This is a genomic window from Rhizobium sp. CRRU65 (genome assembly GCF_048551595.1).
Taxonomy (GTDB): domain Bacteria; phylum Pseudomonadota; class Alphaproteobacteria; order Rhizobiales; family Rhizobiaceae; genus Rhizobium; species Rhizobium leguminosarum_J.
Map to the genome: position 1 here is coordinate 1 of NZ_JBLYZH010000002.1, position 651,745 is coordinate 651,745.

General features: G+C 60.8%; 611 protein-coding genes, 24 pseudogenes and 1 riboswitch. Of the genes and pseudogenes, 297 read left to right on the top strand and 338 right to left on the bottom strand.

Annotated features, from left to right (window positions below):
* Positions 1 to 47: 47 nt before the first annotated feature.
* Complete coding sequence (locus ACM5SV_RS03170; protein ID WP_003554378.1) at positions 48 to 338, bottom strand: hypothetical protein; 291 nt, start codon at positions 336 to 338, stop codon at positions 48 to 50.
* 299 nt (positions 339 to 637) lie between these two features.
* On the opposite strand from ACM5SV_RS03170, the gene ACM5SV_RS03175 reads away from it, so the two are divergent.
* Positions 638 to 922: a helix-turn-helix transcriptional regulator gene (locus tag ACM5SV_RS03175; protein ID WP_003554377.1), complete on the top strand. Its 285-nt coding sequence runs from the start codon at positions 638 to 640 to the stop codon at positions 920 to 922.
* Positions 912 to 2,234 carry a type II toxin-antitoxin system HipA family toxin gene (locus ACM5SV_RS03180; RefSeq protein ID WP_003554374.1) on the top strand — a complete coding sequence of 441 codons (1,323 nt, stop codon included), beginning with the start codon at positions 912 to 914 and terminating at the stop codon, positions 2,232 to 2,234. The genes ACM5SV_RS03175 and ACM5SV_RS03180 overlap by 11 nt, the downstream gene beginning before the upstream one ends.
* A 423-nt stretch (positions 2,235 to 2,657) precedes the next feature.
* On the opposite strand, the gene ACM5SV_RS03185 is transcribed toward ACM5SV_RS03180, so the two are convergent.
* Entirely contained in the window at positions 2,658 to 3,035 is a 378-nt protein-coding gene (locus ACM5SV_RS03185; RefSeq protein WP_003554372.1) for a response regulator, read from the bottom strand.
* Positions 3,036 to 3,508: 473 nt separating this feature from the next.
* On the opposite strand from ACM5SV_RS03185, the pseudogene ACM5SV_RS03190 reads away from it, so the two are divergent.
* From ACM5SV_RS03190 to ACM5SV_RS03210, 5 genes and pseudogenes are all read left to right on the top strand, one after another.
* Positions 3,509 to 3,898: pseudogene (locus tag ACM5SV_RS03190) on the top strand (glycosyltransferase family 2 protein); the annotation flags it as partial.
* Between the two features lie 215 nt (positions 3,899 to 4,113).
* Positions 4,114 to 4,383 carry a hypothetical protein gene (locus tag ACM5SV_RS03195; RefSeq protein ID WP_012763454.1) on the top strand — a complete coding sequence of 90 codons (270 nt, stop codon included), beginning with the start codon at positions 4,114 to 4,116 and terminating at the stop codon, positions 4,381 to 4,383.
* A 448-nt stretch (positions 4,384 to 4,831) separates the two neighbouring features.
* A pseudogene (locus ACM5SV_RS03200) lies at positions 4,832 to 5,582 on the top strand (IS5 family transposase).
* A gap of 239 nt (positions 5,583 to 5,821) precedes the next feature.
* Entirely contained in the window at positions 5,822 to 6,067 is a 246-nt protein-coding gene (locus tag ACM5SV_RS03205) for a hypothetical protein (protein WP_003554365.1), read from the top strand.
* Entirely contained in the window at positions 6,064 to 6,303 is a 240-nt protein-coding gene (locus ACM5SV_RS03210; RefSeq protein WP_003554363.1) for a DUF2934 domain-containing protein, read from the top strand. Before ACM5SV_RS03205 ends, ACM5SV_RS03210 begins: the two co-directional genes overlap by 4 nt.
* A 16-nt stretch (positions 6,304 to 6,319) precedes the next feature.
* Here the strand turns inward: ACM5SV_RS03210 and ACM5SV_RS03215 are convergent, their stop codons facing one another.
* Together ACM5SV_RS03215 and ACM5SV_RS03220 are read right to left on the bottom strand one after the other, a co-directional pair.
* On the bottom strand, positions 6,320 to 6,931 hold the full coding sequence (locus ACM5SV_RS03215) for a PAS domain-containing protein (protein ID WP_003554362.1): 612 nt from the start codon (positions 6,929 to 6,931) through the stop codon (positions 6,320 to 6,322).
* 184 nt (positions 6,932 to 7,115) lie between these two features.
* Complete coding sequence (locus tag ACM5SV_RS03220; protein ID WP_003554361.1) at positions 7,116 to 7,298, bottom strand: hypothetical protein; 183 nt, start codon at positions 7,296 to 7,298, stop codon at positions 7,116 to 7,118.
* A 412-nt stretch (positions 7,299 to 7,710) separates the two neighbouring features.
* On the opposite strand from ACM5SV_RS03220, the gene ACM5SV_RS03225 reads away from it, so the two are divergent.
* The 4 genes from ACM5SV_RS03225 to ACM5SV_RS03240 all read left to right on the top strand — a co-directional run bounded on the left by ACM5SV_RS03225 (position 7,711) and on the right by ACM5SV_RS03240 (position 9,114).
* Positions 7,711 to 8,031 (top strand): hypothetical protein, encoded by a 321-nt coding sequence (locus ACM5SV_RS03225; RefSeq protein WP_003554359.1) that lies wholly within the window; start codon positions 7,711 to 7,713, stop codon positions 8,029 to 8,031.
* The gene (locus ACM5SV_RS03230; RefSeq protein ID WP_003554357.1) at positions 8,024 to 8,347 is read left to right on the top strand and encodes a hypothetical protein; all 324 of its coding nucleotides are present in this window, start codon (positions 8,024 to 8,026) and stop codon (positions 8,345 to 8,347) included. The genes ACM5SV_RS03225 and ACM5SV_RS03230 overlap by 8 nt, the downstream gene beginning before the upstream one ends.
* A 358-nt stretch (positions 8,348 to 8,705) precedes the next feature.
* Positions 8,706 to 8,906, top strand: a complete 201-nt coding sequence (locus tag ACM5SV_RS03235) for a hypothetical protein (RefSeq protein ID WP_003554355.1) — start codon at positions 8,706 to 8,708, stop codon at positions 8,904 to 8,906.
* Position 8,907: 1 nt separating this feature from the next.
* Positions 8,908 to 9,114: a hypothetical protein gene (locus ACM5SV_RS03240; protein ID WP_003554353.1), complete on the top strand. Its 207-nt coding sequence runs from the start codon at positions 8,908 to 8,910 to the stop codon at positions 9,112 to 9,114.
* Positions 9,115 to 9,164: 50 nt separating this feature from the next.
* Here the strand turns inward: ACM5SV_RS03240 and ACM5SV_RS03245 are convergent, their stop codons facing one another.
* A complete protein-coding gene (locus ACM5SV_RS03245) occupies positions 9,165 to 9,455 on the bottom strand; it encodes an MOSC domain-containing protein (RefSeq protein WP_017996639.1) in 291 nt (96 codons plus the stop codon).
* Between the two features lie 147 nt (positions 9,456 to 9,602).
* Here ACM5SV_RS03245 and ACM5SV_RS03250 point away from each other — a divergent pair, with 147 nt between their 5' ends.
* Positions 9,603 to 9,851, top strand: coding sequence for a hypothetical protein (locus ACM5SV_RS03250; RefSeq protein ID WP_003554351.1), 249 nt, complete (start codon positions 9,603 to 9,605; stop codon positions 9,849 to 9,851).
* A gap of 236 nt (positions 9,852 to 10,087) precedes the next feature.
* On the opposite strand, the gene ACM5SV_RS03255 is transcribed toward ACM5SV_RS03250, so the two are convergent.
* Positions 10,088 to 10,375, bottom strand: a complete 288-nt coding sequence (locus ACM5SV_RS03255) for a hypothetical protein (protein ID WP_419425055.1) — start codon at positions 10,373 to 10,375, stop codon at positions 10,088 to 10,090.
* A 109-nt stretch (positions 10,376 to 10,484) separates the two neighbouring features.
* Between ACM5SV_RS03255 and ligD (ACM5SV_RS03260) the strand changes: the two genes are divergently transcribed.
* The gene (gene ligD / locus ACM5SV_RS03260) at positions 10,485 to 11,549 is read left to right on the top strand and encodes a non-homologous end-joining DNA ligase (protein WP_419425056.1); all 1,065 of its coding nucleotides are present in this window, start codon (positions 10,485 to 10,487) and stop codon (positions 11,547 to 11,549) included.
* Positions 11,550 to 11,924: 375 nt separating this feature from the next.
* On the opposite strand, the gene ACM5SV_RS03265 is transcribed toward ligD (ACM5SV_RS03260), so the two are convergent.
* From ACM5SV_RS03265 to ACM5SV_RS03305, 9 genes are read right to left on the bottom strand one after another with little or no spacing between them, the layout of a single operon-like run.
* The gene (locus tag ACM5SV_RS03265) at positions 11,925 to 12,995 is read right to left on the bottom strand and encodes a GlxA family transcriptional regulator (RefSeq protein WP_003554342.1); all 1,071 of its coding nucleotides are present in this window, start codon (positions 12,993 to 12,995) and stop codon (positions 11,925 to 11,927) included.
* A gap of 2 nt (positions 12,996 to 12,997) precedes the next feature.
* Positions 12,998 to 13,318, bottom strand: a complete 321-nt coding sequence (locus ACM5SV_RS03270; protein ID WP_419425057.1) for a hypothetical protein — start codon at positions 13,316 to 13,318, stop codon at positions 12,998 to 13,000.
* Positions 13,315 to 14,040, bottom strand: a complete 726-nt coding sequence (locus tag ACM5SV_RS03275; RefSeq protein ID WP_419425058.1) for a CbtA family protein — start codon at positions 14,038 to 14,040, stop codon at positions 13,315 to 13,317. Before ACM5SV_RS03275 ends, ACM5SV_RS03270 begins: the two co-directional genes overlap by 4 nt.
* An 11-nt stretch (positions 14,041 to 14,051) precedes the next feature.
* On the bottom strand, positions 14,052 to 14,240 hold the full coding sequence (locus ACM5SV_RS03280; protein WP_003554337.1) for a CbtB domain-containing protein: 189 nt from the start codon (positions 14,238 to 14,240) through the stop codon (positions 14,052 to 14,054).
* A gap of 56 nt (positions 14,241 to 14,296) precedes the next feature.
* Positions 14,297 to 14,623, bottom strand: coding sequence for a nitrile hydratase accessory protein (locus tag ACM5SV_RS03285; RefSeq protein WP_012763449.1), 327 nt, complete (start codon positions 14,621 to 14,623; stop codon positions 14,297 to 14,299).
* Positions 14,624 to 14,633: 10 nt separating this feature from the next.
* On the bottom strand, positions 14,634 to 15,251 hold the full coding sequence (gene nthA, locus ACM5SV_RS03290; RefSeq protein WP_017996632.1) for a nitrile hydratase subunit alpha: 618 nt from the start codon (positions 15,249 to 15,251) through the stop codon (positions 14,634 to 14,636).
* A gap of 27 nt (positions 15,252 to 15,278) precedes the next feature.
* Positions 15,279 to 16,019, bottom strand: a complete 741-nt coding sequence (gene nthB, locus ACM5SV_RS03295) for a nitrile hydratase subunit beta (RefSeq protein WP_003554331.1) — start codon at positions 16,017 to 16,019, stop codon at positions 15,279 to 15,281.
* Between the two features lie 29 nt (positions 16,020 to 16,048).
* Positions 16,049 to 16,546, bottom strand: coding sequence for a DUF1097 domain-containing protein (locus tag ACM5SV_RS03300; protein ID WP_003554329.1), 498 nt, complete (start codon positions 16,544 to 16,546; stop codon positions 16,049 to 16,051).
* Between the two features lie 33 nt (positions 16,547 to 16,579).
* Positions 16,580 to 17,554, bottom strand: coding sequence for a CobW family GTP-binding protein (locus ACM5SV_RS03305; RefSeq protein WP_003554327.1), 975 nt, complete (start codon positions 17,552 to 17,554; stop codon positions 16,580 to 16,582).
* Positions 17,555 to 17,664: 110 nt separating this feature from the next.
* Between ACM5SV_RS03305 and ACM5SV_RS03310 the strand changes: the two genes are divergently transcribed.
* Both ACM5SV_RS03310 and ACM5SV_RS03315 read left to right on the top strand, forming a co-directional pair.
* Positions 17,665 to 17,847 carry a hypothetical protein gene (locus tag ACM5SV_RS03310; protein ID WP_128405702.1) on the top strand — a complete coding sequence of 61 codons (183 nt, stop codon included), beginning with the start codon at positions 17,665 to 17,667 and terminating at the stop codon, positions 17,845 to 17,847.
* Positions 17,848 to 18,075: 228 nt separating this feature from the next.
* The gene (locus tag ACM5SV_RS03315; RefSeq protein ID WP_003554325.1) at positions 18,076 to 18,462 is read left to right on the top strand and encodes a DUF983 domain-containing protein; all 387 of its coding nucleotides are present in this window, start codon (positions 18,076 to 18,078) and stop codon (positions 18,460 to 18,462) included.
* 797 nt (positions 18,463 to 19,259) lie between these two features.
* Here ACM5SV_RS03315 and ACM5SV_RS03320 read toward each other — a convergent pair.
* The 4 genes and pseudogenes from ACM5SV_RS03320 to ACM5SV_RS03335 all read right to left on the bottom strand — a co-directional run bounded on the left by ACM5SV_RS03320 (position 19,260) and on the right by ACM5SV_RS03335 (position 21,197).
* Positions 19,260 to 19,574 (bottom strand): BrnA antitoxin family protein, encoded by a 315-nt coding sequence (locus ACM5SV_RS03320; RefSeq protein ID WP_003554323.1) that lies wholly within the window; start codon positions 19,572 to 19,574, stop codon positions 19,260 to 19,262.
* On the bottom strand, positions 19,571 to 19,816 hold the full coding sequence (locus ACM5SV_RS03325; protein ID WP_003554321.1) for a BrnT family toxin: 246 nt from the start codon (positions 19,814 to 19,816) through the stop codon (positions 19,571 to 19,573). The genes ACM5SV_RS03320 and ACM5SV_RS03325 overlap by 4 nt, the downstream gene beginning before the upstream one ends.
* A 455-nt stretch (positions 19,817 to 20,271) precedes the next feature.
* Positions 20,272 to 20,481 (bottom strand): hypothetical protein, encoded by a 210-nt coding sequence (locus ACM5SV_RS03330; protein ID WP_003554319.1) that lies wholly within the window; start codon positions 20,479 to 20,481, stop codon positions 20,272 to 20,274.
* A gap of 19 nt (positions 20,482 to 20,500) precedes the next feature.
* Positions 20,501 to 21,197 (bottom strand): annotated as a pseudogene (locus ACM5SV_RS03335) (SOS response-associated peptidase).
* Positions 21,198 to 21,647: 450 nt separating this feature from the next.
* Here ACM5SV_RS03335 and ACM5SV_RS03340 point away from each other — a divergent pair.
* A pseudogene (locus tag ACM5SV_RS03340) lies at positions 21,648 to 22,028 on the top strand (hypothetical protein); the annotation flags it as partial.
* Between the two features lie 84 nt (positions 22,029 to 22,112).
* On the opposite strand, the gene ACM5SV_RS03345 reads toward ACM5SV_RS03340, so the two are convergent.
* Positions 22,113 to 22,439 carry a hypothetical protein gene (locus ACM5SV_RS03345; protein ID WP_003554317.1) on the bottom strand — a complete coding sequence of 109 codons (327 nt, stop codon included), beginning with the start codon at positions 22,437 to 22,439 and terminating at the stop codon, positions 22,113 to 22,115.
* A gap of 104 nt (positions 22,440 to 22,543) precedes the next feature.
* Here ACM5SV_RS03345 and ACM5SV_RS03350 point away from each other — a divergent pair.
* Positions 22,544 to 22,669: pseudogene (locus ACM5SV_RS03350) on the top strand (hypothetical protein); the annotation flags it as partial.
* Between the two features lie 157 nt (positions 22,670 to 22,826).
* Here the strand turns inward: ACM5SV_RS03350 and ACM5SV_RS03355 are convergent.
* Together ACM5SV_RS03355 and ACM5SV_RS03360 are read right to left on the bottom strand one after the other, a co-directional pair.
* On the bottom strand, positions 22,827 to 23,066 hold the full coding sequence (locus ACM5SV_RS03355; RefSeq protein WP_003554314.1) for a hypothetical protein: 240 nt from the start codon (positions 23,064 to 23,066) through the stop codon (positions 22,827 to 22,829).
* A 198-nt stretch (positions 23,067 to 23,264) separates the two neighbouring features.
* A complete protein-coding gene (locus tag ACM5SV_RS03360; protein WP_003554311.1) occupies positions 23,265 to 23,513 on the bottom strand; it encodes a hypothetical protein in 249 nt (82 codons plus the stop codon).
* A gap of 135 nt (positions 23,514 to 23,648) precedes the next feature.
* On the opposite strand from ACM5SV_RS03360, the pseudogene ACM5SV_RS03365 reads away from it, so the two are divergent.
* Together ACM5SV_RS03365 and ACM5SV_RS03370 are read left to right on the top strand one after the other, a co-directional pair.
* A pseudogene (locus ACM5SV_RS03365) lies at positions 23,649 to 23,872 on the top strand (spike base protein, RCAP_Rcc01079 family).
* The gene (locus ACM5SV_RS03370; RefSeq protein WP_020487110.1) at positions 23,872 to 24,135 is read left to right on the top strand and encodes a hypothetical protein; all 264 of its coding nucleotides are present in this window, start codon (positions 23,872 to 23,874) and stop codon (positions 24,133 to 24,135) included. Before ACM5SV_RS03365 ends, ACM5SV_RS03370 begins: the two are co-directional and overlap by 1 nt.
* A 540-nt stretch (positions 24,136 to 24,675) precedes the next feature.
* On the opposite strand, the gene ACM5SV_RS03375 is transcribed toward ACM5SV_RS03370, so the two are convergent.
* Genes ACM5SV_RS03375 through ACM5SV_RS03385 form a run of 3 tightly spaced genes read right to left on the bottom strand, consistent with a single transcriptional unit; the run spans position 24,676 to position 27,031 of the window.
* Complete coding sequence (locus ACM5SV_RS03375; RefSeq protein ID WP_026157636.1) at positions 24,676 to 25,272, bottom strand: SOS response-associated peptidase; 597 nt, start codon at positions 25,270 to 25,272, stop codon at positions 24,676 to 24,678.
* A gap of 28 nt (positions 25,273 to 25,300) precedes the next feature.
* A complete protein-coding gene (locus ACM5SV_RS03380) occupies positions 25,301 to 26,128 on the bottom strand; it encodes a Ku protein (protein ID WP_419425059.1) in 828 nt (275 codons plus the stop codon).
* Between the two features lie 9 nt (positions 26,129 to 26,137).
* On the bottom strand, positions 26,138 to 27,031 hold the full coding sequence (locus ACM5SV_RS03385; protein ID WP_017996623.1) for a Ku protein: 894 nt from the start codon (positions 27,029 to 27,031) through the stop codon (positions 26,138 to 26,140).
* Between the two features lie 76 nt (positions 27,032 to 27,107).
* Here ACM5SV_RS03385 and ACM5SV_RS03390 point away from each other — a divergent pair, with 76 nt between their 5' ends.
* The 3 genes from ACM5SV_RS03390 to ACM5SV_RS03400 all read left to right on the top strand — a co-directional run bounded on the left by ACM5SV_RS03390 (position 27,108) and on the right by ACM5SV_RS03400 (position 28,930).
* Positions 27,108 to 27,362 (top strand): hypothetical protein, encoded by a 255-nt coding sequence (locus tag ACM5SV_RS03390; protein ID WP_017996622.1) that lies wholly within the window; start codon positions 27,108 to 27,110, stop codon positions 27,360 to 27,362.
* A gap of 354 nt (positions 27,363 to 27,716) precedes the next feature.
* Positions 27,717 to 28,031: an EamA family transporter gene (locus ACM5SV_RS03395; protein ID WP_012763447.1), complete on the top strand. Its 315-nt coding sequence runs from the start codon at positions 27,717 to 27,719 to the stop codon at positions 28,029 to 28,031.
* A gap of 149 nt (positions 28,032 to 28,180) precedes the next feature.
* Positions 28,181 to 28,930, top strand: a complete 750-nt coding sequence (locus ACM5SV_RS03400; RefSeq protein WP_017996620.1) for a sulfite exporter TauE/SafE family protein — start codon at positions 28,181 to 28,183, stop codon at positions 28,928 to 28,930.
* A gap of 500 nt (positions 28,931 to 29,430) precedes the next feature.
* Here ACM5SV_RS03400 and ACM5SV_RS03405 read toward each other — a convergent pair whose 3' ends face one another.
* From ACM5SV_RS03405 to ACM5SV_RS03430, 6 genes are all read right to left on the bottom strand, one after another.
* Complete coding sequence (locus ACM5SV_RS03405) at positions 29,431 to 30,873, bottom strand: DUF1254 domain-containing protein (protein WP_017996618.1); 1,443 nt, start codon at positions 30,871 to 30,873, stop codon at positions 29,431 to 29,433.
* 30 nt (positions 30,874 to 30,903) lie between these two features.
* Positions 30,904 to 31,281 carry a hypothetical protein gene (locus ACM5SV_RS03410; protein WP_026157635.1) on the bottom strand — a complete coding sequence of 126 codons (378 nt, stop codon included), beginning with the start codon at positions 31,279 to 31,281 and terminating at the stop codon, positions 30,904 to 30,906.
* 113 nt (positions 31,282 to 31,394) lie between these two features.
* Positions 31,395 to 33,197, bottom strand: a complete 1,803-nt coding sequence (locus tag ACM5SV_RS03415) for an adenylate cyclase (RefSeq protein ID WP_012763443.1) — start codon at positions 33,195 to 33,197, stop codon at positions 31,395 to 31,397.
* 229 nt (positions 33,198 to 33,426) lie between these two features.
* On the bottom strand, positions 33,427 to 34,737 hold the full coding sequence (locus ACM5SV_RS03420; protein WP_419425060.1) for an alpha/beta hydrolase: 1,311 nt from the start codon (positions 34,735 to 34,737) through the stop codon (positions 33,427 to 33,429).
* 68 nt (positions 34,738 to 34,805) lie between these two features.
* Entirely contained in the window at positions 34,806 to 35,822 is a 1,017-nt protein-coding gene (locus ACM5SV_RS03425; protein ID WP_128439032.1) for a DUF4105 domain-containing protein, read from the bottom strand.
* Between the two features lie 51 nt (positions 35,823 to 35,873).
* Positions 35,874 to 36,140: a hypothetical protein gene (locus ACM5SV_RS03430; protein WP_012763440.1), complete on the bottom strand. Its 267-nt coding sequence runs from the start codon at positions 36,138 to 36,140 to the stop codon at positions 35,874 to 35,876.
* Positions 36,141 to 36,329: 189 nt separating this feature from the next.
* On the opposite strand from ACM5SV_RS03430, the gene ACM5SV_RS03435 reads away from it, so the two are divergent.
* The 9 genes and pseudogenes from ACM5SV_RS03435 (at position 36,330) to xth (ending at position 42,922) form a co-directional block, all read left to right on the top strand.
* Positions 36,330 to 36,668 (top strand): DUF2147 domain-containing protein, encoded by a 339-nt coding sequence (locus ACM5SV_RS03435; RefSeq protein WP_221991560.1) that lies wholly within the window; start codon positions 36,330 to 36,332, stop codon positions 36,666 to 36,668.
* A 207-nt stretch (positions 36,669 to 36,875) separates the two neighbouring features.
* The gene (locus ACM5SV_RS03440) at positions 36,876 to 38,393 is read left to right on the top strand and encodes a DUF1254 domain-containing protein (RefSeq protein WP_128405709.1); all 1,518 of its coding nucleotides are present in this window, start codon (positions 36,876 to 36,878) and stop codon (positions 38,391 to 38,393) included.
* Positions 38,394 to 38,417: 24 nt separating this feature from the next.
* Positions 38,418 to 39,035, top strand: a complete 618-nt coding sequence (locus tag ACM5SV_RS03445; RefSeq protein WP_419425061.1) for a hypothetical protein — start codon at positions 38,418 to 38,420, stop codon at positions 39,033 to 39,035.
* 148 nt (positions 39,036 to 39,183) lie between these two features.
* The gene (locus tag ACM5SV_RS03450; RefSeq protein ID WP_003554280.1) at positions 39,184 to 39,606 is read left to right on the top strand and encodes a cysteine rich repeat-containing protein; all 423 of its coding nucleotides are present in this window, start codon (positions 39,184 to 39,186) and stop codon (positions 39,604 to 39,606) included.
* A gap of 24 nt (positions 39,607 to 39,630) precedes the next feature.
* Entirely contained in the window at positions 39,631 to 40,200 is a 570-nt protein-coding gene (locus ACM5SV_RS03455) for an OmpA family protein (RefSeq protein WP_128439028.1), read from the top strand.
* A gap of 18 nt (positions 40,201 to 40,218) precedes the next feature.
* The gene (locus tag ACM5SV_RS03460) at positions 40,219 to 40,905 is read left to right on the top strand and encodes a hypothetical protein (protein ID WP_017996612.1); all 687 of its coding nucleotides are present in this window, start codon (positions 40,219 to 40,221) and stop codon (positions 40,903 to 40,905) included.
* 20 nt (positions 40,906 to 40,925) lie between these two features.
* Positions 40,926 to 41,648, top strand: a complete 723-nt coding sequence (locus ACM5SV_RS03465; RefSeq protein ID WP_017996611.1) for an LssY C-terminal domain-containing protein — start codon at positions 40,926 to 40,928, stop codon at positions 41,646 to 41,648.
* A 293-nt stretch (positions 41,649 to 41,941) separates the two neighbouring features.
* Positions 41,942 to 42,118 carry a DUF3606 domain-containing protein gene (locus ACM5SV_RS03470; protein ID WP_003554271.1) on the top strand — a complete coding sequence of 59 codons (177 nt, stop codon included), beginning with the start codon at positions 41,942 to 41,944 and terminating at the stop codon, positions 42,116 to 42,118.
* A gap of 3 nt (positions 42,119 to 42,121) precedes the next feature.
* Positions 42,122 to 42,922, top strand: a pseudogene (gene xth, locus ACM5SV_RS03475) (exodeoxyribonuclease III).
* A 471-nt stretch (positions 42,923 to 43,393) separates the two neighbouring features.
* Here xth and ACM5SV_RS03480 read toward each other — a convergent pair.
* On the bottom strand, positions 43,394 to 43,606 hold the full coding sequence (locus ACM5SV_RS03480; protein ID WP_003554263.1) for a hypothetical protein: 213 nt from the start codon (positions 43,604 to 43,606) through the stop codon (positions 43,394 to 43,396).
* Between the two features lie 202 nt (positions 43,607 to 43,808).
* On the opposite strand from ACM5SV_RS03480, the gene ACM5SV_RS03485 reads away from it, so the two are divergent.
* Positions 43,809 to 44,111, top strand: a complete 303-nt coding sequence (locus tag ACM5SV_RS03485; protein WP_128405710.1) for a hypothetical protein — start codon at positions 43,809 to 43,811, stop codon at positions 44,109 to 44,111.
* 21 nt (positions 44,112 to 44,132) lie between these two features.
* Positions 44,133 to 44,405 (top strand): GNAT family N-acetyltransferase, encoded by a 273-nt coding sequence (locus tag ACM5SV_RS03490; RefSeq protein WP_348625837.1) that lies wholly within the window; start codon positions 44,133 to 44,135, stop codon positions 44,403 to 44,405.
* Between the two features lie 146 nt (positions 44,406 to 44,551).
* Here the strand turns inward: ACM5SV_RS03490 and ACM5SV_RS03495 are convergent, their stop codons facing one another.
* A complete protein-coding gene (locus tag ACM5SV_RS03495) occupies positions 44,552 to 44,764 on the bottom strand; it encodes a hypothetical protein (protein WP_012763433.1) in 213 nt (70 codons plus the stop codon).
* A gap of 620 nt (positions 44,765 to 45,384) precedes the next feature.
* Between ACM5SV_RS03495 and ACM5SV_RS03500 the strand changes: the two genes are divergently transcribed.
* A complete protein-coding gene (locus ACM5SV_RS03500; RefSeq protein WP_003554259.1) occupies positions 45,385 to 45,648 on the top strand; it encodes a DUF982 domain-containing protein in 264 nt (87 codons plus the stop codon).
* Positions 45,649 to 45,921: 273 nt separating this feature from the next.
* Here the strand turns inward: ACM5SV_RS03500 and ACM5SV_RS03505 are convergent, their stop codons facing one another.
* The 5 genes and pseudogenes from ACM5SV_RS03505 to ACM5SV_RS03525 all read right to left on the bottom strand — a co-directional run.
* A complete protein-coding gene (locus tag ACM5SV_RS03505; protein WP_003554257.1) occupies positions 45,922 to 46,176 on the bottom strand; it encodes a hypothetical protein in 255 nt (84 codons plus the stop codon).
* Positions 46,173 to 46,487 (bottom strand): hypothetical protein, encoded by a 315-nt coding sequence (locus ACM5SV_RS03510; protein WP_003554255.1) that lies wholly within the window; start codon positions 46,485 to 46,487, stop codon positions 46,173 to 46,175. Before ACM5SV_RS03510 ends, ACM5SV_RS03505 begins: the two co-directional genes overlap by 4 nt.
* An 80-nt stretch (positions 46,488 to 46,567) precedes the next feature.
* A complete protein-coding gene (locus tag ACM5SV_RS03515; protein WP_017996609.1) occupies positions 46,568 to 46,768 on the bottom strand; it encodes a hypothetical protein in 201 nt (66 codons plus the stop codon).
* A gap of 118 nt (positions 46,769 to 46,886) precedes the next feature.
* Entirely contained in the window at positions 46,887 to 47,288 is a 402-nt protein-coding gene (locus tag ACM5SV_RS03520) for a response regulator (protein WP_003554251.1), read from the bottom strand.
* Between the two features lie 97 nt (positions 47,289 to 47,385).
* Positions 47,386 to 47,529: pseudogene (locus tag ACM5SV_RS03525) on the bottom strand (sensor histidine kinase); the annotation flags it as partial.
* A gap of 79 nt (positions 47,530 to 47,608) precedes the next feature.
* On the opposite strand from ACM5SV_RS03525, the pseudogene ACM5SV_RS03530 reads away from it, so the two are divergent.
* Positions 47,609 to 48,029 (top strand): annotated as a pseudogene (locus ACM5SV_RS03530) (ATPase domain-containing protein); the annotation flags it as partial.
* Positions 48,030 to 48,093: 64 nt separating this feature from the next.
* Positions 48,094 to 48,387 carry a DUF982 domain-containing protein gene (locus tag ACM5SV_RS03535; RefSeq protein ID WP_026157629.1) on the top strand — a complete coding sequence of 98 codons (294 nt, stop codon included), beginning with the start codon at positions 48,094 to 48,096 and terminating at the stop codon, positions 48,385 to 48,387.
* A 51-nt stretch (positions 48,388 to 48,438) separates the two neighbouring features.
* Here ACM5SV_RS03535 and ACM5SV_RS03540 read toward each other — a convergent pair whose 3' ends face one another.
* Together ACM5SV_RS03540 and ACM5SV_RS03545 are read right to left on the bottom strand one after the other, a co-directional pair.
* On the bottom strand, positions 48,439 to 48,864 hold the full coding sequence (locus ACM5SV_RS03540) for a response regulator (RefSeq protein WP_003554248.1): 426 nt from the start codon (positions 48,862 to 48,864) through the stop codon (positions 48,439 to 48,441).
* Complete coding sequence (locus tag ACM5SV_RS03545; RefSeq protein ID WP_017996607.1) at positions 48,861 to 49,988, bottom strand: PAS domain-containing protein; 1,128 nt, start codon at positions 49,986 to 49,988, stop codon at positions 48,861 to 48,863. Before ACM5SV_RS03545 ends, ACM5SV_RS03540 begins: the two co-directional genes overlap by 4 nt.
* Positions 49,989 to 50,189: 201 nt before the next feature.
* Here ACM5SV_RS03545 and ACM5SV_RS03550 point away from each other — a divergent pair, with 201 nt between their 5' ends.
* From ACM5SV_RS03550 to ACM5SV_RS03570, 5 genes are all read left to right on the top strand, one after another.
* Positions 50,190 to 51,656 (top strand): PAS domain S-box protein, encoded by a 1,467-nt coding sequence (locus ACM5SV_RS03550; protein WP_017996606.1) that lies wholly within the window; start codon positions 50,190 to 50,192, stop codon positions 51,654 to 51,656.
* 438 nt (positions 51,657 to 52,094) lie between these two features.
* Entirely contained in the window at positions 52,095 to 52,490 is a 396-nt protein-coding gene (locus ACM5SV_RS03555; RefSeq protein WP_003554242.1) for a DUF1236 domain-containing protein, read from the top strand.
* Between the two features lie 99 nt (positions 52,491 to 52,589).
* A complete protein-coding gene (locus ACM5SV_RS03560) occupies positions 52,590 to 53,468 on the top strand; it encodes a DUF1236 domain-containing protein (protein WP_003554240.1) in 879 nt (292 codons plus the stop codon).
* Positions 53,469 to 54,231: 763 nt separating this feature from the next.
* Positions 54,232 to 54,783: a hypothetical protein gene (locus ACM5SV_RS03565; protein ID WP_026157628.1), complete on the top strand. Its 552-nt coding sequence runs from the start codon at positions 54,232 to 54,234 to the stop codon at positions 54,781 to 54,783.
* 477 nt (positions 54,784 to 55,260) lie between these two features.
* Complete coding sequence (locus tag ACM5SV_RS03570) at positions 55,261 to 55,962, top strand: DUF899 family protein (protein WP_003554235.1); 702 nt, start codon at positions 55,261 to 55,263, stop codon at positions 55,960 to 55,962.
* A gap of 25 nt (positions 55,963 to 55,987) precedes the next feature.
* On the opposite strand, the gene ACM5SV_RS03575 is transcribed toward ACM5SV_RS03570, so the two are convergent.
* The 6 genes from ACM5SV_RS03575 to hutI all read right to left on the bottom strand — a co-directional run bounded on the left by ACM5SV_RS03575 (position 55,988) and on the right by hutI (position 62,689).
* Entirely contained in the window at positions 55,988 to 56,617 is a 630-nt protein-coding gene (locus ACM5SV_RS03575) for a J domain-containing protein (protein WP_003554233.1), read from the bottom strand.
* Between the two features lie 175 nt (positions 56,618 to 56,792).
* Positions 56,793 to 57,368, bottom strand: a complete 576-nt coding sequence (locus tag ACM5SV_RS03580; protein ID WP_003554231.1) for a HutD family protein — start codon at positions 57,366 to 57,368, stop codon at positions 56,793 to 56,795.
* Positions 57,369 to 57,373: 5 nt separating this feature from the next.
* A complete protein-coding gene (gene hutU, locus ACM5SV_RS03585; RefSeq protein ID WP_017996604.1) occupies positions 57,374 to 59,047 on the bottom strand; it encodes a urocanate hydratase in 1,674 nt (557 codons plus the stop codon).
* Between the two features lie 24 nt (positions 59,048 to 59,071).
* Positions 59,072 to 59,893 (bottom strand): N-formylglutamate deformylase, encoded by an 822-nt coding sequence (gene hutG, locus ACM5SV_RS03590; RefSeq protein WP_017996603.1) that lies wholly within the window; start codon positions 59,891 to 59,893, stop codon positions 59,072 to 59,074.
* Position 59,894: 1 nt separating this feature from the next.
* A complete protein-coding gene (gene hutH, locus ACM5SV_RS03595; RefSeq protein ID WP_017996602.1) occupies positions 59,895 to 61,430 on the bottom strand; it encodes a histidine ammonia-lyase in 1,536 nt (511 codons plus the stop codon).
* Entirely contained in the window at positions 61,427 to 62,689 is a 1,263-nt protein-coding gene (gene hutI, locus ACM5SV_RS03600) for an imidazolonepropionase (protein ID WP_222016768.1), read from the bottom strand. The genes hutH and hutI overlap by 4 nt, the downstream gene beginning before the upstream one ends.
* A 122-nt stretch (positions 62,690 to 62,811) precedes the next feature.
* Here hutI and ACM5SV_RS03605 point away from each other — a divergent pair, with 122 nt between their 5' ends.
* Positions 62,812 to 64,158: a formimidoylglutamate deiminase gene (locus tag ACM5SV_RS03605; RefSeq protein WP_222005330.1), complete on the top strand. Its 1,347-nt coding sequence runs from the start codon at positions 62,812 to 62,814 to the stop codon at positions 64,156 to 64,158.
* Between the two features lie 118 nt (positions 64,159 to 64,276).
* A complete protein-coding gene (hutC, locus tag ACM5SV_RS03610) occupies positions 64,277 to 64,996 on the top strand; it encodes a histidine utilization repressor (RefSeq protein ID WP_017996599.1) in 720 nt (239 codons plus the stop codon).
* Between the two features lie 321 nt (positions 64,997 to 65,317).
* On the opposite strand, the gene ACM5SV_RS03615 is transcribed toward hutC (ACM5SV_RS03610), so the two are convergent.
* The 3 genes from ACM5SV_RS03615 to hutC (ACM5SV_RS03625) form a co-directional block, all read right to left on the bottom strand.
* On the bottom strand, positions 65,318 to 66,085 hold the full coding sequence (locus tag ACM5SV_RS03615; protein WP_020487107.1) for a Crp/Fnr family transcriptional regulator: 768 nt from the start codon (positions 66,083 to 66,085) through the stop codon (positions 65,318 to 65,320).
* 109 nt (positions 66,086 to 66,194) lie between these two features.
* A complete protein-coding gene (locus tag ACM5SV_RS03620) occupies positions 66,195 to 66,431 on the bottom strand; it encodes a DUF6894 family protein (RefSeq protein ID WP_026157627.1) in 237 nt (78 codons plus the stop codon).
* Between the two features lie 124 nt (positions 66,432 to 66,555).
* Positions 66,556 to 67,311, bottom strand: coding sequence for a histidine utilization repressor (hutC, locus tag ACM5SV_RS03625; RefSeq protein ID WP_017996595.1), 756 nt, complete (start codon positions 67,309 to 67,311; stop codon positions 66,556 to 66,558).
* A 197-nt stretch (positions 67,312 to 67,508) separates the two neighbouring features.
* Here hutC (ACM5SV_RS03625) and ACM5SV_RS03630 point away from each other — a divergent pair, with 197 nt between their 5' ends.
* From ACM5SV_RS03630 to ACM5SV_RS03650, 5 genes are all read left to right on the top strand, one after another.
* Positions 67,509 to 68,351, top strand: coding sequence for a transporter substrate-binding domain-containing protein (locus ACM5SV_RS03630; RefSeq protein ID WP_012763417.1), 843 nt, complete (start codon positions 67,509 to 67,511; stop codon positions 68,349 to 68,351).
* Positions 68,352 to 68,568: 217 nt separating this feature from the next.
* On the top strand, positions 68,569 to 69,294 hold the full coding sequence (locus tag ACM5SV_RS03635) for an ABC transporter permease (RefSeq protein WP_003554213.1): 726 nt from the start codon (positions 68,569 to 68,571) through the stop codon (positions 69,292 to 69,294).
* A 10-nt stretch (positions 69,295 to 69,304) separates the two neighbouring features.
* Positions 69,305 to 70,009, top strand: coding sequence for an ABC transporter permease (locus ACM5SV_RS03640; RefSeq protein WP_017996594.1), 705 nt, complete (start codon positions 69,305 to 69,307; stop codon positions 70,007 to 70,009).
* Positions 70,010 to 70,036: 27 nt separating this feature from the next.
* A complete protein-coding gene (locus ACM5SV_RS03645) occupies positions 70,037 to 70,813 on the top strand; it encodes an ABC transporter ATP-binding protein (RefSeq protein ID WP_017996593.1) in 777 nt (258 codons plus the stop codon).
* On the top strand, positions 70,810 to 72,297 hold the full coding sequence (locus tag ACM5SV_RS03650; RefSeq protein ID WP_017996592.1) for an HAL/PAL/TAL family ammonia-lyase: 1,488 nt from the start codon (positions 70,810 to 70,812) through the stop codon (positions 72,295 to 72,297). Before ACM5SV_RS03645 ends, ACM5SV_RS03650 begins: the two co-directional genes overlap by 4 nt.
* Before the next feature lie 7 nt (positions 72,298 to 72,304).
* Here ACM5SV_RS03650 and ACM5SV_RS03655 read toward each other — a convergent pair whose 3' ends face one another.
* Positions 72,305 to 72,847: a hypothetical protein gene (locus ACM5SV_RS03655; protein WP_017996591.1), complete on the bottom strand. Its 543-nt coding sequence runs from the start codon at positions 72,845 to 72,847 to the stop codon at positions 72,305 to 72,307.
* Positions 72,848 to 73,549: 702 nt separating this feature from the next.
* On the opposite strand from ACM5SV_RS03655, the gene ACM5SV_RS03660 reads away from it, so the two are divergent.
* Together ACM5SV_RS03660 and ACM5SV_RS03665 are read left to right on the top strand one after the other, a co-directional pair.
* Positions 73,550 to 75,151: a DUF1254 domain-containing protein gene (locus tag ACM5SV_RS03660; RefSeq protein ID WP_017996590.1), complete on the top strand. Its 1,602-nt coding sequence runs from the start codon at positions 73,550 to 73,552 to the stop codon at positions 75,149 to 75,151.
* Positions 75,152 to 75,445: 294 nt separating this feature from the next.
* Positions 75,446 to 77,098, top strand: coding sequence for a DUF1254 domain-containing protein (locus tag ACM5SV_RS03665; protein ID WP_017996589.1), 1,653 nt, complete (start codon positions 75,446 to 75,448; stop codon positions 77,096 to 77,098).
* 175 nt (positions 77,099 to 77,273) lie between these two features.
* On the opposite strand, the gene ACM5SV_RS03670 is transcribed toward ACM5SV_RS03665, so the two are convergent.
* The 5 genes from ACM5SV_RS03670 to ACM5SV_RS03690 all read right to left on the bottom strand — a co-directional run bounded on the left by ACM5SV_RS03670 (position 77,274) and on the right by ACM5SV_RS03690 (position 84,285).
* A complete protein-coding gene (locus ACM5SV_RS03670; RefSeq protein WP_032996928.1) occupies positions 77,274 to 78,089 on the bottom strand; it encodes a hypothetical protein in 816 nt (271 codons plus the stop codon).
* Between the two features lie 200 nt (positions 78,090 to 78,289).
* On the bottom strand, positions 78,290 to 79,078 hold the full coding sequence (locus ACM5SV_RS03675; protein ID WP_017996587.1) for a DUF481 domain-containing protein: 789 nt from the start codon (positions 79,076 to 79,078) through the stop codon (positions 78,290 to 78,292).
* A 90-nt stretch (positions 79,079 to 79,168) separates the two neighbouring features.
* Positions 79,169 to 81,409 carry a tetratricopeptide repeat protein gene (locus ACM5SV_RS03680; protein ID WP_017996586.1) on the bottom strand — a complete coding sequence of 747 codons (2,241 nt, stop codon included), beginning with the start codon at positions 81,407 to 81,409 and terminating at the stop codon, positions 79,169 to 79,171.
* Between the two features lie 109 nt (positions 81,410 to 81,518).
* Entirely contained in the window at positions 81,519 to 82,529 is a 1,011-nt protein-coding gene (locus ACM5SV_RS03685) for an HAD family hydrolase (protein WP_017996585.1), read from the bottom strand.
* A gap of 85 nt (positions 82,530 to 82,614) precedes the next feature.
* Complete coding sequence (locus ACM5SV_RS03690) at positions 82,615 to 84,285, bottom strand: arylsulfatase (protein ID WP_012763409.1); 1,671 nt, start codon at positions 84,283 to 84,285, stop codon at positions 82,615 to 82,617.
* 295 nt (positions 84,286 to 84,580) lie between these two features.
* On the opposite strand from ACM5SV_RS03690, the gene ACM5SV_RS03695 reads away from it, so the two are divergent.
* From ACM5SV_RS03695 to ACM5SV_RS03735, 9 genes are all read left to right on the top strand, one after another.
* Positions 84,581 to 86,476: a sensor histidine kinase gene (locus tag ACM5SV_RS03695; RefSeq protein ID WP_017996584.1), complete on the top strand. Its 1,896-nt coding sequence runs from the start codon at positions 84,581 to 84,583 to the stop codon at positions 86,474 to 86,476.
* Positions 86,473 to 87,105 (top strand): response regulator transcription factor, encoded by a 633-nt coding sequence (locus ACM5SV_RS03700; RefSeq protein WP_017996583.1) that lies wholly within the window; start codon positions 86,473 to 86,475, stop codon positions 87,103 to 87,105. The genes ACM5SV_RS03695 and ACM5SV_RS03700 overlap by 4 nt, the downstream gene beginning before the upstream one ends.
* A gap of 101 nt (positions 87,106 to 87,206) precedes the next feature.
* Complete coding sequence (locus ACM5SV_RS03705) at positions 87,207 to 87,578, top strand: response regulator transcription factor (protein ID WP_017996582.1); 372 nt, start codon at positions 87,207 to 87,209, stop codon at positions 87,576 to 87,578.
* A gap of 363 nt (positions 87,579 to 87,941) precedes the next feature.
* On the top strand, positions 87,942 to 89,579 hold the full coding sequence (locus ACM5SV_RS03710; protein ID WP_222005326.1) for an arylsulfatase: 1,638 nt from the start codon (positions 87,942 to 87,944) through the stop codon (positions 89,577 to 89,579).
* A gap of 56 nt (positions 89,580 to 89,635) precedes the next feature.
* Complete coding sequence (locus ACM5SV_RS03715) at positions 89,636 to 90,160, top strand: hypothetical protein (protein ID WP_017996580.1); 525 nt, start codon at positions 89,636 to 89,638, stop codon at positions 90,158 to 90,160.
* A gap of 127 nt (positions 90,161 to 90,287) precedes the next feature.
* Positions 90,288 to 91,235 (top strand): formylglycine-generating enzyme family protein, encoded by a 948-nt coding sequence (locus ACM5SV_RS03720; protein WP_020487106.1) that lies wholly within the window; start codon positions 90,288 to 90,290, stop codon positions 91,233 to 91,235.
* Between the two features lie 325 nt (positions 91,236 to 91,560).
* A complete protein-coding gene (locus ACM5SV_RS03725; RefSeq protein WP_017996578.1) occupies positions 91,561 to 92,286 on the top strand; it encodes a phosphatase PAP2 family protein in 726 nt (241 codons plus the stop codon).
* 55 nt (positions 92,287 to 92,341) lie between these two features.
* Positions 92,342 to 93,094, top strand: a complete 753-nt coding sequence (locus ACM5SV_RS03730; protein WP_017996577.1) for a COG4280 domain-containing protein — start codon at positions 92,342 to 92,344, stop codon at positions 93,092 to 93,094.
* Positions 93,091 to 93,315, top strand: coding sequence for a hypothetical protein (locus ACM5SV_RS03735; protein WP_221991169.1), 225 nt, complete (start codon positions 93,091 to 93,093; stop codon positions 93,313 to 93,315). The genes ACM5SV_RS03730 and ACM5SV_RS03735 overlap by 4 nt, the downstream gene beginning before the upstream one ends.
* Positions 93,316 to 93,325: 10 nt before the next feature.
* Here ACM5SV_RS03735 and ACM5SV_RS03740 read toward each other — a convergent pair whose 3' ends face one another.
* On the bottom strand, positions 93,326 to 94,846 hold the full coding sequence (locus tag ACM5SV_RS03740) for a mechanosensitive ion channel family protein (protein WP_026157624.1): 1,521 nt from the start codon (positions 94,844 to 94,846) through the stop codon (positions 93,326 to 93,328).
* 361 nt (positions 94,847 to 95,207) lie between these two features.
* On the opposite strand from ACM5SV_RS03740, the gene ACM5SV_RS03745 reads away from it, so the two are divergent.
* Entirely contained in the window at positions 95,208 to 95,540 is a 333-nt protein-coding gene (locus ACM5SV_RS03745; protein ID WP_026157623.1) for a hypothetical protein, read from the top strand.
* 337 nt (positions 95,541 to 95,877) lie between these two features.
* Here the strand turns inward: ACM5SV_RS03745 and ACM5SV_RS03750 are convergent, their stop codons facing one another.
* The 5 genes from ACM5SV_RS03750 to ACM5SV_RS03770 form a co-directional block, all read right to left on the bottom strand.
* A complete protein-coding gene (locus ACM5SV_RS03750; protein ID WP_017996573.1) occupies positions 95,878 to 98,439 on the bottom strand; it encodes a GcvT family protein in 2,562 nt (853 codons plus the stop codon).
* Between the two features lie 103 nt (positions 98,440 to 98,542).
* A complete protein-coding gene (locus ACM5SV_RS03755; RefSeq protein WP_017996572.1) occupies positions 98,543 to 98,776 on the bottom strand; it encodes a hypothetical protein in 234 nt (77 codons plus the stop codon).
* A gap of 33 nt (positions 98,777 to 98,809) precedes the next feature.
* A complete protein-coding gene (locus ACM5SV_RS03760) occupies positions 98,810 to 99,049 on the bottom strand; it encodes a hypothetical protein (RefSeq protein WP_003554151.1) in 240 nt (79 codons plus the stop codon).
* Positions 99,050 to 99,059: 10 nt separating this feature from the next.
* Positions 99,060 to 99,320 carry a hypothetical protein gene (locus ACM5SV_RS03765; protein ID WP_032996996.1) on the bottom strand — a complete coding sequence of 87 codons (261 nt, stop codon included), beginning with the start codon at positions 99,318 to 99,320 and terminating at the stop codon, positions 99,060 to 99,062.
* 3 nt (positions 99,321 to 99,323) lie between these two features.
* On the bottom strand, positions 99,324 to 99,644 hold the full coding sequence (locus ACM5SV_RS03770; protein WP_003554144.1) for a helix-turn-helix domain-containing protein: 321 nt from the start codon (positions 99,642 to 99,644) through the stop codon (positions 99,324 to 99,326).
* Between the two features lie 246 nt (positions 99,645 to 99,890).
* Between ACM5SV_RS03770 and ACM5SV_RS03775 the strand changes: the two genes are divergently transcribed.
* Entirely contained in the window at positions 99,891 to 100,952 is a 1,062-nt protein-coding gene (locus tag ACM5SV_RS03775; RefSeq protein WP_017996570.1) for a class I SAM-dependent methyltransferase, read from the top strand.
* 29 nt (positions 100,953 to 100,981) lie between these two features.
* On the opposite strand, the gene ACM5SV_RS03780 is transcribed toward ACM5SV_RS03775, so the two are convergent.
* Positions 100,982 to 102,007 (bottom strand): AraC family transcriptional regulator, encoded by a 1,026-nt coding sequence (locus ACM5SV_RS03780; protein ID WP_017996569.1) that lies wholly within the window; start codon positions 102,005 to 102,007, stop codon positions 100,982 to 100,984.
* A gap of 60 nt (positions 102,008 to 102,067) precedes the next feature.
* On the opposite strand from ACM5SV_RS03780, the gene ACM5SV_RS03785 reads away from it, so the two are divergent.
* The 7 genes from ACM5SV_RS03785 to ACM5SV_RS03815 all read left to right on the top strand — a co-directional run bounded on the left by ACM5SV_RS03785 (position 102,068) and on the right by ACM5SV_RS03815 (position 111,554).
* Entirely contained in the window at positions 102,068 to 103,534 is a 1,467-nt protein-coding gene (locus ACM5SV_RS03785; protein WP_017996568.1) for an alpha-glucosidase/alpha-galactosidase, read from the top strand.
* Positions 103,535 to 103,658: 124 nt separating this feature from the next.
* Positions 103,659 to 105,746 carry an ABC transporter substrate-binding protein gene (locus tag ACM5SV_RS03790; RefSeq protein ID WP_012763388.1) on the top strand — a complete coding sequence of 696 codons (2,088 nt, stop codon included), beginning with the start codon at positions 103,659 to 103,661 and terminating at the stop codon, positions 105,744 to 105,746.
* A gap of 118 nt (positions 105,747 to 105,864) precedes the next feature.
* Entirely contained in the window at positions 105,865 to 106,872 is a 1,008-nt protein-coding gene (locus ACM5SV_RS03795) for an ABC transporter permease (protein ID WP_012763387.1), read from the top strand.
* Position 106,873: 1 nt separating this feature from the next.
* Positions 106,874 to 108,007 (top strand): ABC transporter permease, encoded by a 1,134-nt coding sequence (locus ACM5SV_RS03800; protein ID WP_017996567.1) that lies wholly within the window; start codon positions 106,874 to 106,876, stop codon positions 108,005 to 108,007.
* A 10-nt stretch (positions 108,008 to 108,017) separates the two neighbouring features.
* A complete protein-coding gene (locus ACM5SV_RS03805) occupies positions 108,018 to 109,685 on the top strand; it encodes an ABC transporter ATP-binding protein (RefSeq protein WP_017996566.1) in 1,668 nt (555 codons plus the stop codon).
* Between the two features lie 22 nt (positions 109,686 to 109,707).
* Positions 109,708 to 111,078 (top strand): alpha-glucosidase/alpha-galactosidase, encoded by a 1,371-nt coding sequence (locus ACM5SV_RS03810; protein WP_003554125.1) that lies wholly within the window; start codon positions 109,708 to 109,710, stop codon positions 111,076 to 111,078.
* A 254-nt stretch (positions 111,079 to 111,332) separates the two neighbouring features.
* A complete protein-coding gene (locus tag ACM5SV_RS03815) occupies positions 111,333 to 111,554 on the top strand; it encodes a hypothetical protein (protein WP_017996565.1) in 222 nt (73 codons plus the stop codon).
* A gap of 108 nt (positions 111,555 to 111,662) precedes the next feature.
* Here the strand turns inward: ACM5SV_RS03815 and ACM5SV_RS03820 are convergent, their stop codons facing one another.
* Positions 111,663 to 112,160 (bottom strand): DUF995 domain-containing protein, encoded by a 498-nt coding sequence (locus ACM5SV_RS03820; RefSeq protein WP_026157622.1) that lies wholly within the window; start codon positions 112,158 to 112,160, stop codon positions 111,663 to 111,665.
* A gap of 68 nt (positions 112,161 to 112,228) precedes the next feature.
* Between ACM5SV_RS03820 and ACM5SV_RS03825 the strand changes: the two are divergent.
* Positions 112,229 to 112,428, top strand: a pseudogene (locus tag ACM5SV_RS03825) (LysR family transcriptional regulator); the annotation flags it as partial.
* A 420-nt stretch (positions 112,429 to 112,848) separates the two neighbouring features.
* Here ACM5SV_RS03825 and ACM5SV_RS03830 read toward each other — a convergent pair.
* Positions 112,849 to 114,735 (bottom strand): potassium transporter Kup, encoded by a 1,887-nt coding sequence (locus tag ACM5SV_RS03830; RefSeq protein ID WP_409936799.1) that lies wholly within the window; start codon positions 114,733 to 114,735, stop codon positions 112,849 to 112,851.
* Between the two features lie 118 nt (positions 114,736 to 114,853).
* Positions 114,854 to 115,072, bottom strand: a complete 219-nt coding sequence (locus tag ACM5SV_RS03835; protein ID WP_260690367.1) for a DUF4336 domain-containing protein — start codon at positions 115,070 to 115,072, stop codon at positions 114,854 to 114,856.
* A gap of 717 nt (positions 115,073 to 115,789) precedes the next feature.
* Between ACM5SV_RS03835 and ACM5SV_RS03840 the strand changes: the two genes are divergently transcribed.
* From ACM5SV_RS03840 to ACM5SV_RS03855, 4 genes are all read left to right on the top strand, one after another.
* Positions 115,790 to 116,239, top strand: coding sequence for a DUF2383 domain-containing protein (locus ACM5SV_RS03840; RefSeq protein WP_003554116.1), 450 nt, complete (start codon positions 115,790 to 115,792; stop codon positions 116,237 to 116,239).
* Between the two features lie 150 nt (positions 116,240 to 116,389).
* On the top strand, positions 116,390 to 116,965 hold the full coding sequence (locus ACM5SV_RS03845; protein WP_003554114.1) for an alpha-ketoglutarate-dependent dioxygenase AlkB: 576 nt from the start codon (positions 116,390 to 116,392) through the stop codon (positions 116,963 to 116,965).
* Positions 116,966 to 117,301: a hypothetical protein gene (locus ACM5SV_RS03850; RefSeq protein WP_157628366.1), complete on the top strand. Its 336-nt coding sequence runs from the start codon at positions 116,966 to 116,968 to the stop codon at positions 117,299 to 117,301.
* Positions 117,301 to 118,065, top strand: a complete 765-nt coding sequence (locus ACM5SV_RS03855) for a metallophosphoesterase (RefSeq protein ID WP_017996558.1) — start codon at positions 117,301 to 117,303, stop codon at positions 118,063 to 118,065. Before ACM5SV_RS03850 ends, ACM5SV_RS03855 begins: the two co-directional genes overlap by 1 nt.
* An 867-nt stretch (positions 118,066 to 118,932) precedes the next feature.
* Here the strand turns inward: ACM5SV_RS03855 and ACM5SV_RS03860 are convergent.
* Positions 118,933 to 120,921: an AI-2E family transporter gene (locus tag ACM5SV_RS03860; RefSeq protein WP_221991156.1), complete on the bottom strand. Its 1,989-nt coding sequence runs from the start codon at positions 120,919 to 120,921 to the stop codon at positions 118,933 to 118,935.
* Between the two features lie 328 nt (positions 120,922 to 121,249).
* Here ACM5SV_RS03860 and ACM5SV_RS03865 point away from each other — a divergent pair, with 328 nt between their 5' ends.
* Complete coding sequence (locus tag ACM5SV_RS03865) at positions 121,250 to 123,547, top strand: PBP1A family penicillin-binding protein (RefSeq protein ID WP_017996556.1); 2,298 nt, start codon at positions 121,250 to 121,252, stop codon at positions 123,545 to 123,547.
* Between the two features lie 766 nt (positions 123,548 to 124,313).
* Here ACM5SV_RS03865 and ACM5SV_RS03870 read toward each other — a convergent pair.
* The 5 genes from ACM5SV_RS03870 to ACM5SV_RS03890 all read right to left on the bottom strand — a co-directional run bounded on the left by ACM5SV_RS03870 (position 124,314) and on the right by ACM5SV_RS03890 (position 132,779).
* Positions 124,314 to 125,609 (bottom strand): epoxide hydrolase family protein, encoded by a 1,296-nt coding sequence (locus ACM5SV_RS03870; protein ID WP_017996554.1) that lies wholly within the window; start codon positions 125,607 to 125,609, stop codon positions 124,314 to 124,316.
* A 185-nt stretch (positions 125,610 to 125,794) separates the two neighbouring features.
* The gene (locus tag ACM5SV_RS03875) at positions 125,795 to 128,797 is read right to left on the bottom strand and encodes a PAS domain-containing protein (RefSeq protein WP_017996553.1); all 3,003 of its coding nucleotides are present in this window, start codon (positions 128,795 to 128,797) and stop codon (positions 125,795 to 125,797) included.
* Between the two features lie 138 nt (positions 128,798 to 128,935).
* The gene (locus tag ACM5SV_RS03880) at positions 128,936 to 129,310 is read right to left on the bottom strand and encodes a response regulator (RefSeq protein WP_012763370.1); all 375 of its coding nucleotides are present in this window, start codon (positions 129,308 to 129,310) and stop codon (positions 128,936 to 128,938) included.
* Entirely contained in the window at positions 129,307 to 131,967 is a 2,661-nt protein-coding gene (locus tag ACM5SV_RS03885; protein ID WP_419425062.1) for a PAS domain-containing protein, read from the bottom strand. Before ACM5SV_RS03885 ends, ACM5SV_RS03880 begins: the two co-directional genes overlap by 4 nt.
* Before the next feature lie 140 nt (positions 131,968 to 132,107).
* Entirely contained in the window at positions 132,108 to 132,779 is a 672-nt protein-coding gene (locus ACM5SV_RS03890) for a response regulator transcription factor (RefSeq protein WP_012763368.1), read from the bottom strand.
* 248 nt (positions 132,780 to 133,027) lie between these two features.
* On the opposite strand from ACM5SV_RS03890, the gene ACM5SV_RS03895 reads away from it, so the two are divergent.
* Positions 133,028 to 133,960 (top strand): LysR family transcriptional regulator, encoded by a 933-nt coding sequence (locus tag ACM5SV_RS03895; RefSeq protein WP_017996550.1) that lies wholly within the window; start codon positions 133,028 to 133,030, stop codon positions 133,958 to 133,960.
* Positions 133,961 to 134,196: 236 nt separating this feature from the next.
* Here the strand turns inward: ACM5SV_RS03895 and ACM5SV_RS03900 are convergent, their stop codons facing one another.
* Positions 134,197 to 134,865 (bottom strand): VOC family protein, encoded by a 669-nt coding sequence (locus ACM5SV_RS03900; protein WP_017996549.1) that lies wholly within the window; start codon positions 134,863 to 134,865, stop codon positions 134,197 to 134,199.
* Positions 134,866 to 135,079: 214 nt separating this feature from the next.
* On the opposite strand from ACM5SV_RS03900, the gene ACM5SV_RS03905 reads away from it, so the two are divergent.
* The 4 genes from ACM5SV_RS03905 to ACM5SV_RS03920 are packed head-to-tail and all read left to right on the top strand — an operon-like array spanning position 135,080 to position 138,923.
* Entirely contained in the window at positions 135,080 to 136,366 is a 1,287-nt protein-coding gene (locus ACM5SV_RS03905) for an epoxide hydrolase family protein (RefSeq protein ID WP_419425063.1), read from the top strand.
* 38 nt (positions 136,367 to 136,404) lie between these two features.
* The gene (locus ACM5SV_RS03910) at positions 136,405 to 137,214 is read left to right on the top strand and encodes an SDR family NAD(P)-dependent oxidoreductase (protein WP_012763364.1); all 810 of its coding nucleotides are present in this window, start codon (positions 136,405 to 136,407) and stop codon (positions 137,212 to 137,214) included.
* A gap of 35 nt (positions 137,215 to 137,249) precedes the next feature.
* Entirely contained in the window at positions 137,250 to 138,278 is a 1,029-nt protein-coding gene (locus ACM5SV_RS03915; protein ID WP_222016780.1) for a D-cysteine desulfhydrase family protein, read from the top strand.
* Between the two features lie 51 nt (positions 138,279 to 138,329).
* Entirely contained in the window at positions 138,330 to 138,923 is a 594-nt protein-coding gene (locus tag ACM5SV_RS03920) for an NADPH-dependent FMN reductase (protein WP_017996547.1), read from the top strand.
* Positions 138,924 to 138,977: 54 nt separating this feature from the next.
* On the opposite strand, the gene ACM5SV_RS03925 is transcribed toward ACM5SV_RS03920, so the two are convergent.
* The 6 genes from ACM5SV_RS03925 to ACM5SV_RS03950 form a co-directional block, all read right to left on the bottom strand.
* Positions 138,978 to 140,525: an aldehyde dehydrogenase (NADP(+)) gene (locus ACM5SV_RS03925; protein WP_012763361.1), complete on the bottom strand. Its 1,548-nt coding sequence runs from the start codon at positions 140,523 to 140,525 to the stop codon at positions 138,978 to 138,980.
* A 208-nt stretch (positions 140,526 to 140,733) separates the two neighbouring features.
* The gene (locus ACM5SV_RS03930; RefSeq protein WP_012763360.1) at positions 140,734 to 141,369 is read right to left on the bottom strand and encodes an isochorismatase family cysteine hydrolase; all 636 of its coding nucleotides are present in this window, start codon (positions 141,367 to 141,369) and stop codon (positions 140,734 to 140,736) included.
* Between the two features lie 16 nt (positions 141,370 to 141,385).
* A complete protein-coding gene (locus tag ACM5SV_RS03935; RefSeq protein WP_012763359.1) occupies positions 141,386 to 141,934 on the bottom strand; it encodes a hypothetical protein in 549 nt (182 codons plus the stop codon).
* A gap of 85 nt (positions 141,935 to 142,019) precedes the next feature.
* Positions 142,020 to 143,009, bottom strand: coding sequence for an enoyl-CoA hydratase/isomerase family protein (locus ACM5SV_RS03940; RefSeq protein ID WP_017996546.1), 990 nt, complete (start codon positions 143,007 to 143,009; stop codon positions 142,020 to 142,022).
* Positions 143,006 to 143,512: a RidA family protein gene (locus ACM5SV_RS03945; RefSeq protein WP_128438601.1), complete on the bottom strand. Its 507-nt coding sequence runs from the start codon at positions 143,510 to 143,512 to the stop codon at positions 143,006 to 143,008. Before ACM5SV_RS03945 ends, ACM5SV_RS03940 begins: the two co-directional genes overlap by 4 nt.
* Positions 143,506 to 144,231 (bottom strand): SDR family NAD(P)-dependent oxidoreductase, encoded by a 726-nt coding sequence (locus ACM5SV_RS03950; RefSeq protein ID WP_012763356.1) that lies wholly within the window; start codon positions 144,229 to 144,231, stop codon positions 143,506 to 143,508. Before ACM5SV_RS03950 ends, ACM5SV_RS03945 begins: the two co-directional genes overlap by 7 nt.
* Positions 144,232 to 144,520: 289 nt before the next feature.
* Between ACM5SV_RS03950 and ACM5SV_RS03955 the strand changes: the two genes are divergently transcribed.
* The 3 genes from ACM5SV_RS03955 (at position 144,521) to ACM5SV_RS03965 (ending at position 147,643) form a co-directional block, all read left to right on the top strand.
* Entirely contained in the window at positions 144,521 to 145,606 is a 1,086-nt protein-coding gene (locus ACM5SV_RS03955; protein ID WP_017996544.1) for an NAD(P)H-dependent flavin oxidoreductase, read from the top strand.
* Between the two features lie 146 nt (positions 145,607 to 145,752).
* On the top strand, positions 145,753 to 146,979 hold the full coding sequence (locus tag ACM5SV_RS03960) for a YbfB/YjiJ family MFS transporter (protein ID WP_419425064.1): 1,227 nt from the start codon (positions 145,753 to 145,755) through the stop codon (positions 146,977 to 146,979).
* 202 nt (positions 146,980 to 147,181) lie between these two features.
* The gene (locus tag ACM5SV_RS03965; RefSeq protein ID WP_017996542.1) at positions 147,182 to 147,643 is read left to right on the top strand and encodes a YybH family protein; all 462 of its coding nucleotides are present in this window, start codon (positions 147,182 to 147,184) and stop codon (positions 147,641 to 147,643) included.
* Between the two features lie 48 nt (positions 147,644 to 147,691).
* Here the strand turns inward: ACM5SV_RS03965 and ACM5SV_RS03970 are convergent, their stop codons facing one another.
* From ACM5SV_RS03970 to ACM5SV_RS03980, 3 genes are all read right to left on the bottom strand, one after another.
* Entirely contained in the window at positions 147,692 to 148,729 is a 1,038-nt protein-coding gene (locus ACM5SV_RS03970; protein ID WP_128407882.1) for an LLM class flavin-dependent oxidoreductase, read from the bottom strand.
* Between the two features lie 164 nt (positions 148,730 to 148,893).
* A complete protein-coding gene (locus ACM5SV_RS03975; protein WP_017996540.1) occupies positions 148,894 to 149,931 on the bottom strand; it encodes an alpha/beta fold hydrolase in 1,038 nt (345 codons plus the stop codon).
* Positions 149,932 to 150,079: 148 nt separating this feature from the next.
* A complete protein-coding gene (locus tag ACM5SV_RS03980) occupies positions 150,080 to 150,748 on the bottom strand; it encodes a response regulator transcription factor (RefSeq protein ID WP_017996539.1) in 669 nt (222 codons plus the stop codon).
* 249 nt (positions 150,749 to 150,997) lie between these two features.
* On the opposite strand from ACM5SV_RS03980, the gene ACM5SV_RS03985 reads away from it, so the two are divergent.
* Positions 150,998 to 153,838, top strand: a complete 2,841-nt coding sequence (locus ACM5SV_RS03985; RefSeq protein ID WP_017996537.1) for an ATP-binding protein — start codon at positions 150,998 to 151,000, stop codon at positions 153,836 to 153,838.
* A gap of 704 nt (positions 153,839 to 154,542) precedes the next feature.
* On the opposite strand, the gene ACM5SV_RS03990 is transcribed toward ACM5SV_RS03985, so the two are convergent.
* On the bottom strand, positions 154,543 to 156,834 hold the full coding sequence (locus tag ACM5SV_RS03990) for an FdhF/YdeP family oxidoreductase (RefSeq protein ID WP_222058192.1): 2,292 nt from the start codon (positions 156,832 to 156,834) through the stop codon (positions 154,543 to 154,545).
* Positions 156,835 to 157,602: 768 nt separating this feature from the next.
* On the opposite strand from ACM5SV_RS03990, the gene ACM5SV_RS03995 reads away from it, so the two are divergent.
* The 10 genes from ACM5SV_RS03995 (at position 157,603) to ACM5SV_RS04040 (ending at position 166,754) form a co-directional block, all read left to right on the top strand.
* Complete coding sequence (locus ACM5SV_RS03995) at positions 157,603 to 158,145, top strand: VOC family protein (RefSeq protein ID WP_017996534.1); 543 nt, start codon at positions 157,603 to 157,605, stop codon at positions 158,143 to 158,145.
* 174 nt (positions 158,146 to 158,319) lie between these two features.
* Entirely contained in the window at positions 158,320 to 159,033 is a 714-nt protein-coding gene (locus ACM5SV_RS04000; RefSeq protein WP_012763344.1) for an SDR family NAD(P)-dependent oxidoreductase, read from the top strand.
* A 70-nt stretch (positions 159,034 to 159,103) separates the two neighbouring features.
* The gene (locus tag ACM5SV_RS04005) at positions 159,104 to 159,736 is read left to right on the top strand and encodes a DsbA family protein (protein WP_222058194.1); all 633 of its coding nucleotides are present in this window, start codon (positions 159,104 to 159,106) and stop codon (positions 159,734 to 159,736) included.
* Positions 159,737 to 159,772: 36 nt separating this feature from the next.
* Entirely contained in the window at positions 159,773 to 160,009 is a 237-nt protein-coding gene (locus ACM5SV_RS04010) for a tautomerase family protein (protein ID WP_012763342.1), read from the top strand.
* Between the two features lie 311 nt (positions 160,010 to 160,320).
* Positions 160,321 to 160,710, top strand: coding sequence for a tautomerase family protein (locus ACM5SV_RS04015; protein ID WP_012763341.1), 390 nt, complete (start codon positions 160,321 to 160,323; stop codon positions 160,708 to 160,710).
* A gap of 148 nt (positions 160,711 to 160,858) precedes the next feature.
* Positions 160,859 to 161,560, top strand: a complete 702-nt coding sequence (locus ACM5SV_RS04020; RefSeq protein WP_128438608.1) for a type 1 glutamine amidotransferase domain-containing protein — start codon at positions 160,859 to 160,861, stop codon at positions 161,558 to 161,560.
* A gap of 779 nt (positions 161,561 to 162,339) precedes the next feature.
* The gene (locus ACM5SV_RS04025) at positions 162,340 to 163,788 is read left to right on the top strand and encodes a hypothetical protein (RefSeq protein ID WP_419425065.1); all 1,449 of its coding nucleotides are present in this window, start codon (positions 162,340 to 162,342) and stop codon (positions 163,786 to 163,788) included.
* The gene (locus ACM5SV_RS04030) at positions 163,766 to 164,590 is read left to right on the top strand and encodes a hypothetical protein (protein ID WP_128449762.1); all 825 of its coding nucleotides are present in this window, start codon (positions 163,766 to 163,768) and stop codon (positions 164,588 to 164,590) included. The genes ACM5SV_RS04025 and ACM5SV_RS04030 overlap by 23 nt, the downstream gene beginning before the upstream one ends.
* Positions 164,590 to 165,795 carry a hypothetical protein gene (locus ACM5SV_RS04035; RefSeq protein WP_419425066.1) on the top strand — a complete coding sequence of 402 codons (1,206 nt, stop codon included), beginning with the start codon at positions 164,590 to 164,592 and terminating at the stop codon, positions 165,793 to 165,795. The genes ACM5SV_RS04030 and ACM5SV_RS04035 overlap by 1 nt, the downstream gene beginning before the upstream one ends.
* Positions 165,780 to 166,754 carry an OmpA family protein gene (locus tag ACM5SV_RS04040; protein WP_222070232.1) on the top strand — a complete coding sequence of 325 codons (975 nt, stop codon included), beginning with the start codon at positions 165,780 to 165,782 and terminating at the stop codon, positions 166,752 to 166,754. Before ACM5SV_RS04035 ends, ACM5SV_RS04040 begins: the two co-directional genes overlap by 16 nt.
* Here the strand turns inward: ACM5SV_RS04040 and ACM5SV_RS04045 are convergent, their stop codons facing one another.
* From ACM5SV_RS04045 to ACM5SV_RS04055, 3 genes are all read right to left on the bottom strand, one after another.
* Positions 166,755 to 167,498, bottom strand: a complete 744-nt coding sequence (locus ACM5SV_RS04045; RefSeq protein WP_128407889.1) for a thermonuclease family protein — start codon at positions 167,496 to 167,498, stop codon at positions 166,755 to 166,757.
* Between the two features lie 210 nt (positions 167,499 to 167,708).
* Positions 167,709 to 168,014, bottom strand: coding sequence for a hypothetical protein (locus tag ACM5SV_RS04050; protein WP_003554094.1), 306 nt, complete (start codon positions 168,012 to 168,014; stop codon positions 167,709 to 167,711).
* A gap of 454 nt (positions 168,015 to 168,468) precedes the next feature.
* Complete coding sequence (locus tag ACM5SV_RS04055; RefSeq protein WP_012763335.1) at positions 168,469 to 168,903, bottom strand: hypothetical protein; 435 nt, start codon at positions 168,901 to 168,903, stop codon at positions 168,469 to 168,471.
* A 205-nt stretch (positions 168,904 to 169,108) separates the two neighbouring features.
* On the opposite strand from ACM5SV_RS04055, the gene ACM5SV_RS04060 reads away from it, so the two are divergent.
* The gene (locus ACM5SV_RS04060) at positions 169,109 to 170,005 is read left to right on the top strand and encodes a GGDEF domain-containing protein (RefSeq protein ID WP_222058202.1); all 897 of its coding nucleotides are present in this window, start codon (positions 169,109 to 169,111) and stop codon (positions 170,003 to 170,005) included.
* Positions 170,006 to 170,363: 358 nt separating this feature from the next.
* A complete protein-coding gene (locus ACM5SV_RS04065) occupies positions 170,364 to 171,284 on the top strand; it encodes an ArdC family protein (protein ID WP_222058204.1) in 921 nt (306 codons plus the stop codon).
* Between the two features lie 63 nt (positions 171,285 to 171,347).
* Here ACM5SV_RS04065 and ACM5SV_RS04070 read toward each other — a convergent pair whose 3' ends face one another.
* On the bottom strand, positions 171,348 to 171,593 hold the full coding sequence (locus tag ACM5SV_RS04070) for a WGR domain-containing protein (protein WP_130680774.1): 246 nt from the start codon (positions 171,591 to 171,593) through the stop codon (positions 171,348 to 171,350).
* A 430-nt stretch (positions 171,594 to 172,023) separates the two neighbouring features.
* Between ACM5SV_RS04070 and ACM5SV_RS04075 the strand changes: the two genes are divergently transcribed.
* Positions 172,024 to 172,332: a helix-turn-helix domain-containing protein gene (locus ACM5SV_RS04075; protein WP_003554084.1), complete on the top strand. Its 309-nt coding sequence runs from the start codon at positions 172,024 to 172,026 to the stop codon at positions 172,330 to 172,332.
* Positions 172,325 to 173,581, top strand: coding sequence for a type II toxin-antitoxin system HipA family toxin (locus tag ACM5SV_RS04080; RefSeq protein WP_419425067.1), 1,257 nt, complete (start codon positions 172,325 to 172,327; stop codon positions 173,579 to 173,581). The genes ACM5SV_RS04075 and ACM5SV_RS04080 overlap by 8 nt, the downstream gene beginning before the upstream one ends.
* Before the next feature lie 184 nt (positions 173,582 to 173,765).
* On the opposite strand, the pseudogene ACM5SV_RS04085 reads toward ACM5SV_RS04080, so the two are convergent.
* Both ACM5SV_RS04085 and ACM5SV_RS04090 read right to left on the bottom strand, forming a co-directional pair.
* A pseudogene (locus tag ACM5SV_RS04085) lies at positions 173,766 to 174,182 on the bottom strand (hypothetical protein); the annotation flags it as partial.
* A complete protein-coding gene (locus tag ACM5SV_RS04090; protein ID WP_221962648.1) occupies positions 174,182 to 174,505 on the bottom strand; it encodes a mobilization protein in 324 nt (107 codons plus the stop codon). The pseudogene ACM5SV_RS04085 and the gene ACM5SV_RS04090, both read right to left, overlap by 1 nt.
* Before the next feature lie 277 nt (positions 174,506 to 174,782).
* On the opposite strand from ACM5SV_RS04090, the gene traA reads away from it, so the two are divergent.
* Entirely contained in the window at positions 174,783 to 178,082 is a 3,300-nt protein-coding gene (traA, locus tag ACM5SV_RS04095) for a Ti-type conjugative transfer relaxase TraA (protein ID WP_419425068.1), read from the top strand.
* An 83-nt stretch (positions 178,083 to 178,165) separates the two neighbouring features.
* Here the strand turns inward: traA and ACM5SV_RS04100 are convergent, their stop codons facing one another.
* The 10 genes from ACM5SV_RS04100 to ACM5SV_RS04145 all read right to left on the bottom strand — a co-directional run bounded on the left by ACM5SV_RS04100 (position 178,166) and on the right by ACM5SV_RS04145 (position 190,128).
* Entirely contained in the window at positions 178,166 to 180,409 is a 2,244-nt protein-coding gene (locus ACM5SV_RS04100) for an EAL domain-containing protein (protein WP_128407603.1), read from the bottom strand.
* A 148-nt stretch (positions 180,410 to 180,557) separates the two neighbouring features.
* Positions 180,558 to 181,370 (bottom strand): ABC transporter ATP-binding protein, encoded by an 813-nt coding sequence (locus ACM5SV_RS04105; RefSeq protein WP_128407604.1) that lies wholly within the window; start codon positions 181,368 to 181,370, stop codon positions 180,558 to 180,560.
* The gene (locus ACM5SV_RS04110) at positions 181,367 to 182,356 is read right to left on the bottom strand and encodes an ABC transporter ATP-binding protein (RefSeq protein WP_003554069.1); all 990 of its coding nucleotides are present in this window, start codon (positions 182,354 to 182,356) and stop codon (positions 181,367 to 181,369) included. Before ACM5SV_RS04110 ends, ACM5SV_RS04105 begins: the two co-directional genes overlap by 4 nt.
* 1 nt (position 182,357) lies before the next feature.
* A complete protein-coding gene (locus tag ACM5SV_RS04115) occupies positions 182,358 to 183,215 on the bottom strand; it encodes an ABC transporter permease (protein ID WP_003554066.1) in 858 nt (285 codons plus the stop codon).
* A 3-nt stretch (positions 183,216 to 183,218) separates the two neighbouring features.
* Entirely contained in the window at positions 183,219 to 184,223 is a 1,005-nt protein-coding gene (locus tag ACM5SV_RS04120; RefSeq protein WP_003554064.1) for an ABC transporter permease, read from the bottom strand.
* 113 nt (positions 184,224 to 184,336) lie between these two features.
* Positions 184,337 to 186,241, bottom strand: a complete 1,905-nt coding sequence (locus ACM5SV_RS04125) for an ABC transporter substrate-binding protein (RefSeq protein WP_017996517.1) — start codon at positions 186,239 to 186,241, stop codon at positions 184,337 to 184,339.
* 203 nt (positions 186,242 to 186,444) lie between these two features.
* Positions 186,445 to 187,953 carry an alpha-N-arabinofuranosidase gene (locus ACM5SV_RS04130; RefSeq protein ID WP_003554061.1) on the bottom strand — a complete coding sequence of 503 codons (1,509 nt, stop codon included), beginning with the start codon at positions 187,951 to 187,953 and terminating at the stop codon, positions 186,445 to 186,447.
* A gap of 210 nt (positions 187,954 to 188,163) precedes the next feature.
* A complete protein-coding gene (locus ACM5SV_RS04135) occupies positions 188,164 to 189,090 on the bottom strand; it encodes an ArsR/SmtB family transcription factor (RefSeq protein WP_017996516.1) in 927 nt (308 codons plus the stop codon).
* A gap of 112 nt (positions 189,091 to 189,202) precedes the next feature.
* A complete protein-coding gene (locus ACM5SV_RS04140; RefSeq protein ID WP_409565780.1) occupies positions 189,203 to 189,373 on the bottom strand; it encodes a hypothetical protein in 171 nt (56 codons plus the stop codon).
* A complete protein-coding gene (locus tag ACM5SV_RS04145) occupies positions 189,370 to 190,128 on the bottom strand; it encodes an IclR family transcriptional regulator (protein ID WP_003554058.1) in 759 nt (252 codons plus the stop codon). The genes ACM5SV_RS04140 and ACM5SV_RS04145 overlap by 4 nt, the downstream gene beginning before the upstream one ends.
* 157 nt (positions 190,129 to 190,285) lie before the next feature.
* Between ACM5SV_RS04145 and ACM5SV_RS04150 the strand changes: the two genes are divergently transcribed.
* The 4 genes from ACM5SV_RS04150 (at position 190,286) to ACM5SV_RS04165 (ending at position 193,468) form a co-directional block, all read left to right on the top strand.
* Positions 190,286 to 190,993, top strand: a complete 708-nt coding sequence (locus ACM5SV_RS04150; protein WP_003554056.1) for a 3-oxoacid CoA-transferase subunit A — start codon at positions 190,286 to 190,288, stop codon at positions 190,991 to 190,993.
* Positions 190,990 to 191,694 carry a 3-oxoacid CoA-transferase subunit B gene (locus tag ACM5SV_RS04155; RefSeq protein WP_003554054.1) on the top strand — a complete coding sequence of 235 codons (705 nt, stop codon included), beginning with the start codon at positions 190,990 to 190,992 and terminating at the stop codon, positions 191,692 to 191,694. The genes ACM5SV_RS04150 and ACM5SV_RS04155 overlap by 4 nt, the downstream gene beginning before the upstream one ends.
* 9 nt (positions 191,695 to 191,703) lie before the next feature.
* Positions 191,704 to 192,909: a 3-oxoadipyl-CoA thiolase gene (gene pcaF / locus ACM5SV_RS04160; RefSeq protein ID WP_128407606.1), complete on the top strand. Its 1,206-nt coding sequence runs from the start codon at positions 191,704 to 191,706 to the stop codon at positions 192,907 to 192,909.
* A gap of 76 nt (positions 192,910 to 192,985) precedes the next feature.
* Positions 192,986 to 193,468 (top strand): GNAT family N-acetyltransferase, encoded by a 483-nt coding sequence (locus ACM5SV_RS04165; RefSeq protein WP_003554050.1) that lies wholly within the window; start codon positions 192,986 to 192,988, stop codon positions 193,466 to 193,468.
* Here the strand turns inward: ACM5SV_RS04165 and ACM5SV_RS04170 are convergent, their stop codons facing one another.
* The gene (locus ACM5SV_RS04170) at positions 193,469 to 194,377 is read right to left on the bottom strand and encodes a LysR family transcriptional regulator (RefSeq protein WP_003554047.1); all 909 of its coding nucleotides are present in this window, start codon (positions 194,375 to 194,377) and stop codon (positions 193,469 to 193,471) included. It lies immediately after the preceding gene.
* Positions 194,378 to 194,622: 245 nt separating this feature from the next.
* Between ACM5SV_RS04170 and ACM5SV_RS04175 the strand changes: the two genes are divergently transcribed.
* From ACM5SV_RS04175 to ligD (ACM5SV_RS04230), 12 genes are all read left to right on the top strand, one after another.
* Entirely contained in the window at positions 194,623 to 195,915 is a 1,293-nt protein-coding gene (locus ACM5SV_RS04175; protein ID WP_003554044.1) for an ABC transporter substrate-binding protein, read from the top strand.
* A gap of 2 nt (positions 195,916 to 195,917) precedes the next feature.
* Positions 195,918 to 196,880 carry a carbohydrate ABC transporter permease gene (locus tag ACM5SV_RS04180; protein ID WP_419425069.1) on the top strand — a complete coding sequence of 321 codons (963 nt, stop codon included), beginning with the start codon at positions 195,918 to 195,920 and terminating at the stop codon, positions 196,878 to 196,880.
* Positions 196,877 to 197,734, top strand: coding sequence for a carbohydrate ABC transporter permease (locus ACM5SV_RS04185; protein WP_003554040.1), 858 nt, complete (start codon positions 196,877 to 196,879; stop codon positions 197,732 to 197,734). Before ACM5SV_RS04180 ends, ACM5SV_RS04185 begins: the two co-directional genes overlap by 4 nt.
* Before the next feature lie 38 nt (positions 197,735 to 197,772).
* Positions 197,773 to 199,266 carry a sulfatase gene (locus ACM5SV_RS04190; RefSeq protein ID WP_003554037.1) on the top strand — a complete coding sequence of 498 codons (1,494 nt, stop codon included), beginning with the start codon at positions 197,773 to 197,775 and terminating at the stop codon, positions 199,264 to 199,266.
* A 175-nt stretch (positions 199,267 to 199,441) separates the two neighbouring features.
* Positions 199,442 to 200,656: an MFS transporter gene (locus ACM5SV_RS04195; RefSeq protein WP_003554035.1), complete on the top strand. Its 1,215-nt coding sequence runs from the start codon at positions 199,442 to 199,444 to the stop codon at positions 200,654 to 200,656.
* Between the two features lie 443 nt (positions 200,657 to 201,099).
* A complete protein-coding gene (locus tag ACM5SV_RS04200; RefSeq protein WP_419425070.1) occupies positions 201,100 to 205,731 on the top strand; it encodes a caspase family protein in 4,632 nt (1,543 codons plus the stop codon).
* Positions 205,718 to 206,158: a hypothetical protein gene (locus tag ACM5SV_RS04205; protein WP_128449747.1), complete on the top strand. Its 441-nt coding sequence runs from the start codon at positions 205,718 to 205,720 to the stop codon at positions 206,156 to 206,158. The genes ACM5SV_RS04200 and ACM5SV_RS04205 overlap by 14 nt, the downstream gene beginning before the upstream one ends.
* Positions 206,155 to 206,745 (top strand): DUF4760 domain-containing protein, encoded by a 591-nt coding sequence (locus ACM5SV_RS04210; protein ID WP_017996506.1) that lies wholly within the window; start codon positions 206,155 to 206,157, stop codon positions 206,743 to 206,745. The genes ACM5SV_RS04205 and ACM5SV_RS04210 overlap by 4 nt, the downstream gene beginning before the upstream one ends.
* A 115-nt stretch (positions 206,746 to 206,860) precedes the next feature.
* Positions 206,861 to 207,655 carry an SDR family NAD(P)-dependent oxidoreductase gene (locus ACM5SV_RS04215; protein WP_128407611.1) on the top strand — a complete coding sequence of 265 codons (795 nt, stop codon included), beginning with the start codon at positions 206,861 to 206,863 and terminating at the stop codon, positions 207,653 to 207,655.
* A gap of 104 nt (positions 207,656 to 207,759) precedes the next feature.
* A complete protein-coding gene (gene glgX / locus ACM5SV_RS04220) occupies positions 207,760 to 209,916 on the top strand; it encodes a glycogen debranching protein GlgX (RefSeq protein WP_419425071.1) in 2,157 nt (718 codons plus the stop codon).
* 15 nt (positions 209,917 to 209,931) lie between these two features.
* Positions 209,932 to 210,939, top strand: a complete 1,008-nt coding sequence (locus tag ACM5SV_RS04225) for a DNA topoisomerase IB (RefSeq protein ID WP_003554023.1) — start codon at positions 209,932 to 209,934, stop codon at positions 210,937 to 210,939.
* Positions 210,936 to 211,817 (top strand): non-homologous end-joining DNA ligase, encoded by an 882-nt coding sequence (ligD, locus tag ACM5SV_RS04230; protein ID WP_419425072.1) that lies wholly within the window; start codon positions 210,936 to 210,938, stop codon positions 211,815 to 211,817. Before ACM5SV_RS04225 ends, ligD (ACM5SV_RS04230) begins: the two co-directional genes overlap by 4 nt.
* A 133-nt stretch (positions 211,818 to 211,950) precedes the next feature.
* Here the strand turns inward: ligD (ACM5SV_RS04230) and ACM5SV_RS04235 are convergent, their stop codons facing one another.
* The 3 genes from ACM5SV_RS04235 to ACM5SV_RS04245 are packed head-to-tail and all read right to left on the bottom strand — an operon-like array spanning position 211,951 to position 213,341.
* Positions 211,951 to 212,676 carry a glutathione S-transferase gene (locus ACM5SV_RS04235; protein ID WP_419425073.1) on the bottom strand — a complete coding sequence of 242 codons (726 nt, stop codon included), beginning with the start codon at positions 212,674 to 212,676 and terminating at the stop codon, positions 211,951 to 211,953.
* 6 nt (positions 212,677 to 212,682) lie between these two features.
* On the bottom strand, positions 212,683 to 212,973 hold the full coding sequence (locus ACM5SV_RS04240) for a DUF3175 domain-containing protein (protein WP_003554016.1): 291 nt from the start codon (positions 212,971 to 212,973) through the stop codon (positions 212,683 to 212,685).
* A gap of 53 nt (positions 212,974 to 213,026) precedes the next feature.
* Positions 213,027 to 213,341: a hypothetical protein gene (locus tag ACM5SV_RS04245; protein WP_003554014.1), complete on the bottom strand. Its 315-nt coding sequence runs from the start codon at positions 213,339 to 213,341 to the stop codon at positions 213,027 to 213,029.
* Positions 213,342 to 213,475: 134 nt separating this feature from the next.
* Between ACM5SV_RS04245 and ACM5SV_RS04250 the strand changes: the two genes are divergently transcribed.
* Positions 213,476 to 213,853: a hypothetical protein gene (locus ACM5SV_RS04250; RefSeq protein WP_222004455.1), complete on the top strand. Its 378-nt coding sequence runs from the start codon at positions 213,476 to 213,478 to the stop codon at positions 213,851 to 213,853.
* A gap of 29 nt (positions 213,854 to 213,882) precedes the next feature.
* Here the strand turns inward: ACM5SV_RS04250 and ACM5SV_RS04255 are convergent, their stop codons facing one another.
* The 4 genes from ACM5SV_RS04255 to ACM5SV_RS04270 form a co-directional block, all read right to left on the bottom strand.
* Positions 213,883 to 216,600: a response regulator gene (locus tag ACM5SV_RS04255; protein ID WP_128407614.1), complete on the bottom strand. Its 2,718-nt coding sequence runs from the start codon at positions 216,598 to 216,600 to the stop codon at positions 213,883 to 213,885.
* Positions 216,601 to 216,772: 172 nt separating this feature from the next.
* Positions 216,773 to 216,946 (bottom strand): hypothetical protein, encoded by a 174-nt coding sequence (locus ACM5SV_RS04260; RefSeq protein ID WP_419425074.1) that lies wholly within the window; start codon positions 216,944 to 216,946, stop codon positions 216,773 to 216,775.
* A 315-nt stretch (positions 216,947 to 217,261) separates the two neighbouring features.
* Positions 217,262 to 217,516 carry a DUF2934 domain-containing protein gene (locus ACM5SV_RS04265; protein ID WP_026157615.1) on the bottom strand — a complete coding sequence of 85 codons (255 nt, stop codon included), beginning with the start codon at positions 217,514 to 217,516 and terminating at the stop codon, positions 217,262 to 217,264.
* A gap of 142 nt (positions 217,517 to 217,658) precedes the next feature.
* A complete protein-coding gene (locus ACM5SV_RS04270; RefSeq protein ID WP_222071107.1) occupies positions 217,659 to 218,300 on the bottom strand; it encodes a UdgX family uracil-DNA binding protein in 642 nt (213 codons plus the stop codon).
* A gap of 161 nt (positions 218,301 to 218,461) precedes the next feature.
* Here ACM5SV_RS04270 and ACM5SV_RS04275 point away from each other — a divergent pair, with 161 nt between their 5' ends.
* The 3 genes from ACM5SV_RS04275 to ACM5SV_RS04285 all read left to right on the top strand — a co-directional run bounded on the left by ACM5SV_RS04275 (position 218,462) and on the right by ACM5SV_RS04285 (position 221,935).
* On the top strand, positions 218,462 to 219,925 hold the full coding sequence (locus ACM5SV_RS04275) for a phospholipase D-like domain-containing protein (protein ID WP_128407615.1): 1,464 nt from the start codon (positions 218,462 to 218,464) through the stop codon (positions 219,923 to 219,925).
* 93 nt (positions 219,926 to 220,018) lie between these two features.
* Positions 220,019 to 220,834, top strand: a complete 816-nt coding sequence (locus ACM5SV_RS04280) for an endonuclease/exonuclease/phosphatase family protein (RefSeq protein ID WP_003553999.1) — start codon at positions 220,019 to 220,021, stop codon at positions 220,832 to 220,834.
* A 210-nt stretch (positions 220,835 to 221,044) separates the two neighbouring features.
* Positions 221,045 to 221,935, top strand: coding sequence for a LysR substrate-binding domain-containing protein (locus ACM5SV_RS04285; RefSeq protein ID WP_003553997.1), 891 nt, complete (start codon positions 221,045 to 221,047; stop codon positions 221,933 to 221,935).
* Between the two features lie 7 nt (positions 221,936 to 221,942).
* Here ACM5SV_RS04285 and ACM5SV_RS04290 read toward each other — a convergent pair whose 3' ends face one another.
* On the bottom strand, positions 221,943 to 222,848 hold the full coding sequence (locus tag ACM5SV_RS04290; RefSeq protein WP_419425075.1) for a LysR family transcriptional regulator: 906 nt from the start codon (positions 222,846 to 222,848) through the stop codon (positions 221,943 to 221,945).
* 110 nt (positions 222,849 to 222,958) lie between these two features.
* Between ACM5SV_RS04290 and ACM5SV_RS04295 the strand changes: the two are divergent.
* Positions 222,959 to 223,789: pseudogene (locus ACM5SV_RS04295) on the top strand (SDR family oxidoreductase).
* Positions 223,790 to 223,866: 77 nt separating this feature from the next.
* Here ACM5SV_RS04295 and ACM5SV_RS04300 read toward each other — a convergent pair.
* Complete coding sequence (locus tag ACM5SV_RS04300) at positions 223,867 to 225,489, bottom strand: carboxylesterase/lipase family protein (RefSeq protein WP_419425076.1); 1,623 nt, start codon at positions 225,487 to 225,489, stop codon at positions 223,867 to 223,869.
* Between the two features lie 376 nt (positions 225,490 to 225,865).
* On the bottom strand, positions 225,866 to 226,144 hold the full coding sequence (locus ACM5SV_RS04305) for a hypothetical protein (RefSeq protein WP_128407619.1): 279 nt from the start codon (positions 226,142 to 226,144) through the stop codon (positions 225,866 to 225,868).
* A gap of 221 nt (positions 226,145 to 226,365) precedes the next feature.
* On the opposite strand from ACM5SV_RS04305, the gene ACM5SV_RS04310 reads away from it, so the two are divergent.
* The 8 genes from ACM5SV_RS04310 to pepT all read left to right on the top strand — a co-directional run bounded on the left by ACM5SV_RS04310 (position 226,366) and on the right by pepT (position 234,641).
* Positions 226,366 to 227,088, top strand: coding sequence for a FadR/GntR family transcriptional regulator (locus ACM5SV_RS04310; RefSeq protein ID WP_221975012.1), 723 nt, complete (start codon positions 226,366 to 226,368; stop codon positions 227,086 to 227,088).
* Positions 227,085 to 228,257: a PLP-dependent transferase gene (locus tag ACM5SV_RS04315; protein WP_017996491.1), complete on the top strand. Its 1,173-nt coding sequence runs from the start codon at positions 227,085 to 227,087 to the stop codon at positions 228,255 to 228,257. Before ACM5SV_RS04310 ends, ACM5SV_RS04315 begins: the two co-directional genes overlap by 4 nt.
* A gap of 35 nt (positions 228,258 to 228,292) precedes the next feature.
* The gene (locus tag ACM5SV_RS04320) at positions 228,293 to 229,552 is read left to right on the top strand and encodes an ABC transporter substrate-binding protein (protein WP_003553948.1); all 1,260 of its coding nucleotides are present in this window, start codon (positions 228,293 to 228,295) and stop codon (positions 229,550 to 229,552) included.
* A gap of 95 nt (positions 229,553 to 229,647) precedes the next feature.
* Entirely contained in the window at positions 229,648 to 230,583 is a 936-nt protein-coding gene (locus ACM5SV_RS04325; protein WP_033183885.1) for a carbohydrate ABC transporter permease, read from the top strand.
* 4 nt (positions 230,584 to 230,587) lie between these two features.
* Complete coding sequence (locus ACM5SV_RS04330; RefSeq protein WP_003553943.1) at positions 230,588 to 231,418, top strand: carbohydrate ABC transporter permease; 831 nt, start codon at positions 230,588 to 230,590, stop codon at positions 231,416 to 231,418.
* A 4-nt stretch (positions 231,419 to 231,422) separates the two neighbouring features.
* A complete protein-coding gene (locus ACM5SV_RS04335; RefSeq protein WP_221975011.1) occupies positions 231,423 to 232,481 on the top strand; it encodes an ABC transporter ATP-binding protein in 1,059 nt (352 codons plus the stop codon).
* Between the two features lie 70 nt (positions 232,482 to 232,551).
* Positions 232,552 to 233,304: a metallophosphoesterase gene (locus tag ACM5SV_RS04340; protein WP_222004449.1), complete on the top strand. Its 753-nt coding sequence runs from the start codon at positions 232,552 to 232,554 to the stop codon at positions 233,302 to 233,304.
* Positions 233,305 to 233,408: 104 nt separating this feature from the next.
* Positions 233,409 to 234,641: a peptidase T gene (gene pepT, locus ACM5SV_RS04345; protein ID WP_222004448.1), complete on the top strand. Its 1,233-nt coding sequence runs from the start codon at positions 233,409 to 233,411 to the stop codon at positions 234,639 to 234,641.
* Between the two features lie 55 nt (positions 234,642 to 234,696).
* Here pepT and ACM5SV_RS04350 read toward each other — a convergent pair whose 3' ends face one another.
* The 5 genes from ACM5SV_RS04350 to ACM5SV_RS04370 all read right to left on the bottom strand — a co-directional run bounded on the left by ACM5SV_RS04350 (position 234,697) and on the right by ACM5SV_RS04370 (position 239,559).
* On the bottom strand, positions 234,697 to 235,533 hold the full coding sequence (locus tag ACM5SV_RS04350; RefSeq protein ID WP_003553936.1) for a cell wall hydrolase: 837 nt from the start codon (positions 235,531 to 235,533) through the stop codon (positions 234,697 to 234,699).
* 221 nt (positions 235,534 to 235,754) lie between these two features.
* Entirely contained in the window at positions 235,755 to 236,795 is a 1,041-nt protein-coding gene (locus tag ACM5SV_RS04355; RefSeq protein WP_003553934.1) for a sulfate/molybdate ABC transporter ATP-binding protein, read from the bottom strand.
* A gap of 10 nt (positions 236,796 to 236,805) precedes the next feature.
* Positions 236,806 to 237,678 carry a sulfate ABC transporter permease subunit CysW gene (cysW, locus tag ACM5SV_RS04360; protein WP_012763299.1) on the bottom strand — a complete coding sequence of 291 codons (873 nt, stop codon included), beginning with the start codon at positions 237,676 to 237,678 and terminating at the stop codon, positions 236,806 to 236,808.
* A complete protein-coding gene (gene cysT, locus ACM5SV_RS04365; RefSeq protein WP_003553931.1) occupies positions 237,668 to 238,525 on the bottom strand; it encodes a sulfate ABC transporter permease subunit CysT in 858 nt (285 codons plus the stop codon). The genes cysW and cysT overlap by 11 nt, the downstream gene beginning before the upstream one ends.
* 8 nt (positions 238,526 to 238,533) lie before the next feature.
* A complete protein-coding gene (locus ACM5SV_RS04370; protein WP_222004447.1) occupies positions 238,534 to 239,559 on the bottom strand; it encodes a sulfate ABC transporter substrate-binding protein in 1,026 nt (341 codons plus the stop codon).
* Positions 239,560 to 239,920: 361 nt separating this feature from the next.
* On the opposite strand from ACM5SV_RS04370, the gene ACM5SV_RS04375 reads away from it, so the two are divergent.
* Positions 239,921 to 240,937: a porin gene (locus ACM5SV_RS04375; RefSeq protein WP_222004445.1), complete on the top strand. Its 1,017-nt coding sequence runs from the start codon at positions 239,921 to 239,923 to the stop codon at positions 240,935 to 240,937.
* Between the two features lie 114 nt (positions 240,938 to 241,051).
* On the opposite strand, the gene ACM5SV_RS04380 is transcribed toward ACM5SV_RS04375, so the two are convergent.
* The 7 genes from ACM5SV_RS04380 to ACM5SV_RS04410 all read right to left on the bottom strand — a co-directional run bounded on the left by ACM5SV_RS04380 (position 241,052) and on the right by ACM5SV_RS04410 (position 249,827).
* Positions 241,052 to 241,507: a PTS sugar transporter subunit IIA gene (locus ACM5SV_RS04380; RefSeq protein WP_003553925.1), complete on the bottom strand. Its 456-nt coding sequence runs from the start codon at positions 241,505 to 241,507 to the stop codon at positions 241,052 to 241,054.
* Positions 241,508 to 241,578: 71 nt separating this feature from the next.
* Positions 241,579 to 242,271: a response regulator transcription factor gene (locus ACM5SV_RS04385; protein WP_222004444.1), complete on the bottom strand. Its 693-nt coding sequence runs from the start codon at positions 242,269 to 242,271 to the stop codon at positions 241,579 to 241,581.
* Positions 242,268 to 244,976, bottom strand: a complete 2,709-nt coding sequence (locus ACM5SV_RS04390) for a DUF4118 domain-containing protein (RefSeq protein WP_419425077.1) — start codon at positions 244,974 to 244,976, stop codon at positions 242,268 to 242,270. The genes ACM5SV_RS04385 and ACM5SV_RS04390 overlap by 4 nt, the downstream gene beginning before the upstream one ends.
* A gap of 112 nt (positions 244,977 to 245,088) precedes the next feature.
* Positions 245,089 to 245,658, bottom strand: coding sequence for a potassium-transporting ATPase subunit KdpC (kdpC, locus tag ACM5SV_RS04395; protein ID WP_222004442.1), 570 nt, complete (start codon positions 245,656 to 245,658; stop codon positions 245,089 to 245,091).
* Positions 245,659 to 245,692: 34 nt separating this feature from the next.
* Positions 245,693 to 247,753 carry a potassium-transporting ATPase subunit KdpB gene (gene kdpB, locus ACM5SV_RS04400; RefSeq protein WP_419425078.1) on the bottom strand — a complete coding sequence of 687 codons (2,061 nt, stop codon included), beginning with the start codon at positions 247,751 to 247,753 and terminating at the stop codon, positions 245,693 to 245,695.
* A gap of 211 nt (positions 247,754 to 247,964) precedes the next feature.
* Entirely contained in the window at positions 247,965 to 249,668 is a 1,704-nt protein-coding gene (kdpA, locus tag ACM5SV_RS04405) for a potassium-transporting ATPase subunit KdpA (RefSeq protein WP_419425079.1), read from the bottom strand.
* A gap of 69 nt (positions 249,669 to 249,737) precedes the next feature.
* Entirely contained in the window at positions 249,738 to 249,827 is a 90-nt protein-coding gene (locus ACM5SV_RS04410; protein ID WP_003547774.1) for a K(+)-transporting ATPase subunit F, read from the bottom strand.
* Between the two features lie 490 nt (positions 249,828 to 250,317).
* Between ACM5SV_RS04410 and ACM5SV_RS04415 the strand changes: the two genes are divergently transcribed.
* The gene (locus tag ACM5SV_RS04415) at positions 250,318 to 251,361 is read left to right on the top strand and encodes an NAD(P)-dependent alcohol dehydrogenase (RefSeq protein ID WP_012763290.1); all 1,044 of its coding nucleotides are present in this window, start codon (positions 250,318 to 250,320) and stop codon (positions 251,359 to 251,361) included.
* A 128-nt stretch (positions 251,362 to 251,489) separates the two neighbouring features.
* Here ACM5SV_RS04415 and ACM5SV_RS04420 read toward each other — a convergent pair whose 3' ends face one another.
* From ACM5SV_RS04420 to ACM5SV_RS04435, 4 genes are all read right to left on the bottom strand, one after another.
* Positions 251,490 to 252,059: a DedA family protein gene (locus ACM5SV_RS04420; protein WP_003553910.1), complete on the bottom strand. Its 570-nt coding sequence runs from the start codon at positions 252,057 to 252,059 to the stop codon at positions 251,490 to 251,492.
* A 43-nt stretch (positions 252,060 to 252,102) separates the two neighbouring features.
* Complete coding sequence (locus tag ACM5SV_RS04425) at positions 252,103 to 253,464, bottom strand: FAD-containing oxidoreductase (protein WP_017996479.1); 1,362 nt, start codon at positions 253,462 to 253,464, stop codon at positions 252,103 to 252,105.
* Positions 253,461 to 253,922 carry a DUF4126 family protein gene (locus tag ACM5SV_RS04430; protein WP_003553906.1) on the bottom strand — a complete coding sequence of 154 codons (462 nt, stop codon included), beginning with the start codon at positions 253,920 to 253,922 and terminating at the stop codon, positions 253,461 to 253,463. The genes ACM5SV_RS04425 and ACM5SV_RS04430 overlap by 4 nt, the downstream gene beginning before the upstream one ends.
* 190 nt (positions 253,923 to 254,112) lie before the next feature.
* A complete protein-coding gene (locus ACM5SV_RS04435) occupies positions 254,113 to 255,300 on the bottom strand; it encodes an acyl-CoA dehydrogenase (RefSeq protein WP_012763286.1) in 1,188 nt (395 codons plus the stop codon).
* A 163-nt stretch (positions 255,301 to 255,463) separates the two neighbouring features.
* On the opposite strand from ACM5SV_RS04435, the gene ACM5SV_RS04440 reads away from it, so the two are divergent.
* Positions 255,464 to 255,802 (top strand): cupin domain-containing protein, encoded by a 339-nt coding sequence (locus tag ACM5SV_RS04440; protein WP_003553902.1) that lies wholly within the window; start codon positions 255,464 to 255,466, stop codon positions 255,800 to 255,802.
* Here the strand turns inward: ACM5SV_RS04440 and ACM5SV_RS04445 are convergent, their stop codons facing one another.
* Positions 255,803 to 256,756: a LysR family transcriptional regulator gene (locus ACM5SV_RS04445; protein ID WP_003553900.1), complete on the bottom strand. Its 954-nt coding sequence runs from the start codon at positions 256,754 to 256,756 to the stop codon at positions 255,803 to 255,805.
* Positions 256,757 to 256,930: 174 nt separating this feature from the next.
* Between ACM5SV_RS04445 and ACM5SV_RS04450 the strand changes: the two genes are divergently transcribed.
* The 7 genes from ACM5SV_RS04450 to mmsB all read left to right on the top strand — a co-directional run bounded on the left by ACM5SV_RS04450 (position 256,931) and on the right by mmsB (position 264,127).
* Entirely contained in the window at positions 256,931 to 258,136 is a 1,206-nt protein-coding gene (locus tag ACM5SV_RS04450) for an ABC transporter substrate-binding protein (RefSeq protein WP_003553898.1), read from the top strand.
* Positions 258,137 to 258,141: 5 nt separating this feature from the next.
* Positions 258,142 to 258,924 carry an ABC transporter ATP-binding protein gene (locus ACM5SV_RS04455; protein ID WP_017996477.1) on the top strand — a complete coding sequence of 261 codons (783 nt, stop codon included), beginning with the start codon at positions 258,142 to 258,144 and terminating at the stop codon, positions 258,922 to 258,924.
* Entirely contained in the window at positions 258,924 to 259,625 is a 702-nt protein-coding gene (locus ACM5SV_RS04460) for an ABC transporter ATP-binding protein (RefSeq protein WP_012763272.1), read from the top strand. Before ACM5SV_RS04455 ends, ACM5SV_RS04460 begins: the two co-directional genes overlap by 1 nt.
* A gap of 4 nt (positions 259,626 to 259,629) precedes the next feature.
* Entirely contained in the window at positions 259,630 to 260,517 is an 888-nt protein-coding gene (locus ACM5SV_RS04465) for a branched-chain amino acid ABC transporter permease (protein WP_003553893.1), read from the top strand.
* A gap of 1 nt (position 260,518) precedes the next feature.
* Complete coding sequence (locus tag ACM5SV_RS04470; RefSeq protein ID WP_017996475.1) at positions 260,519 to 261,508, top strand: branched-chain amino acid ABC transporter permease; 990 nt, start codon at positions 260,519 to 260,521, stop codon at positions 261,506 to 261,508.
* Between the two features lie 132 nt (positions 261,509 to 261,640).
* Positions 261,641 to 263,236, top strand: a complete 1,596-nt coding sequence (locus tag ACM5SV_RS04475; protein ID WP_003553887.1) for a GMC family oxidoreductase — start codon at positions 261,641 to 261,643, stop codon at positions 263,234 to 263,236.
* Positions 263,237 to 263,245: 9 nt separating this feature from the next.
* The gene (gene mmsB, locus ACM5SV_RS04480; protein WP_017996474.1) at positions 263,246 to 264,127 is read left to right on the top strand and encodes a 3-hydroxyisobutyrate dehydrogenase; all 882 of its coding nucleotides are present in this window, start codon (positions 263,246 to 263,248) and stop codon (positions 264,125 to 264,127) included.
* 7 nt (positions 264,128 to 264,134) lie between these two features.
* Here the strand turns inward: mmsB and ACM5SV_RS04485 are convergent, their stop codons facing one another.
* From ACM5SV_RS04485 to ACM5SV_RS04550, 14 genes are all read right to left on the bottom strand, one after another.
* A complete protein-coding gene (locus tag ACM5SV_RS04485) occupies positions 264,135 to 265,184 on the bottom strand; it encodes a DUF2218 domain-containing protein (RefSeq protein WP_017996473.1) in 1,050 nt (349 codons plus the stop codon).
* Entirely contained in the window at positions 265,181 to 267,169 is a 1,989-nt protein-coding gene (gene fhuB, locus ACM5SV_RS04490; protein ID WP_419425163.1) for a Fe(3+)-hydroxamate ABC transporter permease FhuB, read from the bottom strand. Before fhuB ends, ACM5SV_RS04485 begins: the two co-directional genes overlap by 4 nt.
* On the bottom strand, positions 267,162 to 268,037 hold the full coding sequence (locus ACM5SV_RS04495) for an ABC transporter substrate-binding protein (protein WP_003553879.1): 876 nt from the start codon (positions 268,035 to 268,037) through the stop codon (positions 267,162 to 267,164). Before ACM5SV_RS04495 ends, fhuB begins: the two co-directional genes overlap by 8 nt.
* A gap of 3 nt (positions 268,038 to 268,040) precedes the next feature.
* Complete coding sequence (locus ACM5SV_RS04500; RefSeq protein WP_017996471.1) at positions 268,041 to 268,820, bottom strand: ABC transporter ATP-binding protein; 780 nt, start codon at positions 268,818 to 268,820, stop codon at positions 268,041 to 268,043.
* A 93-nt stretch (positions 268,821 to 268,913) separates the two neighbouring features.
* Positions 268,914 to 271,073, bottom strand: coding sequence for a TonB-dependent siderophore receptor (locus ACM5SV_RS04505; RefSeq protein ID WP_419425080.1), 2,160 nt, complete (start codon positions 271,071 to 271,073; stop codon positions 268,914 to 268,916).
* 164 nt (positions 271,074 to 271,237) lie between these two features.
* Positions 271,238 to 272,122: a helix-turn-helix domain-containing protein gene (locus tag ACM5SV_RS04510; RefSeq protein WP_041935778.1), complete on the bottom strand. Its 885-nt coding sequence runs from the start codon at positions 272,120 to 272,122 to the stop codon at positions 271,238 to 271,240.
* A 125-nt stretch (positions 272,123 to 272,247) separates the two neighbouring features.
* Positions 272,248 to 273,006, bottom strand: coding sequence for a fumarylacetoacetate hydrolase family protein (locus ACM5SV_RS04515; protein WP_012763263.1), 759 nt, complete (start codon positions 273,004 to 273,006; stop codon positions 272,248 to 272,250).
* A gap of 79 nt (positions 273,007 to 273,085) precedes the next feature.
* Positions 273,086 to 274,465, bottom strand: coding sequence for an FGGY-family carbohydrate kinase (locus ACM5SV_RS04520; protein ID WP_419425081.1), 1,380 nt, complete (start codon positions 274,463 to 274,465; stop codon positions 273,086 to 273,088).
* Positions 274,462 to 274,782 (bottom strand): L-rhamnose mutarotase, encoded by a 321-nt coding sequence (gene rhaM, locus ACM5SV_RS04525; protein WP_003553870.1) that lies wholly within the window; start codon positions 274,780 to 274,782, stop codon positions 274,462 to 274,464. Before rhaM ends, ACM5SV_RS04520 begins: the two co-directional genes overlap by 4 nt.
* On the bottom strand, positions 274,779 to 275,786 hold the full coding sequence (locus ACM5SV_RS04530; RefSeq protein ID WP_128407209.1) for an ABC transporter permease: 1,008 nt from the start codon (positions 275,784 to 275,786) through the stop codon (positions 274,779 to 274,781). Before ACM5SV_RS04530 ends, rhaM begins: the two co-directional genes overlap by 4 nt.
* Positions 275,783 to 276,784, bottom strand: coding sequence for an ABC transporter permease (locus ACM5SV_RS04535; RefSeq protein ID WP_128449775.1), 1,002 nt, complete (start codon positions 276,782 to 276,784; stop codon positions 275,783 to 275,785). The genes ACM5SV_RS04530 and ACM5SV_RS04535 overlap by 4 nt, the downstream gene beginning before the upstream one ends.
* A gap of 59 nt (positions 276,785 to 276,843) precedes the next feature.
* The gene (locus tag ACM5SV_RS04540) at positions 276,844 to 278,379 is read right to left on the bottom strand and encodes a sugar ABC transporter ATP-binding protein (RefSeq protein ID WP_419425082.1); all 1,536 of its coding nucleotides are present in this window, start codon (positions 278,377 to 278,379) and stop codon (positions 276,844 to 276,846) included.
* A 73-nt stretch (positions 278,380 to 278,452) separates the two neighbouring features.
* Positions 278,453 to 279,448, bottom strand: a complete 996-nt coding sequence (gene rhaS, locus ACM5SV_RS04545) for a rhamnose ABC transporter substrate-binding protein (protein ID WP_003553864.1) — start codon at positions 279,446 to 279,448, stop codon at positions 278,453 to 278,455.
* 48 nt (positions 279,449 to 279,496) lie between these two features.
* Positions 279,497 to 280,309, bottom strand: coding sequence for a DeoR/GlpR family DNA-binding transcription regulator (locus tag ACM5SV_RS04550; protein ID WP_003553862.1), 813 nt, complete (start codon positions 280,307 to 280,309; stop codon positions 279,497 to 279,499).
* Between the two features lie 198 nt (positions 280,310 to 280,507).
* On the opposite strand from ACM5SV_RS04550, the gene ACM5SV_RS04555 reads away from it, so the two are divergent.
* Entirely contained in the window at positions 280,508 to 282,604 is a 2,097-nt protein-coding gene (locus ACM5SV_RS04555; RefSeq protein ID WP_419425083.1) for a bifunctional rhamnulose-1-phosphate aldolase/short-chain dehydrogenase, read from the top strand.
* A gap of 43 nt (positions 282,605 to 282,647) precedes the next feature.
* Here the strand turns inward: ACM5SV_RS04555 and ACM5SV_RS04560 are convergent, their stop codons facing one another.
* Positions 282,648 to 282,806: a YqaE/Pmp3 family membrane protein gene (locus tag ACM5SV_RS04560; RefSeq protein WP_003547831.1), complete on the bottom strand. Its 159-nt coding sequence runs from the start codon at positions 282,804 to 282,806 to the stop codon at positions 282,648 to 282,650.
* Between the two features lie 78 nt (positions 282,807 to 282,884).
* Between ACM5SV_RS04560 and rhaI the strand changes: the two genes are divergently transcribed.
* The gene (gene rhaI / locus ACM5SV_RS04565; protein WP_003553857.1) at positions 282,885 to 284,177 is read left to right on the top strand and encodes an L-rhamnose catabolism isomerase; all 1,293 of its coding nucleotides are present in this window, start codon (positions 282,885 to 282,887) and stop codon (positions 284,175 to 284,177) included.
* A 93-nt stretch (positions 284,178 to 284,270) separates the two neighbouring features.
* Here rhaI and ACM5SV_RS04570 read toward each other — a convergent pair whose 3' ends face one another.
* Positions 284,271 to 284,729, bottom strand: coding sequence for a carboxymuconolactone decarboxylase family protein (locus ACM5SV_RS04570; protein ID WP_017996462.1), 459 nt, complete (start codon positions 284,727 to 284,729; stop codon positions 284,271 to 284,273).
* Between the two features lie 125 nt (positions 284,730 to 284,854).
* Between ACM5SV_RS04570 and ACM5SV_RS04575 the strand changes: the two genes are divergently transcribed.
* Both ACM5SV_RS04575 and ACM5SV_RS04580 read left to right on the top strand, forming a co-directional pair.
* Positions 284,855 to 285,724: a sigma-70 family RNA polymerase sigma factor gene (locus ACM5SV_RS04575; protein ID WP_017996461.1), complete on the top strand. Its 870-nt coding sequence runs from the start codon at positions 284,855 to 284,857 to the stop codon at positions 285,722 to 285,724.
* Positions 285,725 to 285,938: 214 nt separating this feature from the next.
* Complete coding sequence (locus ACM5SV_RS04580; RefSeq protein WP_003553851.1) at positions 285,939 to 287,147, top strand: amidohydrolase/deacetylase family metallohydrolase; 1,209 nt, start codon at positions 285,939 to 285,941, stop codon at positions 287,145 to 287,147.
* Between the two features lie 23 nt (positions 287,148 to 287,170).
* Here the strand turns inward: ACM5SV_RS04580 and ACM5SV_RS04585 are convergent, their stop codons facing one another.
* The gene (locus ACM5SV_RS04585; RefSeq protein ID WP_017996459.1) at positions 287,171 to 288,019 is read right to left on the bottom strand and encodes an IclR family transcriptional regulator; all 849 of its coding nucleotides are present in this window, start codon (positions 288,017 to 288,019) and stop codon (positions 287,171 to 287,173) included.
* 249 nt (positions 288,020 to 288,268) lie between these two features.
* Between ACM5SV_RS04585 and ACM5SV_RS04590 the strand changes: the two genes are divergently transcribed.
* Positions 288,269 to 289,126 carry an SDR family oxidoreductase gene (locus tag ACM5SV_RS04590; protein ID WP_003553847.1) on the top strand — a complete coding sequence of 286 codons (858 nt, stop codon included), beginning with the start codon at positions 288,269 to 288,271 and terminating at the stop codon, positions 289,124 to 289,126.
* A gap of 82 nt (positions 289,127 to 289,208) precedes the next feature.
* On the opposite strand, the gene ACM5SV_RS04595 is transcribed toward ACM5SV_RS04590, so the two are convergent.
* Entirely contained in the window at positions 289,209 to 289,424 is a 216-nt protein-coding gene (locus ACM5SV_RS04595) for a hypothetical protein (protein ID WP_003547846.1), read from the bottom strand.
* Positions 289,425 to 289,551: 127 nt separating this feature from the next.
* Between ACM5SV_RS04595 and ACM5SV_RS04600 the strand changes: the two genes are divergently transcribed.
* Together ACM5SV_RS04600 and ACM5SV_RS04605 are read left to right on the top strand one after the other, a co-directional pair.
* Positions 289,552 to 290,175: a TetR/AcrR family transcriptional regulator gene (locus ACM5SV_RS04600; RefSeq protein WP_003553843.1), complete on the top strand. Its 624-nt coding sequence runs from the start codon at positions 289,552 to 289,554 to the stop codon at positions 290,173 to 290,175.
* An 82-nt stretch (positions 290,176 to 290,257) separates the two neighbouring features.
* On the top strand, positions 290,258 to 290,446 hold the full coding sequence (locus ACM5SV_RS04605) for a hypothetical protein (protein WP_017996458.1): 189 nt from the start codon (positions 290,258 to 290,260) through the stop codon (positions 290,444 to 290,446).
* 48 nt (positions 290,447 to 290,494) lie between these two features.
* On the opposite strand, the gene ACM5SV_RS04610 is transcribed toward ACM5SV_RS04605, so the two are convergent.
* Both ACM5SV_RS04610 and ACM5SV_RS04615 read right to left on the bottom strand, forming a co-directional pair.
* The gene (locus ACM5SV_RS04610; RefSeq protein WP_017996457.1) at positions 290,495 to 290,935 is read right to left on the bottom strand and encodes a DUF1810 domain-containing protein; all 441 of its coding nucleotides are present in this window, start codon (positions 290,933 to 290,935) and stop codon (positions 290,495 to 290,497) included.
* A gap of 72 nt (positions 290,936 to 291,007) precedes the next feature.
* Entirely contained in the window at positions 291,008 to 291,286 is a 279-nt protein-coding gene (locus tag ACM5SV_RS04615; protein WP_017996456.1) for a hypothetical protein, read from the bottom strand.
* A 275-nt stretch (positions 291,287 to 291,561) separates the two neighbouring features.
* Here ACM5SV_RS04615 and ACM5SV_RS04620 point away from each other — a divergent pair, with 275 nt between their 5' ends.
* A complete protein-coding gene (locus ACM5SV_RS04620; protein ID WP_419425084.1) occupies positions 291,562 to 292,932 on the top strand; it encodes an amidase in 1,371 nt (456 codons plus the stop codon).
* A gap of 66 nt (positions 292,933 to 292,998) precedes the next feature.
* Positions 292,999 to 293,859: a sugar phosphate isomerase/epimerase family protein gene (locus ACM5SV_RS04625; protein ID WP_419425085.1), complete on the top strand. Its 861-nt coding sequence runs from the start codon at positions 292,999 to 293,001 to the stop codon at positions 293,857 to 293,859.
* A gap of 138 nt (positions 293,860 to 293,997) precedes the next feature.
* Here ACM5SV_RS04625 and betC read toward each other — a convergent pair whose 3' ends face one another.
* Positions 293,998 to 295,506: a choline-sulfatase gene (gene betC / locus ACM5SV_RS04630; protein ID WP_017996454.1), complete on the bottom strand. Its 1,509-nt coding sequence runs from the start codon at positions 295,504 to 295,506 to the stop codon at positions 293,998 to 294,000.
* A 142-nt stretch (positions 295,507 to 295,648) separates the two neighbouring features.
* Between betC and ACM5SV_RS04635 the strand changes: the two genes are divergently transcribed.
* The 3 genes from ACM5SV_RS04635 to ACM5SV_RS04645 all read left to right on the top strand — a co-directional run bounded on the left by ACM5SV_RS04635 (position 295,649) and on the right by ACM5SV_RS04645 (position 297,767).
* The gene (locus ACM5SV_RS04635; RefSeq protein WP_017996453.1) at positions 295,649 to 296,551 is read left to right on the top strand and encodes a choline sulfate utilization transcriptional regulator; all 903 of its coding nucleotides are present in this window, start codon (positions 295,649 to 295,651) and stop codon (positions 296,549 to 296,551) included.
* 121 nt (positions 296,552 to 296,672) lie between these two features.
* Positions 296,673 to 296,876 carry a hypothetical protein gene (locus tag ACM5SV_RS04640; protein WP_026157607.1) on the top strand — a complete coding sequence of 68 codons (204 nt, stop codon included), beginning with the start codon at positions 296,673 to 296,675 and terminating at the stop codon, positions 296,874 to 296,876.
* A 99-nt stretch (positions 296,877 to 296,975) separates the two neighbouring features.
* Complete coding sequence (locus ACM5SV_RS04645) at positions 296,976 to 297,767, top strand: HpcH/HpaI aldolase family protein (RefSeq protein WP_012763251.1); 792 nt, start codon at positions 296,976 to 296,978, stop codon at positions 297,765 to 297,767.
* Between the two features lie 3 nt (positions 297,768 to 297,770).
* Here the strand turns inward: ACM5SV_RS04645 and ACM5SV_RS04650 are convergent, their stop codons facing one another.
* The 19 genes from ACM5SV_RS04650 to ACM5SV_RS04740 form a co-directional block, all read right to left on the bottom strand.
* A complete protein-coding gene (locus ACM5SV_RS04650) occupies positions 297,771 to 298,451 on the bottom strand; it encodes a spermidine synthase (protein ID WP_017996451.1) in 681 nt (226 codons plus the stop codon).
* Positions 298,452 to 298,521: 70 nt separating this feature from the next.
* Complete coding sequence (locus ACM5SV_RS04655) at positions 298,522 to 299,421, bottom strand: ABC transporter ATP-binding protein (RefSeq protein ID WP_017996450.1); 900 nt, start codon at positions 299,419 to 299,421, stop codon at positions 298,522 to 298,524.
* Positions 299,418 to 300,221, bottom strand: a complete 804-nt coding sequence (locus tag ACM5SV_RS04660; protein ID WP_017996449.1) for an ABC transporter ATP-binding protein — start codon at positions 300,219 to 300,221, stop codon at positions 299,418 to 299,420. The genes ACM5SV_RS04655 and ACM5SV_RS04660 overlap by 4 nt, the downstream gene beginning before the upstream one ends.
* Positions 300,218 to 301,096: an ABC transporter permease gene (locus ACM5SV_RS04665; RefSeq protein ID WP_017996448.1), complete on the bottom strand. Its 879-nt coding sequence runs from the start codon at positions 301,094 to 301,096 to the stop codon at positions 300,218 to 300,220. The genes ACM5SV_RS04660 and ACM5SV_RS04665 overlap by 4 nt, the downstream gene beginning before the upstream one ends.
* A 1-nt stretch (position 301,097) precedes the next feature.
* Positions 301,098 to 302,075: an ABC transporter permease gene (locus ACM5SV_RS04670; RefSeq protein WP_017996447.1), complete on the bottom strand. Its 978-nt coding sequence runs from the start codon at positions 302,073 to 302,075 to the stop codon at positions 301,098 to 301,100.
* Positions 302,076 to 302,131: 56 nt separating this feature from the next.
* Positions 302,132 to 303,778 (bottom strand): ABC transporter substrate-binding protein, encoded by a 1,647-nt coding sequence (locus tag ACM5SV_RS04675; protein WP_017996446.1) that lies wholly within the window; start codon positions 303,776 to 303,778, stop codon positions 302,132 to 302,134.
* Positions 303,779 to 303,821: 43 nt separating this feature from the next.
* Complete coding sequence (locus ACM5SV_RS04680) at positions 303,822 to 304,844, bottom strand: glycoside hydrolase family 3 N-terminal domain-containing protein (RefSeq protein WP_017996445.1); 1,023 nt, start codon at positions 304,842 to 304,844, stop codon at positions 303,822 to 303,824.
* Positions 304,845 to 304,868: 24 nt separating this feature from the next.
* Entirely contained in the window at positions 304,869 to 305,348 is a 480-nt protein-coding gene (locus tag ACM5SV_RS04685) for a GNAT family N-acetyltransferase (protein ID WP_017996444.1), read from the bottom strand.
* 220 nt (positions 305,349 to 305,568) lie between these two features.
* Positions 305,569 to 306,378, bottom strand: coding sequence for a bifunctional hydroxymethylpyrimidine kinase/phosphomethylpyrimidine kinase (thiD, locus tag ACM5SV_RS04690; protein WP_017996443.1), 810 nt, complete (start codon positions 306,376 to 306,378; stop codon positions 305,569 to 305,571).
* The gene (gene thiE / locus ACM5SV_RS04695) at positions 306,375 to 307,010 is read right to left on the bottom strand and encodes a thiamine phosphate synthase (RefSeq protein ID WP_017996442.1); all 636 of its coding nucleotides are present in this window, start codon (positions 307,008 to 307,010) and stop codon (positions 306,375 to 306,377) included. Before thiE ends, thiD begins: the two co-directional genes overlap by 4 nt.
* Positions 307,007 to 307,810, bottom strand: coding sequence for a hydroxyethylthiazole kinase (gene thiM, locus ACM5SV_RS04700; RefSeq protein ID WP_017996441.1), 804 nt, complete (start codon positions 307,808 to 307,810; stop codon positions 307,007 to 307,009). Before thiM ends, thiE begins: the two co-directional genes overlap by 4 nt.
* 50 nt (positions 307,811 to 307,860) lie before the next feature.
* Positions 307,861 to 307,957, bottom strand: a riboswitch (TPP riboswitch).
* A gap of 143 nt (positions 307,958 to 308,100) precedes the next feature.
* Positions 308,101 to 309,789 carry an ABC transporter ATP-binding protein gene (locus ACM5SV_RS04705; RefSeq protein ID WP_017996440.1) on the bottom strand — a complete coding sequence of 563 codons (1,689 nt, stop codon included), beginning with the start codon at positions 309,787 to 309,789 and terminating at the stop codon, positions 308,101 to 308,103.
* Complete coding sequence (locus ACM5SV_RS04710; RefSeq protein ID WP_017996439.1) at positions 309,786 to 310,730, bottom strand: acetamidase/formamidase family protein; 945 nt, start codon at positions 310,728 to 310,730, stop codon at positions 309,786 to 309,788. The genes ACM5SV_RS04705 and ACM5SV_RS04710 overlap by 4 nt, the downstream gene beginning before the upstream one ends.
* Positions 310,731 to 310,797: 67 nt before the next feature.
* Positions 310,798 to 312,417, bottom strand: a complete 1,620-nt coding sequence (locus ACM5SV_RS04715; RefSeq protein WP_017996438.1) for an ABC transporter substrate-binding protein — start codon at positions 312,415 to 312,417, stop codon at positions 310,798 to 310,800.
* Positions 312,418 to 312,442: 25 nt separating this feature from the next.
* Positions 312,443 to 313,363: an ABC transporter permease gene (locus tag ACM5SV_RS04720; protein WP_017996437.1), complete on the bottom strand. Its 921-nt coding sequence runs from the start codon at positions 313,361 to 313,363 to the stop codon at positions 312,443 to 312,445.
* Positions 313,363 to 314,211 carry an ABC transporter permease gene (locus ACM5SV_RS04725; protein WP_017996436.1) on the bottom strand — a complete coding sequence of 283 codons (849 nt, stop codon included), beginning with the start codon at positions 314,209 to 314,211 and terminating at the stop codon, positions 313,363 to 313,365. The genes ACM5SV_RS04720 and ACM5SV_RS04725 overlap by 1 nt, the downstream gene beginning before the upstream one ends.
* Positions 314,211 to 314,792, bottom strand: coding sequence for an ANTAR domain-containing response regulator (locus ACM5SV_RS04730; RefSeq protein ID WP_017996435.1), 582 nt, complete (start codon positions 314,790 to 314,792; stop codon positions 314,211 to 314,213). Before ACM5SV_RS04730 ends, ACM5SV_RS04725 begins: the two co-directional genes overlap by 1 nt.
* Positions 314,789 to 315,922: a transporter substrate-binding protein gene (locus ACM5SV_RS04735; RefSeq protein ID WP_017996434.1), complete on the bottom strand. Its 1,134-nt coding sequence runs from the start codon at positions 315,920 to 315,922 to the stop codon at positions 314,789 to 314,791. Before ACM5SV_RS04735 ends, ACM5SV_RS04730 begins: the two co-directional genes overlap by 4 nt.
* 224 nt (positions 315,923 to 316,146) lie before the next feature.
* On the bottom strand, positions 316,147 to 316,731 hold the full coding sequence (locus tag ACM5SV_RS04740) for a DUF1349 domain-containing protein (RefSeq protein ID WP_017996433.1): 585 nt from the start codon (positions 316,729 to 316,731) through the stop codon (positions 316,147 to 316,149).
* Positions 316,732 to 316,959: 228 nt separating this feature from the next.
* Here ACM5SV_RS04740 and ACM5SV_RS04745 point away from each other — a divergent pair, with 228 nt between their 5' ends.
* The 12 genes from ACM5SV_RS04745 (at position 316,960) to ACM5SV_RS04800 (ending at position 328,826) form a co-directional block, all read left to right on the top strand.
* Positions 316,960 to 318,486, top strand: a complete 1,527-nt coding sequence (locus ACM5SV_RS04745) for an ABC transporter substrate-binding protein (RefSeq protein ID WP_026157606.1) — start codon at positions 316,960 to 316,962, stop codon at positions 318,484 to 318,486.
* Positions 318,487 to 318,566: 80 nt separating this feature from the next.
* Positions 318,567 to 319,508 carry an ABC transporter permease gene (locus ACM5SV_RS04750; protein WP_026157605.1) on the top strand — a complete coding sequence of 314 codons (942 nt, stop codon included), beginning with the start codon at positions 318,567 to 318,569 and terminating at the stop codon, positions 319,506 to 319,508.
* Positions 319,508 to 320,377 (top strand): ABC transporter permease, encoded by an 870-nt coding sequence (locus ACM5SV_RS04755; protein WP_017996430.1) that lies wholly within the window; start codon positions 319,508 to 319,510, stop codon positions 320,375 to 320,377. Before ACM5SV_RS04750 ends, ACM5SV_RS04755 begins: the two co-directional genes overlap by 1 nt.
* A gap of 50 nt (positions 320,378 to 320,427) precedes the next feature.
* The gene (locus ACM5SV_RS04760) at positions 320,428 to 320,940 is read left to right on the top strand and encodes a RidA family protein (protein WP_017996429.1); all 513 of its coding nucleotides are present in this window, start codon (positions 320,428 to 320,430) and stop codon (positions 320,938 to 320,940) included.
* Between the two features lie 68 nt (positions 320,941 to 321,008).
* Positions 321,009 to 322,205, top strand: a complete 1,197-nt coding sequence (locus ACM5SV_RS04765) for an aminotransferase class V-fold PLP-dependent enzyme (protein ID WP_017996428.1) — start codon at positions 321,009 to 321,011, stop codon at positions 322,203 to 322,205.
* A 32-nt stretch (positions 322,206 to 322,237) separates the two neighbouring features.
* Positions 322,238 to 324,073, top strand: coding sequence for an ABC transporter ATP-binding protein (locus ACM5SV_RS04770; protein ID WP_017996427.1), 1,836 nt, complete (start codon positions 322,238 to 322,240; stop codon positions 324,071 to 324,073).
* Positions 324,074 to 324,275: 202 nt separating this feature from the next.
* Positions 324,276 to 325,094: a bifunctional allantoicase/(S)-ureidoglycine aminohydrolase gene (locus ACM5SV_RS04775; RefSeq protein ID WP_017996426.1), complete on the top strand. Its 819-nt coding sequence runs from the start codon at positions 324,276 to 324,278 to the stop codon at positions 325,092 to 325,094.
* Between the two features lie 19 nt (positions 325,095 to 325,113).
* The gene (locus tag ACM5SV_RS04780) at positions 325,114 to 325,647 is read left to right on the top strand and encodes a GNAT family N-acetyltransferase (RefSeq protein WP_012763226.1); all 534 of its coding nucleotides are present in this window, start codon (positions 325,114 to 325,116) and stop codon (positions 325,645 to 325,647) included.
* A 218-nt stretch (positions 325,648 to 325,865) separates the two neighbouring features.
* Positions 325,866 to 326,753: a DUF1206 domain-containing protein gene (locus ACM5SV_RS04785; protein WP_012763225.1), complete on the top strand. Its 888-nt coding sequence runs from the start codon at positions 325,866 to 325,868 to the stop codon at positions 326,751 to 326,753.
* Between the two features lie 170 nt (positions 326,754 to 326,923).
* Positions 326,924 to 327,793 (top strand): TIGR02587 family membrane protein, encoded by an 870-nt coding sequence (locus ACM5SV_RS04790; RefSeq protein WP_419425086.1) that lies wholly within the window; start codon positions 326,924 to 326,926, stop codon positions 327,791 to 327,793.
* A 6-nt stretch (positions 327,794 to 327,799) separates the two neighbouring features.
* Positions 327,800 to 328,210 carry a TIGR02588 family protein gene (locus ACM5SV_RS04795; RefSeq protein ID WP_419425087.1) on the top strand — a complete coding sequence of 137 codons (411 nt, stop codon included), beginning with the start codon at positions 327,800 to 327,802 and terminating at the stop codon, positions 328,208 to 328,210.
* Positions 328,211 to 328,304: 94 nt separating this feature from the next.
* On the top strand, positions 328,305 to 328,826 hold the full coding sequence (locus tag ACM5SV_RS04800) for a cupin domain-containing protein (RefSeq protein ID WP_003553119.1): 522 nt from the start codon (positions 328,305 to 328,307) through the stop codon (positions 328,824 to 328,826).
* Positions 328,827 to 328,981: 155 nt separating this feature from the next.
* Here the strand turns inward: ACM5SV_RS04800 and ACM5SV_RS04805 are convergent, their stop codons facing one another.
* From ACM5SV_RS04805 to mug, 4 genes are all read right to left on the bottom strand, one after another.
* Positions 328,982 to 329,200: a hypothetical protein gene (locus ACM5SV_RS04805; protein WP_003553121.1), complete on the bottom strand. Its 219-nt coding sequence runs from the start codon at positions 329,198 to 329,200 to the stop codon at positions 328,982 to 328,984.
* 60 nt (positions 329,201 to 329,260) lie between these two features.
* Positions 329,261 to 330,106, bottom strand: coding sequence for a pirin family protein (locus ACM5SV_RS04810; protein ID WP_419425088.1), 846 nt, complete (start codon positions 330,104 to 330,106; stop codon positions 329,261 to 329,263).
* Positions 330,107 to 330,194: 88 nt separating this feature from the next.
* Positions 330,195 to 331,955, bottom strand: a complete 1,761-nt coding sequence (locus ACM5SV_RS04815) for an MOSC domain-containing protein (RefSeq protein WP_419425089.1) — start codon at positions 331,953 to 331,955, stop codon at positions 330,195 to 330,197.
* 52 nt (positions 331,956 to 332,007) lie between these two features.
* Positions 332,008 to 332,565, bottom strand: coding sequence for a G/U mismatch-specific DNA glycosylase (gene mug / locus ACM5SV_RS04820; protein ID WP_026157665.1), 558 nt, complete (start codon positions 332,563 to 332,565; stop codon positions 332,008 to 332,010).
* A 192-nt stretch (positions 332,566 to 332,757) separates the two neighbouring features.
* Between mug and ACM5SV_RS04825 the strand changes: the two genes are divergently transcribed.
* Both ACM5SV_RS04825 and ACM5SV_RS04830 read left to right on the top strand, forming a co-directional pair.
* The gene (locus ACM5SV_RS04825; RefSeq protein WP_017996951.1) at positions 332,758 to 333,240 is read left to right on the top strand and encodes a DMT family transporter; all 483 of its coding nucleotides are present in this window, start codon (positions 332,758 to 332,760) and stop codon (positions 333,238 to 333,240) included.
* On the top strand, positions 333,237 to 333,677 hold the full coding sequence (locus ACM5SV_RS04830; RefSeq protein WP_017996950.1) for a DMT family transporter: 441 nt from the start codon (positions 333,237 to 333,239) through the stop codon (positions 333,675 to 333,677). The genes ACM5SV_RS04825 and ACM5SV_RS04830 overlap by 4 nt, the downstream gene beginning before the upstream one ends.
* Before the next feature lie 135 nt (positions 333,678 to 333,812).
* On the opposite strand, the gene ACM5SV_RS04835 is transcribed toward ACM5SV_RS04830, so the two are convergent.
* The 8 genes from ACM5SV_RS04835 to ACM5SV_RS04870 form a co-directional block, all read right to left on the bottom strand.
* A complete protein-coding gene (locus ACM5SV_RS04835) occupies positions 333,813 to 335,261 on the bottom strand; it encodes a M20 family metallopeptidase (protein ID WP_419425090.1) in 1,449 nt (482 codons plus the stop codon).
* Positions 335,262 to 335,394: 133 nt separating this feature from the next.
* Positions 335,395 to 336,939: an ABC transporter substrate-binding protein gene (locus tag ACM5SV_RS04840; RefSeq protein WP_419425091.1), complete on the bottom strand. Its 1,545-nt coding sequence runs from the start codon at positions 336,937 to 336,939 to the stop codon at positions 335,395 to 335,397.
* A gap of 24 nt (positions 336,940 to 336,963) precedes the next feature.
* On the bottom strand, positions 336,964 to 337,827 hold the full coding sequence (locus tag ACM5SV_RS04845) for a serine hydrolase (protein ID WP_003553147.1): 864 nt from the start codon (positions 337,825 to 337,827) through the stop codon (positions 336,964 to 336,966).
* Position 337,828: 1 nt separating this feature from the next.
* Entirely contained in the window at positions 337,829 to 339,457 is a 1,629-nt protein-coding gene (locus tag ACM5SV_RS04850) for an ABC transporter ATP-binding protein (protein ID WP_419425092.1), read from the bottom strand.
* The gene (locus ACM5SV_RS04855) at positions 339,454 to 340,272 is read right to left on the bottom strand and encodes an ABC transporter permease (protein WP_003553156.1); all 819 of its coding nucleotides are present in this window, start codon (positions 340,270 to 340,272) and stop codon (positions 339,454 to 339,456) included. Before ACM5SV_RS04855 ends, ACM5SV_RS04850 begins: the two co-directional genes overlap by 4 nt.
* A complete protein-coding gene (locus ACM5SV_RS04860; protein WP_003553158.1) occupies positions 340,269 to 341,213 on the bottom strand; it encodes an ABC transporter permease in 945 nt (314 codons plus the stop codon). The genes ACM5SV_RS04855 and ACM5SV_RS04860 overlap by 4 nt, the downstream gene beginning before the upstream one ends.
* 178 nt (positions 341,214 to 341,391) lie before the next feature.
* Complete coding sequence (locus ACM5SV_RS04865; RefSeq protein ID WP_419425093.1) at positions 341,392 to 342,297, bottom strand: LysR family transcriptional regulator; 906 nt, start codon at positions 342,295 to 342,297, stop codon at positions 341,392 to 341,394.
* Between the two features lie 37 nt (positions 342,298 to 342,334).
* On the bottom strand, positions 342,335 to 343,309 hold the full coding sequence (locus ACM5SV_RS04870; protein WP_419425094.1) for a LysR family transcriptional regulator: 975 nt from the start codon (positions 343,307 to 343,309) through the stop codon (positions 342,335 to 342,337).
* Between the two features lie 39 nt (positions 343,310 to 343,348).
* Here ACM5SV_RS04870 and ACM5SV_RS04875 point away from each other — a divergent pair, with 39 nt between their 5' ends.
* The gene (locus ACM5SV_RS04875; RefSeq protein WP_419425095.1) at positions 343,349 to 344,722 is read left to right on the top strand and encodes an MmgE/PrpD family protein; all 1,374 of its coding nucleotides are present in this window, start codon (positions 343,349 to 343,351) and stop codon (positions 344,720 to 344,722) included.
* A gap of 65 nt (positions 344,723 to 344,787) precedes the next feature.
* Here ACM5SV_RS04875 and yghX read toward each other — a convergent pair whose 3' ends face one another.
* Entirely contained in the window at positions 344,788 to 345,675 is an 888-nt protein-coding gene (gene yghX, locus ACM5SV_RS04880; RefSeq protein ID WP_222085205.1) for a YghX family hydrolase, read from the bottom strand.
* A 332-nt stretch (positions 345,676 to 346,007) separates the two neighbouring features.
* Between yghX and ACM5SV_RS04885 the strand changes: the two genes are divergently transcribed.
* The 7 genes from ACM5SV_RS04885 (at position 346,008) to ACM5SV_RS04915 (ending at position 352,853) form a co-directional block, all read left to right on the top strand.
* Complete coding sequence (locus tag ACM5SV_RS04885; protein WP_128449664.1) at positions 346,008 to 347,165, top strand: Gfo/Idh/MocA family protein; 1,158 nt, start codon at positions 346,008 to 346,010, stop codon at positions 347,163 to 347,165.
* A 13-nt stretch (positions 347,166 to 347,178) separates the two neighbouring features.
* The gene (locus ACM5SV_RS04890) at positions 347,179 to 348,063 is read left to right on the top strand and encodes a carbohydrate ABC transporter permease (RefSeq protein ID WP_003553168.1); all 885 of its coding nucleotides are present in this window, start codon (positions 347,179 to 347,181) and stop codon (positions 348,061 to 348,063) included.
* Positions 348,060 to 348,917 (top strand): carbohydrate ABC transporter permease, encoded by an 858-nt coding sequence (locus ACM5SV_RS04895; protein WP_003553169.1) that lies wholly within the window; start codon positions 348,060 to 348,062, stop codon positions 348,915 to 348,917. Before ACM5SV_RS04890 ends, ACM5SV_RS04895 begins: the two co-directional genes overlap by 4 nt.
* Before the next feature lie 73 nt (positions 348,918 to 348,990).
* Positions 348,991 to 350,196, top strand: coding sequence for an ABC transporter substrate-binding protein (locus ACM5SV_RS04900; RefSeq protein WP_113547741.1), 1,206 nt, complete (start codon positions 348,991 to 348,993; stop codon positions 350,194 to 350,196).
* Positions 350,197 to 350,286: 90 nt separating this feature from the next.
* Positions 350,287 to 351,420, top strand: coding sequence for an ABC transporter ATP-binding protein (locus tag ACM5SV_RS04905; protein WP_222026681.1), 1,134 nt, complete (start codon positions 350,287 to 350,289; stop codon positions 351,418 to 351,420).
* 142 nt (positions 351,421 to 351,562) lie between these two features.
* Complete coding sequence (locus ACM5SV_RS04910; RefSeq protein ID WP_222085204.1) at positions 351,563 to 351,940, top strand: VOC family protein; 378 nt, start codon at positions 351,563 to 351,565, stop codon at positions 351,938 to 351,940.
* A gap of 19 nt (positions 351,941 to 351,959) precedes the next feature.
* Positions 351,960 to 352,853 carry an arginase family protein gene (locus ACM5SV_RS04915; protein ID WP_222026678.1) on the top strand — a complete coding sequence of 298 codons (894 nt, stop codon included), beginning with the start codon at positions 351,960 to 351,962 and terminating at the stop codon, positions 352,851 to 352,853.
* Positions 352,854 to 352,918: 65 nt separating this feature from the next.
* Here the strand turns inward: ACM5SV_RS04915 and ACM5SV_RS04920 are convergent, their stop codons facing one another.
* The 4 genes from ACM5SV_RS04920 to ACM5SV_RS04935 form a co-directional block, all read right to left on the bottom strand.
* A complete protein-coding gene (locus tag ACM5SV_RS04920) occupies positions 352,919 to 353,503 on the bottom strand; it encodes a GNAT family N-acetyltransferase (protein WP_419425096.1) in 585 nt (194 codons plus the stop codon).
* 313 nt (positions 353,504 to 353,816) lie between these two features.
* On the bottom strand, positions 353,817 to 354,917 hold the full coding sequence (locus tag ACM5SV_RS04925) for a D-TA family PLP-dependent enzyme (RefSeq protein ID WP_419425097.1): 1,101 nt from the start codon (positions 354,915 to 354,917) through the stop codon (positions 353,817 to 353,819).
* Complete coding sequence (locus tag ACM5SV_RS04930) at positions 354,918 to 356,393, bottom strand: M81 family metallopeptidase (RefSeq protein WP_419425098.1); 1,476 nt, start codon at positions 356,391 to 356,393, stop codon at positions 354,918 to 354,920. It lies immediately after the preceding gene.
* 30 nt (positions 356,394 to 356,423) lie between these two features.
* The gene (locus ACM5SV_RS04935; RefSeq protein ID WP_128405893.1) at positions 356,424 to 356,906 is read right to left on the bottom strand and encodes a hypothetical protein; all 483 of its coding nucleotides are present in this window, start codon (positions 356,904 to 356,906) and stop codon (positions 356,424 to 356,426) included.
* A 111-nt stretch (positions 356,907 to 357,017) separates the two neighbouring features.
* Here ACM5SV_RS04935 and ACM5SV_RS04940 point away from each other — a divergent pair, with 111 nt between their 5' ends.
* From ACM5SV_RS04940 to ACM5SV_RS04960, 5 genes are all read left to right on the top strand, one after another.
* Positions 357,018 to 357,407 carry a RidA family protein gene (locus ACM5SV_RS04940; RefSeq protein WP_017996933.1) on the top strand — a complete coding sequence of 130 codons (390 nt, stop codon included), beginning with the start codon at positions 357,018 to 357,020 and terminating at the stop codon, positions 357,405 to 357,407.
* A 21-nt stretch (positions 357,408 to 357,428) separates the two neighbouring features.
* Positions 357,429 to 358,292, top strand: coding sequence for a MurR/RpiR family transcriptional regulator (locus ACM5SV_RS04945; RefSeq protein ID WP_012763204.1), 864 nt, complete (start codon positions 357,429 to 357,431; stop codon positions 358,290 to 358,292).
* Positions 358,293 to 358,317: 25 nt separating this feature from the next.
* Positions 358,318 to 359,094 carry an SDR family oxidoreductase gene (locus ACM5SV_RS04950; RefSeq protein WP_419425099.1) on the top strand — a complete coding sequence of 259 codons (777 nt, stop codon included), beginning with the start codon at positions 358,318 to 358,320 and terminating at the stop codon, positions 359,092 to 359,094.
* Positions 359,095 to 359,155: 61 nt separating this feature from the next.
* Positions 359,156 to 360,355: an MFS transporter gene (locus tag ACM5SV_RS04955; RefSeq protein WP_017996931.1), complete on the top strand. Its 1,200-nt coding sequence runs from the start codon at positions 359,156 to 359,158 to the stop codon at positions 360,353 to 360,355.
* 96 nt (positions 360,356 to 360,451) lie between these two features.
* Positions 360,452 to 361,654, top strand: coding sequence for an ROK family transcriptional regulator (locus ACM5SV_RS04960; RefSeq protein WP_017996930.1), 1,203 nt, complete (start codon positions 360,452 to 360,454; stop codon positions 361,652 to 361,654).
* A 35-nt stretch (positions 361,655 to 361,689) separates the two neighbouring features.
* Here ACM5SV_RS04960 and ACM5SV_RS04965 read toward each other — a convergent pair whose 3' ends face one another.
* A complete protein-coding gene (locus ACM5SV_RS04965) occupies positions 361,690 to 362,601 on the bottom strand; it encodes a DMT family transporter (protein WP_017996929.1) in 912 nt (303 codons plus the stop codon).
* A 277-nt stretch (positions 362,602 to 362,878) separates the two neighbouring features.
* Between ACM5SV_RS04965 and ACM5SV_RS04970 the strand changes: the two genes are divergently transcribed.
* Positions 362,879 to 363,619 (top strand): helix-turn-helix domain-containing protein, encoded by a 741-nt coding sequence (locus ACM5SV_RS04970; RefSeq protein ID WP_017996928.1) that lies wholly within the window; start codon positions 362,879 to 362,881, stop codon positions 363,617 to 363,619.
* A gap of 105 nt (positions 363,620 to 363,724) precedes the next feature.
* Here the strand turns inward: ACM5SV_RS04970 and ACM5SV_RS04975 are convergent, their stop codons facing one another.
* Positions 363,725 to 364,726 (bottom strand): NADP-dependent oxidoreductase, encoded by a 1,002-nt coding sequence (locus tag ACM5SV_RS04975; protein WP_017996927.1) that lies wholly within the window; start codon positions 364,724 to 364,726, stop codon positions 363,725 to 363,727.
* 42 nt (positions 364,727 to 364,768) lie between these two features.
* Positions 364,769 to 365,584, bottom strand: coding sequence for an oxidoreductase (locus ACM5SV_RS04980; RefSeq protein ID WP_017996926.1), 816 nt, complete (start codon positions 365,582 to 365,584; stop codon positions 364,769 to 364,771).
* Between the two features lie 90 nt (positions 365,585 to 365,674).
* Here ACM5SV_RS04980 and ACM5SV_RS04985 point away from each other — a divergent pair, with 90 nt between their 5' ends.
* Positions 365,675 to 366,151: a winged helix-turn-helix transcriptional regulator gene (locus tag ACM5SV_RS04985; RefSeq protein ID WP_012763196.1), complete on the top strand. Its 477-nt coding sequence runs from the start codon at positions 365,675 to 365,677 to the stop codon at positions 366,149 to 366,151.
* Positions 366,152 to 366,236: 85 nt separating this feature from the next.
* On the opposite strand, the gene ACM5SV_RS04990 is transcribed toward ACM5SV_RS04985, so the two are convergent.
* Positions 366,237 to 368,258, bottom strand: coding sequence for a beta-N-acetylhexosaminidase (locus ACM5SV_RS04990; protein ID WP_017996925.1), 2,022 nt, complete (start codon positions 368,256 to 368,258; stop codon positions 366,237 to 366,239).
* A 584-nt stretch (positions 368,259 to 368,842) separates the two neighbouring features.
* Between ACM5SV_RS04990 and ACM5SV_RS04995 the strand changes: the two genes are divergently transcribed.
* Together ACM5SV_RS04995 and ACM5SV_RS05000 are read left to right on the top strand one after the other, a co-directional pair.
* On the top strand, positions 368,843 to 369,751 hold the full coding sequence (locus ACM5SV_RS04995) for a flagellin (protein ID WP_012763194.1): 909 nt from the start codon (positions 368,843 to 368,845) through the stop codon (positions 369,749 to 369,751).
* A 237-nt stretch (positions 369,752 to 369,988) separates the two neighbouring features.
* The gene (locus ACM5SV_RS05000) at positions 369,989 to 371,530 is read left to right on the top strand and encodes a DHA2 family efflux MFS transporter permease subunit (protein ID WP_017996924.1); all 1,542 of its coding nucleotides are present in this window, start codon (positions 369,989 to 369,991) and stop codon (positions 371,528 to 371,530) included.
* Positions 371,531 to 371,635: 105 nt separating this feature from the next.
* Here the strand turns inward: ACM5SV_RS05000 and ACM5SV_RS05005 are convergent, their stop codons facing one another.
* The 4 genes from ACM5SV_RS05005 to ACM5SV_RS05020 form a co-directional block, all read right to left on the bottom strand.
* Entirely contained in the window at positions 371,636 to 371,932 is a 297-nt protein-coding gene (locus ACM5SV_RS05005) for a PRC-barrel domain-containing protein (RefSeq protein ID WP_012763192.1), read from the bottom strand.
* A 222-nt stretch (positions 371,933 to 372,154) separates the two neighbouring features.
* On the bottom strand, positions 372,155 to 372,415 hold the full coding sequence (locus ACM5SV_RS05010; protein ID WP_012763191.1) for a hypothetical protein: 261 nt from the start codon (positions 372,413 to 372,415) through the stop codon (positions 372,155 to 372,157).
* Positions 372,416 to 372,463: 48 nt separating this feature from the next.
* On the bottom strand, positions 372,464 to 373,252 hold the full coding sequence (locus ACM5SV_RS05015; protein WP_419425100.1) for a DNA polymerase III subunit epsilon: 789 nt from the start codon (positions 373,250 to 373,252) through the stop codon (positions 372,464 to 372,466).
* Between the two features lie 811 nt (positions 373,253 to 374,063).
* Complete coding sequence (locus ACM5SV_RS05020) at positions 374,064 to 374,732, bottom strand: hypothetical protein (RefSeq protein WP_221973681.1); 669 nt, start codon at positions 374,730 to 374,732, stop codon at positions 374,064 to 374,066.
* A 341-nt stretch (positions 374,733 to 375,073) separates the two neighbouring features.
* Here ACM5SV_RS05020 and ACM5SV_RS05025 point away from each other — a divergent pair, with 341 nt between their 5' ends.
* Positions 375,074 to 378,358 carry a GH36-type glycosyl hydrolase domain-containing protein gene (locus tag ACM5SV_RS05025; protein WP_419425101.1) on the top strand — a complete coding sequence of 1,095 codons (3,285 nt, stop codon included), beginning with the start codon at positions 375,074 to 375,076 and terminating at the stop codon, positions 378,356 to 378,358.
* Between the two features lie 27 nt (positions 378,359 to 378,385).
* On the opposite strand, the gene ACM5SV_RS05030 is transcribed toward ACM5SV_RS05025, so the two are convergent.
* The 9 genes from ACM5SV_RS05030 to ACM5SV_RS05070 all read right to left on the bottom strand — a co-directional run bounded on the left by ACM5SV_RS05030 (position 378,386) and on the right by ACM5SV_RS05070 (position 386,511).
* A complete protein-coding gene (locus ACM5SV_RS05030; protein ID WP_012763187.1) occupies positions 378,386 to 379,126 on the bottom strand; it encodes a FadR/GntR family transcriptional regulator in 741 nt (246 codons plus the stop codon).
* 213 nt (positions 379,127 to 379,339) lie between these two features.
* Positions 379,340 to 380,104, bottom strand: coding sequence for a 2-dehydro-3-deoxy-D-gluconate 5-dehydrogenase KduD (gene kduD / locus ACM5SV_RS05035; RefSeq protein ID WP_281024061.1), 765 nt, complete (start codon positions 380,102 to 380,104; stop codon positions 379,340 to 379,342).
* Positions 380,101 to 380,937 carry a 5-dehydro-4-deoxy-D-glucuronate isomerase gene (gene kduI, locus ACM5SV_RS05040; protein ID WP_419425102.1) on the bottom strand — a complete coding sequence of 279 codons (837 nt, stop codon included), beginning with the start codon at positions 380,935 to 380,937 and terminating at the stop codon, positions 380,101 to 380,103. The genes kduD and kduI overlap by 4 nt, the downstream gene beginning before the upstream one ends.
* 629 nt (positions 380,938 to 381,566) lie before the next feature.
* Positions 381,567 to 381,713: a DUF1127 domain-containing protein gene (locus ACM5SV_RS05045; protein WP_003594835.1), complete on the bottom strand. Its 147-nt coding sequence runs from the start codon at positions 381,711 to 381,713 to the stop codon at positions 381,567 to 381,569.
* Positions 381,714 to 381,896: 183 nt separating this feature from the next.
* Positions 381,897 to 382,877: a 3'-5' exonuclease gene (locus ACM5SV_RS05050; protein WP_128450425.1), complete on the bottom strand. Its 981-nt coding sequence runs from the start codon at positions 382,875 to 382,877 to the stop codon at positions 381,897 to 381,899.
* A gap of 198 nt (positions 382,878 to 383,075) precedes the next feature.
* The gene (locus tag ACM5SV_RS05055; protein WP_222059554.1) at positions 383,076 to 384,455 is read right to left on the bottom strand and encodes an ATP-binding protein; all 1,380 of its coding nucleotides are present in this window, start codon (positions 384,453 to 384,455) and stop codon (positions 383,076 to 383,078) included.
* Complete coding sequence (locus tag ACM5SV_RS05060) at positions 384,452 to 385,126, bottom strand: response regulator transcription factor (protein WP_012763182.1); 675 nt, start codon at positions 385,124 to 385,126, stop codon at positions 384,452 to 384,454. Before ACM5SV_RS05060 ends, ACM5SV_RS05055 begins: the two co-directional genes overlap by 4 nt.
* Positions 385,127 to 385,261: 135 nt before the next feature.
* Entirely contained in the window at positions 385,262 to 385,525 is a 264-nt protein-coding gene (locus ACM5SV_RS05065) for a hypothetical protein (RefSeq protein WP_128405903.1), read from the bottom strand.
* A 95-nt stretch (positions 385,526 to 385,620) separates the two neighbouring features.
* The gene (locus ACM5SV_RS05070) at positions 385,621 to 386,511 is read right to left on the bottom strand and encodes a haloalkane dehalogenase (RefSeq protein WP_128405904.1); all 891 of its coding nucleotides are present in this window, start codon (positions 386,509 to 386,511) and stop codon (positions 385,621 to 385,623) included.
* Between ACM5SV_RS05070 and ACM5SV_RS05075 the strand changes: the two genes are divergently transcribed.
* The 3 genes from ACM5SV_RS05075 (at position 386,512) to ACM5SV_RS05085 (ending at position 389,621) form a co-directional block, all read left to right on the top strand.
* On the top strand, positions 386,512 to 387,024 hold the full coding sequence (locus ACM5SV_RS05075; RefSeq protein ID WP_419425103.1) for a MarR family winged helix-turn-helix transcriptional regulator: 513 nt from the start codon (positions 386,512 to 386,514) through the stop codon (positions 387,022 to 387,024). It abuts the gene before it with no gap.
* A gap of 63 nt (positions 387,025 to 387,087) precedes the next feature.
* A complete protein-coding gene (locus ACM5SV_RS05080; RefSeq protein ID WP_222051829.1) occupies positions 387,088 to 388,359 on the top strand; it encodes a flavin monoamine oxidase family protein in 1,272 nt (423 codons plus the stop codon).
* A gap of 230 nt (positions 388,360 to 388,589) precedes the next feature.
* Positions 388,590 to 389,621, top strand: a complete 1,032-nt coding sequence (locus ACM5SV_RS05085) for an aldo/keto reductase (protein WP_221990751.1) — start codon at positions 388,590 to 388,592, stop codon at positions 389,619 to 389,621.
* Between the two features lie 157 nt (positions 389,622 to 389,778).
* Here ACM5SV_RS05085 and ACM5SV_RS05090 read toward each other — a convergent pair whose 3' ends face one another.
* Complete coding sequence (locus ACM5SV_RS05090; protein WP_012763176.1) at positions 389,779 to 391,563, bottom strand: APC family permease; 1,785 nt, start codon at positions 391,561 to 391,563, stop codon at positions 389,779 to 389,781.
* Positions 391,564 to 391,814: 251 nt separating this feature from the next.
* On the opposite strand from ACM5SV_RS05090, the gene ACM5SV_RS05095 reads away from it, so the two are divergent.
* The 4 genes from ACM5SV_RS05095 to ACM5SV_RS05110 all read left to right on the top strand — a co-directional run bounded on the left by ACM5SV_RS05095 (position 391,815) and on the right by ACM5SV_RS05110 (position 395,544).
* Positions 391,815 to 394,184, top strand: coding sequence for a DUF1989 domain-containing protein (locus ACM5SV_RS05095; RefSeq protein ID WP_221969666.1), 2,370 nt, complete (start codon positions 391,815 to 391,817; stop codon positions 394,182 to 394,184).
* A gap of 281 nt (positions 394,185 to 394,465) precedes the next feature.
* Complete coding sequence (locus ACM5SV_RS05100; RefSeq protein ID WP_003548109.1) at positions 394,466 to 394,675, top strand: cold-shock protein; 210 nt, start codon at positions 394,466 to 394,468, stop codon at positions 394,673 to 394,675.
* A 128-nt stretch (positions 394,676 to 394,803) separates the two neighbouring features.
* The gene (locus tag ACM5SV_RS05105; protein WP_012763174.1) at positions 394,804 to 395,028 is read left to right on the top strand and encodes a hypothetical protein; all 225 of its coding nucleotides are present in this window, start codon (positions 394,804 to 394,806) and stop codon (positions 395,026 to 395,028) included.
* A 135-nt stretch (positions 395,029 to 395,163) separates the two neighbouring features.
* On the top strand, positions 395,164 to 395,544 hold the full coding sequence (locus ACM5SV_RS05110; protein WP_012763173.1) for a DUF6481 family protein: 381 nt from the start codon (positions 395,164 to 395,166) through the stop codon (positions 395,542 to 395,544).
* A 41-nt stretch (positions 395,545 to 395,585) separates the two neighbouring features.
* On the opposite strand, the gene minE is transcribed toward ACM5SV_RS05110, so the two are convergent.
* The 16 genes from minE to ACM5SV_RS05190 form a co-directional block, all read right to left on the bottom strand.
* Positions 395,586 to 395,846 carry a cell division topological specificity factor MinE gene (gene minE / locus ACM5SV_RS05115; protein ID WP_003574994.1) on the bottom strand — a complete coding sequence of 87 codons (261 nt, stop codon included), beginning with the start codon at positions 395,844 to 395,846 and terminating at the stop codon, positions 395,586 to 395,588.
* Positions 395,843 to 396,658: a septum site-determining protein MinD gene (minD, locus tag ACM5SV_RS05120; protein WP_025397600.1), complete on the bottom strand. Its 816-nt coding sequence runs from the start codon at positions 396,656 to 396,658 to the stop codon at positions 395,843 to 395,845. Before minD ends, minE begins: the two co-directional genes overlap by 4 nt.
* Positions 396,659 to 396,743: 85 nt before the next feature.
* A complete protein-coding gene (minC, locus tag ACM5SV_RS05125) occupies positions 396,744 to 397,463 on the bottom strand; it encodes a septum site-determining protein MinC (RefSeq protein ID WP_012763172.1) in 720 nt (239 codons plus the stop codon).
* Positions 397,464 to 397,672: 209 nt separating this feature from the next.
* A complete protein-coding gene (locus tag ACM5SV_RS05130; RefSeq protein WP_012763171.1) occupies positions 397,673 to 398,275 on the bottom strand; it encodes a PAS domain-containing protein in 603 nt (200 codons plus the stop codon).
* Positions 398,276 to 398,387: 112 nt separating this feature from the next.
* The gene (locus tag ACM5SV_RS05135) at positions 398,388 to 399,725 is read right to left on the bottom strand and encodes an NAD(P)-binding domain-containing protein (protein ID WP_012763170.1); all 1,338 of its coding nucleotides are present in this window, start codon (positions 399,723 to 399,725) and stop codon (positions 398,388 to 398,390) included.
* Positions 399,726 to 399,765: 40 nt separating this feature from the next.
* A complete protein-coding gene (locus tag ACM5SV_RS05140; protein ID WP_012763169.1) occupies positions 399,766 to 400,806 on the bottom strand; it encodes a heme-dependent oxidative N-demethylase family protein in 1,041 nt (346 codons plus the stop codon).
* Between the two features lie 31 nt (positions 400,807 to 400,837).
* Positions 400,838 to 401,803 carry a PDR/VanB family oxidoreductase gene (locus ACM5SV_RS05145; RefSeq protein WP_017996907.1) on the bottom strand — a complete coding sequence of 322 codons (966 nt, stop codon included), beginning with the start codon at positions 401,801 to 401,803 and terminating at the stop codon, positions 400,838 to 400,840.
* Positions 401,800 to 402,405, bottom strand: coding sequence for a dimethylamine monooxygenase subunit DmmA family protein (locus ACM5SV_RS05150; protein WP_128408093.1), 606 nt, complete (start codon positions 402,403 to 402,405; stop codon positions 401,800 to 401,802). Before ACM5SV_RS05150 ends, ACM5SV_RS05145 begins: the two co-directional genes overlap by 4 nt.
* Before the next feature lie 11 nt (positions 402,406 to 402,416).
* Positions 402,417 to 403,550: an aminomethyltransferase family protein gene (locus tag ACM5SV_RS05155; RefSeq protein WP_419425104.1), complete on the bottom strand. Its 1,134-nt coding sequence runs from the start codon at positions 403,548 to 403,550 to the stop codon at positions 402,417 to 402,419.
* A 149-nt stretch (positions 403,551 to 403,699) separates the two neighbouring features.
* Positions 403,700 to 404,584: a formyltetrahydrofolate deformylase gene (gene purU / locus ACM5SV_RS05160; RefSeq protein WP_017996905.1), complete on the bottom strand. Its 885-nt coding sequence runs from the start codon at positions 404,582 to 404,584 to the stop codon at positions 403,700 to 403,702.
* Between the two features lie 192 nt (positions 404,585 to 404,776).
* Entirely contained in the window at positions 404,777 to 406,084 is a 1,308-nt protein-coding gene (glnT, locus tag ACM5SV_RS05165) for a type III glutamate--ammonia ligase (RefSeq protein ID WP_012763164.1), read from the bottom strand.
* An 83-nt stretch (positions 406,085 to 406,167) separates the two neighbouring features.
* Positions 406,168 to 407,496 (bottom strand): FMN-binding glutamate synthase family protein, encoded by a 1,329-nt coding sequence (locus tag ACM5SV_RS05170; protein WP_003548137.1) that lies wholly within the window; start codon positions 407,494 to 407,496, stop codon positions 406,168 to 406,170.
* A gap of 14 nt (positions 407,497 to 407,510) precedes the next feature.
* On the bottom strand, positions 407,511 to 408,197 hold the full coding sequence (locus ACM5SV_RS05175) for a GXGXG domain-containing protein (protein ID WP_027665463.1): 687 nt from the start codon (positions 408,195 to 408,197) through the stop codon (positions 407,511 to 407,513).
* Positions 408,198 to 408,235: 38 nt separating this feature from the next.
* Positions 408,236 to 409,144, bottom strand: coding sequence for a class II glutamine amidotransferase (locus ACM5SV_RS05180; protein WP_221961434.1), 909 nt, complete (start codon positions 409,142 to 409,144; stop codon positions 408,236 to 408,238).
* A gap of 88 nt (positions 409,145 to 409,232) precedes the next feature.
* A complete protein-coding gene (locus ACM5SV_RS05185; protein WP_222058932.1) occupies positions 409,233 to 409,916 on the bottom strand; it encodes a helix-turn-helix domain-containing protein in 684 nt (227 codons plus the stop codon).
* 79 nt (positions 409,917 to 409,995) lie between these two features.
* Entirely contained in the window at positions 409,996 to 410,955 is a 960-nt protein-coding gene (locus ACM5SV_RS05190) for a GlxA family transcriptional regulator (RefSeq protein ID WP_017996901.1), read from the bottom strand.
* 86 nt (positions 410,956 to 411,041) lie between these two features.
* Between ACM5SV_RS05190 and ACM5SV_RS05195 the strand changes: the two genes are divergently transcribed.
* The 4 genes from ACM5SV_RS05195 to ACM5SV_RS05210 are packed head-to-tail and all read left to right on the top strand — an operon-like array spanning position 411,042 to position 416,077.
* Entirely contained in the window at positions 411,042 to 412,292 is a 1,251-nt protein-coding gene (locus tag ACM5SV_RS05195) for a sarcosine oxidase subunit beta family protein (protein WP_419425105.1), read from the top strand.
* 11 nt (positions 412,293 to 412,303) lie between these two features.
* Complete coding sequence (locus tag ACM5SV_RS05200; protein ID WP_017996899.1) at positions 412,304 to 412,585, top strand: sarcosine oxidase subunit delta; 282 nt, start codon at positions 412,304 to 412,306, stop codon at positions 412,583 to 412,585.
* Positions 412,582 to 415,539 (top strand): sarcosine oxidase subunit alpha family protein, encoded by a 2,958-nt coding sequence (locus tag ACM5SV_RS05205; protein WP_222052294.1) that lies wholly within the window; start codon positions 412,582 to 412,584, stop codon positions 415,537 to 415,539. The genes ACM5SV_RS05200 and ACM5SV_RS05205 overlap by 4 nt, the downstream gene beginning before the upstream one ends.
* Positions 415,532 to 416,077: a sarcosine oxidase subunit gamma family protein gene (locus ACM5SV_RS05210; RefSeq protein ID WP_113547794.1), complete on the top strand. Its 546-nt coding sequence runs from the start codon at positions 415,532 to 415,534 to the stop codon at positions 416,075 to 416,077. The genes ACM5SV_RS05205 and ACM5SV_RS05210 overlap by 8 nt, the downstream gene beginning before the upstream one ends.
* 130 nt (positions 416,078 to 416,207) lie before the next feature.
* Here ACM5SV_RS05210 and ACM5SV_RS05215 read toward each other — a convergent pair whose 3' ends face one another.
* Entirely contained in the window at positions 416,208 to 417,521 is a 1,314-nt protein-coding gene (locus ACM5SV_RS05215; protein WP_419425106.1) for a CpaF family protein, read from the bottom strand.
* A 468-nt stretch (positions 417,522 to 417,989) separates the two neighbouring features.
* Between ACM5SV_RS05215 and ACM5SV_RS05220 the strand changes: the two genes are divergently transcribed.
* Genes ACM5SV_RS05220 through ACM5SV_RS05270 form a run of 11 tightly spaced genes read left to right on the top strand, consistent with a single transcriptional unit; the run spans position 417,990 to position 428,328 of the window.
* Positions 417,990 to 418,193 (top strand): hypothetical protein, encoded by a 204-nt coding sequence (locus ACM5SV_RS05220; protein WP_003548168.1) that lies wholly within the window; start codon positions 417,990 to 417,992, stop codon positions 418,191 to 418,193.
* A gap of 13 nt (positions 418,194 to 418,206) precedes the next feature.
* Positions 418,207 to 418,770, top strand: a complete 564-nt coding sequence (locus ACM5SV_RS05225) for an A24 family peptidase (protein WP_221995798.1) — start codon at positions 418,207 to 418,209, stop codon at positions 418,768 to 418,770.
* Positions 418,771 to 418,775: 5 nt separating this feature from the next.
* A complete protein-coding gene (locus ACM5SV_RS05230; protein WP_017996892.1) occupies positions 418,776 to 419,573 on the top strand; it encodes a TadE/TadG family type IV pilus assembly protein in 798 nt (265 codons plus the stop codon).
* Positions 419,570 to 421,207, top strand: coding sequence for a TadE/TadG family type IV pilus assembly protein (locus tag ACM5SV_RS05235; protein WP_017996891.1), 1,638 nt, complete (start codon positions 419,570 to 419,572; stop codon positions 421,205 to 421,207). The genes ACM5SV_RS05230 and ACM5SV_RS05235 overlap by 4 nt, the downstream gene beginning before the upstream one ends.
* Complete coding sequence (locus ACM5SV_RS05240) at positions 421,179 to 421,859, top strand: TadE/TadG family type IV pilus assembly protein (protein ID WP_128449875.1); 681 nt, start codon at positions 421,179 to 421,181, stop codon at positions 421,857 to 421,859. Before ACM5SV_RS05235 ends, ACM5SV_RS05240 begins: the two co-directional genes overlap by 29 nt.
* A gap of 1 nt (position 421,860) precedes the next feature.
* Entirely contained in the window at positions 421,861 to 422,799 is a 939-nt protein-coding gene (locus ACM5SV_RS05245; protein WP_113547797.1) for a hypothetical protein, read from the top strand.
* Positions 422,796 to 423,752, top strand: coding sequence for a Flp pilus assembly protein CpaB (locus ACM5SV_RS05250; protein ID WP_017996888.1), 957 nt, complete (start codon positions 422,796 to 422,798; stop codon positions 423,750 to 423,752). The genes ACM5SV_RS05245 and ACM5SV_RS05250 overlap by 4 nt, the downstream gene beginning before the upstream one ends.
* 20 nt (positions 423,753 to 423,772) lie before the next feature.
* Positions 423,773 to 425,671 (top strand): ATPase, T2SS/T4P/T4SS family, encoded by a 1,899-nt coding sequence (locus ACM5SV_RS05255; RefSeq protein WP_222070615.1) that lies wholly within the window; start codon positions 423,773 to 423,775, stop codon positions 425,669 to 425,671.
* 10 nt (positions 425,672 to 425,681) lie between these two features.
* Positions 425,682 to 426,545, top strand: coding sequence for a type II secretion system F family protein (locus tag ACM5SV_RS05260; protein ID WP_012763625.1), 864 nt, complete (start codon positions 425,682 to 425,684; stop codon positions 426,543 to 426,545).
* Complete coding sequence (locus ACM5SV_RS05265; RefSeq protein WP_012763624.1) at positions 426,545 to 427,447, top strand: type II secretion system F family protein; 903 nt, start codon at positions 426,545 to 426,547, stop codon at positions 427,445 to 427,447. The genes ACM5SV_RS05260 and ACM5SV_RS05265 overlap by 1 nt, the downstream gene beginning before the upstream one ends.
* 2 nt (positions 427,448 to 427,449) lie before the next feature.
* Positions 427,450 to 428,328: an FHA domain-containing protein gene (locus ACM5SV_RS05270; protein ID WP_017996887.1), complete on the top strand. Its 879-nt coding sequence runs from the start codon at positions 427,450 to 427,452 to the stop codon at positions 428,326 to 428,328.
* Between the two features lie 268 nt (positions 428,329 to 428,596).
* Here ACM5SV_RS05270 and ACM5SV_RS05275 read toward each other — a convergent pair whose 3' ends face one another.
* The 10 genes from ACM5SV_RS05275 to ACM5SV_RS05320 all read right to left on the bottom strand — a co-directional run bounded on the left by ACM5SV_RS05275 (position 428,597) and on the right by ACM5SV_RS05320 (position 441,158).
* A complete protein-coding gene (locus ACM5SV_RS05275; protein ID WP_222017106.1) occupies positions 428,597 to 428,908 on the bottom strand; it encodes a type II toxin-antitoxin system RelE/ParE family toxin in 312 nt (103 codons plus the stop codon).
* Positions 428,898 to 429,179: a type II toxin-antitoxin system ParD family antitoxin gene (locus ACM5SV_RS05280; protein WP_017996885.1), complete on the bottom strand. Its 282-nt coding sequence runs from the start codon at positions 429,177 to 429,179 to the stop codon at positions 428,898 to 428,900. Before ACM5SV_RS05280 ends, ACM5SV_RS05275 begins: the two co-directional genes overlap by 11 nt.
* A 174-nt stretch (positions 429,180 to 429,353) precedes the next feature.
* Positions 429,354 to 429,665, bottom strand: a complete 312-nt coding sequence (locus tag ACM5SV_RS05285) for a DUF982 domain-containing protein (RefSeq protein WP_011655309.1) — start codon at positions 429,663 to 429,665, stop codon at positions 429,354 to 429,356.
* A 271-nt stretch (positions 429,666 to 429,936) separates the two neighbouring features.
* The gene (locus tag ACM5SV_RS05290) at positions 429,937 to 432,342 is read right to left on the bottom strand and encodes a protein kinase domain-containing protein (protein ID WP_012763621.1); all 2,406 of its coding nucleotides are present in this window, start codon (positions 432,340 to 432,342) and stop codon (positions 429,937 to 429,939) included.
* Between the two features lie 42 nt (positions 432,343 to 432,384).
* Positions 432,385 to 433,569, bottom strand: coding sequence for a serpin family protein (locus tag ACM5SV_RS05295; protein WP_419425107.1), 1,185 nt, complete (start codon positions 433,567 to 433,569; stop codon positions 432,385 to 432,387).
* A gap of 13 nt (positions 433,570 to 433,582) precedes the next feature.
* The gene (locus tag ACM5SV_RS05300; RefSeq protein WP_419425108.1) at positions 433,583 to 436,096 is read right to left on the bottom strand and encodes a trypsin-like serine protease; all 2,514 of its coding nucleotides are present in this window, start codon (positions 436,094 to 436,096) and stop codon (positions 433,583 to 433,585) included.
* A complete protein-coding gene (locus tag ACM5SV_RS05305; RefSeq protein ID WP_221990795.1) occupies positions 436,093 to 437,709 on the bottom strand; it encodes a caspase family protein in 1,617 nt (538 codons plus the stop codon). The genes ACM5SV_RS05300 and ACM5SV_RS05305 overlap by 4 nt, the downstream gene beginning before the upstream one ends.
* A 23-nt stretch (positions 437,710 to 437,732) precedes the next feature.
* The gene (locus tag ACM5SV_RS05310) at positions 437,733 to 439,691 is read right to left on the bottom strand and encodes a DUF4384 domain-containing protein (RefSeq protein WP_017996879.1); all 1,959 of its coding nucleotides are present in this window, start codon (positions 439,689 to 439,691) and stop codon (positions 437,733 to 437,735) included.
* Positions 439,692 to 439,901: 210 nt separating this feature from the next.
* On the bottom strand, positions 439,902 to 440,279 hold the full coding sequence (locus tag ACM5SV_RS05315; protein WP_128439129.1) for a hypothetical protein: 378 nt from the start codon (positions 440,277 to 440,279) through the stop codon (positions 439,902 to 439,904).
* Between the two features lie 288 nt (positions 440,280 to 440,567).
* Entirely contained in the window at positions 440,568 to 441,158 is a 591-nt protein-coding gene (locus ACM5SV_RS05320; RefSeq protein ID WP_012763615.1) for a hypothetical protein, read from the bottom strand.
* Between the two features lie 260 nt (positions 441,159 to 441,418).
* Between ACM5SV_RS05320 and ACM5SV_RS05325 the strand changes: the two genes are divergently transcribed.
* Positions 441,419 to 443,029, top strand: a complete 1,611-nt coding sequence (locus ACM5SV_RS05325; RefSeq protein ID WP_221969701.1) for a hypothetical protein — start codon at positions 441,419 to 441,421, stop codon at positions 443,027 to 443,029.
* 12 nt (positions 443,030 to 443,041) lie between these two features.
* Here ACM5SV_RS05325 and ACM5SV_RS05330 read toward each other — a convergent pair whose 3' ends face one another.
* The 5 genes from ACM5SV_RS05330 to ACM5SV_RS05350 all read right to left on the bottom strand — a co-directional run bounded on the left by ACM5SV_RS05330 (position 443,042) and on the right by ACM5SV_RS05350 (position 449,919).
* On the bottom strand, positions 443,042 to 444,301 hold the full coding sequence (locus ACM5SV_RS05330) for a methyltransferase family protein (RefSeq protein WP_419425109.1): 1,260 nt from the start codon (positions 444,299 to 444,301) through the stop codon (positions 443,042 to 443,044).
* Positions 444,302 to 444,318: 17 nt separating this feature from the next.
* Complete coding sequence (locus ACM5SV_RS05335; RefSeq protein ID WP_260686024.1) at positions 444,319 to 444,966, bottom strand: tail fiber domain-containing protein; 648 nt, start codon at positions 444,964 to 444,966, stop codon at positions 444,319 to 444,321.
* A gap of 24 nt (positions 444,967 to 444,990) precedes the next feature.
* Positions 444,991 to 447,570, bottom strand: a complete 2,580-nt coding sequence (locus ACM5SV_RS05340) for a caspase family protein (protein ID WP_419425110.1) — start codon at positions 447,568 to 447,570, stop codon at positions 444,991 to 444,993.
* 244 nt (positions 447,571 to 447,814) lie between these two features.
* Positions 447,815 to 449,092 carry an L-fuconate dehydratase gene (locus ACM5SV_RS05345; RefSeq protein WP_128439125.1) on the bottom strand — a complete coding sequence of 426 codons (1,278 nt, stop codon included), beginning with the start codon at positions 449,090 to 449,092 and terminating at the stop codon, positions 447,815 to 447,817.
* A gap of 92 nt (positions 449,093 to 449,184) precedes the next feature.
* A complete protein-coding gene (locus ACM5SV_RS05350; protein WP_128439124.1) occupies positions 449,185 to 449,919 on the bottom strand; it encodes an SDR family oxidoreductase in 735 nt (244 codons plus the stop codon).
* Between the two features lie 473 nt (positions 449,920 to 450,392).
* Here ACM5SV_RS05350 and ACM5SV_RS05355 point away from each other — a divergent pair, with 473 nt between their 5' ends.
* The 3 genes from ACM5SV_RS05355 to ACM5SV_RS05365 all read left to right on the top strand — a co-directional run bounded on the left by ACM5SV_RS05355 (position 450,393) and on the right by ACM5SV_RS05365 (position 452,714).
* On the top strand, positions 450,393 to 451,178 hold the full coding sequence (locus ACM5SV_RS05355; protein WP_012763608.1) for an IclR family transcriptional regulator: 786 nt from the start codon (positions 450,393 to 450,395) through the stop codon (positions 451,176 to 451,178).
* A 92-nt stretch (positions 451,179 to 451,270) separates the two neighbouring features.
* Positions 451,271 to 452,107, top strand: a complete 837-nt coding sequence (locus tag ACM5SV_RS05360) for an amidohydrolase family protein (RefSeq protein ID WP_222017088.1) — start codon at positions 451,271 to 451,273, stop codon at positions 452,105 to 452,107.
* A gap of 202 nt (positions 452,108 to 452,309) precedes the next feature.
* On the top strand, positions 452,310 to 452,714 hold the full coding sequence (locus tag ACM5SV_RS05365; RefSeq protein WP_128439122.1) for a helix-turn-helix domain-containing protein: 405 nt from the start codon (positions 452,310 to 452,312) through the stop codon (positions 452,712 to 452,714).
* A gap of 81 nt (positions 452,715 to 452,795) precedes the next feature.
* On the opposite strand, the gene ACM5SV_RS05370 is transcribed toward ACM5SV_RS05365, so the two are convergent.
* From ACM5SV_RS05370 to ACM5SV_RS05435, 14 genes are all read right to left on the bottom strand, one after another.
* Positions 452,796 to 453,062, bottom strand: coding sequence for a hypothetical protein (locus tag ACM5SV_RS05370; RefSeq protein WP_012763605.1), 267 nt, complete (start codon positions 453,060 to 453,062; stop codon positions 452,796 to 452,798).
* 66 nt (positions 453,063 to 453,128) lie between these two features.
* Positions 453,129 to 453,872, bottom strand: coding sequence for a TfuA-like protein (locus ACM5SV_RS05375; protein ID WP_012763604.1), 744 nt, complete (start codon positions 453,870 to 453,872; stop codon positions 453,129 to 453,131).
* Positions 453,869 to 455,131 carry a YcaO-like family protein gene (locus ACM5SV_RS05380; protein ID WP_221990807.1) on the bottom strand — a complete coding sequence of 421 codons (1,263 nt, stop codon included), beginning with the start codon at positions 455,129 to 455,131 and terminating at the stop codon, positions 453,869 to 453,871. The genes ACM5SV_RS05375 and ACM5SV_RS05380 overlap by 4 nt, the downstream gene beginning before the upstream one ends.
* 13 nt (positions 455,132 to 455,144) lie before the next feature.
* A complete protein-coding gene (locus ACM5SV_RS05385; RefSeq protein WP_012763602.1) occupies positions 455,145 to 455,288 on the bottom strand; it encodes a hypothetical protein in 144 nt (47 codons plus the stop codon).
* A 105-nt stretch (positions 455,289 to 455,393) separates the two neighbouring features.
* Entirely contained in the window at positions 455,394 to 457,379 is a 1,986-nt protein-coding gene (locus tag ACM5SV_RS05390; protein WP_222017086.1) for a BTAD domain-containing putative transcriptional regulator, read from the bottom strand.
* Positions 457,380 to 457,721: 342 nt separating this feature from the next.
* Positions 457,722 to 458,576: an NmrA family NAD(P)-binding protein gene (locus ACM5SV_RS05395; protein ID WP_222017083.1), complete on the bottom strand. Its 855-nt coding sequence runs from the start codon at positions 458,574 to 458,576 to the stop codon at positions 457,722 to 457,724.
* A 240-nt stretch (positions 458,577 to 458,816) separates the two neighbouring features.
* Positions 458,817 to 459,740 (bottom strand): carboxylating nicotinate-nucleotide diphosphorylase, encoded by a 924-nt coding sequence (nadC, locus tag ACM5SV_RS05400; RefSeq protein ID WP_222017081.1) that lies wholly within the window; start codon positions 459,738 to 459,740, stop codon positions 458,817 to 458,819.
* The gene (locus ACM5SV_RS05405; RefSeq protein WP_222017079.1) at positions 459,718 to 461,259 is read right to left on the bottom strand and encodes an L-aspartate oxidase; all 1,542 of its coding nucleotides are present in this window, start codon (positions 461,257 to 461,259) and stop codon (positions 459,718 to 459,720) included. Before ACM5SV_RS05405 ends, nadC begins: the two co-directional genes overlap by 23 nt.
* Entirely contained in the window at positions 461,256 to 462,227 is a 972-nt protein-coding gene (gene nadA / locus ACM5SV_RS05410) for a quinolinate synthase NadA (protein WP_221969710.1), read from the bottom strand. The genes ACM5SV_RS05405 and nadA overlap by 4 nt, the downstream gene beginning before the upstream one ends.
* Before the next feature lie 69 nt (positions 462,228 to 462,296).
* Complete coding sequence (locus ACM5SV_RS05415) at positions 462,297 to 463,295, bottom strand: NUDIX hydrolase (protein ID WP_222017077.1); 999 nt, start codon at positions 463,293 to 463,295, stop codon at positions 462,297 to 462,299.
* 29 nt (positions 463,296 to 463,324) lie between these two features.
* Complete coding sequence (locus tag ACM5SV_RS05420) at positions 463,325 to 464,140, bottom strand: 3-methyl-2-oxobutanoate hydroxymethyltransferase (RefSeq protein WP_017996863.1); 816 nt, start codon at positions 464,138 to 464,140, stop codon at positions 463,325 to 463,327.
* A gap of 52 nt (positions 464,141 to 464,192) precedes the next feature.
* Positions 464,193 to 465,419 (bottom strand): NAD(P)/FAD-dependent oxidoreductase, encoded by a 1,227-nt coding sequence (locus ACM5SV_RS05425; RefSeq protein WP_222017074.1) that lies wholly within the window; start codon positions 465,417 to 465,419, stop codon positions 464,193 to 464,195.
* 11 nt (positions 465,420 to 465,430) lie between these two features.
* Positions 465,431 to 465,745, bottom strand: coding sequence for a MocE family 2Fe-2S type ferredoxin (locus ACM5SV_RS05430; protein WP_003548266.1), 315 nt, complete (start codon positions 465,743 to 465,745; stop codon positions 465,431 to 465,433).
* A 21-nt stretch (positions 465,746 to 465,766) separates the two neighbouring features.
* Complete coding sequence (locus tag ACM5SV_RS05435; RefSeq protein ID WP_017996861.1) at positions 465,767 to 466,855, bottom strand: fatty acid desaturase family protein; 1,089 nt, start codon at positions 466,853 to 466,855, stop codon at positions 465,767 to 465,769.
* A gap of 131 nt (positions 466,856 to 466,986) precedes the next feature.
* Between ACM5SV_RS05435 and ACM5SV_RS05440 the strand changes: the two genes are divergently transcribed.
* Together ACM5SV_RS05440 and ACM5SV_RS05445 are read left to right on the top strand one after the other, a co-directional pair.
* Positions 466,987 to 468,015, top strand: a complete 1,029-nt coding sequence (locus tag ACM5SV_RS05440; protein ID WP_017996860.1) for a LacI family DNA-binding transcriptional regulator — start codon at positions 466,987 to 466,989, stop codon at positions 468,013 to 468,015.
* A gap of 161 nt (positions 468,016 to 468,176) precedes the next feature.
* Positions 468,177 to 468,989, top strand: coding sequence for a TIM barrel protein (locus ACM5SV_RS05445; protein ID WP_222017072.1), 813 nt, complete (start codon positions 468,177 to 468,179; stop codon positions 468,987 to 468,989).
* Positions 468,990 to 469,089: 100 nt separating this feature from the next.
* On the opposite strand, the gene cobM is transcribed toward ACM5SV_RS05445, so the two are convergent.
* Positions 469,090 to 469,848, bottom strand: coding sequence for a precorrin-4 C(11)-methyltransferase (cobM, locus tag ACM5SV_RS05450; protein ID WP_222017070.1), 759 nt, complete (start codon positions 469,846 to 469,848; stop codon positions 469,090 to 469,092).
* Positions 469,849 to 469,852: 4 nt separating this feature from the next.
* Positions 469,853 to 471,085, bottom strand: coding sequence for a precorrin-6y C5,15-methyltransferase (decarboxylating) subunit CbiE (gene cbiE / locus ACM5SV_RS05455; protein WP_419425111.1), 1,233 nt, complete (start codon positions 471,083 to 471,085; stop codon positions 469,853 to 469,855).
* Between cbiE and ACM5SV_RS05460 the strand changes: the two genes are divergently transcribed.
* Positions 471,084 to 471,854: a cobalt-precorrin-6A reductase gene (locus tag ACM5SV_RS05460; protein WP_419425112.1), complete on the top strand. Its 771-nt coding sequence runs from the start codon at positions 471,084 to 471,086 to the stop codon at positions 471,852 to 471,854. The genes cbiE and ACM5SV_RS05460 overlap by 2 nt on opposite strands.
* Here the strand turns inward: ACM5SV_RS05460 and ACM5SV_RS05465 are convergent.
* The 5 genes from ACM5SV_RS05465 to cobF all read right to left on the bottom strand — a co-directional run bounded on the left by ACM5SV_RS05465 (position 471,818) and on the right by cobF (position 476,161).
* Entirely contained in the window at positions 471,818 to 472,582 is a 765-nt protein-coding gene (locus tag ACM5SV_RS05465; protein ID WP_128407645.1) for a precorrin-3B C(17)-methyltransferase, read from the bottom strand. The two genes, ACM5SV_RS05460 and ACM5SV_RS05465, sit on opposite strands and share 37 nt — an antisense overlap.
* Positions 472,579 to 473,310, bottom strand: coding sequence for a precorrin-2 C(20)-methyltransferase (locus ACM5SV_RS05470; RefSeq protein WP_128407646.1), 732 nt, complete (start codon positions 473,308 to 473,310; stop codon positions 472,579 to 472,581). Before ACM5SV_RS05470 ends, ACM5SV_RS05465 begins: the two co-directional genes overlap by 4 nt.
* Positions 473,307 to 473,939, bottom strand: a complete 633-nt coding sequence (locus tag ACM5SV_RS05475) for a precorrin-8X methylmutase (RefSeq protein WP_222017063.1) — start codon at positions 473,937 to 473,939, stop codon at positions 473,307 to 473,309. Before ACM5SV_RS05475 ends, ACM5SV_RS05470 begins: the two co-directional genes overlap by 4 nt.
* Before the next feature lie 2 nt (positions 473,940 to 473,941).
* Positions 473,942 to 475,324, bottom strand: coding sequence for a precorrin-3B synthase (gene cobG / locus ACM5SV_RS05480; RefSeq protein WP_221990826.1), 1,383 nt, complete (start codon positions 475,322 to 475,324; stop codon positions 473,942 to 473,944).
* A gap of 72 nt (positions 475,325 to 475,396) precedes the next feature.
* Entirely contained in the window at positions 475,397 to 476,161 is a 765-nt protein-coding gene (cobF, locus tag ACM5SV_RS05485; protein ID WP_017996852.1) for a precorrin-6A synthase (deacetylating), read from the bottom strand.
* A gap of 203 nt (positions 476,162 to 476,364) precedes the next feature.
* Between cobF and repA the strand changes: the two genes are divergently transcribed.
* From repA to ACM5SV_RS05520, 7 genes are all read left to right on the top strand, one after another.
* Positions 476,365 to 477,561, top strand: coding sequence for a plasmid partitioning protein RepA (gene repA / locus ACM5SV_RS05490; RefSeq protein WP_113547851.1), 1,197 nt, complete (start codon positions 476,365 to 476,367; stop codon positions 477,559 to 477,561).
* The gene (gene repB, locus ACM5SV_RS05495) at positions 477,558 to 478,553 is read left to right on the top strand and encodes a plasmid partitioning protein RepB (RefSeq protein ID WP_222017061.1); all 996 of its coding nucleotides are present in this window, start codon (positions 477,558 to 477,560) and stop codon (positions 478,551 to 478,553) included. The genes repA and repB overlap by 4 nt, the downstream gene beginning before the upstream one ends.
* Before the next feature lie 154 nt (positions 478,554 to 478,707).
* Complete coding sequence (gene repC, locus ACM5SV_RS05500; RefSeq protein ID WP_222017059.1) at positions 478,708 to 479,922, top strand: plasmid replication protein RepC; 1,215 nt, start codon at positions 478,708 to 478,710, stop codon at positions 479,920 to 479,922.
* A 180-nt stretch (positions 479,923 to 480,102) separates the two neighbouring features.
* A complete protein-coding gene (locus ACM5SV_RS05505; RefSeq protein ID WP_222017057.1) occupies positions 480,103 to 481,242 on the top strand; it encodes an RHE_PE00001 family protein in 1,140 nt (379 codons plus the stop codon).
* A gap of 458 nt (positions 481,243 to 481,700) precedes the next feature.
* A complete protein-coding gene (locus ACM5SV_RS05510; protein WP_222017055.1) occupies positions 481,701 to 482,594 on the top strand; it encodes a helix-turn-helix domain-containing protein in 894 nt (297 codons plus the stop codon).
* A 90-nt stretch (positions 482,595 to 482,684) separates the two neighbouring features.
* Positions 482,685 to 483,395, top strand: coding sequence for a YbhB/YbcL family Raf kinase inhibitor-like protein (locus ACM5SV_RS05515; RefSeq protein WP_222017053.1), 711 nt, complete (start codon positions 482,685 to 482,687; stop codon positions 483,393 to 483,395).
* A 29-nt stretch (positions 483,396 to 483,424) separates the two neighbouring features.
* Positions 483,425 to 484,111: a class I SAM-dependent methyltransferase gene (locus ACM5SV_RS05520; RefSeq protein WP_222017051.1), complete on the top strand. Its 687-nt coding sequence runs from the start codon at positions 483,425 to 483,427 to the stop codon at positions 484,109 to 484,111.
* Positions 484,112 to 484,256: 145 nt separating this feature from the next.
* On the opposite strand, the gene ACM5SV_RS05525 is transcribed toward ACM5SV_RS05520, so the two are convergent.
* Genes ACM5SV_RS05525 through ACM5SV_RS05535 form a run of 3 tightly spaced genes read right to left on the bottom strand, consistent with a single transcriptional unit; the run spans position 484,257 to position 486,281 of the window.
* Positions 484,257 to 484,967: a Bax inhibitor-1/YccA family protein gene (locus ACM5SV_RS05525; RefSeq protein WP_003553458.1), complete on the bottom strand. Its 711-nt coding sequence runs from the start codon at positions 484,965 to 484,967 to the stop codon at positions 484,257 to 484,259.
* 20 nt (positions 484,968 to 484,987) lie between these two features.
* Complete coding sequence (locus ACM5SV_RS05530; RefSeq protein WP_017996844.1) at positions 484,988 to 485,755, bottom strand: anti-sigma factor family protein; 768 nt, start codon at positions 485,753 to 485,755, stop codon at positions 484,988 to 484,990.
* A complete protein-coding gene (locus ACM5SV_RS05535) occupies positions 485,742 to 486,281 on the bottom strand; it encodes a sigma-70 family RNA polymerase sigma factor (RefSeq protein ID WP_003553462.1) in 540 nt (179 codons plus the stop codon). The genes ACM5SV_RS05530 and ACM5SV_RS05535 overlap by 14 nt, the downstream gene beginning before the upstream one ends.
* A 187-nt stretch (positions 486,282 to 486,468) precedes the next feature.
* Here ACM5SV_RS05535 and ACM5SV_RS05540 point away from each other — a divergent pair, with 187 nt between their 5' ends.
* Entirely contained in the window at positions 486,469 to 486,777 is a 309-nt protein-coding gene (locus ACM5SV_RS05540) for a hypothetical protein (RefSeq protein ID WP_003553464.1), read from the top strand.
* A 19-nt stretch (positions 486,778 to 486,796) separates the two neighbouring features.
* Here ACM5SV_RS05540 and cueR read toward each other — a convergent pair whose 3' ends face one another.
* From cueR to ACM5SV_RS05565, 5 genes are all read right to left on the bottom strand, one after another.
* Positions 486,797 to 487,186 (bottom strand): Cu(I)-responsive transcriptional regulator, encoded by a 390-nt coding sequence (cueR, locus tag ACM5SV_RS05545; RefSeq protein WP_003553466.1) that lies wholly within the window; start codon positions 487,184 to 487,186, stop codon positions 486,797 to 486,799.
* A gap of 9 nt (positions 487,187 to 487,195) precedes the next feature.
* The gene (locus ACM5SV_RS05550) at positions 487,196 to 489,721 is read right to left on the bottom strand and encodes a heavy metal translocating P-type ATPase (protein WP_222017050.1); all 2,526 of its coding nucleotides are present in this window, start codon (positions 489,719 to 489,721) and stop codon (positions 487,196 to 487,198) included.
* 106 nt (positions 489,722 to 489,827) lie between these two features.
* A complete protein-coding gene (gene treY, locus ACM5SV_RS05555; protein WP_222017047.1) occupies positions 489,828 to 492,437 on the bottom strand; it encodes a malto-oligosyltrehalose synthase in 2,610 nt (869 codons plus the stop codon).
* A gap of 58 nt (positions 492,438 to 492,495) precedes the next feature.
* Positions 492,496 to 494,574 carry a penicillin-binding protein 1C gene (pbpC, locus tag ACM5SV_RS05560; protein WP_222017045.1) on the bottom strand — a complete coding sequence of 693 codons (2,079 nt, stop codon included), beginning with the start codon at positions 494,572 to 494,574 and terminating at the stop codon, positions 492,496 to 492,498.
* On the bottom strand, positions 494,571 to 500,039 hold the full coding sequence (locus ACM5SV_RS05565; protein ID WP_419425113.1) for an MG2 domain-containing protein: 5,469 nt from the start codon (positions 500,037 to 500,039) through the stop codon (positions 494,571 to 494,573). Before ACM5SV_RS05565 ends, pbpC begins: the two co-directional genes overlap by 4 nt.
* 199 nt (positions 500,040 to 500,238) lie before the next feature.
* On the opposite strand from ACM5SV_RS05565, the gene msrA reads away from it, so the two are divergent.
* Positions 500,239 to 500,943 carry a peptide-methionine (S)-S-oxide reductase MsrA gene (gene msrA, locus ACM5SV_RS05570; protein ID WP_017996839.1) on the top strand — a complete coding sequence of 235 codons (705 nt, stop codon included), beginning with the start codon at positions 500,239 to 500,241 and terminating at the stop codon, positions 500,941 to 500,943.
* Between the two features lie 54 nt (positions 500,944 to 500,997).
* Here the strand turns inward: msrA and ACM5SV_RS05575 are convergent, their stop codons facing one another.
* On the bottom strand, positions 500,998 to 501,537 hold the full coding sequence (locus ACM5SV_RS05575; RefSeq protein ID WP_012763567.1) for a L,D-transpeptidase family protein: 540 nt from the start codon (positions 501,535 to 501,537) through the stop codon (positions 500,998 to 501,000).
* A gap of 284 nt (positions 501,538 to 501,821) precedes the next feature.
* Here ACM5SV_RS05575 and ACM5SV_RS05580 point away from each other — a divergent pair, with 284 nt between their 5' ends.
* Positions 501,822 to 502,262: a response regulator gene (locus tag ACM5SV_RS05580; protein ID WP_012763566.1), complete on the top strand. Its 441-nt coding sequence runs from the start codon at positions 501,822 to 501,824 to the stop codon at positions 502,260 to 502,262.
* A gap of 67 nt (positions 502,263 to 502,329) precedes the next feature.
* On the opposite strand, the gene ACM5SV_RS05585 is transcribed toward ACM5SV_RS05580, so the two are convergent.
* Positions 502,330 to 503,070, bottom strand: a complete 741-nt coding sequence (locus ACM5SV_RS05585) for a TetR/AcrR family transcriptional regulator (protein WP_017996838.1) — start codon at positions 503,068 to 503,070, stop codon at positions 502,330 to 502,332.
* 272 nt (positions 503,071 to 503,342) lie between these two features.
* Between ACM5SV_RS05585 and ACM5SV_RS05590 the strand changes: the two genes are divergently transcribed.
* Positions 503,343 to 504,542 carry a multidrug effflux MFS transporter gene (locus tag ACM5SV_RS05590; protein ID WP_128439099.1) on the top strand — a complete coding sequence of 400 codons (1,200 nt, stop codon included), beginning with the start codon at positions 503,343 to 503,345 and terminating at the stop codon, positions 504,540 to 504,542.
* A 141-nt stretch (positions 504,543 to 504,683) separates the two neighbouring features.
* Positions 504,684 to 505,976, top strand: coding sequence for an MFS transporter (locus ACM5SV_RS05595; RefSeq protein ID WP_222017040.1), 1,293 nt, complete (start codon positions 504,684 to 504,686; stop codon positions 505,974 to 505,976).
* 7 nt (positions 505,977 to 505,983) lie between these two features.
* Here ACM5SV_RS05595 and ACM5SV_RS05600 read toward each other — a convergent pair whose 3' ends face one another.
* From ACM5SV_RS05600 to ACM5SV_RS05615, 4 genes are all read right to left on the bottom strand, one after another.
* Positions 505,984 to 507,021, bottom strand: coding sequence for a LacI family DNA-binding transcriptional regulator (locus tag ACM5SV_RS05600; RefSeq protein WP_003553479.1), 1,038 nt, complete (start codon positions 507,019 to 507,021; stop codon positions 505,984 to 505,986).
* Positions 507,022 to 507,390: 369 nt separating this feature from the next.
* On the bottom strand, positions 507,391 to 507,708 hold the full coding sequence (locus ACM5SV_RS05605; protein ID WP_003553482.1) for a hypothetical protein: 318 nt from the start codon (positions 507,706 to 507,708) through the stop codon (positions 507,391 to 507,393).
* A gap of 208 nt (positions 507,709 to 507,916) precedes the next feature.
* The gene (locus ACM5SV_RS05610; protein WP_128407040.1) at positions 507,917 to 509,815 is read right to left on the bottom strand and encodes an ABC transporter ATP-binding protein; all 1,899 of its coding nucleotides are present in this window, start codon (positions 509,813 to 509,815) and stop codon (positions 507,917 to 507,919) included.
* A 91-nt stretch (positions 509,816 to 509,906) separates the two neighbouring features.
* A complete protein-coding gene (locus ACM5SV_RS05615) occupies positions 509,907 to 511,868 on the bottom strand; it encodes an ABC transporter ATP-binding protein (RefSeq protein WP_222017038.1) in 1,962 nt (653 codons plus the stop codon).
* 122 nt (positions 511,869 to 511,990) lie between these two features.
* Between ACM5SV_RS05615 and ACM5SV_RS05620 the strand changes: the two genes are divergently transcribed.
* The 3 genes from ACM5SV_RS05620 to ACM5SV_RS05630 all read left to right on the top strand — a co-directional run bounded on the left by ACM5SV_RS05620 (position 511,991) and on the right by ACM5SV_RS05630 (position 516,364).
* A complete protein-coding gene (locus ACM5SV_RS05620; protein ID WP_222017036.1) occupies positions 511,991 to 512,608 on the top strand; it encodes a flavodoxin family protein in 618 nt (205 codons plus the stop codon).
* A gap of 352 nt (positions 512,609 to 512,960) precedes the next feature.
* Positions 512,961 to 514,367 (top strand): FAD/NAD(P)-binding protein, encoded by a 1,407-nt coding sequence (locus ACM5SV_RS05625; RefSeq protein ID WP_222017033.1) that lies wholly within the window; start codon positions 512,961 to 512,963, stop codon positions 514,365 to 514,367.
* Between the two features lie 68 nt (positions 514,368 to 514,435).
* Positions 514,436 to 516,364, top strand: coding sequence for a PAS domain S-box protein (locus ACM5SV_RS05630; RefSeq protein ID WP_419425114.1), 1,929 nt, complete (start codon positions 514,436 to 514,438; stop codon positions 516,362 to 516,364).
* Positions 516,365 to 516,370: 6 nt separating this feature from the next.
* Here the strand turns inward: ACM5SV_RS05630 and ACM5SV_RS05635 are convergent, their stop codons facing one another.
* From ACM5SV_RS05635 to cyoA, 5 genes are read right to left on the bottom strand one after another with little or no spacing between them, the layout of a single operon-like run.
* Positions 516,371 to 517,162 (bottom strand): SURF1 family protein, encoded by a 792-nt coding sequence (locus ACM5SV_RS05635; RefSeq protein ID WP_222017028.1) that lies wholly within the window; start codon positions 517,160 to 517,162, stop codon positions 516,371 to 516,373.
* A complete protein-coding gene (gene cyoD / locus ACM5SV_RS05640; RefSeq protein WP_012763555.1) occupies positions 517,159 to 517,560 on the bottom strand; it encodes a cytochrome o ubiquinol oxidase subunit IV in 402 nt (133 codons plus the stop codon). The genes ACM5SV_RS05635 and cyoD overlap by 4 nt, the downstream gene beginning before the upstream one ends.
* A complete protein-coding gene (gene cyoC, locus ACM5SV_RS05645) occupies positions 517,557 to 518,177 on the bottom strand; it encodes a cytochrome o ubiquinol oxidase subunit III (RefSeq protein WP_025397699.1) in 621 nt (206 codons plus the stop codon). Before cyoC ends, cyoD begins: the two co-directional genes overlap by 4 nt.
* Positions 518,178 to 518,182: 5 nt before the next feature.
* Complete coding sequence (cyoB, locus tag ACM5SV_RS05650; RefSeq protein WP_128439092.1) at positions 518,183 to 520,186, bottom strand: cytochrome o ubiquinol oxidase subunit I; 2,004 nt, start codon at positions 520,184 to 520,186, stop codon at positions 518,183 to 518,185.
* Positions 520,187 to 520,228: 42 nt separating this feature from the next.
* Entirely contained in the window at positions 520,229 to 521,413 is a 1,185-nt protein-coding gene (gene cyoA / locus ACM5SV_RS05655; protein WP_222005185.1) for a ubiquinol oxidase subunit II, read from the bottom strand.
* A 379-nt stretch (positions 521,414 to 521,792) separates the two neighbouring features.
* Between cyoA and ACM5SV_RS05660 the strand changes: the two genes are divergently transcribed.
* The gene (locus tag ACM5SV_RS05660; RefSeq protein WP_003553508.1) at positions 521,793 to 523,124 is read left to right on the top strand and encodes an MFS transporter; all 1,332 of its coding nucleotides are present in this window, start codon (positions 521,793 to 521,795) and stop codon (positions 523,122 to 523,124) included.
* Between the two features lie 158 nt (positions 523,125 to 523,282).
* Here ACM5SV_RS05660 and ACM5SV_RS05665 read toward each other — a convergent pair whose 3' ends face one another.
* The 10 genes from ACM5SV_RS05665 to ACM5SV_RS05710 all read right to left on the bottom strand — a co-directional run bounded on the left by ACM5SV_RS05665 (position 523,283) and on the right by ACM5SV_RS05710 (position 537,922).
* Complete coding sequence (locus tag ACM5SV_RS05665; protein ID WP_012763550.1) at positions 523,283 to 523,750, bottom strand: cyclic nucleotide-binding domain-containing protein; 468 nt, start codon at positions 523,748 to 523,750, stop codon at positions 523,283 to 523,285.
* 102 nt (positions 523,751 to 523,852) lie between these two features.
* Complete coding sequence (locus tag ACM5SV_RS05670; RefSeq protein ID WP_222017025.1) at positions 523,853 to 526,567, bottom strand: ABC transporter ATP-binding protein; 2,715 nt, start codon at positions 526,565 to 526,567, stop codon at positions 523,853 to 523,855.
* A gap of 182 nt (positions 526,568 to 526,749) precedes the next feature.
* Positions 526,750 to 527,895 (bottom strand): glycosyltransferase family protein, encoded by a 1,146-nt coding sequence (locus ACM5SV_RS05675; protein WP_260690378.1) that lies wholly within the window; start codon positions 527,893 to 527,895, stop codon positions 526,750 to 526,752.
* On the bottom strand, positions 527,892 to 529,139 hold the full coding sequence (locus tag ACM5SV_RS05680; protein ID WP_222005188.1) for a glycosyltransferase: 1,248 nt from the start codon (positions 529,137 to 529,139) through the stop codon (positions 527,892 to 527,894). The genes ACM5SV_RS05675 and ACM5SV_RS05680 overlap by 4 nt, the downstream gene beginning before the upstream one ends.
* Before the next feature lie 9 nt (positions 529,140 to 529,148).
* Entirely contained in the window at positions 529,149 to 530,357 is a 1,209-nt protein-coding gene (locus tag ACM5SV_RS05685; protein ID WP_222005189.1) for a glycosyltransferase family protein, read from the bottom strand.
* Positions 530,358 to 530,453: 96 nt separating this feature from the next.
* Positions 530,454 to 531,626: an ABC transporter permease gene (locus tag ACM5SV_RS05690; RefSeq protein WP_221961543.1), complete on the bottom strand. Its 1,173-nt coding sequence runs from the start codon at positions 531,624 to 531,626 to the stop codon at positions 530,454 to 530,456.
* Positions 531,626 to 532,624: an ABC transporter permease gene (locus ACM5SV_RS05695; RefSeq protein ID WP_003553525.1), complete on the bottom strand. Its 999-nt coding sequence runs from the start codon at positions 532,622 to 532,624 to the stop codon at positions 531,626 to 531,628. Before ACM5SV_RS05695 ends, ACM5SV_RS05690 begins: the two co-directional genes overlap by 1 nt.
* Before the next feature lie 3 nt (positions 532,625 to 532,627).
* Positions 532,628 to 534,535 (bottom strand): ABC transporter substrate-binding protein, encoded by a 1,908-nt coding sequence (locus ACM5SV_RS05700; RefSeq protein WP_222017022.1) that lies wholly within the window; start codon positions 534,533 to 534,535, stop codon positions 532,628 to 532,630.
* Positions 534,535 to 536,424 carry an ABC transporter ATP-binding protein gene (locus tag ACM5SV_RS05705; protein WP_222017020.1) on the bottom strand — a complete coding sequence of 630 codons (1,890 nt, stop codon included), beginning with the start codon at positions 536,422 to 536,424 and terminating at the stop codon, positions 534,535 to 534,537. The genes ACM5SV_RS05700 and ACM5SV_RS05705 overlap by 1 nt, the downstream gene beginning before the upstream one ends.
* Positions 536,425 to 536,578: 154 nt before the next feature.
* Positions 536,579 to 537,922, bottom strand: coding sequence for an adenylate/guanylate cyclase domain-containing protein (locus tag ACM5SV_RS05710; RefSeq protein WP_222005192.1), 1,344 nt, complete (start codon positions 537,920 to 537,922; stop codon positions 536,579 to 536,581).
* A 476-nt stretch (positions 537,923 to 538,398) separates the two neighbouring features.
* Here ACM5SV_RS05710 and ACM5SV_RS05715 point away from each other — a divergent pair, with 476 nt between their 5' ends.
* Positions 538,399 to 539,736, top strand: coding sequence for a nucleotide sugar dehydrogenase (locus tag ACM5SV_RS05715; RefSeq protein ID WP_222005193.1), 1,338 nt, complete (start codon positions 538,399 to 538,401; stop codon positions 539,734 to 539,736).
* Between the two features lie 38 nt (positions 539,737 to 539,774).
* A pseudogene (gene repC / locus ACM5SV_RS05720) lies at positions 539,775 to 540,086 on the top strand (replication initiation protein RepC); the annotation flags it as partial.
* Between the two features lie 506 nt (positions 540,087 to 540,592).
* Here the strand turns inward: repC (ACM5SV_RS05720) and ACM5SV_RS05725 are convergent.
* Positions 540,593 to 541,126, bottom strand: a complete 534-nt coding sequence (locus tag ACM5SV_RS05725) for a DUF4142 domain-containing protein (protein ID WP_003553535.1) — start codon at positions 541,124 to 541,126, stop codon at positions 540,593 to 540,595.
* A gap of 113 nt (positions 541,127 to 541,239) precedes the next feature.
* Here ACM5SV_RS05725 and ACM5SV_RS05730 point away from each other — a divergent pair, with 113 nt between their 5' ends.
* The 5 genes from ACM5SV_RS05730 (at position 541,240) to ACM5SV_RS05750 (ending at position 543,954) form a co-directional block, all read left to right on the top strand.
* On the top strand, positions 541,240 to 541,485 hold the full coding sequence (locus tag ACM5SV_RS05730; protein WP_222017018.1) for a hypothetical protein: 246 nt from the start codon (positions 541,240 to 541,242) through the stop codon (positions 541,483 to 541,485).
* Positions 541,486 to 541,529: 44 nt separating this feature from the next.
* Entirely contained in the window at positions 541,530 to 542,363 is an 834-nt protein-coding gene (nadE, locus tag ACM5SV_RS05735) for an ammonia-dependent NAD(+) synthetase (protein ID WP_003553539.1), read from the top strand.
* 64 nt (positions 542,364 to 542,427) lie between these two features.
* On the top strand, positions 542,428 to 543,006 hold the full coding sequence (locus ACM5SV_RS05740; protein ID WP_128407027.1) for a cysteine hydrolase family protein: 579 nt from the start codon (positions 542,428 to 542,430) through the stop codon (positions 543,004 to 543,006).
* 125 nt (positions 543,007 to 543,131) lie between these two features.
* Positions 543,132 to 543,518 (top strand): hypothetical protein, encoded by a 387-nt coding sequence (locus ACM5SV_RS05745; RefSeq protein WP_260690377.1) that lies wholly within the window; start codon positions 543,132 to 543,134, stop codon positions 543,516 to 543,518.
* Between the two features lie 61 nt (positions 543,519 to 543,579).
* Positions 543,580 to 543,954, top strand: coding sequence for a tudor domain-containing protein (locus ACM5SV_RS05750; protein ID WP_003553546.1), 375 nt, complete (start codon positions 543,580 to 543,582; stop codon positions 543,952 to 543,954).
* Between the two features lie 70 nt (positions 543,955 to 544,024).
* On the opposite strand, the gene ACM5SV_RS05755 is transcribed toward ACM5SV_RS05750, so the two are convergent.
* A complete protein-coding gene (locus ACM5SV_RS05755; protein WP_222017015.1) occupies positions 544,025 to 545,200 on the bottom strand; it encodes a DUF3095 domain-containing protein in 1,176 nt (391 codons plus the stop codon).
* Positions 545,201 to 545,423: 223 nt separating this feature from the next.
* Here ACM5SV_RS05755 and ACM5SV_RS05760 point away from each other — a divergent pair, with 223 nt between their 5' ends.
* Entirely contained in the window at positions 545,424 to 545,903 is a 480-nt protein-coding gene (locus tag ACM5SV_RS05760; RefSeq protein ID WP_012763538.1) for a class I SAM-dependent methyltransferase, read from the top strand.
* A gap of 127 nt (positions 545,904 to 546,030) precedes the next feature.
* Here the strand turns inward: ACM5SV_RS05760 and ACM5SV_RS05765 are convergent, their stop codons facing one another.
* Both ACM5SV_RS05765 and ACM5SV_RS05770 read right to left on the bottom strand, forming a co-directional pair.
* Entirely contained in the window at positions 546,031 to 547,821 is a 1,791-nt protein-coding gene (locus tag ACM5SV_RS05765) for an ABC transporter ATP-binding protein (protein WP_419425115.1), read from the bottom strand.
* A gap of 418 nt (positions 547,822 to 548,239) precedes the next feature.
* Positions 548,240 to 548,695 (bottom strand): Rrf2 family transcriptional regulator, encoded by a 456-nt coding sequence (locus tag ACM5SV_RS05770; RefSeq protein WP_419425116.1) that lies wholly within the window; start codon positions 548,693 to 548,695, stop codon positions 548,240 to 548,242.
* A gap of 131 nt (positions 548,696 to 548,826) precedes the next feature.
* On the opposite strand from ACM5SV_RS05770, the gene ACM5SV_RS05775 reads away from it, so the two are divergent.
* Positions 548,827 to 549,732, top strand: coding sequence for an NAD(P)/FAD-dependent oxidoreductase (locus ACM5SV_RS05775; protein WP_419425117.1), 906 nt, complete (start codon positions 548,827 to 548,829; stop codon positions 549,730 to 549,732).
* A gap of 302 nt (positions 549,733 to 550,034) precedes the next feature.
* Here ACM5SV_RS05775 and nhaA read toward each other — a convergent pair whose 3' ends face one another.
* Positions 550,035 to 551,225: a Na+/H+ antiporter NhaA gene (gene nhaA, locus ACM5SV_RS05780; RefSeq protein ID WP_419425118.1), complete on the bottom strand. Its 1,191-nt coding sequence runs from the start codon at positions 551,223 to 551,225 to the stop codon at positions 550,035 to 550,037.
* 651 nt (positions 551,226 to 551,876) lie between these two features.
* On the opposite strand from nhaA, the gene ACM5SV_RS05785 reads away from it, so the two are divergent.
* Together ACM5SV_RS05785 and ACM5SV_RS05790 are read left to right on the top strand one after the other, a co-directional pair.
* A complete protein-coding gene (locus ACM5SV_RS05785) occupies positions 551,877 to 553,220 on the top strand; it encodes a chloride channel protein (protein WP_419425119.1) in 1,344 nt (447 codons plus the stop codon).
* Between the two features lie 183 nt (positions 553,221 to 553,403).
* Positions 553,404 to 553,781 (top strand): GFA family protein, encoded by a 378-nt coding sequence (locus ACM5SV_RS05790; RefSeq protein ID WP_419425120.1) that lies wholly within the window; start codon positions 553,404 to 553,406, stop codon positions 553,779 to 553,781.
* A 59-nt stretch (positions 553,782 to 553,840) separates the two neighbouring features.
* On the opposite strand, the gene ACM5SV_RS05795 is transcribed toward ACM5SV_RS05790, so the two are convergent.
* A complete protein-coding gene (locus tag ACM5SV_RS05795) occupies positions 553,841 to 554,719 on the bottom strand; it encodes an FkbM family methyltransferase (RefSeq protein ID WP_419425121.1) in 879 nt (292 codons plus the stop codon).
* On the bottom strand, positions 554,719 to 556,437 hold the full coding sequence (locus ACM5SV_RS05800; RefSeq protein ID WP_419425122.1) for an adenylate/guanylate cyclase domain-containing protein: 1,719 nt from the start codon (positions 556,435 to 556,437) through the stop codon (positions 554,719 to 554,721). The genes ACM5SV_RS05795 and ACM5SV_RS05800 overlap by 1 nt, the downstream gene beginning before the upstream one ends.
* 179 nt (positions 556,438 to 556,616) lie before the next feature.
* Between ACM5SV_RS05800 and ACM5SV_RS05805 the strand changes: the two genes are divergently transcribed.
* Positions 556,617 to 557,705, top strand: coding sequence for a glycosyltransferase family 4 protein (locus tag ACM5SV_RS05805; protein WP_128407514.1), 1,089 nt, complete (start codon positions 556,617 to 556,619; stop codon positions 557,703 to 557,705).
* The gene (locus ACM5SV_RS05810) at positions 557,705 to 558,463 is read left to right on the top strand and encodes a polysaccharide deacetylase family protein (protein WP_128407515.1); all 759 of its coding nucleotides are present in this window, start codon (positions 557,705 to 557,707) and stop codon (positions 558,461 to 558,463) included. Before ACM5SV_RS05805 ends, ACM5SV_RS05810 begins: the two co-directional genes overlap by 1 nt.
* 106 nt (positions 558,464 to 558,569) lie before the next feature.
* Here ACM5SV_RS05810 and ACM5SV_RS05815 read toward each other — a convergent pair whose 3' ends face one another.
* The 4 genes from ACM5SV_RS05815 to ACM5SV_RS05830 all read right to left on the bottom strand — a co-directional run bounded on the left by ACM5SV_RS05815 (position 558,570) and on the right by ACM5SV_RS05830 (position 561,537).
* The gene (locus ACM5SV_RS05815; RefSeq protein WP_419425123.1) at positions 558,570 to 559,439 is read right to left on the bottom strand and encodes an alpha/beta fold hydrolase; all 870 of its coding nucleotides are present in this window, start codon (positions 559,437 to 559,439) and stop codon (positions 558,570 to 558,572) included.
* A 24-nt stretch (positions 559,440 to 559,463) separates the two neighbouring features.
* Positions 559,464 to 559,838, bottom strand: a complete 375-nt coding sequence (locus ACM5SV_RS05820; protein WP_128407517.1) for a GFA family protein — start codon at positions 559,836 to 559,838, stop codon at positions 559,464 to 559,466.
* Between the two features lie 156 nt (positions 559,839 to 559,994).
* Positions 559,995 to 560,825 carry an MBL fold metallo-hydrolase gene (locus ACM5SV_RS05825; protein ID WP_128407518.1) on the bottom strand — a complete coding sequence of 277 codons (831 nt, stop codon included), beginning with the start codon at positions 560,823 to 560,825 and terminating at the stop codon, positions 559,995 to 559,997.
* Between the two features lie 481 nt (positions 560,826 to 561,306).
* On the bottom strand, positions 561,307 to 561,537 hold the full coding sequence (locus ACM5SV_RS05830) for a hypothetical protein (protein WP_012763524.1): 231 nt from the start codon (positions 561,535 to 561,537) through the stop codon (positions 561,307 to 561,309).
* A 137-nt stretch (positions 561,538 to 561,674) separates the two neighbouring features.
* Between ACM5SV_RS05830 and ACM5SV_RS05835 the strand changes: the two genes are divergently transcribed.
* Entirely contained in the window at positions 561,675 to 561,977 is a 303-nt protein-coding gene (locus tag ACM5SV_RS05835) for a hypothetical protein (RefSeq protein ID WP_017996800.1), read from the top strand.
* Between the two features lie 202 nt (positions 561,978 to 562,179).
* Here the strand turns inward: ACM5SV_RS05835 and ACM5SV_RS05840 are convergent, their stop codons facing one another.
* A complete protein-coding gene (locus ACM5SV_RS05840; RefSeq protein ID WP_221973781.1) occupies positions 562,180 to 562,479 on the bottom strand; it encodes a hypothetical protein in 300 nt (99 codons plus the stop codon).
* A 689-nt stretch (positions 562,480 to 563,168) separates the two neighbouring features.
* Between ACM5SV_RS05840 and ACM5SV_RS05845 the strand changes: the two genes are divergently transcribed.
* On the top strand, positions 563,169 to 563,837 hold the full coding sequence (locus ACM5SV_RS05845) for a GntR family transcriptional regulator (protein WP_419425124.1): 669 nt from the start codon (positions 563,169 to 563,171) through the stop codon (positions 563,835 to 563,837).
* Between the two features lie 74 nt (positions 563,838 to 563,911).
* Positions 563,912 to 564,586 carry a GntR family transcriptional regulator gene (locus tag ACM5SV_RS05850; protein ID WP_221961621.1) on the top strand — a complete coding sequence of 225 codons (675 nt, stop codon included), beginning with the start codon at positions 563,912 to 563,914 and terminating at the stop codon, positions 564,584 to 564,586.
* A 111-nt stretch (positions 564,587 to 564,697) separates the two neighbouring features.
* On the opposite strand, the gene ACM5SV_RS05855 is transcribed toward ACM5SV_RS05850, so the two are convergent.
* Positions 564,698 to 566,593: a bifunctional sugar phosphate isomerase/epimerase/4-hydroxyphenylpyruvate dioxygenase family protein gene (locus tag ACM5SV_RS05855; RefSeq protein WP_419425125.1), complete on the bottom strand. Its 1,896-nt coding sequence runs from the start codon at positions 566,591 to 566,593 to the stop codon at positions 564,698 to 564,700.
* A 250-nt stretch (positions 566,594 to 566,843) separates the two neighbouring features.
* On the opposite strand from ACM5SV_RS05855, the gene ACM5SV_RS05860 reads away from it, so the two are divergent.
* The 7 genes from ACM5SV_RS05860 (at position 566,844) to ACM5SV_RS05890 (ending at position 572,359) form a co-directional block, all read left to right on the top strand.
* Positions 566,844 to 567,674, top strand: a complete 831-nt coding sequence (locus tag ACM5SV_RS05860) for a transporter substrate-binding domain-containing protein (RefSeq protein WP_221973784.1) — start codon at positions 566,844 to 566,846, stop codon at positions 567,672 to 567,674.
* Between the two features lie 110 nt (positions 567,675 to 567,784).
* Positions 567,785 to 568,228, top strand: a complete 444-nt coding sequence (locus ACM5SV_RS05865; RefSeq protein WP_017996793.1) for a type II 3-dehydroquinate dehydratase — start codon at positions 567,785 to 567,787, stop codon at positions 568,226 to 568,228.
* 31 nt (positions 568,229 to 568,259) lie between these two features.
* Positions 568,260 to 568,928, top strand: a complete 669-nt coding sequence (locus tag ACM5SV_RS05870; RefSeq protein WP_003553649.1) for an amino acid ABC transporter permease — start codon at positions 568,260 to 568,262, stop codon at positions 568,926 to 568,928.
* A gap of 10 nt (positions 568,929 to 568,938) precedes the next feature.
* Positions 568,939 to 569,580, top strand: coding sequence for an amino acid ABC transporter permease (locus ACM5SV_RS05875; protein WP_419425126.1), 642 nt, complete (start codon positions 568,939 to 568,941; stop codon positions 569,578 to 569,580).
* 53 nt (positions 569,581 to 569,633) lie between these two features.
* Positions 569,634 to 570,398 (top strand): amino acid ABC transporter ATP-binding protein, encoded by a 765-nt coding sequence (locus tag ACM5SV_RS05880; RefSeq protein WP_419425127.1) that lies wholly within the window; start codon positions 569,634 to 569,636, stop codon positions 570,396 to 570,398.
* Between the two features lie 58 nt (positions 570,399 to 570,456).
* Positions 570,457 to 571,524: a Gfo/Idh/MocA family protein gene (locus ACM5SV_RS05885; protein WP_419425128.1), complete on the top strand. Its 1,068-nt coding sequence runs from the start codon at positions 570,457 to 570,459 to the stop codon at positions 571,522 to 571,524.
* A gap of 4 nt (positions 571,525 to 571,528) precedes the next feature.
* The gene (locus ACM5SV_RS05890; protein WP_419425129.1) at positions 571,529 to 572,359 is read left to right on the top strand and encodes a shikimate dehydrogenase family protein; all 831 of its coding nucleotides are present in this window, start codon (positions 571,529 to 571,531) and stop codon (positions 572,357 to 572,359) included.
* Positions 572,360 to 572,411: 52 nt separating this feature from the next.
* On the opposite strand, the gene ACM5SV_RS05895 is transcribed toward ACM5SV_RS05890, so the two are convergent.
* Positions 572,412 to 573,179 carry an SDR family oxidoreductase gene (locus ACM5SV_RS05895; RefSeq protein WP_113547892.1) on the bottom strand — a complete coding sequence of 256 codons (768 nt, stop codon included), beginning with the start codon at positions 573,177 to 573,179 and terminating at the stop codon, positions 572,412 to 572,414.
* Between the two features lie 28 nt (positions 573,180 to 573,207).
* On the opposite strand from ACM5SV_RS05895, the gene ACM5SV_RS05900 reads away from it, so the two are divergent.
* On the top strand, positions 573,208 to 573,705 hold the full coding sequence (locus ACM5SV_RS05900) for a type II toxin-antitoxin system RelE/ParE family toxin (RefSeq protein ID WP_419425130.1): 498 nt from the start codon (positions 573,208 to 573,210) through the stop codon (positions 573,703 to 573,705).
* Here the strand turns inward: ACM5SV_RS05900 and ACM5SV_RS05905 are convergent.
* The 5 genes from ACM5SV_RS05905 to pcaD all read right to left on the bottom strand — a co-directional run bounded on the left by ACM5SV_RS05905 (position 573,702) and on the right by pcaD (position 577,531).
* Positions 573,702 to 574,748, bottom strand: a complete 1,047-nt coding sequence (locus tag ACM5SV_RS05905) for a 3-carboxy-cis,cis-muconate cycloisomerase (RefSeq protein WP_419425131.1) — start codon at positions 574,746 to 574,748, stop codon at positions 573,702 to 573,704. The two genes, ACM5SV_RS05900 and ACM5SV_RS05905, sit on opposite strands and share 4 nt — an antisense overlap.
* Positions 574,749 to 574,947: 199 nt before the next feature.
* On the bottom strand, positions 574,948 to 575,559 hold the full coding sequence (pcaG, locus tag ACM5SV_RS05910) for a protocatechuate 3,4-dioxygenase subunit alpha (protein WP_419425132.1): 612 nt from the start codon (positions 575,557 to 575,559) through the stop codon (positions 574,948 to 574,950).
* 2 nt (positions 575,560 to 575,561) lie between these two features.
* A complete protein-coding gene (gene pcaH / locus ACM5SV_RS05915) occupies positions 575,562 to 576,311 on the bottom strand; it encodes a protocatechuate 3,4-dioxygenase subunit beta (protein ID WP_012763508.1) in 750 nt (249 codons plus the stop codon).
* A 9-nt stretch (positions 576,312 to 576,320) separates the two neighbouring features.
* Complete coding sequence (pcaC, locus tag ACM5SV_RS05920) at positions 576,321 to 576,725, bottom strand: 4-carboxymuconolactone decarboxylase (protein WP_003553668.1); 405 nt, start codon at positions 576,723 to 576,725, stop codon at positions 576,321 to 576,323.
* A complete protein-coding gene (gene pcaD / locus ACM5SV_RS05925) occupies positions 576,722 to 577,531 on the bottom strand; it encodes a 3-oxoadipate enol-lactonase (protein WP_419425133.1) in 810 nt (269 codons plus the stop codon). Before pcaD ends, pcaC begins: the two co-directional genes overlap by 4 nt.
* 94 nt (positions 577,532 to 577,625) lie before the next feature.
* On the opposite strand from pcaD, the gene pcaQ reads away from it, so the two are divergent.
* Positions 577,626 to 578,543, top strand: coding sequence for a pca operon transcription factor PcaQ (pcaQ, locus tag ACM5SV_RS05930; protein ID WP_128449966.1), 918 nt, complete (start codon positions 577,626 to 577,628; stop codon positions 578,541 to 578,543).
* A gap of 326 nt (positions 578,544 to 578,869) precedes the next feature.
* Here pcaQ and ACM5SV_RS05935 read toward each other — a convergent pair whose 3' ends face one another.
* On the bottom strand, positions 578,870 to 579,448 hold the full coding sequence (locus ACM5SV_RS05935) for an acyloxyacyl hydrolase (protein WP_419425134.1): 579 nt from the start codon (positions 579,446 to 579,448) through the stop codon (positions 578,870 to 578,872).
* Positions 579,449 to 579,680: 232 nt separating this feature from the next.
* Here ACM5SV_RS05935 and ACM5SV_RS05940 point away from each other — a divergent pair, with 232 nt between their 5' ends.
* A complete protein-coding gene (locus ACM5SV_RS05940; RefSeq protein ID WP_419425135.1) occupies positions 579,681 to 580,202 on the top strand; it encodes an MbcA/ParS/Xre antitoxin family protein in 522 nt (173 codons plus the stop codon).
* Positions 580,199 to 580,894: an RES family NAD+ phosphorylase gene (locus tag ACM5SV_RS05945; RefSeq protein ID WP_128449968.1), complete on the top strand. Its 696-nt coding sequence runs from the start codon at positions 580,199 to 580,201 to the stop codon at positions 580,892 to 580,894. Before ACM5SV_RS05940 ends, ACM5SV_RS05945 begins: the two co-directional genes overlap by 4 nt.
* Here the strand turns inward: ACM5SV_RS05945 and ACM5SV_RS05950 are convergent.
* Positions 580,891 to 581,532, bottom strand: a complete 642-nt coding sequence (locus ACM5SV_RS05950) for an alpha/beta family hydrolase (protein ID WP_419425136.1) — start codon at positions 581,530 to 581,532, stop codon at positions 580,891 to 580,893. The two genes, ACM5SV_RS05945 and ACM5SV_RS05950, sit on opposite strands and share 4 nt — an antisense overlap.
* 70 nt (positions 581,533 to 581,602) lie before the next feature.
* Here ACM5SV_RS05950 and ACM5SV_RS05955 point away from each other — a divergent pair, with 70 nt between their 5' ends.
* Positions 581,603 to 581,785, top strand: a complete 183-nt coding sequence (locus tag ACM5SV_RS05955; RefSeq protein WP_003548476.1) for a hypothetical protein — start codon at positions 581,603 to 581,605, stop codon at positions 581,783 to 581,785.
* Between the two features lie 588 nt (positions 581,786 to 582,373).
* Here ACM5SV_RS05955 and ACM5SV_RS05960 read toward each other — a convergent pair.
* The 3 genes from ACM5SV_RS05960 to ACM5SV_RS05970 are packed head-to-tail and all read right to left on the bottom strand — an operon-like array spanning position 582,374 to position 584,723.
* A complete protein-coding gene (locus tag ACM5SV_RS05960) occupies positions 582,374 to 583,132 on the bottom strand; it encodes a GIY-YIG nuclease family protein (protein ID WP_419425137.1) in 759 nt (252 codons plus the stop codon).
* Positions 583,129 to 584,310 (bottom strand): DNA cytosine methyltransferase, encoded by a 1,182-nt coding sequence (locus tag ACM5SV_RS05965; protein WP_419425138.1) that lies wholly within the window; start codon positions 584,308 to 584,310, stop codon positions 583,129 to 583,131. The genes ACM5SV_RS05960 and ACM5SV_RS05965 overlap by 4 nt, the downstream gene beginning before the upstream one ends.
* Positions 584,310 to 584,723: a very short patch repair endonuclease gene (locus tag ACM5SV_RS05970; protein WP_128407540.1), complete on the bottom strand. Its 414-nt coding sequence runs from the start codon at positions 584,721 to 584,723 to the stop codon at positions 584,310 to 584,312. Before ACM5SV_RS05970 ends, ACM5SV_RS05965 begins: the two co-directional genes overlap by 1 nt.
* An 826-nt stretch (positions 584,724 to 585,549) precedes the next feature.
* Between ACM5SV_RS05970 and ACM5SV_RS05975 the strand changes: the two genes are divergently transcribed.
* Positions 585,550 to 586,440: a LysR family transcriptional regulator gene (locus ACM5SV_RS05975; RefSeq protein WP_128408306.1), complete on the top strand. Its 891-nt coding sequence runs from the start codon at positions 585,550 to 585,552 to the stop codon at positions 586,438 to 586,440.
* Between the two features lie 120 nt (positions 586,441 to 586,560).
* Here the strand turns inward: ACM5SV_RS05975 and ACM5SV_RS05980 are convergent, their stop codons facing one another.
* Positions 586,561 to 586,665: a BrnA antitoxin family protein gene (locus ACM5SV_RS05980; protein WP_348625840.1), complete on the bottom strand. Its 105-nt coding sequence runs from the start codon at positions 586,663 to 586,665 to the stop codon at positions 586,561 to 586,563.
* A gap of 8 nt (positions 586,666 to 586,673) precedes the next feature.
* On the opposite strand from ACM5SV_RS05980, the pseudogene ACM5SV_RS05985 reads away from it, so the two are divergent.
* Positions 586,674 to 587,155: pseudogene (locus tag ACM5SV_RS05985) on the top strand (tRNA-dihydrouridine synthase); the annotation flags it as partial.
* Between the two features lie 257 nt (positions 587,156 to 587,412).
* Here the strand turns inward: ACM5SV_RS05985 and ACM5SV_RS05990 are convergent.
* A complete protein-coding gene (locus ACM5SV_RS05990) occupies positions 587,413 to 590,553 on the bottom strand; it encodes an adenylate/guanylate cyclase domain-containing protein (protein WP_419425139.1) in 3,141 nt (1,046 codons plus the stop codon).
* 226 nt (positions 590,554 to 590,779) lie between these two features.
* Here ACM5SV_RS05990 and ACM5SV_RS05995 point away from each other — a divergent pair, with 226 nt between their 5' ends.
* On the top strand, positions 590,780 to 591,382 hold the full coding sequence (locus ACM5SV_RS05995) for a hypothetical protein (RefSeq protein ID WP_003553693.1): 603 nt from the start codon (positions 590,780 to 590,782) through the stop codon (positions 591,380 to 591,382).
* A 32-nt stretch (positions 591,383 to 591,414) separates the two neighbouring features.
* Complete coding sequence (locus tag ACM5SV_RS06000; protein WP_419425140.1) at positions 591,415 to 593,295, top strand: hypothetical protein; 1,881 nt, start codon at positions 591,415 to 591,417, stop codon at positions 593,293 to 593,295.
* 93 nt (positions 593,296 to 593,388) lie between these two features.
* Here ACM5SV_RS06000 and ACM5SV_RS06005 read toward each other — a convergent pair whose 3' ends face one another.
* Positions 593,389 to 593,652, bottom strand: coding sequence for a hypothetical protein (locus ACM5SV_RS06005; protein ID WP_017996768.1), 264 nt, complete (start codon positions 593,650 to 593,652; stop codon positions 593,389 to 593,391).
* Between the two features lie 760 nt (positions 593,653 to 594,412).
* On the opposite strand from ACM5SV_RS06005, the gene ACM5SV_RS06010 reads away from it, so the two are divergent.
* The 7 genes and pseudogenes from ACM5SV_RS06010 (at position 594,413) to ACM5SV_RS06040 (ending at position 599,428) form a co-directional block, all read left to right on the top strand.
* A complete protein-coding gene (locus tag ACM5SV_RS06010) occupies positions 594,413 to 596,656 on the top strand; it encodes a CDC48 family AAA ATPase (RefSeq protein WP_041935807.1) in 2,244 nt (747 codons plus the stop codon).
* A 295-nt stretch (positions 596,657 to 596,951) separates the two neighbouring features.
* Positions 596,952 to 597,410, top strand: a pseudogene (locus ACM5SV_RS06015) (transposase); the annotation flags it as partial.
* Positions 597,376 to 597,648 (top strand): hypothetical protein, encoded by a 273-nt coding sequence (locus ACM5SV_RS06020; protein WP_419425164.1) that lies wholly within the window; start codon positions 597,376 to 597,378, stop codon positions 597,646 to 597,648. The pseudogene ACM5SV_RS06015 and the gene ACM5SV_RS06020, both read left to right, overlap by 35 nt.
* Positions 597,548 to 597,877, top strand: a pseudogene (locus ACM5SV_RS06025) (hypothetical protein); the annotation flags it as partial. The gene ACM5SV_RS06020 and the pseudogene ACM5SV_RS06025, both read left to right, overlap by 101 nt.
* Positions 597,877 to 598,233 (top strand): hypothetical protein, encoded by a 357-nt coding sequence (locus ACM5SV_RS06030; RefSeq protein WP_128408200.1) that lies wholly within the window; start codon positions 597,877 to 597,879, stop codon positions 598,231 to 598,233. The pseudogene ACM5SV_RS06025 and the gene ACM5SV_RS06030, both read left to right, overlap by 1 nt.
* A 665-nt stretch (positions 598,234 to 598,898) precedes the next feature.
* Positions 598,899 to 599,210, top strand: coding sequence for a hypothetical protein (locus ACM5SV_RS06035; protein ID WP_012763484.1), 312 nt, complete (start codon positions 598,899 to 598,901; stop codon positions 599,208 to 599,210).
* A 2-nt stretch (positions 599,211 to 599,212) separates the two neighbouring features.
* The gene (locus ACM5SV_RS06040; protein WP_164902427.1) at positions 599,213 to 599,428 is read left to right on the top strand and encodes a hypothetical protein; all 216 of its coding nucleotides are present in this window, start codon (positions 599,213 to 599,215) and stop codon (positions 599,426 to 599,428) included.
* A 36-nt stretch (positions 599,429 to 599,464) separates the two neighbouring features.
* Here the strand turns inward: ACM5SV_RS06040 and ACM5SV_RS06045 are convergent.
* Positions 599,465 to 600,136: pseudogene (locus ACM5SV_RS06045) on the bottom strand (IS3 family transposase); the annotation flags it as partial.
* A gap of 66 nt (positions 600,137 to 600,202) precedes the next feature.
* On the opposite strand from ACM5SV_RS06045, the gene ACM5SV_RS06050 reads away from it, so the two are divergent.
* Positions 600,203 to 600,919, top strand: a complete 717-nt coding sequence (locus ACM5SV_RS06050) for a hypothetical protein (RefSeq protein WP_419425141.1) — start codon at positions 600,203 to 600,205, stop codon at positions 600,917 to 600,919.
* 381 nt (positions 600,920 to 601,300) lie between these two features.
* Here ACM5SV_RS06050 and ACM5SV_RS06055 read toward each other — a convergent pair whose 3' ends face one another.
* From ACM5SV_RS06055 to ACM5SV_RS06065, 3 genes are read right to left on the bottom strand one after another with little or no spacing between them, the layout of a single operon-like run.
* Positions 601,301 to 601,633, bottom strand: a complete 333-nt coding sequence (locus tag ACM5SV_RS06055; protein ID WP_419425142.1) for a DUF6527 family protein — start codon at positions 601,631 to 601,633, stop codon at positions 601,301 to 601,303.
* Positions 601,630 to 603,027 carry a ThiF family adenylyltransferase gene (locus ACM5SV_RS06060; protein WP_419425143.1) on the bottom strand — a complete coding sequence of 466 codons (1,398 nt, stop codon included), beginning with the start codon at positions 603,025 to 603,027 and terminating at the stop codon, positions 601,630 to 601,632. The genes ACM5SV_RS06055 and ACM5SV_RS06060 overlap by 4 nt, the downstream gene beginning before the upstream one ends.
* Positions 603,024 to 604,127, bottom strand: coding sequence for a multiubiquitin domain-containing protein (locus ACM5SV_RS06065; RefSeq protein ID WP_419425144.1), 1,104 nt, complete (start codon positions 604,125 to 604,127; stop codon positions 603,024 to 603,026). The genes ACM5SV_RS06060 and ACM5SV_RS06065 overlap by 4 nt, the downstream gene beginning before the upstream one ends.
* Before the next feature lie 148 nt (positions 604,128 to 604,275).
* Here ACM5SV_RS06065 and ACM5SV_RS06070 point away from each other — a divergent pair, with 148 nt between their 5' ends.
* The 3 genes from ACM5SV_RS06070 to ACM5SV_RS06080 are packed head-to-tail and all read left to right on the top strand — an operon-like array spanning position 604,276 to position 606,033.
* Positions 604,276 to 604,887: a transposase gene (locus tag ACM5SV_RS06070; RefSeq protein WP_245460725.1), complete on the top strand. Its 612-nt coding sequence runs from the start codon at positions 604,276 to 604,278 to the stop codon at positions 604,885 to 604,887.
* Complete coding sequence (locus ACM5SV_RS06075) at positions 604,860 to 605,261, top strand: hypothetical protein (protein WP_419425145.1); 402 nt, start codon at positions 604,860 to 604,862, stop codon at positions 605,259 to 605,261. The genes ACM5SV_RS06070 and ACM5SV_RS06075 overlap by 28 nt, the downstream gene beginning before the upstream one ends.
* Positions 605,248 to 606,033 (top strand): ImmA/IrrE family metallo-endopeptidase, encoded by a 786-nt coding sequence (locus ACM5SV_RS06080; RefSeq protein WP_419425146.1) that lies wholly within the window; start codon positions 605,248 to 605,250, stop codon positions 606,031 to 606,033. The genes ACM5SV_RS06075 and ACM5SV_RS06080 overlap by 14 nt, the downstream gene beginning before the upstream one ends.
* A gap of 51 nt (positions 606,034 to 606,084) precedes the next feature.
* Here the strand turns inward: ACM5SV_RS06080 and ACM5SV_RS06085 are convergent, their stop codons facing one another.
* The 7 genes from ACM5SV_RS06085 to ACM5SV_RS06115 form a co-directional block, all read right to left on the bottom strand.
* Positions 606,085 to 606,369, bottom strand: coding sequence for a helix-turn-helix transcriptional regulator (locus ACM5SV_RS06085; RefSeq protein ID WP_419425147.1), 285 nt, complete (start codon positions 606,367 to 606,369; stop codon positions 606,085 to 606,087).
* A 161-nt stretch (positions 606,370 to 606,530) separates the two neighbouring features.
* Complete coding sequence (gene brxL / locus ACM5SV_RS06090; protein WP_206641130.1) at positions 606,531 to 608,579, bottom strand: protease Lon-related BREX system protein BrxL; 2,049 nt, start codon at positions 608,577 to 608,579, stop codon at positions 606,531 to 606,533.
* Entirely contained in the window at positions 608,580 to 610,856 is a 2,277-nt protein-coding gene (gene pglZ, locus ACM5SV_RS06095) for a BREX-1 system phosphatase PglZ type B (protein WP_128407958.1), read from the bottom strand.
* A complete protein-coding gene (locus ACM5SV_RS06100) occupies positions 610,853 to 614,206 on the bottom strand; it encodes an SAM-dependent methyltransferase (protein WP_419425148.1) in 3,354 nt (1,117 codons plus the stop codon). The genes pglZ and ACM5SV_RS06100 overlap by 4 nt, the downstream gene beginning before the upstream one ends.
* Positions 614,207 to 614,210: 4 nt before the next feature.
* On the bottom strand, positions 614,211 to 617,624 hold the full coding sequence (brxC, locus tag ACM5SV_RS06105) for a BREX system P-loop protein BrxC (RefSeq protein WP_419425149.1): 3,414 nt from the start codon (positions 617,622 to 617,624) through the stop codon (positions 614,211 to 614,213).
* A gap of 12 nt (positions 617,625 to 617,636) precedes the next feature.
* Entirely contained in the window at positions 617,637 to 618,182 is a 546-nt protein-coding gene (locus tag ACM5SV_RS06110) for a DUF1788 domain-containing protein (RefSeq protein WP_128407955.1), read from the bottom strand.
* Positions 618,169 to 618,870: a hypothetical protein gene (locus ACM5SV_RS06115; RefSeq protein ID WP_419425150.1), complete on the bottom strand. Its 702-nt coding sequence runs from the start codon at positions 618,868 to 618,870 to the stop codon at positions 618,169 to 618,171. Before ACM5SV_RS06115 ends, ACM5SV_RS06110 begins: the two co-directional genes overlap by 14 nt.
* 949 nt (positions 618,871 to 619,819) lie before the next feature.
* Here ACM5SV_RS06115 and ACM5SV_RS06120 point away from each other — a divergent pair.
* On the top strand, positions 619,820 to 620,131 hold the full coding sequence (locus tag ACM5SV_RS06120) for a hypothetical protein (protein WP_419425151.1): 312 nt from the start codon (positions 619,820 to 619,822) through the stop codon (positions 620,129 to 620,131).
* Between the two features lie 311 nt (positions 620,132 to 620,442).
* On the opposite strand, the gene ACM5SV_RS06125 is transcribed toward ACM5SV_RS06120, so the two are convergent.
* Positions 620,443 to 620,691, bottom strand: a complete 249-nt coding sequence (locus tag ACM5SV_RS06125) for a helix-turn-helix transcriptional regulator (protein ID WP_003553710.1) — start codon at positions 620,689 to 620,691, stop codon at positions 620,443 to 620,445.
* A 119-nt stretch (positions 620,692 to 620,810) separates the two neighbouring features.
* Here ACM5SV_RS06125 and ACM5SV_RS06130 point away from each other — a divergent pair, with 119 nt between their 5' ends.
* The gene (locus tag ACM5SV_RS06130; protein WP_419425152.1) at positions 620,811 to 621,701 is read left to right on the top strand and encodes a LysR family transcriptional regulator; all 891 of its coding nucleotides are present in this window, start codon (positions 620,811 to 620,813) and stop codon (positions 621,699 to 621,701) included.
* Between the two features lie 731 nt (positions 621,702 to 622,432).
* Here the strand turns inward: ACM5SV_RS06130 and ACM5SV_RS06135 are convergent.
* The 4 genes from ACM5SV_RS06135 to ACM5SV_RS06150 all read right to left on the bottom strand — a co-directional run bounded on the left by ACM5SV_RS06135 (position 622,433) and on the right by ACM5SV_RS06150 (position 624,695).
* Entirely contained in the window at positions 622,433 to 622,696 is a 264-nt protein-coding gene (locus ACM5SV_RS06135) for a hypothetical protein (protein ID WP_003553714.1), read from the bottom strand.
* Between the two features lie 4 nt (positions 622,697 to 622,700).
* On the bottom strand, positions 622,701 to 623,513 hold the full coding sequence (locus tag ACM5SV_RS06140) for a Ku protein (protein ID WP_222005615.1): 813 nt from the start codon (positions 623,511 to 623,513) through the stop codon (positions 622,701 to 622,703).
* An 11-nt stretch (positions 623,514 to 623,524) separates the two neighbouring features.
* Positions 623,525 to 624,433, bottom strand: coding sequence for a Ku protein (locus tag ACM5SV_RS06145; RefSeq protein WP_012763479.1), 909 nt, complete (start codon positions 624,431 to 624,433; stop codon positions 623,525 to 623,527).
* 61 nt (positions 624,434 to 624,494) lie between these two features.
* On the bottom strand, positions 624,495 to 624,695 hold the full coding sequence (locus ACM5SV_RS06150; protein ID WP_419425153.1) for a hypothetical protein: 201 nt from the start codon (positions 624,693 to 624,695) through the stop codon (positions 624,495 to 624,497).
* A 68-nt stretch (positions 624,696 to 624,763) separates the two neighbouring features.
* Here ACM5SV_RS06150 and ACM5SV_RS06155 point away from each other — a divergent pair, with 68 nt between their 5' ends.
* On the top strand, positions 624,764 to 624,946 hold the full coding sequence (locus ACM5SV_RS06155; RefSeq protein ID WP_012763478.1) for a DUF3606 domain-containing protein: 183 nt from the start codon (positions 624,764 to 624,766) through the stop codon (positions 624,944 to 624,946).
* 152 nt (positions 624,947 to 625,098) lie between these two features.
* Positions 625,099 to 625,335, top strand: a complete 237-nt coding sequence (locus ACM5SV_RS06160) for a hypothetical protein (protein ID WP_012763477.1) — start codon at positions 625,099 to 625,101, stop codon at positions 625,333 to 625,335.
* Between the two features lie 296 nt (positions 625,336 to 625,631).
* Here the strand turns inward: ACM5SV_RS06160 and ACM5SV_RS06165 are convergent, their stop codons facing one another.
* Positions 625,632 to 625,985: an RT0821/Lpp0805 family surface protein gene (locus ACM5SV_RS06165; protein ID WP_221990660.1), complete on the bottom strand. Its 354-nt coding sequence runs from the start codon at positions 625,983 to 625,985 to the stop codon at positions 625,632 to 625,634.
* Positions 625,986 to 626,200: 215 nt separating this feature from the next.
* Between ACM5SV_RS06165 and ACM5SV_RS06170 the strand changes: the two genes are divergently transcribed.
* Positions 626,201 to 626,434 (top strand): toxin-activating lysine-acyltransferase, encoded by a 234-nt coding sequence (locus ACM5SV_RS06170; protein ID WP_280114190.1) that lies wholly within the window; start codon positions 626,201 to 626,203, stop codon positions 626,432 to 626,434.
* Positions 626,435 to 626,821: 387 nt separating this feature from the next.
* Here ACM5SV_RS06170 and ACM5SV_RS06175 read toward each other — a convergent pair whose 3' ends face one another.
* Positions 626,822 to 627,433: an AraC family transcriptional regulator gene (locus ACM5SV_RS06175; protein ID WP_419425154.1), complete on the bottom strand. Its 612-nt coding sequence runs from the start codon at positions 627,431 to 627,433 to the stop codon at positions 626,822 to 626,824.
* Between the two features lie 22 nt (positions 627,434 to 627,455).
* Here ACM5SV_RS06175 and ACM5SV_RS06180 point away from each other — a divergent pair.
* From ACM5SV_RS06180 to ACM5SV_RS06195, 4 genes and pseudogenes are all read left to right on the top strand, one after another.
* Positions 627,456 to 628,230: pseudogene (locus ACM5SV_RS06180) on the top strand (alpha/beta fold hydrolase).
* 433 nt (positions 628,231 to 628,663) lie between these two features.
* Complete coding sequence (locus ACM5SV_RS06185; protein ID WP_419425155.1) at positions 628,664 to 629,113, top strand: hypothetical protein; 450 nt, start codon at positions 628,664 to 628,666, stop codon at positions 629,111 to 629,113.
* A gap of 612 nt (positions 629,114 to 629,725) precedes the next feature.
* Positions 629,726 to 630,655 carry a universal stress protein gene (locus ACM5SV_RS06190; RefSeq protein WP_419425156.1) on the top strand — a complete coding sequence of 310 codons (930 nt, stop codon included), beginning with the start codon at positions 629,726 to 629,728 and terminating at the stop codon, positions 630,653 to 630,655.
* A gap of 105 nt (positions 630,656 to 630,760) precedes the next feature.
* Positions 630,761 to 631,056, top strand: a pseudogene (locus ACM5SV_RS06195) (transposase); the annotation flags it as partial.
* Positions 631,057 to 631,080: 24 nt separating this feature from the next.
* Here ACM5SV_RS06195 and ACM5SV_RS06200 read toward each other — a convergent pair.
* Complete coding sequence (locus tag ACM5SV_RS06200; RefSeq protein WP_012763472.1) at positions 631,081 to 631,374, bottom strand: hypothetical protein; 294 nt, start codon at positions 631,372 to 631,374, stop codon at positions 631,081 to 631,083.
* A gap of 23 nt (positions 631,375 to 631,397) precedes the next feature.
* On the opposite strand from ACM5SV_RS06200, the pseudogene ACM5SV_RS06205 reads away from it, so the two are divergent.
* The 4 genes and pseudogenes from ACM5SV_RS06205 to ACM5SV_RS06220 form a co-directional block, all read left to right on the top strand.
* Positions 631,398 to 631,916: pseudogene (locus tag ACM5SV_RS06205) on the top strand (SDR family NAD(P)-dependent oxidoreductase); the annotation flags it as partial.
* Positions 631,917 to 631,955: 39 nt separating this feature from the next.
* Positions 631,956 to 632,341: pseudogene (locus ACM5SV_RS06210) on the top strand (cysteine hydrolase family protein); the annotation flags it as partial.
* Between the two features lie 89 nt (positions 632,342 to 632,430).
* On the top strand, positions 632,431 to 632,829 hold the full coding sequence (locus ACM5SV_RS06215; protein ID WP_017996659.1) for a low affinity iron permease family protein: 399 nt from the start codon (positions 632,431 to 632,433) through the stop codon (positions 632,827 to 632,829).
* A 240-nt stretch (positions 632,830 to 633,069) separates the two neighbouring features.
* Positions 633,070 to 633,195, top strand: coding sequence for a hypothetical protein (locus ACM5SV_RS06220; RefSeq protein ID WP_260696086.1), 126 nt, complete (start codon positions 633,070 to 633,072; stop codon positions 633,193 to 633,195).
* On the opposite strand, the gene ACM5SV_RS06225 is transcribed toward ACM5SV_RS06220, so the two are convergent.
* Positions 633,192 to 633,440 (bottom strand): hypothetical protein, encoded by a 249-nt coding sequence (locus ACM5SV_RS06225; RefSeq protein WP_419425157.1) that lies wholly within the window; start codon positions 633,438 to 633,440, stop codon positions 633,192 to 633,194. The genes ACM5SV_RS06220 and ACM5SV_RS06225 overlap by 4 nt on opposite strands.
* Positions 633,441 to 634,096: 656 nt before the next feature.
* Here ACM5SV_RS06225 and ACM5SV_RS06230 point away from each other — a divergent pair.
* From ACM5SV_RS06230 to ACM5SV_RS06240, 3 genes are all read left to right on the top strand, one after another.
* Positions 634,097 to 634,390 (top strand): hypothetical protein, encoded by a 294-nt coding sequence (locus ACM5SV_RS06230; protein ID WP_128439045.1) that lies wholly within the window; start codon positions 634,097 to 634,099, stop codon positions 634,388 to 634,390.
* Between the two features lie 85 nt (positions 634,391 to 634,475).
* Positions 634,476 to 634,751, top strand: coding sequence for a helix-turn-helix domain-containing protein (locus ACM5SV_RS06235; RefSeq protein WP_281024004.1), 276 nt, complete (start codon positions 634,476 to 634,478; stop codon positions 634,749 to 634,751).
* Positions 634,752 to 634,897: 146 nt separating this feature from the next.
* The gene (locus tag ACM5SV_RS06240) at positions 634,898 to 635,161 is read left to right on the top strand and encodes a hypothetical protein (RefSeq protein ID WP_419425158.1); all 264 of its coding nucleotides are present in this window, start codon (positions 634,898 to 634,900) and stop codon (positions 635,159 to 635,161) included.
* Between the two features lie 94 nt (positions 635,162 to 635,255).
* On the opposite strand, the gene ACM5SV_RS06245 is transcribed toward ACM5SV_RS06240, so the two are convergent.
* Positions 635,256 to 635,444: a helix-turn-helix domain-containing protein gene (locus ACM5SV_RS06245; RefSeq protein ID WP_128449983.1), complete on the bottom strand. Its 189-nt coding sequence runs from the start codon at positions 635,442 to 635,444 to the stop codon at positions 635,256 to 635,258.
* A 454-nt stretch (positions 635,445 to 635,898) separates the two neighbouring features.
* On the opposite strand from ACM5SV_RS06245, the gene ACM5SV_RS06250 reads away from it, so the two are divergent.
* Together ACM5SV_RS06250 and ACM5SV_RS06255 are read left to right on the top strand one after the other, a co-directional pair.
* Positions 635,899 to 636,495, top strand: a complete 597-nt coding sequence (locus tag ACM5SV_RS06250; protein ID WP_419425159.1) for an alpha/beta hydrolase — start codon at positions 635,899 to 635,901, stop codon at positions 636,493 to 636,495.
* 34 nt (positions 636,496 to 636,529) lie between these two features.
* Entirely contained in the window at positions 636,530 to 637,435 is a 906-nt protein-coding gene (locus ACM5SV_RS06255) for a hypothetical protein (RefSeq protein WP_419425160.1), read from the top strand.
* 408 nt (positions 637,436 to 637,843) lie between these two features.
* Here ACM5SV_RS06255 and ACM5SV_RS06260 read toward each other — a convergent pair whose 3' ends face one another.
* A complete protein-coding gene (locus ACM5SV_RS06260) occupies positions 637,844 to 638,026 on the bottom strand; it encodes a hypothetical protein (protein ID WP_012763465.1) in 183 nt (60 codons plus the stop codon).
* 485 nt (positions 638,027 to 638,511) lie between these two features.
* Here ACM5SV_RS06260 and ACM5SV_RS06265 point away from each other — a divergent pair, with 485 nt between their 5' ends.
* Entirely contained in the window at positions 638,512 to 638,832 is a 321-nt protein-coding gene (locus ACM5SV_RS06265; protein ID WP_419425161.1) for a hypothetical protein, read from the top strand.
* A gap of 921 nt (positions 638,833 to 639,753) precedes the next feature.
* Here ACM5SV_RS06265 and ACM5SV_RS06270 read toward each other — a convergent pair.
* Positions 639,754 to 639,888 (bottom strand): YHYH domain-containing protein, encoded by a 135-nt coding sequence (locus tag ACM5SV_RS06270; RefSeq protein ID WP_128407353.1) that lies wholly within the window; start codon positions 639,886 to 639,888, stop codon positions 639,754 to 639,756.
* A 491-nt stretch (positions 639,889 to 640,379) separates the two neighbouring features.
* Entirely contained in the window at positions 640,380 to 640,574 is a 195-nt protein-coding gene (locus tag ACM5SV_RS06275; RefSeq protein ID WP_003553092.1) for a hypothetical protein, read from the bottom strand.
* A gap of 89 nt (positions 640,575 to 640,663) precedes the next feature.
* Here ACM5SV_RS06275 and ACM5SV_RS06280 point away from each other — a divergent pair, with 89 nt between their 5' ends.
* Together ACM5SV_RS06280 and ACM5SV_RS06285 are read left to right on the top strand one after the other, a co-directional pair.
* Positions 640,664 to 640,900 carry a spike base protein, RCAP_Rcc01079 family gene (locus ACM5SV_RS06280; protein WP_017996650.1) on the top strand — a complete coding sequence of 79 codons (237 nt, stop codon included), beginning with the start codon at positions 640,664 to 640,666 and terminating at the stop codon, positions 640,898 to 640,900.
* A 41-nt stretch (positions 640,901 to 640,941) separates the two neighbouring features.
* A pseudogene (locus ACM5SV_RS06285) lies at positions 640,942 to 641,340 on the top strand (DUF1515 domain-containing protein).
* A 1,084-nt stretch (positions 641,341 to 642,424) separates the two neighbouring features.
* Here the strand turns inward: ACM5SV_RS06285 and ACM5SV_RS06290 are convergent.
* The gene (locus ACM5SV_RS06290) at positions 642,425 to 642,715 is read right to left on the bottom strand and encodes a hypothetical protein (protein ID WP_003553088.1); all 291 of its coding nucleotides are present in this window, start codon (positions 642,713 to 642,715) and stop codon (positions 642,425 to 642,427) included.
* Positions 642,716 to 642,824: 109 nt separating this feature from the next.
* Here ACM5SV_RS06290 and ligD (ACM5SV_RS06295) point away from each other — a divergent pair.
* Positions 642,825 to 643,863, top strand: a pseudogene (gene ligD, locus ACM5SV_RS06295) (non-homologous end-joining DNA ligase).
* A gap of 59 nt (positions 643,864 to 643,922) precedes the next feature.
* Here the strand turns inward: ligD (ACM5SV_RS06295) and ACM5SV_RS06300 are convergent.
* From ACM5SV_RS06300 to ACM5SV_RS06310, 3 genes and pseudogenes are all read right to left on the bottom strand, one after another.
* A pseudogene (locus tag ACM5SV_RS06300) lies at positions 643,923 to 644,042 on the bottom strand (twin-arginine translocation signal domain-containing protein); the annotation flags it as partial.
* Between the two features lie 198 nt (positions 644,043 to 644,240).
* Complete coding sequence (locus ACM5SV_RS06305; RefSeq protein WP_012763461.1) at positions 644,241 to 644,525, bottom strand: hypothetical protein; 285 nt, start codon at positions 644,523 to 644,525, stop codon at positions 644,241 to 644,243.
* Positions 644,526 to 644,630: 105 nt separating this feature from the next.
* The gene (locus ACM5SV_RS06310; RefSeq protein WP_080518594.1) at positions 644,631 to 644,912 is read right to left on the bottom strand and encodes a hypothetical protein; all 282 of its coding nucleotides are present in this window, start codon (positions 644,910 to 644,912) and stop codon (positions 644,631 to 644,633) included.
* Between the two features lie 56 nt (positions 644,913 to 644,968).
* On the opposite strand from ACM5SV_RS06310, the gene ACM5SV_RS06315 reads away from it, so the two are divergent.
* The 6 genes from ACM5SV_RS06315 (at position 644,969) to ligD (ACM5SV_RS06340) (ending at position 651,007) form a co-directional block, all read left to right on the top strand.
* The gene (locus ACM5SV_RS06315; protein ID WP_017996649.1) at positions 644,969 to 645,463 is read left to right on the top strand and encodes a hypothetical protein; all 495 of its coding nucleotides are present in this window, start codon (positions 644,969 to 644,971) and stop codon (positions 645,461 to 645,463) included.
* Positions 645,464 to 646,224: 761 nt separating this feature from the next.
* Positions 646,225 to 646,497 (top strand): DUF6894 family protein, encoded by a 273-nt coding sequence (locus ACM5SV_RS06320; RefSeq protein ID WP_017996648.1) that lies wholly within the window; start codon positions 646,225 to 646,227, stop codon positions 646,495 to 646,497.
* A 133-nt stretch (positions 646,498 to 646,630) separates the two neighbouring features.
* Positions 646,631 to 647,356 carry a Crp/Fnr family transcriptional regulator gene (locus tag ACM5SV_RS06325; RefSeq protein ID WP_222005562.1) on the top strand — a complete coding sequence of 242 codons (726 nt, stop codon included), beginning with the start codon at positions 646,631 to 646,633 and terminating at the stop codon, positions 647,354 to 647,356.
* Positions 647,357 to 647,637: 281 nt separating this feature from the next.
* Positions 647,638 to 648,018, top strand: coding sequence for a hypothetical protein (locus ACM5SV_RS06330; RefSeq protein ID WP_017996646.1), 381 nt, complete (start codon positions 647,638 to 647,640; stop codon positions 648,016 to 648,018).
* 526 nt (positions 648,019 to 648,544) lie between these two features.
* Positions 648,545 to 649,510 carry a sterol desaturase family protein gene (locus tag ACM5SV_RS06335; protein WP_419425162.1) on the top strand — a complete coding sequence of 322 codons (966 nt, stop codon included), beginning with the start codon at positions 648,545 to 648,547 and terminating at the stop codon, positions 649,508 to 649,510.
* 444 nt (positions 649,511 to 649,954) lie between these two features.
* On the top strand, positions 649,955 to 651,007 hold the full coding sequence (gene ligD / locus ACM5SV_RS06340; protein ID WP_003553081.1) for a non-homologous end-joining DNA ligase: 1,053 nt from the start codon (positions 649,955 to 649,957) through the stop codon (positions 651,005 to 651,007).
* Positions 651,008 to 651,745 lie beyond the last annotated feature (738 nt).

The window sequence follows — 651,745 nt, forward strand, 5'->3', positions numbered from 1 at the left end:
GGCACTTCGTAGTGGGGGTGGGCGGATTCTGTCAAGTATAACGCCCGTCAACCATTCCCATCAACATCGCCGTCCTCGTCGAGGCTGCGCACCGGCAGATAGGTGTTCTTCTCCATCCACTCCCGAACGATAAACCTGATCGTGTCGTTGCGCGTCATGCCGAGTTCGCCGGATAGGTCTCGCAAAGCTGCGTCCGTATCATCTTCGAAGGTGATCGATCCTGCATTGCGCAATAGGAGCGCGGCGCGACGAAGCAGGATTTGTAAGTCCGGCCGGGAGATGTCCGCAATCCGGTCGGCGGCGTCCTCAAGCAGAGCAGCGGTATCAGGTGTTTTCATGTGCGCCTCCACCCACGTCATCTTGCCGCTTGTTGCTGCCAAGCATCGAGCCCAGCCTCGGTGAGCATGTATTTGCGAGTCACGGGAGACTCCTTGCTTAATACCCGTCCATGCGCAAAATTCTGGACACAAACTGGCGATATGGCCATTTAAATGAACAAAACTTGACTTCACACCAAGCGCCATGGCATGATGTCCGCAAGGACGGGAGCAACTCTTGTCCACTCAGATGAACAACATGGGTCATAACAGTGCCCCGTCAGAGAAGCTACTCCAGAGTGACGCATCAGGCGCTCGCCATGCTCGGCAAGCTGATCCGCGTCGGGCGCGCCGAGCGCGGCCTGACCGCGCAGGAACTGGCCGACCGTGCCGGCATCAGCCGGACGACATTGTCCAGCATCGAAAAAGGTGCGCCCGGTCCTGAGATCGGCATCGTCTTTGAAGTAGCGTCCCTCGTGGGCATGCGCCTGTTCGACTATGACGAGCGCAGTCTCCAGATGCACAATACCCGTCTCGATGAAAAACTGGCCCTGCTGCCCAAGAGTGTCCGCCACACGGTGAAGGAGGTCGATGATGACTTCTAAGGCGGACGCCACGGAAGCCTTTGTCTGGATGTGGCTGCCGGGGGCAACGGAACCGGTGGTGGCGGGCCGCCTCGACCAGAATGGCGAGCGCCTGCTCTTCACCTATGGCGCCAGTTACCGCCGCCGCGAAAACGCCATTTCCGTCTATGAGCCGGAGTTACCGCTCCAGGAAGGCATTATCGCGCCGATCAACGGCCTGTCGATGGCGAGCTGCATTCGCGACTGCTCGCCCGATGCCTGGGGCCGCCGGGTTATCATCAACAGACTGACGGGCAAGAAGCCCGACGCTGCCGGCGTGCCTGAGATCAGCGAACTTACCTATCTGCTCCAGTCCGGCTCCGACCGGATTGGTGCTCTCGATTTTCAGGCCTCGGCAACTGAGTATGTCCCCCGCCATGCCGCACAGGCATCGCTCGACGAACTCATGGAAGCTGCCGCCCTCATCGAAAAAGGCGTCCCCCTGCCATCGGCGCTCGAAATAGCCCTCAACCATGGCACCTCGATCGGCGGCGCGCGCCCCAAGGTGCTGATCAATGACGGGGCGAAGAAATTCATCGCTAAATTCTCGGCAACCAACGACACCTACAGCGTGGTGAAGGCCGAATTCATCGCGATGAAGCTGGCAGCCGCCTGCGGGCTAAACGCGGCGTCCGTGGCGATGACCCGCGCCGCGCAAAAGGACTTGCTGCTGATCGAGCGCTTTGACCGCACGCACACAACGGATGGCTGGAGGAGGCACGCCATGGTCTCGGCCCTGACCATGCTGGGCCTTGATGAGATGATGGCGCGCTATGCCTCTTACGAAGACTTGGCCGAGCTGATCCGTCGCCGCTTCACGGCACCCAAGGATACCCTCAAGGAACTCTACGGGCGGATTTGCTTCAACGTGCTGTGCGGCAACACCGACGACCATGCCCGCAATCATGCCGCCTTCTGGGACGGCCGAATGCTCACTCTGACGCCGGCCTATGATATCTGCCCCCAGAGACGCACGGGTAACGAGGCCACGCAGGCCATGCTGATCAAGGGCGATGGCCGCGCCAGCACCCTCGCCACCTTGCTAGCTAGCGCGCCGGATTATCACTTGAAAGAGGCGGAAGCTGCCGCGCTGATTGAAAACCAGGTCACGATGATTGCCGCAAACTGGCCAGCGGTCTGCGCGGAAGCCGAGCTGAGCCCCGTGGACCGCAACCTGTTCGCCGGACGTCAGTTTCTCAATAGCTATGCCTTTGAGGGGCTCGAAGGTCAAAAAGCGCTGAAGGATGCCTTTCGCGCCGCACGGGATGCGCTGATCGCGGCCGGAGGCGCTTGACGATGACAGCGCGACAGCAGCTCAAGAGAGGCGATTGGCAGGGCCTTTCTCCGCTCTCTTGGCCATGTGTCATGGGCTGCGGAGCAGACTGCCGCGGGCATCAACTTCTTGGTGGCCGCCATTCATGACGGGCTGATCGGAGCGTTCCCTCTTCCCTCGGCGCTATCTCGCTTAAATTTTCCTCACCCTTGTTGAGAGGACACCAGGGAGTTTGTTGCTGTATCCGGTCAGAACCTCCCTGGTGAATGTCGATCCATGTTGGGCGTCGTGGGGAGTTCCCCGAGGGGAGCCTTCGTTGAAAAATTCGAGCATAGCCGCTTCATATGATTGCGGAGTGGGGAGGTGCATCTTTGACCGACGAAGGAATAGTGTCGGCAGCATTGGGTTCGGGTGGAGGAAACCGATCAACCGCGCCTCAAGCGTTCAGCGGAAGGTGGGCCTGCTCGCGACGCAATGCTTTCTTGCATTCTTGGCTGCCATAGACAACGCGTCCACTATTCTTTCGGGGCTCGCCCGTTTGGTGACGACAGCTCGGCCCTCCGGGTTTTCGACAAGGCCGGGGTTCAGAGTGAAATACACCACACCAAGTCCGAACCCGGAAAAGAGGGCGCGGGCAATGGACGGCCCGGTCAGTCCATCCCCAAGCCGGATGTCGATGATGGCGATGTCTGCTTCGGAACCGAGCTCCAGAGCCTCTGACATGTTCCCCGCTATGCCAGTGATTTCGAATCCGGCGTCGATCGCGACATCCTCGATCACCAGAGCGATTCCCGGTTCGTCTTCAACGATGAGCAGACGCATGTTTCGTCTCCAGGGCGGCTACAATCGGCGCGGCGCTCTCTGGCGTCGCAAATCGAAAACACTCCCCGCTACAAGCCGTTCCATGTGTAGGACTTCAGTCTCAAGCATGCCCAACTAAGGTCCGAGATCCGGATGCCTCACCGAGATCGCGCGCCCGCTCCCCGGCAGCGACCAGCGTGAACGAAGTGTCGAAGGACCAGATCTTGACGCCAGGCCCGAACGCTTCAGTTTTTCACCAACGTGCGGCTGACAGATCTACCCTCTTCTACGAAAGTAGAGGGTCTACGTCGGATCAAAGTCCGTTTGCGCCCGCAGAACAAAGTTAGAGCGTAGGCTGGCAGACGGCGTTCCAACAATGTCGGCGGCGGGGAGTCGCGAGCTCCGAATTGAATGTACGAAACGGGAGAAATCAAAAAGCAGTCCCTTCACCTGTACGAAAGTAGCTTTCTGGATGACGTGGCGAGAGATCTGCAATGCTTTCAGATGAGGATCGACGCGACACGTTTCATTCTGACCGGCCTCTGGTCTCAGTAGTTATCCCAGCCTTCAATGCTTCCACCTATATTGAGCGCACGCTTCGGTCCGCCGTGCGCCAGACCTACGACGCCCTGGAGATTATCGTTGTCAACGGCGGTTCCACGGACCACACGGCAAAACTCCTCGAGCAGATGGCGATGTCGGACTCACGAATCCGCCTTCTGTCTACCCCCAACTGCGGTGTCGCCGCCGCGAGGAACACTGGGATCGAGGCGTCATCAGGTCGATTCGTGGCATTCCTTGATGCGGACGATCTCTGGCACCTAACGAAAGTCGAAAAGCAGGTGAGCGCTCTCAACCGGTTGCCCTCGCACTGGGCTGCGGTTTCGGCGGGCCGCATATTGAAGTGTATGGTAGGCTGCCATAACAATCTCTGCACGGCGTCGGTGGCATTCCACTTCTGAGCTCTCATGAAGCGCAGCACGCACTCTTCGCTGCGCTCCGCGCCTCCGGCCGGGCCGACAGGAAACACTACCGAACGCGTCTACTGTTCATCCGAGCAACGCCATGGCTATATTCCCTGGCATCCAGGAGACTACCAATGAGCCATAATACGCCAAATGGCGGTGCATCTGTGATCACTGCGACAGCAGTGACAGCCTTGTCCCTTGCTAACGCGATCTTCATAGCCAACACGAAGGTCATGCTCAAGAAAGGCCTGATCACAAGCCGGGAAGCCCAGGTCCTTGTGCTTGAGGTCGTAGAGCTCGTGCGGCGGTCAACGGATACGTCGCAGTCGATCGCTTTCGCGGACACGCTGTGCCGAGACCTGGAACGGTTCGCTCAGGATCTCGGCGGTTCAGACGGCTAGGTTAGCGTTAAGCGCAATTCTCAGGATCGAAGCCAGCAACAGGCGTCATCCACTCGCAAAAAATGCATATAGTTGGATGAGGTTAATGGCGCAGAGGGTGGGATTTGAACCCACGACACCCGTGCAGTATGCCGCTTTCGAGTGCGGTACACTCAACCACTCTGCTTTGGTCGGTCGGCCAAAGCCGGAGGGGGCGACGTCCTGTTGCAAACCGGAGATCCCTGTAGCCTTGCCGATGATACGGACGTGAAGCAGCAACTATCCGTCTGGCGGTGAGGGACTTGGTATTGTTAAATGATCCTCCCATGATCGACTTCGTGACCATTACGGCGATTACCTGAATATGGTGTCGCAGGGATTGTTTAATTCGCGCCATCCAAACACCGCCGGCTACGGGCTGTTGAGGTTCAGGGTTTCTTCTGGGGCTTGTTTGTGATTCAAGCTGCAGATGGAACGATTTGTGCTGACGGACGCCCAATGGGCGAAAATGGAACCACATTGCCACGGCAAGCCGTCTGATCCCGGCCGAAGTGGCAGCAACAACCGGGCTTCATCGAGGCAATTCTTTGGATTGTGAGTACAGGAAGCCCATGGCGGGATCTCCCCACGGTTTTTGGAAACTGGAACACGATCTACAAACGGTATCGCGATTGGGTCAAAGCCGATGTTTTCACAAGGCTTTTTGAGGTCTGCTCAGATGAGCCTGACATGGAATATGCCATGGTTGACGCCACCATCGACAAGGTCCACCGCCACGGACAGGGCTCAAAAGGGGGACTCAGAGCCAGGCTATAGGTCGTTCGAAGGGCGGCATGACGACTAAGATCCTTGCGTTGACTGATGCACTTGGAAATCTCGTACGCTTTGTTCTTCTGCCCGGTCATCGCTTCGACACGGTGGGCATTGCTCCGCTCATCGATGGCATTGGTTTTGACGGGCTGATCGCTGACAAGGCCTTCGACAGCAACCAAATCGTCGCTGATTTAAACGAGCGTGGAGCTAAGGTCGTCATCTCCCAGCATCCACGACGAAAAGCACCTCTTCCACTCGACAGCGAAATCTACAAATGGCGGCACCTCATCGAGAATTTCTTCTGCAAACTCAAAGAGTTCAAACGCATTGCAATGCGAGCGGACAAAACCGACCAAAGTTTCAGCGCAATCATTCACCTCGCTGCAGCCGTCATAAACTCAAGATGATTCTCAACAGCCCCTAAGCAAGCATCGCGAATTTCGTCGCCGATACAATATTGCTGTTCGCTGTATAGCAACACACGCCACTTCTAAACGCCCCCTCCTTGATCGGGAGGGCGCTTTTTTCGTTTGTGACATAGCAGACAAATGACGACATAACCGGACGAAAAAACGCTGAAAACTGGCGGAACTTCCGCCCCCATTATTTGTTCTTGCATTTGCAAAACACACTGGGGTTACTACCAATGACGCAAATCCGTGAACCGGAGCGCCGGAGCAGAATGCTGCGCGGCCGCCCCTATACCCTTGATGAATTCGCTACCAAATATGGCTTGAAGGACGAGCAGGCAAAAACCCTGTTCGCCCGATTCGGGCCGTCCTCGATCGAACTTGACTTGCTGATGGCAGCCAAGCGCCGCCTACGGGTTCGGCAGGACCGACTGGTCCCGCAGGATAGCATTGCCGAAGCATCGAATGGAATGGATAAATGAGCGACAGACGCCACGAATGGATCAGCAAAAGAGCTTACGCGATTTGGGAGGAACAGGGCCGGCCTGATGGCCGCGACGCCGAGCACTGGCGCCAGGCGGTTGCCGAACGCGACGCGCTCGAGCGCACGCAGGCTTCAGTTGATGGCCGCGAGGTGCTGGTGAAGTTTCGCCCGAAACCGCAATGTCCGGCAATGCCGCGCCATGCCTGGGGCAATCCATCGACTAAGGCCGGCTGAGCGGCGTAACGCGTTTTTACGCGGTTACTCGTGTGATCATCACACGACGAAGCACCACGCTCAAAGACGTTGGCTGTGAAACGAAGATGTCCGTCACTTCCCCGCAGGCGTTTTTTATGGGCTGGTAGACGAAGTCGACATATCTGTCGAAAGAGGCGCCGCCCGGCCCTTTGATCGTTAGAAGCGCACCGAGTGCGGAATGTGGTTCTCCGGTCTGCCCGATCTCGGTCAGAGCCGCGGCGAAGCCCTGTTCCACCGCTTCCGGCAGAACCTCTGCGACAGTCCTTCCTACCGCCTCCCGGAAACCGATCAGCTCCGAGTAAGCCAGGTTGACGTATTGGAAAACGTGTTCCGGTCCGCTCAACATCGCCATGAAACCCGGCGCGTTCTCGAACATCTGGCGATAGCGCTCGGACTCCGACACAAGGCGCTGGCGCGCTCGCACGATTTCCGTCGTCTCCATCACGGTGTCGATCATGCCGAGAACCTTGGCGTTCTCATCACGGATCGGACTGTAGCAGAAGGTGAAATACGCAGTTTCAGCCTGCCCGTGTCGCGTGGTTTCGAGCGGAAAGTCTTCGTGGTAGACGGTTTCGCCCGACATTGCCTTTTCGGTGATCGGCCGCAAATCCTCCCAGTTCTCGCTCCAGGATCGTCGAAGGACTTCACTCCCTGTTGATCTCCGTCCGCTCGATGCCAGCGGTGCAAAACCTCAACGCAGACGTCTGCAGCGCGTCACGGGGGTGTCGGCGCGATGCGGGTTTCGAAAGGCTAGGCGGCTCCGGAGGATCACCGGCGCCATCGCGCGATGGTCAGCCGCCGCCGGGAGAAACGCTTTCGTCTTCACGGTCGGGAAGTGCGCCCGTGCCAGGCGTCTTGCTTTCGTCCGTCTGTTCCTTAGTCGCGTGTGGACCGGCAGCCGGTAGCCCCTGCCCATCGACCTGCTTCTTCCCTGTCTCCTCGATCGCCTCCTGGGCCGTCTTGTCCTTGTCCATGCTTGTACTCCATGCCTCGGTAGGAGGAAATCCGCCGTGCTCTCGATGGTTCCGGCCAACGGCCCAATAGTTGCGGATCTGTTAGCGGCGTGCCAATCGGCGTCATCGGCATGGAACGTCAAGCAGGAGCTACAGAACGCCCAGTATCCGCAGGCACGGCCAGACTAGGGCGGGCAATGTGCGGCTATGCGATGATTCTTCCTTATGTCGAGCCGCAAAAGCGGTCTCTCCCGCGCCTGAGGAATTGAGACGCCCGCTGACAGGCCGACCGATCGGTTCTATGATGGCGGCGACAAGGACTGCCGCTTCCCGACCTCCTCGTCCCCCCTCCTTGGTAGACCGCTACGGTGCAGATATTGACTCCGGAGTGAATTGGAACAAATAAGGAACATTTCTTTGTCGGAGCGATGCCATGTTGGACAATGTCAAGAAACCCGCAAAAAAGAAATCGGCCTTCGACGCCTGGTGGTCTGCGCTTCCGCTGACTATTCGCGAGAGCAACGACGAGGCGTTTGCACGGCGATGTTTCCGCGCCGGCCAAGCCGTAGGCTCCCGACCCGCCAAAAACAAGTATAAGCTTCGAGCGGGCAGGTTGGTCGTGTCCGTCTGGGCGACCAACAGTAGGGACGCGGCGAGGGAAGCGGCCATCGAGCTGGATTACCGGGTCGCAAAAGCGGGCAAGCGGCCGCCGGGTTCGGGGTGGAAGTTGACGCCCGTCGCCGACCATGCCTGAGATCCATCCGGTCAAGCGGCTGCGGCTCTGGACGGTGAGGGCCGCCGCGGATCAGGGGCAGATACTTGTGGTGACATGCAATCTCTGCCGGGTGACCCACAACTATATCCCTAGGGATATCGAAGAGCTTTGCGGCAACCTTTCCCTCGACAGACTGCTTCAGAAGTTCAGGTGCGACGGCTGTGGCAAGAAGAACTACCTGCAAATGAAGCTACATTTCCCGCACGGGAGCGAGTACGGAACGCTGAAGGTCCGCAGGCTGAAGCGGATTCGCACGGTTGCGGTGCCGGTCTGGAACGACGAGTTTCTCAGCTAGAATGGACTGCACCCGACGCGCCGGATTTGCATGCGGTCAAGTGCTTTTTCGCGTAGGATGTCGTAGCCGTTCGATGCCCCCGAGATCCGGCGCCCCGTGCGCCCAACCAGCGTCGGAGATGCGACTGAAGTTTGATAAGGCCGCCGGTGTCACCTCGACGACAGGTTGACCGAGGCGATCGGAAGCCCCTTCTCGTCGAGACCTACCGCGGCTCGCCGTCGGGTGGAGGGAGGGTGATGGTCTCCTCGTTTGAACGCGACACCGAACCTTGGGTGGGCGCTCAAAGTTCCGGCGTGGCGACGAGGAGAAGGGAACATCCATTGATGACGAAGGTTACCTAGCAGAAGGAGTAAGCATCATGGGAATGAACAAGCCGAAGGACGGTGCACCGGGCACCACGGACCAGTCGCCGCGATGGGAAGGTCCCCAGGAAAACACGCCGCGAGGATATCTGCCCGCCAAGGACGATCCCGACCGTGCGGAAGACGCCAATGGCGAGACCAATGCCGACCCCGAGGTCAAGAAGATCTCGGACGGGCTGAAGCAGAAAGGCGAGTGAGATGTCCGACGTCGAGAAGGATGCCAAAGGCCAGTTCGCCAAGTCGATCGGCGACAGAAAAGCGACGGGCGTGGCCAGTGCCAAGCCGACAGTCCTCACCGGATCGGAAGATGCGACGGAGCACAAGACGCCGCCAGGTAAGAAGCCGGTGAAAGAATGGGATCTGAACTACGATCCCGGTGACATGAACGAAGGTCAGACGCGGTAGGCGAGGATGCCGGATGAGCGCGAGGTCGGGGACGACACGAAGACCCGGCGTTAAACGACCCCAAGCGGAATCAGCGGCGGGACGGGCAGCTCGACGACAACGGCGTCGCCGGGCGCGACCACGCCCCCCTTGAGAACTATCGTCATCACACCCGTCTTCCTGACGAGTTCGCCGTTCGGCCCTTTGCTGACAACGGTTTTGAGCAGCCCCGGCTGGAACGTGTCGATCTGGGAGCACGGGTTGCGCAGACCCGTAACCTCAAGTTCGACGTCCGCACCCAGCTTCAGCACCGTCCCGCGTGGAAGCCCCAGTAGGTCGACGCCGCGCGCGGTTCCGTACAAGAGTTAGAGAAGCGGATCGCCGGTGACTTGGCGGAGGTTCGCGGCAACCGTCCGCAACCGTACTGATGGTTGGCCTTGGGAGGTTAATGCACTACCGTTTCCTTATCGCGATCCGGGCGAGCTGTTGCGACGCTCAAGGAGAATGATATGGCTGACTTCAATCTCTCACTCCAGATGGACGACGTGAACGTGCTTTCGGATGCCATTCGGATTTGGTGCCGGCACAATCGCGCCGCGCCAACGGAACAATCAATGCAGCTGCTTTGCAGCGCGGCGGTCGACCTCTATAATCAAGGACACAGGACGCGCGAGGAGTTGGTCACGCTTCTGATCACGAAGTTTGATAGCCCTCACTCGCTGCAGGTAAACGCGCCAACGTCCACGTCTCATCATTGAAGGTAATATCGGCCGTGAATGCGGAACGCCGGCTTGCCGGTGTCGCTCAGCCCATCTCCTGGAACGTCGAAGCCAATGGGCCGAAGGCCAAAAAAGCCCCGCCTTAGGTAGGACGGGGCTAGTTTGGGTTCGGCGGACCGCATATTGAAGTGTATGGTGGCTGCCATAACAATCTCTGCACAGCCCGACTCCCTACGATCGGCGGAGCCAATAGTTCCCATGCCGAAAAACTTTTATCAGCCTTTCGGCCGACCATGCAATTCCAACAATTTCTCGTAGTGCTCCTCGACCCTCCGGCATGCCTCCCGGGATGTTGTCTCCCATCCGCTATGAGACGCGATATGCTCTCGCACCCAAGGGATGTGGGTGATGTTCCACTTCCACATCCCCATCTTGCCGCGGCTCATTTGGTCCAACTGGATTCGGCCGAAGGACTGCTCGCCGTCGAACCCGCTGAAGTCTTGGTGTCCTTCTCCCGGCCAGGTCTCGCGCCATTTGTATTTTGGTTGATACTGATCTGGCACCGGGTAGCCTCCGACCGTCGAGCGTGTCGCTAAATGTTCTCGACTTAGGCGGAGTCAATAACACGAATTGGGCAATTGCTTTTTAAGGCATTGCTGATGGGATGGCGGCATGACAAAGCCGCCGAAACCAAAGCCGCTCCTGGAGGATGCTGACAAGCCGGTTCGATCGCGGCCGCGCAAGCCGCGAAATCCTGCCCAGCCGAACCTCCTCCTCGACCCCATGCCGGATCGCATCGATCCATGCCTTGCTCTCCTGAAGCCGAAGCCGCCCAAAGGGCCGCAATGGGCCTTCGAAGTGAAATGGGATGGCTATCGCCTGGCAGTGCATATCGAGCCGACGGGCATTCGCATCCTGACGCGCGGCGGCCACGACTGGACGGATCGCTTCCCGGCAATTCAACAAGCGGCCCTGTGGCTTCCGGTTGGCACGGCAATCCTAGATGGCGAGGCCGTGGTTCTCGACGAGCAGGGCCGGTCGGATTTCGGCTTGCTGCAACAATCGCTGGGCGGGCGGGGCGGCAAGAAGAGGTCAAGCGACGCCATCTTCATGGCTTTTGATCTGCTCTATTTCGACGGTCACGACCTCAGGAATTCCGAACTCGACATGCGCCGGCACCTGCTCGCGGATTTGGTGCCAACCGGCGAGCAGGGAGATATCCGGCTCTCAGAGGAGATCGAGGCCGACGGCGATCAGCTGCTGGCAAGCGCCTGCGAACACGGGTTGGAAGGGATCATAGCCAAGCGCCGGGACGCGCCTTATCGTTCCGGCCGGCTTGGAGACTGGCTGAAGATCAAATGCATCCAGAGCGACAGTTTTGTGATCGTCGGTTATGAGCGATCCACAGTAGCGCGCGCCGGGATCGGCCGGCTGCTGCTCGCCGCGCGCAAAGGAGACGACCTCGTCTATGTCGGAGGAGTGGGGACCGGCTTCAATGAACGATCCGCCGCCGAGCTCCGGGAGCAGATGGACAAGCTGATTATTGGCAAGGCTACTGTGGATACAGGACGGAAGCGAAATGCAGTCTTCGTCGATCCGAAGATTGTTGCCGAGATTGAATATCGAGCCTGGACCCATGACGGGAAGCTGCGGCATGCGTCGTACAAGGGGCTCCGCGATGTGCAGGACAATGCGATTCCTTACCAACCACGCGGACGCCCGGGCGACCGTGGTTGAGGAATTCGATCCCCTCTGCTTCGAGGACGCGTTGAACGACCTGAACGTTTGCTGCACGACCGGCGATCGGTCCGTTTCCCAAACTCTCCATGTTCCGAATAGTGTTGACGTTCAAGCCGGTCTTCTCTGCGAGCTCTTTCTGCTCAATTTCCGCTGATTAATGACGGGACGAAGAAATTCATCGCTAAACTCCCGGCAATCAACGACACCTACAGCGTGGTGAAGGCCGAATTCATCGCGATGAAGCTGGCAGCCGCCTGCGGGCTTAACCTCCTTAAGCAGAAGGGTTCCTGTCGATGTTCAACGGCGGCGTGAATATCAGCCTGGATTTGAGCTCGATCGGCCCGGACGGAACCGGACGAAGGCGAGCTCGCCTCAAGTGTGTCGGCTTGCGCTCGTTGATGCCTCTTGAGGATGCGAGATTGCTAGTGCGAGGTCCATGGCTATCGTTTGTCGAGCAGGGCGCCGGTCGGAGGCCGGCTGGGAAATGGTTTTGGATGATACCTGGAAACGGCTTCGATAATCGTTCGGGCTCACGCCGATCGTCTTGGTAAAGACCCGCCTCATCGCGTTGACGTCTGCGAACCCGCAGATGGTGGCGATCCTCTGTAGCGGATGGACGGTGTCCTCGAGCAGCCGCCGTGCGGCGTCCGTCCGAGCGGCCGCGACGAAATCGGCCGGCGTGATTCCAAGCTCCTTGCGAAAGACGCGTGCAAAATTACGGATGCTCATTCCAATCTCTTGCGCCAAACTCTCGACGTCGAGGTTGCCGTTCAGATTTGCGAGCACGAACTCCTGAGCCTTCTGTATCAACGTCGTCTCGGACATCTGCCCGACAAGGTGCGCGCTGAACTGCGATTGGCCGCCAGGTCTTTTCATGAACATGACCATGTAACGGGCGACGATCATTGCTACGTCCTTGCCGTGATCCTCTTCAACAAGCGAAAGGGCGAGATCGATGCCGGCGGTGACACCGGCGGCGGTGATAAGCGACCCGTCCCGTACGTAGATGGCATCGGCGTCGAGATCGATCGCCGGATACTCGCGGCTAAACTTCGCCGCGCATTCCCAGTGTGTCGTCACCCGCTTTCCATCGAGAAGCCCGGCTTCGGCAAGCAGGAAAACTCCGGTGCAGATCGAGCCGAACCGCCGCACGCCTGGAACCCGGCGCCGAAGCCATGCAGTGACTTCTGGATCGATCTCGAGAAAAGCAGGATCTCCGGCGACCAGCAACGTGTCGATCTCCTCATCTTCGTCGAAGATGGTGCGATCCGCCATGAACCTCAGCTGACCGGTTCCGGCGATCGAGCGCGCTCCGGTTGACATGACCTGTATATCGTAGGCGCTCATGTCGCCCAGCCTTCGCGCAGCCTCCCAGAAAACTTCAGCAGGGCCGACGATGTCCAGCGACTGCACGCCTGGCGGCGCGAGGATGACAATCCGCATGACTACTCCGCTCCTAGTTGCCCGTCCAATGTCTGGTCATGCAAGATTTCTGCCAGTCTCGTCATGACTAGCCAGCGCCTGATCTGCCTGCTGTTGAGGTGGAAACTCTGACCGTCGCCTATGCGATGTTCTTCGATCTTCTCCGTCGCAGCCGCTTGGATGGTCGCCTGGTTCACCGCGTAGAAAGCGATACAGTCCTCCATCAGCGGAGACTTCCGGAGCACGGCGCGAAACGCCCTTCGATGAACGAGGCAGTTCCCGCCGTTACAGGCGGTGAACTGCAACGCGTCGAGGGCCGCGTTCCAAAGCGTGCCGGAGCTCATGCGGTACCTTCAAATCGACGGAAAAGCGCCCCGCTCACGGACCCAAGCAGAGCCCAGAAGACGAGGCTCGTCATCACCGCGGCAGCTACGAACTGATGCTCGAGGGACTCCGGGGCCAGCGGGTGCATTCCTTCCGGTGCGACCGGAGCGCCGATCAGGTGAGGGGCCGCGATGGTCGCAATGGCGACGGCTGCCGCCCATGGCTTTCGCTGGAAAGCAATTAGACCGATACCGACTGCTGTAGCCAACGCGGTTCCAATCCACCAGAGCTGACGGTCGGCCAGGGGCGCGGAAGGCGTTCCGGGTAACTCAGGCGGCAGACCTATCAAAGGCGCGAGCATGACGCAGGCGAAACCGGCCAATCCCCACAGCAAGCCGTCGCGCCAGGTGACGGGCTTCCCACGCATTGCGATAAGTCCGCACAGGACCAGGGCGTAGCCGATCGCGGTCAGCATGTTTGCTGCAACCGTGAAGGTCATCCGCTCCAGTCCGTCTGACGGCTCCCAGCCTGCTTCGTTGTGATCGTGATCGGCTTCGTGGGGGTGCGGTGTCGTCATGGGCGAAACGACTTCCGGCGTTTCCGTGGCTTCGCCCGCCTTTTCATAGACCTCGGCCTTGGCGATCAACTGGCTGGTTCCAGCGAATTGGGCGGCGCTGACGGCGCCGCCGACGATGACGCCCGTAAGGGCCGCCGTGAATACGATCGAGCGAAACAGCGACATGAGATTAAACCTCAGTGGCAGGGAAACGCATTGGCGTGACGGGTGTCATGCGCTGCGTTGTGAACGATTTCGATGTGCGAGAACCCGACGAATCCCACGATCACCAGACCGAAGAAGACCGCCGTCGCGGCCTGGAGGATTTTCGCGGCCGACGTCGTGAGGTTTGGCGCCGCGATGGCAGTGGAGGCTGAGATTGACATCCTGATACCTTTCAAGTGTTTGAGTAGAGCGCCAATTTGGCAAGTTTTGACTGGGATCAGGCCGCCAGAGCGGCCACGATCTCTTCAGGGTCGACGACACCAGCTTTCACGATGGCCTTCTCAAGGGCTGTCAGGAACTGGTCGTAGTAATTCCAGCTCGAGCGATCGATGGGATGCGCATCTTCCCAATCCTTGATCGTCGCGATCAGTTCGTCTCGGAAATCGTCCCATTCGAAGGCGCCGCTCTTTGCGAGGGCAAGCGCCATTCCGAACGAGGACCGTTCCCATTGAGAACCGAAGCAGAGGGAACCGTTGGCGCGGGGAGGGTTGTCGGGCTCCCCCATCATTTCCGTAACCGCGAAATGTTCGAACTGGGTCAACATCGCATCCGCCTCAAGCGGCCTTGGCGATGGCGACGCCCATCATGGCTTCGGGGGTTACGAGAGCCTCAAGCTCCGTCTCCGTCAGCCCTTCGGTGCCTGGCGGGCGTTCCGGGATAACGAACCAGCGGATCTGCGCGCTGGAATCCCAGACTTTGATCTCGATGGTCTCCGGCACGGGCAGACCGAACTCGTTTAAGACCGCGCGCGGCTCGCGAGCTGCGCGGCTGCGGAATGTCGGATCCTTATACCAGTACGGCGGCAGCCCCAGGACTGGCCAAGGGTAGCAGGAGCAGAGCGTGCATATGATGAGGTTGTGGACGTCTGCAGAATTGGCGACTGCGCGCATATGTTCGCCCTCCGCGCCCGCCATCCCTTCGGGAAGCTCGAGTTCGGCGATCGCTGCGGGGGTATTGGCCACCAGGCGGTCCTTGAAGGCGGGGTCGAGCCATGCGCGGGCGACGATCTTGGCGCCGTTGAACGGTCCCATCTTCGTTTCGAAGAAATCCAGGATGGTATCGACGGTCTTGTCCGTGATGATGCCTTTCTTGATCAGGAGGGCCTCGAGAGCTTTAACGCGCGCGGCACTGTAGGCTTCGCGATCTTCGCGGTATTTGAAGCGGTCGATCATCTGAGTGTTCTCCTATTGCTTTGCGCGTCAGGCGGCTTGGGCGGCGACGGCGCGTGGGGATTCCACGTAATGGGCGTAGAGATCCGCGTAGAGGCTGAAGTTCGTCTCGGCGTTGGTGGGCCAGAGTTCCTCGGGCTCGAAACGGATGCAGTAGACCGGCATCGCCGCGCCGATCCCGTCCGTTCCCGTGTCACAGAGGTAGACGTAGGCGCCGTCGTAGACAGTCTCGACGGTTCCCGTCTTACCCCGAAGAAAGCCAGGCAGCCTGGTGTGCTCGACCGATGGGACATTCCTGATCGAGACGAGGTCGCCAACGGTGAAATCGAAGGATACCTCCGCCTCGCGCTTGGGGCTGTCGCCTTCGACGAGATATTGAACGACCCGATCGTCGATCGCCTGGTCGCCGGCCGTCGGCACGGGTATCGAGGGATCAGCGTAGTATTCCTCCGTCAGGGCATCGAGTTCCTCGGCGGTGATGTAGCCCTTGTCGATGAAGTAGCCGGAAATGCCGCCGAGCCATTTCTCGTAGTATCGGTATTTGAAGTAGTCGAAGGGGTTGAGAGATTCCGCACCCTTGCGCAGGTCCGCCCAGGTCCAGATGCTTGAGAATGCAGACGGCGTCGCCGGAAGCGAGAGCTGAGAGGACAGGGCCATCATTGCGGTGTGGATACCGAAGATGCGGGTCTCCCATGTCTCCACGAAGACACGTGTTTCCGTGCTGACCGGGCCAAGGCCTTCAAGGCCGCCGAGATAGTGTTGGAGCTTCATCGAAATTTCCTCTTGAGCGATTGGTGTGGCTACGCGGTGGCGGGCTTGGTGGAGAGTAGCGACGTGCCGATTTCCGACAGAAGGCCAAAGGCGCCGCCGAGCAGCATTGCGGCCATGGCGACGAGGGTTGGATGGTTCATTCCTGACGTGACGACAGATGTATTGGTGGCGGCCGTCGTGCCGACCAACGACGCGAAGCCAAATACGATGGCCGGCGGGAAGTTCAGTATCTTGATGGAGGACACCATCACCATGGCCGAGGTACCGAGGCCGACGAGTAAGGCGACAAAGATCGGATGCTGCGGTCCGTATTGGATCACCAGCAGCGTTAGCGACGCGATGATGATACCGGTCCAGTTGGACACGATGCTCTTGACGAGGCCATGCTGCCCGCCGCCGCAGGCATAAAAAGACGCCCATGCAATGAACGTCACCCACACCGGAACAGGAAAGACGGTAGCGGTGATATAGGTGTCTATGGCGCCCAGGACGCCAAGGCTGATCATTGCTGCTACGAGAGGGGGCATGTCGTGTCTCCTTGTGTGAAAGCGGGGAATGGGTCAGGACGCCAGGGCTTGGCGTGGTACGATGCAGCGCTCGAACCCCGCTCGCAGCATCTCCTCGTCAAGGTTGCGACCGATGAAGACGATGTCGCTTGAGCGAATCTCGGACGGTTGCCAGACCTTTCCCGGCCGGCCTTCCAAGGTCATGTGGATGCCATGCAAGACATATCGCCTGGCTTCCCCAGCGAAGCTGAGCACGCCTTTCATCCGAAACAGGTCGGCTCCGATGTCCTGCACCAGGCGGGTCAGCCAGCTATTGAGCGCCACCGGATCGAGAGGCTCTGGCTCGCGGAAAGCTACGCACCCGATAGTTTGATCGTGCTCGTGCTCCTGTTCTTCCAGGATCTGCGGATCGATTTCGAGCACGTTCTTCAAGTCGAACGCGCCGATGCCCACGACATCTTCAAATGCGACGCCGCAATCCTTGGTCGGGATGATCCGGGCCAGGGGATTTCGTCGCCTTAGATCCCGCTCGACTTGTAGAAGATGATCCTCGTCGACGAGATCAACCTTATTCAGCAGCAGGACGTCGGCAAAGCTGATCTGTTCGACTGCTTCTTCTTGCGCGAGTTGTCCTTCTATGTGTCGGGCGTCGACTACGGTGACGATCGCGTCCAGTTCCAATCGGGCGGACAGGACGTCGTCGAGGATGAAGGACTGGATGACGGGCGCCGGATCGGCTAGTCCCGACGTCTCGATGATGAAACGATCGATCTGGCGGCCCGACTGAAGCAGGGCTCTAATCGCCGCGATGAGGTCGTCGCGGACGGTGCAGCAAATGCATCCGTTGTTCAGTTCCACGATCTGATCGTTGGTCTGCACGACAAGTTGGCCGTCGATGCCCACTTCTCCGTATTCGTTGACGATGACGGCGACGCGCTCGCTGCTCTCGAACGAAAGAATCCGATTGAGTAGCGTCGTCTTACCGGCTCCGAGGAAGCCCGTGAGTATGGTGGTTTTCAACTTCGACATGGCTGCCGTCTCCGCGTCTGGCACAGCTTCGCCACTCCCGCGATTGCAGGCCGGCAGAGGGGTCGCTATGCAAGTTTTCGGTGTTACGAAGGGTGAATTGTCCCGATCGCTTGACCGGCATTACAGGTAAACTTGCGAAATTGCGCAATGCGGCGAGGGTTTCAATTTCGGCCAAAGGAATCGCAAAAGCTGCCAAAAAAAGCCGCTTTTTGCGGTTTGCTGATGAAATAATCAGCGTGCCTAAAATACATACAGGTCATGCCCTGGAGATGTTCAAGCGTTGGTGGGCTTAGCCAATTGCTCAAAATTAAGGGCGCGCTGGCAAAACCAATCGACACAGTGAGACGAGCGGACTCCGCTGTTCGTTCCCATGCAAGCTCTCCGGCAACCCTCGGCGGATCGAAGACCTTCTACGAAATGATCGATTGGAACCCGACGTCCCGCCAAGAGTTCGCTTCTACATTACCGCCTAAGTAGGGGGCACTAACCGCCTTTGACCGCGCGATCGAGGGAATCCTGAGATGAAAACGGAATACGACGAAACGACAGTCCCCGCTTTAACTGGTATCAAAGGGCGTTGCCCACGTTGCCAGCGGGGACATCTGTTCAATGGCCTTCTATCCCTCGCTCCGGCCTGTGAAGTCTGCGGCTTGGACTACTCCTTCGCGGACCCGGCGGACGGGCCGGCATTCTTCGCCATGAGCATCGTCGCGGTTCCCGCGCTTGCCTTTGCTCTATGGCTTCAGTTCACCTTCGACGTTCACCTCTGGGTCCATCTGGTCCTGACGGTTCCACTGACCGGGCTGGCATGCATATTGTTGTTGAGGCCTCTGAAAGGATGGCTGGTCTGCTCGCAGTACTTCCACAAAGCTGAAGAGGGTCGGATCGATCGAGAGTGGGGCAAATGAAGGCGAGCACGATCGCGAACCGCAGGGCTCCGTCGCAAGGTCGGAGTCTACGCTCGCCGTCGCCGCGATCCTCCTGATCGCCTTGGCGGGCTGGATCCTTCTCAGGCCGCACCCAGCGGCCGCACCTGCGAACAGGTTCCTTCTATTTGCCCATCCTCGACATGTTCCTATAACGAGCACAGCCGTGCTCATCGATCTGCTGGCTGGGCAAGAGCAAGAGGAAATCGGCTAATGAGGTCAGCAGTGGCCGGAAGATACTCGATGCTCGCACGAAAATGATAGTCCATCATTCCTGATTGAACTTCCCGCGACTCAGCAGGAGCCCGGCTAGCGAAGTGACTATGATGGCCGCGGCGGCGAATACCGTGCCGGGGCCAGTCAGATGATAGCTGCCAATGAATGTGCTCATTTGAAGAGCGGCACGCGCGGCATCGGCGAAATCGGAGTGTCGATGAAGTTGACGCGGTCGTTGCCAGCCACGCCACCCCATGAACCCAGGCTTATCGTCATCACTTTTGATCGGCACTTCGCCGTCGAACGAATCGTGAAGTTTGCGAGCGAGCAGCAGATGACCATCCCCTGTCTGGTCAGTACGTCCTATGATTGGGATTCAGGGCTCTTGTCAGAGCCGGCGCGGAAGTCGCCTTCCCTGAAAATCTCGCAGCCGGTCTTGCGCTCGATGATCAATCGCTTTTGCCGTGTGGCCTCACCCAGGAAGAAGCAGGACGGGTTATTACCACCCTTCGCGCCGAGCTCAAGCCTGCATTTGCGGGGCAATGATAAACGGCCGCGGAGTGCTATAGCCCTACCGCCTTCCGCAGTGTCTCATTTATCCGGCTTTGCCAGCCTTCGCCTTTGGCCTTGAAAGCATCGACGACTTCTGGATCGAGCCGAATGCTCACGGCGACCTTAGGATTATTGGACTTAGGCCGGCCGCCCAGGTTCTTCCTGATGGACTCGGCCAACTCGGGAAGGGCTTCGGCAAAAGGTTTGGCCTTGGCCAACTGTTCATCCGTCGCCTCTGGGGCGTCGGGATCGCTGGCGATTTGCCTCTGGATCTTCGCTTCTTCAGCGTCGGAGATTTTCAGAACACTATCTGCGATGCGGGTCATAGGATGCTCCTTTCCTTACGGCTGGCTTTGCGCATGGAGATTACCGAAATGGCTTCAGAGCCGAGGGTGACGAACACGACGGCAATCACGCCATCACGAAAGACACCGATGGCCATGAGGCGTTCGCCTTTGGCCGGGACGACAACGGAGCCTGCAAAGAAAAGCAGATCGAGATCGGCAAAGTCGAGCCCGTGCTTTTCGATATTGGTCCGGCGCTTTGCTTCGTCGTAGGTGATCTTCATGGATATTGTATATACGGAAACAGACCTAATTTTACAATAGGTTCCTGCATATACGGAAACTGGTTCTATATACGGATCTCGCAAGGAAAACTGCAATGGACCCTTCGATTGCTCCGGCCTCGCGGGCCGCCGCGGTGACCCCGAACGATACCGCCATCGCTTCCGCGGAATCGATCAAGCGCCGCCGAAGCGGCAATTTGGAATGGCGTCGACGCAGAATCCCTTCAGCCTCGAGGAGGTTAAGGCTGCGCAGAGGATGCATGACCCGCTACTATTTCGACATGCGTGCTGCAGAAGAGGTAATAACTAAGTGTACGTCTTTGGCAGTATTTGTGAATTTACACTGGAGTTGTCTTTGGTATTGTGCGCCCGGCCGCTCGGCGATGTTGCCTAACCCCAAGCAATCGAACTCCTGTGCGCCGGGCGGTCGTCCGACCTCACATATTCGAATGACGTTATTCTTTATTATCCATCAATTTCTCGGAAAGATGATGCACCAAGGCGTCATGATTCGGTGAACTCTGGAGCGCATCGACAGCCGCAGCGAGGGCGAATTGCCCGCGACAGCTCTGAATGTCGCAATGATGTTGCGAACACCATTCGGTCACCGCATCGACCACAGTTTCGATATCGTGATCGGAAAGGGAGGTTAGCGCTTGAAACATCTTGGTGATCCTTTTCGTTTTAGACAACCTCTATCGCAGCAATCGTCTCTGGCCCGCCTCTTTTGTCATTGTTCAGCCGTCGCGCCACCGGCCACTGGCTCATCAGTGCGGCCGGAAAGGGCTTCATGAGGTCTGCAGGGTCTGGTTCTGTCGATAGCCAGCGGGCATAGTCGTTCCGATGCAGGATAACCGGCATACGATCATGGATCGTCGCCATCATCTCGTTCGGTGCGCAGGTCAAGACGGCGAAGTTGAGGATATCGATGCCTGATGGGTGGCTCCAGATCTCCGAAATACCGGCCAGAGCGAAGGGCAAGCCATCCTTCATGGCGATGGCGTATGGCTGCGACCGACGACCAGTCTCCAACGTCTCCCACTCGAAACCCGTTGACAGGTATCAGGCATCGGCGCGCCTGATAGGCGAGACCAAACTTTGCATTCACAGCAATGCCTTCGCACGGCAGATTAGCCGATGGCCTACGTTGGGATGGCTTCATCCAAGACGGTGTGAAATCCCAAACGGCCATCACAAAAGTCGACGCCGAGGCTCCCGGCTTCTGCGCGCTGCCGCTGATGATGATTGGATAAACTTCCTTGGGATAGCCGTTGTAGCGAGGGAAGCGGTCATCCAAGCCATCAACTTCGCCGCGATCAGCAAAGGTGAAATGGCCGATCAGCTCATCTAAGGATGAATCTACAAAAATACGGCGACACACAATGTTCAGTCCCTGTGATAGCCATAGGCTGGCCGCGCGGCGCGGTAGCAGCCACGCTTGCTGCGGCAGCCAGTGTCATGAGCTTCATGCCTTGGACTCCTCTTTCCGGATGCCAATCAACAAATACTGGTGGACTAGTTTCGGCCATCCATCCTGAACCTCAGATGAAAGGCAACGGGGAAAGGGAGGGACGCTCAAACACACCAGTCGTTGCGCCCCTTCTGGTTCCAGGTCGTGGCGAATCCCTCCCGAAGCAACGTCTTTCATGCGCTTCGCAGGGGCCCTGAAACGAGTGTCGCCTTTGTTCATCCCTTCATTCGGTGGGTTCACCGTTCGCGCCGTAGATGAACAAGGGAGGGTGTCATGGGTTTCGTTGCATCGACCAAGTAATTTAAGCACTATGCACAAACTGTTCTCTCCGCCGCCGGCTCGGTGGTCGCTGCTTTCCTCATGTCGTCGCCGGCGCATACGTTGACGATGAAGGAGTGCAGCACCAAGTACCAAGCCGCCAAGGCCGACGGCTCTGCCAAAGACGTGAAGCGCAACGAAATCCGCGCAAAGTTCTGTGGCGCCGACGCTGCTGCTGCTGACAAGGCTGACGAAGCAGCGTCACCGCCACAAGCGAGATGGAATCGGCAAAGCCGACGACCGCAGCGCCGAAGTGCGTCAAGTTTCCGAGGGAGATCGATAAGAAATATTCTAGCGAGACGGCCGATAAGCCCGCCTGCAGACCTCCCACCATCCGCCAAGGACGCCGGCACGCTCGGCGAGCTGAAGTGGATCCAGAAGGGCGTCGGCTATTGGAGCCTCGGCCACGCGAGCATCGAGGCGCCGCTGGTTGAGCTCAGGCTCTTTCCCGTTGCGCGACAAGCCAGCCGGCACATAAGCCGCCTGGTGACGAAACCAAAACAGGCGCTATTCCACAGTAAATGTCCCGCCCCCCTTGGAGTATTTCTTACCTCCAAGCGAATTGATCGTTGCACATTTTTCCTTACCGAACTTCTCGCACATCTTATTATCTTTGATGCTCCATGTCCCCTTGTAGGTGGCCTTGTCCCCGTCGACAGTCGCTTCAATCGTCCCGTCTGGTTTATAAGTTGTGACGCCCGATTGCGTCTTTGACTTCCAGTGAATTGGGTGGCCTACCAACTCGCTTTTCAACTGCTCCGCCGTCATGGTTGCGGCATATGCACCGGATGCGAAGGCTAGCATAATGAGGCCAGAAACCGTGATCGCTTTCATCGTGCACTCCCTTCTCCTTAAGCGAATATTGTAGCCGCTATAGAGCACCGGGAATATCCATCCAAAATGCTTATCTCGACATTCAAACCTGCTGGAGCCCGCCCGTCGAGCGCAAGGGAGCGATATTCGTGAAGCCGAAGCTGATCGCCGAGATCGAACACCGGGCGTGGACGGATGACGGAAAGCTGCGGCACGCGTCCTATAAGAGGCTGCGGGAGGAGCAGGAATAACGCGGCGGTTAATAACTTGGGGTGACGTTCAAGAGCTACCCTCCGCAATCGGCACAATGTTTGACAATTCCCATCAGACCCAAGGCAAAAACCATTGTCAAAAAGGAGCTTACCGCCAACGCAATGGGCACAGCGATAAAGAACTTCGCCTTTGGCTTCACCAGGAGAGCGCAGTGGAAGCTTTCAATCGCAACGCGACAGCAAGCCTCCTGAAACCAATCGACTTATCGTAGCGCGCCGGCTCGCTTCGAAGGAGAATGGCCACGAAGATGCACCGCACGCCGTTGTTGAGGATCACGATAACGATGTGGCTGTCGAGCTCGGCATCGTTGCCATTGAGCTTTCTGAAAGACTTTTCTCCTCGTGATTCGGCCACCGTGAAGCGCTTCAGTGACAATGATAGTCACCGGCCTCGTGGTTCGTATGGCTCACCGCCATGAGCGAAAGCGCCGATTGCTGACATAGCGAATACGGTCGCTGCGAGAGCGATTCTAATGATTTTAGCGGTTGAGTTCCCATCCCTTTACTCGCAGTAGCGCGTACCCTTGCAATGGGTTAGGGCGTTTCAACTACAAGTGTATGTGGTAATGGCCCGTCATCTGCAACCATTTGACTTTCCTATTGGGCCGCCCGTGGTCCAGTTTGTGATTTGGGATAGCCGTTCGAGTTCGACGTCCAGTAGCGTTCGGATTTCTTCCGGAGACTGATCGACGAAAACCAGTCTGGCGTTCTCTCTGACCAAAAATAGTTCCGTTTGATGTTTGTCCTCATCGAACCGCATCTGGATCACGGCGTCCATGTTAATCCAGCGAGTAATCGTGCCGTCGGTCAACTTCACGAACATCCCATCCTCCCAAAGGTGGCCACTCCCGAACCGAACCAGAAAATCTAGGGTCGGTTCCAACCATATCCAGGTGGGGAAGGCGAGATGTGAATGCTTCCAAAAGCTGCGTCGCATGCACCGAGTAGGGAGTATTAGTTGGATCCCTCGATTGCTCCGGCCTCTCGGGCTGCCGGGCGATACTGCCATCGTCGGTGCGCGGGCCCGCTATATGGCACGGCCGGCGATATTGCTATCGCGCCGCGTCGAGACATGACCCTGTCATCTTCAAGAGCGTGCCCGCCGGAACGATCCAGCCGGTTCACGCCGCCATCTTGGCGCTGACCGGGATCGCGGCCTCCAACATCATTGCATTATGCTGATGGACAACGGCAACAACGTCTCGCTGAATGAGATCGGGATACTGGGTAGCGCCGCCAAGGTGTCGCAGTCCAACTTCATCACCACCTATCCAGTAGATCAGAAGCCGAGCACCATCTGGCGGCCAATGAGGCAGGCGGAAGCGTGGGAACTATGCGAGTCGCAACCGATTTGGGGGAAGAGTCCGACGATGATGGCTGGATTTGTTGCCATGGGCTTCCCGTCGCAACAGATCGACGGGTTCAAGGCGGCGGCTTCTCTCTGACGGTCAGGGCGAAAGATAGCCGTGATGTATGCCATAGCGAATTGCAATCAAAAAGGAGCCGCCAATTAAGAAGGCGAGCATAAGCGCTTTACGTGTTTCACTCTGTAGCAATTTTGCCCTCCACAAAAGCGGGGAAGTAGGCCTTCCTCGGATTTTGGCAACGAACTTCTGCTGAAAATTCACAACCCGGAGCCACTCCGTGTTCGTCCATAACTGGCGCAAGGTCCTGAAGCGCGCCTGGAGCATCCGCCTCATGGTGCTCGGGCTTCTCTTTTGGCGGCGTTGATGCGGCCCGTCGCGAGGAGATCAAGAGCTTTACGAAAACCGTCGAGATGAAGGGTTGAGCCTTGCGAGTAAGGGGTTGGGAAGGGTCGCACTTGCGGTGTGCCTCGCCGCGTCATCGAGTGGTCAACTCTCGGCCCAGGAGTTCGCGAGGCCGTCGTCCACGCCACCATCGGCGAATGGCTTGGCGATGGATCGACATTCTGGATGGCCTCGGAGATTGCAATGCTGCGCACCTGCATCTCGGTGAGGCGAGCGTCAGTCGCTTCCAGCTCGCACCTGCTCCACCGAGAGACTTCCCGCAGGCAGCGGCTTGAGTAGCTGATCCTGGGGTTTCGACAGCGCCAGCCAGTGTCTCCAATCTTCAGGTTTCAGGATAACAACCTGTCGATTATGGATTGGCGCGACATCCGGGCTCGGCTTCGTCGTGAGCATCGTCATCGACGCCGGCTGATTGCCTTCGCCTTCGCGCCACAGCCCGGCAATAGCGAATATCGCACGGTCGGCGAGCGTAAACCTGTGCTTGGCCTTCGGGTATTTCGTTCCGGTAAACTCGAAGAAGGCCGACGCCGGGATGAGGCAGCGTTTGCTCTGTGAGAAATCCCGGTTTTCCGAGACGAAATTAAAAACCGGTCCGCCTTTGCGTCCGGCAGACGGCGGAAACCCGAACTTGGCGGCGAAGAGTTCGAACTCATCGCCAGATGTCCGGACCACCGGGGCGATATCACCGATTTTGATGTCATCGGCCGTGGGTAGATCGAGTTCAGACTGGTGCGCCGGAATGCGCAGGGCGAGAGACTGCATCATCTCGCAGTACTCTTTCCAGCGAATATGTTGTTCATAGTCATTGCACATAGCGGGACCGCTCGTCAGCCAGGGAGGATTATCGGCCCGCCTTCTTTCGACCTTTAAGGTCGGCTTCGACGCTCTTCTTGAGGGCGTCCATGATGCTGATGACGTTTGATGGCTTCGCGTCGTCGTCTTTTTTACTGTTGGCCGCCTTGGACGATTTGGAGGGCTTTAGAGCCTTCTTCTTGGTCGCTATCAGCTTCAGCAAGCTCTCCTGGATCGGATCGCTGACCATCGAAGGCGACCATTTATCCATGCGCCGCTTGATCATTTGGGTGATGGCAGCGACCATCGAGGTGTCAGCCTTCTTCTCGATCCCCTGGAAGTACTCCTCCTCAGGGCGAACCTCGTCACCGAAGCGCAGGGTCCAGACAACGATGCCCTCATCGCGCGGTTCTAGGACCACCGCACGTTCTCGCCGGCCGATTACTACCCTCGAGACGCCAAGGACCTTTTCTGCCTTCATCGCATCCCTTATGACGGCAAACGCCTCGTTGCCGATCTTGTCGTTAGGAACGAGGTAGTGGGGTGTTTCAAGGTAGATCCACTCGATACTTTCGCGCGGAACGAACTTTTCGATATCGATCGTCCGCACGGTCTCCAGATCAATTGACTCGAGGTCTTCGTCGGTCAGCAGAACGTAGTCGTTTTCACCGCGCTCGTAGCCTTTGGCTTCGTTTTCATCCTTGACGGGCTTTCCAGTCACGGAATCGACGTAACGGGACAGGACGCGATTGCCGGTCTCTTTGTTGAGCGTGTGGAAACGGACCTTCTCGCTCTCCGATGTCGCCGGGCTCATTGCCACGGGACACGTGACAAGCGAAAGCTTGAGGTAGCCTTTCCAGTATGGACGGGGTGCCATTGTTGTTTCCTAGCTGGCTTTTTTGTGAGTGGTCTTGGCAGCTGTTTTGGGAGCGGCCGCCTTGGTCTTTTTCTTCGCGTTCGCGTTTGCAGCCTTAGTCTTGGATTTGGCAGCGGGCTTGGCGTTCCCCATTCCAGCGCTTTCGCGCAGGGCCTTCAGAAGGTCGTTGGGCTTTGACACCTGAACTGGCTTCGGCTTGGGTAGTGAGCGGCCCTCCGACTTCGCTTTCACCAGATCGGCGAGGGCGGCCTCATAGCGGTCATCGAACGTCGCCGGATCGAAATCACCCTTCTTCGTGCCGATGATGTGCTTGGCGAGGTCGAGCATTTCTCCCTCTACCTTGATCTCCGAGACCTCCTTGAATGCCTCCTTGGACGGCCGCACCTCGTAATCGAAATTGAGTGTCGTCGCGATCAGGCCGCGCCCGTGGGCGCGGATAAGAACGGTGCGCATCCGTCGAAAGAGAACCGTTCTCGCTATCGCGGTGACGCTGGCCTTGCTTAGGGCATCGCGAAGGCCTGCAAATGCGTCTTCTGAGACTTCGTCTGTCGGTACAAGATAGTACGGCTTGTCGAAATAGACATCGTCGACCTCGGAGCAGGAAAGGAACGCCTCGATCTCGAGCATCTTATCGGAATCCGGGATGACGGCGGTCACCTCTTCCGGGTCGATCATGATGTATTCGCCGTTCTCAACCTCGAACCCCTTCACCTGGTTTTCCCGCTCGACAGTCTCCTCCGTCTCGCTGTCCACGAACTCGCGGCGTACGGGGTTCCCGGTTGCCTTGTTGATCGTCCGGAAGGAGATGCGATCCGAGGTCGACGCAGCAGTATAAAGCCCGACGCCGCAGGTGATTTCCCCGACCTTGATGTGGCCTTTCCATTGAGCCCTATGCGCTGCCATGATTTTCCCTCCGGGCGGAACTTTCCAATTAACTTGTCGTTCGGCCTTTCGTTCCGAAACTACGGGGGAGATGTGCATGTCAGCGCCGCATGAAGACCATAGCGAAGCCCTTCAGGACGGAGAGGCGATCCTGCTCAATGCCGTTCTCATGTGGTTTCGGTTTTATGGTGTCCCCTTCGATGAACGGGCAGCCGATGTCTTGTGCGAACGGGCGATGTTGCTCTACGCAGAGGGGCGAGGCCAGCGTTACATAGAAGGTGACCTCATCCGGACGTTTTCAGGTCTGATGGCCATGAGGGTCAACGCTCCGTCTTCGGCTCTAAGCCATTGAGCAATTCGTTTTCGCTGATCCGAACGGTGATGCTATCGTCCCCAATCCTCCGACAAGGCGACTGACGCCATAAAGTCCGATTTCAAAAGCTGCTCGGGATCGTCCGAGTACTATCTCCACTGCTTCACGATATGTCCGGCCAATTCGTGCCACGCGTTTTTTGGCATGTTTTGAAAGCCAGAGTGGCGGTTGAAGGGCAACCCTCGGAAAGCCCGAGCTTCGAAACGCGTCGAGTTGGGCGTAAGTCGACTGATCACCAACCAGGGTGTACGCCGAGATCAAGGACGGGGGACAGTCTCTGATGGACTGATGGTTCGCCCGGCGTTAGACAAGCGCGTCAGCAGGAGTTTACCGATGCGTGTTGCCGTCATCCTCTTCATAGCCGTGTGCCTATTCCTGGCGGGAGCGACTGCTTCGCGCGCATACGTGGGCAACTCTAACTTTTGGCTGCTCGCAACCGCGCTTGTCCTCTATACATTAGGCAATCTTTCGATGATCGCTCTCATGCGGACAAGCGGTCTTTCCCTTGCTATTTCGTTGTCGTCGGTTGCGCAGCTCATCGCCATCAACGCGATCGCCGTGTTGGTTTTCGACGAGCGGCTCGGCTGGCATCAGGCGGTTGGCGTCCTCCTCGGGATAGCATCGGTTACGCTTATGGTGATCGGATGAATGGCTCTCAATTGCGTTTCCTTGACTACGGCGAATCGCAGTCGTGGGGTGGGCTCTTCCGGACGCGCAACGGCGTGCGGCGATTTGACGGCGGTATTTGGACAACGGGCTCGGCCGAACTCAGGCTTGGGTGCTAGGGCGACCTGAACATGTACGATGCAATGCTTCTTTTCCTTGCTGGCCTGTTAGCAGGCAGCATGAATGCGTTGGCGGGCGGCGGGTCATTCGTATCCCTGCCTGCGCTGATATCGGTCGGAGTGCCGTCGGTATCCGCAAACGCGACAAGTACCCTGGCCCTGTTTCCCGGCGGCATGGCGAGCTCGTGGGTCTATCGTGACGGGGTTAGGAGTGTGTGCGGCGTCAAGGTGATGCCCATTGCCATCGTGACGGTGATGGGTGGCGTGGCCGGCAGCATTCTATTGCTGCTAACACCATCGAGGATTTTCGATGGGATCCTGCCATGGCTTTTGCTGGTGGCGACATTGATGCTCGCTGCAGGTCCGAGGCTCAGCGCCCATTTGCAGACGCGGGCACGTCCGAGTATTCTGGCATTCGCAACGGTTCAATTCTTTCTCGGTCTTTATGGCGGCTATTTTGGTGGCGCCGTGGGTCTCATGATGCTTGCGGCATGGAGCGCGCTCGGGGGCGGGGACATCAAGAGCCTGAATCCGACAAGAATGGTGATGGTCACTGCCGCCAACGCCGTCGCCGTCGTCGTCTTCGTACTTGCCGGGGCAATCGTATGGCAGGAGTGCATTCCCATGACGATTGGAGCCGTTATCGGCGGGTGGATCGGAGCGCATATCGGACGAAGGCTGCCATCACCCGTCGTCCGGATGCTAACCCTCGCGGTCGCCTTTTTAACGACCGCGGTGTTCTTTTCGCGAGCTTACCTTTGAGCGAAGGTCCCGTACCCCTCAGGCTCTCAGTCGATAAATTGCAGTTGAAGGAGCCGAATTCCTCCAAAATGCTCAAGGAGTTGGACGAATTGGATCGCGGGAAAGCGTCGATCCAGCGGATGTGATTGAAAACGCACGAACGATCGTCATTGCCGCCGAACATTGAAGGCACGCCGATGAGCTGGTGCCCGGTGTTCGCCTTTCCAAATTCCATGACGTCGCACCACCGTTGAGCCTCCGGTTCCTGCGGCAGCCGCACGAGATCGTCGATCTTCTGCGGTCGCGGAGCCTCCTGAGCGTGAGCAAAGGCAACATCGTTAGGGCCAGAAAGCCCGGCGATCTATTTCAAACTCTTGTCCTTCCGGCTAGTTTTCGAAAGCGAGGACTGGTCTACAGCCCAATTTCATGTCGATGTCCAGCCGGTCAAGGCGCTCCGGCTCGAGGAGCGCCCTGTCGACCCTGCCGCTCGCGGAAAGATTCCAGTCGACGTTCAGCGCTTTCTACGAGACCCGCTTCACGCCGGGCGGCTGCCACGTACCTTTCCCCGCGGGCAGGATCGAAGGCGCCTCCGTCTTTGGCCAGTACAGGCGCATCACGAGATAGATCGTGCCGTCCGGGGCCGGAAGCCAATTGGCTTCCTTGTCCGCTCCGGGGCTGTCCTTCTGGATGTGCAGCGTCAGCGAACCGTCCGCATCCTTCTTCATTCCCGGCAACATCGGAGAGTTGACGAGGTAGCGATTGATCGGGTTCTTGACCAGCAACTGGCTCTTGCCGTCGTACATGGTCACTGACCAGAACGAATGCACTGGCGGCAACTGGCCCGGCGGGAAGGTAATCGTGTACTTGTGCTTGCTGCCGTCGAGCGGCTTTCCGCTCGCATCTGTTCGGGTGAAGGGGTACATGGCCTCTGCTGCATCGTTGCCATAGAGGCCTGCCTTGGCAGCGCCTGAGCGCAGCAACCAATCGCCGTTGTAGAAGGCCTCGTCACCAAGCAGCGAGCTGACGTTCCAGCCGTTGATGGGCTTGTTTCCGCTGGCCAGCCACTTGTCGATCTTGTCGTCACCCTGCTTCATGCCGACCAACAACTCGGCCTTATGCTCAAGCGGCAGATCCTTGAATTCGAGAGTCTTTCCGGGCCCGATGCCGATCCTTGCAAGCTTCGCACGGATGACCTTGTCCCTTGACGTCTCCGGGACGAATTGCAGAGCCACGTCGAGATATTCGAAGAAGTTTTTCTTGATGCCGGCGGTGGTGGCGGGAAGGAACTCGATCGTCGGTGCGGCGGGCGGGGCGGGTTGCTTGAGGAAGGCCGAAAGCGGTTGCGCCTTATAGCCGCTCTGCACCTTTTCCACGTTCGCCATATCTTCGGCGTCGATAAGCTGTGTCCGGAAGTTGGCGAATACGAACGGGGTGCTCGAGGTGAAGACCTGCTTGACGCCGTCGGGCTTCGCGCCTTTCCAGTCGGGTCCGACGACGAGATAGGAACCCGGCTCGGTTCCCGTGGTGCGCGAGCCAATATAACCGAAATTGTAGGTGTTGCCGTCGATAAGCTGGACCGAGTAGTAGCGTTCCTTTTCGACCGTCGGCACCGAGATCACCATTGGTTCAGCACGCAAGTCCAGCCAGAGGATCGAGTAGGGCGTGTCACTGTTCGGCGTGATGATTGCCGTGTCCGCCGGGCTGGCGACCTGATGCATGTTGTTGATGTCGTTAAACGGCGCCTTGAACTGTCCGGAGTTCCTGTCCACGGCGAACTCGTTCATGACCGCATAGTTCATCACGAGCGGCAGGCCGTAGATGAAGCCTTCCTCGGCGATATCCATGGCCTCCAGCAGGCTGGGCCATTCTTCTTTGTTCTGCGCAAGCACCGGGGTAGACTTGGCCGTTGCGGCAACGAGTGCGGCCATCGCAGCGGAGCGGAGCAGATCGCGTTTCGTAAGCATGTGAACGTCCTTTCGGTTCGCGGCGTGCGATCAGGCACGCTGAGGTGACAGGGTAGCGTCATGCGGCCGCGGACATCGAGCGAACAGAGCCGACCTAGTCCTGACCATGAGGAGGTATGCGCCTACTTCGGAAACAGGAACGGTCAGCCCGATTTGGACGCCGTGCCCTTCGGGGCCGTCGTCTGGAGCCGCTGCCCAGTTTCGAAGCTCGCCCGTCAGGCTGATCGGCTGTTCGTTGACCTTGACCAGCTTTCTGATGAGGGAGGCGATGGGATTCGACAGATTCTTGGCGAGATCGGTGCTCGAACCCTGGCCGTAGACCGGCGCCCCCACGCCGAGGGCCGCGGCGACGGCGAGCGTCAGGGACCTCTTCGCCGGCAGGGCGCGGGTCGATGCGGCATTTGCCATTTCTCTCTCTCCATCCGATGCTCAGGCTGGCGGCGAGGCAGTCTGGGTCATGCGCCGCAAGAATGACGGAACGGGCCGGAGGAAGAAACGTATGTTACTGTAGCGTACAGCCTTCACGGGCGATATGAGGCGTCGGAGACCCTGAATTCGGCTTCGATATCAGTCGCGCTGGGCACTGGCAGTCCAGCGCGTCGTAGCGCTGCGATCATGCGCATGCTGTCCTTCGGCGGCAGGTTTCTCTTCCGATTCTCGGCCACGATGTTGGGCAGATAATCGGGGCGCATTTTCATGAACACCTCGCCCTCGTGCTTCGCTTCTGCCAACAGCCCGGCCTCGGAGTAGATGACCGCCGCAACGCCATGGAAGAGCGGAAATTTCTGCAGGTCGGCTTTACGGATCAGCCGCACCGCCATCTCGTGATCGTCGAGCATGCAGGCGATCAGGGCGCGCGTCCCGAAGTAATATCCAGAGCCGCCCGGATTGAGCTTGATCGCACGATCCAGCAATTCGCCGCCGCGCTTCCATTGCCCCGAGAATGCGACACGCGTTCCGAGCTCCCCCAGGAACTCCGTGTCGTTCGGGTTGGCGGCGAGCGCCGCTTCGCCGACATCGAACGCCTCTTTCGTCTCGTTGTTGAAGAACAGGGCCGTCATGAGCGCCTGCAGGGCGCGCGTGTTGTCGGGCTCGAGCGAGACTGCCCGCCGCGCCGAACTGAGCGCGCGCTCCATCGCGGGACCCTTGTCACTCTGCGGATTGAACTCGAACCGACCCTCGTCGAGTTGGATGATCGAGAGCATCGACCAAGCCGTCGCGTAGGCGGGGAAAAGCGCCACGGCGTTCTGCAGGCAGTCGCGCGCGACCTGATGCTTTTCCGGATTGAGCTCCTCGCGGTATGCGTAGTAGCGCAGGGTGCAGTCATGGACGCTCATATCGTCCGGCGGCGGGTTGGCCGCTATCGATTTCGCGATGATGCCGTAAGGCTGAGCGATCGCCGTCGCCACCTTGCTTGCGACATCCGCCTGAATGAAGAAGAGCTCGTGCGTGTCCAGGTTCTCGTCGTAGTCCTGCGACCACAGGATGGATCCGTCGGAGGTGTCGACGAGGCGCACGGTCACACGGACCTTGTCGCCCGCGACGCGAACCCCGCCTGCGACCAGGTAACGCGCGCCGAGCCCCTCGCGCACCTGCGACGCCTCGACGCCTGGGGGCAGTGCCTTTGATGTCTCGCGGCCGAAGACGGTAATCTCCTTGAAGCGGGGAAGGGCGGTTAGAAGCTCCTCGGTCAGTCCGGCTGCATAACGTGCAGCCTGCGGGCCGTCGCCGAGGTCCGCGAAAGGTGCGATCACAAGGGTCGGCTCGCCCGGAAGTTGCTCGGCGGAACGACCGGGTGCCGGCCCCTTCAGAACGCCGGCGTAAAAGCCAAGCCCCGCGAAGACGAATGCCACGAGCACGGCCAGCACGGGCCAGGCGAGACGCCGCCACGCGAAAGCCCGGCGCTCGGAGACGTCTTCCTTCAGCGCATCCCCGGCCGCTTCCATCGGCGCCCCATTCCACGTAAAGGTCGGCACATAACCGCCCTTGGGGATGTCGATGCGGATCGGATCGCGCTGGCCTGCGACGAGATAGTAGCGTTCGATGACCCGGCGCAGACGTCCGGCCTCGATGCGAACGACGGGATCTTCCTGAGAGAAGCCCGCGCTTCGGTTGAACACTTCGATGGCGATCGAATACGCCTTGAGGCGCGGTGCCCGGCCTGCAAGCGTCTCCTCGGTGACATATTTCAAGAAGGCAGCGCCACGTCCGGCGCTCGGAAACTCGCCGCTGGACAGAATGCGTTCAAGCTGCGCCCTGACCTCCTCATGGGTCGGACAGGGGCGCTCGGCCCGATCGTCGGGCAAAGGCACCGAGGTTTGCATTGCATCCTCCCCCTCGTCACACATATGCGCGACAGTTAAAGCTTGTATTCAAATCCCCTTATGCAACCTATTCCCCCAATAGCCCTTCGTCTACCTGAAAGAAGTTTCAAGGCGGATCACGTATGGGCCGGGCAACCGGTACCGGACGATGATGGCGATGAACAAGGGCCTGGAGGGGCATATGAAGACGAGCGTGCCAGGCGTGGCGAACTCAAGCGGGCGCCTACCCCTATCGCTGCTTCCGGCATGCCGGGTCGGCCGGCGTCGCCGCGCAGTTCTTGACCGCGATCTTCTGCGTCCCGCCGTCTTGTCCGGTCAGACCGCCGACATGATTGGCGTAGTTGCTGCGAGTATCGGCGTCGAGCACCGCGACCGGGGCGGTCAGTACGAGGCCCGCGGCGCTTCCGGCCGCCGCCGCCACGTTCGTTGTCCCCGCAAGGATCGTGTCGCCAAGGCCGACCCGGCTGTCGGTCAGGGTCTGCCCTTCGGACAACCGCTGGCCGATGAGCTGGACGACTTGCGGTGATTCCGCGAACTTGCTGTGATTGAGGTCGTCGCTGACCTTGATCTTGGTCAGATCGATCACCGATACCTTGTAGTCGGCGAGTTCGGTCTTGTACGGCGCGGTTTCCGGATCGATCGAACCGAGGCGCGGGATGTTGCCCCAGACCCGCCGCGAGAAGGCAAGCGCCTTGTCGTCGCGCGAGACGAAAAGCGTGAATTGCGGATGGGGGTCGCCCATATCCTCGATCTGCGACCGGAAGACGTCCACGTCGACGTCCGGAGCGGCCAGCATGACGTTCTTGAACTTTGCCGGGAGACCGCCGTTGCGGATCGCCATCTGCCGGAGCGCTTCCAGCGCCAGCCAGTTGCCCATCGAGTGGGCCAGCACGTTGACTTCCTTCACGGTGCCGTCTTTGGCGAGATACTGAAACAGGGTCTCGAGCGCGTTGCGCGTGTAGTTGGTGCTCTCGCGGTCATAACCATAGGCGAGCAGGCTGCCGCGCGATGGCCAGGTCACAAGGACCGGCGTGCTGCGGACATTGGAATCGTGGACGATCTGAGCGAAGCGGTAGACACTGTCCTCGAAGCGGTTGTTGAAGCCGTGGATGAAGACCAGGACGCTGTGGTCGCGGTTCCTTCTGACCGAGGCGTTCAGCCAGCCTTTCGCCGCTTCGAGACTAAGCGCGTCGGCCTTCAGCGTGGCGAAGTCGGTCTTCGGATTTGAAGGCAGCCTCTTGGGCCAGGCGACGTCGCCCTCGTTGCGGACCTTGGGCAGCGAAACTCTCATCTGTGCGAAGGACGGCGTGCGGGCGCGCTCGCCCGTGAACATCTCGCCGGAAACAGTCGATCGGGCACGCGTGGTCGCGACAAGCATGTCGACGCGACTGGTATCCGGCACGGTGTCCGCAACGGGGAACAGCACGTTCTTCGGATGTCCGCCGCAGCCCGCGAGCACGACCAGCGCGAGGCATGGAAGAAGTCGCCGGATAGGACCAGCAGTCATCAAACGAAACAAGCCCAAGTCCCCCATCCGCATTCCGGCTACATCCTGACAGGACGGACCATGCCTCAACCCGTGCGTATCCCGTCGTATGTTACTGTACGCTACGGCCCAGCGACGACGACCGGGAAGGGCACGCCGAGACGGATCGCCTTCGAGAAGTCGGGCGACAAACCATCCGCCCGCGCCCGCACATCGATCTTGGCAATCTCCCGCAAGCGGTCGAGCGGCATCGAGGTGTCGACGGCTCCCCGGTCATAGGCGTAGTCGGGAAGATAACCATTGACGATCAGTCGCCAGTCGAACGGTACCTTGTCTCCAGCGACCCGCATCAGCTTGGCGACGGTTGTCGTGCAGTTCGTCGTGATCGAGTTGTAGAACCGCGGCGTCCGGGCGAGCGCGTTGGCCTCGGCGACGTACTCGAGCAGCAGGTTGCGCGCCTGCTCGGGACTGGCTCTCAGCCGGTAGATCTGGACGTCCTCGCCACGCACGTTGGAACGGACGCCGACGACGTCGCGTTCGTCCGCGGCAACAACCACCAGCGGGTCGTTCTTGAAGAGGTCGGCAAGGGGAGAAAACCCGCCGCCGACCTTGTGGCGCACCTCGATCGACCAGGCGAGCTGTTCGCCGCCTTCGAAGCCGAAGCTGAAGATGACATGCGCGATCTTCGGCCCCGCCCAGTATGACATGAACAGGTCGACCGTCCTCACCTTGCTCACATCGTAGGTTCGCGTCGTCCAGCGCTCGGTAAAGTCGGAGTTGCTTCGCCACTCGAAGTCCCGGACATCGGTCAAGGTCAGCGAATTTCCGTCGATGCGACCCGTGACCTGGCGGGCGACGTCAGGAGCCCATGCGGCGTTGGCTTCCGGCTTGATCGAGCTCCACCAGAAGAGAACCAGCGCGAAGGCGACCGCAAATGAAAGGATGGCTCTCCTGCGCAGCCGGCTGGCAAGCGCCGCTACTGTGAGGAGACCGAAGGCGAGGAAGACGCAGGCGCCGATCGCCCGGCCGGCATCGGGCAGGGGCAGGCGATACCAGAACGCCAAGGAGCCCCAGGCTGTCAAAGCCGCCACGATCAGGGCGACCGCGAAGATCAAGATGATCGCCATCAGTCGAGGCATGTTGTTCCTTTCCTGTAGCCGCCGTGCCACCACGACGGGGAGATCGCGACTTCATCGGGCTGCAGGGAATGGCACGACCTTGGCAAGATCCAGCATGGTGTGAATTTCCTTGCCGAGCCAATCCATGAGTTCGAGCGCCTCGGCGTAACGTTCATGTTGCCCCGGGGCCGTCGACGACTCCCAGTCCCGCACGAGCTGGTCCGCGATGGAAAAGTCGTGGCACAGTTCCCGAAAGCTTTCATTGCGGGAGGCGAGCGCTTCGATCTCCAGCGCCTGCTCGGGAAACCTGCGCTTGGCGAACTCCGTGTCGTACTGCATTGCATCGCTCCCGCCCAGGCGACGCGAAGGCTCCCGCACATCCGCGTAGTCGCCGTGAAGATGGCACAGAACCCGGCCGACACCATGTAGGTTACAGTAACACACCGCGAGTTTCTTGCGGTCGGCAGCGCATGTGTGGTCCATTCGGTCACCGGCCCGGCGGCGGGCCAGCCATGCGAGGACCTTACCATGAAGCCCATTCTAGTCTCCGTCGCAGCGGTGCTGATGTCGACCGGACTGGCGAGCGCAGCCGAGCCGATCGTCGGAAACTGGAAGACGACGCTCGGAGACACCGCCGCGATCGAGCCGTGCGGCGGCGGTTTCTGCATCACGCTGAAGAGCGGCAAGCATACCGGCGAGAAGATCGGCGCGTTCGAAGGCAACGGCGGCAGCTATTCCGGCAGGATCACCGACCCCGACGCGAAGAAGACCTACGACGGCACCATCAGCGTCTCCGGCGACACGGTTACCCTCAAAGGCTGTGTGATGAAGGTCGTCTGCGAGTCGCAGAAGTGGTCACGCCAATAGTCCGGGGGAACAAGCGGATACGGTAACATACGGGTGTTTCCCCCGTGATCGGCTATCCCTGCGGCGGCAATCATTTCCGGCAATCGCCGCCGGAACGGCTTCATCGCCTGGTCGAGTTCGGTGCGCGTCATGCCGCGCGCGCCCGAATGCACACAGATTGGCGACCTCATGAAGAACGGCCGACGGGCGGTCGACAAGGAGAGTGAAATGAAACGCGCGACGAGACAGTTTTACGCTACTGCCGCGGTGCTGCTGATGGGCTGGGGGGCGGCGTACGCCGAAGCACCGAAAACCAAGATGGCGACGCCGATACCCGATTCGATCGTCACGCCGGAGAGCGTCGACACCAGGATTGGCAAGCTGAATTTCTTCGACGGCTTTCCGGACGACGCCACTTCGGAAAAGATCTATGACAACCTCGATTTCATGCGCGGCGTCGACGCTTTTCTCAACGCCATGCCGGGTGCCTCCGTCGAAGCCCTACGGGTTGGACTGGCCGGCCAGGGCGCCGACAACAATCAGACCATCCTGATCTTCGAAAATCTCATGGATTCGCATTCGCTGTTCCTGACCGGGAACACCGAAAGCATCTACAATCTCATGTGGCTGGATACCAAGGCCGGTCCGCTGGTCATCGAGACGCCGCCCAACATCCTGGGCATGATCGATAACCACTGGTTCGAATATGTCGGCGATGTCGGCAATGCCGGTCCGGACAAGGGCAAGGGTGGAAAATACCTGCTGTTGCCGCCGGGCTACGAGGGCGTGGTTCCCGAAGGTTATGACGTATTGCGGTCCTCGACCTATGGGAACCTGTTCTTCTGGCGCGGCTTCCTCGAAAACGGCAGCACGACGACGGCCGTCGAAAACACCAGGAAATTCGCCAAGGTCTATCCGCTTTCGGAGGCCGGCGATCCGCCGCCGATGAAGATCGTCAACGTCTCCGGCAAGGAGTTCAACACGATCCATGCCAATAATTTCCATTTCTACGAGGAAGTAAACGACATCGTCCAGTACGAGCCGAACGAAGCCTATCATCCGGAAGTGCTGGGACAGCTCGCGTCCATCGGCATCGTAAAGGGCAAGCCCTTCGCGCCGGATGCGCGGATGAAGAAGATCCTCACCGAAGCCGTGGCCGTCGGCAATGCGACGGCGCGCACCATCACCTTCAAGACGCGCATGAAGGATGCCTATTATTATCCGAACAGTGCCTGGTTCACCGGCTTTGTCGGCGGGAGCTACGAGTTTCTGCTGCAGCCTGGCGTTCGCTATCTGGATGCCCGCGTCCTGTTCCACTACTACGCGACGGGCATCACGCCGGCCATGGCGATAAAGCGCGTCGGCATTGGTTCGCAATATGCCGGCGCAACGACCGACAAGGACGGCAAGCCGTTCGACGGCGGCAAGACTTATAAGATTCACATGCCGCCAAACATTCCCGCAAAGGAATTCTGGTCGTTCGTGGCGTATGACAACCAGACGCGTTCGATGTTGCAGACGGACCGGCAATTCCCCAGCATCGGCAGCGACAAGAAGGACATCGTGATCAACGCGGACTCGTCGGTTGACGTCTGGTTCGGTCCGACGGCGCCGAAAGGCCATGAGGCCAACTGGGTCCAGACAGTGCCGGGCAAGGGTTGGAACGTCCTTCTTCGCCTCTACGGGCCTTTGGAGCCATGGTTCGACAAGACCTGGAAGCCAGGCGAGTTCGAACCTGTCGAGTGACGCTCAAATATGCCATGAACTCCAATGCCGGTCCGACTGGTGTGTCGGATCGGCGCGGCCGGAAAACATGAGTGCGCCGCCGGCATCAGCCGCGCCGCCTTGAGCCTTCTGGCTCGTGCGCATAGCAAGGATCAACAGGACTGCGGGAAGACGGAGCTTGATGTCAAGATCAGCGCCATCGGCACCATGGATATACGCGGGTCTCCTCGCCGCTCAGACCGCCGCGGCCCTGACCCTGTTCTGGATCGTGTTCCCCATCTTTCATGGCTTGGTCACCCACCTCGGCGAACGGCGGACGCTCGCTCTCTCCGACCAGGTGGGGTTGTTGTCAGCGCCGCGCTGCTCCATTGCTTCTACTGGATACGGTTGAAATGGGTGCCGGTCACGTCGCCGTTTCACAACGTCTTCGTGGCGCATCTGCTCTTCTTCGCCAGCCGGGTCAGCTTCTTCTTCGGCGGCGCGCTCTTCTCGGCCATCTTCTTCAGGCATCTGCCGGAACTCGACGCCTTACCGCCATTCGCTCAGGCGTGCGTGAAGAGCGTGTATGTGGCGGCGACGCTGTTCGGACTATTCTGCTACTCGCTCGAACTGGCTCGCTTCGGACAGGCCGTAGAGGATGGACCGCCAGAACGGGGCCGGTAGCTTCCACATCCGTCGTTGCGGCGACACGTTGAAAGCCGTCTCCTACGGTCCGTGTAACCGTAACATACTTCCCTTCTCACCCCCGAAAGCGCACCAGATGCGTGCGGGGGAGTTTCTCCGACGATCAATTGTTCACGATGGGGGAAGCATGTCGACCAGAACCAGACTGTTAGGAGGGGCGCTGGTCGCGTTCCTGGCGCTCAGCGGTGCGGCCCGTGCCGACACCATCAGCTTCGCCGACGCGGTGAGCACGCTCGCCAACGACTGCGGATCCGACATCAAGAAGTTCTGCAAGGGCCTGAACCTTGGAAGCGGCCGTATCCAGAACTGCCTCGAGACCCATGCCGCGAAAGTTTCGCCGACCTGTACGGCAACACTGGCGAGCGTCACCTCGTCCATCGGGCAGCGCCTTGCCGCCCAGTCGTCGTTCACCACAATCTGCAAGCACTATGTCGCGCAGTTCTGCAGCGGCGTGGTGGGGGAGGGCAACATTCTTTCCTGCCTGAACAAGGCGACGCGCGTGAACGAAGGCCAGTGCGGCCAGGCCATCACCGACGCCGGCTGGCGGTGAACGATGTTGAAGGGACACAGGATCATGAAGAGCTTTCGACTCGCAACGATGTTCGCCGCCGGGCTGCTGCTGGCAGCCGGCCACCCATTCGCCCAGGAACTGAGCGGCCCGCAGGTGGTGCGCACGCTCGACAGATTGCAGGGCGGAGCTCCGGCCATTGACCTCGCATTGCTTATGGAAGAAGCGGCGGCGAGTGCAGGCAAGGGCCTCGCCGGGCTTCCCGACTGGCAGAAGCTTTCGAAGCTGTCGCAGCTCATCGTCGAGATCGACTTCGAGAACGACTCCATCGCCATCGAACCGAAATCCTATCGCACCGTCGGCATGATCGCCGACGCCCTGCATCATCCGAACCTGCGGCGCTACAAGTTCCTTGTCGTCGGACACACGAGCTCGACGGGCGACGCCAAGCACAATCTGGACCTCAGTCAGAAGCGGGCGAACGCGATCACGGAGGCGCTGTCGACGACATTTTCCATCGCCCCAGACCGTTTGTTCGCGATCGGCGTCGGCGAGGAGTGGCCCGTGGATCCGTCGAATCCGCAGGCAGCCGACAATCGGCGCGTCCAGCTCGTCAACCTCGGTCTCGTGAAGTAGCAACCAGGAGGATTCTCCATGAAACGCCATATTCGGATCGGCACAGTCGCCGTAGCCTGCCTGGTGTCGTTCGCAGGAGCGGCGTTGGCCGAAGACGCGATCACGGCACCCGCTTCCAAGACCATTGGAGCGACCGCGGCCGCGAAGATGGTGCCGTCGCTCGCCGTCCTCAATTCTGGCGGGGCGACGCTGGCCGACGGCAAGCTGACGATGACGGGGGTCACGGCGAACTCGATCGTGTTCGCCGACCGTCCAGTACGATCGGCCGGACATGTGCTCACGACCGAGTTCATCAAGGAATGGGACGAGGGCAAGGACAGCTTCGCCGTCGACCCGCCGAACGCGACGATCTCTGTCATGAGCAGCGATGGGACGGCTGTCGAAGATGCGGTCGTGGTCCTGACCAAGCCGAAGCTGGACGGCGGCACGCTGACCTTTGACGTCCAGGTTCTCGAGGGCGAACTCGCAAAGGCCAATGGCCCGGCTTCGCTTTTCATCGACATGTTCGTGGCGCGCGCCGGAATGGGGCGCGTCGGCGTGGTTGGCGTGGGTGCGGTCGGCTTCCATGGCGGCTGGTATGCGCACCCGGCGGCCCGCTACGGCGCCGCGGTCGCGACGGGCGCGGCCATCGGTGCCGCGGCGGCCTCCGCGCCATACTATTATCACCCGCCGTGCGGCTACTATCCGTATCCGCCCTGCTACTGAAATCGGAGCGGCATATCGCAATGAGGCAGGGGAGAAGCAGCCGAGGCGGATGGAGGTCGGCCGCGGGCGTTCTCGCCGCCGTCCTCCTGGCCTATCTGCTCGTCTGCTACCTGGTGATGCCGGAGCTTTGGATCTTCCGTGACCGGAGTACGGTTGCCGATTTCAGCCGGATGGTCACGACCACCGGCGACGACATTCCGGGCGATCCAATCAACGTCGGGCTCGTCGGCCCGAAGCAGCAGGTGATCAGGGCCTTCGCCGCCTCGGGCTGGGATCCGGCCGACAGAGTAACATTACTCTCTTCGGTCGAAATCGGCCTGAGCGTGGTGCTCGATCGTCCGGATCTCGATGCGCCCGTCAGTCCGCTGTTCTTCGACGGTCGGAAACAGGATCTGGCATTCGAAAAGCCTGTCGGGCGAAGCGCGGACGAGCGCCACCACATACGTCTCTGGCAAACGGCGACGGTCGGCGCCGACGGCCAGCCGCTGTGGCTGGGCTCCGCCAGCTTCGACCGCGGCGTCGGCGTCAGCCACGACACCGGGCAGATCACCCACCATATCGGACCCGATCTCGACGCCGAGCGCGAGCTGGTGATCGGCGACCTCAAGGGCGCTGGGCAGATCTCCATGACCTACGAGCGCGCAGGCGTCGGTGCGACGAAAGATGGTCGCAACGGTGGCGGCGATCCGTACTTCACCGATGGTCGAATCCTTGTAGGGGTTCTGCCTGATATCGGCCGATAAGGCAGCAGCCTCCGACACTTCGATCGCCATCGTCGACGTCCCCTGCTTCCGCGTTCTTTATCCCCATGACGAGAGGATCGCGGCGACCAAAGCTGCCGGAGAATTTGAGGGCGGCAGCCGCCGGCGGTCTCGATCAGCTTGTCGCGGTCCCAGGATGTGGACGTTGCCGCGTGCGATTTAACGGCATACATGCCTCGAGAATGTGCAGCTCATTGGCGAGACCAGCCTGAACGCCGGAACTTCCTGAATCGGTGTCCGTTTCCCGGTGACCGTTATCATCAGGAGATACGAAAATGGCAACCACTTCGAGGGGCCGTGCTCAGGATCGCGCGAAGGTCGCTGGCGGACAGGATCACGAGGTTCGCTACGAGGCGAAAAAGGAAGGCGTTCCAAAGGAAACGGTCAATAGGGCCGTGAAGAAGGCTGGGAACTCTCGCAAAAAGGTCGAGGCGGAAATCGGCCGGCACTGAGCCGTGAAGCTTGCGACTTACAACGTCAATGGTGTCAACGGCCGCCTCGAAGTCTTGCTGAGGTGGCTTGATGAAGCCAAGCCGGACGTCGTCTGCCTACAGGAGCTGAAGGCCCCGCAAGAGAAGTTCCCGATCAAAGCGATCGAGGCAGCCGGCTATGGGGCGGTTGGCAGGGCCAGAAGTCCTGGAACGGCGTCGCCATCCTCACATGGGGAAGGAGCCGCATCTCACTAGAAAGGGGCTGCCCGGCGAGCCGGAGGACGAGCACAGCCGCTATATTGAAGCGATCGTCGATGGCATCGTAGTCGGTTGCCTGTACTTGCCGAACGGAAACCCCTATCCAGGCCCGAAATTCGACTACAAGCTCCGCTGGTTCCGCCGTCTCCACGACTACGCGGCCGAACTGCTCGAGCTCGGGGTGCCTGTCGTGCTCGTCGGCGACTACAACGTCATGCCCACCGAGTTGGACGTCTACAAACCCGAACGCTGGACGAACGACGCCCTCTTCCGCGTCGAGGTCCGGGAGGCCTACAAGAAGCTTGTCGGGCAGGGTTGGACGGAGGCGCTTCGCCATCTGCATCCAGGCGAGCGCATCTACACGTTCTGGGACTACTTCCGAAACGCATTCGCGCGCGACGCCGGCCTTCGCATCGACCACTTTATCCTAAGTTCGGAGGCAGCCAGACGGCTGACGAAGGCGGAGGTCGACAAGCACGTTCGCGGCTGGGACACAGCAGTGATCACGCCCCAGTATGGATCGAGCTTCAGGACGAGCTCGTCAAGAAGAAGAGGAAGACGAAGTGAGCCATGAAGATTGGTAAGGGAAGGATCCGCTGAAGCTGCCGGAGTCGTCGACAGCTTCGTGGTGAACGGCGCGAGGCAGGCTTGACGTCTTCAATGCGATCGTTGAGCAGGTGGGCCTCCTGCGCGAGGCGCTCGAACGCGATCCTGACCCGCCCGACGACGACGCCGCTCCAGGAGCCCGCAAACGATTGGCCGGGTGACGACGGGACTTGACGCCTGCTTAGTTGAAATCGCCGATCTTCCCGGTCTGGAAGAGTATGACGGGATCGCCTACTTCGCCCACCGCAGGATGTCCCTCCCGTTTCACGACGAGGGCGCCAGCGTGCGTCCTTGCAGCCTCCCTAGCTTCTTCGACAGCCCCTGCCTCTTCCCCGTGGAAAACCGTTTCCCATGCCCGGACCGGCTGCCCACTATCATCGAGATCGAATGCGAATATGCTGATCGAAGTGAACGCTCCGGGCATCGGCGAACTCATGCGGTGCCGCGTTGGGGCTTCTCGACCTGCTCGTCGATTTCCGCCTGCAGCTTCTTTCGGGCGTCGCCTTCGAACTTCGCGCGGACACGCTCCACTTCCTGGTTGGTCGCTTCGATGGGTTGGCCTGAATCGTCCGGAAGGCCGGGACCGCTCTGGGCGATTGTGGAATCCTTCGGGCGGTCATTGAGGCCGTTTGTGGTCTTTGACATCGGAAACTCCTTTCGGGAGCTTAACGACGACGAAGATCTATTGTTCGGCGAGTGACGAAAAAGCTTGCGGAAATCCGGTCTTTCGACACCACCAAAAGCGGCCTACTCTTAAGCCCGCAGAATAAGTAGCCGATGCAAGCCTAAGACGCGCATAGTTGCCGCCTCGCGTATGAGCCCTATAGACGCGACAAGCAGAATTGACTTGCAGATCATGATCGCCATCGTCAGCCATGAATGGCGCTATCGTGAAATCTTGAATGGAGGCTTGCACTCAGTTTGCTTCCGTGAACGTTTAAAACGTCGTCTGGTAGCCGTTTCATTTCACATCATTGGGGGCGCGTTTTATGGCTATGGGCAGACTTCGGATCAGCGCCCGTGTCCAAAGGAAGCTGAAAGGGAGCCTTTGGGCACCCCGCAATACGGCAAGAAGTGGATACAGATTGTCGTATGCGTTTGTGGTGTGATGCTTGAAGGAGAAGGCCATGACCAGCAAAAACGCCACTGATACCCATACCCGCCCCGATGAATGGCCGCGCGCCGGTCGCGGGCCAATCAGGTCAGCAGCGCATCGCGAACTTATGTGGTTTGCGAGGGCGAGCGCGTCGTCGGATACTACTGCCCATCGGGAGCGCTGACGGTCGCGGACGCGCCGGCAGCGATCCGGCGCAACATGCCCGACCCCGGTTCCCATGGCAGTCCTGGCCGTCTGGCTATCGATCGCAACTGGCTGAGAAAAGGAATTGGAGCCGCGCTGTTGCAGGAGGCGTGCAGCGTACCGGATAGGCAGCCCGTATCATGAGGTATCGCGGCCTTCTGGTTCACGCAATCTTCGATGAAGCCAACGCGTTCTAAGAGCATTTTGGATTTGCAGCGTCGCCCGCTTATGCCTGCAATGATCAAGCGGATCTACCCAAGGCCGGGAAACTCACTCCCAGGTCCACGATCTCAGTCAGCAGCATGCACCTGAACGCCGCGGCAGAGCAGTCCCCAAGTCGGGCGTCGTTGGGCCTCCTGGGCGTGAGCTTGCGTCATCGGATCGTTGCCGTCGTCTGGCTCGGGGCCGACAGGCGGCGGAGTCTCCCCAGGGTCTCGCTCAGGTTCGGGATTGCCGATCGGCGGCGCTGGCGGCGGAACGATGGGCTCGTTGGGTACGGACATGGTTTCCTCCTTGCTAACCGGGAGAACTCGCGTGTCTCTCGATTTATTCAAGAGGTGGTGGCGTGAAGAGATGCTTTTCTCGAGCAGCGAACCGATCGCCGCCGACGGGCTCGGGAAATGACCGAGTCCTCGATAGGGAACGGCAAGGGTCCGAGGTCAAAAAAACCAGCGCTCTTGCGGAGAGACGAATAAGACGATCCGAGGATCCTGCACGCAGTATGGTATGCGCGGCTCCATGGCTCGCCAATCGAGATATCGGTGCCGGCTTTGATGATGGTGAACATGGCGACGCAGCAGCGCAGGGGCTGGTCCGAAGGGCAATCGTGGTCATTCTTGGATGAAGGGGTATTTCGATGATGTCGGCGTTCCGGAATGATTCGGGGCGTTCGACTTCCTCGCGAACATGTCGGCGGCCTTGTTGGCTTCAGCATGGCGGGCGAGGAGGCTGGCGAGTTTTACCCTGCCAAGGCCCAAGCTGACGCTGGCGATGCCAAGGCGCCCGAAGCGCGTTTATGTCCTCTCACTTATGCGGCCCGCGAAACGAGCTTTGGCATGCCAGGGGATCACGGAACGGTTCTTGCACGGTTACTAATATGTTTATCGTGGGGAGACCTAACGTCATGAAATGGCACAGATCCGGAGAGTTTAGTCCCTTGATGCTCGTTGTGAATGGGCCGGAAAAGTACAAACTTGTCGCAACCCTTTGGGAGGCCGCCAATATGCTGACGGCCTGCTGGCCCATCGACGATGGTGAAGAGTATCTCACGGCAATTAGGGCGTGCCGGGATGCACTTCATGGGGACGTCTCGGCCGAGGACGCACGAGAAGCGCTGATCCGTGCCGCCGACGAAGCTGGCATTCCGGTGATCACCGTCGTTCACTGAGCTTCGCTGCCGAATGAAATGAGTTCACGGGCGCCTTTCGTGACACAACCCTCTCCGTTCGCTGCATGCGCGGGGTCCATGCCGCTGAACATCACTTTCAGCCCGCGCTCGGCCAGCAGCTCTTTTGGCCTCTCCTTGGTGACAAGTGCCGGCTTCCGTTCCTTCAGTATTCCGCGTACATTCCGCCGGGTCGATGGCAGAAACGAAGGGAGCGCCTTTCCCGCAACCGCATGTTGTGCCCGCCGCATTTTACCGTGTCGCCGTCGCCGATGGTCAAAGATGCGCGGATGATCCGCCCAGCAACCATTGAACGCTATCTCCACGCTCGGCCGCCTCCCGCTTCCGCCCGAGTGCCTGTTCCTGCTCGTATGACTTGTGCGGGAAATGCTCGAAGCACCACCAGCGGGTCGCCCCGGCCGGAGAAGGACTGTTGCCCCAGCCACCCCACTCGGCGCATCCCTTTTCCTCGCAATAGTGGACATGCATTCGCGGCGCTTCCGTCAGTGGCCGTCTGTCGGTGTCGCTCATCTTTCCTCCTGGAGTTGCCAGCCGGCTTTCGGGACCGGCCACCCCTTCTGGGCCGCGCGGAAATCAGCCTCGGCTTCGGCTTTCTTCTTTGCTTCCATGATGCCCGCTGCCCAGACAGTGATGCGCATGCGGCCGGCTTTGAATACGAAGCGCCGTTCGGTCGTTTGCTTGCCTGCCGTGTATCCCGCGCGAAAGCAAGCGCGCGCGGCCGACAGACCAACGCTCTCGCGGAAAGCCCGCGGCTGCGACGACCACCAGTCCCGCAGAGCGGTTTCGAATGACACGGACGTTGGTTGGGGACGGTCAAGCATAGGTGTCAGCCCTGGTCTCGGGTTCGACACCGCAGATCGGCCATCGCAGTCGCTTTCGCTCATGGGTGATCTTGGGCATATCAGTCTCGATGGTAGCTCGGTCGCCAGCCGCGGGCCATGCCCCGGCTCATGGCGCCTTCGGTCAATGCCAACTGCCGGCGAAGGTGACGGATATCTTCCAGAAGGGTGTCTATGGCCGCGTGCGTATCGCCTCTGTGGTAGGCAATCACCTTTGCACGCTCATCGTCTTCCACGGCTTCGCCGATCGACCGCTCTCGCATATCCGTGCTCCGTACTTCGGTTTTCAGAATGGCTGCCGCGGCGCCTTATGTTCTTATTATGTTCTCATCTCCCTGCGAGTCAATAATCAATCTGGGTCAATTGAGTTTTCGCGCGCATTTAGACGGCGGCGACCATCTCTCTCACGGTGCCGACAACCCGACTATGATCATATGGCTTGCTGAAGAACCGGCCTTCGACTGGCAGGACCTCGTCACTTAGGTCATGGTGCCCTGATGTCACGATGATCTTGACAGGGGGCCATCGGTCCCGTACCGCCGCGGCGAGTTTAAGACCATCCATCGATCCTGGCATGTCTATATCGGTGAACATCAGCCGGATCTCTGCGTGGACATTCAGTATTTCTATCGCAGCGTCCGCGTCAGAGGCCTCGAAGACCGTGAACCCCTCATCCTCGAGCGATATCACGATGGCCAGGCGGACGAGAACCTCGTCCTCAACAACAAGAACCGCCGCGCCGATATCAGACACCTCAACGCTCTCCGTTCCGGCCGCCAGCATCTCTGGCATGGCCTCGAGCACGGTAACACTTGGGCGGCGGGAAGGATCCATCCTCCGCTGAAAATCGCCGATAACCCTCAAACGCTCTTCGAATACGCAGCCGCGATGCCGGACCCTTGGCGCTGCACTGAAAGCCTGATGCGGCGAACGTGATGTTCGGCGCCGTGCCTAATAACGAGACCAGTGCTGAGCCCACATAGCGTGTTCCATATCCCTGACGCGTCGGTGGCCGCACCGGCGGGCGCCGCCCGGATATTCTACGGAAGGTGACCACGCCCAAACGAAAAACTCCCTCTGTTGTCAACACCGGATTATAAGGATTGAATGAAATCCTCCGCAGCGGCCTTCCCGCGTCCAATTATATATGCTTCAGGGCGCTCGGGGATCCGGCAAGACGACTGCTGCACTGCGGTTTTTGCGCGCCGGTGTCGAAGTGGCCGAAAGCTGCGCCTACGTGGCGCTGTCGCAGACGGCCGCCGAACTCAACGCCATCGCCTTGTCCCATGGCTGGACGCTCGATGGCATTCGTGTCGAAGAACTCGCGAGGCCTGGCTCGGTCGATGAGGCTGATGAGCGGAGCATCTTCATGACTTCCGATCTCAGGCTGAATGAGAGGCTGCCATCGAGGAACACAAGCCCCGCCGTCTCGTCTATGACTGCTTGCTTGAAATTCGGTTCATCTCTGGAGATTCGCCCCGCTGCCGCCGCGAACTTATTGCCTTCAAGGCACACCAGGCTCAGGCTTGAAGATCCAACTTACCGTTCCCAGATTGTCGGGATCAAAAAGCTTAGAAAGGAGACAGCGATGACAAGCACATTGTTTGACAGACCGCTCTTCGTTAAGCGGGGCCACCACATTCAGGAAGTGGCAAGCCTGGAAGACTTATTCGACCTGCTTGATGAATGGCCGGCGGAAAGACGAGGCATGACCTACGAGGTGCTGGTGAAAGCCTGCCGACTGGCAGCACAAGGGATTTTCCCGTTGAACTCCCTTCGTGAAAATGTTCGGCGGTATCTCATCAAGGAACGGGCTCTCGCAAACATTGACGAACTCCCCCTGGCCAAAGAGGGGGTCATGCCCCGCAGCTTAACCTCCTAGACAGCGGCAATGCACAAATGTCGGGCCCCGGGAATCCAGGTAGGTCCTCGTTTACTTGTTGACAGGCTGGGGCTGGCTATCGTTGGCCAGCACGAGATTTGGCGGTATGTCCGGCCCCTCGTTTCCCGATAGGATGGCGGAGATGTAATTTAACGCGTTTTTCATGCCGTTCATCGTGTAGGGCTTTTCGATCGCGCCAAGCGCATCCACGAAATCGGGCGGCAATCGCTTGATGTTGCCTGTAACGAAGACGTAGGGAATGCCTGCAGCGGCTAAAGAGCGGCCGACTTCGATTCCCGTCGGTCCGTCCATCAGTTGAACGTCGACGAAAGCGAAATCCGGTTTTTGCGCAGCCAGCAGATCGTGCGCTTGTCTGCTATTCATCGCGATGCCCGCGACCTCGTGTCCGGCTGCTTCCACCTCGATTTCAAGCTCCATGGCGAGCAGCATCTCGTCCTCGACGATCATGACTTTCAATTCTCGTTCTCCTGATGTTCGTCGATCAGCAGCATGACCTCGACCACTGTCTTGTCGCCTTCGATCTTGCGTTCGACACTGGCTGCGAGTTGACGGGCCGATGCTTCCAGGAGAAGCCGCCCGAACTCGGCGGCTTCCGCGTCCGGCTCGACGGGAGTCGTCGTGTCCTCGACCCGGATCACAAAGTGGCCGTGCATCCGTTTTACGACGACGTGGATCGCGCCGCCGCCGTCGCTGAGACCCCTGTTGACCGCGTCCACCACGAGCTCGTTGACGATCAGCGACAGGGGTGTCGCCTTGACGGCCGGAACGAGGAGCGGCGCTAGGTCGAGCGTCAGCCGGATGTCATTCCGTCCGACGCCGCTGACAAGGTCGGTGACCAGCTCGCGGATGAAGTCCGCGACGTCGAATCGGGCAACGTCGTCGAGGGTGAAAAGTTTTCGCTGCACGGTACTCAGTGCTTCTACCCTGTTGAGCACCGACATCAGCGTCTGCTTCTTGACCGTGTCCTGCGTGAACCGCGCCTGCAGTTTGACGATCGACGCCATGGTCAGGAGATTGTTTTTGACCCGATGGTCGACTTCGTGGATGAGAAGGGTCTTTGCCAAAAGGGCCGATTTCAGTTCCGCCATATTCCTTGCAACTGCCTCTTCCGCTTGATGTCGGGCCAATGCAAGTTCCGCTTCACGGCTTTTGACGGTTGTGAAATCCAGCTGCGAGGCGAAAAAATAGATGATCCTTCCCTCGTCATCGCGCACCGGACTGATGAAAAGCGCGTTCCAAAAGGTGCTGCCGTCTTTTCGGTAATTGAGGATGTCGACGGAGATGTCTTGGCCTCGCGCGACGCTGTCGCGAATGTAACCTACGCTCCGCCTGTCTGTCTCCGGCCCCTGGAGCAGGCGGCAGTTGCGGCCGATGAGCTCATCATTCGAGTAGCCCGTCATTTTTTCGAAAGCCGCGTTGCAGAAGATGATGGGATTATCATGCTGAGCGGGATCAGTGACGATCATCGGCATGCGCGTCGCCTTGAATGCCGCCGCGAAGGGGTCTTCCTTCACGTGCCTAGCAATCAGCCGGTCGCCGGCGCGGCGAGCCTCTTTGTGATATCGATCGGTATCCTGCATGCGATGTTGATCTAGGTTTGGGAGACTTGACCTAGCGCTTTCCCCCACGGAGTCTAGTGGATTCGCCTCGATTTTTTTTAAGTCGATCTCAATCCGCGATCGCGTCAAGCGACATGTCTCCTGGCCGGTCTTGCTCCCTTTCCACCGTTGACTTGCCGCCCGCGAACTTTCAAGAATGACGAAAAGACCGAGGCCCGTTTCATGCACGAAAGTAATCCCGCTGTGCCCCATCAGGGCGAATTGGCCGCGCTCATCCTCCGCTGTGATTGGGCAAACACCAGCCTCGGGCCGGTTTCGTCGTGGCCGATCCAGCTCAGATGCGCGGTTGATATAGCGCTTCCCTCGCGTGCCCAGATCGTCATGTTCTGCGGCCCAGAATTCATCGCCATATACAATGACGCCTATGCACCGACGATTGGAGCAAAGCATCCGGCGGCGCTGGGAAAGCCGGCAAAGGAAAACTGGGCCGAGCTGTGGGATGATCTGGAGCCGCTGCTGCGCAAGGTTTTGGAGACCGGCGAGACTGTCTTCGCCAAGGACAGGCCTTTCTATATCGAGAGGCATCACAAGCCGGAAACGGTTTATTTCGATATTTCCTATTCGCCGGTATTCGATGAAAACGGCAGGGTCCTGGCGGTCTTTTGCATCGTCAGCGAAACGACGGGTCGGGTCGGCTACGAGGCTAAGCTCAAACGCCTGGCATCAATCATTTCCTCCTCTGAAGACGCAATCCTCGGTATCGATCTCGCCATGATGGTGACCGACTGGAACGATGGAGCCGAAAAGCTCTACGGCTATTCATCCAGCGAAATTCTCGGCCGGTCGGTGACGGTTCTTATTCCAGATAATCGCGTGGACGAGGAGGCGCGCATCATCGCGCGCATCAAGGCCGGGGAGCGTATCGAGACCCATGAGACGATCAGGCGCCATAGGAGCGGAAAACTCTTGGACGTCTCCCTTACGGTATCTCCGATCTATGACGCAGAGGGACGCATCGTTGGCGCCTCGAAAATCGCGAGAGATATTACGGCGCGCAAGGAAGCGGAGCGGGTGCAGGAGGTTCTGATCGCCGAGTTGAACCATAGGGTCAAGAATATCTTGGCGACGGTTGCGGCGATCGCTCGTCAGACATTTGCGGGAGCGCCGGATGCCGAGGCGGCGAGGGCAGCTTTCGACGCCAGGCTCCAAAGCCTGGCGAGAGCGCATGATTTGCTCACCCATGGCAATTGGGAGGCGGCAAGCCTTGGAAATGTGGTTTCCGAGGCGCTGTCAGCGTATCCGGCGGAGCGTCTCGACATTAGCGGGCCGGATCTCAATATCTCGCCCAAAGCAGTGGTCGCGCTGGCGCTCATTGTACATGAGCTGGCCACCAATGCCGCGAAATACGGTGCCTTATCAGCCGAGTCCGGAAAAATCGCAGTGTCATGGAAGTTGGAAGGTTCACCCGACCCGTCGCTCATACTGCTGTGGAGTGAAAGCGGCGGCCCCCCAGTTAAGCCTCCCTTACGGCGGGGGTTCGGGTCGCGCTTGATCGAGGCGATGTCCTCGGGACAGCTCAAGGGCCGTGCAGAACTTGCTTACGACGACGGTGGCCTGCGTTGCCTGATCAGCGCGCCTCTGGATGTGGAATGGGCAGACACCGATCACGAGGTTGCTGCCTCTGCTTAAAAACGGGCGTCCGGTGGCCAGGGGTCCCGGTTGCCGTTGACTGGGACTGGCGCGTATCGCGCCTCGGGCTTCACGCCGCCTTCAGATCCCGACCGGGCGCAATCGGCAGCTTCGCGCGCAGGGGTCGAATTTGGGGCAGGGACAGTGACCTCGAACTGCTGTTCCCGCAAAAGCGCTGCGAACTGTCTTTGGAGTGGGCCTCTCGAATCTTCTCTTTTGCCACCTGCTTTCTAGCCGGCCATGGCATGCCGCCCGAGAACATAGCGAACCCCAATCAAGGACCGGATGCTGCTTCGCTTTCCAACCCAACAGGCTGCCGAGTTCTGCGGGCTAGGACCAAGGTCTGAGGAGGCCCGGTCTGAAGTCCTACTTCTGGAACACTTCCTCCATCCTGCGGTTTGGTCCCCAGCGGAATCAAACATACAAGGAGGAAAACAGATGAAGATCAAGGCACTAGGAATTGCCGCGAGCATCCTGTTGGCATCGACTTCTGCCTTTGCGCAGTCTTCGACGGTGACAGGTGCAGCAGGTGGTGCCGCAACGGGTGCCGTCGTCGGCGGCCCGGTCGGTGCTGCTGTCGGCGGCATCGTTGGCGGTGTGGCGGGTAGCGTCATCGATCCGCCGCCGCAGAAGGTGGTGACCTATGTTCAACAGGCTCCCGCCCCGACCGAGCGCGTCGTGGTGAAGGAGAAAGTCGTCGTCGGACAGCCTCTGCCGGAAACCGTGGTCGTCACGCCCATTCCCGATGACCCGAAGTACGCATACGCTATCGTTAACGATCAGCGTGTGATCGTCGAACCTTCCTCTCGGAAGGTCATCCAGGTCATTCAGTGACCTTCCGGGCGGCTTTGGCCGCCGCTTAACAATCAGGGCAAGCATGCGACGCATGAGAATGCGGGGCGGCATCGCGTGCCCAAACTTTGGAGATTGATCATGAAAAGCAACCATCTCGCCATGCTCGTGGCAGCGTTGTCACTCAGCGTGTCGCCGCTTGCCACGTTGCCAGCAGCAGCCCAGCAGGACACCAAGAGCGGCAGCCAGGCTCAGTCCGGTTCTCAGACGGGCACGGACGCCACTTCGCAGGCCGGCTCCAAGGCCACCGGAACTGGCACCGACTGCACGCCCGACGCGTCGGGTGCCTGCCCGCAAGGCAAGGGCCAATCTTCGCAGCAGAAATCGGACCAGGGTTCGGACATGAAAAAGAGCGCCGAGCAGCCTTCGACCGATAGTTCGACGAGCGGAAGTTCCTCCGGCAAGTCTTCGACGGAAGCCAAGCCCGGATCCCAAGACGCCAGCGGTGGCACCACGACCGAACAGACCCCGGCCGCCAAGTCCGGCAGCACCGATACCAGCGGCTCGGCTAAAGCAGGCACGAAGAGCAGCGCCGAAACCAAGCCCGCGGAGGGCACCGGCAAGGGCGCCACCACGCAAAGCGGCGATGCGTCCAAGCAGTCGACCGACCAGAACACGTCGACGACCAACAAAAGCTCTTCCGAAACCAACGTCAACAACAACGCCACGACGAACAATCAGACGTCCAACACCAAGACCAACGTCAACATTTCCGTTGAACAGCAGACCGAAATTCGCCAGGTGGTGAAAGAGGTTCATGTCGAACCTGTGAAGGAAGTGAACTTCACGGTTTCCGTTGGAACGACGATCCCGAAGAAGGTTCGTCTCGAACCGCTGCCGCCACGCATCGTGAAGATCGTTCCGCAATACGAAAGCTACCGCTTCTTCATCCTTGCGGATGGCCGGATCGTTATTGTCGATCCCGATGCTCTCACGATCGTCTACATCATCGAGGCCTAACACGCGCTTCCCGGCGGCGTCCTTGCGCCGCCGGGGGCCGCAGGAGGGATCAATGATCCACCATGAAGACAAGGGATCGGGACCACCTTTCCCATAGTCGTCATCCTGGTTGCCATTGTCGCCCTTATCGGCGGCCTGGTTCTGTCTTCAGGCCATCAGCCGCCGGCACGAGTTTGAGTCCCCGCCAGTTCGACAGGTCGGTGATCTCATCTCACATGACGGAGGCGACGGCTTGCCGGTGTCTTTTCGCATTTGCGCGCGAGACCGAGCGTCGTGCTCAGCAATCCACTGGCACATCATCTTGTGAAGTAGACCATAGGGTTTAAGGGGCGGCGTCATTCTCGCGACTGCCGAACTGCCAATACCGACGCTGGCGCGCTTCGAGGAATCAAGCATCCAGCCCGTTCCGACTATTTATCGTGGTCCTTGCCGGCCAGGTTTATTCGATGATCTGGCAAAAACGCTGGACCTGAACAGGCAACAGGGCTTTGTGGCAAGGACCGCGGGCGATTTCGCGGAGAATGCCATGCCTGAATGCGTGGGGAAATATGTCAGGGAAGGATATGTCCAGACAGAGACCCATGGGGCGAAGGCGGAACTCATCCCAAACCGCTTGAACGACGCCTAACGGCGCAGAGTTGCTGCCACCAAATCGAAAGTCCACCCGACTACGTGCAAGTGGCACACCGCTTCGTTGCACTTCATCTAGCTTTGCATCAGAGTCATCTGAGTACATGATGAAGCCGTCAAGATGGGGCGATTCATGAAGTGCATTGCTGAACTTTTGATGGGATTGGCGGGAGCGACCTTGGTCGTCATTAGCGCAGTTCACCCGGCGGAAGCTAACAGTGACAATGGCGAAGACCCATCTTGTGAAATCGTCAACCTTGCATACGCGGCAACCATGAACGCTACGCGGTCGAGCGTGACGGCTTATGCCGAGCAGGACGATGGATCTTTAGTGTTTATTGCCGATTTGCGAACCCAGTTAGGTACTAATTATCTGAAAGATTCAACGCGAAAGCAATGGATCCGTTACCCACAGACAAAGTGGGTTCCAGCGGACCGATTTGGTCCAAAAATAACTGACTGTGTATTGAAGGGTGATGAAAGTCACCCGGATCTCGCGGCAAAGCACTATTCAGCTATCCGTCATGAGGCACCGCATGTCTCTAAAGTGGATTTTTGGATTACGCATGACGATGGACGAATTGTAAAAATGCGAATTGGGCCGTGGGGGGTCAAGCTTAAGTCCGGACTAGGAGTAATTGAAATCCGGAAGTTCGATGATGAGGCATTGACCCCTCCGCTTTGATCCGCAGCCGCAACAGAGTTGCGCTTCCATTCGAACGGTATGTCCGATGCTTTTGTCGAAATCCTGAAGCGGAATTACACGCGAATATCAGTTCCACAGGACGCTGAAACAGCGCTCCAATCGCGCCGACGTCCAGTTTCCGTGAAAACCTTAAACCGCTGCGCCGGCACGTCTGAACTGGTGCTATGTGTAAATCATGTAATCGTCATATGTCGAAGCCCCGTTCGGCAACAACATCAACAATCACACGCTGTTCCAGAAGGTGGGGCCATAACGCCGCTTGCGTGCAACCCAACTCCCTCGACAGCGTTGGAGGTAACTATTTCTGCCTTCGAAACCTGTGGCATTTGCTACATTCCGTGAATATTTTCCGTCGGCACTGTCGATTTTCGCCTTGGCCGATCGTCCTTATCACGATGTGCTGGCACCGCGGTCGTGGCTTCAGCACGTCGTCGGGCAACAGAAGGAGCAATTGTCATGGATAATCAGCATCTCGTACCTGCCGCCGTGCTTGCGGCCAAGAACGGCGTCCGGTTCCCAAACGAGAGCGAGGCGTATCGCAGCGCCCGCGACGCGCTGCTGGCCGAAGAGATCGAATTGCGCCGGCACATCGAGCGCGTGGCAAGACAGCGCCGGGCGCTGCCGCCGGGCGGCGAGGTGACGAAAGACTACCGCTTCGAAGGCAGCGACGGGCCGATCTCCTTTAGCGAACTCTTCGCCGACAAGGAGACGCTGATCGTCTACAGCTACATGTTCGGTCCGCAACGCGAGCGCCCGTGCCCGATGTGCACTTCGCTGCTATCGTCCTGGGACGGCGAGGTGCCCGACATTCAGCAGCGCGCAGCCTTGGCCGTCGTCGCCCGCTCGCCGATTGAAAAGCTGCTCGCCTTCAAGAAAGAGCGTGGCTGGCATCACCTGCCGCTTTATTCCGACATGACGGACGATTACAGTCGCGACTATCACGCAATCGGCCAGGATGGCGGCGACGACGCGGCCTTCAACGTTTTCACGCGGCGCGACGGCACCATCCGCCATTTCTGGAGCCAGGAGATGGGCGGGGTGACGGCCGATCCCGGTGAGGATCCGCGCGGGGCGCCCGACCTGATGCCGCTCTGGACCGTCATCGATTCGACGCCCGAAGGCCGGCCGGCGGACTGGTATCCCAAGCTGTCTTATTAAGATCAGCCGCGTCCTACGCCGCCCGTCAGCCGGTGGAGCGGTTTCTGGAGGGCTCGGCCCATTCGATGCTGGTGACCGTGTCATCCGGCAGCGGCGGCGGATCGATGTCGTAGACATAGCCGGAGATCATGTCGGCGGCGCGTTCCGTCGCCTTGATCTTCGCCTCGGTTTCGGCGACCGCCTTGGAGATCGCTTCGATGCGGGCGCGGAACATGTGGGCAAGCACGTCGCGGCCTGACTGTTTTTCGAGCCGTTCCAGATGCAGGCCGATTCGCGAGGCGTGGCGCTCCAGCTCGCTCTTGCTGAAACGCGCCTTGCGCAGTTCTTCGGAAAGGCTGTCCTGCATGACGGCGACGGGATCGAAACTTCCGGGCGCGCGCTCGTCGAGCACCGCGTCGGTGACAAGTTTCTCGATCATCACCAGCGCCTGCAATTCGGCCGCGTCGGCGAATTCGACGTCGTAGCCGGTGTCGTCGTAGACCTTTCGCCGTACCGGATCGAGAAGCAGCCCATAGGCTTTCTGCAGATGGGCAAAGGCGTCCGAATCACCGCCTGAATCGGGGTGGGCAACTTTTGCCAGGCGCCGATAGGCGGCCTTCAACTGCGCCTCGTCCGCATCGCGTTCAACGCCGAGAATATCGTATGGATCCGTCACGCCTGCTCCCTTGCTCCCCGCCACGTTGCGGGCAGTCTAGGTCTTCTTCCGCATCACAAGGGCGAAGTTTAGACCGAAACGAGGAATGACGTCCATGGCCCGAGATGGCGATGGTTTATGCCAATGCTTCGCCAAATCCTAGATTATTTAATGTTTTCAACTCGTTGTTCGAAGATCAGCCTGCGGTGATCGAAGCGAGATAACATGTGGCTTCGCCATCGATTTTTAGCACGGTGGCAGTCGCGTCCTCGATCAGTAGCGCATCGCCGGCCGCGAGCGCGCCGGTCTCGCCGCCCCGGCGGAATGAGAGTGCGCCGAAATGACAAAGCAACAGGCATGTCGAGGGCGAAAGCGGCACGGACTTGCCGCCATCGACGTCGATGCGGATCAGCGTATGGGTAAGCCCGTTGCGGCGCGTCATCACGTTGAGATCGGTGATGGCTCCGTCCTCGAGCCTGGCCGCGACCGGGATATCCGCCGTGAAGGCCAGCGGATCGCTTGCCATTGTCAGAACCACGGGCTTGCTGCCTGCGACATCGAGCACCATGCCGTTGCCATCAAGGATTGCCAGCGTGCGGTCGATGCCAGGAAAGATCGAAAACGGGCCATCCTCTGCGACCGTTGCCATGCTGATGCGCCAGTCGAAGTCATTGATCGACGCGCCGGGCGGAAAGACGGCGATCTCCACCGTCTCTCCCTTGCCGTTTTTCCAGGGCATGCGTTTGTGATCGCCGGCGCGCAGGATCCTCACCGGGCTCAGTTCCCGAGAATGCCGGGCAGGCGCAGGCCCTTTTCCTTGGCGCAATCGATGGCGATCTCGTAACCGGCATCGGCGTGGCGCATGACGCCGGTCGCCGGGTCGTTCCAGAGCACGCGCTCGAGGCGTCTTGCGGCATCGTCCGTGCCGTCGGCGCAAATGACCATGCCGGAATGCTGCGAGAAGCCCATGCCGACGCCGCCGCCGTGATGCAGCGACACCCAGGTGGCGCCCGACGCCGTGTTGAGCAGGGCGTTGAGCAGCGGCCAATCGGAGACGGCGTCGGAACCGTCCTTCATCGCTTCGGTCTCGCGGTTGGGCGAAGCAACGGAGCCTGAGTCCAGATGGTCGCGGCCGATGACGATCGGGGCGGAGAGTTCGCCTGTTCTCACCATCTCGTTGAAGGCGAGGCCGAGCTTGTGACGGTCGCCCAAGCCCACCCAGCAGATGCGCGCCGGCAGGCCCTGGAAGGCGATGCGCTCCCTGGCCATGTCGAGCCAATGATGCAGGTGCTTGTTGTCAGGCAGCAGCTCCTTCACCTTGGCATCGGTCTTGTAGATATCCTCCGGATCGCCGGAAAGGGCCGCCCAGCGGAAGGGGCCGATGCCGCGGCAAAACAGCGGCCGGATATAGGCCGGCACGAAGCCCGGGAAAGCAAAGGCGTTTTCGAGGCCTTCATCCTTGGCGACCTGGCGGATATTGTTGCCATAATCGAGGGTCGGCACGCCGGCGTTCCAGAAGGCGATCATCGCTTCGACATGCTCGCGCATCGAGGCGCGCGCCGCTTTTTCCACGGCCTTCGGATCGGTTTCGCGCTTTGCCTTCCATTCGCCCATCGTCCAGCCCTTCGGCAGGTAGCCGTTGATCGGGTCGTGCGCCGAGGTCTGGTCGGTGACGATATCGGGGCGGATGCCGCGGCGGACCATCGCCGGCAGGATTTCGGCGGCGTTGCCGAGCAGGCCGACGGATTTCGCCTCGCCGGCCTTGGTCCAGCGGTCGATCATCTCAAGCGCTTCATCGAGCGTCTCGGCCTTGGCGTCGACATAGCGGGTGCGCAGGCGGAAATCGATCGAATCGGGATTGCATTCGACGGCAAGGCAGCAGGCGCCGGCCATGACGGCGGCGAGCGGCTGGGCGCCGCCCATGCCGCCGAGCCCGCCGGTCAGGATCCATTTGCCCTTGAGATTGCCGCCGTAGTGCTGGCGGCCGGCCTCGACGAAGGTCTCGTAGGTGCCCTGCACGATGCCCTGGGTGCCGATATAGATCCATGAGCCGGCCGTCATCTGGCCGTACATGGCGAGACCCTTCTTATCCAACTCGTTGAAATGATCCCAGGTCGCCCAATGCGGCACGAGGTTGGAATTGGCGATCAGCACCCGCGGCGCATCCTTATGGGTGCGGAACACGCCGACCGGCTTGCCGGATTGCACGACTAGGGTTTCTTCTTCCGTCAGCGTCTTGAGCGTCGCGACGATGCGGTCGAAATCCTCCCAGGTCCGGGCGGCGCGGCCGATGCCGCCATAGACGACGAGCTCGTTCGGATTTTCGGCGACGTCGGGGTCGAGATTGTTCATCAGCATGCGTAGCGGCGCTTCGGTCATCCAGCTTTTGGCATTGAGATCGTTGCCGTGGGGCGCGCGGATTTCGCGGATATTGTGGCGTGGATTGCTCATGGCGGTTCCCCTGTCGAGAGATCGTTATCGTTTCAGGCCTGGCGCAATCTGTTCGATGCGCACCAGAATGTTCTTGAGATGGACGCGAAGTCTGTCCGCCTTGGCGGCGTCATAGGCAAAGGGCGCCGCCTCGCTCTGCAGATGCGTCGATTGCGCGAGCTCCATCTGGATCGCGTGCACGCCGGTTTCGGGCCGACCATAGTGGCGTGTCGTCCAGCCGCCCTTGAAACGACCGTTGAGCACGCTGTCGTAACCCTCAGCGGCTTCGACGACGGTAAGCGTCGCCTGCTCGATCGCGCTGTCGCACGTCTTGCCCATATCGGTGCCGATATTGAAATCCGGCAGCTTTCCTTCGAACAGGAAGGGAATGTGGGAGCGGATCGAATGGCAGTCGTAGAGGATCGCGACGCCGTGGATTGCTCTCACGCGCTCGATCTCGGCGGCAAGGGCCGCGTGATAAGGAGCATGAAAGTCCCGCAGCCGCGCCGCGATATCGGCCTCGTCGGGTGTGGCGCCTTCCTTCCAGATCGCCTTGCCGTCGAAATCCGTCTGGGGAACGAGGCCGGTGGTGTTCTGGCCGGGGTAGAGGCTGACGCCGGCCGGATCGCGGTTGGCGTCGATCACGTAGCGGTGGAAGGTGGCGCGCACCGTCGTGACATTGTCGAGCAGGCCATCATAGAGCTGGTCAATGTGCCAATCGGTGTCGGCCAGCATCCTGCCATTGTCGTTGAGCCGGTCGGCGATCTCAGGCGGCACCTCGGTGCCGGTATGGGGGAAGCCGAGGATGACGGGGGAGGTGCCTTGGCGACTTTCGCACGGGGCGGAGACTGTTTCCTTGATCGTCATCTCAGCTCTCCAGAACCGGCAAGATCCCAGAGGAAACCGAGGCGTTCAGCGCACCCGTCGCCACCAGTTCGGCAGCGGCGGCGAGGTCGTTTGCCATGTAGCGGTCAACGTCGAGGCTCGCCACCTTGGTGCGGATGACACTGATCGCCTTGCCAAGCACCGGGCTGGTCGACAGCGGCGCGCGCAGTTCGACGCCTTGGGCGGCGGTCAGCGCCTCGATGCCGATGATGCCGAACAGGTTCTCGGTCATGGCGAGCAGGCGACGGGCGCCGTGGCAGGCCATCGAGACATGGTCTTCCTGATTGGCCGAGGTCGGGGTCGAATCGACCGAGGCCGGGTGCGACATCTGCTTGTTTTCGGACATCAGCGCCGCTGACGTCACCTCGGCGATCATCAGGCCGGAGTTCAGGCCCGGCTTCTTGGCGAGAAAGGCCGGCAGGCCGTAGGAGAGGGTCGGATCGACGAGCAGCGCGATGCGGCGCTGCGAAATCGCGCCGATCTCGCAGACGGCGAGCGCGATCTGGTCGGCGGCGAAGGCGACGGGTTCGGCGTGGAAATTGCCGCCGGAGACGACCGAATTGTCCGAAAGCACCAGCGGATTGTCGGTGACCGCGTTGGCCTCGATTTCGAGGGTGCGGGCAACCGAGCGCAGCAGATCAAGGCAGGCACCGTCGACCTGCGGCTGGCAGCGGATGCAATAGGGATCCTGCACGCGCTCGTCGCCCTCGATATGGCTCTGGCGAATGATGGAATTTTCGAGGAGCGCCCGAAGTGCCGCCGCCGTGTCGATCTGGCCCTTATGGCCGCGCAATGTATGAATATCCGGATGAAAGGGCGCCGAAGAGCCCATGGCGGCATCGGTGGACATGGCGCCGGTAATCAGCGCCGCCTGCGCGGCGCGATGGGCGCGGAAGAGGCCGGCAAGTGCCAGCGCCGTCGAGGTCTGGGTGCCGTTGATGAGAGCGAGACCCTCTTTGGCGGCGAGCACCACCGGTTTCAGCCCGGCCTTTTCGAGGGCTTGCGCTCCTGAGAGCCGTTCGCCGGCGAAGAAGGCTTCGGCCTCGCCCATCATCACCGCCGCCATATGGGCAAGGGGCGCAAGATCGCCGGAGGCGCCGACCGAGCCCTTTTCCGGGATCAGCGGAATGACGCCCTTTTCCAGCATAGCTTCGATCAGCCGCACCAGCTCCAGCCGCACGCCCGAGGCGCCGCGTCCGAGCGAGACCAGTTTCAGCGCCATGATCAGCCGCACGATATTGTCGGGCAGCGGCGCGCCGACGCCGCAGCAATGCGACAGAATGAGATTGCGCTGCAAGGTGGTCACATCGGCGCTGTCGATCTTGATCGAGGCGAGTTTGCCGAAGCCGGTATTGATGCCGTAGACCGGCGCGTTGCCGGCGGCGATCTCGGCGATGCGGGCAGCGGCCTTGGCGATCCCCGCATCGAAGGCGGGATCGAGCCTTGCCGGCACACCGGTCCAGTAGATAATTTCCAGATCCTTGAGCGAGACGGAGCCCGGGTGGAGCGTGATGGTCATCGACCGTTCCTTTCGCCCTTGAAGACGCGTGCGTGAAGCGGATTGAAGCCGATGCGGTAGACGAGCTCGGCGAGGCTTTCGATATTCCAGATGGCGAGATCGGCGGATTTGCCGGCTTCGAGTGTTCCCGTCTTGTCGAGCAGACCGAGCGCGCGCGCACCTTCGCGGGTGGCGCCGGCGATGCATTCCTCGACGGTGAGGCCGAAAAGTGTGGCCGACATGTTCATGGTGAGCAACATCGAGGTGAGCGGCGAGGTGCCGGGATTGCAATCGGTGGCGATCGCAATCGGCACGCCTGCCCGCCGCAGCGCCTCTACCGGCGGCTTCTGCTTTTCATGGATGGCGTAGAAGGCGCCGGGGAGCAGCACGGCGACGGTGCCGGCCGCGGCCATCGCCGCAACGCCATCTTCGTCGAGATATTCGAGGTGATCGGCTGACAATGCGCCATAGGAGGCGGCGAGCCTGGCGCCGCCAAGATTGGAGAGCTGCTCGGCATGCAGCTTGACCGGCAGGCCGAGCGCTTTGGCCTTGTCGAAGACGCGGGCGATCTCGGTGGTCGAAAAAGCGATGCCCTCGCAGAAGCCGTCGACGGCATCGGCAAGACCGAGGCCATGCATGTCGTCGAGACCGGGCAGGACGACATCATCGAGATAATCGCCGTTGCGACCCTTATACTCCACGGGCGTCGCATGGGCGCCGAGATAGCTGGTGGCGACGCGGACCGGTCTGATATGGCCGAGCAGGCGGGCGCTCTGCAGCATCTTCACTTCACCGGTCCGGTTCAGCCCGTAGCCGGACTTGATCTCGATCGTCGTCACACCTTCGGCAAGCAGCGTGTCGAGCCGCGGCAGAGCGTGCGCGACAAGCTCCTCGACCGACAGCGCATTGGTTGCCTTCACCGAGGAAACGATGCCGCCGCCAGCGCGTGCGATCTCCTCATAAGTCGCGCCTGCCAGGCGCATTTCGAACTCGCGGGCGCGATTGCCGCCGTGGACGATATGGGTGTGGCAGTCGACGAGACCGGGCGTTACCCAGCGGCCTTCGAGATCGACGATTTCGGAATGTTCGATGGCCGATGCCGGCAGGTCGCTTTCGGCGCCGGCAAAGGCGATGCGACCGTTTTCGATCAGCACGGCGCCCTTTTCGACGATGCCGAGGCCTTCTTTAGCAGACGCCAGCGTGGCCAACCGCGCATTGCGCCACAGCACTGGGTGGGTGTCGGCAGATGGGGCTTCGTCTGAAAAAATGTTCCCGGTCATCAGCTTTGCGCCTTTCCTTATGCCAAAACATGTATATACATAATCGACAGGTGACAAGAGAAATTTTGTGCGCTTTTCTGGAAAAGAAAGATCGGCGGCACGGCAAGAGGAGAGGGAAGGTCATGACCATACTTCACGCAGACACGGCGCTGACGCCGCAGGGTTGGCAGAAGGATGTGCGGCTGACGCTTAAGGCCGGGCGTATTGCGCGGGTCGAAATTGGCACTTCTCCCGAGCCCGGCGACGAACGCCATGCTCTCCTCGTTCCTGCCATGGCGAACCTGCACAGCCACGCCTTCCAGCGGGCGATGGCCGGTCTTGCCGAAGTGCGCGGCCCGGCCAATGACAGCTTCTGGAGCTGGCGCACGGTCATGTACAAGTTTGCCTTGGCGATGACCCCTGAGCATGTCGAGGCGGTCGCGGCCAAGCTTTACGCGGAGATGCTCGAGGCCGGTTTTTCCCGCGTCGGCGAGTTCCACTATCTCCACCACGACAGGGATGGCGGCACCTACGCCAATATCGCCGAGCTTGCCGAACGCATTGGCGCGGCAAGCCAAGAGACCGGTATCGGCCTGACACTGCTGCCGGTCTTCTATGCCCATTCCGGCTTCGGCGGCGCTGCCCCCATCGATGGTCAGCGGCGTTTCATCAATTCGCTCGAAAGCTTCGAAAGGCTGATGGAGGGATGCCGGGCAGTCACCGGCCGGCTCGACGGCGCCGAACTTGGGCTCGCACCGCACAGCCTGCGGGCGGCGACACCGGAGGAGCTCACAAGGCTGGTGCCGATGGCCGGCGACGGTCCCATCCATATCCATGTCGCCGAGCAGGTGAAGGAGGTCGAGGACTGCATTGCCTGGTCCGGCGCGCGGCCTGTGCAATGGCTGCTCGATCATGCGCCTGTGGATCAGCGATGGTGCCTGATCCACGCGACGCACATGACCGAGGATGAAACGCGGCGGATGGCGAAAAGCGGCGCGATCGCCGGCCTTTGCCCGATCACCGAAGCCAATCTCGGCGACGGCGCCTTTGCCGCGCCGCTTTTCCTCGAAGAGGGCGGGCGTTACGGCATCGGCTCGGATTCCAACGTGCTGATCTCCGTGCCGGAGGAACTGCGCCAGCTCGAATATTCGCAGCGCCTGGCGCTTCGCGCCCGCAACGTCGTCGCAGCACCCGGCGGTTCGACGGCGCTTTCGCTGTTCACACATGCGCTTGCCGGCGGCGGTGCTGCGCTGAAAGCACCGGCGGGTCTTGCTGAGGGCCATCACGCCGATATCGTTTCGCTCGATGCCACGGCCGTTCCCTATCTCGCAGGCGACCAGATCCTCGACCATTGGGTGTTTGCAGGCGGCGTTTCCGTCGACTGCGTCTGGGCGCGCGGCAGCAAACAGGTGGAGGGCGGTCGCCATCTCAGGCGCGATGCCATCGACCGGCGCTTCCTGGCTGTCATGGGTGAACTGCTGGCCGCCTGAAAAAGAGCTTTTCCTGTCCAGGCATTCGAATTAGAGCAATTCCAGCAAGTGTGGAGCGGTTCGCGTCCGGGATTGCGTAAAAACAAAGAGATAGCGGGAGACCAATCGGAACGTGGCGATGAACCAAAGCAAGGATCCCACCTTGCACCAGCGCATCCTCGGCGACATCGAGGGCCGTATCGTCTCGGGCGATTGGCCGCCGGGGTACCGCATTCCCTTCGAGGTCGATCTCGCCACGCAGTATGACTGCTCGCGCATGACGGTGAACAAGGTGCTGACCCAGCTTGCCAAGGCCGGCCTGATCGAGCGCCGCAAGAAGTCCGGCAGCTTCGTCACCCAGCCGCAGGCACAATCGGCCATTCTCGAAATCCACGACATCAAGGCCGAGGTGCGGTCGCTGAACTTGCCCTATTCCTATGCGGTTTCGAAGAAGGTGAGCCGCAAGGCGAAGGCGGACGACAGTCGAAGGCTGGAACTGCCTGTGGCGTCCTCCGTCGTCGAAGTCGTCTGCATCCACAATGCCGGCGCGCGGCCCTTTTGCCTGGAGGAGCGGCTGATCAGTCTTGCGACGGTTCCAGAAGCCGCCGATGCCGATTTCCTGACGACGGCGCCAGGCCCCTGGCTGCTGAACCAAGTGCCGTGGAGCACGGCCGAACATCGGATCCATGCCGTCTCGGCCAATGCCGAAGTGGCCGCAGTCCTGGACATCGCTCGCAATACCGCCTGTCTCGTGGTCGAACGCCGCACCTGGAGCAATGCTGGCCCGGTAACGCATGTGCGGTTCACCTATCCGGGCGATCGCCACGCGTTGGTGGCGCGTTTCACGCCGGCATCGTGATAGAGAGCGCAATCCAACCGGCTGGTGCCCGGTGACGAACCAGCTGGATCCGCCCATGGCCGGCTGTCGGAACTGCTGGGCATGAGGGCCGCCGGCAGCGTCACCGTCCGTCATGTGATCAGCAAGACCCCTAAAAATCAGTGGTACGTCGCGGAGGCGGCCAAAGTCATGCGTTCTTTCCGCCGGGAACGCGATCGGCCGCTGTTGGGTGGCTTGCGCGTCAAGCTCTGGCTGGGCTGGGTGATAATTTGCCGGCATTAGCTGACCGCGGCGGCGGTATCGAGGCGAATGGTCGAGCACAGCGCGGTCGCGGGAGACTGCTCAAAGCATACCGTGAAGGGGATTTCCGTTTGGATGGACGGGAAGTAGCGACGGCCGCGCCGACGTCTCGATCAGCCGCTCGTACTCCTGCTCCGGCACCCCGTAGCAGCCATCGGCGATTTCGATCAGCATGTCGCGATCCAGGATGCGGACGTTGCCGCGTGTCGATTTGATGGCGTAGATGCCCTCAAGGATGTGCAGCTCATCGGTGACGCCCGCCCGCCTGACGCCAAGCATCAGCGCCAGGAATTCGTGCGTCAGTGGCAGATCATTGCCGTCGATACGGTCGTGACACATGAGCAGCCAGCGCGCCAGCCGCTGATGTACGTTGAATTTGGCGGCGGCCAGCGCGCTGTGGGCAAGCTGCAATTCGCAAGTGTGGACATAACGCAGCAACAGTTGCCGCACCTCTGGGTGTTCAAGGATCGGAACAAAATGCTCCGTGGCCACCTGAAGCCCGTGGCCCGGCACCTGCATGAAGGTACTGTTCGGGGTTCGGTCGACGCCCAGCACAACGGGATAACCGGCAATCCCTTCGCGCCCGATGTGGCGGATTTCAACGCTTTTGCCGTCCGAGCTTTCCGCAACCATCGAGGCGAGGCCGCTTTCGATAAAACAGACATGCTCGATCGGCTTGCGCGGCAGCACGAGCGCGTGCTTGACTGGAAGATCGACGGGTTCCAGGAACGGCGCCAGACGCCCGAAGGCTTCCTCCGGAAACCGGCGCAGCAATCTATTCTTGGTCCCGCTCTGCCTGATTATTGTCATGATAGCACCGCTTTGGTGACCAACGCGACGCCACTCCTATGGTTCAGAGAGTTCACGCTCTGTCTGATTTTGACAATAAGGCGGCTTTTCAGCATCGACGCCGATGGACCTAGTTCAACTGAACCGCCGACCGGAAGGGAACGGTTGCGACCAACGAGCCGTCTTCGGTCATGATCTCGAAAGCGTCTCCGTCCGTGGGATCGCCCATGCGGATCCTTTCCGCGACGATTTCGCGGGCGGCGGCCGTTGCTTCCTCGAACGCCAGCTCGGGCGTGGCTAGGTCAATGCCTTCCAGATCTTCATTGAAGACATCGTTCCTGCGGACGTGGAAAAAATACTTCGGCATCGTTTGCTCCATCAAGAAGGCCCCCTAACCTCTCAAGCGGGAAGTTGTTCCTCCCGAACCTGATCGCACCCCTCACTCCCGCCGATGGTATTGCGCGGTCCCATATACAACATCGCGAGCGTTTTCATTCCTCGAACATCTTGCCGCTGCGCGCTTCCAGCCGATAGCGGTGGCCGGGATAGACGAGGCGGGCGGTCGAGACCACCTGTTTCGCCGACCATGTGCGCCGGCGGATCGTCAGGCACGGTTCGGTCTTCATGATGGTCAAGAGCTTGCATTCCCAGGCCTGCGGCATCGCCGCCTCGACGACATGCTCGGAGCCGCTAAGCGGGGCTGAGGCCGTCAGATAGGCGTTCGGCGTCAGCGTCGAAAAATCCTGGTCGAGATATTCAGGCGCGGCCTCCGGATGGACGAAACGGTCCTCGATCTGCACGGGAACGCCGTTTTCGCTGTGGACGATCAACGAGTGGAAAACCGCAGCACCAATCGGCAGTTCGAGTGCGTCGGCAACCTCGGGAGAGGCGGCTTCCTGGGCGAGAACAACGACGGAGGCCTCGTGGACATGACCGCGTTCGGCGATTTCCTCGGCAATGTTGCGGACCTCGAACAGTGCCGAATATCCCTTGCGTTCGGCAACGAAGGAGCCGACGCCCTGGATGCGGACGAGTTCGCCTTCGTTGGCAAGTTCGCGTAAGGCCCGGTTGGCGGTCATCTTGCTGACGCCGAGTTCGACGACCAGCTCGTTTTCCGACGGCACCCGGTATTTCGGCGGCCACTCGCCGCTCTGGATGCGGTCGAGGATCACCTGCTTGACGCCGGCGTAGAGCGGCGTGCTGTCATTTTCCGCCAGCTCGCGCTTCATCTCGCCGGGACGTTTCATTGCCTATTCCTTTTGCACGAATGGAATTCGCCACATAAATCGACTTTCCCACTTGCATAACACAAAATATTTCATATGGTACCATATACAACCTCCCAATCGGTCCTTGAAACAGAAATAGGACGGGAAAGGGCAAGCCGGCGAAGATCGGCCGTGGTGCCGCAAGGTCTGTTTCAACTCCAGAGGAGAATTCATCAATGAAATTCAGCGCAATCCTGTTTTGCGGCGTGGCGGCTTTTTCCGCTTTCGCCGCCCCTGCCTTTTCCAAGGACTGGACGAAGGCGACCATTACGCTCGAAGGTGCTTACGCGCCCTGGAACCTCACCAATGCCGACGGCACGCTTGGCGGCTTCGAACCGGAACTCGCAAAGGTGCTCTGCGAGCGCGCCAAGATCGAGTGCACGCTGGTCGCCTCCGATTGGGATGGCATGATCCCGGCGCTCAACGCCGGCAAATTCGACGTCATCATGGATGCGCTTTCTATCACCGAGGAGCGCAAGCAGGTGATTGGTTTCACCATTCCTTATGCCGCTACTCCTGCTGCCTTCGCCACCGCCAAGGACAGTCCGCTGGCAAAGGCCGCCGGCACCGGCGCCACGATCAAGATGACCCCCGGCCAGACCGGCGTGAAGGAGATCGACGCGCTGAAGGCCGCCTTCAAGGGCAAGACGATCGGCATCCAGGCGGCAACCGTCTATGCCAAGTTCGTCTATGACAATTTCGGCGATATTGCCGAGATCCGCGAATACAAGACCGGCGCCGACCGCGACCTCGACCTGCAGAACGGCCGTATCGACCTTGGCTTCGACGACGCCGTCTATTTCGCCAACGCGTTTAAGGCGGCCAACGACACGCTCGACTTCACCGGCCCCGAGATCGTCGGCTCGATCTGGGGCGAGGGCGAAGGCCTTGGCGTCCGCAAGGCCGATACCGACCTGCGCGACAAGTTCAACGAGGCGATCAAGTCGACGCTTGCCGACGGAACCGTCAAGAACCTGTCGATGAAGTGGTTCCAGGTCGACGTCAGCCCGCAGGAATAAGCGTTTCGGCCTTTCGGCCTCATACAGGTGTCTCCGGCTTTATCGCCGGAGACAGCATGCTCGAACAGGATGTTTTCAGGCCCGGCCGGCCTAAAAGCTGATCCTGTTCTAAAGAAAAGAGTTAGAGCATGATGTCTTCCGAAAGCCGCTCACACTTTTCGGCATCATGCTCTGGTGTCAATCCGCAAAACACTGCCACGGACGGGGAACGGACGATATGGCAAGCTTGGAACTGCTCGGCTTCGGCTCGACCGGATGGGGCGCGCTGCTCATTGCCGCTGCCTTGATGACGCTGGCTGTCACGGCCACAGCGCTGGCGATCGGCGCCGTGCTCGGCGCGATCGTCGCTGCGGCAAAACTCTCCGGTAATCTTGTCCTCGTCACGCTCGGCAACGTCTATACGACTGTGTTTCGCGGCGTGCCCGAGCTGCTGATCATCTATCTCATCTATTTCGGCGGCTCCTCGGCCGTCACCTCGATCGGCCAGGCGATGGGTTACGAAGGTTTCCTCGGCCTGCCCTCCTTTATCGCGGGCGCGCTTGCCGTCGGCATCATCTCCGGCGCCTATCAGGCGGAGGTGTTCCGCGGCGCTTTTCTCGCCATCTCCAAGGGCGAGCTCGAGGCAGCCTCGGCGATCGGCATGCATCGCGGCATGCGCCTTCGCCGCATCATCATGCCGCAGGTGTTTCGCCTCGCCATCCCCGGCCTCGGTAACGTCTGGCAGCTCAGTCTCAAGGATTCGGCGCTGATCTCCGTCACCGGCCTTGCCGAACTGATGCGCACCAGCCAGGTGGCGGCGGGCTCAACCCGGCAATATTTCCTGTTCTTCATCGCCGGCGGCTGCCTCTATTTGCTCCTGACCAGCCTTTCTGACCGCATCTTCAACGGGGCGGAGCGCCGCGCCAATCGCAGCATGCCGGCATCCGCCATGGGCCAGGCGTAAGGAGGCGACAATGGATTTCACCTTCATCGCATCGACCTTGGTCACCCTGCTCAAGGCCGTACCGACGACGCTCATCCTGTTTTCGCTGTCGATTATCACCGGTGGCCTCTTGGCGCTCGTCATCGTCTGGATGCGAACCAGCGGCAACCCGGTGCTGTCAAGCTTCGCCAAGGGTTACATCTTCATCTTCCGCGGCTCGCCGCTGCTGATCCAGATGTTCCTGGTCTTCTACGGTCTCGGCCAGTTCGGCTTCATCCGTTATTCCTTCCTCTGGCCGTTCCTGCGCGAGCCGATGGTCTGCGCCGTGCTGTCGCTGGCGCTCTGCACCGCCGGCTACACGGCGGAGATCTTCCGCGGCGGCATTCGCGCCGTCTCGCCGAAAGAGATCGAGGCGGCGCGCTCTATCGGCATGTCCGGCTTCCTGCTGGTCCGCCGTATCCTGGCGCCGATCGCTTTTCGCCACGCGCTGCCGGCCTATTCCACCGAGATCGTGCTGATGATGAAGTCGACGGCGCTCGCAAGCCTCGTCACCGTCTGGGAGGTCACCGGCGTCGCCCAGCGGCTGATCTCACAGACCTACCGCACGATGGAAGTCTTTCTCTGTGCTGCGATCATCTATCTCGTCCTCAACTTCATCATCCTGCAGGGCATGGCTCTGCTCGAATATTCGCTCTCCCGACACCGCCGCGCGGCCCCGCACGCGCTGAAGGCGTAAGCAGTTTTTGACCCGATTGGAGCACCCATGCCAGGCGTAACCCGACTATCGGTCCGCAATATCCGCAAGAGCTTCGGTACGCACGAGGTGCTGCGCGGCATTTCCCTCGATGCTGAAGACGGCGATGTGATTTCGCTGCTCGGCGCCTCCGGTTCCGGAAAATCGACCTTTCTGCGCTGCATCAACATGCTCGAAACCGCAAGCGACGGCGAGATCTGGGTCGACGGCGAGGAGATCCGCATGGTGCACAAGAACGGCCGGAGCAAGCCGGCCAGCCAGAAGCAGGTGGACCATATTCGCTCCGAACTCGGCATGGTGTTCCAATCCTTCAATCTCTGGTCCCACATGACGATCCTGCAGAACGTCATCGAGGGCCCGATCCACGTGCTGAAGCGGCCGCGGGGCGACTGCATCGCCGAGGCTGAAGCGCTGCTCGAAAAAGTCGGTATCGCCGACAAGCGCCACGCCTATCCCGCCCACCTCTCCGGCGGCCAGCAGCAGCGCGCGGCGATTGCCCGGGCGCTGGCGATGAAGCCGAAGGTGATGCTCTTCGACGAGCCGACTTCGGCGCTCGATCCGGAGCTCGTCGGCGAGGTGCTGCGCGTCATGCGCTCGCTTGCCGAGGAAGGCATGACCATGCTCGTCGTCACCCATGAGATGAGCTTTGCCCGCAACGTCTCGAACCGCGTCGTCTTCATGCGCGAAGGCTTGATCGAAAGCAGCGGCAAGCCGGAGGAAATGTTCACCGGCGGCGCGACCCCCGCCTTCCGCCAGTTCATTGGCCATTTCGGAAGCGGTCAATGACGGTCACCATCGATGCAGGGCTCACCTGGCGCGAAGTCGCGCGCGTTGCGGCCGGGGAAGAGCTTGCGCTGTCGCCCGCCGCCTTTGCACGTGTCGAGCAGGCAAGCCGCATCGTTGCGCGCATCGTCGAGACCGGTGCGCGCGCCTATGGCATCAACACCGGCGTCGGGGCGCTGGCCGATACGGTGGTTGATCGCGCCTCGCAGAGCCTGTTGTCGCGCAGCATCGTGCTCAGCCATGCCTGCGGTGTCGGGCCGTTGCTTGCCGCCCGCGAGGTGCGCGCCATCATCGCCGCTGGGATCGCCAATTTCGCACATGGCCATTCCGGGGTGCGGCGCGAGATCGTCGAGCATCTTGCGGCACTGCTAGAACATGATTGCATTCCGGATGTGCCGTCGAAGGGCTCTGCCGGTTATCTCGTCCACAATGCCCATATTGCCCTTGTTCTGATCGGCGAAGGCAGCGCTCAGTTGGATGGTCGGCGCATGAGCGGCCGAGAGACGCTTGCCGCGATCGGCCTCGAGCCCTTGGTGCTTGGGGCCAAGGAGGGCTTGAGCCTTGTCAACGGCACGGCCTGCGCCACCGGCCTGACCACTGTCGCGCTATCGCGCGCCGAACGGCTGCTCGACTGGGCCGATGCGATCGCAGCACTGACGCTGGAAGCGGCGGGCTGCCAGATCGGCGCCTTCGACGAAGTCGTACTGGCGCTACGCCCATCGGCGGGAATAGAGAACGTAGGAGCGAGCCTGCGCGCGCGGCTTCAGGGCAGCGGTCTTGTCGCCGCCGCCTTCGGCCGGCGCACGCAGGATGCGCTCAGCCTTCGTTCGGTGCCGCATGCCCATGGCGCAGCCCGCGATGTCTTCGACAATTCCGCCCGCGTCGTCGATCAGGAACTTGCTTCGGTGACGGACAATCCGGCTGTCTCGGGCACGCCGGAGCAGCCGATCGTCTCCTCCGAAGCCCATGCGGTCGCCCCGGCCCTTGGGCAGGCGGCCGATAGCCTGGCGATTGCGCTCGCACAGATCGGCGCGATCAGCGAGCGGCGCATGGACCGGCTGGTCAATCCGCTGGTGAGCGGGCTGCCGCCGTTTCTGGCGAGCGATGCCGGCAGCCATTCCGGCTTCATGATCGCCCAATATACCGCCGCCGCCCTCAGCAACGAGAGCCGCCGCCTTGCCGCACCCGCGGCCTTGGACGGCGGGCTGACCTCCGGCCTGCAGGAAGATTTCCTCGCGCATCCGACAGCTGCCGCCGGCAAGCTGCTCGCCGTCATCGACAATGCCGAATATATTCTGGCGATCGAGCTGATGGCCGCTGCCCAGGCACATGATTTCCTGGCGGCGACAGCGCCGCGGGCCGCAGGCACGGATCTCGTCTATCAAGCCGTGCGGGAACGTGTTTTCCATTATCGTGACGAACGGCCGCTCAACGGCGATATCGAGGCTGTGCGCAGCCTGATCCGCGAGACTGCGCCGCCGCTATAGTCGGCTGTCAGAACGGCTGAGTTTCGGAATTCTGCGTTGGCTTTTCGCCGGCCTCGAGACGTTTGAGGCACTGGAGATAAGTCGGGTAGAGCTGCTCCACCCGCGAGAGCGGCAGCGTCCAGTCGCCTTCGTCGCCGGCAAAGGTGATCTGCACGTCAGGCATTCCGGCAAAGGAATTCTTGATGATCTTCTTCAGCCCGGCGCTCCCCTTGCTGGCCAGGCCCCAGAGGCGAAGCGTGTTCTTGTCGAAGAAATCGGCAGCGATTACTTTCGTTACCGTACGATCGGTCAGCGTCACCTCGGTCTTGGTGCCGGCCGGAATGTCCCATGTGGTCTTTGCGACCAGCCAGAATGTCTCGGTCGCGCTCTGGCGGAATTCCATGGTCTTGCCGATCTCGCTGTCCCACAGCAGGCGGCAATAGGGATGCGGGCTCTCGTTGGCGAAGCCGACCGACCATTGTCTGGCGCCGCCTATCCATTCGGTCTCGCCGAAGGCTGAGACCGGCTGCAGGGCGGCTGCCATCAGAACCATCACAGCCGGAATTTTCATCGCTCAAGTCTCCAACGCCATCGGCTCCAGCGATAGCAAAAGAAGGTTGAGCCTTTGCTACTAAGGCGACCGCGTCTTTTCAGACGCGTATTGGACGCCGTCGCTTATGACTTGCTGGTGTTTCGCGATGGGTGCGATACAGCGAAGAATCCTAGATCAGCCCAGTCGAGAGCAGCCATCAATCAGGGGCGGCCCCGACCTTTGGCGTTCCGGGGTCGATAGCAGCGGGCACCGGCGATCGTTGACGCCATAGACCACTCACTTCAACATCGCGCCAAGACGCCCGACATATCATCAAGCCTCAGGTGAAGAACGGGGCCGGAGACGGATATTCGCGGCTATTCGTACATCGCGCTTCCTCGAATGTGCTTCTGATTTCAAGATGCCCTTTAGGGCAATACCCGCGGTGCGGCCAATTTGATAATATTCCGGCGTTGTGGGAGAGATGAAGACCGCGTCAACGGAGCCAGTGAGAAACCTTGGCATCTTCGCGCCCCCGTGGTCAGCGTCGGTATAATTGTCCTGCCTCGCATGGTTATGGCTAGAGCCTGGCGTGCGTATTCGACCGATAATAGACGTCATATTTAGCCTGTCAGCTGAATTGCCGAAGGAGCTGCTCGACGGCGACGAGTACCGGCACGACCTGAGACTTCACGAGCCTTCAAAGCGTTGCCTACCAACGACATCGAATTGGAGAGTGCCATGAAAGCAGAACTGAGAGCCACAGCGCTTTTCGTTGCGCTCGGTGTGTCGATCCCGCTGCACGCCGCCGACGTTCCCCCATCGATCACCACGCCAGACAAGGTTGAAACCCACATTGGCCCTCTTGATTTCAAGGACGGTGCGCCGAGCAAGGCGACGCTGGGTAAAGTCTATGACGCCATGGACTTCGCGAACGCGCAACGGGCGTTTGCCGACACCTTCCAGGGCGTAAGCATACACGCAATACGAAAGGGGCTGCAAAGGGTCGGCGTGAAAGACAATGAGGCGATCATCTTTTCCGAGTTGATGGACGCCAAGTCTTTGTGGCTGACCACCAATGCCGACACGATTTACGCCGTGGGCGCTCTGGATCTCACCAAGGGCCCGATGGTCCTGGAAACCGCTCCGGGTTTTCTTGGAGCTGTCCAGGACTCATGGTTTGGCTGGATCATCGACATTGGCTTGCCTGGGCCGGATCGTGGCGAAGGCGGAAAGTATCTGATCGTCCCTCCGGGCTACGATGGCCCGCTGCCGGAGGGGGGGTTCAATATCGCCCGATCACCGACGAATTTTGTGATGTGGTTTGCACGATCATTTCTCGAAAACCATGGCGATCCCAAGCCGGTGGCCGATACCATGCGGAAGTTCACCAAGATCTATCCCTATGAACCAGGTGGCCTCGGCTCACCCATATCCGAGTTCCTTGCGGGAAAAGGCAAGTTCGGTCGCATCACCCCGGCCGCTCCGGCCGTATTCCATGAAGCGAGCGGCAAAGTGATGAACACCGTCCCGCCGAATGATTTCACCTATTTCGAGATGCTCGACGAGCTTGTGCAGCAGGAGCCAGCCGCATCGCTCGCCCCTGAACTGATGGGCCCCATCGCCGCGATCGGCATCGTCAAGGGCAAGCCTTTCGCGCCTGACGCGAGGATGAAGAAGATTTTGACCGAGGCCGTCACCCAAGCCAACGCCATCTCGCGCAGCCTTTTCATGAACCCTCGCGATCCGGACTGGTTCTACTATCCGGGTTCGACCTGGTTCAACCCGCTGTTCGTTTCCGGCTACCAGTTCGAGACGCCGATCCCCTTGGTCACGAAGGAGGGCGTCAAGCCGTTTCCACCGACGGGCTATCGTCAACTGGAGGCGCGTCGATGGTACTTCTATGGCGTCACGGGCATCACACCGGCCATGGCCATGCGCGTGCCTGGGATTGGCTCGCAATATCTGTTCGCAACACTGGACGCGGACAAGAACTACTTCGACGGCGGCAAGACCTATAAGGTGACCCTTCCAAAGGATATTCCGGAATCGAACTTCTGGTCACTGACGCTCTACGACAACCAGACGCGCTCAATGCTCGATACGCCACAACGGTATCCTCGAGCTGGGAGTCAGACGTACCCATCACCGGCCGCAGAGGTGGCCGCCGACGGCACCACTACCGTGTACTTGGCTCCTGAGCAACCAAAGGACGTAAAGCGTGGAAACTGGATACAAACCGTGCCCGGCAAGGGCTGGTTCGCTATCCTGCGACTCTACAGCCCGCTCGATCCGTTCTTCGAAAAAACCTGGAAGCCGGGCGACATCGCGCCGGTGAATTGACCTAAAGGAAAAACATATGCAGGCGCATCTCCACCCTCGTGTCGGCGGCCGATTGTTGCGGTCGGAAAGCGGACTCCTGGCGCTTGACTTTGTTGGTGGAGACGGGCGCGAGCTTGCCTGGCGAAGACGGATTTGCTGTGACGCCTTTCGCGTCGAGGCTCTGGCATAGTCAAGGCGTGGAAGCACGATCAGCCAGGCCGGCCGTGGGAGGAGCACCTGATGACAGGTCTGGCGAGGAGAAATTGGAAACGGGCTACACGCTACCGCGCGGCCTGTCGTCGAGGAGGAAAACCCGTGAACATCGTCAGAAGGCAGAAAATCATCGCTGCTGCGCTCCTTTGCGCGACCGTCGCGTGGACAGCCACCGCGCAGGAGAGCCTGAAACTGCCCCAGCAGATCGTGACGCCCGACAGCGTCGAAAGCAGCATCGGCACCTTGAAATACAAGGACGGGGCCCCGAGCAAGGAGACGGTGGAGAAGGTCTACGACTATCTCGACCTGATGCATGGCGTCGAAGCCTTCGTGAATGCCTATCAGGGCGCATCCGTGGCGGCCATCTTCAAGGGCTTCGAGGATGCGGGCGTTGCGGACAACACCGCCGTCATCTGGTCCGAGCTGATGGACGCAAAATCTGTGTTCCTTACGGCAAATGCCGACACGGTCTATTTCTGGGTAAACCTGAATGTTGCCGAAGGACCGATCGTCGTCGAGACGCCACCGATGTCTCTCGGCGTGATCGATGACATCTGGTTCCGCTGGGTCACCGATTTCGGGTTGCCCGGCCCGGACCGCGGAGCAGGCGGCCGGTTCCTGCTGGTGCCCCCCGGCTACAAGGGCGACCTGCCGGAAAGCGGATATTTCGTTCACAAGCTGGCAACAACGCGGGCGACGGCGCTTGGCCGCTCGTTCCTCGAGAACAACGATCCCAAACCTACGGTGGAACTGATCAGGAAAACGCTCAAGGTCTATCGCTATGTGCCGGGCGGCTACGGCACCAGCATCGCCTCGGCCCTGGAGGGCAAGGCAACACTGCAGCGCAGCGCCGATCACAAACTGGATTGGTCGTTCCTCAAGCCCCAGGATCCGGTCAAATTCACCGAGGGCACCGGCAAGGCGATGAATACCATTCCGCCCAACGATTTCAGCTATTTCCAGATGATCAATGATCTGGTGCAGAAGGAACCGGCAGAGGCGCTCGATCCGGAGATCATGGGCTCGCTGGCGGCGGTTGGCATCATCAAGGGCAAGCCCTTCGAGCCGGATGCCCGCATGAAGAAAATATTGACCGATGCCGCCGCCATCGGCACGGCCGCAGGCCGCACGCTCAACTGGAATCCGCGAAAGGCCGAAGGATGGTTCTACTATCCCGACTCCGCTTGGATGAACATGCTCTTTGCCGGCGGCTACACCTTTGAGACGCCTCCGCCGGAAGTCAGCGCCGAGGGTATCATCACCCCCAATGCGCCGACCGGCTATCGCACCCTCAATTCGCGCACGGCGATGTTTTTCTATGCGACCGGCATCACCCCCGCGATGATCATGCGGCTGACAGGGGTTGGGTCGCAGTATCTGGGGGCGTTCGTCGACAGCAACGGGGAATATCTTGATGGCAGCAAGACCTATAAAATGACGCTGCCGCAAAACATACCAGCTGAAAAATTCTGGTCCCTGACCCTCTACGACAACCAGACACGTTCGATGCTCGACACGCCGCAGCGCTATCCGCGGGCGGGCAGCCAGACCTATCCGTCTCCGGCCGCTGTGGCTGGCTCCGATGGCTCGACCACGGTTTATTTCGGACCGACAAAACCGGACGGCGTTAGTGACGGCAACTGGATCCAGACCGTTCCGGGAAAAGGGTGGAATACGCTTCTGCGTCTCTACAGCCCGTTGGAGCCATTCTTCACGAAAGAATGGCGGCCGAGCGAGATAGAGGTTGTCCGATAGCATGTGAGTGACTACGAGCCAACGATGCCCTATACGGTTGGTCAGCGTCACCTCGGTCTTGGGGTTGGCCGAAAAGTCCCATGTGGTCTCTGCGACCAGTCACACCGTCGCGCTCTGGCGGAATGCCATGGTCTTGCTGATCTCGCTGTCCCACAGCAGGCCGGCGGCCGCGGATTCATTTCGGAAAGAGGAACGTGACCGCGACGCGAAAGCCAAGTCCCTCCGGGCCATTGTCCGGAGCCGCCGCCCAATATCGCAGGCCCGCCGTCAGGCTGATTGGCTGCTTGTCGACGGTGATGAGCTTGCCGACGGTGACGTTGATCGGCACCGACCAGTCGTTTGTTTTCCAGTCATAGGTGGACTCGGTATTCAGCGAGAAAGTCCAGGCGTCCTTGGTGGTGTAGGAGACGAACGGCTGTATGAAGGTCGAACTCAAGTCCCGACGATCACTCTGACCCGCAAATGACCAGATATGGTTGCCGAGCATCCCGTAGGTCCAGGGACCATCCTGCTTGAGGACGACCGCGGTCGGACCCGCTCCCCATTTGCCGCTTCCGAGAAGTTCATCCGTGGCCGTCGGAAGAAGGAACACGGGTCCTGCACCCCAAACCACGCCACTCTCGGTCGGCTTGGAAGGAGAGAGGAAGAAGCTCTGCAAGGTGTCGCCGAGACCGAATTGCGTGCCGGAGGGTCCGGCGATGTCGTTCTGCCATGTGACCGGCAGGATGGTCCTCGAAATAAGGTTCCAGTCCTCGTTCAGAGAAAACGGAATGACGGGCTGGATGTTCATCGTTGCCTTGTCGCCGTCTTCGGGACCGTAGCCGTGGTCGTAGTTGAACTGGAACGGCACGCTGATGAGCGAGGCGATAGGGTTCGACAGCTTCTTCGCGAGTTCTTCGCTTGACTGAGCGGCTGCCGTATCTGTCCAGACACTGAGCGGCGCGGCAGCCAATACTATCCACGAAGCGATTTTCTTCATCAATGTCTCCATGATCCGATTGAACCCAGTCCGCGAGGCAGGCTTTCTCAGAAGCGAAACGATATCCCCAGGATCGAGCTTGCTGGATACCGAACTGTGAGCCGCTGTTCTTTTCACGGCGGCTCTCTGCTTCCTGGGGGCCGGCTCCTGGAGGACGCCAGGCCATCAAATGGCGAGCATACTGGAAGGATAATAGTTCGCCAGTCCGGGCGTTAGAACCGAATGGCGACCCCGAAGATCGGCCCCTGCTGGACGACGTCGAAGACGAACCCGTCATTGTCGTAATTGACGCCGAGTGCGCGATATCCCGCGACCGCCGAGATGCTGTCGTTGAACTTGTAGCCGAGGCCCAACGCCACGTCCCAGTCGAGATCGGCGCCGCCGGCGCCCACCAGACCCCAACCGGTGAGATAGATTTCCGGCGTGAAGAAGTAGTTTCCTCTGACGCCGGCGACGGCATCGACCCATGTGGCGCTGTCTTCGACATCCACTCCGGCCAGAATGCCGCCATTGAAGGAAATCTCGGTTTTGGCCGACCAGACCTTCATGCCGCCGACCACGTCGAGATGGCCATTTTGGTCTTCGAGCACGGCGTAACCGACGCCAAGAAATCCCGCGAAGGTCTTCGACGTCACATCGACGCTCTCGGCAAGGATGCCGGCAGGTGTATCGGCGTCGGCACCGAGCTTGGTGTAGATCACGTCACCGACGATGCTGAAGCGATCATATCTTGCTTCGCCTGCCGCCATGAAAGCGAAGTCGAGGTTCTGGAGGATATCGCCGAAGTCCGCGTCGACATGAACTTCCGGAAGCCCGAACTGCCCAATATCGCCGGATAAGCCGGCAGCCCAGAAATATGGAGCGAAGGTGAATTCCCAGCCGCTCTGGCTCTCGACTGTTTTTGCTTCCGGCGTGAGCGGCGTGATATCGGCGGCGTTGCCGCCCGACGCTGCAGAAATGCCTGCCAGTAACAGAACGGCACGCAAGTATGTGGCCTTCATGAGAATCCCCCGATCCCGTTTGTCGCCTCGGCACTGCTGTCCCGAGTCGGCACTGTGCAGCGAGAAGTAGATTTGGACAAGCTAAAATACCTATTTTCCGTTGATCGCCTGCTTCAGCTGCCCGATGAGGCTTGAAATCTGCGGGTCCTGCGGCCTCAGTCGCGCCAGATCCTCCGCGTATTTCAGCGCTTCGGGAAAGCGTCGAAGCTTGAGACTGTATTGGAGCGCCAGACCAATGATGTCGGGATCTCCGCCCGTGACCCAGCCACCAAGCCTGTCCAGGGCCTCTCCCGTCCGGCCAGCCGAATCGAGAGCGACGGCAAAGGTCGTCTTGTAGCGGGAGTTCTGCGGATCGAGCCGCACCGCTTCTTCGAGTTCGGCTATCGCCTCGGCCAATGCCTGTTTGCGCACCAGCGACAGCGCATGTCCGTAGCGCAGATCCGCCCGTTCGGGCGCCATCTGGATCGCTTCGGCATAAGTTTGCTCCGACCTCTCGTTCTGGCCGGTGGCGCGGTAGAACTCGGCAAGATTGATGCGCATTCCCTCCAGTGTCGGGTCGAGCGAAATCGCCCGTCGGAAGGCGGCTTCGGCCTCGGCCGTACGCTGCCGGGCGAACAGGAAGAAGCCATAATTGCTTTGTGTTTCCGCGACGTCGGCGTTCGTTTCGACATAGGCGCGCAGGTCCGCGACAGCGGCTTCGAAATTGCCTTGCTGATTGCCGAAGAGGTGCGGAGGAGTGCCGGCGAGTGCATTGGCGGCAGCAACGCGCACCGCACGCGTTTCATCGCCGAGCAGCTTGCCGATCGCATCCAGCCTCTGCTCCGGCGGAATATTGCCTGCCGCTTCCGCTGCACCGAGCCTGACGAGCGGATCTGCATCGGTTGCGGCCGTTCGAATATCGGCTGTGATATCCGCGCCGCCAGTCCCGCTCATTGCGGCGATGGCGCTGCCCCTGACAATTCCTGCTTGCTTTTGGTCGCTGACAAGCGCGCGCAGATCCTCCATCGCGGCCTGATCGCCGTTGGCAGCTCCGGCGAAGGCATGGGCGGTCGACGGGCGTTTGCGCCATTGCGTTCCGTACCATTCGTCCATCGTTTCGGCTGCCCAATCATCGGTTTTGCCGACATGACAGTTCGTGCATGCATTCGGCGTTCCAAGCGTTGCCGACAGGTCGGGCCGGGGGATGACGAAGGAGTGGTCGCGGCGCGGGTCGACCTTCATGTAGGTGCGTTCGGGCATGTGGCAGTTGGCGCATTGTGCTCCAGTCGAACCGGCCTGATGGCGGGTGTGCGCGGGAGTGTCGAACAGCCCGCCCGGATTCTGGTTGGCGAAGCGCTCCGGCTTCGTCTCGGTATGGCATTGCGTGCACAGCGCATTGCCCTCCGCCTTGAGGCCGGCCTCGTGCGGCCGATGACAATCGAGACAGGTCACGCCCGCCCTTGCCATCTTGCTTTGCTGAAACGAGCCATATTCGAAGACCTCGTCGAGTATCTGTCCGTCCGGGAAATAAAGATCCTGCCGAAGCAGGGCGGGTGAGAAATAATCGAGAAAGGGCTTTCCCGGTTGATAACCGTCCAGCAGCTTGGTGCGCCTGGCATGGCAGGCGAAACAGATGCCCGCATCGACTTTCGGTAGAGCTGTATCCGGCTTGACTGAGGATGAGGCGTTGCCCGATTGCGCCGAGGCGACGTGTTTTGCGCCCGGGCCGTGACAGGACTGACAGCCGATGCTGGTGGCGACGTAGGTCGACTTGTATTCGTTCGTCTGCGGTTGAAACTTCGCCTTAGGATCGGTCGAATGACAATCGATACAGGTGCGGTTCCAGCGGTAGAATGGACCTGTCCAATGATAGGTCGATCCGGGTTTGGCCGGGGTGCCGTTTCCGAGCCAGAACCACTGCCGTCTGACCGTATCCCAGGCGATATCGAGAGCCTGCAGCCGTCCGCCTCCGATGTCGACGAGGTACTGCTGCAGAGGTTCGTAGGCGAAGGTATATTTGACTTCGAACTCGGTCTGGCCGCCATCCGCTCCCTCGGTGTTGACGAAGAAGCGGCTGTCGCGGCGAGTGAAGGTGGTGACCACACCGTCATGTTCAAACTTGCTATTGTTGAAATCGCCGCGCACCGTCTCGTCTTTGGCCAGCGCCATGGCCTTCGCATGGTGGGACTTCGAAAAAGCCGCGGCCTGATCGGCGTGGCAGGACGAGCACGTCCTTTCGGCCACGAAACCCTCATGGATCGCTATTCGCGGGTCGGCGGCGGGCGTGGAGGGGGCGTCACTCGCAAGACTGCGCCCGGCAAAGGCGAGCAACAGGAAAAGCAGGAGGGTCATTCCTCTCACCGCTGCTGATCGCACAGACGCTGCCACTCAATCGCTCCCTGTCGACGTTTCAAAAGGTCACGGCGCCATCGTCCAACGCTCCGGCGCTCGGCGCATTCCCCTAGTCCTTGAACACCTGCTTCCAGTCGGCCTTCATGTCGACGACGGTCCAGCCTGCGATTGAGGCGGCATCGAGCGCCTTGTCGAGACGGCCGACTTCGGTATCGCGGTCGTAGGCGTATTCACGCTCCGCGTCGGTATGATGGATCAGCACGCCGAGCCTGGCGGGTCCACCTGCCATGGTCGTCCATTGCAGCATTTGGAGGTCTCCGTCGGAATTGCCGAAGGCGGCAATCGGCCGCCGGCCTATATGCTGGTTGATCCCGACCGGTTTTCCGGCCTTGTCGTCGATGAAATTGACTTCGGGAAGCCGAAACAGGGTCGGCGTGTCGTCCTGCATCCTGAACTCGGTCTTAATCGACGAGCCAATAACCTGCTCTGGTGGGATGCCGTATACCTCTTCCGCCCAGGGCCGCATGAGTTCGATGCCGCCGCCCGAAACGATGAAGGTCTTGAAACCGTTGGCGCGGAGATAGGAGAGAACCTCGATCATCGGCTGGTAGACGAGTTCGGTATATGGCCGCTTGAATTTAGGGTCGCGCGCCGACGCGAACCAATCGGTGACGACCTTCTGGAATTCACTGGTGGTCATTCCCGCATGCGTGGTCATGATGAGCTCGACGAGACCCTTTTCCCCGGATGCCGCCAGCGCCTTCATATCGCCTTCGAGCACCGCCTTGAACGGTTGCGTTTCCTTCCATTCCGGATGCTGCGGAGCAAGCACCTTCACTCGGTCGAGGGCGAACGCAAGCTGCGTATAGATCGGATGTTCGACCCACAGGGTGCCGTCATTATCGAACACGGCGACACGCTCCAGTTCCGGGACGAAGTCGGCTGACCCTGGTTTTGTCACCTTCTCGACAAAGGAGATGATCGATTGCTTCGATGCCGTGTCATTCCACGATGGTAGTGCGCCCGTTTGAGCGACTACCGAGGCCGCGGTAAAAAGGCATGCTGCGGCGGCGAGCGCGACGCAACGGGAAAAATACAGGAAATTACGTGCCGAAAACATCGCAAAGCCTCCATCGATTAACTTGCAGCAATCCTGAGCTCGGAGATATACGGCAGCCCCGGATCGGTCCGGGGCTGCCAAAGACTTAGTTTCCAGTCGGCATAGGAATGCTCACCCCTTCCTTTGCCAAGGATTCTCGGATCCATTGAAAACGACTGTAATCCGATAGCGTAATGGGGCCGTTGTAGGTCAGGCTCTGGGGCTTGCGGGGTGGGTACTCCACGTAAGTGGCCATGATCTTCTTCAATTCTTCGCCCATGACGACGCCCATCCAGGTCCGCTCCGTGAAATTGTTCATGAAAATGTCGTAGCGTTCCTGCGGGTCCTGCCACAGATCGAACACCTGGGGCACCGTGGCGACATACTTCTCCTCACCCTTCCAGCCGAGGTTGGTGTCGACCGCCAGTCCGCCCGTCGAGGCTCCGTTATCCCCGCGGATATTAAAGGCGAACTTGTAGTTGTTGACGCGTATCGCACCGGGCGAGAGCTCGTTTTCAGTAAAGTAAAACCACGACTTGCGTTCCGATTTTCCGGTGCCGAGCAAGATCGGCGACATGTCGTAGCTATCAAATATGATCGGTTTGTCTTCGCGATCCTTGTCAGGAAGCGGAACCGCGCCGACGGCGGCGAATGTCGCCATCAGATCGAGACCACCGACGATGTCGTGGTTCTTGGTGCGGGGTTTGATCTTTCCCGGCCAGACCGCAATCGCAGGAACACGGTTGCCGCCCTCTCGCAAGGTGCCTTTGGTTCCGCGGAACGGGGTGTATCCGGCGTCCGGATAGACGTCCTGCCATGCCCCATTGTCGGTGGTGTAGAAAACCAGCGTGTTGCGGTCCATGCCGGTTTCCCGCAATTTGTCCATGATTCGGCCAATGCGGGTGTCGAGTTCCACGATCGAGTCCGCATACTTCGACTTCGACATGGACTTGTGCTCGAACTCCGGGGCCGGCATGTTCGGCTGGTGAACCTTCATGAAGTTCACGTTGATGAAGAAGGGTTCGTCCGGTGCTTTGGCAGCCTCGTCCAGAAAGCCCAGTGCCGCTTTCTCGACGTAGCCGTCGAAGAACGGAATGCCGACAACGCCCTCCTTACCGTCGATCATGGGTGTGTCGACATATTGGCCATTGACCTTGAATTCTTCGGTCACTGGTCCTCCTGCCTTGGCGGACAAAGCCCCCTTGGTCACCTTCTGGAACATCTCCCGCAGCTTCGGATCCATGTCCGGGAACCAGGTGGGATCGGCATACGTATAGGCATTCAAATGGTAGAGGCCGGCGTACCGCATCTCATCATAACCCTGCGCAGTCGGTAGGGCGTAGTCCGCTTCGCCGAGATGCCATTTGCCGGTGAAATAGGTGTGATAGCCGCCACGTTTCAGCACGGATGCAAGTGTCCATTCGGCCGCGGGCAAGCCACCGCCCTGACCTTGAAAGGCGACAGTCGTCATGCCGCTGCGGTTTGGTATTCGCCCCGTCTGCATGGCCGCACGGCCGGGCGTGCAACTCGGCTGGGCGTAGAAGGAGAAGAAGGTCATGCCGTCTTCAGCAAGCTTGTCGATGTTCGGGGTAGGCATCCCGCGACCTTCACCTCCGCCATAGGGGCCGAGATCACCGTAGCCGGTATCATCCGAAACGATGAACAGGATGTTGGGTTTTCGTTGGGAGTCCTGCGCTTGCAGGGGCGAGGCCGCACACCAAAGAATGGTGGATGAAGCCAGTGCTCCGATGCAGCGGATAAGGATTCTGCTGTTCATTTCAAATCCCTCCGTTGACGTTCTTGAATGACGAAGCCGCTCGCGGCAAAGGCCTGCGATCGCATGCGTCGATTCAACTAGACTGCTTTGAAAACGAAGATCCTGCCGGAACTGTCTCCGGCGGGTTGCGAAACCGGCCGCATCTCTGCCCCGGCGTGCTGAACCCTAGCGAATGCTGCCTTCTCTCGATATTGTACTTTAGGGAATCTTCATGTGTGGCAATCGACAGCAGTGATGCGCAGATGACGACGCAGCGGGAAGCTGTTATTGTCCCCCGGCTTTGGGGGGAAAGCGGATGGGCTTGGGCGAATGGTCAGGTCGATTATGCTGCGCTGCCTTTTTGTTGGCGGTCGTCGCCCTGACTGTGTCCAGTCGTCAGGCAGCAGCCTCCGACACCTCTATTGCCATCATTGACCGGGTTCCCCGCGTCCTCGTCCTCTATCCCTATGACGAGAGGATCGCGGCGACGACCGCTGCTGGAGAGGCGCTGCGGACCCGTTTGCTGCAGGCGACAAACGGCAAGATCGACCTGTTTTCCGAGTTCCTGGATCTCTCGCGGTTTCCGGAAGGTGACCACGTCGCGCGCATGGCACGCTATCTGGGCGAGAAATACGCAGCGCGCCGCCCCGACGTGGTCGTGGCCCTCGGCCGGGAATCGACGAGCTTCTTCGTCGCGAACCGCGGCACGATCGCTCCAGGCGCAAAAATCGTCGCCGCCGGTTTCGGCACCGCCACCGCCGAGAAGATCGACTTGCCCGATGACGTTATCGGAGCCTTCTCGACCTTCGACATTCTGAAGACGGCTGAGATGGCCCGCGGCCTGCAGCCCGATGCGCGCCACCTCTACGTCGTCGGTGGCTCTTCCGACTTCGACCGGAGCTGGCTGACGACGGCCCGCGCGGATTTGAAACAGTTCTCCAAATCCTATGATACGACGACCTATCTGGAAGATCTGACGATCGACGAATTGGTCGAACGTGCTTCCCGCGTACCGCCCGACAGCATCATCCTGGCATTGACGGTCTTTAAGGATCGGGCAGGGCGCAACTTCATTCCGCGCGACGCGATCAGACAGATCGCGTCGACGGCCAGCGCGCCTGTCTACGGCCCTTATGAGACCTACATCGATCATGGCGTCGTCGGCGGCAATACCGTCACATTCGAAGCGCTCGGCCGGACCGTCGGTGACCTCGTCATCGATGCGATTGCCGGCAAGCCGGTATCCGATCTCGAAGCGCCACAGACCTATGTCGCCGATGCCCGGCAACTCAAGCGCTGGGGGCTCGCCGAAAAGGATCTGCCGCCGGGCACGATCCAGATGCACAAGGAGAGGAGTCTCTGGGAGGAACATTGGATCGTGTTGGTGGCGGGGGGCGGCCTCGTGCTGGCGCAGGCCAGCATCATCTCGGTGCTTCTGCTCGAGAGGAGGCGCCGCCGCGACGCCGAGCGCAGCTCGCAGCTTCACCTGCTTGAAGCTGTCCATCTCAACCAGTCCGCGACGGCCGGCGCACTATCCTCGTCGATCGCTCACGAACTGAACCAGCCGCTATCGGCCATCCGAAACAACGCTGAGGCTGCCTCGGTGCTGCTGCGGAGTGCAAACCCGGATCACGGGCTGATCCAGCAGATTCTTCTCGACATCCAGGAGGACGATCAACGCGCAGGCGATATTATCAGCCGGATGAGAGGGTTGCTCAAGAAGAGAAGCGAGATCGATTGGCAGGAGTTCGATCTGAACGATGTCACATCGAGCGCAATCCACATCATTCACGGCGAGGCGGAACGGCGCGGAATTACGCTGACGTCAACCCAGCCGCCCGGTGAACTGCCGGTGCGTGCCGACAAGGTTCACGTGCAGCAGGTCATTCTCAATCTGGCGACCAACGCGATGGACGCCATGCTGGACGCCGTTCCGGCCGGGAGAACTCTTACCTTCGCGACGGGACTGGCAAACGAGAAGGCGGAGCTGCGGGTCTCCGACACCGGAGACGGCATTCCGGAAGAGAGGCTGATCCGCATATTCGAACCGTTCTATACCACCAAGCAGGCGGGGACGGGGCTGGGTCTGTCCATAGCCCGCGCCATTCTCGAGACCTATGGCGGTACCATCCGTGCCGACAACCGCCCCGAGGGAGGCGCGGTCTTTCGCGTGGCCCTGCCTCTCGCCCACAGGGAGGAGCAATCGAGATGAAACCGGTTGTCCATATCGTCGATGACGACAAATCCTACCGGACGGCGACCGCAAGGCTGCTTTCCGCAAACGGCCTCAGGGTCGAAGCCTATGAATCCGGAGATCAGTTTCTTTCCCGCCTTCCCGATTGTGAGCCGGGTTGCGTTCTTCTCGACCTTCAGATGCCTGGCCAGTCCGGCCTGCAGATCCAACGCCGGCTGTGCGAGCTGGCGCCGTTATTTCCGGTCGTGTTCCTGACGGGGGAAGGAGACATCAAGGCAAGCGTCGAGGCGATGAAGGCGGGCGCCAAGGATTTTCTGGAGAAAAGTTCTACCGCAGCGACATTGATGGGGGCGATCGATCGCGCTCTTGTCCAATATGAAAGACAGCGGGCCGAACACGACCGTCTCCAGGGCCAGCGGGCGCTGGTGGCTGGGCTTAGCCCGCGCGAGGCCGAAGTGTTCCGGTTCCTCATTCGCGGCCGTCTCAACAAGCAGATCGCTCATGCGCTCGGCATCTCGGAGCGGACGGTGAAGGTGCATCGCCATCAGGTCATGGAAAAGCTTGGGGTACGTTCGCTGGCCGAGGCCGTGTCGATCGCCGCGAATATCGGTCTGATCGAGGAGGATACGGCATCGTCGCTGGGGTGATCCGATGTCCTTCCCCTTAGGACAATATCAATCGACCTCCATGCGGCCTAATTTGACCGGCAACCGTTAGTCTCTCATAGGTTCGAAAGAGGGGGCATGAGGTGGAGAACCTTCGCCGCACGGTCGCTGTCGTCGACGATGACGCAAGCCTGCGGCGCAGCCTGGGGCGGCTGCTCAACGCCTACGGTTTTCTGGCCATGGAGTTTGCATCCGCCGAGGCCTTTCTCGCTCGCGATCCCAAAGCGGCGATAGACTGCCTTGTCCTTGATATCGACCTCGGTGGCATGTCCGGCATCGATCTGCAACGCAGGCTGAAGGCCGACGGGACAACCCTTCCAGTGATTTTCATCACGGCACTGGAAACCGCCTCCGTGAAGGCAGAGGCGGAAAAGGTGGGATGCGTTGCTTATCTGCAGAAGCAGTTCCCCGGAGCCGCGCTGATTGCGGCCATCAACAAAGCATTGGGATTGTGACCTGAGAGCCGGAGACCAAGCGCTCCCCAGCACGGCGGTCGGCGTCGCATCGGCGGCAGTTTTGCCGACCTTATAATTTATAAAATACGATTATAATCAATAAGTTAACATGCTAAAATCAAGAAAATTGCCGATGTTGATTGCCGATCTTTGTAATTTGCAATTTGAATCTTTAGACATCTATGATGCAGCCGCCCGTGAATTTACAGGCGGCCATTGAGCGGGCTGACAGCTTGGCGCCTAAAATGCCCTGCTCCGGGCAAAGCACACAGACCCTCCCTTAAGTGCAATAGCGCGGGACCGTATTTGCGCTAAATTTTTGGAAGCAGCCAAACAGCCGATAACGTGAACGGGAGCGCCACGATGAGCAGCAAGAGCAACCGGCAAGGTTACAACGCCACCCGTCGCCAAATCCTGCTGGCCGGCGGTTCGGCAATCGCTTTAACGGCATTCTGTCCGATCGCCAGCATTCCGGCGCTTGCCCAGGCAGGAGCAAAGAAACCGAACATCCTTGTGATCTTCGGCGATGACATCGGCTGGTGGAACACCAGCGCTTACAATCGCGGGCAGATGGGATACCAGACGCCAAATATCGACCGTATCGCCGACGAAGGTGCGATGTTCACCGATCTCTACGCTCAGCAATCCTGCACGGCGGGGCGGGCGGCCTTCATCACAGGCCAAAGCTGTTTTCGCACGGGGCTGCTAAAAGTCGGGCTTCCCGGAGCCAAGGAGGGTCTGTCTGAGAAGGATCCGACAATCGCCGAACTGCTCAAGCCACAAGGGTACGTTACCGGCCAGTTCGGCAAGAACCATCTCGGCGATCGCAACGAATTTCTGCCAACCGTCCATGGCTTCGATGAATTCTTTGGCAACCTCTATCACCTCAATGCCGAAGAAGAACCGGAGAACCCCGATTACCCGAAGGATCCACAGTTTCTCGCAAAATTCGGACCGCGTGGCGTGCTGAAATGCAAAGCAAGCGAGACAGACGATCCGACCGAGGATCCGCGTTTCGGAAGAGTGGGCAAGCAGACGATTGAGGATACGGGACCGCTCAATAGAAAACGCATGGAAACCGTTGATGAGGAATTCCTAGGCGCTGCCAAGGACTTCATCGACCGCAGCGCCAAAGCCGACAAACCGTTCTTTTGCTGGTTCAACTCGACCCGGATGCATATCTACACGCATCTTAAGGCTGAGTCGGAAGGCAAAACGGGCTTGGGGATCGTTGCCGACGGCATGGCCGAATTTGACGGTATGGTTGGCCAGCTGCTCGACCAGCTCGACGATCTTGGAATCGCCGAAAACACCATTGTTGTCTGGACGACCGATAACGGTGCAGAGGTGTTCTCCTGGCCTGACGGGGGCACAACGCCATTCCATGGCGAGAAGAATACGAATTGGGAGGGGGGCTACCGCGTGCCCGGGATGGTGCGCTGGCCGGGCGTTGTCAAACCGGGAACCGAGATTAACGAGATTGTCTCCCACGAAGACTGGCTTCCGACCTTGGTTGCGGCAGCCGGCGAGCCGGACATCGCAGCCAAGCTTCTGAACGGCTATGAAGCGGCCGGCAAGACATTCAACGTGCATCTTGACGGCTACAATCAACGCAAACTGCTTGATGGCACAGGGCCTGGGGCGCGCAAGGAGTATTTTTACTGGACTGATGACGGAAGCCTGGCCGGATTGCGCTACGACCGCTGGAAGCTGGTGTTCATGGAACAACGAGCAGAGGGGTTGGACGTGTGGCAGGATCCTCTGATCACACTGAGATTTCCGAAATTAATAGACCTGCGCGCCGATCCGTTCGAAATTGCCCAGCATGCAGCGGGAGACTATGCAAGATGGCGTGTAGAACATGCCTTCGCGCTGGTTCCGGCCCAGGCATATGTGGCCAAACATCTTCAAACCTATGCAAAATATCCGCCCCGCCAGGCGCCGGGAAGCTTCTCGATGGACCATGTGCTTGAGAAACTCCAGCGGGGTGGCGGACAGTGATCACGCTTTGACGAAAGGCAAGGATGCGCCGTTAATTTTCGGATCGGAAAAGATCAGTGATTGCGAATGAGAACGCGCAAGCGACGAATATTCTCCAACGAGCGAAGCACGAGCTGAAGGAGTACGTCTTCCTCTGTGCCTATCTCTATGTCTGCTTCGCAGCCATCCTCCTCTACAAAATGGCAGTCCTCGGTGGTCAGGGTGTGGAATTTCTTGTGTTCGGCATACCCGCGATCAAGGCCCTCATTCTTGGAAAGTTCATCCTGCTCGGTCATACGATCCGGCTGGGAGAGCGGTCGGGCAGTTCGAAACTCGTCAGCGTCGTGGCCTATAAGGCGACACTCTATCTTTCGCTGATCCTCGTTATGTCGCTTGTTGAAGAGTGCGTCGTTGGGTTGCTCCATGGCCGAACGCTCTCGGTAGTGATCGCAGGTATAGCTAGCCGGCTACCCGAACTCCTGGCCATGAGCGCAATCATGCTGCTGATCTTGATCCCTTATCTGGCATCGAGGGAACTCGGCGCCGCGCTCGGCAGAGGGAGGCTTTGGAGTCTGTTCTTTGAACATCGCGAGGTGCAGTAAGTGCAGACGAAGACCGGCGAAGACGAGTTCTCTTCCAGACGTTGATGACGGCACCCAGCCGGGGGGCGATTGAGTGAACCTCTTCGCGAACGAATGATCTAGTGAAGGTCGAACGTAAGGCGACGCCATGATGGAACCACAGATTGTGAATGCGCGTGCGAGCGGTCGTATGCTCTGGATCCCAGGCGGCGATTTCTTGATGGGCTCTGATCACCACTACGCGGAGGAAGCCCCGGCGCACAGGGTTGGTGTCAAGGGGTTCTGGGTGGACACATGCCCGGTGACGAACCGGGCGTTTTCCGCCTTTGTCGAGGCGACCGGCTATGTCACCACGGCGGAGCGGCCGGTCAAGCCGGCAGATTATCCCGGTGCGATCATGGAGATGCTGGCACCAGCATCGGTCGTTTTCATCAAGCCAAAGTCGCCCGTTGATCTGACGAACCACTACAACTGGTGGAAATATGTGCGCGGAGCAAACTGGCGGCATCCGCGGGGGCCGGCAAGCACGATCAAGGGGTTATTGGAGCACCCGGTTGTCCATGTCGCCTTCGAGGACGCGCAAGCCTATGCAGCCTGGGCCGGCAAGGAACTTCCAACCGAAGCAGAATGGGAGTTTGCCGCACGCGGGGGGCTTGAGGCCGCGGACTACGTCTGGGGCGAGGAAATGTCGCCCGGCGGTCGGCATATGGCCAACACCTGGCAGGGCGAGTTTCCCGTTCAGAACAGTCGGGAGGACGGGTTCGAAGGGACATCTCCCGTGGGAAGTTTTCCGGCCAACGGCTATGGTCTGTTCGATTTGGCCGGCAATGTCTGGGAATGGACGACCGACTGGTATCAAGAGCATGGCATGATCGACAGCCCGTGCTGCACGATTTCGAATCCCGTCGGCGCTGAACTCTCCAACAGCTATGATCCGCGCCAACCGCAGATGAGGATTCCGCGCAAAGTTATGAAGGGCGGCTCACATCTTTGCGCACCCAACTATTGCCGCCGTTACCGCCCCGCCGCGCGCATGGCGCAACCCGTCGATACAGCAACTTGCCATCTAGGCTTCCGATGTATTGCCCGCGGATGATTCAGAAAAGTTCTGCCGGTCCAAGTAGCGCATCCAGGCTCCCAGCCAAAGCGGGAAGGCTATCGTCGGCACAGTGGGCTGATCCTTGCGCAAGACGCTGACGTGAAGGAAATTTCCCTCTTAGTACACTCCATGGGGACTGGGCTCGCCGTCGAAATGCCTTTCCCTATCTCGCGGGTGGTGTCGATGAACCATGGACGGCGGCCTCGCCGAGCGCAAAACTCGCTTCAGGAGCGCCGTTGAATGCAGCTGGGCCTTGAATCCTGAGGTAGCATTGCCAATCTGGCGAGGACCGACATGATGTGAAGGGAGTTCGACGGCAGGCATGACTGAGGTTCAACGACGAGGTTTTTTGACAAGGCTTACCGCCTATGAACCGCTGACGCTGATTACGCTCGCGTCGATCGCAGGCGGACTGTTCGTGCTCCAGCGGCTGACCAGCGAAGTCCTGGAAGGCGAGACCTTTCGCTTCGACGAGGTGATCCTGCTGGCGTTGAGACGCGCGGATGATCTTGCCGTGCCGATCGGCCCCGAGTGGCTGACGCATGCTGTCGACGATATCACCGCGCTCGGCGGCATCACCGTTCTCTCGCTGCTAACGGCTCTGATCACCATCTATCTTCTGTTCGACCGGCGCTGGCCGATCGCCATCTTCGTCTTTTCCTCGGTGTTGACCGGCTGGCTGGCGAGCGCGCTGCTGAAAATCCTCGTTGCCCGGCCGCGTCCTGATATAGTCCCGCATCTGGTCGCGGTGAGCGATCTCAGCTTTCCAAGCGGACATGCGATGGTCTCGGCGGTGACCTATCTGACCCTTGGCGCACTGGTGGCGCGAACGCAGCGTTATCCGTCGACGCGGATCTTCGTCATGGGCGCCGGCGTCTTCCTTGCCGTCATCATCGGCTTGAGCCGGATTTATCTCGGCGTCCATTACCCGACGGACGTCTTCGCCGGATGGTGTGCGGGGGCTTTGTGGGCGCTCGGCTGCTGGTTGATCTCGAAGCGCTTCATTCCGAGCCGCGCCCCTGATGATGTAGCGGAGGGAAAACGGTAAGAAAAGATCGCAGCCAGCCCAATCGTGATCTCCGCCGGCCCAACGGACAAGAACCATGACAACTCTGACAACGATCACCTCGACGGTCACGGCCGCATTTCTCGGCTCTTTCGTCGAGGTCGTTGAGGCCTTCACCATCATCCTCGCCGTCGGCGTCACGCAGAGCTGGCGCCCGGCCTTCATCGGCACCGGTCTTGCGCTCGGTGTTCTGGCCATCCTTGTGCTGGCGCTCGGTCCATTGCTCGGCCTCATTCCGGTCGAGCTGATGCAGTTCGTCATCGGAACCCTGCTCGTTCTCTTCGGCCTGCGCTGGTTGCGCAAGGCGATCCTCAGAGCTTCGGGCTTCATCGCGCTGCACGACGAGGACAAGGCCTTTGCCGCCGAGACGGATAGCCTGAGGCGCCAATCCTCAGAGCGCCGCGCGAATCTCCTGGCGGGCATTGCGGCCTTCAAGGCCGTGCTGCTTGAGGGGATCGAGGTGGTGTTCATCGTCATCGCCACCGGCGCCGGACATGGCATGATCGGCTATGCCAGTCTTGGGGCGGCTGCGGCTTGCCTTTTGGTGCTGATCATCGGCATCTTCGTGCACAAACCGCTTTCGGCGGTTCCGGAGAACAGCCTCAAATTTGTCGTCGGGCTGCTGCTTAGCGCCTTCGGCATATTCTGGGTCGGCGAGGGCATCGGTGCCGATTGGCCGGGCGCCGACCTTTCGCTTCTGGCGATCCTTGCCGTGCTCGCCGTCTTTTCGTTCGCCGCTGTCCGGATGCTGCGCCAGCATTTCAACGCCCATGCCGAGGTCACCGCGTGATGAATATTCTTAAGGTCGCGTTGAAGGAATTCTTCGGCATGTTCATCGACGACGGCGCGCTGGCGCTGTTGGCGCTGCTGCTGATCGCCGGCGTCGCCGTCCTGGTGAAATTCGCTCATGTCAACGCGCTGCTAGCCGCTGCTCTGCTTCTCTTGGGCTGTTTGCTGATTCTCGCCGAGAGCCTGGCGCGCGCGGCGAGGCAGAAGTTTCAGCGGAAATAGCCTCAGATCGCTATTGCGGCACCTTGAACAGGTGGCGGATACGCGTCACCAGCGAGCCAACCGAGCCGCCGTTCAGCGCGGCCCCTTCGGCCGCGAAGGAATGCTGGCCGGTCTCGATCCGGCGCGAGAGGGTGGCGGCCAGCTCTTCGGCAATGGCGGGCCGGTCGTGCAGCAGCGGTGCCAGGCTTGCCTGCGCGATTTCGTAGACGACGACGAAGGTCAGCGCGCGCAGGCTCGCCGCCTCGCCAATGCCGATCAGCAGTCCGCTTTCGCCGAAATAATCGCCCGGCGCCAGCCGGCCGAGTTCGACTTGCTTGTGGCCTTCCTGCCGTGTCGCGACGAGCGCACCGCTGCGCACGATCATCAGCGACGCAACCGTATCGCCCTGATCGATGAGAACGGAATCCTTCTTGTAGGTCCGCCGCGTCATCGAGGCTGCGAGCGTTTCCTTTTCGTCCTCGGTCAGCGAGGAAAACAGCGGGACGGCGTCGAGAAGCTTGAGCGGCGTCGGCCGGTGCGGCTTTGCCAGCTCCTCCGGCTGCAATTGCTCGGGCGGAGGGCCGGCGGCGTCGAGCGGTCGCGCCAAAGTGAGACCCGCAGCTTTGACATGGCGGTAGATCAGGTCGAATATTTCGTTTTTCGCCGGCCCCGCCTGGCCGATATCCCGGACGCGGAAGGAGAGCTCCACCTCAATTGCGTCCGACGTCAGTGATTTGATCTGCACGCCTGGTTTCGGCTCGGCCAGGATCGAGTCGCTGCTCAAGAGCACAGCGCGCATGACGTCGATGATCGCCGACGGCCCGATTGTCGGCACGACGCGGACCGTCAGCGTCGCGCCGTGACTGCGGTCAGGACTGCTGAGATTGGTCAGCCCGACCTTGGCGAGAAAACTGTTGGGCAGGACGACGAGGTCGTTCGAGCCGTTCAGCAGATGGGTGGAGCGCCAGTTGGTTTCGACGACACGGCCTTCGACGCCGTCATTCAGCACGATCCAGTCGCCGATCGCGTAGGGCCGTCCGAGATTGAGCGCGATGCCCGAAAAGACGTCGCTCAGGGTGCTCTGCATCGCCAGACCGAGAATGACGGCAAGGACGCCAGACGTGGCGATCAGCGTGCCGACGGGAAAGCTGAAGACATAGGCGACCACCGAGAGGATCGCGCCGAGATAGATCAGGCCGATGACCAGATCCTGAACGAGGCGACCTTCGCGCGGTTGGCGCTCGAAGATCAGGAAGACGCGGACGAAGGCGATCAGCGCCCAGGCCGCGTTGATCCACCAGACAACCTTGGCAAGGGCGATGAAGACGCGTTCGAAGGTCGATGCCGTTGTCGGCCCGACCTGGTAGGGCACGATGTCATGATAGAGCAGCAGGACCGTTAGCGCCGCGAAGAAGAACACCTGGCCGGCGAGCCTCCAGCTCGGGAAGGGCCGAAGCGCTATGCGCGTGACGATCGCGCCGACCACGGCCAGCGTCCCGGCCTGGACGACAGGATCGGCAAGCACTCCGGACCATGTGAGAGTTTCAAGCATCGACTGTCCACTTGCCAGAGCATGATGCCGAAAAGGGTGAGCGAATTTCGGACGACATCATGCCTCACTATCGAATTCTACACGCGTCATGATCTATCAGATTCGCTTATTGACGAAACGCCGCGTACGCGGCGGGTGCGTGACATCCCTGTGACGTCGGGACCGATTTTGTAAGATGTAACATCTGTGATGATGCGTGTATCCATTAACGAGCTGAAGCCGGTAGCGGCACCGCCTGCCTCTCGACTGGCCGCTTGAAGCAATCCATACCGGTGCATTTTTAACGATCTGCGCGCAGAGGGATTAACCAGTTATTCAACCAGAGCTTGCGATGGTGCGCAGGATTCGCACTTGATGGCGAATGCCGACCCACCGCTCATTTTCGCCCAGATATACAACCAAGAAATGGCCCCGCCCATGGTTCACGATGGAGGCATTCTATCTCGCGATCATCGGAGCAGGGGTCGCCGGATACCTTGGCGTCGAAGCAACGGCCAAGGGTGCTTCATTTGCCAATCGTGGCGTCGGCTGCACGATCAAAGGCAATGTGAGCATCGGCAGCCACGAGCGCATCTACCATCTGCCAGGCCAAGAGTACTACGAGAAAACCAACATTTCCCCTCAGTATGGGGAGAGGTGGTTTTGCTCGGAGGCTGAAGCCCGCGCTGCAGGCTGGCGTCGCGCAAGAAGATAAGCGTCGGCGACATTGCGTCGAAATATTCTTCGCAGAGTGTCAGGCGGGCAATAATTCTTCCGACAAGCGTAGCCCCAACATGCCGACCTGCTGCGCGACGCGGTCGGAGGCGGTGCCAGCCAAGTCATCCGTGAAGCGAAGCGCGGCTGGTCCGCCAAGTGGCAGCAGTGCAGTGGAGAGATCCAAAAGCTGCGTGGGATGTGGCCGAGGGCAAGGTAAGCGAACTGCCTCGCCAGTCGATTTCGACGAGGCACTTGAAGAGACACGGCAGGAACTGGAGGCTTGCCCGCGGACCGGATGATGGCGCCCCGCTTGGGGCGCCACAAGCGCTTGACTGCTAAGTGCGCGGCTTCAGATTTTCTGGGTCATAGATCGGCTTGTACCCGACGCCGACGACCTCGACCGGATAAGTCTCGGCGAAATACTCGACATTCAGCCTGCGTCCGACCTGGCAATGCGACCATGGCAGATAGGCTAGCGCAATGTTCTTTCCGACCGTCGGGCCGTAGGCGACCGAGGTCGTGTAGGACCGACGGCCAAGCTCGTCGACCAGGACCTCTCCCGTTGCGGGATCGACGACCGGCATGTTGCCGACGGGATAACGCTTCACGCCCGACTTGTCGGTATTCTCGGTCATCACAAGCGTGCAGAGCATGGCCGGCTGGTGCTCGCGCGCCTTGTATTCCAGGTGCTTTGCCTTGCCGCGGAAATCGGCTTCCTTGACCTTCGGACGGGCGAGATCGGCTTCGATCAGGTTGTACTGGGTCAGGAGGTCGCCGTTCTGCAGGCGCAGGCTCTTTTCCATGCGGCGCGAGTTCGCATAGGTTTCGACGCCGAAGGCCATCACGCCGGTCGCGCGCAGCGCGTCCCAGACGGCGAGGCCGTCTTCGTACTTCATGTGCAGTTCCCAGCCCTGCTCGCCGACATAGGAGATGCGGAAGGCGGTGACGGGCTTACCCGCGATTTCGATCGGCTTGATCGCCGCGAAGGCGAAGTTTTCCTGATCGAGCCCGGCCGGATCGGCGACAGTCTTCTTCAGCGTGTCGCGCGCGTTCGGACCCCAGATGCCGATCGTCACGAATTTTTCCGAGACGTCGGTGATGATCACGTCGAGGCCGCGGTCTTCGGCGACCCGCTTCATGTAGTGCAGGTCGCGCGGGCCGGCATCGGCGCCATTGACGAGGCGGCACCGGTCGGCCATGCGGAAGACAGTGAAGTCAGCGCGGACCATGCCTTCGTCGTCGAGGAAGTGGGTGTAAACGCCCTTGCCGATGTTGGCATCGCCGCCGACCTTGGCGGCGCACAGCCATTCCATCAGTTCGACATGGTCAGGTCCCTCGATATCGACCATGTGGAAGTGGCTTAGATTGACGATGCCGCAGTCCTCGCTCATCGCCAGATGCTCGGCATTCGACACGCGCCAGAAATGGCGGCTGTCCCATTCGTTCTCGCGGACCGGGACGCGGTCGGCGTATTTCTCCAGAAGGTGTTCGTTGGCGGCGTAGCCGTGCGCACGCTCCCAGCCGCCAAGTTCCATGAAGTAGCCGCCTAGCTCTTTTTCGCGCTCGTAGAAGGGCGAGCGCTTGGCGTTGCGGCCGGATGCATAGGGTTCGCGGGTGTGAACAGCCGGGAAATAGATCTTCTGGGCGGCTTCGTAGCAGCGACCCTCGATGAACTCTTCCGTCAGCTGATGCGGATAGAAGCGGGCATAGTCGATGCTGTTGTGATCGATTTCAGTCCGGCCATCGGTCATCCAGTCGGCGATCAGCTTGCCGTAGCCCGGGCCGTCCTTGACCCAGATGGCAACGCAGTACCAGAGACCGCGCACCTTCTGGCTCTCGCCGCAGGATGCGCCGCCGCCTGCCGATACTTGCAGCAGGCCGTTGAAGGAGTGACCTTCGTTGTAGCCGAGTTCGCCGAGGATCGGCGTCAGTTCCATGGCGCGCTCGAGCGGCTCGATGATCTGTTCCATCTCGAGGTCGCGCTGCGAAGGCGACAGGCGCGCCTCGTGTTTTTCGAGAATGTCGCGCGGGTGGCACATGCGCGGATTGGTGGCTTCGTAATAGCCCCACTCGATCTGGCCGCCCTCCGTCGTCGCCGGGTCGCCGGTATCGCGCATATAGGCGGAGTTGCCCTGATCGCGCAGCAGCGGGAAGCCGATTTCCTTACCGGTGCCTTCGAATTCGTTATACGGACCGAAGAAGGTGAGCGGGTGGTCGACCGGCATGACCGGCAGGTCTTCGCCGACCATCTCCGCGATCAGGCGCCCCCAGAGGCCGGCACAGACGATGACGTGGTCGGCCATGATCGTGCCGCGATGGGTGACGACGCCCTTGATGCGACCGCCTTCGACGATCAGCGACTTGGCCGGCGTGTTGCCAAACACCTTAAGCTTGCCGGCCTTTTCGGCGGCATCGACCAGCTTGCCGGCAACGGTTTGCGAGCGCGGAATGACGAGGCCGGCATCCGGATCGTAAAGGCCGCCCATCACCTGATCTTCCTCGATAAGCGGGAACTTCTCCTTGATCTCGGAAGGGCTGACATAATGAGCGCGGGTGCCGAAAGCGCGTGCCGAGGATAGCTTGCGCTTGATTTCCTCCATCCAGGCATCGTCGCCGGTGCGGGCCACTTCGAGGCCGCCAATGCGGGCGTAATGGCCCATCTTCTCGTAGAAATCGATCGAATATTGCGTCGTCCAGACCGACAGATAGTCGTGGCTCGTGGTGTAACAGAAGTCCGAGGCATGGGCTGTCGAGCCGATATCGGTCGGTATGCCCGACTTATCGATGCCGACAATATCGTCCCATCCCCGCTCGACGAGATGATGGGCGATGGAGGCGCCGACGATGCCGCCGAGACCGATGATGACGACCTTCGCCTTTTCCGGAAATGCTGCCACGTGCTGTTCCTTCTATTTATCGCACGAATCAAAATACCCTAGCCGCGCTTGACGTACGCTTCGCGCGTGAGATGCAGGAGCCATGCCAGCCTCGTAAGAGGTGTCACATTTGCCGAAGCAGCGGAACCCCCTGACCGCTCAACATGGAAGCTGCGATGAGGGTATTATGCATAAGGCTCATGATCGTCAGTGGTCCTACGCCGCCTAGTAACGGCGTAATTGCGCCAGTGCGCATCGAGGCGGCGAGGCAACCGCCAAACAGCGCCGGCGCCCCGGCGATCCGTCCCGCATCGAACGACCTGAAAAAGACTGGTGAGCATCGGATATGGCTGGCCATTGCAGACAGCCTATCCGCTCGCACGCCCCGGGGTCACGGCGCTGAAATTGCTGCAAGCCGGTCGATGTCGACCAGCACGATGTCCTCGGAAACAGGCTCGCGATTGTGCAGCCGGAACCATTCGGCAGCTTCCCGCACCCGATCTCCATGCGGCGACGGATAGGCGCCAAGTCCGAGAACCCATTCCCGTACGGTCTCGCGCTCCATCCGCCCGGCCCGGTATCGATCGCAGACGGTTTTCGCCGATGCGACCAGATCGTTGATGCTCTTCACGGAATATCCCTCAATGCACGGACGGCTCTTCATCCTCGAGAAACGATCGAATGCCGTCGCGGGCGACGACGGCCAGGAATTCGTCGAAGGCATCCCTGTCGGTCGGAAATGGCTCGTCCCAGCGGATCAGATCTTCCGCTTGCGTGACCACTTCCATCGTCCAGTCTTCATTGCTGCCCGATGTGCGGAAGATATCGACGAGCACGGTGATCCCGTCGTCGGTGAATTCTCCCGCCAGTTCGGAGTGTTCGAGCTTTTCTTTTTTTGCCATCATTCAGCCACCCGCACCGGGCGGTGCGTCGTTTTCGAGATATTCTTCATATTGAACCGTCTCGGTCTCATTCGTGTCGATCGAGGCATCAGCGCGTTTTGCCAGGCGAACGCCCGCACCCCCGCCATTTTCGGGGATGAAAATTACACCCGCGCCTTCCAGGGCGTGCTTCATATCCTGAAGCGTTCGTTCGTAGGGAGAGCGCTTTGCCGCCTCGAAATTAGCGATCGTCGCCTTGGCGACTTTCGACGCCGACGAGAGATCGTCCTGAGACCACGCCAAAAGGGCACGAGCAGCGCGACATTGAGCGGACGATAGGCACAAAACGATAACCTTGCATCAAAAGTGTGATTCTGCCTCGGGCAGATTATATTAAACACGCAATCTCGACACAAGCGATGATGAGTGCCAGGTCCATGGCGGGCGTATTCCGCGTCTGGAAATAGATCCCTGTGCCATTCTTTTGACCGTAAATCCTCCACGCTCGTTCTCGCGAACGACAAGGTTGATTGACTGAATATTATTAAAGTCTAATTTAGCTTACCTTTATCACGCACCCGGGAGGTAACAATGCGTGAGCCGGATATGCAAAAACTCGATGCGCTTGTCGGTCGTCTTGTTGGCGACGTCGGCGCCGCCATGTCAGGTGCCTTGGTCGTGCTTGGCGACCAGGTCGGAATCTACAAGGCGATGGCCGACGGAACGCCGATGAGCGTCCAGGATCTTGCCAAGAAGACGGGGATCAAGGAGCGCTATCTCAGGGAATGGCTGAGCGCCCAGGCGGCGGCCGACTATGTCGCTTACGATGAAAAGACCGATCGTTTCAGCCTGACGCCGGAGCAGGCGATGGTCTTTGGCGAGGAAAACAGCCCGGCCTTCTTCGTCGGCGCCTTCGAGGTCGTGCAATCCATGTGGATGGACGAGCCCAAGGTCGCCGACGCCTTCCGCACGGGGAAGGGTCTCGGCTGGCATGAGCACAGCACCTGCCTGTTTCGGGGAACCGAGCGGTTCTTTCGTCCGGGCTATAACAGCCATCTCGTCAATGAATGGATTCCGGCCCTTGGCGGGGTCGAAGAAAAGCTCAAGGCCGGCGCCAGTGTCGCCGATGTCGGCTGCGGTCATGGGGCATCGACCATCCTGATGGCGCAGGCCTATCCCGCCTCCCGCTTCACCGGCTTCGACTATCACGGCCCGTCGATCGAAAGGGCAAACGCCGCCGCCAAGGAAGCGGGTGTTTCCGACCGTGTGAGCTTCGAGCAGGGCTCGGCGGCGGAATTTCCGGGGCGCGGCTATGATATGGTCGCCATGTTCGATTGCCTTCACGACATGGGCGATCCGGTCGGCGCCGGCCGGCATGTCAAGGACACGCTTGGGCCGAACGGCACGTGGCTCATCGTCGAGCCCTTTGCCCATGACCATCTCAAGGACAATCTCAATCCGGTCGGCCGCGTCTATTACGGCGCGTCGACGATGATCTGCACGCCGGCATCGCTCTCCCAGGAGGTTGGGCTCGGGCTCGGCGCCCAGGCGGGAGAAATGAAGCTTCGAAAGGTCGCGCTCGACGCCGGGTTCACGCATTTCCGTCGCGCCACGGAAACGCCGTTCAACATGGTGTTCGAAGTCCGGGCCTGAAGCCAGGTCCCGCCGATCGGGACGAGCAGCTATCTCAGTTTTCCGATGCTGGCATACATGCCGGTCGTGCGGAATTCGGTCGGGTTTGTGCCGTAGACACGGCGGAAGACCTTGGAAAAATAGTTGGGGTCTTCGAAGCCGCACATGATGGCGACTTCCTTGACCGGCAGAAAGTCGGCCTTGGTCAGAAGCTTGACGGCGCGCTGCAGGCGTTGCTGCAGCACGAATTCGGCCGGCGGCATGCCCTCGCTGTCGGCAAAGCTGCGCGAGAAATGCGCGCGGCTGAGGCCGACGATGCCGGCAAGCTCGCTGACAGGTAGCGACTTTTCGAGATTGGTGTTGATATGGTCGATCACCGGCTGCATCAGGCTGAGCTCGGCGGCGAAGGCCGGCGAACCGAAGACGTCGTCGTAAAGCGCCATCGCCGCTTCATAGGCAATCGCCGACGCGGCACCCGGCGACGTTGCGCCCTTGACCAGGCGCAGGCTGCAATCGGCGAGATGATCGATGGTCGAGGGCTGGAGCTTCAGCACCGGCCCGGCGGTCGACAGCACCATCTGGTGGATGCGCAGCGTTTCCTCGCCATTCATCGAGATCCAGAAATATTCCCATCGGTCGCCCTTCTCCAGCCAGTAGCGATGATTGTGCGGCACAAGAACGAGCAGCGTGTCGCCGCCTTGAAGGCGATAATTGCGGTGCTGGTAGCGCAGCTGGCCGCTGCCGCTGATCGTGTGCTGCAGGACGGTGAAGGGGGTTTGACCGCGCCGGCGGCCGTCCCAGTCATAGCTCTCGTTCTCGCGCACTTCATAGCCGGCGCTGGTCGGCATGGCGTGCAATCGCTGGCGGCCCCGGGGTAGCGAAACCGTCCTCATCGACTGTCCGTTGGCGATCAAATCCTGCAGCACAAAATTACCCCTGAAAGCATAATCCTTCTCTGGTCGCCCTGTCGATTTCGGGCATAATCCCGGCCGACAAGAGGAAGAGACCACGGCCGATAGAGCGGCCGGGAGGAAAAAGGCAGATTTTACGGTGTTTTCAGCCACATGCGTCAGCATGCGGCCTGATCCTCCATAACCTTCTTTTCCTTAGCATTCGATTGGATCGAGGTGAAGATCATGAGTTTCAAAATCGCTATCATCGGTGCGGGCAGCGTCGGTTTCACCAAGAAGCTGTTTACCGATATATTGTGCGTTCCCGAGTTTCGAGACGTCGAATTCGCGCTGACGGATCTCAGCGAACACAATCTCGAAATGATCAAGGCGATCCTCGACCGCGTCGTCGAGGCGAACGGGCTGCCGACGAAGGTGACGGCGACCACCAACCGGCGCCAGGCGCTGGAAGGCGCGCGTTATATTATCAGCTGCGTGCGGGTCGGTGGGCTCGAGGCCTATGCCGACGATATCAGAATCCCGCTGAAATACGGCATCGACCAGTGTGTCGGCGATACGATCTGTGCCGGCGGCATCCTCTATGGCCAGCGCAACATCCCGGTCATTCTCGACTTCTGCAAGGATATCCGCGAGGTCGCCGAGCCCGGCGCGAAATTCCTGAACTATGCCAACCCGATGGCGATGAACACCTGGGCGGCGATCGAATATGGCAAGGTCGATACCGTCGGCCTCTGCCACGGCGTCCAGCATGGCGCCGAACAGATCGCCGAGGTGCTCGGCGCCAAGTCGCTGAGTGAGCTCGACTATATTTGCTCCGGCATCAACCACCAAACCTGGTTCATCGATCTTCGCCTCAACGGCCGGAGGATCGGCAAGGACGAGCTCATCGCCGCCTTCGAGGCGCATCCGGTCTATTCGCAGCAGGAGAAATTGCGCATCGACGTGCTGAAGCGTTTCGGCGTCTATTCCACCGAAAGCAACGGCCATCTCTCGGAATACCTGCCCTGGTACCGCAAGCGGCCGGACGAAATCACCCGCTGGATCGACATGTCCGACTGGATCCACGGCGAGACCGGCGGCTATCTCCGCCATTCCACTGAAACGCGCAACTGGTTCGAGACGGAATATCCGCAATTTTTGGAATCCGCCGCAAAGCCGATCGATCCCGCCAAGCGCTCGAACGAACATGCCAGCCATATCCTCGAGGCGCTGGAGACGAACCGGGTCTATCGCGGCCATTTCAACGTCAAGAACAATGGCGTCATCACCAACCTGCCGTCCGATGCGATCATCGAATCGCCGGGCTTCGTCGATCGCTTCGGCATCAACATGGTCTCCGGCGTCACCCTGCCGGAAGCCTGCGCGGCCACCTGCATCGCCTCGATCAACGTCCAGCGCATGTCGGTGCACGCGGCGATATCAGGCGACGTCGACCTCCTGAAGCTTGCCGTGCTGCACGACCCGCTGGTCGGCGCCGTCTCGACGCCGGAAGAGGTCTGGCAGATGGTCGACGAGATGGTCGTTGCCCAGGCGCGCTGGCTGCCGCAATATGCGCATGCCGTGCCGGCCGCCAAGGAGCGGCTGTCGAAATCGAAGGTGCAGACCCGCGACTGGGCGGGGGCCGCACGCCGCAACGTTCGCTCGATCGAGGAGCTGCGCGCGGAAAAGGCGGCGCTGAAACAGGCCGTCTGATTTTCGTGAAAGATGGGTCGTCATGGGTTTCCGGGAGGGAAATCCATGACGTCAGGCCTGCTTTCATGTCGTTCGAGGAAAAAGGAGCCGCGTGAGCCGTGCTCCGGAACAAGAGGGAGAAACGATGATGAATTTCCGTAACGCAGGCATTCTGGCCGGACTGGCGCTCAGCGTCTCAGCCGCGGCGCTGAATGCATATGCCTCCGAGCCAACCGTTCCGCCGGCGCCGGCGGACTTTCCGGCCGAAGGCAAGATCAACTATGTGGCGCGCGACTCCATCCTGGAGTTCAAGGCGCTGCCCGAATATCACGAGCCCGACTGGGTCACGAAGAATTTCGTCGCCACCGGCAAGCTGCCGCCGGTCAAGGATCGCCTGCCGAAGGAGCCGATGGTCTTCAAGACAGGCAATATGCCCGACGGCATCGGTGTCTACGGCGATACGATGCGTCACGTCATCGGCGGCCGGCCGGAAGGCTGGAACTATGGCGCCGGGCAGACGCAGGGCTGGGGCGGCATCGATATCGGTCTCTCCGAATGCCTGACGCGCACCGCGCCGCTGTTCCAGGTGCAGGCCTCCGACACCGAGCCGCTGCCGAACCTCGCCAAGAGCTGGGATTGGTCGCAAGACGGCCATAAGCTGACCATGCACCTGGTCGAAGGCGCCAAATGGTCCGACGGCGCGCCGTTCAACGCCGACGACATCATGTTCTACTGGGACGACGAAGTCGTCGACCCGAACGTCTCGCCACTCGGCGGCGGCGCCTCGCCGGAAGCTTTCGGCGTGGGAACGACACTGAAGAAGGTCGACGATTACACCGTCGAATGGACCTTCAAGGAGGCCTTCCCGAAGCAATATCTCTATACGATGTCCTACCCGAACTTCTGCCCGGGTCCGTCGCATATCCTGAAGCCGAAGCATCCGAAATATTCGAAGAACACCTACGACCAGTTCAAGAACGCTTTCCCGCCGGAGTTCATGAACATGCCGGTCATGGGCGCCTGGGTGCCGGTGGAATATCGCTCCGACGATATCATCGTCATGCGCCGCAACCCTTACTACTGGAAGGTGGACGAGAAGGGCGATCAGTTGCCCTATCTGAATGAGCTGCACTACAAGCTCTCGACCTGGGCGGACCGCGACGTTCAGGCCGTGGCAGGATCCGCCGATTTCTCCAACCTCGAGCAGCCGGAAAACTTCGTCGCCTCGCTGAAGCGTGCCGCGGAAAAGACCGCACCCGCCCGTCTCGCCTTCGGCCCGCGCCTCATCGGCTACAATCTTCGCATGAACTTCTCCGCCAACGGCTGGGGCAACCCGGACGAGCGCGGTGAGGCGATCCGCGAGCTGAACCGCAACGAGGATTTCCGCAAGGCCGTCACCATGGCGCTCGACCGCAAGGCGATCGGCGACTCGCTGGTCAAGGGGCCGTTCACCGCGATCTATCCCGGCGGGCTCTCCTCCGGCACCAGCTTCTACGACCGCAACTCGACCGTCTACTATCCCTTCGATCTTAAGGGCGCCAAGGAGGAACTCGCCAAGGCCGGCCTCAAGGACACCGACGGCAACGGCGTCGTGAACTTCCCGGCCGGGACGCTCGGCGGCAAGGATGTCGAAATCGTCATGCTGATCAACAATCAGTACACGACCGACAAGAGCCTCGCCGAAGGTGTCGTCGGCCAGATGGAGAAGCTTGGTCTGAAGATCGTCATCAACGCGCTCGACGGCGCCAAGCGTGACGATGCCCACTATGCCGGCCGCTTCGACTGGCTGATCCAGCGCAACACGACGGAACTGTCGTCGGTGGTGCAGAACACCGAACAGCTTGCCCCTGTCGGTCCGCGCACCAGCTGGCACCATCGCGCCGGCAAGGATGATCAGCTTGATCTGATGCCGTTTGAGAAGGAGCTTGTCGATGTCGTCAACAAGTTCAGGACGAGCCAAAGCAACGACGAGCGCGTCGATCTGATGAAGCAGTATCAGAAGATCTCGACGGAGCACGTCAACACCGTTGGCCTGACGGAATATCCGGGCGCCCTGATCGTCAACAAGCGGTTCTCTAACGTGCCCCAGGGTACGCCGATCATGATGTTCAACTGGGCTGAAGATTCGGTTATCCGCGAACGCCTGTGGGTGGCCGCCGACAAGCAGGGCAAATACGAGCTGTTCCCCGAACAGCTGCCTGGCAAGCCCGGCGACAAGGGTCCCATAAACTAGAGCTCCCTCCCAGCTGAAGTGAGCTTCCGGCCGCGCGTGCAGCGCGCGGCCGGGCAAGACCAACAAGCCGGCCGCGCTGACGAGGAGCGACTGGCGGCAAGGAGAAGCGAACCGTCTAATGTTACGATTCCTGCTCGTGCGCATAGCCTCCGCGATCCCCGTTCTCTTCATTCTGAGCGTGGTGACTTTCGCGATCATCCAGGCCCCGCCTGGCGACTACGCCGACTACATCCGCTCCCAGCTGATCAACCAGGGCGGCGCGTCCTATGCGCAGGCCGAAGAGCAGGCGCAGGCTTACCGCGTCGAACACGGCCTCGATAAGCCGCTGGTCGTCCAATACGTCAACTGGATCGGCGGCATCGTGACGCGCGGCGATTTCGGATACAGCATGTTCTATAACAAGCCGGTCGCCGATGTCGTCGGCGAACGCCTGCCGAGGACGCTGCTTCTGGCGCTCGTCTGCCATCTCTTTGCCTCGGTGCTCGGCATCGGTTTCGGCATCTGGGCGGCAACGCGACAGTACAGCTGGATCGACAGCCTGCTATCGGGGATTTCCTTCCTCGGCATGACGGTGCCGCGCTTCCTGATGGCGCTGATCATCGTCTATCTCCTGGTCTTCCAGCTCAATGTTTCCGAGATCGGTAGCTTCTTTTCGCCGCAGTATGGCGGCGCGCCATGGTCCTGGGCGAAATTCGTCGATCTCGTCCACCACGTCTGGCCAGTCGTCGCTATCGCCACCTTCGGCGGGCTGGCCTATAATATGCGTGTCATGCGCGGCAATCTGCTCGATACGCTGAACGCCCAATATGTCGAAACGGCCAAGGCCAAGGGGCTTTCCGGCGCAGCCGTGGTGATGCGCCATGCGGTGCCGAACGCGCTGCACCCGCTGGTGATGTATCAGGGCGTCGTGCTGCCTTACATGCTGACCGGCGAGATCGAGACCGCCATCATCTTCGCGCTGCCGACTGTCGGTCCGGCCATCGTCGGCTCGATGGCGGTCGGCGACGTCTATGTCACCGCCACTTTCATGATGGTGCTGTCGGCCACCCTGATCATCGGCAATATCATCGCCGACATGCTGCTCGCTCTTCTCGATCCGCGTGTCCGCCAATATGGAGGAGCCTGAGATGCTTGCTTTCGACTCTTCCGCGACGCCACCGACAACCGACATCGTGACCAAGCCATCGCGTGGGCATGAAAGCTATATCGCCCTTGTCTGGCGTCGGTTGAGGCGCTCCTGGACCGGCATGGCCGGGCTTGTGCTCGTCGTGCTCTTGATCCTCATGGCGATCTTTGCCGATTTCTTCGCGCCGATGGATCCGAAGGCGACTGATGTCGGCTTCGCGCCGCCACAGGTGATGAGCTTCCACGACAAGGACGGCAATTTCGTCTTCCAGCCGCGCGTCTATGCGCTGTCGGATTCCGAAGAGCTCGATCCGGTCACCTTCCAGCCGATCGTCGGCATCGACTACGACAATCCGCGGCTGCTCAGCTTCTTCGTCAAGGGTGCCGAATACCGGCTTTTCGGCCTGATCCCGGCCAGCCGGCACTTCTTCGGCTCGACCGACGGCCAGCCGGTGCATTTCCTCGGCACCGACAAGTTCGGCCGCGACGTACTGTCGCGCGCCATCATCGGCTCGCGCATTTCGCTGACAATCGCCCTGACGGTCGTCTTCATCGTCACCATCATCGGCACGACCGTCGGCATGGTGTCCGGTTATTTCGGCGGCACCTTCGACGTCTGGCTGCAGCGTTTCGTCGACCTGGTGCTCGCCTTCCCGCAACTGCCGCTCTATCTGGCGCTGACCTCGCTGATCCCGGTGACGGCGCCGACCAACGTCTTCCTTGCCTTCGTCATCGTCGTCATGTCGGCGCTCGGCTGGGCGCAGATGTCGCGCGAGGTGCGTGGCAAGACCTTGGCACTCGCCCGCATCGATTATGTCAGGGCGGCCATGGCCGTTGGCGCCACCGACACGCGCATCATCATGCAGCACATCTTCCCGAATGTGATGAGCCACGTCATCGTCGCGGTGACGCTGCATATACCGAGCGTCGTGCTGTTGGAATCCTTCCTCGGTTTCCTCGGTTTTGCCGTCAAGCCCCCGCTGATCTCCTGGGGGCTGATGCTGCAGGATACGGCGACCTATTCGGTCATCGGCTCCTATCCCTGGATTCTCGCTCCTGTCGGCTTCGTGCTCGTCACCGTCTTCGCGTTCAACGCGCTCGGCGACGGATTGCGCGACGCGGTCGATCCTTATTGAGGAGATTGATATGGCGCTTGCACTGGTCAATTCCTTCGCCCCGCCCGTCCGCCACGATCATGATGGCCGTTCGGACAGGCCGATCATCGACGCCCGCAACGTCGCGGTGAATTTCAAGGTCGAAGACGGCATGGTCGAAGCCGTCAAGGACGTCTCCTTCCAGCTCTATCGCGGCGAGACGATCGCGATCGTCGGCGAATCCGGTTCCGGCAAATCGGTGACGGCGCGAACGGTGATGGGGCTGTTGTCGAAGCGCGCCGTCGTCTCCGAGAAATCGACGGTCGCCTATGACGGCAGCAACATCCTGAAATTTTCCGAGCGGGAGCGCCGCAAGCTGCGCGGCGACCGCATTTCGATGATCTTCCAGGAACCGATGAGCTCGCTGAACCCGATCTATACGATCGGCAGCCAGATCGTCGAAGCGATCCGCGTGCATCGGCGGATCAGCAAGCGGGATGCGCAAAAGCGGGCGCTCGAACTGCTGGAGCATGTGCAGATCCCCGATCCCGCCGCGCGGCTGATGCAATATCCGCATCAGCTTTCGGGCGGCCAGCGCCAGCGCGTGATGATCGCCATGGCGCTTGCCAACGATCCCGACGTGTTGATCGCCGACGAGCCGACGACGGCGCTCGACGTCACCGTGCAGGCGCAGATCCTGAACCTGATCCGCAACCTGCAGAAGGAACTGGGGATGGCCGTCATCCTCATCACCCACGACCTGACCGTGGTGCGGCAGTTTTCCGATTACGTCTATGTGATGCAGTACGGCGAAGTGCGCGAGCACAACACCACCGAAGCCCTGTTTGCCAACCCGCAGGACGCCTATACCAAACATCTGCTTGCCTCCGAGCCGCGGGGCGAGGCCAATCCACTGCCCGAAGGGTCGGATGTCATCCTCGATGCCAAGGGCGTGCGGGTCTCCTTCATGATGCGTCACGGTACCTTTCTCAAGCCGGCGATGCGTGAGCTTGTCGCCGTCGACAGCCTCGACCTGACGCTTCGCCGTCACGAGACGCTGGGGCTGGTGGGCGAATCCGGTTCCGGCAAGACGACGTTCGGCCAGGCGATCCTGCGACTGAACACGCCCGACAGCGGCGAGATCCGCTTCGACAATCAGCCGATCCATGGCCTATCCCGGGCCGAGATGCGGCCCTTGCGCGCCCGCATGCAGGTGGTGTTCCAGGACCCGTTCTCATCGCTCAATCCGCGCATGACGATCGGCCAGATCATCGAGGAGGGGCTGGTCGTCAACCGGCTGGGCGCGACCAAGGCCGAACGGCAGGATCGGGTGCGTGAAGCGCTTGTCGCCGCCGGCATGCCCGGCAATATCCTGTCGCGCTTCCCGCACGAATTTTCCGGGGGCCAGCGCCAGCGCATCGCCATTGCCCGCGCCATTGCGCTGGAGCCGGAATTCATCCTGCTCGACGAGCCGACATCGGCGCTCGACCTTTCCGTCCAGGCGCAGATCATCGAACTCTTGCGCAAGCTGCAGGACGAACGTGGCCTGAGCTACCTCTTCATCTCCCACGATCTCAAGGTCGTGCGCGCGCTCTGCCATCGCGTCATCGTCATGCAGCATGGCAAGATCGTCGAAGAGGGTCCCGTCAACGAAGTTTTATCCCATCCCAAGACCGCTTACACCGAACGGCTCGTCAAGGCCGCTTTCGAGGTAGCATGATTGCCGAATGCCGGAGGTTATAATGGCAAGAAATCCCAAAATCACTTTCATCGGAGCTGGCTCCACCGTCTTCATGAAGAACATCGTCGGTGACGTGCTGCAGCGTCCGGCCCTGTCAGGCGCGACGATCGCCTTGATGGATCTCAACCCGCAGCGGCTGGAAGAAAGCGCCATCGTCGTCAACAAGCTGATCTCGACGCTCGGCGTCAAGGCGAAGGCCGAGACCTATTCTGACCAGCGCAAGGCGCTTTCGGGCGCAGATTTCGTCGTCGTCGCCTTCCAGATCGGCGGCTATGAACCCTGCACGGTCACCGATTTCGAAGTGCCGAAGAAATATGGCCTTCGCCAGACGATCGCCGATACGCTCGGCGTCGGCGGCATCATGCGCGGGCTTCGCACCGTGCCGCATCTCTGGAAGGTCTGCGAGGACATGCTCGCCGTCTGCCCCGAGGCGATCATGTTGCAATATGTCAACCCGATGGCGATCAACACCTGGGCGATATCGGAGAAGTATCCGACCATTCGCCAAGTCGGCCTTTGCCATTCGGTGCAGGGCACGGCGATGGAACTGGCCCACGACCTCGATATTCCCTACGAGGAAATCCGTTACCGGGCGGCCGGCATCAACCACATGGCCTTCTATCTCAAATTCGAGCATCGCCAGGCCGACGGTTCTTACCGCAACCTCTATCCCGATCTCGTGCGCGCCTATCGCGAGGGCAGGGCGCCGAAGCCTGGCTGGAACCCGCGCTGCCCGAACAAGGTGCGCTACGAGATGCTGACGCGGCTCGGCTATTTCGTCACCGAGAGCTCGGAGCATTTCGCCGAATACACGCCCTATTTCATCAAGGAGGGCCGCGACGACCTGATCGAGAAATTCGGCATTCCGCTCGATGAATATCCGAAACGCTGCATCGAGCAGATCGAGCGCTGGAAAGGCCAGGCGGAGGCCTATCGTTCGGCCGACAAGATCGAGGTCAAGCCGTCGAAGGAATATGCCTCCTCGATCATCAACTCGGTCTGGACCGGCGAGCCCTCGGTGATCTACGGCAATGTCCGCAACAATGGCTGCATCACCTCGCTGCCCGCCAATTGCGCCGCCGAGGTGCCCTGCCTCGTCGATGCCTCCGGCATCCAGCCGACCTTCATCGGCGACCTGCCGCCGCAGCTGACGGCTCTGATCCGCACCAATATCAACGTGCAGGAACTGACGGTGCAGGCCCTGATGACGGAAAATCGCGAGCATATCTATCACGCCGCGATGATGGACCCGCATACGGCAGCCGAACTCGACCTCGACCAGATCTGGTCGCTGGTCGACGATCTGCTCGCCACCCACGGCGACTGGCTGCCCGAATGGGCACGCACCGCCCGCAAGGTACAGGCCGCCTGAGCCCCTCTCCCGGGTGAGGCGTCAAGAAGCCCCGCGGTCGCAACAACCGCGGGGCTTTTTCGTGGGATCAGGCGTTAACGGGTCACTCGTTTGTCAGGCTTCTGCTGCATTCCAGAATGCACTTTCCCCAACGTCTTGAGCCCGAAGCGTAAGCCAGTGGCGCCGACATTATCCGCGCGTCGGGTTCTGCAAATTATGGTACTTGAAAGTACTTAAAATGTCCCTATAGTTGAGTCCATGGAGAAAATCGGCCAATGGACTTCGCACTCCTTTTCAACCTGTTCCGGAAGCCCAGGCAGGCCAACGTCACTGACGTCACACTCTGGCACAAGCACGAGACACTCCTGCCGGTACCACTCGTCGACGCCGCCGCCCGAAACCCGTCGGGACAAATATGGCGCCGGCTGAACGGTGTGCAATGGGAATATAAGCAGGACCCCGAAACGATTGAAGAATTCGATGCTCGACAATATTGAGACTAAAGCCCAGCCGTCGCGGATAAATCTGCCACGGTGCAGTTGCAACGGACAGTGCCGCGATAGAGACAGGAGATTCTCCAAGCCGTCGAGGAGAACCATTCTCTGTCATTTCGCTGCGGCTTTGGCCTTGTCGAACATCGGCGTGACCTTGTCACCTTTTGACATTTTTTTCACTTCGCCGTTGTAGATGTCTCCGTCGTACTGGTCATCGCCGGAAATGTTCTTAGTCCAAATCTGCTTGCCGACCCGCCACCAACCCTTGCACGGGCTGTAGACGAATTTGGTCTCGCCACTCTTGTCTTTCCAATTCGAAGTAAAGCAAAAGGTGTTGCCGGTGCCTGTCCACGTGCCTTCCGCATAGCCATACTCACCTTTCTTTTTGCCAACTTTGACGCCTTTGAGCGTCCCATCGGCAAACCAGGTGTAATAGACCAAGCCGTCGCCGACGTCGTACTTGACGGTATGGCCGAGGTATAGATCCTTGACTTCCTGCTCGGACAATTCGACCGCGCTCTTCGGCAATTTCCCTTCATTCTTCGCAAAAGCCGGCGCTGAAAAGACCAACGCCAGTGAGATCACAACAGCAGTAGCGAACTTTTTCACGGCTGATCCTCCTTGCTTGTAATTGAAAACTGCGCCCATTTTGCCCCCGTGTAAATTCGCCCAACGGAGTTAGCGGCGTCTCGGCAGGCCTTGGCATCGGCTTTGCGCCGGAATGGACCGAGGGCCTGCCGAACCGGGCCTTCGAGCTGAAGGCGGTGAGGGGCATCGATTTCCGGATCGGGCTGGCGTCGCCTGGAATAAAGAGGATCCGACTGCCTCGCGTGACGACATCGTCGATATCGCGAGGTCGTTGGCGCGGCCGGGCAGGCGAGGCGAGGGGCACCACGGGTACACCCAAAGCGGAACGGCTTGCCGGGGGCAGTCGGTCCCGGGTTCCGCTCGTTCCCGAGCGGCGCTCCGCTAACCCTCCTGCGGCTACCCTTTTAACCGGTCAAGCCGTGCGCGAACTGGCGCCGGCGCGGACGCGCCTTTGCCTGGTATGCTCATTGTTTGGAGGAGGCGTGCCTGCCGTGGCAGGCACGATCTCAAGAACAAGAAGGGCTGACGGTCGCAAGTTCGGCATTTGGTTCACGACGTGCACGCTATAAACATCGAGCTGTCATTCATGACGTCTATTCCACACGCGTCGCGTGGCGACTTGTCGCGAAGCCTAGATTCCTGGTTGCCGAGCGCTTTCAATCATTCACCCATGGCGCGACGTCGGAGACCTGGTTTCGGAAGCGGCCGGCTAGATGGTGGTTTGCAGGCCGAGTTCCACCACCCGCCCGGTGGGCAGCCCGAAATAATCCGTGGCATTGCTGGCGTTGCGCGAAAGGGCGATGAACAGCCGATCTTGCCAGAAGGGCAGGCCGCCCTTCCTTGATGGAAGGATCGTCCGGCGGGAGAGGAAGAACGAGGTCGACATGATGTCGAATTTCAGGCCGAGCTTTCGCACCAGGACAAGCGCGCGCGGGATGTTGGGCGTCTCCATGTAGCCGAAGGTGACGACGATCCGGCTGAACAGCGGATTGAAACTTTCGAGAAAGATCTTCTCGGTGTCGGGAACGAACGGCGTGGTGGCGGTGACGACGCTCAGGATGACGTTCCGCTCGTGAAGCACCTTGTAGTGCTTCAGACTGTGAAGGAGCGCCGTCGGAGCGCCCTCGACGTCGCTTGTCAGGAAGATCGCGGTTCCTGGCACCGTCGGTGGCTTCTTGCGGGCCAGGTTGTCGATGATCGTCGCGAGCGGAATTTCGTCGGCCTTGGTGCGACTGATGAGGAGCCGTCGCCCTGCCGTCCAGGTCTGCATGATGAGCGCCATGGTGGCGGCGACGGCCACCGGGACCCAGCCGCCGTCGGCGAACTTGGCGATGTTGGCCGCGAGGAAACCGGCGTCGATCAGGGATATCGGGATGATGACGGCGAGGGTCGTTGCCAGTTTCCAACTCCAGATCCGCCGCATGACGACGAACAGCAGTACGGAGGTGATCAGCATCTCGCCGGTGACGGCGATGCCATAGGCGGCCGACAGTCCGCTGGAACTGCGGAAAAACAGGACCAGGGCCGCCACGAAGACGAAGAGCAGCGTGTTCACCCGCGGCATGTAGATCTGCCCCGAATGGGTCTCGGACGTGTGCAGGATCTGCAGGCGGGGAAGCAGGTTGAGATGGATCGCCTGGCGCACGAGCGAGTATGCTCCCGATATCACCGCCTGGCTGGCGATGACCGTCGCCGCCGTCGCGAGGCAGACCATGGGGATCCTGGCCCATTCTGGATGCATGTTGAAGAACGGATGGGCAGCCATCGTGGGATTTGCGAGCACGAAGGCTCCCTGTCCGAAGTAGTTCAGGAGCAGGCTCGGGAAGACGAGCGCGAACCACGCCACGACGATCGGCCGCCGGCCAAAGTGTCCAAGGTCGACGTAAAGCGCCTCGGCGCCCGTCACCGCGAGGAAGACCGCGCCGAAGACCGCGACGGCGGAAGCGATGTTGTTGGCGACGTACCAAACGGCGTGGACCGGGTTGATCGCGCCGAGGACCGATGGATCGTCGAGGATGTGGACCGCCCCGCTGACGCCCAGGACGACGAACCACAGCGCCGTTATCGGCCCGAAGACGGCCGCCACGCCGCCCGTGCCGAAACGCTGGACGAAGAACAGCGCGGCGATGATCGTCAGCGTGATCGGCACCACCCAGTTCGTAAGAGCGGGCGCCACCACCTGAATGCCCTCGACCGCCGAGAGAACGGAAATCGCCGGCGTGATGATGGCGTCGCCGAGAAACAGCGACGCGCCCGTCACGCCGAGGACAAGCACCCATTTGGGTCGTCCTCTTAGGCTCTCCCGCGCGAGGCTCATCAAAGACAGCGTTCCGCCTTCGCCCCGGTTATCCGCCTTCAGCACGAAGGTCACGTATTTCAGCGTGACGACGATGGTGAGAGCCCAGATGATCAATGAAAGGATGCCGAGGACGTTCTCTTGGTGGGCTCCCGACCCGCCCGTGGCGTGGAGAGCCTCCCTGAACGCGTAGAGCGGGCTCGTCCCGATGTCGCCATAGACGACGCCCAGCGCGGCGAGGACGAGCGAAGGTAGGCCGCCTCTGGTTTCCTCTCCGAGTTCCGGATCCTCGGATCGCATCTGGGTGGAGGTCAAAAGTCATGTCCTGTTTGGTTGCCGGCACTTCGCGAGCCTCGGCGATTCAATTCCATCCCTACGATGATCGATATCGGAATGGCACTGGTCGGCAGGCCAACGCTTAACACGCCGGCGGGATGCGCGCATCCAGACCCTGGAGGTTATCCCGTGTCAGTGGAAGGCGATAGGAGACTGGTGCTCTCTCCTGCGCGCCGACAAGCGATGAGAACAGCCGCGTCCATGAGGATTGCTGGTGATCATCGAGGCTTTGGATCAGGTCGGTAACCACCAGTGTCTGGCTTTTCCGGTGAAAGAAGCAAACTTCGCGGAGCCCACCCATGCCCGGCACCTCGATTTGATCGATATCCGCCGTCCAGGGAGCTCTGGATGCGTCGCCAAGATCGCCGTGCCATGAAATACGCGCCTTCTTGGCTTGGCGACGCTGCGCTGCGCAGGCGAGGCTTCAGGGAAGCGTCCCTTCCAGTCTTCACGAACTCCAGTGCGCGCTGTTTGGCGCGACGATAGACGACGGCTGTTTCGGCTGTAGGTATTTGCAAGAGTGACAAGACCGAGCGCGACCGCTACCGTCGCCGCCACCGCACCAAGCGGCGACCAGAGAGGCGGATGATGAGCAGGGTGAAGTAGATGGCGACCCCGCGAACAACGGCGTCCATTGGTTCTCCTAGGGAAAGATAAAAGTCGAGTGCTCCGCGACATCATCGCCGATGCGGGCGAGGTAGGAGCGCAGACCTGGCCGTTGTGTCTGCAGCCCAAAGACGATCTTCGCCTGCGCGGTCGGATCCGCTGGGAAACGTCGACTTCTGGGGACGCCCTCCACGGAGAAGGCTTCAAGAAAGCGCGCATCGATATAAACGACTTGATCGGCCTTAGATGGCCCAAAGGTCACCCTCATTTCGTCTGGGGCGTTCCATCGTGATATCGCGTGAAGCTCGGTCGAGCCTCCCGCCATGGCAAGAACGCGTCTCATCCATCGCGTCAAAGGAACAACAGTCCGCGCAGAGGGTTTGCCCCTTCTCAACAGCAAATGGAGGACGACATGGTAACGATGGTAGGCAATGAATCCGACATCAAGGGTTTGGTCAAGGATCTGATCTATCTTGAGTATGATGCGATCGCCGCGTATGATTCCTGCATCGAGCGTCTCGACGACAAGCAGTTCGCGACAAAGATCACCAGCTTCAAGCAGGACCACTTGCAGCATCTTGAAGTACTCAACGAGATGGCGCGCGAGCTTGGGATCGAGGCACCGACGCGGGGCGACATGAAGGAGATGCTGACGACCGGCAAGATCGCCCTCGCCGATCTGATGGGGGATGCCGCCATTCTCAAGGCAATGAAAACGAATGAAGATGATACCGTGACCGCCTACCAGCGAGCATCACGTCACGAAGACGCCATCCCCGCCTCGAAAGCGTTTTTCATGAAGGCGCACCAGGACGAGGAACGGCATCGTGCCTGGATGGACACGACCGCGAAGGCGTTGTGACACTGCAAGGCTTCAGCGCGATGAAAACCGGTGCCACGACCAGCATCGCCATGTACCACCGTGGGCTCTATATTGAGATGAGGGCGCGGGGAATTCCCTCCGCGCTCCACGAGTTCAATCTCCTTTCTATACGAATTGCCGAAGTTTGTCATGAAACCATCGCAGCAAGGAGACCTGTTTGCCGCATCGGAAGAGGAGCTTCCTGAAGGCTTCCGCTACGACGCTGCCGTTGTTCCGGACTTCGAACAGTCTCGCCTTCTCGAATACGTTTCTTCATTGCCGCTTAAGCCTTTCGATTTCCACGGCTTCGAGGGGAAAAGAAGGGTCGTCTCCTTCGGCTGGAAGTACGACTTCGAGACGGAACGGATGACGCCGGCTGAGAATATCCCCGATATCCTTCTTCCTGTCCGTGCGCTCGCCGCCGGCTTTGCCGGGATCGAGGCCAACCAGCTGCAGCAAGCGCTGGTCACCGAATATGCCCAAGGCGCCCCGATTGGATGGCATAGGGACAAAAAGGTATTTGGCCGGGTTGTCGGTGTGTCGCTCTTGGCCGCATGCACCTTCAGATTGAGACGGCGGGCTGGCGCCAAGTGGGAGCGCTTCTCGCTCAGGGTAGAGCCGGGGTCGGCATATCTCCTGTCGGGGCCGGCCCGAAACGAGTGGGAGCACTCCATTCCGCCGGTCGACACACTTCGCTATTCGATCACATTCCGGGAAATAGACTGATTGATGTTGAGTTGGCGGCCGACAAACGGCGACCGATACGACAGCAAGGTCAAGCAATATCCAAATCTCTTCGTAGTCTTTATCCAGAAGCGGGAGTGCCGATTGGTCGTAGCCGATGAACTTTGCACTGAAGGCTATAAGCATATCGCCAGCAAATTCGATGTGCCTGAAGGCTATGGCGCCATGAGCGTTCTTTCGGGCAGGTCGACGCCTGGCCGCGAGCTCTCGGCTTTCGAGGCTGATGCAGCCGCGTTTGATGCGGTGATCCGGGCACTATATCGAATCGGGGGAAGACTGGACTATGAAGGCGCCATGTTCACCTGCAGGAAAAAATAGTGATCATCACCGAGAGCTTGCCGTCCATTGTCTATGCCATTGCCGACGTCCATGGACGCGCCGATCTTCTCGAGGCCATGCTTGGATACATCGCCGCTGACTCGGATAATCATGATACGAAGCCGGTCGTGATGTTCCTGGGCGATCTGATCGATCGTGGCCCTCACAGTCCAAAGGTCCTGGATCAGGTCTGTTCGACACTCAACCTTTATCCGGGTTCTCGACTAATCCTTGGCAACCACGATTTTTACCTGCGTGAGCTCCTTCGTGGTGCTCTCGCATATGAGGACGCTGTCAACTGGATGGATTGGGGAGGCGTCGCGACATTGAGCGCGTATTCCACTCGCCCAATCCCTGCGTTCGAGAATATCGCTGCAGATATCCGCAGCGTTTTCCCACACCATGTGGACTTGCTGGAAAATGCGCTGTCATTCAAGGAGATCGGGCGCTTCTGCTTTGTTCACGCTGGAATACGTCCCGGCGTTCAGCTCGCAAATCAAAGCGAATACGACTTGCGGTGGATCAGGGCGGGTTTTCTCGACCACATTGATGTTCATGATCACGTCGTTTTACACGGTCACACGATCACTAAGTCTCTTCGACCTGAAGTCTATTCGAATCGCATAGCTTTGGATACCGGAGCGTATCGGACTGGCCGGCTAAGCGCCGCCGTAATCAGGCACGATGAGCTTTCACACTTCCTATGCACCGAACTGACCGAGAGCGGCGCCATCCGAGTCGGCGAGTGGCGCCCATCTAATTGACAAGAGTAGGAGATCGACTGTCGATGTCTCCAATGCGGCCAAGCAATCGAGAGGTCAACGCGAGACGCTGAAACCGACGTCTGGGCCGCTGAGCAAACACGGTCCAAATGGCATACGTGAGCCGCCGAAGGAGAGCTCGACCTGAACGTCTTTGGAGTCCGTCATCCTGGATGCCACATGAGCGGACCAGTACGGCTCATCCGTAAAGAATTCCGCTCTTTGTCTCCAACGGCATCATCCGCCGTCGCCAAGCACGCCGGGCACCACGACGCTTCGACTGGGCGAGCCGCCGTCGATTGCGGGCTCATGAGCGAGCAGGAACCTCACCATCTTTTCGCAGCGGGACGAGCCGATACCTGATGGTCTGAGCGATCCTGGACATGCCACAGGAGAGTGATCACGGCACCCAGGTCGCGGAGAGAAGCTCCACGTCAAAGGGGCGACAATCAAAATCAGAATGAACGATGAACTGATTTTGCCGGGAAAAGTGCGGAGCTCAGTGGCGCCGATGGGCTTAGTAACCGCCAATATCGCCGCGAACTGGGCCAATCCCCTGCGGCTGTGCATAGGTCGTGTTGTCCGATCCACTCGTCGCGCATCCCGAGAGTGTCATGAAGACGATTGCTGCTGCGGCCAAAATATTTTTCAGAGGCACGGCGTTCTCCGATCATGGCAGGCTGCTCAGGCCTCGAGGGCCACGCCGAGGACTCTCCTTTAAATCATCTACAATGGCAAGCGCGCTGGTCAACTGGCGGTAAGTAGCGTCGCTGCCTCTTCAAGCGTCTCCCTGCAAAAGGCTCCAACCCGCGAATGTGCAATTCATGTGATGCTCCATGGCTCTGACCGGCCCCTGAACACCGTTTGCCGCTAAATCCCGGAGCGCGCGGCGGCTATGCCTGTCTTGTTCGAGGACCGCCGGGTACGAATCTTGCGCGCGGTCGTCACCAATGATGGTGGTGCATCGGCGAGTGCCTCGCGGGCAGCCGAGGTCAAGGTTGTGGCAACGAAATCTGCCTCCCCAAGCGCGGGCGGTTGCCTTTCCTTCTGGTTTTCCACCCAAAGGACCGCGCCGACGCGAATGGCTGGGTATATGCGCTTGAACCGACGAACAAGTATGGTGGCGTGCCTTGTCGAGTCCTCATTGAGGAAACAAACTACGATGGCGTTCGATTGTTTCGGAACGAGGCTCATGGCGCGGCGATTGGGGATGTCGGAATGCCTCGCTGCGACCACCTCGGCTCCCTGTACCTGAAGTATCTGGGCAAGCATCGCAGCCGACGCGTCGTCGAGCGGGCCCCTGCCTCCGACGCAAAAGACGGTCTTGCCCCGTCCGTCAGGTAGTTCGCTTTCATCGCCATTCCCTTCCTTGGGGGGGCTGGGTCGACCTGCCGCTTCCTTCTGTTCCTCTTCCTCTTCCTCTTCCTGCTCTTCTTCCTGCGCGATTTCCGCGAGATTCGAGACCAGCGTGATGGCGGTCCCGAACACCTGTTCCATCTGCTCCGCGGTCAAGACGCCTCGACGCCTATCCTTCTCCGCGAGTAGAAGGGCGGGAATGGCAACCTTGCCATAGTAATCCTCCAGATAGTCCTCCTCGAGGAATTCCTCAGCGTAATCGGTCGCCTCATCGGGATCGCCGGCAAGAAGCCGCTGGTATAGCCGCTCCTTGGGATCGAGCACAGGGTCACTACCAAAAACGACCTCAAGGAACTCGAACTGCGGGACATACCGGCCCAACACTGCGAGACACACGGTCAGCGGCGTGGACAGCACAAGACCGACTGGTCCCCACAGCCACGCCCAAAAAATCGCCGCGACGATGATTGCCAGCGGAGAGAGGCCGGTACGAGAACCATAGAGCCAGGGCTCGATGACGTTGTTGCTGGTCAATTCCAGCACAAGGAAGATGGCCCCAACCCAGAGAACAAGGCTCCAGCCAGGGTCAACTGCAAAGGCCAGGAACAGCGGCAGAACCGTCGCGATTACAGGCCCGATATAAGGGACAAATCGAAGGACGATGGCTAGCATCCCCCAGAGCGCTGGATTTGGAATGCCAACCGCCCATAGTCCGAGCGCCAATGGGACACCGTAGGCGCAGTTGACCACCAGCTGCATAAGAAGATACCGCGCGACGCGGCTACCTGCCTCCTGGATGGCTTCTGTTGTGCGATGCAGATCGCCATAGCCAACGAGCCGGATAAAGCGATCGCGAAGCTCTTCCCGCTCTAAAAGCATGAATATTACGACGACGATGATCAAGCCCAATGAAGCGATGGGGCCAAGCAGAGGACCAATCAGGCTAGTAAGCGTTTCAATTGGTCTACTAGGCGCGAATATCTCAACGAGCACGGGCTCCCTTGGTCTTGATCCGGTACCTGGAGCACCTGGGCGCTGCTCAGCGTTGCTGAGCTCACGACCGACGCTCTCAACGACGGATGTCAGGCGCCGCACAATACCGCTATCCGTTCCACTTTCCTGGAGAGACCGAATTTTTGCTATGATGTTGCCTTGGTAGGCAGGAAGGTTCTGGGCGACTTCGGCTACGTGTCCCGCTACGACAAGCCCGAACAGGACGAGAACAAGAAAAGCGATCACGACGGTGACGATTACCGCCGGAATACGCGGCATCCCAAGCTTTCGAAGACGAGAGGAGATGGGAGCCAACGCGAACGTCAACAGGACTGCGATTGCTAGAGGAAGAAGTACTTCCTTGCCGAAATACAGAATGGCAATAACAGCGAGTACACTCGCGAAGGCAGGCATGCGTGAAGGGGCGGATGGCGAGGTCGAATAGACGCGGCGGGGACCGAGGTCATTTTCCAATTCCGCCTCCGTGATCTTGGCGTCGCTCGAAGACATCGATGTGTCGGTCGCTCTCGCCAAGACTTTGGAAATTAGGGCGCAGATCGGCCTCGGCAATGGTGTGACGGACCTCCTTCGACGGGCTTTAGGGCATACGCTCCGAAAAACAGCCCCGCGTCGTTAGGGCTATGTTGCTGATCGCACCTTGCTGCGGGCCAGTTCCTTTCAGCCACTCGTGCTGTTGCGTGCGCTTCTACCGCTGCAGGCAATGGGCGCAGCACCATTCCTGCAATCCCGCTACGAGCCATTGGGACCTTTTACGGTAGAACACTCGGCATCGCCCGGCTATAAGGTTCAAGCCACGTTGGCCTTTTAGCGGTAACCGATGCCAAATCCTCCCGAATCTTCCGGCGAAAGCCTTGGCAACTCCAGCACGGGTCGCATTCAGCCAGCAGATTCAGCGACGCAAGCGGCCGCCTCGGATCCGCCAGGAATCACCCAAGGCGACAACCCGCAATTCTCCCACGGAACTTTCGTGCAAACTCGACAGGCTGCGAGCAATCTATTACGCGCGCTACGCCACGATTTGGCGGCAAGTTCTGCTTTGGCGAAGACCAAGACGATGGCTTCGTTTTTGACAACGAAGCTAAGGCGGTCGATGCGGCTGGAAACCATATCAGCTCCCGCCAAATGGATGACGACTGCTCTGGCCAAAGCCGGGCGCGGCATTCGCGATCGGGGTTCCAAGCCGCGCGAAAGTCGCCGACGCCGATGGCTTCCGGCGAACTGGTGGAAATTCGCTATGGGGTCGGCCTTGCTTGTCTGCCTCCTCGTATGCAGCGTGCTGTTGTGGGCCCTCAAGGACGTGCCCTGGAGCGAAATCCGGGATGGAACGTTGAAGCCGATCGTGGTGCTGGAAACCGCCGACGGCGCGCCGTTGGTGAGGCAGGGGCCTTACCAAGGGCCTTATGCCCGATACGACCAGTTTCCGCCCAATCTGATCGATGCGGTCCTTTCCATCGAGGATCGCCGATTCATGGATCATTTTGGCATCGATCCCATGGGCATCGGGAGGGCGCTTCTGCGCAACCTGGAGGCTGGCTCGGTGGTGGAGGGGGGCAGCACGATCACCCAGCAACTCATCAAGCTGCAATACCTCGACAGCGATCGAACGATAAAGCGCAAGATACAGGAGGTTGTGATCGCGGTCTGGCTGGAGTGGAAGCTCGGCAAGCGGGAAATCCTGACGCGCTATCTCAATAGCGTCTATCTTGGCGCCGGCGCCACCGGAATGCCCGCCGCCGCACGCATCTATTTCAACAAGGATATTGGGGGCCTCACCCTGTCGGAGTCGGCCATGCTGGCGGGCTTGCTGCGGGCGCCGAGCCAATGGAATCCCATCGACAATTTCGAAGGCGCCCGGCAACGCAGCATGGTCGTTCTCGACGCGATGGCGGCCAATGGCAAGATCACCACGCCACAATTGGAGGAGGCCAAGACGAGCTTCGCCAGGCTGCAACCCACGACGCCCACGCCACGCTCCGGAAGCTGGTTTGCCGATTGGATCTCACCCCAAGCAAGCGAAATCGCCGGCTCCTCGCCCGGTTCGACTGCGGTGCGCACAACGCTGGTGCCCCGGTTGCAGCAAATCGCCGAAAAGGTCGTGAACCGAGCCCTCGACAGTGAAGGAAAGACGGTCGGAGCATCGCAGGCCGCTTTGGTCGCGATGACGCCCGACGGCGCGGTCGTCGCGATGGTTGGCGGCCACGACTACAAGGCGAGTCAGTTCAACCGCGCCGTCACCGCGATGCGCCAGCCGGGTTCCACCTTCAAGCTATTCGTCTATTACGCGGCATTGAAGGCCGGGCTCACCTTGTCCGACCGGGTTCTTGACGCGCCAATCGACATCGACGGCTGGGCACCGGAAAATTCCGGTGGCAACTATCGCGGCTGGGTAACGCTTGCCGAGGCGTTCGCGCGATCGCTCAATGCCGCGTCGGTGGCGCTTGCCGAAGAGGTCGGTCTGGACAATGTGATTGCCGCGGCGCGCGAACTCGGCATCGATGCGCCGCTGCCCAACACACCGTCTCTGGCGCTTGGCACGTCCGAGGTCAATCTGCTCAACCTCACCAGCGCCTATGCGTCCGTCCAACTCGGCAGGGCACCTGTCAGGCCCTGGGGCATCATCGACTTTCAAGCGGCAGGGCAGCCCAAGGCGTTTCGAGTTGGCTCACAAGCAAAGCTGAATGTCGATCTTTCGCCCTACCAGTCGGATCTCATCGGCCTCCTGCAGTTGGTGGTCGAGCGCGGTACTGGACGTGGAGCGGATCCTGGCACGTTCGCGGCCGGCAAGACCGGCACGAGCCAGAACAATCGTGATGCCTGGTTCGTCGGCTTCACGCAAGCGCTGGTCGTTGGGGTCTGGGTTGGCAATGATGATGACACGCCGATGAAGGGCGTGACGGGCGGCACCCTGCCAGCGCATATTTGGCGGGACTTCATGCGCGAGGCGACGGCCGAATCCGCGCTGAGTGGAGTGCAATCGACAGAAGACGCAAACAATGGTCAAGGCGCGCCGCCGTCCTGCAACATCACCGCCTGCTCGCGTGCCTACCGCTCCTTTCGGCCGTCCGATTGTACCTACCAGCCATATTCCGGAGGCCGACGGCTTTGCGAAAAGTGATGCATAGCGAAGCGCTTCCTCGAAAGATTCCTGGACGCCGAGGTCGTTGGCCGATTCCACGAATACCCTGTCGGCGGTACACTCGGCCGCTTGCGGTTGAAAGCTGTCCCGCCCCAACATGGGATGGATCTGGGGAATGGCGATGACCGAGCATGAGATTGACCGATATCACCCGAGCGGCGTCGACCGACGCCACGTCGCCCTTCGGCTGGAGCAGCTTCTGTGTGAGAAGCTTAGAGGAACCACGATGGAGAGGTCCGAGCCACCGCATTTCCGCGCTGCCGCTGCGGATATTCTCCAGTTCGTCGAAAAACGTCACGGTGGATCGGGGGAGGAAGGGGACGTCAACGACGCTTCGCGAACACCGTGTTGACGTGCTCCGACACGCTTTTGAACCGATGGTTCACCCTTGTAAACTCGTCACAGCAGTAGCGGAACCGCCGGACCGGTGGCTTCGAACTGAATACGGCATCGAGCAATGCACGTGCTAGCCCGCGGCATTGGATATCCTTTTCCTGCGGGGCGAGGGCGCTGTTTGACGAAGGTCGCTGGAATTTTCTTTCGGAGAAGACCGAAAACCTGGTCGCTCATTAGTGTCTTCAATGGACTGACGACGATGCTCATGCCCCGGAGCAGAAGTGCAGGAAGCTGAAACATAATGACTTTCCAGAACACACCGGCGGATATTTTCCGCACGGCGCCCGATGATTGGGCGCCGCAGATTAAGATGGCGCGAGGGGTGGGTTCGACTATTTGACCGCTCGACCTAGATTTGGTCGCGCAAAGGCTTGAAAGCTGCCCGCAGCTCCGAGGTAAACAGCTCCGGCTGTTCCCAGGCTGCGAAGTGCCCACCCTTAGGCAGTCGATTGTAGTGGATCAGCTTTGGATATGCTTTTTCGGCCCAGCTTTGCGGCGCCTGGTAGATCTCGTCCGGAAAAGCACTCACGGCGACCGGAATTTTGATGCCACGCGGATCAAAGAAACCGCCAGACGGGAAATGCGCGTTGGCCCAATAGAGGCGCGCTGACGAAATCGCAGTGTTGGTAAGCCAATAAAGGGTGATATTGTCGAGGACGTCGTCCGGCGTAAGGCCTTCATGTTCGCCATCGAAAGACCTTGCGATCATTCGGTAGCTCCGGATATCATGATCCAGCATCCAAGCCGCGAGCCCAATCGGCGAGTCTACGATTCCGTAGAGGGTCTGTGGGCGGTTGTTCATCTCAATCGCGTAGCCAAGCCCATTCTTGTTGAAATCGTCGAGCTGGTCGTAGGCCCGCTTCTCGTCTGCTGTGAGAGTGGAAGGTGGAGTGCCGGCGGCAAGCGCCTTGGTTATTTCGGCAGGGACGGTAGCCGCCATGTTGGTATGGATACCGAGGAGCCCCGCGGGCTCCTGCACCGCCATCAGTTCTGTGACGGCATTCCCCCAATCGCCACCTTGGGCCACATACTTGGCATAACCGAGGCGCTGCATCAGTACAGCCCATGCTTTGGCAATTCGGGGCGGCGTCCACTTGGCATCCCTAGGTTTGGCGGAGAATCCATAGCCCGGCAGGGAAGGAATGACCACATGAAAGGCGTCAGCTTCGGTGCCACCGAAGGCGGTCGGATCGGTGAGGGGTTTTATGATTTTCATCTGTTCGATAACTGATCCGGGCCAGCCATGGGTGATGATGATCGGCAGCGCATTGTCGTGCTTCGATCTGACATGGATGAAGTGGATGTCGAGGCCGTCGATCTCCGTGAGGAACTGCGGGAGGGAATTGATCCGATCCTCGACCTTTCGCCAGTCGTGGGTCTTCCAATGGTTGGCGAGCTTCTTAATCGTGTCGAGCCTGACGCCCTGGCCGTCGTCTGTGACGTTTTCCTCGTCCGGCCAGCGGGTGGCGGCAACGCGTCGATTGAGATCGGCGAGCTGATCCTTGGACGCGGTGAACTTGAAGGGTCGGAGCCCGGATTCGGTACCGGTCGCTGCGAACGCTTTGGGAAAGACTCCGATGGCGCTGGCGGACGCGGCGATCGTAAGCAGTGTTCGACGGGTGACTTTTGGCTCTACTCGGGACATGGCGTCCTCCTTGCTCGTGAGCTGTTATTTTACGAGGAGGAAATTCGCAGTGAAGGAGTTCTGCAACAATTGGACCAAGGTATGGCCGACACCTTGGTATCGGGTGGTTCCTCCGACCGCTCGACTGCCGTGCGGCGATGGACAGGATCACAGCTAGTGCCTGAGCTGAGCAACGGGCCAGGTTTTCAGTGCGAGGCTGCCGTGATGCTTGCCTCTTCGGCCGACGGTACGGAGAAGTGCATGGTGACGCCCGGCCCCTGGTTAGGCTCAGCCCAAAGGCGACCACCATGACTCTCGATGATGGAACGACAGACTGAAAGACCGATCCCCATCCCATTGTTCTTCGTCGTGTAGAAGGCTTCGAAGATCCGCGTCCCTCCGTCTGGGTCGAGACCAATTCCATTGTCGCTAACCGCGACGCTTATCTGCCCATCACCGCCGAGCTGGGTTCGGATCTCGACTAATCTCAGCCGATCCTTCACGCCAGATACCGCGTCAATGGCGTTGCGAAGCAAGTTGTTGATCACTTGTTGAAGTTGGACTCGGTCGCCGTTGACGGGGGGAAGGGAGGTGGCGAAGTGCGTTCGAATAGCGACGCCGTTGCGTCTCTGATCACCTGCAGACAAGGCGACTACCTCACTCACCGCCTCGTTTATATCGACGTCTTCGAATTCGATGTTGCGCTTACTGAATAACGCCCGCAGTCTGGCGATTACCTCGGTGGCACGATTGCCGTCCCTGATCGTGCGCCGCGCCGTCTCAAGGGCCGTTTCTATGTCGGGCGGTGTGGCTGCAAGCATCCGCAGACAGGTGTTCGCGTTCGTGATGATGCCTGACAGTGGCTGGTTCACCTCGTGCGCGATCGCCGCCGACATCTGGCCGAGGCTGAGGATGCTGGTCACTCGCGCAAGCTCTGTGCGCAACCGATCGCGCGCTTCCTCCGTCAAGCGCCTTTGTGTCACGTCTTGGATCGCTCCAAGGCATTCCCGATTTCCATTCCGGTGAATTATAACCTCGCCGATGACGCGAACGTACTTTATGTCGCCGTTGCGGGCGAGAACGCGGACCTCGTATTCCGAGTCCTCGTCGCCTTCGCGTACGGCGCCGATCTTCCCGGCAAAGAGCGCAACGTCGTCCGGGTGTATCCGCTCCGTTATCCGGTCAAACGTCACGACTTCGTCTTTTTCGAATTCGAGGATTCGAAGCCATTCGTCGGACAAGATCAGCTCGTCGGTTTCGACATGCCAGGAGAACGTACCCGTCCTGATCAAGCGCTGGCCTGCAACGAGAAGGGCCTGACTTCTACGCAGTTCATCCTCGGCCTGCTTGCGATCGTCGATGTCAGTCAGTAGTCCATACCATCGGACGATCTTGCCCTCTGCGTCACGAAGTGGCTGTCCTCGCACCTGGAACCATCGGAACACGCCGTCGTGTCTTCGATAACGGCTTTGGTAGTCGTAAGGATTGCCGCTCTTGAGTGCGCCCAGGAAGGTATCGATATTGACTTGCACGTCATCGGGGTGAGTTATGCCGTTCGTTGACCAGTCTTGCACCTCGTCGAGAGAGATTCCGAAGTAGTCCAGTAGCTGTTGGTTGCTCCCGTCGAGCGTTCCATCAGGCTGCGAAAGTATGATCATGCCCGGAACCATGTTGACGATATGGCGGAATTCCCTCTCGCTGTTAGCAAGCGCCACTTCGGCGTGCTTCCGGTCGTCGATATCATTCAGCAGGAAGTACCATCGCACAACGAGGCCCTCGTAGTCGCGCACGGGAGTTCCCCGCACCTGGAACCAACGATAGACGCCGTCGTGCCGACGGAGCCTTTCCACTACCTCGTACGATTGACCAGCGGCGACTGCCTCGGCGAACCTGGCCACGCCCCGGTCACGATCGTCAGGATGAATGATATCGTTGGTCTTCCACTTTTGATGCTCGTTGAAATCATAGCCGAAATATCGCAAGGACTGATCGTTTACGCTCTCCACAGCCCCGTCGGGCCGGAGCACAATGATGAGGCCTGGGATCGAGTTTACGATCAATTGCAGCTCGATCTCGCGCTCGCGCAACGCCTCCACCGCCCTGCGCCCATCATCGATATCAGTCAGCAGACCATACCAGCGGACGATCCCGCCATTATCGTCTTTGACCGGGTGGCCGCGGACCTGGAACCAGCGAAATTCGCCATCATGGCGACGGAAGCGCGTCTCGAAGTCATACGGCTCTCCCGTTTTGAGCGACGCCGTAAATGTCTCGACACAGTGCTGCAGGTCGTCGGGGTGCGTGATACCGTTGGTCGCCCAGTTCACAACCTCCTCCAGGGGCAGTTGGAAGTAGTCGAGAAGCTGTTGATTTGCGCCGTTCAACTGACCTTCGGGCGTAAAGAGCGCGACCATTCCTGCGATAGTGCCGACAATCAAGCGAGACTCTCGTTCACTGTTTGCAAGAGCTACCTCGGCACGTTTTCGGTCATCGATGTCTATCAAAAGATGCAGCCACCGCTGAATCGCACCCGACTGGTCCCGCAGCGGTAGACCAAGTACATTGTGCCACCGATAAATTCCGTCGGCGCGAAGATGGCGGCTCTCAACGTTATAAGACGTGCCCGCCATGTGAGCGGCGATCTGGGCTTCGATGGTTTCCTTCAAGTCATCCGGGTGCACGACCTCCGAAGCCTTCCAGTCCTTTAGATCCGAGAGGCTTAGCCCAAAATAGGAGAGGGTCAGTTGGTTGAGGCCTTCGACTTCCCCAGTCGGTGTTGTCACGGCCACGGGTATCGGGATGCTATCGACGACGAGCTGGAAATCGAGTGCGGCCTGTGACCTTTCCCGTTTTTGAACGACGGGTTCAATATTGGTCGCGACCGCGCACCAATTCACTACGCCGTGGGGAGCGTCTTCCAGAGGTGCCCACTGGATAAGGAAATGGTGAAATTCGCCTGCAGCGTTCCGAAGCCGCGCTTCGATCGTTCCCTGTGTCTCTGCGTGCCTAACGCTCTGCAGATGGGCGGTGACCGCGCCAACGTCGGCCGGGTGCACCGCATCCTCCCAGCGCCAAGACTCTCCGGACGCCGGTCGCAGCCCCGTGAACTCTACCCAGCTTCGGTTGACGAAATCGACTTGGCCATCCTCCAGCATGGTCCATGCCATGCCGGGCAGCGCATCGAAGAATTGAAAGACGTTTATCCCCATCGCCCACTCAAAGCCCACTTTCCGGGCGAGAGCCTACAATATCGATCCTTTGACGGCTACTGCGCGGCACTAGACACTTTAGTACCTACGCGTATGCCGGATTGCGGGGCATCCTACGTCCGCGCCAGCCCCTCTATATCAGTCTATCAATGATGCGAGCCGCAACGCATCCTGAAGGTCGTCGGCGCTGAAGGGCTTGAACAGACAGTCGCAAGCCCCCTCACGTATCAACCTCGACCGCACGTCCTCATCCTTGATCGCCGTTATGAAAATGATTGAAATCCGTCGGCCTCTCCGGTCGAGTTCCTGCTGAAGCTCCGGCCCGGTCATGCCAGGCATTGCCACGTCAAGAATCATGCCGTCGCTGGTTTGTAACGACTTAGAATTCAAAAACGCCTCAGCGGACGAAAAAGCTTCCACGGACAAACCGAACGAGCGGAGAAGATCTGGGAGGGCTTCGCGGACGGATTCGTCGTCGTCGACGACCGAGACATGTCTTTTGCGGCTAGTCATAAATTCCTCTGCATGTCACTTGCCGTCTGGACCGCTGACGGACCGATACTTTCCCCATCGCCGCTCGCAGACGTCGGGACCGAAAATCCTACGATAGCACCATGGTCAGCGTTTGGTTCGGCCCACAGCCGGCCATGATGATTCTCAATAATCGAACGACTGACAGAGAGGCCGATTCCCATGCCGTCTGGCTTCGTCGTGTAAAAAGCGTCGTAAATTCGGTCCACCCCCTGGGGGTCAAAGCCTACGCCGGTATCCTCGATGTAGAGCCGGATTTCTCGAAGGCCTCCCTCTGTCTTCAAACGAATTCGTCGCGGCCGATCTCCCGCGGCCGGCATCGCCTCGATCGAATTTCGAAGGAGGTTCATGATAACTTGCTGAAGCTGCACCCGAGCGCCGGTCACGCGCGGCAAATCGTTTGCGAAGTCGGCCGTCAATGACGTTTTCGCATGCTGCAGATCGCTCGATATCAGTGCGATGACTTCCTCGGCAATCTCATTAACGTCGACTGCCTCGAGGTTCGGCGGTTTGCGGCTAAACAATTCCCAAAGACGGGCGATCACGTCGGCAGCGCGGTTGGCGTCGCGGATCGTTCGCCGTGCCGTGTCCTTCGCGATATCGAGATTTGGAGGATTCGAAGCCAGAACTCGCAGACAAGTCTCCGCATTGGTCACCAGGCCAGCTAGCGGTTGATTCACCTCGTGAGCAATTGACGCGGTCAACACGCCGAGGCTCGTAACGCGAGTTACGTAGGACAGTTCTGATCGCGCCCGATTGAGCGCATCTTCCGCCTTCCGGCTCTCGGTAACGTCCTGCACGGCGCCGATCAATTCCTGATCCCCATCCCTGTTCCGCTCACTATGCGCAAGCACCCGTACGTATTTTGGCGAGTGGCTCGGCGTTATCAGGGTTATGTCGTAGTCGAAGTCGCCGGCCCCTCTGTTGGCTTGATCGATAACCTGCTCCACGGTAGCTAGACTATCGGGATCCAGACGGGACAGGACGATGTCGAGCGTCACCGGCGTCGTCGGATCGACTTCGAAGATACGATAGGTTTCCGCTGACCAGGTGACTTCGCTTGTGCCAAGATTAAGCAAGAAGCTCCCTGTCTTGCTGAGGCGTTGGGCGTCCGCTAGAAACGCCTCGCTTCTGCGCAGCTTCTCCTCGGCTCGCTTTCGGTCGTCAATATCCGTCAATAGTCCATACCACCGGACGATCTCGCCTTCGGCGTCGCGAAGGGGGAGCCCCCGAAGCTGGAACCATCTCCACGTGCCGTCGTGCCGGAGAAAGCGGGTTTCGTAATCGTATGGTTCTCCCGTGGCGATGGAGCCCATGAAGCTATCGATGCAGGTCTGCAGATCGTCGGGGTGCGTGATACCGTTGCTCGACCAGTCATTCAATTCCGACAGCGGACGCTCGAAATAGTCGAGGATCTGCTGATTGCCGTCGATCAACTGGGCGTCTGGCGAGAAGATTGCTATCATTCCTGCGATGCCGTCGACGATCAAACGAGACTCACGCTCTCGTTCGGCCAGCGCTCGTTCCGCGCGCTTCCGGTCTTCGATGTCGATGTGGGTGCCGTACCACTTGATGATCTTGCCGTCTTCACCCAGGAGCGGCGTCGCGCGAAAGAGAAACCACCTGTATCCGCCATCGGCTCCACGCATTCTTGCTTCGAAATCAGCAGGACGACCCGAAGCAAGAGAAGCGATCCAGGACTTTGCGAGATGGCTCGCATCCTCCGGGTGAACGACGGATTCCCAACCGGAACCTTCTGCTTGTTCGGCATTCAATCCTGCATACTCCAGCCATCTATCGTTGACGAAGTCGCAGTAGCCATCGGGGCGGCTCGTCCACACGGTGAGTGGCATCGCGTTGACGATGTTCCGAAGCTCCAGTTCGTTGGATCGTAGCGCGTCCTCGGCCTTCCGCCGATCATCGACATCTATATGGAGCGCGTACCAGCGGGCGATGCCGCCGTTTTCATCCGCGAGGGGATAACCGACGATTTGGAACCATCGATATTCGCCGTCGGCGCGCCGGAGCCGTACCTCGGCCTCGTAGGCCGTGCCTTTGTCGACCGCCTGTTGAACGGCTTTGGTTAACCCCTGCATGTCATCGGGATGGACGACATCACTTCGACCCCAGGAGCGTAGTTCATCAAGCGACCGACCATAGTATTGCAGGAGGTGGCCGTTGATCGCCTCGACGTTTCCGTTCGAATCGAGAACTCCTATGCCGGCCGGAATACTTTCCAAGATAGTCTGATTATCCAATGCCTTCGCGGCGGCGCCGTCTCGTATCTCTGGTCGCGATGCAATGTGCGCCCCCTCGGTCGCCAAGCCGTACCACCTCTCCACCCGGTCGTTTTCGATCAATGGCTTGCAGCGAACATGCAATTCCTGCAACGCGGCGGTGGGGTGACCTATAGGCAATGTGATTTCGAAAGGCTCGCGTCCGGACAGCAGCGCGTCCCACTGCTGTCTCGTGTTCCGCAGGTCTGCGGGAGAGGCGGCTAATGGCCAAACCGTCACCGCTTCGCCAAGCCCGAGGAAATCAACCAAATTGGCGTTCATGAAATCGATGCTGCCGTCCGGTAGGGCGGTAAAAGCCATTCCTGGCAACGCTTCCAGAACCCGAACGAGTTCCACGCTCATATCTATCCTTTTCGCGGGATTGCACCCTCAGGATATCGTGCGTTTTAATCAACCTGCCGTATATTATCCTATGGTATCGGTTGTGCCGTTGTCGCCGGGTTCTACCAAGTTGTGCCGCGCGCCGATCGAGGCTTTACGCTTCAGTGAATTTCGGGTGGCTCCTCCAGCCGAAGGCGCGCGGCCATGTTCACGAGGTCGGGAAGAGTTCGGGCGCACATCTTCCGCATGACTTGGCCGCGATGCGCCTTGACGGTGATCTCGCTGATATCCAACTCGTATGCCACTTGCTTGTTGAGAAGTCCTTTGACCACGCGCACCATGACCTCTCGTTCGCGCTTGGTAAGCGCCTCGTAACACCCTTGCAGCGCAAGCAGGTTGCTCTCGTCACGCAACATGGCCGCGCTCTGTTCCAACGCCGAGCTCACGGCCTCCAGGAACGCAACCGTCTCGATCGGTTTGGTAAGGAAATCCAACGCGCCTCCTTTGAGAGCTTTCACGGTCGTCGGGACGTCGCCGAAACCGGACACGAATATGATCGGCATCCTGCTCCGGCTTATCGTAATCATGCTCTGGAGATCGAGGCCGTTCAGTCCTGGCATATTCACGTCAAGAACCAGGCAGCAGGGAGAGGCCAGAACCGGTGCTTCGAGAAAACTATGCGCGGAGTCAAAAAGCAGGGGTCGCCACCCGGCGGAGCCAATCAGCAGCTCCAGCGATTCTCGCACTGAGATGTCGTCATCAACGACGAAGACTGTCGGTCGATCCTGATCGCCTAGGTTCGAAGTCGTCACCGTGGAGGTCATCCGGTACATGTGCTCTCCCAAAGAGCTGTCCAGGTCGTCGCCAACTTCCCGAAAAATGGTATCACAAAATGTGCGCTTGGCGATAAAATCATCAACTCGCTTAGCAAGCCTGGACAAAATGATCGGTCCAGCGGGGAAGTCCATTGTACGATGGTATCGGGCCTGAAGGGTCGCGCGTCACCTGCTTGTTGGGTAGATGGCTCGTCACCGGCAACTTCGCGCGGCTCGCCGGCGCCTAAAGCGGTCAGGAGCAGATAATGGATCGTATCGATGCAATGAAGGTCTTCGTCACTGCGGTTGAAGAAGGAAGCCTGGCGGGCGCCGCTCGTAGGCTGAAGCGGTCCCCGACTGCGATCAGTCGGGCATTGGGTCTGCTTGAGCAACATGTTGGCGTGGAACTCCTTCACCGAACGACAAGGAGTCTAAAGCTCAGCGAAGCGGGCCAGAGATATGTCGAAGCATGTCGCAGGGTGCTTGTCGATCTCGAGGAGGCGGACATGATCGCCGGCTCAGAGCGATCCTCTCCGCGAGGAACGCTGACAATTTCGGCGCCGCCCATCCTGGGCGAAGAGGTGCTCCGGCCGATCCTCGACAGCTTCCTTCTTGAGAACGCCAACGTCTCCGTTCGGCTTTTGATGCTCGATCGCTTCGTGAACCTGGTCGACGAGGGAGTGGACGTCGCCCTGAGGATCGGAAATCTCGCCGACTCGACCCACATGTCCACGCGCATTGGCGGAGATGTTCGCCGCGTCGTGGTCGCCGCGCCGCAATATCTCGACAGTCGAGCCGCAATCACTGAGCCGTCCGATCTCTCCCGCCACGACTTGATCGCCTTCTCGAACTTCGGCCTCGAATCCTGGAGCTTCGCGCCGGCCAAAGGCACTTCCGTCCCAAGAACCGTTCACTTCACCCCACGCTATCTGGTCAACAGCGTCCGAGCGGCTGCGGCATCGGCCGCCGAAGGAATGGGCGTGACCCGGCTCTATTCGTATCACGTCGCAGAATATGTCCGCGACGGTCGCCTCAGGGTCGTTCTTCATCAGGCGGAGCCACCTGCGCTGCCAGTTCACATCCTGGCCCCTCAAGGACGCGCAGCCGTTCCGAAAGTTCGAACCTTCATCGACTTTGCAGTGCCGCGTCTACGTTCGGAACTTGGACGCATCGCCGCCGAATCCGGAAGCCTCGAATAATTGTGCCGAAACGCGGTTGGCTGTCTGCAGGCAAGCGACGGTTCTCCGCGACGCGCTTCCCAGCTAACCTCCCAGTCACGGTGATGAGCTCGGTACCGGCTCGGTGCTCGTCAACCGAGGCCGACGGACGAGTGTCGCCGGTAGCCAGCGGGAACGCCGGCACGAGAGGACCGGCGTTCTTGCGCAATGGTCGGGGCGGAGATGGTTGCCTGGGGCGCAGGCTTTCGTTCAGGAGGTCACGTCGGCAGGGTTTGGCCAGACTGCTCTTTGACCAGATAGTCGGCGTACCATTCTGGCCACGCCTCGTCGTGCTTGCCGCCGTCGCGCTTCTCATGCTCGCCATGGGCGGCCGCGGCCCTGCGCAGCGCCTCTGCGAGGTCGCCCGCGGATGTGAACGCTGCACCTTTGGTGTCGATGCGACCAGGAAGTCTCGCCGTGACTTCCTGTAGGAGCCAGCCGTTTCCGTCCGGGTCGGAGAAGGAGGCGAAAGAACCGTAGCTCGACCGGGAGGGATGTGGTCCTGGCAGCCGCTGGTCGGCACCCTTGTGATGGAAGACGCCGCCGGCGTCGTGAAAGACGCCGCTCATCTCGGCGCCGCGGGAGGCAAGAGCCGCGTGCGCCATCTCGATGTCGGTAACGACCAAGTGGAGGCCTTGAGCGGAACCGGGTGAGGCGGCCGCCACATTCGATCCGAAAATCATGGAGCAAGGCGATCCTGGAGGGGTCACCTGCACGACGCGAAAACCGTCCTTGCCAGAGACGTCGGCGTCGAGCCTCCAGCCAAGGCCGGTGTAGAAGGACTTGGCGCGATCGACGTCGGACACGGGAATGACGACGACTTCGAGCTTCATGTCGATGTGATCCGCGCGCGCGGATTTGGTTGGGGTGGGTTCTTGGATAGCCATCTCGATCTCCCTGTTAATCGCGGTCACTTTCACCGCGATCGGCACGATGCGCCGTCGCTGTCCCCGATGTCCATTGTCCCAAGGTGTCGATGCGTCGAGCAACGTCGGTAACCGATCCATTGGTATCGCCGATACCTTCGAACAATATCCTCGCCAGCCCTGCCGGACGATCCCTAAGACGCATTCCAACCATTCAGTTTCAACGGAGGACGTCATGTCAGCAAGAGTAGAAACGAGAACCGCACTATCGACGACGCGGCGCCAACTGCTTGCAGTCACAGCCGCGACCGCCGCACTCAGCATTCTCCCCAAGCCCGTCAGGGCGGCGACGGAGGGCGATGCTATCCGCCCCTTCAAGTGCGCAATCCCGCAGGAGGAGGTCGATGAGCTGCGCCGCCGTGTCCGTGCGACACGTTGGCCTGGCAAGGAGACGGTTTCCGACCGTTCGCAAGGCGCGCAGCTTCAAAAGCTAAAGCCGCTCGTGGAGTACTGGGGCAAGGAATACGACTGGCGGCGCGGCGAGAAGAAGCTAAACGCGCATACGCAGTTCATGACCAGGATCGACGGCCTCGACATTCACTTCATTCACGTCAAGTCCAAGCACGCGGACGCCCTGCCGCTGATCATGACGCACGGCTGGCCCGGATCGGTGCTCGAACTCGTCAAGACGATCGGGCCGCTCACCGATCCGACCGCGCACGGCGGCGCCGCGGAGGACGCCTTCCACGTCGTCATACCGTCGATGCCCGGCTACGGCTTCTCGGAAGTCCCAAGCGAAACCGGATGGGGCCCGGACCGCATCGGGCGGGCGTGGCACGTGCTGATGAAGCGGCTCGGCTACGACCGTTATGTGTCGCAGGGCGGGGACTGGGGCGCTGTCGTATCCGACAAGATGGCGGCGCAGGCACCGGACGGACTGCTCGGCATTCACACGAACATGCCGGCGACCGTTCCGCCCGACATTGCAAAGGCGCTCGCCGATGGCGAACCCGCGCCGGCCGGGCTTTCCGAAGACGAGAAGGCCGCCTACGAGCAGATGAACGCGCTGTACACGAAGGGCGCGGGCTACGCTTTGATGATGGTCACGCGGCCGCAGACGCTGGGCTATGCGTTGACCGATTCACCGGTCGGTCTCGCCGCCTGGTACTACGACAAGTTCGCCGACTGGACCTATAGCGGCGGCGATCCGGAGAAGTCGCTGAGCAAGGACGAGATGCTCGACGACATCTCTCTCTACTGGTTCACCGGGACGGCCACGTCTGGCGCGCGGCTCTACTGGGAGAACAACGCCAACAACTTCAACGCCGTCGACATCAAGATTCCGGCCGCGATCACCGTCTATCCCGGCGAGATCTACCAGGCGCCGAAAAGCTGGGCCGAGAAGGCGTACCACAACCTCATCTACTACAGCAAAGTCGACAAGGGCGGGCACTTCGCCGCCTGGGAGCAACCGGAGCTTTTCGCATCGGAGCTGCGTGCGGCGTTCAGAACGCTTCGCTGACAAGCATTCCGAATTCACCTCAATCAAGGAGAACCACAATGACAAACTTTCCAAGAGGCACTGCGCTGATCACCGGTGGATCGTCGGGTATCGGCGCGCTCTACGCCGACAGGCTAGCCCGCCGCGGCTACGACCTGATACTGGTGGCGCGCAGCCAGGATGCGCTCGCCAGGATCAGCAAGGATATCGCAAGTTCGACCGGTCGGAACGTAAAGACCGTCCGGGCCGACCTTGGCCAACGGGACGACCTGCTGAAGGTTGAAGGAATCCTTCGGAGCGACCCGTCGATCACCATGCTCGTCAACAATGCCGGGGTCGGCGCGGTCGAACCGTTGCTCATGTCCGACGTCGAGGCGATGGAAAAAATGATTGCGATCAACGTGACGGCTCTGACTCGTCTCGTCTATGCCGTCGCGCCGTCCTTCGTCGCACGTGAGCACGGCACGATCGTCAACATGGCCTCCGCGTTGGGCGTCGCCCCCGAAATCCTCAACGGGGTCTACGGCGCAACGAAGGCGTTCGTCATCGCTTTGACGTTCTCTCTGCAGAAGGAGCTGGCGGAAAAGAACATCCGGATTCAGGCCGTACTTCCCGGCGCGGTGGAGACGCCTTTCTGGGAGGCATCGGGCGGCTCGCTCGACCGCCTGCCCGACCAGATCGTCATGAAGGCCGAAGATGCGGTCGATGCTGCACTCGCCGGTCTCGACATGGGCGAACTGATGACCCTTCCTTCGGTACCCAACATCGACGACTGGAACGCATACGAGGCGGCTCGTCAGAAGCTGATGCCGAACCTTTCTCGCAACGTTCCTGCCCCGCGCTACCGGACGCCGGCGCTAGCGTCCTGACACCGGTACGACAACACTCAAGAAGCGAGGCAGAGATGTCCGACTGGGATCTTTTGAACCGGTTTCCGCGCGTACGCCTGGTGAACGGACCGACGCCGATCCAGCGGCTGGATCGTCTGGAGCAAGTGCTCGGCGAGAGCCGACGAGGCGTCTCGATCTGGGCGAAGAGAGACGATCTGATGGAACTCGGGGGCGGGGGCAACAAGCTCCGCAAGCTTGAATTCCTCATCGGCCAGGCCCGGTCGAAAGGCTGCGATACCCTCGTCGTAACCGGCGGCGTGCAGTCAAATTTCGCCCGTCTGGCCGCGGCCGCCTGCGCCAGAACCGGACTGGCATGCGAGGTCGTTCTCACTCAAATGGTGCCCCGCGGGACCGAGATCTACCAGGCCAACGGCAACGTCTTGTTGGACCGGGTCTTTGGCGCCCGCGTCCACCTCCTCGGCACCGGCGACGATGCGAGCGCGTTCGCCACGGCCCGCGCGTCGGAGATCGCCGCGGCCGGAGGGAAGGCTTTCGTGGGCACGCTTGGCGGTTCGACGCCGGTCGGAGCTCTGGGCTACGTCGACTGCGCATTCGAAATCGCAGCGCAATCGACTGAGATCGGCATCGCGTTCGACCACGTCGTCATCCCGAACGGTAGTGGCGGCATGCACGCCGGTCTGGCCGTGGGAGATGCCCTGGTCGGAAAAAATCCTTCCAGGATCAGAGCATACACCGTGCTCTCGCCAGCGGAGACATGCGTCGCCGCGACGGTGGAGAAGGTCAATGCGGTCTTCGACCTCCTCGGGAAGAAGGACCGAATTCGAGCTGAGGAGCTGGCGATAGACGGCGCGAAGCTCGGTGGCGGCTACGGCGTGCCGACGTGCGAAATGATTGAAGCGATCAGGCTCGTCGGCCGCTCTGAAGGCCTGCTTCTGGATCCCGTCTACGGAGGGAAAGCCTTTGCCGGCCTGCTGTCCGATATCGAAAACGAAGTCATCGCGCCAGGATCGAACGTCCTGTTCGTCATGACGGGAGGTTCTCCTGGGCTTTATGCCTATGCAGACGCCCTGAGTAGCGACTGATCCTCTCCCAGAGGGTCATTATCATCAACCCGACATAAAATTAGGAATGCCATGCCTACGAAACCTAAGATCGCCATCATCATCGGCTCCACCCGACCGACCCGTTTCGCCGACAAGCCCGCACAGTGGATACTGAAGCAGGCTCAGGCCCGCGACGACATCGACGTCGAAATCGTCGATCTGCGTGACCATCCCCTGCCGTTCTTCGACGAGGTGGCGTCGAACGCCTACGCACCCAGCCAGAGTGCCGAAGCCGTTCGTTGGCAGCACACCGTCGCCCGCTACGACGGGTACATCTTCGTTGTCGCGGAATACAATCGCTCGATCACCGGCGTGCTGAAGAACGCCCTCGACCAGTCCTATGTGGAATGGGCGCGCAAGCCGTTCACTGCGATCGCCTACGGCACCGCGGGCGGGTCGCGCGCACTTGAGCATCTTCGCGGAATCGGCGTCGAGCTGCAGATGGTTTCCACGCATGCGGCCGTTCATATCGGCGGCAGCGACTTCTTCACCGTTTTCTCGATGGGCGGCAACAAGCCGATCGAAGAGATCGAAGCAAACCTCCTGCCATCGGCGAAGACTGCGCTGGACGAGCTGGTCTGGTGGGCGAAGGCCACGATGGCTGCGAAGGCTTCAGAGGTCTAACCTCTGCAAGACAAGGAGCGGGGGCGTGAGCCGCCCCCCTCCAGTTTTTATCTTCTACGCGCGAGGGGCGGCCTTAACATCCTTGAGTGGGGCTGGAAGCAGGCCGACCGGAAAGTCCTGGTAGGAGACTGGGCGCAGGAAACGATAGATCGCCAATGTGCCGACCGACGTCGATCTTCCGTCCGACGTCGCCGGATAAGGTCCGCCATGGACCATCGCCGGGGAGACTTCGACGCCCGTCCCGAAGCCGTTGACGAGGAGCCGGCCGGCGAGAAGTTCCAACTGCGGGATCATCTGCGAGGCCGCATCGACGTCCTTGGCATCCACGTGTAGCGCGATCGTCAACTGTCCTTCCAAGGATTCGACCACTTTACGGAGGTCGTCGTCGTCGTGGCAACGAACGATCAGCCCCGCCGCGCCGAACACCTCTTCCTGGAGCTCTGGATTGGCGAGAAAGTCAGCCGCCGTCGTCTCGAAAAGCGCGGCAGACGCTTGATGAGCCGTTCCGTTTTTCCCCGCAGAGACCTGCGAGACGGGCGGTGAAGACGACAGCCTTGCCACGCCCTTTCGATACGCCTCGCAGATGCCGCCTGTCAGCATGGTCTGAGCCGGCGCTTCGGCCAACGCCGCCGCTGCGCTCTCGATGAAAGCGTCGAGGCCCGCTCCCTCGATGGCGATGATCAAACCAGGATTCGTGCAGAATTGACCGGCGCCGAGGGTCAGCGAAGCCGCGAACGATCTCCCGATTTCCGCGCCCCGGCCCAGCAGTGCGTTTGGATAGAGGATTACGGGGTTGATGCTGCTCATTTCGGCGTAGACGGGTATCGGCTGCTTCCGCTCCGACGCGATCTTCATCAACGCGGTGCCGCCGCGGCGCGAGCCGGTGAAGCCAACTGCGCGTACCCGGTGGTCGGCGACCAGGGTCTGGCCGACCTCGAAGCCTGCGTCGAACAACAGCGCGAAAGTCCCCGACGGGAGCCCGCATGCAGCGACGGCGTCGACGACGGCCTTGCCAACCAGTGCAGAGGTTCCGGGATGGGCGGAGTGCGCCTTGACGATCACCGGACAGCCGGCCGCGAGGGCGGAGGCAGTGTCGCCGCCAGCGACGGAAAAGGCTAGGGGGAAGTTCGACGCCCCGAACACTACGACCGGTCCGAGAGCGATGTTGCGGAGCCGAAGATCAGGCTTCGCCACCGGCTTGCGGTCGGCGTCGGCGGGATCGAAACGCAGTTCCTGGAAAACGCCGTCGCGGACTTCCTTGGCGAAGAGCCGAAGCTGTCCGACCGTTCGGGCGCGCTCTCCTTCGATGCGGCCGCGCGGCAGTCCCGTCTCGTCGATTGCTCGCAGGACGAGTTCGTCCCCGATGGCCAGAATTCCTTCCGCGATCGCTTCCAGGAAGCGGGCCCGATCCTCGAGCGATGTTTCCTTGTAGACCGGGAAGGCGTCCCAAGCCAAAGACGCGGCTTGCTCGACCTGCTCCCTGGTCGCGCCCGCAAAGCTCGGCTCCATGGAGCTGCCGCTGGCTGGGTTGATCGCGGAGAATGTCGCGGCCGCGCCGCGCATGCTCGCGCCGCCGATGAGGAGGTCGCCGGAGAGTGTCATCGTGGATCCTTTCGAAACGAAGAGCCGATACTGTCCTCCACTCATGTTGGAGGCTCGACGCTAACCGTTGGCAGTTGGCTTTGACCTCAAATAGGCGTCGACGCGAGGCCTGCCAACCCTCGGCATGCAAATAGTATTACTTTTCAAATGGAGCTGCATCCGGCAAGCTTGATGCCCCCCGAATGCAAGTAGCCCGTAAAATGGCTGCCTACGCCTCCTGGGTGAGGGCGATCGCCGCCACGGTTTCCTTGGTGTCGATGATGGCGCTGGCATAGCTGGGCAGATTGACCTCCAGTGCCGCATGCATCATTTCCGGCGAATAGTCGGCGACCGCATCCTTAACGACGGTCACGTCGTAGCCAAGTTCGGCGGCGTACCGGACGGTTGCTTCGATGCAGGTGTGGGCCACCAATCCGATCACGATGACACGCTGGATGCCATGCCGCTTCAGCTCGAGATCGAGATCGGTGTTGGCAAAGCCGCTCGAGCACCAATGCTCGGATGCGACGACCTCGCCGGCCACGGGCACGAACTCGGCTCTAAACTCACCGCCCCACGTGCCGAACTCGAAGCTCTTGCGGTGCCAGGCCGCACGCTGGATCGGCGCCACATACTTCCAATTCTCGTAGTCTCCGGCCCGATAGCGATGATGCATCGCGAAAAAGACCCGGAGCTTGGCTTCGCGGGCGGCAGTTAGCACTTCGAGCATGTGCGGCACGCAGTTGTTCGCCTCGGCGACCTCCTTAATTCGGGGCCAGATCTTGCCGCCCTCCGAGATGAAGTCGTTGTAGGGGTCGACCACCAGCAGGCCAGTGTTATTCCGATCAAAGGAAAGTTCTGTCATGATGTTTTCCTTCGGCTCAAGCCGCTTTCGTGGCCGAATTCTTCAGGGCCGCGCGCTCAATGCTCGCCGCGAACAGCGGCGTCTCGCCCTTGTTGTGAGCAATCGACATCGGCTGTCGCTGCGTGCGGAAGAGTTCGAACGGGATGCCCTGGCGATCAAGGAAGGCCATCATCTCGTCGGTCGCGTAGGATTGGACCCGGTTGGTGAATTCGCAGCGGTTCGCATCGAGCTTCTTCACACTCAGTTCCCAGGTGACGTGGATGGTGACCCGGCCGTTCGGCGTAAAGACGTCGGAATCGGAGTCGAGGATGAGATGATCCTTTTCGCCGAGTGTTTCGTGGTAATGCTGGACCATCAGACTGCCGCCGATTGTCTCGACATTTATCGACATCCGCGTGCCGTCGTCCGCTGTCGTGAAGCCCGCTGCGATGTGGGCAGGCGAGCATCCCTGGTATTCCTCTTCCGGCAGGTTAAAACACCATGTCGGAATATCGATCGTCTCGATCGGGGCGTTGATGATGGCCGAAAAGCTGGAATCGACGATCTGGTTTTCAAGGCTGTGCATGAGACTTCTCCTTTGTGGTTGAGTGCGTTGAAGGACGTTGATGCCCGCGCGACCTGCCGAGTCCTTGCGCGGGCACCGCCTCGGCCTACTCGTCGGCCAGAGTTTGCGTGTAGTGTCCGAGCCTGGCCTCGATGTCCGGGTCCTTCTGCAGGCCCATGTCCATCAGGCGTCCGATGTTCTTCTGCGCCGCCGGACGCTGGACCGACGTAATGAAGGCGTCCCAGCCTGCGGCGATCTCGGGGTCGCTCGGAAGGCTCGCGAAGTCGACCAGGCGTTTGGTGTCGGCGATCGCCTGGCGATCAAAGCCAGAGATCCGGGTAGCGAGAGCGTCGACGAACGGATCGAGCTTGTCGTCGTCGAAGGCGCGATTAACGTATCCGTACTTCTCAGCGAGATCGCCATTGATGTCGTCGGAGCCAAGCAGGACCTCCAGCGCTCGACCGCGCCCCATCAGCCGCGGTAGCCGCGCCATCGGGCCGCCGCCGGGGACGAGTGCCGCACCGACCTCCCACTGAGAGAGAATTGCTTTCTGACGGCTCGCGAAGCGCATGTCGCTGGCGAGAGCAAGCTCGCTTCCGACCCCCGTCGCGCGGCCGCGGATCAGCGCGATCGAGACGACTGGCGACTTGCTGATACGGACCAGCATGTCGGGCAGGGGGTGCAAACCGGTCGGGCCAGAAGGGAGGCTGGTGGATTCGGCGAGAGGCGGCGTAAAGTTGTAGTGGGTGAGGAAGAACCCCGGCACAGCGCTGTCGAAGACGACGACTCGAAGATTAGGATCGCTCTCGATTTCGGCCACCACTTTCTCCATCTGAGGGATCGTCTCCGGTCCGAAGATGTTGAAGGGCGGGTTGTCGAAGGTGACGCGCCAGTAGGCGGGCGTCCGCTTATCCACCTTGATCTGTGCATGTTCCCGACCTGGGTCGGCCTTGACCTCTGCAGCACGATCCACTTTCTCGGCGACCTTCGTCTGACCGGAAAGGGCGAGCGCTGGAAGCAGCAGTAGCGCCGCGGCGGTAAGGGCTTTCGACGACATCGCGATGGCGCTTGTCCTGGTTGGTTGTCTGACCTTCATGGTTGGCTCCGTTCTTGAGTTTGTGAGACGAATGCTGGCCCGATCTCGAAGACCAGTTCGACCTCGACGGGCATTCCAAGCGGTATGCTGGAAACGCCGAGGACGACACGGGGAGGGAGCCGGGCGGGACCGAACACATCGAGCAACAGCTCTGACGCTCCATCGGCGACTTTGGGGTGTTCATGGAAATCGGCGGGGCAGGCGATGTAGACTCCCAGCTTGGCGACCGATCGGATCCTGTCCAGCGTTCCTAGCTGCGACTGCGCGGCGGCTAGACCACTAAGGCAGGCCGCCCGCGCCGCGTCGTAGCCTTCGGCGACGGACAGCTCGCGGCCGACGAGGCCCGTATAGAGTGGCAAATGTCCGGCGACCGGTAGCATGCCGCTTAGGAAAAGCAGCGAGCCGCTTTGGAACGCTTCGACATACGCGCCGAATGGCGTGGGCGCCTTCGGGAGGCATATCGCCAGTTCCTTGATGCGCGCCTCAGCGCTCGCGACTACCATTTGCCCAGATGTGCGCCGTTGTCGACGTGCAGCACCTCCCCGGTGATGTTGGAGGATTCCGTCAGATAGACGACGCCGTCGACGATCTCCTGAACCGCCGTGATAGTCCCCATCGGCGACAAGGATTCGAGGAAGGACCGCGGGTTTTTCGCATGGAGAGGAGTGTCGACCACCCCCGGAGACAGGGCGTTGACGCGGATGTTGTCCTTGGCGAACTCCAGCGCCAGGCTCTTGGTGACGGCGTTGAGGCCGCCCTTGGTGACCATTGGAAGCGACGCGGTCACGCCGGCAATCGGATGGTCCGTCAGGGACGACGTGATCGTCACGACGCTCCCGCCGGACTTCTGGCGCAGCATTTGTCCGATCGCGCGCTGCGTGAAATGGAGGAATCCCTCGACGTTCGTCGCGCACAGGCGCCGGAAATCGTCGATGGTGTATTCGAGGAACGGTTTGGTGAAGAACACTCCGGCATTGTTCACGAGTGCGTCGATCGAGCCGAACTGCTCAATCGCCGCCGCCGCCGCCCGCTCGGCGGTTTTCGGATCCGCGACGTCGCCGCTGATCAGTTCCAATCGCCCCGCACGGTCGAAAAGCGTGCTCTCGCTGATGTTCCGAGAGGTTCCGACGACGTTCCAGCCCTTGTCCAGGAACGTCTTGACGAGTCCGGCTCCGATCCCTTGCGACGCGCCCGTGATGATAACAGTCTTATGCACGCTCATGCCTGCCTCCGTTGTGGCGACGCGGGTACCCTTCGTCCGCCAGGTGGCGGTCGGTCGCTTTGTTCCTCGTGTGATGCGTTGATCCAGCCATCGGCCGGGAGCTTCCCGGCGGTCGCGCCGTCGTCCGCTCTGCCACGACAATCGCGCCGAAAATCGGGCCCCGATATTGTACCAAGGTGTTCCCGATACCTTCGGATTGGGTCGCTCTTCAGGACACCAAGGTCCAATAGACGCGGGTCAGTGGCCGGAGGTATCAGCGTTGCAACGTCACGCATGACAAGGAGTCCACATGACCCGCTGGCCGGATCGCCGAATTCTCGACCTGTTTGGAATCGAGCTTCCCATCATCCAGGCGCCGATGGCCGGAGCCACGACGGTCGAAATGGTCGTCGCCGCGGCCAAGGCCGGCGGTCTGGGATCTCTCCCAAGCGCTCAGTTAAACGTCGAGGGGCTGCGTCAGGCCCTCCATGAGATCCGCGGCGCTACCCACGCGCCTGTGAACGTGAACTTCTTCTCACATGTTTCCCCCGCCGAAGATGTGGCAGCGCAGATGCGATGGAGAGCCCTGCTCGCGCCCTACTTCGTAGACGCAGGACTTGACCCCGCCGCGCCGATCGCCGCGGCGGGCCGTGCACCATTCGACTCTTCGTTTTGCGAGGTGGTCGAGGAGTTGAAACCGGAGGTCGTGAGCTTTCATTTCGGGCTGCCCGAAAAGTCACTGGTGCAGCGTGTGAAGGCGACAGGCGCGAAGATCATATCATCCGCCACGACCGTGGCCGAGGCCGTCTGGCTCGAAAAAAACGGCGTCGACGCGGTCATCGCCATGGGTTTCGAGGCCGGCGGACATCGCGGGAATTTTTTGAGCCAGGACATGACGACACAGGTTGGAATCATGGCGCTCCTGCCCCAGGTGGTCGACGCGGTGCGGGTGCCGGTCATCGCCGCCGGCGGGATCGCCGACGGGAGAGGTGTCGCCGCCGCCCTGATGCTCGGAGCTTCCGCCGTCCAGGTCGGGACAGCCTACCTGTTCTGCCCTGAGGCGAGGATTCCCGCAGTTCAGGCAGAGGCGCTGGCTTCGGCCCGAGACGACAGCACCGCGATAACGAACGTTTTTACCGGCCGTCCAGCGAGAGGCATCGTAAACCGTCTGATGCGCGATCTAGGTCCAATCTCAGATGCCGTGCCCGCATTTCCAACTGCCGGAGGAGCTCTCGTTCCCATCAGAGCAAAAGCCGAGGCGGAGTCGAGGAACGATTTTACGAACCTCTGGTCGGGGCAGGCCTCCCGTCTTGCTTTGAAAGTTGGTGCCGAGGAATTGACGCGAGAGCTCTACCAATCCGCGTTGGACGTTATCGCACGCCGCAGTCCTACCTGACGGCATCCCGCAGATCCTTCCGGATCCCGGCAGACAGCCTGCCGCAGACTGACGGTTCACGCAGACCTCGACCAATCTACCTGAAGGGGAGCAGCCGTCGCGCGAATTCGTGGCGACATATCTCCAATCGAACAAAGGACAGCGTCATGTCTAAACACAGCCCCAGCCCATATGTGGTCGTGCTCGCGGGATCGGCGTCCCTCGCCATCGCCATGGGCGTCGGTCGGTTCGCATTCACTCCAATTCTGCCGATGATGCTACACGACGGCGTCGTTGATCTTTCGCGAGCCGGAGGACTCGCGACTGCCAACTACGTCGGCTACCTGGTCGGTGCATTGGCAGCGATGGCAGTACCCAAGAGGTGGGACCATACCTTCGTCATACGCCTGACACTGGTGGCCACGGTTCTGCTTACGGCTCTGATGTCAGTGCCCTATGCCGAGGCCTGGGTCGCTCTTCGGTTCTTGGCGGGCGTCGCTTCGGCGATCGGATTCGTCTTCACCTCCGGTTGGTGTCTCGCCCAGCTTTCGGGAACCGGCAGCTCGATCGGAAGCGCCATATTCACGGGACCCGGCGCAGGCATCGCCGTGTCCGGGCTGGCCGCCAGCGGGATGACCATTCTCGGGCTGTCCGGCCACACCGCCTGGCTGATATTCGCCGCGATCTCCGCCACGATCAGCGGGATCATCTGGAAGACCTTCGGCGAGAGCGCGAAGCCATCCGACGCCTATTCGGTGGGGGCGCCGACGCGCGCCTCCGGCAAGGTGCCGAAATCGGAAATGCCTCTATTTGCGATCGCATACGGGCTGGCCGGCTTCGGCTACATCGTCACGGCGACCTATCTTCCGGTGATCGCGAAGAACAGCATTCCTGGTTCACCCTTGCTCACCGTCTTCTGGCCGCTTTTCGGGGTCGCGGCAGTCGTCGGATCGCTGCTGGCGGCGCGCGTTCCGCATAGCGCCGACGTGCGGCTCCATCTGATTGCCGCATACCTCGTGCAGGCGGTCGGGGTGGGGCTGTCGGTTATCTGGCAGGACGCTTTCGGTCTTGCACTCAGCAGCGTTCTCGTAGGCCTGCCGTTCACTGCGATCAGCTTCTTCGCCATGAACGAAGTTAGGCGGATCAGATCGAGCCACCACGCGCGTTACATGGGACTGCTGACGGCGGTGTTCGCGATCGGACAGATCATGGGGCCGCCTGCCGTAGCAGTGATCATGAGGCACGTGGTGAACGTAGACGCCGGGTTCGATCTCGCGCTTGCCGTCGCCAGCATCGCGCTCGTAGTCGGCGCCGCGATCTATGTTGCGATGATCCTGCTGTTTCCAAGCGAGCGGAATGCGAGGACCGCAGGGCGCTCGGTCCGTCCCACTTGAAAATCACGCGCTTCTATCTTCTCCGATGCGATCGTCGCGTATCTCCAAATTTATGCTCGACACCATCGTACAATAGAAGGGTTGGTATCGATTGCGCATGCTGCCCTGACGTAGAGACGGGTAAACCAAGTTGGCCAGTACGAGGAGAGTTACATGCTTTCCAAGTGCGTCAGCCACCTTTGAGGAAGTACGGAGAAAATCAATGGACCGGCATCTCACAGAAGTTAACGGCGGCGAGACGGCGCAGGACGATGGAACCGCCTTGGATGCTTTGATACGATTCTATCGAGCCTTCAACGCTGGCGATCTCAAAGGGCTGGAACAGGTCTGGCTCGGCGGCTCGGATCCCAGCATGGACAATCCGATCGGCGGCATCCGCCGCGGTTGGGACCAGATCGCCGACGGGTATTCAAAGCTCTTCAAGGGAAAAACGAAGGTTCAGGTGACCTTCCACGACTTTACGAGCCAGGGCGGCGACGAGTGGCACCTGTTCGTCGGCCGCGAACGCGGAGTATGTCAGACGGCGACAGAGACGCTTGATGTCGCCTTCCGGACGACCCGGTGGTTTGTACGCAAGGACGGCGGTTGGCGACAGCTTCACCATCATGGGTCCGTCGAGGATCCGCAGATGCTGGCTGCCTATCAGAAACTGATCTTCGGTTGAAGAGATGGGGCGCCGGCAAACGTCGGCGCTCCGCGCGACGCGCACCCGCTAGTCGCGAAGCTGTCCACGCACCAAAGGCGCGACGTCGGTTCCCAGCAGCTCGATCGAACGACGCATCGCTTCCGCGTCGAGCGCGGCGGTGCTCATCTGAAAGGTGATGCGAGCAATTCCTCCCAACGTTCTGTTAACATGGGATATCTTGGCAGCCACCGTCTGGGGGCTGCCGACGAGGAACGCGCCACCCGGCCCGCACATATGCTCGAACTGAGCCTGCGTCGGCGGCGGCCAGCCGCGCTCTCTTCCGGCGTCCGTGAACATTTGGAACCAGCCGGGGAAAAACGCTTTCTTTGCGGCCACGTCGGTCTCTCCGACAAAGCCAAGAGCGTGGACGCCTATCCGCTGGTTTTCAGCGGGATGCCCGGCGACGAGCCATGCTCGACGATAGAGCTCGACCAGGGGCAGAAAGCGCTCGAAGCTCCCTCCGATGATGGCCACCATCAGCGGGAGGCCGAGAGTCCCTGCGCGGACGAAGGATTCGGGCGTGCCGCCAGCGCCAAGCCAGATTGGCAATTTGGGCTGATGCGGACGAGGGAAGACACCCTCGCCATTCATCGCAGGACGAAACCGGCCCTGCCACTTGATGTTGGGCTGCTCCCTGATCTTGAGCAGTAGGTCCAGCTTTTCCGCAAACAGCGCATCGTAGTCCCTCAGGTCGAAGCCAAACAGGGGATAGGCCTCCACGGAAGAGCCACGACCGACCACGATCTCCGCTCGTCCGCGGGATATCAGGTCCAGCGTTGCGAACTCCTGGAAAAGCCGGACGGGATCGGAGGCGCTAAGGACGGCGACGGCGCTCGTCAGCCTTATCGACTTGGTGCGCGCCGCCGCTGCGGCAAGTATCACGGCGGGCGCGGAATCAAGCGCGTTTTTCCTGTGGTGTTCGCCCATTCCGAAGACGTCCAGACCGACCTGGTCCGCCAGCTCCACCTCGGAAAGTACGCTCTCCATTCGATCGACGGCCGACTGCAGGCGACCCGTGTCAGAGTCGGGCAGGAGCATCGCAAAACTATCGATACCGATTTCCAAAGTTGAATCCTTTCAAGGAGCTCGCACCCGGAGCCACGGCGTTCTGACGCCTTCCCGGCGGAAGCGCTTCCCATCTCACGACTAGGCGATGCCTCGCCAGTGTGGTTTTTCGGATGGAGATCATCGATTTTTTCGATAATTGAGCGCGTCGGGACCCCGGTTGCTCACGCCCAGGAATCGACATCTCTTACCGCCTTGGCGAACGCCTCGGGCGCCTCCTGCGGCAAATTGTGGCCGATCCCGCCCGCCGCGAGACGGTGTTCGTATTTCGCCTTGAACTTTGCGGCGTAGGCGTTGGGATCCGGATGAGGCGCTCCGTTGGCGTCGCCCTCCATCGTGATCGTCGGCACATGGATCTCGGGACCGGCCGCAAGCCTGGTCTCGAATTCGTCGAACCGTTTTTCACCTTCCGTCAGGCCCAGCCGCCAGCGGTAGTTATGAACGACGATCGAGACGTGATCGGGATTGGTAAATGCTTCTGCACTCCGATCGAAGGTCGTGTCGTCGAACTTCCACTGCGGCGAGGCGAGACGCCAGATCAGCTTGGCGAAGTCGTTCGTATATTTTTCATAGCCGTCGCGACCGCGGTCCGTGGCGAAGTAGAACTGATACCACCACTGAACCTCCGCGGCTGGGGGCAGGGGCGCCTTTCCAGCAGCTTGGTTCCCTATGAGATAGCCGCTGACGGATACTAAACCCCTGCATCGTTCTGGCCAGAGCGCTGCGACGATGTCGGCGGTCCGCGCACCCCAGTCGAACCCGGCGACCGTCGCCTTTTCAATTTTCAAGGCGTCCATCAGCTTGAGGGCGTCGACAGCAAGCGCCGACTGTTGGCCGTTCCGCATAGTGTCATCGGACAGGAATCTAGTGCTGCCGTATCCGCGCAGATGCGGCACGATCACACGATGACCACGCTCCGCGAGCAAAGGCGCCACCCCGGCGAAGGCGTTGATGTCGTAGGGCCAGCCGTGGAACAGCATAACGGGCGAGCCGTCTTCAGGACCGAGCTCGGCGTATCCGACATTCAGGTCTCCGGCGTCGATACGCTTGTCGGCAACCAGGCACATACCCTTGTGCCGTACCGGCCCTTTGATCTGCTCGGCACCTTCGACGCGCCCTGCGAGGATTCCTGCGGCCGTCAGCCCGAGTGCCACTCCGCCAAAGGAGCGGCGTGTCCAGGTCGCGTTGTTTGAGTTGCTCATGGCTGTGTCTCCAAAGATCGCTTGTTGAATGCCTGCCGCACGACAGGCCCTTGCGAGTCCATTTCAGACAGGTGGCAGAAATGCGCTACTGTCCAATGGTGTCGGGTCAGCTACGGCTCGTGCTTAAACATGGAGGCGCTGCGGCGCCTCAGAACGCCGAAAGTTCGTTCGCGACGGAGCCTGACGCGGGGCCGAGCCTTGCGGCCATATACAAAAGGTCAGGAAGTGTTCTGGCGTTCATCTTTCTCATTAGCCGGCCACGATGAGCTTTGACGGTGATCTCGCTAATGTTCAACTTGAAGGCCACCTGCTTGTTCAGCAAGCCTTCCACCACGAACTTCATGACTTGCCGTTCTCGCGGTGTCAGCGTGAGAAAATAGGCTTCCAAACGGTTCGCCTCGTTGAACGCACGAATAGATGCGTTTACCTCCTCCGCAATTACGGCGGGATCATCCTGCTTGGGGAGGAAGGTCACCCGGAATCTGGTTGTGGCAACAGACGTGGCCGGACTGCCGCTAGGGGTGACGACGATGATTGGGCAGTGCACGGCGTAAGAACAAATCAATCGCGCTAGATCTGAAACCGGCAGATCGGCCATGCTTGCGTCAACAAGGATGCAGTTGAAGCGTCCAGATTGGGCACCGCTGAGCAAGTCGTGCGCTGAGGTGAACCGTTGTAGTCGCCGGCCCATGCCCGAAATATGTAGATGCAAATTGGGATCGAATTCGGTCCCGTTATCCAATACGGCGACCAAAGCATCGCTGTAGAGTGTTGTCGCCATTGTCGAGAGATCAGTCGGTTTTTTTGTGGGGAACATGCCATTCGTCCTCATCGATCGTGCACGCGACGTGCTGCGGCTGGGAGATTGTTATGAATGCTTCACGCTGCTCGTAATGAAGGTGCTCCGCGATTTTTAAACCGGCACGCATGCGTTCGCGACTTAAGTGGTGTGAGAGATCCTGAAAAAAGCTGAAGTATTCCCTTACCAGTTGTTGAAGTGCCCTTGGCGCAATCTGCCCCTCTGTGATTTTATCGATGCGGTTGAACCAGATAGATTCGGGTCGCTTTGGGACAGATTGAGATAGGCCTCTTCGAGCACTCCGGATGGGAGCTTGATCTCGAAAAGCGAGAGCTGCGTGCGATGGGCGCTCCGGTACCGCTCGGCAGTCGCGCGTTCGAAATCCTCGAAACACTTGCAGTTTCTTCGGGTAGGATCGTCACGAAAGACGAGCTGATGAAGCGCGTCTGGCCTGGAATGGTCGTCGAGGACAACACCCTCCAGGTTCATATCTCTGCAATAAGGCGCGCGCTTGGAAAGGACCGAGACTTGCTGCGTACCGTGTCCGGTCGCGGATATCGACTACTCGGCGAGTGGACGGAACCCGAAAAGCGGTTTGCCGATCCGACGTCCGCCACGCTCGTGCGGTCGAGCGAACGAGAGGATTTTGTTACTAACATCCCCTCGGCAGCGTCCGAGCTGATCGGCCGTCAGGCTGCAATTTCTCATATCGTGACGCTCATGTCGGCCTATCGAATTGTAACCCTGACGGGACCCGGTGGGATAGGGAAAACCGTGCTCGCGTCCGAAGTCGCCCGCCGCCTGCAGCCGACGATCGATGGGGATGCATTTTTTGTGGAGCTGGTTTCCCTCTCGGATCCAAATCTTGTTCCCACTACACTTGCACAGGCTCTCGATCTGCGCCTTCAAGGCGACGACGTCTCTGCCGAGCTCGTTGCGCGGGCAATTGGTAACCGGAAAATGTTGCTTCTAATCGACAATTGCGAACATGTTGTCGATGCAGCTGCCGAGATGGTCGAGGCGATGCTGCGCGCCTGCCCGAACGTTTCGGTTCTCGCAACGAGTCGGGAACTTCTCAGGATCGAGGGGGAGTTTACATATCGTGTTCCCCCGCTTGATGTGCCCGCGAACGAAAAGGTTGGTGATCCGTTAACGCACAGTGCGGTTCAGTTGTTTGTCGCCCGAACGAGGGCGTTGCAGTCCGACTTTACGACGAGCAGGGACAGGGTCTCGATTATCGCGGGTATTTGCCGGCATCTGGATGGAATTCCCCTGGCCATAGAGTTCGCCGCCGCCCGTGCTGCCACGTTGGGGCTTCAACAGATCGCCGGCCGATTGGATGACCGTTTCGTTCTTCTGACCGGCGGACGCCGTACTGCCTTGCCTCGACACCGCACGCTTCGGGCCGCGCTCGATTGGAGCTATGAACTATTGCCCGAAGGAGAGCGTCGCCTTCTGCACAGTCTCTCCGTATATCCCGCAGGGTTTACCTTGGAGGCCGCGATGGCCGCCAGCGGGGAGGACGAGGAAGAGACCGCACTCGGGCTCTCGAACCTCGTCACGAAATCGTTGGTGACCTTCGACGGAACGGAGGCAGCCCCGCGGTGGCGTCTTCTGGAGACGGTGCGGGTCTATTCGCTGGAAAAGCTTGGAGGGGGCACCGACTATCGAATGACGATGAGGCGGACCACGGCCTTCTTCCATTCGTTATTTCAGCCATTTTCGAGTGAAGACTCGCTGCAGTCGGCAATCGATGGTCTGGGGCCGTATCGCCGAGAGATCGATAATCTCCGAGCCGCTTTGACCTGGGCGCTTTCTCCAGAGGGCGATGGAAAGCTCGGAGCAGGCCTCGCCGCAATTGCCTCCGATTTCTGGACCGCGACCTCGCTCGTGTCCGAGTCAGGCGAATGGGCTAAAAAGGCGCTCTCCTGCCTCGAAGGAGAGGAGGGGGGACGTACGGAACTGGTCCTACAGTGCGCCCTGGGCTTCGCGATGATTTATACGCAGGGTATGAGCGAGCAAGGTAGAGCGGTGCTCGCACGCGCCCTAACACTCGCTGAAACGTTGGATGACCAGGACTACCGGCAACGCGTTACTTGCGCCCTCTGGCTTTTTAGCGCTCGATCGGTGGAGTTGGATGATGCGCTTGTTTACGCGCAAGAATACGGGAAAGGCGCTGGCGGAGGCGATGCGAGGTCACGCGCCACGGCAGCTTGGCTGTCGGGCATCCCGCAGACCTATCAGGCTCACCACGTGGAAGCTCATGACCGACTTGATTGGGCGGCGAGGAATTCGCCGCCCAACAATCGTCGTACGGATATGCTCAGGCTCGGGGCGGACATTCGGACGTCCTCAATGGCTCATGACACCGTCAACTTGATCTCGTTGGGCCGATTGGAGGTGGCTTCTCAAGCATCCGAAGACTCAGTCGATGAAGCCCGTGCAACCAAGCAACCATTCGTATTTTGCGTCGCGTTGGCCTGGGCGTCCGCCTTCGTGTCACTCAGTCTGGACAACGAAGCGCGAGCACGCCACTGGGGCGAAGAACTCACTGCACATGCACTACAGCATGGTCTGAAACCGTTCTACGCAGTTGGCATATGCGTCCGAGGCAGCCTGGCGTCGCGTTCAGGCTCGCCCGCGGAGGGGATCGACGCTCTTCAAGCCGGCATTCGAGACATGCAAGAATCCTCGTATCTACTGTTCTATCCGTTTTTCATGTGTGAACTCGCAGCCGCGTTGCAGGCGGCCGGACGTCTGGACGAGGCGCTCTTGGAGATCGACAGAGCACAGAAATTTTCAGTGGAAAAAAGCTACCGCTGGATAATGCCCGAACTTCTACGAAAGAAAGGCGAGATCATCGCAGCACAAGGTGCGAACGAGAGCTTAGCCGTAGACCTCTTTCGGGAGGCTGGCCTAAGAGCATCCGCTCAAGGCGGTTTGTATTGGGAACTTACAGCGGGCATGAGCTACGCGGAATATCTGGCCAGCCGCGGTGATCTTCGAGCGGCACAAGAAATCCTTCGTCCCGTCTACGAGCGGTTCCGCGAAGGACTGTCTACCCCTCGACTTTTGCAGGCGAAGAGGTTGCTCGGCGCGAAGCAATGAGCTTCGTAGATCTTTGACTGATGCTTCGACGCGGCTTCGAAACTGCACGGCCACGTTGTTGCCCGCTCGCTGACGAAGCCTGGGAATACGAAAGTATTGGCAATACCTATGTGCAACAGCTTCCCTCTCTGCTGGTTGCCATAGTGGGCTCCTAGCCAGGCCGTTTGTCGGCGGGTGTCAGGAGAACACTATGTCTCACAGGAACCGCAAGCCGTCGGGCAGTATCTTCCCAGGCGTCGCAATCTTATTCGCAATGGCAGCTCTGGTTGGCGCCCTGGTGTCGATACAGCGGCCAGCGGCTCCGATCCGCGTCTGGGTACCTGCCCAGTCCGGTGAATCCCGTTTAGGCGGGGAAAAATCGCTCTCTACGTGCTCACCAGTGTGGGCCGGCTGCAATCCGTCGAATCCTGTATAACCTATAGTATCAAGGGCGCCGATATGATGAAGCTGCATTACAGCATGTGCGGGGCAGTGCTAAGCTCGGAGCACGTGTCCATGATGCGTGGTCTGCTCAAGGAGCATTGCGAGAACCGACAGTACGATAGACAAAGCCCCGAAGCCGAGGATGCGGCGAGGGGCCTTCTTTGGTGGTACCAGAACGGAGTGACCGAGCAAGAGAGGCTCAGGCACCTACTCGCGATCAGCGTGGTTCGCGGGTCTTGAGGCAGCCTACAAACTGACGCCTCTAGCCGTCTCGGTGTTTGTCAATCTGCGAGTTTCACCCTGACTGGCACTCCCTTGTAGGACGGCGTACCGGACTGGCGATCGAAGTGTCGGAGCGAGATGACGACGTTCATCTCTGGATAGTAGCCCGCGATGGAACCCTTCGGAATGTCGTAGGCTACCGCCGTGAAACCGCTAACGAGATGGTTGTCATCAACCTCGCCAATGAGCCCTCGGACCTCGATGCGATCGCCGTCCTTAAGGCCTCGACCCGCGAGATCTTCCGCATTCATAAAAACCACGTCGCGCCGACCGAATACGCCGCGATAACGATCGTCCAATCCGTAGATGGTGGTGTTATATTGATCGTGACTTCGAATAGTCGTCAGCATCAAGGCGCCTTCGCTCTCGGCGGGCGTATCCTCGGAGAGACCGGGAGACGGGAGGAACTTCGCCTTTCGCTCAGGCGTGTTCCACCGGCGAAATGAAGCAGCGACGTCAAGTCTAAAGCCGCCCGGTTTGCGCACGCGAGTATTGAATTCGTAGAAGTCGGGAAACACCTCCTCGATCTTGTCGCGGATGTGGTCGTAGTCCGCTACCATGCCCTCCCAGTCTATGCCATATCGGTCACCAAGCGTAGCTCTTGCAATCCCTCCGATGATTGCCGGCTCGGATCGGACAAGTTCGCCAGGTGGGTGAAGAAACCCTCGCGAAGCGTGAACCATGGACATCGAATCCTCGACAGTGACCGCCTGGCGGCCGGATGCCTGGATATCGAGGTCCGTCCGTCCTAGACACGGCAGAACGAGAGTGGTCTTCGCGGTCAGCAGATGGGAACGGTTGAGCTTCGTTGCGATATGGACGGCCAGATCGAGGTTCCGCATTCCCGAGAATGTGGCCCCGGAATCGGACATCGCGACCGCGAGGTTGCCGCCAAGACAGATCAGGGCCTTCGCTCGGCCATCGATGGCGGCCTCAACGGCCTCGATCGCGTTGTGACCTTTGTCGCTCGGCGGGCGAAAACCAAAGGCGCGTTCCATGCCATCGAGTAGCGCCTTGTTGGGAATTTCGGTTATTCCTACCGTCCGATCTCCTTGAACATTGGAGTGGCCTCGGATGGGCGCGATTCCCGCACCCTCTCGACCAATGTTTCCTCGCAGCATCAGGAGGTTCGCGATGTGCTGGACGTTGTACGTGCCCTTGGCGTGCTGTGTGATGCCCATGCCATAACAGACAATTACGTTCCTCGCGTTCGCGTAGACGTCGGCAGCGCTCTCGATGGCCTGCCGGGTTAGGCCACTGATCGCGACTATCTCTTGCCAACTGGTCGCATCGATATCGGCACGTAGGATGTCGAAGCCAGAGGTATGTTCTTCGATGAAGGGCCGATCAAGTATGCCAATGCCGCCTGCAGCGAGACTTGCCGCGTCGCGTTCGAGCACCGCCTTCATCATACCTTTCAAAACGGCCAAATCCCCGCCGACACGGACTTGGTGGTAGGCCGAAGCGATCGGCGTTGAGGACATGGTGACCATCTCTACCGGATCTTGAGGCGCGGCGAACCGCTCAAGCGCGCGCTCCTTCAAGGGGTTGAAGACGATGATTGGAACGCCTCGGCGCGCCGCCTCATGCAATGTCGTCATCATGCGCGGATGGTTCGTGCCCGGATTGTGCCCAAAGCTGAAGATCGCGTCCGCATGATCGAAGTCTTCGAGCGTGACGGTTCCCTTGCCGACGCCGATGGATTTCGGAAGCCCCACGCTGGTGGCTTCGTGACACATGTTTGAACAGTCGGGAAAATTGTTGGTGCCATAGGCGCGGACGAATAGCTGATAGAGGAACGCTGCTTCGTTCGAGGCACGGCCGGAGGTGTAGAACTCGGCCTGGTCCGGATCGTCGAGCTTGTTCAACTCGGCTGCGATCAGCGCAAATGCCGCATCCCACGCGATCTGTTCGAAGTGATCGGTGCCTTGGTCGTACCACAACGGCAGAGTCAGGCGGCCGGCGTCTTCGAGCTCATGATCCGTCCACGTCCAAAGCTCGGACCGGCTATGCTGCCTGAAGAACTCGGCGTCGGTTCGCTTCGCGGTGGATTCCCACGTAATCGCCTTGGCGCCGTTTTCGCAGAATTCGAACGACGACGTGTGCTTGGGGTCGGGCCATGCGCAGCCTGGGCAGTCGAATCCCTCCGGCTGGTTGGCCTTGAGTAGAGTTTTGCTGCCTTGCGCGACGATCTGCTGGTGGGCCAGCGTCTTCACGACGGCCTTAAGCGCGTCCCAGCCGCCAGCCGGGTGGTCGTAACGTTCGATTCCATCCGGACGTTTGTTCTTCATGACAGTTCCTTCATCGCTGGTGGCATTTGTCTGATAGATATTGGTTGCCAGATCCGCGTGAGCGCACGCGACGCCTGCTTGGGAAGTTCGACTTCAAAAAAAGGCCGTCTCCGGGCGGGTGGAGACGGCCTTGGCGGAGCCTTGGAGGATCCGCGCGCTCCAACAGAGGGGAGGAGTGCTGGAGCGCTGTGCTCCTGAGAGCTTCTCGCCCTGGAGGGGTGGGGCGATGAGTAAAGCTAACTCGTCCACGCAGCCCGCATAAGTGCACTTTGGTATTGGACGTTCGCTGCCTCAAGCGACGGTCGAATGCTCGGACAGCTTTACGAGGGACGTTGCTCTGGGTCACGTGCCATTTCGTGCTGGTAAGCAAACCAGCCTGTGGCTTCCCTGTTTCTGACCTTGGTGCGAAGAGCCTCGATCGCGAGGCCGAGGTGTCTGCCTCGTTCGTGCAGTTCTCCTGCAGTGCTGAGTGGAGGCTCGGACGGTTCGGCTATTATTTTCGTGTTTGACATTTGTCTCGCCTGTTCTTGCGGTGCCGCGTTGGGTCTCGTCGCAGCCCTTTGGCGCTACGCAGGGAGGCTTATGATGAATCCCTCGGCTCGACGGGGCTACGGTACGATGGTGTCGTACATCCAACCCACGGCGTCCTGGCCGCTTCCAAGCCGTCGATACCTAAGTGCAATGGCAGGCGTGGTGCGAGTTCATAAGCTTGGGACGCGTGTCGCCACCTTTAGGATCCGTCGGCGACCATCTCAAAGGAGCACTGATATGGATAGCGAACTGAGACCATCCAGCAAGGAAGCCCCGCAGTCCCTCTCGGGAGTTGCGATGACACTCGAGCTTGCGGTGATCGCCGTCTCCGACGTCGACCGAAGCAAACTTTTTTATGCAGCTCTCGGATGGCGTTTCGATATTGATTTTCAAGGCGACGACTACCGCATCGTGCAGTTCACTCCGCCTGGATCTGGATGCTCCGTGATGTTCGGGCAGAATATAATTACGGCCCCCTCTGGTTCATCGCGGGGATTGCACCTGGTCGTTTCGGATCTGCCGGCAGCACGTAGCGATCTCCTATCTCGAGGCGTCGAAACGAGCGAGCCATTTCATGACGTCGGCGGAATTTTTCATCATTCCAACGGCGTGGGCATCACGGCTGGCCTGAATCCGGAGCGGAAAAGCTACGCATCGTATTTCATTTTTCATGACCCGGATGGAAACGAGTGGACTGTTCAGGAAATCACGACCCGCCTGCCGGGGCGCAAGGGAGATACCGCATTTACGAAGGAGCTAACTAAGGCGGTGTGGGGATAGCGAGCTGGTCCACGGCCGCCGACGAGCGCGCTAACAATTATGCCGAAAAACGGTTCAGTGACTGCCGCTGCCTGGCAATTCTCCCGATGGTCGACAGCATCTAAATCAATAGCACCGACGCCGAGGGCGACGGGCGGCCCGACAAGGACCGATGCAATTGAAAGGATGTATATCATGAGCAATCAGCAGAAGGTCGCCGTCATCACCGGTGCATCGCAGGGCATTGGTGAAGGTCTGGTCCGCGCCTACCGCGCGCGGAACTACCACGTCGTCGCTACCTCTCGTTCAATCAAACAAGGGTCCGACGATGGCGTACATGCCGTGGCGGGCGACATCTCCAACTCCGAGACCGCAGAGCGCGTCATCCGCGAGGCGATTGACCGTTTCGGTCGGATCGACACGTTGGTGAACAATGCCGGCGTCTTCACTGCCAAGCCGTTCGTCGACTTCACTCAGGAAGATTATGATCTGAACTTCGGCGTGAACGTTTCGGGCTTCTTCCACATTACGCAGCGGGCTGCGAGGGAGATGCTCAAGCAGGGCTCCGGCCACATTGTCAGCATCACGACCAGCCTCGTAAACCAGCCGGTGTCGAGCGTCCCCACGGCCCTTGCTTCGCTCACGAAGGGCGGTCTTAACGCCGTCACGAAGGAACTGGCGATCGAGTTCGCCAAGACGGGCGTCCGGGTGAATGCCGTGTCTCCTGGCATCATCAAGACCCCGATGCATGCTCCGGAGACCCACGAATTCCTCTCCGCGCTGCATCCCGTCGGCCACATGGGCGAGATCAGCGACATTGTCGACGCTGTGATCTACCTCGAAGACGCAAGCTTCGTCACTGGAGAGATCCTCCATGTCGACGGTGGCCAGAACGCCGGCCGCTGGTAGGTCTCGAATATCACGCGGGCGCGTGGCGTGGATACGCCGCGCGTTCTGCATGCGAGTGAAAGGAAAGACAATGGAACTTGTACTAGCCGCCGATCCGATGTGCTCGTGGTGCTATGGATTCGGCAAACAGATGGGGCTGCTGCTTGAGCGGCGTCCGGACCTATCCCTGAAGATCCTCCTCGGTGGATTGCGCGCGGGCGCGACCGACGTTCTCGATGACGCGGGCAAACAGTTCAGACTGCACCACTGGGGCAAGGTCGAGGAAGCCAGCGGCGTACCGTTCAACCGAGAGGGCCTTCTTGCCAGACAGGGCTTCGTCTACGACACCGAACCCGTGTGCCGTGCGGTGGTGGCCGCCCGCATTCTTAGGCCGGAAGCCGATCTTCTGAGCGTCTTCCGGGCATTGCAGCATGCCTTCTACGTCGACGCGCTCGACACGACGGACGGAGCCACATTGGCTGAGACCGGTTCTCGCGCGCTCGCTGAACTCGGTCATCCCGTCAGCTCGGAGGAATTCCTGGCAGAATGGAATAAGCGTAGCACGATCGAAGAAGCCGCAACGGACTTCGCGACGGTGCGAGGAATGGGTGTTTCAAGCTTCCCGACCTTGTTCTTGAACAAGGCTGGAACTCTCAGCAAGGTGGGCGCTGGGTATGCGCATGTCGACGAACTTGAGAAGCACCTCGCTGCAATGGCCGCCTAGCAGATCGACGAAGTCATCGAACAAGGAGAATAGCAAATGCCCATAGTCACCGTGCAAGTAACCCGTGAGGGCACGACCCCAGATCGCGCGTCGGTAACTCCCGAGGAGAAAGCCGCAATCATCGCTGGCGTCAGCCAGGTCATGCTCGACGTCCTCAACAAGCCGCTGGAGTCGACTTACGTGGTGATCGAGGAAGTCGACTTGGACAACTGGGGCTGGGGCGGCCTTCCAACCGTCCAATACCGGAAGAAGAAGGCTGAAGGCAAAGCCTGACCTCACGGTATTCCAGAGGATGAATATGCACGCCGCCGGTGATCACCGGCGGCGTGTGCGTTTTTCGCTGCCGGCCGGATCTAACTGAACGCAAGGAGCCGAAGCTCTCAGCTCGGCAAACAGGATGCGGAGCATGCCGTGAGCGAAGTGGGTTCATCCCAGCCAGCCGGCGTGCCTGGTGCTGCGGCAAGGATCCGCCATCGCTTCTCCGTGCCGTCGAGGCGTCGGAAATACCATCGTGCAATAGCCTTGGCCCCCTAGCAGGAGGACAGTTCTCAGCGACACTGTTTTCGGCAATTTTGGAGACACCAATGCCTCTCGTCAAAATCCATATCCTGAAAGGTCGTTCGCCACAGGAGGTCGACGTGCTGCTTGATACCATTCACGACGTCGTCGTGGAGACTTTCGGAGTTCCGCGGAGAGACAGATACCAGATCCTTCAAGAGCACGAGGCGTCGAATATTCGCGCGCTTGACACTGGGCTCGACATCACCCGGACCGAGAAGTTCCTACTGCTCGAAATAACCAGCCGCCCGAGGTCTCGAGATGCCAAGGTGGCCTTCTATTCAAGCCTCACGCGTGCGCTCCAGGCTCGCTGCGACGTGGCGCCATCTGACGTGATGGTCTCTCTGCATATCAACTCGGACGAGGACTGGTCGTTCGGCATGGGCAGCGCGCAGTTCCTGACGGGCGAGCTCTGATAGGCACACACGTCTCGGTCTGGTAGGCCCACCAATACCAAGGTATCGGCGATACTAACGTGCACATGCAAATCCGGCTGATCCAAGACATGCTTCCAGTCGTGCAGCCGATCGGCTGCAAATTCAGAAAAGTGGAAGGAGCCTAAGCATGAAGATCCTCATGGTATTCACCTCGCACGACACCCTCGGAAGTACAGGGCGCAAGACTGGTTTTTGGCTGGAGGAGGGCGCCGCACCGTATTACGTCTTCCGCGATGCAGGCGTCGACTTGACACTCGTGTCCCCCAAAGGCGGTCAACCTCCGATCGATCCGAAGAGCGATCTGCCGGAAAATCAGACGCCCGCCATGACGCGGTTCAAGGCCGACGAGGCCGCGCAGAAGGTTTTTGCGAGCACCAAGAAGCTGAGCGAAGCCCGTTCCGAAGATTTCGACGCCGTCTTTTATCCCGGTGGGCACGGTCCCATGTGGGATCTCGTGGACAACCAGGAGTCCATCAAGCTAATCGAGTCCTTTTACAACTCCAGCAAGCCGGTGGCGGCAGTCTGCCACGCGCCGGCCGTGCTTCACCGCGTCACCTATAGAGGCGCTCCGATCGTCAAGGGAAAGCGGGTGACAGGCTTTACCAATGGCGAGGAGGAGGAAGTGCAACTGACGAAGGTCGTTCCTTTCCTTGTTGAGGACGAGCTCAAACGTCTCGGCGGTCTCTATGAGAAGAAGGCGAACTGGGAGAGCTTCGCTATCACCGACGGCATGTTGATCACTGGGCAGAACCCGGCATCTTCCACCGCGGGTGCGCAGGCCCTCATCAAGCTTCTCACCAGTTTGAAAGCCGGCGCCGTCGTCGCCTAGGCTGATCATCGGTAAGCGAAAAAGAGGTCGCCAGATGGTGTATCTGCGGCCTCTTTGTGGGCTCGTGGAGGATCAAGTGGAACGGCCAATTCAGGTTTCTGACAAGGTGGCCGGCTTTGGTTTTGAGAAATGCGCGGCCGGCCTGTTGCGTTGCGCCTGTTGGTCGCCAGCGCACGAGTTTGGACGAGCTCTTGAATGCCTGGCCGAGCATGTGAATTGTCGTCACCCTGCTGGGGGCGCTGAGAGGTCGCTCCACGGGTGCGCCCCAAGCGGAACGGCTTGCCGGGGGCAGTCGGTCCTCGTTGCGAGCGGCGCTCCGCTAACCCTCTTGCGGCTACCCTTTTAACCGGTCAAGCCGTGCGCGAACTGGCGCCGGCGCGGACGCGCCTTCGCCTGGTATGCTCATTGTTTGGAGGGGCGCCTTGCCGTGGCCGGCACGGCCGCGCGTTAAGCTTGGGCCTGCGGCAGCGACCGCCCGCCACGATGCTGTTACGGATTTTTGGCGCCACGTGGCCGATCGCGAGCCATTTCGCTCGGTCGCCGGACAAGTGTTTTCGGACCAACAACGATCAACCATCACCGGCGCGGCTTTGAAAAGGACCGCAGACTGGCCGCGATCTGCCGTGGGCGCGAGCATTTCGTGTATGTTTGGAAAAGATCTCGATTAACCGTATGGCTCGATTAGTATCGGCGAAGGAAACGGACGCTGGACCACGTACAACCGCTGCGATATCCAGTTCAGCAGCATCATTTGGTAAACAAACCACTAAAGGTTTCGCGTGCGCTTTGAAGCATTGAACAGGCTCTGGGAGGGCGTTCGGGAATCCAGCCACGACTTTCGTGCCTCGACCGACATCTTCCCTTCGCTCGATATTGACAAGACCAGTTCCACGCTCGATCTGCGGGCAAAGGGTGCCGAGAACGGCAAGCTTAATCGGCCCGCGCCAAGCGCCGCGTCGCCGGACGAGGTCGAGCAGCGGATAGTCTCTCGGATCGAGGAGGAGAAGGCCGCCTCCTATCAGGTCCTCGAGGATAAATTTCAGACCTTCGAGGGTCGCCTGCGCAATCTCGACTTCGAGGGGCAGTTCGGACTGATCCGGCAAGCCAACGCGTCGAGCGTATCCGACTTCAAGGCCGAGGTGGCAAGTGGCGTCGACGAACTGCACGGGCTGCGCCGCGACCTGAAGGCCGCCGAGGACGAGATGTCATCCTTCAAGGCGAAACACAATCTCGACCGCGCCGCGAAGGTTTCGACCGCCGCCGCGCAGGCGTTCAAGATCGCCCTGATCGTTTTCCTCGTGCTCTTCGAGATGATCATGAATGGAAGCTTTCTCGCCAAGGGAAGCGAGCAGGGGATCGTCGGCGGCGTGACGGAGGCGATCGCGTTCGCCGTCCTCAACATCGGATCGGCTCTGCTGTTCTCGGTTTATTGCGTTCGCTTCCTCGTCCATCGATCCCTGTTTTTCAAGCTGCTCGGGTTCTGTGGGCTGGTCGCCTATATCTGCATCGCCCTGGGCATCAATTTAGCCCTGGCGCATTATCGCGAGGTGTCATCGACCGTTCTTTCCGGAGCCGGCGCGGAAGTCATATCGCGGCTCGGAAACGCGCCGCTGGAGCTTGCCGAACTGAATTCCTGGATGCTCTTCGCCGTCGGACTGCTTTTTTCGATCCTGGCCTTCATCGACGGCTGCTACCTCACGGATCCCTATCCGGGTTTTGCCGGCGTGAGGAAGCGGTTGGACAGCGCGCGTGCGAACTACATCGACCGGAAGCTCGAGCTCATCGACAACCTCCGTGACATAAGAGACGATCACAACGCCAAGATCGAGGAGATCGTGCGCGATCTCAGCGGGCGGCGCCAGGAATGCGCGGCCATCATCGCTCACCGGACGCGGACCGTGGGACTGTTTGCGGAGCATCAGAGCAATCTCGAGCGCGCCGCCAACGCGCTGCTGACGATCTATCGCGACGCGAACCGCGCGGGACGGACGGAACCCGAGCCCGGGTATTTTTCCCATCCCTACAAGCTCGAGCGCCTGGCACCGGTGCTGCGCACCAGCGAGGAATGGGATGACGCGGTCTTGAGCGGTCGAATTCAGGCGGCTCAGGCGGAACTGTCGGAGCAGATTCGCAGGATCGGTGCCGAGTTCGAAGCCGCTGTCGAAAATTATCACAAGCTGGACAACATATTCCCGGAGGCCGGCCTTGGCGCGATCCAGCAGGCGTAGCCGTAGGCGGGGTGGCAATTCCGTCGGACTGATTGTCGGCGCCATCGCCCTTGGCTTGGTGTCTGTCGCCATTATCGGCGCGTTCGGGTGGCTCAAATACAGGGCAAGCAGCACCGTGGCGGTCGACAAGGCCTCCCTTTGCCCGGTCACCGGCGCGACGTCCGAAACCGCCATCCTGCTTGACGTCACCGATCCCATTTCCGACACGACGGCGCTTGATCTCAAGAACCAGTTTCAGCAAATCGTGACCAGAGTTCCAGTCGGCGGTGCCATCGATATCTATTCGCTGACCGAGAAGGAAGGCGAGCCGGAGCGTACGTTCCACGGCTGCAATCCGGGCAGCGGCGACCTCGCCGATGAATGGACCAGCAATCCACGACTGATCCAGGACCGTTGGGAAAAGGGCTTTCAAAAGCCCCTCGAGGAAATAGCTGGCAGGCTGGCGTCCGGCAAGGCGGGCGATGCCTCGCCGATCATGGCCGGAATCCAGCGGATCAACCTCGAGGTGTTCTCGAGCCTCCCCGCCGGAACGCCCAGGGCCCTGTTCGTCGCCTCCGACATGATCGAACACACGCCGGCGTTTTCGAACTACCGCGACGGTGTCGCCTATTCTAAATTTCAGAAAAGCGAGGCGCGTGATAAGTTCAGGACATCTCTCGACGGGGTGTCGGTGAAGATCCTCGCGTTTCAGCGTCCAAACCTGAAATTCTCCGCCGAGGAACTGGCCGAATTCTGGAAAGAGTGGATCACAAAGAATAACGGCTACTTCGACGGTTTCATCCGTCTGGAAGGAAAACGCTGATGGCCTCGAGAGAGGTGACAAGATCCGCGATCCGCGACTACGGGCCGCTGGTGCTGTTTGCGCTCACAACCATCGGCGGCATGGTGTTCATCTGGACGGCCAAGCTATGGGGATGGTCGACGGCGGTCGTCACCGTCGTCCCGTTGCTGCTGATGGCAACCTACTTTCTAGCTTCCCTGCTATTGGCGGGCTTCCGGCTGCATAACGAGCAGGCCGGCGACAATCTCTACTACATGGGCTTTCTGTTCACGCTCTCGAGCCTCGGGGTGTCGCTCTATCTATTTGCCGGTGAGACCTCCATCGACACGATCGTGCGAAACTTCGGTATCGCGGTGACGTCGACGATTGCCGGGGTGACGCTCCGGATCCTGTTCAACCAGATGCGTCGCGATCCGTTGGACATCGAGCGCAGTGCCAGGCACGAGCTTGCCGAGATGACCAGGCGCGTCAGAACCGAGCTCGATTCCTCGGCCCGGGAGTTTTCGAACTACCGCAGGGTCAGCAACCAGATGCTGTCGGAGGGGTTCGACGAGATCGCCCGCCAGGCCGAGAAGAACGGCGAAGATATTCGCAAGGCGATCGAATCCCTGTCGAAAGAGGCGATCAAGCCCATTCAGGAGGCGGCGCAGCAGCTTTCGGCCATTATCGAATCCCACAATAAGACCATCAATGACAGCAACAACAACGCGGCGGCGAAACTGACCGAAACCACCGGCCAGCTTTCGACGATCATCGATAAGTTCGGCGGCGCGGTGGAAAGCGTCGGGACACGGCTTGGGGAGATACGTGCCCCGGAAGATGTCATCAAGATCGAACTCACGCCGGTCATCGAGTCCATCAGGGAGATGACCGAGGCCCATTTGAAGCGCATGGAGGCGGATACCGAGCGAGGGCGTTTCTATATCGAGCAGACCAAGGAAGCGCTGCAGCCGCTGCAGACCCTTGAAGAAAAGCTCGACCGTATCGCCAACGCTCTTGAGAAGCCCCCGACACCGTTGCCGCCTGAAGCAGGCCCGAGCCCGAGCACGTACGCTGACCGTCCTGAGCCGGCCGTTCCGACGGGGGCTGGTTCGGTCTCTGAGGAAACCACGATCGAATTGGCCAGTCTTGAAGCCTCGCCAGCCAAACCGGTTGAAGTCGATGATAAGCCGCGACCTGCATCAGCGATCGAGCGTAAGAGGTGGTTCAATTGGCAGCGCACATAGCCGAGACCCCGAAGCTCGAGCATAAGGGCTACAATCGCGGCCTCATTCTGGGCCTGACCATGGCCGAATCCATGCTGCTGCTCGTCTTTTGTCTCCTGCTGGTGGCCGCCGCGCTCGTGACTGCCGAAAGGAAAAAGCGATATGAGGCCGAACGGGTGCTGCGGGTCACCGAGCAAAAGCTGGCGGAGCTCAAGAAGGACAATTTCGACGCGACCGCCCGGGTGGTCGAACTTCAGGCCAGGCTTGGAGCCGGCAACCTCTCACCCGTCGATCGGGAGAAGTTCGAGAAGGAATGGCGCGAACTGATTTCGGCCCGCCAGGCCGTTGATCGCTTGCAGAAAAGCGGGGTCGAGATGTCGGAGCTCGAAAAACTGGCCGCGTTGCGGAAAGTCCTGAACGACAACGGCATAGATGTCGACGCCGCTCCCGCGGAGATCAAAAGGCTTGTCACCGCCAACGCGGCGGCGAAAAGCCCACACGAGTGGCCGCCCATCATCAATCTCAGCGAAGCGGGCGGCTATTATTTCAGGTCAGGCAGCGCCGAGCTGACAAACGAATTTCAGCAGAAACTGGGCACGTCCATCTCCGACCAGATCGCGGATAACCTGTCTCGCTATCAGGTCGACGTCATCGAGGTCATTGGCCATACCGACGAGCAGCCGCTGGCCCGGACAAATTCCAATCTCGACAAAACCTTCATCGATGTCCTGGACAGTAAATTGCCAATCACTGCCCTTGAGCCGGCCGACAACGCCGGTCTGGGACTGGCCCGGGCGATCGCCGTCGCGAATATCCTCAAGGCGAATCCAAAACTGGGGCAAGCAACGGTGCTTCCCATGTCGGCGGCGCAATTGATACTTCCGGGCGATACCGTCACCGTAGGGCAGGCAGGAAATGTCGAGGCCCGGCGACGCATCGAAATCAGGATCCGGAGACGGGCTCAGTCCCTGTCTCCGTGATCAATGGCCCCATTGCGGCGCCCGCCATCCGGCTTTCAGCGCCTGGGCTTCATCACAAAACCAGCGCTCGCCTTTCTTGGTATCGACCTTGGTGCGGTCGTACCAAGGAGACCAAGGCGCATGGTAGATATGGCCGTTTTCGGAGATGTTGCCTTTGATCGGGCAGCCCTTAGGCGCTTGTTGCTCGGCCACGTTCCATCTGTCGGCGCGATATTCCCACGCGGGGATCGTGGAAGCCTGCCAAATCCCCAGGTGTTCGCTGTGGGCCTTTTCCTCGAGTGTGACGTAGTCGGTGGAGTATTTTCGGAATGCCCAGGCGTTGCCCGACGCGACCATTTCGGCATTGATCTCACGCTTTCCGACACGACATACACCCAGCTGTCGTTGATAGATGTCCACTCCGCGATCATCGCAGACGACGTCTCCCGATGCCACCAGTTCCTCCATCGCCGCGATGGCGACCTTGCCGCAGGGCCAATCCCGTCCGGAGAGAGAAGCGCATTTCTGTCCGGCCTCGGGTGCGTCGATTCCGTCGAGCCGAACCGTGATTTGGTCAACAAGGATGGTGTCCCCGTCTATGACCCGCACCGTGGCCGCCGTCGATTCCAGTGGGAATGCCCCGATCGCGAATAGGATGATGACGATCATCCAGCCCGTGTGTCTGAACTTCGTGTTCGCCAATAAGGAGTTGCCTTCTCTGTTCTTCAAAAACGCGTCGCGAGGCGCCCACTTCCTAATTCGCACGCGAAACCCTCATGCCGGCTTAACGCGGGTTTGCCTTCCCGGGAAAGATCAGGAATTCTCCGAGCGTGGCCGATATTTACGCAATGCGAGACATCGCCCATCCCGCTTCAACTCGCGGCGCGACAACGTGAGAACGGGCTCGTTATCCGAGGAAGCCCGTGAAGGGCAAATCCACACCCGCTTGTCACATTGTCCTTGAGCGCGATTTTTTCAGATCCCCGACCCGTCGAGGTTCCGGTCATCGTCGCCCTCCCAGGGTGGGGGTATCGACGTGCGACCAAGGCTGGCCGAAGGCATTGGCATCCAACATTTCAGTTCCGGCTCGGCATATTCGATGATCTGCCCCGGCGAGGAGTCGGATGCCCGCCAGCCTTCTCCCGCGAACTGATCGCCATTCGACCAGTACGCGAGATCGACCTCCGCCGGCCCCTGCTCGGATGGCCGGATCGTGACCAGGATCCGACTACCGTCTTTCGGTGCGCTTGCCATATGGCGCCAACGGTCTGCCTCGTCCATCGTTTCTTCCTCCTGCCTCGCTACAGGAGAATGTCACCTCCCCATCGAAAACGGTCAACTGAAACTTTGCCGAAGCGAGCCATTGACCTGTATGGAAAACAGCGGCCGATCCCGTCGCGGAAACGGGCATTGCCGAGGCCGGAGCAAGGTGACATCGCTGGAGGGTTCGGCGACGCGATTTTGGAGAACGCATCGGATTGCCGTTTTCATGCTCACCGCTGTCGCGGCGACATTGTTCCCCGTTCCACGGATAAGCTGCTGTCGCGCTTCACCATCGCCGCGGCATCCTTGGATCGGATGCCGCGCGAGCGATGTTGGCGACACGTCGTCAGCCCACGGGTGCGAGTGTGGTCGGTTTGAGCTGACGACGTCGGCACGCGTCGAAACGAGGACCAGCCGATGACCCGGCGGCCCTTTCTTCCGAGGCAAGCAACAGCAGCCGCCTTAACCGTGCTTAGCCAAAGAACGCGCGCAGTTGAGCGAAAAACCCACTTGGTTTGGAACCTGACATCTTCCGCAAACGGCGAGCGACGACTGCCGCGCTGACGCGTTCACCGAAATGGCAGAAGCACACGAGATCATGCAATTGCTCGTCGCTGAGTTCGAAGAACCGTTTGGCTTCTCCATAGCTGTCATTTTCCATTCCCGCCGCCCGCAGAATGGGATCAGCGAACGCGACGGAGATGGGCGTGCCGTCATCGCGCAGGGCAAGCCGATCTGAAATCGGCTGATATTCGGTTTCGTGAAGTGTCTTGAGAAACGGTCTGGGGCTGCGTTCGAGACTTTCGGCCCACCGTTCAAGCCGTTCGCGCCGCGTTATTTCGAGGCGCTTGCAGGTCGGGCTGACCGTTGCGATGGTTTTCAACTGATCGAGTGCGTACTGTTCCATTTCGGCCTCCTATCTCCGGAAAAATAGATGGTCCGCCTCCCGAAAACAGCGTCGCTCAGGTCGCGGCCGATGTCCAATCACGATTGAAAACGGACATGTCGTTGACGTTTCCGTAATCACTGGAGGCGCCTTTACTTGCGGGGCGGCTCTTTTCTCATAGGGTTTCCGCGCCATGTCATGCCAAGGCAACCAGGCAGTGTTCGGTATGGACGAAATTTTCGAGCAGCTTCTGCACCTTTCTGGACGCACAGAGACGCTCATTGCCGTCTACGATGGTCATGACCGGCTGCGGTACGCCAACAGCGCCTTTCGTTCTGTCTATTTCATCGAGCCCGATGAAACTCCACTCTGGCCTGATCTCATGCGGCGCAATTTCGAGCCCGCGCGAGGCACTGTCATTCGGACGAGCAATTTCGACGAGTGGCTGCGCTCGACGCAGTCACGCCGCGGCAAGATCGGCTATCGAGCTTTCGAGACGGACCTGTGCGATGGCCGGTGGTTTTGGATGACCGAGGCGGTCCAGAAGAACGGTTGGATGTTGTGCATTGCCAGCGACATCACCAGTTTACGAGTACATGGCAGGACTGTCCGGCAGGATCGGGACCAGGCGATCAAGGCTTCTTACACCGACGAACTCACGGGTGTCGCCAACCGCCGCTTTGTGATGGCACGCGTCGACGACATGCTGACAGCCGCCCGGCACGGAAACAACGGATGCCTTGCCGTATTCGACATCGACAATTTCAAGCACATCAACGATAGGCTTGGTCACCATGCCGGAGATGTCGTCCTGCGCGATTTTGCTCATCGCATTCATCAGAATGTTCGCCGCAACGATTGTTTTGGACGGATCGGCGGAGAAGAGTTCCTTCTCGTGATGCCGGCAACCGGGCCGGAAGACGCCATTGCCATGGTCGAGTGCATGCTGACGGTGATCCGCTTCTCCCGGCCTCTGCCTGAATCACCCGACTTCAGCTACACCTGCTCCGCCGGTATCGCCGCTTGCGCCTCGTCAGACAGCGCTTCAGAGCTTTATCGACGCGCCGATCAAGCGCTCTACGCTGCCAAGTTGAGCGGACGGGACAGGGTGCGCGCGGCGTAGGGACATGGGCTACGCTTGAAGCTCCGTTTGGCCTGTCTTGCGCGTCAGTCGCTCGCCGGGGCAATGGCGATCGTCGGGCCGGCCGAGCAAGCCATCGCCGTCGCGTGCAGCCGCGACGCGAGCGATGTGACGCCGTCTCGCGGATTTGCTACGTCCGCCTGCGTCAAAACCTCCCACCTAGACTTCGACCATCGCGTCCTGCCCCGGCTTTGGGTCCTGCCAGGCTCGCGCCGCCGGCAACGGCTTTGCCGTCCTCCACTGCGTTTCGGCCCTGCGGGTGCAGGCGCCGCTTGCAGCCCGGCTTTTGGACCGCCGTAGCAGGTCGCGATCGCCGCGACCTCGAAACGGAGGTTCCAACATGAGCAGGCAACAATCCAATCAACGATCCGATATCTACAGCCGCATCACCAACACGATCATCGCCGATCTCGAACGGGGCGTGCGGCCATGGACCAAACCCTGGACGACGGGACATGCGGCAAGTGAGGTCAGCCGGCCACTGCGCCACAACGGCCAACCCTACACCGGGATCAATGTCTTGCTGCTCTGGTCGCAAGCCTTCGCCCGCGGCTTTGCCTCATCACGCTGGATGACGTTTCGCCAGGCAATCGAACTCGGCGGCGCGGTGCGCAAGGGCGAAACCGGTACAACCGTGGTCTTTGCCAGTTCGTTCATCCGCACCGAGACGACCGAGACGGGCAGCGAGATCGAACAGGATATTCCATTCCTCAAAGCCTACACGGTGTTCAACATCGATCAGATCGCCGGTCTTAACGGCCGCTTTGACGACGTCGCACCTCTCCAGGATCCGATGAGCCGCATCGGCAATGCCGGCCGCTTCTTTGCCAATACCGGCGCACTGATCCGCCACGGTGGGTCGGCTGCCTATTATGCCGCTCAGCGTGATTACATCCAGATGCCATGCCCGGATGCCTTCCGGGACGATGCTTCCTATGTCGCCGTCCTCAGCCACGAGATGACCCACTGGACCGCCGCCCCGCGACGGCTTGATCGCGATCTCAGCCGCTACGCAAAAGACAGGAGCGAACGCGCCCGCGAAGAGCTGATTGCCGAACTCGGCAGCGCGTTTCTCTGCGCCGATCTCGGCATCGTCCCAGAGCTCGAACCGCGCCCCGACCACGCCAGCTATCTCGATGGCTGGCTGAAGGTTCTCGACCACGACAAGCGCGCCATCTTCTCGGCGGCAGCACATGCGCAGCGCGCCGTCGACTATCTGCATTCCCTGCAGCCGGAACTCGACGAGGAGGAGGCGGCGTGAGCCGTCTCTTCCTTCACTCAACTGTCTCTTCCTTCGCTCAGGCATGAGAGACGCGGATGCCGATCACTGCAACGGAAGGTAGCCTCGCGACCGCTTCTTGCGCAAAAGGCTGAGCAGGAGATCGACGGCTTTTGCCTCGCTATCGAAGACATGGATCTTCTGCTGCCCGCGGCTGCCGATGCGTCCCCAGCTGCGCACCAGCGAGGTCTCGCCGAAGAGGTTCGGCTCGATCGACAGCGCATAAAAGCGGGCCATGTTCTTCGATGGATCGATGCGTTCGATGTAGAGACGATAGGGCTGAACTGTCATGCCGGCAGAATCGCAAACACCAGGCGGCGTCGTCCAACGACATTTGTGAATCGGTCAGGCCCGATCGATTCATCCGGGTGATGCGAACCGCTTGGCTCATCTCTCCCGCCTGGCGAACAATCCGGCGAATTCCGGGTCCGAATAATAGCGCGACTTCATCGCAACGATCGGCGGGCGTCAGCAGCGGGCGGGCGACACGCTGCTCGGCAATTTCCGACACAGTGCCGCCGCGTGTTGAACACCACGGTCTCTTGGCCAGGCAAATTGGAGGCGGCCCTATCCGTTGAGGTTAAGGCAGGCCTGGCGATGATCTCTAAACATATCGTTTGCTCTAATATGATCCGTAAACAGATCTATTTCATTGACAACGGGGACAAGAAGATATCTATACGTATCAGTGCAATGTCGAATGAAACGCGCAGGTATCATCATGACCCCAGATTCGGCGGCTTTGCTCGAAATCGGGCGGTTATTGAAGAAGGCACGACAGGCCTCGGCAATGACCCAGGAACAGGTCGCCGATTTGGCTGGCATTTCGCGCCCTCGTTATCGCGACATCGAGACGGGGGTCGCCGCGGCTCGCGCGACGACTTTGCTGAATGTCGCCCGCGCGCTCGGCCTGGAAATGATGATGATCCCCCAAGCAATGGTTCCCGCGGTCGAGGCCTTGCTGCGCCCACATGACGACGATGATCTCCCGGCTTTCATCTCCCGCCCCGACGATAACGATCATGGCTAAGATGTTTCAGGCTCCCAACGCCATTCCTTCGCTTGAGGTGCTGCTGAACGATCTGAAGGTCGGGACACTCGTCAGGACGCCTGGAGATTTCAATGCGTTCAGCTTCGATGAAGCTTATCGCGCGACGGGTGGGTTCCCAGTCCTTAGCCTGTCATTCCGGGCGGCGACGGGAGGGTTGCGCAAGGATCCCAAGCCAATTGCCGGCGCCTTGCCGGCGTTCTTCGCCAATCTTCTTCCTGAAGACAAATTGCGCGAGGCGATGGAAAAGCACCACGCAGGTCATGTGCGCGCGGGCAACGATTTTGATCTACTGGCCGCACTCGGTCAGGACCTGCCGGGCGCTGTCCGCGTTGTACCGAGCGGTGGCACGACGGCGGTGATCGAGGACGCGTCGAGGGGCAAGCCGAAAGCCCGGTTTTCACTCGCGGGTGTGCAGATGAAACTCTCGGTGATGAAGAACACTGGCAGGGGTGGTGGCCTAACCTTGCCGATGGGTGACGAGCAGGGCCATTACATCGCAAAGTTTCCTTCGACATCGTTTCCTGGTGTCTCTGAAAACGAGTACGCCAACCTTGCATTGGCTGCAGCGATCGGCATGGAAGTGCCAGAACGCGAGCTTGTCGAGAAGTCCGATTTCGAAGGGATCCCCGAGGAGTTCGACACGCTGTCGGACGGAAAGGTCCTCCTGGTCAAACGCTTCGATCGGGGCGCCGGCGCCGAACGAATCCATATCGAGGATTTCGCCCAGGTCTTCGGCATTTATCCCTCGCGCAAATACGAGGCCGCGGCATACCACGATATAGCCTCCGCCCTCGGTGTCGCCATCTCGCCGACGGCCGCCCTCGAGTTCGTACGCCGTCTGGCCCTGACGGCAATAACCGGCAATGGCGACATGCACCTCAAAAACTGGTCGCTGATCTATCGTGGCAATGGCGACAAGTCGGAGCTCGCGCCGATCTACGATGTCCTGTCGACCGTGCCCTATATTCCCGCCGACGCGATGGCGCTGTCGCTCGGCGGCGAGCGCTCCTTCAAGGCGCTCGTCGCGCAGCGATGGAAGATCTTCGCCAACCGCGCGAGGCTGCCGGAGCCGGCTGTGCTCAAGGCGGTCATCGATGTCGTTGAACGCGTCAACAGGCATTGGTGGAGCCTTCCGGAACGGGCCGTCGTCCCGGAAAAAGTGCTCGAGCGGATCGATGAGCACGTGAAGGTGATGACTCCGGTACTCAGCAGTTGCGCCAATCAATAAGGCTGGAATCACAAGCACGCTGTCATGACGGATCTTCCGCTGCCGCGACTGCGAATGCGTCCAAGACGCGCGCCGATCGGTTCATCGGGGTGATGTGAACCGCCTGGTTCATCTCTCCTGCCTTATCTGTCCTGCTTGCCAAACATTCCGACGAATTCCGGATCGGCATAATAGCGCAACTTCGTCGCAACGATCGGCCGCTGGCCGGCAGGCCACCGCCCGCCTTGGTGAGCGGCGCAATCTCTCTTCGGCCGGCAAAGCGCGCAGACCCATGCGTATCGTCCATCGCCGATCCGCAATGCGTGATCAAGGGAACCGACAACAATCGTATGAGCAGCGCGACGGCAAAAAGAATGACCACCCAATCGCCGATATGCCAGATGACGTCACCCCTGTGGCCGCCGAGCATCACGCGTCTGAGGTAGTCGATCCCGAAGTAGACGGTGAACACGACAAGCAAATAGCCAAATGCACCCATGACGAACGACTTGGCATATCGCAGCGGAAACGTGATCAGAGCGACGATCGCCCAGAGCGGATCGCGGGCCGCCACGCGCATCATGTTTGCCAAGGCAATCTTGATCTTGATGGCATGGATCATCACACTGCACTCCCGTTGCCGACATTGCCGATATTGCCGCGCGACGGTTCGTGTAGCTGTGGCTTCAGCAGATCGTCGAACAGATCCCGATCGCCATCGCGGGTCAGGAACTTTGGCAGTTCCGATCTGAGCCAGGCTGCCAGTCCTGCGCCGATCTGCACATCGCGATCATTCTCCAGCCGATGCAGCACCAGTGCACCGATCAGCACCTTGCGGCGCGTATCGATGGCGCGTTCCTGTTTGCCGAGACGGATCTGCAATGTCTTTCGCTGGGCTTCCAGCTGCGCCAGCCGTTCGCCGATGGATTTACGTGCCACTGTCATTGTCTCCCTGTTCCACAATCAGCGATCGGCCCAGCGCCATCAGGACAATGACCGCACACGATCGCATGCGCAGATGCTGCCGCGATGGGTGCATGTCGGCTACTCGCAAATCTGCGCGTGGAAGCAACCGGCTGAACGGCTTACGAGGTCATCGGGAGATTGCCGCGTGCTCCCACCAGTGCCCGAAGGCGCCAAGCGACGAAGGCACAAGGGCGCACTTACGAGTTGCTGGGCAACTCAAAGCGCGGGCCGGCGGCCCGCTAACAAAGGGATGGCGATGGCGATCTATCATCTCAGCATGAAGCCGATCGCCCGCAGCGGTGGCCGGAGTGCCGTGGCGTCCGCCGCCTATCGTGCCGCCGAGCGGCTGACCAACGAGCGTGATGGGCTAACCCATGATTTTAGCAACAGGAAAGGTGTCGAGCATGCCGAGATCGTCTTGCCGACTGGGTCTTCCGCCTATTGGGCGATGAAGCGATCGGCCTTGTGGAATGCCGCCGAGCGTGCCGAGAAGCGAAGTGACGCCCGGATTGCCCGCGAATTCGAAATCGCCCTGCCACACGAATTGAGTTCCGACCAGCGACTGGCGCTGACGCGGGCCTTTGCCGAAGATCTCGCCAACCGCTACGGCGCTGCCGTCGACTTCGCGATCCATCGGCCAGGTGAGGGAAGCGATATCAGAAACAGCCATGCGCATCTGATGATGACGACGCGTGAGGTGAGGGAAACCGGTCTTGGCGACAAGACGCTGCTCGAGCGGGAGAACAGATGGCTTCTCGCCAATCACCTGCCGCCATCGCAGCTGCAGCTGAAGGATCTCAGACAGGCGTGGGAGCATCTTGCCAACACGCACCTTGAGAGGGCCGGCCTCGATATCCGTATCGATCATCGTTCGCATCTGGAAGCCGGGATCACGATCGAGCCGAGCGAACATGTCGGTGTGCATGCCACTGAGATTAATCGCCAGGGTGGCGAAGTCTCACGCGTGCGCATCTCACCGCAATCGGCCGATCGCAATGCCGAGATCATTCGCCGGCGACCCGAAGAGATATTGAAGCTGATTACCAACGAGAAAAGCGTCTTTAACCGTTATGACATTGCCAGGGCTCTGCATCGCACTATCAATGACGATGCGCAGACCTTCCAGAACGCCTTTGCATCGGTGATGGCGTCAAAAGCCCTCGTCGAGCTGAGGCCCGACAGTTCGAGTGTTCGCGGCCGCGATGGAGAGGCACGCTATTCGACGGTCGAGATGGTGGCGATCGAGGGTGCGATGGCAACAGCCACTGTTGCGATGAAGACGCGCCAAAACCACGGTGTGGCGAAGCGCAATGTCGATGCGGCCATCGCCGATCAGGACAGATCGATCCAGGCGGGAAATCCTTCACCGGGGCAGGGGCTGTCGGCTGAACAGCGCCAGGCGATCGAGCATGTCACCGGCGCCTCGCAGATCGCCGTGGTGATCGGCTTTGCCGGTGCCGGCAAGAGCACGATGCTGGCAGCTGCCCGCCAGGCCTGGGAAGCGCAAGGTTATCGCGTTCATGGCGCGGCATTGGCCGGCAAGGCGGCGGAAGGCCTGGAGCAATCGTCCGGCATATCGAGCCGCACCTTGGCGTCCTGGGAGTACTCCTGGCAGGCTGATCGCGGTCGGCTCAATGCTCGTGACGTCTTCGTTATCGACGAGGGTGGCATGGTCGGCAGTCGTCAGCTCGCCCGCTTCGTCGACGAGGTCAAACGGGCCGGCGCCAAGCTCGTCCTGGTCGGCGATCATGAACAGCTTCAGGCGATCGGCGCGGGCGCACCGTTTCGGGCGATTGCCGAAGCCGTCGGCCATGCGCAACTGTCGGAAGTGCGCCGTCAAAGAACCGATTGGCAAAAGCAGGCCTCGATCGACTTCGCCTCGCATCGGACCGCAGCCGGACTGTCGGCCTACGAGGCACGGGGAAGCCTTCATCTGAAGACGGATCGCGCGGAAACCCTGAAGGCGATCATTGCCGATTACGTCGCTGACCGATCGGCACATCCCAACGACACACGCATTGCGATGGCTCATCGGCGGATAGATGTGGCTGCGATCAATGCCGGCATTCGCGCTCGGTTGCAGGAAAGCGGCGAGTTGGCAAAGGGCAGTAACCCGCCTGGTGATAAGGGTGAGGAACTCACCTACCAGACCAACAATGGGAAGCGATCCTTTGCGCGTGGCGACCGCATCGTTTTTCTGGAGAACGATCGCGATCTCGCCGTCAAGAATGGCATGCTGGGCGAGGTGATCGCCGTCCAACCGGACGCAATACAGGTTCGGCTTGACGGCAAGGCGCAGACGCAAGATGGGCAACGCCAGATGACCGTACCGGTCAATCGTTACCAAGCCTTTGACCACGGCTACGCCACGACGATCCACAAGACGCAAGGCGCTACCGTCGACCGGAGTTTTGTTCTCGCGTCGACGACGATGGACCGGCATCTGACCTACGTGGCGATGACCCGTCATCGCGAGGCGGTGCAGCTCTATGCGGGGCTGGATGCGTTCAAGACGGAGCGCGCCCTGACGGAGGCACTGAGCCGCTCAGGCGTGAAGGAGACGACGCTTGACTATACGCATGACTTTGCCAATCGGCGCGGCATGGAGGATCGCCGGGGGCAGGGCGAGAGTGATGTCGCCCCGGCTGCGATCACCAGGGAGGCAGAGCGCATCCCGGACACGGCGGTTCCCAAGCCACTGCAAGAGCCTACACCGCACGCAGCCCGCACCATCGCCGATGGCGGCTCTTCGCACCAGGATCCCAATGTCGATGAACGTCGCGATGAACGTGACGATGAACGCCGCGTGCTCGTTGCGGCGGTGAAGACCTATGCGATGAGCGTCGAAGCGGTTGGACGGGCAAAGGCAATGCCGGCATTCGAACGAGATTGGGCGGCGGCAAAGCAGCTTGCATCGCAGGTGTTCAAAGACGCGCCAGCGGCAATGGAAGCCTTGCGCGGCCGCATCCTGGATGAGAATGCAGATCCGGTCGCGCTCGCCAGTCAACTCAGCACTTTGCCCGAAACGATCGGTGCGCTCGTCGGCAAGACCGGCCTGTTCGGAGACAACGCCGAACGCAAACACGCGCTTTCAAGGATCGATGCGCTGGCGTCGCATGTTCGCCAATCCGCCAACACCTGGCAGCGTCGCCTTGCGGCTGAATGCGGCTCGGAGCGCTGGAAGCGGGAAAAGCAGGACGGGGTCGAGGTTCTGGGGCCGAGCCGCCAGAGTGAGGCGCTGCTGCGCAATCTCGACGATCTCCCCTATAGCGACAAGGCAAAGTTCGTCGAGCAATTGGCGGGAACACCCGAGGGGCGTCGCGCGCTTGCCGAAGCAAAGGACATCGCTACTGCGATCGAAACGCGCTTCGGTCGGGCCGATCCCTCAGATCTCGCGGATCAGCTGAAGCGAGTGGGACCGGATCGGGATGGTGACGTCGAGCGTATCCGCCAGGTTGCCCGCCTTGCCGATCGTAGTCATCGTGCGGAGCTCACCCAGCAGATGGAGTTGAAGCGGTCGCTTTCGCGGGGCAAGAGCTTGGGGCTTGGGATGTAGATGTTTGGGTCGGACCACAGGCGATTGGCTGCAATAAGTCGAGGATCGACGGAAGATAATCATGCAGGGAATGCGGGGCTTGGCTATCGGCCTGCCTCTGTCATTCCTTTGTCCTTCACACAATAAAATTCAATCAACTGCTCCGAGGTCATTGGCCGTGCCAGAGCGTAACCTTGCAATATATGGCAACCGAGATCCTTCAGGATCTTCGCATGGTCCATTGTCTCCACGCCCTCTGCAACGATGTCGATGTTCTGCGATCGGCCGATTTCGATAATGGAGGAGACCAGGCGGCGCTGAGATGGAGACGCGACAATCGGCTTGATAATTTCGCGATCGATCTTCAGTCGTCGCGGCTCAAATCGAAGCAAACTGACAATGCTGGCATGTTCGGTGCCGAAGTCATCGATCTCGATTTCGATGCCAAGCTTTTTGACGGCTGGAATGATCTCTTTGAGAACAGGTTGAAGATCATTGAAGGAGATTGTCTCGAGCAGCTCGAAACACAGGCGACCTTTCGCTATGGGAAGTTCGGACAGCTCGGCAAGCAGATTTGGCTGCGCCAATCGACGCGCTGAAATGTTGACAGAGACACGTGGAATTTGCATTCCCAGACTGTCCCATCTTGTCAGCTCGAATAGGGCCTTTTGCAGGATCAGCCTATCCATGTCGCCGGTGCGCCCCAGTTTTTCCGCAACGTCCAGAAATTTGTCCGGGGCGAGCAGACCTTTTTGCGGGTGATCCCAACGGGCAAGTGTCTCGACGCCGGCAAGGTCCAACGTATTTGCATCGAACTGCGGTTGAAAGAACGCAACGAGTTCATCGCGATCTAGCGCTTGCTTGAATTCGTCCGCCAATTCTTTCGAGTGGATCGCGGCGCTGCGAAGCTCTTCCGTAAAAACCGCCGCGCGGCCGCGACCCGCCTTCTTTGCCTCGTACAAAGCCAAATCGGCATTGAGAAGCAATTGGCCGAGGTCCGGACCGAGAGCACGTTCAGTCTCCCAGGCGACGCCGACGCTTGCACCGACAACACACGCCGCATCGTCGATGATGAGGGGCTGATCGAGCGTATCGACAATTTGTCGTGCCAATGCGGTTGCCTTCGGCTCCGGATCGGCACTCCAACTGGCGAAGATGAACTCATCTCCACCGATCCGAGCCGCTACGTCGTTTGGACCAACCAAATCGGCAAGGCGAGAAGCCGTTGCTTGCAAGACCGCGTCACCGCCAGCATGCCCTCTCGTATCGTTGATCTCCTTAAATCGATCCAGGTCGATGTGAATGAATATCAGACAATCTTGTGGACGGGGTCTCGGCGGTTGCGAGATCATCCGGTCGACAAATCGTCGATTGGGAAGCCCCGTCAATGCGTCATGCAATGAGAGATGCTCCAGCCTCTGTCGTGCTCGAACGAGCTTTTTCTTGTGAAGGCGAAGCTTTTCGATCGTTCTTTGGCGTGATCCGGTCAGAAAGCCGATCCAGACAATCGGTGCAACGACACATAATGCCAACAGGCTGGCGTAGAACTCAAAAATACCGATCCCATTATTTTGGCCCCATCGCGGTCTTGGGAGTGCGGCGAGGGTCCATCGGCCATAAACCATGTCAACGGATGTCTGAACCGGTTTGCTTGAAAAAGTTGCCAGGCTGCCGAAAAAAACCTGTTTGGGCGAATTCGGCTCCGGTACGGTGCTGATGGCGATCTCAAGCTCGGTCGAAGCAAGGCCACTTTCCTGGTAAAGCTTCGGTATGTCGACTATTCCGGAAAGCAGGCCCCAAAAGACCTGGCTTGTTCCGTTATTGATGTAGACCGGGCACCTGACGACAAAAGCGGTTCCACCTTGGACAAGCTCCACTGGGCCTGTCAGAACGATATTGTGGGTGTTGCGCGCCAGCATCGCGGCAGCCCGTTGCTTCTCATTGTTTCGGTAGTCGAGCCCGATGGCCTTTTCGTTTCCGTTCTCCGGATAAACCCAGCTGACCACCATGTCGGGCGCGGCAGCGAAGCTTCGCAATTGCGAATCGGGTTGCAGGATCTGCGCGGCAAGTTTGGAAAATCCGTTTTGGCCCATCTCTGGATTGACTGCGATGCCGGCCGCCAGCCCCTGCAACAGCTTCACATTGCTATTGAGGTTCGTCTGAAGCCGGGAGGATATGGTAGCAAGCTCGCCGGCAACGATCGAGCGCTCATCGGCAAGCGATCGCTCCAGCCGCCAGTTCGTTGCTACCCAAACGACGATTGCTGCAATAATTGCGGCAAATATTGCGGGAGCGAATGCGCTGGTATGACTTACTGCAGAGCGAGCGAGATTTCTTCGAAACTTCATCGGGTTGCCGGCGTGGATGACAGACCCTCATCCTTGCACGGTTTCTTTAAGGCAACGCTAAACTTGCCAGCGTCCGATAGAGGGAAGCTGCCTATTCGTGCTGGATCCGGTTAACAGACGTAGCATTGCCCGCATCTCCCCGCGCCGCTCACTGTGCCGGGCTGAAATCGGCGGCAAGGACCGCGTCCTTCAGCGCCCGCGAATACTCATGCTGGGGATCATCCAGCACGGCCCGCGCCTGTCCGCGTTCGACGATTTCGCCCTTGCGCATGATGATGATGTTGTCGCTGATGTAATAGGCGGTGGCGAGGTCGTGGGTGATGTAGACGATCGAAAGACCGAGCTCGTTTTTCAGGCGGCCGAAGAGATTGACGATCGCCATGCGCAGCGATGCGTCGACCATGGATACCGGTTCGTCGGCCACCAGCAGCCGGGGTTGCGGGATCAGCGCGCGGGCGATGGCGACGCGCTGAAGCTGGCCGCCCGACAATTCGTGGGGGAACCGCCCTTTCACTTCTTCCAAAGTCAGGCCGACATGGACCAAGGCGGCATCCGCCATCTTCTCCGCCTGCTCTCGGTCCGGCCGGTTTCCCGAGAACGAAAAATTGCGGGCGGTCTCGAAGAGATAACGGTCGACACGTTTCAGCGGATTGAAGGCTTCGAAGGGGTTCTGCAGAACCGGCTGGACCTCTTTCATGAAAGCCTTGCGTTCGGATCGACTATGGATGGCGACGGTCCTGCCGCTGAATTGAAGCTCGCCTTCCGTTGGTTCGGTCTGGCCGAGGATCATCGCCGCGATCGTCGATTTTCCCGAGCCGGATTCTCCAACGATCGACAGGATCTCCGGCTCCGCTCCCAATTCGAAGCTGACGTCCTTGACCGCCGTGATCAGCCGCCGGCCGAGCATGCCGCCCTGCCGGTAGACCTTCGTGACGTGCGAGAGGCTAAGAAGAGCGCTCAAACCTGATCTCCCGTAACGGCAAAACACGCCACGCGCCGCTGCGGCTCGACAGTGACGAGCGGCGGAACCTTCTGCGAGCAGATCTCCATGCGCTTGGGACAGCGCGGATGAAACCGGCAGCCTTCCGGCGGCATGGCGAGGTTAGGCGGACGCCCCTCCAGCGAAGGGCGGGCCGTCGCATCGCCGATGCGCGGCAGGCTGCCGACGAGGTGCTGCGTATAGGGGTGGAGCGGTTTGTTGAAGAGTTTGGCGGTCGGCGCTTCCTCGACAAGACGCCCGGCATAGACAATGCCGATGCGGTCGGAGACCGTCGCGTGAACCCCCATATCATGGGTGACGAACAGGAAGGACGAGCCCATCTCGCGTTGGATCTCGCGGATCATCGACAGCACGTCGCGCTGAACGATGACGTCGAGCGCGGTCGTCGGTTCGTCGGCGATGATGAATTCCGGCGTCAGGATGGTGGCCAGCGCAATGGTCATGCGCTGGCGCATGCCGCCGGAGAGTTCGTGGGGATAGGCATCGAGCAGATGCGGATCCAGCTTCAGCCGCTGCAGATGGGTGGCGACCCTTTCGAGAAAGACCGGGCCGCTGACCTTCATGTGGCGAAAGGCGAAATCGGTGAAGGAATGACGGATCCGGCGCACCGGATTGAGCACATTCATTGAGCCCTGCATGATATAGGACAGATGCTTCCAGCGCAGCGCCAGCCGATCCTCCGGCTTCATCGCATAGATATCCTGGGTGCCGCCGTCGAAATGGAATGTCACTTTCCCGGACACGACCCTCAGCGGCGGCCGGATCGCGCCGGCAATGGTCTTGATCAAGGTCGTCTTGCCGCTGCTCGATTCACCGGCGACGCCATAGACCTCGCCGCGGGCGATGGTCAGGCTGATATCGTCGACGGCGCGCACCTCGCGATCGACGCCGTAGAGGAAGGCACGGTAATAGGCTTTCAGATTCTCAATTTCGACCAAAGGATCCATACTAACTTCCCATCCGGTTCAGCCGGCTGCGCGGATCGTTGTATTCGTTCATCGACATGGACAGCAGGAAGAGCGCCAGGAAGAGGACGACGATGACGGCGACGGGGGCGGCCACCCACCACCAAATGCCTGATATCAGCGCCGAATGCGCATTGGCCCAATAGATCATCATGCCCATGGTCGGCGTCTCGATATCGGTGAAGCCGAGCACCGACAGGGTGATCTCCATGCCGATCGACCAGATCATGTTGTTCATCGTGGTGGCAAAGACGATCGGCAGAACATAGGGCAGGTGCTCCTCGACGAGGATCTTGCGCATGCTCATGCCGGAATAGACGCTCTGGGTGGTGAAGGATCTCGTCTTCAGGCTGATCGCCACCGAACGGATGAGGCGTGCATCATAGGACCAGCCGAGCGCGGCCATGATGAGGATCAGCGCCGTCCAGGTCATGCTGTCCTTCAGCACGAAGTAGAACAGGATCAGCAGCGGAAATTGCGGGATGACCATGACGCTGTCGTTGATGGCCATCAGCACCCGGTCGACCGCGCCGCCGGCATAGCCGGCGACGAGGCCGACGACCAGCGAGATGATGCGTGAAATGAAGGCGACGCCGATGCCAAAAAACAGGGTGTTCCTGAGCGCGGTTGTCAGCTGCCAGAAAACGTCCTGGCCGCGCGACGTCGTGCCGAGCCAATATTCGCCATCGGGCGGCATATCGGGCGGCAGAAGATAGATGTCGGTCGCGCCGTAAGGCGAGAAATAGGACACCACTATCAATGCGACGATGACGGCAAAGAGCAGCAGGCCGCAGAGGAATTCCATATTCTGGCGCGCGAGGTCGCGGACGATCGTAAACATGCTCTATTCCACCTTGATGCGCGGGTCGATCAGCGGGCTCAGAATGTCGATGATGAAGACGGCGGCGGCGACGCCGACGATCGACAATGCGCTGAGGCCGAGCACCAGGCTATAGTCGCCGGCATGCACCGCTTCGATCAGCAGGTTGCCGATGCCCGGATAGCCGAAGACGATTTCGGTGATGACCGTGCCGTTGAAGATCGCGCCGAGCGACATGGCAAGCCCGGTGAACTGCGGCACCATGGCATTGCGGGCGATGTAGGAGCGCAGGATCTTTCGCTTCGGAACGCCGCCAAGCTCGGCGAAGACGACGTAATCCTCGGTGATGATGTTGGAAACGAGCGCGCGCATCCCGATCAACCAGCTGCCGGCACCGACCATGATCAGCGACAAGGCCGGCAGGATCGAGTGTTTCAGGATATCGAAGACCAGGGCAAAGGAGAGGTCCAGATTGGCGTTCATCTCGTAGCCGCCATTGATCGGCAGCACCGGCCAGAGATAGCCGAACACAATCAGAAGCACGAAGGCGAGGATGTAATAGGGAATGGGAAGCAGGGCGATGAAGACGAGGCTGACGGCCTTCAGCACCATGTCCTTGCGGTAATAGCCGGCGAGCGCGCCGATCGCATTGCCGAGCACGAAGGTGATCAGCGTCGATACCGTCATCAGTCCGATTGTCCAGGGCAGGGATCGCAGGATGATGGTGGAAACGGGCGTGGGGAAAGCCGATAGCGAGGGACCGAGATCACCGGTCGCAAGCCGCAGCCAGAAATGCAGGTATTGCTGCCAGATCGAGCCCTCCATGCCGTAAAGCTCGCGAAGCGACTGGCGCATCAGTTCGATCGCATTCGGATCGGACTGCCCCATCTGGGTGATGGCGCCTATGCTTTCTTCGACCGGATCGATCGGGGTCAGGTGGGTGACGAAGAATGTGATGGTCACGCCAAGAAATACAACGAGCAGAAACTGACCGAACCGCTTCAGCACAAAGATCAGATAGGACGTCATAGGGCGGTGGTTCCTCTCTGGTTCCCTTCATCAAGTGGAAAGGATCGACGGACATGCCACATGCCCGTCGATTAGGGGGCCGGCGCGCAACACTCGCGCCGGCGTTGGGAGGATTATTTCGGTTGTGCCGGCTTCAGCTTGACCATCATCAGCCTGGAGTTGGCCCAATTCGGCACCGGATCGGTATAGGGATCAGCGATCGTCGGATAACCGGTCCAATAGGTCGTATCCATCGAGGTGAAGACGTTATACGACATCAGCGGGATCGTCGGCATTTCGCGGGCGACCAGCTTCAGATAATCCTTGCCGAGCTCGACGCCCTTCGGATCGTCGGCGCTGATGCCGCGAATGCTTTCGATGATCTTGTCGAGCTCCGGATTGCTCCAGCGCTGCCAGTTGCGCGGCGGCTGATTGTCACCCTTCTTGGCCACGAACTGCGAATGCCAGCTGTCCAGGAAGAACGACAGGTCGGGATCGCCGCCCCAGGTCTCGACGCTCCAGGCGATCGCAACCTGGAAATCGCCGGGCTGTAGCGCCGTCTGCCAAAGTTTCGCGGCCGGCACGGCTTTGGCGTCGATGCCGAATGCGGCCCATTGCTGTGCGATCAACGTCCCGGCGCGGGTGAAGACCGAGCGTGTGTCGCCTTCCACCGTCATCCGGATCTTGAAGGGCTGTCCATCAGGGGTCAGCCATTTGCCGCCGGATTTCTTGAAGCCTGCCTTCTCCAGCAGTTCGCCGGCAGCCTTCGGATCCGGTTTCCACCAGCCATAGCCGAAGGCACCGCTGATCGCCTCCGGGTCGGTCGGGATCTGGTCCTTGAACTTCGGCTGCTTGCGCAGGATATCGGCGATCTGTTGCCCGACCGTCGGGTCATAAGGCTTGATCTTGCTCTTGCCGGTATCGATCTCGAAATTCTTCAGCCAATCCTGCATCGGCGCCTGGTAGTCCTTCATCGTGGCCGCCGTCGGCGGCACGCCGAGCGCCGAAAGCGTCGCTGCCCCGCGATAGCTCGCCATATCCACCGCCTTGATGTCGATCAGCAGGGCAAGCGCCCAGCGTACATCGGCATTGTCGAAGGGCGGATTCTGGGTGTTGAAGATCACGGCCGGAAGCGTCGGGTCCGGATGGGCGAAGGGGAAACCCGGGAACCAGGTTTCGATCGTCTTGGATTTTTCCTTCAGCGTGAACATGCCCTCGGGCGTGTTGTCGTGAATGATATCGAGATTGTGCTCGAGCTGAGCGATGGTGCGTTTATCCGGCGGGCCGGGATCGGCATAGGTCACATATTTCGGAGCCGGCTCGCCGAAGCGGGCAAGCGATGTCCGCTGCCAGTCGTCGCGCTTCTCCCAGGTATACCACTTGCCCTGGGGGTCGTAGGACTTGAGCTTGTAGGCGCCGAGCGAAACGGGATTGGCGAAATCATAACGAAGCGGATCTTCGACTTTCTCGAAAACATGCTTGGGCATGATCCAGGCGCCGTTCCAGCGAACGGTGAAGATGGCATGGAAGCGCGAATTGGGCTTCTTTAGCTTGAACACCACAGTCGAGGGGTCGGTCGCCTCGACGCTTGCCACCTGCACCGAGAAGGCAGCACTCCAGACCATTCCGGGGTGATCCATCTGCGTCTTCACGGTATAGACCACGTCGTCTGCCGTGAACTCCACGCCATCGCTCCAGAAGAGCCCCTTGCGCAGTTTCACGGTCATCTCGGTAAAGTCGGCATTGTATTGCGGCTTGTCGGCAGCCAGAGAATTGTCCCAGGTCGCGCCGCCAAGCCCTTGTTCGGGGTCGATATACCAGAGCGTATCCATGGTCAGCTGCTGCAGGCCGGTCGATACGCCGCCGCCGCCATTGACCCAGATGTTGAACCAGCCGGGATTTTTGATCGTCCCTTCCGGATTTTCGACGATGAGCGTCTCCTTGCGCGGCAAGGAGGTGTAGTCATCGGCCTTGGCCGTCGCTGTCAGGCCGAGTGCGGCCAGCGCGACGCCAAATGCGAGCCTCTTCCACTGTTGCATGAACTCCTCCCTAGAAAGCGACGATACGGCGGCCGCAAAGGCACGCATGGGCACGTCGCGGTTGTCGGTTCGCAGAAGCGTCAGGACTTGAACAATCAGGTCCGGGACCTCAGTGAACCATCTCTCCGGCTCCCTGCCTCCTCGCAGCGAGCCGAATATTTTCAGCCGGGGCGTGCCCCCAATGGGCTACCCGGCGGTAGCTGTCACACCGACAGCCGGATGACGTTGTAGGAGAACGGTTTCAGCGCCGCCCGCAGGCGTCCATCCTCGATCTTTCCACTCTCGACGTTGACGGGGGCGACCGTCTTCGGCCGCACCGCCGTATTGACGGCTTCCAGGTCGCCGTGGGTCATCTCCACCTGCTCGACCACCCGGGCATTTCCGAAGCCTTCCAGTCGCACATCGAGATCGAGCGCCGTGCTCGGATGGCGGTTGACGGCAAAGAAGGTCAGCGTCTTGCCGTCTTCGGAATGGACTGCCGATACGTCGAGATAGGGGACGTCGTTCTCCTCGTCGCTGTCATAGGTCGGGCCATCGACGACCAGCTGCAGTGCCGTTCCACGGCCATATCTGGAGGCGTAATAGAACGGGTAATAGATGGTCTGGCGCCACGCCGCACCGCCGTCCTCGGTCATGATCGGGGCAATGACGTTGACGAGCTGCGCGATGCAGGCGATGCGCACCCGGTCGGAACGTCGGATGAAGGTGTTGAGGATGCCGCCGACCTGCAGCACGTCTTCGAAATTATAGATGTCTTCCAAGAGATGCGGCGCATCCGGCCATTCGTCGCGCGCCAGGATCTCCTTGTCCTGCTGGTTGGAATGATACCAGACATTCCATTCGTCGAAGGAAATGCCGATCGTCTTCTTCGAGCGTTTTTTCGCCTTGATGTAGTCGATCACGCCGCCGATCGTGGTGATGTAGCGGTCGAGCTTCGTCGCGCGGGCAAGATAGTTGAGGGTATTTTTCTCGCGGTTGGCAAAATACATATGCAGCGAGATATGGTCGGCGCTGTCATAGCACTGCTCGAGGACCTGGGCTTCCCACTCGGGATAAGTCTTCATGTCGGAATTGGACGAGCCGCAGACCACGAGCTCAAGCGACTTGTCGAAGCCGCGCATGGCTTTGGCCGTCTCATCCGCCAGCCGGCCATATTCATAGGCCGACTTGTGGCCGACCTGCCAGGGGCCATCCATCTCGTTGCCGAGGCACCACAATTTGACATCGTGCGGATTAGACCAGCCGTGCTTGCGGCGCAGATCCGACCAGTAGGTGCCGCCGGGATGATTGCAATATTCGAGGAAATTGCGAGCCGCATCCAGGCCGCGTGATCCGAGATTGACGGCGAGCATCGGCTTGGTATTTGCCTTCTTGCACCAGTCGACGAATTCATTGACGCCGATCTGGTTGGCTTCGCGGGTGCGCCAGGCAAGGTCGAGGCGCACCGGGCGCTCGGCACGCGGGCCGACGCCGTCTTCCCAATTATAGGCCGAGACGAAGTTGCCTCCGGGATAGCGGCAATAGGGCGTGTCGAGATCACGGACGAGATCAAGGACATCCTGGCGGAATCCGTCCTCATCGGCCGTCGGGTGACCGGGTTCATAAATGCCCCCGTAGATCGCCCTGCCGAGATGCTCTAGAAATGAACTGTAGAGCCTGGAATCAATGGTCGCGATGCGGAAATCGCGGTGAACCACAACGTTCGTCTTCAACGGATCCTCCCGTTTATGTATCAGATATTTTGTTTTCTTGCCTCTAACTTGATATCAGGAATGTTGTTGTGTCAACCAAGTTGCGACTTTAATCATACTAATATGGAGTTCAGAAAAAATTGTTTAATTACAGTTATTTGGGCGCCTTTATCGGCAACCGGAACCGGAAAGAAACGTAATATTTAAATCAAGATTTCCGATTTTTATTTTTCAGACATGCAGTCGCATGATGATATCGCGCCCGTGATTTCCGAAGCTACGCCCGAAAATATTCACGCCGCCAGTATGACCGGCATTTTCGGCGATGCCGACCCGCAGCCGGATCGAGGAGTGCTGGGCAAGCGCGAGGTCGCTGAGCGTGACATTCGAGGCGGCGATACCGTCGATGAAGGTCCCGCGGGTGGAAATCCGCCAGGTCTTCATCATCCCATATTGCGAGCCTTCGAGCTTCCACCATGCCGGCGTGAAGGCGCCGCGCTTGTCGCCGTAGTCGCCGGGCGACGTCCAGGTGCCGATGGCCATGCCGTTGACCCAGAGCGTTATGTCGGACGGCCAGTCCGGATTGGTGCCAGGCACCTCAGACGACAACTCCAGCGAAAACTCGATGGCGCGGATATCCTTGTTTAACACCTTAGCATTGTTGGGGAATTTATATTCCACATAACCCCGGCCGAACCAGACGAGCCCGGCCTGCATGCGCTGCGGGTCGAGAAAATAGTCGGGAACATCGAGCGGGCCGATGACGCTCTCGGTGGAGCAAAGACCACACGGCGCATGGACGTCACAGCTGGTGTAGAGCCCGACCGGCATCTCGACTTCGATGATATTGTTGGCCCTTTGGGCCGCACTTTCCTCGAAACTGATCAGAATTTCGCTGTAGATCGCCGAGCAGATCTTCTGGTTTCCCTTGCGGGCCTTCGTCAACTGCGAATCGACAAGCCGGGCGTCTTCCAAAATCTGGATCCCGGTGGCGACAGTCGATTGAGGAAGAGAAAGGGCACGTGCGATATCGTTGATATTCATCGGCCCTTTGGCGCAAAGCAACTTGAGCATCTCGAGTCGCGCCGGTGCCGAAAGCGCGCGTATCGCATCATTATTCTCGCCAGCGGCAATCGTCAAAAACGAGCGTTCCATCATTCCTCCACTATTTCCGCTGAAGTGATGTATATCGGAAATTATGATACATCAAGTGGGAGTGCTTGGGTCTCGGCTGATTTTAGATGGTTCAGAATTCTGCGATGCGAGGGACTTAGAGATCCTTCCACGGATTGATGATCTGCAAGCCGAGCCCCTCGAAATCAGACGCATTGCGCGTTGCGAGTGGAGCGCCGCGCGAGACGGCGACGGCTGCGTTCTGCGCATCGAACTGGCGTTGCGGGGTGCGGGGAGCCCGAGGGAAGCCGAGATTGCGGTGGCTCACCGGCGCAGCAGCGGCCGCAACGCGGCCTGTGTTTCCTTCAGCAGCGGCAGATAGCGCTCCTTCATCTCGGCCGCCGGGACGAGGGCGGCCGGCGCGCCGATATTGATCGCCGCGACCGTTTCGCCGCGGTCGTTGTCGACAGGCACCGCGATAGAGCAGAGGCCGATCTCCAGCTCCTGATCGATGATGGCGTAACCGTCAGTGCGGACCCGGCGGAATTCGGTGATGAGGTCCTCCGGATCGGTCTTCGTATTCGGCGTGTTTTGCTTCAGCTCGCTGCGGGCGAGGATGGCGCGCGCCTCGCTCTCGCTAAGGGCTGCGAGCAGCACGCGCCCCATCGAGGCGCAGTAGGCGGGCAGGCGGCTGCCGGGGGTGAGGTTGATCGACATGACGCGGCGTTGCGAGGCGCGGGCGATATAGACGATGTCGGTGCCATCGAGCACCGAGGCCGAGGCGCTCTGGCCGGCCTTTTCCGAGAGAAGATCGAGATGCGGCTGCAGCAGCGCCGGCAGCGGCGTCGCTGCGAGATAGGCATGGCCAAGCCGCAGGATCTTCGGCGTCAGCGTGAAGAACTTGCCGTCATAATCGGCATATCCGAGCTCGGCGAGCGTCAGCAGCGAGCGGCGCACAGTGGCGCGGTCGAGCTCCGTCAGCTTGGCGGCCTCGGCGATGGAAAGCCGCTGTCGCGTTTCGCCGAAAGCTTCGATCACCTTCAGGCCGCGGGCAAAGCCACTGACGAAATCCGTTTCGCGCATGGGTCCAGTCTCCAATGGATTCATCTCAATTTGTGCGATATATGAACAAATGTCAAATATCGCACAAATACGTTGCCGCTTGGCCCGCGGCACTTTATGTCTACGCCAGAGGACGGGATGGGAGTTCCCCGACCGAGTAGCCAAGGAGAGGTCACGCATGGACAAGACAGTCGGGAGCACGGCGGAAGCCGTCTCTGAGATCGGTGATGGCGCGACCGTCATGATCGGTGGTTTTGGTGGCTCGGGCGCCCCGATCGAGCTCATTCATGCCTTGATCGACAAGGGCTCCAAGAACCTCACCGTGATCAACAACAATGCCGGCAACGGGCGCATCGGCATTGCAGCGATGATCGATGCCGGCATGGTCAGAAAGATGATCTGCTCATTCCCGCGTTCGTCGGATCCGCGCGCCTTCACGGATAAATATCTGGCCGGCGAAATTGAGCTCGAGCTGGTGCCGCAGGGAACGCTTGCCGAGCGCATCCGCGCCGGCGGAGCCGGCATCCCGGCTTTCTATACGCCGACCGCCTACGGCACCGAACTGGCCAACGGCAAGGTCATCGCCGAATTCGATGGCCGCCACTATGTGCAGGAGCGCTGGCTGAAGGCCGACTTCGCGATCGTCAAGGCTGCGATCGGCGATATCCAGGGCAACCTCACCTACAACAAGGCCGGCCGCAACTTCAATCCGCTGATGTGCATGGCAGCTGCGAAGACCATCGTCCAGGTGTCATCGATCGTGCCGGCCGGCGGCATCGATCCCGAGCAGGTGGTGACACCAGGCATCTTCGTCGACCGCGTCGTCACTGTTTCCAATCCCCAGCAGGAAGAAGAGCTCATTCGAGCCGGAGTGGCCTACGTATGACCATCAACACCCGCCCCATCAACACCCGCGAAGACATCAAGCTTTCCAATGCGCAGATCGCCTGGCGCGCCGCGCAGGATATTGCCGACGGCGCCTATGTGAACCTCGGCATCGGCTTTCCCGAAATGGTCGCCCGCTATCAGCCCCCCGGCCGTCAGGCGATCTTCCACACCGAAAACGGCATCCTGAACTTCGGCGAGCCGCCGGCGGCAGGCGAGGAGGATTGGGACCTGATCAATGCTGGCAAGAAGGCGGTAACGCTGAAGCCGGGTGCCGCCTTCTTCCATCACGCCGACAGCTTCGCGATGGTGCGCGGCGGCCATCTCGACGTCGCGATCCTCGGCGCCTATCAGGTTGCCCAGAGCGGCGACCTTGCCAACTGGCGGGTGGGCAGCAAAGGCGTGCCGGCCGTCGGCGGCGCCATGGACCTGGTGCACGGCGCCAAGCAGGTCTGCGTCATTACCGAGCACGTCACTAAGACAGGCGAGCCGAAACTGGTGGAGACATGCACCTTCCCGCTGACCGGCGTTGCCTGCATCACCCGCGTCTATACCAGCCACGCCGTCGTCGACATCGTCAACGGACGTTTCGTCCTGCGCGAGAAACTGGCCGCGATGTCGCAGGAGGAATTGCAGGCGATGACCGGTGCGCCGCTGCACGTCGAAGGGCCGGTTGCCGACCTTGTCGTCCCGAAACTCTGAGGAAAAGCCATGACCGAAGCCTTTATCTGCGACTATATCAGAACGCCGATCGGCCGTTTCGCCGGCTCGCTCTCCCAGGTGCGGGCCGACGATCTCGGTGCCATCCCGCTGAAGGCACTGATGCAACGAAATGCCGCCGTCGATTGGGAAGCCGTCGACGATGTGATCTTCGGCTGCGCCAACCAGGCGGGTGAGGACAACCGCAATGTTGCGCGCATGTCGGCTCTGCTCGCCGGCCTGCCGATCGCCGTCCCCGGCACGACGATCAACCGGCTCTGCGGCTCCGGCATGGATGCGGTGATCACGGCCGCACGCGCCATCCGCGCGGGCGAAGCCGAGCTGATGATCGCTGGTGGCGTCGAGAGCATGTCACGCGCGCCGTTCGTCATGCCGAAGGCCGAGACGGCCTTTTCACGGGCCGCCGAAATCCATGACACGACGATCGGCTGGCGCTTCGTCAACCCGCTGATGAAGAAGCAGTACGGCGTCGATTCCATGCCGGAGACTGGCGAGAATGTCGCCGAGGACTATCATGTCAGCCGCGAGGATCAGGATGCCTTCGCGGTGCGAAGCCAGGCGAAGGCCGCCGCCGCCCAGGCGAACGGACGGTTGGCGAAGGAGATCACCCCGGTGACCATCTCGCAGCGCAAGGGCGATCCTGTTATCGTCGACAAGGACGAGCATCCGCGCGCAACCACGATCGAAACGCTGGCGAAACTCGCGACACCTTTCAAAAAAGAAGGCGGCACGGTGACAGCAGGCAATGCCTCCGGCGTCAATGACGGGGCGGCGGCGCTGATCGTCGCTTCGGAAGCGGCGGCGCGGAAATACGGCCTGACGCCGATCGCCCGCATCCTCGGCGGCGCGGCTGCCGCCGTTCCGCCAAGGGTGATGGGCGTCGGGCCGATCCCGGCCTCGCGCAAGCTGATGGCACGGCTCGGCATGACCGCGGATCAGTTCGACGTGATCGAACTCAACGAGGCCTTTGCCAGCCAGGGGCTGGCGGTGCTGCGCGCGCTCGGCATTGCCGATGATGATGCGCGGGTGAACCGCAATGGCGGCGCGATCGCGCTCGGCCATCCGCTTGGCATGTCGGGTGCACGCATCACCGGCACGGCTGCCCTCGAGCTTTTGCAGACCGGCGGACAATATTCGCTGTCGACCATGTGCATCGGCGTCGGGCAGGGGATTGCGATAGCACTTGAAAGGGTTTGAGGCCGGGACGCTTCCAGCTTTCGCCGGAGGCTGCCGACCCGTTGCGCGGCGTGCCCGGTTTCGTTAGAGATCGGGCATGCTGATCCGACCCGCAGACAAGAACGATCGAAGCGCCATCTGGAGGATCATCGGTCCGACGATCCGCGCCGGCGAAACCTATGCGCTCGATCGCGATTTGAGCGAAGCTGATGCGCTGGCCTACTGGATGGGACCGGACCGCGAGACCTTCGTCGCCGAAGCGGATGGCGTGATCCTCGGCACCTATTACATCAAGGCCAATCAGGCAGGTGGCGGCCGGCATGTCTGCAACTGCGGTTACATGACCGATGCTGCAGCAAGCGGCCGCGGCGTCGCTCGGCTGATGCATGTGAATTCCCTGGAGCATGCCCGCGCCAGCGGCTTTCGGGCGATGCAGTTCAACTTCGTCGTCAGCAGCAACGAACGCGCGGTCGCGCTGTGGCAATCTCTCGGCTTCGATATCGTCGGCCGGCTCCCGGGCGTCTTTCTTCATCCGACGCAGGGCTATGTCGACGCATTGGTGATGTTTCGCACGCTTTGATCACGCAGTTTCAGGAAGCGAGAATTCGGGCAACGCCAACAACGGCATCGAACCACGCACCAAACGCAGGAAATCGCGGACCGGAGATTTTTCGAGCGCGCGCGGAAAGTAGATTGCGCCCGATTCCTGTACGCGGCCGTGGTCCTGGAACATCACCGGTCTGATCCCGAACCCATCGAACAATTTCGCAAAGCCGCTGGAGGCGGCCATCACCAGCGGCGAACCCTGCATGATCAACAGAGCCTGCAACATGGAGTCCACACGAACCGCAAAATCCCGGGTCTGACGCTCGAGTTGACCAGGCCCTTCATCATCTCCGTAACCGGGGCTGATCCAGCGCTGACGCAGAAGATCATCGAGGGTGACGGTCGCCGCTTTGGCCAGGTGATGATCCTTGTGGCAGTAGATGTAGGTCGCCTGTCTTGCCAGCGTTTCGAACTCGACTTGCATGACGGCTTCATATTTGTAGGAGAGCGTTCCGAAGACGAGATCGTAGACGCCGTGCCGCATCCCTTCGAAACGTGTACCGTCATCGGCGATCTCGACGTGGACGACGACACCCGGATGCGTCCGGCTGAAGGCTTTTATGATCCCCGGCAATATGACGAGCCCCCAAAGATCGCCGGTGGCTATGCGAATAACGGCCTTGGCGCGGCCCTGAAGATGTTCGATCTCTTCTTTCGCTTCATCGAGCGCCGGCAATATCCGCACCGCCCGGCTATAAAGGGCTGAACCGTAAACGCTCAATTCGACGCCGGCGCCGGTCCTGTTGAACAGCGGAACGCCGTAGCTGTCTTCGAGTTGCCGGATAGCCCGGGAAAGCGCCGGCTGCGAAATATTCAGCTTCTTGGCGGCACGCGAGATCGATCGCTGGTTTGCCACTTCGACGAATTGGCGTAGCTCCCGCATCCGTCTCCCTCCCTATGCGACTTATGCATAACATATAGCATGTTTGCATTTGACCTCAGCACCATCTGCGCCACATTGTACACAACAATAGTAGACTAATTCGAGCGTGCCAAGAGCTGCGAAAGCCCCTCATGAAAGGGAATTTCGCGCCGATGAGCACGTTCTCGACGGACGCTCTACACAGAAGAATAAGCCTTCGACAAGGAAATCGGGGCGCGGGATGGGGATAGAAGGAGGAGGAACCGATGTTTAAAAATGGCATAGGCCGGCAGTTGATTTTCGCCGCGACGACGGCGGCGTCGATGATTTTTGCGGTCGCTCCATCGGCGGCGCAGGACAAGGTCCAGCTGACGTTTCGTCAATTCGATCCCCCGACCGAAATTCAAGGCCTGATTGCCGCCGTCGAGGCCTGGAACTCTAGTCATCCCGATGTCCAGGTCAAATTGGAGACGATGTCGGGCGGCGACACGCTTGCCCAGTTGGCGCGCGAAATTCCCGCCGGTGCGGGACCGGATGTTCAGCAGCTGGCTTTCGTGTGGACGCGTGATCTCGCGCGATCAAAGCTGCTCCTCGATCTTAGCCCTCTCATCCAATCGAATGCGCCGGGAGCCGGCACCGACGATTTTCTGGCTCTCGACCTCGCCACCCTCGATGGCAAAATCTTCGGCCTGCCATGGACGGCGGATACATTCTCGATGGCCTATCGCCCGGATCTCCTGCAGGCAGCAGGTGTCTCGAACTTTCCCGATAGCTGGGACGATCTTGCGGCAGCTGCCAAGAAGTTGACCACCGAAGGTGGTGGGACCGAACAATACGGTTTCTGCTTCCCCGCAGGCAGCGCACCCGACAGCGGCATGTGGACGCTGGTAAATTATTACCTCTGGAGCAACGGCTCGACCTTGGTCACGGAGGAAAGCCCGGGGAAATGGAAGGTGGCGGTGACGCCGGAGCAACTGGCGGCGGCGATGAACTATTTCAACCAGTTTTTCGTGGACGGAACGGCGCCCGAAAACCTCATCACCGTGAATGCCTGGGGCGATCCCGAGCTGATCGGCGGGCTCGGCCGAGGCGACTGCGCGATCACTTTCTTTCCGCCGCAAACCTTCAGGGCCGCCGAGAAACAATCTGAAAAGCCGCTGCTGACCGCACCGATCCCGAAAGGGACGGAAAAGCGCATCTCCCATCTTGGCGGACGTGCGCTGGGCATCAATCCCAACACCAAGCATCAGAAGGAGGCCTGGGAGTTCGTCAAATATCTGGTCGGCCCAGAGACCTTCAAAACCTACAACCAATATCCCTCGCAGAAGTCGCTGCTTTCACAGCTCCAGTTTCCGCCGGCCGAACAGGGCTATGTAACGATGCTTCCGTTGGCGCAGACCTTCGAGCGCTACATCTCGTCCCCGATCAAGGTGTCGAGCATGACAGCGCTCATCAATCGTGAGTTCGGCGCCGTATTCTCCGGGCAGCGCAACCCTGATGAGGCTGCGGATGTCATCATCAAGGAGCTCAACGACTTGCTTGCCCGCGGCAAGGGCTGATGATGTCTGTTTCCGCAAACCCGGACGGCGCGCTGGCCAAGCGCGCCGAAAGACGAGGATCATTCCGGAGTTGGCATTTCGAGCCTTATGGCCTGGTCATGCCGGCGATGCTCATCCTGGCAATCTTTTTTGCCGGCCCGGCATTCTACAATATCGCGCTCAGCTTTCAGGATCTTAGCCTTTTCGATCTGGGAAAGGAGGGTCGGTGGGTCGGCTTTGCCAACTTCGCCGCCGTCCTCAAGAATGATGGAATTGCCGGCGCCTTATTCAACACCGCTTTCCTGCTGACATTCGTGACGGTCGTCATTCGATTGGCACTCGGACTTGCGCTGGCGATCCTTCTCAACGCCGAGGTCTTCGCCAGATGGCGCATCGGCTGGCTCGTCCGGTCGCTGGTGCTTGTCCCCTTCGTAACGCCGCCGGTCGTCGCCGTCGCCGCCTGGAAGTGGCTGCTCGATCCCCGCTATGGCGCGGTCAACCAGTTTCTCCTGTCGACGGGGCTCATCGACAGGGGAATTCCGTTCCTTTCCAGGACGTCGACGGTCTGGGGCGCGGTCGAAACGATGTTGATCTGGCGCGAGCTTCCTTTCGTCATCATCACCTTTCTCGCGGCGCTGCAGTCGATTCCGAGGGAACTCAGGGAAGCGGCCCGCATCGACGGCGCGTCCGAGTTTCAGATCCATTTGCGCATCATCCTGCCGATGCTGAAGCCCGTGATCGCGGTCGTCGCGCTGCTGACGACGATCTGGACCTTCAACAATTTCGTCTACGTCTGGCTCGCCACCCGAGGAGGACCGGGCGACTACACCCAGGTTCTGGCAACGAAAATGTATACGGTCTCGTTTGTCGACTATCGCGTCGGCGAGGGTGCCGCCATCGGCGTTCTCATGAGCCTGATGATGTTCGCCTTCGCGCTCGTCTATCTCGGGATTCTCTCCCGCGGGAAACGGGGAGCGTCGTCATGAATGTTTCGATGACGCATAAAGCGCGGCATATCAGGTTCGCCAGGGACCTGATCACCGTCATTCTGGGTATCGGCCTGCTGCTGATTTTGGCGTTCCCCTTCATTTGGGTGGTTCTGATTTCCTTCCGCCCGGACAAGGAAATCTTCACCCGGACGTTTCAGCTGTTCACCAGCGTCACCCTGGAAAACTACTACACCCTCCTTCAGAATTCGCCGTTCCCGAACTACCTCAGAAACAGCCTCGTCGTCTGCACAATCTCGACTGTCGCGGCCGTGACCATCGCGCTGATCACCGCCTATGGTTTTTCGCGCAACCGCGATTTCCGCGGCCGCGGCCTGTTGCTGATCCTGGTGATCTGCACGCAGCTATTTCCCTACGTGATCCTGATCACGCCGCTTTATTCGATGTTTTTCGCCGTCGGGCTGATCAACAATCCGCTGAGCCTGGTTCTGTCCTATACGGCCATGAACCTGCCATTCGCCATCTATCTGCTTCTCGGCTACCTCGACACAATTCCCCAGGATCTCGACGAGGCAGCCAAGCTCGACGGCGCCTCCACGATCCAGATCATCTTCAAGGTCATTTTGCCGATCGCCTGGCCGGGTGTGGTGACGGTCGCGGTCAACGCCTTCGTGTCGGGGTGGGATGAATTTCTGTTTGCCCTGACACTGATGACAGCGGACGAAAACAAGACCGTGCCGGTCGGGCTGGCCGGCTTCTTCGGCGAATACACCACCCAATGGAATCTGGTGATGACGGCATCGGTGATTTCGACGCTGCCCACGCTTGTCCTTTTCATGCTGCTTCAACGAAAGCTGGTCTCCGATCTCGCGGCCGGTGCGGTGAAGCTGTAGCGGCGTGAAAGCCTCGAACGAACATCGAAGGTCCTTCCATGAACATCATCCTCGTGCTTATCGACAGCGTTAACCGCAATGCTCTTTCGGCCTATGGCGGAACTGAGTTTGCGACACCGAACCTTCAGTCATTTGCGCAAAAGGCCTGGCGTTTTGACAATCACTTCGTCGGCAGCCTGCCCTGCATGCCGGCGCGGCGTGAGATTTTTGCCGGCTTCAGCGGCATGCAATGGCGTCCTTGGGGCCCGCTCGAACCCTTCGACCTTCGTCTGCCGAAACTGCTGGAGAGTGCGGGCTACACCACCGCGATCGTCACCGATCACTATCACTACTGGGAGGAGTCGGCGAACGGCTACATCCAGAGCTTCCAAGGCGCGGAATTCATTCGAGGGCACGAGCTGGATTTCTGGGAACCGCTCGTGCCGGAGGCGGATCTGCCGCGATGGGCGCACAATATCGAGAAATGGCGTCCGGGCTATGGCCATCGCTACTTCTCCAATGTCGCGAACTTCAACGATGAGGCCGATTTCTTTCCCGCCAAGGTGATGACATCAGCCAGCGAATGGCTGGCCAAACCGAAAACCGGAAAGCCGTTTTTTCTGCAGGTCGAGTCCTTCGACGTGCATGAACCCTTCGATGTGCCGGAGCCCTATGCATCGATGTACGGTGACGGTGCGGCGCGCGACCGCTTCACGCTGTGGCCGCCCTATCAGGATGCGGCGCGTCAGGCGGAGTTCATGAGCCAGGCGAGCCCCGAGGAACTGGCTTTCGTTCGCTCCCAGTATGGCGCCAAGCTGACGATGACGGACCGGTGGCTGGGCAAGCTGTTCACAACCCTGGACGAACTTGAGCTCTGGGACGACACGGCTGTTATCGTCACCACCGATCACGGACACGACCTCGGCGAACGCGGCGGCTATGGCAAACAATTCCCGCATTTCGACAGCCACGCAAACATCCCGCTGCTCGTCTGGCACCCCGGCTTCCAAGCCAATGGTGGCGCGATAAAAAATCTGACGTCGACCGTCGACCTCTTCGCGTCGATCCTGGCTATGGCCGGCGTCGAGCCGCCACGACAGACGCATTCGCATTCATTTCTGCCGCTTCTCAAAGGCGAGACCAGCAACGCGCGGAACGCCGTCATATACGGGACATTCGGGCAAGGCATCTGCTGCACCGATGGCGAATGGACGCTGATCCAGCCGCCGGATCGCGAAAAGCCGCTTTACGCGTACTCGACCATGGTGCCCACCACCATCGAGCCGCAGGACAGGCCGGTCGATCATGGCTATTACATTCCCGGTATCGACATGCCGCAATGGAAAATTCCCATCACCCCCGACGGCCCCGGAGACCGGCGGAACCTGGACAGCCAGCCGCTGCTATTTGATCGACGCAATGATCCAGGCCAAAAGCGCGACCTCTGGCAGGATCGGCGCGAAGAGCGAGAACGAATGCTGCATCTTATGCGGCAAGTCGTCGAGCAGTATGGCGCGCCGACCGAACTGTTTCAGAGACTGGGATTGGACTAGTTTCGAGGATCAGAGCGCATTGCCGATAGGGCCATTGCCGGTTCGACACTTAAAAAAGATGTGAGTGCGCTGTCGAAATCGCGGCGGTTCAAACGTCTTGAGATCGCAGGCGCGAAATGCGGTAGGCTTGCCGCATGCGCCGCGATCACTCTGTCGGCATGGAGGTTATGTAGCCATGAGTGTTTCCTATCGTTGGGTCATCGTCGCTGCGGGCGCATTGATGACATGCGTTGCGCTCGGCGCGATGTTCTCGTTGGCGATCTTTCAGGAGCCGATTGCAACGGCGACCGGCTGGTCGCATGTCGGCATAGCAAGCGCGATGACGCTGAACTTCATCGTCATGGGTTTCGGCGGCTTCTTCTGGGGGGCGGCAAGCGACCGCTTCGGCCCGCGCATCGTCGTGATGATCGGGTCCGTGCTGCTCGGCTTGGCGCTGGTCCTAGCGAGCCGGGCCGAAACGCTGCTGCAGTTCCAGCTAACCTACGGCATCCTCGTCGGGCTGGCCGCCAGCACGTTCTTCGCGCCGATGATCGCGGCGACGACCGCCTGGTTCGACGAAAACCGCGGGCTTGCGGTGTCGCTGGTCTCGGCTGGCATGGGCGTCGCGCCGATGACGATCTCACCTTTCGCGCGTTGGTTGATCTCAACCTATGAATGGCGGCCGGCCATGCTGATCATCGGCGTTGCGGCCTGGGTGCTGCTCGTGCCGGCCGCGTTTCTCGTCAGGCGTCCGCCCGCCGAGACTACTGACACCGGAACCGAGTTCGCGGCCGACGGCGCCCGGCCGCAACTGTCGAAGGTCTTTCGATCGCCGCAATTCATCGTGCTTGGCCTGACCTTTTTTGCCTGCTGTGCGGCACATTCCGGGCCGATCTTCCACATGGTGAACTATGCGACGATCTGCGGCGTCGCACCGATGGCGGCCGTCAGCATCTACAGCGTCGAGGGTCTGGCGGGATTGGGCGGCCGGCTGCTCTATGGCAGCCTTGCCGACAGGATCGGGGTGAAGCCGGTGCTGGTCGCCGGCCTGCTCGTGCAGGCGGCGGCCCTTGCGACCTATCTCCTCGTCAGCCAGCTCGGTGAATTCTACGCGCTCGCCATCGTCTTCGGCAGCGCCTATGGCGGTGTGATGCCGCTTTATGCCGTGCTGGCGCGGGAATATTTCGGGCCGCGCATCATCGGCACGGTCTTCGGCGCGGCGACGATGCTCTCCAGCCTCGGCATGGCCTTCGGCCCTCTCATCGGCGGCTGGATATTCGACACCTTCGCCAATTATTCCTGGCTGTTCATCGGCTCCGCGATGGTCGGGCTGGGGGCCGCGGCGATAGCGCTCGCGTTCCCGCCTCTCGCCCGCCAGAAACCACAGCCTGCCTTCGGCATGGCGCCGTAACCGGCGCCTTAAAGCCCTCACGAGCAGTATCGAGAGTGGACGTCGGTGAACGCCCACTCAAGGTTTTCGCATCGTCGCGACTTTTGCCGCCAGATCGCCAACACCGCAGGCGGCACATTCGCCTCCACCGTAAAAAATGGACGAGGACCAGCCGGACCGCGATCATTCACATCCGCTGGCTTGTGTGTCATTCTGGATTGCGAAAGAACAAAGCGTTGCAAGGCAAGGAATATACTTGATTCACGCAAAAGTCGAGTTCGTATTGGTGTAGTAGCGGACGACACGGCGACGCGCTCTGCTAGGGCGGTAACGGGTAAGACGCACCAATCCTTAAATATTCACTTGAGGAACCCTCAGTTCTTCGGCAGTATACTCTTTATTAACTTTTGGCTGGGGGCCATGCTGCATCAATGAGGGTAATAGGGATTGCTCTGGCATGTATCATGTTGCTGTCGCAGCCGGCTCTGGCGCAGTCTCCACTCGACATCATCAGGAGCTTGACCGACGGCGTCACACGTGATGCCGCGCCGCCAGATGCTGGTAGCCCACCGTCTAAACCGATACCGACTCTTCAATCACAGCTGACAAGATCGCAAGTGCAACGCCTGCAGCGTGCCCTGGAAGCGCTCGGTTACTATCATGGTCCGATCGACGGAAATGCCGGGGTCGAGACGTGGAGTTCGGTGGTAGCGTGGGCACGCGACCGGGGATGGGAGGCTCCAACAACCCTACGTGTCGCGCATCTCAATTCTCTTGAAGCTGAACGCGCGCAGGGACAGGTCGCAGAACAGGATCGTCCAGGCTCTGGTCCAGAAGATGGGACTGTTCGTCGCGTTCAATCGGCCCTCTCACGGCTCGGCTACTATTCGGGGCCGGTGAATGGCCAGACAGACCAAGCGACCATGGCTGCCATGGCGGCCTGGGCAGCCGATCGGAACTGGGAGGCGCCGGCATCGATCCGCGAGGCACATGCCGTCAACATGGATGAGGAGCTTTCCCATAGGACAGGCCCGGTTGTCGGCGATGCGGCCTTGCCACCGTGGCAGCCGGACGACACGGGGATCGGCAGCAAAATCTGCGCCTCCACCGGCTACAGCAAAGTCTGCCTTCGTCTTGCCTGCGATGCCGAAGCCGGTGTGGTCCTTGATTTCGAAGAGGTAGCGGGCTACTCGACACCGTCGGTCTCTAGCGCGGGTCTGACGGTGGATCGAGGCCCTGAGGCAACGCTTCCCCTCGATGGCATCCGCAAGAGACCGGTCCTCGATGCCGGTCGCGATGCAGCGCTCATCGCCCGCCTTTCCTCCGGGCGGTCGCTGAACCTCAAGTTGGGGACATGGTCGATGTCCTTCGGTCTCGCGCAATTCGGCCCCGAGTACGACCGGGTTGGAAAGGCATGTGCTACCCTCCTCGCCAGGCTTCGTAGCGGCCAGGATCCCTTCCCTGGCCAGTTCTCCCGTCTTGCCGACGAACTGGCCGAGGCCACCGTGTCCGAAGGAACCTGGACCTCGCAGCCGAATACGGATCTTGGCGGCGATGACATTCGACATGGGCTGACCGATCCGCTTCTGCGTGGCCTGAAGGAAGGCGAATGTATCGCGATCTGCTCGGAAACCGACATGTGCCGAGCCTATACGTTCAACCCGAGCGGCGGGGTATGTTTCCTTAAGTCCGCAAAGGGCTCGCCGAAACCCTACGCAGCCGCAAAAAGCGGCGTTTTCGATGGCCGGAAAGCGGGTTTAGCACCTCCACCCACCCGCGGTCCGGGACCGATCGTGGATGGAGCGGTCGGGTGGCACGAGGGCGAGCCGCTGGAAGGCTTCCAGGCCCGCGTGAAGCAAGCTGCTCGCAGGCTCGGCGGGTCATGCGACGAGGAGAAGGAGACGCTCCGGCGCCTGGCCGAAAAATTCCAATGGACACTGCCGCATCAGGGACCGCTCCGCGCCGGAAACAGCTTTGCGATCGAGTGGTCGGGCAACACGCTCGAAGATCGCATACCGGTTTGGTTCATGGTCAAAGCAGAACAGCCCGTCCGTTTTAAAGGCAAGGGGCATGTCGCGTTGGGTCCTGATGCACCCAATCCGTTCGCGATCAAAACCGGTCTCGGCAAGACACGCGCCATGGTCGCTCTGGCGACGCGTGGCGCCGCGGCGAGTGGTTCAGTTTCAACCATTCCGCTGCAAGCCGGGCCTTTGAACCTATCCGTCTCATTGGTGGGTTATCTGCGCGCCTGCGAGGAGGAGATCGTTCTGAAGGAAGGGTCCGAGCGGCTCGAAATCGCACCGGCGCCCGCCGAGATCGTCCTCAACACCGCCGAGGGCCGCGCGGCGTTCACACATAGCATCGATATCCCTAAATTCTCCCGCCGCATCCTCCTCAACGATACCCGCTTTCTTCTGCTGGATGCGGCAAGCGGGACGGAAATCGTCGAGCGGGCAGGCACACACCTGCAGATCTCGCCAACCCACCGCTTCATCGGCGTCGAGCATAATGGCCGGCTCGACATCGTCGACATGGTCGATGGGCATACGGCTGCGACAGCGGATGCCGGCGACCTTCGCTGGGCGCTCGGCGACAGTGTCGTCTTCACCACACTCGCGCCTTGGGCGGAGGTGAATTTTTCCTCTACCTTCGGCGATCATTTGCGCATACGGGAACAGATTACCGGGCCGTCTTGCTGCACGGCGCAACGCGGTCAAACGCGGGTGGCGATCGATCTGGAGAATGCTGCCTACGCCATCTGGGGTGGCGCCGGCTACCGCGTTGGTGCGCTCCAGAACCCGGATTACGCCTCGATCGCGAATTCTTCGGGCGCTTACAGTTCCGAAGGTGGCGAGACAATTCCCCTTCATTTTCATATGTTCTGGTCGCTTGGCATGGTGTCGCCCGTCAGTGTCGCTCGGGAATTCGATGTTGCCGGCGGCTTCAAGACGACCAGTACCTGGGAAGACTGGGAGGTCGCGGAAGCCGACAGCCGCCGCCCCCGCGATTTTACGGAGAGCCTGTCGCGCACGTTGGCCAAAATTGAGCTTCAGGCAGTCATGATCGATACCGCCGTGGCATCGAACGACCAAGGCTCCACCAGAGCCGGCAACGACACGCCTCTCGCCGCTGCCTTGCCCGAACAACTCTTGCGCCTCGGCGTCGCGCTCGATCCAATGGTCGACGGTGAACGCCTCCTCGCGTCCTACGCCGCGGGTGAAAACAACGCCCTTCACGCGCTTGATCGCGACCAGCGGCTGAAACGATCCGCAGAGGCGATGGGGCGCTTCCGCCGCGAGGCGGAGCGTGCGGGCTGGCGATTCGACTGGGCTCTGCCCGTCGGGGAGGAGGGTCCCATCTCCGACTGTGAACATCTTCTGCTCGGAGAATCCTCAAGCTCGGGGGGCATGGGCTCGCTGTCGGCGCCTCGCGATGTTGTCGAGGTCTCGACCGTCCGCACGTCTCGCGGGGCGGTATGGGTGGCGCGTGCGGAGTGTGTCGCGGGGGCGACGTTCGGGAGCCTCAGGCCCTATGCTGCCCTTTACGTCATGGATATCGCGCGCCCCGCGCCGGCGGCGAGTGCGGCACTTCAGGCGGAAGGCGCATTTTTCTTCGAAAACAATGCCCATCGTCTGTGGTACCAGCACGCTTTTCGTATCAAAGCCAATGACGACCTGCTGCTGACCTATGCGCCCGGCAACGGCGTCATTACCGTGCGTGACCGCGCAACACAGAAGTTCCTCTGGATCGGCGAGAATCTTCCGAATGGCGACCTCCTCGTCGACGCCTGGTTGACGAAAGACCGTCGCCATGCGGTGCAACTTAATTCTGACGGCAACTTCTATATTCACGCCATTCTGGACGATAGGCAGTCGCTTCTGTCCGGGCGCATCGCCGACGACGAGATCGCGGTCTGGACCAGGGACTACTTTTACGACGCGACAGCCGAGGCCGCCGCCCTCATCGATCTGAAGTTTCCCGGTAGGGTTGGACAGTATAGTCTCGACCGGTTCGGCATAGCGCGCCAGGTCCCAGATCTGGCGCGCGCCGTTCTTGATCGAGGGCAGACGCCGCAGGCCGTCGCCGAGGTGGGCGTACCGCCGTCGTTGACAGGCGAGATTGCGCTCGAGGAAAACGGCAGTCGCGTAAGAGCCGTATTGCACTTCGACCCGGCTGAGACGGTGCATATGTCCGTTTTTCAGGACGGTGTTCTGACCGGAACGGTTGATGCAGCCACCATCGGAAATGCAGTGTCGATCGAGAGGCTCAAGGACGCGCGTTGGGTGTCGGTCATCGGATTCAATTCTGCGGGCCTGGCGAGCCTCCCGGTATCGGCTGATCTCGGCGAGCCGCTTGCGCGCCGTGCGGTCACCCGCGCGCTCGTCATCGGCGTGAACACTTACGAGGATGAGCGCCTCCGTTCGCTCAATTACCCTCTGCGCGATGCAGGCACGGTGCTCGAAACGCTGACCGAGCCGCTTGGTAAAGAGCCACCGTTCCGCGGCGAGGCAGGGCCGAAGGACAGGCGTGCCACACCCGAGGCCATACTGGAGGCGACGGCGCGACTGCTGGACGGGCTGGTCCGTGGGGACCACGCGGTCCTGTTTCTGGCCGGCCATGGCATGCAGGATCGCAATGGGCGTTTCTATTTCGCGACGTCTGCCACCGATCCAACGGATCTCGAACACACAGCCTTGCCTTTCGACCGGCTGGCCGCGCTGTTCGAAAGGACCGAGGCGCGTATCACCATCCTTCTTGACGCCTGCCACTCCGGCGCCGCGGGAACCGGGGCTTTCACCACCAACGACGATCTCGCCAACAGCCTCGTCGCCCTTAAATCCAATCTCACCATTCTCGCCGCTGCGAAGGGGCGACAGGAGTCGCTTGGGCGGCGGGAGGTCGGCGGCCTGTTCACCAACGCGATCGTTACCGTCCTTGGAAAGGAACGCGATCGTTATGACCACAATCACAATGGTCGCATCGAGGCCTCCGAACTGTATCGCGGCGTCAAGACGCTGGTTTTCGCGGCGAGCGACGGCAAGCAGACACCCTGGATCATCAACAGCCGACTGGTGGGAGACTATGCCCTCTTTTAGATTTCGCGACGCGTATAAAACGGTTGCGGCCCTGGCAGCTGCCATGCTGCTTCTCGCACCTGCCGCCGCCGGCGCCGCGTGCCTCATTTGTGACGAGGTCGTCGAGCTGGATGAGGTAAGGGCAAAATGCTTCCGTCAGGACTATGAAAAGTTTCTTTCAACCGCCCGGAGCGCGGAAACGAGCAATGCGGAGGTCGATCTCTCCGCCTGCGCCGGGGACGACGGACGCGAACGCCGCGGTCTTGATCGGATGCCCGGGCTATTACCGCCCGGAGGTGAATCCACAGCACGGAACCAGCGCGAGCTACGCTCCGTCTACATCTTCGATGAGGCAGGCCTTGTTTGCCTGAAGCGGTTGCTGGATGGTCACGAAGGCACGATCGATCCGTCGGTGCGGTTCGATCTGGTCGAGAACTGCAAGCCATGAGCCAGCCATCATCCAGGCGGCCGGCCGGCCTCTCTTTCTTCTACGTTTCCGATGCCGGCTGGTCGCTTCTGAGCAGCATTATCACCGTTGTGACCTTCGTCGGCGCGGTGGGGGGAATCTTTTGGGCAGTCTTCGAGTACCGCGAGAACCAGGAGACCGAACGGACGAAATATACGCTCACCCTCATTGAGACCTGGGAAACGCAGGGCTATCGGCAAGCCTATGGTGAACTTCGTGAGTTCTACACGGCGTTCATCGCGACGGTCCCGCCCGCCGACAGGAAGACGGCTGAGACGAGCGGACACGCCAGGGACAACCTGCTGCAGTCCTTCAACCGTCGGATCGCGCAGGAGCCCGCACGCCAGGAGCAGGTCAGGGAGGTCGTCTATTTCTTCAACCGGCTTGGTCTTTGCGTGAGTGCGTCGCTCTGCTCCAAGGAGACAACCGCGGTCTTCTTCAATGATACCGTGCAGTCTTTCCTCGATGCCTATGGTCCTTATATCGAAAGCAGCAAGGAAACATTGCCAGGCCGGGGCGCGACACTTGTCGATCTCTCTCGGGAACTCAATCCCGCTGGTCGGGACTAGGCACCCTGCGAATCTCTCCCTTTCGTGCATTGCCCTTCGCCGATTTCCCCTGATAAGACTTCTCCTAGTCGTTTCATCACCTATGTCCTTGGTTATTCGGGAGGCAATCGTCGCCATGGTCGAACTTGCGCAATCGCTCGCATCCATCAAGCTGCCGGACCTGTCCGGCAAGGCCGTGCTGATCACCGGCGCCTCGACCGGGATCGGCGCGGCGCTGGCCCGCGCCTTTGCGGCTCAAGGGGCCAAGGTCGGCGTGCATTACAATGCCAGCCGCGAACCGGCGGAGAAGCTTGCAGACGAGATCCGGTCTGCCGGCGGCACCGTGCACCTGATCCAGGGCGACGTGTCGAGGGAAGGCGAGACCGAGCGTGTCGTCGAGGAGACGGCGAAGACCTTCGGTCATCTCGACGGGCTCATCAACAATGCCGGCGGCATGCTGGGGCGCAAGCCGACCTCGGAATATACCGACGCCCATTATGCCGCGGTCATGGACCTCAACGCCCGCTCGGTGCTGGCGGCAACACGTGCGGCGCATCCTTGGCTGAAGAAGCAGGGTGGATTCATCATCAACACCACCTCGATCGCTGCGCGCAATGGCGGCGGCAATGGTGCGATCCTCTATGCGGCGTCCAAGGGCTTCGTTTCGACGATCACGCGCGGCCATGCCAAGGAATTCGTCCCCGACCGGATCCGAGTCAACGCAGTGGCGCCGGGCGTTATCGCCACACCCTTCCACGAGCGTTATACCAATGACGAGCAGATGGAGCTGCAGCGCAAGTCGATCCCGATGGGCTTCGTCGGCACGTCGGAAGATTGCGTCGGCGCCTATCTCTTCCTCGCCTCGCCGACGCTGTCGGGCTACATCACCGGCCAGATCATCGAGGTCAATGGCGGCCAGCTGATGCCGTGAACGCCTCGATCGGCGGGCAAGATCCTCGCTTTCCCTTTTTAAAAAAGGGAACTTTCGAACCGCCGTGACGTTTCCCGCTTGTTCTTTTCACCAAGCGGGGCACCATGAGCTTTTCATTTTCGGAACTCGACTTCCTCAAGCCGGAGCTGGGAGCGGAGTATACGGGTTCTGGCACCCATTTCGCGGTATTCTCCGCCCATGCGGAACAGATGGAGCTCTGCCTCTTCTCGCCTGACGGAAAGAACGAGATTGCCCGGCTGCCGTTGCCGAAGCGCGAAGGCGACATCTGGTCGGGCTATATCGCCGGCGTCGGCCCGGGCACGGTCTACGGTTATCGCGCCCACGGCCCCTATGACCCACAAGCCGGCCATCGCTTCAATCCGAACAAGCTCCTGCTCGACCCCTATGCCAAACAAGTGACGGGCGAGCTTAAATGGGATGACGCGCTGTTCGGTTACCAGATCGGCGAGGACGACCTTTCCTTCGACGAGCGTGACAGCGCCCCCTTCATGGTCAAGGGCGTGGTGCAGGATCCGGACTTCGATTGGGCGGGTGAAGAGGCGATCCGCCGTCCCTGGCCCGACACCATCATCTACGAGGCGCATGTGCGCGGCCTGACGATGATCCATCCGAAGGTGCCAGACCGGCTACGCGGCACCTTTCTCGGCATGTGCAGCGATCCGATCATCGACCATCTCGTCAAGCTCGGCATCTCGGCGATCGAGCTTCTGCCGATCCAATATTTCCTCGACGATCGTTATCTCCTGGAAAACAACCTACGCAATTATTGGGGCTATCAGACACTCGGCTTCTTCGCGCCGCAATCACGCTACATGTCCGGCGACAAGATCACCGAAATCAAAACCATGGTGAAGAAGTTCCATGCCGCCGGCATCGAAGTCATCATGGACGTGGTCTATAACCATACCGCCGAAGGCAGCGAGAAAGGGCCGACGCTGTCCTTCCGCGGGCTCGACAATGCGAGCTATTACATTCTCTCTCCCGACGATCCGCGCCACACCTTCGATACCACGGGGACCGGAAACACGCTGAATGCCGCCAATCCCATGGTAATGCGCATGGTGCTCGACAGCCTGCGCTACTGGGTCGGCGTCATGCATATCGACGGCTTCCGTTTCGACCTTGCCAGCACGCTCGGCCGCCAGGATATGGAATTCGATCGGCAGGGCCTGTTCTTCGGCGCAATCCGCCAGGATCCGATCCTTGCCGGTGTCAAGCTGATCGCCGAGCCTTGGGACGTGGGCGATGGCGGTTATCAGGTTGGCGGCTTTCCACATCCCTTCCGTGAGTGGAACGACAAGTTTCGTGACGACGTGCGTCGCTTTTGGAAGGGCGATGGCGGCATGGTCTCGGAGATCTCGCAACGCATCACCGGCTCGGCGGTACAGTTCAACCACTCGGATCGCGGCGCGACGTCATCGATCAATCTGCTGTCGGCCCATGACGGCTTCACGTTGATGGACACGGTTTCCTTCGACGACAAGCACAATGACGCGAACGGCGAGGATAACAGGGACGGACATTCGGACAATCATTCGGACAATATGGGTGCCGAAGGCGTGACGGATAACGAGGACATCAACAGCCTTCGGGCGCGGCGGCGCCGCAACATGATGGCGACGCTGATGCTCTCCCAAGGGGTTCCGATGATCCTTGCCGGCGACGAGCTGGGCAACAGCCAAGGCGGCAACAACAACGCCTATTGCCAGGACAACGAGATCGGCTGGACGGATTGGTCGGGGCTCGACGACCCCTTCCTCGATTTCTGCCGGCAGGCCGTCGCCTTCCGCAAGGCCCATCCCGTCTTGCGGCAGGAGCGGTTCCTGACCGGAGAGACAGCCGACGACGGGCGCATCGAGATCGCCTGGTACAAGCCGGACGGCGGTTTCATGGACGATGGGGCCTGGAACGACGACGGTTTGCAGGTACTCGGCGTATACGTCTCGAGGAGCGTGCATGCACCGGACACCGAGGAGATGGACGACCTGTTCCTCGTCTTCAATGCAGGTGGCGACTGCGAGGTTCATCTGCCCGTGGTGAATGGGCTGAAACAGTGGTCGAGGGTTCTCGACACGGGCTCGGAGACGGGTTCTTTCGAGGTGCGCGAACCAGAGAATCCGGTCATCGTCTATGCCCAGAGCGTGGCGGTCTTCGCGCCGAAGGGACAAACCGAGCCGCCGAAAGGCGCGACAAAAGCCGAGCGTCGCCGCTGGTTCCAGTTCGGCCGCAGGAGTAAGTAACGGGTCGCAGAGAACATGAATGCCGAAGCCATCACCGACCTTGGTCTTGTCTATGTCAGCGACACCGAACCAGGCATCCGCAGGCGAAGGAAGGGTAAGGGCTTCAGCTATGTGATGCCCGACGGTACGACGCTTGCCGACGAATTGCAGCGGGCGCGCATAGGCGCGCTCGGTCTGCCCCCAGCCTATGAGAATGTCTGGATCTGCCTCTACGACAACGGCCATTTGCAGGCGACAGGCTTCGATGCGCGCGGGCGCAAGCAATACCGCTACCATAAGGAATGGCAATCCTTCCGAAGTGCGGGAAAATTCCATCAATTGATCGAGTTCGGCCGGGCGCTGCCTCGAATACGCCGCACCGTGCTGCGCCATCTCGATACCGGTGCAGAGGATGTCAATGGCGTGCTTGCGGCCTTGACGACGCTGCTCGACGAGGCGCACCTACGCGTCGGCAATCAGGCCTATGTCAGGGAGAACGGCACCTATGGCGCAACGACGCTGCTAAAACGCCACCTGAAGATCGTCGACGGGCAGATCGAACTGAAATTCCGTGCGAAAGGTGGCAAGCGCGTCCAGCGCAGTCTCAAGCATCCCAGGCTGCAGAAGATCCTGGAGGAGATAGCCGACCTGCCAGGCCGCCAACTCTTCGTCTGGAAGGACGAAAGCGGGACGCTGAAGCCAATCGATTCCGGGCGATTGAACGCCTATCTGGCCGAGATATCGGGCATTCCGATTTCGGCGAAGACCTTTCGCACCTGGGCCGGATCGCTGGCGGCTTTCGGAGCGGCGCGCGAGACGATCCTCGGTGGCGGCCGGCCGACCGTGAAGCAGATGTCGGAGGCCGCGGCCGAGGCGCTACACAACACACCGGCGATCTCGCGCTCGAGCTATATCCATCCCGCGATCATCGCGCTCGCCGGCAACGATCATCCGCTGATCGAGACTGGCAACGAGCCGCTGCGGGGCTTGCGGGCCGAGGAAAACAGGCTACTTGATTTCCTCACAAGCGAGATCGAAGAATGAGCCCCAGACATACGCCGGCATCGGACGTATCCTTGACGCATCCCGACCGGCTCTACTGGCCGGACGAGGGCGTGACCAAGCAGGCGCTGGCGGATTACTACGCGGCGGTCTGGCCATTCATGGCGCCTTATGTCGTCAACCGGCCCTTGGCATTGTTGCGTTTGCCGGACGGCATAAAGGGCCAACAGCGATTTTTCCAGAAACATGCCTGGAAGGGCATGAATCCGCACATCGAGGAGATCGCCGACCCGCAGGATGCGGACGGCGAAAATTTGCTGCGCATCGGCGATTTCAACGGTCTCGTGGCGCTGGTGCAGTCGGCCGTGCTCGAAATTCATCCCTGGGGGGCAACGGCCGACAATTGGGAAAGACCCGATATGGTCACCATGGACCTCGATCCCGGCGAAGACGTGACCTGGAGCGCGGTGATAGCAGCAGCGCTTGAATTGAAGTCGCGGCTGGAAGCCCGCGGCCTGGCTGCCTTCGTCAAGACGTCGGGCGGCAAGGGGCTGCATGTGGTGACGCCGCTTTCGCCGAAGGCCGGCTGGGCCGAGGTGAAGGATTTCGCCCATTCACTGGCCGAAAGCATGTCGGCCGATGCGCCGGACAAATATCTGGCAACCGCGACAAAGGCAAAACGCGGTGGACATATCTACATCGATTATCTCCGCAACGGCCGCGGCAACACGGCGGTCGCGGCCTATTCGACGCGGGCACGATCGGGCGCGCCGGTTTCCATGCCGCTGGATTGGTCAGAATTGAACGAGGTGAGCGGTCCGGCCGCTTTCACGCTCGCCAACGTGCCGCAACGGTTGGAGACCCGGCCGAAGGATCATCCATGGGGAAATTTCTTCGATGCGGCCGTTCCGCTGGAATGAACGGCTTTTAGTTCGGCTTTAACGGAAGCGCAGAAGCCGCTCTATCCTTTTACTTTTACGCAGTCCCGGCAAAACCGCTTCGCGCTTTGCCTGGCGAAAACCGCTTCGCACTTTTCCTGAAATTTCTCTTGTCTCAGCCGGCACCGTCCAGCTCAGGATAATGCCTGAAAATCCCTTCCTCGTTGAAGGCGAGGCGGCGGGCGGAGGCGAGATAGCTGGCGATGTTCGGACGCTTCGCGACCGCGTCATGCAGAGCCAAGAGGCAGGGATATTCCGCCTTGCGCTTCGTCATGGCTTTCGGAAAGGCGTAATTCAGGCCCTCGATTACCTGGAAGAGCGAGAGGTCGACATAGGTCAGCGCATCGCCGACCAGATGGTTGGGGCCTTTCGGGTTCTGTCGCAGCACCCGCTCGAAATAACCGAGGAATTTCGGAATGCGGTCGCGGATGAAGGCGGCCGAGCGGGCTTTTGCCTCTGGCTTCTGGTCCTCGTAATAAAGCGACATGTCGATCGGGTGATGCGTATCATGCGCTTCGGCGACGAAATCGGTGACGGTCAGCTGCAGGCCGTTGACGACATGGCGAAGGCCGTCATCCTCAGGCGCAAGGCCGAGTTTCGGTCCGAGATAAAACAGGATGTTGGCGACATGCGGTATAATAAGGTCGCCGTCCTTCAGGAACGGTGGCGCAAAGGGAATGTGCGTTTCGCTTTCGCTCTCCATCACGTCCATCATGGCGGCGGTGCCGCGCCCGGGCTGGCGGGTAACGTCGATATATGCGGCGCCGACTTCTTCCAGCGCCAACCGCACGAATTCGCCACGGCCTTGAATGCCGTCCCAATAATAAAGCTCGTATGCCATGGCTGCTCAATCCTTCGGTTTACGACCAAAGTCTTTTCGCAGTTCGTCCTTGGCCTTTTCAAGGGTTCCGCGCCGCTTTTTCGTCAGTTGGTCGCCCGCGCGGTTAATGTAGAAGGTCAGCATCGACATGGCAGCGCGATAAGGGCTCGACTTGCGGCGATCACTCTCCTCGGCGGAGTGCTTGACGGAACGGGCAATCTTCCTCGGATCGTCCGATTTGAACACGCCTTCCTTCAGGTCCATCGCATCGCTGCGTTCGGTGACGTCCTGAGACCATTTCTTTTTCGATTTGGCCATGGGTCTAAAACTCCCCGTGTGGCTGGCGGAAAGCCTCCGCTGCCGCATCCTAGTCAATGGTGGCTGTGGTGTTCGTTACGCTTGCGCGTCGCCGCGGCCTTCTTCGCGGAAGCGGAACGTTCCTCCTTCGAGCGTGCGGCGGATGCCGCACCGCCGACGCGGCCGCCCTTTTCGGAGGATTCATGCGTATCCTTCTTGCCGCGGCCGGAACCGGATTTGTTGCCGCCGCCGCTTTCCTTGTTGACGGTCGCCCAAGCACGCCGTTCGGCTTCCTTCTCGGAGACGCCGCGATCCTCGTAGCCCTCCTCGATGTGCTCGGCTTTGCGCTTCTGCTTGTCGGTATAGTCGGATTTATCACCTCTCGGCATCTCGGCCTCCTGTGGTTTGCAAAGGGACTGAACCGGTACGGAGCCCAAAAGTTCCCGCCCAGGTCATTGGGCCGAATTCGGAACAAAAGCCGGGTTTGTCAGGTTTCCGATGTGCATAAGAAGCAGCCGAGAACATGGAAAAACACATCGTCAAAGCCGATGGAAACGGTGCGATTGACGTGAACGGCCAGGTATCACCGGTCATCTATACCGTCAGCCTCAAGCACGGGAAGGGGCGTGCCTATGAGGTCGACATCCGTTTGATGGCGCCGCGTGACTGGCTGCTACGGAGGGGCTTCGAGCGTGATGCCGTGCTGGTCAGTCAGAGCGGTGCGCGCATTCCCGTCTATCACGACGATGGCAGTTTTCACGATGGCGGCAGCCATCACGATGATGGCCGTCTCAACCCTGCCGACACGATCTCGATCGAGCTGACGGCGCGCGACGAAAGTTGCACCAGCGAGGTGGATCTGATGCGGAAATATCCTGAGCTCGACGGCGCCGACGCATAAAGCAAAAGTTGTAGCATATCGTGACTGGCCTACACGCCAGGCCGTTGTTGGACGGCGTTCTTGACCGCCTGGTCGAGCGCTATGCTGCTGAAAGGTTTCGACAGCAGCACCGAGCCGGGGAGATGATTTGCATCCGGCAGGCTGCTGTTGCCGGTGGCAAAGACCAGTCCGACCGAAGGAAAGGCCTCACGCGCCTTCGCGGCAAAGGCCTGACCCGACATGCCGGGCAGGCCGACATCGGCGACGATGATGTCGACGATGGTATGTCGGAGGATTTCCACGCCCCGTTCGCCACTATCAGCCTCGATGACGTCATAGCCGAGATCCTGCAAAAGCTCGGCGGTATCCATGCGGATGAAGGCGTCGTCTTCCACCAGCAACAGCTTCAGCTTTTCACGGGCGACCTCGGGATGTTTGGGAGCGGCCACCGCGGCATCGCTCGCCCCTTGGCGGCGTTGCGTCCTGATGGTAAGCACGTGGCGGATCTTGCGGGCGAGTTCCTCGCGCGTATAGGGTTTGGAGAGCAGTTCGAGGCCGGGATCGAGCCTGCCGCCATGGACGATCGAATTTTCGGTATAGCCCGATGTGTAGAGCACGGCGATGTCAGGCAGACGCTCGCGTGCCATGCGCGCAAGCTCCGGGCTCCGCAACGGCCCGGGCATGACGACATCGGTAAAGAGCAGGTCGATATGGGCGCCGCTTTCGATCACGGTGAGCGCGCTTTGCGCATCCTTGGCCTTCAACACGTAGTAGCCGAGATCCGTCAGCATCTCGACGACAGTCGTGCGCACACCCTCGTCATCCTCGGCGACGAGGATGGTTTCCGTGCCCCCGGTCGCCGGCACGCTGTCGACATTGGTGATGCGATCCTCGCTCTGGAACGAGCGGGGCAGATAGAGCTTGACGGTCGTGCCTTCGCCGATCTCGCTGTAGATCTTCACGTGGCCACCGGACTGCTTGACGAAGCCATAGACCATCGACAGGCCAAGACCGGTACCCTTGCCTTCCGGCTTGGTCGAGAAGAAAGGCTCGAAGGCCTGTTCTATGACCTCCTGCATCATGCCGGATCCGGTATCGGTAACCGCCAGCACGACATATTGGCCGGCGGTGACTTCAGGATGGGTGCGGCTGTAGGTGTCGTCGAGGAAGGCGTTGCCGACCTCGATCGTCAGCTTACCGGGGCCAGCCATCGCGTCTCGGGAGTTGATCGCAAGGTTGAGCAGTGCGTTCTCGATCTGGGTCGGATCGGCAAAGCTGTTCCAGAGCCCACCTGAGACCATGGTCTCGACTTCGATCTCCTCGCCGAGCGCGCGGCGCAGCATGTCGTCCATGCCGGTGACGAGACGGCCAATATTGACGACCTTCGGCTCCAACGGTTGCCGGCGGCCGAAGGCGAGCAACTGGCTTGCCAGCCGCGAGCCGCGTTCGACGGCGGCAAGCGCGTTGGAAATGCGTTCCTTGGCCCGACCGCTCTCTGCCACGTCCTTGCCCAGAAGCTGCAGGTTGCCTGAGATCACCTGCAGCAGATTGTTGAAATCATGGGCAACGCCGCCGGTGAGCTTGCCGATCGATTCCATCTTCTGCGACTGCTGGAGCGCTGCTTCGGCCTGCTGGCGCTCGGCAATCTCGGCCGCGACGCGGACCTCGAGCATTTCATTAAGTTTCCGCAGCTGATCTTCCATATTGCGGCGCTGGTCGATTTCGATTTTGGCGGCACGGAAAAGCCGGATATTGTCGATCGCGACGGCCGATTGGCCGGCGAGACTGACGAGGCTCGCCTCGGCCGCTTGGGAAAAACGGCCGGGCTGGCCGTGGCCGAAGAACAAGCCGCCGATGACGCCGCCGTCGCGTGATTTCACCGGCACGGCAAGATAGCTCCTGACGGGAAGATGGCCCTTCGGCATGCCAGCATGCGGCGCATTCTGCCCGTAGCGCGGGTCGAGCAGGATGTCGTCGGAGCGCATAATGCCTTCGCCGTTGAAGGTCGGCGCGAAGACCTTGGTATTGCGCGGCATCGGGAATTTCTCGAAGTTCTTCCGATCGACACCGGAGAGGGCATAGAGCATGTAGCTGCCACCCTCGCCATCATCGACATTGTAGAAAAAGGCGCCGAATTCCGCGCCGGTCAGCGTCACGCCGGCATCGACGACAATCTGGGTGAGGCGTTCGACACTGGGCTCGGCGGTGATCGCCGCACCCGCCCGGTTGACAACCGCAAGTGCCTCCGATTTTGCACGCAGTTCTTCCAGCGCGCTTTGTTCGCCGCGCTTGGCCGACACCTGGTCGGTAACATCAAGGGCCGCGCAGAGGATGCCGGCGACCCTGCCGTCATCGTCGCGCAGCGGCGTGTATGAGAAGGTGAACCAGGTGTCTTCGGTACGGCCGTCGCGGCGCATCGGGATAAGCAGCTCCTTGAAGAGCTGCGAACTGCCTTCGAGCGTGCTGGTGACGATCGGCGAGAACTGTTCCCAGATATCTGCCCAGACCTCGCGGAAGGGTCGTCCGAGGGCATCGGGATGCCGCTCGGGGAAAACGGGCACATAGGCTTCATTGTAGAGAAAAGCGAGATCCGGACCCCAGGCGACGAATTTGGGCTGGCGGGAATTCAACACCATTTCGGCGACGTGCTTGAGAGAGGCAGGCCAGCTTTCGACCGGACCGAGACCGACGGCGTGGAAATCCGGATGCCGTAACAATTCGCCGATTTCGCCTCCACCTCTCGGCCAGCCGTCCCCGACGCTTCTCATTCAAAATCGCTTCCTTGTCGTCTGCCGCACCGATGTGATCGGTCGGCTCGGGGTCCAGCCCTTCCAAAGCTTCAACATAGAGGCTAACGATGGGAGGAAAAGGGCGCGATCGAAATATCCCTGACTGCCGGGTGTTCAACGCTTTTCGCGGTTTGCGGCGGTGCCCGGGAGGTTATTTTCGATTGAGCTTTTGTGAAGCGACCAAAGCGCGGCCGATGTGGAAGAAGGGCAACTGCGCGGGCGCACGGGGATCGCGGAAAACCAGTCCGACGAGGTTATCGACGACAAGGATGAAGCCAAGGGCGAGACCGAGGTAGAGCAGCGCGGCGACGATGAGGAGCGACATCTCCATCCCTCACACGATCGCGGTCGAAGCGCGGCTGCTGGCTAAAAAGAGGATTTCGGTATGACTGTCCTTCATGGCAACTTCCTCGTTGCGCCATAAACAATCATCGCACCTTCTTGTTCCCGGTTATCGGACGAAGATTCAACTTTTTTCGGAAGCCTCAAAGCTTGCAGCGTCATTCGGCCTCTGTTCACCCCCGCATGGAAGCCCATCGTGGAATCCCTAAAGCAAAACTAATTCAGGCATATGACAAAACGAGATCAAAGGGCGTCGCGACGACGCCCTTTTTAATAGACTTGCTCGGTAATCCAGTGTTCAGGACGCCGTCTTGCGGCTTGCAGCCCGCTTCGGTGCCGGTGTCACGACGCCGTTGGCCTTGCTGCCCGTCACGCTGCGCTTCGCCTTGGGTTTGGCTTCCTTGCCGTTGGAAGACGCAGCAGAGCCCTCGAGCGCGTCGCGCTCGTCTCGTGCCTGTTCCCAATGAATGGAATCTCGCCCTGTCGGATATCCCTCTTCTTCCCAGAGGGTGTATGCACGTTTTTTGATCCACTCTTCCCGAGTTTCTGCCATCGCTGATCTCCAGTCACATGATGCCGTCGTTCGAACGCGATACTGCTCGGATGGTTCCAGAGGAGGGGAGCTCTTTCAAGCGAAATCGCGCCGCAACCGGAAATATTTCGCATCGCAGCATATTAGGGTTGAGAATCGAGGTTTACCGGGGCCGAAACTCCGCGGCCTTGTGCAGATCTGACACGAAATCCCGGCGCTGCTGGTCTCGGTCCGCCTCGTTACGGATGCGCAAGAGATAGGAGGGGTGGATGGTGACCAGAACAGGCGGATGGTTTGTCGGATGCAGGATATGGCCGCGCTCCGGCGTCAGCTTTGCTTTCGGGCCAAGCAACGCATACAGCGCACTTGCACCGAGCGTCACGACGAGCTTCGGCCGCAGGATGTTGAGCTCTGCGCCGAGCCACCAGGCGCACCGCCTGATCTCGCCGGCATTCGGTTTTGCATGCAGCCGCCGTTTGCCGCGCGGCGTGAACTTGAAGTGCTTGACCGCATTGGTGACATAACAGCGTTGACGATCGAGACCGGCCTCTTCGAGGCAGTGATCGAGCAGCCGGCCGGCGGGGCCGACAAAGGGCCTGCCGGTCAAATCCTCCTGGTCCCCCGGCTGCTCGCCAATGAGGACGATCTCGGCTTTCCCGGAACCTTCGCCGAAGACGATTTGCGTGGCATTCCTGTAGAGATCACAACGGGTGCAGTCTTCGGCCTGATGCCAAAGTTCGGCAATGCTGTCGGCATTCGCGACTTCAAGCGCCCAGGCGGGACCGACATTTGCGGCTATGGTCATGATGGCGACCCTCATCTCCTCGGGATCAATCGATCTGTGCCGGCATTGTTCCCGCGGTGAAGCGGGCGGCGGCGGTAAAATGGTCACGGCAAAAAATTTCGCGTCATGAGAGAACAGCGTTGTGATTGATCGCCGGCGTTTCGCGGCTATATTCGCCAGCGATGTTCTATCTCCTGTCGACCTACTGGCCGCATATCCTCTTTGTCGTTTCGATCGCCATGGGGGCTGCCGCGGCGATCCATGCCGCGATGACCAAGGAGGAGGTGCGCGCCGCGATTGGCTGGGTCGGCGTCATCATTCTGTCTCCGATCATCGGCGCGGTGCTCTATGCGATTGCCGGCATCAACCGCATCCGCCGCAAATCGTTGAGCGTGCGGCGCGACGCGCTGCTGCTTGCGGCCGAATTCGACGAACTCGAGACCTTCGATGCCGAGGCAGAGACGGTGATCAGCCAGTTCGGCCGCCGCTTCGCGGCGCTGCAGACGCTCGGCGACCGAGTGACGCGCAATCCGCTGACTTCAGGCAATACGATCGATGTGCTGGAAACCGGCGACGAGGCCTATGCGGCGATGAAGACCGCCATCGACGAGGCGGCGCGCAGCATCCTGCTCGAAACCTATATTTTCGACCGCGATGCGGTCGGCCTTCGCATCGCCGATGCGCTGATTGCGGCGGCCAGCCGTGGTGTGGAAGTCCGGGTGCTGATCGACGCGGTCGGCGCGCGTTATTCGGTGCCGAGCATTCTCGGCCATCTGAGGGAAGGCGGCGTCACCGTTGCCGTCTTCAACGGCAATGTCATCATGGGTTTACGGCTGCCCTATGCCAATCTGCGCACCCACCGCAAGATCCTGATCGTCGACGGGAAAATCGCGCTGACGGGCGGGATGAACATCAGGGCGGGCTTCAGCGAGGAGGCAACAGGCGAGAGCTTTGCCCACGACACGCACTTCAGCGTCACCGGCCCTGTCGTGGCCGACCTTTTCGACCTCGCCGCCGAAGACTGGCGCTTCTCGACGCAGGAGTTGTTGAACGACGAGCCCTGGCGCATCGAACCGCCGGAGCGCAGTCCCGGCGATCCCATCCTGATGCGCGTCGTCGCCTCCGGCCCGGATCGCAGCGTCGAGACCAACCACAAGATGCTGATGGGCGCCTTTTCCGTGGCGCGCCAGTCGATCCGCATCATGTCGCCCTATTTCCTGCCGGACCGCGAACTCATCAGCGCCCTGGTGACGGCGGCGCGGCGTGGCGTCGAAGTCGATATCGTCGTGCCCGCGCTCAACAACCTCGTGCTGGTCGACCGGGCGATGACGGCGCAGTTCGATCAGATCCTCAAGAATTACTGCCGCATCTGGCGCTCCACCGGCAGCTTCAGCCATTCGAAACTGCTGACGATCGACGGTACCTGGGCCTATGTCGGCTCTTCCAATCTCGATCCGCGGTCGCTGCGGCTGAATTTCGAGGTCGATCTCGAAGTGCTGAACGAGGGCTTCGCCGCCGAGATCGACGAGCACATCGAGGAAACCTTGAAAACCGCGACGCCCGTGACGCTTGAGGGGCTGCAGGCACGACCCTTCCCGGTGCGGCTGCTTGAGAAGGTGCTATGGCTAGGGTCGCCCTATCTCTGAAGGATTTTTTGTGATTGGACGTGGCAAGTCCGGCTTGCCCGCCTATACTGCTGAGACAAGCCTTTTCGATCAACGGAACAAGTGCGCCTGCCGATGCACGCCAGAAAAGACAGCCTTCCCGCCAGCATTCTCGCCTCGATCAGGAGCAGGAAAAAGCGGCTCAATGCAGCCTATACGGAGGCAAGGCCGCCCAGTGCGGGGACGCTGATCGCCTCCTACAACGTGCACAAGTGCATCGGCACCGACCGCCGCTTCGATCCGGAGCGCACCAGCCGCGTCATCCACGAAATCGGCGCCGATGTGATCGCGTTGCAGGAGGCCGATACGCGCTTTGGCGAGCGCACCGGCATTCTCGATCTCGGGCGGCTGGAGCGGGAAACGGGACTGATCGCGGTCCCGATTGCCGGCATGGCGAAGGCGCATGGCTGGCACGGCAATGTCGTGCTCTTCAAGAAGGGGCTGGTGCATGACGTGCATCAGGTCAAGCTGCCGGGGCTCGAACCGCGCGGCGCGCTGGTTGCCGAGATCGAACTCGAGAAGGGCGGGGTGCTGCGCATCATCGCCGCGCATTTCGGGCTGCTGCGCCACAGCAGAGCCCAGCAGGCCCGCATGCTGGTCGAACTGATCAACGACAGGCACGAGATGCCGACCATCCTGCTCGGCGACCTCAACGAATGGCGGCTCGGCGACCGGTCTTCGCTCAACACCTTTCAATCCGCCTTCGGACCGCTGCCGCCCGCCGTCCCGAGTTTCCCCGCCGGCCTGCCGCTTCTGGCGCTCGACCGCATCATCGCCAACCGCAAGGGGATCATCTCGGAGGTGGAAGCACATGATACGCCGCTCGCGCGTATCGCCTCCGACCACCTGCCGATCAAGGCGCTGATCGATCTGGAACCGGTTGCGGGTTGATGTCATGGCGACAGCGGGTGCTGTCGCCGTTGTCACTTCGGCCGGCGCTTTCACTCAGCCATGGCTGAAACGTCACAAGCCGGATGGCGTTCAACATGATCTCGAATATCCGCTTGCGCATCGATATCTCTCCTTCGCAATCATATGCCGCCCCTTGCCTCGCGCCTTCAAACGAGCTTATCGTCGGCCTCGAATGACTTGAGGTTATGGATGAAGCGCGGACGCCTGCCATTGACGGCTCTGCGGAGTTTCGAGGTCGCCGGCCGCCTCGAGAGCTTCACGCTGGCGGCGCAGGAGCTGTTCATCTCGCAGGCGGCGGTCAGCCGGCAGATCCGCGAGCTGGAGACGTTGCTGGGCGAAGCGCTCTTCGAGCGCTGCCATCGCGGCGTCCATTTGACCGCATCGGGCAACAAGCTGCTGGCGATCCTGACGTCATCCTTCGACCGGATCGACGAATCCCTGGAAGAAATCCGCAGCCGACCGGCGAGGGCAGCGCTGACGATCAGCGTGGAACCTTCCTTCGCGGCGTGCTGGCTCGTTCCCCGCCTGCCGGAGTTTCGCGAACGGCATCCTGAGATCGACGTGACGATCGACGCCGATTCACGCCTGGTCGAGTTCCGAGGCGGACAGGCCGAGATCGCCATCCGCCACAGCGCCAGCGTGACCGCCTGGCCGAGGACGGAGAGCGGGCATCTCGCCGATGTCAGGATGGTGCCGGTCGCGGCACCTGCGCTGCTCAAGGGAGGGCCTGCGATCGACCGCCCGGAAGACATGCTCTGTCATACGCTGTTGCATGAGGAGACCCGCGACGTGTGGTTCCGCTGGTTCGAGATGGCAGGCATCGCCATGCCGGAAATCGCGCGGGGGCCGGTCTATGCCGATGGCGGGCTGGTCATGCAGGCGGTCCTGCGCGGGCAGGGCATAGCACTGATGGACGATATCTTCGCCGAGGAAGAGATCAGGGCGGGCCGGTTGCTTCGCCTGTCCGACCTTGCCGTTGCCCACGGCGCCTACTGGCTGGTCGCGCGCAGTTTTGAACGTCTCGCTCCGCCTGCCTCGTTCTTTGTCCGCTGGATCAACTCCCGGATCGAAACCTTCTGAAGGCGGCCTATCTGCCGTGACGCTCGACCTTGGTCAGCACCGTGATGAAGGCCCGCAAACCCCGCGGCACGTGACGGTGCCCGGGATAATAGAGACAGAGGCCCGGAATGGCAGGACACCAGTCGTCCAGCACCGTGACGAGCGCGCCGCTTTCGAGTAACGGCCGGGCGGTGCGATCCGAGACATAGGCGATGCCGAGCCCCTTTGCCGCCGCCTGCGCCATCAGCTCGACATGGTCGAGCGTCAGCACGCCCGGAACGTCGAGGGCAATCTCGTGGCCGTGTTTTTCGAACTCCCAGCGGAAGAGCTTGCCGCTTGGCAGCCGGAAGCGGATGCAGGCGTGGGTCTTTAATGCGTCCGGTGTCTGCGGCGCCGGATGCGCTGCCAGATAGGCCGGCGAAGCGACGGCAACAAAGCGGGTATCTCCGCCGAATTCCACCGCGATCATATCGAGCGGCACCGCCTCGCGAAGTCTTATGCCGGCATCGAAACCGTCGGCAACGACATCGACGAGCCGATTGTCGGTGACGAGATCGAGCGACATGTCGGGATAGCGGCTGAGAAAGGTCGGGACGGCGGCATCGAGCAGCACCCGCGCGGCGATCTCGCTGGTATTGACCCGCAACGTGCCGCTGGGATGGCCGCGGAATTCGTTGACCTCCTCGAGCGCCAGATCGAAATCCCTGAACAGTGGCGTCAGACGGGTAACGAGGCGCTCGCCGGCCTCCGTCGCCGCCACGCTGCGGGTCGTCCGGTGGAGAAGCCGAACGCCCATATTGGCTTCGAGCGAACGCATCATATGGCTGAGCGTCGAAGGCGACAGGCCCAACTCGTCGGCAGCCTTGCGGAAGCTGCGATGGTTGACGATAGCAGACAAGGCTCTCAGATCGGCAAGGCCCGGCTTGTAATTCATGGCTAGAATTCACCAACTCATGCAGCATTCGACGGATGGAAGCAGGAATAGGCTTATCTATCTTTACCTTCAAGAGCAGCCGCAATGCCGCGGCATGAAAGGTAAAGACAATGGGAAAGACATGGATGATTACTGGCGCCTCCTCCGGTTTCGGGCGCATCATGACCGAAAAATTGCTGGCGCGCGGCGATCGCGTCGCGGCGACAGTGCGCAAGCCGGCAGCGCTCGATGATTTGAAGTCGCATTACGGCGACAACCTCTGGATCGCGACGCTTGACGTCAGCAATGATGGGACGGTGCGCTCGGTCGTCGACGCCGCTTTTGGAGCGATGGGCCGGATCGACGTCGTCGTCAGCAATGCCGGCTACGGCCTGTTCGGTGCTGCCGAAGAGGTCAGCGACGAACAGATCCGCCATCAGATCGATACCAACCTGGTCGGCTCGATCCAGGTGATCCGGGCAGCACTGCCGCATATGCGGGCGCAGGGCGGCGGCCGCATCCTGTAGGTGTCTTCGGAAGGCGGGCAAATCGCCTATCCGAATTTCAGCCTCTATCACGCGACCAAGTGGGGCATCGAAGGCTTCATCGAAGCCGTTTCGCAGGAGGTCGCCCCCTTCGGCATCGAATTCATCATCGCCGAGCCAGGTCCGGCGCGGACCGATTTTGGCCGCGGGCTGGTCGCGCCGCGGCCGATGAAAGCCTATGACGCGACGCCGGCCGGCGACATCCGCCGCGCTATCGCCGACGGCAGGTTCGAGGCCAAGGGTGACCCCGTCAAGATGGCGCAGGCGATGATCGAGGCTGCCGAACAACACTTGGCTCCGAAGCGGCTGGCGCTTGGCGCCGGCAGCTATGCCTCGATCCGCAAGGCGCTGGTCGAGCGGTTGGCTGAACTCGACGCCTTCAAGGAGGTGACGATTTCAGCCGATGTCGATGCCTGATCGGGACCAGCAAATGCGCCGCCGGTGCCGGTTGGTCGATGTCGTCAGGCGCCGTATGTCCCATCCTGCAAATCTCGTTAGAGAGCGCCCGCCGCCTGCAGCAGCTTGCGATCGAGATCGACTGACACGCGGGACTTGTCGAGAACCATGGTCGCCGGCTTGTCGGTTGTGTAGGCCGGCCAGTCGGGCAAGCCCTCGGCGCTCGGCTTGCCGTTGCGCGCGAAGTTGACCCAGGCCTGGCTCACCTTCCTGGAAAGCGCCAGGGCGTCGCTCCCACCACCGGTCGACGTCTTGACCAGAGCGGCGTTCGCAAACACGTAGGGCAGTTCCGAGCAATGCCAGGCCATGGCAATCCCATCCAGGACCGGTGACTCGTAGGCGAACATGTAGGAGTAGACCGGAGCCCCGTTCTGCTTCGCCTTCAGGTCGAGATCACGGATGGCTCCCGGCCGGAAGCGCAGATCCAGGAAATAGGCGTCGGCGATCTTTTTCTCGGGGTAGGCCGCCATGAATGCCTTGCCGACCGCGTCGGATTTGTCGGCGAAGCGCTCCTTCAGCTTGGCCTCGGACTTGTCTTCGTCCCAGTTGTTCTTGTTGTCGGCAAGAAGCTCGCCCGCCTTGTGATTGATCACCGTCTCGAACTCGTTGAGGGTGTTTCCGACCATCAGCGGAATGTCCTTGGCCTGGTCAACCCACTCTGTCCCGACGGGGTTCACCGGAATGTAGTCCCCGTCCTGAACAGGTGCGTAGCGGGCGTCTTTTGCGCCTTGGGCGGTCGCGTCCTTGATGGCCTTGTCGGCCGCGGCAAGGAGATCGTAGTAGTCGACGTCGGCAAGCTTGTCGATTTCCTCAGCCTTGAGACCGAGGTTGGCAAGCGTCAGTTCGGCCACCTTCCGCGAGGATGCCTGATCGACGACGGAATCGCTCCGGGAGCCGCTCTGAACGATGGCCTTCTGGAAGAGGCCCTTCGCCGAAGGCGTCCCCATCAAGGCGCGCACCTTGTAGCCGCCGCCGGACTGGCCGAAAATCGTCACGTTGCCGGGATCGCCGCCGAAGGCCGCGGCATTGTCGTGGACCCATTTCAGCGCGGCGACGAGATCGGTGACGCTGGCATTGCCCGTCCGTTTGTATTTCTCTCCGTAAGCGGAAAGATCGAGGAAGCCGAGCACGTTGAGCCGGTGGTTGAGGGTGACGACGACGACATCACCGTCCTTGCTCAGATTGTGGCCGTCATACGAGGTCAGTTCGATGCCTGAACCATTGGTGAAGCCGCCCCCATGGATCCAGACCATGACCGGCCGTTTCTTTCCGTCGTTGATCGCCGGCGTCCAGATGTTCAGGAACTGGCAGGCTTCGCTCATCGGCAGATAGCGGTGCGGATTGAAGAGTTCGTCGCCGGCCACTTCCTTCATGCGGGGGATGAAGCAGTTCTCGCCATAGGTGACCGCGGGGCGGATGCCTTTCCAGGGCGCGACCTCTTCCGCCGGCATGAAGCGGTCGGCATGTGCATAGGGGACGCCAAGATAGCTAAAGATGCCATCGTCGAGTGCGCCGACGAGACTGCCCTTGTTGGTTTCGACGACCGTCTTGCTCTGCGAAGCAACAAACTCTTCGGCGAGAGCGGGCGCGCCGACAATAGAAGCCGTCATCGCCGATAGCGCGGATATCAAAGTGCAATAATATAGAAACGTCCTTTTCATCAACTTATCCTCTTGTCGTTGATTGTAAGTTCAAAAGTCCGACGGCCGCCATCCCCGGCCGTCGGTGACTAACTAGGTCGGCGCCGACGCTTTTTCACGCCACGGTCAGACTGTTTGCCGGAGAGAGGATCATGCCGGAGGGTTGGACGAGTCTTTCTTGCCGACCGGCCACCAATGAACAGGAGATCTGACGCCGGGCGGGCCGCTTCCACGCGCTTTGGTCCCGCCGGACGTCGAGCGTCTCGAGCATGCCTGACGGAACACCATCGGCGCCTGGGTGGTGGCGATTGGGCAACATTATCCGCACAGGTGATCACACGGCGAGATAAGCCGAGATCCCGCCGCTTGCCAGGACCGCGCTAGCATCCGCCACTTGTCAAAAAGATGACGAAGGGACCACGCCGATCGTTGGGACGGGTGGTTTGTGCTCCGGCATCTTGTTTCCTTGCTCGTCGCCGGCGCTCAGGGCCTCGCGCACTTCATCCTCTTCCCAACCCGCCTCGACGGCGGAAGCCACGAGCGTTTCAATTTTCTCGGTTTCCGAGTTGTGCGATATCTCATCGAGGCGGCGTCTGGCGGTCTCGAGACACTGACGAAGGTTCGAAGCGCGGCTGGCGTCGTTACGGTCGTAGCTTGGCGATGCGACGTAGGTCATTTGAAAGCTCCCTGCTGATCGACAGGAACACCTGAAGAGAGAGGCGGTTCCACTGCGTGCCCGCGGTAAGCGCCGCGCTGAAACCATTTCGGAGGTGCAAAGGGAATTGTGGAGCGGCCGGCCGACCAACAAACGCCCCTTGACGTCTTTCCATCTTTGAGAAATGCTAAGATGTCAGACCAATTACAGAGGTCGGCTGCCTGACAAGAAAATGGGGAACCATGAAGGCAAATAGCAGCGACAGGCCGGTGATCCGGCCGCTTCCAGTCATGGACCGCGCGCGTCAGGTGACCGATGCGCTAGCGGATTATGTCGAGGAAGCCAGGTTGAAGGCGGGCGATAGGCTTCCGGCCGAGCGCGAGTTGATGGCAGCCCTTGCCGTCGGCCGCTCGACCATTCGCGAGGCGATACGCCACTTCCAGGCGCTCGGCGTCATCGAGACGCGTAAGGGCAGCGGTACCTATCTGCTGAAACCGGTTTCCAGGGCGACGATCCACATGCCGCTGTCTTTCGACACGGTTCATCTGCGCGACGTGCTGCTGCAGACGCTGGAGGTTCGACGCGGCATCGAATGCGAGGCGGGCATGGTCGCGGCCCGGCGGCGCACGAACACAGACCTCGTCGTCATCGAGGAAAAGCTGGACGCGATGGAGCGGGTGCACTTGGAGAAGGGTACCTCCGGGCCGGAGGATCTGGCCTTCCATCTCGCCGTCTACGACGCCACCCACAATCCGCTGTTTCGCCAGCTTCTCGAGCAGATGCGCGAGACCTTCGAGCGCTTCTGGGAGCATCCGTTCGACCGGCAGGATTTCGCGCGCCGGTCCTTTCCCTTTCATCGCACCCTTTTTAACGCGATCGCTGCCGGGGATCCCGAGGCGGCGCGCGCCGAAACATTGAAAATTCTCGATATCGTCGAGGAAGACATCAAGGAAATGTCCAAATGAGCAACGGCTCTGAACCGTTCGATCTTGCTTCCCTCATCACGGCGCACGACGAAGGCAACTTCGCCGACGCCGTCGTGCCGCCGATTTTCCAGACCTCGCTTTTCACCTTTTCCGATTATGACGACATGATCGCCTCTTATCGCGGCGAGAGGGTGCGGCCGATCTATACGCGCGGCCTGAACCCGACGGTGCGTGCCTTCGAAGAAATGCTCGCCAAGCTCGAAGGTGCCGAGGATGCGCTGGGTTTTGCAAGCGGCATGGCGGCGATCTCATCGGCGGTCTTAAGCTTCGTCGAGCCGGGCGACCGCATCGTTGCCGTCAAGCATGTCTATCCCGATGCCTTTCGCCTGTTCGGCACCATCCTGAAGCGGATGAAGATCGAGGTGACCTATGTCGACGGACGCGACGAGGAGGCGGTCGCCAAGGCGCTGCCCGGCGCCAAACTCTTCTACATGGAAAGCCCGACGAGCTGGGTGATGGAGGCGCATGACGTCGGCGCGCTCGCAGCACTCGCCAGACAACATGGCGCCGTCTCGATGATCGACAACAGCTGGGCAAGCCCGTTCTTCCAGCGGCCGCTGACGCTCGGCGTCGATCTCGTCATCCATTCAGCCTCGAAATATCTCGGCGGCCACAGCGATGTGGTGGCCGGCGTCATCGCCGGCTCGAAGGCGATGATCGCGCGTGTCAAGGCCGAGGCCTATCCCTATCTCGGCGGCAAGCTTTCGCCGTTCGACGCCTGGCTGCTGATCCGCGGGTTGCGCACGCTGCCGCTGCGCATGAAAGCCCACGAGGCATCGGCGCTTGAAATCGCCAGGCGCCTTCAGAAGCTCGGCGTGGTGGAAACGGTCTGCCATCCGGGGCTCGCCAACCGTCTGCCCACTGGCCTCATCGGCACCTCGGGCCTGTTTTCCTTCATATTCCGCGACGGCGTGGATATCCGTGCCTTCGCCGATCACCTCAAGCTCTTCAAACTGGGCGTAAGCTGGGGTGGACATGAAAGCCTGATCGTACCGGGCGAGGTGGTGCTCCAGCAGAAAGCACAGCCGAATTCCGCACATGCCTTCGGCATCCATGCGCGATCCGTACGTCTCCATGTCGGCCTCGAAGGAACCGAGGCTTTGTGGAGAGACATCGAGGAGGCGCTCGCCGCCGCCTCACAATCCTGAAACCCGAGAGAAACCTAATAAGGGGGAACTGAGCCATGAAAAAACTAATAATCTCGACGATCTTTGCTTCGATGATGGCGGGCACGGCCTTTGCCGATACGACGCTCAAGCTTGTCGAAGTCATCACCAGCCCGGAGCGCACCGAAACGCTGAAATCGATCGTCGGCAAGTTCGAAGCCGCCAATCCCGGCACCAAAGTCGACATCATCTCGTTGCCCTGGAACGAGGCGTTCCAGAAGTTCGCGACTATGGTGTCTGCCGGCGACGTGCCCGATGTGATGGAAATGCCCGATACCTGGCTGTCGCTCTATGCCAATAACGGCATGCTCGAGAGCTTAGAGCCCTACCTTGCAAAGTGGGAGCACACCAAGGAGCTGACGCCGCGCGCGCTCGAACTCGGCCGCGACGTCAAGAACACCGCCTATATGCTGCCCTACGGATTCTATCTCAGGGCGATGTTCTACAACAAGAAGCTGCTTGCCGAAGCCGGCGTCGCCGCGCCGCCGAAGACGATGGAAGAATTCACCGCCGCTTCGGAGAAGGTTTCCAAACTGTCCGGCAAATACGGCTACTGCATGCGCGGCGGAGCGGGCGGCCTCAATGGCTGGATGATCTTCGCCGCCTCGATGGCCGGCTCGAACAAGTATTTCAACGACGACGGCACCTCGACAATGAACAGCCCCGGCTGGGCCAAGGGCATCGAATGGATGGTCGATCTCTACAAGAAGGGCTATGCGCCGAAGGACAGCGTCAACTGGGGCTTCAACGAGGTCGTCGCCGGCTTCTATTCTGGCACCTGCGCATTCCTCGATCAGGATCCGGATGCGTTGATCGCCATTGCCGAACGCATGAAGAAGGAGGATTTCGGCGTCATGCCGCTGCCGAAGGGGCCTGACGGCAAGTCCTTCCCGACGATCGGCTATGGCGGCTGGTCGATGTTCACGACCAGCGGCAACAAGGATCTCTCCTGGAAGCTGATCGCCACGCTCGAAGGGCCGGAAGGCAATATCGAGTGGAACAAGCGCATCGGCGCCCTGCCGGCCTATACGGCGGCCGAGAAGGATCCCTTCTACGCCGGTGACCAGTTCAAGGGCTGGTTCGAGGAACTGGCCGACCCGAACACGGTACCAACAGTCATGCCGACCTATCTCGAGGAATTCGCCTTCTTCAAGGATTCGCTAGCGATCAAGACCTCGCAACAGGCGATGCTCGGCGATATCTCGGCGAAGGATCTGGCCGACCAGTGGGCGGAATACCTCACCAAGGCGCAGCAGAAGTTCCTCGCCAAGAAATAAGCGACGGACTGACGGCGGCGGCCTCGGAACAGGCCGCCGCCGCTTTTTTGATGACACAGACGGCGCAGAACGCCGCGAACGGGACCTTTTGGCTGATGACCATTTCCGCCGATACGCTCGACATGCGTCGCGACCGCAGACCATGGCTGCGTCGCGTTGCCGATGCTTCGGAGCCCTATCTCTACAGCGCGCCGTCGCTGATCCTGATCATTGCGGTGATGCTGGTGCCGCTGACGGTCGGCATTTCCTACGCCTTCCGCGATATCCAGCTGCTCAATCCGTTTTCCGGCGGCTTCATCGGGCTCGATCATTTCCGCGAGCTTTCAGGCGACGCCGCCTTCTACGGTGCGCTGAGGAACACGCTGTGGTGGACAGGCGCTTCCGTCGTCCTGCAGTTCGTTTTCGGGCTGATCCTGGCGCTGCTGCTCGACAAGCCGTTCAAGGGCCGGGCAATCGCCCAGGCGCTGGTCTTCCTGCCCTGGGCCGTGCCGTCCTTTCTTGCCGGCCTCAACTGGGCCTGGCTGTTCAATCCCGTCATCGGGCCGATCCCGCACTGGCTCTTCGCCCTTGGGCTGATGCATGAGCCGGGCAATATCCTCTCCGATCCCAACTATGCGATGTGGGGGCCGATCGTCGCCAATGTCTGGTGGGGCATTCCCTTCTTCGCCATTACCCTGCTCGCCGCCTTGCAGGCGATCCCGCGCGATCTCTATGAGGCGGCGTCGATCGACGGCGCCGGCTGGTTCCAGCGTTTCCGCTCGATCACCCTGCCGTTTCTGGCGCCAACGATCGCCATCACCGTGCTGCTGCGCACCGTGTGGATTTCCAATTTCGCCGATCTCATCGTCGTCATGACCAATGGCGGGCCGGCAGACCGAACGCAGATCGTCGCCAGCTACATCTTCACGACAGCCTTCAGGCGGCTCGATTTCGGTTATGCCTCGGCGATCGCGCTGGTGCTGCTCGTACTGCTGCTTGCCTATTCGATGCTGATCATCCTGCTCCGGCAGACGCTGCTGAACAAGGATTGAGATCATGAGACGATCCGTCATTCCCACCATCGCACACCGTCTGGCGATCCTCTGCTACATCGCCTTCGCGCTCTTTCCGCTGTTCTGGCTGCTCAAGGTCTCGGTGACGCCGAACGACCTGCTCTATAGCGAGGGCGTGCGCATGTGGCCGTCGCGCACGACTTGGGATCATTATGCCTTTGTCCTGCGGCACAGCGCCTTTCCGACCTTCTTCAAGAACAGCCTGATCGTCTCGGCCTCGACGGCCATCACCGTGACCATCTGCGCCTCGCTATCGGGGTATGCGCTTTCCCGCTTCAATTTCCGGGCAAAATACTGGATTGTCGCTCTGATGCTGCTGACCCAGATGTTCCCGCTGGTCATGCTGGTCGCGCCGATCTTCAAGATCCTGTCGCCGCTGCATCTGACCAACAGCCTGACCGGGCTCGTCATCGTCTACACCGCCTTCAACGTGCCTTTCGCCACCTTCCTGATGCAGTCTTTCTTCGACGGCATCCCAAGGGATCTCGAAGAGGCGGCGAAGATCGACGGCGCGACGCAGTTCACGGCATTTCGCCAGATCATCCTGCCGCTGACGCTGCCGGGGATCGCCGCCACACTCGGTTTCGTCTTCACCGCCGCCTGGAGCGAACTGCTCTTCGCGCTGATGCTGATCAACGGCAATGACGCGGCGACCTTCCCGGTTGGCCTTCTTACCTTCGTTTCGAAATTCTCGGTGGATTTCGGGCAGATGATGGCGGCGGGCGTCATGGCGCTCATTCCGGCCGGCCTCTTCTTCCTGCTCATCCAGCGCTATCTCGTCCAGGGCCTGACGGCCGGCGCGGTCAAGGGTTAAACAAATGGCATCGATCGATATCCGGAATATCCGCAAAGCCTATGGCCATGTGCAGGTGCTGCACGGCGTCAACCTGGAAATCCAGGACGGCGAATTCGTCGTGCTCGTCGGTCCGTCCGGCTGCGGCAAGTCCACGCTGCTGCGGATGATCGCCGGGCTTGAGGAGGTCACATCAGGCGAGATCCGCATCGCCGGCAATAGGGTCAACGAGTTGCATCCCAAGGACCGCGACATCGCCATGGTGTTCCAGTCCTACGCGCTTTACCCGCATATGAATGTCGCCGGCAATATGAGCTACAGCCTCAGGCTGCGGAAGGTGGCGAAGGAGAAGATTGCAGGCGCGGTCGCCGCGGCTGCCGCAAAGCTCGGCCTCGATCCGTTGCTCGAACGCAGGCCGAAGGCGCTTTCCGGTGGCCAGCGACAGCGCGTCGCCATGGGCCGCGCCATCGTGCGCCAGCCCAAGGCCTTCCTGTTCGATGAACCGCTGTCCAACCTCGATGCGCGCCTGCGCGAACAGATGCGCGCCGAAATCAAGAAGCTGCATGGCGACCTGAAGGCGACCTCGATCTACGTGACCCACGACCAGATCGAGGCAATGACGCTGGCGGACCGGATTGTCGCCATGCATGGCGGAGTGGTCCAGCAGGTCGGCAGTCCCCTGGAACTCTACGACCGCCCCGCCAATCTCTTCGTTGCCGGCTTCATCGGCTCGCCTGGGATGAATTTCCTCGAGGCCAGCTATGATGCCGGCGGCGTGAAGCTGAAGGACGGCACGATCGTGCCGCTTGCAAAGCCTTTGCCGCTTTCAGACGGCGCAAAGGTGACGCTCGGCATCCGGCCGGAGCATGTGCTGATGAGTGACGGCGGGGCGGGGCTTGCCGCGGATGTGGAACTCGTCGAACCGACAGGCTTCGGCATCATCCTGCACCTTGCCCTGCATGGTCTGCCGTTCAAGATCTTCACGCTGAACCGCGAAGCGCTGAAGGCAGGTCCCAAGGTCAATGTGGCCTTCCCGGCTCAATATTTGCATGTGTTCGACGGCGAGGGAAAACGCGTCGATTGAACGGTTAGGCCGGTAGCCCGATGCTGTCGGTTTCGGCATAGTGTCTCCGGCAGGGGCGGGGAGGCAGAACATGCTCGTTGCGCAGATTTCCGATATCCATGCGGGGCCAGACCTTTCGTCGCTGCGGACGCTGGAGCGAGCGATAGGTTGGCTGAAAACGTTCCGCCCGGATGTGCTTGTTGTCACCGGAGATCTGGTAAACGACCGATGGCGGCACGGCTATCGCCTTGTCGCCGAAAACCTGCGGTCGCTGGACTGCCCCGTCCATCTGTTGCCGGGCAACGGTGACGATGTGCAATTGATGCGCTCCGAACTTGTCGCTGTCGGCACGGGGATCAATGCGACGGGACCGATGCATTTCCGGACAGCCGTCGATGGGCTGACCCTCTTCGGTGTCGATGTGACCGTTGCCGGTCAGAGTTACGGCGACGTCCTGCCGCACCTGCCATGGCTGACGAGCGCGCTTGCGGATGTGACGACGCCCTCCCTTCTCTTCATGCATCAGCCGCCGTTGCGGATCGGCATCGAGGTGCTGGACCAGGTCGGATGCAGAAACGGCAGTGCGCTTCTCAGCACCCTGAAGACGATCGACAGGCTACCGCTGGCGATTCTCTGCGGCCATGTTCACCGACACGCTTTTGGCCGGCTGGGATCGATGACTGTCCAGACCTGCGGCTCCCTTTGCCCGCCCAATCCGCTTCTGCTGGACGGCCGTGCCGATCTTTCGGTGATCGACGCTCCGTCCTTCCTCATGCATGAGGTCAGCGACGGCAGGCTGGTTTCACATGTGGTCTCGGTTCCGATATCAGACAGGGGCGCATGAAAGGGATTGCACGATCATTCCTCACGTGCTGCGAGCGGAAAAATCTTTTGCCGCATCGCCCATGAGGGCTATATCGTCCGTGTGATCTTGCTGGATTGGATGCCATGACCGACACTGTTCTCGACCGCTTTCTCCGTTATGTCGTTATCGACACGCAATCCGACCCTACCTCGTCGACGCAGCCGACCACCGGCAAGCAGAAGGATCTCGGCCGCGTTCTGGTCGATGAACTGCTGAAGATCGGTCTTGCGGACGCGCATCTCGATGAACACGGCTATGTCTACGCGACCATTCCGGCCAATAGCGACAAGACGGTGCCGGTCATCTGTTTCTGCTCGCACATGGATACGGCACCCGATTTCAGCGGCACTGATGTCAAGCCGCAGATCATCAGGAATTTTGCCGGCGGCGATATCAAGCTTGCCGGCGACACCGGCCGGGTGATCCGCGTCAGCGATCATCCCGAACTGCAGAACCAGATTGGCAATGATATCGTCACGACCGATGGAACGACATTGCTCGGCGCCGACGACAAGGCCGGACTGGCCGAAATCATGACCGCGGCTCAGATACTCGTCGGCAATCCAGATATCAGGCACGGGACGATCAAGATCCTGTTCACGCCCGACGAGGAAGTCGGGCGCGGCGTCAACAAGGTCGACCTGAAGAAACTCGGTGCCGACTTCGCCTATACGATGGACGGCGAGACGGTCGGCCATATCGAGGATGAGACGTTTTCGGCCGACGGCGTCGAGATCAGCATATCAGGTGTGGCGATCCATCCCGGCTTTGCCAAGGGCCGCATGGAAAACGCCATCAAAATCGCTGGCGCCATCATCGACCGGCTGCCGAGGGATATTGCCCCCGAGACCACGGAAGGCCAGCAGGGCTTCATCCATCCCACAGGCGTGACCGGTTCGATGGAGAAGTCGTCGCTGAGCTTTATCATCCGTGATTTCACCGACAAGGGTCTCACGGAAAAGGAAGCGATGCTCGAAGGCATCGTCAAGGACGTGATGGCAGTCTATCCCGGCTCGACCTATCATTTTGAGGTGAAGGAGCAGTATCGCAACATGAAGGTGGTGCTCGATCGTCACCCGGAGATCGTCGACAACGCGATCGAAGCGGTGCGCCGGGCCGGCATGACGCCGGTGCGCGGCAGCATCCGCGGCGGCACCGATGGCTCGCGTCTTTCCTTCATGGGGCTGCCGTGCCCGAACATCTTCGCCGGCGGCCACGCCTTCCACTCGCCGCTCGAATGGGTGAGCCGCCAGGACATGGAAAAGGCCGTGAAGACGATCGTGGAACTGGCGAGGGTTTGGGAAGAGCGCGCCTAAAACAAGTCCAGCAAAAGCGCGCTTCCATCTAACTCATACCGGAACGGCGGTTGGTTCAACCGCCGTTCGCTGGAAGGCTTTCACGCAGCATCACGCTGTCATAGGCGGGCCGGGGGATAGGGATCGCAATGGGCATTCCCGGCTCGGGCTCGACCGATGTTACCGGGGATGTTTCCGGCGCGGTCACCGGCGCCGTGATCCGCATCTGCCCCGTGCTCGCCGTCGCCATGGGGTCTGGCGCCGGGAGAGGAACGGGAACCGCCGAGGGTATCAGGGCCTCGAATTGCGGCGGCAGCATGCTTTCGCCGGGCACATAGTTCATCGCCACCTCGTAGGAGGGCAGCGGCGGCGGCGTTTCAAGCATGCCGTTGGAGTCGCGCTTCTCGTAGAAGGCGTTGCCGCCGGCAACCGTCACATAGTGCATGTTGTCGTACGGGAATTTCAGCCCATCGGTGTGGAAGAACATCGCGTCCTTCACCGCAGGATGGCGTGCGCCCTTAACAAGGATTGCATCGGCCGCGCTGGCAAGCTCGGTTTCCGCCTGCGGCTTGACTTCGCGCGTCATCACGCCGGGCGCGAACTGCCGTTTCTGGGCCACCACGCCGCAGATCGACGTCGGATAGGCGCCGGAGGTGAGCCTGTTCATGACCACGGTCCCGACAGCCATGTAGCCGTCCTTGTCCGAATGCAGCGATTCGAAATACATCGCGCGCTGCAGGCACTCGCGGTCTTTGGCCGTATAATTGAACGTGACTTTCGCCGCTTGGCCCGGCTTCGTCTTGCTGTTCGCCGCCGTTGCCGCCGGTTTCGATGTCGTTGTGCAGCTTGCAGCTGCCAGTCCCACGAACAAAATCCCGATCAGGGATTTTCCAAAGGAAATCTCCGCCCTCAACGCCAGGTGCCTCCTATGGGATTAGTCCAGCCCTTAATGGTTAAGCGTAAACGTTTTACTCGTCATATGACTGAAATACAAACAACCATAGATAACAAAAACCTTAAGGGACTCTCGCCAAATACGATTCCGGCGATGGCCTCCTGCATAATCCCCTAAATCGGAATCGATTTAGGGATAAATGGTGCAGAAATTCAAGGTGTTAGCGTCACCAATCCCCGTCAGCTGCGGAACAGTTTCCAGCGGGTCGGCTTGAAGGCTACCCGGTTGCGGTCAAGCCTGTCGGCCTCGCTCGGTGGCAATTCGATCTCGATATGCGGGCGATCATTGCCGATATCCAATTCGATATGGCGGGTGCCTGCCACGCGGCGGCTGGAGACCGGCTGGCCGGCGATACAGTTTTCAGCTGATTCGCAAAGCCTGACGTCGTGCGGGCGGAAATAGAGCTGCGCCGTGCCATCCGGCTCGCCTTCGGCATTGAGGCCGAGCGAGCGACCTTCGAACCGAATGTCGCCGTCTGATATCTCGACCTGCAGGCAGTTCGACTGGCCGATGAAGCCGAAGACGAAGGGAGAATTCGGATTGTCGTAAACCTGGTCCGGCGTGCCCACTTGTTCGATCGCGCCCTGGCTCATGACGACGACGCGGTCGGCAAGCTCCAGCGCCTCATCCTGGTCGTGGGTGACGAAGACTGTGGTATGTCCGGTGCGATCGTGGATATCGCGCAGCCACTTGCGCAGGTCCTTGCGCACCTGGGCGTCGAGCGCGCCGAAGGGTTCGTCGAGCAGCAGCACGTTCGGCTCGACGGCCATGGCGCGGGCGAGCGCCACACGCTGGCGCTGGCCGCCAGAAAGCTGGGCTGGGTAGCGTTTTTCGAGACCCGAAAGCTGGACAAGGTCGAGCAGTTCCAGCGCCCGCCTGCGGATATCGGCCTTCGGCGGCCGCCGCGCACTGTTTCTGACCTTCAGGCCGAAGGAGACGTTTTCGAGCACCGTCATGTAGCGGAAGAGAGCATAGTGCTGGAAGACGAAGCCGATATTGCGCTGCTGCACTGATTTCTTCGAGGCATCCTCGTCGCCGAAGAAGATCAGCCCCTCCGTCGGGCTTTCGAGGCCGGCGATCAGCCGCAGCAATGTCGTCTTGCCGGAGCCCGATGGACCGAGCAGTGCGATCAGCTCGCCGGAGCGGATGTCGAGCGAGACATCGTGCAGCGCCGGAAAACGATCGAATTCCTTGCGAATGTTTTGAACGCGTACTTCCATTCCAAATCCTTCAGTGCCGCCGGCTGGCGGCGATTTCTGCGCTATAGCGCATTTCCAGCAGCGTCTTCAAAACAAGAGTTACGAGCGCGAGCAAGGCCAAAAGCGTGGCGACCGCAAAAGCGCCGGTGAAATTATACTCGTTGTAGAGAATTTCTACCTGCAGCGGCATGGTGTTCGTCTGGCCGCGGATGTGGCCGGATACCACCGAGACGGCGCCGAATTCGCCCATGGCGCGGGCGTTGCAGAGAAGCACGCCGTAGAGCAGTCCCCATTTGATGTTCGGCAGCGTCACGTGCCAGAAGGTCTGCCAGCCGCTGGCGCCGAGCGAAAGGGCGGCCTCCTCGTCGGCCGTTCCCTGTTCCTGCATCAGCGGGATCAGCTCGCGGGCGACGAAGGGGAAGGTGACGAACATGGTGGCGAGGATCAACCCCGGCACGGCGAATAGGATCTTGATGTCGTGAGCGCTGAACCACTGTCCGAGCCAGGTATTGGCGCCGAACAGCAGAACGAAGACCAGGCCCGATATGACGGGCGAGACCGAGAAGGGCAGGTCGATCAGCGTCGTCAGGAAAGCCTTGCCCTTGAACTCGAACTTGGCGATCGCCCAGGCGGCAGCAACCCCGAAGACGAGGTTGAGCGGCACGCTGACGCCGGCAACGATCAGTGTCAGGCGGATCGCCGAGAAGGTCTCGGCGTCCGCGAGCGCCTGGAGGAACGGGCCGGCCCCCTTGCGGAAGGCCTCGACGAAGACGGCTGCGAGCGGCAGAAGCAGGATCAGCAGCAGGAAGACGAGCGAGAGGATGATCAGGCTGAAGCGCGCGATCCTGTTTTCGGTGGTCACCGAACGCAGCTTCGTTGGTTGAGCGGTCGCATCAAGCGCCATAGCCGTACCTCCGCCTGCTCCAGCTCTGGATGAGATTGATGACGAGCAGCATGGCGAACGAAATGATCAGCATGATCGCCGCAATGCCGGTCGCTGCCGCATAATTATACTCTTCGAGCTTGATGATGATCAGCAGCGGCGCGATCTCCGATTTGAACGGCAGGTTGCCGGCGATGAAGATGACCGAGCCGTATTCGCCGACGCCGCGGGCAAAGGCCAGCGCAAAGCCGGTGAGCACGGCGGGCGCCAGCCCCGGCAGCAACACGCGGAAAATCGTCTGGAAGCGATTGGCGCCGAGCGTTGCCGCGGCCTCCTCCACTTCCTTGTCGATCTCCTCCATGACCGGCTGCACGGTACGCACCACGAAGGGCAGGCCGACGAAGATCAGCGCCACGACGATGCCGGTAGGCGTAAAGGCGATCTTGATGCCGAGCGGCGTCAGGAACTGGCCGATCCAGCCGTTCGGCGCATAGAGCGTCGTCAGTGCGATGCCGGCAACGGCGGTCGGCAGCGCGAAGGGCAGGTCGACCATGGCATCGATGATGCGCTTGCCGGGGAAGCGGTAACGCACCAGCACCCAGGCGAGAATGATGCCGAAGACGGCATTGACGATCGCGGCGATGAAGGCGCTGCCGAAGCTTATGCGCAACGCGTTCAGCGTGCGCGGATCGAGCGCGATCGACCAGAATTTCTCCCAGCCGAGCGCGCTCGACCGGACGGCAAGGCCCGAGAGCGGGATGAGGATAAGAAGGGTGAGCCAGGTCAAGGTAAAGCCGAGCGCCATTCCGAAACCCGGAATGACGCTCGGCCGTTTGAACCGCCACCGCGTGGGGCTATGTGCTTTCATGAAGTCTATTATTGGGCCGGCTTGTAGATTTGGTCAAATACGCCGCCGTCGCCGAAGAATTTAGGCTGTGCGTCCTTCCAGCCGCCGAAGTCGTCGATGGTCGCCAGCGTCAGCTTCGGGAAGCGGGCGATGTCAGCCGGATCGGCGGCTTCCGGCTTGGTCGGCCGATAGTAGTGCTTGGCGGCGATCTTCTGGCCTTCGTCCGAATAGAGGTAGTTGAGATAGGCTTCGGCGACCTTGCGCGTGCCCTTCTTGTCGACATTGCCGTCGACGACGGCGACCGGCGGATCGGCGCGGATGGAGAAGGTCGGTGTTACGATCTCGAACTGGTCGGGACCGAGCTCTTCGAGCGAAAGATAGGCTTCGTTTTCCCAGGCGAGCAGCACATCGCCGAGGCCGCGCTGGACAAAGGTGGTCGTGGCGCCGCGAGCGCCGGTGTCGAGAACCGGGACGTGCTGCAGCAGTTTCGCAACGTATTCCTGCGCCTTGGCTTCATCGCCGCCATTTGACTGCTTGGCCCATGCCCATGCGGCAAGGAAGTTCCAGCGCGCGCCGCCCGATGTCTTCGGGTTCGGGGTGATCACCTGCACGTCGTCCTTGACCAGGTCTCCCCAATCCTTGATGCCTTTCGGGTTGCCCTTGCGCACGAGGAAGACGATCGTCGACGTATAAGGCGTCGAATTGTTGGGGAACTTGGTCTTCCAGTCGGCCGGGATCTTGCCGGTCGCCTTGGCGATGGCGTCGATATCGCCTTCGAGGGCAAGTGTCACGACATCGGCGTCGAGACCGTCGATGACCGAGCGGGCCTGGGCGCCGGAACCGCCATGCGAAGCCTGGATCGCCAGGGTTTCACCATTGTCCTTTTGCCACTTGGCGGCAAAGGCGGCATTGAAATCCTTATACAATTCGCGGGTCGGATCGTAGGAAACGTTAAGAAGCGTCTGATCTGCGAATGCCGGAGCAATGCTTCCGATCGCGAAGCTGGCTGCCATGACCGCAGCTGCGATGAGCCGGGTGAGCCGTTGTGTCTGCATGGGGAACCCTCCTGTTTTCTGCCTTAACTCTATCAACTCGGTCGTATAATGAAACAAAGGTTCTTCCGGTTCCGGCATGGCTGTTAGAATGCCATTCCATTTAAGCGGCAATTTGGAAATGGACGTGCCGAAGTTGGCCGCGGCCAATTGGTCGCTCGGCGCTGCCCTGCCGTAGGGCCGTGTTTTTTTGGCCACAGTTCCTCCACGAAAACGACATGGTGATGCAGATTTTTGCCAAGATTTTGCCGCGATGACACTTGCGGATTCCTATATGGCTCCCGTGCGGTCGTATTCGCCGACTGCTACGCGGGGGTACCCTTGAAGTGCGCCTCGCATTCCAAACCTGTTAGGGCCATTCAAAATGAATATCAGAACTATCCTCTTTGCCTCCGTTGCCGCCCTTGCCGCGGCCTCCGGAGCCCGCGCAGCCGACGCCATCGTGGCGGCGGAACCCGAGCCCGTGGAATATGTTCGCGTTTGCGACGCCTACGGTACCGGCTATTTTTATATTCCGGGGACGGAAACATGCCTTTCGATCGGCGGTTATATCCGTACCGAAGTGCGCTTCGGTGACCATATTTCCGGCGATTCCGACGTAAACTTCTGGACTCGTGGTCAGGTCACCTTCCAGACCAAGAACGACACCGAGTACGGCACGCTCACCGGCGTCATCACGCTGCGTTACAATGCCGACAATGCCTCCGATCAGGAAGCATTGCTCGATGAAGGCTATCTCGACATTGCCGGTTTCCGCGCCGGTAAGCTGTACAGCTGGTGGGATGACGACATGAGCGGCGAGACCGATACGCTCGCCAGCAACGAGACGACCCACAACTCGATCCGTTATCAGTACGAGAATGGCGCTTTCGCGGCCGGCATCTCGGTCGACGAACTCGAAGAAGTCTACGCCACCAAGCCGGGCGACGGCCCGAACAACTTTGGTGTCGCAGGCCAGGTCTCCTACAAGGCCGGCGCCATCAGCGCTTACCTGCTTGCCGGTTACGACACCGACACCAGCGAAGTCGCTGTCCGCGGTATCGTTTATGCCGACATCGGCCCGGGCACGCTCGGCATTGCCGGCGTATGGGCAAGCGGCGCCAACTACTACTACGAAGAGTCCGAATGGACGATCGCAGCAGAGTATGCCTTGAAGATCAACGACAAGTGGTCGGTCACCCCGGGCTTCCAGTACTTCGAGAACATTGCTCTCGAGGCTGACGGCAACGGTTTCACCGGCGGCAGCGCCTACACGACCGGTGTCACCATCGACTACCAGATCGTCGAAGACCTGCGTACGAAGCTCAGCGTGCAATATCACGATGAGGACGAAGGCGACGACGACGTGTTCGGCTTCCTGCGCTTCCAGCGCGATTTCTAAGATAGTCTGATTGCAGACGAGCGGGCGCGGCCTTCGGGCCGCGCCTTTTTTATGATGCCGAAACGTGTGAGCGGTTTTCGGACGACATCATGCTCCCGCTATTCAATTTGGACGTCATACCCGTGAATCGGCGATGAAATCGGAATAGTATTCGTCGACCGTTCTTGCCTTGCGCATGGCGACAAGCGTGCCGTCCGATTGCAGCCGCCTGGCGATCGCAGAAAGCACGTTCAGATATTCGCCGCGATTGTTTTCCCCGAAGAGCAGCACGAAGGCGATATCCGTCGGGATATCGTCGATCGCCTCGAAATCCAGCGGATGGGCAAAGCGGAGGAGAAGGCCGCGCGGGCTGGTCATGCCGTCGATTGCCGCATGCGGGATGGCGATGCCGTTGCCGATCCCCGTCGAGCCGAGCTTCTCACGCGCTTCGAGCGCCTTCAGGATGGTCTGGCCGTCGACGGAGAAAGCCTTGGCGGCCTTGTCGGCGATGGTCTGCAGCGCGCGCCATTTCGTCGGCGCCGACACGCCGATGAAGGTGTGTTCCGGGCGGATGATGTTGGGAAGGTTCATGTCATTCTCGATACTGTTCGGCTCGATACTGCTCGGCTCGATAGTGTTCCGGCAGCGGGAGGGAAGGGAGTTCAATCCGGTTCCCTGAGCCGGTAGCCAACGCCGGTCTCGGTGGTGATATAGTGCGGCTGGTCGGGAATCTGCTCGACCTTTTGCCGCAGCTGCCGGACATAGACGCGCAGATACTGCACATCCGCCGCCGGCCCCCATACCTGCTTTAGAAGAAACTGGTGTGTCAGCACCTTGCCGGCATGCTGGGCGAGCACGCGCAGGATGTCGTATTCCTTCGGCGACAGCTTTATTTCCGCGCCTTCGACCTTGACGATGCGCTTGACGAGATCGATCGACAGCCCGCCGGTCTGGAAGATCGCCTTTTCGCCCTGCTGCTGCAGGCGGTGGCGCAGCGCCACGCGGATGCGGGCGCCGAGCTCGTTGATACCGAAGGGCTTGGTGACGTAATCGTCGGCGCCGCTTTCCAGCGCCTTGACGATACCGGCCTCGTCGGTGCGGCTGGACAGAATGACGACGGGCATGGAAAGCCCTTCGTCGCGCCACTCCTTTAGCAGATCGTGGCCTGATGTGTCGGGCAGGCCGAGGTCGAGCACGATGAGATCGGGCATGCCGTCGGCGACCGACTGACGGGCGGCGCTGGCATTCGGCGCCTCCTGGACCTCGTAGCCCTGCGCGGTCAGGCCGACGCGGAGCAGCTTGCGGATCGGAGGCTCGTCGTCGACGACGAGGATTTTGACGGCTGAACCGGTCATCGGAGTTCATCCACTTTCGGAATGTCGTTGGGTTTCGGCAGGCGGATGGTGAAGACGGCGCCCGGACGGCCCGTCCGGTTGCCGGCGGTGATCGTGCCGCCCATCGCCTCGATGAAGCCGCGGCAGATGGAAAGGCCAAGCCCGGTGCCGGCGCGCACCTGATCGCCCTTGCGCACGCGGTAGAAGGTGTCGAAGACGCGGGTGAGATCGGTCGGCGGAATGCCTGGGCCTTCGTCCGAAATCTGCACGACGACGTTGTCGGCATCGGCCCAGCCCTCGATATGGATCACCGATTGCTCGGGCGCATATTTCGCGGCATTGTCGAGCAGGTTGAAGATCACCTGCTCAAACAGGACGGGATCGACGCGCACCATCGGCAGGTCGGCGGGAATACTCATCTCTGTCTTGTGGCCGTCGAGGATCTTTGCGGCACGGCGAAGTGCGCTGCCGACGATATCGCCGGCATAATGCAGTGCGGAGTTCGGTTCCATCGCGCCGGATTCGATCTTGGTCATGTCGAGCAGATTGGCGATGAAGCGGTTGAGGCGTTCGGATTCGTCGACGACGGTCGACAGCAGATCGCTGCGATCCTCCTCCGGCATCGAGGCGAAATAGTCGCGCAGCGTGCCGGCGGCGCCGAGGATGGCGGCAAGCGGTGTCTTCAGGTCGTGCGAGATCGATGTGAGCAACGCCGAGCGCAACCGATCGGCTTCGGCCCCAAGTCTTGCCCGGTCGACATCGGCGACGAGCTGCACACGTTCGATGGCAAGGGCCGCCTGGTCGGCGAGCGCATCGAGCAGCCGCTGTTGCTCCGGCGTCAGCAGCGGCCCGTCGCGGCGGTCGCTGTCGAGGCCGATGACGCCGACGGCGGTGCGCCCGGTTCTCAGCGGCACATAGAGGCGCTTGGCGCCGGGCAGGGTATCGGCGCCGCGGCCGGCGGCGTGGTTGTGCTCCCAGGCCCAGCGGGCGGCGGCAATATCCGCGTCATCGAGCGTATCATCAGGCGGATAACCGGCCTTGACGGCGATGCTGCCCTCTTCCGGCAGCAGCAGCACGACGCGGACCTTCAGCATCGAGGCAAGCTGGAAGGCGGTTGCCCAGAGCACGTCATCGAGCGTGCCGGTGCCGGCGAGCTTTTTCGAGAAGAGATAGAGATCTTCGGTCGTGCGCGCCCGCTGGCGGGCGGCGGCGGCCTGGCGCTGCACGGTCGCCGTCAGGTTGCTGGCGATGATGGCGACGCCCAGGAAGAAGAAGAGCGCAAGCACGCTTTCCGGATCGCTGATCGTCAGCGTGTAGCGCGGCGGCAGGAAGAAGAAGTTGAAGGACAGCGCGCTGAGGATGCAACTGTAAAGGGCCGGCCGCAGGCCGTGGAGGACGGCTGAGGTCAGCACGGCCATCAGAAAGACGAGGGCGAGGTTGCGCACGTCGAGCACCTGGTCGAGCACGACGCCGACGGCGAGCGCGATGGCGACATAACCGGTCGCCAGCAGATAGGCCCTGAGATCCAGTGGCGGCGGGGTGGCCGCCGCCCTCACGCCGCGCGCGGTGGTGCCGTCCTTCTCATTGCCGGAAATGACATGGACGCTGATCTCGCCGGCCCTGCGGATCAGCTCGTCGGTGATCGAGCGGCCCCACCAGTCCCGCCATGTCGGCTTCTTCGGGGCGCCGATGACGATATGGGTGACGTTGTTGGCAGTGGCGTGGCCGACGAGCTCTTCAGCCACCTCGCGACCGGGAAGGGTAATCGCCTCGCCACCGAGCTGCTCGGCGAGGCGCAGCGTCGCGGCGACGGTATCGCGTTCGGCTTCGGTCAGATTGATCGAGCGGTTGGTCTCGATATAGACGGCGGCCCATGGCGCACGCAGCCGCGAGGCCATGCGGGCGGCGTAACGCACCAGCGAAGCGGAACGTGAATGGTGGTCGACCGAAACGAGCACCCGCTCGCCCGCCGCCCATGGGCCGGAAATTGCATGGGCCTGCATATGGGAAAGCAACTGGTCGTCGACGCGCTGGGCGGTCTTGCGCAGCGCAAGTTCTCTGAGCGCCGTCAGGTTGCCAGGCGTGAAATAGTTGGTCAGCGCCCGCTCGGCGGTGCGCGGCATGTAGACCTTGCCGTCATGCAGGCGCTTGATCAGATCATCCGGCGTCAGGTCGATGATCTCGATGTCGTCGGCAAGGTCGATGATCGAGTCCGGCACAGTCTCGCGCACGCGGATGCGGGTGATCTGCGAGACGACGTCGTTCAGGCTTTCGACGTGCTGGATGTTCAGCGTCGTATAGACGTCGATACCGCGATCGAGCAATTCCTTGACGTCGAGATAACGCTTCGGATGGCGGCTGCCCTCGGCATTGGTGTGGGCGAGTTCGTCGACCAGCACGAGATCAGGCCGGCGGGCAAGGATGCCGTCGAGGTCCATTTCCTCGAGCGCCCGGCCCCTGTAGCTGATTTCGACGCGAGGGATGATCTCGAAGCCGGGGATAAGCGCTTCGGTCTCCTTACGGTCGTGGGTCTCGACGACGCCGATGACGACATCGAGACCGTCGGCGATCTTGGCACGGCCGGAGACGAGCATCTCGTAAGTCTTGCCGACACCGGGTGCGGCTCCGAGAAAGATCTTCAGACGGCCGCGCGTTTCAGCCCGGGCTTTTTCGAGAAGCGCATCGGGCGAGGGCCTGCCGGCCTGGTCGCGACTGTCGTCTGGCATGCGTATGGTCTTTCTGCAGATGGCTGCCGAGGACGGGCGCTATATCTTCCTATCCTTCGCCCCTCCGGTTAGCGCAGCGATGGGAAGAAAAAGGGCGCCCAGCCTGCCAGGGTCACTGAGTCATAGAAGCATCAAGGCTCTGATTCAACGCCAGAACATCGACCCTGGGTTCGCCGAGAATGCCGAGTTCGCGGCCTTGGACGGCGCCGTCGACCAGCGCCTTGACCTTGGCCTCATCAAGGCTTCGCGCCTTGGCGACGCGCTGCACCTGGAAGTAAGCAGCCTCCGGCGAGATATCAGGATCGAGGCCGCTGCCCGAAGCGGTGACGAGGTCGGCGGGCACCTCCGCATTCGGGTTTGCAGCCTTGGCGGCCTCATAGTCGCCCTTGACGCGGTCGATCAGCTTCTGGCTGGTCGGGCCAAGGTTCGAGCCGCTGGAGGCGGCGGCATTGTAGCCGTCGCCGGCGGCCGAGGGGCGGCCGTGGAAATATTTGTCGCTGGTGAAGGCCTGGCCGATCAGCGTCGAGCCGATCACCTGGCCGTTGTTCCCGATCAGGCTGCCGTTCGCCTGGGCCGGGAAGAGGGCCTGGGCAGCACCCGTCATGGCGAGCGGATAAAGCAGGCCGGTAATGGCGGTGGTGGCGACGATCATGACGACCGCCGGACGAAGTTCTTTCAACATTGTCTTACTCCTTCGAGTGTTCAGACGGAATCCGTTAGGCGAGGCCGAGGGCTGCGACAGCCATGTCGATCGCCTTGATGCCGATGAAGGGGACGATGATGCCGCCGGCGCCGTAGATCAGCAGGTTGCGCGACAGTAGCGCGCCGGCGCCGATCGGACGGTAGCGGACACCCTTCAGCGACAGCGGGATCAGCGCGATGATGATCAGCGCGTTGAAGATGATCGCCGAGAGGACGGCGCTTTGCGGCGTCGACAGTCCCATGATGTTCAAGACGCCGAGCTGCGGATAGAAGGTCAGGAACATCGCCGGGATGATGGCGAAGTACTTGGCGATGTCGTTGGCGATCGAAAACGTCGTCAGCGCGCCGCGCGTCATCAACAGCTGCTTGCCGATCTCGACGATCTCGATGAGCTTTGTCGGGTCCGAATCGAGATCGACCATGTTGCCGGCCTCGCGGGCAGCGACCGTGCCGGTGTTCATGGCGACGCCGACATCGGCCTGGGCGAGCGCCGGCGCATCGTTGGTGCCGTCGCCGCACATGGCGACGAGCTTGCCCTTCGACTGTTCCTCGCGCATCAGCGCCAGCTTCATCTCCGGCGTTGCCTGGGCGAGGAAGTCGTCGACGCCGGCCTCGGCGGCGATGGCCGCTGCCGTCAGCGGGTTGTCGCCTGTTATCATCACGGTGCGGATACCCATGCTGCGAAGTTCGGTGAAGCGCTCGCGGATGCCGCCCTTGACGATGTCCTTCAGCTGGATGACGCCGAGCAGCCTGCCGTCGCGGGCGACCGCCAGCGGCGTGCCGCCCGATTTGGCGACTTCGTCGGCGATCGACTGCAGCTCGCGCACGACCTCGCTGCCATTCTTCGAGGATGCATCGCCGTTGACATGAGCCAGCACCGCATCGACCGCACCCTTGCGGATCGAGGAACCGTCGAGATCGACACCGCTCATGCGGGTCTGGGCGGTGAAGGGCACGAAGGTCGCCTTGAGGCTTGCCATGTCGCGGCCGCGGATCGCATATTTCTCCTTGGCGAGCACGACGATGGAGCGGCCTTCCGGCGTTTCGTCGGCAAGCGAGGCGAGCTGGGCGGCATCGGCGAGATCCTGTTCGGAAACGCCGCGAACCGGGCGGAAGGTCGTCGCCTGACGATTGCCGAGCGTGATCGTGCCGGTCTTGTCGAGCAGCAGCGTATCGACGTCGCCGGCGGCTTCGACCGCGCGGCCGGACATGGCGAGCACGTTGAAGCGAACGAGGCGGTCCATGCCGGCGATGCCGATTGCCGACAGCAGCGCGCCGATCGTCGTCGGGATCAGCGTGACGAAGAGGGCGACGAGCACGATGATCGGGATCGAGCCGCCGGCATAAATGGCAAAGCTCGGGATCGTCGCGGTGGCGAGCACGAAGATCAGCGTCATGCCGGCAAGCAGGATGTTGAGCGCGATCTCGTTCGGGGTCTTCTGGCGCTCCGCACCTTCGACGAGCGCAATCATCCGGTCGATGAAGGTCGAGCCGGCCGCCGCGGTGATGCGCACGCGGATCCAGTCGGAAAGCACCTGCGTGCCGCCGGTGACGGCCGAGCGATCGCCGCCGGATTCACGGATGACAGGGGCGGATTCGCCTGTTATCGCCGCTTCGTTGACCGAGGCCACACCTTCGATCACTTCGCCGTCCGACGGGATGATGTCACCGGCATCGACGATCACGACATCGCCAACCTTCAGGCTGGTACCGGGCACCAACTTGAATTGGGTGCGGTCCGTACCGGTCAGAAGCTTCGCCTGGGTTTCGATACGCGCCTTGCGCAGCGAATCCGCCTGCGCCTTGCCGCGGCCTTCGGCGACGGCTTCGGCGAAATTGGCAAAGAGCACGGTGAACCAGAGCCAGATATTGATCTGGAACGAGAAGCCGAGATTGCCGTTGCCCGCCACCAGATCGCGCAGGAAAAGAACGGTGGTCAGTACCGAGACCGTGGCCACGACAAACATGACCGGGTTTCTGGCAAGCGCCCGCGGGTTGAGCTTCTTGAAAGCGGCCCCCACGGCCGGAATGAGGATGCGAGAGTCCATGACGCTCGCGGATTTTGCCTGGCTCATAAGAGACTCCAGCTTTGAAACGAGGATGGCGAACCGGAAGCCGGTCAGCCCTGTAGGATCTTGAAGGTGGCGGCGATGACGAGGAGGCCTGCCATCATCACTAGGATGACGTCGGAGGCTTGGGGTCTCGGGGGCCATTCTCTCGTCCCGGCGCACCGGGACGAGGGTGGAAGGCGTTGCGAAGCCTGTGACGGAGGATCATGACATCACCTCAGAAGGTCTGGCCGGCGATCATGACCAGGTGCTCGACGACAGGGCCGAGCGCCAGCGCCGGGAAGAAGGTCAGGCCGCCGACGATCAGGATCGTGCCGACGAGCAGGCCGACGAACAGCGGACCATCCGTCGGGAAGGTGCCTGCCGAGGCTGGAACCGACTTCTTGGCGATCAGCGAACCGGCGATGGCAAGCGCCGGGATGATGACCAGGAAGCGGCCCATCAGCATGCCGAGGCCAAGGGTGATGTTGTACCAGGGCGTATTGCCGGTGAGGCCGCCGAAAGCCGAGCCGTTATTGGCCGCAGCCGAGCTATAGGCATAGAGGATTTCGGAGAAGCCGTGCGGACCGGCGGTCCCCACCGATGCAACCGCACTCGGAAGGACGCTCGCGATTGCGGTGAAGACCAGCATGGCGAGCGGCAGGCAGAGGATGGCGAGAACGGCCATCTTCATTTCCTTGGCCTCGATCTTCTTGCCGAGATATTCCGGCGTGCGGCCGACCATCAGACCGGCGACGAAGACGGCGACGATGATGAAGAGCAGAATGCCGTAAAAGCCCGCGCCGACGCCGCCGACGATGACTTCGCCGAGCTGCATGTTGATCAGCGGTACGAGGCCGCCAAGCGCGGTGAAGCTGCCGTGCATCGCATTGACGGCGCCACACGAGGCCGCCGTGGTGATGACCGCAAACAACGAGGATAGGGCGACGCCGAAGCGGACTTCCTTGCCTTCCATATTGCCGCCGCTGAGACCGAAGGCATGCATCAGAGGGTTGCCGGCGGCTTCCGCCCAATAGGTGACGGTGACGCCGGCGATGAACAGGATGCCCATCGTGGCAAGGATCGCCCAGCCCTGGCGCTGGTTGCCGACCATGCGGCCGAAGACGTTGGTCAAAGCCGCGCCGATCGCGAAGATCGAGACCATCTGGATGAGATTGGAGATCGCGTCGGGATTTTCGAACGGATGGGCCGAATTGGCGTTGAAGAAGCCGCCGCCATTGGTGCCGAGCATCTTGATCGCAAGCTGCGAGGCGACAGGCCCTACCGCAATCGTCTGCTGCGCACCTTCGAGCGTGGTGGCATTGACATAAGCGCCAAGCGTCTGCGGGACGCCGAGGTAGACGTAGACCAGTGTCAGCACGATGCAGATCGGCAGCAGCACGTAGAAGGTCGCCCTCGTCATATCGACCCAGAAATTGCCGACGGCCTTGCCCGAAGCGCGCGAGAAGGCGCGGATGAAGGCGAGCGCGATGGCGATGCCCGTCGCCGCAGAGACGAAGTTCTGGACGGTGAAGCCGGCCATCTGGGTCAGGTAGGACATCGTGCTTTCGCCGCCGTAGTTCTGCCAGTTGGTGTTGCTGACGAAGCTGACGGCGGTGTTGAAGGAAAGCTCGGGCGGGACGGCTGCCATGCCGGCCGGATTATAGGGAAGGCCGGCCTGCAGGCGTTGCAGCGCGTAAAGTATGATGACGCCGAGCAGGCTGAAGAGCAGCATGGCGAAGGCATAGGAGGTCCAATGCTGTTCCTCGCGTTCGCTGGTGCCGGCAATGCGGTAAAGCCCCCGTTCGATCGGAACGAGGACCGGTGACAGGAAAGTGCGCTCGCCGTTGAAGACACGCGTCATGTAGCCGCCGAGCGGTTTGACGAGCACGAGGACGATCCCGCAGTAAAGCAGGATCTGAAGCCATCCGTTGAGGGTCATGGAGGTAAACTTTCAATACCCGGCTGCCTCTCGGTCGCGCATGCGCGACCTCAGAAACGCCAGTTCTCTTCAAAAGCGTTCTGGGCGAAGGAGAGCGTAGGTGAGGTAAACGGTGAGAAACACGGTCACGGCACCGCTCAAGACATAATCGAGGGTCATCGTCGTTTTTCCTGTCAAAGCCTGTCGCAGGCTCGGGTGTAGGCAAAGCACAGCGCGAAGAATATGATCGCGGTGCTAAGTAAAATGATATCCATCATGATCGTGACTCCTGTTGTTCTTCTTGGAGTCAGACAAGACAAAGGGCGCTGGGAGGCCGCCTTTCATGCTTTCTGGCGTGGAGATGATCTTCCGACCTCTCGGACATCAATATGGAGCCGAAGCGCATAAAGGTTCGAGACGGACGACGGGCCATCAATATAAAAATCTTATAAATGCCCTTACGGGGCCGCTCGCCATCGGACCAGCCTGGTGCAGTTTTCGGGCGGGCCGCTGCCGGTGCTGAGCCGCGGCAGATCTGCGTGAGCAGTTTTTCATTTGTTGAGCAAAAGCCTTTGCAATCTGGTTGAATTGGGAAGGCTTCGGGCTTTATAGTCGGCTTCAACGCTGCCCGATGAAACCATGGGCAAGCCACTAGGGAAGGAAACCGACGATGACCAAAGTCCGTGCGCTTGTCCTCGAGCGCCAGCATGAGCTTGCGCTCCGCGATATCGATCTGCCGCTCGAAACCGGCCCCGGCGAGGTAAAGATCAGGATCCACACGGTCGGCGTCTGCGGTTCAGACGTGCATTATTACACGCACGGCAAGATCGGCCCCTTCATCGTCAACGCGCCGATGGTGCTCGGCCATGAGGCGGCGGGCACGGTGGTCGAGGTCGGCGCCGGCGTCACGCATCTGAAAGTCGGCGACCGCGTCTGCATGGAGCCCGGCATTCCCGATCCGAATTCCAAGGCAAGCCGGCTCGGCATGTACAATATCGACCCGGCCGTGACCTTCTGGGCGACCCCGCCGATCCACGGCGTGCTGACGCCGGAGGTCGTGCATCCCGCCAACTACACCTTCAAGCTGCCCGACAATGTCAGCTTCGCCGAAGGCGCCATGGTCGAGCCCTTCGCCGTCGGCATGCAGGCGGCCACCAAGGCGAAGATTACGCCTGGTGATACTGCCGTCGTCCTCGGCGCCGGGCCGATCGGCACGATGGTGGCGATCGCGGCGCTTGCCGGCGGCTGCGCCCGCGCGATCGTCGCCGATCTTGCCCAGCCGAAGCTCGATATCGCCGCGCAGTACCAGGGCGTCATTCCGGTCAATATCCGCGAGAAGAACCTGGCCGAAGAGGTTGCCCGGCTGACCGACGGCTGGGGCGCCGATGTCGTCTTCGAATGCTCCGGCTCGCCGAAGGCCTGGGAGACGATCATGGCGCTGCCGCGCCCAGGCGGCGTCATCGTCGTCGTCGGCCTGCCGGTCAACCCGATCGGCTTCGACGTCTCGACGGCATCCACCAAGGAAATCCGCATCGAGACAGTGTTCCGCTACGCGCATCAGTATGAGCGCTCGATCGCGCTGCTCGGCTCGGGACGCGTGGATCTGAAGCCGCTGATATCAGAGACCTTTAAGTTCGAAGATTCGATCAAGGCGTTTGATCGCGCCGTCGAGGCCCGGCCAAGCGACGTGAAGCTGCAAATCGTGATGGACTAGAGCATGATGATGCCGAAAAGTGTGATCGGTTTTCGGACAACAACATGCTCCAACTATATAATTTAGAACAGGATTCGGGTTTTAGGCCGACCCGGCCTAAAATCATCCTGTTCTAGGACGTCATACCGCTATGAGTGCCTGGCGCTCAGTTTCATCTTGCGAAAGACAAGGGCCGCGGCTGCGACGACAGCCGCGGCTCCGATTGCAATCAGCAGATGACGGTGCAGCGGAAGGTGGCCCAATGTCTGTTGGATGCCGTGCCCGAAGAGATAGCCGAGCGCCGTGAAAAGCTGCCCCCACGCAAACGCGGCCACGGCATTCAGGATGATGAATTTTCCGGTCGCTATTCGCGTTGTCCCGATGACGATCGGGCTGATCGTCCGCAATCCCACCAGGAAACGAAACGCAAGGATGAAGCCGGTCGGATATCTTTCCAGAAGGCGGGTGGCGCGCGCCAGCGCCGGCCTTTCCATCAGCCGGCGCACGAGACCCCATCGAGCCGCATAACGGCCGGCGAAGAACCAGAACTGATCGCCGGCGAAGGATCCTGCCGTTGCCGCGAGCGACGCCGACCAATAGGTCAGCAGTCCGCGATGGGAAATGACGCCGCCGAGGAAGGCGGCTGTTTCGCCTTCGAAGGCCGCGCCCAGAAATATCGCCAACAGGCCGTAGTGCTCGATCAGCAGTTCGATAGACACTCAGCCCGCCTCCAGCTGTCGATTTCGAAGCATCAATTCATCGCTAAACCGGCTTCAAATCCCCAAGCAGCGTCGGGATCAGCTCCGACACCGTCGGATGGATAGGCACCGACCATTGCAATGCGGGATAGGTCGTTCCTGCATTCATCGCATCGATGATGCCGTGGATCACCTCGTCGCCCTCGATGCCGAGTATCGCCGCGCCGAGGATTTTTTTGGTCTCGGCGTCGGCGATCACCTTCATGAATCCCTTGGTCTCGCCGCGCTCGTTGGCGCGGCCGACGCGGCTCATCGGCCGGGTCGAGATCAGGATCTTGTGTCCCGAGGCGCGCGCCTGCTTCTCCGTCATGCCGACACGGCCAAGCGGCGGGTCGATATAGAGCGCATAGGCCAGGATGCGGCTCGAGAGTTTGCGGTCGTCGCTGTCGAGCAGATTGGCGGCGGCGATCTCGAAATCATTGTAGGAGGTGTGAGTGAAGGCGCCGTGGCCGTTACAGTCGCCGAGCGCCCAGATGCCGTCGACATTGGTGGCAAGCTTGTCGTCGACGGTAATGAAGCCGCGTCCGTCGGTGATGACGCCGGCGGCATCGAGGCCGAGATCGTCGGTGTTCGGTTTGCGGCCGGTGGCAATCAGCACATGGCTCGCATCGATCCTCGCTGAATCGGTGGCGACCGTTATTCCGTCGCTGCTCTTGGAAAAGGCGATGTCGCTGGCGCCGGTATGAATGTCGATGCCCTCCGAGCGCAGGACGTCGGCGATCGCGTCGGATATATCCTCGTCCTCGCGCGATGCGAGCTTCGGACCATGCTCGATAACGCTGACTTCGGCGCCGAAACGGCGATACATCTGCGCGAATTCCAGCCCGATATAACTGCCGCCGATGACGGCCAGATGCCGTGGCAGGGAGTCGAGATCGATGATCGAAGTGCTGGTGAGGTAATCGATATCGTTGATCCCGGGCAGATCGGGGATGACTGGCCGTGCTCCGACATTGAGAAAGATGCGCGGTGCGGTCAGTGTTTCGCCGTTGACGCTGACGGTCTTCGGGTCCTCGAAACGGGCGTGGCCATAGATAACGGTCATGCCGTCCATGCCGGCGAACCAGCCGATCAGGCCGTTGCGGGCGTTCATGGTCACGGTTTCGGCGCGCGCCCTGACCACCTTCATGTCGATGGCGATCTCGCCTGGGATATTGACGCCGTAGGTGGCGCCGTTTCTTGCGACATGGGCGGCGCGGGCGCTGGCGACCAGCGTTTTCGTCGGCATGCAGCCGGCGTTGACGCAGGTGCCGCCGAGGAACTTGCGCTCGATCAGCGCCACCTTCATGCCCTTTTCGACCATCCTTGCGGCAAGAAACGGGCCGGCCTGGCCGGCGCCGATAACGATGGCGTCGAAGCTTTTCATGCGACGGCCCCCACGATCAGCACCGCGCCGATGACGGCGACGGCATCCTCGATGAGAGCGGCCGGCAGATCCTTGCCGAAGGACGCGGCAAGTCTGCCGCGGACGGCGGCGCCACCATATGTGCCGATGACGGCGCCGATCACGCCGGCAATCAGCCCGCCGAAAAGCAGGCTGCTGGCGGCGCCGATCGTGGCGCCGGCCAGCGCGCCGGAGACGATGCGGGCGCCGAACTGCATCGGCACCTTGCGCGACGGCGTGGTCGGCAACTGGTCAGCGATCAGTTCGACGATGGCGAGAAGCGTGAAGATCCACGGCGTCCACTGGTAACCCATGAAGGCAAGCGGCGTCTGCGAGACATCAAACCATCCAAGCGCCGCGCCCCAGGCAACGGCGGCAGGCGCGGTCATCGTGCGAAGCCCGGCAATGACACCAATCAGTAATGCAAGAAGCAGAAACATGCATGATCCCCTTTTTGCCGGCTCTTGCCGTCGTCAGGGAAGGTTGCACATTGTCAGGCGCGTGGCAATTCGCCCTTTCGCGTCAAAGGCTAAGCGCGTCGCGTCAAACCGGAATCATGCGACGCGCTTAGGTCTCTGTTTTATGCACACCGTTGTCCCAAAACCGCTGCACACTTTTGGGCGGCATGTATTAGTTCGCAAAGGCGGCAATGCCGGTGATCGCCCGGCCGATGATCAGCGCGTGGATGTCGTGCGTGCCCTCATAGGTGTTGACCACTTCGAGGTTGACGAGATGACGGGCGATGCCGAATTCGTCGGAGATGCCGTTGCCGCCGAGCATGTCGCGGGCCGCCCGCGCAATCTCCAGCGCCTTGCCGCAGCTGTTGCGCTTCAAGATCGAGGTCAGCTCCACCGGCGGATGGCCTTCCTCCTTCATGCGGCCAAGCCGCAGGCAGCCTTGAAGGCCGAGCGAGATCTCCGCCGCCATGTCGGCGAGCTTCTTCTGGATCAGCTGGTTGGCGGCAAGCGGCCGGCCGAACTGCTTGCGCTCGAGCGTATATTGCCGGGCTCTGGCATAACAATCCTCGGCAGCACCAAGTGCGCCCCAGGCGATGCCGAAACGGGCCGAGTTGAGGCAGGTGAATGGTCCCTTGAGGCCGGTGACATCAGGCAGAAGGTTTTCCTCCGGCACGAAGACCCCGTCCATCACCACTTCGCCTGTTATCGAGGCGCGCAAGCCCACCTTGCCGTGGATGGCGGGAGCCGAAAGCCCTTTCCAGCCCTTTTCGAGGATGAAGCCACGGATGAGGCCGTCCTCGGTCTTTGCCCAGACGACGAAGACATCGGCGATCGGCGCGTTGGAGATCCAGGTCTTCGAGCCGGTGAGGCTGTAGCCGCCGTCGACTTTCTTGGCGCGTGTCGCCATCGAGCCGGGGTCGGAGCCATGATCGGGTTCGGTCAGGCCGAAGCAGCCGATCCATTCGCCGGTGGCGAGTTTCGGCAGGTATTTCAGCTTCTGCGCCTCAGACCCGAAGGTTTCGATCGGCACCATCACCAGTGAGGACTGGACGCTCATCATCGAGCGGTAACCGCTGTCGACCTTTTCGACCTCGCGGGCGATCAGGCCGTAGGCGACGTAACCGAGACCGGCGCCGCCATAATCCGGCGAGATGGTCGGGCCGAGCAGCCCGAGTTCACCCATTTCGCGGAAGATCTCAGGATCGGTCTTTTCATTGCGGAAGGCGTCGAGAACGCGGGGAGCAAGCTTTTCCTGCGCATAGGCATGGGCGGTGTCCTGCACCATGCGCTCTTCGCTGGTCAGTTGCTCTACCAGGCGGAACGGATCGGCCCAGTCGAAAACTTCGCGCGTATGCTGCATGGCGGTGTCTCCTCAGCTTGCCTCGCTCAAGTTGGCCATAGACCCGCCAGCCGACCGCGTCAACAGACGGCGGTCGCGTCGAAAAGACAGGCCCGGCCATCTTTTCAAAAGCGTCGGCATGATCCACTTTGCCCACGATCGATTCTGGAACGAGGAGGCGGAAATGTCGTCAAGCGATCTGTTCGTATCGGCCGAAGGCGCCGAATGGGTCAATCCCGAGCCCGGCGTCGTCAGGCGCATCATGACCTATCTGCCCGAGATGATGCTGGTGGAAGTGGTCTTCGAAAGCGGCGCCGTGGGTGCGGCCCATTCTCATCCGCACATCCAGGCCAGCTACGTCGCCGAAGGCAGTTTCGAAGTGACGATCGACGACCGGACCGAAGTGCTGAAACAGGGCGGCAGCTTCATCGTGCCCCCCAATCTGGTCCACGGCGTCAAGGCGCTGGAAAAGGGCCGGCTGATCGATGCTTTCACCCCGCATCGGACTGAATTCCTGAAGTAGTCAGGTTTCCACCTTTGCCCGGCGCGCCGGGCCGGCAGCGGTGACATAGGGCGGCACGAAGCGCGCATCCTCGCCGCGCACCGCCTCGCGCAGGAAGTCGATGACGGCGCGCACGCGCGGCGCCTGTTTGAGGTCGCGATGACAGGTGATCCAGTAATGGCGCTTGAGGTCGATCTCGTCTGGCAGCACGCGCACGAGTTCGGGATAACGGCTGGCGAAGAAATAAGGCAGGATGCAAAGGCCGAGACCGTTTCTGGTTGCAGTAAGCTGTGCGAAGATGCTGGAGCTCTGGAACTGCGGCTTGATGCGCGGGTGCACATCGCCCAGATAATCCAGGCCCGGCGCGAAAATCATCTCCTCGATATAGCTGACGAAGGGATGGCCGAGCAGGTCCTCACGGCAGCTGATCGGTGCGGCCTTCGCCAGATAGTCGCGCGAGCCATAGATCTGCAGATGATAGTCGGTCAGCTTCTCGGCAAAATACGGCCCGCCCTTCGGCTCATCGAGCACGACGGAAAGATCGGCCTCCTTGCGCGACAGCGACATGATCTGCTGGATCGTCACCAGTTCGAGCGATAGATGCGGATGCTGGGCGGCAAACTGCGGCAGCACGGTTGCGAAGAAGAAGTTGGCAAAACCCTCCGGCGCGCTGAGCCGCACCAGGCCGCGCTGCGCCATCGAGCCGTCGGCGAGGTCGGCGCGCAGCCGCTCGGTCTCCTGTTCCATCCTCTCGGCCGTCTCGACGAAGCGGGTGCCCATGGCGGTCAACACGTAACCGCGCGGATTGCGCTCGAACAGCTTGACCTTGAGGGTGAACTCCAGTCGGTCGATGCGGCGCGAGACGGTGGCATGGCTGGAGCGCAGCTGGCGGGCCGCCGTCGACAGCTGTCCCGTGCGGGCGACGGCTAGAAAAAACTGCAGATCGTCCCAAGTAAACTGCGGTGGATTGTTCATCGCGGTCCCCTCTGTTCAAAAACGAACAGATACTGTTTGGAATTAGTTGTAAATCACCCGTTGCCTCAGGGCGGAATTTCCGTGATCGTAGGGGGAGGGTCCGTCGTTCTGAGGAGTGCGGCTGGCCAAATTTGAACAGATCGGCAATCTGGCCAATCTCTGGGAGGAGATCATATGCGAAAGAATCTCATTGCATCAGTTGCATTTCTGCTTGCAAGCAGCACAGCGGTGCTCGCGCAGAGCGCGACCGACGGCAAGGTCAAGATCGGCATCCTGAACGACCAGTCGGGTGTCTATGCCGATTTCGGCGGCAAGTCCTCCGTCGAAGCCGCCAAGATGGCGGTCGAGGATTTCGGCGGCAAGGTGCTGGATGTTCCGGTCGAGATCGTCGATGCCGACCACCAGAACAAGCCTGATATCGCCTCCAATATCGCCCGCCAATGGTACGATACCGAGCAGGTGGATGCGATCATGGAACTGACGACCTCGTCGGTGGCGCTCGCCGTGCAGGCAATCGCCAAGGAGAAAAAGAAGATCGACATCGTCACGGGTGCTGCGACGACGGATCTGACCGGCAAGGCCTGCTCGCCTTATGGCTTCCACTGGGCCTATGACACCCATGCACTGGCCGTCGGCACCGGTGGCGCGCTCGTCAAGCAGGGCGGCGATAGCTGGTTCTTCCTGACTGCCGACTATGCCTTCGGCTATTCGCTGGAACAGCAGACCAGCGATTATGTCAAGGCAAGCGGCGGCAAGGTGGTCGGCGCCGTCCGCCATCCGCTCTCGACCCAGGACTTCTCGTCCTTCCTGTTGCAGGCGCAATCGTCCGGCGCCAAGGTGATCGGCCTTGCCAATGCCGGCCTCGACACCTCGAACGCCATCAAGCAAGCGGCCGAATTCGGCATCACCCAGGGCGGCCAGCATCTGGCGGCGCTGCTCTTCACGCTCGCCGAAGTCCATGGCCTCGGCCTCGAAGCGGCTCAAGGGTTGACGCTGACGGAAGGGTTTTACTGGAATCGCGACGACGAAAGCCGCGCCTTCGCCAAAAAATTCTTCGCCCGCACCGGCAAGATGCCGAACATGATCCATACGGGCACCTATTCGGCAGTGACGCAATATCTGAAGGCGGTGCAGAAGGCCGGCACCGACGAGACGGAAGCCGTCGCCAAGCAGTTGCATGAACTGCCGGTCGATGACGTCTTCGGCCGCGGCGGCACGGTCGGCGCCAATGGCCGGATGATCCATGACATGTACCTGCTGCAGGTCAAGAAGCCTTCCGAAAGCAAGGAGCCGTGGGATTATTTCAACGTGCTCGCCACCATTCCCGGCAAGGAAGCCTATATCGATCCCGCCAAGAGCGGCTGCGATCTGGTGAAGTAGGCACGATGGCGGTTTCCGCAATTGAAACTCAGGAAAAGCCGCGGGTGGTCTTGTCCGCCCGCGGCCTGCGCCGTGATTTCGGCGGCTTCACCGCCGTCAAGAATGTCGATCTCGACGTGCATGACGCAAGTGTGCATGCGCTGATCGGCCCGAATGGCGCCGGCAAGACGACGGTCTTCAATCTGCTGACGAAGTTCCTGCAGCCGACCTCAGGCACGATCACGCTGATGGGCACCGATATCACCAAGACGTCGCCCGACAAGGTGGCGCGCATGGGGCTGGTCCGCTCTTTCCAGATCTCGGCGGTCTTCCCGCATCTGACCGTTCTCGACAATGTGCGCGTGGCGCTGCAGCGACCGAACAATCTTTCCACGCAGTTCTGGCGGCCGATTTCGGCGCTCGACCGGCTGAATGGGCGCGCCGAGCAATTGCTGGCCAGCGTCGGGCTTTCCAAGGAGCGTGACCATATCGCCGCCGATCTTTCCTATGGCCGCAAGCGCGTGCTGGAGATCGCGACAACGCTGGCGCTGGATCCGAAGGTGCTGCTGCTCGACGAGCCGATGGCCGGCATGGGCCAGGAGGATGTCGGCGTCGTTTCCTCGATCATCCGCGAGGTCGCCCGCGACCGGGCGGTGCTGATGGTCGAACACAATCTCTCCGTCGTCGCCAATATCTGCCAGCACGTCACCGTGCTGCAGCGCGGCGAGATCCTCGCCGCGGGCGATTATGCCACCGTCAGCCAGGATGAGCGCGTACGCGTGGCCTATATGGGCACGGAGGAGCATTGATGGCCACTCTCCTCGAAGTCCAGGGGCTCAATGCCTGGTACGGCGAAAGCCACGTCCTGCACGGCGTCGACATGCGTGTGAACGAAGGCGAGATGATCACCATTCTCGGCCGAAACGGCGTCGGCAAGACGACGACGCTGCGCACCATCACCGGCATTGTGCGTGCCCGGAAGGGCAAGATCAGCTTTGCCGGCAGCGACATGATGCAGGTGCCGCTGCACAAGACGGCTCATCGGGGCATCGGATTCGTGCCGGAGGAGCGCGGCATCTTCTCGACGCTCACCGTTTCGGAAAACCTGCTGCTGCCGCCTGTCGTGGCAGAAGGGGGGATGACGCTCGACGAAATCTACGAGCTCTTTCCCAATCTCTACGAGCGCCGCGGCAGCCCGGGCACCAAACTATCAGGCGGCGAGCAGCAGATGCTGGCGATCGCCCGAATCCTGCGTACCGGCGTCAGGCTGCTCATTCTCGACGAACCGACGGAGGGGCTTGCCCCCGTGATCGTCCAGCGCATCGGCGAGGTGCTGAAGACCCTGAAGGAGCGCGGCATGACGATCCTGCTCGTCGAGCAGAATTTCCGTTTCGCCAGCCGTATTGCCGATCGCTTCTATCTGATGGATCATGGGCAGATGGTGTCGGAATTCCCGGTCGGTGAACTACCGCAGCGCATGGATACGCTGCACAAGGTTCTGGGAGTGTGATCAGATGACGATGATCTTCGGCATTCCCCTGCAGGCGCTGCTCGGCCAGCTGCTGATCGGCCTGATCAACGGCTCGTTCTACGCGCTGCTCAGCCTCGGCCTCGCCATCATCTTCGGCCTGCTGAGAGTGATCAACTTCGCCCATGGCGCGCAATATATGCTCGGCGCCTTCGTCGCCTACCTGCTGCTGACCTATGCCGGCATCGGCTACTGGCCATCGCTAATCCTGGCACCCGTTATCGTCGGCCTTGCCGGTGCAATCATCGAGCGGCTCTTCCTGCGCCGCCTCTACGATCTCGATCCGCTCTACGGCCTGCTCTTCACCTTCGGGCTGGCGCTCGCGGTCGAGGGCACCTTCCGCTATCTCTATGGCTCCTCCGGCCAGCCCTATGCGACGCCGGCAGCGCTCGCCGGCGGCGCCAATCTCGGCTTCATGTTCCTGCCGATCTATCGCGGCTGGGTGGTGGTCGTTTCGCTCGTCGTCTGCCTCGGCACCTGGCTGCTGATCGAGAAGACCAAACTCGGGGCTTACCTGCGTGCCGCTACCGAAAACGCCGTGCTGGTCCAGGTCTTCGGCGTCAACGTGCCGGTGCTCCTGACGCTCACCTACGCGCTCGGGGCGGGTCTTGCCGCCTTTGCCGGCGTGCTGGCGGCGCCGATCTACCAGGTCTCGCCGCTGATGGGCTCGAACATGATCATCGTCGTCTTCGCCGTTGTCGTCGTCGGCGGCATGGGATCGATCATGGGCGCGATCATCACCGGTTATGTGCTCGGCATCGCCGAGGGCCTGACCAAGGTCTTCTATCCCGAGGCGTCCAACATCGTGATCTTCGTCATCATGGCGATCGTGCTTCTCATCAGGCCCGCGGGCCTCTTCGGACGGGATGCTTGACATGGCTGACGTCACCGAAACCATCGAAACGGAAAAAAGCCGTACCGCTCTTTCAGTGCAGGCGGGTTTTCTGCTGGCGGGGCTGCTGATCCTGCTGCTGGCGCCGTTCTTTTTCTATCCGATCTTCCTGATGAAGCTGCTCTGCTTCGCGCTCTTTGCCTGCGCCTTCAACCTGCTGCTCGGCTATACCGGCCTGCTGTCCTTCGGCCACGCCACCTTTTTCGGGGGCGCGGCCTATTTCACCGCATATACAGTGAAGGCATGGGGCCTGCCGCCGGAACTCGGCATCCTGATCGGCGTGGCGGGTGCGGCGTTTCTCGGTCTCGTCATGGGTTTCTTCGCCATCCGCCGCCAGGGCATCTATTTCGCGATGATCACGCTGGCGCTGTCGCAGATGTTCTTCTTCTTCTGCCTGCAGGCGGAGTTCACCGAGGGCGAGGACGGCATCCAGTCGGTGCCGCGCGGCCATCTCTTCGGCTTCATCGATCTGAACAGCTCGACCAACATGTATTATTTCGTGCTGGCTGTTTTCATCATCGGCGTCTTGATCATCTGGCGCTTCATCAACTCGCCTTTCGGCATGATCCTGAAATCGATCCGCGAAAACGAGCAACGGGCGATCTCGCTCGGTTACTCCGTAGCGCGCTACAAGCTCGGCGCCTTCGTCATGTCGGCAGCGCTTGCCGGGCTCGCGGGTGCTGTGAAATCGATCGTCTTCCAGTTTGCGACGCTGACCGACGTCGCCTGGCAGATGTCGGGCGAGGTGATCCTGATGACGCTGCTCGGCGGCATCGGCACGCTGATCGGCCCGCTCTTCGGCGCCGGGCTGGTGGTGGCGCTGGAAAACTACCTCGCCACCTCGGAATTCCCGGTGACGATCATCACTGGCATCGTCTTCATGGTCTGCGTGCTGATCTTCCGCCGCGGCATCATCGGCGAATTCTACGCCTCGCGGCTGGGGCGGAAACTGGGCTTCGTCTATCGCCGCTGAACGGGCGGACCTCTCTCTTTCCGGAAAGAATTACTTTTCCCGGGAAAAGAGACGGGCGGCGGCGCTGCGACTCTCCCTCTCCCCGTGCTGCGGGGAGAGGGAAGCGGCAAGCATCTGGAGTCTCGTCGGGGCATGGATCGTTACGACTACATCATCGTCGGGGCAGGCAGCGCCGGCTGCGTGCTCGCCAACCGGCTGTCTGCCGATGGCCGGAGCCGGGTGCTGCTGCTCGAAGCCGGCGGCAGCGACAACTATCACTGGATCCATATTCCGGTCGGTTATCTCTATTGCATCAACAATCCGCGTACCGACTGGTGCTTCACCACGGCGCCGGAAGCGGGACTGAACGGTCGGGCGCTGAGCTATCCGCGCGGCAAGGTTCTCGGCGGCTGTTCGTCGATCAACGGCATGATCTACATGCGCGGCCAGGCGCGCGATTACGACCTCTGGCGGCAGATGGGCTGCAGCGGCTGGGGTTGGGACGATGTTTTGCCCTTCTTCCGCAAGTCCGAGGATTTTTATCGCGGCGAAGACGAGATGCATGGTGCCGGCGGCGAGTGGCGCATCGAGAAGGCGCGTGTGCGCTGGGCCGTGCTCGATGCCTTTCAGCAGGCGGCCAGGGAAGCGGGCATTCCGGAGACCGCGGATTTCAACCGCGGCAGCAACGAAGGCTCGGGTTATTTCGACGTCAACCAGCGTTCCGGCATTCGCTGGAACACCTCGAAGGCCTTCCTGCGCCCGGTAATGAGGCGCTCCAACCTGACCGTCCTGACCAAGGCGCAGGTTCGGCGGCTGCTGGTGGAGGAAGGCGCCGTTGCCGGCGTCGAATTCCAGCATCGGGGCGTAGCGAAACGCGCCTACGCGGTGAAAGAAACCGTCCTGTCCGCCGGATCGATCGGTTCTCCGCATATCCTGGAACTGTCAGGCATCGGCCGGGGCGAGGTTCTCCAGCGTGCCGGCGTCGATGTCGTCACCGAGGTCAAGGGTGTCGGTGAGAACCTGCAGGACCATCTGCAACTGCGTCTGGCCTACAAGGTGACAGGCGTTCCGACGCTGAACGAGAAGGCGACGAAGCTGATCGGCAAGGCGGCGATCGGGCTCGAATATCTCGTGCGCCGCTCAGGGCCGATGGCGATGGCACCGAGCCAGCTTGGCATCTTCACCCGATCAGGCCCGGACCGGGAAACGCCCGACCTGCAATATCATGTGCAGCCGGTCTCGCTGGAGAAGTTCGGCGATCCCGTCCACCCTTTCCCGGCAATCACCGCGAGTGTCTGCAATCTGAGGCCGGAAAGCCGGGGTTCGGTGCACCTGTCCAGCCCGGATTTTGCCGCCCAGCCGACGATCAGCCCCAAATACCTCTCGACGCAGCGCGATCGTGACATAGCTGTCCGTTCAATACGGTTGACCCGCAGGATCGTCGCGCAGCCTTCATTTGCCCGTTTCAGGCCGGAGGAATTCAAGCCGGGCCCCGCCTATCAGACGGAGGCCGATCTGGAGCGGGCGGCGGGCGAGATCGGCACGACGATCTTCCATCCCGTCGGCACCTGCCGCATGGGCGCCGACAGGGACAGCGTCGTCGATCCTAGGCTGAGATTCCGGGCGCTCGGCAAGCTGAGGATCGCCGACGCCTCGGTGATGCCGTCGATCACCTCGGGCAACACCAATTCGCCGACGATCATGATCGCCGAAAAGGCGGCAGCAATGATCCTCGAAGACAATCGATAGGAGAAGAGCATGGCAAGGATCGCATTCATCGGGCTTGGCAACATGGGTGGGCCGATGGCGGCCAATCTGGTCAAATCAGGTCACGAGGTGCTCGGTTTCGATCTCGCGGCTTCGGTGCTGAAGGCGGCCGAGGAGAGCGGCGTCAAGCCGGCAAGCCATGCCAGCCAGGCGGTCAAGGACGCGGAGATCATCATCACCATGCTGCCGCAGGGCAAACACGTGCTGACCGCCTGGACCGATATCCTGCAGTCCGCCGCGCAAGGGACGCTGGTCATCGATTGCTCGACCATCGATGTCGAGAGCAGCCGCAAGGCGCATGAGATGGCCAAGGCCGCAAGCTGCCTGTCGCTCGACGCCCCGGTCTCCGGCGGCACGGGCGGGGCGACCGCGGGCACGCTGACCTTCATGGCCGGCGGCACGGAAGACGCCTTCGCCAGGGCGAAGCCGATCCTGGAGGCGATGGGAAAGAAGATCATCCATTGCGGCGAGGCCGGCGCCGGCCAGGCGGCGAAGATCTGCAACAACATGATATTGGGCATTTCGATGGTGGGCGTCTGCGAGGCCTTCGTGCTCGCCGAGAAACTTGGTCTCTCGCATCAGGCGCTGTTCGACGTCGCCTCGACCTCGTCGGGCCAGTGCTGGTCGATCAATACCTATTGTCCGGTGCCCGGACCGGTGCCGACCTCGCCGGCGAACAATGACTACAAGCCGGGTTTTGCCGCAGCTCTGATGCTGAAGGATCTCAGGCTTTCGCAGGAGGCGGCGCTGACAAGCGGCGCCTCCACGCCGCTCGGCGCGGAAGCCGCGCAGCTTTATGCGCTCTTCGACAAACTAGGACATGGCGGAAGGGACTTTTCCGCCATCATCGAGATGTTCCGCGAGAAGGCGTAAGCGCTGATCAGCGCTCCCAATAGGCGCCGATGCTCATCCTCCGGCGGTCATGGCCGCGCTCGGTCTTCAGGAAGTCGCGAATGCGCTTGGCTTCCGCCCTTTCGCAGCCGGCCCATACGAAGGTGTCGGCATCCGCATCGCTGAGCGCGTTCTTGATTGATTTCTCGATCATATCAAGCGTGCCGGCCGGTTTGCCGTTTCGATGCATCCAGGTGACATCGAGAATGCCCGCCGAGGGCAGGGGCTGTTCTTCCGCGACGCTGTCGATTTCAAGAAAGATCGTGAGCCGCCTTCCCTCGGGGATATCGGCGGCGATGCGGGAGATGGCGGGCAGCGCCGTCTCGTCACCGGCAAGGATGATCGACGTTGCGTCGGGAACTCCGCCGCCGCCCGGCCCGAGGGCGCCGGCGATGTCGCCCGGCTTGGCGTTGATCGCCCATTCGGCGCCGGGCATGTTGTCGCCCTCATGCAGGACGAAATCGATCTCCATCTCGCCCCGCTCCACATAGACGCTGCGGATCGTATAGATGCGCACGGTCAGTGCGTCTTCGCCGCTCGCCCAGTGGATGCGGCCATCGGGGCGCAATTGCGGCCACACGGGTGGGCGCCCCTTCGGCGGAATGAGCAGGCGAAAATGCAGACCGCCATCGGCAAAATGCCTGGTGTCGTCGCAGGCGACGGTAACCCGGCGCATATGCGGGGTGATGTTTTTGGCGCCGATGACGCGGATTTCGCGCAGATCGGGCAGGCGGTCCGCCTTTGGAGCATCGGACCAGGTGAGCTCCAGCGTCGCCTCGCCGGCAAAGTCGAACAGGTGTTCGGCAAGGATGGCCCGCACATTCTGCAGCGCTCGCGCACTCCGGCAGGAGAGCTCGATCGCGAGTGCCTGGCCGTCTCGACTTATATCGGCCTTGCCGATCATCGTCTCGACTGTCACGGCGTCGCCGTTTCGGGTGACGGTGCCGTGCTCGACGAAATGTGTGCAGATCTCGTCGAGCATTCTGCCGGGATCGGCGGTGATCGCGATGCCGGATACTGTAAATCGTTCAGCCATCATTGCTGAACCTCCTTTCGCGAAAGCAGCCAGATGAGATAGGGGCCGCCAATCAGGGCGGCGAAGAGGCCGACCGGCACCTGGTAGGGGTAGATGACGACGCGCGACAGCCAGTCCGCCGCCATCAGCACGCCGGCGCCGAGGAGAAGGCTCGCCGTCAGCTGGTGGCCCGGGGCGCGGAAGCCGGCAAGGCGGGCAAGATGCGGCGCAATCAGGCCGGTGAGGCTGAGCGGCCCGACAAGGAATGAGGCGATCGCCGTCATCAGCGCGGCGAGGATGGCAAGCGCCAGTCGGCTTGCCCCGACATGAAGGCCGGCAGCGCGGCTGGGGCCGGCGCCAAGCGGCAGGATCGTCAGCCAGCGGCTGAGGAAGGGCAAGGGCGCCGTCAGCACGACGAGCGAGATGATGGCCGTCCAGGCTTCGAAGGCGCCGGCGCGGTTGGTCGAGCCGGAAAGCCATGTCAGCAGGATATAGCCGCGCATATCGCCCTTTGCGAGCACCATGGTCACGATCGCCATGGCGAAGGAGCCGATGCCGACGCCGGCAAGCAGCATGCGTTCCGGCGAGAATTGGGCGCGGGCTGCTATGGCGATCATTGCAAGGAAGGCTGCCAGCGCGCCGAGCGCCATGGCAAGCAGCATGATGATGGGCGAGGGGAAGCCGAAGAGGAAGAGCGCCACGGTCAGACCTGCACCGGCTCCGCTGCTGACGCCCAGGACCTCGGGGCTGGCGATCGGATTGCCGGTGACGCGCTGCATGATGAAGCCGGCTGCCGCCAGCATAGCGCCAGCCCCGGCCGCCACGATCGTTCGCGGCAGTCGGAAGGGCAGGAGATCGGTCAAGAGCGAGCCGGTCGCGACATGCCAGCCGTCCTCGGCAGGGCCGAGGGTGAGGACGACGGCGAAGATCAGGGCGAGGGCAGTAAAAAGCGCGCCAAGGGCCAGAAGCGGCTTAGCGAGCCTGTTCAGCGCTGCGTTCGACTGGGTGGCAACGGCCGAAACGGAATGCACGCTGGGCAGCAGGCAAAGCAATAAGGGACCGCCGAGCAGGGCGGTTGCGGCTCCCGTCGGCGCAAGGTCGGTAAAGCCGGGGCCGAGGATCTGGGTGAGGCAATCGGTCAGGAACAGCAGGCCGGCGCCCATCAGCGGCGCTGTCAGCATCAGTTTGCCGGTGCTGCGTGCGCCGGCAAGCCTTGCGATGGCCGGAGCTGCGAGCCCGACGAAACCGATGACGCCGACCTCTGATATCACCGAGGCGGCAAGCCAGACGGCGAGTGCGATGATCGCCAGGCGGGTCGAATGCAGGGCAAGGCCGAGGCTCCTGGCGCCGCTGTCGTCGAGGGCAAGGATGCGGAGCGGCCGCACCAGGAGAAGAGCGGCGGCAAAGCCGAGGATAAGCCGGGGCCCGAGCGAGAGTGCGCCGTTCCAATCCTGCTGACTGAGCGAACCGGCGCCCCAGATATAGATCGACATGGCATATTCGCCGCGCGAAAGGATCAGCGTGACGCTGAGGGCGGAGGCGATCAGGCTGACGATCAGGCCGGAGAGTGCCACGGTCACCGGATCGAGCCCGCGCCGCCAGCTCAAAGCCAGCACGATGGCGACAGCCGCGAGCCCGCCGCCGAAGGCGGCCATCTCGCGCGAAAATCCGATGAGCAGGGGCGAGAAGCCCATGGCCGCGGTCATTGCCAGTTCCGCCCCGGAGGCGATGCCGAGCGTGGAGGCATCGGCGATCGGATTGCGCAGGACACGCTGCAACAATGTGCCGGAAAGGCCGAGTGCCGCACCGGCGATCAGTGCCAGCATGGCGCGGGGCATGATGCTGTTCCAGAGCAGCACGCTGTTCAGCATGGCTGCATCGGCATCGCCCTTCGGAACCTCAGGACGCGTTACGATGAGGAGTGCGAAGGCCGTGATGCAGAGTACGGGCAGTAATATCGCCAAGACGGGCGTGCCCGCGCTTCCTGCGGGCTTGGCGCGGCTAACCATTCCATGCATGTTGAAGCCCCTCCGCCAGAAAATCGGCAAAGCGGCCGGCCGCCGGCAGTGCGCCATAGGGATTGATCGAACCGAGCATCAGCACGCGTTTTTCGCGCACGGCCGGCAACGCATTCCAGAAGCTGCTGGTCGCCAGCGTGGCGAGCGCATCGGCCGGGTGTGGCGGGATCATCACGATCCAGGCGTCGGGCAGCGATGCCAATATCTCAATGCCGACGGGAGCGGCGGCCGAGTAGCTGGTCTGAGCCTGCCAGGCATTGGTGAGGCCGACGCGTTTCAGCACCTCGCCGAACATGCTGTCGGAGCCGAAGACGCGGAAATGCCTGGCATCGCCGAGATTGATCGGGATCACCGGCCGCCCGTCACCGGCGGCAAGGAGGGCCCGGTGGCGATCGAGCCTGGCTGCAAGCTCTTCGGTCAACTGTCTGGCGGTGGCAAGCTGCAGGCGCTCGCCGATTGCAAGTGTGGCCTGTTCGGCAAGCGAAAAGGGGCTTTCGCCGGGTTTGTAGATCGCATGGCTTTCCACAGGCGCGACTCCGCGCATGCGTTGGTCTGCCCAGGCATAGAAGTTCGAGTTGAAGATCAGGTCCGGCCGTACAAACCGCAGCACCTCGAAATTCGGCGTGCCGCGCAGGCCAAGATCGGCAGTCGTGGCCGGCACGTCAGGCGTGACCGCCACCTCGCGGAATTGCCGCAGTTCCGTCGCCGCAACGACATTCGCGCCGATTGCCAGCAGCGTTTCAAGCAGCGCCCAATCGAGTGTCGCAACGCGCAAGCCCTCCGCCGCCCGCAAACGCGCGGGGGCGGAGAGCAAGGCCGCCGCACCGGCCAGAAACTGCCTGCGGGAGAAAACAGCCATGGTCTACAACAGATAGCTGACCGGCTCGTTTCGAACCGGATGCGGGAAGACGCCCATGCCGACACCGAAGATCGACTGCAGCGTGTCGGCCTGCATGATTTCGGAGGGCGTGCCCTCGGCAGTGATCCGGCCGCGGTTGAGCGCGATGATCGCGTCGCAATAGCGCGCAGCGAGGTTGATATCGTGTAGCACGATGATGACGGTCAGCCCGCGTTCATGGCTGAGTTCCTTGACCAGCGAGAGAACGCTGGCCTGATGGGCGAGGTCGAGCGCCGACGTCGGCTCGTCGAGCAGCAGGCAGCGGGCGTCCTGGGCGAGCATCATGGCGATCCAGGCGCGCTGGCGTTCGCCGCCGGACATGCTGGCGACGGGACGATCGGCAAAATCCTCGAGCTCGGTGCGGACGATCGCCTCCTCGACCATGTTGCGATCCGTCGCGGTGAAGCGGCCAAGCGTGCCGTGCCAGGGAAAACGGCCGAGCGCCACGAGTTCCCGCACGGTCATCCCGTCGCTCGCCGGCGTGAATTGCGCCATGTAGGCGACGTGCCGGGCAAAGGCCCGGCTGCCCCAGTCACCCGCCGGCTTGCCGTCGAAGGAGATGGCGCCGGACTTCGGCGCGACCTGGCGGGCGATGATCTTCAAAAGCGTGCTCTTGCCGGAACCGTTCGGCCCCACCAGTCCGTAAATGCGGCCGCGCTCAAGCGTCAGGTCGATGCCGGACAGGATGGATTTCGGCCCGATGGCATAATCTATCGCCGACAGGGCAAGGAAAGGCGAAGGCATGGTCTGCTCCAGGTTCGGCGCTGCAACGGGTTCGGGAGGGCAGGCCCTCCCTTTCCCCACAGGTTCCTGCAAAACTAAACTCAGATTGTCAACTTACCACTTCCTGCTGAGCTTGAAGGTGATGGTGCGGGCATCGCCGTAACCGCAGACGGTCAGCCCGCCGCAACCCTTGACATATTCCTTGTCGAAGAGGTTCGCGACGTTGAGCGAGGCGCCCCAGTTTTCCTTCTCATATCGGATCGCAGCGTCGACGAGGGTGGCGGCCGGCACCTTCTCGGTATTGGCCTCATCGGCCCAGGACCAGCCCTGATGGCGGACGCCGGCACCAAAGCTCATGCCCTCGAAAGCTCCTGTCGTCAGCGTGTAGTCGACCCAGAGAGAGGCCGTCACCTTCGGGACGATATAGGGTGAATTGCCGACCAGCGCCGGATTGGCGTCGTTCTCCATCACCTCCATGTCGGTATAGGCAAGCGAAGCGAGAAGCTTCCAGTTCTCGTTGATATTGACCTTGCCCTCGAGTTCGGCGCCGCGCGAAACCACCTCGCCGAGCTGGCTCTGGGCGAAGGTCAGCGGGTTGGTCACCGTGTTGTTGCGCTTGTTGATGTGAAAGACCGAGGCGGTCAGCGAGCCGTCGATGAAGGCCGGCTCATACTTGATGCCGCCTTCGAACTGCTCGCCCTCTTCCGGCTTCAACGCGCCGGAAACACCGGTGCCGACCAGCGGGTTGAAGAAAGTCGCAGCACTGACATAGGGCGTCAAGCCATTGTCGAACTCATAGGCAAGGCCGATGCGGCCGCTGAGCGCGCTGTCGTTGGTGCTGTAGGTCGTGCCGATTACGGCGTCCTGGTCGATATCGACATAGTCGTAGCGGCCGTTGAGCGTCAGCAGCCAGCCATCGCCGAAATGGATCCGATCCTGGGCGTAGACGCCGATCTGGTTCTTGGTGACGACGCCGTCCGCATAGACGAAATTGGCGCCCTGTGTCGTGCCATAGATGGGATCGGTTGCGCTGATCGAATTGGAGCCGCAGCAGGCCTGCCAATTTTCGAGGCGGTAATAGGTGTAGTCGAGCCCGACGAGAAGATTATGCGTGGCGCCGCCGATTTCGGTCTCGCCTTCGAGCCGGTTGTCGATCGAGACGCTATCGACCCCCGAGCGGCCTTCGAAGCCGATGCGCGCCAGCTGGTAGTCCGGACCCGTCGGCACGCCGCCGACCCAGCCGTTCAGGTAGGGGCCGATCTCATGCTTGTCGAGATGGCCGTAGCGCGCATTTTGCGAGAACTTGATGCCATTGTCGAATTCATGCTCGAATTCGTAGCCGATCATTTTCTGCACATAGCTGCCGTTGTCGATGTCGGGCTCGCCATAGAAGGCGTCGCGGTCGATCTTGCCGAAAGGCGCATCCTCGACAGTGCCGACATAAGGGAAGAAGCCGTTGCCGGTATGCACCTGGTCGAGCCCGGCGAGGTAACCCCAGACCGTCAGGCTCGTGCTGTCATCCGGCGAAATGGTGAGCTGCGGCATGATGAAGCCGCGCAGATCCTCGGAAAAATCCGAATAATTGTCGCCGCCGGCAACCTTGCCGGTGATGCGATAGCTCATCGTTCCGCTGGAGCCGACCTTGTCGGAGACATCGAAGCCGGTGAAGGCGTTGCCGTTGCTGTTGATGCCGATCTCGGTATAAAACAGCGGCTCGTCGAGCGGGCGCTTGCGGACGAGATTGACGATGCCGCCGGGGTTTGCTCCGCCGTATAGCACGGAGGCCGGACCCTTCAGCACCTCGACGCGCTCCAGCATGAAGGGATCGAGCTGGAAGCCGCCGAAGCCATAGCTGAACAGCGTCAGATTATCGAAGTAGACGCCGGTCTGCGTCGCGTCGAAGCCGCGGATATAGAACCAGTCGGTATCGCCGTCGTTGCCAAAGGGCTGCGAGGTGACGCCGGGCGTATAAAGCAGCGCCTCGTCGATCTTGTTGGTAATGCCGCGATCGTCCATTTCACGGGTGCCGATGACGGAGACGGATTGCGGGATTTCGTTGAGCGGAGTGTCGCTCTTCGAGCCGGCGGAGGAGTTCTTGGCGACATAGCCCTTGACCGGACTGGTGGCGGTGTCGCCGCCGCCCTGGATGATGATCGGCGCGAGCTCAGTCGAATTCGCTTCCTGCGCCGCGGCGGAGCCCGCGATCAGGCCGGCGATCGCCACTCCTGCCAATAGAATTACCTTGAAATTGAGACCCCTGGTCTGCCCGCGCATATGTCCTACCCCACTCGTGCCGCGCGATACCCGCGTGCGGCGAAGCCCTGAATAAGATGAGTGATTAACTCAGTTTTACCGGGGTGGATTGTCGCGATCGGGGAAAATTGAACGTTTTTGGGCAATTCTCCGCGTTGCAAACAATTGCCCGCCAAGCGTTGCAATCAGGCAACTTGTGCCTTCTTCCAGCTCGCCGGCGTGATGCCGATATGCTTGCGGAAGACGCGGGTAAAATGCGCCTGATCGGCAAAGCCGGTTTCGGCGGCGACTGCGGTCAACGCATTTTCGCTTTCGACAAGCAGCCGCTTTGCCCTGTCGAGCCGGACATTGGTCTGCCATTGATGCGGAGCGATGCCGGTCGAGGCCTTGAAGGCATGGCTGAAATGCGATTGCGACAGGCCTGTCAGGCCGGCGAGTTCCTCGAGGCGGATATTGCGCAGGCAGTTTTCCTCGATGAATTCGGTGGCGCGGCGAAGCTGCCAGGAGGCTAACTTGCTGCGTTTGCGCGGCATTGCCTTGGCAATTTTCAGGACATCGATGATCAGCGCCAACGCCAGGCCGTCGCCATAGAGATCGTGCAACGGCTCCGGATTGAGGCATTCGGCGGCGACCAGCTGTGCCAGCGACAGCACCCGCTCATCGGAAAACAGAAGCTGCGGGCTTTCGAGACGGCGTGGATCGATATCCTCCATCAGCCGGCGACTGACGGTCTCGGTGTCGAAATGGATGTCGAGGTGGCGCACCGAATGCACGTCGGTCAGATCGGCCCAGACTTCCATGCCGGCCGGCACATAGGAGATCGGCCGTTTCTCGGTGTCCTGGACGGTGCCCTGCTCCTTCGGCGAGAGCTTGATATGCGAATTGCCCGGTCCCCGCTTGTCGAGCATGATGAACAGCCGCGGATCGCGCGAGACGTAATAGCCGCCGGCATAAGAGGCACATTCCACGTCCCAGACATCGGCGACGATGCCGTTCCACAGGCGGCGATGCACGCCGCCGACGACGGAAAAGCCCTGGATCTTGTTTTGCATCCGCGGTTGAAACGTCATTTCCACTTCCGCCTCCGGCGACGCGCCGGAAGTAAACCTTCAATTTGTACTCAAGTTTATTACCGCAGGCCGAACCGGATGGCAATTGCCAATTCCGGCACCAATCCAGGGAAAATCGGGGTCAATCAGACCTTCGACACAGAGAAGCTGAGGCTGCTATTGCCGAGCAGGATGTCGATCTCGCCGGGTTCGGTCAGTTCGATCGCGCCGCTCAACGTGCCCGTCGTGATGAGCGCACCTGATTTCAGCGATGTCTGCGGGCGCAAGCCGTCATTGGCATAATCGACGAGCCAGGTGAGAACGTCGCCCTTCGGATGCTGTGCCGGACCATCATAGATCGTGCGGCCGGCATGCGTGACCTTGAGCGGCGTGCTACCGGCGGTATCGACGACGCTTTTTTCGAGCTTCGGGCCGAGCACATAGCCGCTATTGCCGAGACGGTCGGCGACGAACAGCAGAAACGAAACGTTGCCGCTTTCCTTCACGGCGCTGACCAGCAGCTCGGCGCCGAGATAGACAGCGGATATCGCCTCGACCACCTCAGTGCGGCTGTAAGGAATGCCGGCGCGGACCGGCAGGTCGCTGCCGAGGCGGACGGCGATCTCGGTCTCGAATTTCAGGCCCGGATACCATGGAATGTCAGCGCCCGAGACGGCTTCGGCATAGGGATGCAGCGGGCCGGTGACCGCCTGGCCCTGCGGCGAGACCGTCACCTTCCAGGCATTGCTGGAAATGCCGCCCGCAGCGGCAAGCAAATCCTGCGCCTCCATCGCCTGATGGAGATCGGTTGGCAGCGCGAAAGCGCTCGTTGCTTCCTGTCGGCCGGCCTGGCGCAGGCTGTGAAGCCGGGTGGCAAGGGCGCGGGGATCGAATGTCTCTGTCATGCTATCTCCTCGACATGATTTTCGAGGTGCCACACTAGCGAGAAGGTTGGGACGAACAAGGCCGCTTTTGGAAAGACTCCTATTCCATCGCCGCGTGCCAGCGGGCGCGATAGGCGGTCAGTCCGGGGATATCGGTCGGCGGAACATGCGTCTCGGCACCCGACACTGGCCGGATGCCGGTAAGAAGGGCCGCACCCTGGCTGGTGCCGGTCGAACCCGGAAGGGCCATGACCTCGCGGCCGGTCAGGGCGGCAAGCAGCTTGAGATAGCTCCCATTCAGCGCAAAAGGCCCTTCGACGATAACCGGGCCCTTGGCGCCAATCAGTCCGAGGCAGGCATCGGTCATCAAAGCGAGATAGAGGCAGGCAGCGGCAGAGCGCTCCTCGGGGCTTGCCTCCTCTGCACCGATCCAGCGGCTTGTCTTTCCCGGGAAAGGCCCTGAACCCGGGGCGATATTCGGCAGCAGCATCATGCCCTTGTCGATGATCGGGCCGATTGCCGCCTGAGTGTCATTTTCGTCGGCAGGGCCGATCTCGGCCGACAGGATCTCGAATTCCCGCCCACCCATGAAACGCGAGGAGGGGACGGCACGGCCATAGGCATCGACATTGGCGAGCGCATCGCGTTTCGGATCGAGATGATCGAGATCGCCGCCGACGCCGAAATTGATGACCCATGTGCCGGTGGAGACGACGGCGAAGGGCGCTTCGCGATTGACCAGATGCGGCAGCAGCGAGGCATTGGAATCGTGAATGCCGCAATAGACCGGCACGGGGGAGTTGAGGCCGAGCTCCGTGGCGATATCCGGCAGGACCGGGCCGAGTGCATCGAAGGCGGAACGGATCGGCGCCATGAGGTCGCGAATGGCGAGCCTGTCGACGAGCGAGGAATAGCGGCCGGCCTTGGGGTTCCAGAGGTCGGAATGACAGCCGAGCGAGGTCAGCTCATTGGCGGCAACACCCGTCAGCCGCGCCGTCCAATATTGCGCATAGGTGAGGATGGTCGCCACCTTAGCGAATTCCTCGGGAAAGGCGCTCTTCTGGTAGTGCAGCTGCGCGCCGACATTGAGACCCATCGCCAGGTGCGGCGAGAAGGTTTCGTCGAAGGAGGGGCGCAGCCGCGTATAGGCGTCGCGGATGTCCTGCGGATATTCGTGTTCATAGTCGATGACAGGCATGGCAAGCGTGCCGTCCCGGCCAAGCAGTGCTGCGGAGGCGCCATGGGTTGTGATCGAAATGGCGTCGAAGCCAGGTTCGCGCGCAAGGCTCTTCAGCGCATCGAGCGCAAAAGACCACAGAGCCTCCACGTCGTAATGCGGATAGAGACCGGTTTTGATCGCGATATTCGGCCGTTTCAACACGGCGATCTCGGCGCCCGTCTCGCTGTCGAGCACGACGACCTTGGCATTGGTCTTGCCGATATCGAGGACTGCGATGCGGCGATAGGAGATGGCGTTCATGGCATATGGAAGACGGTGACCAGGTCGCTCTGGACCGGTGAATTATCGGGATTGGTCGCCATGATATCGGCCATGTGCGCCCACCATTTTTTCACGACCGGATGGTCCGGCAGGCTCGCCATCGTGTGGTCGGCCGGCCGCGTCAACACGCCGAACAGGGTGTTGGTTTCGCGGTCGAGATGGATGGAATAGTCGCTGGCCCCTGATTTATGAAGGAGATCGACCAGTTCCGGCCAGATCTCGTCATGCCGCCTGCGGTATTCGGCTTCCATGCCGGGATTGAGCTGCATTTTGAAAGCGTGTTTTTCCAAAGTCATCGGGAGCTCATGACCTTGATGCGACGGGCGATGATCGGGATGGCGATGGTGATGATCAGAAGCAGGCCGATGAAGATCGACATGACGATGCCGGGCACGTTCAGCAGGCCGAGGCCGAAGGTGACGAGACCCATGACGAAGGCGGCGATGACGACGCCGACGATGGTGCCGGAGCCGCCGAGGATCGAGATGCCGCCGAGCACGACCATGGTGACGACCTCGAGTTCCCAGCCCTGGGCGATCGACGGCCGGGTCGAGCCGAGGCGTGAGGTCAGGCAGACGGCGGCAACGCCGCTCATGACGCCGGTCAACAGGAAGAGGATGAATTTGACGCGCTCGACCGGAATGCCGGAGAATCGGGCGGCGAAGTCGTTGTTGCCGATCGCATAGACCTGCCGGCCGAAATTCGTCGCATGCAGCAGGATGGCGAAAAGGATCGCCAGCACGATGAAGAGCACGAATTCGAAGGAGAATACCCAGACGACATAACCCTGGCCGAAATAGGCGAAATCAGCCGGGTATTTGCCATAGGCCTGATCACCGAGCACGATATAGGAAATACCGCGGAAAAGGCTCATCGTGCCGATGGTGACGACGATCGACGGCAGTTTCAGCACCGAGACCAGCACGCCGTTGAAGATGCCGCAGGCAAGGCCGGTGCCGATGCCGATCGCGACGAGGCCTGGTGTGCCGATGCCGACCTGCGCTGCCGCGCCCATTGCCGTCGAGGCGAGCGCGATGATCGCAGCGACCGAGAGGTCGATCTCACCCGATATGACGAGCAGCGCCATGGCGAAGGCAATCATTGCCTTTTCGGTGAAATTGAAGGTGGCGTCCGAGAGGTTCCAGGCATCGAGGAAATAGGGCGAAGCCAGCGAATTGAAGATGAAGATCAGCACAGCGACGGCAAAGAGCAGCACTTCCCAGCTTGCGGCGATGCGGCGAAAGGGTGTGCCGAGGCGGTCGGGGATGACCCGCTTTTCGTGGGTGGACACGGTGCTCATGCTGCGGCCTCCGTTCTGATCTCGGCTGCGGCGCGGTCGCGCAGGATGATGCGGCCGCGGTTGCGCTCGCGCCTGGCGTTGAAGGCGACGGCGAGAATGATGACGGTTCCGGAGATCGCCATCTGCGTGAAGGGCGAAATGCCGATCACCGGCAGCGCATTCTTGATGACGCCCAGGAAGAGCGCGCCGAGCACGGTGCCGGCGACCGAGCCGACGCCGCCGGCAATCGAAATGCCGCCGATGACGCAGGCCGCAACGCTATCGAGCTCGAAGCCGTTGGCGATATCGACATAGGCAACAGCATAACGCGACACCCAGAGATAGCTCGCAAGGCCGGCAAGCGCGCCCGACAGAACGAAGGCCAGGAATTTCGTCCAGCCCGTATCGATGCCGGCATAGACGGCCGCGGTCGGATTGCCGCCGGTGGCATAGGCCGAGCGGCCGAACTGGGTGTATCTGAGCAGGACATACATCAGCAGCACGATGACGATGCCCACCCAGCCAAGAACCGGCAGGCCGAGGATCGGCGTGCGCGGCACCGACAGGAAGACCGGCGTCATCTGGTGAGCATTGACCCACGCTCCACCCGAAAGCACGAAGGCCATGCCGCGATAGATGGTGAGCGTGCCGAGTGTGACGACGATCGGCGGGATTTCGAGCGCCCAGACGAGAAAGCCGTTGATGGCGCCAAGGCAGGCGCCGATGACGATCGCGGCAAGGATCAGCACGACGAGCGGCAGGTCGGGATAGGCGGCATTCATCATCGCGACCGCCATGCCGGTGAAGGCGAGGTTGGCGGCGACCGACAGGTCGATCGATTTCGTCAAGATAACCGTCATCTGCGCCAGCGCCAGGATGATCAGGATCGAGGTATCGTTGAAAATGCCGGCGAGGTTCTCCGGCGTTGCGAAATCGGCAGCGCGCGTCGAAAAGATCGCGATCATCACGACGATGATGAGGAACAGCAGGGTTTCGCGTTTTCTGATCAGTCTTGCCATGCTCATACCTTAGGAATTCCTGGGCCTTATGAATTGCTGGGCCTTATGCATTGCGGGCCTCATGCATTGCCGGTGGCAGCGCGCACCAGCGCTTCCGGCGACAGCTCGGCGCGGTCGAAAATCCCGGCGGCGAGACCCTCCTTCATCACCAGGACGCGGTCCGACATGCCGATGATCTCGGGCAGTTCGGACGAGACCATGATGATCGACAGGCCCTCGGCGGCGAGTTCGCTGATGAAGCCGTGCACGGCCGCCTTCGAGCCGATGTCGATGCCCTTTGTCGGTTCATCGAGGATGATGACCTTCGGCGCCGTCGCCAGCCATTTGCCGATGACGACCTTCTGCTGGTTGCCGCCCGACAGCGTGCCGACCGGGACGGAAAGGGCGGCGGCGCGTAGGTCCAGCCGCTCGGCATATTTGCGGGCAAGCGCGAATTCTTCTGCCGCCCTGAGGAAGCCCCGGCGCGAGGTGCGGGTAAGCGAAGGCAGCGTCATGTTCTGGAAGATCGGCATCGGCAGCGCCAGCCCGTGGCGGCCGCGTTCCTCCGGCACATAGACGATGCCGGCGCGGATCGCATCCTGCGGCGAATGGATGGTGATCTCGCGGCCTTCGAGCATCATGGTGCCGGAGGCCGGCCTGGTGATGCCGAAGAGCGATTGGGACAGTTCCGAACGCCCGGCGCCGATCAGACCGTAAATGCCGAGAATTTCGCCCTGGCGCAGGGTGAAGGAGATGTCGCGGAATTCGGTGCGGTGGCTGTAGTTGCGGATCTCCAGAACCGGGCCGCCGATGGCGACATCGACCTTCGGAAAAGCATTCTCGACGTCGCGACCGACCATCATGCGGACGATCTCGTCCTGCGGCGTTTCCTTGAGCCGGCCCTGGCCGACGGCGCGGCCGTCGCGGAAGACGACGAAATCATCGGCGATCTCGTAGACCTCGTCGAACTTGTGGCTGATGAAGAGGATCGCCTTGCCCTTTTCCCTCAGGCCCTGGACGATGCGGAAGAGATCATCGATCTCCTTGCGGGAAAGGGCTGCCGTCGGTTCGTCCATGATGACGATGCGGGCCTCGATCGACAGCGCGCGCGCAATCGCCACCAGGTGGCGCTGCGCGATCGAGAGGTCCTTCAGCCGGATCGTCGGATCGATATTGCTTTCGAGCGCAGTCAGCAGCGCCTTGGCGCGGCTGTTCATCGCCTGCCAGTCGATGGTGCGCAGACGCGTGCGCGGCGCGTGGCCGAGGAAGATATTCTCGGCAACCGTCAGCTCGTCGAACAGCACGGTTTCCTGATGGATGGCGGTGACGCCGGCATCGATTGCGGCCTGGGCGCTGGCAAAGGTCACCGGCTGGCCGTCGACGAGAATCTCGCCTTCGTTCGGCCTGTAAATGCCGGTCAGGATCTTGACCAGCGTCGATTTGCCGGCGCCGTTTTCGCCGATCAGCGCGGTCACCGTGCCGGGATGCAGCGCGATGCTGACATTGTCGAGCGCCTTCACGCCCGGAAAGATCTGGGAGATGCCGCGCATTTCCAGAATGGCGGGCGCATCACCGGTTTTGCTGTCCGTGGCGGTTTGTTGAAAGGCAGCGTTCATCAAGCTTCTACCAGTGTCGAATGAGAATCCCGGCGGCCATCAGGCCGCCGGGCTTTAATGCGGTGGTTCCGGATCAGAAGACCTTGGAGAACTGGTCGATATTCGAAGCATTGTAGACGAAGGGATCGGCCATGGCGGCTTCACCATTGTCGCCGACCTTGATCTTGCCCATGCGGCCGACTTCGATCTCGCTGCCCGGCTTGCCGTCGGTCTCGCCCTTGACGAGGCGATAGGCGATCTGCGTTGCGGAGTAGCCGAGATCGATCGGGTTCCAGATGGCGAATTCCTTCGTGGCGCCCGACTTGATCGCGCCGGCCATTTCGGACGGCAGGCCGAGACCGGTGACGTAGACCTTGCCGACAAGACCCTTGTCTTCGACGACCTTGGAAGCGGCGAGAACGCCGACGGTCGTCGGAGCGACGATGACCTTGATGTTCGGGTTCGCCTTCAAGAGGCCTTCGGCTTCACGATAGGACTTGTCCGAGAGATCGTCGCCATAGACCGTGGTGACGAGGTTGAGGCCCGGGAAATCCTTGAGCTGCTTCTTCATCTGGTCGATCCAGATGTTCTGGTTGGTCGAGGTGGTCGTCGCCGACAAGATGGCGAAGTCACCCTTGCCGCCGTCAAGATGGTCCTTGACGAGCGTCAGGCACATCTTGCCGATCAGTTCGTTGGACGACGGGTTGAGCTGCAGAATACGGCCTTCAGGTGCGACGCCGGAATCCCAGGAGATAACCTTGATGCCGCGCTGTGCAGCCTTCTTCAGCGCCGGAACGAGCGCGTCGGGATCGTTGGCCGAAACGGCGATGGCGCTGACGCCCTGAGCGATCAGTGAGTTGATGACTTCGATCTGGCCTTCGGCCGTCGTCGTCGTCGGACCGGTATAGATGACCTCGACGCCGCCGAGCTCCTTGGCAGCTTCCTGCGCGCCCTTGTTGGCAGCATCGAAGAAGCCGTTGCCGAGCGACTTGACGACGAGACCGATCTTGATGTCGGCAGCACTAGCCGTGCCGGCCATCATGGCGACGGCAAATGCCACGCCGATTGCGAGTTTCTTTGCGAGTTTCATGCTTTCATCCTCCCACTTGATTGACACTCTTCACACCTCCCCGGCGCCTTATGCGACCGACGAGGAATCCTCCTTGATTGCCTGGGCGACCGGGCTCGCGACAATGAGCCTGATGCCGGCATTCTCGATCATCCTGACGGATTCCTCTGGAATGCCGTCATCGGTGATGATCGTAGACACACGCTCGAGCGGGCATAAAATGAGGCTCGACCGGCGATGGAACTTGCTGGAATCGGCCATGACGACCAGTTCGTCGGCCTGATGCATCAGCTTCTGTTCGCTTTGAATAATCAGCGCGTCGGCTTCCATGATGCCGAGCGGGCCGATGCCCTGCGCGCCGATGAAGAATCGGCGGGCGTAGAAATTGCGAATCGCGTCATTGTCGAAGGGAGAGAGGATCAGGCTCTGCTCGCGATAGATCGCGCCACCTGGCACCGTCACCGTGTTCTTCGAATGTTTGACCAGATGTTCGGCGATCGCGAAAGAATTGGTCATCACCTGCAGGCGGTGCGCCGCCATGAAATGCACCATCTGGAAGGTGGTCGTGCCGCCATTGATGATGATCGCATCGCCCGGATCGCAAAGCTCGACGGCCTGGCGTGCGATTGCGCGCTTCTTATCGATATTGACGGATTCCGAAACGCGGAAGGGACGCCCGGCGAGATTGCCGAGCTGCGGCGGATGTACCGCCTCGGCGCCGCCGCGCACACGCCGGATCTTGCCCTGGACATGGAGAGCCGCGATGTCGCGCCGGATCGTCGCCTCGGAAGCCTCTGTCAGTTCGGAAATATCCTGAACCGTCACGACGGACTTTTCCTGAACGGCGCTGAGAATGATGCGATGGCGTTCGCGTTCGTGCATGGGGCTCCTCCTTCGATCGTTTATTTCGCACATATGACAATGTGTCAATCAAAAACGATCATAAATTTTCATATTGCGCTGCACAATAATCGAATTTGATCGTTTTCGATTGACAACCTCCGTTTTGATGAGCGATACCGTCTGCGAAAAGGGGCGCGAACTTTGCGCTCCGATGATGATTTCATATGGGAGGATGACATGGCGGCGAACGTCCGGCTTTTGGAAAACCGGTGGGATGATGCTTACGCGGCGGGCCTCGATGAGCCTGGCAAGCTGCTCTATCGTTCCAACCTGCTCGGCGCCGACAAGCGCATCACCAATTACGGCGGCGGCAACACCTCGGCGAAGGTGCTGGAAACCGATCCGCTGACCGGCGGCAAGGTGAATGTACTCTGGGTCAAGGGATCGGGCGGCGATGTCGGCACGATCAAGCTCGACGGTTTCGCGACGCTCTACCAGGACAAGCTGGAATCGCTGAAGAGCATCTACAAGGGCGTCGAGGACGAGGACCGCATGGTCGGCTTCCTGCCGCACTGCACCTTCAACCTGAACGCCCGTGCTGCCTCGATCGACACGCCGCTGCATGGTTTCGTGCCTTTCACCCATGTCGACCACATGCATCCCGACGCGATCATCGCGATCGCCGCGTCTAAGAATTCGAAGGAATTGACGCAGCAGATCTTCGGCGACGAGATCGGCTGGCTGCCCTGGCGCCGTCCGGGCTTCCAGCTCGGCCTCGACCTCGGCGCATTCGTCGCCGCAAACCCGAATGCCAAGGGTGTCGTGCTCGAGAGCCACGGCCTCTTCACCTGGGCAAACGATGCCAAGGCCTGCTACGAACTGACGCTCGATATCATCAACAAGGCGATCGTCTGGTTTGCCGAAAAGACCGAAGGCAAGACGATTTTCGGTGGCGCGCTGACACAAAGCCTGCCTGTCGCCGAACGCCGCGCCATCGCCGCCCGGCTGATGCCGGAGATTCGCGGCCGCATCGGCAAGCAGGAGCGCAAGCTCGGGCATTTCGACGATCAGGATGCCGTGCTCGAATTCGTCAATTCCAGCGATCTGCGCCCGCTCGGCGCGCTCGGCACCAGCTGCCCTGACCATTTCCTGCGCACCAAGATCCGTCCGCTGATCGTCGATTTCGACCCGGCCAAGCCCGATGTCGACGCGATCGTTGCCGGTCTCGACAAGGCGCTAGAGGATTACCGCGCCGACTACGCCCGCTATTATAACGACTGCAAGCATGACAATTCGCCCGCCATCCGCGACGCCAATCCCGTCATTTTCCTGGTGCCCGGCGTCGGCATGCTGTCCTTTGCCCGCGACAAGGCGACGGCCCGCATCGCCAGCGAATTCTACGTCAACGCCATCAACGTCATGCGCGGCGCCTCGACGGTCTCCGAATATCAGGGCCTGCCCGAGCAGGAAGCCTTCGATATCGAATATTGGCTGCTTGAAGAGGCCAAGCTGCAGCGCATGCCGAAGCCAAAGAGCCTTGCCGGTCGCGTCGCCTTCGTCACCGGCGGCGCCGGCGGCATCGGTCGGGCGACGGCCGCGCGCCTCGTCGGCGAAGGCGCCTGCGTGGTGCTTGCCGATATCGACCAGACAGCGCTCGAAGGCACCGAAGCCGATTTCGTCAAGAAGTTCGGCGCTGACGCCGTGCGCAGCGTCCGGCTCGACGTCACCAAGGAAGATGCGGTGATCGCCTCCTTCGCGGAAGCCTGCGTCGAATTCGGCGGCATCGACATCCTCGTCTCCAATGCCGGCATTGCCTCCTCCGCGCCGATCGAATTGACCGAGCTTGCGACGTGGAACCGCAATATCGATATTCTGGCGACCGGTTATTTCCTCGTCTCGCGTGAAGCCTTCCGCCTGTTTCGCCGTCAGGCGCTCGGCGGCAACGTCATCTTCGTCGCTTCGAAAAACGGTCTTGCCGCCTCGCCGAATGCATCTGCCTATTGCACCGCAAAGGCTGCCGAAATCCATCTGGCCCGCTGCCTGGCGCTGGAAGGCGCGGATGCCGGCATCCGCGTCAACACGGTCAATCCGGACGCGGTCCTGCGCGGTTCGAAGATCTGGAGCGGTGAATGGCGCGAGCAGCGCGCCGCCTCGTCCAAGATCGAGGTGGACGATCTCGAGGAACATTACCGCAAGCGTTCGATGCTGAAACTCAACGTGTTTCCGGAAGATATCGCCGAGGCGATCTATTTCCTCGCCTCGGACCTTTCGGCGAAATCGACCGGCAACATCATCAACGTCGATGCCGGCAACGTGCAGAGTTTTACGCGTTAGAGCGATTCGGTTTTGCGTCCGGACGCGTAAGCAAACGGAAGAGCTATTTCCGGAGGATCACCCATATTGCGTGGATGATCCCCGGCACATAGCCGCAGAGTGTCAGCAATATATTGAGCCAGAAATGCAGGCCGATCCCGACCTGCAAGAATACGCCAAGGGGCGGCAGGATGATCGCAAGAAGAATGCGGACAACGTCCATCGTAGCTCCTTCGTTTGAAGACATGTAAGCGTTTGAACGCGAACCGTGCCCCTATGGTTCGCGACCAGGGAGGAATAGATGACAGATTCCAGGATTGCGCCAGATCTGGTCGCGACTGACAACGACAAGCGGGCAACCGCTCTGAAAGCCGACTACGAGGCACTGGGCGCGACGCTTGCCCGTCGCGGCGTCGATATCGAGGCGGTCACCCGCAAGGTTGCGGAATTCTTCGTTGCCGTTCCCTCCTGGGGCGTCGGCACCGGCGGCACGCGTTTTGCGCGTTTCCCCGGCACCGGCGAGCCGCGCGGCATCTTCGACAAACTCGACGATTGCGCCGTCATCAATCAGCTGACGCAGGCGACCCCGAACGTCTCGCTGCATATTCCCTGGGACAAGGCGGATGCCAGCGAATTGAAGGCCAAGGGCAACGCGCTCGGCCTCGGCTTCGATGCGATGAATTCGAACACATTTTCCGATGCGCCCGGCCAGGCCCATTCCTATAAATACGGCTCGCTTAGCCACACCGATGCGGCAACACGGGCGCAAGCGGTCGAGCACAATCTCGAATGCATCGAGATCGGCAAGGCGCTCGGCTCCAAGGCATTGACGGTCTGGATCGGCGACGGCTCGAACTTCCCCGGCCAGAGCCATTTCACCAAGGCTTTCGAGCGTTACCTTGCCTCGATGGCGGATATCTACAAGGCGCTGCCCGACGATTGGAAGCTGTTTTCCGAGCACAAGATGTACGAGCCGGCTTTCTATTCCACCATCGTGCAGGATTGGGGCAGCAACTACCTGATCGCCCAGACGCTCGGCCCCAAGGCCTATTGCCTCGTCGATCTCGGCCACCACGCGCCGAATACCAATATCGAGATGATCGTCGCTCGGCTGATCCAGTTCGGCAAGCTCGGCGGCTTCCACTTCAACGATTCCAAATATGGCGATGATGATCTCGACGCCGGCGCGATCGATCCCTACCGGCTGTTCCTCGTCTTCAACGAACTGGTCGACGCCGAGCAGCGCGGCGTCAACGATTTCAACCCGGCCCATATGATCGACCAGTCGCACAATGTCACCGACCCGATCGAAAGCCTGATCAACAGCGCCAACGAAATCCGCCGTGCCTATGCGCAGGCACTGCTCGTCGACCGCAAGGCGCTCTCCGGCTACCAGGACGATAACGACGCGCTGATGGCGTCGGAAACGCTGAAGCGCGCCTATCGCGCCGATGTCGAGCCGATTCTGGCCGAAGCCCGCCGCAGGGCCGGCGGCGCAATCGACCCGATCGCCGTCTACCGCGCCAGCGGTTATCGCAGACAAGTGGCGGCCGAGCGCCCGGCATCCGCTGCCGGCGGCGGCGGCATCATCTGAACGACCGATTGTCTCGCATGGCCTGAAGCCATGCAGAGCGGGATGATGGTTGCCGGCAGCGCAGGCGTGACGCGCTGCCGGCAACCCCGCCGTTTACGGCTTCCATTGCCCCGCGACCTGTCGGGTGGCGACGTTCAGCCGGTTCCAGACATTGATGTTGGCGATGGCGATGACCAGTGCCGCAAGGCTCTTTCCGTCATAATGCCGGGTCGCCTCATCCCAGATATCATCCGGCACCGGATCCGCGCGATCGCTAAGGCGGGTGATCGCCTCCGCCAGCCCAAGCGCGGCGCGTTCAGCATCGCTATAATAGGGGGCGTCGCGCCAGCCAGCGACGGCAAAGAGCCGCTCATCGGTCTCGCCGTGTTTGCGGGCAATGCGCCAATGACCATCGATGCAGACGCTGCAGCCGTTGATCTGGCTGGCGCGCAGATTGACGAGTTCGAGCAGCTTTGGCGAAAGGCCGGTTTCGGTCGGCACCTTGCTGAGTGCATTGAGCGCCTGCATGGCCGCGGGAAGGACGAGGGCGGGATTTCCCATTCGCTCCTGCATGACCATTTTTTCCTGCATGATATGTCTCCTTATACGTTTCGTGTTCGACGATCCGCCGGCGCTGTCACATCGGCCGGGTTTTATGCGTCATGGCCTTGACGGAACGCAGCGGAGGAATGTGACAAATGGACGAGAAAAAATGGCTGACTGAAGAATTCGAGGCGAACAGAGCGCATCTGAGGGCCGCAGCCTTTCGCATGCTCGGCTCGCGCAGCGAGGCGGAGGATGCCGTTCAGGAGGCCTGGCTGCGGCTTAGCCGCACCGATACGACAGGGGTCGGCAATCTCGGCGGCTGGCTGACGACGGTGGTGGCGCGCATCTGCCTCGACATGCTGCGCGCCCGCAAGACCCGGCGCGAGGAGCCGCTGGAGGTGCCCGACCATGGCGGGATCGCCGATCCGGCGAACGATCCCGAGCGCGAAGCCGCCTTCGCCGATTCGGTCGGTCTGGCGCTGCTCGTCGTGCTGCAGACGCTGGCGCCCGCCGAACGTGTCGCCTTCGTGCTTCACGACATGTTCGATCTGCCCTTCGACGAGATCGCGCCGATCATCGGCCGTTCGTCCGCCGCTACCCGCCAGCTTGCAAGCCGCGCCCGCCGCCGGGTGCAGGGGGTGGACGAAGCGCCAGATGTCGATTTCGGCCGTAAGCGGACGATCGCCGAGGCCTTTCTGACGGCCTCGCGCAACGGCGATCTGGAGGGATTGATCGCGGTGCTTGCCCCCGACGTCGTCTTCCGGCCGGATGCGACGGCCGCCCGCCTCGGCACCATTGGCGAAATGCGCGGCGCAACTGACGTGGCCGAAGCCTTCAAGGGTCGGGCGCAGGCAGCCGAAATCGCCATCGTCGGCGGTGAGCTTGGGTTCGTCGTGGAGATCCAGGGCCAGCTCCGCGTCGTCGTGGCGCTGACGATCGCCGATGGCAGGATCGCCGCGATCGACGCCATCGCTGATCCGGAGCACCTGCAAAGGCTCGACTATTCGATCCTTGGGGATTGAAAATAAACGCGAATTTATCGGATCTTCGAGATAGGCGCGCTTCGCAAGGAGCGCGCCGCTGCCATTTTCTCAGCGGTGTCGGCCACGTCATTGTTCTTGACAGCGGCATCCGCGGCTTTATTCTATTATAAAGATTTATATAGCATAACTATGGAATTTTAGATGGAGGACCGAGGAGTAATCCCGGCCCAAGACTTCGAAAGGAATGCATGTCATGCCCGGCGACCAGGCGAAGAAGCCGCTTCTCCTCACCAATGTCAAACCGATGGCTTTCGGTTCTGGCCCATCCGAGGGGGCGACCGACATCCTCGTCAATGCCGACGGCAGGATCGCCGAGATCGGTCCGTCGCTTTCCGTCTCGCAGGATGTGACGCGCATCGACGGCAAAGGCGCCTTCATTTCGCCGGGCTGGGTCGATCTGCACGTGCATATCTGGCACGGCGGCACAGATATTTCCATCCGCCCGTCCGAATGCGGCCTCGAGCGCGGCGTCACTACGCTCGTCGATGCCGGTTCGGCTGGTGAGGCGAATTTCCATGGCTTCCGCGAATATATCATCGAGCCCTCGCGCGAACGCATCAAGGCCTTCCTCAATCTCGGCTCGATCGGCCTCGTGGCCTGCAACCGCGTCGCGGAATTGCGGGATATCCGCGATATCGATCTCGACCGCATCCTCGAAGTCTATGCCGCAAACAGCGAGCACATCGTCGGCATCAAGGTGCGCGCCAGCCATGTCATCACCGGATCCTGGGGCGTCACCCCGGTCAAGCTCGGCAAGAAGATCGCCAAGATCTTGAAAGTGCCGATGATGGTGCATGTCGGCGAGCCGCCGGCGCTCTATGACGAGGTGCTGGAGATCCTCGGCCCCGGCGACGTCGTCACCCACTGCTTCAACGGCAAGGCCGGGTCGAGCATCATGGAAGACGAGGACCTCTTCAATCTCGCCGAGCGCTGCGCCTCAGAAGGCATCCGTCTCGACATCGGCCATGGCGGCGCCTCCTTCTCCTTCAAGGTCGCCGAGGCGGCGATCGCGCGCGGGCTTCTGCCGTTCTCGATCTCGACCGACCTGCACGGCCATTCGATGAACTTCCCGGTCTGGGACCTGGCGACGACGATGTCGAAGCTGCTCAGCGTCGGCATGCCTTTCGACAAGGTGGTGGAAGCCGTCACCCATGCACCGGCATCCGTCATCAAGCTGTCGATGGAGAACCGGCTTGCGGTCGGTTCGCAAGCGGAATTTACTATTTTCGACCTGGTCGATTCCGATCTCGAGGCGACGGATTCCAACGGCGACGTTTCGGTCCTCAATAAGCTGTTCGAGCCGCGCTATGCGGTGATGGGCGCCGATGCCTTTGCCGCCAGCCGCTATGTGCCGCGGGCGCGCAAGCTGGTGCGCCATAGCCACGGCTATTCCTACAGGTAGGATCCGCTGAAGGGCGCAAATGCTTAGCGGTTGCGCCAGCCCATCAGCTTTTCGATCCGTTCCGCTGAACTGCGCACATGGGCCGTATAGTGGTTCTCGTCGGAAAACGCCTTCTGTTCCGGCAGCACGATGGAAATGGTGGCGACGCACTGGCCATCGCGATCGCAGATCGGCGAGGCGATGCAGGCAACCGCGTAGTCGGATTCTCCCGCCTGGATCGAAAGGCGCGATTCGAAGGCCTTGCCGGCGGCTTCCGACAGCGTGCCTGGATCGATCTCGGCGCGGCCGGTCGGTGAAGAGCGGGCGCAGCGCTTGAACAGTTCGATGCGCTCGTCTTCGGCCAGGTGGCCGACGAGCAGGCGGCCGGAGGCCGTCCAGTTCAGCGGCACCCTTGTGCCGACGCGGGACGCCACCTGAAAATGGCTCGGACCGTCGGCCATGGCGAGCACCAGCATATAGTCGCCGTCGCGGCCGCAGACCTGCACGGTTTCGCCGGCCTGGCGGCAGAGATCGTGCATTTCGTGGGTGGCGATGCTCATGAAATCCAGCGACCTGGCATAGGCAAGGCCGTAATGGTAAAGCCGCGCGCCGAGCCAGATCGAGCCGTCGGCCTGGCGCGTCAGCATGTTCTTCTCGACGAGATCGTCGACGATGACGTAAACGGTCGACAGCGGCGCCTTCACCGCCTTGGCGATAGCATAGACGCCGGCGGGCGATCCGGTCTCGTAAAGATGGTCGATTACCTGAAGCGCCCGGTCGATGCCGCTGACGCGCGCGCGACGCGCGGTCTTGCCACCGGTCTCGCCGGCAACACCCTCATCTTCGGAATAAACTGCTGCTGATGTCTTTCCGTCCAATTCAACGCCCCTCATGAAAACGCGACTATGTTACATTACTATGGCATAGCTGTCGCCGTGGCAAATGGCAACATTTCGCGGGTTGCCAGTCGGATTGGGCCGATCAGATGAGGCTCCGTTTTCAATCATCACCGGAAATTTAGGATGCGGCGACGGCCGTGAGCGCGCACAGCGCGAGCGGTTGCTCGAGAAGGTCATTCCGCCGCGAGACTTGGAACAACAAGCACCAGGCCGAGTTTGATCTCTGAAACTCAGGAGGTCACGATGCCAAATTATCCCACACCGCCTTTCCCGTCCCAGAAGCAGCCGATGCCGGGTTTCACGGCACAGATGGACCCGGTTCCCGACCATGGCGAAAAGAGCTATCGCGGTTCCGAGCGGCTGAAGGGCAAGCGGGCGATCATCACCGGCGGCGATAGCGGCATTGGCCGGGCAGTGGCGATCGCCTATGCCAGGGAGGGTGCCGATCTGCTGCTGTCCTATCTCGACGAGGATGAGGATGCCGATGAGACGAAACGGCTCGTCGAGCAGGCCGGACGCAAGGCTATCCTCGTCAGCGGTGACATCCAGGATCCCGCCCACTGCAGACAGATCGTCGAGACGGCGGTCAAGGAGCTCGGCGGTATCGACATTCTCGTCAACAACGCCGCACATCAGGCAAGCTTCAAGAGCATCGACGAGATCAGTGATGAAGAGTGGGAACTGACCTTCAAGGTCAATATCCATTCGATGTTCTACCTGACCAAGGCGGCCGTTGCCCATATGAAGCCCGGCAGCGCCATCATCAACACGGCTTCGATCAATTCGGACAATCCGAACCCAACGCTGCTTGCCTATGCGACGACCAAGGGCGCGATCCAGAATTTCACCGCCGGCCTTGCTCAGCTTCTGGCCGAGAAAGGCATTCGCGCCAATGCGGTGGCGCCAGGGCCCATCTGGACGCCGCTCATCCCATCGACACTGCCTGAAGAAAGCGTCAGTAACTTCGGCAAGCAGGTGCCGATGAAACGGCCGGGACAGCCGGCCGAGCTTGCCACAGCCTATGTGATGCTGGCCGATCCCTTGTCGAGCTACGTCTCCGGCACGACAATCGCGGTCACCGGCGGCAAGCCGATCCTTTAAAGCGGCAAGGGCCGCCGTCTGGTTATGACGGCAGCCCTCGACGGGGGCAGGGAGAGATCCCCAAGCTGTTTAGGCGGCTTCCTTAGCCGAAGCAGGGCATTGCCGGCAGATTGGCGCGGCTTGCGAGTGCTCCGATCATATTGCCCACCGATGTCGAGCGCGGCTCGCGTTTGCGGGCGGCCGTCTCCAGGAGTTGCTTGAAGTCTTCAAGCTTTACGCCGTCGGCGCGCAACACCATGGCGATCAGGGGGTCGCGAAGGGCTTCGGATATCGTCAGGTCATCTCTGGTCTTTGTCATGGTTGTCCTCCTTTCGTGGGCGGTCGCCCGTGTTCCACTTTCCGCTGCCATGCCCTCGGCATTGACTTTCGCGTTTTGTGGTGTTACCGGTAAGTAACAATGCATTTGTTACCGATCGGTCACATTGATGTCAAGGACTACGTCCTCAAAAAAATCAGAAACTTCGAATGAAATCTCCGCAGCCGTTCTAGAAGATCGCATCCCGCCGCGGGAGCGTATCGTCTCGACCGCCTCGGAGCTTTTCCGCGAGCGCGGCATTCGCGGCATCGGCGTCGATGCCATTGCCGACGCGGCTCTGACCAACAAGATGACGCTCTACCGGCATTTCGGCTCGAAGGACGAACTCGTCTGCGAAACGCTGCGCCGCGCCTCCGAAAAGGCGGGTACCATCTGGCGAGATCTGGAAGCGGCCTATCCCGACAATCCGCGCGCCCAGCTGGATGCCTGGGTGGAACTGCGGGCGCAATGTCTGAACGGTGAGCCCGCCGGCTGCGATCTCGCCAATGCCGCCATCGAGCTGAAGGGCGAGGGCCATCCCGCCCACGAAATGATCGAGCGGCACAAGGCCGAACAGCGTGATCGCCTGGCTGCGCTCTGTTCGGCGGCCGGCGCGCGCGAACCCCAGCTTCTTGCCGATACGTTGACGCTGCTGCTCGAAGGCGCGCGCGTCAGCCGCCAGGCCATGGGCGCTGCCGGCTGCTGCGGTCATTTCGCCAAGGCCTGCCAGGCGGCAATCGCTTCTTTCGCCTGACGACCACAAGTGTGTGGGAGGGGAACCTTACCGCTTCCATGCCGTTTTCACACTAACCCGAGAGCGATGTGGAGGCAGGGAGATGAACTACGTCTATCTCAAACGCCTGTATGCCAAACGCGCCGAGCTTGAGGCCAAGCTGGAGCTCCATGATGCGCGCTATTGTTTCGGCGACGAAGAGGTCGATGACGGCACCGACAGCGATCTGCGTCAGCGGCTGAGCGAAATTTCCGAGGAAATTGCTACGCTGGAGAGCAGGCCGGGCCGATAACTATTTAATTTGCGACAGTATTCAGATTTTAAGCCGACCGGCATAAAATCAGTCGGTGCTGGCACTGAGGATTTTCATCGTTCGATCGTCGAATTTTCCCTGATAAAAATGCTCGATCACTTGGTGGAAGGGCGAACCGTGATCGCTGATCGCGGCAAACAAGGTCATCGACGAGCGCAGCTTGAGGTCGTCGGGTGAACCCAGGATTGCGTGCGCCGATCGGCCGTTCACGGACAGGATCGCCTCGACGCAACGCAGCAGCCGGCTTGAGAGAATAGGATCGGCGAGATAGGCGGCGGCTTCCTCCGCCGAGCGGATCGCATATTTTTCGGCCATCGCCGACGTACCGAGACCGGCGACCTGCGGGAAGATGAACCACATCCAGTGGGAGGTCTTGCGCCCGGCTTTCAGCTCTAAGAGCGCTTGTTCGTAGACGCCGTTCTGGGCGTCTATGAAGCGGTGAAGCTTGAAGTCGATGTCGCCGGCCATGGTCCTTTTCCCTTTTCCTGCTGTCGATGCAGCCTGGGCCAAGGTTTCCACGCCCGGCAATATGTTTTGCTATCAGCAAACCCTCTCAGCGTAAGGGCTGCTGTCGCGGCAATGGCCGTAGGCCGGGTGCGGCGGCATGTTATCGCCGGCCGGGGCGGCAATGGCCGATGTCGTCATCGGGTCCGTATTGCCGGAAGAATATGCGGCAAACCCCGCAAAGCTCAAGAGAACCAGCGCTCCGACCACGACAATGCGCTCGAAGGCTGAAAGTTTCTGGGCGCTGACATGATCTACATAATCGCGCTCGCCTAAACCGGCGGTTTCGTCCTCTTTCGCATGAAGTGTCACCATATCCTGGCGACGGCTTAAAGTTTCACAATCTGTCATTTCAATTACTCCTGCAACACATGCGGCGCCGGTCTCTTTAGGGCAAACTCCCACCCTCGTGCCGAACCGCTTCCGCATGCGAGCAGCATGTGTGTCTTCGATCGTGGCAATTGAAGGGGCGATCTTCAAACGCAGTGTTCAAAAAATCGTACCAATAAATGCAAAATATCGTGAAGCTCTGGTTGACCGGAATGATCCGGGGTAGTCCAGAGAGGAACATCTCTCTTCTGGATAGTCCCATGAGCAAATCCTACGGCGCGATGTCGGTCGCGCAGCTTTCCGTCCTCATTCAAGGTGGCGCGGTCGATCCGGTCGAGGTGACCGAGGCGGTTTTCGATTCCATCGCGCATTATGCCGACAAGGCGGTTTTCACCACATTGCTCGAAAGCCGGGCGATGGAGGAGGCGCGCGCCTCTTCGCGGCGTCTGCGGGAAGGGCGCTCGCTTGGATTGCTGGATGGCATTCCGATTGCCTGGAAGGATCTTTTCGACATGGAAGGCCTGCCGACGACGGCGGGTTCCGTCGTTCTGGCAAAGGATATGCCGGCCAAGCGCGATGCGGCTGTTGTCGCTTTGCTCAGGCAGGCGGGCATGGTCGCCGTCGGACGCACAAATATGAGCGAGTTCGCCTTTTCCGGCCTCGGCATCAATCCGCATTACGGCACGCCGGTAAATCCGCGCGGCACTGATCTTCCACGCATTCCGGGCGGCTCGTCCTCTGGCGCCGGTGTCGTCGTCGCCGCCGGACTGGTTCCGGTCGCCATGGGCACCGATACCGGCGGCTCGGTGCGTATTCCCGCCGCCTTCAACGGTATCGTCGGCTACAAGGCGACACGCGGTCGCCACGCGATGGCAGGCGTCTATCCGCTGGCAAAGAGCCTGGATTCGCTGGGGCCGCTCTGCCGCAGCGTCAGGGACGCGGTCTGGATCGATGTGGCAATGCGCGGCCTGACGGCGCCTGATGTCGTTGAGCTTCCCCTGCAAGGGCTGGAACTCATCGTGCCTGAAAACATCGTCTTCGACGGAGCGGAAGCCGGCGTCGTCGCTGCATTCGAGGCAGCTTTGGAACGTCTTCAAAAGGCCGGCGCCAAGGTTGCCCGTACCGTCATTCCCGCCTTCGACGAGATATTCGAGCTGATGACGAGATATGGTCCGCTGGTGACGGCGGAGGCTTTCGCACTTCACCGCGAACGCTTGGCCGGACCGGATGCGGACAGGATGGACCACCGTGTCGTCATGCGCACCCGTCTCGGAAGCAAGACGACGCTGCCCGATTACCTGGCGATCCTCGATGCGCGCAGCCGCCTGATCGCCGATGTCGAGCGCCTGGTCGGCGACCGGCTGCTCGCCTTTCCGACTGTCGCCCATGTCGCGCCGCCGATCGGGCCGCTGGAGCAGGATGACGAGCTGTTCTTCGCGACGAACAACAAGACGTTGCGCAACACAGCACTTGGCAATTTCCTCGACTGGTGCGGCGTTTCCATTCCCTGCGGCACCGGCGAGGCTGGCATGCCTGTTGGATTGCTGCTTTCGGCCACCACCCATCGCGATGAGGCGCTGCTGGGGATTGCCCTTGCCGCCGAGCCGATCATCCGCGACGATTTTGCCTGAATTGGCAATTGAACCGCCGGGATTTAGTTGCCATTGATGGCATGAGGAGATGCTGGAGGAAGACACGTGCAGGTTTTGCAAAACGGACGTTTCGCGGTTTCGACATGGTCGCTGCATCGGCTGCTTGGCGCCGTTTATGCCTATAGCCCCGATCCCGACAAAAGTGCCGCGCCTAAGGAACCCTATGGTCCCGGTGCTGCGGCGTTGATCGATGTTCCGGCGGCGCTTGCGGCACGCGGCGTCAACCGGCTGGAGGTCTGTTCCTTCCATCTGCCGAGCCTCGACGCCGCCTATATAAGCGAATTTCGCGATGCGATGGCGACCTCGAACGTGCTGTTCCAGACGCTGCTCGTCGAGGACGGTGATCCGAGCCATCCCGAGGCCGCCGAACGCGACGTCAAGTGGATGGCGGGGTGGATCGACATCGCCGCAGCCCTCGGGGCTGAGAGGATGCGCGTCATTGCCGGCAAGCAGAAGCCGACGGAGGAAAATCTTACCCGCGCGGCCCATCATCTGAACTGGTTGGCGGAAAAGGCGGAAGGCAACGGTGTGCGCGTCGTCGTCGAGAACTGGTTCGACCTGCTGCCGTCGCCGGTCGAAATGAACTGGCTGCTAGACCGGTTGGACGGCAAGGTCGGGCTTAACGGCGACCTCGGCAACTGGGCGGCGCCAGCGAAATATCAGGGCCTTGCCGATATCATGGGCCGGGCGGAAATCTGCCATGCCAAGGCCGACTACGGCGTTGCCGGTCTCGATGCCGAGGATTACCGCAGGTGCCTGGAGATGTGCGAGAAGGCCGGTTATGCCGGCCCCTTCACGCTGATCTACGACTCGCCCTTCTTCCCCGATGAATGGGACGGCATCCTGCTGCAAAAGACGTTCATCGAGGATTTCCTGCGCGAGGCGCCGGCGCGCAAGACGGCTTAAATCAGAAGCACTTCTTTCTCATTCCCAGAGCATGATGGCGAAAAGTGTGAGCGGTTTTCGGACGCCATCATGCTCTAACTAGATAATGTAGAACAGGATTCAGAATTTTGGGCCGACCCGGCCTAAAATCATCCTGTTCTAGCGCGGGAACCTTTGGTTTTCCTCCAGCACGTTCAGATCCATGTGATTGCGCATGTAGCGTTCCGAGGCTTTCTGCAGCGGCTGGTAGTCCCATGGATAATAGGCCCCGTTGCGTAGTGCCGCATAGACCACCCAGCGGCGCGCCTGGCTTTCGCGCACGGCTGCATCGAAATCGGAAAGGTTCCAGCGCCGGCCGGCCTGTTCGACAAGCCTTGCCAAGATCTCGGCATGGGCCGGGTCGGCCGCCAGATTGTCGAGTTCTTGCGGATCGGCCTCGAGATTAAACAGCATCGGCGGATCCTTCTCGCAGAGCGAGATCTTGTATCGTCCGTCTCGGATGCAGACGAGCGGCGCCTCGGAACCCTCTGCGGCATATTCCATCGGCACCGGGCTGCGGCTGCCGGTGCCTTCGGCAAGTGCTGCGAGATCCTCGCCCTCGGTCCACGGCTTCAGCGAGGCGATATCGATCCCGGCAAGACCCGCCAGCGTCGGCGTCACGTCGAGTGTGGAGACAGGCTGGTCGATCCGTCTGGGCTTCCAGCCGGGTGCTGCGATCATCAGTGGAACTCGGGCCGATCCTTCGAAGAAGTTCATCTTGAACCAGAGGCCGCGATCACCGAGCATGTCGCCATGGTCGGAGGCAAAGAGGATGATCGTGTTTTCAGCCATGCGGCTCCGTTCGAGGACGCCGAGAATGTCGCCGATCTTGTCGTCGACATAGGAAATATTGGCGAAATAGCCGCGCCTTGCCCGCCTGATCTGCTCATCGCTGATGTCGAAGGCGTCGTGATCGCAGGCTTTCATCAGACGCTGCGAATGCGGGTCCTGCCGCTCGAAGGCAATCGGCGCAACCGAAGGGTCTAGTGCCGGGCAATCCTCATAGAGGTCCCAGAATTTGCGGCGGGCAACATAGGGATCGTGCGGATGGGTGAAACTGACGGTCAGGCACCAGGGGCGCTCGTCATGGCCGCGCGAGAGATCGAACAACTTGCGGGTGGCATGGTAGGCGACCTCGTCGTCATACTCCATCTGGTTGGTGATCTCGGCAATGCCGGCGCCGGTGACCGAACCCAGATTGTGATACCACCAGTCTATGCGCTCGCCGGGCTTGCCATAATCGGGCGTCCAGCCGAAGTCGGCCGGGTAGATGTCCGTCGTCAGGCGCTCCTCGAAGCCATGCAACTGGTCGGGGCCGACGAAATGCATCTTGCCGGACAGCGCCGTCTGGTATCCGGCAGCGCGCAGATGATGCGCATAGGTCGGAATGTCGGAGGCAAACTCCGCCGCATTGTCATAGACGCGGGTTCGGCTCGGCAACTGCCCGGACATGAAGGAGGCCCGCGCCGGTGCGCAGAGCGGGCTTGCCGTATAGGCGTTGGTAAAACGTACGGAGCGCTCCGCCAATGATTTCAGATGCGGCGTATGCAGAAAATCGGCGGGGCCATCGGGAAAGAAAGTGCCATTCAACTGATCGACCATCAGGATGAGGATATTCGGATGCGCCATGTGACATTGTCTCCTATGGTCTCAAAGGCCGGGACGATCTTGCTGGAAGGGGACGTCCCTTGCTATTTGCAGATCTTATCAAAGCCAGTATCATAGTGCCTGTAAAGCTGGCTTTTTTCGATGGCTGCCAAAAGGAATTTTTATGCCAGACCGCCGGCCTGAGCTGGGATGGATGCGCATCTTTACGGAGGTCGCAGGGCTCGGCAGCTTTTCGGCCGCGGCGGCAGGTCTCGGTCTTACGCAGCCTGCTGTCAGTTATCAGATTCGGCGGCTGGAAGAGCAGTTCGGCGTCGCCCTGCTGCGCCGCCAGCACCGCGGCGTCGAGTTGACCGCGGAGGGAGAGCGGCTTTTCCAGGTCGCCGCCAAGACGGTCGGTGATATCGATGCCCTGGCGCGCAGTTTCCGCACTGAGGCTCAAAGGCCGGTGGTCAGGCTGAGAACCGACTATGCCTTTTCAGCGCTTTGGCTGATCCCGCGCATGCACGGCTTTCGCCTGCTTCACCCCGAAACGGATCTACAGATCGTCGCGACCCAAAGGCTTGAACCCGGCTTTCGTGACGACGCGGATGTGGTGGTGGTTTTCGGCACCAAAGCGGAATTCGGCGCCATCGGATCGCTTCTGCTGCAGGAAAAGGTCGTGCCCGTCTGTACGCGAGGCTTTCTCGATCGCAACGGTCCGTTCGACGATCCGCAGCAGCTTGCCAAAGCGATCCTGATTCATCTCGACTCGCCGATGCCATCGCCCTGGTTCGATTGGCGAAGTTATCTCGCCGAATTCTCCGTTACTCGCGATCTCCATGCCGGCCGCGGTGATGTCAGTTTCAACACCTACTCGCTGGTCGTCCAGGCCGCTCTCAGCGAACAGGGCGTGGCGATCGGCTGGATGGGGCTGGTCGATACGCTTCTCTCCACACATATGCTGGTGGAAGCCGGGCCGCCGCTCGAGGCCTGGGACCGCGGTTACTGGCTGATACCGCCGCGATCGGCAAATGTTGATAGCGAGAGGCTCAGCACCTGGCTGGTGGATGAAGTCGGCAGGACATGACATTCGGACGGAGGCTGGCGCGTCATTGCATCGGGAATATGTTCGCGCTCAAGGAGAGAAGCCTTGTCATGACCGATGCCGATCGACATTGTGGCATCGATTCATAGGGAAGGGCCGAAGCATGTTGCGAACCGTCGGATACGCCGTTGGACTGCTCCTGATCCTCCTCGGGCTGATCTGGATCGCCCAGGGAAGCGGTTATTTTCCCTATCCCGCGTCCAGTTTCATGATCAACCAAAGCATCTGGATCCTCTGGGGAGGCATCATGGCTGCGGCGGGGATTGCCGTGACGGTCATTATTTCACGGCTGCGCCGGAGAGGATAAGCCGGCAACCGTGCATAGCTTTGAGGGAATTCGACATTGAAGAGTTCCTCGAGGTGAAATATCTGGCCGCTGGCGGCCTGTCGAATTGAGGAGAATGGCATGAGCGCAGCTGAAATCGACGGCTTTGCGGACCGGATCAGGCACCACCGAGGCGGCATGATCTCCGCCTGGATCGGTATTCCCGACGCCACGCTCGCCAATCACCTGGCGCAGGAGGCCTTCGACGCCATCGTGCTGGATATGCAGCACGGCATGTGGGACATGCCCTCGGCCGCGAACGCCGTTGCCCAGGTTCGGCTTGCCGGCAAGCCGGCGCTGGCGCGCATACCGGTCGGTGATTTCGCGTCCGCCTCGCGCCTGCTCGATGCCGGCGCCTCCGGCATCATCGCGCCGATGATCAATTCGGCCGAAGACGCGCAAGCCTTCGTCAAGGCCACCAAATACCCGCCTCTCGGGGAACGCAGCTGGGGACCGTCCCTGGCGCTGAACCATACAGGCCTGTCGGCCGATGATTATCTGAAGAACGCCAATGCGCTTACCGTCGCCATTGCCATGATCGAGACCCGGGCAGCCCTTGAGGCGATTGACGACATCCTTGGCGTTGCCGGTATCGATGGCATTTTCATCGGTCCTTCCGACCTTTCGATCGCACTCTCGAACGGCGACCAGGTGGCGCCGAACGCCGCCGAGATCGACAGCGCCATGCAGCATGCGGTTTCACGCTGCCGCGCCCATGGCAAAGTCGCCTGCGCCTTTGCCGGCGACGGCGAGCGGGCCGGTGAACTGCTGAAGTTCGGTTTCGATCTGGTCATTGCCGGTGCCGAGACAGCGCAGCTGCGCTCCGGCGCCCGCCGCGCCATCAATGCCGCCCGCAGGATCGCTTCGGCTTGAACGTCATTTCACCGGCTTGACGGCCAGCCAGATGACGTGGCGGGCGCCGCCGCGTTTGCCGTTGGCGCGCGTGTTGACCGCATCGACGGCAAACCCGCTGCCCTTGAGACGCCGCGTGAAATCGGGGTCCGGACCGGACGACCAGACGGCGAGCACGCCGCCGGGGCGCAACGCGTCGCTGGCGGCGCGAAGGCCGGCAAAATCGTAGAGCCGGTCGTTGGATTTGCGGGTCAGGCCGTCAGGGCCGTTATCGACATCGAGCAGAATGGCGTCATAGGCAGCCTTGCCGGCGCGGATCGCCTCGCCGACATCGCCCTGATGGATGCCGACGCGCCGATCGTCGAGACAGCCTTTGAAGACCTCGGCCATCGGCCCGCGGGCCCAGGCGATCACGGCCGGCACCAGTTCGGCGACGATGACGCCGGCATCTTCGGGAAGGACGGCAAGAGCGGCGCGCAGGGTGAAACCCATGCCGAGCCCGCCGATCAGGATCCGCGGCTTCGGATGCGACTTGATCCGATCCCAGGACAGGGTCGCCAGCGCTTCCTCCGAGCCGCTGAGGCGGCTGTTCATCAGCTCGTTGGCGCCAAGCATGATCGAGAACTCGCTGCCGCGCTGCTTCAGCCGCAATTCGCCGTTCTCACCGGGAATGGTCGCGGAATCGAGCTGGATCCAGGGCAGCATGACGGCTTCGCCTCGCATGAAAGGAAGCGTCCCCTAGCATAGGGCAGGCGACGAGGCCAGCAAGCCGGCCTCAGATCATCCGCATGAAATGATCCTGCTCGAATTCGACGATGTCGTCCTGCGGCACGGCCGAACGGCGGCGGATGTCCTCTACCTCGTCGGGCCTCAGCCGGGCCTTCGGGTCGTCGAAGCGGACCTCGGGATCGGGTACGGCCGAGAGCAGCAGACGGGTATAGGGATGCAGCGGATTGTCGATCACCTTGGCGACGTTGCCCCATTCGACGATCTGGCCGGCATACATCACGGCGATGTCCTCGGCGACATAACGGGCGGTGGCGATATCATGGGTGATGTAGAGCAGGCCGAGATTCATCTCCTGCTTCATCTCGTTCAACAGGTTCAGCACACCGAGGCGCACCGAGACGTCAAGCATCGAGGTCGGCTCGTCGGCGACGATCACCTCCGGCTTGACGGCCAAGGCACGAGCGATGTTGACGCGCTGGCGCTGACCGCCGGAGAGCTCGTGCGGATATTTCGGCGCGACGAGATCGGGATCGAGCCTGACGCGTTGAAGCAGTTCGCGGACCGCAACGTCGATCTCGGCCCCCTTGATCTCCGGGCGGTGCAGCTTCAGCGGCCGCCGGAGATGATGGGCGATGGTGTGGGCGGGGTTCAGCGAGGCGAAGGGGTCCTGGAAGATCATCTGCACCGAGCGGCGGTAGCGGGCGATCTCGGCGGATTTGGCGGCCTCGACAGGGCGGCCCTTGTAGAGAACCTGGCCCGATGTCGGCAGATATTCGCGCATCGCCATGCGGGCGCAGGTGGTCTTGCCGCTGCCGGATTCACCGACCAGCGCCAGTGCCCGGCCGGCATGCAGCGAAAACGAGATGGCGCGCGCCGCATGCACGGCCGCGGAGCCGTGACCGAAGGTCTTCGTCACCTGGTCGAGTGCGAGAATGGCGTCCGTCATAACAGCACTCCTCCATGCAGCGAGGGGAAGGAGGCCCAGAGCTTCTTCGTGTAGTCATGCCTGGGCGTCCTGTAGATCGCCTCGGCCGTGTTCTGCTCCACCAGTTGGCCTGCGAGCATGATGCCGATACGGTCGCAGAATTGCACCATCAGCCCGAGATCATGGGTGATGAACAGCACGGAAAAGCCGAAGCTGCGGCGCAGTTCGTTGATGCGCTGCAGGATTTCGCGCTGGACGACGACGTCGAGCGCTGTCGTCGGTTCGTCCATGACGACGAGCTTCGGATCGAGCGCCATGCAGATGGCGATGACGATACGTTGGCGCATGCCGCCGGAAAACTGGTGCGGATAGTCGCGCATGCGATCCGGCGCGATATCGACGAGTGTCAGCATCTCGGCGGTGCGGTCGCGGGCTGCAGCACGGCTCATGCCCTTGTGGGTGCGCAGCATGTCGTAGAACTGCGTCTCGATGCGCAGCACCGGGTTCAGCGAGTTCATGGCGCTCTGGAACACCATCGCAACCTCGCGCCAGCGAAACGCGCTGAGCGCCTGGCGGTCGAGGCCGAGCACGTCGCGGCCGTCGAGCAGGATGCGGCTCTCTTTGCGGATCAGCGCCGGCGGCTTGTGCAGGCGGCTGATGGCAAAAGCGATGGTGCTCTTGCCGCAGCCGGATTCGCCGGCAAGGCCGAAGACCTCGCCGGGCGCGACATCGAAGCTGACGTCGTCGACGGCGCGGAAATCCTTCTCCTCGCCGATATAATCGATGGTGAGGTTCCTCACCGAAAGCAGCGGCTGCGTCACAGGCGGCCCTCCCCTGTTCGAACGAGCAGGGACCAGCGCTTCAGGTGATTGCCGGTGCGCAGCCGCGGATTGGCGATCTCGTCGACGGCGAAGTTCAAGAGCGACATGCCGATACCGAGGAAGGCGAGCGCGAAGCACGGGGTGAGAATATCCCACCAGGCGCCGACCGAAAGGGCCGAAGCCTTCTGCGCATTGTAGAGCATGGTGCCCCAGGAGATCGCTCTCGGATCGCCGAGGCCGAGGAACTCGAGCGTCGCTTCGGTGATGATCGCGAAGATGACGCTGCCGATGAAATTGATGCCGACGATTGAAATCACGTTGGGAAAGATCTCGAATGTCATGATGCGCCATTGCGGCTCACCCATCATCTCGGCCGATTTGACGAAATCCTTCTGCTTGACGGAGAGCGTTTCGGCGCGGGTGACGCGTGCACCCCATGCCCAGGAGGTGGCGCCGAGGATGAGGGCGATGACGAGGGGGCTTGCCTGGCCGATGAAAGCGGCGAGCACGAGCAGCAGCGGTAGGTTCGGAACGACCAGCACCATATTGGTGAAGAAGCTGATGATCTCGTCGGTCTTGCCGCCGCGATAGCCGGAGATGATGCCGAGTGCGGTGCCGACGAGCGTGATCAGCAGGCCGGCGCCGAAGCCGACGGCAAGCGAAGTGCGGGCGCCGTAGATCAGTCGGGCAAAGACATCCTGGCCGATGCGGGTGGTGCCGAGGATATGATCGAGCGACGGCGACTGGTGCGGTCGTCCGGTGCGGGCGGCGGGATCGTAGTGTGTCAGCAGCGGTGCTGCGATCGCGACGAGGACGATGAAGGCGATGATGGCAAGCCCGATCAGCGCCTTGCGATTTCGAAGCAGGGTCTTCATCTCACGCTCCCTTCAGCCGCGGGTCAAGCAGCACATAGCTGACGTCGACGATAAAATTGGCGATCAGCATGGTCGCGGTCATGATGAGGAGCTGGCCCTGGATGACGGGATAGTCGCGGGCGAGGATCGCCTGGTATAGAATATTGCCAAGGCCGGGATAGTTATAGACCACTTCCGTTACCAGGGAGCCGCCGAGGATGGTGCCGATGGCGATGGCAAGGCTGGAGACGGTCGGCAGCAGGGCGTTGCGCGCCGCGTACCATAGCATCACATGCCGGTCGGAAAGGCCCTTGGCGCGGGCCATGATGATATAATCCTCGCCGAGCAGGTTGATCATGTTGTTGCGCATGGTGACGGTGAAGCCGCCGATCAGCACGGTGCAGAGCGTCACCATCGGCAGGATGCCGTGATAGGCGAGGCTGCCGATATATTGCAGGCTGAAGGCCGGATCGAGCGATGGGTCGGCGGCATAACCGTTCGGAAACCAGCCGAGCGTGAAGCCGAAAATGAAGAGCACGATCAGCGAGGTGACGACGGCCGGCACCGAGGTGGCGAAGATCGCGCCGACGGAGACGATGACATCGAACGTGCTGCCGCGGCGCCAGGCGGCGACGATGCCGAGAAAGGTGCCGAGCGCGAAGCTGACAATCGTCGCCGTGCCCATCAGGCCGACGGTCCAGACGAGTGCATGGCCGAGCACCGAGGTGACCGGCAGCGGAAAATACTTGATCGAGCGGCCGAGATCGCCGGTGAAGATGCTGCCGAGATAGGTGAGGTATTGTTGCCAGAGCGGACCGTCGACGAAGCCGAAGGTAAGCTTCAGCGCCTGCAGGCTTTCCGGCGGCAATTCGGTGCCGGCGCTGGAAAACATGATCTGCACGGGATCGCCCGGCATCAGCCGCGGCAGGAAGAAATTGATTGTCGCTGCCGCGATGAAGGCTGCCATGTAGAAGACGAGGCGGCGAAGCAGGAAAGCCATGGGAACTCCGTCGTGACGGAAGCGGCGCTTTACGCCGCTCCCGAGGATTGCGATGCTTACTTCACCGGCTCGAGGGCCAGCAGGTTCAGCAGGCGTGCCGGATTGGTCCGCGAGATCGACGGATTGACGAAGGGGTTTTCCTTGGTCGACCAGCCGGTGAAGCGCTTGGTGTTGTACTGATACCAGTTCGGATTGTTGAACACCGGAATGACAGGCATGTTTTCGGCGACGATGCGTTGCGCCTTGTTCATCGCGTCCTTCTGCTTGGCAAGGTCGGCGGTATGGGTGAACTCGGTGACGAGTTTCTCGACCTCCGGGTTGAACCAGCGCTGCGCGGTGAAGCGGGTCTTGCCCTTATCCGAAGCACTGAAAGCGCGCTTGTAGGGGTAATAGGGCGAGGCCGATGCCGGCAGGCTGTTGATCGCCGCATCGAAGGTGCCGTTGATGAGGTTGCCGGTCCAGACTGCTTCCTCCGGCGTTTCGATCTTGGCGTCGATGCCGACCGCCTGCATGCCCTCGACCGCGAGGTTGACGGTGTCGATCCAGTCCGTCCAGGCGCTGGGGACGATGATCGAGAAGGAGATCTTGGTGCCGTCGGGATTGTCGCGGAAGCCGTCGCCGTCCTTGTCGTTGTAGCCCGCCTCGTCGAGCAAGGCCTTGGCAGCATCGGCATCATAGGTCGCGAACTTGCCGAAGTCGGCCTTGACGGACGGGTCCGCCCAGCTCTTGTAAAGCTCGCCCATCAGGCCGGGGTCTTCGTTCAGCGTCGGATAGCCGTAGCCTGCGACGTCGATCATCGTCTTGCGGTCGAGTGCCATCGAGACGGCACGGCGGAACTTCAGGTCGTTGAAGGCCTTCTTGTTGTTCTCGTTCGCCGTTTCCAGGTTGAACAGGAAGGCGACCATGCTGCTTGGCGAATACCAGTAGTGGAAATGCGCCGGATCCTTGGAAACATAGACATTGTCGATATCGGGAATGAAGGAGACGCCCCAGTCGAGCGTGCCGTCGGCCGTTGCCGTCAGCATCTGATTGTTGTCGGCAAGCTGCGGGAAGCGCATGCAATCGACCTTCAGGTGCTCGTTGTCCCAGTAATTCGGGTTGCGACACTGGTCGTAGGTCTGGCCGGTGAAGCGCGGCACTTCCGTCAGCGGGCCGCTGCCAACAGGGGTCTCGTTGGCGAAGGTCACCGGATCAGCGACGTCCTTCCACACATGTTCCGGAACGATCGGCAATTGCGAGATCTGCTCGGCCGCAAGCGAGCTCGGATTGGCGAGCGTGAAGCGCACCGTCTGGCCGTCGACGGCCTTGATATCGGTGATGAAGGTCCAGATGCTGACGAAGTCGAGCGCCGGAAATTTCTTCAGGTAATCATAGGTGAACTTGACGTCGGCTGCGGTCAGCGGCTTACCGTCCGACCATTTCAGGTTCGGGCGCAGCTTGAAATCGATGCTCTTCAGGTCGTCGGAGAGCTTGAAGCTTTCGGCCAGGCGATAGACCGGCTTGTTGCTGTCGAAGCGATTGAAGACGACCAGCGGCTCGTAGATGAAGTCGAGCGTGGACTGGCGCGACGAGGTCTGGTTGAACGGATTGAAGTTGCGGACCCAGGTCGTCGCCGGTTCGATATTCACTGTGAGGATCGTTTGCGCCATGGCAGATCCCGAAAGCAGCGTTAGTGCGGCGGCGGCAAGAAGATATTTTTTCATGTCTTATTCCCCTTTTCTTATGCGGTGAGAGATGAGGTGCCGGTCAGGAGACCAACGCGCTTGCAAACATGTCTTCGACTTCCGCATGGGCGGCGCGGACATCGATCTTGAGATTGCCGAGGCGGGCCTTGCCGGCGGCGATGCGCTTGAGGGCGGCTTCCGTCAGCGGGCGGGCGGCCTTGGCGGCGGCTTCGCTTTCCGGAATGTCGCCGTGGCTGTGGAGCGCAATGTCGTAACCTGCGTCGAGCACCTGTTTGACGCGTTCCGGCAGGGTGCCGGAGAGCGACTGCATGAAGATGCAGTCGGAAATCAGCACGCCCTCATAGCCCATGTCGTTGCGGATCACGTCGTGCATAACAGGCGAGACCGACGCCGGCAGCTCAGCGTCATAGGCCGAGTAGACGACATGGGCGACCATGGCCCAGGGCGTATCCTTCAGTGCCACGAAGGGCTTGAAGTCGGTGGCGGTGAGCGTCTCACGGCTGGCATTGACGACCGGACGCTCCTTGTGGGAGTCGAGCGTCGCCCGGCCATGGCCGGGAATATGTTTGATGACAGGCATGTTGCCGGTCTCGAGCAGGCCATCGACCACCTCGCGGCCGAGGGCAGCGACGAAATCGGGATCAGGGGCGAAGGAGCGGGCGCCGATGACCGCACTCGTCGTCTCGAAGACGAGGTCGAGAACGGGCGAGCAGCCGCTGGAAAGGCCGAGTTCCGTCATCATCGCGCCCATGGCCTGGGAGGAAAGGCGCAGTGCTTTTTTGCCGAGATCGAAATCGCGGCGTGCAAGTTCGGAAAACTGGCCGAAACTGCGGAAGAGCGGCCAGGGGCCGGCATCGAGATGCTGAACGCGGCCGCCTTCCTGGTCGGTGAAGACAGGCGCGTCGTCGCGGCCGACGGCTTCGCGGAAGCGGTCGATCAGGCGCCTCGTCTGCTCCGGCTCGCGCTGATTGCGCCGGCCGACGAAGAGGCCGAGCGGATTGGTTTCGCGAAAGAGGGCGAATTCATCATCCGAAATAGTGGGATTCGGAAGGCCGACGAAAAGGGCGAGCGGGGTCGAGGACAATTCTGTAACTCCGGGATCAGATGGTCATTTCGGCGTGCTTCTCAGCATGCCTTCGTAGATGCCCTTGTCGGGGGCGGGGATGATGGTTGCACCTGCGGTCCTGGCGTAGAAATCGACCGGGCCGGCATCGCCGATGAAGGCATAGGCGTGGCCGAGCGTCTTCATGGTCTGAAGGCAGGCGGAAAAGAGGGCGAGCCCGATGCCCTTGCCGCGGGCGTCGGGATCGACGCCGGTCGGGCCGAAGAAGCCGCGCGCCGTCGTGTCATAGCAGGCAAAGCCCAGGAGCTTGCCGTTTTCGACTGATATCAGGCAGGCAACGGGCTGGCGGGAGAAGGCGACCGCGACTTCGCTTGCCCAGTTCTCGCTGAACCGTTCGCGAACCCAGCTGACGATAAGATGCAGTTCCGGGGGGAGGGCCGGACGGATGGAGACGCCGACATCGCCGGCTTTGCGTTTCAGGTCGGCGAGCTCAGTGGAATATAGGCTCACAAGCAGGTCTGGCACCCGTCACTCCTCCAGTTATTCCGTTATTGCGGAACATATCCCCTTTTAGTGTCATAGACTTGGCTATCTGGCCGGGCTTGTCAACAAGGTTTTTCAAACGGCCAAAGGCGCGACCCGCCGCCGCCCTCCGCGGTTTCGACGCAAAGTAGGTGCCGGACACAAAAACGGCCCGGGAAGGCCGGGCCGTTGTCGATTGGCGGAATATTGGTGGAACGAGCGCCTATTCGCCGTCTTCCCAAAGCGCATGAAAATGCTGCACCGGGCCGTGGCCGGAGCCGACGCTTAGGTGTCCGGCAGCGGCGACCGCGCCGGCGAGATACTCCTTGGCGATGGCGACGGCCTCTTGCGCCGAGGCGCCCTTGGCGAGCTCGGCCGTCAGGGCGCTGGAGAGCGTACAGCCGGTGCCATGGGTGTTCTTGGTCGGCACGCGCCTGGCTTCGAACCAGTGCAGGCCGGCGGCAGTGGCAAGCACGTCAGGGCTCTCGTCGCTGTCGAGATGGCCGCCCTTGACCAGCACTGCGGCCGGTCCAAGCGCCCGCAAGCGCTCGGCCTGCGCCGCCATCTCCGCCCGGTTTGTCGCGACCGGCTGGTGCAGTAGGGCGGCGGCTTCGGGCAGGTTCGGGGTCAGCAGCGTGGCAAGCGGCAGCAGCCGGCGGGTCAGTACGTCGACCGCTTCGGGCGCGAGCAGAGCGGCTCCACCCTTGGCGATCATGACCGGGTCGATAACGATCGGAATGTCGCGGTGGTCAGTCAGCGCACCGGCAACGGCTTCGGCGATGCCAGCATTGGCGATCATGCCGATCTTGACGGCGTCGACGCGGACATCGGCAAAGACGGCATTGATCTGGTCGGCGACGAATTGCGGCGGCACCAGATGCACGCCGCTGACGCCTTGCGTGTTCTGCGCCGTCAGCGCGGTCAGCACCGCCATGCCGTAGACGCCGCGGGCGGAAAAAGCCTTGAGATCCGCCTGGATGCCGGCGCCGCCGGAGGGATCGGAGCCGGCGATCGAGAGAACGTTGCGGATCATGCGCGGGCCTTTCGGATTTCTGCAGCGATGCGGCGCGTGGCCGCTTCGGGGTCGGGCGTGCCGCAGATGGCGGAGACAACGGCAAGCCCGCTGGCGCCGGCGGCGAACACCTGGGCGACATGATCCGCCTTGAGCCCGCCGATAGCGACGGACGGCACCGGCGAGGCCTTCACCAGCCTTGCAAGGCCGTCAAAGCCGATCGGCTGCTTGTGGTCGGCCTTGGTCGGCGTCGCAAACACTGGCCCGACGCCCGTGTAGTCGACGAGATCAGGGTCGACCGCGTTCGCAAGCGCCTCGCTCTCGACCGACAGGCCAAGGATCATGTCGGGGCCGATCATCGTCCGCGCTCTCATCGCATCCATGTCCTCCTGGCCGATATGCAACCCGTCAGCGCCGATGGCGATGGCCGCCTCGACATCGTCGTTGACGATGAGGAGGGCGCCGGTTCCATCCAATGCCTGTTTCAGGGCGCGGCCGGTCTCGATCATCCCGATGGTGCCGGCATGTTTGACGCGCAGTTGCACCATGGTGGCGCCGCCGGCAATGGCAAGGCGCGCAGTTTCGACCATGCCGATCCCGGCGCAAAGATCGGGGTCGAGGACGAGATAGAGCGAAAGGTCGAAAGCCTTCATGCCGCTGATATCCTTGCCCTGGCGTCAAGCGTTTCGGCGTCGAGCGCGGCCAGCGCATCGAGGAAGCGCCAGGAGAAGGAGCCGGGCCCGGCCGCTCCAAGTGCGGCCTCCTCGCCGGCGATGGCGAAGGTTGCAAGTGCCGCAACCGTCGCGCCGAAGATATCCTCAGGTGCCGTCGCGGCAAAGGCGCCGACGAGGCAGGTGAGCGAGCAGCCGAGCGCTGTGACCTGCGGCATCAAGGCCGATCCGCCTTCGATGCGCACGGCCCGCTCGCCGTCGGTGACGAAATCAACCGCGCCGGTAACGGCAACGACCGCCCGCTGCAGCTCAGCGAGCCATCGCGCCGAACCTTCCGCCTGTTCGACCGGGTCGCGGCTGTCGACGCCCTGGCCGCGGCTCTCTCCGCCGGCCAGCGCTATAATTTCGGAAGCGTTGCCGCGGATGATGGTCGGACGCAGCGCCAGGAGGTCGGCGACGGCGTTACGGCGGAAAGCCGTCGCATAATGCGCGACCGGATCGAGCACCCAGGGTTTGCCGGCGGATGTCGCCGCCTTCGCCGCTGCCTGCATGCCGTCGATCCATTGCGTCGACAGCGTGCCGATATTGATGGTCAGCGCACTGGCGATCCCGGCGAACTCGCCGGCTTCTTCAGCGGCATGCACCATGGCGGGCGAGGCGCCTGATGCAAGCAGAACATTTGCGGCAATGTTCATGGCGACGTAATTGGTGATGCACTGAACGAGCGGCGGCTTCTCGCGCATCGCCTTCAGCATCGCTCCGGGTGTGGTCTTGGTCTGCATATGGCCCCTTTCAGGCGGGGGCGGGCACGGGGCGGTTCGTGCGGGCGATGCCGCGACCCCGAGCGACTCCCTCCGCCGGCATTATCCGGTTCAGGTTCGAAGGGTGCTTCTCAGCCCGTCTGTCGACGGGCGCCCCTGTCTCTCATCGCGCTCTTTTTCGCAGAGAACGGGGCTGATGTCACCCCGAAAATGACAATCCTGCGACCGACGCGGCGCGCGTCTCTTTTACGAAACGCGGTCAGCCGACGAGGCGCTCCTCGTCGACATTTTAGTCAGTCTCAAACCTTCAATCACGCATGCGCTTCCTTGCCGCGATAGACCTCCGGATCGGGGATCGGAACCGCGGCGATCAGCGCGCGGGTGTAGTCATCTCTCGGGTTTTCGAAGATATCCCGCCGTGTGCCGGTTTCGATGATGCGGCCGGCGCGCATGACGGCGACGTTGTGCGACATGCGCTCGACCACCGCCATGTCGTGGGAGATGAAGAGATAGGCGAGCCCCATCGTCTCCTGCAGTTCGAGCAGCAGGTCGAGCACCCGGGCGCGGACCGAGACGTCAAGCGCTGCGACGCTCTCGTCGGCGACGATCAGCTTCGGCTCCAGTGCCAGGGCCCGGGCAATACAGATGCGCTGGCGCTGGCCGCCTGAGAATTCGTGCGGATAGCGCGTCGCCGCATCGGGTGTCAGGCCGACCCGCCGCAGCAGTTCGGCGACGCGGTCCTGCCGTTCGCTGTGGTTGCCGATGCCGTGGATGAGCATCGGTTCGCCGATCGCCTTGCCGACGGCCATGCGCGGATCGAGCGAGGCATAGGGATCCTGGAAGATCATCTGCGCCGAGCGGCGCACGGGCCGCATCTCGCGCTGGCTGAGGCCGGCGATATTGCGGCCGTCGATCAGGACATTGCCCTTGAAGGGGATGAGACCGAGCACGGCCTTGCCCGTCGTCGATTTGCCGGAGCCGCTTTCGCCGACGAGGCCGAGCGTTTCGCCCGGCAGGATATCGATGGAAACGCCTTCGACGGCTGCAACCGGCGGCTTGCCCTTGAAAAACCGGCTTGCGGCACTGCCATAGGTGACGGTGAGGTCGCGCACGTTCAGAACCGGCGTGCGGTCCGGATGCAGCGTCTCGACGGCGCGCTGCGTGATGCGCGGCGGACGGTCGGTGCCGGCAAGCGCGCCGAGCCGCGGGACGGCGGCGAGCAATTGCTGGGTATAGGCCTCCTTCGGTCGTTGGAAGATGGCGAGCGCCGTTCCCTGCTCGACGATCCTGCCATTCTGCATGATGACGACGCGGTCGGCCATTTCGGCGACGACGCCCATGTCATGGGTGATCAGGATGATCGAGGCGCCGAATTCGCGCTTCAACTCGCGCATCAGTCTGAGGATCTGCGCCTGCACGGTGACGTCGAGTGCCGTCGTCGGCTCGTCGGCGATCAGCACCTTCGGCCGGCAGGAGAGCGCCATGGCGATCATCACCCGTTGGCGCATGCCGCCGGACAGCTCGTGCGGATATTGCTTCAGCCGCCGGGCCGGCTCGGTGATCTGCACTGCATCGAGCATCTTCAGCGCCACCGCCTCAGCATTGTTGCTGCCCTGGTGCGCGCGGATTGCCTCGGTCAGCTGGTTGCCGACCGACATGACCGGGTTGAGCGAGGTCATCGGCTCCTGGAACACCATGGCGATATCGCCACCGCGCACGCTGCGCATCGCCCGGTCGGAAAGCGTGAGCAGGTCGCGCTCGCCAAGCAGCACGCTGCCGGAGGCGACCCGCAGCGAGGCTTTCGGCAAGAGCCCCATGATCGACAGCGAGGTGACCGACTTCCCCGAGCCGGATTCGCCGGCGATGCAGAGCGTTTCGCCGCTTGCAAGCTCGAAGCTGACATCCTCGAGCACCGGCTTGCGGCCTTCGGGGGTGCGGGCATCAACGCTCAGATTGCGAAGGCTGAGCACCGGTGCCGCGGCGGGCATGGCTTCGTTCACGAGAACACGATCCTCGGGAAGTAGAAGGAAACCACCCAGTTCGGCTGGTCGACGATCTCGCTGATGCGCAGATCGCCGCAGACGGAGCAGAGCAGATAGGCATCGACGGCGCTCATGCCGTGTTCGGCGCCGAGAAGATCGATCATGCGCATGACGCTTTCGCGCGCCCCGGTCATCAGGTCAGGGCCGATGCCTGTCGTGACCTCGTAACCGGCGCCGTCGAGATGGCGGGTCACCGGTTCGGTCGTGGTGAAGCGCGGCGTCTGCAGCTTGGCGTCCTTGACGAGCTCGATCGTCGCTTCGACGTTCATCTGGCTTTCGATCGCCGTGCCGCAGACTTCGCCATCGCCCTGCGCGGCATGGGTGTCGCCTATCGAAAACAGCGCGCCGTCGACCTCGACGGGCAGGTAGAGCGTCACCCCCGCCGTCAGGTCGCGGATGTCCATGTTGCCGCCGACGCGACGTGGGGGAACGACGGAGTGGGTGCCGGGCTCGGCGGGGGCGACGCCGATCGTGCCGGCAAAGGGCTTCAGCGGCACGCGGCCGCCCGGACCATAAAGAGCGGGCACCATGCTGTTGGCGTCATAAGACCAGACGTGCAGCGCCGGATCCTTGAATTGGTCGGCAAGCAGGCCGAAGCCTGGAATATTGGCCGTCCAACCGACGCCCGACGGAATGAATTTGCGTAGCGTCACCTTCACCGCATCGCCGGGTTTGGCGCCTTCGATATAGACCGGGCCGGAGACCGGGTTGATCTTGCCGAAATCGAGCGCGTTCAGCGTTTCGAGCGTCGCGTCGCTTCCGAGCTGGCCACCCGATGAATCCATGCAATCGAAGTGGATCGTCTCGCCGGGCTTGGCGACGACGGCGGGGGTGAAATCCTTGTTCCAGCCGAAATTATGCTGGGCGCGGTGGATCGTGTGGGTGCAGGCGATGCACATGTCATGTCTCCCTCGATTTTATGACGCCTTCCCGGCCGGGACCGGGAAGGCTTTGTTTCTTCAGGGCTTATTGCTTGACGTAGATCGCGTCGTAATTGATGACGCGGGTCGGATCGATGTAGATATTGTCAGCACCGCCCATGCGCAGCGACTTGGCGACGACGCGGCGTTCGTTGATGACGGGAATCCACGGCGCATCGGCCATGATGTCGGTGAAGATCTTGCCCCAGGCGGCGGTGCGCTCGGCTGCCTTTGCCGGATCGGACATGGAGTCGGCGGCAACGGCGCGCTTGTCGAGATCGCCGTTGCAATACCATGACCAGTTCCAGCCGCCCGGAACCGCGCCGGCGCAGCCGAGGATCGGGCCATAGAAGTTGGACGGATCCGGGAAGTCGGCGATCCAGGCCATGCCGCCCGACCAGATCATCGGCGCTTCGCCTTCCGTGCCGCCGGCCGAGATGACGTTTGCCTGGGCGAGCGCCCGGACTTCGGCCTTGACGCCGACGGCGGCCAGGTCCTGCTGGATTGCCTGGGCGATACGCGGCTGCGGATCGGTGTTGGTGGAGTAAAGCACGGTCTCGAAGCCGTCGGGATAGCCGGCTTCGGCAAGCAGCGCCTTGGCCTTCGCCACGTCATAGGCATAGCCGGTGAAGGCCTTGTCGTAGCCCGGCATCAGCGGCGGCAGCGGCTGGTTGGCAGGCGTTGCGCGGCCGTTGAGGATGCGGGTGATGCGGTCCTTGTTGATCGCCATGTTCAGGGCCTGGCGAACCTTGACGTTGTCGAAAGGCTTCACCTTGGTGTTCAGTGTGATGTAGCCGGTGTGCAGCTGTTCGCCGTCGACGATCATCTGTGCGCCTTCGGCCGAATTCTTGATTTCGAGGAACTTTGCCGGCGGAATGCCGTCGCCGGCAATATCGACCTCGCCCTTCTGCAGGCGCAAGAGCGCCACCAGCGGCTCCTGGCCGACCTCGACCTTGAAGCTGTCGATATAGGGAACCCCCTTGACGAAATAATCCTTGTTGCGCTCGAAAACGAGCTGCTGGCCGATCGTCCAGTCCTTCAGGATGAAGGTGCCGGAGCCGACCGGCTTCTTGCCGAAGTCGCCGGCGGCCGCCTCGACGGCTTCCTTCGGCACGACCGAGGCGAAGTTGATGGCAAGCACGTGCAGGAAGGTGGCGTCTGGGCGCGAGAGGTTGAAGATGACGGTGCTATCGTCAGGCGTATCGATGCCGGAGAGCGTCGTCGTCTTGCCGCCGGTTTCATCCTCGAAGCCCTTGATCGCGCCGAAGAAGCCGGCGCCGGGGCCTTGCGTCTTCGGGTCGACGGCGCGTTCGATCGAATATTTCACGTCGGAGGCGACCACCTCGCGGCCGTTCGAGAACTTCACGCCCTTGTGCAGCTTGAAGGTATAGGTCAAGCCGTCGGGCGAAACGGTGAAGCTTTCGGCAAGCGAGGGAACTGGGTTCGGCGTGCCGGGCGTATAGTCCATCAGGCGGGAATAGAGGCTCTTGATCATCGACCAGTTGACCCAGTCGTAGCCGATCGCCGGGTCGAGCGTGGTGATGTCGTCCTTGTAGGTGACGACGATATCGCCGCCCTGCTTGGGCGTTTCATCAGCCATGACGGACAATGGAGCGAGCGCCACCATCGTTGCCATGGTCGTCTGTTGCAGCCAGCGTTTGAACATCTTGGTTCCCCTTCTTTGGTTGCTGTCAGCGTGTGCGGATGCGCGGATCGATGACCGGCGCGACGAGGTCGGCAAGCAGATTGCCGATGATGATGGCAAGTGCCGAGGTCAGCGTGACGCCCATGATGATCGGGATGTCGACCTGCTGGATCGCCTGCCAGGCGAGCTGGCCGATGCCGGGCCAGCCATAGACCGCCTCGACCACGACCACGCCGCCCATGAACTGACCGATATCGATGCCGATCATGGCGATGATCGGCAGTACGGCGTTGGGCAGTGCGTGGCGCAGGATGACGCGTCTCGAGGAAAGGCCCTTGGCGCGCGCCGTGCGGACATAATCCTGGTTCAGCACGTCGATCATCGACGAGCGCACCATGCGGGCGTACCAGCCGGCGCCGCAGATGCCGAGTGTGACAGCAGGCAGGACGAGATGCGAGAAGCTGCCGTAGCCACTCATCGGAAACCAGCCGAGCGTTGCCGCCAGCAGATAGAGCAGCAGCAGGGCGACGAGGAATTGCGGTGCGGAGGTGCCGACAAAGGAGGCCATCATCACCAGCCGGTCGATGAAGCCGCCGCGGCGCACGGCGGCGATGGTGCCGAGCGTCAGGCCAAGCACCACCTCGACGAAGATGCCGGCAAGCATCAGCGTCAGTGTTGCCGGCAGTCGCGCGGCAATCAGCGTCCAGACATCGGTTTTCTGCGCATAGGAGCGGCCGAGATTGCCATGCAGCAGATTGCCGAGATAGGTGCCGAACTGGACCAGCAGCGGCTGGTCGAGGCCGAGCTCATGGCGGATGTTGGCGACCGTCTGGGCCGTGGCGCTGCGGCCGGCGATCATGCGGGCCGGGTCGGCCGGAAGGGCGTAGAGCAGCACGAAGGTGATCGCCGCGACACCGAGCAGGATTAGAGCCGCCTGCGCCAGCCTGCGGAGCATGAGTGACGCCATCAGCCCCTCCCGCGCTGGGTCGGGTCGAGAATGTCGCGCAGCGCGTCGCCGACCAGATTGAAGGAAAGCGCCGTCAGAAGGATGATCGCGCCCGGAATGAAGACCAGCCAGGGGGCGGCCTGGAAATAGCTCTGGCTCTCGAAGATGATATTGCCCCAGGAGGGCTGCGGTGGCTGGACGCCGACGCCGAGGAAGGAGAGTGTGGCCTCGAGCAGCACGGTGGTGGCGATGCCGAGCGTGCCCCAGACGATTGCCGTCGGCACAAGATGCGGCAGGATATGCATGAAGAGCACGCGCATATGGCCGGCGCCGAGCGAGCGCTCGGCCATGATGAAATCGCGCTCCACCAGGCCGCGAGTCTCGGTATAGACGATGCGGGCGACCTGCACCCAGTTGACCAGCGCGATCACCATGGCGACGATCCAGAGACTCGGCTTCAGCAATGCGGCGAGCACGATGGCGAGCAGCAGCGCCGGAAAGGCCATCATCAGATCGGTGAAGCGCATCAGGATGTTGCCCGGCAGTCCGCGGAGATAACCGGCGACGATGCCGACGAAGAGGCCGATCGCCACCGCGATGCCGTTGGCGACAAGGCCAATGATCAGCGAGGTGCGGGCGCCGAAAAGCAGGCGCGAGAAGAGGTCGCGGCCGAGCGTGTCGGTGCCCAGCAGATAGGGCCCGCCCGGCGGTAGCGGCGCGCCTTCGAGCGACAGGCCGTCAAACATCTGCTCGTCTGGACTGAACGGCGCGATCCACGGCGCAGCAATCGCGAGCCCGATGACGAGCGTGACGACGATCAGGCCGAAGAGAGCCGTCGGCTGGCGGATCATCTGTTTCAAGACATGCATCAGCCGGCCTCCGGCAGGGGTTCGGCACCCGCCAGGATGAAGGCTGATATCTGCTCCATCGGCAGGCGGCGGCGCATGGCGCAATTGCGCAGGATTGCGTAAGCGCTCTCCTCGTCGATGCCGTGTGCGGCCTGAAGCTTTTCGACGGCGGCATGAACGAGCGGCCGCAGCCGGACGCGCTCTTCAAGATATTGCAGTTTTTCCGCCGTCGCCTTGCGCTCCTGATGAATGGAGACGGCCATGACAAGCGCTGGATAGACGGCCGATGTGGCGATCGGCTTGGCGATGATCGCGCCGGCACCCTGTCCGAGTGCCCAGGCGATGCGGCCGGGGGCTTCCGAACCAAGCAAGGCGACGACGGGGCAAGCAGGCGTTTCGCCGTTCCAGGGCAGCAGATCGTCCCAACCCTGGTCGGCATCGACGATGACGAGATCGGGCAGTGCCGCAGCCGAGAGCGGCGCCCATTGCAGCGTTGCATGGATGCCGAGCAGGCGAAGCTGGCGGATCAGCTTTTCGGTGTTGCCGTCCTCGCGATGCAGGACCATCGCCTGCCAGCCGGTGAAATTGGGTGTCTCTCTCATGACACCACCCTTAGCCGTGGAAAGGCCTGGCGGTTGCGGCCGGTCAGATAGGGGTCGGCGGCGAGCGGCGGCCGTGAGGCGACGACATCGAAGCCGTTGTCGGCGTTGATCCGGCCGAGATGGAAGGGCAGGGCGGCATGATTGGTCTCCCGGTCGATCGAAAGCGCGCCGAACAGGGTCGGCCAGGATCTATTGTAGAGCTCGCGCCGGACGGCGTCGGGCTCGTCACCGCCGGCAGCGACGATCGCGTCGACGCAGAGCCGGACGGCCGTATAGGCGCTGGCAAAGACGCTGGAGACACGACGCTCGGCGCCGTGACGCTCGGTGACACGGGCCTTGAAGGCGGCATTTTCGGGGGTCGTGATACTGTCGAAATAGGAAGCGGCGCAAAGCTGGCCGGCAGCAGCGCCGGCGGCGATATCGTCGAGCTCGCATTCCATCAGGTCGCAGCTCACGACCGGGCAGTTTTCCGCGCGGAAGGCCGGGTCGCGATCACCGAGGGCCTTGATCGCCTCCAGGAAGGCGTAGCTCGAGGGGCCGATCAGATTGTTGAGGATGAAGCTCGGGCGGCGTTGTGCGATCTCGGCGACAATGCGCTCGACGGCGGTCTCCTCAAGCGGAAGATAGCGTTCGCCAAGTATTTCGCCGCCGGCATTGGTAATCAGTTCGCGGGCGAGCCGGTTCATCTCCCAGCCCCAGACATAGTTGGCGCCGACGAGATAGGGCCTTGCGCCGAAACGCGGGATCAGGTGCTCGAAAAGCGGCAGCAGATGCTGGTTCGGGCAGCCGCCGACATAGATGACGTTCTCGTTGGCCTCGAAACCTTCATAGGGGCACATGTACCAGAGCAGGCCGTCATGTTTCTCGACGAGCGGGATGACTTCCTTGCGTGCCGCAGAGGTGATCGTTCCGACGATATGGCGGCAGCCGGCGCGCAGAAGATGGCGCGCGCCATCGAGATAGGCGGCAAGATCGGCATGCGGATCGAAGAAGACGGGTTCGATCGCCAGCCCTTCGACGCCAGCATATTCGGCCATCGCGAAATCGGCGCCGTCGCGCGCGTCGCGGCCCATCGAGCCGTAAGGCCCGGTGGTCGAATAGAGGATGCCGATTTTCAGCGCGTCATTCATGAGGTGACCACATCAAAAACCCCACGACGCTGGTCCCATCGAGCGATGAGGCGTCATGGGGCGAAACTGCCCAGAGACTATCGGAGTCATGTCAATGCGGCAGGCCTTTTGCCTAATCCGCAGGCTTGAGTAAAATACAGGCAGCTTGTCTTTGTCAAGTGTGCTGCGCTGCACTCGCGGTCATTTGATCTTGTTCTCTCGGTAGAGCCGCAAAGAACGCTCTTCTAGCTCAAATCATGCAGATCCTTGGCAGTCGCCGGCCCAATCGAGAATTCGCAAAAGCGGACTGCCAATCCGCTGCGCTCCGGCGTGCAGGCCGTGGGTCCGACCTCGTAGTGATCGGCAGCCGGGAAGGGGGCGAGCCGCAGCAGCGGCCAGAAACTGCCATCGCGCGAAGCCTGGATGCGCATCGCGCCATTGGCGACGGTGACGCGGATATAGAAATCCTCGAGTTCCTTGAAAGGCTGGGCCACGGACCAGTCGGACCTGCCATCGGTGACGACGGTGCTGAGGAAGGGTTCGCCGTCGGTGAACTCGACGCCCGTCTTCACCCAGCGTTTTTCGTCGATGCGCACCATCAGGCCTGCCTGGTCGTAGAGCGTGCGGAATTCGCCCTGAACGCGGATTTGCGCAGTGAAGCCGTCGGCCGTGGGAAAGGCGAGGAAATGGCCGCTGTCGCGGGTGAAGCCGTAATGGGTCTCCCGCCAGAAATCGGTTTTTTCGTCGGTCGTCAGGGTGAGGCCGGCGTCGGTCGCCTGCCATTGAGCCGGCTCGTTCAGCCATTTGCCGTCGTTGAAATCGATGCTCATCCTGTTCTCCCGTTCCGTTGAAAGTCTCACCGCAGGGCGATTGGCTCATCTTGGCATAATGCCCGGTCTTGTTGCAGGCTGGCGCAGCCGAAGATTGTGTGTTTTTCCGGCGTCCCGATATCCGCCGAGGGCATAATCCGTCGCTCGTGCTTGACAGGATCGATCCATCTCCTATTCTGTTACAAAAAGATGAGTTACATAATTGTGGAACTAAACGGGAGACCTCACATGAAAACACTGGTCGCATTCCTTCTTGGCACTGCGCTCGTCGCCCTGCCTTCGACACTTCTTGCCCAGGAAAAAGGCGGCGTCATCAATGTCGCGACGATCGGCGAGCCGCCGACGCTCGATCCGATGTCGTCGACGGCCGATCTGGTCGGCATCGTCACGCAGCACATTTTCGAAACGCTCTACACCTTCGACAAGAGCTGGAACGTTACGCCGCTTCTCGCCGAAAGCCTGCCAGAGATCAGCGCCGACGGCAAAACCTATACGATCAAGCTCAGGACCGGCATCAAGTTCCACGACAATACCGATATGACCTCGGAAGATGTCGTCGCCTCGCTTGGCCGCTGGATGAAGATCGCCTCGCGCGGCAAGCAGGTGGCCGGCTTCATCGATAAGGTCACCGCCGTCGATCCGGCAACCGTCACGATCACGCTGAAGCAGCCCTATGCGCCGCTGACCTCGCTGCTCGCCTTCAACAATTCGGCCGCCATCATCATCCCATCCGAGAAGCAGGACGAGCCGATGAAGGACTTCATCGGCACCGGTCCCTACATGCTGAAGGAGCGCAAGGCCGACCAGTATATCCAGCTTGTCCGCTTCGATGGCTACAAGTCACGTGAAGGCGACAGCGATGGCTATGGCGGCGCCCGCCACCAGTATCTCGATGAGATCCGCTTCGTGCCGGTGCCGGATCCGAACACCCGTGTCGAGGCTGCCGTTTCCGGCCAGTACGACTACGTCGACTCGATCCCGGTTGAATCCTACGACAAGCTGAAGGCCTCCACCGCCTCGCAGCCGATCATCCTGAAGCCCTTCGGTTATCCCGTCTTCGTCTTCAATACGAAGGAAGGTATTGCTGGGAATGTCGAGGTCCGAAAGGCGATCCGCCAGGCGCTCAGCATGGAAGACATGCTGGCCGCGGCTTTCGGCAGCACGGATTTCTACGCGCTCGACGGCGCCATCTATCCAAAGACCTTTGCCTGGTCGACGGATGCCGGCGTCGAGGGCGCCTATAACGCCGCCGATCCGGAAGGGGCTGCCGCCGCCGCCAAGAAGGCCGGCTACAACGGCGAACCGATCCGTATCCTGACCAGCCGCCAGTATGAGTTCCACTATAAGATGGCGCAGGTCGCCGCCGAATATCTGAAGCTTGCCGGCTTCACTGTCGATATGCAGGTTGTGGACTGGGCGACGCTGACGCAGCGCCGCACCGATCCGAAGCTCTGGGATATCTACATCACCCATAGCCCCTTCCTGCCGGAGCCTGCCCTGATCGGCTCGCTCTCGACCAGCTCGCCGGGCTGGTGGGATACGCCGGCCCGCAAGGCTGCCGTCGATGCCTTCACCTCGGAAGTCGATCCGAAGAAGCGCGTGGCGCTCTGGGCCGATGTTCAGAAGGCGATCTATGCCGACGCACCCTTCATGAAGATCGGCGACTTCAACGCCGTTTCGGCGGAATCGACCAAGCTCGAAGGCGTCGATCCGGCTCCGTGGCCGTATTTCTGGAATGCTTCGATCAAGAAGTAAGCATCGCCACCGATACCGGCTATCCCTGGTCGGTATCGGTCTTCTTTTTCGTAGCATCTGCAAGGGTTTGCCAGGTATTCATGATACGCTACATCCTCCAGCGCCTGTTCGGCATGATCGTCGTGATGTTTCTCGTCGTCACGATCGTCTTCGTCATCGTGCGCGTGACCCCGGGAGATCCGGCCGCCGTCATGCTCGGGCCGGATGCGACGCCGCAGGATATTGCCGACCTCAGGGCTCGCCTCGGCCTCGATCAGTCGCTAGGCCTGCAATATGTCTATTATATCGGCCAGATGCTGAGAGGTGATCTCGGCCAGTCGATCTTCCTCAACATGCCGGTCACCTCGGCCTTGCTCGACCGGGCCGAGCCGACCTTCTTCCTGACTTTGTTTTCGCTCGCAATCGCCAGCATCATCGCCCTGCCGATCGGCATCTATGCCGCTTATCGGCGCGGCTCCTTCATCGATCAGACGGCAACGACGCTCGCGATGTTTGCCGCCAGCATTCCGAGCTTTTGGCTCGGCCTGATCCTGATGCAGTTCTTCGCCGTCAGGCTCAATCTCTTCCCGGTCTCGGGTTATGGCGGTCCGGGCTCGACCTTCTTCGAGCGCATGTATCACCTGACGCTGCCTGCCTTTGCGCTCGGCATCGTCTCCTCGGCGCTGATCCTGCGTTTCACCCGCGCGTCGATGCTCGATGTGCTCGGCGACGATTATATCCGTACCGCCCGCGCCAAGGGATTGATCGAGCGACGGGTGATCCTCAAGCACGCGCTGAAGAATGCGCTGATCCCGATCCTGACGGTGATCGGCCTGACGGCAGCGGTGCTGATTTCAGGCGCCGTCGTCACCGAGACCGTGTTCGGCCTGCCTGGTGTCGGCAATCTCGTCGTCTCCGCGGTTCTGCGCCGCGACTATCCCGTCATCCAGGGGGCGCTGCTCGTCATCGCCGCTCTCTACGTGCTGATCAATTTTGCGATCGACATGCTCTATCTGTTGATCGATCCGAGGGTGCGCTACTGATGGCCGATATCGCAATCAAGCCCGTCGAAGGTGAGGGCAGCAAATTCGCCAGGCGCCTGCTGAAACGCAAGACGGTCGCCTGCGGCCTGCTGATCCTGACGATCTTCGTGCTTCTGGCGGTCTTTGCACCTGTTGTCGCGCCCTATTCGCCGTCGAAGCTTTCCATCGTCAACCGGCTGAAGCCGCCGAGCGGCATGTTCTTCTTCGGCACCGACGAGTTCGGCCGCGACGTCTTTTCGCGTACGATCTTCGCCGGCCGCCTGTCGCTGCTCGTCGGTGTTGCGGTCGTGACCTTGTCAGCCGTGATCGGCGTGACGCTCGGTCTGCTTGCCGGCTTCTTCCAGAAGCTCGATACGCCGATCGCCCGGCTGATCGATGCGATGATGGCGTTTCCCGATATTCTGCTGGCGATTGCGCTCGTCGCCGCCCTCGGGCCGTCGTTGACGACTGTGATCATCGCGCTGTCGATCGTCTATGCGCCACGCCTTGCCCGGATCGTGCGCGCTTCGACGCTGGTCATTCGTGAACTCCCCTATGTCGAGGCGGCGAGGGCGCTCGGCATCTCGACCTTCCATATCATGACGCGGCATGTCCTGCGCAATCTGCTGTCGCCGATCCTCGTGCAGGCGACTTTCCTCTTTGCCAGCGCGATGCTTGCCGAAGCCGGCCTGTCCTTCCTCGGCCTCGGCGTCAGCCCCGAAATCCCGACCTGGGGAACGATGATCGCCGCCGGCCGGCAGTATATCGGCCAGGCCGACTGGATGACGCTGTTTCCGGGTGTCGCCATCATCCTCTCCGTGCTGTCGCTGCAGATGGTCGGCGATGGCCTTAGGGACATGCTCGATCCAAGACTGCGCAAGGATCTTTAATCCGCCGACCAAGCGTCGGCCCAATCGAAATTCGCCAAATCGAAAATTGCATGACAGGAGTTTGCGTGAATCAGTTTCCCACCGCCGCCGGCAAGGTCGAGAACTCGCCTTACGAACGGCTTGCCGCCCTCGGCATTGCGCTGCCGCCGCCGCCGCCGCCGATCGCCAATTTCGTCACGCACGTAATCGAAGGCAATATGCTCTACCTCTCCGGCCAGGGACCGCGTGAGGCCGACGGTTTCATGCATGCCGGCAAGGTCGGCGGTGGAGTCAGTATCGACGAGGCCTACGGCCATGCGCGGCTGACGGGCATCAACCTGCTTGCCGTCATGCAGGATGCGCTTGGCGATCTCGCCCGGGTCAAGCGGGTGGTGAAATTGCTCGGCATGGTCAATGCCGTGCCTGAGTTCGAAGATCATCCGAGCGTCATTAACGGCTGCTCGGATCTGCTGATTGAAGTCTTCGGGCCGGCCGGCGAACATGCCCGCTCGGCCGTCGGCTTCGGCTCGCTGCCCGGCAACATCACCGTCGAGATCGAGGCAATCGTCGCCTTGCACGGCTGACGGGAACTCGACACACTTGATCGACCGCCCCATGTTTCGTTTTTCGACCCAGAATCCTGGAGATCTCCATGTCCACTGATATCCGCCCGTCGCTTGGCCTTCGCCCTGTCATCAATGTATCGGGCACGATGACCAGCCTCGGCGCCTCGATCGTCGTTCCAGAAGCGATCAGCGCGATGGCATCGATCCTGCCGCATTTCGTCGAGATCAACGACCTGCAGCGCAAGGCAAGCGGCGTCATCGGCCGGCTGACCGGCGGCGAGGCGGGCTTCGTCACCGCCTCCTGCTCGGCCGGCATTTCGCTGGCTGTTGCCGGCGCGATCACCGGCAACAATCTGCTGGCGATCGAGAGGTTGCCGGATGTCGTGCCGGAGAAGAACGAAGTGCTGGTGCAGATGGGCCATGTGGTCAGCTACGGCGCCCCGGTCGACCAGGCGATCCGACTTGCCGGCGGCAAGGTCGTGCTTGTCGGGCAAGCGACATCAACGCATCGCTTCCACATGGAAAACGCCATCACCGACAAGACCGCGGCTGCCGTCTATGTCGTCTCCCACCATGTCGTCGATTACGGCCTTTTGAACCTCAAGGAATTCGTCGAGATCGCCCATGCCAAGGGCGTGCCCGTCATCGTCGATGCCGCCTCGGAATATGATCTCAGGATTTTCCTGGAGCAGGGGGCCGATATCGCCCTTTACTCCGGCCACAAATTCCTCGGCGGTCCGACTTCGGGCATCGTTGCCGGCAGGAAGGAGCTGGTGCGCCATGCCTTCCTGCAGAATATGGGCATCGGCCGCGGCATGAAGGTCGGCAAGGAGAGCATCTTCGGCGTCATGGCGGCACTCGAAGCCTGGGAAAACCGTGACCATGCCGGCATCCGGGAACGCGAGACCGGCTATCTCAACTTGTGGAAGCGCACGCTCGACGGCCGCCCTGGCCTTACCGCGCTGATCGAGCCCGATCCGACCCACAATCCGCTCGAGCGGCTGCGCCTGATCATCGATCCCGAGCAAGCCCATATCACCGCCTGGGATCTGGCCGATGCGCTTGCCAAGGGCAGCCCGCCGATCATCGTGCGCGATCATGAGGTGGAGCACCGCTATTTTTATCTCGACCCCTGCAACCTGCACCCCGGCGAGGAGACGGTCGTCGCGGAGCGCCTGGCGCAGGAACTCGACAAGGCGCGCGCGTCCAATGAGATCATCGCAACGCCGATCGAGAACCGTAGCAGGCACCGCTTCGACGGTGCGCTGCGCTGGCCGGATTGAATCGCCGCTTACCTGTCGCAAGAGGAACCACCATGGCAAGTGCCCAAACCCAACCGATCCAGACGACGACCGACGTTCTTTCCGTCGAAGGTCTGACGACATCCTTCATGGTGGACGGCGTCTGGAAACCGGTCGTGCGCGATGTGTCTTTCACGGTGGCGCCAGCGGAAACGGTGGCGATTGTCGGCGAATCCGGCTCGGGCAAGAGCGTCACCTCGCTCTCGATCATGCGGCTGCTGCAGGCGGATACGAGCCGTGTCGAGGGCCGCGTCATGCTCGGCGGACGCGACCTTCTGGCCTTGCCGGAAAATGCCATGCGGCAGGTTCGCGGCAACGAGGTGGCGATGATCTTCCAGGAGCCGATGACATCGCTCAATCCGCTCTTCACCATCGGCGACCAGATTTCCGAAGCGCTGCTCTGCCATTCCGACATGAGCAAAACCGATGCGAAGGCGGAGACGATCCGGCTCTTGGAAAAGGTCCGCATCCCCTCGGCCGCCTCGCGCTTCGGCGAATATCCGCACCGTTTTTCCGGCGGCATGCGCCAGCGGGTGATGATCGCCATGGCGCTCGCCAGCCGGCCGAAACTGCTGATCGCCGACGAGCCGACGACGGCGCTCGACGTCACCATCCAGGGCCAGATCCTCGATCTCATCAAGATGCTGCAGGACGAGGAGGGAACCTCCGTTCTGTTCATCACCCATGACATGGGTGTCGTCGCCGAGATCGCCGACAGGACGGTGGTGATGTATCGCGGCGAACAGGTGGAAAGCGGCGCCACCGCCGATATCTTCCACCGCGGCAAACATCCCTATACCAGAGCGCTACTATCCGCCGTGCCGGTGCTCGGCTCGATGCAGGGCAGGCAAAGGCCGCTGCGCTTTCCCGTGGTCAACACCGCAACGGGTGAATCCGACATTCCCGTCGAGGTCACCGATACGGTGGCAGCGACGCCGGTCCTGCAGGTGAAGAACCTCACCAAGCGTTTCGATATTCATTCCGGTCTGTTCGGCCGGCTGACCAGCCGGGTGCACGCAGTGGAAAACGTTTCCTTCGACCTTCATGCCGGCGAGACGCTGTCGCTCGTCGGCGAATCCGGCTGCGGCAAATCGACGACCGGCCGCGCCATCATGCGGCTCATTGAGCCGCAGGCCGGTTCCGTTCTCGTCGAGGGCAGGGAGGTGCTCGGCCTCGACAGGAAGGATCTGCGCGAGATGCGCAAATCCGTGCAGATGATCTTCCAGGATCCCTTTGCCAGCCTCAATCCGCGCATGACGGTCGGTGCTGCGATCGCCGAACCCTATCTCGAACACAGGATGGGCAATTCGAAACAGGCAAAAGACGTCGTCGCCGATCTGCTGGTGAAGGTCGGTCTGTCGGCGGATATGGCAGCGCGCTACCCGCATGAATTTTCCGGCGGCCAGCGCCAGCGCATCTGCATTGCGCGCGCGCTTGCCTTGCAGCCGAAGGTCATCGTCGCCGACGAAAGCGTCTCGGCGCTCGACGTCTCGATCAAGGCGCAAGTCATCAACCTGATGCTCGACCTGCAGCAGAGCCTCAACCTTGCCTTCCTGTTCATCTCGCACGATATGGCGGTGGTCGAGCGCGTCAGCCACCGGGTGGCGGTGATGTATCTCGGCGAGATCGTCGAGATCGGCCCGCGGGCCGCGGTCTTCGAAAATCCGCAACATCCCTATACGAAGAAACTCATTGCGGCAGTGCCCGTGCCGGATCCGGACCGTCGCCACGAAAAGCGGATGGTGGCGAATGACGAGATCAAGAGCCCGATGCGCCCGGTCGATTATCAGCCCGCGAGCACGTCTTATCGCGAAGTCGGGCCGGGCCATCTGGTCATGGCCGATCGGTAAGCCATAACGCGCCCGTCTTTTCGTGACGCCTGAAGATCGCGCTGTAACATCCTGAATTGCTGTCTAGTTTATCCTGAGGCCTGGTCCGATTTCAGGAATTATGCAGTCCGTCAGTTGGCTCCGCTCGGCCCATTGGGAGTTGCCTAACGTGCAAACGGCGCATAAAGCAGATGCATAACCAAATGCCGCGAAGCCTGGACCGATGAACAGAGATTATTATTCCAAACTCGGCGGATTGCCGCCGCAAACCGAGCTGCTTTCCAGCAAGGCCGTCTTCACCACAGCCTATGCGGTTATCCCACGCAGCGTCATGACGGATATTGTCACCAGCGTCCTTCCGCATTGGACGGGGACACGGGCATGGGTTCTCTCCCGGCCGCTCTCCGGCTTCTCCGAGACCTTCTCGCAATATGTCATGGAAATTCAGCCGGGCGGCGGAAGCGACCGGCCAGAGCCCGACAAGCGGGCGGAAGCGGTCCTGTTCGTCGTCGAAGGCGAGATGACAGTGGAACTCGAAGGCGTCAGCCATGCGCTTCGCGCCGGTTCCTTCGCCTATATTCCGGCGGGTTCCGTCTGGCGCCTGAAAAACGGCGGCTCGACTGCGGCAAAATTCCACTGGATTCGAAAGGCATTTCAGGAGGTCGAGGGGCTGGAGCCGCCGCCGGCGATTGTCACGCATGAGGACCAGCACCCAATCTCGGCAATGCCCGATACCGATGGACGCTGGGGGACGACCCGGTTCATCGATCCGGCCGATGTCCGCTACGACATGCACGTGAATATCGTGACTCTGGAGCCGGGCGCCGTGATCCCCTTCATGGAAACCCATGTCATGGAGCATGGTCTCTATGTGCTGGAGGGCAAAGCCGTTTATCGGCTGAACCAGGATTGGGTCGAGGTCGAGGCCGGCGACTTCATGTGGCTGCGCTCCTTCTGCCCGCAGGCATGTTACGCCGGTGGCCCCGGCCGGTTCCGCTACCTGCTCTACAAGGACGTCAACCGTCACATGACGCTCTGGTAGGAGCTAATGGTGAGAGACGATGCAGCTCGAAACTGAACGCCTGATTTTGAGACCCTGGCAACAACAGGATCGCAAGCCCTTCGCTGCGATCAATGCCGAGCCCGACGTCGTCCGATATCTCAACCCTCTGACCGACGAACAGTCGAATGCGATGCTCGACCGCATCGACCTTCACTTCGAGGATCATGGCTGGGGGTTCTGGGCGCTGGAGGAAAAGGCAAGCGGCGCGTTGATCGGCATGTGCGGCCTCGCTAAGGTTTCACCTGCTTTGCCATTTGCCCCGGCAGTCGAAATCGGTTGGCGGCTTTCAGCGTCTCGGCACGGCGCCGGCTATGCGCGCGAGGCCGCGGAACGGTCTCTCGACTTTGCATTCAACGAGCTGAAGCTTGACCGCATCGTCAGCTTCACGGTGCCCGCAAACAGCAATTCCTGGGGTTTGATGAGACGGCTAGGGATGAACCGGATCGGTGAATTCGATCATCCCAATCTGGCCGAGGGGCATCCGTTGCGCCGTCACGTGCTCTATGAACTGCGATCACCAAACGATATTTGAAAGCCGGATCTCAGGGCGCCCCCGGCTGAGTTTCCCAGGAAACTGGAGTGCAGGTAGTTAATTGATGCAATCTATAATTGTAAAAGTGGCATAATCTATCTTATGGAACTGAAATATATTGAGCCGCGTTTCGCGCTGCTCGCAATCTCGTTTCATTGGGAACCCCTGTTGGCGTCCGACAGTCAAATTTGCGATAAAAGTTCGAGGACCTTGCCTCGTTGAAGACATTCATCGCGGAGAAGTCGGAACTGTTTTGCTGGGCGCTCGTTAAATCCGCGGCGGGGGAACCAGAGATGACCAGGTCGAAATTTGAATGGCTTGCGCGGGCTGGATATAGCGCCCGAGGCATTGTGTTTTTGCTCGTTGCTGCGCTGGCAGTATTTTCGAGCTTCGGCGGCGGAAAGGCCGATACCAAATCGGCGCTCGACGCTGTCTTGGAACAGCCATTGGGCCGGGTGTGGCTTGGCTTGATAGGGCTCGGGCTACTCGGCTTCGTAGCATGGCGGCTTGCCCAGTCCATCGCAAACGCAGACAACCATGACCACAGTGTGAAAAGCTACCTGATCCGTGCCGCCCTTCTCGGGAGCGCCGTGACGTACTTGGGGTTGGCGATATACGCCTTTCAGGACGCCCTTGGCTTTGGATCCGGTGGCGACGGCGGAGAAAAGGGCTTGGCAGCCTGGGTCATGTCGCAACCGTTTGGTCGATTCCTAGCTGGTGCGATTGGTCTCGGGTTTGTCATTGGTGGCGCCGTTACCGCGCTGAAAGGTATCACGAGGCGGTTTGAGCGATATCTCACGCTCGGTCAAAGCCGACCTCTGTTATTGGTTTGCATCTATGGGCTCGTTTCCCGTGGGGTCGTTTTCGTGATCGTCGGCATCTTCTTTTGCTATGCGGCCTTTACCGTCGATCCGGGCCAGGCAGGGAGCATAAGTGATGCCTTGACCTTCGTGAGACAGCTTCCGTTCGGAGCTGTTCTCTACCTCGTCGTGGCTATCGGCTTGGCTGCGTTCGGAATCTATAATTTGGTCGAGGCACGATATCGAACCGTGTCGACCCCAAATCTCTCGCAGGTACGGTCGGAGCTGCCACTATCTCACAACTGAGAAGCATTCGAGAAAAGTCATGTCAACCTTGATGTCCATGACGGCTTTGACTTCGGCGGCGCTGGTGCTCATGCGTCCAACCCGCGCTTCTGCAGCGAGCGCCTGCGCTTTGAATGCCGCTGCTTCGGTTTACGGGTGGTGGGAGTTTTTCATTTAGGGGGAGATCAAACTTGAGTGTCGCGATCACGCGCGAGGATTTCGATAGAAGCAAATTTTTTGCAGGGATCGCACGCGGTATTGCGGGAGCATTGCTTTTCGCGCTGCCCATGTTCATGACCATGGAAATGTGGGAGCTCGGCTTCTACATGGACCGCAGCCGCCTGTTTCTCTTGCTGATCGTCAATATTCCCCTTCTCGTTATTCTCTCGGACCGGATCGGATTTGAGCGGACGTCAACCTGGCGACAAGCGATCCGTGATGCAAGCATTGCCTATGGCCTTGGGGTTCTGGGCAGCGCACTTATCCTCTTCGCCATGGGGGTTCTGAAATACGACCAATCTCCGCACGAGATTATCGGAATGATCGCGATCCAGTCCATACCTGCCAGCATCGGCGCGATGCTAGGTCGGAGCCAGCTCGGCGGACAATCGGACGATGGCGACGATGCCAAGGAAGGCGATAGTGATGACCCAATCCACGAACGGGAAACGAGCTACGCCGGTGAACTATTCCTGATGGCGGTCGGCGCCCTGTTCCTCAACCTCAACGTCGCGCCCACCGAGGAAATGATCTTGCTCTCCTACAAGATGACGCCGTGGCATGGCCTGCTCATGATCGCCGCCTCGCTGGCAGTCATGCATGGGTTCGTTTACGCCCTTTCTTTCAAGGGGAGCCACGATCTCGCCGAGGGTACGCCAAGCTGGCACGCTTTCGTTCGCTTCACCCTGCCGGGCTACGTAATTGCCGGTCTGATCAGTGCCTATTGCCTCTGGACGTTCCATAGAACCGATGACATCGGGTCTACCCAAATCCTTATGGCCGTTGTCGTTCTGAGCTTTCCCGGTGCCGTTGGCGCGGCAGCAGCTCGCCTGATCCTGTGAGGCACGATGACAAAAATCTCCAACGGCAAAAATCTGGAAGCAGGCGAACCGCATTGGATTGAATGGGTCACGGGTGTCGTCTCGGCCGTAATTGTCCTTGGCGTGATTGCTTGGATTGGCAAGGATGCATTGGTTGACCGTGACTCTTCGCCGAACCTGGTCGGGGTCGTGCTGCAAACCGAAAAACGCGGCGATGTTTTTCAAGTTCTCTTCGAAATCCGAAACGATTCAAGCGCGACCGCGTCGCAGGTAACCGTCCAGGGCGAGATACGAGAACAAGATTCGGTCCTTGAAAACGTCGAGACCGTCTTGGATTATGTCCCGGGACACTCGAAGGCCAAAGGTGGGCTGATATTCCAGCAAGACCCCGCCGGGAAGACGTTGACGGTCAGAGCGTCCTCATTTGATGAGCCATAGTCGCGTTGGGATTCTTGCGAGACCCAGCGCCTCCCCAACCGTGCCAGTCTTATTAGTTCAACGAAGATCGGATATATGCTTGGGAGACATTTTTATGACCGAGGATGCCACTGACCCGGTTGTCGTACACGAGCTGCAGCTACAGCGAAGCAGCTGGGTGCCAAACAACCCGAAACTGTCAGTTCTAATCTATCGACGTGCGCTTTCAGCCGCAGCAGGCAGCAAGAGTTTCGAAGACCTGTTCGCGAGCAACGGATGGACCGGGATATGGCGGAATGGCATCTTCACCTACGACCATTATCATTCTGGTGCCCATGAGGTGCTTGGTATTGCCAGGGGCACGGCGAAGCTTTTGCTCGGCGGGCCAGAGGGCAAAGAAATCGATGTCGCAGCGGGCGATTGTCTGATCTTGCCAGCCGGGACTGGCCATCGGAACCTTGGGGCGAGTGCGGATTTTTCTGTGGTAGGAGGCTATCCGCCCGGACAGCATGCAGACATACTGACATCAGCTCCGTCTGAAGAGCAACTTTTGACCATTGCCGAACTCTCGATCCCGAGCAGCGACCCTATCGAGGGCGCCGATGGATACTTGGTTCGCGCATGGCGCAGAGATTGATTGAGGTTCCTTGGGATGCCTGGTCAAACTGAAAATGCGAGGGCGCGCTCCATGCCACTAATCACGCAGCCGCCGTGTAGTCAGCACGCCGCGCGAGACCGTTCGGATAGTCGGCATTCCGACAAGAGCGTCGATTATTCCCGGAGTTCTATTGGTCAGGCCGTTCGTCCAAGGGTGGAAAGTGCGTCCTGAAGTCTGAGGGTCGCCAGAGCCTTGGTTGCCTCGTCCGAAGACCATCCCGCTTCCAGCGCCGCAGACAGAACCAGCGATTCCGTTTGAAGCTCGAGCTTCTCATAAAGCGGCTCGATGGCTTCGCGCGCCGTTACAACGTGCTGGTCCGGTGGGGTGATGGGTGTGGCGGCAACCGTAGGCATGAAATGCTCCTCCTATTGAACGCTAAGGTTCGAAACCCGTTAGGGGCATCCTTGTTCCATTCATATCGCCTTTTCGGTCTTCGAGCGGCGATGCGAAAGATGACGACGCCACATATGGCGAAATTTCCTCCATCGCAGGAACGCGCGAATAATGATTGCCGGCGGGATCTTCTTGTGGTCGCCGACAGTCCCCTGCCTGGTGATAGATGCGTTCGGGTCGAGCAGAAACGCGACCAACGTGCTTGCACTCTGCACCTCTACTTCGAGCTTGTCATCCGATAAATGCAGCCCCTGCTCGCCTTCTGCGAACGGCTGCGTATCGATGACAACGAAACCGCTAAAGACATAGAAATAGAGGTCTCGGCCATGTTTCCGCGGGAATTCCACCCGTATGCCTGCGTCTAGCCGGATATCAAAGACGTCGATCGCACTGCGGACATAGAAGGGCGCACCCTCTCCTTCCGGCCCGACCAGGTGTCGCCAGACGTTTGCCGCGGCAGCTGGCATCGGCCCATGCTGGATCTTCGGCTCCAGATCGACCGCGTAAGGGCGAACGAGGATCTGCAGCATTCGCAGAGGCGGGTCGGATGCCAGCGTCTCTTCGGAATGCCAAAAGCTTGCTCCGGCATTCATCACCATCAGATGGTCGCGGTCGATCACCAGTCGGCCGGCGGCCTTGTCGTCGTGCCGCATGACGCCTTCCGGCACCCAGGAAATAATCTCGTCGTTCCTGTGCTCATGCATGGCGATCAGGCGGCCAGGATCGAGGATGGATTCAACGATCATGGCAAGAGGGCCGTGGCCGTGATCGGTGGGCTTGGGCTTCAACCACCCCGGCATGTTGAGGTGCGCGACGAAGCCTCCCATATCCCGCACCACGAATGTTCGTTCGCCCTTGAGCAGCATCGCATCCTCCATGCTTGCAAGGCAGTGATGAGCCCGGGCCACGACCGCGCCTGTCGTGATCAAGAGCCAGGGCGTGCGTCGTCCCGCTCTACAAATCGATCACGATGTCGCCGTCAGGCTTTGAGCAGCAGATCAGCACATTGCCGTCCGCCGGCGCATCGATGGGGTCCGGGCGGTAATGGACCCTTCCCTCGACAAGTCCGGTCTCGCAAGTATGACAGACGCCGGTGCGGCACGACCATCGCACTGGCACGTCGCAGGCCTCGGCCAACTCGAGCAAGCTCTGGAATGTCGGCTCCCAGCGCACATTAAGGCCGGTGCGGGCAAACGACACCAGTGGCCCGGAATCTGCAAGCCCTGCCGGCAAATGTGGTGGCCGGCGCGGCGAGGCAGCTATGCCCGGGGTCATCGCGGGACCCGCGCTGAACATCTCGGTGTGGATCCGGTTCGGCGCGATGCCCAAGGCTGCAAGGCCGGCGCTCAGATCGCTCATGAAGCTCGACGGCCCGCAGACATAGACGTCACAATCGCGCGGCAGGTTGAGCGACTTGAGCGCCTGCGCATTCAGATGGCCGCGAGCGTCGAAATCTATATCGGGCCGATCCTTGGGGTCGGGAGTGCTGTAGCAAACATGGCTGTGGTGGTGAGGAAGCCTCTTAAGCAGCCCGCGCGCCTCCTCGGCAAAGGGATGTTCGCGGCCGTTGCGGGTTCCGTATAGCCACCAGACTTCCCGGGACGATGCTTCGGCGGCCAAAACATGAAGCATCGCGAGCACGGGCGTCACCCCGATCCCGGCGCTCAACAGAACAACCGGCGTATCGCCCGACCGCAACGTGAAACTGCCGCGTGCCGCACTTGCCTGCACGATGTCGCCCACCTGCAATTCCTCGTCGATGTAACCGCTGGCAGCGCCATGGGCTTCCCGCTTGACGCTGACGCGATAATGCGTGCCGCCGGGCTCGCCCGACAGCGAATAGCTGCGCGTCAGCGCAGGCGCCGAAGCCGGGCCGAACCGCAGCACCACGAACTGCCCGGGGAGTGCTGCGGCAACAGGTTGGCCATCTGCCGGTTCGAGCACGAGGGAAACGACGCTACCGCTTTCGCGCACCTTGCGCGACACCCGCAACGGGCGGAATCCGCGCCATGCCGGAGGCGGCCCGGACGCGGCTGCCAGCCCGGCATTCCCTGTCGTCGCGCCCTGCTTACGCTGCTGCTTGAGCAGCGCCTCGAATGAACCGCGCCATCCTGCGCTTAGTGCCGGGATGCGCAGGGCGCGCTCCAACTGATCGTGAGGGTGACCCGGCATATAAAGCAGCGCGTTGATCTCGAAAACGCTCATGCCCTCCGGTCCGGACGCGACCTTGGTGATCTCGTCGCCGGCCTGCACTTCGCCTTCCTCCAGCACACGGAAATAGAAACCAGGTCGGCCGTGTTTGACGACCAGCGCGGCCATCTCCGGCTCGTCCATGCGTATGCCGAGCCGGTAACAGGTGACGCGCGGTTGCGTCACTTCGAACAGGGCGCCGCCGATGCGGTAACGGTCTCCTATGCATACCTCTACGTCCGGCAAGCCATCGACGGTGAAATTCTCGCCGAACTGCCCGTAGACGAAGTCGTCTCGGCGCAAGTGCTCCTGCCAGTACCCATAGGAATCGGTCTGATAGACAAAGACTGCGCGGCGTTCGCCGCCGTGGCCAGCCAGATCGCCTTGTCCATCGCCATCCACGTTCAGGCGCCGCGCCATACGCGGGCCGTCGACCGGCGTTTTCCAAATGGCAGTGTTGACGATCTTGCCTTGCCAGGTGATGTCGCGCGGCAGGCCGACATTGACCGAAAGCAAGTGTACCATGACATTTCTCCCGAATGATGATCACCGCAATTTCGAGATCGACGAAGGACGGCTAAAGCGTCAATCTCAGGTCGAGATAGTGTTCGGTCAATGTCGTCAAGGTGAAGGCTCTGTTGAGGCCGCTCGGATTTGGCAACAGCCAGACGTCTGCGCCGGCAAATACCTCAGGCTGCCGACCCCATTCAACATCGGCTCGAAGACTGATCGCCGCGTATGCCGCCTTTCCGAGAAAGGCCAAATTGGCTGGCGCAATCTTTCGTATCTTGTTTTCCAGGACGGGCGCGGCGCTGCGATAGTCCTGCTTCTTGAGCTCGTTTGCGCTTTTCGTAGGACGTGAAACCGCGGATGTCAGACCGCAGCCAAATTGCAGCAGCTCGCGCTCTTCATCCGCCCGCAGCAGACGCGGTGTAAATCCGGCGAGATGCAAGACCCGCCAAAAACGGTTGCTCGGGTTCGAGAAATTATGGCCGTCGCGAACCGCGGACAGAGCCGGATTCAATCCGCAAAAAACCACGGAAAGGCCAGGAGCGAGAATTTCCGACAATCCGGCTTTCGGCATTGTCGGGTCGCCTGTGCCATCGAGGTTCCCGGACATGGCATCATCTTGCATTATGGGACATCGCTCGAATTAAGCCTGTCAAATACACCAACCGCGCATCGATCGAAACGAGCTTCCTGAACACCATCAAGGAGAGGTTGGTCTAACAGACACGGTGTCAATCATCTTGCTGAAAATGCCGATGGATGGCCTTAGTGGCAATTTGAAAATCTGGGCCTAATCGATTCTTTGACAGGATCTGCAATGACCACCGAAGCACGTAGTTCGCATCCCATCTACTTCGTTGGAGCTTTTGCCACGGGCGGGCTCCTGACTTTCATGGTGCACCTCAACGGCGAGTTGGCCCGTTATGGCAATCCTCTGTTCTCATCTTGGACCGCACACGGCACGGGCATCATCGCCGCTGTCCTTCTTCTCCTGATGGTCCAACGCCGGCGCACGCCTAGGGTAGAAAAAGCTCCCAGGGCACCTTGGTGGGCTTATCTCGGAGGGATATCCGGCGCTGCAACGGTCATTCTGACCTCGACCGCGGTCAACTCACCGCTCGGGCTCTCCGGCACCTTGGCTTTGGGTTTGGCAGGCCAGGTCGCCTTCAGCGTCGCGGCCGACAGTTGGGGACTGTTCGGTCTGCCAAAGCGGCGCCCAGATAGACGAGACATCGTAGCACTCGGCTTGGTCGTCACCGGGGCCGCACTCATTATATTGTTCGGGCGAGGTGCGGCGTGACCATATTCATTCTCCTGGCATGCCTGGGCGGTGTGCTCGTCGGCCTCAGTCGTCAGCTCAATGGACGGTTGAGCATATCGACAACGCCGCTGATCGCATCCTTCTGGAACCATGCGATAGGCTTTGCCGCCCTCACCTGCCTTGGTCTCTTTGTCGGAGGTCTGCTTCCTGCGGGTGCGGCCGAGGCGCCTTGGTATGCCTATCTGGGTGGTCCCATCGGCGTCATCTTCGTGGCGGCGGGCAGTTGGGTCATTGCTCGAATAGGCGCAGTGAATTCGGCTCTGCTGATCATTGGTGGCCAGATGGTAACAGGGGTGGCATTTGATTATATCAGCGCCGTCCCAGCGTCATTTTGGGCGAACGCCGCCGGAATTGCTCTCATCGTCGGCGGAATGATGGTCAGCCGGGGACGACGCAAAGCCGGCGGTCCTCAATAGCCAAGCGGATGGCTTTCGACGCCATGGCCGACCGGGCAATTTGATCGACCGATCGCAGGCCAAGGGACGGATGGACGGCGGGGGATGCCTCCCCGCCCCGCAGCATCTTTTCGGCGCGGCCTTCTCAGGGCAGGATTAGCGACTATGAACCGATGCAGGCATGACATCGTCAGGTATCGGGCACACATAGGCTTTGCCGCTGGTCTTTTCCCGCCACTCGGCCGTCGCGGCTGCCAGAAGGTCGGATGACGACATCAATGCGAGCCCCGTTGTCGCAAGCGTCTTGGCCGCATGCGCCATGGCTTTGTGCGCGGCCGGGCTTTTTCCCTGCGCGACGACCTGCCAGGTATGGGGATTGGTGCCGATCGCCCAGGCTGGTGCCCAGCATTGCGCGGTCGGCGTCACCCAGCTGACATCGCCGACATCGGTCGATCCGGCCCGGAAATGCGATTGTCCCTCGAAATCGCGCAGGCCGGTGTGCAGGGGCGCCGAGCCATCGACCTTGGCGTTGGAGAACACATCGCCCTTGATCTGATAGAGGCGGATGCTGCTCCTGATCGCTTCGGGTGTGAAGGTATCCTGGATTTTGCTCGCGAAGGCGATGTCGGCCTCGTCAAAGGCTATCGGCCCGAGGGCGACCATGTTCTCGTGCATCGCCGTTTCAAGTGTGATGTTGGGAAGAAGGTTCGTCGAGGCGGTGTCGAACACGATCTCGACCTCTGTTTCGGTCATCATCGCCGCACCTCGTGCAACCTTCTCGACCCGCCCGGCAAGCTCAAGCGCCTGCGGCATGTCAGGCGCCCTGATCAGATAGAGAACCTCGGCGCTGGCCTGCACCACATTGGCGGCCCTGCCGCCGGTGTCGGTGATCGCGTAGTGAACGCGACAATCCTGCGGCATGTGTTCACGCAGGAAGTTGACGCCGACATTCATCAGTTCGACCGCATCGAGCGCCGAGCGGCCGAGATGGGCGCTGTTGGCCGCATGTGCTGCGACACCCCTGAAGCGATAGTAATATTCGAGAACTGCAAGATTGTTCGTCGAGCGAACACCGTTGAACGGAGCCGGATGCCAGGTCAGGGCAGCATCGACGTCATCGAACGCGCCGGCACGAACCATGAAGGTCTTGCCGGAACCGCCCTCCTCTCCCGGGCAGCCATAATAGCGCACTGTTCCGGGCAGGTTGTTCTCCTTGAGGTGGCGGGCAAGCGCAACCGCCGCCATCAGCGATCCGACGCCAAGCAGATTGTGCCCGCAGCCGTGACCGGTCGCTCCCGCCGCCTCGGGAAGAGGCTCGGCTAGGTCGGCGGTCTGGCTCATTCCGGCCAGGGCATCGAATTCTCCGAGGAAAGCAATCACCGGCTTGCCGCTGCCGGATTCGCCGATGAAGGCCGTTTCCATGCCTGCGACGCCGCGGCGCACGGCAAAGCCGTTTTCCTCGAGTGACCTTGCCAGCAATTGCGACGAGCGCCGCTCCTCGAACTTCAACTCTGCGAAGTCCCAGATGCTGTCGCTGAGGGCAGTATAGTCCGGCTTGATCTTTTCGATCGTCGCGGCAATGGAGCTGATCGCGTCAAGATTCATGGTATTCCTCGCTGTCTGCCCTGCCGCCACAGGGATGTGTTGCACCGGACCCGGCAGGACTGCCTGCCGGATCTCCTGTTGACTGTCGAAGTGGGATGGCGGCGCCCGAACTATCGGGCGCGGCGATTGAGGATCAGTTGTCGAGCGAAACTTCCCAAAGACGGGCATTCGATTGCCAGACGGGCTGGCCCTTCAGCTTCTTGGTCGCGCCCCAGACATCGACCATGTCATAGAGGAAGATGCCCGGCATTTCCTTGAGCATCAGCGTGTGAAACTCGTCGAAGATCGCTTGACGCTTCGTCTGGTCGGCCTCCGCATAGGCGGCCTTCATCAACTCGACAGCCTTTGGATCATCCCACATCAAGGACGCATTCTTGTCCTTGTTGCCGACATAGAAGCCGTACATCAGCGCCGGATCGAGCCGCGGCGCGACCGATTGCGAGATGATCTGGTAGTTGCCGGACCGGCGGCGATCGACCTGCGTCGCATAGTCGAGCACCTCGATCTGCACATTGAGACCTGCCTGCTGCATCATGGCCTGCGCCATCACCGCGGCCGGGAAGCTTGGCACGTTGCTGCGCTTGTTGGCGATGATGGTAATCGGCTCGCCCTTATAGCCGGCCGCCGCAAGCTCTTTCTTCGCGGCCTCGATGTCGTAGGGCAGACGCTCCTTCTGGACATCGTCGAAATAGAGCGAGTCTTGCGAAACCATCGAACCGTTGGCTGCGCCGGTGCCATTGGAGGCGGCCTCGACGAGCTGGTCGAGATCGAGCGCCATCGCCATGGCGCGGCGCACGCCGGGATTGCTCAGAACCTTGTCGCGCGTCTGGATGTAGAAGAGGTTTTTGCCGTTGTTGCGAGCCACGATCAGTTGCATCGCGTCGCTCGTCTTGAATTCGGGAATGAGATCCGGCGAAATCTCCGCGGTATCGAGCACGCCGGACTGAAGGCCGGCCTTTACGGTCGAAGCATCGGGAATGACCATGAACTTGATGCCATCGACGAGAGGGCGTTTGGAGCCGACCATGCCGTCGGGCTTGCCGTCATTCTCTGGCGAGACATAATCGTCGAACTTGGCGAGATGGATATACTCGCCCTTTTTCCATTCATCCCATTTGAAGGGGCCGGTGCCGATCGGCTTGACGAAATTTCCGTCTGCGCCGACCGATTCCGGGGAAATGATCCCGGTGTAACCGCATTCGGGGCGCGACATCAGGCCAAGGAAAACCGCGGATGGCTTTTCCAGCGCGATGGTGACGGTCGACGCATCGACTGCCTTGATCCCCGTAACATGCACGCTGCCGCTGCCGTCGAAGTCAGGAAGGCAGGTCCATTTCGTTTCGGGCTTGAGATAGCGGTTCCAGTTCCAAACGACGTCATCGGCGGTCAATGTCTTGCCGTTGTGGAATTTGACGTCGTCACGCAGTTTGAAGCTGTAGGTCAGCCCATCGGCCGAGACTTCGAAGCTCTTTGCCAGCAGCGGCTTGACCTCGCCGTTGTTGGCATAGCCGACGAGCCCTTCGACGATATGCAGGATGACGCCATCGGTATTGCCGTCGCGATTGACGCCCGGATTGTTGCTGCGCAGATCGGAACTTTGAGCCACGACGATGTCGCGGGCGTGGATCACGCCGGTCATCGCCATCAACATGGTGCCTGCAAGAAGAAGCTTGTGCATCGTTCTACCCTCTTTTTATGATCGTCAGGATTGGAATTCATCCCAGCAGGCGCGTGAAAGCCTGCCGATGGTTTCAAGCGCGACCGTGTAGCCGGGGGTGCCGTCCGGCATCTCCTGCGGCACGTCGTCGGTATAGGCGGCGATGATGTAGAAGGGGGAACCGTCGCGATAGACGATACCGGCATTCATGCGGCCGCGCTTTCCCGTGCCGCCCTTGTGGGCGACGAGCACACCGAAGGGCAGCCTGGAGGGAATGGCATAACGCAGGATCTGGTTCTTCAGGGTCTGAAGCGCGTAAGCGCTGAGCGCCTGCGAGCAGCCGAGCCGGTCCGCGGCTTCCCGCGAATCCTGCGCATCCAGGATGGTCTGCAGCAGATAGACCTGATCCCGCGCCGTCGTCGTGGTGACGGCTTTCAATGAGTGATCGGGCGACAGCGCCAAGGGAGGGATGAGGAAGCGATGGTTGGTGCCCGTCATGCCGATCGACTTGCAATAGCTGTCGACCTCATCGAGCGTCAGCCTTTCGAAGACCATCTTGGTGCAGACATTGTCGCTCAGCACCATCATGCCGGTGATGGCATCGCGCAGCGATATGACGATACCGGGCGTCAGATAGCGGAACATCCCGCTCGCCACTTCCTCGGCGAAACGCTTTTCGTAGGTGATCCGTTCGTCCAGATCCAGGCGGCCTTCATGGGCGGCCTTCAAGGCTGCCATCATGATCGAGGTCTTTCGGGTGCTGGCGGAAGGGGTTTCCTCGTCCGCGCCTCTGCCGATCGTTTCACCTGTGCCAAGCGCACGCACCATGAAACGCGTGACGAAAGGTTGGGCATCGCAGATCGCGTTCAATCGCTCGCCGAGCTTTGCGGATTCAATCATCGTCGTCATGTCAGTTCTCCAGGCGCCATTTGAGGATCACGCCGCCCTGAGCATTGTGGTCCAGAGCGGGGATGGCCGAGAGAAGCCTTTGCGTATAGGCCTCCTTCGGTCTGTCGAAAACCGTATCGCGGTCGCCCTCCTCGATGATCCGGCCGTCCTGCATGACGACGACGCGATCGGCCACCTGTTCGACCACGCCGAGATCATGGCTGATGAACAGGCAGGAAAAGCCGTAGCGTTTTTGCAGATCGGACAGGAGTTCGAGCACCTGCGCCCTGACCGTCACGTCAAGCGCCGATACCGGTTCGTCGGCGATCAGGAATTTCGGCCGGCGCGCAATGGCGCGGGCAATCGCCACGCGCTGCCGCTGGCCGCCCGAAAGCTCATGCGGGTAGCGCCCGGCATAGTCGGACCCAAGACCGACTTCCTCCAGCGTCTCCAGGGCGCGCTTGCGCTTAGTCATGGCGTCGAGATCGGGAACGAGCCGCAGCGCTTCTTCCACGAGCGCGAGGATGGTCATGCGCGGATCGAGCGAGGAATAAGGATCTTGAAACACCATCTGGCAATTCAGCCGATAGTCCATCCAGTCGGCGTCGCGGCTGCGTCCCTTGAACCGGATATCGCCTTCGTTCTCGCGGACCAGTCCGGCAATGGTGCGGCCGAGCGTGGTCTTGCCGGAACCCGAACCGCCGACCAGCGCCACGACTTCGCCCTCGTGGATATCGATGCTGACGCCATGCAGCGCCCGTTTCGGCGTTGCCTTCTTCATCAGCGACCGCCGGCCCGGATAGTCGACGACGATATCGCGCGCAGAGACCATCGGCGCCCTGGTCTTGTCGATCGTCCGCGTCTCTCCGCGAAACGGCAGGGAGGAAAGCAGTTTCTTCGTATAGGCACGCTGCGGTGCGTCGAGCAGATCGGCGGTGCGTCCTTCTTCGACGATCACGCCCTTTTCCATCACGACGATGCGGTTCGTGTAGCGGGCAACCATCGGCAGATCGTGACTGATCAGCAGCACGGCGGTGCCTTCCGCCTGCGTCAGTTCCACCATCAATTCCATGACATTGCGCTGGATCACGGCATCGAGCGCGGTCGTCGGCTCGTCGGCGATCAAGAGCGCCGGTTTCAGCAGCATCACCGATGCCAGCATGATGCGCTGGCGCATGCCGCCTGAGAATTCATGCGGATAGGACGTGAGCGCCCCGGCGGGGTCGCGGATCCCGACCCGGTTCAGCATGTCGAGGATCCGGCTGCGTCGTTCCTCCTTCGAAAGTTTCGTATGCAGCTGCAACCCTTCTTCGAGTTGGCGGCCGACGGTCATCGAGGGATTGAGCGAGGTCATCGGCTCCTGGAAGACGACACCGATTTCCGCACCACGCAATTGGCGCAATTGCGCGCCGTTCATGGAAAGCACGTCGCGTCCCTTGTAGGCTATGGAGCCGCCGATCACCCTGATGGGTGCCGGCAGCAGCGAGATCAGGGCGCGTGTTGCCAGCGTCTTGCCCGATCCGCTTTCTCCGACGATGCCGAAGATTTCGCCCGGCGCGATGTCGAAGCTGACGTCCTTGACGACCTGCACACCGGTCCCAGTGACCTGAAGCGACAGGTTGCGGACATTCAAAAGCGTTCTATTGGTCATTTCAGCCCCCTCATCCGCGGATCAAGCTTGTCCCGAAGAGCGTCGCCCAGAAGATTGATGCCGAGAAGCGTCAGGGCGATCGCCAGGCCCGGGAACAGGCCCAGCCAGACAGCCTGCTCGATGAATGGTCGCCCGGCAGCCAGCATGTTGCCCCAGGTTGGCGCTGGTGGCGGGACGCCGAGACCGAGAAAGCTGAGCGCGCTTTCCGAAAGGATCGCCCAACCGAACATCGAGGTCGCCAGCACGGTGATCGGGGCGATGCAATTGGGGAGGATATGGCGGAACATGGTGTAGAGCTCGCCATTACCCATCACCTTGGAGGCCTCGATGAATTCCCGCTCGCGCAGCGACAGGACGGCACCCCGGACAACGCGGGCCATCGAGGGAGAATAGGCAATGCCCAGCGCGAAGATGATGCCATATTGGTTGGCGCCGAAGACGGCGAGCAATCCAAGCGCCAGAAGGATGCCCGGAAAGGCGAGAAGCGCATTGTTGACGGCCATGATAGCGGCATCGATCCAACCGCGGGCGTAGCCGCTGACGAGACCGATCAGCGTGCCGCAGACCGTCGCGAATGTGACCGTCAAGGTGCCGATCCAGACGCTCGCCCGGGCGCCGACGATCAGGCGGCTGAGCACGTCGCGGCCGAATTCGTCGGTTCCGAGCCAGTGGGCGCTGCTTGGTGCCGCCAGCCGTGCGGTGAAGCCGAGCTTCATCGGATCATAGGGGGTCCAGAAGAGGCCGATCGCAGCGGAGATGAGCAATGCGGCAATCAGAATGCTGCCGATGAAGCCGTTGAAGGTGACGTTTTTCATTCGGCGACTACCCGCGGATCGAACAGGGGATAGAGCAGGTCGACGACCAAATTGACCAGCACATAGGAAAGCGAGACGAACAGCAGACACCCCTGGATCACGGGGTAATCGCGGGCAAAAATACTGTCGACCATCAGTCGCCCGAGCCCCGGTATGGTGAAGACAGTTTCGATGACGGCAATGCCGCCGAGCAGATTGCCGAGGATCAGACCGATGACTGTCCAGGTCGGGCCGAAGGCATTCTTGAAGGCGTGCCGCCAGAGGACGGCGCTCTCGGAAAGCCCCTTGGCCCGGGCGTGGGTGATATAGTCGAGACGCAGCACTTCCAGCGTCGAGGCGCGTGCCATGCGGATCAACACACCCATCTCGTGAATGACCAGGGTCATGATCGGCAGCACGAGGTAAAGCAGGCCGCCGGTGAGATTACTGCCGATCGAGACATAGCCGAGGACCGGTAGCCAGCTGAGTTTCAGGCCGAAGAAAAGCAGGAGCAGGAGGCCGAGCCAGAATGTCGGGATCGACAGCAGGATCGTGGCCGTGCCGACGAGCGCCAGGTCCGTCAGACTGTTCTGCCGCCAGGCGGCGATGACACCGGCCGGCACGGCGATGAGGCTCGCCAGAAGGACGGCGATGACGACGACTTCGGCGCTGACCAGAAAGCGTGATGCGACGAGCGGCAGAACCGGCTCGTCGTTGACGATCGAGCGGCCGAAATCACCCTGGACGACATTGGCGGTCCAGATCAGGAACTGTTCCGGCAGCGATTTGTCGAGGCCGAGTTCCGAGCGCATCGCCGCGATCTGACCCGGCTCAGCCATATCACCCAGCATCAATGCCGCCGGATCGCCGGGTATGAAGCGGATCAGCGTGAAGACCGTCACCGAAACGAGGACGATCGTCGGCAATGCCATCAACAGGCGGTTTAGAACGAATTTCAGCATTTTTGTTCCCCGCGATGGGTAATGGACAGTGCCCCGCGCCATCGGTTTCGTTGCCGCAGACTATGATCGAATGAGGAAATATCCGCAATATTATGCGATTCTGTCATAAGTCTATGCGGAATACGACCGCAACCAAAGCGGCTGCGCTGGAATAGGGATGCAGGCTAAATATTTAATTTCAAATGTCTTTTTGCGATAGCTTAATCTGTCGCTTTAAGGCGTCGCTAAGAGCATGGGCGGCAATCGAGAGTGGCGTTCCGACCGCCCTCGCCAATCCGAACTCCTGGGTCGCGCGTGGCACGAAACGACGGTGAACCACCGGCAGGTGGCGATAGAGATTCGCATAAAAGCTGCTGATGATCGTGACCCCAAGGCCATGCGCGACATAGGAACAGGCGGAACTGTTGGTATGCGTCTCGATTTTGACGATCTGCTTGATGCCGGCCCGCCGGAAAGTCTGGTCGAGCGCCATGCGGTTCGGCCGTTGGCGGCCAATCAGAATGAGGGGCACGTCGCGCAAATTTCTGACCGCGATTTCCTCCAGTTTCGCAAGAGGATGATCCTTCGGAACGACGCAGACGCTTTCGCCGGTTGCGACCCGCTCGACCTCGATGCCCGGTCCGCTCTCGCCCTCCATGCGCAGAAAGCCGAAGTCGATCACCCTCTGCTCGACGAGCTTGTTGATGGCGGTCGTCGTCTCGAAGAAGGTTTCGATCCGCACACCGGGGAAATCGCCGATGTAATCGGCCAGCATTGCCGGCGCGAAATGCTCCCACATGCTGCTCGGCAAGCCGACGCGGACGATCTCCGGGCCGGCGGCGCCGCTTCTTAAGTCCTCCGCGTGGCCCGACATCCGATCGACCGCCAGCAAGATGTTCTCGGCATCGCGGGCAAGAAGCAGGGCCTCGGGGGTGGGGATGAGACGGCCTTTGTCGCGCACGAAAAGCGACATCGAAAGGTCCGCCTCGAGCTGCTGGAGAAGGCGGCTGACACCGGACTGACTGAGCCCCATCGTCTTTGCCGTGGCAATCGTCGACCCCGTCGCCAGAAGCGTGCGCAGGACTTCCAGTTGCTTGATATTCATGCGTTTGCGATCCCCCGGGACGGTTCAGGCACCATCATCATGCCCAGTCCGAAATGCTTTGAAGGAAGAGGCTGGCGGCCTTGGGCATCGGAAATTTCTCTCCGCTGATCAGCGCGTAGGCAACCGGCAGTTCCGGTTCGAGCGGAATGAACTGCAGCGGCAGCGCCGCATATTCGCGGGCGATGATCTCGCCGACCAGCGCGATGCCGAGCCCCTGCGCGGCCAGCGCGCAGGCGCTCGCCACCGAATGCGCTTCGAGCAGGGGGCGTTGGCGGATGCCGGCTTTGTAGAACAACGCCTCAAGCTCATGGCGAACCGGTCGCTCCCTGTTCAGCATGATCAGATCCTGCCCCTTCAGCTCGCCGACCGACAATTGGCGGCTGCCGGCCTTGGGATGATCGTTGTGCAGGGCGCAAATGACCCGCGACGACAGGATCTTCTCCTGTTTCAATCCCGGGCTCATCAGCGGCAGACGTGCGAAGCCGAGATCGGCCTCGCCGTCGGCCACCATCCGTTCAATTGCCAGATAGCTGCCGGATGCGACTTCGACGCGCATCGGACCATTCGCCGCGAGAAAGTTCTTCAGCAGCTTCGGAATGCGCGTCGAGGAAAGACTGGAGGGAAAGGCGAGCCGCAGCATGATCTCGCGCGATCGACCGCTCTCGAGCTCCATCGCCGCCGTTTTCAAGGCGCGTAGCCGGTCGGAAATGGCACGGATTTCCGGGCCGAGCTGCAGCCCCTCGCGGGTCGGTTGAAGCCGGTTCTTTTCCCGGTCGAAAAGCCGGACACCGAGATAGTCTTCCAGTTGCTGCAACAAGCGACTGGCATTCGATTGCGAGATCCCAAGCTCGACGGAAGCGGCAATCGTCGAGCCCGTCGCGGCGATGGCGTCATAGGCCTCGATATGCTTCAGGCTGATCGCCGCACTCGTGTCTCGCGCCATTCTATCTCCAACATCGATAGCCCTACCCGCAAACCGCATAAGATTGCGGACCTGCGGAAAGTTGAACATTTTCCGCTGAGAACCAAACTCACGGAAAGACTTTCGTCAATGGCCACCATTCTCCGGAAGATCGCGGAACAGCTCCTGTCGCGAACGACGTTCTCAGACCTCGCCATGGACCGGGCAAGAGATGCTGCGGTGGACACTATCGGCTGTATGATTGCAGGCAGCGGCGATGAAAGCGTTGCCGCGCTCACCCGCGCCTTCGACGGAGAAATCGCCGGAGGCGGCGCAGCGCGGCTCGTCACCGGCGGCTCCGCCTCGCCCTCTTTCGCCGCACTCATCAACGCAACGGCGGCTCATGCGCTCGATTTCGATGACAATTTCCATCCGGCAAGGGCTCATGCTTCCGCGGTGCTGGTGCCGGCGCTGCTGGCGGTTCTGACGCGCGGCAAGGCCACAAGCGGAAGACGGTTTCTCGAGGCCTACCTGGCCGGGCTGGAAGCGCAAGCGGCGGTCGGCTTTGGCGTCAATCCCTCTCACTACAACAGGGGCTGGCACGCAACGGCGACGGTCGGCAGCATCGGGGCCGCGGCTGGCGTAGCACGGCTTCTCGGCGCCGACGAAAACGGCTTAGTCGCGGCGATGAGCCTGGCGACGAGCTTCGCCTGCGGCCCGAAAGGGCAATTCGGCACGACCGCCAAACCGCTTCACGCCGGCATTGCCGCGCGCAATGCCGTGGACGCGGCACGCATGGCGTTGGTGGGCATGAGCGGGCGGCCGGATATCCTCGAACGGCCGCAAGGCTTCGTCGATCTTTTCGGGGGCGATGACGCCAAGGGCTGGGACGGCCTGACATTCGAGGCGGAGCACATCATCGAAAGCCGGGGCGTGGTGACCAAGCGCCATCCCTGCTGCGCCTCCACCCATCGCGCCATCGACGCGCTTCTGGATCTGAAGCAGGAGCATGGGCTTTTGGCGGACGACATTGCCAGGATCGAGACGAAAGTCGGCATATCCGCTGCCCGTAACCTCGCCTATCCCGAGCCCACCGACGAGATGCAGGCACGCTTCTCGATGCAATATTGCCTGGCGACAGCTTTCCTCAAAGGCTCCCTTAGCCTTTCGGACTTTACACGGCAGGAGATTGGGCGATCGGAAATCCGGGAATTCATGCCGCGCATCGACATGCAGTCCTATTCGGCTGATGAGGAAAAAGGCGTCGAGCGCCTCCCGCATGTCGTCACGGTGACGATGCGCGACGGGCGCATTTTGAACAAGTCCCGCTTGCATGCGAAGGGATCGCTCGAAGCGCCGATGAGCGTCCATGAACGCGAAGTCAAATTCATGGACTGCTTGCGCTGGGGAAATCGGAATGTGTCCGGCGCCGCTTTCCTGCGGCTTCGCCGGCTTGCTGATTTGGAAAACCTGTCCGGCGACGATCCCTTCTGGAGCCTGATCACAGACCGTCAGTCGCCTTGACAAGCCGCGGGACGGAAAAGCGGCGGGGAATGGCTCCCCGCCGCGGCTCGTTCAAGTCCGGTTTCTCAGGCGAGGTATTTCGTAAACCAGTCGACCGTTCGCTGCCAGGCGAGCTTGGCTGCCGCCTCATCGTAGCGGGGCGTGGAATCATTGTGAAAGCCGTGGTTGACCTCAGGATAGACGTAGGCCTCGAATGTTTTTCCCGATGACTTCAGCGCAGCTTCGTAGGCCGGCCAGCCCTCGTTGATGCCCTTGTCCAGTCCGGCATAATGGAGAAGCAACGGGGCCTTGATCTTCGGCACGTCTTCGGCGCGCGGCTGCCTGCCATAGAAGGGCACGGCTGCGGCAAGCTCCGGATAGGCGACCGCCGCAGCGTTGGCAACGCCGCCGCCATAGCAGAAGCCGGTGATACCGACCTTGCCGGTGGTGAGATCGCTGTGCATCAAAAATTCGACCGCCGCGAAGAAGTCGTTCATCAGCTTCTCCGGGTCGACCTTCTGCTGCAGTTCCCGCCCCTTTTCGTCGTTGCCGGGATAGCCTCCGACCGAGGTGAGGCCATCCGGCGCAAGTGCAATGAAACCTGCCTTCGCCACGCGACGCGCCACATCCTCGATATAGGGGTTCAGGCCCCTATTCTCGTGAACGACCACCACGGCCGCGACTTTGCCGGTCGCGTTTTTAGGGCGGACGAGATAGCCACGGACATCGCCATTTCCCTTTGGCGAGGGATAGGTGATGTATTCGGCTGAGATATCGGGATCGGTGAACTCGACCTGGGTCGCCAGCGCATAGTCAGGGCTCAGCGATGAAAGAATGGCAGCTGCGGTCAGTCCGCCGACAGCGAATTTGCCGGCCCGGTCGAGAAACTCGCGCTTGGTAATTCTCCCGTGCGCGTAATAATCGTAGAGTTCGAGAAGTTCCTGAGGGAAATCCTTGGCTGTCATACGTGTCATGATGGCTCCTCCTTGCCTCCGGGTTGTCGCGCCCATCCTACACACGTAAACTCGCGGCTCTTTTCAACATTTCGCGAGTTCCGCGTGAGCTTTGCCGGGGCGATCGCTGGCTGTGCCAACAGTCGCTGAATTCGCTGCCCCGGCGTTAAGTGATGCGCACACGTCCCTTGTGCAATCTGCGTCCGGCCGGTGACAGCCAGCAATCGACCGCCGGCTATCGATCTATGAAAATTAATTTCATGCTTGCGCTTCGATGCCCGTTTTCTATTGACGCCCCCCGATTTTTGTCCCAACTTAAAGAAAATAAATTACTAAATGGGAACTTGATCGGCATGAAAGTGGGAATCATCGGGCTAGGATTCCGGCTCGGCTATCTCGGCTATGTTTTCAAGGCAATCGATAGCAGCTTCGACATTGTCGGCTATGTGGATCCGGAACCCGCCGGACTTCCGGGATTGACGGAAAAGGGAATTTCAGTCGGCAAGGCCTATGGTTCGCCGGAGGAGCTCCTTGCCTCTGAAAAGCTCGATCTGCTGATGATCGGCTCCCCCAACCACCTGCATCTCGACCATATCAGGCTCGGACTTCAAGCCGGTCTCAAGGTCTTCTGCGAAAAGCCGATCGTCACGACGATCGCCGAAAGCATCGAACTTGCCCATCTGATGGCAAAATTCGGCCATGAGCGACTGATGGTCGGTCTCGTCTTGCGCTATTCTCCTCTTTATAAGGATCTTCGCGCCATCCAGGCCGAGGGCAAGCTTGGTCAGATCGTGTCGATCGAGGCTTCCGAACATATCGAGCCTTATCACGGCGCTTTCTTCATGCGCGACTGGCGCCGCTATGAGCGCTATTCAGGCAGCTTCATGCTGGAGAAATGCTGCCACGACCTCGATCTCTATAATGGCGTCGCCGGCGCACGGCCGGAGCGCGTCGCAAGTTTCGGCGGCCGCAAGAGCTTCATTCCGGCAAACGACCCGGCGCGCGAGGGCATCAACGACCTCGAGCTCTTCCACCGCAAGCCGAGCGGATGGATGGGATCGGACAAGGTGTTCGACAGCGATGCCGATATCATCGACTATCAGGTCGCAATCGTCGAATATGCCAATGGCGTCGGCATGAACTTTCACACCAATCTCAATGTGCCCGACCAATTCCGCCGTTTTGCCATCATGGGTTCGCGGGGCATGGCCGAAGGCGATTTCGTTCGTGGCTATCTCGACGTTCACGAACAGCTGACCGGCAACAAGGTGCTCGAAAACAAATATGCCGCCACCGAGCTCTCTCAGCACTACGGCGCCGATGAGCAGATGGCGAGCGACCTGCTTGAAAGCGTGCGCACCGGGCTCGAACTTCCTGTTTCCACCCTGAATGCGCTCGAAGCCGGCATCCTCGCCTTGGCGATGGACGAAGCGAGGATGAAGAAAGCGGTCGTCGATCTCAGACCCATCTGGGACCGCTTCGACGAAGCCCTTCACGCGAGAGCGGCTTGAGGAGGGCGGCAAGATGAGTGTTCAAAGAAGCACCTTCATCTTCGCTTGCGTCCTTCTTCTTCCGGCTGTGCTCTATGTTCTGGCGATCGTTGCCTATCCGCTGGTCGATACCTTCATTCTCTCCTTCACCGACGCGTCCCTCAGGAAGACCACCAATTGGGTCGGCTGGGCCAATTACGAGAAGATCTTCAACGAGCGGTTTGCCGAAGTCATCATCCGCACCTTCATCTGGACCTTCTTCTCGGTCGCCCTGAAAATGGTGATCGGCACCTTCGGTGCGACGATGCTGAATGCCGCGGTCCCCGGCCGCTCGTTGTTTCGGCTTTTGACCATGCCGCCATGGATCGTGCCGATGGCGATCGGCATCTTCATGTGGGGCTGGATGTATAATGGCCAGTTCGGGATGATATCGGGCATGCTGCAGCGCTTCGGTCTCGTCGACGGCCCCGTCGCCTTCCTCGCCTATGGAAACACCGCCTTCTGGGCAACGATCATCACCGACGTGTGGATCGGCGTGCCGCTGGTGACGATCTACTTCCTGGCGGCGATCCAATCCATTCCGAAGGATCTCTACGAGGCCGCCTGGACCGACGGCGCCGGCCGCTGGTACCGCTTCCGCCGCATCACGCTGCCGCTGATGGTGCCGGCGATCATCACCATGTCGATGCTGTCTCTGATCGCCACCTTCAACTCGTTCGACATCATCTGGATCCTGACGCAGGGCGGACCGAGCGGCGAGACGACGACGATGATCATCGATACCTATCAGACCGCGATCGGCTCGAAGAAATACGGTGAAGGTGCAGCGCGCGCCGTTTTGATCTGCATCTTCCTGTCGCTGTTCTGCTTCGCCTATTTCCGCGTCACCCGCCGCCTCAACCCGGAGAAGCGCGCATGAGCAATGCAGCCATGATCGACCGTTACCGTTGGTGGGAAATCATCCTGATCTATTGCGGCATCGCGCTATTTCTTTTCTTCGTGCTGTCGCCCTTCGTCGAAGGTTTCCTGGTTTCGCTGAAGCCGCTCAGCCAGCTTTTCTCTTCGCCCTACCGTTTCTGGCCGGAGAACGGCTCGTTTGAAGCCTATCGGACGATGTGGATCAGCGTGCCGGGCTTCGGACGTTATATCTTCAACTCGTTCTTCATCTCGATCATCGTCACGCTGATCGTGCTCTGCCTCGTCATTCCGGCGGCTTATGCCTTTGCGAAGTTCGAATTCAGGGGCATGGGCATTCTGCTCGGCGCCTTCCTGACGGTAAACATGTTCTCCGGCGCCGTGCTGTTGATCCCGCTCTTCCGGCTGATGCGCAGCATCGGCGTGCTCAACACCTATCTCGCCATGATCGTGCCGGGCGTCGCCTTCCTGATCCCCTCGGCGATCTGGCTGCTGCGCACCTACATGATCCGTATTCCGCAGGAACTCAACGAAGCGGCCTACATGGATGGCGCCAGCCACTTCTACACGCTGCGCCGGGTCATCCTGCCCATTGCGATGCCGGGGATCATCGTCGTCGCCATCACCACCTTCATCGGCGCCTACGCCCAGCAATTCATCTTCGCGCTGACGTTCAACTCGAAGACCGAATACATGCCATTGCCGGTGGGGCTCTTTGCTTACTTCGGCAAGCAGGAGGTCATCTGGAACGAACTGATGGCGGCTTCCTTCGTCGGTATTGCGCCGGCGATGGTCGTCATCTTCTTCCTTCAACGCTACCTTGTCGGCGGGCTGACCGCCGGTGCGGTGAAACAATAAGACCAAAAAACGAGTGAACAGCTAACACAAGAATGGGAGTCACGACGTGAGCATATCAATCAAGACAGGCCTTATGGCGCTCGCCCTGCTCGGTTCGACGGCACTGACGGCCGTCACTGCCCAGGCGGCCGACAAGGAAATCAGCTGGATCTATTGCGGCGACACGATCGACCCGGTCCACACCAAATACATCAAGCAGTGGGAAGAAAAGAACACGGGCTGGAAGATTGCCCCTGAGGTCGTCGGATGGGCACAGTGCCAGGACAAGGCAACGACGCTTGCCGCCGCCGGCACGCCGGTGGCGATGGCCTATGTCGGCTCGCGCACGCTGAAGGAATTCGCGCAGAACGACCTTATCGTTCCTGTGCCGATGACGGACGACGAGAAGAAGACCTACTATCCGAACATCGTCAACACCGTGACCTTCGAGGGCTCACAGTGGGGCGTTCCGATCGCCTTCTCCACCAAGGCGCTCTACTGGAACAAGGATCTCTTCAAGCAGGCCGGCCTCGATCCCGAGACGCCGCCGAAGACCTGGGCTGAAGAAATCGAGATGGCAAAGACCATCAAGGAAAAGACCGGCATTCCGGGCTTCGGTCTCTCCGCCAAGACCTTCGACAACACGATGCACCAGTTCATGCATTGGGTTTACACCAACAACGGCACGGTGATCGATGCCGACGGCAAAGTTACGCTCGACAGCCCGCAGATACTCGCCGCGCTAAAGGCCTACAAGGATATCGTCCCCTACTCCGAAGAAGGCCCGACGGCCTACGAGCAGAACGAAGTCCGCGCCATCTTCCTCGACGGCAAGGTGGCGATGATCCAGGCAGGATCGGGTGCAGCCGACCGCCTGAAGGCGACGAAGATCAGCTGGGGCATCACGACGCTGCCGCTCGGTCCGGATGCCAAAGGCCCCGGCACGCTGCTGATCACCGACAGCCTGGCGATCTTCAAGGGTTCGGGGGTCGAGGACAAGGCGACGGAATTCGCCAAGTTCATCACCTCGCCCGATGTGCAGTCGGAATACGAATTGCAGGGCGGCGCCGGCCTCACCCCGCTGCGGCCGTCTGCAAAGGTCGATGAATTCGTCGCCAAGGATCCCCATTGGAAGCCGCTCATCGACGGCATCAACTACGGTGGTCCCGAGCCGCTCTTCACCGACTACAAGGGCTTCCAGAACTCGATGATCGAGATGGTACAGTCCGTGGTGACGGGCAAGGCCGAGCCGGAGGCTGCTCTCAAGAAGGCTGCCGGCGAAGTCGAGGCGTTCAAGTAAGCCCGTTGGGCTCTTCGGGATCGCGGGAGACCATCCGCGATCCCTTCTCTGATGATCGAATGTGCGACGGCCGCCAGCGGAGACAGATTTTTGGGACAGCTCCTTCTCAACAAAGTTCAGAAGTTCTATGGCGACTACGAAGTTCTGAAGGGCGTGCAGCTCGATGTGAAGAACGGCGAGTTCGTCGTCTTCGTCGGTCCGTCCGGCTGCGGCAAATCCACCTTGCTGCGCATGATCGCCGGTCTTGACGCGACGACGGCGGGCGACATCGTCATCGATGGTATCAGGGTCAATGATCTGCCGCCGGTCAAGCGCGGCATTGCCATGGTGTTCCAGTCCTACGCGCTTTATCCGCACATGACTGTTTTCGAGAACATCGCTTTCCCGCTTCGCGTCGAAAGGATGGAGGAGGAAAAGCTCAAGGCCAAGGTGGAAAACGCGGCGCGCATCCTTCACCTCGAACAGCGGCTGCAGCAGAAACCCGGCATGTTATCCGGCGGCCAGCGCCAACGCGTCGCGATCGGCCGCGCGATCGTGCGCGAACCGAAGATATTCCTGTTCGACGAGCCGCTGTCCAACCTCGACGCAGCACTTCGCGCCGACATGCGCATCGAGCTTGCCAAGCTGCATAGGCAGTTGAAGGCGACGATGATCTATGTGACGCACGACCAGGTCGAGGCCATGACGATGGCCGATCGTATCGTCGTGCTGGATTCCGGCGATATCTCCCAGACGGGGGCGCCGCTGGAGCTCTATCACAAGCCTGCAAATCAGTTTGTTGCCGGCTTCATCGGCAATCCGAAAATGAATTTTCTGCCCGTAACCTGCAAGGGCGTCAGCGCCAATGGCGTCGAGGTAGATTATCAGGGTCAGACAGCCGTTCTGCCCGTGACGCCGCGTGACGGTATGGTCGGCAAGGCTTTGACGCTCGGCATCCGGCCGGAACATATCCAGCTTGGCGGCGGCGATATCGTCTTTACCGTGACGCCGACGGTCATCGAGCGCCTTGGAGCAAATACGGTCGCTTACGCTTCGCTCAATGGAGAGTCCGAGAATTTCTGCGCCATGCTGCCAGGCAGCGTCGGCATCCGTGCGGACGCGCCGGTCGCGACCGGCATCAACGCCGCAGATTGCCACCTCTTCGACGAGGCGGGCATAGCCTTTGAGCGGCGGGTTGAACTGACCGAAATCGATATGAACGTGATCAACCCGACGGCGGCTTGAACCGACCTGCTCACTTTCAGTGGTTCGTCCTGACGGGGATCGGTTCCGGGGAGGAAATGACACACGAGGCAGTTGCAAACAACGGTTTGAGGGAACAATGACCAAAAGCTGCCGTTAGGGGACAAGTCTAGCGGAGGTAGTCGTGATCCACCATGTCTCGGTTGGGACGAATGATGTTGCGCGTTCTAAGCGCTTCTACGATGCCGTTTTACCCATCGTCGGAATTGTGCCGATGGCCGATGACGAGGGTGGACTTGGTTACGGCAGTGGTACGTTTCATTTCAGCGTCCAGGTTCCGATTGATGGAAAACCAGCGACCGTGGGCAATGGCACCCATATCGCCTTTGCTGTCGAGGACCGTTCGATGGTCAATCGATTTTACGCAGCAGCACTAAAATATGGTGGCAGCGACGATGGCCCTCCGGGGCTGCGGACGAACTACGATGCGAACTATTATGGAGCGTTCGTCCGCGATCCGGACGGTCACAAAATCGAGGCCGTGACCTACTCCGCAAAATGACTCGCTAACGGAGCCGCGCATGCCGACCCTTCCCTATGCAATTCTCGAAGCCCCCTCTACGCTGGGCTTGGCGACCGATGGTGTGGAGCGCTCGCCTGACCAGCTCTTGGGCCTCGGACTTGCGGAGCGTATCCATGCGCACAGAGCCGAGCGGCTGGCCGTGCCTCCGAAGGACCCTGTGCCCGATCCCGAGACCGGCATCCTGAATGCCAGGGCAATCGCGACGTGGTCGCCCAAGCTCGCCGACGCGGTAGAAGCGGTGCTTGACTCGGGCAGATTTCCGGTTGTACTCGGCGGCGATTGCACGATCCTAATGGGCTCGATGCTCGCGTTTCGACGGCGCGGCCGCTACGGCCTGTTCTTCATCGACGGCAACGCCGATTTCTTTCAGCCCGAGGCGGAACCCAATGGTGAGGGCGCCTCGATGGATCTTGCCTTGGTCACCGGCCACGGTCCGCCGCTCCTGACCGACATTGAAGGTCGCGGTCCTCTGGTCCGTCCCGAAGACGCCGTCGCGTTCGCATATCGCGATCATAAGGATCAGGAGGAGTACGGAAGCCAGCCGCTTCCCAAAGAGCTCAAGGCGATTGACCTTCCCGCCGTGCGCGCGATGGGCATCGAGGCCGCCGCGCGCGAAGCGGTCGACCACCTGACGCGAGAGGAATTGGACGGCTTCTTCATCCATCTCGACGCCGATTGCCTCGACGACGTCATCATGCCAGCTGTCGATTTCCGCGTGCCTGACGGGTTGTCATGGGACGAGCTAGGAACCGTACTTCGGGTTGCCTTGGCGAGCGGCAAGGCAGTCGGTATCGAGATCACCATCTACAATCCGCACCTTGATGAGGACGGCAGCGCCGGGCGCGGCCTGGCCGACATATTAGCCGCAGCGCTCGGAACAGCAGCGCCTTGAACACGGCGAGCACGCCTGTTTTCCGGCGCGGACACACGCCGAACGACAGACTTTGGGTCAGTAGCTCAACGCGGCCGCCGCAGCATCGGGACGAGCGTCGGCGACGAACCGGCCTGGATCGCGCCGAGCGGTTCGAAGCCGTAGCGTCGGTAGAACGGAATGTTGCGCGGGTTCGAGGATTCCGAATAGGCGGGCGCGTGATCTTGATCGCACCGTGCGAGTGCGTCCGCCATCAAGGCGTCGCCGTGTCCTTTGCCTTGATGTGCCGGGTCGACGCCTATCAGTGGCAGGTACCAATGTGGTTCGGTTGGGTGGTACCTGGCCATCTGCTCGAATATGGCCGTGGTTTCGGGGGCAAGAGCGCGCGCAACCGTGCTCTCCAGCACCGCACCTAGCCCCTCCTCGTCGGAATGAACCCCGGGCGATAGCCACAGCGCCGTCCCGGCGTAGTCGTCGGTGCAAAAGGCGCTTCCGTTAGAAAATGCGCTACTCCCGAACGCCCGGATCATTCGCGGCATGGCCGCAAGGTACTGGTGTGCATGCGGCCAGGTCCATCGCGCCATAGGATCCGCTGCAAACGCCAGCATAACCGTTTCGATCGCCAGATCTTCCTCGGCGGCGGCCATCACTCTCACTGTTGGAGATTTCATTCTGCCCTCCCGACATAGGTGGTCCGACGGGGCGCCCGCGCCCATTCTCAGCTACCATCGTAACCCGGATGGCGTGGGAGCGATAACGGTTGCTGCTGGCTCAGCGGTTCCGGATTCGCTCCCGTCCGCTCGGCCCAAAGAGGACGTTCGCCATAAAGCCTATGTCCGCGATTGGCCGCGCAAGGGCGGCATCCCCCCGCACGGCTTTCGATATCAGCGACTGCATTCGTGCTGATAGGTGATCGCGAGCAATCCACCGATAATCGCGGCCTTCGGCGGTCAGGGCCATTTCGCCCTCAACCGGAACCAACCCCTACCAGACGAGACCGCGGGCCGCGACATCCTCGACGCGGGTGACGATTCCGCCCCGATGGAAGACCATCGTATCGAACAGATTGGAAACCACGCAGGTATGGTTCGGGATGATGAAGAGCCTCTCGCCGATCTGCGGCCGAGGGCCGGTGCAGTTCGACAGGTCGATCACGCCATGTTCTTCCGAGAGGCTGCTGATCCGCGCCTCGGGATAGCCGACCACCAGGCCGTAATCGCTAAAACCCTGAAGATCCGATGTCAGAGCCTTCGACCCGGCATCGATGACGGCGCGGTCGGCGTTTGGCCGTGACACGACGGTCGCCAGCACGTGCATGGCGCAATTGTCCTCGGTGCAATGGCCCATGCGCACCATCTGGCGATCGTTGTAGATATAGGTGCCGGCGCGGTGTTCCGTGGCCGAGGTGACGAGATGCGCCTCGAAGAGGCTTGGCGTTCCGCCATTGCTGACGATCGGGCAGGTTATGCCTTCGGCTTTCAGCTGTGCCAGCGTTTCGGCAATGAAGGCTTCGACGGCGGCGGCCGATTGCGGTTTCGGATAGGTCACGATGCCGCCGAAGGTGAGGCCGTCGGAAGCGGCGATGCGCTTGGCGAGCGAGGCCGCCTCATCTGGTGTCTGCACGCCGCACCGACCGCCGCCGGTATCGCATTCGACCAGCACGTTCAGCGGCTTGTGGCCGGAGAAATGTGCCGCTAGCCCGTCGACCGTCACTTCACTGTCGGCGACGACCTTGAGGGCCAAAATCTTCTCATTCAACTTGGCCAGGCGCTCGAGTTTCTGCGGTCCGAGGATATTGAAGGTGATGAGGATGTCCTCGAAGCCGGCTTCGGCAAAGACTTCGGCTTCCGTCACCTTCTGGCAATTGATGCCCTTGGCGCCGGCGGCAACCTGCGCGACAGCGAGAGCCGGGATCTTGTGCGTCTTGATATGCGGGCGGAAGTTCAGCCCGTGCTGATCCATATAGGATTGAACGCGGCCTATGTTTGCAGCCAGCCTGTCTTCGTCGATAACAGGACGCGGCGTCGAGAGATCGGCGATCCTGTCGCCTGCCTTGGCGACGACGGCAAACCTGTTGTCATGCATCTAGGCGGCTCCGCGTTCTGGTCCGTGTGGATCGGCGACGATCGGCCATATGGTCTTCGGTGCCCGCTTGTACGGCGTCGTTGCCGGATTATTGGGATAGGGCGTTCCGGCGGAGCAGTAAAGGATCTCCGCCGCGATCTTCGAGAAGGACGCGAAGAAGTGGTTGGTGGATTTGATCACCAGGATCTTCTGCCGGGCGGGATCGATGCCCATCACCGAAAAGAGGCTCGGATCGAAGCTTTGGGCGCGCGTCGAATTGAGGATGATGTCTAGGCCGTCAAGCACGATATGTACGGCATCGCCGAAAGGTGCAAGGCTCTCGCCGAACTGCATCTCGGCATTCTTCACCAGCTTGACGATCTTGACGGTGCCATCGACGGGATTGCCGGTGCCGGGCGCCGACTTGGCGCCGAAGCGCAGTGGAATTTCCGCCCCCTCGCCCGCCGCAAAACAAATCTGGACGGCCACCGGATCCCAGATGGTGCCGATCGCAGCACTGGTGACGCCGCGGGCGATCAGCTCCCCGAGGATGACGGTCGCGTCCCCTGCCGTGCCTCCACCCGGATTATCCCAGACATCGGCGATGACAACAGGCCATGCGGTGGCAGTCATCGCGCGTGAGACGGCTTCCTTCTCGTCGATCTGCGGGACCATGAAGGTGCCGCGCTTCGAAAATAGCTCAAGGCCGAGTTCGCGGGCCAACGCCGCGCCCTTCTCCGGCTTATTATCAGTCACGACAAGCAGCTTCGTTCCCATTTCGGGAACGTCGCCGACCATGAAGCCGTGGATCACCGAGATCGACAGGATGTCCAGATCATCCGTCTCGATCTGCATGATCTTGTCGACGAAGGAACGCATGGGCTCGCGCGATGTCGGGAAGACGTCGATCATCCGGCAGTCGAACACTGATATGACTGGCTTGACTTGGCCCTCGAGCGTCTCGACCGCGATGCGCCAAAGGTCCTCGGCGCGGTCGACGAAGTCCGTATGCGGAAACTCTTTGAAATAGACGGCGAAATCGAGAGCGGCGACACGTTTTGCAGTGAGATGGCTGTGCGGATCGAGCTCGGCGCAGATGAGGACATCAGGCCCGACGATCTCGCGGATGCGCGAGAGAAGATCGCCTTCGGTATCCTCGTATCCGGCGGCCACCATGGCGCCGTGCAGGCCCATGACGACAGCGTCGACAGGCATTGCTGCGCGGAGTTGGTCTATGATTTCGTCACGCAATTCCTCGTAGGTTGTCCGGTTGACGAGGCCTGCGGGGTCGGCCCAGGTGGCAGTTCCCTCAATCAGTTCCCAACCCTTTTCTCGGGTGACGCGCCTTCCGACGGTGATCGGCGCGGTGCACAGCGTCGGGGTTTCGGGATGCTGGCCGGGCGGAGCATAAAGAGAGGCTTCGAATGCGCGACGATCGACGCAGATCGGGGAAAAGGTGTTGGTCTCGGTCGCCAGTGCTGCGGTGAAAATGCGCAAGAAAGTGGCCTTCGTGTTGTCGGCCCCGCGTCAACCCATCGGGTTCGGCAGGTAGCCGGTGAAACCTGAGATCTTCCAGCGTCCTTGGTGAAGCCTGCAGTAATAGAGCGTCTGCCATTGCAGGACGTCCCGGGAATCGTCGCTCTTGGTAATGCCGCCGTCGAATTTCTTGCGAACAAGCGCCATGTCGCCCTCGATTTCGATATCCTCAAGCGTCGTCGTGGTGAAGATCGCCGTGCGCGCGTCTTCTGCGAAACTCTGCTCGGCGAAATCCTTTGCCTGCCTCAGCCATTCCTGGCGATAGGCCGACAGCGTCGGAAATGCGAGACGCCACCTGTCGGGGTTGACCTGCTTCTGGGCATCGATACCGATGAAGCCCTCCTCCACGAAGTCATGCTCCACCATCGACCAATCGGCGGCCAGAAACGCATCGATATCGCGCGGAACGAGCATTTCCCAGATGGCATGCCGGGCGCTGTCTGACGGGAAAGGATTCTGGAAAGGATCGCGCATATCAGCCCCGGATTGAAATTCTTTTCATAAATAGTGTTTTTCACTGGTCAAATTCTGCTTTCTGTGGTCACTTGTCAACTTATCAAGAAAATAATTTGCAAGGACTTCAGCATGCCGATCAAGCGCTATGGCACTGTTCAAACGGGCGCCGGCGGCAAGGCGCTGCCTTTCGCACGTGCGGTCGAAGCCGACGGATGGCTATATGTTTCCGGCCAGGTTGCGATGGAAGATGGCGAAATCATCGACGGCAACATCATTGCTCAGACCCACAAGACGATTGCCAATGTCCTTTCGATCCTCGATGAGGCCGGATATGGCGTCGAGGACGTCGTGCGCGTCGGCGTCTGGCTCGATGATCCGCGCGATTTCTGGACCTTCAATAAAATCTATCAGGAGTATTTCGGCGAACACCCGCCGGCACGCGCCTGTGTGCAATCGTCGATGATGGTTGATTGCAAGGTTGAGATCGACTGCGTGGCCTATAAGAAGAAGGATGGATAGAGAACCATCGGGGGGACGGGCTTGGATATCTTTTCAACGCTGCAGGAAGACAAGGGTCGGCTCTCTCCCTCCGAGAGCCGCATTGCGGAGATCATCGTCAACGACTTCGAGTTTGCCGTGAATGCCTCGATCATCGAGCTGGCGGAACGGGCGAAGGTATCGCCGCCAACCGTCACACGCTTTTGCCGGCGGCTTGGTTGCGAGAGCTTTTCCGACTTCAAGGTGCAGCTTGCCCGCACCGCCCATATCGGCGTTCGCTACCTGAAACCGGAATCGAAAAGCACCGATCCGGCCGATGTCGCCCAGGATATCATCACCAAGGCCCAGAACGCGCTCTTTCTCCTGCATCGGTCGCTCGATCTTGCCGCGATCGAAGCCGCCGTATCGCATATCGCCAAGGCCGATATGATCTATGCGTTCGGGTCGGGCGGCAATTCATCGATGATCGCCGACGAGCTCCAGAACCGGCTCTTTCGTCTCGGGCTTCGCATCACGGCAAGTTCCGACCACAGCATGCAGCTGATGATGGCTGCCGCGGCAAGGCCCGGCGACGTGTTGATCGGCTCGTCCTTCTCAGGGCGCAATATGGAGCTGGTGCGCGCCTTCGAGCTTGCCCGCCAGACCAAGGTGAAGACGATCGCGCTCACCCAGACGGACAGCCCGGTTGCCAAGGCCGCCGAAATCGTCGTGCCGATCGACCTTCCCGAGGGCCACAATATCTATCGCCCGACCTCGACGCGCATCGCCTACATCGCGACGATCGATATCTTGTCGAGCCTGGTCGCTTATGCCGTTCAGCCGAAGGCGACGACCACGCTTCGGCGTATCAAGCAGCAGCTTGTCATTCACCGTGACGGCGACGACCGGCAATTGCTTGGAGATTGAGGTTCATGAACGGGAGCGACGGAAAATGACGCAGTCGATAGCCATCGTTACCGGCGCTGCAGGCGATATCGGCGCGGCGATCGCCGCACGGCTCGCCGATGACCACGACGTCGTGTTGCTCGCCGATATCGATGCGGAGGCCGCGGCTGCCGTGGCATTGAAGCTCGGGCCGGACAATCGCTTCGTCGCAGTCCAATGTGATGTAACCAGCGAGACGAGCATTGCGGAATTGGCAAGACGCGCCGCCGACGTCGGCGTGTGTCGAACCCTGGTCAACAATGCGGGTGCTGCCCGCGCGACCAGCCTGCACGACACGACGCCCGAGATCTGGCGGGCGGACGTTGCGCTTAATCTCGAAGCGGCATTCTTATGTTTCCGCGCATTCGAGCCCATGCTGACGATTTCGAAGGGTTCCGTCGTCAATATTGCCTCGGTCAATGGCTTGCATGTCTTCGGGCACCCTGCCTATAGCGTCGCCAAGGCAGGCCTTTTGCATTTCACCCGGCTGGTTGCGGTGGAATACGGCAAGTTCGGCATCCGGTCCAACGCCGTCGCACCCGGGACGGTAAAGACGCAGGCCTGGGAAGCGCGCGCGGCAGCCAATCCGAATGTTTTCGAGGAAGCACGCCGCTGGTATCCGCTGCAGCGCGTCGTCGATCCGAAAGATGTTGCCAATGCGGTGGCCTTCCTTGCCGGTCCCCTGGCCGCAGCCATCACCGGCGTCTGCCTGCCTGTCGATTGCGGCCTCACGGCAGGCCAGGCCGAGCTCGCGCGGACCTTCTCGCAATCGGAACATTACTGAAACCTAGAGGAAGACGAGAGGAGCAGGTTGTGAAGCCGGCTTACTTCTGATCGATCACCGCATGAGCCGACTTTTCCCTGACGTCTTCCGCAATCCGGCGATCCGCGCCAGCATGATCGCCATTTTCACCTTCGGCATGGCGGGAGCGATGACCGCACCCTACCGTTCGATCATCGGCATCCGCGAATTGGGGCTGAGCGACGGCCTCTATTCCTTCCTGAGTTTCGTCTCGGCGGCGGTGAATGTCGTCATCAGCATCCTGCTCGGCAATCTCGCCGACCGGCTTGGTGAATACCGTTCGACGATGATCGGCGCCTGCCTGTTCGGCATCGTCGGCTACGGCGTGGTCTACGCCTTTCCCAGCGCCGCCGTCTTCGTCATCAGCGGGTTGCTGCCCCTGCCGATCTACGGGGCGCTGAACTCGCTGCTGTTTGCCAATGCGCGCGCGGCTATGCACGGCATGAACCGAAGCGACATGGTGACGGCCAACTCCGGCGTGCGCGCCATGATCTCGCTGTCGTGGGTACTGATCCCAGGGATAACTGGCCTGCTGCTGTCTGGCGCATCGAGCATGCTGCCGGCCTACCTCTTTGCCAGCATCTCATGTCTGTTGTGCCAGGGGATCATCGTCTTCGCCTTGCCGAAGCGAGCGGCAACGGAAATGGCAGCAGTTCATCATCTCACTTACCTCGGCGCGCTTGGCCAAGTGGTTTCTCCGCGGATTTCGGCGCATATTTGCGGGGTCGCGCTGATCACCAGTACGCTGCATCTGAATGACGCCCTGCTGCCATTGATCGCCACTGGTGCTGCGCATGGCAAGCTGAGCGACGTCGGCATTCTCGTCGGCATCGTCGCATTGCTGGAAGTCGTCTTCATCATCGTCTGGTCGCGGATCGCGCGGAAGACCGGACAGATGACGGCGCTTGCCGCCGGTACCATCATCTATGCCGTCTTCCTCAGTCTGCTCGGCTTTGCCTCCGAGCCGTGGCACCTCTATGCGCTCACCTTGCTTGCCGGCATCGGAGCGTCGGCGATCATCACCATTCCGATCACCTATCTGCAGGATCTGATCGCCGACCGGCCGGGCCTCGGCAGCGCACTGATCTCCGTCAATATCTTTGCCAGTGCCGGGATCGGCGCGCTGGTCTTTGCCGCCGGCACCTATGTGACCGGCTATTCGGGAACCGCAATCCTCAGCGCTGTCACCGGATTGGCGGGGATAGCGATCATCGGCCTCCTGTATAGAGGCAAAGCCCGCTAGTCGACACCATTGGCAAATGGGACCAGACGAAGAATGCGGCTTTCATCGGTGTTCGTCTTGTGACAAGGGTGACGCACCATTTCCTTTGAAGGCGACATGAAGGCGATCTCCGGCACGAATCTCGAGCAGGCCAAGTCTCACAACCGGCGTGTGGTGATCGAGGCTGTCCGCACGAACGGTCCCTTGTCGCGCGCGGCGATCGCCCGGATGACGGCGCTGACTGCCCAGACCGTGTCGAATATCGTCGAGGAACTGGAGAGGTCGCACCTTCTCGTCCCATCCCAGGCACAGAAGCTATCGCGCGGCCAGCCGATCATCCCCTACTCCATCAATCCGCGCGGCGCTTATTCGATCGGTCTCGAACTTGGCCGCCAGCGCGCCAGCGGGGTTCTGACGGATCTCTCCGGCGCTGTCTGCGCGCGCATCGAGCGCCACGTCGAACATCCCGATCCGCAAAGGGCCATGCCGGCGCTCCAAGCAATAGTCGAGGATCTTCAGGAGGCCTTCGCATTCGACCGGAACCGGCTGCTGGGCGTCGGGATGGCCCTGCCCGGCCGTTATGCCGATGGCGGCACCACGTCGCTCAGTCCGCTGAACCTGCCCGGCTGGCAGGATTTTCCTGTCCGGCATGAGCTGGAACAGCGGATAAAAGTGCCGGTGCTGGTCGAGAATGATGCGACGGCAGCAGCGATCGGCGAGCGTCTTCATGGTGTCGCCCGCGGTTTGGGCAGCTTCGTCTATCTGTTTCTTGCGGGCGGCGGTGGCATCGGCGCCGGAATGTTCCTCGACGGCCACCTCTACAAGGGCAGCCGCAACAATGCCGGCGAGATCGGCCATATCATCGTCGAACCGCATGGCAAGCTCTGCAGCTGTGGCAAGCGCGGCTGTCTGGATCGCTACGTCTCGCCGGCCGTTGCATACGAATTCATGGGCATTGCCAATGCCGAGGAGCTGTCGTCCGACGATCTCGATGCGCTGATCGCCAAGGGCGGCGAAGGCCTCGATGTTTGGCTGGATCAAGCCGTCCAGCCGCTGCGACAGACCGTCGATTTTCTGGAGCTTGCCTTCGATCCGCAGACCATCGTGCTCGGCGGCAGCATATCGACCTCGCTGATGCTTCGGCTTGCAGAGCGGCTGGAGCCGCTGCACACCCCCATCGATCCCAACCAGAAGCGGGCGGTACCTCGGGTGATGATCGGCATGACCGGCAAGGATACGGCAATCCTCGGCGCCGCCGCCCTGCCGATCTTTTCCGAAACCAATCCGCGCTTCGACGTCCTGCAAAAGCCGCTCGGTTAGCTACCTCCGCCCCGGAGATTGCCGAGGCCGGCCCCTCATCCGCCAGCGGGCAGCCTCGCATCTGACTGCGGGCGACGGGCTAGAGGTGGCGCAAAGATGACCACGTTGCCGAGAAGCGTCAGCGCCAGGCCGAACAGGCCCAGACCGCTCCAGTGGTAGCCCTCGAAAACCGTCGACAACGACAGGGCGACGATCGGGAACAGGACGGTGGCATAGGCGGCGCGCGAGGAGCCGATGCGCGACACCAGCATGAGGTAGGTGGTGAAGCCGATCACCGATCCGATTGCCGCAAGATAGAGCATGGCGGCAAGATAGGTGATGTTAGGCGGTGCCACGATCGGCGTTCGCGTCACGGCAATCAGGAAGAGCAGGATAATCGCGCCATAGGTCATGCCCCAGGCGTTGGCGGTCAGCGGTGAGATTCCGACCGCGCTGTTTCGACGCGATGCCATATTGCCCAGCGAGAAGAACAGCGTGCCAAGCGCTGCGAGTCCGATCCCTTTCAACGTGGCCATATCGAAATCGACGACAACGTCCTGTCCGAAAAGAAGCAGAAGCCCGGTTGCTCCGAGCGCGGCTGCGAGAAGCGTGCGGCCGGTAATGCGGTCGCCGAAGAAGAGGCGCGCATTGACGGCGTTGTAGATCGTTGCGAGCGAGAAGATCACCGAGATCAGCCCGGACGGGATAGAGGCGGCGGCGTTGTAGAAACAGATGAAATTGAGGCTGAACAGGCAGAGCGCTTGCGCAAGGATGAAAGGTTGATCGCGCAAGGCAGGCAGCTTGAGCCGCCGCATGACAACCAGGATGGCGACGAGGATAGCTGCTGCAACCGCAAATCTGTAGAAGACCGAGACCAAGACCGGCACGGGACCGACCTGCATCGCAATGGCGATCCAGGTCGTGCCCCATATCAGGACGGTGGCGATGAAAAGAGCGGCATTTGCCATGGCGTGATCCTCGTTTTCCCGACCAATAGGCGAACCGTGAGCAGGCCTCTTGCAGATTCTTGCTACGAAATCGATTTGCCCGGACTTCCGGCTCGCCATACTGGTCGTCCGCCGGTATTGTTCGCGCGGCATGATCAGGTGTGGGGAAGAATTGGTGAAATATAGTCACCCCTCGGTTTTCAGGTTTCTATCCGCATCTCCCACTGCGCAGATGTCACAGTCCATCGATCTGGGGTTCGGGCGATCAGCTGCCATCTGGAGCAATGCACACGACAGGATGAGCTATCAGCGGCCGAACGATCATACGTTCAGTCTTTATCTGAGAGGCGGCGCCGGAACGCGTCGTCTGGATGGCAGCCCCGCCGCTCGCGGCCGTCCGGGAGTGCTGTGCATCATGCCACAGGAGCACTCTTCCGAATGGGAAATCACCGATTTCTCCCAATTCGTCCATCTGTATGTTCCCGACGACCAGATGCGCCGGATGTTTGCCGAGACGTTTGACCGCGATGCTCGGCTCATGGCTCTTCCCGAATTAACCTTCGCAGATGCGCCCGTCTTGGCGCACACGCTTCGGCAGATGACGAAAGCGATGGTGACGGGCGGTCATCTGCTGGCTGAGGAAGCGATGACGCAGGCGATCAACGATTTCTTCGTTGATCCGCGTTATGGAGGGATGCGTCCCTGCGCGATCAGCGGCGGGCTCGCTCCTCATGTGCGGCGCCGGAGTCTGGAGTATATCGAGGCCCATCTCGGTGAGACGATCCGCTTGCAGGATCTGGCGACGATCGGGCAGCTCAGCGCCTTTCATTTTCAGCGGATGTTCCGGGCAAGCTATGGTGTGTCCCCGCATGGCTGGGTGGCTCACCGGCGTATCGAGCGCGCCAAATCGATGTTATCAGGCATGGACCCGATCGCGCAGATCGCTTCGGCCTGCGGCTTCAGCAGCCAGAGCCACATGACGCGGGCATTCAAGTCGGGCACAGGTGTTACACCCTCAGCCTACCGGCAACGACCGTGAAGCCGCTTCGCTCGAGCGCACTTTTGTTTTCCGAAATCAATCCGCGCTTCGACGTCCTGCAAAAGCCGCTCGGCTAAACCGAGCGCTCTTCGGCCTTCCCAAACCTCACTTCACCGCGATGACGACCTTTCCCTTGACGCGTCCGGTTTCCACATAATCCAGCGCCTCGTTGGTCTTCTCGAACGGGAAGGCCCGGTCGATGACGGGGCGGATGGCGCCCGCCTCGATGAGCGCGGTGATCTTGCCGAGTTGCGCGCCGTTTGCCGTCATGAAGAGGAAGGAATAGCCGATCCCCCGGCTTTTCGATTTCCGCCGGATGCCGAAGCTCAAGAAGCGCATGACCTGCTGCAGCAGAAAGCCGAAACCGTTTTGCCGGGCGAAATCGGGATCGGGCGGACCTGATATCGAGATCAGCTTGCCGCCGGGCTTCAGGACGGCGAGCGATTTCTCCAGCGTCTCCTTGCCGAGGCTGTTCAGCACCACGTCATAGCCCTTCAGCACCTTTTCGAAGTCGTCCTTCCTGTAATCGACCACCACATCGGCGCCGAGGCTTTTCACCAGATCGATATTTGCCGTGCTCACGGTCGTCGCCACATGGGCGCCGAGATGTTTGGCAAGCTGGATGGCGATGGTGCCGACGCCGCCGGAGCCCGCATGGATCAGCACCCTTTGGCCCTTCTGCAGCTTGGCGCGCTCGACCAGCGCCTGCCATGCGGTCAGTGCCACAAGCGGAATGGATGCGGCTTCTTCCATGCTGAGATTGGCGGGTTTCAGCGCAACATCGGCAGCGTCGATGGCGATATACTCGGCGAAGGTGCCGATGCGATCCTTGCCGGGACGCGCATAGACCGCGTCGCCGGGTTTGAATTGCCGGACATTGGCGCCCACCCGGACCACGACACCAGCGACATCATTGCCGAGAACCAAGGGAAGCCGGTAAGGCAGGATCAGCTTGAACTCTCCGTCCCGTATCTTGGCATCCAGCGGGTTCACGCTGGCGGCATGGATCTCGACCATGACGTCATTCTCGCGCAGCAGAGGTTCAAGGCTCTGGCCGAGCCTGAGGGCGCCGCCTTTCTTGTAGTGATCGATCAGGAATGCTTTCATAAGGGCGAACTTTCGTTTTTGTGATGAGGCGGCAAGCCAGGATCAATCGGGAAGTTTGTTGAATTTCCGGAGGTTCTTGTCGACGAAGGACTCGGGCAAGAAGCGGCGGATGAAACGGATCTGTCCTGCGGCCTTTCCGGCTGTGTAGCGTCTCCTGGGCGAGGCTGCATTGGCAGCCCGGATGACGGTTGCGGCGACCACCTCGGGCGCATCGCCTTTTGAGACGATCTCGCGCATCAGCCTCTCCGCGTCGGCGCGCACCGCATCATAGACGGCAAGCGGCCGGTCGGGGCGCGTGATGTTCTCCTCGAAGGAGGTGCGGGTGACACCCGGTTCGACGAGCACGACGCGGATGCCCTGTGTGCGCACTTCATGGTCGAGGGATTCCGAATAGCCTTCGATCGCGTGTTTGGTCGCTGCGTAAAGCGCGTTGAAGGGCGCCGGGATCAGCCCAAGGATCGAGCTCAGGTTGATGATCCGGCCGCTACGCTGCCGCCGCATCACTGGCAGCACTGCATTGGTCATGCGCATCGTGCCGAAGACGTTGACGTCGAACACGGCTTTGGCCTGCTCCGTCGTCGACTCCTCGGCGCCGCCGAGCAGGCCGATCCCGGCATTGTTGACCAGCAGATCGATCCGTCCCGTGCGCTTCAGAACCTCATCGACGACGCTCTGCACCGATTGATCGTCGATGACGTCGCAAACCAGCATGGTGATGCCGTCGGCGGTGTCGGCCAACGGCTTTCGGCTGGTGCCGAACACCTTGTAGCCGTCGCGTAGCAAGGCCTTCGCCGTTACCAGCCCGATGCCGGAAGAAGCCCCTGTGACCAGGGCAATGCCGCGTTCTCTTTTGCTCATCGACGTCTGCCTTCGTTTTTGTCGTGGAATATCCATGCGCATTCCGTTACTATCAAATTGATAGCAAGTCACTACTAAAAAGATATCGACATGAAGAATCTTTCGAACCAGCCCTGCCTGATCGCCCGTAGCCTGGCACTCGTCGGCGATGCGTGGAGCATGTTGATCATGCGCGACGCCCATGCGGGGCTGACCCGCTTCGATGAATTTCGCAAAAGCCTCGGCATCGTCCCGACAATGCTGACGGGGCGGCTGTCATCGCTGACCGAGGAAGGATTGCTGGAAAAGCGTCGCTATTCCGAGCGTCCGCCGCGCGATGAATATGTGCTGACCGAAGCCGGCCGCGACTTTCTGCCGGTGCTGTTTGCGATCGGCGCCTGGGGCCGCAAGCATCGCAGCGGCGGTGCAGTCACCCGTTTCTTTGACGCTGCAACCGGAACGGAGATCGATCCCCTCACAATCGACCGCGCGACCGGCGCGGAGATTGGAACCCGTCCTATTCGTATCGCCGCACCCGAATGCGAGCTGCCCGCGGCAGATGGAGCGGCACCTGACAACGCCCTTTGAAAGCGATGTCAGTATCCTTGCCATCACCGCCTCCGGCAATGGCAAGGGTGATCCTTAAATCAAAACCGGCGGCCCAAACGGAGCGCTACGACTGTTGCAGCCCGTAGAGCAGCGGCATCAGTCCTGCGAGCGCCCTGAAGCGCTCCCACGACTTGGATGACGGCTTCGTCCAGCCCGTTTCGGCAAGTGCGGAAAGGCGGGGGAAGACGAGGCGGTCGAAAACGGCGCGATCCGTCATCGGCTCGGACCAGATGCAGGCCTGGATGCCGAGGAGTTTCTGTTTCTGGCTCGCCGTCCAGCCGCCGATGGGATCAAAATTGTAGAGCTTCTCGGCGTCCGAAGTCCCCGCCCAACTGGCGCCGGGCTCATCCCAGTCGGGCCTGAGCGCCATGTCGAGGTAGTAGACCTGTCCGGGGCAGACGACCATTTCGTAGCCGCGCTCGGCAAGTTCGGCAGAGACCTCGACATTGCGCCAGCTGCAGAGATAACTCTTCGATTTGTCGATGACATCGCCGTGGGCCGCCTCTTCCCAGCCGCCGGTGATGCAGCCCTTGCTCGCAAGGAAGCGCTGGACGCGGTTCAGGAACTCCGCCTGCAGGATGGCGGCGCCCGAGCCGTGGATGTCGTCGGCACCGTGGGTATTGGTCACGACGTTCAGCCGCTTGGCATGCGCATCGGCAACCTCGTCGCCCGCCACCGTGCGCAGGCGCTCGAGCGCTTCCGGCGAGCCGGACCACGCGCCAAGCGGAACTTCGTCGGCGCCGAGATGGATGACCTTGAACGGAAAGAGCTCGATGAGTTCTAAGAGGATCGTTTCGATGATCTCATAGGTCTTCTCGCGGGCCGGATTGATGCAATTGTCGGGAAAGCCCTGAACCGAATAATAGCTGCCGGCCTCGGCCGGATCGCGCAGCTCCGGTATCGCCTGCAGCATGGCGTAGCAATGGCCGGGGACATCGATCTCCGGCACGATCTCCACGCCGAAGCTCTTGGCATGGGCGACGATCTCGCGGATCGAAGCCTTGGTGTAATAACCGCCGGTGCGGGCCGGGCTCGAACCGAGCAGCGGCGGAACGGCAAGACCGTGGCCGCGCCAGGCACCGACCGCGGTCAAATCAGGATAGGCGTCGATCTCGACGCGCCATGCTTCGTCGTCGGAAAGGTGCCAGTGGAAACGGTTGAGCTTGTTCCAGGCAAGCACCGCCAGCAGTTTCTTGACCTCAGCCGCACCGTAGAACTGGCGGGCGACGTCGAGATGCAGGCCGCGCCAGCCCATTGACGGCTCATCGACGATCTCGCCGGAAGCCGGAAACTGGAAGACCTCGGGATGCAGCCTTGCACCGCGCCAGATCTGGCCGAGCGTGACGAGGCCGTAGAGAAAGCCGGTCTGGCTGCTTGCCTCGATCGTGATCGCCTCACCCTCGAAGCTCAGCCGATAGGCCTCCGGCCCGAGCCCGGCGGCATCCTTCAGGGCAACTGGAACCGCGCCTTCCGCCTCGCTCCGCATAATGCCTTCGACGGCAAAGAGATGCTCGACCAGCGCTGCGAAACTTCTTGATGCCGCCTCCCCTGCAGCGCTCTGCGACTGCGGCGCAAAACCGGCCGGCAGCGGCCGGCGGGAAGTGACCGCCACATGGTTCGGCCAGGGGATGATCGACACCTGAACGGGCGCATTGACGGGCACCGGATAGATCTCGGCGCCACGCTTCAGCGGCGCATTGCTGACCGAAGATCGCGTCGGCTCTATGCTGAGCACGATCGTGCTTCCATCGGAAAGCGCGAGATAACCGCTTGTCGCGCCGTCCGTCCAGTGACGGAACTGCCAGCTCAGTGCATAGACCGATATCGTCCACGTCTCGCCGGCGCCGAGAACGAAATTGGCCGGTGGCTGGAATTCGGTGAAATTCGAGAGCCGCTGCGAAACCGTGGCGCCTTCGACACGACCGGCCGGATCGACACGGCCTGGGCCGCTCACGCAGAGGGAGAAATTCGAAAGCGGCTCGGTGCCGAGGTTCTTGAGACGCAGGACGTAGGAGAATTCCTTACCGTCAGCAGGCGGGTTCCAAAGGGTTTCAAGCCGCAGGGCTTTCGGTCGAGATGTGGACATGGTCGCTCTTTCTTCTTGGAGATCGGATCATGAGTATTCCGGCACACTACCGGAGCGGAATTGGTGATCGGCATGGGGCAAGCGGCCTTTTCGTGGCAGGCCGAGGGTGTGACGTTGCCGACGATCGCGTAGGCCCAGCCGGTCGGAGGCGGTTGCTGCCGCGAAGGTGGCTCCGATGGAAGTGGCGCGGTGCAGCCTTGCTCAACCTCATGCCCGCGAGCCCGTTGTTTTGAAGTCAATCAAATTGATTTAAGATTGATAGTCAGTTTCCCGCCGAGACGTCAATTGCCGGTTGGAAATTTCTGAAGCGCCTTTCGGACCGGCTCCCGGCAGACATTGTCTGGGCATGACCCTCACGAAAAACGACCGTCAAATCAAGCAGCCGAGCCTTCGCGGCGTATTCATGCAAAAAGTGTCGACTCGTCCTTCGCGTTAACTATTAAGGTACTTTTAAGTACCATAATTAACTCAACGATGGCGAATTGACCTTTCCGAACACGGGTCGATAAGCATGAGGCTGCTCGCCACGGCCCGGATTCACCCGGGATGCAACACATCCAACTCATGGACGGGTCGAACTTCCAATGACGAGCATCAATACGAACAATTCAGCGATGTCTGCCCTTCAGACGCTGCGCAGCATCAACTCCAACCTCGAAACGACGCAGAACAGCGTTTCTACCGGCTATCGGGTCGACACCGCATCCGACAACGCCGCCTACTGGTCGATCGCGACCACGATGCGGTCCGACAACAAGGCGCTTTCGGCCGTCTCCGACGCCCTTGGCCTCGGCGCAGCAAAGGTCGATACTGCCTATACGGCCATGGAAAATGCGATCGATGTCGTCGACGAGATCAAATCCAAGCTTGTGGCAGCGACGGAAGACGGTGTCGACAAATCCAAGGTCCAGGAAGAAATCACGCAGCTTCAGGAACAGCTGCTCAGCATCGCCCAGTCAGCGTCGTTCTCTGGTGAGAACTGGGTCGCGGGCGAAAGCGGCACGAAAAGCGTCGTGTCGTCCTTTGTTCGCGATGGCTCCGGCGCCGTTTCCGTTAAAGTGACGGATTATGCTCTGGATACCAGCTCCACGGGCAACGTGTTGTTCGGCATGAGCAGCGGGACGATCGATACCGCGTCCGGCATCCTCGGGACGGTGGACGCAAATGGCGATTCCGTCTATTCGCTCGACATTACCGACTTCACCACCGGTCAGATCCAGTCGGCGCTGTCAACCATCGAATCGGCGCTGTCGGCAATGACCTCTGCCGGTGCGCAGCTGGGTTCGATCTCGACGCGCATCGAACTGCAGGAAGACTTCGTCGGTGCGCTGTCCGATTCAATCGAGTCGGGCGTGGGACGGCTGGTCGACGCCGACATGGAGGAGGAGTCGAGCAGGCTGTCTGCCTTGCAAACGCAACAGCAGCTTGCGATCCAATCGCTATCGATCGCGAATTCGTCGTCGCAGAATATTCTGTCGCTCTTCCGCAGTTAAGCGCCTGACATATATTACGCCTGAACCAAATCCGTTGAAAAGACGATCGAGCCTGACCCACCTGGTCAGGCTCGATCGCAATTGGGGATGGAAATGCCAATAGCGCCGCGGTCTTTCAAACGCGGCGCTGTAGCACTTTGAATTGCCGCATATTTTACTCTCGATTGATTCCGATTTAAGAAATTATGCAGTAGTCTTCGCACCCTCGGCTGAGAATGCAGCGCGCCGGATCATCGCATGTCGGAACGACTTGAATCTGCCCGCCCTGATGAAACCCCCGCCATCGTCTGGCTCGGCTTCATGGCGATGTGCGTCGGCATGTTCATGGCGATCCTCGACGTTCAGGTGGTGGCGACATCGCTGCCGACCATTCAGTCGGCGCTGGGTATCGATCCCGATCAAATGAGCTGGATACAGACCGCTTATCTCATCGCCGAAGTGGTGGCGATTCCGCTCACCGGCCTCCTGACCCGACTGCTGACGATGCGATGGCTGTTCGTTACCGCCATCAGCCTGTTCGTCGCCGCCTCGGCCGGCTGTGCGGCGAGCGGCAGCTTCGGCGAGCTGGTAGCCTGGCGGGTGCTGCAGGGCTTTTCCGGCGGAACCCTGATCCCCTCGGTGTTTTCAGCCGTGTTCATTCTCTTCCCGAACGAGCGCCAGGCGCTTGCGACGACGATCGCCGGCGTTCTCGCGGTGTTGGCCCCGACCGTCGGACCGATCGTCGGCGGATGGCTGACTGAGACCTACTCCTGGCACTGGCTGTTCCTGATCAACGTTATTCCGGGCATCGTTTCGGCAATCGTCGCTGCGTGGTTCCTGCCGCGGCAGGCGCCCGATCCGTCTGAACTCGGGCATCTCGACACGCTCTCGCTTCTGCTGATGGCAACCGCATTGACGACCCTGGAACTCAGCCTGAAAGAGGCGCCGACGAGCGGCTGGACCTCGGCCTATGTGCTCAGTCTGCTGACGATCTGCCTCACATCGGGAGGCGCGTTCATATGGCGAACGCTGCGCCGACGCCGTCCGATCGTCGATCTCGGCAATTTCGGCGACCGGAACTTTCTGGTCGGCTCGGTTTTGAGCTTTGTGCTCGGCATCGGCCTGTTCGGCTCGGTCTATCTCATGCCGGTCTATCTCGCTTTCATCAGGGGACACGACGCCCTCGAAATTGGCATGACGATGCTGGTCACCGGCATCGCGCAATTGATCACGGCGCCGATCGCGGTGGCGCTGGAGAAGCGGATGGACGCGCGATTGCTGTCGGCGGCCGGTTTCGCTCTCTTTGCGATCGGTGTCGGGATGAGCGCTTTTCAGGATCCTCGTTCGGACTATGACGCGATGTTCTGGCCGCAGGTGGTGCGCGGCGTCGCTATCATGTTCTGCCTGCTGCCGCCGACGCGGCTGGCGCTCGGTACACTGCCGCCAGAGCGCATCCCCGATGCCAGCGGACTTTTCAACCTGATGCGCAATCTCGGCGGGGCCATCGGCATCGCTCTGATCGATACGATCATCTACACGCGCTCGGAGCCGCTGGGACAAGGCCTGTGGACCCGCCTTCAAGCCGGCGACGTCGAGGCTGCGTCATTCGTCGGCGCGCCTCTTCAGACGATAGCGGGGCATAATGGCAGCTTCGACGCGGATACCACGGCACTGCTCGATCCGCTGGTCCAGACCGCGGCAAGCGTCCAGGCCATCAACGAAGCCTGGATGGTGATTGCCGTCCTGACCGGCTGCGCCCTGCTCTCAGTGCCCTTTGCCAGGCGGCCAACGCCAACGTGAAAACTGGGGTTGACGAGGCCGCTCTGAACAGAATCAACCAAGTTGTTGAAAAACCTGGAGCCGAGACTGATGCTGAGATCGGGCTTTCAACTTCCTCGCCGCGAGTTAGTCTCGATGCTCAGGCATGTCTTTCAGCTGATCTTTTGTCCAGGACGTAACTGCGTGAACGTCACCATCTTCATCGCGCATGAAGTCCAGATCGCTGATCGGCACGGAAACAGGTTTCGCGCCAATGCCGAGAAACCCACCGACGTCGATGACGACATTTGCGCTGCTGCCTGAACCGTGCATGTGGTCCACGCTTCCAACCTTGTCGTCATCTGCGCCGTAGACAGTAGCGCCTTCAAGGACTGCGGGCGTTAGTTCGTCGGTGCCAAGTCTCACGTGCTTGCTGTGGTCCATTTTCAAACTCCTCCGTTCGAGCCCATGTGAAAGCCGCCGGGGTGCTGTTTGTTCCTGCGTGAGGCTAAAAGCTGACGCTCAAGAGCTATCGGCCTTTGGGAACCGTTGTCGCTCTTGGTTGTCTAAGCTCCTGTAGATGAACGGTTAACTTGGCGAATGGGTTGAAATCATCAGCCGTGCCGAGCCCCATGGCCCGATCGCGCATTTGGAGCGAAAACTGACCTACGATTTCGGCTTAAAGAACCTGTCGGCTTCCTTCATCGCGTTCTGCGCCGAGCCATACAGCGCGCTTACGGCATCGCGCATTTCGGCAAATGCCTGCATGGTTCGTGGCGAAATGTAATCGCCTCTTGCTTCAGCATTGAGCCGCAAAGCTCTCTCGCAATCGGCGGCAATTCTATCCAGCTCCGGGGAAACCCGATAGAGCCGTTCCAAAATGGCGTCGATGTCACCCTTGGCGCGTTCAGACATTCGTTCTGCCATCAAACCCTCACCGCTGTGTCCCTTTTCCCTGCAGGAGCCGAAGAACTCCTAAAACAGTGTTCCCTGCTCGGCTTCGTCAGCTACTTTCATGTCCGCGTCGCCTCGCCGGCGAAGTTCCGTCTCCGCGCTGAAGCGGAGGTCGGCATCCCGATCGCGAGCAAACGCCTGCAATGCCGCAATATCCAGCCGATCCCAGCTTTTGCCACGCTCTGGGCCAGAAGGTACTCGTGGCAAAAGACCGGGCTCGCTGCTCCATTTCACCAGTTGCTCGAAGGTGGATTCATTCAACATGTCCCGCAAATGGTGTGCGGTTACGTATGCATCGGGCATTGCGCGATGGGCGGGAAGGCCAATCGCGTGCACCAGTCCCTCGGGCATACGCAGATACCGGAGCATCTGGTTGGAGAACCTCGGCAGTTCAGGCCACAGCCGAAGTGCGCATTTCCACGTACATATCCAGGCCGCTCCGCCGGTAAATCTGGGGGTGCAGTAGCGCTGCTCGAAACTTGCCCGATGTGCAGCCAGTGCGATCACTCCACCTTCCGGCCGTAAGACGCTGGAGGCGATTTCTTTCCAAAAAGGTGCCGTCGCGACCTCCGCGTCCACGATGTGATGTATTGCCATCGTCTCAGGAGAGATCGGTCGCCCTGGATTTATAAGCAATGATCCGCGCTCTTCGTCAACCTGCCATCCCCCGTCATGGCCAAGCACGACGTCCTGCCATCCGACCTCGCAAACATCATTCTGGCCATTCCCGGCTGTTTCGAGGTCAACGACCCGGATGCGAGACTTATGATCTACCGGTTTTGATAGGATCCCACTGCTCTCGATCAACATATTTATCTATTTCGGCCGAATGCCGTAAAAGTCCAGATATCGCTCGGACACGATGCGACGGGCTTGCTAACGATTGTCGACAAGGTCGACGTGCTTAACCTGAGCGACATGGCTAAAAGAGGCCTGCTCCGCCACCAGCACTGATCAATTTGGAGAATGTTCCGAGCGGCAGGTCACTGTGCCCAATGTTCCGGAAAATAACCGGGACCACTTACCAGGCCTGAGAGATCGGGACTTTACGCGACGGCGTCACGCCTGTATTGCAGCGCCACTTCAAATCGCCTGCCGACTCGTTGGTTTTCGCGCTTTGAGCAACAAAAAGGGCGCTCCCCGGACACGGGTTGAGCGCCCTATAAGTTTTTCTCCATTGCAATCGCGGACCGAAGCCAGCGCCTGGGAATTGGGAGGCCGGTCGATCAAACCCGGCGGCAACGCGTGATTTTCGGAGACAAAAAAAGAGGGCCGACGGTAAACCGTGGCCCATTAATTGTGGAGATATAAACCTCCAGAGGGGAACAGCTGAAACGACGGAACTGGGAGGAAAGCCGTCGTGTTGCATCAACTATGATCGTTATGCTCCTTTTTTGACCAGTTGGAAAACATTTTTTGTGCAACGCAGCTATGCAATGGCGGACCATCTAGCCGAAAGTAGTCCGTGTTTGAAGGCTGCTACCGCGCCTGGATCTTGAACTTTTTAGAAGGCGTCGATCTGGCGCCGGACTACGCCGCAATGGAACGAGCCATCCACTGGAGAAGAGGCCATGCGTGAGGATGCGATGCCTTTGATCGGGTTCGACGATTTCGCTTGATTTTACTCGGCGTCGTCGTTCGCCTTTGGGAACAGTTGCAGCACATTTGACCCGCTCGGGTGCGCGACAGTGCGAGCCTTTGGGCGCTGCGAGTTGTTTTCCCCAGCCTTTTGGACAGCTGAAACGAGACCTTCCCGCTGGCGATAATAATCTGGCTTGCCAGGCAGGGTGAGGTCAAACTCTTCAAGCATGCGCTCAATAATGTCCATCGCTTCAGCGGCCAGACCAGCATAACCTTCTTGGCGTCGTTCAAAGAAGCCATCGTATCCGGGCCTGGAAAGGTCGAGGCTATCCAACGCATAAGAAAGCGTCTTCACTCGGTTCGACAACCACAAAATTTCTTCTGAAAGCTCGGTATTAAAAAGCCCCCAGTTTGCCTCACGCGGAAGAGCAAGGGTTGGATCGGGAACGTGAAACGCGAATTGGCCTTCATCCATAGGATTGAATTCTGGCATGTCGTGAACGGCCGCATAGCTGGCTCCGACAAAATCGTCTAGGGCAAGCACCGTCAGCATCGCCAGATTTCTAACCTCGGCTTTCGGGCGCCGGTTGATCCCAGACTTCGCAAGTCGAATGACGATGGGAAGCAAGGAGCCAGCGGCTAAACCGCCAGCGCCGATCAACGCTCCCATTGCCATGATCCCTTGAGTGGTTTCGAAGAACTGCGTCAATAGTCACCTCGTTGAATAGGAGCTGCGAGTTGCATCAAGAAGCACGCACAGACGGAATCAGCGGTTTCCGTCCCAGTTTGCCTTGAACTTAAACGATAGGGAACTCCGTTCCCGCCGGTATGGCGCCATCGGGCAACCTGACGCCTCGTCACCGGCGACCACTGTTCCTTTGAGGCCTTGGCAATGACCTATCGCTGCAACTATCGAATTAGAACATCAAGTGATATCGACTGGCCTGGCTTTCAAGGACCAAATCGAGAACCGGCGATGTTGGTAAGATTTCTCTCAACCATTTTGCGTCATCCTCCAATTCCCCTCTGAAGCCAATCGACGAGATCTCAATGGCCACGGACCTTGACCGCAGTTTTCAAATGCCCCGACGCGACGAGCTTGGCCTCTTCACGATCAGCAACGGTTCCGGCCTGTCGATATCGGCGCTGCCGAACGGCACCCTGTTTGCCATCGAATATGCCGACGACAAGGGATCGGTGCAGATCAACCAGATCCAGGGCTCGCCGCTGACCGGCGGCGTCAGTCGCCTTTATCTGCGTATCGGTGGTGCGGCACCTGATGTCGTCGAGCTTGTCGGGTCTTTCGCCGATGGCAGCTTTGGGCACGATGCGACAAGTCTCTCCTGGAGCGGCAAGAGAGGCGATATCGGCTACAATGTCCGCCTCGAGCTTCATCCCTCCGAAACGGCCTGGTTCTGGCGTGTTTCCATCCGGCATCTGAAGGATGGCACGCTGCCGGTCGATCTGGTGCTGATCCAGGACGTCGGTCTTGGCGATCGCGGCTTCCTGATGAACAGCGAAGCCTATGCCTCGCAATATGTCGATCACCATATCGCCGATCACGAGACATTCGGTTCTGTCGTAATGAACCGGCAAAATCTCAAGCAGTCGGGTGCTCGCAACCCCTGGCTCGTGCAGGGCTGCCTCGATGGGGCGGCTGCCTATGCCACCGATGCGATCCAATTGGTACAGGCGAGTGACCGTCTCGGCGACTTGCTGGTCGGCCCCTTCGGCACCAACCTGCCGAGCAAGCGGCGCCAGCAGGAGACGGCATGCCCCGCCATCCAGTCAAAATCGCTTTCCGTCCCGGCAAGCGGTGCGACCGCGACCTTCTTTGCCGTCTTCGCCGCGGATCATCCCGAGGCATCGAGCGATGCCGACCTTTCACGGCTTGACGAGCTTGCGGCGACAGAGGGGACGGCGGCCGATATTGCCGAGGCCGCGCCGGTCCGCAGCCTGCTCCAGGATGCTGCTTTGCTGAAGGCCGAGGCGCTGGATAAAAAAATGATCGGCCAGCTCTATCCGCAACGGAGCCTGGAAGAGCGCGTCGACGGAAAGCTTCTTTCGTTTTTCGTCTCCGACGGCGTTTTGAACCGCCATGTGGTCCTGCGCGACAAGGAGCTCTTGGTAGCGCGCCGTCACGGGGCGATCGTCAGAAGCGGTGAGAATATGCTGCTCGACGATAGGACGCTTGCCGCGACCTGCTGGATGCAGGGTATTTTCGCGGCCCAGCTGACGATCGGCAATACGTCCTTTCACAAGCTCTTTTCGGTCTCCCGCGACCCCTACAATCTGACCCGCGCCAGCGGGCTGCGCATCATGGCCGATGTCGGCGCCGGCTGGCAGCTTCTGGCGGTGCCGTCGGCTTTCGAAATGGGGCTCAGCGATTGCCGCTGGATCTATCGCCTCCCTGAATGCACGATCATCGTGTCGGCGGTCGCCTCCGGCGAGGATGCGGCGATGCAGTGGACCGTCTCCGTCGAGGGCGAGCCGTGCCGCTTCCTGGTGTTTGGTCATGTCGTGCTCGGCGAGCGCGAATATGATGCGGGCGGGCAGATCGAATTCGATACGTCGGGCAAACGCATTCTTTTCCGGCCGGACCCGGCCTGGCTCTGGGGCGAGCGTTATCCCGACGCCGGCTACTGGCTGGTGAGTTCGACGCCCGATGCCATCGAAGAGATCGGCGGCGACGAACTGCTCTACAGCGATGGGGTAACACGCAACGGCGCTTTCGTGGCACTACGATCACTGATGACGCAGGCGCTGTCGTTCGCTGTCGTCGGCTCGATGACAGATGCGGCGGAAGCCGAGCGCCTGGCGCAGCGTTATCAGGCCGGCGTCACCGATGAAGCCATGCTTGCCCCGGCATCGAAATTCTGGCGGAACACCGTGCGCGGCCTGACGGTCGCCAGCACGTCACCCGACCTTGCCGCGCAGACGACCCTGCTGCCCTGGCTCGCCCATGATGCAATCGTGCATCTAAGCGTGCCGCACGGCCTCGAGCAATATACGGGTGCGGCCTGGGGCACACGCGACGCCTGCCAGGGGCCGATAGAATTCCTGCTCGCCTACGAGCATGACCGCGAAGCCAAGCAGGTGCTGAAAACCGTCTTCAGCGAACAATACCTGGGAAAAGGCGACTGGCCGCAATGGTTCATGCTGGAGCCCTATGCCAACATCCGGGCGGGCGATAGTCACGGCGATATCGTCGTCTGGCCGCTGAAGGCGCTCTGCGACTATATCGAAGCGACCGGCGATCTCGCCATCCTCGACGAGAAAGTCTCCTGGCGCGATGAAAAGACGATGGCCAGGGCGGAGCTCGACACTATCGCAATCCATGTCGAGAAGCTGCTCGATACCGTTCGCGAAGCTTTCATCCCCGGAACGCATCTGATCCGCTATGGCGAGGGAGACTGGAACGATTCTCTGCAGCCGGCCGATCCGCATCTGCGCGACTGGATGGTCAGCAGCTGGACCGTTGCCCTGCTCTACGAGCAGATCGTGCGTTATTCGGCGATCCTGCGCCGCCTCGGCCATGGCGGCAAGGCGAAAGGCTTGAGGAAGATCGCAACGGCGATGCGCCGGGATTTCAACCGCCATCTCGTGCGCGACGGCGTCGTGGCCGGCTACGGTATCTTCGAACCCAGCCATGACGGCGTCGAATTGCTGCTGCACCCGAGCGACCGGCGCACCGGCCTGCATTTTTCGCTGATCTCGATGACGCAGGCGATGCTCGGCGGCCTCTTCACGCCGGCTCAAAGACAGGGTCATATGAAGCTGATCGAAGAGCATCTGCTCTTTCCTGACGGCGTACGACTGATGGAGAAGCCCGCGACCTATGCCGGCGGACCCGAGACGCTGTTTCGCCGCGCCGAATCCTCCTCCTTCTTCGGCCGCGAGATCGGGCTGATGTATGTGCATGCGCATCTGCGCTACTGCGAAACGCTGGCGCTTGATGCCGAAGCGGAAGAGCTCTGGAAGGCGATCGCCCTCGTCAACCCGATTTCGGTCACATCGGCGCTGCCGCATGCATCACTGCGCCAGCGCAACACCTATTTCAGCAGCAGCGATGCGGCTTTCCATGACCGTTATCAGGCAGCGGCCGAATGGGAGCGCGTCAAGGCGGGAAAGATCGCCGTCGACGGCGGATGGCGAATCTATTCAAGCGGCCCCGGGCTTTACACCAGGAGCTTCGTCGAAAATATCCTCGGCTTCAAACGGCGCTTCGGCCGCCGCAAACGCAAGCCGCTTCTTCCCGCGGTCCACGCCTCTGCCGATCTGCAAACCGACCACGCCGTCTGGCGCCGGCTGATGAAGCCGAAGCCTGAGGTGTGAAGCGGGCGCGCCTCATGCGCCGCGGCATTATGCGGTAGCGTCACGCAACTCTTCGAAGCGCGCGGCGCTCTTCGACAGGTGGCTTCGGATGGCGCGGCGCGCGGCGGGCTCGTCGCGGTCGCGGATCGCCGCGAATATGGCATGGTGTTCCCTGCGCATGCGCGCCGCATGGCGCTTGCGCTCGGCTGATGTCATCTTGTCCAGGCGCGCCCATTGCCGTGGCACCATGATGTTGCCGAACGTATCGAAGAGACGGCCGTAATAGGAGTTCTGCGTCGCGACCAGAATGGATCTGTGGAAGGCGTAGTCTTCTTGCGCGCCGTATCCACCCTCCTCAAGCGCCTTGTCGAGGGCATCGAGACGATCCTGCATGCGGTCGATATCCTCCTGGGTGCGCCGCAACGCGGCAAGACCGGCGGCTTCGTATTCGACCCCCATGCGCAGCTCCAGCACGCGCAGAACCTCGTCGATCGACTGCAGGTCGTTGGGAATGATGGAGAAGGATCGGGGCGTCGGATCGTTCGAGACGAAAGCCCCAAGGCCTTGCCGCGTGGTGATCAGCCCCTTCGCGCGCAGCGCTGCGAGCGCTTCGCGAACGATCGTCCGGCTGACGCCTGTCGCTATCATGATCGCCTGTTCGGTCGGCAGGCGCTGGCCGGGCTTCAGGTCGCCGGACTCGATTTGCGCCGTCAGCATATCGGCAAGGTTGCTACGCAGGTTCGGCGCCTGCTGAATGGTGTTGAAGACCGCGTTGTCCTTGTCTGCCATCCTGTTTCGAGATCCTGGTGTCGAGGCGGCTGCGCCGACCCGTTTCCTGTTCGCATTCCACATATAAGTCGAGAGCGTCGGCAGCGGCCCTCGCTCACAATCCCGAAAATCCGAATCGATTTTCGGGGTTATGCGCAGATCGAAGCGATAGAGCGTCCTGGCGCGTCTGAAAAGACGCGAGGCGCTCTCGGTGTGATCGGTTGGTGAGACCGATCAGCGCGCCAGCCAGCCGCCATCGACGGGCAGCACCGTTCCATGCACGTAGTCGGATGCCGACGATGCCAGGAATACCGCCGCACCGCCGAGTTCGGACGGCGTTCCCCAGCGCCCGGCCGGGATGCGGGAAAGGATGGCGGCATTGCGGTCGGCATCCTCGCGCAGCGCCGTGGTGTTGTTGGTGACGAAGTAGCCAGGGGCAATGGCGTTGACGTTGACGCCCTTCCCGGCCCATTCGCAGGCAAGCAGCTTGGTCAGTCCGGCGAGGCCGCTTTTCGATGCGGTATAGGACGGAATCCGGATGCCGCCCTGGAAGGAGAGCAGCGAGGCGATGTTGATGATCTTGCCCCTGCCCTTGTCGACCATATGGCGGCCGGCTGCCTGCGACAGGAAGAAGGCGGTCTTCAGATTGACGTCGATCACCGCGTCCCAGTCTTCCTCGGTGAAATCGAGCGCATCGGCGCGGCGGATGATGCCGGCATTGTTGACGAGGATGTCGAGGCCGCCGAAGGTCTGGATGGCCTCAGTGACGATTCCCTTGACCGGTTCGATGCTGGCAAGGTCGGCCTTGACGACATGGAAGCGGCTTCCCGCTTCCTTCACCAGCGCCTCGGTTTCGTCCATCGAGGAGCGCCCGACGGCGACGATCGACGCACCGGCTCCTGCCAGTGCGGCCGCGATGGCCTGGCCGAGGCCAGTATTGGCGCCGGTGACGACGGCAGTCCTGCCGGAAAGGTCGAAGGGATTTGCCACGACGCTCACCTCAGATCCGCAATGGCGATATGGTCCATGTCGGTGAAGCTCTTATTGTCGCCGGCCATCGCCCAGATGAAGCTGTAATTCTTGGTGCCGGCGCCCGAATGGATCGACCAGGGCGGCGAGATGACCGCCTGTTCGTTGGCGACAAGCATATGCCGGGTCTGCTGCGGCTCGCCCATGAAGTGGAAGACGCGCTGCTCTGCTTCGAGATCGAAATAGAGATAGGCTTCCATGCGGCGGTCATGCGTGTGGGCCGGCATTGTGTTCCAGACGCTGCCCGGCTCGATCATGGTGAAGCCCAGAGTGAGTTGGCAGGACTGGCAGACCTCAGGATGGATGAACTGGTAGATCGACCGCTTGTTGGCCGTCGCGGCTTCGCCCGGCGTCAGGTGACGGGCCTTTTCGCGGGTGAGCAACACGGTCGGGTGCGTTTGATGGGCTGGCGTCGAGACCAGATAGAACTTTGCCGGATTGGCGGTATCCGTGCTCTCGAATCTGATGTCCTTGGAACCCTTGCCGACATAGAGGCAATCATATTTGGCAAGATCGTAATTCGTGCCGTCGACGATGATGCGGCCGGCACCGCCGATGTTCAGAGCGCCCAGTTCACGTTCGGCAAGGAAGGTTTCCTGTCCGATCGCTGTCGGCGCCGTCAGCGTCAGCCCGGGGCCGATCGGCGTCGCGCCGCCGATGACCATCCGGTCGTAATGCGAATAGGTGAGCCGGATCTCGCCGCTCGAGAAGACGGTTTCCACCAGAAAGTGACGCCTCAGCGTCTCCGTGTCGAAATCACGCACGGCCTCCGGATGGGAGGCGTGCCTCACGTCGATCTGCATGTCAATTTTCCTTCCGCTTCATTGTCGCCAGGGGTCGTCGCTATTGCGCAAGCCGGTCTTGTCCGGCGTATTCCGCTGCGGCGGTATCCATCCGGTTACATAGTTGTACGACAAGTTTGGTGTCAACAGCTTTGTCCGTGCGCGCTTGAAGAGATGCACGGGCCGGCAAGAGCACGAAAGCAAAATTGCGAATAAGCAAAACGCCGGAGGCGATGACCCCATCGTCATACGATGGATCGATCGCAGGCGGTCGCTCTTGGCGCGATCCGGCAATGCTATCGCCCAAAACGAAAAAGCCTGCCGCGGGAGGAGGTGCGGCAGGCTTTCGTAAAAAACCGAACGACAGCTGGGAGGAGGAGTGCTGTCATTCCACAGACGACCCTGGGAGGAGGATGGGGCGCCTGTATATCGAAGGGATGCGGGAGGAGGTGCATCGCTTCGATAGAAATAATCATACTTATTTGTTGCTCAGTTGGTAGGCATTTCTTTGCAGGGCAGCTATGCGTTATGCGAAAAGCGGGAGGCTCGATCGCCTTGATTCCACCTTGCCGGAAGCACAAAAGCAAAGCGCCCGCTCGGGAAGAAGCAGGCGCTGACATGGTCTTGAAAATGCTTGGTCTAAGCTGCCGTTAGCGGGCGATGGCTGCGCGCGCGACGTTGCGGATGTCGCCGCGGCCGATGCCGAGGTCGTCCAGTTCGCGTGCGGACATACGACCCAGTTCGGCGACCGTCTGACGGTACTTGCGCCAGTTGTTGAAAGAGCGTGCTACGTTCATGATGATCCCCTTTCGTGGGCTTTCGAAGCTTAGCTGCCAGTCCTTGGCGCTTTGTTCGCTTCGATGAGTTGTATATAGTATGGGGCATCCGATTATTGCAGCGCCAATGCATCACTGCACCTATGCGGCAGTTGCATGGGTCGCCATATCTAGCAGCCAATCAGGATCCGAATCGCTTCGCGGTCAGAGTTTGAAACGATCGAAGGCCGTCAGCCGCACCATCGGCGGCTCCGCTTCGGCCCATCGGTAAATATCCGAGCGCAGATAGGAGAGTTCGTCGTTGAGATCCTCTTCGCCGACTTCGATCCACCAGGACTTCAGGCGGCCGTCGCTGCCGTCCGACCAGCGATAACCCCTTGCCTTCAGATGATCCTTCATCTCGAACGGGCTGTGTTCGGCAAAGACGCGGATGCGCGAGCGCTGGCTGGCGCGGTAAAGCTCGGTGAACGGGCTTTCACCGTCGTGTTGCTCTCGATCGAGGATTTCCAGCAGCGCATGGCAGTCGTCCACGGCACGATGGCCTTCATGGAAATATCCGGCCTGGCCGACGAGATAGCCGAGCTTCGTGCCTTCGAAGCCGCGGGCGCTCCAGTCGATCTCCGAAACCGAGCATGCCCAGGCCTTGCCGGTGAAAATCTTTGAGAAGGCCTCGCAGAACGGCCGGTCGAATCCGGCATTATGGGCGATGATCAGATCCGCCGGCTCGATCAGAGTTCTCAGCGACTGGATATCGATGAGCTGCCCTTCGACCATCGCATCGGTAATACCCGTCAGCCGGGTGATCTCGGGCGGGATCGGCCGGGACGGCTGTTGCAGGCCGCCGTAAATGCCGACGATATCGCCGATCGCCCCATCATCGTTGAAGGTGAAGGCGACGGCGCCGATTTCGATGATCTCGTCGCTGCGGTGGTTGAGACCGGTGGTTTCCGTATCGAGAATGACGCCAAGGCGCGAAAATCCGGGCCGTTTGACTGACGCAATCGGGCGGGCGACCAGCTTTCTCAAGATGCGATAGTTGCCGCTCTCTTCGAGCGCCCGCGCCACGTCCTCATCGGAGTGGACGACCGGCTGCGACGGCCGCCGGCGCGCTGGACCGCGCGCCTTAGCCGTCACGGGCGATGCCTTGGCAAACATGTCGAGTTGCGAATCTCTGTGCACGCTCATCGAATCTATATGTCACGCAGACGCGATTTAATCCATCGCACGGACAGCGCTGCGCCTCTTTTCGAGAGGCGCAAAGGACGCAACAAAGCATGTCGCGCAAAAGTGTGGAGCGATTTTGCGACAACGACATGCGCAAAACAAAGACCTAAAGCGTGGCAAGCGAATCTGAAAGAACGCGACGCGCTTTAGCGCGTTGAATTATGCAGTAGCCAGATGCGATGGGGTATAAACGCCTGCCGATTTGTCCGGCGGGAAGCGCAGCCGGCAGACCGCGCCAGGACTACGATTGTCGATCGTCACCTCGCCGCCGTGCATGCGCAGGATGTCGCGAACAAGGTTGAGACCGAGGCCGGCACCGCGTCCGTCGTGATGGCGCTTGAAGAACGGCTCGAATATCCGATCCTCCATATCGGCGGGGATGCCCGGTCCCTCGTCGCTGACTTCGATCCAGTTGCAGCCTGATGTCAGCGAGATGATGCCTTTCCTGCCGCCGTGGTTGATCGCGTTCTGCAGGATGTTCATCAGGGCGCGCTGCAGCGCCAGGGGATCGCCCTCGATCTCGCCGGCGCCGTCGACATCGAACTGCACCGTGTAACCGGCGGCAAAGGCCAGTGGCGCCATCTCGATGATGACCTTCCTCGCCAGTTGGCCGAGATCGATCTTGATGAACTGGACCTTGCCCTGTTTCAGTCGCTGAAGATCGAGCATCTGCTCGGTGAGAACCGCAAGCCTTGCGGCATCTTCCAACAGGTCGGTCTTGATTGAACTGTGCGGCAGGGATCCAATTCTCGTGTTCAGGATGGCGATCGGTGTGCGCAGTTCATGGGCGGCATCGGTCAGAAACCGTTCCTGCCGCTCATAACCCTCGTCGAGACGGCCGAGCGCGCGGTTGACGGCATGCACCAGCGGCGCGATCTCTTCGGGAGTATCGTTTTCCGACAGCCGCCCGCCACGCTGGTCGATATCGATCGTATCGGCCTGGAGCGCGGCCTGGTCGATCCCGACCAGCGACCTTCGCACGACCAGCGGCGTCGCGATCAACGCACCCAACGCCATCACTGCGACGATCGGAATAACAATTTTCGCAAGGACCAGCGAAAGCTTGAGCAGGATGAAGGTGGACGAGTTTGGGCCGTCGGTGCCCGTCAGAAACTGCACCTGTCCCCCATCCGTGGCAATCCACTTCATTCGGGCAGCCGGACGGTCGTGGTCGTCGAGATTCGAGCCGAATTTGGCCTGGCCGACATGATCGAGCGTGTTGCCGATTGCAGCGTATTCTTCCGGAACCAGGCCCTCGGTCAAAACATGACCCTGCAGGTCGCGTATGGTGTACCAGAGATCGGGCGCGTCCTTGCGCAGCTGTCGCAGATCCTCGGTCTCCCTCAGGCTCAATTCTCCGGTGGGCTGGCGGAACACGGCCTGGCGCAGGACCTCGATCGTGCCCTCCGTCGACCTGAATTCGGATATCTTGCCAACCGAAATCAGCACGATCATCACCAGGATGAGGACGACCGATTGGACGGCAAGGAGCCGCCAGAACAGGCGCTTGCGCAGCGAATAGGAGCATCGTTTGCTCATGATGCTTCACGCAGGAGATAACCCACGCCCCGGATAACGTTGATGACGACACCTGCTTGCGATGCCGCCAGCTTGCGCCGCAACCGCGATATGTGGGAATCGAGCGCGTTCGACTGGATCTCGTCGTCGAAGCCGAAGACCGCTTCCATCAAGGCCGGTCGCGGCACCATACGACCGGCACGGCGCATGAGGCATTCGAGCACCAACGCCTCCCGGCGCGGCATTTCCAAACGCAGGCCGGAGACGATGATGTCGCAATAGGTCGGATCGAACGAAAGCCGCCCGATCGAGATCAGCGCCGGGCGCAAGGTTTCGGAGCGGCGCATCACGGCACGCAGCCGCGCCAGAAGTTCGTCGAAGACGAAGGGCTTGGCAAGGTAATCGTCGGCCCCGGTCTCAAGGCCGGTGATCCTGTCTGGAACCTCTCCCTTGGCGGTAATGACGATGATCGGCAACGTCAGCCCCTTCTTGCGGATCTTCGGAATGAGTTCGAGACCATCGCCGTCGGGCAATTGCCGATCCAGAAGCACGGCGTCGTAGGCGCCGTCGCCGATCACCATCTCGGCGTCGCACAGCGTCGAAACGTGATCCATCACCATGTCGTGCCTGGTCAGGGCGCCTCGGAGCGCCACGGCCATTTGAGGTTCATCCTCGATCAGTAGTATGCGCATCTCATATTCCTATCGGGGGTGCCTATCGGGGACTGCCGGTCCTCAGGTGGAAACCATATCACCATCAAGCAAGGCGGCGGTGCCTTCAGAGCATCGAATGGAAGATCGCCGCCTCGTAGCAAAGGATCCTATCCATCATGATGCACGGCGCTGCTCGATCAAAGCCATCGGTTGGTACCTGCGGCTGATGCGGTAGACTGCGGCCGGCGGGATATTGCGCAAGGTCCAGTCGATCCTCTTTGAGACAAGACCGAGGGAGTCGAGGATTTCGATGGGCACCGAGCATTTTGGGCCAAAGGTCAGGCCCGCAAGGCGCGGGCCTGATGGCGTGATCGAAGCGATGCACAGCGGCGCACGAAGCCAAGCAAGAAGAAAGCGTCGTCGATCGAAACGTGGCATTGGACCTTCACAGTGGCTGATTGATTCCACCCATGAACCGGCTCAACATTGCAACAGTCTGTCATGTCGCAGTAACGGTGACGCAGACGCAGATTTTATGTCTGAGACGCGACCTTCCGCTGCGCTGTTCTGAGCCCCTTCCTGTCGATCCAGCTTTTGATTTCGGCGGCAATCGCCTCGGGCTGGTCCTCGGGGGCAATGTGGCGCGCCGGCCCGCACCCCCTGATCTCCAGGCCGGCGATATTGTCGCGGCACCACGATATCATCTCGCTGCCGATCAACAGCGTTTCGGAGGGACCGTCGAAGGTCAGCAACAGCTTGGGAGTCTGAGGACTGGCGCAAAGCCAGCGGTCATAGGCCTCGATCCTGGCGACCACGTCGGCCGGCTCGCCGTTGATCGGCATGGCGCGCGGCCATTCCAGCAGCGGGCGCCGGCTGTTACGGTCCGGATAGGGTGCTCGGTAGACATCCCAGTCGGCATCGCTCAGCCCTTTCAGCGTGGTCGCGCGCAAGGCCTGTTCGATGAAGAAATTTTCGTCGAGGACCTTGGTCTCGCCGGTTCCCGCACCCCGCAACAGTTCATAACGCGCCTTTCCGCCGCCCGGCAGATCATACCAGCCCATCGGCCGCAGGATGGTTTCCATGAAGGCGATGCCGCGCACCCGCTCGACGTGGCGTGAAGCCCAGTCGAATGCCAGCGCGCCGCCCCAGTCGTGGCCGACGAGCACGACGTCGTCGAGGTCAAGCGCATCGAACCAGGCGTCGAGATAGGCGATGTGATCGCCATAGCGATAGCCGATATCGGGTTTGCCGGAGCGTCCCATGCCGATGAGATCGGGCGCTAGGTAGCGGCCAGGCCCGATACCGGGCATGATGTTCCGCCAGAGATGCGATGAGGTGGGATTGCCGTGAAGGAAGACGATCGGGTCGCCCTCCCCCAGCTCCTCGTAGGAGATGAACGAGTTGAGGATATCGATGGTCGGCATATGGAGCTCCACGCTTTCGTGCTATATAGGCAGGCGACTGTCCATTTATCATATAGACAGGGAACTGTCTATATCGCTGCGCGGGGTTTCATGTCGTCTTCTTCTCTTGGCTTGTTGTTGCGTCTGGTCCATCAGCATTGGACACAGGCCGTGGAAGCGGCACTCGATGAGGCCGGCTACGGCGATATCCGCCCGCCGCACGCCAATGTCTTTACCTTCGCGCGGCCGGAGGGCATCCAGGTCAGCGAGCTGACCAAGCTCGCCCGTGTTCGCAAGCAGACGATGACGCAGGCCGTGGAAGAACTCGAGCGCTTGGGTTATGTCGAGCGCCGGCCCGATCCGACTGACCGGCGTGGCCGGCTGGTGTTTCTGACGGAAAAAGGCCAGGGGGTCAGGCCGATAGCGATGGCGGCGGGCCGGCGCGTCGATGAAAGCTGGGCCGCCCTGACCAGCCAGCAGCAGATGGACGATTTGCGGACAGCACTCCAGCGGCTGCTGGAGCAGCTGCAATAGCGAAGCGGGGCTGTCTTGAGACGACCCTTTCCACTTAACCGTCGCACGACCGAAGGAAAATACATGCCTGGTGACAACAGCAAAGGTGCCGACGAGGACGTCGTCATCATCGGCGCCGGTGCCGCCGGCATTGCCGCCGCCCGTCGCCTACAGGCAATCCGCCCGGATCTTTCCATCCTCCTGCTTGAAGCTGGCGATCGTCTCGGCGGTCGCGCCTGGACGGTTGGACTGCCTGAGGCCGCCGATATCGGGCTCGATCTCGGCTGCGGCTGGCTGCATGGCGCTCGGACCAATGCCTGGACTGCGATCGCCGGCGAGGTCGGACTGACGGTCGACCACACACCTGCGCCCTGGAACGATGGCGGACGGCGGCTTCAGCGCGATGACGCAAAGGCGCGTGCGGCAAGGCAGGCGATCGGCGCCTATTTCGAGCGGCTGGAGAGCCACGCGGGCAATGATGCAGCCATGGCCGATATGCTCGAGCCCGGCAATCCCTGGAACGGCCAGATCCGGGCGGTCGGTACCTACATCACCGGCGCCGAACTGGAGCGGTCGTCGGTCGTCGATTACAACAGATATGATCCCGGCCCCGGCCCTGACTGGCGGGTGCGCGAGGGGTATGGGACGCTGGTCTCGCTTTACGGCAAGCCGGTTCGGGCAAGGCTCGGCACCGAAGTCACGCGCATCGACCATCGTCATGCCGGCCGTATCGGCATCGAGACGAACCAGGGTGTGCTCACTGCCCGCGCGGTGCTGGTGACCGTTTCGACGAATGTGCTTGCCGCCGGCAAGATCGCCTTCGACCCGCCTTTGCCTGACAAAATCGAGGCAGCAGCCCGTTTACCGCTCGGGCTCGCCGACAAGCTGTTCTTGAGGCTCACAAATCGGGAGGCGTTGCCGGCGGACACGCATATGCTCGGCTCCAACAGTCGCGGCGCAACCGGCACCTATCAGCTCCGGCCGTTCGGCGCGCCCGTCGTCGAGGCCTATTTCGCCGGCGACCTCGCGCATCATCTGGAGGGGCAAGGCAGAGAGGCTGCCTTCTCCTTCGCGGCAGATGAACTGGCGGCACATTTCGGCGCGGATATCCGCAAGGAGCTGTCGGTCGCCGCGATGTCGGCCTGGGCAGCAGCGCCCCATATCGGCGGCTCCTATTCCTACGCCGAACCCGGCGCCTCCGATCTACGCGGCCGTCTCGCCACGCCGCATGACGAGCGGATCTTTTTTGCCGGCGAGGCCTGTTCGACGTCGCGTTATTCGACGGCGCACGGCGCCTACGAGACCGGTGTCGCCGCAGCCGATCGGATCGCCGGTTCGTTTTGGCAAAATCCGTGATCCTCGCCGGGCACGACGGCAGGCAGGAATATTTTTTTCTCACTTGGTCGCGCGGGCGGGATTGGTTATGCTGCCCTCGCCCCTGAGTTCCCAGCCCAGGGCGCTATACGTCATCCGGCGGCAAGCGGCCGCCTCAAGCACAATATTGTCATTGTCATTGATTGCAGGAGCCCCGGCTTCTACCCCGACGTTTGCACGTCGGCTGCGGGTATCCGCATGAGGAGGAAGAAATGGACTATCGCAAGCTCGGTCCCAGCGGGACCGTCGTCACTGCCTATTGCCTCGGCACCATGACCTTTGGCGCGGAGGCCGACGAGGCCGCCTCGCACAAGCTGCTCGACGATTATTTCGCCTGGGGCGGCAATTTCATCGATACCGCCGATGTCTACAGCGCCGGCAAGTCGGAAGAGATCATCGGACGCTGGCTGAAGGCCCGACCGACCGAGGCCCGCCAGGCGATCGTCGCCACCAAGGGACGCTTTCCGATGGGCAACGGACCCAATGATATCGGCCTGTCGCGTCGGCATCTTAGCCAGGCGCTCGACGATTCGCTCCGCCGCCTCGACCTCGAGCAGATCGACCTCTACCAGATGCATGCCTGGGACGCGCTGACGCCGATCGAAGAGACGCTGCGTTTCCTCGATGATGCGGTATCCTCCGGCAAGATCGGCTATTACGGCTTCTCCAATTATGTCGGCTGGCACATTGCCAAGGCCTCGGAGATCGCCAAGGCGCGCGGTTATACCCGTCCGGTGACGCTGCAGCCGCAATATAACCTGCTGGTGCGCGACATCGAACTCGAGATCGTCGCGGCCTGCCAGGATGCCGGCATGGGTCTGTTGCCGTGGTCACCGCTCGGCGGCGGCTGGCTGACCGGCAAGTACAAGCGCGACGAGATGCCGACCGGCGCCACCCGCCTCGGTGAAAACCCCAATCGCGGCGGCGAATCCTATGCGCCGCGCAATGCGCTGGAGAGAACCTGGGCGATCATCGGCGTCGTCGAAGAGATCGCCAAGGTGCATGGTGTCAGCATGGCGCAGGTGGCGCTCGCCTGGACAGCGGCGCAGCCGGCGATCACCTCCGTGATCCTCGGCGCCCGCACACCGGAACAGCTCGCCGACAATCTCGGCGCCATGAAGCTCAAACTCTCCGACGACGAGATGGCAAGACTGAACGAGGTGAGCGCGCCTCAGCCGTTCGACTATCCCTACGGCAAGGGCGGCATCAACCAGCGCCATCGCAAGATCGAGGGTGGGCGCTGAGCCCTCCTTCCGCCTCCGAACGAACCCTGTCCGCTTCTCGCCGAGGCGGACAGGATGCCAGTCGATGGCGGCGAGACGATCAGGCGACGCCCGCTTCCATGAAAAAGCCGCCATGTTTCCATGGCGGCTTGACGGCCTGTCTGCTTGGGAGGCGATTTTAGGCCGGAAGCTGGAAGATCACGTTGGCGATCAGGACGATCGCCAGGCCGCCGGCGAGTGCGAGATAAGGCAGCATGCCGGCTTTCTTAACGCCGAGATCCTGGCCGACCAGGCCGAGATCCTCCATGGCGCCTGCCGGGAACTTGCCGCCGTCGCGCACATAGTGGCGATAGGCGAAGACCGGCAGGATCAGGGCGGCGAAGATGAAGCCAACCCAGAGCGCATTGGAATAACCCCAGACCTTGGCGCCGGCGCCGAGAAACAGCGCGTTGACGAAGGCCAGCACGGTGTTAAGGCCGATCAACCAGGTCGGCGCCTTCCAGGGGCGTTCGATATGGCCGGAATCCATCCGGTGAATCCAGCCGGAATTGAGGTTCAGGAAGTTGAAGATGATGTAGCCGACATTCGAGACGGCGAGCACGAAGAAGTAGCCGCCGACATCCGAGGCGATCGCCAGCAGGAAGAGATTGAAGGCGAAATCGGTCCACATCGCCCTGGTCGGCGCGCCGTGTTCGTTGACGTGGTCGAGATATTTCGGCAGCCAGCCGTCCTTCGAACCCTGGTAGAGCGTGCGCGAGGAGCCGGCCATCGCGGTCATGATGGCGAGGAAGAGTGCCATGATCATCAGTACGACGAGCAATTGAGTGACGATCCGGCCGGCGCCGATCAGGCCGCCGAGCGCTTCGGCAACACCTGTGCCGTCGACGATGCCGGGGGCCAGCATGCCTGCATGGCCGAGAACGCCCTGGAAGGCGAAGGGCACGAGGAAGAAAAACAGGCAGCAGGCAAGGCCGGAATAGAAGATCGCCTTGAAGGTGTCGGTCTTCGGGTTCTTGAGTTCGCGGGTGTAGCAGACGGCCGTCTCGAAGCCGTAGGTCGACCAGGCGGCGATATAAAGGCCGCCGAGGAACAGCGTCCAGCCACCATTGCTCCAGGTGCCGTCGGCAGCGGCATAGGCCGCCGTCGGCGGCACGAGGCCGGTGACGTTGGTGGCGAGGATCTGACCGCTGACGATCGGATAGAGGCCGATGATGAGCAGCGGCACCAGCACGATGATTGCCAGCCACTTCTGCACGCTTGCCGTTTCCGAAATGCCGCGATGCTGAATCGCGAAGATGATCAGCATCAGCATGCCGCCGATGAAGAAGGTGGCGTTGATATTGGCGGTGGCGAGGAAGGGAATGTTGAAGCTCAAGAGCGACCAGCTGCGGATCGCCGGCGTCAGCGCTGCGATACCGTCGGTGCCGAGCAATGCCTTGACGGCGTCATCCGGCGTGGTGCCGGTATGGGCTGCGATATATTCGGCGACGCGGGGGCTGTCGGCCGTGATGGAAGCGGCATGCGCTGAGATCCAGTCGAGGACCATTTGCGAATCCGCTGCAGGAATCGGGTAGAATGCGTTGAGGATGTAACCGGCGGCGATGGCGCAGCCGAGCGACAGCACCGGCGACCAGGCAAACCAGTTGCACCAGACGGAGAGCGGCGCGATGAATTTCGAATAACGCAGCCAGGCGGTGGCGCCATAGACCGAAGCGCCGCCGGATTTGTTGGCGAACATGCCGGCGATTTCGGCATAGGTGAAGGATTGCAGAAAACCCATCACCATCGAGATGATCCAGACGACGAAGGCGAGCTTGCCCGTCGTGCCAGCGATGCCGCCAATGGAGAAAAGAACGAGCGGCGGCACGCCCGCAGCCACCCAGAATGCGCCCTTCCAGTCGAGCGCACGTACAAGCTTACCTTCGGTGCCGGATACAATCCCGGCCTCCACAACGTCTGTCATCGGTGAAATTCCCCATTCTATTTGTTCCGGACGTATCTTTGTACGTCTCCCTGAACGTGTCTCCCTGACGGTCTCAAGCCCGCTCGGATGATTTTGACGATCCGTGTTCCCGACGGATTTCCCCGAGTCTCAACTCTTTATGCATAGTGAAGATATTTTCTTTTTAGTCAACATCACTTTACTTTCCCGGGGCATTTTGTAACCTGCATGGGTGGGTGTCCGAGGACGCCCGATCCTCCCATGAGGGCAGTATGCGAGAACTTCATCCTGCTACGACGGGCCTGCGGCCGGCCGCTCCGAGCCTCGTGCACTATCCCGGCATTTCCACCTTGCCGGAAGGAACCGAGCGCTACAGGGCAAAGGGCGGCGGATCGGTCGTTGTGCGCGTCGAGCCGGGCGATGGCGTCATCGTCATCGACAGCGAGGGCGGACAGGTCTGCGAAATCTCCTTCCTCGACGAGAAAGGGCGGTTCCTGGCGGCCGGTCTCGGAACGGCATTCAGCAATTCAGCCGATGGTTTGAAGGCCATTCTTCAAGCGGAAGATGAGGGTGCTGCCCGCACGCGTGCAGCGCTTCAGCGTCGCGGCGCCGATCTTGCAAAGGCCGGCGCGCTCAGCATTTTCGGGTCGGGATCGACCCCGGGCAGCAGGGCGGAATTCACGATTTCCATGAAGGGCCTGCTGATCGTCGCAGCACCGGCCAGCGCCATGTCGCCGGAGGCGCAGGATACAGCGACGCCGATCGAGATCAGGATCAAGCGCAGCCTGCTGATCCGCGATTATGCCTCCGCTTTGCCTGAACCGGCCGCCGATCCGGTCGAGGATATTCGCATCCGGGCGGCGACCGCGGCGGCCTATTTCGTGCGTGCCGGCGAATTCATCCAGATCATCGACGTCTATGGACGCCAGTGCACCGATTTCCAGGCTTTTGCCGCCCGCAAGGTCGACAAGGGTCTCGACCTGGCGCTTGATTCCACCGTCACCCGCACGCTGCTCGGCCGCAGCTATCCGATGCCGGGTCTCCCTTCGAAGGCCTTCGACCGCGACTTCGAGCCGCTGGTCGAAATCGTCCAGGATACGGTCGGCCGTCACGACGCTTTCGCGACCGCCTGCAATTCGCGCTACTATGACGACATGGGTTATCCCGGCCACGTCAACTGCACGGACAATTTCAATGCGGTGCTGGCGCCTTACGGCATTGCCGGCCGCAAGGGCTGGGAAGCGCTGAACTATTTCTACAACACCAATATCGACCACAATAACCAGCTCTATCTCGACGAGCCCTGGTCGCGTCCCGGCGATTATGTGCTGATGCGGGCGCTGACCGATCTCGTCTGCGTCTCCTCGTCCTGCCCTGACGATATCGACGCTGCGAACGGCTGGGATCCGACGGATATCCACGTCCGCACCTTTTCCGGAAAAGAGAAATTCTCACGAGCGGTGGCCTATCGCATGACCCCAGATGCCGACGCCGAACTGACGCGCGAAACCGCCTTCCATCCCCGCCTCTCCGCCTTGACACGCGACTACACCGAATATCGCGGCTACTGGCTGCCGAACCGCTTTTCCAGCGAAGGGCCGGTCGAGGAATACTGGGCCTGCCGCGAGCGCGCCGCCGTCATCGATCTCTCGCCCTTGCGGAAATTCGAGGTGACGGGGCCGGATGCCGAGGAACTGCTGCAATATTGCCTGACGCGCGACGTGCGCAAACTGTCGACCGGCCAGGTCGTCTATTCCGCCATGTGCTACGAAAACGGCGGCATGATCGATGACGGCACCCTGTTCCGGCTCGGCGACAAGAACTTCCGCTGGATCGGCGGCGATGATTTCAGCGGCATATGGCTGCGCCAGCAGGCGGAGAAGAAGGGCTTCAAGGCCTGGGTCCGCTCTTCGACCGACCAGATGCACAATATCGCCCTGCAGGGGCCGAAGAGCCGCGATATCCTGAAGGAGATCATCTGGACGGCGCCGCGCCAGCCGACGATCGGCGAACTCGAATGGTTCCGCTTCACCGTCGGCCGCATCGGCGGCTTCGAGGGTGCGCCGATCGTCGTCTCGCGCACCGGTTACACCGGCGAACTCGGCTACGAGATCTTCTGCCATCCGAAGGATGCGCTGACGGTGTTCGACGCCGTCTGGGAGGCCGGCCAGCCGCACGGGTTGAAGCCGATGGGATTGGAAGCGCTGGACATGGTCCGCATCGAGGCGGGCCTGATCTTCGCCCATCACGAATTCACCGACCAGACCGATCCGTTCGAGGCCGGGATCGGCTTCACGGTGCCGCTGAAATCCAAACAGGACGATTTCATCGGCCGCGAGGCGCTGATCCGGCGCAAGGAGCATCCGCGCCATCTGCTCGTCGGCCTCGACATCAAGTCCAACGAGGCCGTCGGCCATGGCGATTGCATTCATATCGGCCGGGCGCAGGTGGGCGTCGTCACCAGCGCCACGCGCTCGCCGGTCCTCGGCAAGACGATCGCGCTCGCCCGCATCGATGTGATGCATGCAAACCCGGGCACCGAGGTCGAGGTCGGCAAGCTCGACGGCCACCAGAAGCGCCTGCCGGCGACGATCGTGCCGCTTTCGCATTACGATCCGCAGAAGACGCTGCCGCGCTCGTAACGCCTGCTTTGGAGGTCGGGAAACGGCGATCGGTTGTTGATACTGTCGTTGACGCGCACGACCGGCGAGATGCAATCTTATGGCGATTTGGCGGCTCAAAAAAACTAAAAGTTGACATATCCGGCTTCGATGATTATATCTCGGTGGTCGATATTGCTTGTTTGACTTTTGTTATCGCACGCTGGCAACGTGCCCTGGACGAACTTCCCTCTTCAAAATCGAGATCATCATCCGTCGTGCTTTCGCACGTGCGGTCGTCAATTGCTATGAAAGGGTTTGTTATGACCACTGGCACAGTTAAATGGTTCAATTCCACCAAGGGCTTCGGCTTCATTCAGCCTGATGACGGCGGCGCTGACGCCTTCGTCCACATCTCTGCCGTCGAGCGTGCTGGAATGCGCGAAATCGTCGAAGGCCAGAAGATCGGCTACGAGCTTGAGCGCGATAACAAGTCGGGCAAAATGTCCGCTTGCAATCTCCAAGCCGCTTAAACTGAAATCTGCTTTCCTTTGACCGCGGATGTACCGGCACAGTTGAAAGTATGATACTATCAAGGTCAGGCAAGTTGCCTGGCCTTTTTGCTGCGTTCCGCCAGCGGGCTGATAAATCCAGGATTGATATGACAGAGTCACACAGCAAATCACGCAAGCAGGCGGAGATTGCCTTCGGAAACGCGCAATCGCAGTTCCTGGCGCGAAGCCGCGCGGTCGAAGAGATCGATTCGACCATACGTGCCCGCGAGGAAAAAACCTTGCGGTTACGCGAAGCGCGTGAAGCCAAGGAATTGCAGGATCGCTTGACAGGGGGTACTGCTCCCAGCGCGAAGCGAAAAAAGAAAATCTGACCCAACGGCATAATTCCTTAAATCGGTCCGATTTCAGGATAAAGCGATGCAGCAGTTCAAGGTATTACAGCGCCCTTTGCGCGTCTTAAGACGTGCGGCGCCGTAGGGTCGAAGTCAAACAGTCAGGAAACAGATTTGAAAAACGCCAAAAACAACGAGCTTTCCGATCGCCGCAGCGCCGCTGCCGAAGCCAAGGCGGCTCTCCTCAATGCGTATCGTAGCGCCAAGGATTCAGCCGAACCGACAAGGCTGGCAAAGCAGGCGGAGCGTCAAGCCATTGCCGCGGCCAGGGAAGAACGTCGCGCTCAGCGAGAACGGGTCAAGCTCGAGGAACTGGAGCGGGCTCAGGCCGCCGAGGCCGAACGTCAGGCTGCCGCCGAGGCCGCAGCACGCGCCGATGCCGACGCGCGCGAAGCAGCTGATAAAGAGCGGATCGCCCGCGTGATTGCCGACGAAGCCGCCCGAAAGGCCGAACGCGACCTGCGTTACGCCAATCGCAAAGCCAGGAAGTCCTGATCGTCAGCGCCGCCTGTTGTCGCAACAGGCAGCGCTCTCTTTCAAGCAGCCTGAACGGCTGCGTTCAGCGGGATTTCGACGTCGATCTCAAGGGTCGAGACGTATTCGTTGCGATCGATCGTCACCTGCACCTTGTCGTGGTCGAGCTGCACATGCTTTGCGATCACCGCCAGGATTTCCTCGCGCAGCAGGGAGACCAGGTCCGACCCCGCCGAGGAACGTTCATGAGCGAGAAGGACCTGCAGCCGTTCGCGGGCGGCCGGTGCGGTTCTCTGCTTGTTGAATAGACGGAAAATATTCATGCTGCCCTCCGTCCGAAGATCTTGCCGAAAATGTTCCTCTTTTCCTCTGGGATGGCGATCGGCACAACTTCGCCGGCGAGCCGACGAGCGGCATCGAAATAGGCCATCGCAGCCGCGCTGCGGCTGTCTGCCAGCGTGACCGGCGCCCCGATATTGGATGCCCGCAGAACATCCATGCTTTCGGGTATGATGCCGAGCAGCGGGATGGACAGGATCTCCAGGACGTCGTCGACCTTGAGCATGTCGCCGCGTTCGGCGCGGTTGGCGTCATAGCGGGTGAGCAGCAGGTGCTTTTCCATCCGCTCGCCGCGTTCGGCCTTGGCGGTCTTGGCATCGAGCAGGCCGATGATGCGATCCGAATCGCGCACCGAAGAGACCTCAGGATTGGTGACGACCACGGCCACATCGGCGTGGCGCATGGCAAGCGTTGCGCCGCGCTCGATGCCGGCGGGGCTGTCGCAGATGATCCAGTCGAAATAGCGCTTCAGGTCGTTGATGACGCGCTCGACGCCCTCGGCCGTCAGATTGTCCTTGTCACGCGTCTGCGAGGCCGGCAGCAGGAACAGCGTTTCCAGCCGCTTGTCGCGGATCAGCGCCTGGGTAAGCTTGGCGTCGCCCTGGATGACATTGATCAGGTCATAGACGACCCGGCGCTCGGCGCCCATGACGAGGTCGAGATTGCGTAAGCCCACGTCGAAATCGACGACGACGACCTTCTCATTGCGTTGCGCCAGCGCCGCTCCCAATGCGGCGGTCGAGGTTGTCTTGCCAACCCCGCCCTTGCCTGACGTGACGACGATCACTTTCCCCATCATTGTCTCTCCTTTGCCGTGGCCCCAGTAATTCAAAGTGTTAAAGCGTGCTGTGCGGCTCTCGAAGAGAGGCGCGGCGCTGCCGTCAGATCAGTTTCTCTGCCATGATCGCGTCGTCTTCGAGCCAGAGCTGAACAGCCTGTCCGCGAAGATTGGCGGCCATGTCTTCCGCCATTTTGTAGATGCCGTCGATTGCAACCAGCTCGGCCTCGAGCTTGCGGCAAAAGATCCGCGCCGATGCGTTTCCGATGGATCCCGCCATGGCTCGGCCACGCAAGGCGCCATAGATATGGACGGACCCGCCGGCGATGACCTCGGCACCCGAGGCGACCGATCCGATGACGGTGACGTCGCCTTCCGGAAAGATCACCGATTGCCCCGAGCGCACCGGTTCCCGGATGACGATCGATTGCATGGCCGGGCGGGCCTCCGCCGCTGCCGGTTTGCCGGGTAGATCGGCAGGCTCCTTTGCCTGAACTTCGATGTCGGAGACCGACCGACCGCCTTTGAGTGCCGGCGGCATGCCGGATCCGAGGATCGAAGGCCGCGCGCCCTCGATGCCCATGATGCTGACATTGCGCTTGGCAAGTTCGGCAATCAGGTCCTTCAGCTGTGGCCGGTCGATTTGCAGGTCCGTCAGATCGAGCACGACAGGCCGTCCGAGGAAGAAGCCGGCCGAACGCGCGGCCAAATCGTCCAGCCGGATCAACCAATCATCGATGGGAAGATCCGGAGACAGCATGACCGCGAGGAAAGAGCGGCCCTTGATGCGGATAGAGCGAGCGTCTGTTAGCACTTTGGTCATCTATGTGAAGAAATCGTTGACCATGTCTACCGCTGCTATGGTTAACAAAAAGTTAACACGGCCTTAATTTCACCGACAATCACCTGAGATTCTTTAAGCGCAGAATTACCGCAAGCCATTGGAAAAGCGTTGCAATCTGCGGAAGCGCTGCCCGGTTAATATTGCGGCTTTCGACTTGAGCCGCAAATCTGCCGCTGCTTGGGTAAAGCTCAGCCTTCCGCCTTGCGTTGTGCGTTGGAAATGGCGCGTGCGGCCTCTTCCGAGGAGTTGGCGAGCGTGCGCATTTCTGCGGCCAGCACGGCAAAGCCCGATCCGGCCGTGCCGGCGCGGGCGGCCTCGATGCCGGCATTGACGGCGAGCAGCTTCAGGTAACGCAGCGATTGCAGGATCTCATTGGTCTTCGAGGCGGTGACGCGCATGCCGGAGGTCTGTTCATCGATTCGCTGATAGAGCGATTCGATGTTGATGATGCTGCCTTCGAGATAGAGAAGCTCGCCCTTCTCGTTCCAGATACCGCCGCCTGTCTCGGTGACCCAGATGAGATGCCCCATGGCGTGGCGGATGCGATACTCCATCGTCCAGTCCGTGCGCTTCTCCAGCGCCCGTCCGACGATCTCATCCATCAAAGGCACGTCTTCCTCGTACATGATCGAGGTGAAGGTTCGCGTGCGGTTGCCGACGATTTCATCGACGGGATAACCGAAGATGCGCTCGATGCCGTTGGTCATCTCAAGCATCGTGTAGTTTTCATCGGCTCGGCAGCGGTAGAGAAAACCGCTCATGCGCCCGAGAATGCTCGTTTGAAAATCCATGAAGGCCGAATCCGAAGAGAAGAGTTGCAATCGTCTCGCTCAAAGGCGCGGCTCACAATATGCCGGAGGAGAGTGCACGAACACCCTCCTCCGGCAATGCAGGCCCGCCTCATCAGTTGCGTAGATATTCCTCCATGGAATCGTCGAGCGCCTCGACCCAGGGGGTGTGGTGCGTCGGCGACATGTTGCCGGTCATCAGCGATCGGTAGGCATGATCGCGAAAGCCCATGATGTTGTGAGCCTTGTGATGTTCCCACTCCATGAAGGTCTGGTTGGTGCCCTCGATGTCGAAGGAGGGATAATCGGTTTCGGCAAGCAGTTCCTTCACATAGTCGCCCTGATACCAGATCATCTGCTCGGCATCCTCGAGTGTTTCCTCGCGGGCGCGCCACATGTCGAAATTGGCTTTCAGCTCCTCTTCCGGCGGCAGCGTGATGCGGCCCATCATCACGTCGCGTGCCCACCAGGCCTGCACGTCGAACATGTTGAAGGTATAGAACTGGTCCTGCATGCCGATATAGAAAAGCTGCGGGTTCTTGTCGAAGATCACCCCCTTGTAGAGGCTGTCAGCCCAGAGGCGGTTGGCGGTCTTCAGCCGGAGTTCGTCGGGCAGGAATGGGAAGTGGTGCTGGTATCCGGTGCAGAGGATCACCGCATCGACCTCCTTGGTCGAGCCGTCGAGGAAATGTGCGGTGCGGTTTTCGAGCTTGATCAGCAATGGCCGCTCCTCGAAATTCTCTGGCCATTTGAAGCCCATCGGCTTCGAGCGATAGCTCGTCGTCACCGATTTCGCGCCGTATTTCCAGCATTGCGAGCCGATGTCCTCGGCCGAATAGCTGCGTCCGACGAGCAGGATGTCCTTGCCCTTGAACTCCAGCGCGTCACGGAAGTCGTGGGCATGCAGCACGCGGCCGTTGAAGGTCTTCACGCCTTCGAAATAGGGCACGTTCGGCGTCGAGAAATGACCTGATGCCACGACGACATAGTCGAATTCCTCGTCATACATCCGGTCCTCGACGCGGTTATGCGCCGTCACCGTGAACTTCTTCGTCTGATCGTCGAAGCGGACCATGCGTACCGGCGTGCTGAAGCGCACCCAGTGGCGGACGTTCGCCTTCTCGACGCGGCCCTTGATGTAGTCCCAGAGCACGGCGCGCGGCGGATAGGAGGCGATCGGCTTGCCGAAGTGCTCCTCGAAGGAATAGTCAGCGAATTCAAGGCATTCCTTCGGTCCGTTCGACCAAAGGTAACGATACATGCTGCCGTGGACCGGCTCGCCATATTCGTCGAGGCCGGTGCGCCAGGTATAGTTCCAGAGCCCGCCCCAGTCCGACTGTTTTTCGAAGCAGACGATCTCCGGGATCTCGGCGCCCTTTTGGGCGGCCGATTGAAAGGCGCGCAGCTGCGCCAGTCCGGAAGGACCGGCACCAATGACGGCTACTCTTGTCATGAAGCATTCCCCTCTTGATTATATCGCATTGTCCTGCGTGTCAGTCCGGATAGATGCCGGGGCTGGTCGGCGCCCCATCGTCATACTTGGAAAACCAGTCGATCGTCGTCTCGCGGAAGCGGGTGAGGCCTTTGTAGTCGATGAGCTCCGGCGGCAGTGTCTTCAGCACGCGCGGAAAGCGTCGCGCCCATTTCGGCACGGTCACGAGCTCTTCCATGTTCATCAGGTAGCAGCGGATGACGAAAAGGATGGCGTTCGAGCGTGGCAGGCGCCAAAGGCTCTGCAGCTCGACGCGCAGATGCACCTTCTCGCCGACATTATCAGGTGTCACCGTGGTGCGGTCAGGACCCCATTTGTGATAATTCTCCGGGCTGGTGTCGAGCCGCGGATTGATCGTCATCGTCCAGTTGAAGCGCCGTGTCGGCTTGCCCTGCTGCAGGTTCAACAGGAATTTCAGCGCTCGGTCGAAGACGCCGATCTGGTGGGCGAGCGGCACCGGCCCATGCCATTCCATGAAATTCATGCCGATGTCGAAATCGAGCGACCAGTCGGCTTGCGTCGTCACCATGCCGGCATCCATCCAGAGATTGCTGTCGCGCTGGTCGACGATGCAGAAATCGCCCTGGGCCTGGCGGGTGATATATTCGAAGGGCTCATAGGGCAGCGTCGAGGCATCGCCAAAGGTGAAGCTGTCGTCGATGCCGAGTGGGCGGTTGATCCAACGCCACTGGTCACCGTTGCGGATCAGCGTGAAATGGTCGGGGTACCCTGCCGCCTGCTCTTCCATCAAAAGTTCGAGCGTATCCCATTGCGCGCTCATCATGTGCGGCAGCGCCTGATAGCGTAGCGGATCTTCCTTCAGCACCAGCGCCCGGTCGTGCATCTCGGCGACATAATGCTCGTCGACGTCGATCAAGCTTTCGTAGACGGTTCCCGCCCGGCCGTGGACATGCGGCTCCATATTGACCGAATACATGTATTCGTCGCGGTCAAAGGGAAACGGGAAACGCCGGATATTCTCGGGGCTATTCCGATAGCTGAAATCGTTCCGGAAGGTTTCCTGCTTGAAGACGATTGCCATGTCCGGTCTCCTTGTTCCGCTTCCGATGCCGCTAGAGATCAAGATGCAGCGTGTTTCCCTCGAAGCGGGAAACGCAGATCATCACCTTGCGGCCGGATGCTTTTTCTTCGTTCGTCAGATAAACGTCATGGTGCAGCAGCTTGCCGTCGCAGGTGACGACCCCGGTCTCGCATTGACCGCAGGCGCCGCCGCGACAGAGGAAGGGCGCATCGACGCCCGCTGCCTCGATTGCCTCCAGCATGCTTTCGTGATGGCCGACCTTCACGGTCTTGCCGGACCGCAGGAGCTCGATCGCGAAGGGCTTGCCTGGTAGAGACGACAGGAACCGTTCCGAATGCAGGTTCTGTTCCGGCCAGCCGGCGTCCAGTCCCGACTTCAGCACGCCGTCGATCATCCCTGACGGGCCGCAGACATAAAGATGCGTGCCGAGCGGCTGGGTGCCGAGCAGGCGCGTCAGCGGCATGGCGCCGCCTTCGGCATCGCAATAGATCTTGATGCGATGTCCGCCATAGCGCTCGACGAGATGCTGCCAATAGGCGCCGCGGTCGCGCGTGCGGATGGCATAATGCAGCTCGAAATTGGCGCCCTCGCGGGAAAACTGCTCCATCATTGCGATGAAGGGGGTAATGCCGATGCCACCGGCGATCAGAAGATGCTTGCGCCCGCGCCAGTCCGGCTGGAAGAGGTTGACAGGATAACTGACCTTGAGCTCGTCGCCTTCGCTGACCTTCTCATGCATGAAGGTAGAGCCGCCGCGCGAATTCTCGACGTGCAGCACGCTGATCTCGTAGGCTGCGCAATCATGCGGCGGCGACATCAGCGAATAGGCGTTGCGGCGCATATGGCCGCCATCGTTCATCAAGACGATGACGTGGGCGCCGCCGGAGAAATAAGGCATCGGCTTGCCGTCAAGGCGCTCGAAACGGAAGCGCTTGACGCGCTCGGCAATCGGAGTGATCCGCACCACGCGGACAGGAATTTCAGTACCACCGCTCAAAGGAACAACTCCTCGGGGTCAGGCGCGCTGCCCGGTTCTTCCGCATCGATATTGACGCCCTGGAAGGCGGCGAGCCGGCGCGAATAGTGATCGCGCACCAGAAGCGGCAGCCCGCAATGGCTGCAGGCAAACGGGCTGGTGGTGACGTCGTCGGTAATGCCCTTGCAATGGACGCATTGCACCCGCCGTGCCAGCGAGCCGCGATGCTCGGTGATGACGGAGGCATGGTCCATGCCGTAATCGAGCGCCACGAGCATTGCCTGGCCGATGAAGCCTTCCGTGCCCGACAGATAAAGCCGCGTGCCCATGTGAGCAGTGGCAAGCGAACCCTTCAATCGGAAGAGCAGCGTTGCGATCGTCGGGGCCGTGAAGAACATGTCGGCGCCGAGGTGGCGCAGCGTCTCGTCCAAGCCGGATCCTTGCGAGCCGCGGGCGACATAGAGGATCTCGCTGCGGGCAAGAGCCGTTTCGTCAAGCGCCGGCTGCTGATCGAGCAGAGCCCTGGCGCCCTCCCCTTCGAGCGCGAAAATGTGCCGCCGGGCATTGGGCTGGATGGTCAGGCCCGTGTAGACTGGTCGGCTTTTGATGCCTGCAACGAGCATTTGCGTGCTCCTTAACCTACGGCAATCCTCTTCTTCTTCTCCGGATCGTCGAAAGGAAGCGTGTGGGCGGTGGCGCCTGCCTTCACGGTCTTGCCGTGGACTTCGAGTTTCGTCCCATGCACCGCCTTGTCAACGTCGAGACGGGCAATTGCCATGGATTTCTTCGTCAGTGAGGAATAGCTCGGGCAGGTAATGACACCGACCTTTTTGCCGTCGGCAAAGACTTCGTCACCGAGATCGGCCGGTCCGTCGGCATCGATCAGCATGCCGAAGATCTTGAAGCGTTCCTTGCCCTTGAGGCGGGCATGCTCCTCGGCGCCACGGAAGCCCGTCTTGCCGGGGCTGACGGTGAAGTCGAGGCCGAGTTCCCAGAGGCTATCGCCGGGCGGCTGATCGGCGAAGGGATACATCTGCGAATTGTCGTAAGGGTAGAAGAGCAGGTAGCTTTCGACCCGCAGCATGTCGAGAACGGAGAAGCAGCAGGGGATGATGCCCATCGGCTTGCCTTCCTCGACGATCCGGTCCCAGACCATGACGGCGTCCTGGCCGCGCACGAAGATCTCGTAGCCGCGCTCGCCGGTATAACCGGTACGCGAGATCATCACCGGCGCGCCGAACAGCGTCGTCTGCATGTGGTGGAAGTATTTGAGATCGCGAATGCCGGGCACATATTTGGCCAGATAGTCGACCGCGAGCGGTCCCTGCAGCGACAGGTCGTGCAGGTCGTCATCGAAGAGCACGGCGCAATTGCGGCCCGCGGCCTGCTTGACGAGTTCCTCGTGGCCGGAGCCGGAGCCATGCACCAGCATCCAGGAATTCGGGCCGGTGCGATAGACGATGCAGTCGTCGGTGAAGTGGCCGCGCTCGTTCAGCATCGTCGCATAGACCGACCGGCCGGGGTAGATCTTCGTCAGGTCGCGGCTGGTGATGGAGTCGAGCACGGCGATGGCGTGCGGGCCGACCAGGTGCACCTTCTTCAGGCCCGAGACATCCATGATGCCGGCCTTGGTACGGACGGCGACATGCTCCTCCGACATATCCTTGTCATAGGTCCAGGCGGTGCCCATACCGCTCCAGTCCTCGAGCTTCGATCCCAGTGCGCGATGCCGATCCGCCAAGACGGAGAAACGCCATGATAAAGCCATTGTCCGTTCCCTCTTATTTCCTCTACGGAATATTTATTTCCTGACTATATAAGTCTTTCGCGTCGTGGCAAGCCCGCCCGGCATGCATTTCCCAAACTTTGATGGCATAGGCGCTGTGGCGCGATGGGTGCGATGACGCCAATCATCTCTCAGCCCATCCGCTCCGACGCGTAACTTCCGGGGCTGGCCGGGAAGACCACGGTGCGGTTGCCGTTGATGAAGGTGCGGTGATGGATATGGGCGTGGATGGCGCGCGCCAGCACCTGGCTTTCGACGTCGCGGCCGATCGAGACATAGTCGTCGGGCGACTGCGCATGGGTGATGCGCGCCGTGTCCTGCTCGATGATCGGGCCTTCGTCGAGATCGGCGGTGACGTAATGGGCCGTCGCCCCGATCAGCTTCACGCCGCGTTGATAGGCCTGTTTGTAAGGGTTGGCGCCCTTGAAGCTTGGCAGGAAGGAGTGGTGGATATTGATGATCTTCCCGGACATCTTCTGGCACATCTCGTCCGACAGGATCTGCATGTAGCGGGCGAGCACGATCAGCTCGGTGCCGGTCTGCTCGACCACGTCCATGATATGGCCCTCGGCCTGCACCTTGTTGGCCTTGGTGACCGGAATATGGTGGAAGGGGATGTCATGGTTGACCACGACCTTCTGGTAGTCGAAATGGTTGGAGACCACGCCAACGATATCGATCGGCAGGGCGCCGATCTTCCAGCGGTAAAGCAGGTCGTTCAGACAATGGCCGAAGCGCGACACCATCAAGAGCACCTTCATGCGCTTCTCGCTGTCGTGAAAATCGTAATCCATTTCGAAAGGAGCGGCGACGGTCGCAAAACCGGTGTCGATATCGGCGCCCGAAAGCCCCTCCTCCGAAATGAAGCTGACGCGCATGAAGAACTTGCCGGTGTCGAGATCGTCGAACTGCGAACTGTCGATGATGTTGCAGCCTTTGTCGGCCAGATAGCTCGAAATCGCCGCGACGATGCCGCGCGTCGACTTGCAGGATACGGTGAGTACGAAACTCTTCATGCTGTTTCTTCCTTCGCTATCCCGAGCGCAGATGGCCTACTGCATAATTCCTTAAATCGGGTTCGACTTGATAATTACGCAGCAATTCAAAGTGTTAGCGTCGTTTTGGCGTCTGAAATACACGCGGCACTGCAACCACGCCGGAGCTTGTCTGCTCCGGCGCATCAGCGTGTCTTCAGAACGCCCGTCCGTTCAGATGTCGAGCGTGCTGTCGCGTTCCCACTGGGTGAAATGCGAGCAGAAAGCATTCCATTCCTGATGCTTGAGCTTGAGATAGGCGGCGGAAAACTCGGCCCCGATCGCCTGCTTCAAGCCCTCGTCTGCATCATAGGCGCGCAGCGCGTCGAGCAGGTTGAGCGGTAGGCGCGGCGCGTCCTTCACCAGATACCCTTCGGCATACATGTCGATATCGTAATGCCGGCCGGGGTCTGCCTGGCTGCGGATGCCGTCGAGGCCGGCCGCGATGATGATCGCCTGCAGCAGGTACGGATTGACCGCACCATCAGGCAGGCGCAGCTCGAAACGTCCAGGTCCCGGCACGCGCACCATGTGGGTGCGGTTGTTGCCCGTCCAGGTCACGGTGTTCGGCGCCCAGGTCGCGCCCGATGTCGTGCGCGGCGCGTTGATGCGCTTATAGGAATTGACCGTCGGATTGGTGATCGCGGCGAGCGCGGAGGCGTGCTTCATGATGCCGCCGAGGAATGTTTTACCCTGAGCGGAGAGCCCAAAGGCCATTTCCTTGTCGGCAAAGGCGTTGACCTTGCCATCGATGTCCCAGACCGAAATATGGGCATGGCAGCCGTTTCCGGTCAGGCCTTTGAAGGGCTTCGGCATGAAGGTGGCGCGAAGGCCGTGTTTTTCGGCGACCGACTTGACCATGAACTTGAAGAAGGAGTGCTTGTCTGCCGTCTGAAGCGCGTCGTCATATTCCCAGTTCATCTCGAACTGGCCGTTCGCGTCCTCGTGGTCGTTCTGATAGGGCTTCCAGCCGAGCTCGAGCATGTAGTCGCAGATCTCGGCGATGACATCATAGCGACGCATCACGGCCTGCTGATCGTAGCAAGGCTTCTCGGCGGTATCGAACTGGTCCGAAATCACCGAGCCGTCCGCAGAAATCAGAAAGAACTCGGGCTCCACGCCGGTTTTCACCCGGAGCCCTTCTTTCGCAGCTTCAGCGACCAGTCTTTTCAGCACCACGCGCGGTGCCTGTTCGACAGGCTGATCGTTCATGACGCAGTCGGCTGCAACCCATGCGACGTCTTTCTTCCAGGGCAACTGGATGACCGAGGACGCATCGGGAAGCGCGAACAGGTCGGGATGGGCTGGCGTCAAATCGAGCCAGGTTGCGAAGCCCGCAAAGCCGGCGCCATCCTTCTGCATATCGGCAATGGCTTCTGCCGGGACCAGCTTGGCGCGTTGGCCACCGAACAGGTCGGTATAGCTGATCATGAAATATTTGATGCCTTTGTCTTTGGCAAAAGCAGCAAGGTCCAGTGTCATTCTCGTTCCCCTTTGGATTTCTTGGAGACACTTTGCTTATGGATGCGAGACGGCCGGGACGTTTGCCCGGCCGGTAGTAGAAATCAGTAGCCTCCCTTGCCGGGATACCAGTTTGTGCCGGCGAGCGGGATCTGGGCCATGGCGGCCGCCTCCATCGTCAGCGCGCAAAGATCTTCCGGTTCCAGGTTGTGCAGGTGGTTCTTGCCGCAGGCGCGCGCGATGGTCTGGGCTTCCAGCGTCATGACCTTCAGATAGTTGGCGAGACGGCGGCCGGCGGCGATTGGATCAAGGCGCTTCATCAGTTCCGGGTCCTGCGTCGTGATGCCGGCCGGGTCTTTGCCTTCGTGCCAGTCGTCATAGGCGCCGGCCGTCGTGCCGAGCTTCTGGTATTCTTCTTCCCAATGCGGATCGTTGTCGCCGATCGCAACGAGTGCCGCCGTGCCGATGGCAACGGCATCGGCACCCAGCGCCAGTGCCTTGGCCACGTCGGCGCCCGATCGGATGCCGCCCGAGATGATCAGTTGCACCTTGCGATGCATGCCGAGATCCTGCAGCGCCTGGACGGCGGGGCGGATGCAGGCGAGCGTCGGCATGCCGACATTTTCGATGAAGACATCCTGCGTCGCGGCGGTTCCGCCCTGCATGCCATCGAGCACCACCACGTCGGCACCAGCCTTCACCGCAAGTGCGGTATCGTAATAGGGACGCGCGCCACCGACCTTCACATAGATCGGCTTTTCCCAGTCGGTGATCTCACGCAGTTCCAGGATCTTGATTTCGAGGTCGTCCGGGCCCGTCCAATCCGGATGACGGCAGGCCGAGCGCTGGTCGATGCCCTTCGGCAGATTGCGCATGTTGGCGACGCGATCGGAGATCTTCTGGCCGAGCAGCATGCCGCCGCCGCCGGGCTTTGCGCCTTGACCGACAACCACTTCGATCGCATCGGCGCGACGCAGGTCCTTGGGATTCATGCCGTATCGCGACGGAAGATACTGGTAGACCAGCGTCTGCGAATGGCCGCGCTCTTCATCGGTCATCCCGCCGTCGCCTGTCGTGGTGGAGGTTCCGGCAATCGTCGCGCCGCGTCCGAGCGCTTCCTTGGCATTGCCGGAGAGCGCGCCGAAGCTCATGCCGGCAATGGTGATCGGCGTCTTCAGGTGAATGGGCTTTTTGGCGAAGCGTGCGCCGAGGACGACCGACGTGTCGCACTTTTCGCGGTAACCTTCGAGCGGATAGCGCGAGATCGATGCGCCGAGAAAAAGCAGGTCATCGAAATGCGGAACCTTGCGTTTGGTGCCGGCGCCACGGATGTCGTAAATGCCGGTTGCCGCCGCACGGCGGATTTCCGCCAGCGTGTAATCGTCGAAGGTCGCGGACTTGCGCGGCGGGGTATAGGGGTTGTGATAGCTCATGATGGTCCCTCGCCTTAATACGCGTCGGCGTTGTCGATATTGAAATTGTAAAGCTTGCGGGCCGAGCCGTAACGCTTGAATTCCTCGGGCCTCACTTCGCTCACGCCCGCCTTTTCGAGAAGTTCGGCCAGCTTCGTCAGATGCTCGGGACGCAGCTCCTTTTCGATGCAATCGGCACCCAGGCTCTTGACCGAACCGCGTACGAAGAGCTTCGCCTCGTAGAGCGAATCCCCAAGCGCATCGCCGGCATCGCCGAGCACCACGAGGTGGCCGGACTGGCCCATGAAGGCCGACATATGGCCGATATTGCCATGAACGACGATGTCGATGCCCTTCATCGAGATGCCGCAGCGCGATGCCGCATTGCCCTTGATGACAAGGAGGCCGCCGCGGCCGGTTGCGCCGGCATACTGGCTGGCATCACCCTCGATGACGACTGTTCCAGACATCATGTTTTCTGCAACACCCGGACCTGCCGAACCGTGAACCGTGACGGTCCCGCCGTCGTTCATCCCGGCGCAGTAATAGCCGACCGACCCCTTCACATCGACCGTGACGGGCGCATCGATGCCGACGGCAACCGAATGGCTGCCGCGCGGATTGACGACTTCGAAGGAAAGATCGTTCGAACCGTTCTGGATGTTGTGCAGGGCGCTGTTGAGTTCACGCAACGGCGTAGTGGCAAGATCAATGACAGGCATGTTTCGATAACCCTTGGAGAATATGCATGAGGCGCCGGTCAAGCGACCTTCTGGTGATCCCAGAAATAGACGGTTGCAGGCTCCGGCTCCCAGACCCGGGCATTCTCGATGCCGGGCAGATTGACGAGCGCCCGGTATTCGGAACCGAAGGCGACATACTGCTCCGTTTCGGCCATGACGGCGGGCTTGCAGGCGATCGCATCGCGCACCACGCCGAAGCCGGACTTGGTGCCGACGACGAAGGTGAAGAAGCCGTCGAGGTCATCCACCGCGCCTTCCAGCGCCTGGCCGAGATTCTTGCCCTTGGCCATCTCTGCCGTCAGGTAGGCGGCGGCGACCTCGGTGTCGTTTTCGGTTTCGAAGGTCATGCCTTCGCGCTTCAGCTCGCGGCGCAGATTGTTGTGGTTGGACAGCGAGCCATTATGCACCAGGCATTGGTCGGCGCCGGTGGAAAAAGGGTGGGCGCCGAGCGTCGTGACGGCTGATTCCGTCGCCATGCGGGTATGGCCGATGCCGTGGGTGCCGGCCATTGAATTGACCGCGAAGCGGGAGACCACATCCTTCGGCAGGCCGGTTTCCTTGTAGATCTCGATGGCGTCGCCGCTGCTCATAATGCGGATGTTGGGACGCAATTCAGAAACGGCTGCCTTGCCCGCATCGAGCAGATCCTTCGCAAGCGTGATGACGGCATGCGTGCTCTTAACCTGGATGGCGACCGGTGCGCCGACCGCCTGGCCGAGCTCGGCCTCAAGGCCGGCGAAATCCTTCTTCGGATTGGCCGACTGGATGGTGATCTTGGCATTGCTGCCGCTGGCGTCGCCATAGATCGCGATACCGGCGCTGTCCGGCCCCCGATCCGTCATCGTTATCAGCATCGAGGACAGCAGTGCCCCGAGCTCCGGTTCGAGACTTTTATCCTTGAGGAAGAGCCCCACAATTCCGCACATGACCAGACCTCCGTTCGTGTTGAGAAAGGACTAGCAGGTCTGTTTTCGGTTTTCAACTCGGAAGAAAGATTTTTTCTTTTAAGGCAAGTCAGCTTTTCGAGCTCCGCTGAGGATAGGTGATGATCGAGAGGTATTTGCTCGGGAGTTTGACCAACTGCTCCGGCCCATGTGGTGCATCGGCATCGAAGAACAGGCTGTCGCCCGGCTCCATCTGGAAAAGCTGGTCGCCATGGCGGTAAACGACTTCGCCTTCGAGCATGTAGAGAAATTCCATGCCCTCGTGCTGGAAGGTCGGGAAGGTGTCGGAATCGGCCGTCAATGTGATGAGGTAAGGCTCGACGATGACGCCGCTGGTATTGTTGTCGATATGGCCGAGCAGATTATATTGATGGCCGGCGCGCGTGCCGCGCCGTTCGAGTTCGATGCCCTGCCCCGCTTTGACGAAGACGGCATTGCGCGGTTCCTCGAAACGGCGGAAGAAGGCCGTCAGTGGTACGCCGAGCGCCCGCGACAGCGATTGCAGCGTCGTCAGCGACGGCGAGATGTTGCCGTTCTCGATCTTCGACAGCATGCCGAGTGAAATGCCGGTCGCGGCCGCCAGATCGGTGACCGTGATGCCGAGTTTCTTGCGGTAGGCGCGCACCTCATGGCCTATCGCCATTTCGAGGTTGTTTTCCTTCGGCTCGCGGACGGCGTGCGGATCCTGGGAAAAGGGAGCGCGTCCACTCTGCGCCTGTTCCGGTTGCTCTGCCGCTTCGCGCTTGGATTTCATAGGTTTTCTACCGCCGCCTTCTCTTTTGCCCAAGGCAACCCTATCGTCATAGTGAAAATTCCTCAACCGTGAAGAAAACCTATTCCCGCCGCGCCGCGCGCGGAGCGATGCCGTAGACGGCACGGAACATCCGGGAAAAATGGCTCAGACTGGAAAAACCGGTGGCCACCGCGATTTCCGAGACGGAAAGCGGGCTCTGCTTCAGCAGGCGATGGGCATGCTGCAGCCTGATCCTGCGGTACTGATCGAGAAAGGTGGTGCCGAGATGAGCCGAAAAGAGCCGGTCGAGATGGCGGGTGGTGACGCCGGCGATGCGCGCCATGGCGGCACGCTCGAGCGGCATCTCGATCGTCTCTTCCATCCGTTCGAGAACGTTGAGCAGGCCGGAATGATGGACGCCGTAACGCTGCGCCAGCGAGGCGCGCTGGGGTGCAGCGGGCTCGTTGACCTCGGTGTGCAGATACCAGTCGCTGACCCGGCGGGCGAAATCCGGCCCCATGCGCTCGGCGATCAGCACATGCATCATGTCGAGCGGTGCGATGCCGCCGCCGCAGGTGATCCGGTTGCCGTCGATCACGAAGCGCGCCTGGCGCGGCGTCAGGTCCGGGAAGGCTTCGAGAAGGGCTGCGGCATGCTCCCAGTGGATGGTGAAGTCGCGGTGGCCAAGCAGTCCGGCGGCGGCCATCAGATAGGGGCCGCCCGAGATGCCGCCGATCCTCACCCCTTCGCGCGACAGCTGCCGCAAGCAGGCAAGTACGCTAGGATATCGCCAGTCGCGGGGCAAGCCGCCGGCGCAGACGAAGGCCGTTCCGAGCCCGGAGCCCCTGACCGGGAGAGGCTCGGCGGGGACGCTTGTGCCCGAGGAGGAGAGCGCCGGCGCGCCATCGGGCGAGAAGATCTGCAGTCGATAGATCTCGCGTCCGGCCAAAAGATTTGCCGCCCTGAGCGGTTCGGTCGCCGAAGCATAGGACATCAGCGCAAATCCCGGGATAAGGATGAAGCCGATTTTCTGGACATTTCTACTATCAACAGAGGACATGTCTCTTTCTTAGCGATTTGTGTCCCTTCTGTGCAAGTCAGCCCTTCTCTTTCTGGCATCATGCAGCTGTTCTTTCCGGAGTGACCATGCGCTATTCCGCTCTTTCGATTTTCCTGAACGGCCTTCGCGGCAACAAAGGCTGGGCGCCGGCCTGGCGCGAGCCGGCGCCGAAGCCGCATTACGACGTCATCATCGTCGGCGGCGGCGGGCATGGTCTTGCCACCGCCTACTACCTTGCCAAGGAGTTCGGCGTCACCAATGTCGCTGTCCTCGAAAAGGGCTATCTCGGCTCCGGCAATATCGGCAGGAACACGACGATCATCCGCTCGAACTACCTGCTGCCGGGTAATAATCCGTTCTACGAGCTGTCGATGAAACTTTGGGAGGGGCTGGAGCAGGACTTCAACTTCAACGCCATGGTCTCGCAGCGCGGCGTTCTCAACCTCTTCCATTCCGACGCGCAGCGCGACGCCTATACGCGCCGCGGCAACGCCATGCGGCTGCATGGCGTCGACGCCGAGCTTCTCGACCGGCAGGCGGTACGCAGGAAATTGCCCTTCCTCGATTTCGACAATGCCCGTTTCCCCATTATGGGCGGCCTGTTCCAGCCGCGCGGCGGCACGGTGCGCCACGATGCGGTCGCCTGGGGTTATGCGCGAGGCGCCGATCAGCGCGGCGTCGACATCATCACCCAGTGCGAGGTGACCGGCATCCGCAGCGAAAACGGTCAGATTACCGGCGTCGAGACCAACAAGGGCTTCATCGGCTGCGGCAAGCTGGCGCTTGCTGCCGCCGGCAACTCCACCGTCGTCGCCGATATGGCCGGCCTTCGCCTGCCGATCGAAAGCCATGTGCTGCAGGCCTTCGTCTCCGAAGGGCTGAAACCGTTCATCGACACAGTCGTCACCTTCGGCGCCGGGCATTTCTACGCGTCCCAGTCGGACAAGGGCGGCCTGGTCTTCGGCGGTGACATCGACGGCTACAATTCCTATGCCCAGCGCGGCAATCTCGCCTCGGTCGAGCATGTCGCCGAAGCCGGGCTGGCGCTGATTCCGTCGCTGTCGCGCGTGCGTTATCTGCGCTCCTGGGGTGGCGTCATGGATATGAGCATGGACGGCTCGCCGATCATCGACCGCACCCATGTCGACAATCTCTATCTCAACACCGGCTGGTGTTACGGCGGCTTCAAGGCCACACCCGCCTCTGGCTTCTGCTACGCCCATCTGATCGCCCGCAACGCGCCGCATCAGACCGCCCGCGCCTTCCGGCTCGACCGCTTCGCACGCGGCTATCCGATCGACGAAAAGGGCGTCGGCGCCCAGCCCAATCTGCACTGAGGACATTTAAGATGGCGAGCTTGATTTCCTGTCCCCATTGCGGCGCCCGACCGAAGGAGGAGTTCTCGATCCGCGGCGATGCCGGCCTTATCAGGCCGGCGCCGGATGCCGGTGCGGCGGCCTGGTTCGATTATGTCTATCTGCGCGACAATCCGAGAGGCCGGCACAGCGAATATTGGCACCACTCTTCCGGATGCCGCCGCTGGCTGATCGTCGAACGCGATACCGTCACCCATGTGGTCCACGGCGTCAGGGATGCCGCTCTTTCCAAGCTCGGCGGAGAACCGGCATGACGAGCTTCCGTCTTTCCTCCGGCGGCCGCATCGACCGCGCCACGACGCTCGGTTTTACTTTCGACGGCAGGCCACTCGAAGGCCATCCGGGCGATACACTCGCCTCGGCGCTGCTTGCCAACGGCGTCCAGCTCGTCGGCCGCAGCTTCAAATATCACCGCCCGCGCGGCATCCTGACGGCGGGCGCTGCCGAACCGAACGCGCTGGTAACGACGGGCAGCGGCGGGCGCACCGAGCCGAATACGCGCGCCACGATGATCGAGCTCTACCAGGGGCTGACGGCAAAGAGCCAGAACCGCTGGCCTTCGCTCGGCTTCGATGTCGGCGCGGTCAACGGGCTGCTGTCGCCCTTCCTCAGTGCCGGCTTCTACTACAAGACCTTCATGTGGCCGGCGGCCCTCTGGGAAAAGCTCTACGAGCCGGTGATCCGCAAGGCGGCGGGCCTCGGCAGGGCTTCCTACGAGGCCGATCCCGATAGCTACGAGAAATGCTGGGCGCATTGCGATCTGCTGGTGATCGGCGCCGGTCCTTCCGGTCTTGCCGCGGCGCTGACCGCCGGCCGCGCCGGCGCGCGCGTCGTCCTCGCCGACGAGGGACCCGAACTCGGCGGCAGCCTGCTTTCCGACAGCGGCACTATTGACGGCAAGCCGGCGGATGCGCTTCTCGGCGCGCTGCTTGCCGAACTGGCGAGCCTGGAGAACGTGCGCCGCCTGCCGCGCATGACGGTGTTCGGCTGGTACGACGACAATGTCTTTGGCGCCGTCGAACAGGTGCAGAAGCATGTGGCGATGCCCGATCCGGATCGTCCCGTCGAACGCTTGTGGCGCATCGTCGCCCGCCAGGCGATCCTTGCGACCGGCGCCGAGGAGCGTCCGCTTGTCTTCGGCGGCAACGATATTCCCGGTGTGATGATGGCAGGCGCGATGCGCAGCTATCTCAACCGGCAGGCGGTCGCGCCCGGCAGAAGCACCGTCATCTTCACCACCAACGATGCCGGTTACAGTACCGCCGCCGATCTCGAAGCCGCCGGCCTCGCAGTTACGGCGATCGTCGACAGCCGCGGCGATGCTGCCGCGAGCTGGCAGGGCCGCGCCGAAGTGCTGAAGGGCGCCAGGGTCATCGACGCGTTTGGCGGCAAGCGGCTGCGCGGCGTCAGCGTCGAGGCAGCAGGCGGTATCCGCCGGATTGACGCGGATGCGCTTGCCATGTCGGGCGGCTGGAGCCCGATCATCCATCTTGCCTGCCATCGCGGTGCGAAACCGCAATGGTCGGACGAGGCCTCGGCGTTTCTGGCGCCTGTCCAGCAGGAAGGTCTGACCGTTGCCGGCTCGGCTGCCGGCGTGGCGCAAACCGCGACCTGCCTTGGTGATGGCGCCGCAAAGGCAGCTGCCGCGTTGAAGGCGATCGGTTTCGCGGCGGCGGAGCCGGCCTTTGCACCGGCTTTCGAGATGGCTGCACAGGCAAAGCCGCTCTGGTCGGTCAAGGGCTCGAAGGGCAAGGCTTTCGTCGATTACCAGAACGACGTGCATCTCAAGGATCTCGGCCTCGCCGTCCGCGAAGGCTACGGTCACGTCGAGCTCGCCAAGCGTTACACCACATCAGGCATGGCGACCGATCAGGGCAAACTTTCCAACATCAACGCCATCGGCATCCTTGCCGAGGCACGCGGCGTGTCACCCGCCGAGGTGGGAACGACGACCTTCCGGCCCTTCTACACGCCGGTTTCCTTCGGCGCCTTGACCGGGGCGTCGCGCGGCAAACATTTCCAGCCGGCGCGCAAATCGCCGCTGCATGGCTGGGCTAAGAAGAATGGCGCGATCTTCGTCGAAACCGGCCTCTGGTACCGGTCCGCCTGGTTTCCGCGCGCCGGAGAGACGACATGGCGTGAAAGCGTCGACCGCGAGGTGCTGAACATCCGGAAGAATGCCGGCCTCTGCGACGTCTCGACCCTCGGCAAGATCGAAATATCAGGGAGGGATGCCGCGACCTTCCTCGATCGCATCTATTGCAACGGCTTCGCCAAGCTCGCTGTCGGCAAGGCGCGTTACGGCATCATGCTGCGTGAGGACGGCTTCATCTATGATGACGGCACCACCAGCCGGTTCAGTGACGAGCATTTCTTCATGACGACGACGACCGCACTTGCCGCCGGCGTGTTGACCCATCTCGAATTCTGCGCCCAGACGCTCTGGCCGGAACTCGACGTCTGCTTCGCCTCCTCGACCGATCAATGGGCGCAGATGGCCGTTGCCGGGCCGAAGTCGCGCGCCATTCTTCAGGAGATCGTCGACGAGGATTTGTCGGATGCAGCCTTCCCCTTCATGAGCGCGCGCAAGGTCTCCCTGTTCGGCGGCCAACTTGAAGGGCGGCTCTTCCGGATTTCCTTCTCGGGCGAACTCGCCTACGAGCTGGCGGTGCCCGCCGGCTACGGCGAAGGCGTTGCGGATGCGATCATGGCGGCGGGCGAGAAACATGGCATCTGCGCCTATGGCGCCGAAGCGCTCGGCGTCATGCGCATCGAAAAGGGCCATGTCACCCATGCCGAAATCAACGGCACGGTGACGCCTGGCGACCTCGGTTTCGGCCGCATGGTTTCATCAACCAAGCCGGATTTCATCGGCAAGGCATTGCTTGCCCGCGAAGGGCTGCAGGATCCCGAGCGGCAGCGCCTTGTCGGCGTCAAGCCGCTTAATCCGGCGACCGGTTTCCGCACCGGCTCGCATATTCTCGCCGACGGCGTTGCGGCGACCCTCGAAAACGACCAAGGCTACGTCACTTCAAGCGCCTTTTCGCCAGGGCTCGGCCATACGATCGGCCTGGCGCTCGTCAGGCGTGGGCCGGAGCGCATCGGTGAAAAGGTGACGGTCTGGAACGGCCTGCGCAACGAATTCACCGATGCGGTGCTCTGCCATCCCGTCTTCATCGATCCCGAAAACGAGAAGCTCCATGCGTGATCTTCCGCAACACAAGCCGGTTCTGGCCGGGGCAGCATATAAAGGCATCTCAGGGGCGGGCGTCCGGCTGGAAGCCTTGCCGGAGGGCCATCTCCTGCATGTGCTCGGCGCAATCGAGCCCACCGCGCTCGCCGCAGAATTGGTGAAAGCAGGCTTTGCGAAAAGTTCGATCCGTAAGGCAGGCTTCCGGCAATGGTTCGTCGCCGGCGACGAGCCGCTCGTGCCCGCCAGCCTCCATGCTCTCGCGGCAGCACTTGCGGGAAAGGCTTTCGTCATGGACCAGAGCCACGGGCGCGTGCGTATCGGCGTTTCCGGCCGTTCTTCGCGCGCACTTCTCTCAAGGGGGGCCGCCGTCGATCTCGATCCTTCCGTCTTTCCGGAAGGCCATTCGGCCATGACGATGGTCGGTCATCTCTCCGTGCAGATCGTCCGCACCGGCGATGACAGCTTCGAACTCACGGTCCTGCGCAGTTTTGCCGAAAGCCTCTGGGACGATCTCGTGCATATGGCGGCGAGCGCTGAAAAGGACGACGTCTGACAGAGCATTATGCCGAAAAGTGTGAGGTTTTCCGATGACATCATGCTCTCACTATATAACGTAGACCAGGATGATTTTAGGCCGATCCGGCCCAAAATCACCCTGGTCTAGAGGCGGGTTTCGATCGTTTTCAAGCTGTATGCAGCGAGGCGGCGCCGACCCATTCGGGGCGCGCCGCGCCTTGCAGCTCCTCCAGCGCATCGGCGGCAAAGCTCGGTACTACACCGGTCCACAGCAGTGCGCCGTCGGGATTGGAATGGCCGTCGCCCTCGAGCTTGTAGATGCTTTCGACGATATACTGGCCGTCATTGTTCAGGCCCTTGATCTCGGAAATCTCGACCACCCGGCGCCTTCCTGTGCGCTTGAAGCGGGCGATCTGCACGACGACGTCGACCGCCGAGGCGATCTGGGCGCGCAGCGGCCGAAGCGGCATGTCGATATCAGACATCAGCGCCAGCGTTTCCAGCCGGTGCAGGGAGTCATAGGGTGTGTTCGCATGCACCGTCGAAAGGCTGCCGCTGTGACCTGATGTCATTGCCTGGATCATATCGAGCGCCTCGCCGCCGCGGCACTCGCCGACGATGACCCGGTCGGGCCGCATGCGCAGCGACGAGCGGAACAGGTCGCGGATGCTGGCGCCGCCGCGGCCGAACCGATCGGGCTTCGTCACTTCGAGATAGACCACGTGTTCCTTACGGATCTGCAGTTCGGACGTGTCTTCAATGACGATGATGCGCTCGTGGTCGGCAAAGGCTTCCGACAGTGCGTTCAGCATCGTCGTCTTGCCGGTGCCGGTGCCGCCCGAGATGATGACGTTCTTTTGCAGCCCAACGGCCGCCTGCAGCAGCGTCAGCGACTCGTCGGTCAGGCTGCCCTGGGTGACGAGATCATGGATGCTGCGATGTTCTTTCAAAAAACGGCGGATGGAGATGCAGAGCCCGGTGCGCGACGCGGGCGGCTGGATCATCTGCACGCGCGAACCATCCGGCAGACGCGCCTCGATGCTCGGTTCCTCCGGCGTCAGCCGCTTGCCTGAGAACTGCGCGATGCTGCGCGCGGCCGATTCCAGATCCTCACGACTGGCGAAACGCGTATCGGCGCGTTCGAGCTTGCCTCGCCTTTCGACGAAAATGTCGGATGTGCCGTTGATCAGGATTTCGGACACGCTCGGATCATCGAGGAGAAAACGGATCGGCCCAAGCAGCTTGTCCAGCGCCCGGGTCAGGACCTGGAAGGTGGCCTGTTCGGCAGCGTCGTCGGATACGGCCTTCATCAGAGCGGCATCCCGACCAGGACCGTGCTCATGCCGAACAGCGTCGCCATCATCTGAACCGCGGTCGGAAAGAACATCATCAATGGAATGAGGACCAATCCAAGTATTAAGATGCTGCTCATCGTTTCCATCGTTCTCTCTCCGGATCGACTGGCGGGCGATACCCACCATTTCAGGAAAGCTTAATCCAGATCATCAAACAACGCCATGGTCGGGTGCCGTGCGGGCGGTGATTCTGCCCGCGGTACGCCTTCTCTTCTATCGCTTTGAAAGAATTGGCCAATTATGGAGCAGTAGACGAAGCCGCGAAGGACCATCAAAAACTTCTTCTCCACAGGTAAAACTTCAGCCTGTTCAAAAGGTTAGTTAAAAAAACCCGGCGTCAACTGCGACTTTGTCGCTGATGCCTCCAAGACAATTGGAACCCTTCGTTTCGTTTGCTTGACGGAGGGCTGGCCTTGGGCGCACTCTTGGGTCTTAATGGTGTTGCTCAACAAACGTTGGCCGCCGGGGAAGATAAGCTGAAGCAGAAAGTATCATTGGATCGAGCAACATGCTCGTTCGGATCGATAGCGTATGCTTGGTTCATCTTCACCAAGGCTTCGAACCGAAACAAACCTGGGAATGAGGAGTACTCACATGTTTGGTAAACTCAAGACTCTCGCAATTGCACTTCACAAGGACGAACGCGGCGACATGGCCCAGATCGTCCTGGCCGTCGCCCTGATCGTCATCCCGCTGATGCTGATCCTGCTCGCATTCGGCAAGCAGATCGGCGAATGGTTCAACGAAAAGAACACGGCGCTCTCGGATGCCGAGAGAATTCCTGAGCCGGGTCAATAAGCGGGTCGGGATCATGGATACGACCTATGATCTGACCCTGATGCCTGCAGCGGCGGCTCTTGCCGTCGCCTGCACCATGACCGCGGCGGTGCTCGACCATCGCCACGGTCATATCCCGAACGCCGTCACCTATCCCTGCCTGCTTGGCGGGTTCATGTTGGCGGCAGTCAGCGGCGGTCTCGCAGGAATAGGGCTTGCCTTCGCAGGCCTCCTTGCAGCCGGCCTGATCTTTTTCATCGCCTTCGCAGCCGGAAGCTGCGGCGGCGGCGACGTCAAGCTGATGGCGGCGCTCGGCGCCATTCTCGGCCTCTGGCCCGCCATCGACGTCACCCTTGCATCGCTCATGGTCGGCGGCGTGATCGCCGTTTTCTCCATGGCGCGGCGTGTTCAGTGGAGCGTGCTGGCCCGAACGGTCGGACTGTTTGCGCTTCTCCTGCCCGCCGGTTTCCGCGACGCCGCTTCGGTGCTGAAGCCGCGCGAGACACATCATACCGTGCGCTTCGGCGTTGCCGCCGCTCTCGGACTTCTCTGGTGCCTTTTCATGCCCGATTTCACCCCTCTTTCATTCGTGAGGTAACGGCAATGCGCGCGGAACTCGAACGCCCCATCTTCGACGGTGCCTTCTGGAGTTCGATCCTGCACTCGCGGACCTTCTGGGTCCCTCAGGATCACGGCGCGCTCCTCGGTACCTTTGCGATCGCCATGCTGCTGCTTGCCTCGATGCTGCTGCTGCCGCGGCTTTCCGCCCGCCGGCGCCGGATATCGGAGCTGCACGGCGATATCTCCGGCAGCACGACGATGATGGATTTCGTCCTCGTGACGCCGGTCTTCGTCTTCTTCATGTTCGTGGTCTTCCAGTTCACCATCCTGGCGAAAAACCACCTTTTCACCCATTATGCCGCCTATGCGGCGGCCCGCAGCGCCCGCGTCTATTTCTGCCCGGCCCTGCCGATCACGCTGCGAAGCCTAATCGACGTCAAGACCTGCGATGACGACGCTGCCGCCGGCAAGGCCGATCTTGCCGCCCGTCTGGCGCTGATCCCGGCCGCACCCTATGACCAGCTGAAATGCGTCGGCGCCTGCCAGCCGCCGGAAGATGCGCTGAAAAGCCTTGCCGATGCCTCCGGGCTTTCGAAGAACTGGCGGGCGATGCGCAACCAGGCCCGCTATATGTTCGACCCGCAAAACGTCACCGTGACCGTCGACCGCGCGCCGATGGCGCTCTATGCCGCCATCAACCGCTCGCCGCATGTGCCTGTTACCGCCAAGGTGGAAGCGCGCTTCCTGCTGCTCGAATATGCCGGCTGGGTGTTTGCCCGCGGCCAGAGGAAGGACGGCCGCTACTACACGATCTCGACGGCGGAGGTGAACCTGCTATGACACCGACCCTGATCAAGCGCCTGCACCGCGACGAACGCGGTTTCCTGTCACCGATCATTCTCTACATGACGATCGCGCTCGCCCTGATGATCGTCTGGATCCTGAATACGGGACAGATGATCTACGACAAGCAGCGCACGCAAGACACGGCCGACGCTGCTGCTCTCGTCCACGCCGACTGGGAAGCCCGCTATCTCAACATCATGGCGATGAACAACGTCGCCTCCTCGCAGGCAACCGTCGTCATGGCGACCTCGGTCGCCTTCCAGCTGACGACGGCGGAACTGGCCCTGCGCTCGACCGCCATTCTGGCGAAACTCGCCCAATATTCTTTCACTGAAGGCTTGGGCCCGGCGTCGCTCCTGCCGCCGATGCCGCCGATGCCCCATTGCCCGGGCTGGCAGAAGGTCCCGGTCGTCGGGGGCATCATCTACGGTGCTTGCCTGGCGTTCCAGGGGGTCCGGGCGATAGGAGCCACCAAGGCGATTGCATATACAGTAAAAGCACAGATCGATTATGATCCCTGGGGCCTCATCGTGAAGTCCAGCGACATCATCGACGCCATGAATGATCTCAACGACTACCTCGTCGAGAGCTTTCCTCAGCGGGTCGGCAACGAAGCCCTGCATCTGGTGCGCCTGAACAAGTCGGATCATGTCGTCTTCCATCCGCCGTGCGAGTCCTGCAACAACGCCGGAGAGGGCGCCGGGGGTAACCTGCCGGTCGATCGCGACGGCATCAATCCCGCCTCAGCCTATGCTGAAATGTGCCTCGCCATGACCTATGGCACCCAGGGGCAGGACCCGCTCCTCATGCGCGGCGAGTTTGCCAATCGCGGCTTCCCCAACGGCAAGGGTCCGTTGACCGCAGGCGGCGTCGACGGCAGCCATATCCGCGACTGGGTCAATCACGAGAGCGGCATCGACGATGCTTTAGTGGACTTCTACATCTTTTATGAAGCCTTCGGCCCGGCCTATTTGAGCAAGATCCCGTTCAAGGCGATCATCGAGCAATTTGGCGATCTCAGCTGGTGGCAGGAACTGCTGCTCGATGGCAGCTTCTTTATCGCCGAGGAATTCTTCGGCATCGAATTCGGCATCGTGAACCCCTTTCAGCTGCCGATCGACAAGCCACCGCGCTATTCCGACAAGCAGACAAAGGACGAGAACGATTTCACCCGCAAGTTCGACACGATCTGGGATGGGGTGTGCAGCCCGGCGGGTGCTGCGATTTCGATGGCAGGCGCACTGCCTGTCGTTTCCTTCCCGAAGCCTTACTGGCTGAAGGGACGCACACCTTTCAACTTCACGCCTTTCGGCGGCGAGCAACTCGACGACTACCAGACGCTGGCGATCGTTTCGCGCGCCCCGCGCGCCAGGCTGCAGATCCGCATCTTCAAGGACAAGACACCTTCGGCCTATGCGCTCGCACAGAGCTGGGTCCACAATTACACGGCCTTCGACCTCTACACACAGGATTGGCTGGCATCGCTTGCGCCCGCCACGCTCGCCGACGATATCGGCGAGGTTTCGAACACCATCAAGCAGAGCCCGGCGGCCGACAGTTTTACCGGCCTGACCCGCGTCTTCGACCGAGGAGGAGCCAATGCCTGGGCTGCCGTCAACACACACTGAGCCTATGGGCGGTCTTCCAGGCCGCGGGCTGCTGATGCGGTTGCACCGCGACAGGCGCGGTCTCGCCTCGATCGAATTCGTGCTCGCCGCGCCGGTTATCCTGCTGATCGTGATTTTCGTCATCCACGCCAACAAGATTTCCACCAAGAAGGTAGGAACCATGCTTGCGATGCGCAACGCCGCCTTCGCCGAGGCGAATGGGCTGGACTGCACGTCGGATTTCTCGAACGTCTTCCCGATCCCGGCCTTGCCGGCACTGCCCGGGGGCGACGCCATGAGCTGCGCGCGCACGCCATCGCATGAAGGCGACGGCGACCCGCAACGCACCTTTGTCTGGGACGACGTGCAAAATACCTTGAAGAGCGACGGCCGCGATTTCGGCGACATGGTCGGCGACCTCGCCAATGAGAAGCCGCAGCTCGTCACCGCGACGGCGGACCGGGTCTACAAGTTCAGGGATTCCGACGATCTCGATACGATCAGAAGCCTCCGCTGGAAGGACGCGTTCACGGTTGATGACTCGACGCTGTTTGCCTCCCACAACAACGATACCACGCGCCGTGGCTACGATCCGACGCTGCGTCGGGAAATCCGCGATGTGGCCGACGATTCCGGCGATCTGTTCGACGGCGTCTTCCCGGGAGCGAAATAAGATGATGCAGGGCGCGCGCATCTCCTTTCGTCTCGCCGGTCACCTCGCCGGCCATCTCACTGGTTTGGTGCTGGTGATCGGGCTCGCCGTCGCCGTGGCCACACCGGTCCGTGCCGAAATCTACAAGGATTTCAAAGTGACGCTGAATTCGATGCTGGCCGGCATCCTCGGCGCGCCGGAGCGGGCGCCGCGCGATCTCGTCATCAACGGCCAGCCGCTTGAATTCACGCCCTACCAGAGCGATCGCAGCATTTCCGATATCACCGATGAATGGTTGCGGGTGCTGGCCGCCAATACAAGGCCGGCCTTGCCCAGGAGCGATAACAAGGAAGAACTGACCGCGGTCATTGCCGCCAACATGCTGATCGTCCCGAAGACGAGCCGCATCCGCGACGATCTCGCCGTGGTGGTGCGGTTCTTCGACGGCGACGGCGAGGCGGCCCTCGACTATCTCCGCCGGCAGGATCCTAAAAATCCTTCGGCAAGAGCGCCGATCCCGGGCGTCTCGATCATGATCCGCCGTCCCGCCGATGCGCCGAGGACCGAGGTGCTGATGAGCCGCTTCGAGGATGTTGCCTCGACGCTGCCGGCCTTTGCGGCCCCCGCCGATGTCAGCAAGCTGCCGATGTCGCTGCGTCCGCCGGCCGGTGTCGAGGTGCTGAGCGATATCGGCGATCGCGACCAAAGCCACACGTCGCGCACGGTCGTGTCGAAAGGCACGCTGTCGGCCGTGCGCTGGTCCGATCAACGCGCCGATCTGCTTGCCCGTGACGGTTTTACCATCGAGACGCCGCCGGCACAGCGCGGCGGGGTCACAGCACTTTATGGCCGGCGCGGCAGCGTCGAGGCCAATGTCTTGTACACTCGCAGCAAAACCGACGGCCGGACCGTCGAAGTCATTCAAATCAGGCAACCCTTCGTCGAAGGAATAACACCATGAACTGGAAGCTCATCGCGGCTGTCATCGTCGGGCTCATCACCGGCGTTCTGCTCTACTTCTGGACCGAGAGCGTCAAGAACGAGCAGGTGGCCTATGCCTTCATGCGGCTCCAGCCCGACAGGAAGGTCACGCGAGGACAGGCGATCACGCCCGACATGCTCGCCGAACCGGTGATGCTGCCGGAAAGCTTCGGGGCGCTGGCCAAACTCGCGGTTCCCGCCGCCAGCGCCTATCAGGAATGGCTGAAGGACAGGACGGCCGCGAGCGATATTCCGGCCGGCTCGGTGTTGCTCTTCCAGTATTTCGACGATACCGATGGCGGACGCCTGACGACGATGATCGCGCCCGGCAAGCGGGCGCTCACCCTTCCCGTCAACGCGGCCGCGGCCGTCGGCCATTTCGTCGAGCCGGGCAGCTATGTCGACATCCTCGGCACGGTCGACGAACCGGTCGAGCCCGTGGCGCCGGCCGCCGCGACCCAGCCGGGAGCTCCCGGCCAGCCCGCTGCCGTGCCAGGTCAGCCTGCCGTGCCGGGCCAGGCGCCGCCCGCAGCCGGACAGCCGCAGGCTCCAGCCCAGCCGCAGTCGCCGGTCGAACAGATGCTGAAGAACTATCTCACCCAGTATCCCGGTGCCGACGAGAACGACGTCAACGCCTACCGCAAGCAGGCGCAGGATTATAAACTCGGCATCAGCTCGCGTACCCGCGTCGTCACCCGCACCTTCCTGCAAAATGTCAAGGTTCTGGCTGTCGGCGCGGCGACGACGGCGGAGGGTGCGGTCACCAAGGCCAACAGCACCTACAACAATGTGACCGTCGAAGTGACACCGTCGGAAGCTGAAATGCTGATTTTTGCCATGGGCCAGTCGAACGGCAGCCTGAACCTCGTGCTGCGCAATCCGGCCGACAATACCGTCGAGGACCTGCCGAGCATCAACTGGACGCGCATGTGACCGTCGCGGGGGAATAAGCCATGCTGTTGAAGATTTCCTATGAGGACGGCAGCGGTCGAGAGGTCATCCCGCTCTCGGCGAACGAAACCTATTTCGTCGGCGAGGCCAGCACGCTGACGCTGCCCGCCGGCGCGGGGGTCGTGCGGTTGCGTGGCAGCCACGTCTCTTCGCCGCAATTCGTGCTGCGGAAGTCCGGCCAGGGATGGTCGGTGCAGCATCACGGACGCAACCCGACGCGGGTCGACGATCAGCCGCTTCGGGCCGGCACGCCGGTTGCGGTCTCGGCCGGCATGTCGATCTGGGTGCCGAACGTCACGATCGAACTCGTCGAGCCGGCCGCGGCCGCCGAGGTGGTGACGCAATTTCCCGATCAGGAACGCGTGCTCGCCCTGCAGATGGAAATCCACGAACGCCTGCTGAAGGACACGCAATATGACCGGCTGGTGAAATCCGCCGATTTCGGCCGCGAGGACACGCGAAACCGCATCCGCGAACGCCTCGACATGTTCATCAAGGAGGCGCTCGATGCAGCACAGCAGGATCTCGTCATCCTTGTCATCAAGAACGCCGTCTATCGGTGGCTGGCCAAACGCATTGCCCGAACGGGGCGGCGCGACGCATCGTCGAATGCCGCAAGCCTGTCGCGCGAGGAGCAGGACAATCGCCGCCTCTTCGACGTCGGCAAGGCGCTGATTTCGGCGCTGCAGCTCAAGCTCAACTTCGAATCCACCCGCGCGGACTTTGCCCAGCTCGACACCCGTTTCAGCGCAGCTTTCCAGTCTCGGCAAGCGCTTTTTAACGCCGGTGACCGCTATGAGATCGCCCATATGCACCTGCGCTCCAGCATCGAGGAGCTGATGTATCGCTGGGGAACGATCTCCGAGCTGATGGATCTCGACGTGATCTCGGAAATCATGGTGACGCGCTACGACGAGATCTACGTCGAAAAATTCGGCCTGCTGGAGCGCTATCCCTTCGCCTTCGCCAATGAGCGGCAGCTGATGAAGGTGATCGAGCGCATCGCCGTCGATTCCAACCGCTCGATCAACGAGAGCGAGGCGATGGCCGACTTCCGCATGCCGGATGGCTCTCGCGTCAACGCCGTCATTCCGCCGCTGGCGGTCAAGGGCGCCTGCCTCACCATCCGCAAGTTCGGCGGCAAGTCGCGGCTCGATATCAGCAAACTGGTGACCGCCGGCGCGCTCAGCGAGCCGATGCGCGCCTTCCTCGAGGCGGCCGTCCGCTCCCGCAAGAACATCGTCGTCTCAGGCGGCACCGGCTCCGGCAAGACGACGCTCTTGAACAGCCTGTCGCAGTTCATTCCGGTGGGCGAGCGCGTCGTTGCCGTCGAAGACACGTCGGAACTGCAGCTCGACGGCATTCATGTCGTCTATCTTCAATCGCGGCCGAAGACGGCGGAGTCGGAGACCAGCGTCACCATCCGCGACCTCGTGCGCAACGCGCTGCGCATGCGTCCCGACCGCATCATCGTCGGCGAGTGCCGCGGCGCCGAGGCGATCGACATGCTGCAGGCGATGAACACCGGCCATGCCGGCTCGATGACGACGGCGCATGCCAATACGCCGCAGGACATGATGACCCGCCTGGAGGTGATGGTGCTGCAGGGGCAGAGCTCGCTGCCTGTCATGGCGATCCGCCAGCAGATCGTTGCCGCGGTCGAACTTGTCGTGCAGCTGAACCGCCTGGCAAATGGTCGGCGCGCCGTCACCGAAATATCGGAGGTGATCGGTATCGATCCGGATACCGGCCTCATCATCGTTGAGCCGATCTTCAATCTCGTCGGCCGTGCCGGCGGCCAGGCCGTGCATGCCTTCACCGGCTACCTGCCGAGCTTCGTCGCCGAGCTCGTCGAGTTCAACGACGACGGCGAGATCGAAAAACTGGACATGTTCGTCTGAGGGGGAAGCGATGAATATCAGCATTCTGCAGATTTTTACGGTCGCCCTCGGCGCTGTGACGGCGGGGCTGCTCGTCTGGGGCGCGCCGGTGCGCTGGCCGGCGCCGCTGCTGCGCGCCACCGAACGCGACATTGCGCTGGCCAGCGAGGCGGCGCAGGTCTTCGGGCGCGATGCCGTTCCACCCTATACGATGATCCTTGCCTACGGCATCACGGCGATCGTCGTCTTCATCGTGATTTCGCTGATCTTCGGGCCGATCTTCGGCATCGTCATCGCCATCCCGGTCGCCATCTTCCTCCCCAAGGGCATGATCCGTTATTTTCTGCAGCGTCGCTGGCTGCAGATCGAATCGCAGCTTCCCTATGCCGTCGACCAGATCGTCTCGGCGGTGCGCACCGGCAAGCCGCTCGCCATCGCCGTCAATGCGGTAGCCGATACCGGCCAGATGCCGGCCTCGCGCGAGTTCGAGCGCATCGCCCGCGAACAGAAGCTCGGCATCGGCCTGGTCGAGGCGCTCGACCGCCACGGCCGCAACGTGCCGAGCCTGCACTTCAAGATGGTCGATGCAGCCCTCGGTCTCTTTGCCCGCCAGGGCGGTGACATCTCCGAGCCGCTGACCGAAATGTCGAAATCCTTCAAGGAAATCTGGAAGCTCGATCAGAAGATCACGACCTCGTCGTCGCAGGCGCGCATGAACTTTCGCGTCGTCAATGGCGGCGCGCTGTTCATGATGCTGATGATCTTCTTCGGCCAGCCGGAACTGATCGACAAGGTGTTCGGCAACGCCATCGGCATCGTCATCGCGATCGTCGGCGCCATTCTCTACGCGACCGGTTTCTTCTGGATGCGCTCGATGATGAAGGTGTCGGTCTGATGTCTCAGATACCCCTCGCCCCGATCGCCATCGTCTTTGCCGGGATCACCGCTGCGCTGTTCGTCTGGTGGATAGGCGATATGCTCGGCAGCATTCAGGTGGTGCGCCGGTCCGCAGGCGGCGATGGTCCGCCGCCGAATATCGTCGATAGCATCGGCATGCGCACGCCGGTCGAATTCGTGCTGACGCATTTTGAGACCCTCCTGGCTGATTACGGCGCGCAGCTGGAGCAGAAATTGATCTATGGCGGCCGGCCCTTCGGCGGCGTCACGGGGCGGGAATATATCGCGCTTCTCGTGGTCTTAAGCCTTTTCGGTTTCGTCGTGCTCGGCCTGCTGTTCGGTATTGCCAGCGGCAGCGTGATCGGCGGGCTCGTGGCCGGGCTGATCCTTGGCCTGATCCCCGCGATCTATTTCTGGGTCGTCGCCGACGACAAGGCGCAGGACCGCAAGGAACGCATTTCGCGCGAATTTCCCTATTTCCTCGATCTGGTCGTCATGACGCAGCAGGCGCAGGCGACGCTGCCGGAAAGCCTGAGGCTTTATGCCGAAGCCGCACCCGGCACTGTCATGAGCGAGGAGATCGAACAGACGCTGAAGGACGTGGCGCTCGGCACCGGCATGATCGAGGCGTTGCAACGTCTGGAGCGCCGCATGACCGCCGAGGAGGTCATCCGCGTCATCCGCGCCGTCATTCAGGGCGAAGTCGAGGGCAGCAACCGCGTCGAGCTGTTGCGCGAACATGCGCGCGACCTACGCTTCCGGCGCTGGGAAAAGGCCGACAGGGCCAGTGAAAAGCTGAAGGCCAAGATCGTCATGCCGGCGATGATGATCGTCGTGTCGATCCTGCTTCTGGTACTGGCGCCTGCAATTGTCGAGATGATGTCGAGTGGGATGTTCTGATCATGGCCTTTTTTTCCTTCTTTCGCGGAAACAAACCAAGCCTTCTGCAGACCGGTCCCGGTGGCCAGAGCCGCAGCCATGTGCTCGACCGGCCGGAAATGTCGATCGGCAGGGCTGCTAATGCCGATATCGTCGTCGACGATCCGTTCCTTGCGCCGATCCATGCGCGCATCGAGCGGCAGAGCGACGGCGGCTTCATCATTCGCCGCATGGGGCTGAACCCGATCATGCTGCGCGGCGAAGCCCTGCTGCAGACGGCCTCGCTGAAAGCCGGCGACAGCTTCCGCCTCGGCAAGGACGTCGAATTCCAGTTCGTCGTCAAGGCCGCCGCCAAGGAGGCGCCGAAGAAGGAGGCTTCCAAGGCAGGTGACGACAAGCCGAAAAAGTCGCTCCTCAAGCAGCCGGCCTTCCTCGCCGGCATGGGTGTCGCCTATCTCGCCATCGTCGGCATCATCGGTTACGTAATCCTCTCCGACAGCGGCAGCGCGGAGGGTGGCCCAACGGCAGAACGCATCAATGCGGAAGCCGGCCGCATTCCGACATGCATCAAGAATGCCCGGCGCATGCGCCAGGTTTCGGAGGCGAGCTTCAACGGGGCAGTCGGCGGCCGTGTCGGCAGGGATGGCGACGCAACCTATGCCGCCCTTTCGCTTGCCGCCGAACCGTCTGATGACGCCGCGCTGGCGAAGGCCGCCGAGCCGATCGTCGAGGCCTACAAGCGCACGGCACTCGCAGCCCTTGCCTCGGAAAACCGCGGCAACAAAACGCTGGCGCTGACCCTCTACCAACAGACCTACGATCTCGTTCCCGATGTCAACTGCTCGGCAGCGCGCTTCGCGCTGCAGCGGCGGGCCGCGGTGAAGCCTCCGGCGCGCCGTTGACCGCCAGTCTTGCGGCTGCTCGCTGACATACAAATGTGGCTTGTTCATCATCGATGCCGCGCGAGCCGGGTAGCGATGTCAAGGACTTGCCGGAATACTGGCGATGACCTTTATCTCAAAGTCAGTTGCATCATGCGATATCATATTGAATTTATTTAGTTATTGCATAGAGATTCCCGGTGTGTGTGGACCTGTGCGTGCGTGTGAACGGATTTTAAGCCGCCTTTGAGGGTGTGCGACAGCCTCTATCCTCGTCCACCTCAAATTCCTAGAAAAGCGCCGCCAGATCGCGCCGGCCATCCACCACGCGGATGATCTCGACCGCATCAACCTCGCCCTCGTCCGTGTCGGGGTGCGTCTCGTACAGGATCACATACGGCGCTTCGACTAGCATCCGCGCGGTGCGGAAGATCTCGGGGTGGCGCTCGCCAAGACGCGGATGATCGATAAGCAAGCCGGCCTTGTAGCGGAACTGCTGGAAATACCGCTCGGCCGCCTGGGGCTGCTCTTTGCCTATGTCGACGAAGACTTGCTTGACGTCGACTCTCGCCCTCGGCGTCCAGAGAAGCTTAACCGCCATGTCCGCGGGCAGCCTTCAGTTCCTGCCGCGCTTCCGCAAGCATCTCATCGAAATCAACTGGCGAGGCAGTTCCGCTCGCCTTGCCCTCGGCCCACATTTCGCGCAGCTTTTCGATATCGCCGCTGCGTTGCTGCCATTTGGCGGACCAATCGCGCATCGCTTCGCGGATGACCTCGCTGGCGCTGGCGTAGGCACCGCTTCCAACAGCGTCACGCAGCAAGTCGGCATGTTGCGGCGTCACTGAGACGCTGATCTTCTCAACATTGGCCATAACTCACCTCCATACACTTATGGTAGGAATTATTACCACCGCCAGACACCCCTGCCAAGAAATTTCGAGGCGGGCAATAAAGCAACGAGGGTCGATCAAATCGTCGGAGACGCCACGATGTTTGCAACTGGCGCAAACGTGACGGCGAAAGGCGGTTGGCCCTCGAAGCTCGGACTATCTTTGCGCGCTTGAGGGAAGGTCCGGTCGTCGCTCTCCCACTCCCTGCCGCACGAGCGATAGGGCAGCGATACCGGCCTCATCGGCCGCACGCAGAAGCGCTTCCCGGAATTGTTCCGGGGCAATCTTGCCGCTCAATGCGTCGACGCAGGCTTTGACTGCAGCCACATATTCCTCGCCGTCATCGCAAGGCCAGTCGTTGATCAGGAGACGCGCCGCGTCGCCCAGCGTCCATACGATCTTGCGAGATGCCGGGCCTCGCAAAGCAAACCCTACCGGCGTGAATGCTGATGATGTGTTCCAGCACATTGTCCTCGACCCCTCAAGGCACGGATATTGCAGTCCCAATTTCAATATACGCGCGTATTCTGAAATGTGGAATTGAAAACTTGCGAGTGGCACCCCTTGAGCGCGAGCTGTCGAATGATGAAGAAAGGGCGCCTACGACCTTATGTTGATCCGCCCCGCGCTGCGTCGACAGGTGTCGCCTTGATGGACGCATTCTGGGTTTGCAACAGATTACCTTGCCCCGTGTCAGCGGCACACCGCTCCCCCAATCAGTCTCCACGCTTCCGACCGCTCACCGCAATTCGGCGGTAACGCGGAAAATGCCGCCGGCCGACGCATCGGAGCAGACGACGAAGGTCGAACCTTCCTGCGCCATGAAGGCGACATTGCCGCCGGCTTCGCAGGGGGTGGCGCTCCACTGCAGGATGATATCACCGTTATCGGGCAGCTTTTCCTGGGTGATCTTCGCCGCACTTGCCATCCACTCCGTCGCCGACGGCAGGTGGACGGGGGCGTTCAGCTGCTTCGACAGCCAGGCCGTATAGTTCTGCGCCACGGCAAGCGGCACGTCGTCGGCCGGCTGCTGCGGATTGTCGCCATAGGCCTGTGCGGCGGCGGGATCGGAATTGGCGGTGTAATATTCCGCCATCTCGGCACGGGTGACGGCCTTCGTCTGCATGCAGAAGGACTTGTCGATCTTCACGGCGTCGTTGGCAACGCCGAGCATGCCGCCGATTTCCTTCATCGACGAGGTCATCAGCCGGACATTCTCCAGCGAATAACTTCCGGCCGGGACGGTCTCGAAGGCAAGCGTCTGCGAAACCGGGCAGAAGCCGCGCGCCGACAGCGCCTCGAGATCGGCAAGGATCGGCTGATAGGCGACGACCGCGAGCTTATAGGCCTCGGCGGTGTAGCGGCCGTCGGCCTCGCCGATCTTCGGAGCGAGTGCGGCAAGCGCCGGATCGGCAGCACCTGCACGGGTCGCGATCGAGGCGCTGAGATCGGTCACTTTCTGCTTCAGCGCCGTCGCCTCGTCCTTTGCCGCCATGACATCGGCGATGACGGCATCGAAAAGCTTGGCAGCGTCGCCATAGCCAGATGTCGCGGCCGGCATCTGCCATTGCTCTGCCTTGGCCTTGGCATCGGTCATCAGCCCGGTCGCCTTGGCGACATCGGGACTATCGCCGGCGCCGATGCGATTGACGGTTTCGCGTTTGCCCGCCGCGTCCTTTTCGGCTGCCGTCAGCGCGCTTAGCGCCTTGGCGAGCTCGTCAAACGTCGTTTTCGACGCGTCATAGGCATCGACGGCGGCATGCATCTGCTTTGCGGTGGCGGCATCGGCGGCAGTCTTCATCTTGGCGTCAGCCTCGGCAAAACCTGGCGCCTTGTCGCCGCCGGCGGCCGAAGCGGCAGCTTTCGCCTTCTCGGCGTTCTCCTTCGAGATGCCGATCAGCGCATTGCCGAGATTGATGGCTGCCGTCTGGAAGCCCGGAAGCGCCTTTTCGTAATCTTCATCCTTGAGCAGGGCATCGGCCGATGTCAGCGCCGCGGCGCCGGTATCATAGGCGAGCTTTGCCTGATCGCCGGAAGGACGCTCCGGCGCCTTGGCGGCGATCGCCTTCTGCTTGCGGCTTTCTGCCTCCTTCTTCCAGGTGCCGACATCGGCGACGAGCTTTGGATCCGGGGCGAGCAGCTTCGGGATGGTGAAGACGCCGACGCCGATGCAGATCAAGAGCAGTGCGGCGATCATGGAGATCTTGAGAGGCGTCCATTTTTTCGGCTTCGGGGCGTCCTGCTGCTGTTGCATGCCGCCGCGCGGATCCCACGACATCGGCTGGATGCCTGTCGTCACCCGGGCAAATTCGCCCAGCGCATCGGCGCCCGTGCGCGGTCGCGCGCTTGGATCGCGGCTCAGCATCCTTTCCACCAGACTTGCAAGACCCTCGGGAAAGCCTGGGATCAGCACGTCGAGGCGGGGAAAGATATTGGAAGGGTCGAGATGGATGTTCTTCCAGCTCTGCTCGCGCTGATGCTCGTCTTCCCAGACCATGACGCTGTCGAAGACGCTGGCATAGGTCTGCCGCGGCAGGAAGAGCTTGTAGGCGATCATGCCCATTGCGTAGATATCGAGTGCCGATGAGGCGGAGAAGGTGCCGCTGGCATAGATTTCCGGCGCCCCGAATTCCGGCACATAGGGCGGGATGATGTGTTCGCCGATCTTCGAGATCAGGTGCAGGTTGCCGATCCGCACCGACAGGCCGGAATAATCCTCGGAGACGTAGATGCACTGGTCCGTCAGCGCATTGTGGGCGTAGCCGGCGCCGTGCAGCGTTGCCAGCCCCTCGAGGATGTGGCGGCCGATCTCCACGGCGCGCTCGTAAGCTACCATTTCCGTTTCATCGAGATATTGGTGCAGCGTTTTCGACGGCCGCTTCTCGACGATGTAGAAATTGTCGTCTTCCGGCGACGGCGGGATGAGGTCCTCGATCTCGACGAAGCGCCGCGCCGTCAGCGATTTGGCCTCGTTGATGGAGGTCCAGACCCGCTCGAAACGAGCCTTGTCCAGTTTCAGCGCCATATCGGGCGCGACGATGAAGACCGCATGGTCCATCCGCTTGTCCTGGGCCGGATAAACGATGAACTCGTTCTCGTAGACCGGCTCGCCGATCGTGTAGCGGGCGATCAGATCACTTCTCATGCACGTGTCCCCCTGCATTCATTACATTCATGAAACCGAACTCTATTCGCCTGCCAGTAATGGATCGCCGATAAGGCCTGCAGCGAGCAGCAGGCCGGTCTTTGTATCGCGAAGCGCGAAGGCAAAACGGGCATCGGCCACGACGCGGACAAGCTTCGGATCGATGCTGCGTTCCGTGATAACAGCCGTGGCTGCCGCCGCCTCCGTGCCGTTTTCGTCAACCTTGATCATCGTCTTCTGAAGGACGCGCGACAAGCGGATGTTTTCCTTGGTGAAACCCGGGAAACCCGCATCCTTGGCCTTCTCGGGCGTCACGCCCATCGCATTGAGTATCGGCATCAAATCACGCCCGTCGTTCAGGGAAAAGCGGGGCAGGAAGATTTCGCCCTTGGCGGCTTCGAATTTTTCTCCCTGCAGCCAGGAAGTGAGCGTCTTCAGGTCCGCGCCGGCCACACCTTTGCCTGAGCGCGCCGCCACCACGACCATGCTGTAGCTCTCGCCGGCATAGGCAAGATCGACGGCAGTGAATTTCTCGTCGACGCGGAATTTCTGACCATCGCCGGCAAGATGCATCATCGGCACCGAAATCGTCGATCCATCCGGCCTCTGAAAGGGGCTTGCCGGGCTTTCCTTCTCGAAAGACGTCTTCCAGCGCGCCTTGAAGGAGAGCGCACCAAGACTGACGAAGCCGCCGCCGGGCGGAGAGTCCAGGATGACAGGAATGGCGCCTCGCGTTGCCTGGCTTACCCAGCCGTTGATGTGCTCGACCGATTTCGGTCCGTCGAGATCCTCGATCGAGGGCTTGATCCGGTGGCGGGCGAGCATGGAAAGCGCATCGGGGACGAGCACCAGCTTGTCGTCGAAGACGATCGCGACCGCCGTCGTCAACGGCGCATCCGCAGCCGCCGGCTTCCCGGGGGTCATTGCGTCAAGCGCCGTCTCCGGTCCCTTGACCTCGCCACCGAAGCCGAGGCCCTTGGCGATCGAGGCTTTGCCCTCGTCGGAAGCGCCGAGGCTTGCAAGACCGAGTGCCGCGGCAAGGCTTGCCGGCGACACCATGATATTGGCAGCACCCTCCTTTGCCAGGGTGCGATCGATGAGTTCGGCGGCAAGCCCTGCTTGTGCTGCAAGCATCGCCTTGCTGTCACCGGAGTTGCCGGCATGGGCGGCCGCGGCAAGCGCCATCAGAACGGCGGCAAGACCCGCCAGCAGAGTGGATTTCGGCATGGTTCGCTCCTGTTCAGCGGATGCGATAGAATTTGGAATCGAACGACCATTTGCCTTGGGCGCCGGTTTCGTCGTCGCCGACGATCCTGAGGCTTCGGGCGAGATCGTAGACATAGTTGAAGGCGGCGCGCTGGCCGACGAGCGGCGTCGGCACGTCGGGCAGGTCGAGCACTTCGATCGGCTTGTCGCTGAGGATGGCAACGACCATGCCAACGCCGGCCGGTCCCTCCACTACATATTCGAAGCCGGTATAGGGATTGCGCGCATCGGGCACGACGACCGGCCGGGCCGGATCGAGCCGGTTGTCGCCGCTTTTGGCTGATGGTTTCAGCCCCATCGAGCGCTTGTTAGGAAAAAGCTGTGTCAGCTTGCCGGAGGCATCGATATCGACCAGGATCAGGTAACCGGACTTCTTGGTGGACACACGCATCGCCACCTTGTCGCCGATGCTGACCGCAGTGCCGGGCAGGACGTCGACGGCGACGCCCGCCTCATTGTCGCTCTTCAGCGTATTCTCGACGGCGGCGACCGCCGTCTTCGCCTCGTCGCCGGTGATGACATCCCGGCCGAGCGCATCCGGCTGGCCATAAAATTGCGGCACCGGCGTGAAGCGGCAATCTCCCGCATGCGTCCGGCAATATTCGTCGGATTTACGCCGGACATAATCGAGCAAAGCGGCATTGCTGACATTCGGCTTGTCGGCTGCGCGCGCCACGCCATCCTGCACGCCTTCGATGAAGCGGCGGGTGAAGACGCCAAGCGGTGGCTTGGCCTCGCTATCGACCAGCGCCCACTGCCCTGCGTTGACAGCCGACCAGACCATGGCGTTTTCGCCGCCGAAGGAGAATTTCGCTTCCTTGCCTGATTTGTTCGGCGGTTCGAGCCCTGCCAGCGCCGGGCCGAGGCAACGCACGGTGCCGGATGGTGCGGCCACCGCGCTGCGGCTGCCGGGCCCGACATGGCAGGCATCGATCAGCAGCGTGACGCGGCGATCCTTGAGGCTGTTCAGCCTTGCGGCGATCTCGGTTTCGCGGATCTGGTTGGTGACCGTCACCTTGCCGCCCTCGCGCACCAGCTTGGCATCGACGGCCACCAGCGTCGGGCTCGTCGTTTCCTCGGCGCCCATTTCTTCAGAGCCCTGGCCGCTGAAATAGAGGAAGACGCGGCTTCCGGGCGTCGATTGGCGCACCAGCCAGTCGTCGATTTCGGCAAGGATCGCCTCGCGGGTCGCCTTGCGGTTGGTCAGCGTGTGGATCTGCTCCGGGCGGTAGGCGAGCGTCTTGGCGAGGAAGACCTGCATCGCCTTCACATCGGTGGCGGAACCGGTCAGCTTCGCCTCGCGCATCTCGTAGTCGTCGATGCCGATCAACAGCGCGCGGTCACCGGGCTTGCTTTCGATCACCGGCGTCTGGACGACTGCTGGCCGCACGGCGGGTTCGTCGGCGACGGGTTTGTCAGCCGGCGGGATATTGCCGGCGGGCGTTTCGGTCGTGCCTGATGGTGCTGCATCGCCGGCGGGCGGGGTGGTGATGGCGAGATTGGCCTCTTCCTGTCCGGACTTCCTCTGCTTCATCCCGCCACTGGTGGTGGACGCGACCTGATCATTGGCAGCGGGCCCTTCAACATCAGGCACGTCGCCGTCGGTCTTGGCGGCGATCCAGTCGCGGAAGGCGGCAACACGTGTATAGACGCCGTAGTGCTCGGCCTCAGCGCAGCCGGCGCCCCAGCTGACGATGCCGAGCTGGATCCAGCGCTTGTCGGGACGCTGGGCGACCAGCGGCCCGCCGCTGTCGCCCTGGCAGGCGTCCTTGCCGCCTTCGGCATAACCGGCGCAGACATTGCGCTCGTCGATCGGGTTCATGCGCATCGAGCTGTCGCGATAGGCGGCGCGGCAGTCCTCGCGCGGGACGATCGGCAGTTCCACTTCCTGCAGCTCGGTCGGCAGGTATTTGTCGTCCCAGCCGTGATCGGCCTTGGTGTAGCCCCAGCCGGTGACGACGGCGGGGTGGCCGGCTGCCTCCACTTCGTCGTCCGAGGCCGAGGCAAGGATCGCCGGCTTCGATTTGGCGGGCTCGCTGAGCTTGATGAGCGCGATGTCGTTGGCGAAGACCTTGCGGTCGAAATCCTCGTGAATGATCACGTCTTCCACGGCCAGTCCCGGCTTGTCGGGCCCGTCGACGGCGATCACCTTGTCGATCTTCGATTTACCCTCGACGATCAGCAGGTCGCGGGCGAAGAGATCCTGCTTGCCGGAGCGGCCGCTGGTGACGCAATGGGCGGCCGTCAATATCCAGCGCGGCGAAATCAGCGAGCCGCCGCAATGGCCGCCGAAGCGGCCGCGCTGTTCGGGATCGGGCGCCAGGATCTTCACCTGCCAGGGCCATTCGCCCTTCTTGGCCGCCTGGCCGCCGATGACCCGCCCGCCATCCTCGCCGGCGAAATCAGTATCCTGCTGCGCCAGCACGGGAGTGGCCAGAAGCAGCATGACGGACGCAATATTGAGGACCCTGCTGATCGACGTGCTCATAGCTTGGCTCCGGCGGAGGTATAGAGGACCGTAAATCCGACGCGCGCGCCCTCGGGCAGGAATTCGCCGAGGCGCTTGGCGATATTGCCGGCGGTGCGGCGCCTGTCGTTCTGCTTCAGGAACTCCAGAAGTTCGGGCATCGGCGTTTTAGAGGTGACGGCGACGAGCAGGTCCGTGCCGAATGGGGCGACGACGGACAGGTCGAGATCGAAGGTGGCAGACATCTCGGCATCGACCTCCTTCTCGCCCGGATAGAGGAACTGTACGGTGCCATCGCCCGTGACGTCGAAGAGCACGAGCTTGCGGCCTGATAGATCCGAAACGGTGACGCCGACGCGTTCACCCTCACGATGGACGGTATCGGAAGGCGTCACGCGCACGGTCTGCGGGTTGGTCTCGGAGAGCCGCTTCAGCGCATCGAGCGCGGCCATCCGGTCGACGACGAAAGGCATGTCGCCGGCGCCGATGGCGGAGGCGACGACATCGCCGCCGGCAATCGCCTCGTGTTTTGCGGGATCGAAGACAAGTTCGGCATCGGCACCTTCCGTCAGCTTGAACGGCGTGACGGCGGCGTCGATCCCCTGCAGCACCGGATCGGAGCCGAGGGCGGCAACGCTGATCGGTGCGGGCTCGGCGGGCAGCGGAGTGTTTGATTTCTCCGCCGCCGCCTGGGCCCCCGCCCCTTCGTAATGATAGACGACCGCGCGGTCGAGATCGGTTCCGGGCGGGCTTTCGGTAAAGATGTTCTGCCGCTGGTTGGTGAACTGGTAGACCGCCTGGCGCACATATTCGAACAGTTCGCGGCGGCTGACGGCGCCGTCGCCGTTGCGGTCGGCCGCACCTTCGAAGGCGCGGGCGGTGGCATAGCTCAGCGCGCCGCGTTTTTGCGGAATGCCGGGAATTGATATCTCGGGCGACTTGGTGTTCTCGTCGACGGCGGCGAGAAAAGTCAGCCGCTTGAAATCGAAGCCGGTGGACAGCGCATCCGCCGTGGTCGAAATCGGCGCGAGATCGTCCTCCTCGATCGTATAGGAAGGCGCCTGACGCCAGGTGATCTCGGCGCCGCGCGGATCGACGTCGCGGGTCATCCCGCCGGCATGGCAGGTATCGGCGATGAAGACGACATCGGCGCCTTTGGTCTCTAGATTGCGGATCAGCGCCTTGAATTCGTCGCCGAAGATGCGCTCGCGCGAACCCGGTAGCCGGGTGTCGAAGCCGGCAAGCACATAGACCTCGTCGCGGCCGCTCGGTTTGGAACCCTTGACTCGTTCCGGCTCGCTCGACCCGTGACCGGCGATGCCGAGCACGACGAGATCGCCAGGCCCTGCCCTTTCGGTCACGGCCTCGATCGCGTGGAAGATGCCCTCGCGGTCGGCAGCACCATTCTTCAAGAGCGTCATGTCCTCGACGCCGACCGAACGCAGCGAAAGCGAAAGATCCTCGGCATCGGCGACGGCCCCGTGCAGCGGCGGAACGTTGCGGTAGAGGTCGATGCCGATCAGCACGGCCCTGACCGCACCACGCTCGGGCGCCTCGATGACCCTTGCCAGGCTATCGGTGGCCGCCATGGTGAGGAGGGCAAGTGCTGCGGCCATGGAAACGAATGCGGTCATGGCCAAGCTCCTCCCCGCCTCAGCTACTCGCGGCGCCATTCGACGCGGCGGTTCAGCGCATCGACATCGTCTTCGGTGAGGTTTGCGGTTGCGGTGACGTCCACCGGCTCGGATGCACCGCGGCCTTCGGCGTCGATTGTCGCGTCGAGGCCATTGCTCTTCAGGAAGTCGGCGACGGCCTGGGCGCGGCGTTCGGAAAGCTTCTGATTATAGTCGTCACCGCCGCGCCGGTCGGTATGGCCGATGAGGATGATGCGGCCGGGCTTCTGCTCTTTCAGCGCCTCCAGCAGCTCCTCGGCGGCTTCGGTGCCAATCGAGGTGAAGCTCGACTTGTTGAAGTCGAAGGTGATCGGAACCGGAATGGAGACCGGCACGATGCCGCGCACATTCTCGGAATAGATGCCGCCGAGCACGCCGCTGCGGTGATCCTTCTCGGCCGGCACGAAACTGCCTTGCGGATTGTCGCTCGTCGGGTTGGCGGCAAGGATGCGGGCCTGGGCGGCGCGCTGGATGAGATCGGAGATCGTCTCGGCCGGTGGCGCCTTCGGCGTGCGGGTCTCGTTCTTGATGATCTCGATCGCCTGCTGGTAATCGGCGGCGGCATCGGCGAAGCGGCGTGAGGAGAAATAGATTTCGCCGAGTGTGGCGGAGGCCTGCCAGAGCACCTGCGGGCTGTCGGCGGCGACAAGCAACGGCTCGTAATCGGCGACCGGCTGGTTGGCGGCCATCATCTCCTGGGCAGCCGAAAGCCTGAGGGCCGCGACGCGGCGCTGGGCATTCACCTGGAACTGGCCGCAATCGGCGCTGACGGCGATCGCATCAGCCTCAGACGCGGCAGCACTGATATCCTTGGCGGCAACGGCGGTGTTCAGCTTATCAAGAAGAGCCGTGCAAACAGGCGTATCGGCGTTTGCTACCTCGATCTCTTCCCCTGCCTGGCCAGGTTCGGCCGAACGGCCGAGGTTTAGCTGCGGCATCTTGATGCTGAAGCCGCCGGGAAGCTTGAATTGAGGCATCTTGATCTGTGGCATCGGCAGTTTCGGCATCTTCGTCTGGGACGTCTGGGCCGGCTGCTTATACTGCGTCGTCGGTTGCTTATATTGGGTCGGCTTGGTGGATGAAGTCGTATCGGCGGGCCCGATCAGCTCCAGTTCGTCGGCGGCAAGCTCCTGGCCGGGCGCCAGGTTGGTGACGATCTTGTATTTCTTCGGCGGCTGCTGTGCTGCCTGCTCGACGGGCTTCGGCGCGACCTTTTTCGGAGCTGCAGGCTTCGGTTTTTCCACCACCGTTTCCGGCTTCTTGGCGACTTCCTGTTTCGTCACCGGCTTCGGCTTCGGAGCGACTGCAGGTTTCGGCGCAACGGGCGGCTTTGCAGCCTGCTCGACTGGCGCGGGTTTTGCTGCGGGGGCGGCTGCGACGGGCGGGACAGCGGCCGGACTATCGACCGTCGTCAACATCAGCGTCTTGCTGCTGATCTTGGTGCCGAGGCTTCGGGCCTCTTCAAGGCTTCGGGAGACGGCATCCATGCCGCCGTCAACCGAGCGGAACATGCCGCCGCCGCTGCCGCCGAGATCGGCGAAGATGTTCAGCGGCTTGGAGGAATAGAAGACTTTGATCTGCTCCTGACCGACCGGGCCTGAAACCTGCAGCTTGGCGCCGCTTGCCGGATCCGGCACCTGCACGCGCTTGCCGGCGCCGACAAGGGCGTCGGTCTGGTACTTGTTCGGGAAAAGCTTCACGACTGCGCCATTCGGCGAGACATTCAGCACCGTGACATAGGCGTTCTCGGTCGACTGGATGAAGAGGCCGACAACTTCGCCGATGGCGTATTTGGCTTCAGCGCGATCGAAGGTGACGCTGACGGGCCCGGTCTGCGCCGGCGCTTCGGTCAATGTGCGTTCGTTCTGCGCCTCGACGGCGGGAACCACCGAGAAGAACGAAAGAAAGGTGGCTGCTGCCAAGATGGCTTTGCGGTTCGGCATTGGAAAACCTCCTCTTCGAACATCTCACACTGTGTTGAAGATGAGAATAGCACTGACTGGCGAAATTGGGATGGCTTTGCCTGTCTTGCTTGAGGGAGGGTTACAAATTATTTGGAGCCGCCAAGAATCCCACAAGGCAAAGACGTGAGCAAGACTCACGCTCTGGCATAACCGGGGCCTGTTATAGTCCGTTCAACTGCAGGGAGATGGTTAGTTCTTGGGTTTCTGCCCGGCTGATTTCAAAATCGAGATCAGGTCGCTCATTCCTTCGGGTGAGGAATTGTAGAGCCAAAGAATATCCGGATTGTCGACCGTGAATTCCTTGCCGGGGCCTGAGCCCATGTCGCGGCCGGGAGAGGTCGCATCGGGCAGCTTCGCCTCACCGGGCGCCAGCCCCTTGGCGCGTTCTTGTTCGGCGATGATTGCAGTCGCCGCAGCAAAGGCCTTTTCGTCATGCTGGCGCAGCGCCGCAAGTGAGGGGTTCCGCGCGGCAAGCGCGTCCTCGGCCGGGCCGGAATAGGCAAGCCGCGGCGTCTGCAGCGTCAGCAGAAGGCCGATCGACAAGGTTATGAGCCAGGATTTCGTCATCGTCGTCAAATCCGTCCTATTGGCGCCACTGCGCGACAAAAGCACGTCGCATCAAACTTGATTCATGCGACGTGCTTCTTTGTTTTTATGCATGTCGTTCTCCCGGAACCGCCGCACCCTTCCGGGCGACATGCATAGGCGCCCCGAGAATAGGGAGAGGCCGAAAGGAAGGCAACGGCGCACAGTGCCAATCGGTTGGGAGGGTTGAAATCGGCTGGCAGCGGCGCTTTCGCTCTTTGTTTTATGCATGTCGTTGACCCACCGCCGCACACTTCCGGGCGACATGCATCAGAGGATCTTCAATTGCTGCAAGCCGAGGCGCAGATCGCGCAGCATCTCGCCGAAGATCTCCTCGATCATTCCGGTCGACCAGACGACCATGGTGCCGTAGGGCGAGCGCTTGCGCTGCATGAAGCCTGCCGTTTCGAAATCGATCAACGTCTTGCGGCAGGTCTCGCTCGACATCACCGCAACAAGGAAACGGGCGAGATTGGACTGGTCGATCGCGCCTGATTTGTCAGCCCAGTTCTGGATCAGCCGCGGCTTGGTGTCGGCGGTGAACATCGAGGCGAGCGCACGATCCTGTGAAAGCCCCAGACGTTGCAGCTTGGCCGGATCGCGGGTCAGCGAAACCACGTAATCATTGTGCAGATCGGCGAAGCGCTCGATGTCCTCGGCGGTGCTGATGCCGAAGACCTTCATCGAATAGAGGAACTCGGCCATCAGGTAGGTCGGCTCCGAGCGCAGTTGCGCCAGATGCTTGTCGTCCTTGCTGGCTGAGGCAGCGCAGACGCGGTCTGAGAAATCTATCCTCGCGGCGCGAACCTGCTCCAGCAAGCTTATATCGAGCGCCAGTTCGTCACCGTTCCATTCCAGCATAAGCATTCCCTGCCGACGAATCTTCGAGACGATGATCTTGTACTATCGCCCGCGCAGATCTCCAAATCGTTTGGAAAGCAACGGCTTGCTGAGAAGTGATATCTAGCCTACCATTTTTGAAAAGCGTGACGGTAACAGTGCATGATGCCGAAAAGTGTGATCGGTTTTCGGACGACATCATGCACTAACCTTAATTGAGAACAGGATTCAGATTTTTAGCCGGATCGGACTAAAATCATCCTGTTCTGGGGGTCGAGGCAATGCGTAGTTTTGGGTCGCATATTTTGTTTGCCGCGGCACTTGCGGTCGCCTCGCCGGTTTTTGCCAAAGACACGACGATCATCGAGCTTCGCGGCGGCGACGGCGCGCGTTCGGTCGGCATCATTTCTTCCAACGAGGAAGCGGAGGCATCCGGGCCGGCGGCGATCACCGTCGGTGACGACGGCACCATTTACATCCTCGACCAGAACAACGGCCGCGTGCTCGCCGTCGACGCCGAACGCTCGCAGGCCGAGCCTGCGATCCTGCCGCTGCCGGAAAATGCCACGGCGGAGGATCTCGCCGTCGTTCACAACGAACTCTACCTCTGGTCCGACGGCGTCGTGCCGCTCGAGCGCTCCACCGAAGCCGACGGCCGGTCGCAGACGCTTCGCGCCGTCGACGGCGGCGCTGATGCCGACGACTACACCCGCTCGGTTTTCGCCTCCATGGGCTCGGTTTCGCCGGGTCCGCTGAACAGCATCATCGACGAGATCGGTCGCAGCACCAGCCGGCCCGAGGCCCGCCCGCCGGTCATTCAATATGTGCCGAGCCGCGGGCTCGGCGATATCGTCGCCGAGGTCTCGGCTGCTGCAAACGACAAGGCGGAGATCCTACTGCGGCGCAGCAGTTCGGAGGAGAATTTCCTCTCGCTGCAACTCGCCTCGGAAGGGCGGATCGGCACCGTCGAACTTCTCGACATCGACACGACGGGCAGGCCTTATGTGCTGGTCGAGCTCGTACCCGCCGACCGGCCCGAGCGCACCGGCATGCTGGTGGTGCGATTCACGCCGAACGGCGCGATGGACCGGGTCTACGACCTGCCGATCGAACCGGGTACGGTATTCTCCAGACGCTTCGTGGCGATCGGTCCGCGCGGTGACGTGCTCTATCTCCGCTCGCAGGAAAGCCGGGCGCAGGTGCTGCGGCTCGACGGCCGGGAGCCCGGCCGCAAGCTTGCCGTTATCAGGCCCACCAAGCAGCCGGCTGCCGGCAAGCCCGGCAAGACGCCGAAGGTGGCGATCGTGCCGAAATCGCGCAGCGACGTCATCGAGCGGGCAATCGGCTTCGAGACGATGAACTGGCTGGTGACACCAACCGCCTATGGCAGGGATCCGGGACCGGGCTGCGTCAACATGAACCGGCTGCGCCGCCCGATCTACCTGATCGGCAAGCGCGGCCAGACGGTCAAAGGTGTTCCCTACTGCTGGGGCTGCAAGACGCCGCTCGAGAATTTCATCGGCGGCGTGGAAAAGGGCCAGACCGCCGGCAACGTCTGCACCAAGAGCGCGCCGCAATCCAACATCCTCGGCGTCGATTGCTCCGGTTTCGTCAGCGACGCCTGGGGCCTGAAGATGCACGTCTCGACGCGCGCCATCCCCGGGATCACCAAGCGCCTCTCCGACCCCTGGTCAATGCGGCCGGGCGATGCACTGAACAAGCCCGGCTCGCATGTGCTGCTGTTCATGCGCTTCACGGCCGATAAGAAGGTGGAGGTGATGGAGGCCTCCCCAAATGCCTGCAAGGGCCGCGTCTGCCGCAATACCTATTCGCTCGGCAGCCTGTTGATGCGCGGCTACCAGCCGGTGCGCTTCAAGGGGCTCGATGGCTGAACGGCGGGAAACTCACGCCGCCGGTCTTGATGTCAGCCGCCGCTTCGCCATCGCCAGAAGTCCATGCGCCGCGACGCTGCCGGCATAGTCCCGATAGGCGGGGTCCCGGCTTAACATGCGTTCTTCGGCGCGGGCGCGCAGCAGGTAGATAAGACTGACGATCGCCAGCATGCCGGCCCGGGCAAGTCCTTCCGCAAGGCCGCTGGCGAGGAAGCCTGGGATCGCAACCAGCCACCAGGCGATGTTCTTCGAGACATAGGCCGGATGCTTCATGAAGCGATAAGGGCCCGATGTGATGATGCCGCGATGGGTGAGATTGGAAAATCGCGGCCCGAAAGCGACGGTCGCCCAGACATAGATGAGGGTGCAGAACAGCGTCGCGACGCTCCAGAGGATGAAGATGGCCGACCCCTCCTGGATCACCGTCTCCCAGCCTGGCCCCTCGCCATAGGGCACGAAAGCATGCGAGATCGCAAGGAAGAACGGCTCGTAACAGATGAGACACACGAGCCAGCCGAGTGCCGTCGTCTCCGTTGCCCTGACATGCCATCCGAAGAGCTTGAAAGTCGCGACATAGCCGCCGGCGGCAAGCACGATGTCGAGAAGAAAGGCAAGCCGCAACAGGCCTTCGAACCATGCCGCCGAAAGCGGCGGAAACGCCCAGGCCGGCTTCTCGGCAAGATCGGAAAGAGCCGCCATGCCGCCCGAGAACATCAGCACGAGAAAGAAACACTTGATCGCGAGCAGGCGCAATGCAAACAGCACGTCCTCCTCGCGAAAATCCTGCATCAACACCGCGCGCCCGACCTGATTGAGATAATCGTCGGGCTCCTCCGCGATCCGATCGGTGACCGCGACGTAGAGAATGGTGGCGCCGGCAAGTGCGATGGAAAGGGGAATAGTGGTGTGCCCAGCCTCGATGATCCATCGGACGGCCGACGACTGTGTGAAAAACGGAAAGACCGAACAGGCGATCACGACCACGCCAAGCAGCGCGGCGAGGCCCACAAGCTTCGTTCCGATGCGGCGCCAGAAAATGGCGGGAGCCTCGTCTCGTCTCTTTCGCGATGCCCAGGTCGAACGAGCAGCGAATGTGCCGTCGACGGCGATCCACGCCAGGAGAAGGCAGAACACGGCAAGCGCCATTGCCTTGCCGGGTTCAAGCTGCAGATAGGTCGAGAGTGCGATGCCGATCAGAACTCCGGCGAGGGTCGCCGCTTGGCTGACGAAAGGGCTCCCGGTTTCGGTATCCCTGTCCTGCGGTATTGGCACGCGCTCGGCCTTCTCGATTACATTGCTGGTTGGACGGAGTCCCGAAAGCGTATCCGTGCCGCCCGGGTCGCAAGCGCCATTGCGGCTTCATCGGTCAGGCCAGACGCATCCTCCGGCAGCGAGATCATCGCAATATCGAGCTTGTCGTAATCGACCATGTAGTAACCCGATGCCGTTTCGATGACTGCCTCAGGCCTGATCGCCAATAGATCCTGCGCCATCGTGCCGACGAACAGCGGGCCGCCCCAGATGTAGCGGAAGGCATAAACCGGTATGCCCTCAGCCGAGGTGCCAAGCCGACGAATATCGATCTTCAGTCGGCGATCGGACCAGCCCCCGCTGGAACTCGATGAACTGCTGGAACTCGATGAACTGCTCGAACCAGAAGAACCGCTGGAGCCAGAGCCGCCGCCCATGCCGCCGCCGCCGGAATTCCCACTGGAACTGTTCTCGGAGCGGGAGAAAGCCGGTTGGCTGCTCGTTGCGGCCACTTTTCTAACGGGGGGCGTGGTTCTCCTGGTCGGCGTGGCGCTCCTGGCCACCGGCTCTTCGCTGGCAAACAGGGTCCTGGCGCCAGGATCGAAGATGCAACTCTGCAAGATCGCGCCTGAGCCTGCGATGAATGTCGAGCACAATAGCATACGGATGATTAGCTTGTTGTTCATATAGGGCGCCCCCGGACCGCCGTTTCAGAAGAGATCGTACCTCGGATTTCGCTTTATCCATGTCGCTTTGGCGAGCTTGACGAGCCTGTCATCGAGCGACTTGGTCTTCGGAATTGCCTTTTTTTCCTGAGCGGTCAGCTCGGCGGCAAAGGCGGCCTCCGCTTTTTTCTTGGCAGCGCCAGGAAGCCTCTTGAGTTCCGCCAGCGCCTGGTTCTTCGGATCGCCGCTGCCTGGCATGTTGATGGCGGTCGCCAGCGCGAAATAACGGGACGCGATTGCAAGGCTGTCAGCGTCCGCGCCCTCTTCCTTCGCGAGCATCGCGCGGTCGAGCGCACCCCAATAGTCGCCGCGTTCCGCGCCCATCTCCAGCCACTTGACCGCTTCCGCCTTGTCCGCGGCAACGCCGATACCGTCGCGGTACATGCGCCCGAGGTTTGTCGGGGCATAGGGCTGACCGCCCTCTGCCGCCCGCGTGAAAAGGTCGAGCGCTTTCGGGAGATCCTCCGGAGCGCCTTTTCCGAAACGGTAGACGAGCGCAAGATTGTTCAGCGAATAGATGTCGTTGCGCTGGACGCCGGCCTCGTAGAAGCGGACAGCCCGCTCAGGGTCGGCCGGAACGTTAACGCCGTTGAGGAAGATATAGCCGAGCTCGTTCATCGCATAGGTATGGCCGAGATCGGCGGCCTGCAGCATCAACCGCAACCCCAGCTGCTGATCGGCCTTTGTGCCGCGGCCGTAATAGAGGGACTTGCCATAGCTGTGCAGGGCAAAGGGATCGCCCTTGGCCGCTCCCCCCTTGGCAATCTCGCTCGCCTTGGCTGCGTCGCGCGGAACGGAGGCGCCGAACTCGTAAAGGCTCGACAGTTCATAGATTGCCCGGACATGCCCGGCATCCATCGCCTTGCTGATCGTCGCAAAAGCCGTCTTGGCGTCGCGGTTGGCAAGCTGGGCACGGCCAAGTTGATAGACGAAGCGCGCCACCTCGGGATAGGCCTTTATCGCCTCCGTGCAGGCCGACAGTGCTTCATCGGCGTCGATCTCGTTCGGCAACTTGCCTGCCGTCACGCCCTGCAGGTCGAGCGGAGCCGCGGCTGACGTATCGCAGGCGTCGAGCGTCGGCTTGAAAGTGACGGTCGCCGGCGGCAAGTCGTCATTGGCGGCCTGCAGCGTCACGGCGAAAGGCTGGTTTTCAGTGCCGATCTGGGGCTCGTAGGAAAGCGCCGGGATATCGGCGGCTTCAAGCACGTGGCCGAGACCGATCACCCGGTCTCCGGCGCGCAGCGTGCCCTTGTCGGGCAGGGCCGCGACCTTGAAGGTCATCTCCGCGGCCGATGCCGGCACGACCGGCAGGCTGGCTTCTACAGGGCCGACGCCGATCGTCGTGTCGACGTCGCGCGGCAGCGTCTTCAGATAGGCGTCGGCATCGGCAAGCCGCACCTGTTTTTCCTGCTCGAGCTGGGCGAGCTTGGCGCCGGCGTCGGCCGAGACGGTGATTGCGACGACGCCCTGCGCCGCCTGACCGTAAGGATCGCTCACGGTATAGCCAATTAGGCCGACGGTTCCGGCAGCAACACCTGATGAATCATAGGTCAGCGCCGTCAGTGCCGCGGCAGGCATCTTTGCACCTTGCTCGACCGGCTTGCCGTCGAAGCTGAGCTTGCCGGTCTTAGGCAGCTGGTTGACGGTGACGAGCAGCGCCGAGCCGGTCTCGTCATGCGGCGGAGCGATCGGCAATTTGGTCGTGGCCGCACCCTCCGGCACGCTCACCTGCTGCATCGATTCGACGCTCGGCGGCGGCGGCGCCGGAATGAAATAGAAGCTGTCCATCAGCGAGGAGTTTTCCCAGGGGACCTGCTTGCCGCCGGTCATGGCCATCACGTCGCGGCGCACATCGGTCAGGACCTGGCGGATTTCCTTGTTGGGTTCGCTCGCCCGCTTGATGAAGGATTCGGAATAGGGGCTGAGCGCGCCGGTGCCATCGAGCGCCACCTGGCCGGGTTCTGTGGAAAAGGCGATCAGGCTGCCGAGGTCGCTGTCGATGCGCGCAAGTCCGCGCGTGGCGCCGACCGGCTCCAGTTTCTCCGCCATCCAGAATTTCTGGGCATTGAAGGGATTGTTGCGGCAGGCGTCGAGGAAGATCAACTGCACCCGCGAATTCTGCTTGAGATGGTTGAGGATGAGGTCGAGCGGCATGGTCTGCGTCTCGACGTCATAGGGCGTCTCCAGCGTCGCATCGACTGGCACGATGAAATTCTGGCCGCCCACCTGGATGCCGTGGCCCGAATAATAGATCAGGCCGGCCTCGGCATTGCTGGTCGAACGCAGGAAGCGGCGCACCGTATCTTCGAGCCCGATGCGGTCGACATTGACGCCGATCGTCACATCGAAACCGGCCGCGCGCAACGTGGTCGCGACCTCTTCGACATCATTGGCAGGATTGGGAAGGGAGGGCAGCGTCTTATAGACGGAGTTGCCGATGACGAGAGCGACGCGGCGTCCGCTCTCTTCTGTAACGGCGGCAAATGCCGTGGTAATCGACAGCAGCATTCCTGCAACAATCAGCAGATAAGCGCACAGTCTCTTGGCGTGACGAAACTTGGGCATGGCTCGATCGCAAACATTCTATTGTCTAAGTTCAATAAAATTTGCTGGCCTGCTGGTGCTAGGCCCCCTCCGCATTCACACTGCAAAGCTATTCCTCGGCGCTCTAAAAAGCAAGCTTCGCCGCCTCCAAGTGAATTGGAGCAGTCCCGGCAGATTGGAAGCCCATCGGTAGTAGGAAAGACTATTGAAATCAGGAAATTATCATGCGGCCGGAATTGGATACGTCATCCCCGGCGCAGTTTCCTTAACCTCCAAACGTATAGTTGCCGATCGAGGCCGGTTTCATCTCGATGGAGAAGCCCGGCAGGGTGGGCGGCATGTAGGCGGCGTTCTCGATCAGGCAGGGATCGAGGAAGTGTTCGTGCAGGTGATCGACATATTCGATGACGCGACCTTCCTTGGTGCCCGACACCGCGACGTAATCGATCATTGACAGATGCTGCACATATTCGCAGAGCCCGACGCCGCCGGCATGCGGCCAGACCGGCAGGTCGAACTTGGCGGCGATCAACAGCACGGAGAGAACTTCGTTCAGTCCGCCCATGCGGCAGGAATCGATCTGCACGATGTCGATCGCACCCTCGGCGATGAACTGCTTGAACATGATGCGGTTCTGGCACATCTCGCCGGTCGCGACCTTCACCGGGCCGATCGCCTGGCGGATCTTGCGGTGGCCGGCGACATCGTCGGGGCTTGTGGGTTCCTCGATGAAGAACGGTTTGGCGAAGGAAAGAGCTTTGACCCAGTCGATCGCCTGGCCGACATCCCACACCTGGTTGGCGTCGATCATCAGGTAGCGGTCGGGGCCGATCACCTCGCGGGCAATCCTGAGACGGCGGATATCGTCTTCCAGATCGCGGCCGACCTTCATCTTGATATGGTTGAAGCCGGCATCGATTGCCTCCTGGCAGAGGCGGCGCAGTTTTTCGTCGCCGTATCCAAGCCAGCCGGCCGAGGTCGTGTAGCAGGAGTAGCCCTCTTTTTCGAGGATGGCGATGCGTTCCGCCTTGCCCGCCTCGGCACGCTTCAGGATCTCGACCGCCTCGTCGCGCGTCAGAACGTCAGTGAGATAGCGGTAATCGACGATATCGGCGATCTCTTCCGGCGACATCTCGGCGACGAGGCGCCAGACGGGCTTGCCGGCCTGTTTGGCGAGCAGATCCCAGACGGCATTGACGACCGCGCCGGTCGCCAGATGAATGGCGCCCTTCTCCGGCCCGATCCAGCGCAGCTGGCTATCGCTGGTCAGATGCCGCCAGAAGGTGCCGGGATGGGCGAGAACTTCGGCGAGGTCGGCGCCGACGACGAGGTGGCGCATCGCTTCTATCGCCATGCAGCAAATGTCGTTGCCGCGGCCGATGGTAAAGGTCAGGCCATGGCCGGCAAGGCCGGGCGCGTCCGTATCGAGAATGACGTAGGCCGCCGAATAATCCGGATCGGGATTCATCGCATCCGATCCATCCAGGCTTTGCGACGTGGGAAAGCGGAGATCGAAGACGCGAAGGTCGGTGATGCGGGTCATGATGTTTCTCCCGATTGGTAGGCCGACCACATGGGGTCGGCTGCTGGGGCCGGACCGGCCGACGGGACCGCCGGCCGCATCGTCGGCTGAAATCAGATCGTCCAGCCGCCGTCGATGGCGATCGCCTGGCCCGACGTGTAGGTCGCGCCGGCGAGATAGACGGCGAGATCGGCAATCTCTTCCGGCGAGCCGAGCCGGCCCATCGGCTGGCGGGCGATGAAGGCGGCACGCGCCGCGTCGTAATCGCCCTGCGCCCGCATGCGGTCCTGCAGCGACGGGCTTTCCACCGTGCCGGGGCAGATGGCGTTGCAGCGGATGCCCTGACCGACATAATCGGCGGCAACGGCTTTGGTGAGCCCGATCACCGCCGCCTTGGTGACACCATAGGCGAATCGGTTCGGCACGCCCTTGATGCTGGAGGCGACGGAGGCCATGTTGATGATTGCCCCGTCCTTGCGCTCGATCATGCCGGGCAGCACGGCGCGGATGGTGCGGATCATCGCCTTGACGTTGAGGTCGAAGGCGAATTCGAGATCGGAATCCTTCATTTCCAGGATCGAGCCGGCATGGACGAAGCCGGCGCAGTTGAAGAGCACGTCAACGGCTCCGATCTCGGCGACGAGAGCCTTGACCGCATCGGCATCGAGCACGTTCAGCTTATGGGTGGAAACACCGGTCTCCGCGGCAAGCGTCGTTAAGGCCTCCGTGTTGATGTCGGTCGCGTGGACCTTGGCGCCGATCGCGGCAAAGGCTGCCGCCGTCGCCCGGCCGATGCCCTGGCCGGCGGCGGTGATGAGAACGGTCTTGTCGGAAAGTCTGTTTGTCATATCACGGGCCTTTTCTGAAATGGTCTAAGCTGGACGATGGAATGCGGTTCATGTCTTGGCGAAGCTCGGTCGTGATGGCGTCTTGTCCATCGTCGTCCACCATTCGCCCTCTTTGCGCGTTTCAAGCGGGTTCTGGCAAGGCATCCAGGCCGCCATTGCGTGGGCCTGGCTTCGGATGCGCGGGGCTCTCTGTATTAAATGGAGGACTTGCCACTGTTGCAAAGGCAGATCAGCGCCGGATCCCGCTGACCGGCTGAATGCGGAGGCTTGACGACGGCAACCGTCGCCGGCTCCAGGGCCGATGGCCATTCCCATGCGTTGCATGGTCGTTCCTCCCTGTCCTCGGCATGTTCTTCAGTGATGATTTGTCTGTTTATAGACAAACAAACGATTGGCCAAGGGTCAAGTGCGAAGTTTTGCTTTTCCGGCTGCGGTTCTGCGTATATGCAGACTGATATTCACAGGAGGAAGCAATGGAGACTGACGAGTCCGACCGCTACCGCGCTCCTGCCCTCGACAAGGGCCTCGATATCCTGGAATTGCTCGCCGGCGTCGACAGCGGCCTCACCCAGGCCGACATCGCCAAGCGGCTCGACCGCAGCCCCAACGAATTCTACCGCATGCTCGATCGCTTGGTGCGCCGCGGTTACGTCACCCGGCTGGATGGCGACCGCTACTCGCTGACGCTGAAGCTCTTCGGCCTTGCGCAGCTGCACGCTCCGGTGCGCCGGCTCGCCTCCTATGCCACGCCGCTGATGCGCGATCTCGCCCAGCGCACGCGCCAGGCCAATCATCTCGCCGTCTTCGATCGGGGTGCTGCCGTCGTCATCGCCCAACAGGAGGCGCCGGACTATTGGGGGTTTTCGATCCGCATCGGCGCCCATATCAGCCTCTTCGACACCGGGTCGGGGCATGTGCTGCTCGCCTTCCGCAGCGAGGAGGAGCGGGAGATGATGATCTTAGAACATGTGCGCAGTCGTGCGGAGGTCGAACTTGGGCCAGAATTCTACGATCGTCTCGACCAGATCCGCGAGCGCGGCTACGAGATGATGGCGAGCGCCCAGACATCTGGCGTCTACAATCTTTCAGCTCCCGTTCTCGGACCGGACCACCGCTCCATCGCCGCCCTCACCTGCCCCTTCATCGCGCTCGTCAACGCGCCGTCGGCTCCCGATATCACCCAGGCGATCACGCTGGTGCAGAAGACCGCTGCCCAGCTTTCGCTGCTTGCCGGCGCCAGTGTCGTCAATTCCGGCTGACGGGTGGCATCGGCGCGAAGCGGGAATTTCTATTTGAACAATCCATTCACCAGGGATAGGTTGCGGCAAAGCCACGCCCTGAGGAGAGACGCGTGTTCATCGACACCCATCTGCATATCATCGATCGGTCGGCGCTGCCCTATCCCTGGCTCTCCGGCGCGCCTGATCTCGATCATGATTTCCTCTACGAGACCTATGCGACGGAGGCGAGGCGCTGCGGCATCACCACGGTGTTGCACATGGAGGTCGATGTCGATCCCACTGCGATGCAGACCGAGACCGATCACGTCGCCAAGATCGCCAAAAAGGAAGGCAGTCTGATTGCCGGCGCCATCGTCTCCTGCCGGCCGGAAGCGGAAGGCTTTGCCGCCTATCTCGAGCGGCAAAAGGCCGATCCCTTCGTCAAGGGGTTTCGCCGCGTGCTGCATGTCGTGCCCGATAATGTCTCCGAAGGCGCCCTGTTTCGCGAAAACATCAGGCGTATCGGCGGCAGCGGCCTGACTTTCGACCTCTGCACATTGCCGCATCAGGCGAGCCGTGTGACCGCCCTCGCCGATCTTGCGCCCGACGTACAGTTCGTTCTCGACCATTGCGGCGTGCCGGATATCCGCTCGGACGCCTTTGAGCCCTGGAAGGCCGGGATATCAGAGATTGCCCGGCGGCCGAATGTCATCTGCAAGGTCTCCGGCGTCGTCGCCTATGCCGATGCGAAGACCTGGACGGCAGAAACGCTGCAGCCCTATATCGAACATGTGATCGCGAGTTTCGGCTGGGACCGCGTCGTCTGGGGCAGCGACTGGCCGGTCTGTACGCTCGGCGGCGGCCTCTCGACCTGGGTTGCGGCGACCCATGCCATGCTTTCCGGCGTGAGCGAGACGGAGCGCTCGAAGTTGCTTTTCGCCAATGCACAGCGCCTTTGGTCGCTCTGACGTCACAAAATAAAGCGACCGGTCTCCTGGGCGTGTCATTTTGGCATGTTTTTTGTACCATTCCGGGACAAAAAGGGCCAGATATTCGGGCTTAACGCTATCTACATGCAAGCAATTGCTAGCCTTAATTATCTCGGCTAAAAGTTGTTGACACGGATATGGCGAATAACCCCCTGTCCGCTGCCTTCAGAAGGGAAATAAGATGAAAGAAGAACCGCATTCCGTCGATGTTCACGTCGGAAAGACGATCCGCATCCAGCGTCTGTTGAGGAAAGTTTCTCAGACGGAACTGGGCGATCGTGTTGGCGTAACGTTCCAGCAGATCCAGAAATACGAAAAGGGCTCCAACCGCGTTTCCGCCAGCATGCTGGTCGAAATCGCCGGCGCGCTGAAGGTTGATGTCAGGACGTTCTTCGACGACCTGTCGACCCCTGATAATGCCAACGACAACTCCGCTCCCAGCGAGGAATTCGTTATTTCGCGCGAAGGCGTCCTTCTCAACGCGGCGTTCTTTTCGATCAAGAACGAAGCGCTTCGCAAGAAGATTCTGAAGCTCGTCCAGGCGATTGCCAACACCGAACAGCTGGACACCGAAGCGGCCGAATAGACCGGTTGTCCTTCACGCGAACCCAACGGACCGCATGAGGATCAACAAGGATCTATGAGGATCGATAGCGATTGATCGGGATCAATGGCGATCGATCAGGATTAGATTCTCGCTGGCATCCTTCATTGCGATTTTGGCTTTGCTGCCGACCAGCTTCTCGAGATTGACGTCAAGCTCCCTGTCGGGATCTATGCCGTCCCAATCGATGACGACCTGCAGCAGCGCCATGTTCGTCAGGTGCATCAGATTGCGCAGCTGAAGCTTTTCAGCCTCCTCCTTGGCTGCCGACAGCAGCCGGAAGATCCTTGCGTATTCGCTGCCGGTAGCTTCGTTGTGTTGTTCAAACATCGTTCCCGCCCTCTTTGGTCGTGGAACCCTACGATTCCATCATTACTGCATCTTCCGCCGCGACCGTTATTCAAGCGTTACAGGAACCGCATTGCGCGTGACTTCGGCGTGCAGGAGTTCCCAGTGCGAGGTCGCGGCAAAGCGCCAGTCACGGTTGATAGGGCGGAATTTGTCCAGGCACAGCCATTCCAGCACCAATAACGCGTCGCCCCGCTTGCGCTCGACGCGGTTCCCCCGGATGGCGGCGAGGATGTGGTCGCGGCGCGGCTTGCGGAAATGGCACTCGTCGGCCACCTTCGCATAGGTGCGCTCGGAGAAATGCAGGAAACGGCCGGCAAGCAGGAGTTTCTTGCGCTCGGCGAGCGAAATTTCGCCAACGGCGTGAAGCGCATCGATGGTCGGCTCGAAATCGACCCAGGGTACGGAAAGCGGCAGCCAGCCGAGCTCCTGCGGCGCATGCACAAGCGCGACGGCCTCGTCGTCGAGCAGCCGCCCTGACTCGTAATCTTCGAAGATCGAGCCGAGCCCGACCATGCCGAAGGGGGCGCATTCGGCTGCCCGCAGCGCGCCCATGCTGGCGCCGCCGGCAACGGCGACATCATGTTCGAGTGCGTAAAGTATTTCCTTGTGCCAGACCGAGGGCAGATCGCCGAAATAGCCGTCGACGAGACCGATCGCGGTGGCGCCGTCCTGAACGGCCTTCAGGATGTCGCCGGCAGCCGCCGGCGGCCGGAAATCGATGCGGGAGGACATGGCTCTTGCTGCGGCAAGATCGCTGCCAAGGCTCGGGCCGACGAACAGCACCTTCATGATTCGGCTCCTCTCATGGTGTTGACGGCGCGCAGGCCGAGCTGGATATATTGGCCTGAGATATCGACCTCCAGTCCCGGCACGATCACCCTGACGACGGAGACCGGCAGGGCCGGGTGCGGAAACGGCACGACGACGATCTGCTCGATGCCGGTTGCCGCCAGCCGGTCGGCAATATGGCCGATGGTGTCCTGGATCGTCGCCGGGCGGCGATCGCGGGCGTGGAACGAGCGCATCCGGCCGTCGCCCTCGCACAGTTCGACCACCTGCTGCATCGCCGCACTCCTGTCGAGCCGCTGATAGATGCGCGGCGAGAAATCGTCGCGGCTGCCGGCAATCGCGGTCAGCCGGCTCTGCGCCGCTTCGGTGATGGCGCGCAACGCGGCGCGCACCGGATCGGGGTGGCAGCCGCAGCCACCGCAGACATGCGACCAGCGCGCGTCGACACGGTCTGAAATGTTGCCTGGCATGATGACGGCCAGAAAAGCGGGAACGCCGATATCCGTCGTCATGTCGAGCAGCAGCAGTTTCATGCCGGCACGGGTGATCCGGTCGGTCATGACATCTATGACCGCATCGCCGAAGGAGGCGGGGTTGATGCGGCTCTCCTTCAGGCGCTCGGGCGACTTCAGCTGGGTCAGGGCCCAGGCGTCGCGCTCCACCAGCTCGCAAAGCCCATGCAGGACCGCTTCGGACGGGGTGTTGCCGGAGGCGAGCCCATCGCTCGACTGCTCGAAGCCGGGCGGCCTCTCGCCGCGATGGTCGAGACCGACGAGCCACCAGGGCACGAAGACGCTGCTGCCCGAAAGAATATCGAGCCCGGAACACCAGGGGATGGGAGCTCGTCCGATTTCGTCGGGAGCGCAGCGTGCGACATTGTCGAGATCGATCATCGCGGCATGCTCCGCCCGCATGTTCTCGATCGTTGCCTGCGTCATGTCGGTGGGGGCAATTTCGGCGATCCGCGTCTCGACCGCCTCCATCGCCGCCGAGGCCATGGCGGCATCGTTGTCGATACCCTTGCCCTGAAAGACCGAGAGCGTATGGCTGTTCGGCCTCGTTGCGAAGGCGACGGGGATGTTCAAAACGTCGAGTGCAGTCAGGAGGCCGACGCGCGTAATGCCGAATTCGCGCAGATGCGGCCTGATGGCCGCCAAGGTCTGCGCCGGCGTGACGGCGCGGTCATGGTAGTCGCTGACGCCGGCCGATGATCGTTTGAGGTCACCGGCAAGCGTTTCAAGGTCGGTGAAAGCAGACATACCGATCTGTTCCTTAGCGGAACCTCAGCGCATGCGTCAGGCTCTCGAGCGCATTGGCGGAAACGTTGAGCTCGTCCTGCTTCATGGCTGCCTTGGCGGCTGCAGAGAAGCGCAGTGACTGTGTCTGAGCTGCGGTGGTGTCAGCATTCGTCTTCATGTTTCATCTCCGATTGGTTAGACAGCGCCTTGCTGCCGTTAACCATCGGAGGGAAACATTGCCTGCGTCATTTAAGCGTTACAGGCTTCGTTAAAAGGCGGTGCATCAGGGAAGTCCGGCAAGTTGCAGGCCTTGTATGAGCGGTTCCGTATAGGCGGGATCGCGATCGGGGACGAAATGACGGATGTCCTCACTGCGGAAATCGGGGAAGTTTTCCAGTACCACCCTGGCGTAGTTCCTGGCCTTGCCCGTCTCGCCCGCCATGGCATGCGAGGCAGCGAGCAGGCGGGCTGTCGCCTGCTTCGTCTTCACCGGTTCCAGCGCCTCGATCGCCATTTCATACTCTTCGCGCATGAAGTGGATGCCGCCGAGGTTCCAGTAATAATAGTCCGGCGGCAGCGGATTGAGTTTGAAGGCAGCGCGGCTGAGCTCCAGCGCTCGATCGAAATCGCCATCATGGGAAAGCGCGTCGGCATAGTCGGCGAGGATGTCGGCATCGTTGGGATTGAGATCCTGGGCCTGCTGAAAATATTCCAGGCTTTCGTCGAAACGACGGCGATAAAGCGCCACGAAGCCGAGCTCGCGGTAAGCCCGGCCGCTGTTCGGGTCGGACTGCTGCGCCTGCCGGGCAGCGCCGTTCGCCTCGTCGAGCAGTTCCTTGTCGCGCATGCCGCGGATCAGCCATTCCATGCCGAGCGCGCGCGACATGCCGGCATGGGCGGCAGAGAAATGTTCATAACGATTGAGCGAGGATTTGAACCATTTGCGTGCCTGGCGCAGATGCTGCAGGTCGGTGTGGGCGATCAGCCGCTTGCCTTCCAGGTAGAGACGGTAGGCTGACGGCGGCGCGTCGCCGATCGGCATCGCCAGTTCGTGACGCTCGATCGTGTCGGCGAGCGAGGAGACGATCCGCCGCGTCAGATGCGCGAAGGATTCGCTGATCTTCTGCATGACCAGCGGCAGTTCGACGGCCCAGATCACCTCCGACGTCGTCGTCCGCGTCAGACGGCAAGTGGCATAGACATCCTCGTCGCGGCCCTGGATGGTGACGTAGACCGCATAGTCGAAGCGCAGGTCGAGCGGACCGGGCACAGCACGCGACGGATCGATCGAACGGCTGAGGATCTCCAGGCTGGTATGCGCCGCGATCACCTTGAAGCCCCGCTGCTGGCTGAGGCCGATGGTGACGTCTTCAAGAAGCGCCCTGCCGACGCGCTCCATCAGCGGATCGGTGAAGATGCTTTCCGGCGGCAGGATGATGATGCGCGGTTGGCCGACCGAATTGATGGACAGATCAGGCGCCGGCTGGGCTGACGTCGCGTGTGCCGCCGGCACCAGGTTGAGCTCGCGGGCAAGAGCGGTGGTGCTTTCTTCCGGCTCGGTGTCGAAGTCGTCCTTCAGCTGGCTTTTGCACTTCAGATAGGCCTGACGCGCCGCTGCCGGATCGTTCATCCGGACATAGGTGCGCATCAAGGCGCGATAGGCCGTCTCGCTGGCAGGGTCGAGTTCCAGCAGGCGCCTGGCGAGCGTGACCTGCTCGTCATCCGATCTGTCTTCCGATGTCTCGATCAGCCGGGTGAGATGGGCGGAGCGCAATTCGTCGACACGCTGGCGCTCAAAGGTCAGCCAGTCCTCGGCGCCCTGCGTCGGCGATTTGACGCCGTCGAGAAATTCGCCGTTCAGCAGGCCGCCGTCTTCGGGTGCGAGTGGCCCTTTCTGTTTCAGGATATGAACGTCGACCTCCCAGCCATCGGCAAGGCCGATATGGGTTCGGGTCGCGGCAAGCAGCGGTGGAAGGCCGGCGGGAATGCTCAGTTCGATGCGCGCCAACAGCTGGCGCAGGCTGCCCGCCCGTTTTTCCGGCAGCTCCGATTGCCAGAGCTGCCGCCTGACGGTTTCGCGGTCGAGTTCGACATCGGGTTCGGCGGCGAGCATGGCGAGGAGAAAATACGACTTCTCCGGCAAGGGGAGCTCCCTCCCCGCCGCCAGCAATCGCGGTCTTCCGAGCAGGCATAGCCTGTTCGTCAGCATCTGCCGGATGTCCGTTGCATCTCGGTTCTCACCCCTGAAAGCCAAGGCGCGCAAGCGCACCGGCCAATCAAAAACATGTTAGAGCCATAAGAGCCAGACGCATAGCGGTTTTGCTTTAAAAAGAAGAAGTTTCATCGAATATTTGCATATTCTCGCGCCACACGGGGGGAAATGCTTTGCCAACACTTCCGTGAGGATGCGGGTTGCATCCTGTGGGGCAGGTTATTTGCGGCGTAAGCCTGAGTGCCCGTCCGGGTATGGGTTGAGTGATCGGGTCGATGGGGGTTCCAAGAAAGTGTCTTAGGCCTGATTGGAAGCGCCTTCTGCGGACGACCTGGCCCGGCAACCAAGTGGCTTTTGGCGGTCTAGCCTTCTCTGTTCGTCCATCCCGACGCGTTAGGATCAGTCGCGAACAAGCTTGTCTATGTAGGCCTGCAGCGAGGTCGATCCTCGAATAGCATCCTCGGGATATTCGGGACCATCGACGGTGAGAGCCGTCATCCTTGCATATGAGTGAGCCGCCGCGTCGGAAAAGCCCAAACCTCGGTATGCGTCTTCCCAGTTTTCGCGCGGGATCACGTCGACGCGAACGGCCCGGCCAAGGGTGGCAGCGAAGGCTGCGGCGACATCGTTGGGGGAGTACCGTTGCGGCCCCTCGACGGGGTATATGCCGATCCGTTCGATCGGCTCCTGCAGGAGCCGCGCCGCCACGCTTCCCAGATCCTCCGGCGCGACCATTGGGAGCTTGAGGTCTGCAGGGAGCATGGTCGCTAGCACCCCGTCCCTCGTGACGGCCCCCAGCATCGTACCCCAGTTACTGAAGTAGTAGGCTGCGCGGATGACACTGGCAGGAACCGGCTGGTTCCTCAGGCCGACTTCCAGTTCGTAAAGGACGTTGAGATCGCCGCTTTTCTCGCCTGGCTGCGCGCCCATGGTTGATTGCGCCACCACCTTCTCCAGCCCAGATCCTTCGATCGCCTCGAGCATGCAGCGCACGGTCTCGCGTTCCTCCCGATCCGTATCGCTCGATATGTCAGCGCTCGGGTTCAGGAGGAAGGCCCGCTTCCCACGACGGAACACCTCACGCAGCGACGTCACGTCGTGGACGTCGACGACGGCGACCTCCGCGCCCCGCTGTCGCCATGCGCCGGCCTTGTCAGAATTTCGAGTAACGATCGTGACGGCTTCGCCTTCGTCGAGCAGCGTCTGCGCCACGGCGGAGCCGACGTGGCCCGTCCCGCCAACAACGATGTACATTTGCCATGTCTCCAGCAGTGATGTGGCGCATAACCCCTCGTCCTTTCAAAGGTTCCCTTTCGTTGCAGAGGCGGTTCAGCGACGCGGAGCGCTTCTTCGCCTGGATCAGCCAAAGCCGCCGGCTGAGGAAAGACCGGAAGCGACCAACTCCGCCAAGGCCTTGGCTTTACGCCGCATCCATCATGGACCCTCGTCATGCATTTGCCCGAGCTTCCTGAATTGTCGGACGGACACTGAGGGTCACAGCACCTGTGCAATCCGTTTCGGGCTAACCTCCGTTGCCGTCGCGGCCTCGACGAAATCGAGCCCGATATCCAGCACCGGGGCGCTGTGCGTCAGCCAGCCGACCGAAATGAGATCGACACCGGAAGCCGCGATTGCGGCGGCCGTTGTCGGCGTGACGCGGCCGGATGCCTCGGTGATCGCCCGGCCGGCGACGATGGCGACAGCCTCGCGCAGCTCATTAGGCGTCATATTGTCGAGCAGCACGGCGTCGACGCCGGTCTCCATCGCTTCACGCAGCTGATCGAGCGTGTCCACTTCGACCTCGATCTTCACCATATGGCCGACGCCTGCCCGCGCCCGGCGGATCGCCTCCGTGATCCCACCGGCGATGGCGACGTGATTATCCTTGATCAGCACCGCGTCATAAAGCGCGAAACGATGGTTCATGCCACCGCCGGCCCGCACCGCATATTTCTCCAGTGCCCTCAGGCCGGGCGTCGTCTTGCGCGTGCAGGCAACTGATGCCTTGGTGCCGCGGATGGCGGCGGCGATCCCTGCCGTCACTGTGGCGATGCCAGAGAGGTGACCGAGGAAATTCAGCGCGGTGCGCTCGGCGCTCAGCAGGCCACGCGAGGGGCCTTCGATGGTGGCGATCACATCGCCAGGCTTGACCGCGTCGCCATCTTGATGATGGCGGCGCATGACGATCTCGGGATCGACGAGGGAAAAGGCGAGTTCGGCGGCATCGAGACCGGCGATCACGCCCGGCTGACGCGCCGCCATCACCACCGTCGAACGGTGATCGTGGGGGATGACGGAGGCCGAGGTGATATCGCCCGCAAGACCCAGATCTTCGAGCAAAGCTGCCCGCACCAAAGGCTCGACGATCAGGCGCGGAAGGGGAACGAGGCTCATCTCAGGCACTCCTTGCAAGGGCATAGGGCGGCGTCGCGCGGGCGATCTCCAGAACGTCGGAAAGGCACATCTGGCGCCGGTTGGCATTGGCGAGCTTCAGCGGAAAATCGGTGCGGGCATGGGCGCCGCGCGATTCCATCCGCAGGCTGGCAAAGACGGCGATCAGCAGCGCGACGATGGCCGGATCGGCGGCCGGGCCGCTGCCTTCGGCAAGCGGCAGCAGGGCGGCGATGGCGCCATGAATGGCACCGGCATTGCGTAGCACGCCAAGATGGCGCGAGACGATCGGCCGGACGAGCGATGCATCGGCCAGCGCCGGCAGTCTCTCGGCGAAGATCGCGCTGGCGGGACTTGCGGGCACGCCTGATATGTCGCGCGCCGCCCGCATGCCCATGACAGCCGCTTCCAGCAGCGAGTTGCTGGCAAGCCGGTTTGCCCCGTGCAGACCGGTCGAGGCCGACTCTCCGGCGACCCAGAGGCCGGGAACCGAGCTGCGGCCATTTGCATCCGTGGCAACCCCGCCCATGTGATAGTGAACGGCCGGGCGCACAGGAATGGGGTCTTTCGCCGGATCGATGCCGGCCTCGCCGCAAAGGGTCGAGATGACAGGAAAGCGCGTGGCAAATCGGCTGCCGAGAGCATCGCGGGCATCGAGAAAGACCCGCCCGCCGCGGGCGATTTCGGCGCTGATCGCCCGCGCCACCACGTCGCGCGGCGCAAGTTCGGCACCTGGAATGCGGGCCATGAACCGTTCGCCTCGTTCGTTGACGAGCAAAGCCCCCTCCCCGCGCACCGCCTCGCTGATCAGCGCCAGCGGCCGGCGGCGCGAATCGAGTGCGGTTGGATGGAACTGGACGAACTCCATATCGGCGAGCGCGGCACCGGCCCTTGCTGCAAGCGCGATCCCCTGGCCGAAATTGCCGATCGGATTGGTGGTCGCGTCGTAAAGCCCGCCGATGCCGCCGGTGGCGAGCACCACCCTTGACGTCGGCAGAATGGCGGCGCCATTCGCGGTCGCGCAGAGCAGGCCGGCGACCTTTTCGCCGTCCATCAACATCCGCCGCGCCTCGAAACCTTCGAGCACGGATATAGCCGGTGTTTTCATCACTGCATTGATCAGCGCGCCGATGATCGCCGCACCCGAGCCGTCACCTTCGGCATGGACGATGCGGCGGCGATTATGGGCCGCCTCCAGCCCCAGCGAAAGTTCGCCGGCGGCATTCCGGTCGAAGCGGACGCCGGCTTTTTCCAGCGCGGCGATCGCCGCCGGCGCCTCGGCAATGATGCTAGCGGCAATGCCCGGATCGCAGAGCCCGTCGCCGGCCGCAAGCGTATCGGCAAGATGCAGTGCCGCGCTATCGTCGGCGCCCATGCTGGCGGCGATGCCGCCCTGCGCCCAGGCACTCGAGGTCTCCGCGCCAAGGGCCGCGCGAGTGACGATCACGGAAGGTTCAGGCGCGAGGGTCAGCGCGGTCATCAATCCCGCAAGCCCACTGCCGACGATCACCGTGCGTCCTGATAGCTGCTCGAGAAGCTCGGTCATATCGCCAGCATCCTCTCGACGGCGCGGCGCGCGGCCGCCGCAATTGCCGGATCGACGGTGACCTCGTGGCGGTTTTCCTCGAGTGCGGCGCGGATATTGGCCAGCGTGATGCGCTTCATATGCGGGCAGAGATTGCAGGGTCGAATAAATTCGACGTCGGGATGGTGCACGGCGACATTGTCGCTCATCGAGCATTCGGTGAGCAGCACGACGCGCGCCGGCTTCTGCCGGCCGACATAGTCCGACATCACGGCGGTGGAGCCGGCGAAATCGGCTTCGGCCACCACCTCGGGCGGGCATTCGGGATGGGCGAGCACGATGACGCCCGGATGGTTTTCGCGCAGCTGGCGCACGTCCTCGGCGGTGAAGAGTTCGTGCACCTCGCAATGGCCATGCCAGGCGATGATCTCGACATCGGTCTCGCGGGCGACGTTGCGCGCCAGATATTCGTCCGGGATCATCAGCACCTTCGGTACGCCGAGCGATTCCACCACCTGCTTGGCATTGCCCGAGGTGCAGCAGATGTCGGAGGCAGCCTTCACCGCGGCCGAGGTGTTGACATAGGTGACGATGGGCACGCCGGGATGGGCCTGGCGCAGCAGCGCGATATCTTCGGGCGTGATCGAATCCGCCAGCGAACAGCCGGCGCCGAGATCCGGGATCAGCACGGTTTTCTCCGGGTTCAGCAGCTTGGCGGTCTCGGCCATGAAATGCACGCCGGCAAGCACGATGACATCGGCGTCGACCTCGATCGCCTTGCGGGCAAGCGCCAGGCTGTCGCCGACGATATCGGCCACGCCGTGGAAGATTTCCGGTGTCTGATAGTTGTGCGCGAGAATGACGGCGTTGCGGCGACGCTTGAGCTCGAGGATCGCGTCGACGTCATTTTCGAACGTCATCCATTCGGCTTTAGGAATGACACGGCTGACGCGCTCGTAGAGCGAAGATGCGGAAACAGGATAATTCATGACCGGCTCCTAATTATGCTCTCTTTGAGCATATCTTAGGCCAAGAGATATTCTCACGGTGAGCATATGTCAATTGCGGGAGAGCGGTAATTTCGTTCCTGCCAGCGCCCGTTCTTCGAGCACGGTGTGGCGAAAGCGGAAGAGCTTGGCCGGCCGGCCACCGGTTTCGCTTTCGGTTCCGCCGGTTTCCTCGACCAGTTCCTGCTGTTCGATGAGGCGGCGAAAATTCTGCTTGTGCAGCGTCAGCCCCGCCAAGGCTTCGATGGTGCGCTGCAGCCTCAGCAACGTAAAGCTTTCCGGCATCAGCTCGAAGACGACGGGGCGGTATTTGATCTTGGCGCGCAACCGGGCGATTCCGGTTGCGAGAATACGGCGGTGATCGGCAAACATCGCGCGGCCGAGATTGGCCTCCGCCCCGCATCCGGCTTCCGAGACGAGCCCCGCCTCGTAAAGCAGTTCATAGCGCTGCAGGGCCAGATCCTCGTTCCAGCCGCCACCGTCGAGGCCGAAGGTGAAATCCGCCCTGCGATGGCGATGGTCGCGCCTTGCCGGATCGGCATCTGCCCAGCTCCTCAGACGCGCCATAATCTCGTCGAGCACGGGTGGCCGGCCCTGCCGGTGGTCTTCCCAGGGGAAATATTCGTACCAGCCGTGCCATCCCGGCCGGCCGGCGCCCGACTGCTCGTTGACGAGGCCGAGATAGCTGATCGAGATCGTCCGTCCGCCTGGGATGTCGTTGTTCCGGTCACGGTCGGCGAAGGTATAGAGCTGTTCGAGGTAGCCGACGGGATGTTCCGTCTGCTCCTGCACCCATTCGCGCAGGCCCGATTGCAGGGTTCGATGCCCCATTTCGAAAGGTCCCGACGGCAGCGCGTTGCCGGAGCGGATGGTCATCACGCGCGGTTCGTCCCCCGTCACCGCGACGAGCACCGCAATCAATTCCGCATGCGCAAAGCCGATCGTCACAGGGGACCGAATACTCCGTTCCGAATGAATCGAACGGATAATTCCTGACACAGGCCGGGACGGAAGCCAATGGAGAGGGAGCACCTTTGCGGCGCTTCCCACATCATCGAGGCAAGAGAGCTCGTTTGCCCTCAGCTCTTGCCCGTCTCGCTTTTCAACCGCTGCAGGAAGATCTCCAGTTCAGCGTCGTCGATACCGACGAGATGGCGCTTTTCCGGATAGGCGCCGGTTCTGACGTCTTCGGCAAATTCCGTGAAGGCGGCGATGCGCTCGCGCTGCAACCGGTCGTGTTCGGCGGCGAAGTCGCGATAGATCTTGGCATGACGCGGATAGTGGTCGCGATTGGCGCCGAGCACGTCGTCGGCGAAGAGATATTGGGCGTCGCAACCGCTGCCTGCCCCCATGGAGATCATCAGCATCGAGGTGTTGGGGCTGATGGCGGCAGCGACATCCCCTGGGACGACTTCGATTTCGGCGGCGAAGGCGCCGGCCTCTTCCAGCGCCTTGGTCTGCCGCCAGATCTCGGCCGCACTCGCTGCCGTCTTGCCGACGGCGCGGAAGCCGCCGGTCCAGGTGGCCTTCGAAGGGATCAGCCCGAGATGGCCGCAGACGGGGATACCTTCATCACGCATGCGCCGGATCGTCTGCAGGCTTGCAGCGCAATAGACCGCATCACCACCTGCCTTCAGCGCCGCGAAGGCCGCACGCAGATAGTCCTCGGCCGAAACATGGTCGCCATATTCGAGCCCCGGAATGGCAAAGAGAGTGGGGGCGGCTTCGCGAAAGACCGGCCCGAGCAGCGAGGGCGGCACCGAGACGATGTCGATCCCCGCTTTTTCGGCGGCGTCCGCCTCCTCCAGCGAGGTGACGCGCAGCATGGTGAGCTGGCGCTTGCCTTTTTCCGCAAGCAGATCTGCAACGGTCGCGCGTCTATGTTTTTTCATCATCAATTCCTTTGAAAATATCGGGTGAAAATATCGGGTGAAAATATCGGGCGGCTCAGGCGGCCAGCAGGGATTTCAGCTTGATGTCGCTGGCTGCGAGTGCTGCCGGGTTCGGATGGGCGTGCGCTGCGATCAGCATTTCGGCGAGCCGGATGTCGCGTGCCACCGCATTGCCCGTTCCGATGCCGCTTGCGGCGATCAATCGTCCGTCGGCGTCGAGATGGAAAAGAATGAAGGCGCCTGCGCCGAGGTCGCGGCGCTGATGCGTGGCAGCCCCTTCGGCAAGGCCTGATATTTGCAGCGTCATGTCGTACTGATCCGACCAGAACCACGGCACCGCCGAAACGGCCTGGTTAAGGCCGAGCATGTTGGCCGCGGCCAATGTGCCCTGCTCCTGGGCATTGCGCCAGGATTCGAGCCGCACCCGCCGGCCGCCATAGATCGACAGCGGAAAGGAGCAGCAGTCGCCGGCCGCAAAGATATCGGGTGCGGAGGTCTGGAGATGGATATCGACGGCAATACCATTGTCGATTGCGAGGCCTGCCTTTTCGGCGATCTCGACATTCGGCCGTGCACCGATGCCGACAAGGACGAGATCGGCTTCGATCACCTCGCCGGTCGACAATCGGATCAGGGCTTTTCCACTTTCCTCGGTCAGCGCTTCGATGGAGACGCCGCAGCGGATATCGACGCCTTCAGCGCGATGGCGCGCGGTGATGAGATGGGCGATCTCCTCCGGCACGCCGCGCTTCAGCACGCGTTCCAGCCCCTCGATGACGGTGACCTCGGCGCCAAGCAGCCGCGCCGTGGCCGCAAGTTCCAGCCCAATAAACCCGCCGCCGATGATGGCGATATGCCGTCCCGGCTGCATCGCATACCGCAGCGCTGCCGCATCGTGATGCGTCCTCAGCGCGCGAATATGCCGGCTGCCTTCCGGCGCGCCGGGGAGCGAACGCGCGGCCGCACCCGTCGCAAGCAGAAGCCTGTCGTAGGAGAGCACGGTACCGTCCGAAAGCGTGACGGTCCTGGATGAGGTGTCGAGATCTCTTGCCTCGAGGCCGGTCAGCAGCCGGATGCCGTTTTCGATATATTTTTCCGCCGCGGCGATAAATTTCGGATCACTTGCATCGGTGGAGCCGGCCTTCGAAAGTGGCGGCCGTTCATAGGGCGGAAGCGGCTCGGCCCCAACCAGCGTTATCTCGCCGGCAAAACCCATTTCCCGCAAGGCGAAGGCGGCGCGCGCACCGCATTCGCCGGCGCCCAGGATGACGTAATGAACCACGCCAACCTCCCTCAGAGCGAGATGAAGACGGCACCGTCTTCGATCTTGACAGGATAAGTCTTCAGATTGACGCAGACCGGCGCGCCCTTGGCTTCGCCCGTCTTGTAGTTGAAGCGGCCGTTATGCTTTGGACATTCGATGATCTCATCCATGACAAGCCCGTCGGCGAGATGGATATGTTCATGCGTGCAGAGCCCGTCGGTGGCGAAGAATTCGTCGTCCGGGCTGCGGTAGACCGCGAAGGTGCGCCCGTCGTGATCGAAGCGGATGACATCTTCTTCGTCGATCTCGTCCTTGTCGCAGACCTGAATCCAGTTTCCGCTCATCTTGTCCTCCCTGAATTGTAATTATTGCGCGGCCGGGGCCAGCTCGTTGTGGAATTCCTCGCGATAGGGCCGCGCGGTGGCCGGCAGTTCGCGCTTCAGGAAATAATCCTCATTGCGCAGCTGGCGCAGGAAAGCCGGGATCATCTCGATATAGCCGGACCAGATCGATGGGTTCGGCGCCGGCAGGTCGTGCTTGATCATTGCGTGCAGCTTCGGCAGCGCGTGATAGGGCACCATCGGAAACATGTGGTGTTCGACGTGGTAGTTCATGTTCCAGTAGATGAAGCGGCTGATCGGGTTCATATGGACCGTGCGGCTGTTCAGGCGATGGTCGGTCACATTGTCGGCAAGGCCGCCATGCTGGAGCAGTCCGGTCAGCACATGGTGCCAGGCGCCGTAGAGGCGAGGCAGGCCGATCAGCATCAGCGGCAGGATCGAACCCATGGCGATCGCGGCTGCGGTCGTGACGAGATAGATCGCAAGCCAGATGCGGGCGATGCGGATTGCCTTTGGCTGCTCCATCTCCGGGATGAAGGTCTTTTCCGCCGCGCTGACGCCGCCGAAGGCATTGCGCAGCATATCGACGATCGCATGCCAGGCGTCGAGGATGCCGAAGAAATTAAGCACCAGCCGGAAGAGATCAGGCGGCCGCATCACGGCGATCTCGGGATCGCGGCCGACGATCACCGTATCGGTATGATGGCGCGCATGGCTCCAGCGCCAGGTCACCGGGTTGCGCATGATCATGAAGCAGGCGATCTGGTAGACGACATCGTTCATCCAGCGCGTCTTGAAGGCGGTGCCATGGCCGCATTCGTGCCAGCGGCTGTCGGAGGCCGAGCCGTAGAGCACGCCGTAGGCGAGGAAGAAGGGCAGCGCGATCCACGAGCCCCAGAAATAGATGCCGAGCCCGGCAAAGGTTGCCATGGCGCCGAGCCAGATGATCGTGTCGCGGATCGCCGGCGCATCGGAGCGCTGCATCAGCGCCTTCATCTCCTTGCGCGCAATGTCGGTGTGATACCATTCGGCTGCCGCCAGCCCCGTTTCGACCGCGGTGCGGCCGCTTTCGCCGAGAAGGTCGTAGTCGCGCTTCTTTGTCTGGGTCGCCATTATCCGCCTCCCGTTGCCCTTGCCTGGGAGAATAGGTTGACTTTGGAAAGCGCTCAATGCAGGCTTGATATAATCTATCAAAAGCTATCATGAATGACTTGCATTCATGATTGAATCCATCAGGAACGCAGATGCGCCGTCCCACCATATCCGATCTTGCCCGCGCCTCCGGCGTCAGCGTCGCCACCGTCGACCGGGTTCTCAACGCCCGCCACCGGGTGCGTGAGGAAACGGCGCGACGGGTCTATGATGCGGCACAGTCGATCGGCTATCACGCTGTCGGGCTGATCAAGCAGCGCGTCTTCGAGGATCTGCCGCAATACAAGCTCGCCTTCCTGCTGCAGAAGCCGATGCAGCCCTTCTATCAGAGCTTCGTGCGTGAGATCGAAACAGCAGCGCGCGCTCTGACGTCCGCGCGCATCCAGACGCAGATCGACTTTCCGTCGGCCGCGACACCGGCAGCGATCGTCGAAAAGATCAAGACGCTCGGCGCTCGCAACCAGGCCGTTGCTCTGGTCGGCCCGGATTATCCCGCGGTGACGACGGCGGTCGAGGAGCTGAAGGAGCGTGGCATTCCGGTGTTCTCGTTACTCTCCGACCTCGCCACCGGCGTGCGCGACGCCTATGTCGGCGTCAACAACCGCAAGGTCGGGCGCACCGCCGCCTGGACGATTGCGCGCACGGCACACAAGCCCGGCAAGGTCGCCTGTTTCGTCGGCAGCCACCGCTTTCACGGCCATGAGCTCAGAGAAATCGGCTTCCGTTCCTATTTTCGCGAGAATGCGCCGGAGTTCGATGTCGTCGATACGCTGATCAATCTCGAGACGGCCGAGATCACCCATGAGGCGACGCTGACGCTGCTGCAGAAATATCCCGATCTCGTTGGCCTCTATGTCTGTGGCGGCGGTATGGAGGGGGCAATTTCGGCATTCCGCGAAGAAAGTGTCGGCGGCAGGATCGTCTTGGTGGTGAACGAGCTGACGCCCGACAGCAAAGCCGGCCTTGCCGACGATGTCGTCGCCATGGCGATCGGCACTCCCCTGCCCGCCCTCTGCAAGGAGCTGATGGTGCTGATGACGGGCGCCATCGAAAACGGCGAAACGGCTGTTCCCGGACAGCTCTTCCTACCGTTCGAAATTCATATTTCCGAGAACATCTGACGCGTGATGGAATTCCATCATTCCGGTCGATATTCTCTCAGCAATGAAAGCGGGTGCTGGGGATGACAGATGGATTGCGACGCGAATTCGGATAGAGATTCGCTGACCCATTCACGAGGACTGCTCCGCCTAGATGCGGAGATCAGGAGGAGATACCGATCATGACGTCGATCCGTTTTGCGCTCAACCATATGGCCGCGCCGTCGCTTGCCATCGACGATTTCTTCGCGCTGGCCCGATCGCTCGGCATCGATGCCGTCGAGATCCGTAACGACCTTTCCGGCAATGCCATCCTCGACGGCACCAACCCCGGAGTGATCAGGCAAGCGGCTGCCCGCCATGGCGTGACGATCATTTCGATCAACGCCCTGCAGCGCTTCAACGAGTGGAACGCGGCCCGGGCCGCCGAAGCGCAGGAGCTGATCGATTATGCCAGCGCTTCCGGCGCCAAGGCGCTTGTCCTCGTTCCGAAGAACGACGGCACCGGCTGCGCCGATGGCGAACGGCAGGTCAATCTGCGTCAGTCTCTGGTTGCATTGAAGCCGATGCTGGAGAAAGCCGGCATTATCGGTCTCGTCGAGCCGCTCGGTTTCGAGATTTGCTCGCTACGCTCGAAGACCGAGGCGGCCGAGGCCATCAGGGAACTCGGTGCGCAATCGACCTTCAGGCTCGTCCACGACACCTTCCACCATCATCTTGCCGGCGAAGCGGCGACCTTCCCCGAGCTTGCTGGCCTCGTACACATCTCCGGCGTCGACGATCCTTCCATTGCTGTTGCCGATATGCGCGATTCCCACCGTGTCCTGGTCGACGCCGACGACCTACTCGACAATGCCGGGCAGGTCAGGGCCCTGTTGCAGGCGGGCTATAACGGCCCGTTCTCCTTCGAGCCCTTCGCGGCGGAGGTGCATGCGCTGAAGGACCCGGCCGGCGCGCTGCGCGCCAGCATGGATTATCTCAGCGCGCGGGTTTGAGATCTGGCCAAAGCGTCGGCTGATACCGCCATTGGTGTTGGGGCGGCGCGCAGGACGATTGCCACGAGAGGCCGCGCTGGCCGCGGCCTCTCGCTCGAAGCTACTGCCTGCCTCTGAACCGGCGCTGATAGGCCGGATCATAAAGTGAGCTCTCGCGAAAATCCTCGGCCGCAAGCGAAGGGCCGACGAAGATGATCGCCGTGCGTTCGATCGGCTCGGCCGCAATCTTTACCTCGATATCGGCGAGTGTGCCGCGCAGGATGCGCTCGTCGGGCCAGGAGGCCTTGACGACGATCGCGACCGGGCAGTCGACGCCGTAAAGCGGCGTCAACTCTTCGACCACTTGCTTCAGTGCGTGGATGGCCAGATGGATCGCCAGCGTGGCGCCCGTCGCGCCGAACTTTGCCAGTGTCTCGTCGTTCGGCATCGGTGACGCACGGCCGGAAACGCGGGTCAGCACCAGGCTTTGGGCCACGGCCGGGATCGTCAGTTCGCGCCCGAGCGACGAGGCTGCGGCGGCAAAGGCCGGAACGCCTGGCGTCATGGTATAGTCGATGCCGTGTTTTTGCAGCCGGCGCACCTGTTCGGCGACCGCGCTCCAGACCGAGAGATCGCCGGAATGCAGCCGGGCGACATCCTGGCCGGCTCCAGCGGCGCGAAGATATTCTGCCTCGATTTCGTCGAGCGACATCGGCGCCGTATCGACGATGCGGGCGTCCGGCGGACAATATTGCAGCAGTTCGGGCGAGACGATCGAGCCGGCATAAAGGCAGACCGGGCATCGGGCGATGAGATCGCGGCCACGCACCGTGATCAGATCCGCAGCACCTGGTCCCGCGCCGATGAAATGCACCGTCATCTCGTCATCCTTTCGTCCAGCGCCACTGCGTCACCGGCATCGCCGGCCGCCAGCCGCTCATGCCGCCGACGGGCTGGGCGCGCGATATTTCGATCCGCGTGAGGAAACCGCCGCGCTTGCCATGTTCGGCGAGCAGGACCGCCTCCATCTCCAGCGTCACGGCATTGGCAACGAGCCGCCCTCCCCGCTTCAGCGCGGCAATCGCAGTATCGACAACACCCGGCTCGCTACCGCCGCCGCCGAGGAAGATCACATCCGGCGCCGAGAGGCCCCTAAGCGCATCGGGCGCAGCACCTTCGACGACGGCAAGATGCGGCACGCCGAAGGCGGATGCGTTGCGTGCGATACGTGCAGCCCGTTCCGGCGACTGCTCGACGGCGATCGCCTTCAGTGACGGATCGGCCAGCATCCATTCGATACCGATTGATCCCGAGCCCGCGCCGATATCCCAGAGCAGTTCGCCATGACGCGGCGCGAGCGCCGAAAGCGTCATCGCCCGGATTTCGCGTTTGGTGATCTGTCCGTCATGCTCGAACAGCTCATCTTCGAGCCCGGCGGCAAACGGCAGGATGCGAGCCCCCTCCCCTGCCGCAACATCGACGGCGCAGACATTCAGAGGATCGACGTCCAGCAGGTCGAAATCCGCGGCCAGGACGCTTCTCTGCCGTTCCCGAGCGCCGCCAAGCGCCTCGAGCACGGTAAGTTGCGACTGACCGAAGCCAGCAGCAGTCAGCAGCGCAGCCAGATCGCCGGGCCCCTTCTCGTCCGAGGTCAGCGCGACGATGCGCCGTCCGGAGTGCAGGTGCGGCCGGATCAGATCGATCGGCCGTCCATGCAGCGAGATCGTTGCAACCTCCTGCAGCGGCCAGCCAAGGCGGGAGGCGGCAAGGCTGAAGGCCGAGGGTGCGGGAATGCTGCGCATCTCTTCCGCCGCCACATGGCGGGAGAGCGTTGCGCCGACACCATAGAGGAAGGGATCGCCAGAGGCGAGCACGACAACAGGCGTGCCACGCCTTTCGAGGATGGCGTCGACCGAGCGCTCGAACGGGCTCTGCCAGGAAAGCCTTTCGCCTGTGATCAGCGAGGCAGCAAGTGCGTGGTGGCGCACGCCACCGAAGACGGCGGGCGCGGTGGCGATCAGCCTCTTCGCCTCCTCGCCCAGCCCTTCTGGACCATCTTCGCCGATGCCGATAATAGTCAGCCAGCGCTGGCCGGACGCAGGAGCAACATCAGACATGGGAAGACCCCGCATCTTGATCCTTGGCGGCACCAGCGAGGCGCGGCTGCTGGCCGAGGCGCTGGCGGCGCGTGATGATTGCGATGTTTTGTTGTCGCTTGCCGGCCGCACCGAAAAACCGGCCGTGCAGCCTGTTCCGGTCCGCATCGGCGGTTTCGGCGGCGCTGTCGCACTTGCCGATTTCCTGAAGGCCGGCGGATATGACCTGTTGATCGACGCCACGCACCCCTTCGCCGAGCGCATTTCGGCCAATGCCGCTTTTGCGGCCGAGACCACTGGCGTTGCTGCCATCGCTCTGCGCCGTCCCGAATGGCAACGCGTGGCCGGCGATCGCTGGCGGGACGTGCAGAGCATTCCGGCTGCCATCGAAGCGCTCGGCCCCTCCCCCCGCCATGTCTTTCTGGCGACGGGCCGGCAGGGTGCCCATCACGCGGAAGCCGCACCGCAACATCACTATCTCGTCCGCAGTGTCGATCCCGTCGAACCGGCGCTTGCGCTTGATAATGTCCAGTACATCCTCGATCGTGGTCCGTTCGCGCTGGACGGTGAGCGCGCTCTGCTGAGACAGCACGACATCGACATCATCATTGCCAAGAATAGCGGCGGTGCCGCGACCTATGCGAAGATCGAGGCAGCCCGCCTGCTCGGTATCGAGGTGATGATGGTGGCGCGCGCCCCGGCCTCGATCGTCAAGGCGGTCGACACTGTCGAGACGGCGCTGGCAGCGATCGATCACCTGTTTCCCCCCGCCATGAACCGCGGCGTATAGACGAGGTCCAGCCGGCCTGGCCGTGTGACAATGCGCGTCTCGGCCGAGCCGATGATGATGCAGGTCGCCATATCGGCAATCGACGCATCTGCCTGCGCCAGCTGCTGGACGGCGATGCGTTCGTCCGGCCGCCCGGCCGCCCGCCCGAAAATAACCGGTGTTGCTGCAGGCAGATGGTCACGCAACAGCTTGAAGGCTTCGCCGAGCTGCCAGGGCCGTGCCCGGCTGATCGGATTGTAAAGCGCGATGACAAAACCTGCCTTTGCCGCCAATGCAAGACGGTTTTCTATTATATTCCAAGGCTTTAGATTGTCAGACAGCGATATGGCGCAGAAATCGTGGCCAAGCGGTGCGCCGGCTCTTGCCGCCACTGCCAGCATCGCCGTGATGCCTGGCAGGATGACGAGATCGACCGCGCGCCAGGCGGCCGGCCCGTTCTCGATTGCTTCGCAGACCGCGGCCGCCATGGCGAAGACGCCGGGGTCGCCGCCGGAGACGACGCAGACCTTGGCGCCATCGGCTGCCATGGCGAGGGCCGCCCCTGCCCTGTCGAGCTCCTCGCGATTGTCCGAGGCATGCCGCAGCTGATCGTGGCGGAGCTGCAGCCTGTCGAGATAAGGTCCGTAGCCGAAGAAATCCGTCGCCGCATCGACAGCAGCCAGCGCTTCCGGCGTCATCTGCTCGGGGTTGCCGGGACCGGTGCCGATCACGAAAAGCCTGCCGCTCATCGGCTGCCCTCCCAGCCCGGCACCAGCACGAGCGAAAAATACGGCGCGTCGCCGTCGGTCCTGTCGGCAAGCTTTTCCATCGCCGCATTCGCCATGGTGCCGCGCTCGACATAGACGGCCTCCGCAAGCCGCCCGGCCGCCGCCAGCGCCCGGCGGATCTTCGGCAGGTTGCGGCCGACCTTCATGATGACGGCGGCCTGCGTATCGGCAAGACGGCGCGTCAGCTCGGTCTCGGCCATCGTACCGGGCAGTACGGAAAGTACGTCGTCGCCTTGAACGATCGGCATGCCGGCCAGCGACCAGCAGCCCGACATGGCGCTGATACCCGGGATCACTTCCGTCGGGTAGCGTGTGGAAAGCCTGACATGCAGGTGCATATAGGAGCCGTAGAAGAGCGGATCGCCTTCGCTGAGAACGGCGACGGTCAGCCCGGCATCGAGATGCCCGGCAACGGCTTTGGCAGACTGGTCGTAGAATTGGGTGATCAGGCTCTGATAGCGTTCGTCGTTCTTGTCGATTTCGGTCGTCACCGGATAAAAGAGCGGTAGCAGCGTCACCCCGGATTTCAGCAGCGGTTCGACGATCGCCTTGCCGTTGCCACCCCTGCCCTGCTTGGCGAAATAGGCGATGACATCCGCGCCTTCGATGGCGCGCACGGCCTTGAGGGTGAGGAGCTCCGGATCGCCGGGGCCCGTGCCGACGCCGATCAGACGGCCGCTTGTCGTCATAGACCTGGCCTCGCCAATGCATTGATGGCGGCTGCCGTCATGGCGCTGCCGCCGAGCCGGCCGCCGACGATGGCAAAGGGGACGCCGTAGGAATTTTCCGCCAATGCATCCTTCGATTCCGCCGCGCCGACGAAGCCGACAGGCATGCCGAGGATCGCTGCGGGTTTCGGGGCGCCGTCGCGCAGGAGTTCGAGCAGATGGAAGAGCGCCGTCGGTGCATTGCCGATCGCAACAACGCTGCCGCCCAGCCGATCGAGCCAGAGATGCATGGCGGCAGCCGAGCGCGTATTGCCGGTCTCGCGTGCAAGCTCGGGTGTCGCCGGATCGCGCAGCGTGCAGATCACCTCGTTCTGCGCCGGCAGCCGCGCCCGGGTCACACCCTGGGATACCATTTCGGCGTCGCAGAAGATCGGCGCACCACCCTTCAGCGCATCGCGTGCTGCGCTGACGAAATCGGCGGAGAACAGGAAATGCGCCGCCGCCTCGACCAGCCCGCAGGCATGGATCATGCGCACGGCGATTTCGGCTTGATCGTCAGTGAAGCGCGAAAGATCGGCCTCGGCACGGATAATGGCAAAGGAACGCTCGTAGATCGCATCGCCGCTGCGGATATAATCGTAGTCTGGCATTCCTATTCCTGTCGCAGCGCCTTCGAAACGCCGGTTGCGCCAAGCCGTGTAAGGCAGGCGGCGGTCGATTCGCCAGCGTCTTTGTTGTCTTCGATGGACCGGGCGAGCCTCTCTATAGCGAAATCGATCCGACCGCCAGCGATCCGTTCGACCGGCTGATCGGCGGCAAGGCCATTGAGGATGAGGCCATAACCTTCCGCCGAGCCCGTCAGCGTCAGCGCCGGCCGGGCATGAGCGCAGCCCTTGGCGCAGCCGGACAGATGCAGCGTCAGCGAACCGTCGAAAAGGGCAGGTGCTACGCCAATGAGCCGGCGCGCCAGAGTTCGCGTCTCGTAGAAAGCGGAGCCGCAGGCGCCGGCGCCGGCACAGGCGGCAATATGCTCGGTATTGTCGCCAGGCTGGGTGCTGAAGCCAAGTCCGGCGGCGGCCATCTGCATAGCCGGCACTGTATCGGCGGAAAGCCCGATGAGGAAGAAACCGCGACCGGGCGCAAGCCGGATGGCTGTTGCGCCGCGGTCCGTTGCCAGATCCAGCAAAGCGATCAGATCAGACGCTCTCATCTGCCCGAATGCCGGCCTGACGCCGAGTATGGTCTTGCCGTCCTCGAGCCTGTGCGAGCCGGCAAGCGGTATCCCTGCCGCGCCTGAAGGAAAGAATTTAATGCCATCCATCGCCGGAAAACGCGCCCGCAGAAGCGGCGGATCGATATCCCTTGCCCTGCTGCCCTGCCCGAGGTTCGCCAACAGGCTCACAATTTCGCCGACGGCCGATATCGCCGCCTCCGCAGGACCGATCGCGACCGGCATTGCGGTTTCACCGTCGCCATTGATCGCGACCAGCCATTCTGCGGGGGATTGCGCGACAATACGGATATCGGCGGACAGTGCCGATAAGCCGAAGGCTCCACCACCGTCGATGATAAGCGAGAGTTTTGGCGCGAGCCGCGGCGAGGCAAGCTGATCGCGGAGCGTGCTGCGTAAGGCCATTTCCATTGCCGCCGGATCGCTTACCTCCTCCGGGTCGATGCCGTGCAGCGGCGATGTCTCGATCGCCGGCCCGTCCGGCACGGTGATCCCGGCGGCATCGATATCGGCAGCGAGCTGTCCGACGGTCTCAGCCCGAAGGCCTCGGATCTGCAGATTGCCGCGGGCGGTGATTTCGAGAATGCCGTTTCCATGGTCTGCGGCGGAGCGGGCAAGGCTGGCGAACTGCGACAGCGTCAACGCGCCGCCGGCCGGCCGCAACCGGACCAGCAAACCGTCGCCGGTCGGCATGGGCGCGGCAAGGGCGGGGCAGGCGCCGCGCCTGCGCATCGTCACCGCTGGGCGACCATGCAGATCCGCCTCGCCCGTCCTGTCGCTCGCCTTTGCGGCCTTAATGCTCATTCTCGATCCTCTGATCATTTCTTACATGATCGCGGCCGACCCGGCAAAGCGTGATGGAAACGGCTCGAACCGCTATTCCTCGAAATCACGTCCCTTGCGCAGGAGATAGATGTCCATGATCCAGCCGTGCCGCTGCCTGGCCTCGGCCCTCAGCGTCTTAATGTCGGTGGCGATGTCGCCAAGTCGCCCTGATCTGACGATCTCGTCCTTGGTGCCGAGATAGGCGCCCCAGAAGATCTCGGCGTCGGGATCGTCGATCTTCGCAAAAGCCTGTTCGCCGTCAAGCATGACGACGGTGCTGTCGGTCAAAAGTCCGTCCTGCGCCAGCCTGCGCCCTGTGGTGATCTCGATCGGTTTGCCGACGAGGTTGAGAGGGATTCTGTGGCTGGCCGCCAGCGCCTGGATGCTGGTGATGCCGGGAATGACGCTGTAATCGAAATCCAGGCTGCTTTCCCGGCGCACGCGTTCGATGATGCGGATCGTGCTGTCGTAGAGACTGGGATCACCCCAGACGAGAAAGGCGCCGCTGCCATCGTCCGGGAGACCGGAGATCAGCTCTCCATAGATGCGGGCGATCTCACCGTGCCAGGCGTCGACGCTCTGCACATAGGTCTTGTCTGCCGTCTGCCTTTGCGGCACCGCAAATTCTGAAATTCTGGCTGCCGGCCGGGTGATATAACGTTCGCAGATTTCCCGCCGGATCTCGGCGAGCTCTTCCTTGCCGGCGCCCTTGACCGGCAGGAAGACCACGTCGGCAGCGTTCATCGCGTTGATCGCCTGTATGGTGAGGTGCTCAGGGTTGCCCGTGCCGATGCCGATGATATGAATGTGCTTCAAGCGGATACTCCCCTTCGAGTCCTGGCGGTCTTGCCGAAAAAGCCGGGTCGTCGCAAGGGCTGAACGGGAGTTGGCCGCGGCCAACCGAGCCTTGTGGGTAGCATCGGAGCCCTGTTGTTGCTGCAAATCCCGAATCGTGTCACTTTCGATACGCTTTTTGACGCTATGTTGACAGAAAAGCGCATCGAAAAGGATTGGGTGTTTTGGACAACATTAGCGTATCGACGACGGATGTACGGATCGAGCGGCATGCCAACCAGCTGTCGCGGCAACTGAAGCTGCTTCGCGACAAGCTGTTTCCGCCGCTCTCGCAAAAGACGCTACGAACATTCTCCTCCGGCGAGGCGGCCCAGATGATCGGCGTCTCGGACGGCTATCTTCGCCAGCTTTCACTGGATGGCAAGGGACCGCAGCCGGATCTTGCCCAGAATGGCCGGCGTTCCTACACGCTCGGCCAGATCAACGAATTGCGCCAGTATATGGCCAAGCTCAAGCCGAAGGACGCGCTTTCCTATCAGCCGTGGCGTCGCCCTGGCGAAAAGCTGCAGACGGTTGCCGTCACCAATTTCAAGGGCGGCTCGGCCAAGACCACGACGACGCTTTATCTGGCACAGTATCTGGCGCTGGCGGGTTACCGGGTGCTTGCGATCGATCTCGATCCGCAGGCCTCGCTCTCCTCCATGCTCGGCGTTCAGCCCGAATTCGATCTTTCCGAAGGCGACACGCTCTATGGCGCAATCCGCTATGATGCGGACCGCAAGCCGCTGAAGGAGATCGTCCGCAAGACCTATTTCGACGGTTTGGATCTTGTGCCGGGCAATCTCGAACTGATGGAGTTCGAGCATGAGACGCCACGGGCACTGAACGACCGGCAGCGACCTGGCGAGCTGTTCTTCCGTCGGGTCGGCATCGCCATTGCAGAGGTCGAGGCCGATTACGACATCGTGGTGATCGACTGCCCGCCGCAGCTCGGTTACCTCACGCTTGGCGCCGTTTGTGCCGCCACATCGCTGCTCATCACCATCCATCCGCAGATGGTCGACGTCGCGTCCATGTCGCAGTTCCTGCTGATGACTTCCGATCTGCTTTCCGTCGTCCGCAAGGCCGGCGGCGACCTGCAGCATGATTTCATCAAATATGTCGTCACGCGTCACGAACCCTTCGATGCGCCGCAGTCGCAGATCGTCGCGCTGCTGCGCGGCCTTTTCAGTGACGACGTGTTGACGGCGACCATTCTCAAGTCGACGGCGATCGCCGATGTCGGCCTGACCAAGCAGACGCTCTATGAGATCGAGAAGGGGCAGGTGCGCCGCTCGACCTATGACCGCGCGCTGGAATCGGTCAATGCTGCCAATGGCGAGGTGCTCGCCGGTATTCACAAAGCCTGGGGTCGAGCATGAGCAGACGCGATCGCCTGAAAGGTCTATTCGACGATACAGCGCAGGAGTTGGCCGCGGCCAACTACGAGGAGCAATCTTCGCGCGGATCGGCCGGGCCGGTTCGGACGATGGCGCTGACCCTTGGCCGCATGGAGGAAGAGAGCAGGGCGATGCAGGAGGCTTTGCTCTCCGGTGAACGCATCATCGAGCTCGATCCTGATCTGATCGACTCCTCCTTCGTCCGCGACCGCCTTGCCGACCAGCCCCTCGATTTGGAAGATGAGTTGGTGCGGTCGATTGCCGAGAACGGCCAGGAAGTGCCAATCCTCGTTCGCCGCCATCCCAACGACGAGGACCGCTACCAGATCGCCTACGGCCATCGCCGTCTGCAGGCGGTCAAGTTGCTCGGCCTCAAGGTACAGGCCATCGTCCGAAAGCTCGACGATACCGACGTCGTCATCGCGCAGGGCATTGAGAATTCGGCGCGTCGGAACCTTTCTTACATCGAGCGCGCGGTCTTTGCCCTCAATCTTGAGCTCAAGGGTTTTGAGCGCCCGGTCATCATGAAGGCGCTGTCGACGGACAAGACGGAGCTATCGAAGCTGATATCCGTCGCAAAAGCCATTCCCGCCGAGGTCGTCAGGTCGGTCGGAGCCGCACCCGGCATCGGGAGACGCAGGTGGATGGCGCTTGCCCAGGACTGGAATGGAATGACGGCCGCTCGGCTTGCCAAGCTCATTGCTTCTGGAAGTTTCGTGGCGGAAGAGAGCGATCGCCGTTTCGAGCTTTTGGTTGCCGAGCTCGCCAAGAAAGAGGCCAAACCCGAGGCCATGGAATATGACTGGAAGCCGAAGAGCGGCGGCAAGGTTGCCGGCCGAATCAAGAGCGCCGGAAATTCCTTCACGATCGCGTTGAAGACCGGCGATGCGCCGGATTTCGGCGCTTACATTTCACGCCGTCTCGATGAGCTTTACGAAGCCTATCGGGCCGGCAGGTTGCAAGCAGGAGAATAGGCCGCAAAAGAAAAAAGCCTCCGAACGTTGCCGCCGCGGAAGCCTTTCTCATATCTGGACAATCTGAGAATCGCACTTCCTCGAATCACTGTCAAGCGTCTTCGGCATCCTTTTGGGTGGTAGCTTTCTTTTGCCTTGAGAAAAGGTGAGGGACATGGAGCCTCAATATGTATCGACGCCCTTTGGGCGGCGATCGATGACGCTTGGCATGCTGGCAAGCCAAGCAAGTGCCAGCAAGGTCGATCCGGACGCATCGGTCGACAAGTGGAAGATCTTTCGTGCGCTCTGCGAAGCAAAGGACATGGTCGGCGTATCGGACCGTGCCCTGGCTGTTCTCAATGCGCTATTGACCTTTTACCCGAAGAACGAGATTGCCGAGGCCAACGGCTTCGTCGTCTTTCCCTCGAACGAGCAGCTGTCGCTGCGCACGCATGGCATGGCCGGCACGACGCTGCGGCGGAACCTGGCGATGCTGGTGGAAGCCGGCCTGATCATCCGCAGGGATAGTCCGAACGGCAAACGTTTTGCCCGCCGCAATGGCGAGGGCGGGTTTGGTGAAGCCTTTGGCTTCAGCTTGGCGCCACTGCTCGCGCGCGCCCACGAGATCGAGGCGCAGGCGGCCCAGGTGATGGCCGCCAAGCTCGAATGGAAGCGTCTGAGGGAGCGGCTGACACTTTGCCGGCGTGACATCACCAAGCTCATCGAGATCGCCCTGGAAGAGAAAATTGCCGGCGAATGGATCGAGATGCAGAAGCATTTCAATCTGCTTACCGCAAGCCTGCCGCGCCGCCCGTCGGCCGCGGAGATGGAAAGCCTGCTGGGCGATCTCGAAGCTTTCCGGGAGTTGATCGTCAAGACGCTGGAATTGAAGTCGAAAACAGAAAAAACAGACGGCAATGATAACCAGAACGGTCGGCACATACATAATTCAAACCCACACCACTTATCTGAACTTGAACCAGGCTTCGAGCCGAAGCAGGGCGCAAAGCCGGAGGAAGAACCGCAGCCGTGGCGGGAGCCGCCGAAATCCTTCCCCCTTGCCATGGTGCTGCAGGCCTGCCCGGAGATCGTCGCTTACGGGCCGGGCGGCGGCATTGGCAGCTGGCGGGATCTGATGGCCGCGGCCGTCGTCGTCCGATCCACGCTCGGCGTCAGCCCCAGCGCCTATCAGCTGGCCTGCGATGTCATGGGGCCGGAAAACGCCGCCACTGTGATCGCCTGCATTCTCGAAAGGGGCGGACATATCAATTCGGCCGGCGGCTACTTGCGTGACCTGACCCGGCGAGCGGAGCGCGGCGAATTCTCACTCGGACCGATGCTGATGGCGCTGATGCGGGCAAATGGTCCGACAGCGAGGAAAACCGGATGAGCGGCTATGAAAAAGTTTCGCACCAGCTGCGACGGTTAGAAGCATATGTGGCCGGTCGATCAGCGATCATAACGGCTTCCTTCCCCGCAGTTTTGTTGAAATACACCGTTAACCATGTCATACATGGCGGAAGAAAACATGCTTTTTGCTTCCCTTTGTGAAAAACCGTAAAGCTTAACAATGCGCTACGATATCGACAGTGTGATGCTTCAAACCTTGCTTTCAGCCGTTACCGCGGCGGAGGATGCCGTGGCGCGGCTGGACGAGCGGGTTTTGCGCTCGCCGGTCGGCGAGGGGTTTGCCGAACGCAGCCATTTCTTCGACGCCGCCGGCGCGCTCTGGGTGGCCGGCGAACTCGTGCATGTCGAGGATCTCGTTTTGCATGATGCGCATATGGATAGCCGCGCTCCCACCCATGAATTGACGATCGCCCATTCGGTGCTGCGGGCACGTCGGCGCATTTGGACCGGCGAACCCGCCTGGGCACTCGGCATCTCGGGCCTTGCGACGCTGACTGCAACCGGCGGGGAAGGGGAGGGGAAGGTCCCGGACGCAAAGAGCGTTGCAGTTCCGCTCGAGAGCGACGGAGAGGCTGAGGCTGAGGATGAGGACCGGCCGCTCGCTGCCGAGATGGCGGAGATCGATGCGCTTCTTGCCCGCTCGCAAAAGCTGCTCGATATCCACACAGGGAAAACGCCGGCAAGCGAGACGACCGCCGTTACTCCGGCAAGACGTAACGAAGACCCTCTCGGCTTGCTCGGTGACGACGAGTGGGACGAGGAACAGCGGCTTGCGGAATGGCGGAGCGTCCAGCCATTGGCCGATAGCTTGCCGCCGGTTCTCGGTGCCATCATCCTCTTCGAAGCCTGGGAAAGGATCGAGCCGTTGCGGCGTCAGCACTGGCTCGGTGGCCTTCTGGTCGCAAGCCATCTACGCGCCCGCGGAAAGGTCGCCTCGCATCTCTTCTCTTTTTACGGCGGACTGAAGCTGGTGCGCCATGAGCGTCGTCGGGCGCGCGATCGGGTCACGCGGCTGCAAGCCTTTCTGGAGGCGATGCATCTGGGTGCCGTGGCCGGCCTCAAGGAAATCGATCGCTTGTCGCTGGCGCGCACGCAGATGGAGCTGCGCTTTCGCGGCCGCCGTTCAAACAGCAGCCTGCCGGAACTTGCCGACTTCATCCTGTCGCGGCCGATGGTCTCGGCGGCGATGATCGCCCGTCATCTGCGCATCACACCGCGCGGCGCGCTGAACCTCGTCAACGAGATCGGCATTCGTGAAATTACTGGCCGGGGCCGCTATCGCGCCTGGGGTATCATCTAGCGCGTCACCCGAAAATCGGAATCGATTTTCGGAAAGGATTATGCGCAGATCCAAAGTGATAGAGCGTCCTTAGCGCGTCTGAAAAGACGCGCGGCGCTCAAATGCATGTCGCCTAAAACCGTGCAGCGGTTTTGGGACAACGTCATGGATAAGACAAAGACTTAAAGCGCGTCGCATGATTCGGCGTCTGAGTAGCAACGGAACAGAAAACCTACATAAGGATTTCACGGCTCGTCGTCAGGATCGGCGGTTTTCGGATCACGTAGCGGTCTGAGTTCGCCTCGGGCCACGAATTCGGGGAGCGTGAAGGCGTATCGGTCCAGCATGTTGACGTGGCGGAAGCCGAGCGCGAGAGACGCGCGACGCCAATTGCCTTTCCGGTTTCGGCGCCATATCGACAGCCACTTGATTTCGACATAGCAGTGACCCTCGATCCAATTTGAAGATGGCATTGTTCAATGCGCGACAGCGACAAAACACTTCGGCGGCGCTTGGTTGATGCCCTGCGCCCGCTGGCCGAGCGCGACACGCGCTTATCGCTCGAAAACGAGGATACACCGTTCATCTCGGCCTTCGTCGCCCGTCACCGAGAAACGATTTCCGAGCTCACCATGCCCGCCGCCGGCCTTGTCATAGTCATCGAAGGCCGCAAGGAGGTGCTGTGGGGCGCCGGACGCAATATCTACCAAGGCGGTGACGCCTTCGTACTGCCGGCCGGTGCTGAGGTCGATGTCGTCAACGAACCAGATGCAGACACTGGCGTCTATCGCGCCCTGTTCGTCCGCTTCTCTCGCGCACTGGTCATTGAGGCGGCGCGCCTTTGGCCACAACTCACCATGCGCGAAGTACCCCTCGGCTCGTCCATCAAGATCAGTCCGACGCTCTGCTCGGCTATCATCCATAGCGGCGAGGCGCTGGCGGGTCCGCTCGACCTTTCCCGGCGCGTCGTGGACCACCGTGTTCTCGAGGTTCTGCTTATCCTGGCCGAACAGGGTGTGCTGCCCTTGATTCCCAAATATGTGGACAGCTCAGTCACACAGGCGGTGCGGCTCTTGATCCGCCACCGGCTCGATCACGCGTGGTCCACCGCTGCGGTTGCCGCGTCATTGTCGATGTCAGAGGCCACCCTGCGGCGGCGACTGCGGGACGAAAACCACTCACTCCGCGCGCTGCTGCTCGCCGAAAGAATGCAAGCCGCTTACCTCATCCTCTCCGATCGGGATGCCGATGTCGCCGACGCAATCGCCGCGACGGGCTATGCTTCTCGTTCACACTTCTCGCGGCACTTCCAGGATGCCTTCGGACAGGCTCCTTCGACCGTTCGTAGGGCACGTAAAAGACCCATGGCCTGACCGTTTCGGGCTCATTCCTGATCAAATCGGGGCCACACGCGCTTGCATCGTTCCCTATGCTCGGCTGAAATCAACCAAGCGAGATGAACGATGATCAGGAATAAAAGCATATGGGCCGCCATCAGTGTGGCCGCTGCATTTTCGGCGACGGCGCCCATGGCCGCAGACTCGACGCTGTCCGTAAAGATAGAAGGGCTTGACACCTCCGGCCGGTTTGCAGACTCCGCCGCCTTCTGCCCGCCCGGGATTGGGTCCAAGGACGTGAGCCCGGGTGTCTCATGGTCGGCAGGCCCCCAGGGCACCATGTCTTATGTGTTGCTGCTGACCGATCCGGACGTACCGCGAGATTTTAGCCTTATCAATAAACCCGGCACCACAATTCCAGCCGACGCGCCGCGGATCAGCGTTTTCCACTGGGTTCTGGCCGATATTCCCGCCGGCACCATGTCGATCGGCGAAGGCGCGGAAAGCGAGGGTCTCGTGCTGGGGGGCAAGCCGGTCGGCGTGACGCCTCACGGACTGCGGGGCGCCAATGTCTATACCAGCTTTCTGGCCACAGCTGATGGCATGGCCGGCACCTATGGCGGTTACGACGGCCCCTGTCCGCCTGTAAACGACCAGCGTATCCACCACTACACCCTTAAAGTGGTCGCACTAGACGTTCCGACTTTGGGCCTTTCCGGGCCGTTCACCGGCGAAGATGTAGAAAAGGCCATGGCTGGCCACATGCTGGCAAGGGGCGAGACGATAGCGACCTATTCATTGAACGCGAGTCTGATCGCCCCTGCCGCGGCGAACTAGATCACGATCCCGAAAAGTTGAGGCGCACCATGTCACCAAACGTTTCGTCCACACCCGTCTTCAATCGAGATGCATCCGGCTACGATGCCCTTAGGCGCGGCCTTATTCCCTGTTTCGATGCATTTTACGGCACAGCACTAGACTTGATCGATGACTGGCGGGACGCCAAAAAACTGCGTGTACTCGATCTAGGCGCTGGCACCGGCCTTTTCACCGCCATGGTGCTAGCCCGCCACCCCGATGCCCAGATTCACCTCGTAGATGCCTCTGAAAAAATGCTCGAGCAGGCCCGACAACGCTTCAATGGTAGTCCGGCCATTACCTATGCCGTGGCCGACATGGCCGATGCCGAGCTCGGCGGTCCGTGGGATCTCATCATATCGGCACTGGCTATCCATCATCTGGAAGACGCCGCGAAAAAGCACCTCTTCGGTGGCATTCGGGGCGCCTTGTCCGAAGGTGGCCTGTTCGTCAACGCCGAGCAGGTCCTTGGCCATGATTCCCAGGTCGAGGCCCGCTACGCCCGTACATGGCTGCAGCAGGTCAGAAGGCTAGGCGTATCCGAAGCGGAAATCGCTATGGCGCACGAGCGCATGTCCCACGATCGTTGCTCCTCGGTCGAAAACCAGTTGCAATGGATGCGCGATACAGGACTTTCACAGGTCGACTGCAGCTTCAAAGCATGGCGTTTCGCGGTGCTGAGCGGTCGACGTTAGGGCGAGCAGTCAGCCGTAACGGGAAAACGAAAACGGCCGGGCGTTGACCCGGCCGTTTCCTTTGGGTGAGCACCCGACCTGCCATCCTGTCACAGACTGCAGACCAGGCGCTCTTGCGCTTCCTTTGCCCCCAGAAGCGCAGTCGTTATTCCCGCTCGCCCGTGAAGTTGAGCAGAAGCTGGAAGATGTTGACGAAGTTCAGGTAGAGCGAGAGCGCACCGAAGACGGCGAGCTTCTGATTCGATTCCTGATCAAAGTTTTCCGAATACTGTTCCTTGATGTTCTGCGTGTCGTAGGCGGTCAGTCCGACGAAGACGACGATGCCGATCACCGAGATCGCAAACTGCAGCGCGCTCGAACCCAGGAAGATGTTGACGACAGAGGCGATGATGACGCCGAAGAGGCCCATCATCAGGAACGAGCCCATGCGCGAGAGATCACGCTTTGTCGCATAGCCGTAGAGGCTGGTGGCGCCGAACATCGTGGCGGTGATGAAGAAGGTCCGCGCGATGCTCGCCCCGGTGAAGACCAGGAAGACGGACGCGAGCGATAGCCCCATCACGGCGCAGAAGGCCCAGAAGGTGATCTGGGCGGTGCCGGCCGACATCGTCTGGATCTTGAACGAGAAGAAGAAGACGAAGGCGAGCGGAGCAAGCATCACCACCCACTTCAGCGGCGAGCCGAAGATCGGGACATAGAGTGCCGGCGTCGAGCCGACGACAAAGGCGACGAGTCCTGTGATGACGAGGCCGAGAGCCATATAGTTGTAGACGCGCAGCATATGCTGGCGAAGGCCTTCGTCGAAGAGGGCCTGGGAGCCGGCGACGGCACCGTAGCGGGGATTGATCGGGTTCATGCTGATCTCCTCGGTTTGAATTAATAGAGCGAGCGGGCGAGCCGTTCGGCCGCCTGGTCGAGATTGAGACCGCTATCGTCGGCGATCAGCGCATAAGCGACCTCGCCGATTTGCCAATAGGCGGCTTCTGCTTTTTCCAGCGTCAGATGGCTGACAGGCTTGACCTCGAAGGCGCCCGGACGGACGGCGAAAAGCGACAGTTGCTTTCCATCCGATTGTTCGATCGCCATCTCGACGCTGGGCCCGAATTCAGACGGGAAGATCTGCACGTCGGCGACCTTCCAATCCCTAGGCAGTTCGGGCATCACGATCGCGGTGGCGGCGCGAATATCGTCGGCGTTATAAGTGGCCGGCGTCTGCGGAGGCATAGATTGGCGCAGCGCCGCCGTCTGATAGGCGCGGATGGCATCCTCGACATAGGCGGGTGCCGGAACCGATGCCACCACCTCGGTCGCCGAGAAGGCGCCGAAGGAATTGTGCGCCACCCAGCCGGCGGCGATCAGAATGCCGACAGCGGCAATGCGCTGCATCGAATGGAAGATGCGGCCATAGGAAAGGCCACGTTCCAGCCGGCGGGCGGCATCGCGGGTCTCGGGGCGGCCAAAGGCACTTTCGCCGGCCAGCGCCAGACGCAGTTCGCCCCTCACGCTGAGGTCGGCCATGACCTTGGCGGCAATCGACGGATTCTCGGAAAGATAGGATTCCACCTGGATGCGACGGGCGACATCGAGCTCGCCATCCACATAGGCGTCGAGATCGGCATCGAGGATCGGATCAATTGCTTTCATTGCCGTTCCCTCCGATGATTCTCAGATGCGAAACCCGCGGCGTCTTCTCCTCGAATTCGCGCAGTTGAGCCCGCGCGCGGGAGATGCGCGACATCAGCGTCCCCACAGGAATGCCAAGCGCCTGGGCGGCTTCCTGGTAGGAAAGATCTTCGATCGCGACGAGATGCAACGCCTCACGCTGTTCCTCCGGCAGGTCGAAGAAGGCGTCGCGCACCTGCTGCAGGCGCACGGCATGTTCCTGGCCGGCTGGAAGGGACTGCTCGGCTTCGACAGCTGCTTCATCGTGGCGTCGCGTCAGCGACCGGTTCCGGCGAAGACGATCGATATGAGCATTGTGCAGAATCGAGAGCAGCCAGGTGCGCAGGTTGCCGCCGCTGCGGAAGCTCTTTCGCTTCTCGAAGGCGCGCACCAGCGCATCATGCACCAGATCCTCCGCCTCGTCCGAATTGCGCACCAGCGAGCGAGCGTAGCGCCTCAGCGCTGCAAGCTGTCCGATGACGTCGAAGGGGCGGTCTTTGCGTTCCATGATTGAGTATACGGATATGCGGCGGGTTTTATTCCCGCGGACGTAAAAAAATCATGCAGGCCGCAGATCATCGTCGGATCATCATCAAAATAGTCTTCTCAAGCGGACCGACGCCTCAAATCCCCAATTGTTTATGACAATTACATGACGGATCATGACGCCGCTGATTTGCAGGGGAAAATCAAGAATGAAGGAAAAGAAGCGGGTCTACGAAGCTCTCGTGGACGGCGCCATGGAAGGGCTGACGGATGAGGCGCTCTATGATTTCGTCAAGGCGCGCTGTCCGAAGGCCACCAGCAAGAAGATCGTCCGGGCCTCGCTTCTCGCCCTGATGGATCCTCATCTCAGAGACCGCAATATTCTCGACGTGATCTATGCGCTGGCGATCAAGCATCGGCTGGATGACGGGGTGCTGGACGACGGCGAAGACGACGAGCCCGACGAGCGGGCTCAAACCTCGCGGGCAGCCAACCAGAACATGCCCCAGCTTTCCTGATGCAATTCGCCTGAAATGGTCAGCCGCCGTCCGAAAGCTCTTCGAGGATCGGACAGTCCGGCCTGTCGTTGCCGTGGCAGGCATGCACCAGGTGCTCCAGCGTCCGGCGCAGTTCCGTCAGCTCGCGGATCTTGCGGTCGATCTCGGCAAGCTTTGTCTCGGCAATATCCTTGACGTCGGCGCTTGCCCGCTCCTTGTCCTCATAGAGCGCCAGCAATTGCCGGCATTCCTCGACGGAAAAGCCGAGGCCGCGCGAGCGCTGCAGGAAGCGCAGCTTGTGGACGTCGGTTGCGGCATAGTCGCGATAGCCGTTTCCGCCCCTTTCGGGGCGGATGAGGCCGATATCCTCGTAGTAGCGGATGGTCTTGGAAGGCAGGCCGGAGCGTTCCGATGCTTCGCCGATATTCATTGCCATCTCCTATAGTTTTGCAAAGCGCAGTCTCAGCGCATTGGCAATGACCGAAACGGACGACAGGCTCATTGCCGCCGCGGCGATCATCGGCGAAAGCAGCAGCCCGAAGATCGGATAGAGCAGGCCGGCCGCGATCGGCACGCCGAGCGCATTATAACCGAAGGCGAAGCCGAGATTCTGGCGGATGTTTTGCATCGTCGCCTCCGCCAGCCGCCGTGCCCTGACGATGCCGTTCAGATCGCCCTTCACCAAGGTGATGCCGGCGCTTTCCATCGCGACGTCGGCGCCGGTCCCCATGGCGATGCCGACATCGGCGGCGGCAAGGGCCGGCGCATCGTTGACGCCGTCCCCTGCCATGGCGATGATGGCGCCCTTGGCACGCAACTCGTCGATCAGCGCCTTCTTGCCTTCCGGAAGCACATCGGCGCGCACCTCGTCGATGCCGAGGCTTTTTGCCACCGCACGCGCCGTGGCCTCGTTGTCGCCGGTCGCCATGATGATCTTCAGCCCGCTGTCGTGCAGCGCCTTGATGGCGGCGGCTGTCGTCGGCTTGATCCTGTCGGCAACGGCGACAAGACCGGCAAGCGCGCCGTCGAATACCACGAACATCACCGTCTTGCCGTCGCCGCGCAGGGCTTCGGTCTTCTCGGCAAGTGCGTGGGGATCGATGCCGAGATCGCTAAGCATCGCCGCATTGCCAAGCGCCACCGATGTGCCGCCGGCAAGACCCTGAACGCCCTTGCCGGTCCTTGCCTCGAAGGCGCTGACCTCGACGAAGGGGACGCCGCGCTCCTCGGCGCCGGAAACGATCGCCTCGGCCAGCGGATGTTCGGAGCCGCGCTCCAGGCTAGCTGCCAGCGACAGCAGCCGCTCTTCTCCGGCCCCGCCGAAGGCGAGGATGTCGGTAAGCTTCGGCTTGCCCTCGGTCAGCGTGCCGGTCTTGTCGACGATCAGCGTGTCGACCTTGGAAAAACGCTCGAGCGCTTCGGCGTCCTTGATCAGCACGCCTTCCTGTGCGCCCCGCCCCGTCGCGATCATGATCGACATCGGCGTCGCAAGCCCGAGCGCGCAGGGGCAGGCGATGATGAGAACGGCGACGGCCGCAAGCAGGCCATTCGCCATGCGCGGCTCCGGCCCGATCGCGACCCAGACGAGGAAGGCAAGGACGGCAGCGGCGACCACCGCCGGCACGAAGACGGCCGAGACCCGGTCGACCGCGCCCTGGATCGGCGCCCGCGAGCGTTGCGCCTTGGCGACCATGTCGACGATGCGCGACAGCACCGTGTCCGCACCCACCTTTTCGGCGGTCATGACGAAGGTGCCGTTCTTGTTGATCGTGCCGCCGGTCAGCGGGTCGCCCTTCGATTTTTCCAGGGGCAGAGGCTCACCTGATATCATCGATTCATCGACCGTCGACTGGCCTTCGAGGATGGAGCCGTCCACCGGCACCCGCTCGCCGGGGCGCACGCGCAGCCGGTCCCCAGTCTGGATATCGTCCACCGGCACGTCACGCTCGCTGCCGTCGGCATCGAGGCGCCGCGCCGTCTTCGGCGCAAGGTCGAGAAGAGCGCGGATTGCCGAGCCGGTGCGTTCGCGCGCCTTCAATTCCAGCACCTGGCCGACGAAGACGAGCGCGACGATGACGGCTGCTGCCTCGAAATAGACGGGCACGGCCGCGCCATGGCCATAAAAGCCCATGGGGAAGATGCCGGGCACAAGCGTGGCAACGACGCTGTAGAGATAGGCGGTGCCGACGCCGAGACCGATCAGCGTCCACATATTCGGGCTGCGGTTGACGACAGACGCCCATGCGCGGCGGAAGAAGGGCAGGGCCGCCCAGAGCACCACCGGCGTTGCCAACAGCAGTTCGATGAACGACGCCAGGGGTTCGCCGATCGCGTCGCGGAGCGGCAGGCCGAACATCGGCCCCATGCTGAGCGCCAGCAACGGTAGGGCGAGAATGGCGCTGACCGAGAGCCGCCTGATGAAATCGACGAGTTCAGGGTTCGGACCTTCGTCATCAGGCGGAATGCCCATCGGCTCCAGCGCCATGCCGCATTTCGGGCAGTCGCCGGGACGATCGCTGACGACTTCGGGATGCATCGGGCAGGTATAGAGCGTGCCCTTTTGTGCCGGCTTTGCCGGCGGGTGCTTGCCGTCGCGATAGGCTGCGGGGTCGGCTTCGAATTTCGCTTGGCAGGCGGGCGAGCAGAAATAGAATTTCTCACCGTCGGCTTTCAGGAAGTGCTTCGCTGTCGAGCGATCGACGGTCATGCCGCAGACGGGGTCCTTCGCGCTCAGATAATCCTCAGGTACTGCCGCAAACTTGGTCCGGCAGCCCTCGGAGCAGAAATGATAGGTGCGGCCCTCATGCTCGAGCGAGGGTTTGCCGGCCTGCGGATCGACGGTCATGCCGCAGACAGGATCACGGATCATGGCATCGGCAGCCTTCTCCTGATCATGGCCGCAATGGCCATGATCATCGCCATCGGCGTGGCTATGGTGGTGGTCGTGCTCGTGCTTGATATCCATGACTATCTCCTATGCCCGAAGGGCCGTTGGATAGGCTTATCCACCTTCCAGCGACTGGAAGGTCAAGCACTATTTTCATGGATATGATTTTTGCGCCGACTGGTCCTCAGATCGGGGTGATCAGCCCGACGGGCTGGCTCCCGAGCAGGGCGGCGACCGAAATGCTGCCGCCGGGCTCGATCGTCTTTCCGGTCAGCATGTCGGCCTTCAACCCGTGAAGCGGGGAGGGGACGGCAATCGTCGTATCCTCCCAGAATTCCGGGCCGGCAAAGAGCACGCCCGGATCGAGCCAGCCGAACATCAGCCGCGGCGCCGCGATGATGGCGAAAACACTCTTATGCACCCGGGCAAAAGCAAGCACATGGTCGCGCCGGTTGCCTGTCACCTTCAATGGCAGATAGTCGCCTCCAGCAAAGAGGTCCGCGTGCCGTTGGCGCAGCTGCAGGCCGATCCCGACGAGGCGCTGTTTCAACGCTGCCGCCTGCAGCTTGGCGATCGGACCGGGTTCGGCTAGCCAGGCCGTCAGTTGCTGATGATCGACCGGCCGGCGATTGTCGGGATCGACGAGACTGAAATCGAAGCCTTCGGCACCCTGGTAGATATCGGGAATGCCGGGGGCCGTCAGCTTGAGCAGCGTCTGCGACAGGCTGTTGAGATAACCCGCCGCGATGAAGGGCTGCAGCACCCTTTCGAAATCCTCGAGGAAGACGTCATTATCGGGCGAGACCAGCGCCGCGGCATAGGTGGTGACCGCTTCCTCGTAGTCGGCATCCTGTTTTGTCCAGCCGCTGCGCAGTTTTGCCTCGCGCACCGCCTTGACCGCGTAATCGGTGAAGCGTTCGCGGAGTTCTTCCGTCTGTGCTCTGTCGAAATCCTCCGGCCAGATGCCGCCCAGAGCCTGATAAAGCATCCATTCGACATTGGGTTCCGGCGCGGTGCCATCCGCCAGATCCTTCAGCCAGGGACGGTTCATCTCGCGCCAACGCGCGACCGCCTGTGCAAAAACATCCGCGCCTTCGCTCAACGCATAAAGCCTTGCACGCGCATCCTCGCCGCGTTTGGTGTCGTGGGTGGCGCTGGCCGAAAGCCCATGCGGCTGCAGCCGCGCCCGCTCGGCCATGCGGCGGTGAAATTCGTCCGGGCCGCCAGGCGCCTTGCCAGGTTCGCCGCCGACTTCGTTTGCAGCAAGCAGCCTATTGTAACGGTAAAACAGCGTATCTTCCGTCGCCTTCGCCATTACCGGCCCGCTCAATTGCTGGAAGCGGATACGGAAGTCGTGGGCCGCGTCGCCTTCGACCTTGCCTTCGAGGAGCTTCAGCACATGGTCGCAAGCACGCCGGTCATCGAGCTGCATCATGGCTTGCGAGGCGGTGGCGGCAAGCACTGCTGAATCCTGCCAGGAAAGTGGGCCGCCGTCGCCATAGGTGCGGTAGACCGGAAAGGCGATCAGCAACTCGCTGAGCGCAGTGGCGATGTCGTCTCTTTTCACCTCGGGAAAGATGCCTGATGCGATCGACACCAGCCTGTCGGTCTCGCCGGCGAAATTGCGTTCGACCATCAGTCGCTTGGCAATTCTCCGGCCCTCCTCGAGATCAGCCGTCTCACCGGCAACGCTGCGATAGGCAACGTCCATTATGCGCAGACCGCCGCCGTCGATGAACAGCTCGCTCAGTGCAGCGATGAATTCATATCCGGTGGTGCCGGCAACCGGCCAGTTCTCCGGCAGGACCTCACCGGTTCCCAGGATCTTTTCCACGACGATATAGCTGTCCGGTCCGGCGGCCTCCCGCAGCCTGTCCAGATAGGCCGTGGGTTCGGCGAGCCCATCGACATGATCGATGCGCAGGCCCTGGACTTTGCCATGGCGCACCAGCTCGATCACCAGCCGGTGCATGTCCTCGAACACGGCTGGATCTTCGACGCGGGTGCCGACCAATCCGGTCACCTCGAAAAAGCGGCGATAGCTCAGATGTCGTGCCGCCTCCTTCCAATGGGTGAGCCGCCAATGCTGTGCCTCATGCAGGCTTTGCATGAAATCGCGATCGGCCGAGAGGTCATCGAGCTTCTGCCGGAGGACTGCCCGATCGCCGCCTTCGAAGAGAATGTCACGCATCGCGCGGTTGAAGTCCTCGCCGGAGGTCGCGGCCGCGGTCTCCGCCATTCTGTCGGCAACCGGATCGCCGAGCCGGTTTGCGATCGCTCCGTAACTGCCGGGGTTCAGCGGCAACAGCGTTTCGAAATAACCGAAGGCGAAATTGCCATGCGTTTCGTCGAGCGCGACGCGCAGTTCACCACTGGCCAGTGCTCCCTCGAAATCCTGGCCGAGCTGCGGCAGCGTCAGCGGTTCGCTCCAGTCGATGTCGAAGTGGCTAAAATAGGCGCTTTGCCGGCCAAATGTCAGCACGTCGCGCCACCAGCCGTTTTCCGGCGAGGCTGCCATGTGGTTCGGCACGATGTCGAGGACCAGCCCCATGCCCGCCGAGGCGAGGCTCTCCGTCAGCCGTTCGAATCCTGCCCGACCGCCGAGCACCGGGTCGATCTCGTTGGCGTCGGTGACGTCGTAGCCGTGGGTCGAGCCGCTGACGGCGGTGAAGATCGGAGAGGCGTAGAGGTGGCTGATGCCGAGTGTCTTGAGGTAGGGAACGAGGTCGCAGGCGCGATCGAAGGTCATGCCGTTGCGGAATTGTATCCGGTAGGTCGCTGTCGGGAGAGTCATGAGGCCGCTGACGTTGAAGGGAGATTGTTCCAAACGGTTGCAGTTGGGTTTTGTTCCCTCAATCGATGAAGACGCCGACGCTTGCGGCGCGTCCGGCCGAGTCGATGACGGTCAGTTTCGAGTAGCCGCCGCCATCAGGCAGCCATTGCTGGATGCGCCGGCGGGAGAGATCAGGCAGCGGCTTGCCGTTGGCAAGCCAGCGGAAGGGGGCGCGGCCGCCCTGGAGCTTCAGCATCAGCGGTGACAGGTTGCCTTGCCCAGCGCCGAGATCGACATGCACGCCCTCGGGCGGATAGATGATCTGAGGTGCGGCCTCGCGGCCGGAGGCGAGCAGGCCGCTGGCATTGAGGGCGAAACGCCGCTGGCTGATCGGCAGCTCGGACTGGGCGATGCGCACGGCGCCTGCAGGCGGGCGGGGCAGCGGCGTCGTCGCGATGCCTGACTTGGCGAACCCCTCGAACAGGATCGGCGCGGCGGTGCCATAGCCGGTCAATCCCGGCACGGCGCTATTGTCAGGCCGTCCGACCCAGACGCCGAGCACATAGCGCCCATCATAGCCGACCGACCAGGCGTCGCGATAGCCATAGCTCGTGCCGGTCTTGTAGGCGATGCCGCGCTGCGGCGCGCCGGCGGGCGGAATAACCCCGGAGAGAATATCGGCGACGTTCCAGACCGCGACCGGCTCCAGCAGCGGTTCGCCGTCGAGCTTGGCCGGTGCACCGGTGACGCCGTCGCCGAGCCTGACCGGCTGACCGCGATTGGCGAGCGCCGTATAGAGCTGCACCAGATCCTTCAGGGTGATGCCGACGCCGCCAAGACCGATCGCAAGCCCCGGCGTCTCGTTCGGCGGAAGGACCGGGCGAACCTCGGCGCGGCGAAAGCGGACCATCAGCCGCGACGGCCCGACGGCATCGAGCAGCTTTACGGCCGGCACGTTCAGCGAAAGCTGCAGCGCCTCGCGCACGGTGACGTCGCCCTGATAGCTCATGTCGAAATTGCGCGGCCGATAACCGAAGAAATCGGCGGGCCGGTCTTCGATAATCGTCTCCTGGGACACCAAGCCCTGCTCGAAGGCCAACCCGTAGATGAAGGGCTTCAACGTCGAGCCCGGCGAGCGGTTGACGCGCGTCATGTCGATCCAGCCGGAGCGGCTGGCATCGAAATAATCGGCCGAGCCGACCTCGCCGACGATCGCGCCCGTCTGCGCATCCGCCATCACCATGGCAAGCGAGAGCTTCGGCCCGAGCTTGAATGCCGCTGCCCGCGCAACTGCCTCCAGCCCTTGCTGCACCTGTTTCTTCAGCGTCGTCTGATGCTTGAGAACCGTCGGCTCCTTGCGAAGTGCTGATTCGGCGACATGGGCGGCAAGTGCTGGCAATTGCATGCGGCGCGCAGGAACCGCGACGCCTTCAGCCCGCTCCGCTTCGCCGTCGCCAACGGCTCTAGCGACCGCGACGCGGTCGAGCACGCGCTTGCGCGCGGTCTCGGCGGCCTTGAGGTTGCGGTCCGGCCGGCGCCGTTCCGGCAATTGCGGCAGGGCGACGAGCAACGCTGCCTCGGCGATCGTCAGGCGCCGCGGTTCCTTGCCGAAATAGGCAAGGCTTGCGGCGCGCACGCCTTCCAGATTGCCGCCATAGGGCGCGTGTGTGAGATAGAGGTCGAGAATCTGTTCCTTCGACAGCCGCCGCTCGATCTGCATGGCGCGCACCAATTGCAGGAGTTTTGCCGAAAGCGAGCGCCCTTCGCGCGGCTCGATCAACCGCGCCACCTGCATCGACAGCGTCGAGGCGCCGGAGACGATGCGGCCGTTGCTGATCAGTTGCACGCCAGCGCGTCCGAGCGCCCAGGGGTCGACGCCGCCGTGGTCGTAGAAACGCTGGTCCTCATAGGCGATCAGCATGCGCAGGAATTGCGGGTCGACGTCGGAGACCGCCGTCTTCAGCCGCCAGCGGCCTTCCGACGTCGCGAAGGCACGCAGCAATTGCCCGTCGGCATCCAGCACTTCGGCGGATACGGCATTTGCTCTGTCCAGCGGCGGCGGAAAGGCCTTGTCGGCGGCATCGAGCGCAAAGAGAGCCGCACCGGCAACAACGATGCCGGCAGCCGACCCGATCGCAAACTTGTGCCACCGCCTCATTGTTGCGCCGTCACGACCTCCATCTTGCCGGTTGCCGTGCGGGCCGAAAGCTCCGGCCGGTACATGTCCTCGACGTTTGCGGCCGGATGGTCGTAGGTGCCGGGGGTAACCGCGCGCACGACATAGGCGACGTTGAATTCGCGGTTGTCGCCTGCCGCGCGGTTGAAGGCGGCGACGAAGCGGTCGTAGCGGAATTCGGTATGGGCGGCGGAGATCTCGCCGATCCAGTCGAAATTCGTCATCTGGGCGCTATCGACGAGGTTAGGATTGTCGATCTCGAAGCCGGCCGGCAGAAGGTCGGTGATAACGATGCGCGACGGCCAGTCGTTGGTTTCGCGCACATGGATGACGACGACGTAGCGTTCGTTCTGCTTCGCCTCGCTGACATTCGCCTGCTCGCCGTCCAGCGTGTAATAGGTCCGCTCGATGGTGAAGCCGTCGCCGCCGGCCGGCAGCGGCACCGTCGGGGCGGCAACGGTGGTGACAACCGCCGAAACCGTGTCGTTTGTCTGGTTGGTCAGCGTCAGCGGATGGTCAGCCAAGGCATCGCCGGTCATGCGTGCCATGTAGGCACCGGTGTGCGCGGCGCCATTGACATCGACCTTCAGGCCATCGTCACCGCCCTGGATGGCGCGCGCGGCAAGCAGCATCCAGGCTTCTTCCTGCGTGCTCTTATATCTGCTGCGCTCCCATTCCTTGCCGACCGCCTTGGCAAGTTCCGGGATGACAGGCGGGACCGGCCGGCTTTCGGCGGCGAGCGCCAGGATCGCCGCGCCGTCGCGCAGGATCGTACCGTAGTCGGTACGCGACAGGTTCACGCGTGACACCATCGACTGCTCCGACATCTGCAGCGCGTCGAGGAAAATATTCTTCGAACGTTGCGCATCGCCGTAGAGCGCCAGCGCGGCGGCGATATGCGCCTTGGCGAGCGGCGTCGGGAAGTCGTTGATCATCGTATCGGCATAGTAGCGCAGATCGCTGATCGCGGCCTTCTTGTTGCGGGCAAGCACATAGATCGCATAGGCGATCTGGTCGCCCTGGCCCTTGATGTCGGTGGTGTAGGACAACGTGTTCTGCAGGTTTTCGAGCGCCTGGACGAAAGCTCTTTCCGGCACGTCGTATTTCATTTCACGGGCCCGCGTCAGGAAATCGGTGACGTAGGAATCAAGCCAGACATCGCCCGAATCCGGTCCCCAGAGACCGAAGCTGCCGGCCGAGGCCTGATAGGAGAGCACGCGGTAGATCGCATCCTGCACGCGCTTCTTCACATCGTCGTCGTCTGCCATGCCCGCCTGCTTGGCCACTTCGGCGAGATAGAGCAGCGGCAGCGCCCGGCTAGTGGTCTGCTCGGCGCAGCCGAAGGGATAGCGGTCGAGCGTCATCAGCAGCGCTGGGATATCGAAGGCTGCCGAACGGGTGACGTTGACGCTGATCGAGGCGCCGGGCAGCACGCTGTCGGCCAGCAGGTTCTTGTCGACGGTGAGCTTTGCCCCCGGCTTCAGCGCCAGCACCCTGCGTTCGGTGATCGGCAAGGAGGCCGGGCGCACCGGCACGTCGAGCGTCTGGTCGAGCGAAAGGCCGGAAGCGCCGGAGAGGTTGATCGAGACGTTGCCGGCGCCTGGCTGTTTGCCGATGAGCGAAAGCGTCAACTCGGATTTCGCACCGGCCTCGAGGCGGATCGTCTGCGAGGCGGATGCTTCTTCGATGCCGACTGCGTCATTGCCGGTCAGTTGCAGCTTGTAGTCGCCGGCCGGCGCATCGGTGTTGGCGATGTCGAGGCGCAGATTGGCCTTGTCGCCTGGAGAGAGGAACTTCGGCAGGCTTGCGGTCACCACGACAGGATCGCGGATGATGACATCCTTGACGCCGTGGCCGACGCCTGATTTCGACCAGGCGACTGCCATGACGCGCGCCGTGCCGTTGAACTGCGGAATGTCGAAGGAGACATTGGCCTTGCCTTCGGCGTCGAGCTTCACCGGCCCGGAAAAGAAGGCGACGAGCTTTTGCGTCGGCGGGCTTGCCTGCAGCGCGATGGCGCCGCCATCGCCGCCGGTCCTAAGCTTGCCGGTCGCACCCAGCGAGCCGTCGATCAGGCGGCCATAGAGGTCGCGGATTTCAAGGCCGAGCTGGCGCTGGCCGAAATACCAGTCCTCCGGGTTCGGCGGTTCGTAGCGCGTCAGGTTGAGAATGCCGACATCGACGGCGGCAACCGTCACATAGGCATCCTCGTTGGCGCCGGCGCCCGCCACCTGCAGGCCAATGTTCAGTGGTCCGCGCGGCAGCATCTTTTCGGGCGTGTCGATCGTTACCTGCAGCGCGCGCTGTTCGGGATCGACCTTCAGCCATTTGATGCCGATCGAGCGCATCGGCATATGGCTGTCCTGGGCGTCGCCGGGGCGAAAGAGCGTGGCGGTCACATAGGCGCCGGCACCCCAATCAGCCGTGACGGGGATGTCGACCTCGCCGCCGGTCTCGCCGATGGTGGCGTTCTGGACGGCAACCAGCTTTTCGGTTCCCGCCGTCACCATCAGCTCGCCGCCATAGCGCGAGGTGACTTTCAGCTTGGCGGTATCGCCGATCTTGTAGCTGTCCTTGTCGAGGGCGATTTCCAGCCCGTCGGGCGTTTCGGTCGAGGTCGAACTCACGAACCAGCCGGCGTCGAATTCGACGCTCGAGGTCGGGCCGTCGGCATCGGGGCTTTCCACTTCGAGGCGATAGCGGCCCCAGGTCACCGGCACGGAGATCTTGCCGCCGTCCATCGCCGCGTCGACGCTGCCGTTGGAGACCTGCTCGGCGGTGTAGACAGGCTCGTATTTCCAAGCCGTTCCCTCGCGGTACCACTGGTATTGCCGGTTGAGGCTGTAGAATTTCCAACGCAGGCCCTTTGTCTCCTGCTTCTGTCCATTGGCATCAACGCCGATCACCGTGAAGTTGGCGATCGAATTCTCCGGCAGATCGTCGGAAAATTCCGGCTTGATGCCGATCGACGCGCGCTCGTTCTTCACCGGGATGGTCAAAGAGCGCTCGATGGCGCGGCCGCCCGCCTCCTGCATGCGCATATAGACGGTGGCGTTGAGCAGCTGTGTCGTGGCCGGCAGTTCGCTGATGGTCAGATCCGTCGAGGCTTCGCCGTTCTCGTCGAGTTCCGGCAGGCCGTCGATCGGCAGGCGCGAATCCTCGCTCGCCTCTTCGTCGGCGAGCCCGAAGAGGAAGCCCTTATAGGCCGCACTCTCACGCGTCGGCTTGACGACGACGTCGCCTTCGAGCGTCAGGCCGGCGGCCGGGGCGCCGTAGAGATATTTGCCCGAAACGGTGATCGTCGCCGGCGTGTCCGGACCGACTTCCTTGGCCTCGGTCTTGATCTCCATGTCGGTGCGATCTGGGACGAAATCGTCGACAAGGAAGCTCTTGGTGGCGATCGCGCTGCCCTTGGGATCGGTATAGATATTCATCGTCCAGGTGCCCCGCATGGCGGTTTCCTGGGTGGGGAAATCGACGGTATAGCCGCCGAGATTGCTGGTCTGGCTGACGATCCGCCGGTCTTCGACACCGTCGGGGCGGCTGAAGATGAAGGTGAGCGGCAGGTTCTCGATGGCGTTGCCATCGGTGTCGCGGGCGAGCGCCTGCGCATGCACCGTCTCGCCGGCGCGGTAGATGCCGCGTTCGGTAAACGTCAGCACGTCGATCGCGCCGGGTGCTGCGCGGCCCGTCACGCCGCGGTCGGAAAGGTCGAAGCCGGCGCGTGTCATGTCGAGGAAGACGTAGTCCGAGGTGCCGTTTTTGGCGGTAATGACGGCGGGCGTCAGTGCCGCCGTGCCGCGGATCAGGCCGGCGGTGAAGGTGGCGCGGCCGTTTTCGTCGGTCGTCGCGGTGCCAAGCACTTCATTGTTCTTGGCCAGCAGCTGCAGCTCGACGCCTGATATCGGCTTGGCCGAAGCGAGCGAGCGGGTGAAGACGTTGAGCCCGTCGGTGCCGGCATAGGTGGTGACACCGATATCGGAGACCAGGAACCATTGCGTCGCCTGCGAATCCCACTCCTGCGCCGGGCCGTTTGCCGCCGTTGCGGTCATCACGTAAATCCCGGGCTTGCGCTCGGGCAGCGCCTCGTCGACCGGGAAGCTGGTGACGATGTCCTTGTTGAGTTCGTTGGCGATGTCGATCGAGCCCTGCCAGACGAGCTCGCCGTTCTGGTCCTGGATATTTTGAGCGCTGTAGCCGTCGAGCTGGGACAGGAACTGCGAATTGGCCAGCAGCGGCGCGATGGCACGATCGCCGATGCGGTAAAGTTTGAGGTTGGCCGAGGTCATGTTGACCGATACGATCGGGATGCCGCGGCGCGCCGTCGAGGGCAGCACGAAGCTGTCACCGGTGAAACGCACAATCTGGCTGCGGTCCTTGATGTAGACGTCGACGCTGACAGGTGCTTCCAGCACCTCGTCGACCGATGACGGCAGGCCGGTGCGCAAGGCGATCTTATAGGTCTGGCCATGCGTCAGCCCCTCGACGCAGATCTGCTTGTCCTTGGTTTCGAGTGCCTTTGGTGCTTCGCCGTTCAGCGTCACGAAGGGTGTGTAATCGGTGGTTTTGACCAGCGCCTCGGAGAAAGTGATGCAGGCACGCGGCGTGGCGCTGTCGGCATCGACAGTGTGTTCGGTGACGCGGAAACCCTGCGTCGATTTCAGCTGCAGGTAGGCCGCCTGCACATCCTTGGCGCCGACAAGCGCCAGGCTCGCCTTATAGGCGTCGAGCGCCGGGCGGTAGTTGGCATTCCGCTCCAGCGCAGTGGCGAGCACGGCCAGCGCCTCGGCGCGTTTGGCGGCGGTGCGCGTCAGCTCGTAGCCGTTCAGCGCATCGACCACGGCCTGTCCCGTCGTGTTGCTCTCGGCGCTGCCGAGCGAGGCTGCGGCGCGCGCGGTTTCGAGCCAGAGATCGGCGTCGTCAGGCGTGATCGACAGCGCCCCATGGAAGGACTTCAGCGCGTCGGCCAGGTTGTTGGCGGTGAGGTCGAGGCGGGCATTGGCTGTCAGGCTGTCGACGCCCTGACCCTGCTGGTCGTCGGTAAGGGTCAGATTATCCTTGAAGTCGTGAGCCTGCTGGATGAGATCGTTCGTCAGGAAGGTCAGGCGCGGCGCAGCGCCGATATCCCGCTCCTGTTGGGCGGCCGTTTCGACGATCTTGCCGGCGATGGCGCCGGGGAAGGCGTTCATCGTCTTGAAATCGGATTTCAGGAAGCACCATTTCACCTTGGGATTGTAGGTGAAGGCCTTGCAGCTCTTGTCGCCGATGCAGGAGGTCTTGCATTGATCGAGCGAGACGTTCTGCTCGGTACGAAGATCGAAGCCGAAGAAATCGGCGTCCTTGATCGTCTGGATGTCGCGCTTGGTCTCCGCAGCGACGGCGGGAAAGCTGACGGCGATCATGGAAAATGCGATTGTCGCGAAAGCGAAAAACGAGCGCACGGACATAGGTTCCCCCCGGAAATGCTGGCTCTGACCGGCGGGCACTCTCCCCACTCCTCGCGACATTGTCAACTCAAGTTGAGCGCTGTTTCATGTTCGCACAGGCGCTTTCGTCTGGCTGTCACATCGGCGTGAGTGACCGCCTTGTGATTTGCGCCTTTTGCGAGGATGAGCAAGGATTTGAGCCATCGCAGGAGGTAGCGCCATGTCCATGTCTTCCCACCGTAGGAGCCTTGCCGCGCTCCTTGCCGCCACTCTATTCTCGCTCGGGACCGGTGCCGCAGGCGCGGCCGAAGATGCCGTCGTCGTTCCGCCGCCAGCCGTCGACGAGGCGGCCGGCTCAGGCACCGAGACCGCCATTTTCGCCGGCGGTTGTTTCTGGGGTGTCCAGGGCGTCTTCCAACACGTGAAGGGTGTCGAGAGCGCCGTCTCCGGTTATGCCGGCGGCGACGCAATAACGGCGCAGTACGAAACCGTCAGCACCGGCTCGACGGGCCATGCCGAAGCCGTCCAGGTGAAGTTCGATCCGAAACAGGTGACCTACGGCAAGTTGCTGCAGATCTTCTTCTCGGTGGCGCACAACCCGACGCAGCTGAATTTTCAGGGTCCGGACCGGGGAACGCAGTACCGTTCGGCGCTGTTCGTTGCCGATCCCGAGCAGCGCAAGGTCGCCGAGAGCTATATCAGCCAGCTGGACAAGGCGCATGTCTTCCCCCAGCCGATCGTGACCAAGGTGTCCGAACCGACAGGCTTCTATCCGGCCGAAGCCTATCATCAGGATTTCCTGACGCTCAATCCGACCTATCCCTATATCGTCTACAACGACCTACCGAAGATCGAAAACCTGAAATCGCTGTTTCCCGCCGACTACCGCGGCAAACCGGTCCTGGTGATGAAGGTCAAGGGCTGATCGGTCCGGGCTATGGGCTTTGAACGCAGGGATGCAGTGAGTTCGTCACAACCTTCAGGGCATAATGTCTATGGGGGTGTGGTTGGGGACACGAGCCCAAATCTCACGCATCTCGGCGTTGGTGACCGCAATACATCCATCCGTCCAATCCCACAGTTGATGGGCATTTCCGAATAGGCCCCAGCCATTGGGAAGTCCGTGGATCATGATATTGCCGCCGGGAGGAAAGCCACCGGCTTCAGCGTTGCGCCGATCATCAGGGTCTGGATATGAAATGTGCAGGCTCAGATGCGCCATCGACTTCGGATTGCGCCAGTCTATCTCATAACGCCCTTCAGGCGTTTTCTCGTCACCTTCTCGTTGCTTGGGACCCTCATCGGCCGCCTGCCCAAGAGAAATCCGGTATGTTGAGATGGGGGTATCTCCTTTGAGAAGGACCATGCGACGTTCGGTTTTATAAACGCGAATGCGGTCAGCCTGTTGCTCCAACGGCGCATCTGGAGGTGGTGAGCCGGCGCCGATCCTGGCCATCAATTTCGTGTAAGCGAACAAGCTGACGACCACGGCGGCTAAAATGACAAATTTGTTTCTCAACCTGGTCCTCGTCTTCAAGCTCACCGAATGGCTAATACTGCCTTATCGCGTCCCCATTCAGAAGGTGCGCGGTTGAAACTGAGCACGATTGGGCGCCACCTTTTTTCTTAAGCTTCTTTATTCTTAAGAATTTGTCAACGTTAACAATATCTTAAATACAAGAAACGGCGTTTCACCGCGGAACATATCGCCAAGTTGCCCGTTACCGCCGTGAGTTTCGCGTCGGGGTAGGCTGCCGGAGCGGATCCCTCTTTCGGAGTAAGGCGTAACCAAGGGGACGTATCATGGCCACCAATGTCGTGCGGCGCTGGCAACGAGATGATCTGATGAAACAGAGAGTATTGATCGTCGAAGATGAATTCCTGATCGCCCTCGATCTCGAGGCGACGGTGGAAGGTATGGGCATGCAGGTGGCGGGCCTTGCCAATGATTGCGAACAGGCGCTGCGGCTGGCGCCGCTTGCCGATATCGCTTTGGTCGACGTCAATCTCGCTGACGGCCCGACCGGGCCCGAAATCGGCCGGCGGCTGGCGCAGGAGCATGGCATTGCCGTCGTCTTCATGACCGGCAATCCCGAAGTGGTTGCTGACGGCGTCAAGGGCGCGGTCGGCGTGGTCCAGAAGCCGGTCCTGCCTTCGGTTGTCGAACAGCTGGTGAAATATCTTGCCGCGCGCCGCGTCGGCATGTTCGCGGTCGTGCCCTCACAAATGACGGTCTTTGCCTGATCGCATGGGCTTGATCGGGTGGGAATGATGGGCCTGATCGGTAGGACCCGATCGTACAAGGGCCTGATCAGCCGGATATGGCTGCGAGCTGCGGCGGTTGGCCGGCCTTTTCCGCCTCCGGCTTGCTATAGGCTTTGAGAAAGGTATGGACGGCGTTGCGCGCCGCCTTTTCCAGTTCTTCGTCGGTGGGTGTGCCGCCGAGAAGGATCATCATCTGCAGATCGGCATTGCCGAGCGCCACGAACTGCCGCGCGGCGACGTCGAAATCGTCGATGGCGAGCGTCCCCTTATGGGCAAGCCGCCCGAAAAGTGCTGACAGTGCGGTGGTCAGCTTGCCCGGCCCCTGCTGGCGCCAGCTTTCGAAGAGGTGCGGATATCGCTCGCCTTCGGTCTGCACCAGCTTGCGCAAGAATTTACCGTCGTGGTTGCAGATGCAGTTCTTGTTGAGGCGCACGGCGAAGGCCGTCAGCTCGTCTTCGAGATTGTCGGCGCGCTCAGGAAAGGTCGACAGCACCGAGAAGAGCATGGCGTTGGCGCGGTTCATGACGTCTTCGACGACGGCGACGAACAGCGTTTCCTTCTCGCGATAGTGATTGTAGATCGTCTGGCGGGATACGCAGGCGACGGCGGCGATCTCGTCGATGCTCGCGCCGGCAAAACCCTGGCGGCAGAATACGTCTGCCGCGGCATCGAGGATCGACATGCGCTTGGCGCATTGTCCGCGCTGCGTATGCCCCGTCATTCGGACTGCCGGTGTCATGCGTTCTTTCATGAGAGCGAAGATAAGACGTCTTGACGTTTTAGACAATGGCGTCTAATTTTACATCTGTGTCCAAATTTATTGACACTCCTGGTTCCGCCGCTGAGATATGAGCTCCCAACTTCGTCTTCGCGCGAACGATCATCATTGAACCCGCGCATCGGCCCGAAAATCGGAACCGATTTTAGGAAAGCACGATGCGTAGACTTAAAGTGTCAGAGCGTCCTTGTGCGTCCGAGAGGACGCACGCCGCTTTAAGAGCCAATGCCGCGGAGCGACGATCCGGTATCTCCGCTGCGCTTTTATGAAAGATCACCATTATGACGGCTCCCTTCTTTCGCATTGCCCTCATTCTCGGCCTTCTGTCGGCCATCGGGCCTTTTGCCATCGATATGTATCTGCCTGCGCTGCCGTCCATCGGCCAGGACCTGCATGCCGATAACAACGTCACCCAGCTCACTCTTCTCGCCTTCTTCATCTCCTTTGCGCTCGCCCAGTTGGTCTATGGTCCGCTGTCGGACATGTGGGGCCGCAAGCTACCGCTCTATCTCGGCATCGGCCTCTTTTCCGTCGCCTCGATCGGCTGCGCGCTGGCGACCGATATCGAAACGCTGATCGCATTCCGTTTCGTTCAGGGTATCGGCGGTGCCGCCGGCATGGTCATTCCGCGCGCCATCGTGCGCGACATGCATACCGGCGTCCAGGCCGCCCGCCTGATGTCGCTGCTGATGCTGGTCTTTTCGATTTCGCCGATCCTGGCGCCGCTGACCGGTAGCGCCGTCATCGAGTTTTACGGCTGGCGCGGCGTATTCTGGGCCGTGACCATCGCCGCCTTCATCGGCCTCGTCCTGCTCGCCACCCAGCTTGATGAAACCCGTTCGGCGACCGAACGCAGCGGCAGCGGGCTGAAGAGCGCTATGGCTGCCTACCGCCTGCTGCTTGGCGACCGCAACTTCCTGACGCTGACCTTCATCGGCGGCCTCGGCATTTCGAGCTTCCTGGTCTATCTCGCCAACTCGCCCTTCGTGCTGATCCAGCATTACGGGTTGACGCCGACGCAATACAGTTTCGCCTTCTCAATCAATGCCGTGTCCTTCTTCGCGGTATCGCAGGCGACGGGCTGGCTCGGCGAGCGTTTTGGCCTCGTCCGCGTCATGCGCATTGCGGTCAGCGTTTTTGCCCTTGCCATGGTCGTCATGGCGGTGGTGATGGCTGCCGGCTTCAACCAGTTGCCTGTCCTGGCGACCTTCCTGTTCATCGGCTACGGCTTCCTCGGCCTCGTCATCCCGACGAGCGCGGTGCTCGCCCTTGAGGATCACGGCGAGATCGCCGGCACCGCCTCGTCGCTGATGGGCACGCTGCATTTCGTGATCGCCGCCGTCGCCATGGTCATATCGAGCGTCTTCTTCGACGGCACAGCCGTTCCGATGGCCGCCGGGATCGCGCTCTGCGCCTTCGCAGCCTTCGTGCTGACCCAGGCAACGATCGGCCGCCGCACCGCCGTCGCCCCAGCTGAATGATCTGAAGCCAGGCCGCACCCGGTGTCCGGGTGCGGCCATATGATCCGGTCGCGGCCCCCGAGAAAATGCAACGCGCAATTGATTATCGGCTGGCCGCTCTATCTACGCCGTGACGAAGCATGGTCATACCGGAGGATACTTATGGTCGACGAGAAGCGGCTGATCTCGAAAATCACCTGGAAGCTGATGCCGTTTCTCGGCATTCTCTATCTCATCGCCTATATCGATCGGCAGAACGTCAGTTTCGCCAAGCTGCAGATGGTCGATGCTCTCGGAATGAGTGAATATGCCTATGGTCTCGGCGCCTCGCTGTTCTTCATCGGCTACTTTCTCTTCGAGGTGCCGAGCAACCTCTTCCTCGACAAGCTCGGCGCCCGTGTCTGGTTCGCGCGCATTCTGGTCTCGTGGGGCATCGTCACTATCGCGCTCGCCTTCACGCAGAACGCGACGATGTTCTATATCCTGCGCTTTCTGCTCGGTGTCTGCGAAGCCGGCTTCTTTCCGGGCGTCCTCTATCTGCTGACGCTGTGGTTTCCCTCGACCTATCGCGGCAGGATGGTCGGGCTGTTCATGATCTTCAGTGCCATCGCCAATGCCGTCGGTGCGCCGCTCGGCGGCGTGCTGCTCGATCTCGACGGTCTCTACGGCTTTGCCGGCTGGGAGTGGGTCTTCCTCGCCACGGGCGTTCCGGCTGTGATTGCCGGCATCGTCACCTTCTTCTATCTTCCCGGCCGGCCTGAAAACGCAAGCTTCATGAGCGGCGAGGAGAAGGATTGGCTCGAACGAAGGCTCACTTCCGAAAATGCCGGCATGGGCGAGCACGCCGGAAACGGTTTCAAGGCGCTCATCGACCCGCGTGTCCTGCTGATGGCGCTCTGCTATATCGCCTTTCCGCTTTCGGCCTATGGCCTCAGCTATTGGCTGCCGACCATCGTCAAGGCTTTCGGCGTCAGCAACACGGTGAACGGCTTCCTCAACATCATTCCCTGGGTGCTGGTCGCGATCGCGCTCTATGTCGTTCCCACCATGGCCGACAAGGCGCAATCGAAGACGCCCTATATCGTCATTCCGGCTTTCATCGGCGCCGCCTGCCTGCTGCTTTCGGCGCTGATCCCGAACCACACTTTGCAATTCGCCTTCCTCTGCGTTGCCGCAGCCGGGATCTTCGCGCCCCAGCCGGTGTTCTGGAGCCTGCCTTCACGCTTCCTCAAGGGCGCGGGGGCTGCGGCGGGCCTTGCCGCCATCAATTCGGTCGGAAATCTTGGCGGTTTCGTCGCCCAGAACGTCGTGCCCTGGATCAAGGAAGCAAGCGGCAGCACGATCGCGCCGATGTTCTTCCTGGCCGCCTGCCTGGCTGTCGGAGCCCTCTTGGTCTTCGTCGTCACGCGTCAGCTGTCGCACAGGGAGCATTCGGCAGCTGCGAGCGGGGTTTGAGGCCGCTTCAGGCCGTCAGCATGAAAGCGTCGCTTTCGCCTGGAACGAGTTCCAGCGGCCAGATCCTGTTGCGGGCGCCCTGCGGATAATGATCGGCATAGGCCGGCATGGTGGCGAGCAGGGTTTCGCCGAGCTGCGCGCCAAGATCGCGCAGCGACATGCGAAAGGATGTCAGCGTCGGCTGCAGGAAAAGCGTGCGCGGCTCCTCGCGGAAACCGACCACGGCGAGGTCACGGCCGGGCACGACGCCGGCCTCGGCAAGCCGGCGGTAAAGCCCGATCGCCATCAGTTCGTGGATCAGGATGATCGCGGTTGGCCGCTCTCCGATCATCAGCAATTCATGGCCGGCCTGATAACCGCCCTGTTCGCTCGACTTGACCCGGATGACGAGGGCCGGGTCGAAGGGGATGCCGTGCCGTTGCAGTGCCTGGCGGTAGGCGTCGAGGAAGAGGTAGCCGAGATTGATGTCGGAGGAGGGGACAGCCACGGCGATCCGCCGGTGCCCCTTGGCGACCAGCCGGTCGACACCGCGCGTCGCCACGCCCTCGAAATCGAGATCCATCCAGGTGTAGCTGCCGCCCGACGCGCTGCGGCCAAGCGCCACGAAGGGGATGCGGGCCTTTTCCAGAAGCTCGATGCGCCGGTCGGTGCGTCGTGTCGCAGAGATGATTAGCGCGTCGACAAGCCGGCGCGCCACCATGCGCTTCAGATATTCATGCGGGTCCTCGTCATCGGGGCAGGGCAGCATGACGAGATCGAGCTTGTGGCGGGAAAACACCCTCTGCAGGCCGTCAGTGACGCCAAGGAAGAAGTCGTCGCTGTTTTCGACGGTCTCGCGGCTCACTTCGAGCATCAGCCCGATGACGTTGGTCGTGCCCTGGCGAAGGCTGCGGCCCGATTGGTTGGCGACGTAACCGAGTTCCTCGGCGGCGGCGAGCACGCGCCGGCGCGTTTCGTCGTTGACGTCGGGCTTGCCGTTCAACGCACGGGACACCGTTCCGATCGAAATGTCGAGATGCTCGGCGAGCTGGCGGATACCCTTCATCTGCGTCGATCTTCCTCCCGGGTCACGCGTCAACCCTTCTTGCCACAGGATGGCGCCTGCGAAAAGCCGTGGGAGGGTCAAGGTCTGAAGCTCTGGCGGATCACGAGCTGCGGAAATGACGCGTTCGCAACCCGGGGGCAAGCCCGGGTTTTCAAGCCGCCGCTCCATCAGCTCGAAGGCGCGCTGCGCCAGGGTCAGCGGATCCTGGCGGAAGGTGGGCAGCTGATAGCTCACCCAGGAGGATTCCGGCACGTCGTCGAAGCGGATCAGGATGACAACAGACCGCATGCCGGCCGTAATTTTTTGCAGAAAAAAGCCGAGGCTGCGGCAGGCAACCTCGGCCGAGAGATCGGATCAACGTTCCCGTGTTTACTCGCAGACCCGCACGGTTTCGGCGTGATAGCCGCCGTCATAGCGATTGCGGACGTCGCGGTCCTCATACCAGCATCTCGGCTGGGGTTCGACATAGCGGGGGCTCTCCACATAACGAGGGCCTTCGTCAACGTAGCGAGGGCCGCCATTGGCGATTGCGCCGCCGATCAGGCCGCCGACGACGCCCGCGGCAACGCCGCCGGCGATGATTCGGCCAGTATTGTCGTGATGGCGGTGATCGCGTGCGGCAGCAGGCTGAATAGCCGATCCAACAAGGGCCGTCGCGATCAACAGGCTGCTAATAACTCGTTTCATAACATTCTCCTCAGTGGCACTCGCCCCAGATAAGAGAGAAATGCGGCAGCAACGCGTTGGTTCATTCAAACTTTACGACAGGCATTAATGCACGCCCTAAACGAGAGCGCCGTGCGTCGTTACGGCAGCACAAACGACGCTCTAACACTTTCAATCCTCGCATCGCGCTTTCCGAAAATCGGCTCCGATCGTCGGAAACCACGATGCGCTAGGTCGCCGATTCCGCTGCCGTCGTCTCTTCCAGCACGTCTTCGGGAATGTCGTCGAAGGAGGAGTAGTTCAGATTGTAGAGCTTGGAATAGAGTTTGCCGTTCTTCATCAGCTGGCGGTGGTTGCCGCTTTCGATGACTTCGCCGTTCTGCAGCACGATGATGCGGTCCGCCTCGCGGATCGTCGCAAGCCGATGGGCGATGACGAGGCCGGTGCGGTTTTCGAGCAGCTTCACCAGCGCCTTCTGGATCAGCATCTCGGTATAGCTGTCGATATTGGCCGTCGCCTCGTCGAGCACGAGGATCTTTGCGTCCGCCACCAATGCGCGGGCAAAGCTCAAAAGCTGGCGCTGGCCGAGCGAAAGGTTGCCGCCGCGCTCGCCGAGAACGCTGTCGTAACCGTCGGGCAGGCGCATCACGAAGTCATGCGCGCCGACGGCCTTTGCCGCCTCGATCACCTGCTCGCGCGTCGCCTCCAGCTTGTGGTAGCGGATGTTTTCGAAAACGGTGCCGGTGAAGAGGAAGGGTTCCTGCAGCACCATGGCGATCTGCGCTCCGAGCGAATCCTGCGTCAGATGACGCACATCGTCGCCGCCGACCAGCACCTGGCCCTGCTGCACGTCGTAAAAGCGATGGATCAGCGACATGCAGCTCGACTTGCCGGACCCTGTCGGGCCGACCAGTGCCACCGTCTCGCCGGGATTGACCTTGAAGCTGACATGCTTCAGCACCGGATGTTTCGGATTGTAGCCGAAGACGACGTCCTTGAATTCCACCGAGCCGTCCATGTCGCGCGACAAGGCCTTGGCATCGGGCGCGTCCTTGATGTCGACAGGCACGTCGAGCACTTCGGTCAGCCGCTGGCCAGACGCCATGGCGCGCTGCATCACCGAATATTGCAGGGTCAGCGAACGGATCGGGTCGAAGAAGCGCTGGATGTAGAACAGGAAGGCGACGAGCACGCCGACATCGAGCGCCTGATTGAGGACGCGGGCGCCGCCGACGACGATGACGAGCGCCATCGCCACGCCGGTCAGGCTGTCGACGATCGGCACCATCACCTGCGCATAGCGCGCCGCCGTCAGATGCGTCTGCAAGTTGGCATGCGCCTTGTCGTCGTAAAGCGTGAAGTTGACGCCCTGCCTGTCCATGCTTTGGACCGCACGCACACCGTGGATCGCTTCGGCGAGGGCGCCGGCGGCAATCGAATTGGTCTCGTGCGCGGCCATGAAGGATTTGCGCGCCAGCGGCAGCCAGAACAGCCGGACGATGAACAGTACCGGCAGCACCGAGAGCGTCAGCAGTCCCAATTTGAAATCGAGATAGAGCATGACGAAGACGATGCCGAAGAGCAGCACGATGTCGCCGACTGACAGCACCGAGGTTTCGAGGAATTCCTGCATCGAGTTGACGTCGCCCTGCAGCCGCGACATCAGCCGTCCGACTTCGGTCTTGTCCATGAAGGAGAGCGAGACGTGCTGAAGGTGCGAAAACATCGCCTTGCGGATATCGAAGAGCACGTCCTCCGCCACGCCGCCGACCAGCGTCTCCTGCGCGTAGCTCGCTGCATAATTGATTGATATGGCGATGGAAAAAGCGACGATCGACCAGGCCAGCGCCGAATGGTTGCCGCCCGGGGACATGCCGTGGTCGATGGCATAACGAATGATCAGCGGGATGGTGAGCTGCATCATCGTGAAGGTCAAAACGGCAACGACCGACCACACGACCTGGCGGCGATAGGGGTGAACGAAACCCCAGATGCGTTTGACGATATTGCCGTCGAAGGCCTTGCCGAACATCTCCTCCTCGACGCGATGCGAACCGACCACCGCCCGCGGCGGGCGGCGTCCATCCTCGCGAACGTCGGGACGCTCGGTTTCCAGTTCCTCGGCCATGCCATTCCTCCCGCGGCCATCACGTCCGGTGGCCTGCATAGTCATTGCTTGTCCGCTCTTCTCCCCGGTGGGCAGAAGAAGGGAATTCCTGCTAGGCGCTCAAGACCTCGTCGCCCGGCCGCACCTGTAGCTCGTAAAGCGCCTTGTAGCGCCCGCCGAGCGACAGCAGCGCCTCATGCGTGCCGCGCTCGACGATCCGGCCGTCTTCGACGAACAGGATCTGGTCGGCATGCATCAGCGAACTCAGGCGGTGAGCGACGATGATCGTCACGCGGTCGGCGGCGTAGCGGCGCATGGCGCCGCGAATGCGCTGCTCGGTGGCCGCATCGATTGCCGCCGTCGAATCGTCGAATATCATCACTGCCGGTTTCAGCATCAGCGCGCGGGCGATCGAAAGACGCTGCCGCTGGCCGCCCGACAGCGAAACGCCGCGCTCGCCGACGACGGTGCCGTAACCTGTCGGAAGGCCGAGCACGTAATTGTGCAGCTGGGCGCTTTCGCTGGCGCGTTCGATCCGGCCTTCCTTCGCCCACGGGTCGCCATAGGCGATGTTGTTTTCAATCGTCGTGGTGAACAGGAAGGAATCCTGCTGTACGACGGCAACCGCCCGGCGCAGCGATTGCAGCGTTGCCTTGCGGATGTCCTGGCCGTCGATGGTGATCTTGCCGCCGCTGACGTCGTAAAAGCGGGGGATAAGATGGGCAATGGTCGACTTGCCGCTGCCGGGAGGCCCGACGATGCCGATCGTCTGGCCGCGCCTGGCTTCGAAGGAGACATCGTTAAGAACGGTGCGCTTTTCAGAACCCGGATAGGCGAAGCTGACGTTTTCGAAGCGCAGCACGCCGTCGGTAAGGTTCAGCTCCTTGGCATCCGGCGCATCCTTGATCGCGACGTCGAGGTCGAGCAGGGCAAAGAGGCGCGAGCCGCAGGTGGAGGCGCGGGCAAAGGCATTGACCATCAGGCCGAGCTGGCGCACCGGCATCTGCAGGATGGTCATGAAGGTCAGGAACGAGGCCAGCGTGCCGACGGTGATTTCGCCCGACATCACCTTGCCGCCGCCGACCCACAGAACCAGGCCCATCGCCGCGAAGAAGGAGAGGGTCATGGCGCTGGTGTTGGTGACGCGGATGCCGACGCGCTGATGGGCAAGTGCCAGCGCGCTCTTCGATGCGGCCTCGAACTTCGAAATTTCGTGTTGGTGGGCGGCAAAGGCGCGCACGACGCGGATGCCGCCGAGATTTTCCTCCATGATGCGGGTCAGCACCGAAAGCCGCTCCTGCAGGTCGAGCCAGGTGGCGCGCAGCTTGAGCTGCGTCACCGACGAGCGCCAGCCGACAAAGGGCACGAAACTCATCGCCAGCAGGCCGAGCAGGATATCGGTCGACAAGAGCATATAGGCGCCGATGCCGATCAGGATCGACAGCAGGATCATCCGGACGAGTGCGGTGGAAAAGTACATGCGCACGCCTTCGAGATCGAGCAGGCCGACGGTGATCAGGTCGCCGGAATGCACGGTGTCATGAAAGCTGAAAGAAAGTCGCTGGATCTTCTCGTAGCAGGCCAGCCGCAATTCGTAGCCGATGTGATGGCCGACGGCTTCGCTGTAATAGTTCTGGACCATGGTGAAGAGGCCGCGCAGCACGCTGGCGCCAAGCAGCAGCAGCGCCGTGGTCAAAAGCGCGTCCTGTGCCGCCTGGCCCGCGGCACCGCCGGTCATCGCCATCTGCGTGTGGTCGACGGCGTGGCCGAGAAGGCGCGGGATCATCAGCTGGAAGGTCGAGGCGACCAGCGTGGCGCCGATCGCAAAGCCGGATTGCCAGGGGTGGCGGAAGGCCATCATGGTGATACGCACCAATGTGAAGAGGCCTCGGCCCCAGCCTGCCGCAGTTGCAAGCGCCATCGAAGCCGAAGGCTTCGTCGCGCGTGTTAACGCATCGCTGCTCACGGTATTTTTTCCAATAGATGTGTGGTCGGACGCTGGCCCGAAAAGACGGCAAATCCATGAAGGGATTGATAGCATCTGCACTTTTGCCGATTCCATTTGGGGGTTCAAGTAAAGAATTCACCAGTTGGTTATTTTTACGTGAGGTCGCCTCGCATCCGGGCGGGAACAATCTGCGCGCGAACGGGTTGCAGCAGGCGAACGCCAACCGCCGACCGCTACCGGAGAGAGCCATGCCGCTCAAAGCCCTCGCCCTCAACGCCACGCTGAAGACCAGCGACGCCAAGGACGCGTCCTCGACCGACCGGATGATCGGTCTGATCGACAAGGCGATGTCCGCTCACGGCGTCGTGACCGAAGTGCTTCGCCTCGCCGATTTCAACGTCAAGCCGGGCGTCACCTCCGACGAAGGCGCCGGCGATGACTGGCCTGATATTCGCGCCAAGGTGCTCTCCGCCGATATCCTGCTGATGGCGACGCCGATCTGGCTCGGTCAGCCATCCAGTGTCTGCAAGCGGGCGCTGGAGCGCATGGACGCCTTCCTCGAGGAGACGGACGATCAGGGCCGCATGGTCTCCTATGGCAAGGTCGCGACGGTTGCCGTCGTCGGCAATGAGGACGGCGCCCATCATGTGTCGGCCGAGCTCTTCCAGGCGCTGAACGACGTCGGTTTCACCATTCCGGCCAATGCAGTCGCCTATTGGGTTGGCGAGGCAATGGGGTCCACTAATTTCGTCGATCTCGACAAGGTGCCGAAGGTCGTGACCAATGCCGTCGACATGCTGGCCCGCAACACGGCGCATCTGGCGGGCCTGCTGAAGGCAAAACAATATCCGGGCGAGGGCAGTTGAGGCCGCCGCCGAGCTGACATTTTTAAGTTCGATTCCCGGCTCGGGAAGCACAGGTCGACCGAGCTTCCGCGGAATACCTCTAAATTATGTTTTATTTCAATATCTTGCAGATAAGTGGCAACAAACCTCTTGCCACCTGCGCCATTTAGCGCTTTCATACACTACCAGTTTGATAGACTATGGACGAGCGTGCTTGCTCCCCTAGTTTCGTTGCGGGGCCGCTGGTTCGGAGCCCGATGCCGCGGCAGGTGTTGTGCATGGCCGCATGAACCTCATCAACGCGTGAACCACTGTTTTATGCGTTGAAACCTCGATCGACCCAGGGTGCGGATGAAGCCGCAAAGGAGTTGCGATGACGGTTCAGGGACTTTTTTCCGCCAGAGCCAATGCGGCGGCGCAGATATCAGCCGTGCCGCGCATTGCGATCGTCGGGCGCGGCTTTTCCGGGATGATGACGGCCATCGCATTGATGAAGACAGTGCGCGCCCCCTTCCACCTGCAGCTGTTCGATCCGAATTCGTCGGTCAGCGGTGGGCAGGCGCTGGCCTCGGTGCGTTCCTCGACGATCCTCAACACCCGTGTCCGGGATCTCTCGGTCTCGGTCGGCGACAATGACGATTTCAACGACTGGCTCTGCAGCAACGCCGCTTTCCGCGCCGCCGTGCCGGCCGCCATCCCCGGATTCCGGCAGATCTTCGTGCCGAAGGAGATCTTCAGCGATTATGTCTACCAGCGCTTTTCGGAAGCACTGGCCGCGCGCAGGGATATCACCGTCCAGGTCTGCAACGATCCGGTCGTGGCGATCCGCAGGAGCCACGGCAACCGCTTCCTGCTCGAAAGCGCCAATCCCGCCAATCCGCTGTTCGATACCGTCATCCTCGCCACCGGCTACGGGCTGACGGCGCCCGATGCCGGCGGTGAGGACGCTTCGCCGGTCAGGGCCCAGCGCCTTGTCGCGCGGCCGCATGCGGTGCTGCTCGGCAGCGGCATCCGCGTCGTCGACCAGCTGCTGCAGCTGCGCGATTCCGGTTATGCCGGCCAGGTGACGATCGTTTCCCGGCGCGGCTTCCTGCCGCAGAGCCATACGCCGAATTCCGCCGATCCGGTCTTCCCGGCCGAAGCGCTGCCGCAGAGCCTGCCGGAGATCGTCCGCTTCATCCGTGAAGCCTGTCGCGAGGCGGAGGAAGCCGGGCGAAGCTGGCAATCGGTGATGAACGGCCTCAGAAAACATGCCCGCTCGCTTTGGCGCTCGCTGCCGGCCCGCGACAAGCATCAATTCAACCGCCACCTCAGGGCAATCTACGACAGCCATCGCAACCGCCTGCCGGAGGCCATGCACCTGCGCCTGAAACGCGAGCTCGCCGAAGGCCGCACGGTACTGCGCCGCGGCCGGGCCGGCCGCCGGGGCCTGAGCGGCCTGTTCTTCACGCCGGCCGGTTCCGCCGGAGAAGAGGTCATCCATGCCGAGCGCATCATCGATTGCCGCTGCCAGGCGCCGGACCTTTCAGCGCCCTTGATGCAGAGCCTGCTTTCCGCTGGCCTTGCCATGCCGGACGAGCTATCGCTCGGGCTCGCGGTCAATGCGCGCGGCGAACCCTTCCTTGAGGACGGTTCGACGGTGGCCGGGCTCTTTGCCGTCGGGCCGCTCGGCCTCGGCAGCCTGCCCGATATCGATCTTGTGCCGGAGATCGTCTCGCAGGCCTATGCCGCTGCCGACCGCGTTGGCGAGCGGTTCTACCCACAGGTCAAGGCCGTTTGAAATTACGGCTGCTTCGGAACTATCCGCCCCGTGCTGCGTTATAAAGCGCTGGTGACTCAGAGGGGCATATGGAAGTGCTAGATCGACATGACACGTCTCTCGACGAAGAGGGACGCTTTCGCCTTTTGGTCGATGCCATCACCGACTACGCTATTTATATGCTGAGCCCCGAAGGCATCGTCACCAGCTGGAACGCCGGCGCCCAGCGCTTCAAAGGCTACAAGCCTTCCGAAATTCTCGGCGAGCATTTTTCCCGTTTCTATCTGCCAGAGGACCGTGCCGCGGGGCTACCGCAGCGCGCGCTGGCCACGGCCGAGGAGCACGGCCGGTTCGAGGGAGAAGGCTGGCGCCGGCGCAAGGATGGCAGCCGCTTCTGGGCGCATGTGGTCATCGATCCGATCCGCCGTCCCTCCGGCGAGCTCATCGGCTATGCCAAGATCACTCGCGACCTGACCGAACGCCGGGCCGCCGAAAACGCCATCCGCCAGAGCGAGGAACAGTTCCGCCGGTTGGTCCAGGGCGTCTCGGACTATGCGATCTACATGCTCGATCCCGTTGGCAATGTCAGCAGTTGGAACTTCGGCGCCGAGCGGATCAAGGGCTATCGGCCGCAAGAAATTATCGGTCAGCATTTCTCGACCTTCTATACTCCCGAGGACCGCGAAGCCGGTTTGCCGGAGACCGCGCTCGGCATCGCGCGCGCCGAGGGCCGGTTCGAGAGGGAGGGCTGGCGCGTGCGCAAGGACGGCACCCGTTTCTGGGCCAGCATCGTCATCGACGCCATCCGCGACGAGGAAGGCGATGTGCTGGGTTTTGCGAAGATCACCCGCGATATCACCGAGAAGATGGAGACCCAGCGGGCACTGGAGCAGGCGCGCGAAGAGCTCTTCCAGTCGCAGAAGATGGAGGCGATCGGTCAGTTGACCGGTGGTATCGCCCATGATTTCAACAATCTGCTGATGGCCGTTCTCGGCAGCCTTGAAATCCTCAAGAAACGCATGCCGCAGGATCTCGCGCTGACATCGCTTGTTGATAATGCCATGCAGGGCGCCCAGCGCGGTGCCGCGCTGACGCAGCGCATGCTGGCCTTTTCCCGCCGCCAGGAACTGCACCTGGAGCCGATCGACGTCTCCGGTCTGGTCCGCGGGATGATGGATATGCTGAGCCGTTCGCTCGGTCCCCTGACCATGATCGAGACTTCTTTCCCCGTCAGGCTGCCGACGATCCTGACCGATCCGAACCAGCTGGAGATGGCGATCCTGAACCTTGTCGTCAACGCCCGCGACGCCATGCCGTCCGGCGGCCGGATTGTGCTTCGCGCATCCGAGGAATCGCTGCCATCAGGCAAGGGACCGTTGTCGCCTGGCCGCTACGTCCGTATCGCGGTGATCGATGAAGGCGAGGGCATGGACGCCAAGACGCTGGAGCAGGCGATCACGCCGTTCTTCACCACCAAGGGTGTCGGCAAGGGCACTGGTCTCGGCCTTTCCATGGTGCAGGGCCTTGCATCCCAGTCCGGTGGCCGCCTGATGATGAAGAGCAGCCTTGGCGAAGGCACGACGGCCGAATTGTGGTTCCCGGTCGCACTTGTCGAACAGGTGACCGAGGCCGCTGCCGAGCGGCCGCAACAGGTGGAAAATGCGCCGCGCCGGCTACGCATCGTCGCCGTCGACGACGATGGTCTGGTCCTGATGAATACGACGCTGATGCTGGAGGATCTCGGCCATACCGTGTTCGAGGCGATGGCGGGTCCCGAAGCGCTCGACATCCTGCGCGAGCAGCAGGTGGACCTGGTGATTTGCGACCATGCCATGCCGCGCATGACCGGCGCGCAGCTCGCTGAGGCGATCCGCAAGGATTGGCCCGACATGCCGATCATCCTCGCAACCGGTTATGCCGAAATCCCCGAAGGCGCCGGCATCGCCAATCTGCCACGCCTCGGCAAGCCGTTCTCGCAGGCGCAGCTCGCCGAGGCGATCAGCCGGGTCGCTTCATAAGGACGATCACTGCTGCCTTATGCGAGTGGCCCTCTCGCCGCGAACAATGAACACCAGCAATGCCAGCACCATCGCCGCCAGCCCATACCAGGTGATCGCGTAGAGGAGATGGTTGTTGGGGAAAGCGATGACGGTCAGGCCGCCGACAGGCAGGCCTCCCGGGTTGGCGGTGGCATCAGCGTCGATGTAATAGGGCGCGACCGTACCGACGCCGCGCTTTTGCGCGATCGCCGCGACATCGCGCGAATACCAGCGATCAGTGGCGACGTCATTGGATTTGAGCAGCGATCCCTTCGGCTCCGTCATCCGCATCAGCCCGGTAATCTCGACCGGGCCTGACACTTCGCCCTCGCGGCGCGAGCCCGGGTCGCGCCTCTCGGTCGGCACGAAGCCGCGATTGACGAGGATCGATGTGCCATCGGTCAGCATCAGCGGCGTCATCACCCAATAGCCCGGCCCAAGCACCGTCGAGGCATAGACCAGTGTTTCCTTGTCGTTCGCCAACGTCCCGGCCGCGGTCACCTGCCGGTATTCGTCATCAGTGGCATTGATCTTGTTCCAGTCGGCGCGTGCCGGTGCCTTTACGGGTGGCGCATGCACACGCTGGTCGACGCGGGCGACGAGGTCGCGTTTCCAGGCCAGCCGCTCGACCTGCCAGGTGCCGAGTGCCGCGAGTGCCGCAGCAAGCAGTATCAGGCAGACGGCGAAGATCGCGCGTTTTGCCCGATGACGCCGTCGATCCGATTTTTCCGAGGACGCCTGCGGGTGGCGCTGCCGCCGCCCCTTCGTCGTCGTCACGGCATGTTCTTCATCATCTCGGGGCTCATCGGCATCATGTTGGTGTTGAGATGATGCATGACCCAGAGCGAACCGGAGAGCGCGATGGCAACGATGATGAGGGTGAAAATCAGCGCCATGATCGTCCAGCCGCCCTCGCTCCTGGTATTCATATGCAGGAAGAAGACCATATGGACGACGATCTGGATGGCGCCGAGGCCCATCACCAGCACCGCCGTCACCGCCGGGCTTTCGAAGACGCCTGACATGACAAGCCAGAAGGGAATGGCGGTCAGGATGATGGAGAGCACGAAGCCCGTCATGTAGCTGCGGAATGTGCCATGGCCGGCCTGATGGCCGTGGCTGTGGCCGTGATGAGCCTCGTGGGCATCCTCATGGGCAGGTGCTTGCGAACTCATCCGAGAACTCCCAGCAGATAGACGAAGGAAAAGACGCCGATCCAGACGACGTCGAGGAAGTGCCAGAACATCGAAAGGCACATCAGGCGGCGGCGGTTGGCCTCGATCAACCCGTGCATCGACACCTGCACCATCAGCGTGATCAGCCAGATGATGCCGAAGGTGACGTGCAGTCCGTGCGTGCCGACCAGAGTGAAGAAGGAGGAGAGGAAGGCGCTGCGCGTCGGCCCGGCGCCTTCGTGGATCAGGTGGATGAACTCGTAGAGTTCGAGCCCGATGAAAGCTGCGCCGAACAGGCCGGTCACACCAAGCCAGAACAGTGTTTCCGCCTTGGCGTTGCGCTCCATCTGCAGCATCGCGAAGCCGTAGGTGATCGACGAAAACAGCAGCATCGAGGTGTTGAGGGCAACGATCGGCAGGTCGAAGAGATCGGCGGGCGACGGGCCTGCGGCATAGTTGCGGCCGAGCACGCCGTGCGTTGCAAACAGCACCGCGAAAATCAGGCAGTCGCTCATCAGGTAGAGCCAGAAGCCGAGATTGGTGCTGTTCTCAGGATGATGGTCTTCCGTCAGGTAGAATTCAGGCTTTTCGGCCGTGTCGATAGTCTGATCGCTCATGGTCATCACACCTGCTCGGCAAGCAACGCGGTGCGCTTGCCTTCCGTTTCGGTCACCTCTTCGGCGGGAATGTGGAAATCGCGTCCATAGTTGAAGGTATGACCGATCGCGACCACCAGCATGGCGACGAAGGAGACGACCACCAGCCACCACATATACCAGATCAGCCCGAAGGCGAGGGCGACGCTGATGGCCGACAGAATCGCGCCGGTGCCGGTATTCTTCGGCATGTGGATCGGCCGGAAGCCTTCCAGCGGACGCGCATAACCACGGTTCTTCATGTCGTACCAGCTGTCATGATCGTGCACGACAGGCGTGAAGGCGAAGTTGTAATCCGGCGGCGGCGAGGATGTCGACCATTCCAGCGTGCGGCCGTCCCAGGGATCGCCGCTATCGTCGCGCAATTCCTCGCGTTTCATGAAGCTGACGACGATCTGGATGAGAAAGGCGGCGATGCCAAGCGCGATCAGGCCGACGCCGAAGGCGGCGATGATGAACCAGATCTGCAGCGACGGGTCCTCGAATTGGCTGACGCGGCGGGTGACACCCATCAGGCCGAGCACGTAGAGCGGCATGAAGGCGAACCAGAAGCCGATCTGCCAGAACCAGAAGCTCATCTTGCCCCAGAAGGGATCGAGCTTGAAGCCGAAGGCCTTCGGGAACCAGTAGTTCACGCCGGCGAACATGCCGAAGAGAACGCCGCCGATGATGACGTTGTGGAAGTGGGCGATGAGGAACAGCGAATTGTGCAGCACGAAGTCGGCCGGCGGCACGGCAAGCATGACGCCGGTCATGCCGCCGATGACGAAGGTCACCATGAAGCCGACCGTCCACAGCATCGGCACCTCAAAGCGGATGCGGCCGCGATACATGGTGAAGAGCCAGTTGAAAATCTTCGCCCCTGTCGGGATCGAGATGATCATCGTGGTGATGCCGAAGAAGGAGTTGACGCTGGCGCCCGAACCCATGGTGAAGAAGTGGTGCAGCCAGACGATGTAGGACAGAATCATGATCACGCAGGTCGCGTAGACCATCGAGGCGTAGCCGAAGAGGCGCTTGCCGGAGAAGGTGGCGACGACTTCCGAGAAGATGCCGAAGGCCGGCAGCACGAGGATATAGACTTCCGGATGGCCCCAGATCCAGATGAGGTTGATGTACATCATCGGATTGCCGCCAAGGTCGTTGGTGAAGAAGTTCGTCCCGGCATAGCGGTCGAGTGACAGGAGGGCCAGCGTTGCCGTCAGGATCGGGAAGGAGGCGACGATGAGCACGTTGGTGCAAAGTGCCGTCCAGGTGAAGACCGGCATCTTCATGAAGGTCATGCCCGGAGCGCGCATCTTGACGATGGTGGCGATCAGGTTGATGCCCGAAAGCGTCGTTCCCACACCGGCCACCTGCAGACCCCAGATATAATAATCGACGCCGACGCCCGGACTGTAGGCCGCCCCCGACAGCGGCGGGTAGGCGAGCCAGCCGGTCTGGGCGAATTCGCCGATGAACAGCGACAGCATGATGATGATCGCGCCGGCGGTGGTCATCCAGAACGAGAAGTTGTTGAGGAAGGGGAAGGAGACGTCGCGCGCGCCGATCTGCAGCGGCACCACGAAGTTCATCAAACCGGTGACGAAGGGCATCGCCACGAAGAAGATCATGATGACACCGTGGGCGGTGAAGACCTGGTCGTAATGGTGCGGCGGCAGATAGCCCTCCGAACCGTTGAAGGCGATCGCCTGCTGGATGCGCATCAAGATCGCGTCGGAGAAGCCGCGCAACAGCATGATGACGGCGAGGATCACATACATGATGCCGATCTTCTTGTGATCGACGCTGCAGATCCAGTCGCGCCAGAGCGGACCCCAGAACTTGAAATAGGTGATGATGCCGAGCACCGCGAGGGCGCCGATGACGACGCCGATGAAGGTCACGACCAGGATCGGCTCGTGATAGGGGATGGCATCGAGGGTCAACCGGCCGAAGACGAACTTCAGGAGGTCAGGATTGGAAAACATGGAACAACCCGTTCATTATGTCTTGCGACGCAAAGCGCCAGGTTAATTGTTATTGTTGAGCTGCGCCGGCGCCGGATCGGCGCCATTGCTCATGCCGGGCATGGAATGACCCTCGTGCTGCATGTCCATTCCGGGCGTGCTAGGCATGCCGGGCATGTCGTGCTGCATGTTGTTGCCGTCGGTCCGCTCGGCGGGCTCGCTGCGTGCCGGAGCCCCGGTCGCCGGCACGGTGGCGGCGGGCGCCACGATGCCTTCGTCGGCATGACGGTCGTCGTATCGCAGCTTCTCGCGGTTCTCGGCACTTTCCTTGCCGCCGCCGCCCATCATGTCGATATGCATCATCTCGTTCATGCACATCTTGCCCGGAGCGGCGCACATGTTGAGGATGGCGTTGTAAAGGTCGCCATCGGCGCCGGCATAATAACGCACCGGCTCCTTTTCGCTCGGCTTCTCGAGCTTCAGATAGGCGTCGCGGTTGAGCATCGTGCCCTGCTGCTTGACCTGCGCCACCCAGGCGTCAAAGCCCTCTTGGGTAAGGCCGTGGAACTTGAAGCGCATGTGCGAGAAGCCGCTTCCGCTGTAATTGGCGGAGAAGCCCTCATATTCGCCTTGCTTGTTGATGACGGCGTGCAGCTTCGTCTCCATGCCGGGCATCGCATAGATCTGGCCGGCCAGGGCAGGGATATAGAAGGAATTCATCACCGAGGAGGCGGTGATCTTGAAATTGATCGGCATGTCGACCGGGGCGGCGAGTTCGTTGACGGTGGCGATGCCGAGATCGGGATAGAAGAACAGCCACTTCCAGTCGAGCGCCACGACCTCGACGTTCAACGGCTTGGTATCGGCCGGAATGGCGCGCTCCGCATCGAGGCGGTCGAGCGGGCGGTAGGGATCGAGCTTATGGGTGGAAATCCAGGTCACGGCGCCGAGCGCGATGATGATCGCCAGCGGCGCTGCCCAGATCACGATTTCGAGGCGGGTCGAATGGTGCCATTCCGGCGCGTAGGTGGCGGCCGTATTGGAGCGGCGGTAGCGCCAGGCGAAGAACAGCGTCAGGAAGATCACCGGGATGATGATCAAAAGCATCAGCACCGTCGAGATGACGATGAGATCGCGCTGTTGCGCGGCGATGTCGCCTGATGGCGCCATGACCACCATGTTGCATCCTGCCAGGAAAAGCAGCGGCAAGACGGATAGAAGGCGGGAAAACTTCACGAGTTTTAGCACGTCTCTAAGCTCTTGTTGTTTCGTTCGTTCCGCGACTAACGCACTGGACCTGATAGCGACATGAGGTGTTTGGTCGCAGTGCAGCAAGCATGCCGCATTGCGGCATAAATCGTGTTGCACTACAGCTTTGAAATCCTGATGAATTCAAGAAGGATTCTTTGGCGAGCGCATGTTTCAATCAATATATCCGCCAGAGCCGGCCATGCCAGCGTTCCCATCCGAAAATCGCCGGTCGGATCACGCTATTTTTTCCGCCCACGCCTCATTTTGAGCCGCCATGATGAACTATTTACGTCTTACGGACTTGATAAGCCTGCGGGTTTGATCAAGATCAGGCTGAGGCGCCTTGCCGAAAGCGCTTCAACGAGGGAGGCGTTTTATGGCTACAACATCGAATTATGGACCATCGTCGTCGTCGCTGGAACGCGACGCGCGGCGCATTCACGACGACAAACCGGTTTCGCCTGGTAGTATCGCCATCGGCGTGGTGATCGGCCGCATGTCGGAGTTCTTCGATTTCTTCGTTTACGGCCTCGCTTCGGTCCTGGTCTTTCCACAGCTGATCTTCCCCTTCGCGCCGGACAGGCTGACGGGTACGCTCTATTCCTTCGCCATCTTCTCGCTGGCCTTCCTGGCCCGCCCCGTCGGCTCCGTCGTCTTCATGACGATCGACCGGCTGTACGGCCGTGGCACCAAGCTGACGATCGCGCTCTTCCTGCTCGGCGGCTCCACCGCCTCGATCGCCTTCCTGCCGGGTTACGAGGAGATCGGCGCCTGGTCGATCGCATTGCTGGCGCTTTTCCGTCTCGGCCAGGGCTTCGCGCTCGGCGGCGCCTGGGACGGCCTTGCCTCGCTGCTTGCGCTCAACGCGCCGGCCAAGCACCGCGGCTGGTATGCGATGATCCCGCAGCTCGGCGCGCCGATCGGCTTTGCGCTGGCCAGCACCCTGTTCGGTTATTTCGTCGCCAATCTTTCCAGTGAGGATTTCCTCTCCTGGGGCTGGCGTTATCCCTTCTTCGTCGCCTTCGCGATCAACGTGGTGGCACTGTTTGCGCGGTTGCGCCTCGTCATGACCAAGGAATTCGGCACGCTGCTGGAACAGCACGAGCTGGAAGCAGCCCCTATCCTCGATGTGCTACGCGTTCACGGCCGCGACATCCTGATCGGCGCCTTCGTGCCGCTCGCGAGTTTTGCCATGTTCCACCTCGTCACCATCTTCCCGCTCGGCTGGATGAGCCTTTACGGCAACCAGCCGATCGGCGCCTTCATGGTGGTGCAGGTGGTCGGCGCCGCGGTCGGCATCATCACCATCATCGCCTCGGGCCTGATCGCCGACCGTATCGGCCGGCGCGCCCAGCTTGCAATCTGCGCCGTCATCATCGCCGTCTTCAGCTTTATCGGGCCGAGCCTGATCGCATCCGGCAATAGCGGCCATGACGCTTTCGTCATCATCGGCTTCGGCGTGCTCGGCCTTTCCTTCGGCCAGGCGACGGGCTCGATCTCGTCCCGCTTTGGCCGCGGCTATCGCTATACGGGTGCAGCCTTCACCTCGGATCTTGCCTGGTTGATCGGCGCCGGTTTCGCGCCGCTGGTGGCGCTCAGCCTTTCCAGCCGCTTCGGCCTGACCTTCGTCGGCTACTACCTGCTGTCCGGCGCCATCTGCACGCTTGCAGCCCTCGCCTTCAGCAGGGCACTGGAACAGCGCGAATAGACGGACTTGCATACCGGCCTGCATGGAAAACCATGCAGGCTTTCGTTTTCGGGCAGCGCGGTTCTATTATTGAATGCATTGCAATCTATAATTAAAGGCAAGACCGGCGGCTGGTCCGTCGTCATCCAGCAATGGCCGCCGACACGATGAATGCGTTTTTACTGCGCCATTTGCGGCTGTTTCGCCGCCCGGGCCGCGGTCAGTTCCGCCGTGGTGTGGTTCAGGCGGTCGGCCAGCACCCGCATGATTTCCACGGCCATCTCCGGAAAATCGCTGAGCAGCTTCAGAAAGTGCTCCTTGCTGATGCGCAGCACTTCGAGCGGCGAGGTGGCGCGCACCGTTGCCGTGCGCGAGACATCGCAGAGAATGGCGATTTCGCCAACGATGGAATTGGGTTCGACGTCAGCGACCTTGATCTCGCCCGCCGGCGAGGCGACGACGATATCGGCCGTGCCCGTGAGGATGACATAGGCGGCATCACCGACATCGCCCTGATGGAAGAGGTCCTGTCCGGCCTTGTAGGTCATGCGATCGGAGGTAAAGGCCAAAAGCTTGAGCTTTGCTGGCGCGATCCTTGAAAAGATCGGCACCCTTCGCAGCATTTCGACTTCGTCTCTCAACAGCATGAGCGTTTCAATCCCCTGACGCAGGGTCCCACGGGACCAGGCATCTTCAAACTTCGAGGCGTTCCCAACGGGAACACCCACCATCGCCGCCCCTATAGAATATTACGATAACAGTTCCTTGAACATCCCGTTTTTCTCGGAAAGTTCCGGAAAGTTTCCGGCTTCCGCCAATCCGCCGCGGTCGAAGAGCAGGATCCGGTCGAACATCTCCGCCAGCCGGGCATTGGAGAGCACCCAGATGATCGCCGGCCGATGGCCTTCCTCGTGCAGGTTCTCGATGATGTTGCGGGTGATCTGATCCTGAACGCGCTGGTCGAGCGCCGACAGCGGCCGGTTGAAGATGAAATAATCCGAGCGCTTCAACAGCGCGCGGGCCAGGTTCAGCTTCTGCCGCTGCACCATCGTCAGCCGTTTGCCGCCGGAGCCGACGTCGAATTCGAGGCCGATCGACAGCACGTCGTCATAAAGATCGAGCGCATCGAAGAGTTCGCCCATGATGGCGCGGAGGCGGTCGGAGGCGTCAGCCTGCTGATAGGCGATACGGCCGAACAGCACATTGTCCATCAGGCTTGCCGACGGGGTGAAACGCTCGGCGTCGTAGCGCTCGATCAGCTCGGCGAGATCGGCCGGAATATGCTCGTGGAACTGCTTGCGGGCGCTGACGATCTTGTCCATCAGCTCGTTCGTCAGCAAGCCGAAGCGGTGGCGCGGCTCGATATAGGCAAAACTCAGCCGGATGATGGCCGAACGCTCCTCGGGCGTGGCGTCCTCGAAGCGGCGGCTTTGCAGCTTCTGCAGCAGCGCCTGGTAGGTCGGAATGTCGTCGGCCGTCATGAAGGTCAGCTGCTGGAAGAAAGGATGGTCCGGCGGCAGGTCGTGGAAGAGTTCCACCGCGTTCTCGGCGATCTCGAGGCCCATGTCGTAGAGATCGGTGCTGAGCCCGGTCTCACGGAAGAGCTGCTGGAAATAGGGATGCGCGGCAAGCCTGCGGTTGGTCATCAAAGGCCGTTTCATCGTGCCGAAGAGCAGGTTCTCGCCGACCGTCGCCTGGGCGTTATAGGCGTCGAAATCGAAAGGCACGACGATGGTGTCGAGCCCCTCGTCGCGCAGCCGGTCCCTGAGCGAGGCGCGCAGCGCCACGACGTGCTCGCCGAGCGCCACATGCACGTCGGTGTTGACGGTCGAGCGCAGCGCCAGGTCGAGGATGTCCTGCGAGATCAGCACGGCGTCGAGCACCGGGCGGATCGCTTTTAGAATGTCCTCGGGCCCGCTGGCGCCGGCGGCCTTGTAGTCCACCCAGTCGCTGTTGAGGTCGAGCGTCGGGTTGCCGGCCTTCTCCGCCTCGGCGGAATGCCATTTATACTCCAGCGCTTCCCGCTCGTCGTAAACGGGATCGGTCATCGGCGCATGTTTCAGGCCGTAGAGCAGATTGCTGGCGAGCGTGCCGTGGAAGAAGAAGGTGTCGGACGAGGCATAGGAGATGCGCCGGCCGGTGATCGATTCCGGCATCTCGAGGAGATCGCGGCCGTCGATGGTGATGCGGCCGGAGTCCGGCCAGACCATGCGGCCGAGCGCTTCGGCGAAGGCTTCCGCGCCGCTACCGTTCGGCCCGACGATCGCCACCGTCTCGTTCGGCTTGATCTCGACGGAGACGTGGTCGACGAGGCGGGCGCCGCTGTCGTCGGAGAGCGACAGGTTGGTGACCACGAACGCGCCCGTCAGCGCGCCGACCGGGGCGGTTGCGAGTTGCTGAATGCGGCTGTCGATCAGCGGCTCGATATTGAACTGCTCGTAGACCTGCTGGTACTTCACCTGCACGTCCTGGCGCATCTGGTCCCAGTCGATCAGTTCCTTCAGCGGACCGGGCAGGTCCTTGTAGGCTGATATGACGGCGACGAGCTGGCCGATGTCGAGGCGGCCCTGCAGCGCCAGATAGCCACCGATGGCGTAAAACAGGAAAGGCGTGACCTGGGCGAGGAAATTGTTGATGAACTTCACCAGGAACTTCCACTGGTAAAGGTCGTAGCGGATCGAGAAGATCCGGCCGAGCCGCGAGGCGATGTCGGCGCGTTCGAGGTTGGATGTGTCGTTGCCGTGGATCGTGCCGATGCCCTCGACGATTTCGCCGACGCGACCGGAGAGCTCGCGCGCCGTCAGCTGCCGCTGGCGGCCGAGTTCGAGCAGGCGCTTGCGCATGCGGGGAATGACGATCGCCTGCACGCCGACAATGCCGGCGGCGATCATGCCGAGCCAGAAGTTCTGGACGATGATGAAGGCGAGCGCCGTGATCGCCTGGCCGCCGAGAAGGGCAGGGGAGACGAAGGCATCGCCGGTGAAGCCGCCCATCGGCTCCACCTCGTCCTTGATCATGGTGGCGATTTCGGCCGATTTGACCCGCTTGAAGTGAATGGGCGGAAAGCGCAGCACCCGGTCGATCAGCTCGAAGCGGATACGGCGCAGCATGCGCTCGCCGAGCCGGCCCTTATAGGTGTTGATGTAGAATTTGAAGAGGCCGTTCAGCACCACCAGCGCCAGAAACACCAGGCTGAGGGCCATCAACATCTGGAAGCGGTTGAGCTGCAACCCTTGAAAGAATTCGACGTGGCCGATCAGAGGCAGGTCGTAGGCGATGTGCATGAAGGTCTGCGTGGCGCCCGGGCCCTCGAAGCCGTCACCCTGGATCGGTCCGTTGACGATCTGCTTCGGCAGGTCGAAGGACAGGAAGTAGGGCACCATCGAGGCGGCGACGACAGCCAGAATCCACAGCTGCTGCAGCCGCGTGTTCTTCCAGATGTAGCGGGCGAGGCTTTTTTCCATGGCTAACCGTCAGCTTGCTGGGAAATTCCGGGGGCGCGATCCGGGCGCCGGGACGGGGAGGAATTCTAAGGACAGGATCATGCAGCCGGACCGCCGATATCGCAATGAAAACAAGGCGAAAGGACCGGCTGCAAAAGTGCCGATTCTCGCCGGAACATTGCTTATACCACAGGAATTTTGGATTAGGCGAGGGATTCGGCAATCATGGAGCGAATGATGGAGGCGGTTTTCTCCGCCCCGTCGAGGTCGAGCGAGACCGGCCCCCGTGGCTGAGCGGCGAGCGCCTTTTCGACCGCCTCTTTCACATGGCCCGCCGTCAGGCCGGTTTCCGGCAGGATATCGGCAAGCCCGAGCGCCTGCAGCCGTTCGGCACGCACCGTCTGCTCGGTCTCGCCGCCGGCGACGAAGGGAATGAGGATCGCCCGGCATTGGGTGCGCAGGAGATCGCCGACCGTGTTGTAGCCTGCCTGCGAGATCGACACCTTGGCGCCGCGAAGCAGCGAGGGAAAATCCCTGCGGAAGCGCACCAGCGTCACATTCGGGGCCGCGCCCTCCAGCAGCGCGGCGAAATCGGCCTCAGGCAGGTTCGGGCCCGCGACCAGCAGCCAGCGAAGATCGTCGGGCAGCAGCGCTGCCGCCTCTTTTGCCGCGCCGATCAGCGCGGCGCCGACCGCGCCGCCGCCCGCCGATGCGATGATGTCGAATGTCTCGGTCGGTTCGGGCGCCGGCGGGGCAGCGACGAGGCCGGTGTAACGCAGCCTGTCGGCGATCTCTGAAGTCAGCGGGAAGGTGTCCTCAAGCCGGATGAAATCCGGATCGCCATGGACGAGCACGGCATCGAAACGATCCTTGACCAGCGTGGCGGTCTCCGCGTCGCGGCCGGCCTTGCGGTTTTCCTGCAGGATGTCGCGCACCGAGCTTAGAAGTTTCGGCCGCGGTTCTGCCTTGTCGATCGCCTCGAGCAGCGGCAGCAGTTCGAAGCGCATCTGTCGCCGGCCAAACGGGAAGGCTTCGATGATGACGACATCGGGCCTTGCGGCATGAAAGGCATCGAGTAGCAGCTGGCGGCGGGCATGGAGGAAATCCTCGTCGGCCGGCCGGCCATCGGCATCGGCGAGACCGGAAAAACCGGCATTGCTGGCAACGACCGCCGGCAGGGCCACGGTCTTTACGCCTTCGCCCGGAAAGCCCGGCACCGGCAGGCCGCCGGTCACGACCGTGACGTCGAAACCGTCCTTGACGAGCGCGTTGGCGATGCGGCTGGCGCGGGCGATGTGACCGATGCCGAGCAGGTGCTGGACGTAGAAGAAGATACGCGGTGCCGTCATGACGCCTTCTGCCATTCGGCCTCGAACAGGCCGGTGAGCTGTCTGATGCTGGAGTGATAGTCGAAATATTGGCGCACCTGGCGTTCGGCGGCATCGCCGAGCCGCTTGCGCAGCGCCGGGTCGCGGATCGCCGCCTCCAGCGCTGCGGCGAGGTTTACCGGGTCGTCTGGCGGCACGACGAGGCCGTTTTCACCGTTCTTCAGCAGTTCCGGCACGCCGGATACTTCGGTCGACAGGCAGACCAGCCGTTGGCTGGAGGCCTCGACCAGGACGTTCGGCAGGCCATCGCGGTCGCCGTTGGCGGCGATCCGGCAGGCGAGCGCGAAGAGGTCGGCGCGGCGGTAATGATCGAGCACGTCTTCCTGGGCCATGGCGCCCTTCCAGACGATGCGGCCGGAGATCCCGAGTTCAGTGGCCAGCGCCTTCAGTTTCGCAAGCTCCTCGCCGCCGCCGATATGGTCCATGCGCCAGTGAAGCTCGGCGGGCAACAGCGCCAGCGCCCGCAGCAGCACGTCGTAACCCTTCTTCTCGACGGCGCGGCCGACGCTGAGGATGAAGGCCGGATCGTCCGGGTCGCTGCCGGTCCGGTCCGAGCGCTCGCCGGCAAAATGGCCGAAGCGGGCGAGATCGAGACCGTGGTAACTCAAATGCACGGCCTCCTTGCGTGACGTCAACGCGCGCATATGGTCGTAGCCCGTCCTGGTGCAGGTGACGGTCCAGCGGGCGCTGCCTAGTTTCTCGTTCAGCTCCCAGTCTGGCGACGTCCATATGTCCTTGGCATGCGCCGAACAGGTCCAGGGCGTTCCCGTGAGGATGCTCGCATATTCCGTCACCGAGGCCGGCGTGTGGATGAAATGGGCATGCAGCCATTCGCCCTCGTCCGGCCATTCGCGCCCCAGCACCAGCGCCTGGCCGAGACGCCGGAAGCGGTTGCGGGAGATGTCGCGCTTGAGGTCGGCGAGGAAGCGTTTCATCAGCGCCTTGAAGCCGGGTTTGGAGAGGCCGGCGCTGAGGCCCTTCAGCACGCGGATCGGCTCCTCGTGCAGATATTCCGGCAGATAGACGACGCGCGCCCGGATCTCCTCATGCACGGGATGGCGCTTCTTGTCGGTCGGCCGGCGCATGGAAATCAGCGTCAGGTCGAAGCCGGCCTTTTCGAGGCCGAGCAGCTCCTGGGCGATGAAGGTTTCCGAAAGGCGGGGATAGCCCTTCAGCACGACGAGGATCTTGCGGCGTGGCGGCAAGGCCGTGCCCTATTCCGCGCCGACGAGGGAAAGGTGGCTGCCGCGGCCGTCGATCCAACGGCCGACGGTCTGGGAGATATGGTCCAGCCCTTCGAGACGCATATTGCCGCCGCTCTTCGACGGTGGCTGGCGCGAAGGCAGACGCTTCAGCGCTTCGGCCATGACCGTGGGGTCGACCGACTGATCCGGCAGCAGCATGTCGACGAGGCCGAGCTCGCTTGCCCGCAGGGCGCGCAGCAGCTGCTCTTCGCGCGGCTTGACGCGCGGCACGATGAGGGCCGGCTTGTCGAAGGAGAGGATCTCGCAATAGGTGTTATAACCGCCCATGGCAACGACGCCGGTCGCGCCGTCGATCAGCTCTTCCATGTGGTTGTCGAACTCGATCACCTCGATATAGGGGATGGCTTCGCCCTTTTGCACCAGCTTGGCGCGCTCGGCGGCCGGCATATAGGGCCCGAGCACGACGAGCGCCTTTTGCGTCAGCGTCGGATCGGCCTCGTAGGCGTTCATGACATCATGGACGAGATCGGAGCCGTCGCCGCCGCCGCCCGTGGTGACGAGGATGTAGTTGTCCTTGCGGGCGTTGATCGAGGTCTTGCCCTTGGAGACGCTGCGCTGCAGGAAGCCGACGAAATCCATCTTCCGGCGCAGGCTGGCCGGGACGTCGAGGCCGATCAGCGGATCGTAGAAATCCGGCGGACCATAGACCCAGACGCTGTCGTAATATTGGTCGATCTTCTGCATGACGCTGTTCTTCTTCCACTCGGCCTCGAGCAGATGCGGCGCGTCCATGATCTCGCGCAGCCCCAGCACCAGGACGGTGCCGCGGGCCTTGAGATAGGCGAGCGTATCCTCGACCTCGCCCTTCAGTCCCATCGGTTCCTTGTCGACGATGAAGATATCGGGCTGGAAGGTCTCGGCCGTGTGGCGAATGCTCGATTCGCGCATCTTCAGCGTCTCGTGCAGGTCGATATGGCTGGCGAGCGAGGTATATTCGCCGTTGCGGAGCTTGATGACGCTCGGGATCTTCACGAAGTCGACACGGGCGCGGTAGTCGAAGGCGCCGGCGATGGTGGCACCCGAAATGATCAGGATATTGAGGCCGCGATAATCCTCGACCAGCGCATGGGCAATGGCGCGACAGCGGCGCAGATGGCCGAGACCGAAAGTATCGTGGCTGTACATGAGGATGCGCGCATCTTCGAGACGTCTGGACATTGGCATCCCTTCTGGGGTCAGCAACATAGTTAGTAACCCCACCGTCCGGAGGCCAAGAGGTGGGGGCGGTGCCGTGATGCGCCGCCGCGTTTCCTGCTATTTGTAGGGATCTGCCGCGTCACGCAAGCCATCTCCCAGAAAGTTGAACGCCAAAATGACAAGAACAACAGGAATGATCGGATAGAGCAGCCAGGGATAGAAGGCGATGACGCTGACGCTTTTTGCCTCGGTCAGCAGAATGCCCCAGCTGGTGATTGGCGGACGAAGGCCGAGGCCGAGGAAGGAGAGCGCGGTCTCCCCAAGGATCATGCCGGGGATTGAAATCGTCGCCGAAGCAATGAGATGCGACATGAAGCCCGGCACCAGATGCCGGCCGATGATGCGCGGCGTGCTGGCGCCCATCAGCTGCGCGGCCTGGACATAATCCTCCTCGCGCAGCGCCAGGAGCTTGGAGCGCACGGCGCGCGCGAGCCCCGTCCAGTCGATGATGCCGAGGATGACTGTGATGCCGAAATAGATGACGATCGGGCTCCAGGTCACCGGCATGATGGCAGCCAGCGCCATCCACAGCGGCAGGCTCGGCAGCGATTGCAGCACTTCGATCAGGCGCTGGACGATGAGATCGAAGACGCCGCCGCGGTAGCCGGCAAGGCCGCCGATGACGATGCCGAGCACGAAGCTGATCGAAATGCCGATCAGACCGATCGTCAGCGATATCCGCGCGCCGTAAAGAATGCGCGAGAGCACGTCGCGGCCGAGCCGGTCGGTGCCGAGCAGGAACATCTGGCCGCCGATCGCCGGGCAGACCAGATGATAGTTCGACGTGACGAGACCCCAGAATTTATAGGCGTCGCCGCGGCAGAAGAAACGGATCGGCTGCACGTCGTTCGGCCTGTCGGTATAGACGCGGTGCAGCGTGTCGAGATCGAGCGTCATGCCGCGGCCGTAGACGAAGGGACCGACGAAGCTGCCCTTGTCGAAGAAATGGACGGCCTGCGGCGGCGCGTGGATGAAATCGACATTGCGCGTGTGCAGGCCGTAGGGCGCCAGGAACTCGACGATCAGGATCATCAGGTAGACGGCGGCGAGAAAGATGCCGGAGATCAAGGCGAGCTTGTGCTGCTTGAATTTCCACCACATCAGCTGCTTTTGCGAGGCGAGATGGATGCGCGATTGCGCCGACGTCATCGATTCGGTCGCAAGCGGATCGAAAGGCGCGGTCGAGACGTAATGCGGAAGCGGCGCGCCGGGTGCGGGAAGGGGCGACATTATTTGGTGCTCCTGCCTTGCAGACGGATGCGGGGATCAAGGAAGCCCAGCGCGATGTCGGAGATCAGCACGCCGATGACGTTGAGGAAGGCCAGGAACATCAGGAAGGAGCCGGCCAGATACATGTCCTGGCTCTGCAGCGCCTTGATGAGCATCGGCCCCGTCGTTTCCAGCGACAGCACGATCGCGACGATCTCGGCGCCCGAGATGATCGACGGCAGGATCGAGCCGATATCGGCGACGAAGAAGTTGAGCGCCATGCGCAGCGGATATTTGACCAGCGCCTTCAGCGGCGGCAGGCCCTTGGCGCGGGCGGTGACGACATACTGCTTCTGCATCTCGTCGAGCAGGTTGGCGCGCAGCCGCCGGATCATGCCGGCCGTGCCGGCCGTGCCGACGATGATCACGGGGATCCACAGGTGAGAGAGGATCGACCGCGCCTTCTCCCAGCTCATCGGCGCCGAGATATATTGCTGGTCCATCAGATGGCCGATCGAGATGCCGAACCAGATATTGGCGAAATACATCAGGATCAGCGCCAGCATGAAGTTCGGAACGGCGATCCCGAGCAGGCCAAGGAACGTCAGCCCGTAATCACCCCAGCTGTACTGGTGCGTGGCCGAATAGATGCCGATCGGAAAGGCGATCAGCCAGGTGAGCAGGATCGTCGTGAAGGAGACGAGCATCGTCAGCCACAAACGATCGCCGACGACGTCCGAGACCGGCAGCTGGTATTCGAAGGAATAGCCGAAATCGCCGTGCAGCATGCCACCGACCCAGTAGAAATAGCGCACGATCTCCGGCTTGTCGAAGCCGTATTGCTGGCGCATCTCCTCGATTTCCTGGAGGTTGGCGGTCTCGCCGGAGGCACGCAGCTCGGCGATCTGGCTCTCGAAGAAGTCGCCGGGCGGCAGTTCGATGATGGTGAAGACCAGCGCCGAAATGACGAAGAGTGTCGGCACCATGGCGGCGATGCGCCAGAGAATGTATCTGAGCACGCCTCAGGCCTCCTTGTACCAGAATGCATCCGGCATGTAGACGCCGAGATAGGAGGTGGGATCGAAGCCGTAGAGCGCTTTCTCCGGCAGGTTCTGCAGCTTGGCGGCGCAAAGAACGGGCTGCAGCGTGCTGTTGATGAGACCGATCGAGAACACCTGCTGCGTGTAGAGCGCCAGCATCTTGTGCCAGATCACCTGGCGCTCCTCGAATTTCGCCGTCGAGCCCCATTGGCCAAGCAGGTCGACGAGTTCGGCTGCCTCCGGCAGATCAGGCGCGACGCCCTCCTGGCCGGCGGAAAGGTAATGCATGCCCCAGAGCGGCCATTGCAGCTGATCGTCGAGCGTCGGCGCAAGGCCGGCCGGCGACATGTCGGCCGTCGGCACGCCATTGTCGAGGCCGTACCAGATCGACATCATGATCGAACCGCTCATGGCGCGGTTGCGGAAGACGTCGCGCTGCGAGGTCCGGGTATAAAGCGCCAGGCCGATATTGGCCCAGTGGTCGTGCACCAGCTCCAGCACGTCGGTGTCGAGATTGCTCTCGCCGGCGGTCTCGACGGTGATCTCGGCGCGCCGCCCGTCGGGCAGCAGCCGCATGCCGTCGTCGCCGCGTTTGGTCAAGCCGAGCTCGTCGAGCAGACGGTTGGCCTCGTCGGGATCGAACTTCACGAAGGCGTCGGCATATTCCTGCTTGAAGAGCGGGCTGTCGGGCAGGACGGTATCGGCGCTTGGCGTGCCGAGGCCGTAAAAGGCGACCATGTTGACCTCGTGCCGGTCGATCGCCAGCGACAAAGCCCGGCGCAGGCGCGCGTCGCGGAAGAGGCCGCGCCATACCTCGTCGGCGCAGTTGAGGTTCGGCAGCAGCGTGATGCGCGAGCCGCGCGCGAGCTTCCAGAGATTGACCTTTACCGGGAAGCGCTTCTCGGCCTCCTTCAGGAAGGTGTAGTCGTTGAAATCGATGCCTGTCACCTGCAGGTCGGCTTCGCCTGCACCCGCCTTGGCGGCGATGATCGACGAGGAGGAGACGTTGAGGATGAAACGGTCGAGATAGGGAAGCTGCCGGCCGGTTTCGTCGACGCGGTGGAAGAACGGGTTGCGCTCGAAGACGAACTGCTCGGACGGCAGCGGCGTCGTATTGCGCCAGGGATCGAGCGTCGGCAGGTTCGGATTTTCCGGACGGTAGGAACGCGCCATCTTGATGTGCAGATCCTGCCACTTCTTGACGCGGTAGGTCTTCATCATCTCGTCCATCTTCGCCTGGTCCGGCTGGAATTTCTTGTGGAACTGCTTGAGATAATGACCGGGGCCGAAGATGACGAGCGGCTGCGGGCCGGCCAGCGTCGGCAGGAACATCGGGTTGGGTTTTTCCCAGGTGTAGCGCACGGTCAGCGGATCGAGCATTTCGAAGCGCGGCAGGCTGCCGTGCGGACGAAGCTCCAGCGCGCCGCCGCCGGGCGTCAGCTTGTCGTTCAGAATGACGTCTTCCCACCAGTAGCGGAAATCGTCGGCCGTGAACGGCTGGCCGTCGGACCATTTATGGCCCTCGCGCAGCGTGAAGGTGAAGACCGTGTCGTCCTCGGACTGGAAGGAAGCCAGGATGTCCGGCTGGAACTGCAAGTGCTTGTTGTAGCCGACCAGGCGGGCATAGCCGTAGATCGTCATGAAGCGGATGTCGCGCTGGCTGCCGATAATGGTGCGCACCGTGCCGCCGTAGGCACCGGGTTCGAGCCCCATCTCCTTGAGATTGACGATACGCGGGCGGGCGGGAATGCGCTCGGCCATCGGCGGCAGGCTGCCTGATGTCAGCCGCTCCTTGAGGAATTCCGGCTCGCTGGCCTGTCCGGCGCGAAGCACCGCGGGCGCGATCGCCGCACCGACGAGGCCGCCGAGAAAGATGCGACGCGTCACCATCAGCGCAACTCCCTGATATCGGCGCCCTTGCGGGCGCGCACCAGATGGCCGTCGCCGAGATCGGCATAGGCAAGCTCGGAAGCGTCGTCGTGCTCGGCGGTGAAGGTCGCGCCCCAGTTCTGCTTGTCGGCGGCGCCGTTTTCCCTGAGCGCCTTGAAATCGAGCGGCCGGTCGAGATCGGGGAAGGGGACGGCGGCGAGCAGCGATTTCGTATAGGGGTGCACCGGATCGCGCAGGATGATCTCGCGCGGCGCGATCTCGACGATGCGGCCCTTGCACATCACCGCGATGCGGTCGGCCATGTAATCGACGACGGCGAGATTGTGCGAAATGAACAGATAGGTAAGCCCCAGTTCCTTCTGCAAGTCCTTCAACAGATTGAGGATCTGCGCCTGCACGGAGACGTCGAGCGCTGAGACCGGCTCGTCGAGAATGACGAGCTTCGGGCCGAGCGCGAGTGCGCGCGCGATACCGATGCGCTGGCGCTGGCCGCCCGAAAAACTGTGCGGGTAACGGCTGAGATAACGCTTGTCGAGGCCGATTGCCGCCATCAGCCCCTCGACCTTGCGCTTGCGCTCGTCGCTGTCGCCGCGGTCATGGATCTCGAGCGGTTCGCTCAGGATGTTGCGCACCGTCATACGCGGCGAGAGCGAGGAGACCGGATCCTGGAACACCATCTGGATCTTGGTGCGCATGTCCTGCAGTTCGGCGCCCTTGACGGAGAGGACGTCGACGACCTCCTTGCCGTCGTTAAACACCACCGCGCCGCTGTCCGGCGTGATGGCGCGCATCAGGATCTTGCTGAGCGTCGTCTTTCCGCAGCCGGACTCGCCGACCAGACCAAGACATTCGCCGCGGCGGATGTCGAAGCTGACGTCGTCGACGGCTCGCAGGACGGTGGCTTCGTGCTTGCCGAAGAAACTGCGCTTGCGCGTCTTGTATGTCTTCGAGAGGTTGGCAACGGATAGCAGGATGCCCGGCGCCTCCGCCTGCAGGGGCTTCTTCTTGCCGACCAGGGCTTCGAGATTGACCGTTACATCGCGCAGCGCTTTCAGTCGCTCGCCGGGTTTCATGTCGAAATGCGGAACGGCGGCCATCAGGCCCTTGAGATAGGGATGCTGCGGATTGCGGAAGATCGCTTCGACCGGTCCTGCTTCCATGATCTCGCCGTGATAGATGACGACCACCTCGTCTGCCATGTTGGCGACGATGCCGAGATCGTGGGTGATGAGCAGCATCGCCATGCCGAGCTTGGCCTGCAGCTCGCGGAGCAATTCGAGGATCTGCGCCTGGATCGTCACGTCGAGCGCCGTCGTCGGCTCGTCGGCGATCAACAGCGCCGGCTTGCAGATCAGCGCCATGGCGATCATCGCGCGCTGGCGCATGCCGCCGGACAGTTCGAACGGATACATGTCGTAGGTGCGATGGGGGTTGGAAAAGCCGACCAGGCCGAGCATCTCCTCGGTCTTTTCACGGGCTTCCTGCTTGTCGGCTTCGGTATGGATCAGCAGCACTTCGCTGATCTGGTTGCCGATCGTATGCAGCGGCGAGAGCGAGGTCATCGGCTCCTGGAAGATCGTCGCCATGCGCCGGCCGCGCAGGTCGCGCATTTCCTCGCTGTCGCGCGGAAAGGATAGGATATCGGTCGTGGAGCCGTCGAGCGGATCGGTGAACAGGATGCTGCCCGTGGCCTTGGCCGGATTGGGCAGGATGCCCATGATCGACTGGCTGATCACCGATTTTCCCGAGCCGGATTCACCGACGAGAGCGGTGACCTTACCCGGAAGAATGCGAAGATTGGCTTGTTTTACGACGCGTAACCGGTCACCGAAAACCGAGAAGGAGACGTCGAGATTTTCAATACGCAACAGATCGGCTGCAGACGCCATACCAATGAAATTCCCCAGTCTTCTATGTTCCCGTTAAGTCACACTATCGTACCGCAAACGGGGTGTCTAGCTGATGACAATCATAGAAAAACCCCCACGTCCCGCCGAAGTTCCCAAGGCGTGACGCGCAGATTATGACAAGGGTTCTAGGCTGTTACTGGATGAATTTCTCCATGCTGGTGCGCTCGACATGTTTCTTGGCGTCGCGATGCAGGAGAATGACCTGCTCGGCTTCCGAAAGTCCGTTCTGCACGGCCTCGCGGAAGCTGTCGTCGACGTTGATCGCCGGCGCCGGCGCGCGCGGCTGCAGCACCGTCACCTTCTGGCGGATGCCGCGCAGCTTCTCTTCGCCGAGCGTCGTCCACTCGCCGCCGCAATAGCCGGCGAAGGCCTGGCTGGCGACGACCTCGCGGCCGTATTTCTTGGTCAGGATCTGCAGACGTTGGACCTCGTTGACCGCCGAGCCGAAGGCCGAGAAGGTCAGGCGGTCCTTGAGGCCGACATTGCCGAACATGACGTTGCCGACATGCAGGCCGATGCCGTAGCCGACCCTGGTCAGGCCCTTCTGCTCGCGGTCCCTGTTGAGTTCGGCGACCCGCGCCTGCGCCTGATGCACGGCCGAAAGCGCCGCCTCGCAGGCAATTTTCGATGGGTCCTTATGGCGCCCGCAAGGATAGACGGCGAGAAAGCCGTCGCCGAGGAAACTCAGGATCTCGCCGCCATTGCGGTTGAAGGGGGCTGCGATCGCGTCGAAGAACTGGTTCAGCGTGTCGATATAGGCCTGCCGGCCTTCCTTTTCGGCATAGACGGTGGATTCGCGCATGTCGCCCATGACGAGGGCGGCGCGGATCGTCTCACCGTCGCCGCGGCGGATTTGGCCGTTCAGCACCCGCTTGCCGGCGTCGCCGCCGAGATAGGTGGTCAGCATGTTGTTGGCGAGCTTGCCGAGCACCGCCATCTTGGCGGCGACCGCCAGATGGTTCTGCATCCTGAGCAGCGCATCGATCATGTCGTCGGAAAAGCCGGTGTTGTGGTCCGTCGACCAGGAACCCATCATGCCCTGCACCGAGCCGTCGCCGAAGGGCTGCACGAAGGCGAGGTAATCGGTGATGCCGTCCTTGCGCAGGTCCTCGAAAATCGGAAATTCGTTCGGCCCATCCTGGATCAGCCGGCGGCGGATGTGCTGCAGATTGTTGTCGAGCAGGTAATAATACGGGCTCTGCAGGAAGCGGTCCGGCTTTTGCCCCGCGGGCATGCGAAAGCCCTCGATGGTGACGCCGCTGGCGCGCCGCCAGGTGAAGCTCAGCGCATCGTAGAGCGGGTGCAGCATCGAAAAGGAAAGATGCACGCGCGCGAGCGGCAGGCCCGCGGCAGTCAGCCTTTCGCAAAAACCGCGGACAATGTTTTCAAGCTCGTCTCCGGCCAGCGAAGAGTTCGTCAGCCATTCAGCGACCCGGTCCAACAGGATGGACGACACGCTGGATTCGATCGTGCTCATTCTCGGTATGATCCTCATAAGGCACGCCATCCCCAAGAGCCAAAAGTCCCCCCGGCCGGCCCATTTTCATGCGCAGGTCACAAGGAAATCAGGATGTACGAGCGGTATTATTGTGTCAACGGATCCGCCGAAAGCCCGGCGGCGGCGCCCCTCGACTCCCCATGTCGGGGATCGGACGGGTAATCCTTTCCAGGTGGTTCAATATCGAAAGTCAAAATAGGGATGCTGCAAGTGCGAAACAATGGGATCTATATTTTTTTGTGCGCTGAAGTTGCAGCAAACAGCATGGCCTGAGTCATTTCCGCAACACCCGACCAAGGGTGTTGTGCTGTTAGGAGATCGGCTGACGAGGGGCAGTCATCGACGCGAACAGGACAGCAGCACCGCCAGCGTGAGAGGAAGATCCGCGCCTGGGTTTAATTTGCCTGGATCATGCATTAGATCAACCTTCTCTTCCCCGTTTGAAAGATCCCGCCTTGGCCAGCTCCTCCTTCGATACGCTTTTGCAGAAGATCGAAACTCGCACGGCTCGCGCCGGCATCATCGGGCTTGGCTATGTCGGCCTGCCGCTGGCGATGGCGGTGGCGCGCAGCGGCTTTGCTGTCACCGGCTTCGACATCGACCCGGGCAAGATGGTGGCGCTCGATGCCCGCCGCTCCTATATCGACTCGGTGACCGACGCAGCACTTTCGGCCGAGATCGATGCCGGCCGCTTCAAGGCGACGAACGATTTCGCCGGACTTGCCGAGTGCGACGTTGTCATCATCTGCGTGCCGACGCCGCTCACCAAGCATCGCGATCCCGACCTTTCCTTCGTCGAGGCGACGTCGCGCTCGATCGCCGCGCATTTGCGCCCCGGTCAGCTCGTCGTGTTGGAATCGACCACCTATCCCGGCACGACCGATGACGTGGTGAAGGTCATTCTCGAAGGCACCGGGCTGAAATCCGGCTCGGACTTCTTCGTCGGCTTCTCGCCGGAGCGCGAGGATCCCGGCAACCAGCATTATCATACCGCCACGATCCCGAAGGTCGTCGCCGGCGACGGGCCCGAGGCGCTGGCGCTGATGAAGGCATTCTATGGTGCGGCGGTATCCTCGGTCGTTCCCGTCTCTTCGAATGCGACGGCCGAGGCCGTGAAGCTCACCGAAAACATCTTCCGCTCGGTCAATATCGCTCTCGTCAACGAACTGAAGACCGTCTACGCGGCCATGGGCATCGACGTCTGGGAAGTCATCGACGCCGCCAAGACCAAGCCCTTCGGCTACATGCCGTTTTATCCCGGCCCCGGCCTTGGCGGTCATTGCATCCCGATCGATCCCTTCTACCTCACCTGGAAATCGCGCGAATACGAGCTGCCGACCCGCTTCATCGAGCTCGCCGGCGAGATCAATTCGTCAATGCCGCGTTATATCGTCGGCAAACTTGCCGAAGCACTCGACATCCGCGCCGGCAAGGCGCTGAGCCGCAGCAGGGTGCTGGTGCTCGGGCTTGCCTATAAGAAGAACGTCGCCGATATCCGCGAGAGCCCGTCGCTGCGGCTGATCGAGATCATCGAGGAGCGTGGCGGACACGCGGACTACCATGATCCCTTCGTCGCCGAGATACCGCCGACGCGCGAATACCAGGCGCTGAAAGGCCGCAAGTCGGTGACGCTGACGCCTGATACCATTGCCGGCTATGATGCGGTGCTGGTCTCGACCGATCACGACAGGGTGGATTATACGGCGCTCGCAAATAGCGCCCCGCTGATCATCGACACGCGCAACGTCTTCAACCGGCTCGGACTTTCGGCCGATCACGTCATCAAGGCATGATGAAAACGCCTTTGCTCGGAATCGATTCAAGGGCGAAAGATCCGAGCCAAACAAGCGAGCAGAGCGGAAAGGGCGAACCGGAAGTCTTTCCGTTGTCGATGGTTTTGCGGGGCCTGCCCCGAGATAACCGCATATGGGCCAGGCGGCTCGATCAGTAGCGGGCGGGACATGATGGCGGCTGCCGTCACCATCCGGCAAATGTTGAGGTCAGCCCATCGGCCTACGAGGAGGCCTGTGAAGCCCCCGGGCAAGTCGGGGCGGCGAACGCAATCGCCTGCATCCGCGAACGGGCGGGCCACATCAATTCGGCTGGCGGCCACCTTCGGGATTTGACAGCGAAGGCGCGGCGAGTTTTCGCAAGAGCCGATGTGTTTACGCAGCCAAGGCATCGCAATTCAAAACGTCTCCCGTTGGCAGGCGTCTGATCATCTCGGCGCCAGCCTCTGTCCTGAGGTTCCGTTCCGCCTTCTCTGCCATCCGCGGCCGACGGCCGTCTCATTCAACGCTTCGCCACTGCCCATGGCGACCCAGCGCAATCGATCCGGGAACATTTCGGACAGGATTGCGATGAGGTGAGCCAGCACCAGCTTCCCGGTATGGCGAGGCTCCCGAACGGGACTGTTGTTTTCGCCATGACTGCGCCGAGCGGGGCCCAGTTATTCCCGGAATTCCCCTGCCTCGAGCTCCACGGCGCAAGGTGATCCGAGGTTATCACAGCCTGAAATCCGGCCCCCTCCGCTGCCTGGACGCGCTCCAGGCTGCCTAGGAGAGAATTGCTCGTGCGAAGCGTGGTAGCCGATCAGCATAGCTTGACCAAGAAAAAGCCCCCGCCATACTAGCGGGGGCGGGTACACGATTACTTGTTCAGCTCCGTTGCCATCTGAAGATGATGCTCCAAAGCCGGCCGGGTTTTTGCCGCCCAAGCCTTCAGCTCGGCATTTTCACCCTCGTCGCCGTAACGCTTGAATAGATCGACCGCGTCCTCATGCACGTCTTCCTGGTCAGAATGATACTGCTTGGTGAAGTCATCGCCCTGAAGTTTCGCCAGATCGTCTAGCATTCCCTGATGAGAAGAGGACATGGCTGCGGGGATCGTCCCCTTCACCTTTCCGGATGTGACCATAGCCTTCAACTCGTCCGACGTCTTCTGGTGGTCGGTCAGCATCTGCTGTGCAAATGCCTTGGTCTTGTCGTCCGACCGTTCCAGGGCGAGCTTGCTGGATTCAATCTCGAACATGTCGCTGCTGGCCGCCTCGACGACGAAATCTTCGGTCTTCGGTGCGACACCCATCACGGAGTTGACGCCGGTTTTCTCGGCCGTGGACTGGGCGAAGGTAGCGGATCCGGCGGTTGCCATGAGGATAGATGCCAGAATGAGGGTTTTTTTCATGCAGGATACTCCCGTTGTCGATCGCCCCATAAACTTTCGCGACGCAATCGAGTTCCGAGAGAAGGAACAATTTCATATCCCCATGGTTTGCAGCGCAAGCAGGGAGAGCAGTAATGGTAGCCAATGACATTTTGAACGAAGACATTTCGGATTTCGCGACCCGGCTTGAGGCGATGACGAGCGATGAGGTTTTTGCTGCCATGAGCTCGCTGGAAAAGCATAGCGAGCATGACATCAGGGATAGGGAGGAAACCCTTTCACGGATTACGCTCGTGGAAGAAGAGATCGAGCGGCGCTTTCCTGGGCAAATGCTGACCCCTTACCGGGACTGGAAGAAAGAGCAGCCTCTGCTGTCCTGAGTTACCTCGGCAGATAACGATAAGCCAAACAGGCTACGGATCAAATGGACCAAGACCAGCTGTCAATATCTCGGACACTCGGGGTCACCGCCGATTTCGATGCGGCGCTTGAGGTTCGGCGTCGCATCGATTTCCTGGGCCGTTATCTGCGCCAGGCTTCCTGCCGAACTTTCGTTCTTGGGATAAGCGGTGGCGTCGACTCGCTTGTCGCCGGTCTACTCGCGCAAGCCGCAGTCTCGGAAGTTCGAGCGGATGGATGCGATGCGCAGTTCATTGCAGTTCGACTGCCGTATGGTGTCCAGGCCGACGAGACAGACGCGCAAAAGTCGCTAGACGTCATTGGCCCGGATCGTGTCGTCACGGTCGATATACAGCCAGCAGCAGACGCCATGCTCGACGCGGTCATGGCCGAGGGAGAAGATCTGGTGGAGCCGGCTCGCAAACATTTCCATCTCGGCAACATCAAAGCACGCCAGCGAATGGTCGCGCAGTACGCGCTGGCTGGGTTAACCAGAGGATTGGTAATCGGGACTGATCAAGCGGCCGAAGCTCTCATGGGGTTCTTCACAAAGTTCGGCGATGGAGCAGCTGACATATTGCCGCTTGCCGGCCTGACCAAACGACGGGTGAGGGCCATGGCCGAGCATATGGGCGCTCCGCGGGAACTGGTATTCAAGGTGCCGACTGCGGACCTTGAATCTGACGCGCCTCTTCGTCCCGATGAAGATGTCTATGGCGTCACCTACGACAACATTGATGATTTTCTCGAGGGGAAGGCGATCGCCGAGCCAGCAAGGAAGCGTATTCTCAAAACTTACTGGGCAAGTGCGCACAAACGCGCGCTGCCCGTGGCGCCGATCGACGAAAGAGCGGGGTGAAAAGCGTCGGCCGCCGTTGGGAACCGCAGTCTGTGATGTTGGTTCGTGTTGGAGGGAGGAGACGATGAACGACAGCCACTGGATTCACTTGTGCATCGATATGCAGCGGATGTTCGCGGAAAACACGCCCTGGCATGTGCCGTGGATGAAGGAGGTCTCGCCTCAGATCCAGGAAATTTCGCGGCGCTATCCGCAGCGCACGGTGTTCACGCGCTTCGTGCCGCCCAAGCGGGCAGAGGACATGCATGGCATGTGGCGGAGCTACTACGAGAAATGGGACACCATGACCCTCGAACGACTGGGACCAGACATGGTCGATCTCGTCCCGTCACTCAAGGCGTTGGTTCCACCCGCCCGGATCTTCGACAAGATGACCTATTCTCCGTGGACCACCGGCGAGCTTCACCGCGTCCTGGCAGGGGAAGGGGTTCAGACCCTCGCGATCTCGGGCGGGGAAACGGACGTATGTGTGCTGGCCGCAGCCCTTGGAGCTATTGACCTTGGCTATCGTGTCATCCTTCTGAAGGACGCCGTTTGTAGCGGTGCCGATGATACTCATGACGCCTCGCTCGAATTGTTGGGAGATAGGTTCTCGGTGCAGTTGGAAATCTCGTCGACGGAGGACGTTCTCCGCCAGTTATGAACAAGCGCTGGAATCTTCCGGCGCGCAGCTACCTTCTCTTGCCGGACAGCGAAGTCAGATCTCCCATCCCTACAAGGACCGTAGATTCGCGGCGCGTCGCGGACTTTTTGACACGGGAACTCACCATGTTCAGTCACATCATGATCGGCGCTCGCGACCTTGAGACAATGGTTTCATTTTTCGACGATGTTTTGGCACCACTCGATCCGCGGCGAGTCGTCGAGTTAGAAGACGTGGCAGGTGTCATCCGGCGTAAACGCGAAAGGCGTTGGCCGCGGTTCGCTCTTCGGCGCCCGATCAATGGTTTGCGGGCGACATGCTACCTTGACAACACGCACGACCCCCGTCTGTCCGGTATCGTCAACACCGGCCTTTCGACCAGCCACCACCTTAATCAAATCACGCAGCTTTCTGGCAAGCCTATAGCTACGACGCCAACCGCAATCTTCTCCGATGGTGAGCGGACTTACTCCCTTTCTGTTGTTAAGGCAGATTTCATCACCGCGCTTTAAGCTGCTGATCTTGCCGCAACCATTTGGGGGCGGATTGGATGAGTTCCGAGGGAGGACTATCTTGAAGAGTTTTGTTGCCGCGGCTATCGCAATCGGTGTCATGTGCTCCTGCGCTTCTGTCGCATCCGCGCAGACCAAAGGCGACTGGGTTCTCGGAAACTACAAGGGGGCCGGTTATTGGTTCCCTGGCGTTATCGACAGCGCCTCGGGCGGGAAGGTCACGATCCGATATGATGACGGCGATAAGGAAACTGTTTCCTTGAGCGATGTGCGTCCTTACGACTGGGTCATCGGGATGAAGGTAGAGTGCAACTACAAGGGTGCTGGCGATTGGTATGCAGGCAAGATCACCTCGCTTGGCGGCGAGAAGATCGGTATTGCCTATGATGACGGCGACAAGGAGACCACGCGGACCGGTCGCTGCCGTTCACGATAAAGTCTTTGCTTGAACCAATGCGAGATCAGCCCGTCGCCGTCAAAGCGATGGGTTTATTTTCTTCGGGCGATCACGTTTGATGCGGCGCTGTCGCAAGCACCTTGCCGGTCATCCGGCTTGCGGCCACCGCATAACCGCCGGCCGCGCCGTCGATGAAATGCATGTGGTCGCGCGAGATCGGCGTCGGCACGAAGCAGGTCATCAGCGCCGAGGCCTGCCGATGCAGGCCGTAGCGGGCAATGCCCTTGGCGCGTGCCGCTTCCAGCAGCGTCTCGATCCGTTTCAGATGTTCGGCGTCGACGTCGATCGTCATCTTCAGCCCGTCATCGAACTTGCGGAAATCGGAATTGCCGGCGACGTCGCGCTTGTAGCGGCGGGCGTCGAAGCGGCCGAGTGGAATGCCGAGCTTGTAGAACACCACCGTGATGGCGAGCTGCAGGAAGATGATGAGCTTCTGCCGCAATCGCCGCCCAGCCGGCGCGGTGGCCTTGGCCTCGCGGTTGATGCCGTGCAGCGAGAAGGCAAGGTCCGGACCATCCGCCGGCACCGGATGGCTGTCCCGGTTCTGCTCGGTGGTGATGGCGACGATGCCGTTGACGAGGTCCCGGAATTCCTGCCCTGGCCGGCCTTCGCCGGGCACCGCGATGATCGAGACGATCTCGCCGTGCCTGGCGTCGATCGGGCTCCAGCGGCAGGAAAGGCCGGTCAGATCCGGGCGCGTCCCCGGGGCCGCGCGGGCAATGCCGTAGCGGCCGAGCTTCATCTGTCTTTCGGCCCAGCTGGTGCCGCCGCCCCAGAACATCGCATAGGTGACATGAGGGCTTACGGAGTAACGCGCGACGCGGACGTCGAGGCCCTCGGCGCGGGTGTCGGCGACCGGCACGATGGCGACGCGCAGCGTCAGGCCCAGATCCTCCTCGACCCAGACCTGCACGGCGGCAAGGGCGTCGCGCGCCGGCTTTTCCAACGATCCCGGAAGCGCAATCAGAGCGCCGTCGCCGCCGAAGACGAAGGGATAATCGCCCTTGCCGACGGAATTCAACACCGCTGAAATGACGCTGGCGCCCGCCATGTTGACGTCCTTGTAACGGCCGGCGGCGATCGCCGGCGTCGAGCCGACGATGTCGGCCAGCGCCAGCACCCAACCATCCGGCAGCGGCCGGTAGTTGGCGGCGTCGGTCACGCCCTCGAATTTGTTGAAGAGCGGCACTTCGGCAAAGAAGGTTTCGTCGGTCACGGTTTTCATATCGTCCAGCTTAGCACAGACCCATGTCGCCACTGCAACGCCAATTCCCATTTACGGCAATCGACGTGGCAAGGTTTCATGTGCTAGAGCATTTCGTGCTTTTTCGGACCCACGGAAACGCTCTATCTTTTTGTTTTTACGCAATTCCGGCGCAAAACCGCTCTCGCACTTTTGCTGGAATTCCACCAGGACCGCCGACGATTTCATGACGGATATAGATTAGATGAGCCGCCTCGACAGCTTCATTCGCCGGTTGACGGCCCAGCGAGACATTTTGAACTCGATCATCGATCTGGTGGGGGAAACGCCAGGCCCGGTGCTGGAGTTCGGACTTGGCAACGGCCGCACCTATGATCATCTGCGCGAGAACTTTCCTGGCCGGCGCATCGTCGCTTTCGACTGGGAAGTCCGTTCCTATTCGGCCTCGACACCAGCGGCAGAAGACATGGTGACCGGCAATATCCGCGAGTCCGGCCAGGCCTTCGTCGGCATCGGCGCGGCCCTTGCCCATGCCGATATCGGCACCGGCCATGACGAGATCGACGCGGTGACGCTGACCTGGCTGCCGCAACTGATGGCCGGCGTGCTTGCCCATAACGGCATCGCCGTCAGCGGGCTGCCGCTGGAGCATCCGGAGCTGGTGGGGCTGCCGCTGCCTGACGGCATCAAGGAAGGCCGTTATTTCCTTTACCGGAAGACGTAAAGGACAGCATCGGCCTGACTTGCGTGATTCCTGAAATCGCCATCGATTTAGGGCTAAAATCATGCAGCCATTCAAAGTGCTACAGCGCCGCGGCTCTCGAAAAGACGCGGCGCTCTCGCGTTTTGGTTCACGCCACCAGACCCTTGGTCAGTTCCAGCGCCTGGCGCTCGAACAGCCGGCGATAGATACCGTTATTGAGCCGGATCAGCGCCTGGTGGTCGCCTTCCTCGACAATCTTTCCCTTGTCGAAGACCAGCAGCCGGTCGAGCGCCCGCACCGTGGACAGCCGATGGGCGATCACCAGCGTCGTGCGGCCGTTCATCAGGCGTTCCATGGCCTGCTGGATCTGCACTTCGCTTTCGCTGTCGAGGCTCGATGTCGCCTCGTCGAGGATCAGCACCGGTGCATCGGCCAGGAAGGCACGGGCAATGGCGACACGCTGCCGCTCGCCGCCCGACAGCTTGACGCCGCGTTCGCCCACCATCGTCTCATAGCCCTTGGGAAGGTCCATGATGAAGTCGTGGGCGCTCGCCTGTTTCGCCGCCTGTTCGATCTCGCGCCGCGAGGCGTTCGGCCTGGAATAGGCGATGTTTTCCGCCAGCGTACGGTGAAACAGGATGGGCTCCTGCTGCACGATGGCGATCTGGCCGCGCAGGCTTGATTGCCTGACCGCTGCGATATCCTGTCCGTCGATGCGGATTTGGCCCGAGTTGACGTCATAGAGGCGCTGGATGAGCTTGACGAAGGTCGTCTTGCCCGAACCCGAATGTCCCACCAGGCCGACGCGCTCACCCGGCTTGATGGTGACCGAAAAGTCGTCATAAAGCGGCGTGGGATGGGCGCCATACTGGAAGGTGATGCGATCGAAGACGATCTCGCCCTCGCCAATCTCGATCGGCGTGGCGTTGGGCTTGTCCTCGATACCGAGCGGCATCTTGTCGAGCAGCACCAGTTCCTCCATGTCGTTGACGGCACGCTGCAGATTGCGGATATCCTGGCCGACATTGCGCAGATAACCTTGTAGGACGAAGAACATCGCCAGCACGAAGGTGATGTCGCCAGGCGTCGCCAGCCCCTGCCGCCACATGATCAGGCCCGTTCCCAGAATACCGGCCTGCATGGAAACCATCAGGAAACCCTGGATCGTGCCGCTCAACGTGCCGCGCTTCCAAGTCCGTCGCGTGCGGCTGTCCCATCTGGCCATCACCTGGCGCAGGCGCACCTCTTCACGGCCTTCGGCGCCGAAGGCCTTGACCACCGAATTGCAGCTGATGGCATCCGCCAGCGCGCCGCCAAGCTTGGTGTCCCAGGCGTTGGCAAGCCGTGCCGCCGGCGACACGAAGCCCATGGAAAGCGCCACGGTCACGCCGATGTAGATCAGCGAGCCCGCGGCCACGATCAGGCCCATGATCGGCCAGTAGCTGCCGAGCACGATACTGGCGCCGACCAGCATGACGATGGAGGGCAGCAGTGCGACCAGCAGCAGGTCGTTGAGCTGGTCGAGCGCCCACATGCCGCGGGTGATCTTGCGCACCGTCGAACCGGCAAAGCTATTGGCGTGCCAGTCGGTCGAAAACCGCTGCACCTTGTGGAAACCGTTATTCGTCACATCCGCCATGGTGCGCAGCGTCAGCCGAATGATGCCGTTGAAGATGAACCAGCGCAGTGCCACGCTGGTCAGGCCGAGCGCCACGACAACGACGAAGGCGCGCAGCGCCCGGTCAGCCGCGTTGCTGCCGGCGATGGCATCGACGATCTGGCCGGAAAACACCGGCACCATGACTTCGGCCAGGGTGCTGGCAATGACCAGCACGACAATAATGCCCACCAGTACAGGCCGATGGCTCCAATGATGGAAAACAAAGCCGAGCACATGGCGATAGGCATCGGCGCGGAAATCGAGCTTCTTGCGAGTCATTTTAATCGCTCGGCGCCGTGTCGGCAGCCGGTCCTCAGGATAGAGAGTTGGATGGCACGGCCCAAGCGGGAGACGAAATGACCCCGTCAGATCAATCGGGCTATGAATTAAGGGAAAACCGCGTGTCGGGCGCGCTTGCGGCGGGCCGCGAGTGGAAATGACCTAGTGTCGGGACATTCCGCAAGGGAAGGTTTCGATGATTGCTGGCATGCAACGCCTCCCTATGTTTGAACTAAAGCGGTGAGCGTTTTGTACCGAAGCATTTCGCCATTGCCAAGCGGATATTTGCAACCTTACAGAAAGTGATGCGGAAACGACACAGCTTGTGCGCTTGCAAGGTGACGGTTCGGCCGGCTCGTTCGCCCAAAGCGGCATCGACAAAGACCGTTATTCCACTACCGCAGGACGTAATCGCCGCTCAGGAAGCGCAAGAATAGGATGTGGCCGGGCGCGCGGTCAGTTTTGCCTCGAAGTCGGCGGCGATCTTGTCCAGCGTGACGCTGTCCAATCGCTGCAGCAGCAGGGCCTGGGCCTCCTTCATCGCGTCGCCGAGAACGACATTCACCGCCTGTTCCACAAGACACTGTGGCTGATCGTCGGCTGGGCCGATGGCGAAGAGATGCGGCTCCCCGATGGCGCGGTAGACGTCGAGCAGGGTGATCTCGGACAGCGGACGCACCAGCGTCCAGCCGCCCCCATGGCCCTTTTCGGAGCGGACGTAGCCCTTTTCGCGAAGGCCGGCCATGGTGCGGCGGACGACGACGGGATTGGTGTTCAGCATCTTGGCAATCATGTCGGAGGTCGCCGAATGCTGGTGCTTATCCATGTGGATCAGCACGTGCAGCATGCGTGAAAGGCGGCTGTCATTGCGCATGGTTTTCTTCCTGTCGATCGGGCGGCTCATTATCGCAAGCCGATCGTAACAAGACAAGTAACATGATGCTTGACGGCGCCAGCTCATGTAACTTATGTTGAGTCATGAGTTCAATATCCAAGGAGAGCCCCATGCCGTTCGACGCCATCATCATCGGCGGAAACTTCGCCGGCCTTTCGGCCGCGATGCAGCTCGCCCGGGCGCGGCGGCGGGTTCTGCTCGTCGATGCCGGCGCGCCGCGCAATCGCTTTTCTGAAGCCTCGCACGGGTTCTTGGGCCAGGATGGACAAACGCCAGCGGCCATCATGCGGGAGGGCAAACGGCAGCTTTCGCTTTATCCGACCATCACCATCCGCGAGGGGAAAGTCGTCCGCGCGCGGGGCGATGGTGACGCCTTCATTGTCGGCACCGAAGACGGCGGCGAAGAACGAGCCGCGCGCATCGTGCTTGCAACCGGCGTCAGCGACACGCTGCCCGAAATCCCCGGCCTGCGGGAGCGATGGGGCCGCTCCGCGCTGCATTGCCCCTATTGCCACGGTTTTGAGGTCAGCGGCGGCAAGCTCGGCGTTCTCGCAAACCATCCGCATTCGGCCCATTCGGCCGTAATGATCCCGGACTGGGGTGCGACGACCTTTTTCACTCAAGGGCTGTTCGAGCCCGATGAAGAGCAGTTGGTGAAGTTGACTGGCCGTGGCGTCCGGATCGAGCGCAGCCCAATCGTGGAACTGTTGGGCGACGATCCGAAGCTTGAGGCCGTTCGCCTCGCCGATGGCCGCATCCTGCCGCTCGACGCCGTCTTCGTCGCGCCAAAAACGACGATGGCGAGCCCGGTTGCCGAACAGCTTGGCTGCGCCTTCGACGACGGCCCGTTTGGACCCGTCATTCGCACCGGTGAGAACAAGGAAACCACCATCAAGGGTGTCTTCGCCGCCGGCGATGCGGCAAGCGCCATGCACAATGCCACACTCGCCTCCGCCTCAGGCGTGCTCGCTGGCGTGCATTGCCATCAATCGCTTGTCATGCAGTCGGTCGCATAGGGCGCAAACATCACGTTAGGCGGGCCGCTGGGGCAGTTGGCCGGTCGAGAGGCCATTCGTGCCAAGCCGGCAAGTTCGGGAGAGGGCGATAAACCGCAGCAATGCCGCAATGTGCGTACGCGAAAGACATGCTGGCCCGCCTTCCGCTCGCGTGCAGTCTTTTATGCATTGACATGGCAAGCGTTCGCCTGTTCCAGCAGCGAGGAAAGCGGCGGAGAAGGTGGGATCCAAAGAGGCGCGGCGCGCAGACCCTCCGAAGAACTTGATGTCCACGAGTGCCGTCGCCGCGAACTAGTAGATGACTACAACCGGCTGCTTTTCCGCCGGCTCGCCATCAGAACCGCGGATCCGGCCACGCCAGAGATCGCCGAACCGAGCAGAATGCCGATCTTGACCTTGTCCTGTACCGCTGGGTCATCGAAAGCGAGAAGACCGATAAAGAGACTCATTGTGAAGCCGATGCCGCAAAGAAGCGCGACACCGGTCATCTGCGTCCAGTTCGCCATTGCCGGAAGCTGCGCAAAACGTAGCTTCACCAGGAGACCAACGACGGAGAGAACCCCAAGCAACTTGCCAGCAAACAGTCCGGCGGCGACGCCAATTGTATGAGGGTCTCCCAAACTCGAGATGGACGTGCCGCGAAGGGAAACGCCGGCGTTGGCCAAGCCAAAGAGTGGGACGATGATGAATGCCACTGGTCGATGAAGCAGGTGTTCGAGCCGGTGCAGCGGAGATTCTTCGTCGCTAGCCTCCGGAGCGCCGGGAGAAAGCTTAATCGGTATCGTCAAGGCCAGCAGCACGCCCGCAAGCGTGGCGTGGATCCCGGAGGTGAACATCAGCACCCACAAGGCGACGCCAAGGCCGAGATAAAGCGTCAGCGTCTTCACGCCGGCTCGGTTCATGAAAAACAGCAGGGCAAGAACCGCGGCGGCTCCGGCAAGGGCCAGGAGGTTGAGACCGTTTGTATAGAAGAGTGCGATGACGAGGACGGCGCCGAGGTCGTCGATAATGGCAAGCGCCGCCAGAAAGATTTTCAGGGACGCCGGAACCCGGTTGCCAAAGAGCGACAGCACTCCGAGCGCGAAGGCAATGTCGGTGGCCGTCGGGATCGCCCAACCGCGGAGGCTTGCTGGCGTCCCGGCATTGAAAGCCAGATAGACGAGGGCTGGGGCGAGCATTCCTCCGGCCGCGGCGGCACCGGGAAGAATTCGCCTGCTCCAGGTCGAGAGCTGGCCATCGAGCATTTCGCGCTTGATCTCCAGACCGACGAGCAGGAAGAACACGGCCATCAGGGCGTCATTGATCCAGTGCTGCAAGCTCAGTGGCCCGAGGTAAAGATGGAGGGCATGAAAATAGGCTTCCGCCAGCGGCGAGTTCGCCACCGCAAGGGCCGTGGCCGCGGCTGCCATCAAGACGACGCCGCCGGAGGCCTCGTTGTCAAGATATCCGCGGAGAGTGGATTGAATGCGACCGGTCGTGATCGGCAAGGACATGGTTTCGCGCTCCCTTCTGGAAGGTTGATCTTCGTCTCCGTCGATTTCGGGGAAGCCCGCGGCGCACGCAGCACACGCCATCCGGAAAGGGATACCTAAAAGCAGCAGGGATTTCCAGAGGCCCCTCCGACATCGTTCCAGTGTCGTAACAATCTATGATGGACATTCAGTGTCGATCAGCGCTTCTCATAATAGGAGATGGAGCTTTGGATGCCGCGTCTATCACTGCCTTATCTTAAGTTCTTCCGAGTTGACCGGCAGAAAAAAACCCGCTCCAGCGGGGGAACCACGGAGCGAGTCAGGTGCCCTTGGCGTTCAAACGCCTCAGGAGAGCATCCTCAGATTACACCCACGGTCATGCGAAGTAAAATTATCGGCGGCTCTAATAGGTCCGATAGCCCGCTCGAGAGATGAACCATGGTTCGCCGCGATCTTCATTGGATCCGCCGACGAAAATGTAGGCTGGCTGCCTGCTCCCATGCGACGAATTCCGACCTAGGGAAGCCCGGACGGAACGGTTGAACGTGAGCCTCCGTGCTCGGCGCGCGCGCCCGCAGTCGTGCCCGCGATCGACATGCTGCAAATGGGGGTGATCTTCGGGCGCGATAGCGCTAGTAAAGGACAACCCCGCCCCGCATCGCCGAGCCCGACATGCCGCCATCCTATCGATATTCCAAGCTCTTTCGCCGCTCCCGCGTCTTATGGGGCTCTTTCTCAATTTGGCGGCCAAGACTGGTGTTTTGGTGCGGGGCCTTGGCAATCGGGGTGATCAGCGTCGGCTTTGCGAAGCTTGCGGATCTGGCGCAGAAGGGCTTCGGGTCTCTCACCTCCTCCGGTGAATGGGCCTTCCTGCTGCCACTTGCGCTGACCCCGCTTGGCTTCATGCTCTCGGCCTATCTGGCGGCGAGGCTGTTTCCGAACTCGCAAGGCAGCGGCATTCCGCAGGCGATTGCCGCCAGGCACCTGAGGGACGACGAAGACCGAACCCGGCTGCTGTCGCTGAAGATCGCCTGCGGCAAGATCGTACTGACGGTGCTCGGGCTCTTCTCCGGCGCCTCGATCGGCCGCGAGGGTCCGACTGTCCAGGTCGGCGCGTCGATCATGCTCGCTGTTGCGCGGTTCAGTGGCATGGCGCAGGCGCGCGGGCTGATCCTTGCCGGATCGGCGGCCGGCATTGCGGCCGCCTTCAACACGCCGCTCGCCGGTATCGTCTTCGCGATCGAGGAAATGAGTCGGACCTACGAGTCTCGGGCGAACGGGCTGGTGCTCATGGCAGTCATCCTCTCCGGCCTTGCCGCGCTCGGGATTTCCGGAAGCTACAATTACTTCGGCATGGCATCGGCTGCGCCCACGGAGCTTCGCGACTGGGGACTGGTTCTGATCTGCGGCGTCGGCGGCGGCGCGCTCGGGGCAGCCTTCAGCGGTTTCGCGCTGCACTTTGGCCAGAAGATCCGCCGCTGGGCGCAGTCACAGCCGCTGAAGCGCATGCTGGCTCTTGCAGGCACCTGTGGACTGACGATCGCAGTTATCGGAGTGGCATCAGGTGGCACGACCTTCGGTACCGGCTATGAGCAGGCACGAACTGCGGTCGAAGGCAACGCCTTGCCTCTGCTCTTCTTCGTCGAGAAGTTCGCCGCAAGCTTCCTGTCGATGCTGTCAGGTATTCCGGGCGGCATCTTTGCGCCGTCGCTCGCCGTCGGCGCCGGTTTCGGCAGCACCGTCGGCTCCCTGCTCGGCACCGGCGTCGCGCTGGCGGCCATCCTCGGCATGGCCGGCTATTTCGCGGGCGTCGTGCAGGCGCCGATGACGGCCTTCGTCATCATCCTGGAAATGACCGGCGACCACCAGGCAGTCATCCCGATCATGGCAGTGTCGATGATCGGTTACGTGACCTCGCGCATTCTTTCGCGCGAACCGCTTTATCATGGCCTTTCGCGCGTCTTCATCGCCGCGGCTATCCGGGCGCGGCGTGCGGTCGAAAGGGAGTCGGAGTAACCTTCAGTTCTGCACAGACGACCGGCGAATACGCGCGATCATCTGCCGAGTAGTTTGCTACGAACATGGAACTGACACCTGATGGCACTGTTCGATCTGTCCGGCGGCCTGGCGGCGGCCTCCAAAACCGCTACCAAGTGCGTGCGTTTGCTCTCGCGGACATCATTTTAGCGGAGCAGGGGAATGAAACGAGTAGCCAGTTGTTCATGCCGCCAGCTTTCGATCACCGCCGACGGAGAACCTGTCAAAATCTCCGCCTGCCATTGCCGGGCCTGCCAACGTCGCACCGGCAGCGCGTTCGGAGTAGCCGTCTTCTTCCACGCCGATCAAATAGAGACGTCCGGGGTTTCGACCAGCTACGTCCGATGGGGCGACAGCGGCAAATCGGTCGAATTCTGCTTCTGCCCGGCATGCGGGTCGACAGTTTTCTGGATACCGGAATTCAGGAAAGAGCTGGTAGCCGTCGCATTGGGATGCTTCGCCGATCCCTCATCGCTCGCGCCAACGCAAAGCGTCTACGAGGAAAGTCGTCTGGAATGGGTGTCGCTCGATTTGACCTAGATGCCGTACAGAATGACACGTTAACAGATACTGCCCCGAATGCCGGTAACAAGCAGCCTCTAAGGCAAAAACAGCACGTTGTACTGATCGAATTCGCCCGGCAGGTCGCGGACCTTCATCTCCTCTTCGCGATCCTCGAAGATGACGAGGCAATTCTCGTAGAAGCCTGATAGCATCGATATGAAGGCCTTCGTTCCTTCTGCTCCGTAAAAGAGCGGGGTGAATTCCATGTAGAGCGGCACGCGGCGGGTAAGCAGCGGCCGCATCGAGCGGCAGGCGACCGGCTCGTAGCCTTCGATATCCATCCAGACGAGGCCGATCGCGGCCGGGTCGATCGAAAGTCCGGCGAGGATCTCGGAAACCGGCTTCACCGGCACGCTGATCTTCTTGTCTGTCGGGCTTTGACGGATGGCGCTGCTCTTGCCGTGATTGCTGAGGTTGAGAAAGAAATCGATCTCGCCTTCGTGCTCGCCGGCGGCGCAGTTGACGAGGCGGACCTTCGCCTCCAGCCGATTCTGGCGGATGTTGAGGGCAAGCAGCGGGAAATTGCGCGGATCGGGCTCGACGCTGACGATATGGGCATAGGTGTCGCTCAGGGCGAAATAGACGGTCTGGGTGCCGATATTGCCGCCGATCTCGAGCAGCGTTGCGTCCTTTCTCACGAGGCCGCGCTCGCGCAGGATGACGATCAGCCGGTCGACGGCCTCGCGTTCGAAATGGCCCTTCCGGAAGACCTTGCGGCCGATATAGTCCGAAGGCGAGAAAGTCATCAGATGGTCGCCGGCGTCGACCGTCACCGAGACCACGCGCGGGCCGATATTCTCGATCAGCAGTCGGCGGCCAAAGCGGGTGTCGAAGAAGCGCGAAGCGGCGGCGTTGCGGGCCTTGCGAAACAGGCGGCTCCAGTATTTGGCGGTCAGCCAGGGCTTGCCGGGCATCAGGTTTTTCCTTCGAGCGGCTCTGCCGCTTTCTCTCTTGGAATGACGTAGACTTTCAAGGGCAGGGCCCGGCCGCGCACGCTGATTTCACGGCTTTCGATGCCGGAAAGGTTAGCACCCGAAAGGCTCGCCACCGGTTCGGAGATGACGATCGCCGCTTCGAATTCCTTGGCGGCTGTTTCCAAACGGCTCGCGACATTCACGGTATCGCCGATCGCCGTCATGCTGCGCACCCGGCCGTATCCCATCGTGCCGACGACGGCCGGGCCGGTGTGAATGCCGATCGCGATACGCAGCGGCAGCGCCAGTTCGTCGGCGAGTTCCGCCGCGAGTTTCTCGATCTCGGCGACGATCGCTGCTGCAGCGTTGAGCGCCTGGCGGCAGGCTTCCTCCGGCGCGGTGTTGAGCCCGAAGAGCGCCATGGCGCCGTCGCCGATGAACTTGTCGAGCCGTCCGCCCGACTGCTCCACCGCCTTGCCGATGATGGCGAAATAGCGGTTCAGCAGGAAGACGACGTCGAAGGGCAGGCGGGTTTCCGTCAGTGTGGTGAAATGGCGAATATCGACGAAGAGCACGGCGATCTCGCGCTCGCGGCCCGGGCTCGTCTCCTGGCTGTTGGCGGGAAGGGCCGCCTCGATCGCCGGCACGAGAAGTGGCGCGACGGCAACGTCGCGGTTCGGACGAAGCTGGCAGGCGAGCCGGACATCCGGGCCGGCATTGATGCGCTTCAGCGTCGTCTGCTCCATCTTGTCGGGGATCGGCAGGCTGTCGTAGTCGCCAAGGATCTGCACGCGGCAGGTGGAGCACTGGCCCTTGCCGCCGCAGACGGCATAATGCGGCAGGCCGCCGAGCCGGCTCGCTTCCAGCACCGAGAAGCCGCGCGGCACGCGGATCACCTCGCCGCCCGGATAGTTCACGGCGACTTGGTCTAGCCGCTCCTTCAGCTTGCGCCGGGCACGCGCGATGACGACGATGAGCAGCGAGGCCGAGAAGGCGCCGTAGAGCCCGGCGCGGATCATGGCGACCTCGCGGTGAACTTGCGGGTTCGAGGCGTAACGGGTGTTGACGCCCTCCTTGTAGGCGCTGACCGTCATTGACTGCTGGTAGGAAGGATCGGCGAGCGTTCGGCCCATCTCGACGAAGCCGAGTAGCGAAAGCACCGGCACGAGGATCGCAATCGCCAGCAGCAGCGGAGCGAAGTCCGGGTACCAGGAGCGGTAGCGCAACCAGAAATGGATGCCGATACAGCCGTGGATCCAGACGGCGACGACGGCGAGCGCCTGCCGCAATCCGTTCGCCGGGTTCTTGATCCAGAGCATGCCGACAACCGTCTCGTAGTCATCGATGTAGCCGTAGAATTCGTGAGCAATGCGTGTGCCGATGACATGATCCATAAGCAACAGCGGGATCATCAGGCCGAGCACGATCTGGGCCATTTCCCCCTTCGGCATGACGAGGCTGCGGCGCATGTAGATGGCGCGCAGCACCAGCGCGATATGGATGAGCACCGATGAATAGAAGATGGCGGTCCCCAGAGGATTGCGCCAGATCGCCAGGAAGAGGTGGGCGGCTTTATCGGCGGCGGCGACTGAAATCAGGCCAATCGCATGGTTCGACAAATGCAAGAGGACGAAGATGAAAATGACGAGGCCGGAACCGAGCCTCGCCCTTCTGATCGTACGTTCCGAAAAAATCCCTGTGGCCGAGACCGTCGTCATTCATTCCCGTTCTTGTCGATGTAACCGCAGGCCCATAGAGATTGAGAAAGAGGCGGAATTGCTTCGATCGCGATCACATTCCATATGCTTATGCGCAAGTTTTCGGCAAAGGGACAATAGCGGAATTTTCCCGACAGGCGTGAAAGTTGTAAACAGTGTGTCTTACCTGAGGTGTCCCGATGCGGGTGGCTTTCTACGCGCCGATGAAATCGCCGAACCATCCGGTACCGTCGGGCGACCGGCTGATGGCGCGACTGCTGATCCGGGCACTGGAGCTTGGCGGGCATCAGGTCGACGTCGCCTCCGAATTCCGCGCCTATGCCTCGACACCGGACGCGGCGCGGGCGCTCGAACCCGCCATCGGCGCCGAGCTGGAGCGGCTGCGGCTAAGATGGAAATTCGCGCCGCGGCCGGACCTCTGGTTCTGCTACCACCCCTATTATAAATCGCCCGATCCCTTCGGGCCGGCGATATCCGCCGAATTCGCCATTCCCTACGTCACCGCCGAAGCCTCCTATGCGGCAAAACGCGATCGAACCGGCTGGGCAGCTTCGCAGAAGCTGGTGGGCGATGCGATCATTCGGGCGGCGGTCAATATCAGCTTCACCGGGCGCGACCAGGACGGGCTTGCCGCCGCCTTCGCGCAGGCGCGCCTCGCCAGGCTTAACCCCTTCATCGACACGGCGCTGTTCGAGAAGGTGTCGCCGGCGCCTGATCCGCGCCGGCTGATGACGGTCGCGATGATGCGAGCCGGCGACAAGATGGACAGTTATGTCATGCTTGCAAATGCGTTGAGGCTGATCGAAGACCGGCCCTGGACGCTGGCCGTCATCGGCGATGGTCCGATGCGGCAAGAGGTGCGGGCGCTGTTTGCCGACTTTCCCGGCCGCATCGAATGGCTGGGCGAGCGCAATGCCATCGAGATCGCCGAACTGCTCGGACGCGGCGGCCTCTATGTCTGGCCCGGCTGCGGCGAGGCCTACGGTCTCGCCTATCTGGAAGCCCAGGCCGCTGGCCTGCCTGTCGTCGCGCAGGAAACGGCAGGCGTGCCAGCGGTGGTCGAGGCTGGCGTGACCGGGCTGTTGACGCCAGAGGGCGATGTTGCCGCCTATGCCGAGGCCGTGGCCGCCCTGCTTGACGAGAGGCAAAGGCGCGACGCCATGGGGCAGGCGGCGCGGCGCCTGGTGCTTGGCGAGCGCTCGCTTGCGATGGCGGCGCAGGTATTGGACGGAATTTTGCGCGACAGCGCAGCAACAGGAGTGACGTGATGACCGACGGAATAGCCTGGGACCCCCTGCGCCGCGAGCTTGACCGCTGGCAGGCCGCCGGCCGCGTGGCGCGGTTCTGGCTGCGAGATGACGACGCCGTCGAGCCGACGCAGCCGCTGGAGACGCTGTTGGCGCTGACGGGCGAAAGCGGGGTTCCGCTGATGCTCGCCATCATTCCCGGCCTGACCGGCGAAACGTTGGCCGCGCGCTTGGCGGAGGAAACATCCGTCGCTGTCGCCGTGCATGGCTGGTCTCATACCAACCATGCCGGGCCGCAAGGCAAGAAGCAGGAACTCGGCGGCGAGCGGCCGGCGGAGGCCGTGCTCGGCGAGTTGGGTGAGGGGTTCCGGCTGCTGCGGCGGCTGCATCCGGCCCGCTTCCTGCCGGTGCTGGTGCCGCCGTGGAACCGGATCGACGCCGCCCTCATCCCGGCGCTTCCGGCGCTCGGATTTGCAGCCCTTTCGGTCTATGGGCGAGCCAAGCAGGACGGCCCGATGCCGCTCCTCAACACCCATGTCGACATCATCGACTGGCATGGCACGCGCGGCGGACGGGGCGAGGCGGAATTGGTGGCCGAACTGGTGGCCGAGCTTGACGACCGGTTTGCCGGCGGCGACGAGCCTCTCGGCGTGCTCACCCACCATCTGGTGCATGACGTAGCGGCATGGGATTTCCTGTCGGCCTTGTTCGCGGTGACGACCCGACATCCGGCCGTCCGCTGGTCATCGGCGTCGGAACTGCTAGAGCACATCGCGTGAAACTGTGCCGCGGTGTTGCGATAGCGCATGCGCAAAAGCAAGACCTGAAGCGCGAGGAGCGAATCTCAAAGATCGCGACACGATATAGGGCATTAGACATTGTCGATCAGGTGGCATGAACGCGCCCGAGGAAGTCTCGCATGATTGCGACGACCTCTTCGAGATGTGTCTCGAGCAGCCAGTGGCCGCCGCCGAGCAGATGCAGTTCGGCATCCGGCAGATCCCGTAGGTAGGCTCGCGCCGATTTTTCCGGCATGTAGTGGTCGTTCGGACCCCAGACGATCAAGGTCGGAGGCTGGTATTCCTGGAGGTATTTCCGGTGTTCCGGGAACCAGGCCCGGTTCTCCTTCAGTCCAACGATCAGGTCTCTGGCGATGTCCTTGCGCCGTGGCGTGATCAGCGACCAATGCAGCTTCCAGAGGTCTGGCGGGATCGCATCGGCCAGAGGAGGCGGCAGATCGTTGAGGAATTCCTCCTTGAAAGTCTCCTCGCTGACCGCCTCCGCCAGCACCTTCCTCATCTCCGATCTCGGAAGCGTCCAGGTCGCCTCGATATCCGCATATTTTGGTCCGAGGGCATCTTCATAGGGAATGTCGCCATTCTGGATGATCAGCGCCACGATGCGTTGAGGGGCTCTGATCGCCAAGCGGGTACCGATTGGCGAGCCGAAGTCGTGGAGGTAGGGGACGAACCGGTCGACACCTAGGGCGTCGACGAAGGCCTCCAGCCAGGCAGCGTATCCATCGAAACTGTAGTCGAAATCTTCAGGCGTGCCACTATAGCCCGCGCCCGGGAAATCCGGCGCGATCAGGCGCCACTGGTCGGCAAGGCGCGGCATGAGATTGCGAAATTCATGGGACGAGCAGGGATATCCGTGCGGCAGCAACAAGACCGGAGCATCTTCCCGGCCGGCCTCGCGGTAAAAAGTCTCGACGCCTGCAACCGTCATCCAGCGATGTCGGACGAGAGTGGTCATGGACAAGCTCCTCGGAACCGTTCTTCACGTTCGGTCTTCGTCATACTGCTTTGCGCCTTCCACCGGTCGCAGCCACGGCTCGCGGCGTTTGATCCAGAGTTCGTAGCTCGGCACAAGAGGCGTCGGGGCCTCGGAAAGGATGCCGAGCTTGATTTCGGCCTCCTGGTCATCGGCGGAAAACAGCCGCGAGCCGCAACCGGTGCAGAAATGTCGACCCTGGAACTCGCCGGTTTTCCCTGAATGTTCGAACTGGCCGGCGGGCCAGATCCCATAGAAGGTAAAGGCCGAACCGCTTTCTTGCCGGCAGTCGGTGCAATGACAGATTCCAACGCGCAAGGGTTCGCCCCGGACAGAAACATGCACCTGCCCGCAAAGACACTTTCCGGAAAGCACGGTCATGACGGATCCCTGTTTCGTTGATTTTTCGCTGCCGGGAAAACGGTCCGGCCGGGCATCTGTTCCGTCGTGACGTCGCAGGCCTGCTCGGCTCCACGAATAGGATACTCTGTCGAAGAGCGTCAGACTGGACAAGATGAAGGCGGCTTCAGCGGCCTGCTAGATCATCACGATCTGATTGTCGCGCGCGGCAAAGGATTCGGGGAAGGCCGCCTGCGCCTGCGTTTCCATCTGCGCCAGCTGTTCGTCGGTGCGGGAGGGAGCGTGGTGGAACAGCGCGAAGCGCTTGGCGCCCGCGATCTTCGCGAGCTCGGTGCCGTGCTGCCAGGTCGAATGGCCGAAGCCCTTGAAACGCTGCATCTCGTCTTCGTTGTAGGTGCAGTCGTAGACGACGAGATCGGCGTCCTGCATCATTTCGAGCGAGACCGGATCGTAGTTGCCGGGATCATGTTCGATATCGTAGATGAGAGCGACCGAACGGCCCTGCCATTCGATGCGGTAGCCTATGGCGCCGCCCGGATGGTTCAGCATGAAGGTCTTGATCGTGACGCCCGGGCGCGGGTTCAGCACCTGGCCGGCATGAAAATCGCTGAAATTCATCGTCGCCTGACAGATGTCGGTCTTGACGGGAAACCAGGGCGGGCTGATGAACTGCTCGACCATTTCCCGCGTGCTCATCTTGCCATCGAGATGGCCGGACCAGATGTTGACGTTGATCGAGGGATAATAGATCGCCTTGAAGAAGGGCAGGCCGATGATGTGGTCGTAATGGCAGTGGCTGAAGAACAGGTCGACGTCGGTGACGCTGTCGGCGAGCAACGACAGCCCCGCCTCGCGCAGGCCGGAGCCAGCGTCGAAGATCATCCGATGTTCTCCGCAGCGAATCTCGATGCAGGAAGTGTTACCGCCGTAGCGATCGAACTCGGGGCCAGACACGGGAATACTGCCGCGGACGCCCCAAAATTTTACCTGAAACAGTTCTGTCGTCATCGTTCTTCAAACCGGCCTTCCCGCATCGCCATCGTAGTCATAGTTCGTCCCGATGCGAAGCAGCAGAATTCCACGGGTTTGTCTGTTCCCCTTTGTATTCTCCCAACCGATAGCGGAAGAAGAAGTAGATTTTCCTAAGCAATCGGCTTTCGGTTCGGAAAGCAAGCCAGTATGGTTGGTTTTCGGTATACGCGCTGCTCAGGGCGGGGACATTTTCCCGTAAGTCATGCCTATTAGATGGTTGCGCGCGATTGAAAAAACAATTGCCGCCCTGTCGAGCCGAAAATCCAGTTCCGAAGGTTGGGGGGACCGCTATATCCGACGACGGCTGACTGGGCTCTGACAATCAGCCTTCTTTCATTTTGCATCTCGCGGCTTTGTCTGGAACGTCTGGTCTAAGTTCAACTGTAGGGCGGGCCGCTCTGCGCTATCGTGGAATCCTTCGGGCGGTCGTCTAGGCCGGTGCTGACCTTCGACATCGTCACTCGCGGTTTGCCGTCTGCGGCGCGGGGATGCGCGTCTTCGCATCGGACCGACCAGTCTCTGGTTCGGCGTCGGCGACGCCGTCACCGGCCTCGCGGCTGTTGCCCATGTTCACGGGCGGGGCGCGCTGTTCGTCGACGTTGATCTCTGGAAGCTCGTCGTCCTGCGTGTCTTCGTTCAGCGACTTTGGAGGAAGCTTGGCGGAACTGGGGATTGAGTTCGTCGTCATGTTGGTTCTCCTTCTGGAGAAGGAACTCGCAGACGCCGACGCGGTTCCACCCGCCGCCGTCGTGATCCTGCCATCCTTTTTCGCGATCAACACCCGCCACGCCGAGGCGTGATTCTGCATGAAATGAGGAGTTTGATATGCTGAAGACCACATTGGTCGCGACGACAACGTTGCTTGCCCTTACCCAGTTCGCCAGTGCTTCCAGCGACAGCGCATGGAACGCACTGTTCGCGAAGGCGAACGGGACCTGCATCGGTCAGTCGCGAATGGTGTCACCGGAAGCGACCGCGCCGGTGGTCTTCGACGATGCGACTGGCAAGGTAGCAGTTCTTCTCCGCGAGAAGAGCTCGAAGTCGAAGAAGCTAGTGAACCTCATCTGTCTGTACGACAAGAAGTCGGGCAAGGCGTCCATTGCCGAGTATCAGTGGCTCGGACAGTAGGAACCGGCGGCCAGGGCGATGTCAAAGCGGCGGTCGAACGCTCAGGTGATCTGTCGAGTATAGCGGGGGGCCCGGCTCACCTACCGTGCTGTTCTGTTTAACGATTGCGGAGACTATCATGGGCGGCAATATTCGCGCATGCGTTTCCACCTTACGATCGGCAAACGAGGCCGATTCACGATGGTTATGGTTGCGAAGAAAATCAAAGGCGTTCGATTTCAATCACGCGAATGACGATCTCCTCCTGACGGAACCGCGCCTCCAGTTTCGTGCGGTAGGACGACCACCAGGCGCGGTCGAGCTCGGGGGTCATTAACTCGGCGACAACGATGCGATCCCGCTCGATTTCGCCGTCGTCGCACCACAGTCCTTCGGCGGGTGAGTTGACGTGAAGGGTGACTCCGCCGAACTTCGCCGTGAGTTCGTCGCGGACAAGGTCGACGTTCGGCCGGCTCCCACGAGGGTGTGAAACTGGAAGGAGGATTTCGACGAGATACGGCATCCTGGTTAACCGGCGTCGCGACGGGAAAGTTCCTCGGTGCCAGCGCCGTCGGCGACCATCCTGAATGTGTGGATCGAGCGCCGCCATCGTCGCATAGGCGGTAGAATGACGGTGGACGACATTAACTCAGATGCTGTCTGATCAGATTGATCAAGGCGTCAGCCGGTCCAACCTCAATGACTTGGTGCCTGGTTCTCTCTCGCCGCAGCGTCTAGCTTTTTTAGTAAGTCGCCGAAAACATCTTCGCAGTCGGCGGGCAATGAGAATTCTGGCAGCCCACGCAAACGTGGTCCCAAGCGCTTCAAGGTATCGCGCTGGATGATTCCTGCTGTAGTTGTTTCAGACGTTTCAGACATGATGGCACAACGAGGGCGCCAGTGTTAGGTTCCGCAATATTTGTATTACTATTTGATGACTCGCGGGGGCAGGCCCTCTCCATGCAAGTTTTCACCGCCAGTTCCCGGTAATTCCCAGATATTCCCGGTTAGTGCCATGTGAACTTGCGGGTTACGCGAAGAGCCTAGCCGAAGACTTATGGCGCGTGTATTGCGTTTACCCCGTTCGCCTGGTTCTCCGGGAAAACCACCATCATATGAGAAAATTGTGCATCCCATTGTGGGAATGCTTCCTTGCTTTAGGGTGCCAGAAAGCGATATATCCGACGATACGGGAAATATAAGAGACTCGCGATGTTGCAGCCGGTTATCAACGAGACCATTGCCGAAAGCAGCTACAGGCGCATTCGGGCCGACATCATTTTTGGGCGGCTGGCTCCCGGGCAAAAGTTGAAGCTGGAAAGCCTGAAGGAGTCCTACGAGACCAGCATCAGCACACTTCGCGAAGTCTTGAACCGGCTCTCCTCCGAGGGGCTCGTCGTCGCCGAGGGGCAAAAAGGTTTCGAAGTGTCTCCGGTGTCGGTTTCAGACCTCAAGGAGACGGCGGCGCTGAGGCTTCTCTTGGAAACACATGCGCTGGAGCAGTCGTTCGCGCATGGCGACGTGGAGTGGGAAGCTCCGCTGGTATCGGCGCATTACAAATTGGCGCGGATGGAACATGTGATGGCAACCGGCGACACCAGCAGGGCTGAGGACTGGAAGCGCTACGACTGGGAGTTCCACCAAGCCCTGATATCTGCCTGCGGGTCGAAACTGCTGATGGAGACGCATTCGGTGATCTTCGACAGATATCTCAGATATCAGATGGTGGCCTTGTCCTATCGAGGCGATGTCGCAGCCAATGAACATCAGCAGCTTTTGGATGCGGCATTGCGACGGGACGCGGAGACGGCCAAGCGGGTGCTTGCCCTGCATATTCAAGGCGGGGTCGAGCATGCGCTGGCGAGAGGGACGCTGAGATAGAAATGGTCCGGACGTTCCTCTTCGAGCTTTAGGTCCACCACGTAAATTGCATTTCGGCGAAACCAGGAAAAGCCATGCTCAAGCAAGTCCACGACCCGGCTGAAACAGTAAGCGATGTCGTCTTCCGGCAGATCCGCGAGGATATCATATCGGGGACTTTGCCGCCGGGGGCCAAGATCAAGCTGGAGCAGGCCAAGGAGCGTTACTCCATCGGCATTTCATCGCTGCGCGAAATCCTGAGCCGTCTGACCACGGAAAACCTCGTCGTTGCCGAGGGGCAGCGCGGTTTTGAAGTCAGCCCTGCTTCGCGCCGCGAACTTCTGGAGCTCGCCGACCTCAGGATTGTTCTGGAAACACATGCGATCGGCCTTGCCTTCGCTGCGGGAAATCTTGAATGGGAGGGGCGCATCGTCGCCGCCCATCACCGGCTGGCTGCCGCGGAACGCAAGCTCCTTGCCGGCGACGTCTCGCGGACGGTCGACTGGGTTCGATACGACTGGGAGTTCCATCAGGCGATCGTCTCGGCCTGCAATTCAGCGACGCTGATGGCGACATTGTCTTCCGTCTTCGACCGCTTTCTCCGCTACCATATGCTGGCCGAAAGTTTTCGCGGAAAGCCCGTCGTCGATGACCATAAGCTTTTGTTTGAACTTTCCATTCGGCGCGACGTCGCTGGCGCGACCGACGTCGTCAGGCGGCACGTTCAAAGCGGCGTGGACCATGTGCTCAAGAGCGGCCGGATTACTTAGAGAAATTCCAGCAAAAAGTGCGACGCGGTTTTCCGTCCGGAAGCGCAAAAGAAAAGGTTAGCGCGCGGCTCTGCGCTTTCATGAAAAGCTGAGCCGCCAGTAAACCATGGCTCAAAAGGCCTCTTTCGGAATTCCTTCCGGACGCATCTGTTTCTTCAGGGCGGCGATCCGGAAAATCGCGTTCGGGGCGCCGTAGCCGCGGTAGCCGCGGCGCTCGACGATCTCGAAGAAGAAACCCTCGCCATAGGTTCCGCTATAGAGCTGGAAATATTCGCCATGCTCGTCACGGTCATAAAGGATGTTCTCCGCCTTCAACCGCTCGGTCAGGGCCGGATCGAGGCCGAAGCGTGCTTCGACGTCGTCGTAGTAGTTCGGCGAAATGTGCAGCGATCTGAAACCGCAAACACGAAGGCTTTCTGCGGTTGCAAAGATGTCGTCGGTCAGAAACGCCAGGTGCTGGATGCCGGCCCCGAATTTTTCGGCCATAAAATGTCCCGCCAGAGTGCGGCGATTCTCGGCGCCGTTCATGGTAATGCGCAGCGCCCCGGTGTCGTTCTCGACGACTTGGCTGCGCACCACTCCGGCCGGATCGATGATATCGACCATTGGGGTCTTCCGCGTCTCGAAAATCGACGTGTAGAATAGAAGCCAGGTGAGCATTTCATCGTAACCGACCGTCTGGGCGACGTGATCAATGCGCAACAGCCCTGCAGACGGCGCGTCGGTATCGTCCGTGACCGGCTGAAAGTCGATTTCGGAGAAGCGACCCAATGCGCTCTTGTCGTCGATGAGATAGACGATCCCGCCCCCGACACCCCGAATGGCAGGCAGCTCGAGTTCACCGTCTGCGACAGGCTGGGTGAATGGCTCGGCATCCAAGGCGAGCGCGCGCTCATAGGCCTTTGCGGCATCGTCGACGACCAGGGCCATGGCATAGGCAAAAGTGCCGTGAACGGCGTAAGCGGCGTTCGCGAATCCTGCCTCATCGACATTGACAAGGATACGGATCTCGCCCTGCTCGAAAAGAGAGACTTTCTTCGTGCGGTGGATTGCCGTCCTTTTGAAACCGAGGGTGCGCAGCAATGCAACCAGCTCGACCTCGTCTTCCTCGTCCGTGGCAAACTCGACGAAACCGACGCCCTTGACGGAGGGCCTTTCCGGCATCGCCGCTCCGGTCATGCTGCCGATGCCGAGATGGCGTCGGACCTGATCGCCAAGATAGATCAGCGAGCGGTGGCCATCGGCGGCAATCGCCCGCGACAGACCGCCTCGAAACTGGTCGTTGAAGATCTCTAGGGAGAAATAGCCATCATAACCTGTTGCCGCGACGGCTTCGGTAAACGCCGTGACGGGAAGATCGCCTTCCCCTGGCATGTTTCGGAAGTGGCGGCTCCAATAGAGCAGGTCCATGTCGATCAGCGGGGCATCGGCAAGCTGGACGATGAAGATTTTCTCTTTGGGAATTGAGCGGATCGAATTGACGTCGATCTTGCGCGACAAAGTGTGGAAGCTGTCGAGGATAAGACCGATATTCGGATGATCGGCGCGACGGACGATCTCCCAGGCGTCGCGGTGGTCGCTGATATGGCGGCCCCAGGCAAGCGCCTCGTAGCCCACCCTCAGTCCCCGCCGGGCGGCACGCTCGCCGAGTTCGTGAAAGTCCGCCGCCGCCCGGTCGATGCCGCCGATGGCTGCCGGCGAGACGTTGGAGCAGACCAGCACCAGATCCGTTCCGAGCTGCTGCATCACGTCGAACTTCCGTTCCGCACGATCAAACGTTCGGCTTCGCAGCGGCTCCGGCATGCCCTCGAAATCACGAAACGGCTGAAACAGGGTGATCTCCAGGCCATGATCGCGGACGAGTTTTCCGACATCAGCCGGGCTTCCGTCGAAGGCGAGGAAATCATTTTCGAAGATCTCGACGCCGTCGAAGCCCGCTCGGGCGATCGCCTCGAGCTTCTCGGGAAGTTCGCCGCTGATCGTTACAGTCGCAATCGAGGTCCTCATGTCAAAGCCCTTCCGATATCGGTGCGAGATAAAACGAGCGCCGAACACGATGATGCGTTCCAGAAAACCGCTCGCTACTATTATGGCAAATGTCGTGAGGAATTCAAATAGCGTGTCTTATTATAAATTCTCATATGATTTTGAAAAACTCTGTTGATTTGCACGTCCGTCTCTGGCAATCATTCCTCTCACAGTCAAAAGGTGAGGTTGGCTGTCCGGTCCATGGACCGTTCCAAGGAGGAGAAATTACATGTTCAAGTCTATGCTAACGCGTCGAAACGCGATGCTCGGAGCCGCCGCCCTCGTGGCAGCCGTCACCCTGGCGCAGCCGGCCGCCGCCGTCACGCCCGATGAAATCAAGGCTCGTGGCAAGATCATCGTCGGAATTCAGGGCGACAATCCGCCTTGGGGCTTTGTGACCAGCGGCGGCAAGCAGGACGGCCTCGACGCCGACATCGCAACGCTGTTTGCCAAGGAACTTGGCGTTTCCGTTGAGTTCGTGCCGCTTGAGGTCAACAACCGCATTCCGGCACTGACAGCCGGCCGAGTCGACGTTCTGTTCGCAACGATGGCGATGCTGCCGGATCGCGCAAAAGCCGTGCAGTTCAGCAAGCCCTATGTTGCCAATGCCATCGTCCTGATCGGTCCGAAAAAGGCTGAGATCAAAACGAATGCCGACATGGCCAAGTTCACGGTCGGCGTCGCCAAGGGAGCTGCTCAGGACACGCAGGTCACCAAGAACGCGCCGCCGAGCACCACGATCCGCCGCTATGACGGAGACGCCGCAAGCGTCCAGGCCCTGGTGTCCGGCCAGGTCGAAACGCTCGGCGGCAACATCTTCTACATGGACCGGCTGGAGAAGGCCCGTCCCGGCGAATTCGAAAACAAGCTTGAATTCCAGAAGCTCTACAACGGTGCTTGCACGCGTCTCGGCGAAAAGGAAATCAATGCGGCGCTCAATACGTTCATCGACAAGATCAAGGCCAACGGCGAGCTCAAGGCCGTCTACGACAAGTGGATGAAGGTTCCGGTACCGACATTCCCGGAAACGCTGGAAGGCATTCCGTTCGCGGCGAAGTGAAAGCTCATAGATCGAGCGTTTAGTCGAGGAGGCGGGCATCCCTGGTGATGCCCGCCAACGCTACCATCATGTTTCGAGACCGGCTTCGGCCCGCGTCCGGGAGCGCGATCATGAACAAGCCAATTTTTGTGCTCAATGGACCCAATCTCAATCTTCTCGGTCAGCGCGAGCCGGCAATCTACGGGACCACGACGCTGGCCGATATCAACAAACGATGCGTCGCCAAGGCAAAGTCTTTGGGGTTCGACGTCGAGTTTCGGCAGACCAATTTCGAGGGCGAACTGGTCGAGAGCGTGCACCAGGCCCGGACCGATGCTTGTGGCATCATCATCAATCCTGCCGGTTATACCTTCACATCGATCGCTCTTCTCGATGCCTTGAAAATGTTCGATCCGCCGAAGATCGAACTGCACATCTCCAATGTCCATGCGCGCGAGAGCATCTACCACAATTCGCTGATCTCGCGCGTTGCCACGGCCATCATGATCGGCTTTGGGGCCGATGGCTACGAACTGGCTATCCAGGCGATGGCTGGAATGGTCAAGCGGGACTGAATTTTCAGGAAGACGGACCGGAAGGATCGCCATGAATTATAAGTTGGATTTCACCCCGGTCATAGATGGCCTGCCGAACCTTCTGCTCGGCTGCCTCGGGACGTTCCTGCTTGCCATTTGTGGGATGCTGCTGGCGATCGTCATCGGAATTGGCGGCGTTGCGCTGCGCGACTCTGCTCTGAAGCCAGCACGATGGTTGGTCATCGCCTTCGTCGAATTGATCCGCAACACGCCGTTTCTGGTGCAGATCTTCTTCATCTACTTCGCGCTTCCGCTGACGGGCATCAGACTGGATCCGACGCCGACGGCGATTATCGCGCTTGGCATCAACGGCGGCGCCTACGCAATCGAGATCATTCGCGGCGGCGTTCAGTCGATCCCGAAGGGTCAGATGGAAGCGGGTCTCGCCCTTGGTCTGCACAAGGCTCAGGTTTTCCGGCTGATCATTCTCAAGCCGGCATTGCGGGCAATCTATCCGTCTCTGACCAGCCAGTTCGTCCTGTTGACGCTCACCACCAGTATCGCCTCGGCGATCTCGGCCTACGAGCTGACGTCCGTTTCGCAGCGCATCGAATCGGAGAGCTTCCGCAGCTTCGAGGTCTACTTCACCGTCACGGTTTTCTATTTCGTGATCTCCTGGCTGATGATGCGCATCTTCGCGCTGTTTTCGGCGCGCTACTTCAAATATCCGGTCAAGTAGGAGGAATTCCATGGGTCAAGAAGAATTCGTCTTCCTCCTGATCGGCCTGAAATGGACCGTGCTCCTGTCGGCCGTCGGCTTTGTCTGCGGCGGCATCGCGGGGCTCGGCGTCGCCCTTGCGCGCGCCTCGGGCATACCGCTGCTGGAACGTCTGACGGCCGGCTATATCGCCGTCTTCCAGGGAACCCCCCTGCTGATGCAGCTTTTCGTCGTCTATTACGGCCTGGCGCTGGTGGGGCTGATGCTCGATTCCTGGGTGGCCGTTGCGATCGGCCTGACGCTGCACGCCAGCGCCTATCTCGGCGAAATCTGGCGCGGATCGATCGAAGCGGTTCCGCGCCACCAGACGGAAGCGGCAAAGGCTCTCAGCCTCAGATACATCTCGCGCATGAAGGATGTCATCCTGCCGCAGGCGCTGCGCATTTCACTGCCAGCCACGATCGGCTTCCTGGTGCAATTGATCAAGGGCACCTCGCTTGCGTCGATCGTCGGCTTCACCGAGCTGACGCGGGCCGGCAACATCATCTCCAACCAGATCTTCCAACCGCTGACGGTCTTCGGCGTCGTCGGCATTCTCTATTTCCTGATGTGCTGCCCACTGACGATTCTTGGTGCTCGCCTCGAACGAAGGTTCGCCGCCTCCGCGCGCTGATCCGCATCCCTCGTCTTCGATGCGGTCCAGCCCGCCAATATGGAGTTCTACCGATGACCAGTCCCAGTCCCGCTCAAGGCGCGGAAACCATGATCACCATGGAGCGGGTGGAGAAGTGGTATGGCGCTTTTCAAGCCCTGCGCGACATCAACATATCGGTTCGCAGCGGCGAGAGGATCGTCTTGTGCGGGCCTTCCGGCAGCGGCAAGTCGACGCTCATTCGCTGCATCAACCATCTCGAGACCTACGAGAAGGGTGAAATCCGCGTCGGCGGAATTCTTCTCGGCAATCAGGCCAAGACCATCGACGCGATCCGTCGTGAGGTCGGCATGGTCTTCCAGCAGTTCAATCTGTTTCCGCATCTGACCGTGCTGCAGAACTGCATTTTGGCGCCGATGAAGGCAGCCGGCATCAGTAGGGCGGAGGCCGAGGAACGGGCACGCGGGCTGCTCGAGCGGGTCAAGATCCTGGAGCAGGCCGACAAATATCCGGTGCAGCTTTCGGGCGGCCAGCAGCAGCGCGTCGCCATCGCCCGCGCGCTTTGCATGCGGCCGAAAGTGATGCTGTTCGACGAGCCGACCTCGGCGCTTGACCCGGAGATGGTCAAGGAGGTGCTGGATACGATGATCGGGCTGGCCGATGAGGGCATGACGATGATCTGCGTCACCCACGAGATGGGCTTTGCCCGCCAGGTCGCCGATCGGGTGATCTTCATGGCCAGCGGCGCGATCGTCGAGGAAGCCCCGCCTGCCGAGTTCTTCACAAACCCACAGCATGAGCGAACCAGGAAATTCCTTGGAGAAATCCTGCGGAAATAAGGGGCTCAAGGTCGATGCGTCTGACAAATATACCTCTGGCAGGTTCCAGGAGCCGGCAATGAAGCCACTGGAGATTGCAGTCATGGGAGCCGGCCTGATCGGCAGGCGCCACGTCGAGCGTGTCATGTCCGAGCCCGGAACCGTTCTCTCGGCGGTGATCGATCCTTCCGCCGCCGGTCGCGACTTTGCCGAGACTGTCGGCGCGCGATGGTACCAAAGCTTCTCGGATATCCGCGTCGAGGACAGGCCTGACGGCGTGATCGTCGCAACGCCGAACCAGCTCCACGTCGAGAACGGAATGGAGATCGTCGCCGCCGGCGTCCCTGTCCTGATCGAGAAACCGATCGCCGATGACGTCGATGCTGCCGCAGGACTGGTTGCCGCCGGCGAGAAGGCGGGCATACCGCTGCTGGTTGGCCATCACAGGCGCCACAATCCGATGATCCAGGCGGTCAAGCAGATCGTCGACGGCGGAAGGCTTGGCCGGATCATCACGGCGCACGGCACGTTCTGGGTCGCCAAGCCCGACGACTATTTCGACATCCCCTGGCGGCGGGAAGCGGGCGCCGGCCCGGTCTTCGTCAACCTGATCCACGATGTCGATCTCTTCCGATATCTCTTCGGCGAGGTCGAAGTCGTCCATGCGATGGAATCGCGCGCCGTACGGAACCATGCGGTCGAGGATACGGCCGTCGTCACGCTGCGTTTCGCAAACGGAGTGCTTGCCACCCTTAACGGTAGTGATGCCGTGGCCGCGCCCTGGAGCTGGGAGACGACCACCGGCGAAAACCCCGCTTTTCCCCATTACGATCAATTCTGCTACCAGATTGGCGGCACCAAGGGTTCTCTCGGAATTCCAGATCTGACGCTGTGGACAAGCCTTTCGAGGCCCGATTGGCTGGAGCCGCTTGCCGAGGAGCGCGTGCCCTACGCAGCAGCCGATCCCCTTTGCGTTCAGCTCAGACATTTTCGCGACGTCATTCGTGGCGACGCCACGCCTCTGGTAAGTGGCCGCGAAGGCCTTGCCACGCTCAGGGTCGTCGAGGCGATCAAGAGATCGGCGCGCTTAGGGCAGATGATCCACCTCGCGGACGCCAGCGCCTCTTCCGATCCCCAGAAAGTCTGACCACATGATCACCGGGACGACCAAACTCATCGCGCACCTCGGCTATCCGACGGAGTCCTTCAAGGCCCCGCTGATCTACAATCCGTACTTCGAGAAGAACGGAATTGATGCCGTCGTCGTGCCGATGGGCTGCAGGCCGGCGGACTATCCGGTATTTTTGAAACTTCTGTTCCGGTTATCCAATATCCACGGTGCTCTGATCACCATGCCGCACAAGATTTCGACGATGGCGCTGCTCGACGAAACGTCGACCAACGCGAAAGTCGCCGGCTCGTGCAATGCAGTGCGTCTCGGTTCGGACGGCAGGCTGATCGGTGACATGTTCGATGGCGAGGGCTTCGTTCGCGGCGTATTCCGCAAAGGCAAAAAGGTTGAAGGAGCGCGCGCGCTCATCGCCGGTGCCGGCGGGGTCGGCTCGGCGATCGCGGCATCCTTGGCACAGGCCGGCGTGGAGCATCTGGCGATCTTCGACGCCAATGAGGCGACCGCGACCGCGCTGCTGGACAGGTTGAAGAAATATTATCCGCAGCTTGAGGTGACGGTCGGCTCCGCCGATCCTGAAGGCTTCGACATTGTCGTCAACGCGACACCTCTCGGCATGCGACGGGGTGACCCGCTCCCAATCGATATCGACCGTATCTCGCCCTCGACCTTCGTCGGCGAAGTCGTGATGACCAAGGAGATAACCCCTTTTCTCGAGGCCGTGCGGGCGCGCGGCTGTGCATTTCAGGTTGGGACGGACATGTTGTTCGAACAGATCCCCGCCTATCTCGAATTCTTCGAATTCCCGACGACGACGGCCGACAATCTGCGGGCAATCGCCAAACTCGGATGATGCGAATTCAGCACGATGCCAGGTGTGAGCGGTTTTCGGACGCTATCCTGTTCTAGAGCGAGACGGTGATGCCGCCATCGACGGTCAGCATGTGGCCGTTGACGAAGGAGGAGGCATCCGAGGCGAGGAAGACGGCCGCGCCGACAAGCTCCTTAACCTCGCCCCAGCGGCCAGCCGGCGTGCGGGTTTCCAGCCAGCCAGAAAACTTGGGATCGTCGACAAGCGCCTGGTTGAGCGGCGTGCGGAAATAGCCGGGCGCGATCGCATTGACCTGGAGGCCGTGTTTCGCCCAATCGGTCGCCATGCCGCGCGTCAGGTTCTTCACCGCGCCCTTGGTCGCGGTATAGGGCGCGATGCCGGGACGGGCGAGTTCGGCCTGGACGGAGGCGATGTTGATGATCTTGCCGCGGCCGCGCGATATCATCGCCTGGGCGACCGGCTGACTGACATAGAACAGGCTGGAGACGTTGGTCTTGAAGATCTCGTCCCATTTGTCGACCGGGAAGTTCTCCAGCGGTGCGCGAAACTGCATGCCGGCATTGTTGACGAGGATGTCGATCGGGCCGATCTCCGCCTCGATATAGGCGATGGCGGTGCGGCTGGCCTCCGCATCGGTGACGTCGAAGGCGGCGCTGACGGCATGGCGATGGCTACGACGGATATCTTCGGCGGCGGCCTCCGCCTTCTGCGCGTTGCGGCCGTTGATGATGATCGAGGCGCCATGCTCGGCAAGCCCGACCGCCAATGCGCGGCCGATGCCCTGGCTGGAGCCGGTGACGAGGGCGCGGCGGCCGGAGAGGTCGAAGAGGGGGAAGGTCAAGAGGCTGCTCTCATCTTAGGAGGTCAACTTGAAGAACATAGCACCGGGTGCTACTTCCAAGCATGGAGGAACGGCTTTCAAAACCGGCTGGTTCACCAAGGCGGCTCGCAAAGCGCGGGTATCGGATTCCGAATTGTTGAAAGCTATCAGGCAGGTTGCGGAAGGCAAGGCCGATGATCTGGGCGGCGTCTGGAGATCGAACATGGCAAAAAGGATGAAGTACAAGAGCGATGCGTTCGAGGCGATTCACGCCTCCGCGGAGGCTATGCATAAAATAGGAACGATCGACAAGGAAACGATGCGCTCCTTCGACGAAAGTTGCCTCGTTTCGCCGGGCGAACTCGATCCTGAAGAGATCAAGGCACTGCGGGAAAGCAATCACGTCAGCCAGCCGGTTTTCGCCCGATATCTCAATACCAGCGAATCCACCGTGCAGAAGTGGGAAAGCGGAGCCAAAAGGCTAAGCGGGATGGCGTTGAAGCTGCTCTCGATCGTGCAGAAGCACGGGCTTCAGGTTCTGAGCTAGGCCGTTCCAAGCCTCTTGATATTTCCCGTCAGCTCCTTGGCCAGCCGCAGGCTGGCGGCGGTTGCCATCGTCATTTGCGGCAGCAACAGCCATTCGAGCGTCCAGGCGGCGCCGGAGCGTTCCTGTTCGTGCACAAGGGACTGGTGGATGCCCGATAAAAGAGTGGCGTTGAAGCGGGCGAGCGAGATAAGGACTTCGGCGGAAACGGGGTTCTGCTTGTGCGCCATCGCCGACGAAGTGCCGCCGCCCGAGATTTCGATCTCGTCGCCGGCCTGGGCGAGCAGCGCGATATCCTGGCCCATCTTGCCGAGACTGCCCGATATCGACGCGAACAGCCCGGCAATATCGACGATCGGCAGACGCCCGCTTTGCCATTGCGGTGCATCGGTGAGGCCGAGTTCCTGGGCGAGCGAGGCCCGGATGGCGGCAGCCTGCGATCCGAGCTTGTCCAGAGTGCCGGCCGCACCACCGAACTGAACGGGAAAACCCTGCTCGGTCAGGCGGTCGCGATAGGTCGTCAGCGGCTCCCGCCACGCGTTGAGGCGATCGGAGACGGTGATCGGGATCGCCGCCTGCATGCGGGTGTGACCCATCAGCTGGTTCCGGCCGAACTGGCCGTCCAGCGCATCGAGCCCCGCGGCAATGGTGGAAAGCCGGCCGGCAAACAGGAAGACGACGGCCTTCAGGCGGATCATCAGGCCGGTATCGATGACGTCCTGGCTGGTCGCGCCGAGATGCAGGCTTTTTGCCGCTTCCTCGCCGACGTCAGCGCGCAGCTGCTTGACGAGGTCGGGAACGACGACACCATCCCTTGTCGTTGCCGATCGAAGACCGGACATATCGGGCGAGAAGGCGGCACAGCTGTCAGTGATGCGTCTTGCCGCTTCGGCGGGAATGAGGCCATGAGCCGCTTCAGCCTTGGCGAGCGCGGCCTCGAAGGAGAGCATGGCCCGTATATCGGCCTCGGCGGAGAAATAGGGCGCGATTTCATCGTCGCCGAGCAGGCCGGAAAGGAAGGGGTGGTCGAAGGGCGATGCGGTCATGAGCGTCTCGGTTTGTGGTGGCGGCCCGTCATCCGGCTGCCGCCACCTTCTCCCCGCTGGGGAGACGGGCCTCGCGGCGGCGTCCGCGCTTTATGGGCAGGTGATCTCGTGGCACGTTCCCCGCCACGGGGCGAGGGTAGGGTGAGCGGGAGGCTACTTGCACGGAGCTCTGCGAACAAGCGACTTGCGCGGCCCGCCCTCAGATATCGAGAAACACCGTCTCCCTCGGACCCTGCAGATGGATGTCGAAATGACAGGTTGCGCCGTCGCGGGTGGCGATCATCGTTGCGACGCGCTCGCGATGTTCGATGCGCGAAAGCAGCGGGTCGGCGGCGTTGGCTTCCGTCTCTTCCGGAAAATACATGCGCGTGTGCAGGCCGATATTGATGCCGCGGGCGACGATCCAGAAGGTGATGTGCGGGGCTTGTCTGCGGCCGTCCTTGAACGGAACGCGGCCGGGCTTGACAGTCTCGAAGCTATAGACGCCGTCCTCAGCGCGGGTCGGGCAGCGGCCCCAGCCGGTGAAATTGGGATCGGCAGCACCGCGCATTTCCGACGGGCTGTTGTAGAGGCCGGCACTGTCGGCCTGCCAGATCTCGATGACCGCATCGCGCACCAGCGCGCCAGCACCATCGAAGATCCGGCCGGTGACGGTGATGCGTTCGCCGAGCGTCTTGTCGTTGACCATCGCGATGCCGAGATCGCTGTCGTAGACGCCGGATATGTCGCAGAAATTCGGCGTCAGGCCGATATGGACATAGGGGCCCGCCGTCTGCGACGGGGTTTCCTTGAGATAGCCGAGCTGCTGCATGGTCAGTTGCCCTCCGGTCTGTTTTCGAACATCGTCGAGCGGCGGCCGCGCAGCACGATATCGAATTTATAGGCGCGTGAATCCATCGGGATGGTGTTGCCCCAGTCGAGCGGCGCGATCAACTGCTCGATCGCTGCCTTGTCGGGGATCGTGCCGACGATCGGACATTTCCAGATCATCGGATCGCCTTCGAAATACATCTGGGTGATCAGGCGCTGGGCAAAGCCATGGCCGAAGATCGAGAAATGGATATGGGCGGGACGCCAATCGTTGATGCCGTTCGGCCAGGGATAGGCGCCGGGGCGGACGGTGCGGAAGTGATAACGGCCATCCTCGTCGGTGATGGCGCGGCCGCAGCCCCCGAAATTCGGGTCGATCGCCGCTAGATAGGTTTCCTTCTTGTGACGATAGCGGCCGCCGGCATTGGCCTGCCAGAACTCGACCAAGGCGCCTGCAACCGGCTTGGCGCGCTCGTCAAGCACGCGGCCATGGACGATGATGCGTTCGCCGATGGCACTTTCGCCGGGCTGCGCATAGTTCAGGATCAGGTCGTTGTCGAGTTCGCCGATCATCGAATGGCCGAAGACCGGGCCGGTGGTCTCGGAAATCGTGCCGTCGAGCGACAGCAGCGCGCGCTGCGGCGCACGTAGCACCGAGGTCTTGTAGCCAGGCGTCAGCGCCGGCGCATGCCAGGCGCGGTCGCGGGCGAAGAAGCCGCCGGTCTCGGGCTTGCGGTTCGGTCGTTCGGACATGTTCCTCCCTCAGGCCGCCTTTTCGGCGTCCATCTGTTCAAAAGCCTGCTTCGCGATCTTGATCGCGTGATTGGCGGCGGGAACGCCGGCGTAGATCGCCACATGCAGCAGCGCCTCGCAGATATCCTCGCGGGTCGCCCCGGTATTGGCGGTGGCGCGCACATGCATGGCGACCTCGTCGTCCTGGCCGAGAGCCGCGAGCAGAGCGATCGTGACGATCGAGCGCTCGCGCTTCGTCAGCGCCGGGCGCGACCAGACATGGCCCCAGGCGGCTTCGGTGATCAGCTCCTGGAAGGGACGGTCGAACTCCGTCGCAGTCGTGGCGGCGCGGTCGACATGGGCGTCGCCGAGCACGGCGCGGCGGGTCGCCATGCCCTGGCGATAGCGCTCGGAAGGGGACGCGATTTCATTCATGGGCTGGCTTCTCCAGGCGGAATGGATGTGAGGAAGGCGCGGATGATCGCCGTCAGTGCCTCCGGCTGCTCGACGCAGGGAATGTGCGCGCACTCGGGGATGACCTCGTAGCGGCTACCCGATATCAGCTTGGCGGTCGAAAGCACGAGATCGGGCGGCGTCGAGCCATCCTGGTCGCCGACGATGCAGATCGTCGGCACGGTGATCGTCTTCGTGACCTCGGTGAAGTCGGCATCGCGGATCGCGGCGCAGGCGGCGAGATAGCCTTCGACTGGCTGGCGCGTCAGCATGTTGCAATAGCCGGCATAGGCGGTACTCTCGGGCCGGCGGAAGGCGGGCGTGAACCAACGCTCCATGACCGCGTCGACGATGCTACCGATGCCGTTTTGCTCGACGGCGGCGATGCGGGCGTTCCAGCTCTCCGCCGTGCCGATCTTGTGGGCGGTGTCGCAGAGGATCAGCGCGCGGACCAGGTCCGGCCGGCGGTGATAGAGCGACTGGGCGATGAGACCACCGACGGAGAGGCCGCAGATGACGGCATCCTTGACCGACAGCAGATCGAGAAGTCCGGCGAGATCCGTCGCATGGTCCTCGATCGACGAGGGAAGCTGGCCGACATCGGAAAGGCCGTGGCCGCGCTTGTCGTAAAGCACGATGGCGAATTCACCGGCAAGCCGCACCACGACGTCGCGCCAGATGCGGAAATCCGTGCCCAGTGAATTGGCGAAGACGATGACCGGCCTGTCGGCGGGGGCGCCGATGATCTGATAATGGATCGTCACGTCGTTTATGCGAGCGAATTGCACGTCACTCTCCTCCTGTTGGTCAAATTGACTGGTTGATCCGGTTAAGTAAAATGATATTTATTGGCGTTTCGATAACCGTGGAGTTATGCGAGCGATGATCGACAGCCGGGTCAAGTTCCGCCATCTGCAAACCTTTGTCGAGGTGGCGCGGCAGAAGAGCGTCATGAAGGCCGCCGAATTGCTCCATGTCAGCCAGCCGGCGGTCACCAAGACGATCCGCGAACTGGAACAGGTGCTGGGTGTCGACGTTTTCGAGCGCGACGGCCGCGGCATCAAGATCACCCGCTACGGCGAGGTCTTCCTGCGCCACGCCGGCGCGGCACTGACGGCACTGCGTCAGGGTCTCGATTCCGTCTCGCAGGAGCAGTTTTCCGATGCGCCGCCGATCCGGATCGGCGCCCTGCCGACGGTGTCATCGCGCATCATGCCGCGGGCGATGGAACTCTTCCTCAAGGAAAAGACCTGGAGCCGGGTGAAGATCGTCACCGGCGAGAACGCCGTGCTGCTAGAGCAGCTTCGCGTCGGTGATCTCGACCTCGTCGTCGGACGTCTGGCCGGCGCCGAGAAGATGGCGGGCTTTTCCTTCGAACATCTTTATTCCGAGCAGGTGGTGTTTGCCGTGCGCGCCGGCCATCCGCTGCTCGACGGCCGGCAATCGCCGTTTGCCAGCTTCGGCGATTACACGGTGCTGATGCCGACGCGGGGTTCGATCATCCGGCCGGTGGTTGAAAATTTCCTCATCGCCAACGGGGTTTCCAGCCTGCCGAACCAGATCGAGACGGTGTCGGATTCCTTCGGCCGCGCGTTCCTCAGGGCAAGCGATGCGATCTGGATCATTTCCAACGGCGTCGTGGCCGGCGATGTCGCCGACGGGCGGCTGGCGCTTTTGCCGGTCGATACCGGCGAGACCAAGGGGCCGGTCGGCTTGACGATGCGCGCCGATGCGGTGCCGTCCCTGCCGCAATCGATCCTGACGCAGACGATCCGGGAGGCGGCAGGCGAGGTTGCCTGAAGCAGCGAAGGTCGGATCGATGGAGGATCAGAATAAGGATCTGGGCCGGCGCGCAACGGACGCGACGGCGAAATTCGTCGTGACGCTTTCGGTCTGGGTGAATAAAGCGCATGCTGCAAAACAATGCGTCCGAGCCGTCATCCGCTTTCAGGCCATGGCGTGCGATGAGGTCCGGCTCGATCGGGATGGCCTGCATGGTCATCAGCTCTCGAAAGCCCTGAGCGCGGGTTCCGCTCTTTAGCCTTTGTCGGGGCGGCGCGCGGCAGGAAAATGCTCGCCATCAACTGCGGGCCGGCAACTACTCAGCTCGGGAAAAGCAGCTGTGCTTAGAACTTGTAGCCGACCTGCAAGCCGGCGCGCGTCATGCCGTCGTTTGGCCCGTCGCAGAGATTGGCGTGCGATGAATGGGCGACCTGGGCCATGACATTCCAGTGGGCGTTGAAACGATAGCCGGCGCCCAGATATTCGTGGAAAAGGACGCGACAGCCGAGTTCCGGGCCGTCATCATCGCCGTCGAGCTCGCCGGTATGGATGACGCCGCCGAAGCCGGCTTCGGCAAAAAGCTTCTCGTTGAAATCGACCGTCCAGGTGAATCCGGTGAAGAACTGGGTGGCCTCGCCTGACGTGCCGATCGAGGTGCCGAGATGCACACGAGGATGCAGCAGCTGTTGCTGCCAGCCGACCGCGGTGTCGTAGCCGAAGGGATCGAAGAGAGCGGTAATCTCCGGAAAGACGCCGTCTTCCCTGGAATGGCCCGATTGTACCGAGGCCGAGACGCCGAAGCGTAGTTCATCGAATATCTGCTCGCCGGCAGTCGCCGAGCCCGCGACCGGGATGGCGGCTGCCGCTGCCAATGATGCCATACCCAAAAAACGCAACGCGACCGTTCCGAAGTCGACCCTCATTTGCTGTCCTTTGATTCGCGTCGGGCGGGAATAAGGAAGAGGTAACATTGGCGCTACGGTTGGCAAAGACGTTTTGCGGGAAAAGGCGTGGTGATTTGCGAACTTATATTCCGCTACCGGCTGCTGCTTGGACTATACGAGCCATCGGGGCCATCAGCAGGGGCGTTTGAGCAGATGCGCTTGAAAAAAGACCAGATTTGGACTAAGTCTAGTTCAAGACGGGAGACTTATCATGCGGCATGCGCCAAGGGTGCAACGAGAGAGCCGGGAAGAACAGCGGCTGGAACCCGAGCGGTTCGCTCCGGTCAACCGCAAGAGGCTGAGCGCCCCGGCACTGCGAACCTTCCTGGCGATCGCCGATCTCTGGGGGCTGGCCGAGGAGCAGCGTCTGCTCGTGCTCGGTTATCCCTCGCGGTCGACTTACCACAATTGGGCCAAGCAGGCGCGCGAGCACGGCTCCTTCACGCTCGATGTCGATACGCTGACCCGCATCTCGGCCGTGCTTGGCATCCATCAGGCGCTCGGCGTGCTGTTTTCCGATGAACGCGCCGGCGTCGCCTGGCTGCGCGCACCGCATCAGGCGCCGGTTTTCGGGGGCCACCCGCCGCTTGATATCGTGACCAACGGGACCCAGGACGGGTTGATGACCGTCCGTCGGTTTCTCGATGGCGCGCGAGGTGGTCTCTACATGCAGCCAAATATCCTCGACGACGCGTTCACGCCTTACGAAGATGCGGACATCGTCTTCCGGTGAGGGATCGTTTTGCCGAGGCGCCGCGTCCGTCGTTCCGGCTGATTCCGTCGCAATTTCCGCCGATCGGACTTTTTGAGACGGTGACGAGGGCGGCCGATCTCGAAGCCGTGATGGAGTTGGTCGGCTGGACCAACGACCGTCTTGTCGCCGACCGCATCCGGCGGCTTCCCGAGGCAGAGTGGGTTTATGGCACACCCAACTCCAGTATAGTGATGGCGGCGTTCCTGCATGTCGCACCCGGCGGAATGCGCTTCAATGGCCCGGATCTCGGCGCCTGGTATGCCGCCGACAATCTGAAAGCAGCCGCCGCGGAGGTCGGCCATCACCTGAGGCGCGAGGCCGTCGCGCGCGGAGTTACCACGATGGCGCGCATCTATCGAAGCTATTCGGCCAATCTAGCTGGTGATTACCTCGATATTCGCGGAGAGCAGACGCTAAGGCCCGATGTCTATGACGGCACCAGCTATGCGGCCTCGCAAGTGCTGGGAGAAGAGGTGCGCTCGAGCGGCGGCGCCGGTATCCTCTATGACAGTGTCCGGCTGAGAGGCGGCGTCAACATTGTCGCTCACCGGCCGCGCAATATCCGCGACGTGGTGCAGGTCGACCATTTCGAAATCACGGTCTCCGCCACCGACCGGCGCATCGATGTGAGGAAGCTTGCAAGTAGGCGGCGACCAAGAGGCAACGCCTAGACTGGGAGACGCTCGGCCCATGCCTTCACCGCCTTCGCCATCGTGGCGAGGTGGTCGGCAGTGGAGAAGCCGGAGATCGTCTTGCGCGGCTTGAGATCGTGGTCGCCATCCTCGAGCCAGAGGATCTCGATCCTATCGGACCGATCGTAGCCCGGCACTTCATCCCGCGTACCGAATTCGTCGCGGGTTCCCTGGCAGATCAGCGCCGGCGTCGTCAGTCTCCTGAGATGGCCGGTGCGCAGCTTCCCAGGCTGGCCGGGCGGATGGAAGGGATAGCCGAGGCAGAGCAGGCCGGCGATCTTTCCTCGACGATGGAGATCGTCGGCCACCATGCTGGCGACCCGGCCACCCATCGACTTGCCGCCGATGATCAGCGGACCGCTAGCGCCGAGCTCGGCAATCGCCCCCTCGTATTCGGGATTGAGTGTTTCGGCGCGCGGCGGTGGTTTACGACCTTCCGAGGTACGGCGGGCCGCCATATAGGCGAATTCGAAACGGGCGACACGGAAGCCGACGCCGGCGAGCGCATTTGCCGCTGATGTCATCGACGCCGAATCCATCGGCGCGCCGGCGCCATGCGCGAGAAGGATCGTGAAGCGCGCGTCCTCGGGCCCCAGCAGCAAAAACCTGTCAAGCATCAGTAATCCTCCATCCCATCACCGGAACCATGTCGATGGTCATGACTTCCTCCTGGAAAGGAGACAGACAATGTCGACGAATGATCAAAACGTAAAGCCCGAGCAGCGGCGACCCAAGGATGTCGGGGCCGTTCCCGAGAAACCGGAACCGGCCGACGCGGAATCGATGGCGCCGCCGGTGGTGCAGCCGGCTGGGGTCAGGGACAAAAGCGAACGACCCGTGGTCAATCCGATCACTGGTGTCGCCTCCTGATCGACCGCGGTCGATTATCGTGTGGAACCGCTGAACCGCCTCTTGAAACCTCTGAGGAAAGGGTCCATATACCCGTCCTGCCTGAAAAATGGATGCGCGTGGTATCGACGTCGTCGAACTGCTCGTTGTCCGACAGGATAAGGGCGCTCCCCGCAAGGGTCGAGCGCCCTTTTTGCTCTACAGCCATTGCTCATGGCCGCTACTTGCATTCGCCTTGTCCGCCCAGTCTGGAGGGCACGGTGTTTAAGGCGTCAGCCCGCCTCGCGCGACCTCAGTGCGCTCCTTCGACCGATTTCCGTCATACCGATTGCGTTTTGCCTGAAGGCGCGCAATTTTCTCAATCAACGTTCTCGACGGAGAGCTTTTAGGCTTTCTGAGAGAGACCTGATGAGTCGGATGTTTTCCTTGATCGCCATTCCCTTGGTGTGAGAATGCTGGTGACGTAGCTCTGCGTCCAGTTCTTAATGGCAACCCGCTTCATCGATGACGGCTCGCATCGACAACAAAATACAAACGCGGTATTCGCAGGCTCCGACGCGGGAGCCGAGCATTGGGCGACAAACTCCTCCCCTGGCGCCGCCATAAACACTATCGTGAAATGATTACTTCCGCCTGGGGGTATTCCCGCTCTTCCTTGTAAAGAATAATGTAGCCGGGCAAGGCCGTGGCTTGCCACCCACCGGGCAGGTGGCTCACGATGCTTTTGATCGCCTCTCGTGGTGTCATCGGCCCGCCCTTGGCGGGGAGGGACACGGATGCTAGGTCCACATGGGGTTTTCGGCTCCCACCGCCCTTTCCTTGATATCGGAAAGTGTAAGGCAGGGCATCCTTCAGCCGTGCGAGCGCGCTCGCCGCGGTCTCATTCTGATCGATGGCGAACGCCATCTCCCTATCGATGTCGATTGGGAACTTTGCGTCGAAGTTCCTTGGATCGACCCTGGTTGTGTCTCGCTCGCGGCCCGGATCGTTCGATCCGAAGCCACTACCATTCCAATCAATAGCCTTGACGCCGCCGTAATGACGGATCAGGTCAGATTCCAGATCCACGGCGGTAAACACGAACACGCGCACCGCCTTGAAGCTTACACGAGCAGGGTCGAGGCCGACGCGATGCATCACCTTGCGCGCATGGCGCGACAGGCGCTTGTGAAGGCCGGCGTCGGCATCGGTTTTGCCGATGTAAACAAGCTGATCGTCCAGAAAAAGCTGATAAACGCCTTGTTCTTCCGGAATGGCGGCGAGGTTGGTGGTGTTCAAGGGCACGGCACCCAAGCCGTCCAAAACCTCGATCAGTCGAACAAGCAGGGCTCCAGGAAGATCGAACTCAAATTCGACATAACCTGTCATGCGGCGATTCCGGAAGCCTTGAACTGCAAATGCGCGTTCACGCTCGACGCCACGACATGCGCTAGCTCAACGGGCACGGCATTACCAAGCTGACGCATGGCCTCGGACCATGATCCATGCAAACGGAAGTCGTCGGGGAAAGTTTGAAGCCGCGCGCTTTCGCGCACGGTGAAATATCGGACGCTGCCATCGGGACGCAGCAGCATGTTTTCGCCACCAGGCACGCCATGGACGCCCGCCTTGAGCGTCTTCGCCGGCTCGTCGAGCGGACTGCCCGTATGCCCCGGATATGATCTGGCTCCGGGCTGGAAACGGTGATTGAGGTAGGTCATGGATTGCTTTGGCTCGCGCTCCGGATCCGGCAGGTCGGCGATCGCGTCGCGCGTGGTCCGCCACGGCAGGGTATCCGGCTGCCGACCCAATCGCGCCACGCGTTGACGATAGCGGTCCCCTATATCCCGATCGGCCTCTCGAACTCGATGCCGATCCCAATAATCACCGTGAACCTGGTCCCACAGAAGGGCGTCCAGGGAATGAGTTTCCGCGGGAAATGCCCACTTGATATCAAGGTCCGACCGGAAGCCCACGAAGACGACGCGCTCCCGACGCTGCGGCACACCATGGTTGGCGGCGTTGAGCACGCGATACACGACGCGGTATTCTAGCCCGGCGACCCGCCGGCGGCTGGTATGGTGGCGCTCTAGCCGCTGAAGGTGACCTTCCCAGCCCTCCTCGGATTTCGCGACTATGTCCGGATAGGTCATTTGCAGCAGGATGTGAGAGACGTAGGTCGCGAAACTCTCGCGGGTCAGGCCCTTGACATTCTCGAAGATGAAGGCGCGCGGCCGGGTCTCCCGGACCGCGCGGACGGCCTCTGGCCACATATCGCGGCGATCGGCGTGAGCCTGGTGCTTTCCCCCCAGGGAAAACGGCTGACATGGCGGACCGCCAGTCACAAGATCAAGCTTGCCCTCGAACCCGCGAAAGTCGACGCCACGGACGTCGCCCTCAATCGGCATGGGCCAGCCTGCGAGAGAAGCGATCCCTTTCTCGCGATTCTCGCGGATCGTGTCGCAGCACCAGCGATCCCATTCAACGACGGCTTGCGGGGTGAAACCAGCGCGGCTCACCCCCATGCCTAGGCCGCCCGCCCCGGCGAAAAGTTCGATTGCCCGCATTATCCCTCCAGGAATTGCCTTAATTTGTTCTCTAATGGTTCACTATTCCGCAATTCACATTCCCAGACAACTAAAACCTGCCAACCCCGGCCCTGAAGATTGGCTTCCGCCCTGGCATCTCGCGCCACGGTCGTCTCGAATTTCGGTTCCCAAAACTCCAACCGCGACTTCGGCAGTCGCGCGAGGCGGCAGGTGGGATCGTCGTGACGATGCCAAAAGCAGCCATGAATGAAAATGACCTTGCGGCGTTTTCCAAAGACAATATCGGGCTTTCCGGGCAATCCCTTGCCATGCAAGCGATATCGATAGCCCATCCGGTGGAGGAGGCGTCGGACCACCATCTCCGGCTTGGTGTCCCGGCTACGCACCAATCCCATTCGTATACTGCGTTCTTCTGGTGTCAGGCTGTCCATGCGACGGCCACTCTCATCTGCTTGCCCGTTCAAAATCGGTCTTCAAATTTTACCTGCCGAACTAGCGAGATAATGCCAGTGAGTGCAAGTCAGTGAACCCGCACGCCGAGGTTTTATCCCACCTTTGTCGTTGCCAGGCACCGATCACCGCTCCGATCTTGAGAACCGGCCGGTGTACACACATGATCATTGTGGGATCGCAACGCAGCGTCCACCAAATCGTAGGTTGGATGCTTCGGCGGGTGCCTTGGCCTGCTCCATCATCATCGTAAAATGACGCGATGCTCGTTAGTGAACGTGGTCGCCTCCTGATGATCGAGGGGAGGGCTGGATAGAGTTCGTCTTGGCCATAGGTCTGGCGTTTTGCGAGGTTAGCTATTTGATCTGGATGCCTAGTTCGTTGCCTCTAAGACCGCTCAGTCAGGTCTATCTCGTGAGCCGGACGCCTTTGCCCCCGGTGGGCGCGTTTCCTTCTTCAAAAAAGATGATTCCACGCTCTTCATATACGCGCTTTATGGCGTCTATTGTAACCGGTTGCGGTCCGCGCGGGCCTGCATCATCCTGTTCGACGCGGCTCACTGTGTTCGCTGTCACCCTTGCCAATTCGGCAACTTCCCGGACGCCAAGCTTCAACATCGCGCGGGCGGCTCGAGCTTGAGATGGATTCACGGAGACCTCGTATTTATTTCGATACAGGGTATTGACGTATCGACGATGATGTTATAGATACACCGTATTCATAGTGCCATCAACGTGCAAGGCATGCTGGGAGCAATCGCGCCCGGCATACGGTTGCGCGCGCATCAAATACGGGGAGCTCCTCCACATGGAACTACGCCAGCTCTCCTACTTCGTCGCGGTGGCCGAGGAACTGCATTTCGGCCGGGCGGCCGCCAAGGTGCGCATCGCCCAGCCGGCGCTTTCCAACCATGTGCAGGCACTGGAGCGCGAACTCGGCTGCGCGCTGTTCATCCGCTCGACCAGGCGGGTGGAACTGACCAGGGCAGGGGAGATCTTCCACGAGCGCTGCGTCGGGATCCTCAGCGAGGTCGACCTTTCCGCCGAGATCACCAGGGCGGTGGCCGGCAAGACGATCCGGCAGATCAGGATAGGCACCGTCTATCCGGCGACCACCGGCGTGCTGCCGGCGTTCCTTGGAAAGATCGCCCGCAAGTACCCGGATATCCGCATCCATATCTCAAGCGGCAATACCGGCGACATCATCCGCGGCCTGGAAAACGGCCAGATCAATCTCGGCTTCATCCGACCGGTGGAAAACATCGGCTCGTTGCGCTTCTCCTCGATCGCCCATGAGCGCTATATGCTGGCGGTGGCGAGGACGAACCCACTGGCGGAGCGGACGGAGATTGGCATCGACGACCTGCGCTCGGAAAGGATCATCGCCTTCAATCGCAAGAACCTCTCCTACACCGAGCGGTACTTCAACGAGAAGTTCGAGGAATACGATCTGACCCGCAACATCGCCTATAGCTGCGACGACACCTATTCGCTGGTGTCGCTGGTCTCGGCCGGGCTTGGCATCGGCTTTGCGCCGGAATGGACCGAGGGCCTGCCGAACCGGGCCTTCGAGCTGAAGGCGGTCAGGGGCATCGACTTCAGGATCGGGCTTGGTGTCGCCTGGAACAAGGAGGACCCGACCGCCTCGCGCGATGACATCGTCGATATCGCCCGGTCATTGGCACGCGCCTCCAAGTAAGGCGAGGGGCACCAGGGGTGGCGGGGCGCTGAGCGGGAGACGCGCAATAGAGCATTGCGCGAGCAGTTTTAAACTAAAAGTCTGCATTTGCGGGGCAATGACAAACGGAGCCGCGGAGTGCTATAGCCCTACCGCCTTCCGCAGTGTCTCATTTATCCGGCTTTGCCAGCCTTCGTCTTTGGCCGTGAAAGCATCGACCACTTGTGGATCGAGCCGAATGCTCACGGCGACCCGTCCGAGCTTCTTTTCCTGGTGATCGCGCGGTAACGATGAGGGCCTGCGCGACCGATTGAGTGGACGGAGGTCTGGATATCGAACAGTCGGTCGCCTTTGCCCAGGCGATGGAAGGCAAGGGGTGCGATGCAATCCACGTATCAAGTGGCGGTCTTTCACCCGCGCAGTCCATTCCGATAAGCCCGAGTTACCAGGTACCGCTCGCACGGACTATCAAAGCTGCCGTCAACATTCCTGTCGTGGCGGTTGGGCTTATAACAGAGCCAACGCAGGCGGAAGCTATTGTTGCGACGGGCGACGCCGATCTCGTCGCTCTCGCCCGTGCGATATACTCTACGATCCGCGCTGGCCATGGCATGCAGCGGCGGAACTTGGCGGGCAGGTCACCGCACCGAACCAATATCTTCGGTCGCAGCCGTCCAAGTATAAGAGCTTGTTCGCGCCATGCGCGCGAAAATGGCTCCGTTCCTATCGAAGGTGATTGGCCCGCCACTCCGCTAGTTCCAGCGTAAGCGGGACTTCGCTCAGGCAATGCGGTCGGCCACCAAGTTCCTCCGCATGCTTGATCGTCGAGCGAAAGCGATATCCGGCCGCCGTGGATGGCGTTGCCCGTCGAGTTAAAGCCGCGTTGGAGCCCGCCGACGGTTTAGCAGCCAAGCGCAATGCATTTCCAATGCCGGGTGACTGATGAAGTGCAACTTTCAGACTTGACGCGGCTTACTCGCATCGTGACGCGATCTATTGCAGGGCTGCAAGCGATCGCTTTGCTCTTGTTTCCCACACTACCGCTCCTTGGAAAGCGGCGTATTCGAGAGCTTCTCGCATCATCTTTCCGGCTTCAAAGCGAAGGCCGGCTCTGGCAAGAACCTCACCGCGGAGGCGCATCAGCTCGGCCGTGTAGTAATGCTCCCCGGTGCGGGTACCTAGTGTCATGCCCTTTCCGACTGCGCCAGTTGCTTCGGCGAGATCGCCGACTTGAAGCAGACTGTCCGCCAATACGCCGAGGTAACAGGTCTTATCGACCTCCTGATCGCCCATATCGTCGCAGATGTTTTGCATCTGTGCGATGCCGGAGGGGTCATGTGATTCCGTCACCTTCAGCCAGCCCGAAAAGAAAATTGCCATCTTGAGCCAGAGCTGAAACCCGTTACGGGTAGCAAGCGGGACAAGTTCGTCTACCAATCGGTTAAGCGTCGCGGTATCCTGTCTAAGGGACATCAGAATGCAGCCATTGCCGAGACACGCGGCAACTCGATAGTCGCTCTGGCTTCGAGCATCTTCCTCTGCCGCAAGGAAGAGCTCAAAAGCACGTTTATCTTCGCCGAGCATCTGGAGCGTCCACGACAGATACACCATCGTCATGCTCGGAAAGTCGCTGCCGATCCTGGTGGCGCTGGAATTGTGTGATAGGGCTCGTTCCAACGCCTCCCGAGCCTGCGAGAATCGACCACGGACAAACGCACACATGCCCGCAAATTGCAGCCCAAGCACCAGCGCCTTGAGATTGTTTTCGCGAACGCCGATTTCCTTCAACTGGTCGCTCGCCCATTCCGCGTCGGGAAAGCGCGCCGAATTGAAGGCTATTCCGAAGAGGCCGTCCAACGCGTTGATCGCCGCTTCTGGATCGCCGACGGTTTCGCTCAGGCGCATGACGTTGCGGTAGGCGGAGTTGCTGTCCGCTGTTAGGTAGCCGTACGCGGCGTAGAGGACATCGCCTCTTTCCAATTCTAAGGCGAGTTCCTTTCTATCACGAGTGGTCGAGGCAGGCATCCGTCGAACGCACTCAACGCCCTTGAGGAACATATTTGCGGCTTCCACCTTGGCCCATGTCGCTGCAAGCTTCCTAGCCGCGCTGAGCCAATAGTCGGCGGCGCGCTCGAACAGGCTGGCCTCGTCGTAGTGTTGTGCAAGCACCTCCGGATGCTCGACCACTGTGCGCGGTTCAGTAAGTTCGATCGCTTGCGCCACCAGGGCATGAAGCTGCCGTCGTCTGTCGCGCAGCAGCGCGCTGCGCGCCGCCTCCTGGAGCAGACTGTGGGAAAAAGTATAACGTGGCCAATTGCTGAAGGGCTGCGGCGCAACCAAGCCTACGTCTACCAGCTGCTCGATCTGGGGCCGGAGGACATCCGTCGACACTCCGACAACATGGGCAAGCGTGTTCAAGTCGAACTCCCGTCCGATCACGGCCGCCGTCTGGGCGACGACCTTTACTCCCCCGAGCTTGTCAAGTCGGGAAAGCAGGGCGGACTGCAGCGAAGCTGGAATGGTTGCCCGCCTGTCGCCATTTTGAAAGCTGTCCTCGCGCGCTTCCGCCGCGTCTTCGAGTGTCGAACGCGCGAGTTCCTCGAGAAACAAGGGAACACCTTCGGCCTTTGCCAGGAGCCTGTTGACAACCTCTGGATCAAGCTCGGTCTCGCATGTCAGGCTTCCAATCACGTTTCCGGCTTCTTCCCGGGAAAGCCTTGTCAGCTTTAGGTGGTCGAATTTCCCGTTAAGCACCGGAATATTGCGAGATGTCACGAGAAAGAGGATACGAGCTTCCGACGAGGCTCCCACGAGCGCCTGCAAGAGCCTTCGTGAAGACGGGTCGATCCATTGTTCATCCTCGACGACGCATAGTATCGGTTCCTCGCTCGCCAGATGCTTGAGCCAGCCGACAAAAGCAGCCGTGATCGTCTGCTCCTGTTGGGCGGAGTCGAGTTCGGACGGCGGGAACGAGGGATGCTCCAGGGCTAGCAATCGCGCGAAGATTGGGTAGCTGACCGACAGTGGTACTCCCGTCAAAGAAAGGAACGAGGTCAGTTTCTCGGACGCCAAGTTCGGGGGTTCGCCATCAGCGAGGCCGGCCTCCTGCTTGAGCAGCCGGAGGAACGGATAAAGGGCGCTGTTCGAAAAAGCCGGAGAACATTGCGCTATCAAAGTCTTTCTCTGTTGAAGCCCTCTTCGCAATTCGAAAACGAGCCTGGACTTGCCAATACCGGGCTCGCCGCTGATGGCGGTCACGCCGCCGGTTTCGGCGAGTTCGACTGATCGCCAGCTAGTCAGCAGCCGTTGCAGTTCGGAGTCCCGGCCTACCAGAGGAGTCAGTCGTGATTGCGCGCTAAATCGGTACGTACCAGACAACTCCTTGATCGCACGGCGGACGTGGATCGCGCGAGTGAAACCCTTCAGGCTTTTCGGCCCGAGATCCACGAACTCGAAATTGGTAGCCGTTGCTTCGTACGTATTCTGATCAACGAGTATGGTGTCTGGCTCTGCTAGCGTCTCCAGCCTTTGTGCAAGGTTCGGAACGGGACCGAACGCAACCGTGGAAACGCCAGCCGGAGCTCCTTCGATATCACCAACAACAACGAGGCCCGTGGCAATTCCTATCCGCACGTGCAGGGGTGTTCCATCAGGAGACTCCAACTGCGCGACGGCGGCCTGAACATCGAATGCTAGCTGCAACGCGCGCTCGGCGTTGTTTTCTTCCGAGGTCGGATAGCCAAACAGAACTTGAAACGCATCACCCACATAATTTGCTACGTATCCTCCATGGGAACGGGCAATGGCGCTGCAACGCGCGAGGTAAAGCTGGGTTAACTGACTGAAATCCTCCGGATCGAGACGCGCCGCGAATTCCGTGGATCCGACCATGTCACAAAAAAGGATGGTCAGCTGACGTCGCTCGACAGGATTTTTCTCTTCCCTCGCCATGGGCGTCTTCATTGCCGCAATCGCGGCAAGTAGCGTGCGTCGCGGACCCACGCGCACGCCCATTTCGATTAAATCATGTTCGGTGATCAATGGCAGATTGTTCAGATCGATTTGGGCATAGGCGAACTGTTCCGCAAGATGCTCTAGTCCGATTTCCGCCAGCCAATGCCCGACATCACTCATCGCCGCCCCGTATAATGTTTAACCGCCGGCTGCTACTAGAACTTGCGCATTATTTTAGTTGAAGCTACAATAGCACAGGGCGATATTCAACAATCGAACGATTTTCACTGTATTGTCAGCTTCGGCGGACAAGGACGTCTTTATAGACGAGGCTTCGGTTTGGTCCGCAAATGATGAAAGCCTATGCCAACGGTCCGAACCCCCTGTAATCATCAAGGAGGGACCTATGACTGCGCTTGTTAAAATTGCGACGTTGGCATTTGCCATAAGTATCGGCTTTTCAGTAAGCGCGTTCGCCCAAACTCCGCAATGCCCCGCAGACATAGCGGGGGACGGAGACGAATTCTTCAAAAAATCCAGAAGCTATGCCGTCCCGACCCCAGAAGAACGGCATGAAGTGGAGGATTTCATATCGCATTACGCATGGCTGATGGACAACAAAAATGCGGTTGGGGTGCGGGAGCTTTTCGAGCCGGGAGCTACCTATTTGCTGTGTCAGACGGGATCGAGCGATGAAAAAGATTCTGGGAAAGACGAAACACTCGAAGACTTGCTCAGGATGTCATTCACCGGGTTAGGTGACAAACGCGCGCGCCGTTTGTTCAGCAACATTCTCATCCGAAAGAACACCGCAAATCAAACGTACGAAGCGCTGATTTCGTCTGTCGTATTCACCCAGGGTCCGTCAACCAGTACGGAGCCACCAAAAGTCGATTACATGGCGAGTCTCTACGCGACCATCGTCAGGGACTCTTTTGGCAACACCTTGAAGTTCGGGTCCCTGGTCGTTCTGACGGATCAGAACGGAATTAGTATCAGAGCTCGCTGAACCTTGATACCTAATTCGAAAAGGCCGCGTCCATGACGCACTTGGGGCGACTGTTCGCAATTCCGTTGATCGGACTGGCGGTCCAATTCGGCTCAGTAAGACTGGGGTTCCAGGATGCGTATACGTCGCAAACAAACGTCTTCGCCGTCACCTCGGGATCATTGTCGGCGAGATTGACGTTGCCCGGCGACGCGGCGCTCTTCGATGACCTCGTGCTCAAGTGGAATGGTGACTATTCTTGGGCCCCGGCGACGGGCGGCAGCGATCCCGTGACCAGGTTCGGAGATGAGGCGAGATCCGTGTTCGGACCCATACCCGACGGTGCCTGCGCGGGACCGCAATCGAGATCACTCGGCCTCGAGGTCGACGGAAACTCGGTCGGAGTGGAACCAAATGTCGCCAAGCCCGGATCCCCGCTTGAGTTCGCCCACCGGGAAGCGGGTGGCCAGATAGTTAAATGGACAAGCGCTGTGGCCAAGTGCGACAAACCCTCCCTCGCTGGCGGCGTGACATTCTGTGGGCTGAACTCCCGCATCGCCAGAGTAAAACGGAACCGTGTAGAATGGCTGTTCCTTTGCAGGAAGTCCTCCGACGATCTCGAAGTCCATGCGCAACCCTACTGGACGCAGACCGATCCGCGTTTCTCGCGCTACAGCGCGATCGGCTACAACGAGATAACAGGCGAGATAGCCTTTATCGACGGGCGCAAGGACCGCGGCGTCTTCGATTGGTCAGAGCGCTTTCCGCCGCCCGGCGGACAATCGTATCAGGACGAAATGGGAAGGCGGGAGGCGGAAGAGCTTTACGACAAGACGTTTGAGGTTAACTGCGTATCCTGCCATGACAACAAGAAACCCGCGATCATCGACCCGCATATGCAACAGGCACGAGTGGGGTTCTCGGGCGACAGGCATGATGCGCGGACCACCGCGTTCAGTCTCGGAAGTTTTTTCCCGGGCAGAGTAGCCAACGTTGACGCGCCGTTTCGCGTGATCGGCTCGGACTATGCCTTCGCCCATAGGGGAGCGATGCGAAACGCGAGTGCCTTCGCGATAAAGGGTCACCCGTGCTTTGCCTGTCATAGTCTGACCACGCTGGAGTCCGGAAGGCGTTTCGCCGCGGATGCAACAGGGATGTCCCCCAAGGTCAGAGACCCGACAATAGGGCAGACCGTAGCGATCGCACAGGAAAAGGCGGCTCTTCAAATGGTCCGAGATCACCGGACAAAATGGGCATCCGAGTTCGGTGAGGGAGGGATCATGCCGTGGATGTTACCAAATCACGGCGGAAGACTCTCAGAGGGGTCGGGGCAACTAAGTGCTTCGGAATGGGAACAGCTCAGTGCATGCGCATGGGGAAGCGGCGGCGATATCTGCGGCTTCCGCCCCCTGTTCACAAGCTGCCCGATACCAGGCGAGAGCATCGACACGTTCGTACCCTTCGACTTCTCTGTCGCTTCCCAGCCGACGGTGAACGGCAACGAGCATAGCGCAATTAGGCTGACTTGGAGATATTTGAACGGATACGGAGCGGTCCCCGAAAGGGACGATGTACGGTTCGACGTGGCGCTGAAGCTGGAAGACATACCGTCTTCGAGAGTTTCGCCCGACATCAGCGACTACCCGGGCGTGGACGAATCCAAATCCGCCATTGCTTTAGGCCCTGGCGTAGTTGTCAGTCGCACAGCAGAAAATTACCTGTTGATACGCAACGTGTCGTTTGAGGGGCACCGCAGATGGACCGATGCTCCAGCAACGAGTGAAACGCGCCGCTACTCGATTGCCATCCCGGATGTTTGTGGGAAACGCTACCTTTTTCGCATCTTGCCGAAACGCTTTTGTTTCGAGAACTCTGGAGTCGTTTCCGGCAAACGGGACTATCTAGCCTTTTACGATTCCGGCTGTGGCGAATAATCTCATTAAGTTGAGTGGTGTATCACGTGCCGCTAGAGCAACGCGACAAGATTTCCGTTCTGCGTCGGATTGGAGGGGAGAAGCCTTCGCCAGCTAATGCCGGGTGTCCAGAAGCGGTTCGTCGTCGTCGAAATTGCCGTTGCTGACGGCTTCGCATGAGTTGAAGCTACGGCCCCCACCTCCGGTTCCGTATGCGGTCAACTGCACCATCACGGCCTTCGCTCTTTCAAGGGCTTCATCAGCGCTGACTGCGTGTTCGTCGGCGACCTTGTCAGAGACGGCGTCGCCGTCATCTCCGATGAAATCGATCTTCCAACCGCCAGCTTCGTGCTCGATCCTCGTATCCGCCAGATGCATGTCATCCAGCCTTCTTGTTCTTGCGTGATGCCGCCATCGAGCTCTACAACGAGGACTGTCGCTCGGTAGAGGAGATGGCGACCGTTCTGATCGGCACTTACGTCGGGCTTGCCGCCACGCGCGTAAACGCGCCATCTTCGAGCTCAGTGCATTGACAGGCCAATTCAGATCGGGCTGAACTCGACGAATTCGCACTGCATGTGATCCGACCGCGTCTTCATCCAGTCGTAATCCCCCTGGTCGATTGCCGAGCAGATCATTCCAGGCAACACGGTACCGGATGGATTGGTCGCCGCTTTCCGAGCGATGTACCGCCATAATATGCCGAGGTATCGGACCGGTCCTTCTCGATACGAGAGAGTTGGACGACACCGCATGGATCTTCGGGCTGGGATGATACGACCCAAGCACCACCATTCGCGAAGTCGGAGACCCAGACGAACTCCTGCGTGAACGGGTTCGAGCTGACCTGGCAGGTCCGAAGATGCTTCGCGTGGTCGGCCCTGGTAATCTTCAGGGCGATGATCAACATTCCCGTTCCATCGTGACAGGTGCATGCACCAATCTCCTAAAGCCGCTGTGGCAACCTTATTCATGAGCCGTTTCGGGCAAGAAGTAGTTCCTCTCCCTTCACAAACAGCTGATTTTCGTCGGAAGGTCTTCTCGTTGTGTCCGTTCCTGACGACCGTGGCTTAAAGGCTTGCCTTTCTTTTCCGTGCACTAGGTTTGGCTTGGATATCAAACGCTGATTGGACCCCAAATGTCTGTTTCCGACGATCTCACGCTACAAGTTGCAAATACTCGGCCCCAAGATGCGGGAACGGGGATAGCCAGGCTCTCAGCGGCAGCGATGAACAAAATCGGAGTGAACGAAGGGGAATTAATCGAGTTGGTTGGCAAGCGTCACACGGCTGCTGTGGCCGTGCGACCATACCCCGAAGACGAGGGACTGAACATCATCCGTCTCGACGGTCTCCAGCGGGTGAACGCTGGTGCCACGAGTGGAGACCACATTGAAGTTCGAAAAGCTGAGGCCCGACCAGCCGCCAGGATTGTACTGGCACCAGCTCAGAAGAACCTTGTGCTTCAAGGATCGGGCGATGCTCTGCAGCGCGTCTTTTTGCGTCAGCCGATGGTCGCGGGGGATGTGGTCTCGACCTCGGTCCAGCAGAGGAGCCGAGATCCCCGAATGCTTCAGGCCTATGGCCTCCAGGAAATCCGGCTGGTGGTTGTCTCGACACATCCCCGCGGCGTTGTGCAAGTCAACGAGCAGACCGTTGTGGAACTGCGACCACAGTACGAGGAGCCCAAGGAGGCGCGGCGGGCGGATGTAACATACGACGATATTGGCGGGCTAGGCTCCTCGGTTGAGCAAGTCCGCGAGATGGTGGAGCTTCCATTGCGCCACCCCGAGCTCTTTCAACGCCTTGGCATCGATCCGCCGAAGGGTGTCCTGCTTTACGGGCCGCCCGGCACCGGAAAGACGCTGCTCGCTCGCGCGGTCGCCAATGAAACTGAGGCGAATTTCTTTCACATCGCCGGCCCTGAGATTATGGGGAGCAAATACGGGGAATCCGAAGAACGTCTTCGGCAGGTCTTTCAAGAAGCATCACAAAACGCACCATCAATCATCTTTATCGACGAAATCGACTCCATTGCTCCGAAGAGGGAACAGGTCACAGGAGAGGTCGAGCGACGGATCGTTGCGCAATTGCTGACGTTGATGGACGGCCTGGAACCGCGTCAGAATATCGTTGTCATTGGTGCAACGAACCGGCGCGACGCCATTGACGAGGCTCTACGCAGGCCGGGTCGCTTCGACCGGGAAATCGTCATCGGTGTGCCGGACCAAAATGGCAGGAGGGAAGTTCTCGCGATCCACACACGCGGCATGCCGCTCACCGAAGATGCGGATCTTGATGAAATAGCACGGACGACATATGGTTTCGTCGGCGCAGATCTCGGTGCTCTCGTGCGAGAGGCCGCAATGGATGCCCTACGGCGGGTCTTGCCCGATATAAATCTCAAGGAAGGCATCCCGCCTGAGATCCTTGAAAAGCTTATCGTCTCGCACGACGACTTCATGTCTGCAATGAAGCGAATTCAGCCGTCTGCGTTGCGCGAGATCATGATCCAGGCACCCAATGTGCGCTGGGAGGATGTCGGCGGTCTAGATGACGCACAAATGAAGTTGCGGGAAGGGGTGGAGCTTCCCCTCCGCGCCCCACAGTCATTCAAACGGATGGGTATTCGACCCGCCAAGGGCTTTCTGCTGTTTGGTCCTCCGGGCACGGGCAAGACGCTGCTCGCAAAGGCGGTTGCCCGCGAGGCCGAGGCAAATTTTGTCGCGACCAAATCCTCGGATTTGCTGTCAAAGTGGTACGGCGAGTCCGAGCAGCAGGTGTCGCGCCTCTTCGAACGAGCACGTCAGGTCGCTCCGACGGTAATTTTCATTGACGAGATCGATTCCCTAGCCCCTGCAAGAGGAGGTGGCCTCGGAGAGCCTGCGGTCACAGAGCGTGTGGTGAATACGCTATTGGCGGAAATGGACGGCTTGGAAGACATGCAGGGGGTCGTGGTCATGGCCGCCACCAACCGTCCCAACCTATTGGATCCAGCCCTGCTGCGGCCAGGCCGGTTCGATGAGCTTGTGTATGTGCCCGTGCCTGATACCAAGGCGAGATTGAAAATCCTTGGAATTCACACCAAGAAGATGCCTCTCGCCGCTGACGTGGACCTGGATGACCTTGCGGCGAAGACTGAACGCTTTACTGGCGCTGATCTGGAAGACTTGACACGTAGGGCCGGCCTGATCGCGCTTCGTCAGTCCCTGGACGCCGAGATCGTGACAAGTGCGAACTTCGCTAAAGCACTCGAAGAAGTTCGGCCGTCCGTAACACCCGAGGTCGAGCGCGAATACGAGGAAATGCTTCGGACTCTGAGACAGGAAAACCCCCAGCGAATGCAGATCGGATTTACACCGTTGAAGATTTCAGGAAAATAGCACGCAGACGACAACAAGCCGGCATTCGCGTTGCTGTTGCCGCCTGAACTGGCGACGGTTTGTAGTCAAAGGTTTGGGAAGCTTCGTCGCCTGGCTATGAAACCGGGCGCGAAAAACTGGTAGGAGGCACTTCGAGGCTTGCCCGACGTTGGGAAACGAGGATGCGGACGCCAGCAAAAACCAACAGGAGCAACCAGGGCATTTAGTATAACGGCTGGGATAGTAATTCACCTGACCTTGCCCCGTTGAAATAATCCATTTTGAAGTAAGCTCTGGCCCCTGAGAGGACCAGAGGATGAAGCGCAATCGTTTCACAGACGAACAGATCATCGGCATAGGAGCACGAGGCAGGCACGCCGGTCTCGGAGCTTTGCCGCAAGCATGGCGTCAGCGATGCCAGCATCTATAAATGGAAGGCCAAGTACGGCGGCATGGAGGTGTCCGAGGCCAAGCGGCTGAAGACGCTTGAGGACGAGAACACGAAGCTGAAGCGGCTTCTGGCGGATGCGATGCTCGACAATGCTGCCTTGAGAGACCTTTTGGGAAAGAAGTGGCGACGCCCGCGGCCAAGCGGAAAGCTGTCGCGCATCTGATGAGCCATCATGAGATGAGCGAACGGCGGGCGTGTAAAGCCATTGGTTTTTGCCGAATGACGGTCCGTTACGAGACCAGGCGCGACGATGATCATGAGCTTCGCGAGCGAATGAAGGCCTTGGCGCATGCACGTCGCCGCTTCGGATATCGACGCATTCACCGGTGAGCGGCTGATGTCGACTTCCGCGCGTGTTCCGCATGATAACCGGCAGCCGCTTGCTGAAGCTTTGATGGCGCGGCAGGCAGGGCAGGGCGAGCGGCTTGCGAACAATCTCGCGGAAGGCTTCGATACGGGAAGCGACAAACGTCGCCATCTCGACGACCTCGGCACTCTTGGCGATTTCGGTACCCAATGGTGCGAAAGTCGAGGCGAAAATCCGACTGATGTTTTCATCTAGCGCCACGACCAACTCCGCTCTCGTCCATGACCCGGCCAAAGGTGTGCTTGTCGCTGGTGGCAATGACTCGGGTGGAAACGTGGGCACTATGCAGGTCGCAAGCGGCTTTGCGGTCGGGGGAGGCGATGTCTGGACGAACACCAGCAGGCAGGTTCGATACGTGGCAGGTGCTGGTGGCATCTGGGTTTGGAACGACGGGTTCTATTTCCCATGCGGGAGGATTTCATAATGGCTTATGTGTCTCGATCGGACGACGGCGCAATCGATAGCGTGTTCGAACAACTGCAGGAGGGCAGGGCGGAGGAATTTCTGTCTGATGACGATCCGGCAGTTGTCGCGTTTCGGAATGCCCCGCCCATCGTGTCGTCGGTATCGGCGCGACAATTCCGCCTGATGCTTCGGCGCTCCGGCCTCCTCGACCAGGTCAAGGCATGGGTGGCGCAGCAGGATGGCGAGACCCAGGACGCCTTCGAATACAGCGGCACCTTCGTCAAGGACAACCCAATGTTGGCGGCCGGCTTCGCGGCCATGGGCTTCGCGTCGCAGCAGATCGATCAGATTTTTGCGGCCGCGGCTTCTCTCTAACCGTCAGGGGGTCAAATAGCCGGCGTGTATACCGTATCGAATGGCTATCAAAAAAGCGCCCCCGATGCCGACGGCGAGGAGAACTGTCATACGTGTTTCGTCCTTCAGCAATTTTAACTCCTCACAAAAAAAAACTATGAAGTAGGCCTTCCAGGCCGTCAGTATCGGGTAAGGACATACTTGCGTGGATGGCAGATGGTAACAATCTCCGTGTGAGGACGGTACGGCGGGCGGTACTCCACCAATAGCTGACCGCACTCGTGAAAGGTCTTCCTGACATACACCTTTTTAGGGTGGTAAACGACGTGGCGCGTAGCCGGTGGTGGGCGATAACCCTCGATCATGTCAGCTGCAAAAACCGGCTGGCACAGGATAGCTGTGGCACTGACAGATAGAGAAACGGCTAGTGCTCGAAACATATTTTCCTCCTTGATGGTGTTAAGGAAATATGGCGAAGGGCGAAGATGTCGAGTCTTGGCTACCCCACCTCCCTGACATCATTTGATGCGCTGCCGCGCTAAAAAGCCAAGCCGCCTCCGAGCGGCATTTTCACATCCAAAATCGGAGAACTCTCCATGCTCGTCCATAACTGGCGCGAGGTGCTTAAGCGCGCCTGGTCGGTAGTTAATATGCACATAGAAATTACCTGAGCAGAGGAAACGATAATGCCGAACGAAACGATTCTGGCAGCCGCCGAAGGGTTGCCGAAACTGAGCAGGCGAACGCTTCTTGGAGCCGTGACCGCCATCATCCCGGCGGCCGCAACTCCTGCTAAAATGAAGGCTTTCGACTGGGATGCTTTCTTCGCGGAGGCAACTCCGGCCCAACTTGCCAGCTTTCACGCAAAAGCCCTCACCGAGGCAATGGCCAAGCTGCACCCCGGGCTGTCATGGCGTCATGTGATCGACCACAAGGTTCAGTTCGTTCTCGTCGTGGGCGACGAACGGCCGGCCGTTTCACCTCGTCAGGAGGTGTGACCATGCGCATCTCGCGGTTGGTGCATATACTTGGCTCAATGAGCGAAGCCGAAAAACTCGGCATCGTCGCCAGAGTCAACCATCGTGCGAATATTGAAGCCTGTATTGAGGATCTGATCGGCATTCTCGACTTCATGGACGGCGACGAGAACCTGGAACCTGACAACGACAACGAACCCAGCCTCGGTCCCCTGAGCATGTCACGCAAACGCATTTGAACCGCACCGGGTTTGCCGGAGGCCATTTCGTTTAAGTTATGCGGCCACGGCCGGTGCGTCCAGCATGGCATAGTATCGTTCTTCGGCCTCGGCTGGCGGTATGTTGCCGATGGGCTCCAGAAGGCGGCGGTTGTTGAACCAATCTACCCATTCCAGCGTGGCGAATTCCACGGCTTCGAAGTTTCGCCACGGTCCTCGCCGGTGGATGACCTCGGCCTTGTAAAGACCGTTGATCGTTTCGGCGAGAGCGTTGTCGTAACTGTCGCCAACGCTTCCGACAGACGGCTCGATGCCTGCCTCCGCTAACCGCTCAGAATAGCGAATGGACACATATTGCGAGCCGCGGTCGGAATGATGAACCAGGCCGCCGCGGTGAATGGGCCGCCGATCATGAAGTGCCTGATCGAGGGCATCGAGCACAAAGCCCGCATGGGCAGTCCGGCTCGCCCGCCAACCGACGATGCGGCGAGCGAAGGCGTCAATGACGAAAGCCACGTAGACGAAGCCCTGCCACGTCGCCACATAGGTGAAGTCTGAAAGCCACAACATGTTTGGCGCTGGCGCACAGAAGTGTCGGTTCACCCGGTCGAGTGGGCATGGGCCGGTCTTGTCACTGATCGTCGTGCGGATCGGCTTGCCGCGAATGATGCCCTGCAGCCCCATCACCCTCATAAGCCGAGCGACAGTGCAGCGGGCGATGTCGAAGCCTTAACACTGACGCCTCCCGATGCTGCCACCAGGGCGGAGATTCTTCGGTACCATACCGGGGTAAGCATGCCACCTGAATCCTTGATCGAGATTGCAACGGTCTCGAAGGCAGGTCGCCTGCTGCACTGGAAGAGTTGGTGCGGAACGGCGCGGAAAGAAGCAAGGGACGAGGGTCGCGAACTTGATCTACGCGACCTGCAAGCGCAAATACCGGAAAAGCGAAAGTACACGCCGCAACAGTTGTTCCGCCTCGGCGTGCACGAGGCCGGACATGCATTGATTTCGCTGGCACTCGGCTATGCGACATCTGCCACAATCGAAATCAAGGAATCGTTCGACCCAACTGCAACCTCATATGCCGGCGGACAAACGTCCTACGACCTTGTCGACGACCACCTTCCCACCGACACCACCCTTCTTAACAGAATTGCGGTCGCAATCGCTGGAATGGCAGCGGAAGCTACCGTTTTCGCTGACCGGTCGTTGGGATCAGGAGGACTTATTGGTAGTGACGTGAAACGCGCAACTGCAATTGCTCGGCGACTGGTTGCATCTTACGGCCTGGGCAAAACACCGATCTTCTTTGCTACGGTCGAGGAAGTAGCCGGTACGACGTTACCCGCTGCTCTGGAGAATGAAGTCGTCAAGATATTGCGCATCCAATATGAACGTGTCCTTGGCATTCTGGTCGATCAACGACATCGACTTATTGCTGTGGCTGGTGACGCCGCCGCCCATGGTAGCCTAAGGATCGAGCGAGACGTACGGGGAAACGCAGCTTAATGGTGCCCGTGGCGCGGTACAGCGAGGCTCTCACGCCCCGGTTCTCAAGAGTTATCAGTCCAAATTTTGGTTCGATCAATCCAGATTTTGGTTCGCTCGTAGGTGGAAAAAGCAGTGGCTTCTTTAGGTCGTCACATAAGCGCGAAGTCCGGTTCACTTCGTCCATAGCTTTGAGAAGCTCAAGAAGCCAGCGATCCGCCATCGGGCCGGGCTTCGCCCTTTTACATCCAAAATGCAACTTTCTCGAACCACGGCAACAGCGTCGATGTGGGGTTGATCATTCGGCGCAACGCTTCCTTAAGGTAGATGGTGTCGAGCGGCGGAATTTCTGTCTGACATTGTTTCCTCCCCGTTTGGTAAGTCCGGGCGCGCCTTACGCGCTTATTCGCACCAAAGGATACGCCCCTCGCGAACCCAGAAGTGAGACCTGCACCCGGATTTCCGCCAAACCGACGGATGTAGCGAAGGCCGCTCGACTTCGTTGATGCTGATGTCCCACCGCGGGAGGGTGCCCTCAAGGATCATCATTTCGATCCGTTCGCCACAGCCACAGGGGCACCGCATGCCGACACTCCAGTCATCACCGTCATCGCGGGTCAAAACAAGATCACGGGCAGGAAGAACGTCAGGCAGCGCGTCTCCGTCGACGATCACCAGGCGGCGGGCAGGTCCGTACTTGTCCCAGATGCGGCGAAACCATCTCATGATATTCATGCCGCGTCCTTCCGTGGTCTGCGGAAGAGCGGCAGCCCAAGCAGCGGCTCGGCGGCGCCGCGACCGAGAAGCGCGTTGTCGCCACGTTCGAAATCGTCTTCCGAGAAATGATCCTCGTCGCAGGCCGCCAGGCTGAACGCGACGCGCGCATAGTTGCGGTTGGCTTCCTGTCGGAACGGATAGGCTCGAGCGATGAACTCGTTCATCATGGCAGATGCCGCCCGCATGTTCAGCGTGATCACCGACGGCGCCTCCTCAAGGATTCCCTTGATGTAGCCTGCCTCAAGTTCGGCACGGAAAGCGTTGGGGTCGGTGCGCTGTAGGTATTCGGCGCGCAGGCTTTCCTGCGTGTACACACTACGGTCGGCAAGGGTGGAGCCGCCAGGCTGCACGTAGTCGATGCGGCCGCTGACATCGGCAATGGCGACATTGCCGCCGTCGAGAAACGTCGGGATCGTGACTCCCACGTCGAACAGCGGAATGACGAACGCGGAGGCGATCAGATCGGCGTACTGACGACCCTCCTTGCTGTCGACGCAGCAGAAGATGACGTCGCACTGCCCGACAGCCTCGATCGCTTCACGCGTTCCAAGTGTATCCGCGACAGAAACCGCGACCCCGTCACCGCGGTGGCCCGCAATTGCCTGCGAGAACATTTCGACCTTGAGCCGGCTGCGCGCTGCATCCACTGAAGTCGAATTGAGAATGCGGTTGAGGTTCTTCTTCTCAATCTTGTCGGGGTCGACGAGTGTCACCGAGGCGAATCCAAGCCGTGCCACTACCTCCGCACCGATGGAACCGGTGCCGGACACACCTATCACTGCGGCGGATAGTCGACCGAGCTCCTGGGTCATCGATCCGGTGAAGGGAAGAACTCGACCCTGTGGAACAGCGTTCTCGATGCCGTCGTTCCACCAGTAAACGATGTCATCGCCAGCTATCGTCACGAGATCGACAGCGCGCATTCCCATGTCGCACGAATAGAGACGGGCACGGATTGCGCCTTCGGGGGTCATGATCGCCGAGCCATGGCGGTCGCCGAATGCCTGGAAAAGGCCCGGGATGACCCGGCGGTCGCTTTCATCATCGACATCTGAAAACTGCAACCACCCACCCGGATGCGAGTGCAGCAGGATGATTACGAGTGCTTCCGGGTCGGCGATATCGATAGCGTCCTCGATATAGGAACCGGGCCAGACAAGTGCATCCGGCTTGCGAAGGGGACAGGCGTCGTGCGGAACAAGGATGGCCTGCCGAACAACCAGTCGATCACGAGGTCCGGGCGAGGGAGCGCAGATAAGGATCGCTGCAGCTTCGTTCCCGTCGGACAGAAGATGCCCCTTGAGATTCGAATGTGTGATCCCGGCCAGTGCCAGGGTGATAGCGGGCATCATTCGCCGACCTCCTTGATGAGCGAGGACTCTACAAGCGCCAGATGGGTCACGACGTTGTCGTGCTGAGGATTCCACGGAACAACGCTGCCGCGGTGGCGCGACCAGCGCTGAAACGGCCGGCTGCCAATGGTCTGGGTGGCCTCCGTTGCGGGGATCGCACCACCAGTCACCCGCTGGAGAGGCGGGTAGACGTAGAACATGTCGATTTCGGTCTGGGGATACGTCGGCGGGATCATCAAAGCCATCGTGGTGGCCTTGGCAGTGTAGCCGTCGGGAACGGGGTAGTCGCGGATGATCAGCCAGCGGTGCCCGTCGCTGCTGCGGGTCTCCCAAGCATAGCCGAGACCGTCGAGGTAGGCTTCGTCGACTTCAAGGAGAGCGAAGTCACGGGAAGGCGCAACGCGCGCCTCCCCGTTGCTCACGTCCTTCGCGGTCAGGCGAACCTTCTCGATGCCCGGCGCGCGGAGATCGATCTCATCACCGACGGAGAGCTGGCGCTTGGGCTGACCCGCGATCTTGAGGATGATGATCCAAGCATTCGGACCGAATCCTGCACGGGTGAGCGCGTCCACCACCGAGATCACAGGAGTGATCGAGACGATCTTCTTGCCCTGCACGTTCAGTTCCCAGGTCTGCGGCTTGCCGCTGCGGAACTGCTCGATACCGTCCTTCCTGATCTTGACGACGTCATCGTCGCCAAGCAGGCGATCGGGTTCGTCAGTGCGCTCGAGATACAGGCCACGCTCGGAAGGGATGCGGCCCAGCTTGCGGACGACGGCACCGGAGATTTCATCCGCGGGCCAGTCGAAGGATTCGCCTTCGATTGCGATGCGGTTGGTGCCGTCGGCGACCGCAACGATGAACCTCGTGCCGCTACGCAGGTCGGCTTCCTCCTGATCGCGGAGTTCCTCGAGATCGCCGTCATTGCGCCACTGGAAGACATACGGACGCTGGTCGGAGTTGAATCCTGCGAGCTTGGCAAGCTTACCACCGGTGGGCGTGCGGGTCTCGGGATCAAAACCCTGGAAGTTGAGATCAATACCCGCGATTTCGATGGTCGCATGCTTGTCGCCGGGCGGTTCGTGATGTTCGATAGTCATGGTCTGTGATTCCTCACTGTTGAAGGGTGGACTGGGATGTCCACTCTGTTTGCGGAGGAGCCTCTCGATTCCGACATGGAAAAAGTTTTGTCGGAATCCGCATGTCAGTGCGCAAACAGAGTGGAGATCATGGAGGAGGTCGACACATGTGGCAGAAGATGCGGAGGAACAGGTGGATCAGCCTGGAGAACAGTACTACTCGGCGGACGAGGCGATTGCCGCGTTCCGGGCGCTATCTGATACCGATCTGAACAAGCTCGGCAGGATAGCGAACTTCTTAGCAAGCTCGGACGGATACGCTCCGCCGCAGGAACTCATCAACGAATCCTTCATCAGGATCGCCGACGGTAGAAGGCAGTGGCCCCGGTCGCTACCGTTTCTCGTTTTCGTCGGCGGGGTTATGAAGAGCCTGAGGGGCGACAACTACCTGATATCCGAGAAGAGGAAGATTGTTCGGCTGAAGCAGGGCTTCGCCGTCGTCAAGACCGAAGAGCTCCCGATGGTGGCCGCGAACGACGACAGCGAAGAGCTTGCGCGGAAGGAAGAGCTGGAAGACGCCATGTCGAAGCTGCAGGCGCACTTCGCGGGTGACGAGGAAATGGAAATGCTACTGATGGGCATCGAAGACGGCCTGCGTGGGAAGGACCTGCAGGATGCCGTCGGCGTGGACGCCAAGCGCCTCGAGGCGCTGCGCACCCGGATGAACCGTCACATTGAAAAGCTCGCCAGCGGATGCTCGGCGAAAGAAGGACGGCCCTGATGACCGACAAAAAGAAGGACGCGATAGATAGCTTCATCGACTTCATTTTATCCGATGACAACCCGGTTAGTCCGGAGGATGAGGCGAATGTTCAGATGGTCAAGGATGCTCTCGCAGATGCAGCGATTAAACTCGCGAGAGCCCGCTTCGAGCGCGCCCGGACAGGGGCGTTCGCCAGCAACATGAAAGGCATCGCGAGTGACTTGAGCGTCGAACGGGCGAGGAAACTCTACGAGCGCGCCAAGCAAGGCGATGCGACAGCGGGCCTCACTCTGGCCGCAAGGTTCGGCGACGGCTCCATGGATGGTGACCTCGATGCGATCCTGGAAGATCTTGCCGAGCTCGAAGAAGACGCAGACGATGCCAAGGATTGACCCGATACCCGTAAACCTGTCACCGGATTCGCTTCTCCGGTCACTCGGGATCATCCAGCCACGAGACATCGATGTTGAAGCCATAGCCTTTTACGTGGGGCTACGCGTAAAACGCCGCTGCCTGAAATGCTGCGAAGCGATGATCACGGGGCTGGGCAACAAGGGCATTATTTCGTTAAATCCGGGCGGTATGCCTCAGCGGGAACGGTTCTCGATCGCGCACGAGCTTGGACACTGGGCCTACCATCGCGGCGAGACAGTTGCGTGCCGGGCGACGGATATCGGGAAGTTTTCTCGAGCCAATCCGGTCGAGCGTGCCGCGGATCAGTATGCCGCCGACCTGCTGATGCCTTGGCCTATGTTCAAGAACGAGTGCAAGCAGCATCGGAAGCTTGACCTGAAGGCATTGAAAGCCGTGGCCGGCGCATTCAACACCAGCCTGACTGCCACCTTGATCAGGATGATCGACAGCGGAAACTATCCCACGGCGATCATGGTGAACCACGGCGTCATGGGGAAGAGCTGGCACAAGCCAGCGGCGGGAGTACCAGGATACTGGAAGCCGAAAGACGATCTCGACCCCGAAAGCTTCGCCTTCGAGCTACTGCATGATCCGCTGTCGAAGGATGAAGGCTTTCCTCGGCGCATCGGCGCGGATGCGTGGTTCGACAACTGGGCTGCCGAGCGATACGAGATATTCGAACAGTCCTTTCGGATACCGGGTGAGGGCGTGATAACTATTTTGAATCTTGACGCCAACATGGTGCCTTGAGATCGGTTACTGATGCTGTCACAGTACGCATTGCCTGATAGGCGGTCGCGTTTATGTGGCGACGGAAAGCGCCGCACTGCTTTCTTCCGTTAATTTTCTCGACAGAGTCACTCCGGGCCCATGATCACGGCTGCCGTCAAGAAATATGATGCCCTGCGTTTCCAGTGCGACACGTACCTTCGTCACAGCATCCACCAGGACGCTGCCATCCGCTTTCTCGATCCGCACGACAATTTGTCGGCTCACCCCGGCGACGTCAGCCAGCTCTTCCTGACTGAGTCCTAGAAGTGACCGCGCAGCGCGGAGAGCAATCATTATTTCCGGCAACGAATCCATCGGCTCACATGGCCAAAAGGCTCGGCGGTTGTCAACAATTCATAAGTTCACTGGCCGCGACCTGAATCCTTGCCAGCAGCAGACTAGGTCGATGCGACTTTACTGCAGTTTTAGATATGCTGCGTGCGTTCGACCATCGACCACGGCGCCGAATGTCGTCGCTAATCGTGCAGCGACTTCTTGAGTGCATCCTGCGCATCCGCGTAAAAGAGGACTTGAATCTTCGTCGCCACCTCATCTGAAAGGTCAACGAGAGTTCTTCGGCAGGACACAGGCATCATCACCGTTGTGGCCCCCTTTTCAAGTGCCAGCTCAACGACATCAACGGGATTGTGAATTGGGTCGATCGAGCCCCCTAGATTGATCCCTCCAACAATAATCAGGCCACCCTTCAGCGGCTTGCCAATGAGTGCGGAACTTAGAGCGATCAGCACTCCAACACCCGTTTGAGAACCGCTTTTCGCTGCGTCGAACGAGCGGATTTGAACCGAGAATTCGTGCGCGCGGGGATTTCTGTCACCGACTAACTCCATCGCCCTTGAATATAGGTTTTGCTCGGCAAACTTTACGCTCTCTCGGAAAGAAGGAGGCGGTGATTGGTTGAGGATGCGCACTCCGCTGCCTGAGCCTTCGGTCACCTCGATCCGAAACAAGCCGGTCGCTTCGTCTGCCCCGCCAGGACTTATTACCCAAACCTGCCCCGCGGGAAGAGGATCAGAACCAATACTATCCTCGCTTTGAAGTTCGGGCGTCGCGACGAACTTCTCAACGCCATCCATTCCAAACATGTAACTGAACTGCGTGTTGCGAAACTCTGCGGAGCCGATTCGCTTCTGCTGCTCTTTCACTCTGCGACGCACCTCAAGCGCCAGGCGAACCGCCCATTCGAGGTCCTCGTCAGTTACTTTCATTGATGAATCTGGATACAAAAGCTTTAGCAGACCGGACACGGTTTTGTTGACCGCATTTTGGTCTCGTCCGGAAAGCGCGCCGCCGAAATGGACACGCCCGGGAAGTGCGTTCACTCGTGTTTGCGCTCGCAGCCTTGAGAAGCATTCCGCCAGCACGTCGCTCACCATGCCGAACCGGCTAGTGAATAGATCCTTGCTTACCTTCGGAATATCCCATCCTGGGAGGTAGCAATGGATTCGATCCATAAAGGCGGTATCATTGCGCATCTCCGGAGGCATCGGCCCGAACAAGTGGCCGACGCGCTGTTGATGCTGTACGTCTATGTCAAAATTACCCACCATGACGATGCTGCCCTCGGCTCGAATACTTTCGCGACCACGCGAGAATTCGCCCGACTCCATGTAGCCTTTCATGATGTTTACGCCGTCCTTCTGATCGAAGGAGATGCCTGACACCTCATCGAAACAGACAACATCGTATTGACACACCAAGCCACGTTGCCCGTTCGACATATTCACGAACATCCGGGCTACGGTTGCCTTGCCGCCCGAAACAAGGTGTGCATAGGGCGAAACCTGCTGGAATAGGTGACTTTTCCCCGTACCGCGAGGCCCGAGCTCGACCATGTTGTAATTGCTCTCAACGAAGGGCACCATTCGTAAAAGCATACCGTCTTGCGCTCTCGGCGACAGCTTGTCAGCCTCAAGGCCAACGCTCCGAAGAAGGAAATCTCTCCACTCCTTCGTTGAGAGCTGCGCGCGTCCATGTGCAATCTTTTCCAGGATGTCACGGCTGGATAGCTGGATTTCCCGCAGACTCATGATCTGGAAAGGTCGACCGCCAGTCTCCTGCGCAATGCTCGCGTCATAGCCAAGTTCGACTTCGGCGTAGAAACCGCCTGTGAGCATGCGCTCGTGCGCCTGCACCAGCTTGTCGTCAATGCGTACATCCGTCAGCCGCAGGCTGGGCAATGCTGCGAGATAGCTGTCCGTCTTGGCGTCCAGGCGTGCGGTGACAATATCAATAATCTTGACCGAACCACGCTCTCTCGCCCGGGCCTTAAACAGCTCTTCCTCGCCGGCACGAACCGTGCGATCGGAGAGCTGCGACTGCACCATCTCCAGACCTTCTTCGATCTCAACTGGATCGGTGCTGGCGGCGTATCGCCCCAGCATGAACTCAACGACGTAAGTCGGTACCGGGAACTGGCCGCGAAAACGACGCACCAGGTCCTTTCGCACGATGTACCCCGGGAAGGCTTCTGCGGCCTTTCTGTCAAGTGCGTCGAGTTCCAGCATTTATTCTCCCCCGACCTTCAGGACGCGATGGGCCAGAATGGTACCGTTGTCGTCCACTAACACCAGGCAGGCCGTGTGGCCAACGTTCTCGTCGCTAACCAAGAAGGATGTTTTTCCCTTGTCATCCAGCACTCGGCCACCTTTGATCATGCTCGGACCGCTTGTCTCCGATCCTAATCGAAGATCAACGCGGAGGTCAGTTGCGCCAGATACCTCGACCCGAAGCCTCAAGCCTTCCCACTTTGTCTTCACGTCACCAATATCTTGTTGCGGAACCCCACTCGCCGTGATGTCCAGGATGGGCAATATGCATTCCTGTGGGCTCACCCCGCCGTGAGCATATTCCTGCCCAGCAAAGAATGAATGCGCGCCTGTAGCTGTTGCGACAAACACCTCCGGGTTCCATGTCCACGGGATTTGAAGATAGGTGGTGTGGGCCTTCGCCTTCACCATCGCGCATCGCGATCGCTTGCCTTGCGGTTCGACGAGACCGGTCTCGAGGGCAGCCTTAGGAAGCCCACCCGGCATCAACAACCAGCCATGGTCTGTAACGATGCGGACAGTCCGTCCACTACGTATCAACTGCACCACAGAATCGGCTACATCGCGAATCCCTGCTGCAAGCTGGCCAGCGAGCCTGGCGCCTAGTGCGTGGCCGTCCTCGTCAAACCGTCCGGCCTCTGCCCAAAGCTTGGTGTCAGCGAGCAAGGCATTGCCAGTTTCCCAACCTTGTTCTTCCAGAAGTTTGTACAGCACCGGCTTTGTAGCCGCCTTGCCCTCTGAGGTCACGGGTAGCATGTCTGATGTGATGGGCGGTCCGGAGAGAAGCGAAGCGACGGGCGAGACGAGCGCCTTACAGGTGGCGGTCACCGTGGGGAAACCAGACCATTTCCAGGACTGAACGACGTTCAAGTTTTCGGATTCGAGAATGCGAGCCAACTCTTGCGCCAGGTCCATGCGCAAGCCATCGACAAAAAGGATAGTGGTCGCCGCCGATTTCGCATCCTCTGGTTTCTGTAGCTTCAATCCGCCTGACCGGATCAGTTCCTGAAGGGCGTTGGCTCCGTCCTCAAGCCACGGTAGGTAGACCGCTCGCAAAGCCACTGAGACTGCATTGCGATCGACGTCACGGGATGCCGCTGCCAACGCCCGCATGGCTGCGAAATCTACGGCGGCGCCGCTCTCGATATAGGCCTCCGCCAAGGTGTTGCCGTCATGAGCCTGGAGCGGTTTGGCCTTAGCTACCTCGACCAGAAAGGATAGCGCCTGCGCCAAGGGCGCTTCTCCACGTTTCGCCCATACCGTCTCCCGCCGCCAGCCATGCTGGCCCTCCAGTTCCAGGATTCGCGAGCGAGCATCAGGAGCCGAGAAGCTCTCCAGCTTCGACAGGCTGTCCCTCAGCTCTTTTTCACCTTTGAGGTTCTGCTTGGGATAGGCTTCTGCGTTCTCGAAGAGCGTAGCTGGTTCCTCTGCCCCTAGCAGACCGACGACGCCACCATGCCCCATGCCTGAGGCGAAGCGTGACCAGACATCCGCCCAGTTTCCCTCGCGTTGGGCCAAGCGCCTGGCCGCGTCCTGGACAGATAGCTTGCGGGGATCGAACTTGAGCTGCTTTTCGGCGATGCTGGCGAACGCAGTGAACCGAGCCGGATCTGCTGCGGCGTCGAACACGCCGTCCATCCAATCCAACATGTCCGCCGCAAGATCCGGCGCCAAGAGGGCGTTCAGTGCGTCAGCATCCCACCGCTTTCCTTTTAATTCCTCAAGCGGCTTGGCGCCGAAGCGCAGGGCCGCATGGGAGAGCGCCATCCGGGTGGAGGCATCGTCGGCAATATTGAGCTTCAGTGGCCCTCGATCCGAGGTCAGGAAGGCGCGCAGTGTCCAGTCCTTGCCGTTCACATGGCCGAAGAGGTTTCCCGCCACAGTGAACCAGACCAACGGCTGCAGCAGCGTCGGGCAATCCTCGGCACCCTTCAACACTTCCCGGCCTACGCCAGGGAGATAAAGGATCGGTGTTGCCTCGTCTGGGATTGAGACTGACGGAACAGCCCTGGCTACCACTGCCCGCAGCCAGACTGCGGGTCCGGTGCGGGTGACCGGGTCGTGAGCGCCATAGGTCACGAGTTCCGGAAGGCGCTCGCTTAAGGTGGGAATGAGCGTCAAGAACTCCCCGTTCGGATCGCACCAAACGATGGCCTCCGGGGCTGATTCCGCGCCTGGATTGAAGTTCGCAGTCTCGCGCAGCGCGACGACCAATGAGTCGAGAGGCGTCGTCACTTCTTTGCCACCGTCTCCGGATTGCCTGCCCGCGCCGCGCGCTTCTCCTCAATCGTAGTATGATGATCGTTGATCCGCTCACCTTTGAAGACCGGATACCAGGGAGCCGACGGCACGTCGTTGCCGCGGTCCTTGGTCCACTTGATCCCCTTGGGTTGCTCGCGCAGGATTCCCGCCTCCATGAATGGCCGAATGTTCATGCGGACCCCATCATCAAGGTCTGGATCCCATCCGAACGGCTGCTCCGCCAGCGGCTTCCAGCGCACGAAGATGTCATACGGCGCTTCGCCCTCTAACACCAACTCCAACTTCTGCTGAAGCTCGCGACCCTTTTCGTAGCGCAGGTCGTTGTCCTCATCCTTGGCGCGGCGTAGCGAATCGCCAAGCATTGTGTAGGTCAGCTTGCGTAAGTTCGCCTGGGTAAAGCGGTGATAGTGGACGAAGACGGAAAAGCCATCTTTCAGCCCGTCCCAGATGTGCCAAAGGAAAGGACGCTGCTGGAATAGTGCGCAATGCTGACGGAAGGCGCGGTCGCGCAGCCAAGCTTCCAGGGAACCGTCCTTTCCCTGCTTCTTGTCCAAGACCTCGTCGGACTCAGCGACCAGTCTCCTCTCCAGCGCATCAGACCATTCCGCGCCGAAGGCTGTGGAAAGGAAGGTGCGGAGGCGGTCGGCGAGCGGCTTTTCTCCAGCCACTCCCGCGACTGAGAGAAGACCGTCTCCATCTCCTTCTGGGAGTATCCCCGCCTTTTGCACCCATTCACGTGCCTCAGCGGAAAGCCTAATTGCCTGCTCGGTCTCGGCAGGCCAGCGGTGACCACAAAGACGGGCGAGGGCAACATGTAGGACAGCGCCCGAGTCGGTCTTCGCTGGATGTCCATGAAAGAGCCACTGTATTGGATCACCTGTAAATGGCTCAGGTAGCCCATCAGGATAAAGTTCAGTGGCGACCTGAGCCCAGTGTGCACGATCGTATGGAACCTTCACCAAGGTGCCGGTCGTGACATGAACTGCACGGTCGATCTTTCGTACTTCTTTGAGATATTCACCAGATCCTAGATACGCCGCCACCGCAGATAAATTATCTTCATCAACGATAAGCACAGCAGTGGCCTTGTCGTGACGTTCACCGAAGTAGAAGTTCCAGTTCAAGTCTCTCATGCCGCTTACTATCAGCCCACGTTTTCCCCATGCGCCGTGACCCTGGATGCGTGCTCCCGATTCTCGTGCCAAGGCTCCGCGGCCTTTCTCCCATCGTACAATTTGGTTGCGACCAGAAAACGGTCTCCCCTCGTTCGGAGAACCTATAAAATACTCAAACTTCTGCCCGAGGTCCGCCTGCTCCCAAAACATAAATAGATATCGCCCGGAGTCGCCAGTTGACATTCCCTCGACTGATTGCGCGACTTCAGATAGCAATTTCGCCCTAGGGCGAGGATGTGAAGAGATGACTTGATCAACATTCTGGCGTTGGGCTGTTTGGCTCCATATCGCGACGTTGTTTTCCCTCAGGCCTTTCTTCTTGTTATTGCGGTCTTTTATTTCAGACACATCCAAAATTGCGTGTGTGGCGGAGAGTGGATCTTGGATATTGCTGAATGCCATGAGAACAGTTTGAGGTCCGCGATCTCCGAATTGCTCCCATGCTTCTTCACCGAGTGGAACGAAGAAGTCGATGCCGAGGTTGTCCAACAGTTCTCGACGATATTCTCTATAGCTGCCTTGAAAAAAGCAATGCTGGGGCGAAACACAGGAGAGTGTCCCCGACGGAGAAAGAAGCCGAGATATTCGACTTATCATAGTTGATGCAAGGTCGGCTTTCGCATTGGCAAAATGCCGCTCGACGAATTTCGCCAACCTCTCGTCCTGTTTGCCGCGTCCAAGAAAAGGCACGTTAGTAGCGACGAGGGTATAGTGCCGACTTAGCATCGCTGCCCCATCCGCCATTCCTCGCGCCGCGACGACACCTTCTGAGTGTTCGGGCTCGGCGGAACGGGTTCGCTGCACCAATTCATCAAGAAGTGAACCCACCTTTCCAAGCCTCTGAGGTGACATCAAATCGCCTCCCCTTGGATCGATCAAGCTTCCCAGGAGCGAAGCTTGAGAAAAGATATCAAAAAGCATCTCCAACCCCTTGCGCAGTTCTGTGTCACCATTGGCAAGGGAAGCGAATTCCAACTTCGGCAGTGGCGGGGGCGCGCCAACCCAAGCAATATGGGGCAACGGAAGTGTCTGCCACCCCCCGATCCGCCAGGCGGTCAGGGCGACTGCAAACGCCGCTATCTGGACGCAACGGCCATCGATTTCCAATCCATGCAGGTTATCACGCAGGGCGGCGGCGACTGCATCGGCCGACGTAAGACCTTCCTCAGCTTGGCGCAGAGCGGAGAGTATAGTTAGTGATTCTGTTAGAAAATGCCCGGACCCACAACACGGGTCGAGCATGGTGATCTCGCTAGCTTCTATCGGCCAGCCTGGAAACGTGCCCGCAGCCGGTTGCCAGAGTGCCTCTTCACCTACACCTTGCTTTACGAAACGCAATACGTCGAAGGCATAACCGGGTAAGCTGCATGCGGCTCTGAGTGCATCTTCGTCCGCCGCGCTCTTTGCCAGCTCAGGATTTGCGGCGAGGATCTTGCCCGCCCACCAGGCCCCCAGTGTGTTGTGCAGGAGAAAACGAACCATGTATGGCTCGGTAAAGAGTTGCGTGACGGCGGAAATTTCGTCCGCACCGATCTTGTCGCCCTTCTTATTGACAGCGTCCTTCTCAGCCGCCCGCCAAAATTGGTAGGTCCAGCCAAGGCTATCCTCTGCCTGAAAGATATCATCGTCGAGATCTGTCACTAGGCGGTGCAAAGCTTGGTTCTGTGCAGCGTCTACCTTTAACGACAGGACGGGATCGTCAATGCGAAAAACGGCCGGAAGCATGGACGCCGCGTAGCGTTCGGCGACCACCCAGGCATCGGCTGCACATTCCTCTTGTGCGATCTCCCGGCAGTCTTCCAGCGTTACTGGCACATTATGCTCCGGGTGTCGCAACAGGCCACGCTCCGCGAGGAAGCGCGCAAACAGCATCCGGTGCCAATGGGCATAAGCAGCCGCCTCAATCAGCCGCTTAACCTCCTGTTCGTCAGAATCATTGTGTAGCTTGTCGCCCAGCGTGCGCGCATGCGCCCGCAGACGGCGCCGCAACTCCTTTTCCTCCTCCGACAGATAAGTCGGAGCCTTGGCCTCTGCGATCCCAAGGCGACGAATGGCGTCGGATGCCCCCGACTCGGCGACAACGCGGGCTTCCTTGATAGTTTTCTCAAGCGCACGCCGGAGGGATGTCGCCAGGTAGTGCTGGATCATGTTGTCACACCTTCGGGATTACGGGGCCGGCCACCAGAGCATTTTTCAGCGCCTCGCGCGCGGATTGAAGCCACGCTTCGAGGTCCTGGTCGTTCTTCAGTAAGCTGCCCGCAAGGGTGACGGTCTGCGCCGTCGGCTCAAGCAGGATTGCCGCACTCGCCAAGGCTTCATCAATCCTAGTTGGAAGCGCCTTCGTCGCATTCTCCCACCCCATGAATGAACGCTGACCGAGTGCGTCCAAAATCGAGACGGGCGTATCAACCTGAGGCTTGTCTAGGAGCAAGAGACCAGCTTCGTTGCGAATGGCGTGCTTCTGCTCGGGAGTCAACTTGTTCCAGGTCTCGCTGTTTAACAGGCGAGCTTCCCCGTCGTCCCAAGCCTTCTTCCAGGATTCATAGGCTGTGTTAAGCCGTCCGCGGAGCGCATCGGCTGCCGCGGATATGACCGGAGGAACAGGATCGGGGTCTGCCAGTAGCTGGCGATTGCCTCGAATAGTATCGAGTTCCGCCTTCTGGTCCTCCGCACCTGATTGTACCAAGCGCTCGGCGGTCCTGAATGCAGGCAGGCGCTGGCCGATCTTGGCCGATGCCGCCTTCCATCCTTTCAACTTGTCCCTAAGCGACGACGCGTCCTCCGCCACTGCAGCCAGGAGGTCGTTGCCGGATAGCAACTTGAAGCTAGAAAGGTTCGGTACCGTATCGGCCACCGGCGCAGGGGCGTTGCTGCCTGAATCCGTTGCAGCGGTTTCTAGCTTTTGGAGGAGAGCTGAGAGCGCGTAGGCTTCCTGCCCGTTTTCGAAGTGCACGCCAGCTTCGGTTAGCAGCCCACGGGCGGCCATTCGCTGACCAATAGTGATGACGATCGTTTCCGCGCGATAGGTGCAGACACCAATTTTGGAGCGCGGAAGGTCCGGCAGTGAAACCTGCTTTCCATCCTCTCCCGTGACCTTGATCACGCCTGCATTTGCGAGAACGACCAGGGCCCCGTCGATGGCATCTTGGGGCCAACCGTATTCTAGTTCGGTGAACTTCGTCCGCAGGTACGATCCTTTGCGCCCGGGACCAAGCTCGGCCAGAAGTGCCTTGCAGATGGGATGGGTTTCGGGCGCGCCAGAATGGTCCACTGCCTTCATGGCATCGGGGTCCTTCTTCATCCCGCGATCGAAGACCTTGCTCCATCCTGCGTGGTCGCCCTCCGCAAATCTTGGATAAAGGCGTGCTAGCGCGTTTGTAGCTGCTTCTTTTGCGGCATCAGCAAGAGCGCCATTCACGGCCTTGCCGCCTGCCTGTACGACTTTTGCCTGGCGAAGCGCTTCACGAATGAGTTCGTTGGCCTGGGATAGCGCTTTGGACGAGCGGGATTGCATAGCCTTTTGCGCTTCCACACCCGCATCTGTGCCGGGCACACCCTTCAACTGCAAAACACTATCGGCGGCTCGCCATGCGGCGATCTCCCGCGTCAGATCCTCTGGCCTATGTCGAGGCACCAAGAGATGGATTGTCGGATCGTTGGGAGACGCGCCAGCGATTTCCTTTTCGACCGTGGACAAATCCTCATCCCAGCCGATGCGGAGCCGCAGCGGCACACCGTCCGTCGGGGCTTTATCACCCACCTCGAGGCGATGGATTTTCCGCTGCTGCTTGCTTATGCCATGCGCTACGCTACCCGCGCCGGCAAGAGCAGTGTCTATCGCCCCGCCCAGAAGCTGACGGCGTTTCCCGGATAGGCCTGCTTGATCCGCTAGGACTGACTTCACCTCGGTTCGGTAAGCATTCTCCCAATCCGCGCTTTCCTTGGTCTGAAGCCGCCACTCGCCTTGCACCTCGATCGCGGCACCGTCTTCGAACAGTTCCTGAAGGAGCTGGGGAACCTGTTTCCGGAGCTCGGCATCGCCTCCGAGATCGACAATCATCAAGTCCGCTATCGTTTCCGGCGTTGAACGCACGCCATGCCGGTCCGCTTCACCGGAGATGCGACCGAGCATGTACACCAACATGAGGATCCGGGCCTTGCTTTGATCCTTCGCGTCACCACCCCTGAGAGCTTCGATTCTATTCCGGGTTTCCCCCGGAAGTAGCCCGGCATTGTACGCCTCATTCGAGAAGCGGCCGTACAGGAAATCCACTGCAACTGCATGCCCCAGGGGCTTGCCGCCATAGGACTTTGCGGCGTCGAGCGTTGTCCTCAACTGTCCACGGAGGGTACCCCCCAATCCTGTACGGTCAAGTTCGCGTAGGATGTGTTCCCAGACCCGCCGTCGTGAGGGAAGTAGGGGCCAATCGAGAACGGCTTCGTCGGTATCATTGACGGTGTGCGCCAGCTTACTGCCATGCAACTGACGACTGATTTCGCCTGCGTGTTTGCCAAGCATCCCCTTGATGTCGGTTTCCGCGCCCGCCTTCTTGCGAAGCACAGTTTTGCGAATGACGGTATCGATGTCGGCCTCGCCGAGTGCGACTTGGACTGGGAAACGGTCGAGTAGCTTCTGCAGGTTCGGGACGTCGCTAAGAGCCTGCTGCCCGGTTCCGACTATGAGGATCCGACCATTGAACCGACTCGACAGACGCTCGACCAGAGTCTGAATCTTCAAGGTAAGGCTAGGGTCCTGGCGGATGAATTGTTGCACCTCGTCGAGAACGATCAACGTCAGCGGCAATTCATTTCGGCCGAGAAGCAGCGCCTTACGCGCCATGCTCTCCAGTAGATCGACTGTTACGGGCGGGGGCTCAGGGAATAGTGCCTGGAGTTTCGATCCCAACTCCCGCGGGGACTCGGCAAGTTCCGGTTTCGCTTTAAGAACAGCGGTCCCGAATTTCGGCGAAAGGATGAAGTTGCGGATATGGGTGTCGAATCCATCGCCGAGCTCGGCGCGAACCTCGTCCAGGATACCGGTATCGTCGAGCCAGAACGCCACTTGAGCGGCTCGCAGATCGCTCGGCAGGCCCACGGCGCGGAGGATGATGCCGAGGGTAGCTTCAGCGGGATCCTCAGCTCCTGTTCCGAGGGTGTCGCCTGCTGCGACAACGCCGCCCGCACGTTGTGCGGCGATGCGCAGTTCCTTCAACGGAGCAGCGACTTGTGGCGGGAGATCGGTTAACCCCTCGGCTGTGGCGCCGTCCGCAAATTTTGGATTTGTCCAAAGAGCCGCGAGCATGCTTGCCAGGTGCGATTTTCCAGACCCGTAAAAACCGGAAATCCAGACAGCCGGAGAGGAGCCCCCTTTGCTGACCGAGCCCAGAAACGCTTCCAGGATCCGAGCCAACCCTTCCGCATAAGCCCCATCGCAGACAAAAGTTTCCAGTTCTCCACGCAACGTGTCCAGGCCTTCGGGCGCTGGTGGAAACTGAATCTTTGCGACACCCTGATTTGCGAGACGATAGTCGGCCGGATCCTTGTAGAACGTATCCTTGTTAAGCATTTAATCTCACCCTCATAGCGCGTCGTCCGGTGGTATAGGAATAGCGTGATAATTCCAACCATCCCGTGCATCCAGCAGCCGATAGACGCCCCCGGCCTGTTTGCCAGGGAATGTCACCATCATCCGCCCTGGTATCGCATCCGCGATCTTGCCGATTAGGGTAGAGACTCGGACGAGGCCGAACAAAGATCCGAAGCCGTCCAAGGCCAACACATCATTAGACGTGCACTGACCCAGAGCGCCCCTCAACTCGCCAACAAGCGCCCTCTCGGCGTCGGTCAACAATCCTCGTATCTCTTGCGGATGCTCGACAAGCGCTTCGAAAAATTCATGCTTCGCAATCCATCGTCCAAACCACGGAGCAAGATCGATGTGATGCCATCCGCGACCCGCCTTCATCGTAGCGTATTCGAACTCGCCGATCCTTCCCGAGATTTTCCGTTGCATCGACTTGTCGTACCACAACAGCCAGACCCGCCCCGCAGGGGGAACGTCATCTAGCCAAGGCAACTGAACTTGCCGGTCATAGGCGCCGAGTATGTCGTCAAACGTATTCAAGCTCAGGAATCCCCAAAGTTGTCGCAAGCTGCTGCCTGACCGAAATCTCTATGACGTCGCCTGCCGACCTGAGCCGAGCGAGTCCCTGGACTTCTGCCGATCGCAACGCATCCATGGCGGTATCAGGGTTAAGGTCGAGGATACGAAACCATCCAGATGAAAGAATTGCAGGGCCGCTAAATCCACATACCGTCGAGATTAACGCCGCCAGAGCAGCGGCTGAGGCAGAGGGATGTACTCTTTTTCGTACCTTTCCGCTGCCCTCGAGGTGGCCGCTCTGTGTCCAAGTGGACGCGCAATTCTGTGACAGGGATCGAACCATCTTCTCGCTGAATCGTCCCGGGTAGATGGCGTTAAACTTCGCTGCAAAGCTCGGCCACTGAATGGACACCCCCACTGCTGTGCCCGCAACAGGGGATGCAGTGTCTCTTAACAAGGGATCGCGTGCTAAGGCGATCAAAACCGCAAGCAATTTTAGGCCTGCGTTGTCGTCCTTCGCCAATCGCAGAAAAACTCTAGTCAAAAGAGGAACGGTGGACAGGCCGTAGAGAGAAGAAAGATTTTTGAACACCGATTCGCGGCCGCTTGATGTTGCCTTTCCTAAGATATTCTCATCCAATACTCTTGATCGAAAATCAGTCGCGTCCGTGGCGCCTGCTCGCATCAGTTCAGCTATTTCGGCAAGCATAAGAGTTTTTGACTGGTGAGCCCCGCCACCGGAAAGGCGGAAACCAAAGGTGATAAGACGCTCGTCTTTTCGCGTTGGACCGTACCAGGTAAGGGGCCCATCAGTGGGTGCTAGTTGTCCCGTCGGACTCATTTCGATTTTCTCTTCACCAGTTCATTTCTCCGGACGCCGCTTTATGGACCGGATCATTTCCTATAATCAATCGATAGTGGTCATGTTCGCGAATTGGTCGATGCGACGGTTTTTGTGAAACAGGAGCATTTTCGCCGACATACTGCAGTCGCAGACAAGTTGTGCTCACAAGGGGCTACCTTTGTTTGCACCAAGATGCTGGGACCTTACGGCGCCTATCTGCACGTGGGCGCAGTGTTGATTTTCTAATTCATAGAGCGAACGAAAAGTAAACTTCGTCCCGAAGCCAAGACAAAGGTAATTCCAGATCCGCCCAACCTGGGGACTGGGTTCAACAGGACTGGACAGAAACCGCGCTATGTACGAGCACGCAGCGGACGCGCTGTGCACACATAAGGGATCCGACGGTTCTGCAGATGCCCGATCGCATTGATGTTACCATTCGTCGTGGCCAGTAGGCGAAGGATTCACAGTCTATCTTCAGATGGCTCTATTACTTCGTTGTGCGGGCCGTCCTTCAAGGACTCGGCCGTGTGTCCTTGCTGCTATACAGCCCTAAAAAAATATTCTCTTTTCAGGCAAATAATATGCTGATAACCAAAAAAACGCAACAAAAGCGAAATTATCTTCTATTTCATTTAAGCATTAACTAATTAAATAATCGCAAAATTTCGCACAAAAAATAGGCATTTTAAGGATTCGATTGGCGCATAACAGGACTGAGTCCTTCCCTTTACGGGTCCGAGTTGCCCTCTAACATCATCAATTCCCTACCGTTTTTCACGGCAAGCCGATACCGGAAGCGCTGTTAGACGACATGGTACTCACAGAAGTTGAGGCGCACCTCCTGGGCAGTGGTCGCCTCGCAAATGTGCTTGGTCGCCTGAAAAGCGAAATGAGTAAGGAGAAAGAACAGAGCAACCTCAGGCTCGCAAACCTTCGACAGGAAACCGCGAAGGCGCGATCAGTCTTTAACAACCTGCTGAACGTCGCTTCACTCACGGATGATCTGCAATCCGATCCCGTCCTCATCGAACGAATCGCAGAAGCACAGGGCAACGCCATGACTGGAACGCGCGCTAGAAAGCCAAGTCTCTCTCATCGACGTTTCGGCCGACCCCACGTCTGATCAAATTGATCAGTTCTCTACGGTAATGGCGGAACGATTGAGGTCGGACGATCGTCGACTCGCCAAGGGATTTCTTAACATCATGTTGTCGGAGGTTCTCGTCGCTGCCGACCAAATAACGATTACGGGATCTGTAACAGATTTAAAGCGGCATATCGCGAAAATGGACGCGGAAGTCATTGAAAACCAAGCTATGCCAGCGGTTCATAGATATGGACGTAGATGGTGCACCCGACAGGATTCGAACCTATGACCTTTGAAATTGATTTCCGGAAGCTAAGTTGCGAATAAACGAGGTTTACTCGGCTCAATCAAGCGTCATCAATAGAAGAACGAAGCCGCACCCCGATTCCTCCTCCGGTGACTTCGCCATCAGCCTGAAAGATGATTCCTGCGGCTTCGAAGGTGAGCGTCAGAAGGCGAAGATTGCTTTCACGCATATCTCCACCTTTTTCAAAGGCGCGTATCGAAACCGCGCTTATCGATGTTCGCTCAGCCAGGTCCCCTTGGGTCCAATCCAAAAGCGCTCTTGCAGCGCGACATTGCGAGTGCTTCAGCATAAAACTTTCGTTTTTAGAAAGTTGGGTATTGAAAACAAAACTTCAGACTGCTATTCTGGCGTAACTTACCTTTTACGAAGCATCGTTGCAACAAATGCGGCGTGCGGCGGAGCTCGTTCATGGAACTACGGCAGCTCTCCTACTTCGTCGCGGTGGCCGAGGAACTGCATTTCGGCCGGGCAGCCGCCAAGGTGCGCATCGCCCAGCCGGCGCTCTCCAACCATGTGCAGGCGCTGGAGCGGGAACTCGGCTGCGCGCTGTTCATCCGCTCGACCAGGCGGGTGGAACTGACGCGGGCAGGGGAGATCTTCCACGAGCGCTGCGTCGGGATCCTGAGCGAGGTCGATCTGTCCGCCGAGATCACCAGGGCGGTGGCCGGCAAGACGATAAGGCAGATCAGGATCGGCACCGTCTATCCCGCCACCACCGGCGTGCTGCCGGCGTTTCTGGCAAAGATCGCCCGCAAGTACCCGGATATCCGCATCCATATCTCAAGCGGCAATACCGGCGACATCATCCGCGGCCTGGAAAACGGCCAGATCAATCTCGGCTTCATCCGACCGGTGGAAAACATCGGCTCGTTGCGCTTCTCCTCGATCGCCCATGAGCGCTATATGCTGGCGGTGGCGAGGACGAACCCACTGGCGGAGCGGACGGAGATTGGCATCGACGACCTGCGCTCGGAAAGGATCATCGCCTTCAATCGCAAGAACCTCTCCTACACCGAGCGGTACTTCAACGAGAAGTTCGAGGAATACGATCTGACCCGCAACATCGCTTACAGCTGCGACGACACCTATTCACTGGTGTCGCTGGTCTCGGCCGGGCTTGGCATCGGCTTTGCGCCGGAATGGACCGAGGGCCTGCCGAACCGGGCCTTCGAGCTGAAGGCGGTCAGGGGCATCGATTTCAGGATCGGGCTCGGTGTCGCCTGGAGCAAGGACGACCCAACCGCCTCGCGCGATGACATCGTCGATATCGCAAGGTCACTGGCTCGGCCGGCCAGGTGAGGCGAGGGAGCCCACGGGTCCGCCCAAAGCGGAACGGCTTGCAGGGACGGGGGATCAGGCGAGTAATGGGAGTCAGGCGGTTCTGGCGCAACTGCCTCGCTGATCATGCCCCTGCGTCATCTGCTGCCAGATAGATCGACTCCTTGATCTAGTACCCTTCGATCGCAGTGAAAGCCTTCAATCGCCGCGCAACAGCAAGCCTGCCTAAACCGATCGACTTATCATAGCGCGCCCGGTCGCTTCGAGGGGATTGGTTGCGAAGATGCAAGACGTCACGCCGCAGGGTTGGGAGCTGGGTTTCCGATAGCGACGGGGAAGGTGAGGTTGTCGAGCGTGTGGGTGCTGTGACATTAGCACCACGTTCGGGACTCGGAGGCGTAAGGCTGATCGGGACGTTCTTTGGTGCGATTGAGGGCGTGGGACCAGAACTCGCCGGGAACTCGACTCTCTGAGCGCTGTGTACGACCGCGACCCGGATCCCACTGACGACCCCGGCGACGAGGTCGACGAACCTTCGAATGGCCGGCCCGCTGCCCAAGACTGACCACGCCGTGGGGTCAGATTGGTTCCTTGTTCAGGATCCATGAGCACTGAATTTCTTTGCTCGCAAGGCTGCTGAAATGCTTTTGACCACGGATGTATTGGCACTGGTAAGAAGGCGCTGAGGAAGGTCGGTGCGGTTTCGCCACGGCCCTTTTTTGTTTGAGAGGCTGGGGTTTCCTCAGGGCGGCTCAGTGCCACGTATCCAGCAACGGCTCGTCGTCGTCAAAGTTTCCATTGCTGGCGGCATCGTACGAGTTGATGCTCCGGCCGCCGCCACGCGTGCCATATGCCGTCAACTGCACCATGACCTCTTTCGCACGCTCGATGGCCTCGTCTTCGCTTGCAGCATGACCGTCCGCGACCTTGATCGACACCAATTCCCCGTCGTCGCCGAGAAAGTCTACCCGCCATCCGGTTGTCTCGTGAACAATCTTCGTTTCCAGCAAGTGCATGGTACTACCCTGACTTCCTACCTTTGAGATCTGCCTCGACGCTCTTGCGGAGCGCGTCCATGATGCTGACCACATTGGACTTCGGAGCGGCTTCGGCCGCCTTACCCTTCGCCGCCTTTTTCGGCTTCAGCGCCTTCTTTTTCTCATCAATGAGCTTGAGCAGGCTTTCCTGAATGGGATCGCTGACCATGTCCGGAGACCAACGCGCGGTCTTTTGCTTAATAAGCTGCTGCACAAGGGGAATGAGATCCGGATCGGCCTGCTCGTCGATGTCTTCGAAATAGTTCTCTTCCGGCCGAACCTCGTCGCCGAAACGCAAAGTCCAGAGCACGATGCCTTCGCCGCGCGGTTCCAGGACGACCGCCCGCTCTCGGCGGCCCATCACGAGCTTCGACACGCCGAAAACCTTGTCGGCCTTCATGGCATCCCTGATCACCGCGAATGCCTCGTTGCCGACGGCGTCGTCCGGCATCAGGTAATGCGGCTTCTCAAGATAGATCCACTCGATGCTGTCGGCCGGGACGAACTTGTCGATGTCGATCGTCTTCACCGTGTCGAGCGCGACGGCATCCAGATCGTCCTCCGTGAGGATTACGTAGTCGTTCTCCCCGCGAGCGTAGCCCTTGGCTTCGTTCTCGTCCTTGACGGGCTTGCCCGTGACGGAATCGATATACCGGGAGACGACCCGGTTGCCCGTCTCCTTGTTGAGTGTATGGAAGCGAACCTTCTCGCTTTCGCTGGTGGCCGGGGTCATGGCCACGGGGCAGGTGACGAGGGAAAGTTTGAGATAGCCTTTCCAGTAATATTTCGGAGCCATGACCTATCCCCCTAGCTGGCCTTGCGCCGCGGAGCGGCCCCGGAAGAGGCGGCTTTCGAAGCCACTCCGCGCGCGGCGCGCTGCCTGCCAGTGCCTTGATTGGCATTGGCCGCAGTGCGTTTCGGTTTATCGTCAGCGGCCTTCATCATCCCAGCACTCTCGCGGAGCGCGGCCAGAAGATCGTTTGGCTTCGAGACCTGCACCTTCTTCGGCTTCGGAAGCGACTTGCCTTCCAGCTTCGCCTTCACCAGATCCGCGAGGGCGGCTTCGTAGCGGTCGTCGAAGGTCGCCGGGTCGAACTCGCCCTTCTTGGTGCTGATGATGTGCTTGGCCAGATCGAGCATTTCGCCCTCGATCTTCAGCTTGGGCATCTCCTCGAAAGCCTTTTCGGAGGAACGAACCTCGTAGTCGTAGTTGAGCGTGCTGGCGATCAGGCCCTTGCCATGCGGCCGTATCAGCACCGTACGCATTCGACGGAACAGGACGGTGCGGGCGATGGCCGCGACCATCGACTTCTTCATCGCATCTCGCAGAGCAGCGAACGCGTCTCCGCCCATCTTGTCGGGCGTGAGGTAGTACGGCTTGTCGAAGTAGACGTCGTCGACGTCGGAGCACGGGATGAACGCCTCGACCTCGAGCGTCTTGTTGCTCTCAGGGATCGCGGCGGAAATTTCCTCGGGATCGATGATGAGGTACTGGCCGTTCTCGATCTCGAAGCCCTTGGTCTGGGCTTCCTTCGGCACCGGATCCTCGGTCTCGCTGTCTATGAAGATGCGGTTGACGCGGTTGCCCGTGGCCTTGTTGATGGTGTTGAAGGTGATGCGCTCGCTGGTCGAGGCTGCCGTATAGAGAGCGACGCCGCAGCTTACCTCCCCGAACTTCAGAAAGCCTTTCCACTGCGCACGCTGTCCTGACGGCATGACAAATACTCCGAATCACTGATACGCGACTCAAAGACGTGTCAGGGTGATTCGTTCCGACTCAAAACGAATCATTTTTCAATAGTTTACGGAAATTCTCTCCCAAATTGATTCCGCCGTCTCCGCTGGTCGAATTGCGCCCGGCAGTAGTGGAAAGCGGTGGAGATTGTTTAGTTCGAGAGCCACAGCAACCTGATTCCTCCAGCGCCATGCCGGGGAGCTTAGGGAATTCCGCGGCCGCTTCAAGCGCGGCATCATCCACTATCTCCCGGGAACCACCGGAATCGTTATGAGTTTCTACTGCGGACGTTCATTCGAAGGAGAAACCCGATGGCACAGACACCGACATCCCGAGGCCGCGCGCAGGATCGAGCCCGCGTGGCCGGCGGCCAGGATCACGAGGTCAAGTACGAAGCAAAGAAGGAGGGCGTCTCGAAAGATGCCGTCAAGAAGGCCGTGAAGAGCGCTGGAAACTCAAGGAGGAAGGTCGAGGCCGAAATTGACCGCCGTTAGGCGGCCCGAACGAAGTTGCTCCGTCCACGGAGGAGGCAGGTCCCGTGGGTGTTCCTGGCTTTCCTAATCCGGGATAATGGCGACGCCGGTGTCTCGTAACGAGAAGCAGTCATAGCCACGCAAGCCTGCCGCCTCCATGTCTGGGGTAAAGCATGTCCAAGTGCATAGAGAACGACCACCTGCTGATGTCGAAGGCGGTCCGTGAATGGTATCGGTACTACGAGGTGGAGTGGGACGATCAAGCCTCCTCGTTTTTGTGTGATGCCGCCATCGAACTCTACAACGAGGGCTGTCGCTCGCTAGAGGAGATGGCGACCGTTCTGATCGGCACTTACGTCGGGCTGGCCGCCACGCGCGTAAACGCGCCATCTTCGAACTCAGTCCATTGACAGGCCAGATCAGATCGGACCGGACTCGACGAATTCCGACTGCATGATCCGGCCGTAACTTCTTCCAGCCGTACAGCTTTTGAGCTGCTAGCCGCTCGACGAGTCCTTGCTACGACTCGTTCCGGTGTCTTAGCTTTTCGGTGCTCGCGCTGTCGCGCCGTTGCATGGGCCGCTTCGCTGCGACCGGTCGTGGGGCCGGCCGTTGCGATGGACATGGGGTTCGTGCGTCTGATCGTTGTCCGAAGAGAGCACGGCGAAGGTCTCCTTGATTCGAGACCGGACGTCGAGCGCTAGTCCTATTGCCGTCCCAGTTTCCAACTATCGCCAGATGGGCAGGCCACGCCGTTGAAGCGCGTGATGCCGTCGAGAGATTGCCGACTGGTGACAAAACCGCGACATCCGTCAGGCCCATCGTTACTGGCATCGATCTGCTCGATAACACCCGCGCTGCCCGTCGATGGGTTGGCCCAAGCAAGCGCAGTTGCTCCTACGGCACTGTGACCCACCGTATCTGCGATCACCGCTTGATCGGTCAAAGGCGACTGGTGCGGGATTGCTGACTGGGCGAGGGGCGTCTCAAGCGGCTCGATATGCGAGCATGCCGCCAAAGCCACGATACTGATCGCCGAGATGGAGTGCTTCAGATTCATCGGTCGGATAATGAGGTTTGCTTGTCGTGTTTCAAGTTACTAATGGTTCACAATGTTGCGAGGTTTGAAGAAGACGCGGTCGCTTTGAGACGGCTCGAACTTGTTCTCCAAAGGGGTCAAGAGACCTTCAATGAGAACGGCCGGACAATGATCTCTACGCGTTTTCAGCCGTTCGTTACGATCACCGCAATAAAGCGGGTGGGTTCCCGGTCCGGCTGAAGCCGGAAGACTGGAAGAGTGGTGACACCGTTTGGCTGCTCGACGTGATCGCGCCAACGCGCGAACTGGCAACGATGGTGCTAACGAATTTCCACCAGGTTGCGAAGCAAGACAACATCAAGATCCACCCGATGGTCGCGCACCTCGTTGATCCTGAGGTTCTTGCGAAACTCTCCAAAATCCCCCAAGCGTCGGCCCACGGCGAGCAACACGCGAATACTTTGAACTGACGCCCGTAGGGCGTCAGTATCTCCGATCCTTTTGGCGTTAGACAGGCATGTCGATATAGTGTGGCTGTTGCGCCTAATGGCGAGCGGAGTAGCATTCAGTCCTGATGCCTAGCTTAGGATGTCGTGCTGAAATCATATGGCTGTGATCTGATCGCGAAGTAACTGCAACAATATAATTGCTTCTTCGAATTTGAGCGGAAATATGCGCAACTCGAAGATTGTACTTCCCACACCAAATGAAATCAATGAAGCGTTTTCATACATAAAACAAAACGCACCGAAATTGATTGAAAATTACAGAATCGCAGCCCTGCAGCTTTCTAAGGCGCCGAAAGATTACAGCTTAAGTGACGAAGAAAGAGCAGCTAGCATAATTGTGCCTGATGATTACATAAATCTGCGAAATTTCATAAACGATGCGTACAAGGGAAGAGATCCTGTGTATTTGTCGCGCCTATATTCAGGAATACATAAAATTATTATTTCATCCGAGGCGTTGAGATGACCGACTTTATCGTGGATGCAGCTAATTTTCGCACGCTCGCTCGCATGAGCGATTCCTCCGGTCTGGAGGTACTTCAGACGCCGGTTTCGCTCCGCGCCGACGACCATGCGGGCGAAGACACCGCCATGTGGCCCGGCCAGCAGGCGGTAGCAGAGTTCGCGCTTGACGCCGGGATAGAGCAGCGGGATTGCCTGCGGCTCGCCAAGCAGGCTGACGGCGCGCGCGGCGCAGCCGAGGATCGCCTCGTTGAGTTCCATAACGAAGGCGGCGGCATGCTCGTCGGAGGCCGGAGTGGGCGGTGCCTCCATGCTTTCATAAACTTCGCGTAGGATCGCCTGGTCGAGTTCAATGACGGCGCTGAGATAGGGCGCATCCGGTGCGCCGTGCACCACCTGGCTTGCACCCGGCATCTCGACGCTGACGACCATGGCCTGGCTGGTGCGATAATGGAGCCTTCGTTCGCCGAACGTCGTCCATTTCGCGCCCTGCACCACGATGCAGAGCGCCGGCCGGTGGATGATGAACAGACGCACATTTTCGAAAACTTTGCTCGTCGGTGCTGCCACGTCACTTGTTGCGACACATGCCGGCCTGGCCGCCACCACGCCTCCAAAGGCGCGCAATGTCGTTCTCGTACATGGACTTTTCGCCGACGGATCGTGCTGGACCGAGGTTATCGCCCTGCTGCAAGCGAGGGGCCTAAACTGCACGGCGGTCCAGAACCCGCTCACTACGCTGCCCGATGCCGTGGCGGCCGCCCGGCGCATTCTCGACCGGCAGGACGGTCCGACCGTCTTTGTCGGCCACTCCTTTTCGGGAATGATCCTCACCGAAGCAGGCGTACATCCGAACGTCTCTTCACTGGTTTATGTCGCTGCCCGAGCACCGGATGCAGGTGAGGACTATGCAGCTTTGGCAAAAACCTACCCGACACCACCCGCAACCGCGGGCATTGTCTTCGACGGCGACGAAGGACGGCTGACGGAGGAAGCGTTCCTGCGCGATTTCGGGGGCGAACTTCCCGAGGCCAGGGCGAGGGTTCTCTATGCCGTTCAACAAGCATTCCAAAAGGCGTTGCTCACCGGCAAAACCTCAAACGCTGCTTGGCGTTCCAAGCCAAGCTTCTACGCCGTTTCGACACAAAGATGGAACGATAAATCCAGACCTGCAGCGTTTCATGGCCAGACGCATGGGCGCTAAAGCCATCGAACTTGAATCCAGCCATCTGTCGCTCATTTCACATCCGAATGAGATCACCGAGCTCATTCTGGAAGCTGCCGGGCAATCATGACATTGAATCCCCTGACGCCGCGCGAGCCGACATTCCGAGCCTAATCGCTGCCGGCAAGGCCAACGGGGAGAGCGCCGAGGCACAGGTCGGCGAACGCTTTGCGGCACCCAATGGCGGCGTTTGGTGGTCTGAGCCATGCGTATCACTTGCCAAACAGCCAGCCAAGCAGGCCTCTGCGAGCAGGCTGCTGGCGGGCATCTGGCATGACTGGGGGAACTGCGGCGCTCGGTGGTTGTTCACGATGTTGGAAGGTCTGAAGAAGACGGTCGCTTTGATATGGCGCGAACGTTAATGAGCACGGCCTTACAACGATCTCTACGCGTCAGCCGTTCGTTACGATTATCGTGATGACCAAGTCTTCGTTGCTGACCCAAGCGACACCCAGTAATCTCGCCTTCTCATCGACATATCGGCAGTGGCAGGCAGCGATTTCATGGCAATTCTCTTCAAAACAACAATCAGCGAAAACACCGCATTCGAGATGATCGAGCGGTCACTGTCAGGCGTTTACCAATATGACGGTTACCTCAATGTCGCGAGCGATGCGGGCGAGACGGCATTGTCTTGGGGTCCGGCAATGCATGCCGAAGAGTTCAAGGCAGAGGTCAGTCAAATCCTACGGCAGACTTGGGATGCTGCCCGCTTCTGGGTCATCTATCAGCGCCGCGAAGACCGGAAGGATCCGGTAGGGACTGACATCCGCAACGCGGCTTTCCGCCTGACGCGCGGATACAGCGGCGTTATCGTTGTCACGCTAAGCCTCCTTGGGAAGCGCGACAGCGCCAATGACCTGGAGCTCATCTTCGTCTGCTTCGAGCAGGATTTTCACAGAAGGAATTTTCGCGTGCGCTACGAGGGGAAGCCGTTACCAAACCAGGATTGACGCCGAGCCGAGATCTCGCGACGGCAGGGAACAAAACATACACCACAAGAAGATGGGACAAGTTATGGTTGCGGTAGGATTTCCAATAAAATTATACGAGTTAATTCGAGCCGCCGATGAAACTGTACCGGGCACCTGCACGACAGTGTAGCTCTCGCCGCAAGCGTCGCGGGGGAGGGGCTCGGAAACAAGCCTTCGCTGCCGACGTCGGGTAGCGTCATCTTCTGGTCGCGCAGCATCGCCGCCGTCATAGGGATCACCGGGGTTCCCGCCGTTTCGCTTATGCGTCCCAGTGCCCTCGACTTGACTCGTTGATGCTCGCGGGCGAAGATGGAGTTATGAAGACCCGAGAGATATACTCCTGCTCTTGCATCCGGATCTGCTCTATCGCGGAGCACTAGACCCGGACCGGGTTCTGTCGCTCCCGCGTCTTGGGTTCAATCTATATAGCTCCTGCTTTTGTACGCGACGAGTTTGCGAAACCGCAACTGTGCTGGAACATTCAGCGATCTGCGGTCGCGAAGAACGTAGCCATGCGGTCGGCAAAGCCTGCCGCCGACGTGCCGGACCGCATCAAGCGACCGACGCGTCTCAGATCATGGGAATAGAAACATGTTCAATCCTTCACTGGATGTGTCGGGCGATGCAGTCGTCAACCAGATACCAAGTCATATTGTTTTCGCCACCGACTTCACGGCGCGATGTGATCGCGCGCAGGATCGCGCGGTGCAGCTTGCCATCGAATGGAGTGCCAGTCTCACAGCTGTTCACGCAATCGACGATGCCGGCATAGCTGCCAACGCCTCGGTCCGCCATGCTCATCAGATCGCTGCGCGCCGAAAAGCCAAGCGCCTGCGCGAGGATCTGGCAGGGATCGAGGGTCTTCGTTCGTCCGTTCTCGTCAAAAGCGGAAGACCGGCAACAGTGGTTCAGGCACTGGCCACGAGAGAGCGGGCTGATCTGATCGTCACCGGCCTGGCAAGAAGCATGATACTGGGCGTGCTGCCGATGGGCAGCACCGTCATGACTCTGGCGCGGTCATCAATTGTTCCGGTGCTCGTGGTGAAGAAGAAGCTCCTGGACACGAGGTCACGAATGTTGGTGGCCACCGACCTAACGGCGTCCTCTAGCACCGCTTTGCAGGTTGCCCTGAATTGGTTCCCCAATGGCCAGCATGGTCTTTTTCACGTAATCGATCCGCCTTACCGGATGTGGGCGGAGGATAAGGCGGCTTACCTACGCCAAGTTGAACAGTTCGCGATCGATGAATGCGCGCGGTTCGCCGTCGAGGCCGCTGGCGCGGCCGCGCCGAACAGGTTCGATATCACTGTGAGAGATGGTGACGTGGTGGACGCCCTGCGCCCAGTGGTAGACCAGGGGGACCTCGACCTTGTCATTGTTGGGACCCATGGCCGCGCAGACGTGATGAATTTCCTCCTGGGCAGCGTGTCATCTCGAATTGTGAATGAGATCGAGAGTGATGTGCTGGTGGTTCCTCCCAGTTTTAGTGGGCTCCGCTCTGGAATGCCGACGTTGGGCTGAGCTGAATAGCGATGAGTTTGCTGAGTTCATCCTGGAGACGTGACCTATTGCCCCGTTGAAATAATCCATTTTGAAGTAAGCTCTGGCCCTTGAGAGGACCAGAGGATGAAGCGCAATCGTTTCACAGACAAACAGATCATCGGCATATTGAAGGAGCACGAGGCAGGCACGCCGGTCTCGGAGCTTTGCCGCAAGCATGGCGTCAGCGATGCCAGCATCTATAAATGGAAGGCCAAGTAGGGCGGCATGGAGGTGTCCGAGGCCAAGCGGCTGAAGACGCTTGAGGACGAGAACACGAAGCTGAAGCGGCTTCTGGCGGATGCGATGCTCGACAATGCTGCCTTGAAAGACCTTTTGGGAAAGAAGTGGTGACGCCCGCGGCCAAGCGGAAAGCTGTTGCGAAAGCGACAGGACAGCTCAATGAATCAGTTCCGCGGCATGTTCATCACCGGTGCGTCGCTGGCCGCCGAGGGAGAAGTGACAAGGACGTCATCCTCAGGTCCGGTCATGGCGGGCGGTTCATCGGTCTCAGAAGCATCGTCGTCGCCGAACGTCGCGATCTGAACCATCAAGGCCTTCGCCCGACGCACGGCACCGTCGCCGTCGACGCTGCCGTCGGTGGCCATGCGAACGGAGACCGCTTCATTACCTTCCCCGGTGAATTCAACGGTGATCGTGCCTTCGTGAACATTGCCTACGCGAGTGTCTAAGATCTGCATTCTATGTCTCCTGTTCGAAAACGTTGAAATGCACAGATGCCGAGCGGGTTCCCGTCCACTTCATCATAACTGGCGCGGGTTCAGGTATAGGGCTGGCAACTGCACGGCTCCTCGCGTCGCACGGACATGACCTCGCTCTGTTCGACCAAGACCTCGAAGCCTTGAAGTCGATAGCGACAACTCTCGTGGACGGTGAACGCGTGCTTTGCATAGGTGGCGACGTCTCGTCCGAAGCTGACATGGGCCGCGCAGCCGAGGATATCGCTACGCGGTTTGGCCGGCTGGATGCGGTCGTGGCCAACGCCGGCATTAAAGGCGTGTGGGCGCCTGTCGACGATCTGACGCCTGACGAGTGGGATACCACTATCCGGGTCAACCTGCGCGGCACGTACCTGGCGCTCAACAAGACTGTTCCTCTCCTCAAGGCCATCGTCGTTGTGTCGTCCATCAATGGTGTCAGGACGTTCACCAATCCCGGTGCGACAGCCTACAGCGCCACCAAGGCCGCTCAGGTCGCGATGACCGAGCAGCTTGCGTTAGAACTTGGACGTCGAACTCTCCACGCGCTAAGCGGAGAGGACGATCTTCACGCGGTGTGGTGGATGATGACGGGCGAGCACCTGCACTCGGAGCTTGTCGACCTCCTGCCCGAATTGCGCAGTCTCGTTCCGCCCGCGCGCGTCTTCGACAAATCGGCATACTCGCCCTGGGTGGACGGAAGGCTGGACGGCCAGCTTCAAAGCGAGCACGTCCGAACGCTGGTTGTGACCGGCGGTGAAACCGACGTCTGCGTAAGCGCCGCGATCTACGGAGCCATCGACCCGGGCTACCAAGTCATCCTGCTGAAAACGCCGTCTGCAGCGGCGCCGACGAGACTCACGACGCATCCAAGAAACTGCTGGGAGAGCGGTTCTCCGTCCAGTTAGAAATCATGGAGACGGCTGCTTTTTTGTTTCAGGTCCGCTAGATGAGACCTCTTTCCCGGACCTAAGTCCCTGGTGCGGAACTCCTTTACGCTTGACCACGTTTTCCTGAGCAGGGAGCACAGGAGATACCATGTCGAAGTTCTTTTCAAAATTCGCCACTGCCATCGCAGATCTCTCCGGCAAGCCTGGCACCTTCGTGCTGGCGGTCGCGCTCGTCCTTGCCTGGGCGGTCTCAGGCCCTTTCTTCGGCTATTCCGAGACCTGGCAGCTCGTCATCAACACCTCGACGACGATCATTACCTTCCTGATGGTGTTCGTCCTTCAGAATTCGCAGAACAGAGACGGCAAAGCTCTACAGGCCAAGCTGGACGAACTGATCCTGACGTCGCAGGCTCAAAACAAGTTTGTAGGCATCGAAAGGCTCGACGAGGAGTCCTTGCGCGAGATGAGCAGGACGCTTGCCGAAAAGGCGGAATGCGTCGAGGACGTCGCGGACGAAAAGGCGCAGCGCAACAACGCGTCTGCCTGACGCGCCTGGCGTTCGCAATTGCTGGGATTGACGTCGTATGAGGCATCGCGTGATCCGTGATGACGACGTCCGGCAACGGACCTAGCTCGAGTACCTCGTCGAAGTCTTTGTGCTTGGAGACACATGTAGTGGATCGATGCTCCGGAGACAAGCGCCTGCATTTGCGCCACTAATCGGTCTCCGCGACCCTCGGGATCCGATCTCGCCCGTATAATCATCGACCGCTACCCCGGAATTCCGGTGATCCTGGCGACAGGCTACGGCGATCTTCCAAGCGATGAGGAATCGACGCTGCCGAGGCTCGCCAAACCGTTCGGACAGGCACAGTCGCAAAGGGCGCTCGCTGCCGCCGTCGCCGAAAGCTAGATACCGAAAGGCCGGGAACTCAAGTAGTCCTCCTGGATCGTCAGCAGCTTCTTGTGTCCGTCGAGCTGCGCGGTAAGGTAGCGGCGTCGAACTCCCGGCCGGAAGCGTTCTTCAACTCGTCGAGAGACGCCTTCGGCGTCGAGAATCTTCTCGACATCCTCGTTCGACGGTGGCTTCAATGTACCTTCGGCCTTGCCGCCCATCTCCATGGACTTCAGGATGTCGGCAATCGTCTCCTGCCCCACTTCGCGAACGTGCGACGGCTGCGATCTTCAGCATGTTACGGCGGTTCATCGGATTCTCCCTGCTTGACGCGGTTGCTGATGCACCGCTTAACCTCCACGTCCGCGGTTCGTTCCGACCGCACCCTGGGAGCGCACCATGCTGCTCGCTTCAAGGCCGTCCAGAGGCCGGCAGGGCAAACGCCAGGAGTGAGGGCGGACACCAGGCAGAAATAGGAAGGCGAGGCGGGACCGACGCGGCCAGAAGCGGGTTCAGTCATGGCAGCTTCCGACCGGCTCCGAGAATATCGGGTCGATATTGCTTCAGTCGGATGAGGACGCAGGCCAGAGCGAGGAGCGCCGCCATGCCGATAGCGGTTGCCGCTACATATGTTCCAGAATGGACGAGTCCCGCGAATAGGAACAGCAGCCCTGCGATAGCGCCGATAACGGAGAGTCTTGATAGCATGGGAACCTCCCGTTGACATTCCATGGGAACGTCGGAGAGACGAGAAGGGTTTCCGTACGGCGCCGGACGAAGAGGATCGGAACGTCCTTGTGGTCGCGGAAGCAGGATAGTCCGGGTATCGTGTGTAACTTTACCGGCGCGCACGACTGGGAGACGCTCTGCTCTTGCCACATCCTTGGGGGGCATCGTCATCCTTCAGTCCGAAATTCGAATGATCTTCTCGCTTCTCTTTCCGTCGATGCCTGGGCGCTGGTTCCACCTCCAGCCGATCGATCTACCTCGGGACTTTCAGATCGGTCACAAGGACAGCGCGATCGCCTATCACTACTTCCCGGAGGCCGGCGTCGCCTCAATGGTGGCGGTATCCCCTGTCGGCGAACGAGCGGAAGTCGGCCTTATCGGCCGTGAGGGCGTCACCCCCTTGGCAACGATGGCCGACGCCAGCCGGCAGCCCTTCGAGTTCATGATGCAGGTTTCGGGTGGATGCTCTCCGGCGCTTGGTTGAAGAAAGCCGGTCATCCAGAGAGACGCTCGAGTCCTTCACCGCGCGTCTCTTCACGCCGACCGCATATACGGCGCTGTCAAATGCAGTGCACCACGTCGATGCGCGACTCGCTCGGTGGATCTTGATGATCGACGACCGTGTCGATGGCAACCACATCGACGTCACGCATGAGTTTCTGGCTGTCATGATAGCGTCGGGTCGCTCGGGCGTCACGGACGCGCTGCATGTACTGGAGGGAAAGCGCTTGATATACTCCAACCGGAGTTTGGTGACAGTCCGCGACAGGGCAGCGCTCGAAGAATTTGCGGGACCCGCATACGGACCGGCGGAGGGAGGCCTCGTCCATGAGCTCGCCTCATAGGAACGGGTCGGAAGCGATCCGCCGTTGCTGTTGTCAACTCCCGACGCTGTCGAACGGTCGTCTTCGAAGAAGGCCAGATCGACGCTTTGGCACACCATGCGCGACTGCATGATCGCGGCAAGCGCGTCTAGGAAAGCTTCCACTGCGTGCTCAAGTTCGAAACCAAGTTCGAGTCTTTACCCAATGCTGATCGCGGGCATTTTCTACGGAACGACGATGTTGGACAAAGCCGGCGAGGCATGCGAGACCATGGCGAACTTTACGAATTAGACGCAATTCGGCTCCCGGTGCTCGACAAGCTCGAGGACGTCGGCAAGCCTGGAAGCTTCAGAAGAATTCGCCAAGTCGCTCTGATAGGCGGCGGCGTTCCCATTTCTGCGATCGGCTATTTGCAAGCGAGGAGTGGCTGAAACCGCTCCATTTCGAGGTAATGCTTGGTTTCGTGATTAGGCATTTTTGCGATACGCGGGTCCGGCGTCGCGGCCCGACACAACCGAGCGCGTCTCACGCGAGAGCGTGGTCAATACGTGCGAGGTGGTTTTGAGGAACCTCCGCGCCAGGTTCCTCCGCAGCCGCGAGTTCCGCCAGAGTGAGGCCAGTTGCTACAGCAAGGTCTTCCAGACTGTAGCCTTTGGCGAGCCGCGCCTCGCGGCGATGAGATGCCGCGGTCTTGGGAGTGGAGATCTGCTCCATGTCTCGTCGTTTCCGTTGTAAATGGTCTTCAGTTTTCAGAGGCGACACGTAGCTGTCGGAGGCGTTCGTTCTTCTCCTCGCGTCGTCTGCGTTCCTCTTCAGCGGCTTCGGCCGCGGCCTTGTTTGTTCGCTCGAATGCTTCCGCGCGTTCCTGCACGGTCAGAGTGCGTCTGATCCTGCTTACCATTGGAATGTTCCTTGAGGGTTTTCCCATATATGGGTGGATTGCCAAGCCGCTTCAACACCTTGAGCGAAGTGTCTGGTAGCGTACCGCCCTTGAGCGGGCGCTTGCGAAGGGCGCGATCGGCACCCATCTATGTCGGGCCACCCCATAATCGCGAAGCTCCGCAGATGTCCGCCGGCGTCCGCGTCGATGCTCGCGCGTCGGGTGAGAGGGCGGCTCCCCTTCTTCGGGTGAGCCCCCTCGGTCCATTTCAGCAATCCACGGAAAACCATGGCCTCTCACGATCACCTCGTCATATTCTTGCACGGCATCGGGGCGTCTGGCGCTCAGCTCATGCCATTAGCGTCATCATGGCGACCAAAGCTTCCGAACACCCGCTTCGTCGCTCCAGACGCCCCGATGCATCATCGATATGGGCACCAGTGGTTTTCGACCGAGGGAAACCCTCTCGATGCAGCACGTATCCGAACCGCGCGCGAGGCCTTCGACGTTCTCATAAGCGACGTCGTCCGCAGGGAAGGTTTTGCCGAGGCTCATGACAGGGTTGCCTTCGTCGGCGTCTCGCAAGGTGCCATCGTCGCGCTCGACGCGGTTGCCTCCGGCCGCTGGCATGCCGGCGCGCTCGTCGCGTTCTCAGGTCTCCTTCCGCCGCAGCCGATTTCGCCCTCAGGCAAGAGCACGCCGATCCTGCTCGTTCATGGAGAGAACGATACGATCATACCGCCTATCGCTTCGAGGCTCGCCGCCGCGCAGCTGGGAACGGCCGGCTTCAAGGTCGAGCTGGACGTCGAGCGCGGAACGGGACACACGATCTCCAGCGCTGGCGCACAGAAAGCCCTGTCTTTCTTGAAGAAGAACCTTCCTTGAGCGAACCGCATGCCAACTTGACCGTTTTCCTTTGATGACCGACGAGCAACGCCAGCAATCTGGAGCAGACGAACCGTTACAGGAAACGGTGGCCTTCGCGTTCGACCGGATGACCGTCGCCAGGTTCCGGGAAGTCTTCCCGAACGCGCGGTGGAGCGACACACTCCAGGCATGGACGGTGCCCGGCAAGACGGCGCGCCGCCGCATCGATCGCTGGCTGGCCTCGGAAGATGCTCGGCACTCGCCCTTCGAAGAAGAAAGGGGGCGCGACGCCTATCAGTTCGAACCGATCCTCAGTTCATACCTGCAGGTCTACGACCGCGGCTTCCGAATCAAGACGCCGTTCTCCCGGACGGTCGTTGACGAGCTCCGTCAGATACCTTTCGCTCGCTGGAACGGCGACGACAAGGTTTGGGAAATTCCGTTCGCATCGTACGACGATCTTCAGCACCGGTGGGAGGCGATCGAAGAGGCGGCCAGGAGGGCAGAGCCCGAGGAGCGGCGCAAGCGTGCCGAAGCGCGTAAGGGCACCGAAGAGGAGGCGAAGGCACGGCGTCGCACTCAGGAGCGAAAGAAGCGTCGGTTGCCGGTGTCGAGGGACGACCTTCCTCCCATCAGCAGGCCCGTCGCGACCTCGGCATTCGGAATCGTTGTCATCACCGAAGTGACGGGCGAGATCGTCGATCCGGAAGAAGTCATTGAACACCACCCCGATGCGAGCGATGAACACGTCTGGGCCGAATGGCGCGCCGCCACGCTCGAGGAACTGGTGCACACCTGGCCGCTACGAGATCCACCGGGAGAATATGAGAAGATCCGTGGCTGGTGGCAGCCGACGCTAGACGAACTGCGGGATGCCAGAAGAACAGCGAAATCCCGCGAGCGACGAAAGTCCGTTTCCCTGAGACCTGGCGAGGAAGCGTCCACAGGTCCTGAGTGACGTATCTTTCCCAGGCCTTTCGGGAAGCGACCTTCGAGGTCCGCCGGCCGCTTCCCGACTCCGAGCGTCCCGTCGCCTGGCGCTCAAGGAGTTCGTCACGATACGCCTCAACAGCACATCACTGTATCGGGGTGATGAAACTCGTATGAAGAGTTGCAGTACGGCCGCACCCAAAGTTCGTTTGATCGGGTGAAAAGCGAGACGGTCCGGGCGGTTAGGCTGTGGGCGGGCTGTGGATATCCTGTGTGCATAGAAAGATGAATGAACCCGTCGTTCCGGCTCCGTTCATGACGCGCTTGCTCGACCACTCCGACTCGGACGAAGTTCTCCTCAACCAATCTCTGGCCTCCGCCGCAAACGTCGCCGGGATGGTCAGGGCGCTCCCCATCGGGTCGAGCGCCCCTTTTTTTAACCGCTTCCTGGTGACACGCTCTCGTCGCACTTGTCGGGCAACGCTCCGGCGCCGGGCGTCTTGCTCTCGTCTTGCAAGTGCTCCTTGTCATGAGGACCCGCAGCCGGTTGATCCTGACCGTCGACTGGTTTCTCGCCGGTCTCCTCGATCGCCTGCTGGGCTTTCGTGTCCTTGTCCATCTCGCTCTCCTTGCCGTGGTTAGAGAAAACCCGCCGCGCCAGAGAGAGTTCCTGTCGACAAGCAAAAGCGCGCGTATCGACGGTTAAATGAACCCGGATCGGCGCCTTGACGCCCGCCGGTTCGGGGAGGTGGGACGTTCCCGCCGGACGCCGCTTCAGTCACGCGGTTGGCGGTTGAAGGCTCGCGCTTCAACCTTCTTGACGAATACCCGCATTCACTCTGATCTGAGCGTATCCGATATGAACGAGATGCGCGGACCGCGTCGGAGGACACAGCCTCGCCCGCCGAACTGTCTCATTCCCGGCGAAACGGAAGGCCCTGACTGAGGACGCCCCGAGTTGACGCCGGGAAGTTTGCTCGCGATTGAACGTTTCTTCCCCTTGCCCCACCTTGCTTGGTTTCCACGGGCCACTCGATCACACAGGTGTTGACTCCAGTTGGGATTAGAACAAATAAAGAACACTATCATTGTTGGTGCGACATCATGTTGGACAAAGTCAAGAAACCCGCAACAACGAAAACGGCTTTCGACATGTGGTGGTCGGCGCTTCCGTTGGAGGTCCGGCAGATCAACGACTTGGCATTTGCAAGACGTTGCTTCCGCGCCGGTCACGTCGCAGGAGCGAAGCCAGGCAAAAGTAAATTTACTTTTCTTGCGGGCCGGCTGGTCGTCTCCGTGTGGGCGACGAACAGCAAAGACGCGGCGAGGGACGCCGCCATCGAACTTGACTACCGGATGGCAAAGGCTGGCAAGCGGCCGCCAGCGACCGGTTGGAAGTTGACGCCCGTCGCTGACAACGCCTGAAATCCATCCCTTCAAACGCTTACGGCTCTGGACGGTAAAAGCCGCGGCCGATCAGGGACAGGTTCTCGTCGTGACCTGCAACTTATGCAGGGTGACACATAACTATCTGCCGGCGGATATCGAGGAACTATGCGGCAAGGTGATGCCATTCGGGATGATACAGGTAGAGGTTGACCATCAGGCCCCTGGCTTCTCGCAGTTCTTCCTCCCATCCCGACTTATTAATTATCAGCGTTTGTAGGACGCTTTCGGAAAACCCAAGATCGACGGCTAGATCAAGATCACTGTCCTCCCGTGCGGTGCCTCACTCGACTATCGAAGAGGTGGACGGCTTCTACGAGTGGATTCCGTTCGGCCCACCGTGCAACAGCGGCGAGCTGTTCGTCGTTAATGTCCATGTCCGCCCCCTGCTGAACTTAGCTGCCCGGAACGGGCGAATTGCAAAGGGTGCCCATTGCTGGGCACCCTCCGGTTACCAGAAAACGTGAAGGATAGCTGCTATACCGAACAGGCAGGCTGCTACGTTCACGTTGACCTTCACAGTCACAGAGGTGCGTTTCCACATGGGAAAGCCCTTTCTGGACCACGCCGGCGCAGCCCATGAGGGTTGCGGTTAAGCACCGTCGAAAGACTTGTACCCGGCTTTCACGGCAGCATCGGTCCATCGTAGACGACTGCAGACCGTCTCAGATGGGCCGCGTTCGACCTGGCACGGTTTCACTTGGCTGTCGGGCACCGCCCAAGGGAGCTGCTACATCGGACCAAACGGCCCCTGCGGTGGTGTCCAAATCGAGTATCCACCTGGTCGATCAGGACGGGGTCGGCATGGCGGCAGGGTGAAGATGTAAGGTATCACGGCAGTTCCGAATCGCGGGTCGGATTCAGACTGCCGGCAAATTCAGGCGCTGGACGCTTGCCACATCAATGGCAGTGATAGTCGCCTGTCTTGTGGTTGGTATGGCACCCGTTCTTATCGAGGCCGCCGCCGTGCGCAAAAGCGCTGACTGAAGACAAAGTGATTGCGGTCGCCGCGAGAGCGATTTTTAACGTTTTCATCGGTTGAGTTCCCCACCCAGTTACACCTTCAGTGAAGCACGCGCTCGACTAGAAGTCGAATCGATATCAACCGCTGATACACGGTGTGTTGATGGATGGTAAACGGTCGGCGGAGAAGGTGCCCCGCTATCTCATCTGCCTGAAAGCTGCCCACCCGCACGCCGCACCAACAGCTATTCCCATCGCAAGGCCGATCCGACTAGTGCCGAATAAAGTTGTTCCGAGAACCACACCTAGACCGACGCCTATACCAATACCTAAAGCCATCGTTCGTTGCGGTTATTGGCCGCCCTCACTTTCGGTTGGTGATCTCGGCGGTCCTGGCTCGACTTGCCCCGGCGTAAAGAAAGCCATGTACGCCACCGCTATGATCATCGCGACAACGAAGATAGTCAGCACGAATTTGATCATGCCGTGCGTGGCTTTTTGATCTGTGTTGCTCATGCGACTACAACATAGCCGCAGTATAGAAGTTCCGGCCGTTCGACATGCTAGCTGGTTAGCTGCTTAACGACGTCATCGATCGACTCCCTGACGGGATAATAGCTCGGCGAGGCATCTTTCCCCAGCACACTGACGTAAATGTGGGTGCTGCTGGTGAACGCCCTGATGGCGACCACATGCTCCGGATTGATGAAGATAATCGGATCGTTAGTGCCCGCGTAGTGGAACGGCACAAGTCTCATCTTGTCCTCCCCAGGTTAGCCCCATCCGCACTGAACGACCAAATGCACTGTTTGTTGCTGCGCATCTGAATTTTAGAAGGACAAAAATGATGGACCCTTCGATTGCTCCGGCCTCGCGGGCCGCAGTGGTGACGCCGAACGATACGGCCATGGTCGGTGCGCGCGCCCTCTACATCGGTACGGCGGGTGACGTAGCCATTGCGCCGCGTCGGGACATGGATCCTGTCATCTTCAAGAGCGTGCCGGCCGGGACGATCCTGCCGGTTCACGCTGCCATCGTGGCGCTGACCGGGACTACGGCATCCAACATCATCGCGTTATTCTGATGGAGAACGGCAAGAACGTCCCGCTGAACGAGATCGGGATACTGGGTAGCGCCGCGAAGGTGTCGCGATCCATCTTCATCACCAACCATCCCGCCGATCAGAGGGCAGGGGCTCATGACAGGCAGACCAACCGAAAGGAGGGCGGTGACCATAGGCGGCTCGACGAGCAGGCAAAGCAGATCCATCTGCTCGACATGACTGTAAAGTCAGCAGCAACGTCGATGGGCAGATCCGCGAGGAAATCAAAACCCTAAAGGACACCGTCGAGAAGAACCACGAGGCTGTCGCCCCCACTCTTGAGGAGTGGAAAAAAATGAAGACCCTCGGCTATGGCATTCCAGGGGCTGATCGCGTTCGCGGGCCTGACCATTGGCGGCATCATTGCCTATGCCAGCGATGGGGCAGTGGCGGCGCTTCGGCATTGGTTGAAGATTAACTGATTGCTCGCGATTTGCTCGGCGGATCAAAAAGAAGCTCCGTCGAAACGGGGCAGTTTGGGAAAGGGCGGATCGCACAGGCTGAAGGAAGGGATGGCGGCCGGCCCCGGGATTGGGGCCACCTGTGCGATCCTGTGGCCTAACAATAAATTGCCGGAAATGTTCCGGTGCGGTTCCGTACAAGAGTTAGAGAGCGGATCACCCCCGACCTGGCGTGGCTGAGGTTTATTCCCGGGGCGCTGTTCAAATCATACGGTTGTGGTGATTTTTGTTTAAATGCACGGGAAGAACCGACGGCTGTCCCGGCGGTGCAGCTCATTGGGACGCCCGACCGCCTGATGCTCTTGCGAATGCCAGGCCGCACGGGGGGAGAACCCTTATGCCTAAAGGGGGTTACATCAGCGCGGAGGAGCCATGGCTCGGTAAACGAGTTTGATCTCGTTGATCAAAAAATGCCCCGCCGAGGCGGGGCAAGTTCGGTGGCCTTAGAGGAACACACCATTGCGTTCCTTCCAGTCTAACAACCAAGGGGCACGCCCGGTTCCCGATACGCTTTTGTACCGATCCTCCAGGGCTTAACTGCCCAGAGAAAGAAAATCCCCGAAAGAACGGGGCTTAGGTAGGGGTGTGGTTTCTAGGCAGAAACGCATCGTGGCGTTGCTACAACTACATTGCATGATCGGGGTATTTTAGCAATTAATAATACTTCGATTCCCCAGCTCTTCGCTGAAATTAAGCATAATATGTGCGGTTGCGCGCTGAAGGAAAAAGTAACTTCAAATTACAGTTATGCTGAGTATTATTCGGTAGGCCCCTCAGCGATTACTTGCTAACCCCAAGCATAATGTCTCCTGTGCGTTGGGCGGCCTCCTACATCGCCTCGGGCTCCGTGCGGTCCCTTATCGACCATGTTTTCGCCGACCATGCAATTCTACCGTTCAAAAAAGCCCCGCTTTAGAGCGGGGCTAAGGTTGAGGTTTACGACCGGCCGCACGGCGAAGTGTCGGTGGCTGGAGTTATAACAAATCTCCGCACGGCCTACGCTCCTACGATCAACACCTGCCATTTGTTCCCGCCCCGACGATTTTTATCGGCCTTTTGGCCGACCATGCAATTCCAACAATTTTTCGTAGTGCTCCTCGACCCTCCGGCATGCCTCCCGGGATGTTGTCTCCCATCCGCTGTGAGGCACGATATGCTCTCGCACCCAAGGGACGTGAGTGGCGTTCCACTTCCACATCCCCATCTCGCCGTGGCTCGTTTGGTCTAGCTGGATGCGGCCGAAGGACTGCTCGCCGTCGAACCCGCTGAAGTCTTGGTGTCCTTCTCCCGGCCAGGTCTCGCGCCATTTGTATTTTGGTTGATACTGATCTGGCACCGGGTAGCCTCCGACCGTCGAGCGTGTCGCTAGATGTTCTCGACTTAGGCGGAGTCAATAACACGAATTGGGCAATTGCTTTTTAAGGCATTGCTGATGGGATGGCGGCATGACAAAGCCGCCGAAACCAAAGCCGCTCCTGCAGTATGCTGACAAGCCGGTTCGATCCCGGCCTCGCAAGCCACGAAATCCCGCACAGCCGAACCTTCCCCTCGACCCCATGCCGGATCGCATCGATCCATGCCTTGCTCTCCTGAAGCCGAAGCCGCCCAAAGGGCCGCAATGGGCCTTCGAAGTGAAATGGGATGGCTATCGCCTGGCAGTGCACATCGAGCCGACGGGCATTCGCATCTTGACGCGCGGCGGCCACGACTGGACGGATCGCTTCCCGGCAATCAAACAGGCGGCATTGTGGCTTCCCGTCGGTTCTGCAATCCTCGACGGGGAGGCTGTGGTTTGAGAAAGGCCGGTCGGATTTTGGCCTGCTGCAACAATCGCTCGGCGGGCGGGGCGGCAAGAAGAGCTCAAGCGACGCCATCTTCATGGCCTTCGATCTGCTCTATTTCGACGGCCATGATCTCAGAAATTCCGAACTCGACGTGCGCCGGCATCTGCTTGAGGATCTGGTGCCCGCCGGCGAGCAGGGCAATATCCGGCTCTCGGAGGAGATCGTGGCCGATGGCGATCAGCTGCTGGCAACGCTTGCGAACACGGGTTGGAAGGGATCATCGCCAAGCGGCGGGACGCACCCTATCGCTCCGGCCGGCTCGGTGACTGGCTGAAGATCAAATGCATGCAGAGCGACGGCTTCGCAATCGTCGGATACGAGAAGTCAACGGGATCGTTCGGAGGCATCGGCCGATTGCTGCTCGCCGCGCGCCAGGGAAACGAGCTCGTCTATTTCGGGGGAGTGGGGACCGGCTTTAACGAAACGATCCGCCGCCGAGATCCGCGAGCAAATGGACAAGCTGATCATTGGCAAGCCCGCGGTCGATACCGGCAGGAAGCGAAACGCAGTCTTCGTCCGGCCGGAGCTTGTTGCCGAGATTGAATATCGAGCCTGGACCCACGACGGCAAGCTCTGGCATGCGTCATACAAGCGGCTGCGCAACGAGCAGGATTATGCGGCCGTTTATGAGATCGAATAAGATGTGAAGCAGGGCGATTCGATGGGCTGCGCCGTGGGATCACGAGGGAACAATCTTTACCCCCACCACATGGCGCGGAGCCGTGCGTCTTCGGCAAAAGCGGGAATGGCGCTTCCGGCACCAAGGGCGAGACCGGCGGCCGCACCGGCTGAACCAATCAGGAATGAACGGCGATTAACCTAAATTGATAATCCTCCTTGTCCCGATTCCCCGCTGCCATCCTCCAATGGCGTTATCGGGCACTTTGTGGAGATTACGAAAAAAAATTCGGTGAAAGCAAATGTGGATTGCCGGAGCAATAGGACGTTAATGGCCACATCCAGAGGCTGGGGAGTATGGCCAAGCGCATTTATGCGTAGCGATGTGATTTCATTGTCTCAAGTCCAATTGCTCGAGGCAAACGGCCGCAGCGGCTTGAATTCCACCGCCTGCACAGCGCCCGACGAGGTCATCATCTTCGCCCGCTTTTGGGCGAGATTCGCCCACCACTTCGAGGTGGTCCGGATCTGATCAATGCCATCAAGTATACGAAGCATGTGCCGGGCTTCCGCAGCCTCCATTGTTACGAGTGGTATGCCATCCAGTCGTGCCGGTGCATCAGTTGCATTATCGATTATGGCCCAACTGGTATCACTCGCGTTCAAACGATAGTTGCTCGCCATTTTGTCCCTCCGGTGAAATGGCAAGATTGATGCAAAATTCCCGATGCGCACATCTGGCAAAAGGGATTGGCTCCACCACCAAAAGGCGAATCGGCTGTTTGAACGTTAAATCGCCGGTCCAGCAGGGTCTCGTTTCAACCCGCGACGTGATGCGGTGCCGCGCAGTCGAAATGGCTCCGCACCGCAACCCGCCGCTAGCGAACCAACAACAGCAACCAAAAACCGCTGGAGCGAACTCAAAACTGGATAAAACTTGGGGGCAAGGTCAACGACAATCGCGAATTGGCTGACAACCACGCGCTCATGCTTGCCGCCAACGCCGACTTCGACAGCGGGCTGACGGTCCTGAAGAAAAAGCGCCCTTGACTCCTTCACCAAAAAGAACAAAATAGCAACATTCCTGCGGCAACCTGATATTCCTATTCCAGCGTGGAGGATTTGGCATGCCCACCATTGTGTACAGAAACGATCAGAAAATCTCGCCACGCGATGTCATGAGATTCGCGGTCTACGCGGAGCACGTCAGCAGACAGTGCTATGACGTTTTCGAGGAAGACGGGTCGAGGTCTCGATCAGAAGCTCTTTCCCGTCGAGCGCAGGCCGTGTCTGATTCACTCGATTTTGGAGATGAACCACACTTCTTGGCGGAGGCGACGAAGAAGGTTCTCGCCCTTCGAGATATGGTCTCTGGCATGTGCTTCGATACGTTCGGAGAGCGCGGCCATATGGGCAAGTCCATGGACCTTCTCGGCATGGCCCGGGACGTGGACGAAGTGCTTGAAAAGTTCGTTATCTACCATCTTTCCCCGGAGGAGTTGGAAGCGGCAGAGACGGAATGGGCACATGAATCCCAGTTCCATGCGAAGATCGAAGGGGACAATTTGACGCGCGATGGGCCGGGCACCGGGGCGAGCGCTGGAAATCCTGCCGCCTCATGATCCCCAGACTTTCGGCATGAGAGCGGCGGCCGGCAGTATGGACTGCAGGGCTGGCCAGAAAAGCCCTCAGATATCAGCTGGCCGTGACGCGAAGGGGATCTCTGTAATAAAAAAAGCCCCGCCTGGGCGGGGCAGTTGACGGGCCTTAGAGGAACACACCATTGCGTTCCTTCCAGGCCAACAACCAAGGGGCAGGCCGGTTCCCGGTACACTTTTGTACCGATCCTCCAGAGCTTAACTACCCAGAGCAAGAAAAATCCCCGCAAGAGCGGGGCTTAGATAGGGGGGTGGTTTCTAGGCAGGAACGCATCGTGGCGTTGCTACAACTACTTTACATAGCCCTCCTACGTGAGCAATGAATAATATTACTTTCCACAGGTTCGCTCAGAAATTAATCAAATATCGTACGATTTCGCTCAGAAGGACAAAGTCTCTTCAAATTACACGCGCACTGAGTATTATTCAGTAGGCCGCTCAGCGATTACTTGCTAACCCCAAGCATAATGTCTCCTGTGCGTTGGGCGGCCTCCTAACCTCTGATCGGCTTCGCTGTCGCGAAATCCATGCCTTGACCTGCCCTTCCTTGAGTAGCTTCTGACGGATCTCTTCATCATTCGCTCGCAGTGACGCCGATGACCGCGCGCAATGCGCCTTCTTTAGAACGTGATCACATGCGATGATGGGACATCATCCGCCATCGACCCAGGCGCGGATGGCTAAGAGAACCCGATTGCTCTTGCCTGTACAGGAGCAATGGCTGGATGGCTCGCTACTTTTTCAACGTTCATGACGGCATCTCGATTCCGGACACTCTGGGCTCGGAGCACCCGGACCTGCAGAGCGCCCGTACCGAGGCTGTGGAGACCATAGCCGAGCGGCTGCGGGGCGCTCTGTTGACGAAGGGTGACGTTTCTGCGTGGCTTATGAACGTCACCGATGAGCGCGGCTTTACCGTCATTGTTCTATCCTTCACGGCAGCCGTCCAAATCGTGGATCATGTAAATGTCGCTGTGCAAGTGCCTGGCGCATTGTAGAAATGTCAAAACCGCACAGACGGCTTAGCCCCTCTTGGCCTGTACTAGTGCTTTGACCCATAAGCTTAACATTGCTGACGCGTCCCCGTGACGTCGACATGAGATCGGGCTCAATCCCGCCGGAGGCTGGGCTATGTCCGACTTTTCGCAGTCTGATGTTCGAAACCTACTTCTGAGAGCGCTCGAGCCCGAAGCGTTCGATCTGCTGCGGGCCGCGATGCAGCCGGTAGCGCTTCCGGTGAAATTGGAAGTGATCGCGCCGGATGTGCCAAGTGAGGCCGCCTACTTCCTGGAAAGCGGCTTGGCATCAGTCGTTGCCACCAACTCCGATGACGAATCCGTGGAGGTCGGGCATGTCGGATATGAGGGCATGGCAGGGTCTCATGTGCTGCTGAAGGTCAACCAGACTCCGAACAGGACCTTCATGCAGGTCGAGGGGCACGGAATTTCGGTGCCGGTATCCGCGCTTCTTTCCATGGCGGAACGGGTTCCGTCGGCCAACGACCTGCTTCTCAGATATGCGCATTGCTGCGATTTGCAGCTTGCCCATTCCGCCCTTGCCAATGCCCGCTACAACATGCCTGAACGGCTGGCGCGATGGCTGCTGATGTGCCACGACCGGCTGCGGGACAAGAATCTGCCTCTCACCCACGAGTTCCTCTCGCTTATGCTCGGCGTCCGGCGTGCGGGGGTCACCAATGAAATTCACATCCTCGAGGGCGTGCACGCCATCAAGGCCACGCGCGGGAATATTCGGATCCTGGACAGGCCGAAGCTGGAGGAGATAGCCGGTGGCTCCTATGGTGTTCCTGAGCGCGAATACGAACGGCTCGTCGGATTTCCCATCAGGCAGGCTTGAGCTCAGAAAAAGCTGCAGCTTCTCTCATGCGTCGCTGCAACTGGTTAGGCCTGCGGGACGGGGACGAGCTGACATCAGCCATAGCAGATAGTTCAGCGATAAACATTTCCCGAACGTAGTGCTGCCGTTCGCAATGCCTCGATTTGATATCTCTCGCAGAAGTACGCCGCCGTCTTGTTGTAGATGTAGCGGCCACAAAACTGGTACGTGACAGCCGCCAACTTGTGGTTCATATGAATTGGATGACAATGTTGCTTGTCAAAACTCGGAGAGAATGGCGCATGCGTAGAATTCTATTAACTGGACTATCCGTATTGTTTCTCGGAGCGCAAGCTATTGCTGCTACCGCGATGACTGGAAAAGAGCTTCAAGCTCTGCTTTCGGACGGCAAGGTGATTGTGCTGGGCGGGCCAAAAGAAGGCTACAACGGCGAGCTTTCGGTTCTCAAGGACGGTACCGCACATGGTTCGGTCAAACTCGATTCCGGAGATGTGATCACCATTGACGGCGTGTGGCACATTACTGGCAACAAGTTCTGCCGCACGTGGAAGGGCGGAACGGACGCTGGGAAAGAGGTATGCGAGACCTGGAATAAAACAGGTCCTAAGTCGGTTACCGTGTTGAACGGAAAAGAGAATATCGGCAAGAACTCCTGGAAGTAGTGTCGAGCAAAGGCGCTATCAAAGCTCGGCCGCCTCTAGCTCCACCTGAGCACCTGTTCCTGTTCGTAAGATTATGAGGGAAGTGCTCTAAGCACCACCAACGAGTCGGCCCAGAAGGGGGCGGGATTGTCGGTGTCGCTCATCCAACCTCCTGGAGTGTCGAAGCCGATGGGCCGAAACGCCAAAAAAAGCCCCGCCTTAGGTAGGACGGGGCGAGTTTGGGTTGCGGTGGGCCGCACATTGAAGTGTAGGGTGGCTGCCATATCAAATCTCTGCACGACCCGACTCCTTACGATCGGCGGAGCCGAATTGTTCCCTCCCGACAGATTTTTTATCGGCCTTGCGGCCGGCGATGTGATTCCAGCAGTTTTCATAATACTCCTCGACCCTCCGGCATACCTCCCGGGACTGCACTTCCACCGCTGGCAATACATCAAAAGGACGCCCCCTGATCGTCCTTTGAGCAATCTGGCAAAAGCGCATCGTCAGGACTAAGCTGTACGAGTTCGTGTTTTGGAGCAGCGCCATGGAGCTGGTCGTCGAATACTGCCTGCACAAGCTTGGAGGCTTTTTTTACAAAACTTACTATCTCAATGGTGAGGCAATGGCGCTCAGTTTCGCCATTTCCATTGGCCTGGTTCTGACGGTTTTCGCGGTGGAACTCACCTATGTGGGGTTCGGCAATTCCGGATTCCGTCGGGTTTTCTTCGAACGCAGCAAATCCACAATCACCGATATCGTCTATTTCGTCCTTCAGGCGACGGGAATGATTACGCTATTCGCGGCGCTTGCGTCATTTGGTTTGTCCTATGCCATCACCCACGCGGCTCAGGATGCCCCCCACCTGGACCTTGCCGGGAGGCTGCCAAGCTGGGCACATGTTCTCTTGTTCCTAGTGCTGTCAGACTTCTTGAGCTACTGGCAGCATCGGTTGATGCACCGGCTGCCCGTACTATGGCGGCTGCACGAATTTCACCACGCAGCCGAAGAGTTCAACGCGCTGACTTCGTCGCGGGAGCATCCGCTGGAGAAGGCCATAAACATGGCCATCATGGTCGTTCCGGCGCTGCTTATCGGCCTGCCAACGGCCGAATTCGCCTTCGTGACCATCACCTTTGGCGCCATTGGCCTGGTCAAGCACAGTGCCATTCCCTGGCATGGCTGGTTTGGCAAATACGTGATCCAGTCACCACGCGACCACTTCATCCATCACTCCCGAGTGCGGGAACATCACGACAAGAATTTCGCCAATTATTTCCCGATCTGGGATCATTTGTTCGGCACCTATTACGAGGGCGATGCAGACGGTGCAAAGCTCGGTCTGGACCGCGACTACTTCAACCAAACCGATCCGTTCCGTGAAAGCATCGCCACGGAAATCCGTTTCTTCCAACGCGCGGGGCAAGCTGCCAAGGCCAAGTGCGGCATAAGCCTCATAAGCGGAAAACCTGCCTCGCCGCAGGGGCTGTCGGGCCCGGAAGAGCGCCGGTAGCGCGAAGTTGGCATCGCTCTGTTGTGATAAGCGGCAGCTTTCGGGAATCCACGAACTGGCTCCGAATGACAGGAATGGGTCGATTCCAGCCGCCGCTTCCGCTCCAACGAACCCGGGTTTAATGCGTTGATGTGGAGCCGATCGCAAAGCCGTTAGAAGGGCCCGCATAATAAATACCCGTGCAGAAACCTATAGCCGATAAACTGTCGGCCCTCGGGCTCAAACATATCAACATGGTCGGTAGATACGCACCACACTGCCGGATTTGTCGCACGTGGGGAACTCCGACCGCTGCGCGATCCGTCAATCCCCGATGGGCATGGCGCGTGAAATCTTATGCAGGTATCTGCTCCGTTGCTACTCAGACCCCTTCTCGTCTTAGCCGAATGTCAATAACACTTATTAGGCAATTGCTTTTTAAGGCATTGCTGATGGGATGGCGGCATGACAAAGCCGCCAAAACCAAAGCCGCTCCTGGAGGATGCTGACAAGCCGGTTCGATCGCGGCCGCGCAAGCCGCGAAATCCTGCCCAGCCGAACCTCCTCCTCGACCCCATGCCGGATCGCATCGATCCATGCCTTGCTCTCCTGAAGCCGAAGCCGCCCAAAGGGCCGCAATGGGCCTTCGAAGTGAAATGGGATGGCTATCGCCTGGCAGTGCATATCGAGCCGACGGGCATTCGCATCCTGACGCGCGGCGGCCACGACTGGACGGATCGCTTCCCGGCAATTCAACAAGCGGCCCTGTGGCTTCCGGTTGGCACGGCAATCCTAGATGGCGAGGCCGTGGTTCTCGACGAGCAGGGCCGGTCGGATTTCGGCTTGCTGCAACAATCGCTGGGCGGGCGGGGCGGCAAGAAGAGGTCAAGCGACGCCATCTTCATGGCCTTCGATCTGCTCTATTTCGACGGTCACGACCTCAGAACTTCCGAACTCGACATGCGCCGGCATCTGCTCGAGGATCTAGTGCCGGCCTGCGAGCTGGGCAATATCCGGCTCTCGGAGGAGATCGAGGCCGACGGTGATCAGCTGCTGGCAAGCGCCTGCGAACACGGATTGGAAGGTATCATCGCCAAGCGCCGGAACGTGCCTTATCGCTCCGGCCGGCTCGGCGACTGGCTGAAAATCAAATGCGTCCAGAGCGACAGTTTTGTGATCGTCGGCTATGAGCGATCCACAGTTGCGCGAGCTGGGATCGGGCGGCTGCTGCTCGCCGCGCGCAAGGGAAACGAGCTCGTCTACGTTGGGGGCGTTGGAACCGGCTTCAACGAACGTTCCGCCGCGGAGCTCCGGGAGCAGATGGACAAGCTGATCATCAACAAGCCCGCTGTCGATACCGGGAGGAAGCGAAATGCCGTCTTCGTCCGTCCGGAGCTGGTTGCCGAGATCGAATATCGGGCCTGGACGCATGACGGGAAGCTACGGCACGCGTCTTATAAGGGGTTGCGCGAAGCCGCTGATCAACTGGCGATTTATGAGTTGGACGACATACGCTAAGGTCCAACACCGGCCAGTCGAATGCGTCTCGTCGCTCGGCAAACAGCCCCTCAGTCGTTGCTAGTAACTTCCACTTGATCGCTTCTGTTCGGCCTTTTGATTCTCTTGGCTAGCAAAACGGTCGACGAGATCCCACCGCTCAGCATCTTTAGAAAAAGTATATTGAAAAAGGTGAGGGAATACGCATTTCCGACAACTGTTGTCGAAGCGCCTGCACCGTAGATCGGCAAAGGGATGAGAATAATTAAAACAACGAAGGTGAGCAAATATACCAAGTCCGTTTTAAAAAAGTTTTTTAGATCGGCAACTATAATCTCTCGGCTCAATTGCGAGGAAATTATATAAACCGAAAACAATAGTGTCTTCACGACCGTAAAGGTGATCAGAGAAAACGAAAGACATGTGTAAAGGGCGACCTGTTCTGGATGGTTTTCGGCCAGCCATGGCAGTTCATAGTAGTATTTGGGTAGAATAACCAACATGTATCTTAGTTGCGGGGCGATGTAATCCAGTACGGATCCTCTGGTCAGCCAAAGAAACAAGATCGACATAGACAAATAGCCATATCGAGGGGCGGACCGCTAATATGGCTCTCATATCGTTTGATAAAGTTCTGATTTTGAAGGCGAAAGAAAAGATCAACCCCGGCAAAACTTTTAAACATCATTTACGTTCAGCCTTTTGCCCCGAAACAATGCCTGAAAAACTCGATCGGGGGCGGGCACTTCGTAGTGGGGG

Bases quoted from the DNA above. Each gene is read 5' to 3' on its own strand.
- ACM5SV_RS03170 (WP_003554378.1), bottom strand. From the start codon at position 338: ATGAAAACACCTGATACCGCTGCTCTGCTTGAGGACGCCGCCGACCGG.
- ACM5SV_RS03175 (WP_003554377.1), top strand. From the start codon at position 638: ATGCTCGGCAAGCTGATCCGCGTCGGGCGCGCCGAGCGCGGCCTGACC.
- ACM5SV_RS03180 (WP_003554374.1), top strand. From the start codon at position 912: ATGACTTCTAAGGCGGACGCCACGGAAGCCTTTGTCTGGATGTGGCTG.
- ACM5SV_RS03185 (WP_003554372.1), bottom strand. From the start codon at position 3,035: ATGCGTCTGCTCATCGTTGAAGACGAACCGGGAATCGCTCTGGTGATC.
- ACM5SV_RS03195 (WP_012763454.1), top strand. From the start codon at position 4,114: ATGAGCCATAATACGCCAAATGGCGGTGCATCTGTGATCACTGCGACA.
- ACM5SV_RS03205 (WP_003554365.1), top strand. From the start codon at position 5,822: ATGACGCAAATCCGTGAACCGGAGCGCCGGAGCAGAATGCTGCGCGGC.
- ACM5SV_RS03210 (WP_003554363.1), top strand. From the start codon at position 6,064: ATGAGCGACAGACGCCACGAATGGATCAGCAAAAGAGCTTACGCGATT.
- ACM5SV_RS03220 (WP_003554361.1), bottom strand. From the start codon at position 7,298: ATGGACAAGGACAAGACGGCCCAGGAGGCGATCGAGGAGACAGGGAAG.
- ACM5SV_RS03225 (WP_003554359.1), top strand. From the start codon at position 7,711: ATGTTGGACAATGTCAAGAAACCCGCAAAAAAGAAATCGGCCTTCGAC.
- ACM5SV_RS03230 (WP_003554357.1), top strand. From the start codon at position 8,024: ATGCCTGAGATCCATCCGGTCAAGCGGCTGCGGCTCTGGACGGTGAGG.
- ACM5SV_RS03235 (WP_003554355.1), top strand. From the start codon at position 8,706: ATGGGAATGAACAAGCCGAAGGACGGTGCACCGGGCACCACGGACCAG.
- ACM5SV_RS03240 (WP_003554353.1), top strand. From the start codon at position 8,908: ATGTCCGACGTCGAGAAGGATGCCAAAGGCCAGTTCGCCAAGTCGATC.
- ACM5SV_RS03250 (WP_003554351.1), top strand. From the start codon at position 9,603: ATGGCTGACTTCAATCTCTCACTCCAGATGGACGACGTGAACGTGCTT.
- ligD (WP_419425056.1), top strand. From the start codon at position 10,485: ATGACAAAGCCGCCGAAACCAAAGCCGCTCCTGGAGGATGCTGACAAG.
- ACM5SV_RS03265 (WP_003554342.1), bottom strand. From the start codon at position 12,995: ATGCGGATTGTCATCCTCGCGCCGCCAGGCGTGCAGTCGCTGGACATC.
- ACM5SV_RS03270 (WP_419425057.1), bottom strand. From the start codon at position 13,318: ATGAGCTCCGGCACGCTTTGGAACGCGGCCCTCGACGCGTTGCAGTTC.
- ACM5SV_RS03275 (WP_419425058.1), bottom strand. From the start codon at position 14,040: ATGTCGCTGTTTCGCTCGATCGTATTCACGGCGGCCCTTACGGGCGTC.
- ACM5SV_RS03280 (WP_003554337.1), bottom strand. From the start codon at position 14,240: ATGTCAATCTCAGCCTCCACTGCCATCGCGGCGCCAAACCTCACGACG.
- ACM5SV_RS03285 (WP_012763449.1), bottom strand. From the start codon at position 14,623: ATGTTGACCCAGTTCGAACATTTCGCGGTTACGGAAATGATGGGGGAG.
- nthA (WP_017996632.1), bottom strand. From the start codon at position 15,251: ATGATCGACCGCTTCAAATACCGCGAAGATCGCGAAGCCTACAGTGCC.
- nthB (WP_003554331.1), bottom strand. From the start codon at position 16,019: ATGAAGCTCCAACACTATCTCGGCGGCCTTGAAGGCCTTGGCCCGGTC.
- ACM5SV_RS03300 (WP_003554329.1), bottom strand. From the start codon at position 16,546: ATGCCCCCTCTCGTAGCAGCAATGATCAGCCTTGGCGTCCTGGGCGCC.
- ACM5SV_RS03305 (WP_003554327.1), bottom strand. From the start codon at position 17,554: ATGTCGAAGTTGAAAACCACCATACTCACGGGCTTCCTCGGAGCCGGT.
- ACM5SV_RS03315 (WP_003554325.1), top strand. From the start codon at position 18,076: ATGAAAACGGAATACGACGAAACGACAGTCCCCGCTTTAACTGGTATC.
- ACM5SV_RS03320 (WP_003554323.1), bottom strand. From the start codon at position 19,574: ATGACCCGCATCGCAGATAGTGTTCTGAAAATCTCCGACGCTGAAGAA.
- ACM5SV_RS03325 (WP_003554321.1), bottom strand. From the start codon at position 19,816: ATGAAGATCACCTACGACGAAGCAAAGCGCCGGACCAATATCGAAAAG.
- ACM5SV_RS03330 (WP_003554319.1), bottom strand. From the start codon at position 20,481: ATGTTTCAAGCGCTAACCTCCCTTTCCGATCACGATATCGAAACTGTG.
- ACM5SV_RS03345 (WP_003554317.1), bottom strand. From the start codon at position 22,439: ATGAAAGCGATCACGGTTTCTGGCCTCATTATGCTAGCCTTCGCATCC.
- ACM5SV_RS03360 (WP_003554311.1), bottom strand. From the start codon at position 23,513: ATGTTCGTGAAGTTGACCGACGGCACGATTACTCGCTGGATTAACATG.
- ACM5SV_RS03370 (WP_020487110.1), top strand. From the start codon at position 23,872: ATGGACAACGGCAACAACGTCTCGCTGAATGAGATCGGGATACTGGGT.
- ACM5SV_RS03375 (WP_026157636.1), bottom strand. From the start codon at position 25,272: ATGTGCAATGACTATGAACAACATATTCGCTGGAAAGAGTACTGCGAG.
- ACM5SV_RS03380 (WP_419425059.1), bottom strand. From the start codon at position 26,128: ATGGCACCCCGTCCATACTGGAAAGGCTACCTCAAGCTTTCGCTTGTC.
- ACM5SV_RS03385 (WP_017996623.1), bottom strand. From the start codon at position 27,031: ATGGCAGCGCATAGGGCTCAATGGAAAGGCCACATCAAGGTCGGGGAA.
- ACM5SV_RS03390 (WP_017996622.1), top strand. From the start codon at position 27,108: ATGTCAGCGCCGCATGAAGACCATAGCGAAGCCCTTCAGGACGGAGAG.
- ACM5SV_RS03395 (WP_012763447.1), top strand. From the start codon at position 27,717: ATGCGTGTTGCCGTCATCCTCTTCATAGCCGTGTGCCTATTCCTGGCG.
- ACM5SV_RS03400 (WP_017996620.1), top strand. From the start codon at position 28,181: ATGTACGATGCAATGCTTCTTTTCCTTGCTGGCCTGTTAGCAGGCAGC.
- ACM5SV_RS03405 (WP_017996618.1), bottom strand. From the start codon at position 30,873: ATGCTTACGAAACGCGATCTGCTCCGCTCCGCTGCGATGGCCGCACTC.
- ACM5SV_RS03410 (WP_026157635.1), bottom strand. From the start codon at position 31,281: ATGGCAAATGCCGCATCGACCCGCGCCCTGCCGGCGAAGAGGTCCCTG.
- ACM5SV_RS03415 (WP_012763443.1), bottom strand. From the start codon at position 33,197: ATGCAAACCTCGGTGCCTTTGCCCGACGATCGGGCCGAGCGCCCCTGT.
- ACM5SV_RS03420 (WP_419425060.1), bottom strand. From the start codon at position 34,737: ATGCGGATGGGGGACTTGGGCTTGTTTCGTTTGATGACTGCTGGTCCT.
- ACM5SV_RS03425 (WP_128439032.1), bottom strand. From the start codon at position 35,822: ATGCCTCGACTGATGGCGATCATCTTGATCTTCGCGGTCGCCCTGATC.
- ACM5SV_RS03430 (WP_012763440.1), bottom strand. From the start codon at position 36,140: ATGCAGTACGACACGGAGTTCGCCAAGCGCAGGTTTCCCGAGCAGGCG.
- ACM5SV_RS03435 (WP_221991560.1), top strand. From the start codon at position 36,330: ATGAAGCCCATTCTAGTCTCCGTCGCAGCGGTGCTGATGTCGACCGGA.
- ACM5SV_RS03440 (WP_128405709.1), top strand. From the start codon at position 36,876: ATGAAACGCGCGACGAGACAGTTTTACGCTACTGCCGCGGTGCTGCTG.
- ACM5SV_RS03445 (WP_419425061.1), top strand. From the start codon at position 38,418: ATGCCGGTCCGACTGGTGTGTCGGATCGGCGCGGCCGGAAAACATGAG.
- ACM5SV_RS03450 (WP_003554280.1), top strand. From the start codon at position 39,184: ATGTCGACCAGAACCAGACTGTTAGGAGGGGCGCTGGTCGCGTTCCTG.
- ACM5SV_RS03455 (WP_128439028.1), top strand. From the start codon at position 39,631: ATGAAGAGCTTTCGACTCGCAACGATGTTCGCCGCCGGGCTGCTGCTG.
- ACM5SV_RS03460 (WP_017996612.1), top strand. From the start codon at position 40,219: ATGAAACGCCATATTCGGATCGGCACAGTCGCCGTAGCCTGCCTGGTG.
- ACM5SV_RS03465 (WP_017996611.1), top strand. From the start codon at position 40,926: ATGAGGCAGGGGAGAAGCAGCCGAGGCGGATGGAGGTCGGCCGCGGGC.
- ACM5SV_RS03470 (WP_003554271.1), top strand. From the start codon at position 41,942: ATGGCAACCACTTCGAGGGGCCGTGCTCAGGATCGCGCGAAGGTCGCT.
- ACM5SV_RS03480 (WP_003554263.1), bottom strand. From the start codon at position 43,606: ATGTCAAAGACCACAAACGGCCTCAATGACCGCCCGAAGGATTCCACA.
- ACM5SV_RS03490 (WP_348625837.1), top strand. From the start codon at position 44,133: ATGGCCGCGCGCCGGTCGCGGGCCAATCAGGTCAGCAGCGCATCGCGA.
- ACM5SV_RS03495 (WP_012763433.1), bottom strand. From the start codon at position 44,764: ATGTCCGTACCCAACGAGCCCATCGTTCCGCCGCCAGCGCCGCCGATC.
- ACM5SV_RS03500 (WP_003554259.1), top strand. From the start codon at position 45,385: ATGAAATGGCACAGATCCGGAGAGTTTAGTCCCTTGATGCTCGTTGTG.
- ACM5SV_RS03505 (WP_003554257.1), bottom strand. From the start codon at position 46,176: ATGAGCGACACCGACAGACGGCCACTGACGGAAGCGCCGCGAATGCAT.
- ACM5SV_RS03510 (WP_003554255.1), bottom strand. From the start codon at position 46,487: ATGCTTGACCGTCCCCAACCAACGTCCGTGTCATTCGAAACCGCTCTG.
- ACM5SV_RS03515 (WP_017996609.1), bottom strand. From the start codon at position 46,768: ATGCGAGAGCGGTCGATCGGCGAAGCCGTGGAAGACGATGAGCGTGCA.
- ACM5SV_RS03520 (WP_003554251.1), bottom strand. From the start codon at position 47,288: ATGCTGGCGGCCGGAACGGAGAGCGTTGAGGTGTCTGATATCGGCGCG.
- ACM5SV_RS03535 (WP_026157629.1), top strand. From the start codon at position 48,094: ATGACAAGCACATTGTTTGACAGACCGCTCTTCGTTAAGCGGGGCCAC.
- ACM5SV_RS03545 (WP_017996607.1), bottom strand. From the start codon at position 49,988: ATGCAGGATACCGATCGATATCACAAAGAGGCTCGCCGCGCCGGCGAC.
- ACM5SV_RS03550 (WP_017996606.1), top strand. From the start codon at position 50,190: ATGCACGAAAGTAATCCCGCTGTGCCCCATCAGGGCGAATTGGCCGCG.
- ACM5SV_RS03555 (WP_003554242.1), top strand. From the start codon at position 52,095: ATGAAGATCAAGGCACTAGGAATTGCCGCGAGCATCCTGTTGGCATCG.
- ACM5SV_RS03560 (WP_003554240.1), top strand. From the start codon at position 52,590: ATGAAAAGCAACCATCTCGCCATGCTCGTGGCAGCGTTGTCACTCAGC.
- ACM5SV_RS03565 (WP_026157628.1), top strand. From the start codon at position 54,232: ATGAAGTGCATTGCTGAACTTTTGATGGGATTGGCGGGAGCGACCTTG.
- ACM5SV_RS03570 (WP_003554235.1), top strand. From the start codon at position 55,261: ATGGATAATCAGCATCTCGTACCTGCCGCCGTGCTTGCGGCCAAGAAC.
- hutU (WP_017996604.1), bottom strand. From the start codon at position 59,047: ATGAGCAATCCACGCCACAATATCCGCGAAATCCGCGCGCCCCACGGC.
- hutG (WP_017996603.1), bottom strand. From the start codon at position 59,893: ATGACGATCAAGGAAACAGTCTCCGCCCCGTGCGAAAGTCGCCAAGGC.
- hutH (WP_017996602.1), bottom strand. From the start codon at position 61,430: ATGACCATCACGCTCCACCCGGGCTCCGTCTCGCTCAAGGATCTGGAA.
- hutI (WP_222016768.1), bottom strand. From the start codon at position 62,689: ATGACCGGGAACATTTTTTCAGACGAAGCCCCATCTGCCGACACCCAC.
- ACM5SV_RS03605 (WP_222005330.1), top strand. From the start codon at position 62,812: ATGACCATACTTCACGCAGACACGGCGCTGACGCCGCAGGGTTGGCAG.
- hutC (WP_017996599.1), top strand. From the start codon at position 64,277: ATGAACCAAAGCAAGGATCCCACCTTGCACCAGCGCATCCTCGGCGAC.
- ACM5SV_RS03615 (WP_020487107.1), bottom strand. From the start codon at position 66,085: ATGACAATAATCAGGCAGAGCGGGACCAAGAATAGATTGCTGCGCCGG.
- ACM5SV_RS03620 (WP_026157627.1), bottom strand. From the start codon at position 66,431: ATGCCGAAGTATTTTTTCCACGTCCGCAGGAACGATGTCTTCAATGAA.
- hutC (WP_017996595.1), bottom strand. From the start codon at position 67,311: ATGAAACGTCCCGGCGAGATGAAGCGCGAGCTGGCGGAAAATGACAGC.
- ACM5SV_RS03630 (WP_012763417.1), top strand. From the start codon at position 67,509: ATGAAATTCAGCGCAATCCTGTTTTGCGGCGTGGCGGCTTTTTCCGCT.
- ACM5SV_RS03635 (WP_003554213.1), top strand. From the start codon at position 68,569: ATGGCAAGCTTGGAACTGCTCGGCTTCGGCTCGACCGGATGGGGCGCG.
- ACM5SV_RS03640 (WP_017996594.1), top strand. From the start codon at position 69,305: ATGGATTTCACCTTCATCGCATCGACCTTGGTCACCCTGCTCAAGGCC.
- ACM5SV_RS03645 (WP_017996593.1), top strand. From the start codon at position 70,037: ATGCCAGGCGTAACCCGACTATCGGTCCGCAATATCCGCAAGAGCTTC.
- ACM5SV_RS03650 (WP_017996592.1), top strand. From the start codon at position 70,810: ATGACGGTCACCATCGATGCAGGGCTCACCTGGCGCGAAGTCGCGCGC.
- ACM5SV_RS03655 (WP_017996591.1), bottom strand. From the start codon at position 72,847: ATGAAAATTCCGGCTGTGATGGTTCTGATGGCAGCCGCCCTGCAGCCG.
- ACM5SV_RS03660 (WP_017996590.1), top strand. From the start codon at position 73,550: ATGAAAGCAGAACTGAGAGCCACAGCGCTTTTCGTTGCGCTCGGTGTG.
- ACM5SV_RS03670 (WP_032996928.1), bottom strand. From the start codon at position 78,089: ATGGAGACATTGATGAAGAAAATCGCTTCGTGGATAGTATTGGCTGCC.
- ACM5SV_RS03675 (WP_017996587.1), bottom strand. From the start codon at position 79,078: ATGAAGGCCACATACTTGCGTGCCGTTCTGTTACTGGCAGGCATTTCT.
- ACM5SV_RS03680 (WP_017996586.1), bottom strand. From the start codon at position 81,409: ATGACCCTCCTGCTTTTCCTGTTGCTCGCCTTTGCCGGGCGCAGTCTT.
- ACM5SV_RS03685 (WP_017996585.1), bottom strand. From the start codon at position 82,529: ATGTTTTCGGCACGTAATTTCCTGTATTTTTCCCGTTGCGTCGCGCTC.
- ACM5SV_RS03690 (WP_012763409.1), bottom strand. From the start codon at position 84,285: ATGAACAGCAGAATCCTTATCCGCTGCATCGGAGCACTGGCTTCATCC.
- ACM5SV_RS03695 (WP_017996584.1), top strand. From the start codon at position 84,581: ATGGGCTTGGGCGAATGGTCAGGTCGATTATGCTGCGCTGCCTTTTTG.
- ACM5SV_RS03700 (WP_017996583.1), top strand. From the start codon at position 86,473: ATGAAACCGGTTGTCCATATCGTCGATGACGACAAATCCTACCGGACG.
- ACM5SV_RS03710 (WP_222005326.1), top strand. From the start codon at position 87,942: ATGAGCAGCAAGAGCAACCGGCAAGGTTACAACGCCACCCGTCGCCAA.
- ACM5SV_RS03720 (WP_020487106.1), top strand. From the start codon at position 90,288: ATGATGGAACCACAGATTGTGAATGCGCGTGCGAGCGGTCGTATGCTC.
- ACM5SV_RS03725 (WP_017996578.1), top strand. From the start codon at position 91,561: ATGACTGAGGTTCAACGACGAGGTTTTTTGACAAGGCTTACCGCCTAT.
- ACM5SV_RS03730 (WP_017996577.1), top strand. From the start codon at position 92,342: ATGACAACTCTGACAACGATCACCTCGACGGTCACGGCCGCATTTCTC.
- ACM5SV_RS03740 (WP_026157624.1), bottom strand. From the start codon at position 94,846: ATGCTTGAAACTCTCACATGGTCCGGAGTGCTTGCCGATCCTGTCGTC.
- ACM5SV_RS03745 (WP_026157623.1), top strand. From the start codon at position 95,208: ATGCCGACCCACCGCTCATTTTCGCCCAGATATACAACCAAGAAATGG.
- ACM5SV_RS03755 (WP_017996572.1), bottom strand. From the start codon at position 98,776: ATGGCCAGCCATATCCGATGCTCACCAGTCTTTTTCAGGTCGTTCGAT.
- ACM5SV_RS03765 (WP_032996996.1), bottom strand. From the start codon at position 99,320: ATGGCAAAAAAAGAAAAGCTCGAACACTCCGAACTGGCGGGAGAATTC.
- ACM5SV_RS03775 (WP_017996570.1), top strand. From the start codon at position 99,891: ATGCGTGAGCCGGATATGCAAAAACTCGATGCGCTTGTCGGTCGTCTT.
- ACM5SV_RS03780 (WP_017996569.1), bottom strand. From the start codon at position 102,007: ATGCTGACGCATGTGGCTGAAAACACCGTAAAATCTGCCTTTTTCCTC.
- ACM5SV_RS03785 (WP_017996568.1), top strand. From the start codon at position 102,068: ATGAGTTTCAAAATCGCTATCATCGGTGCGGGCAGCGTCGGTTTCACC.
- ACM5SV_RS03790 (WP_012763388.1), top strand. From the start codon at position 103,659: ATGATGAATTTCCGTAACGCAGGCATTCTGGCCGGACTGGCGCTCAGC.
- ACM5SV_RS03795 (WP_012763387.1), top strand. From the start codon at position 105,865: ATGTTACGATTCCTGCTCGTGCGCATAGCCTCCGCGATCCCCGTTCTC.
- ACM5SV_RS03800 (WP_017996567.1), top strand. From the start codon at position 106,874: ATGCTTGCTTTCGACTCTTCCGCGACGCCACCGACAACCGACATCGTG.
- ACM5SV_RS03805 (WP_017996566.1), top strand. From the start codon at position 108,018: ATGGCGCTTGCACTGGTCAATTCCTTCGCCCCGCCCGTCCGCCACGAT.
- ACM5SV_RS03810 (WP_003554125.1), top strand. From the start codon at position 109,708: ATGGCAAGAAATCCCAAAATCACTTTCATCGGAGCTGGCTCCACCGTC.
- ACM5SV_RS03815 (WP_017996565.1), top strand. From the start codon at position 111,333: ATGGACTTCGCACTCCTTTTCAACCTGTTCCGGAAGCCCAGGCAGGCC.
- ACM5SV_RS03830 (WP_409936799.1), bottom strand. From the start codon at position 114,735: ATGCGATCCGAGGATCCGGAACTCGGAGAGGAAACCAGAGGCGGCCTA.
- ACM5SV_RS03835 (WP_260690367.1), bottom strand. From the start codon at position 115,072: ATGGGTGGGCTCCGCGAAGTTTGCTTCTTTCACCGGAAAAGCCAGACA.
- ACM5SV_RS03840 (WP_003554116.1), top strand. From the start codon at position 115,790: ATGGTAACGATGGTAGGCAATGAATCCGACATCAAGGGTTTGGTCAAG.
- ACM5SV_RS03845 (WP_003554114.1), top strand. From the start codon at position 116,390: ATGAAACCATCGCAGCAAGGAGACCTGTTTGCCGCATCGGAAGAGGAG.
- ACM5SV_RS03860 (WP_221991156.1), bottom strand. From the start codon at position 120,921: ATGTCTTCGAGCGACGCCAAGATCACGGAGGCGGAATTGGAAAATGAC.
- ACM5SV_RS03865 (WP_017996556.1), top strand. From the start codon at position 121,250: ATGCCAAATCCTCCCGAATCTTCCGGCGAAAGCCTTGGCAACTCCAGC.
- ACM5SV_RS03870 (WP_017996554.1), bottom strand. From the start codon at position 125,609: ATGTCCCGAGTAGAGCCAAAAGTCACCCGTCGAACACTGCTTACGATC.
- ACM5SV_RS03875 (WP_017996553.1), bottom strand. From the start codon at position 128,797: ATGGGGATAAACGTCTTTCAATTCTTCGATGCGCTGCCCGGCATGGCA.
- ACM5SV_RS03880 (WP_012763370.1), bottom strand. From the start codon at position 129,310: ATGACTAGCCGCAAAAGACATGTCTCGGTCGTCGACGACGACGAATCC.
- ACM5SV_RS03885 (WP_419425062.1), bottom strand. From the start codon at position 131,967: ATGAGCGTGGAACTCGTTCGGGTTCTGGAAGCGTTGCCAGGAATGGCT.
- ACM5SV_RS03890 (WP_012763368.1), bottom strand. From the start codon at position 132,779: ATGTACCGGATGACCTCCACGGTGACGACTTCGAACCTAGGCGATCAG.
- ACM5SV_RS03895 (WP_017996550.1), top strand. From the start codon at position 133,028: ATGGATCGTATCGATGCAATGAAGGTCTTCGTCACTGCGGTTGAAGAA.
- ACM5SV_RS03900 (WP_017996549.1), bottom strand. From the start codon at position 134,865: ATGGCTATCCAAGAACCCACCCCAACCAAATCCGCGCGCGCGGATCAC.
- ACM5SV_RS03905 (WP_419425063.1), top strand. From the start codon at position 135,080: ATGTCAGCAAGAGTAGAAACGAGAACCGCACTATCGACGACGCGGCGC.
- ACM5SV_RS03910 (WP_012763364.1), top strand. From the start codon at position 136,405: ATGACAAACTTTCCAAGAGGCACTGCGCTGATCACCGGTGGATCGTCG.
- ACM5SV_RS03915 (WP_222016780.1), top strand. From the start codon at position 137,250: ATGTCCGACTGGGATCTTTTGAACCGGTTTCCGCGCGTACGCCTGGTG.
- ACM5SV_RS03920 (WP_017996547.1), top strand. From the start codon at position 138,330: ATGCCTACGAAACCTAAGATCGCCATCATCATCGGCTCCACCCGACCG.
- ACM5SV_RS03925 (WP_012763361.1), bottom strand. From the start codon at position 140,525: ATGACACTCTCCGGCGACCTCCTCATCGGCGGCGCGAGCATGCGCGGC.
- ACM5SV_RS03930 (WP_012763360.1), bottom strand. From the start codon at position 141,369: ATGACAGAACTTTCCTTTGATCGGAATAACACTGGCCTGCTGGTGGTC.
- ACM5SV_RS03935 (WP_012763359.1), bottom strand. From the start codon at position 141,934: ATGCACAGCCTTGAAAACCAGATCGTCGATTCCAGCTTTTCGGCCATC.
- ACM5SV_RS03940 (WP_017996546.1), bottom strand. From the start codon at position 143,009: ATGAAGGTCAGACAACCAACCAGGACAAGCGCCATCGCGATGTCGTCG.
- ACM5SV_RS03945 (WP_128438601.1), bottom strand. From the start codon at position 143,512: ATGGTAGTCGCGAGCGCTGAGGCGCGCATCAAGGAACTGGCGATATGC.
- ACM5SV_RS03950 (WP_012763356.1), bottom strand. From the start codon at position 144,231: ATGAGCGTGCATAAGACTGTTATCATCACGGGCGCGTCGCAAGGGATC.
- ACM5SV_RS03955 (WP_017996544.1), top strand. From the start codon at position 144,521: ATGACCCGCTGGCCGGATCGCCGAATTCTCGACCTGTTTGGAATCGAG.
- ACM5SV_RS03960 (WP_419425064.1), top strand. From the start codon at position 145,753: ATGTCTAAACACAGCCCCAGCCCATATGTGGTCGTGCTCGCGGGATCG.
- ACM5SV_RS03965 (WP_017996542.1), top strand. From the start codon at position 147,182: ATGGACCGGCATCTCACAGAAGTTAACGGCGGCGAGACGGCGCAGGAC.
- ACM5SV_RS03975 (WP_017996540.1), bottom strand. From the start codon at position 149,931: ATGAGCAACTCAAACAACGCGACCTGGACACGCCGCTCCTTTGGCGGA.
- ACM5SV_RS03980 (WP_017996539.1), bottom strand. From the start codon at position 150,748: ATGTTCCCCACAAAAAAACCGACTGATCTCTCGACAATGGCGACAACA.
- ACM5SV_RS03990 (WP_222058192.1), bottom strand. From the start codon at position 156,834: ATGAAGAACAAACGTCCGGATGGAATCGAACGTTACGACCACCCGGCT.
- ACM5SV_RS03995 (WP_017996534.1), top strand. From the start codon at position 157,603: ATGGATAGCGAACTGAGACCATCCAGCAAGGAAGCCCCGCAGTCCCTC.
- ACM5SV_RS04000 (WP_012763344.1), top strand. From the start codon at position 158,320: ATGAGCAATCAGCAGAAGGTCGCCGTCATCACCGGTGCATCGCAGGGC.
- ACM5SV_RS04005 (WP_222058194.1), top strand. From the start codon at position 159,104: ATGGAACTTGTACTAGCCGCCGATCCGATGTGCTCGTGGTGCTATGGA.
- ACM5SV_RS04010 (WP_012763342.1), top strand. From the start codon at position 159,773: ATGCCCATAGTCACCGTGCAAGTAACCCGTGAGGGCACGACCCCAGAT.
- ACM5SV_RS04015 (WP_012763341.1), top strand. From the start codon at position 160,321: ATGCCTCTCGTCAAAATCCATATCCTGAAAGGTCGTTCGCCACAGGAG.
- ACM5SV_RS04020 (WP_128438608.1), top strand. From the start codon at position 160,859: ATGAAGATCCTCATGGTATTCACCTCGCACGACACCCTCGGAAGTACA.
- ACM5SV_RS04035 (WP_419425066.1), top strand. From the start codon at position 164,590: ATGGCCTCGAGAGAGGTGACAAGATCCGCGATCCGCGACTACGGGCCG.
- ACM5SV_RS04050 (WP_003554094.1), bottom strand. From the start codon at position 168,014: ATGGACGAGGCAGACCGTTGGCGCCATATGGCAAGCGCACCGAAAGAC.
- ACM5SV_RS04055 (WP_012763335.1), bottom strand. From the start codon at position 168,903: ATGGAACAGTACGCACTCGATCAGTTGAAAACCATCGCAACGGTCAGC.
- ACM5SV_RS04060 (WP_222058202.1), top strand. From the start codon at position 169,109: ATGGACGAAATTTTCGAGCAGCTTCTGCACCTTTCTGGACGCACAGAG.
- ACM5SV_RS04065 (WP_222058204.1), top strand. From the start codon at position 170,364: ATGAGCAGGCAACAATCCAATCAACGATCCGATATCTACAGCCGCATC.
- ACM5SV_RS04070 (WP_130680774.1), bottom strand. From the start codon at position 171,593: ATGACAGTTCAGCCCTATCGTCTCTACATCGAACGCATCGATCCATCG.
- ACM5SV_RS04075 (WP_003554084.1), top strand. From the start codon at position 172,024: ATGACCCCAGATTCGGCGGCTTTGCTCGAAATCGGGCGGTTATTGAAG.
- ACM5SV_RS04080 (WP_419425067.1), top strand. From the start codon at position 172,325: ATGGCTAAGATGTTTCAGGCTCCCAACGCCATTCCTTCGCTTGAGGTG.
- ACM5SV_RS04090 (WP_221962648.1), bottom strand. From the start codon at position 174,505: ATGACAGTGGCACGTAAATCCATCGGCGAACGGCTGGCGCAGCTGGAA.
- traA (WP_419425068.1), top strand. From the start codon at position 174,783: ATGGCGATCTATCATCTCAGCATGAAGCCGATCGCCCGCAGCGGTGGC.
- ACM5SV_RS04100 (WP_128407603.1), bottom strand. From the start codon at position 180,409: ATGAAGTTTCGAAGAAATCTCGCTCGCTCTGCAGTAAGTCATACCAGC.
- ACM5SV_RS04110 (WP_003554069.1), bottom strand. From the start codon at position 182,356: ATGGATCCTTTGGTCGAAATTGAGAATCTGAAAGCCTATTACCGTGCC.
- ACM5SV_RS04115 (WP_003554066.1), bottom strand. From the start codon at position 183,215: ATGTTTACGATCGTCCGCGACCTCGCGCGCCAGAATATGGAATTCCTC.
- ACM5SV_RS04120 (WP_003554064.1), bottom strand. From the start codon at position 184,223: ATGACGTCCTATCTGATCTTTGTGCTGAAGCGGTTCGGTCAGTTTCTG.
- ACM5SV_RS04125 (WP_017996517.1), bottom strand. From the start codon at position 186,241: ATGCAACAGTGGAAGAGGCTCGCATTTGGCGTCGCGCTGGCCGCACTC.
- ACM5SV_RS04135 (WP_017996516.1), bottom strand. From the start codon at position 189,090: ATGATGGAACGCTCGTTTTTGACGATTGCCGCTGGCGAGAATAATGAT.
- ACM5SV_RS04145 (WP_003554058.1), bottom strand. From the start codon at position 190,128: ATGCGCGAAACGGATTTCGTCAGTGGCTTTGCCCGCGGCCTGAAGGTG.
- ACM5SV_RS04150 (WP_003554056.1), top strand. From the start codon at position 190,286: ATGGACAAGACAGTCGGGAGCACGGCGGAAGCCGTCTCTGAGATCGGT.
- ACM5SV_RS04155 (WP_003554054.1), top strand. From the start codon at position 190,990: ATGACCATCAACACCCGCCCCATCAACACCCGCGAAGACATCAAGCTT.
- pcaF (WP_128407606.1), top strand. From the start codon at position 191,704: ATGACCGAAGCCTTTATCTGCGACTATATCAGAACGCCGATCGGCCGT.
- ACM5SV_RS04165 (WP_003554050.1), top strand. From the start codon at position 192,986: ATGCTGATCCGACCCGCAGACAAGAACGATCGAAGCGCCATCTGGAGG.
- ACM5SV_RS04170 (WP_003554047.1), bottom strand. From the start codon at position 194,377: ATGCGGGAGCTACGCCAATTCGTCGAAGTGGCAAACCAGCGATCGATC.
- ACM5SV_RS04175 (WP_003554044.1), top strand. From the start codon at position 194,623: ATGTTTAAAAATGGCATAGGCCGGCAGTTGATTTTCGCCGCGACGACG.
- ACM5SV_RS04180 (WP_419425069.1), top strand. From the start codon at position 195,918: ATGTCTGTTTCCGCAAACCCGGACGGCGCGCTGGCCAAGCGCGCCGAA.
- ACM5SV_RS04185 (WP_003554040.1), top strand. From the start codon at position 196,877: ATGAATGTTTCGATGACGCATAAAGCGCGGCATATCAGGTTCGCCAGG.
- ACM5SV_RS04190 (WP_003554037.1), top strand. From the start codon at position 197,773: ATGAACATCATCCTCGTGCTTATCGACAGCGTTAACCGCAATGCTCTT.
- ACM5SV_RS04195 (WP_003554035.1), top strand. From the start codon at position 199,442: ATGAGTGTTTCCTATCGTTGGGTCATCGTCGCTGCGGGCGCATTGATG.
- ACM5SV_RS04200 (WP_419425070.1), top strand. From the start codon at position 201,100: ATGTTGCTGTCGCAGCCGGCTCTGGCGCAGTCTCCACTCGACATCATC.
- ACM5SV_RS04205 (WP_128449747.1), top strand. From the start codon at position 205,718: ATGCCCTCTTTTAGATTTCGCGACGCGTATAAAACGGTTGCGGCCCTG.
- ACM5SV_RS04210 (WP_017996506.1), top strand. From the start codon at position 206,155: ATGAGCCAGCCATCATCCAGGCGGCCGGCCGGCCTCTCTTTCTTCTAC.
- ACM5SV_RS04215 (WP_128407611.1), top strand. From the start codon at position 206,861: ATGGTCGAACTTGCGCAATCGCTCGCATCCATCAAGCTGCCGGACCTG.
- glgX (WP_419425071.1), top strand. From the start codon at position 207,760: ATGAGCTTTTCATTTTCGGAACTCGACTTCCTCAAGCCGGAGCTGGGA.
- ACM5SV_RS04225 (WP_003554023.1), top strand. From the start codon at position 209,932: ATGAATGCCGAAGCCATCACCGACCTTGGTCTTGTCTATGTCAGCGAC.
- ligD (WP_419425072.1), top strand. From the start codon at position 210,936: ATGAGCCCCAGACATACGCCGGCATCGGACGTATCCTTGACGCATCCC.
- ACM5SV_RS04235 (WP_419425073.1), bottom strand. From the start codon at position 212,676: ATGGCATACGAGCTTTATTATTGGGACGGCATTCAAGGCCGTGGCGAA.
- ACM5SV_RS04240 (WP_003554016.1), bottom strand. From the start codon at position 212,973: ATGGCCAAATCGAAAAAGAAATGGTCTCAGGACGTCACCGAACGCAGC.
- ACM5SV_RS04245 (WP_003554014.1), bottom strand. From the start codon at position 213,341: ATGCCGAGAGGTGATAAATCCGACTATACCGACAAGCAGAAGCGCAAA.
- ACM5SV_RS04250 (WP_222004455.1), top strand. From the start codon at position 213,476: ATGGAAAAACACATCGTCAAAGCCGATGGAAACGGTGCGATTGACGTG.
- ACM5SV_RS04255 (WP_128407614.1), bottom strand. From the start codon at position 216,600: ATGAGAAGCGTCGGGGACGGCTGGCCGAGAGGTGGAGGCGAAATCGGC.
- ACM5SV_RS04260 (WP_419425074.1), bottom strand. From the start codon at position 216,946: ATGTCGCTCCTCATCGTCGCCGCGCTGCTCTACCTCGGTCTCGCCCTT.
- ACM5SV_RS04265 (WP_026157615.1), bottom strand. From the start codon at position 217,516: ATGGCAGAAACTCGGGAAGAGTGGATCAAAAAACGTGCATACACCCTC.
- ACM5SV_RS04270 (WP_222071107.1), bottom strand. From the start codon at position 218,300: ATGACCATAGCCGCAAATGTCGGTCCCGCCTGGGCGCTTGAAGTCGCG.
- ACM5SV_RS04275 (WP_128407615.1), top strand. From the start codon at position 218,462: ATGTTCTATCTCCTGTCGACCTACTGGCCGCATATCCTCTTTGTCGTT.
- ACM5SV_RS04280 (WP_003553999.1), top strand. From the start codon at position 220,019: ATGCACGCCAGAAAAGACAGCCTTCCCGCCAGCATTCTCGCCTCGATC.
- ACM5SV_RS04285 (WP_003553997.1), top strand. From the start codon at position 221,045: ATGAAGCGCGGACGCCTGCCATTGACGGCTCTGCGGAGTTTCGAGGTC.
- ACM5SV_RS04290 (WP_419425075.1), bottom strand. From the start codon at position 222,848: ATGAATTACAAGCCGGGCCTTGCCGATCTGAGAGCCTTGTCTGCTATC.
- ACM5SV_RS04300 (WP_419425076.1), bottom strand. From the start codon at position 225,489: ATGAAAAGGACGTTTCTATATTATTGCACTTTGATATCCGCGCTATCG.
- ACM5SV_RS04305 (WP_128407619.1), bottom strand. From the start codon at position 226,144: ATGACCTACGTCGCATCGCCAAGCTACGACCGTAACGACGCCAGCCGC.
- ACM5SV_RS04310 (WP_221975012.1), top strand. From the start codon at position 226,366: ATGAAGGCAAATAGCAGCGACAGGCCGGTGATCCGGCCGCTTCCAGTC.
- ACM5SV_RS04315 (WP_017996491.1), top strand. From the start codon at position 227,085: ATGAGCAACGGCTCTGAACCGTTCGATCTTGCTTCCCTCATCACGGCG.
- ACM5SV_RS04320 (WP_003553948.1), top strand. From the start codon at position 228,293: ATGAAAAAACTAATAATCTCGACGATCTTTGCTTCGATGATGGCGGGC.
- ACM5SV_RS04325 (WP_033183885.1), top strand. From the start codon at position 229,648: ATGACCATTTCCGCCGATACGCTCGACATGCGTCGCGACCGCAGACCA.
- ACM5SV_RS04330 (WP_003553943.1), top strand. From the start codon at position 230,588: ATGAGACGATCCGTCATTCCCACCATCGCACACCGTCTGGCGATCCTC.
- ACM5SV_RS04335 (WP_221975011.1), top strand. From the start codon at position 231,423: ATGGCATCGATCGATATCCGGAATATCCGCAAAGCCTATGGCCATGTG.
- ACM5SV_RS04340 (WP_222004449.1), top strand. From the start codon at position 232,552: ATGCTCGTTGCGCAGATTTCCGATATCCATGCGGGGCCAGACCTTTCG.
- pepT (WP_222004448.1), top strand. From the start codon at position 233,409: ATGACCGACACTGTTCTCGACCGCTTTCTCCGTTATGTCGTTATCGAC.
- ACM5SV_RS04355 (WP_003553934.1), bottom strand. From the start codon at position 236,795: ATGGAAGTACGCGTTCAAAACATTCGCAAGGAATTCGATCGTTTTCCG.
- cysW (WP_012763299.1), bottom strand. From the start codon at position 237,678: ATGGCGCTTGATGCGACCGCTCAACCAACGAAGCTGCGTTCGGTGACC.
- cysT (WP_003553931.1), bottom strand. From the start codon at position 238,525: ATGAAAGCACATAGCCCCACGCGGTGGCGGTTCAAACGGCCGAGCGTC.
- ACM5SV_RS04370 (WP_222004447.1), bottom strand. From the start codon at position 239,559: ATGCAGACACAACGGCTCACCCGGCTCATCGCAGCTGCGGTCATGGCA.
- ACM5SV_RS04375 (WP_222004445.1), top strand. From the start codon at position 239,921: ATGAATATCAGAACTATCCTCTTTGCCTCCGTTGCCGCCCTTGCCGCG.
- ACM5SV_RS04380 (WP_003553925.1), bottom strand. From the start codon at position 241,507: ATGAACCTTCCCAACATCATCCGCCCGGAACACACCTTCATCGGCGTG.
- ACM5SV_RS04385 (WP_222004444.1), bottom strand. From the start codon at position 242,271: ATGACCGGTTCAGCCGTCAAAATCCTCGTCGTCGACGACGAGCCTCCG.
- ACM5SV_RS04390 (WP_419425077.1), bottom strand. From the start codon at position 244,976: ATGCCAGACGACAGTCGCGACCAGGCCGGCAGGCCCTCGCCCGATGCG.
- kdpC (WP_222004442.1), bottom strand. From the start codon at position 245,658: ATGTTGAAAGAACTTCGTCCGGCGGTCGTCATGATCGTCGCCACCACC.
- kdpB (WP_419425078.1), bottom strand. From the start codon at position 247,753: ATGAGCCAGGCAAAATCCGCGAGCGTCATGGACTCTCGCATCCTCATT.
- kdpA (WP_419425079.1), bottom strand. From the start codon at position 249,668: ATGACCCTCAACGGATGGCTTCAGATCCTGCTTTACTGCGGGATCGTC.
- ACM5SV_RS04410 (WP_003547774.1), bottom strand. From the start codon at position 249,827: ATGACCCTCGATTATGTCTTGAGCGGTGCCGTGACCGTGTTTCTCACC.
- ACM5SV_RS04415 (WP_012763290.1), top strand. From the start codon at position 250,318: ATGACCAAAGTCCGTGCGCTTGTCCTCGAGCGCCAGCATGAGCTTGCG.
- ACM5SV_RS04425 (WP_017996479.1), bottom strand. From the start codon at position 253,464: ATGAAAAGCTTCGACGCCATCGTTATCGGCGCCGGCCAGGCCGGCCCG.
- ACM5SV_RS04430 (WP_003553906.1), bottom strand. From the start codon at position 253,922: ATGTTTCTGCTTCTTGCATTACTGATTGGTGTCATTGCCGGGCTTCGC.
- ACM5SV_RS04435 (WP_012763286.1), bottom strand. From the start codon at position 255,300: ATGCAGCATACGCGCGAAGTTTTCGACTGGGCCGATCCGTTCCGCCTG.
- ACM5SV_RS04440 (WP_003553902.1), top strand. From the start codon at position 255,464: ATGTCGTCAAGCGATCTGTTCGTATCGGCCGAAGGCGCCGAATGGGTC.
- ACM5SV_RS04445 (WP_003553900.1), bottom strand. From the start codon at position 256,756: ATGAACAATCCACCGCAGTTTACTTGGGACGATCTGCAGTTTTTTCTA.
- ACM5SV_RS04450 (WP_003553898.1), top strand. From the start codon at position 256,931: ATGCGAAAGAATCTCATTGCATCAGTTGCATTTCTGCTTGCAAGCAGC.
- ACM5SV_RS04455 (WP_017996477.1), top strand. From the start codon at position 258,142: ATGGCGGTTTCCGCAATTGAAACTCAGGAAAAGCCGCGGGTGGTCTTG.
- ACM5SV_RS04460 (WP_012763272.1), top strand. From the start codon at position 258,924: ATGGCCACTCTCCTCGAAGTCCAGGGGCTCAATGCCTGGTACGGCGAA.
- ACM5SV_RS04465 (WP_003553893.1), top strand. From the start codon at position 259,630: ATGACGATGATCTTCGGCATTCCCCTGCAGGCGCTGCTCGGCCAGCTG.
- ACM5SV_RS04470 (WP_017996475.1), top strand. From the start codon at position 260,519: ATGGCTGACGTCACCGAAACCATCGAAACGGAAAAAAGCCGTACCGCT.
- ACM5SV_RS04475 (WP_003553887.1), top strand. From the start codon at position 261,641: ATGGATCGTTACGACTACATCATCGTCGGGGCAGGCAGCGCCGGCTGC.
- mmsB (WP_017996474.1), top strand. From the start codon at position 263,246: ATGGCAAGGATCGCATTCATCGGGCTTGGCAACATGGGTGGGCCGATG.
- ACM5SV_RS04485 (WP_017996473.1), bottom strand. From the start codon at position 265,184: ATGATGGCTGAACGATTTACAGTATCCGGCATCGCGATCACCGCCGAT.
- fhuB (WP_419425163.1), bottom strand. From the start codon at position 267,169: ATGGTTAGCCGCGCCAAGCCCGCAGGAAGCGCGGGCACGCCCGTCTTG.
- ACM5SV_RS04495 (WP_003553879.1), bottom strand. From the start codon at position 268,037: ATGGCTGTTTTCTCCCGCAGGCAGTTTCTGGCCGGTGCGGCGGCCTTG.
- ACM5SV_RS04500 (WP_017996471.1), bottom strand. From the start codon at position 268,820: ATGCCTTCGCCTTTCCTTGCCCTGTCGGCGATAGATTATGCCATCGGG.
- ACM5SV_RS04505 (WP_419425080.1), bottom strand. From the start codon at position 271,073: ATGCGCGGGCAGACCAGGGGTCTCAATTTCAAGGTAATTCTATTGGCA.
- ACM5SV_RS04510 (WP_041935778.1), bottom strand. From the start codon at position 272,122: ATGACGTTTCAACCGCGGATGCAAAACAAGATCCAGGGCTTTTCCGTC.
- ACM5SV_RS04515 (WP_012763263.1), bottom strand. From the start codon at position 273,006: ATGACAGAGACATTCGATCCCCGCGCCCTTGCCACCCGGCTTCACAGC.
- ACM5SV_RS04520 (WP_419425081.1), bottom strand. From the start codon at position 274,465: ATGAACGCCATCTCCTATCGCCGCATCGCAGTCCTCGATATCGGCAAG.
- rhaM (WP_003553870.1), bottom strand. From the start codon at position 274,782: ATGACTTTGGAAAAACACGCTTTCAAAATGCAGCTCAATCCCGGCATG.
- ACM5SV_RS04530 (WP_128407209.1), bottom strand. From the start codon at position 275,786: ATGAGCACCGTGTCCACCCACGAAAAGCGGGTCATCCCCGACCGCCTC.
- ACM5SV_RS04535 (WP_128449775.1), bottom strand. From the start codon at position 276,784: ATGGCAAGACTGATCAGAAAACGCGAAACCCTGCTGTTCCTCATCATC.
- ACM5SV_RS04540 (WP_419425082.1), bottom strand. From the start codon at position 278,379: ATGAACGCTGCCTTTCAACAAACCGCCACGGACAGCAAAACCGGTGAT.
- rhaS (WP_003553864.1), bottom strand. From the start codon at position 279,448: ATGAAACTCGCAAAGAAACTCGCAATCGGCGTGGCATTTGCCGTCGCC.
- ACM5SV_RS04550 (WP_003553862.1), bottom strand. From the start codon at position 280,309: ATGCACGAACGCGAACGCCATCGCATCATTCTCAGCGCCGTTCAGGAA.
- ACM5SV_RS04555 (WP_419425083.1), top strand. From the start codon at position 280,508: ATGGCGGCGAACGTCCGGCTTTTGGAAAACCGGTGGGATGATGCTTAC.
- ACM5SV_RS04560 (WP_003547831.1), bottom strand. From the start codon at position 282,806: ATGGACGTTGTCCGCATTCTTCTTGCGATCATCCTGCCGCCCCTTGGC.
- rhaI (WP_003553857.1), top strand. From the start codon at position 282,885: ATGACAGATTCCAGGATTGCGCCAGATCTGGTCGCGACTGACAACGAC.
- ACM5SV_RS04570 (WP_017996462.1), bottom strand. From the start codon at position 284,729: ATGCAGGAGCGAATGGGAAATCCCGCCCTCGTCCTTCCCGCGGCCATG.
- ACM5SV_RS04575 (WP_017996461.1), top strand. From the start codon at position 284,855: ATGGACGAGAAAAAATGGCTGACTGAAGAATTCGAGGCGAACAGAGCG.
- ACM5SV_RS04580 (WP_003553851.1), top strand. From the start codon at position 285,939: ATGCCCGGCGACCAGGCGAAGAAGCCGCTTCTCCTCACCAATGTCAAA.
- ACM5SV_RS04585 (WP_017996459.1), bottom strand. From the start codon at position 288,019: ATGAGGGGCGTTGAATTGGACGGAAAGACATCAGCAGCAGTTTATTCC.
- ACM5SV_RS04590 (WP_003553847.1), top strand. From the start codon at position 288,269: ATGCCAAATTATCCCACACCGCCTTTCCCGTCCCAGAAGCAGCCGATG.
- ACM5SV_RS04595 (WP_003547846.1), bottom strand. From the start codon at position 289,424: ATGACAAAGACCAGAGATGACCTGACGATATCCGAAGCCCTTCGCGAC.
- ACM5SV_RS04600 (WP_003553843.1), top strand. From the start codon at position 289,552: ATGTCAAGGACTACGTCCTCAAAAAAATCAGAAACTTCGAATGAAATC.
- ACM5SV_RS04605 (WP_017996458.1), top strand. From the start codon at position 290,258: ATGAACTACGTCTATCTCAAACGCCTGTATGCCAAACGCGCCGAGCTT.
- ACM5SV_RS04610 (WP_017996457.1), bottom strand. From the start codon at position 290,935: ATGGCCGGCGACATCGACTTCAAGCTTCACCGCTTCATAGACGCCCAG.
- ACM5SV_RS04615 (WP_017996456.1), bottom strand. From the start codon at position 291,286: ATGGTGACACTTCATGCGAAAGAGGACGAAACCGCCGGTTTAGGCGAG.
- ACM5SV_RS04620 (WP_419425084.1), top strand. From the start codon at position 291,562: ATGAGCAAATCCTACGGCGCGATGTCGGTCGCGCAGCTTTCCGTCCTC.
- betC (WP_017996454.1), bottom strand. From the start codon at position 295,506: ATGGCGCATCCGAATATCCTCATCCTGATGGTCGATCAGTTGAATGGC.
- ACM5SV_RS04635 (WP_017996453.1), top strand. From the start codon at position 295,649: ATGCCAGACCGCCGGCCTGAGCTGGGATGGATGCGCATCTTTACGGAG.
- ACM5SV_RS04640 (WP_026157607.1), top strand. From the start codon at position 296,673: ATGTTGCGAACCGTCGGATACGCCGTTGGACTGCTCCTGATCCTCCTC.
- ACM5SV_RS04645 (WP_012763251.1), top strand. From the start codon at position 296,976: ATGAGCGCAGCTGAAATCGACGGCTTTGCGGACCGGATCAGGCACCAC.
- ACM5SV_RS04650 (WP_017996451.1), bottom strand. From the start codon at position 298,451: ATGCTGCCCTGGATCCAGCTCGATTCCGCGACCATTCCCGGTGAGAAC.
- ACM5SV_RS04655 (WP_017996450.1), bottom strand. From the start codon at position 299,421: ATGACGGACGCCATTCTCGCACTCGACCAGGTGACGAAGACCTTCGGT.
- ACM5SV_RS04665 (WP_017996448.1), bottom strand. From the start codon at position 301,096: ATGAAGACCCTGCTTCGAAATCGCAAGGCGCTGATCGGGCTTGCCATC.
- ACM5SV_RS04670 (WP_017996447.1), bottom strand. From the start codon at position 302,075: ATGGCTTTCCTGCTTCGCCGCCTCGTCTTCTACATGGCAGCCTTCATC.
- ACM5SV_RS04675 (WP_017996446.1), bottom strand. From the start codon at position 303,778: ATGAAAAAATATCTTCTTGCCGCCGCCGCACTAACGCTGCTTTCGGGA.
- thiD (WP_017996443.1), bottom strand. From the start codon at position 306,378: ATGATCCGCAACGTTCTCTCGATCGCCGGCTCCGATCCCTCCGGCGGC.
- thiE (WP_017996442.1), bottom strand. From the start codon at position 307,010: ATGAAGGCTTTCGACCTTTCGCTCTATCTCGTCCTCGACCCCGATCTT.
- thiM (WP_017996441.1), bottom strand. From the start codon at position 307,810: ATGCAGACCAAGACCACACCCGGAGCGATGCTGAAGGCGATGCGCGAG.
- ACM5SV_RS04710 (WP_017996439.1), bottom strand. From the start codon at position 310,730: ATGTGCATCGCCTGCACCCACACGATCCACCGCGCCCAGCATAATTTC.
- ACM5SV_RS04715 (WP_017996438.1), bottom strand. From the start codon at position 312,417: ATGTTCAAACGCTGGCTGCAACAGACGACCATGGCAACGATGGTGGCG.
- ACM5SV_RS04720 (WP_017996437.1), bottom strand. From the start codon at position 313,363: ATGGCGTCACTCATGCTCCGCAGGCTGGCGCAGGCGGCTCTAATCCTG.
- ACM5SV_RS04725 (WP_017996436.1), bottom strand. From the start codon at position 314,211: ATGCATGTCTTGAAACAGATGATCCGCCAGCCGACGGCTCTCTTCGGC.
- ACM5SV_RS04730 (WP_017996435.1), bottom strand. From the start codon at position 314,792: ATGAGAGAGACACCCAATTTCACCGGCTGGCAGGCGATGGTCCTGCAT.
- ACM5SV_RS04735 (WP_017996434.1), bottom strand. From the start codon at position 315,922: ATGAATGACGCGCTGAAAATCGGCATCCTCTATTCGACCACCGGGCCT.
- ACM5SV_RS04740 (WP_017996433.1), bottom strand. From the start codon at position 316,731: ATGAGCATCGATTTCAACGACGGCAAATGGCTGAACGAGCCGGCTCAA.
- ACM5SV_RS04745 (WP_026157606.1), top strand. From the start codon at position 316,960: ATGAAAACACTGGTCGCATTCCTTCTTGGCACTGCGCTCGTCGCCCTG.
- ACM5SV_RS04750 (WP_026157605.1), top strand. From the start codon at position 318,567: ATGATACGCTACATCCTCCAGCGCCTGTTCGGCATGATCGTCGTGATG.
- ACM5SV_RS04755 (WP_017996430.1), top strand. From the start codon at position 319,508: ATGGCCGATATCGCAATCAAGCCCGTCGAAGGTGAGGGCAGCAAATTC.
- ACM5SV_RS04760 (WP_017996429.1), top strand. From the start codon at position 320,428: ATGACAGGAGTTTGCGTGAATCAGTTTCCCACCGCCGCCGGCAAGGTC.
- ACM5SV_RS04765 (WP_017996428.1), top strand. From the start codon at position 321,009: ATGTCCACTGATATCCGCCCGTCGCTTGGCCTTCGCCCTGTCATCAAT.
- ACM5SV_RS04770 (WP_017996427.1), top strand. From the start codon at position 322,238: ATGGCAAGTGCCCAAACCCAACCGATCCAGACGACGACCGACGTTCTT.
- ACM5SV_RS04775 (WP_017996426.1), top strand. From the start codon at position 324,276: ATGAACAGAGATTATTATTCCAAACTCGGCGGATTGCCGCCGCAAACC.
- ACM5SV_RS04780 (WP_012763226.1), top strand. From the start codon at position 325,114: ATGCAGCTCGAAACTGAACGCCTGATTTTGAGACCCTGGCAACAACAG.
- ACM5SV_RS04795 (WP_419425087.1), top strand. From the start codon at position 327,800: ATGACAAAAATCTCCAACGGCAAAAATCTGGAAGCAGGCGAACCGCAT.
- ACM5SV_RS04800 (WP_003553119.1), top strand. From the start codon at position 328,305: ATGACCGAGGATGCCACTGACCCGGTTGTCGTACACGAGCTGCAGCTA.
- ACM5SV_RS04805 (WP_003553121.1), bottom strand. From the start codon at position 329,200: ATGCCTACGGTTGCCGCCACACCCATCACCCCACCGGACCAGCACGTT.
- ACM5SV_RS04810 (WP_419425088.1), bottom strand. From the start codon at position 330,106: ATGCTGCTCAAGGGCGAACGAACATTCGTGGTGCGGGATATGGGAGGC.
- ACM5SV_RS04815 (WP_419425089.1), bottom strand. From the start codon at position 331,955: ATGGTACACTTGCTTTCGGTCAATGTCGGCCTGCCGCGCGACATCACC.
- mug (WP_026157665.1), bottom strand. From the start codon at position 332,565: ATGCAAGATGATGCCATGTCCGGGAACCTCGATGGCACAGGCGACCCG.
- ACM5SV_RS04825 (WP_017996951.1), top strand. From the start codon at position 332,758: ATGACCACCGAAGCACGTAGTTCGCATCCCATCTACTTCGTTGGAGCT.
- ACM5SV_RS04835 (WP_419425090.1), bottom strand. From the start codon at position 335,261: ATGAATCTTGACGCGATCAGCTCCATTGCCGCGACGATCGAAAAGATC.
- ACM5SV_RS04840 (WP_419425091.1), bottom strand. From the start codon at position 336,939: ATGCACAAGCTTCTTCTTGCAGGCACCATGTTGATGGCGATGACCGGC.
- ACM5SV_RS04845 (WP_003553147.1), bottom strand. From the start codon at position 337,827: ATGACGACGATGATTGAATCCGCAAAGCTCGGCGAGCGATTGAACGCG.
- ACM5SV_RS04850 (WP_419425092.1), bottom strand. From the start codon at position 339,457: ATGACCAATAGAACGCTTTTGAATGTCCGCAACCTGTCGCTTCAGGTC.
- ACM5SV_RS04855 (WP_003553156.1), bottom strand. From the start codon at position 340,272: ATGAAAAACGTCACCTTCAACGGCTTCATCGGCAGCATTCTGATTGCC.
- ACM5SV_RS04860 (WP_003553158.1), bottom strand. From the start codon at position 341,213: ATGCTGAAATTCGTTCTAAACCGCCTGTTGATGGCATTGCCGACGATC.
- ACM5SV_RS04865 (WP_419425093.1), bottom strand. From the start codon at position 342,297: ATGAATATCAAGCAACTGGAAGTCCTGCGCACGCTTCTGGCGACGGGG.
- ACM5SV_RS04870 (WP_419425094.1), bottom strand. From the start codon at position 343,309: ATGTTCAACTTTCCGCAGGTCCGCAATCTTATGCGGTTTGCGGGTAGG.
- ACM5SV_RS04875 (WP_419425095.1), top strand. From the start codon at position 343,349: ATGGCCACCATTCTCCGGAAGATCGCGGAACAGCTCCTGTCGCGAACG.
- yghX (WP_222085205.1), bottom strand. From the start codon at position 345,675: ATGACACGTATGACAGCCAAGGATTTCCCTCAGGAACTTCTCGAACTC.
- ACM5SV_RS04885 (WP_128449664.1), top strand. From the start codon at position 346,008: ATGAAAGTGGGAATCATCGGGCTAGGATTCCGGCTCGGCTATCTCGGC.
- ACM5SV_RS04890 (WP_003553168.1), top strand. From the start codon at position 347,179: ATGAGTGTTCAAAGAAGCACCTTCATCTTCGCTTGCGTCCTTCTTCTT.
- ACM5SV_RS04895 (WP_003553169.1), top strand. From the start codon at position 348,060: ATGAGCAATGCAGCCATGATCGACCGTTACCGTTGGTGGGAAATCATC.
- ACM5SV_RS04900 (WP_113547741.1), top strand. From the start codon at position 348,991: ATGGCGCTCGCCCTGCTCGGTTCGACGGCACTGACGGCCGTCACTGCC.
- ACM5SV_RS04915 (WP_222026678.1), top strand. From the start codon at position 351,960: ATGCCGACCCTTCCCTATGCAATTCTCGAAGCCCCCTCTACGCTGGGC.
- ACM5SV_RS04920 (WP_419425096.1), bottom strand. From the start codon at position 353,503: ATGAAATCTCCAACAGTGAGAGTGATGGCCGCCGCCGAGGAAGATCTG.
- ACM5SV_RS04925 (WP_419425097.1), bottom strand. From the start codon at position 354,917: ATGCATGACAACAGGTTTGCCGTCGTCGCCAAGGCAGGCGACAGGATC.
- ACM5SV_RS04935 (WP_128405893.1), bottom strand. From the start codon at position 356,906: ATGCGCGATCCTTTCCAGAATCCTTTCCCGTCAGACAGCGCCCGGCAT.
- ACM5SV_RS04940 (WP_017996933.1), top strand. From the start codon at position 357,018: ATGCCGATCAAGCGCTATGGCACTGTTCAAACGGGCGCCGGCGGCAAG.
- ACM5SV_RS04950 (WP_419425099.1), top strand. From the start codon at position 358,318: ATGACGCAGTCGATAGCCATCGTTACCGGCGCTGCAGGCGATATCGGC.
- ACM5SV_RS04955 (WP_017996931.1), top strand. From the start codon at position 359,156: ATGAGCCGACTTTTCCCTGACGTCTTCCGCAATCCGGCGATCCGCGCC.
- ACM5SV_RS04960 (WP_017996930.1), top strand. From the start codon at position 360,452: ATGAAGGCGATCTCCGGCACGAATCTCGAGCAGGCCAAGTCTCACAAC.
- ACM5SV_RS04965 (WP_017996929.1), bottom strand. From the start codon at position 362,601: ATGGCAAATGCCGCTCTTTTCATCGCCACCGTCCTGATATGGGGCACG.
- ACM5SV_RS04970 (WP_017996928.1), top strand. From the start codon at position 362,879: ATGAGCTATCAGCGGCCGAACGATCATACGTTCAGTCTTTATCTGAGA.
- ACM5SV_RS04975 (WP_017996927.1), bottom strand. From the start codon at position 364,726: ATGAAAGCATTCCTGATCGATCACTACAAGAAAGGCGGCGCCCTCAGG.
- ACM5SV_RS04980 (WP_017996926.1), bottom strand. From the start codon at position 365,584: ATGAGCAAAAGAGAACGCGGCATTGCCCTGGTCACAGGGGCTTCTTCC.
- ACM5SV_RS04985 (WP_012763196.1), top strand. From the start codon at position 365,675: ATGAAGAATCTTTCGAACCAGCCCTGCCTGATCGCCCGTAGCCTGGCA.
- ACM5SV_RS04990 (WP_017996925.1), bottom strand. From the start codon at position 368,258: ATGTCCACATCTCGACCGAAAGCCCTGCGGCTTGAAACCCTTTGGAAC.
- ACM5SV_RS04995 (WP_012763194.1), top strand. From the start codon at position 368,843: ATGACGAGCATCAATACGAACAATTCAGCGATGTCTGCCCTTCAGACG.
- ACM5SV_RS05000 (WP_017996924.1), top strand. From the start codon at position 369,989: ATGTCGGAACGACTTGAATCTGCCCGCCCTGATGAAACCCCCGCCATC.
- ACM5SV_RS05005 (WP_012763192.1), bottom strand. From the start codon at position 371,932: ATGGACCACAGCAAGCACGTGAGACTTGGCACCGACGAACTAACGCCC.
- ACM5SV_RS05010 (WP_012763191.1), bottom strand. From the start codon at position 372,415: ATGGCAGAACGAATGTCTGAACGCGCCAAGGGTGACATCGACGCCATT.
- ACM5SV_RS05015 (WP_419425100.1), bottom strand. From the start codon at position 373,252: ATGTTGATCGAGAGCAGTGGGATCCTATCAAAACCGGTAGATCATAAG.
- ACM5SV_RS05025 (WP_419425101.1), top strand. From the start codon at position 375,074: ATGGCCACGGACCTTGACCGCAGTTTTCAAATGCCCCGACGCGACGAG.
- ACM5SV_RS05030 (WP_012763187.1), bottom strand. From the start codon at position 379,126: ATGGCAGACAAGGACAACGCGGTCTTCAACACCATTCAGCAGGCGCCG.
- kduI (WP_419425102.1), bottom strand. From the start codon at position 380,937: ATGCAGATCGACGTGAGGCACGCCTCCCATCCGGAGGCCGTGCGTGAT.
- ACM5SV_RS05045 (WP_003594835.1), bottom strand. From the start codon at position 381,713: ATGAACGTAGCACGCTCTTTCAACAACTGGCGCAAGTACCGTCAGACG.
- ACM5SV_RS05050 (WP_128450425.1), bottom strand. From the start codon at position 382,877: ATGAGCGTGCACAGAGATTCGCAACTCGACATGTTTGCCAAGGCATCG.
- ACM5SV_RS05055 (WP_222059554.1), bottom strand. From the start codon at position 384,455: ATGAGCAAACGATGCTCCTATTCGCTGCGCAAGCGCCTGTTCTGGCGG.
- ACM5SV_RS05060 (WP_012763182.1), bottom strand. From the start codon at position 385,126: ATGCGCATACTACTGATCGAGGATGAACCTCAAATGGCCGTGGCGCTC.
- ACM5SV_RS05065 (WP_128405903.1), bottom strand. From the start codon at position 385,525: ATGCCACGTTTCGATCGACGACGCTTTCTTCTTGCTTGGCTTCGTGCG.
- ACM5SV_RS05070 (WP_128405904.1), bottom strand. From the start codon at position 386,511: ATGCCGACCATCGATATCCTCAACTCGTTCATCTCCTACGAGGAGCTG.
- ACM5SV_RS05075 (WP_419425103.1), top strand. From the start codon at position 386,512: ATGGAGCTCCACGCTTTCGTGCTATATAGGCAGGCGACTGTCCATTTA.
- ACM5SV_RS05080 (WP_222051829.1), top strand. From the start codon at position 387,088: ATGCCTGGTGACAACAGCAAAGGTGCCGACGAGGACGTCGTCATCATC.
- ACM5SV_RS05085 (WP_221990751.1), top strand. From the start codon at position 388,590: ATGGACTATCGCAAGCTCGGTCCCAGCGGGACCGTCGTCACTGCCTAT.
- ACM5SV_RS05090 (WP_012763176.1), bottom strand. From the start codon at position 391,563: ATGACAGACGTTGTGGAGGCCGGGATTGTATCCGGCACCGAAGGTAAG.
- ACM5SV_RS05095 (WP_221969666.1), top strand. From the start codon at position 391,815: ATGCGAGAACTTCATCCTGCTACGACGGGCCTGCGGCCGGCCGCTCCG.
- ACM5SV_RS05100 (WP_003548109.1), top strand. From the start codon at position 394,466: ATGACCACTGGCACAGTTAAATGGTTCAATTCCACCAAGGGCTTCGGC.
- ACM5SV_RS05105 (WP_012763174.1), top strand. From the start codon at position 394,804: ATGACAGAGTCACACAGCAAATCACGCAAGCAGGCGGAGATTGCCTTC.
- minE (WP_003574994.1), bottom strand. From the start codon at position 395,846: ATGAATATTTTCCGTCTATTCAACAAGCAGAGAACCGCACCGGCCGCC.
- minD (WP_025397600.1), bottom strand. From the start codon at position 396,658: ATGGGGAAAGTGATCGTCGTCACGTCAGGCAAGGGCGGGGTTGGCAAG.
- minC (WP_012763172.1), bottom strand. From the start codon at position 397,463: ATGACCAAAGTGCTAACAGACGCTCGCTCTATCCGCATCAAGGGCCGC.
- ACM5SV_RS05130 (WP_012763171.1), bottom strand. From the start codon at position 398,275: ATGGATTTTCAAACGAGCATTCTCGGGCGCATGAGCGGTTTTCTCTAC.
- ACM5SV_RS05135 (WP_012763170.1), bottom strand. From the start codon at position 399,725: ATGACAAGAGTAGCCGTCATTGGTGCCGGTCCTTCCGGACTGGCGCAG.
- ACM5SV_RS05140 (WP_012763169.1), bottom strand. From the start codon at position 400,806: ATGGCAATCGTCTTCAAGCAGGAAACCTTCCGGAACGATTTCAGCTAT.
- ACM5SV_RS05150 (WP_128408093.1), bottom strand. From the start codon at position 402,405: ATGCTCGTTGCAGGCATCAAAAGCCGACCAGTCTACACGGGCCTGACC.
- ACM5SV_RS05155 (WP_419425104.1), bottom strand. From the start codon at position 403,550: ATGGCTTTATCATGGCGTTTCTCCGTCTTGGCGGATCGGCATCGCGCA.
- purU (WP_017996905.1), bottom strand. From the start codon at position 404,584: ATGAAGAGTTTCGTACTCACCGTATCCTGCAAGTCGACGCGCGGCATC.
- glnT (WP_012763164.1), bottom strand. From the start codon at position 406,084: ATGACACTGGACCTTGCTGCTTTTGCCAAAGACAAAGGCATCAAATAT.
- ACM5SV_RS05170 (WP_003548137.1), bottom strand. From the start codon at position 407,496: ATGAGCTATCACAACCCCTATACCCCGCCGCGCAAGTCCGCGACCTTC.
- ACM5SV_RS05175 (WP_027665463.1), bottom strand. From the start codon at position 408,197: ATGCCTGTCATTGATCTTGCCACTACGCCGTTGCGTGAACTCAACAGC.
- ACM5SV_RS05180 (WP_221961434.1), bottom strand. From the start codon at position 409,144: ATGTGCGGAATTGTGGGGCTCTTCCTCAAGGATAAAAGTCTCGAACCG.
- ACM5SV_RS05185 (WP_222058932.1), bottom strand. From the start codon at position 409,916: ATGAAATCCAAGCGCGAAGCGGCAGAGCAACCGGAACAGGCGCAGAGT.
- ACM5SV_RS05190 (WP_017996901.1), bottom strand. From the start codon at position 410,955: ATGTCCTCTGTTGATAGTAGAAATGTCCAGAAAATCGGCTTCATCCTT.
- ACM5SV_RS05195 (WP_419425105.1), top strand. From the start codon at position 411,042: ATGCGCTATTCCGCTCTTTCGATTTTCCTGAACGGCCTTCGCGGCAAC.
- ACM5SV_RS05200 (WP_017996899.1), top strand. From the start codon at position 412,304: ATGGCGAGCTTGATTTCCTGTCCCCATTGCGGCGCCCGACCGAAGGAG.
- ACM5SV_RS05205 (WP_222052294.1), top strand. From the start codon at position 412,582: ATGACGAGCTTCCGTCTTTCCTCCGGCGGCCGCATCGACCGCGCCACG.
- ACM5SV_RS05210 (WP_113547794.1), top strand. From the start codon at position 415,532: ATGCGTGATCTTCCGCAACACAAGCCGGTTCTGGCCGGGGCAGCATAT.
- ACM5SV_RS05215 (WP_419425106.1), bottom strand. From the start codon at position 417,521: ATGGTGGGTATCGCCCGCCAGTCGATCCGGAGAGAGAACGATGGAAAC.
- ACM5SV_RS05220 (WP_003548168.1), top strand. From the start codon at position 417,990: ATGTTTGGTAAACTCAAGACTCTCGCAATTGCACTTCACAAGGACGAA.
- ACM5SV_RS05225 (WP_221995798.1), top strand. From the start codon at position 418,207: ATGGATACGACCTATGATCTGACCCTGATGCCTGCAGCGGCGGCTCTT.
- ACM5SV_RS05230 (WP_017996892.1), top strand. From the start codon at position 418,776: ATGCGCGCGGAACTCGAACGCCCCATCTTCGACGGTGCCTTCTGGAGT.
- ACM5SV_RS05235 (WP_017996891.1), top strand. From the start codon at position 419,570: ATGACACCGACCCTGATCAAGCGCCTGCACCGCGACGAACGCGGTTTC.
- ACM5SV_RS05240 (WP_128449875.1), top strand. From the start codon at position 421,179: ATGCCTGGGCTGCCGTCAACACACACTGAGCCTATGGGCGGTCTTCCA.
- ACM5SV_RS05245 (WP_113547797.1), top strand. From the start codon at position 421,861: ATGATGCAGGGCGCGCGCATCTCCTTTCGTCTCGCCGGTCACCTCGCC.
- ACM5SV_RS05250 (WP_017996888.1), top strand. From the start codon at position 422,796: ATGAACTGGAAGCTCATCGCGGCTGTCATCGTCGGGCTCATCACCGGC.
- ACM5SV_RS05255 (WP_222070615.1), top strand. From the start codon at position 423,773: ATGCTGTTGAAGATTTCCTATGAGGACGGCAGCGGTCGAGAGGTCATC.
- ACM5SV_RS05260 (WP_012763625.1), top strand. From the start codon at position 425,682: ATGAATATCAGCATTCTGCAGATTTTTACGGTCGCCCTCGGCGCTGTG.
- ACM5SV_RS05265 (WP_012763624.1), top strand. From the start codon at position 426,545: ATGTCTCAGATACCCCTCGCCCCGATCGCCATCGTCTTTGCCGGGATC.
- ACM5SV_RS05270 (WP_017996887.1), top strand. From the start codon at position 427,450: ATGGCCTTTTTTTCCTTCTTTCGCGGAAACAAACCAAGCCTTCTGCAG.
- ACM5SV_RS05275 (WP_222017106.1), bottom strand. From the start codon at position 428,908: ATGGCGGTTAAGCTTCTCTGGACGCCGAGGGCGAGAGTCGACGTCAAG.
- ACM5SV_RS05280 (WP_017996885.1), bottom strand. From the start codon at position 429,179: ATGGCCAATGTTGAGAAGATCAGCGTCTCAGTGACGCCGCAACATGCC.
- ACM5SV_RS05285 (WP_011655309.1), bottom strand. From the start codon at position 429,665: ATGTGCTGGAACACATCATCAGCATTCACGCCGGTAGGGTTTGCTTTG.
- ACM5SV_RS05290 (WP_012763621.1), bottom strand. From the start codon at position 432,342: ATGAGAAGTGATCTGATCGCCCGCTACACGATCGGCGAGCCGGTCTAC.
- ACM5SV_RS05295 (WP_419425107.1), bottom strand. From the start codon at position 433,569: ATGCCGAAATCCACTCTGCTGGCGGGTCTTGCCGCCGTTCTGATGGCG.
- ACM5SV_RS05300 (WP_419425108.1), bottom strand. From the start codon at position 436,096: ATGAGCACGTCGATCAGCAGGGTCCTCAATATTGCGTCCGTCATGCTG.
- ACM5SV_RS05305 (WP_221990795.1), bottom strand. From the start codon at position 437,709: ATGACCGCATTCGTTTCCATGGCCGCAGCACTTGCCCTCCTCACCATG.
- ACM5SV_RS05310 (WP_017996879.1), bottom strand. From the start codon at position 439,691: ATGCCGAACCGCAAAGCCATCTTGGCAGCAGCCACCTTTCTTTCGTTC.
- ACM5SV_RS05315 (WP_128439129.1), bottom strand. From the start codon at position 440,279: ATGACGAAATCCTGGCTCATAACCTTGTCGATCGGCCTTCTGCTGACG.
- ACM5SV_RS05320 (WP_012763615.1), bottom strand. From the start codon at position 441,158: ATGCTGGAATGGAACGGTGACGAACTGGCGCTCGATATAAGCTTGCTG.
- ACM5SV_RS05325 (WP_221969701.1), top strand. From the start codon at position 441,419: ATGCGTAGTTTTGGGTCGCATATTTTGTTTGCCGCGGCACTTGCGGTC.
- ACM5SV_RS05335 (WP_260686024.1), bottom strand. From the start codon at position 444,966: ATGAACAACAAGCTAATCATCCGTATGCTATTGTGCTCGACATTCATC.
- ACM5SV_RS05340 (WP_419425110.1), bottom strand. From the start codon at position 447,570: ATGCCCAAGTTTCGTCACGCCAAGAGACTGTGCGCTTATCTGCTGATT.
- ACM5SV_RS05345 (WP_128439125.1), bottom strand. From the start codon at position 449,092: ATGACCCGCATCACCGACCTTCGCGTCTTCGATCTCCGCTTTCCCACG.
- ACM5SV_RS05350 (WP_128439124.1), bottom strand. From the start codon at position 449,919: ATGACAAACAGACTTTCCGACAAGACCGTTCTCATCACCGCCGCCGGC.
- ACM5SV_RS05355 (WP_012763608.1), top strand. From the start codon at position 450,393: ATGGAGACTGACGAGTCCGACCGCTACCGCGCTCCTGCCCTCGACAAG.
- ACM5SV_RS05365 (WP_128439122.1), top strand. From the start codon at position 452,310: ATGAAAGAAGAACCGCATTCCGTCGATGTTCACGTCGGAAAGACGATC.
- ACM5SV_RS05370 (WP_012763605.1), bottom strand. From the start codon at position 453,062: ATGTTTGAACAACACAACGAAGCTACCGGCAGCGAATACGCAAGGATC.
- ACM5SV_RS05375 (WP_012763604.1), bottom strand. From the start codon at position 453,872: ATGAAGGTGCTGTTCGTCGGCCCGAGCCTTGGCAGCGATCTTGCCGCA.
- ACM5SV_RS05380 (WP_221990807.1), bottom strand. From the start codon at position 455,131: ATGTCTGCTTTCACCGACCTTGAAACGCTTGCCGGTGACCTCAAACGA.
- ACM5SV_RS05385 (WP_012763602.1), bottom strand. From the start codon at position 455,288: ATGAAGACGAATGCTGACACCACCGCAGCTCAGACACAGTCACTGCGC.
- ACM5SV_RS05395 (WP_222017083.1), bottom strand. From the start codon at position 458,576: ATGTACATCGTTGTTGGCGGGACGGGCCACGTCGGCTCCGCCGTGGCG.
- nadC (WP_222017081.1), bottom strand. From the start codon at position 459,740: ATGCCCTTGCAAGGAGTGCCTGAGATGAGCCTCGTTCCCCTTCCGCGC.
- ACM5SV_RS05405 (WP_222017079.1), bottom strand. From the start codon at position 461,259: ATGACCGAGCTTCTCGAGCAGCTATCAGGACGCACGGTGATCGTCGGC.
- nadA (WP_221969710.1), bottom strand. From the start codon at position 462,227: ATGAATTATCCTGTTTCCGCATCTTCGCTCTACGAGCGCGTCAGCCGT.
- ACM5SV_RS05420 (WP_017996863.1), bottom strand. From the start codon at position 464,140: ATGATGAAAAAACATAGACGCGCGACCGTTGCAGATCTGCTTGCGGAA.
- ACM5SV_RS05430 (WP_003548266.1), bottom strand. From the start codon at position 465,745: ATGAGCGGAAACTGGATTCAGGTCTGCGACAAGGACGAGATCGACGAA.
- ACM5SV_RS05435 (WP_017996861.1), bottom strand. From the start codon at position 466,855: ATGGCGACCCAGACAAAGAAGCGCGACTACGACCTTCTCGGCGAAAGC.
- ACM5SV_RS05440 (WP_017996860.1), top strand. From the start codon at position 466,987: ATGCGCCGTCCCACCATATCCGATCTTGCCCGCGCCTCCGGCGTCAGC.
- ACM5SV_RS05445 (WP_222017072.1), top strand. From the start codon at position 468,177: ATGACGTCGATCCGTTTTGCGCTCAACCATATGGCCGCGCCGTCGCTT.
- cobM (WP_222017070.1), bottom strand. From the start codon at position 469,848: ATGACGGTGCATTTCATCGGCGCGGGACCAGGTGCTGCGGATCTGATC.
- ACM5SV_RS05460 (WP_419425112.1), top strand. From the start codon at position 471,084: ATGGGAAGACCCCGCATCTTGATCCTTGGCGGCACCAGCGAGGCGCGG.
- cbiE (WP_419425111.1), bottom strand. From the start codon at position 471,085: ATGTCTGATGTTGCTCCTGCGTCCGGCCAGCGCTGGCTGACTATTATC.
- ACM5SV_RS05465 (WP_128407645.1), bottom strand. From the start codon at position 472,582: ATGAGCGGCAGGCTTTTCGTGATCGGCACCGGTCCCGGCAACCCCGAG.
- ACM5SV_RS05470 (WP_128407646.1), bottom strand. From the start codon at position 473,310: ATGACGACAAGCGGCCGTCTGATCGGCGTCGGCACGGGCCCCGGCGAT.
- ACM5SV_RS05475 (WP_222017063.1), bottom strand. From the start codon at position 473,939: ATGCCAGACTACGATTATATCCGCAGCGGCGATGCGATCTACGAGCGT.
- cobG (WP_221990826.1), bottom strand. From the start codon at position 475,324: ATGAGCATTAAGGCCGCAAAGGCGAGCGACAGGACGGGCGAGGCGGAT.
- repB (WP_222017061.1), top strand. From the start codon at position 477,558: ATGAGCAGACGCGATCGCCTGAAAGGTCTATTCGACGATACAGCGCAG.
- repC (WP_222017059.1), top strand. From the start codon at position 478,708: ATGGAGCCTCAATATGTATCGACGCCCTTTGGGCGGCGATCGATGACG.
- ACM5SV_RS05505 (WP_222017057.1), top strand. From the start codon at position 480,103: ATGCGCTACGATATCGACAGTGTGATGCTTCAAACCTTGCTTTCAGCC.
- ACM5SV_RS05510 (WP_222017055.1), top strand. From the start codon at position 481,701: ATGCGCGACAGCGACAAAACACTTCGGCGGCGCTTGGTTGATGCCCTG.
- ACM5SV_RS05515 (WP_222017053.1), top strand. From the start codon at position 482,685: ATGATCAGGAATAAAAGCATATGGGCCGCCATCAGTGTGGCCGCTGCA.
- ACM5SV_RS05520 (WP_222017051.1), top strand. From the start codon at position 483,425: ATGTCACCAAACGTTTCGTCCACACCCGTCTTCAATCGAGATGCATCC.
- ACM5SV_RS05525 (WP_003553458.1), bottom strand. From the start codon at position 484,967: ATGAACCCGATCAATCCCCGCTACGGTGCCGTCGCCGGCTCCCAGGCC.
- ACM5SV_RS05530 (WP_017996844.1), bottom strand. From the start codon at position 485,755: ATGAAAGCAATTGATCCGATCCTCGATGCCGATCTCGACGCCTATGTG.
- ACM5SV_RS05535 (WP_003553462.1), bottom strand. From the start codon at position 486,281: ATGGAACGCAAAGACCGCCCCTTCGACGTCATCGGACAGCTTGCAGCG.
- ACM5SV_RS05540 (WP_003553464.1), top strand. From the start codon at position 486,469: ATGAAGGAAAAGAAGCGGGTCTACGAAGCTCTCGTGGACGGCGCCATG.
- cueR (WP_003553466.1), bottom strand. From the start codon at position 487,186: ATGAATATCGGCGAAGCATCGGAACGCTCCGGCCTGCCTTCCAAGACC.
- ACM5SV_RS05550 (WP_222017050.1), bottom strand. From the start codon at position 489,721: ATGGATATCAAGCACGAGCACGACCACCACCATAGCCACGCCGATGGC.
- treY (WP_222017047.1), bottom strand. From the start codon at position 492,437: ATGACTCTCCCGACAGCGACCTACCGGATACAATTCCGCAACGGCATG.
- pbpC (WP_222017045.1), bottom strand. From the start codon at position 494,574: ATGAGGCGGTGGCACAAGTTTGCGATCGGGTCGGCTGCCGGCATCGTT.
- ACM5SV_RS05565 (WP_419425113.1), bottom strand. From the start codon at position 500,039: ATGTCCGTGCGCTCGTTTTTCGCTTTCGCGACAATCGCATTTTCCATG.
- msrA (WP_017996839.1), top strand. From the start codon at position 500,239: ATGTCCATGTCTTCCCACCGTAGGAGCCTTGCCGCGCTCCTTGCCGCC.
- ACM5SV_RS05580 (WP_012763566.1), top strand. From the start codon at position 501,822: ATGGCCACCAATGTCGTGCGGCGCTGGCAACGAGATGATCTGATGAAA.
- ACM5SV_RS05590 (WP_128439099.1), top strand. From the start codon at position 503,343: ATGACGGCTCCCTTCTTTCGCATTGCCCTCATTCTCGGCCTTCTGTCG.
- ACM5SV_RS05595 (WP_222017040.1), top strand. From the start codon at position 504,684: ATGGTCGACGAGAAGCGGCTGATCTCGAAAATCACCTGGAAGCTGATG.
- ACM5SV_RS05600 (WP_003553479.1), bottom strand. From the start codon at position 507,021: ATGAAGGGTATCCGCCAGCTCGCCGAGCATCTCGACATTTCGATCGGA.
- ACM5SV_RS05605 (WP_003553482.1), bottom strand. From the start codon at position 507,708: ATGAAACGAGTTATTAGCAGCCTGTTGATCGCGACGGCCCTTGTTGGA.
- ACM5SV_RS05610 (WP_128407040.1), bottom strand. From the start codon at position 509,815: ATGGCCGAGGAACTGGAAACCGAGCGTCCCGACGTTCGCGAGGATGGA.
- ACM5SV_RS05620 (WP_222017036.1), top strand. From the start codon at position 511,991: ATGCCGCTCAAAGCCCTCGCCCTCAACGCCACGCTGAAGACCAGCGAC.
- ACM5SV_RS05625 (WP_222017033.1), top strand. From the start codon at position 512,961: ATGACGGTTCAGGGACTTTTTTCCGCCAGAGCCAATGCGGCGGCGCAG.
- ACM5SV_RS05630 (WP_419425114.1), top strand. From the start codon at position 514,436: ATGGAAGTGCTAGATCGACATGACACGTCTCTCGACGAAGAGGGACGC.
- cyoD (WP_012763555.1), bottom strand. From the start codon at position 517,560: ATGAGTTCGCAAGCACCTGCCCATGAGGATGCCCACGAGGCTCATCAC.
- cyoC (WP_025397699.1), bottom strand. From the start codon at position 518,177: ATGAGCGATCAGACTATCGACACGGCCGAAAAGCCTGAATTCTACCTG.
- cyoB (WP_128439092.1), bottom strand. From the start codon at position 520,186: ATGTTTTCCAATCCTGACCTCCTGAAGTTCGTCTTCGGCCGGTTGACC.
- ACM5SV_RS05660 (WP_003553508.1), top strand. From the start codon at position 521,793: ATGGCTACAACATCGAATTATGGACCATCGTCGTCGTCGCTGGAACGC.
- ACM5SV_RS05665 (WP_012763550.1), bottom strand. From the start codon at position 523,750: ATGCTGTTGAGAGACGAAGTCGAAATGCTGCGAAGGGTGCCGATCTTT.
- ACM5SV_RS05670 (WP_222017025.1), bottom strand. From the start codon at position 526,567: ATGGAAAAAAGCCTCGCCCGCTACATCTGGAAGAACACGCGGCTGCAG.
- ACM5SV_RS05675 (WP_260690378.1), bottom strand. From the start codon at position 527,895: ATGACGGCACCGCGTATCTTCTTCTACGTCCAGCACCTGCTCGGCATC.
- ACM5SV_RS05685 (WP_222005189.1), bottom strand. From the start codon at position 530,357: ATGTCCAGACGTCTCGAAGATGCGCGCATCCTCATGTACAGCCACGAT.
- ACM5SV_RS05690 (WP_221961543.1), bottom strand. From the start codon at position 531,626: ATGTCGCCCCTTCCCGCACCCGGCGCGCCGCTTCCGCATTACGTCTCG.
- ACM5SV_RS05700 (WP_222017022.1), bottom strand. From the start codon at position 534,535: ATGGTGACGCGTCGCATCTTTCTCGGCGGCCTCGTCGGTGCGGCGATC.
- ACM5SV_RS05705 (WP_222017020.1), bottom strand. From the start codon at position 536,424: ATGGCGTCTGCAGCCGATCTGTTGCGTATTGAAAATCTCGACGTCTCC.
- ACM5SV_RS05710 (WP_222005192.1), bottom strand. From the start codon at position 537,922: ATGAGCACGATCGAATCCAGCGTGTCGTCCATCCTGTTGGACCGGGTC.
- ACM5SV_RS05725 (WP_003553535.1), bottom strand. From the start codon at position 541,126: ATGAAAAAAACCCTCATTCTGGCATCTATCCTCATGGCAACCGCCGGA.
- ACM5SV_RS05730 (WP_222017018.1), top strand. From the start codon at position 541,240: ATGGTAGCCAATGACATTTTGAACGAAGACATTTCGGATTTCGCGACC.
- nadE (WP_003553539.1), top strand. From the start codon at position 541,530: ATGGACCAAGACCAGCTGTCAATATCTCGGACACTCGGGGTCACCGCC.
- ACM5SV_RS05740 (WP_128407027.1), top strand. From the start codon at position 542,428: ATGAACGACAGCCACTGGATTCACTTGTGCATCGATATGCAGCGGATG.
- ACM5SV_RS05745 (WP_260690377.1), top strand. From the start codon at position 543,132: ATGTTCAGTCACATCATGATCGGCGCTCGCGACCTTGAGACAATGGTT.
- ACM5SV_RS05755 (WP_222017015.1), bottom strand. From the start codon at position 545,200: ATGAAAACCGTGACCGACGAAACCTTCTTTGCCGAAGTGCCGCTCTTC.
- ACM5SV_RS05760 (WP_012763538.1), top strand. From the start codon at position 545,424: ATGAGCCGCCTCGACAGCTTCATTCGCCGGTTGACGGCCCAGCGAGAC.
- ACM5SV_RS05765 (WP_419425115.1), bottom strand. From the start codon at position 547,821: ATGACTCGCAAGAAGCTCGATTTCCGCGCCGATGCCTATCGCCATGTG.
- ACM5SV_RS05770 (WP_419425116.1), bottom strand. From the start codon at position 548,695: ATGCGCAATGACAGCCGCCTTTCACGCATGCTGCACGTGCTGATCCAC.
- ACM5SV_RS05775 (WP_419425117.1), top strand. From the start codon at position 548,827: ATGCCGTTCGACGCCATCATCATCGGCGGAAACTTCGCCGGCCTTTCG.
- nhaA (WP_419425118.1), bottom strand. From the start codon at position 551,225: ATGTCCTTGCCGATCACGACCGGTCGCATTCAATCCACTCTCCGCGGA.
- ACM5SV_RS05785 (WP_419425119.1), top strand. From the start codon at position 551,877: ATGCCGCCATCCTATCGATATTCCAAGCTCTTTCGCCGCTCCCGCGTC.
- ACM5SV_RS05790 (WP_419425120.1), top strand. From the start codon at position 553,404: ATGAAACGAGTAGCCAGTTGTTCATGCCGCCAGCTTTCGATCACCGCC.
- ACM5SV_RS05795 (WP_419425121.1), bottom strand. From the start codon at position 554,719: ATGCCCGGCAAGCCCTGGCTGACCGCCAAATACTGGAGCCGCCTGTTT.
- ACM5SV_RS05800 (WP_419425122.1), bottom strand. From the start codon at position 556,437: ATGACGACGGTCTCGGCCACAGGGATTTTTTCGGAACGTACGATCAGA.
- ACM5SV_RS05805 (WP_128407514.1), top strand. From the start codon at position 556,617: ATGCGGGTGGCTTTCTACGCGCCGATGAAATCGCCGAACCATCCGGTA.
- ACM5SV_RS05810 (WP_128407515.1), top strand. From the start codon at position 557,705: ATGACCGACGGAATAGCCTGGGACCCCCTGCGCCGCGAGCTTGACCGC.
- ACM5SV_RS05815 (WP_419425123.1), bottom strand. From the start codon at position 559,439: ATGACCACTCTCGTCCGACATCGCTGGATGACGGTTGCAGGCGTCGAG.
- ACM5SV_RS05820 (WP_128407517.1), bottom strand. From the start codon at position 559,838: ATGACCGTGCTTTCCGGAAAGTGTCTTTGCGGGCAGGTGCATGTTTCT.
- ACM5SV_RS05825 (WP_128407518.1), bottom strand. From the start codon at position 560,825: ATGACGACAGAACTGTTTCAGGTAAAATTTTGGGGCGTCCGCGGCAGT.
- ACM5SV_RS05830 (WP_012763524.1), bottom strand. From the start codon at position 561,537: ATGACGACGAACTCAATCCCCAGTTCCGCCAAGCTTCCTCCAAAGTCG.
- ACM5SV_RS05835 (WP_017996800.1), top strand. From the start codon at position 561,675: ATGCTGAAGACCACATTGGTCGCGACGACAACGTTGCTTGCCCTTACC.
- ACM5SV_RS05840 (WP_221973781.1), bottom strand. From the start codon at position 562,479: ATGCCGTATCTCGTCGAAATCCTCCTTCCAGTTTCACACCCTCGTGGG.
- ACM5SV_RS05845 (WP_419425124.1), top strand. From the start codon at position 563,169: ATGTTGCAGCCGGTTATCAACGAGACCATTGCCGAAAGCAGCTACAGG.
- ACM5SV_RS05850 (WP_221961621.1), top strand. From the start codon at position 563,912: ATGCTCAAGCAAGTCCACGACCCGGCTGAAACAGTAAGCGATGTCGTC.
- ACM5SV_RS05855 (WP_419425125.1), bottom strand. From the start codon at position 566,593: ATGAGGACCTCGATTGCGACTGTAACGATCAGCGGCGAACTTCCCGAG.
- ACM5SV_RS05860 (WP_221973784.1), top strand. From the start codon at position 566,844: ATGTTCAAGTCTATGCTAACGCGTCGAAACGCGATGCTCGGAGCCGCC.
- ACM5SV_RS05865 (WP_017996793.1), top strand. From the start codon at position 567,785: ATGAACAAGCCAATTTTTGTGCTCAATGGACCCAATCTCAATCTTCTC.
- ACM5SV_RS05870 (WP_003553649.1), top strand. From the start codon at position 568,260: ATGAATTATAAGTTGGATTTCACCCCGGTCATAGATGGCCTGCCGAAC.
- ACM5SV_RS05875 (WP_419425126.1), top strand. From the start codon at position 568,939: ATGGGTCAAGAAGAATTCGTCTTCCTCCTGATCGGCCTGAAATGGACC.
- ACM5SV_RS05880 (WP_419425127.1), top strand. From the start codon at position 569,634: ATGACCAGTCCCAGTCCCGCTCAAGGCGCGGAAACCATGATCACCATG.
- ACM5SV_RS05885 (WP_419425128.1), top strand. From the start codon at position 570,457: ATGAAGCCACTGGAGATTGCAGTCATGGGAGCCGGCCTGATCGGCAGG.
- ACM5SV_RS05890 (WP_419425129.1), top strand. From the start codon at position 571,529: ATGATCACCGGGACGACCAAACTCATCGCGCACCTCGGCTATCCGACG.
- ACM5SV_RS05905 (WP_419425131.1), bottom strand. From the start codon at position 574,748: ATGACCGCATCGCCCTTCGACCACCCCTTCCTTTCCGGCCTGCTCGGC.
- pcaG (WP_419425132.1), bottom strand. From the start codon at position 575,559: ATGCAGCAGCTCGGCTATCTCAAGGAAACCCCGTCGCAGACGGCGGGC.
- pcaH (WP_012763508.1), bottom strand. From the start codon at position 576,311: ATGTCCGAACGACCGAACCGCAAGCCCGAGACCGGCGGCTTCTTCGCC.
- pcaC (WP_003553668.1), bottom strand. From the start codon at position 576,725: ATGAATGAAATCGCGTCCCCTTCCGAGCGCTATCGCCAGGGCATGGCG.
- pcaQ (WP_128449966.1), top strand. From the start codon at position 577,626: ATGATCGACAGCCGGGTCAAGTTCCGCCATCTGCAAACCTTTGTCGAG.
- ACM5SV_RS05935 (WP_419425134.1), bottom strand. From the start codon at position 579,448: ATGAGGGTCGACTTCGGAACGGTCGCGTTGCGTTTTTTGGGTATGGCA.
- ACM5SV_RS05940 (WP_419425135.1), top strand. From the start codon at position 579,681: ATGCGGCATGCGCCAAGGGTGCAACGAGAGAGCCGGGAAGAACAGCGG.
- ACM5SV_RS05950 (WP_419425136.1), bottom strand. From the start codon at position 581,532: ATGCTTGACAGGTTTTTGCTGCTGGGGCCCGAGGACGCGCGCTTCACG.
- ACM5SV_RS05955 (WP_003548476.1), top strand. From the start codon at position 581,603: ATGTCGACGAATGATCAAAACGTAAAGCCCGAGCAGCGGCGACCCAAG.
- ACM5SV_RS05960 (WP_419425137.1), bottom strand. From the start codon at position 583,132: ATGACAGGTTATGTCGAATTTGAGTTCGATCTTCCTGGAGCCCTGCTT.
- ACM5SV_RS05965 (WP_419425138.1), bottom strand. From the start codon at position 584,310: ATGCGGGCAATCGAACTTTTCGCCGGGGCGGGCGGCCTAGGCATGGGG.
- ACM5SV_RS05970 (WP_128407540.1), bottom strand. From the start codon at position 584,723: ATGGACAGCCTGACACCAGAAGAACGCAGTATACGAATGGGATTGGTG.
- ACM5SV_RS05975 (WP_128408306.1), top strand. From the start codon at position 585,550: ATGGAACTACGCCAGCTCTCCTACTTCGTCGCGGTGGCCGAGGAACTG.
- ACM5SV_RS05990 (WP_419425139.1), bottom strand. From the start codon at position 590,553: ATGAGTGATGTCGGGCATTGGCTGGCGGAAATCGGACTAGAGCATCTT.
- ACM5SV_RS05995 (WP_003553693.1), top strand. From the start codon at position 590,780: ATGACTGCGCTTGTTAAAATTGCGACGTTGGCATTTGCCATAAGTATC.
- ACM5SV_RS06000 (WP_419425140.1), top strand. From the start codon at position 591,415: ATGACGCACTTGGGGCGACTGTTCGCAATTCCGTTGATCGGACTGGCG.
- ACM5SV_RS06005 (WP_017996768.1), bottom strand. From the start codon at position 593,652: ATGCATCTGGCGGATACGAGGATCGAGCACGAAGCTGGCGGTTGGAAG.
- ACM5SV_RS06010 (WP_041935807.1), top strand. From the start codon at position 594,413: ATGTCTGTTTCCGACGATCTCACGCTACAAGTTGCAAATACTCGGCCC.
- ACM5SV_RS06020 (WP_419425164.1), top strand. From the start codon at position 597,376: ATGCACGTCGCCGCTTCGGATATCGACGCATTCACCGGTGAGCGGCTG.
- ACM5SV_RS06030 (WP_128408200.1), top strand. From the start codon at position 597,877: ATGGCTTATGTGTCTCGATCGGACGACGGCGCAATCGATAGCGTGTTC.
- ACM5SV_RS06035 (WP_012763484.1), top strand. From the start codon at position 598,899: ATGCCGAACGAAACGATTCTGGCAGCCGCCGAAGGGTTGCCGAAACTG.
- ACM5SV_RS06040 (WP_164902427.1), top strand. From the start codon at position 599,213: ATGCGCATCTCGCGGTTGGTGCATATACTTGGCTCAATGAGCGAAGCC.
- ACM5SV_RS06050 (WP_419425141.1), top strand. From the start codon at position 600,203: ATGCCACCTGAATCCTTGATCGAGATTGCAACGGTCTCGAAGGCAGGT.
- ACM5SV_RS06055 (WP_419425142.1), bottom strand. From the start codon at position 601,633: ATGAATATCATGAGATGGTTTCGCCGCATCTGGGACAAGTACGGACCT.
- ACM5SV_RS06060 (WP_419425143.1), bottom strand. From the start codon at position 603,027: ATGATGCCCGCTATCACCCTGGCACTGGCCGGGATCACACATTCGAAT.
- ACM5SV_RS06065 (WP_419425144.1), bottom strand. From the start codon at position 604,127: ATGACTATCGAACATCACGAACCGCCCGGCGACAAGCATGCGACCATC.
- ACM5SV_RS06075 (WP_419425145.1), top strand. From the start codon at position 604,860: ATGCTCGGCGAAAGAAGGACGGCCCTGATGACCGACAAAAAGAAGGAC.
- ACM5SV_RS06080 (WP_419425146.1), top strand. From the start codon at position 605,248: ATGCCAAGGATTGACCCGATACCCGTAAACCTGTCACCGGATTCGCTT.
- ACM5SV_RS06085 (WP_419425147.1), bottom strand. From the start codon at position 606,369: ATGGATTCGTTGCCGGAAATAATGATTGCTCTCCGCGCTGCGCGGTCA.
- brxL (WP_206641130.1), bottom strand. From the start codon at position 608,579: ATGCTGGAACTCGACGCACTTGACAGAAAGGCCGCAGAAGCCTTCCCG.
- ACM5SV_RS06100 (WP_419425148.1), bottom strand. From the start codon at position 614,206: ATGATCCAGCACTACCTGGCGACATCCCTCCGGCGTGCGCTTGAGAAA.
- brxC (WP_419425149.1), bottom strand. From the start codon at position 617,624: ATGCTTAACAAGGATACGTTCTACAAGGATCCGGCCGACTATCGTCTC.
- ACM5SV_RS06115 (WP_419425150.1), bottom strand. From the start codon at position 618,870: ATGCTTGCCGAAATAGCTGAACTGATGCGAGCAGGCGCCACGGACGCG.
- ACM5SV_RS06120 (WP_419425151.1), top strand. From the start codon at position 619,820: ATGGTACTCACAGAAGTTGAGGCGCACCTCCTGGGCAGTGGTCGCCTC.
- ACM5SV_RS06125 (WP_003553710.1), bottom strand. From the start codon at position 620,691: ATGCTGAAGCACTCGCAATGTCGCGCTGCAAGAGCGCTTTTGGATTGG.
- ACM5SV_RS06130 (WP_419425152.1), top strand. From the start codon at position 620,811: ATGGAACTACGGCAGCTCTCCTACTTCGTCGCGGTGGCCGAGGAACTG.
- ACM5SV_RS06135 (WP_003553714.1), bottom strand. From the start codon at position 622,696: ATGCACTTGCTGGAAACGAAGATTGTTCACGAGACAACCGGATGGCGG.
- ACM5SV_RS06140 (WP_222005615.1), bottom strand. From the start codon at position 623,513: ATGGCTCCGAAATATTACTGGAAAGGCTATCTCAAACTTTCCCTCGTC.
- ACM5SV_RS06145 (WP_012763479.1), bottom strand. From the start codon at position 624,433: ATGCCGTCAGGACAGCGTGCGCAGTGGAAAGGCTTTCTGAAGTTCGGG.
- ACM5SV_RS06155 (WP_012763478.1), top strand. From the start codon at position 624,764: ATGGCACAGACACCGACATCCCGAGGCCGCGCGCAGGATCGAGCCCGC.
- ACM5SV_RS06160 (WP_012763477.1), top strand. From the start codon at position 625,099: ATGTCCAAGTGCATAGAGAACGACCACCTGCTGATGTCGAAGGCGGTC.
- ACM5SV_RS06165 (WP_221990660.1), bottom strand. From the start codon at position 625,985: ATGAATCTGAAGCACTCCATCTCGGCGATCAGTATCGTGGCTTTGGCG.
- ACM5SV_RS06185 (WP_419425155.1), top strand. From the start codon at position 628,664: ATGGCAATTCTCTTCAAAACAACAATCAGCGAAAACACCGCATTCGAG.
- ACM5SV_RS06190 (WP_419425156.1), top strand. From the start codon at position 629,726: ATGTTCAATCCTTCACTGGATGTGTCGGGCGATGCAGTCGTCAACCAG.
- ACM5SV_RS06200 (WP_012763472.1), bottom strand. From the start codon at position 631,374: ATGCAGATCTTAGACACTCGCGTAGGCAATGTTCACGAAGGCACGATC.
- ACM5SV_RS06215 (WP_017996659.1), top strand. From the start codon at position 632,431: ATGTCGAAGTTCTTTTCAAAATTCGCCACTGCCATCGCAGATCTCTCC.
- ACM5SV_RS06230 (WP_128439045.1), top strand. From the start codon at position 634,097: ATGATCTTCTCGCTTCTCTTTCCGTCGATGCCTGGGCGCTGGTTCCAC.
- ACM5SV_RS06245 (WP_128449983.1), bottom strand. From the start codon at position 635,444: ATGGAGCAGATCTCCACTCCCAAGACCGCGGCATCTCATCGCCGCGAG.
- ACM5SV_RS06250 (WP_419425159.1), top strand. From the start codon at position 635,899: ATGGCCTCTCACGATCACCTCGTCATATTCTTGCACGGCATCGGGGCG.
- ACM5SV_RS06255 (WP_419425160.1), top strand. From the start codon at position 636,530: ATGACCGACGAGCAACGCCAGCAATCTGGAGCAGACGAACCGTTACAG.
- ACM5SV_RS06260 (WP_012763465.1), bottom strand. From the start codon at position 638,026: ATGGACAAGGACACGAAAGCCCAGCAGGCGATCGAGGAGACCGGCGAG.
- ACM5SV_RS06265 (WP_419425161.1), top strand. From the start codon at position 638,512: ATGTTGGACAAAGTCAAGAAACCCGCAACAACGAAAACGGCTTTCGAC.
- ACM5SV_RS06270 (WP_128407353.1), bottom strand. From the start codon at position 639,888: ATGAAAACGTTAAAAATCGCTCTCGCGGCGACCGCAATCACTTTGTCT.
- ACM5SV_RS06275 (WP_003553092.1), bottom strand. From the start codon at position 640,574: ATGAGACTTGTGCCGTTCCACTACGCGGGCACTAACGATCCGATTATC.
- ACM5SV_RS06280 (WP_017996650.1), top strand. From the start codon at position 640,664: ATGGACCCTTCGATTGCTCCGGCCTCGCGGGCCGCAGTGGTGACGCCG.
- ACM5SV_RS06305 (WP_012763461.1), bottom strand. From the start codon at position 644,525: ATGGCGAGCAACTATCGTTTGAACGCGAGTGATACCAGTTGGGCCATA.
- ACM5SV_RS06315 (WP_017996649.1), top strand. From the start codon at position 644,969: ATGCCCACCATTGTGTACAGAAACGATCAGAAAATCTCGCCACGCGAT.
- ACM5SV_RS06320 (WP_017996648.1), top strand. From the start codon at position 646,225: ATGGCTCGCTACTTTTTCAACGTTCATGACGGCATCTCGATTCCGGAC.
- ACM5SV_RS06325 (WP_222005562.1), top strand. From the start codon at position 646,631: ATGTCCGACTTTTCGCAGTCTGATGTTCGAAACCTACTTCTGAGAGCG.
- ACM5SV_RS06330 (WP_017996646.1), top strand. From the start codon at position 647,638: ATGCGTAGAATTCTATTAACTGGACTATCCGTATTGTTTCTCGGAGCG.
- ACM5SV_RS06335 (WP_419425162.1), top strand. From the start codon at position 648,545: ATGGAGCTGGTCGTCGAATACTGCCTGCACAAGCTTGGAGGCTTTTTT.
- ligD (WP_003553081.1), top strand. From the start codon at position 649,955: ATGACAAAGCCGCCAAAACCAAAGCCGCTCCTGGAGGATGCTGACAAG.